General features: G+C 67.8%; 833 protein-coding genes, 10 tRNA genes, 1 other RNA gene, 7 pseudogenes and 3 riboswitches (2 of these 854 running past the window's edge). Of the genes and pseudogenes, 465 read left to right on the top strand and 386 right to left on the bottom strand.

Annotation, left to right across the window (positions count from 1 at the left end; all coding sequences use genetic code 11):
- The 4 genes in view from ACSFA0_RS08455 to ACSFA0_RS08470 are tightly spaced (at most 14 nt apart) and all read left to right on the top strand, a layout consistent with a single transcriptional unit that may run on beyond the window.
- Nucleotides 1-426, top strand: the final stretch of a protein-coding gene (locus ACSFA0_RS08455; RefSeq protein WP_435449757.1) for an MBL fold metallo-hydrolase RNA specificity domain-containing protein. The gene continues 927 nt to the left of window position 1, outside the view; 426 of the gene's 1,353 nt are visible here — the last part of the coding sequence; its start codon lies off the left edge, out of view; its stop codon occupies nt 424-426.
- A 14-nt stretch (nt 427-440) separates the two neighbouring features.
- Nucleotides 441-1,952: a thymidine phosphorylase family protein gene (locus ACSFA0_RS08460; protein WP_435449758.1), complete on the top strand. Its 1,512-nt coding sequence runs from the start codon at nt 441-443 to the stop codon at nt 1,950-1,952.
- The gene (locus ACSFA0_RS08465) at nt 1,949-4,576 is read left to right on the top strand and encodes a cation-translocating P-type ATPase (RefSeq protein ID WP_435449759.1); all 2,628 of its coding nucleotides are present in this window, start codon (nt 1,949-1,951) and stop codon (nt 4,574-4,576) included. The genes ACSFA0_RS08460 and ACSFA0_RS08465 overlap by 4 nt, the downstream gene beginning before the upstream one ends.
- Nucleotides 4,573-4,959, top strand: a complete 387-nt coding sequence (locus ACSFA0_RS08470) for a hypothetical protein (protein ID WP_435449760.1) — start codon at nt 4,573-4,575, stop codon at nt 4,957-4,959. Before ACSFA0_RS08465 ends, ACSFA0_RS08470 begins: the two co-directional genes overlap by 4 nt.
- Nucleotides 4,960-5,017: 58 nt before the next feature.
- Here ACSFA0_RS08470 and ACSFA0_RS08475 read toward each other — a convergent pair whose 3' ends face one another.
- Nucleotides 5,018-6,010, bottom strand: coding sequence for a TerC family protein (locus ACSFA0_RS08475; protein ID WP_435449761.1), 993 nt, complete (start codon nt 6,008-6,010; stop codon nt 5,018-5,020).
- A 149-nt stretch (nt 6,011-6,159) separates the two neighbouring features.
- On the opposite strand from ACSFA0_RS08475, the gene ACSFA0_RS08480 reads away from it, so the two are divergent.
- Nucleotides 6,160-7,053, top strand: a complete 894-nt coding sequence (locus ACSFA0_RS08480) for a LysR family transcriptional regulator (RefSeq protein WP_435449762.1) — start codon at nt 6,160-6,162, stop codon at nt 7,051-7,053.
- Nucleotides 7,054-7,117: 64 nt separating this feature from the next.
- Nucleotides 7,118-7,833, top strand: a pseudogene (locus ACSFA0_RS08485) (Crp/Fnr family transcriptional regulator).
- A gap of 872 nt (nt 7,834-8,705) precedes the next feature.
- Here ACSFA0_RS08485 and ACSFA0_RS08490 read toward each other — a convergent pair.
- Nucleotides 8,706-10,004, bottom strand: a complete 1,299-nt coding sequence (locus ACSFA0_RS08490) for an acetyl-CoA hydrolase/transferase family protein (protein ID WP_435449763.1) — start codon at nt 10,002-10,004, stop codon at nt 8,706-8,708.
- 83 nt (nt 10,005-10,087) lie between these two features.
- Nucleotides 10,088-11,620, bottom strand: coding sequence for a bifunctional aminoglycoside phosphotransferase/ATP-binding protein (locus tag ACSFA0_RS08495; protein WP_435449764.1), 1,533 nt, complete (start codon nt 11,618-11,620; stop codon nt 10,088-10,090).
- Nucleotides 11,621-11,757: 137 nt separating this feature from the next.
- Here ACSFA0_RS08495 and ACSFA0_RS08500 point away from each other — a divergent pair, with 137 nt between their 5' ends.
- The 5 genes from ACSFA0_RS08500 (at nt 11,758) to ACSFA0_RS08520 (ending at nt 17,309) form a co-directional block, all read left to right on the top strand.
- Entirely contained in the window at nt 11,758-12,129 is a 372-nt protein-coding gene (locus tag ACSFA0_RS08500; protein ID WP_435449765.1) for a hypothetical protein, read from the top strand.
- 106 nt (nt 12,130-12,235) lie between these two features.
- Complete coding sequence (locus ACSFA0_RS08505; RefSeq protein WP_435449766.1) at nt 12,236-12,805, top strand: DUF1003 domain-containing protein; 570 nt, start codon at nt 12,236-12,238, stop codon at nt 12,803-12,805.
- Nucleotides 12,802-13,914, top strand: a complete 1,113-nt coding sequence (locus ACSFA0_RS08510; protein ID WP_435449767.1) for an Acg family FMN-binding oxidoreductase — start codon at nt 12,802-12,804, stop codon at nt 13,912-13,914. The genes ACSFA0_RS08505 and ACSFA0_RS08510 overlap by 4 nt, the downstream gene beginning before the upstream one ends.
- A gap of 1 nt (nt 13,915) precedes the next feature.
- Entirely contained in the window at nt 13,916-16,768 is a 2,853-nt protein-coding gene (locus tag ACSFA0_RS08515; protein ID WP_435449768.1) for a cation-translocating P-type ATPase, read from the top strand.
- A gap of 121 nt (nt 16,769-16,889) precedes the next feature.
- Nucleotides 16,890-17,309 (top strand): BLUF domain-containing protein, encoded by a 420-nt coding sequence (locus ACSFA0_RS08520; protein WP_435449769.1) that lies wholly within the window; start codon nt 16,890-16,892, stop codon nt 17,307-17,309.
- A 36-nt stretch (nt 17,310-17,345) separates the two neighbouring features.
- Here ACSFA0_RS08520 and ACSFA0_RS08525 read toward each other — a convergent pair.
- The 4 genes from ACSFA0_RS08525 to ACSFA0_RS08540 all read right to left on the bottom strand — a co-directional run bounded on the left by ACSFA0_RS08525 (nt 17,346) and on the right by ACSFA0_RS08540 (nt 20,162).
- Nucleotides 17,346-17,422, bottom strand: a tRNA-Arg gene (locus ACSFA0_RS08525).
- A 131-nt stretch (nt 17,423-17,553) separates the two neighbouring features.
- Nucleotides 17,554-17,630, bottom strand: a tRNA-Pro gene (locus tag ACSFA0_RS08530).
- Nucleotides 17,631-17,684: 54 nt separating this feature from the next.
- Nucleotides 17,685-18,389: a glutathione binding-like protein gene (locus tag ACSFA0_RS08535; protein WP_435449770.1), complete on the bottom strand. Its 705-nt coding sequence runs from the start codon at nt 18,387-18,389 to the stop codon at nt 17,685-17,687.
- A gap of 81 nt (nt 18,390-18,470) precedes the next feature.
- The gene (locus ACSFA0_RS08540) at nt 18,471-20,162 is read right to left on the bottom strand and encodes an FAD-dependent oxidoreductase (RefSeq protein ID WP_435449771.1); all 1,692 of its coding nucleotides are present in this window, start codon (nt 20,160-20,162) and stop codon (nt 18,471-18,473) included.
- Nucleotides 20,163-20,283: 121 nt separating this feature from the next.
- Here ACSFA0_RS08540 and ACSFA0_RS08545 point away from each other — a divergent pair, with 121 nt between their 5' ends.
- From ACSFA0_RS08545 to ACSFA0_RS08555, 3 genes are all read left to right on the top strand, one after another.
- A complete protein-coding gene (locus ACSFA0_RS08545) occupies nt 20,284-21,150 on the top strand; it encodes a GNAT family N-acetyltransferase (protein WP_435449772.1) in 867 nt (288 codons plus the stop codon).
- Nucleotides 21,151-21,274: 124 nt separating this feature from the next.
- The gene (gene ppk1, locus ACSFA0_RS08550) at nt 21,275-23,437 is read left to right on the top strand and encodes a polyphosphate kinase 1 (RefSeq protein ID WP_435449773.1); all 2,163 of its coding nucleotides are present in this window, start codon (nt 21,275-21,277) and stop codon (nt 23,435-23,437) included.
- 15 nt (nt 23,438-23,452) lie between these two features.
- Entirely contained in the window at nt 23,453-23,914 is a 462-nt protein-coding gene (locus tag ACSFA0_RS08555) for a SixA phosphatase family protein (protein WP_435449774.1), read from the top strand.
- Between the two features lie 15 nt (nt 23,915-23,929).
- Here ACSFA0_RS08555 and ACSFA0_RS08560 read toward each other — a convergent pair whose 3' ends face one another.
- Entirely contained in the window at nt 23,930-25,447 is a 1,518-nt protein-coding gene (locus ACSFA0_RS08560) for a Ppx/GppA phosphatase family protein (protein ID WP_435449775.1), read from the bottom strand.
- 226 nt (nt 25,448-25,673) lie between these two features.
- On the opposite strand from ACSFA0_RS08560, the gene pstS reads away from it, so the two are divergent.
- From pstS to phoR, 7 genes are read left to right on the top strand one after another with little or no spacing between them, the layout of a single operon-like run.
- Nucleotides 25,674-26,711: a phosphate ABC transporter substrate-binding protein PstS gene (gene pstS, locus ACSFA0_RS08565; protein WP_435449776.1), complete on the top strand. Its 1,038-nt coding sequence runs from the start codon at nt 25,674-25,676 to the stop codon at nt 26,709-26,711.
- A 51-nt stretch (nt 26,712-26,762) separates the two neighbouring features.
- A complete protein-coding gene (gene pstC / locus ACSFA0_RS08570) occupies nt 26,763-27,812 on the top strand; it encodes a phosphate ABC transporter permease subunit PstC (protein WP_435449777.1) in 1,050 nt (349 codons plus the stop codon).
- Nucleotides 27,813-27,870: 58 nt separating this feature from the next.
- Nucleotides 27,871-28,755, top strand: a complete 885-nt coding sequence (gene pstA, locus ACSFA0_RS08575) for a phosphate ABC transporter permease PstA (RefSeq protein ID WP_435449778.1) — start codon at nt 27,871-27,873, stop codon at nt 28,753-28,755.
- Nucleotides 28,756-28,767: 12 nt separating this feature from the next.
- Entirely contained in the window at nt 28,768-29,550 is a 783-nt protein-coding gene (gene pstB / locus ACSFA0_RS08580) for a phosphate ABC transporter ATP-binding protein PstB (RefSeq protein ID WP_435449779.1), read from the top strand.
- Nucleotides 29,551-29,560: 10 nt separating this feature from the next.
- Nucleotides 29,561-30,262, top strand: a complete 702-nt coding sequence (phoU, locus tag ACSFA0_RS08585) for a phosphate signaling complex protein PhoU (RefSeq protein WP_435449780.1) — start codon at nt 29,561-29,563, stop codon at nt 30,260-30,262.
- 15 nt (nt 30,263-30,277) lie between these two features.
- Entirely contained in the window at nt 30,278-30,970 is a 693-nt protein-coding gene (gene phoB, locus ACSFA0_RS08590) for a phosphate regulon transcriptional regulator PhoB (protein ID WP_286646633.1), read from the top strand.
- 41 nt (nt 30,971-31,011) lie between these two features.
- Nucleotides 31,012-32,352, top strand: coding sequence for a phosphate regulon sensor histidine kinase PhoR (gene phoR / locus ACSFA0_RS08595; protein WP_435449781.1), 1,341 nt, complete (start codon nt 31,012-31,014; stop codon nt 32,350-32,352).
- Here the strand turns inward: phoR and ACSFA0_RS08600 are convergent.
- The 3 genes from ACSFA0_RS08600 to ACSFA0_RS08610 form a co-directional block, all read right to left on the bottom strand.
- Nucleotides 32,306-33,658: an MATE family efflux transporter gene (locus ACSFA0_RS08600; RefSeq protein WP_435450926.1), complete on the bottom strand. Its 1,353-nt coding sequence runs from the start codon at nt 33,656-33,658 to the stop codon at nt 32,306-32,308. The two genes, phoR and ACSFA0_RS08600, sit on opposite strands and share 47 nt — an antisense overlap.
- A gap of 14 nt (nt 33,659-33,672) precedes the next feature.
- Nucleotides 33,673-35,421 (bottom strand): hypothetical protein, encoded by a 1,749-nt coding sequence (locus tag ACSFA0_RS08605; protein WP_435449782.1) that lies wholly within the window; start codon nt 35,419-35,421, stop codon nt 33,673-33,675.
- A 90-nt stretch (nt 35,422-35,511) separates the two neighbouring features.
- Entirely contained in the window at nt 35,512-35,781 is a 270-nt protein-coding gene (locus tag ACSFA0_RS08610; RefSeq protein WP_257860341.1) for a type B 50S ribosomal protein L31, read from the bottom strand.
- A 183-nt stretch (nt 35,782-35,964) separates the two neighbouring features.
- Here ACSFA0_RS08610 and ACSFA0_RS08615 point away from each other — a divergent pair, with 183 nt between their 5' ends.
- On the top strand, nt 35,965-37,050 hold the full coding sequence (locus ACSFA0_RS08615; RefSeq protein WP_435449783.1) for an oxidoreductase: 1,086 nt from the start codon (nt 35,965-35,967) through the stop codon (nt 37,048-37,050).
- A gap of 129 nt (nt 37,051-37,179) precedes the next feature.
- Here the strand turns inward: ACSFA0_RS08615 and rho are convergent, their stop codons facing one another.
- Entirely contained in the window at nt 37,180-38,445 is a 1,266-nt protein-coding gene (gene rho / locus ACSFA0_RS08620; RefSeq protein WP_262076769.1) for a transcription termination factor Rho, read from the bottom strand.
- A 176-nt stretch (nt 38,446-38,621) separates the two neighbouring features.
- On the bottom strand, nt 38,622-38,954 hold the full coding sequence (gene trxA, locus ACSFA0_RS08625; protein WP_140838010.1) for a thioredoxin TrxA: 333 nt from the start codon (nt 38,952-38,954) through the stop codon (nt 38,622-38,624).
- Nucleotides 38,955-39,095: 141 nt separating this feature from the next.
- On the opposite strand from trxA, the gene ACSFA0_RS08630 reads away from it, so the two are divergent.
- Together ACSFA0_RS08630 and ACSFA0_RS08635 are read left to right on the top strand one after the other, a co-directional pair.
- Complete coding sequence (locus ACSFA0_RS08630) at nt 39,096-40,352, top strand: TIGR03862 family flavoprotein (RefSeq protein WP_435449784.1); 1,257 nt, start codon at nt 39,096-39,098, stop codon at nt 40,350-40,352.
- A gap of 70 nt (nt 40,353-40,422) precedes the next feature.
- Complete coding sequence (locus tag ACSFA0_RS08635; RefSeq protein WP_435449785.1) at nt 40,423-40,704, top strand: hypothetical protein; 282 nt, start codon at nt 40,423-40,425, stop codon at nt 40,702-40,704.
- 29 nt (nt 40,705-40,733) lie between these two features.
- Here the strand turns inward: ACSFA0_RS08635 and ffs are convergent.
- Nucleotides 40,734-40,830, bottom strand: an RNA gene (gene ffs / locus ACSFA0_RS08640) — signal recognition particle sRNA small type.
- Between the two features lie 76 nt (nt 40,831-40,906).
- Between ffs and dnaX the strand changes: the two genes are divergently transcribed.
- The 7 genes from dnaX (at nt 40,907) to ACSFA0_RS08675 (ending at nt 47,001) form a co-directional block, all read left to right on the top strand.
- On the top strand, nt 40,907-42,754 hold the full coding sequence (dnaX, locus tag ACSFA0_RS08645; protein ID WP_435449786.1) for a DNA polymerase III subunit gamma/tau: 1,848 nt from the start codon (nt 40,907-40,909) through the stop codon (nt 42,752-42,754).
- A gap of 40 nt (nt 42,755-42,794) precedes the next feature.
- A complete protein-coding gene (locus ACSFA0_RS08650; RefSeq protein ID WP_262076774.1) occupies nt 42,795-43,127 on the top strand; it encodes a YbaB/EbfC family nucleoid-associated protein in 333 nt (110 codons plus the stop codon).
- A 36-nt stretch (nt 43,128-43,163) separates the two neighbouring features.
- The gene (gene recR / locus ACSFA0_RS08655; protein WP_435449787.1) at nt 43,164-43,754 is read left to right on the top strand and encodes a recombination mediator RecR; all 591 of its coding nucleotides are present in this window, start codon (nt 43,164-43,166) and stop codon (nt 43,752-43,754) included.
- Nucleotides 43,755-43,785: 31 nt separating this feature from the next.
- Entirely contained in the window at nt 43,786-44,175 is a 390-nt protein-coding gene (locus ACSFA0_RS08660; RefSeq protein WP_435449788.1) for an MAPEG family protein, read from the top strand.
- Nucleotides 44,176-44,286: 111 nt separating this feature from the next.
- Nucleotides 44,287-45,321 (top strand): ABC transporter substrate-binding protein, encoded by a 1,035-nt coding sequence (locus ACSFA0_RS08665; protein ID WP_435449789.1) that lies wholly within the window; start codon nt 44,287-44,289, stop codon nt 45,319-45,321.
- 7 nt (nt 45,322-45,328) lie between these two features.
- Nucleotides 45,329-46,162, top strand: a complete 834-nt coding sequence (locus tag ACSFA0_RS08670) for an ABC transporter ATP-binding protein (protein WP_435449790.1) — start codon at nt 45,329-45,331, stop codon at nt 46,160-46,162.
- A 2-nt stretch (nt 46,163-46,164) separates the two neighbouring features.
- A complete protein-coding gene (locus ACSFA0_RS08675) occupies nt 46,165-47,001 on the top strand; it encodes an ABC transporter permease (RefSeq protein WP_435449791.1) in 837 nt (278 codons plus the stop codon).
- Between the two features lie 15 nt (nt 47,002-47,016).
- On the opposite strand, the gene ACSFA0_RS08680 is transcribed toward ACSFA0_RS08675, so the two are convergent.
- Together ACSFA0_RS08680 and gloB are read right to left on the bottom strand one after the other, a co-directional pair.
- Nucleotides 47,017-48,579 (bottom strand): transglycosylase SLT domain-containing protein, encoded by a 1,563-nt coding sequence (locus ACSFA0_RS08680; protein ID WP_435449792.1) that lies wholly within the window; start codon nt 48,577-48,579, stop codon nt 47,017-47,019.
- Nucleotides 48,576-49,361 (bottom strand): hydroxyacylglutathione hydrolase, encoded by a 786-nt coding sequence (gene gloB, locus ACSFA0_RS08685; protein ID WP_435449793.1) that lies wholly within the window; start codon nt 49,359-49,361, stop codon nt 48,576-48,578. The genes ACSFA0_RS08680 and gloB overlap by 4 nt, the downstream gene beginning before the upstream one ends.
- On the opposite strand from gloB, the gene ACSFA0_RS08690 reads away from it, so the two are divergent.
- Nucleotides 49,360-50,157, top strand: a complete 798-nt coding sequence (locus tag ACSFA0_RS08690; RefSeq protein ID WP_435449794.1) for a class I SAM-dependent methyltransferase — start codon at nt 49,360-49,362, stop codon at nt 50,155-50,157. The genes gloB and ACSFA0_RS08690 overlap by 2 nt on opposite strands.
- Nucleotides 50,154-50,603, top strand: coding sequence for a ribonuclease HI (gene rnhA, locus ACSFA0_RS08695; protein ID WP_435449795.1), 450 nt, complete (start codon nt 50,154-50,156; stop codon nt 50,601-50,603). Before ACSFA0_RS08690 ends, rnhA begins: the two co-directional genes overlap by 4 nt.
- A 7-nt stretch (nt 50,604-50,610) precedes the next feature.
- Here rnhA and moeA read toward each other — a convergent pair whose 3' ends face one another.
- The 3 genes from moeA to moaA are packed head-to-tail and all read right to left on the bottom strand — an operon-like array spanning nt 50,611 to nt 53,692.
- A complete protein-coding gene (moeA, locus tag ACSFA0_RS08700) occupies nt 50,611-51,924 on the bottom strand; it encodes a molybdopterin molybdotransferase MoeA (RefSeq protein WP_435449796.1) in 1,314 nt (437 codons plus the stop codon).
- Nucleotides 51,921-52,556 carry a molybdenum cofactor guanylyltransferase MobA gene (gene mobA, locus ACSFA0_RS08705; RefSeq protein WP_435449797.1) on the bottom strand — a complete coding sequence of 212 codons (636 nt, stop codon included), beginning with the start codon at nt 52,554-52,556 and terminating at the stop codon, nt 51,921-51,923. The genes moeA and mobA overlap by 4 nt, the downstream gene beginning before the upstream one ends.
- Complete coding sequence (gene moaA / locus ACSFA0_RS08710) at nt 52,553-53,692, bottom strand: GTP 3',8-cyclase MoaA (protein ID WP_435449798.1); 1,140 nt, start codon at nt 53,690-53,692, stop codon at nt 52,553-52,555. Before moaA ends, mobA begins: the two co-directional genes overlap by 4 nt.
- A gap of 216 nt (nt 53,693-53,908) precedes the next feature.
- Here moaA and ACSFA0_RS08715 point away from each other — a divergent pair, with 216 nt between their 5' ends.
- Entirely contained in the window at nt 53,909-54,796 is an 888-nt protein-coding gene (locus tag ACSFA0_RS08715; protein WP_435450927.1) for a ZIP family metal transporter, read from the top strand.
- 25 nt (nt 54,797-54,821) lie between these two features.
- Here ACSFA0_RS08715 and ACSFA0_RS08720 read toward each other — a convergent pair whose 3' ends face one another.
- Nucleotides 54,822-56,255 (bottom strand): aldehyde dehydrogenase family protein, encoded by a 1,434-nt coding sequence (locus tag ACSFA0_RS08720; RefSeq protein WP_435449799.1) that lies wholly within the window; start codon nt 56,253-56,255, stop codon nt 54,822-54,824.
- Between the two features lie 154 nt (nt 56,256-56,409).
- On the opposite strand from ACSFA0_RS08720, the gene ACSFA0_RS08725 reads away from it, so the two are divergent.
- From ACSFA0_RS08725 to ACSFA0_RS08760, 8 genes and pseudogenes are all read left to right on the top strand, one after another.
- A complete protein-coding gene (locus ACSFA0_RS08725) occupies nt 56,410-56,772 on the top strand; it encodes a hypothetical protein (protein ID WP_435449800.1) in 363 nt (120 codons plus the stop codon).
- The gene (locus ACSFA0_RS08730; RefSeq protein ID WP_435449801.1) at nt 56,759-56,992 is read left to right on the top strand and encodes a hypothetical protein; all 234 of its coding nucleotides are present in this window, start codon (nt 56,759-56,761) and stop codon (nt 56,990-56,992) included. The genes ACSFA0_RS08725 and ACSFA0_RS08730 overlap by 14 nt, the downstream gene beginning before the upstream one ends.
- 221 nt (nt 56,993-57,213) lie before the next feature.
- Nucleotides 57,214-57,786, top strand: a complete 573-nt coding sequence (locus ACSFA0_RS08735; protein ID WP_435449802.1) for a hypothetical protein — start codon at nt 57,214-57,216, stop codon at nt 57,784-57,786.
- A gap of 82 nt (nt 57,787-57,868) precedes the next feature.
- Nucleotides 57,869-58,861, top strand: a complete 993-nt coding sequence (locus tag ACSFA0_RS08740; protein ID WP_435449803.1) for a Bug family tripartite tricarboxylate transporter substrate binding protein — start codon at nt 57,869-57,871, stop codon at nt 58,859-58,861.
- 46 nt (nt 58,862-58,907) lie between these two features.
- Nucleotides 58,908-59,687: a sterol desaturase family protein gene (locus ACSFA0_RS08745; protein WP_435449804.1), complete on the top strand. Its 780-nt coding sequence runs from the start codon at nt 58,908-58,910 to the stop codon at nt 59,685-59,687.
- Nucleotides 59,688-59,698: 11 nt separating this feature from the next.
- Nucleotides 59,699-60,616, top strand: a complete 918-nt coding sequence (locus tag ACSFA0_RS08750) for a fatty acid desaturase (RefSeq protein ID WP_435449805.1) — start codon at nt 59,699-59,701, stop codon at nt 60,614-60,616.
- 7 nt (nt 60,617-60,623) lie between these two features.
- Nucleotides 60,624-62,540: a 3-oxoacyl-[acyl-carrier-protein] synthase III C-terminal domain-containing protein gene (locus ACSFA0_RS08755; RefSeq protein WP_435449806.1), complete on the top strand. Its 1,917-nt coding sequence runs from the start codon at nt 60,624-60,626 to the stop codon at nt 62,538-62,540.
- Nucleotides 62,537-63,454: pseudogene (locus tag ACSFA0_RS08760) on the top strand (DUF6999 family protein). Before ACSFA0_RS08755 ends, ACSFA0_RS08760 begins: the two are co-directional and overlap by 4 nt.
- A 3-nt stretch (nt 63,455-63,457) precedes the next feature.
- Here the strand turns inward: ACSFA0_RS08760 and ACSFA0_RS08765 are convergent.
- Nucleotides 63,458-64,012: a peroxiredoxin gene (locus ACSFA0_RS08765; protein ID WP_435449807.1), complete on the bottom strand. Its 555-nt coding sequence runs from the start codon at nt 64,010-64,012 to the stop codon at nt 63,458-63,460.
- Nucleotides 64,013-64,033: 21 nt separating this feature from the next.
- Between ACSFA0_RS08765 and ACSFA0_RS08770 the strand changes: the two genes are divergently transcribed.
- Complete coding sequence (locus tag ACSFA0_RS08770; protein WP_435449808.1) at nt 64,034-65,626, top strand: phospholipase D family protein; 1,593 nt, start codon at nt 64,034-64,036, stop codon at nt 65,624-65,626.
- 16 nt (nt 65,627-65,642) lie between these two features.
- On the opposite strand, the gene ACSFA0_RS08775 is transcribed toward ACSFA0_RS08770, so the two are convergent.
- Nucleotides 65,643-67,712 carry a sodium-translocating pyrophosphatase gene (locus ACSFA0_RS08775; RefSeq protein ID WP_435449809.1) on the bottom strand — a complete coding sequence of 690 codons (2,070 nt, stop codon included), beginning with the start codon at nt 67,710-67,712 and terminating at the stop codon, nt 65,643-65,645.
- 250 nt (nt 67,713-67,962) lie between these two features.
- On the opposite strand from ACSFA0_RS08775, the gene ppa reads away from it, so the two are divergent.
- Nucleotides 67,963-68,493 carry an inorganic diphosphatase gene (ppa, locus tag ACSFA0_RS08780; protein WP_435449810.1) on the top strand — a complete coding sequence of 177 codons (531 nt, stop codon included), beginning with the start codon at nt 67,963-67,965 and terminating at the stop codon, nt 68,491-68,493.
- Nucleotides 68,494-68,619: 126 nt separating this feature from the next.
- On the opposite strand, the pseudogene ACSFA0_RS08785 reads toward ppa, so the two are convergent.
- The 3 genes and pseudogenes from ACSFA0_RS08785 to ACSFA0_RS08795 all read right to left on the bottom strand — a co-directional run bounded on the left by ACSFA0_RS08785 (nt 68,620) and on the right by ACSFA0_RS08795 (nt 71,689).
- Nucleotides 68,620-69,245: pseudogene (locus tag ACSFA0_RS08785) on the bottom strand (YitT family protein).
- A gap of 10 nt (nt 69,246-69,255) precedes the next feature.
- Complete coding sequence (locus ACSFA0_RS08790; RefSeq protein WP_435449811.1) at nt 69,256-70,239, bottom strand: Bug family tripartite tricarboxylate transporter substrate binding protein; 984 nt, start codon at nt 70,237-70,239, stop codon at nt 69,256-69,258.
- Nucleotides 70,240-70,258: 19 nt separating this feature from the next.
- Nucleotides 70,259-71,689: a M20 family metallopeptidase gene (locus ACSFA0_RS08795; RefSeq protein WP_435449812.1), complete on the bottom strand. Its 1,431-nt coding sequence runs from the start codon at nt 71,687-71,689 to the stop codon at nt 70,259-70,261.
- A 116-nt stretch (nt 71,690-71,805) separates the two neighbouring features.
- Between ACSFA0_RS08795 and ACSFA0_RS08800 the strand changes: the two genes are divergently transcribed.
- The gene (locus ACSFA0_RS08800; protein ID WP_435449813.1) at nt 71,806-72,750 is read left to right on the top strand and encodes a LysR family transcriptional regulator; all 945 of its coding nucleotides are present in this window, start codon (nt 71,806-71,808) and stop codon (nt 72,748-72,750) included.
- On the opposite strand, the gene ACSFA0_RS08805 is transcribed toward ACSFA0_RS08800, so the two are convergent.
- A complete protein-coding gene (locus ACSFA0_RS08805) occupies nt 72,734-73,918 on the bottom strand; it encodes a GNAT family N-acetyltransferase (protein ID WP_435449814.1) in 1,185 nt (394 codons plus the stop codon). The two genes, ACSFA0_RS08800 and ACSFA0_RS08805, sit on opposite strands and share 17 nt — an antisense overlap.
- 9 nt (nt 73,919-73,927) lie before the next feature.
- Entirely contained in the window at nt 73,928-74,869 is a 942-nt protein-coding gene (locus ACSFA0_RS08810) for a DMT family transporter (protein ID WP_435449815.1), read from the bottom strand.
- An 83-nt stretch (nt 74,870-74,952) separates the two neighbouring features.
- On the opposite strand from ACSFA0_RS08810, the gene ACSFA0_RS08815 reads away from it, so the two are divergent.
- Nucleotides 74,953-75,291 carry a P-II family nitrogen regulator gene (locus ACSFA0_RS08815; RefSeq protein ID WP_435449816.1) on the top strand — a complete coding sequence of 113 codons (339 nt, stop codon included), beginning with the start codon at nt 74,953-74,955 and terminating at the stop codon, nt 75,289-75,291.
- A gap of 9 nt (nt 75,292-75,300) precedes the next feature.
- Here the strand turns inward: ACSFA0_RS08815 and ACSFA0_RS08820 are convergent, their stop codons facing one another.
- Genes ACSFA0_RS08820 through ACSFA0_RS08845 form a run of 6 tightly spaced genes read right to left on the bottom strand, consistent with a single transcriptional unit; the run spans nt 75,301 to nt 78,639 of the window.
- Nucleotides 75,301-75,888 (bottom strand): LOG family protein, encoded by a 588-nt coding sequence (locus ACSFA0_RS08820; RefSeq protein ID WP_435449817.1) that lies wholly within the window; start codon nt 75,886-75,888, stop codon nt 75,301-75,303.
- A 36-nt stretch (nt 75,889-75,924) separates the two neighbouring features.
- A complete protein-coding gene (locus ACSFA0_RS08825; RefSeq protein ID WP_435449818.1) occupies nt 75,925-76,320 on the bottom strand; it encodes a diacylglycerol kinase in 396 nt (131 codons plus the stop codon).
- A complete protein-coding gene (locus ACSFA0_RS08830) occupies nt 76,317-76,862 on the bottom strand; it encodes an RDD family protein (protein ID WP_435449819.1) in 546 nt (181 codons plus the stop codon). Before ACSFA0_RS08830 ends, ACSFA0_RS08825 begins: the two co-directional genes overlap by 4 nt.
- Nucleotides 76,863-76,875: 13 nt before the next feature.
- A complete protein-coding gene (locus ACSFA0_RS08835) occupies nt 76,876-77,607 on the bottom strand; it encodes a DUF3106 domain-containing protein (RefSeq protein ID WP_435449820.1) in 732 nt (243 codons plus the stop codon).
- Between the two features lie 46 nt (nt 77,608-77,653).
- Nucleotides 77,654-78,076, bottom strand: coding sequence for a DUF3619 family protein (locus ACSFA0_RS08840; RefSeq protein ID WP_435449821.1), 423 nt, complete (start codon nt 78,074-78,076; stop codon nt 77,654-77,656).
- Nucleotides 78,073-78,639 carry an RNA polymerase sigma factor gene (locus tag ACSFA0_RS08845; protein WP_435449822.1) on the bottom strand — a complete coding sequence of 189 codons (567 nt, stop codon included), beginning with the start codon at nt 78,637-78,639 and terminating at the stop codon, nt 78,073-78,075. The genes ACSFA0_RS08840 and ACSFA0_RS08845 overlap by 4 nt, the downstream gene beginning before the upstream one ends.
- A 279-nt stretch (nt 78,640-78,918) precedes the next feature.
- Here ACSFA0_RS08845 and ACSFA0_RS08850 point away from each other — a divergent pair, with 279 nt between their 5' ends.
- From ACSFA0_RS08850 to ACSFA0_RS08880, 7 genes are all read left to right on the top strand, one after another.
- On the top strand, nt 78,919-80,694 hold the full coding sequence (locus ACSFA0_RS08850; RefSeq protein ID WP_435449823.1) for an acetolactate synthase 3 catalytic subunit: 1,776 nt from the start codon (nt 78,919-78,921) through the stop codon (nt 80,692-80,694).
- A gap of 136 nt (nt 80,695-80,830) precedes the next feature.
- A complete protein-coding gene (gene ilvN / locus ACSFA0_RS08855; RefSeq protein WP_158722722.1) occupies nt 80,831-81,322 on the top strand; it encodes an acetolactate synthase small subunit in 492 nt (163 codons plus the stop codon).
- A complete protein-coding gene (ilvC, locus tag ACSFA0_RS08860) occupies nt 81,225-82,382 on the top strand; it encodes a ketol-acid reductoisomerase (protein ID WP_435449824.1) in 1,158 nt (385 codons plus the stop codon). The genes ilvN and ilvC overlap by 98 nt, the downstream gene beginning before the upstream one ends.
- An 88-nt stretch (nt 82,383-82,470) precedes the next feature.
- Nucleotides 82,471-83,295, top strand: a complete 825-nt coding sequence (gene pssA / locus ACSFA0_RS08865) for a CDP-diacylglycerol--serine O-phosphatidyltransferase (protein ID WP_435449825.1) — start codon at nt 82,471-82,473, stop codon at nt 83,293-83,295.
- 178 nt (nt 83,296-83,473) lie between these two features.
- Nucleotides 83,474-85,177: a 2-isopropylmalate synthase gene (leuA, locus tag ACSFA0_RS08870; RefSeq protein ID WP_435449826.1), complete on the top strand. Its 1,704-nt coding sequence runs from the start codon at nt 83,474-83,476 to the stop codon at nt 85,175-85,177.
- 37 nt (nt 85,178-85,214) lie between these two features.
- Nucleotides 85,215-86,753, top strand: a complete 1,539-nt coding sequence (locus ACSFA0_RS08875) for a 2-isopropylmalate synthase (RefSeq protein ID WP_435449827.1) — start codon at nt 85,215-85,217, stop codon at nt 86,751-86,753.
- Nucleotides 86,754-86,867: 114 nt separating this feature from the next.
- Nucleotides 86,868-88,025, top strand: a complete 1,158-nt coding sequence (locus tag ACSFA0_RS08880; RefSeq protein WP_435449828.1) for a serine hydrolase — start codon at nt 86,868-86,870, stop codon at nt 88,023-88,025.
- Between the two features lie 18 nt (nt 88,026-88,043).
- Here the strand turns inward: ACSFA0_RS08880 and ACSFA0_RS08885 are convergent, their stop codons facing one another.
- Genes ACSFA0_RS08885 through aat form a run of 3 tightly spaced genes read right to left on the bottom strand, consistent with a single transcriptional unit; the run spans nt 88,044 to nt 90,366 of the window.
- Nucleotides 88,044-88,838, bottom strand: a complete 795-nt coding sequence (locus ACSFA0_RS08885) for an IclR family transcriptional regulator (protein ID WP_435449829.1) — start codon at nt 88,836-88,838, stop codon at nt 88,044-88,046.
- Nucleotides 88,839-88,870: 32 nt separating this feature from the next.
- Nucleotides 88,871-89,617, bottom strand: coding sequence for an arginyltransferase (locus ACSFA0_RS08890; RefSeq protein ID WP_435449830.1), 747 nt, complete (start codon nt 89,615-89,617; stop codon nt 88,871-88,873).
- A complete protein-coding gene (gene aat, locus ACSFA0_RS08895; RefSeq protein WP_435449831.1) occupies nt 89,614-90,366 on the bottom strand; it encodes a leucyl/phenylalanyl-tRNA--protein transferase in 753 nt (250 codons plus the stop codon). The genes ACSFA0_RS08890 and aat overlap by 4 nt, the downstream gene beginning before the upstream one ends.
- A gap of 325 nt (nt 90,367-90,691) precedes the next feature.
- On the opposite strand from aat, the gene tagF reads away from it, so the two are divergent.
- The 3 genes from tagF (at nt 90,692) to ACSFA0_RS08910 (ending at nt 94,387) form a co-directional block, all read left to right on the top strand.
- Nucleotides 90,692-91,438, top strand: a complete 747-nt coding sequence (gene tagF / locus ACSFA0_RS08900; protein ID WP_435449832.1) for a type VI secretion system-associated protein TagF — start codon at nt 90,692-90,694, stop codon at nt 91,436-91,438.
- Complete coding sequence (locus ACSFA0_RS08905; RefSeq protein ID WP_435449833.1) at nt 91,435-91,929, top strand: hypothetical protein; 495 nt, start codon at nt 91,435-91,437, stop codon at nt 91,927-91,929. Before tagF ends, ACSFA0_RS08905 begins: the two co-directional genes overlap by 4 nt.
- A 118-nt stretch (nt 91,930-92,047) precedes the next feature.
- Nucleotides 92,048-94,387, top strand: coding sequence for a xanthine dehydrogenase family protein molybdopterin-binding subunit (locus ACSFA0_RS08910; RefSeq protein WP_435449834.1), 2,340 nt, complete (start codon nt 92,048-92,050; stop codon nt 94,385-94,387).
- A 6-nt stretch (nt 94,388-94,393) separates the two neighbouring features.
- Here ACSFA0_RS08910 and pobA read toward each other — a convergent pair whose 3' ends face one another.
- Entirely contained in the window at nt 94,394-95,575 is a 1,182-nt protein-coding gene (gene pobA, locus ACSFA0_RS08915) for a 4-hydroxybenzoate 3-monooxygenase (RefSeq protein WP_435449835.1), read from the bottom strand.
- 142 nt (nt 95,576-95,717) lie between these two features.
- Between pobA and ACSFA0_RS08920 the strand changes: the two genes are divergently transcribed.
- The 9 genes from ACSFA0_RS08920 to ACSFA0_RS08960 all read left to right on the top strand — a co-directional run bounded on the left by ACSFA0_RS08920 (nt 95,718) and on the right by ACSFA0_RS08960 (nt 120,457).
- Nucleotides 95,718-96,488, top strand: a complete 771-nt coding sequence (locus tag ACSFA0_RS08920) for an IclR family transcriptional regulator domain-containing protein (RefSeq protein WP_435449836.1) — start codon at nt 95,718-95,720, stop codon at nt 96,486-96,488.
- A gap of 13 nt (nt 96,489-96,501) precedes the next feature.
- Nucleotides 96,502-97,161, top strand: a complete 660-nt coding sequence (locus tag ACSFA0_RS08925; protein WP_435449837.1) for a response regulator — start codon at nt 96,502-96,504, stop codon at nt 97,159-97,161.
- Entirely contained in the window at nt 97,158-98,495 is a 1,338-nt protein-coding gene (locus ACSFA0_RS08930) for an ATP-binding protein (protein ID WP_435449838.1), read from the top strand. Before ACSFA0_RS08925 ends, ACSFA0_RS08930 begins: the two co-directional genes overlap by 4 nt.
- A gap of 107 nt (nt 98,496-98,602) precedes the next feature.
- Nucleotides 98,603-100,060, top strand: coding sequence for a DegQ family serine endoprotease (locus ACSFA0_RS08935; RefSeq protein ID WP_435449839.1), 1,458 nt, complete (start codon nt 98,603-98,605; stop codon nt 100,058-100,060).
- A gap of 289 nt (nt 100,061-100,349) precedes the next feature.
- Nucleotides 100,350-101,270 carry a LysR family transcriptional regulator gene (locus ACSFA0_RS08940; protein ID WP_435449840.1) on the top strand — a complete coding sequence of 307 codons (921 nt, stop codon included), beginning with the start codon at nt 100,350-100,352 and terminating at the stop codon, nt 101,268-101,270.
- A gap of 384 nt (nt 101,271-101,654) precedes the next feature.
- Nucleotides 101,655-102,311, top strand: coding sequence for a hypothetical protein (locus ACSFA0_RS08945; RefSeq protein ID WP_435449841.1), 657 nt, complete (start codon nt 101,655-101,657; stop codon nt 102,309-102,311).
- Between the two features lie 139 nt (nt 102,312-102,450).
- Nucleotides 102,451-105,354 (top strand): beta strand repeat-containing protein, encoded by a 2,904-nt coding sequence (locus ACSFA0_RS08950; RefSeq protein WP_435449842.1) that lies wholly within the window; start codon nt 102,451-102,453, stop codon nt 105,352-105,354.
- Nucleotides 105,355-105,641: 287 nt separating this feature from the next.
- Entirely contained in the window at nt 105,642-112,811 is a 7,170-nt protein-coding gene (locus tag ACSFA0_RS08955; protein WP_435450928.1) for a hypothetical protein, read from the top strand.
- Between the two features lie 50 nt (nt 112,812-112,861).
- Complete coding sequence (locus tag ACSFA0_RS08960) at nt 112,862-120,457, top strand: prealbumin-like fold domain-containing protein (protein ID WP_435449843.1); 7,596 nt, start codon at nt 112,862-112,864, stop codon at nt 120,455-120,457.
- Between the two features lie 14 nt (nt 120,458-120,471).
- Here the strand turns inward: ACSFA0_RS08960 and ACSFA0_RS08965 are convergent, their stop codons facing one another.
- Nucleotides 120,472-122,241, bottom strand: a complete 1,770-nt coding sequence (locus tag ACSFA0_RS08965; RefSeq protein WP_435449844.1) for an alkaline phosphatase D family protein — start codon at nt 122,239-122,241, stop codon at nt 120,472-120,474.
- Between the two features lie 156 nt (nt 122,242-122,397).
- Nucleotides 122,398-122,973 (bottom strand): Rossmann-fold NAD(P)-binding domain-containing protein, encoded by a 576-nt coding sequence (locus ACSFA0_RS08970; protein WP_435449845.1) that lies wholly within the window; start codon nt 122,971-122,973, stop codon nt 122,398-122,400.
- 158 nt (nt 122,974-123,131) lie between these two features.
- Here ACSFA0_RS08970 and ACSFA0_RS08975 point away from each other — a divergent pair, with 158 nt between their 5' ends.
- Complete coding sequence (locus tag ACSFA0_RS08975; protein WP_435449846.1) at nt 123,132-123,863, top strand: Crp/Fnr family transcriptional regulator; 732 nt, start codon at nt 123,132-123,134, stop codon at nt 123,861-123,863.
- 25 nt (nt 123,864-123,888) lie between these two features.
- On the opposite strand, the gene ACSFA0_RS08980 is transcribed toward ACSFA0_RS08975, so the two are convergent.
- From ACSFA0_RS08980 to ACSFA0_RS09010, 7 genes are all read right to left on the bottom strand, one after another.
- On the bottom strand, nt 123,889-124,758 hold the full coding sequence (locus ACSFA0_RS08980) for an SDR family oxidoreductase (RefSeq protein ID WP_435449847.1): 870 nt from the start codon (nt 124,756-124,758) through the stop codon (nt 123,889-123,891).
- Between the two features lie 109 nt (nt 124,759-124,867).
- Nucleotides 124,868-126,964, bottom strand: coding sequence for an NAD(+) synthase (locus ACSFA0_RS08985; protein WP_435449848.1), 2,097 nt, complete (start codon nt 126,962-126,964; stop codon nt 124,868-124,870).
- A gap of 17 nt (nt 126,965-126,981) precedes the next feature.
- Nucleotides 126,982-129,324 (bottom strand): ATP-dependent DNA helicase, encoded by a 2,343-nt coding sequence (locus ACSFA0_RS08990; RefSeq protein WP_435449849.1) that lies wholly within the window; start codon nt 129,322-129,324, stop codon nt 126,982-126,984.
- A gap of 61 nt (nt 129,325-129,385) precedes the next feature.
- Nucleotides 129,386-131,395, bottom strand: a complete 2,010-nt coding sequence (locus tag ACSFA0_RS08995) for a PAS domain S-box protein (protein WP_435449850.1) — start codon at nt 131,393-131,395, stop codon at nt 129,386-129,388.
- A gap of 16 nt (nt 131,396-131,411) precedes the next feature.
- Entirely contained in the window at nt 131,412-132,143 is a 732-nt protein-coding gene (locus ACSFA0_RS09000; RefSeq protein ID WP_435449851.1) for a winged helix-turn-helix domain-containing protein, read from the bottom strand.
- 43 nt (nt 132,144-132,186) lie between these two features.
- Nucleotides 132,187-132,549 carry a TraR/DksA family transcriptional regulator gene (locus ACSFA0_RS09005; RefSeq protein ID WP_435449852.1) on the bottom strand — a complete coding sequence of 121 codons (363 nt, stop codon included), beginning with the start codon at nt 132,547-132,549 and terminating at the stop codon, nt 132,187-132,189.
- Between the two features lie 64 nt (nt 132,550-132,613).
- The gene (locus ACSFA0_RS09010; protein WP_435449853.1) at nt 132,614-133,144 is read right to left on the bottom strand and encodes a universal stress protein; all 531 of its coding nucleotides are present in this window, start codon (nt 133,142-133,144) and stop codon (nt 132,614-132,616) included.
- A gap of 266 nt (nt 133,145-133,410) precedes the next feature.
- On the opposite strand from ACSFA0_RS09010, the gene ACSFA0_RS09015 reads away from it, so the two are divergent.
- From ACSFA0_RS09015 to ACSFA0_RS09035, 5 genes are all read left to right on the top strand, one after another.
- Nucleotides 133,411-134,580 carry a DUF3182 family protein gene (locus tag ACSFA0_RS09015; protein ID WP_435449854.1) on the top strand — a complete coding sequence of 390 codons (1,170 nt, stop codon included), beginning with the start codon at nt 133,411-133,413 and terminating at the stop codon, nt 134,578-134,580.
- Nucleotides 134,577-135,371: an alpha/beta hydrolase family protein gene (locus tag ACSFA0_RS09020; RefSeq protein ID WP_435450929.1), complete on the top strand. Its 795-nt coding sequence runs from the start codon at nt 134,577-134,579 to the stop codon at nt 135,369-135,371. Before ACSFA0_RS09015 ends, ACSFA0_RS09020 begins: the two co-directional genes overlap by 4 nt.
- 129 nt (nt 135,372-135,500) lie before the next feature.
- Nucleotides 135,501-135,701, top strand: coding sequence for a hypothetical protein (locus ACSFA0_RS09025; protein ID WP_435449855.1), 201 nt, complete (start codon nt 135,501-135,503; stop codon nt 135,699-135,701).
- 83 nt (nt 135,702-135,784) lie between these two features.
- Nucleotides 135,785-135,958 (top strand): hypothetical protein, encoded by a 174-nt coding sequence (locus tag ACSFA0_RS09030; RefSeq protein ID WP_435449856.1) that lies wholly within the window; start codon nt 135,785-135,787, stop codon nt 135,956-135,958.
- Between the two features lie 377 nt (nt 135,959-136,335).
- Nucleotides 136,336-136,539 (top strand): hypothetical protein, encoded by a 204-nt coding sequence (locus tag ACSFA0_RS09035; protein WP_435449857.1) that lies wholly within the window; start codon nt 136,336-136,338, stop codon nt 136,537-136,539.
- A gap of 34 nt (nt 136,540-136,573) precedes the next feature.
- Here the strand turns inward: ACSFA0_RS09035 and ACSFA0_RS09040 are convergent, their stop codons facing one another.
- A complete protein-coding gene (locus ACSFA0_RS09040; RefSeq protein WP_435449858.1) occupies nt 136,574-137,098 on the bottom strand; it encodes a hypothetical protein in 525 nt (174 codons plus the stop codon).
- A gap of 184 nt (nt 137,099-137,282) precedes the next feature.
- Here ACSFA0_RS09040 and ACSFA0_RS09045 point away from each other — a divergent pair, with 184 nt between their 5' ends.
- Complete coding sequence (locus ACSFA0_RS09045; RefSeq protein WP_435449859.1) at nt 137,283-137,516, top strand: hypothetical protein; 234 nt, start codon at nt 137,283-137,285, stop codon at nt 137,514-137,516.
- A gap of 48 nt (nt 137,517-137,564) precedes the next feature.
- Nucleotides 137,565-137,891 (top strand): hypothetical protein, encoded by a 327-nt coding sequence (locus ACSFA0_RS09050; RefSeq protein WP_435449860.1) that lies wholly within the window; start codon nt 137,565-137,567, stop codon nt 137,889-137,891.
- 136 nt (nt 137,892-138,027) lie between these two features.
- Here the strand turns inward: ACSFA0_RS09050 and ACSFA0_RS09055 are convergent, their stop codons facing one another.
- The 7 genes from ACSFA0_RS09055 to ACSFA0_RS09085 form a co-directional block, all read right to left on the bottom strand.
- Nucleotides 138,028-139,095: a hypothetical protein gene (locus ACSFA0_RS09055; protein ID WP_435449861.1), complete on the bottom strand. Its 1,068-nt coding sequence runs from the start codon at nt 139,093-139,095 to the stop codon at nt 138,028-138,030.
- A 103-nt stretch (nt 139,096-139,198) separates the two neighbouring features.
- Nucleotides 139,199-139,274 (bottom strand) — tRNA-Asn (locus tag ACSFA0_RS09060).
- Between the two features lie 68 nt (nt 139,275-139,342).
- Entirely contained in the window at nt 139,343-141,478 is a 2,136-nt protein-coding gene (locus ACSFA0_RS09065) for a TonB-dependent siderophore receptor (protein ID WP_435449862.1), read from the bottom strand.
- A 36-nt stretch (nt 141,479-141,514) separates the two neighbouring features.
- Nucleotides 141,515-142,426 (bottom strand): thiamine phosphate synthase, encoded by a 912-nt coding sequence (gene thiE / locus ACSFA0_RS09070; protein WP_435449863.1) that lies wholly within the window; start codon nt 142,424-142,426, stop codon nt 141,515-141,517.
- Nucleotides 142,423-143,241, bottom strand: a complete 819-nt coding sequence (locus ACSFA0_RS09075; protein WP_435449864.1) for a thiazole synthase — start codon at nt 143,239-143,241, stop codon at nt 142,423-142,425. The genes thiE and ACSFA0_RS09075 overlap by 4 nt, the downstream gene beginning before the upstream one ends.
- A gap of 4 nt (nt 143,242-143,245) precedes the next feature.
- Nucleotides 143,246-143,443: a sulfur carrier protein ThiS gene (thiS, locus tag ACSFA0_RS09080; RefSeq protein WP_435449865.1), complete on the bottom strand. Its 198-nt coding sequence runs from the start codon at nt 143,441-143,443 to the stop codon at nt 143,246-143,248.
- On the bottom strand, nt 143,431-144,528 hold the full coding sequence (locus ACSFA0_RS09085; protein ID WP_435449866.1) for an FAD-dependent oxidoreductase: 1,098 nt from the start codon (nt 144,526-144,528) through the stop codon (nt 143,431-143,433). Before ACSFA0_RS09085 ends, thiS begins: the two co-directional genes overlap by 13 nt.
- A 47-nt stretch (nt 144,529-144,575) precedes the next feature.
- Here ACSFA0_RS09085 and thiD point away from each other — a divergent pair, with 47 nt between their 5' ends.
- Both thiD and ACSFA0_RS09095 read left to right on the top strand, forming a co-directional pair.
- Entirely contained in the window at nt 144,576-145,433 is an 858-nt protein-coding gene (gene thiD, locus ACSFA0_RS09090; protein WP_435449867.1) for a bifunctional hydroxymethylpyrimidine kinase/phosphomethylpyrimidine kinase, read from the top strand.
- 370 nt (nt 145,434-145,803) lie between these two features.
- Nucleotides 145,804-146,523, top strand: a complete 720-nt coding sequence (locus ACSFA0_RS09095; protein ID WP_435449868.1) for a sugar transferase — start codon at nt 145,804-145,806, stop codon at nt 146,521-146,523.
- A 15-nt stretch (nt 146,524-146,538) separates the two neighbouring features.
- Here the strand turns inward: ACSFA0_RS09095 and ACSFA0_RS09100 are convergent, their stop codons facing one another.
- The 13 genes from ACSFA0_RS09100 to ACSFA0_RS09160 form a co-directional block, all read right to left on the bottom strand.
- A complete protein-coding gene (locus tag ACSFA0_RS09100) occupies nt 146,539-147,555 on the bottom strand; it encodes an NAD(P)/FAD-dependent oxidoreductase (protein ID WP_435449869.1) in 1,017 nt (338 codons plus the stop codon).
- 8 nt (nt 147,556-147,563) lie between these two features.
- Nucleotides 147,564-147,893: a ferredoxin FdxA gene (fdxA, locus tag ACSFA0_RS09105; protein ID WP_435449870.1), complete on the bottom strand. Its 330-nt coding sequence runs from the start codon at nt 147,891-147,893 to the stop codon at nt 147,564-147,566.
- 74 nt (nt 147,894-147,967) lie between these two features.
- Nucleotides 147,968-149,290: a sulfate adenylyltransferase subunit 1 gene (locus ACSFA0_RS09110; RefSeq protein WP_435449871.1), complete on the bottom strand. Its 1,323-nt coding sequence runs from the start codon at nt 149,288-149,290 to the stop codon at nt 147,968-147,970.
- Nucleotides 149,290-150,240, bottom strand: coding sequence for a sulfate adenylyltransferase subunit CysD (gene cysD, locus ACSFA0_RS09115; protein ID WP_435449872.1), 951 nt, complete (start codon nt 150,238-150,240; stop codon nt 149,290-149,292). The genes ACSFA0_RS09110 and cysD overlap by 1 nt, the downstream gene beginning before the upstream one ends.
- A gap of 11 nt (nt 150,241-150,251) precedes the next feature.
- Nucleotides 150,252-150,872: a phosphoadenosine phosphosulfate reductase domain-containing protein gene (locus ACSFA0_RS09120; protein WP_435449873.1), complete on the bottom strand. Its 621-nt coding sequence runs from the start codon at nt 150,870-150,872 to the stop codon at nt 150,252-150,254.
- Between the two features lie 227 nt (nt 150,873-151,099).
- Nucleotides 151,100-151,498 carry a DUF934 domain-containing protein gene (locus ACSFA0_RS09125; protein ID WP_435449874.1) on the bottom strand — a complete coding sequence of 133 codons (399 nt, stop codon included), beginning with the start codon at nt 151,496-151,498 and terminating at the stop codon, nt 151,100-151,102.
- On the bottom strand, nt 151,495-153,276 hold the full coding sequence (locus ACSFA0_RS09130) for a nitrite/sulfite reductase (RefSeq protein WP_435449875.1): 1,782 nt from the start codon (nt 153,274-153,276) through the stop codon (nt 151,495-151,497). Before ACSFA0_RS09130 ends, ACSFA0_RS09125 begins: the two co-directional genes overlap by 4 nt.
- A 183-nt stretch (nt 153,277-153,459) precedes the next feature.
- Nucleotides 153,460-154,209 (bottom strand): extensin-like domain-containing protein, encoded by a 750-nt coding sequence (locus ACSFA0_RS09135; protein ID WP_435449876.1) that lies wholly within the window; start codon nt 154,207-154,209, stop codon nt 153,460-153,462.
- Nucleotides 154,197-155,273, bottom strand: a complete 1,077-nt coding sequence (locus tag ACSFA0_RS09140; protein WP_435449877.1) for an OmpA family protein — start codon at nt 155,271-155,273, stop codon at nt 154,197-154,199. The genes ACSFA0_RS09135 and ACSFA0_RS09140 overlap by 13 nt, the downstream gene beginning before the upstream one ends.
- A 119-nt stretch (nt 155,274-155,392) precedes the next feature.
- Entirely contained in the window at nt 155,393-157,093 is a 1,701-nt protein-coding gene (locus tag ACSFA0_RS09145) for a protein kinase domain-containing protein (RefSeq protein ID WP_435449878.1), read from the bottom strand.
- A 22-nt stretch (nt 157,094-157,115) separates the two neighbouring features.
- Nucleotides 157,116-157,538 carry a hypothetical protein gene (locus tag ACSFA0_RS09150; protein WP_435449879.1) on the bottom strand — a complete coding sequence of 141 codons (423 nt, stop codon included), beginning with the start codon at nt 157,536-157,538 and terminating at the stop codon, nt 157,116-157,118.
- A gap of 116 nt (nt 157,539-157,654) precedes the next feature.
- Complete coding sequence (locus ACSFA0_RS09155) at nt 157,655-158,551, bottom strand: transglutaminase family protein (protein WP_435449880.1); 897 nt, start codon at nt 158,549-158,551, stop codon at nt 157,655-157,657.
- Nucleotides 158,552-158,621: 70 nt separating this feature from the next.
- A complete protein-coding gene (locus ACSFA0_RS09160) occupies nt 158,622-158,822 on the bottom strand; it encodes a small membrane protein YohP (RefSeq protein ID WP_435449881.1) in 201 nt (66 codons plus the stop codon).
- Between the two features lie 102 nt (nt 158,823-158,924).
- On the opposite strand from ACSFA0_RS09160, the gene ACSFA0_RS09165 reads away from it, so the two are divergent.
- The 5 genes from ACSFA0_RS09165 (at nt 158,925) to ACSFA0_RS09185 (ending at nt 162,536) form a co-directional block, all read left to right on the top strand.
- Nucleotides 158,925-160,031 (top strand): SAM-dependent methyltransferase, encoded by a 1,107-nt coding sequence (locus ACSFA0_RS09165; RefSeq protein ID WP_435449882.1) that lies wholly within the window; start codon nt 158,925-158,927, stop codon nt 160,029-160,031.
- Entirely contained in the window at nt 160,031-160,627 is a 597-nt protein-coding gene (locus ACSFA0_RS09170) for a DUF2878 domain-containing protein (protein WP_435449883.1), read from the top strand. Before ACSFA0_RS09165 ends, ACSFA0_RS09170 begins: the two co-directional genes overlap by 1 nt.
- The gene (locus tag ACSFA0_RS09175) at nt 160,620-161,414 is read left to right on the top strand and encodes a DUF1295 domain-containing protein (RefSeq protein ID WP_435449884.1); all 795 of its coding nucleotides are present in this window, start codon (nt 160,620-160,622) and stop codon (nt 161,412-161,414) included. Before ACSFA0_RS09170 ends, ACSFA0_RS09175 begins: the two co-directional genes overlap by 8 nt.
- Nucleotides 161,411-162,046: a DUF6134 family protein gene (locus ACSFA0_RS09180; protein WP_435449885.1), complete on the top strand. Its 636-nt coding sequence runs from the start codon at nt 161,411-161,413 to the stop codon at nt 162,044-162,046. Before ACSFA0_RS09175 ends, ACSFA0_RS09180 begins: the two co-directional genes overlap by 4 nt.
- Before the next feature lie 76 nt (nt 162,047-162,122).
- Nucleotides 162,123-162,536 carry a DUF2177 family protein gene (locus tag ACSFA0_RS09185; RefSeq protein WP_435449886.1) on the top strand — a complete coding sequence of 138 codons (414 nt, stop codon included), beginning with the start codon at nt 162,123-162,125 and terminating at the stop codon, nt 162,534-162,536.
- A 28-nt stretch (nt 162,537-162,564) separates the two neighbouring features.
- Here ACSFA0_RS09185 and ACSFA0_RS09190 read toward each other — a convergent pair whose 3' ends face one another.
- Both ACSFA0_RS09190 and ACSFA0_RS09195 read right to left on the bottom strand, forming a co-directional pair.
- On the bottom strand, nt 162,565-163,218 hold the full coding sequence (locus ACSFA0_RS09190) for a ChrR family anti-sigma-E factor (protein WP_435449887.1): 654 nt from the start codon (nt 163,216-163,218) through the stop codon (nt 162,565-162,567).
- A gap of 2 nt (nt 163,219-163,220) precedes the next feature.
- Nucleotides 163,221-163,805, bottom strand: coding sequence for a sigma-70 family RNA polymerase sigma factor (locus ACSFA0_RS09195; protein ID WP_435449888.1), 585 nt, complete (start codon nt 163,803-163,805; stop codon nt 163,221-163,223).
- Between the two features lie 174 nt (nt 163,806-163,979).
- Between ACSFA0_RS09195 and ACSFA0_RS09200 the strand changes: the two genes are divergently transcribed.
- Genes ACSFA0_RS09200 through ACSFA0_RS09210 form a run of 3 tightly spaced genes read left to right on the top strand, consistent with a single transcriptional unit; the run spans nt 163,980 to nt 167,460 of the window.
- On the top strand, nt 163,980-165,365 hold the full coding sequence (locus ACSFA0_RS09200; RefSeq protein ID WP_435449889.1) for an NAD(P)/FAD-dependent oxidoreductase: 1,386 nt from the start codon (nt 163,980-163,982) through the stop codon (nt 165,363-165,365).
- 2 nt (nt 165,366-165,367) lie between these two features.
- Nucleotides 165,368-166,156 (top strand): DUF1365 domain-containing protein, encoded by a 789-nt coding sequence (locus ACSFA0_RS09205; RefSeq protein ID WP_435450930.1) that lies wholly within the window; start codon nt 165,368-165,370, stop codon nt 166,154-166,156.
- Nucleotides 166,153-167,460: a class I SAM-dependent methyltransferase gene (locus ACSFA0_RS09210; protein WP_435449890.1), complete on the top strand. Its 1,308-nt coding sequence runs from the start codon at nt 166,153-166,155 to the stop codon at nt 167,458-167,460. The genes ACSFA0_RS09205 and ACSFA0_RS09210 overlap by 4 nt, the downstream gene beginning before the upstream one ends.
- Here ACSFA0_RS09210 and ACSFA0_RS09215 read toward each other — a convergent pair.
- Both ACSFA0_RS09215 and ACSFA0_RS09220 read right to left on the bottom strand, forming a co-directional pair.
- Complete coding sequence (locus tag ACSFA0_RS09215; protein ID WP_435449891.1) at nt 167,390-167,839, bottom strand: hypothetical protein; 450 nt, start codon at nt 167,837-167,839, stop codon at nt 167,390-167,392. The genes ACSFA0_RS09210 and ACSFA0_RS09215 overlap by 71 nt on opposite strands.
- Nucleotides 167,840-167,938: 99 nt before the next feature.
- Nucleotides 167,939-168,340: a hypothetical protein gene (locus ACSFA0_RS09220; protein WP_435449892.1), complete on the bottom strand. Its 402-nt coding sequence runs from the start codon at nt 168,338-168,340 to the stop codon at nt 167,939-167,941.
- A gap of 158 nt (nt 168,341-168,498) precedes the next feature.
- Between ACSFA0_RS09220 and ACSFA0_RS09225 the strand changes: the two genes are divergently transcribed.
- The 4 genes from ACSFA0_RS09225 (at nt 168,499) to ACSFA0_RS09240 (ending at nt 173,349) form a co-directional block, all read left to right on the top strand.
- The gene (locus ACSFA0_RS09225) at nt 168,499-169,719 is read left to right on the top strand and encodes a coiled-coil domain-containing protein (protein ID WP_435449893.1); all 1,221 of its coding nucleotides are present in this window, start codon (nt 168,499-168,501) and stop codon (nt 169,717-169,719) included.
- Between the two features lie 44 nt (nt 169,720-169,763).
- Nucleotides 169,764-170,435: a Vgb family protein gene (locus ACSFA0_RS09230; RefSeq protein WP_435449894.1), complete on the top strand. Its 672-nt coding sequence runs from the start codon at nt 169,764-169,766 to the stop codon at nt 170,433-170,435.
- A 99-nt stretch (nt 170,436-170,534) separates the two neighbouring features.
- Nucleotides 170,535-172,229, top strand: a complete 1,695-nt coding sequence (locus tag ACSFA0_RS09235; RefSeq protein ID WP_435449895.1) for a long-chain fatty acid--CoA ligase — start codon at nt 170,535-170,537, stop codon at nt 172,227-172,229.
- Between the two features lie 106 nt (nt 172,230-172,335).
- Nucleotides 172,336-173,349 (top strand): aldo/keto reductase, encoded by a 1,014-nt coding sequence (locus ACSFA0_RS09240; RefSeq protein WP_435449896.1) that lies wholly within the window; start codon nt 172,336-172,338, stop codon nt 173,347-173,349.
- A gap of 7 nt (nt 173,350-173,356) precedes the next feature.
- Here the strand turns inward: ACSFA0_RS09240 and ACSFA0_RS09245 are convergent, their stop codons facing one another.
- Nucleotides 173,357-174,331 (bottom strand): Bug family tripartite tricarboxylate transporter substrate binding protein, encoded by a 975-nt coding sequence (locus tag ACSFA0_RS09245; protein WP_435449897.1) that lies wholly within the window; start codon nt 174,329-174,331, stop codon nt 173,357-173,359.
- A gap of 86 nt (nt 174,332-174,417) precedes the next feature.
- Complete coding sequence (locus ACSFA0_RS09250; protein WP_435449898.1) at nt 174,418-175,743, bottom strand: NAD(P)/FAD-dependent oxidoreductase; 1,326 nt, start codon at nt 175,741-175,743, stop codon at nt 174,418-174,420.
- Nucleotides 175,744-175,865: 122 nt separating this feature from the next.
- Here ACSFA0_RS09250 and egtB point away from each other — a divergent pair, with 122 nt between their 5' ends.
- The 5 genes from egtB to ACSFA0_RS09275 all read left to right on the top strand — a co-directional run bounded on the left by egtB (nt 175,866) and on the right by ACSFA0_RS09275 (nt 179,838).
- Nucleotides 175,866-177,116, top strand: a complete 1,251-nt coding sequence (egtB, locus tag ACSFA0_RS09255; protein WP_435449899.1) for an ergothioneine biosynthesis protein EgtB — start codon at nt 175,866-175,868, stop codon at nt 177,114-177,116.
- On the top strand, nt 177,116-178,108 hold the full coding sequence (gene egtD, locus ACSFA0_RS09260) for an L-histidine N(alpha)-methyltransferase (RefSeq protein WP_435449900.1): 993 nt from the start codon (nt 177,116-177,118) through the stop codon (nt 178,106-178,108). Before egtB ends, egtD begins: the two co-directional genes overlap by 1 nt.
- An 85-nt stretch (nt 178,109-178,193) precedes the next feature.
- The gene (locus tag ACSFA0_RS09265) at nt 178,194-178,475 is read left to right on the top strand and encodes a DUF427 domain-containing protein (RefSeq protein ID WP_435449901.1); all 282 of its coding nucleotides are present in this window, start codon (nt 178,194-178,196) and stop codon (nt 178,473-178,475) included.
- An 85-nt stretch (nt 178,476-178,560) separates the two neighbouring features.
- Nucleotides 178,561-179,301 carry a 2OG-Fe dioxygenase family protein gene (locus ACSFA0_RS09270; RefSeq protein WP_435449902.1) on the top strand — a complete coding sequence of 247 codons (741 nt, stop codon included), beginning with the start codon at nt 178,561-178,563 and terminating at the stop codon, nt 179,299-179,301.
- A 96-nt stretch (nt 179,302-179,397) separates the two neighbouring features.
- Nucleotides 179,398-179,838 carry a universal stress protein gene (locus ACSFA0_RS09275; RefSeq protein WP_435449903.1) on the top strand — a complete coding sequence of 147 codons (441 nt, stop codon included), beginning with the start codon at nt 179,398-179,400 and terminating at the stop codon, nt 179,836-179,838.
- Here ACSFA0_RS09275 and ACSFA0_RS09280 read toward each other — a convergent pair.
- Nucleotides 179,825-180,484: an RluA family pseudouridine synthase gene (locus ACSFA0_RS09280; protein WP_435449904.1), complete on the bottom strand. Its 660-nt coding sequence runs from the start codon at nt 180,482-180,484 to the stop codon at nt 179,825-179,827. The two genes, ACSFA0_RS09275 and ACSFA0_RS09280, sit on opposite strands and share 14 nt — an antisense overlap.
- 90 nt (nt 180,485-180,574) lie before the next feature.
- Here ACSFA0_RS09280 and ACSFA0_RS09285 point away from each other — a divergent pair, with 90 nt between their 5' ends.
- Nucleotides 180,575-181,747 (top strand): MFS transporter, encoded by a 1,173-nt coding sequence (locus ACSFA0_RS09285; RefSeq protein WP_435450931.1) that lies wholly within the window; start codon nt 180,575-180,577, stop codon nt 181,745-181,747.
- A 25-nt stretch (nt 181,748-181,772) separates the two neighbouring features.
- Here the strand turns inward: ACSFA0_RS09285 and ACSFA0_RS09290 are convergent, their stop codons facing one another.
- From ACSFA0_RS09290 to ACSFA0_RS09310, 5 genes are all read right to left on the bottom strand, one after another.
- Nucleotides 181,773-182,573 (bottom strand): alpha/beta hydrolase, encoded by an 801-nt coding sequence (locus tag ACSFA0_RS09290; protein ID WP_435450932.1) that lies wholly within the window; start codon nt 182,571-182,573, stop codon nt 181,773-181,775.
- A 19-nt stretch (nt 182,574-182,592) separates the two neighbouring features.
- Nucleotides 182,593-183,432 (bottom strand): proteasome-type protease, encoded by an 840-nt coding sequence (locus ACSFA0_RS09295; protein ID WP_435449905.1) that lies wholly within the window; start codon nt 183,430-183,432, stop codon nt 182,593-182,595.
- 29 nt (nt 183,433-183,461) lie between these two features.
- Entirely contained in the window at nt 183,462-186,128 is a 2,667-nt protein-coding gene (gene mutS / locus ACSFA0_RS09300) for a DNA mismatch repair protein MutS (protein ID WP_435449906.1), read from the bottom strand.
- A 110-nt stretch (nt 186,129-186,238) separates the two neighbouring features.
- Nucleotides 186,239-186,760 carry a hypothetical protein gene (locus ACSFA0_RS09305; RefSeq protein WP_435449907.1) on the bottom strand — a complete coding sequence of 174 codons (522 nt, stop codon included), beginning with the start codon at nt 186,758-186,760 and terminating at the stop codon, nt 186,239-186,241.
- Between the two features lie 123 nt (nt 186,761-186,883).
- Nucleotides 186,884-187,801, bottom strand: a complete 918-nt coding sequence (locus ACSFA0_RS09310) for an AEC family transporter (RefSeq protein WP_435450933.1) — start codon at nt 187,799-187,801, stop codon at nt 186,884-186,886.
- A gap of 96 nt (nt 187,802-187,897) precedes the next feature.
- Here ACSFA0_RS09310 and ACSFA0_RS09315 point away from each other — a divergent pair, with 96 nt between their 5' ends.
- The 5 genes from ACSFA0_RS09315 to ACSFA0_RS09335 all read left to right on the top strand — a co-directional run bounded on the left by ACSFA0_RS09315 (nt 187,898) and on the right by ACSFA0_RS09335 (nt 192,194).
- Nucleotides 187,898-188,872 carry a tripartite tricarboxylate transporter substrate binding protein BugE gene (locus ACSFA0_RS09315; protein ID WP_435449908.1) on the top strand — a complete coding sequence of 325 codons (975 nt, stop codon included), beginning with the start codon at nt 187,898-187,900 and terminating at the stop codon, nt 188,870-188,872.
- 64 nt (nt 188,873-188,936) lie between these two features.
- The gene (xerD, locus tag ACSFA0_RS09320; RefSeq protein WP_435449909.1) at nt 188,937-189,872 is read left to right on the top strand and encodes a site-specific tyrosine recombinase XerD; all 936 of its coding nucleotides are present in this window, start codon (nt 188,937-188,939) and stop codon (nt 189,870-189,872) included.
- Nucleotides 189,869-190,621, top strand: coding sequence for a DUF72 domain-containing protein (locus tag ACSFA0_RS09325; RefSeq protein ID WP_435449910.1), 753 nt, complete (start codon nt 189,869-189,871; stop codon nt 190,619-190,621). Before xerD ends, ACSFA0_RS09325 begins: the two co-directional genes overlap by 4 nt.
- Nucleotides 190,622-190,652: 31 nt before the next feature.
- Nucleotides 190,653-191,636 carry a Bug family tripartite tricarboxylate transporter substrate binding protein gene (locus ACSFA0_RS09330; protein ID WP_435449911.1) on the top strand — a complete coding sequence of 328 codons (984 nt, stop codon included), beginning with the start codon at nt 190,653-190,655 and terminating at the stop codon, nt 191,634-191,636.
- Between the two features lie 81 nt (nt 191,637-191,717).
- Entirely contained in the window at nt 191,718-192,194 is a 477-nt protein-coding gene (locus tag ACSFA0_RS09335; RefSeq protein WP_435449912.1) for a MaoC family dehydratase, read from the top strand.
- Nucleotides 192,195-192,198: 4 nt separating this feature from the next.
- On the opposite strand, the gene ACSFA0_RS09340 is transcribed toward ACSFA0_RS09335, so the two are convergent.
- A complete protein-coding gene (locus tag ACSFA0_RS09340) occupies nt 192,199-193,002 on the bottom strand; it encodes a ferritin-like domain-containing protein (protein WP_435449913.1) in 804 nt (267 codons plus the stop codon).
- 37 nt (nt 193,003-193,039) lie between these two features.
- Between ACSFA0_RS09340 and ACSFA0_RS09345 the strand changes: the two genes are divergently transcribed.
- Together ACSFA0_RS09345 and hslO are read left to right on the top strand one after the other, a co-directional pair.
- Nucleotides 193,040-193,564 (top strand): gamma carbonic anhydrase family protein, encoded by a 525-nt coding sequence (locus tag ACSFA0_RS09345; protein ID WP_435449914.1) that lies wholly within the window; start codon nt 193,040-193,042, stop codon nt 193,562-193,564.
- 17 nt (nt 193,565-193,581) lie between these two features.
- Nucleotides 193,582-194,580, top strand: coding sequence for an Hsp33 family molecular chaperone HslO (gene hslO / locus ACSFA0_RS09350; RefSeq protein ID WP_435449915.1), 999 nt, complete (start codon nt 193,582-193,584; stop codon nt 194,578-194,580).
- Nucleotides 194,581-194,590: 10 nt separating this feature from the next.
- Here the strand turns inward: hslO and ACSFA0_RS09355 are convergent, their stop codons facing one another.
- Genes ACSFA0_RS09355 through ACSFA0_RS09390 form a run of 8 tightly spaced genes read right to left on the bottom strand, consistent with a single transcriptional unit; the run spans nt 194,591 to nt 201,273 of the window.
- On the bottom strand, nt 194,591-195,547 hold the full coding sequence (locus ACSFA0_RS09355) for a hypothetical protein (RefSeq protein ID WP_435449916.1): 957 nt from the start codon (nt 195,545-195,547) through the stop codon (nt 194,591-194,593).
- 12 nt (nt 195,548-195,559) lie between these two features.
- The gene (locus tag ACSFA0_RS09360) at nt 195,560-196,222 is read right to left on the bottom strand and encodes an AAA family ATPase (protein WP_435449917.1); all 663 of its coding nucleotides are present in this window, start codon (nt 196,220-196,222) and stop codon (nt 195,560-195,562) included.
- Nucleotides 196,219-196,836: a nicotinamide riboside transporter PnuC gene (pnuC, locus tag ACSFA0_RS09365; protein WP_435449918.1), complete on the bottom strand. Its 618-nt coding sequence runs from the start codon at nt 196,834-196,836 to the stop codon at nt 196,219-196,221. The genes ACSFA0_RS09360 and pnuC overlap by 4 nt, the downstream gene beginning before the upstream one ends.
- A 10-nt stretch (nt 196,837-196,846) precedes the next feature.
- Nucleotides 196,847-197,122: a cell division protein FtsB gene (gene ftsB / locus ACSFA0_RS09370; protein WP_435449919.1), complete on the bottom strand. Its 276-nt coding sequence runs from the start codon at nt 197,120-197,122 to the stop codon at nt 196,847-196,849.
- A 27-nt stretch (nt 197,123-197,149) separates the two neighbouring features.
- Entirely contained in the window at nt 197,150-198,433 is a 1,284-nt protein-coding gene (eno, locus tag ACSFA0_RS09375; RefSeq protein ID WP_435449920.1) for a phosphopyruvate hydratase, read from the bottom strand.
- Nucleotides 198,434-198,461: 28 nt separating this feature from the next.
- Complete coding sequence (locus ACSFA0_RS09380; protein WP_435449921.1) at nt 198,462-198,752, bottom strand: DUF1330 domain-containing protein; 291 nt, start codon at nt 198,750-198,752, stop codon at nt 198,462-198,464.
- On the bottom strand, nt 198,749-199,606 hold the full coding sequence (gene kdsA / locus ACSFA0_RS09385) for a 3-deoxy-8-phosphooctulonate synthase (protein ID WP_435449922.1): 858 nt from the start codon (nt 199,604-199,606) through the stop codon (nt 198,749-198,751). Before kdsA ends, ACSFA0_RS09380 begins: the two co-directional genes overlap by 4 nt.
- Nucleotides 199,603-201,273: a CTP synthase gene (locus ACSFA0_RS09390; protein WP_435449923.1), complete on the bottom strand. Its 1,671-nt coding sequence runs from the start codon at nt 201,271-201,273 to the stop codon at nt 199,603-199,605. Before ACSFA0_RS09390 ends, kdsA begins: the two co-directional genes overlap by 4 nt.
- Nucleotides 201,274-201,343: 70 nt before the next feature.
- Here ACSFA0_RS09390 and coaBC point away from each other — a divergent pair, with 70 nt between their 5' ends.
- The 4 genes from coaBC (at nt 201,344) to ACSFA0_RS09410 (ending at nt 204,032) form a co-directional block, all read left to right on the top strand.
- Nucleotides 201,344-202,576, top strand: coding sequence for a bifunctional phosphopantothenoylcysteine decarboxylase/phosphopantothenate--cysteine ligase CoaBC (coaBC, locus tag ACSFA0_RS09395; RefSeq protein WP_435449924.1), 1,233 nt, complete (start codon nt 201,344-201,346; stop codon nt 202,574-202,576).
- On the top strand, nt 202,573-202,902 hold the full coding sequence (locus tag ACSFA0_RS09400) for a hypothetical protein (protein WP_435449925.1): 330 nt from the start codon (nt 202,573-202,575) through the stop codon (nt 202,900-202,902). The genes coaBC and ACSFA0_RS09400 overlap by 4 nt, the downstream gene beginning before the upstream one ends.
- Before the next feature lie 4 nt (nt 202,903-202,906).
- Entirely contained in the window at nt 202,907-203,353 is a 447-nt protein-coding gene (gene dut, locus ACSFA0_RS09405) for a dUTP diphosphatase (protein ID WP_435449926.1), read from the top strand.
- A gap of 175 nt (nt 203,354-203,528) precedes the next feature.
- Nucleotides 203,529-204,032 carry an outer membrane lipoprotein gene (locus ACSFA0_RS09410; RefSeq protein WP_435449927.1) on the top strand — a complete coding sequence of 168 codons (504 nt, stop codon included), beginning with the start codon at nt 203,529-203,531 and terminating at the stop codon, nt 204,030-204,032.
- A 63-nt stretch (nt 204,033-204,095) separates the two neighbouring features.
- Here the strand turns inward: ACSFA0_RS09410 and ACSFA0_RS09415 are convergent, their stop codons facing one another.
- Nucleotides 204,096-204,620, bottom strand: coding sequence for an FKBP-type peptidyl-prolyl cis-trans isomerase (locus ACSFA0_RS09415; protein ID WP_435449928.1), 525 nt, complete (start codon nt 204,618-204,620; stop codon nt 204,096-204,098).
- A gap of 14 nt (nt 204,621-204,634) precedes the next feature.
- Between ACSFA0_RS09415 and ACSFA0_RS09420 the strand changes: the two genes are divergently transcribed.
- From ACSFA0_RS09420 to ACSFA0_RS09430, 3 genes are all read left to right on the top strand, one after another.
- Complete coding sequence (locus ACSFA0_RS09420) at nt 204,635-205,774, top strand: JmjC domain-containing protein (protein WP_435449929.1); 1,140 nt, start codon at nt 204,635-204,637, stop codon at nt 205,772-205,774.
- Nucleotides 205,764-206,276: a hypothetical protein gene (locus tag ACSFA0_RS09425; RefSeq protein WP_435449930.1), complete on the top strand. Its 513-nt coding sequence runs from the start codon at nt 205,764-205,766 to the stop codon at nt 206,274-206,276. The genes ACSFA0_RS09420 and ACSFA0_RS09425 overlap by 11 nt, the downstream gene beginning before the upstream one ends.
- 77 nt (nt 206,277-206,353) lie before the next feature.
- The gene (locus ACSFA0_RS09430; protein ID WP_435449931.1) at nt 206,354-206,626 is read left to right on the top strand and encodes a hypothetical protein; all 273 of its coding nucleotides are present in this window, start codon (nt 206,354-206,356) and stop codon (nt 206,624-206,626) included.
- Between the two features lie 91 nt (nt 206,627-206,717).
- Here the strand turns inward: ACSFA0_RS09430 and ACSFA0_RS09435 are convergent, their stop codons facing one another.
- The 4 genes from ACSFA0_RS09435 to ACSFA0_RS09450 all read right to left on the bottom strand — a co-directional run bounded on the left by ACSFA0_RS09435 (nt 206,718) and on the right by ACSFA0_RS09450 (nt 209,176).
- A complete protein-coding gene (locus ACSFA0_RS09435) occupies nt 206,718-206,888 on the bottom strand; it encodes a hypothetical protein (protein ID WP_286644986.1) in 171 nt (56 codons plus the stop codon).
- A 102-nt stretch (nt 206,889-206,990) separates the two neighbouring features.
- Nucleotides 206,991-207,947 carry an aldo/keto reductase gene (locus ACSFA0_RS09440; protein WP_435449932.1) on the bottom strand — a complete coding sequence of 319 codons (957 nt, stop codon included), beginning with the start codon at nt 207,945-207,947 and terminating at the stop codon, nt 206,991-206,993.
- 18 nt (nt 207,948-207,965) lie between these two features.
- Nucleotides 207,966-208,565, bottom strand: coding sequence for a chromate transporter (locus ACSFA0_RS09445; protein WP_435449933.1), 600 nt, complete (start codon nt 208,563-208,565; stop codon nt 207,966-207,968).
- Nucleotides 208,562-209,176 carry a chromate transporter gene (locus ACSFA0_RS09450; RefSeq protein ID WP_435449934.1) on the bottom strand — a complete coding sequence of 205 codons (615 nt, stop codon included), beginning with the start codon at nt 209,174-209,176 and terminating at the stop codon, nt 208,562-208,564. The genes ACSFA0_RS09445 and ACSFA0_RS09450 overlap by 4 nt, the downstream gene beginning before the upstream one ends.
- Before the next feature lie 100 nt (nt 209,177-209,276).
- Here ACSFA0_RS09450 and ACSFA0_RS09455 point away from each other — a divergent pair, with 100 nt between their 5' ends.
- The gene (locus tag ACSFA0_RS09455) at nt 209,277-210,182 is read left to right on the top strand and encodes a YihY/virulence factor BrkB family protein (protein WP_435449935.1); all 906 of its coding nucleotides are present in this window, start codon (nt 209,277-209,279) and stop codon (nt 210,180-210,182) included.
- Nucleotides 210,183-210,208: 26 nt separating this feature from the next.
- Here ACSFA0_RS09455 and ACSFA0_RS09460 read toward each other — a convergent pair whose 3' ends face one another.
- Nucleotides 210,209-210,751 (bottom strand): DUF924 family protein, encoded by a 543-nt coding sequence (locus tag ACSFA0_RS09460; RefSeq protein WP_435449936.1) that lies wholly within the window; start codon nt 210,749-210,751, stop codon nt 210,209-210,211.
- A gap of 48 nt (nt 210,752-210,799) precedes the next feature.
- On the opposite strand from ACSFA0_RS09460, the gene ACSFA0_RS09465 reads away from it, so the two are divergent.
- Nucleotides 210,800-211,999 carry a DUF3734 domain-containing protein gene (locus tag ACSFA0_RS09465; protein WP_435449937.1) on the top strand — a complete coding sequence of 400 codons (1,200 nt, stop codon included), beginning with the start codon at nt 210,800-210,802 and terminating at the stop codon, nt 211,997-211,999.
- Nucleotides 212,000-212,103: 104 nt separating this feature from the next.
- Entirely contained in the window at nt 212,104-212,886 is a 783-nt protein-coding gene (locus ACSFA0_RS09470; protein ID WP_435449938.1) for a 3-hydroxybutyrate dehydrogenase, read from the top strand.
- A gap of 7 nt (nt 212,887-212,893) precedes the next feature.
- Here ACSFA0_RS09470 and ACSFA0_RS09475 read toward each other — a convergent pair whose 3' ends face one another.
- Nucleotides 212,894-213,835 carry a bifunctional helix-turn-helix transcriptional regulator/GNAT family N-acetyltransferase gene (locus tag ACSFA0_RS09475; RefSeq protein ID WP_435449939.1) on the bottom strand — a complete coding sequence of 314 codons (942 nt, stop codon included), beginning with the start codon at nt 213,833-213,835 and terminating at the stop codon, nt 212,894-212,896.
- A 183-nt stretch (nt 213,836-214,018) separates the two neighbouring features.
- Here ACSFA0_RS09475 and ACSFA0_RS09480 point away from each other — a divergent pair, with 183 nt between their 5' ends.
- The 12 genes and pseudogenes from ACSFA0_RS09480 (at nt 214,019) to ACSFA0_RS09535 (ending at nt 228,172) form a co-directional block, all read left to right on the top strand.
- Nucleotides 214,019-216,421, top strand: coding sequence for a YgiQ family radical SAM protein (locus ACSFA0_RS09480; RefSeq protein ID WP_435449940.1), 2,403 nt, complete (start codon nt 214,019-214,021; stop codon nt 216,419-216,421).
- 288 nt (nt 216,422-216,709) lie between these two features.
- Nucleotides 216,710-216,996: pseudogene (locus tag ACSFA0_RS09485) on the top strand (STAS domain-containing protein); the annotation flags it as partial.
- An 86-nt stretch (nt 216,997-217,082) separates the two neighbouring features.
- Complete coding sequence (locus ACSFA0_RS09490) at nt 217,083-217,349, top strand: hypothetical protein (protein WP_435449941.1); 267 nt, start codon at nt 217,083-217,085, stop codon at nt 217,347-217,349.
- A 342-nt stretch (nt 217,350-217,691) separates the two neighbouring features.
- Nucleotides 217,692-217,865, top strand: a complete 174-nt coding sequence (locus ACSFA0_RS09495; protein WP_435450934.1) for a universal stress protein — start codon at nt 217,692-217,694, stop codon at nt 217,863-217,865.
- A gap of 35 nt (nt 217,866-217,900) precedes the next feature.
- Nucleotides 217,901-218,170: a heavy metal-binding domain-containing protein gene (locus tag ACSFA0_RS09500; protein WP_435449942.1), complete on the top strand. Its 270-nt coding sequence runs from the start codon at nt 217,901-217,903 to the stop codon at nt 218,168-218,170.
- A gap of 96 nt (nt 218,171-218,266) precedes the next feature.
- Nucleotides 218,267-220,300 carry an HAD family hydrolase gene (locus ACSFA0_RS09505; RefSeq protein ID WP_435449943.1) on the top strand — a complete coding sequence of 678 codons (2,034 nt, stop codon included), beginning with the start codon at nt 218,267-218,269 and terminating at the stop codon, nt 220,298-220,300.
- A 133-nt stretch (nt 220,301-220,433) separates the two neighbouring features.
- Nucleotides 220,434-220,606: pseudogene (locus ACSFA0_RS09510) on the top strand (IS5/IS1182 family transposase); the annotation flags it as partial.
- Between the two features lie 472 nt (nt 220,607-221,078).
- Complete coding sequence (locus tag ACSFA0_RS09515) at nt 221,079-222,692, top strand: MBOAT family O-acyltransferase (protein ID WP_435449944.1); 1,614 nt, start codon at nt 221,079-221,081, stop codon at nt 222,690-222,692.
- Nucleotides 222,693-222,710: 18 nt separating this feature from the next.
- Complete coding sequence (locus tag ACSFA0_RS09520; RefSeq protein WP_435449945.1) at nt 222,711-224,636, top strand: HAD-IIIC family phosphatase; 1,926 nt, start codon at nt 222,711-222,713, stop codon at nt 224,634-224,636.
- Entirely contained in the window at nt 224,633-224,881 is a 249-nt protein-coding gene (locus ACSFA0_RS09525; RefSeq protein WP_435449946.1) for an acyl carrier protein, read from the top strand. Before ACSFA0_RS09520 ends, ACSFA0_RS09525 begins: the two co-directional genes overlap by 4 nt.
- Before the next feature lie 4 nt (nt 224,882-224,885).
- A complete protein-coding gene (locus tag ACSFA0_RS09530) occupies nt 224,886-225,923 on the top strand; it encodes a hypothetical protein (RefSeq protein WP_435449947.1) in 1,038 nt (345 codons plus the stop codon).
- Nucleotides 225,924-226,051: 128 nt separating this feature from the next.
- Nucleotides 226,052-228,172 carry an esterase-like activity of phytase family protein gene (locus ACSFA0_RS09535; RefSeq protein WP_435449948.1) on the top strand — a complete coding sequence of 707 codons (2,121 nt, stop codon included), beginning with the start codon at nt 226,052-226,054 and terminating at the stop codon, nt 228,170-228,172.
- 3 nt (nt 228,173-228,175) lie between these two features.
- On the opposite strand, the gene ACSFA0_RS09540 is transcribed toward ACSFA0_RS09535, so the two are convergent.
- The 16 genes from ACSFA0_RS09540 to apaG all read right to left on the bottom strand — a co-directional run bounded on the left by ACSFA0_RS09540 (nt 228,176) and on the right by apaG (nt 241,938).
- The gene (locus tag ACSFA0_RS09540; RefSeq protein WP_435449949.1) at nt 228,176-228,889 is read right to left on the bottom strand and encodes a DUF1294 domain-containing protein; all 714 of its coding nucleotides are present in this window, start codon (nt 228,887-228,889) and stop codon (nt 228,176-228,178) included.
- 73 nt (nt 228,890-228,962) lie between these two features.
- The gene (locus tag ACSFA0_RS09545) at nt 228,963-229,214 is read right to left on the bottom strand and encodes a hypothetical protein (protein WP_435449950.1); all 252 of its coding nucleotides are present in this window, start codon (nt 229,212-229,214) and stop codon (nt 228,963-228,965) included.
- 146 nt (nt 229,215-229,360) lie between these two features.
- Entirely contained in the window at nt 229,361-230,263 is a 903-nt protein-coding gene (locus tag ACSFA0_RS09550) for a CoA transferase (RefSeq protein WP_435449951.1), read from the bottom strand.
- 7 nt (nt 230,264-230,270) lie between these two features.
- Nucleotides 230,271-230,660, bottom strand: a complete 390-nt coding sequence (locus ACSFA0_RS09555; protein WP_435449952.1) for a DUF488 domain-containing protein — start codon at nt 230,658-230,660, stop codon at nt 230,271-230,273.
- A 22-nt stretch (nt 230,661-230,682) separates the two neighbouring features.
- Nucleotides 230,683-232,554, bottom strand: coding sequence for a PhoX family protein (locus ACSFA0_RS09560; protein ID WP_435449953.1), 1,872 nt, complete (start codon nt 232,552-232,554; stop codon nt 230,683-230,685).
- Complete coding sequence (locus ACSFA0_RS09565) at nt 232,544-233,212, bottom strand: nitroreductase family protein (RefSeq protein WP_435449954.1); 669 nt, start codon at nt 233,210-233,212, stop codon at nt 232,544-232,546. The genes ACSFA0_RS09560 and ACSFA0_RS09565 overlap by 11 nt, the downstream gene beginning before the upstream one ends.
- 80 nt (nt 233,213-233,292) lie before the next feature.
- Nucleotides 233,293-233,601: a GNAT family N-acetyltransferase gene (locus ACSFA0_RS09570; protein WP_435449955.1), complete on the bottom strand. Its 309-nt coding sequence runs from the start codon at nt 233,599-233,601 to the stop codon at nt 233,293-233,295.
- A gap of 20 nt (nt 233,602-233,621) precedes the next feature.
- Nucleotides 233,622-234,110 (bottom strand): nuclear transport factor 2 family protein, encoded by a 489-nt coding sequence (locus tag ACSFA0_RS09575; protein ID WP_435449956.1) that lies wholly within the window; start codon nt 234,108-234,110, stop codon nt 233,622-233,624.
- Nucleotides 234,111-234,123: 13 nt separating this feature from the next.
- On the bottom strand, nt 234,124-234,621 hold the full coding sequence (locus tag ACSFA0_RS09580; protein ID WP_435449957.1) for a CinA family protein: 498 nt from the start codon (nt 234,619-234,621) through the stop codon (nt 234,124-234,126).
- 130 nt (nt 234,622-234,751) lie between these two features.
- The gene (locus tag ACSFA0_RS09585; protein WP_435449958.1) at nt 234,752-235,369 is read right to left on the bottom strand and encodes a class I SAM-dependent methyltransferase; all 618 of its coding nucleotides are present in this window, start codon (nt 235,367-235,369) and stop codon (nt 234,752-234,754) included.
- A 174-nt stretch (nt 235,370-235,543) separates the two neighbouring features.
- Complete coding sequence (locus ACSFA0_RS09590) at nt 235,544-236,038, bottom strand: phosphatidylglycerophosphatase A family protein (RefSeq protein ID WP_435450935.1); 495 nt, start codon at nt 236,036-236,038, stop codon at nt 235,544-235,546.
- A gap of 76 nt (nt 236,039-236,114) precedes the next feature.
- The gene (thiL, locus tag ACSFA0_RS09595; RefSeq protein ID WP_435449959.1) at nt 236,115-237,089 is read right to left on the bottom strand and encodes a thiamine-phosphate kinase; all 975 of its coding nucleotides are present in this window, start codon (nt 237,087-237,089) and stop codon (nt 236,115-236,117) included.
- 5 nt (nt 237,090-237,094) lie between these two features.
- Nucleotides 237,095-238,261 carry a YbdK family carboxylate-amine ligase gene (locus ACSFA0_RS09600; protein WP_435449960.1) on the bottom strand — a complete coding sequence of 389 codons (1,167 nt, stop codon included), beginning with the start codon at nt 238,259-238,261 and terminating at the stop codon, nt 237,095-237,097.
- Complete coding sequence (locus tag ACSFA0_RS09605; RefSeq protein ID WP_435449961.1) at nt 238,258-239,532, bottom strand: cation:proton antiporter; 1,275 nt, start codon at nt 239,530-239,532, stop codon at nt 238,258-238,260. Before ACSFA0_RS09605 ends, ACSFA0_RS09600 begins: the two co-directional genes overlap by 4 nt.
- Nucleotides 239,529-241,496, bottom strand: a complete 1,968-nt coding sequence (locus tag ACSFA0_RS09610; protein WP_435449962.1) for a site-specific recombinase — start codon at nt 241,494-241,496, stop codon at nt 239,529-239,531. Before ACSFA0_RS09610 ends, ACSFA0_RS09605 begins: the two co-directional genes overlap by 4 nt.
- A gap of 46 nt (nt 241,497-241,542) precedes the next feature.
- Nucleotides 241,543-241,938 (bottom strand): Co2+/Mg2+ efflux protein ApaG, encoded by a 396-nt coding sequence (apaG, locus tag ACSFA0_RS09615; RefSeq protein WP_435449963.1) that lies wholly within the window; start codon nt 241,936-241,938, stop codon nt 241,543-241,545.
- A 51-nt stretch (nt 241,939-241,989) separates the two neighbouring features.
- Here apaG and rpe point away from each other — a divergent pair, with 51 nt between their 5' ends.
- On the top strand, nt 241,990-242,685 hold the full coding sequence (rpe, locus tag ACSFA0_RS09620; RefSeq protein WP_435449964.1) for a ribulose-phosphate 3-epimerase: 696 nt from the start codon (nt 241,990-241,992) through the stop codon (nt 242,683-242,685).
- Here rpe and ACSFA0_RS09625 read toward each other — a convergent pair.
- Nucleotides 242,675-242,953, bottom strand: a complete 279-nt coding sequence (locus ACSFA0_RS09625) for a hypothetical protein (RefSeq protein WP_435449965.1) — start codon at nt 242,951-242,953, stop codon at nt 242,675-242,677. The two genes, rpe and ACSFA0_RS09625, sit on opposite strands and share 11 nt — an antisense overlap.
- 87 nt (nt 242,954-243,040) lie before the next feature.
- Here ACSFA0_RS09625 and ACSFA0_RS09630 point away from each other — a divergent pair, with 87 nt between their 5' ends.
- The 3 genes from ACSFA0_RS09630 (at nt 243,041) to ligD (ending at nt 247,640) form a co-directional block, all read left to right on the top strand.
- Nucleotides 243,041-243,997 carry a succinylglutamate desuccinylase/aspartoacylase family protein gene (locus ACSFA0_RS09630; protein WP_435449966.1) on the top strand — a complete coding sequence of 319 codons (957 nt, stop codon included), beginning with the start codon at nt 243,041-243,043 and terminating at the stop codon, nt 243,995-243,997.
- Between the two features lie 77 nt (nt 243,998-244,074).
- Nucleotides 244,075-245,073, top strand: a complete 999-nt coding sequence (gene ku / locus ACSFA0_RS09635) for a non-homologous end joining protein Ku (protein ID WP_435449967.1) — start codon at nt 244,075-244,077, stop codon at nt 245,071-245,073.
- An 11-nt stretch (nt 245,074-245,084) separates the two neighbouring features.
- Nucleotides 245,085-247,640, top strand: coding sequence for a DNA ligase D (gene ligD / locus ACSFA0_RS09640; protein WP_435449968.1), 2,556 nt, complete (start codon nt 245,085-245,087; stop codon nt 247,638-247,640).
- A gap of 9 nt (nt 247,641-247,649) precedes the next feature.
- Here the strand turns inward: ligD and ACSFA0_RS09645 are convergent, their stop codons facing one another.
- Nucleotides 247,650-248,471, bottom strand: a complete 822-nt coding sequence (locus ACSFA0_RS09645) for a transglutaminase-like domain-containing protein (RefSeq protein WP_435450936.1) — start codon at nt 248,469-248,471, stop codon at nt 247,650-247,652.
- Nucleotides 248,472-248,745: 274 nt separating this feature from the next.
- Here ACSFA0_RS09645 and ACSFA0_RS09650 point away from each other — a divergent pair, with 274 nt between their 5' ends.
- Nucleotides 248,746-248,892, top strand: a complete 147-nt coding sequence (locus ACSFA0_RS09650) for a hypothetical protein (protein ID WP_435450937.1) — start codon at nt 248,746-248,748, stop codon at nt 248,890-248,892.
- A gap of 26 nt (nt 248,893-248,918) precedes the next feature.
- Nucleotides 248,919-251,135: a catalase HPII gene (katE, locus tag ACSFA0_RS09655; protein ID WP_435450938.1), complete on the top strand. Its 2,217-nt coding sequence runs from the start codon at nt 248,919-248,921 to the stop codon at nt 251,133-251,135.
- A gap of 45 nt (nt 251,136-251,180) precedes the next feature.
- On the opposite strand, the gene ACSFA0_RS09660 is transcribed toward katE, so the two are convergent.
- The 6 genes and pseudogenes from ACSFA0_RS09660 to ACSFA0_RS09685 all read right to left on the bottom strand — a co-directional run.
- Nucleotides 251,181-251,432, bottom strand: a complete 252-nt coding sequence (locus tag ACSFA0_RS09660) for a hypothetical protein (protein ID WP_435449969.1) — start codon at nt 251,430-251,432, stop codon at nt 251,181-251,183.
- A gap of 110 nt (nt 251,433-251,542) precedes the next feature.
- Entirely contained in the window at nt 251,543-252,571 is a 1,029-nt protein-coding gene (locus tag ACSFA0_RS09665) for a hypothetical protein (protein WP_435449970.1), read from the bottom strand.
- 219 nt (nt 252,572-252,790) lie between these two features.
- On the bottom strand, nt 252,791-253,495 hold the full coding sequence (locus ACSFA0_RS09670; protein WP_435449971.1) for a glutathione S-transferase N-terminal domain-containing protein: 705 nt from the start codon (nt 253,493-253,495) through the stop codon (nt 252,791-252,793).
- A gap of 72 nt (nt 253,496-253,567) precedes the next feature.
- Nucleotides 253,568-254,149, bottom strand: coding sequence for a nucleotidyltransferase family protein (locus ACSFA0_RS09675; protein ID WP_435449972.1), 582 nt, complete (start codon nt 254,147-254,149; stop codon nt 253,568-253,570).
- Between the two features lie 163 nt (nt 254,150-254,312).
- Nucleotides 254,313-255,719, bottom strand: a complete 1,407-nt coding sequence (locus tag ACSFA0_RS09680) for an IS1182 family transposase (RefSeq protein WP_435449973.1) — start codon at nt 255,717-255,719, stop codon at nt 254,313-254,315.
- A gap of 122 nt (nt 255,720-255,841) precedes the next feature.
- Nucleotides 255,842-256,234: pseudogene (locus ACSFA0_RS09685) on the bottom strand (Rossmann-fold NAD(P)-binding domain-containing protein); the annotation flags it as partial.
- 300 nt (nt 256,235-256,534) lie between these two features.
- Between ACSFA0_RS09685 and ACSFA0_RS09690 the strand changes: the two are divergent.
- Nucleotides 256,535-257,665: a sensor histidine kinase gene (locus ACSFA0_RS09690; protein WP_435449974.1), complete on the top strand. Its 1,131-nt coding sequence runs from the start codon at nt 256,535-256,537 to the stop codon at nt 257,663-257,665.
- Here ACSFA0_RS09690 and ACSFA0_RS09695 read toward each other — a convergent pair.
- The 4 genes from ACSFA0_RS09695 to ACSFA0_RS09710 all read right to left on the bottom strand — a co-directional run bounded on the left by ACSFA0_RS09695 (nt 257,662) and on the right by ACSFA0_RS09710 (nt 260,047).
- Nucleotides 257,662-257,826 (bottom strand): hypothetical protein, encoded by a 165-nt coding sequence (locus ACSFA0_RS09695; protein ID WP_435449975.1) that lies wholly within the window; start codon nt 257,824-257,826, stop codon nt 257,662-257,664. The genes ACSFA0_RS09690 and ACSFA0_RS09695 overlap by 4 nt on opposite strands.
- 164 nt (nt 257,827-257,990) lie before the next feature.
- A complete protein-coding gene (locus tag ACSFA0_RS09700; protein ID WP_435449976.1) occupies nt 257,991-258,599 on the bottom strand; it encodes a DUF1989 domain-containing protein in 609 nt (202 codons plus the stop codon).
- Nucleotides 258,592-259,290, bottom strand: coding sequence for a guanitoxin biosynthesis heme-dependent pre-guanitoxin N-hydroxylase GntA (gene gntA / locus ACSFA0_RS09705; RefSeq protein WP_435449977.1), 699 nt, complete (start codon nt 259,288-259,290; stop codon nt 258,592-258,594). Before gntA ends, ACSFA0_RS09700 begins: the two co-directional genes overlap by 8 nt.
- A 586-nt stretch (nt 259,291-259,876) precedes the next feature.
- Nucleotides 259,877-260,047 (bottom strand): hypothetical protein, encoded by a 171-nt coding sequence (locus ACSFA0_RS09710; protein ID WP_435449978.1) that lies wholly within the window; start codon nt 260,045-260,047, stop codon nt 259,877-259,879.
- A 1,144-nt stretch (nt 260,048-261,191) separates the two neighbouring features.
- Here ACSFA0_RS09710 and ACSFA0_RS09715 point away from each other — a divergent pair.
- On the top strand, nt 261,192-261,443 hold the full coding sequence (locus tag ACSFA0_RS09715; RefSeq protein ID WP_435449979.1) for a hypothetical protein: 252 nt from the start codon (nt 261,192-261,194) through the stop codon (nt 261,441-261,443).
- 594 nt (nt 261,444-262,037) lie between these two features.
- On the top strand, nt 262,038-263,306 hold the full coding sequence (locus ACSFA0_RS09720) for an SGNH/GDSL hydrolase family protein (protein ID WP_435449980.1): 1,269 nt from the start codon (nt 262,038-262,040) through the stop codon (nt 263,304-263,306).
- 650 nt (nt 263,307-263,956) lie between these two features.
- Here ACSFA0_RS09720 and ACSFA0_RS09725 read toward each other — a convergent pair.
- The 3 genes from ACSFA0_RS09725 to ACSFA0_RS09735 all read right to left on the bottom strand — a co-directional run bounded on the left by ACSFA0_RS09725 (nt 263,957) and on the right by ACSFA0_RS09735 (nt 268,944).
- Complete coding sequence (locus tag ACSFA0_RS09725; protein WP_435449981.1) at nt 263,957-265,960, bottom strand: sensor histidine kinase; 2,004 nt, start codon at nt 265,958-265,960, stop codon at nt 263,957-263,959.
- Complete coding sequence (locus tag ACSFA0_RS09730; protein WP_435449982.1) at nt 265,957-266,838, bottom strand: ABC transporter substrate binding protein; 882 nt, start codon at nt 266,836-266,838, stop codon at nt 265,957-265,959. Before ACSFA0_RS09730 ends, ACSFA0_RS09725 begins: the two co-directional genes overlap by 4 nt.
- A 168-nt stretch (nt 266,839-267,006) precedes the next feature.
- Nucleotides 267,007-268,944, bottom strand: coding sequence for an ATP-binding response regulator (locus tag ACSFA0_RS09735; RefSeq protein WP_435449983.1), 1,938 nt, complete (start codon nt 268,942-268,944; stop codon nt 267,007-267,009).
- Between the two features lie 106 nt (nt 268,945-269,050).
- On the opposite strand from ACSFA0_RS09735, the gene phnD reads away from it, so the two are divergent.
- Nucleotides 269,051-270,106, top strand: a complete 1,056-nt coding sequence (gene phnD, locus ACSFA0_RS09740; protein ID WP_435449984.1) for a phosphate/phosphite/phosphonate ABC transporter substrate-binding protein — start codon at nt 269,051-269,053, stop codon at nt 270,104-270,106.
- Between the two features lie 61 nt (nt 270,107-270,167).
- Complete coding sequence (locus tag ACSFA0_RS09745) at nt 270,168-271,172, top strand: phosphate/phosphite/phosphonate ABC transporter substrate-binding protein (RefSeq protein ID WP_435450939.1); 1,005 nt, start codon at nt 270,168-270,170, stop codon at nt 271,170-271,172.
- Between the two features lie 31 nt (nt 271,173-271,203).
- Here ACSFA0_RS09745 and ACSFA0_RS09750 read toward each other — a convergent pair whose 3' ends face one another.
- Nucleotides 271,204-272,121: a LysR family transcriptional regulator gene (locus ACSFA0_RS09750; RefSeq protein WP_435449985.1), complete on the bottom strand. Its 918-nt coding sequence runs from the start codon at nt 272,119-272,121 to the stop codon at nt 271,204-271,206.
- A gap of 109 nt (nt 272,122-272,230) precedes the next feature.
- Here ACSFA0_RS09750 and ACSFA0_RS09755 point away from each other — a divergent pair, with 109 nt between their 5' ends.
- The 8 genes from ACSFA0_RS09755 to ACSFA0_RS09790 all read left to right on the top strand — a co-directional run bounded on the left by ACSFA0_RS09755 (nt 272,231) and on the right by ACSFA0_RS09790 (nt 280,875).
- The gene (locus ACSFA0_RS09755) at nt 272,231-273,208 is read left to right on the top strand and encodes a tripartite tricarboxylate transporter substrate binding protein (RefSeq protein ID WP_435449986.1); all 978 of its coding nucleotides are present in this window, start codon (nt 272,231-272,233) and stop codon (nt 273,206-273,208) included.
- Entirely contained in the window at nt 273,208-274,080 is an 873-nt protein-coding gene (locus ACSFA0_RS09760) for an HTD2 family dehydratase (RefSeq protein WP_435449987.1), read from the top strand. The genes ACSFA0_RS09755 and ACSFA0_RS09760 overlap by 1 nt, the downstream gene beginning before the upstream one ends.
- 167 nt (nt 274,081-274,247) lie before the next feature.
- On the top strand, nt 274,248-275,417 hold the full coding sequence (locus tag ACSFA0_RS09765; protein ID WP_435449988.1) for an acyl-CoA dehydrogenase family protein: 1,170 nt from the start codon (nt 274,248-274,250) through the stop codon (nt 275,415-275,417).
- A gap of 10 nt (nt 275,418-275,427) precedes the next feature.
- A complete protein-coding gene (locus ACSFA0_RS09770) occupies nt 275,428-276,609 on the top strand; it encodes a CaiB/BaiF CoA transferase family protein (protein ID WP_435449989.1) in 1,182 nt (393 codons plus the stop codon).
- Nucleotides 276,609-277,964 carry an MmgE/PrpD family protein gene (locus ACSFA0_RS09775; protein ID WP_435449990.1) on the top strand — a complete coding sequence of 452 codons (1,356 nt, stop codon included), beginning with the start codon at nt 276,609-276,611 and terminating at the stop codon, nt 277,962-277,964. The genes ACSFA0_RS09770 and ACSFA0_RS09775 overlap by 1 nt, the downstream gene beginning before the upstream one ends.
- Complete coding sequence (locus ACSFA0_RS09780) at nt 277,961-278,824, top strand: HpcH/HpaI aldolase/citrate lyase family protein (RefSeq protein WP_435449991.1); 864 nt, start codon at nt 277,961-277,963, stop codon at nt 278,822-278,824. The genes ACSFA0_RS09775 and ACSFA0_RS09780 overlap by 4 nt, the downstream gene beginning before the upstream one ends.
- Nucleotides 278,825-278,885: 61 nt before the next feature.
- Nucleotides 278,886-279,878, top strand: coding sequence for a tripartite tricarboxylate transporter substrate-binding protein (locus ACSFA0_RS09785; RefSeq protein ID WP_435449992.1), 993 nt, complete (start codon nt 278,886-278,888; stop codon nt 279,876-279,878).
- A gap of 16 nt (nt 279,879-279,894) precedes the next feature.
- Nucleotides 279,895-280,875: a quinone oxidoreductase family protein gene (locus ACSFA0_RS09790; RefSeq protein WP_435449993.1), complete on the top strand. Its 981-nt coding sequence runs from the start codon at nt 279,895-279,897 to the stop codon at nt 280,873-280,875.
- Here the strand turns inward: ACSFA0_RS09790 and ACSFA0_RS09795 are convergent.
- From ACSFA0_RS09795 to ACSFA0_RS09815, 5 genes are read right to left on the bottom strand one after another with little or no spacing between them, the layout of a single operon-like run.
- Nucleotides 280,872-281,729 carry an endonuclease/exonuclease/phosphatase family protein gene (locus tag ACSFA0_RS09795; RefSeq protein ID WP_435449994.1) on the bottom strand — a complete coding sequence of 286 codons (858 nt, stop codon included), beginning with the start codon at nt 281,727-281,729 and terminating at the stop codon, nt 280,872-280,874. The two genes, ACSFA0_RS09790 and ACSFA0_RS09795, sit on opposite strands and share 4 nt — an antisense overlap.
- Complete coding sequence (locus ACSFA0_RS09800; RefSeq protein ID WP_435449995.1) at nt 281,726-282,562, bottom strand: carbohydrate ABC transporter permease; 837 nt, start codon at nt 282,560-282,562, stop codon at nt 281,726-281,728. Before ACSFA0_RS09800 ends, ACSFA0_RS09795 begins: the two co-directional genes overlap by 4 nt.
- Complete coding sequence (locus tag ACSFA0_RS09805) at nt 282,559-283,455, bottom strand: carbohydrate ABC transporter permease (RefSeq protein ID WP_435449996.1); 897 nt, start codon at nt 283,453-283,455, stop codon at nt 282,559-282,561. The genes ACSFA0_RS09800 and ACSFA0_RS09805 overlap by 4 nt, the downstream gene beginning before the upstream one ends.
- 16 nt (nt 283,456-283,471) lie before the next feature.
- Nucleotides 283,472-284,761: an ABC transporter substrate-binding protein gene (locus ACSFA0_RS09810; RefSeq protein WP_435449997.1), complete on the bottom strand. Its 1,290-nt coding sequence runs from the start codon at nt 284,759-284,761 to the stop codon at nt 283,472-283,474.
- Between the two features lie 41 nt (nt 284,762-284,802).
- Nucleotides 284,803-285,822, bottom strand: coding sequence for an ABC transporter ATP-binding protein (locus ACSFA0_RS09815; RefSeq protein ID WP_435449998.1), 1,020 nt, complete (start codon nt 285,820-285,822; stop codon nt 284,803-284,805).
- 133 nt (nt 285,823-285,955) lie between these two features.
- On the opposite strand from ACSFA0_RS09815, the gene phbB reads away from it, so the two are divergent.
- From phbB to ACSFA0_RS09830, 3 genes are all read left to right on the top strand, one after another.
- Nucleotides 285,956-286,693 (top strand): acetoacetyl-CoA reductase, encoded by a 738-nt coding sequence (gene phbB / locus ACSFA0_RS09820; RefSeq protein WP_435449999.1) that lies wholly within the window; start codon nt 285,956-285,958, stop codon nt 286,691-286,693.
- A gap of 170 nt (nt 286,694-286,863) precedes the next feature.
- On the top strand, nt 286,864-288,372 hold the full coding sequence (locus ACSFA0_RS09825) for a DASS family sodium-coupled anion symporter (RefSeq protein WP_435450000.1): 1,509 nt from the start codon (nt 286,864-286,866) through the stop codon (nt 288,370-288,372).
- 139 nt (nt 288,373-288,511) lie between these two features.
- Nucleotides 288,512-290,203, top strand: coding sequence for a cation:proton antiporter domain-containing protein (locus ACSFA0_RS09830; RefSeq protein ID WP_435450001.1), 1,692 nt, complete (start codon nt 288,512-288,514; stop codon nt 290,201-290,203).
- Between the two features lie 10 nt (nt 290,204-290,213).
- Here the strand turns inward: ACSFA0_RS09830 and ACSFA0_RS09835 are convergent, their stop codons facing one another.
- Nucleotides 290,214-290,618 (bottom strand): hypothetical protein, encoded by a 405-nt coding sequence (locus tag ACSFA0_RS09835; protein ID WP_435450002.1) that lies wholly within the window; start codon nt 290,616-290,618, stop codon nt 290,214-290,216.
- Nucleotides 290,619-290,863: 245 nt separating this feature from the next.
- On the opposite strand from ACSFA0_RS09835, the gene ACSFA0_RS09840 reads away from it, so the two are divergent.
- The 3 genes from ACSFA0_RS09840 to ACSFA0_RS09850 all read left to right on the top strand — a co-directional run bounded on the left by ACSFA0_RS09840 (nt 290,864) and on the right by ACSFA0_RS09850 (nt 293,829).
- Entirely contained in the window at nt 290,864-291,082 is a 219-nt protein-coding gene (locus tag ACSFA0_RS09840; RefSeq protein ID WP_286645056.1) for a hypothetical protein, read from the top strand.
- A gap of 84 nt (nt 291,083-291,166) precedes the next feature.
- The gene (dusA, locus tag ACSFA0_RS09845) at nt 291,167-292,165 is read left to right on the top strand and encodes a tRNA dihydrouridine(20/20a) synthase DusA (protein WP_435450003.1); all 999 of its coding nucleotides are present in this window, start codon (nt 291,167-291,169) and stop codon (nt 292,163-292,165) included.
- A 110-nt stretch (nt 292,166-292,275) separates the two neighbouring features.
- A complete protein-coding gene (locus ACSFA0_RS09850) occupies nt 292,276-293,829 on the top strand; it encodes a methyl-accepting chemotaxis protein (protein WP_435450004.1) in 1,554 nt (517 codons plus the stop codon).
- 7 nt (nt 293,830-293,836) lie between these two features.
- On the opposite strand, the gene ACSFA0_RS09855 is transcribed toward ACSFA0_RS09850, so the two are convergent.
- The 5 genes from ACSFA0_RS09855 to ACSFA0_RS09875 form a co-directional block, all read right to left on the bottom strand.
- On the bottom strand, nt 293,837-295,573 hold the full coding sequence (locus tag ACSFA0_RS09855; protein ID WP_435450005.1) for a bifunctional protein-serine/threonine kinase/phosphatase: 1,737 nt from the start codon (nt 295,571-295,573) through the stop codon (nt 293,837-293,839).
- Nucleotides 295,570-296,382: a formate/nitrite transporter family protein gene (locus ACSFA0_RS09860; protein WP_435450006.1), complete on the bottom strand. Its 813-nt coding sequence runs from the start codon at nt 296,380-296,382 to the stop codon at nt 295,570-295,572. Before ACSFA0_RS09860 ends, ACSFA0_RS09855 begins: the two co-directional genes overlap by 4 nt.
- A gap of 41 nt (nt 296,383-296,423) precedes the next feature.
- A complete protein-coding gene (gene nirD / locus ACSFA0_RS09865) occupies nt 296,424-296,762 on the bottom strand; it encodes a nitrite reductase small subunit NirD (RefSeq protein WP_435450007.1) in 339 nt (112 codons plus the stop codon).
- Nucleotides 296,763-296,780: 18 nt separating this feature from the next.
- Entirely contained in the window at nt 296,781-299,312 is a 2,532-nt protein-coding gene (gene nirB, locus ACSFA0_RS09870) for a nitrite reductase large subunit NirB (protein WP_435450008.1), read from the bottom strand.
- A gap of 345 nt (nt 299,313-299,657) precedes the next feature.
- Nucleotides 299,658-300,305 (bottom strand): GntR family transcriptional regulator, encoded by a 648-nt coding sequence (locus ACSFA0_RS09875; RefSeq protein WP_435450009.1) that lies wholly within the window; start codon nt 300,303-300,305, stop codon nt 299,658-299,660.
- 105 nt (nt 300,306-300,410) lie between these two features.
- Here ACSFA0_RS09875 and scpA point away from each other — a divergent pair, with 105 nt between their 5' ends.
- Genes scpA through ACSFA0_RS09905 form a run of 6 tightly spaced genes read left to right on the top strand, consistent with a single transcriptional unit; the run spans nt 300,411 to nt 308,772 of the window.
- Nucleotides 300,411-302,576, top strand: a complete 2,166-nt coding sequence (scpA, locus tag ACSFA0_RS09880) for a methylmalonyl-CoA mutase (RefSeq protein ID WP_435450010.1) — start codon at nt 300,411-300,413, stop codon at nt 302,574-302,576.
- A 53-nt stretch (nt 302,577-302,629) separates the two neighbouring features.
- The gene (gene meaB / locus ACSFA0_RS09885) at nt 302,630-303,670 is read left to right on the top strand and encodes a methylmalonyl Co-A mutase-associated GTPase MeaB (protein ID WP_435450011.1); all 1,041 of its coding nucleotides are present in this window, start codon (nt 302,630-302,632) and stop codon (nt 303,668-303,670) included.
- A 9-nt stretch (nt 303,671-303,679) separates the two neighbouring features.
- On the top strand, nt 303,680-305,212 hold the full coding sequence (locus ACSFA0_RS09890; RefSeq protein WP_435450012.1) for an acyl-CoA carboxylase subunit beta: 1,533 nt from the start codon (nt 303,680-303,682) through the stop codon (nt 305,210-305,212).
- A 10-nt stretch (nt 305,213-305,222) separates the two neighbouring features.
- Nucleotides 305,223-307,271: an acetyl-CoA carboxylase biotin carboxylase subunit gene (locus tag ACSFA0_RS09895; RefSeq protein ID WP_435450013.1), complete on the top strand. Its 2,049-nt coding sequence runs from the start codon at nt 305,223-305,225 to the stop codon at nt 307,269-307,271.
- Entirely contained in the window at nt 307,271-308,293 is a 1,023-nt protein-coding gene (gene bioB / locus ACSFA0_RS09900) for a biotin synthase BioB (protein ID WP_435450014.1), read from the top strand. The genes ACSFA0_RS09895 and bioB overlap by 1 nt, the downstream gene beginning before the upstream one ends.
- On the top strand, nt 308,290-308,772 hold the full coding sequence (locus ACSFA0_RS09905; RefSeq protein WP_435450015.1) for a VOC family protein: 483 nt from the start codon (nt 308,290-308,292) through the stop codon (nt 308,770-308,772). The genes bioB and ACSFA0_RS09905 overlap by 4 nt, the downstream gene beginning before the upstream one ends.
- Nucleotides 308,773-308,789: 17 nt before the next feature.
- On the opposite strand, the gene ACSFA0_RS09910 is transcribed toward ACSFA0_RS09905, so the two are convergent.
- The 3 genes from ACSFA0_RS09910 to ACSFA0_RS09920 all read right to left on the bottom strand — a co-directional run bounded on the left by ACSFA0_RS09910 (nt 308,790) and on the right by ACSFA0_RS09920 (nt 312,206).
- Complete coding sequence (locus tag ACSFA0_RS09910) at nt 308,790-309,398, bottom strand: RnfABCDGE type electron transport complex subunit B (RefSeq protein ID WP_435450016.1); 609 nt, start codon at nt 309,396-309,398, stop codon at nt 308,790-308,792.
- Nucleotides 309,399-309,405: 7 nt separating this feature from the next.
- Entirely contained in the window at nt 309,406-310,893 is a 1,488-nt protein-coding gene (locus ACSFA0_RS09915) for a polyhydroxyalkanoate depolymerase (RefSeq protein ID WP_435450017.1), read from the bottom strand.
- Between the two features lie 116 nt (nt 310,894-311,009).
- Nucleotides 311,010-312,206, bottom strand: a complete 1,197-nt coding sequence (locus tag ACSFA0_RS09920) for an amino acid aminotransferase (RefSeq protein WP_435450018.1) — start codon at nt 312,204-312,206, stop codon at nt 311,010-311,012.
- Between the two features lie 103 nt (nt 312,207-312,309).
- Here ACSFA0_RS09920 and uvrB point away from each other — a divergent pair, with 103 nt between their 5' ends.
- The 13 genes from uvrB (at nt 312,310) to ACSFA0_RS09985 (ending at nt 323,702) form a co-directional block, all read left to right on the top strand.
- Nucleotides 312,310-314,421 carry an excinuclease ABC subunit UvrB gene (gene uvrB / locus ACSFA0_RS09925; protein ID WP_435450019.1) on the top strand — a complete coding sequence of 704 codons (2,112 nt, stop codon included), beginning with the start codon at nt 312,310-312,312 and terminating at the stop codon, nt 314,419-314,421.
- A gap of 206 nt (nt 314,422-314,627) precedes the next feature.
- The gene (iscR, locus tag ACSFA0_RS09930; RefSeq protein WP_286645076.1) at nt 314,628-315,164 is read left to right on the top strand and encodes a Fe-S cluster assembly transcriptional regulator IscR; all 537 of its coding nucleotides are present in this window, start codon (nt 314,628-314,630) and stop codon (nt 315,162-315,164) included.
- A gap of 75 nt (nt 315,165-315,239) precedes the next feature.
- Nucleotides 315,240-316,460, top strand: coding sequence for an IscS subfamily cysteine desulfurase (locus ACSFA0_RS09935; RefSeq protein ID WP_435450020.1), 1,221 nt, complete (start codon nt 315,240-315,242; stop codon nt 316,458-316,460).
- Nucleotides 316,461-316,610: 150 nt separating this feature from the next.
- On the top strand, nt 316,611-317,027 hold the full coding sequence (gene iscU / locus ACSFA0_RS09940) for a Fe-S cluster assembly scaffold IscU (protein WP_286645078.1): 417 nt from the start codon (nt 316,611-316,613) through the stop codon (nt 317,025-317,027).
- A gap of 1 nt (nt 317,028) precedes the next feature.
- Nucleotides 317,029-317,352, top strand: coding sequence for an iron-sulfur cluster assembly protein IscA (iscA, locus tag ACSFA0_RS09945; RefSeq protein WP_435450021.1), 324 nt, complete (start codon nt 317,029-317,031; stop codon nt 317,350-317,352).
- A 142-nt stretch (nt 317,353-317,494) separates the two neighbouring features.
- A complete protein-coding gene (hscB, locus tag ACSFA0_RS09950; RefSeq protein ID WP_435450022.1) occupies nt 317,495-318,013 on the top strand; it encodes a Fe-S protein assembly co-chaperone HscB in 519 nt (172 codons plus the stop codon).
- Between the two features lie 4 nt (nt 318,014-318,017).
- The gene (gene hscA, locus ACSFA0_RS09955; RefSeq protein ID WP_435450023.1) at nt 318,018-319,874 is read left to right on the top strand and encodes a Fe-S protein assembly chaperone HscA; all 1,857 of its coding nucleotides are present in this window, start codon (nt 318,018-318,020) and stop codon (nt 319,872-319,874) included.
- Nucleotides 319,875-319,887: 13 nt separating this feature from the next.
- Nucleotides 319,888-320,226: an ISC system 2Fe-2S type ferredoxin gene (fdx, locus tag ACSFA0_RS09960; RefSeq protein WP_435450024.1), complete on the top strand. Its 339-nt coding sequence runs from the start codon at nt 319,888-319,890 to the stop codon at nt 320,224-320,226.
- Complete coding sequence (gene dnaQ / locus ACSFA0_RS09965; RefSeq protein ID WP_435450025.1) at nt 320,226-320,954, top strand: DNA polymerase III subunit epsilon; 729 nt, start codon at nt 320,226-320,228, stop codon at nt 320,952-320,954. Before fdx ends, dnaQ begins: the two co-directional genes overlap by 1 nt.
- A gap of 54 nt (nt 320,955-321,008) precedes the next feature.
- Nucleotides 321,009-321,083: transfer RNA gene (locus ACSFA0_RS09970), tRNA-Val, on the top strand.
- Nucleotides 321,084-321,476: 393 nt separating this feature from the next.
- Nucleotides 321,477-322,577 (top strand): NAD(P)/FAD-dependent oxidoreductase, encoded by a 1,101-nt coding sequence (locus ACSFA0_RS09975; protein ID WP_435450026.1) that lies wholly within the window; start codon nt 321,477-321,479, stop codon nt 322,575-322,577.
- 46 nt (nt 322,578-322,623) lie between these two features.
- Nucleotides 322,624-322,932 (top strand): glycine zipper domain-containing protein, encoded by a 309-nt coding sequence (locus ACSFA0_RS09980; RefSeq protein WP_435450027.1) that lies wholly within the window; start codon nt 322,624-322,626, stop codon nt 322,930-322,932.
- 59 nt (nt 322,933-322,991) lie between these two features.
- Nucleotides 322,992-323,702, top strand: a complete 711-nt coding sequence (locus ACSFA0_RS09985) for a phage holin family protein (RefSeq protein WP_435450028.1) — start codon at nt 322,992-322,994, stop codon at nt 323,700-323,702.
- A gap of 29 nt (nt 323,703-323,731) precedes the next feature.
- Here the strand turns inward: ACSFA0_RS09985 and ACSFA0_RS09990 are convergent, their stop codons facing one another.
- Nucleotides 323,732-324,793 carry a quinone-dependent dihydroorotate dehydrogenase gene (locus tag ACSFA0_RS09990; RefSeq protein ID WP_435450029.1) on the bottom strand — a complete coding sequence of 354 codons (1,062 nt, stop codon included), beginning with the start codon at nt 324,791-324,793 and terminating at the stop codon, nt 323,732-323,734.
- 39 nt (nt 324,794-324,832) lie between these two features.
- Here ACSFA0_RS09990 and rpiA point away from each other — a divergent pair, with 39 nt between their 5' ends.
- Nucleotides 324,833-325,531 carry a ribose-5-phosphate isomerase RpiA gene (gene rpiA, locus ACSFA0_RS09995; RefSeq protein ID WP_435450030.1) on the top strand — a complete coding sequence of 233 codons (699 nt, stop codon included), beginning with the start codon at nt 324,833-324,835 and terminating at the stop codon, nt 325,529-325,531.
- Between the two features lie 22 nt (nt 325,532-325,553).
- Here rpiA and ACSFA0_RS10000 read toward each other — a convergent pair whose 3' ends face one another.
- From ACSFA0_RS10000 to ACSFA0_RS10020, 5 genes are all read right to left on the bottom strand, one after another.
- Nucleotides 325,554-326,192 carry a glutaredoxin family protein gene (locus ACSFA0_RS10000; RefSeq protein WP_435450031.1) on the bottom strand — a complete coding sequence of 213 codons (639 nt, stop codon included), beginning with the start codon at nt 326,190-326,192 and terminating at the stop codon, nt 325,554-325,556.
- 46 nt (nt 326,193-326,238) lie between these two features.
- Nucleotides 326,239-328,287 carry a M3 family metallopeptidase gene (locus tag ACSFA0_RS10005; protein ID WP_435450032.1) on the bottom strand — a complete coding sequence of 683 codons (2,049 nt, stop codon included), beginning with the start codon at nt 328,285-328,287 and terminating at the stop codon, nt 326,239-326,241.
- A 35-nt stretch (nt 328,288-328,322) separates the two neighbouring features.
- Nucleotides 328,323-329,174, bottom strand: coding sequence for a bifunctional methylenetetrahydrofolate dehydrogenase/methenyltetrahydrofolate cyclohydrolase FolD (gene folD / locus ACSFA0_RS10010; protein ID WP_435450033.1), 852 nt, complete (start codon nt 329,172-329,174; stop codon nt 328,323-328,325).
- Nucleotides 329,175-329,253: 79 nt separating this feature from the next.
- The gene (locus ACSFA0_RS10015; RefSeq protein ID WP_435450034.1) at nt 329,254-329,889 is read right to left on the bottom strand and encodes a response regulator transcription factor; all 636 of its coding nucleotides are present in this window, start codon (nt 329,887-329,889) and stop codon (nt 329,254-329,256) included.
- Nucleotides 329,886-332,426 (bottom strand): PAS domain S-box protein, encoded by a 2,541-nt coding sequence (locus tag ACSFA0_RS10020; RefSeq protein ID WP_435450035.1) that lies wholly within the window; start codon nt 332,424-332,426, stop codon nt 329,886-329,888. The genes ACSFA0_RS10015 and ACSFA0_RS10020 overlap by 4 nt, the downstream gene beginning before the upstream one ends.
- Nucleotides 332,427-332,631: 205 nt before the next feature.
- Between ACSFA0_RS10020 and aceE the strand changes: the two genes are divergently transcribed.
- The 3 genes from aceE to lpdA (ACSFA0_RS10035) are packed head-to-tail and all read left to right on the top strand — an operon-like array spanning nt 332,632 to nt 338,887.
- On the top strand, nt 332,632-335,361 hold the full coding sequence (gene aceE / locus ACSFA0_RS10025) for a pyruvate dehydrogenase (acetyl-transferring), homodimeric type (protein ID WP_435450036.1): 2,730 nt from the start codon (nt 332,632-332,634) through the stop codon (nt 335,359-335,361).
- Between the two features lie 45 nt (nt 335,362-335,406).
- Nucleotides 335,407-337,053: a dihydrolipoyllysine-residue acetyltransferase gene (gene aceF, locus ACSFA0_RS10030; protein WP_435450037.1), complete on the top strand. Its 1,647-nt coding sequence runs from the start codon at nt 335,407-335,409 to the stop codon at nt 337,051-337,053.
- A gap of 13 nt (nt 337,054-337,066) precedes the next feature.
- Nucleotides 337,067-338,887, top strand: coding sequence for a dihydrolipoyl dehydrogenase (gene lpdA, locus ACSFA0_RS10035; protein ID WP_435450038.1), 1,821 nt, complete (start codon nt 337,067-337,069; stop codon nt 338,885-338,887).
- A gap of 69 nt (nt 338,888-338,956) precedes the next feature.
- Here lpdA (ACSFA0_RS10035) and ACSFA0_RS10040 read toward each other — a convergent pair whose 3' ends face one another.
- Nucleotides 338,957-339,514: a C40 family peptidase gene (locus ACSFA0_RS10040; protein ID WP_435450039.1), complete on the bottom strand. Its 558-nt coding sequence runs from the start codon at nt 339,512-339,514 to the stop codon at nt 338,957-338,959.
- A gap of 272 nt (nt 339,515-339,786) precedes the next feature.
- Here ACSFA0_RS10040 and ACSFA0_RS10045 point away from each other — a divergent pair, with 272 nt between their 5' ends.
- Nucleotides 339,787-340,869, top strand: a complete 1,083-nt coding sequence (locus ACSFA0_RS10045; protein ID WP_435450940.1) for a PQQ-dependent sugar dehydrogenase — start codon at nt 339,787-339,789, stop codon at nt 340,867-340,869.
- Nucleotides 340,870-340,875: 6 nt separating this feature from the next.
- On the opposite strand, the gene ACSFA0_RS10050 is transcribed toward ACSFA0_RS10045, so the two are convergent.
- Nucleotides 340,876-341,622, bottom strand: a complete 747-nt coding sequence (locus ACSFA0_RS10050; protein ID WP_435450040.1) for an alpha/beta hydrolase — start codon at nt 341,620-341,622, stop codon at nt 340,876-340,878.
- Here ACSFA0_RS10050 and ACSFA0_RS10055 point away from each other — a divergent pair.
- From ACSFA0_RS10055 to ACSFA0_RS10090, 8 genes are all read left to right on the top strand, one after another.
- Entirely contained in the window at nt 341,621-342,226 is a 606-nt protein-coding gene (locus tag ACSFA0_RS10055) for an isochorismatase family protein (RefSeq protein WP_435450041.1), read from the top strand. The genes ACSFA0_RS10050 and ACSFA0_RS10055 overlap by 2 nt on opposite strands.
- Before the next feature lie 137 nt (nt 342,227-342,363).
- Nucleotides 342,364-344,268, top strand: coding sequence for a propionate--CoA ligase (locus ACSFA0_RS10060; RefSeq protein ID WP_435450042.1), 1,905 nt, complete (start codon nt 342,364-342,366; stop codon nt 344,266-344,268).
- A 168-nt stretch (nt 344,269-344,436) separates the two neighbouring features.
- Complete coding sequence (locus ACSFA0_RS10065) at nt 344,437-347,307, top strand: 2-oxoglutarate dehydrogenase E1 component (RefSeq protein ID WP_435450043.1); 2,871 nt, start codon at nt 344,437-344,439, stop codon at nt 347,305-347,307.
- A 55-nt stretch (nt 347,308-347,362) separates the two neighbouring features.
- Nucleotides 347,363-348,628, top strand: coding sequence for a 2-oxoglutarate dehydrogenase complex dihydrolipoyllysine-residue succinyltransferase (gene odhB, locus ACSFA0_RS10070; RefSeq protein ID WP_435450044.1), 1,266 nt, complete (start codon nt 347,363-347,365; stop codon nt 348,626-348,628).
- Nucleotides 348,629-348,635: 7 nt separating this feature from the next.
- Nucleotides 348,636-349,142, top strand: coding sequence for a hypothetical protein (locus ACSFA0_RS10075; protein ID WP_435450045.1), 507 nt, complete (start codon nt 348,636-348,638; stop codon nt 349,140-349,142).
- A complete protein-coding gene (lpdA, locus tag ACSFA0_RS10080) occupies nt 349,139-350,566 on the top strand; it encodes a dihydrolipoyl dehydrogenase (RefSeq protein WP_435450046.1) in 1,428 nt (475 codons plus the stop codon). The genes ACSFA0_RS10075 and lpdA (ACSFA0_RS10080) overlap by 4 nt, the downstream gene beginning before the upstream one ends.
- Nucleotides 350,567-350,570: 4 nt before the next feature.
- A complete protein-coding gene (gene zapE / locus ACSFA0_RS10085; protein ID WP_435450047.1) occupies nt 350,571-351,668 on the top strand; it encodes a cell division protein ZapE in 1,098 nt (365 codons plus the stop codon).
- Nucleotide 351,669: 1 nt separating this feature from the next.
- Complete coding sequence (locus tag ACSFA0_RS10090; protein ID WP_435450048.1) at nt 351,670-352,314, top strand: hypothetical protein; 645 nt, start codon at nt 351,670-351,672, stop codon at nt 352,312-352,314.
- Nucleotides 352,315-352,333: 19 nt separating this feature from the next.
- Here ACSFA0_RS10090 and ACSFA0_RS10095 read toward each other — a convergent pair whose 3' ends face one another.
- Nucleotides 352,334-353,113: a PP2C family protein-serine/threonine phosphatase gene (locus ACSFA0_RS10095; RefSeq protein ID WP_435450049.1), complete on the bottom strand. Its 780-nt coding sequence runs from the start codon at nt 353,111-353,113 to the stop codon at nt 352,334-352,336.
- Between the two features lie 124 nt (nt 353,114-353,237).
- Between ACSFA0_RS10095 and ACSFA0_RS10100 the strand changes: the two genes are divergently transcribed.
- Nucleotides 353,238-353,441 carry an HP1242/YdcH family protein gene (locus tag ACSFA0_RS10100; protein WP_435450050.1) on the top strand — a complete coding sequence of 68 codons (204 nt, stop codon included), beginning with the start codon at nt 353,238-353,240 and terminating at the stop codon, nt 353,439-353,441.
- Nucleotides 353,441-355,540 carry a DNA repair helicase YoaA gene (locus ACSFA0_RS10105; protein ID WP_435450051.1) on the top strand — a complete coding sequence of 700 codons (2,100 nt, stop codon included), beginning with the start codon at nt 353,441-353,443 and terminating at the stop codon, nt 355,538-355,540. The genes ACSFA0_RS10100 and ACSFA0_RS10105 overlap by 1 nt, the downstream gene beginning before the upstream one ends.
- Before the next feature lie 4 nt (nt 355,541-355,544).
- Here the strand turns inward: ACSFA0_RS10105 and ACSFA0_RS10110 are convergent, their stop codons facing one another.
- Nucleotides 355,545-356,354 carry an outer membrane protein assembly factor BamD gene (locus tag ACSFA0_RS10110; protein WP_435450052.1) on the bottom strand — a complete coding sequence of 270 codons (810 nt, stop codon included), beginning with the start codon at nt 356,352-356,354 and terminating at the stop codon, nt 355,545-355,547.
- A gap of 23 nt (nt 356,355-356,377) precedes the next feature.
- Here ACSFA0_RS10110 and ACSFA0_RS10115 point away from each other — a divergent pair, with 23 nt between their 5' ends.
- The 23 genes from ACSFA0_RS10115 to ACSFA0_RS10225 all read left to right on the top strand — a co-directional run bounded on the left by ACSFA0_RS10115 (nt 356,378) and on the right by ACSFA0_RS10225 (nt 378,597).
- Nucleotides 356,378-357,403, top strand: a complete 1,026-nt coding sequence (locus tag ACSFA0_RS10115; protein ID WP_435450941.1) for an RluA family pseudouridine synthase — start codon at nt 356,378-356,380, stop codon at nt 357,401-357,403.
- A 139-nt stretch (nt 357,404-357,542) separates the two neighbouring features.
- Nucleotides 357,543-358,244 carry an SMC-Scp complex subunit ScpB gene (gene scpB / locus ACSFA0_RS10120; protein WP_435450053.1) on the top strand — a complete coding sequence of 234 codons (702 nt, stop codon included), beginning with the start codon at nt 357,543-357,545 and terminating at the stop codon, nt 358,242-358,244.
- Nucleotides 358,241-359,911, top strand: coding sequence for a pseudouridine synthase (locus tag ACSFA0_RS10125; protein ID WP_435450054.1), 1,671 nt, complete (start codon nt 358,241-358,243; stop codon nt 359,909-359,911). The genes scpB and ACSFA0_RS10125 overlap by 4 nt, the downstream gene beginning before the upstream one ends.
- A 151-nt stretch (nt 359,912-360,062) precedes the next feature.
- A complete protein-coding gene (gene ndk / locus ACSFA0_RS10130; RefSeq protein WP_435450055.1) occupies nt 360,063-360,488 on the top strand; it encodes a nucleoside-diphosphate kinase in 426 nt (141 codons plus the stop codon).
- Nucleotides 360,489-360,510: 22 nt separating this feature from the next.
- The gene (gene rlmN, locus ACSFA0_RS10135; RefSeq protein WP_435450056.1) at nt 360,511-361,647 is read left to right on the top strand and encodes a dual-specificity RNA methyltransferase RlmN; all 1,137 of its coding nucleotides are present in this window, start codon (nt 360,511-360,513) and stop codon (nt 361,645-361,647) included.
- A 52-nt stretch (nt 361,648-361,699) separates the two neighbouring features.
- Nucleotides 361,700-362,494 carry a type IV pilus biogenesis/stability protein PilW gene (gene pilW, locus ACSFA0_RS10140; protein WP_435450942.1) on the top strand — a complete coding sequence of 265 codons (795 nt, stop codon included), beginning with the start codon at nt 361,700-361,702 and terminating at the stop codon, nt 362,492-362,494.
- Nucleotides 362,487-363,419: a helix-turn-helix domain-containing protein gene (locus ACSFA0_RS10145; RefSeq protein ID WP_435450057.1), complete on the top strand. Its 933-nt coding sequence runs from the start codon at nt 362,487-362,489 to the stop codon at nt 363,417-363,419. The genes pilW and ACSFA0_RS10145 overlap by 8 nt, the downstream gene beginning before the upstream one ends.
- The gene (gene ispG / locus ACSFA0_RS10150; protein ID WP_435450058.1) at nt 363,416-364,693 is read left to right on the top strand and encodes a flavodoxin-dependent (E)-4-hydroxy-3-methylbut-2-enyl-diphosphate synthase; all 1,278 of its coding nucleotides are present in this window, start codon (nt 363,416-363,418) and stop codon (nt 364,691-364,693) included. The genes ACSFA0_RS10145 and ispG overlap by 4 nt, the downstream gene beginning before the upstream one ends.
- A gap of 20 nt (nt 364,694-364,713) precedes the next feature.
- On the top strand, nt 364,714-366,012 hold the full coding sequence (hisS, locus tag ACSFA0_RS10155; protein WP_435450059.1) for a histidine--tRNA ligase: 1,299 nt from the start codon (nt 364,714-364,716) through the stop codon (nt 366,010-366,012).
- Nucleotides 366,013-366,018: 6 nt separating this feature from the next.
- Complete coding sequence (locus ACSFA0_RS10160) at nt 366,019-366,702, top strand: YfgM family protein (RefSeq protein WP_435450060.1); 684 nt, start codon at nt 366,019-366,021, stop codon at nt 366,700-366,702.
- A 6-nt stretch (nt 366,703-366,708) separates the two neighbouring features.
- A complete protein-coding gene (gene bamB, locus ACSFA0_RS10165) occupies nt 366,709-367,851 on the top strand; it encodes an outer membrane protein assembly factor BamB (protein ID WP_435450061.1) in 1,143 nt (380 codons plus the stop codon).
- 21 nt (nt 367,852-367,872) lie between these two features.
- A complete protein-coding gene (gene der / locus ACSFA0_RS10170) occupies nt 367,873-369,207 on the top strand; it encodes a ribosome biogenesis GTPase Der (RefSeq protein WP_435450062.1) in 1,335 nt (444 codons plus the stop codon).
- 167 nt (nt 369,208-369,374) lie between these two features.
- A complete protein-coding gene (hfq, locus tag ACSFA0_RS10175; protein WP_012747311.1) occupies nt 369,375-369,620 on the top strand; it encodes an RNA chaperone Hfq in 246 nt (81 codons plus the stop codon).
- Between the two features lie 59 nt (nt 369,621-369,679).
- Nucleotides 369,680-370,849 carry a GTPase HflX gene (hflX, locus tag ACSFA0_RS10180; RefSeq protein ID WP_435450063.1) on the top strand — a complete coding sequence of 390 codons (1,170 nt, stop codon included), beginning with the start codon at nt 369,680-369,682 and terminating at the stop codon, nt 370,847-370,849.
- Nucleotides 370,850-370,924: 75 nt separating this feature from the next.
- Complete coding sequence (gene hflK / locus ACSFA0_RS10185) at nt 370,925-372,259, top strand: FtsH protease activity modulator HflK (RefSeq protein ID WP_435450943.1); 1,335 nt, start codon at nt 370,925-370,927, stop codon at nt 372,257-372,259.
- A 16-nt stretch (nt 372,260-372,275) separates the two neighbouring features.
- The gene (hflC, locus tag ACSFA0_RS10190; protein ID WP_435450064.1) at nt 372,276-373,172 is read left to right on the top strand and encodes a protease modulator HflC; all 897 of its coding nucleotides are present in this window, start codon (nt 372,276-372,278) and stop codon (nt 373,170-373,172) included.
- 9 nt (nt 373,173-373,181) lie between these two features.
- A complete protein-coding gene (locus ACSFA0_RS10195; RefSeq protein ID WP_435450065.1) occupies nt 373,182-373,370 on the top strand; it encodes a DUF2065 domain-containing protein in 189 nt (62 codons plus the stop codon).
- 83 nt (nt 373,371-373,453) lie between these two features.
- Entirely contained in the window at nt 373,454-374,605 is a 1,152-nt protein-coding gene (locus ACSFA0_RS10200) for an ATP phosphoribosyltransferase regulatory subunit (RefSeq protein WP_435450066.1), read from the top strand.
- Between the two features lie 20 nt (nt 374,606-374,625).
- Nucleotides 374,626-375,957 carry an adenylosuccinate synthase gene (locus ACSFA0_RS10205; protein WP_435450067.1) on the top strand — a complete coding sequence of 444 codons (1,332 nt, stop codon included), beginning with the start codon at nt 374,626-374,628 and terminating at the stop codon, nt 375,955-375,957.
- A 16-nt stretch (nt 375,958-375,973) separates the two neighbouring features.
- Nucleotides 375,974-376,498 carry a phosphoribosyltransferase gene (locus ACSFA0_RS10210; RefSeq protein ID WP_286645129.1) on the top strand — a complete coding sequence of 175 codons (525 nt, stop codon included), beginning with the start codon at nt 375,974-375,976 and terminating at the stop codon, nt 376,496-376,498.
- A gap of 79 nt (nt 376,499-376,577) precedes the next feature.
- Nucleotides 376,578-377,075 (top strand): hypothetical protein, encoded by a 498-nt coding sequence (locus ACSFA0_RS10215; protein WP_435450068.1) that lies wholly within the window; start codon nt 376,578-376,580, stop codon nt 377,073-377,075.
- Nucleotides 377,076-377,130: 55 nt separating this feature from the next.
- Nucleotides 377,131-378,324 carry a PLP-dependent transferase gene (locus ACSFA0_RS10220; RefSeq protein WP_435450069.1) on the top strand — a complete coding sequence of 398 codons (1,194 nt, stop codon included), beginning with the start codon at nt 377,131-377,133 and terminating at the stop codon, nt 378,322-378,324.
- 69 nt (nt 378,325-378,393) lie between these two features.
- On the top strand, nt 378,394-378,597 hold the full coding sequence (locus ACSFA0_RS10225) for a hypothetical protein (protein WP_435450070.1): 204 nt from the start codon (nt 378,394-378,396) through the stop codon (nt 378,595-378,597).
- A gap of 75 nt (nt 378,598-378,672) precedes the next feature.
- On the opposite strand, the gene ACSFA0_RS10230 is transcribed toward ACSFA0_RS10225, so the two are convergent.
- Nucleotides 378,673-379,320: an arylesterase gene (locus tag ACSFA0_RS10230; protein ID WP_435450071.1), complete on the bottom strand. Its 648-nt coding sequence runs from the start codon at nt 379,318-379,320 to the stop codon at nt 378,673-378,675.
- Between the two features lie 16 nt (nt 379,321-379,336).
- On the opposite strand from ACSFA0_RS10230, the gene ACSFA0_RS10235 reads away from it, so the two are divergent.
- The 4 genes from ACSFA0_RS10235 (at nt 379,337) to rlmB (ending at nt 382,418) form a co-directional block, all read left to right on the top strand.
- Nucleotides 379,337-380,059 (top strand): ABC transporter ATP-binding protein, encoded by a 723-nt coding sequence (locus ACSFA0_RS10235; RefSeq protein WP_435450072.1) that lies wholly within the window; start codon nt 379,337-379,339, stop codon nt 380,057-380,059.
- A gap of 61 nt (nt 380,060-380,120) precedes the next feature.
- Nucleotides 380,121-380,642, top strand: a complete 522-nt coding sequence (locus ACSFA0_RS10240; protein ID WP_435450073.1) for a hypothetical protein — start codon at nt 380,121-380,123, stop codon at nt 380,640-380,642.
- A 2-nt stretch (nt 380,643-380,644) separates the two neighbouring features.
- Nucleotides 380,645-381,637 (top strand): hypothetical protein, encoded by a 993-nt coding sequence (locus ACSFA0_RS10245; RefSeq protein ID WP_435450074.1) that lies wholly within the window; start codon nt 380,645-380,647, stop codon nt 381,635-381,637.
- A gap of 34 nt (nt 381,638-381,671) precedes the next feature.
- The gene (gene rlmB, locus ACSFA0_RS10250) at nt 381,672-382,418 is read left to right on the top strand and encodes a 23S rRNA (guanosine(2251)-2'-O)-methyltransferase RlmB (RefSeq protein ID WP_435450075.1); all 747 of its coding nucleotides are present in this window, start codon (nt 381,672-381,674) and stop codon (nt 382,416-382,418) included.
- Nucleotides 382,419-382,427: 9 nt separating this feature from the next.
- Here the strand turns inward: rlmB and ACSFA0_RS10255 are convergent, their stop codons facing one another.
- From ACSFA0_RS10255 to ACSFA0_RS10280, 6 genes are all read right to left on the bottom strand, one after another.
- Nucleotides 382,428-383,204, bottom strand: coding sequence for an MBL fold metallo-hydrolase (locus ACSFA0_RS10255; RefSeq protein ID WP_435450076.1), 777 nt, complete (start codon nt 383,202-383,204; stop codon nt 382,428-382,430).
- An 11-nt stretch (nt 383,205-383,215) separates the two neighbouring features.
- On the bottom strand, nt 383,216-384,304 hold the full coding sequence (bamC, locus tag ACSFA0_RS10260; protein ID WP_435450077.1) for an outer membrane protein assembly factor BamC: 1,089 nt from the start codon (nt 384,302-384,304) through the stop codon (nt 383,216-383,218).
- A 113-nt stretch (nt 384,305-384,417) separates the two neighbouring features.
- On the bottom strand, nt 384,418-385,344 hold the full coding sequence (gene dapA, locus ACSFA0_RS10265; protein ID WP_435450078.1) for a 4-hydroxy-tetrahydrodipicolinate synthase: 927 nt from the start codon (nt 385,342-385,344) through the stop codon (nt 384,418-384,420).
- A gap of 1 nt (nt 385,345) precedes the next feature.
- Nucleotides 385,346-385,912 carry a class I SAM-dependent methyltransferase gene (locus tag ACSFA0_RS10270; protein ID WP_435450944.1) on the bottom strand — a complete coding sequence of 189 codons (567 nt, stop codon included), beginning with the start codon at nt 385,910-385,912 and terminating at the stop codon, nt 385,346-385,348.
- Nucleotides 385,913-385,920: 8 nt separating this feature from the next.
- Entirely contained in the window at nt 385,921-386,061 is a 141-nt protein-coding gene (locus tag ACSFA0_RS10275) for a hypothetical protein (RefSeq protein WP_435450079.1), read from the bottom strand.
- 4 nt (nt 386,062-386,065) lie between these two features.
- Entirely contained in the window at nt 386,066-387,289 is a 1,224-nt protein-coding gene (locus ACSFA0_RS10280; RefSeq protein WP_435450080.1) for an MFS transporter, read from the bottom strand.
- Nucleotides 387,290-387,446: 157 nt separating this feature from the next.
- On the opposite strand from ACSFA0_RS10280, the gene ACSFA0_RS10285 reads away from it, so the two are divergent.
- From ACSFA0_RS10285 to opgC, 6 genes are all read left to right on the top strand, one after another.
- Nucleotides 387,447-389,423, top strand: a complete 1,977-nt coding sequence (locus ACSFA0_RS10285) for a DNA topoisomerase IV subunit B (RefSeq protein ID WP_435450081.1) — start codon at nt 387,447-387,449, stop codon at nt 389,421-389,423.
- A gap of 40 nt (nt 389,424-389,463) precedes the next feature.
- Nucleotides 389,464-390,279 carry a lytic transglycosylase domain-containing protein gene (locus tag ACSFA0_RS10290; RefSeq protein ID WP_435450082.1) on the top strand — a complete coding sequence of 272 codons (816 nt, stop codon included), beginning with the start codon at nt 389,464-389,466 and terminating at the stop codon, nt 390,277-390,279.
- 34 nt (nt 390,280-390,313) lie between these two features.
- Nucleotides 390,314-392,698 (top strand): DNA topoisomerase IV subunit A, encoded by a 2,385-nt coding sequence (parC, locus tag ACSFA0_RS10295; RefSeq protein WP_435450083.1) that lies wholly within the window; start codon nt 390,314-390,316, stop codon nt 392,696-392,698.
- Between the two features lie 16 nt (nt 392,699-392,714).
- A complete protein-coding gene (locus tag ACSFA0_RS10300; protein WP_435450084.1) occupies nt 392,715-392,903 on the top strand; it encodes a hypothetical protein in 189 nt (62 codons plus the stop codon).
- Between the two features lie 80 nt (nt 392,904-392,983).
- Nucleotides 392,984-393,301 carry a hypothetical protein gene (locus tag ACSFA0_RS10305; protein ID WP_435450085.1) on the top strand — a complete coding sequence of 106 codons (318 nt, stop codon included), beginning with the start codon at nt 392,984-392,986 and terminating at the stop codon, nt 393,299-393,301.
- A gap of 168 nt (nt 393,302-393,469) precedes the next feature.
- Nucleotides 393,470-394,639: an OpgC domain-containing protein gene (gene opgC, locus ACSFA0_RS10310; protein WP_435450086.1), complete on the top strand. Its 1,170-nt coding sequence runs from the start codon at nt 393,470-393,472 to the stop codon at nt 394,637-394,639.
- On the opposite strand, the gene ACSFA0_RS10315 is transcribed toward opgC, so the two are convergent.
- Nucleotides 394,636-395,733, bottom strand: coding sequence for an MBL fold metallo-hydrolase (locus ACSFA0_RS10315; protein ID WP_435450087.1), 1,098 nt, complete (start codon nt 395,731-395,733; stop codon nt 394,636-394,638). The genes opgC and ACSFA0_RS10315 overlap by 4 nt on opposite strands.
- Before the next feature lie 131 nt (nt 395,734-395,864).
- Between ACSFA0_RS10315 and ACSFA0_RS10320 the strand changes: the two genes are divergently transcribed.
- Both ACSFA0_RS10320 and ACSFA0_RS10325 read left to right on the top strand, forming a co-directional pair.
- Nucleotides 395,865-399,371: a patatin-like phospholipase family protein gene (locus tag ACSFA0_RS10320; protein WP_435450088.1), complete on the top strand. Its 3,507-nt coding sequence runs from the start codon at nt 395,865-395,867 to the stop codon at nt 399,369-399,371.
- Nucleotides 399,372-399,417: 46 nt separating this feature from the next.
- The gene (locus ACSFA0_RS10325; RefSeq protein WP_435450089.1) at nt 399,418-401,361 is read left to right on the top strand and encodes a DNA/RNA non-specific endonuclease; all 1,944 of its coding nucleotides are present in this window, start codon (nt 399,418-399,420) and stop codon (nt 401,359-401,361) included.
- Here the strand turns inward: ACSFA0_RS10325 and ACSFA0_RS10330 are convergent.
- Genes ACSFA0_RS10330 through ACSFA0_RS10370 form a run of 9 tightly spaced genes read right to left on the bottom strand, consistent with a single transcriptional unit; the run spans nt 401,288 to nt 407,532 of the window.
- Nucleotides 401,288-402,544, bottom strand: coding sequence for a PrsW family intramembrane metalloprotease (locus tag ACSFA0_RS10330; RefSeq protein WP_435450090.1), 1,257 nt, complete (start codon nt 402,542-402,544; stop codon nt 401,288-401,290). The two genes, ACSFA0_RS10325 and ACSFA0_RS10330, sit on opposite strands and share 74 nt — an antisense overlap.
- A complete protein-coding gene (locus tag ACSFA0_RS10335; protein WP_435450091.1) occupies nt 402,541-403,101 on the bottom strand; it encodes a hypothetical protein in 561 nt (186 codons plus the stop codon). The genes ACSFA0_RS10330 and ACSFA0_RS10335 overlap by 4 nt, the downstream gene beginning before the upstream one ends.
- A 36-nt stretch (nt 403,102-403,137) precedes the next feature.
- A complete protein-coding gene (locus ACSFA0_RS10340; protein ID WP_435450092.1) occupies nt 403,138-403,395 on the bottom strand; it encodes a hypothetical protein in 258 nt (85 codons plus the stop codon).
- Nucleotides 403,396-403,451: 56 nt separating this feature from the next.
- Nucleotides 403,452-403,940, bottom strand: coding sequence for an ureidoglycolate lyase (locus ACSFA0_RS10345; protein ID WP_435450093.1), 489 nt, complete (start codon nt 403,938-403,940; stop codon nt 403,452-403,454).
- 4 nt (nt 403,941-403,944) lie between these two features.
- Nucleotides 403,945-404,250, bottom strand: coding sequence for a hypothetical protein (locus tag ACSFA0_RS10350; protein ID WP_435450094.1), 306 nt, complete (start codon nt 404,248-404,250; stop codon nt 403,945-403,947).
- Nucleotides 404,247-404,687 (bottom strand): MaoC family dehydratase, encoded by a 441-nt coding sequence (locus ACSFA0_RS10355; protein ID WP_435450095.1) that lies wholly within the window; start codon nt 404,685-404,687, stop codon nt 404,247-404,249. The genes ACSFA0_RS10350 and ACSFA0_RS10355 overlap by 4 nt, the downstream gene beginning before the upstream one ends.
- A 20-nt stretch (nt 404,688-404,707) precedes the next feature.
- Complete coding sequence (locus ACSFA0_RS10360; protein WP_435450096.1) at nt 404,708-405,109, bottom strand: MaoC family dehydratase; 402 nt, start codon at nt 405,107-405,109, stop codon at nt 404,708-404,710.
- Nucleotides 405,110-405,143: 34 nt separating this feature from the next.
- The gene (locus tag ACSFA0_RS10365) at nt 405,144-406,307 is read right to left on the bottom strand and encodes an acyl-CoA dehydrogenase family protein (protein ID WP_435450097.1); all 1,164 of its coding nucleotides are present in this window, start codon (nt 406,305-406,307) and stop codon (nt 405,144-405,146) included.
- Between the two features lie 16 nt (nt 406,308-406,323).
- Nucleotides 406,324-407,532: a CaiB/BaiF CoA transferase family protein gene (locus ACSFA0_RS10370; RefSeq protein WP_435450098.1), complete on the bottom strand. Its 1,209-nt coding sequence runs from the start codon at nt 407,530-407,532 to the stop codon at nt 406,324-406,326.
- A gap of 226 nt (nt 407,533-407,758) precedes the next feature.
- On the opposite strand from ACSFA0_RS10370, the gene ACSFA0_RS10375 reads away from it, so the two are divergent.
- From ACSFA0_RS10375 to ACSFA0_RS10390, 4 genes are all read left to right on the top strand, one after another.
- Complete coding sequence (locus ACSFA0_RS10375) at nt 407,759-411,553, top strand: hypothetical protein (protein WP_435450099.1); 3,795 nt, start codon at nt 407,759-407,761, stop codon at nt 411,551-411,553.
- Between the two features lie 237 nt (nt 411,554-411,790).
- Nucleotides 411,791-412,744 carry a dihydrodipicolinate synthase family protein gene (locus ACSFA0_RS10380; RefSeq protein WP_435450100.1) on the top strand — a complete coding sequence of 318 codons (954 nt, stop codon included), beginning with the start codon at nt 411,791-411,793 and terminating at the stop codon, nt 412,742-412,744.
- The gene (gene hydA / locus ACSFA0_RS10385) at nt 412,741-414,153 is read left to right on the top strand and encodes a dihydropyrimidinase (RefSeq protein ID WP_435450101.1); all 1,413 of its coding nucleotides are present in this window, start codon (nt 412,741-412,743) and stop codon (nt 414,151-414,153) included. Before ACSFA0_RS10380 ends, hydA begins: the two co-directional genes overlap by 4 nt.
- 2 nt (nt 414,154-414,155) lie before the next feature.
- Nucleotides 414,156-414,935: an HpcH/HpaI aldolase family protein gene (locus ACSFA0_RS10390; protein WP_435450102.1), complete on the top strand. Its 780-nt coding sequence runs from the start codon at nt 414,156-414,158 to the stop codon at nt 414,933-414,935.
- On the opposite strand, the gene ACSFA0_RS10395 is transcribed toward ACSFA0_RS10390, so the two are convergent.
- The 5 genes from ACSFA0_RS10395 to ACSFA0_RS10415 form a co-directional block, all read right to left on the bottom strand.
- Nucleotides 414,932-415,414 carry a RidA family protein gene (locus ACSFA0_RS10395; RefSeq protein ID WP_435450103.1) on the bottom strand — a complete coding sequence of 161 codons (483 nt, stop codon included), beginning with the start codon at nt 415,412-415,414 and terminating at the stop codon, nt 414,932-414,934. The two genes, ACSFA0_RS10390 and ACSFA0_RS10395, sit on opposite strands and share 4 nt — an antisense overlap.
- Entirely contained in the window at nt 415,411-416,313 is a 903-nt protein-coding gene (locus ACSFA0_RS10400; protein ID WP_435450104.1) for a PhzF family phenazine biosynthesis protein, read from the bottom strand. The genes ACSFA0_RS10395 and ACSFA0_RS10400 overlap by 4 nt, the downstream gene beginning before the upstream one ends.
- Before the next feature lie 10 nt (nt 416,314-416,323).
- On the bottom strand, nt 416,324-417,343 hold the full coding sequence (locus ACSFA0_RS10405; protein WP_435450105.1) for a Bug family tripartite tricarboxylate transporter substrate binding protein: 1,020 nt from the start codon (nt 417,341-417,343) through the stop codon (nt 416,324-416,326).
- Between the two features lie 100 nt (nt 417,344-417,443).
- Nucleotides 417,444-418,217 carry a helix-turn-helix transcriptional regulator gene (locus tag ACSFA0_RS10410; protein ID WP_435450106.1) on the bottom strand — a complete coding sequence of 258 codons (774 nt, stop codon included), beginning with the start codon at nt 418,215-418,217 and terminating at the stop codon, nt 417,444-417,446.
- A 78-nt stretch (nt 418,218-418,295) separates the two neighbouring features.
- The gene (locus tag ACSFA0_RS10415; RefSeq protein ID WP_435450107.1) at nt 418,296-419,141 is read right to left on the bottom strand and encodes a transporter substrate-binding domain-containing protein; all 846 of its coding nucleotides are present in this window, start codon (nt 419,139-419,141) and stop codon (nt 418,296-418,298) included.
- 221 nt (nt 419,142-419,362) lie between these two features.
- Between ACSFA0_RS10415 and ACSFA0_RS10420 the strand changes: the two genes are divergently transcribed.
- Entirely contained in the window at nt 419,363-420,322 is a 960-nt protein-coding gene (locus ACSFA0_RS10420) for a LysR family transcriptional regulator (RefSeq protein ID WP_435450108.1), read from the top strand.
- Here ACSFA0_RS10420 and ACSFA0_RS10425 read toward each other — a convergent pair.
- From ACSFA0_RS10425 to ACSFA0_RS10455, 7 genes are read right to left on the bottom strand one after another with little or no spacing between them, the layout of a single operon-like run.
- Nucleotides 420,312-421,019, bottom strand: coding sequence for an amino acid ABC transporter permease (locus ACSFA0_RS10425; RefSeq protein WP_435450109.1), 708 nt, complete (start codon nt 421,017-421,019; stop codon nt 420,312-420,314). The two genes, ACSFA0_RS10420 and ACSFA0_RS10425, sit on opposite strands and share 11 nt — an antisense overlap.
- 36 nt (nt 421,020-421,055) lie before the next feature.
- Nucleotides 421,056-421,895 (bottom strand): ABC transporter substrate-binding protein, encoded by an 840-nt coding sequence (locus ACSFA0_RS10430; protein ID WP_435450110.1) that lies wholly within the window; start codon nt 421,893-421,895, stop codon nt 421,056-421,058.
- 60 nt (nt 421,896-421,955) lie between these two features.
- On the bottom strand, nt 421,956-422,423 hold the full coding sequence (locus ACSFA0_RS10435) for a MaoC family dehydratase (protein WP_435450111.1): 468 nt from the start codon (nt 422,421-422,423) through the stop codon (nt 421,956-421,958).
- Nucleotides 422,420-424,009 carry an acyl CoA:acetate/3-ketoacid CoA transferase gene (locus ACSFA0_RS10440; RefSeq protein WP_435450112.1) on the bottom strand — a complete coding sequence of 530 codons (1,590 nt, stop codon included), beginning with the start codon at nt 424,007-424,009 and terminating at the stop codon, nt 422,420-422,422. Before ACSFA0_RS10440 ends, ACSFA0_RS10435 begins: the two co-directional genes overlap by 4 nt.
- A 13-nt stretch (nt 424,010-424,022) precedes the next feature.
- Complete coding sequence (locus tag ACSFA0_RS10445; RefSeq protein ID WP_435450113.1) at nt 424,023-425,165, bottom strand: acyl-CoA dehydrogenase family protein; 1,143 nt, start codon at nt 425,163-425,165, stop codon at nt 424,023-424,025.
- Nucleotides 425,162-425,557: a tautomerase family protein gene (locus tag ACSFA0_RS10450; protein WP_435450114.1), complete on the bottom strand. Its 396-nt coding sequence runs from the start codon at nt 425,555-425,557 to the stop codon at nt 425,162-425,164. The genes ACSFA0_RS10445 and ACSFA0_RS10450 overlap by 4 nt, the downstream gene beginning before the upstream one ends.
- Nucleotides 425,558-425,565: 8 nt before the next feature.
- A complete protein-coding gene (locus ACSFA0_RS10455; RefSeq protein ID WP_435450115.1) occupies nt 425,566-426,576 on the bottom strand; it encodes a LacI family DNA-binding transcriptional regulator in 1,011 nt (336 codons plus the stop codon).
- Nucleotides 426,577-426,747: 171 nt separating this feature from the next.
- On the opposite strand from ACSFA0_RS10455, the gene ACSFA0_RS10460 reads away from it, so the two are divergent.
- Genes ACSFA0_RS10460 through ACSFA0_RS10470 form a run of 3 tightly spaced genes read left to right on the top strand, consistent with a single transcriptional unit; the run spans nt 426,748 to nt 429,396 of the window.
- Nucleotides 426,748-427,686 carry a dihydrodipicolinate synthase family protein gene (locus ACSFA0_RS10460; protein ID WP_435450116.1) on the top strand — a complete coding sequence of 313 codons (939 nt, stop codon included), beginning with the start codon at nt 426,748-426,750 and terminating at the stop codon, nt 427,684-427,686.
- Between the two features lie 25 nt (nt 427,687-427,711).
- Nucleotides 427,712-428,602 carry a dihydrodipicolinate synthase family protein gene (locus ACSFA0_RS10465; protein ID WP_435450117.1) on the top strand — a complete coding sequence of 297 codons (891 nt, stop codon included), beginning with the start codon at nt 427,712-427,714 and terminating at the stop codon, nt 428,600-428,602.
- A 29-nt stretch (nt 428,603-428,631) separates the two neighbouring features.
- A complete protein-coding gene (locus ACSFA0_RS10470) occupies nt 428,632-429,396 on the top strand; it encodes an amino acid ABC transporter ATP-binding protein (protein WP_435450945.1) in 765 nt (254 codons plus the stop codon).
- 47 nt (nt 429,397-429,443) lie between these two features.
- On the opposite strand, the gene ACSFA0_RS10475 is transcribed toward ACSFA0_RS10470, so the two are convergent.
- Nucleotides 429,444-430,148 (bottom strand): GAF domain-containing protein, encoded by a 705-nt coding sequence (locus ACSFA0_RS10475; protein ID WP_435450118.1) that lies wholly within the window; start codon nt 430,146-430,148, stop codon nt 429,444-429,446.
- Nucleotides 430,149-430,477: 329 nt separating this feature from the next.
- On the opposite strand from ACSFA0_RS10475, the gene ACSFA0_RS10480 reads away from it, so the two are divergent.
- Nucleotides 430,478-432,214 carry a methyl-accepting chemotaxis protein gene (locus tag ACSFA0_RS10480; protein WP_435450119.1) on the top strand — a complete coding sequence of 579 codons (1,737 nt, stop codon included), beginning with the start codon at nt 430,478-430,480 and terminating at the stop codon, nt 432,212-432,214.
- Nucleotides 432,215-432,407: 193 nt separating this feature from the next.
- Here ACSFA0_RS10480 and ACSFA0_RS10485 read toward each other — a convergent pair whose 3' ends face one another.
- Together ACSFA0_RS10485 and ACSFA0_RS10490 are read right to left on the bottom strand one after the other, a co-directional pair.
- On the bottom strand, nt 432,408-432,779 hold the full coding sequence (locus ACSFA0_RS10485) for a nuclear transport factor 2 family protein (RefSeq protein ID WP_435450120.1): 372 nt from the start codon (nt 432,777-432,779) through the stop codon (nt 432,408-432,410).
- An 86-nt stretch (nt 432,780-432,865) separates the two neighbouring features.
- On the bottom strand, nt 432,866-433,849 hold the full coding sequence (locus ACSFA0_RS10490) for a zinc-binding dehydrogenase (RefSeq protein WP_435450121.1): 984 nt from the start codon (nt 433,847-433,849) through the stop codon (nt 432,866-432,868).
- Nucleotides 433,850-433,986: 137 nt separating this feature from the next.
- Between ACSFA0_RS10490 and ACSFA0_RS10495 the strand changes: the two genes are divergently transcribed.
- Nucleotides 433,987-434,886, top strand: a complete 900-nt coding sequence (locus ACSFA0_RS10495; protein WP_435450122.1) for a LysR family transcriptional regulator — start codon at nt 433,987-433,989, stop codon at nt 434,884-434,886.
- An 82-nt stretch (nt 434,887-434,968) separates the two neighbouring features.
- On the opposite strand, the gene ACSFA0_RS10500 is transcribed toward ACSFA0_RS10495, so the two are convergent.
- A complete protein-coding gene (locus ACSFA0_RS10500; RefSeq protein ID WP_435450123.1) occupies nt 434,969-437,761 on the bottom strand; it encodes a hybrid sensor histidine kinase/response regulator in 2,793 nt (930 codons plus the stop codon).
- A 119-nt stretch (nt 437,762-437,880) separates the two neighbouring features.
- Entirely contained in the window at nt 437,881-438,564 is a 684-nt protein-coding gene (locus ACSFA0_RS10505; protein WP_435450124.1) for an antibiotic biosynthesis monooxygenase, read from the bottom strand.
- 163 nt (nt 438,565-438,727) lie between these two features.
- Between ACSFA0_RS10505 and ACSFA0_RS10510 the strand changes: the two genes are divergently transcribed.
- The 17 genes from ACSFA0_RS10510 (at nt 438,728) to ACSFA0_RS10590 (ending at nt 452,983) form a co-directional block, all read left to right on the top strand.
- Entirely contained in the window at nt 438,728-439,399 is a 672-nt protein-coding gene (locus ACSFA0_RS10510; protein WP_435450125.1) for an amino acid ABC transporter permease, read from the top strand.
- Between the two features lie 5 nt (nt 439,400-439,404).
- Nucleotides 439,405-440,058, top strand: a complete 654-nt coding sequence (locus tag ACSFA0_RS10515; protein ID WP_435450126.1) for an amino acid ABC transporter permease — start codon at nt 439,405-439,407, stop codon at nt 440,056-440,058.
- Between the two features lie 49 nt (nt 440,059-440,107).
- Nucleotides 440,108-440,917, top strand: coding sequence for a transporter substrate-binding domain-containing protein (locus ACSFA0_RS10520; RefSeq protein WP_435450127.1), 810 nt, complete (start codon nt 440,108-440,110; stop codon nt 440,915-440,917).
- 18 nt (nt 440,918-440,935) lie between these two features.
- Nucleotides 440,936-441,712: an amino acid ABC transporter ATP-binding protein gene (locus ACSFA0_RS10525; protein WP_435450128.1), complete on the top strand. Its 777-nt coding sequence runs from the start codon at nt 440,936-440,938 to the stop codon at nt 441,710-441,712.
- On the top strand, nt 441,712-442,455 hold the full coding sequence (locus ACSFA0_RS10530; protein WP_435450129.1) for a sugar phosphate isomerase/epimerase family protein: 744 nt from the start codon (nt 441,712-441,714) through the stop codon (nt 442,453-442,455). The genes ACSFA0_RS10525 and ACSFA0_RS10530 overlap by 1 nt, the downstream gene beginning before the upstream one ends.
- 112 nt (nt 442,456-442,567) lie before the next feature.
- Nucleotides 442,568-443,518: a sugar kinase gene (locus tag ACSFA0_RS10535; protein WP_435450130.1), complete on the top strand. Its 951-nt coding sequence runs from the start codon at nt 442,568-442,570 to the stop codon at nt 443,516-443,518.
- Nucleotides 443,515-444,504 (top strand): 2-hydroxyacid dehydrogenase, encoded by a 990-nt coding sequence (locus ACSFA0_RS10540; RefSeq protein WP_435450131.1) that lies wholly within the window; start codon nt 443,515-443,517, stop codon nt 444,502-444,504. Before ACSFA0_RS10535 ends, ACSFA0_RS10540 begins: the two co-directional genes overlap by 4 nt.
- On the top strand, nt 444,501-445,604 hold the full coding sequence (locus ACSFA0_RS10545) for a LacI family DNA-binding transcriptional regulator (protein WP_435450132.1): 1,104 nt from the start codon (nt 444,501-444,503) through the stop codon (nt 445,602-445,604). The genes ACSFA0_RS10540 and ACSFA0_RS10545 overlap by 4 nt, the downstream gene beginning before the upstream one ends.
- On the top strand, nt 445,601-445,792 hold the full coding sequence (locus ACSFA0_RS10550; protein ID WP_435450133.1) for a hypothetical protein: 192 nt from the start codon (nt 445,601-445,603) through the stop codon (nt 445,790-445,792). Before ACSFA0_RS10545 ends, ACSFA0_RS10550 begins: the two co-directional genes overlap by 4 nt.
- Nucleotides 445,793-445,854: 62 nt before the next feature.
- Nucleotides 445,855-446,958, top strand: coding sequence for a chorismate synthase (gene aroC, locus ACSFA0_RS10555; protein ID WP_435450134.1), 1,104 nt, complete (start codon nt 445,855-445,857; stop codon nt 446,956-446,958).
- Complete coding sequence (locus tag ACSFA0_RS10560) at nt 446,958-448,163, top strand: MFS transporter (RefSeq protein WP_435450135.1); 1,206 nt, start codon at nt 446,958-446,960, stop codon at nt 448,161-448,163. Before aroC ends, ACSFA0_RS10560 begins: the two co-directional genes overlap by 1 nt.
- Before the next feature lie 58 nt (nt 448,164-448,221).
- Nucleotides 448,222-448,806 carry a rhomboid family intramembrane serine protease gene (locus ACSFA0_RS10565; protein WP_435450136.1) on the top strand — a complete coding sequence of 195 codons (585 nt, stop codon included), beginning with the start codon at nt 448,222-448,224 and terminating at the stop codon, nt 448,804-448,806.
- 11 nt (nt 448,807-448,817) lie between these two features.
- Nucleotides 448,818-450,053: a 3-carboxy-cis,cis-muconate cycloisomerase gene (gene pcaB, locus ACSFA0_RS10570; protein WP_435450137.1), complete on the top strand. Its 1,236-nt coding sequence runs from the start codon at nt 448,818-448,820 to the stop codon at nt 450,051-450,053.
- Nucleotides 450,050-450,472, top strand: a complete 423-nt coding sequence (locus ACSFA0_RS10575) for a carboxymuconolactone decarboxylase family protein (protein WP_435450138.1) — start codon at nt 450,050-450,052, stop codon at nt 450,470-450,472. The genes pcaB and ACSFA0_RS10575 overlap by 4 nt, the downstream gene beginning before the upstream one ends.
- The gene (locus tag ACSFA0_RS10580) at nt 450,469-451,692 is read left to right on the top strand and encodes a Bcr/CflA family efflux MFS transporter (RefSeq protein ID WP_435450139.1); all 1,224 of its coding nucleotides are present in this window, start codon (nt 450,469-450,471) and stop codon (nt 451,690-451,692) included. Before ACSFA0_RS10575 ends, ACSFA0_RS10580 begins: the two co-directional genes overlap by 4 nt.
- Complete coding sequence (locus ACSFA0_RS10585; protein ID WP_435450140.1) at nt 451,689-452,453, top strand: alpha/beta fold hydrolase; 765 nt, start codon at nt 451,689-451,691, stop codon at nt 452,451-452,453. Before ACSFA0_RS10580 ends, ACSFA0_RS10585 begins: the two co-directional genes overlap by 4 nt.
- A 17-nt stretch (nt 452,454-452,470) precedes the next feature.
- Entirely contained in the window at nt 452,471-452,983 is a 513-nt protein-coding gene (locus tag ACSFA0_RS10590) for a nucleoside deaminase (RefSeq protein ID WP_435450141.1), read from the top strand.
- An 18-nt stretch (nt 452,984-453,001) separates the two neighbouring features.
- Here ACSFA0_RS10590 and ACSFA0_RS10595 read toward each other — a convergent pair whose 3' ends face one another.
- On the bottom strand, nt 453,002-453,304 hold the full coding sequence (locus tag ACSFA0_RS10595; protein WP_435450142.1) for an HNH endonuclease: 303 nt from the start codon (nt 453,302-453,304) through the stop codon (nt 453,002-453,004).
- 97 nt (nt 453,305-453,401) lie between these two features.
- Between ACSFA0_RS10595 and ACSFA0_RS10600 the strand changes: the two genes are divergently transcribed.
- The gene (locus ACSFA0_RS10600) at nt 453,402-454,388 is read left to right on the top strand and encodes an NAD-dependent epimerase/dehydratase family protein (RefSeq protein ID WP_435450143.1); all 987 of its coding nucleotides are present in this window, start codon (nt 453,402-453,404) and stop codon (nt 454,386-454,388) included.
- A gap of 155 nt (nt 454,389-454,543) precedes the next feature.
- Nucleotides 454,544-455,617, top strand: coding sequence for an ELM1/GtrOC1 family putative glycosyltransferase (locus ACSFA0_RS10605; protein WP_435450144.1), 1,074 nt, complete (start codon nt 454,544-454,546; stop codon nt 455,615-455,617).
- Nucleotides 455,618-455,635: 18 nt separating this feature from the next.
- Here ACSFA0_RS10605 and ACSFA0_RS10610 read toward each other — a convergent pair whose 3' ends face one another.
- The 7 genes from ACSFA0_RS10610 to ACSFA0_RS10640 form a co-directional block, all read right to left on the bottom strand.
- A complete protein-coding gene (locus ACSFA0_RS10610) occupies nt 455,636-456,520 on the bottom strand; it encodes a hypothetical protein (protein ID WP_435450145.1) in 885 nt (294 codons plus the stop codon).
- Nucleotides 456,521-456,548: 28 nt separating this feature from the next.
- On the bottom strand, nt 456,549-457,391 hold the full coding sequence (locus ACSFA0_RS10615; RefSeq protein ID WP_435450146.1) for a hypothetical protein: 843 nt from the start codon (nt 457,389-457,391) through the stop codon (nt 456,549-456,551).
- A 17-nt stretch (nt 457,392-457,408) separates the two neighbouring features.
- Nucleotides 457,409-458,590 (bottom strand): serine palmitoyltransferase, encoded by a 1,182-nt coding sequence (gene spt, locus ACSFA0_RS10620; RefSeq protein ID WP_435450147.1) that lies wholly within the window; start codon nt 458,588-458,590, stop codon nt 457,409-457,411.
- Nucleotides 458,587-458,844 (bottom strand): acyl carrier protein, encoded by a 258-nt coding sequence (locus tag ACSFA0_RS10625; protein ID WP_435450148.1) that lies wholly within the window; start codon nt 458,842-458,844, stop codon nt 458,587-458,589. Before ACSFA0_RS10625 ends, spt begins: the two co-directional genes overlap by 4 nt.
- Before the next feature lie 7 nt (nt 458,845-458,851).
- Complete coding sequence (locus tag ACSFA0_RS10630; protein WP_435450149.1) at nt 458,852-460,675, bottom strand: fatty acyl-AMP ligase; 1,824 nt, start codon at nt 460,673-460,675, stop codon at nt 458,852-458,854.
- Between the two features lie 211 nt (nt 460,676-460,886).
- Nucleotides 460,887-462,851 (bottom strand): non-ribosomal peptide synthetase, encoded by a 1,965-nt coding sequence (locus ACSFA0_RS10635; protein ID WP_435450150.1) that lies wholly within the window; start codon nt 462,849-462,851, stop codon nt 460,887-460,889.
- 14 nt (nt 462,852-462,865) lie between these two features.
- Nucleotides 462,866-464,179, bottom strand: a complete 1,314-nt coding sequence (locus ACSFA0_RS10640; RefSeq protein WP_435450151.1) for a cytochrome P450 — start codon at nt 464,177-464,179, stop codon at nt 462,866-462,868.
- Between the two features lie 256 nt (nt 464,180-464,435).
- Between ACSFA0_RS10640 and ACSFA0_RS10645 the strand changes: the two genes are divergently transcribed.
- A complete protein-coding gene (locus ACSFA0_RS10645; RefSeq protein WP_435450152.1) occupies nt 464,436-465,227 on the top strand; it encodes a phosphocholine cytidylyltransferase family protein in 792 nt (263 codons plus the stop codon).
- Here ACSFA0_RS10645 and ACSFA0_RS10650 read toward each other — a convergent pair.
- From ACSFA0_RS10650 to ACSFA0_RS10680, 7 genes are all read right to left on the bottom strand, one after another.
- The gene (locus ACSFA0_RS10650; RefSeq protein WP_435450153.1) at nt 465,213-466,016 is read right to left on the bottom strand and encodes a nucleotidyltransferase family protein; all 804 of its coding nucleotides are present in this window, start codon (nt 466,014-466,016) and stop codon (nt 465,213-465,215) included. The genes ACSFA0_RS10645 and ACSFA0_RS10650 overlap by 15 nt on opposite strands.
- 1 nt (nt 466,017) lies before the next feature.
- Nucleotides 466,018-467,154, bottom strand: a complete 1,137-nt coding sequence (locus ACSFA0_RS10655) for a dATP pyrophosphohydrolase (RefSeq protein WP_435450154.1) — start codon at nt 467,152-467,154, stop codon at nt 466,018-466,020.
- A 6-nt stretch (nt 467,155-467,160) separates the two neighbouring features.
- Nucleotides 467,161-468,369 (bottom strand): CDP-alcohol phosphatidyltransferase family protein, encoded by a 1,209-nt coding sequence (locus ACSFA0_RS10660; protein ID WP_435450155.1) that lies wholly within the window; start codon nt 468,367-468,369, stop codon nt 467,161-467,163.
- Nucleotides 468,366-469,433, bottom strand: a complete 1,068-nt coding sequence (locus tag ACSFA0_RS10665; RefSeq protein WP_435450156.1) for an LptF/LptG family permease — start codon at nt 469,431-469,433, stop codon at nt 468,366-468,368. The genes ACSFA0_RS10660 and ACSFA0_RS10665 overlap by 4 nt, the downstream gene beginning before the upstream one ends.
- Nucleotides 469,430-470,620, bottom strand: a complete 1,191-nt coding sequence (locus ACSFA0_RS10670; protein ID WP_435450157.1) for an LptF/LptG family permease — start codon at nt 470,618-470,620, stop codon at nt 469,430-469,432. The genes ACSFA0_RS10665 and ACSFA0_RS10670 overlap by 4 nt, the downstream gene beginning before the upstream one ends.
- Before the next feature lie 11 nt (nt 470,621-470,631).
- Nucleotides 470,632-471,075, bottom strand: coding sequence for an HIT family protein (locus tag ACSFA0_RS10675; protein WP_435450158.1), 444 nt, complete (start codon nt 471,073-471,075; stop codon nt 470,632-470,634).
- A gap of 62 nt (nt 471,076-471,137) precedes the next feature.
- On the bottom strand, nt 471,138-472,031 hold the full coding sequence (locus ACSFA0_RS10680) for a metallophosphoesterase family protein (RefSeq protein WP_435450159.1): 894 nt from the start codon (nt 472,029-472,031) through the stop codon (nt 471,138-471,140).
- Nucleotides 472,032-472,112: 81 nt separating this feature from the next.
- On the opposite strand from ACSFA0_RS10680, the gene ACSFA0_RS10685 reads away from it, so the two are divergent.
- The 8 genes from ACSFA0_RS10685 to ACSFA0_RS10720 all read left to right on the top strand — a co-directional run bounded on the left by ACSFA0_RS10685 (nt 472,113) and on the right by ACSFA0_RS10720 (nt 481,861).
- The gene (locus tag ACSFA0_RS10685) at nt 472,113-473,246 is read left to right on the top strand and encodes a CDP-alcohol phosphatidyltransferase family protein (RefSeq protein ID WP_435450160.1); all 1,134 of its coding nucleotides are present in this window, start codon (nt 472,113-472,115) and stop codon (nt 473,244-473,246) included.
- Between the two features lie 5 nt (nt 473,247-473,251).
- Nucleotides 473,252-474,184, top strand: a complete 933-nt coding sequence (locus ACSFA0_RS10690) for a hypothetical protein (protein WP_435450161.1) — start codon at nt 473,252-473,254, stop codon at nt 474,182-474,184.
- A gap of 30 nt (nt 474,185-474,214) precedes the next feature.
- Nucleotides 474,215-474,985 (top strand): DUF3108 domain-containing protein, encoded by a 771-nt coding sequence (locus ACSFA0_RS10695; RefSeq protein ID WP_435450162.1) that lies wholly within the window; start codon nt 474,215-474,217, stop codon nt 474,983-474,985.
- Nucleotides 474,986-475,081: 96 nt separating this feature from the next.
- Entirely contained in the window at nt 475,082-476,197 is a 1,116-nt protein-coding gene (locus ACSFA0_RS10700; protein WP_435450163.1) for a fatty acid desaturase family protein, read from the top strand.
- The gene (locus ACSFA0_RS10705) at nt 476,194-477,216 is read left to right on the top strand and encodes a diacylglycerol kinase family protein (protein ID WP_435450164.1); all 1,023 of its coding nucleotides are present in this window, start codon (nt 476,194-476,196) and stop codon (nt 477,214-477,216) included. Before ACSFA0_RS10700 ends, ACSFA0_RS10705 begins: the two co-directional genes overlap by 4 nt.
- On the top strand, nt 477,213-478,976 hold the full coding sequence (locus ACSFA0_RS10710; RefSeq protein WP_435450165.1) for an ABC transporter ATP-binding protein: 1,764 nt from the start codon (nt 477,213-477,215) through the stop codon (nt 478,974-478,976). Before ACSFA0_RS10705 ends, ACSFA0_RS10710 begins: the two co-directional genes overlap by 4 nt.
- The gene (locus ACSFA0_RS10715; protein WP_435450166.1) at nt 478,973-479,920 is read left to right on the top strand and encodes a lysophospholipid acyltransferase family protein; all 948 of its coding nucleotides are present in this window, start codon (nt 478,973-478,975) and stop codon (nt 479,918-479,920) included. The genes ACSFA0_RS10710 and ACSFA0_RS10715 overlap by 4 nt, the downstream gene beginning before the upstream one ends.
- A 225-nt stretch (nt 479,921-480,145) precedes the next feature.
- Nucleotides 480,146-481,861: a M30 family zinc metallopeptidase gene (locus tag ACSFA0_RS10720; protein ID WP_435450167.1), complete on the top strand. Its 1,716-nt coding sequence runs from the start codon at nt 480,146-480,148 to the stop codon at nt 481,859-481,861.
- Nucleotides 481,862-481,873: 12 nt separating this feature from the next.
- Here the strand turns inward: ACSFA0_RS10720 and ACSFA0_RS10725 are convergent, their stop codons facing one another.
- The 12 genes from ACSFA0_RS10725 to ACSFA0_RS10780 all read right to left on the bottom strand — a co-directional run bounded on the left by ACSFA0_RS10725 (nt 481,874) and on the right by ACSFA0_RS10780 (nt 493,524).
- A complete protein-coding gene (locus tag ACSFA0_RS10725) occupies nt 481,874-482,578 on the bottom strand; it encodes an ABC transporter ATP-binding protein (RefSeq protein ID WP_435450168.1) in 705 nt (234 codons plus the stop codon).
- Nucleotides 482,565-483,347, bottom strand: a complete 783-nt coding sequence (locus tag ACSFA0_RS10730; RefSeq protein ID WP_435450169.1) for an ABC transporter ATP-binding protein — start codon at nt 483,345-483,347, stop codon at nt 482,565-482,567. The genes ACSFA0_RS10725 and ACSFA0_RS10730 overlap by 14 nt, the downstream gene beginning before the upstream one ends.
- Nucleotides 483,344-484,396, bottom strand: coding sequence for a branched-chain amino acid ABC transporter permease (locus ACSFA0_RS10735; protein ID WP_435450170.1), 1,053 nt, complete (start codon nt 484,394-484,396; stop codon nt 483,344-483,346). Before ACSFA0_RS10735 ends, ACSFA0_RS10730 begins: the two co-directional genes overlap by 4 nt.
- Entirely contained in the window at nt 484,393-485,265 is an 873-nt protein-coding gene (locus ACSFA0_RS10740) for a branched-chain amino acid ABC transporter permease (protein WP_435450171.1), read from the bottom strand. The genes ACSFA0_RS10735 and ACSFA0_RS10740 overlap by 4 nt, the downstream gene beginning before the upstream one ends.
- A 53-nt stretch (nt 485,266-485,318) precedes the next feature.
- A complete protein-coding gene (locus ACSFA0_RS10745; protein WP_435450172.1) occupies nt 485,319-486,482 on the bottom strand; it encodes an ABC transporter substrate-binding protein in 1,164 nt (387 codons plus the stop codon).
- 67 nt (nt 486,483-486,549) lie between these two features.
- Nucleotides 486,550-487,179, bottom strand: coding sequence for an SRPBCC family protein (locus ACSFA0_RS10750; RefSeq protein ID WP_435450173.1), 630 nt, complete (start codon nt 487,177-487,179; stop codon nt 486,550-486,552).
- Nucleotides 487,169-487,696, bottom strand: a complete 528-nt coding sequence (locus tag ACSFA0_RS10755; RefSeq protein ID WP_435450174.1) for a (2Fe-2S)-binding protein — start codon at nt 487,694-487,696, stop codon at nt 487,169-487,171. The genes ACSFA0_RS10750 and ACSFA0_RS10755 overlap by 11 nt, the downstream gene beginning before the upstream one ends.
- A complete protein-coding gene (locus ACSFA0_RS10760) occupies nt 487,693-488,514 on the bottom strand; it encodes an FAD binding domain-containing protein (RefSeq protein ID WP_435450175.1) in 822 nt (273 codons plus the stop codon). The genes ACSFA0_RS10755 and ACSFA0_RS10760 overlap by 4 nt, the downstream gene beginning before the upstream one ends.
- Nucleotides 488,511-490,892 carry a xanthine dehydrogenase family protein molybdopterin-binding subunit gene (locus ACSFA0_RS10765; protein WP_435450176.1) on the bottom strand — a complete coding sequence of 794 codons (2,382 nt, stop codon included), beginning with the start codon at nt 490,890-490,892 and terminating at the stop codon, nt 488,511-488,513. The genes ACSFA0_RS10760 and ACSFA0_RS10765 overlap by 4 nt, the downstream gene beginning before the upstream one ends.
- A gap of 67 nt (nt 490,893-490,959) precedes the next feature.
- Complete coding sequence (locus tag ACSFA0_RS10770) at nt 490,960-491,952, bottom strand: isopenicillin N synthase family dioxygenase (RefSeq protein WP_435450177.1); 993 nt, start codon at nt 491,950-491,952, stop codon at nt 490,960-490,962.
- Nucleotides 491,952-492,707, bottom strand: a complete 756-nt coding sequence (locus ACSFA0_RS10775) for an SDR family NAD(P)-dependent oxidoreductase (protein WP_435450178.1) — start codon at nt 492,705-492,707, stop codon at nt 491,952-491,954. The genes ACSFA0_RS10770 and ACSFA0_RS10775 overlap by 1 nt, the downstream gene beginning before the upstream one ends.
- A gap of 307 nt (nt 492,708-493,014) precedes the next feature.
- A complete protein-coding gene (locus ACSFA0_RS10780) occupies nt 493,015-493,524 on the bottom strand; it encodes a MarR family winged helix-turn-helix transcriptional regulator (protein ID WP_435450179.1) in 510 nt (169 codons plus the stop codon).
- Nucleotides 493,525-493,710: 186 nt separating this feature from the next.
- Between ACSFA0_RS10780 and ACSFA0_RS10785 the strand changes: the two genes are divergently transcribed.
- The 10 genes from ACSFA0_RS10785 to ACSFA0_RS10830 all read left to right on the top strand — a co-directional run bounded on the left by ACSFA0_RS10785 (nt 493,711) and on the right by ACSFA0_RS10830 (nt 511,768).
- Nucleotides 493,711-494,979: an amidohydrolase/deacetylase family metallohydrolase gene (locus tag ACSFA0_RS10785; protein WP_435450180.1), complete on the top strand. Its 1,269-nt coding sequence runs from the start codon at nt 493,711-493,713 to the stop codon at nt 494,977-494,979.
- 13 nt (nt 494,980-494,992) lie between these two features.
- Complete coding sequence (locus tag ACSFA0_RS10790; RefSeq protein WP_435450181.1) at nt 494,993-496,165, top strand: oxamate carbamoyltransferase subunit AllG family protein; 1,173 nt, start codon at nt 494,993-494,995, stop codon at nt 496,163-496,165.
- The gene (locus tag ACSFA0_RS10795; RefSeq protein WP_435450182.1) at nt 496,162-497,196 is read left to right on the top strand and encodes an ABC transporter substrate-binding protein; all 1,035 of its coding nucleotides are present in this window, start codon (nt 496,162-496,164) and stop codon (nt 497,194-497,196) included. Before ACSFA0_RS10790 ends, ACSFA0_RS10795 begins: the two co-directional genes overlap by 4 nt.
- A complete protein-coding gene (locus tag ACSFA0_RS10800) occupies nt 497,196-498,014 on the top strand; it encodes an ABC transporter ATP-binding protein (protein ID WP_435450946.1) in 819 nt (272 codons plus the stop codon). Before ACSFA0_RS10795 ends, ACSFA0_RS10800 begins: the two co-directional genes overlap by 1 nt.
- Entirely contained in the window at nt 498,011-498,799 is a 789-nt protein-coding gene (locus ACSFA0_RS10805) for an ABC transporter permease (RefSeq protein ID WP_435450183.1), read from the top strand. Before ACSFA0_RS10800 ends, ACSFA0_RS10805 begins: the two co-directional genes overlap by 4 nt.
- A gap of 124 nt (nt 498,800-498,923) precedes the next feature.
- Nucleotides 498,924-500,096: a lipocalin family protein gene (locus ACSFA0_RS10810; RefSeq protein WP_435450184.1), complete on the top strand. Its 1,173-nt coding sequence runs from the start codon at nt 498,924-498,926 to the stop codon at nt 500,094-500,096.
- A gap of 17 nt (nt 500,097-500,113) precedes the next feature.
- Nucleotides 500,114-503,590, top strand: coding sequence for an exodeoxyribonuclease V subunit gamma (recC, locus tag ACSFA0_RS10815; RefSeq protein WP_435450185.1), 3,477 nt, complete (start codon nt 500,114-500,116; stop codon nt 503,588-503,590).
- A complete protein-coding gene (gene recB, locus ACSFA0_RS10820; RefSeq protein ID WP_435450186.1) occupies nt 503,587-507,273 on the top strand; it encodes an exodeoxyribonuclease V subunit beta in 3,687 nt (1,228 codons plus the stop codon). Before recC ends, recB begins: the two co-directional genes overlap by 4 nt.
- Entirely contained in the window at nt 507,270-509,240 is a 1,971-nt protein-coding gene (recD, locus tag ACSFA0_RS10825) for an exodeoxyribonuclease V subunit alpha (RefSeq protein ID WP_435450187.1), read from the top strand. The genes recB and recD overlap by 4 nt, the downstream gene beginning before the upstream one ends.
- A 53-nt stretch (nt 509,241-509,293) precedes the next feature.
- Entirely contained in the window at nt 509,294-511,768 is a 2,475-nt protein-coding gene (locus ACSFA0_RS10830) for a glycerophosphodiester phosphodiesterase family protein (protein WP_435450188.1), read from the top strand.
- Between the two features lie 81 nt (nt 511,769-511,849).
- Here the strand turns inward: ACSFA0_RS10830 and ACSFA0_RS10835 are convergent, their stop codons facing one another.
- Genes ACSFA0_RS10835 through ACSFA0_RS10855 form a run of 5 tightly spaced genes read right to left on the bottom strand, consistent with a single transcriptional unit; the run spans nt 511,850 to nt 515,932 of the window.
- Nucleotides 511,850-512,350 (bottom strand): murein hydrolase activator EnvC family protein, encoded by a 501-nt coding sequence (locus ACSFA0_RS10835; RefSeq protein ID WP_435450189.1) that lies wholly within the window; start codon nt 512,348-512,350, stop codon nt 511,850-511,852.
- A 37-nt stretch (nt 512,351-512,387) separates the two neighbouring features.
- Nucleotides 512,388-514,172, bottom strand: coding sequence for an ABC transporter ATP-binding protein (locus tag ACSFA0_RS10840; protein WP_435450190.1), 1,785 nt, complete (start codon nt 514,170-514,172; stop codon nt 512,388-512,390).
- A 19-nt stretch (nt 514,173-514,191) separates the two neighbouring features.
- Complete coding sequence (locus tag ACSFA0_RS10845) at nt 514,192-514,662, bottom strand: CreA family protein (RefSeq protein WP_286645333.1); 471 nt, start codon at nt 514,660-514,662, stop codon at nt 514,192-514,194.
- A 10-nt stretch (nt 514,663-514,672) separates the two neighbouring features.
- Nucleotides 514,673-515,227, bottom strand: coding sequence for an NUDIX hydrolase (locus tag ACSFA0_RS10850; RefSeq protein WP_435450191.1), 555 nt, complete (start codon nt 515,225-515,227; stop codon nt 514,673-514,675).
- Between the two features lie 3 nt (nt 515,228-515,230).
- On the bottom strand, nt 515,231-515,932 hold the full coding sequence (locus ACSFA0_RS10855; RefSeq protein ID WP_435450192.1) for a fumarylacetoacetate hydrolase family protein: 702 nt from the start codon (nt 515,930-515,932) through the stop codon (nt 515,231-515,233).
- A gap of 94 nt (nt 515,933-516,026) precedes the next feature.
- Between ACSFA0_RS10855 and maiA the strand changes: the two genes are divergently transcribed.
- Both maiA and pgeF read left to right on the top strand, forming a co-directional pair.
- Nucleotides 516,027-516,677 carry a maleylacetoacetate isomerase gene (maiA, locus tag ACSFA0_RS10860; protein WP_435450947.1) on the top strand — a complete coding sequence of 217 codons (651 nt, stop codon included), beginning with the start codon at nt 516,027-516,029 and terminating at the stop codon, nt 516,675-516,677.
- Between the two features lie 120 nt (nt 516,678-516,797).
- Nucleotides 516,798-517,553, top strand: a complete 756-nt coding sequence (gene pgeF / locus ACSFA0_RS10865) for a peptidoglycan editing factor PgeF (RefSeq protein ID WP_435450193.1) — start codon at nt 516,798-516,800, stop codon at nt 517,551-517,553.
- Here pgeF and ACSFA0_RS10870 read toward each other — a convergent pair.
- Entirely contained in the window at nt 517,476-517,775 is a 300-nt protein-coding gene (locus ACSFA0_RS10870; RefSeq protein ID WP_435450194.1) for a hypothetical protein, read from the bottom strand. The two genes, pgeF and ACSFA0_RS10870, sit on opposite strands and share 78 nt — an antisense overlap.
- A gap of 74 nt (nt 517,776-517,849) precedes the next feature.
- On the opposite strand from ACSFA0_RS10870, the gene ACSFA0_RS10875 reads away from it, so the two are divergent.
- Genes ACSFA0_RS10875 through ACSFA0_RS10885 form a run of 3 tightly spaced genes read left to right on the top strand, consistent with a single transcriptional unit; the run spans nt 517,850 to nt 521,243 of the window.
- Entirely contained in the window at nt 517,850-519,547 is a 1,698-nt protein-coding gene (locus ACSFA0_RS10875; RefSeq protein ID WP_435450195.1) for a PHA/PHB synthase family protein, read from the top strand.
- Between the two features lie 41 nt (nt 519,548-519,588).
- Nucleotides 519,589-520,767: an acetyl-CoA C-acetyltransferase gene (locus tag ACSFA0_RS10880; RefSeq protein ID WP_435450196.1), complete on the top strand. Its 1,179-nt coding sequence runs from the start codon at nt 519,589-519,591 to the stop codon at nt 520,765-520,767.
- The gene (locus tag ACSFA0_RS10885; protein ID WP_435450197.1) at nt 520,764-521,243 is read left to right on the top strand and encodes a putative toxin-antitoxin system toxin component, PIN family; all 480 of its coding nucleotides are present in this window, start codon (nt 520,764-520,766) and stop codon (nt 521,241-521,243) included. The genes ACSFA0_RS10880 and ACSFA0_RS10885 overlap by 4 nt, the downstream gene beginning before the upstream one ends.
- Here the strand turns inward: ACSFA0_RS10885 and ACSFA0_RS10890 are convergent.
- Nucleotides 521,208-522,104, bottom strand: coding sequence for a BUD32 family EKC/KEOPS complex subunit (locus ACSFA0_RS10890; RefSeq protein WP_435450198.1), 897 nt, complete (start codon nt 522,102-522,104; stop codon nt 521,208-521,210). The two genes, ACSFA0_RS10885 and ACSFA0_RS10890, sit on opposite strands and share 36 nt — an antisense overlap.
- Nucleotides 522,101-523,798 (bottom strand): FMN-binding glutamate synthase family protein, encoded by a 1,698-nt coding sequence (locus tag ACSFA0_RS10895; RefSeq protein ID WP_435450948.1) that lies wholly within the window; start codon nt 523,796-523,798, stop codon nt 522,101-522,103. The genes ACSFA0_RS10890 and ACSFA0_RS10895 overlap by 4 nt, the downstream gene beginning before the upstream one ends.
- Before the next feature lie 51 nt (nt 523,799-523,849).
- Here ACSFA0_RS10895 and ACSFA0_RS10900 point away from each other — a divergent pair, with 51 nt between their 5' ends.
- Both ACSFA0_RS10900 and ACSFA0_RS10905 read left to right on the top strand, forming a co-directional pair.
- The gene (locus tag ACSFA0_RS10900) at nt 523,850-524,644 is read left to right on the top strand and encodes a UPF0149 family protein (protein ID WP_435450199.1); all 795 of its coding nucleotides are present in this window, start codon (nt 523,850-523,852) and stop codon (nt 524,642-524,644) included.
- Nucleotides 524,645-524,736: 92 nt separating this feature from the next.
- Nucleotides 524,737-525,411, top strand: coding sequence for a DsbA family oxidoreductase (locus ACSFA0_RS10905; RefSeq protein ID WP_435450200.1), 675 nt, complete (start codon nt 524,737-524,739; stop codon nt 525,409-525,411).
- 39 nt (nt 525,412-525,450) lie between these two features.
- Here the strand turns inward: ACSFA0_RS10905 and ACSFA0_RS10910 are convergent, their stop codons facing one another.
- From ACSFA0_RS10910 to metC, 12 genes are all read right to left on the bottom strand, one after another.
- The gene (locus ACSFA0_RS10910) at nt 525,451-526,623 is read right to left on the bottom strand and encodes a TPM domain-containing protein (protein WP_435450201.1); all 1,173 of its coding nucleotides are present in this window, start codon (nt 526,621-526,623) and stop codon (nt 525,451-525,453) included.
- Between the two features lie 41 nt (nt 526,624-526,664).
- Complete coding sequence (locus ACSFA0_RS10915) at nt 526,665-527,639, bottom strand: ferritin-like domain-containing protein (protein ID WP_435450202.1); 975 nt, start codon at nt 527,637-527,639, stop codon at nt 526,665-526,667.
- A 169-nt stretch (nt 527,640-527,808) separates the two neighbouring features.
- A complete protein-coding gene (locus tag ACSFA0_RS10920) occupies nt 527,809-528,537 on the bottom strand; it encodes an ABC transporter ATP-binding protein (protein ID WP_435450203.1) in 729 nt (242 codons plus the stop codon).
- Nucleotides 528,534-529,331, bottom strand: a complete 798-nt coding sequence (locus tag ACSFA0_RS10925; protein WP_435450204.1) for an ABC transporter ATP-binding protein — start codon at nt 529,329-529,331, stop codon at nt 528,534-528,536. Before ACSFA0_RS10925 ends, ACSFA0_RS10920 begins: the two co-directional genes overlap by 4 nt.
- A 17-nt stretch (nt 529,332-529,348) precedes the next feature.
- Nucleotides 529,349-530,338, bottom strand: a complete 990-nt coding sequence (locus ACSFA0_RS10930; protein ID WP_435450205.1) for a branched-chain amino acid ABC transporter permease — start codon at nt 530,336-530,338, stop codon at nt 529,349-529,351.
- 4 nt (nt 530,339-530,342) lie between these two features.
- On the bottom strand, nt 530,343-531,257 hold the full coding sequence (locus ACSFA0_RS10935; RefSeq protein ID WP_435450206.1) for a branched-chain amino acid ABC transporter permease: 915 nt from the start codon (nt 531,255-531,257) through the stop codon (nt 530,343-530,345).
- 13 nt (nt 531,258-531,270) lie between these two features.
- Nucleotides 531,271-532,398: an ABC transporter substrate-binding protein gene (locus ACSFA0_RS10940; RefSeq protein ID WP_435450207.1), complete on the bottom strand. Its 1,128-nt coding sequence runs from the start codon at nt 532,396-532,398 to the stop codon at nt 531,271-531,273.
- A 32-nt stretch (nt 532,399-532,430) separates the two neighbouring features.
- The gene (locus tag ACSFA0_RS10945; protein ID WP_435450208.1) at nt 532,431-533,027 is read right to left on the bottom strand and encodes a peroxidase-related enzyme; all 597 of its coding nucleotides are present in this window, start codon (nt 533,025-533,027) and stop codon (nt 532,431-532,433) included.
- Nucleotides 533,024-533,539 (bottom strand): CMD domain-containing protein, encoded by a 516-nt coding sequence (locus ACSFA0_RS10950; protein ID WP_435450209.1) that lies wholly within the window; start codon nt 533,537-533,539, stop codon nt 533,024-533,026. The genes ACSFA0_RS10945 and ACSFA0_RS10950 overlap by 4 nt, the downstream gene beginning before the upstream one ends.
- 43 nt (nt 533,540-533,582) lie before the next feature.
- Nucleotides 533,583-535,022 carry an NAD(P)-binding domain-containing protein gene (locus ACSFA0_RS10955; RefSeq protein ID WP_435450210.1) on the bottom strand — a complete coding sequence of 480 codons (1,440 nt, stop codon included), beginning with the start codon at nt 535,020-535,022 and terminating at the stop codon, nt 533,583-533,585.
- Between the two features lie 19 nt (nt 535,023-535,041).
- A complete protein-coding gene (locus tag ACSFA0_RS10960; RefSeq protein WP_435450211.1) occupies nt 535,042-536,043 on the bottom strand; it encodes a Bug family tripartite tricarboxylate transporter substrate binding protein in 1,002 nt (333 codons plus the stop codon).
- A gap of 408 nt (nt 536,044-536,451) precedes the next feature.
- The gene (gene metC / locus ACSFA0_RS10965) at nt 536,452-537,624 is read right to left on the bottom strand and encodes a cystathionine beta-lyase (RefSeq protein ID WP_435450212.1); all 1,173 of its coding nucleotides are present in this window, start codon (nt 537,622-537,624) and stop codon (nt 536,452-536,454) included.
- A gap of 142 nt (nt 537,625-537,766) precedes the next feature.
- Between metC and ACSFA0_RS10970 the strand changes: the two genes are divergently transcribed.
- The 4 genes and pseudogenes from ACSFA0_RS10970 (at nt 537,767) to ACSFA0_RS10985 (ending at nt 542,131) form a co-directional block, all read left to right on the top strand.
- Nucleotides 537,767-538,225 carry an Lrp/AsnC family transcriptional regulator gene (locus ACSFA0_RS10970; protein WP_435450213.1) on the top strand — a complete coding sequence of 153 codons (459 nt, stop codon included), beginning with the start codon at nt 537,767-537,769 and terminating at the stop codon, nt 538,223-538,225.
- A gap of 126 nt (nt 538,226-538,351) precedes the next feature.
- Nucleotides 538,352-539,235: pseudogene (locus tag ACSFA0_RS10975) on the top strand (DUF3014 domain-containing protein).
- Nucleotides 539,236-539,238: 3 nt separating this feature from the next.
- Nucleotides 539,239-540,006 (top strand): exodeoxyribonuclease III, encoded by a 768-nt coding sequence (locus ACSFA0_RS10980; RefSeq protein ID WP_435450214.1) that lies wholly within the window; start codon nt 539,239-539,241, stop codon nt 540,004-540,006.
- Between the two features lie 106 nt (nt 540,007-540,112).
- Entirely contained in the window at nt 540,113-542,131 is a 2,019-nt protein-coding gene (locus ACSFA0_RS10985; RefSeq protein ID WP_435450215.1) for a putative bifunctional diguanylate cyclase/phosphodiesterase, read from the top strand.
- 26 nt (nt 542,132-542,157) lie between these two features.
- On the opposite strand, the gene ACSFA0_RS10990 is transcribed toward ACSFA0_RS10985, so the two are convergent.
- The 10 genes from ACSFA0_RS10990 to yjgA form a co-directional block, all read right to left on the bottom strand.
- Nucleotides 542,158-542,943: an SDR family oxidoreductase gene (locus ACSFA0_RS10990; protein ID WP_435450216.1), complete on the bottom strand. Its 786-nt coding sequence runs from the start codon at nt 542,941-542,943 to the stop codon at nt 542,158-542,160.
- Between the two features lie 46 nt (nt 542,944-542,989).
- The gene (gene gcvP, locus ACSFA0_RS10995) at nt 542,990-545,890 is read right to left on the bottom strand and encodes an aminomethyl-transferring glycine dehydrogenase (RefSeq protein ID WP_435450217.1); all 2,901 of its coding nucleotides are present in this window, start codon (nt 545,888-545,890) and stop codon (nt 542,990-542,992) included.
- A gap of 147 nt (nt 545,891-546,037) precedes the next feature.
- Nucleotides 546,038-546,409 (bottom strand): glycine cleavage system protein GcvH, encoded by a 372-nt coding sequence (gene gcvH, locus ACSFA0_RS11000; RefSeq protein WP_435450218.1) that lies wholly within the window; start codon nt 546,407-546,409, stop codon nt 546,038-546,040.
- A gap of 30 nt (nt 546,410-546,439) precedes the next feature.
- Nucleotides 546,440-547,621 (bottom strand): glycine cleavage system aminomethyltransferase GcvT, encoded by a 1,182-nt coding sequence (gene gcvT, locus ACSFA0_RS11005; RefSeq protein ID WP_435450219.1) that lies wholly within the window; start codon nt 547,619-547,621, stop codon nt 546,440-546,442.
- Nucleotides 547,622-547,671: 50 nt separating this feature from the next.
- A riboswitch (glycine riboswitch) is annotated at nt 547,672-547,793 on the bottom strand.
- Between the two features lie 12 nt (nt 547,794-547,805).
- Nucleotides 547,806-547,893: riboswitch (glycine riboswitch) on the bottom strand.
- Between the two features lie 21 nt (nt 547,894-547,914).
- Entirely contained in the window at nt 547,915-548,454 is a 540-nt protein-coding gene (locus tag ACSFA0_RS11010; RefSeq protein WP_435450220.1) for a hypothetical protein, read from the bottom strand.
- 81 nt (nt 548,455-548,535) lie between these two features.
- Nucleotides 548,536-549,813, bottom strand: a complete 1,278-nt coding sequence (locus tag ACSFA0_RS11015; RefSeq protein ID WP_435450221.1) for a TRAP transporter large permease — start codon at nt 549,811-549,813, stop codon at nt 548,536-548,538.
- Entirely contained in the window at nt 549,810-550,304 is a 495-nt protein-coding gene (locus ACSFA0_RS11020; RefSeq protein ID WP_435450222.1) for a TRAP transporter small permease, read from the bottom strand. The genes ACSFA0_RS11015 and ACSFA0_RS11020 overlap by 4 nt, the downstream gene beginning before the upstream one ends.
- An 88-nt stretch (nt 550,305-550,392) precedes the next feature.
- A complete protein-coding gene (locus tag ACSFA0_RS11025; protein ID WP_435450223.1) occupies nt 550,393-551,364 on the bottom strand; it encodes a TRAP transporter substrate-binding protein in 972 nt (323 codons plus the stop codon).
- Between the two features lie 133 nt (nt 551,365-551,497).
- Entirely contained in the window at nt 551,498-552,100 is a 603-nt protein-coding gene (gene mog, locus ACSFA0_RS11030; protein ID WP_435450224.1) for a molybdopterin adenylyltransferase, read from the bottom strand.
- Nucleotides 552,097-552,753 carry a ribosome biogenesis factor YjgA gene (gene yjgA, locus ACSFA0_RS11035; RefSeq protein WP_435450225.1) on the bottom strand — a complete coding sequence of 219 codons (657 nt, stop codon included), beginning with the start codon at nt 552,751-552,753 and terminating at the stop codon, nt 552,097-552,099. Before yjgA ends, mog begins: the two co-directional genes overlap by 4 nt.
- Nucleotides 552,754-552,822: 69 nt before the next feature.
- On the opposite strand from yjgA, the gene pmbA reads away from it, so the two are divergent.
- From pmbA to ACSFA0_RS11060, 5 genes are all read left to right on the top strand, one after another.
- Entirely contained in the window at nt 552,823-554,193 is a 1,371-nt protein-coding gene (gene pmbA / locus ACSFA0_RS11040; protein ID WP_435450226.1) for a metalloprotease PmbA, read from the top strand.
- Between the two features lie 74 nt (nt 554,194-554,267).
- Nucleotides 554,268-555,716: a cobyric acid synthase gene (locus tag ACSFA0_RS11045; protein WP_435450227.1), complete on the top strand. Its 1,449-nt coding sequence runs from the start codon at nt 554,268-554,270 to the stop codon at nt 555,714-555,716.
- A 4-nt stretch (nt 555,717-555,720) separates the two neighbouring features.
- A complete protein-coding gene (gene cobT, locus ACSFA0_RS11050) occupies nt 555,721-556,758 on the top strand; it encodes a nicotinate-nucleotide--dimethylbenzimidazole phosphoribosyltransferase (RefSeq protein ID WP_435450228.1) in 1,038 nt (345 codons plus the stop codon).
- Complete coding sequence (cobS, locus tag ACSFA0_RS11055) at nt 556,755-557,534, top strand: adenosylcobinamide-GDP ribazoletransferase (RefSeq protein ID WP_435450229.1); 780 nt, start codon at nt 556,755-556,757, stop codon at nt 557,532-557,534. The genes cobT and cobS overlap by 4 nt, the downstream gene beginning before the upstream one ends.
- A complete protein-coding gene (locus tag ACSFA0_RS11060) occupies nt 557,531-558,085 on the top strand; it encodes a histidine phosphatase family protein (RefSeq protein ID WP_435450230.1) in 555 nt (184 codons plus the stop codon). The genes cobS and ACSFA0_RS11060 overlap by 4 nt, the downstream gene beginning before the upstream one ends.
- 39 nt (nt 558,086-558,124) lie before the next feature.
- Here the strand turns inward: ACSFA0_RS11060 and glpK are convergent, their stop codons facing one another.
- Both glpK and ACSFA0_RS11070 read right to left on the bottom strand, forming a co-directional pair.
- On the bottom strand, nt 558,125-559,618 hold the full coding sequence (gene glpK / locus ACSFA0_RS11065) for a glycerol kinase GlpK (RefSeq protein WP_435450231.1): 1,494 nt from the start codon (nt 559,616-559,618) through the stop codon (nt 558,125-558,127).
- 16 nt (nt 559,619-559,634) lie between these two features.
- Nucleotides 559,635-560,405: a DeoR/GlpR family DNA-binding transcription regulator gene (locus tag ACSFA0_RS11070; RefSeq protein WP_435450949.1), complete on the bottom strand. Its 771-nt coding sequence runs from the start codon at nt 560,403-560,405 to the stop codon at nt 559,635-559,637.
- 167 nt (nt 560,406-560,572) lie between these two features.
- On the opposite strand from ACSFA0_RS11070, the gene glpD reads away from it, so the two are divergent.
- The 8 genes from glpD (at nt 560,573) to ACSFA0_RS11110 (ending at nt 568,813) form a co-directional block, all read left to right on the top strand.
- The gene (gene glpD, locus ACSFA0_RS11075; RefSeq protein WP_435450232.1) at nt 560,573-562,204 is read left to right on the top strand and encodes a glycerol-3-phosphate dehydrogenase; all 1,632 of its coding nucleotides are present in this window, start codon (nt 560,573-560,575) and stop codon (nt 562,202-562,204) included.
- Entirely contained in the window at nt 562,146-563,219 is a 1,074-nt protein-coding gene (locus ACSFA0_RS11080) for an ABC transporter ATP-binding protein (protein WP_435450233.1), read from the top strand. The genes glpD and ACSFA0_RS11080 overlap by 59 nt, the downstream gene beginning before the upstream one ends.
- A gap of 2 nt (nt 563,220-563,221) precedes the next feature.
- The gene (locus ACSFA0_RS11085) at nt 563,222-564,292 is read left to right on the top strand and encodes an ABC transporter ATP-binding protein (protein WP_435450234.1); all 1,071 of its coding nucleotides are present in this window, start codon (nt 563,222-563,224) and stop codon (nt 564,290-564,292) included.
- On the top strand, nt 564,289-565,179 hold the full coding sequence (locus ACSFA0_RS11090; protein ID WP_435450235.1) for a carbohydrate ABC transporter permease: 891 nt from the start codon (nt 564,289-564,291) through the stop codon (nt 565,177-565,179). Before ACSFA0_RS11085 ends, ACSFA0_RS11090 begins: the two co-directional genes overlap by 4 nt.
- Nucleotides 565,176-565,988, top strand: coding sequence for a carbohydrate ABC transporter permease (locus ACSFA0_RS11095; RefSeq protein ID WP_435450236.1), 813 nt, complete (start codon nt 565,176-565,178; stop codon nt 565,986-565,988). The genes ACSFA0_RS11090 and ACSFA0_RS11095 overlap by 4 nt, the downstream gene beginning before the upstream one ends.
- 11 nt (nt 565,989-565,999) lie before the next feature.
- A complete protein-coding gene (locus tag ACSFA0_RS11100; RefSeq protein WP_435450237.1) occupies nt 566,000-566,308 on the top strand; it encodes a DUF2160 domain-containing protein in 309 nt (102 codons plus the stop codon).
- An 87-nt stretch (nt 566,309-566,395) separates the two neighbouring features.
- Nucleotides 566,396-568,126, top strand: a complete 1,731-nt coding sequence (locus ACSFA0_RS11105; protein ID WP_435450238.1) for an ABC transporter substrate-binding protein — start codon at nt 566,396-566,398, stop codon at nt 568,124-568,126.
- A 129-nt stretch (nt 568,127-568,255) separates the two neighbouring features.
- Nucleotides 568,256-568,813: a histidine phosphatase family protein gene (locus ACSFA0_RS11110; RefSeq protein ID WP_435450239.1), complete on the top strand. Its 558-nt coding sequence runs from the start codon at nt 568,256-568,258 to the stop codon at nt 568,811-568,813.
- A gap of 27 nt (nt 568,814-568,840) precedes the next feature.
- On the opposite strand, the gene mltB is transcribed toward ACSFA0_RS11110, so the two are convergent.
- From mltB to ACSFA0_RS11130, 4 genes are read right to left on the bottom strand one after another with little or no spacing between them, the layout of a single operon-like run.
- On the bottom strand, nt 568,841-569,926 hold the full coding sequence (gene mltB / locus ACSFA0_RS11115) for a lytic murein transglycosylase B (RefSeq protein WP_435450240.1): 1,086 nt from the start codon (nt 569,924-569,926) through the stop codon (nt 568,841-568,843).
- A 53-nt stretch (nt 569,927-569,979) separates the two neighbouring features.
- Nucleotides 569,980-571,977 carry a transglutaminase TgpA family protein gene (locus tag ACSFA0_RS11120; RefSeq protein WP_435450241.1) on the bottom strand — a complete coding sequence of 666 codons (1,998 nt, stop codon included), beginning with the start codon at nt 571,975-571,977 and terminating at the stop codon, nt 569,980-569,982.
- A complete protein-coding gene (locus tag ACSFA0_RS11125; protein WP_435450242.1) occupies nt 571,968-572,945 on the bottom strand; it encodes a DUF58 domain-containing protein in 978 nt (325 codons plus the stop codon). The genes ACSFA0_RS11120 and ACSFA0_RS11125 overlap by 10 nt, the downstream gene beginning before the upstream one ends.
- Nucleotides 572,942-573,862 carry an AAA family ATPase gene (locus ACSFA0_RS11130; RefSeq protein WP_435450243.1) on the bottom strand — a complete coding sequence of 307 codons (921 nt, stop codon included), beginning with the start codon at nt 573,860-573,862 and terminating at the stop codon, nt 572,942-572,944. The genes ACSFA0_RS11125 and ACSFA0_RS11130 overlap by 4 nt, the downstream gene beginning before the upstream one ends.
- Before the next feature lie 86 nt (nt 573,863-573,948).
- On the opposite strand from ACSFA0_RS11130, the gene ACSFA0_RS11135 reads away from it, so the two are divergent.
- From ACSFA0_RS11135 to ACSFA0_RS11195, 13 genes are all read left to right on the top strand, one after another.
- Nucleotides 573,949-574,902 (top strand): histone deacetylase family protein, encoded by a 954-nt coding sequence (locus ACSFA0_RS11135; RefSeq protein ID WP_435450244.1) that lies wholly within the window; start codon nt 573,949-573,951, stop codon nt 574,900-574,902.
- Entirely contained in the window at nt 574,902-576,182 is a 1,281-nt protein-coding gene (locus tag ACSFA0_RS11140; protein WP_435450245.1) for a mechanosensitive ion channel family protein, read from the top strand. Before ACSFA0_RS11135 ends, ACSFA0_RS11140 begins: the two co-directional genes overlap by 1 nt.
- 148 nt (nt 576,183-576,330) lie before the next feature.
- Nucleotides 576,331-577,080: an electron transfer flavoprotein subunit beta/FixA family protein gene (locus ACSFA0_RS11145; protein WP_435450246.1), complete on the top strand. Its 750-nt coding sequence runs from the start codon at nt 576,331-576,333 to the stop codon at nt 577,078-577,080.
- A gap of 2 nt (nt 577,081-577,082) precedes the next feature.
- On the top strand, nt 577,083-578,015 hold the full coding sequence (locus tag ACSFA0_RS11150; protein WP_435450247.1) for an electron transfer flavoprotein subunit alpha/FixB family protein: 933 nt from the start codon (nt 577,083-577,085) through the stop codon (nt 578,013-578,015).
- A 70-nt stretch (nt 578,016-578,085) separates the two neighbouring features.
- Nucleotides 578,086-579,876, top strand: a complete 1,791-nt coding sequence (locus tag ACSFA0_RS11155; protein WP_435450248.1) for an acyl-CoA dehydrogenase — start codon at nt 578,086-578,088, stop codon at nt 579,874-579,876.
- Between the two features lie 85 nt (nt 579,877-579,961).
- The gene (locus ACSFA0_RS11160) at nt 579,962-580,924 is read left to right on the top strand and encodes an NAD(P)H-dependent flavin oxidoreductase (protein WP_435450249.1); all 963 of its coding nucleotides are present in this window, start codon (nt 579,962-579,964) and stop codon (nt 580,922-580,924) included.
- A 144-nt stretch (nt 580,925-581,068) separates the two neighbouring features.
- On the top strand, nt 581,069-582,100 hold the full coding sequence (locus ACSFA0_RS11165; RefSeq protein WP_435450250.1) for an acyltransferase family protein: 1,032 nt from the start codon (nt 581,069-581,071) through the stop codon (nt 582,098-582,100).
- A gap of 129 nt (nt 582,101-582,229) precedes the next feature.
- Nucleotides 582,230-583,942, top strand: a complete 1,713-nt coding sequence (gene cydD, locus ACSFA0_RS11170) for a thiol reductant ABC exporter subunit CydD (RefSeq protein ID WP_435450251.1) — start codon at nt 582,230-582,232, stop codon at nt 583,940-583,942.
- Nucleotides 583,939-585,636, top strand: coding sequence for an amino acid ABC transporter ATP-binding/permease protein (locus ACSFA0_RS11175; protein ID WP_435450252.1), 1,698 nt, complete (start codon nt 583,939-583,941; stop codon nt 585,634-585,636). The genes cydD and ACSFA0_RS11175 overlap by 4 nt, the downstream gene beginning before the upstream one ends.
- Nucleotides 585,637-585,669: 33 nt before the next feature.
- On the top strand, nt 585,670-587,283 hold the full coding sequence (locus ACSFA0_RS11180) for a cytochrome ubiquinol oxidase subunit I (RefSeq protein ID WP_435450253.1): 1,614 nt from the start codon (nt 585,670-585,672) through the stop codon (nt 587,281-587,283).
- A gap of 13 nt (nt 587,284-587,296) precedes the next feature.
- Nucleotides 587,297-588,451 carry a cytochrome d ubiquinol oxidase subunit II gene (gene cydB / locus ACSFA0_RS11185; protein WP_435450254.1) on the top strand — a complete coding sequence of 385 codons (1,155 nt, stop codon included), beginning with the start codon at nt 587,297-587,299 and terminating at the stop codon, nt 588,449-588,451.
- 27 nt (nt 588,452-588,478) lie between these two features.
- Entirely contained in the window at nt 588,479-588,601 is a 123-nt protein-coding gene (cydX, locus tag ACSFA0_RS11190; protein WP_435450255.1) for a cytochrome bd-I oxidase subunit CydX, read from the top strand.
- An 80-nt stretch (nt 588,602-588,681) separates the two neighbouring features.
- Nucleotides 588,682-588,918 (top strand): hypothetical protein, encoded by a 237-nt coding sequence (locus tag ACSFA0_RS11195; RefSeq protein WP_435450256.1) that lies wholly within the window; start codon nt 588,682-588,684, stop codon nt 588,916-588,918.
- A 101-nt stretch (nt 588,919-589,019) separates the two neighbouring features.
- Here ACSFA0_RS11195 and ACSFA0_RS11200 read toward each other — a convergent pair whose 3' ends face one another.
- The 9 genes from ACSFA0_RS11200 to ACSFA0_RS11240 all read right to left on the bottom strand — a co-directional run bounded on the left by ACSFA0_RS11200 (nt 589,020) and on the right by ACSFA0_RS11240 (nt 600,505).
- Nucleotides 589,020-589,643, bottom strand: coding sequence for a tRNA-uridine aminocarboxypropyltransferase (locus ACSFA0_RS11200; protein WP_435450950.1), 624 nt, complete (start codon nt 589,641-589,643; stop codon nt 589,020-589,022).
- Nucleotides 589,644-589,721: 78 nt separating this feature from the next.
- The gene (locus ACSFA0_RS11205; protein ID WP_435450257.1) at nt 589,722-590,303 is read right to left on the bottom strand and encodes a GbsR/MarR family transcriptional regulator; all 582 of its coding nucleotides are present in this window, start codon (nt 590,301-590,303) and stop codon (nt 589,722-589,724) included.
- Between the two features lie 73 nt (nt 590,304-590,376).
- Nucleotides 590,377-591,105: a site-2 protease family protein gene (locus ACSFA0_RS11210; protein ID WP_435450258.1), complete on the bottom strand. Its 729-nt coding sequence runs from the start codon at nt 591,103-591,105 to the stop codon at nt 590,377-590,379.
- A gap of 4 nt (nt 591,106-591,109) precedes the next feature.
- Complete coding sequence (locus ACSFA0_RS11215) at nt 591,110-592,069, bottom strand: DUF2167 domain-containing protein (RefSeq protein ID WP_435450259.1); 960 nt, start codon at nt 592,067-592,069, stop codon at nt 591,110-591,112.
- 101 nt (nt 592,070-592,170) lie between these two features.
- Complete coding sequence (locus ACSFA0_RS11220) at nt 592,171-592,593, bottom strand: cupin domain-containing protein (protein WP_435450260.1); 423 nt, start codon at nt 592,591-592,593, stop codon at nt 592,171-592,173.
- A gap of 88 nt (nt 592,594-592,681) precedes the next feature.
- Nucleotides 592,682-593,140, bottom strand: a complete 459-nt coding sequence (locus ACSFA0_RS11225) for a RidA family protein (RefSeq protein ID WP_435450261.1) — start codon at nt 593,138-593,140, stop codon at nt 592,682-592,684.
- 61 nt (nt 593,141-593,201) lie between these two features.
- Nucleotides 593,202-594,194 (bottom strand): transglutaminase family protein, encoded by a 993-nt coding sequence (locus ACSFA0_RS11230; protein WP_435450262.1) that lies wholly within the window; start codon nt 594,192-594,194, stop codon nt 593,202-593,204.
- Between the two features lie 2 nt (nt 594,195-594,196).
- A complete protein-coding gene (locus ACSFA0_RS11235; RefSeq protein WP_435450263.1) occupies nt 594,197-596,893 on the bottom strand; it encodes a circularly permuted type 2 ATP-grasp protein in 2,697 nt (898 codons plus the stop codon).
- A gap of 93 nt (nt 596,894-596,986) precedes the next feature.
- Nucleotides 596,987-600,505, bottom strand: a complete 3,519-nt coding sequence (locus ACSFA0_RS11240; RefSeq protein WP_435450264.1) for a transglutaminase family protein — start codon at nt 600,503-600,505, stop codon at nt 596,987-596,989.
- Between the two features lie 168 nt (nt 600,506-600,673).
- On the opposite strand from ACSFA0_RS11240, the gene ACSFA0_RS11245 reads away from it, so the two are divergent.
- The 11 genes from ACSFA0_RS11245 (at nt 600,674) to ACSFA0_RS11295 (ending at nt 614,229) form a co-directional block, all read left to right on the top strand.
- Nucleotides 600,674-603,082: a DNA internalization-related competence protein ComEC/Rec2 gene (locus ACSFA0_RS11245; RefSeq protein WP_435450951.1), complete on the top strand. Its 2,409-nt coding sequence runs from the start codon at nt 600,674-600,676 to the stop codon at nt 603,080-603,082.
- A 141-nt stretch (nt 603,083-603,223) separates the two neighbouring features.
- Nucleotides 603,224-604,069, top strand: coding sequence for an IclR family transcriptional regulator (locus tag ACSFA0_RS11250; protein WP_435450265.1), 846 nt, complete (start codon nt 603,224-603,226; stop codon nt 604,067-604,069).
- Nucleotides 604,069-605,229 (top strand): thiolase family protein, encoded by a 1,161-nt coding sequence (locus ACSFA0_RS11255; RefSeq protein ID WP_435450266.1) that lies wholly within the window; start codon nt 604,069-604,071, stop codon nt 605,227-605,229. The genes ACSFA0_RS11250 and ACSFA0_RS11255 overlap by 1 nt, the downstream gene beginning before the upstream one ends.
- A complete protein-coding gene (locus tag ACSFA0_RS11260; RefSeq protein ID WP_435450267.1) occupies nt 605,226-605,633 on the top strand; it encodes a Zn-ribbon domain-containing OB-fold protein in 408 nt (135 codons plus the stop codon). The genes ACSFA0_RS11255 and ACSFA0_RS11260 overlap by 4 nt, the downstream gene beginning before the upstream one ends.
- Before the next feature lie 55 nt (nt 605,634-605,688).
- On the top strand, nt 605,689-606,678 hold the full coding sequence (locus ACSFA0_RS11265) for a tripartite tricarboxylate transporter substrate binding protein (protein ID WP_435450268.1): 990 nt from the start codon (nt 605,689-605,691) through the stop codon (nt 606,676-606,678).
- Nucleotides 606,679-606,834: 156 nt separating this feature from the next.
- Nucleotides 606,835-607,710 (top strand): MaoC family dehydratase, encoded by an 876-nt coding sequence (locus tag ACSFA0_RS11270; protein WP_435450269.1) that lies wholly within the window; start codon nt 606,835-606,837, stop codon nt 607,708-607,710.
- A 27-nt stretch (nt 607,711-607,737) separates the two neighbouring features.
- Nucleotides 607,738-608,745 (top strand): tripartite tricarboxylate transporter substrate binding protein, encoded by a 1,008-nt coding sequence (locus tag ACSFA0_RS11275; protein WP_435450270.1) that lies wholly within the window; start codon nt 607,738-607,740, stop codon nt 608,743-608,745.
- Nucleotides 608,745-609,536: an oxepin-CoA hydrolase, alternative type gene (locus ACSFA0_RS11280; RefSeq protein WP_435450271.1), complete on the top strand. Its 792-nt coding sequence runs from the start codon at nt 608,745-608,747 to the stop codon at nt 609,534-609,536. The genes ACSFA0_RS11275 and ACSFA0_RS11280 overlap by 1 nt, the downstream gene beginning before the upstream one ends.
- Before the next feature lie 34 nt (nt 609,537-609,570).
- Nucleotides 609,571-611,655 carry an acetate--CoA ligase family protein gene (locus ACSFA0_RS11285; protein ID WP_435450272.1) on the top strand — a complete coding sequence of 695 codons (2,085 nt, stop codon included), beginning with the start codon at nt 609,571-609,573 and terminating at the stop codon, nt 611,653-611,655.
- A gap of 84 nt (nt 611,656-611,739) precedes the next feature.
- The gene (locus ACSFA0_RS11290; RefSeq protein WP_435450273.1) at nt 611,740-613,254 is read left to right on the top strand and encodes a circularly permuted type 2 ATP-grasp protein; all 1,515 of its coding nucleotides are present in this window, start codon (nt 611,740-611,742) and stop codon (nt 613,252-613,254) included.
- A gap of 18 nt (nt 613,255-613,272) precedes the next feature.
- Nucleotides 613,273-614,229: an alpha-E domain-containing protein gene (locus ACSFA0_RS11295; protein WP_435450274.1), complete on the top strand. Its 957-nt coding sequence runs from the start codon at nt 613,273-613,275 to the stop codon at nt 614,227-614,229.
- Nucleotides 614,230-614,259: 30 nt separating this feature from the next.
- On the opposite strand, the gene nth is transcribed toward ACSFA0_RS11295, so the two are convergent.
- The 3 genes from nth to ACSFA0_RS11310 are packed head-to-tail and all read right to left on the bottom strand — an operon-like array spanning nt 614,260 to nt 616,536.
- Entirely contained in the window at nt 614,260-614,904 is a 645-nt protein-coding gene (gene nth / locus ACSFA0_RS11300; protein ID WP_435450275.1) for an endonuclease III, read from the bottom strand.
- Between the two features lie 16 nt (nt 614,905-614,920).
- Nucleotides 614,921-616,282 carry a type II toxin-antitoxin system HipA family toxin gene (locus ACSFA0_RS11305; protein WP_435450276.1) on the bottom strand — a complete coding sequence of 454 codons (1,362 nt, stop codon included), beginning with the start codon at nt 616,280-616,282 and terminating at the stop codon, nt 614,921-614,923.
- Nucleotides 616,276-616,536, bottom strand: coding sequence for a helix-turn-helix domain-containing protein (locus tag ACSFA0_RS11310; protein WP_435450277.1), 261 nt, complete (start codon nt 616,534-616,536; stop codon nt 616,276-616,278). The genes ACSFA0_RS11305 and ACSFA0_RS11310 overlap by 7 nt, the downstream gene beginning before the upstream one ends.
- A gap of 140 nt (nt 616,537-616,676) precedes the next feature.
- Here ACSFA0_RS11310 and ACSFA0_RS11315 point away from each other — a divergent pair, with 140 nt between their 5' ends.
- Complete coding sequence (locus ACSFA0_RS11315) at nt 616,677-617,864, top strand: aminotransferase-like domain-containing protein (RefSeq protein ID WP_435450278.1); 1,188 nt, start codon at nt 616,677-616,679, stop codon at nt 617,862-617,864.
- A 122-nt stretch (nt 617,865-617,986) separates the two neighbouring features.
- Here ACSFA0_RS11315 and ACSFA0_RS11320 read toward each other — a convergent pair whose 3' ends face one another.
- Nucleotides 617,987-618,214 (bottom strand): hypothetical protein, encoded by a 228-nt coding sequence (locus ACSFA0_RS11320; RefSeq protein ID WP_435450279.1) that lies wholly within the window; start codon nt 618,212-618,214, stop codon nt 617,987-617,989.
- Between the two features lie 57 nt (nt 618,215-618,271).
- Between ACSFA0_RS11320 and ACSFA0_RS11325 the strand changes: the two genes are divergently transcribed.
- On the top strand, nt 618,272-618,631 hold the full coding sequence (locus ACSFA0_RS11325) for a DUF6172 family protein (protein WP_435450280.1): 360 nt from the start codon (nt 618,272-618,274) through the stop codon (nt 618,629-618,631).
- 10 nt (nt 618,632-618,641) lie between these two features.
- On the opposite strand, the gene ACSFA0_RS11330 is transcribed toward ACSFA0_RS11325, so the two are convergent.
- From ACSFA0_RS11330 to mfd, 6 genes are all read right to left on the bottom strand, one after another.
- On the bottom strand, nt 618,642-619,715 hold the full coding sequence (locus ACSFA0_RS11330; protein ID WP_435450281.1) for an Ldh family oxidoreductase: 1,074 nt from the start codon (nt 619,713-619,715) through the stop codon (nt 618,642-618,644).
- Nucleotides 619,712-621,220, bottom strand: a complete 1,509-nt coding sequence (locus ACSFA0_RS11335; protein WP_435450952.1) for a tripartite tricarboxylate transporter permease — start codon at nt 621,218-621,220, stop codon at nt 619,712-619,714. The genes ACSFA0_RS11330 and ACSFA0_RS11335 overlap by 4 nt, the downstream gene beginning before the upstream one ends.
- A gap of 7 nt (nt 621,221-621,227) precedes the next feature.
- A complete protein-coding gene (locus ACSFA0_RS11340) occupies nt 621,228-621,695 on the bottom strand; it encodes a tripartite tricarboxylate transporter TctB family protein (RefSeq protein ID WP_435450282.1) in 468 nt (155 codons plus the stop codon).
- Nucleotides 621,696-621,708: 13 nt separating this feature from the next.
- The gene (locus tag ACSFA0_RS11345) at nt 621,709-622,680 is read right to left on the bottom strand and encodes a tripartite tricarboxylate transporter substrate binding protein (RefSeq protein ID WP_435450283.1); all 972 of its coding nucleotides are present in this window, start codon (nt 622,678-622,680) and stop codon (nt 621,709-621,711) included.
- Between the two features lie 153 nt (nt 622,681-622,833).
- Nucleotides 622,834-623,544 (bottom strand): phosphoserine phosphatase SerB, encoded by a 711-nt coding sequence (gene serB, locus ACSFA0_RS11350; protein ID WP_435450284.1) that lies wholly within the window; start codon nt 623,542-623,544, stop codon nt 622,834-622,836.
- The gene (gene mfd, locus ACSFA0_RS11355) at nt 623,541-627,023 is read right to left on the bottom strand and encodes a transcription-repair coupling factor (RefSeq protein WP_435450285.1); all 3,483 of its coding nucleotides are present in this window, start codon (nt 627,021-627,023) and stop codon (nt 623,541-623,543) included. The genes serB and mfd overlap by 4 nt, the downstream gene beginning before the upstream one ends.
- Nucleotides 627,024-627,139: 116 nt before the next feature.
- Here mfd and ispD point away from each other — a divergent pair, with 116 nt between their 5' ends.
- Nucleotides 627,140-627,856 carry a 2-C-methyl-D-erythritol 4-phosphate cytidylyltransferase gene (gene ispD, locus ACSFA0_RS11360; RefSeq protein ID WP_435450286.1) on the top strand — a complete coding sequence of 239 codons (717 nt, stop codon included), beginning with the start codon at nt 627,140-627,142 and terminating at the stop codon, nt 627,854-627,856.
- Nucleotides 627,853-628,338: a 2-C-methyl-D-erythritol 2,4-cyclodiphosphate synthase gene (ispF, locus tag ACSFA0_RS11365; protein ID WP_435450287.1), complete on the top strand. Its 486-nt coding sequence runs from the start codon at nt 627,853-627,855 to the stop codon at nt 628,336-628,338. Before ispD ends, ispF begins: the two co-directional genes overlap by 4 nt.
- Before the next feature lie 21 nt (nt 628,339-628,359).
- On the opposite strand, the gene ACSFA0_RS11370 is transcribed toward ispF, so the two are convergent.
- Together ACSFA0_RS11370 and ompR are read right to left on the bottom strand one after the other, a co-directional pair.
- Nucleotides 628,360-629,766 (bottom strand): sensor histidine kinase, encoded by a 1,407-nt coding sequence (locus ACSFA0_RS11370; protein WP_435450953.1) that lies wholly within the window; start codon nt 629,764-629,766, stop codon nt 628,360-628,362.
- Between the two features lie 82 nt (nt 629,767-629,848).
- A complete protein-coding gene (gene ompR / locus ACSFA0_RS11375; protein ID WP_262075457.1) occupies nt 629,849-630,580 on the bottom strand; it encodes an osmolarity response regulator transcription factor OmpR in 732 nt (243 codons plus the stop codon).
- A 171-nt stretch (nt 630,581-630,751) separates the two neighbouring features.
- Between ompR and ACSFA0_RS11380 the strand changes: the two genes are divergently transcribed.
- From ACSFA0_RS11380 to rimO, 8 genes are all read left to right on the top strand, one after another.
- Nucleotides 630,752-631,117 carry a hypothetical protein gene (locus ACSFA0_RS11380; RefSeq protein WP_435450288.1) on the top strand — a complete coding sequence of 122 codons (366 nt, stop codon included), beginning with the start codon at nt 630,752-630,754 and terminating at the stop codon, nt 631,115-631,117.
- Nucleotides 631,118-631,178: 61 nt separating this feature from the next.
- Nucleotides 631,179-631,868, top strand: a complete 690-nt coding sequence (locus ACSFA0_RS11385) for an SIMPL domain-containing protein (protein ID WP_435450954.1) — start codon at nt 631,179-631,181, stop codon at nt 631,866-631,868.
- A gap of 118 nt (nt 631,869-631,986) precedes the next feature.
- Nucleotides 631,987-632,934 carry an alpha/beta fold hydrolase gene (locus ACSFA0_RS11390; RefSeq protein ID WP_435450289.1) on the top strand — a complete coding sequence of 316 codons (948 nt, stop codon included), beginning with the start codon at nt 631,987-631,989 and terminating at the stop codon, nt 632,932-632,934.
- A gap of 96 nt (nt 632,935-633,030) precedes the next feature.
- Nucleotides 633,031-635,172, top strand: a complete 2,142-nt coding sequence (locus tag ACSFA0_RS11395) for a RelA/SpoT family protein (RefSeq protein ID WP_435450955.1) — start codon at nt 633,031-633,033, stop codon at nt 635,170-635,172.
- Nucleotides 635,173-635,222: 50 nt separating this feature from the next.
- Nucleotides 635,223-635,299 (top strand) — tRNA-Val (locus ACSFA0_RS11400).
- Between the two features lie 163 nt (nt 635,300-635,462).
- Nucleotides 635,463-635,810: a hypothetical protein gene (locus ACSFA0_RS11405; protein ID WP_435450290.1), complete on the top strand. Its 348-nt coding sequence runs from the start codon at nt 635,463-635,465 to the stop codon at nt 635,808-635,810.
- A 99-nt stretch (nt 635,811-635,909) separates the two neighbouring features.
- Nucleotides 635,910-636,443, top strand: coding sequence for a polyhydroxyalkanoate synthesis repressor PhaR (gene phaR, locus ACSFA0_RS11410; protein WP_435450291.1), 534 nt, complete (start codon nt 635,910-635,912; stop codon nt 636,441-636,443).
- A 70-nt stretch (nt 636,444-636,513) separates the two neighbouring features.
- On the top strand, nt 636,514-637,920 hold the full coding sequence (gene rimO, locus ACSFA0_RS11415; RefSeq protein ID WP_435450292.1) for a 30S ribosomal protein S12 methylthiotransferase RimO: 1,407 nt from the start codon (nt 636,514-636,516) through the stop codon (nt 637,918-637,920).
- An 87-nt stretch (nt 637,921-638,007) separates the two neighbouring features.
- Here the strand turns inward: rimO and ACSFA0_RS11420 are convergent.
- Both ACSFA0_RS11420 and ACSFA0_RS11425 read right to left on the bottom strand, forming a co-directional pair.
- Nucleotides 638,008-638,092: transfer RNA gene (locus ACSFA0_RS11420), tRNA-Leu, on the bottom strand.
- A 161-nt stretch (nt 638,093-638,253) separates the two neighbouring features.
- Nucleotides 638,254-638,338 (bottom strand) — tRNA-Leu (locus ACSFA0_RS11425).
- Nucleotides 638,339-638,419: 81 nt separating this feature from the next.
- Here ACSFA0_RS11425 and rnr point away from each other — a divergent pair.
- A complete protein-coding gene (gene rnr / locus ACSFA0_RS11430; RefSeq protein WP_435450956.1) occupies nt 638,420-640,678 on the top strand; it encodes a ribonuclease R in 2,259 nt (752 codons plus the stop codon).
- Nucleotides 640,679-640,697: 19 nt separating this feature from the next.
- Entirely contained in the window at nt 640,698-641,459 is a 762-nt protein-coding gene (locus ACSFA0_RS11435) for an SDR family oxidoreductase (protein WP_435450293.1), read from the top strand.
- Here ACSFA0_RS11435 and ACSFA0_RS11440 read toward each other — a convergent pair.
- Both ACSFA0_RS11440 and ACSFA0_RS11445 read right to left on the bottom strand, forming a co-directional pair.
- Complete coding sequence (locus tag ACSFA0_RS11440) at nt 641,456-642,928, bottom strand: NAD(P)H-hydrate dehydratase (RefSeq protein ID WP_435450294.1); 1,473 nt, start codon at nt 642,926-642,928, stop codon at nt 641,456-641,458. The two genes, ACSFA0_RS11435 and ACSFA0_RS11440, sit on opposite strands and share 4 nt — an antisense overlap.
- 28 nt (nt 642,929-642,956) lie before the next feature.
- Nucleotides 642,957-644,207, bottom strand: a complete 1,251-nt coding sequence (locus ACSFA0_RS11445) for a D-amino acid dehydrogenase (RefSeq protein WP_435450295.1) — start codon at nt 644,205-644,207, stop codon at nt 642,957-642,959.
- Between the two features lie 299 nt (nt 644,208-644,506).
- Here ACSFA0_RS11445 and rpsB point away from each other — a divergent pair, with 299 nt between their 5' ends.
- From rpsB to ACSFA0_RS11550, 21 genes are all read left to right on the top strand, one after another.
- Entirely contained in the window at nt 644,507-645,262 is a 756-nt protein-coding gene (rpsB, locus tag ACSFA0_RS11450) for a 30S ribosomal protein S2 (protein WP_435450296.1), read from the top strand.
- A gap of 78 nt (nt 645,263-645,340) precedes the next feature.
- Nucleotides 645,341-646,264 carry a translation elongation factor Ts gene (tsf, locus tag ACSFA0_RS11455; RefSeq protein ID WP_435450297.1) on the top strand — a complete coding sequence of 308 codons (924 nt, stop codon included), beginning with the start codon at nt 645,341-645,343 and terminating at the stop codon, nt 646,262-646,264.
- A gap of 95 nt (nt 646,265-646,359) precedes the next feature.
- Nucleotides 646,360-647,082: a UMP kinase gene (gene pyrH / locus ACSFA0_RS11460; RefSeq protein ID WP_435450298.1), complete on the top strand. Its 723-nt coding sequence runs from the start codon at nt 646,360-646,362 to the stop codon at nt 647,080-647,082.
- Between the two features lie 12 nt (nt 647,083-647,094).
- The gene (gene frr / locus ACSFA0_RS11465) at nt 647,095-647,655 is read left to right on the top strand and encodes a ribosome recycling factor (RefSeq protein WP_262075443.1); all 561 of its coding nucleotides are present in this window, start codon (nt 647,095-647,097) and stop codon (nt 647,653-647,655) included.
- Nucleotides 647,655-648,386, top strand: coding sequence for a polyprenyl diphosphate synthase (uppS, locus tag ACSFA0_RS11470; RefSeq protein ID WP_435450299.1), 732 nt, complete (start codon nt 647,655-647,657; stop codon nt 648,384-648,386). Before frr ends, uppS begins: the two co-directional genes overlap by 1 nt.
- Nucleotides 648,386-649,231 (top strand): phosphatidate cytidylyltransferase, encoded by an 846-nt coding sequence (locus ACSFA0_RS11475; protein WP_435450300.1) that lies wholly within the window; start codon nt 648,386-648,388, stop codon nt 649,229-649,231. Before uppS ends, ACSFA0_RS11475 begins: the two co-directional genes overlap by 1 nt.
- Nucleotides 649,228-650,418 carry a 1-deoxy-D-xylulose-5-phosphate reductoisomerase gene (ispC, locus tag ACSFA0_RS11480; RefSeq protein WP_435450301.1) on the top strand — a complete coding sequence of 397 codons (1,191 nt, stop codon included), beginning with the start codon at nt 649,228-649,230 and terminating at the stop codon, nt 650,416-650,418. The genes ACSFA0_RS11475 and ispC overlap by 4 nt, the downstream gene beginning before the upstream one ends.
- Nucleotides 650,419-650,469: 51 nt before the next feature.
- On the top strand, nt 650,470-651,849 hold the full coding sequence (rseP, locus tag ACSFA0_RS11485; RefSeq protein ID WP_435450302.1) for an RIP metalloprotease RseP: 1,380 nt from the start codon (nt 650,470-650,472) through the stop codon (nt 651,847-651,849).
- A gap of 37 nt (nt 651,850-651,886) precedes the next feature.
- A complete protein-coding gene (gene bamA / locus ACSFA0_RS11490) occupies nt 651,887-654,289 on the top strand; it encodes an outer membrane protein assembly factor BamA (RefSeq protein ID WP_435450303.1) in 2,403 nt (800 codons plus the stop codon).
- Nucleotides 654,289-654,834, top strand: coding sequence for an OmpH/Skp family outer membrane protein (locus ACSFA0_RS11495; protein WP_435450304.1), 546 nt, complete (start codon nt 654,289-654,291; stop codon nt 654,832-654,834). The genes bamA and ACSFA0_RS11495 overlap by 1 nt, the downstream gene beginning before the upstream one ends.
- A gap of 10 nt (nt 654,835-654,844) precedes the next feature.
- A complete protein-coding gene (gene lpxD / locus ACSFA0_RS11500; RefSeq protein WP_435450305.1) occupies nt 654,845-655,822 on the top strand; it encodes a UDP-3-O-(3-hydroxymyristoyl)glucosamine N-acyltransferase in 978 nt (325 codons plus the stop codon).
- A 7-nt stretch (nt 655,823-655,829) separates the two neighbouring features.
- Entirely contained in the window at nt 655,830-656,279 is a 450-nt protein-coding gene (gene fabZ / locus ACSFA0_RS11505; RefSeq protein WP_435450306.1) for a 3-hydroxyacyl-ACP dehydratase FabZ, read from the top strand.
- A 13-nt stretch (nt 656,280-656,292) separates the two neighbouring features.
- Nucleotides 656,293-657,081, top strand: coding sequence for an acyl-ACP--UDP-N-acetylglucosamine O-acyltransferase (lpxA, locus tag ACSFA0_RS11510; RefSeq protein WP_435450307.1), 789 nt, complete (start codon nt 656,293-656,295; stop codon nt 657,079-657,081).
- Between the two features lie 11 nt (nt 657,082-657,092).
- Nucleotides 657,093-658,241, top strand: coding sequence for a lipid-A-disaccharide synthase (gene lpxB / locus ACSFA0_RS11515; RefSeq protein ID WP_435450308.1), 1,149 nt, complete (start codon nt 657,093-657,095; stop codon nt 658,239-658,241).
- Nucleotides 658,213-658,935 (top strand): ribonuclease HII, encoded by a 723-nt coding sequence (gene rnhB, locus ACSFA0_RS11520; protein WP_435450309.1) that lies wholly within the window; start codon nt 658,213-658,215, stop codon nt 658,933-658,935. The genes lpxB and rnhB overlap by 29 nt, the downstream gene beginning before the upstream one ends.
- Complete coding sequence (locus tag ACSFA0_RS11525; RefSeq protein WP_435450310.1) at nt 658,932-659,711, top strand: TrmH family RNA methyltransferase; 780 nt, start codon at nt 658,932-658,934, stop codon at nt 659,709-659,711. The genes rnhB and ACSFA0_RS11525 overlap by 4 nt, the downstream gene beginning before the upstream one ends.
- A 147-nt stretch (nt 659,712-659,858) precedes the next feature.
- On the top strand, nt 659,859-661,043 hold the full coding sequence (gene carA / locus ACSFA0_RS11530) for a glutamine-hydrolyzing carbamoyl-phosphate synthase small subunit (RefSeq protein WP_435450311.1): 1,185 nt from the start codon (nt 659,859-659,861) through the stop codon (nt 661,041-661,043).
- A complete protein-coding gene (gene carB, locus ACSFA0_RS11535; protein WP_435450312.1) occupies nt 661,036-664,263 on the top strand; it encodes a carbamoyl-phosphate synthase large subunit in 3,228 nt (1,075 codons plus the stop codon). The genes carA and carB overlap by 8 nt, the downstream gene beginning before the upstream one ends.
- A 170-nt stretch (nt 664,264-664,433) precedes the next feature.
- A complete protein-coding gene (locus tag ACSFA0_RS11540) occupies nt 664,434-665,303 on the top strand; it encodes a Kdo hydroxylase KdoO (protein WP_435450313.1) in 870 nt (289 codons plus the stop codon).
- A gap of 67 nt (nt 665,304-665,370) precedes the next feature.
- Entirely contained in the window at nt 665,371-665,847 is a 477-nt protein-coding gene (gene greA, locus ACSFA0_RS11545) for a transcription elongation factor GreA (protein ID WP_435450314.1), read from the top strand.
- A 7-nt stretch (nt 665,848-665,854) separates the two neighbouring features.
- On the top strand, nt 665,855-666,280 hold the full coding sequence (locus ACSFA0_RS11550) for a DUF4149 domain-containing protein (RefSeq protein WP_435450315.1): 426 nt from the start codon (nt 665,855-665,857) through the stop codon (nt 666,278-666,280).
- 259 nt (nt 666,281-666,539) lie between these two features.
- Here the strand turns inward: ACSFA0_RS11550 and ACSFA0_RS11555 are convergent, their stop codons facing one another.
- Nucleotides 666,540-667,304 (bottom strand): glycosyltransferase, encoded by a 765-nt coding sequence (locus ACSFA0_RS11555; RefSeq protein WP_435450316.1) that lies wholly within the window; start codon nt 667,302-667,304, stop codon nt 666,540-666,542.
- Nucleotides 667,304-667,783 (bottom strand): YhbY family RNA-binding protein, encoded by a 480-nt coding sequence (locus ACSFA0_RS11560; RefSeq protein ID WP_435450317.1) that lies wholly within the window; start codon nt 667,781-667,783, stop codon nt 667,304-667,306. The genes ACSFA0_RS11555 and ACSFA0_RS11560 overlap by 1 nt, the downstream gene beginning before the upstream one ends.
- Nucleotides 667,784-667,833: 50 nt before the next feature.
- On the opposite strand from ACSFA0_RS11560, the gene ACSFA0_RS11565 reads away from it, so the two are divergent.
- From ACSFA0_RS11565 to ACSFA0_RS11590, 6 genes are all read left to right on the top strand, one after another.
- Nucleotides 667,834-668,502 (top strand): RlmE family RNA methyltransferase, encoded by a 669-nt coding sequence (locus ACSFA0_RS11565; protein ID WP_435450318.1) that lies wholly within the window; start codon nt 667,834-667,836, stop codon nt 668,500-668,502.
- Between the two features lie 151 nt (nt 668,503-668,653).
- Nucleotides 668,654-670,570 carry an ATP-dependent zinc metalloprotease FtsH gene (gene ftsH / locus ACSFA0_RS11570; RefSeq protein ID WP_435450319.1) on the top strand — a complete coding sequence of 639 codons (1,917 nt, stop codon included), beginning with the start codon at nt 668,654-668,656 and terminating at the stop codon, nt 670,568-670,570.
- A gap of 62 nt (nt 670,571-670,632) precedes the next feature.
- Nucleotides 670,633-671,505, top strand: coding sequence for a dihydropteroate synthase (folP, locus tag ACSFA0_RS11575; RefSeq protein WP_435450320.1), 873 nt, complete (start codon nt 670,633-670,635; stop codon nt 671,503-671,505).
- Entirely contained in the window at nt 671,502-672,830 is a 1,329-nt protein-coding gene (glmM, locus tag ACSFA0_RS11580; RefSeq protein WP_435450321.1) for a phosphoglucosamine mutase, read from the top strand. Before folP ends, glmM begins: the two co-directional genes overlap by 4 nt.
- On the top strand, nt 672,827-673,378 hold the full coding sequence (locus ACSFA0_RS11585) for an MOSC domain-containing protein (protein WP_435450322.1): 552 nt from the start codon (nt 672,827-672,829) through the stop codon (nt 673,376-673,378). The genes glmM and ACSFA0_RS11585 overlap by 4 nt, the downstream gene beginning before the upstream one ends.
- Before the next feature lie 11 nt (nt 673,379-673,389).
- Complete coding sequence (locus ACSFA0_RS11590; RefSeq protein ID WP_435450957.1) at nt 673,390-673,854, top strand: GNAT family N-acetyltransferase; 465 nt, start codon at nt 673,390-673,392, stop codon at nt 673,852-673,854.
- Between the two features lie 7 nt (nt 673,855-673,861).
- On the opposite strand, the gene ACSFA0_RS11595 is transcribed toward ACSFA0_RS11590, so the two are convergent.
- From ACSFA0_RS11595 to ACSFA0_RS11615, 5 genes are read right to left on the bottom strand one after another with little or no spacing between them, the layout of a single operon-like run.
- A complete protein-coding gene (locus tag ACSFA0_RS11595) occupies nt 673,862-675,133 on the bottom strand; it encodes an acyl-CoA dehydrogenase family protein (protein WP_435450323.1) in 1,272 nt (423 codons plus the stop codon).
- 47 nt (nt 675,134-675,180) lie between these two features.
- Nucleotides 675,181-676,269 (bottom strand): phosphotransferase, encoded by a 1,089-nt coding sequence (locus ACSFA0_RS11600; RefSeq protein ID WP_435450324.1) that lies wholly within the window; start codon nt 676,267-676,269, stop codon nt 675,181-675,183.
- A gap of 16 nt (nt 676,270-676,285) precedes the next feature.
- Nucleotides 676,286-677,005: a Crp/Fnr family transcriptional regulator gene (locus tag ACSFA0_RS11605; protein ID WP_435450325.1), complete on the bottom strand. Its 720-nt coding sequence runs from the start codon at nt 677,003-677,005 to the stop codon at nt 676,286-676,288.
- A 59-nt stretch (nt 677,006-677,064) separates the two neighbouring features.
- A complete protein-coding gene (locus ACSFA0_RS11610; RefSeq protein WP_435450326.1) occupies nt 677,065-677,844 on the bottom strand; it encodes an oxepin-CoA hydrolase, alternative type in 780 nt (259 codons plus the stop codon).
- Nucleotides 677,845-677,857: 13 nt separating this feature from the next.
- Nucleotides 677,858-679,378 (bottom strand): 3-hydroxyacyl-CoA dehydrogenase, encoded by a 1,521-nt coding sequence (locus tag ACSFA0_RS11615; RefSeq protein ID WP_435450327.1) that lies wholly within the window; start codon nt 679,376-679,378, stop codon nt 677,858-677,860.
- 259 nt (nt 679,379-679,637) lie between these two features.
- Between ACSFA0_RS11615 and ACSFA0_RS11620 the strand changes: the two genes are divergently transcribed.
- Nucleotides 679,638-681,740 carry a hypothetical protein gene (locus ACSFA0_RS11620; RefSeq protein ID WP_435450328.1) on the top strand — a complete coding sequence of 701 codons (2,103 nt, stop codon included), beginning with the start codon at nt 679,638-679,640 and terminating at the stop codon, nt 681,738-681,740.
- A gap of 15 nt (nt 681,741-681,755) precedes the next feature.
- Here ACSFA0_RS11620 and ACSFA0_RS11625 read toward each other — a convergent pair whose 3' ends face one another.
- The 3 genes from ACSFA0_RS11625 to lexA all read right to left on the bottom strand — a co-directional run bounded on the left by ACSFA0_RS11625 (nt 681,756) and on the right by lexA (nt 683,994).
- Nucleotides 681,756-682,763 carry a D-2-hydroxyacid dehydrogenase family protein gene (locus ACSFA0_RS11625; RefSeq protein WP_435450329.1) on the bottom strand — a complete coding sequence of 336 codons (1,008 nt, stop codon included), beginning with the start codon at nt 682,761-682,763 and terminating at the stop codon, nt 681,756-681,758.
- Between the two features lie 81 nt (nt 682,764-682,844).
- Nucleotides 682,845-683,207: a hypothetical protein gene (locus ACSFA0_RS11630; protein WP_435450330.1), complete on the bottom strand. Its 363-nt coding sequence runs from the start codon at nt 683,205-683,207 to the stop codon at nt 682,845-682,847.
- Between the two features lie 112 nt (nt 683,208-683,319).
- A complete protein-coding gene (lexA, locus tag ACSFA0_RS11635) occupies nt 683,320-683,994 on the bottom strand; it encodes a transcriptional repressor LexA (RefSeq protein WP_435450331.1) in 675 nt (224 codons plus the stop codon).
- Nucleotides 683,995-684,064: 70 nt separating this feature from the next.
- Here lexA and ACSFA0_RS11640 point away from each other — a divergent pair, with 70 nt between their 5' ends.
- The 3 genes from ACSFA0_RS11640 to ACSFA0_RS11650 are packed head-to-tail and all read left to right on the top strand — an operon-like array spanning nt 684,065 to nt 685,972.
- Complete coding sequence (locus ACSFA0_RS11640) at nt 684,065-685,057, top strand: asparaginase (RefSeq protein WP_435450332.1); 993 nt, start codon at nt 684,065-684,067, stop codon at nt 685,055-685,057.
- A 10-nt stretch (nt 685,058-685,067) separates the two neighbouring features.
- Nucleotides 685,068-685,484 carry a hypothetical protein gene (locus tag ACSFA0_RS11645; protein ID WP_435450333.1) on the top strand — a complete coding sequence of 139 codons (417 nt, stop codon included), beginning with the start codon at nt 685,068-685,070 and terminating at the stop codon, nt 685,482-685,484.
- A 14-nt stretch (nt 685,485-685,498) separates the two neighbouring features.
- The gene (locus ACSFA0_RS11650) at nt 685,499-685,972 is read left to right on the top strand and encodes a DUF6152 family protein (protein ID WP_435450334.1); all 474 of its coding nucleotides are present in this window, start codon (nt 685,499-685,501) and stop codon (nt 685,970-685,972) included.
- A 15-nt stretch (nt 685,973-685,987) separates the two neighbouring features.
- Here ACSFA0_RS11650 and adk read toward each other — a convergent pair whose 3' ends face one another.
- The 6 genes from adk to ACSFA0_RS11680 form a co-directional block, all read right to left on the bottom strand.
- Nucleotides 685,988-686,644, bottom strand: a complete 657-nt coding sequence (gene adk / locus ACSFA0_RS11655; RefSeq protein WP_435450335.1) for an adenylate kinase — start codon at nt 686,642-686,644, stop codon at nt 685,988-685,990.
- Nucleotides 686,645-686,765: 121 nt separating this feature from the next.
- The gene (gene kdsB, locus ACSFA0_RS11660) at nt 686,766-687,530 is read right to left on the bottom strand and encodes a 3-deoxy-manno-octulosonate cytidylyltransferase (protein WP_435450336.1); all 765 of its coding nucleotides are present in this window, start codon (nt 687,528-687,530) and stop codon (nt 686,766-686,768) included.
- The gene (locus ACSFA0_RS11665) at nt 687,530-687,712 is read right to left on the bottom strand and encodes a Trm112 family protein (protein ID WP_262075405.1); all 183 of its coding nucleotides are present in this window, start codon (nt 687,710-687,712) and stop codon (nt 687,530-687,532) included. Before ACSFA0_RS11665 ends, kdsB begins: the two co-directional genes overlap by 1 nt.
- Complete coding sequence (gene lpxK / locus ACSFA0_RS11670) at nt 687,693-688,673, bottom strand: tetraacyldisaccharide 4'-kinase (RefSeq protein ID WP_435450337.1); 981 nt, start codon at nt 688,671-688,673, stop codon at nt 687,693-687,695. The genes ACSFA0_RS11665 and lpxK overlap by 20 nt, the downstream gene beginning before the upstream one ends.
- A 1-nt stretch (nt 688,674) precedes the next feature.
- Nucleotides 688,675-689,097, bottom strand: coding sequence for an ExbD/TolR family protein (locus tag ACSFA0_RS11675; RefSeq protein ID WP_435450958.1), 423 nt, complete (start codon nt 689,095-689,097; stop codon nt 688,675-688,677).
- Between the two features lie 22 nt (nt 689,098-689,119).
- Entirely contained in the window at nt 689,120-689,752 is a 633-nt protein-coding gene (locus tag ACSFA0_RS11680; protein WP_435450338.1) for a MotA/TolQ/ExbB proton channel family protein, read from the bottom strand.
- Between the two features lie 315 nt (nt 689,753-690,067).
- Here ACSFA0_RS11680 and xseA point away from each other — a divergent pair, with 315 nt between their 5' ends.
- Nucleotides 690,068-691,375, top strand: coding sequence for an exodeoxyribonuclease VII large subunit (gene xseA / locus ACSFA0_RS11685; protein WP_435450959.1), 1,308 nt, complete (start codon nt 690,068-690,070; stop codon nt 691,373-691,375).
- Nucleotides 691,376-691,424: 49 nt separating this feature from the next.
- Entirely contained in the window at nt 691,425-692,006 is a 582-nt protein-coding gene (locus ACSFA0_RS11690; protein ID WP_435450339.1) for a superoxide dismutase, read from the top strand.
- A gap of 74 nt (nt 692,007-692,080) precedes the next feature.
- On the opposite strand, the gene ACSFA0_RS11695 is transcribed toward ACSFA0_RS11690, so the two are convergent.
- The gene (locus ACSFA0_RS11695; protein ID WP_435450340.1) at nt 692,081-692,530 is read right to left on the bottom strand and encodes a DUF192 domain-containing protein; all 450 of its coding nucleotides are present in this window, start codon (nt 692,528-692,530) and stop codon (nt 692,081-692,083) included.
- 138 nt (nt 692,531-692,668) lie between these two features.
- Complete coding sequence (locus ACSFA0_RS11700; protein WP_435450341.1) at nt 692,669-692,986, bottom strand: cell envelope biogenesis protein TolA; 318 nt, start codon at nt 692,984-692,986, stop codon at nt 692,669-692,671.
- Between the two features lie 189 nt (nt 692,987-693,175).
- On the opposite strand from ACSFA0_RS11700, the gene icd reads away from it, so the two are divergent.
- From icd to ACSFA0_RS11735, 7 genes are all read left to right on the top strand, one after another.
- Nucleotides 693,176-694,435 carry an NADP-dependent isocitrate dehydrogenase gene (icd, locus tag ACSFA0_RS11705; RefSeq protein WP_435450342.1) on the top strand — a complete coding sequence of 420 codons (1,260 nt, stop codon included), beginning with the start codon at nt 693,176-693,178 and terminating at the stop codon, nt 694,433-694,435.
- Nucleotides 694,436-694,541: 106 nt separating this feature from the next.
- A complete protein-coding gene (locus tag ACSFA0_RS11710) occupies nt 694,542-696,773 on the top strand; it encodes an NADP-dependent isocitrate dehydrogenase (RefSeq protein WP_435450343.1) in 2,232 nt (743 codons plus the stop codon).
- A gap of 202 nt (nt 696,774-696,975) precedes the next feature.
- On the top strand, nt 696,976-697,335 hold the full coding sequence (gene clpS, locus ACSFA0_RS11715) for an ATP-dependent Clp protease adapter ClpS (RefSeq protein WP_435450344.1): 360 nt from the start codon (nt 696,976-696,978) through the stop codon (nt 697,333-697,335).
- Between the two features lie 54 nt (nt 697,336-697,389).
- Nucleotides 697,390-699,711, top strand: a complete 2,322-nt coding sequence (gene clpA / locus ACSFA0_RS11720) for an ATP-dependent Clp protease ATP-binding subunit ClpA (RefSeq protein ID WP_435450345.1) — start codon at nt 697,390-697,392, stop codon at nt 699,709-699,711.
- A gap of 121 nt (nt 699,712-699,832) precedes the next feature.
- Complete coding sequence (cls, locus tag ACSFA0_RS11725) at nt 699,833-701,281, top strand: cardiolipin synthase (protein WP_435450346.1); 1,449 nt, start codon at nt 699,833-699,835, stop codon at nt 701,279-701,281.
- A gap of 17 nt (nt 701,282-701,298) precedes the next feature.
- Nucleotides 701,299-702,741 (top strand): exodeoxyribonuclease I, encoded by a 1,443-nt coding sequence (sbcB, locus tag ACSFA0_RS11730; RefSeq protein ID WP_435450347.1) that lies wholly within the window; start codon nt 701,299-701,301, stop codon nt 702,739-702,741.
- A 100-nt stretch (nt 702,742-702,841) separates the two neighbouring features.
- Nucleotides 702,842-703,831: a tripartite tricarboxylate transporter substrate binding protein gene (locus ACSFA0_RS11735; protein WP_435450348.1), complete on the top strand. Its 990-nt coding sequence runs from the start codon at nt 702,842-702,844 to the stop codon at nt 703,829-703,831.
- 176 nt (nt 703,832-704,007) lie between these two features.
- On the opposite strand, the gene ACSFA0_RS11740 is transcribed toward ACSFA0_RS11735, so the two are convergent.
- Nucleotides 704,008-704,244: a hypothetical protein gene (locus tag ACSFA0_RS11740; protein ID WP_435450349.1), complete on the bottom strand. Its 237-nt coding sequence runs from the start codon at nt 704,242-704,244 to the stop codon at nt 704,008-704,010.
- A gap of 261 nt (nt 704,245-704,505) precedes the next feature.
- Nucleotides 704,506-705,642, bottom strand: coding sequence for an iron-containing alcohol dehydrogenase (locus ACSFA0_RS11745; protein WP_435450350.1), 1,137 nt, complete (start codon nt 705,640-705,642; stop codon nt 704,506-704,508).
- 144 nt (nt 705,643-705,786) lie between these two features.
- Here ACSFA0_RS11745 and ACSFA0_RS11750 point away from each other — a divergent pair, with 144 nt between their 5' ends.
- Both ACSFA0_RS11750 and ACSFA0_RS11755 read left to right on the top strand, forming a co-directional pair.
- Nucleotides 705,787-706,716 (top strand): alpha/beta hydrolase, encoded by a 930-nt coding sequence (locus ACSFA0_RS11750; RefSeq protein ID WP_435450351.1) that lies wholly within the window; start codon nt 705,787-705,789, stop codon nt 706,714-706,716.
- A complete protein-coding gene (locus ACSFA0_RS11755) occupies nt 706,713-707,585 on the top strand; it encodes a YbgC/FadM family acyl-CoA thioesterase (RefSeq protein WP_435450352.1) in 873 nt (290 codons plus the stop codon). The genes ACSFA0_RS11750 and ACSFA0_RS11755 overlap by 4 nt, the downstream gene beginning before the upstream one ends.
- A 22-nt stretch (nt 707,586-707,607) precedes the next feature.
- Here the strand turns inward: ACSFA0_RS11755 and ACSFA0_RS11760 are convergent, their stop codons facing one another.
- Both ACSFA0_RS11760 and ygfZ read right to left on the bottom strand, forming a co-directional pair.
- A complete protein-coding gene (locus ACSFA0_RS11760) occupies nt 707,608-708,495 on the bottom strand; it encodes a hypothetical protein (protein WP_435450353.1) in 888 nt (295 codons plus the stop codon).
- Between the two features lie 143 nt (nt 708,496-708,638).
- Nucleotides 708,639-709,580: a CAF17-like 4Fe-4S cluster assembly/insertion protein YgfZ gene (gene ygfZ / locus ACSFA0_RS11765; RefSeq protein ID WP_435450354.1), complete on the bottom strand. Its 942-nt coding sequence runs from the start codon at nt 709,578-709,580 to the stop codon at nt 708,639-708,641.
- A 104-nt stretch (nt 709,581-709,684) separates the two neighbouring features.
- Between ygfZ and mltG the strand changes: the two genes are divergently transcribed.
- The 8 genes from mltG (at nt 709,685) to ACSFA0_RS11805 (ending at nt 717,680) form a co-directional block, all read left to right on the top strand.
- Nucleotides 709,685-710,707 (top strand): endolytic transglycosylase MltG, encoded by a 1,023-nt coding sequence (gene mltG / locus ACSFA0_RS11770; RefSeq protein ID WP_435450355.1) that lies wholly within the window; start codon nt 709,685-709,687, stop codon nt 710,705-710,707.
- A complete protein-coding gene (tmk, locus tag ACSFA0_RS11775; RefSeq protein WP_435450356.1) occupies nt 710,704-711,339 on the top strand; it encodes a dTMP kinase in 636 nt (211 codons plus the stop codon). The genes mltG and tmk overlap by 4 nt, the downstream gene beginning before the upstream one ends.
- A gap of 5 nt (nt 711,340-711,344) precedes the next feature.
- Entirely contained in the window at nt 711,345-712,337 is a 993-nt protein-coding gene (locus ACSFA0_RS11780; protein WP_435450357.1) for a DNA polymerase III subunit delta', read from the top strand.
- Nucleotides 712,334-712,702 carry a PilZ domain-containing protein gene (locus ACSFA0_RS11785; protein ID WP_435450358.1) on the top strand — a complete coding sequence of 123 codons (369 nt, stop codon included), beginning with the start codon at nt 712,334-712,336 and terminating at the stop codon, nt 712,700-712,702. Before ACSFA0_RS11780 ends, ACSFA0_RS11785 begins: the two co-directional genes overlap by 4 nt.
- A gap of 66 nt (nt 712,703-712,768) precedes the next feature.
- On the top strand, nt 712,769-713,578 hold the full coding sequence (locus tag ACSFA0_RS11790; RefSeq protein ID WP_435450359.1) for a TatD family hydrolase: 810 nt from the start codon (nt 712,769-712,771) through the stop codon (nt 713,576-713,578).
- Entirely contained in the window at nt 713,575-714,237 is a 663-nt protein-coding gene (locus tag ACSFA0_RS11795; RefSeq protein ID WP_435450360.1) for an ankyrin repeat domain-containing protein, read from the top strand. The genes ACSFA0_RS11790 and ACSFA0_RS11795 overlap by 4 nt, the downstream gene beginning before the upstream one ends.
- A 229-nt stretch (nt 714,238-714,466) precedes the next feature.
- Nucleotides 714,467-716,152 carry a GMC oxidoreductase gene (locus ACSFA0_RS11800; protein WP_435450361.1) on the top strand — a complete coding sequence of 562 codons (1,686 nt, stop codon included), beginning with the start codon at nt 714,467-714,469 and terminating at the stop codon, nt 716,150-716,152.
- A 568-nt stretch (nt 716,153-716,720) separates the two neighbouring features.
- Complete coding sequence (locus ACSFA0_RS11805) at nt 716,721-717,680, top strand: Bug family tripartite tricarboxylate transporter substrate binding protein (protein ID WP_435450960.1); 960 nt, start codon at nt 716,721-716,723, stop codon at nt 717,678-717,680.
- Nucleotides 717,681-717,711: 31 nt separating this feature from the next.
- Here ACSFA0_RS11805 and ACSFA0_RS11810 read toward each other — a convergent pair whose 3' ends face one another.
- Complete coding sequence (locus tag ACSFA0_RS11810; protein WP_435450362.1) at nt 717,712-718,683, bottom strand: threo-3-hydroxy-L-aspartate ammonia-lyase; 972 nt, start codon at nt 718,681-718,683, stop codon at nt 717,712-717,714.
- Nucleotides 718,684-718,686: 3 nt separating this feature from the next.
- Nucleotides 718,687-719,634 carry an adenylate/guanylate cyclase domain-containing protein gene (locus ACSFA0_RS11815; protein ID WP_435450363.1) on the bottom strand — a complete coding sequence of 316 codons (948 nt, stop codon included), beginning with the start codon at nt 719,632-719,634 and terminating at the stop codon, nt 718,687-718,689.
- Nucleotides 719,635-720,032: 398 nt separating this feature from the next.
- Here ACSFA0_RS11815 and ACSFA0_RS11820 point away from each other — a divergent pair, with 398 nt between their 5' ends.
- A complete protein-coding gene (locus tag ACSFA0_RS11820) occupies nt 720,033-720,287 on the top strand; it encodes a hypothetical protein (protein ID WP_435450364.1) in 255 nt (84 codons plus the stop codon).
- Between the two features lie 33 nt (nt 720,288-720,320).
- Here ACSFA0_RS11820 and ACSFA0_RS11825 read toward each other — a convergent pair whose 3' ends face one another.
- From ACSFA0_RS11825 to ACSFA0_RS11840, 4 genes are read right to left on the bottom strand one after another with little or no spacing between them, the layout of a single operon-like run.
- A complete protein-coding gene (locus ACSFA0_RS11825) occupies nt 720,321-721,265 on the bottom strand; it encodes an LD-carboxypeptidase (RefSeq protein ID WP_435450365.1) in 945 nt (314 codons plus the stop codon).
- Nucleotides 721,262-722,368 carry a tRNA adenosine(34) deaminase TadA gene (gene tadA / locus ACSFA0_RS11830; RefSeq protein ID WP_435450366.1) on the bottom strand — a complete coding sequence of 369 codons (1,107 nt, stop codon included), beginning with the start codon at nt 722,366-722,368 and terminating at the stop codon, nt 721,262-721,264. Before tadA ends, ACSFA0_RS11825 begins: the two co-directional genes overlap by 4 nt.
- Nucleotides 722,365-722,580, bottom strand: a complete 216-nt coding sequence (locus ACSFA0_RS11835) for a hypothetical protein (RefSeq protein ID WP_435450367.1) — start codon at nt 722,578-722,580, stop codon at nt 722,365-722,367. Before ACSFA0_RS11835 ends, tadA begins: the two co-directional genes overlap by 4 nt.
- A 1-nt stretch (nt 722,581) precedes the next feature.
- Complete coding sequence (locus ACSFA0_RS11840; RefSeq protein ID WP_435450368.1) at nt 722,582-723,220, bottom strand: FMN-binding negative transcriptional regulator; 639 nt, start codon at nt 723,218-723,220, stop codon at nt 722,582-722,584.
- A gap of 92 nt (nt 723,221-723,312) precedes the next feature.
- Between ACSFA0_RS11840 and ACSFA0_RS11845 the strand changes: the two genes are divergently transcribed.
- Complete coding sequence (locus ACSFA0_RS11845) at nt 723,313-724,371, top strand: DUF72 domain-containing protein (RefSeq protein WP_435450961.1); 1,059 nt, start codon at nt 723,313-723,315, stop codon at nt 724,369-724,371.
- A gap of 4 nt (nt 724,372-724,375) precedes the next feature.
- Here ACSFA0_RS11845 and ACSFA0_RS11850 read toward each other — a convergent pair whose 3' ends face one another.
- Nucleotides 724,376-724,912, bottom strand: a complete 537-nt coding sequence (locus ACSFA0_RS11850; protein ID WP_435450369.1) for a GAF domain-containing protein — start codon at nt 724,910-724,912, stop codon at nt 724,376-724,378.
- A 268-nt stretch (nt 724,913-725,180) separates the two neighbouring features.
- On the opposite strand from ACSFA0_RS11850, the gene ACSFA0_RS11855 reads away from it, so the two are divergent.
- Nucleotides 725,181-725,537 (top strand): hypothetical protein, encoded by a 357-nt coding sequence (locus ACSFA0_RS11855; RefSeq protein ID WP_435450370.1) that lies wholly within the window; start codon nt 725,181-725,183, stop codon nt 725,535-725,537.
- 28 nt (nt 725,538-725,565) lie between these two features.
- Here the strand turns inward: ACSFA0_RS11855 and guaA are convergent, their stop codons facing one another.
- Together guaA and guaB are read right to left on the bottom strand one after the other, a co-directional pair.
- Entirely contained in the window at nt 725,566-727,185 is a 1,620-nt protein-coding gene (gene guaA / locus ACSFA0_RS11860; protein WP_435450371.1) for a glutamine-hydrolyzing GMP synthase, read from the bottom strand.
- A 100-nt stretch (nt 727,186-727,285) separates the two neighbouring features.
- Complete coding sequence (guaB, locus tag ACSFA0_RS11865; RefSeq protein WP_435450372.1) at nt 727,286-728,755, bottom strand: IMP dehydrogenase; 1,470 nt, start codon at nt 728,753-728,755, stop codon at nt 727,286-727,288.
- A 186-nt stretch (nt 728,756-728,941) separates the two neighbouring features.
- On the opposite strand from guaB, the gene ACSFA0_RS11870 reads away from it, so the two are divergent.
- The gene (locus tag ACSFA0_RS11870; protein ID WP_435450373.1) at nt 728,942-729,457 is read left to right on the top strand and encodes a DUF4124 domain-containing protein; all 516 of its coding nucleotides are present in this window, start codon (nt 728,942-728,944) and stop codon (nt 729,455-729,457) included.
- 48 nt (nt 729,458-729,505) lie between these two features.
- Here ACSFA0_RS11870 and ACSFA0_RS11875 read toward each other — a convergent pair whose 3' ends face one another.
- Nucleotides 729,506-729,838, bottom strand: a complete 333-nt coding sequence (locus ACSFA0_RS11875; RefSeq protein ID WP_435450374.1) for an RnfH family protein — start codon at nt 729,836-729,838, stop codon at nt 729,506-729,508.
- A complete protein-coding gene (locus ACSFA0_RS11880; protein WP_435450375.1) occupies nt 729,838-730,284 on the bottom strand; it encodes a type II toxin-antitoxin system RatA family toxin in 447 nt (148 codons plus the stop codon). Before ACSFA0_RS11880 ends, ACSFA0_RS11875 begins: the two co-directional genes overlap by 1 nt.
- Before the next feature lie 63 nt (nt 730,285-730,347).
- Here ACSFA0_RS11880 and smpB point away from each other — a divergent pair, with 63 nt between their 5' ends.
- From smpB to ACSFA0_RS11905, 5 genes are all read left to right on the top strand, one after another.
- Nucleotides 730,348-730,827, top strand: coding sequence for an SsrA-binding protein SmpB (gene smpB, locus ACSFA0_RS11885; protein WP_435450376.1), 480 nt, complete (start codon nt 730,348-730,350; stop codon nt 730,825-730,827).
- A gap of 15 nt (nt 730,828-730,842) precedes the next feature.
- On the top strand, nt 730,843-731,412 hold the full coding sequence (locus ACSFA0_RS11890) for an LbetaH domain-containing protein (RefSeq protein ID WP_435450377.1): 570 nt from the start codon (nt 730,843-730,845) through the stop codon (nt 731,410-731,412).
- A gap of 62 nt (nt 731,413-731,474) precedes the next feature.
- Entirely contained in the window at nt 731,475-731,981 is a 507-nt protein-coding gene (locus ACSFA0_RS11895) for a sigma-70 family RNA polymerase sigma factor (protein WP_435450378.1), read from the top strand.
- A 13-nt stretch (nt 731,982-731,994) separates the two neighbouring features.
- Nucleotides 731,995-732,711, top strand: coding sequence for an anti-sigma factor family protein (locus ACSFA0_RS11900; protein WP_435450379.1), 717 nt, complete (start codon nt 731,995-731,997; stop codon nt 732,709-732,711).
- A gap of 64 nt (nt 732,712-732,775) precedes the next feature.
- Nucleotides 732,776-733,165 carry a COG4315 family predicted lipoprotein gene (locus ACSFA0_RS11905; RefSeq protein ID WP_435450380.1) on the top strand — a complete coding sequence of 130 codons (390 nt, stop codon included), beginning with the start codon at nt 732,776-732,778 and terminating at the stop codon, nt 733,163-733,165.
- Between the two features lie 64 nt (nt 733,166-733,229).
- Here ACSFA0_RS11905 and ACSFA0_RS11910 read toward each other — a convergent pair whose 3' ends face one another.
- From ACSFA0_RS11910 to ACSFA0_RS11965, 12 genes are all read right to left on the bottom strand, one after another.
- Nucleotides 733,230-734,108, bottom strand: coding sequence for a DMT family transporter (locus ACSFA0_RS11910; protein WP_435450381.1), 879 nt, complete (start codon nt 734,106-734,108; stop codon nt 733,230-733,232).
- A gap of 26 nt (nt 734,109-734,134) precedes the next feature.
- Entirely contained in the window at nt 734,135-735,958 is a 1,824-nt protein-coding gene (gene typA, locus ACSFA0_RS11915) for a translational GTPase TypA (protein ID WP_435450382.1), read from the bottom strand.
- Nucleotides 735,955-736,911, bottom strand: a complete 957-nt coding sequence (truB, locus tag ACSFA0_RS11920; protein WP_435450383.1) for a tRNA pseudouridine(55) synthase TruB — start codon at nt 736,909-736,911, stop codon at nt 735,955-735,957. The genes typA and truB overlap by 4 nt, the downstream gene beginning before the upstream one ends.
- 2 nt (nt 736,912-736,913) lie before the next feature.
- Entirely contained in the window at nt 736,914-737,285 is a 372-nt protein-coding gene (rbfA, locus tag ACSFA0_RS11925) for a 30S ribosome-binding factor RbfA (protein ID WP_140838664.1), read from the bottom strand.
- 21 nt (nt 737,286-737,306) lie between these two features.
- Complete coding sequence (gene infB / locus ACSFA0_RS11930; protein WP_435450384.1) at nt 737,307-740,237, bottom strand: translation initiation factor IF-2; 2,931 nt, start codon at nt 740,235-740,237, stop codon at nt 737,307-737,309.
- Between the two features lie 24 nt (nt 740,238-740,261).
- The gene (gene nusA / locus ACSFA0_RS11935) at nt 740,262-741,746 is read right to left on the bottom strand and encodes a transcription termination factor NusA (protein ID WP_435450385.1); all 1,485 of its coding nucleotides are present in this window, start codon (nt 741,744-741,746) and stop codon (nt 740,262-740,264) included.
- A gap of 18 nt (nt 741,747-741,764) precedes the next feature.
- Nucleotides 741,765-742,409, bottom strand: coding sequence for a ribosome maturation factor RimP (gene rimP / locus ACSFA0_RS11940; protein ID WP_435450962.1), 645 nt, complete (start codon nt 742,407-742,409; stop codon nt 741,765-741,767).
- 199 nt (nt 742,410-742,608) lie between these two features.
- The gene (locus ACSFA0_RS11945; RefSeq protein WP_435450386.1) at nt 742,609-743,811 is read right to left on the bottom strand and encodes a YbfB/YjiJ family MFS transporter; all 1,203 of its coding nucleotides are present in this window, start codon (nt 743,809-743,811) and stop codon (nt 742,609-742,611) included.
- A gap of 20 nt (nt 743,812-743,831) precedes the next feature.
- Nucleotides 743,832-745,442 (bottom strand): ABC transporter ATP-binding protein, encoded by a 1,611-nt coding sequence (locus ACSFA0_RS11950; RefSeq protein WP_435450387.1) that lies wholly within the window; start codon nt 745,440-745,442, stop codon nt 743,832-743,834.
- Entirely contained in the window at nt 745,439-746,473 is a 1,035-nt protein-coding gene (locus tag ACSFA0_RS11955) for an ABC transporter permease (protein ID WP_435450388.1), read from the bottom strand. The genes ACSFA0_RS11950 and ACSFA0_RS11955 overlap by 4 nt, the downstream gene beginning before the upstream one ends.
- Nucleotides 746,474-746,477: 4 nt before the next feature.
- Nucleotides 746,478-747,512 carry a microcin C ABC transporter permease YejB gene (locus ACSFA0_RS11960; RefSeq protein ID WP_435450389.1) on the bottom strand — a complete coding sequence of 345 codons (1,035 nt, stop codon included), beginning with the start codon at nt 747,510-747,512 and terminating at the stop codon, nt 746,478-746,480.
- 13 nt (nt 747,513-747,525) lie between these two features.
- On the bottom strand, nt 747,526-749,322 hold the full coding sequence (locus tag ACSFA0_RS11965; RefSeq protein WP_435450390.1) for an extracellular solute-binding protein: 1,797 nt from the start codon (nt 749,320-749,322) through the stop codon (nt 747,526-747,528).
- 37 nt (nt 749,323-749,359) lie between these two features.
- Here ACSFA0_RS11965 and fabI point away from each other — a divergent pair, with 37 nt between their 5' ends.
- Nucleotides 749,360-750,151 carry an enoyl-ACP reductase FabI gene (gene fabI / locus ACSFA0_RS11970; RefSeq protein ID WP_435450391.1) on the top strand — a complete coding sequence of 264 codons (792 nt, stop codon included), beginning with the start codon at nt 749,360-749,362 and terminating at the stop codon, nt 750,149-750,151.
- Nucleotides 750,152-750,195: 44 nt separating this feature from the next.
- Nucleotides 750,196-751,041 carry a DNA ligase gene (locus ACSFA0_RS11975; RefSeq protein ID WP_435450392.1) on the top strand — a complete coding sequence of 282 codons (846 nt, stop codon included), beginning with the start codon at nt 750,196-750,198 and terminating at the stop codon, nt 751,039-751,041.
- 6 nt (nt 751,042-751,047) lie between these two features.
- Here the strand turns inward: ACSFA0_RS11975 and phnX are convergent, their stop codons facing one another.
- Genes phnX through ACSFA0_RS12000 form a run of 5 tightly spaced genes read right to left on the bottom strand, consistent with a single transcriptional unit; the run spans nt 751,048 to nt 756,913 of the window.
- A complete protein-coding gene (phnX, locus tag ACSFA0_RS11980) occupies nt 751,048-751,863 on the bottom strand; it encodes a phosphonoacetaldehyde hydrolase (RefSeq protein ID WP_435450393.1) in 816 nt (271 codons plus the stop codon).
- A gap of 19 nt (nt 751,864-751,882) precedes the next feature.
- Nucleotides 751,883-753,010, bottom strand: coding sequence for a TIGR03364 family FAD-dependent oxidoreductase (locus tag ACSFA0_RS11985; protein WP_435450394.1), 1,128 nt, complete (start codon nt 753,008-753,010; stop codon nt 751,883-751,885).
- Between the two features lie 45 nt (nt 753,011-753,055).
- Nucleotides 753,056-754,774 carry a putative 2-aminoethylphosphonate ABC transporter permease subunit gene (locus ACSFA0_RS11990; protein WP_435450395.1) on the bottom strand — a complete coding sequence of 573 codons (1,719 nt, stop codon included), beginning with the start codon at nt 754,772-754,774 and terminating at the stop codon, nt 753,056-753,058.
- On the bottom strand, nt 754,774-755,865 hold the full coding sequence (locus tag ACSFA0_RS11995) for a putative 2-aminoethylphosphonate ABC transporter ATP-binding protein (protein WP_435450396.1): 1,092 nt from the start codon (nt 755,863-755,865) through the stop codon (nt 754,774-754,776). Before ACSFA0_RS11995 ends, ACSFA0_RS11990 begins: the two co-directional genes overlap by 1 nt.
- A 13-nt stretch (nt 755,866-755,878) precedes the next feature.
- Nucleotides 755,879-756,913: a putative 2-aminoethylphosphonate ABC transporter substrate-binding protein gene (locus ACSFA0_RS12000; protein ID WP_435450397.1), complete on the bottom strand. Its 1,035-nt coding sequence runs from the start codon at nt 756,911-756,913 to the stop codon at nt 755,879-755,881.
- Nucleotides 756,914-757,069: 156 nt separating this feature from the next.
- On the opposite strand from ACSFA0_RS12000, the gene ACSFA0_RS12005 reads away from it, so the two are divergent.
- From ACSFA0_RS12005 to ACSFA0_RS12015, 3 genes are read left to right on the top strand one after another with little or no spacing between them, the layout of a single operon-like run.
- Entirely contained in the window at nt 757,070-757,801 is a 732-nt protein-coding gene (locus ACSFA0_RS12005) for a phosphonate utilization associated transcriptional regulator (RefSeq protein WP_435450398.1), read from the top strand.
- A gap of 4 nt (nt 757,802-757,805) precedes the next feature.
- On the top strand, nt 757,806-758,360 hold the full coding sequence (locus ACSFA0_RS12010) for a phosphonate degradation HD-domain oxygenase (RefSeq protein ID WP_435450399.1): 555 nt from the start codon (nt 757,806-757,808) through the stop codon (nt 758,358-758,360).
- Entirely contained in the window at nt 758,357-759,226 is an 870-nt protein-coding gene (locus tag ACSFA0_RS12015; RefSeq protein ID WP_435450400.1) for an EamA family transporter, read from the top strand. The genes ACSFA0_RS12010 and ACSFA0_RS12015 overlap by 4 nt, the downstream gene beginning before the upstream one ends.
- Nucleotides 759,227-759,233: 7 nt before the next feature.
- Here ACSFA0_RS12015 and ACSFA0_RS12020 read toward each other — a convergent pair whose 3' ends face one another.
- The gene (locus tag ACSFA0_RS12020; RefSeq protein WP_435450401.1) at nt 759,234-761,528 is read right to left on the bottom strand and encodes an Orn/Lys/Arg family decarboxylase; all 2,295 of its coding nucleotides are present in this window, start codon (nt 761,526-761,528) and stop codon (nt 759,234-759,236) included.
- Between the two features lie 122 nt (nt 761,529-761,650).
- On the opposite strand from ACSFA0_RS12020, the gene ACSFA0_RS12025 reads away from it, so the two are divergent.
- The 3 genes from ACSFA0_RS12025 (at nt 761,651) to ACSFA0_RS12035 (ending at nt 763,145) form a co-directional block, all read left to right on the top strand.
- Nucleotides 761,651-762,076, top strand: coding sequence for an NfeD family protein (locus ACSFA0_RS12025; RefSeq protein WP_435450402.1), 426 nt, complete (start codon nt 761,651-761,653; stop codon nt 762,074-762,076).
- Between the two features lie 31 nt (nt 762,077-762,107).
- Complete coding sequence (locus tag ACSFA0_RS12030) at nt 762,108-763,040, top strand: SPFH domain-containing protein (protein WP_435450403.1); 933 nt, start codon at nt 762,108-762,110, stop codon at nt 763,038-763,040.
- A 15-nt stretch (nt 763,041-763,055) separates the two neighbouring features.
- Nucleotides 763,056-763,145 (top strand) — tRNA-Ser (locus ACSFA0_RS12035).
- Between the two features lie 173 nt (nt 763,146-763,318).
- On the opposite strand, the gene ACSFA0_RS12040 is transcribed toward ACSFA0_RS12035, so the two are convergent.
- The 4 genes from ACSFA0_RS12040 to ACSFA0_RS12055 form a co-directional block, all read right to left on the bottom strand.
- Nucleotides 763,319-764,524 carry a branched-chain amino acid ABC transporter substrate-binding protein gene (locus ACSFA0_RS12040; RefSeq protein WP_435450404.1) on the bottom strand — a complete coding sequence of 402 codons (1,206 nt, stop codon included), beginning with the start codon at nt 764,522-764,524 and terminating at the stop codon, nt 763,319-763,321.
- Between the two features lie 124 nt (nt 764,525-764,648).
- Nucleotides 764,649-765,137: a hypothetical protein gene (locus ACSFA0_RS12045; protein ID WP_435450405.1), complete on the bottom strand. Its 489-nt coding sequence runs from the start codon at nt 765,135-765,137 to the stop codon at nt 764,649-764,651.
- Nucleotides 765,134-765,574: a DNA polymerase III subunit chi gene (locus ACSFA0_RS12050; RefSeq protein ID WP_435450406.1), complete on the bottom strand. Its 441-nt coding sequence runs from the start codon at nt 765,572-765,574 to the stop codon at nt 765,134-765,136. Before ACSFA0_RS12050 ends, ACSFA0_RS12045 begins: the two co-directional genes overlap by 4 nt.
- Before the next feature lie 13 nt (nt 765,575-765,587).
- Nucleotides 765,588-767,102 carry a leucyl aminopeptidase gene (locus ACSFA0_RS12055; RefSeq protein ID WP_435450407.1) on the bottom strand — a complete coding sequence of 505 codons (1,515 nt, stop codon included), beginning with the start codon at nt 767,100-767,102 and terminating at the stop codon, nt 765,588-765,590.
- A gap of 22 nt (nt 767,103-767,124) precedes the next feature.
- Between ACSFA0_RS12055 and lptF the strand changes: the two genes are divergently transcribed.
- The 6 genes from lptF to ACSFA0_RS12085 all read left to right on the top strand — a co-directional run bounded on the left by lptF (nt 767,125) and on the right by ACSFA0_RS12085 (nt 772,194).
- Entirely contained in the window at nt 767,125-768,234 is a 1,110-nt protein-coding gene (gene lptF / locus ACSFA0_RS12060; RefSeq protein ID WP_435450408.1) for an LPS export ABC transporter permease LptF, read from the top strand.
- Complete coding sequence (lptG, locus tag ACSFA0_RS12065) at nt 768,231-769,340, top strand: LPS export ABC transporter permease LptG (protein ID WP_435450409.1); 1,110 nt, start codon at nt 768,231-768,233, stop codon at nt 769,338-769,340. Before lptF ends, lptG begins: the two co-directional genes overlap by 4 nt.
- A 12-nt stretch (nt 769,341-769,352) precedes the next feature.
- A complete protein-coding gene (locus tag ACSFA0_RS12070; RefSeq protein WP_435450410.1) occupies nt 769,353-769,724 on the top strand; it encodes a sirohydrochlorin chelatase in 372 nt (123 codons plus the stop codon).
- A gap of 63 nt (nt 769,725-769,787) precedes the next feature.
- Nucleotides 769,788-770,729 carry a CysB family HTH-type transcriptional regulator gene (locus ACSFA0_RS12075; protein WP_435450411.1) on the top strand — a complete coding sequence of 314 codons (942 nt, stop codon included), beginning with the start codon at nt 769,788-769,790 and terminating at the stop codon, nt 770,727-770,729.
- Between the two features lie 26 nt (nt 770,730-770,755).
- A complete protein-coding gene (locus ACSFA0_RS12080; protein ID WP_435450412.1) occupies nt 770,756-771,928 on the top strand; it encodes a pyridoxal phosphate-dependent aminotransferase in 1,173 nt (390 codons plus the stop codon).
- A 113-nt stretch (nt 771,929-772,041) separates the two neighbouring features.
- Nucleotides 772,042-772,194, top strand: a complete 153-nt coding sequence (locus ACSFA0_RS12085; RefSeq protein ID WP_183026925.1) for a DUF3309 family protein — start codon at nt 772,042-772,044, stop codon at nt 772,192-772,194.
- 43 nt (nt 772,195-772,237) lie between these two features.
- Here the strand turns inward: ACSFA0_RS12085 and hrpA are convergent, their stop codons facing one another.
- Nucleotides 772,238-776,245, bottom strand: coding sequence for an ATP-dependent RNA helicase HrpA (gene hrpA / locus ACSFA0_RS12090; protein ID WP_435450413.1), 4,008 nt, complete (start codon nt 776,243-776,245; stop codon nt 772,238-772,240).
- Nucleotides 776,246-776,319: 74 nt separating this feature from the next.
- Here hrpA and ACSFA0_RS12095 point away from each other — a divergent pair, with 74 nt between their 5' ends.
- The 12 genes from ACSFA0_RS12095 to ACSFA0_RS12150 all read left to right on the top strand — a co-directional run bounded on the left by ACSFA0_RS12095 (nt 776,320) and on the right by ACSFA0_RS12150 (nt 788,434).
- Nucleotides 776,320-776,574 carry a hypothetical protein gene (locus ACSFA0_RS12095; protein WP_435450414.1) on the top strand — a complete coding sequence of 85 codons (255 nt, stop codon included), beginning with the start codon at nt 776,320-776,322 and terminating at the stop codon, nt 776,572-776,574.
- Nucleotides 776,571-776,990: a PIN domain-containing protein gene (locus tag ACSFA0_RS12100; RefSeq protein WP_435450415.1), complete on the top strand. Its 420-nt coding sequence runs from the start codon at nt 776,571-776,573 to the stop codon at nt 776,988-776,990. The genes ACSFA0_RS12095 and ACSFA0_RS12100 overlap by 4 nt, the downstream gene beginning before the upstream one ends.
- A gap of 24 nt (nt 776,991-777,014) precedes the next feature.
- Nucleotides 777,015-778,364: an amino-acid N-acetyltransferase gene (gene argA / locus ACSFA0_RS12105; protein ID WP_435450416.1), complete on the top strand. Its 1,350-nt coding sequence runs from the start codon at nt 777,015-777,017 to the stop codon at nt 778,362-778,364.
- Nucleotides 778,365-778,370: 6 nt separating this feature from the next.
- Nucleotides 778,371-779,582 (top strand): succinyldiaminopimelate transaminase, encoded by a 1,212-nt coding sequence (gene dapC, locus ACSFA0_RS12110; protein ID WP_435450417.1) that lies wholly within the window; start codon nt 778,371-778,373, stop codon nt 779,580-779,582.
- Nucleotides 779,579-780,403: a 2,3,4,5-tetrahydropyridine-2,6-dicarboxylate N-succinyltransferase gene (gene dapD / locus ACSFA0_RS12115; protein WP_068632812.1), complete on the top strand. Its 825-nt coding sequence runs from the start codon at nt 779,579-779,581 to the stop codon at nt 780,401-780,403. The genes dapC and dapD overlap by 4 nt, the downstream gene beginning before the upstream one ends.
- Nucleotides 780,404-780,471: 68 nt before the next feature.
- Nucleotides 780,472-781,623 (top strand): PilT/PilU family type 4a pilus ATPase, encoded by a 1,152-nt coding sequence (locus ACSFA0_RS12120; RefSeq protein ID WP_435450418.1) that lies wholly within the window; start codon nt 780,472-780,474, stop codon nt 781,621-781,623.
- A gap of 9 nt (nt 781,624-781,632) precedes the next feature.
- Entirely contained in the window at nt 781,633-782,802 is a 1,170-nt protein-coding gene (dapE, locus tag ACSFA0_RS12125) for a succinyl-diaminopimelate desuccinylase (protein ID WP_435450419.1), read from the top strand.
- Nucleotides 782,799-783,707 (top strand): 50S ribosomal protein L3 N(5)-glutamine methyltransferase, encoded by a 909-nt coding sequence (prmB, locus tag ACSFA0_RS12130; RefSeq protein ID WP_435450420.1) that lies wholly within the window; start codon nt 782,799-782,801, stop codon nt 783,705-783,707. Before dapE ends, prmB begins: the two co-directional genes overlap by 4 nt.
- A 9-nt stretch (nt 783,708-783,716) precedes the next feature.
- Nucleotides 783,717-785,468, top strand: a complete 1,752-nt coding sequence (locus ACSFA0_RS12135) for a M14 family zinc carboxypeptidase (RefSeq protein WP_435450421.1) — start codon at nt 783,717-783,719, stop codon at nt 785,466-785,468.
- A complete protein-coding gene (locus ACSFA0_RS12140) occupies nt 785,465-787,429 on the top strand; it encodes an ABC-F family ATP-binding cassette domain-containing protein (protein ID WP_435450422.1) in 1,965 nt (654 codons plus the stop codon). Before ACSFA0_RS12135 ends, ACSFA0_RS12140 begins: the two co-directional genes overlap by 4 nt.
- Nucleotides 787,430-787,469: 40 nt before the next feature.
- Entirely contained in the window at nt 787,470-788,045 is a 576-nt protein-coding gene (locus tag ACSFA0_RS12145; protein WP_435450423.1) for a hypothetical protein, read from the top strand.
- Nucleotides 788,046-788,203: 158 nt separating this feature from the next.
- Complete coding sequence (locus tag ACSFA0_RS12150; RefSeq protein WP_435450424.1) at nt 788,204-788,434, top strand: hypothetical protein; 231 nt, start codon at nt 788,204-788,206, stop codon at nt 788,432-788,434.
- Nucleotides 788,435-788,544: 110 nt separating this feature from the next.
- Here ACSFA0_RS12150 and ACSFA0_RS12155 read toward each other — a convergent pair.
- The 5 genes from ACSFA0_RS12155 to tolB all read right to left on the bottom strand — a co-directional run bounded on the left by ACSFA0_RS12155 (nt 788,545) and on the right by tolB (nt 792,051).
- A tRNA-Lys gene (locus ACSFA0_RS12155) sits at nt 788,545-788,620 on the bottom strand.
- 64 nt (nt 788,621-788,684) lie between these two features.
- On the bottom strand, nt 788,685-789,497 hold the full coding sequence (locus ACSFA0_RS12160; RefSeq protein ID WP_435450425.1) for a tRNA threonylcarbamoyladenosine dehydratase: 813 nt from the start codon (nt 789,495-789,497) through the stop codon (nt 788,685-788,687).
- Between the two features lie 17 nt (nt 789,498-789,514).
- Nucleotides 789,515-790,267 carry a tol-pal system protein YbgF gene (ybgF, locus tag ACSFA0_RS12165; protein WP_435450426.1) on the bottom strand — a complete coding sequence of 251 codons (753 nt, stop codon included), beginning with the start codon at nt 790,265-790,267 and terminating at the stop codon, nt 789,515-789,517.
- Complete coding sequence (pal, locus tag ACSFA0_RS12170; protein ID WP_435450427.1) at nt 790,267-790,785, bottom strand: peptidoglycan-associated lipoprotein Pal; 519 nt, start codon at nt 790,783-790,785, stop codon at nt 790,267-790,269. The genes ybgF and pal overlap by 1 nt, the downstream gene beginning before the upstream one ends.
- A 24-nt stretch (nt 790,786-790,809) precedes the next feature.
- A complete protein-coding gene (gene tolB, locus ACSFA0_RS12175) occupies nt 790,810-792,051 on the bottom strand; it encodes a Tol-Pal system beta propeller repeat protein TolB (protein ID WP_435450963.1) in 1,242 nt (413 codons plus the stop codon).
- A gap of 239 nt (nt 792,052-792,290) precedes the next feature.
- On the opposite strand from tolB, the gene msbA reads away from it, so the two are divergent.
- Nucleotides 792,291-794,075, top strand: coding sequence for a lipid A export permease/ATP-binding protein MsbA (gene msbA, locus ACSFA0_RS12180; RefSeq protein ID WP_435450428.1), 1,785 nt, complete (start codon nt 792,291-792,293; stop codon nt 794,073-794,075).
- Nucleotides 794,076-794,081: 6 nt separating this feature from the next.
- On the opposite strand, the gene rng is transcribed toward msbA, so the two are convergent.
- Genes rng through ACSFA0_RS12220 form a run of 8 tightly spaced genes read right to left on the bottom strand, consistent with a single transcriptional unit; the run spans nt 794,082 to nt 800,930 of the window.
- Nucleotides 794,082-795,608: a ribonuclease G gene (gene rng, locus ACSFA0_RS12185; RefSeq protein ID WP_435450429.1), complete on the bottom strand. Its 1,527-nt coding sequence runs from the start codon at nt 795,606-795,608 to the stop codon at nt 794,082-794,084.
- Between the two features lie 21 nt (nt 795,609-795,629).
- Entirely contained in the window at nt 795,630-796,235 is a 606-nt protein-coding gene (locus tag ACSFA0_RS12190) for a Maf family protein (RefSeq protein WP_435450430.1), read from the bottom strand.
- Nucleotides 796,232-796,699, bottom strand: a complete 468-nt coding sequence (rlmH, locus tag ACSFA0_RS12195; protein ID WP_435450431.1) for a 23S rRNA (pseudouridine(1915)-N(3))-methyltransferase RlmH — start codon at nt 796,697-796,699, stop codon at nt 796,232-796,234. Before rlmH ends, ACSFA0_RS12190 begins: the two co-directional genes overlap by 4 nt.
- On the bottom strand, nt 796,696-797,385 hold the full coding sequence (gene rsfS / locus ACSFA0_RS12200) for a ribosome silencing factor (protein ID WP_435450432.1): 690 nt from the start codon (nt 797,383-797,385) through the stop codon (nt 796,696-796,698). Before rsfS ends, rlmH begins: the two co-directional genes overlap by 4 nt.
- Entirely contained in the window at nt 797,385-798,014 is a 630-nt protein-coding gene (gene nadD / locus ACSFA0_RS12205) for a nicotinate (nicotinamide) nucleotide adenylyltransferase (RefSeq protein WP_435450433.1), read from the bottom strand. The genes rsfS and nadD overlap by 1 nt, the downstream gene beginning before the upstream one ends.
- Complete coding sequence (gene hemF, locus ACSFA0_RS12210; protein WP_435450434.1) at nt 798,005-798,919, bottom strand: oxygen-dependent coproporphyrinogen oxidase; 915 nt, start codon at nt 798,917-798,919, stop codon at nt 798,005-798,007. The genes nadD and hemF overlap by 10 nt, the downstream gene beginning before the upstream one ends.
- A complete protein-coding gene (purD, locus tag ACSFA0_RS12215) occupies nt 798,919-800,208 on the bottom strand; it encodes a phosphoribosylamine--glycine ligase (protein ID WP_435450435.1) in 1,290 nt (429 codons plus the stop codon). Before purD ends, hemF begins: the two co-directional genes overlap by 1 nt.
- Nucleotides 800,205-800,930, bottom strand: coding sequence for a YebC/PmpR family DNA-binding transcriptional regulator (locus ACSFA0_RS12220; protein ID WP_435450436.1), 726 nt, complete (start codon nt 800,928-800,930; stop codon nt 800,205-800,207). Before ACSFA0_RS12220 ends, purD begins: the two co-directional genes overlap by 4 nt.
- Before the next feature lie 117 nt (nt 800,931-801,047).
- Here ACSFA0_RS12220 and ACSFA0_RS12225 point away from each other — a divergent pair, with 117 nt between their 5' ends.
- The 8 genes from ACSFA0_RS12225 to ACSFA0_RS12260 are packed head-to-tail and all read left to right on the top strand — an operon-like array spanning nt 801,048 to nt 807,899.
- Nucleotides 801,048-801,818: a class I SAM-dependent methyltransferase gene (locus ACSFA0_RS12225; RefSeq protein ID WP_435450437.1), complete on the top strand. Its 771-nt coding sequence runs from the start codon at nt 801,048-801,050 to the stop codon at nt 801,816-801,818.
- Nucleotides 801,815-803,155, top strand: a complete 1,341-nt coding sequence (locus tag ACSFA0_RS12230) for an NAD(P)/FAD-dependent oxidoreductase (protein WP_435450438.1) — start codon at nt 801,815-801,817, stop codon at nt 803,153-803,155. The genes ACSFA0_RS12225 and ACSFA0_RS12230 overlap by 4 nt, the downstream gene beginning before the upstream one ends.
- The gene (locus tag ACSFA0_RS12235; protein WP_435450439.1) at nt 803,152-804,183 is read left to right on the top strand and encodes a chorismate transformation FkbO/Hyg5 family protein; all 1,032 of its coding nucleotides are present in this window, start codon (nt 803,152-803,154) and stop codon (nt 804,181-804,183) included. The genes ACSFA0_RS12230 and ACSFA0_RS12235 overlap by 4 nt, the downstream gene beginning before the upstream one ends.
- 16 nt (nt 804,184-804,199) lie before the next feature.
- Nucleotides 804,200-804,997, top strand: coding sequence for a lysophospholipid acyltransferase family protein (locus ACSFA0_RS12240; protein WP_435450440.1), 798 nt, complete (start codon nt 804,200-804,202; stop codon nt 804,995-804,997).
- Nucleotides 804,964-805,740, top strand: a complete 777-nt coding sequence (locus tag ACSFA0_RS12245; RefSeq protein WP_435450441.1) for a glycosyltransferase family 2 protein — start codon at nt 804,964-804,966, stop codon at nt 805,738-805,740. The genes ACSFA0_RS12240 and ACSFA0_RS12245 overlap by 34 nt, the downstream gene beginning before the upstream one ends.
- Complete coding sequence (locus ACSFA0_RS12250) at nt 805,737-806,444, top strand: phosphatase PAP2 family protein (protein WP_435450442.1); 708 nt, start codon at nt 805,737-805,739, stop codon at nt 806,442-806,444. Before ACSFA0_RS12245 ends, ACSFA0_RS12250 begins: the two co-directional genes overlap by 4 nt.
- Nucleotides 806,441-806,680 (top strand): acyl carrier protein, encoded by a 240-nt coding sequence (locus tag ACSFA0_RS12255; protein ID WP_435450443.1) that lies wholly within the window; start codon nt 806,441-806,443, stop codon nt 806,678-806,680. Before ACSFA0_RS12250 ends, ACSFA0_RS12255 begins: the two co-directional genes overlap by 4 nt.
- A gap of 13 nt (nt 806,681-806,693) precedes the next feature.
- The gene (locus ACSFA0_RS12260; protein ID WP_435450444.1) at nt 806,694-807,899 is read left to right on the top strand and encodes a beta-ketoacyl-[acyl-carrier-protein] synthase family protein; all 1,206 of its coding nucleotides are present in this window, start codon (nt 806,694-806,696) and stop codon (nt 807,897-807,899) included.
- A gap of 13 nt (nt 807,900-807,912) precedes the next feature.
- Here ACSFA0_RS12260 and ACSFA0_RS12265 read toward each other — a convergent pair whose 3' ends face one another.
- The 13 genes from ACSFA0_RS12265 to ACSFA0_RS12325 form a co-directional block, all read right to left on the bottom strand.
- Entirely contained in the window at nt 807,913-809,412 is a 1,500-nt protein-coding gene (locus ACSFA0_RS12265; protein WP_435450445.1) for a carotenoid oxygenase family protein, read from the bottom strand.
- A gap of 10 nt (nt 809,413-809,422) precedes the next feature.
- Nucleotides 809,423-809,845 (bottom strand): DUF2141 domain-containing protein, encoded by a 423-nt coding sequence (locus ACSFA0_RS12270; protein ID WP_435450446.1) that lies wholly within the window; start codon nt 809,843-809,845, stop codon nt 809,423-809,425.
- Nucleotides 809,846-809,942: 97 nt separating this feature from the next.
- Entirely contained in the window at nt 809,943-811,262 is a 1,320-nt protein-coding gene (chrA, locus tag ACSFA0_RS12275) for a chromate efflux transporter (RefSeq protein ID WP_435450447.1), read from the bottom strand.
- Nucleotides 811,263-811,309: 47 nt separating this feature from the next.
- Nucleotides 811,310-812,041, bottom strand: a complete 732-nt coding sequence (gene fabG, locus ACSFA0_RS12280; RefSeq protein WP_435450448.1) for a 3-oxoacyl-ACP reductase FabG — start codon at nt 812,039-812,041, stop codon at nt 811,310-811,312.
- Between the two features lie 5 nt (nt 812,042-812,046).
- Entirely contained in the window at nt 812,047-812,517 is a 471-nt protein-coding gene (locus tag ACSFA0_RS12285) for a hotdog family protein (RefSeq protein WP_435450449.1), read from the bottom strand.
- The gene (locus ACSFA0_RS12290) at nt 812,514-813,260 is read right to left on the bottom strand and encodes a class I SAM-dependent methyltransferase (protein WP_435450450.1); all 747 of its coding nucleotides are present in this window, start codon (nt 813,258-813,260) and stop codon (nt 812,514-812,516) included. Before ACSFA0_RS12290 ends, ACSFA0_RS12285 begins: the two co-directional genes overlap by 4 nt.
- A complete protein-coding gene (locus ACSFA0_RS12295) occupies nt 813,257-814,087 on the bottom strand; it encodes a polysaccharide deacetylase family protein (RefSeq protein WP_435450451.1) in 831 nt (276 codons plus the stop codon). The genes ACSFA0_RS12290 and ACSFA0_RS12295 overlap by 4 nt, the downstream gene beginning before the upstream one ends.
- Nucleotides 814,088-814,103: 16 nt before the next feature.
- Nucleotides 814,104-816,476, bottom strand: coding sequence for an MMPL family transporter (locus ACSFA0_RS12300; protein WP_435450452.1), 2,373 nt, complete (start codon nt 816,474-816,476; stop codon nt 814,104-814,106).
- Nucleotides 816,473-817,069 carry a LolA-related protein gene (locus tag ACSFA0_RS12305; protein WP_435450453.1) on the bottom strand — a complete coding sequence of 199 codons (597 nt, stop codon included), beginning with the start codon at nt 817,067-817,069 and terminating at the stop codon, nt 816,473-816,475. The genes ACSFA0_RS12300 and ACSFA0_RS12305 overlap by 4 nt, the downstream gene beginning before the upstream one ends.
- The gene (locus ACSFA0_RS12310) at nt 817,053-818,042 is read right to left on the bottom strand and encodes an acyl-CoA synthetase (RefSeq protein ID WP_435450454.1); all 990 of its coding nucleotides are present in this window, start codon (nt 818,040-818,042) and stop codon (nt 817,053-817,055) included. Before ACSFA0_RS12310 ends, ACSFA0_RS12305 begins: the two co-directional genes overlap by 17 nt.
- Complete coding sequence (locus ACSFA0_RS12315) at nt 818,042-819,739, bottom strand: ApeI family dehydratase (protein WP_435450455.1); 1,698 nt, start codon at nt 819,737-819,739, stop codon at nt 818,042-818,044. The genes ACSFA0_RS12310 and ACSFA0_RS12315 overlap by 1 nt, the downstream gene beginning before the upstream one ends.
- A 22-nt stretch (nt 819,740-819,761) precedes the next feature.
- Nucleotides 819,762-820,403, bottom strand: coding sequence for a COG4648 family protein (locus ACSFA0_RS12320; protein ID WP_435450456.1), 642 nt, complete (start codon nt 820,401-820,403; stop codon nt 819,762-819,764).
- A 41-nt stretch (nt 820,404-820,444) separates the two neighbouring features.
- Nucleotides 820,445-820,756: a phosphopantetheine-binding protein gene (locus ACSFA0_RS12325; RefSeq protein ID WP_435450457.1), complete on the bottom strand. Its 312-nt coding sequence runs from the start codon at nt 820,754-820,756 to the stop codon at nt 820,445-820,447.
- A 102-nt stretch (nt 820,757-820,858) separates the two neighbouring features.
- Between ACSFA0_RS12325 and ACSFA0_RS12330 the strand changes: the two genes are divergently transcribed.
- Both ACSFA0_RS12330 and ACSFA0_RS12335 read left to right on the top strand, forming a co-directional pair.
- Complete coding sequence (locus ACSFA0_RS12330; RefSeq protein WP_435450458.1) at nt 820,859-822,382, top strand: helicase HerA-like domain-containing protein; 1,524 nt, start codon at nt 820,859-820,861, stop codon at nt 822,380-822,382.
- 22 nt (nt 822,383-822,404) lie between these two features.
- Nucleotides 822,405-822,938, top strand: coding sequence for a GAF domain-containing protein (locus ACSFA0_RS12335; protein WP_435450459.1), 534 nt, complete (start codon nt 822,405-822,407; stop codon nt 822,936-822,938).
- On the opposite strand, the gene ACSFA0_RS12340 is transcribed toward ACSFA0_RS12335, so the two are convergent.
- From ACSFA0_RS12340 to ACSFA0_RS12370, 7 genes are all read right to left on the bottom strand, one after another.
- Entirely contained in the window at nt 822,914-824,416 is a 1,503-nt protein-coding gene (locus ACSFA0_RS12340) for a sensor histidine kinase (RefSeq protein WP_435450964.1), read from the bottom strand. The two genes, ACSFA0_RS12335 and ACSFA0_RS12340, sit on opposite strands and share 25 nt — an antisense overlap.
- A 92-nt stretch (nt 824,417-824,508) precedes the next feature.
- Complete coding sequence (locus tag ACSFA0_RS12345) at nt 824,509-825,390, bottom strand: alpha/beta fold hydrolase (RefSeq protein WP_435450460.1); 882 nt, start codon at nt 825,388-825,390, stop codon at nt 824,509-824,511.
- Complete coding sequence (locus tag ACSFA0_RS12350) at nt 825,387-826,451, bottom strand: branched-chain amino acid ABC transporter permease (protein WP_435450461.1); 1,065 nt, start codon at nt 826,449-826,451, stop codon at nt 825,387-825,389. Before ACSFA0_RS12350 ends, ACSFA0_RS12345 begins: the two co-directional genes overlap by 4 nt.
- Nucleotides 826,448-827,434 (bottom strand): branched-chain amino acid ABC transporter permease, encoded by a 987-nt coding sequence (locus ACSFA0_RS12355; RefSeq protein WP_435450462.1) that lies wholly within the window; start codon nt 827,432-827,434, stop codon nt 826,448-826,450. Before ACSFA0_RS12355 ends, ACSFA0_RS12350 begins: the two co-directional genes overlap by 4 nt.
- Nucleotides 827,431-828,156 (bottom strand): ABC transporter ATP-binding protein, encoded by a 726-nt coding sequence (locus ACSFA0_RS12360; protein WP_435450463.1) that lies wholly within the window; start codon nt 828,154-828,156, stop codon nt 827,431-827,433. The genes ACSFA0_RS12355 and ACSFA0_RS12360 overlap by 4 nt, the downstream gene beginning before the upstream one ends.
- The gene (locus ACSFA0_RS12365; RefSeq protein WP_435450464.1) at nt 828,153-828,917 is read right to left on the bottom strand and encodes an ABC transporter ATP-binding protein; all 765 of its coding nucleotides are present in this window, start codon (nt 828,915-828,917) and stop codon (nt 828,153-828,155) included. The genes ACSFA0_RS12360 and ACSFA0_RS12365 overlap by 4 nt, the downstream gene beginning before the upstream one ends.
- A gap of 7 nt (nt 828,918-828,924) precedes the next feature.
- The gene (locus ACSFA0_RS12370) at nt 828,925-830,112 is read right to left on the bottom strand and encodes a substrate-binding domain-containing protein (protein WP_435450465.1); all 1,188 of its coding nucleotides are present in this window, start codon (nt 830,110-830,112) and stop codon (nt 828,925-828,927) included.
- Between the two features lie 354 nt (nt 830,113-830,466).
- On the opposite strand from ACSFA0_RS12370, the gene ACSFA0_RS12375 reads away from it, so the two are divergent.
- The gene (locus ACSFA0_RS12375; RefSeq protein ID WP_435450466.1) at nt 830,467-831,051 is read left to right on the top strand and encodes a BPSL1445 family SYLF domain-containing lipoprotein; all 585 of its coding nucleotides are present in this window, start codon (nt 830,467-830,469) and stop codon (nt 831,049-831,051) included.
- Nucleotides 831,052-831,108: 57 nt separating this feature from the next.
- Here ACSFA0_RS12375 and ACSFA0_RS12380 read toward each other — a convergent pair whose 3' ends face one another.
- Genes ACSFA0_RS12380 through ACSFA0_RS12390 form a run of 3 tightly spaced genes read right to left on the bottom strand, consistent with a single transcriptional unit; the run spans nt 831,109 to nt 833,248 of the window.
- Complete coding sequence (locus ACSFA0_RS12380) at nt 831,109-832,668, bottom strand: sigma-54 interaction domain-containing protein (RefSeq protein ID WP_435450467.1); 1,560 nt, start codon at nt 832,666-832,668, stop codon at nt 831,109-831,111.
- Nucleotides 832,665-833,048, bottom strand: coding sequence for a type II toxin-antitoxin system VapC family toxin (locus ACSFA0_RS12385; protein WP_435450468.1), 384 nt, complete (start codon nt 833,046-833,048; stop codon nt 832,665-832,667). The genes ACSFA0_RS12380 and ACSFA0_RS12385 overlap by 4 nt, the downstream gene beginning before the upstream one ends.
- Nucleotides 833,045-833,248 carry a type II toxin-antitoxin system VapB family antitoxin gene (locus ACSFA0_RS12390; protein ID WP_435450469.1) on the bottom strand — a complete coding sequence of 68 codons (204 nt, stop codon included), beginning with the start codon at nt 833,246-833,248 and terminating at the stop codon, nt 833,045-833,047. The genes ACSFA0_RS12385 and ACSFA0_RS12390 overlap by 4 nt, the downstream gene beginning before the upstream one ends.
- A gap of 121 nt (nt 833,249-833,369) precedes the next feature.
- On the opposite strand from ACSFA0_RS12390, the gene ACSFA0_RS12395 reads away from it, so the two are divergent.
- From ACSFA0_RS12395 to ACSFA0_RS12410, 4 genes are read left to right on the top strand one after another with little or no spacing between them, the layout of a single operon-like run.
- Nucleotides 833,370-834,086: a TetR/AcrR family transcriptional regulator gene (locus ACSFA0_RS12395; protein WP_435450470.1), complete on the top strand. Its 717-nt coding sequence runs from the start codon at nt 833,370-833,372 to the stop codon at nt 834,084-834,086.
- Nucleotides 834,083-835,591, top strand: coding sequence for an efflux transporter outer membrane subunit (locus ACSFA0_RS12400; RefSeq protein ID WP_435450471.1), 1,509 nt, complete (start codon nt 834,083-834,085; stop codon nt 835,589-835,591). Before ACSFA0_RS12395 ends, ACSFA0_RS12400 begins: the two co-directional genes overlap by 4 nt.
- The gene (locus ACSFA0_RS12405) at nt 835,588-836,745 is read left to right on the top strand and encodes an efflux RND transporter periplasmic adaptor subunit (RefSeq protein WP_435450472.1); all 1,158 of its coding nucleotides are present in this window, start codon (nt 835,588-835,590) and stop codon (nt 836,743-836,745) included. Before ACSFA0_RS12400 ends, ACSFA0_RS12405 begins: the two co-directional genes overlap by 4 nt.
- On the top strand, nt 836,742-839,804 hold the full coding sequence (locus ACSFA0_RS12410; RefSeq protein WP_435450473.1) for an efflux RND transporter permease subunit: 3,063 nt from the start codon (nt 836,742-836,744) through the stop codon (nt 839,802-839,804). The genes ACSFA0_RS12405 and ACSFA0_RS12410 overlap by 4 nt, the downstream gene beginning before the upstream one ends.
- A 43-nt stretch (nt 839,805-839,847) precedes the next feature.
- Here ACSFA0_RS12410 and ACSFA0_RS12415 read toward each other — a convergent pair whose 3' ends face one another.
- Nucleotides 839,848-841,848, bottom strand: a complete 2,001-nt coding sequence (locus ACSFA0_RS12415) for a phosphatase PAP2 family protein (RefSeq protein ID WP_435450474.1) — start codon at nt 841,846-841,848, stop codon at nt 839,848-839,850.
- 228 nt (nt 841,849-842,076) lie between these two features.
- Here ACSFA0_RS12415 and ACSFA0_RS12420 point away from each other — a divergent pair, with 228 nt between their 5' ends.
- Complete coding sequence (locus tag ACSFA0_RS12420) at nt 842,077-842,448, top strand: hypothetical protein (RefSeq protein ID WP_435450475.1); 372 nt, start codon at nt 842,077-842,079, stop codon at nt 842,446-842,448.
- Nucleotides 842,449-842,465: 17 nt separating this feature from the next.
- Here the strand turns inward: ACSFA0_RS12420 and ACSFA0_RS12425 are convergent, their stop codons facing one another.
- From ACSFA0_RS12425 to ACSFA0_RS12435, 3 genes are all read right to left on the bottom strand, one after another.
- Entirely contained in the window at nt 842,466-843,980 is a 1,515-nt protein-coding gene (locus ACSFA0_RS12425) for a tripartite tricarboxylate transporter permease (protein ID WP_435450476.1), read from the bottom strand.
- Between the two features lies 1 nt (nt 843,981).
- Nucleotides 843,982-844,518, bottom strand: coding sequence for a tripartite tricarboxylate transporter TctB family protein (locus ACSFA0_RS12430; RefSeq protein ID WP_435450965.1), 537 nt, complete (start codon nt 844,516-844,518; stop codon nt 843,982-843,984).
- A gap of 130 nt (nt 844,519-844,648) precedes the next feature.
- Nucleotides 844,649-845,608, bottom strand: a complete 960-nt coding sequence (locus ACSFA0_RS12435) for a Bug family tripartite tricarboxylate transporter substrate binding protein (RefSeq protein ID WP_435450477.1) — start codon at nt 845,606-845,608, stop codon at nt 844,649-844,651.
- 116 nt (nt 845,609-845,724) lie between these two features.
- On the opposite strand from ACSFA0_RS12435, the gene ACSFA0_RS12440 reads away from it, so the two are divergent.
- From ACSFA0_RS12440 to ACSFA0_RS12455, 4 genes are read left to right on the top strand one after another with little or no spacing between them, the layout of a single operon-like run.
- Nucleotides 845,725-846,408 (top strand): response regulator transcription factor, encoded by a 684-nt coding sequence (locus tag ACSFA0_RS12440; RefSeq protein WP_435450478.1) that lies wholly within the window; start codon nt 845,725-845,727, stop codon nt 846,406-846,408.
- Nucleotides 846,409-846,437: 29 nt separating this feature from the next.
- Nucleotides 846,438-847,823: a sensor histidine kinase gene (locus tag ACSFA0_RS12445; protein WP_435450479.1), complete on the top strand. Its 1,386-nt coding sequence runs from the start codon at nt 846,438-846,440 to the stop codon at nt 847,821-847,823.
- Between the two features lie 2 nt (nt 847,824-847,825).
- Nucleotides 847,826-848,254, top strand: coding sequence for an RNA-binding S4 domain-containing protein (locus ACSFA0_RS12450; RefSeq protein WP_435450480.1), 429 nt, complete (start codon nt 847,826-847,828; stop codon nt 848,252-848,254).
- 25 nt (nt 848,255-848,279) lie between these two features.
- Entirely contained in the window at nt 848,280-848,576 is a 297-nt protein-coding gene (locus tag ACSFA0_RS12455) for a hypothetical protein (protein ID WP_435450481.1), read from the top strand.
- Between the two features lies 1 nt (nt 848,577).
- Here the strand turns inward: ACSFA0_RS12455 and ACSFA0_RS12460 are convergent, their stop codons facing one another.
- On the bottom strand, nt 848,578-848,865 hold the full coding sequence (locus ACSFA0_RS12460) for a hypothetical protein (RefSeq protein WP_435450482.1): 288 nt from the start codon (nt 848,863-848,865) through the stop codon (nt 848,578-848,580).
- 185 nt (nt 848,866-849,050) lie between these two features.
- On the opposite strand from ACSFA0_RS12460, the gene ACSFA0_RS12465 reads away from it, so the two are divergent.
- Nucleotides 849,051-849,437: a hypothetical protein gene (locus tag ACSFA0_RS12465; protein ID WP_435450483.1), complete on the top strand. Its 387-nt coding sequence runs from the start codon at nt 849,051-849,053 to the stop codon at nt 849,435-849,437.
- 37 nt (nt 849,438-849,474) lie between these two features.
- On the opposite strand, the gene ACSFA0_RS12470 is transcribed toward ACSFA0_RS12465, so the two are convergent.
- Nucleotides 849,475-849,747 (bottom strand): hypothetical protein, encoded by a 273-nt coding sequence (locus ACSFA0_RS12470; protein WP_435450484.1) that lies wholly within the window; start codon nt 849,745-849,747, stop codon nt 849,475-849,477.
- A 255-nt stretch (nt 849,748-850,002) separates the two neighbouring features.
- On the opposite strand from ACSFA0_RS12470, the gene ACSFA0_RS12475 reads away from it, so the two are divergent.
- The gene (locus ACSFA0_RS12475) at nt 850,003-850,536 is read left to right on the top strand and encodes a hypothetical protein (RefSeq protein WP_435450485.1); all 534 of its coding nucleotides are present in this window, start codon (nt 850,003-850,005) and stop codon (nt 850,534-850,536) included.
- Nucleotides 850,537-850,664: 128 nt separating this feature from the next.
- Here ACSFA0_RS12475 and ACSFA0_RS12480 read toward each other — a convergent pair.
- From ACSFA0_RS12480 to cysS, 6 genes are all read right to left on the bottom strand, one after another.
- Nucleotides 850,665-850,757, bottom strand: a tRNA-Ser gene (locus tag ACSFA0_RS12480).
- Nucleotides 850,758-850,793: 36 nt separating this feature from the next.
- Nucleotides 850,794-852,062: an aspartate kinase gene (locus ACSFA0_RS12485; protein ID WP_435450486.1), complete on the bottom strand. Its 1,269-nt coding sequence runs from the start codon at nt 852,060-852,062 to the stop codon at nt 850,794-850,796.
- 96 nt (nt 852,063-852,158) lie between these two features.
- Nucleotides 852,159-853,109 carry a tRNA lysidine(34) synthetase TilS gene (tilS, locus tag ACSFA0_RS12490; RefSeq protein ID WP_435450487.1) on the bottom strand — a complete coding sequence of 317 codons (951 nt, stop codon included), beginning with the start codon at nt 853,107-853,109 and terminating at the stop codon, nt 852,159-852,161.
- A gap of 35 nt (nt 853,110-853,144) precedes the next feature.
- Nucleotides 853,145-854,125, bottom strand: coding sequence for an acetyl-CoA carboxylase carboxyltransferase subunit alpha (locus ACSFA0_RS12495; protein ID WP_435450488.1), 981 nt, complete (start codon nt 854,123-854,125; stop codon nt 853,145-853,147).
- Nucleotides 854,126-854,140: 15 nt separating this feature from the next.
- The gene (locus tag ACSFA0_RS12500; protein ID WP_435450489.1) at nt 854,141-854,791 is read right to left on the bottom strand and encodes a DNA-3-methyladenine glycosylase family protein; all 651 of its coding nucleotides are present in this window, start codon (nt 854,789-854,791) and stop codon (nt 854,141-854,143) included.
- Nucleotides 854,792-854,805: 14 nt separating this feature from the next.
- Entirely contained in the window at nt 854,806-856,182 is a 1,377-nt protein-coding gene (cysS, locus tag ACSFA0_RS12505; protein ID WP_435450490.1) for a cysteine--tRNA ligase, read from the bottom strand.
- Nucleotides 856,183-856,383: 201 nt separating this feature from the next.
- On the opposite strand from cysS, the gene ACSFA0_RS12510 reads away from it, so the two are divergent.
- The 5 genes from ACSFA0_RS12510 to ACSFA0_RS12530 all read left to right on the top strand — a co-directional run bounded on the left by ACSFA0_RS12510 (nt 856,384) and on the right by ACSFA0_RS12530 (nt 859,775).
- Nucleotides 856,384-857,001: a tetratricopeptide repeat protein gene (locus tag ACSFA0_RS12510; protein ID WP_435450491.1), complete on the top strand. Its 618-nt coding sequence runs from the start codon at nt 856,384-856,386 to the stop codon at nt 856,999-857,001.
- A gap of 99 nt (nt 857,002-857,100) precedes the next feature.
- The gene (locus ACSFA0_RS12515) at nt 857,101-857,652 is read left to right on the top strand and encodes a peptidylprolyl isomerase (protein WP_435450966.1); all 552 of its coding nucleotides are present in this window, start codon (nt 857,101-857,103) and stop codon (nt 857,650-857,652) included.
- Between the two features lie 14 nt (nt 857,653-857,666).
- Nucleotides 857,667-858,179 carry a peptidylprolyl isomerase gene (locus ACSFA0_RS12520; RefSeq protein WP_435450492.1) on the top strand — a complete coding sequence of 171 codons (513 nt, stop codon included), beginning with the start codon at nt 857,667-857,669 and terminating at the stop codon, nt 858,177-858,179.
- A 19-nt stretch (nt 858,180-858,198) separates the two neighbouring features.
- Nucleotides 858,199-858,975 (top strand): UDP-2,3-diacylglucosamine diphosphatase, encoded by a 777-nt coding sequence (locus tag ACSFA0_RS12525; RefSeq protein WP_435450493.1) that lies wholly within the window; start codon nt 858,199-858,201, stop codon nt 858,973-858,975.
- 8 nt (nt 858,976-858,983) lie between these two features.
- Nucleotides 858,984-859,775: a M90 family metallopeptidase gene (locus tag ACSFA0_RS12530; protein WP_435450494.1), complete on the top strand. Its 792-nt coding sequence runs from the start codon at nt 858,984-858,986 to the stop codon at nt 859,773-859,775.
- 67 nt (nt 859,776-859,842) lie between these two features.
- Here ACSFA0_RS12530 and ACSFA0_RS12535 read toward each other — a convergent pair whose 3' ends face one another.
- Both ACSFA0_RS12535 and ACSFA0_RS12540 read right to left on the bottom strand, forming a co-directional pair.
- A complete protein-coding gene (locus ACSFA0_RS12535; protein ID WP_435450495.1) occupies nt 859,843-862,680 on the bottom strand; it encodes a DUF349 domain-containing protein in 2,838 nt (945 codons plus the stop codon).
- A gap of 98 nt (nt 862,681-862,778) precedes the next feature.
- On the bottom strand, nt 862,779-866,501 hold the full coding sequence (locus ACSFA0_RS12540; RefSeq protein ID WP_435450496.1) for a DUF748 domain-containing protein: 3,723 nt from the start codon (nt 866,499-866,501) through the stop codon (nt 862,779-862,781).
- Nucleotides 866,502-867,134: 633 nt separating this feature from the next.
- On the opposite strand from ACSFA0_RS12540, the gene ACSFA0_RS12545 reads away from it, so the two are divergent.
- The 20 genes from ACSFA0_RS12545 (at nt 867,135) to tolA (ending at nt 884,216) form a co-directional block, all read left to right on the top strand.
- The gene (locus tag ACSFA0_RS12545; protein WP_435450497.1) at nt 867,135-867,989 is read left to right on the top strand and encodes a lytic transglycosylase domain-containing protein; all 855 of its coding nucleotides are present in this window, start codon (nt 867,135-867,137) and stop codon (nt 867,987-867,989) included.
- 41 nt (nt 867,990-868,030) lie between these two features.
- Nucleotides 868,031-868,157, top strand: a riboswitch (ZMP/ZTP riboswitch).
- A 42-nt stretch (nt 868,158-868,199) separates the two neighbouring features.
- Nucleotides 868,200-869,444 (top strand): serine hydroxymethyltransferase, encoded by a 1,245-nt coding sequence (gene glyA, locus ACSFA0_RS12550; protein WP_435450498.1) that lies wholly within the window; start codon nt 868,200-868,202, stop codon nt 869,442-869,444.
- 97 nt (nt 869,445-869,541) lie between these two features.
- Entirely contained in the window at nt 869,542-869,985 is a 444-nt protein-coding gene (gene nrdR, locus ACSFA0_RS12555) for a transcriptional regulator NrdR (protein WP_435450967.1), read from the top strand.
- Nucleotides 869,986-870,123: 138 nt separating this feature from the next.
- Nucleotides 870,124-870,681: a GspH/FimT family pseudopilin gene (locus ACSFA0_RS12560; protein ID WP_435450499.1), complete on the top strand. Its 558-nt coding sequence runs from the start codon at nt 870,124-870,126 to the stop codon at nt 870,679-870,681.
- Nucleotides 870,675-871,226 (top strand): type IV pilus modification protein PilV, encoded by a 552-nt coding sequence (gene pilV, locus ACSFA0_RS12565; protein WP_435450500.1) that lies wholly within the window; start codon nt 870,675-870,677, stop codon nt 871,224-871,226. The genes ACSFA0_RS12560 and pilV overlap by 7 nt, the downstream gene beginning before the upstream one ends.
- Nucleotides 871,213-872,022: a PilW family protein gene (locus tag ACSFA0_RS12570; RefSeq protein ID WP_435450501.1), complete on the top strand. Its 810-nt coding sequence runs from the start codon at nt 871,213-871,215 to the stop codon at nt 872,020-872,022. The genes pilV and ACSFA0_RS12570 overlap by 14 nt, the downstream gene beginning before the upstream one ends.
- Nucleotides 872,019-872,738, top strand: coding sequence for a pilus assembly PilX family protein (locus ACSFA0_RS12575; RefSeq protein WP_435450502.1), 720 nt, complete (start codon nt 872,019-872,021; stop codon nt 872,736-872,738). The genes ACSFA0_RS12570 and ACSFA0_RS12575 overlap by 4 nt, the downstream gene beginning before the upstream one ends.
- Before the next feature lie 35 nt (nt 872,739-872,773).
- Nucleotides 872,774-875,710 (top strand): pilus assembly protein, encoded by a 2,937-nt coding sequence (locus ACSFA0_RS12580; RefSeq protein WP_435450503.1) that lies wholly within the window; start codon nt 872,774-872,776, stop codon nt 875,708-875,710.
- Complete coding sequence (locus ACSFA0_RS12585; protein ID WP_435450504.1) at nt 875,707-876,006, top strand: hypothetical protein; 300 nt, start codon at nt 875,707-875,709, stop codon at nt 876,004-876,006. The genes ACSFA0_RS12580 and ACSFA0_RS12585 overlap by 4 nt, the downstream gene beginning before the upstream one ends.
- The gene (locus ACSFA0_RS12590; protein ID WP_435450505.1) at nt 876,003-876,434 is read left to right on the top strand and encodes a type IV pilin protein; all 432 of its coding nucleotides are present in this window, start codon (nt 876,003-876,005) and stop codon (nt 876,432-876,434) included. The genes ACSFA0_RS12585 and ACSFA0_RS12590 overlap by 4 nt, the downstream gene beginning before the upstream one ends.
- Nucleotides 876,435-876,473: 39 nt before the next feature.
- A complete protein-coding gene (gene ribD, locus ACSFA0_RS12595) occupies nt 876,474-877,577 on the top strand; it encodes a bifunctional diaminohydroxyphosphoribosylaminopyrimidine deaminase/5-amino-6-(5-phosphoribosylamino)uracil reductase RibD (RefSeq protein ID WP_435450506.1) in 1,104 nt (367 codons plus the stop codon).
- A 49-nt stretch (nt 877,578-877,626) separates the two neighbouring features.
- Nucleotides 877,627-878,277: a riboflavin synthase gene (locus ACSFA0_RS12600; RefSeq protein WP_435450507.1), complete on the top strand. Its 651-nt coding sequence runs from the start codon at nt 877,627-877,629 to the stop codon at nt 878,275-878,277.
- Nucleotides 878,274-879,428, top strand: coding sequence for a bifunctional 3,4-dihydroxy-2-butanone-4-phosphate synthase/GTP cyclohydrolase II (gene ribBA, locus ACSFA0_RS12605; protein WP_435450508.1), 1,155 nt, complete (start codon nt 878,274-878,276; stop codon nt 879,426-879,428). Before ACSFA0_RS12600 ends, ribBA begins: the two co-directional genes overlap by 4 nt.
- Before the next feature lie 4 nt (nt 879,429-879,432).
- Complete coding sequence (ribH, locus tag ACSFA0_RS12610; protein ID WP_435450509.1) at nt 879,433-879,897, top strand: 6,7-dimethyl-8-ribityllumazine synthase; 465 nt, start codon at nt 879,433-879,435, stop codon at nt 879,895-879,897.
- Nucleotides 879,894-880,430, top strand: a complete 537-nt coding sequence (gene nusB / locus ACSFA0_RS12615; protein ID WP_435450510.1) for a transcription antitermination factor NusB — start codon at nt 879,894-879,896, stop codon at nt 880,428-880,430. The genes ribH and nusB overlap by 4 nt, the downstream gene beginning before the upstream one ends.
- Nucleotides 880,427-881,611 carry a pyridoxal phosphate-dependent aminotransferase gene (locus tag ACSFA0_RS12620; protein WP_435450511.1) on the top strand — a complete coding sequence of 395 codons (1,185 nt, stop codon included), beginning with the start codon at nt 880,427-880,429 and terminating at the stop codon, nt 881,609-881,611. The genes nusB and ACSFA0_RS12620 overlap by 4 nt, the downstream gene beginning before the upstream one ends.
- Nucleotides 881,608-882,045, top strand: coding sequence for a tol-pal system-associated acyl-CoA thioesterase (gene ybgC, locus ACSFA0_RS12625; protein WP_435450512.1), 438 nt, complete (start codon nt 881,608-881,610; stop codon nt 882,043-882,045). Before ACSFA0_RS12620 ends, ybgC begins: the two co-directional genes overlap by 4 nt.
- Nucleotides 882,042-882,752, top strand: coding sequence for a protein TolQ (tolQ, locus tag ACSFA0_RS12630; RefSeq protein ID WP_435450513.1), 711 nt, complete (start codon nt 882,042-882,044; stop codon nt 882,750-882,752). Before ybgC ends, tolQ begins: the two co-directional genes overlap by 4 nt.
- Before the next feature lie 24 nt (nt 882,753-882,776).
- Nucleotides 882,777-883,214 (top strand): ExbD/TolR family protein, encoded by a 438-nt coding sequence (locus tag ACSFA0_RS12635; RefSeq protein ID WP_435450514.1) that lies wholly within the window; start codon nt 882,777-882,779, stop codon nt 883,212-883,214.
- A gap of 3 nt (nt 883,215-883,217) precedes the next feature.
- On the top strand, nt 883,218-884,216 hold the full coding sequence (gene tolA, locus ACSFA0_RS12640; RefSeq protein ID WP_435450515.1) for a cell envelope integrity protein TolA: 999 nt from the start codon (nt 883,218-883,220) through the stop codon (nt 884,214-884,216).
- Between the two features lie 23 nt (nt 884,217-884,239).
- Here the strand turns inward: tolA and dnaE are convergent, their stop codons facing one another.
- Entirely contained in the window at nt 884,240-887,755 is a 3,516-nt protein-coding gene (gene dnaE / locus ACSFA0_RS12645) for a DNA polymerase III subunit alpha (protein ID WP_435450516.1), read from the bottom strand.
- A gap of 230 nt (nt 887,756-887,985) precedes the next feature.
- Between dnaE and ACSFA0_RS12650 the strand changes: the two genes are divergently transcribed.
- Nucleotides 887,986-888,420, top strand: coding sequence for a hypothetical protein (locus ACSFA0_RS12650; RefSeq protein WP_435450517.1), 435 nt, complete (start codon nt 887,986-887,988; stop codon nt 888,418-888,420).
- 25 nt (nt 888,421-888,445) lie between these two features.
- Here the strand turns inward: ACSFA0_RS12650 and ACSFA0_RS12655 are convergent, their stop codons facing one another.
- Entirely contained in the window at nt 888,446-889,492 is a 1,047-nt protein-coding gene (locus ACSFA0_RS12655) for an Ldh family oxidoreductase (protein ID WP_435450968.1), read from the bottom strand.
- Between the two features lie 153 nt (nt 889,493-889,645).
- On the opposite strand from ACSFA0_RS12655, the gene ACSFA0_RS12660 reads away from it, so the two are divergent.
- On the top strand, nt 889,646-890,431 hold the full coding sequence (locus tag ACSFA0_RS12660; RefSeq protein WP_435450518.1) for a sulfurtransferase: 786 nt from the start codon (nt 889,646-889,648) through the stop codon (nt 890,429-890,431).
- Between the two features lie 12 nt (nt 890,432-890,443).
- On the opposite strand, the gene ACSFA0_RS12665 is transcribed toward ACSFA0_RS12660, so the two are convergent.
- The 4 genes from ACSFA0_RS12665 to ACSFA0_RS12680 form a co-directional block, all read right to left on the bottom strand.
- Complete coding sequence (locus ACSFA0_RS12665) at nt 890,444-891,361, bottom strand: pirin family protein (protein WP_435450519.1); 918 nt, start codon at nt 891,359-891,361, stop codon at nt 890,444-890,446.
- 40 nt (nt 891,362-891,401) lie between these two features.
- Nucleotides 891,402-891,956: a flavodoxin family protein gene (locus ACSFA0_RS12670; RefSeq protein WP_435450520.1), complete on the bottom strand. Its 555-nt coding sequence runs from the start codon at nt 891,954-891,956 to the stop codon at nt 891,402-891,404.
- Nucleotides 891,957-891,996: 40 nt separating this feature from the next.
- Nucleotides 891,997-892,434 (bottom strand): DoxX family protein, encoded by a 438-nt coding sequence (locus ACSFA0_RS12675; protein ID WP_435450521.1) that lies wholly within the window; start codon nt 892,432-892,434, stop codon nt 891,997-891,999.
- A 68-nt stretch (nt 892,435-892,502) separates the two neighbouring features.
- Nucleotides 892,503-893,204 (bottom strand): pirin family protein, encoded by a 702-nt coding sequence (locus ACSFA0_RS12680; RefSeq protein ID WP_435450522.1) that lies wholly within the window; start codon nt 893,202-893,204, stop codon nt 892,503-892,505.
- A gap of 143 nt (nt 893,205-893,347) precedes the next feature.
- Here ACSFA0_RS12680 and ACSFA0_RS12685 point away from each other — a divergent pair, with 143 nt between their 5' ends.
- Genes ACSFA0_RS12685 through trmB form a run of 4 tightly spaced genes read left to right on the top strand, consistent with a single transcriptional unit; the run spans nt 893,348 to nt 897,108 of the window.
- The gene (locus ACSFA0_RS12685; RefSeq protein ID WP_435450523.1) at nt 893,348-894,301 is read left to right on the top strand and encodes a LysR family transcriptional regulator; all 954 of its coding nucleotides are present in this window, start codon (nt 893,348-893,350) and stop codon (nt 894,299-894,301) included.
- Nucleotides 894,302-894,332: 31 nt separating this feature from the next.
- The gene (locus ACSFA0_RS12690; protein ID WP_435450969.1) at nt 894,333-895,436 is read left to right on the top strand and encodes an NAD(P)/FAD-dependent oxidoreductase; all 1,104 of its coding nucleotides are present in this window, start codon (nt 894,333-894,335) and stop codon (nt 895,434-895,436) included.
- Entirely contained in the window at nt 895,433-896,353 is a 921-nt protein-coding gene (gene gluQRS, locus ACSFA0_RS12695) for a tRNA glutamyl-Q(34) synthetase GluQRS (protein ID WP_435450524.1), read from the top strand. The genes ACSFA0_RS12690 and gluQRS overlap by 4 nt, the downstream gene beginning before the upstream one ends.
- The gene (gene trmB / locus ACSFA0_RS12700) at nt 896,350-897,108 is read left to right on the top strand and encodes a tRNA (guanosine(46)-N7)-methyltransferase TrmB (protein WP_435450525.1); all 759 of its coding nucleotides are present in this window, start codon (nt 896,350-896,352) and stop codon (nt 897,106-897,108) included. Before gluQRS ends, trmB begins: the two co-directional genes overlap by 4 nt.
- A gap of 1 nt (nt 897,109) precedes the next feature.
- Here trmB and ACSFA0_RS12705 read toward each other — a convergent pair whose 3' ends face one another.
- On the bottom strand, nt 897,110-898,102 hold the 3' portion of the coding sequence (locus ACSFA0_RS12705; protein ID WP_435450526.1) for a methyl-accepting chemotaxis protein. 528 nt of this gene lie beyond the right edge of the window; 993 of the gene's 1,521 nt are visible here — the last part of the coding sequence; its start codon lies off the right edge, out of view; the stop codon is at nt 897,110-897,112.

The following is an 898,102-nucleotide window of genomic DNA, read 5'->3' on the forward strand; positions in this document are numbered from 1 at the left end:
GCCGAGTCGAAGCGGCTGAATGCGCTGAAGTACCCGTCGATCATCGTGTCGGCCAGCGGCATGGCCACCGGCGGCCGGGTGCTGCATCACCTCAAGGCCTACGCGCCGGACGCACGCAACACCATCCTCTTCGCCGGCTTCCAGGCCGCCGGCACCCGCGGCGCGGCACTGGTCGGCGGCGCCGACGCGGTGAAGATCCATGGCGAGTACGTGCCGGTGCGCGCCGAGGTCGCCAACCTCGACACCCTGTCGGCCCACGCCGACCGTGCCCAGCTGCTGGCCTGGATCGGCCAGCTGCAGGCGCCGCGGCGGGTGTTCGTCACCCACGGCGAACCGGTGGCGGCCGATGCCCTGCGGCTGGCCATCGCCGAGCGCCACGGCTGGACGGTGGGCGTGCCCGACTACCGCGACAGCGTCGTGCTCTGAACGGGCACCGGACCATGGCCGTGGCCTTCGACCGCCTGCCCGCGCGCCGCGCGGGCATCGACACCTATCAGCAGCCGGTGGCCTACCTGCGCGCCGACAGCGCCGTCTGTCTGGCCGAGGGCTTCGAGGCCCAGGCCCAGATCGAGCTGATCGTGCGCGGCCGGCATGTGCTGGCGATCCTGCATCACGTCCGCAGCGACTGGCTGCGGCGCGACGAGATCGCGCTGTCGGAGGCGGCCTGGGCGATGCTCGGTGCGGCCGAGGGCGAGGACGTGGAGGTGCGGCATCCGCCACAACTGGCGTCGCTGGCGTACCTGCGCGGCAAGGTGCACGGCATCCGCTTCGACGACGTGGCGCTGCACGCGCTGATGGCGGACGTGAGCCAGGGCCGCGTGTCGGACATCCACCTGGCGTCCTTCGTGACCGTCTGCGCCGGCGGCGGGCTGGACCTGACGGAGACGGTGGCGCTGACCCGCGCCATGGTCGACGTGGGCGAGCGCATCGACTGGGGCGTCGCGCCCGTCATGGACAAGCACTGCATCGGCGGGCTGCCCGGCAACCGCACCACCTTGCTGGTGGTGCCCATCGTCGCGGCCTGCGGCGCGGTGATGCCCAAGACCTCGTCGCGCGCGATCACGTCCGCGGCCGGCACGGCCGATGCGATGGAAACGCTCGCGCCCATCGGCCTGGACGTGGCGGCGATGCGCCGCGTCGTCGAGCGCGAGGGCGGCTGCATCGTCGGTGGCTCGGCCGCCCGCATCAGTCCGGCCGACGACATGCTGATCCGCGTCGAGCGGCCGCTCAACCTCGACAGCGAAGGCCTGCTGGTGGCATCGATCCTGTCGAAGAAGGTGGGGGCCGGGGCGCAGCGCGTGTTGATCGACCTGCCGGTCGGCCCGCAGACCAAGGTGCGCACGGCGGCGGCGGCCGAGGCGCTGTCGCGCAGCCTGGTGGCCGTCGGGGCCGAGTTCGGGCTGCAGGTTCGCACCGTGCTGAGCGACGGCTTCCAGCCGGTCGGCCGCGGCATCGGCCCGGCGCTCGAGGCGCTCGATGTGATGGCCGTGCTGGAGCGTCGGCCCGATGCGCCGGCGGACCTGCGCGAACGGGCGCTGGTGCTGGCCGGTCTGTTGCTCGAGATGGCCGGCAAGGCCGCGCCGGGTGCCGGCCTGGTGCTGGCGCGCAGCGTGCTGGACGATGGTCGGGCGCTGGCCAAGTTCATCGCCATCTGCGAGGCACAGGGCGGATTGCGGGTGCCGCCGCGCGCCGCGCATACCCAGGTGCTGTGCGCCCCGGTGACGGGGCAGGCGACGGCCATCGACACGCGCCTGGTCGCGCGCGCCGCCAAGCTCGCCGGCGCGCCGCGCGACCCGTCGGCCGGTGCCGTGATGCACGTGCGACTGGGCGAGCGCCTGGTGGCCGGCCAGCCGCTCTTCACGCTGCACGCCGGCAGCGTGGGGGCGTTGCAGTACGCGCTGGGCTTCCTGCGGGCGCAGCCGCCGGTGGTGCATCTCGCGGTGGAGCCATGAGGCGCCACCACGGCACGCCGACGCTGTCCGGCGCATCGTCGGCCGGGCCCGCGCTCGCGCCCGTGGCGGACCCGGGCCCGGGCGGCTGGACCGATGCGCAGGCGGCCGAACGCCTGCGGCTCGACGGGCCGAATGTGCTGCCCGCGGTCGGTCGTCGCGGGCTGCTGCGCATCGCCTGGGGCGCGTTCACCCAGCCGATGTTCCTGCTGCTGCTGGTCACGGCGGGCGTCTACGCGCTGCTCGGAAGCCTGGGCGATGCGGCCCTGCTGCTGGCGTCGGTGGTGCTCGTCGGGGCGCTGTCGATCTACCAGGAACAACGTGCCGAACGCGCGTTGCAGGCCCTCAAGGCCTTGTCGAGCCCGCGCTGCACCGTCGTGCGCGGCGGGCAACTGGTGCGCATCGCCAGCCAGGACCTGGTCCGCGGCGACCGGATGCTGGTGGGCGAGGGCGATCGGCTGGCCGCCGACGCGCGTCTGTTGCAGGCCCACGGCGTCGAGGTCGACGAGTCGCAACTCACCGGCGAGTCGGTGCCGGTGGCCAAGCGCGAGGCGGGAGAAGGCGGCGAGGGCGCCGACACGCGGCTGCATGCCGGCAGCCTGGTGGTGCAGGGCGATGGCGTCGCGTCGGTCATGGCCACCGGGGCGCACACCGCGCTCGGGCGCATCGGCGGCTCGCTCGCCCGCATCGCGGTGCGGCCGAGCCGACTGCAGTCCGAGCTGCAGCGGCTGGTGCGCCGGGTGGCGGTGCTCGCGTTCGTCACCTGCATCGGCGCGGCTTTGGTGTTCGCGCTGCGCGACGGCAGCTGGACGGCCGGCCTGCTGGTCGGCCTCACGCTGGCGATGTCGCTCATCCCCGAAGAGTTCGCGGTGGTGTGGAGCGTCATGCTGGCGCTGGGTGCCTGGCGGCTGGCGCGCGAGCGGGTGCTGACGCGGCAGCCGCAGGCCATCGAGGCGCTCGGCGCGACCACCGTGCTGTGCGTCGACAAGACCGGTACGCTGACCCGCAACGACATGACGCTGGTGGCGCTGGACGACGGTGCGTCGTCGTACGCAGCCGGCGTCGGTGCGCCGGTGGACCCGCGTTTCCATCCGCTTCTGCGGCGCGCGATGCAGGCGAGCATTCCCGGCGGCATCGAGCCGATGGACCGTGCGATCTTCCGTGTCGGGGAGGCGACGGTCCCGAACGAGGACAGGGCGGCCGTCGCCGGCGTGCGCCGCGGCGTTCGCGCCGGCCAGCCCTACGTCGTGCACTGGTGGCAGGAACCGCCGTGCGCGGCCGGTGGCAGCCCGGTGTCGCGGGCCGTGGTCAAGGGCGCGCCGGAGGCCGTGCTGGGCCTGTGCGGCGATGCGGCCGAGGTGCTGCAGCGCGCCGCCGACGTGGCGCGTCGCTGGAGCGCCGACGGCCTGCGCGTGCTTGCCGTGGCCAGTGCACCGGCGGCGGCGCCGGGCGAGGAGGCCACCTTGCCGCCGGGCCTGCGCCTGGCCTTCGTCGGCCTCCTGGGCTTTCTCGACCCGGTGCGTGCCGAAGTCCCCGCTGCCATCGACGAGTGCCGCGGCGCTGGCGTGCGGGTGGTGATGATCACCGGCGACTCGGCGGCCACGGCGATGGCGATCGCGCGCCAGGCCGGGCTCACCGACGCCGGGTCTGTCAGCGTGCTCTCGGGTGCCGAGGTGGCGGCGCTGGACGATGTGCAGTTGCAGGCGCGCGTGGGCCGGGTGCAGGTCTTCGCCCGTGTCGACCCGGCGCAGAAGCTGCGCATCGTGCATGCGCTGCAGCGCCGCGGCGAAGTGGTGGCCATGACCGGCGACGGCGTGAACGACGCGCCTGCGCTGCGGGCCGCCGATATCGGTGTCGCCATGGGCGGACGCGGGACCGACGTCGCGCGCGAAGCCGCCTCGCTGGTGCTGCTCGACGACAACTTCGCTTCGCTGGTCGCCGCTGTGCGCGCCGGGCGGCGCATCTTCGTCAACCTGCGCAAGGCCCTGGGCTACCTCTTCGCAGTGCATGTGCCGATCGTCGGTGTCGCGCTGATCCCGGTGGTGCTGGGCGGGCCGCCGTTGCTGCTGCCGCTGCATGTGGTGCTGCTCGAACTGCTGATCGATCCCGCGTGCTCGCTGGTCTTCGAAGCCGAGCCCGCGCCCGAGGACCTGATGCGGGTGCCGCCGCGCCCTTCCGACGAAACGCTCTTTTCGACACGTGCCGTGCTCGGCGCGCTGGGGCTCGGCGCGCTGGCGCTCGTTTTCGTCGCGAGCGTGCAGGCGCTGTGCCATGCCTTCGACGCGTCGGCCGCATCGCTGCGACTGGCCAGCCTGGTGTCGATCGTCGTCGGCAACCTGGCCCTGCTGCGCTGGTTTCGCGGCGGTGTGGCGCGCCATCACCGCGTCAACCGCGCGTTCCATGCGCTGCTGCTGGGCGTGTGCGTCGTGGCCCTGGCCGTGCTCGCGGCCCCCGCGGTGGCGGCGGCCTTCGGCCTCCCATCGTTGCCTGGCCCGTGGCCCTGGCTGCCCGTGCTGCCCGCCGCATGGGCGGCATGGCGCCTGGCGGCGGCACCGGCCCACCCTGCGGCCGACCCGCTTTCCTCCCTTTCCCAACCCTTCCAACCCTCCCAAGAAAGCCCGAAATGACCCTCTTTCACGCCGTCGCCCTTGTCGACCACCAGTCCGCCCAGGTGGTGCAGTTCGACGCCGAACATACCGTGGAGAAGAAGATCCACACGCATGCGCACTACACGCGCCAGCACGGCAGCGCCGTGCGCTCGGAACATGAGTTTTTCGCGGAGGTGTGCGATGCGCTCGAAGGCATCGCCGAGGTGCTCATGGCCGGCGGGCACACCGGCCTGGCCGACTTCCGCCACTACGTCGAGAAGCACCGTCCGGGGACGGCGGCACGCATCACCGGCTACGAGGTGGTGGACCATCCGAGCGAGAAGGCCCTGGTGGCGCTGGCGCGCAAGCACTTCGTCAAGTACGACCAGATGGGCGGTGTGGGCACCGACACGCAGCGCTGAGGGCTGAAGCGACGAGCGTTCGCAGGCTCGTCGCGCGTCGATGCGGCGCCCCACCGCGTCAGGCCGTGCTGACGTTCGTCTCCAGCTTGCGCGTCTTCCACAGCGACACCAGCACGCCGCCGGCGATCAGGCCGAAGGTGACGCTCAACGACACCACGGCCGGGATCTTCCCGATGATGCCCACCAGGAAGATCTTGCTGCCGATGAACACCAGCACCAGGGCCAGCGCGTACTTCAGGTATTTGAAGCGGTGGATCATCGCCGCCAGTGCGAAGTACAGCGCCCGCAGGCCGAGGATGGCGAAGATGTTGCTCGTGTAGACGATGAAGGGGTCGGTGGTGATCGCGAAGATCGCGGGCACCGAGTCGACCGCGAACACAAGATCGACAAATTCGATCAGCACCAGCGCCAGCAGCAAGGGCGTGGCGAAGCGCGCGACCTTGCCGGTGGCCGGGTCGGACTCGCGCACCCAGAATGCGTTGCCGCGCAGGCCGTCGGTCACGCGCATGTGGCGCTTCAAGAACTTCAGCAGCGGGTTGTTGGCGATGTCGGGCATGTGGTCGGCAATGAGCCACATCTTGACGCCCGTGAAGATCAGGAAAGCGCCGAACAGGTACAGCACCCAGCTGAACTGGCTCACCAGGGTGGCACCCAGGCCGATCATGATCGCGCGCAGCACGATCACGCCGAGGATGCCCCAGAACAGCACCCGATGCTGGTACTGCCGCGGGATGGCGAAGAAGGTGAAGACCAGCGCGATGACGAAGACGTTGTCCATCGACAGCGACTTCTCGATCATGAAGCCGGTGTAGTAGTCCATGCCGCTCTGAGCGCCCAGGAACCACCACACCCAGGCGCCGAACAGCAACGCCACGCTGATGTAGCCGCCCGACAGCAGCAGACTTTCGCGCACGCCGATCTCGCGGTCGTCCTTGTGCAGAACGCCCAGGTCGAAGGCCAGCAACGCGACGACGATGCCGACGAAGGCCAGCCAGATCCAGGTCGGCTTGCCGACAAAGTCGGCGAGGAGGAAGGCAGTCAATGTGTCCATGATGGAGATGGCTCCCAGGTGAGTGTCTGCAAGTCGGGAATGCCCGCACAAGACCGTGCGGTGCACCGGCGAGAGTGTGGGGACGTAGCCGCTTTGTTGAAACCAGAAGGAACCGAACCTAAGATTCGGTTTTTTCGAACCGGTGCCGCATGCTGAACTACCGCCACCTCCACTACTTCTGGGTCGTCACCAAGGAAGGCGGCTTCGCCCGCGCGGCCGAGCGGCTGGACATGGCGGTGCAAACGATCAGCGCCCAGGTGCGCGATCTGGAGAAGTCGCTGGGCCACCAGCTGCTCAAGCCGTCGGGACGGGGCGTGGCGCTGACCGAGGCCGGGCAAGCCGCCTTCGCGCGCGCGGAGGAGATCTTTCAACTGGGTCAGGGCATTCCCGAGGCGGTGCGCGAGGCGGCCAGCGCCCAGGTGGTGCGGCTGGCGGTCGGCCTGTCCGACGGCATCTCGAAGCTGGCGGCCCACGCACTGCTGGAACCGGTGCTGGCCACGCCGAACCTGCGCCTGGTCTGCCACGAAGGGGAGTTCGAGCAACTGCTGTCCGAACTCGCCTTGCACCATCTCGACGTGGTTCTGGCCGGCCAGGCGGCGCCGCGCAACCCGAACCTGCGGCTCAGCAGTGAGCGGCTCGTCGACTCCCCCGTCGAGTGGTACGGGCCGGCCGCGCTGGTCGGCCGCACCGAGCGCAGCCGGTTTCCCCATTCGCTGGCCGACCTGCCGGTGCTTCTGCCCACGGGACACTCGGCCCTGCGCTCGACGCTGGACCATTGGTTCGATGCGCAGGGTGTGCGGCCGCGCATCGTCGGAGAGTTCGAGGACAGCGCGCTGCTCGCCGTCTTCTCCGCGCGCGGGCTCGGCGTCTTTCCGGTCAGCCGGCTCGGGGCCGGCGACGTGGGCCTGATGCGCGGGCTGCGCCTGCTCGGCCGCAGCGAGCAGGTGAAGGAAGAGATCCATGCCATCCGCTCGCGTCGGGGGCAGCATCATCCGCTGGTGCGACGGATCGTCGACGCGGCAGCGGTGTCTGCCGGCACCTGACGTTGAATCGGCGTAGCGCCTGACGGCGTGATCTCGCAAGCGAACCCCTGGACACCCCCCTCGAATGCCCACCACCACCCATCCGAAACAGAACCACCTGCTGGCTGCACTGCCGCAGGCGAGTGGCTGCGCTGGCTTCCGCAGCTCGAGCCCGTCACCCTGCCGCTGGGCAAGGTGCTGTATGAATCCGGCGGCGTGCAGAGCCATGTGTACTTCCCGACCACGGCGATCGTGTCGCTGCTGTACGTGATGGAGAACGGCGCGTCCGCGGAGATCGCCGTGGTCGGCAACGAAGGTGTGGTCGGCATCTCGCTGTTCATGGGGGGCGAATCGACCACCAGTCGCGCCGTCGTTCAAAGCGCGGGCCGTGCCTTCCGGCTGAGCGCGGCCGTGATGAAGGACGAGTTCAACCGTGCGCCGGTGCTTCACCTGTTGCTGCGCTACACCCAGGCCCTGATCACGCAGATGGCGCAGACGGCCGTGTGCAACCGGCACCACACACTGGACCAGCAGCTCTGCCGCTGGCTTCTGCTCAGCCTCGACCGGCTGGAGAGCAATGAGCTGGTCATGACCCAGGAGCTGATCGCCAACATGCTCGGCGTTCGGCTTGAAGGCGTGACCGAAGGTGCGCTCAAGCTGCAGAAAGCCGGGTTGATCCGGTACGCGCGCGGACACATCCATGTGCTCGACCGGGAGGGCATCGAGCGCCGCAGTTGCGAGTGCTATGCCGTGGTGAAGAAGGAGTACGACCGGCTGCTGCCCGATCGCACGGCGCAATGACACGCAAGCACTTCGTCAGGCGATGAGCCGGTTGTTGACCGCGTAGCAGGTCAGATCGCTGTTGGTGGACAGGTTGAGCTTTCCATCAGGCGAGTGCCATCGGTGAACAACAGGAGGCAGACGCCTGGTCCATGATGGTGATCCCGATCATGCGAGCGTTCGTGTGAACGCCAACCGCGAAGGCGGGCAAGGCGCCACACTGTCGGCGTGTTGTCTGCGGCCGTCTGTGCGCTGGCAGACAGTCAGACTTCGTGCCGGGCGGCACAGTCGGTGGTCATGAAGGTTCCGAAGGCAGACCCGGGCGAGGCAGCCGCGCGCGATGTGGCGGCTCGAGGGCGGGTGGCCGAAACACCGACCCCGATCGCGCTCTCGTGCTTCAGGATCCGACGGGTCGCGTGTCCGGTGCCGCAGAGGCAAGGGTCTGGCGCTACGGCTTCGGGAGGGCCGGTCGACCTTCAGGACGCAGACGCCTTTGCGGCCGTGCTGCTTTCTGTCACCGAACGCAGGGCGTCGCTTCCCGTGTCCGTCGAGGTGCTGCCATTTCTGTGCTCGTTCGCCGACCTTCTGCGACGTAGGCTCGGCGCTGGCGTCGACGTGACTGTGTCCGTCGATCGAGCGTGTCCCGCGTGGATGGTCGACCGACGCGCGTTGGAGCAAGCACTGATGCAGGTCATGCTCGGATCAGGCTGCGCGGTCCATGGGCGAGGGCGCCTTTCATTGCAGGCATCGCTCGATCCTCGAGCCAACGTACAAAGCACATTGCTGACCGTCTTCAGTCATGCCTCCCTGCAGGACTTCTCGTCGTTCGAATGGAGAGGCCGGTAGGTGCCTCGGCTGCGCGCCGCCAGACGTTGCTCTGGGAAAGTCTGCGTTCAAAGAATGCGAAGTGCCGTGGCCTGCGCCTTGAGCTCGGCGCGAAACGCCGGATGTGCGATGCCGATAAGTTCGAGCGCGCGCTGCCGGGCCGATTTGCCGCGCAACTGGGCGACGCCGTATTCCGTCACCACGTAGTTGACGTCGTTCTTGCTGGTGCTGACATGCGTGCCCGGTGACAGCACCGGCACGATGCGCGAGATGGTGTCGTCCCGCGCTGTCGACGGCAGCACGATGAACGCCTTGCCGCCGCGGGAGCGATTGGCCGCCCGCACGAAGTCGGACTGACCGCCCGTCCCGGAGATCGGCGCCAGGCCGAGGCTCTCGGAGCCGCATTGCCCGAGCAGATCGATCTGCAGCGTGGCGTTGATGGCCATGAGCCTGTCGTTCAGCCCGGCCAGCGCGGGGTCGTTCGTGAAGTTCGCCGGGTGGATCTCCAGGGCGGGGTTCCGCTCCATGAAGCGATAGAGCTTGTTGGACCCCAGCGCGAAGGTCGCCACCATCTTCCCGGGCAGGTAGCTCTTGCGGCGGTTGTTGACCGCGCCGCATTCGACCAGCGAGAGGATGCCGTCGCCGATCATCTCGGTGTGGATGCCCAGGTCGTGCTTGTGCGTGAGCTGCATGACCACCGCATCCGGGATGCCGCCATAGCCGATCTGCAGCGTCGAGCCGTCGTCGATCATGTCGGCCACGTACTTCCCGATGGCTTCCTGCACCGGACCGATCTTCGGCAGGCCCACCTCGAGCACCGGCGCGTCGTCTTCGACCAGCGCGGCCACCTGCGAGATGTGCACATGGCAGTTGCCGTGGGCGAAGGGCACGTTCGGGTTGACTTCGAGCACCACCGCGCGCGCCCTTGCCACCGCCGCCATCGTGTAGTCGGCACCGAGGCTGAGCGCGAAGTTGCCGTCGGCATCCATGGGCGACGCCATGCTGAAGACCACGTCCGCGCCGATCTGCCCGCGCTCGATCTGCGCCGGGATCTCGGAGAAGCAGTTGGGGATGAAGTCGATCCAGCCGGCCTGGCCGCCAGCGCGCGTGGCGCCACCGAAGAAGAAGGCCACGTGGCGCACATGCGCGGTGGTGTCCGGGTCGAGGTAGCCGTACTTGCGCATCGCCAGGATCTGGCAGACCTTCACGTCCCGGAAATCGAGGCGTTGTTCCGACAGCGCTTTCAGCAGCGTCGGCGGCTCGCCGACGCCGGTGGGCACGATGATGGTGTCGCCGTGGCGCACGAGTTGCACCGCCTCGGCGGCCGACATGCGCTTGTTTTGGTACGTCGCTTGTGTGGAGCTCATGGCCGATTGTTCGACAGATCGGGGCGATGTGTCGAGGTCATGAGCCGCCGGTTTCCCCTGAGGGCCTGAAAGGCTGCAGGTCGTCAGGTCGCGGCGAGCCACTGCGCGGCGATCGTCGGCAATGACACGGGTGCTGCGGCATCGACGACAAGCGCGGCCGCGCGCTCGGTGGCGCTGAGCGCCTCATCGGCGCCCGCCAGCTTGTCCAGCACCGCCAGATCGGCTTCCGACGCGTCCGTGCCTGCGGCCTGCCGCGCGGCGATGCGTTGCCGAAGCAGCGGGAGCGCGGCGTGGCAATCGAGCACGGAAAACGGCGCGCCGACGCCGGTCGCCAGCGCCGCGAACGCGGCCCTTTCGGAGCGACGCAGGAAGGCCGCATCGACGATGACCGGCCAGCCGCTGCGCAGGGTGGTGTCGGCAACGCTGTGAAGGCGCGCATAGGTGCGCTGTGTCGTGGCCGGGTCGTAGATGCCGCCGGCCACCCGATCCCGGGACGACACCGCGGCCTCGAGCCCGAAGAAGCGCTTGCGCTCGACGTCGGAGCGCACGCAGACAGCGCCCGCGGTTTCGAGCACGCCTTGCGACACGAAGCTCTTGCCCGACCCTGGAAGCCCGTGCGTGATCGCCAGCCGAGGGTCGGCTGCGGTCGGCAGCGCCTGCGCAAGCGCAAGGTAGGCACGGGCATCGCAGCCATCGACCGGCGGCACGCCCTGCTTCTGGGCCAGGGCGGTCACCTGAGCGCGCACCAGCGCGCGACACACCATCGAAAAACGCAGGCCGGGCAGGGCGTCGTAGTCGCCGGTCGCCGACAAGTAGGCGTTGAGGAACCGAAAGGCCAGCATGCGACAGCCGTTCGCCAGCAAGTCCATGGCGAGGAAGGCGACGTCGTCGATCACATCGGTCCAGCGCAGTGCGGCATCGAACTCGATGCCATCGAAAGCGGCGGCCTGTCCGTCCAGTTGCAACACGTTGCCCAGGTGCAGGTCACCGTGGCATTCGCGGACATGGCCTTGGCGTTGGCGCGCCGACCACCAGGGCGCCAGCGCTTCGAGCTGACGGGTCATCCAGGTGCGAAGTGCCGGCGCCTGGATCGTTTCGTCCAGGCCCTGCACCACCTGCGCGTGGGCGGCGGCAGAGCCGAACGCGCTGCCGGCCGGCGCGACCGCCGCGCCGCGGTGGAACCTGGCCAGCGTTTGCGCCATGTCGTCGACATGATGCGGCGCCAGCGTGCCGGCGATCAGCATCTCGCGCCACAAGGCGCCGTCCGGAAACCGCCGCATGCGGACCGCGACATCGAGCACGGCCCCGGAGCCGCCGAACGTGGCGCCCTGGCCGTCGTCGCGAATCTCCACCACGTCGAGATAGAGCGAGGGCGCCAGTTGCCGGTTCAGTCGCAGCTCTTCGTCGCAGAACCCTCGCCGCGCAGCCAGCGTCGTCGCGTCCAGGAAGGGCAGCTTCAGCGGCTTCTTCAGTTTGTAGGCGGTCGACCTGCCGAGCAGCAGCCAGGAGATGTGGGTCTCGACCAGCGTTGCCGGCGCGCCGTCGCTGGCGGTGAGCGAGGCCTGGAGCGCCGCAACACGGGCGCGCGCCGCGGCCAGGGGGGACGAAGGATGCATGCGATGCACCATACAGGCAAATACGGGCCCGTCAGCCGTGAGCGCGGGACTTGCGCCAGCGCATGGTCGCGCATCCAACAAGGGCGCATCATGGGCTCGGGGCATGACTCGGCGGCCCCTTCTCAAGGAGCTGACGCATGACACCGCATTCCAAATCCAGCCACGCTGGCGCCGTGGGCGTTGGCGCGCTTCTGGGGGCACTGCTCCTCGCGCCGGCAGCGCAGGCGCAAAGCCGGGGCGAACTGCTCTACTCGACGCACTGCATCACGTGCCACACGTCGCAGATGCACTGGCGCGACAAGCGAGTGGCCACCGATTGGTCGTCGCTCAACCGCGAGGTTCGCCGCTGGCAGGATGCTTCCGGTCTGGGCTGGAGTGAGAGCGACATCGAGGATGTCACGCGCTACCTGAACGAAACCATCTACCGCTACCCGCCGATGGTCGCCCCGGTGACGCGGCTCGAGCCTTCGGTTCCCGGCCTCCCGCCCGACCTGGCTGCACGACGGTGATCCTTCGTGGCCGGGGTGGCGCCGCGCTTCTGAGGCGCGCTCTGCACCGCCGCTCAGACAGTCCGCTCGACATGCGTCAGCAGCGTTTTTCTCCCTGAACGATTCCATGCCCAAGAACCGCGACAACGTCTCCCGACTGCTGGGCGTGCAGCTCGAACCGCTCGACGAGCCGACCCGCCGCGTGGTCCGGCACATTGCCGAGCGAACCCACATCGCGCGGAATCTGGCCAAGGACCTGGACGCCACGACGTCGCTCGGCCAGCGCGCCGCGGATGCCGTGGCGTCGTTCGGCGGCTCGTGGACGTTCGTCGGTCTGTTCGCGGGCTGCATGATCGTGTGGGTGTGGCTGAACGCCGTGCTGCTGCTCAACAACGGACGCACCTTCGACCCGTACCCGTACATCCTGCTGAACCTGTTCCTGTCGATGCTCGCGGCGATCCAGGCGCCGATCATCCTGATGTCGCAGAACCGCCAGTCGGAGAAGGACCGCGTCAGCGCGGCGCACGACTACGAAGTCAATCTCAAGGCGGAGCTGGAGATCATGCTGCTGCACGAGAAGATCGACCTGCTGCGGGAAACCCAGTGGGCGGCGTTGCTGGCCATGCAACAGGAGCAGCTCGACCTCCTGAAGGCGCTCGCCGGCCCGGCTGAACCATCGCGCAAGGGCGGGACATGACGCACATCACTCGGAGAGATTTCTCGACGCGCTGCGCCGGCGCATTGACCCCGCCGCTGCTGCTGAGCGGATGCTCCCCGGGCACCGGCGACCCGAGCTACGCCGAGGCGGTTCAACGCACCTGGCGGCCGGATCCTCCCGCCGCGACGGGTCGCGCGCCGCTGCTCGAGGAACTGGTGCGCTGTGCCACGCTGGCGCCGTCGAGTCACAACACCCAGTGCTGGAAGTTCGTTCTGCACGACAGCGCCATCTCCGTGCTGCCGGATCTGTCGCGCCGATGCCCGACCGTCGATCCGGATGACCACCATCTCTTCGTGTCGCTCGGCTGCGCCACGGAGAACCTCGTACAGGCGGCGCTGGCGCATGGGCTGAAAGCGGAGGCGACCTTCGATGCCGTGGCCGGCGTGCGGATCCGCCTCGACCCGACCCGAGCGGCTGCCTCCGACTTGTACAAGGCCATCTTCACGCGGCAATGCACGCGCCACGAATTCGACGGCCAACCGGTGTCGGCCGAGGAACTGAAGTTGCTGGCGCAGGCCGGCACCGGCCGCGGCGTCCAGCTGCTGATCCTCGACGACAAGACCGCGATGGAGACGATCCTGGCCCATGTCGTCGCCGCCAACACCCTGCAGATGGCCGACGCGGCATTCGTCGATGAACTCAAACGCTGGATTCGCTTCGACGACGCTGAGGCGGTCCGCACGGGCGACGGCTTGTTCACGCGTGCGTCCGGCAATCTGTCGGTGCCGCGCTGGCTGGGCGAACCGCTCTTCTCGCGCTTCTTCACCGCGCAGAGCGAGAACGACAAGTATGCGAAGCAGATTCGCAGTTCGGCGGGCATCGCCGTGTTCGTGGCCGAGCGCAACGATCCGGCGCACTGGGTGGAGGTCGGACGTTGCTACCAGCGCTTCGCGTTGCAGGCGACGGCGCTCGGCATCCGCAATGCCTTCCTCAATCAGCCCGTGGAAGTCGCCAGCGTGCGGCCGCGGCTGGCGCACGATCTCGGTCTGGGCGCGCGTCGTCCGGACCTGGTCGTGCGCTTCGGCCGGGGCGCGGAGATGCCGAGATCCTTGCGGCGGCCCCTGTCTGCGGTGCTGACGCGCGCATGACATGACCGACGCGCTGGACCGTCGCGCCATCGGCGATCCGTCGGTGCAGGCGGCCGATCAGGTGCTGCAGGCGTTCGATGCCGACGCCGAGCGCGGACTCACCGCGCAGGAGGCCGCGCGGCGTTTGGTCGAACACGGCCGCAACGAACTGCGCGGCGTGCCCGCCGTGGCGACATGGCGGCGCCTCCTGGCGCAGTTCCAGGACCCGTTGATCTACCTGCTGTTGGCCGCGATCGGCATCGCGCTGGGCGCCTGGGCGATCGAAGGCTTCGCCGGCTGGCCGCTGGATGCACTCGTGATCGCGATCGTCGTGTTGCTCAACGGCGTGCTCGGCTTCGTCCAGCAGGCCAAGGCGGCGAACGCGGTTGCCGCGCTGGGCCGCATGACGGCGGTCACGTCGGCCGTCGTGCGCGACGGTCACGCGCTGCGCGTGCCGAGCACCGAGCTGGTGCCGGGTGACCTGCTGGTGCTGGGCGAGGGCGATGCGGTCGGCGCCGATGCCCGGCTGTTGCAGTCATCGTCGTTGCGGGTGCTCGAGGCCTCGCTGACGGGCGAGAGCGAGGCCGTGCTGAAGGACGCGACGACGCTGTCGGCACCCGCTGCACTGGGCGACCGGCTCGACATGGTGTTCAAGGGCACGGCCATCGCGCAGGGCACCGGCCGAGCCGTCGTCACCGCCACCGGCATGCACACCGAGGTGGGCGCCATCGCCGGCATGCTCGACGCCACCGTCGAAGCGCCGACGCCGCTCGGCATCGAGGTGGCCCGCATCGGGCGCATGCTGGGCATCGCGGTGGTCGTGATCGCCACGGTGGTGGTGGCGACGATCCTGCTGATCTTCGACATCCGCACGGCAGCCGACGTGGTCGCGGTGCTGTTGCTCGGCGTATCGCTCGCGGTGGCGGCGGTGCCCGAAGGCTTGCCGGCGATTTTGTCGGTGGTGCTGGCCATGGGCGTGCAGCGCATGGCGAAGCACAACGCCATCGTCAAGAACCTGTCGTCGGTCGAGACGCTGGGCGCCGCCTCGGTGATCTGCACCGACAAGACCGGCACGCTCACGCGTGCGGAGATGACGATCGAACGCGTCGTGACCGCCTCGGGCAGCACCCGCATCACCGGCGCGGGCTACGCGCCGACCGGGCGGGTCGAGCACGACGGCGCCGAGCTGCCCGCCGGGCCATTGCGCGACGAGCAGACCGTGGTGCTCGCCGGCGGCAGTCTGGCCGGCGATGCGCAACTGCGCCAGGACGCGGACGGCGCGTGGTCGATCCATGGCGACCCGACCGAAGCGGCCTTTCTCGTGGCCGAACGCAAGATGGGGCTGACTGCGCGGCGGGTGCGGCGCTTCGAACGCATTGCGGAGATCCCGTTCACGTCCGAGCGCAAGATGATGTCGACGCTCGAGCGCGATCACGAGCACGGCGACCAGGCGGTGCTCATCACCAAAGGCGCGCCGGACGTGCTGCTGGCGCGCTGTACCCACGTGCGGGTCGGCAGGGCGGTGAGGGCGCTCGACGCGGCGATGCGCGCGCGCATCGTGGCCGATGTCGACGCGCTGTCGGACGCCGCGCTGCGCACGCTCGCCGTGGCCTACCGGCCCCTGACGGAACAGGAGCAGGCGTCGGCGATGGACACCGTCGATGGGCTCGATGCGCTCGAACGCGGGCTGGTCTTCGCCGGCACGGTGGGCATCATCGATCCGCCCCGCGCGGAAGCGGCCGTGGCGATTCGCGAGGCACAGCGCGCCGGCATCCGTGTGATCATGATCACCGGCGACCATCCGCGCACGGCGGCCCGCATCGCGGCGGATCTGGGCATCGTGACGCCGGGCGCGACGGCCCTCACCGGGCTGGAACTCGACACACTGGACGCCGCCGCCTTTGCCCAAGCCGTGCGCCGCACCGCGGTCTTCGCGCGCGTGGCGCCCGCGCACAAGCTGCGCATCGTGGCCGCGCTGCAGGCCGACGGCAACGTCGTCGCCATGACCGGCGACGGCGTCAACGATGCGCCGGCGTTGAAGGCGGCCGACATTGGCGTCGCGATGGGCATCACCGGCACCGAGGTGACGCGCGAGGCAGCGCGAATGATCCTGGTGGACGACAACTTTGCCACCATCGTCGCGGCGGTGCGCGAAGGGCGCGGCATCTTCGACAGCATCCGCAAGTTCCTGCGCTACCTGCTGTCGTCCAACATGGGCGAGGTACTCACCGTGTTCCTGGGCGTGGTCGGCGCCGGCGTGCTGGGGCTGGTCGGCGCGGAAGGGGCTGTGGTGCTGCCGCTGCTTGCCACGCAGATCCTCTGGATCAACCTCGTCACCGATTCCGGCCCGGCGCTGGCCATGGGCGTCGACCCATCGACCGACGACGTGATGGCCCGCAAGCCGCGCGGCCGCAGCGAGCGCGTGATCGACCTGCGCATGTGGTCGGGCGTGATCCAGATCGGCCTGGTGATGGCGCTGGCGGCGCTGCTGACCATCGACATCTCCCTGCCCGGCGGCATGATCGACGGCCACCACGACCTGACCACCGCCCGCACGGCCGGCTTCACGACGCTGGTGCTGGCGCAGCTCTTCAACTGCTTCAACGCCCGCTCCGACAGCCGCAGTGCCTTCTCGCACCTGTTCGTCAACCGCTGGCTGTGGGCGGCCATCGCGCTGTCGGTGGCGCTGCAGGTGGCGGTGGTGCACCTGGTGTTCCTCAATCTCGCCTTCGGCACCGCGCCGCTCTCGCCCGACCAGTGGCTGCTGTGCGCCGCGATGGCGAGCGTGGTGCTCTGGTACAGCGAATTGCGCAAACTGGTGATTCGCTGGAGGCGCCCGTGCGTCAGGGCCTCCGAGCGCGGCGCGACGCAATGATCCAGAGTCGCCTCCCCGCTCGCGCGCGCCCGCCCCGCGACGCCGTCACTGGCCTTCGATGACCTGCCTTCATTGATCATGCGCAGGGCCTGGGCGGGCGCATGAGACGTACCATGTTCCGATGCTCATACGCCTCGTTTACGCCAGCCGAAGCCACGGCCGCTCCGACCAGGACCTGTCCGCCATTCTCGAATGGTCCCGCCGCGTCAATCCCGAACTTGAAGTGACCGGGGTGCTCTGCTATCTGGATGGCGTGTACATGCAGTATCTGGAAGGCGAAGAAAGCAAGGTGGACGCCTTGTTCAAAAGCATTCGAGCCGACAAGCGCCACGGGAGCGTCACCCCGCTCGAACGGCGCGGCATTACAAAGCGCGCCTTTCCCGAGTGGTCGATGGCGCTTCTGGAGTGGGACGACAACACGCGCGCCATCTTCCGCAGCTTCTCTCCCGAGGCTCGGCTCGATTTCTATGCCGCGGATCCGAGCACTGCCGCACCGATGCTTCGGGCGCTGGCGCGTGCGCCCGGGTGGAAGCTCAGCTGAACGCTGGGTGCCTTCGAGCGAACGTGAATGGCTCGATGGCCTGCCCGGAGGGGATCGAACCCCCGACAACCTGCTTAGAAGGCAGGTGCTCTATCCAACTGAGCTACGGGCAGAAGATGCAGGGCTGAAGGCGCGTTGCGCGCCATCGGCTGCGGCGCGGATTTTGCCATGCATGCCTTGGTGAGGCATGAAAGACAAAAGCCGGTGAGGACCTTGCAGTCTTCACCGGCTTTCACTTTTCCAATGGTCGGGGCGGTGGGATTCGAACTCACGACCCTCTGCTCCCAAAGCAGATGCGCTACCAGGCTGCGCTACGCCCCGACAAGCCCGCGATTCTAGCCTGACTTTGGGGCGAGACTGCCGAAGGCTGAATGCTCAGCGCTTCGCGTACTGCGATTTTCCGAAAAGAATGTCCCGTTCCTTGTCGCCGGTGAGCGGCTTGCGCAGGTCGGCCAGCACCTTCACGCCGCGCTGCACAGCCGGCCGCGCGGCGATGCCGTCGAACCATGCCTTCAGGTGCGGGTACTCGGTCAGCACGATGCCCTGGTTCTCCCAGCTGCGCAGCCACGGGAAGATGGCGATGTCGGCGATGGAGTAGTCCGGGCCCGCGATGAAGGCGCTCTGCGACAGGCGCTTGTCGATCACGCCGTAGAGGCGCTTGGCCTCGTTGGTGTAGCGCTCGATGGCGTAGGGGAGCTTCTCGGGCGCGTAGAGGCGAAAGTGATGCGCCTGCCCGAGCATCGGGCCGACGCCGCCCATCTGGAACATCAGCCACTGCAGCACGTCGTAGCGGGCGCGGTCGCCCTCGGGCATGAAGCGGCCAGTCTTGCCGGCGAGGTACACCAGGATCGCGCCGGACTCGAAGAGCGAGATCGGCTGGCCGTCGGGCCCCTGCGGGTCGACGATGGCCGGGATCTTGTTGTTGGGGCTGATCGCCAGGAAGTCGGGGGCGAACTGGTCGCCCTTGCCGATGTTGACCGGGTGGGCCAAGTAGGGGAGGCCGCATTCCTCCAACATGATGTGGACCTTGTGGCCGTTGGGCGTGGGCCAGGAATAGACGTCGATCGGTGCTTGGGGCATGTCGGTGTACCGGCGATGGGAGGGGGCGCCAGCATAAACGCGGCCCCGTCTTTTCGCACGGCCTGCGCGGCTTGGCCCGCCTCAGGCGCCGCTCAGGCTGGCGGCGTTGGCGGCGGCGAGGTGCTGGTGAATCTGGGCAACCACCGCCGCGCCTTCGCCGATGGCGCCGCCCACGCGCTTGACCGACCCGGAGCGCACGTCGCCCACCGCGAAGACGCCGGGCACGCTCGATTCGAGCGGCGCCGCCGGTCGTGCCGGGAAGCCACCGCTCGCCGCTGCACCCGTCAGCACGAAGCCGTTGCGGTCGGTCGCCACCTCGCAGCCGGCCAGCCAGCCGGTCTCGGGTTCGGCGCCGACGAACAGGAAGATGTTGCGCGCCGGGCAGTCGTACTCTTCCTTCGTGCGGCGGTGGCGCCAGGTCGCGCCCTCCAGGCCGGTGGTGTGCGGGTCGCCATGCAGCGAGACCAGTTCGGTGTAGGGGTGCAGCTCGATGTTGGGCGTGGCCTCGATGCGGTCGATGAGGTAGCGCGACATGCTGGCCGCCAGCGACGGCCCGCGCACCAGCACGTTGACCTTGGCGGCCTGCCGCGACAGGAACACCGCCGCCTGGCCGGCCGAGTTGCCGCCGCCGACCAGCGCGACCTCCTGCTTCGCGCAGGTCCGCGCCTCCAGGGCCGACGCCCAGTACCAGATGCCACGTCCCTCGAACTCGCGCAGGCGCGGCACGTCGGGCCGGCGGTAGCGGGCGCCGCTGGCGATCACGATGGTGCGCCCGCGCAGGCGGCGGCCGTCGGCCAGCTGGATCGACATCTCGCCCTTGGCCGCGCCGCTGCAGTCGAGCGAGGCGACTTCCGACGGAATGAGCATTTCGACGCCGAACTTCTGCGCCTGCACATAGGCCCGGCCGGCCAGCGCGCCGCCGGAGATGCCGGTGGGGAAGCCCAGGTAGTTCTCGATGCGTGCGCTGGCGCCGGCCTGGCCGCCGTAGGAGCGGCAGTCGAGCACGATGACGCGCAGGCCTTCGGATGCGGCGTACACCGCGGTGGCCAGCCCGGCCGGGCCGGCACCGACGACGACCACGTCGAACAGGTCGTCGTGCGCCGCGCTGTCGATCATGCCGAGGCAGCGGGCCAGCGCGTCTTCGCTCGGGTTCATCAGCACCGAGCCGTTGGGGCAGGCCACCAGCAGCGTCGCCTCGCCGTACTGCTCGAGCAGCGCCGCGGCGTCGGCTTCCAGTGTCGAATCGACCACCTGGTAGGGGTGGCCGTTGCGGGTGAGGAAGTTCTGCAGGCGCCGCACGTCGGCGGTGTCCGGCGGGCCGATCAGCACCGGGCCGCTGGCACCGGACTCGATCAGCGCGACGCGCCGCAGGATCAGCGCCCGCACCAGGCGCTCGCCGAGGTCGGCCTCCGCGATGATGAGCGCGCGCAGCTGCTCCGGTGGGATCAGCAGCGCCTCGACGTCGGTGTCGGCGTGGCCGTCGACCAGCGAAGGCCGGCCCGAGAGCTGCGCGATCTCCGCCATGAACTGCCCCGGGCCCTGGCGCCCGATCGGCACGGTGTGGCCGAGCCCGTCGCGCTGGGTGATCTCCACGTGGCCGTCGAGCAGCACGAACAGGCCCAGCCCGGGCTCGCCAGCCCTGAACATGCAGTCGCCTTGCGCGTAGCGCTGCACGGTGCCGAAGCGGCGCATCCGGTCGATGTCGGCGTGCGACAGCACGGGGAACATCTGATGGCGTCGGGTTTCGACTTCGATTCTTGCTTCGTCGGCCATAGCAACTCCTGTCGGTTGAGCGGCATTAGACAACCTGGCCCGCCGTCACGTAACTGCCATCGGAGAGACACGGCACTTTCACTTGGGGGCTGGAGACTCGCCCGAACGAAGAAGGGTCCCCATGCAAGAACTGCCCAATCCGATGTTCCCGCTGTCCCAACTGGGCGCCCGACCGGCCTTCTGGCGGGCACCCCCGTCGACCCGGCTGCCGGCCACGGTGCCCGCCGCACCGATCGTCGTGGAGGCGCCGCGTGCGGCGGGGCAGGGCATCACCGTGAGCTGGGCCCGCCACCAGGACGACGTGCGCGCCGCGCAGCGCCTGCGCCACGACGTCTTCGCCGGCGAGATGGGCGCGCGCCTGACCACGACCCTCGAAGGCCACGATATCGACCTGTTCGACGACTTCTGCGAGCACCTGCTGGTGCGCGAGGAAGCCACCGGCCAGGTGATCGGCACCTACCGCGTGCTGACGCCGGCCCAGGCGCGCCGCATCGGCAGCACCTACAGCGACACCGAGTTCGACCTGACCCGGCTGCGCGACCTGCGCGAACGCATGGTCGAGCTCGGCCGCAGCTGCGTGCACCGCGACCACCGCCAGGGCGGCGTCATCCTGGCACTGTGGGGCGCGCTGGCCGGCTTCATGCACCGCAACCGGCTCGATACGATGATCGGCTGCGCCAGCATCCCGATGCAGCACAACGGCGTCAACGGCGGCGACGCGGCGGCCAGCATCTGGCGGCAGCTGTCGACCACGCACATGGCGCCGATCCAGTACCAGGTGCAGCCGCGCCTGCCGCTGCCGGTCGAGCGCTTGAACAGCGACTTGGTCGTCGAGCCGCCCGCGCTGATCAAGGGCTACCTGCGGCTGGGCGCCAGGGTGCTCGGCGCCCCCGCCTGGGACCCGGACTTCAACACCGCCGACCTGCCGATGCTCATGCGCATCGACGACCTGCCGCCGCGCTACCGCAAGCATTTCCTGGGGAACTGACGCGGAAACTGACGCGTGTCACGGGCGAATGTGACAGCGTCACGAAAATGTCATGAGAGGCCTCGACACTGTCATCCACCCGCTGACAGGGACCGTCGGTTTCCTTGCGACAGAATCATTGACCATGCAGCCCTTCACGGCCCCGCCACCGGCCGACACGCCGGCCGCCCCCGAGGCGCCTTCCGCGCCCGCACTGACGCTGCTCGACCGCGACCACAGCATCCTGGCGTTCAACCAGCGCGTGCTCGACTGGGCGAAGCGCCCCGAGGTGCCGCTGATCGAGCGGCTCCGCTACCTGTGCATCGTCTCGTCGAACCTCGATGAGTTCTTCGAGGTGCGCGCCGCGCCGCACCTGATCGCCGCCAGCCTGGGCGAAGCCAAGGGCAACGAGACCGTCGCGTCCTTCGAGCGCCTGGCCGAGGCCGCGCACGCGCTGGTCGACACGCAGTACGCGCTCTACAACGACGAGCTGATGCCAGCCTTCGCCAAGCATGGCGTGCAGATCGTGTCGCACGGCGAGCGCAACCCGGCGCAACGCAAGTGGGTGCACGATTATTTCGAGCGCGAGGTGCGGCCGCTGCTGATTCCGGTCGGGCTCGACCCGTCGCACCCGTTCCCACAGGTGGCGAACAAATCGCTCAACTTCATCGTGCGGCTGGCCGGCAAGGACGCCTTCGGCCGCGAGAACCCGATCGCCATCCTGAAGGTGCCGCGCGTGCTGCCGCGCATCATCCGCATGCCGGCGAAGGTGTCGGGCGGCCAGACGCTGTTCGTGGCGCTGTCGAGCGTGGTGCGGGCGCATCTGTCGAACATGTTCCCCGGCCGCGAGGTGGGTGACTTCTCGCAGTTCCGTGTCACGCGCCATTCCGACCTTGCGGTGGACGAGGAAGACGTCAAGAACCTGCGCACCGCATTGCGCCAGGGCCTGGAGCATCGTCACTACGGCCAGGCCGTGCGGCTCGAGGTGTCAGCCAGCTGCGCCGAGTCGCTCGCGAGCTTTCTGCTGGCGCAGTTCAACCTGCCGCCGCAGTCGCTCTACCGCGTGCACGGGCCGGTCAACCTGGCACGGCTCACGCAGGTCATCGACCTGCTCGACGAGCCGCAGTTCAACCCGCTGCGCTTCGCGCCGTACACGGCGTCCTACCCGATCACGCTGTCGACGGGCCAGTCCTTCTTCGATAGGCTGCAGCGCGGCGACGTGCTGATCCACCAGCCCTTCGAGAGTTTCGACGGCGTGCTCGCCTTCCTGCGCGAGGCGGTGCTCGACCCGCAGGTGCTGGCCATCAAGCAGACCATCTACCGCACCGGCACCAACTCCGCGCTGATGGACCTGCTGCGCGAAGCGGTGCGCCGCGGCAAGGAAGTGACCGTGGTGGTCGAGCTCAAGGCGCGCTTCGACGAAGAGGCCAACATCAACTGGGCCGAGATGCTGGAGTCGATCGGCGCGCAGGTGGTGTACGGCGTGGTCGGCTTGAAGACCCACGCCAAGATGCTGCTGGTGACGCGCCGCGAGGGCAAGCGCCTGGTGCGCTACGGTCACCTGTCGACCGGCAACTACAACCCGCGCACCGCGGCGCTCTACACCGACATCAGCCACCTCACGGCCGACCCGCTGCTCACGACCGACATGGAAGCGGTGTTCGTGCATCTGGCCAGCCAGAGCCGGCTGCCCAAGCTCCACCGTGTGTGGCTCGCGCCCTTCGACCTGCACCGCAACCTGGTCGCGCAGATCGATGCGCTCGGCGCGGCGGCGGCGCTGGGCGAGCCGACGCGCATCGTGGCCAAGATGAATGCGCTGACCGACGAGGCGCTGGTGCATGCGCTGGTGCGGGCCGGGCAGAAGGGCGTGAAGATCGACCTGATCGTGCGCGGCGCCTGCACCCTGCCGGCGCAGGTGCCGGGGCTGACCGAGAACATCCGGGTGCGCTCGGTCATCGGCCGCTTCCTCGAACACTCGCGGGTCTTCTATTTCCGCAAGGGCCCGGACGAGTCGCTCTACCTGTCGAGCGCCGACTGGATGAACCGCAACATGATGCGGCGCGTCGAACTGGCCTGGCCGGTGACCGACCCGGGGTTGCGCCAGCGCCTGATCGACGAATGTCTGGTGGCCTACCTGCATGACGGGCAGGACGCCTGGGACCTGGGCGCCGACGGGGTGTACCGGCGCGTCAACAGCGACACCTACCCGGGCGAAGCGGGCGCCTCGCGTCGCATCGAGGTGCACGGGGCGCAGGCGGCATTGATGGGCCGGTACGCCTCGCGCGGGCTCGGTGGGCGGTCGAACTGAAGGAGGAATTCAGCCATGGACTTGATCTTCTGGCGGCACGCCGAGGCCGATGACTGGACCGAGGGCTGCGACGACATGCAGCGTTCGCTCACGGCGCGCGGCGAAAAGCAGGCCAAGCGCATGGCGGGCTGGCTCGATCGGCAATTGCCCGAAGGCACGCGCATCATCTGCAGCCCGGCGCGCCGCTGCGAACAGACCGCGCTCGCGCTTGGCCGCAAGTACAAGCTGCGTGACGAACTGGCACCCGACGCCACCCCCGACGGCTTGCTGGCGGCGGCCGGCTGGCCGAACGGCAAGTCGGTGATGCTGCTGGTCGGCCATCAGCCGGCACTGGGCCAGGCCATCGCGCTGCTGCTCGGCATGCAGCAGGACAGCTGCCCGGTGCGCAAGGGCTCGGTCTGGTGGATCCGCACGCGGGAGCGCGACGGCGACGTGCAGACCGTCGTGGTGACGGTGCAGGCGCCCGAGCTGTTGTAAGGGCGTCTGGCTTGCTCAGCAGCCGCTGAGGGCGAGCCGCCAGCCGGTCTTCTGCCAGGCCAGCGATTCCTCGCGCAGCAGGTGGGCCGACTGCGGGTAGGCCTCCGACCATTCGTCGCGGCAGGCCAGCGCAAAGCTGCGGTCATCGATCTTCGTCAGGCGAAGGGCCTGGGCGTCCGGGTCGCGCCGCGCGTGGCAAAGGATGACCGCCAGCCGCAGCGCCAGCAGCTGTGCGACGAAGGTTTCGTCGTCCAGCGCCGCCTCGAGCTTGCGCAGCTTGCCGCGGTGGCCCAGCACCAGCTGGCTCAGATGGTGAAGTTCGTTGGTGGCGAAGCCTGGCGCATCGGCATTGTCGAGGATGTAGGCGCCGTGCTTGTGGTAGTCGCTGTGCGAGACGAGTGCGCCGATCTCGTGCAGTTGTGCGGCCCAGCCCAGCTTGCGCAGCGCGCGCCCGGCGCGGCTGGTCGTGCCGCCGCCGCGCGCCGCCGGGTCGAGCTGCACGTAGAGCGCCGACGCGATGTCGCCCACGCGCTTGGCCTGCGCTGCATCGGCGGCGAAGCGGGTGGCCAGCCGGGCGACCGTGCTGGCCCGAAGGTCGGCCACGCTGTCGTCGCGCTCTAGCAGCTCGTACAACACGCCGTGGCGCAACGCGCCCTGGGCAACTTTCATTTCGCGGATGTCGAGCAGGTCGAACACGGCGCGCAGCACGCTGATGCCGCCGCCGATCACGGCCTTGCGGTCCTCGCGCATGCCGTCCAGACGCAGTTTCTCGACGCTGCCGGCCTTGAGCAGGCGGTCGAGCAGCCAGTCGAGGCCCTCCCGCGTGACCAGGCCCGGCGTCGCGCCGGAGGCGGCCAGCACATCGCCGACCGCGCCGATCGTGCCGGAGGCCCCGTAGGCGACGTCCCACTGGTCCGCCGCGTAGGTCGACAACGCGTCGTCGAGCACCGCCTTGGCCGCGATCTCGGCAGCACGGAAGGCGGCGGTGGTGAACTGGCCCTGCGGGAAGTGCTTCATCGACCAGGCGACGCTGCCGACCCGGTACGACTCCATCACCTGGGCTTCGAGCGCGCGCCCGATGATCATCTCGGTGGAGCGCCCGCCGATGTCGATCACCAGACGGCGCTCGCGGTCGGACACGTCGCTGTGCGGCAGCATGTGCGCCACGCCCTGGTAGATCAGCCGGGCTTCTTCTCGGCCGGGGATCACGTCGATGCCGAAGCCGAGCGCCGTGCGGGCACGCAGCAGGAACTCGTCTCGGTTGCGGGCCTCGCGCAGCGTCTGCGTCGCCACGGCGCGCACTTGCGAGCGCTTGAAGCCGGCCAGCCGCTCGCCGAAGCGCGCCAGGGCGTCCCAGCCGCGCTGCATGGCTTCGGGGGTCAGGTTGCGGCTGCTGTCGAGCCCGTTGCCCTGACGCACCACCTCCTTGAGGTACTCGGTCCGATGGATCTGGCCGTGGTCGACGCGACCGATTTCGAGCCGAAAGCTGTTGGAGCCGAGGTCGACCGCAGCGAGAAGGGTGCCGTTTTGCATGAAGGAGGAGGGCGGTCGCAGACCAGACGCAGGGAGAGAAAAGCAGACGCCATGGTAGCCGCAGCGCCCGTAGCGAAACGTGACGGTTCTGTGACGGCGTCACGAAGCCGCAGCCCTCGCAGGGCCTCGTTTCATTGGGCAGAGCGATGTCATATCGATGTCACACAAGCTTCCTACAGTCCGCTCAGCCCGATTCGGGATTGCCTGACTTCACAAAGGAAGCCTCATGAAAACGACCTTCAAATTTGCAGCCGCCGGCCTCGTGGCCGCCGCTTTCGCTCAAGTCCCCGCCTTCGCCCAGAACGTGACCGGCGCCGGCGCCAGCTTCCCCGCACCGCTGTACGCCAAGTGGGCCAACGACTTCGCCAAGGCCACCGGCACGCAAGTGAATTACCAGTCGGTCGGTTCGGGCGCTGGCCTGAAGCAGATCGAAGCCAAGACGGTCGATTTCGGCGCCTCCGACGCACCGCTGAAGGACGAAGAACTGCAAGCCAAGGGCCTGATGCAGTTCCCTACCGTCATCGGCGGCGTGATCCCCGTGGTGAACATCACCGGCATCAAGCCGGGCGAACTCAAGCTCAGCGGCGAAGTGCTCGGCGACATCTACCTGGGCAAGATCACCAAGTGGAACGACCCCGCCATCAAGGCCCTGAACGGTTCGCTGGCGCTGCCTGACGCCGCCATCGCGCCGGTGCGCCGCGCCGACGGTTCGGGCACCAGCTTCCTGTTCACCAACTACCTGAGCAAGGTCAATGCCGAGTGGAAGAGCAAGGTCGGCGAAGGCACGGCCGTGAACTGGCCCGTGGGCGCCGGCGGCAAGGGCAACGAAGGCGTCGCCGCTTTCGTGAACCGTCTGCCCAACTCGATCGGCTACGTCGAGTATGCGTACGTCAAGCAGAACAAGATGACCTATGCCCAGCTGAAGAACGCAGCAGGCAGCTTCGTGTCGCCCGAAGACACGGCTTTCAAGGCGGCTGCAGCCGGTGCCGACTGGAGCAAGAGCTTCTACCAAGTGCTGACGAATCAGCCGGGCGCACAATCGTGGCCCATCACCGGCGCCACCTTCATCCTGATGCAGAAGTCGCAGGACAAGCCCGCCAACGCGGCCACGGTGCTGAAGTTCTTCGAATGGGCCTACAAGACGGGCGACAAGACCGCCGACGACCTGGACTACGTGCCGATGCCTGACGCCGTGAAGGCCACCATCGCCACCAGCTGGGGTCAGATCAAAGACGGCTCGGGCAAGGCCATCGCGTACAAGTAAGCAGGACCGGCGCGCCGTATGAGCAGCAATCCGCTCCACGGCGCGTCTCCCATGTCTCCACCGGAGCAGCCCGTGTCATCTACCTTCCCTGCCAATCCCCAGGCGCTCGACCTCACGGCCGAGCGTGCTCGCGCTTCCGCGACACCGCCACCGGCCAAGCGGCCGCGCACCGGCGCCCTGACCGATCGTCTCTTCGGCTGGGCCGCCAAGGGCGCCGCGTTGCTGACGCTGCTGCTGCTCTTCGGCATCCTGCTGTCGCTGGTCGTCGGTGCCTGGCCCGCCATCACCAAGTACGGCCTGGGCTTTCTCACGAGCAGCGTGTGGGACCCGGTGCAGGATGAGTACGGTGGCCTGGTGATGATCTACGGCACGCTGACCACGTCGTTCATCGCCTTGGTGATCGCCGTGCCGGTGAGCTTCGGTATCGCGCTGTTCCTGACCGAGATGTCGCCGGCATGGCTGAAGCGCCCGCTGGGCACGGCCATCGAGCTGTTGGCGGCGGTGCCCTCCATCGTGTACGGCATGTGGGGTCTGCTCGTGTTCGGGCCGATCCTGTCGACCTATGTGCAGCAGCCGCTGCAAAGTCTTTTTTCCGGCGTGCCCTACCTGGGCGCGCTGGTGTCGGGCCCGCCAGTGGGTATCGGCATCCTGTCGGCCGGGATCATCCTGGCCATCATGATCATTCCCTTCATCGCCTCGGTGATGCGCGACGTGTTCGAAGTCACGCCGCCGCTGCTGAAGGAGTCGGCCTATGGCCTCGGTTCCACCACCTGGGAGGTCGTCTCCAAGGTGGTGCTGCCGTACACCAAGGCTGGCGTCATCGGCGGCATCATGCTCGGCCTCGGCCGCGCACTGGGCGAGACGATGGCCGTCACCTTCGTGATCGGCAACATGAACCAGCTCAACTCGCTGTCGGTCTTCGAGGCCGCCAACAGCATCACGTCGGCACTCGCCAACGAATTCGCCGAAGCCGGCGCCGGCCTGCACCAGGCCGCACTGATGTACCTCGGCCTGGTGCTGTTCTTCATCACCTTCGTCGTGCTGACGCTGTCGAAGATCCTGCTGCAACGCATGAAGAAGAGCGAAGGGAAGGCATCGTGACCGCCGCACGGCCGCCCGAAGGCGGTCATACCGAAGCCCGCAGGGAGAAGGTTTGCAAATGACTACCGCTGAGAAACTCCTGAGCATCAAGACGCTCAACGAAACCCGCGCGGCGAAGTTCGCCAGCCGCAAGCGTGTCAACCAGATCGCACTGACGCTGTCGCTGGCCGCCATGGCCTTTGGCGTGTTCTGGCTCATGTGGATCCTGTGGGAGACGCTGCGCCTGGGCGTCGGCGGCCTGGCGATCGCGACCTTCACCGAGATGACGCCGCCGCCGAACGAAGCCGGCGGCATCGCCAATGCGATCTTCGGCTCCTTCGTGATGGTGCTGATGGCCACCTTCGTCGGCACGCCGATCGGCATCATGGCCGGCATCTACCTGGCCGAATACAACCCCACGGGCTGGTTGTCGAACCTGACCCGCTTCGTCAACGACATCCTGCTGTCGGCGCCGTCGATCGTGATCGGCCTGTTCGTCTATGCGGTGGTCGTGGCCTACTTCAAGACCTTCTCCGGCCTGGCTGGGGCGCTGTCGCTGGCACTCATCGTGATTCCGGTGGTGATCCGCACCACCGAGAACATGCTGCAGCTGGTGCCGCCCGGTCTGCGCGAGGCGGCCTACGCCCTCGGCGCGCCGAAGTGGAGAGTCATCCTGAGCATCACGCTGAAGGCGGCGCGTGCCGGTGTCGTCACCGGTATCTTGCTCGCCGTCGCCCGCATCGCCGGCGAGACAGCACCGCTGCTCTTCACCGCGCTGAACAACCAGTTCTGGACCTCGGACGTCACCCAGCCGATGGCCAGCCTGCCGGTCACGATCTTCAAGTTCGCCATGAGCCCCTACGAGAACTGGCAGCACCTGGCCTGGGCCGGCGTGTTCCTGATCACCGTGGCCGTGCTCGCACTCAACATCCTCGCGCGAGTTCTGACGCGCAGCAAACTCTAAGGAAGGCGTCCCATGCCCACCACTGTCGCACCCCAGCCCTCGCCATCGAAGATTTCGGTCAAGGACCTGAACTTCTACTATGGCAAGTTCCACGCCCTCAAGGGCATCAACCTCGAGATTCCCGAGAACAAGGTCACGGCCTTCATCGGCCCGTCGGGTTGTGGCAAGTCGACCTTGCTGCGCACCTTCAACCGCATGTTCGAGCTGTACCCCGAGCAGCGCGCCGAAGGCACGATCGCCATCGACGGCGAGAACCTGCTGACGTCCAAGCAGGACGTGGCGCTGATCCGCGCCAAGATCGGCATGGTCTTCCAGAAGCCGACGCCGTTCCCGATGTCAATCTACGACAACATCGCTTTCGGCGTGAAGCTGTTCGAGAACCTGAACGCGAGCGACATGGACGATCGCGTCGAATGGGCCCTGAAGAAGGCCGCCCTCTGGACCGAAGTGCGCGACAAGCTGCAGCAGAGCGGCTCGGGCCTGTCTGGCGGCCAGCAGCAGCGCCTGTGCATCGCACGCGGCATCGCGATCAAGCCCGAGGTGCTGCTGCTCGACGAGCCGTGCTCCGCGCTGGACCCGATCTCCACCGCGAAGATCGAGGAACTGATCGCCGAGCTGAAGAGCGAATACACGGTGGTCATCGTGACCCACAACATGCAGCAGGCCGCCCGCTGCAGCGACTACACCGCCTACATGTACCTGGGCGACCTGATCGAGTTCGGTGCGACGGAACAGATGTTCTTCAAGCCGCAGCGCAAAGAGACCGAGGACTACATCACCGGCCGTTTCGGCTAAGGAGACAGCGATGACCGAAAAGCATTTGTCCAGCCAGTTCGACAGCGAACTCAACGGCGTTTCGTCGCGCGTGATGGAGCTCGGCGGCATGGTCGAGTCGCAGATCCGCCAAGCGGTCTACGCGCTGGCGCAGTTCGACACCGAATCCGCCGACCGCGTGATCGAAACCGAGATCAGCGTGAACGCGATGGAGATCGAAATCGACCGCGAGCTGTCGTCGATCATCGCGCGTCGTCAGCCGACGGCCCGCGACCTGCGTCTGCTGATCGCCATCAGCAAGACCACGGCCAACCTCGAGCGCGTGGGCGACGAGGCCAACAAGATCGCGCGGATGGTCAAATCGATCATCGAGAGCGGCTCGTCGCGTGCGCTGCCGTCGTCGGACTTGCGCGTGGCCGCCGATTTGGCCTCGGGCCTGCTGCGCAAGGCACTCGACGCCTTCGCGCGGCTCGACACCGCCGCGGCGCTGTCGATCCTGAAGGAAGACGACCTGATCGACCAGGAGTTCGACGGCTTCGTGCGCAAGCTGGTCACCTACATGATGGAAGACCCGCGCACCATCTCGGCCAGCCTCGACCTGCTGTTCCTCGCCAAGGCGATCGAGCGCATTGGCGACCACGCCAAGAACATTGCCGAATTCATCATCTACATCGTCAAGGGCGCGGACGTGCGGCACACTTCGATGCAGGAAATCGAGTCTGCGCTGCAGTAAGCGACACCCAAGCGAATGAAAAAACCACGCGTCCTGATCGTCGAAGACGAGTCGTCGATCGCCGAGCTGATCGCCGTCAACCTGCGCCACAACGGCTTCGAGCCGATCTGGTCGGAAGACGGGGTGTCGGCGCAGCGCGAGATCGACGCCTTCCTGCCCGACCTGATCCTGCTCGACTGGATGCTCCCTGGCCAGAGCGGGCTGCAGCTGGCGCGCCAGTGGCGCAAGGACCCGCGCACCAAGTCCGTCCCGATCCTCATGCTGACCGCGCGCGGCGACGAGCCCGACAAGGTTGCCGGCCTCGACGCCGGTGCCGACGACTACATCACCAAGCCCTTCTCCACGCAGGAGATGCTCGCGCGCATCCGCGCCGTGCTGCGCCGGCGTGCGCCGGAGGCCGTGGCCGAGCGTGTCGAGATCGGCGAGCTGGTGCTCGACACCGCCACGCACCGCGTGACCTGGCAGGGCGCGCCGCTGAAGGTCGGCCCGACGGAGTTCAAGTTGCTGGGCTACCTGATGCAGCATGCCGAACGCGTGCACAGCCGCGCGCAGCTGCTCGACAAGGTGTGGGGCGACCACGTCTACATCGAGGAGCGCACGGTCGACGTGCACGTCAAGCGCCTGCGCGAATCGCTCGGCGCTGCGGCACCGATGGTCGAGACCGTGCGCGGCGCCGGCTATCGCCTGACGGCGCAAGCCACCGTTTGAACCGCCCCTCGCGCCGCGCGCGCGGCGGATAATCGCCCGCCATGCCTTTTCGCATCGCCACTTTCCTGACGGCTTCGGCGGTCGCGGCGGCGCTCGCCAGCTGGTTGTTCGGCTGGCCCTATGTGGGCTGGGGTGCCTGGATCGGTGCGCTCGCTTGGCTGGCGCTCGACGCCTGGCGCGCGAACCGGCTGCTCGATGTGCTTCGCCAGGGTGGTTCGGGCCTGCAGTCGCGCGCGCCGGGAATCTGGGGCGATCTGGCCGACCGCATCCGAAAGTTGCTGCGCGAACGCGAACAGGAGACCCGGCTGGCGCAGGAGCGCTTGCAGGAATTCCTGGCGGCTTTCCAGGCGTCGCCCAACGGTGTGGTGCTGGTGGACGAACAAGGGCGCATCGAATGGTGCAACCAGACCGCGAGCGCGCAGTTCGGCATCGATGCCGAGCGTGACGTGGCGCAGCACCTGGCGAATCTGGTGCGCGATCCGGCCTTCGTCGCGTACCTGGCGTCGTGGAACTACAGCCGCGATGTGGTCATCGACGCGACGCACGCACGTGGTCGCGGCCAGCCGATGCGGCTGTCGGTGCAGGTGCATCCGTATGCGGGCAATCGCCGCATGCTGCTCTCGCGTGACGTCACGGCCGTCGAGCAGGCCGAGGCGATGCGCCGGGACTTCGTGGCCAATGTCTCGCATGAAATCCGAACGCCGCTGACCGTGCTCGCAGGCTTCGTCGAGACGCTGCAGAACCTGCCGCTCGAGCCCGAGGAGCGCGCCCGCTACCTGGGCCTGATGGCGCAGCAGTCGCACCGCATGGAAACGCTGGTGAACGACCTGCTCACGCTGTCGCGCCTGGAGGGCAGCGCCGCGCCGCCGGCCACGCAGTGGACACGCGTGCGGGCGCTGATGGCGCAGTGCGAGGACGAGGGTCGCGGGCTGTCGAGTCGGCTAGCGCCGCAGGCGGGGCATCGCCTGTCCTTCAAGATCGAGGCCGATTCCGAGATTGCCGGCGTGCCGACCGAGCTGCAGAGCGCGATGTCGAACCTGCTGAACAACGCGGTCCGCTACACACCTGGCGGCGGCGAAGTGGTCGTGACCTGGCGTGTGCTGCCAGACGGCCGCGGCGAGTACGCGGTGCGCGACAGCGGCCCGGGCATCGCGGCGGAGCACCTCCCGCGGCTGACCGAGCGCTTCTACCGCGTCGACCGCAGCCGTTCGCGTGAGACCGGCGGTACCGGCCTGGGTCTGGCGATCGTCAAGCATGTGGCGCAGCGCCATGGCGGCGAGCTGCGCATCGAGAGCACCGTGGGGCACGGCTCGCGATTCACGTTGACCTTCCCGGTCACGCGGGTGCGGGCGGCGCGGGCTCCGGCAAGCGCGCTCGCCTGAGCGTGCGCCACAACAGCGCCGCGAAGAGCAGCGCGGTCAGCCACAGCGCTGCGGCGCTCATCAGCCAGAAGGCCAGCGGTGACTGCATGGCCGGCCAGGGGCCCAGGCCGCGATAGGCCAGCAGGTAGCTGCCGCCCAGGCCGACACCCCACAACAGCGCGCAGTAGAGCACCAGCGGGGCGATCGTCACGCGGTAGCAGCGCAGCACGAACACGCAGAGTGTCTGGGTGGCATCGGCCAGGTGGTAGCAAGCCGTTGCGAGGAGGAGGGTGGTCGCGAGCGCTGTGACGGCCAGGTCGTCGGTGTAGATGTCGGCGAGCCATCCGCGCGCGGCCACCATCAGCGATGCGATGACCAGGGCGCCCCCCAACGTCAGCTCGAAGCCGCGGGCGCAGGCCCGTCGCGCCTGGGTCGCGTCGCCCGCGCCCAGCCAGTAGCTCACGCGCGCGCTGGTGGCGATCGACAGCGACAGCGGGACCATGTAGGCCACGGCGGTGAGGTTCGAAGCGATCTGATGCGCCGCCGACGCCGTGGCGCCCAGGCGCGCGATGAACAGCGCCATCAGCGTGAAGGAGGTGACTTCGACCAGCACCGACAACGCGCCCGGGATGCCGAGCCGGGCGAATCGCCGCAACTGCTGCCAGTCGGGCGGCTCGACGCGCGCCCAGAGCCCGTACGCGCGGTAGAAGTCCTGGGTGCGCAGCAGCCACACTGCCAGCGCGAACATGCCCCAGTTGACCACCAGCGTGGCCCACCCGCAGCCGACCAGGCCGAGCGCCGGCACCCCGGCGCCGCCGAATGCGAACCAGATCGACAGCGGCACCTTGAGCGCCAGCGCGCCCATCTGCACCCAGGTCACGAGCTTCGGCTTGCCCAGGCCCTGGTTGAGCGTGCTGAACAGCCGGAACAGCAGCGCGGGCGGTAACGCGAAGGCCAGCACGGCGAGGTAGGCCTCGACATCGCCGCGCATGGCGTCGGGCACGGCGGTCCAGCGCAGCAGGGCGCCGGGCATCAGCAGCACCGCCATGCCGAGGGCGATGGCGCCGCCGCACAGGTAGAGGGCTTGGCGCACCGATCGGCCCACCTCGGCCTGACGCCGCGCGCCGTGGAGTTCGGCCCAGACCGGCAGCAGCGCCTGGAGACCGCCGATGAGGGCCACGAACACGCTGATGAAGATGGCCGAGCCGACGGACAGCGCCGCGAGGGCGTCCTGCGCATAGCGGCCGGCCACGATGGTGTCGGTGACGCCGAAGGCCATCACCGCGAACTGGCCGGCGAGCACGGTGCCGGCGTGCCGCGCGATCATCCGGCGTTCGCTCGTCACGGGGCGATGCGCTGGTAGAGAAAGATGTCGTCGCTCGCGCTGGTCGGGCGGCGGAAGGTGCCGGCCAGCTGCCAGCGTTTGAAGTCGATCGCCGTGCCGGGCCGGCCGAGGGCTTCGGGGCTCACCAGCAGCCAGGGGCAGGCCGTGTCGACGGCAACGGCCGCCCCGCTGGCGAGCGGCTTCAGGTCGAAGTGGCCGTGGAACTGGAGTGCGGCGATATGCGGTCGCGTCAAGGCGAGGGCCGAGACGCACGGCGTCGTGCCGACGCGATCGGCGATGGCGCGGACCTGCGGCGCATAGCTCAGCGCGTGGTCGAGCGCTGGCAGCCACAGTGTGGTGCCCAGCAGCCAGCACAGCGCCGCGCCGCCGCCGGGCAGCACCAGCGTCTTCCAGAGCGCTGCCCGATGCCGGCCCGTGCGCCAGCGCACCAGCCAGCACCAGGCCACCGTCGCGGCAATCGCGAACGCGAAGTTCAACCAGGAAAAAGTCGGCACGAAGCCGGGCACCAGGCGCGTGATGCTTGCCGCCATCTTCGGTGGCACGCCGGTCTGCATGGCGATCCAGTACGCCCAGATGATGAAGGCCGCGCCGCTGAAGAAGAGCAGGGTGAACCAGTCGACCAGTGCCGCGGCACTGCGGCGGAACGTGGGCAAGGCGAACGCGGCCAGGGTCGCGAGCGCTGGCAGGGCGAGCAGCAGCGAGCGCTCGGAGAAGCCTGTCGTCCAGGTGGCGACGAGCGGGACCAGTGCGAACCACAGCGGCAGCATCACATGGCGCGCGGTGAGCTGCCGACGCCAGCGCCACAGCGTCCACAACGCCAGCGGCCAGGCCGGCCAGGTGAACCACAGCATCAGCCTGGCCTGGCTGCGAAGGTCGGCGCCCACGGTGCGGCCTTCCAACTGGCCCGGCAGCATGATCTGCCAGCGCCACAGCCCCAGTGCGAGCACCACAACGAGCGCGAACAGTGCGATGCCAAGGATTTCCAGCGAAGCCGTGGCACGGTAGCCCGGCTCTTCGTCCGAGGGGTCGGCGAGTGCGCGGTGGCGGTCCAGGGCGACAAGCAGGGCCGCGCCGATCGTCAGAACAATGCCGATCGTCGGGGCACCACTGAGTGCCAGTCCGAACAGCCCGACGGCCAGCGCAACGCTGGCGCCGATGCGCTGATACGGCAGCGCTGCCACGCCGTAGAACAGGGTCGTGATGAAGAAGAGCTGGGCCAACGCCGGCGTCGTTTCATGGCCAAGCTGGGCGAGCCCCAGGCAGGCGATCAGCGCCAGCAGCGCGCCGTCCGCGATGGCGCGAGCGTAGTCGGTCGGCTGTGCCTCGCCCCCGAACGCGAAGGCCACAGGCTGCGCATGGGGCGTGCGCGCCAGGTGGTACACCGCGTACCACGCGGCGGTGAAAACGCCCCACAGCAGCACGGCGAAGGCGATGCGCACCGCCAGATCGGGATGCACCCAGGAGGGCGCGATCTTGATCGCCAGCGCGCCGATCCAGTACGGCAGCAACGCGGGCGGCTCGGGCCGCAGGCCAAGCAGCAGCGGGTCGAGCCAGCGCGCCAGGCCCTCGGTGCTTCGCGCGAGTTCGGCCATGTACCCGTAGGACGCGATGTCGGCACTCTTCCAGGGGCCCCGCCCCAGCAGGCCCGGCATCAGGTAGGCCGCGCACAGCAGCAGGAGCGCCAGCCGTGGCAGGCGGCGGACGGCGCTCTGGGCAACGATGGCGGGCGTCGGCTGGGTGTTCAACGGAAGGGGCGTGCGCTCGAAGGAAGAATGAAAAAGGGCAGCACGGTAAACCGGGCTGCCCTTGATCCGGGTCTGCGGGAAGCGGCGAGCTTACTTGGAAGCGGTGCCGGTGGTCTTGCCGAAGCGGTTGCGGAACTTCTCGACGCGGCCACCCATGTTGTCCACCGACTTTTGCGTGCCGGTGTAGAAGGGGTGCGATTCGCTCGTGGTGTCCAGCTTGAACAACGGCAGTTCGCGACCGTCGTCGGTCTTGCCCATTTCCTTGGTGTTCGCGCACGAACGGGTCACGAACTTGAAGCCGTTCGACATGTCGACGAACAGGATCTCGCGGTAGTTCGGGTGGATGCCTTCTTTTGCCATGGTGTTTCCTTGGGGTCGATGCGAGAGCCACACATCCGCAGCACCAGGGCTTGGGGATGGGTCCCACAATCACACAGATCACGGGAACGGCTGGGCACGGCGCCCGGCTGCACTTTTCGCGTAGCCCGCGATTATCGCATACTGGGCATTTGATCCGTCAAGGCGATCCCGAGCCTTTTTCCCATGACCCCAGCCGCTTTCTCATTGCCCTCGACCGCCGGCGCGTTGCGCGTCGGCCTCGTCGGCTACGGCTTCGCCGGCCAGACTTTTCATGTCCCGGTGCTGTCGGCTGCGCCGGGCCTGGAGCTGGCGGCCGTCGCTAGTTCTCAGCCACAGAAAGTGCAGGCCGACTGGCCGGGCGTGCCGGTCGAGCCCGACGCCGCGGCGCTACTGGCCCGGCCCGACATCGATCTGGTGGTGATCGCGACACCCAACGCCCAGCATCACCCGATCGCCAAGGCGGCGCTCGAAGCCGGCAAGCATGTGGTGGTCGACAAGCCTTTCACGCTCGATGCGGCGCAGGCGCGCGAACTTGCGGCCCTGGCGCAGCAGCGCAATCGGCTGCTGTCGGTCTATCAGAATCGCCGCTTCGATGCCGACTACCTCACCTTGCGTGACGTGCTGGCCAGCGGTCAGCTCGGGCGACCCGTCTATTTCGAGTCACATTTCGATCGTTTTCGCCCTGGGGTGCGTGAGCGCTGGCGCGAGCAGGCTGTTCCCGGTGCGGGCCTCTGGGTCGACCTGGGCGCGCACCTGCTCGACCAGGCCATGCAACTCTTCGGCAAGCCCGACACGCTCTTGCTCGACACCGCCGCGCTGCGCGACGGCGCGCAGGTCGAAGATCACTTCCATGCGCTGCTGCGCTACGACACCGGGCTGCATGCACCCCTGCGCGTGGTTCTGCATGCCACCACACTCGCGGCCCACGCCGCGCCGCGCTACATCCTGCACGGCACCCGCGGCAGCTATGTGAAGCATGGCGTCGATCCGCAGGAGGATGCTTTGCGGGCGGGTGGCCGGCCGGGCGGTGACAACTGGGGCGTCGACCCCGTGCCCGGTGAACTCAAAGCGGTGGCGATCGAGAACTGGGTGCGCGAGAGCACCGTGCCGAACCGTCGCGGCAACTACGTCGACTACTACGCCGCAGTGCGCGACGCCATCCGAGGCGTCGGCCCCAACCCCGTGCCACCGGAAGAGGCCGTGGCGTTGATGGAACTCCTCGACCTCGGCGCGCGCAGTGCCACAGAGGGCCGAGCGCTCACCCCATAAAAAAAGCCCGTCGAGAGACGGGCTTTCGTTCGTGAAACACCGCGGAACCGGCTCCGCCGGGCCGCTGGTGTTGCCCCCTCGAGGGGGAGCTGGCTACACGAAGTGAGCCAGTTCGGGGGTGGGCTAACCTCAGCCGCCCCGGCGCATCATGTCGAAGAACTCGACATTGGTCTTCGTCGCCTTCATGTTCTTGAGCATCAGCTCCATCGACTCGATCTCGTCCATGTTGTACATGAGCTGACGCAGGATGCGGGTCTTCTGCAGGATCTCGGGTGCCAGCAGCAGTTCTTCGCGGCGCGTGCCGCTGCGGCTCAGCTGGATCGACGGGAACACGCGCTTTTCGTACAGGCGGCGGTCCAGGTGGATTTCGCTGTTGCCCGTGCCCTTGAACTCTTCGAAGATCACTTCGTCCATGCGGCTGCCGGTGTCGATCAGCGCGGTGCCGATGATGGTCAGCGAGCCGCCTTCTTCCACATTGCGCGCGGCGCCCAGGAAGCGCTTGGGGCGCTGCAGCGCGTTGGAGTCAACACCGCCGGTCAGCACCTTGCCCGACGAGGGCACGACGTTGTTGTAGGCGCGGGCCAGGCGGGTGATCGAATCGAGCAGGATCACCACGTCCTTCTTGAGCTCGACCAGGCGCTTGGCGCGCTCGATCACCATTTCGGCGACGTGCACGTGACGCGCGGCGGGCTCGTCGAAGGTCGAAGCGATGACCTCGCCGCGCACGGTGCGCTGCATTTCCGTCACTTCTTCCGGGCGCTCGTCGACCAGCAGCACCATCATGTGGACGTCGGGGTAGTTGGCGCTGATCGCATGCGCGATGTGCTGCATCATCACCGTCTTGCCGCTCTTGGGCGGCGCCACCAGCAGGGCGCGCTGCCCTTTGCCGATGGGGGCGATGATGTCGATGATGCGGCCGGTGATGTTCTCTTCGCTCTTGACGCCTTCGCGTTCGAGCTTCATCTGTTCCTTGGGGAACAGCGGCGTCAGGTTTTCGAACATCACCTTGTGCTTGTTCTGCTCGGGCGGGCCGTCGTTGACCTTGTCGAGCTTGGTGAGCGCGAAGTAGCGCTCGCCATCCTTTGGCGTGCGCACTTCGCCTTCGACCATGTCTCCGGTGTGCAGGTTGAAGCGGCGCACCTGGCTCGGCGAGATGTAGATGTCGTCGGTGCTGGCGGTGAAGCTGGTGTCGGGGCTGCGCAGGAAACCGAAGCCGTCGGGCAGGATTTCGAGCACGCCGTCAGCGAAGACCTGTTCGCCGGCCTTCGCGCGCTTCTTGATGATCGCGAACATCAGCTCCTGCTTGCGCATGCGGCCGGTGTTTTCGATCTCAAGGGCTTCGGCCTGCTTGAGGACTTCAGACACGTGGAGTGCCTTGAGTTCGTTTAAGTGCATGGAGCGACCCCTGGCGGGGTGGTGTCGAACGGAAAACGGGGGGAGGTTTAAGGAGAGGCGAGAACTGCCTCACAAACCGGGGAACTCAAACCGGGCGAGCCGGTGAACTGAGAGAGATTATGACAGGAAAAAACGAGGCGGCCGGCGCATTGCGCGGCGACCGCCTTGGGGCCGACTCAGGCGAGTTGCTGGTCGATGAAGGCGGTCAGTTGCGCCTTGCTCATCGCGCCCACCTTGGTGGCGGCCAGCTGACCGTCCTTGAACAGCATCAGCGTGGGGATGCCGCGGATGCCGAACTTGGCAGGGATGTCGCGGTTCTCGTCCACGTTCATCTTGGCAATCTGCAGCTTGCCTTCGTAGGTCGCGGAGACTTCGTCGAGGATCGGCGCGATCATCTTGCACGGGCCGCACCACTCGGCCCAGTAGTCGACCAGGACAGGCTTGCCCGACTGCAGCACGTCGGCTTCGAAGGAGGAGTCGGAGATGTGTTTGATCAGATCGCTGGCCATGGTGTTGTCCTTGTGACGCGGGGTTGCGCTGCAGCTAAAGTGCTGGGCATTGTGGCAGAAACCAAGTGGCAGCGTCCCCGGTGCGGACGCTATGGGCGCGATAGCCGAAGGCCCTTCTCTTTTCGAACTTGGATCCCCTGAATGAATACTCTGAAGACCGTTGCCGTGATCGGCGGCGGGCCCGCCGGCCTGATGGCGGCCGAGACCTTGAGCGCCGCCGGCGTGCAGGTCGACCTCTACGACGCTATGCCCTCGGTGGGGCGCAAATTCCTACTGGCTGGCCGCGGTGGCCTCAACCTCACGCATTCGGAGCCCTTCGAGATCTTCGTGCAGCGCTTCGGCGATCGGCGTGCGCAGGTCGAGCCGATGCTGCGCGACTTCGGGCCGGATGCGCTTCGGGCCTGGGCGCAGGGCCTCGGCGTCGAAACCTTCGTCGGCACCTCAGGCCGTGTGTTTCCGGTCGACATGAAGGCTGCGCCGCTGCTGCGTGCCTGGCTGCAGCGGCTGCGGGGTGCGGGCGTGCGCTTCCACATGCGGCATCGCTGGCAAGGCTGGGCTTCGTCGGATGCCATGCCGACCACGCTCGACTTCGCGACACCTGCGGGTCGTGCCACGGTGCAGGCGGATGCCGTCGTGCTGGCCTTGGGTGGCGCAAGCTGGCCGCGCTTGGGTTCCGACGGCGCATGGGTGCCCTGGCTGCGGGCACGCGGCGTCGATGTCGCGCCGCTTCAGCCCTCGAACTGCGGCTTCGACGTCGCCTGGAGCGCGCATTTCGCGTCGCGTTTCGCCGGCCATCCTTTCAAGTCGGTGGCCATCCGCGTCGTCGATGCGGCGGGCCGCAGCTTCGAACGCAAGGGGGAGTTCGTGGCAACCGCCACGGGTATCGAGGGCAGCCTGGTCTATGCGGCATCTGCCTTGCTGCGCGACGAGATCGCGCGCACGGGCCACGCCATGGTGTCGGTCGATCTGTTGCCCGATCGGTCTCCCGAGCAGGTCCACGCTGCGGTGATGCATCCGCGCGGGTCGCGCTCGCTCAGCAGCCATCTGAAAAGCCGGCTCGGTCTGGAGGGCGTCAAAGCCAGTGTGTTGCACGAAGCACTCGGTCGTGACGGAATGCAAGCGAACGAAGCCTTGTCGCACGCCATCAAGGCACTGCCGCTTCGTCTCGTCGCAACGCGGCCCGTCGCCGAGGCGATCAGCACCGCGGGCGGCGTGCGCTTCGATGCGATGGACGCCCACACCATGCTGCAGCGCTTGCCCCATGTGCATTGCGCGGGCGAGATGCTCGACTGGGAAGCGCCGACTGGCGGCTATCTGCTGACAGCTTCGATGGCGAGCGGCGTGGCTGCTTCAAAGGGCGTGCTGCGGGAGTTTCAAACCATGTCGCCAACGTCTTAGTACTTGTGGCTGACATGCATTTGTTCGGTGACCCGCACACAATCCCCGCACGAGAGGGTTCGTTGCCAGCATGCATCCGCAAGTCGATATCAAGAAGGTCCGGGACCGCTACTTCAATTACAGCGTCAGCACGGGGTCGGCTGACGAGCGTCACGTACGCGAAGGGCTGAGGTCGATTGCGGAATGCCTGCACGACGCCGCGACTGCGCTCAGCGCCCACTTCAGCGTCGCGCGGCTGAGCTACGAAGGCGAGCCGCTCGGCGCCTACCGCATTGCAAGCATGGAACACGACACGCTGGCGTTGGCCGACACCTTGCGGGAGAAACTGAAGGCCAACCGCACGCCGGTCTGATTGGCGCCCGCGGCGTGTCGAAAAAGAAGGTTGACGAGCCTTACCCCCGGCACTGGCTACGCAGTTAGGGCTGCTTGGTTCCCCACCTGACCCGGTTGGCCGCTTCACCATGCGGGGAGGCCCGTCAGCGGTCATTCTAGCGTGCGTTGGAGTGCCCACACCGCGCACGGGAATGCGCGTCGTCGGCTTTTAGAATGGGTCGATGTCCTATCTCGTGCTTGCCCGCAAATACCGACCCCGCAACTTCGAAGAGATGGTCGGTCAGGAGCACGTGGTGCAGGCACTCTCGAACGCACTGACCACGCAGCGGCTTCACCATGCCTACCTGTTCACCGGGACGCGTGGCGTGGGCAAGACCACCGTGTCGCGTGTGCTGGCGAAGTCGCTCAACTGCCAGGGGCCCGACGGTCAGGGCGGCATCACCGCCACGCCGTGCGGCGTCTGCCAGGCCTGTCGCGACATCGACGCCGGTCGCTTTGTCGACTACACCGAACTCGATGCCGCGTCGAACCGTGGCGTGGACGAAGTGCAGTCGCTGCTCGAGCAGGCCGTGTACAAGCCGGTGCAGGGGCGCTTCAAGGTCTTCATGATCGACGAAGTGCACATGCTCACCAACACCGCGTTCAACGCGATGCTGAAGACGCTGGAGGAGCCACCCGAGTACCTCAAGTTCGTGTTGGCGACCACCGATCCGCAGAAGGTGCCGGTCACGGTGCTCTCGCGCTGCCTGCAGTTCAACCTGCGGCCGATGGCGCCAGAAACGGTGCTCGAACATCTCACGCAGGTGCTCGCGGCCGAGCAGGTGCCGGCCGAGCCGCAGGCCCTGCGCCTGCTGGCGCGCGCTGCACGTGGTTCGATGCGCGATGCGCTGTCGCTGACCGACCAGGCCATCGCCTTCGGCAACGGCGAACTGCTCGAAGGCGGCGTGCGCCAGATGCTCGGCAGCGCCGATCGCAGCCATGTGTTTCGGCTTGTCGATGCGTTGGCGCAAGGCGATGGAAAGACTGTCGTCGAAACCTCGGAGGTGCTGCGCCGCGACGGCCTGTCGGCCGCGGCGACGTTGGAAGAAATGACGACGGTGCTGCAGGCCATGGCGGTGCTGCAGGCCGTGCCTTCGCGCGCCGCGACGGCCAGCGACACGGACCCCGACGCGGCGGAGACGGCGCGCCTCGCCGGCCTGATGCCGCAGGATGAAACGCAGTTGCTCTACAGCCTCTGCCTGCACGGTCGCGGCGAGCTCGGGCTGGCGCCGGACGAGTACGCGGCGCTGACGATGGTGCTGTTGCGCCTGCTGGCCTTCAAGCCCGCCGAGTCGGCATCCCCGGAAAAAAAAACTCTGAATGATGGCCAGGCGGTGCCTCGCACGGTCGCCGAGGCTCCGCCAGGCGCTCCGATAGCAGCGGCGCCGGCGGTACTCGCCGTGCGAGCCATGCCATCGCCACCCACCACGGCGCCCGCGCCCGCCACGCCGCAAGAAGCGCAATCCAATGCCGCGCCCGCCGGACAACGCCTGCCGGTGCGCGATGCCCCGCCTGTCGCCCATGGCGCTGCACCGGCGCAGGACGCGCCGGCACGCGTGCTCGCCATGCCGGTGCGCGTGCAGCCGGCGCCGGGCGCGCGCGAGCAGATGCGCGAGATCGAGACCCCCGCGGCCAGCATCGAACCGAGCGAGGAGGGCGACTTCTGGTACGCCACGGTGACGCAGATGGTCGTGGCCGAAGCCATCGGCGCGCTGACGCGCGAGCTGGCGCTGCAATCGCAGCTGGTGGCACGCGACGTCGACCAGTGGTTGCTGCGCGTCGAGCGCGAGTCGCTCAACCAGACCTCGACCCGGGAGAAGTTGCAGGCGGCGCTCGCCGGGCTCGGCCATGCGGTCAAAATCGCGATCGAGATCGGCGGTGTGACGGACAGCCCCGCACGCCGCAACAAGCTGGCCGCCGAAGCGCGGCAGCGCACGGCGGAGGACACGATCCGCAACGACCCCGAGGTGCAGTCGCTGATGCAGCAGTGGGACGCGAAGATCGTCCCCGGCACCCTGCGACCCGCCTAACATCACCCTTTTCATTCAACGAACTTTCAGGATCAACGCGATGTTCAACAAAGGACAACTGGCTGGCCTCATGAAGCAGGCGCAGGCCATGCAGGACAACCTCAAAAAGGCCCAGGAAGAGCTGGCCCACATCGAGGTCGAAGGCGAGTCCGGTGCCGGCCTGGTGAAGGTCGTCATGACCTGCAAGCACGACGTCAAGCGCATCACCATCGACCCGAGCCTGCTGGCCGACGACAAGGACATGCTCGAAGACCTGGTGGCCGCCGCGTTCAACGCGGCGGTGCGCAAGGCCGAGGAGACCAGCGAAGCGAAGATGGGCAAGCTCACCGCCGGCATGCCGGGCATGCCTCCCGGCATGAAGTTGCCTTTCTGATGACGCTGCTGCGCTGCGTTTGCACGAGCCAGCGACGTGGCTGACACCAGCTCGCTCGACGCGCTGATCGACGCGCTGCGGCGCCTGCCCGGCGTGGGCGTCAAGTCGGCGTCGCGCATGGCCTTCCACCTGCTGCAGCACGATCGCCAGGGCACCCAGCTGCTGTCGCGCGCGCTGCAGGAAGCGGCCGCGAACGTGCGGCATTGCGAGCGCTGCAACACCTTCACCGAAGCGACGATCTGCCAGGTCTGCATGGACCCGCGGCGCGATGCCAGCAAGCTGTGCGTCGTCGAGACGCCGGCGGACCAGGCCGCGCTCGAACGCACCAATGCCTTTCGCGGCTACTACTTCGTGCTCATGGGGCGGCTGAGCCCGCTCGATGGGATCGGGCCGAAGGACATCGGCTTGCAGAAGCTGTTCGACCGCGCGCTCGACGGCAGCGTCGTCGAGGTGATCCTCGCGACCAACTTCACCGCCGAGGGCGAGGCGACGGCGCACGTCATCGGCGAGGCATTGCGCCAGCGCGGGCTCACGGTCACGCGGCTAGCGCGTGGCGTCCCGGCCGGCAGCGAGCTCGAATACGTCGACCTCGGCACCATCGCGCATGCGCTGGTCGACCGGCGCTAGCCTTGCACCTCCAAACGACGAGACCGCACGCATGAACTTCCATCTCACGGTCGCCTATTGGTGCGTGCTCGCCGCCGCCGCGTTGCCCTATGCCTGCGCGTACATCGCGAAGGTAGGGGCCTTCGGGCCGCGCGACAACGTGACGCCGCGCGACTGGGCGGCCAAACAAAGCGGTTGGCGCGCGCGTGCCAACGCGGCGCAGGCCAACAGCTTCGAAGGACTTCCGTTCTTCATCGGTGCCGTCGTCATCGCGCATCAGCTCGGCGCGCAGCAGGGTCACATCGACGCGCTGGCCGTCGCCTACATCGTGCTGCGCCTGATGTTCATCGCGCTCTACCTGCGCGGCGCCAACGCGGCGCGCAGTGCAGTTTGGGCACTGGCTTTTCTGGTCAACATCGCCATCGTTTTCGCTGGGCGGTAGTCCTCTTTCTGCTTACGTGAAAACCCGCGCGGGATGTTCCCGATGCAGGTGACCTGGCGCGCGCCTAAGCTCGATTCGGTCGTCAAGAACCGAAGAACCCGGGCCCAACGCATGCTTCATCGCCGCACCTTCACGTCTGCCGCTGCATTGGCGGCTGCTTCGATCGCGATCCCCCACGTCTTCGCGCAAGCCAAGCCGGAGCGCACCAAGATTTCCATCGCTGTCGGCGGCAAGGCGGCCTTCTATTACCTCCCGCTCACCATCACCGAGCAGCTGGGCTACTTCAAGGCCGAAGGGCTCGATGTCGAGATCGCCGACTTCGCCGGTGGTGCGCGGGCATTGCAGGCCGTCGTCGGCGGGTCGGCCGATGTCTGCTCGGGCGCCTACGAACACACCATCAACCTGCAGGCCAAGAACCAGGTGTTCCAGGCTTTCGTGCTGCAAGGGCGCGCACCGCAGATCGCGGTGGGGGTGTCGACCAAGAACATGGCGGGCTATGCGAACGTGGCCGATCTCAAGGGCAAGAAGATCGGTGTCTCTGCCCCCGGGTCTTCGACCAACATGGTGGCGAACCTGGTGCTGTCGCGCGGGGGCCTGAAGGCCAGCGACGTGAGCTACATCGGTGTCGGCGTGGCTGCGGGCGCGCTCACGGCGCTGCGCTCGGGCCAGATCGATGCGATCAGCAACACCGACCCGGTGATGACCATGCTCGAGCAGAAGGGCGACGTGAAGATCATCAGCGACACCCGCACGCTCAAGGGCACGCAAGACGTCTTCGGCGGGCCCATGCCCGCGGCCTGCCTCTATGCGCCGGCAGACTTCATCCAGAAGAATCCCAACACCTGTCAAGCGCTCGCGAATGCCATCGTGCACGGCCTCAAGTGGCTGCAGACGGCCGGACCGAGCGACATCATCAAGACCGTGCCCGAGACCTACCTGCTGGGCGACCGCGCCCTCTACCTGGCGTCCTTCGACAAGGTACGGGAGGCGATCGCGGTGGATGGCTTGGTGCCGCTCGAAGGCCCGAAGACGGCGCTGGCCGCCATCGCCAGCTTCGACACTTCGGTCAAGGCCGACAAGATCGACCTCGCGAAGACCTACACCAACGACTTCGCGCGGCGCGCGAAGGAACGGTTCAAGGCCTGAGCGCTCGATGGCCGGCACCGCCGATTCTCCCGACCACGCGCTCGAACTGCTCGGCATCAACTGCACCTTCCACGCGAAGGAGAACCCGGGCCAGCGTTACACCGCGGTGGCCGACACCACGTTGCGCATCCGCGCAGGCGAATTCGTGTCTGTGGTCGGCCCCACAGGCTGTGGCAAGTCGACCCTGCTGAACGTGGCTGCGGGCCTGCTCACTCCGTCGTCTGGTGCGGTGGAGGTCTTCGGCCAGCCGCTCGCGGGCATCAACACGCGCGCGGGCTATATGTTCCAGAGCGATGCGCTGATGCCGTGGCGCAGCGCGCGCGACAACGTGATGGTGGGGCTGCAGTACCGCGGCATGCCCGATGGCGACGCGGCTGCGCAGGCCGAGGCGTGGCTGGCACGCGTGGGCCTGGCGGGCTTCGGCGACCGCTATCCGCACCAGCTGTCGGGCGGCATGCGCAAGCGCGCGGCCCTGGCGCAGACGCTGGTGCTCGACCCCGACATCATCCTGATGGACGAGCCCTTCAGCGCGCTCGACGTGCAGACCCGGCAATTGATGGAGAACGAGGTGCTTGCCCTGTGGGCAGCGAAAAAAAAGGCGGTGCTGTTCATCACACACGACCTCGACGAGGCGATCGCCATGAGCGACCGCGTCGTCGTGCTTTCGGCCGGCCCCGCGACACACCCGATCGGTGAATTCGTCATCGACCTGCCTCGGCCGCGCGACGTGGCCGAGGTGCGCATGCATCCGCGCTTCGTCGAACTGCACACGCAGATCTGGAACGTGCTGCGCGACGAGGTGTTGAAAGGCTATTCGCAGCAGTTGAAGAAGGCGGCCTGAGCATGGTGAGTTTCCGACCCAACGCGCGCAATGCGCGCCTCTGGCAACTCGGGCTGCTGGTGATGCTGTTGGTGATGTGGCACGTGGCCTCGCGCAACAACCAGTTCGCGTTTTTCCTCGGCGAGCCGATCCAGGTGGCAGGGCGCATCTGGAACTGGTTCCTGCCCATCGCCGTGCCACCGAACGTGCTGTTCCCCGAGGGCCTGGCAGGCAATGCCGACATCTACATGCACCTGGGCACGACGCTGCTCGAGACGGTGCTGGCCTTCGGCATCGGCACCGTGCTGGGCCTGGCCTGCGGCTTGTGGCTGGCGCTCGCGCCCACGGCCAGCCTGATTCTGGACCCCTACATCAAGGCGGCCAATTCGATGCCGCGCGTGATCCTCGCGCCGATCTTCGCGCTGTGGTTCGGCCTGGGCATCTGGAGCAAGGTGGCGCTGGCGGTCACACTGGTGTTCTTCATCGTGTTCTTCAACGTCTACCAGGGGGTGCGCGAGGTGAGCCCGGTGGTGCTGGCGAACGCGAAGATGCTGGGCGCCAACCAGCGCCAGCTGATGCGCACCGTGTACCTGCCGAGCGCAACGAGTTGGGTGTTCTCCAGCCTGCACACGGCCGTCGGTCTGGCCTTCGTCGGCGCGGTGGTTGGCGAATACCTGGGCTCCGCGCGCGGGGTGGGCTACCTCATCCTGCAGGCGGAGGGCACCTTCGACGTCAACACCGTGTTCGCGGGCATCGTGGTGCTCACCGCCTTCGCGCTGGGGCTCGACGCGATCGTCGGCGTGGTGGAGCGGCGCCTGATGAAGTGGCAACCGCGCAGCGGCGAGACGGAGAAGCTCTGAGAAGGCGCTTCGGCCTCAGCGCTTGCTCTTGGCGGGCGTTCCACCACGCTTCTCGCGCACGATGGGCTGCTTGGCCGCCACCGGTGTCTTGCTGACCAGTCCTCTGCGTGCCGGCGCCTTGGCACCGACGCCGCGCGGCGTACCGGTGCCGACCCGCGCGCTCATGGCAGCGCGCACAGGCAGATAGACAACCACGCTGAAGCCGCGTGCGAACACATGGTTTGTCTTGACGTCGTTCCAGTCCGCCACGTTGGCCGCACTGAGCTTGTAGCGATTCGCGATCGACGCCACGCTGTCGCGGCGTCCAGCCTTCACCACCGTGCGGCGGGTCACGATCTCCGGCTGGAAGCTCAGGTGCCCGGTGTCGGCCACCAGCGCGGTCACGTCTTCCTGCACCCGCACGCCGCGGGGCACGATCAGCGTGGAGCCGGCCTTGATCAGCATGCGCGGCGGCACCTGGTTAATGGCGCGCAGGTCGGCTTCGCTCATGCCCGAGCGTTGCGCCGCGTCGGCCACCGTCATCGTGTTGGGCACCACCCAGGCGGTCCAGCTGGCGTACTGGCCCTGCGTGTAGGCGTCGAAGTTGCGCTGGAACACGGCGGCGTTGTCCCAGGGCAGCAGGATCTGCGGCGTGCCCGCGGCCAGCAGCACCGGCTTGTGCGCGGCGGGGTTGAGCGCGCGAAAGTCCTCGATGCGCACGTCGGCCAGCTTGGCAGCCAGCGCCACGTCGAGGTCACGGGTGAGGTTGACCGTCTGGAAGTACGGGTGGTTCGAGATGATCGGCAGGTCGACGTTGTAGCGCAGCGGGTTGGCCACGATGTTCTTCACCGCCTGCAGCTTGGGCACGTAGTTGCGCGTCTCGGCCGGCATGTTGATGTCGGTGTAGCCGGTGGGCAGGCCGGCGCGCTGGTTCCTCGCGATCGCCTTGCCGACGTTGCCTTCGCCCCAGTTGTACGCGGCCAGTGCCAGGTGCCAGTCGCCGAACATGTTGTAGAGGCGTTGCAGGTAGTCGAGCGCCGCGCGCGTGGAGGCCAGCACGTCGCGCCGGTCGTCTCGGAAGATGTTCTGCTTCAGGTCGTAGTCGGTACCGGTGGCGGGCATGAACTGCCACATGCCGGCCGCGCGTGCGCTGGACACGGCCTGCGGGTTGAAGGCGCTTTCGATGTAGGGCAGCAGTGCGAGCTCGGTCGGCATGTTGCGGCGCTCGAGCTCCTCGACGATGTGGAAGATGTAGCGGTTGGATCGCTCCGTCATGCGCTGCACGTAGTCGGGCCGCGAGGAATACCACTGCTCCTGGTCGCGCACCAGATCGATGTCGAGGTCGGGCATCTTGAAGCCGCGGCGGATGCGGTCCCACATGTCGGCCGGGGGGGCCAGCGTGACCACGCTGCGCGAGCCGAAGCTACCGGACGTGATGGGGGTGAGCGCGCCGGCCGGGTACACCGGCGCCGCGGCGCCCGAGGGCGGCGGTGAGGCCATGCCGCCAGGGGTTGCCGCGTCGGGCGTGGTGGTTGTCGTGCTTGCGCAGCCCGTGAGGAAGAGGGCGCCGGCCACGAGGGCCGCGGAGAGAAATTTCATCTGAAGTCGTTTTTCCATTGGCGCAATGCCGCGAACACCTCGACCTCGTCCGCAGCGGCGGACAGATGAGACCGCGCTCGCACAGCGCGGTGGACGGTGGCTTCGCGGCTGCGAAGAAAGGGATTGATCCGGCGCTCGGTGCCCAGTTGCGAAGGCAGGGTGGGCTCGCCGCGTGCGCGCACTGTTTCGCAATGCGCGAGGTACTGAGTCAGATCGGCGTTGCCGGGTTCCACGGCCTGGGCAAAGCGCAGGTTCGAAAGTGTGTACTCGTGGCCGCAGCATACCCGCGTGTCGTCCGGCAACGCCGCCAGGGCGTCGAGCGATGCGAGCATCTGCGCCGGCGTGCCTTCAAAGAGACGTCCGCAGCCGCCCGAGAAGAGGGTGTCGCCGCAGAAGACCAGCGGCGTGGCGATGCCGGGGGCGCCGGCCGGCAGGAAGAAGGCGACGTGCCCGGCCGTATGGCCCGGGATGTCGATCACCTCGAAGCGCAGGCCCAGCACATCGGCATGGTCGCCCTGGCGCAGCGGGGTGCAGGGCTGGGGAACCGTCTCGCTCGCCGGCCCGAAGACCTGCGCACCGGTGGCCTCGCGCAGCGCGGCGACCCCCCCGGTGTGATCGGCGTGATGGTGCGTGACTAGAATCGCGGCCAGCTGCAGATGGCCGTGCGCCAGCGCGTCGAACACCGGCTGGGCTTCCCCGGGATCCACCACGATGGCGTGGCTTCCGTCCTGCAGCATCCAGATGTAGTTGTCAGCGAAGGCGGGCAGCGGAACGAGGGTCATGAGCGGTCAAATTATAGGTTTGCAGGATTGGTTCGAGACCCCCCCCGGCCGGTACCTGCTCGCCTGGGAACAGGCCCAGTTCGACGAGGCGGTGGCCGACATCTTCGGTTATCACGCGCTGCAACTGGGCCTGGGCCGTGTCGATGGCCTTCGCGCCAACCGCATGCCGCACCGATGGCTCGCGACATCCGACCCTTTGGTGCCAGCACCGCGTGCGGCTTTCCTCACAGACTTCTCGGCGCTGCCGTTCAGCGCCAACAGCCTCGACCTGGTGGTGCTGCCGCACACGCTTGAACTGAGCCCCGACCCGCATGCGACATTGCGCGAGGTCGAGCGCGTGCTGGTGCCCGAGGGCCGCGTCGTCATCTGCGGCCTGAACCCGGCCAGCCTCTGGGGCATGCGGCAACGCCGTGCCCGGCTGTACCGGCGCCTGGGTTTCGGAGAACTGTTCCTGCCCGAGGCCGGTGACTTCATCGGCTACTGGCGCTTGCGCGACTGGCTGCGGCTGCTGAGCTTCGAAGTCGAGTCGGGCCGCTTCGGCGCCTACCGGCCCGCGGTCCGTAGCGAGGCCTGGCTGGAGCGCTGCCGCTGGTTCGACGCCGCCGGCGAGCGCTGGTGGCCGATCTTCGGCGCCGTCTATTTCCTGGTCGCGGTCAAGCGCGTGCGTGGCATGCGCCTTTTGAGCGCCGACTGGCGCCGGGCCTCGCAGCGTGCCAGCGCGCCGGTGCCGATTGCCGGCCGCGTGCACAGCGGGCCACCCACTCAATCCACATCATCCGAAGGACAGGGTTTTTGACTGAAGTACAGATCTATACCGATGGGGCCTGCAAAGGCAACCCCGGGCCGGGCGGCTGGGGCGCCTGGCTCAAGTCGGGCACCACCGAGAAAGAACTCTTTGGCGGCGAGCTCAACACCACCAACAACCGCATGGAACTCCAGGCGGTGATCGAAGGCCTGGCCGCGCTCACGCGGCCTTGCAAGGTGGTGCTCTACCTTGACAGCCAGTACGTGCGCCAGGGCATCACCGAATGGATCAAGGGCTGGAAGGCCAAGGGCTGGATGACTGCGGCCAAGCAGCCGGTGAAGAACGTCGAGCTGTGGAAGCGACTCGACAAGCTGGTGCAGGAGGGCGGTCACATCATCGAATGGCGCTGGGTCAAGGGCCACTCGGGCGACCCGGGCAACGAGCGGGCCGACCTGCTGGCGAACAAGGGCGTGCTGAAGGCGCAGGGGCGGCTCTGAGCGAGGATCAGATCACGCCGTCGAACATCATCACGTCGACGGTTTCGCCTGGTTCCACGCTGCCTTGTGCATGGTGCAGCACCACCAGGCCGTTGGCCTCGACCATCGAGCTCAGCACGCCCGAGCCCTGGTTGCCGGCGATGCGTACTTCGGGCAGCGCGCCCGGCACCGCATGCACGAAGCCGCGCTGGTACTCGGTGCGCCCGGGCTTCTTGCGGATGGCCGTGGCGCTGGTCGCGCGCAGCAAGGGCGGCGGCCGGCGCGCCTCGGCATGGCAGCCCATCAGTTGCAGCAGGGCAGGGCGCACGAAAGCCAGGAAGGTGACCATCACCGCGACCGGATTGCCCGGCAGGCCGAACAGCACAGCGTTGCCTTGGACGTTGTCGCCACGGGGAATCAGCCCCACGGCCATCGGCCGGCCCGGCCGCATCGCGATGCGCCAGAAGGCCATGTCGCCGAGGCGCTGCATGACGGCACGGGTGTGGTCGGCCTGGCCGACGCTGACGCCGCCGCTGGTGATGATGGCGTCGGCTTCGCTGGCCGCGCGGCGCAGCGTGGCTTCCAGTGTGGCCGGGTCGTCGCGCACCAGGCCCAGGTCGACGACCTCGCAGCCCAGGCGTGTCAGCAGCCCGAAGACGGTGTAGCGGTTGCTGTCGTACACCGCGCCTTCGCGGGGGGCGTCGCCCAGGCTCAGGATCTCGTCGCCGGTCGAGAAGTAGGCGACGCGCAGCCGCCGCAGCACGGGCAGCGTGGCCAGACCCAGGCTCGCGGCCAGGCCGAGTGCGGCCGGGCCGAGCCGGTCGCCGGCGCGAAGTGCGGCACTGCCGGCCATCAGGTCTTCGCCGGCGAAGCGCCGGTTGTCGCCGCGCCGCAGTGCGCTGGCGGGGAAGCGCAGCGTGTCGCCGTCGACCGTGCATAACTCCTGCGGCACGACCGTGTCGAGACCGGCCGGCATGACGGCACCCGTCATGATGCGCAGCGCCTCGTCCGTTCGCACTTCGCCGCGCCAGGCGGCGCCGGCCAGTGCGGTGCCGACGATGCGCAGTTGCAGGTCACCCGTCGCACTGTCGAGCGCCCCGCCGTCGAAGGCGAAGCCGTCCATCGCGGAGTTGTCATGTGGCGGGACGCTGAAGGGCGACATCACGTCGTTGGCCAGCACGCGGCCGAGCGCGTCGCGCAGCGGCACGTCTTCGCGCTGTTGCCGCAGGGCGGGCACGGCCGGTGCGACCAACTGCTCGATGAATTGCTGCACGCCCTCGACGCTCAGCGCCTTCGGGTCGTAGCCGGCCAGTGCGGCAGCGATCTCTGCAATGCGGCTCATCGCGTGGGCCGAGCCTCGAGCGCCTGCAGCTCGGCCAGGGTGTTGGCATTGGCGAAGGCATCGGCGGCGTCACCGGGTCGGTCGAAGGCGACGTGCACCGTGCGGTGCTGTGCGGTCCACGCATCGATTTTTCGACCGCCCTGGCCGATGAAGCGGGTGAGGCTTTCGAGCAGCGCGGTATGCATCAGGCAGAACACCGGCTGCGGCCTGAGCGCCGTGTCGCCCGCATCGTCGGCTTCGGGCGCGCTCACCATGGCGATCTCGGCGTCTTCCTTGTCCATGGCCTGACTCAGCCGCTCGGCCAAATCGAGCGGGAACAGCGGCGTGTCGCAAGGCACCGTCATGAGATACGGCGTCTCGCAGCGTTCCAGGCCGGTCAGGAAGCCGGCCAGCGGGCCGGCGTAGCTGCTGTCGGCGTCGGGCCAGACGGGGATGCCGAAGGACTCGTAGGCCGCGAGGTTGCGATTGGCGTTGACCATCACCTCGCCCACCTGCATGCCCAGCCGCAGCACTGCGTGCAGTGCGAGCGGCGAGCCGTTGAAATTCTGCAGGCCCTTGTCGACGCCGCCCATGCGCGAGCCGCGCCCGCCGGCGAGCACCAGGCCCGTGATGTCTTGCGTGGAAATCGTCATCCGCCGATGTAGCTCATTTCGACGCGGCGCGGTGCGGCGGCGTCGGGGGTGTCGGGGCCGCGCAGGGCGCGCAGTTCGGAATAGCGGTCGGCCCGGCCCTGCCAGATGTGGCCGATCACCGAGAGGATGTCCTCATCGCTCGCGCCGGCATCGTCCTGGGCATTGCCGCGCAGCAGCGGTCGCAGGTCATGGCCGCCGTTCGCGAAGAGGCACAGGTACAGCTTGCCCTCGGTCGACAGGCGCGCGCGGCTGCAGTCGCTGCAGAAGGCCTGCGTCACGCTGCTGATCACGCCGATCTCGCCGCTGCCGTCTTCGTACGCCCAGCGCTGGGCGGTCTCGCCGGCAGCCGAGGCTTCGAGCGGGCGGAGCGGAAATTCGGCGGCGATGCGCGCGACGACCTCGGCCGAGGGCATCACCTCGTCCATGCGCCAGCCGTTGGTGGCGCCGACGTCCATGTATTCGATGAAGCGCAGCACGACGCCGGTGCCCTTGAAGTGCCGCGCCATGGGCAGGATCTCGGCGTCGTTGGTGCCGCGCTTGACGACCATGTTGACCTTGATCGGCCCGAGCCCGGCGGCGCGGGCGGCCTCGATGCCGGCGAGCACGTCGGCCACCGGGAAATCGACGTCGTTCATGCGGCGGAACACCGTGTCGTCCAGGCCGTCGAGGCTCACGGTCACGCGCTGCAGCCCGGCGGCCTTGAGCGCGGCGGCCTTGCGCACCAGCAGCGAGCCGTTGGTGGTGAGCGTCAGGTCGAGCGGCTTCCCGTCGGGCGTGCGCAAGGCGGCAAGCTGGCCGACGAGCGACTCGATGTTCTTGCGCAGCAGCGGCTCGCCGCCGGTCAGCCGGATCTTGCGCACCCCGTGCGCCGCGAACAGTCGGGCCAGGCGGGTGATTTCCTCGAAGCTCAGCAGCGCGCTGTGCGGCAGGTACTGGTGGTCCTTGTCGAACACTTCCTTGGGCATGCAGTAGCTGCAGCGGAAGTTGCACCGGTCGGTCACACTGATGCGGAGGTCGGTCAAGGGGCGACCGAGACGATCGCACAGCAGGCCGGTCGCCGGCACGGGCTGCAGCGGCGTCGAGGCCACGCGGCGTGCGCGTCCGATGTCGGTGAGGGGGACGAAGGTCTCGGTCATGGGGCTCCGGCAATTTACCCGATTGCCCGCCCCACGTCGGGTCACGGGGTCAAGGCTGGCGGAACCTGTGGGACTCGGCTGACGCCAGGACGAAGCTGAACCGTCGCTCCGCGAAGGTCGTGACCCTCTACAAACGGACGAGCTGGGCTGATGCGGCCTGGTGCGACGCGGCAGCGCGTGCCTGAGGAGGGCAAGACGATGGACGAAACACAAGCGATGCCGGTGCGCAACGGTCGGAGCCTGCGCGCGTGGGTGGGGTTGGCGATCGTTTGCGCGGGCGCGGTGGTGATCTTGAGCCAGTCGTGGCGTTTCGTGAGCGGCAACCCGGTGGTGCTCGCCGCCTTCATGGGGGGATCGATCGCCGCCTTGGCCACCGCGCTTGGCACGCTGCCGGTGCTGTTCTCGCAGAAGCTGTCCGACCGCGTGCAGGACACGCTGTTCGGCTTCGGTGCCGGCGTGATGCTCGCGGCCTGCGCCTTCTCCCTGGTCATTCCGGGGCTCGAAGCGGCACGCACGAACGTCGCTTTCGGTGGCGGCCCCTGGGCGGCCGGCGGGGTGGTGGGCACCGCGATCCTGCTCGGCGCCGCAGCGCTGCTGACCATGGACCGCCTGCTGCCGCACGAACATTTCATCAAGGGGCGGGAAGGGCATTCGGCGCAGAAGATGCGCCGCACCTGGTTGTTCGTCATTGCGATCGCGCTGCACAACCTGCCCGAAGGCCTGGCGATCGGCGTCGGCTACGCGGGCAACGAAGGCGTGCGTGCGAATGCACTGGCCACCGGCATCGCGATCCAGGACGTGCCGGAGGGGCTGGTGGTGGCCGTGGCGCTGTTGAGCGCGGGCTACCGCCGCCTCTTCGCGGTGGGCATCGGCATGGCCTCCGGCCTGGTCGAGCCGATCGGCGCGGTGCTCGGCGCCGCCATCGTCGGCTACTCGGCCGCGATGCTGCCGTGGGGTCTGGGCTTCGCGGCCGGGGCGATGCTGTTCGTCATCAGCCACGAGATCATCCCGGAATCGCATCGCAAGGGGCACGAAGCCTTCGCGACCGGCGGGCTGATGGTCGGCTTCGTGCTGATGATGCTGCTGGACACGGCGCTCGCCTGAGGGCGGCGCCGCGCGCCGCGCGTGCTCAGCCGTGTTTGACCGCGATCGTCTTCAGCGTCGTGAACCCGTACAGCGCCTCGAAGCCTTTCTCGCGGCCGTAGCCCGACGACTTCACGCCGCCGAAGGGCAGTTCGACGCCGCCGCCGGCCCCGTAGTTGTTGATGAAGACCTGGCCCGCGCGCACCCGCTTGGCCATGCGGAACTGGCGGGCGCCGTTCTCGGTCCAGACGCCGGCGACCAGGCCGAATTGCGTCGCATTGGCCATCGCCACGGCTTCGTCTTCGCCGCTGAAGGCCATGGCCGCCAGCACCGGGCCGAACACTTCTTCCTGCGCCAACCGATGGTCGACCGGCACGTCGCGCAGCAGCGTCGGCGCCTGGTAGAAGCCGGTGTCGGGCGCCTCGTCGACCACCGTGCCCTGCGCCACCATCGGAATGCCGGCGACCTGCGCGTCGGACAGGAAATCCCACACACGCTGCTGCTGGGTCTGGCGGATCAGCGGGCCCACGTCGAGGTCCATTGCGGCGGGGCCGACCTGCAGCGCCTCGAAGGCGCGGCCCAGGCGCTCGAGCACCGGTTCGTAGATGGCGCGCTCGATCAGCACGCGCGAGCCGGCCGAACAGGTCTGGCCGGCGTTCTGCACGATGGCGTTGATCAGCACCGGGATGGCGGCGTCGATGTCGGCATCCGCGAAGAGGATCTGCGGGCTCTTGCCGCCGAGTTCCAGCGTGACCGGGCAGTGCCGTTCGGCAGCCACCTGCTGGATCAGCGTGCCGATCTTCGGGCTGCCGGTGAAGCTGATGTGGTCGATGCCCTCGTGGCGCGCCAGCGCGTCGCCCACCTCGTGGCCGTAGCCGGTCACGATGTTGATGGCGCCGGCCGGAAAGCCCGCTTCGGCCGCCAGTTGGGCCACGCGAATGAGCGACAGGCAGGCGTCTTCGGCCGGCTTCACCACGCAGGCGTTGCCCGCGGCCAGGGCGCCGCCCACGCTGCGCCCGAAGATCTGCATCGGGTAGTTCCAGGGAATGACGTGGCCGGTGACGCCGTGCGGCTCGCGCCAGGTGAACACGCTGTAGCCGTCCTGGTAGGGGATGGTCTCGCCATGCAGCTTGTCGCAGGCGCCGCCGTAGAACTCGAAGTAGCGCACCAGGGCGAAGGCGTCGGCGCGGGCCTGCTTGACCGGCTTTCCGCAGTCGCGCTGCTCGAGCAGGGCCAGTTCGTCGACATGCTCGGCGATCTTGCGGGCGAGCGCGAAGAGCAGGCGGCCGCGCTCGGCAGCGCTCACCTTGTGCCAGACGCCGTCGAAGCAGTCGCGCGCGGCGCGCACGGCGGCGTCGATGTCGGCCGCGTTGCTGCGCTGGATCTCGTCGAAGGGCTGGCCGTCCGACGGATCGATGACGGGCAGGGTGCGGCCCGACGCGGAAGCGACGTCGGCATTGGCGATGTAGTTGAATTGCATGGCGATGGGGCAGCGCACGGCCGCCGGGGATGTCTCTGGAGGATGCCGGGCGCGGCGTGCGCCCGGCCGCCAATGGTAAGAGGCTCGGCGCCCGGCTGCAGGGTCGCCCACCGGCCGGCCTTGCAATCGACGACCGGCGCCCCACCTGCGGTGCATGAATGCAACACGCCCCCCCGTCTCCAAGACCAGCCTCGACGTCACCGAACGGCTGGCCCAGCTGCTTGAACGGCTCGAGCGCAGCCCCGTGCCGGTCGGCGCCGACCAGTACCGGTCGGTGGTCGTTCACCTGGTGAACGAGTTCGGCGATGTGGCGCCCGGCGCCGCGCTGGCCCGCCTGTTGGACCACTATCCCGCTGCCGCCGAGGTCTACGAGAACCTGCAGTACGCGCATGCCGGCCTGTGCCGATCCGGCCTGGATGCCGCCATGGCCGCCGAACTGCGCGCCAAGGAAGCCATCGCCCGGGCCATGGGTGGCCCTGCACGTCGTGCCCTGGACGCTGCCGATGGCCAAGCCTGACGCCAAGACCGCAGTCGTCGCCGACGGCCTGCGCTACAAATCCAAGCCCTCCGGCTCGCCCTTTCGCGCGTCGGCGTCGTTCAGCGGGGCCACCATGTCCTGCTTCATGTGCGGCAAGCACCGTCTGCGTTCGCAGATGCGCACCCGGCAAGTGCTGGGCAAGTCGCAGAGCGTCTGTGCGCCTTCGTGCAAGGCGCTGGCGGAGCAGGTCGACGGCTGAAGCCCGGCCCGTGAGTCCCCGAATTAGCGCCGGACGTGTGGCGTGTAATTCAAAGGTGTACTTGAATTTCCTGCCGTGCTGAGTTGAAATTCAGTCAAGGATTGAAAACGCGACGAATGCTTTAATTTGCATTTGTCATTCAATTCCGGACCGAAAGGCCTTCCGTACTTTCGAATTGTGTATTTCTCTGACATAGAGGCCCGGCAGCAAGGGGGATCACCATGAGCACAGTGCGTCATGTCGTCATGCAGGTCGTCAAACGCTCCGGCGGGGCGACGCACCATGTCGGCTTCACCATCGACGATCACTTCGTGGAGCGCATGCGGCAGCTCCGGTCGCTGGTGCCCCAACTCACCTCGCTCAACAAGCAGCGCGACCTCGTGATCGACAAAGTGCGGGTGCGCCTGCCCAACGCCGTCTGGCGCACCGGCGCGCAGCTCGAGGAGCAGATCGAGGGCTCCTGCATCGTCATCGCCAATGAGGGCTTTTTCAGCTGCGGCGGGCGTGACCGTCGCACCAAGGAAAAGCTGGTGACTTATGCCTTTTCGATCGCCCGCCTGAGTGAACTGCACGCCGAGCGGCCCGCTGGCGAGACCTTCTACATCCGCGACGGCGTGTTCACCAACGACGAGCCGGTCGACTCGCCCGCCGGGCGCTGGGTCGCGTCGTTGCACGAGCTCGAAGAAATGCGGGTGCCCGACGTGCCCTCCGATTTCGACACGCTGCAGAGCCTGCCGCCGTTGCGCGCCGAGCCGAGCGCGCACGTCGGCACCGGCAGCTTCCGCCTCAACTGACGGTCGGGGTTTCCGCTCCAGTAGACTGCGCGCCCTGAAGACCGGCGCGATCTCCGCGTCGGCGACGGAGACATCCCTGGACATGAATCGCAAAACCCTGCTCTCGCTGATGGCCTGCTCGGCCGTCGCTGCACTCGCCTTCGGGCCCCAGCTGGCGCTCGCTCAGCCGGCGGCCTACCCCAACAAGCCGATCCGCCTGATCGTGCCGTTCCCGCCGGGTGGCGGCACGGACATCATGTCGCGCATCATCGGCACGCGCCTGACCGAGGCGAACAAGTGGACCGTGGTGGTCGACAACAAGCCCGGCGCCGGCGGCACCATCGGCATCACCGAAGCGGTGCGCATGCCCGCCACGGGTTACGAGATGGTGATGGGCCAGAAGGACAACCTCGCGGTGGCCCCTTGGCTCTACAAGAGCCTGACCTATGACCCGTCGAAGGACCTGACCGCCGTGGCGCTGGTGGCCGAATCGCCGCTGGTGATCGTCACCGCCGCCAACTCGCCCTTCAAGACCATGGCTGATGTGATCGCTGCCGCCAAGGCTGCGCCGGACACCATCACCTACGGCAGCCCCGGCAACGGCACGACCATCCATCTGGCCGGCGAGATGTTCAAGATGGCGGCCGGGATCAAGATCACGCACGTGCCGTACAAAGGCTCGAACCCGGCGGTGATCGACACGATCAGCGGCCAGGTGGCGATGATGGTGTCGTCCATTCCCTCGGCCATCGCGCAGATCAAGGCCGGCAAGTTGCGCGCCCTGGCCGTGACCTCTGCCAAGCGCAGCGTCAGCCTGCCCGACGTGCCGACCATCGCCGAGTCGACCGCGCTCAAGGACTTCGACGTGAGCTCGTGGTACGGCGTCTTCATGCCGGCCAACGCGCCGAAGGACGTGGTCGCGACCATGAATGCCGCCATCAACAAGCAACTCGCGCTGCCCGAAGTGAAGGACGCGATCAACGCCCAGGGCGCCGAGCCTCGGCCGATGTCGTCCGAAGCATTTGCCGCGCTCGTGAAGGCCGACCATGCCAAGTGGCAAGGCATCGTCGCCGCGTCCGGTGTGAAGGTCGAGTGACCGCGAGGGCCGCCCGTCCAATGGCTGTGCCGTCGGCGCTTGCCTGATGGGACAGGCCTTCGCGTCGCTGTCGGCCGTGCAGGTCATGGGGTGGGGTCTCGGCTTCTTCGGCAGCCTGTACCTGGGGTTCGGCGGCATCACCTGGCTGCTCACGCGGCGGGTCCTGCCGGCGCTGGGCATCGGGCGGGTGCTGGATCCGCGGCCCGTGCGCGCCGAGCAATGGCGGCGCGAGTTCGCGCAGTCGGGGTGCTCCGTGCTGATCTTCGGCCTCGGCATGGTGTTTCCCTGGGGCCTGCTGCAGCTCGGCTGGGCCCGGCTCGCGGTGGATGCCAGTGGATGGCGCATCGCTGCCGAGATCGTCGTGCTGGCCATCTGGAACGACGTGCACTTCTGGATCAATCACCGCCTGCTGCACAGCCAGGCGCTGCGCCGCTTCCACGGCCCGCATCATCGCTCGGTGGTCACCACGCCGTTCTCCACGTACAGCTTTCATCCGGTCGAAGCGCTGATGCTCGGCAACGTGATCCTGTGGCCGATGCTCGTGCATGACTTCAGCTTCTGGTCGCTCGCGGCGGTACCGGTGTTCAGCCTGTTCTTCAACTGCATCGGCCACGCCAATTACGACTTCGTCCCCGGCGTGTCGTACGGCCACTGGTTCGCGGCGAGCCGGCGACACCACCTGCACCACGCCGCGCACGCCGGCAACTACGGCTTCCAGTTCACTTTCATGGATCGGCTCTTCGGCACCCGACTGGCGGCCGATGCCGCCGATGCGCAGCTCGACGCCTTCCGGCGCAAGCAGGCCGCGCGCGGGCCCGGTGCCTGACGCGGCCGCGCATGCCTCCATTGCCCCGACTGCGACATCCGCGCGACTGGCAGAGCCTGGCGTACCTTGCCGCGCTGCCGGCGCTCGCTGCGTGGCAATGGGTGCATGGCTTCCAATGGCCGCTGTATGCGCTGATGCTGTTCCTCACGCTGGGCATCGGCGTGATACACCACAACCACACGCACCGCCGCCTGTGGCGCGGGCGGTGGGCCAACCGGCTGACCGACTTCGCCATCACGCTGTTGCAGGGCCACCCGACCTTCGTGTTCTGGCCCACGCATGTGGCCAACCACCATCGGTACCGGCACGGCGAGAACGACGTGGCGCGCACCTACCGCTTTCGCGGCGGTGACACCAACCACCTGAGCGGCTACCTGCTGCACCCGCTGCAGGCCGTGGGCGTGCTGTACCCGACCATCCTGGTCTGGCTAGCCGCCTTGCGCCGGCGCTCGCCCGGCGCATTCCGCTACTGCCTGGCGCAGTACGGCCTGTGGCTGGGCGCCTGGGCGCTGTTGCTGGCGATCGACTGGCGCCGCGCGCTGCTCTTCGTCATCGTTCCGCAGCTGCATGGCCTGCACTGGCTGCTGGCCACCAACTACCTGCAGCACGCCCATGCCGATGGCCGTGCGGGGGCGCGTGGCGATACGCCGGGGAGCGCGCTGAACTACGCGCGCAATTTCGAAGGGTGGGTGAACCCCTTGCTGTTCAACATCGGGCTTCACACGGCACACCACGAGAACCCGCATGTCCATTGGTCCGAACTCACCCGTCTGCACCGCGAGCACTACCGCGCCCGCGTGGTGCCTGCCCTCAACGAGGGCGGGCTGGTGCCTTACATGCTGCGCGTCTTCGTCCTCGGTGCCATGGTGCCGCGGTTCCGAAGCCGTGCGCTGATGCCATCGATGTCCGTCGACCCGTCCCACCACTGAAGCCACTATGCCCGTTCCCTTTCAACGCGTGTACCTCCAGAGCGCCGGCGCCTTCCTGCCGGGCGCGCCCGTCGACAACACGCAGATGGACGACTACATCGCACCGCTCAACCGCCTGTCGCAGCGCATCAAGCGGCGCATCCTGGCCGAGAACGGCATCCGCGAGCGCTACTACGCGATCGACGCCGAAGGCCGCACGCGATTGAGCAACGCACAGCTCGCTGCCGCTGCCATCCGCGATTGCCTGGTGCGCGGCGGGGCCGAGCTGTCGCAGGTGTCGATGCTGGCGAGCGGCTCGTCGGGCGGCGACACGCTGATGCCCGGCTTCGCCAACATGATCCAGGGCGAACTCGCCGCGCCACCGATGGAGACGCTGTCGGTGCACGGGATCTGCGCGGCGGGCGTGGGGGCGATCCAGGCCGCAGCACAGGGCATCGAGCTAGGCGCGCACCGGTCGGCCCTGGCCGTGGCGAGCGAGATGCCGTCGCGGCTCTTCAAGCGTTCGCGCTTTGCGGCCCGCGGCTACGAGACCGATTTCGACGCGCATTTCCTGCGCTGGATGCTGTCGGACGGCGCCGGCGCCTTGCTGCTGTCGGACGGCGCGGCGCTGGCCGGCGGTCACGGGCTGCGGTTGAAGCTCAAGTGGGTGCACCAGCGCGCGTTCTCCGGCGACTACCCGGTCTGCATGCAGCTCGGGCTCACGGAAGACCGCGAGCGCGGTCACCTCGACTTCGGCTCCTGGGCCGAGGCGGAGGCGGCCGGCGCGCTCTCGCTGCGGCAGGACATCCGGCTGCTGCCGCATCTGTTCGACATCGGCATCCACGAGTACGCGCAACTGGTGAAGGACGGCTGGGTCGACCCGGCGCGCATCGACCATTTCCTGTGCCACTACTCGTCGGAAAAATTCATCCCGGTGGTGGAAGATTTGATGGCCAAGGCCGGCCTCGCCATCCCGCGCGAGCGCTGGTACAGCAACCTCGCGTGGCGCGGCAATACGGGCGCGGCATCGATCCTCATCATGCTGTCGGAGTTTCTGCAGACCCGCACGCTGAAGCCCGGCGAGCAGATCTTCTGCTACGTGCCGGAGTCGGGTCGCTTCATGGCGGCGTACCTGCTGCTGGAGGTGGAGTCGGCCGATGCGCCTTTGCAGCGCCGGGCCGACACGCAGGGCAGGGTGTTGACTGCCGCGGCCGCGGTGGACGACGAGGTCGTCGCGCCGCCGCACGACCCCGCCGCCGCGCCCGACGGCCTGCGCGACCTGCTCACCGAGCTCGCCTCGATCTGGCACAGCTATCGCTCGCAGGTCTGGCGAACGCCGCTGGTACGGCAGATCCGCGAGCGCCGCTTCGCCGTGCCCGACTACCTGAACTGGATGGCGCAGTGGGTGCCGCAGGTGCGCGAGGGCAGTCTGTGGATGCGCGAGGGCGCGGCGTCGCTCACTGGTGACTACCAGGCGCTGGCCGCACTGATCGACGTGCATGCCGGCGAGGAGCAGAACGACTTTCAGATCCTGTTCGACGACTACCGCCAGGCCGGGGGCACGGTGAGCGACATCGCCGACCTGCGCCGCAACCCCGGCGGCGAGGCGCTCAACGCCTACCTGCACGGGCTGGCCGCGACGCCCAACCCGATCGGCCTGCTCGGCGCCATCTACATCATTGAGGGCACGGGCCAGCGCATCGTGCCGACCCTGCTGCCGCTGCTGAAGGCGTCGCTCAAGCTGCCGCCGGACGTCTTCCGCTTTCTCGAGTACCACGGCCACAACGACGAGCATCACCTGAATCGCTGGCTGATGGCCGTCGAGATGGTGATGGCGCTCGACACCGACGGCCGTGCGCCGCGCCAGATCATCGACACCGCGCGCCACACCGCGGCGCTCTATCTGATGCAGTTCCAGCACATCACCGAAAGCCCACTGAGATGAGCCGACACCCCACGCCCGACTTTTTGGCGAAGCCGCACGACGAACGCGACCCGAGCCCATGGCTGGCGCTCTACCTCGACCAGAGCACGCCGCTGCCGGACGACGTCAAGGCGGCGTGACTCACCGATTCGAGTTCGGCCTCGCGTCAGTTCCTGTTGCCGTTCGTGCGCCCGTTGGCACGCAGTTTCATCATCCTGTTTCAGGTGATCAAGGTGTTCGTGCCGCGCAACTGGTCGCACTCGGGGCTGCTGCACCGCTTCCTGGCGTGGGGGTTGCAGCACTTCGTGTCGCCCGAGGCCAACTGGCTGATCCTGCGGCACTTCCACCTGGGCTCGCAGGTGCTGGCCTTCATCGGCGCCAACTCGCCTGCGCCAGTGGGCACCAGCCCGCTCGCGCCCATGACCATCGCCGCGCTCAAGGACGACCTGTTCCTCAAACACGACCTGAACCTCTTCAACTTCGTGATCCGCCTGAACAAGGCGCTGCGCGACCAGGGCCTGGAGCTGTGCAAACCCGAACGCCTCGACTTCTCGATGATCCGCGACCCGGGCCTGACGCTGGAAGACATGCCGCACGGCAAGCTCAACGTCATGGACCTGCAGAGCGCCATCGAGCTGTTCACGCCGCTCTACCAGCTGATGCTCACCGACAATGATTTCTGGCGTGCGGCCAATTCGTTGCAGCTCGACGAAACCATCGGCATCTACACGGCAACGCTGCTGGCGGCGCCGGAGCACCTGGTGCTGGTGAACAACAAGCACCCGCTGGTGCCCCTGTCGACGCTGCGTGCCGGGCACCGGCTGGTGATCCACGGCCTATCGACCGAGATGCTGCACAGCCTGCTCGATCGGTTCCGGCTGGCCCAGGCCGAGGGCACGGTGGTCAACACGACCTCGGGGCCCACCACCGCGTGAGCGTCACTTCTTGGCCGGCGGCAATTCCTTCACCGCCGCCAGCACCTTCTCGACGTGCTTGGCGGGGTTCAGACTTTGGTAGTAGAAAGCAATCGCTCCTGTGGGAGAGATCACGTAGGAGATCCGGTTGGCATACTCCGGGCGGGTCTGCATCAGCGCGTCGAAGGATTTGCTGATGGCTCGCGTCTCGTCGGATGCCACCGGAAACTTGCCCTGGCAGGACTGGCTGGAAAACTTGGCGAGGGTTTCCGGGTCGTCCGTGGACACGCCGATCACGCTGGCGCCGACCGCCTTGAACTCCTCGATGGCCTCGGCGAAGGCATGGGCTTCGATGGAACAGCCGGTCGAGAAGGCAGCAGGGAAGAAGTACAGCACCACCGGGCCCTTCTGCAAGGCATCGCCCAGTGAATACGTAAAGGGCTTGCCGTCGAGCGCTGCGGGCGCGCTGAATTTCGGCGCCGGCTCGCCGATGTCGAGCGCAGCAGCGGCTGGCAGAGACACCCCCAAACAGAGCATCATCAGCGGTATGGACCACCGTGTCGAAGCAGCCAGCAACATGTTCTCGATCCTCAAAAAACAATGACGCGCATCTTATTCCGGCCTGCCCTGGCGCGCGTGGCCACATGGCTTTCCCTACTCGGGCTCGTGGCCTTGCTGAGCGCCTGCGGCAGCCTACCGGCGGTCAAGCACATGCCGCCGACCCTGTCGCTGGCGCCAGACCCGACGACGCCGCTGGCGAAGGTGCTCGCCGCCTCCACGCCGCCGGGTGAGCACTCCGGCTTCCGCCTCATGCCGCTGGGTGTCTATTCGCTGGACGCGCGCATCGAGCTGGCGCGGCGCGCACGGCACACGCTCGATGTCCAGTACTACGTGATCGCCAACGACGGGGCGGGGGGACTCTTGTTGCGCACGCTCAAGGAAGCGGCGCAGCGCGGTGTGCGCGTGCGCCTGCTGGTAGACGATCTCTACACCGCCAGCACCGATCAGATGCTGCTGGCCATGACGGCGACACCCAACATCGAGGTGCGCCTGTTCAACCCCTTCTGCTGCGCGCGTGGCAGCTTGGCGGGTCGCTTTGCCGCGTCGATCTTCGACATCTACCGGCTCAACCACCGCATGCACAACAAGCTCTTCATCGCCGACGGCGTGATGGGCGTGATGGGCGGGCGAAACATCGCCGACGAGTACTTCACGCTCAACAGCGCACAGAACTTCATCGACATGGACACGCTCGTCGTGGGCAAGGTGATCGAACAGCTGGCGAACATCTTCGACGCCTACTGGAACAGCGAAGAGGTCTACCCCATCGGCGAGATCGTGACGCCTTACGCCGGACGCACCGTGATGGAAAGCGACTTCGACGCGCGCGTTGGCTTGGGCGGGCCGCCGCCGAAGGTCATCCTGCCGCCGACCGATGTGCTGGGCTACGGGCCGATCGGTGAAGAGCTCGACGCGGGCCGCATTGGCTTCCTCTGGGGCGTGGCCAATGCGGTGGCCGATCCGCCGGCCAAGTTGCGTTCCATGACCAGCGACGAGGCCTTCGCGAGCAGCGTCACCGCGCGCTTCTGGCAGCGCCTGCTCACGGCCGAGAACCAGGTCGTCCTGACCTCGCCGTACTTGGTGCCGGGCGAGCGCGGCATGGCCGGCTTCAAGCAACTGCGCGACTGGGGCGTCGACGTGACGCTGCTGACCAACTCGCTGGCCGCCAACGACGAGCCGCTGGTGCACAGCGGCTACGTGCGCTACCGAAAGCGCTTGCTCGAAGAGGGCGTCGACCTGTACGAGCTGAGCCCGGCGCGCACCACGCGCAACAAGCGGCTGGGCGTGTTCGGCAGTTCGCTGGGTCGCCTGCACGCCAAGACGGCGGTGGTCGACAAGCACCTTGTCTTCCTCGGCTCGGTCAACCTCGACCCGCGCTCGGCGACGCAGAACACCGAGCTCGGCTTGGCCGTGTTCAGCCCGCAGCTGGCGCGCGAGATGCTGCGCATCATCAACATCAGCAAGCTCGAAAGCGCCTACCGCGTGCGCCTCGACCCGCCCACCGGCCGGCTCGAATGGCTGTCGATGGACGAGGACAAGGAGGTCGTGCTGTACGACGAGCCGGAGTCGAGCTGGCTGCAGCGCCTGAAGATCAACCTGCTCGGGCCTCTGGTGCCCGAGGATCTGCTCTAGGGTCTGCCGTGCGGCTTCAGCCGCCGTGGAACTTGACCACCAGCGGCACGATCAGCAGCGCCACGATGTTGATGATCTTGATCAGCGGATTGACGGCCGGGCCGGCCGTGTCCTTGTAGGGGTCGCCCACGGTGTCGCCGGTGACGGCCGCCTTGTGGGCCTCGCTGCCCTTGCCGCCGTGGTGGCCGTCCTCGATGTACTTCTTGGCGTTGTCCCACGCGCCGCCGCCGGTGCACATGCTGATGGCGACGAACAGGCCGGTGACGATGGTGCCCATCAGCAGCCCGCCCAGCGCCTTCGGCCCCAGCAGCAGGCCCACCAGGATCGGCACCACCACCGGCAGCAGCGACGGGATCATCATTTCCTTGATGGCTGCACCGGTCAGCATGCCGACGGCCTTGCCGTACTCGGGTTTGGCCGTGCCTTCCATGATGCCGGGGATCTCGCGGAACTGGCGGCGCACTTCCTCCACCACCGCGCCGGCCGCGCGGCCCACCGCTTCCATCGCCATCGCGCCGAAGAGGTAGGGAATCAGCCCGCCGATGAAGAGGCCCACGATCACCATCGGGTCGCTCAGGTTGAAGGTGATGGCCTGGCCGTAGCTTTCCAGCTTGTGCGTGTAGTCGGCGAAGAGCACCAGCGACGCGAGGCCGGCCGAGCCGATGGCGTAGCCCTTGGTCACGGCCTTGGTGGTGTTGCCCACCGCGTCGAGCGGGTCGGTCACGGCGCGCACGCTGGCGGGCAGCTCGGCCATCTCGGCGATGCCACCGGCGTTGTCGGTGATGGGGCCGTAGGCGTCGAGTGCGACCACGATGCCGGCCATGCTCAGCATGGCGGTCGCGGCGATGGCGATGCCGTAGAGCCCGGCCAGCGTGTACGACACGATGATCGCGATGCACACGAAGATCACCGGCCAGGCCGTCGAGCGCATCGACACGCCCAGCCCCGCGATGATGTTGGTGCCGTGGCCGGTGGTCGAGGCCTGCGCGATGTGCCGCACCGGCTTGTACTGCGTGCCGGTGTAGTACTCGGTGATCCACACCAGCGCGGCCGTCAGCACCAGGCCCACGGCGCAGGCGCCGAACAGCTTCATCGCGCTGCCCGTGGGCGCGATGGCGTTGTCAGGGATGAGCCATTGCGTGACGAAGTAGAAAGCGATGAGCGACAGGATGCCCGCCACCGCCAGCCCCTTGTAGAGCGCCGGCATCACGTTGGTCATGCCCGGCGACGCCTTCACGAAGAAGCAGCCGATGATCGACGCGATGATCGACACGCCGCCCAGCGCCAGCGGGTACAGCACCGCGTTGACCGGCGCTGCGGCCACCATCAGCGCACCGAGCACCATGGTCGCGATCAGCGTCACCGCGTAGGTCTCGAACAGGTCGGCCGCCATGCCGGCGCAGTCACCGACGTTGTCGCCCACGTTGTCGGCGATCACCGCCGGGTTGCGCGGATCGTCCTCGGGAATGCCGGCCTCTACCTTGCCCACCAGGTCGGCACCGACGTCGGCGCCCTTGGTGAAGATGCCGCCGCCCAGTCGGGCGAAGATCGAGATCAGCGACGAGCCGAAGGCGAAGCCGATCAGCGGGTTGAGCAGCGACGACAGGTTCTTGTCCGGCGTCAGGTTGCCGTTGCCGACCAGGAACCAGTAGAAGCCCGCCACGCCCAGCAGCCCGAGCCCCACCACCAGCATCCCGGTGATGGCGCCGCCGCGGAAGGCGACGTCGAGCGCCGGGCCGATGCCTTGCGTGGCGGCCTGCGCGGTGCGCACGTTGGCCCGCACCGACACGTTCATGCCGATGAAGCCGCAGGCGCCGGACAGCACGGCGCCGAGCACGAAGCCGACGGCCGTCGTCACGTCGAGAAAGATGCCGATCAGGATCGCCAGCACCAGGCCGACGGCTGCGATGGTGACGTACTGCTTGGCCAGGTAGGCCGCGGCGCCTTGCTGGATCGCCGCGGCGATCTCCTGCATGCGCGCGTTGCCGGGGTCTTTGGCGAGGATCCAGCTGCGGGCCCAGACGCCGTAGCCAACGGCCACGAGGCCGCAGACGATGGCGAGGACCAGAGGGGTGTTGCCGATCATGCTTGCATCTCCATTCGTTCGTTGTGACTTGTGGAGACGAAAGCCCAACCCGGTGCGCAACGCGTACGGGTCGAGGCTTCCGTCGCGTTGCTTCCTCGAAGCCTGCGCCCTCGATGGACGCAGGCCGATTGGCCAACGAGCGCAATTTACAGGCAAATGTCACAGCCTGTGCCATTCATTGCGGGTGCGGAAAGTAAACTCCGGGTTTCTCCGCACCCCGCCCCCATCCACCAACTACAGCGACAACACCATGTCTTTCGACAAAGTCTCTCCCGGCAAGAACGTTCCCGAAGCCTTCAACGTGGTCATCGAGATTCCGATGAACTCGGACCCGATCAAGTACGAAGTGGACAAGGAGTCGGGCGCGCTCTTCGTCGACCGCTTCATGACCACGGCGATGTACTACCCGGCCAACTACGGCTACGTGCCACAGACGCTCAGCGGCGACGGCGACCCGGTCGACGTGCTGGTGATCGCGCCGTACCCGCTGCTGCCCGGTGTGGTCGTGCCCTGCCGGCCGCTCGGCATCCTGATGATGGAAGACGAAGCCGGCGTCGACGGCAAGGTGCTGGCCGTGCCCACCACCAAGGTGCTGCCGATCTACAGCCACTGGAAGTCGATCGACGACGTGAACCCGATGCGCCTGAAGGCCATCAGCCACTTCTTCGAGCACTACAAGGACCTGGAAGAAGGCAAGTGGGTCAAGATCCTCGGCTGGGAAGGCATCGACTCCGCCAAGAAGGAAATTACCGACGGCCTCGCCAACTACGGCAAGAAGTAAGTCGACGTACCCCGCGGCCTGGCCTGGCCTGGATGCCAGGGCACCCGCGGAACTGGCTCCGCCAGGCCGCCGGGTGCGCCCCCTTGAGGGGGAGGCGCCGAAGGCGCATCGGGTGTGGGTGTCAGCCTACATGCCGAGGTAGCGGCCGGGCCGGTGGTGATCGTAAGCACGATGTTGAGCGCGACTGCACCGAGGATCGAGTACAGCACGCGCATCGGCTCGATCGAGACCAGCGCCAGCAGCACGATGGCGCAGTCGACGCCCATCTGCACCTTGCCCGCGCGCCAGCCGAAGCGGTCCTGCAGCCACAGCGCGAGCACGCCGACGCCGCCCAGGCTGCACTTGTGGCGAAACAAAATCAGGAAGCCGGTGCCGGTGATCAGCCCACCTACCAGCGCCGCATACACCGGCTGCAGCGAGGCGAAGGCCAGCAGCTGCGGCTGCAGTGTCGTCAGGGCCGACAGCAGCGCGACTGCGATGAAGGTCTTGACCGTGAACGCCACGCCCAGCTTGCGCCAGGCGAGCCAGTAGAAGGGCAGGTTGAGCACGAAGAACAACGGGCCGAAGCCGATGCCTGTCGCGTAATGCAGCAGGAAGGCGAGGCCCGCCGTGCCGCCCGTCAGCAGGCCGGCGGTGGTGAAGAAGGCGATGCCGACGGAGATCAGCAGGGTGCCGCTGACGATGGCCAGCGCGTCTTCGCTGCGGCTGTGCTTGCGGGAAGACAGGTCGTCGATGTCGGCGGGCGAGCTCATCGGCCGAGTGTCACTCGGGCTGGATGCCAGCTCGATGCGCCAGCGCAAGGTAGCGCGAGATTTCGTTTTCCATCAATGCGCGGAAGGCCGGCGCACCGATGGCCACCGGCTCCATGCCCTGTGTCTTCAACTGGGCCTGCAACGCAGGGTCGGCCATCACGGCCATGACGTCGCGCGACAGCTTCTGCACCACCGCGGGCGGCGTGCGGGCCGGCGCGGCGATGCCGTACCAGGCGTCGAAAGTCGCTTCCGGCAGTTTCTGTTCGGCCAGTGTCGCGATGTCGGGCAGCATGCTCGAGCGCGTCGCACCGACGATGCCCAGCGCGCGCAGCTTGCCCGACTTCACGTGCGGCGCCACCGAGGCTACCGTGTCGATGCCCATCTCGATCTCGCCGGCGATCAGCGCCACCGAACTCTGCGCGCTGCCGCGGTAGGGCACGTCCTGCAGCTTCACGTTGGCCGCCAGCGCGAACAGCTCGCCGGCCAGATGCGGACCCGAGCCGCTGCCGAAGGTGGCGTAGCGCACGCTCTTCGGGTTGGCCTTGGCGGCTGCGATCAGCTCGTTGATGGTGCGCCAGGGCGAGTTGGCATTGACCACCAGCACGAGCGGCGTGCGCGCCACGATGGCGATCGGTGCCAGATCGCGCAGCGGGTCGTAGGGCAGCTTGGCGCGCAGGGCCGGGTTCACCGTGTAGCTGGTCGAGCCCGACAGCAGCAGCGTGTAGCCGTCGGCCGGCGCCTTGGCGACGGCGTCGGTACCGATGATGGTCGAAGCCCCAGGCTTGTTGTCGATGACGACCGGTTGCTTGAGGCGATCGGCCAGCTTCTGCGCCATGGCACGCGCCACGATGTCGGTGCCGCCGCCCGGCGGGAAGGGCACGACCAGCTTAACGCTCTTGGTCGGCCAGGCGTCCTGGGCATGGACGGAGAGCACCGGCGCCGCCAGCAGTGCGGCGCCCAGTGCGAGGAGGGGAAGAAGGCGAAGGGTTTTCATGATCGATGAGGGATGAAGGTCAAAGCGTGGAGGTAGCGGCGGCGGCGCGCACGGCGCCGGTCTGCCACGGCGTAGCGCCGGCTTCGCCGAGGTCCCAGTAAAGGCCCGCCATGACCTGCAGGCCCTGGCGCACCACCGGTGCGAGCAGGTGTTCGTTGGGTGCGTGCTGCGCGCAGGCGGGGTACGAGTGCGGCACCCACAGCGTGGGCAGGCCCAGCAGGTCGGCGAAAACGTCGTTGGGCAGCGAGCCGGCCAGGTTCGGCAGCACGTCGGGCTGTTGGCCGGTGGTGCTCCGGATGGAGGTGCGCGCCCAGTCCACCCAGGGGTTGTCGGGGTCGAGCCGCGTCGCGGCGCCGGCCAGCGTGATGGCGACCTCGACATCGTCGAAGCCGTGTGCATCGAGGTGCGATCGAACGATCGCCGCGAGCTCCTGCCACGGCGTGCCGACCACGAAGCGCAACTGGCAGTGCGCGACGGCCTGGCCCGGGATGGCGTTGACCGGCCGCTGCGCCGAGCCGGCGCCCAGCGCCAGCACCTCGATGGTGTTCCAGGCCATCAGCCGTTCGGCGGCGCTCAAGCCGGGTTCGCCCCATCCTTCGCTCAGGGTCGGGTCGTCGGCGCCGCCGCCGATGGTGATGTCCGCAAGCGCCTTGCGCACCCCGGCCGAGATGGGCGGAGGCCGCAGGGCCTCGACCCGGATGCGGCCGCGCGCATCCGTCAGCGTCGCGACGGCGTGCGCAATGCGCGTGGCCGGGTTGGCCAGCGCGCCGCCCCAGTTGCCCGAGTGATAGGCCCGGGGACGCGCCTTGAGCGTCAGGCTGAAGTTGACCGCGCCACGCGAACCCATGAACAGGGTGGGGCGTGCAGCGCTCACCCGCGGCCCGTCGCAGGCGACGAACAGATCGGCGCGCAAGGCGTCACGGTGCGCCGTGCACACGGCGTGCAGGCCGGGCGACGCGGCTTCCTCGCCCATCTCGATGAGCAGGGTCACGTTGTAGCCGAGCCGGCCTTCGCGCGCCTGCAGCACGGCCGCCAGCGCGCCGATGTTGACGGTGTGCTGGCCCTTGTTGTCGGCGGTGCCGCGGCCGTACCAGCGCTCGCCTTCGACCGTGAGCGCCCACGGGCCGAGGCCCTCGCGCCACTGCGCGTCTTGCCCGCTGGTCACGTCGCCGTGGCCGTAGCTCAGCACGGTAGGCAGCGCAGGGTCTTCGATGCGACGCGCGATGAGGAACGGACCGCCCCCGTCGACGGGGTTCGGCACGACCTCGCAGGCGAAGCCTAGCGCGGTGAGCGGGGGCGCGAGTTCTTCGCGCAGGTAGGCGCCGAGCGCCGGCGTCGCGGTGCCGGTGTCGCTCTCGGTGCGGCGGGCGACGCGCCGCTGCAAGTCGGTGAAGAAGCGACCGTCGTCGAAGTATGCGCTGGCCAGATGGAGGGCGTCAAGGCGGTGCATGGGGTTCCTTTGCGTGGGATGCATGCAAGTGGAAGGCCTGGAAGCTGTTGCCGGTACTATCGATTTAGCAGCCTGGTGTTGCCCTGAAGGCAATGCTCACGGAAGGACCGCACCCAATGACACCCACGCTCCTCAGCATTCCGATGCGCTACTTCATGGAGGTGGCGCAAGCCGGCTCCGTCAACCAGGCCGCGGCCCGGCTCTTCGTCGCGGCCTCCGCGCTGAGCCGGCAGATCGCCAAGCTGGAGGCCAGCCTGGGCACGCCGTTGTTCGAGCGTCACGCGCGCGGCATGGTGCTCACGCCGGCCGGGCAGCGGCTCGCCGGCCACCTGCGCAATGCGCTGCTCGACACCGAACAGGTGATCGAGCAGGTGCGCAACCTCGGCGGGCAGGCCGCGGGACGGGTGCGTGTCTGCTGCACCGAAGGCTTCGCGGCGGGCTTTGTGCCGGCCCAGATGCGCGCTTTCCAGGCCGCTCACCCGACCAGCCAGATCGAGCTGCACGTCGGTGCGCCCGACGAGGTCAGTCGCCTGCTGCTGCACGGCGAGACGGACATCGGGCTGAAGTACATCACCGCCCCGGAGCCGGGCCTGCGGGTCGAGCATGCGGCGCCCGCGCCGGTGTTGGCAGTGATGCGGCCCGACCATCCGCTGGCGCGTGGCCGCGTCGTGCGACTGGCCGACGTGGTGCGCTATCCGCTGATGGTGGGCAGCAAGGGCGTGACGGCGCGGCAGCTGTTCGACCTGGCCTGCAGTGCGCAGGGGTTGCCGTACCGACCGGTGTTCGTGAGCAACTTCTCGTCGGTGATGCTGTCGCTGCTGCGCAGTCCGGAGGTGCTGCTGTCGGGCCTGCTGACGGTGTCGCACCTCATCGACGAAGGCGCGGTCGTGGCGCGGCCTTTCGACGAACCGATGCTGCAGCAGCGCCGGCTGCAGGCCCTGTCGCTCGAAGGCCGGACGCTGTCGCCGCCGGCGCAGGCCTTCGTGCAGCAGCTGGCGCAGGCCATCGGCGCAGGCGCGCGGCGCCGGCTGGGGCGAGCCCGGATCAAGGCTGCGACTTGAAGGGACTGCGCACGTCCAGGTGCTGCATGTAGTTCTCGACGCCTTCGCCTTCGCGCTCGAGGAAGCGCTTCACGGCATCGGCGAAGGCCGGGTGCGCCAGCCAGTGCGCGCTGGTCGTCTTCACCGGCATCAGCGCACGCGCCATCTTGTGCTCGCCCTGCGCGCCGCCTTCGAAGCGCTGCACGCCGTGGTCGATGCACCAGGCCAGCGGCTGGTAGTAGCAGGCATCGAAATGCAGGCAATCGACCCGCTCGAGGGCGCCCCAGTAGCGGCCGTAGGCGGCCTGCGGTGGGTCGCCAGCGGCACCGTCGACCGACAGCGCGATCAGGCTGGAGGCCATGGCCTTGCCGTCGCGTTCGGCGACGAAGAGCAGCCAGGCCTCGGGCAGCGTGTCGGCCATGCGCTGGAAGAAGTCGCGGCTGAGGTAGGGCGCGTTGCCGTGCTCGCGGTAGGTGCGGGCGTAGCAGCGGTAGAAGAAGTCCCAGTCGGCGGCCGAGATGTCGCTGCCGCGGGCCCAGCGGAAGCGCACGCCGGCGTCGGCGACCTTGCGGCGCTCCTGCCGGATCTTCTTGCGCTTGTCGTGCGAGAGGCTGGCGAGGAAGGCCTCGAAATCGGCATAGCCCGCGCCGCCGTCGACGGTCTGGTTCGACCAGTGGAACTGCACGGTGTTGCGCAGCATGAGGCCGTGGTCGGCGCAGGCGGCGATGTCCTCGTCGGCCCCGAAGAGCAGGTGCAGGGACGACAGCTCGGCCTCCGTGCAGAACTGCACGAGCCCCTGCACCAGCAGCGCGCGGCTGTCGGCGTCGCGCGCCAGCAGGCGCGTGCCGGGCACGGGCGTGAAGGGCACGGCGACGAGGGCCTTGGGGTAGTAGGCGAGCCCGTGCTGTTCGTAGGCGTTGGCCCAGGCCCAGTCGAACACGTACTCGCCGTAGGAGTGGTCCTTGATGTACAGCGGGCAGGCCGCGAGCATGGTCTGGCCGCGCCAGAGCGTGGCGAACTGCGGCGTCCAGCCGTGCTCGGGCGTGGCGCTGCCGCTGCGGTGCAGCGCGTCGAGGTACTCGTGGCGCATGAAGGGGCTGGGCGCGGCCTGCGCCGCGAGCAGGGCGTTCCATTGCGCGGCGTCGATCTCGCCGGGATCGGCATGAAAACGGAGGACGGGTTGATCCATGGATGCGTTTCAGTGCTTTCGCGCGCCGAGGTGTTCGGCGATGTAGATGCCGCCCAGCACGAGCGCCAGCGCCGTCGCGTGGTAGGCCGAGAGCGGCTCGCCCAGCACCATCACGGCGAGCAGCGGGCCGAAGATCGGCACCAGGTTCATGAACATCCCGGCGCGGGCCGGGCCGATCAGCGCGACGGCCTGCATGAAGGTCAGCTGCGAGATGAAGGAGGGCAGCAGGCCGATGAAGAGCACCAGGGCCCAGCCCTTGGCGCTCGGCAGGTACGACTGCCCCATCGCGATCTCCACCGCGACGAGCGGGAGCGACACCACCGCCGCGACGGCGGCCAACGCCGCGAAGAACACGATGGCCGGCACGGGCGGGCGCTGCCGCAGGCCCAGGGCGAAGCCCGCGTACAGCACGCAGGCGACGATGATCCACACGTCACCGAGGTTGAACTGCAGCGCTGCCAGTCGAGCGAATTCGCCCTGCGAGGCGACGACGGCGATGCCGCTCAGCGTCAGGACCGCGCCGATCACCTGGAGGCGAGAAATGCGCGTGCCGTAGAGAAGCAGGCTGCCGATCAGCACGAGCACCGGGATGGTGCCCTGGATGATTGCGATGTTGATCGCCGTGGTGTGGTGCGCGGCGGCATAGAACAGCGCGTTGAAGCCGGTGAAGCCGAGCGCGCCCATCAGCACGATGGAGCGCCAGCGCGGCAGCAGGCTGCGCCAGTGCGTGGCGATCTGGGTGCGGGCCGTCAGCGCCAGCGCGACGCAGCACACGGCCCAGCGCAGACAGGTCAGCAGCATCGGTGGGATCTCGCCGACCGCCAGCCGCGCCGCGACGGAATTCGCCCCCCAGGTCAGCATGGTGAAGACGAGCAGGACGTAAGCCCGATCGTTGAACCACTGGAAGCAGGAGCCGAAGAAAGAAGAAGGTCCGGTGAAACTGGCGCGCATCGCAGGGTGAGCGTACCAGTCCGGACCGGGACACGTTACGCTATCGACCAATCAACTCCACCGACTCTCAGGACGACAAGCCCATGAAACTCATCACCGTCATCGTCAAACCTTTCAAGCTCGACGACGTGCGCGAGGCCCTCGCGGAGGTCGGCGTGTCCGGCCTCACGGTGACCGAGGTCAAGGGCTTCGGCCGTCAGAAGGGGCACACCGAGCTCTACCGCGGCGCCGAGTACGTGGTCGACTTCCTGCCGAAGATGAAGATCGAGGTGGTGGTCAACGACGGTGACCTCGAGCGCTGCGTCGAAGCCATCGTCAGCGCCGCGCGCACCGGCAAGATCGGCGACGGCAAGATCTTCGTCACCGAGGTCGAGCGCGTCGTGCGCATCCGCACCGGCGAAGAGGGCGAAGCGGCGGTCTGAGCCGCAGGCTCAGAGCACTTCCGCCAGGTGCTCGCCGCCATGGCGGCCGGCTTCGTCGACCAGCGCTTCGAGCAGCGGCGCGGTGTCGGTGCCGCTGCGGATGAGCCCCATCTGCCAGTCGCTCATGAAGCCTTCGCGCACGCAGTTCGCCAGGAAGGCGAGCAGGCCGTCGTAGTAGCCGGCGCTGTTGAGGATGCCGACCGGCTTGTCGTGGTAGCCGAGCTGGCGCCAGGTCCAGATCTCGAACAGTTCCTCGAAGGTGCCGATGCCGCCTGCGATCGCCAGGAAGGCGTCGGCCCGCTCGCCCATCATGGCCTTGCGCTCGTGCATGGTGTCGACGATGTGCAGCTCGTCGCACAGCGTGTTGGCGAGTTCCTTGTCGACCAGGGCCTTGGGGATGATGCCGACCACGCGGCCACCGGCTCGGCGGGTGGCCTCGGCCACGGTGCCCATCAGACCGGTGCGGCCGCCGCCGTAGACCAGTTGGCCGCCGCGTTCGCCGATCCATTGGCCGACGGCCTCGGCCACGTGGGTGAATTCGGGGCGCTCGCCGGGTCGGGAGCCGCAATAGACGCAAATCGAAAAAGCAGGAGTCATGGCTCGATCATGCCGTGGCTGCGTGACGGCTGCCAATCAGGGCGTGGCGAAGCGATGCCAGAGCGCGGCCAGCCAGACGGCACTGCACAACAGGATCGACAACAGCACCGCGGCGCTGCCCAGGTCTTTCGCGGTCTTGGAGAAGCTGTGCCATTCGGGGCCGATGCGGTCGATCGCCGCTTCGATGCCGCTGTTGAGCAGCTCGACGACCAGCACCAGCACCACCAGGGCGGCCAGCAGTGCGGTTTCGACCCAGCTGCGCCCGACCCAGAAGGCCGCCGGCAGCATGACGGCGGCGCAGGCCACCTCCTGGCGGAAGGCGGCCTCTTTCCAGCCGGCACGAAAACCGTCCAGCGAGATCAGTGCGGCGTGCCAGACGCGGGACAGGCCGCGCCGCGTCTTCTGCGGATTGGCAGGAGCCGGGGTGCTCATCGCCGACTCATCGGCCGCGACGTGACCAGTTGCGTGCCAGCCCAGGCGTCGTGCCAGAACTGCTGGCGGGGATGGAAGCGTGCCAGCAGCGCCCACACCACCACCCAGCCGCTGATGAGCAGGGCGGATTCGGCACCCGACAGCTTGAACGGTGCGATGGCCGCGAGCGGCGGCAGGAACCAGACCCAGCTCAGCAGGTAGCGCGCGAGGGCCCGGCCCTGCGTGACCGCGTGGCCTGCTCGGTCGACGAGGCGGATATTCCAGGTTTTCATCGCCAGCGTCTGGCCCTTGGCCCAGAACCAGACGAAATACACGCCGAACACCACGAACAGGAAGGCCTGAAGGAGGTGCCGGCGCGAGTCCATCGCGTCGCGCATCTGGCCCAGCGTGCTGAACAGCCAGCCAGCCACGAAGACCACCGCGAAGAGCAGCATGCCTTCGTAGAGCCAGCAAGCCATGCGGCGCCACAGCCCGGGGGTCTGCAGGGCGGGCGCGCCGGCCGGCCCGCCGGAGGGGTCGGCGACAGGGGAACTCGGATTCATCGACGCAAGGAGATCAGGGCAGGGGGGCCACAGGGGCCGGCGGCGGCATGACGGGCGTCGGCGCCAGCGCCTCCGCGGGTGGAACGGGCGTCGTGATCATAGGCGCTGGCGCCACGGCCTCGGGCGGCGGCGTCAGCTGGATGCGCGGGCTGTGCTGCCCCTTGGCAGCGTCGGCCGGGACAGGTGCCAGCTTCTGGGCCGGCACCGGCCGGATCGTGGCGGTCGCTCCCGGCGGTCGCGGCGTGGCGCTTTCCGCCAGGCGGCGCTTTTGTTCGGGTGTGAGGGCCTGGTAGGCCTCCCACTTGGCCTTGCGCTCGTCGGCCGGTACCTGCTTCACTTCCGCGAAGTTGAAGCGTGCCTGATCGCGCTGGTGTCGGCTCAGGGCCGCCCATTCCGTCATGCGGCTGCGCAGCGTCGCCTTGTCTTCGGGCGACAGCTTGGAATGGTTGCGCGACAGGGTCAGCCATTTGCGCTTGTGGCCTTCGCTCAGGGTGTCCCAGTCGGCGGCCAGCGGCTGCAGCGCCTGCTGTTGCTTGGCACTCAGGTCGCGCCAGAGCGGCTTGGCGGCAGGCTTGGGCGCCGCAGCCGGCGGTGTCGCTGCCGAGGAGCCTGGCTGCGCCTGAACCTGCGCCATCGAGCTCGCGACGCCCAACAGGACCAGCGCACCTATGAGCCCTCCGGCCACTCGCGCACCGAGTGAACGCGACAGGATGGCGTGGGCAGCGGAGACGCGGTGGAAGGTCATGCAGCGGCCCGGTCAGGGGCGGGAAAGGACAAACAAGGAACGGCGATCAGCGGCTGGCAGCGCCTTCGGTCTTCAAGAACTGTGCGAAACCGGGGTCGGTGTAGGCGGCGGGCGGTAGATCGTCGGTGAGCAGAGCGGCGTCGACTTCGGCCAGTTCCTTGAAGCGCTGGTCGTCCTGCCAGACGCTGATGCCGACGAGCCCGACGACCAAGGCCACCAGGGGGGCGATAGTGCCGAAACGCATCCACCACACACTGCCCAACGCGGCGGCGTTGCCGCCGGCATCGACCACCACGGTGGCTGGCCGAGCCGGTTGGCGGCGGTTCGCCAGCGCCTGGGCACGCGCCACGCGCAGGCGTTCGGCGATGTCGTTGGGCAATGCGTCGGTGCCGGCGGACAGGCGTGCCGCCACGCGGCGGCCGAACTGTGCTTGTGCAGCGGCGCTGGCGGAAGAGGTCGAGTGATTCATAGTGAAATTCCCTTGGCTTTGAGCGCTTTGCTCAGCGCATGGACCGCACGCGAGCAATGGGTCTTGACGCTGCCTTCAGAGCAGCCCATGGCGGCGGCGGTTTCGGCCACGTCCATTTCCTCCCAGTAACGCATCAGGAAAGCCTCGCGTTGACGACCGGGCAAAGCCGCGATCTCTTTCTCGATGTCGTGGAAAACCTGGGCGCGTCGGGTGGTGTCTTCCGCGCTCTCCGTTTCCAGAGAGTCGGTGGGTGAGACGAAGTTCTCCAGAAGATCGAAATCGCCGCCATCGCCCGACGGCTCGAAGTCGCTCATGTTCGAGAACAACGCGCGGCGCGTCTTCTGCCGACGGAACCAGTCGAGCGTGCAGTTCGACAGGATCCGCTGGAACAGCATCGGCAGTTCATTGGCCGGCTTGTCGCCGTAATGCTCGGCCAGCTTCATCATGCTGTCCTGGACGATATCGAGCGCGGCTTCCTCGTCCCGCACGTGGTAGATGGAGCGCTTGAAGGCGCGTCGTTCCACGCTTTTCAGGAAATCGGAGAGTTCTTTTTCGGTGGCCAAGGACGGAGGCGCTTCGCGGCGCCGGGTGGGTGCTGTCTCCCGTGGACAGGGGTCTTTTTTGTTGCGGATTATCGCATCGGGCCCCGGCGTGGCGCATCCGCCACGAACGGCGCGCCGAGGGTGCCATAATCCCCGCTGCAATTCACACAGGCAAACGGGTCACTGCCCGGCGGAACATCAGTCCGCTCATGGCTTTGGCCTCAAGTCCCGACGCGGTCTCACAAGGGCTGGCAAGGGGCACCCAAGGTTTTTCGTTCCCGAAAACTCGAAAGGTTCATCATGGAAATCTCCAAGGCGGAGATCGCGTCTGCGGCTGCGGCTGCCGGCGGACAATCGCAAGAGCTCATGGGCGCTGAAGTGCTGATCAAGGCACTGCAGGCCGAAGGCGTCGAATACCTCTGGGGCTACCCGGGTGGCGCTGTCCTCTACATCTACGACGCGCTCTACAAGCAAGACACCATCCAGCATGTGCTGGTGCGTCACGAGCAGGCCGCAGTGCACGCGGCCGACGGGTTCGCCCGAGCCACGGGCGAGGTCGGCGTGGCGCTGGTCACCTCCGGTCCGGGCCTGACCAATGCGGTCACCGGCATCGCGACGGCCTACATGGATTCCATTCCGATGGTGATCATCTCGGGCCAGGTGCCGACGGCAGCGATCGGGTTGGACGCGTTTCAGGAATGCGACACGGTCGGCATCACCCGACCCATCGTGAAGCACAACTTTCTCGTCAAGGATCCCAAGGATCTGGCCATGACGATGAAGAAGGCCTTCCATATCGCGCGCACCGGTCGTCCCGGCCCGGTCGTCGTGGACATCCCGAAGGACGTGTCCTTCAAGAAGATCACCTACACCGGCTATCCCGACAAGGTCGAGATGCGCTCGTACAACCCGGTGAAGAAGGGCCACGGCGGGCAGATCCGCAAGGCGCTGCAACTGCTGCTGAACGCCAAGCGGCCGTACATCTACACCGGCGGCGGCGTGCTGCTGAGCAACGCGACGGCCGAACTGCGTACGCTGGTCGACATGCTGGGCTACCCGGTCACCAACACGCTGATGGGCCTGGGCGCCTACCCGGCGAGCGACCGCAAGTTCCTCGGCATGCTGGGCATGCACGGCACGATCGAGGCCAACAACGCGATGCAGAACTGCGACGTGCTGCTGGCCGTGGGCGCGCGCTTCGACGACCGCGTGATCGGCAACCCGAAGCACTTCGCACAGAACGAACGCAAGATCATCCACGTCGACATCGACCCGTCGAGCATCTCCAAGCGCGTGAAGGTCGACATCCCGATCGTCGGCGACGTCAAGGACGTGCTGACCGAACTGATCTCGATGATTCGCGAAGCCACGCAGAAGCCGGATGCGGGCGCGCTGGCCGACTGGTGGAAGACGATCGAGACCTGGCGCAGCAAGGACTGCCTCAAGTACGACCGCGGCAACCAGGACGTGATCAAGCCGCAGTACGTGGTCGAGACGCTCTGGAACATGACCAAGGACGCGGACGCGTACATCACGTCGGACGTGGGCCAACACCAGATGTGGGCGGCCCAGTACTACCGCTTCGACGAACCGCGCCGCTGGATCAATTCGGGCGGCCTGGGCACCATGGGCGTGGGCATCCCCTATGCCATGGGCATCAAGCTCGCGAAGCCGGAGTCGGAGGTGTTCACCATCACCGGCGAAGGCTCGGTGCAGATGTGCATCCAGGAACTGTCCACCTGCCTGCAGTACAACACGCCGATCAAGATCTGCGCGCTGAACAACCGCTACCTCGGCATGGTGCGGCAGTGGCAGGAGATCGAATACTCCGGCCGCTATAGCCACAGCTACATGGACGCGCTGCCCAACTTCGTGAAGCTGGCCGAGGCCTATGGCCACGTCGGCATGCTGATCGAGCGGCCGCAGGACGTGGAGCCTGCGCTGCGCGAGGCGCGCAAGCTCAAGGACCGCACCGTCTTCATGGACTTTCGCACCGACCCCACCGAGAACGTGTTCCCGATGGTCAAGGCCGGCATGGGCATCACCGAGATGCTGCTGGGTTCCGAAGACCTCTAGCGCGAGCGAGAGCGAAGCCATCAGTCCCCGTGTCCGAAGGGCCGGGTTTCAACTTTTAATCGACGAATCTATTGCCCGCCGAGCCCGCGCATTACCGTGCGCGGGGGAGGGCGGCGAAAAGAGGAGTTCGCACCCCATGAAACACATCATCGCTGTCCTGCTGGAAAACGAGCCCGGCGCGCTGTCGCGCGTGGTGGGCCTGTTCTCGGCCCGTGGCTACAACATCGAATCGCTGACCGTCGCGCCGACGGAGGACCCCAGCCTCTCGCGCATGACCATCGTGACGGCTGGTTCGGACGACGTGATCGAGCAGATCACCAAGCACCTGAACCGCCTGATCGAAGTGGTCAAGGTCGTCGACCTGACCGAAGGCGCCTACACCGAGCGCGAGCTCATGATGGTGAAGGTGCGCGCGGTCGGCAAGGAGCGCGAGGAGATGATGCGCATGGCGGAGATCTTCCGCGGCCGCATCATCGACGTGACCGACAAGAGCTACACCATCGAGCTCACCGGCGACCACGGCAAGAACGATGCCTTCCTCGAGGCCATCGACCGCGCCGCGATTCTCGAAACCGTGCGGACCGGTGCCAGCGGCATCGGGCGCGGCGAGCGCATCCTGCGCGTCTAGTTTTCAGTTCAACACCCACCAACGAGTCAACGAAGGAGCAATCATGAAGGTTTATTACGACAAGGACGCGGACCTGAGCCTGATCAAGGGCAAGACCGTCGCGATCATCGGCTACGGCTCGCAGGGTCATGCCCACGCCCAGAATCTGAACGACAGCGGCGTGAAGGTCGTGGTCGGCCTGCGCAAGGGCGGCGCTTCGTGGGACAAGGTTGGCAAGGCCGGCCTGAAGGTCGCCGAAGTCGCGGACGCCGTGAAGTCGGCCGACGTGGTCATGATCCTGCTGCCCGATGAGCAGATCGCCAACGTCTACAAGAACGACGTGGCACCGAACATCAAGGAAGGCGCTTCGCTCGTCTTCGCGCACGGCTTCAACGTGCACTACGGCTTCGTGCAGCCGCGCGCCGACCTCGACGTGTGGATGGTCGCCCCCAAGGCACCCGGACACACCGTGCGCGGCACGTACACACAAGGTGGCGGCGTGCCCCACCTCGTGGCGGTGCACCAGGACAAGTCGGGCAAGGCGCGCGACCTGGCCCTGAGCTATGCGGCCGCCAACGGCGGCGGCAAGGCCGGCATCATCGAGACCAACTTCCGCGAAGAAACCGAGACCGACCTGTTCGGCGAACAAGCGGTTCTGTGCGGCGGCACGGTCGAGCTGATCAAGGCCGGCTTCGAGACGCTGGTGGAAGCCGGCTACGCGCCCGAAATGGCGTACTTCGAATGCCTGCACGAACTGAAGCTGATCGTCGACCTGATCTATGAAGGCGGCATCGCCAACATGAACTACTCGATCTCGAACAACGCCGAGTACGGCGAGTACGTCACGGGCCCGCGCATCATCACCGACGAGACCAAGAAGGTGATGAAGCAAGTGTTGAAGGACATCCAGACCGGCGAATACGCCAAGAGCTTCGTGCTGGAAGCCGCTGCAGGTCAGCCGGCCCTCATCAGCCGTCGGCGCATCAACGCCGAGCACCAGATCGAAGTGGTCGGCGCGCAACTGCGCAAGATGATGCCCTGGATCATGAAGAACAAGCTGGTCGACCAGACCAAGAACTGATCGTTCCTTTCCCTGCTGAAGAGGCCACCGTTCGCGGTGGCCTTTTTCTTTCCGGGCGAGCCAGAAGCCTGAACTAAACTGCCGACCAATGCACGACGACACCCTTCCTGACGAGATCCAGCCGCGCAAGCGCCGCAAGGGCATCTACGTCCTGCCCAACCTGTTCACGCTGGCCGCGCTGTTCGGTGGCTTCTATTCGATCGTCATGGCGATGAACGCGCGCTTCGACCTGGCGGCGCTGGGCGTCTTCGCCGCCATGGTGCTCGACAGCCTGGACGGGCGTGTGGCGCGCATGACCAACACGCAGAGCGCGTTCGGCGAGCAGATGGATTCGCTGTCCGACATGGTGTCTTTCGGCGCCGCGCCGGCGCTCATCGCCTACGAATGGTCGCTCAAGGGCCTGGGGCGCTGGGGCTGGATCGCCGCCTTCGTCTACTGCGCCTGCGCCGCACTGCGGCTGGCGCGTTTCAACGTCAACACCGGCGTGGTCGACAAGCGCTGGTTCCAAGGCCTGCCGTCGCCCGCAGCAGCGGCGCTCGTGGCGGGCTTCATCTGGCTCATGACCGAGTGGGGCAAGCGCGGCGGCGAGGTGCTGTATCTGTCGTGGACGCAGATCACCTGGGTCACCTTCGCGTTCACGCTCTACGCCGGGCTGTCGATGGTGACCAACGCGCCGTTCTACAGCTTCAAAGACATCCAGATGAAGAAGAGCGTGCCCTTCGCGGCGATCGTGCTCATCGCGCTGGGCATCGCCGTGATCAACATCCATCCGCCGACGGTGCTGTTCGGTCTGTTCGTCGCCTACGGCCTGAGCGGCTACGTGGTGTATGGCTGGCGCAAGGCGAAGGGGCAGCCGGCGAGCGTGATCAGTATTTCCACCGACGAGCCCGACGAACGCGGCCTGCACAACTGAAGGCGGCCTGTGCTACATTCGCGCTTCCCATGAACAAGATCTCGCTGGCCCTACTACTCATCCCCTTCGGGCGGAGACGGTAGCGCACGCGCATCCCTCACCACGGCCCGTTCGCACCAGCAACGGGCCGTTTTGTTTGGGGTTGCTGGTGGTCTCACTCACCATCGAAAGCATCGTCATGTTGAAGCAACCGCAAGCCAAGTACCGCGCATTCGCCCCGATCGGCCTCAAGGACCGCACCTGGCCCGACGCCGTGCTGACGAAGGCGCCGATCTGGCTGTCGACGGACCTGCGTGACGGCAACCAGGCCTTGGTCGAGCCGATGGACATCGCGCGCAAGATGCGCATGTTCGAGACGCTGGTGGCCATTGGCTTCAAGGAGATCGAGGTCGGCTTCCCGTCTGCGTCGCAGGTCGAGTTCGACTTCGTGCGCAAGCTGATCGAGGAAGACCGCATCCCCGACGACGTGACGATCCAGGTGCTGACGCAGGCGCGCGAACCGCTCATCACGCGCACCTTCGAGTCGCTGCAGGGCGCGCCGCGCGCCATCGTGCACCTCTACAACGCAGTCGCGCCCATCATGCGCCGCGTGGTCCTCGGCATGGACGAAGACCAGATCGTCGAACTCGCGACCACGCATGCGCGCATGTTCAACGACTGCGCCGCCAAGCAGCCCGGGACGCAGTGGACCTTCCAGTATTCGCCCGAGATGTTCTCGGGCACGGACCTCGCGTTTTCGAAGCGCGTGGTCGACGCGGTCACCGAGGTCTGGCAGCCGACACCCGAGCACAAGTGCATCGTCAACCTGCCGTCGACCGTCGAGCATTCGACACCGAACATCTTCGCCGACATGATCGAATGGATGCACCGCCACCTGGCGCGGCGCGATGCGATCGTGCTGTCGGTGCACCCGCACAACGACCGCGGCACCGGCACGGCCGCCGGCGAGTTCGCGCTGATGGCGGGCGCCGACCGGCTCGAGGGCTGCCTCTTCGGCAACGGCGAGCGCACCGGCAACCTCGACCTGGTGAACGTCGCGCTCAACCTCTACACGCAAGGCGTGTCGCCCGAACTCGACTTCTCCAACATCGACGAGATCCGCGTCGTCGTCGAGCAGTGCAACCAGATCCCGGTGCACCCGCGCCACCCGTACGTGGGCGACCTCGTCTACACCTCGTTCTCGGGCTCGCACCAGGACGCCATCAAGAAGGCCTTCGCCGCGCGAAAGGACGACGACGTCTGGGACATGCCCTATCTGCCCATCGATCCGAAGGACGTGGGCCGCAGCTACGAGGCGGTGATCCGCGTGAACAGCCAGTCGGGCAAGGGTGGCATGGCCTACCTGCTCGAGAGCGAATACGGCATCGAGATGCCGCGCCGGCTGCAGATGGAATTCATGCAGGCGGTGCAGCGTGTGATGGACGTTGCCGGCAAGGAACTGACCGCGGCCGATCTCTATGCGCTGTTCGAACGCGAGTACGGCCTGAAGACCGTGCAGGCCCTGCAGCACCGCGTGATCGAGGAAGAAGGTGAAGGCGCCGCTGCATCGGTGGTGTTGCGCGGCGACCTGCCCTGGGGCGGCGAGATTCGCCGCATCGAAGGACGCGGCAACGGCCCCATCGACGCATTCATCCAGGCGCTCGCCGAGAGCACCGGCCACGCGATCCGAGTGATCGACTACCACCAGCACGCGATCGGGGCGGGCGCCGATGCGCAAGCCGTGGCTTATCTCGAGCTGCGGGTCGACGACCAGCACACGCTGTTCGGTGTGGGCATCGACCCCAACATCGTCTCGGCCTCGCTCAAGGCGATCGTGTCGGGGCTGGCACGTGCCCGGGCGCGCAACGCACCCAGCGCACAATCCGACACGGTCGCGGCCTGAGCCGCCCCGGCCACACAAAGAAGACAAGGACCTCACGATGACCGACAAGCTGATCATTTTCGACACGACCCTGCGTGACGGCGAGCAATCGCCCGGCGCGTCCATGACCAAGGACGAGAAGCTGCGCATCGCCAAGCAGCTGGAGCGTCTGCGGGTCGACGTCATCGAGGCCGGTTTTCCTGCGAGCTCGAACGGCGATTTCGAGGCCGTCAAGCTGATCGCGAACACCATCAAGGACTCGACCATTTGCGGCCTCTCGCGCGCCAACGACCGCGACATCTCGCGCGCTGCCGAGGCGCTCAAGGGCGCAGCCCGCGGTCGCATCCACACCTTCATCGCGACCTCGCCGCTGCACATGGAGAAGAAGCTGCGGATGTCGCCCGACGAGGTGTTCGAGCAGGCGAAGCTGGCGGTGCGCTTTGCGCGCAATCTGGTGGGCGATGTCGAGTTCAGCCCCGAGGACGGCTACCGCAGCGACATGGACTTCCTGTGCCGCGTGCTCGAAGCCGTGATCGCCGAAGGCGCAACGACCATCAACGTGCCCGACACCGTCGGCTACGCGATCCCCGAGCTCTACGGCAGCTTCATCAAGACGCTGCGCGAGCGCATCCCGAACAGCGACAAGGCGATCTGGTCGGTGCATTGCCACAACGACCTGGGCATGGCGGTGGCCAACTCGCTCGCGGGCGTGAAGATCGGCGGCGCGCGCCAGGTCGAGTGCACCATCAATGGTTTGGGCGAGCGCGCAGGCAACTGTTCGCTGGAAGAGGTGGTGATGGCCGTGAAGACCCGCAAGGACTACTTCGGGCTCGAGCTCGGCATCGACACGCAGCACATCCTGGCCGCCAGCCGCATGGTGAGCCAGACCACCGGCTTCGTGGTGCAGCCGAACAAGGCGGTCGTCGGCGCCAACGCCTTCGCGCATGCCTCCGGCATTCACCAGGACGGCGTGCTCAAGGCGCGCGACACCTACGAGATCATGCGTGCCGAAGATGTGGGCTGGGCCAACAACAAGATCGTGCTGGGCAAGTTGAGCGGTCGCAACGCCTTCAAGCAGCGCTTGCTGGACCTGGGGGTGACCATGCAGAGCGAAGCCGACATCAACGCCGCCTTTGCCCGCTTCAAGGAACTCGCGGACAGGAAAAGCGAGATCTTCGACGAGGACATCCTGGCGCTTGTCAGCGATGAGGAAGGCGCGAACGTTGGTGATCTGTTCGGGTTCGTCTCGTTGTCACAGCACAGCGAAACCGGCGAACGGCCCCAGGCCCGCGTGGTGTTCACCGTTCAAGGCAAAGAGGTCACCGGCGAGTCGGACGGCAATGGTCCGGTCGATGCTTCGTTGAAGGCGATCGAGTCTCACGTGCGAAGTGGGGCCGAAATGGTCCTCTATTCGGTCAATGCAATCAGCGGATCGACTGAAAGTCAAGGCGAAGTCACGGTACGCTTGCAGAACGCCGGCCGCATTGTGAACGGGGTCGGTGCCGACCCGGACATCGTGGTGGCATCGGCCAAGGCTTATTTGAGTGCGCTCAACAAGTTACAGAGCCAAGCTGAGAGAGTGGCCGCACAAGGCTAGTTTCGAGCGATCCTTTTGCTTCGAATGAAGAAAGGCGCGCAAGTAACTGTTATTGCGTGCTTTTTTTGATTTCGATACACTGCGGACACCTTTTATGCCGCTGGAGAGTTCTGAATGCCTGAGGCCCGTCCTTACCGAGTTTCGTCCCAGCGACTCCGACAAGCTCTCCGTCTGATCGCCGCCGCGCTCTGCGCCGTGGCTTTCATCGCTCCGGCCGCTCATGCCGCGGGCGCCAAACGACCTGTGGCGGCGAAGAAGAGCCAAGCCGCCACGGATGCGAAGCGCAAGACCGCGCCGGTCGCGCAGCGCACGTCCAAGGCAAACCAGACCGCCAAGAGCGTGCGCGGTGGCAGGAACGTCGTTGCCACCCTCCGCAAGAGCGGTGGCAAGACCGTGGTTGCCGTGCAGCGGCGCTCGGTCGTCCGCGTGGAGCAACCCGCCCGTCTTTCGTACGGGCAGATGGCTGGCCTGCACAGCACCGACGATGCGCTCGACTTGAAGTCCAGCGCTGCACTGGTCATCGACCAGGACACGCGCGAAGTGCTGTTCAGCAAGAACGACCATGCCGTGCTGCCGATCGCCTCGCTCACCAAGCTGATGACCGGCCTGCTGATCAGCGAGGCCCAACTGCCGATGGATGAGCTGCTCACCATCACGCAGGATGATGTCGACACCGAAAAGGGCAGCAGCTCACGCCTGCGCATCGGCGCCACTTTGTCGCGCGGTGAGCTGTTGCACCTGGCGCTGATGTCGAGCGAGAACCGCGCTGCCCATGCCCTGGGCCGCACCTTCCCCGGCGGGCTGGCCACCTTCGTCAGCATGATGAACGCGAAGGCCAAGCTGCTCGGCATGAAGGACACGCGTTATGTCGAGCCCACTGGTCTGTCGAGCCACAACCAGTCCAGCGCGCAAGACCTCGCGCTGCTGGTAAACGCCGCGTCGGGCAATGCCACGGTGCGTGAACTGTCGACCTCACCGGCGTACCAGGTCGAGGTGGGCAACCGGGTGCTGCAGTACAACACCACCAACCGCCTGGTGAAGAACCCTGACTGGCAGATCGGCCTGCAGAAGACCGGCTACATCTCCGAAGCCGGTCAGTGTCTGGTGATGCAGGCGCGCATCGCCGGCCGCAAGGTGATCATGGTGTTCCTGGATTCCGCCGGGAAGTTCAGCCGCATCGCCGATGCCGAACGCGTGCGCCGTTGGGTCGAGGCCTCGCACCTGATGTCGCCGACGCTGCAGGCCGCGTCGCAGCACGCCGCAGGCGACTGACCTTCCACAGCCGCCGTTTCAGCCGGCGGCAGGAGCGCTCTGGTTGTATCCCAGCGCGCTCGAGATCTCGCTGGCGGTGGCTTGCAGCTTGGGCAGCCAGCCTTCGTCCAGGCGATCGGCCGGTGCCGAGATCGACAGGCCGGCCACCAGCTTGCTCTGATCGTCGTAGATGCCCGCGGCCATGCAGCGGACCCCCAGTTCCAGTTCCTCGTTGTCGCGCGCGATGCCGTACTGGCGCGCCTTGGAGAGTTCGCGCTCGAGCATCGGCAACTGCGTGATGCTGTTGCGCGTGTGGCCGGCGAGCCCGGTACGGGTTGCGTAGCTGCGCACGCGCTGCGGGTCGTCGGCGGCGAGGAAGAGCTTGCCGGTCGACGTGAGATGCAGGGGCGCGCGCCCACCGATGGCGCGCACCACCTGCATGCCCGAGCGCTCGCTGTAGGCACGCTCGATGTACACGATCTCGTCGCCCTGGCGCATGCTGAGGTTCACCGGCTGCTGTGTCAGCTTGTGAAGCTCACGCATGGGTGCCAATGCCGCGTCGCGCACGTTCAGCCGGCCTTTCACCAAATTGCCCAGTTCCAGCAGTCGCATGCCCAGCCGGTAGCTGCCGGCTTCCGGGCGGTCGACGAAGCGGCCGACCGCCAGGTCGTTGAGGATCCGATGGGTGGTCGACGGGTGGAGCCCGGTCTTCTCGCTGATCTCCTTGAGCGAGATGGCCTCCTCGCGCGAGGCCAGCACATCGATCAGCGAGAACATGCGCTCGATGACCTGGATGACCGGCGTGGCAGGGACGTCTGATTGTGGTTTTCTCATGGGCGCAACGCGGTGATGTCCGGGCTGCGATTTTACCTTGTGAAATCGGGGGTCTGCCAGCACCCGTCGATCAGCAGCTCGTGCGGCACATAGCGCGCCTTGTAGTTCATCTTCGGGCTGGCCTCGATCCAGTAGCCGAGGTACACGTAGGGCAGGCCGAGCTGGCGCGCCTGCGCGATCTGCCACAACACGCCATGGTTGCCGTAGGCAGTGCCTTCCTCCGGCTCGTAGAAGGTGTAGACCGCCGAGATGCCGTCGTCGAGCACGTCGAGGATCGACACCATCTTGAGCGCACCTGCGCTGCCGTCGGGCAGCGTTTCGCGGAACTCGACCAGGCGCGAATTCACCCGGCTCTGCAGCAGGAACTGGGTGTACTGGTCGATGCTGTCGTGGTCCATGCCGCCGCCCGCATGACGGCCGTTCTGATAGCGCAGGTACAGCTGGTAATGCTCGGGCAGGAAGCACAGCTTGAGCACCCGCACCTGCAAGTCGGCGTGCTGCTTCAGGGCGCGGCGCTGGCTGCGGTTGGGCTGGAAGTCGTTGACCCGCACGCGCAGCGGCACGCAGGCGCTGCAGCCGTCGCAGTAGGGCCGGTACGTGAACATCCCGCTGCGCCGGAAGCCGTTGCGCACCAGGTCAGAGTACGCATCGTTGTGGATCAGGTGGCTCGGCGTCGCGACCTGCGAACGCGCCTGCCGGTCCGGCAGGTAGCTGCAGGGATAGGGCGCCGTTGCATAGAACTGCAACGTGTGGAGCGGGAGTTCCTTGAGGTGCGTCACGTCGTCCAAGAGGGTCGCGCAGGCAGGAGTTCGGCCCAGTATACGGGCTCGAAATGCCAAGACGGGCCGGGCTCCTCATGCGCTCGAGCGACATGGGCGACGAAGCGCTCCCGCGGCATTTCGACGGCGCCCAGGCTCGCGAGGTGGGCGGTGTTCTGCTGGCAGTCGATCAGCTGCACGCCATGACGGCGGCACAGGCACACGAGCGCGGCCAGCGCGATCTTCGATGCGTCGGTGCGGCGGGCGAACATCGACTCGCCGAAGACGGCACGGCCGATCGCCACGCAGTAGAGACCCCCGACGAGTTCGCCGTCGATCCAGGTCTCGACGCTGTGCGCATGGCCGGCCCGATGCAACGCGCCGTAGGCCTCGATCATCGGCGGCACGATCCAGGTGCCCGACTGCCCGTCGCGGGGTGCGGCCGAGCATGCGCGGATCACGGTGTCGAAGCTGTGGTCGATGCGGATCTCGCAGCGTTGATCGTTGCGAAAGGCCTGCAGCGCCTTGCGCAGCGATCGGTGGAGGCGAAACGCCGTGGGGGCCAGCGTCATGCGCGGATCGGGGCTCCACCACAGGATCGGCTGATCGTCGCTGAACCACGGGAAGATCGCATGGCGGTAGGCGTCGAGGAGGGTGGGGACATCGAGCGCCCCGCCGGCGGCCAGCAGTCCCGGCACCGGGTCGTGCGGGCCCCACGCCTCGGAAGACGGTGGCAGCGGGTCGCCGGGCGCGAGCCAGGGCAGGTTCATGGCAAAGACCTTGGCACGGAAGCGCCGATGCAGCGCTGAAGCACCTGGGAACGAGGGTAAGACAAAGGTTCTTGTTAACAGTCTGCGGACGAAGTGACAAGCGCTTTAACGTTTCATCGCCGTGCCATCCGAAGGACTACTTCACGGAATGGCCGACGGCGGCGATTGGGTCGCCTGAAGGCACCCGCTTCATCGCCCTGCCGCGCAAGAATAGCGGCACAAGAGCGACTCAAGGGGGGAAAGTGACCATTCAACGTGCAACCGCACCCGGGCGGCCGGCGCATCCGCCGCAATGCCCCGCCTGCGTGGCGCTCGTGGGGCCGACATGCTGAAGCGACTGCTGGCCTCGTCGATGATCACCCCGCCCGCCATCTGGGGCAAGCTGCCTGCGCATGCCGATTTCGTCGGCAGCGGCCAGAGCATGCGAGAGCGGGACGCCTGGCGTGACTGGTTCAATGCCCAGGGGGAGGCGGTCGTTGCGGCAGACGGCAACCACGACACCCGGGCTTTGCCCACCGCCTTCGTCCTGTCCCCCGGCGCCCTGCCTTTCGCGCGGAACCGATTCGTCGTCGGCGTCGTGGCCGCCTCCTGCGACCGATTCGGTCGACCGCATCCGCTCGTGGTCTACCACCAGGCCCATCCGCGTTGGGTCGCGCGCCATCTCGCGCGCCAGGCGCGGGAGCCGAACGACTGGTTCTTCTGGCTGGCTCGCACCGTCACCCGCCACGGCAGCCTGCTCGACGCGGCGGACATCCGCGCGCTCGAGCGCATGGTCGGCGCGCTCTGGCGCCTGCACGCGCCGACCTGGCTCGAGCTCTCCACGTCCGGCCGTCACGGCGTGGCCGCGCCGACGCGTGCGCGAGTTCAGGCACTGCTCGACCGCATGGCCGGGCCCGTGCGTCAGGACGACCCCGGCCGTCGCTTCAGGGGCGTGCGGCATCTGCCATGGACCGACTGGCCGCAGCGCTTGCGCCACAGCCCGGGCGAATGCGCGTTCTGGCAGCAGGACGCCCGTGGCCGCTACGTGAACGCATCGGACCGGCTGGACACGCTATGGGGCGGGCTGTCGTGACGTCATGGGATGCGGCGGCTGAGGTGGGCGACAGCGCACCGCTGGTGCTGCGGCTCGTCCGCGCCCGCGGGCTGCCGCGCATCGGCGCCTTCACCATTCCGCCGGAAGGTGCCGGCCTGGCGGCGGCACTGCAGCTCGGCGGACGGCCGTTGAGCCCGCTCGACAGCGAGGACGCCGACCGGTGCTCGATCGCGCGGATCGACAGCCAGTGGGTGATCTCCAACCAGAGCCGGGCGCTGGTCTGCGCGCTCAACGGACAGCGCATCGGCATGGGCAAACGGCCCGCCCTGTTCGATGGCGACGTGCTCGAAATCGGGTTGCTGCGTTTCGAGGTCGACGCCATGCACGGCCCGGTCCCTGTGGCTGCCGAGGCCATGCCGCCACCTTGGGTGCGCTTGGAGAAGGAAGACCCGCTCCCTCGCTCTGCGGACGAGGCCCTGGCTCAATTCGACCTTCGACATCGCGCCGGTCCGCCCGAGTCCACCTGGTAACGAACGCGTGTCGCCTGGGCCGCTGCAGCGTCGGCGGTCCGCCCGTATAGTGGCCGCTCGACAACCCCGCGCTGTTCACGGCCACCCGGCCGGTGCGCGCGTCTTGCAGGACTCTCGCGTGGACCACGACACAACATCCCCCGACCCCCTACGTTTCGGCAGTGGCCAGGCCGTTCGCCGGCTGGAAGACCAGGCGCTCCTCTCCGGCGCCGGCCGCTACACGGACGACGTGCAGCCTGACGGGCTCACGCACCTGATCTTCGTGCGCTCGCCGTACCCGCATGCGCGCATCGTCTCGGTCGATGCGTCGTCGGCGCTCGAGATGCCTGGCGTCGTCGGCATCCTCAGCGGGGCCGATCTGGTGGCAGCGGGCGTCCAGCCGATGCCGGGCACCGCGGGCTTCAAGCGGCCGGGCGGCGGGCCCGGTGTGTCCCCACCGCGGCGCGCGCTGACACACGAACGCGTGCGCTTCGTGGGGGAGCCGGTGGTGGCGGTGGTGGCCGACACGATCGAGCAGGCGCGCAACGCCGCGGAGGCCGTCTTCGTGGACTATGAAGAGCTGCCCATGGTGGTCGACCTCGCCGCCGCCGCTGCGTCCGGCGCGCCGCAGGTCCTCGACGAGGCGCCCGGCAACATCGCCGCGGAAGCGCGCCATGGCAACGCCGGCGCGACGACGGCCGCCTTCGCGAAGGCGAAGCACGTGGTCGCACTCGACATCGTCAACCAGCGCGTGGTGGCGCTCACGATCGAGCCCCGAGTGGTGCTGGCCGAGATCGAGGAGGGCTCGGGCCGGCTCACCCTCCGCATGAGCACGCAGATGCCATCGGGTGTGCGCAGTTCGGTGTGCGACGCACTTGGCCTGTCCAAGGAGCAGGTGCGCGTGGTGGTCGGCGACGTCGGCGGCGGCTTCGGCATGAAGACCGGCGCCTACCCGGAAGACATCGCCGTCGCGTACTGCGCGCATGTGCTCAAGCGCCCTGTCAAATGGGTGGCCGACCGCAGCGAGGAGTTCCTCTCGTCTGCGCACGGCCGCGACGTGTCTTCGCATGCCGAACTCGCGCTCGACGCCGACGGCAAGATCCTCGCGCTGCGCATCCATTCGCTGGCCAACGTCGGGGCCTACGCGACCGGCACCGGCGTCGCGATCCAGTTGCTGATCGGCCCGTGGGTGCAGACCAGCGTCTACGACATCCAGACCGTCGACTTCCACTTCCAGGCGGTGCTCACGAACTGCGCGCCGACCGGCGCCTACCGAGGCGCCGGCCGGCCCGAAGCCATCTTCCTCATGGAACGCCTGATGGACGAGGCCGCGCGCCAGACCGGCATCGACCGCATCGAACTGCGCCGCCGCAACTTCATCCGCCCCGAACAGATGCCCTACACCAACCCAATGAAGCAGGTGTACGACACCGGCCAGTTCGAGAAGGTGATGGACCAGGGCCTGGCGCTGGCCGACTGGTCGGGCTTCGAGGCGCGCGCCGCGCAGTCGAAGGCCGAGGGCAAGCTGCGCGGCCTCGGCATCGCGACCTTCCTCGAGTGGACCGGCGGCAATGTCTTCGAGGAACGCGTCACCGTGGCCGTGAAGCCCGATGGTTTCATCGAGGTCTTCTCGGCGGTCAACGCGATGGGGCAGGGCATCGCGACCTCGCTGGCGCAACTGGCTGTCGATGTGTTCGGCGTGCCGATCGAGAAGGTGCGCGTGATCCTGGGCGACACCGACCGGGGGGACGGCTTCGGCAGCGCCGGTTCGCGATCGCTCTTTACGGGTGGCTCGGCCGTGCGGGTCGGTGCGGAGCGCACTGTCGACCAGGCGCGCCAGCTGGCCGCCAAGGAATTCGAAGCGTCGGCTGAGGACGTGCGCTATGCGGATGGCAGCTTCACCGTGGCCGGCACCGACCTCAAGCTCGACCTGTTTGAGCTGGCCGGCAAGCAGCCCGAGGGCCAGATCTTCGTCGACTCGACCAGCGCCGTCAGCGGCCCGACCTGGCCGAACGGCTGCCACATCTGCGAGGTCGAAATCGATGCGCCGACCGGCGAGGTGAGCGTGGTGGCCTACAGCTCGGTCAACGATGTCGGCCGCGTGGTCAACCCGATGATCGTGCGCGGTCAGCTCGACGGCGGCGCGGTGCAGGGCATCGGGCAGGCGCTGTACGAGCGCGTGGTGTACGACGCCGAAACCGGCCAGCCGGTGACCGGCAGCCTGATGGACTACGCGGTGCCGCGCGCCGACGTGTCGGAGGTGATGTTCCGCACCGAGATGGACGAATCCACGCCGTGCAAGAACAACCCGCTGGGCGTGAAGGGCGTGGGTGAGCTCGGCACCATCGGCGCGACGCCGGCCATCGTCAACGCGGTGGCCGACGCCTTCGCGCGTGCCGGCCTGGCCGCGCAGGCGCCGACGCTGCAGATGCCGCTGAGTTCGGCGCGCGTCTGGCAAGCGCTGCAGACCGCCGACTGAGCGGCCTCAAAAGTCTTCCAGCGGCAGGCCGACATAGTTCTCGGCCAGCGAGGTGGCGGCGGCCGGTGAGTGCACCAGGTAGTCGAGCTCGGCTTCCTGGATCTTCTGCCCGAACTCGCCGGTGTCCGGAAAACGGTGCATCAGCGAAGTGAACCACCATGAAAAGCGCTCGGCCTTCCACACGCGGCGCAGGCACAGGTCGGAATAGCGGTCGAGTGCCGATGGCGAGCGCTCGCGGTAGAAGACCTCCAGGGCGCGCGACAGGTAGCCCACGTCGGCAGCGGCCAGGTTGAGCCCCTTCGCGCCGGTCGGCGGCACGATGTGCGCCGCGTCGCCGGCGAGAAAGAGACTGCCGAAGCGCAGCGGCTCGGCCACGAAGCTGCGCAGCGGTGCGATGCTCTTTTCCAGCGACGGCCCGGTCACCAGGCGCTCGCGCGCTTCGGGGTCCAGGCGCGCGCGCAGCTCGTCCCAGAAGGCCTCGTCGCTCCAGCGCTCGACGCGCTCGTCGACCGGCACCTGCACGTAGTAACGGCTGCGCGTCTCGCTGCGCATGCTGCACAGGGCGAAGCCGCGGGCCGTGTTGGCGTAGATGAGTTCGTCCGACACCGGCGGCACGTCGGCCAGCACGCCCAGCCAGCCGAAGGGATAGACCTTCTCGTACAGCCGCAGCGCGTCGTGCGGAACGCTTGCGCGGCTCACGCCGTGGAAGCCGTCGCAGCCGGCGATGAAGTCGCAGTCGATGTCGTGGGCGACGTCGTTCTTCAGGAAATGGACTTGGGGTTGCGTGCTGTCGAAGTCGTGCAGCGCGACGCGGTCCGCGTTGTAGATGGTTCGCAGGCCAGCGGCTTCGCGGGCCGCCATCAGGTCGCGCGTCACCTCGGTCTGGCCGTACACCGTCACGCGGCGGCCACCGGTCAGGCCGTGCAGGTCGATGCGGTGGCGCGCGCCCTGGAACAGCAGCTCGATGCCATCGTGCGGCAGGCCTTCGGCCCGGGCGCGTGTGTCGACGCGTGCGCGTGCCAGCAGGTCCATCGTCACCTGCTCGAGCACGCCGGCGCGGATGCGCCCAAGCACGTAGTCGGCGCTCTGCCGCTCGACGATCACGTTGTCGATGCCGGCCTCGTGCAGCAGTTGGCCCAGCAGCAGGCCGGCTGGGCCTGCGCCGATGATGGCGACTTGGGTGCGCATGAGGTGTCTCCTGAAGCTTGCAGATTCGAAGCCGCAGCGTAGGGCGCGGGCGTCGTGCGTCGTCGCCCCGCAGAGCGGCAGTGCGCGATGCACCGAGTGCCTGTGCGATGATCGCGCAGCAACCGGCTGCACCGTTCCACGCATGACCATCGCCAAACCCGACTTCATCGAAGGCATCGCCAAGGGCATGGCGGTGCTGGAGAGCTTCGACACCGAGCGGCAGCGTCTGAACGCCACGCAGGCTGCCGAACGCGCCGGCCTCACGCGCGCGGCGGCGCGGCGCCACCTGCTCACGCTGGCACACCTGGGCTACCTCGACACCGACGGCAGTTCGTTCTGGATGTCGCCCAAGGTGCTGCGCTTCTCGGGCAGCTACCTGTCGTCGTCGCGGCTGCCGAGAGCGCTGCAACCCACGCTCAACCGCCTCGCCGCGCAGACGCAGGAGTCCTTCTCGGCCGTCGTGCTCGACGGCGAAGAGGCCGTGATCGTCGCGCGCAGCGTGGCCTACGGCGCGCCCACGCGCGTGCTGGCGTACGGCCTGCACCTGGGCGCGCGCCTGCCGGCGCATGCCACGTCGACCGGCCGCATGCTGCTCGCTGCGATGAGCAGCGCGGAACTCGCGCAATGGCTCAAGGGTCGCACGCTGGCGCGGCTGACCCCGCACACCGTCACGCAGACCAGCGCGCTGCGGCGGTGCCTGGCGCAGGTGCGCAAGGACGACCACTGCATCGCGAACGAAGAGCACGAACTCGGCGTGCAAGCGCTCGCCGTGCCGCTGCGCGACATGCGCGGGCGCACAGTCGCGGCGCTCAACGTCGTGCTCTCCGGTGCGCACCGCAGCGACGATGCCTTGCGCCGCGACATGCTGCCATTGCTGTACGAAGCGGCGCGCGAAGTGCGAGCCCTGCTCTGACCGGACGACAACGATGCGATTGCTGCTGCTCGAAGACGACGTGATGATCGGCGAGGCCGTGCTCGACCTGCTGCGGGCCGAGCAGTACGCCGTCGACTGGGTGAAGGATGGCGAGGCCGCCGAGAGCGCCTTGCGCGCTCAGCAGTACGACTTGGTGTTGCTCGACCTGGGCGTGCCCAAGCGCGACGGGCTCGAGGTGTTGAGAGGCCTGCGTGCGCGCAAGCAGCGCATGCCGGTGCTGATCGCCACCGCGCGCGATTCGGTGCAGCAGCGCATCGAAGGCCTCGACGCCGGTGCCGACGACTATGTGCTCAAGCCCTACGACCTCGACGAACTGCTCGCGCGCATCCGCGCCTTGCTGCGCCGCGCCTCGGGCCGCGCCGAGCCGGTGTACGAGCACCTGGGCGTGAGCATCAATCCTGGCACGCGCGAAGCGTCGGTGAACGGCCAGCCTGTGATCCTCTCGGCGCGCGAATGGGCGGTGCTCGAGCCGCTCATCGCCCGGCCCGGCCTGGTGCTGTCGCGCGCGCAGATCGAGGAGAAGCTCTACAGCTGGAAGGACGAGATCAGCAGCAACGCGGTCGAGGTGTACATCCACGGCCTGCGCAAGAAGCTGGGGGCGGACTTCATCCGCAATGTCCGCGGCGTCGGCTACATGGTTCCGCGCGAATGACGCGTCGCCCCTTCGCTTTTCTCGGCTCGCTGCGCGCGCGGCTGCTGCTGTTTTTGTTGATGGCCATCGTGCTCGCCGCAGGCGCGCAGGCCTTTGTCGCCTACCGAACGGTATTGAACGAAGCCGACGAAATCTTCGACTACCACATGCAGCAGATGGCGATGTCGCTGCGCTCGGGGCTGCCGCCGAGTTCGGCGGTCGGCGGCATCGGCGGTGCGGAGCAGAACTTCGAGTTCGTGGTGCAGGTGTGGACCGCCGATGGCGTGCGCATCTTCGAGTCCGCCGAGCAGGCCGCGCTGCCGCAGATCGCGGTGCTGGGCTTCGCCGACGTGCGCGCGCGCGGCACCACCTACCGCGTGTACTCGATGCAGACGCGCAGCCTGGTGATCCAGGTCGCGCAGGACATGGCGGTGCGCCGCCAGATGGCGCGGGCGCTGGCCGTGCGCACGGTCATGCCGGTGGCCTTGATGGCGCCCATCCTGATGCTGGTCGTGTGGTGGGTGGTCAGCCGGTCGCTCGCGCCGGTGGCGCGGGTGCGGCGTCAGGTGGCCGCGCGCCAGGCCGACGATCTGTCACCGGTCGGCGAGGAAGGCCTGCCCGACGAGGTGCGTCCGCTGGTGCAGGAACTCAATCTGCTGTTCGAGCGCGTGCGCCACGCCTTCGACGCGCAGAAGCATTTCGTGGCCGATGCCGCGCATGAACTTCGTTCGCCGCTGGCGGCCCTCAAGCTGCAGGTGCAGGGCCTGCAGCGCGCGAACGACGAGGCCACGCGCACGCTGGCCATCGGCCGGCTCGCGGCCGGCATCGAGCGCGCGACCAAGCTGGTCGAGCAGATGCTCGCGCTGGCGCGGCACGAGGCCAGCGTGGCGGCCGGCGCGGCGGCGGAGCCCGTCGATCTGCCCGAACTCGCGCGGCTCGCCGTGTCCGATGTGGTCGCAGCGGCGCAGGCGCGGCGCATCGACATCGGGCTCGACCAAGCCGATGCGGTCGTGGTGCCAGGCCACCCCGAGGCGTTGCGCATGCTGCTGCGCAACCTGCTCGACAACGCCGTCAAGTACACGCCCGAAGGCGGTCGCGTCGACCTGGGCATCGTGGCCGACGATGACGGGGTCGAGGTGCAGGTCGACGACAGCGGCCCCGGCCTGCCGGCGGAGGAGCGCGAGCGCGTGCTCGACCGCTTCTACCGCGCCGGTCAGGCGCAGGCGCCGGGCAGCGGGCTGGGCCTGGCGATCGTCAAGTCGATCGCCGACCTGCACGGCGCCACCGTCGCGCTGGGCGCGTCGGAGCGGCTCGGCGGCCTGCGCGTCGTCGTGCGCTTTCCGCATCGCCGCTGAGTCCCGCGTCGCGCGCGCCGCGACGCTGCCTGTTTAAGCGCGACCTAAGTCTGGGCGCGCACATTCCTTTCCATCGTGTTTCATCCCACACCTCGAAAGGAATCTCCATGAACACCCGACTGACTTCGACCAAAGGCCTCGTGCTGGCGCTGGCGTCCGCCGGCGTGATCGGCGCGGTGGGCGCAGGCGCCTACACCAGCGCGCGCGCCGTGGCGCCGGCGCCGGTCGCGACGGTCGCTGCCGCGCCGCTGGTGACGATGCCCGACTTCTCCACCATCACCCAGCGCGATGGCCCGGCGGTGGTGAACATCAGCGTCACCGGCACGACCAAGACCTCCTTCGACGGTGCCGCCGGCATGGACCCGGACGACCCGATGGCCGAGTTCTTCCGCCGCTTCGGCGGGCAGCTCGGCCCGCGCGGGCCGCAGCGCGACGTGCCCACGCGCGGCCAGGGTTCGGGCTTCATCGTGAGCGCCGACGGCACCATCCTCACCAACGCCCACGTCGTGAAGGACGCGAAAGAAGTCACCGTCAAGCTCACCGACCGACGCGAGTTCCGCGCCAAGGTGCTGGGCGCCGACGAGAAGACCGACATCGCGGTACTGAAGATCGACGCCAAGGACCTGCCGACCGTCGCGCTCGGCAGCACCAAGGACCTGAAGGTCGGCGAATGGGTGCTGGCCATCGGTTCGCCCTTCGGCTTCGAGAACACCGTGACCGCCGGCGTGGTGAGCGCCAAGGGCCGCTTGCTGCCCGACGACAGCTACGTGCCCTTCATCCAGACCGACGTGGCGATCAACCCCGGCAACTCCGGCGGTCCGCTGCTCAACACGCGCGGCGAGGTGGTGGGCATCAACTCGCAGATCTACAGCCGCAGTGGCGGCTACCAGGGCGTGTCCTTCGCGATCCCGATCGACGTGGCGGTGCAGATCAAGGACCAGATCGTCGCCACCGGCAAGGCGACCCACGCGCGCCTGGGCGTCGCGGTGCAAGAGGTGAACCAGGCCTTCGCTGATTCCTTCAAGCTCGACAAGCCCGAAGGCGCGCTGGTGTCGAACGTCGAGAAGGGCAGCCCGGGCGACAAGGCCGGTCTGCGCTCGGGTGACGTGATCCGCGCGGTCGACGGGCAGCCGATCGTGTCGTCGGGCGACCTGCCGGCCGTCATCGGCCAGCGCAAGCCGGGCAGCCAGGTGACGCTGGACGTGTGGCGCCAGGGCGCGCGCGAGCAGATCACGGCCAAGCTCGGCGATGCGTCCGACAAGGGCAGCGTCGTCGCGAAGAACGACGAGGCTGTCGGCCAGGGCAAGCTGGGGCTCGCGCTGCGCCCGTTGCAGCCGCAGGAGAAACGCGAAGCCGAGGTCGAGAACGGCCTGCTGATCGAAGACGCCGCGGGACCGTCCGCCTTGGCCGGTGTGCAGGCGGGCGATGTGCTGCTGGCCATCAACGGCACGCCCGCCCAGAGCGTCGAGCAGGTGCGTGAGGTGGCGGCCAAGGCTGGCAAATCCGTGGCACTGCTGATTCAGCGCGGCGGCGATCGGATTTTCGTGCCGGTGCGCATGGGCTGATTTCCGCAATATCGCATCCGCACCGCAATGACCCCGCCGTTCTTCCGAGACGGCGGGGCTTTTTCATGGGCTGGCCGGCAACGTGCGACGCAGTGCACGAAAGCAAACGCAATTTGAAGTAAATCAAGGAATGTCATTGAAAGTGAGTGCGCCGTGAGACAAATGTGCTGAGAATGCAAAACATCGAGAGCTCCGAGGGCCGGCGCCGACAACGGCGCGGACAAAGGGGTGGCGCGGCCCTGGGAGGGGGCGTGCTGCAGGGGCTCCATGACAGTGAATAAGAAGATCCATGAAAGACTTTTCACTTGCCGACGTGCGCTTGTTCATCAAGGCCGTCGAACTGGGCGGATTGACACTCGCCGCCGATGTGCTGGATGTCCCGAAGGCCTCCGCATCCCGTCAATTGCAGCGTCTGGAAGCCAGCGTGGGCCATGTGCTGCTGCACCGGGGCTCGGCGCGGTTCGCCTTGACCGAAGAGGGGCGGCAGTTCTTCGAGACGGCGGTCGACATGCTGTGTGCGGTCGACCGGGCCATGTCGACGCTCTATGCCGACGAGCGCGCCCTCACCGGTCGCCTGCGCATCGCGGCACCGACCTACGCGGGGCGCCAGTTCCTCGCGGCCCATCTGCCGGGCTTCATGGACGCGCATCCGCAACTGCAGCTGTCGCTGGAGCTGGGCAACCGCCATGCCGATCTCTTCCGTGACGAGGCCGATGTGCTGCTGCGCATCGGTCGCGAGGGCTGCGAGGAACTGGTGGCCCGGCGACTGGCCACCGTGCCGATGCGCTTGTGCGCCTCGCCGGCCTATCTGGGCCGCAGCCCGGCCATCGTTACCTTGTCCGATCTGGCGGGTCATGCCTTCCTGACCGGATGCGCGCATCGGCGGGTGGGCGAAATGACCGTGCCGACGGCGTGTCATCCACGCAGCGTGGCGGGGGAGACGGTGCTGCATGCCAACGACCCTGAATTGTTGCTGTCGCTGGCCTGCGCCGATCGCGGCATTGCCTTGTTGCCCGCTGAGTTGGCGGCGCCGGCGCTGGAATCCGGGGAATTGGTGGCCGTGTTGCCGTTCGTCCCCTTGGCGGACGAAGAGGTCAATCTGGTATTCCTGCCAGGGCGTCGGAATTCCAGAAAAATTAGGACGTTCGTCGAATATCTTCTCGACGTGACGCAAGACATCCGGCCTGCCAGCGTAGGGCAGCTCTCGTGATATTTCGCTGATGGCCGAGCCATCGGGTGCCGCGTCGAGCGTTGCGGTTGTCCGAAATGGAACTGCCGGTACCGGCCGCGAAGCGTGAAGTAGTTCCGCTACTTTTTGCAACAACGCCCAGTACATTTATTCACATTCAAAAATAAGAATTTCTTCGACACCGGTACAGGGGACGGGTCGAGTCAATTCCGAAGGCCCGAAAGCGGCCAGGAATTGATGGCTGAATAAAAACAAAAGTATTCGAGGGATTCCTTTCTTTTAAAGATTGCTGCCGTGTCGCAGCCCGCGGGGGCGTGCGCGTCTGCAATGGATCGGCGGCCCGAGCTGCCGTGGTGCGACGGGCCGTGCCGGGCCGCCGCTTGTCTTTTGAAACCGGAGCATCCAATGCCAACTACAACGTCGACTCAAGCTTCCTTTCTCCGGCGCGGTGCTGCGCCCTGGCACCGTGCCGTGCGCCTCGGCATCGGCGCCTTGCTGGGGGCCGCGTGCGCTTTCTCTGCCCTCGCGCAAACCGGGGCGGCCGTGGCCAGGCCCGAGCAGGCCGCCGTCGCACCGGCGGCCGTGACCGTCGAGCTCCAGCAATCCAAGGTGGTCAAGGCGGCCGACGGCAAGGAGCAGCTGCTCGATGCGGCATCGGTCAAGCCCGGCGATGTGCTCGAGTACACGGTCACCTACACCAACAAGACCGGCAAGGCCGTGTCGGGCCTCGTGGCCGACCTGCCGATCCCGGAGGGCCTCGAGTACCTGCCGCGCAGCGCCAAGCCGGGCGCCGCCCTGGTAAAGGCGGCGGTGAAGGACGGTGAATTCGCCCCCGAGCCGCTGATGCGCAAGGCCCGCGACGGCAAGACCGAACCCGTGCCCTACAGCGACTACCGCGCGCTGCGCTGGACGCTGGGCCAGCTGCCTGCGGGCGGCGTGGCGTCGGTCAGCGCGCGCGCCAAGGTCGAAGTCGTCGTGCCGCCCGCGCCCAAGACGGCGAGTGCGACGCCGCAGGCGCCGCCGTCCGTCGGCGTGTTGCCCGCCACCAGCGCGACGCGCTGACCGTGGCCTCGCTTGGCTTTCACCTTCGTCTCTTTGCTTCGACCGATGACACGCGATCCGGTGCTCGCTCGCCGCACGGAAAGCGCATCCGCCGGGTTCTTCATGTTCCCTTTCTTTTGACAACCGAGGAGAAAACCAAGTGAGTCCTACCCTGCCAACCCAGCGCACCGGCTTCAGGCCGCGCGCATCCTGGGCCGGCGCCGCCGCATTGACGCTGGGCTTCCTGTTTGGAAGCCCGGCCGTCTTCGCAGCCGCACCGCCCGCCAATACCGTCATCGGGAACCAGGCCTCGGCCTCCTACTCCGATTCGAGCGGCAACACGCAGCTCGCCACCTCGAACCTGGTGCAGACCACGGTGCAGCAGGTTGGCTCCTTCACGCTCGATGCGTTCGGCACCGTGACCACCACGGTCGTCAACACGAAGATCGGCGCCGCCGGCTCGATCGTCTACGCCCCGCACGTGCTCACCAACACCGGCAACGGCGCCGACACCTTCACGCTCTCGGTCGCCGAAGACGCCACCACGCGCTTCTCGAAGATCGAGGTCTACGCCGACGCCAACGGCGACGGCGTGCCGGACGGCACCACGCCGCTGTGCTCGGTCGTGCCCGCAGCCTCTTGCAACGTACCCGCGCAGACCGTGGCGGGCAGCAACGGCACCTTCCAGTTCGTCGTCGCGTACTCGATCCCCGGCACGGCCACCACGCCGACGGCGCCGTATGCGCTGGCCACCGTGACGGCGACCGCCGGCACCCCGGCCCTGTACGCCCCGGCCAATCTGGTCGCAGCGGACAAGGACCAGGTCAACCTGACCACGGTCGCGGCCTTCAACGCCACCAAGACGATCGGTCTCCCGGCCATCGCCGGCCCGGGCGGCGCGGCGTGGCCGACGGCCACCACCGGCGGTCCGCGCTCGTCCTCCGCGGCGTGCGCGACCACCTGGTCGGCCGGTCTGGCCTCCAGTGCGACCTGCCAGTACACGGTCTACACGCTGACCTTCAACAACACCGGTGGCGCGGCGGGCAAGTTCGCCCTGTCGGACACCTTGCCGGCAGGCTACACCTACGTCGCAGGCTCTGCGGTGTGGAGCAGCGCACCGGGCACGGCGCTGGGTGACGGCGCGGGTGGTGATCCGGCCGGCATCGACTTCGCGGCCAGCGGCAACACGCTGAACGCGGTCGTCGCTTCGCTGGGCCAGAACGTCACGCAGACGATCAGCTTCGTGGTGTTGGTCAACAACACCGCGGCGATCGGTACGTCGACCACGACCAACACCGCCAAGTACAACCCGACGGATTCGCCGGCCGCCACCTCGACGGCGATCGGCACCGTGGGCTCGAGCACCAACCCGGCGGCCTACACGGTCACGGCCAGCTACGGCATCGCCGTGGGTACGAACCCGTCGACGGCGGCCACCGCCCTCGACACCGTGCCCGGCACGCCCAACGGCACCGCCGCCGACCTGACGACCCAGCCGTCGGTGGTCGCAGGTGGCAGCGTGAAGTTCGGCCAGACCGTGTTCAACACCGGCAACGATGCGGACACCGTCAACCTGACGATCGCCAACGGCAGCTTCCCGGCCGGCACGACCTTCCTGTTCTTCGCGGCCGACGGCGTCACGCCGTTGCTCGACACGACCGGCGACGGCGTGCCCGACACCGGCCCGATCGCCGCAGGCGGCAGCGTCAACATCGTGGTGCAGGCCAATGTGCCGGCGAGCGCGGTGGTGGGCACGGGCCCGTTCGATGCGGTCGTCACCGGCCGCTCGGCGGGCGACACGTCCAAGCTCGATGCCACCCGTGACGTCGTCACGATCGTCATCGGCTCGCTGGTCGACCTGACCAACAGCGCCGCAGGTACCGGCGCCGGTTCGGTGGCCGGCGGCGACCTCGGCCCGGGCCCGAGCCCGCAGCCGACCACGACCAACACGACCGCGGCCGGCACCGGCACGATCTTCACGCTGTTCGTCAAGAACAACGACACCGCGGCCAATGCCTACAACCTGGCGGCCAGCCAGTCGACCAGCTTCCCCGGCACCCTGCCGACCGGCTGGACAGTGAAGTTCGTGGCCGCCGGCAGCACCTGCACCGGCGCCGCGCTCACCAGCGTGAGCGTGGCCGCCGGCGCACAGCAGCAGGTCGACGCCTGCGTCACGCCGCCTGCGACGCAGAAGCCGGTGACCGCCCAGAAGATCTACTTCCAGGTGCAGTCGACCGCGGTCGCCTCGACCGGTGTGCTGGTGACCGACACCAAGCTCGACGCGGTGACGGTGATCGCCGCCGCCACCCTGAGCGCCACGCTGACGCCCAACAACGTCGGCCAGGTGGCTCCGGGCGGTACCGTGGTCTATGCCCACACGCTGACCAACACCGGCAACCAGATGTGCGGCGCGTACACGCTGACCGCCACGGTGCCGGCGGCCGACGCCACGCTGGGCTGGACCACCTCGATCTACCTCGACGTCAACGGCGACGGCCAGATCGATGCGGGCGACACGCTGGTGACGGGCCCGCTGCCCGGCCCGCTGGCCGTCGGTGGCACGCAGAAGCTGCTGGTGCGCGTGTTCGCACCGGGTGGTGCGAGCGCCGGTGCGAGCGACCTGACGACCGTGACGGCCACCTTCACCGACCCGGCTGCCAACTGCGGCACGCCGACGGCGACCGACCTGAGCACCGTGATCACCGGCCAGATCCGCGTCCTCAAGACGCAGGCGGCCGACCTCGCGTGTGACGGCACGGCCGACGGCGCCTTCGCCGCCACGCCGCTGTCGCTCAAGCCGGGCGAGTGCATCGTCTACCAGGTCACGGCCACCAACGAAGGCACCTCGCCGGTCACCAACATCGCCATCAACGATGCGGTGCCTGCGTTCACCAGCCTGACCGGTGCCACCCAACCTGCCGCCCAGTGCGTGGCCACCGGCATCACCGGCACCGCACCGGTCTATGCGCAGACCGCGACCGCCGTGAGCTGCGGCAGCACGGGCAACACCGTGGCACCGAGCGGCAGCGCCACGCTGACCTTCGCGGTGCGGATCAACAACTGACGGGTGTTTGAGTCGCCGGCGGACCTCGGGGTCCGCCGGCTTGTGCGAAGCGCCGCCCCACGGCGCGCGCTTCGCCTTTTTTCCATTGGCGTCCGGTCGTGTCACCGGCCCGACGCCAGCGGAAAAAAGTCCCTGTGTTCACGGCACTCCGGGGGGAGGGTCGACGGAAGGTTCTCGGCGTGCAATCTCATTCAGACTCAACGAGCCCGTGCGTGCGCCTGCGCAAGCTGCCATGGCGTCATCGCATCGGCGCCGTGCTGGTGCTCGGCCTGGCGGCGCTGTTCGGCATGGGCCCGGCCATGGCTGCGCCGGCACCGGGCGGCACCGTCATCCGCAACGTGGCGAAGGCCACCTACGTGCCCGCCGGCTTCACGCAGACCGAGACCGCGAATTCGAACGGCGTCGTCGCCAACGTGCTGCCGGTCGAGGCGCTGGTGCTCACGCAAGACCAGTCGGTCAACCGGCCGCCGGCCACGGTGGTCACGCTCAACCACCTGCTGACCAACACCGGCAACGTGCCGTCGACCTACACCTTTGCCTTCGCGAACGACGGCAGCGGCTGCGCGTCCGACACGCTCGACCTGTCGGCGCTGCGTCTGGTGCGCGACCTCAACAACAACGGCGTGGTCGATGCCGCCGACCCGGTGCTGCCGCTGGGCACCGCCGGTGCGCTGGCGCTGCAGCCGGGCGAGACCGCGTCGCTGCTGGTGCAGGGCACCATCCCGGCGACCGCCACCGGCAGCGCCTGCGTCGCGCTCGGTGCGACCACCGCGCTGCAGAACCGTCAGGCGAGCAACCGCGACACCGTCACGGTCGGTGACGTGGCCGTCATCGCCATCGTGAAGTCGGCGAGCTACCCGGGCCATGTGGTGCCGGGCCAGACGCGCATCGACTTCGCCGTGACCGGCACCAACATCGGCGCGCGCGATGCGGTGCCGGGCAACACGGCCGCGCCCGCGGGCACGCCGGTGCTGGTGAACGGCGTGCCGACCGCCCTGGTGCTGGTGCGCGACGCCGTGCCGGCCGGCACGCAGTACCTGGTGGGCACGCTGCAGAGCACGGCCGCCGGCGCGGTGCGCCTGTTCCGCCTGCCGGGCGATGCGCCCTTCAGCTACCGCACGACCGACGACGCGGCGGCCGTCGAAGTCGCCATCGGCGTGCCGACGGCCGTGGTGCGCAACGCCTCGATCGCGATGCAGTTCGCGGTGCAGGTCAAGGCCGACCAGAGCGGCGACATCCGCAACACCGCGCAGAGCTACTACGGCGACGGCACGGGGCCGGCGGTGTCGTCCTCGAACACCGTCGTCATCAGCACGACCCAGAGCCGCATCGGCGTGGCCAAGTCGGCGTCGGCGCCCAAGGTCAACCGCGGTGCCGACGGCCAACTCGACGGCACGGCCACCGTGCGCTTCAGCGTGAACGTGCGCAACTACGGCGCGGTGTGGCTCTACGGCGTGCAGGCGGCCGACCTGCTCGAAGGCGCGGGCGCGACGCAGTTCGGCAGCTACACCCCGGCCGCGGTGCCGGGCGCCAACCAGTACACGGTGGTGGGCGGTTCGCTGCACATCGCGAGCGACCAGGGCAACGGCGCGAGCGGCACGGTGGCCGTGGTCAACAGCGGCTTCACCGGCACGGCGTCGGCGCGCAACCTGCTCGCGCCCGGCGCGGTGCTGCCGGTGGGCGCGCAGCTCACGGTGCAGTTCGATGTGCGCGTCAACCTCGCGGGCCGCACCGGCACGCTCTACAACAGCGTGCGGGCGCAGGGCGCGCTCACGCCCGACGGCGCGGCTGTGGCCTTCGACGATTCGGTCGACGGCGCCGACCCCGACCCGGACGGCGACGGCAACCCCGCCAACAACACCGCGCCCACGCCGGTGTCGCTGCAGCTGCCGGCGCTCACGCTGGTCAAGAGCGCCTCGCTGCCGCGGCGGGTGGGGCCGGGCGTCTACGAGATCGACTACCGGCTGCTGGTGAGCAACACCGGTGCGGGCGTGGCGCCGAACGTGCGTGTGATCGACAACCTCAACTGCACCTTCGACATGGACAAGGCCGACGGCCAGGTCGCGTCGTGGGAGCTCTCGGCCGCCCCCACGGTGCGCAGTGGCCTGCTCAAGCCGGCCGGCAGCTTCACCGGGCGGGCGTCCTGCAACCGCGGCGCCCTGGCGAGCGCCGACGCCTTCGACCTGCCGACCGAAGCCGTGCTCAGCCTCACCGACGGCAGCCGGGCGCTCGCGCCCGGCCAGAGCGAGGAGATCCGCTTCAGCGTGCGCGTCACCGAGAAGCCTGCCGCCGTCGGCACCCGGCTGGCCGTCACCAACAAGGCCTGGGCCGCGGCCTTCGAGCAGAACACCATCAACCTCACGCCGGCCATGCTGGTCGCGGCCAGCGCCAGCAGCGTGCAGTCGCTGCTGGCCGACCCGCAAGGCACGGTCTACAACGCCGTCACGCGCGCGCCGGTGGCGGGCGCGGTGGTCACGCTCACGCGCACGGCCTGCAGCGCGGGGCCGGTCACACCGCTGACCGCCGCCGACATCTACGGCGCCACGTCGGGGGCCTACACGGTGAACGCCAACGGCAGCCTTTCGATGACCACGGGCGCCGACGGCAGCTACCAGTTCTACTTGCAGTCGCCGCCGGTCACGGGCCTGTGCACCTACACGCTCGGCGTGGTGCCTCCGGCGGGCAGCGGCTACGTGTTCCCGTCGCAGCTCATCCCGGTCACGCCCGGCACCTTCGCGGGCTGCAGTGCGATCGCGCCCAACGCCGTGCCGCCGCAGGGCGCCGACCCGACGACGCACTACTTCCGTGTCAACGCGGGCTTCGATGCCGCGGGTGCCGCCTGCGACGTGACGCACAACCACATTCCGCTAGACCCGGGCAACATCCTCGGCCTGGTGCTGCGCAAGGACGGCAGCAAGCGGCAGGCCGAGTTCGGCGACTTCGTCGACTACGCCCTGACCTTGACCAACAAGACCGGCATGCCGATCACCGGCATCAGCTTCGACGACCAGCTGCCGCCGGGCTTCGCGTACGTGGCCAACAGCGCGCGGCTCAACGGCGCGGCCAGCGGCAACCCCGCGGGTGGCGCCGGGCCGAAGCTGGTCTTCAGCTACCCGACGCTGACGCTTGGCGTCGACCAGTCGGCCATGGTGCGCTACCGCCTGCGCATCGGCGTCGGCGCGCCCACCAGCGGCGACGCCGTGAACCGCGCGCGTGCCAACGCGGGGCCGCTGCAGTCGAACCTCGCGAACTGGACGGTGCGCGTCAGCGGCGGCGTGTTTTCCGACGAGGCCTTCCTGTTCGGCAAGGTCTACATGGACTGCAAGCGCGACGGGCGGCAGGACGGCGTCGATGAAATCGGCATCCCGGGCGTGCGCCTCTACATGGAAGACGGCACCCACGCCATCACCGACATCGAAGGCAAGTGGAGCCTCTACGGCCTCAAGCCGATCACGCACGTCATGCGCGTCGACCCCACCACGCTGCCGGTGGGCGCGCGGGTGGAGGTGCTCGACAACCGCAACGCGGGCAGCCCCGAGAGCCGCTTCGTCGATCTGAAGAAGGGCGAGTTCCACAAGGCCAACTTCATCGTCACGAACTGCGACGACCCCGCCGTGGCGGCCGATGTGGCGGCGCGCCGTGCGGCCATCGCGGCCCTGCCCGACACCGAGGCCGAAGCCCAGGTGCGCTTGCGCCTCGACCCGCAGAACACCATCGTCGCGGTGAACCGCTCGGTGGCCCAGCCGGCCAGCGGCCAGGCGCTCGCTGGCGGGAGCATCGGCAGCACGACCACCACCTCGGCCCCGCTGATCGCCATGCCCCAGGCGGCGGCCAACGCCAGCAGCTTCGTCGGTGCCGCCGCCGGCAGCTTGAGCGGCACGCTGGGCAGCAGTGCCGCATCACCGGGCGCGCCCTCTGCGCCGGCGGGCAGCCTGTTCGCCGCGCTCAACGGCCTGCCGACCACGGCGCAGTCCGCGCTCGCGCCGCGCAGCACACCGCTGCTGCCGCAGGCCGCACCCAGCCCGATCGAGCTCGAGGCGCTGCTGCCGCAACTGGCCGACAACACGCTCGGCTTCATCGACCTGAAGGACGGCGACACGGTGCCCGCCCAGTCGATCAACGTGCGGGTCAAGGGCGCATCGGGCGTGGCGCTGCGGCTGTCGGTCGACGGCCAGGCGCTGGACGAGCGCCGCGTCGGCAAGAAGACCCAGCTGCCGTCGAAGGCCATCGGCGCGTGGGAATACATCGGCGTGGCGCTGCAGCCGGGCCGCAACCGCCTCACGCTCGAAGCCGTCGACGACTTCGGCAACGTGCGCGGCGGCGCGCAGCAGATCACGGTGGTCGCGCCCGACAAGCTCGGCGCCATCGACATCGCGCTGCCCAAGGTGGCGCGCGCCGACCTGCGCACGCCAGTGGTGGTCAAGGTGCGGCTGACCGATGCTGCCGGCGTGCCGGTCACCGCGCGCACGCAGCTCACGCTCGAGGCCGACCGTGGCCGCTGGCTCGACGAGGACCTGAACCCGTCCGAGCCCGGCACGCAGGTCTTCATGGATGGTGGTGCGGCCGAGTTCCGCCTGCTGCCACCGGGCGAGCCGGGTGACGTGCGCATCCGCGTGAGCGCCGGCACCTTCGTGAAGGAAGTGCGCCTCGCGCTCTTGCCCGAGATGCGCCCGATGCTGGCCGTCGGCATCGTCGAAGGCGTGCTCGACTTCACCAAGCGCGGCGGTGTGCCGCTCGGCGCGTTGCCTGCGGGCGCGGCCTTCGAAAGCGAGCTCACCGGCTTGACCGACAGCCACGACAACCGTCGCGCCGCCGGCCGCGCCGCGTTCTTCCTGAAGGGCACGGTCAAGGGCGAGTACCTCTTGACCGCGGCCTACGATTCCGACAAGGCGCGCGACGACCGGCTGTTCCGCGACATCCGACCCGACGAGTTCTACCCGGTCTACGGCGATTCGTCGGTCAAGGGCTTCGACGCGCAGAGCACGCAGAAGCTGTATGTGCGCATCGACAAGAACCGCTCCTACCTGTTGTACGGCGACTTCACCACCAGCAGCAGCACCGAGGTGCGCAACCTGAGCCAGAGCAACCGGTCGCTCACCGGCTTGAAGCATGTCTACGAAGACGCCAACGTGCGCACCACCACCTATGCCTCGCGCACCGCGCAGACGCAGCAGGTCGAGGAGTTCCGCGCGGTCGGCACCTCGGGCCCGTACTACCTGAGCGCGGCCGGCGGCGAGTTCGTCGAGAACAGCGAGCAGGTCGAGATCGTGGTGCGCGACCGTGGCCAGCCGAACCTCGTGTTGCAGCGCACGGCGGTGGCGCGCTATGTCGACTACACGATCGAGCCGTTCACGCGCCGCCTGCTCTTCACCCATGCCATCGCCTCGGTCGATGCCAACCTGAACCCGCAGTCGATCCGCATCACCTACGAGGTCGACAGCGGCGGGCCGAAGTTCACCGTGGCCGGCACCGATGTGCAGGTCAAGGTCGGCGAGCGGCTGCAGCTGGGCGTGGTGGCCAGCACCGACGAGAACCCTGAGAACCGCCGCAAGCTCGGCGCGCTGACGGCCGTGGCGCGCCTGGGCGACAACACCACCGTGGCCGCCGAAGTGGTGCGCACCGAATCCGACGAAAAGGGCCGTGGCCATGGCGCGCGGGCCGAGCTGCGCCACCAGACCGAGCAGCTCGCCGTGGTGGCGCTCGCCAGCAAGACCAGCGAAGGCTTCGACAACCCCGGCGCCAGCTTCTCGGCCGGCCGCACCGAGGCCGCCACCCGCGCCGAATACAAGGTCGACCCGAGCACCGCGCTGCGCGGCGAGCTGCTCTACAGCCAGGACGCGCTGCTCGACGGCGACCGCCAGAGCGCCACCCTGAGCCTCCAGAAGAAGCTCGGCGCCGGGCTGGTGGGCGAGGTCGGCGTGCGCCATGGCCAGAGCAACACCGGCATGGGCACCAGCGCGGGCTTCGACTACGGCCAGATCTCGACCTACAACGGCCAACTCGGCAGCAGTGTGAACGCCAACAACGTCACCGCGCTGGGGGCGGCCGCCACGGCCAACGCCGAGAGTGAGAGCCTGACGACGGTGCGCGCGCGCCTGTCGGCGCCCGTGCCCGGCTTGCCGCAGGCGCAGGTCTTCGTCGAAGGCGAGCAGGACGTACGCGCATCCGACCGGCATGCGCTGGCCATCGGCGGCAACGTCGCGGTGAGCGACAAGACGCGCGTATACGGGCGCTACGAGCTGGTCTCGGGTCTGCAGGTGCTGGACGCCGCGCAGTCGAACAACGTCGGCGTGCTGGGCATCGAGAGCAGCTACATGGAAGGCGGTCGCGTGTACAACGAGTACCGCCTGGCCGACACGATCGACGGCCGTGCCGCGCAGGCGGCCACCGGTGTGCGCAACACCGTGAAGCTCAGCGACCGCGTGCGGCTGACCGGCGGCCTCGAGCACACGCGCCAGATGGGCGGCTACGACAACCGCGCCAACAGCGGCAACGGCTATGCGAACGGGCTGGGCCAGTCGACCGCCATCACGGGCGGCCTCGAGTACCTCGACGACCGGCTCAAGGCCAGCGGCATCGTCGAAGGCCGCAAGGGCGACGACGCCGACACGCGGCTCTTCAGCGCGGGCGTCGGCTACAAGATCGACCCATCGTGGAGCCTGCTGGCGCGCAGCGTAGTGAGCGACAGCGAAGGGCAGGGCAGCAATGCCGGTAACGAGCGGCACCTGCAGCGCCACCAGGTCGGCGTGGCCTACCGCCCGGTCGACACCGACCGCTGGAACGCGCTGGCCCGCTACGAGCACCGGTCGGAACGCATCGTCGGCGCGGGCAACACGGCGGGCGCGCTGTCGTCCGGCAGCGTGTTCGGTGCCGACTACGGCAACGCGTCGCTGCCCGGCACCACCAGCGCCGACATCGTCTCGGCGCACCTCAATTTCAACCCCGAGCGTGGTCGCGTGATCACCGCGCGCTACGCCGCCAAGGTGTCGCGCGCCGACGACGGCGAACTCGCCAGCCGCTACTGGGCGCACCTGCTGCAGGGCCGCTACACGCAGGACCTGAACCGCGACTGGGACGTCGGCCTGCAGGCCGGCCTGCTCTACGGCAAGGGCGGCGCGCTGCAGAAGACGGCGGGCATCGAGCTGGGCTACCAGGTGATGAAAGACCTGTGGGTGTCGGCCGGCTACAACGTCGTAGGCCTGCGCGACCGCGACCTCACGGCCAACGAATACACCAGCAAGGGCGCCTACATCCGCCTGCGCTTCAAGTTCGACGAAACCGGGCTGGGCTTCGCGCCGGCCGGTGCGGTGCGGGGTACGGCGCAACAGCCGGAGGCTGCGTTCGCCCCTGCCGAGGGCCTCGGCGAACGCGAACCGGCGGCCACCAGCGCGACCGCGGATGGCCACGCCAAGAACCGCCGGGTCGCGAGCGACGTCAGCGGGCGCGACCTGAGGTGAAGGGCCACGGCAGACCTCGGCAAAACATTCAACCGCGCAAGCACAACAACATGCAACGACTCAGCATTCCGGTTTCCCTCGCGATTCGTGAGGCTGCACGACGCCTGCTCCTGGCGGCGTGCTGTTTCGCAGGGCCCTTCGCCGCGCACGCGCAGCAGGTCCTGCTGCCCGCGACGCCGGTGAGCACCGGCATCCTGATCGGCACCAACGCGGGCATCGGCAGCCCCACCGGCTGCTCTTCCGCCGGCGTTCCGTCGGGCTTTCCCGTCGGCATGGGCATGCGCGAACATCCGTCGGGCAACTACGTCGGCGCAATGACGGCCTACGACGTGCAGTGCGCCTCGCTCACGGTGACGGAGGGGGCGGGTGCCGCCACCCTCGCGTTCGGCGGCATCGCGTCCAGCGGGTTCATCGGGCGGCCGACCGATGCCAGCCACACGACGTCGGGCCCGTTCAATTGCCCGGCCGGCCAAATGGTGTCGCGTGTCGGTGGCGCCTACCGCTACTTCAACGGGGCGTCGGCGGGCTATTACCCCACCTACATCTACTACGCCTGCCGGCCCATCGCGGTGATCACGGGGGACTGGTTCAACCTGAACCTGAGCCTGGGCGGCGCGGTGGTGGTGCTCGGGTCGGCCACCGATGCGGCGACCCCGCCGCCGGGCCCGCTGTCGGGCAACATCGAGGCGTGCGCCGAGTCGCCGACGCGGACCTGCAACGGCATCTACGACACCGGTGGCGGTGCGCTGATCGATGGCTTCTTCGGGTCGTCGAGCAACTTCCCCAACGCCCGCGTCTCGCAGACGATCAGCTTCGTCAACTACGCCTGGAACCAGGCCACGGGCGACAGCACCCAGACCACCACCTGGCGGCCATCGGCAGCGGGCAACCTCTTCCACCCTTCGCTGGCCAACAACAACACGCTGCGCTACCAGCAGACCTACGAGCGCTATGTCTACTCGGGCGCGGCCTACAGCGGCGGCCTGACGCCGCCTGCGGGCACCAGCACGCTCGCGTACTCGCGCACCGGCACCTGCGCCACGGCGCACACGCTCGGTCTGTACGAGGACTACACCTGCACGAACATCATCACCGGGCGGCCCGATCTGCAGGTGCGCGTGACCAACCCGGCGTCGGCGTGGACTGCCTACGGCCAGTACCAGAACGTCACCCTGACGGCCAAGAACTTCGGCTCCGCGGCCACGGACGGCACCAACAACGCGACCGCCGTGCTGACCCTGCCGACGGGCTGGGACGCCGGCACGCTGCCGGCGAACTGCGCCAAGGCGGGCTCGCCGGTGGTGGTGACCTGCCAGATCAACCCGACCCCGCTGGCGGCGTCCAGCGGTCCCGGCCTGACCGACGGCGGGCAGGTGGACTTCGTCATTCCGGTCACCCCGCTGGCTGGCGTGGCGGTGGGCAGCTATCCGGTGCTGAACGGCGCGAAGGTCTGCGTCCAGCCCGCGACGGGCGGCAACGCGCACGTGTGCACCGTGCCCAACGACGCGGACCCGTTCAACGACGACGGCGTCAACGCGCTGGAGACGGCCACGCTGGTGGTGGCCTACCAGGCGCCACCGGCCCTGCCCCCGAGCGTGCAGACCACCGTGGTCTCCAACGGCGGTGTCGGCACCTTCGCCTTCACGTCGAGCAATGGCGCCGCACCGCTGCCGGCGTCGTTGGTGACGACGACGCCCGGTGTCGGTGTGACGGCCGCCCCCAGCATGCTGACCACCGTCGGCACGTCGACGATCCTGCAGCAGGGCGCGCCGCCGGCGGGCTTCGTGCTGACCGACATCAGCTGTACCGGCATGAGCGCCGGCGGCACCGCCACCTACGCCCTCGCCACGCGGCGTGTGACCTTCAATGCCGCAGCCACCGGCTACGGCGCCACCATTGCGTGCACGTTCACGAACACCCGTTTGGCGGTGACCGTGCGCAAGGTGTCCAACGGTGGTGTCGGGACCTTCAACTTCACGGGCACCAACGGGGTCGTCGGCCACGCCGTCACCACGGCGACGCCCGGCGTGGCGGTGAGCGGCGATCAGCAGAGTCTCACGACGATCGGCGCGGCCACCACCGTCACCGAAGCGGCGCCGCCGGCCGGCTGGCGGCTGACGGGCATCGCCTGTACGGGGCTGGGCACCGGCGGCACGGCGACGCCGACCATCCCCGGCACGGGCACCGGGGGGGGCAGTGTGTCGCTCGACGCCGCCGCCACGGCCACGGGCAGCAACATCGTCTGTACGTTCACGAACGCCAAACTGCCGACCGTCACGGTCAGCAAGGTGTCGATCGGTGGCACGGGCACCTTCGCCTTCTCCGGGACCAATGGCATCGCCGCGCACAACGTTTCCACCGTCGCCAGCGGCACGCCCGCGACGGGTGTCACGCAGATCCTCTCCGCTGCGGCCACCGCGACCAACGTGGTCGAAAGCGCGCCGCCCGCGGGCTTCGTGCTCACCGGCGTGGCCTGCACCGGGCTGGGCGCCGGTGGCAGTGCCACGCCCAACCTGGCGACCCGCACCGTGACGCTCGACGCCGCTGCCACGGCGGTGGGCAGCGACATCGCCTGTACCTTCACCAACACGGCGGTTTCCTCGCTCAAGCTCGTCAAGACGAGCAGCACGCCGAACTTCATCGTCGGCGTGCCGGCCAGCTACACGCTGACGCTCACCAACACCGGCGTGTTCGCCACGCAGGCCGCGACAACCGTGACCGACAGCGTGCCGGCGACGCTGACGCTGGGCGCGATGCCCGCGGGCTGCAGCGCCACAGGCCAGGTCGTGAGCTGCACGGTCCCGGCCGGGCTTGCGGCCACGACCGGCAGTACGTCCTTCGTCATTCCGGTGACGCCGCTCGCCACGGCGGTGCCGAGCGTGAGCAATACCGCCACGGCCAACGGCGGCGGTGATCCGCTGTGTGTGGGCACCGGCAACTGCACGAGCACGGTGGTCACCCCGGTGCTGGCGCAACCGCGCGTGACGGTCCGCAAGACGACCACCAACGGCAGTGGCAGCAACACCTTCGGCTTCGCGTTGTCGGGCGTGACGAACCCCGCCGACAGCGTCACCCTGACCGGTGCGACCTCGGTCTCGTCGGCCGTGGTGCACACCGGCACGGTCGGCAGCGACGCGACGCTCGCGGAGTCGAGCGTGCCGGCCGGCTGGCCGGCCAACCCGGCGGCGGTGAGTTGCCTGGACTCGGCCACGGCCACCAGCGGCAACATCACCACCAATCTGGCCACCTTGGCGGGCAACGTCGCCACGCTGCCGGGCAGCGTCATGCGCGCGGGCGCGGTGATCACCTGCACCTTCACCAACACCGCAACGCCGATCCTCGCGCTGGCCAAAAGCGCTCCGGGCACCGTCGCTCCCGGCGCTGCGCTGGCCTACGGTCTGAGCCTGGTCAACAGCGGCGCCATCGCGACCGGCACCTCGGTGGTGGTGCGCGAGCAACTGCCGCCCGGTGTGGTCGCGACCTCGGTCGGGCTCGGTGCGGGTGTCACGGCCGTGGCGTGCGGCACCCTGCCTAGCGCGCCGGGCGCGCTGCTGAGCTGCACGATGAGCATCACCGGCGGCATCCCGGTCGGCGGCACGCGGTCCTTCACGCTCAACACCACGGCGCCGAGCACCGCGGCGCTGGCGTCGGCCGGGACGGTGCTGACCAACCACGCCAACACCCATGTCGCCGGCAGCGGCACCCCTGCCACGGCGCCGGGCGCTGCGTGCGTGTCGGATGCGGTCGTGAGCTGCGCCAACGCGTCGACCACCATCGTGGCGGGTGCCGGGGCCTTGCTGCAGTCGGGCGTGCGCACCGTCACCGACAACCAGCTGGCCAACGGCACGGCGCAGGACGTGCTCGAGGCGATCGTGCGCGACGCGGCGCAGAACCCGGTCGCCGGGGCGGTCGTGACCTTCGCGGCCGCGGCCAACGTGGCCTTCAACGGCGGGGCCGTGGGCGCGGCCGGCACCTGCACCACCGGTGCATCGGGCCGGTGCCAGGTCACGGCAACCAGCTCGCTGGTCGGCCTCAAGAGCAGCGCGGTGAGCATCGCGGCGGGCACCGTCACCGGGGCCTTCACCGCCGGCGGAGACGCCTTCCATGCGACCCCGGTGACCTACACCTTCGTGCTCGGGGCGCCGAGCGCCGCGCAGTCGGGCCTGCGCATCGTGACCGACAACGCGCTGGCCAACGGCGTGGCGCAGGACGTGCTGCAGGTCTTCATCCGCGATGCCGGCGGCAACCCGGCGGGCGCGGGCGTTGTCGTCAGCTTCGGCGCGACACCCAACGTGGCGTTCAACGGCGGCGCCGTCGGCGCGGCAGGGAGTTGCACCACCACCGCGGCCAGCACCTGCCAGGTGACGGCGACCAGCACAATCGCTGCGGTGTACGGCAGCACGCCGGTGACGCTCGGCGGCAGCGCCCTGGCCGGCACTTTCACGGCGTCGGGCAACAGCTACCTGCCCAGCCCGCAGCCCTACAAGTTCGGTGCTCTTCCGACGCTGACCATCCGCAAGATCTCGCTCAACGCGATCGGCACGTTCGACTTTTCCGGCAGCAACGGCGTGGTGGCACAGAGCATCACGACAGGCGTTGCGGGCACGCCCGCCAGCGGTCCGACGCAGACCCTCACGGCGCCGAACATCGCCATGACGATCACCGAGGCCGTGCCGCCGGCCGGCTTCACCCTCACGTCGGCGTCGTGCACCGGCATGGGGGCCGGCGGGACCGCCACCCTCAGCGGCCGCGTGCTCAGCCTCAATGCGGCCGCGACGGCGCCGGGCAGCGCCCTGGTCTGTACCTTCACCAACACCGGTTCGACCATCGTGCCGCCGCCGATTCCGCCGACGATCATGTGCACCACCAATGCCGCGGTCTTCAACACCGGCTATGGCCCGAGCGGCCCGCTCACCTCGGGGCGCGACACGGTGTGGGAGTCCGGCGAAGGCACGCCCACGGGCGGGCCGGGCAGCGTGCCCAGTTGGCAGCGGTCCTACGTCGGCAACCAGGCGCCCGGGGCCTGGATCAACTCGCCCTTCGGCAACGCCAACTGGATCTCGAACTACCCTGCGTCGGGGCACACCGTCGATGTCGACGTGTACCACCGCTTCACCTTCAACCTCGCGCCTTCGGTCACACCGTCGAGCTTCTCGCTGAAGCTGGACTTCTACTCCGACAACTCGGTGGCCGAGGTCTTCGTCAACGGTGTCCTGCAGACGGTGCCCGGAGTCCCGCAAGGCGGTGGCAACCCGTATTACCACGTCGGCTTCGTGGCCGGTGCCGGTGCGAGTGCGACGTTGGCGAGCAACTGGCAGGCCGGCACCAACACCGTGGTGGTCCACGTCAAGAGCGGTCCCGGCGCCGAAGGTTTTCTCGCACAGACCACGACCACGGCCGTGTGTGCGCCACCGACGGTGACGCTGTCGAAGACCACCCTCGGTGGCGCAGGGGGCACCTTCAACTTCGCGCTGACCAACACCACGCAGGCGACCGGTACGGCCACCACGGTCGTGGCCGGCACGCCGGTGCAAGTCGACGGGAACACGGCCACGGCGGGCCTGCAGAGCTTCACAGCCAGTGCCGTCGGCACGGCCGTCACGCTGACCGAGGCGGTCACGCCGGGCTGGAACCTCGCGAGCGCGAGCTGTACCGATGCCGGTGTGGTCGTCGGCGGCCTGGGCTCTGGCGCCGCCGCGCGGACCTACACCATTCCCGCGGCCAGTATGCAGTTCGGCAAGGCGCTGCAATGCCTGTTCACCAACACGGCATCGGCGACGGTGACGACGCGCAAGGTGTCGCTCGGCGCCGTCGGCAGCTTCGGCTTCACCGGCGACAACGGTCTGTCGGCCCAGAGCCTCACCACCGTGACCGCGGGCACGGCCGTGGCCGGTGCCGTGCAGACGCTGACGGTGCCGGGTGTGGCGACGACCCTCACCGAAGACCCGCTGCCCGCCAACTACGCGTTGACGGCCGTCGGCTGCACCGGGCTGGGCGCGGGCGGCACCGCCACGCCGGACCTGCCGAACCGCAAGGTGGTGCTGGATGCCGCTGCCACGGCCGCGGGCAGCAACATCGTCTGCACCTTCACCAACACCTACACGCCGCCGTACCCCAAGGTGCAGATCGTCAAGACCACCGTGGGCGGAACGGGCAGCAACGTGTTCGGCTTCGCGCTGAGCGGTCTGTCGGCCCCGACGGACACGATCACGGTGGTGGGGGCGGGCACGGCCAGCGGCAGCACGACGCTGGTGGGCACCGCCGGGCTGGCGGCCTCTATCAAGGAATCGGTGCCGGCCGGCTGGCCGGCCAACCCGGTGAGCGCCAGCTGCGTTGACGCCGCCAGCGCCACGCCGACCATCGCCTTCGGCACCCTGGTCGGCAACCAGCTGACCATCCCGGCGGCGAACATGGTGGCCGGCGCCGCCATCACCTGCACCTTCACCAACAGCTTCGGCTTCAGCGTCGGCGGGCGGGTCTTCAACGACAACGGGGTGGGCGCCGGCACCGCGAACGACGGCCTGATCAACGGGAGCGAAGCCGGCATCGCGGGCGTCACCGTGCGACTGACCAACTGTGCGGCCACGGTGTTCGCCAGCGCCGTGACCGACGGCGCCGGCCGCTACACGCTGGCCGTGCCCTTCGCCACCGTGGCGGGGGCCCCGCTCTGCGTGGAAGAGACGAACCCCGCGACGCCATCGGCCTGGACCTCGACCGGGGCGTCGGCGGGCGGCACGGCCCTGCCGTCAGGCACGACGACGACGGTGGCGGGCACCGCGTACACCTACACCCGCACGGGCACGCCCGACCGCATCGCCTTCGCGTGGAACGGCGCCGGTCCGGCGAGCCTCGACTTCGGCGACGTGGCGCCGAACACCCTCGCCGCCGACGGTGCCAAGACCGGCCTGCCGGGCAGCACCGTGAGCTACCCCCACACCTTCAAGGCGCAGACGGGTGGTGTGGTGCGCTTCGGCATTCCCGGCGAGGTCGCCACCCCGGCGCTGGCCGGCTGGAGCGGCAAGATCTTCGCCGACGTCGGGTGCACCGGGGCGCTGCAGGCGGGCGCTGCGCTGCTGTACCCGCCGTCGGCGCCCGTGACGGTCGTGGCCGGGCAGAGCGTCTGCCTGGTGATGCAGGAATTCGTGCCGGCCACGGCCATGAACGGCCACAGCAACAACGCCACCGTGGAGGCCAGCTTCGACTTCAGCAACGCTGGCCCGGCGCTCGGCGCGAGCTACACGGTGCACGACATCACGACCGTCTCCGACAGCGTGCTCGAGCTGAAGAAGGAGGTGCGCAACGTCACGCAGGGCGGCGCCTTCGGCATCAACAACCAGGCGAAGTCGGGCGAGACGCTGGAGTACCGCATCACCTACACGAACAACGGCGTGTCGCCCATCGGCACGCTGAGCGTGAACGACACGACGCCCAGCTACACCAGCTTCGTCGGCGCGCAGGCCGGTAGCACGCCGGCCACGCTGACCGCCTGCCAGAAGACGACGCCGGCGAACCCGCTGCCCGCGCCGACGGTGGCGTGTGCGACGGCACAGGCGGTCGGCGGCACGGGTGCGCTGGGCTGGCATTTCACGGGTGTGCTGTCACCCGCGGGATCGGGCACCGTGCTGTTCACGGTCCGGGTGGATTGAAGGTCGCGGTCCGCTCAGGCCGTGAGCACCTGCAGGTTGCCGGGCCCTGGCAGGGCCCGCAGCGTGGCGGCGGTCTTCACCGTGTAATCGCGACTGAGCACGGTGCTCACTTCGACGTACTCGCAGCGTGCCTCGGCCGGTGTCAGGGTCAGCACCGCGTAGCCGCGATGCGCCGTCTCCGCATAGCGCAGGTCATCCACCATGCGCTTGAACGCATCGGACAGCAGGTCGTTGGCGATCAGGGGCAGGGCGCGTTCGAAGCCCGGTGACGACACCGAGGCGGTGGCGAATTCCACGCCGACGCGCTGCCCGGAGGCATCGGTCAGGTTGCCGGCCCACGCGTTGTGCGTGTCGCCGGCCAGCGAGATCAGGTTCTTGCCCTGGTTGCGCGCCGCGGCGAGTACTGCGTCGCGCGCCGCCGGGTAGCCGTCCCATGCGTCCATGTTGTAGGGCGCCTTCTGCTGCGCGAGCAGTGCACGCTGGCTGTCGCTGCGCGCGGCTTCGGGCGTCGACTGCGCCACCACGTACGCCGTCAGCGTCTCCACGGTGATGGCGGTCGCGACGCTCAGCGGGACCGCCATGCGCATCATCAGAACCTGCTGGCCAAGAACCTGCCAAGTGCCTGCTGACGCGGCCATGCGCGCCGACAGCCAGTCGAGCTGCGGCTGGCCCAGCAACTGCCGCGCCGGCGAAGCGGCTTTCCCGGCCAGGTACTGGTCGAGCGAGAGCTGCTCCTCGCGGCCGACTAGGCGGGTGTCGAGCATGTGCAGCGAGGCGAGCGTGCCGATGTCGAAGGAGCGATAGATCTTCAGCGGGGTGGCGGGGTCGGGCAGTCGTGTCGGGAGCCACTCGTGGTAGGCCTGGACGGCCGCGGCGCGGCGGGCCACGAAGCTGCCTTCGGTGGCGTCGTCGTGGTTGCCAGCGCCGCCGGACCAGGCGTTGTCGGCCAGGTCGTGGTCGTCCCACACCGCGATCATCGGCACCCGTGCGTGCATGGCGCGCAGGTCGCCGTCCGTGCGGTATTGCGCATGGCGCTGGCGGTAGTCCTCGAGCGTGAGGATTTCGTGATCGGGCTTGGACACGCGATCGATCGCGATCGCCAGTTGCGACGCGTAGCCCAGCCGGCCGTACTCGTAGATGTAGTCGCCCAGGTGAAGCACCACGTCGATGTCGGTGCGGCGGGCGATCTCCGCATAGACGTTGAAGTAGCCGCTCGGGTAATTGGCGCAGGACACGACCGCCAACTTGGCCTGCGACACGCCGCCGACCGGCAGGGTCTTGGTGCGCCCGACGGCGGAGACATCCTCGCCGATGAAGAAGCGGTAGAAATACGTGCTGGCGGGCTGCAGGCCCATGGCGTCGACCTTGACGGTGTAGTCGCGCTCCGGACCGGTGCTGGTGGTGCCCCGCGCCACGACGATGCCGAACGCTTCGTCGCTCGACACCTCCCAGACCACGTTCAGCGTGCCCGGTGCCGCGACGCTCACGCGGGTCCAGAGGATCACGCGGTCGGACAGGGGGTCGCCGCTTGCCACACCGTGCGCGAACGCCGAACCGCTGCTCTCGGGTGGGCTGCCGTTGCCGCCACCGCCACCGTCACCACCACTGTCCCCACCCCCACCCCCGCAGGCCGTGAGGCCGATGCCTGAGCCCGAGAACATCGCGAACAGAACGGCACTGCGCATCAGCGAACGACGCGTGGTGCCGGGCAAGCGGGGGGAACCGGGCGCGTCGTGTGGCGCCATGGGGGCAGTCTCGTCGTTCTTGTCGTCGTGGGGGCGCATGCAGGCAATCCTTCTCCGCTACGGCGAGGCGCACCGTGCGACCCGTTCCGCATCAGCGGCGCGCCATTGAATGTGAAAACTTCACTTCCGAAGGTAGGTGGCGACCGACGCCCGCGTCAGCCGGTGTCGCGCGGCGCGCTGAGCGCCGGTCCGGCCCTAGCCGATGGTGGTGAGCAGCAGCGCCTGCAGGATGAACCGCTGGTTGTCGGCGTCGTTGGCGTCTTGTGGCTTGCCGGCATCTGGCGGTGCGAGAAGCCCGGCGAGCGCCAGCGCCGGATGGCTGCCGTCGGCGAGGCCTCGGTAGACCGGCACGCCGGCGTGGGCCGCCAATTGGGCTGCTGCGGCCGGCGCAACGGTTCCAACGTCGATGGCGTCGTACATCCGCCCCAGCATGCGGGCGATACGAGCGCACTCGACCACCGCAGGCGGCGGTTCGCCCAGGCTGACCCGCGCCACGCGCATGCCGAGGTCGGCGGCTGCATCATGCAGCGCCGAGACGGCGGCGCCGCTCGTCGACTGGATCACCGCCAGGTTTTTGCCTTGAAGCAGCGACGGGGCCGGATGGCCGGCCATCGATGCCGCCTCGAGGTGGCGGGCGAGGTCGAGAAGTTCTTTCGCCGCCGCAGCGCTCAGCGTGTCGAGCACGAGGGCGCGCAGGGCGGGAGACGGTGGATGCGATGTCACGGCTGCGAGCGTACGGACGACGGCGGCCACCGGTTTGACGCCGGTCAAGCCGGCGTCATCGCAGCGCACGCCCTCGGCGCTTCGGCGACTTCGGACACGCTTGAGACATAAAACGTCAATCACTGTTACCAACGCGGCGGTCTCGTTGTCGGTTGTGTTGCACGGCTTTCGTACGCTCCTTCCATCGACCCGCACCGGAGCCCACCATGCACGCAGACCTTCCCCACCGCACCGCCGCCGACCAACCCGCCCAGCGCATCGCCACGATGCTGCAGCTGCTCCAGGACGCGCTGCCGCTGCAGAAGCGCCTGGTGCATGCCGGCGATGTGGTCTGCCAGGTCGGCCAGCCCTTCCAGTGCCTCTACGTCGTGAACGCCGGATTCTTCAAGATGGTCAACCTGTCGGACGAAGGCCGGGAGCAGGTGGTCGGCCTGCATTTCCGCGGCGACTGGCTGGGGCTGGACGGCATCGCCACCGGGCGCTACGGCTGCGACGCCGTGGCCATGGACACCGGCGAGGTCTGGGCAATTCCGTACGACACGCTGATCGAAGCCAGCCTTCGCACCCCGGCGCTGCTGAGCACGCTGCACCAGGCCATGAGCCGCGAGCTGGCGCGCGACCACGACTCCATGGCGTCGCTGTGCACCTTGCCGGCCGATGCCCGCGTGGCCGGCTTCCTGCGCTACTGGGCCGATGCCGTGTCGCAGCGCGGCCAGCGCACCGACGAGATCACGCTGCGCATGACGCGCGCCGAGATCGGCAACTACCTGGGCATGACGCTCGAGACGGTGAGCCGTGCCCTCTCGCGCATGGCGCGTGGTGACGTGATCCGCTTCAAGGAAAAGGGCCGGCGCGACATTCAAATTCCGGAAATCGAAGCCTTGACGGCGTTCATGCAGCAGGCCAGGACGTCAACCGGCGCCTTGGCATTGCACTGACAGAGGACGCAGGTCCGACGGACCGTCAGCTCGACGCGTGGCTGTGCGTGCGGCCGGACTTGCTCGGGTGATGAAGTGCTCCGGCCGTCGCGCGCGCGGCCCGATCTGCAGCCACGCGTTCGGCCAGCGAGGGGAGCCAATGCGCGAGGCTTTCGGCGGTGGTCGGCGGCGTGCCGACCTTGACCGCATGCGTGCTCTCGGTGGCAGCGGCCAGGATCGCTTCGGCCACGTCGATCGGATCGAGCAGGGCGCCTGCCCGCGGCGTGTCGATGCCGTGGTACTTCGCAGCGTGTTCGGCATGGGGTGTTCCCACGGCCGATGGCTGGATGAGCGTGACGCTTACCGGGCTTCGGTCGATCTCCTGCACCTCCACGCGGAGCGTGTCGGTGAAGCTCTGTACCGCCAGTTTGGAACAGGCGTACATGCCTTGCAGGGGCAACGCCGACTCGGAGGCCGCACTGCCCACGTTGATCAGCGCACCGCCGCGCCTCTCGAGGTGCGGCATGGCCACCAGCGACCCGTTCACCACACCCCAGAAATTGGTTGCGAACAGTCGGCGGCTGTCATCCTCGGACACCGCGTCGAGACGCCCGTGGATCGACACGCCGGCGTTGTTGACCCAGGTGTCGATGCGCCCGAACACCTCGACGGCGGCGAGCGCAGCGGCTTCGAGCTGCTCACGGGAGGCGACATCGGCCGGCACCGCGATGGACCGGCCACCCGCCGCGTCGATCTCGGCAGACGCCTGATAGATCACGTCGCCACTCCGCGCGACCAGCACCACCCGCGCACCGCGGGCGGCGGCCAGTCGGGCGGTGCACAGGCCGATGCCGCTGGAGGCGCCGGTGATCACGATGACCTGCTGGTCGAGCGGCAAAAGGAGAGGGGCGCTCATACAGCAGCTTTTGTTGACATTTGGTAATTTTTACCATCGTTTGGTTTCGCCAGCCGAAACCGCTGCACGTCGGCCCTGAAAGTCGCGAAATCGTCCTACATCGAACTTGTCATCCGCGCAACGGATGCGACGCCTGGGCAGGGACGCGCTGGAGTTCTGCCAGCCACACCTCGGCCTCCGAGTCGCTCGGTGCCCGCCAGTCGCCACGCGGCGAGAGCGAACCGCCCGAGCCGACCTTGGGGCCGTTGGGCACGCAGGAGCGCTTGAACTGGCTGGTCTTGAAGAAACGCCAGAGGAAGGTGCGCAGGTGGCCGGCGATGGCGGGGAGGGTGTATTCGTTGCGTTCGCCCTGCAGCGCGTCGGGCCAGCTGCCCCGCTGGCGGTCGCGCCAGGCGGTGTAGGCGAGGAAGGCCACCTTCGACGGCCGGAAGCCGTGGCGGACGATGTAGTAGAGATGGAAGTCCTGCAGCTCGTACGGGCCGATGGTGTCCTCGGTGCGCTGGCCGGGTTGCTCGGCCGAGGCATCGTCCGACGGCACCAGCTCCGGGCTGACCTCGGTCGCCACGATGGCGCGCAGCACGTCGCTGCCGTCGTCGCTCAGGATGGCCGCATCGGCCACCCAGCGGACCAGGTGCTTGATCAGCGTCTTGGGCACGCTGGCGTTCACGTTGTAGTGCGACATGTGGTCGCCTACGCCGTAGGTGCACCAGCCCAGCGCCAGCTCGCTGAGGTCGCCGGTGCCGACCACGATCGCGCCGTGGTGGTTGGCCAGGCGGAACAGGTGGCTGGTGCGCTCGCCGGCCTGCACGTTCTCGAAGGTGATGTCGTACTGCGGCACGCCGTCGGCGAAGGGGTGGCCCAGATCGGACAGCATCTGCCGGCAGCTCGGGCGGATGTCGATTTCCTTCGCCTGGCAGCCGATGGCCGCCATCAACGCATGCGCCTGCTTGAGCGTGCGGTCGCTGGTCGCGAAGCCGGGCATCGTGTAGCCCAGGATGTCGGTGCGGGGGCGGCCCAGGCGGTCCATGGCCTGCGCGCACACCAGCAGCGCATGGGTCGAGTCGAGCCCGCCCGACACGCCGATGACCACCTTCTGGATGTTGCTGGCTTCCAGCCGCTGCACCAGCGACTGCACCTGGATGTTGAAGACCTCCTGGCAGCGTGCGTCGCGCGTGGCGGCGTCGGACGGCACGTAGGGGAAACGCTCCACGTTGCGACGCAACGCGCCCGGTTGCTGCGGAAGGCCCGGCAGGTCGAACTCGACCGTGCGCCAGTCGCGCAGGGCCGCGGCATGGCGTTGCGCCGAGACGCCGAAGGAGTTCTGCCGCATGCGTTCGTGCGCGAGCCGTTCCAGATCGGCATCGGCGGTGATGAGGTGCGAGCGGTTGCTGAAGCGTTCGCTCTCGGCCAGCAACTCGCCGTTCTCGTAGATCAGTGCCTGCCCGTCCCAGGCCAGGTCGGTGGTCGATTCGCCGATGCCGGCCGACGAATACAGGTAGGCCGCCAGGCAGCGGGCCGATTGCAGGCTCACCAGCTTGTGCCGGTAGTCCGCCTTGCCCACGGTGATGTTCGAGGCCGACAGATTGACCAGAACGGTCGCGCCGGCCAGCGCCGCGTAGCTCGACGGCGGGATCGGCACCCAGACGTCCTCGCAGATCTCGACGTGCAGCGTCATGAGCGGCAGGTTGCGCGCCTTGAAGATCAGCTCGGTGCCGAAGGGTACGCGCTGGCCGCAGAGGGTGATCTCGCGGGAGACGGCGCTGTCGGCGGCGGCGAACTGCCGGCCTTCGTAGAACTCGCCGTAGTTCGGCAGGTAGGTCTTGGGCAGCACGCCGAGCAGGGCGCCGTCGGCGACCACCGCCGCGCAGTTGAAGAGCCGGTGGTCGGCGCGCACCGGCAGGCCGACGACGGCGACCGTCGGCAGGCCGCGCGTGGCCTCGATGACTTCGGCCAGCGCCGCCTCGCAGCCTTCGAGCAGCGCCGTCTGGTGGAACAGGTCGTCGCAGGTGTAGGCGGAAATGCCCAGTTCCGGGAAGGCCACCAACACGGCCCCCTCGGCCGCGGCTTCGCGCAGCATGCGCACGGTCTCGCGGCCGTTGAACACCGGATCGGCCACGCGGTTGCGCGGCACCGCCACGGCCAGCCGGGCGAAGCCGTGGGTGTAGGGGTTGTCGAAGGGCAGGTCGGCGGTCGGTGCGGAGCTCATGGGCGTCATCGTATTCGTCATTGGAGCAGGGCAGCGCACGCGGGGTCGTCCGCCGCCTGCGCGTGGTTCGCGCGGCACAGGCCGACCGCCCACCACGCCGGCAGCAGCGCGCGAACCTCCGGCCGGGCGAAACGCTCGTCGAACAGGTAGAGCACGCCGGCATCGTGCTCGGTGCGGATCACGCGGCCGGCGGCCTGCACCACCTTGCGCAGGCCCGGGTAGAGGTAGGTGTAGTCGTAGCCCCGCGCGTCGCCGAAGCGCGCGTCGAGCCGTTGACGCATCACCTCGTTCATCGCGTCGTGTTGCGGCAGGCCGAGGCTGGCGATGAAAACGCCGATCAGCCGGTCGCCGGGCAGGTCGATGCCCTCGCCGAAGGCGCCGCCCAGAACCGCGAACCCCACGCCGCGGCCGCCCGGGCGGAAGCGCGCCACGAAGGCATCGCGTTCGGCCTCGCGCATGGCGGTCGACTGGGTCCAGGTTGGTACGCCGGGGTGCTCGCGCACGAAGCGCGCGTGCGCCTGGTCGAGGAACTCGAAGCTGCTGAAGAAGGCCAGGTAGTTGCCGGGTCGGCGCGCGTAGACCTGGCCGATCAGCGCCGTGAGCTGCGGCAGCGAACGCGGCCGGTCGCGGTAGCGCGTCGACACGTCGGTGACGACACGCACGTCGAGCTGGTGCGCGTGGAAGGGTGATGCCACCTCGACCTCGGCCGTGTTCTGTGGCAGCCCGAGCATGTCGCGGTAGAACGCGAAGGGCGCGAGCGTGCCGGAGAAGCACACCGTGGTCATCGACGCCGCGAAGCGTGCCCGCAGGAAGGGCGCCGGCACCAGGTTGCGGATCGCCAGGCACCCCGCCGTGTCGCCCATCGGCAAGGTGCTCTCGAAGACGGAGTGGTCGCCCAGCGTGTCGGCCAGCCGGGCGAACTGCAGCGCATCGAAGAAGAAGCGCTGCAACGGGCCGTGCGCGGTCTCGGGCGCCTCTGCGAAATGCTCGGCCAGCGCGGCGACGGCTTCCTGCAATGCCGCCCGCAGGCGCTCGGGCACGTCGTCGTGCGCGACATAGGCTTCGGGCTGGTCGCGCTGCAGTGCGAGCCACTCGCGGCGCAACCGGTCGATGGGCGAACGCACGCCGGCAGGCGCCACCCCACGCGCCTGGTCGAGCGCCGTCATGTCGATCGACGCCGAGTACATGCCACGCGCGCGTTCGAGCAGGTTGTGCGCCTCGTCGACCAGCACCGCCACCTGCCATTCCTCCTGCTTGGCCAGCGCGTAGAGGAAGGCGCTGCCGTCGAACCAGTAGTTGTAGTCGGCCACCACCACGTCGCTCCAGCGCACCATCTCCTGCGCGAGGAAGTAGGGGCACACGGTGTGCGCGAGCGCGACGCGGCGCAGCGTGGCGGTGTCGAGCCGCGGCTGCCCGACTGCTTCGGCGCGCGCGTCGGGCAGGCGGTCGTAGAAGCCGCGAGCCAGCGGGCAGGCATCGCCGTGGCAGGCGCGCCTGGGGTATTCGCACACCTTTTCGCGCGCGGTGAGTTCGAGCACGCGCAGCGACTTCGCCGATTGCGCGCTCAGGCCGATGCCTTCGAGTGCGATTGCGCGGCCCGAGGTCTTGGCGGTGAGGAAGAACAGCTTGTCGGTGCCTTGGCCCGCCCAGCCGCGCAGCAACGGAAAGGTGGTAGCAACCGTCTTGCCGATGCCCGTCGGTGCCTGCGCGAGCAGGCAGCGTCGCGTCGATGCGGCGCGGTACACGCCCTCGGCCAGCTCGCGCTGGCCCGCGCGAAAGCCGGCATGCGGGAAGGCGAGGGCGCCGAGTTCCCTGGCCAGCGCGGCGCGATGCGCGGCTTCCTGTTGCGCCCAAGCCTCGTAGCGCTGGCACAGCGCCTCGAAGTGCGTGCGCAGTGCCTCGGCGCTGCAGTGCTCCTCGAGCACGGTCTCCTCGCCGCTGGCAATGTCGAGGTAGACCAGCGCCACGTCGAGAGCCGGCAGCGCACGCGCGCAGCAGAGCATCCAGCCGTAGGTTTTCGCCTGGGCCCAGTGCAGCGCGCGGTGGTTGGCGCGGATGCCGGCGAACTCGCCGCGAAAGGTCTTGATCTCTTCCACGCGCAAGCGCTGGCCATCGAAGCCGTCGGCCCGGCCGCGTACGCGCAGGCCTTCGATGTCGAGCGAGAGCGACACCTCGCGTTCGTAGTCGGCGTCACGCCGCCCCTGCACCAGCAGATGCCCGGCCACGCCTTCTTGCGCACTCGGCGCCGGGACGAAGCGGAAGTCCAGGTCGCCGGCTTTGGCGCCGAAGGCACAGAGCGCGCGCACCGACACTGGCTGCAACGGGGTCACGGCGGCGTGGGCGCGGGCGGGGCTGGTCACTGGATGAATATACAGCCACCCGCTGCCTTTCGACCTGCGGCGCCTCCCGCGGCGCGGCGCGTTAACGGGCTGCGTGCAGCACGCGCACCATCGCGCGTTCCAGCGCCTCGCGGGAGTACGGCTTCTGCAGCAGTTCGCGCCCCGACGACGCGCCGGCCAGTTCCTGGGAAAAGCCCGACATCAGCAGCACCGGCAGCTGCGGCAGGCGCTGTTCGACGCGTTGCGCCAGCTCGGTGCCGCGCAGGCCGGGGCCGAGGGCGATGTCGCTGAGCAGCAGGTCGAAGGCCGTGTCCGTCTCGAGCACCTCGAGCGCGGCTTCGGCGTTGGCGCATGGGATGACCATGCAGCCCATTGCTGCCAGGAAGCGCTGTGCGACCTGCCGAACTTCGGCATCGTCTTCGACCAGCAGCACCCGCAGCCCGGCGGGCAGGCGACCGTCCGCGTCGGCGTCGGGGCTGTCGATATCGTCCTCGTCGCCCAGCTGCGGCAGATAGAGCGTGATGGCCGTCCCCACGCCCAGCGTGCTGCGCAGGCCGATGGCGCCGCGCGACTGCTTGGCGAAGCCGTAGACCGTCGACAGGCCCAGGCCGGTACCGCGGCCGACCTCCTTGGTGGTGAAGAAGGGCTCGAAGGCGTGTTCCTGCACGGCCTCGGACATGCCGGTGCCGGTGTCGGCAACGGTGATCGCGACGTAGCCGCTCTTGGAGGGTGCGGTGGCTTCGGCCAGCAGCTCCGGCGGCAGCGCAGGCACGCTGCGGCAGGTGAAGGCCAGTGTGCCGCCCTGAGGCATGGCGTCGCGTGCGTTGATGGCGATGTTGAGCAGGGCGGACTCGAGCTGCACCGGGTCGGCCAGGCACAGCGCCTCGTCGGCGTCCAGCGCGATGGCGATGCGCTGATCCAGCGTGCGGCGCAGCATGTCGCCCAGCGAGTGCAGCAGGGCGGCGGCATCGATCACCGTCGGCTGCAGCACCTGCCGACGCGAGAAGGCGAGCAGCTTGCCGGTGAGGTCGGCGCCGCGGCGCGCGGCGCGCGTGGCTGCACCGAGGAGCTGCTGCACCATGGGGTCGGCCGCACAGCCGGGCAGTTCTTCGAGCACCTGCAAATTGCCGGAGATCACCGTCAGCAGGTTGTTGAAGTCGTGGGCGATGCCGCCGGTGAGCTGGCCGACGGTTTCCAGCCGCTGGGCGTGGTTGAGGGCTTCCTCGCTTTTCTCGCGTTGCAGCAGCGTGGCCAGCAGGCTGGCGAGCGAGTCGAGAAAGCGCAGTTCGTCGTCGCCCAGATGCCGCAGCGACGCGCAGCGCACCGCCAGCGCGCCGACCGTCCGGCCGCGGTCCGACAGCGGCACGGCCAGCAGGTGGCCGCCGTCCGCGTCGCTGCGGGGGGCCGACCGTGCGGTGCCGCCGGTGGCGACCACCCGGGTGGCGAGCGCGATCACGTCCGCGGGCAGGGCCTGGCCGGCGTCCCGCGCCGCCATGAGCCCCGTGCCGGCGGCGACGCGAAAGGTGAGCCCGTCGGGCTCGAGCAGCAGCACCACGGCCGCATCGGCTTCGAGCGCTTCGGCGGCCATGGCCGGCACCTGTGCGAGCAGCGCCTGGGTGTCTCGCGCATCGACGGCGAGTCGACCGAAATGCGCCAGGTGTTCCGCGTAACGCGCGCGCTGCAAGGCCTGCTGCACGCGCGGGTAGCTGCCGACGTCGCGAATGGCGGCCACGACGTAGGGCAGGCCTTGGTTGTGCAAGGGGCTCAGGGCGATCTCGACGCGCACTTCGGAGCCGTCTCGCCGCTTGGCGACCAGGTCCATCTGGGTGCCCATGGGGCGCGAGCGTGGCTGCTCGCCGTAGGCATGGCGGTAGGCTGCGTGCCGCGGGCGCACCGCGTCGGGCACCAACGCTTCGACCGGCAGGCCGATCAACCCGTCGCCGCTGTAGCCCAGAAGGTCGAGCGCAAAGGGGTTCGCCAGCACGATCGTGCCTTCGGCGTTGACCAGCAGCAGCGCGTCCGGGTAGGCGGTGAAGATCGAGCGGAAGACCTTGCCGTCTTCGGCATCGAAACTCAGGGGCGTGTGTTCCATGATGGCGGCTCGGCGGTCAGACCGTGTCGACCCGCGGCGCGAACAGGTAGCCCGCGCCGCGGACCGATTTGATGAGTTGCGGGCTCTCGGCGTCGCTCTCGAGCTTGCGGCGCAAGCGTCCGATCTGCACGTCGATCGTCCGGTCGAAGGGGCCCCCGTCGCGCCCGCGGGTGCGTTCGAGCAGGTAGTCGCGTGACAGCACGCGGCCCGGTGCGTCGCTCAAGGCGTGCAGCAGGTCGAATTCGCCGCTGGTCAGGACGACCTCATGGCCCTGGGGCGCGGTCAGGCGTCGCGCCGCGATGTCGAGCTGCCAGCCCTCGAAGCGCTTGGTCGAGGGGAGTGGTGAGGTTGTCGCTGCGGACGCAGGCGTGGGAGCCGGCACGATGCGGCGCAGCACCGCCTTGATACGGGCCAGCAGCTCGCGCAGGTCGAAGGGCTTGGTGACATAGTCGTCCGCGCCCACTTCCAGGCCCACCACCTTGTCGACCGCATCGCCGCGCCCCGTGACGATCACCAGGCCACATTGCCAATGCTCCCGCAGTTGCCGGGCGATGACGAAGCCGTCTTCCCCAGGCAGGCCCAGGTCCAGCAGCACCAGCACCGGGGGGTCTTGTGCCATGAGGGCGAGCAGGTCACGGCCGCGGTGCACCTGGCTGACGCGGAAGCCGTGGCCCTGCAGATAGGTGGCCAGCAGCCGGGTGATGTCTTCTTCGTCGTCGAGGACGGCCAGATGGAGGGGTGAGGTCACGCGGGCATGTTAGCGCCTGCGCGTGACCTCCGGCCCCAGCGGTTCAGCGGGGCGTGTGCGCCTCGAACGCGGCCTGGCAGGTCGCGCAGCGCACGGCCGTGGGCTGCGCGAACAGCCGGGCGCGCGGGATGCTCTCGCCGCAATCGATGCACATGCCGTAGTCGCCCGTGCTCATGCGGTGCTCCGCAAGCGCGATGTCGCGCACGGTGGCACGGTCGATGGCCGCCTCGGCCATGCGCAGCTCGTCGGCCCGCTCGGTCTCCGCTTCGTCGGCGCGGTCGTGCACTTCGGAGGCGACGGACGCCGGCAGGTCACCGACAGCGCCGAGCTCGGCGAGCGCCTGGCGGCGCATCGCGTCGAGCTGGCCGGCGAGGCTGACAAGGTCGGAGGGGCTGAGGGGTTTCATGGTTCGGTTCCTGACGGTCGTGTGCTCGGGCGCAGCGAAGGGTCGCTGCCGCTCGGCTCGGCAGCTACTCGATGGACAGCGCGCCGGTGGGCAGGTGGACGCGCAGCGGTTTGGCGTCCGCGGTCTCGCGCACCGCTTCGGTCGGAAGCTCCTCGGCGCGCACGAGCAGCACCGGCACCGGCGAGAGACGCAAGACGTACTCCGCACTGCTGCCCAGCACCAGGCGACCGATGCCGCGGCGGCCATGCGTGCCGATCACGATCACGTCGGCTGGCCATTTCTTGGCTTCCGCCACGGTGAGTTCGTGGACGCGCCCTTCGACGCTGTCGAAAAGCGCCGTCTCGGCGTCGAGGCCGGCTGCGGTGACCTGGGCCTTGGCGCTCTCGAGCACCTTGCGCCCGCCCTCGCGCAGTGCGTTCATCCAGTCGCCCGAGTAGCCGGAGTAAGCGTCCATCGCGAGCGCGAACGAGAGGTCGTCCACCACATGGATCAATCGCAGCGTGCCCTGGGTGAGTTGCGCGAGGCGGATGGCTTCTTGCAGGCCGCGGTCGGACGTCGGGCTGCCGTCGACCGGAACCAGGATTCGTTGGTACATGAGGCGCTCCTTGGAGGAAGGCGTTCAGTATGGGAGCCCGTCCACAGCGAAGGCTTGATGCGGATCAAGCCGCGCGTGGGAAGAGGGGCGGCCCCAAAAGAGCGATGGATCGCCAGCGGCGCCTTGACAGCGCATTCCGACAGGCAGGGGTGGTCGGGTCCGTCGGCGATCGCGGAGCCGACGCCCGACGCTGCATCTGCACAGCGTTTCTCGAACCCTGGTGCGAGTGCGGAGCCACCGTCTCGCCCTCCGCCGGAGCCTCGACCATGACCCGTGACGCCCTTCTCGTTGCCGATGCCGGCCCTCCCATCGCGCCCGACGCCTGCGCAACACAGAACAGCGGCAGCGTCGTTGCCCTGTCGCTCGACGAGCGGGCCTACGCCAGCGTGCACGAGTGCGCGACGCGTCTCGCCTTCGCCGAGCGCATCGCGGCGCTCAAGGGGCTGGCGTTCCATGGCAAGTACAGCGCCGCGTCATCGTACGAACGTCCGGTGTACTTCGTGCCCAGCGACACGATCGCCAGTGCGCACCAGGCGCACGCCCTGGGCATCACCGGTCCGCACGACCTGTTCGGCGGTGTGGTGCCGCATCCATTCGTGTCGACCAAGGCCATCACGCACCCGCTGGTTCACCCGGATGCGGCGTGCCCCAGGGGCTGGTCGCAGGCGTTCGCGGCCCACGTCGCCGGCGCGGTGCTGACCGGATTCACGGCCTTCTCGCGGGAAGATGCGCGCGCCGCGGGTGGGGCGCTGCTGCGGCTGGGGGCCGTGCGCGTGAAGCCCGTGCGGGAGACCGGTGGGCGCGGGCAACAGGTCGTGACCGACGTGCAGACGCTCGGCCAGTGTCTGGCAGCGATGGACGAGGCCGAGCTGAACGCCCATGGCCTGGTGCTGGAAGAAAACCTCACGGACCCCATCACGTTCAGCATCGGGCAGGTCGTGGTCGGCGGGCTGACCGCGACCTATCACGGCACCCAGTGCCTGACGCGCGACCGGCGCGGCCATGCGGTCTACGGCGGCTCGGACTTGTGGCTCGTGCGTGGCGGCTTCGACGCGCTGCTGGCGACCAGGCCACCCTTCGACGTGCGACTGGCGATCGACCAGGCACGGCTCTATCACGACGCGGTGGGGGAGTGCTTTCCGGGCTTCTTCACCTCGCGGCTGAACTACGATGTCGCGCGCGGTCGTGGCCCGCTCGGGCAATGGCGCTCGGGCGTGCTGGAGCAGTCATGGCGCGTGGGCGGCGCGACCGGTGCGGAACTCGCCGCGCTGGAGCTTTTTCATCACCATCCGGAGCGCGACCGTGTCCACGCGCGCTGCGTTGAAGTTCACGGCGACCCAGCGCCCCTGCCGCCGCAGGCCCAGGTTTATTTCCAGGGCGAGGTGCCGGACGTCGGCTGGCTCACCAAATACACCTTGATCGATTCCGCATGCTGAGCACCCGTCACAACACGGTCGACATCGCTGTCGACGATCAGCACATCGCCGGCACCCTCGTCGCGTCCTCCATGACCGTGCCCGGCGTGCTGCTGGTCCATGGCTGGGACGGCAACCAGGAGCAGTACATCCGCCGCGCGCACCAGATCGCCGCGTTGGGCTGCGTGTGTCTGACCTTCGACCTGCGTGGCCACGCACGCCACGTCGCACAGCGCCAGGAGGTCACGCGCGAGGACAACCTGCGGGACGTGCTGGCGGCGTACGACGTGCTGATAGGCCACCCCACGGTCGATCCGGAGTCCATCGCCATCGTGGGCAGCAGCTATGGCGGCTACCTGGGCGCCATCGTGAGTTCGCTGCGACCGGTGCGCTGGCTGGCGCTGCGTGCGCCGGCGCTCTACCGCGACGACGACTGGGAGGTGCCCAAAGGCAAGCTGGACCGCGACGACCTCGCGACGTACCGGCGCATGCCCATCGGGGCGGCCGACAACCGCGCGTTGGCGGCCTGCGCAGCGTTCCGGGGCGACGCGCTGATCGTCGAGTCGGAGCATGACAAGACGGTCCCGCATCCGGTGATCGAGAACTACCTCGCGGCTTTCAAGCGCGTGCGCTCGGTGACCTACCGCGTGATCTCGGAGGCGGACCATGCGCTCTCCAAAGAAGAATGGCGGCAGTCCTATGGGGGGCTTCTGGTGGCCTGGATGACGGAGATGACGCTCGGCGCACGGGGAAAGGTGCCCCCGATCGCCGCTCCGCCTTCGCGGACTGAAAAAGCCGCTCGCGGCAATTGAGGCAATGTGTCACGAAAGGTGTCTTAAGTGTCGCGACATCAGCCGGGAGATGGCGTAAGCGCGCAAAAGTCCCTCTGCGAGCCAGCCCCGAACGAATAAAACCATACATCGACATTCACCGGAGGCGACATGACGGGTTCTGGAAGATTGGCACTGAGCGTGAACGAGCTGGAAGAGGGCGAATTCCACTATGTATTGCTGGAGGCCGTCACGATGCCGGGCGAACTGCTGTGCTTTCGGCCGCGCGAGTTCGGTGAACAAGGCCATGGCACGCCGATGGACGCATGGTTTTCTGGACTGGGTGTCGTGAGGCGACTCGAGCAACGCTGACTCCGCTTCCACGGACTCGTCCGTCGTGGACGGCAGCCATCGAGTCCATTGCGGGTGCGCGCATTGCTTAGAATTTCTCGCTCTTGCGTGAATTCCGAAAGGTGACGATGGATTTCGAGTTGTTCATCGCGTTGTTCTGTGTCATCGGCATTGGCTGGCTCACGATCGTTCCGACCTACCGCGGATGGGGCTATCTCGAAGAGAAGATGGCCGAACGTGTCGAGACCACCATCGCCACCCTGGACCAGCCTGACTGACGCCGGGGCCTTCTTGGCCAGTTGGTACACGCCGTTTCTAAGAGGCTCGGAACAACCAACCGAAAAGGCATGTGGCAATCACCAGTGCCACCATTCGCCACAGGTGTCTTGCTTTGTTTTTTCGCGGTGCTTTGGGCTGCATCGATCCCTCTGTTTCTTCCATATTCCCGGTGCGGCATGCCAAGCGTGTTCAGCGCCTGACGAGTGCAATTCCGTCGAAGAGAGGGGTGTGCCGCGCTCCCCAACATCTGGATGTAATCCTTTGGATTTAAGTGCCAGGGCAGCACCGGCAGAGCCGCTGTAGGTCGGCGTAGGACAGCAAAGATTCCGTGACATTGGTCACGTCGAGTTTTGCAAGTTGTCCGCATGATGCACACATGCACAAACTCATCGCACTTCTTCTGGGACCGGTGGCAATGGCGGCCCTGGTCTACAGCTTTGGCTTCATCGCCATTCTGGTGTGTTTTGCGCTGGCCCTGGCGACGCTGGTGTTCTCCAATGCACCTGGCGACGAGGAGTCGATACGCTTCGCTGCAGCCGAGGGCGCTGGCGAACCATCGACCTTCATGGGCGGACTCTGACCGACAGCGCTCTAGCGAGCCTGGCTTGCCACTTTCAGGCGGGCTGGAGCTGGCTCTCGTGGACTACGGGCTTGCTGCGCGAAGGCATGCGACGTGCGTCGACCAGACGGGCTGTGAGCTGGGCCGTCATCTCCATCAGGGCGAGATCGCGCCGCCGTTCATCGTCCGACGTGCCCTTGCTGGTCGCATAGAGCGTCCCATAGCTCCGGCCATCGGCCAGCAGCACCGGAACGCGAATGAAGCCGCGTGCCAAGGGGCCGAAAACCTGGCGGCAGACCGCCAGCACGTAGACATCGCCCGTCGCGTCATCGTGCCACCCGCCGCGCGGCGACATCGCCAGCGTCGAACGCATCGACGATTCGTCATGCAGTTCCGCGACGAAGGCGGCCTCGGTGCCGTGCTGCTCCTTCAGAAGCGTCAGGACCTTTCGCACCGTTTCGTCGGCCAAGGGGTCCCGCGATTGCGGTGTGGTGACCACCAGGTCGCAGGCGGTCACTTCAAGCGCTCCGACGGCGTATTCGAAATCGAAGGTGTGGGAGGCGTCGGACATGGTGGTCATTCGGGGCTTCGGGCAGAGGCCCTATTGAACCTCGAAGGCGCAAACAAATGAATACCTTCGTGTTCGTGAACGCGGGCGTATTTCACACATTCAGCCATGAAAGTTAACGAAGGTACTCATTGAAGACCCGGTAGCATTGCTGCTTGCCCTGCCGCGTCGGCCAACGACCTCCGTGAACGACCCCATGCCCCCCGAAACTCCGCCATCGTCGAGTTCCTGTCCGCTCTGTCTGCAGCTGCTGCAGCAACTGGCACGAGACACACCGCCGCATGCCTCGCTGCGCTTGCTGAGCGCCAAGCCGTGGGCGGAAGCGCTGAACAAGCGCGCGGCGGGGGCATTGGAGACCTACGTCTGCGAGGTCTGTGACAAGGAGCGCGTGCGAGACACCAGTCCGACCTATTCGGCGCGCTGGATGTGAGAGCCGAGGAGGCGCGTCGTCGCCCACGCGCTAACGAATCGGGAGGCCTTGCTGCGGGACGTGGTGGGCATCGTGTCGGGCTTCATCAACAGTGGAACCACGATGCACCTTTCTGGCATGCGCTTTCCGGAGGCGGGTTGCATGGTCCGGCAGCCGCTGCTCTGTGCTGGCGCCGAGGATGTCGCCCGCGTGTTCCGCCTCAACGAGGGCGAAAGCGAGCATGCGCAGGCGCTGCGGGGGCTTTTGCTGGTGCTGTATGAGGCGTTCGAAGACCGGCTCTTCTACGCCCGCGAGGTGCGGAGATGCAGCCTGGTGACGCAGCGGGGGGTATGGTCGGAGCCGCTTGTAAGCGTTGGAACTCAGCCCGCAGGCTGACCTTCATCGCGCGTATGCGTGCTGGCATCATGTGCGGGAACACCTAGAGCGGGTCATCGCAGACCGCGACCTTTGACTGCAGTGACTCCAGTGACTCCAGTGACTCCAGTCTGAAGCTGGAAAATTGCGCGGAAGCTCAATCTGCAGCCGGTAGGTGGAGTGATGCTTCATGCAGCGTTTCCACGAATCTGCGGAAATCTGAATGAGCGTCGTTGCCTGCGGCCGTGTTTGCGAACACCGTCTCGTTCGATCCAAGTTCGTCGCCCGGTGAAATGATGGTGGAAAGCATAGGAGAGACGTGCACCACGCGATGACGATGTCGCATGACGAGCTTCAACCGGGTGCTTAACGCCTCCCAGCCCGCAAACTCTGAGAACCGAAGACCGTAAGCAGTTTGAAATGCCCGCTTGCACTGTCCGAGGTTTTGAAAATTCACTTTTTGCTTTGCGATGACCTCAAGCGGAGTGAACTGCGCTTCTGCAGCCTCTGTTTCGGTCGCGGCGAACCTGCCGTCTGTGCGATCCTCCTTCTTCGAAAACGCATCGTAGACCGCTCGGGTATCGACTTTGTAGCCTTCGCCTTCAAGCTCTACAAACCGCTTCTTCGCGTAAGCCTCAAAGCCGGTGACGAGCATAAGAATCAGCATGTTTGTGCGCACTACCTCGTAGAGAAAGCCTTGCATCGATTGCCCGCTGGATAAAACGTCGATCGCGTGGAGCGTTTCTTCCCAAACCTCCCGCGCAGACGGTTCCACCACAACCATCCCGCCTTGTTGCATGCGCACGCTGCTCACCTCAATGTTTGGACCGCCAATGTGCACGACCTGGCCACCCGCCGCCACCTGTACCCTGCCCGGGGATGCATCGCCCTCGGCGCTCAAGCTCTGTGCTCCGGCAACACGTGCGAGGATCGATAGGCCCATCACTTGAGGCGACCAAGCAAGCCGCATGTCTACTGAATCCGCCGGCTTGGACGGAGTCAAATCGAGGGTCGCATGCCGCGTGCCAGTGCCTGGACATGAATGGGTAAATCTAAGGAGCATTGAGGGCAGGCGCTCAAGACGGAAGTAATGCTGACCCGCAACTTGCTGAAGCAATATCCCCGCAGCGTCCGCGACGAACAGTCCGCAGTTTGGAGACTCGTACTTAAAGGCAACTGTTCCGACCGGAATGCACCACTCGTGCCGAGTTGTTGCAGATTTCAAAGCGTCTCCATGGGTTGCCTACATGCGCGCTACACCGGCACCAAAGGAAAATGCCCCGCTACCAAATTGATAGCGGGGCATTCAGTGGCCTTGCGGCTAATTTTGGCTCCTCGACCTGGGCTCGAACCAGGGACCTACGGATTAACAGTCCGGCGCTCTACCAACTGAGCTATCGAGGAACAAGCCTCAGATTATAGCGCGGTTTTTGGGCTCTTTTGAAGAGGTCGAAGGTCTCGCTGCAGAGTTTTCACAACGCGGCCGTGACGGCGAGTCGCAAGGTCCGCGGCGCGCCGGGAAAGAGGTAGACGTGGCCGTACTGGTAGGGCGACTCCTTCCAGTAGCGCTTGTCGACCAGGTTCTCGATGCCGAAGGTCCAGCGCGTCGCGACGCCGCTGATCTTCGTGTCGTAGCGCAGCGCCGCATCGAAGCGTGTCCATGAAGGCAAGGCGATCGAGCCGTCCGGCAGGACATTGCGGCGGCCTTCGTGCGACACCTGGCCTTGCAGTTCGAGGCCGGGCACGGCCGCGATGCGGTAGGACGCCTGTGCGCGCAGAACGTGCCGCGGCACGTTGGTGGGACGCTGGCCATTGATCGCCGTGTTTTCGCTGCCGCTGCGCTTCGCATCGATCAGCGTCACGCCGCCTGCAAGGCGCCACGGGCCCTGCGTCCAGTCGCCGTTGAGTTCGAGGCCACGGTGTTCGGCCTTGCCGTCGTACTGACCGGTACACGACGCACCGGTGTTGTTGCAGGTGTCGACGTTGGTCACCGGTCGCGAGATGTCGAAGAACGCGGCTTGCCAGTTGAACGTTCCCACCGTGCCCTTCAACCCCACTTCGCGTTGCCGCGATGTCAGCGCCGGCAATGCTTCGCCGGCGTTGCTGTACTGCGAGACCTTGTTCGGCACGACCTGCGACTCCACGCCTTCGCCCCAGCTGGCATAGGCCATGAGCCCCGGCTGCAGCGCATAGCTGACGGCGACCCAGGGCGTCGTGAGGCCGTCCTTGTAGCCGGTGGGGCGGGACCCGTCGGTGCGTACGCTGTCGCGGTCCAGGCGCGTGTGGCGCACGCCGAGCCAGGTGGTGAAGCGGTCGTTCCAGCGGATCGCGTCCTGCACCGACAACTCGGTCGAGCGCTCGTCGCGGTTGGTGTTGGCATCGGTCAACGTCGGATCGGCCGGCACGATCGCCGTGCCCCACACGTTGCCGGTGCCGACGTAGTTGTAGGCCTGGTCCTGGAAGCGGTTGCGCACGCGGCTCGCCAGCAGGCCCACCGTCAGGTCGTGCCGCACGCTGCCGGTCATCACGTTGCCCTTGAGGCTGAGGTTGCCCGCGGTCTGCGTGCGGCGCTCGTCCTCGCTGCGGAAGTCGTAGACGTCGAAGGTGCCGTCGGAGCAGTAGCGGTCGTAGTTGCCTTCGGCGCCGCAGCCGAAGGCATAGGCGAGCCGGTCGTCGCTCTTGAGCCGTTGCTGGCCGACCTGCGCGCTCCAGCGCCAGTCGGTGTTGATCGCCTGCGTAAAGCGCAGCGTGCCCGTCAGCCCCTCGAACACCGAGGGCTGCGACCACGGCTGGTTGTTGAGGTTGATGCGCGGGTCGACCGGCGCCGGCAGCGTATTGCCCAGCAGGCTGAAGCCGTTCTGGCTCGGCTGGCGCTTCTTGCTGTACTCGATCTCGGCCTCGAACACGGAGTCTCGCGTGATGCGCCAGTCGGCCGCCAGCGAGAAGAGGTGGCGCTCGCCGTCGAGCGAATAGGTGCGCGGCTTGAGGTCCTCGGCCGCGACGTTCAGCCGGTAGCCGAACTGGCGGTCTTGTCCGAAGCGCCCGCCCAGGTCGACCGCGCCGAGCACGCTGCCGCGGCCCGACACTTCGGTGCGCACCTCGCGCAGGTCCTGCTCGGTGGGGCGCTTGACCACGTAGTTGACCAGGCCGCCGGGCGCGCTGGTGCCGGCCTGGATGCCGCTGGTGCCGCGCAGGATCTCGATGCGCTCCTTGTTGTCGAGCGGGATCGCCGTCTCGGCGCTGATCGGCAGGCCCTCGCGACGGTAGTTGAAGCGGTTGTCCAGCACGAAGCCGCGCACCGTGAGGTAGTCCCAGTAGCCCGCCGAGTTGTACGCGTCGGTCACCGATGCATCGAACTGCGTGAGGTCGGCGAGCCGCCGCGCGCCGCTGGCCTGCAACTGCCCGCTGTCGATCACGGTGGCGGAGATCGGCACATCCTTGAGCGGCAGATCGCCGAAGCCGCTGATGTCGGCCTGCGGCGGCGTGCTGCGTGCATCGACAGTGACGGATGGCAGCGTGGCCTCCTGGGCGAGCGCGACGGCACCGTTCATCGAGAGCAGGGCGGCCGCGACGGCCAGGGCGATGGAAGTGGGGCGAGAGGTGTGCATGGAAGCTTCGGGTGCGGGAAAAGAGGTCGTCGGGATTCAGTGCGCAGCGGCGACGGCGGCGGTGAGTCGTGCGGCCGTTGCCTCGGGGTCATCGGCGGCGATCAGCGCACGCACCATCGCGACCGAGCCGACGCCGGTTGCGAGCACGGCCGGCAGCCGCTCGGCATCGATGCCGCCGATGGCGACCTGCGGGTAGCCGCGCAGCAGGCGCGCGTAGGCGTCGAGACGCGCCACGCCCTGCGGCGCCGTCGCCATCTGCTTGAGGGTGGTCGGGAAGACGGCGCCCATCGCGATGTAGCTCGGGCTCACCCTGTCGGCGCGCACCATCTCGGCATAGCCGTGCGTGCTGACGCCCAGCCGCAGCCCGGCCGCGCGGATGCGCTGCAAGTCATCGGATGCCAGCGCGTCGAGGTCTTCCTGGCCGAGGTGCACGCCGTAGGCGCCGGCGGCGATAGCGGCTTGCCAGTGGTCGTTGATGAAGAGCCGCGCGCCGGTGGCTTGTACGGCCTGCACGGCGGCGACGACTTCGTGCTCGATGGCGTGGGTGTCGGTCGACTTGAAGCGCAGTTGCACCGTCGGCACGCCGGCGCGCGCCATGCGGCCGACCCAGGCGGCATCGGGCAGCACGGCGTAGAGGCCGAGGCGCTCGGGGCAGGGTGCGAAGGCGTCGGCGCGTGCGCCGAGCGGGAAAGCGCCCATGCTGAAATCGTCCGGCGAATCCGGCCAGGCCTGCGCGTCGAAGCGCCCGGTGCGCACGGTCTGCGCATGCCAGGCGCAGGCCAGGCATTCGGCATCGGCCTCGATGAAGCCCAGCGCCATGCAGGCCTGCTTGGCGGCGCGGTACACCGGGTGCTCGGATCGGAATGGCGCCGGGGGCGGTGTCACCGTGCCGAAGCGCGCGGCATGCGCTGCGACGATCTCGGCGGCGTGGGAGGGGGTGTCGTTCATGCGTTGTCGTGGTGCCAGAAGGGTGTGCCGAGGACGGGCGTGCTCGGTTGTGCAGAGGCTTGCGCGGCCATCGCGCCCGCGCGGTGCGCGCTGCGGCCGGCCCGCACCGCATCGGCGAAGGCGCCGGCCATCGAGATTGGGTCCTGCGCCAGTGCGACGGCGGTGTTGAGCAGCACGCCGTCGTAGCCCCACTCCATCACCTGGCAGGCGTGCGAGGGCAGGCCCAGGCCGGCGTCGACCAGCAGCGGCACGTCGAGCCGTTCGCGCAGCAACTGCAGCGCGTAGGGGTTGATCGGCCCCTTGCCCGTGCCGATGGGTGCGGCCCAGGGCATGACGGCCTGGCAGCCGACGTCGACCAGGCGCTGGCACAGCACCAGGTCGTCGGTGCAATAGGGCAGCACCTGGAAGCCATCGCGGATGAGCCGCGCGGCGGCGTCGACCAGGTTCAGCGTGTCGGGCTGCAGCGTGTAGTCGTCGCCGATCAGCTCGAGCTTGATCCACGGCGTGTCGAACAGCTCGCGCGCCATCTGTGCGGTGGCGATGACCTCCTGCACGCCGTGGCAGCCGGCGGTGTTGGGCAGCACCGGCACGCCGAGTCGCTTGAGCAGGCGCCAGAAGCCGTTGTCGTCTTCGCCTCCAGCGCCGGGCGCAGCCGTCTGCCGGCGCAGCGAGGCCGTCAGCATGGCCGGCCGCGCGCGCCGCACCGCGGCCTCGAGCACGTCGGGCGACGGATAGCGCGCCGTGCCCAGCAGCAGGCGGCTAGGGAAGGTCTGGCCGTAGAGGACCAGCGGGTCGTCGGGTGTCGATGCGTTCATGGGTCTAGCCTCCGGTCACCGGGCGAATGACTTCGAGCCGGTCGTCGTTCTTCAGCGTGTGTGCCGCGTAGGCCGAGCGCGGCACGAATTCGCGGTTGACCGCGACCGCGTAGGGCGGCACGGCGTTCATCGCGGTCAGCGCATCGGCCACTGAGGCCGGTTCGGGCAGGGTGTACGGCGCGTCGTTGATCAGGACGTGCATGACGTCGTCTCCATGGGAAGACCCAGCCGGTCTGCGAGTTCGGAATGGCCGTTGCGCAAGACCTCCATCGCCATGTCCAGCATCGTTGGCGCGATCATGAAACCGTGCCGGTACAAGCCGTTGATCTGCAGCACGCGCGGGCGCGGCCGGCGGATCGCTGGCAGGTTGTCGGGCAGCGTCGGCCGACACTGCGTCGCGATCTCGAGGATGCGTGCTTCGGCGAAGCCGCTGTGCACGGCATAGGCCGCACTCAGCAGCTCGAGCGTCGAGCGCACGCTGGCCGGCGACAGGTCGGCCGATTCGATCTCGGTGGCGCCGATGACGAACACGCCCTCGGGCTTGGGGGCGATGTAGAGCGGGTAGCGCGGGTGCACCAGCCGCACCGGCCGCGTGAGGGCGACCTCGGGCGCGTGCACGCGGATCACCTCGCCGCGCACGCCACGCAGGTCCGACCATTGCGGTCGCGCACCGAGTCCGCGGCAGTCGATCACGCGTTCGTTCGGCGCGGGCGAAAAGTCGTCCGGCGAGCGAGCGTCATGCCAGTGCATGCACACGTTCGGCATCGCTTCCAAGGCGGTGCGCAGTGCATCGAGCAGCGCGCGGTTGTCGAGCTGGCCTTCGTCGGGCAGGAACAGGCCTTGCGCAAAGCGAGTGCCCAAGGCCGGCTCCAGCGCCGCGATGCGATTGGCGTCGACGCGCTGCATCGCGGGCAGCGCCGGCACCTGTCGACCGGTGCGTTCGAGCACGCCCGCCAGACGTGCCGCCTCGGCCGCGTCCTGCCGGTGCCACAGCACCAGCGTGCCTTTGCGCTGGAAGAAGACCGGCGCGCTGAGCGAGGCCAGCAGCGCGGGCCAGCGCGCGAGTGCGTGATGGCCCATGCGCACCACCGACGCGGGCGCCACGGCCGATTCCGCCAGCGGCGCCAGCATGGCGGCAGCCACGCGTGCCGCTGCACCGTCGGCCTGCGGGCCGGCCGCGTCGAACACGACGACCTGGCAACCGGCGCGCGCCAGGGTGAAGGCGATCAGGCGGCCCATCAGCCCGGCGCCGAGCACGGTGACCGCGTCGAAAGGCAGGGTGCTCATCGCGTCGCCGCGATGGTGCATCGCACCCATCGCCCATAATTTTCGAGATGACGAACCTGCCCACCACCGACACGCTGCCGACGCAGCGCTATGCACGCGTGCTTTCCATTGCAGGCTCCGACAGCGGCGGTGGCGCCGGCATCCAGGCCGACCTCAAGACTTTCGCGGCACTCGGCTGCTACGGCATGACGGCCATCACCGCACTCACCGCACAGAACACGCGCGGCGTCACCGGCATCCATGCCGTGCCGCCCGCGTTCCTGAAAGCGCAGATCCAGGCGGTGGTGGAGGACATCGGCGTCGACGCGGTCAAGCTCGGCATGCTGCCGACGCCCGAGAGCGTCGAGGTGGTGGCCTGGGCCATCGACCATTACCGCCTGCCGAACGTCGTGCTCGACCCGGTGATGGTTGCGACCAGCGGTGATCGCCTGATCGCGCAAGAGACCGTGGCGGCGCTGGTGCGCGAGCTGTTCCCGCGTGCGGTGGTCGTGACGCCGAACCTCGACGAGGCGGCGCTGCTGGTCGGCCATTCGATCGACGGCGTCGATGCGCTCGAAGGGGCCACCGATGAGTTGCTCGGCCTCGGCGCACGCGGCGTGCTGCTCAAGGGCGGGCATCTGTCCGGCGACGAGGTCGTCGACGTGCTGGCGCTGCCAGGCGCGGCGCGCCATCGCTACGCCTCGGCGCGCATCGCCAGCCGCAACCTGCATGGCACCGGCTGCACGCTGTCGTCGGCCATCGCCGCGCAGCTCGCGCTCGGCCACGCCTTGCGCGAGGCTGTCGGCCTGGCCCGCCGCTATGTGCTCGGCGCGATCGCCGCGGGCGCCGATGTGCAGACCGGTGGCGGGCACGGCCCGCTCAACCACGGCTTCGCGCCGGTGCCGATGCATCGGCTGCCGCAGTGATCATGTGTGCCATCCATTTGCTCCATGCAAAGTGTTTGGCAGGTGGGCGTGGCCCGCATGCGCGGCAGGCACCTGAAGCGGTGCTGCAGCATCACGGCGGTCGGGCCGGCTTCCCTGCGCGAGGATTACCTCGGGCCGTCTTCGTTACACACGAACACAGCGCAATCAGGTTCAAAGGGACTTTCTCAGCCGGGTCGGCAAGCCGATCCAGCACCCCTAGCGAGCTGTCATTCTAGGTCGGCGCAAGCGGGCATGCCCATCGACGCCGTGCGATGTGGGCATCTGTCTTACAGCGGAGTCGCCGCTTCTCATCGAAAACGGGAGATCGTCTGCCGATTTCCCATCTCTCTCCCCCCCGAGGACCCTAGCGATGTCAGAGCCCTTGTCGTTCGCCGACCTTTCTCCCCATTCATCCCCTGCCGCCTACCGATCGACCGCTGCTCGCGCGGCGCACGCTAGTGCGTATGGCCTGAGTCCTGCACAGCGTGCCGCGAAGCGCAGCGTCGACATCGTCGGCGCGCTCTTCTTTTTCGCCCTGTTCGGCCCGCTGTACCTGCTGGTGGCGGCCGCCGTGTGGGTCGGCACGGGTGGGCCCGTGCACTACTGGCAGGTACGCCTCGGTCAAGACGGACGGAGCTTTCGCTTCTACAAGTTCCGGTCGATGGTGCCGGGCGCCGAGAAGATCCTTGCGGCGCATCTGGCCAACGATCCAGCGGCGCGACGCCAGTGGGACCTGTTCCAGAAGCTCGACGACGACCCCCGCATCACGCGTGTCGGGCGAATCCTCCGCAAGCTGAGCCTCGACGAGTTGCCGCAATTCTTCAACGTGCTCAAGGGCGACATGAGTCTGGTCGGGCCGCGGCCGTGCATGGTCCGCCAACGCAGCCTTTACGGCGCGCACTGGCCGCACTATTGCCAGATGCGGCCTGGTATCACCGGGCTGTGGCAGGTGAGCGGGCGCAACCGCCTCACCTATGCCGAGCGGGTCCAGCTCGACGCGCGTTACGCCACCGAATGGTCGCTGTGGCTCGACATGAAGATCCTCGCGCGCACCGTGTGGGTGGTGCTCAGCGGCCACGGCTCGTCATAGCGAGCCGCGCTCCCGCTACACGCCGAGCAGCTGATGCAGGCGCGTGCTGGTGGTCGTGTATTGCAGGTGGAGTGCCTTGCCCGGGAACACGAGGGCGGCGGCGCCCCAGGCGGCGAGCGTGGCCTCGTGGAAGCCGCAGACGATCAGCTTCTTCTTGCCAGGGTAGGTGTTGATGTCGCCGACGGCGAAGACACCCGGCGCGCGCGTCTCGAACTTCTCGGTGTCGACCGGGACCTGTTTGCGCTCGAGTTCGAGCCCCCAGTCGGCGATCGGTCCGAGGCGCGGTGAGATGCCCAGGCAGGCGATGAAGGCGTCGATCGGACGTGACACGACGCGGGTATCGGGCAGCGTCACCTGCAGCTCGCTGCCGTCGAATCCCGACGGCTGGCCGACGACGAAGCTCAGCGTGCCGTCCGCGACGTGCGCACGCAGTGCCGCGACCCGGGCCGGATCGGCCTGGAAGCCGTCACGCCGGTGCAGCAGCGTCACATGGGCGGCCTGGCCGACCAGGGCGACGGCCGTGTCGAGCGCCGAGTCGTCGCCGCCGTTCACCACGACCGTCCGTCCGGCGAAGCGGTCGAGGGTGTCGGGGTGATAGAAGAGCGTTGAGCCCTCGAAGGCCTCGACGCCCTCGATGGCCAGGCGGCGCGGCACGAAGGCGCCGACGCCGGCTGCGATGAACACGGTCTTGGCGAGGAACTCGGTGGCATGGTCGGTCGATAGCCGCCAGCGCCCATCGGGCTCACGCGCCAGCGTCTCGACGCGCTCTCCCAGGTGCATCACCGGCTTGAACGGCGCGATCTGCGCCAGCAACGCATTGACCAGGCCGCGGCCGGTCGTCGCCGGCGTGCCCGGGATGTCGTAGAGAGGCTTGTCGCCGTACAACTCGACGCACTGGCCGCCCGCGTGGGGCAGTGAGTCGACGATGTGGCAGGAGATCTCGAGCAGGCCGAGCTGGAAGGCCTGGAACAGCCCGACCGGCCCGGTGCCGATGATCAGCGCGTCGGTCTCGATCAGGGGGCGCGCCGACATCGGTGGGCTTACTTCACCAGTTCAGAGATCTTGTTGGGCTTGTCTTTCCAGTCGTCGGCATCCGGCAGGGGTGACTTGCGCTTGGTGATGCTCTTCCAGCCGTCGGCCAGCGCGAGCTCAGCGTTGAGCTTGATGAAGGCGAGCTGGTCGGCTGGCAGGTCTTCTTCCGCGAAGATGGCACTGGCCGGGCATTCGGGGATGCAGACGGCGCAGTCGATGCATTCGTCCGGATCGATCACCAGCATGTTAGGGCCTTCGCGGAAACAGTCCACGGGACACACGTCGACGCAATCGGTGTATTTGCAGCGGATGCAGTTTTCGGAGACGACGTGGGTCATGAGAGTCTGAGCCGATGGTGCTCGGCGTTGTGAGATCGGGGGAAACCCCGCATTTTAGAGCGTGTGCGCCGGCTTCAGCCTGCGCTCGCGCGAACCAGCACCGCAGCCGCGGTCTTGTGGGTGGCAGTGTCGACCAGCACGAGCGAGCCCAGGGCGCGCGACTGCGTGAAGGGCCGTACCGCCAGCGGCTGCTGCAGCGCCAGCACCACGTCGCCGATCGCGTTGGCTTCCAGTTGGATGGCCGGCCTGGCTTCCAGCGTGGCGATGTCGATGCGGTCGACGATGCGCGCCACCTTGGCCTTGACCCAACGATGACCCTGCAGCGCCCAGTAGATGCGGCCCGGCACCAGCGGCTCGTCGTCGAGCCAGGCGACCGTGGCGGTGATCTCGCGCACCGGCGTGAAGGCGCCGCGCGCCAGCAGCCAGTCGCCGCGCGACACGTCGAGTTCGCGGTCGAGCACGATGCCGGCGCTGTGACCGGCATGCACCGTCTTCGGCTGGCGCGTGTGGCCCAGCACCTGCGCCACCGTGGCGCTCTGGCCGCTGGGCATCACCGTGATCTGCTGTCCCGGCTCGACATGGCCGCTGGCGACGCGGCCCCAGAACACACGGCGGCCTTGCGAGGTGTCCGACGACGAGGAGAACTTTTCGACCCACTGCACTGGAAAGGCGAAGGGCACGTCTTCGTCTTGCGCGGTGACCGGCAGGCCTTCGAGCAGGTCGAGCAGGGCCGGGCCCTGGTAGCCGCACCAGCCTTCGTGGGCCGACACGACGTTCCAGCCCTTCAGTGCAGAGATCGGCACGATGGCCGCGACCTGCACACCGGCGCTGGCCGCGAAGGCGTTCAGCGCGTTCGAGATGCGCTCGAAGGCCAGCTCGGCATCGGTGATGGCATCGAGCTTGTTGACCGCGAACACGATCGACTGCACGCGCAGCAGATGGCACAGCAGCGCATGGCGGCGCGTCTGCGCCAGCAGTTCGCCCTTGACCACTTCCCCATCGGTCACCTCGGCCGCCCAGCCCAGCTTGGTCGCGTCGACCAGCACGACGGCGGCGTCGGCGCTCGATGCAGCCGTGACCATGTTGCGCGTGTACTGCTCGTGGCCCGGTGCGTCGCCGATGATGAACTTGCGTTGGGCCGTCGCGAAGTAGCGGTAGGCCACGTCGATGGTGATGCCCTGTTCGCGCTCGGCCGACAGGCCGTCGGTGAGCAGCGCCAGGTCGGTTTCACCGCCGCGCTGCACGCCGGCCAGCTGGTCCTGCAGCACGGTCTTGCTGTCGACCAGCAGACGGCCGATCAGCGTGCTCTTGCCATCGTCGACGGAGCCGCAGGTGATGAAGCGCAGGGCCGCGCCGGTGTCGGCGGCCATGGTGGATTCGAGGGTGGTGGCGGTCATCAGAAGTACCCGTCCTTCTTGCGTTTTTCCATGGAGGCTTCGGACGTCATGTCGTCCATGCGCGTGGCGCCGCGCTCGCTCACGTCGACGCTCAGCGTTTCCAGCACCACGTCGCCGGCATCGGCCGCGAGGCTGGCGACCGGGCAAGTGGTCGTGATGTCGCCCACGGTGCGAAAGCGCACGTCGCGCGTCTGCACCGTCTCGCCATCGCGTGCCGGGGTCAGTGGCGTCACCGGCACCAGCAGGCCGCGGCGTTCCACCACTTCGCGCTGGTGCGTGTAGTAGATCGACGGCAGGGCGATGCCCTCGCGTTCGATGTACTGCCACACGTCGAGCTCGGTCCAGTTCGAGATGGGGAACACACGGAAGTGCTCGCCCGGGGCGAGGCGCGTGTTGAATAGCGTCCACAGTTCGGGGCGCTGGTCCTTCGGCTGCCACTGGCCGAAGGCGTCGCGGTGCGAAAAGATGCGTTCCTTGGCGCGCGCCTTCTCCTCGTCGCGGCGGGCGCCGCCGATGAGCGCGTCGAAGCGGAATTCCTCGATGGCTTCGAGCAGCGTGACCGACTGGTGCGCGTTGCGCGACTCGCCCGGGTGCGCGAGCCGCACGGTGCCGCGCGCCATCGAGTCCTCGACGCTGCGCACGATCAGCTCGGCACCCAGTTCCTTCGCGCGGAAGTCGCGGAAGTCGGTCACTTCGGGGAAATTGTGGCCGGTGTCGATCATCAGCAGCGGATACGGGATACGTCCGGTGCCAAACGCCTTCTCGGCGCACTTGAGCAGCACCAGCGAATCCTTGCCGCCCGAGAACAGCAGCGTCGGGCGCTCGAAGGCGGCGGCGACTTCGCGCAGGATGAAGATCGCTTCTTCCTCGAGCGCGTCGAGGTGCGTGTTGGACAGTTGCGCAGGAGCGTGCATCGGTTGCAGCAGGTCGGAGTCGGTGCGGGCGTTCATCAAGAGGTGCCTCAGTGCGAAAGGTGGAGGCCGCACTCGCGGTTGTCCTCGCCCTTGGTTGGGTCGACGTAGTCGAAGTTGTTCGGCAGGCCGTGGGCCTCGCAGTAGGCGTACAGCTCCTTCGACGACCAGTGCAGCAGCGGTGCGACCTTGATCAGGCCGTCCGGGTTGATGCTGACCGGGTCCATCTGCGCACGCACAGCCGTGTCGGTGGCGCGCAGCGCGGTGAACCACACCTTCGGTGCCGTCTCGCGCAGGGCGCGGGCGAAGGGCTCCAGCTTCACCTCTTCGGTGAAGGCGGCGTGGCGTGGGTCGTCCAGCGCCGGCGTCGGGCCGTCCACGGCTTCACGGTGCGCCCGCGAGCGGCGCGGCAGGTAGATGTGCAGGTCCAGGCCGAGCTGCTTGGTCACTTCGTCGGCAAAGCGGTAGGTGGCCTCGGTGTTGTAGCCGTTGTCCATCCAGACCACCGGCACGTCTCGCTTCGCACGCGTGACCATGTGCAGGATCACGGCCTCGAAGGGGCGGAAGTTGGTGGTGATGATCGCGGGCTGGCCGAGGCCGATGGCCCAGTCGACCAGGCCGCTGGCGTTGCGACCCAGTTCGGTGTTGACGTGTGCGAAATCGATGCGCATGAGGCGAAGTTTTCCGTGGGGAGCCCGAACTTTAGGGAGCCCGCATATGGAACCCAACGATCTTTTTGTTCGCGCTTTATGCGGATAAGCAAATGCGCCCCTGTTCATGCGGGTTGCCGGGCGGTTCAGCCATCGATCTGGATATGGACTGCGACGCGGCGACGGACCGAACGCGCAAAAAAAGCCGCGCAATCAGCGCGGCCCGGGTGGGACAACCGAACGATCCGTCAGGCGTGCTCGCGCTTGAAGATCGGGTCGGCGGTGACCGCATCGCCCTGGTAGAAGGCTGCGAAGCGATCGAATTGCCGTTGCGCGGCTGAGGCGTCGACGCCTTCGCGCAGCACGGCGCTGGAAAAGCCCATGCGCTGCATCTGCACCAGCTGGTCGATCAGCACGTCGCCGGTGGCGCGGATCTCGCCCTCGAAGCCCATGCGACGGCGCAGCAGGAAGGCCTGGCTGTAGGCCCGGCCGTCGGTGAACTTGGGGAAGTGCAGGTCGATGCGCTCGATGTCCTGAAGGCACACGGCGATGGCGAGCGGATCGGCGTCGTTGGCGAGCTGCAGCACCTTCGGGCTGCCGTCGTCGACATGGTCTTCGGCGGCGATCAAATGCAGGGTCCTGTTCATGCGGCCACCTCTTCGGCCTTGAAGCGGGCGCCGTTGGCCGCGGCCTTGAACGGGTCGGGCCCGACGCGGCGCAGCGTGTCGATGAAGGTCTCACCGCTGCTTCGGGTGTCGCGGTAGGTCGAGAGCACGGCCTCGATCACCTCCGGCACTTCGGCCGCGGTGAACGAGGGGCCGACCACCTTGCCGGCCTGCGGCGCGCCGCTGAGGTCGGAGCCATCCGAGCCGGCGAGCGTGACCTGGTACCACTCCTTGCCGTCCTTGTCGACGCCCAGGATGCCAATGTGGCCGCTGTGGTGGTGGCCGCAGCTGTTGATGCAGCCGCTGATGTGCAGGTCGATCTCGCCCAGGTCGTCGAGCTCGTCCAGGTCCTGGTAGCGCTCGGTGATGGCTTCGGCGATGGGGATGGAGCGTGCGTTCGCCAGGTCGCAGAAGTCGCCGCCGGGGCAGGCGATCATGTCGGTCAGCAGGCGCACGTTGGCGCTGGCGAAGCCGGCCTCGCGCGCGGCCAGCCACAGCGCGTGCAGGTCTTCGGCGTGCACCCAGGGCAAGAGCAGGTTCTGGTCGTGCGTGACGCGGGCTTCGCCGGCGCTGAAGCGCTCGGCCAGGCGCGCGGCCGTGTCGAGCTGGTCGGCCGTCGCGTCGCCCGGTGCCTGCTTCAGGCGCTTGAACGACAGCGTGACGGCGCGCAGCGCGGGGTTCTGGTGCGGTGCCACGTTGCGCGCCAGCCAGCGCGCGAACATCACGTCGTCGGCCGCGTGCTTCTGCAGCGCGGCTTCGGTCACCTCTGGCGCCTGCAGCACGCGCGTGGCGAGCGTCGGCGGCACGAAGGACGCGGCCACGCGGTCGAACTCGGCCTGCGTGATGGTGTGCGGTGCGCCGTCGTGCTCGACGATCTGCTTGTACTCGGCCTCGACGTCGTCGATGTAGCGCTGGCCCTCGGCCTTCACCAGAATCTTGATGCGCGCCTTGTAGATGTTGTCGCGGCGGCCGTAGCGGTTGTAGACCCGCACCACGGCTTCCAGGTAATTCATGATCTGGTTCCACGGCAGGAACTCGCGCAGCACGGTGCCGATGATCGGCGTGCGGCCCATGCCGCCGCCCACCTGCACGCGGAAGCCCAGCTCGCCGGCGGCGTTCTTCACCAGATGCAGGCCCACGTCGTGCCAGCCGGTGGCAGCGCGGTCTTCGGCGGCGCCGGTGATCGCGATCTTGAACTTGCGTGGCAGGAAGGCGAATTCGGGGTGCAGCGTGCTCCACTGCCGCATGATCTCTGCGAAGGGGCGCGGGTCGGCGATCTCGTCGTGTGCGACGCCGGCGCGTTCGTCGCTGGTGATGTTGCGGATGCAGTTGCCGCTGGTCTGGATGCCGTGCATGTCGACCGTGGCGAGCAGGTCCATCACGTCGGCGCTCTTCGACAGGGGAATCCAGTTGAACTGGACGTTCTGGCGCGTCGTGAAGTGGCCGTAGTGGGTCGGCATGTGCCTGGTGCCCAGCAAGCCCTGCTTTTCGGTGGCGCGGCGATACACCTCGGCTTCCGGCTCGTCGTACTCGCGCGCGATGCGGGCCAGCACGCGCAGCTGGCGGCTCGACAGCTCGCCGTAGGGCACGGCCACGCGCAGCATGGGTGCATAGCGTTGCACGTACCAGCCGTTCTGCAAGCGCAGCGGCTTGAATTCGTCTTCGGCGAGCTTGCCGGCCTGCCAGCGTTCGAGCTGGTCACGGAATTGCGCCGCGCGCTGGCGCACGAACTGGCGATCGAAATCTGTGTATTGGTACATCGTGTGTGGGTCTTGACGCGCGGTCGGCTGGGCACCGCCCGAAGGGCACCGACTGTAGGAGTCACGCTCTGGAAAACCAACTATTTTTTGGTTCGCGCATTATCCGGATAAGCATATTCACCAGTGGCCATGCGGGCTGCCGGCCGATTCGGGATCGCTTCTGGATAAGGCGAGACCGGTGATTCAGCGGCACATGGCATAGCCGCCGGTCTCCAGATGGAAGTGGTCGCGGTGCGCCGCGTTGTAGTCCGGCCCCAGCACGCCGTCGAAATAGCGGCAGGCCGCGCTGTAGGCGTCGCGCAGCAGCAGATGGGCGGGCTGTGCAGGCTCGGCGGCGGGCGGGTTCCATCGGGCCTGAACGGCGATGCGCTGGCCGTCCGCCAGAATCAATGCGGTCACGTCCAGCGCATCGGCCGTGGCATGGCGGCTGCGCGATGCACCGGGCACCGCGCCTTCGCCGCGGTTGATGTTGCGGCAGGCGTAGCTGCCCGCCTGCTCGATGGCCACCACGCGCTGGCCCGCGCGTGCGGTGGCCGCGGGCTGCAGGCCGTGCCGTTCCCATTGGTGGAAGGACAGCGCCATCGGGCAGCTCAGGGTCAGGGGCGCGCCGAAGCGCACCGCGGCGGACTGCAGCCGCACGGCATTTCGGAAGCCGCAGCCTTCGCCGGTGCTGCGATCCGGCACGGGCTCGTAGCGCAGGTCGGTCCGCGCGAGCGCGGCGAGGCAGCGCGCCGGGTCGGCCTTCGCGCGGGCCAGCTTGAAGCGGGCCCAGCGGTCGGGCGGCGCCTGCGCATCGAGCGGCGCCCACGGGTTGTGACGATCGGGAATGCGCAGCGCGCCGACGTAGACCGCGTAGGCAGCGCCGACCGCCGCGGCGATGAGCAGCGCCGCGACCCACCGGCCGGCGCTCACACCGAGGATCAGGCCGGGCAATCGATGATCGCGAACTCGACGCGGCGGTCGAGCGCGTCGACCACGTCGTCGGAGCCGGTGCCCACGATGTTCTGCTTGGCGCCCATGCCCTGCGTGCGCAGGCGGCTCAGCACTTCGGGCATCTCGGCGCCGAGCCGGCGCTTGATGGACGCCGCGCGGCGCAGCGACAGCGCGTCGTTGACCGCTTCGGTGCCGGTCGCGCTGCTGTGGCCGATGACGTCCATGCAGACTTTCGCAGCGCTGGTCTGCTGGGCGATCTGCCGCAGCCACATGCCGTAGGCGCTGGTCACCTTCGGGTCGGACCAGAAGTCGACGCTGCCGGGATTGAACAGGAACTTGACGCCCAGGCTGTTCGCCGCGATGGCGTACGACACCAGCCGGCCGAAGGCCTCTTCGGCTTCGGCCATCTGCCCGAGCTTGACGTGCGACAGGTACAGGCCGTTGAGCGCGCGGATCTGGTCGCCGGCCGGCATCGACAGCGCGCTGCGGTATTCACCCAGCGCTTCGCGGTAGCGCGCCGCGTTGTAGAGCATCGTCGCGTCGTTGATGACGGTGGCCGCCGCGATGCGCTGCAGGTAGTTCGCATCGGCCTTCTGGCCGGGAGGAGAGCTGGCGGTACGCACGTAGCCGTCGATCACCTTGTCTTTCACCACCACCGGGCTGTCGCGGTAGTAGGCCAGCGGGCGCATGTCGACGCCTTCGGGCCGGGCCACGGCGGACGACTGCGCCACCACGGTGCCGGCCTTCAGGTCGGTCAACGCCAGGTTGACGCCGTAGCCGCCCTGCGCGCGTTGCAGCGTGCCGGTCAGCAGGTGGCTCGCCTTGGCGAGGCTGGTCGCTTCGAAGGGCAACACGTCGAAGGCGCCGCCCCGAGCGACCTGATCGGCGAGAGCCTTGTCGAGCAGCAGCGTCGCGTTCGTCTGCTGGCCAGTGCCGGCGTCCAGCGTGGGGTCGAGCACGGCCACGCGGCGTTCGCGGATGGGCGGCACTTGCTGAAGCAGGCCCTCGGTGGCGACGCGGATCGCATCGGCCAGGGGGCGTTTTTCGGTGTCGACCCTCGCCACGGGCGTGGGCGGAGCCGCGCACCCCGTGATCAGCACGGTACTGGCAAGGGCCAGGCAAACAGCAGTCAGCGCGGAGCGGGTCAGTCGGGAAGCGTGAATGGGAGAAGGCAAGGGTCGCGTCATCGGCATCTGTTTTTGAGGAAGGCCATCTCGTCGGGACCGAGGGCTTCCAACGATGCTTTCAGGACGAGTTCGCCGCATCGGGGTGGTCGCCCAGACTGCGTGTAGGAGGACGCAACCTCTTGGTCGCGCGTTGGCGGGCTGGCCGTTGCGGGCGCGGGTCTGGCGGTGGTCTGGACGGGCGGCGCCCGTTCGGCGACGGGTGTGCGTCGGGCAGGGGCCGGAGGCGGCGAAGCGACAACCGGCGTGGGCGAGGGCGCAGGGGCGACGGCCGTCGGCGCAGGTGCGGCGGCTGGCGTCGATGCGGGCGCAGGCGCGGGCGTAGGAGCAGGCGTAGGCGTTTCGACCCGAGGCGGTTCGGCCTTTGTCGCAAGGGTCTCCACCGAAGCCGGCCAAGCCCACCACGCAGCGGCGGCCGCGCCGGCAAGGGCGATCAGGCCCAGCATCGGCGCCCACCCGCGTCGGCGTGCCGACAGGGGCAGGGGTGCGCGCAGCGTGGTGGCGTACCGATGGCGGTCGTCGGTGCCGTCGATGTCGGTCAGGGCGCCGAAGGCGGTCGGCTCGGCCTCCACCGGCGCCAGGCGCGGCGGCGGCGGCGGCGGCGCGGCGGGCGGCGCAGGCGGCGCGGGCGGCATCGCATCGCTCTCGGCCGGTGGCACGGCGAGCAGCGCGCGGAAGCTCGCGACATCCTGTGGCCGGTCTTCGGGGCGCACGGCCAGCGCCGCGTCGATGGCGCGCAGGAACCCGTCGCTGTAGCGCCCTGCATGCGTCTGTGCCAGCGGCCGCTGCACGTCCTCGACGACGCGAGCGACCGACGCCACCGGCGGCCGGCCAGCGATCGCGTAGCGGACCACGCCGGCCAGCGCGTAGAGGTCGGTCCACGGGCCTTGCAGCATCGCGCCGCCGTACTGCTCGATCGGCGCGAAGCCCGGCTTGAGCATGGCGGTCAGCGCCTGGGTGCGGTCGCTGATCACGCGGCGCGCGGCGCCGAAGTCCAGCAGCAGCGGGCCGCCGGCCGTCAGCAGGATGTTGTCGGGCGAGATGTCACGGTGGTAGCACTGTTCGGCATGCAGCACCGTCAGCGCTTCGAGCAGCGGCGCAAGCCAGCCGCGCAGTTCCTGTTCGGAGGCCGGCCGCTTCAACGCGGCCAGCGCTGCCTTGAGCGTGGGGCCTTCGTAATAGGGCATGGCCATGTAGGCGGTGCGGTTCGCTTCCCAGAAGCTGAACACCTTCACCAGCGCCGGGTGGTCGAAGCGCGCGAGCAGGCGGGCCTCGTTCACGAAGCTTTTCAGGCCGGCGTCGAACACGGGGCGGTCGCGTTCGGTACGCAGGCTGACGTCGAGCGTGGCGCCCTCGCGCGACGCCATCGCGTACGGCATGTATTCCTTGATCGCGACATGGCGCTCCAGCGCTGCGTCCCAGGCCAGATAGACGATGCCGAAGCCGCCTTCGCCGATCGAACGCTCGATGCGGAAGTTGCCCAGCGTGGTGCCGTCGGGCAGCGCATGCACCGACACGCCCGGGCGTGCGTGTTGGGCGGGCGCATCGGGCAACGGGATGGCGCCCGGAGGCGGCGCGACACGCACCGTGCGCTGGTCGTGGGCCGCGCCTTCGGTGGGCAACGCAGTCACGCAGCGCATGCAGAAGCTGGCACTGGCGCGGTTGCGCGTGCCGCAGTTCGGACAGACGAGGCCCGTCACGCGGCGTCGCGAGACGATCGCATCAGTAGTCCTTCTGGTCCGTCAGGATCGAGGCGGCGCGGTAGGCCGACCGACCGGCGGTCTTGGTGTATGCCACCAGGGTCTTCCATTGGCGCTCGCGCTCCTGCGGCGTCGGGTTCTGCGCCTGGTGGATCAGCGCCTGGCTCACCTCCAGCAGGGCGATCGCGGCGGTCACGCAGAACTGCAGGGCCGAATGCTCCGGCTGCGCGCCGTAGCGGGCCTGTTCGGCCTCGACGGCCAGGCGCTGGTCCAGCTCGTTCATCGACGCGAGCAGGGTGGGGCCGTAGAACGGAACGTCGTCACGTTGCTTGAGGGTGCCGAGCACCTGGTCCAGCGCCTGGAGCGCCGTGGCGATGTGCTGCGGATCGGTGTGCTGGCCGGGAAGCGCTGGCGCCTCCGGAGCCGGGTCGAAAGTGGTGCTCATTGTTAACGGAATGTAACCAAGCCACCGACTGTACCGAGCCCTTTCGCCGACTGGAATTTGCAAAGTTGACAGTTGTGATTTACTGCCGCTTTAGGACAGCGCCTACACGGCTGTTTTCAGCCCGGGCGGCGTCTCACCTGAACCGTGGCGTCCAGCCCTTCGTAAGCGTCGGGCTCGCCGAACCAACTGCCTGACACCGGCGCGGCGAAGGCTGGGTCGCGTGCCACCGCCACGCGGATCAGCTGGCTGCCGCCCAGCAGGTTGTTGGTCGGGTCGTAGGCGACCCAGCCCGCGCCCGGCAGGTAGGCCTGCAGCCAGGCGTGCGTAGCGCCGGCGCCGGTGGTCGACTCGCCGGTGCCCACCGCGTTGTCGTCGAGTGCCGCGTCGTACAGGTAGCCCGAGACGAAGCGCGTGGCCACGCCCAGGCGCCGGGCGGCTTCCATCATCAGCAGGGCGTAGTCGCGGCAGCTCCCGCTGGAAAGCGCCAGCGTCTGCAGTGGCGACTGCGTGCCTTCCTCGTCGCGCGTCTCGTAGCGGAAGTTCTGGTTGATGTGCTGGTTCATCCGGCCCAGCAGATCGCGCGTGCCGGTCGGGCCGTCGTGCCGGAAGAACTGATGCGCCCAGGCGATCAGCTTGCCGTCCGGGTCGTCATGGTGCGGGCGCAGGTAGTGCTCGAGGTCGAGCCGGTCCTGCACCGAATAGGCGAAGGGCAGGTATTCGGCCGATGGGGCGAGGAGCGAGAGGTCTTGCGACACGTCGGCGCGTTCGATGGTGAAAGAACACACCAGCCGCAGTTCGGTGGCGGGGCGGATCGGTTGCACCAGCGCCACCGAGTTGGAGTGCGGGTCCTGGATCATCCGCACGATCGCCTCCGGGCTGACCTGCAGGTCGGTGGCCAGCACCCGCAAGTCGTGGCTGTCGCGTGGGCGGAACATCACACGATGCTCGCCGAAAGTCACGGGCTTGCGATAGCGGTAGACCGTGGTGTGGACGATGTCGTAACGGATGGGCATGCGGCCATTCTGCGCGAGCGGTGTGTCCGATGACCAGCGAAAGCGGGCTGCGGCCAGCCCGTGTCGCGGATCAGAAGATCAGCTTGCCCAGACCGAGCACGACGGCCAGGCCAATGAGGAAGATGATGAAGATGATCCACAAGACGATTTTCATGGGTGAGGTTCCGGCCGCGTCAGCGATTGATGTTGAACAGCGTATAGCCTGACCGCGAATCGGGTGCCGCACACGCGGTGGGCACCCGGTCGTCGTGTAGGAGCGCGTCACGAACATGGCGCGCGGCATGGCAGGCCGCGGCTGATCCAGCCTCGCGTTCGATGCGTATTTCTCGCACGCCGCCCGCCGTCCGGGCAGCCCAGCCCCGGAACCCCGCACATGCCGCACGCCACAGAAGTCGCCATCCGATCCGTCGAGCGGGGGCTGGTGCCCGACCGCCTGATCCGCATCGGCATCCGTCGCCTGCTCAAGGAACGTCTGGCCGAAATGCAGGCGGGCGATGCGGACGCCGCGGCCGAGCTGACCTCGGCCTTCCTGCGCGAGATGCGTGGCGCGACCCTGGCGCCGCTGCCTGAGAAGGCCAACGAACAGCACTACGAGGTGCCGGCGGCGTTCTTCGGCGAGGTGCTGGGCGCCCACCGCAAGTACAGCAGCTGCTGGTGGCCCGAGGGTGTCGAGACGCTGGCGGACGCCGAAGCGGCGGCGCTCGACGCCACTTGCCGGCGCGCCGGGCTGGCCGACGGGCAGGATGTGCTGGAGCTGGGCTGCGGCTGGGGCTCGCTCACGCTGTGGATGGCGACCCAGTACCCGGACAGCCGCATCACCGCGCTGTCGAACTCGCATTCCCAGCGCGCCCACATCGAGGCGGAGGCCGAGCGCCGCGGGCTGACCAATGTGACGGTCCTCACCTGCGACATCAATGTGTTCGACACGACGGCGCGCTTCGACCGCGTGGTGTCGGTCGAGATGTTCGAGCACCTGCGCAACTGGCCGCAGGCCTTCGCCAACGTGGCGCGCTGGCTGCGCGACGAGGGCCGCTTCTTCATGCACGTTTTCGCCTACCGCGGCGCGCCGTACCCCTTCGTCGAGCGCGATGCGAGCGACTGGATGAGCCGCCATTTCTTCTCCGGCGGCATGATGCCCAGCGACGATCTCGCGTTGCACTGCCAGGACGACCTGCGCGTGCTGCAGCAGTGGCGCTGGGACGGCACGCACTACCAGCGCACCGCCGAGGCCTGGCTTCGCAACATGGACGGCCGCGCTGCCACGTTGATGCCGCTGTTCCGCCAGACCTACGGCGCTGATGCCTCGGTGTGGTGGGTGCGGTGGCGCCTGTTCTTCCTGTCGGTGTCGGAGCTCTTCGGCTACGACGGCGGACAGCGCTGGTGGGTGAGCCACTACCTGTTCGAAAAGCGGGTGCGTGCCGGGGCGACGCGGCCGGCGACGGCACCGTCGGCACCGCGTGCCGCCGCGCTGGTGGCGTGATGGACGCGTCCGTCGACACCGGCTTGCCTCGCGCCATGCCGCCGGCACGGCACCCGACCCGTGCGGTGCAGTGGACCAATGCGGTGCTGTTCCAGTGCGCCTGGTTCGCTGCAGTGCTTGGCGCCGCGCACGACAGGCCGCTGCTCGGCACGGCCTGTGTGGCGGCGGTCATCGCCTGGCACCTGGCCGTGTCGGCGCGGCCCGCGCAGGAAGCGTGGCTGGTCGCGCTGCTGTGCCTCATCGGTGTCGTGGTGGAGTCCGCTATCGTCCGGCAAGGCCACGTGGCCTATCCCTCTGGCCAACCGGTCGCCAGCCTGGCGCCGTACTGGATCGTCGCGCTGTGGGGCCTGCTGGCGATCGCGCTCAACGTGACGATGCGCTGGCTGCATGGGCGCCTGCTGCTGGCGGCCCTGCTGGGCGCGGTGCTGGGGCCGTTGTCCTTCAGCTCGGGTGCGCGACTCGGCGGGGCGCAGTTGCTGCATCCGACCGAGGCGCTCACGACGCTGGCGGTGGTGTGGGCGGTGCTGATGCCGTTGCTGGTGATCCTCGCGACGCGCTTCGACGGCGTCGCCGTGCCGGAGACGGCCCGTGTTTGAGCTGCCATGGTCCGTCGGCTTCGCTGGCCTAGGCTTCACCCTCGGCGTGCTGCTGCTCACCTGGCTGGCGAGCCTGGTGCGACGCGACGCGAGCCTGGTGGACCGGGTCTGGTCGGTCGCCATCGTCGGGGCCGGCTGGGTGTTCTTTCTCCAGACACCCGACGCTGGCCCGCGCACGCTGTGGATGCTGGCACTGGGGAGCCTGTGGGCGTTGCGGCTGAGCCTGTTCATCACCTGGCGCAACTGGGGTCACGGCGAAGACCGGCGCTACCGGCAGATCCGCGAGCGCAACCAGCCGAACTTCGGGGCCAAGAGCCTGTACCTGGTGTTCCTGCTGCAGGCCGTGCTGGCCTGGGTGGTGGCCGCGCCTTTTCTGGCGGCGCTCGGCGGCACACGGCCCTGGGGCGTGCTCGACGTCATCGGGCTGGCGCTCGCAGCCTTCGGCATCGTCTTCGAGGCAGTGGGCGACGCGCAGATGGCGCGTTTCAAGGCCGACCCGCGTCATGCCGGCCAGGTGATGGACCGTGGCCTCTGGCGCTACACCCGCCACCCCAACTACTTCGGCGAGGCCTGCGTGTGGTGGGGCCTGTGGCTGGTGGCGGTGGGCGGTGCGGGCTGGGGCGCGGCGTGGAGCGTGGTGTCGCCGCTGCTGATGACAGTGCTGCTGCTCAAGGTGTCGGGCGTGAGCCTGCTGGAGAAGGACATCACCGAACGGCGCCCGGCCTATCGCGACTACATCGCCCGTACGAACGCCTTCGTGCCGGGGCCACCGAAAGGCCCGGTGTGAGTGCGCGATGGCGTCTTGGCATCGCGGCAGGGCTGAGCGCCGTACCGCTGGTGTGCGTCGCCGCCGACACCACCTACGACTTCCAGGTGCTGCTCGACGACAAGCCGATCGGCGAGCACCGCTTCGTCGTCGGCGGCGCGGCCGAGACGCGCACGGTGCTGAGCGATGCACGCTTCACCGTCAAGCTGATGGGCCTGACCGTGTACCGCTACATGCACCGGGCGACCGAGCAATGGCGCGGCAACTGCCTGCAGTCGCTCGTGGCGAACACGGACGACGACGGCACCGTGAGCCGCGTCACGGCCGAAGCCGCGGGTGATGCACTGAAGGTCGTGGCGCCGGAAGGCACGGCCACGATCGGGGGCTGTGCCATGAGCTTCGCGTACTGGAACCCCTCCATTCGCCAGCAGGCACGGCTGCTCAACGCGCAGACCGGTCGCCACGAAGCCGTGCAGGTCAGCCGCGTCGCCAGCGGCACGGTCGACGCGCGCGGGCAGCCGGTGGCGGCCGTGCGCTGGCGCATCGACGGGCCGGCGCAGCCGGTGGATGTCTGGTACACCGCACAGGGCGAGTGGGTCGGGCTGGACTCCATCGTCGGTGGCGGCCGCAAGCTGAGCTATCGCCTGAAGTGATCCGGTCGCGGCGCTGGATGCGTAAGGCGTCGCGGCACGATCCGTGCTGCGCCATCGATCCCAGGAGCTCCTCCCCATGTCTATCCGGCACTACGCCACCGCCTATGTCTCGACGGCCGTCGTCTTCCTGGTGCTCGACGCCATCTGGCTGAGCACCATGGCCGATCGGCTCTACCGGCCCGCGATGGGTTCGATCATGCTGGAGCGCTTCGCATTGGCACCCGCCGTGGCGTTCTATCTGATTTACGTGGCGGGCGTCGTGGTGTTCGCCGTTGCGCCTGCCCTGCAGAGCGGCCGTTGGGTGACCGCGCTGGGCTACGGCGCCATGCTCGGGCTGATGGCCTATGCGACCTACGACCTGACCAACCAGGCGACGCTCAAGAACTGGTCGTGGACGGTCACGATCGCCGACCTCTGCTGGGGCACCTTCGTGACCGCGGTGTCGGCCGCGGCGGCGGCGCGGATCACGATGGCCGTCACGGGGCGCTGATCGAACGGCCCGCAGCGGGCCTAGCGGATCACATCCCCACCAGCGCACCCAGCGTCCGGGCAATCGCGCCCTTGAACAGCACCCGCCCGTCGACCGAGGCCAGGCAGATGCATTCACCGCCTGCTTCGACCACCGGCTGGTGCTCGAAGCTGCCGTCGGCTTCATCGAAGTCCCCCGGGCCGAAGCGGGCGCGGCCGTCGTGGAACGCGCCATGCAGCACCTGGGTCAACTCGCACTCGCTGTGGGTGTGCGTGGGCAGGTTCTTGCCGGCGCCGATGCGCAGCAGGAAGACATTGGCCGCCGAATCGTCCGGCAGCGTCACCCGGCTCCAGCGCATGCCCGGGCCGAGCCAGCGCCAACGGGTCGCGCTGCAACCGGCGAGCGACTCGGGCCAGCGCATGCCAGCCGGTAACTCGGGGTGCGGTGCCTGTCGGCGCGCGGCGACCGGCGCGGCGGGCGCGTCGATGGCCGCCATCGTTCGGGCCAGCGCCTCGGGCGCCAGCAGAGCAGGCGGTAGCGCGTCGAGCATCGCGCCGCCAACGGCTTCGAGCATGTCGACCCGCTGCCGGCAATGCGCGCAGTGTTCCAGGTGGCTGGCCACGACCACCGCGTGGCCCCGTGCCAGGCTGCCGGCCGCCAGGGCCAGCAGCAAATCGTCGTCGGGATGGTGTTGGATCGTCATCATCATTCGAGCCCGTCGAGAAGTCGGCGCAGGTGCATCACCGCGAGCCGCACGCGCGACTTCACCGTGCCCAGGGGAATGCCCAGTTCACGGGCGATCTGGGCATGCGGCTGCTCCTCGTAGAAAGAAAGTCGCAGCACCCGCAGCTGCTCTGCCGGCAGCCGTTCCATCGCCAGGCGCAGGCCGGCCTCGCGCTGGTGCGTGAGCAGCACCTCGTCGGGCTGGGGCTGGGTGTCGGGGGTCTCGTCACTGTCTTGCGCGTCCGCCTCGACCATGCGGTTGCCCATGCGGCGGAAGTGGTCCACGCGGAGGTTTCGCGCGATGGTGAAAATCCAGGTCGACACGCTGGCGCGCTCGGCGTCGAAGCTGCCGGCCTTGCGCCACACGCTCACCATGGCTTCCTGCGTCAGCTCCTCGGCCAGGCCGTCGGACGTGCCCAGGCGCACCAGGTAGGTCTTCACGCGGGGCGCGAAATGCTTGAACAGGGCCGCGAAAGCCTGCCGGTCGGCGGATTGCGCCACGGCCTGGGCCAGCCGGTTGAGTTCTTCGCTTGTGGGCATCGTGTCGCGGCTTGGGTGCAGGGTCACGATCGACAGCCAGGGCGACCGCGATGGATTCCGCGAAGTGGCTGACGCCGTGAGTTGTCGGGCGGTGTTCATGCTCGGCATACGCACCATCGGCGAGATTAGATCACGGCGATACTGAAACGAATCCAAATGGGTTGCGGCTGCGTAAAAGGGCCGACGCATGATTTTCTGGAGATGCCTGTGACCCTCGCCACCGCCCACGACGACGGCCTGCCGCCCACCCGGGGCCCGGTCGGCGGCGCGCTGGATGTCGCCGTCATCGGCAGCGGCATTTCGGGACTGTCGGCCGCCTGGTTGCTGTCGCAGCGCCACCGCGTGACGCTGTTCGAGGCGGACAGCCGGCCGGGCGGCCACAGCAACACGGTCGAGGTGCCGGGCGCGCATGGCCGGATCGCGGTCGACACCGGCTTCATCGTCTACAACGAGGCCGCCTACCCGAACCTCAGCGCGCTCTTCGCGCACCTGGGCGTGGCGACGCAGGCCTCGGAAATGTCCTTTGCCGTCAGCCTGGACCAGGGCGCGCTCGAATATTCCGGCACCGACCTGCGCGGGCTGTTCGCGCAGCGCAGCAACCTGGTGAGCCCGCGCTTCTGGTCGATGCTGCGCGACCTGGTGCGCTTCTACCGCCAGGCGCCGGGCGATGCCGAGCGCTTCGGGTTGATCCCGCTCGACAGCTACCTCGACGCGCGCGGCTACGGCCAGGCCTTCCGCGACGACCACCTGTATCCGATGGCGGCGGCGATCTGGTCGACCTCGGCCGCGCGCGTGGGCGACTACCCGACCGAAGCTTTCGTCCGCTTCTGCGAGAACCACCACCTGCTGCAGCTGACCAATCGCCCGCGCTGGCGTACCGTGACCGGCGGCAGCGCGCGCTATGTGGAGCGCCTGACCGAGGGCCTGGGCGACCGCCTGCGCCTGGACAGCGCGGCGGTCGAGGTGCGGCGCGACGCCCAGGGCGCCTATGTGCGGACCGAAGGCGCCGACCACGCCGAGCGCTTCGACCAGGTCGTGATCGCCGCGCACGCCGACCAGGCGCTGCGCCTGCTGCCCGACGCCAGCGACGACGAGCGGCGCGTGCTGGGCGCCTTCGGCTACAGCCGCAACCGCGCAGTGCTGCACAGCGACCCGGCCCTCATGCCGCAGCGCCGGGCGGTGTGGTCGAGCTGGAACTATGCCGCCGACCGCCGCCGTGAGCAGGCGCCGTGCGTGACCTACTGGATGAACCGGTTGCAGGACATCCCGCACGGGACGCCGTTGTTCCTCACGCTCAACCCGACGCGCGAACCGCGGCCGGAACACCTGATCCGCAGCGAGATCTACGAGCACCCGCTGTTCAACATGGCGGCGATCCGCGCGCAGGACGAACTGTGGTCGCTGCAGGGCCGCCACCGCACCTGGTTCTGCGGTGCCTACTTCGGCTCGGGCTTCCACGAAGACGGTCTGCAGGCCGGGCTGGCCGTGGCCGAGGCGCTGGGCGGGGTGCGCCGTCCCTGGTCGGTGACCAACGAATCCGGGCGCATCCGCCTGGGCACGACAACGCAGACGGGGGCGATCGCTTGACGGTGGACGGCGCGCTCTACGTCGGCCGGGTGACGCACCAGCGGCTCAAGCCCGCGCGGCATCGGCTGCAGTACCGTGTGTTCTCGCTGCTGGTCGATATCGACACGCTGCCGGCGCTGGCGCAGCGGCTGCGCCTGTTCTCGCTCAACCGCTTCAACCTGTTCAGCCTGCACGAGCGCGACTACGGCGCCAGCGACGGCGACAGCCTGCGCGCGCACGTGGAGCGGCAGTTGCACGCGGCCGGGCTGGCCAGCGGCGGCGCGATCCGGCTGCTGACCATGCCGCGCATCCTGGGCTATGCCTTCAACCCGCTGAGCGTGTACTACTGCGACCGACCGGACGGCGGGCTGCAGGCCATCCTCTACGAGGTGAACAACACCTTCGGCCAGCGCCACAGCTACCTGATCCCGGTCGACGAGGCGCAGCGCGAGGCGACGCACATCGATCAGCACTGCGCCAAGCGATTCCACGTGTCGCCCTTCATCGACCTGGACATGCGCTATGCCTTCCATGTCGAGCCGCCGGCGGCCGCGCGGCTGGGGCTGGCGGTCGGCATCACCGTGGCCGATGCCGACGGGCCGGTGCTGGTGGCGCGCGTCGACGCCCGCCGCAAGGCCTTGAGCGACGCCGCGCTCGCGCAGGCCTTCGTCACGCACCCGCTGCTCACCCTCAAGGTGGTGGCGGCCATCCATTGGGAAGCGCTGCGGCTGTGGCTCAAGGGCGCGCCCTTTCGCCGCTGTCCGCCGGCACCCGCACAGTCCGTCACCATCGTGGCAACGCCCGAAACATGAGCACTTCCACCTCCGCACCGAACGGCCTGGAGGCCGATGTCTTGCATCTGGCCGATGGCACCACGATGGCCTCATGGACGCGGCGGCCGCTGCGTCGTCTGCTGGTGCGGTTGCTGCGCGGCGTGCGTTGCGGGTCGCTGCTGGTCGAGCTGCCCAACGGCGAGCGTGTGCTGGGCCGCGGTGCGCAGCCCGGCCCGCATGCGGCGGTCACGCTGCACCGCTGGCGCCCGCTCGCGCGCATGGTGCTGCGTGGCGACATCGGCCTGGCCGAGAGCTACCGCGACGGTGACTGGTCGAGTGCCGACCTGAGCGTGCTGCTCGAATTCGGCATCCGCAACGAAGCCGGCTGCGGCCATGCCTACACGCCGTCGCTGCCGGCGCGATGGCTGGGCCGCATCGCCCACCGCCTGCGCGCCAACACGCGCCGCGGTAGCCGCCAGAACATCTCCTTTCACTACGACCTGGGCAACGCCTTCTACGCGCAGTGGCTCGACCCGCAGATGATCTATTCGAGCGCGATCTACGCGCGCGGCGACGAGACGCTCGAAGAGGCGCAGGCCGCCAAGCTCGCGCGCATCGTCGAACTGCTCGATCTCCGGCCCGACTCGACCGTGCTGGAGATCGGCTGCGGCTGGGGCGCGCTGGCGCTGGCGATGGGTGGGCCCGGCGGCGCGCAGGTCACAGGTCTCACGCTGTCGACCGAGCAACTGGCGCATGCGCGAGAACAGGTCACGGCCAAGGGGTTGGATGCGCGCGTCGACCTGCGCCTGCAGGACTACCGCGACGTGACGGGCCGCTACGACCGTATCGTCTCGATCGAGATGCTCGAAGCTGTGGGTGAGCGCTACTGGCCGGTGTATTTCGACACGCTGCGCGACCGGCTCGCCGACGACGGCGTGGCGGTGGTGCAGGTCATCACCATCGACGAGGCGCAGTTCGCGTCGTACCGCGAGACGCCCGACTTCATCCAGCGCTTCATCTTCCCGGGCGGCATGCTGCCGCCCTTGGAGGCCTTGCGCGCGCAGGCCGCGCGGGCCGGGTTGACGCTCGAGGTGGCCGAGTCCTTCGGCCTGGGCTACGCGGCCACGCTGGCCGAATGGCGGCAGCGTTTCCTGGCGGCCTGGCCGACCATCGAACCGCTCGGCTTCGATGCGGCGTTCAAGCGGCTGTGGGAGTACTACCTGAGCTACTGCGAAGCCGGCTTCCGCGCGGGCCGGGTCGACGTGCGGCTGCTCAGGTTGTCACGGATGTCGAGGGCGGAAGACAGGTCGAAAGGGCACGGGCGGCCGACTGCAGCAGCTTGAAGTCCTCATCGGCGAGCGGCGCGGCATCCATGTCGAAATGGCAGATCGTTCCCGTGATGTCGCCCTCGTCGCCGACGATGGAGACCGCGTGGTACGAATTGACCTGCCCCTTGTACGGATGCCCGTCGAGGCGGCGGTCCATCGATGAATCCGATGTTTGAAACTCGCCATCGGCGAAGGTGAACTGGCAGAAGCTCATGCCGTACGGCACGGCAAGCAGATGCTCGGGGTACGGCATTGCCATTTTGTCGACGAACGCGATGTTCTCCAGCCGCCGATCCGGTGCCAGGCGATACACCGCGCTGTAGCGTTGAACCACTCGATCGTTGAGCACCTTCAGCGCGGCGACCAAGTCGCCGGCATCGAGTGCCGCCTTCATCGCGTCGAATGTTCGATCCATGTCCATACCTTCAAAGCACGCTGCAGGAAGGGCATTCTGGACCTCGAGCGCCCTCCCGTCGAATCGGCCGCCTGGTGCTCAGCGGCGGTAGTACTCGCGCCGGTTGTCGTAGCCGTCGTAGCGGTCCGGGATGCCGTCGTGGTCGCGGTCGCGCCGGTAGCCCGGCGGCGGGTAGCGACGATCGTCGTAATAGCGCGGACGCGGCACGGCGTAGTAGGGCCCGTAGCCCGGCGCGGGCACGTATTCCACGGGCGGCGCCTGCAGGTACACCGGCGGGCGATACACCGGCGGTGGCGGCGCGTAGTACACCGGCGGCGGTGGCAGATAGACAGGGGCGGGGGCGTAGCCGGGTGAGACCACCACGCCAGGAATGCCGATGCTGACCCCGATGTCGGTGCGCGCCTGCGCGCCGGCACCGGCCAGCAGGGCCATGAAGAAGAAAGTCGTCGTGCCGAGTCGGCGCAGGGTGGGGTGTGTCATGGGCCGTGGTGAAGTGGTGTGCATTCCAACGCCCGAGCGCCCGACGGGGTCGACACGCACTGCGAAACAATGTGTGCCGGCCATCGTGGAAGGCCGACCCTGGCTGGCGATGCCGTGCGACGGCAGAATCGCCCGATGCTGCGTATCGGCCTTCTCAGATGGATTCGCTGATCGCTGCCGCCGCCCGCGCCCTCGCGACGGGCGACCCGCTCGGCGCGCTCCAGCGTGTGGCGCTGCGCGACGACCCGCCGGCGCTGGCGTTGCGTGGCATCGCGATGGCGCAGCTCGGCGAGCATGTGCGGGCCCGTGCGCTGCTGCGGCGCGCGGCCAGCGGGTTCGGTCCGGAGGAAGCATTGGCGCAGGCGCGGTGCGTCGTCGCGGAGGCCGAGATCGCTCTGGCCACCCGCGAGCTCGCCGAATCGCCGCGCCATCTTGCCGCCGCCACGGCCACGCTGGAGGCTCGCGGCGATGTGGCGAACGCGGCGCACGCACGGCTGATCGCCGCGCGTCGGCTGCTGCGCATCGGGCGGCTCGACGAGGCGCGTGCTGCGCTGGCGCGGGTCGAGGCCGGCGCCCTGACCTCGGCCCTGGCGACGGTGGCGGCGCTGCTCTCGGCCGAGCTGGACCTGCGCGCGCTCCGGGTAAGGCCCGCACGCGCAGCGCTGGCCCGCGCGCAGGACACCGCGGTGCGCTCGGGCGTGCCGGCGCTGGTGGCCGAAGCGGCCGATGCGCAAGCCGTGCTTGAGCAGCCGGCCGCGCGCCTGCAGCAGGCCGACGGAGAACAGCTGCTGCGGCTCGACGAGGTGGCAGCGTTGTTCGGCAGCGGGGTGCTGGTCGTCGACGCGTGTCGTCACGCGGTGCGCCGGGGCGACGAGATCCTGTCGCTGGCCCGGCGACCGGTGCTGTTCATCCTGGCGCGCGCGCTGGCGCAAGCCTGGCCCCGCGATGTCGCGCGGGACGTGCTGATCGCCCGCGTCTTCCGCACCCGGCGCCCCGACGAGACACACCGCGCACGCCTGCGTGTGGAGATCGGCCGGCTGCGCGCGCTGGCCCGGCCCTTCGCCCGCATCGACGCCACGGCGCGCGGCTTCGTGCTGCTGCCGCACGACGGGTGCGACGTCGCGGTGCTGGCGCCACCGATCGACGGCGAGCAGGCCTCGCTGCTGGCGTTGCTGTCCGACGGCGCGGCCTGGTCGACCTCCGCGCTGGCGCTGGCGTCGGGCGCGAGCCAGCGCACGGTGCAACGCGCGCTCGCCGACCTCGAGGCCGAGGCCCGCGTGCGCGCCATCGGTCGGGCACGCTCGCGCCGCTGGCTGGCGCCGCCGCTGACCGGATTCGCGACGATCTTGTTACTCCCCGACGCGCTGCCGCCTGCCTAAAGTGCCTGCACGGCGCCGATGTGTGCGTGCCGAAGGAGCCACTCATGATCCCCGAGACCCTCGACAGACCGACCGAACCCGCCGTGCGCACCGCCGAGATCGTGCGCGAATTCGGCCCCTTTCCAGACGCCGAGGCCGTGCACGGCGTGACCCACGACGGCTATCGGGTCTGGGCCGCCACCGGCGCCCGGCTCGTGGCCTTCGACGGCCGCAGCGGCAAGACGCTGCGAACGATCGAGCGCGCCTGCGACGCCGGCACCGCGTTCGACGGCACCCACCTCTGGCAGATCGCCGAATCGCGCATCGACAAGATCGATCCGGCCAGTGGCGACGTGCTGGCGAGCATCCCGGCGCCGGGCCACGGTGCGGATTCGGGCCTCGCCTGGGCCGAAGGCAGCCTCTGGGTCGGGCAGTACCGCGACCGCAAGATCCACCAGATCGACCCACAGAACGGCGCGCTGCTGCGCACCATCGAATCCAACCGCTTCGTGACCGGCGTGAGCTGGGTCGATGGCGAGCTCTGGCACGGCACCTGGGAGGGCGACGAGAGCGAGTTGCGCCGTGTCGACCCGGCCAGCGGCGCAGTGCTCGAACGCCTCGCGATGCCCGTCGGCACCGGCATCAGCGGGCTCGAATCCGACGGCGCCGATCTTTTCTACTGCGGTGGGGGCGGCAGCGGCAAGGTGCGCGCGGTGCGGCGGCCCAAGGGCGGGTGAACCGAAGGCCCGCGTCGCCTGCGCGACCGCTTCGGGGCTTCCCCCATGGGGCCGTCTCGTCGTGCGACGTACCCTCGACGGTTCTCGTCTGGAGATTTCATGGACCGTCCGCATCACAAGTTCTGGCCCACGCGCCTGCCCTACGCCATCACCGTGCCGGCGACCTCGCTGTGGCACAACCTCGCCACCACGGCCGCACGCTACCCGCACAAGGCCGCGCTGGTCTTCTTCGGCACAGTCGTGACGTACCGCGAGCTGGTGGCGCGCGTGGAGCGGCTGGCCGGAACGCTGCACGCGCTGGGCGTTCAGCGCGGCGATCGCGTGGTGCTCGACATGCAGAACTGTCCGCAACTGGTGATCGCCCATTTCGCCATCCTGCGTGCCAATGCGGTGGTGGTGCCGGTCAACCCGATGAACCGGGCCGAGGAGCTCAAGCACTACATCGTCGACCCCGATGCCAAGGTCGCCCTCACCACTGGCGACCTCGCGCCCGAACTGGCCAAGGCCAGCGATGCGCTCGAGCCGGCGCAACGGCTGTCGCATTTGATCGTCACGCAGTTCACCGATGCCTTCGATGCCGACGTGGCCGGCGACGAATCACCCGCGCCAGCCTGGCGCGACTGGCTGCTCGCGCGCCACGCCTTGCCCGCGCTGGCGGGCGGCAGCGTCATGCCGTGGCAGGACGCGCTCGATGCGGGCCACCCGCCGCCCGACCATGTGGTCGGCGCCGACGACATGGCGTTGCTGCCTTACACCAGCGGCACCACCGGCCTGCCCAAGGGCTGCATCCACCACCATTCGAGCCTGATGCACAACGCGGTGGCCAGCCAGCTGTGGGGCTCGGTGTCGCACGAGGCGGTGGTGCTGGCCGTGGTGCCGATGTTCCACATCACCGGCACGGTCAGCATGATGCACACCGCCATCTACGCGGGCGCCACGCTGGTCATCATGCCGCGCTGGGATCGCGAGGTGGCGGGGCGGCTCATCTCGCTGCGCAAGGTGACGAACTGGACCAACATCCCCACGATGGTGATCGACCTGATGGGCAGCCCCAACTTCGCCAGCTTCGACCTCAGCAGCCTCACCTACATCGGCGGCGGCGGCGCGGCCATGCCGCAGGCCGTGGCGCAGCGCCTGTTCGAGCAATACGGCCTGCGCTACCAGGAAGGCTACGGCCTCACCGAAACCGCGGCGCCGTCGCACGCGCAGCCCTTCGAGCATCCGAAGCAGCAGTGCCTGGGCATCCCCTTCATGAGCAGCGATTCGCGCGTGGTCGACCCCGAGACGCTGCAGGAAGTGCCGGTGGGCGAATCCGGCGAGATCATCACCTGCGGCCCCGAGGTCTTCCAGGGCTACTGGAAGCGCCCCGACGCCACGGCCGCAGCCTTCGTGGACTTCGACGGCAAGCGCTACTTCCGCACCGGGGACATGGGCCGCGTGGACGAGGACGGCTACTTCTTCATGACCGACCGGCTCAAGCGCATGATCAACGCCAGCGGTTTCAAGGTCTGGCCGGCCGAGGTCGAGCTGTTGATGTTCAAGAACCCGGCCATCCAGGAAGCCTGCATCATCGGCACCAAGGACGCCTACCGCGGCGAGTCGGTCAAGGCCGTGGTGGTGCTGCGGCCCACCCACAAGGACACGACCGAGCAGCAGATCATCGACTGGTGCCGCGAGAACATGGCGGTCTACAAGATCCCGCGCCAGGTGCAGTTCGTCGACGCGCTGCCCAAGAGCGGTGCGGGCAAGGTGATGTGGCGGCTGCTGCAGGAGAAGGAAGCGGACCCGGCTTGAATCGTGGCGTTGTGTTGCGCGCCGAGGTCCGGAAGAATCGCGGCCATGACGCTCGGGTAGCGGCCGGGCATGAGCCCATCTCAGGATTCAGTCCCAGGAGCACCGTATGGCACTCAAGGATCTTCTCCCCGGCAAGCTGGGCTTCGGCACCGCGCCGCTGGGCAACATGTTCCGCGACATCCCCGAAGCCGAAGCTCGCACGACCGTCGATGCCGCGTGGAACGACGGCATCCGCTACTTCGACAACGCACCCTTCTACGGCGCCGGGCTGGCGGAGATCCGCATGGGCGAGGCGCTGGCCGATCGGCCGCGCGACGACTACGTCATCAGCACCAAGGTCGGCCGCCTGATCCTCGACGAGTTGGAGGACGTGAACGCCCGCGACCAGGGCGAGAAGGGCGAGGTCTTCAAGCACGGGCGCGCCAACAAGATCGTCAACGACTACTCGGCGGACGCGACCCTGCGCTCGATCGAGGACAGCCTGAAGCGCCTGAAGACGGACCGCATCGAGATCGTCTGGGTCCACGACGTCGCCCAGGACTTCTACGGCGACGAATGGCTGGCCGCTTTCGAAAGCGCACGCCAGGGCGCGTTCAGGACGCTCGACCGGCTGCGCGACGAAGGCGTGATCCAGGCCTGGGGCCTGGGCGTCAACCGGGTGGAAGCCATCGAACTGCTGATGGCCCTGGACGAGCCGCGCCCTGACGGCTTCCTGCTGGCCGGCCGCTACACGCTGCTCGACCATGAGCGCGCGCTGCAGCGCGTGATGCCGGATGTTTCGGCGCGCGGGCTCGGCATCGTCGTGGGCGGCCCCTACAGCTCGGGCGCACTGGTCGGCGGCCCGAACTTCGAATACGCGCCGGCGAAGCCCGCCATTCTGGACAAGGTTGCGCGCATCAAGGCGATCGCCGATCGCCACGGCGTCAGCATGAAGGCGGCCGGCCTGCAATTTGCGCTCGCCAATCCGGTCGTGGCAGCCGTCATTCCGGGGGCGAGCCAGCCGAGCCGCATCTCGGAAGACCGGTCGGCGCTGAATGAGCCGGTGCCGATCGACTTCTGGCGCGAGCTCCGAGCGGCCGGGCTGGTCCACGCAGCCGCGCCGCTGCCCGGCAACGCCTGACGCGACCTCAGCTCGCCACGATTCCGGCGCTGCGCACCACCTCGCCAAGCCGGCGCGTCTCGTCCGCGATGAAGGCGCCGAAGTCCTTGCCGCTCAACGGTCGCGGGATGCAGCCGCTGTCGGCGATGCGGGCCGACACGGCGGGGTCGCCGATGGCCGCCAGCGCCTGCTTTTCCAGCAGCGCCTTTCGCGCCGCCGGCACTCCGGCCGGCACCAGCAGGCCGAACCAGCCGACGGTCACGAGGTCCACGCCGGCCTCGCGCAGCGTCGGCACGTTCGCGAAGGCGGCCACGCGCACGTCGCTGGTCACGGCCAGCGCCTTCACCTTGTTGCCGCGCACCAGGCCGGCGGCGGCGGAGATGGTCTGGAACATCACGTCGACGCGGCCGGCCATCAGGTCGGCGTTGGCCGTGCCGGTTTCCTTATAGGGCACGTGCACCATGTCGAGCTTGTTCGTGTTGTTGAATTGCGCGCCGGCCAGGTGCAGCGAGGTGCCGTTGCCGATCGATGCGAAGTTGACCTGGCCCGGCCGCTTGCGCGCGTAGGCGATGAATTCCTCGACGGTGTTGGCGGGCGAATCGGCCGGCACGATCATCAGGTTGGGCACCGTGGCGATCAGCGCGACGGGCTCGAAGTCGCGTTCCGGCTCGAAGGGCAGCGTGCGGAAGAGAAAGCGATTCACGGCGAACGGCACGCCGGTCAGTAGCAGGGTGTAGCCCTCGCGGTCGCCTTGCGCGGCGGCCTGCGTGCCGATGTTGCCGCCGGCGCCGGCGCGGTTCTCGATGAGCATCTGTTGCCCCAACGATTGCGAGAGCCGTTCGCCCACCGTGCGACCCAGAAAGTCGGCGGCACCGGCCGGCGGGAAGGGCACCACCATGCGCAGGGGCCGCGAGGGATAGGCGTCTTGCGCATGCAGCAGGGTCGGCGCGGCCAGGGTGGCGGCGCCGGCGGCGAGGAAGGAGCGGCGGGTCGAGGCGTGCATCAAGCGTCCTGCGGAAGCGTCAGTGGAGAAGCCCACCGTTGCGCAAGATCTGCGCCACACGCGTCAGCGCGTGCTCAGGTGTGCGCTTACGACTCGCCCTTGCCTGCGCCGTCGACATCGGCCACCACGCGCGCATAGCGCCGGAAGCTCCAGTAGGCGCTGGCCCAGTCCATCAGCACGACCAGGCGGTTGCGAAAGCCGATGAGGAAGTAGACGTGCGCGAACAGCCAGAAGAGCCAGGCGAGCTTGCCGCTGAAGCGCAGCGGGCCGAAGGGCGTGCCCAGGTCGACCACCGCCGAGTTGCGGCCGATGGTCGCGAGGTTGCCGTAGTCGGCATAGCGGAACGCCTGCGTCGGCGTACCGGCAATGCGGTGCAGCACGTTGCCCGCGGCGGTGCGGCCCATCTGCTTGGCGCCGGGTGACACGCCTGGAACGGGGGTCGGTTCCTGGCCCGGTGCGTGGCTCATCGCGGCGGCGAGGTCGCCCACCACGCTGATGGCCGGGTGGCCCGCCAGGCTCAGGTCGGGCTCGACGCGCACGCGCCCGGCGCGGTCGGTGTCGGCGCCCGTGGCCGAGGCCAGCAGCTTGCCCAGGGGCGAGGCCGCCACGCCGGCGGCCCACACCACGCAGTGGCTGGCGATACGCTCACTGCCGGCCGCGGTCGCGATGTCGAGCCCGGTCGCGTCGATGGCCGTGACCTTGGTATTGAGCCGCACCTTGACGCCGAGCCGCTCGAGCTGTTCCTTCGCCTTCTGGCTCAAGCCCTCGGGCATGGCCTGCAGCACCCGCGGACCGCCTTCGATCAGCAGCACTTCGGCGCTGGCGGGGTCGATGTGGCGGAACTCGCCTTCGAGCGTGTGGCGGGCGATCTCGGCCAGCGTGCCGGCCATCTCGACCCCGGTCGGCCCGCCGCCGATCACGGCGAAGGTCAGGAAGGCGCGCCGCCGCGCCGGGTCCTGTTCCTTCTCGGCCGCTTCGTAGGACATCAGCACGTGCCGGCGGATCGCGAAGGCGTCGGCCAGGGTCTTCAGGCCCGGCGCATGTTCGGCCCAGGCGTCGTTGCCGAAGTAGCTGTGGGTGGCGCCTGCCGCGACGATCAGGTGGTCGTAGCCGATGCGCAGGCCGTCGCGCAGCAGCACGGCGCGCTCGGCCGGCAGGATGTCGGTCACCTCGCCCATCAGGGTGGTGATGTTGCGTTGCCCTCGGAACAGCAGGCGCGTGGGGGCCGCGATCGACGGCGCCGCCAGGCCGGCCGTGGCCACCTGGTAGAGCAGGGGCTGGAACAGGTGATGGTTGGTCTTCTCGACCACGGTCACGTCGACCTCTGCACGCTGGAGCCGGCGGGCGGCTTCGAGGCCGCCAAAACCACAGCCCACGATGAGGACATGGGGGCGACGGGCGGGATCAGGCATGGGCATTCGCGCATTATCGGCAGCGGCTCCCCCTGACGGGCCGCGAAAGGTCCGCGGGCTTGTCCTACGGACGTGGCCCCGGCCCATCGACTAAAACGACCGCTGCCCATTCTGGAGACCCCATGACGCTTTCCCGGCCGAGCCCGCAGGCTCCGCACGCCTTACGCGACGCCTTTCGTACCGTGCGCAACGCCAGCCGTGAACTGGCCGCGCCCTTGTCGGCCGAAGACCAGTGCATCCAGTCGATGCCGGACGCCAGCCCGACCAAATGGCACCTGGCCCACACCACGTGGTTCTTCGAGACGGTGCTGCTGCTGCCGCATGCGGGGGGCTATCGTGGCTTCGACTCGCGCTTCCAGTACCTGTTCAACTCCTACTACGAGGCGCTGGGCCCGCGGCATCCGCGGCCGCAGCGCGGCTTGCTCACACGGCCGACCATCGACGAGGTGCAAGCCTACCGTGCGCACGTCGATGCGGGCGTGGAACGCTTGCTCGACACCGTCGACGAGGCCACCTGGGCGACCATCGAACCCATCGTCACGCTGGGCCTGCACCACGAGCAGCAGCACCAGGAACTGCTGGTGACCGACATCCTGCATGCCTTCTCGTGCAACCCGCTGCTGCCGGCGTACCGGCCCGCTGCGGCCCCTGCGCTGCGCCTGGCGACGGTGCCGGCTGCCATGCAATGGCGCGCTCAGCCGGGCGGGCTTGTGGAGGTGGGTCATGGCGGCGCGGGCTTCGCCTTCGACAACGAGACCCCGCGGCATCGTGCGTTGCTGCGTCCTTATGCGATCGCCGATCGACTGGTGAGCTGCGGCGACTATGTGCAGTTCATCGCCGACGGCGGCTATCAGCGACCCGAGCTGTGGCTGTCCGACGGATGGGCCGCGGTGCAGTCGCAGGGTTGGCGGGCGCCGGCCTACTGGTTGGCACCGGACGATCTACGCCTCGCGCACCAGGGCGGCACGGCCGCCGGCTGGCAGGTCTTCGGCCTGCATGGCGTGCGGCCGATGGCGCCCGAGGCACCGGTGTCGCAGCTGAGCTTCTACGAAGCGGCGGCCTACGCCGAGTGGGCCGGCGCGCGCCTACCGACCGAGTTCGAGTGGGAGGCCGCCTGCGCCGACGAGGGCATGACCGAGATGACCGGCCATGTCTGGCAATGGACGCGCTCGTCCTACGACCCGTACCCCGGCTTCCGCCCGCTGCCCGGCGTGGCGGCTGAATACAACGGCAAGTTCATGGTCGGCCAGCTGGTGCTGCGCGGCGGCAGCGTCGCCACGCCCGCCGGCCATACCCGGCCGAGCTACCGCAACTTCTTCCCGCCGGCCGCGCGCTGGCAGTTTTCGGGGCTGCGGCTCGCGAAGGACCTCTGATGCGCAATCCCGCCTCACTCCCGCTCGATCTTCAGCGTGACGACACGCGCACCGCGCCCGCGCTCAGCGAGTTCGGCCGTGAACTGCATGCCGGCCTGTCGCGCCGCGCAAAAAGCATCTCGCCCAAGTACTTCTACGACGTGGAAGGCTCGGCGCTGTTCGACCGCATCTGCGACCTGCCCGAGTACTACCCGACGCGCACCGAACTGCGCATCCTCACCGAGCGCGCGGGTGAGATCGCCGCGCAGATCGGCCCGAACGCCGAGATCATCGAATTCGGCGCGGGTTCGCTCACCAAGGTGCGGCTGCTGCTCGATGCGCTGGAGACACCCAAGCGCTATGTGCCCATCGACATCTCCGGCGAGCACCTGGGTGCCGCGGCCGAGCGCCTGCGCGCCGACTATCCGCAGCTCACGGTGCAGCCGGTCGCGGCCGACTACACGATGCCGCTGGTGCTGCCGGCGCCGGGCGAGGGCGCGGGCCGCCGCGTCGGCTTCTTCCCCGGCTCGACGCTCGGCAACTTCACGCCCGACGAGGCGCTGGCCTTCCTGCAACTGTCGGCCCGCCTCTTGCGCGGCGGCGGCCTGCTGTTGGGGGTCGACCTGGTGAAAGACCCGGCGCTGCTGCATGCGGCCTACAACGACGCGCAGGGCGTGACGGCCGCGTTCAACCTGAATCTGCTGCGCCGCGCCAACGCCGAGCTGCGAACGGACTTCGACCTCGACGGCTTCGCGCACGCGGCCTTCTACAACGCGCCGCTGCAGCGCATCGAGATGCATCTGGTGAGCCGGCGCGCACAGAGCGTGACGCTCGACGGCCGCCGCTTCGACTTCGCCGAAGGCGAGACGGTCCACACCGAGTACTCGCACAAGTTCACCGTCGACGGCCTGCGCGCGCTGGCCGAAAAGGCCGGCTTCACGCCGACGGCCGTGTGGACCGACCCTGATCGCCTGTTCAGCGTGCACTGGCTTCAGGCGCCGGCGGCACAATAGGGGCCTGCCGCCGCGCGAGGCGCCGGCGGCACCCTTGTGAAACACCGGCGCATGCAGCGTCGGCCTGGGCATCCGGAGATCCCCCATGAAAGCAACCTGGAACGGCGTCACCATCGCCGAGAGCGACGACACCGTGGTCGTCGAAGGCAACCACTACTTCCCGATGGACTCGCTCAAGCGCGAGCACGTCACCTTCAGCAACCACAAGACCACCTGCCCCTGGAAGGGCTCGGCGAACTACTACTCGCTGCTGGTCAACGGCGAACTCAACGCCGACGCCGCCTGGTACTACCCCGACCCGAAGCCCGAAGCCGAGGAGGTGAAGAACCGTGTCGCCTTCTGGAAGGGTGTGAAGGTCGCGGCGTGAGCGCGGCGCCGGGCCGCCCCAAGCAAGCGACGGCCCCCTCGGGAGGCAGCGAAGCACACGAAGTGGCGAGCGTGGGGGCCACGACATGAGCGCCGTCTTCGCGCCGTCTTTCGATCCACCTTCCCGACTCGTCGACGCCCTGCGCCTTCAGGGCTACGCCGTGCTCAGCCCCGAGGGCGTGGCCGAATGGCTCGGTGTCCCGCTCGACGCGCTGGAAGCACTGCGAGCGGATTGGGACGCGCTGCCGCCCGACGAGTACCTGAAGGACGGCGGCCGCTATCGACAGCGTCGGCATTCGTGCTTCACGGTTGACGGCGACGCGCTCGCCCCCGTGCCGCACCGCGCGCACTGGCAGCCGGTCGAATACAACGCCTTGCACGGCGGCATGCAGCGCTGGTTCGCGCCGATGAGCGACGCCACCGTCGCCAACGCCGCCTGGCAGCGCCTGCTGGTGCGCATCGCCGATGCGGCCACGGGCCTGCGCGGCACGCAGCGCTGGTTCGTCGAGGCGCACCAGTTCCGTATCGACACCACCGACGGCATCGGTCGCCCGACACCCGAAGGCGCACACCGCGACGGCGTCGACCTGGTGGCGGTGATGTTGGTCGGGCGCCAGGGCATCAAGGGTGGCGAGACGCGCGTGTTCGAGGCCGAAGGCCGACGCGGCGAGCGCTTCACGCTGACCGAGCCGTGGACGCTGATGCTGGTCGACGATGCCCGTGTGATCCACGAGTCGACGCCGATCCAGCCGCTGGTCGAAGGCCAGAGCGGCCACCGCGACACGCTCGTCGTGACCTGCCGGGCCGGCGGTTTCCAGGGCGATTGATCGGCCTGCGGCTCTTTCTACAACCGGTAACAGGCGGCCGGGTTAAATTGCAACCCCGGCTCCACCGCGAGCCCCGTGAACGCAGCAAGGACATCCATGTTCAATCACATCCTGGTGCCGATCGATGGTTCCGAAACGTCGATGTATGCGGTCAGCAAGGCCAGCGGGCTGGCGCTCGCCTTCGGCAGCCGCATCACGCTGATCCACGTGATCGACAACTACCCCTTCATCGGCGTCGGTGCCGACTACGCGCTGGGGCAGAACGAGTACCTGGCCGCGGCCACCTCGAGCGCCAATGCCGCGCTCGCCCGCGGCGTGGCGGCATTGGCCGCGGAAGGCCTGCACAGCGACCAGCGCGTGATCGACGGCCACGTGGTGCATGAAGGCATCGTCGACACCGCGGCGGCACTGGGTGTCGACCTCATCGTGATGGGGTCGCACGGCCGCACCGGCATCGAGAAACTGCTGCTCGGCAGCGTGACGCAGCGCGTGCTGCAGGACGCCACCATGCCGGTGATGGTGGTCAAGGGACTCTGAAGGGCGCTGGGCTCTCGAAGCGCACCGCCGCGCCGGTGACAGGGTGGCGAAACTGCAGCACGCTGGCGTGCAGCATCAGCCGCGGCGCGCGGCGCTGATGGTCTTCGTCGCCGTACAAGGCATCGCCCAGGATCGTGTGGCCGATCGACGCGAGGTGCACGCGCAACTGGTGCGTGCGCCCGGTGCGCGGCTCCAGCAGCAGCCGGCTGGCACGCATTGACGGCAGCGGCTCCAGGACTCGCCAGCGCGTGAGGCTCGGCTTGCCGGCCGGGTCGATCTTCTGCAATGGCCGGCGCGGCCAGTCGGCCATCAGCGGGGCGTCGATCACCGACCAGTGCGGGCTCTCGTCGAGCACGCCGTCGACCACCGCCTCGTAGCGCTTCCACACCTGCTGCGCAGCGAAGGCGTCGCCGAGTGCCCGCTGTACCTCGGGGCTGCGCGCCATCAGCACCAGGCCGCTGGTGGCCATGTCGAGCCGGTGCACGACCCGCGCGTCGGGCCAGCGTGCCGTGGCGCGTGCGCTCAGGCAGTCCTGCTTGTCCTCGCCACGGCCCGGCACGCACAGCAGGCCGGCGGGCTTGTCGAGCACCAGCAGGTGGGCGTCTTCATGGACGACGGTCAGGGCGGGCGCGAGCAGCGTGTTCATGGCTCGGCTATTCTCGACCGGATGCCTGCCGTTCCCGATGCCTCGCCCACCGCCCCGAATTTTTCCGACCTGACGCGCGAGCGGCCCTTCATGCAGCTGTGGGTGGCCCGGCTCTTCGGCACGGCCGCCAGCCAGATGCTGCTGGTGGCCATCGGCTGGCACATGTACGACCTGACCGGCAGTGCCTGGGACCTGGGCCTGGTCGGGCTCTACCAGTTCGTGCCGGCGCTGGTGCTGGCGCTGTACGCCGGCCATGTGGTCGACCGGCACCATCGTGCGCGCATCGTGGCCGCCTGCTTCGCGGTGCAGGGCGTCGTCGGGTTGGCGCTGCTCACAGCGCACGTGCTGCAGCACGACTCGCGCGCGCTGTTGCTGGGTCTGTCGGTGGTGCTGGGCGCGGTGCGCGCCTTCCAGATGCCGGCGCAGCAGTCGCTCACGCCGATGCTGGTGCCTGCGCTGATGCTGCCGCGCGCGATGGCCTTCAGCTCGGCCGGCATGCAGGGCGCCATCATCGGCGGCCCGGCGCTGGGCGGCCTGCTGTTCGCGGCCGGCACGGGCGTGGTCTATGGGGTGAGCGTGGCGTTCTTCGTGGTGGGCGGCGTGCTGGTGGGGCGCCTGCGCTACCTGCAACCGGCGCGGGTGCGCGAGCCGGTCACGCTGGCCACGGTGTTCGCGGGCGTGAATTTCATCTGGCGCCGCAAGCCGGTGCTGGGCGCCATCTCGCTGGATCTGTTCGCGGTGCTGCTCGGCGGCGCCGTGGCGCTGCTGCCGATCTACGCCAAGGACATCCTGCACACCGGCGCGTGGGGCATGGGGCTGCTACGCAGCGCGCCGGCGGTGGGGGCGCTGCTCACGTCGATCTGGCTTACGCGCCAGCCGATCGAGCGCAACGTGGGCCGCACGCTGCTCATCGCGGTGGCTGCGTTCGGCGTGTGCATGGTGGTGTTCGGCCTTTCGCGCAGCTTCACAGTGTCGCTCATCGCGCTGGCCGTCTCGGGCGGCGCGGACATGGTGAACGTGGTGATCCGCCAGACGCTGGTGCAGCTCGAGACGCCCGACGACATGCGCGGTCGCGTGAGCGCGGTCAGCTCGATCTTCATCGGCGCGAGCAACCAGCTCGGCGAGTTCGAATCCGGCGCCACCGCAGCCCTCCTGGGGCCGGTAGGTTCGGTCGTGCTGGGCGGTGCGGGAACAGTGGCCGTCGCGCTGGCTTGGTTCAAGCTGTTCCCGTCCCTGGCGCGGCGGGACCGGATGGTGGGTTAGGGGCTGCCAGCATTCGCTGCGGCGTTCACAGCAGGTTGCGCAGCGACGCTTCGACCGCCGCCGCCGTGGCGATCGGCTTTTCCATGGGGAACAGGTGCGTGCCGTCGAGCATCGCCATGCGCCCGCGCGTGACGCGCTGTGTCATCGTCAGGCCGACGCGGCGCATCTCGACCGACTGTCGCCCGCCGATGAAGGCGACGTGGCACTGCAGCGGGTTGGCGCGCAGCAGCGGGGCGAGGTTGTGCGGCAGCGTGTCGTAGATGGCGGTTTCCACGTCGCGGTCGAAATTGAGCGTCAGGGCGCCCGGCGATTCGTGCATGCCGTGGTCCACATAGTCGCGCAGCACCCGTTCGTCCCAGCGTGCGAAAGCCCGCTTGACGCGAAAGTGCTCGAAGGCCGCTTCGCGGTCGTCCCAGCAGATGCGCCGCTTGCGACTCACGGCGCTGGGCGACATCGACTTCAACAATGGCGTGCGCTTGACCAGCCCGAGGGTGTTGGCGCGCCAGCCGCCGACCAGCGGTGAATCGAGCATCACCACGCCACGGGCCAGCATCGGATGGCGCGCGGCGCACATCAGGCTCAGGAAACCACCCAGCGAATGGCCCACCAGGAAGGCCGGCTGACCCGACTGCTTGACGAGACCACGCGTGAAGTCGGCCAGTTGCTCCACGAGGTGCGGCCAATTGTTGGTGACCGGGTACTTCGGGTCGTGCCCGAACTTCTCGAGGGCATGCACGTCGAAGCCGCGCCCGCGCAGGCTGTCGAGCATGACGCGGTAGGTGCTCGCCGGGAAGCTGTTCCCGTGCGAGAAGACGACAGGCGGCAGGGTCACCCGGTGGCGGGGCTCAGATGAGCTTCTCGTCCGGCGTCGAGATCTTGCGCAGCGGGCTGTGCCGCGCGGCCGGCATCATCAGCGGGTGGGCGCTTTCGCTGCCGTCCCAGACCGGGTCCTCGATGCTGTCGAACACCTCGCGCAGCTTCTGGCCCCAGCTGTTGTGCATCATCTGGTAGTAGGGGTTGTTGGCGTCCAGGCAGACGATCTTGTCGGTCTCCAGCCGGTTGGCCTCGTACACCACCAGGTCCAGCGGCAGGCCGACCGAGAGGTTCGACTTCATCGTCGAATCCATCGACACCAGCGCGCACTTGGCGGCCTCGTCGAGCGGCGTGTCGGGCGTGAGCACGCGGTCGAGCACCGGCTTGCCGTACTTCGATTCGCCGACCTGGAAGTACGGTGTCTCGTTGGTCGCCTCGATGAAGTTGCCGGCCGAATAGACCAGGAACAGGCGCATGCCTTCGCCCTTGACCTGGCCGCCGAAGATGAAGGACACGTTGAAGTCCAGCCCCGCATGCTTGAGCGCCTCGGCGTCGCGGTCGTACACATGGCGCACCGCCGAACCCAGCACGCGCGCGGCGTCGAACATGCTCTTGGCGTTCCAGATGGTGATGGGCGGGCCGGGCTCGCCGTTTTCCAGCGTCTCGCGCAGTTCTTCGATCTGCAGGATCTCGCGCACCGACTGCGAGATGCTCAGGTTGCCGGCCGACAGCAGCACCATGACGCGGTCGCCCGGCTGCTCGTAGACGATCATCTTGCGGAAGGTGCTGATGTGGTCCACGCCCGCGTTCGTGCGCGAGTCCGACAGGAACACCAGGCCGGCGTTGAGTTTGATGCCTACGCAGTAAGTCATGGGGGTCGTCTCGCACGAATCGGGCCGGCTCAGCCTCGACCGCCTTCGCGCTGGTTGAGTTTTTGAAGTGTGTACAGCGCTTCGAGCGCCTCCCGGGGGCTCATCGCGTCGAGGTCCAGCGTGGCCAGGGCGGATTCTACGGCGCTCACCGTCGGGGCCTCGGCCGCAGGCGGTGGGGCGAACAGGTCGACCTGCGCGCGCGTCTGCGTCTGCTGCGCCTCCAGCGCATCGAGGGCCTGGCGCGCGTGGTTGACCACCGCCGCCGGCATGCCGGCCAGCCGTGCCACCTGGATGCCGTAGCTCTTGCTGGCCGGGCCGGGCTGCATCTCGTGCAGGAAGACGATGTCGCGACCGGACTCCGTTGCGCTCACGTGCATGTTGACCGCACCGTGGTGGGTGGCGGGGAACTCGGTCAGCTCGAAGTAGTGCGTGGCGAAGAGCGTGAAGGCCTTGGTCCGGTCGTGCAGCTGCGCGGCGATGCCGGCGGCCAGCGCCAGGCCGTCGAAGGTGCTGGTGCCGCGGCCGATCTCGTCCATGAGCACCAGCGACTGCGCCGTGGCGCTGTGCAGGATCTGCGCCGCTTCGGTCATCTCCAGCATGAAGGTCGACTGCGCGTTGGCCAGGTCGTCGGCGGCGCCGATGCGGGTGTGGATGGCGTCGATCGGCCCGATCCGGCAGGCCGTGGCGGGCACGTGCGAGCCGATGGACGCCAGCAGCACGATGATCGCGATCTGCCGCATGTAGGTCGACTTGCCGCCCATGTTCGGCCCGGTGATGACCTGCATGCGCTGCTGAGGCCCGAGCGCCGTGTCGTTGGCGATGAAGCCGCCTGACGACTTCTCGGCCAGCCGTGCCTCCACCACGGGGTGACGTCCCTGCACGATCTCGATGCAGGGGTGCGCCACGAAGCCGGGCGCCTTCCAGTGCAGCGTGTGCGAGCGTTCGGCCAGCGCGGACAGCGCGTCGAGCGTGGCGATGCCGGCGGCCAAGCGCGTGAGCGCGTTGACGTGCGGCTGCAGCGCGTCGAGCAGCTGCTCGTACAGCCACTTCTCTCGGGCCAATGCGCGGTCCTGCGCGCTCAGCGCCTTGTCTTCGAAAGCCTTGAGCTCGGGCGTGATGAAGCGCTCGGCGTTCTTCAACGTCTGGCGGCGGCGGTAGTTGTCGGGCACCTTGGCGAGCGCGCTCTGCGTCACCTCGATGTAGAAGCCGTGCACCCGGTTGAACTGCACGCGCAGGTTGGCGATGCCGGTGCGCTCGCGCTCCTGCACTTCGAGTTGGAGCAGGAAGTCGTCGCAGTTGTCGCTGATGGCGCGCAGCTCGTCGAGCTCGGCGTCGTGCCCGGTGGCGATCACACCACCGTCGCGCACCAGCGCGGCCGGGTCGGGCTTCATCGCGCTCACCAGCAGCTCGACGCAGCCGGGCGGCGGCGCGAGCGTCTGCGCGATCTGCTGGAGCAGGGCGGCGCCGCCGGGCAGCAGCGGCGCGAGCTGCTCGGCCTTGGCCAGCGCCAAGCGCAGCGCGACCAGCTCGCGCGGGCGCACCTGGCGCAGCGCGATGCGCGCGGCGATGCGCTCCACATCGCTGGTGTTCTTCAACGCGTCGCGCAGGGCGCGCCATGGGGCCGACGCTGCGCCGGGTGCGTGCGACTGCAGCGCGCCGATGGCATCGAGCCGGGCCTGCGCCTCGCTGCGCTCGCGACGCGGCGACAGCAGCCAGCGCTTGAGCAGGCGGCTGCCCATGCCGGTCATGCAGGTGTCGAGCAGCGAGAAGAGGGTGGGCGCATCTTCACCGCGCAGCGTCTGCACGAGTTCGAGGTTGCGCCGCGTGGCGGGCGGCAGTTCGACCAGGTCGCCGTCGCGCTCGACCGTGAGCCGCTGCACATGCGACAGCGCGCGGCCCTGCGTGTGTTCGGCGTAGCCCAGCAGGGCCGACGCGGCGGCGTGTGCGTTGGGCAGGCCCTCGGCGTTCCAGGCCGCGAGGCTGGCGCTGCCCAGCTGTTCGCACAGCTTGCGTTCGCCCAGCGCACCGTCGAACTGCCAGGCCGGCCGCACCGACAGCGTGAAGGGTTGCGCCGCGCGCGCCGCCTTCAACCGGTTCTCGAAGGCCGGCGTGACCTCGGCGCTGTAGAGCAGTTCGCTCGGCGCGATGCGGGCGATCCAGGCTTCGAGCGTGTCTGCCGGGCATTCGGCCAGGCGCAGTTCGGCGCCGGTCACGCTCAGCCAGGCCAGGCCGAGCGCGTTGCGGCCGCTGGCCTGCACCGCGAGCAGCAACGATTCGCTCTTGTCGTTGAGCAGCTCCGCATCAGTCAGCGTGCCGGGCGTGACCACCCGCATCACCTTGCGTTCGACCGGCCCCTTGCCAGCACCCACCTCGCCGACCTGTTCGCAGATCGCGACCGATTCGCCCAGCTTGATGAGCCGGCCGAGATACGCATCGACCGCATGAAAGGGCACGCCCGCCATCACCACGGGCTGCCCGCCCGACTGGCCGCGCTGCGTCAGGGTGATGTCGAGCAGCCGCGCGGCCTTTTCGGCGTCGCCGTAGAACAGCTCATAGAAATCGCCCATCCGGTAGAACAGCAGGGTGTCCGGGTGGTCCGCCTTGAGGCGGAAGTACTGGGCCATCATGGGCGTGTGGCCCGCGAAGTCCTCGGCTTTCTTCTCGGGGATCTCGGGCTTTCCCTTGTCGGTCAACATCTTTTCTCGTTTCTCCATCGGTCCGCAGCGCTGTGGACGGGCTGCGTCGCAGGCCGGCATCCGGACCGATTATCCGGGCTGCAACCGAGGGGAGAGCGTGGGCGCGCGGGCTAGATTTCGCCGCGCCGACGACGCGCGACCTTCACCGCGTCGACCCAGAAATCGACGTTGAAGCGCTGGCCGGTGTCGGCGATCCGCGCTGCCTTGATGGCGTGGAGCGGCACGACGTGCTGTTCGCCGGGCAGGTCGCCGTAGCCGGCGACGTAGCGCTTGCGCAGGTCGATCTTCTCGACCTTCATGATGCATTCGGCCTTGCGGCCCTTCGGGTCGCGGTAGCGCAGGTGGATGCGCGGGTGTTCGTCGACCACGGCGTGCCCGCCTTTTCCTTCGAGGAACCAGCCGGGCAGGGTGTCGGGCTCGCCGTCGTCGCCGATGGTTCCCAGGCCGCCGCGCACGGTCGGGATCTCGAGCGGGACGTGGCCGGAGCGAACACGTGCGGCTTCGATGCGCTGGCGGGCCTCGCGCCGGGCGGCGACGCGGCTCCAGATCGTCCAGGCGAGCGCGAGCAGCAGCAGCAGGCCGACCGCCCAAGCGGCCGTCACCGTTTGCGACTCGTCGAAAACAAACCCCATGCCATCTCCCGGTGCGCGTGCGGCGAGCGGTGCGACCCGCTCGAACTGCAGTGAATGGTAGTTATTTGGTTTGCAAACCGCCATCACCAAAATGGCGTATGTCGCCCTCGGTGCGCCGGGGTGTCAGCGTGGCAGCGACAGCGCGAAGGGCAGGCTCAGCACCCCGAGGATGGTCGAGAGCGTGACCAGCCCCGCCACGTAGGGGCCGTTGTAACCCATGCGCGCTGCCAGCACGTAGGCGCTGGAGGCGGTGGGCACCGCCGCGAAAGCCATCAGCACCGCCGACTGCGCCGCATCCAGCCGCAGTGCGCGCGCCAAGCCCCAGCCGATCAGCGGCAGGATCAAGTGCCGGATGGACAGGAGCGCCACCGCCAGCACCTTGCCCTGCGCAAGGGTGGCGAACTGCATGCCGGCGCCCGCCGCCATCAGGCCCAGTGCCAGAGACGCGGCACCGATGCGGGTGAGTGAGGGCGCCATCCAGCCGGGTACCGTGATGCCGAGCAGATTGACCACCAGCCCCGAGGCGGTCGCGATGATCAGCGGGTTGCGCAGCAGTTGCCGCACGAAGCCGGTCTGTGCGTGCCGGGCCATGGGCCAGACCGCCGCGACGTTCATCAGCGGCACGCACACGCCGATGAGCACCGCGATCAGCAGGAGGCCCTGCGCTCCGGCCAGGCGCTCGGCCATCGCGAGGCAGATGAACGAATTGAAGCGGAAGGCGATTTGCGCGGCGCCCGCGTGTTCGCGCCGGTCGATGTGCCGCCCGAGCCACGGCAGGTGGGGCAGGGCGTAAGCCAGCGCGATGCCTGCGATGCCCACACCCAGGCCCGCGGCCAGCAGGTTCGAGGTGGCATCGAAGTCGATCGGGCTGCGCACGATCGAATGGAACAGCAGCACCGGGAAGAGGAAGTAGTAGACCAGCGACTCCACCTGGTCCCACACGCGACGGTCCAGCGCGGTGTAGCGGCAGAGCAGCCAGCCGCAGGCGATGAGGGAGAAATCGGGGAAGAGGAGTTGCGCGTAGTTCACCGCTTCGAGGATAAACCGGCGCTCCCGTGGGTAATCCTGAGAACGGCCGACAGGATGGACCCGGTAGCATCAGGGTTTCGTTTTTCTCGACTTACCAGGAGTTTGCAGATGCAACGTCGTCAATGGAACGCCCGCGCGGGTGCTGCTGCGCTGATCGCTGTCGCCGGCCCGGCGCTGGCCCAGGGCTATCCGAACAAGCCGGTCGAACTGAGCGTGCCTTTCGCACCCGGCGGCACCACCGACATCATTGCGCGCGTCGTGGCCGACCCGCTGGGCAAGGTGCTGGGGCAGCCAGTGGTGGTGGTGAACCGCGCAGGCGGCGGCGGCATCGTGGGCGCGGCCGAAACCGCACGCGCACCGGCCGACGGCTACAAGCTGGGCATCGCCACCGTGTCGAGCACGGCGGCCAACCCGGCCATCAACCCGAAAACGCCCTACGACCCGATCAACGACTTCACGCCGATCATCAACATCGCTGCCACCCCGAACATCATCGCGGTGAACCCGAGCTTTCCGGCCAAGAACTACGCCGAGTTCGTGGCGGAGCTGAAGAAGAACCCCGGTAAATATTCATACGCGTCTTCGGGCACCGGCGGCATTGGCCACCTGCTGATGGAGCTGTACAAGAGCCTGACGACCACCTTCGTCACGCACATCCCGTACCGCGGCGCCGGCCCCGCCCTCAACGACACGGTGGCCGGCCAGGTGCCGATCATCTTCGACAACCTGCCCTCGGCGTTGCCCTTCATCAAGTCCGGCCGGCTGATCCCGATCGTGGTGAGCGCGCCCAGCCGCGTGGCCGCACTGCCGAACGTGCCGACCTTCAAGGAAGTCGGGCTGGAGCCGGTGAACCGCATGGCGTACTACGGCATCCTCGGCCCCAAGGGCCTGCCCAAGGACGTCGTTGACAAGGTCAACGAAGGTGTGAAGAAGGCGCTGACCGACCCGGCCGTGAAGAAGCGCATCGAGGACACCGACTCGATCATCGTGGCCAACACGCCCGAGCAGTTCGCCGCGCAGATCAAGGCCGAGTACGAGATCTACAAGCAGGTCGTGGCCAAGCAGAAGCTCAAGCTCGAGTAAGCCGCGCGGCTGCCTCGTCCGTCCAGCCGCCTTCGGGCGGCTTTTTGTTTGTTATCTTGGGGTCATGTCAGAACCTGTGTCGCCCGCCGCCCCGGCCACGCCCGAGATCGACGATTTCGTCGATGCGTTGTGGCTGGAGGACGGGCTCTCGAAGAACACGCTGGCGGCCTACCGGCGCGATCTGGCGTTGTTCGCGCAATGGCTGCGCGCCGAGCGCGGCACGGCGCTCGATCGCGCCACCGAGCCCGAGCTGCTGGGCTACATGGCCGCGTGCCTGGCGCATGGCGGGCGCGAAGGCAAGACCGGCAAGGCCACGTCCGCCAACCGGCGGCTGACCGTCTTCAAGCGCTACTACCGCTGGGCGCTGCGCGAGAGTCGCATCACGGCCGACCCGACGCTGCGTCTCGCCCCGGCGCGGCAGGCACCGCGTGCGATCAAGCTGCTGTCGGAGTCGCAGGTCGATGACCTCCTGCAGGCGCCCGACGTCAACACGCCGCTCGGCCTGCGCGACCGCGCCATGCTGGAGCTGATGTACGCGAGCGGCCTGCGCGTGAGCGAACTGGTCTCGCTCAAGGTCTTCGAGCTGAGCCTGAACGACGGCGTGCTGCGCGTGATGGGCAAGGGCAGCAAGGAACGGCTGGTGCCCTTCGGTGGCGAGGCGCGCCGCTGGATCGAGCGCTACCTGGACGAATCACGCCCCGAGATCCTCGGCGGCCAGCAGACGCCGGACCTGTTCGTCACCGCACGCGGCGCGGGCATGACGCGCGTGATGTTCTGGATCATCGTGAAGAAGCAGGCCGAGGCCGCGGGCATCCGAGTGCCGCTGTCGCCGCACACGCTGCGCCATGCGTTCGCGACGCATCTGCTCAACCACGGCGCCGACCTGCGCGCGGTGCAGCTGTTGCTGGGCCATGCCGACATCTCGACGACGACGATCTATACCCATGTGGCACGCGAGCGGTTGAAGCAGCTGCATGCGCAGCACCACCCACGCGGATGACGCCGCACGACAGCCCACCCTCGTTGCGCGTCGGCTGCGCGGGCTGGAGCCTGCCGCGCGAGCAGTGGCCGCATTTTCCAGCCGAGGGCTCGCACCTCGAGCGCTATGCGTCGCGCTTCGATGCGGTGGAGATCGACACGTCCTTCTACCGGCCGCATCGGCTCGAGACCTACGCGCGCTGGGCGGCCAGCAGGCCGGCGCACTTCCGCTTCGCGGTCAAGCTGCCCAAGACCATCACGCACGAGCGGCAGCTGGTCAATGCGATGCCGCTGTTCGACGACTTTCTCGCGCAGATTGCGGGGATTGGCGACAAGCTGGGCTGCCTGCTGGTCCAGCTCGCACCCCGCTTGGCTTTCGACGCGACCGTCGCTCGGCGTTTTTTCGACGGCGTGCGCCAGCGCCATGCCGGCCCCGTGGCGCTGGAGCCGCGTCACGCCAGTTGGTTCACCGCCGACGCCGATGTGCTGCTGGCCGCGTACCAGGTCGGTCGCGTGCTGGCCGACCCGGTGCTGCACGACGGCGCAGCCGCACCCGGCGGGTGGCATGGCTTGGTCTACCTGCGCATGCACGGCACGCCGCGCGTCTACTGGTCGGCCTACGACGACGCACTGCTGGCGCGCGTGGCGCAGCGCCTGCGACAGGCGCGGGACGCAGGCGCCGAATGCTGGTGCGTGCTCGACAACACGGCGGGCGGCGCGGCGGTTGGGAACGCGCTCACGCTCCAGCGCATGGCGGCAAAATCCGCATGAGTCCTCATCGCCACTTCACCAACAACACCCAATGACTTTCCGACCAACGCGGCGCTCTGCGCTTGCTCTTTCTGCTGCCACGCTGTTCACAGGCATGCTGGGCAACGCCGCGGCCCAGTCCCTTCCCAAGACCCTGCGCATCATCGTCGCCTACCCCGCCGGCGGTGTGAGCGACGCGGTGGCGCGCGCGCTGGCCGACAAGCTCGCGGCACAGATGAACATCGCCGTCGTCATTGAGAACAAGGCCGGCGCCAGCGGCACGATCGGCATGGACGCGGTCGCCAAGGCCGCGCCCGACGGCGCCACGCTGGGCTTCTCGGCGATCAGCCCGCTGGTGCTGAACCCACACCTGGGCCGCTCGCCCTTCGACCCGTTGAAGGACATCCAGCCGATCGCCAGCGTCATGTACTCGCCGGTGCTGCTGATGGCGACCTCGGCCAGCACGAGCAAGGATTTCGCCGGCCTGCTGGCCGACGCGAAGGCCAGGCCCGGCGCGATCCGCTGGGCGACCTCGGGCCAGGCCTCGCTCGGCCACATCATGCTGGAGCAACTGCACATCGCCGCGCGCATCGAGGTCACGCACGTGCCCTACAAGGGTGGCGGCCAGCAGATGAACGACGCGCTCGGCGGCCAGTTCGAGGTGCTGTCGACCAACGCGGGCGCCACGCTGTCGCAGCACATCAAGGCCGGCAAGCTGCGGCCGCTGGCCGTGGGTGCACCGGCGCGGCTCGAGAGTCTGCCGAACGTGCCGACGCTGGCCGAGCTGGGTTATCCGGCGGCCAACCTCTCATCGCTGTTCGGCGTGTTCGCACCGGCCGGGCTGCCGCAGCCGCTGGCCGTGCGCTACAACGCCGAGATCAACAAGGCGCTCGCCACACCCGACCTGCGCGCCAAGCTGATCGCCACCGACAACGTGCCGACCGGCGGTGCCGCAGCGGATTTCGCCAAGGCCATCGCCGCCGAGTACGAGGCCGACGGCCGGGTCATCAAGGCGGCCGGCATCAAGGCCGACTGAGGCGCAGGGCCGCCGCGGAGGGGGCCGGCACACACGGCGAGCGACCGGCGCTAAGCTTGTCGGAGCAAACCGGAGACATCCATGGCCACCACCCATTCGCCGGACGCCCCGCGCGGCGCGCTCTACCTCGACGACCTCTCGGTTGGCGACCGCTTCATCAGCGGCGAGCACCCGCTCGACGCGGCGCAGATCGTCGCCTTCGCGGCGCAGTTCGATCCGCAGCCTTTCCACACCGATCCCGACGCCGCAGAAGCCACGTTCTTCCGTGGCCTCGCTGCGAGCGGCTGGCACACGGCGGCGCTGACGATGAAGCTGCTGGTCGACAGCGGCATCCCGCTGGCCGACGGCATCATCGGCTCGGGCGGCGAGCTGCAGTGGCCGCAGCCCACGCGGCCTGACGATGTGCTGCGCGTCGAATCGGAGGTGCTGGAGATCGTGCCCTCGCGCAGCAAGCCGGGGCGCGCGATGGTGCAGATGCGCTGCGAGACGAAGAACCAGCGCGGCGAGGTGCTGCAGCGCTTCACGCCCAAGCTGGTGGTCGTTGCCCGACCGGCCTAGCACCTCAGGTCCCGGCCAGGTCCGCGAGCTCTTCGTCGGTGAAGCCGGCCCGCGCGCGGGCTTCGAGATTGAACGGCGCCTTCAGCCGTGGCGCCTCGTGTCGGCGGTACAGCACGCGGTAGTGTGCGATTGGGTCGACGCCTTCGCGTGCGCACAGCCAGCGGTACCAGTGGTTGCCGATGGCCACATGGCCGACTTCGTCGCGCAGGATGATGTCGAGGATGGCGATGGCCGCGTGGGCATCCGGCGTGTCGACGCGCCGCAGCTTGGCCTGGATCAGCGGCGTGGCGTCGAGCCCGCGCGCCTCCAGCGTGCGCGGCACCAGCGCCATGCGCGCCAGCACATCGTGCTTCGTCTTTTCGCACATCGACCACAGGCCGTCGTGGCCGGTGAAGTCGCCGTAGCGCAAGCCGAGTGTCTGCAGGTGCGCATGCAGCATCGTGAAGTGCTGCGCTTCCTCGTCGGCCACGCGCAGCCAGTCGCGGTAGTAGGCCTCGGGCATGCCGTCGAAGCGCCAGATGGCGTCGAGCGCCAGGTTGATGGCGTTGAACTCGATGTGACAGATCGAGTGGATCAGCGCTGCCCTGCCGTCGGGCGTGAAGGGTGAGCGCTTGCCGACGTCCATCGCCGACACGGTCAGCGGGCGCTCGGGCCGGCCGGGCACACCGTCGTCGTCGCCGGGTTGCCGCACGGCAATCTCCGGCATCGGCGCGGCGAGGCTGGCCGCGGCAAGCGCGCGCGTCGCCGCCACCTTGGCATCGGGGTCGGTGAGGCGAAGCGCGGCGAGGGCGCCGAGGCGGGGGTGCATCCCTACAATTCTAGTTTTCGACCCACGGAGACACACGATGGCCTTGTACGAACTCGATGGCGTGGCGCCGCAACTGGCAGACGGCACCTGGGTCGCCGACAGCGCGCAGGTGATGGGCTCGGTGGTGCTTGGCGAGAACGTCAGCGTCTGGTTCGGCGCCGTGCTACGCGGCGACACCGAGCCGCTCACTATCGGCCGAAACAGCAACGTGCAGGACCTGTCGGTGCTGCATGCCGACGTGGGCTCGCCGCTGACCATCGGCGAGAACGTGACGATCGGCCACCAGGTCATGCTGCATGGCTGCACCATCGGCGACAACTCGCTGATCGGCATCCAGGCGGTGGTCTTGAATAACGCCAAGATCGGCCGCAACTCGATCGTTGGCGCCGGCAGCGTGGTGACCGAGGGCAAGGAGTTTCCGGACAACGCCCTCATCATCGGATCGCCGGCCAAGGTGGTGCGCACGCTGGACGATGCCGCCGTCGCCAAGCTGCGCGCCAGCGCAGAACACTATGTAGAGAACGGCCGTCGCTTCGCGAAGGGCCTCAAGAAAATCTCCTGAGGGAGCGAAGGATTGTTTTGAGCGAGCTGCACAAATTCCTGTTCGACGGCATGCCGGTGCGCGGCATGATCGTGCGCCTGACCGATGCCTGGCAGGAGATCCTGGCCCGGCGCGCAGCGAACACCACGACCGGCGCCTACCCGCCTCCGGTGGCCGAGCTGCTGGGCGAGATGACCGCGGCGGCCACGTTGATGCAGTCGAACATCAAGTTCAATGGCTCGCTCATCCTGCAGATCTTCGGCGACGGCCCGGTCAAGGTAGCAGTGGCCGAGGTCAAGCCCGACCTGAGCCTGCGCGCCACGGCCAGCGTGGTGGGCGAGCTGCCCGCGGATGCACGCCTGCCCGACATGGTCAACGTCAACAACAAGGGCCGCTGCGCCATCACGCTGGACCCCAAGGGCCGCGTCCCCGGCCAGCAGCCCTACCAGGGCGTGGTGCCGCTGTTCGGCGACGACGGCGAGAAGCTCGACAAGCTCAGCGACGTGCTGCAGCACTACATGCTGCAGAGCGAACAGCTCGACACCACGCTGGTGCTGGCGGCCGACGACCAGGTCGCGGCGGGCCTGTTGATCCAGCGCCTGCCAGTGAAGGGCGAAGGCAATCTCGAAGGCACGGCCGCCGGTGACCGCAACCCCGCCAACGAAGACGAGATCGGCCGCAACGAGGACTACAACCGCATCTCGATCCTGGCGTCGACGCTCACGCGCGAGGAACTGCTGACGCTCGACATCGAGACCATCCTGCGCCGCCTGTTCTGGGAAGAGAAGCTGCTGCGCTTCGAGCCGCAGAAGGGCATGCTCGGCCCGCACTTCGCCTGCACCTGCGGGCGCGAGCGCGTGGCGCAGATGATCCGTGGCCTGGGCGTGGAAGAGGCCGAGAGCATCCTCGCGGAGCGCGGCGACATCGAGGTCGGCTGCGACTTCTGCGGCAAGCAGTACCGCTTCGACGCGGTCGACGCGGCGCAGATCTTCCGTCCCCCCGGCGACCAGTTGCCGGGGACACCGACCGTCCAATAGCGCATGGCGCTCAACGTCCGGCCGCTTCGAAGTCATAGAAGCGGATGTCGGGCGCGCTGGTGTTGTGACGCGATGGGATGCTGCGGCCGAAGCGGACGTCGGTCGCTTCGATGCGGCGCACTGCGTCGAGCGGACGCGCCATGGGCGGGGTGTCCGCTGCCTCTCGCCAAGTGATCTCGCTCACGTCCGCGTTGTCGGGTGCGACATGCATCGAGCGCAGTGCGGCGAACGGCACACCGCTCTGCGTGGCGGGAGCGAGCGACACGTCCAGCGCCGTGCGGGCCCGGCTGGCTTCTGCCACCGCGACGCGCGCCTGCCCGGCATCGAAGCGCAGCTTCAGAACCAGAGGCCGCGTCTCGATGCGGATCGATGCGATGTTCACCACCGGGCGACCCTCGTCCACCACTGGCCCCAGCAGAAAAGATGAGCCGTAGACCCCGTCGCCGAAGCGTGGCTCGGGGACTGGCTTGAGGCGCCAGTAGCCATCGGCCGGGTAGAGCACCAGCACCTCGCGCGGCCGTGGCACATCAGGCGTCTTTGCGAACACCTGCAGCAGATGGAGGCCGCGCACCGTGCGCTGGCCGAGGCTCACCGGCACCTGATGCGGGCGCCAAAAGGTCGGCAGCGTGAGCCCGACGATGCGCCATCGCGGGCCGTCGTGCAGCACGACCCGGCGCTCGCGAAAGTGGTAGGCCGGGTCGGTCGGATGCGTGCGGCCGTCGAAGTTGCAGCCCGAGAAGTCGGGGGTGGTGATGTCGCGATCGACCTGGTCGAGGTAGGGCGGCGGCAGCGCCTCGACACGCAAGCGTGTGATGCGCGGCGCCTGCAGGTGCAGCGAGACGTTGTCTTCTTCGGCGCAGGTGGTGGGTCGGCTGTGGTTGCTGACCGTGACCGAGGGCGGCGCCGCGATGCCTTCGGACATGGCGACGACGAGCGTCAGCAGGAAGAGGGCACGACCACGGACCATGCCCGTGAGCCCTCAACCGCGCCGCGACAGCAAGTCGGTGAACAGCCGGTGCTCGCACACCGGGTCGGAGCATTTCTCGCAGGTCCAGTTCCAGGCGGCACCGGCCGGTATGATCGACGCTGGCGGCTCGGCGCCGCTGGCAAGATTCAATGCGGTCCACGCGCTGGCAAGGCGCTCGGGGCCGCGGCCGTGCACCACCGCGTACGCGACGCCCGCGCGTGCCAGCGCGGCACGCACCAGTGCGTCGACCGGCTCGCGCACATGCGGCCCGTCGCGCTGCAAGCCGTCGGCCACCCAAGGCAGGTCGAGCGCGGTCAGCAGCGTCATCGTGTAGCCGGCCTGTGCAGCCAACGCCGCAGCGTAGAGCGCAGGGTCGTCGAACAGCATGTCGCTGTACACGGCCGTCATCAACGCCGTCGTGTCGGCCACCACCACGCCGCGGCCCGCGGCCTCGGCGATGCGGCGCGTCTGTTCGTCGGCGATGGCGGCCTGCTCGTCGGGGCGGGGTGTGCGGCTTTCGCGTTCGCACCATTCGCGCAGCACCTCGGGCACCAGCGTCGCGGCGATGCCGCGCTGCGTCAGCCGTTCGGCCAGGGCGGACGCGAGCTCGGTCTTGCCGGTGCTCTCGGCACCGACCACCGCGATCACGGTTCCGCAGGCAAGCGAGGGCGTCATGCGGCCGAAAGCGCCAACCGCCGACGCCAGGCGAGGTAGCCGGCCGCGCTCAGCACGGCGAACACGGCATACAGCCCGACGGTGAGCCACAGCCCCTTGTGGATGAACAGGCCGATGCTCACCATGTTCACGGCGAGCCAGACCCCCCAGTTCTCGATGAACTTGCGCCCGAGCAGGAACTGGCCGACCAAGCTGAGGCCGGTGGCGAAGCCGTCCCACCACGGGACGTCGGTGTCGGTGAAGCGTTGCAGGAAGAGGGCGACGGTCGGCCAGGCGACGGCGCAGGCCAGCAGCGTGAAGGCCATGCCGCGTGGCGACAGTCGCGCCACACGCAGCGGCGCACCATCCCCGCGGCGTCCGCGCAGCCACTGGAACCAGCCCCAGACGGCGACAACGGCGAAGAAGATTTGCAGCGAGGCATCGCCATAGATGCGCGCCTCGAAGAAAACGAAGAAGTACAGCAACGAGCTGACGATGGCGAGTGGCCAACCCCAGTGGATCTCGCGCATGTTGCAGCCGACCATGGCGAGCGCCAGCGACGCGGCGATCACTTCGAGCCAGCTGGTCGGGGCGCCCCACAGCACGAAGGCCGGCGCCGAGAAGAACTCGGGCATCGTGGCCCGCTCAGCGGGTGATCTGGACGAAGACCTCGTCCGGCTTGACCATGCCCAGCTCCTGCCGGGCACGTTCCTCGACCATCTCCAGGCCTTCCTTCAGGTCGTTGACCTCGGAGGCGAGCCGGTCGTTGGCGAGCGAGGCGCGGGCGTTCGACTCTTTCTGAGCGCTCAACTTGTCTTCGAGCGTGGACACCTCGGGCACGCTCCCGCGCCCCGTCCACAGCTGCCACTGAAGGATCAGCAGCAGCAGGGCCAGGACGATGGGAACGACGCGCGAGCGCATGCCTCGAAACCTAGAGTCAGCGAAGGGTCAGCGCAGGTTGTAGAACGCGCCGCGACCGGGGTAGCTGGCGATGTCGCCGAGGTCTTCCTCGATGCGCAGCAGCTGGTTGTACTTCGCGATGCGGTCCGAGCGCGACAGCGAGCCGGTCTTGATCTGGCCGGCGTTGGTGCCCACGGCGATGTCGGCGATGGTCGAATCTTCGGTCTCGCCCGAGCGGTGCGAGATCACGGCGGTGTAGCCGGCGCGCTTGGCCATCTCGATGGCAGCGAAGGTTTCGGTCAGCGTGCCGATCTGGTTGATCTTGATCAGGATCGAGTTGGCGATGCCCTTGTCGATGCCTTCCTGCAGGATCTTGGTGTTCGTGACGAACAGGTCGTCGCCCACCAATTGCACGCGCTTGCCCAGGCGCTCCGTCAGGTGCTTCCAGCCGTCCCAGTCGCCTTCGTGCATGCCGTCTTCGATGCTGATGATCGGGTACTTGTCGACCCAGGTCGCGAGCATGTCGGTCCAGCTTTCGGCCGACAGCGAGAGGTTCTCGCCGGCCAGCACGTACTTGCCGTCCTTGTAGAACTCGCTGGCCGCGCAGTCCAGGCCCAGGGCGATCTGCTCGCCGGCCACGTAACCCGCCTTGTCGATCGCCTCGAGGATCAACTGGATCGCTGCTTCATGGCTCTCGACGCTGGGCGCGAAGCCGCCTTCGTCGCCGACCGCCGTGCTGATGCCGCGGTCACCCAGGATCTTCTTCAGGGCATGGAACACCTCGGCACCGTAGCGCACCGATTCGCGGAAGCTCTTGGCGCCCACGGGGATGATCATGAATTCCTGCAGGTCCAGGCTGTTGTTGGCGTGCGCGCCGCCGTTGATGACGTTCATCATCGGCACCGGCAGCTGCATGCCGCCCATGCCGCCAAAGTAGCGGTACAGCGGCAGGCCCGACTCTTCAGCCGCGGCGCGGGCGACGGCCATCGACACGGCCAGCATGGCGTTGGCGCCCAGGCGGCCCTTGTTGTCGGTGCCGTCGAGGTCGATCATCGTGCGGTCCAGGAAGGCCTGCTCGCTGGCGTCGAGGCCCAGCACCGATTCGGAGATCTCGGTGTTGATGTTCTCGACGGCTTTCAGCACGCCCTTGCCGAGGTAGCGGCCCTTGTCGCCGTCGCGCAGCTCGATGGCTTCGCGCGAACCGGTCGACGCGCCCGAAGGCACGGCCGCACGGCCCATAGTGCCGCTTTCCAGCAGCACGTCGCATTCGACGGTGGGGTTGCCGCGGCTGTCGAGAATCTCGCGCCCGACGATGTCAACGATTGCACTCATTGCGTCTCTTTCCTTAAAACAAAAACTCTTACACGCCTTCGACCACGATCATGCGCATGACCGCGGCGCCTTGACGCGCCGCGCGCGCCTTGCCGTACTCGGGCGAACTGTCGAAGGCCTTGGCGGCTTCGACGGTGGGGAACTTGAGGATCACCAGCCGCTGCGGCGCCCAGTCGCCCTCCAGCACTTCGACCTTGCCGCCGCGCACGCACACTTCGGCGCCATGCGCCTGCATGGCCGCGGTCGACCACTTCTTGTATTCCTCGTACTGCGTCGGGTTGGTGACTTCGACGTTGGCGATGATGTAGGCACTGGTCATGACTGAAAGATGTCCTCGAGAAAAGCGTTTTTCTTGGTGACCTGGTCGAGCGCGACGAGCGTCTCGAGCAGTGCCTTCATGTGTTTGAGCGGCACGGCGTTGGGCCCGTCGCTCATGGCTTTCGACGGGTCGGGGTGCGTCTCCATGAAGAGGCCTGCCACGCCGACCGCGACCGCGGCGCGCGACAGCACCGGCACCATCTCGCGCTGGCCCCCGGAGCTCGTGCCCTGGCCGCCCGGCAGCTGCACCGAGTGCGTCGCGTCGAACACCACCGGCGCCTGGGTCTCGCGCATGATCGCCAGCGAGCGCATGTCGGAGACGAGGTTGTTGTAGCCGAAGCTCGCACCGCGCTCGCAGGCCATGAAGCTGTCTTCGTCGAGGCCGGCTTCTTTCGCGGCCGCGCGCGCCTTGTCGATCACGTTCTTCATGTCGTGCGGCGCGAGAAACTGCCCCTTCTTGATGTTCACCGGCTTGCCCGACTGCGCCACGGCGCGGATGAAGTCGGTCTGGCGGCACAGGAAGGCGGGCGTCTGCAGCACGTCGACCACCTTGGCGGCCTCGGTGATGTCTTCGTTCGTGTGGACGTCGGTCAGCACCGGCACGCCCAGCTCGCGCCTGACCTTCGCCAGGATCTCCAGGCCCTTGTCGCGGCCGGGGCCGCGGAAGGTGGTGCCCGACGAGCGGTTGGCCTTGTCGAAGCTGCTCTTGAAGATGAAGGGGATGCCCAGCGCCGAAGTGATGTCCTTCAGCGTGCCGGCCGTGTCCATCTGCAGCTGTTCCGACTCGATCACGCAGGGGCCGGCGATGAGGAAGAAGGGCTGGTGCAGGCCGATGTCGAATCCGCAGAGTTTCATGCAACGACCTTCAGTGCTTTCTTGTCGGCGCCCTGGTGATCCAGCGCCGCCTTGATGAATGCATTGAACAACGGATGACCACTCCACGGCGTGGACTTGAATTCGGGGTGGAACTGCACGCCCATGAACCACGGGTGCACATCCTGCGGCAGCTCGACGATTTCGGTGAGGTGCTCGCGCTGCGTCAGCGCCGAGATCACTAGGCCGGCGCGGCGCAGCTCGTCGAGGTAGTTGACGTTCGCTTCGTAGCGGTGGCGGTGGCGCTCGGTCACCACGTCGCCGTAGATGCTGTGCGCCAGCGTGCCCGGGGTCACGTCGGAGCTCTGTGCGCCCAGGCGCATGGTGCCGCCCAGATCGGACTTCTCGTCGCGCGTCTTGATGCTGCCGTCGGTGTCCTTCCACTCGGTGATCAGTGCGATCACGGGGGTCGGCGTGGCCGGGTCGAACTCGGTGCTGTTGGCGTTCTTCAGGCCCGCCACGTTGCGGGCGTACTCGATGGTCGCGACCTGCATGCCCAGGCAGATGCCCAGATAGGGCACCAGCGTCTCGCGGGCGAACCTGGCGGCGGAGATCTTGCCTTCGACGCCGCGCTGGCCGAAGCCGCCGGGCACCAGCACGCCGTCGTACTTCGACAGGCGCGAGACGTCTTGCGGCGTGATGGTTTCCGAATCGATGTAGTCGATCTTCACGCGCGCATGGTTCTTCATGCCGGCATGGCGCAGCGCCTCGTTCAGCGATTTGTAGCTGTCCGACAGGTCGACATACTTGCCGACCATGGCGATGGTCACTTCCTTCTGCGGATGCTCGACCTCGTACACCAGGTCGTCCCAGCGCTGCAGCTTGGCCGGCGGCGTGTTGATGCGCAGCTTGTCGCAGATCAGGCCGTCGAGGCCCTGCTCGTGCAGCATGCGCGGCACCTTGTAGATGGTGTCGACGTCCCACATGCTGATGACGCCCCATTCGGGCACGTTCGAGAACAGCGAGATCTTGGCGCGTTCGTCGTCGGGGATGGGCCGGTCGGCACGGCACAGCAGCACGTCGGCCTGAATGCCGATGGCGCGCAGCTCCTTGGCGGTGTGCTGGGTCGGCTTGGTCTTGAGTTCGCCGGCCGCGGCGATCCACGGCACGTACGACAGGTGCACGAAGGCCGAGTTGTTGGGTCCGTTGCGCAGGCTCATCTGGCGCACCGCTTCGAGGAAGGGCAGCGACTCGATGTCGCCGACCGTGCCGCCGATCTCGACGATCGCCACGTCGACTTCATGTGCCGTGCCGATGCCGGCGCCGCGCTTGATGTATTCCTGGATCTCGTTGGTGATGTGCGGAATCACCTGCACCGTCTTGCCGAGGTAGTCGCCGCGACGTTCCTTCTCGAGCACCGACTTGTAGATCTGGCCGGTCGTGAAGTTGTTGGCCTTGCGCATCCGCGTGTTGATGAAGCGCTCGTAGTGGCCGAGGTCGAGGTCGGTCTCGGCGCCGTCGTCGGTGACGAACACCTCGCCGTGCTGGAACGGCGACATCGTGCCGGGATCGACGTTGATGTACGGATCCAGCTTGATGAGGGTGACTTTGAGGCCGCGCGATTCGAGGATGGCGGCGAGCGAGGCGGAGGCGATTCCCTTGCCCAGGGAAGACACCACACCGCCGGTGACGAAGACGAATTTGGTCATGCCATTTCCAGACTTTGAAGTCCGGTCAGTGGGAAATTGGGATTATAGGCGGGCCACTTAAACTTGCCCCATGCAAGACCTCTCCGGCAAACACATCGTCCTCGGACTCACGGGCGGCGTCGCCTGCTACAAGGCCGCCGAGCTGTGCCGGCTCTTCGTGAAGGCCGGCGCGATGGTGCAGGTGGTCATGACCGAGGCGGCGACGCAGTTCATGACGCCCGTCACCATGCAGGCGCTGTCCGGCCGCCGGGTCTACACCTCGCAATGGGACCCCCGCGAGGACAACAACATGCCGCACATCAACCTCAGCCGCGAGGCCGATGCGATCGTGCTGGCGCCGTGCAGCGCGGACTTCATTGCGCGGCTGGCCGAGGGGCGCAGCGACGAGCTGCTGAGCCTGATGTGCCTGGCCCGCCCGATGGACCGGGTGCCGCTGCTCATCGCCCCGGCCATGAACCGCGAGATGTGGGCGCACCCCGCGACCCAGCGCAACCTGCGGCAGGTGGCCGCCGACGGCGCCACGATGCTGGGCGTGGGCAGTGGCTGGCAGGCCTGCGGCGAGACCGGCGACGGGCGCATGCTCGAACCGGCACAGCTGCTCGAGGACATCACGGCCTTTTTCCAGCCCAAGCTGCTGGCGGGCCGCCAGGTGCTGGTCACGGCCGGCCCGACTTTCGAGGCGCTGGACCCCATCCGCGGCATCACCAACCATTCGTCCGGCAAGATGGGCTTTTCCATCGCCCGCGCCGCGCGCGAGGCCGGCGCCGAGGTCACGCTGATCGCCGGCCCGGTGCATCTGGCCACGCCGCGCGGCGTGCGCCGCATCGACGTGATGTCCGCGCTGGAGATGCGCGACGCGGCCGAGCGCGAAGCCCGCAGCGCGTCGGTCTTCGTCGCCACGGCGGCGGTGGCCGACTGGCGGCCGGCCTCGCACAGCGACCAGAAGATCAAGAAGGACGGCAGCGGCCAGCCGCCGGTGCTGCATTTCGTCGAGAACCCGGACATCCTCGCGACGATCGCGCAAAGCGCGCGCGGGCGCAGCGGCGAACTCTTCTGCGTCGGCTTCGCGGCCGAGAGCGAAAACCTCGTGGAGCACGCCAAGGCCAAGCGTGCGCGCAAGGGCATTCCGCTGCTGGTGGGCAACATCGGCCCGCTGACCTTCGGGCAGGACGACAACAGCCTGCTGCTCGTCGATGCCGACGGCGTGCGCGAACTGCCCCGCGCACCCAAGCTGCAGCTGGCGCGCGAGCTGGTCGCCGAGATCGCTGCACGCCTGCTGACCCCCACCACGAGGCCCGCATGAACCCGCACGACGCGCAGTGGAACACCCCGCCCGACGGCGATTTCGCCCGTCTCGTCGAGCAACTGTCCACCCGGTCGGCCGTGGCGCGACACCAGGCCGAAGCCGATGGCGACCATGGCCTGGACATGGGCATGGCGCCGACCCGCGAGCCGCGACAGGGCGTGCCACCGCCACCCGGCGCAGTGCAGGCGCGCCCGACCGCCGGTCGCTGGCTCGCCGATCAAGTCCGTCGGCACTTCCTGCCACCGGGCACCCCGACCTGGCGCGCATGGCTGGAAGATCTGGCCCGTCAGGCCGCCGAGAAACAACGAAAGCAAGGCAAGTGATCCCGTGAAAGTCGACGTCCGCATCCTCGATCCGCGCATGGCGGACCAGCTCCCCACCTACGCCACCCCCGGCAGCGCCGGCCTCGATCTGCGCGCCTGCCTCGACGCGCCGATCACGCTCGAACCGAACGCCTGGCAACTGGTGGGCACGGGCATCGCCATCCACCTGGCCGACCCGGCCTACGCGGCGCTGATCCTTCCGCGCTCGGGGCTGGGTCACAAGCACGGCATCGTGCTGGGCAACCTGGTCGGGCTGATCGACAGCGACTACCAGGGCGAGCTCAAGGTCAGCGCCTGGAACCGCAGCGACACGGCCTTCGTGCTGCAGCCGATGGAGCGGCTGGCGCAATTGGTCATCGTGCCGGTGGTGCAGGCGCAGTTTCATGTCGTCACCGACTTCCCCCCCAGCGCCCGCGGCGAGGGCGGTTACGGGTCGACCGGTCGCAGCTGATTCGCTGGCCGCCGTGCGAATGTTTCCCTGGTGCAAAGCCGGGAACTCCCTACAAGGCGATCTCCTCGAACTTTCCATGATTCGCACGCACGACCGGCGGTCATCGCATCAACGCTTGGTGCGTTAAGGGAAGCCGGGTGCTTCCCGCTCAACAGGTTTCGTGGAGTACAGACACATGAAGAAGCAACTTCGCATCCTTTCGCTCACAGCGGGCATCGTCGCCCTGGCGACCCTCACCGCCTGCGTGGCGCCTCAGCCGGTCTACGAGACCGCGCGCTATCCCTACCATCCGCGGGCGCAGCCGGCTTACGCGACGCAGCAGGACCCGTACGCCGAATACGGCCAGGTCGCCAACATCGAGGTGATTCGCAGTGAGACGCGTGGCGCTGCACCCAGTGGGGGTGGTGCGGTGGCTGGCGGCTTAATCGGTGGCGTGGTGGGCAACCAGTTCGGCCACGGTGGCGGCCGCGCTGCGATGACGGCACTGGGCCTTGTCGGCGGCGCACTGCTGGGCAACAACATCGAAGCCAACAACAACGCGCCGCGTGCCTACGAGAGCTACCGCATCTCGGTGCAGACGGAGCGCGGCGGCTACCGGGCCTTCGACGTGCCGACGCCCGGCGACCTGCGGGTCGGCGACCGGGTCGTCATCAACGGCGGGCAAATCTCAAGGTATTGACCCACCCCCCGAAGCAAGAAAGCCCCGCATCGCGGGGCTTTCTGTTGGGACGGCCGTGCCGGCTCAATGGAGCGTGTCGCTGCCCGGCATGGCGGACGCCAGCTTGAAGAAGCCGACGCCGCAGGAGCCGCGGCCGATCTCTTCTTCGGTCGCCTCGCGCACGGAGCGCACGGTCATGTCCAGGCGCAGCGCGATGCCCGCGAGCGGGTGGTTGCCGTCCAGCACGAGGTGGTCGGGGTAGATCTCGGCGACCGTGTAGATCACGTCCTTGGGCATGTCCGGGTTCACGCCCTCGGGCAGCGCAGCGCCGTCGAAGGTCATGCCTTCCTCGGTGCCTTCGGGGAAGAGGGTGCGCGGTTCGAGGAAGAGCAGCTGGTCGTTGAAGTCGCCGAAGGCCTGTTCGGGTTCGAGCTGCACCTGCACCCGCGCACCGGGTTCGTGGCCCTGCAGCACGGCTTCGATCGCGTCGAAAAGATCGTCGCCACCGACAAGGAACTCGACCGGTTCATCCAGTACGTCGAGCACGTCGCCCAGGGTGTCTTTGAGCGTCCAGGTCAGGCCGACCACGCATTGTTCAGAAATTTCCATTGCAGAATTCTCCCATGGACATTCATTCCCCTCTCACGCTCCTGGGCGGACTCACGGCGGCGCAATTCATGCGCCGCCATTGGCAGAAGAAGCCGCTGCTGGTGCGCCAGGCCGTGCCCCAGATGGTGCCGCCGGTGCCGCGCAGCACGCTGTTCGAGCTCGCCGCGCAGGAAGACGTCGAGTCGCGGCTGATCCGGCACAGCCCGAAGGGTTGGTCGCTCAAGCATGGCCCCTTCGCGCGGCGTGCCGTGCCCTCGCTGAAGCAGCCCGGCTGGACGCTGCTGGTGCAGGGCGTCGACCTGCATCACGCAGGGGCCCATGCGCTGATGCGCGAGTTCCGCTTCCTGCCCGATGCACGGCTGGACGACCTGATGATCAGCTACGCCAGCGACACCGGCGGCGTCGGCCCGCACTTCGACAGTTACGACGTGTTTCTGCTACAGGCGAGCGGGCGCCGCCGCTGGTCGATCGGCCGGCAGCGCGACCTGCGCCTGCAGCCCGACGTGCCGCTCAAGGTCCTCGCGCAGTTCGAGCCCGAAGAAAGCTTCGTGCTCGAGGCCGGCGACATGCTGTACCTGCCGCCGCGCTATGCGCACGACGGCGTCGCGGTCGGCGGCGATTGCATGACGTATTCGATCGGCCTGCGCGCCCCGGCCGCCGCACCGCTGGGCGCCGACTTGCTGGCGCGCATGGCCGAGGCGCAGGCCGATGCCCTGCAAGATGCCGCAGGCCGGCCGTCGATGCACTACCGCGACCCCAGCCAGACGGCGGTCGAACAACCGGCTGCCATGCCGACCGCGTTGCAGGCTTTCGCGCGGCAAGCCGTCGAGGCGGTGCTGCGCGACCCCGACGCGATCGACCGCGCGCTGGGCGAATCGATGACCGAGCCCAAGTCCAACGTGTGGTTCGACGCGGGCGAGGCGCCCGACACGTTGCAGGGCGTGCGGCTCGACCGCCGCACCCGCATGCTCTACGACACGCGCCATCTGTACATCAACGGCGAGAGCTTCCGCGCCGGTGGGCGCGATGCGACGCTGATGCGCCGCCTGGCTGACCAGCGCGCCCTCGATGCGCGCGACCTGGCGCGTGCCAGCGACGACGCGATTGCCTTGCTCAGCGACTGGTGCGAGGCCGGGTGGGCCCATGCCGACTGATAGGAAGCCCGTCGATGCGCCCGCCTTGCCCGACGGCGCCTTCGATGGCCGCGTGGCCTTCGATGCGCACCTGCGCAGCGCCTTCGATGCAGCAGCAGCGCAAGGCTGGCGCGAAATCGTCTTCAGCGACCCCGGCTTCGCCGACTGGCCGCTGGGCGAGCGCAGCAGCATCGCGGCCCTGCAGGCCTGGGCAGCGAGCGGGCGCAGCCTCCTGCTGCTGGCCGAGAACTTCCAGGTCTTCGATCGCGCGCATGCGCGCTTCGTCGAATGGCGCCGGCTGTGGAGTCACGTGGTCGATGCGCGCGCCTGCAGCGGTGCGGGCGCGCCGGCGGTGCCGAGCCTGATCCTCACGCCGACCTGGTCGCTGCACCGCATCGACCCGGAACGCAGTCGCGGTGTGTGCAGCCATCAGGCCGACAGCCGACGCGCCTTGCGCGAACGCATCGACGAGTGCCTGCGCCATGCGCGGCGCGCGTTTCCGGCGACGACACTGGGCCTGTAAGCCGAGGCCGCGCTCACGTTTTGATGCAGGAATGCGGTCCTAGAATTTTTGTTCATGCATTCATTCAAGGAGACGCCATGAACAAATCCGTCCTGCTCGCCACTGTCATCGCCGCAGCCGCCCTGGCTGCCTGTGGCAAGAAAGAGGAACCGGCACCGGCCGTCGTGACCCCGCCGCCAGCAGCGGTGTCGCCGGCACCCGCAGCACCCGCCGAAACGCCGGCTGCGTCGCCGATGGCACCGGCTTCGTCGGACCCGGCCGCCGCCCCTTCGTCGTCCTCGTCGTCGGCACTGGATGCGGCCAACGCCGCCACCGGGGCCGCGCGCAACGCGGCGTCGGCGCCGAAGTAAGCACGCGGGTCACGCGCAGAAGAAAGCCCGCCCGGATTCATCCGGGCGGGCTTTTTCATTTCATGGCGCGTTCAGCGCCGCAGGCCGCAGGTCAGGACGGGTCCTTGCCGCGCGTGCGACCGACCCCGCTGAAGATGCCGATGCCCAGCAGGACGAGCGCACCGATGCCGATGTAGAGCGTCGGCACGCCGGCGACCGAAGCCCCCCAGGCAAGGCCGGCGAGAAAGATCACAAAGCCGATCATGTAAAGCGCGAAGGACATGGTTTCTCACTCCTGGTTTTTTGAGTGGTCGAACTATGGCCTCTGCGGCGTCGCGCCGGCAGGCGCCGGTGGCGCCAAACCGTGTCGGAGCGAGCCTACCGTTCAGCCTTCTCGGCTGGCCTCGGTCAGCGACGCCAGGGTCGCAGCGTCGAGCTTCAGCGTCGCCGCCTTCACCAGCTCGTCGAGTTGCGCGGTCGACGTGGCGCTCGCGATCGGCGCGGTCACCGCCGGCTGCGCGATCTGCCACGCGATGGCCACCTGCGCGGGCGTCGCGCCGTGCGTGGCCGCCACCGCATCGAGCGCCGCGAGGATGCGCAGGCCGCGTGCGTTCAGGTACTTCTTGGTCGTGTTGGCGCCGCGCGCGCTCTTGTTGGCATCGGCCTCGCTGCGGTACTTGCCGGTCAGGAAGCCCGCGGCCAGCGCGTAGAAGTTGATCACGCCCACGCCGCGCGCCAGGCACAGCGGCGCGAGGACCTCCTCGAACACCGCGCGGTCGTACAGGTTGTAGAGCGGCTGCAGGCTCTCGTAGCGCGGCAGGCCGAGACGCTCGGACACGTCCAGCGCCTCGGCCAGGCGCGGCGCGGTGAAATTCGACGCGCCGATCGCGCGCACCTTGCCCGCCTTGATGAGCGCGGCGAAGGCTTCCATCGTTTCTTCGAGCGGCGTGTCGGCATCGTCGTCGTGCGACTGGTAGAGATCGATGTGGTCGGTCTTGAGCCGTGTCAGCGACGCATCGACCGCCTCGCGGATGTAGGCGGCCGACAGGCCGACCTTGCCGTCGCCCATCGGCTTGCCGACCTTGGTCGCGAGCACGACGCGGTTGCGCTTGCCGCTCTGGCGCAACCACTTGCCCATGATGGCTTCCGACTCGCCGCCGGTGTGGCCGGGCACCCAGCGGGAGTACACATCCGCCGTGTCCACGAAGTTGAAGCCCGCGTCGAGCCAGGCATCGAGCAAGCGGAAGGACAGGGCCTCGTCGACCGTCCATCCGAAGACATTGCCGCCGAAGGCCAGCGGGGAGACCTGAAGGCCGGAGCGGCCGAGTTCGCGAAGTTGCATGGGTTCTCCTGTTGAAGTTCAGACCAGTCCCAAGGCGCCCAGCGCTGCGCCCGCGCCCAGCAGCCAGAGCAGGTGCACGCGGGTGCGCCAGACGATGAAGGCGGCGGTGCCGCTCAGCAACCAGAGGCGCCAGGCCGGCACATCGGTGGCGACGTTGCCGGCCGCCAGCACCCAGCCGGTGGCGATCAGCAGGCCGACGACGACCGGTGCCATGCCCTGCTTGAAGGCCCGCACCTCGCGCCGTTCGCGGTTGCGGTGGCCCCAGCGCGTGGCGAAGTAGGTGAGGGTGGTGCTCGGCAGAAGGATGCCGAGCATCGTCAGCGCCAGGCCCAGGAGGCCCAGCAGCCACGCCTGCGGGCCGGCCCCGATGCCGCCGCCGGCGTTGAGCCCGACGTTCCATCCCATCAGCCCGACGAAGAGCACGTTCGGGCCGGGCGCCGCCTGCGCGATGGCGACCGAAGAGGTGAACTGCGCCTCGGTCAGCCAGTGGTGCCGGTCGACCAGGTAGCGGTGCATGTCGGGCACGGTGGTGATCGCGCCGCTGACCGAGAGCAGCGACAGCATCAGGTACTGCGCGAACAGCGCAACCCAGTCGTGCCAATGCATCACGATGGTCATTCGGCCGGCACTTTCCCGGGCCGCAGGCGCCGCCAGGTTTCGACGCAGGCCGCGCCGCCCACCACGATCAGCACCCAGCCCAGCGGGATGCGCAGCCCCGCGATGGCGGTGAAGACCGCCGCGACGATCGCCAGTGACAGCCCGAGCCCGAGCGGCAGCCGGCGCAGGGCCGGAATCAGCTTGATGCCCGTGGCGGCGATGAGCCCGGCCGCCACCGCGCCCATGCCGCGCAGCGCGCCTGCGACCTGGGGGTTGTCGGCGTAGTGCGCGTACAGCACGGCCAGCGTGAGGATCACAAACAGCGGCACGGTGAGCATGCCCGCCAGCGCAGCCGCCGCGCCGCGCGGGCCGAAGTAGCGGTCGCCGATCATCACCGACAGGTTGACCACGTTGGGCCCCGGCAGCACCTGGGCCACGGCCCAGTCTTCGAGGAACTCATCGGGTGTCAGCCACTTTTTCTTCTCGACCAGATCGCGCTGGACGATGGCGAGCACGCCGCCGAAGCCCTGCAGGGCCAGCCAGGTGAAGGAGAAGAAGAGGTCGCGCGGCGACTGGGGGCGGGGGCGGTCGGCGGCCGCGGGAGGGGCGGCGCCGGGGGCGATCGGCTGCATAGGCGACCGATTATGGTCGGCCCGGCAGAGCCGTGCGGCCGTCTGCTGCACGGGCCCTGCGCCGACAGGTCGGCGCTGCGCCCGCTGCCACACTCGGGGCATGCCATTGCGTGACCTCGTCGATCTTTCCAAGCAGGCCTTCCTTTCATGGAAGAACGACTACGCGCCCAGCATGGGCGCTGCGCTGGCGTACTACACGGTGTTCTCCGTGGCGCCGCTGCTGCTCATCGTGATCTCGGTCGCCGGCCTGGTGTTCGGCGAGGAGGCTGCGCGCGGCGAGATCTTCGCGCAGCTCTCGGGAATGATGGGCGCGCAGGGCGCGCTGGCGGTGCAGGGCATGCTCGAGGCCGTCAACAAACCGCGTGAAGGCCTGATCGCCACGCTCGTCGGGCTCGTGCTGCTGGTGGTGGGCGCCACCACGGTCTTCGGCGAGTTGCAGGACGCCATGGACCGCATCTGGCGGGCGCCGGCACGCGACACCGGCGGCGGCGTCTTCGGGCTGCTGCGCGTGCGCCTGCTGTCTTTCAGCATGATCATGGGCATCGGCTTTCTGCTGATCGTGTCGCTGGTCGCGAGCGCCGCCATCGCCGCGCTGGGCAAGTGGTGGGCGCCGGTCTTCGGCGGTTGGGAGGTGCTGGCGCAAGGGGTGAACTTCGTGGTCAGCTTCGGCATGGTCACCGTGATCTTCGCGATGATCTACAAGCTGATGCCGCGTGTGAAGGTCGAATGGCGCGACGTGTGGGTGGGCGCCGGTGTGACGGCGTTGCTCTTCACCGTCGGCAAACATTTGATCGGCCTGTACATCGGCAAGAGCAGCGTGGCGTCAGGCTACGGAGCGGCGGGGTCGCTCGTCGTGGTGCTGGTGTGGGTCTACTACTCGGCACAGATCTTCTTGCTGGGGGCGGAGTTCACCTGGGTCTACGCCCAAAAATTCGGTTCGCTGCGCGGCAAGCCACAGCCCCAGGAGCCGGTGCCGGTTCCGCACCAGCCCACGCCGTTGCGTTGAGTGCTGGCGCGCCCGCGCGCCATCTGTCAACCCGCGAAGCCGCCTTCATCGAGAAAACGCTGTTCTTCCGGTGTCGTGGTGCGCCCGAGCGCGGCGTTGCGGTGCGGAAAGCGACCGAAGCGCTGGACGATGTCGCGGTGGAGGATGGCGAAGCGCAGGTTGTCGGGCAGGTCGGCGCACAGCGCCACGCAACGCTCCTGGTCGGCCAGCGACTCCGAGTGCATGAAGGGCATGTAGACGAAAGCGCGCAGCGTTGCGTCCACCTGCTGGTCGAAGCCGGCCTCGATGGCGCCCCGCGCCACCGCCAGGGCCTTGCCATCGGTCGCGAACATGTGGCCGCTGCCCCGCCAGGCGTTGCGCGGCAACTGGTCGAGCAGGACCAGCAGGGCGAGCGCCCCTTCGGCACTGGCGGTCCAGCCGTCGAGCGCGCCGGTCGCCGCGGCGTGGTGCGCCGCCTCGAAGCGGGCCTTGAATTCGGCGTCGAAGGCCGCGTCCTTCTTGAACCAGCGTTGCGGGCCGGCGTCGCGCCAGAAGCGGACGATGTCTTCAGGGGTGGGGAGGTCGGTCATCCGGCGGGATGATGCCATCGGCGCGTTGGTTGGTGTCCAATGGCGGTCATGACGTCGACTTCCCGCCCCAAGACCCGCCGATCGGCCCCGCGCATGGACATCACGAAGGCGCAGCGCGCGCTGGTGCTGCAGGGCGGCGGCGCCCTCGGCGCCTACCAGGCGGGTGTGTATGCCGGCGTCACCGAAAAGCACAAGCAGCTCGACTGGGTGGCGGGCGTGTCGATCGGCGCGGTCAACGCGGCGCTCATCGCCGGCAATCCGCCGGAGAAGCGGGTCGAGCGGCTCAGGGAGTTCTGGCACCTCGTCTCTTCGGGGCCGGCACAGCGTCTTCCGAGTTGGGCCGGCGAGCGCACCTGGCGCAACCACTGGAGCGCCAGTGCGGCCACACTGTTCGGCATCCCGGGCTTCTTCGAGCCGCGACGCAATCCTGCACTGATGCTGGGTGGCGCCGCGCCGGTGCTCAGCTACTACGACACGGCACCGCTGCAGGCCACGCTCGAGCGGCTGGTCGACTTCGATCGCATCAACGACGGCGGCATCCGTTTCAGCGTGGGCGCGGTGAATGTGCGCAGCGGCAACTCGGTCTACTTCGACAACTCACGGCAGCGCATCGGGCCCGAGCACATCATGGCCAGCGGTGCGCTGCCCCCGGGTTTCGCGCCGGTGCACATCGAGGGCGAGGACTACTGGGACGGCGGCATCGTGTCGAACACGCCGCTGCAGTACGTGCTCGACACCCATCCGCGCGACGAGCCGCTGATGGTGCTGCAGGTGGACCTGTTCAGCGCGCACGGCGACATGCCGCGCACCCTGGCCGAAGCGATGGAGCGGCAGAAGGACATCACCTACTCCAGCCGCACCCGCATGAACACCGATGCGATGGCCTCGAACATGAACCTGCAGCAGGCCATCGCCGACCTGATGGACAAGATGCCTGAACGGCTGCGCAAGGACCCGGCGGTGGCGGCCATCTGTGCCGAGCTGACGCACCAGCCGATCGAGATCGTGCATCTGATCTACCGCGACAAGCACCACGAGCTGGAATCGAAGGACTACGAGTTCTCGCGCGCGTCGATGGAAGATCACTGGGAGTCCGGCCTGCGCGACATCCGCAACACGCTGGACCATCCGGAACTGCTGCAGGCGGCGTCACAGGTCAACGGCGTCACCACCTTCGACCTGACCGAGCCCAACGCGCACCGCGTGCGGCGCCCGTTGCAGCTGCCGGCCGTGCGCCAGGGCCGCTGAATCGGTCAGCTTCGCCAAAGGCTGGCTGCGTAGGCTTGCGCCCTCGACGCACCGCACGGCGTGCACACATCACCCTTCATTTTTCACTGTCACAAGGACATTCCATGCAACTCAAGGACAAGGTCGCTTTCATCACTGGTTCGGCCAGCGGCATCGGCAAGGAGATCGCGCTGCTGTTCGCGCAGGAGGGCGCGAAGGTCGTCATCGCCGACCTGAACAAGGCGGCGGCAGACGCGACGGCCGCGGAGCTCCAGGGCAAGGGCGCGCAGGCCATTGGCGTGGCGGTCGACGTGACCAGCGAAGAGCAGGTCGACGCGGCCGTCGAAGAGGCCGTCAAGGCCTTCGGCGGCATCGACATCCTGGTCAGCAACGCCGGCATCCAGATCGTGCACCCAGTGGAGGAATTCAGCTTCGCCGACTGGAAGAAGATGCTCGCCATCCACCTCGACGGCGCCTTCCTCACGACCAAGGCCTGCCTCAAGCACATGTACGCGCAAGGCCGTGGCGGCAGCGTGATCTACATGGGCTCGGTGCACTCCAAGGAAGCGTCGGTGCTGAAGGCGCCGTACGTGACGGCCAAGCACGGGCTCATCGGCCTGTCGAAGACCGTGGCCAAGGAGGGCGCCAAGTACGGCGTTCGCTCCAACGTCATCTGCCCCGGCTTCGTGCGCACGCCGCTGGTCGAGAAGCAGATCCCGGAGCAGGCCAAGACGCTGGGCATCACTGAGGAGCAGGTCGTCAAGAACGTGATGCTCAAGGACACGGTCGACGGCGAGTTCACCACGACCGACGACGTGGCGCGCGTGGCGCTGCTGTTCGCGGCCTTCCCGACCAATGCCCTGACCGGCCAGTCGCTGATCGTCAGCCATGGCTGGAGCATGGAATAGATCTGCGCTACAGCCGCAACTCCCAGGTCTCGCCGACGAGCTGCTGGCCGAAGCCTTCGTAGGGCTCTGACTTCGTCAGGCGGAAGCCGCGCTTCGTGTAGATCGCGCGCGCTGCCGTGAGGCAGCTGTTGGTCCACAGCACCATCTTCCGGTAGCCCCTGGCGCGCGCGAAGGCGATGCATTCGTCGGTCAGCCGCGCGCCCAGGCCCAGGCCGCGCGCCTGCGGCGACAGGATCAGCATGCGAAGGCGGGCGATGGTGCGCGACTGCCGCACGACGAACACCGCCCCCACGCGTTCGCCGTCGAGTTCGGCGATCCAGCACTTCTCCCATTCGGGCTGGAACTTGCGGACGAAGTCTGCTGCGATGCCGGCGACCAGGGCTTCGAAGTCGCTGTTCCAGCCGTACTCGCGCGCATAGACCTCGGCGTGCTGCTGCACCACCCACCCCATATCGCCCGGCACGGGGTCGCGCAGCACCACCTCGCCCCTCGATGGCGTCGTGCCTTCCAGCAAGGCTTCCACGCGCGCCATGGCACCAACGAGCTGCGCACGCTGCGCGGCGCTCAGCGGCTGCAGCAGGGCGGCGGCCTCGTCGCGTGACGTCTGCTGCAGCGGCGCGAAGAAGGCATGGCCGGTGGCGGTCAAGCTCAGCAGGTTTTGCCGTCCGTCGTCCGGGCTCGGCGTGCGCGCCAGCCAGCCGGCAGCTTCGAAGCGCTTGAGGATGCGGCTGAGGTAGCCGGCATCCAGCCCCAGGTCCTGCATCAGGTCGCGCGCCACGACGCCGGGCCGGTGGGCGAGTTCGTACAGCACGCGCACGTCGGTCAGGGAGAGCTCGCTGCCCAGGTACGGGTCGAGCACGCCGATGCGGCGTGTGAAGAAGCGGTTGAAGCGGCGGACGGCCTTGACTGCTTCGGGCGCTACGGGGGCGGGGAGGGCGGCAGCGGACATCGGCCGATTCTGGCTGCAACAACTTGACTGAGTCAACTAAATCAAGACCTGACGCGGCGTGGGTCACTCTGGCGAGGGGCGACAGAAGCGACCCGGCCACCTACAATCGCGGGTTGCCCTCCGCAGGCCCGAAGGCCCAGGCCGCCTTCCAGGCCTGACACACTGACCCCCGATAGTCACCCGATGAACGCCCCCGTCGACGTCTCCTTTTTCGCGCGCGCCGCCAAGCCGCTGACCAGCTACCGCAAGTACTGGGCGGCGCGGTTCGGCACGGCGAAATTCCTGCCGACCTCGCGCCAGGAGATGGACGCGCTCGGCTGGGACAGCTGCGACATCATCGTGGTCACCGGTGATGCCTACGTCGACCACCCGAGCTTCGGCATGTCGGTGATCGGCCGCATGCTCGAAGCGCAAGGCTTCCGCGTCGGCATCATCGCCCAGCCCGACTGGCAGAGCGCGGACCCCTTCAAGGTCCTGGGCAAGCCGAACCTGTTCTTCGGCGTGACCGCCGGCAACATGGATTCGATGATCAACCGCTACACGGCGGACCGGAAGATCCGCAGCGACGACGCCTACACGCCCGGCGACGTCGGCGGCGCGCGGCCCGACCGTGCGGCCATCGTCTACTCGCAGCGTTGCAAGGAAGCCTGGAGCGACGTGCCGATCATCCTCGGCGGCATCGAAGGCAGCCTGCGCCGCATCGCGCACTACGACTACTGGTCGGACAAGGTGCGCCGCTCCATCGTGGTCGATTCGAAGTGCGACCTGCTGCTCTACGGCAACGCCGAGCGCGCCATCGTCGAGATCGCGCACCGCCTGGCCGCCAAGGAGCCGGTGCAGCAGATCACCGACGTGCGCGGCACGGCCTTCGTGCGACGCGAAACACCCGAGGCGTGGTTCGAGATCAACTCGACCAGCGTCGACGAGCCCGGCCGCGTCGAGGCGCATGTCAACCCGTACCTGATGGTGTCGGACCAGGCGAAGGCCAACGGCGCCACCTGCGCGAAGGAAGACGAGGCCCAGGTCGTGGCGGCCACCGCCGAAGCGGCCGGTGCCCAGGCCCTGGCCGCGGTGCGTGCGCGATCGGCCGATGTCAACCCGGCGATCAAGCCCATCACCTTCGTCGCCAACCCCTCGGTCAAGCTGAAGGTTCCGCCACGTGACCGCTCGGTGATCCGGCTGCCCTCGTACGAGCAGGTGCGCGCCGACCCGGTGCTCTATGCGCACGCCAACCGCGTGCTGCACCTTGAGACCAACCCGGGCAACGCCCGCGCGCTGGTGCAGGCGCACGGCGAAGGCCACACCGCGCGCGACGTGTGGATCAACCCGCCGCCCATCCCGCTGACCACGGCCGAGATGGACCACGTGTTCGACCTGCCGTACGCGCGCAGCCCGCATCCGCGCTATGCCGACGAGAACGGCAGCCACGACGGTGCCACCAAGATCCCCGCGTGGGAAATGATCCGCTTCAGCGTGAACATCATGCGCGGCTGCTTCGGCGGCTGCACCTTCTGCTCGATCACCGAGCACGAGGGCCGCATCATCCAGAGCCGCTCTGAAGAGTCGATCATCAAGGAGGTCGAGGCCATCCGCGACAGCGTGAGCGGCTTCACCGGCACCATCTCCGACCTGGGCGGCCCCACGGCCAACATGTACCGGCTCGGCTGCAAGAGCCCCGAGATCGAGGCCGCCTGCCGCAAGCCCAGCTGCGTGTACCCGGGCATCTGTTCGAACCTCGGCACCAACCACGACCCGCTCATCAAGATCTACCGTCGCGCGCGCGCGCTCAAGGGCATCAAGAAGATCCTTATCGGCTCCGGCCTGCGCTACGACCTGGCCGTGCAGAGCCCCGAGTACGTGAAAGAGCTGGTGCAGCACCACGTCGGCGGCTATCTCAAGATCGCGCCCGAGCACACCGAGCAGGGCCCGCTCACGAAGATGATGAAGCCCGGCATCGGCAGCTACGACAAGTTCAAGCAGATGTTCGAGAAGTTCTCGGCCGAGGCGGGCAAGAAACAGTACCTCATTCCGTACTTCATCGCGGCGCACCCGGGCACCAGCGACGAGGACATGATGAACCTCGCCATCTGGCTGAAGAAGAACGGCTTCCGCGCCGACCAGGTGCAAACGTTCTACCCGTCGCCCATGGCCACGGCGACGACGATGTACCACACCAACAAGAACCCGCTGCGCAAGATCACGCGCGAGAGCGAGACGGTGGACATCGTGCGCGGCGACAAGCGTCGCCGCCTGCACAAGGCCTTCCTGCGCTACCACGACGCCAACAACTGGCCGTTGCTGCGCGAGGCGCTCAAGAGCATGGGCCGCGCCGACCTGATCGGCAACGGCAAGCACCACCTGATCCCGACCTGGCAGCCGCTGACCGACGGCGGCTACACCAGCGCGCGCCGAAAGAACTCGACCGCCGTGCCACCTGCGGCCAAGGCTGCGCCGGTCAAGCTCACGCCGGTGAAGCCATCGAAGGGCCGCATCCTCACGCAGCACACCGGCCTGCCGCCGCGCGATAACGGCACGGCCCGTGGTCCGGCGGGCGTGCCCGGCAAGGGCTTCCGCAAGGCGCGTTGAAGGTTGAGCCGGTCGAACTTCGCAAACATTGGCCTGATGCGCGACTGCTCCCGCCCCTCATGCTGACCCCGGCCTACCGCCCGGGCAGTGAGCTTCCGCGCGGCTATTTCTGCGCTGTCACGCAGCCGTAGTTCTCGAGCGCGGCGACATCCCTTCGCCTCTGTCTTCCTGACGTCGCACGGTCGAGAAGACCGTCCGCGGCGCCATGTGCCCTTGTCGCGTTCTCGGACGACCGGTTGCTCCGGGTCGTCCCGATCTCTCATGCTTCTTCGGTCCAGCGACGTGGGCGGTGACGTTCGCAACTACGCCATCGTCGGCCAGGTGTTCTTCGCGTCGTCGGAGGCCTTCGTCCGCGCCTTCGACTTCAAGGAAGCGGTGCGCCAGGTCCGCATCGACCTGACCCATGCGCACTTCTGGGCATCACGGCGGTGAGCGCGCTCGACAAGGTCGTGATGAAGTTCAAGCGCGAAGGCATCCCGGTCGAGGTCATCGGCCTGAACGAGGCCAGCGTCACCCTGGTGGACCGCTTCGCCATCCACGACAAGCCCGGCGCTGTCGAAAAACTCATGCACTGAAGGTTTACACCATGAACAAGATCTAAGGATGCATCGACGGCAGCCGCAACACCGCTGTGGTGGTCGACTGGGCGGCCTGGTGCGCGATGCAGCTGGCCGTCCCGCTGGAACTGCTGCACGTGCTGGAAAGGCACCCGGAGCGCGGCGCCCCCGATGACCTGTCCGGCGCGATCGGCCTGGGTGCGCAGGAACATCTGCTGAAGGGACCGAGCGAGCTCGACGCGCGGCGCAGCATGCTGGCGCAGGGAGCCAGCTTCTCGCGACTGCGCGTCGACGCGCGACCGCTGCCGGTGCGCTCCAGGTCGATGGCCGAAAGCGTCACGATGAGTTCATCGCGAGCGTGCTGGACATAGAGCCGGACGCGCGCCTGTTTGTGCTGGGGCAACACGCCCACATGCCGGATCAATCGGCGAGGCATCTGGATCACCACGTTGAGCGCGTGGTTCGCGCGGTGAAGCGGCCCGTGCTGGTCGCGAGCGACGCCCCATTCGTTGCCCCGTCGCCCCGTCGCGCTTCGTCATCGCCTTCGACGGCAGCGTAACGGCGCAGAAAGTGTTCGAGACGATGGCGCGAAGCCCCCCTGTTGGCCGGCATGTTCGCGACGCTGGCCGCAGCCGGCAGCGACTCTCCGGAGGTGCGCGCCCCACTCGATGCCGCCCAGACGGTGCTCCGCGCGGCCGGATTTGCAGTGACCGATCGCGGGGGAAGGTCAACCGGGGGACGTGCTGCCCGACGACATCGCGCAAGCCGACGCATCGCTGCTGGTAATGGGGGCCTACGGGCACTCGCGCATCCGGCAGCTTGTCGTCGGGTGCACGACGACGATGCTGTTGAGGGTGAGTACGGTACCCGTCCTGATATTGCGTTAGGCAGCACTCCGAAGACCAACTTACCCGAGAGAAAGATGAAGCCCAGCAACAGACCCTGCCACCACGGCTTCGAGACGCGCAGTGCTACCCATGGGGAGGCTGAATACACCTGCCCCGTGCATCCCCAGGTACGCCATCGGCGCCTTAGCAGTTGTCCGATTTGCGGGATGGCACTGGAGTTGGTGGAGGAGATACGCCCAGAGGACTCCCAACTCTCGAGACGAGTCAAGCGCTTCTTCTGGGTGAGCCTGGCGCTCAAACGCTGGTGGGACTTTCAGCGAGCTGGTCGACGTAGCCCGCGCTGACCAGTGCGCAACCCATTGTTTATCGCACTTTGTGTCAATCCATTGCGTTTTGATTGACATTTGGTTCTATTGTGATTGCGGATTTAAGGCGCCATGATGAATAACTACTCGTTCGATATTTTTGACACGTTGATTTCTCGCAAGTTCGCCAATGACAAAGGTGTTTTTGTTGCCCTGAGAGAGAAGCTCGAGATTGCAGCCTGGATGCAGTTTCCCGATTATTTCATTGATGAATTCGTTGCGATCAGGTTGCGTGCGCAGAAGCTTGCCCATGAGAGATCGTTGCACCCTGAAATCACGCTCAACGAGATATATGCAGCGATGGGCTTAGATTTTCCGCAGCTTGAACCTGAGCACCTTCAGTTGCTTCAAGAGTGGGAAGAGTCCATCGAAATCGAAAGCTGTTACTCCATAACCCAAAATGTGTCCAGAGTCATGGAGCTTGTCGATTCAGGACGCAAAGTCTTCCTGATTTCAGATATGTATCTCAGCAAGAGGGTTGTTCTGAGAATGCTTGAGAATGCAGACTCTCGCTTGTGTTCTATTCCTTTGTATCTGTCTTCGGAGCTGAAGGTCCGCAAAGCAGACGGAACGCTATTTCGTCATGTGTGCGATGATCAGAAAATTCAGCCCGGGTCGCTGGTTCATACCGGTGACAATTTCAGCACTGACTGTGTGATGGCTAAAAGAACTGGGGTGAAATATGTGTTTTACCAAGACTCTTCGTTGAGTAAGGTTGAAAGAAGCTATTTTCAGGCAGAGCAGAATCTATTTTTGCAGCTTTTTGTCGGTGCAAGCAAGCGGACTCGGCTCGAAGGTTACGGGTTGAAGCCTTCTTATCGGCTTGGGGCAAGTTTCATGGGGCCTATGTTTTATGGCTTTGTGCACGATCTACTGAAGCAGGCAATCAACGAAGGAATCAAACGCCTCTATTTTCTGGCACGTGACGGTTATCTTCTGAAAATCATTGCCGAAGAAATCATTGCCTGCTTTCGCTACAACATCGAGATTTGTTATCTCTATACCTCCCGGCAGGCAACCTACTTCGCGTCTATTTTCTGTATTACGACCAGTAATTTTCCTTGGATTTTTCAAGAAATGGACAATGAGATCAGTTTCAATGTTGTCGCAAGTCGTTTGCATTTCGAACCGAACATTCTGCTTGGCCATCTCGATCAGGATCTAAGGCAAGCCCTTGACAGTCATGGGTTCGGCAACAGACTTACCCGCTATTTGATAGATCGTTTGCAGAATGAGTTTCTGAGCAATCTGATTTTAAAGGCCAAGATTGAATCGGAGGCGAGAACCTGTCGTGAGACTGTGATCGGCTATTTCGAACAGGAAGGACTTTTCAGGGATGAACGTATTGGTTTCGTTGATATAGGATGGAGAGGTACGCTTCAAGATGCCATATTCAAGATTCTAAAAAGCAAAAAACCGGATTTTAAGCTTACCTCCTATTATTTGGCGGTAACCCATTTCAGTGCACATACTTCCCGGGAAAACAGAAAAGTCCCGGCGTACATGTTTCCATCAACTAAGCCTGGAATAGGGCCAATGCTCGAATTGCTTTTGCAATGCGAACATGGAACGACTGTATCTTATAGGAGAGATGAGGCCGGACGATTCGAGCCAGTTTTGAAAGCCCCTTCTGTGCATCTCGAAGATTGGGGGCTGGATAACTATAAAGAAGGAATCAGGACTTTCTCTCGCACGCTTAGTCAATCATTGGCGGCATACCCACGCATCGAAACCACTTATGCAGCGATTACTCCCATACTCACGGAGCTTTTAAAAGACGCCACTCCCGAAGTGACTGCTACGTTGGGAGAGCTCCACTACAGCGGAAACATCGAGGAGTCCGGTGTTCGAAGATTCGCGCCGCCTTTTACGGCTTCACAAGCATTGCGATATATGGTTTCCAGTGAGAGGTATCGTAGTTCTTACACTCAATGGGTCGATGCATCTTATTCCCGGAGCGGGTTGCTCCCAAGGATATTAATTAAGCTTGATCCGCGGCATAACTTTTTGAATATTGTCAGAAAGTATACGAGCAGGGAGGAGCTGATGGAAAAAAAGCAATTTGTGAAACGTCTTCTGGATTTGCATCTGGGATTTATCCGTAAATAGTGGATGTACCTTCGGAATTCGGGCGGGTGGTCGGTCCGCGGTGGGGTGTACCTGCAGACCGAAGCACCCATCGGCCCGAGCAGCCTCAGGCGCTGGAGAAAGCGCATCGGCGAGGAAGGTGTGGAGACGTTGCGAAGGCGTGCGCATCCTGCGCTCGGGCTGAAGCGAGGCATCACGCGGGCCTTGCAGTCGATGATCGTCGGCCCAGCGCCATCGGAGCCGGCGATGGGGCACATGAAGATGGAGGGGTGCCTGGGCCTCAACCCGCTCAAGGGCGCGCTGGGTGATGCACGGCATGCGGTGATCGACCTCCGCGCACTTGACCCGTTCGTGCGGCTTCTGCGGCACGCGCCCAATCTTCGCGGCGGGCTCGATGGCCGCCCACGACGTTCGTGAAGCCGATCGCAGGCGCGAGCCTTCAGGACTAAAATGTGTAACTTGGAATTCACAAAGTTGCGATTCCTGCAATAATACTTTCGTGCTCAACATGTACAGGATGCTCAGCCTTGCAGCACCCCGTTTTCGGGGGTGTTCGCTGCCGCTCGGGCACTTCTTTTCCGTCACGCCGCCATGACGGGATGTGAGGCTTCGGTCTCACGACGCCCCCTCCGACGAATGCCTCGCTCCTCATAACGAGCGAGTGCCGCGCAGCCGCTGCAGCCTCCCAGCGCGTCCGGTCGACGCCAGACGCCGTGCAGCGAACCGCTGTGCCGACGCGACCCCTGTCTGTCCCGCATTCTTTTGCCTGGATCGCCGTGGCGTTCCATGGAGATATCCGATGTTGTTCAACTCAGCGACGTTCCTGGTCGGCTTCCTGCCGCTGGTACTTCTGGGATTTTTCGTACTTGCCGGGCGTGGCATGCAGCGGATGGCCGCGGCCTGGCTGACGCTGGCGTCCCTGGTGTTCTATGGCTGGTGGAACCCACAGTACGTGCCGCTGCTGGTGGCAAGCATGGTCTTCAACTATGTCGCTGGCGGTTATCTGATCCGGCGCCCCTCGCGCGCCGTGCTGGTCGCGTGTGTCGCGGCGAACCTGCTGCTGCTCGGCTACTACAAGTACACCGGCTTTCTTTTCGGTGCGCTCGACGGGGCGTTCGACCTGCATTGGACGGTCGGCGACATCGTCTTGCCACTGGCCATCTCGTTCTTCACCTTCCAGCAGATCGCCTACCTCAGCGATGCGCACGACGGCGCGGTGGTGGAACACGACTTTCTGAACTACTGCCTGTTCATCACCTTCTTCCCGCACCTCATCGCCGGCCCGATCACGCACCACAAGGAAATGCTCGAACAGTTCAGCGAGCCCGGGCGCTTCCGCCCGCGGCTGGACAACATGGTGCTGGGCACGACCTTGTTCCTGCTTGGGCTGTTCAAGAAAGTGGTCTTTGCGGACTTCCTGGGCAGCCAGGCGACACCCATCTTCACCGCTGCGGCGGATGGCCTGAGCCCGACGCTGCTCGAAGCCTGGACCGGCGCGCTGTCGTACACGCTGCAGATCTACTTCGACTTCTCCGGCTACAGCGACATGGCCATCGGCCTGGCGCTGCTCTTCGGCATCAGCCTGCCGGTCAATTTCGACAGCCCGTTCAAGGCCCGGAACGTGATCGAGTTCTGGTCGCGCTGGCACATGACGCTCACGCGCTTTCTCACCGCCTATGTCTACAACCCGATCGTGCTCGCCGTCTCGCGTGCCCGCATGAAGGCCGGTAAGCCACCACCGCGCCGCGGGAAGATGACTGCCGGTGCCTTCGTCGCGCTGGTGGCCTATCCGACCGTCTTCACGATGTTCATCTCGGGCGTCTGGCATGGCGCAGGCTGGCAGTTCATCGTCTTCGGGCTGCTGCACGGCTTCTACCTGGTGGTGGCGCACGGCTGGCGCGCGCTCAAGGTGCAGCGCGGATGGAAGCTCGACAGCGACAGAGCGCTGCACCGCGGCGCCGCCGTGCTGCTGACCTTCCTCTGCGTGGTGGTGGCCATGGTCTTCTTTCGCGCGGCGGATCTGAGCGCCGCCCTCGCCATGCTGTCGGGGATGGTCGGTGCCAACGGCGTGGTGCTCAGCGAATCCGTGGCGCGTCTGCCGGGCATGGCGCACGTGATTGAGCGCTTCGATCTGCCGGTGGGGCCGGTGCAATCCTTCGGGCTGACGCTGTCGCTGCAGATCGCGCTTCTGCTGGCCTTCGTCTGGGTGTTGCCCAACACGCAGGAGTGGATGCACCGCTATCGCACCGCGCTGGCCTGGCGGCCTCGTGAGAGCTGGCTGGCGCAGCGATTTCCCTTCATGGCCTGGCGCCCAGGCATGGGCGTGGGGTTCGCCGTCGGCGCACTCGGCTTCTTCACGCTGGCGCTGGCGCTCTCGGCAGCCCCGAGTGAATTCCTCTACTTCCAGTTCTGAAAGCGTTCGATGAACGACATGGATCCGCTCTCCTGGCTCCCGCCGCACACCGATCTCGGCGCTGCCATCGGCGAGGCCAGGCGCACGTCCGCCTCGTCGGACCGCCTCGCATCGGCGATGCGCCTCGCCGGCTTCCGCCGCGACTTCACGCTGACCGGTCGGCTGGACCGTCTCGCCGCCGAGGAACTCGACCGCATTGCCACCGGAACGTCGGATGCGCCTGCAGGCCTGACGCCGCTTCGCATCGCCTTGCTGGCTTCACACACGGTCGACCATCTGGTGCCTTCGATCCGTGTGGCTGGCCTTCACCGCGGGGTGGCCGCAGCCGTCCACGTGGCGCCGTACGGCATGTACCGGCAGGCCTTGTTCGGGGCCGATGCCGCGCTGGACGCGTTCGCGCCGCAGCTGGTCGTTCTGGCGCTCGATGCGCACGACAGCCGACCGCAGCTCGCCCTCGATGCCTCCGAGGCCGAAGCCGACGCGGCGGTGCAGGAACGCGTGACCGAGCTTCGTCACCTCTGGAAAGCGGCCCGCGAGCGCTACGCGGCGCGCGTCGTGCAGCAGACGCTGGTCCCGGTCGACCTGCCATTGTTCGGCGCCTTCGACGGCCTCGTGCCCGGTTCGCCGCTGTCGGTGACCGAGCGGCTTAACGCCGCCATCCGCAGCGCCGCCCGCGCAGACGGCGTGCTCCTGCTCGACCTCGCCTGGCAAGCCGCGCGCCAACCCTTCGCCGACGGCGTGGGCGAGCCGGTGCGCTGGCACCAGGCCAAGCAACTGGTCAGCCCGGCCCTGGCGCCTTGGTATGGCGAGCTGCTGGCCCGCATCGCCGCGGCGGCGGTCGGCCGGTCGCACAAATGCCTGGTCCTGGATCTCGACAACACGCTGTGGGGCGGCGTGATCGGCGACGACGGCGTCGGCGGGATTCGGCTAGGGCAGGGCACGCCGGTGGGCGAGGCCTTCTCTGCGTTCCAGGCCCACGTGCAGGCGCTGGCGAAGCGCGGCGTCATCCTCGCCGTCTGCAGCAAGAACGACGCGGCGGTGGCTGAAGCCGGCTTCGCGCATGCGGAGATGACGCTGGCGCGCGGCGACATCGCCGCCTTCGTCGCCAACTGGAACGACAAGGCATCGAACCTGCGCGCCATCGCCCGCACGCTCGACATCGGACTGGACAGCCTGGTCTTCGTCGACGACAACCCGGCCGAACGCGACATCGTCCGGCGAGAACTGCCCGAGGTCGCGGTGCCCGAGCTGCCGGACGACGTGGCCGGTTACGCAGCGAGGCTCGCCGCCGGCGGCTATTTCGAGGCCGTGTCCTTCACGTCCGACGACGCCTCGCGCGGACGCAGCTATGCGCTCAATGCGCAGCGCGCGGCGTCGCTGTCCCAGGCAACGGACATCGACGGGTACTTGCGTGGACTGGACATGACGCTCGACGTCCAGCCGGTCGACGCTGCGACGCTGCCGCGCGTGACGCAACTCATCAACAAGACCAACCAGTTCAACCTGACCACCCGACGCTGCACCGAGGCCGAGGTCGAGCGACTGGCTGGCGACCCCGCGGTCGTTGCGCTCGCGCTGCGCCTGTCCGACAAGTTCGGCGACAACGGCCTGATCAGCGTCGTGATCGCCCGGCCCGATGGCACGGTCGCCGAACGTGAGTTGCTGATCGACAGCTGGCTCATGAGCTGCCGTGTCCTGGGGCGACAGGTGGAGCAGGCCACGCTCGGCGCGCTGCTCGACGCCGCCGGTCGCCTGGGCGCCACGGCGCTGGTCGGTGAATACCGGCCGAGCGGTCGCAATGCCATGGTGGCCTCGCACTACGAGCGGCTGGGCTTTTCGCTTCAGCCCGCGCCACCTGGCGCCGCGGCTGGCGCGACTTTCTGGCGCCTGGACATCGGCGCCGCCTTTCTTCCCTCTCATTTCATCAAGGTCGTCACCCCATGAACGAAGCCCAAATTCTGGAAGCGCTCACCCAGGTCTTCCGCGATGTGTTCGACGACGACGACATCGTGCTGACCTCGGCCACCACGGCGCAGGACATCGAAGGCTGGGACAGCCAGGCCCACGTCAACCTCATCGTCGCGGCCGAGATGCGCTTCGGCATCCGGTTCAGGACGGCGGAACTCGAATCGCTGCACGACGTGGGGCAGTTCGCGCGCCTGATCGAGAGCAAACAGCGGGGAGCTTGAGACCATGACGAACCAAGACACGCCGCCATCCGCGATCGCGCCGCCCGTTGCCAGGCGTTACCTGCTCGCGCTGCTCGCCGGCATCGCGAGCAGCTTCGTGTTGTTCATCGCCGTGCTGGCCGCACTCGACACCACCGGGCACCTCCCGCCACCGGCCTTTGCGAACAGCCTGTGCACCGACGAGAAGCTCAGCTTTCTGCGCGGCCAGTCGATCGATGCGCCGAACCTGCTGGTCGTCGGCTCTTCGGTGGCCTGGCGTCATATCGACGGCGAGACGCTGGCGAGCGTGCTGCCCGGCGCGAAGCCGCTCAATGCCGGCTTCTGCGGCCTGACCGTCAACCAGTCGGTCTTCGTCGCCGAGTGGATGCTCGACCGCTACCCCGGGGTCCGCGACGTCCTCCTGGTGGTATCGCCGCAGGACCTGACGCGCTGCAAGACGACGCGAACGGAGGTCTTCGATCGCACGGATGCCGACCGCTTCGTCTTCGGGGGCGCGCCGAGATGGTCGTACTACTTCAAGTATTTCGACCTCGTCGCCCTGGCTCGCGCCGCTTCGACCATCAAGGCGCGCCGGGCCGGTCACACGGACTTCGAAGATCTGGTCATGACGCGCTTCGGCGACGGACCCATGGACACGACCCTCACGCGCGGGCTCGGCTACGAAGAGCGGGACCCGTTCGATCCGACCTGCTTCGACGCCTTGAAGTCGCTCACGACCCGACTCAAGCGCGAGGGGAAGATGCTGTCCATTGTCGCGACGCCCATTCACCCGGCGTGGATCGCACAGTCCGAATCCAGAGCGGCATTCGTTGCGCAAGTGCATGCGAGCCTGTTGTCTTTCTCGGCGAGCGAGGACGTGTTTTTCTGGAATGCGGCGACGGAGTGGGCAACGCCGAAAGAATCCTTCGTGGACGCGATCCACCTGCGGTGGTCCGTGGCGCGGCAATTCACGGCCGCCGTCGCCAGACATCTGGCGCCATCGTTCGGTCATCAGGGCGAGGCACGGCCCGCCACTCCGAAAGCGGACCGGGCGTCGACCTGATCCGACCGCAGGGCACAGCGACGGCCTGTGGTCGGTCCGGTGTGCGTGTGTCACTTTCCTGTCACGAGGCTCGGGGTTAATCCCCGCAGCCGCGCGGGGGCGCGGCACCCTTGTCCAGGAACTTGCACATGACACAACAACAATCGATTTGGGGGCGGCCACTGCTGGCGTCCATCGCCACGGCGGTTCTCGTCGCGGCCTGTGGCGGCGGCGATGGCGGAGGAACGTCCAGCACCGGCGGCACGGGCGGCACCGGCGGTACGGGCGGCACCGGCACGCCGCCGGTCGCGAAGACCGTCAACGGCGTCTTCCTCGATGCCGCCGTCGAAGGGCTGGACTATGCGACAGGCCAAGGCGCCAAGGCCCAGACCGGTGCCAAGGGCGACTTCGCCTGTGAAGAAGGCACGACCGTGCAGTTCAGCATCGGCGCTCTGGCGCTCGGCAGTGCGACCTGCGGCGCGACCGTGACGCCGCTCACCCTGGCCGCCGGCGCCGACGTGAAGTCCGATGCGGTGGTCAATCGGCTGCTCGCCTTGCAAAGCTTCGACGACGACCGGGACCCGTCGAACGGCATCCGCCTGACGGCCGAGCTTCGCGCCGCGTTGAAGGTCGGCGCACTCGATTTCGCCGCCACGGCCGCGACATTCGACGCCGCCCTCAATGGCCTGCTGGCCGCTTTGCCGGCGACCTATGCCAATCGCACGGTGGACGCCGGTCGCCGCGCGCTGGCGCTCGAGCACTTCGAGAACACGCTCGCCGCGCAGCTCGGCACCGTCGTCCAGGAATCGGCCACCCAGACCAACGCGCTCGGCACCTTGGCACTGAAGGTGTCGCGCTATCAGCTGCAGGCCGACGCCAAGTACTACGTGCCGTACGAGGGCGACAACGCCAAGACACGCGCCGACTTCCCGAACGGCTTCCTGCCGGCCTACGGCTCCGGCTTGGCCTTCAAGGGCACGGCGGCCGATGGCGCGCTGGAGTTCTATGCCATCACCGACCGCGGCCCGAACGGTGACGGCCCCAATGCGCCGGTGCCAGGTGCCCCCACCACGCTCAGCGTCAGCAAGGTGTTCCCAGCGCCGTCCTTTGCACCAAGCTTCGGCGTGGTGCGTGTCGGGTCCAACGGCGCGGTGCTGCAGTCGAGCACGCCGCTGCGCCTGAACGCCGACAAGAAGCTCACGGGCCTGCCGCCGCAGACCGGCGTCGGCGCCACCGGCGAGACGCCGCTGACCGACAAGTACGTGTTCGACGCCACCAAGGCCAACTTCGACGCCAATGGCCTCGACCCCGAGACGATGGTGCTCGACAAGGCGCGCAAGGTGCTGTGGACCAGCGACGAGTACGGGCCCTTCGTGGCACGCATCGCCATCGACACGGGCATCGTCGAAAAGCGCTACGGCCCCGGCAACGGCGCCGCCGACCTGCCGATGGTGCTGGCGCTGCGCCGGCCAAACCGCGGCATGGAAGGCCTGGCGCTCGATGTGGCCAGCGGCAAGCTGCACGGCTACCTGCAGAGCCCGATCGATCCGCGCGACAGCGCGGGCAAGTCGATCAAGGCGAAGCCGCCGGGCGGCAGCAACACCGACGTGCGCCACATCGCCAAGTTCGCGCGCTGGCTCGAGTTCGACCCGAGCACGGAGACCTCGAAGCTCTACGCCTACCCGATCGACGGCAGCCTGTACGACAAGGACCGCACCGGCAATGCCAAGCTCGGCGACCTGGTGAGCCTGGGCAATGGACGCTTCATCGTCATCGAGCAGGGCGCGCGCAAGAGCGACGGCAAGGTGATGAACAAGCTCTTCCTGGTCGAGGTGCCGGCCAACGCCACCGACATCGCCGCCATGGACCAGAACCTCGAGATCAGCAGCATCACGCAGGCCGCCTCGAACGGCGTCGACTATGCGGGCGTCGTCACGCTGCGCAAGACCGAGCTGCTGGACCTCAATGCGCTCGGCTGGCTGGCCGAGAAGGCCGAAGGCCTGGCGCTGGTCGACGACCACACGCTGGCGCTGGTCAACGACAACGACTTCGGCGTGAGCACGGTCCTGCTCGATGCCAACGGCAAGACCGTGGCCGGCAGCATGGAAGACTGCACGGTCGACGCGGCCGGCGCGATCGTCTCGGGCTGCCCGACCGGCGTGGTCGGCGCACGCATCGCACGCGGCAGCGACCTCGAGCGCCCGACGCGCGTCTGGATGCTGCGCTTCGACACCGCCTTGTCGACGCTGCGGGTACCCGCTGCGCGCTGAGCGTCAGAGCACCAGGAGGCCGGCCGGCCAGAGCCGGCGTAGCCAGGCGCCGACGACGGCGATGTGGATCAGCACCGTCGCCCAGTAGACCGCCATGAAGCTCGCCTTGCGCACCTTGTGGCGGAACAGGCGCTGCGCGCACCAGGCACCCGGCCAGCCTCCGATCAGTGCGAGCAGGTGCAGGGTGCTCTCCTGCACGCGCCAGCGCCCGGTTTCTGCCGCGTGCTTGTCGAAGCCATAGATGAAGAAGGTGAGAAGGCTGAGCAAGAGCAGCACCCCTATGGCGATCACCGGGATGCGCGACACCGAGATGCCGTAACCCAGCAGCATCGCGTAGCCGATGGCCAGCACGAGGAAGGGCAAGGCTGACGATGGCGCGGAGGCGGGTTCGCGGCGACGAGCGGGTTCTTGTGCCGCAGCGCGATGGCGGGGCGCTGCGGCCGACCTCGGGGGCTGCCGATCGGCGCGGCGGAGCGTTGCCCCGACCGCCTCGACCGCCACCGCGCGTGGTCCCTTGCCGCCGACATGGATTTCCTCGAAACGCAGTGCCATGCCGACCTGCGGCGCCACGCCGCGGTCGACGAAGTCGCGCAGGTGCACGAACACATCGGCGGAGATGTCGGGCGAGCGGATGAAGCCGAAGCCTCGCTCGCTTTCCCATCGGACGAGTTGGCCCTGGCGCTTCATCGGCGAGTGCAGAAGTGACGAAGCGCGCATTCTCTCCGACCTCTGAAATGCGAAGAGCCCGCCGGGTGGCGGGCTCTTCAAAAGGGGGTGGTGTTTGCGCGACTCAGCTCGGCAGACCGGTCACCTGCACCGACAGGTCGAACAACTTCGCCTTGCCGGCGTAGTAGCGGTCGATGCGCCATTCCTTGAGGATGTCGATGGCGATCTCGAAGGTCTCGAGGTCGAGCTTGTACAGCTCGGCGACATTGAACTGCGTTTCGGATTCGAGCGCGAGCACGAGCTGCGCGAGCGTGCGTGCGGTCTCGCTCGAGGGGTTGGCAACGATGAACTTGCGGGCGGATTTGATGGCGTTCACGAGGGATCCTTCAAGGAATAGAGGCAGACCCGGGGCCGTGGTCACCGGGTTTGTCCGGTTGAATGAAGACGCGAGCGACGGCCGGGATTCCGGGCGATTGTCGCAAGTCTCGTGTGACAGTTTTGTGACGGCGTGACACTTTGGGCTTACCCCGGCCCGGTCCCTTCGCGCAGGACGTGCAGGGGCAGGTCATGCTGGTTGGCGAGCGCTTCGATCTCGTCGCAGTGACGTTCCTGAAGGAAGGCCGCGATGGCCGCGTGGGTAGAAGAACGGAACATCGCGTCGCCCGCGTCCACACCCAGGCCCGCCGCGACGCACAGCCGGCGGGCGAAGTGCGGCTCCAGCGCCGCGAGGGCCACACGTCCGTCGCGGCACGGGTAAACGCGGTAGCCCGCATGCGCGCCCCCAACCGAACCACCGGGCCGGGTGAGGCCCCAGTGGCGCGGCAGCGCGAGGTAGTGGGCGGCGTCCGACAACGCCACCTCAATGTGCGTGCCGCTGCCGTGCATGCCGCGGTGCAGCAATGCCTGCAGCACGGCCTCGCTCGCCATCAGCGAGCCCGCCATGTCGGCGTAGAGCGTGGGCGGCAGGTCGCAGCCGGTGACCAAGCCGCTCTCGGCCAGGTAGGTCAGGTCGTGGCCGGGCTCCTCGGCGCGGGCGCCCGGCGCGCCGACGATCGCGACCATCGACAGGCGCGGATGGCGGGTGTGCAGCGCCTCCCAGCCGAGCCCGAGCTTGTCGAGCGCGGAGGGGCGAAAGGAGGTGATCAGCACGTCGGTGCAGGCCAGTTCCTGGTCGAGCTGCGCACGGCCTTCTGGCGTCTTGAGATCGCCCTGCACGCACGCGATGCCTTCGTGCATCTCGGCATAGGCCGCCGGCGCGTAGAGGCTCATCGGATCGGCCGATGACCCGGCAGCAGCGGGCGGCTCGAACTTGACGCATTCGGCGCCCATGGCCCGGCAACGCATCAGCGCGGCGGGGCCGGGCAGGTTGAGGGCGAGGCTCAGCACGCGGTTGCCGGCGAGGGGGGCAAGAGGAAGCTTGGTCATGGCAAGGTCAGTCGATGAGGTCGGCGCCGCGTTGCGCCAGCAGGTCGCGCAGCAGCGAGCGATGGCAGCGCGCCGCGTCTTCGCAGTAGCAGCCGACCGCCATCGCACCGTGGTGCGACAGCGCGGCCAGCAGGTCAAGGTTGCGGCTGGCGTCGGGCTCGGCCATTTCGCGCTGGTAGAGGCGCGTGAACGCGGCCCATTGCGCCGGCGTCTCGGCCGCCTGGCCGAGCTTCATGGTTTCGGCCGATGGGGCGAGGTTCGGGTACCACACGTCGTACCAGTCCTGGGCGGCGAACTCGGTCTTGGGCACGCCGCGCGGCGGGCGCCGCACGGTGCCGATGCGCAGCCCCTCGCCGGGTGCGCGGGGGCTGCCGAGGCGGACGATGCGAATGGCCATGGCTTTTCCTTAAGGTGCGTGTTCAGGTGCCCACGATGCCACCGTCGCGCCGCTGCACGACCACCGTGGCCGAGCGCGGGCGCGTGCTGGCCGGCAGCGTGCCGTCGGGCCAGGCGCTGCTGAGCGCGCCGGTGCCGTCGTCGCGGCGCTCGCCGGGGTGCTGCACATTGACGAACAGCGTGCGGCGGTCGGGCGTCACGACGCAGCCGGTGATCTCGCAGCCGTTTGGCCCGACCAGAAAGCGGCGGATGCGACCGCTCGCGGGGTCGGCGCACAGCAGCTGGTTGTTGCCCAGTGCGGCATGGGCGCCGGTGCCGATCGCCTGGCCGCTCATGTCGGTCTGGATCCAGAGCAGCCCGCCGCTGTCGAAGTGCAGCCCGTCGGGCGATCCGAAGGCGTCGTCGTCGGCCCGCGGGTAGCGCGCGCCGATGTCGGGCAGGGCCGGGTCGCCGGCCTGCACGAAGTGGTCCCACGCAAAGCCGGTGCTGGCCGCATCGCCGCCGTCCTCGCGCCAGCGCAGGATGCCGCCGAAGAGGTTGGGGCCGCGCGGGTTGGCGGCGTCGGCGGCGGGCTTGCCGGCGGTGCCGCGCTGGCTGTTGTTGGTGAGCGTGACATAGACCTCGCCGGTGCGCGGGTGCACCGCGATCCATTCGGGGCGGTCCATCTTCGTCGCGCCGACCACGTCGGCCGCGAGCCGGGCATGCAGCAGCACCTCGTCGGGGCCGGCGAAGCCGTTAGCGGCGTCCAGCCCGCCCCGGCCATGCACGAGTTCGAGCCAGCGGCCACGGCCATCGGCATCGAAGCGCGCGACATGCAGCGTGCCGTCGTCGAGCAGCGTGCGGTTCGCGGCGCGGGCCGCGGCGTCCTGGCCGGGGCGGACCTTCTCGCGACTGACGAACTTGTAGATGCACTCGAAGGCTGCGTCGTCGCCCATGTAGACCGCGACGCGGCCGTCTTGGGTCAGCGTGCAGGTCGCGCTCTCCTGGCGCTTGCGACCGAGCGCGGTGCGCTTGACCGGTGTGCTGGCCGGGTCGAAGGGATCGATCTCGACCACCCAGCCGAAGCGGTGCGCTTCGTTGGGTTGCTTCGACAGGTCGAAGCGCTCGTCGAAGCGCCAGTACTCGACCCACTGCGCGCCCGGCACCGTGCCGTAGCGGCGCTGCGCGGGCGTCATGCGCGCAGCGGCCTCAGGCGGGCCGCCGAAGTAGCCGTGGAAGTTCTCCTCGCAGGTCAGGTAGGTGCCCCAGGGCGTGACGCCCATCGCGCAGTTGGCGAAGGTGCCGAGCACCTGCGTGCCGGTCGGGTCGGCGGCGGTGCGCAGCCACGGCGAGCCGGCCGCCGGCCCGGCGATGCGCATCGGCGTGGCGCCGTGGATGCGCCGCGCATAACGCGACGGCAGCACCTGCCGCCAGCCGTCGGTGCTGCGCTCGATCTCGATCACCGACACGCCCATCGCATGCAGCGACTTGCGCACCTTCTCCGTCGTCCAGCGTGTGACGCCGTCGGTGTGCAGCAGCCGCTCGTCGGTGTACTCATGGTTCATCACCAGCAGGCCCCGCGTGCCGTCGTTGCCCAGCGGGAAGAAATGCATGCCGTCGTGGTGCATGCCGGCCTGCACCGCCTGGTCGGCGGCGCTGTTGCTGGCGTCGGGCGCGAAGGCCGGCATGGCGCCGGCGATGCCGGTCGGCGTGCCCCAGGGGTAGAGCACCTGCGCGCGGTACTCGGGCGGCAGCGTGATGCCGTCGTGTAGCGTCGGCGGCACCGCGCCGAAGCCCAGCATCACCGGGTCGGTGCGGCCCGGCATGGCGCAGCCCGCGCCCATCAGGGCGACGGTGGCGGCCACGCCGGCCTGCAGGAAGCCGCGACGGTCGAGCGCGAGCTTGTCAGAGGCCATGGAAGCGCACCGTTTCCTCGAGCGGGGCGCGCTCGCTCACCAGGCCGTCCAGCGGATGCGCCGTGTCGGCCGTGCCGATCGACATGCCCGTGAAGAGCATGCGCCCCGGCGGCAACGCGATGGCGTCGCCCACCGTGTCCGGATACATCGCCCAGCATTCCTGCGCGCAACTGTCCAGCCCTTCGTCGCGCAGCAGCAGCATCACGGTCTGCAGGTACATGCCGAGGTCGGCCCACTGCGGCGGGCCCATGACGCGGTCGACCGAACAGAACAGCGCCATCGGCGCGTCGAAGAAGGCGAAGTTGCGCGCGAACCAGCGGCGCCGCGCGACCTTGTCTTCGCGCGGGATGCCGAGCCGTGCGTACATCTGCTCGCCGATCTGGAAGCGGCGCTCGCGCCAGGGCGAGGGCAGGTCGGGCGGGTAGACCGCATAGGCGGGCGTCTCCTGCGTGCCCGCCGCCAGCAGCGCCTGCATGCGGGCCTTGAGTGCGGCCAGCGGTTCGCCCGCCAGCACGTCCACGTGCCAGGGCTGCAGGTTGCCGCCCGAGGGCGCGCGCGTGGCGTGGTCGAGCACGCGGCGGATGGTGTCGGCCGGTACGGGGTCGGGCAGGAAGGCGCGGACCGAGCGGCGGGAGGCGATGGCGTCGTGGAGATGCATGTGCCGATGATGCCGCGCCAACGCACGGCTCGTCGTCGCCGCTGCGATTTCGGGGGTGCTACGACACCGCGCCCGAGACCTCAGATCTTGAAGGCCCGCTGGATGTCCGGCCGCACCAGGTCCGCGTAGTCGCGGTGCTTGCGGATGTAGCCGGCGATGAACTGGCATACCGGAATCACGTGCTTGCCTTCGCTGCGCGCGGTGTCGAGCACGTGCTTGGCGAGGGTCGAACCGACGCCTTGGCCTTCATGCGCCTCCAGCACTTCGGTGTGCGTGAACATGATGGCGTCGGTCAGCAGGTTGTATTCGCAGTAGCCGGCGAGCTCGGCGCCGATGAAGGCTTCGTAGCGGTGCTTGTCGGCGTTGTTCGTGATCTGGATGTCAGCCATGGGGAGCTCCGTGCGGTGGGTCAGGGGTTGCGGGCGAGAAAGGCCTTGAGGTTCGACGCGGCCGTGCCGCGCACCTTGCGGCGCAGGCTGGGCGACCAGCCCAGCAGCAGGCCGGGCACGCCGAGCGCCTGGCGCGCCCAGGTCCAGAAGGCGAAGCGGTCGCGGTGCGTGGCGATCAGCCCGTCGGGCGTGAAGGTGAAGCGTGCGTCGATCGCGTTGTCGACGATGCGGCCGGTGGCGCTGAAGAGGTAGTGGGCGTCCCAGTGCGCCTGGCCGCCCGCGGCGTCGGCCTGCACGTCGCGGTAGGTCAACTGCCAGACATGCGCGCCCTTGGCTTGCGTGCCGGCGCACAGCATCTTCCACATGCCGCCGATCTCGCGTGCGCCGCGCAGGTCGAAGACCTCGTCGCGGAAGCTCGCATCGGGCGCGTAGCAGGCGGCCATGGTGTCGGCGTCCAGGCGCGCGAAGGCGTCGTAGAAGCGGCGGATCGTCTGTTCGTTGGCGAGCATGCTTCGTCTTTCTTCAGGGCTGGTCGAGCAGGGTCGCCAGCGTCTGCAACGCATGGACCACGGTGGCCTGGCGCACCGTCGCGCGGTCGCCGTCGAAACGGCGGCGTTCGGTGCGCGTGGCGCCGCCCACCGACCAGCCGAACCACACGGTGCCCACCGGCTTGTCCGGCGAGCCGCCGGTCGGGCCGGCGATGCCGGTGACCGCGAGCGACACCTGCGCGCGTGCATGGGCGAGGGCGCCCTCGGCCATCGCCCGCGCGACCGGCTCGCTGACGGCGCCATGCGCGGCGAGCAGCGCGGCGTCGACGCCGAGCGCTTCGGTTTTGGCCTCGTTGGAGTAGGTGACGAAGCCGCGTTCGAACCAGGCGCTGGAGCCCGCGCGCTCGGTGCAGGCGGCAGCGATCAGTCCGCCGGTGCAGCTTTCGGCGGTCACGAGCAGGGCGCTGCGGCGTTCGAGCAGCTCAGCCACGCGCGCGACCAGGTCGGGGAGGAAATCGTTGGCGTCGTTCATCGCCGGCGAGTATGCCGCGTCAGCGCGTCCTACAGGCTCAACGGTGGGATCGCACGATGCTGATCCTGCACCGCGCAGCCCATCACGTCTTGTGTACTGACTCTGATTGCGCCTTGAGCGGACGCAGAGGCTACTTGGATGCGGCGCGCTTGCGTAACGCCAGAAAGCTCCATCTCACGTCCGACCGTCCGAGCATGTCTTCGCGTTCGGCTTCGCAATCACAGCGCAAACCGTAACGTGCTGCCAATTGCACGGTGTCTTTCGCAGAAACGTCGAACATCCTTCTGCCTTCCGGTATGGGACCGTGGCGCAGCGACATGAAGATCGCACCGCCATCGGCCGTGAGTTCTGCGACTGCTTCCATTGCAGCGTGGCGCTCCTCTTGGTCAAGGTGCATCCACACCGCGGTGAGCAGGACCACATCGAACCGCCGGTTGCTCCGCCGCAGCGCTCCGAGCGTTGGTAGATGGTCGTCCATCCATTCGATCGGGAGAGCGCGGTGGATGTGTTGCCCCTCGTTGCGAAGCTCCGCTGTCGGTTCGACGGCAACGACCTGGTGGCCACGTCGCGCAAGTTCTGCAGCATCGCGGCCCGAGCCCGCCCCGATGTCGAGCACTGTGCGGGGCGGCGCGGGGAAAAGGTGCAGCAGGTCGCGGTAGACCTCGGCGAAGGTGATGCTCTCGTACTGTGAAGCCAAGAGCGATGCATTCGCGCCGTAACCGGCCGCGCCAGGAACTGTGGATGACATAGCCAGAAAAGAAGTTCGTAACGCGCGTTTCTACACGGTCCGAAGGGCCGCCGCTTCTGGCCGAAGGCGGCGGCCGGAGGATGCGACAGCACACCCCTCGCGGGAAAACCTCGCCGACTTCGATTCGCTGGGCTCAATCACTTGAGCAAGGCGCGCTCGCTGTGGCTCCCTGCATCACCAGGCCCGCCACAGCGCGATGACGATCAGCGTGCAGAAGGCCGCGACCAGGTCGTCGAACAGGATGCCGAAGCCGGCGATGGTCCAGCGCATGTCCTCGGCCGCAGCGCCCTTCTGCTTGCACAGGGCGTCGGCCCACGCGATGGGGCCGGGCTTGGCCGCGTCGAAGATCCGGAACAGCACGAAGGCGGCGAACTGCGCCCACAGCCCGGCCGGCGTGACCAGCCAGAGGATCAGCCAGAAGGCGACCACCTCGTCCCACACGATGTGGCCGGGGTCGGCCACGTTCATGTGGCGCGCGGTCACGGTGCAGGCCCACCAGCCGATCGGCAGCGACGCGAGGATCACCCAGCCGATGGTGGCCGGCGACAACCACAGCTGCATCACGAGGAAGGCGACCCAGGCCCACAGCGTGCCGACAGTCCCAGGCGCGATGCGGGGCAGGCCCGAGCCGAAGCCCAGCGCGATCAGGTGCGCGGGGTGCGAGAGCATGAAGCGGACCGTCGGATGCGCCACGGTCGGATAGATGGGAGAAGCGGACACGGCAGGCTCTCGGTCGGGCGAAGGTTCAGGCGAAGTGGTCGAAGGCGCCGAAGCGCTGCGTGACCGGCGTGCCGCTGGCGTCGACGATGCGCAGGCCGGTCTCGGCCTCGATGCGGCCGATGCGTGCGACCGGTGTGTCGGCCCGTTGCGCGGCGGCGGCCACCGCGTCTCGCCGGTCGGCCGGTGCGGTGAAGAGCAGTTCGTAGTCGTCACCACCCGACAGCGCACACAGCCGCAGCAGTTCGGGTGTCAAGGCCGCTTGCGCGGCGAGCGGATGAGCCGGCAGCCGCATGCGCGCCACGGCGGCATCGGCGTCGACCTGCGCCCCGACGCCGCTGGCGCGCAGGATGTGGCCCAGGTCGCCGATCAGGCCGTCGCTCACGTCCACCGCGGCGGTCGCGACGCCCTGCAGCGCCTGGCCCAACGCATTGCGCGGCGTCGGTGTCTCCATGCGCTGGCGCGCGATGTCGAACAGTTCGCCCGGCAGGCTCAGCGCGCCGCGGAAGACTTCGAGCGCCAGCCGCGCGTCGCCCAGCGTGCCGCTGACCCACAGGTCATCGCCGACCCGCGCGCCCGATCGCAACAGCGCGGCACCGCTCGGCACTTCGCCGAACACGGTGATACAGATGTTGAGCGGGCCGCGCGTGGTGTCGCCGCCGACAAGCTCGCAGTCGTGCGCCTCGGCCAGCGCGAACAGCCCGCGCGAGAAGCCTTCGAGCCAGGCCTCATCGACGGCCGGCAGCGAGAGCGCGAGCGTGAAGGCCAGCGGCTTCGCGCCGCAGGCGGCCAGGTCGCTGAGGTTCACCGCCAGCGCCTTGTGGCCGAGGCGGGCCGGGTCCACGGTCGAGAGAAAGTGCCGGCCTTCGACCAGCATGTCGGTCGACACGGCCAGTTGCATGCCGGGCGCCGGCGCGAGCAGTGCGCAGTCGTCGCCCGTGCCCAATGGCGAGCGCTTGGCGGGCCGCGCGAAGTAGCGCGCGATCAGATCGAATTCGCCCATCGCGCTCACTTGGTCGGGTTCCTGAAGCGCAGCGCCGCCTGCCGCACCACCTCGGCCAGCAGGTTCTCCTTGGCCTGCTTCTCGCGCAGCCAGCGCGCGTCGTTGCGGCTGGCTTCGACGTCGGTGCGCAGCCCGGCCAGGTGGCTCGTGGCGCCCAGCGCCTCGCTGTGCCATTCGAGCTGCGTCATCGTCATCAGGATGTGCTCGCGCAGTGGCATGTGCTCGCCGGTGGCGGGGTCGACGTACACCGCGTCCAGCCCGAAGCGGCAGGCCTGGAAGCGGTTGTAGGTGTAGACCAGGTAGTCGTCTTCGGTCGGCGTGAAGGGCTGCTCCGCCAGGAACCATGCGCCCAGCGACTGCACGTAGCCGGCCAGCGCCGCGGCGCGCTCGACGGTCAGCGGCGTGTCGAACACGCGGATCTCGATGGTGCCGAACTCGGGCTTGGGCCGGATGTCCCAGTAGAAGTCCTTCATGCTGCGCACGACGCCGGTGCGGGTCATCTTGGCGAAGTAGGCCTCGAACTCGCGCCACGAGAGCGTGAAGGGCGCGCGGCCCGACAGCGGGAAGGCGAACACCGAATTGAGCCGGGCCGAGTCGAACTGCGTGTCCTGCCCCTGCACATACGGCGACGAGGCCGACAGCGCGATGAAGTGCGGGATGTAGCGCGACATGCGGTGCAGCATCAGCAGGGCCGCGTCGGCGTCGGGGCAGCCGATGTGCACATGCTGGCCGAAGATGGTGAACTGCTTGCTCAGGTAGCCGTACAGCTCCGAGAGCTCGCGAAAGCGCGGCTTGTCGTAGATGCGCCGCTCGTGCCACTGCTGGAAGGCGTGCGTGCCGCCGCCCACCACCGCGATGTTGAGCTTGTCGGCGTTGCGTACCAGCGCATCGCGGATCGGCGTGAGCTGGTCGATCACGTCCTGCGCCGAATGGCAGATGTCAGTCGAGATCTCGATCATGCTCGAGGTCATCTCGGGCACCACGCTGCCGGGCAGCGGGGTCTGCGCCATCAGGCGCAGCATGTCCTCGGCATAGGGCGCGAGGTCGTAGTCGTTGGTGTTGACCAGCTGCAGCTCGAGCTCGACGCCGAGCGACAGCGCCTCGGACTTGTTGAAGGGCTCGAGTTCGACCGTTCGGTCGCCCGGGCGCTTGGGCAGGTTGGCGATGCTCATCGTTGCGTCTCCCGGTCGTCGGTGCCGCGGAACACATCGGGCAGCCAGGGCTTGAGGCTTTCGCCGGAGGCATGGATGGCGACGGTGGCGAGCACCGCGCCCACCACCTCCATCACCAGGATGGCCGGCAGCGCGATCTGCGAGATCATCGCGCCGAGCAGCGGCGAGGCGGTGGCGAAGTTCGATGCGATCAAGAGCGCGATCGACGACAGCGGCGACATTGCGCAGCCAACCCAGAAGGCCTGCTTCCAGCTCGCGCCGCTGCCGGGGTTGGCGATCGCCACACCGGCGATCTTGGCGAGCAGACGCACGCCGATCACCGCCAGCACCAGGCTGGCCACCGGCAGGCTCCAGTCGCCTTGCGCGGCGACGATCGACACCAGCACGAACATCAGCATGGTCAGCAGCGAGGCAGCCGTGCCCAGCTGCCGCGGCCAGGCCCAGGGCTTGGGGTTGAGTTGTTTGAGCAGGATGCCGCCGATGAGCGCGGCCAGCGGCGCGGCGCCACCGAAATGCGCCGCGAGCGCCGCGCCCACGCCGATCAGCGCCAGCAGCAGGATCGAGGTGTTCTCGCTGGTCGGGCTCATCACGCGCAGCGCCGAGCGCAGCGCCAGCGCCAGCACCGCACCCACCACGAAGGACACGCCCAACACCACCAGCACCGGGTAGAGCTTGTTCATGAGCCCGGCCGGGCCGCGCTCCAGCAGGCCGGCCTGGGCATAGCCGAGCGCGAGCGCGTAGAAGGTGTTGAGCGTGGCCAGCGTCAGGGCGCGTTCGGTCACGGGGCCGGAGGCGCGCGTGTCCATCACCACGCGGCTGAGCACCGCGGGCGAGGCCACGATGGCCATCAGCGCGACCGGGTTGGCCACAGGGTTGGGCACGCCCAGCCAGTGCAGCGTCCAGAACACGCCGAAGTAGGTCAGCGCCGATTCGAGCAGGCTCTGCAGCAGCACCATCGGGTTGTGGCGGAACCAGCGCAGCGGCAGCCGGCCGCCGGCCTCGAACAGCACGATGGCGACGCCGAGTTCCAGCAGGAACAGCGGGATGCCCTGCAGCGGCCACAGCGCACCTTCGAAGCCGGCCAGGCCGACGACGGTGCCGACGACCGAATAGCCGACCACCTTGGGCATGCCCATGTAGCGCTGCACCAGGTGGCCGGAGGCGGCCGCGGCCGCCAGCAGCAGCGACCACAGCACGGTGGGCAGGCCGGCGGACGGGCGTACCCAGTCGGCCCAGAAGCCGAGGATGTCGGCGGGAATGAAGGAGGTCATCGGGAAGGGATAAAGAAGCTCGCCGGCCGCCTGCGCAGGCGCGCCCAGATGGCGCGGCGGATGCGGGCCCGGTCGAGACCGCTCACGCTGTGCGCACGCAGCGCCAGGCGGAAGGCGAAATAGAAGCTGACGCCGACGTTCAGCGCGCCGATGGCCGGCACGGCGGCCACGGCCCACCACAGCGCGGGCTCGTGAAGCACCGTGGGGCCGAGCGACGCGGCGGCCGCACCGATCTGGCCGGCCGACAGCGTGACATGGCGCACGTCGAGCCCGAGCCCGAAGAAAGCTGCAAACGCCGGCACCAGGCCCAGCATCAGGCCCAGCGAGATGTTCGACGCGAAACCGGAGATGTGTGTGCGCATGAAGTCGGCCCAACGGCGGGCGCGTTCGGCGCCGAGCACGGCACCGATGCGGGGGTTGTAACGCATGGCGGAATCCAGGCGATGCAGGACGAAGGCATTTTCGGTCCAGCCCGCCACGATGCTGGCCGCGAACAATAGCAGGCCCGTGAACCCGGCATAGAACAAGGTCGGGCCGGCCAGGGACAGGCCGTGCAGCACCTCTCGCGCGTGTGCCGCATCGATCAGCGGCCGGCCCAGCGCCCACTGCGTGCCGGCGCCGATGGCCAGCATCACCGGCACCACTGTGCCCACATTGCCCAGCACCGCCGCGACCTGCGAGCGCACCAGGTGCGTGACCTCGTCGACGAAGTCGTCGACGGCGCCGTCGGCCTTCAGGTCGCGCAGCTTGGCGGCCATCGCCGGCGCCGTCATGGCCGGCTGCTTGGTGGCGAGCGTGAGGTGCAGCAGCTGGATCGCCACGAAGCTGGCGGCGTACATCAGCCCCGACCCGAGGCCGGCCCAGAAGGCCGACAGGCCCAGCGCCAGGATGCCGAACTTGAGCAGCACCGTGAGCGCGGTCAGCGCACCCCCGCCGGCTGCCTTGCGCACCATCTGCAGGTAGGCGCCGCGGTCGCGGGTGATGTAGTGCTCGCCGGCCTCGGCGCTGCGCTCGGTGACCTTGGCGGCCAGCATCGACGAGTTGGTCGCGACCAGGGCGCGCAGGCTGTTGCGCTCGCCGCCGGCCGCCACCAGGCGGCCGACCAGGCGCGCCACGCTGGCGTGCGGCGCGGGTGCCATCAGGCAGTCGAGCAGCTCGCGGATGCGCAGCACGCGCTCGCGCAACTGGCGCACGCGGAACACCAGGCCGACCGAGATGCCGTGGTCTTCGAGGTGGGTGTAGACCGACGAGGCGCCGGCGCGGCAGGCGTCGAGCCGGTCGCGGAAGGCGATGAATGCGGCCTGCAGTTCGGCCTCCTCATGCGGCTTGTCGAACATGGCGTCGCGCAGGTCATCGAGTTCGGCCATGAGCGCGTGGAAGGGCCGCGCTGCGCGCGCCGCGTCGCTCATGCGCAGCCGCAGCTCAGGCGAGAAGCCGGCCGCGACCACCTGGCTGCTGCAGTAGGTCACGGCGTCCATCACGGTGTGGCGCCAGCGGGGCGTGCCGTCTGCCGGCGCATCGGCCAGTACCGCGCCGATGCGCGCCAAGGCCGCGTCGTCGAGCAGCGCGATCCAGCGGGCGTCGAAATCGCCCGGCAGCACCATGCGGAACAGCTCCGACGCGTCCGTGGTTTCGGGCGTACCGGGCAGCAGCTTGCGGCGCAGGCGGTCGGTCAGCTCGCTCAGGAAGGCGGTGCGCGGCGCGAAGCCGTAGTCGGCCAACAGCGTGGTCAGGTCGACGTCGCGGATGAACGCGGCCCACCAGGCCTGCGCCTGGGCGCGCAGCGCCGGCCGGGCGTCGATGGCGTCGAGCAGCAGGCCGACGCGCGCCGCCGCGGCGTTGGGCGTGCTGCGGTCGCCGCGCAGCCAGTCGAAGAGTTCGATCAGCCAGACGTGGCGCGCGGCCACGTCCGCCGTCGGGTCGAGCCGGGCGAGCAGGGTCGACAGATCGCGCGGGGCGCTCATCCGTGGGGGGCGTGCGAGATGTGCGGAATGGGGGGCAGTGTGCGCGTCAGTGCAGCACGCGCGAAGCCGGGGCGCCCGGGGCGTCGGCTTCCAGCAGGAACATCGGCACGGGCACGTCGAAACGGTCGCCCGCCTCGCTCACGAAGAAATAGCTGCCGTGCATCGTGCCGCTCGCCGCTTGCAGGCGGCAGCCGCTGGTGTAGCGGAAGGATTCGCCCGGCGCCAGCAGGGGCTGCTGGCCGATCACGCCGAGGCCCTTGACCTCCTGCGCATGGCCCGAGACGTCGTTGATCAGCCAGTGGCGCGCGATGAGCTGCGCCGGTACGTCGCCCGTGTTGGTCACGGTGATGGTGTAGGCGAAGGTGTAGACGTGGGCCTCGGGGGAGGACTGGTCGGCGAGGTATCGCGGCTCGACGGCGATGTGCATGGCGGGCTGGGACATGCGGGGATGGTAACGGCTGCGACCGCCCCGCACGCTGCGACAATCACCGCCATGAGCAGCCCCACCTACCGCATCGCGCCCTCGATCCTCTCCGCCGACTTCGCGCGCCTGGGCGCCGAGGTGACCGAGGTGATCGCCGCCGGCGCCGACTGGATCCATTTCGACGTCATGGACAACCATTACGTGCCGAACCTCACCTTCGGCCCGATGGTCTGCCAGGCCCTCAAGCCGCATGCCAAGAAGGTCGACGGCACGCCGGTGCCGATTGACGTGCACCTGATGATCCAGCCGGTCGATGCGCTGGCCACCGCCTTCGCGCAGGCCGGCGCCGACTACATCAGCTTTCACGCCGACGCGTCGCCGCACGTGCACCGCAGCATCCAGGCGATCCGCGCGGCGGGTTGCAAGCCGGGGCTGGTGTTCAACCCCGGGGCCGGGCTGGAAGCGCTCGACTGGGCGATCGACGACATTGACCTCATCCTGATCATGAGCGTAAACCCCGGTTTCGGCGGCCAGAGCTTCATCGATTCGGCTTTGCGCAAGATCGAGCAGGCGCGCAAGCGCATCGAGCAGAGCGGGCGGGACATCCGACTCGAGGTCGATGGCGGCATCAAAGCCGACAACATCGCCCGCGTGGCGTCTGCCGGTGCCGACACTTTCGTGGCGGGCAGCGCGATCTTCAATGCGAAGGACTACGCCAGCGTGGTGTCGGCGATGCGCGCCAACCTCGGTACCGTTACGGCTTGACCTTGTCGTTGTAGGTCCGGTCGGCCTCCGCGCCGCGGCTGGTGTCGACCACGCCGCGCTCCACATCGTCGTGGGCACGCTGGCCGAGTTCGGTCGCCGCTGCCGATCCATCCTGGTTCTGCTGGCTGCCCGACGATTCGTCGCGCTCATGCGGCAGCTTCGGCGCCGACTCGCCGCCTTGCTGGACCTTGGTCTTGCCGTCCTGGTCGGGGCGCACGGCGTCGGTGTCGCGCGGCTGGTTGTCTTTGTTGCGTGGGGTGGTGACCATGGCTTGCTCCTGTAGTTTCTTCTTGTGCCATGCGCTGCGGAAAAGTCCGGTAGGACCGGCGGGCCGGCCCCTGTAGGATCGTCGGCGATGGCCGATTCACTGCTCCAAGACACCCTCCGCATTCACAGTTTTGCTTCCACCGAGCCCGGCCCGCGCCTCATCGTGCTGGGCGGGGTGCATGGCAACGAGACCTGCGGCACCGTCGGCATCGAGCGCGCCGTCGCCGAACTCGACAGCGGCGCGCTCACCTTGCTCCGCGGCCAACTCACCATGGTGCCGGTGGCGAACCCGCTGGCGCGGCGACTGATGCAGCGCGAGGGCGAGCGCAACCTCAACCGCTCCTTCCGTCCGAGCGAGGCGCCGGCCGATTACGAAGCGCGCATCACCAACCTGCTGTGCCCGCTGCTCGACCGCCACGAGGTGCTGCTCGACCTGCATTCCTTCCAGAGCGCGGGCGAGGCTTTCGCGATGATCGGCCCGCGCGACAACATCGGCACGCTCGAGCCCTTCTCGCGCGCTGCCGAAGAGGGCCGGCTGGCGCTGCACATCGGCACGCCGTGCGTGGTCGAAGGCTGGCTCGACATCTACGCCGCCGGCCTGGCGCAGCGCGCGGGCGGCACGCCGGCCGACGACGCGGCGCTGGCCTTCGGCTGGGGCACCAACGAATACATGCGCAGCCGCGGCGGCTACGGCGTCACGCTCGAATGCGGCCAGCACGCCGACCCCGCCGCGCCGGACGTGGCGCACGCGGCCATCCATTCGGCGCTGCGCCTGCTCGGCATGGTGGCGGGTGACGCCGTCGCACCGCCGCAGCCCGCGCTGCTGCGCCTGGTCAGCGTGACCGACCGCGACGACGAAGAAGACCAGTTCGTGCGTGAATGGGCCACCTTCGACCCGGTGGCCAAGGGCGAGCCGATCGCCATGCGTGCCGACGGCCGCGTGCTGCACGCCGAGCGCGACGGCTTCGTGATCTTCCCGAATACCGAAGCGCAGCCAGGTGCTGAGTGGTTCTATTTCGCGGTAGAAAGCGATCGGCGGCTTTAGGCCCACGACGCGCGAAGCGGCGTTCCTACATCGGTGAAGCGGAGGGCGACGTACCTTCGAAGACTGGAGGATTCCGTATGCCCGCATCGCATTCACCCGCTCCCCGCGTCCTGTGGAAGGGCGCCATCAGCTTCGGCCTGGTACACATCCCGGTCGCGCTCTACTCGGCCACTACCGACCACAGCATCGACTTCGACTGGCTCGACAAGCGCACGATGGACCCGGTCGGCTACAAGCGCATCAACAAGAAGACCGGCAAGGAAATCACCAAGGAGCAGATCGTCAAGGGCATTGCCTACGAAGACGGCCAGTACGTGGTGTTGACCGATGCGGAGATCGCCGCGGCCTACCCCAAGACCACGCAGACCGTCGAGATCGAGACCTTCGTCCCGGCCGACAGCATTCCCTTCGTCTACCTCGAGCGGCCTTATTACGTCGCACCGATCAACCGCGGTGCCAAGGTCTATGCGCTGCTGCGCGAGACGCTGCAGCGCACCGGTCGCGTGGGCGTGGCGCGCGTCGTGATCCAGACCAAGCAGCATCTCGCCGTGCTCGTGCCCTCCGGCCCCGGCCTGGTGCTGAACCTGCTGCGCTGGGGCGCGGACATCCGGTCGTGGAAAGACCTGCCGCTGCCGGCCGAGAGCGCCAAGGCCGCAGGCCTGTCGGAGCGCGAGTTGAAGATGGCCGGCGAGCTGGTCGAGGACATGAGTTCCGACTGGGACCCGGACGAGTTCAAGGACTCGTTCAAGGACGAGATCATGCGGCTGGTCGACCAAAAGGTCGCGGCCGGCGACACCGAATCCGTGACCCAGCCGGAGCCGTCGGAAGAGGGCAGCAGCGGCGGCGCAAAGATCATCGACCTGACCGAACTGCTGCAGCGCAGCCTGCGCAAGGGCGGCAAGGCGGCGACGGGCTCGGATGGGGAAGAGGATGACGAAGCGTCGGCGCGCTCCACGAAGTCCAAGCCTGCGGCCAAGTCGAGCGCCAAGGCCGGCAAGGCCACCAAGACGCCCGCCCGCAAGACTGCGGCTTCCAAGACGCCGGCCAAGGCGCCCGCGAAGCGTCGCGCCGCCTGAGGGGCCGCACCATGGGCGCACGCGAGGCACTCGCTCCCTATCACCGCAAGCGCGACTTCGCCAAGACACCCGAGCCGCGCAGCGGCGGCAAGTCGGCCAAGGGCGTGCTCGCCTTCGTGGTCCAGAAGCACCATGCGAGCCACCTGCATTACGACTTCCGACTCGAACTCAACGGCACATTGGTGAGCTGGGCGGTGCCCAAGGGGCCCTGCCTCGACCCGCAGGTCAAGCGCATGGCGGTGCATGTCGAGGACCACCCGATTTCCTACGGCGGCTTCGAAGGCACCATCCCACCGGGCCAGTACGGTGCGGGTACCGTGATCGTCTGGGACCGTGGCGAATGGCGGCCTGATGGTGATGTGGGCGATGCGCGCAAGGCACTGGCGGCCGGCAAGCTCAAGTTCGAACTGCGCGGCGAGAAGCTGCGCGGCCACTGGACGCTGGTGCGCATGCGTGGCAAGGGCGAGAAGCAGGAGCCTTGGCTGCTGATCAAGGAAAAGGATGTCGAAGCGCGCCCGCTCGCTGACTACGACGTGACCGAGGCGTTGCCGGACAGTGTGGTCACCGGGGCGTCCGTCGATGCACCGACGGTGGGGAAGAAGCCATCGGCGAAGACAGCGGCCCGAAAGCTCTCATCGCGGAAGCCCTCCACCCGCGCGGTCGCGCTTCCGGCTACCTTCGCGCCGCAGCTCGCAACCCTCGCCACGTCGCCGCCGGGCGACGTCGACGATTGGCTCTGGGAACTCAAGTTCGACGGCTACCGGCTCCTCACGCACGTCGACAAGGGCCGGGTACGCTGCTTCACCCGCAACGGCCATGACTGGACCGACAAGCTGCCCGAGTTGGCGAAGGCGCTGGCTCAGCTCGATGTGCGCTCGGCCTGGCTCGACGGCGAGATCGTGGTGCAGGGCGAGAACGATGTGCCGAGCTTTCAAGGCCTGCAAAACGCCTTCGAGCGGCGATCCACCGCGTCGATCGTCTACTGGGTCTTCGACTTGCCCTTCGTCAATGGTACGGATCTGCGCGAACAGCCGGTCGAGGCACGGCGCGAGCGGCTCGTCGCACTTCTGACGGAGGACCTGGCGCCACGCCTGCGTTTCAGCGAGAGCTTCGACGCACCGCCGCGCGATTTGCTCGCGTCCGTCACCGCGTTGGGCTTCGAAGGGCTGATCGGCAAGCGCAAGGGCTCGGCCTACGTGTCGCGCCGCTCGTCCGACTGGATCAAGCTCAAGAGCCACCAGCGCCAGGAATTCGTGATCGGCGGCTACACCGCGCCCAAGGGCTCGCGCGCCGGCTTCGGCGCCTTGCTGCTGGGCGTGCACGACGAACAGGGCGCGCTGCACTATTGCGGCAACGTGGGCACCGGTTTCGACGGCAGCCGCCTGGCGGACATCAAGGCGCGGCTGGACAAGCTGACCACCGACCGCTCGCCCTTCGTCAAGGGCGATGCCGGCGTGCCGCGTTCGGTGAAGGCGCAATGGGTCAAGCCGCAGCTCGTCGCCGAGGTGAGCTTCGGCGAATGGACGCGGGACCACCGCGTGCGGCACAGCGTGTTTCAGGGCCTGCGCACCGACAAGCCCGCACGGCAGATCGTTCGCGAGAAGGCGGTCGCCGTGGGGCCGCCGGCCCAGGCTTCGGCAGCGCCCAGAAAGACGTCCATGAAGAAAGCCAGCTCGACCTCCACGCCCCGCATCACCAACGCCGACCGCGTGATTGACACCGACAGCGGCGTCACCAAGGGCGAGCTGGTCGACTACTACGCGCAGGCCTCGTCGCTCATCCTGCCGCACCTCAAGGGCCGGCCGGTGTCGCTGGTGCGTGCGCCCGAGGGCATCGGCGGCGAGCTGTTCTTCCAGAAGCATGCCAAGGGCACCGACATGCCGGGCATCACGATGCTCGACCCGTCGCTCGACCGCGACCACGACCCGCTGCTGCAGATCGATCGCGCCGAAGGCCTGGTCTCGGCAGCGCAGATGAACGTGGTGGAACTGCACACCTGGAACGCGACCTCCAGCGCCATCGATCGCCCCGACCGCATGACCTTCGACCTGGACCCGGGCGAGGGCGTCGACTGGTCGCACATGCAGGAGGCGGCGCTGCTGATGCGCACGCTGCTCGACGAGCTGGGCCTGGTCGGCTTTCTCAAGACCAGCGGCGGCAAGGGGCTGCACGTGCTGGTGCCGATCCGCCGCCACTACGGCTGGGACGACGTCAAGGGCTTCTCGCAGGCGGTGGTGCAGCACCTGGCGCAGACCATTCCGGAGCGCTTCGTCGCCAAGAGCGGCCCGCGCAACCGCGTCGGCAAGATCTTCGTGGACTACTTGCGCAACGGCTTCGGCGCGACCACGGTGAGCGCCTGGTCGGTGCGTGCCCGCCCGGGCCTGGGCGTGTCGGTGCCCGTGGCTTGGGAGGAACTGCCGTCGCTCCGCTCAGGCGCGCACTGGACCTTGAAGACGGCACCTGAACGCTTCACCGTCGGCAACGCGCCCTGGGACGCGTGGGAAAAAGGCCGCAAGGGCCTGGCCAAGCCGATGAAGATGGTCGACTTCAAGCCGACCGAGTCCTGAAAGGGCCGCTCAGGCGTTCGTCACTTCGTCGGTCACGACATTGAAGTGGTTCAGCGTGTTGGCGCCGAACACCATCGTGATCGGCACGTCCGCCGCGTCGCGGCCGCGCGCGATCACGATGCGGCCGATGCGCGGCGTGTTGTGGCGCGCGTCGAATGTGTGCCAGCGGTCGCCGAGGTAGACCTCGAACCAGGCGCTGAAGTCCATCGGGTAGGGCACCGGCGGGATGCCGATGTCGCCGAGGTAGCCCGTGACATAGCGCGCCGGGATGTTCATGCAGCGGCACAGCGTGATCGCCAGGTGCGTGAAGTCGCGACACACGCCGACCCGCTCGCGAAAGCCTTCGAGGGCAGTGCGTGTCGCGCGGGCCTGCTGGTAGTCGAAACGCAGGTGGTTGTGCACGAAGTCGCAGATGGCCTGCACCCGGTGCCAGCCCGGCGTGACGTTGCCGAACTGCGACCAGGCAAAGGCCAGCAGCTCGCTGTCGACCTCGCAGTAGCGGCTGGGCAGCACGAAAGCGAGCGTCGACACCGGCAGGTCGGCGGCCGGGTGCTCGATGGCGCCATAGTCGACCGGGTCAGGCCAGCCGCTGTCGTACACGACGGCGTTGTTGCGCAGTCGAACGCTGTTCACCCCATAGGGCACATGCACGCGGGCGCAGAAGTTGTCGAAGCTGTCCTGGTAGTGGTCGGTCTGCAGCGGCGGGCTGATGGTGATGTTCTCGCTGCCCTGAACGTCACCGCTGCGTGAGGGGTGAACCTGAAGCATGTAGATGAGCGAGGTGGGCGCCGTGACGCCGATTTCGATGTCGTAGCCGATCTGGATGAGCATGGCGTCGCTTTGCGAAGAGGGGATGAGGGGCATCAAGCAGGTTCGGTGCCCGATCGGGCCGATGGATGACCGATCGTAGGCCCAACGTGCTCGCGCCGGCCGGTGCGGCCGACCCGAACCGGCGTAGGCCGAGGCTGATGCGTCGGTCGGCTCCTACCGGAATCGCCTGGGCGCTCCCACGCGGGCGAGCGCGGCGCCACTACGGTGTGTGGCGCATGGCACGCCTACGCTAGGCGCTGTTCCTCCACACGCGCCCCACCATCCGAGGTCATCAATGGATTTCTCCAGCCTGGTCAATGTGCTGAACAGCCCCGCCATGGACGAATTCCTGATCTGGGCCGTGGCGGGTGTCGCGGGCTCAGTGGGCCTTCTGGCCCTGGTGAATGCCCTGGACATGTTCCTGGACACCGAGCCGAACTGAGCCCGACATCGTCTTTCTCCGGGTGCCTGGACGGCACCGCTTCACCGACTTCAAGGAACCGAATGACCCCACGTAACAGGGCCGCGGCCGGACGCCGCCCGAAGGCCAGCGACGGCCCGAACAGCAAGCAACTGCAGCTGGCGGGATTCACCCAGGACACCACGTCGCAACTGACCACGAACCAGGGCCTGCACATTCCGGACAACCACAACTCGCTGAAGGCGGGCGTGCGCGGGCCGACACTGCTGGAGGACTTCATCCTCCGCGAGAAGATCACCCACTTCGACCACGAACGTATTCCCGAGCGCGCAGTGCACGCCCGCGGTGCAGCAGCACACGGCTATTTCCAGGTCTACAAGTCGATGTCGCAGTTCACCTGCGCCGACTTCCTGCAGGACCCCGTGCAGAAGACGCCCGTTTTCGTGCGCTTCTCGACCGTCGCCGGTTCCCGCGGGTCCGCCGATACGGTGCGTGACGTGCGCGGCTTCGCCGTCAAGTTCTACACGCAGCAGGGCAACTACGACCTGGTGGGCAACAACATCCCGGTGTTCTTCATCCAGGACGCGATGAAGTTCCCCGACCTGATCCACGCCGTCAAGCCCGAGCCGCACCACGAGATGCCGCAGGCCGCGAGTGCGCACGACACCTTCTGGGATTTCGCCTCGCTGATGCCCGAGAGCACCCACATGCTGATGTGGGCCATGAGCGACCGCGCCATTCCGCGCAGCTACCGGATGATGGAGGGCTTCGGCGTCCACACCTTCCGCTTCGTCAACGCACGCGGCGAGTCGCACTTCGTCAAGTTCCACTGGAAGCCCAAGCTGGGCATCCACGGCCTGGCCTGGGACGAGGCGCAGAAGCTCGCCGGCAAGGACCCCGACTTCCATCGTCGCGACCTCTGGGAGTCGATCGAGAACGGCGACTTCCCGGAATGGGAACTGGGCGTGCAGATGATTCCGCAGGACAAGGAGCACTCGCTCGGCTTCGACCTGCTGGACCCGACCAAGCTCATCCCGGAGGAACTGGTACCGGTACAGAAGATTGGCCGGCTCGTGCTCGACCGCAACCCCGACAACTTCTTCGCCGAGACCGAGCAGGTGGCTTTTCACCCAGGCCACGTGGTGCCGGGCATCGATTTCAGCAACGACCCGCTCCTGCAGGGCCGGCTGTTCTCGTACACCGACACGCAGATCTCGCGGCTCGGCGGCGCGAACTTCCACGAGTTGCCGATCAACAAGGCCGTCTGCCCGTTCCACAACTTCCAGCGCGACGGCATGCATCGCCAGACTATTGCGCGTGGTCAGGTCGCCTACGAGCCGAACACGCTCGGCAGTGGCGCGGAATACCGCGTCGACGGCGAGAGCGGCGGCTTCCAGTCCTTCCCGGAGGAGATCGAACCCCCGAAGATCCGCCGCCGCAGTGCGTCCTTCGACGATCACTTCACGCAGGCACGCTTGTTCTTCAACAGCCAGAGCACGGCGGAGAAGGAACACATCGTCGCGGCCTTCCGCTTCGAGCTGTCGAAGCTCGAGGTGCCGGCGATCCGGCAGCGCATGGTCGACAACCTGGCGCACGTCGACGAGAAGCTGGCACGGCGCGTGGCGGAGCCACTCGGCATCGGCGCGCCCGACGCCCGGGCGGCGGCGGGTCGGCCGGGCTTTCGCGATCACCGCATGGCACTGACCTTGGAGGAGTCGCCGGCGTTGCGCATGGTCGATACGGGCAACGGCACGGTCAAGACGCGGAAGATTGCGATTCTCGTGGCCGATGGTGTCGACTCGGCCTCGCTGAAGCCCATTCGCGAAGCACTGGAAGCCGCCGGCGCGCAGTGCAAGGTGATCGGCCCGCGTCTGGGGACGGTAGCAAGTGCGTCGAAGCGGCAGATCGAAGTCGACGCGACCTATGCCGCGATGCCCTCGATCATGTTCGACGCGGTGCTCATCCCCGCGGGCAAAGACGGCGCGACGGCGCTGCGCCAGAACGGTGAGGCGTTGCACTTCGCGCTGGAAGCCTTCAAGCACTGCAAGGCGATCTGCACGGTGGGCGAGGGTGTGGAGGTGCTGTCGATGGTCGGCGTGAGTGACGATGCTTCGTCCGCACCGGCCGGCGTGGTGGTGGCTACGACCCCGGTCACCAACCTCGGCGACACGACCGCTGCGACCGAGATCGCCACCGCGTTCATCGCGGCCATCGCCAAACATCGGCATTGGGACCGCGCCAACATCGAATCAGTGCCGGCCTGAAGGCGTGGTTACTGTGCGCACCGGACGGTGCGCACAGCCGGTGCATCAGCCCGCGTTCTTCAAGGCCTTCTTTGCCTTTTCGCCGGAGCTCTCCGCGCGGTTCTTGTGGTAGCCGGACTTCACGTTGTTGACGGCCTTGCCCACGGGGCCGCTCTTCTTCGCTTCGCTGTCCGCGCGCTTCTCGTCGATCTTGTGCTTCGTGGCATCGGTGGCTTCCGATGCGGCTTTGCCGAGCTGCGCGTGCGCGCCGCCGACCAACGCCAGGGATGCCAGGGTGGCGAAAAGAATCTTCTTCATGAGGTGCTCCAAAGCTGTGATTGAACCGGACAATCGTTGCATCGCCCGGTCACCCACACTGTCAGCCGCCGCCGCGCCAACCCGCGAGCCTCGGAAGCAAGCTGTCGCCCTCAGGAGCGTGTCTGGAAGTCGTAGTGCTGGTGAAACGCCGCCCCGTTCGCAGTGCCTTCGAGGTCGACGCTGTAGCGCGCGTTCGGCGTGAGCGGACTCTGAGGGACCATGAAGAATTCATGGCCACTCCGCGGTACGGCATCGGTGCGCACGGGCACGACGGCGCCCGTGCTGTCCTTGAGCGTGTAGGCCGTCACCCGCAGGTCGCCGCCCTCGTCGGTGCGCAGGTAGATCGGGGGACCCATCTGCACCGTGGTGTCGGTGATCTCCGGAAACGGATTGGGCTCTTCGGTCGCGGGCGCGAAGGCGTAGTCGATGTCGACGCTGGCCGCACAGGGGTAGCTCGCCACCTTGCCCGCGCCGAGCAGCGGGGGCGTTTCCTGCCGCCCCACCAGCAAGCCCAGGCGCTGGTTCATGACGAGAGTCGTCATCCCGTCGGGCTGGGTCTGGCGGTCGTGCTTCGTCACGACGGCCAGCCCGCCGACACGCGCGGCGGCCATCGCGCCACGCAGGTGAGCGACCGAGTTCAGCAGCGAACGCATGTCCCGCTCTCCGCGTTCGGCGCTTGTGGGCTCGGGCATGGGCACGGCCGACACATAGGTTTCGGTCGACGCCGTCAGCAGTTCGATGACGTACGGGCCGTAGCCCGCGAACTGGGCGCGGTCGGTGGCGCGTGCGCCGGTGAAGAAGGCGTTGTTGACCTGGGGTTCGTCGTGGCCGGTGGCGTAGGCACCGTCGCTGCCTTCGGCCAGCAGGTACTGGCCATGGGCACGCGAGGCGAGTGCGAGCGCGGCGTTCTGTTCGAGCGCGCCGAAGCCGCATTGCGTGCGTGCCGCCTGGTAGTAGGTCCATGCGGCCAGGTCGCCCGAAGCGTCCGCATACCCTGACGACGGGACTTTCTCGCCCGACGCCGGCGCGATGGTGTCGACCGGTGGCGCTTCGGACGCCGCGGCGACCTGGCTGGCCGTGCCGCCGCCCGCACCGCCGCTACCGCCGCCGCCGCCCCCACAGCCGACGAGGCCCAACAAGGTGGCGACAACGACGGCACCAAGAGGGATCGGCCGAGCGATCAGGTCAGGACGGACACACAAAGACGACACGCGCATGGCAATACAACAAAAGCAATCAGAAGCGGCGAGCGTGCCCGTGGCTGGCGAACGCCGTGGCTCGTCGTTCCCGCGTTGCCGTGTAGGCCGGGGCCCACGGCGCTGTTTTGTCGTGCTGTTGGCGCGTGCGGGCGGCGACGTTCAGTCGCGAGAGGGGATCAGTAACCCGCGCGCCACCGCCGGCCGCGCGACGAAGGCCCCGAGCACCCGTGCGACGTGGGCGAAACCGTCGAAGCCGACCAGCTCACGTGCCTCGTAGAAGCCCACCAGGTTGCGCACCCACGGGAAGATCGCGATGTCGGCGATCGAGTAGTCCGCGCCCATCATCCAGTCTCGCCCGGCCAAGTGCCGGTCGAGCACGCCGAGCAGGCGCTTCGATTCGGCGACATAGCGGTCGCGCGGTCGCTTGTCCTCGTAGTCCTTGCCGGCAAACTTGTGGAAGAAGCCGAGCTGGCCGAACATCGGCCCGATGCCGCCCATCTGGAACATCACCCATTGCAGACATTCGTAGCGCGCCGCGGCGTCCTGCGGGATGAAGCGGCCTGTTTTCTCGGCCAGATAGACCAGGATCGCGCCCGACTCGAACAGCGCCAGCGGCTGGCCGCCCGGCCCGTGCGGATCGAGGATGGCCGGGATCTTGTTGTTCGGGTTGAGCGACAGGAAGGCCGGCGACATCTGGTCGTTGGCGTCGAAGCGCACCACGTGCGGCTCGTAGGGCAGGCCGAGTTCCTCCAGCAAGATCGACACCTTCACGCCGTTGGGCGTGGGCAGCGAGTACAGCTGCAGGCGCTCGGGGTCTTGCGCGGGCCACTTCTGGGTGATGGGGAAGGCGGAGAGGTCGGTCATGGGTGTCCTTGGGAAAGCGAGGCGGCGTCGACTGCGACGTGCGGTCGGAAGGTGAATTCTGCCGTCCGTCGTTCAGGCCGGTGGCGCATCGGGTGCGATGACCTGGAGCCATGGCCACCGCGCCTGGTAGCTCGCGGCCTTGGCGCGGAACAAGTCCGGCAGCGCGTGACGTGGGTTGATCCGCAGAATGCCGTCCGCCAGGTCCTGCAGGCTGTCGGGCGCGTACAGCGCGCCATCGGCGACGTCGATGCCGACGCAGGTGCAGGCCACGAGGTAGCGGTCGATGCCGTCGCGCGCCGAGCGCAGCGCCGGGTAGGCCGCGCCGAAGCGCGCCGCATACCACAGGTGGACCCGTGCCTGGTTCTTGACCTCGACCGTCACGCCCAGGTCGGCGGTCGCTGCCTGCACGCGCCGGATCGCGGCGTCTTCCGCGTCCCACGACAGGTCGCTGTCGTCGAAGTAGAAGACGTCGTAGTCCTTCACGTCGGCGCCGGCCGCACGGCCCGCGCGCAGGTTCCACACGGCCTGGAACAGGCAGCCGGCCGTCAGGTGGCACTGGGGCAGGGCCAGGGTCGGCAGCCGCGCTAGCAACTCGACGTTGACGGGGTTGCTGTGCGTCAGCGCAAAGAAGTCGTCGGCGGTGAAAGGGATCACGGGAGATTGCGTTTCCATAGGCGCGCTATGGCATTCTCGGGCGGGCTGCTTTCAGCCGATTGTGTTGAAAAACTCTTCTCGAATCCCGATTGTGCTGTCGGCCGCAGAGGATTTTTAGCCGTGTTGGCGAAGCGAGAAGAGCCAGCAAGCCTTGCGGCTCACCTCACGCACTCTTCAGTGCCGCAACCGCCCCGGTCGGCATCAACCACTTCGCCATCCGCCTGAGATTCTGTGCGGTGGCCGCCATCAAGAACTCATCTCGCGCACCGCTGAGCCCACGAAGTCGGAGACGATCCAACTTCATGATGCGTTTGAGGTGCGCGAACAGCATCTCCACCTTCTTTCGATCCCGGCGCGACTGGCTGTACTCCGATGTCTGCCCAATAGCACGTGCCACCTCGCGGGCACCTTCATGAATGCTGCGAGCGATCGGCGTGTTCGGGCAGCAACGATCCTTCATAGCGCAGCCGGCGCAGTCTGCTTGACTGGCCCGATAGATCACAGTGTCAGCCTTGGTGATGCGATCGCGCGGCACCGCAAACTGGCGCCGATCATTGCGCAAGGCGTGACCCTCTGGACAAACGTACGCGTTGCGCTCGGGCTCCCACTGGAACTCGCCGATCGACAGGCTTCCGTCTTTGCGAGCCGTCTTGTCCCACACAGGAACGTGAGGTGCGATCTGCTTGTCTTCGACCATCCAGCCGAGCAGCGGTGCGGTGCCGTAGGCGGTGTCACCCACGAGCCGCTGTGGCTTGACGCCGAAGCGCTCCTCGACCCGCTCGACCATGGTGCGGGTGGAGTCGACCTCTGGGGTGCGGTGTGCCGGCGTTGCCTCGACGTCCATGATGATTCCCGTCGACAGATCGATCAGGTAATTGGTCGAGTAGGCGTAGAACGCGGGCCCGCCCGGTGCTGCGGTCCACTGCGCAGCCGGGTCGGTCGGGGAGACGTGCCGGGACGCGATGTCTATGTTGGGCGCTTGCTCGGGTGCATGGTCGGCCACCGGATTAGCGACGTCGATCGCGTCGAGGTACTCGCGCACCGCGCGGCTGCACTGGGTGCCCTCGCGCCACTGCGCGACTTCAGATGCGGTAGCACTGCGCGCACGGTTTGCGTCAGCTTTGATGATGCTGGCATCGATGGCAAACCCTTCTCCTTGGACCAGTCCTTCCGTCATGCAGCGGTACAGTACCGCCTCGAAGACAAAGCGCAGCGCATCACTTTGACGGAAGCGGCCGTGACGGTTCTTCGAGAAGGTCGAGTGATCGGGCACCTTGTCCTCGAGCCCGAGGTGACAAAACCAGCGATAGGCCAAGTTGAGATGCACTTCCTCGCAAAGCCGGCGCTCGGATCGGATGCCGATGCAGTAGCCGATCACGAGCATGCGAATCATGAGTTCGGGGGCGATGGATGGCCGGCCGGTGTGGCTGTAGAACGGCGCCAGGTGTTGGCGCAGTTCTACAAGATCGAGGAACCGGTCCACGCCTCGCAGGAGGTGATCGTGCGGGACGTGATCTTCAAGGTTAAATGCGTAGGACAGTTGATCCTGAACGATGCTCTGACCCATCATGATGCGTACCTCCATCGATGACGAGGAACATGCAAACGGCGCGCCAGTTCCTAGGATCTTGGGGAGTTTTTCAACACAATCGGCCACAGGCAGACATTGACATACCGGCCCAATCCTCGCTTTCAGTCCATTACGTTGTCTGTGGAGCGGCTCACAGCCTCCCCATCGGTCGAGCTCTGTCTGCATCGCGTTGAACTTTCCTCGCATCAGTTCCAGCGAATCTCTGCCGAGTAGCAGATGAGCCGGCGGCCTCTCGACGTCCGTGACAATTCGCAGCATGGCGGCTGCCGCTTTGACTGGGTCGCCAAGTTGCTTGCCGCTCACCGTTTGACGACGCGCTCGCACGGGGTCGAATACTGCGTCGTAGTCGCCGATGCTGCGCGGCGCACGCACCATGGACCGCCCGGCCCAGTCAGTGCGGAATGACCCCCGGTGACGTCGATGCCAAGCTCGGCGACCTCTTTCCCCAGTGCTTCGGAGATGCCTTCGAGCGCGAACTTGCTACCGCAATAGTAGACAGGGCGCCAACTTGTGAGAACACGTGAACATCGCGGTCGCACTTACGACGCATCATCGATTGTCGACGGCGAGGGGCATCTACCGATGCGGTGGTGAGCGCTCTCGCTAGCAGCCACAAAGTCGACCTGAGAAACACAGTCTGGGCATTCTGGAGGCCACGGATGGTGGTTCCCTGGCCGACCCGCTTCTTCTTGCGAGAACAACCTATCGAACTTCCGATCTAGAGCAAAATCGGCCTTTTACCTTTGCTGCGATCACGCACGTCCTTAACGCGCTCTCGGCCAACGATTGCACTGATGATTGCGCAGCTGAAAAAAGTCGTCCTCAAAGGGGCGCGCCCCCAGACTTCAAGAGCCGTTACGACACAGTACTTTGTGGCCACGGTGGCGTTCTTGCTTGCTGTCGCCACCAGATATGCGGCGGCGCCTCTGCTTCCGCCGTCCGGATTTCCCTTCCTCACCTTTTTCCCCACTGTGCTGCTGGTGTCGTTCTTCACCAGCCTGGGTCCGTCGCTGTGGTGTGCAGCGCTCAGCACGGTTGCGGCTTGGACACTCTTCATGGCGCCTCCAGATCAGATCGTCCCCCACACGGCCGCCGATCTCTTTGCGCTGGTGTTCTTTGCGGCCATCCTGGTTGTCGACTGCGTGGTGATCAGCGTGATGAAGAATGCGTTGTGGCAACTGAATCAAGCCGAGGGGGAGCTCCGCCTTGCCGATCGACGGAAGGACGACTTTCTCGCACTCATGGCGCACGAGTTGCGCAATCCGTTGAACGTCATTCGAATGACAACCAGGTTGTTGAGCAAGAAGGTGGATTTCAGCTTGGCGGGCCGCGTAGAAATGCTTGATGCCCAGAGTGCGCAGATGCAACGATTGATCGACGACCTCTTGGATACAGCGCGCATCACGACTGGGAAGATCAAGGTCAAGCGCAGCCGAATCGATCTGCGCGAAGTCCTGGAGTCGACAGCCACAGCCTTTCAGCTGCTCTCTGTCGAATCCGAGCAGGTGGTCGAGTGTGCTTCAACCGATGCGCCAATATGGGTGGATGGAGACCGCTCTCGGCTCGTGCAGATCTTCGAGAACCTGCTCTCGAATGCCTCCAAATTTTCCCCTCCAGGCGCCAAACATCGAATCAGCGTCAAGACAGACCAACATCACGTCAACGTGTCCGTCATTGATGAAGGCCGGGGGCTGGCTCCCGATCAGACAGAGAAGATTTTTGGAATGTATGTGCAGGCAAACAGCAGCGATGCCCGACTGGGAGGGCTTGGCCTGGGGCTCGCGCTGGCAAAACGTATTGCCGAACTGCACGATGGATCGCTCACCGCCTTCAGTGCCGGCATCGGCCATGGCGCGACCTTGGTGGTGCGGCTTCCATTGGCGCCAGCGCCAAATACCGGCATCGGATCCAAAGTTCCAGGCTAGACACTGCTCGTGCCGATGGCGTTCGAAAGTCGAGTGCTCTGCTCTTGCCGACGAATTTTGCAGTGTTCAAGATAGCTCGAGGGCGCTCGAAACCAGAAGGTCGACGACCAGGCTGCGATGGACAAGTACCGAATCAGCAGGGCCTCGACGATCTTGGTCATGTTGGCTCGCCCTCCCTCAGCTCAGCGCCGGCCGGGCTCTCCTTGCCTGGACAGGCGACAAGCTGCCATCAGTGCACGACACTGTCCCGAGTCCCGCTTCATGTTTGATAGCGGTCTGCGCATTAGCTCGTCATGCGTGCCACGTGTCGCGTTGAAAATGTTGACTAGGCGCCGCAAGGACGACGAATGATTTCGTAGTCGATGGGTTTGAACGTGCCATTATTTGAATTTTCCGCTGAACAAGACGTCAATCCGCAAATCATGTCCATATCCGCCCGAAGCTCGATGAAATCACCTGCTTTGGACAGAGGCGGTTTCACTGCCACCGTACCGGCCTCATCTACAGTGACATTCATAAAGACATTGAATGTGGTCCCGATTTGCGAGGGAGAGATGCCAAAGGGCTTCAAAGCGGTATACAAATTCTCAAAGCAGCTGGGATGATGCCCTACATGCTTGTAAAGAATTTCAAACATCTCTTGGCTGCAAGGGGTGAGCAGAAAGTCATGTCGCCCTACCTTATCTTCGAGAATTCTAAACATCGGGCGGCTGTCATTGGAGTACAGCGTATCTCCGGCAGTTAAATAGATTTTCGAAGCATAGTCTATGGTACGGCCCGACGAAAGCGAGCATGCATGATCATCGTCCTTAAAGGCGAATAAATCGGCGACCTGCTGACCGAGCGGGTCGTAAATCCGGAGTATTTCACTGGCGCGCATGCGAAAGGCAACCCCTGACTGGGGCGCGATGCGACAAAGACCTTTATCAAGCATTCTCAGACTCTTTCTTGTGAAATGGACATTTCCAACCCTCTTTGACGGCTCTTCCAGAATACTGGATGGCTTCCGACGCCTCTCCGAATCTAGAAAGCATCGGATTCACAGACCCCTGAAGGGCGGTATCGCGCTTTCTGATAGCGGTTTGCATGCTGGAATACTTGCCGGACGCCTTCAGCTCTTCGAATTGATCATGAAAGTTGAAGACTAGGCAGGGGAATGGCGTTTGACGCGCTTTCCGCGAGGCGCCTGGATGCAACCCAACGACGAAGAATGCACGTCCCGCTACACTGAAAGAAAACTCAGCTCTCGCAGGATCATCGCTGACTTTTCGATCCCACTTGAAGCCTTTGGCGCAATCGAGTTCATGCAATGACTGAAGCTGAGCCCACATCAAAGTTTCGAAACCTAGTTCGTCGAGTTCTGCTTCCTCGAAGGCTGCGATGAAACTCACCGGTGTTTGTCCGGGATCCGGATAGTTCTGCGAATATTCCTTGAGCGCGTCCCAAAGTCGTTCGGTATCTTGCGTCGTACCGAGCGCGCCAAAGGCGGCAACATGCAATCGATCCTTGTTAAGGGCAGACTTTGCGCCGACACAAGGGAAGCTTCTCGCATCTATGAATGACTGGATGTGCTCGACTGCTGAACTGTTCGCTCCGGCATGACTCTCTTGTTGACTTAAATTCATGCAGACAAGGTAGCCCCTGTCCTGGACGTGGACCGAAGGCCCTTTTTACCCTGTCCCGTAAGGTGCGCCGTCAATGGCAAGTAGTCCAAGACGCTGGGCCTAACGGTCATGGCCCCCATCCTCGGGTGTCAATTGGCGTTAGCGAAGGCATCAGCGGACGGTTGCCCTCGTGTGCGCCGTGGGCGCTCTCTGCGCGCGCATCGCCGGACCGATGCCGCGCAGGCTGGCATAGGTTGTCGACGGCGGCTCCTTGGTCTTGTCGACGGCCCGTGGCTCGGGGGTCGACGAGGAGCCCGAGCGGGTGGCGGTCCGCACCCTCAAGTTTCTTCGTGGAGTTGCCGCGCCGGCCGCGGGTAGCTGAAGTGCGCAGGCGGTGGCGCAGACCACGGAAGAAGCAAACGGCGTACACATCAGGCCCAGCGCAGCGGCTCGCTAGTGCGTCCGGCGTCGGGGCCTCGGCAGCGTCATTGCCTGTTCGGGCGCAAGACCGCCAGAAGCGACGATTCAGCGCTGCAGTGAGTCTGGCCAGTTTTCGCCCGTGCTCAGCAGGGCGCCTTCGTCGAGCTGGTGCCCCGGCTTTCCGATGTCAGTCATGGTCGTCAGGATGCGGCGAGTTTTGCGCCCCCTCCGATTGCACGGTGCCTTCTTCGGCGTGTAGCGCCGCTACGCGTGCCTGTGCTTCATGGCGAGCAACTTCGAGAATTGCCTCTTCTTCATCTGGTGTGCGTTCCGGTTGCATGGCCTGCGAGGTGTTCATGGAATTCCTTTTTGTGATCGATCAGAGTGCCACGTCTTGCAGGAACCAGAAGTAGGAAAGTCACCATGCAAGGCCTCCGTTCCTGGTCGCTCCAGCAGAATTCCGTCCCGCTTCCTACACTGCCGACAGGTCAGCGGCGCCAACTCTGGCTACATCGCGGCAGTCACCGGTCTGCGCGGAGTGCTTATGAACGAATCAACTGCGAGACGTCGTCGCACCGACGACGAGGATGCTGGCCCGGTCGGTTCGACCGACGGTCAAGATCATGACCAGATGCAAGGCTCGAAGGCGGCGGGGAGCCTGAAACAGCGCTATTGAACTTCGACGACGAAGAATCTCCTCAGGTCGTTCCGGAACTGTCCGTGGTAACGGCGCGACCCATGCCAAGGGTGGCGACAGCGCCCCGATTGGTCCCCGCAGAAATTCTGTCGGACACGAATCAGCCAAGCGACAGCCCGAGAGGATGACGCGCGTTTCCTGACACCAAAGCAGGAAGCGGCTCGTTGCGAGGCGCTCTTTCGGAGGCTTTCGCCTACGTTCGAAGGTGGGTGCACAGTCCAAAGTGTCCGTATGTCGCGTCGCAGCGTGGGAATCACCCTCATCCAATCTCTCTCAGCCGAAGAGGGCACGCGGCAACCGTCCGCCTCTGATTGGTTGATCGAGCAAGATCGGAAGGGACGCGCCAACGCCCGTAAACGCTCGTTTGGATGGGCGCGGTTGCCACCGCTGCTCCGACTCTTTCCGTCCGCGTGTTTCTAAGGTCGACGACGGCCGTTTCCTGTGGGGGCTTCAACCAACTGCAGCCACTATCAAGCCGGGAAGCGTCGGCACTCGTTTCGGCAAAGCTCCGGAGCGCACCCTGCCGCCTGCAGAAAACGACGCGGCTTCAGCAGATCGTCTGCAACCGCGTGACCGACCACGGCTTCTCTGCGTTTGGTGCCGATGCAGGCAATGCTCGCGGCGGCCCCGATAGTCCACAGTGGCTTCGCAGCTTTGCCGTCGTTGAGTTCAAGCTAAGGATGATCGCTCCCGATGCCCATTCCTCGCGGTACGGTCGTGTGTGTAGCGCGGAGACGATGTCGCTCTCTCAGCGTTGAGGCGCCTCTGTTGAAATTGCTTCTTAGCCGAAGCTGAATGGGCAGGAATGCCCAGCACAAGTCGACAGGTCAGCATCCTCGTCAAAGCCGGCGCGCAGCTTCCGCCATTTCCTGCTCGCAGCCTGCCGGTACAGGAGCGGTATTTGCGCGAAGGAGTGTCGGTGCCGCAAGAGGAACTTGATGCCGACGCTTCGCAGCGGCGGGCAGCAGAGAAGTGGCGTGCGACCGTTGAGAGCATGTACGAAGTACTGATGGCAGCGCGGGTAGCCCGAGCACGCAAGACCGACTGGTACGCTTGAGTGCCTGGAATCGGGCCAAGACCCGACGTGCGCAACGCCCCAGTGCACCGATAGATCCCCAAATCCCAACCGCGCCTTGACTTGGCGGAGCCATTGTCAATGCTGACGCAGACCCTGCAAGGGTCTGGCACGGTTGCATTTGGCGTCGCCATCGCCTGAAGAGATTCCGGTCGCGAAGTAACACTTATTACTCGCTGCTGCTTTCATCTTTTGAACGCGCCCCCTATTTCGCAACACACACCGCCATTGGTGCGAGCGGTGAGTAGCCGCTCACCTAGCGCTGTGTGAGGCAGCATAGAGCCCCACGGCCCAAACGCCCGAAGGAACTTGAAAACTTCATACACATACACTGCTCGTTTGTACTTTCTACTTACTGCAATGAACACTGCAACGCATCGATTACGTGTCTTGTCTGCTTCTCTCGCTTGCGTTGCGCTCATCGCTGCATGCGGAGGCGGAGGGGGGTCCAACGGAACGGCGGAAGGTGGTGCCCAGACGCCGCTAGCCAGCACCCCACCTCCGGCCCAAACCCCGCCGAGCGGGCCGGCGAGCAACATTGAAACGCAGCCTTTGCCGCAAAGTCCCGCTGTCACCGTGCCATCTGATGCGCTTCTTGCACTCGCTAAGACTGCGGCTGCATCCGCACCGACCACTGTCGCAGCAATACCCAAACGCGCCGGCCCCGTTTCAACGCTGCTCGCGTCGGGCGCTACTCCCGCTTGGTCGTATCAGCGTTACTGGATCTCTGGCGACGGTAGGAACGGTGCGGGCAGTGCGGCCGCAGACAACCCTCGCCTGGACACCGTTGCCTTCATCTACAACTTCGCCAATTGGGTAAAACGTCCTGCGGGAATCACCAACAACTTTAACGATGCGAGCAAGGCCGACTACTGGATCCCCGGCGGAGCCTTAGGAGGCTCACAGGCCTATATAGGCCTCCGAACAAATTCTCGGTATATCGCCATGCCCTCGTCGTTCGGCCGGATGTCACTAATTGTGGACGGGCAGATCGTCGTTCCAGGCGTGGACTACACAGCAAATAATCAATACGCCGTGTGGGACTTTGGGACGAACATGGAGCGTAGTCTCGTGTTCGTCGGGAGCACAGGCGCGTCGATCTCCGAAGTCGTTATCGAGAATGAGGCAAGCATCGCGCCCTACGATTTCACAGCAAGCCTGCCACCAACCATCTCGTTCACGGGCGACAGCTACCTTGGCCATGGAGCCTTCAAAGACACGGGGATGTCGTTTGTCGACATGCAGGCGAGGTTGTTGGGCGCCATTGCCACCACAGCAACGCACATCGGGGGCACAGGTTATCGCGCAGACAACGGCGGCGACCCCGCGACGCGTGCTGACTCGCCTCAGCGGATGGCTCGGTTCACCGAAGCCAAGCCGACGATCATGATCTTGGAATTGGGCATCAACGACCCATGGCCCGGTTCTGGACCGACGACCATGGAATCCATGAAAACGGTGTTGCAAGGTGCCCGGGCCGCAAACCCGGAGAGCGTGCTAGTCGCGGTGGGACCGTGGGCGCCGAGCCAAATTAATGGAACCAACCCTAGCGGCACCTATATCGCTCGTATGAACGCGATTTCGGAGATCGTCGAAGCTCTTCCGGGACCCTGGGTTGTGCTGGACAACCTGCGTGGGAACTGGAGGACAAGTAAGGGCACTTCCCGCAGCTCTTTGCGTGGCCCATGGCAGACGGGAGAAGGCAAAGCAGGTGCACCCACTGGCGTAGGCAACGGAGATACATGGTTGAACGCTGATGGCGTTCACCCCACGACACCCGTAGGAATCACAGGCTTGGCAGAAGTGCTTACCGGCGAGCTGCGTGCAGCACTGGCGTCGATGTGAGTCACGCCGTGACGCGCCGACGTTTACCGGCTGATCGGTCGCCGTGCCGCCTCTGCTTGAGACAACACCAAGAGCTGCTGCCACTCCTTCTGCGCCGTCTGCATCGCTGAATACCTGCGCAACGGCGGAAAGCGCGAAGTGGCCCAACAAAGGGCAATCATGCGAGCGTGCGGAGGACCTGCTTCTACGATCGGCGGCGAGATCAAGTCTCACTTGGCAAGCTCGAGCGAATCCGGATTTGAGCGACCGGCCGCCTTAGGCCCAGTCACGATCGTGGGAGATCGGATCGTCAGCGATGTGCTGATCGCTACCAGCGTGACCTTCGACTAGTCGGCGGACGCCTTAGTGCCGGCTGCCACAGTGCCGTTGGAACAGGCATCAAGAGCCACCTTGCCTAGCTACGGCCTTCTCGTTGAGCGTAACTTGCGCCGAACGAAGGGCGGCTTCGGAGAATTCTGTACAGCCTCTAAGGGCCCAAGGCCAACCTTCCACCTCCCGGCACGCTCATCATCTTTCCCCCATCGACGAGGCCGACTCAAATACTCGGACCGCGACCACATCGCAGCAAATCAGCGTCTTTGCGCCAGTGATGTTTCTGAACAGAGCCGACGCAGCATCCGCGGGCCGACCCCTGTGCCCGTCCCGCGCATTCAGCCTGCCGGCCGCCGTGTCGACAGCAGCGCCCGCAGCTTGGCGGGCGCGACCGGCTTGGTCAGCAGCGTCACGCCGCCATGGCGGATGCGGCGCAGCACCTCGGGGCCGGTGGCGCCCGAGACCAGCACCGACAGTGCCTTCGGCTGCAGTCGGCGCGCGGCGTCGATGACGGCCAGGCCGTCGTCCTCGTCGGCCAGTTGCAGGTCGCACAGCACGGCGTCGTAGGCCACGCCGGGTGCGTCGAGGCAGGCGATGGCAGCGGCCACGGCGTCGGCCGTGTCGACGCGGCAGCCCCACTGCGTGAGCAGCGCACGGCTGCCGTCGAGGATGGCTGGGTCGTCGTCGACCACCAGGCAGCGCAGGCCCGCCATCGGCGTCGGTGCCGAGGCTTCGGGCGCTGGCGGCGGTACCTGCGCGAGCGGGATTTCGGGCAGCAGCAGCGCGAACGTGCTGCCGGCCTGCAGCGCCGAGCGCAGCGTGATGCGCGTGCCCAGCAGCGCCGCGATGCGCGCGCAGATCGCCAGGCCGAGCCCGAAGCCCTGGCGGCGGTCGCGCTCGGTGTTGGCCACCTGGTAGAACTCCTCGAAGATCCGCGCCTGATGGATGGGTGCGATGCCCACGCCGTTGTCGCGCACCTCGATGCGCACGCCCTCGGCGCAACGCCGTGCCGTCACCAGCACGGTGCCGCCGGGCGGGGCATGGCGGATCGCATTGCCCACGAGATTGCCGACGATGCGCTGCAGCAGCGCCGCGTCGCTGCGCACGGCCAGGCCGCGGTCTTGCCAGATCAGCCGCACCTGCGCTTCGGCCGCTGCCGCCGCGTGCTGCGCGGCGAGCGGGTCGAACAGCGCGGCGAGCGACAGACCGGTGATGGCGGGCGTGAGCACCTGTGCGTCGAGCCGCGAGATCTCGAGCAGGTCGTCGAGCAGCACGCCCATGAAGGCGGTGCCTTCCTGCAGCCGCAGCACGGCCGGGCGTTGCGCGTCGCTCGCGCTCGGCAGCAGGCCGTCGATGAACAGGCCCATCGCATGCAGCGGCTGGCGCAGGTCGTGGCTGGCCGCGGCGAGGAAGCGTGCGCGCGACAGGGCGGCCTGCTCGGCTTCAGCCATGCGCTGCAGTGCGACGGCGGTCGCTTCGCGCACGCGTTCCTCGCTGACCTGCTGGTTGCGTTGCAGGCGCTCGGCCAGGCGGTCGATATCGCCGGCCAGCGCGGCGAGTTCGTGGCGCGGTGCGGCGGGCGTGGTCGCATCGCTCGGCGCGCCCAGCACGTCGCAGCGCGCCTCGAAATGGCCGGCTTCGAGCGCGGCCACGGTGCGCGAGATGCGGCGCAGCGGCTGGGCCACGGTGCGCGCCATGTGCCGCACCGCGGCCCAGGCCGCCAGCAGCGCGATCAGCGCGATGCCGATGCCGGCCATGAGCGAGCGGGTGCGTTCGCGCACGTGTGCGGTCGAGTCGCGGAAGGCCTGCACCAGGCCGATGGGGCTGGTGCCGGCGATGGCCCCGGCCGGTGCGAAGGCGCTGGCTTGCGAGGCCTCGCGCAACGTGACCGGCGCGGTGAAGACCCGCAGCGCACTGCCGACGGCTGTGGCCGCGGCCGGTGGCCCGGCCGTGACGTACACGCCGGCGCTGTTGCTGATTTCGATGCGCGCCACCTGACCGCCGCGCAGCGCCGCGTCGGCCACGTTCTGCAGGGCCGGCAGGTCGCCGGCGTAGAGGCTCAAGTCGGACATCGCCGCCACCTGCCGCGCCACGGCCTGGCCTTCTGCGTCGAAGGCGGCGTCGAGTGTTGCCAAACGGCCGTGCGTGAACCAGGCCGTCAGCGCCACGGCCAGCACGGCGCAGGGGCCGATGCCCAGGCGCAGCAGGTCGCGCCGGAGGCTGCCGCGTACCTGCAGGGGCGTCACGCTTTCGGGCAACGCGGCGCGTTCCGACGGGCTGTCGACCATGCTTCGCAACGGCAGGTGCACCGGCGGCAGGAGGCGGCTGCCGGTGCGGGTCATCGCGGCGCGGTCACCCGCTCGGTCAGTTCGCGCTCGTCCGGCAGGCGCATGCCCAGGCGGCGCGCGACGGTGGTGTTGACCCGCACCGTGGCCGGCGTGGCCGCCTCCACCAGCACGACGCCGCTGGCGCCGCGCCGGAGCTTCTGCACGATGTCGCGCGCCTGCGCCGCAAGCTGGGTGGGCGTCGAGACCGCCGCCGCGAGCCCGCCGGAACGCACCAGCCCATCGCTCGCGCCGAAGACCGGCAGGGTGGCGCCGGCGCCGGCGAGCAGCACCGACAACGTCGCCGCCTGGCTGTCGCCGATGCGGTCGGGCAGCACCATCAGCGCATCGCTGCGGGCCACCACGGTGCGCAGGGCGGCGGCCAGCGCGGTCGGGCCAGGTGCGTACTGCACCGTCAGGTCCCAGCCGACGGCGGCGCGTTCGAGATCGCGCACCAGCGGCCCGGAGTCGACGGTGGCGACAACGCCGAGACGGCGCTTTTGCAGCGGCAGCACGGCGTCGATCAGCGCCAGCTGGTCGGCCATCGCCGGGTCTCGCAGCAGCACGCCCACGCGGCGGTCTCCGCGCAGCAGGTGGGGGTCGGTGCGCAGGCGTTCGTAGTCGAGCTGGGACAGCATCGCCAGCAACAGCGGCTCGGCGCCAGGGCGCGCAATGGCTGCGCGGGCCGCCGCCATGCCGACGGCGATGGTGACCGGCGCGTCGTCGACCACGGCGCGCATCTGGCGCGCGAATTCGGCGTGCGGTGCCGAGTCGTCGGCGAGCAACACGGTGAAGCCGGCCGCTGTCGCGTGGCCAACGGGCAGGGCGGCGCACACGGGCACCAGGCACCACAGGAAGCTGCGAAGCGAGCGCAGGCAATGAAGAAACAGGTTCACGGACAGAACTGCGCGAGCAGCGGGGAATGGGGCAGTTCAATGTACGGAACCCCCTGGCGCGGCGCGATAAGGCAGAGGGCTTAGGCCGGCAGCCGGCAGGTGTCGGGCGTGTGATGCCGTTCACAAGACACCGGCCGATCGGCCTATCACCAAAGTTGAGTATGCCGTTCAGGTCGTCTTGCGCACCTGCTCCAGCTGCGCATGCATGGCCTGGCGCAGCACCCGGGGCGAGACCGGCTTGTAGAGCACCGCCACGCCCGACGCGGCCACTTCGCGCAGGCGGTCGGGCTTGGTTTCGCCGGTCACCAGCAGGCGCGCCGTGCCGGCGCCGATGCCGCGCGGGTGGCGCTCCAGCGCGGCCAGCACGTCCAGCCCGTTGTCGCCGCCCTGCAGCAGCAGGTCGCTCACCACCACATCGGGCGGCTGGGCCCAGGTGTCGGCCAGCGCGAGCGCTTCGGCACGGCTCTGCGCGGCCATCACTTGGGCGCCCCAACTCGACAGCGCGACCTGCAGGCCCTCGAGGATGGTGCGCTCGTCGTCGATGACCAGCACACGCACGCCGTGCAGGCAGGGCTCCGACTCGTCGACCAGGCCGGGCAGCGTGTTCATGGGTGGTGCGACCACCGGCGCGACGCGGCGCACCTGCACGCGCACACAGGTGCCGCGGCCCGGCCGCGAGCTGAGTTCGACGCGGGTGTTGAGCAGCTCGGCGAGCCGCTGCACCGTTGCCAGGCCCAGGCCCATGCCGCGTGCGCCACGCTCGCCGGGGCGGCTGTGCGCGTCGATCTGGAAGAACTCCTCGAACACGCGCGACTGGTGCTGCGGTGCGATACCCACGCCGGTGTCGAGCACCTCGATGCGCACGCCGTTGCCGCGCAGCCGGGCGCCGACCAGCACGCCGCCTTCGTGCGTGTGGCGCAGCGAGTTCGACACCAGGTTGTTCAGGATGCGCGAGAGCATCACGTAGTCGCAGCGCACCCAGACATCGGTCTTGCGCACCACCAGGCGCAGGTTCTGCGCCTCGGCCACCGCGCGGAAGTTGCGGCTGATCTCGTCGAAGAGTCGGTCGAGCGGGAAGTCCGACCACTGCGGCTGCAGCACGCCGGCGTCGAGCTGCGACAGGTTCAGCAGCTCGGAGAACAGCCGGTCGAGCGACTCCACGCATTCGCGGATGTGGCCGATGCGCTGCAGTCGCACGGGGTCGGTCTCGCCGTTGGCCAGGCTGTCGGAGAACAGCGTGAGCGCGTGCAGCGGCTGGCGCAGGTCGTGGCTGGCGGCGGCCAGCAGGCGGGTCTTGGCCTGGCTCGCCACCTCCAGCTGCTGGTTCTTGTGCGCCAGTTCGGCGGTGGCGTCGGCGATGCGGCTTTCGAGCAGGCGCCGGCTTTCGGCCAGCGCGCCGGCCGCCTGATTGAAGCCGCTCTGCAGGCGCCGCACTTCGGCGGTGCCCTCGACCGCCACGCTGGCTTCCTCCCCCGCGCCCAGGCGGTCGACCGCCTCGCCGAGCGCGCCGATGGGTGCACTGATGCGCCGGGCCGCCCACCAGCCCGACAGGCCCACGCCGAACAGCGCCGCCGCCAGCACCAGGCTCACGTTGAGGCCGACCGAGCGGCGGGCGCGCTCCACCGCGTCCAGGCTGATCTCGACCATCACCTGCCCGGCGCGGCGGCCCTCTTCGGCAGGCACCGGCACCACCACCTGCAACCCTTCGGTGCGGGCGCGGTCGGTGGTCTCGGAATTGGCGACGATCTCGCCGTCGTCCGACCAGATCTGAACCTGCTGCACATGAGGCTGGTAGGTGCCCGACTGGGCGATGCGCAGCAGCGCCCGCCGGTCCATGTGCAGCAGCGGGGCCTGGGCCACGGTGGCCACCTGCAGCGCGACCGTCCGCGCGTTGGCGCGCATCAGCTCTGTCACGTTGTCCAGGTGCTGGCGGGTGAGCACGGCGATCGCGGCCAGCGTGGCAACGGTGGCCGGCAGCACGGCCAGCAAGATGAGTTGCTGCGCCAGCGACAGGCGCGCCATGCCGCGCAGCACGCGCTGGTGCCAGGGCGGCGGTCGCCGGTCGCCCGGGACGGGCGGGGTGTTCAGGGGCTGAACGGCGGCCATGGCGCAGTGAAAAAGGTCACGAATCTGCCGCAGAGTTGGTTTCTAATTGTGTTCCTGCGACTCCGCTCTGACCAGTCCGCCGTTTGGCGGACCCGTTGCCCGCCCGATGTCTGCCGAACTTCTCCGCCACCCGAACGCTGGGGGCCGCCGTAGCGGCTCGGCGGCGCTGTGGCACGCGCTCGCCTGCCTGCTGCTGGCATTGACATGGCAGAGCCATGCCTGGGCGCAGGGCGCCGGTGCGGCCACGCCGCTGCGCTTTGGCATCCTGCCGCTGGGCGGCGCCTTCGAGTCGCGCAACGACTGGGACCCGGTGCTGGCCGACCTCAGCCGCGCGGTCGGGCGGCCGGTGAGCGTGCTGTCGGTCACGTCGTACGAAGCGCTCGAACAAGCCATCCAGCGCAACGAAGTCGACATGGCCTTCCTGTCGGGCCGCATGGCGCTCGACGCCGTCACCCAGCGCGGCATGCGCGTGGTGGCGCAGGTCACGCGGCATGACGGCCTGCCGGGCTACCGCGCCCTGCTGCTGGCGCGCAAGACCGGCCCTTTCACCACGCTCAAGGGCCTGCTGGCCGAGCCCGAGCGCTGGCGTCTGGCGCGTGGCGAAAGCCGCTCGGTGTCGGGCTTCATCGTGCCGCAGCTGCAGCTATTTCTGCCTCACCACATTGCGATGGAGACCCGCTTCCTGAGCGAAGTGGTGGGCACCCACCAATTCACCGCGCTGGCCGTGGCCAACGGCGAGGCGGACGTGGCCACCAACAACTCGGCCGATTTCGAGCGCTTCCGGTCGCAGTTCCCGTCGGAAGCCGCACGACTCCAGGTCATCTGGGAATCGGAACTGATCCCGCACGCCCAGATCGTGGTGCGGCGCGACGACTCGCCGGAGTTCCGGCGCAAGGTGCAGAGCTTCCTGGTCGGCTACGCGCGCAGCAAGGGCCCGCGCGGCGATGCCGAGCGCGGCTATCTCAAGGCGCTGCACGATCTGGCCGGCTTCGTCGCGGCCGACAACAGCTCGCTGCTGCCGGCCGCCACGCTGGCCTACCAGCTGGCCCGGCAGAACGCCAACACGGCGCAGTGGGTGAACGACGCGGCGAGGCAGGCGCGTCTGCAGCGCATCGAGGGCAGCTATGCAGAGCAGCGAGAAGCCTTGCTTGCCGAGCGCTAGCGGGCCAGCGTCGCGCGCTAGCGGTTCTCGACGCCTGTTGCTGCGGCAATGTGCCGCCGTGCTGCCGTTGGCATGGGGGGGTGCCGCCGCCTGGGCGCAGACCAGCACGCGCCGGCGCATGCCGTCGTCGACGCTGCGCTTCGGCATCCTGCCTTTCGGCGGCGCCGTCGAGTCGCGCGACCGCTGGGCGCCGCTGCTGGCCGACATGGCGCGCGCCATCGGCCGACCGGTCGCGGGGCTGTCGGTGACCTCGTACGAATCGCTCGACCAGGCGCTCGAGCGCGACCAGGTCGACATCGCCTTGCTCACCGCCAAGATGGCGCTCGACGCGGTCACCGAGCGGCGCATGCGCGTGCTCGTCGAGGTGCGCCGCCACGCGGGGAACGCCGAACAGCGCGCGGTGCTGCTGGTCCGCCGAGGCGGCACGCTCGGCACCCTGGCCGACCTGCTGGCCACCCCCGGCCGCTGGCGACTTGCGCGGGGCGACAGCCGGTCGGTGTCGGGCTTCATCGTGCCGCAGGTGGAGCTGTTCCTGCCGAACCGCATCGCCATCGAGACCGCATTCCGCAGCGAACTGGTCGACACGCACCAGGCCACGGCCCTGGCGGTCGCGAACGGCGACGCCGACGTCGCGACCAACAACACCACCGACCTGGAGCGCTTCCGCGAGCAGTTCCCGGTCGAGGCCGCACGCTTGCAAGTGATCTGGACGTCGGCCCCCACGCCGCCGGCGCAGATCGTGTTGCGGCGCGACGCCCCGCCGGAACTCTACCGGCGGCTGCAGGCCTTTTTGGCGGGCTACGGCCAGGCGGGCGGACCCCGGGGTGACGCGGAGCGCGCCGTGCTCCAGTCGCTGCGCATGTCGCTCGGCTATGAGCCCAAGGACGACAGCGCCCTGCTGCCTGCGGCCGAGCTGGACTACCGCCTGGCCTGGCAGCGCGCCATGAACGCCGCCTGGGTGAGCGACGCCGCGAAGCAGGCGCGGCTCCAGCGCATCGAGCAGCACCATGCGCGGCAGGTGGCGGTGTTGAAGGGGGAGGGCGGGGCGGCGGTCGCGGCGAAGTGATACGGCGACCGGCCCCGCGGTCGCCATGCGCTCAGGCGCTCGTGAGCGGCGCAACCGGCTGCCCATAGTGCGCACACAGCGCCTCGACCAGCGCAGCCGCGTAGACCGGCAAGCTCGCCCGGTCGCGCATCAGCAGGTAGCGCTCGCGCACGCTCCACGCGTCGCTCAGCTCGATGAGCGATAGCTGCATGCTCTGCTGGTTGCGGCGCACGGCGGATTCGGGCACCACGCCGATGCCGACGCCGCTGCCGATCATCCGGCACATGGCGTCGAAGCTGGCCAGCTGAATGCGCAGCTTCTGGCGCCGGCCGAGGTGTTCGGTGATCTGTGCCAGGAAGGCGTGCAGCGTGCTGCCCTGCTGCATGCCGACGGCGTCTTCGTCCAGCGTCTCGGCGAAGGCGATGCGCCGGCGCCGGGCGAAGCGGTGCTTGCGCGAGGTCGCGAGTACCAGGCGGTCGGTGCTGAAGTGGATCGCCTCGAGGCCGAGGGTGTCCACATCGCCGGCCACGATGCCGATGTCGGCCCGTCCCTCCAGCACGCCGCGCGGGATCTGAGCATTCGGTTTTTCCTGAAGGTCGACGTTGATACGCGGATGGGCCGCGAGGAAGGCGGGCAGCAGTTCGGGCAGGAAATCGGTCACCGCCGTGGTGTTGGCGAACACCCGCAGATGGCCGCGCAATCCGCCGCCGTAGGCCAGCAGCTCGTCGCGCAGGCGATCGGTCTGGTTGAGCATCAGCCGCGCGTGGTGCAAAAAGGCTTCGCCCTGCGGCAGCAGCCTGACGCCACGCGCCTCCCGCGTGAGCAGCGGCAGGCCGCATTGCGCCTCCAGCGCTTTGATGCGCGCGCTCGCCGCGGCCAGCGACAGGTGCTGTCGTTCGGCGGCGCGCGTGAGGTTGCCCAGCTCGGCCGTGGCAACGAAGAGGCGCAGGTCGTTCAGGTCGAAGTGCATGCGGCATCGTAGACGAGCGTTCGGTTTCCCCGAAGACTCGGTTCCGAATTCGCAGATTGCGCGGCGCCATTGCACCGGCGACCATGCGAAGCACAAGGAGACAAGAACCATGCAACTTCGCGCCCTCGCGCTGGGTCTGGCCGTCAGCGCCAGCCTGCTTCAAGCGACCCCGGCCATGGCCCAGGCCGCCTATCCGTCGCGCCCCGTGACGCTGGTCGTGCCGCAGGCCGCCGGCGGCACCAACGACATCGTCGGTCGGCTGGTCGGCCAGAAGCTGGGCGAGGTGATGAACGCCAGCGTGGTGGTCGACAACCGGCCCGGTGCGGGCGGCAACATCGGCACGCAACTGGTGGCCAAGGCGCCAAAAGACGGCTACACGCTGCTCATGACGATCAGCAGCAGCCAGGCCATCAACCCGGCGCTCTACAAGAACCCAGGCTTCGACCCGGTGAAGGACTTCCGGCCCGTCGGCCTGATCGGGGCGGTGCCCAACGTGCTGCTGGTCAACCCGGCGTTCCCGGCGAAGACGATGGCCGAGTTCCTCGCGCTGGCCAAGCGCAAGGACGCCAACTACCAATACGCTTCGGCCGGCAACGGCACGCTCAACCACCTGCTGGGCGAGATGCTCAACAACATGGCCGGCATCCAGTTGCAGCACGTGCCTTACAAGGGCGTGGCACCGGCCATCAACGACGTGCTCGGCGGCCAGTTGCCGATCGTGTTCGCGAGCCTGCCGTCGGCGCTGCCGCACATCAAGAGCGGCAAGTTGCGCGCGCTGGCCGTCAGCGGCGAGAAGCGTTCGCCATCGTTGCCCGACGTGCCGGCCATCGCCGAATCGGTGCCGGGCTACAACGGCACGCTGTGGATTGGCCTGTTCGCGCCCGTCGGGCTGCCGGCCGACGTGCAGACCACGTTGCAGGACGGTACGCGCAAGGCGCTCGCCATGCCCGACCTGCGCGACAAGCTCGAGCAGCAGGGCGTCGAGATCGCGGCGCCGACCACGCCCGAGCAGTTCGCGGCGCTGCTGCAGACCGACCTCGCGAAATGGGCGCGCATCGTCAAGTCGTCCGGCGCGGCGGTGGACTGATGGCCTTGTTGACGCCCGACGACGTCGCCGCGCTGCAGGCGTGGCAAGGCCGCAGCGAGACGCTGCACGACGACATCACCGCCGCCCCCGTGCGTTCGCTGTCGGCCACGCTCGACCGCGACGATGCGGCACCCGCGGCCGGCACGCGGTTGCCGGAGCTCTGGCATTGGCTCTACTTCCTGCCGCACCACCGCCAGTCGGAGATCGGTGCGGACGGCCATGCGAAGCGCGGCGGCTTTCTGCCGCCAGTACCGCTGCCGCGCCGCATGTGGGCGGGCGGTCGGCTGAAGTGGGAGGCGGGCAACCCGCTGCGCGTCGGCGATGCGACCCAGCGCGTGTCGACCATCGCCTCGGTCACGCACAAGACCGGCCGCAGCGGCGAGCTGGTGTTCGTGGGGGTGCGGCACGAGGTGCACAACGCACGCGGCCTGGCGCTGACCGAGGAGCACGACATCGTCTACCGCGCCGCCGCCGCGCCCGGCGAGGCCGCCCCCGCGCCGACACCGGCCCCCACGGACGCGACCTTCAGCCGCACGCTCGTGCCCGACGACGTGCTGCTGTTCCGCTACTCGGCGCTCACCTTCAATGGCCACCGCATCCACTACGACCGCCGCTATGTCACGGAGGTCGAGGGCTACCCCGGCCTGATCGTGCACGGCCCGCTGATCGCGACGCTGCTGGTCGACCTGCTGCGCCGCGAGCGGCCCGACGCGACGCTGTCGCGCTTCGAATTCCGCGCCGTGCGGCCGACCTTTGACATCGCGCCTTTCCGGGTGCACGGCCGCCCCGATGCCGACGGCCGAGTCTTCAGCCTGTGGGGCGAAGACGCCGACGGCTGGCTGACCATGCAGGCGACCGCCACCCTGGTTTAGATGGACCACACCCCCGATGCGCCTGCGGCGCTTCCCCCTCAAGGGGGCGCACCCAGCGGCCTGGCAAAGCCAGTTCCGCAGGTGCCCTGGCATCCGGGCGCGCCGGTTTCCATCGGCTGCGGCTGGCGCACTGCGCTATGCACCATTGAAAAGACGGACACCGACCGATGAAGACACAGATCCCCACCCCCGACGGCCACCAGGAGATGCGCGAAGCACTGCGCGCGCTGTGCGGCAGCTTCGATGCCGCCTACTGGCAGAAGGTCGACCACGAGCGCGGCTACCCCGAAGCCTTCGTCGACGCACTCACGCAGGCCGGCTGGCTGGCCGCGCTGATCCCGGCCGACTACGGCGGCTCCGGCCTCGGGCTGACCGAGGCCTCGGTGATCATGGAAGAGATCAACTTCTCCGGCGGCAACGCGGGCTCCTGCCACGGCCAGATGTACAACATGGGCACGTTGCTGCGCCATGGCAGCGAGGCGCAGAAGCGCCAGTACCTGCCGAAGATGGCGACCGGCGAACTGCGACTGCAGTCGATGGCCGTGACCGAGCCGACCACCGGCACCGACACCACGCAGCTCAAGACCACCGCGGTGCGCAAGGGCGACCGCTACGTGGTCAACGGCCAGAAGGTGTGGATCTCTCGCATCCAGCATTCCGACCTGATGATCCTGCTGGCGCGCACCACGCCGCTGGCTGACGTGAAGAAAAAGTCGGAGGGCATGTCGATCTTCATCGTCGACCTGAAGGATGCGATTGGTCATGGCATGACGGTGCGTCCGATCCAGAATATGGTGAACCACGAGACCAACGAGGTGTTCTTCGACAACCTCGAGATCCCGGTGGAGAACCTGATCGGCGAAGAGGGCCAGGGCTTCAAGTACATCCTCGACGGGCTCAACGCCGAGCGCACGCTGATCGCGGCCGAGTGCATCGGCGACGCCTACTGGTTCGTCGACCGCGCACGCCGCTATGCGAGCGACCGGCAGGTCTTCGGTCGGCCCATCGGCCAGAACCAGGGTGTGCAATTTCCCATCGCCGCCGACTACATCGAGACCGAAGCGGCCAACCTGATGCGCTGGAAGGCCTGCGCGCTTTTCGATGCCGGCCAGCCCTGCGGCGCCGAAGCCAACATGGCCAAGTACCTCGCGGCCAAGGCCAGCTGGGAGGCCGCCAACACCTGCCTGCAGACGCACGGCGGTTTCGGCTTCGCCTGCGAATACGACGTCGAGCGCAAGTTCCGCGAGACGCGGCTCTACCAGGTGGCGCCGATCTCGACCAACCTGATCCATTCCTACGTGGCCGAGCATTTGCTGGGCCTGCCAAGGTCCTTCTGATCGCCACACCATGACACGACCTCTGGACGGCATCACCGTCATCTCGCTCGAACACGCCATCGCGGCGCCGTTCTGCACCCGCCAGCTCGCCGACCTGGGCGCACGCGTCATCAAGGTCGAGCGCCCCGGCGTCGGCGACTTCGCGCGCGCCTACGACCAGCGTGTGGACGGCGAGGCCTCGCACTTCGTCTGGGTCAACCGCTCGAAGGAGAGCCTCACGCTCGACCTCAAGCAGCCGGCCGCACTGGCCGTGCTGCAGGAGCTGATCGCCGGTGCCGACGTGCTGGTGCAGAACCTTGCACCGGGCGCCGCGGCGCGCATGGGCCTGGGCTACGAGACGCTGCAGGCGAAGCATCCGTCGCTCATCGTCTGCGACATCTCGGGCTACGGCGGCGACGGGCCGTACCGGGACAAGAAGGCCTACGACCTGCTGATCCAGAGCGAGGCCGGTTTCCTCTCGGTCACCGGCACGCCCGACGAGCCCTGCAAGTCGGGCAACTCAATCGCCGACATCGCCGCCGGTATGTACGCGTACACCGGCGTGATGGCCGCGCTGCTGCAGCGGGGCAAGACAGGCCAAGGCTCGCACATCGATGTGTCGATGCTGGAGTCGCTCGCCGAGTGGATGGGCTTTCCGATGTACTACGCCTACCAGGGTGCGACGCCGCCGCCGCGCAGCGCCGCATCGCACGCGACCATCTACCCCTACGGCCCCTTCGTGGCGGGCGACGGCGGCACCGTGATGCTCGGCCTGCAGAACGAACGCGAGTGGCGCGTGTTCTGCGAGAAGGTGTTGCTGCAGCCGGCGCTGGCGAGCGACCCGCGCTTCGACGCCAACGCGAAGCGCAACGAACACCGTGATGCGCTCAAGGCCATCATCCTCGAGACCTTCTCGACCATGAGCAGCGCGCAGGTGCTGGAGCGCCTGGACGCCGCGCAGATCGCCAACGCCCGCATGAACGACATGGCCGGCCTGTGGGCGCACCCGCAGCTGCAGGCGCGCGAGCGCTGGCGCGACGTGGGCTCGCCGGCGGGCGCCATCCCGGCGCTGCTGCCACCGGGCCGGCAGAGCGCCTTCGACTACCGCATGGACCCGATCCCGGCAGTGGGCGAGCACACCGAGGCGATCCTGCAGTCGCTGGGCCGCAGTGCGGCCGACATCGCGACATTGCGCGCGGCGGAGGCGATCTGATGACGACCGCATCGCTCGCCCGATTCGCCGCCGAACTTCGCTTCGACGACATCCCCACGCCCGTCGTGCGCAGGGCCGAAGACCTGCTGGTCGACTGGTTCGGCTCGGCCGTCGCTGGCCATGGCGCACGCCCCGTCGAAACCATCGCTGCCTTCGCGCGCGCCATGGGCCCGGCCGAGGGTGCAAGCGAGGTGCTGGTTGGCCGCGGCCGCAGCAGCCCGTACTTCGCAGCGATGGTGAACGCCGCCGCCTCGCACGTGGCCGAGCAGGACGACGTGCACAACGGCTCGGTGTTCCACCCGGCCACGGTGGTGTTCCCGGTGGCGCTCGCCTGGGCACAGGCGCTGGGCGCGAGCGGCCGGCAACTGCTGACTGCCGCGGTGGCCGGCTACGAGGTCGGCATCCGCGTGGGCGAGTTCCTCGGGCGTTCGCACTACAAGGTCTTCCACACCACGGGCACCGCCGGCACGCTGGCCGCAGCGGCCACCGCAGGCCACCTGCTGGGGCTCGACGCGGCGCGCATGCAGCACGCCTTCGGCTCGGCCGGCACGCAGGCCGCGGGCCTGTGGGAGTTCCTGCGCACCGCCGCCGATTCGAAGCAGCTACACACCGCACATGCCGCCGCGGCCGGCCTGATGGCCGCGAGCCTGGCGCGCGACGGCTTCACCGGCGCGCAGCAGATCCTCGAAGGGCCGCAAGGCATGGCGGCGGGCATGTCGAACGATGCCGATGCGTCGCGCTTGCTCGACGGCCTGGGCACCCGCTGGGCGCTGGCCGAGACCTCGTTCAAGTACCACGCCTCGTGCCGCCACACGCACCCGGCCGCCGATGCCTTGCTGGCGGTGATGCAGGCGCACGACCTGCGCGCCGACGACATCGCCGATGTGCAGACGCATGTGCACCAGGGCGCGATCGACGTGCTGGGGCCGGTGGTCGACCCGGCGACGGTGCACCAGTCGAAGTTCTCGATGGGCACGGTGCTGGCCCTGGTCGCGCGCTTCGGCCAGGCCGGGCTCGCCGAGTTCGACACGCACTTTCGCGACGACGCGACCCGCGCCTTCCGCGACCGGGTGCGCATGGCGCTCGACACCGAGGTCGATGCCGCCTACCCGCGCCGCTGGATCGGCAAGGTGACGGTGCGCACGCGCGACGGCCGCGTGCTCGAAGGCCGCGTGGACGAGCCGAAGGGCGACCCGGGCAACACGCTCAGCCGCGACGAGATCACCGCCAAGGCACTGCGCCTCGCGGCCTTCAGCGGTGGCGCGAGCGAGCCAGAGATGCGCGACGCCATCGGGGTGCTGTGGCGCGTGGCCGATTCGGCGAAGGTCGGGCCGCTGCTGGGTGCGAAAGCATGAGCAGCGCAACCTCGCCGCTGGCCCTGGCCCGCGCCTTCCTCTTCGTGCCGGGCGACCGGCCGGAGCGCTACACGCGCGCGCTGGCGAGCGGCGCGTGCGCCGTGATCGTCGACCTCGAAGACGCGGTGGCGCCGGATCGCAAGGACACGGCCCGCACGCAGATCGCGGAGGGCTTCGCCACGTTGCCGAGCGACGCGCACGGCCGCCTGCTGGTGCGCGTGAACGCATCCGACACGCCGTGGCACGCGGACGATTGCGCGCTGGTCGCACGGCTCGCTGCGCAGCGCCTGCTCGTCGGCGTGGTGCTGCCCAAGGCGGAGCGCGCCACCGACCTCACGGCGCTGGCCCAGGCCGTCGGGCCGGCCACCGCGCTGCTGCCGCTGATCGAATCGGTGGCGGGGCTCGATGCCGTCGATGCCCTGGCCGCGTCGCCGCAGGTGCTGCGACTGGTGTTCGGCCATCTCGATTTCCAGGCCGATGCCGGCATGGCCTGCGGGCCCGACGAAGCCGAGCTGGTGCCGGTGCGGCTCGCACTGGTGCTGGCATCGCGCCGTGCCGGGCTGGCGCCGCCGGTCGATGGCGTCACGGCCGACTGGCGCGACACCGCACGGCTCACGGCCGAGGCCTCGCGTGCGCGCCGCGGCGGCTTCGGCGCCAAGCTGTGCATCCACCCCGATCAGGTCGCCGGCGTGGCCGCCGCCTTCACGCCGGGCGCCGACGAACTGGCCTGGGCACGCCGCGTGCGCGATGCCGTTTGTGCGGCCGGCGGCGGTGTCGTCAATGTCGACGGCCGCATGGTCGACGGGCCGGTCGTCAAGCTCGCCGAACGCCTGCTGGCGCAGGAGGTTCGCACCGGCTGAACGACAACGCACCGATCACCTGAGTTTGTCCTTTCCCTCACCAAAACCATCCGGAGACAACATGACATCGAAGATCAAGACATGGCTGGGCATCGCATTCGGCGCGGCCCTGCTGCCACTGCACGCACCCGTCCTGGCCCAGGCCGCCTTTCCCGACAAGCCCGTCATCCTGGTGGTGCCGTATTCGGCCGGCGGCCCGACCGACGTGGTGGCACGCATGCTCGCCATCCCCATGGGCAAATCGCTCGGCCAGACCGTGGTCGTCGAGAACACGGTCGGTGCGGGCGGCACCATCGCGCCGGCACGGGTCGCGCGCGCGGCGCCCAACGGCTACACCATCCTGATCCACCACATGGGCATGGCGACCGCGCCGGCCCTCTACAAGAAGCTGTCCTTCGACCCGCTGAAGGACTTCGAGTACATCGGCCAGGTGCTCGACGTGCCGATGACGCTGCTGTCGCGCAAGGACTTTCCGGCGAACAACTTCCAGGAACTGCTGAGTTACGTGAAGGCCAACAAGGACAAGGTGTCGCTGGCCAATGCGGGCATCGGCGCGGTGTCGCAGCTGTGCGGGCTGCTGTTCGCGAACCAGATCGGCGTCGACCTCACGACCGTGCCGTACAAGGGCGCCGGCCCGGCTCTCAACGACCTGATGGGCGGGCAGGTCGACTTGCTGTGCGACCAGACCACGCAGACCGCGCCGGTCATCAAGGACGGCACGCGGGTCAAGGTGTTCGGCGTGACCACGCCCCAGCGGCTGGCGTCGATGCCGACCATTCCGACGCTCGACGAACAGGGGCTGAAGGGCTTCGACGTGAAGGTGTGGCATGGCGTCTATGCGCCCAAGGGCACGCCCCCCGATGTCACCGCGAAGCTCAACGTCGCGCTGCGTGCCGCGCTGCAGGACGACGCGGTGAAGGCGCGCATCGCCGAACTCAGCTCGGAGATCGTGCCGATGGACAAGGTCACGCCGGAATCGCTGCGTACGCTGCTGACGGCAGAGACCGCCAAGTGGGGCAAGGTCATCAAGGCCTCGGGCGTGCAGGCGGAGTGAGCCTATATTCGATCGCATGACCCTTGCCCACGCCATCCGCCTCGCCGAGTTCGGCGGCCCCGACGTCATGCGTCTCGAAACGATCGAACTGCCCGCACCCGCGGCCGGCGAGGTGCAGTTGCGCCAGACCGCCGTCGGCTTCAACTACCTCGACATCGCGCAGCGCAGCGGCAAGGTGCCGCTGCCCGCGCCCACCGGCCTGGGCCACGAGGCCGCGGGCGTGGTGGAGGCGCTGGGCGAGGGCGTGACCGAGCTGGCGATCGGCGACCACGTCGTCGCCATGAACGCCGGCATCGGCGCCTATGCCGACCGGCGCAACGTGCCGGCCACGAAGTTGGTGAAGATCCCGGACGGCATCTCCGACGAAGACGCCGCCGCGGTGTTCTTCAAGGCGATGACGGCGCAGTACCTGGTGAAGAAGACGCACGCGGTGCAGCCCGGCGACATCGTCGTCGTGCATGCAGCGGCCGGTGGTGTGGGCCAGATCCTGAGCAGCTGGGCCAAGGCGCTGGGCGCGACGGTGATCGGCACCGCCGGCTCGGCCGCCAAATGCGAGGTGGCGCGCGCCGCGGGGTGCGACGTGGCGGTCGACTATTCGCAACCCGACTGGGTGGCGCAGGTGATCGAGGCGACCGGGGGACGCAAGGCCCGCGTGGTGTACGACTCGGTCGCCCGGCACACCTTCCTCGGCTCGCTGGACTGCACCGCGCCCTTCGGGCTGGTCGTGTTGTTCGGTGCGGCGTCGGGGCCTGCACCGGAGATTCAGCCGGAGCTGCTGAACAAGAAGGGCTGTCTGTTCCTCACGCGGCCTTCCGTCTTTCCGCACAACGCGGACCCGGCGACTTTTCGCGCGAACGCGGCGGACGTGTTCGAGGCGATGGCGCAAGGCGCTATCCGCGCGACGATCGGTGCCCGCTTTGCGCTTGCGCAGGTGGCGGATGCCCACCGCGCGGCCGAAGGGCGTGCCACGACGGGCGCCATCGTGCTGCTGCCCTAGTCGCGACCGAACGCCACCACCACGGGTTGGTGGTCCGACGCCTGCGTCTGCAGGTCGACCTCGACGCGGCGCACCTGCGACGCCAGGCCATCGCTCACGAAGACGAAGTCGCACGCCACCGGCTCCGGGCCGTAGGTGCGGTCGAACAGGCGAAAGGTGGGCGCGTGCGGCGTGTCACCGTGGCGGGCGCGCCAGGCGTCGAGCAGGTGGCTCGCGCGGTCGGTGACGAAGGGTTGCTGGATCGCGCCGTACTCGGGCTCGGTCGGCCCCAGGTTGAAGTCGCCGCACAGGATCGCGTGGGGCGTGTGCACCTTGGTCTGGAAGGGTGAGCGGCTGTCGTCGTCGAGCGGCGGTGCGGCCGCGTGCCCGCAGGCCTCGATGTGCAGTTCGCGCAGCGCGCGGGCCTGGGCCATGCGCTGGGTCTTGGCGTAGTACTCGAGGTGCGTGGTCATCACCCGCACCGCGCCGAGCGCCGGGCTCTGCACTGTCACCACCGTGCACATGCGCGGCATGCTGCGCACGCCGCCATCGGCCGGCCAGGGCAGCGCGTGGTGCTGCACCTGCGTCACCGGCAGCCGCGTGGCGATCAGGTTGCCGAAGCGCATGCGGCGACCGTCGGCGTCGAACTCGTCGACGGCGGCGCCGAAGAAGAGCTGGTAGCCGGGCAGCAGCGCCTTCAGCTCGGCCGGCTGGTCGCCGGGGTTGCCCGGCATGTCGGCGTAGCCCTGCGCGATCTCCTGCAGGCACAGCACGTCGAAGTCGGCCAGGGCGCGCGCACCGTCGACGATGCGCTGCACGCTCACGGTGCCGTCGAGGCCGCGGCACCACTGGGTGTTCCAGGTCACGAGTTTCATTTGATCCCTGCGCGCATGAAGCTCTGGACGAACTGCCGCTGGAACAGCAGGAAGGCGATCAGCAGCGGTGCCGAGGTCATCAGCGTGGCCGCGGTGATGATCGACCAGTCGATGCCCTGGTCGACCGACGAGAACACCTGCAGCCCGACGGTGAGCGGTCGCGCGTGCACGCTGTTGGTCACGATCAGCGGCCAGAGGAAGTTGTTCCAGTGATAGCTCACCGACACCAGGCCGAAGGCGACGTAGATCGGCCGGGCCAGCGGCACGTACACGCGCCACAGCGTCTGCAGGGCGCTGGCGCCTTCCATGCGCGCGGCTTCGTCGAGCTCCTTCGGGATGCCGAGGAAGGTCTGGCGCAACAGGAAGATGGCGAGCGCCGACGCGAAGTAGGGCAGGCCGATGGCGAACAGGCTGTCGACCAGGCCGAGGTTCGCCATGGTGCGGTAGTTCTCGACCAGCAGGAGGTCGGGCATCACCGTGAGCTGCACCAGCACCAGCGAAAAGGCGATGTCGCGACCGCGGAATTCGTAGCGCGCGAAGGCGTAGGCGGCCAGCGTGCTGAGCACCAGTTGCGCGGCCAGGATCATCACGACCAGCAGCGTGGTGTTGAGGAAGTAGCGCGCGAACGGCGCGGCTTCCCACGCGCGGGCGAAGTTGTCGAGCGTGAGCGGCGCGTTCCAGGTGAAGCGCGCTGCGTACTCGGGCGCGTGAAAAGCGGTCCACACGGTGTAGATGAGCGGCAGCACCCACAGCAGCGCGAGCAGCCACGCGGCCAGCGTGTCGAGTTTCGTCGGCTCGTTGTAGGCCAGACGTTGAGACGGCGCGCGGATCATCGGTAGTGCACCCGGCGGTCCAGCACGAAGAACTGCAGCAGCGTCGCCCCGACCAGCACGACGATGATGACCATGGTGAGTGCCGACGCGTAGCCGGTGTCCCAGAAGCTGAAGCCGACCTCGTACAGGTGGTAGAGCAACAGGGTCGACGCGTTGTCGGGCCCGCCGCGCGTCAGCACGAAGAGATGGTCGACCATGCGGAAGGCGTTGATCACGCAGTTGATCAGTACGAAGAGCGTGGTCGGCATCAACAACGGCCACTGCACGCGCCGGAAGAAGTACCAGCGCGACGCGCCCTCGATGGCGGCAGCCTCGCGCAGGCTCGGGTTGAGCGACTGCAGCGCGGCCAGGTAGAAGATCATGAAGAAGCCGGCTTCCTTCCACACCGCCACCAGCGTGACCGCGCCGAGCGCGGTGCTCGGGCTGCCCAGCCAGTTGTGCGAGCCGAAGCCGAGCGCCCCGCCGACCTGCTCGAGCAGGCCGTACTGCGGCGTGTAGAAGAAGAGCCAGATGTTGGCCACCGCGATCATTGGCAGCACCGTCGGCGTGAAGTACGCCATGCGCAGGAAGGTGCGCCCGGCGATGCGTTCGTTGACCCACAGCGCCATCACGAGCGCCAGGCCGATCGACAGCGGGATGGTGGCACCGGCGAACCACAGGTTGTTCGTCAGTGCCTTCCAGAAGACCGGGTCGTCGAGCATGACCTGGTAGTTCTCTATGCCCACCCAGACCGCCGGCCGTCCGCCCTTGGGCGTCGACTGGAAGCTGTGCCACAGCGTGCCGATGACTGGCCAGTGGGTGAAGGCCAGCAGCACGAGCATCGCGGGCATGAGCAGCAGCCACGCCTGGCCGGCAGGATGGCTCTGGCGATGGTGCGAAGGACTGCCGCGCATGCTCGAGCCGACCCGCTTACTTGTAGCTACGGAGAATGCGGTCGGCTTCCTTCTGCGCGTCCTGCATCGCCTGGGCTGGCGTCTTGGTGCCGGTCAACGCGGCCTGCAGGCCGTCGTTCAGCGCCTTGGTCACGCGCTGGTTGTCGTGCGTGGAGAACTCGGCGACCGACACCGGCAGCTGGTCACGCGCCACGAGGGCGGCGGGGAAGTCCTGGCCGTATTTCTTGAGCGTCGGCGTGTCGTAGGCGGCCTGCGAGACGGCGACGTAGCCGGTCTCCATGCTCCACTGCGCCGCGCGTTCGGGCTGTGTCACCCACTTGGCGAACTTGAAGGCGGCTTCCTGCTGGGCCGGCGTCGACTTCTTGAAGATGTAGAAGTTGCCACCGCCGGTCGGCGAGCCCTTGCGCTTGTTGCCGGGGATCATGCCGACGCCGAAGTCGAACTTGGCGTTCGTCTTGATGTTGGTCAGGTTGCCGGTGGTCGTGTAGATGATCGCGGCCTTCTTCTCGAAGAAGTCCTTCGGGGTGGTGCCCCATTCGACGACGCCCGGTGGGTGGATGCCGGCCTTGCCCAGGTCGACCCAGAACTGCAGTGCCTCGATGACCTTCGGGTCGTCGAACTTCACTTGCGTGCCGGTCGCGTTGGCGAGGATCGCGTCGTTGGGCGTGGTCAGCGTCTGGAACAGCCAGTACGGGAAGCCGCTTGACGGGATCTGCACGCCGTACTGCGTGGTCTTGCCGCTCGCGTCCTTCTTGGTCAGCTTGGTGGCGGCGTCCTTCAGTTCGGCCCAGGTGGTCGGCGCCTTGTTCGGGTCGAGGCCGGCTTCCTTGAAAAGCTCCTTGTTCCAGTACATGACGACTGTCGAGCGCTGGAACGGAATGCCCCAGGTCTTGCCGCCGGTCTGGCTGTTGGCCATGAAGGCCTTGTAGAAACTGGCCATCCACGCCTTGTCTTCCGGCGTTCTGGCGAAGTCGTCGAAGGGCACGATGGCGTCTTCGTCGATCAACGTGAACATGTCGGTCGACAGCAGCACCGAGGTGACCGGCGGCGTGCCCGACTTGTGCGCGGTGAGCGCCTTGACGATGGTCTCCTGGTAGGTGCCGGCGTAGATCGGCGTGACCTTGATGCCGGGGTTCTCCTTCATGAAGCCCTCGGCGAAGCCGTCGATGGTCTTGGCGATCGGGCCGCCCACGGCGACCGGGTAATAGAACTGCAAGTCGACCGGCGCCTGCGCCTGCGCAAAACCGGCAAGGCCGGTGAGCAGGGCGGTGGCGGCCAGCGTCTGGACGAAGGTGTTGCGTCGCATGGTGGAACTCTCTCCTCGGATGAAAAATGGGTGTTCTTGGATCACTGAATGCGCCGGCCACCAGCGTCGAAGCCGTGGGCCTCGTCGGGCGCCCAGCGCAGGTGCACGCGCTCGCCCGGCGTGGCGACGTGCCCGCCGGCAGCGCGCACCAGCAGCACCTCGCTGCCCACGGCGCAGCGCAGCACCAGGTCGGCGCCCAGGTATTCGACGCTCTGCACCACGGCGGGGATGCCGTCGGCGGCGAGCGTGATGGCTTCGGGGCGCACGCCCAGTTGCGTGGCCTGCACGCCGGACGCGACCTCGCTGCCCGCGATGCGGCCGTCGGCGTCGAGTGCGACCAGGTTCATCGGCGGCGTGCCGATAAAGCGCGCCGCGAAGGTGGTGGCTGGTCGCGCATACAGCGCGCGCGGCGTGCCGGCCTGCTCGACGCGCCCCTGGTTCAGCAGAACGACCTGGTCGGCCATGCTCATCGCCTCGGTCTGGTCGTGCGTGACGTAGACGACGGTGAGACCGAGCTTCTGCTGCAGCTCGCGCAGTTCACGGCGCATGTCCTGGCGCAACTGGGCGTCGAGGTTGGACAGCGGCTCGTCCATCAGGCAGACCTTGGCCTGTGCCACCAGCGCGCGCCCAAGTGCGACGCGCTGCTGCTGGCCGCCGGAAAGCTGGCCGGGTTTGCGGTCGAGCAGGGCGGTGAGGCCGAGCAGGGCGGCGGCGTTGCGCAGCCGCTCGGCGCTTTCGGCGGCCGGCACCTTGCGGACCGACAGGCCGAACGTGATGTTGTTGGCCACGCTCAGGTGCGGGAACAGGGCATAGTTCTGGAACACCATCGCGATCCCGCGCTGCGCCGGTGGCAGGTCTGTCACGTCTCGGTCATCGATCTGCACCTGGCCTTGCGTGGCGGTCTCCAGTCCCGCGATGATGCGCAGCGTGGTGGATTTTCCGCAGCCCGAAGGCCCGAGAAGCACGCAAAAGGACCCGGAAGCGATCTGGAGGTTAACGGCGTGCAGGGCAGTGCTGTCGCCCCATGATTTGGCGACCCCGTTCAGGGCAATCGAAGACATGCCGCAGTGTAGGAACGAGATGTGACAGTTGTGTTGCTCATCGGGGTCAGTGTTTTCCTGGGCCGGAGGCCGTGAGAAACTTCGCTACAGTGATTCGGCCTGTCCAGGCCTCGTACCAATCCAAGGAACACTCATGAGCAAGAAAGTCGCCTACGTCACCGGTGGCATGGGAGGAATCGGAACCGCCATCTGCCAACGTCTCCACAAGGATGGCTTCACGGTCATCGCCGGTTGCGGCCCGACGCGGGACTTCGGCAAGTGGCTGGCCGAACAGAAGGCGCAGGGGTACGAGTTCCACGCCTCCGTCGGCAATGTCGGCGACTGGAATTCCACGGTCGACGCCTTCAGCAAGGCCAAGTCCGAGCACGGCAGCATTGACGTGCTGGTCAACAACGCCGGCATCACGCGCGACCGCATGTTCCTCAAGATGACGCCCGAAGACTGGAGCGCGGTGATCGAGACCAATCTCAACAGCATGTTCAATGTCACCAAGCAGGTGGTGGCCGACATGGTGGAAAAGGGCTGGGGCCGCATCATCAACATCAGCTCGGTCAACGGCGCCAAGGGCCAGGCCGGCCAGACCAACTACTCCGCTGCCAAGGCGGGCATGCACGGCTTCACCATGGCGCTGGCGCAGGAAATGGCCAACAAGGGCGTGACGGTCAACACCGTGAGCCCGGGTTACATCGGCACCGACATGGTCAACGCGATCCGCCAGGAAGTGCTGGACAAGATCATCGCCACCATCCCGGTCAAGCGCCTGGGCAAGCCGAGCGAAATCGCCTCGATCATCTCCTGGCTGGCCACCGACGAAGGTGGTTATTCGACCGGTGCCGACTTCTCGGTCAACGGCGGCCTGCACATGCACTGAGCGCGCTCGCACGCCGCTCGGCAACCCGCTTCGGCGGGTTTTCTTTTGGGCGAAGGACGGGACTTGACGACGGTCAACCGTCGGCGCGCGATCGCGCCTAGATTGCCCCATTCGCTGGCGACACGGAGCGCCGCACGTGGCTTGCCCGGCGGCACTCCCGAAAGAACCGAATGATCTACACCCGTCTCAAGGCGGCCCTGCGCTATTTCAACGAAGCCGTGCCCTTCAAACTGGTGCCTGCGCTGATCGCCACGGCTGTCCTGCTGACCCTGCTGCTGATCCCGCGCCCCGAGGGCCTCACGCCCGATGCCTGGCGGCTGGTGGCGATCTTCCTGACCACCATCGTGGCGATCATCCTCAAGGTCATGCCGATCAGCGTCATGGCGATGATGGCCATCGTGATCGTCTCGCTGACGCAGGTCACCTCGAATTCCTCCAAGGGAGCGATCACCGATGCGCTGGGCAGCTTTTCCAGCCCGCTGATCTGGCTGATCGTGGTCGCCATCCTGATCTCGCGCGGGCTGAAAAAGACCGGCCTGGGCAACCGCATCGGTTTGATCTTCATCGCGCTGCTGGGCAAGCGCACGATCGGTATCGGCTACGGCCTGACCCTCTGCGAGCTGATCCTGGCGCCCTTCACGCCGAGCAATACGGCGCGCGGCGGCGGCATCGTGCACCCGATCATGAAGTCCATCGCCACCGCCTTCGACTCGGACCCGGCCAAGGGCACGCAGGGCAAGGTGGGCACCTACCTGGCGCTGGTCAACTACCACGCCAACCCGATCACCTCGGCCATGTTCCTCACGGCGACGGCGCCCAACCCGCTGGTGGTGGACTACGTCGCCCGGGCCACGAACCAGAGCTTTCACCTGTCGTGGACGACCTGGGCGCTGTGCATGCTGCTGCCCGGCCTGGTCTGCCTGCTCGTGATGCCGCTGGTGATCTACCTGCTGTCGCCGCCGGCGCTGAAGGCCACGCCGGACGCCGTGGACTACGCGCGCGCCGAGCTCACGACGATGGGGCCGCTCACGCCCAGCGAGAAAGTCATGCTGGGTACCTTCGGCCTGCTGCTGGTGCTGTGGGCGAACGTCCCCGCGATGCTGTTCGGCCCCGCCTTCACGCTCGACCCCACGGTGGTCGCCTTCGTCGGCCTGTTCGTGCTGATCATCACGGGGACCATCGACTGGGACGACGTGCTGTCCGAAAAGAGCGCGTGGGACACCCTGATCTGGTTCGGCGCGCTGGTGATGCTGGCCGAGCAGCTGAACAAGGTCGGCGTGATCGCCTGGTTCTCCGAAGGCATGAAGGCCGCCATCGTCACCAGCGGCATGGGCTGGCCGCCGATCGCCGTGATCCTGGTGCTGATGTTCGTGTTCTCGCACTACCTGTTCGCCAGCACCACGGCGCACATCAGCGCGATGATGCTCGCGTTCCTCGCGGTCGGTGCGCAGCTGATCCCGGCCGCCTACGTCGTGCCCTTCATGCTCATGATGACGGCCGGCTCCTCCATCATGATGACCCTGACGCACTACGCCACCGGCACGTCGCCGATCATCTTCGGCAGCGGCTATGTCACGATGGGCCTGTGGTGGCGCGTGGGGTTCGTGATGTGCGTGGTCGAGCTGCTCGTCTTCGCCGTCGTCGGCACGACCTGGTGGAAGGTGCTGGGCTTCTGGTGAGCGAAGCCGGGCGACGGGGCTTTACGACGGCGCGGTGGGCGCCGTCGCGATGGACGCTAAAGTCGTGGCAGCCTCTTGCCGCCGCCTTCGGCGCCAGGACCCCCGGAGTTGCACCTCTTTCAACCCAGCGCCCGTCCGGATGCCCCACAGCGTTTCCCTGATCAACACCATCGCGGCCGGCCTCGGGCTCGCGCTGGTGCTCGGCTTTCTGGCGGTGCGCGTGCGGCTGCCGGCGCTGGTCGGTTACCTGCTCGCAGGCGTGATCATCGGCCCATTCACGCCCGGCTTCGTGGCCGATGCCGAGATCGCCGCGCAGCTCGCGGAGATCGGCGTGATGCTGTTGATGTTCGGCGTCGGCCTGCATTTCTCGCTCGACGACCTGCTGGCCGTGCGAAAGATCGCCGTCCCGGGTGCGCTGGTGCAAATCGCCGTGGCCACGCTGATGGGCGGCTCGCTGGCGCTCTGGTGGGACTGGTCGCTGGGCGCGGCGTTGGTGTTCGGGCTGGCGCTGTCGGTGGCCAGCACGGTGGTGCTGCTGCGCGCGCTGGAAAGCCTGGGCCTGCTCGACTCCTACACCGGGCGTATCGCCGTCGGCTGGCTGGTCGTCGAGGACCTGGCCATGGTGCTGGTACTCGTGCTGCTGCCACCCCTGGCCAGCACGCTGGGCGGCTCGGCCGATGGCGCCGACGCCAGCGAGATCTGGACCACGCTGGGCGTCACGCTGCTGCAGGTCGGCGGCTTCGTGGTGTTGATGCTGGTGGTCGGTCGACGTGCCTTCCCGTGGATGCTCTGGCAGGTCGCGCGCACCAACTCACGTGAGCTCTTCACGCTGTGCGTGGTGGCCGCGGCCGTCAGCATCGCCTTCGCGTCCGCGGCGCTGTTCGGTGTGTCGTTCGCGCTGGGGGCGTTCTTCGCCGGCATGGTGATGCGTGAATCCGAATTCAGTCAGCGCGCGGCCGAGGAATCATTGCCGTTGCGCGACGCTTTCGCGGTGCTGTTCTTCGTGTCGGTCGGCATGCTCTTCAACCCTGCCGTGCTGATCGACCGGCCGCTGCAGGTGCTGGCGGTGGTGATGGTCATCGTGGTGGGCAAGTCGATCGCCGCCTGCCTGCTGGTGCTGGCCTTCCGCTACCCGCTGAACACGGCGCTCACGGTGAGCGCCAGCCTGGCGCAGATCGGCGAGTTCTCCTTCATCCTGGTGGGCCTCGGCGTGTCGCTGAAGCTGTTGCCCGCGGAGGGCCAGAGCCTGATCTTGGCCGGTGCGCTCATCTCCATCGCGACCAATCCGCTGTGGTTCAGCCTCATCGCACCGCTGCAGAAGTGGTTGCATGCCCATTCGTCGTTCGCACGCGGGCTCGAGGCGCGCGATGAGCCGCTGGCTGAGCTGCCTGCCACGACTGAGGCGCGCTACCTGTCGCGGCAGGTGGTGCTGGTGGGCTACGGGCGCGTCGGCCGTCGCATCGCCGCCGCACTCACCGCGCACCAGATACCCTTCGTGGTGGCCGAACAGAACCGCGAGCTGGTCGAGACATTGCGGGCCGAAGGCGTGGCCGCCGTGTGGGGTGACGCGTCGGAGCCGTCGGTGCTCATCCAGGCCCACATCGCCCGAGCGCGTGTTCTCGTGATCGCGACGCCCGATGCGATGAACGTACGTCAGATGATCGAGACCGCACGCACGCTCAACCCGGCGATCGAAACCGTTATCCGCAGCCACAACGAAGACGAGGCCCGCATGCTCACGCAGGAGGCGGCGGTCACCGTGTTCCTGGGGGAGCACGAACTCGCGCAGGCCATGGCGCACGATGTGGTGCGCCGCGCCACGCCGGCCTGAGTCGGCCCCGTTACAGGTCTTCGATAACCAGCATCCGGTAGCGCTGTGCGATGGAATACGGCACCGTGCGCACGACTTCCATCAGGCGCTCGGCGCTCTCTTCATCGTCGGTCTCCACCAGCAAAGCCCCGTGCCCGTCGCGGGCCAGCTTGGTGTACGCCCGGACCGTAGCGCCCTCGGTGCCTGCGCTCGGCAGCGGGTTGTCGGCGTCGCTGGTGGTCGGTGTGATCTGCGACAGCAGGATGTCCGGCGGAATCAGGTAGATCGCATCGGCACCGAATCCCTTCTCGACCAGTTGCTGGCCCACGTGCTTGGCGTCGTCGGGGTTCGGGAACATCACCATGGAATGGCCCGTGGGGTAGAAGGCGCCGCCGATGGCGGCCGTCATGCTGGGATCGAGCGAAAAGTTTCTCATGGCGCAGTCTCCGTGCGGTGGTTCAGGAAGGCTTGATTCGCAGCCAGCGTAAGCGGAGGTCGGAGATCGACGGTGTAGGAGAAAGAAGCGCGTCATGTGTGCAAAATGCCCGTTCTTGTCGCCATCGACATGCATCCGATCGGCTTCGATTGACATTTGTAATAGACCGTGACTTTCTCCGCAGGCGTTTTTCGCTGCCGTGCCTACGATGCGTGGGTGCTCATGCTCCCTTACGCCCACTGCCAATGTCCCCCTTGCGAAACATCGCGCTGACGGTGCACGAGCTCGAAGAGGGCGAGTTCTACTGGGTGCTGATGGAAGCCACCGACTACGCCATGGAAGAAGCGCTGCCTTACCTTCCGGTCGAGTCCTCCGCCGACCCGTACGCCACCTATGCCAATGCCCTGGTGGCAGGGCTCGCGGCGATGCGGCGCATGTTCGGCAACGGCGGCCCGCGCGACTGACGGGCGACGCGCAGACCGCGCCGACCGGTTGTCTGCCCTTGCGGCCGACAGCCGATGCAAAAGGCGGGAAAATCGCCGGCTCCCATGCAATCCACTGCCCACTCCGCCGACCGGCTGTCCGTCGCTCCCATGATGGATTGGACTGACCGCCATTGCCGCTTTTTCCACCGCCTGCTCACGCACCGCGCACTGCTCTACACCGAGATGGTCACGACCGGCGCGCTGGTGCACGGCGACGTGCCGCGTCACCTGCGCTTCAACGCCGAGGAGCATCCGGTGGCGCTGCAGCTGGGCGGTAGCGAACCGGCCGACCTGGCGCACTGCGCGAAGCTGGGCGAGGACTGGGGCTACGACGAGATCAACCTCAATTGCGGTTGCCCGAGCGAGCGCGTGCAGCGCGGTGCCTTTGGCGCGTGCCTCATGGCCGAGCCGCAGCTGGTGGCCGATTGCGTCAAGGCGATGGTCGACGTGGTCGACGTGCCGGTCACGGTCAAGCACCGCATCGGCATCGACAAGACCGAGAGCTACGACTTCGTGCGCGACTTCGTCGGCACGGTGAGCGAGGCGGGCTGCGGCACCTTCATCGTCCACGCCCGCAACGCCTGGCTCAAGGGCCTGTCGCCCAAGCAGAACCGCGAGGTACCGCCGCTGCGCTATGAGCTGGTCCATCGGCTCAAGCACGACTTCCCGGCGCTGCGCTTTTCCATCAACGGCGGCATCGCGCAGACCGAGCAGGTGCACCAGCAGTTGCGCCTGCTCGACGGCGTGATGGTCGGCCGCGAGGCGTACCACAACCCCTGGTGGCTGGCCGAGTGGGATGCGGCCTTCTTCGGTGAGCCGGTGCGCGAGCTGTCGCGCGAGGACATCGAGCGGCAGATGTGCGACTACATGGTGCGCGAAGCGGCCGAGCATGGCACGCCGTGGTCGAACGTTGCGCGCCACATGCTGGGCCTGCGCAACGGCCTGCCCGGCGCACGTCGCTGGCGCCAGGTGTGGAGCGACCATCGCCTCAAGGGCGAGGCGCCGCATGCCGTCATGGCGCTGGCGCACGCGCGGCCGGTGGAGCCGGCGCTGGCCGACTGACGCACTCAAGTTTCGGCCGCCATGGTCGATAACCCTTGATAGGGCCGTTGTCCGGATCGGTCCACACTTTGCAGGACCCGCCGGGCGCGCCCATTGCAAGGACCTGCTCCATGTCTTCCCTCCTCTCGCGTTTGCGCCTTGCGCCCCGGCTGGCGCTGGCCTTCGGGCTGGTGATGCTCGTCACTTCGCTGGCCGCCGGCATCGGCATCTGGCGGCTCGACAAGCTGCAGGACATCGCCAACGACCTGGGCGGCGCGTCGGCCCAGCGTGCCCTGCTGGCCCGCGAACTGCACGCCATCGTGGTGCTGAGCTCGGCGCGAGCCGAGAGCCTGATGCATACCGACGATGCCGGATTCGTCGCCCGCGTCAACGCCGATAGAAAGCTGACCTCGGCACGCTCTGCGGTCGTGCGCAAGACGCTGGAGGGGCTGGCCGACAACGAACGAACCAAAGAGCTGTTTGCCACGATCGACGAGGCCGGCGAGAAATTTCGCGTTGTGCGCGATGGGCTGGTCAAGCGCAAGGCCGCGGGCGAGGCCGTGTCGAGCGACGAGATCGGCCAGCGTCTGCGTCCGGCGGCTGAAGGCTACGCCAAGGCGGTCGACGACCTGGCGGCCTACCAGGCCGATCGGGTCGAGCTGGCGCGGGCGGCCGCCCAACGCAGCGAACGCGAGGGCATCACGATGTTGGGCGCGGGCATCGCACTCGGGCTGCTGGTGAGCATCGTCTGCGGGTGGGCGCTGGCGCGCTCGATCGTCCATCCGCTGCAGGAGGCCTCCCGCATGGCCGAGCGCGTGGCGGCGGGCGACCTCAGCATCGCACCGACGCAGGCCAACGGCCGCGACGAGGTCCAGGTGCTGGTCGCCGACATGGGGGCCATGCAGGACAAGCTGGCCGAACTGGTCGCCAGCGTGCACGATGCGAGCGGCTCCATCACGACCGCCAGCACCGAGATCGCCATGGGCAACCGCGACCTCTCGACGCGTACCGAACAGACCGCCTTCAGCCTGCAGCAGACCGCCGCGAGCGTCGAGCAACTGACGGCCACCGTGCGTGAAAGCGCTGACGCCGCGCGTCAGGCCAACGCGCTGGCGCTGTCGGCCTCGGGTGTGGCCACACGCGGTGGTGCCGTGGTGGCCGACGTCGTGAGCACGATGGAAGCCATCGCCGGTTCGTCGCGCAAGATCGGCGACATCATCGGCGTGATCGACGGCATCGCTTTCCAGACCAACATTCTGGCGCTGAACGCCGCGGTGGAGGCCGCGCGCGCCGGCGAACAGGGCCGCGGCTTCGCGGTGGTGGCCGGCGAGGTGCGCAATCTGGCGCAGCGCAGCGCCCAGGCTGCCCGGGAGATCAAGGACCTGATCGGCGACAGCGTGGGCAAGGTCGAATCCGGGACCCAGCTGGTGAATGCGGCTGGTGCGACGATGAAGGAAATTCTCGATTCGGTCGGCCGCGTCACCGAGATCATCAGCCACATCAGCACGGCCGCCAGCGAGCAGAGCGAAGGCGTGGGTCAGGTCAACGAGGCCATCACCCAGCTCGACCAGATGACGCAGCAGAACGCGGCGCTGGTGGAGCAGTCGACTGCGGCGACGGAGAGCCTGAAGGATCAGGTCCTGAAGCTGTCGGAGGCGATCGGCACGTTCAAGCTGACGGCCTGACGCGGGTTCAACGACCCAGCACGCGCAGTCCGGCCAGCAGCAGCGTCGCCAGCGCCAGCAGCACGGTGGCGCACTGCCAGAAGCGCACCGGATCGCGCTCCACCAGGGGCGCGGCCCGCGACCGATGGAAGGGCGGACCGGGGGATTGCAGGTCGTGCGCGAACTCCGACACGGCTTCCTGCCGCTTGGCCGGATCGGGGTGCAGCGCCTTGCCCAGCACCGCATCGAGCCACCCCGGCAGTTCCGGCCGGATGTGGCGCAGCGGCACGTAGCGCAGACCGCGGACGTCGCGGGGCACGCGAACCCGCGCCGCCTGCAGGCCGTAAGGCAGTTGGCCGCCGAGCATCTGGTAGGAGATGGCGGCCAGCGAGAACAGGTCGGCGCGGGGGCTGCCGCCCTGGCCCAGCAGGTACTCCGGCGCCATGTACTGTAGGGTGCCTGGCGCGAGGTTCGTGTGCGTGTCGCGCCGGCCTTCGGCCAGCCCGGCTACCTGCACGGTGCCCAGGTCGATGAGCTTCACCGTGCCGTGCCGGTCGATCATCACGTTCTCGGGGCGCAGGTCCTGGTGCAGCATCTCGCGGCCGTGCAACGCCTGCAGGCCGCGGGCCAGCTGCGACATGATGGCGCGCACGCTGTCGAGCGATGGCCGCGGGTGGTCGACCATCCATTGCGCCAGGGTCTGGCCGTCGATGTATTCCATCGCCACGAACAGGTGCGTGCGGGGGCGGACGCCGGCCCAGGCTTTGAGCACGTGCGGGCTGTCGATGCGGCGCGCGACCCATTCCTCCAGCACGAAGCGGTCGAGCGCCTCGGCGTCGTCGCGCAGATCGGTCGACGGTGTCTTGAGCACGACCTGCTCTTGGGTGTCGATGTCGACGGCCAGGTGCACATGGCTGCGCGCGCTGATCTGCAGCTCGCGCACGATGGTGAAGCCCTCGAACACCATGCGCGGCGCCAGCGGCGGCGGCAGGGCGAGGCCGTCGCGCGCGAGCTGCGGGTGACGCGCATCCGCGTCGGGCAGTTCGTCGATCCGCAGCAGCTGCAGCGTGGCGTCGTCGACGCTGCCGCGTTCGCGCGACTGCGCCACCAGCCAGGCCGCCGCCGCGTCGAAGTCGTCGGCGTGGCGAGTCAGCGCTGCGTGCACGGCTTCGGCATCGAGGTGCGCATAGGCGCCGTCGGTCGCCAGCAGGTAGATCTCGCCGCGCTCGGCTTCCCAGCAGCGGTAGTCGATCTCGACGTTCGGGCCGGTTCCCAGGGCGCGGCCCAGGTACGACTCGGCTGAGGAGAGGCGCACGCGGTGGTCTTCCGACAACTGCTCCAGCGCATGGGCGTGCAGCCGGAACAGGCGTGCATCGCCGACATGCAGCAGGTGCAGGTCGCGGCCCTTCACGACCAGCGCACTGAAGGTGCAGACCTGGCCGCGATCGCGGTCGAAGCGCGCGTCGCCGTGCATGTTCTGGGCATGCAGCCAGGCGTTGGTGGCGGCCAGCACGCGCTGCGCCGCGCGTCGGACGGACCACGCATCGGAGGTCGCGTAGTAGTCCTCGAGGAAGGCGCGCACGGCGGTCTGGGCGGCCACCTGGCTCACGCCGCTGGAACTGATGCCGTCGGCCAGGGCCAGCGCGATGCCCTTGCTGGCGAGCACATGCCCCGACGGCAGACAGGCGCCGTGGAAGTCCTGGTTGGCGTGCTGCGTGCCGGCCAGCGAATGCTGGCCCAGCGTCACCCGCAGGTGTCCGCTCATGCGATCTTGCGCTTGGCCCCGGTCTTGTAGTGCGTGGAATACAGCGTGGCGCCGACGAAGGTCAGGCCGCCCACCAGGTTGCCGATGACGGTCGGGATCTCGTTCCAGATCAGGTAGTCCATCAGCGTGAACTGGCCGCCCAGCATCAGGCCGGTGGGGAACAGGAACATGTTGACGATGGAGTGTTCGAAGCCCATGTAGAAGAAGACCATGATGGGCATCCACATGCCGATGGCCTTGCCCGACACGGTGGTCGACATCATCGCCGCGACCACGCCGGTGGACACCATCCAGTTGCACATCACGCCGCGGATGAACAGCGTCAGCATGCCGGCCGCGCCGTGCGACGAGTAGCCGACGGTGCGGCCTTCGCCGATGTGGCCGAGCCGTTGGCCGACGGCGTTGGGCGCTTCGCTGAAGCCGAAGGTGAAGATGATCGCCATGAAGACGGCCACCGTCAGCGCACCGGCGAAGTTGCCGCAGAACACCAGGCTCCAGTTGCGCATCACGCCGCGCCAGGTGGCGCCGGGGCGCTTGTCGAACACGGCCAGCGGCGTGAGCGTGAACACGCCGGTGAGCAGGTCGAAGCCCATGAGGTACAGCATGATGAAGCCGACCGGGAACAGCATCGCTCCGACCAGTGCATTGCCGGTGTTGACGGTCACGGTGACGGCGAAGGCCGCGGCCAGCGCGAGGATGGCGCCGGCCATGTAGGAACGGATCAGCGTGTCGCGGGTCGACATCAGCAGCTTGGATTCGCCGGCGTCGACCATCTTGGTCACGAATTCGGCAGGTGCGAGATAGGCCATGGGATTACCTGAAGAAAAGAAATGAAGAAGGAGGGCGGCGTTCAGCCGTGGGCGACCAGCACGCGGCCGTCGTCCACGCGCACGGCGTGGGGGCGCACCGAGTTCTGCGGCGCCTCCAGGCATTCGCCGGTGCGCAAGTCGAAGTGGTTCTTGTAGAGCGGCGAGGCAACCACGACGCGGTCGCCCAGGCTGCCGATCAGCCCGCGCGAAAGCACGCTGGCGCCCGACTGCGGGTCGATGTTGTCGATGGCGTGGAACTCGTCGTTGCCGACGCGGAAGACCGCGACATGGCGGCCGGCCACCAATGCGCAGACGCCGGTGTTCGGAAGGATGTCGTCGGCCGCGCAGACGGCGGTCCAGTGCAGGGTGTCGGTGTTCATGTGCGTGCGCTTGTGAGGTCAGGCCGGCGTGGCTTCAGCGGGTGCCGCAGCGATTTCCTCGGGCCGGGCCGGGCGAATCTGCCCGCGTTCCTGAATGAAGACGATGCGTTCGTCGGCCTTGTCGCTGTTGACGAAGGTGCGGAAGCGCTGGCGCACCGTCGGGTCGGTCACGGCGGTCTTCCATTCGCACTGGTAGGTGTCGACCACATGCTGCATCTGGGCTTCCAGCTCGGCGCCGAGGCCCAGGCTGTCGGCGATCAGCACGTCCTTCAGGTAGTCGAGGCCGCCTTCGAGGTTGTCGCGCCAGGTGCTGGTGCGCTGCAGGCGGTCGGCCGTGCGCACGTAGAACATCAGGAAGCGGTCGATCAGCGCGATGAGCGCATCCTTCGTCAGGTCGCTGGCGATGAGTTCGGCATGGCGCGGCTTCATGCCGCCGTTGCCGCAGACGTAGAGGTTCCAGCCCTTCTCGGTGGCGATGATGCCCACATCCTTGCCCTGCGCCTCGGCGCATTCGCGGGTGCAGCCCGAGACGCCGAACTTGATCTTGTGCGGCGCGCGCAGGCCCTTGTAGCGGTTCTCCAGCTGCACGGCCAGGCCGACCGAATCGTCCACGCCGTAGCGGCACCAGGTCGAGCCGACGCAGCTCTTCACGGTGCGCAACGACTTGCCGTAGGCGTGGCCGCTCTCGAAGCCGGCGGCGATGAGTTCTTCCCAGATCAGCGGCAACTGGTCGACGCGCGCACCGAACATGTCCACCCGCGCACCGCCCGTGACCTTGGTGTACAGGCCGTATTTCTTGGCCACCTGGCCCACGGCGATGAGGCCGTCGGGCGTGACCTCGCCGCCGGGCATGCGCGGCACCACAGAGTAGGTGCCGTCCTTCTGGATATTGCCGAGGAAGTAGTCGTTGCTGTCCTGCAGGCTGGCCAGCTGCGGCTTGAGCACGAACTCGTTCCAGACCGAGGCCAGCACGCTGGCGGCCACCGGCTTGCAGATGTCGCAGCCCAGGCCCTGGCCGTGCTTGTGCAGCAGGTCGTCGAAGGTCTTGATCTGGCCCACGCGCACCAGGTGGTAGAGCTCCTGGCGTGAATAGGCGAAGTGTTCGCACAGGTGGTTGTTCACCGCCATGCCGCGCTTGGCCATCTCGAACTTCATCACCTGCGTGACCAGCGGCACGCAACCGCCGCAGGTGGCGCCGGCCTTGGTGCAGGCCTTGATCTCGGCGATGGTGCAGGCGCCGCCGTCGACGGCCGCGCCGATTTGCGCCTTGCTCACGTTGTTGCACGAGCAGATCTGCGCGGTCTCGGGCAGCGCCTCCACGCCCAGGCCCGGCTTGGCTTGGCCGTCGCTCGACGGCAGGATCAGGAACTCCGGCTCGGCCGGCAGCGCAATGCCGTTGAGCGCCATCTGTAGCAGCGTGCCGTACTCGTCGGCGTTGCCCACCAGCACGGCACCGAGCAGCGCCTTGCCGTCTTCGCTCACCACGATCTTCTTGTAGACCTGCTTGCGCTCGTCGATGTACTGGTAGTTGCGGCTGTTCGGCGTCTTGCCGTGTGCGTCGCCGATGCTGGCCACGTCGACGCCCATCAGCTTGAGCTTGGTGCTCATGTCGGCACCGGCGAAGGCGGCATTCGCGTCGCCGGCCACATGCCGGGCCGCCACACGCGCCATCTCGTAGCCCGGTGCCACCAAGCCGAAAGTCTGCTCGTTCCACGACGCGCACTCGCCGATCGCGTAGACGTCGTGGTCGCTGGTGCGGCAGTGGGTGTCGATGGCGATGCCGCCGCGCGCGCCGAGGGCCAGCAGGCTCTGCCGGGCGAGTTCGTCACGCGGCCGGATGCCGGCGGAGAAGACGATCATGTCGGTCTCCAGCCAGGTGCCGTCGGCGAACACCATGCGGTGGCGCGCCGTGGCGCCGTCGGTGATGTCCACCGTGTTGCGGCCGGTGTGCACCTGCACGCCCAGCGCCTCGATCTTGGCGCGCAGCACGCGGCCGCCGCCGTCGTCGACCTGCACCGCCATCAGGCGCGGCGCGAACTCGACGACATGCGTTTCCAGCCCGAGGTCGCGCAGCGCCTTGGCGCATTCGAGCCCGAGCAGGCCGCCGCCGATCACGACGCCGGTCTTGGAATGCGCGCCACTGGCCTTCATGCCCTCCAGGTCGTCGATGGTGCGGTAGACGAAGGTATGCGGTCGGTCGCGGCCCGGCACCGGCGGCACGAAGGGCGACGAGCCGGTCGCGAGCACCAGCTTGTCGTACGGCAGCACCTCGCCGTCGAGCGTGGTCACGGTGTTGTTGCGCCGCTCGATTGCGGCGGCGCGCGCGGCCAGGCGCAGCGAGAAGCCGCTGCGTTCGAAGAAGCCGGGGGCCACCAGCGAGAGGTCGTCGGCGGTCTTGCCGGCGAAGAACTCGGAGAGATGGACGCGGTCGTACGCGGCGCGAGGCTCCTCGCACAGCACGGTGACTTCGGCATGCGAAAGCCCCTGCTGCTCGAGTTCTTCGAGAAACTTGTGGCCCACCATGCCATGGCCGACGACGATGATCTTCATGTTGACTCCTGCACGTCCGGCCCGTGGGTGCCGTGCAGTGGGTGCATCACGAAGGAGGTGACACAGCCAGAGGCCCCCGCGAGATGCGGAACGAAATCGGGTTGGAACAACCGAGTGCCGGGCGGACGAACGCGTCGGCGAGGCTCGGGTTCCGCCGTCGTTGGCGGAGGCGATGACCGCCGCAGCGGCACTGCGGCGGCGGTCAGCTCATGTCACGCACGAACTGTGCCCGGCGATTTGGGCCGAGGGACGAGGAAATCGGTGCCGTGCGGGCATGCCGCGCACCATGTCGGCGCCGGATGGGGCGACCACCCCCAACAATGGGGCGAAACGGCGGCGCAGCGCTCAGGCTGCCGCTTCGAGCCCGTTGCTGAAATGCTCGCGCATGCGGAGCATCGCGGCCGCAGGGTCCCGCGCCAGAATCGCCGCCATCAGCGCGCGGTGTTCCCGCAGCGATTCGTCGATGCGCCCCGACTTGAGCAGCGAGTTGTGGCGGTTGAGCTTCATCACCTTGCGCAGGTCGGCCACCATCTGGTCGCGCCAGCGGTTGTTGGCGATGGCGAGCAGCTGCATGTGAAAACGCTCGTTGATGGCGAAGAAGTGCTCGCGGTCGACCTGGCCCGGAAGGGCGGCGGCTTCCAGTTCGGCATGCAGCACCTGCAGGGTGTGCAACTGGGCCTCGGTCGCGCGCTCGGCCACCACACCGGCCGCGTCGGCCTCCAGCAGCGAGAGCAGGTGGTAGACGTCCGCCAGGTCCTGCTGCGACACCTCGGTCACATAGGCGCCACGCCGCACCTTCATCGTCACCAGGCCTTCGGCGGCCAGCACCTTCAGCGCCTCGCGTAGGGGCGTGCGGCTGATGCCGTATTCCTCCGCGATCTTCATCTCGTCGATCCAGCCGCCCGGCTCGAGTTCGCGGCTGAAGATGCGCTGGCGCAGCAGTTCGGCCACCTCCTCATAGAGGGCGCGAGGCGTGAGGGTTGCGGCGGACATGGCGCGAATGTACCGCAGAAATTTCGTTTGAATTAATAATTACGGATGGTTAGACTCGGCTAAACCATTACCGAGACGAGCGCGGACCACCGCGTCCGCGAAGCCATGAGCACTCCCGAACCGACCTTCAAAACCGCCGACCTCGCCGCCTGGACGAAGGCCGCGGCCAAGTCCGCGCCCGGCGGCAACCTCGAGGCGCTGAACTGGCGCACGCCCGACGGCATCACCGTCAAGCCGCTCTACACCGCGGCCGACCTGCAAGGCCTGAAGTACACCGACACGCTCCCTGGTTTCGAGCCCTACCTGCGCGGCCCGCAGGCCACGATGTACGCGGTGCGCCCCTGGACCATCCGCCAGTACGCGGGATTCTCGACGGCCGAGGAATCGAACGCCTTCTATCGCAAGGCGCTGGCCGCGGGCGGGCAGGGCGTGTCGGTCGCGTTCGACCTGGCCACGCACCGCGGCTACGACAGCGACCACCCGCGTGTGACCGGCGACGTCGGCAAGGCCGGCGTGGCAATCGATTCGGTCGAGGACATGAAGATCCTGTTCGACCAGATCCCGCTCGACAAGGTCTCGGTGTCGATGACGATGAACGGCGCGGTGTTGCCGGTGCTGGCGGGCTACGTGGTCGCGGCCGAAGAGCAGGGCGTGGCGCAGGACCAGCTCAGCGGAACCATCCAGAACGACATCCTCAAGGAGTTCATGGTCCGCAACACCTACATCTTTCCGCCCGCGCCGAGCATGCGGATCATCGGCGACATCATCGAGTACACGGCGCAGAAGATGCCCAAGTTCAACTCGATCAGCATCAGCGGCTACCACATGCAGGAAGCCGGCGCCAACCAGGCGCTGGAGCTGGCCTTCACGCTGGCCGACGGCAAGGAATACGTGAAGACCGCGCTGGCCAAGGGACTCGACGTGGACGTGTTTGCCGGGCGCCTGAGCTTCTTCTGGGCCATCGGCATGAACTTCTACCTCGAAGTGGCCAAGATGCGCGCCGCGCGCCTCTTGTGGTGCCGGCTCATGAAGGAGTTCGAGCCCAAGAACCCCAAGAGCCTGATGCTGCGCACGCACTGCCAGACCTCGGGCTGGTCGCTGACCGAGCAGGACCCGTACAACAACGTGGTGCGCACCACCATCGAGGCGATGGCCGCGGTGTTCGGTGGCACGCAGTCGCTGCACACCAATGCGCTCGACGAAGCCATCGCGCTGCCGACCGAGTTCAGCTCGCGCATCGCACGCAACACGCAGCTCATCATCCAGGAAGAGACCCACATCACCAGCGTGATCGACCCTTGGGCCGGCAGCTACATGATGGAGAAGCTCACGCAGGACATGGCCGACGCCGCCTGGACCATCATCGAAGAGGTCGAGGCGATGGGCGGCATGACCAAGGCCGTCGACAGCGGCTGGGCCAAGCTCAAGATCGAGGCGGCCGCGGCCGACAAGCAGGCGCGCATCGACTCGGGCCGCGACGTGATCGTCGGCGTCAACAAGTACAAGCTCAAGACCGAGGATGCGATCGAGAGCCTGTCGATCGACAACATGAAGGTGCGCGACGGGCAAATCGCCAAGCTCAAGGCCATTCGCGAGACGCGCGACAGCGCGGCCACGCAAGCAGCACTCGATGCGCTGACCGCCGCTGCCGAGAGCGGCGAAGGCAATCTGCTCGCGCTGAGCATCGATGCGGTGCGCCTGCGCGCCACGGTCGGCGAGATCAGCGATGCGCTGGAGAAGGTCTACGGCCGCCACCGCGCCGACACGCAGAAGGTCACCGGCGTCTACGCTGCAGCCTACGACTCGGCCGAGGGCTGGGAAGCGCTGCAGCACGAGATCGCCGCCTTCGCCGAGGAGCAAGGCCGCCGTCCGCGCGTGATGATTTCCAAGCTGGGCCAGGACGGGCACGACCGCGGCGCGAAGGTTGTCGCCACCGCCTTCGCCGACCTGGGCTTCGACGTCGACATGGGGCCGCTGTTCCAGACGCCGGAGGAATGCGCCCGCCAGGCCATCGAGAACGACGTGCATGCGGTGGGCGTGAGCACGCTCGCGGCCGGCCACAAGACGCTGGTGCCCGCCATTATCGAAGAACTCAAGAAGCAGGGCGCCGACGACATCATCGTGTTCGTCGGCGGCGTGATCCCGCGCGGCGATTACGAGATGCTGTACGAGGCCGGCGTGAAGGGCATCTACGGGCCGGGCACGCCGATCCCGGCGAGTGCCAAGGACGTGCTGGAGCAGATTCGGGCCTCATTGGCCACTGCGGCTTGATCGTGGCGGAGGTCGCGGTGGCGCTCGAAGCGGCGCTGACAGGTTCTGCGCCCATGGCGCAGCGCCGTGCCATCGCCAAGGCGATCACGCTCCTCGAATCCACGCGGCCCGATCACCGCCTGCAGGCCGACCAACTGCTGACCGCGCTGCTGCCGCGCACCGGTGATTCGTTTCGCCTCGGCATCTCCGGCGTGCCGGGCGTAGGCAAGTCCACGTTCATCGAGACGCTCGGGCTCTTCCTGATCGAACAGGGGCATCGCGTGGCGGTGCTCACGATCGACCCGTCGTCCACCGTGTCTGGCGGCTCGATCCTCGGCGACAAGACGCGCATGGAACGGCTGTCGGTGCACGAGAAGGCCTACATCCGACCGAGCCCGTCGAGCGGCACGCTGGGCGGTGTGGCCGAGAAGACGCGCGAGGCGATGCTGGTGTGCGAGGCGGCCGGCTACGACGTCGTCATCGTCGAGACGGTGGGCGTCGGCCAGAGCGAGACCGCCGTGGCCGGCATGACCGACATGTTCGTGCTGATGCAGCTGCCCAATGCCGGCGACGACCTGCAGGCCATCAAGAAGGGCGTGATGGAAATCGCCGACCTGGTGGTCATCAACAAGGCCGACCTCGACCGCGATGCCGCCACCCGCGCGCAGGCGCAGATCACGTCGGCGCTGCGGCTCTTCGGCCACCACGGCAACCCGGCGCATGCCGAGATGCTGAAGGCCGCGCATGCCGAGCCCGGCTCGCCCGAGGCCGAAGTCCGTTTCTGGCAGCCGCAGGTGATGCAGCTCAGCGCGCTGCTGGGCACGGGCGTCGATGCCTTCTGGGCGGCGGTGATGCGGTTCAAGCAACTGCAGGGCGCCAACGGCCGGCGCGCCACGCGCCGCGAGAAGCAGGCCTTGTCGTGGATGTGGGAACGCATCGACGCCGGCCTGAAGCAGGCCTTTCGCCAGCACCCGGCGGTGCGCGCGCTGCTGCCCGACACCATCGTGCAGGTGGCCGCGGGCCGCTTGCCCGCATCGACCGCGGCACGCCAGCTGCTCGCCGCGCAAGCGTCGCGGGCGCCCGATTCCGAGACCCCTTCCGATTCATCTTCCTGATCGAATGCCATGAAAGAAATCCTCGAACAACTTGAACAACGACGGGCCCAGGCGCGCCTCGGTGGGGGGCAGAAGCGCATCGACGCGCAGCACAAGAAGGGCAAGCTGACGGCGCGCGAGCGCATCGAGCTGCTGCTCGACGACGGCACCTTCGAGGAATGGGACATGTTCGTCGAGCACCGCTCGGTCGACTTCGGCATGGCCGACAACAAGATCCCGGGCGACGGCGTGGTCACCGGCTACGGGATGATCAACGGCCGCCTGGTCTTCATCTTCAGCCAGGACTTCACCGTGTTCGGCGGCGCGCTCAGCGAAGCGCATGCCGAGAAGATCTGCAAGGTGATGGACCAGGCCATGAAGGTCGGCGCACCGGTCATCGGCCTCAACGACTCGGGCGGCGCCCGCATCCAGGAAGGCGTGGCCTCGCTCGGCGGCTATGCCGACGTGTTCCAGCGCAACGTGATGGCCTCCGGCGTGGTGCCGCAGATCAGCATGATCATGGGTCCGTGCGCCGGCGGCGCGGTGTATTCGCCCGCCATGACCGATTTCATCTTCATGGTGCGCGACAGCTCCTACATGTTCGTCACCGGCCCCGAGGTGGTGAAGACCGTGACGCACGAGGACGTGACGGCCGAGGAGCTGGGCGGCGCGATCACGCACACCACCAAGAGCGGCGTGGCCGACATGGCCTTCGAGAACGACGTCGAGGCGCTGATGATGCTGCGCCGGCTCTACAACTACCTGCCGCTCAACAACCGCGAGAAGCCGCCCGTGCGGCCGAGCGGCGACCCGGCCGACCGCGCCGACCTGTCGCTCGACACGCTGGTGCCCGAGAACCCCAACAAGCCCTACGACATGAAGGAGCTGATCACCAAGGTGGTCGACGACGGCGACTTCTTCGAGCTGCAGCCCGACTACGCGAAGAACATCGTGATCGGCTTCGCGCGCATGGAAGGCCAGAGCGTGGGCATCGTGGCTAACCAGCCGCTGGTGCTGGCCGGCTGCCTGGACATCAAGAGCTCGATCAAGGCGGCGCGCTTCGTGCGCTTCTGCGATGCGTTCAACATCCCGGTCGTGACCTTCGTCGACGTGCCCGGCTTCATGCCCGGCACCAGCCAGGAGTACGGCGGCATCATCAAGCACGGCGCCAAGCTGCTGTATGCCTACGCCGAGTGCACCGTGCCGAAGATCACCGTCATCACGCGCAAGGCCTACGGCGGCGCGTACGACGTGATGGCCTCGAAGCACCTGCGCGGCGACGTCAACCTGGCCTGGCCACGCGCCGAGATCGCAGTGATGGGTGCCAAGGGCGCGGTCGAGATCATCTTCCGCGAAGACAAGAACGACCCCGAGAAGCTCGCCGCCCGCGAAGCCGAATACAAGGCCCGCTTCGCCAACCCGTATGTGGCCAGCACGCGCGGCTACATCGACGACGTGATCCTGCCGAGCGAGACACGCAAGCGCATCTGCCGCTCGCTCGTCATGCTGCGCGAGAAGAAGCTCGAGAACCCGTGGCGCAAGCACGGCAATATCCCTCTCTGAAAAGACCAAGATGTTCAAGAAAGTTCTCATTGCCAATCGCGGAGAGATTGCCTGCCGCGTCATCAAGACCGCAAAGAAAATGGGCATCCTCACGGTCGCCGTCTACTCCGACGCCGACAAGGATGCGCGCCATGTCGAACTCGCCGACGAGGCCGTGCACATCGGCGGTTCGGCCAGCCGCGACAGCTACCTGCAGGCCGACCGCATCATCGCCGCGTGCAAGAAGACCGGCGCCGAGGCGGTGCACCCGGGCTACGGCTTCCTGTCGGAGAACGAGGCCTTCGCGCGCAAGGTCGAGGAAGAGGGCATTGTGTTCATCGGGCCGAAGCACTACTCGATCGCGGCGATGGGCGACAAGATCGCGTCCAAGAAGCTCGCGAACGACGCCAAGGTCAACACGATTCCCGGATGGAACGAAGCCATCGAATCGGCCGAGCGCGCGGTGCAGATCGCCAAGGACATCGGCTACCCCGTGATGATCAAGGCCTCGGCCGGCGGCGGCGGCAAGGGCCTGCGTGTGGCCTTCAACGACAAGGAGGCGCTCGAGGGCTTCACGGCCTGCCAGAACGAAGCGCGCAACTCCTTCGGCGACGACCGCATCTTCATCGAGAAGTTCGTCGAACAGCCGCGCCACATCGAGATCCAGGTGCTGGGCGACTCGCAAGGCAACGTGATCTACCTGAACGAGCGCGAATGCTCGATCCAGCGGCGCCACCAGAAGGTGATCGAGGAGGCGCCGTCCCCCTTCATCAGCGACGCGACGCGCAAGGCGATGGGCGAGCAGGCCGTGGCGCTGGCAAAGGCCGTGAAATACCAGTCGGCCGGCACCGTCGAGTTCGTCGTGGGCAAGGACCAGGACTTCTACTTCCTGGAGATGAACACGCGGCTGCAGGTGGAACACCCGGTCACCGAGTGCATCACCGGCATCGATCTCGTCGAGCTGATGATCCGCGTCGCCGCGGGCGAACCGCTGCCGCTGAAGCAATCGGACGTGCGGCGCAATGGCTGGGCCATCGAGTGCCGGATCAACGCCGAGGACCCGTTCCGCAACTTCCTGCCGTCGACCGGCCGGCTGGTGAAGTTCCAGCCGCCCAAGGAGACGATGTTCTCGGCCGACACCGAGCACCTGTATGGCGTTCGCGTCGACACCGGCGTCTACGACGGCGGCGAGATCCCGATGTTCTACGACTCGATGATCGCCAAGCTGATCGTGCACGGCAAGGACCGTGCGCATGCGATCGCGATGATGCGCGAGGCGCTCAACGGCTTCGTGATCCGCGGCGTGAGCAGCAACATCCCGTTCCAGGCGGCACTGCTCGCGCACCCGAAGTTCGTCGCCGGCGACTTCAACACGGGTTTCATCGCCGAGCACTACAGCCAGGGCTTCCACGCCGAAGACGTGCCGCACGAAGACCCGAGCTTCCTGGTCGCGCTCGCGGCCTTCATGCACCGCCGCTACCGCGCCCGCGCCTCCGGCATCAGCGGCCAGCTCGACGGCCATGGCGTGAAGATCGCCGAGCAGTTCGTGGTGGTCACGCTCGATGCGAAGGGCGAGCACCAGCACACGCCGGTGTCGGTAACCGACTTCAAGGGCGCGACCGGTGCGAGCACCGTGGAGGTGGGCGAGAAGAGCTACCAGATCGCCAGCAGCGCGTCGCTCGGTGCCGTCCGCATCGAGGGGCTGGTGAACAACCGGCCGTTCGTGGCCCAGGTCGAACGTGGCGCGGGCAAGAACCCGCTGGCGCTGCGCGTGTCGCACGACGGCACGCAGATCGAGGCGATGGTGCTGTCGCCGCTGGGTGCGCGGCTGCAGAAGTTGATGCCCTACAAGGCGCCGCCGGACCTGAGCAAGTTCCTGATGTCGCCGATGCCGGGCCTGCTGGTCGAGGTGTCGGTACAACCAGGGCAGCAGGTGCAGGCCGGAGAGAAGCTCGCGGTGATCGAGGCGATGAAGATGGAGAACGTCCTCTTCGCCACGCAGGATGGCGTGGTCGGCAAGATCTCCGCGGCCAAGGGCGAATCGCTCGCGGTCGACCAGATCATCCTGGAGTTCAACTGATGGGTGCCAATGACCTGCAGGCCGTGACGATTCACCGGCCGGCCAGGGTGGCTGCGCCGCAAGGCGAGTGGACGGTCGAGGCGATCCAGGCGCTGCTCGACAAGCCGCTGATGGATCTGCTCTTCGAGGCGCAGACCGTGCATCGCCAGCACTGGCCCGAGGGCACTATCGAACTGGCCACACTGCTGTCGGTCAAGACCGGCGGCTGCCCCGAGAACTGCGGTTACTGCCCGCAGGCGTCGGCGTTCGACACCGGTGTGAAGGCCGAGAAGCTGATGGCGGTCGACGAGGTGGTGCGCGCCGCGCAAGCCGCCAAGGACGCGGGCGCGACGCGCTTCTGCATGGGCGCGGCATGGCGCGCGCCGAAGGACCGCGACATCGAGAAAGTGGCCGAGCTCATCGGCGCCGTGAAGGACCTGGGCCTGCAGACCTGCGCCACGCTGGGCATGCTCGAAGCGCATCAGGCCACGGCGCTGAAGGACGCCGGGCTCGACTACTACAACCACAACCTCGACACCGCGCCCGAGTACTACACCGACGTGGTGAGCACGCGCGCCTACCAGGACCGGCTCGACACGCTGCAGCATGTGCGCAGCGCCGGCATCAGCGTGTGCTGCGGCGGCATCGTGGGCATGGGCGAAGCGCCGGTGCATCGTGCCGGGCTCATCGCACAACTGGCCAACCTGCAGCCCTACCCCGAGTCGGTGCCGATCAACAGCCTGGTGCGCGTGCCTGGCACGCCGCTGGCCGACAGCGCGCCGATCGACCCCTTCGACTTCGTGCGCGTGATCGCGGTCGCGCGCATCACGATGCCCAAGGCGCGCGTGCGGCTCTCGGCCGGTCGCCAGCAGATGGGCGATGCGGTGCAGGCGCTGTGCTTCATGGCCGGCGCCAATTCGATCTTCTATGGCGACAAGCTGCTGGTCACCGGCAACCCCGACGTGGAAGCCGACGTGCAACTTCTGCGCAAGCTGGGCCTGAAGGCCCGCCAGGTTTCAACGAGCGAAGGGGCCGGGGCATGACACGTCCGTTCAAGGTGCTGGGCATCCAGCAGATCGCCATCGGCGGCCCGGACAAGCTGCGCCTGCAGAAGCTCTGGGTCGACATGCTCGGCCTCGAGGTCACGGGCACGTTCAAGAGCGAGCGCGAGAACGTCGACGAGGACATTTGCGCCATGGGCGTCGGCCCTTTCAAGGTCGAAGTCGACCTGATGCAACCGCTCGACCCGGACAAGAAGCCTGCGGTGCACGCCACACCGCTCAACCATGTGGGGCTGTGGATCGACGACCTGCCGAAGGCCGTCGAATGGCTCACCGCGCAGGGCGTTCGCTTCGCGCCGGGTGGCATTCGCAAAGGTGCGGCCGGCTTCGACATCTGCTTTCTGCACCCGAAGGCGAACGATGAATTTCCGATCGCTGGCGAGGGCGTGCTGATCGAGATGGTGCAGGCGCCGGCCGAGGTCGTGAAGGCCTTCGCCGCGCTGGCGGCAGCGTCGCGCTGAGTTTGCGGCCGGGTCTGTCAGCGCTTCGCGTTGCGGGCGCGGGTCAGCGCGGCTTCGACGATCGAGCGTTTGCGCGCATCGGCGTCGGGCGCGGCAGCGGCCGGCGTTGCTTCGGCCGCCGGCGTGGCGCGGCGTTGCTGGTGCACGGTGTAGCGCGCCAGGGCCGCATCGGCCTGTGCCTTCGACCAGGCCTGCCATCCGGTGCGGCCGGGCGTTTCGTTCTCGAGCGCGATGCAGTCGACCGGGCAGACCGGGATGCACAGCTCGCAGCCGGTGCAATGCGCCTCGATGACGGTGTGCATGCGCTTGTGAATACCGATGATCGCGTCGGTCGGGCAGGCGTCGAGGCACAGCGTGCAGCCGATGCACCAGGCCTCGTCGATCACGGCCATGGCGCGCGGGCCTTCGTCACCGCAGGTGGCGTCGAGCGGCAGCACCGGCGTGCCGGTCAACGCCGCGAGGCGGGCAACGCCTTCGGCGCCACCGGGCGGGCAGCGGTTGATGGCCGCGCCTTCGTGCGCGATCGCCTCCGCGTAAGCCTGGCAATCGGGATAGCCGCAACGCGTGCACTGCGTCTGCGGCAAGGCGTCGTGCAGGCGCAGGGCGAGCACGACGGGTGGGGTCATCGCAGGATTAGCGTTCACCTCGGCGGGCCGGGGCCGCCTTGCGTGCAGCGGTCTTGACGACGACCTTTTTGGCGGCAGCCTTCGGTGCCGGAGCCTTCGTCGCCGCAGCCTTTGCGACGGGTCGAGTGGCATTTTTCGCTGGCGCGGCGGTGGCGCGGCGGACCGGCTTGACCATCACGGTGTCTTCAGCCGTCACTGCGGCGGGCGCCGAGGCGATGGCGCGCTTCTGCGGTGCATCGTGCGTGGCGATGAAGGCCTTGAGCTGCGGATACACCACGTCGCGCCAGCGGCGGCCGCTGAAGATGCCGTAGTGGCCGGCGCCCGGCACCTCGAAGTGTTGGCGTTGCGCTGGCGGGATGCCCGTGCACAGGCCATGGGCCGCCTGGGTCTGGCCCGAACCGGAGATGTCGTCGAGTTCGCCTTCGACCGTGAGCATCGCGCTACCGGTGATGTCCTGCGGCTTCACCCGTTCGATGGAGCCGTCGGCGTTGCGCACGTCCCAGGTGCCGTTGACCAGCAGGCATTCCTGGAAGACGACGCGGATGGTCTGCAGGTAGTAATCGGCATCCATGTCGAGCACAGCGTTGTACTCGTCGTAGAACTTTCGGTGCGCCTCGACGCTCGCGTCGTCGCCCTTGATCAGGTCCTTGAAGTAGTCGTAGTGGCTGGTCGCGTGCCGGTCGGGGTTCATCGCGACGAAGCCCGTGTGCTGCAGGAAGCCGGGGTACACGCGGCGGCCGGCGCCCGGGAAGTTCTCGGGGACGCGGTAGATCACGTTGTTCTCGAACCACTCGAAGCTCTTGTTCATCGCGAGGTTGTTCACCGCCGTGGGCGACTTGCGCGCGTCGATCGGGCCACCCATCATCGTCATCGACAGCGGCGTCTGCTCGCCGCGGCTCGCCATGAGCGACACCGCCGCCAGCACCGGCACCGTAGGCTGGCAGACGCTGATCACGTGGCAGTTGCCGTACTCGGCCTGCAGCAGGCGGATAAATTCTTCGACGTAGTGGATGTAGTCGTCGAGGTGGAAGGCACCTTCCGACAGCGGAACCGTGCGGGCATTCTTCCAGTCGGTGATGTAGACCTTGTGGTCTTTGAGCATGGTGCGCACCGTGTCGCGCAGCAGCGTGGCGTAGTGGCCCGACAAGGGCGCGACGATCAGCACCACGGGCTGCGCCTTGAGCAGCTGCAGCGTGGCCGGGTCGTCGGTGAAGCGCTTGAACCGGCGCAGCTCGCAGAAGGGCTTGTCGAGTGCAATCGCCTCCTGAATGACCACGTTGTTGCCGTCCACGTCGACAGACGTGATGCCGAACTCCGGCTTCTCGTAGTCTTTGCCGAGCCGGTACAGCAGGTCGTAGCCGGCAGCCATGCGCTGGGCCATCGGCGTGTGCGACAGCGGCGAGGTGCCGTTGCTGAAGAGCTTGGCCGCGGCCTGGGCGAAGTCTGTCATCGGTTCCATCAGGGACCGCTGGGCTTCGTAGAGGTGATAGAGCATGGTGATCCCTGGAGGACTGGTTGTTGCAGTGCAATATATCGGCAGAACCAGGGTTCGGGCGTAGGGTCCGAACCCTAAGCCGCGTCACGCAACTGTCACCTAGTTGACTCCGCCTCTCAAATGACCTTCGCGATGCTCTGGCAGACGTAGTCGATGTTCTCGCTGTTGAGCGCGGCGACGCACATCCGGCCGGTGTCGGTGCCGTACACGCCGAATTCGTTGCGCAGGCGCACCATCTGGTCCTTCGTGAGGCCGGAATAACTGAACATGCCGATCTGCGTGGTGATGAAGCTCATGTCCTGCTTCACGCCAGCAGCCTTCAGACCGTCGACGAGCGTTTGGCGCATCGCCTTGATCCGTGTGCGCATCTCGGCAAGTTCCTTCTCCCAAACCGCGCGGCGGGCCGGGTCGTTCAGCACGGCGGCCACCACGGCGCCGCCGTGGATCGGCGGGTTGCTGTAGTTGGTGCGGATCGCGATCTTCAGCTGCGACAGCACGCGGGCGCCTTCTTCCTTGCTTTCGCACAGCACCGACAGGGCGCCGACGCGCTCGCCGTACAGGCTGAAGCTTTTGGAGAACGAGGTGGAGACGAAGAAGCTCAGGCCGGCGTCGACGAACTTGCCGACCACCGCGCCGTCTTCGGCGATGCCGTGGCCGAAGCCCTGGTAGGCCATGTCGAGGAAGGCGGTCAAGTTCTTGGCCTTGACGGCGGCGATGACCTGGTCCCACTGCGCGGCCGTGATGTCGTAGCCGGTCGGGTTGTGGCAGCAGGCGTGCAGCACGACGATGGTGCCGGCCGGTGCGGCGTTCAGCGCAGCCAGCATGCCGTCGAAGTTCACGCCGCGCTTGGCGGCGTCGTAGTAGGGATAGCTCTCGACCACGAAGCCGGCGTTGGTGAACAGCGCGCGGTGGTTTTCCCAGCTCGGGTCGCTGATGAGTACCTTGGCGTTCGGGCTGAGCTTCTTGAGGAAGTCGGCGCCGACCTTCAGGCCGCCGGTGCCGCCGATGGCCTGGATCGTGGCCACGCGGCCCGACGTGACCGCCTCGCTGTCGGCACCAAAGACCAGACCCTTGACGGCGTTGTCGTAGGCGACGATGCCGTCGATCGGCAGGTAGCCGCGGGCGGTCGGCGTCTTCATCATGTCTTCTTCGGCAGCCTTCACGCAGGCGAGCAGCGGCAGCTTGCCGTTGTCGTCGTAGTACACGCCGACGCCGAGGTTGACCTTGTGGGGGTTGCTGTCGGCGGCGTATTGCTCGTTGAGACCAAGGATCGGGTCGCGCGGCGCCATCTCGACGGCGGTGAACATAGACATGAAGAAGTCCTCTGGATGAATCTGGCAGGGAGCCCGAAGCTGGTTTAGGCTTTCGGGTTGCCTTGAATTTTACCGACCGCCCGCCAACTGGTACGGACCGCCCATGCCCGATACGACCGAAGTCATTCCCGAACCCACCCACGCCGACCCGGTCGGGCCTGCCAAAGAAGGCGTCTTCCTGACCTTTCCCGGTTCACCGTTCGAGCTTTTTCAGCCCTATCCCCCGGCCGGCGACCAACCCGCGGCCATCGACGGCCTCGTGGAAGGCGTGGAAAACGGGGAGGTGTTCCAGACGCTGCTGGGCGTGACCGGTTCGGGCAAGACCTTCACCATGGCGAACGTCATCGCCCGGCTGGGACGGCCGGCCATCGTGTTCGCGCCCAACAAGACGCTCGCCGCCCAGTTGTACAGCGAATTCCGCGAGTTCTTCCCGAAGAACGCGGTCGAGTACTTCGTCAGCTACTACGACTACTACCAGCCCGAGGCCTACGTGCCGCAGCGCGACCTGTTCATCGAGAAGGACAGCTCGATCAACGAGCACATCGAGCAGATGCGGCTGTCGGCCACCAAGAGCGTGCTGGAGCGGCGCGACACGGTGATCGTCGCCACGGTGAGCGCCATCTATGGCATCGGCACCCCCGAGGACTACACGCAGATGCGCTTCATCATGCGCATCGGCGACAAGATCGGCCAGCGCGACGTGATCGGGCGGCTGATCCGCATGCAGTACACGCGCAACGAGCAGGATTTCTCGCGCGGCACGTTCCGGGTGCGTGGCGACACCATCGACGTGTTCCCGGCCGAGCACAGCGAGCTGGCCATCCGCATCGAGCTGTTCGACGACGAGATCGAGACTTTGCAGCTGTTCGACCCGCTCACCGGTCGCATCCGCCAGAAGATCCCGCGCTTCACGGTGTATCCGTCGAGCCACTACGTGACGCCGCGCGACAAGGTCATGACCGCGGTCGAGACCATCAAGCTGGAGCTGGTCGATCGCGTCAAGGAGTTCGTCGGCCAGGGCAAGCTGGTCGAGGCCCAGCGGCTGGAGCAGCGCACGCGCTTCGACCTGGAAATGCTGGCCGAGATCGGCCACTGCAAGGGCATCGAGAACTACTCGCGGCACCTCTCGGGCGCGGCGCCGGGCGACCCGCCCGCCACGCTGACCGACTACCTGCCGAAGGACGCGCTGATGTTCCTCGATGAGAGCCATCAGATGATCGGCCAGCTCGGCGGCATGTACAACGGCGACCGCGCTCGCAAGACCACGCTCGTCGAGTACGGCTTCCGCCTGCCGTCGGCCATGGACAACCGGCCACTCAAGTTCGAGGAGTTCGAGCGGCGCATGCGGCAATGCATCTTCGTGTCGGCCACGCCGGCCCAGTACGAGATCGACCATGCGGGCAACGTCGTCGAGCAGCTGGTACGCCCGACCGGCCTGATCGACCCCATCGTCGAGGTGCGGCCGGCCACCCACCAGGTCGACGATGTGCTGGGCGAGATCCGCCTGCGGGTCGACAAGAACGAGCGGGTGCTCATCACCACGCTCACCAAGCGCATGGCCGAGCAGTTGACCGACTACCTGGGCGACAACGGCGTCAAGGTGCGCTATCTGCACAGCGATGTCGACACCGTGGAGCGCGTGGAGATCCTGCGCGACCTGCGGCTGGGCACCTTCGACGTGTTGGTCGGCATCAACCTGCTGCGCGAAGGGCTCGACATTCCTGAGGTGTCGCTGGTCGCCATCCTCGACGCGGACAAAGAGGGCTTTCTGCGCGCGGAGCGCAGCCTGATCCAGACCATCGGCCGCGCGGCGCGGAACCTGAACGGCAAGGCCATCCTCTATGCCGACCGCATGACCGAGTCGATGAAGAAGGCCATCGGCGAGACCGAGCGGCGGCGCACCAAGCAGATCGCCCACAACGAGGCGAACGGCATCACGCCGAAGAGCATCGTGAAAAAGGTGCGCGACCTCATCGATGGCGTCTACAGCGAGAAGACGGGCAAGGAAATGGCCAAGCTCGAACTGGAACGCGCCAAGGTCGAGGACATGAGCGAGAAGGACATCGCACGGGAGATCAAGCGGCTCGAAAAGCAGATGCTCGAACACGCCCGCAACCTCGAATTCGAGAAGGCGGCGCGGGTGCGCGATCAGCTCGCACAGCTGCGGGAGCAGGCCTTCGGCGCGGCCGGCGGCGACAACATCGCGCCGCTCTGACGACTCCAGGCTCCGAACGGTTTACCCGAGCGCGTTTGAGGGCCTTCTGCTATACTTGACCGAAACAGTCAACAACAAGACTGCACAACAAAAACTTCGCGATGAAGGGCTGGCTCCGACCAAGGTGGTTGCGAGCCGGGCAGGGCGGAGACCACGCCATCCGGCAATTGTCGGGTGTCAATGTAACGAAGCACAAGGAGCTTGCGATGCGTCTCACTACCAAAGGTCGTTTTGCCGTGACCGCCATGATCGACCTGGCGCTTCGCCAGAACACCGGTCCGGTCACGCTGGCCGCGATCAGCCAGCGCCAGCAGATCTCGCTGTCGTACCTCGAGCAGCTGTTCGGCAAGCTGCGCCGCCACGAGCTGGTGGAATCGACGCGCGGCCCCGGCGGCGGCTACAGCCTCGGCCGCAAGGCCGCCGAGATCACTGTCGCGGACATCATCGTCTCGGTCGACGAGCCGATCGACGCCACGCATTGCGGCGGCAAGGAAAACTGCCTGGGCGAAGCTGGCCGCTGCATGACGCACGAGTTGTGGGCCTCGCTGAACCAGCGCATGGTCGAGTTCCTCGACTCCGTGACGCTGCAGAAGCTGGTCGATGACCAGATCGCCAAGGGTGTGCAGATTGAGAACAAACCGGCCGTGAAGCGCGCCATCTCTGCGCAACCGGTCGTCAAGCCCATCCGTGTGAACGCGCCGAATTCGGTGTTTGCGCTGGGCAACGCCTTCGCCAAGTCGTGATCGAGGGCGGCGCCTCGGCGCCGCGTGTTGAACATCCGACCGAAAACCAAGAAACCCCACGAGTCTGAGTGAGCCATGGACGTCACCCCGCATTTCCCCATCTACCTTGATTACGGCGCGACCACGCCGGTCGACCCGCGCGTCGTCGACGCCATGATTCCGTGGTTGCGCGAGCACTTCGGCAACCCGGCGTCGCGCAGCCATGCGTGGGGCTGGGAGGCCGAGGAGGCCGTCGAGAAGGCGCGCGTCGACGTGGCCGAGCTCATCGGTGCCGACCCGCGCGAGATCGTCTGGACCTCCGGTGCCACCGAGTCGAACAACCTGGCCCTCAAGGGCGCGGCGCAGTTCTACAAGGGCAAGGGCAAGCACCTGATCACGGTGAAGACCGAGCACAAGGCGGTGCTCGACACCATGCGCGAGCTGGAGCGCCAGGGCTTCGAGGTGACGTATCTCGACGTCGAGGCAGACGGCCTGCTCGACCTGGAGAAGTTCAAGGCGGCGGTCCGCCCCGACACCATCCTGGCCAGCGTGATGTTCGTGAACAACGAGATCGGCGTCATCCAGGACGTGGTCGCGCTGGGCAACCTCTGCCGCGAGAAGGGCGTGATCTTCCACGTCGACGCGGCCCAGGCCACCGGCAAGGTCGAGATCGACATGAAGTCGCTGCCCATCGACCTGATGAGCCTCGCCTCGCACAAGACCTACGGTCCGAAGGGCATCGGTGCGCTGTACGTTCGCCGCAAGCCGCGCGTGCGGCTCGAAGCGCAGATGCACGGTGGCGGCCACGAGCGCGGCATGCGTTCGGGCACGTTGCCCACGCACCAGATCGTCGGCATGGGCGAGGCCTTCCGTATCGCCAGGCTGGAAATGAAGGACGACCTGGCCAAGGCCACGGCGCTGCACAAGCGCCTGCTGGACGGCTTCAAGGATGTGGAGCAGGTCTTCGTCAACGGCGACCTCGAACGCCGCGTGCCGCACAACCTGAACATCAGCTTCAACTACGTCGAGGGCGAGTCGCTGATCATGGGCATCAAGGGCCTGGCGGTGTCGAGCGGGTCGGCCTGCACGTCGGCCAGCCTGGAACCCAGCTACGTGCTGCGCGCCCTGGGCCGCAGCGACGAGCTGGCCCACAGCAGCCTGCGCATGACCATCGGCCGCTTCACGACCGAAGAAGAGATCGACTACGCGATCTCCACCATCAAGCACAACGTCGCCAAGCTGCGTGAACTGAGCCCCCTGTGGGAAATGTTCAAGGACGGCATCGACATCAGCACGATCCAGTGGAGTGCTCACTAGCTCGCCCCCAGGTCGCTGCGCACTTCGTGTCGCGACTCCCACCCCCTACCGGGGGCAACACCAGCGGCCTGGCAAGCCAGTTCCGCGGTGTTTCTGGAAATAAGAATCCGCTGAGTTTCAGCGCAACGAATCGATAAAAAGAGGTACCACATGGCTTACTCTCCCAAGGTCATCGACCACTACGAAAACCCCCGCAACGTCGGCTCGTTCGAAAAGGGCGACGACTCCGTCGGCACCGGCATGGTCGGTGCGCCCGCTTGCGGCGACGTCATGAAGCTGCAGATCAAGGTCAACCCGGAAACCGGCGTGATCGAAGACGCGCGCTTCAAGACCTACGGCTGCGGCTCGGCCATCGCCTCGTCGTCGCTCGTGACCGAATGGGTCAAGGGCAAGACGCTCGACGAAGCAGCGGCGCTGAAGAACGCGCAGATCGCTGAAGAACTGGCGCTGCCTCCCGTGAAGATCCACTGCTCGATCCTCGCCGAAGACGCCATCAAGGCAGCAGTCAACGACTACAAGCAGAAGCACGGTGCCGCCGTGGCATCGGCTGAAACGGCGGTCCACTGACATGGCTGTGACGCTCACCGAAGCGGCTGCGCGCCACGTCAACCGTTACCTCGGGAAGCGGGGCAAGGGCGTGGGCGTGCGGCTGGGTGTCAAGACCACCGGCTGCTCCGGCCTGGCCTACAAGCTGGAGTACGTCGACGAACTGACGCCCGACGACGTGGTCTTCGAGGACCAGGGCGTGAAGGTGCTGGTCGACCCGAAGAGCCTGGCCTACATTGACGGCACACAACTCGACTTCGTGCGTGAAGGCCTGAACGAAGGCTTCAAGTTCATCAACCCGAACGAGCGCGACCGTTGCGGCTGCGGAGAGAGTTTCAGAATCTAGCCCACCCCCGAAGCGGCTCACTTCGTGTAGCCGCCTCCCCCTCGAGGGGGCAACACCAGCGGCCCAACAAAGCCGGTTCCGCGGTGTTCCTCGAAGTGGCACCGACAGCCGCCGCTTACTTTGCAGGCGGTTTTTTTATGCCATGAACCTTCAAGACACCGATTTCGAACTCTTCGGCGTGCCGCCTACCTTCGCCCAGGACCGCGCCGCGCTCGACGCGCGCTGGAAGGAATTGCAGCGCGAGGCGCATCCCGACCGCTTCGCGTCGCAAGGCGCGGCGGCCCAGCGCATCGCCATGCAGTGGTCGGTGCGCATCAACGAGGCCTACCAGCGGCTGAAAGACCCGATGCGCCGCGCCGGCTATCTGTGCGAGCTGAACGGCGCCCCGATCGAGGCCGAGAACAACACCGCGATGCCCGGCGAGTTCCTGATGCAACAGATGGAATGGCGAGAGTCGCTGGACGATGCGACCACCCTCGCCGACGTCGACGCGCTGCAGGCCGAGGTCGATGCCGCGCGGGCAGGCGCGTTGTCGTCACTTGACCGCCTGATCGACGAGAAGGCCGACTTCCCGTTGGCGTCGAGGCAGGTGAGAGCCCTCATGTTCATCGAGCGCTTTGCGCAGGATGTCGAGGCGAAAGCCGACGCATTGGGACAATAGCGGCATGGCACTTCTTCAGATTTCCGAACCGGGCCAGGCGCCCGACCCGCATCAGCGCCGCATCGCCGTGGGCATCGACCTCGGCACGACGCATTCCCTGGTCGCGGCCGTGCGCAATGGCGTGGCCGAGTGTCTGCCGGACGGCCAGGGACGTGTGATCCTGCCGTCGGCCGTGCGCTACCTCGATGGCGCCCGCCGCCAGATCGGCTTCGACGCGGTGGCCGCGCGCGCGCAGGATCCGGCCAACACCATCACCTCGGTCAAGCGCCTCATGGGCCGCGGCCTGGCCGACATCGCGCACCGCGATGCCATGTCGTATGGCTTGGTCGACGAAGGCGGCATGGTGAAGGTGCGCACCGTCGCCGGCATCAAGTCGCCGGTCGAGATCAGCGCCGAGATCCTGGCCACGCTGCGCTACCGTACCGAGGATACGTTCGATGACGAACTGCATGGCGCCGTCATCACCGTGCCGGCGTACTTCGACGAAGGTCAGCGTCAGGCCACCAAGGACGCGGCGCAGCTGGCGGGCCTGAACGTGCTGCGCCTCATCAGCGAACCGACGGCTGCGGCCATCGCCTATGGGCTCGACAACGGCAGCGAAGGGGTCTACGCCGTGTACGACCTGGGCGGCGGCACCTTCGACATTTCGATCCTGCGGCTGACGCAGGGCGTGTTCGAGGTCATCGCAACCGGGGGCGACTCGGCCCTGGGCGGCGACGATTACGACCACGCGCTGGCCGACGCTGTGCTGGCGCAGGCCGGGCGCCAGGCCGTCAACGACAGCGATCGCGCGGCCCTGCTGGTCGCCGCGCGCGCGGCGAAGGAAGCGCTGACCGATGCCGATGCGGCACCTTTCGTGGCCATGCTCGGTGGCGATGAGCTGCGCGTTGACGTGACGCGTGCTCAGTTCGATGCGGCGACGCAGACGTTGACGGCGCGCACCATCGCCGCCGTGCGCAAGGCGCTGCGCGATGCGAAGCTCAAGCCCGATGACCTGCAAGGCATCGTGCTGGTCGGCGGGTCCACGCGCATGCCGCAGATCCGCGAGACGGTGGCCGCGTTCTTCGGGCGCGCGCCATTGACCAACCTGAACCCCGACGAGGTGGTCGCGCTCGGCGCCGCCATCCAGGCCAACCAGCTGGCGGGTAACAACGGCGCGGGCGATCTGTTGCTGCTCGACGTGATTCCGCTGTCGCTCGGCATCGAGACGATGGGCGGGCTGGTCGAGCGCATCGTGCCGCGCAACCAGACCATTCCAACGGCGATGGCGCAGGACTTCACCACCTACCAGGACGGCCAGACGGCGCTGGCGCTGCATGTGGTGCAGGGCGAGCGCGACCTGGTGGCCGACTGCCGCAGCCTCGCGCGCTTCACGCTGCGCGGCATCCCGCCGATGGCCGCCGGCGCGGCGCGCATCCGCGTGACCTTCACCGTCGACGCCGACGGCCTGCTGAGCGTGAGCGCGAAGGAGCAGGGCAGCGGCGTGGAAGCGAGCGTGACCGTGAAGCCGTCGTATGGCCTGTCGGACGACCAGATCGCCACCATGCTGCAGGAAAGCTTCTCGACCGCCCAGCAGGACATGCAGGCGCGCGCGCTGGTCGAGGCGCGTGTCGACGCCGACCGCATGCTGCTCGCCACCCAGAGCGCGCTCGATGCCGACGGCGACCTGCTGTCGGACGAAGAGCGCGCCGCCATCGATGTGCTGATGGCCGGCCTGCGTGACGCGGTGTCCGCGACCGACGCGGCCGTGGTCGAAGCGGCTACCAAGGCGCTGGCCGAAGGCACCGAAGCCTTCGCCGCGCAACGCATGAACAATGGCATCGCGCGCGCGCTGTCGGGCCGCAAGGTCGAATCCCTCTAGAACCACAACGTCGATGCCCACGATCAAGATCCTTCCCCACCCGGAGTACTGCCCGCAGGGCGCCGAGGTGAACGCGCCGGCCGGCACCTCCATCTGCGAGGCGCTGCTCGAGCACCACATCAACATCGAACATGCCTGCGAGATGAGTGCTGCCTGCACGACCTGCCATGTGGTGGTGCGGCAGGGCTTCAACTCGCTCAATGCCTCGGACGAAGTCGAGGACGATCTGCTGGACCGTGCCTGGGGCCTCGAGCCGCAGTCGCGCCTGAGCTGCCAGGCCATCCTCGCGCAGGAAAATGTGACGATCGAGATCCCGAAGTACTCGATCAACCACGCCAAGGAGAATCATTGATGTCGCGATTGATTGTCCTCGACACCGAAACCACCGGCCTGTCCGCGGAGAATGGCGACCGCGTCATCGAACTGGGCTGCGTGGAGCTGTTCAACCGCAAGCTGACCGGCAACGACCTGCACATCTACTTCAACCCGGAGCGCGAAAGCCACGAGGACGCGTTGAAGGTGCACGGGCTCACCACCGATTTCCTGCGTGACAAGCCGAAGTTCGCGACGCTCGCGAACGACGTGGTGGAGTACTTGCGCGGCGCCGAACTCATCATCCACAACGCGGCCTTCGACGTCGGCTTCCTCAACAAGGAACTCGAGATGGCGGGCCTGCCGCCGCTGCGAGAATTCGTCGCCGAAGTGACCGACACGCTGGCTATGGCCAAGGCGGTGTACCCGGGCAAGCGCAACTCGCTCGATGCGTTGTGCGACCGCTTTGGCATCGATCGCTCGAACCGCACCTTCCACGGCGCCAAGCTCGACGCGCAGCTGCTCGCCGATGTGTACATCAACCTCACTCGTGGGCAGGACGCGCTGCTCATCGATGTCTCCACGAACGAACCCACGCTTGGGACGGTGGTAGCGGTCGACCTGCGCAGCTTCGTACTGCCGGTGCTGATGGCGACGGACCACGAACTCGCGGCGCACGACGACCTGCTGGGGCAGCTCGACAAGTCGAGCAAAGGCCAGACGCTCTTTCGCCAGATCGACGTGCAGGGCCTAAACGCTGTGGCATAATCTGAGGCTTCGCACATTGCTGCGAAGACATCGATCGGCATGTTCATGCCGAGAGGGCGGTTAGCTCAGGGGTAGAGCACAGCATTCACACTGCTGGGGTCGGAGGTTCGAAACCTCCACCGCCCACCAATTTCCCACACCAGATTCGTTCGTCGCAGCGCCTGCTGTCGGCCCGCGCCGACGTCGACAACGGTTGCGCACTGGCGCGTTCTGGCGCGGAGGCTCGTAGAACTGTGGCACATCCAACGTCAAGGAGTGTCCCATGGCCACCAGCCCCGATCTACCGTCTCCCATCACTCCGGACGGGCCGACCCAGCCTGATCCTGCGGATCTGCCGGTCGAGCCCGATCAACGTGTCAGCTCTGCGTTCAGAGCCAGTCGTCTCGTATTTCCAGGCGTGGCACTGGCCATTAATCTCAGCGCACGTGCGCCGAGGCAGTTCATGCGCGTTGCGACCTACCGTTGGCGTGCGCCCTCCACAGCCCTGGTTTGATCGCGCGCCAGAGCCGCTAAGCTCGCGGCATGGACGAAATTGATTGTGTTGTCATTGGCGCAGGTGTTGTAGGTCTCGCCGTCGCGCGAGCCCTTGCCCTGCAAGGCCGCGAAGTGCTGGTGCTCGAGTCCGAGGGTGCCATCGGCACGGGGACCAGTTCCCGTAACAGCGAAGTGATTCATGCCGGTATCTATTACGCGGCCGGTTCTCTGAAAGCGCGCCTGTGCGTCGAAGGGCGCCATGCCCTGTACGCGTATGCGGTCGATCGAGGTGTGCCGCATCGGCGCTGCGGCAAATTGATCGTGGCCACGTCTGAGGCTCAGGTCGCCCAGCTCGAAGCCATCTTGGCGAAGGCGCATGCGAACGGCGTCGACGACATGGTGCTGTTGTCTGCGGCTGAGGCTCGCGCGCTCGAACCACAGTTGGCCTGCCTGGCCGCTTTGCACTCCCCAAGCACCGGCATTGTCGACAGTCACGCGCTGATGTTGAGCCTGCAGGGTGACTTGGAGAACGCGCGCGGGATGGTCGCGCTGATGTCACCGGTCGCAAGTGCAGTCTGCACGCCACAGGCCATCGAACTGACCAGTGAAGACGGCACGCAGCTACGCTGCGCCACCGTGGTCAATGCCGCAGGCCTGACGGCACCGCTGCTCGCCAAGCGTTTCGAGGGGCTGCCGCAGTCCTCGGTGCCCGAGGCGTATTACGCCAAGGGGAACTACTTCACCCTGGCTGGGCGCGCGCCGTTCCAGCGCCTGATCTATCCGGTGCCCGAAGCCGCAGGGCTGGGGGTTCATTTGACGCTGGATCTCGGCGGCCAGGCCAAGTTCGGGCCTGACGTGCAGTGGGTCGATTCACCGGATGACCTCGTGGTCGACCCGCGGCGCGGCGATGCCTTCTACGACGAGGTCCGCCGTTACTGGCCGGCCTTGCCGGACGGTGCGTTGATCCCCGGCTACGCGGGCATCCGTCCCAAGATCTCGGGCCCCGACGAGCCGGCGCGCGACTTCATGATCTCGGGCCCGGAGACCCATGGCGTGCCTGGTCTGGTGAACCTGTTCGGCATCGAATCCCCCGGGCTGACGAGCAGCTTGGCCATCGGACGACATGTGGCGGAATTGCTCGCACGATGATCATCAGCCTGTAACATTCAACGATCCATCACGGAGGAATTGACCCATGAGTGCATCCAACAACCTCGAAGCCGCCGCCAATGCGGTGGTCGAAGACATCGCCAGCGACGTGAAGGGCGTACTCGGCGGCAAGGACCTCGAGTCCAACCCCCAGATCAAGGCGCTGCGCCAGCGCGTTGAAGCCAAGTTGGCCATTGCGCGCGAGCTCGCCGCCGAGAAAAGCAAGATCGCCGCCAAGAAGGCCAAGGACGCGGCCAGCACGGCCAATGCCTACGCGCACGACGAGCCCTGGCAGATCGCTGCCGGCGCGCTGGCCGCCGGCGTGCTGATCGGCCTGCTGCTCGGTCGCCGCTGAGTCCTCTGGCCGAAGCGGACGGGCGCGCGGCCTGCGGCGCGCATGCACGGGAGGACCCAATGAACAGAATTTTGTCGATGCTAGGGCTGGAGGCACGCCTTCGCCGCCTGAAGATCGCTGCGGGCGAAGGTGCGATGGCGGCAGAGGACCGCGCGCAGTTGCTCCGCATGGCGTGGGATGCAGAGAGGCAGCGGCTGCGGTCCGTGGTCGTGCTCACCGTCGCCGTGATGGCGCTGACTACGGTCACCGTGGCGCTCCTGTCGGTCGCGATCGTGGTGCACTTCTGGGACAGCCCGCATCGCGCCACGGCTGCGTGGTGCATTGCGCTCGTCTGGGTGTTGCTCTGGGCGGGTGCGGTTGCGGCGCTGTTGTCGAACTTGCGTCGGGCGAGCGCCGCCATCGAACCTGCCAAGCTCGAACTGGCGCTTGACTGGGCGTGGATGCAAGACCGTCTGGGCATCGGCAACGCCGGCCAGCCACCTGGCACGCCGCGTCCGTCGCGCCCCGAGACGCAGGAGCAACTGCTGGCCCGTATCGCGCGTCAGCGCCAGCGCATCGCCGTGCTGACGGCCGCGAGCGACGACGAAGCGGCCCGTCCGCCGGCGCCACCGCCTGCGAACGAGACCCCCAGCGAGGCGGCAATCCGGCTGACGCGCGAGCACCCTGTGGCCGCGGCAGCAGCCGCCGTCGTCCTCGTCGCCGTCGTCAAGCCACGCCGCCTGCTGCGCTGGGCCGCCTTCGTCGCGCCGGTACTCTGGCGCATGCGCTGAATATCGATTGAGCGTCGACTGTCGGGCGTTCAGGCGCCCCGTGTGCGCAGTGCCTCGGCGACTTCGCGGACCAGCACTGGCCCGCGGTAGATGATGCCGGTGTACATCTGCACCACGTCGGCGCCGGCCGCGAGCTTGGCCTTGGCGTCCTCGCCGCTCATGATTCCGCCCACGCCGATGATCGGGAAACCGGCGCCCAGCGCGGCGCGGAACTGAGCGATCACCCGGTTGCTGGCCTCCCGTACCGGCACGCCCGACAGTCCACCCGTTTCCTCTGCATGCGGCAGGCCGGCCACTGCTTCGCGCGACAGCGTGGTGTTGGATGCGATCACGCCGTCCATGCCGTGGCGCTGCAGCGCGGCGGCGATCACCTGAACCTGCGCCTCGTCGAGGTCGGGCGCAATCTTGAGGAACAGAGGGACGCGACGGCCGTGCTGCGTGGCCAGTGCCGCACGGCGTTCGACGATCGTGGCCAGCAGCGCATCCAGCGCTTCGTCGCTCTGCAGCGAGCGCAGGTTGGCCGTGTTCGGGCTCGAGACATTCACCACCACGTAGTCGGCATGCGGGTACACGCCATCCAGGCACAGCAGGTAATCGTCGATCGCGCGTTCGATCGGTGTGCTGGCGTTCTTGCCGATGTTCAGGCCCAGCAGCATCGGCGTGCGGTCGCCTCGACCCTTGCGAAAGCGGGCGCGCTGCACGTTGGCAACGAAAGCGTCGAGCCCGTCGTTGTTGAAGCCCAGCCGGTTGATGAGTGCCTGGCGCGCGGGCAGGCGAAAGATGCGCGGCTTCGCATTGCCGGGCTGCGGCTTGGGCGTGACGGTGCCGACCTCCACGAAGCCGAAGCCCATGGCGGCGAAGGCGTCGATACAGCGGGCGTTCTTGTCCAGGCCGGCGGCCAGGCCGACGCGGTTGGGGAAGCGCAGGCCGGCGAGCGTGACCGGGTCGTCGACGCGGCTGCTGGCGTAAGCGCAGGCCAACGGCGTGTTTTGCGTGCGCGCCAGCATGCCGAGCGTCACCTCGTGCGCGTGCTCGGCATCGAGGCCGAAGAGAAAAGGGCGGGCGAGCCCGTAGAGGGACGAAAGGGACATCGGATAATTCTCGGCTTCTAAGCCCCAGGATTCTCCCCGATGACCGCTTCCTCCTCCGCTCCGCTCACCCAGGACGAACTCAAGGCCCAGGTCGGGCGCGCCGCGCTGGCCTACGTGGTGGAAGGCGAGATCGTCGGCGTGGGCACCGGCTCCACGGTCAACAAGTTCATCGAGGCGCTGGCCACCATGAAGGACCGCATCCGCGGTGCGGTGTCGAGTTCGGTGGCATCCACCGAGCGCCTGCGCGCGATCGGCATCGAAGTCTTCGACAGCAATGCGGTCGACGAACTCGCCGTCTACATCGACGGCGCGGACGAGATCGATGGCCACGGCTTCATGATCAAGGGCGGTGGTGCCGCACTCACGCGCGAGAAGATCGTGGCGGCCCAGTCGCGGTCCTTCGTGTGCATCGCCGACGCGTCCAAGCGGGTCGATGTGCTCGGCGGCTTCCCGCTGCCGGTCGAGGTCGTGCCGATGGCGGCGCGCCGCATCATGCGGCAGTTCGAGCGACTCGGCGGCATCGCGCAGGTGCGCGAGAAGGACGGTCTGCCGCTGGTCACCGACAACGGCCAGCACATCGTCGACGTGAGCGGCCTGCGCATCGTCGACCCGCTGGGCTTCGAGTCGGAGGTCAACCAGTGGCCGGGTGTGGTGACAGTCGGTGTGTTCGCGCACCAGCGCGCGACGGTCTGCCTGCTCGGGACGTCCACCGGCGTGGAAACGCTGCGCTACACCTGAGCGCCCGCAGGAAAGCCAGCCGTCAGAACTGGATGCCGGCCGGATTGCTTGGCGACCGGGGGGCCGGCGGCGGGACCGCCGGTCGTGGGCTCGTCACTGCCGTCGCTGCTGGCGCCATCGGAGCCGCCTGCTGCGCCACCATCGGCTGCGCCGGAGGGTTGCTGTAGCCGGCCGGCAACCGGATGCTCTTCGGGTAGCCCGCCGCATCAAGATACTGCGACCAGGTGGTGTCCGAGAAACCCTTGAGCTGTTGGCCACCGATGGCCAACAGCGGCAGCGAGGTCTCGCCGCTCAGGCGCTGGAAGGCTTCAACGTCCGCGGGCGTCTTCACCTGCCGCTCGTTGAAGGGCACGCCGCGCGTGCTCAGCAGCGCGCGGCCAGTGTCGCAGGGGGCGCAGTCGCCGCCGGTGTAGAGCGTGACCGGATAGCGCTGCGCGACCTGCTGCAGTTCGTAGGGCAGGCCGCCGATGGCACCGCCGCCTTCGACCGTCGACACGCTGCCGCGAGGCGCAGCAGGCTGGGCATTGGCCGCCGGCGGCTGGTCCGAAAAAACCACCTTGCCGTTCTTGTCGACCTGGCGATAAACCTGCTGCGCCGAGGTGGCACCCGCTGCGAGTGCGATGCCGAGCAGCAGAAGAGAAAGTCGGACGTGGCGTGTCATCGGGGCTCCGTGCGTCGCGTCGGGCGACGATTCGCCCGAGTATCTCTCAGGCTGGCTGCGCCTCGGCCATGCCTTGGTGACGCAACAACGCGTCGAGTTGCGGCTCGCGACCGCGGAAGGCCTTGAACGACTCCATGGCCGTGCGGCTGCCACCGGCTTCGAGGATGGCCTGGCGGTACTTGCGGCCCGTCTCGATGCTCGGCTCGCCGTTCGGCTGCGCGGTTTCCTCGAAGGCCGCGTAAGCGTCGGCGCTCAGCACCTCGGCCCACTTGTAGCTGTAGTAGCCGGCCGCGTAGCCGCCCGAGAAGATGTGGCTGAAGGTGTTGGGCGTGCGGCTGAAGGCGGGCGAGGGCATCACCGCAAACTCGGACCGCACCTGGCCCAGCAATGCCATCACACCGCCCGGCTGCGACTTGGCGGCATCGAACTCGGTGTGCAGCAGCATGTCGAACAGCGAGAACTCGATCTGGCGCAGCGTCTGCAGGCCGCTCTGGAAGTTCTTGGCCGCCGTCATCTTGTCGAACAGCTCACGCGGCAGCGGCAGGCCAGTGTCGACGTGGGCCGTCATGTGCTGCAGCACGTCCCATTCCCAGCAGAAGTTCTCCATGAACTGGCTCGGCAGCTCCACCGCATCCCACTCGACGCCGCTGATGCCGGACACATCGCGCTCGTTGATCTGCGTAAGCATGTGGTGCAGCCCGTGGCCGAACTCGTGGAAGAGGGTGGTCACGTCGTCGTGCGTGAGCAGCGGCGGCTTGCCGTCGACGCCTTCGGCAAAGTTGCACACCAGTTGCGCGACCGGCGTCTGCAGGGTGCCGGTGTCGGGGCGCAGCCAGCGGGCGCGCACGTCGTCCATCCAGGCGCCGCCGCGCTTCCCCGCCCGGGCGGAGGGGTCGAGGTAGAACTGGCCGACGCGCTGGTCGCCGCGTTCGATGCGGTAGAACTCGACCGTTGGGTGCCACACCGGCGCGAAGTCGCGGCGGATGGTCACTTCGAACAGCGTCTCGACGATCTTGAAGAGGCCGGCCATCACCTTCGGCGCCGGGAAGTACTGCTTCACGTCCTGCTCGCTGAAGGCGTAGCGCGCTTCCTTGAGCTTCTCGCCGATGAAGGTCCAGTCCCAGGGTTGGGGATCGTCCAGGCCCAGTTGCTCGGCGGCGAAGGCACGCAGGTCGGCCAGGTCGCGCTCGCCGAAGGGCTTGGCGCGGGTGCCGAGGTCGCGCAGGAACTTCACAACCTGCTCGGGCGAATCGGCCATCTTCGGCACGACCGACAGTTCACCGAAGTTGCGGTAGCCCAGCAGCTTCGCTTCTTCCTGACGCAGCGCCAGGATCTCGGTGATGAGCGCGGTGTTGTCGAAGGCCGCGTCACCGAACTCGCTCGCGCGGGTCACATAGGCGCGGTAGAGCGTCTCGCGCAGCGCGCTGTTCTTGGCGAACTGCATCGCCGGCAGGTAGCAGGGCATCTTCAGCGTGAGCTTGTAGCCGGGCTTGCCATCGGCTTCGGCCCCCGCGCGCGCGGCACCGATCACGTCTTCCGGCAGGCCTTCTAGCTCAGTCGCTTCGGCGTAGTAGGCGAAGGCGTCGGTGGCGTCGAGGGCGTTCTCGCTGAACTTCTGGCTCAACTCGGCCTGGCGTTCCTGGATGGCCGCGAAGCGCGCCTTGGCGGCGCCTTGCAACTCGGCACCGCCCAGCACGAAGTTGCGGATCGCATTGCGATGCGCCTGCTTCTGCTCGGCGTTCAGCGTGGCAGGGTCGATGGCCTTGTACTTGGCGTACAGCCGCTCGTCGGAGCCCAGGCGCGTCCAGAAGGCGGTGACGCGGGGCATGGCGTCGTTGTAGGCGGCACGCAGCGCCGGCGTGTCGGCCACGGCGTTCAGATGGCCGACCGCGCCCCAGGCCCGGCTGAAGCGCTCGGAGGAGACGTCCAGAACCTTCGAGATCGCGAGCCAGTCCGCGGGGAAGTCCGGCGCGGTGACCCTCTGCAGCGCCGTCTCGGCATCGGCCAAAAGCGTATCGACGGCCGGGGCGACATGCTCCGGCTTGATCTGGTCGAACAGCGGGAGATCGGTGAAGTCGAGGAGCGGATTGGTCATGGTTTCCATCTGGCGCCGGAGGGCGCAAGTTCAAGTCAGTGGGCGGTGCGTTCTGCGGCTTCGAGCGTGTTGACGAGCAGCATGGTGATCGTCATCGGGCCGACGCCGCCGGGCACCGGCGTGATCCAGCCGGCGACCTCCTTCACGCCGTCGAAGTCGACGTCGCCACAGAGCTTGCCTTCGTCGTTGCGATTCATGCCGACGTCGATGACGACCGCACCCGGCTTCACCATGTCGGCGGTCAACACATTGCGTTTGCCGACCGCTGCGACGATCACGTCGGCCTGGCGCGTCATGACGCCCAGGTCGGCCGTGGCGCTGTGGCAGATCGTGACCGTCGCGCTCTTGGCGAGCAGCATCAGTGCCATCGGCTTGCCGACGATGTTGCTGCGGCCGATGACCACTGCGTGCTTGCCGCGCAGTTCGTAGCCGATCGATTCGAGCATCTTCATGCAGCCGTAGGGCGTGCAGGGCCAGAAGCCGGGGGCGCCCGTCATCAGCGCGCCAGCGCTGGCGACGTGGAAACCGTCGACGTCCTTCTCGGGGGAGATGGCTTCGATCACCTTCTGTGCATCGATGTGCGGCGGCAGCGGCAGCTGCACCAGGATGCCGTGGATGGACGGGTCATGGTTGAGCGCATCGACGCGTGCGAGCAGATCGGCTTCGCTCAGGTCGGCCGGGTACTTCTCCAGCACGGAGTGCAGGCCGTTGTCTTCGCAGGCCTTGACCTTGTTGCGCACATAGACCTGGCTGGCGGGGTTCTCGCCGACCAGCACCACGGCCAGGCCTGGGGTCACGCCGCGCGCCTTGAGCGCCGCGGCGCGGGCAGCGACGTCGGCGCGTAGCGTGCGGGAGAGGGCATTGCCGTCAATGAGTTGGGCTGTCATCGTCTTTTCGATTTTCCAATTAGAAACGCCCGCTTGCGCAGGCGTCGGGAGACTTTCTGGCTATCTCGCCGATAGCAACTCAGGGCGCCTTGGCCGCAGGCTGCGCCTGGCCCAGCGCGATCTTCAGCAGATCGGCCACGGTGTTGGCGTTGAGCTTTTCCATGATGTTGGCGCGGTGCGCCTCGACCGTCTTGATGCTGATGCCGAGATCGTCGGCGATCTGCTTGTTGAGCCGGCCGGCGACGATGCGCTCGAGCACCTGCGCCTCGCGGCCGGTGAGCTTGGACAGCAGCGCGTCGCGGCTGGCCGACTGCTGATGCTGCGCGAAGGCGCCGCGCGCGTGTTCGAGCATCCGCTCGACCAGCGTGACGAGCTCGTCCTCGTTGAAAGGCTTCTGGATGAAATCCATCGCGCCCTTCTTCATCGAATCGACCGCCATCGGCACATCGCCGTGGCCGGTGATGACCACGATGGGCAGCGGCGAGCGGCGTTCGATCAGGCGGTCTTGCAGCTCGATGCCCGACATGCCGCCCATGCGGATGTCGACGATCAGGCAGGCGACCTCACGGGGGTCGTAACGGGAGAGAAAGGATTCGGCGGAATCGAAGCAGCGGACCCGGTAGTCCTTGCCTTCGAGCAGCCACTGCAGGGAGTCGCGTACGGCTTCGTCATCGTCGACGACATAGACCGTGCCCTTCTTCGGAATCAAACTCATGCGGGTACCTTTGCCTCGTCGTTTGCTACAGAACTGCTAGCGTCCATCACCGGAATCCAGAAGGAAAAACGGCATCCGACCACGTCCGGGCCATTGTAGATGTTCTCCGCCTGCATCCGGCCCCGATGCGACTCGACGATGGTGCGGCAGAGGTTCAGGCCGATGCCCATGCCTTCGGCCTTGGTCGAGAAGAAGGCTTCGTACAGCCGGTCCATCACTTCGGGGGCCAGACCCATGCCGGTGTCCTGCACCGAGAACTCGATGGCCTTCTGGTTCTCGATGACCTTGGGCAGCACCCGCAGCTCCACGCTGCGCCGGGCCAGCGGGCGCTCGGCCAGGTCGATCGATTCGGCGGCGTTCTTCAACAGATTCACCAGCACCTGCTCGATCAGGATGCGGTCCACCTGCACGATCGGCAGTCGCGCCGCCACGTAGTGGTTGAGCCGCACGTTGCGCCGGCGCAGCTCGATGCCGGCCAGCTCGACGGCCTCGCCCACCATGGTCGGCACGTCGGCGGCAGTGCGGTTGGGCTCGCTTCGCTTCACGAAGGAGCGGATGCGCTGGATGATCTGGCCGGCCCGCTGCGCCTGCTTGGCCGTCTTTTCCAGGGCCGCGAGCAGCGCGTCGGAATCGATCTGCTGGCCCTTGATGCGGGACATCATGCCGTTGCAGTAGTTGGTGATGGCGGTCAGCGGCTGGTTCAATTCATGCGCCACGCTCGAGGCCATCTCGCCCATCGTGATCAGGCGGCTTGCGGCCTGCGCGCGGTCGGCCTGTGCGGCAGCCTGTTCTTCGGCATCACGGCGCGGTGTGATGTCGGTGGCGATCACCAGCTGCGCCAGTCGACCGTCCACCCAGGTGAGGTAGCGCGAACGGACTTCCAGCCACTTGCCCAGTTCGGGCACGAAGATCTCGTTGTTGGCCGGCTGCGCGGTCGTGAGCGTGTCGATCGGCAGACCGGCGTAAGGGTCGACGTCGTCCAGCGCGTCGTCGTGCGCGGCAGAGGCCGGCACGCCGGCCTGCGCCACCATCGCGAGATGCCCGACCGTGTCGGACCCGAACCACAGCCGGTAGAGCTTGTTGGCGAACAGCAGCTCCTCGCTGCCGATGGGCGCCACCGACACCGCGGCATCGAGCGCCTCCAGCACGGTCGTGAAGCGCTCGTACGACGCCGACAGCTGTTCGCGGATGCGCGTCGGCTCCGTGATGTCGGTCATCGAGGTCATCCAGCCGGTCTGGTGGCCGCGCGCATCGATCAGCGGCGACACATACAGCCGGGCGTTGAAGACGCTGGTGTTCTTGCGCTTGACCCGCACCTGGAAGCCGCCGGGCAGGGCACGGCCATGCAGCTCTTCTTCGAGCCGCTCGTTCATGACCTCGCGGTCGGATTCGAGCCAATAGGGGAATGGGGGCTTTTGCCCGACGAGTTCGGATTCGCTCCAGCCTGTCATGGCGCAGAAGGCGGCGTTCACGTAGGTGATGCGTCCGTCGAGGTCGAGCACCCGCATGCCGGTGAGCATCGAGTTCTCCATCGCGCGGCGGAAGTTGGTCTCGGCGATCAGCGCCTGCTGTGCCTGCAGGCGGCGCCGGGTGTGGCGCCAGGTGCCGATCAGCATCCAGGCGGTCAGCACGCTGAGCGCCCCGACCAGCCAGAACAGCCCATTGCCCACCAGGCCGGGCGAGGTGCGGTAGGCCTGCGCGCGCAGCAGCACTGCATTGCCGATCGGCGACACCGGCACCTCGTACTCGTTGGTATGTTCGACCCAGGGCAACAGGCGCGTGCCTTCGGCGCGCGGGTTGACCGTGTTGCCCGCCAACACACCACCCTTTGCATCGAGCAACGCGACGGCGTAGCGCGCGCTGACCTCCGGCGGCACGCCGTAGCGCAGCAGGCTGTCGATCGAGAACTCGCCCAGCACCACGCCCGCGAACAGCCCCTGGTCGAACAGGGGGATGTGCAACTGCAGCATCGCGACCGGATCGCCCCCCGTCACCGGCTGCGAGAAGACCGGCTGGCGCAATTCACGCGCTAGCGCGTAGTTGCTCTCGATGTCGCCGGGCCGCAGCACCTCGTCCAGCACATGTTGCTGTGCCGGGTGCACGCTGGGTGCAACATAGTTGGCCTTGAAGCGCCGGCGGTCGTCGATCCAGCTGATCGCCTGCAGTTCGGGGTATTGGCTCACCAGGGATTCCGCGCGGCTGCCGAATTCCGCGGCGTCGATCTCGCGGTTGGAGGCATCGCGTGCCAGGCGCATCAACTGTTCCTGACGCTCCAGCAGCCGCAGCCGCAGCCGCTGCTGCGCATATTCGACATCGCGCTTGACGGACTCCTGCTCGCGCTCGATCTCTTCAGCGCGCAGGTACCAGAAGGCCGACACGATGGCCGCCAGGAAGAGGATGACGGCGGCCAGCGGCACCAGCATCGCGACCGAGTCCTGCAGCACCGGGGTCTGCCGACGCCACCAGCGGCGCCACCAGCCGAGCGGCGAGGCTTTCACGGCGCTGCGGGCGGCGGCGAGCGGGCTGAAGAAGGGCATCGGTCGAGTGTAGGGGAACCCCTAGTTCGCCTGACGCGAGGCCGTCTCCAAAACGGTTCAGACTGCGATGGACGGGTCTTCTCCAGAAATCCGCAGGCCAGCGTTTTCACATTAAGAAAACGATAGACACCATTTGAAATTCAGCCTGTTCTGTGCGACATTTCCGCCCAGTCAAATCCACAGCCACGCCCCAAGGAGACAAAGCATGTCGGCAAATCCCGAGAACCATTTCGGCTCGGCCGCGAACGACGCGGATGCGCAGGAAACCCGTGAATGGATGGACGCGCTGTCCGCCGTCATCCAGAGCGAGGGCCCCGAACGCGCGCACTTCCTGCTTGAACAGCTACTCGAGCATGCGCGCCAGAACAGCGTCGACCTGCCGTTCTCAGCCAACACCGGCTATGTGAACACCCTCGAGCCCGAACTCGAAGCGCGCAGCCCCGGCAACCTGGAGATCGAACAGCGCTTGCGCGCCTACATGCGATGGAATGCGATGGCGATGGTGGTCAAGGCCAACCGCCTGCATCCGGCCGACGGCGGCGACCTGGGCGGCCACATCGGCTCCTTCGCATCGCTGGCCAGCATGTTCGGTGCCGGCTTCAACCATTTCTGGCGTGCCGAGAGCGAAGGCCACGGCGGCGACTGCCTGTACATCCAGGGTCACGTGTCGCCCGGCATTTACGCGCGCGCCTACCTCGAAGGCCGCCTGAGCGAAGACCAGCTGCTCCACTTCCGACAGGAAGTCGACGGCAAGGGCCTCTCGAGCTACCCGCACCCGAAGTTGATGCCCGAGTTCTGGCAGTTCCCGACGGTGTCGATGGGCCTCGGTCCGCTCATGGCGATCTACCAGGCGCGCTTCCTCAAGTACCTGCACGCCCGCGGCATCGCGAACACCGAGAACCGCAAGGTGTGGGTGTTCTGCGGCGACGGCGAAATGGACGAGGTCGAATCGCTCGGCGCCATCGGCCTGGCCGCGCGCGAGAAGCTCGACAACCTGATCTTCGTGATCAACTGCAACCTGCAGCGCCTCGACGGCCCGGTGCGCGGCAACGGCAAGATCATTCAGGAGCTCGAGGGCGAGTTCCGCGGCGCCAACTGGAACGTGATCAAGCTGATCTGGGGCAAGGGCTGGGACGCCCTGCTGGCCGCCGACAAGGACGGCGCGCTGCGCAAGATCATGATGGAGTGCAACGACGGCGACTACCAGGCCATGAAGGCCAACGATGGCGCCTACGTGCGCAAGAACTTCTTTGGCCGTGACCCGCGCACGCTCAAGATGGTCGAGCACCTGAGCGACGACGAGGTCTGGAACCTGCAGCGCGGCGGCCATGATTCGCAGAAGGTGTACGCCGCCTTCCACGCGGCGCAGAACCACCAGGGCCAGCCCACCGTGCTGCTCGTCAAGACCGTCAAGGGCTTCGGCATGGGCAAGATCGGCGAAGGCAAGAACAACGTCCACCAGACCAAGAAGCTCGGCGACGAAGACATCAAGGCCTTCCGCGACCGCTTCAACATCCCGATTCCCGACAGCCAGCTCGCCGAGATCCCGTTCTACAAGCCGGCCGACGACACGCCGGAGATGAAGTATCTGCACGAACGCCGCAAGGCGCTGGGCGGGTACCTGCCACACCGCCGCGTCAAGGCGGACGAGAGCTTCACCGTGCCGGCGCTGGAGACCTTCAAGGCGGTGCTCGAGCCGACGGCCGAGGGCCGCGAGATCTCGACCACGCAGGCCTATGTCCGCTTCCTCACGCAGCTGCTGCGCGACCAGGCGCTGGGCCCGCGCGTCGTGCCGATCCTGGTCGACGAGGCGCGCACCTTCGGCATGGAAGGGCTGTTCCGCCAGATCGGCATCTACAACCCCGCGGGGCAGCAGTACACGCCGGTCGACAAGGACCAGGTCATGTACTACAAGGAAGACAAGGCCGGCCAGATCCTTCAGGAAGGCATCAACGAAGCCGGTGGCATGTCGAGCTGGATCGCAGCGGCCACGTCGTACAGCACGAACAACCGCATCATGGTGCCGTTCTACGTGTACTACTCGATGTTCGGCTTCCAGCGCATCGGCGACCTGGCCTGGGCGGCCGGCGACATGCAGGCGCGCGGCTTCCTGCTGGGCGGCACCTCGGGGCGCACCACGCTCAACGGCGAAGGCCTGCAGCACGAAGACGGCCACAGCCACATCCTGGCCAACACCATCCCGAACTGCGTGAGCTACGACCCGACCTTCGCGCACGAGGTCGGCGTGATCCTGCACCATGGCTTGAAGCGCATGGTGGAGAAGCAGGACAACGTCTACTACTACCTCACGCTGCTCAACGAGAACTACGCGATGCCCGGCCTGCAGCCCGGCACCGAAGAGCAGATCCTCAAGGGCATGTACCTGTGCAAGCAGGGCCCGGTGGTCAAGCCGGCCAAGGGCGCCAAGGAAGCACCGACGGTGCAGCTGCTCGGCAGCGGCACCATCCTGCGCGAGAGCATCGCCGCGCAGGAACTGCTCGAGAAGGAATGGGGCATCAGCGCCAGCGTCTGGAGCTGCCCGAGCTTCAACGAGCTCACGCGCGACGGCCAGGATGCCGACCGCTGGAACCTGCTGCATCCGACCGACACGCCGCGCGTGCCGTTCGTGGCGCAGCAGCTCGCGGCCAGCACCGGCCCGGTCGTCGCATCGACCGATTACATGAAGGCGTACGCCGAGCAGATCCGCCCGTTCATCCCGAAGGGTCGGACATACAAGGTGCTGGGCACCGACGGCTTCGGCCGCAGCGACTTCCGCAGCAAGCTGCGCGAACATTTCGAGATCAACCGCCACTTCATCGTGGTGGCCACGCTCAAGGCGCTGGCCGAAGACGGCACGCTGCCGGCCTCGAAGGTCGCCGAAGCCATCCAGAAGTACGGCATCAACGCCGACAAGGTCAACCCGCTCTACGCGTAACCCAGCCCGAACAACCGATGCGCCCGACGGGCGGGAGACAGAGATATGGCAGCAGTGGAAGTGAAAGTGCCGGACATCGGCGATTTCGACGAAGTCGCGGTGATCGAGGTGTTGGTGAAGGTGGGCGATACGGTGAAGGCCGAGCAATCGCTGATCACCGTGGAATCGGACAAGGCGTCGATGGAGATCCCGTCGTCGACCGCCGGCGTCGTGAAAGAACTCAAGGTCGCGGTGGGCGACAAGGTCAAGCAAGGCTCGGTCGTAATCGTGGTGGACGCCGAAGGCGCCGCTGCAGCACCACCGGCCGCAGCGCCTGCCGCTGCCGCGCCTGCGCCCCAGGCCGCGCCCGCGCCGGCGCCGGCTGCGGCCACACCGGTCGCCGCGCTGGCCGGCCCGGTTGAGGTGAAGGTGCCGGACATCGGCGACTTCAAGGACGTGTCCGTCATCGAAGTGCTGGTGAAGCCGGGCGATGCCATCAAGGCCGAACAGTCGCTGATCACCGTGGAGTCGGACAAGGCGTCGATGGAGATTCCGTCGTCGGCGGCCGGCACGCTGAAGGAGATGAAGGTCAAGGTCGGCGACGTCGTGAACATCGGTGACCTGATCGCGGTGCTCGAAGGATCGGCGGGTGCGGCACCTGCACCCGCAGCTGCTTCGGTGCCCGCCGCGGCAGCGCCCACGGCGGCCACGGCCAGCGCGTCGGCACCCGCGCCCAGCGCCGCGCCTGCCGCACACGACACCACGACCCCACCGAGCGGCAACCTGCCGCACGCGTCGCCGTCGGTGCGCAAGTTCGCACGCGAACTCGGCGTGCCGCTGGAAGAGGTCAAGGGCTCTGGACTCAAGGGTCGCATCACGCAGGAAGATGTCCAGGCCTTCACCAAGGCGGTGATGAGCGGTGCCGCCAGCACCAAGGCCGCGGGCGCCAAGGCGCCCGCGGGTGGTGGCGATGGCGCGGCGCTGGGCCTGATCCCCTGGCCCAAGGTCGACTTCGCGAAGTTCGGCACGGTCGAGCGCAAGGAGCTGTCGCGCATCAAGAAGCTCAGCGGCGCGAACCTGCACCGCAACTGGGTGATGATCCCGCACGTCACGAACAACGACGAGGCCGACATCACCGCGCTGGAAGCCTTCCGCGTGGCGACCAACAAGGAAAACGAGAAGTCGGGTGTCAAGGTGACGATGCTGGCCTTCGTGATCAAGGCCGTGGTCGCGGCGCTGAAGAAATTCCCCGAGTTCAACGCCAGCCTCGACGGCGACACGCTGGTCTACAAGCAGTACTACAACATCGGCTTTGCCGCCGACACGCCCAACGGGCTGGTGGTGCCGGTGCTGAAAGATGCCGACAAGAAGGGCATCCTGCAGATCAGCCAGGAGATGGGCGAACTCGCCAAGAAGGCGCGCGACGGCAAGCTCGGCGGGGCCGACATGCAGGGCGGCTGCATGTCGATCAGCTCGCTGGGCGGTATCGGGGGCACGCACTTCACGCCCATCATCAACGCGCCCGAGGTCGCGATCCTGGGCCTGTCGAAGAGCGCGATGAAGCCGGTGTGGGACGGCAAGCAGTTCGTGCCGCAGCTCACGCTGCCGCTGTCGCTGTCGTACGACCATCGCGTGATCGACGGGGCCTCCGCGGCGCGCTTCAACGCGTACCTCGGCCAGGTGCTCGCCGACTTCCGCCGCGTGCTGCTCTGAAAAGGAACCTGAGATGAGTGAACAACAGATCAAGGTTCCGGACATCGGCGACTTCGACGAAGTCGCGGTGATCGAGGTGCTGGTGAAGGTCGGCGACACGGTGAAGGCCGAGCAGTCGCTGATCACCGTGGAGTCGGACAAGGCGTCAATGGAGATCCCGTCGTCGGCGGCCGGCACGGTGAAGGCCGTGGCGGTGAAGGTCGGCGACAAGGTCAAGCAGGGCTCGGTGGTGCTGACGCTGGAGGCGGCCGAAGGTGCTGCGGCGCCGGCCGCGACGCCTGCAGCATCGGCAGCCGCTCCTGCGCCGAAGGCTGCAGCGCCCGCGCCTACCGCGACGGCACCCGCGCCCGTGGCTTCGAGCTACAGCGGCGACGTCGACCAGGAATGCGACCTGCTGGTGCTGGGAGCCGGCCCGGGCGGCTATTCGGCCGCCTTCCGCGCAGCCGACCTCGGCCTGAAGGTCGTGCTGGTCGAACGCTACGCCACGCTGGGCGGCGTCTGTCTGAATGTCGGCTGCATCCCGTCAAAGGCGTTGCTGCACGTCGCGGCCGTGATGGACGAGGTCAAGCACTTCGCGGCGCTGGGCGTCGACTTCGGCGCGCCGACGGTTGATCGCGCCAAGCTGCTCGGCCACAAGAACAAGGTGGTGGGCAAGCTCACCGGTGGCCTCACGGCCATGGCCAAGATGCGCAAGGTCACGACCGTGCGCGGCCTGGGCGAGTTCGTCGATGCGTACCACCTCAAGGTGCAGGAAACTTCGGGCAGTGGCAGCGCGACGACCGACAAGGCGCAGACCATCAAGTTCCGCAACTGCATCATCGCGGCCGGCTCGCAGGCGGTGCACCTGCCGTTCATGCCCAAGGGCGATCCACGCGTGGTGGACTCGACCGGTGCGCTGGAAATGGGCATTGACCCCAAGCGCATGCTCATCCTCGGCGGCGGCATCATCGGGCTGGAAATGGGTTCGGTGTATTCATCACTCGGCGCGCGCCTGGACGTGGTCGAGATGATGGATGGCCTGATGCAGGGTGCGGATCGCGACCTGGTCAAGGTCTGGCAGAAGATGAACGCCCCGCGCTTCGACAACATCATGTTGAAGACCAAGACCGTCGGTGCCGAGGCAACCAAGGAGGGCATCAAGGTCATGTTCGAGGGCGAGAACGCGCCCAAGGAGCCGCAGGTGTACGACCTGGTGTTGCAGGCCGTCGGCCGCACGCCCAACGGCAAGAAGATCGGTGCCGAGAAGGCCGGCGTGGCCGTGACCGACCGCGGCTTCATCAACGTGGACATCCAGATGCGCACCAACGTGCCCCACATCTTCGCGATCGGCGACATCGTCGGCCAGCCGATGCTGGCGCACAAGGCGGTGCACGAGGCCCATGTGGCGGCCGAAGTGATCGCTGGCGAGCAGAAGGGCGACAAGGAACTGGCGAGCGCCGCCTTCAATGCACGTGTGATCCCGAGCGTGGCCTACACCGACCCCGAGGTGGCCTGGGTCGGCCTGACCGAAGACCAGGCCAAGGCCGAAGGCATCCAGGTCAAGAAGGGCCACTTCCCGTGGAACGCCTCGGGCCGTGCCATTGCCAATGGCCGTGACGAAGGCTTCACCAAGTTGCTCTTCGACGCGGAAACGCACCGCATCCTGGGTGGCGGCATCGTCGGCACGCACGCGGGCGACATGATCGGCGAGATCGCGCTGGCCATCGAGATGGGCGCTGACGCCATCGACATCGGCAAGACTATTCACCCGCACCCGACGCTGGGCGAGAGCATCGGCATGGCGGCGGAAGTGGCGCATGGCAGCTGCACCGACCTGCCGCCGGTCAAGCGCTGAGTCAGTCCGGGGCGTCCAACAAAAAACCCGCCGACGGCGGGTTTTTTTGTCAGGGCGTGATGGCTGTGGCTACTTGACCGCCGCGCGCGTCGCTTCTTCTTCGGTGGACAGCACGCGGCGGGCGCCATCGAAGCGGCGCTTCCAGTAGCTGCCGTTCATGTCTTCCACGCGCACCTGAGCACCGGTGCGTGGCGCATGAATGAACTTGCCTTCGCCGACATAGATGCCCACATGGCTGAAGGCGCGGCGCATGGTGTTGAAGAACACCAGGTCGCCCGGCTTGAGTTCGTTGCGGTCGATCTTCTCGGTAGCGGCAGCCTGTTCTTCGGCGCGACGCGGCAGGAGATGGCCGACCGTCTGATTGTACATGGCGCGGACGAAGCCGCTGCAGTCGAAGCCGCTTTCGGCGGTGTTGCCGCCGCGGCGGTAGGGAACACCCAGGAAGCCGATGGCAGTGACCACCAGATCGGAGGTCCGTTCGACCACACTTTGACGAACTTGCTGAAGCTGACCGATCAAACCCTTGTCGGCGATCATCCGGTCTATGTCATCCGATCGGTCGGCCGCGGGGGCGGCGTGGGCAGCGCCCGCGACAAGGAAGGAGGCGAGGAGAAGGGAAAAACGCATGGGTTCGTAGGATAGGGATGACAGCGCAGAGTGTCAATTTCAAGCGAATTCGCGATTTTGCATGCAAATGCTTGTCACCAATCATGTTTTTGATTTTTTCAATGATGTGACATGTAAAGCTTCACAGGCGCGGAAATATCTTGTGACAGATGTGTAGCGCGAAGGTTTACTAATTGCATCCATTCTTTGCTTCCGCCGGAAGCAGATTGTCAAATCGACCATTGGAAGTAGAAATGAATGTGAAATTCGGGCGGTGGTTTGTTTTCGGTCTGATGGTCGGCGGCTTCGCTGCTGCGGGTTCTGCGATGGCGCAGCTCAGGACGGAGCGCGTGGCGAGCGGCTTGGAGAACCCCTGGGCGGTCGCGTTCCTGCCGGACCGGCGCTTTTTGGTCACCGAAAAAGCCGGACGGCTCCGCGTCGTCGGTGCCGATGGGCGAATCGGTGGGTCGGTCTCCGGGCTGCCGGCCATCGCGGCGGGCGGGCAGGGCGGCCTGCTGGACGTCGTGGTGGACCGCGCCTTCGCCAGCAATCGCACCGTCTATATCTGCTTCTCGGAACCCGAAGCAAATGGCCCGGGCAACAGCACCGCGGTGCTGCGGGCCACGTTGTCGGGCGACGCCACGCGCCTGGAAAATGTCCGGGTGATCTTCAGCCAGCGTCCCAAGGTGGCCAGTCGGGCGCACTTCGGCTGCCGCGTCGTCGAGGCGCGCGACGGCACGCTGTTCGTCACGCTGGGCGACCGCTACAGCCGCAAGGAAGACGCGCAGAAACTCGACAACCACATCGGCAAGGTGGTGCGCATCCAGAAGGATGGCGCCGCACCGGCCGACAACCCCTTCGTGGGTCGTGCCGGCGCGCTGCCCGAGATCTGGAGCTACGGCCATCGCAACGGGCAGGGCGCGACGCTCGGCCCCGATGGCCGTGTCTGGATGCACGAGCATGGTCCGCAGGGCGGCGACGAGATCAACGTGCCGCAGGCCGGCAAGAACTACGGCTGGCCGGTCGTCACCTACGGCGAGAACTACGGCGGCGGAAAGATCGGTGACGGCCTCACGACCAAGGACGGCATGGCGCCGCCGCTGCACTACTGGGTGCCGTCGATCGCGCCGTCCGGCATGGCGTTTCTGACGAGCGACCGCTACGGCCCGGCCTGGAAGGGCAACCTTTTCGTGGGCTCGCTGAAGTTCGGCTACCTGAACCGGATCACGCTCAAGGACGGCAAGGTCGTCGCCGAGCAGAAGCTGCTCGAAGACGGCCGCGCCCGCGTCCGCGATGTGCGCCAGGGGCCAGACGGGTTGCTCTATGTGCTGACGGATGAGTCGGACGGCAAGTTACTGCGGTTGCAGCTGCAGTAAGGCGCCTCAACCTGGGCAGCGCGGCAGGGGCAGGGTCGGCAGTAGCGCCTGCCATAGGCGAAGCCAGGGCGCCCAGTCGTGGCCGCCTGGCGTGGTGAAGACCTGCGACGAGGGCAACTTTCCCGCCAGAACGCCGTTGCTGCCGGCGAAGCGATCGGCCGTGCCGTAGCCCAGGTAGAGCGGCGGACGCCCGGGCGCCGCTTCGGCGTAGCCGTCCAACCAGGGCCAGATGCGCGCTTCACCGAGGTAGGGCGCCAGCGCTACCAGGCCGGCGACATCCGATGGATGTTCTTTCGCGTAGATCAAGCCACCGAAGCCGCCGAGCGAGATGCCCGCGATCCAGATCGTGCGATAGCCGCGTGCCTGTGCGGGCGCGATCACGTCCTGGCGCAGCCGCTCGACGAAAGTGTTGCGCTCGTAATAGTTCAGGTGCGCATCCACGCGCACGACGTCGACGGCCAGGCGTGCGTCGTTCACGGCCTGCACGAAGCCCTCGCGCACGAACTCGTCGGGGTGCGAATACACACCGGGCAGCAGCACGATCAGCGTGTCGGCGTGCAGGGCGCATCGGCTGGCGTCGGTCTGCGTGTACAGCGGCGCGTCGGCGGAGCGCCAGGACGCGCAGCCCGCGAGCGCCCAGGCCAGCACGCCGAGTGCGATGACGCGCAGGCAGGATGGCCGCGCGATACGGTCTAATTCCGCATCGCGCCGGGCGGCTGTGCGCCCCGGCGTTTTTTCGAAGGATTTCCTCATGCTGCTCGATGTCTCCGTTTCCCAGTTGGTCTTGATCGATTACCAGGCCCGCCTCATGCCCGCCATCTTCGAAGGCGAGGCCGTGGTGGCCAACGCCGTGCGTCTCGGCCAGATCGCGAAGATGCTCGACGTGCCGGTGTGGGGCACCGAGCAGAACCCGTCGAAGCTGGGCGAGAACGTGCCGGAGGTGCGTGCACTGTGCCAGCGTTCGCTCGCCAAGATGCATTTCAGCGGTGTGGAGGAAGGTCTGGGCGAGTGGTTGCGGCCGCCGGCCAAGGCGCCGCAGGGCAATGCACGCAGCCTGCCCAAGCACCTGCAGAAGCCGATCACCGGCGGGCAGGACGAGCGCAACACGATCGTGGTGGCCGGCTGTGAAGCGCATGTGTGCCTGCTGCAGACGGCGCTCGACCTGCTGGAAGACGAGTTCGAGGTCTGGGTCGTGACCGACGCCTGCAGTTCGCGCACCGAGCGCAACCGCGACGCTGCCTTCGACCGCCTGGCCGGCGCCGGCGCCGAGCTGGTGACCACCGAGATGGTCGGCTTTGAATGGCTGCGCACGGCGGAGCACCCGGCCTTTCGCGAGTACCAGTCGCTGATTCGTTGACGCAGATCAAGGCCACGGCATGTGCGGAGCCTCGCGCCAGGAAAGGCGGGGCCTTCGTGTCAGCGTCCTGCAAGCGCCGGCACCAATCATGAATTGAGATCCCGCATCCGAGCGGGACGATGCCGGAGACAAACCCCATGCCGACCCCGACCGCTTCCTACAGCGACTTCTATCGCCGCTCCATCGACGACAGCGAGGCCTTCTGGTCCGAGCAGGCCGCATTCATCGACTGGGAAATGCCGCCCCAGCAGATCCTGGATGCGAGCAACCCGCCCTTCGCGCGCTGGTTCGTCGGCGGCACCACCAACCTTTGCCACAACGCCGTCGATCGGCATCTCGCCTCACGCGGCGACCAGCCGGCGCTGATCTGTGTGTCGACCGAGACCGGCAGCGAGCGCAGCTACAGCTTCCGCGAACTGCACGTGGAGGTGCAGCGCACCGCCGCCAGCCTGCTGGCGCTGGGTGTGAAGCGCGGCGACCGCGTGCTGATCTACATGCCGATGATCGCGGAGGCCGCTTTCGCGATGCTGGCCTGCGCGCGCATCGGCGCCGTGCACTGCGTCGTGTTCGGCGGCTTCGCCAGCGGCTCGCTCGCCTCGCGCATCGAGGACGCCGAGCCGACGGTCGTGGTCAGCGCCGATGCCGGCTCGCGCGCCGGCAAGGTGATCGCGTACAAGCCTTTGCTCGACGAGGCGATCCGTTTGTCCAAGCACAAGCCGGCCGCCGTGCTGCTGGCCGACCGGGGGCTGGCGCCGATGGATCTGGTCGGGGGCCGGGACCATCTCCTGCGCGATCTCGCCGCGCAGCATGCCGACGCGACGGTGCCCTGCACCTGGCTCGAATCCACCGAGATCAGCTACACCATCTATACCAGCGGCACCACCGGCAAGCCCAAGGGCGTGCAGCGCGACACGGGCGGCTACGCGGTCGCGCTCGCCGCGAGCATGCAGCACATCTTCGATGGCCGAGCCGGCGAGACCTACTTCTCGACCAGCGACATCGGCTGGGTCGTGGGCCACAGCTACATCGTCTACGGGCCGTTGATCGCCGGCATGGCGACGATCATGTACGAAGGCCTGCCGACGCAGGGCCTGGACGGCCAGCCCGACGGTGGCATCTGGTGGCAATTGGTCGAGAAGTACAAGGTGACCGTCATGTTCAGCGCGCCCACGGCGGTGCGCGTGCTCAAGAAGCAGGACCCTGGGCTGCTCAAGAAATACGACCTGTCGAGCCTGCGCGCGTTGTTCCTGGCCGGCGAGCCGCTGGACGAGCCGACGGCGCGCTGGATCAGCGATGGGCTGGGCGTGCCGATCATCGACAACTACTGGCAGACCGAGTCGGGCTGGCCGATCATCACGATCGCCAACGGCGTAGAAAAGAAGCCCAGCAAGTTCGGCAGCCCCGGCGTGCCGATGTATGGCTGGCGCGTGAAGATCGTCCATGAATCGACCGGCGAAGAACTGACCGCGCCCGGCGAGAAGGGCGTGGTGGTGGTCGAAGGTCCGACGCCGCCGGGCTTCATGCAGACGATCTGGCGCGACGACGCACGCTTCGTCAACACCTATTGGAAGAGCATCCCCGACCGGATGGTCTATTCGACCTTCGACTGGGGCATTCGCGACGCCGACGGCTATTTCTACATCCTGGGCCGGACCGACGACGTCATCAACGTCGCGGGCCATCGGCTCGGCACACGCGAGATCGAAGAGGCGATCTCGGGCCACCCCGCCATCGCCGAGGTGGCGGTCGTCGGCGTCGCGGATGCGCTGAAGGGGCAGGTGGCGGTGGCCTTCGCGGTCACAAAAGACGGAACCGCCGGCCCCGCGCTGGAAGGCGAGGTCATGAAGCGCGTGGCCGATGACCTCGGTGCACTGGCACGGCCGGCGCGGGTGCATTTCGTGACCGCGTTGCCCAAGACGCGCAGTGGAAAATTGCTGCGGCGCGTCATTCAGGCGGTGTGCGAAGGCCGCGACCCGGGGGACATCACGACCATTGACGACCCGACCAGCCTGCACAAGATCCAGCAACTGCTCGACCGTTGAGGTCTTGCTACCACACTCGGGCGCCGTCACAGGGCTGACGTGGCACAATGCCATCGTACTCAGGCCCTTCCCTAGCCACAGTCGCATCCGCCAACCGGTCCAGCCGTGCCGCGGAAGGTTTCTTAAACCAGCTAATGCTTCCTCCAGGGAAGCGAAAGTCAGCGGAACATGAGCGACTCTTCGCCCGTCTATCAAGCCTATCAAGGCAACACCTACCTCTTCGGCGGCAATGCGCCTTATGTCGAAGAGATGTACGAGAACTACCTCGAGAACCCCGGCAGCGTGCCCGACAACTGGCGCTCGTATTTCGATGCGCTGCAGCACGTGCCCGCCGCCGATGGCAGCAATGCGCGCGACGTGCCGCACCTTCCCGTCGTCAATGCCTTCGCCGAGCGCGCGAAGCAGGGGACGACCCGGGTCGTCCAGGCCAGCGGTGCCGACTCCGAACTCGGCCGCCAGCGCACGGCCGTCCAGCAGCTGATCGCGGCCTATCGCAACGTCGGTGCCCGCTGGGCCGACCTCGATCCGCTCAAGCGCACCGAGCGCCCGGCGATCCCTGAACTCGAGCCGTCGTTCTACGGCCTTCGCGATGCCGACCTCGAAACGGTGTTCAACACGAGCAACACCTTCTTCGGCAAGGACACCATGTCCCTGCGCGATCTGCTCAACGCCCTGCGTGAGACGTACTGCGGCACCATCGGTGTCGAGTACATGTACACGACCGACCAGAACCACAAGCGTTGGTGGCAGCAAAAGCTCGAGACGGCACGCACCAACCCGAAGCTCAATGCCGAGCAGAAGAAGCATGTGCTGGAGCGCTTGACGGCCGCCGAAGGCCTGGAGCGCTTCCTCCACACCAAGTACGTCGGCCAGAAGCGCTTTTCGCTCGAAGGCGGCGAAAGCTTCATCGTGTCGATGGACGAACTGATCAACGAAGCCGGCGTCAAGGGCGTCCAGGAAATCGTGATCGGCATGGCCCACCGTGGCCGCCTGAATGTGCTGGTCAATTCGCTCGGCAAGATGCCGGCTGACCTGTTCGCCGAGTTCGACCACACCGCCCCCGAAGACCTGCCCAGCGGCGACGTGAAGTACCACCAGGGCTTCAGCTCCGACGTGAGCACGCGCGGTGGCCCGGTTCACCTGAGCCTCGCGTTCAACCCTTCGCACCTCGAAATCGTCAACCCGGTGGTCGAAGGCTCGGTGCGCGCCCGCATGGACCGCCGCGGCGACCCGCTCGGCAAGCAGGTGCTGCCGATCATCGTGCACGGCGACGCGGCCTTCGCCGGCCAGGGCGTCGTGATGGAAACGCTGGCACTCGCCGAAACGCGTGGCTATTCCACCGGCGGCACGGTGCACATCGTGATCAACAACCAGATCGGCTTCACCACCAGCGACCCGCGCGACAGCCGCTCGACGCTGTACTGCTCGGACATCGTCAAGATGATCGAGGCGCCGGTGCTGCACGTGAACGGCGATGACCCCGAAGCGGTGGTGCTGGCCACCCAGCTCGCGCTGGACTTCCGCATGGAGTTCCAGAAGGACGTGGTCGTCGACATCATCTGCTTCCGCAAGCTGGGCCACAACGAGCAGGACACGCCGTCGCTCACCCAGCCGCTGATGTACAAGAAGATCGCCCAGCACCCGGGTACGCGCAAGCTGTACGCCGACAAGCTGGCTGCGCAGGGCCTGGGCGACACGCTCGGCGACGACATGGTCAAGGCGCAGCGCGCCGCGTTCGACGCCGGCAAGAACACGTCGGACCCGGTGCTCACCAACTTCAAGAGCAAGTACGCGGTGGACTGGAGCCCCTTCCTCAACAAGAAGTGGACCGACGCCGGCGACACCGCCATCCCGACGGCCGAGTGGAAACGCATCGCCGAGAAGATCACCACGGTGCCGGCCGGCTTCACGGTGCACCCTCTGGTGAAGAAGGTGCTGGACGACCGCGCAGCCATGGGCCGCGGCGACGTCAACGTCGACTGGGGCATGGGCGAGCACATGGCCTTCGCCTCGCTGGTGGCCAGCGGCTACCCGGTGCGCCTGTCCGGCGAAGACTCGGGCCGCGGCACCTTCACGCACCGACACGCGGTGCTGCACGATCAGAACCGCGAGAAGTTCGACACCGGCACCTACACGCCGCTGCAGAATGTGGCCGAGAACCAGGCCCCGTTCGTCGTCATCGACTCGATCCTGTCCGAAGAGGCCGTGCTGGCCTTCGAGTACGGCTACGCGTCGAACGACCCGAACACGCTGGTGATCTGGGAAGCGCAGTTCGGCGACTTCGTCAACGGTGCTCAGGTCGTGATCGACCAGTTCATCGCCTCGGGCGAAGTGAAGTGGGGCCGCGTCAACGGCCTGACCATGATGCTGCCGCACGGCTACGAAGGCCAGGGCCCGGAGCACAGCTCGGCGCGCCTGGAGCGCTTCATGCAGTTGTCGGCCGACACCAACATGCAGGTGGTGCAGCCGACCACGGCCAGCCAGATCTTCCACATCCTGCGCCGGCAGATGGTGCGCAACCTGCGCAAGCCGCTGGTCATCCTCACGCCCAAGTCGCTGCTGCGCAACAAGGACGCGACCTCGCCGCTGTCCGAGTTCACCAAGGGTTCGTTCCAGACCGTCATCCCAGACGCGAAGGACCTGAAGGCCGACAAGGTCAAGCGTGTGATCGCCTGCTCGGGCAAGGTCTACTACGACTTGGCCAAGAAGCGCGAAGAGAGGGGCACCGACGACGTGGCGATCATCCGTGTCGAGCAGCTCTACCCGTTCCCGCACAAGGCTTTCTCTACCGAACTGAAGAAGTACCCGAACCTGGTCGACGTGGTGTGGTGCCAGGACGAACCGCAGAACCAGGGTGCCTGGTTTTTCGTGCAGCACTACATTCACGAGAACATGTCCGAAGGCCAGAAGCTGGGCTACTCCGGTCGTGCCGCTTCGGCGTCGCCGGCGGTCGGCTATTCGCACCTGCACCAGGAGCAGCAGAAGGCGCTGGTCGATGGCGCATTCGGCAAGCTCAAGGGTTTCGTCCTCACGAAGTGAGCCGGCTCCTACCCATCCATCCCACCAATAAATAAAAGTCGGAGCACTCTCCAAAATGTCTATCGTTGAAGTCAAAGTTCCTGAGTTGTCGGAATCGGTGGCCGAAGCCACCATGCTCACCTGGAAGAAGAAGGCCGGCGAAGCCGTCGCCATCGATGAAATCCTGATCGAGATCGAAACCGACAAGGTCGTGCTCGAAGTGCCGGCGCCGTCGGCCGGCGTGCTGGCCGAGATCGTGCAAGGCGACGGTGCCACGGTGACGGCCGGTCAGGTCATCGCCAAGATCGACTCCGAAGGCAAGGCCGGCGCCGCAGCGCCCGCAGCCGCCGCACCGGCTCCCGCTGCTGCCGCAGCCGCACCGGCCCAGGCCGCTGCGGCTGCCACCGGTGGTTCCAAGTCCGACGTCGCCATGCCCGCGGCTGCCAAGCTGCTGGCCGACAACAACCTGTCGACCGGCGACGTGGCCGGCTCGGGCAAAGACGGCCGTGTGACCAAGGGCGACGTGCTCGGCGCCGTCGCCTCGGGCACGACCGCCAAGGCGCCCGCCGCCGCACCGGCACCGGCCGCCAAGCCCGCGCTGCAGCAAGTCGCTGCCCCATCGAGCCCGAAGGACCTGGGCGAGCGTCCCGAGCAGCGCGTGCCGATGAGCCGCCTGCGCGCGCGCATCGCTGAACGTCTGCTGCAGTCGCAGTCGACCAACGCGATCCTGACCACCTTCAACGAAGTCAACATGGCCCCGGTCATGGAGATGCGCAAGAAGTTCCAGGACCAGTTCACCAAGGAACACGGCGTGAAGATCGGCTTCATGAGCTTCTTCGTGAAGGCCGCGGTGCATGCGCTGAAGAAGTTCCCGGTCATCAACGCCTCGGTCGACGGCAACGACATCGTCTACCACGGCTACTTCGACATCGGCATCGCCGTCGGTTCGCCGCGCGGCCTGGTGGTGCCCATCCTGCGCAATGCCGACCAGATGAGCTTCGCCGAGATCGAGAAGAAGATCGCCGAGTTCGGCAAGAAGGCGCAAGACGGCAAGCTGGGCATTGAAGACATGACCGGCGGCACCTTCTCCATCTCCAACGGCGGCACTTTCGGTTCGATGCTGTCGACGCCCATCATCAACCCGCCGCAGTCGGCCATCCTGGGCGTGCATGCGACCAAGGACCGCGCGGTGGTGGAGAACGGCCAGATCGTCATCCGCCCGATGAACTACCTCGCCATGTCGTACGACCACCGCATCATCGACGGCCGCGAAGCTGTGCTGGGCCTGGTCGCCATGAAGGAAGCGTTGGAAGACCCGTCGCGCCTGCTGTTCGACATCTGAGAGAACGATGCGTCGTTCCATCCTGGGCCTGCTGTGTGCACTGAGCTTCTGCCCCCTTGGGGCCGTGGCTGCCGCGCCGCAGCAGGACCCGTGGAGCGGCGCCTACCGTCTCGAATGGCTCAAGGGCACGCGGGCGGCCGAAAAGGGTGCGGAAGGGTCTGATGTGATCCTTGCGCGGGCACCCGACGCCGACCCCGAAAAGCTGGCCGAGAAGTACCGACCGGATCCCGCCCGCTGGACGATGGCGCAGACCGATAACGCCCGGGAGCGCACGACGCTGCGCCGCTTCCTGGCAACTGAATACAAGGGGATGGGCTGGGCCGGCCTGCACGGTGATGGCCGCATCGAATGCCTCGATGCGGGCCACATGTTCGTCTGCAGGACCACGCCCGGCGCCACGATCACCGTCGGCCCGGAAGGGCCGAACCGAGAAACGCTGTCCGCCCAAACCGGTGTGTTTGGTGTCGTCCTCCATGCGGGCGCGTTCCAACTCAAGAAACTGGAAGAAAAATGAGCAAACAATTTGACGTCATCGTCATCGGCGGTGGCCCCGGCGGCTACATCGCGGCCATCCGTGCCGCACAGCTCGGCTTCAACACCGCCTGTGTCGACGAGTGGAAGAACGACAAGGGTGGCCCCGCGCTGGGCGGCACCTGCACCAACATCGGGTGCATTCCTTCGAAGGCGCTGCTGCAGTCGTCCGAACACTACGAGCACGCCGGCAAGCACTTCGCCGAGCACGGCATCAACGTGAAGGGCCTGGAGCTCGACGTCGGCAAGATGCTGGCCCGCAAGGACCAGGTCGTGAAGCAGAACAACGACGGCGTCGCGTACCTGTTCAAGAAGAACAAGATCACGTTTTTCCATGGTCGGGCCTCCTTCGTGAAGTCCGCTGAAGGCGGTTACGAGCTCAAGGTGGCGGGCGCTGCCGAAGAGTCGATCGTCGGCAAGCACATCATCGTGGCCACGGGCTCCAACGCCCGCGCGCTGCCGGGTGCACCGTTCGACGAAGTGAGCATTCTGTCGAACGACGGCGCGCTGCGCGTCGGCGCAGTGCCCAAGAAGCTGGCGTTGATCGGCTCGGGCGTGATCGGCCTGGAAATGGGCTCGGTCTGGCGTCGTCTCGGTGCCGATGTCACCGTGCTTGAAGGCCTGCCCACGTTCCTGGGCGCGGTCGACGAGCAGATCGCCAAGGAAGCCAAGAAGGCCTTCGACAAGCAGGGCCTGAAGATCGAGCTGGGCGTGAAGGTCGGTGAGGTCAAGGCCGACAAGAAGGGCGTCAGCGTCGCCTACACCAATGCCAAGGGCGAAGCCATGGTGCTGGAAGCCGACAAGCTGATCGTGTCGATCGGCCGCGTGCCCAACACCATCGGCCTGAACGCCGAAGCCGTGGGCCTGGCGCTCGACGAGCGCGGTGCCATCACGGTGGATGCCGACTGCAAGACCAACCTGCCGAACGTCTGGGCGATCGGCGACGTGGTGCGCGGCCCGATGCTGGCGCACAAGGCAGAAGAAGAGGGCGTGGCCGTGGCCGAGCGCATCGCCGGCCAGCATGGGCATGTCAACTTCAACACGATCCCCTGGGTGATCTACACCTCGCCGGAGATCGCGTGGGTCGGCCAGACCGAGCAGCAGCTCAAGGCCGAAGGCCGCGCCTACAAGGCCGGTACCTTCCCGTTCCTCGCGAACGGCCGCGCACGCGCGCTGGGCGACACGACCGGCATGGTCAAGTTCCTGGCCGATGCGGCGACGGACGAGATCCTCGGCGTGCACATGGTGGGCCCGCAGGTCAGCGAGCTGATCTCCGAAGCCGTCGTGGCGATGGAGTTCAAGGCCAGCGCCGAGGACATCGCCCGCATCTGCCATGCGCACCCGTCGTTGTCCGAAGCGACGAAGGAAGCGGCCCTCGCCGTCGACAAGCGCACGCTCAACTTCTGATCCCTTGAGCGTTCAACAAGCGTACGAGGCGGAACTCGCCTCGCGTGGTTTCCTGAGCGACCCCGCGCAACTGCGCGCGGTGGCCGCGCTGGACCGCTGCGCCAGCGAGTGGGGCGCCTACAAGGCCCAGCGTTCCAATGCGCTGAAGAAGCTCATCAATCGTCCGGACGTGCCCCGCGGCGTCTATATGTACGGCGGTGTCGGCCGCGGCAAGAGCTTCCTGATGGACTGCTTCTTCAACGCCGTGCCGATCAAGCGCAAGACGCGGCTGCATTTTCATGAGTTCATGCGCGAGGTGCATCGCGAGCTGGCGGAACTGCAAGGCATCGTCAATCCGCTGGACGAGCTCGGCAAGCGCATTTCCAAGCGCTACAAGCTGATCTGCTTCGACGAATTCCACGTCGCCGACATCACCGACGCGATGATCCTGCATCGGCTGCTGGCCGCCTTGTTCGACAACGGCGTGGGCTTCGTCACCACGTCCAATTTCAAGCCGGACGACCTGTACCCCGACGGCCTGCACCGCGACCGCATTCTGCCGGCGATCGCGCTGCTCAACCAGAAGCTCGAAGTGCTGAGTGTCGACAACGGCACTGACTACCGGCGTCGCACGCTCGAACAGATGCGGCTCTACCTCACGCCCAACGGACCCGAGGCCGACCAGGAGATGACCGCGGCGTTCGACAAGCTCGCCGAGAGCGCCGACGAAGACCCGGTCATGCGCATCGAGTCGCGGGAAATCCGCGCCCGGCGCAAGGCGGGCGGGGTGGTGTGGTTCGACTTCAGGACGCTCTGCGGCGGCCCGCGCTCGCAGAACGACTACCTCGAGATCGCGACGCAGTTTCATACGGTGCTGCTGTCGGACGTGCCGCAGATGACGGTGGCGCGCGCGTCCGAAGCGCGACGCTTTACCTGGCTGATCGACGTGTTCTACGACCGACGGGTCAAGCTCATCGTGTCGGCAGCCGTGGCGCCCGAGGCGTTGTACACCGAGGGCCCGTTGGCGCATGAGTTTCCGCGCACGGTGTCCCGCCTGACGGAAATGCAGTCGGCCGAATTTCTCGCGCTGGAACGAAGAACGGTCGACACGGGTCTGACATGAGATGAGCTTCAAGAAACTTCTCCTGTGCACCGTATTGCTGACGAGTGGCGTGCTGGCATCGGCGCAGACCAACGCTGTGGCCGGCAACATCGATCCGGCCGCCGAACGCGCACGTCTGTCCAAGGAGCGTGCGGAGGTCGAGGCGCGCGCCAAGGCCGAGCAGACCGCCTGTTATCAGCGCTTCGCCGTCGAAGACTGCCTGCAGGAAAGCCGACGCAAGCGGCGCACGGCCGATGACAGCCTCAAGCGTCAGGAAGCCGACCTGAACGACATGGATCGCAAGCGCCGGGCGGCGGCGCAATTGGAGCGGATGGACAAGGCGCCGCCGCGCGCGCAAGACGACCCGGCGGCTCAGGAGAGGGCGCGCCAGTCACAGCAGGGGCGCGAGGATCGCGCTGCCGACCACGCCCGCAGTCGGGCCGCTGCCGCAGCGAAGGCGGATGACAACCGGCGTGACCTCGAAGCCAAGCAGCGTCAGCACGCCGAGCAGCAGGCGAAGGCGGCTCGCCTCCGGGCCGACGCACCAGCGGAACGTGAACGTTTCGAACGCAAGCAGGAACAGGCCGCGAGACACCGGGCCGAGCGCGAACGGCGCAACGCCGAGCGCACCAAGCCGCGTTCAGCGCCGCTGCCAACGCCGCCCTGACGACGCGCTGACGCCCGTCTCAGGCGGCGCTGCGTTCCTTCGGCAGCGGCTCGACCTTCAGCACGGCCAACGACAGGTTGTCGCCCGTGCCCCGCGCGCGGCGACGTGCTTCTTCCACCAGAATCTGAACCGCCATGCGCGGCGGCTGCGTCGCCAGTACGCCACCCATTTCCTGTGGCGTGAAGTAATGCCACAGGCCATCGCTGCAGGCCAGCAGCACGTCACCCGGCACGAGCTGCGGGATGAAGTGCAGGTCGATCGGCGGTGGCGTGGTCGTCATACCTAGGCAGCCGAGCAGAATGTTTCCCTGCGGATGAATTTCAGCCTCTTGTTCGGTGATTTCGCCGCGGTCGATCAGCACCTGCACGTAAGAGTGGTCGCGCGTGCGTTCCACCATCTGTGCGTTGCGAAAGAGGTAGAGGCGCGAATCGCCGGCGTGGATCCAGGCGCACGCACCGTTCGGATTCACCAGGAAGGCCGCGATGGTGCTGTGCGGCTCCTGTTCGCTCGAGACGGCGGTGAGCTTGATCACGGTGTGCGCGTCTTCGAGCACTTGCCGCAACAGCGCACCGGCATCGTCGCGCTCCGGCCGGTAGCGGGTGAACAGCTGGTTCGCGGTCATCAGGACCTGGTCCGAAGCCTTGCGGCCGCCGCTGCGCCCGCCCATCCCGTCGGCCACGATGCCGAGCACGCAGCCGACCGTGCGCGGATGGCTGAGGACCGCGACCTGGTCCTGCTGGTAGGCGCGGTCGCCCTTGTGCAAGCCAGTGGCGGCGGAGAGTCGAAAACCTCGTGTCATGGCGCGGATGCGCCAGGGGCGCGGTTGGAATGCATCGCTGAACAGTCGTGTCGCGACGTATTATCGAACGAAGCCGCCCCGGCATCGCTGCACTGGCGGCCCCGCCGTCGAACCCCTCACCGTCTTGGACTTCAATCTTCACTCCCCGTCGCGTCAGCTGATCGAACTGCGCATGGCGCACGCCGACCTGAACGCGACCATCGACCGACTCGGTGAGGTCGTGCCTCAGGACGAACTGCTGATGCGCCGCCTCAAGAAGCGTCGCCTGGCGTTGCGCGACCAGATCGCGCGTGTGGAGCGCGCCGTCGAGCCGCAAGAGCCCGCCTGATGGTCGGTGACACGGGCGCCTTCGACGGCGATGACGAGGAGGACGATCTGGACGCGCTCCTGGGCGCCGCGCCTCCGCTGCGAACAGCTTCCCGGAAGCCATCCGCGCTGACGCAGGAAGTGCGCGAAGCTTTCGCGCCCGACGGCGTGCTGTCGCATGCCGCCGACCAGTTCCGCGAGCGCGATGGCCAGACAGAGATGGCGATGGCGGTGGCGCGCACGATCGAATCCGGCGGCGAGCTGGTCGTCGAAGCCGGCACCGGTGTCGGCAAGACCTTCTCGTACCTGGTGCCGGCGCTGCTGAGCGGCGAGCGCGTGTTGCTCTCGACCGCCACCAAGACCCTGCAGGACCAGCTCTTCGGCCGTGATCTGCCGCGCCTGGTCGACGCGCTCAAGCTGCCGGTGCGCACCGCGTTGCTCAAGGGCCGGGCCAGCTATCTGTGTCTGCATCGGCTGGACCTCGCGCGCCACGACACCTCGCCCGAGCGCGGCAGCCTGCGCACGCTGGCCAAGATCGAGCAGTGGTCCCAGGCCACCCGCACCGGCGACCTGGCCGAGTTGCCCGGGTTGGACGAGCGCTCGCCGCTGATCCCGCTCATCACGTCGACCCGCGACAACTGCCTGGGCGCGCAGTGTCCTCAGTTCAAGCCCTGCCACGTCAACCTCGCGCGGCGCGAGGCGCTGGCGGCCGACGTGGTGGTCATCAACCACCATCTGTTCTTCGCCGACCTGGCCGTGCGCGAATCGGGCATGGCCGAGCTGCTGCCGTCGGTGCGCGTCGTGGTCTTCGACGAGGCGCACCAACTCAACGAGACCGGCGTGCAGTTCCTCGGCGTGCAGTTCGGCACCGGGCAGGCGCTCGACTTCGCGCGCGATGTGCTGGCCGCCGGCCTGCAGCATGCGCGCGGCCTGGCCGACTGGACGCAGCGCGTGGCGGCGGTCGAGCGCGCCGCACGCGAGCTGCGCCTCGCGGCCGGCCAGCAATGGCCGGGCACCAAGCTGCGCTGGGCCGGCGAGGCACCGGAAGGGCTGGCCACCGCGCCATGGCAGGGTGCGCTCGACGAACTGCAGCAGGCCTTCGAAGAGGCCGGCGAGGCACTGGCCACCGTCAGCGAAATCTCGCCCGACTTCATCCGCCTGCACGAGCGGGCCGAGCAGTTGGCCGAGCGGGCCGGGCGCTTCGCGCAGCCCTGTGCGCTCGGGTCCGTGCGCTGGGTCGACGTGGGCACGCAGTTGCGGCTGATCGAGTCGCCGCTCGACATCGCGGAGGCAGTGCGAACGCGGGTGCTGAAGAAGGGCGCGAGCGATCCGGATGCCGGTGGCCGCGCCTGGATCTTCACCTCGGCCACGCTGGGCGACGACCCGAAGCTGCGCTGGTTCACCGAGCCGTGCGGCCTCACCGACGCCGAGGTGCTGCGGGTGCGCAGCCCCTTCGACTACGCGCAACAGGCGTCGCTCTACGTGCCGCGCGCCTTCCCCAAGCCGAACGATCCGTCGCACGGCGCGCAGGTCGCACGGTTGGCCGCGCGCGGTGCCGCGCTGCTGGGGGGGAGGACACTGGTATTGACCACCACGCTGCGCGCCTTGCGGACCATCGGCGATGCGCTGCGGCCGCAACTGGACCACCTCGACGGCACACGACGACCCGAGGTGCTGGTGCAGGGCGAACTGCCCAAGCGCGTGCTGATGGACCGCTTTCGTGCCGGCGACGGGCAGGGCGGAGCCGGGTGCGTGCTGGTCGCGTCGGCGTCGTTCTGGGAGGGCTTCGATGCGCCGGGCGACGCGCTGCAATTCGTCGTGATCGACAAGCTGCCTTTCCCGCCGCCGAACGACCCGCTGGTCGAGGCGCGTTCACAGCGGCTGGAGGCCGAGGGTCGCAATGCGTTCGGCGACTACTCGCTGCCCGAAGCGGCCGTTGCGCTCAAGCAGGGCGCGGGCCGGTTGATCCGGCGTGAGAGCGATGTGGGCGTGCTGGCGATCTGCGACACGCGGCTGCTGACGATGGGCTACGGCCGTCGGCTGATCGCCGCACTGCCGCCGATGCGGCGGCTGGAAAGCGAGGCGGATTTCGACGCCGCGCTCGAAGCGCTGCTGCCTTAACGGCTTACCAGACCTTCCACCACGGGTCGTCCTTGCTGCGGAAGCCGCGCGAGAGGTACTCGCTCTGCGGGTAGTTGGTGGTCAGCACCCGCCTGGCGTCGTCGCGCAGATCGTTCATGCCCAGCCGGTCGTAGGACTGGACCATGATGTACAGCGCTTCTTCGAGGGCCGGCACTTCGCGGTAGTCGGCCAGGGCCAGCTGCGCGCGGTTGATGGCGGCCAGGTAAGCGCCGCGCTGGTAGTAGTAGCGCGCCACGTGCACTTCGTACTGCGCCAGCGAATTGACCACGTAGTTCATGCGCTGGCGCGCATCGGGCGTGTAGCGCGATTCGGGGAAGCGCGTGACCAGCTCCTTGAAGGCCTGGAACGATTCCTTGGCGGCCTTCTGGTCGCGCTCGGACAGGTCCTGACGCGTCAGGAACGCGAACATGCCGAGGTCGTCGTTGAAGTTGATGATGCCCTTGAGGTACAGCGCGTAGTCCAGCGCGGGGCTGGCCGGGTGCAGCTTCATGAAGCGGTCGATGGTCGCGATGGCGGCGGGCTTCTCGCCGGCCTTGTATTGCGCGTAGGCCTTCTCGAGCTGGGCCTGCTGGGCCAGCGGCGTGCCAGCGGCACGGCCTTCGAGCTTCTCGTACAGCGGGATCGCCTTGTCGAAGGCGCCGGAGCCGGCCTCGTCCTTGGCTTCGCTGTAAATCTTGTTGGGGCTCCAGTTGGCCGTCTCGTCGACCTTGGTCGTCGAGCAGCCGGCGACGAGCCCCGCGGCCGCCACAAGCGCCATCCACCCAGGGACCACCGATAATTTGGCGCGAAACATCACATGAAGCCTTCTTGAAAAAACTGTCTTCGATTATATCGACCGACCCTTTGGGCGAGTCTCTGGCGGTAGCGGACGTTGGCGAGGCCGAAGAGGGCGCCGATCCGGGAGAGGCGAGCGAGGTGCGCGACTTCGCCGTGAGCACTGCGCTGCACGGCCAACGTCTGGATCGTGCGCTGGCCGCTTTGGTTCCCGAGTTCTCCCGCAGCTATCTGCAGCAACTGATCGACGCGGGCGCGGTCACGCTGCGCGGCGGCGTGGTCACCAAGCCTTCGGCCACGGTGCGCGCGGGGGAGGCGGGCCGGATCGAGCTGCGCCCCACACCGCAGAGTCAGGCTTTCAAGGCCGAGCCGATGACGCTGCGCATGGTGTACGAAGACGCGCACCTGCGGGTCGTCGACAAGCCGGCCGGCCTGGTCGTGCATCCCGCGCCCGGCCATTGGAGCGGCACGCTGCTCAACGGCCTGCTGGCACTCGACCCGCAGGCTGCGCTGCTGCCACGCGCGGGCATCGTCCACCGGCTGGACCGTGACACGAGCGGGCTGATGGTCGTGGCGCGCACGCGGGCCACGATGGACGCGCTGGTGCAGCTGATCGCCGCGCGCGACGTGTCGCGCCAATACCTCGCCATGGCGCACCGGCCGTGGCAGGGCGCGGCGGCCCGGCAGGTCGACGCGCCGATCGGCCGCGACCCGCGCAACCGGCTGCGCATGGCAGTGGTCGACTTGCAGCGCCACCCAGGCAAGACGGCGCGTACGCTGATCGAGCGGCTCGATGGCACAGCCGACGGCTGCGCCGTGCGCTGCACGCTGGAGACCGGTCGCACCCACCAGATCCGCGTCCACATGGCGTCCATCGGCCATCCGCTGGTAGGCGACGCGCTGTATGGCGGGGCGCCGGCGGCCGGGATGTCGCGCCAGGCGCTGCATGCGTTTCGCCTGGCCTTTGTCCATCCGCAGACGCAGAAGCCCCTCGTCTTCCTGGCGCCGCCTCCCGACGATCTGGCCCAGGGCTTCGCGGCCTGGGGCCTGGACTACAATCGCGCCTGACGGCCCGAGGGCCGCGCCGGCCTGTCGAGCCGGCCTTGCGTTCTGCCCGCCATGTGCCGGCAACGCCGCTTCTCCATCTCGAGACTCTCCATCCACCTGAACGTGCGCCGCTGGCGCCTTTTCCCGGATAACGCGAACCATGAATACGGCGGATGCCAAGCGCATTCTTGAAACCGCCTTGATCTGTTCGACGCAGCCCCTGCCGGTGCGCGAACTGCGCGTGCTGTTCGACGACGAACTGGGCGCCGACACGATCAAGTCGCTGCTGCTCGAATTGCAGGAAGACTGGACCCAACGCGGCCTCGAACTGGTGAGCGTGGGCAGTGGCTGGCGCTTTCAGAGCCGGCCGGAGATGCGCGACCACCTCGACCGCCTGCACCCCGAAAAGCCGCCGCGCTACACGCGTGCCGCGCTTGAGACGCTGGCGATCATCGCGTACCGCCAGCCGGTGACGCGCGGCGACATGGAAGACATTCGCGGCGTCACGATCAATTCGCAGATCCTGAAGCAGCTCGAGGACCGCAACTGGGTCGAGGTGATCGGGCACCGCGAGACCGTGGGGCGCCCTGCGCTCTACGCGACCACGCGCCAGTTCCTCGACGACCTTGGCTTGGGCTCTCTCGACCAACTGCCGGTGATCGAGTCGCCCGCGCAGCAGAATGCGCTGCTCGACGCGATGGCCGAGGCCGCCAACCCGGACCAGCCGGCCTTGCCGATGGACGCGCCGCCTGCCGAGGCCGATCCCGCCATCGGCCCTGACGCCGATCCCGACACCCCGATCGAGCCGACCGGACTCGACGATCCCGACGCACCCGCTGCGCCACCCGGAACACCCTCATGAGCTCCTCCGAACCCGACGACGCGGTGATCCCGCCGGTCGACGCCCTTCCCGACGACAAGGCCACGGCCGCCACGCCCGGCGTGCCCGAAGGCGAGGCCGCTGCGCCTCGCAAGCGCCGGCCGCGCAAGCCCAAGGCGGTGGTGGAACCGTCGCCCGCCGCTGAAGGTGGCGAGGCGGAAGAGTCGGCCGATATCGCTGCTGTGCCTGCCGCAGTGGCTACGCCGCCCGAAGACACGGCCGTGCCTGCGCGCGCTCCTGTGGCCGCTGTCGACGAACTTCCGCACGCCGACGACGGCGACGAGGACATCGACGACGAGGAAGAAGACGAGGACGACGACGAGGATGAGCTCGACCGCGCCAAGCGCGTGGCCGACCGCGAACGCCGCAACGCGCCCGAGCCGGAGCCCATCCGCTTCGCCGACGTCATCTCCGGCCAGTTCGATGCCGACGAGGAAAGCCCGGAGGTGCCGCCGCTCAAGCGCGTGCTGCTGCCCGAAGCTGACTCGCCCAAGCTGCACAAGGTGCTGGCGCAGGCCGGCCTGGGCTCGCGGCTCGAGATGGAGGCGCTCATCCTGCAGGGCCGCATCTCGGTCAACAGCGAGCCCGCCCACATCGGCCAGCGCATCCAGTACGGCGACCAGGTCAAGATCAACGGCAAGCCGATCCGCTACCGGATCGCGCCGCCGCCGGCCCGCGTCATCGCGTACCACAAGCCCGTCGGCGAAGTCGTCACGCACGACGATCCGCAGAACCGGCCGACCGTGTTCCGCAAGCTGCCGCGCCTGGTGCAGGGCAAGTGGCAATCCGTGGGTCGCCTCGACCTGAACACCGAAGGCCTGTTGCTCTTCACGAGCTCGGGCGAGCTGGCCAACCAGCTGATGCACCCGCGCTTCGGCCTGGAGCGCGAGTACGCGGTGCGCGTGCTCGGGGCTCTCAGCGGCGAGGAGAAGAAGAAGCTGCTCGAAGGCGTGCGCCTGGACGATGGCATGGCCCAGTTCGGAACGATCGAGGAGGGCGGCGGCGAGGGCTCCAACCACTGGTACAAGGTCACCATCTCCGAAGGCCGCAACCGCGAGGTGCGCCGGTTGTTCGAGTCGGTCGGCCATGCCGTCAGCCGGCTCATCCGCATCCGCTACGGCGCGATGGTGCTGCCACGCGGCCTCAAGCGCGGCGCTTGGATGGAGCTCGACGAGCGCGACATCCGCTCGCTGTTCCAGGCTGCGGGTGGCGGTGCGCCGCGGCCGGCGCCGGGTCCGCGCGAGCAGGGCGCCGAGGGCGGTGGCCGCAACGGTCGCGGCAACAACAAGCGCCGCGGTGGTCGAAATGCCGGCAATGGCGGCGGACCGCCGATGCCTAACCCGGGTGGTGGGCCGGCGGCGCGTGGCGACCGGGGCCGTGGCGGCAACGGTGCCGGCCCTCAACAGGGGCGCCGCAACAACAAGGGCCAGGGCCAGCCAGGGCAGGCGCGAGCGGCCGGTGAAGACCGCCTGCCGGGCGGCGCGCAGCCTGATCCGATGAAGACCTCGCTGGGCTACATCGGCGCCGACAGCTTCTCGCGCCAGCGCAAGGAGCAGCGTCAGGGTCCGCGCCGGGGCGGCCCGGGCGGTGGTGGCTTCGGCGGCGGCGGACCGGGCGGTTCCGGCGGTGGTCGTCGGCGCGGCCGCTAAAACTTTTGCAGACCGCGGGTTTCGCGGTCTTTCATCCGGGCGCATGCGGTGCGCCGGTTAAAATCAGAGGCTTTGTCAAGGTCGCGCGCCGCGTGTGCGGCGCTGCGACGGACCTCATTTCGACATCAACTGCTCAGGAAGCAACTTCTCCATGGCCATCGAACGCACCCTCTCCATCATCAAGCCCGACGCCGTCGCCAAGAACGTCATCGGCAAGATCGTCTCCCGCTTTGAAGCCGCCGGCCTCAAGATCGCTGCCGCCAAGCTGGTGCAACTGTCGCGCGCCGAAGCCGAGCAGTTCTACGCCGTGCACAGCGCCCGTCCCTTCTTCAAGGACCTGGTCGAGTTCATGATCTCTGGCCCGGTGTTCGTGCAAGTGCTCGAAGGCGAAAACGCCATCGCCAAGAACCGCGACCTGATGGGCGCCACCGACCCCAAGAAGGCCGACGCCGGCACCATCCGCGCTGACTTCGCCGACAGCATCGACGCCAACGCCGTTCACGGTTCGGACGCGCCGGAAACCGCTGCCGCCGAAATTTCGTTCTTCTTCGCCGGCCTCAACGTCTACGCACGCTGAGTCCGACAACCCGGCCGATCTCATGACGACCGTCAACCTGCTCGAGTTCGATCTGGAGGGGTTGGCCGCGTTCTGCGAAAAGCTGGGCGAAAAGCGTTTCCGCGCGACACAGCTCTTCCGCTGGATCCACCAGCGCGGCGCGAGCGATTTCGCGCAGATGACCGACCTGGCCAAGTCGCTGCGCGAGAAGCTGGCGACCACGGCGCGCATCGAGGCGCTGCCGGTCATCACCCAACACGAGTCGGCCGACGGCACCATCAAGTGGCTGTTCGACGTGGGCGACGGCAATGCCGTCGAAGCCGTTTTCATTCCCGAGGACGACAGAGGCACGTTGTGCGTGTCGTCCCAGGCCGGTTGTGCCGTCGGCTGCCGCTTCTGCTCCACGGGGCACCAGGGCTTCAGCCGCAACCTGCGCACCGGCGAGATCACGGCGCAGCTGTGGTTTGCCGAGCATTTCCTGCGCAAGCATCTGAAGCGTGACGAGCGCGTCATCTCGAACGTCGTGATGATGGGCATGGGCGAGCCGCTGCAGAACTACGCAGCGCTGGTGCCCGCACTGCGCACCATGCTCGACGACAACGCCTACGGGTTGTCGCGCCGTCGCGTGACGGTGTCGACGTCCGGCGTAGTGCCGATGATCGACCGGCTCGGTGCCGACTGTCCGGTGGCGATGGCGGTGTCGCTGCATGCGCCCAACGATGCGTTGCGCGACGACCTGGTGCCGCTGAACCGCAAGTACCCGATCGCCGAGCTGCTGGAGGCCTGCAAGCGCTACCTGGCGCATGCGCCGCGCGACTTCATCACCTTCGAGTACTGCATGCTCGACGGCGTGAACGACCAGCCCGAGCACGCGAAGCAACTGGTCGATCTGGTGCGCAGCACCGGCATCTCCTGCAAGTTCAACCTGATTCCGTTCAACCCGTTCCCGGCGTCGGGCCTGCTGCGGTCGCCGCAGCCGCGTGTGGTGGCGTTCGCCCGCACCCTGAGCGAGGCGGGCATCGTGACCACCGTGCGCAAGACGCGCGGCGACGACATCGATGCCGCCTGCGGCCAGTTGGCCGGCGACGTCAAGGACCGCACGCACGCGGCCGAGCGCATGGCGCAGCGACGCGTCGTCACGCTGCATCCCGTCCGCGTGGCGGCCTCCGAGGAGCACTGAAGCGATGAACATGGTCTTTTCGACACCGCACATCGGCTGGCTGCGCGGTCTGATGGGCGCAGTGCTGGTGGGGTCGCTCGCCGGCTGCGTCAGCACCACCACACAGACCACCCGCCCCGTTGGAAGCGCCGACGGCAACCGGACCGAAATGGTAACGGCGTCGGACGAGCCCTCGGGCCGTCGCCGCGCGCGCATCCGGCTCGAGCTGGCCATCGGCTACTTCGAGGCCGGCCAGACCACGGTGGCGCTCGACGAGATCAAGCAGGCGTTGACGGCCGACCCGAATTTCGCCGATGCGTACAACCTGCGCGGTCTGGCCTACATGCGGCTCGACGACGCGGGCATGGCCGAAGACAGCTTCCGCCGCGCCATTGCGCTGAATCCGCGCGAGCCCAACACCTTGCACAACTATGGCTGGCTGTTGTGCCAGCAGAAGCGCTTCGGCGATGCGGCCCAGCAGTTCAGCGCGGCGCTCGCTGTGCCGAGCTATGCCGATCGAGCCAAGACCCTGATGACCCAGGGCATCTGTCAGATGCAGGCCGGTCAGCGACCCGAAGCCGAACGAAGCCTGCTTCAGGCTTACGAGATCGATGCCGGCAACCCGGTCATCGGGTACAACCTGGCGACCTTGCTGGCGCAGCGCGACGACTGGGCGCGCGCGCAGTTCTACATCCGCCGGGTCAACAACAGTCCGTCGGCCAACGCGGAAACGCTGTGGCTCGGCATCAAGACCGAACGCAAGCTCAACAACCGGGATGCGATGTCGCAGCTCGGCGGGCAATTGCAGCGCCGCTTTCCCCAGTCCAGGGAGGCGATGGCGTACGAACGCGGGAATTTCGATGATTGAACGCGCCAGCGAATTTGGCAGCTCACAGACGGCTCCCCTGAGCCACAGCGACAGCACCCTCAAAACGGCCGGCGACATGCTGCGCGAAGCGCGGGAGGGTCATGGCCTGCACATCGACGTGGTGGCGGCGGCCCTCAAGGTGCCCACGCAGAAGCTACAGGCCCTCGAAGACGACAACATCGAGGCCTTGCCCGACCCGGTCTTCGCCCGTGCCCTGGCTGCGAGCGTCTGCCGCGCGTTGCGGGTGGATCCCGCGCCGGTGCTGGCCAAGCTGCCGGGTGCCCTGCGACCCGGCCTGGCCGATGCGGACCGGCCCTTGAGCGGCAGCTTCCGTTCCGGCGCACCACGCACTCGCGGGGGCACGGGCGGCACGCCGTCGCGGGCCTTGCTGGTGGTGGTGGCGCTGCTGCTGGCGGGCGCCGCAGCGCTGGTGTGGTTGCCCTCGGGTGCCTTCGAGCAGTTGGGCCAGTGGGTGTCGGGTTTCACCGCGGGTGATCGGTCTGCTTCCGCTTCCGACACGGCAGCCGTGCCGCAAGGCGACGTGCCCGCCGGCACGGTGGTCGAACCCGTCGCGCTGCCGCCGCCGAGCGAGGTGCCGGCTGCACCGGCCGAGGCAGCCAGCTCGGCCGTGGTCGCGTCGGCGGCAGCTGCGGCCTCGGCACCTGCCGCGGCATCTGTCGGCGGCAACGCGTTGGTCTTCGCCGCCACCGCGGAATCGTGGATCACGGTGACCGATGCCACGGGCAAATCTTTGCTGCGCCGGACCGTGACACCGGGTGAAACCGTTGGCGTGAACGGCACGCTGCCGCTGTCGGTGGTGGTCGGCCGTGCGGCCGGCGTCACCGTGCAGGTCAAGGGCAAGCCTTTCGACCTGACGCCGCTGGCGCGCTCCGGCGGCGTGGCGCGCTTCGAGGTGAAACCATGAATGATCGAAGCCTCGCAATCGAGCCTGCGGCACCGCTGGCACGCCGCTCGCGGCAGGCCAGCGTCGTCTGGGGCCCGCGCATCGTGACCGTCGGCGGCGACGCGCCGGTGCGCGTGCAGTCGATGACCAACACCGACACGGTCGACGCCATCGGCACCGCGATCCAGGTCAAGGAGCTGGCCATCGCCGGCTCCGAGATGGTCCGCATCACGGTCAACACGCCCGAGGCCGCGGCGCAGGTGCCCTACATCCGCGAGCAGCTCGATCGCATGGGCATCGACGTGCCGCTGATCGGCGACTTCCATTACAACGGCCACCGGCTGCTGACCGACTATCCGGCTTGCGCCGAGGCGCTGAGCAAGTACCGTATCAACCCCGGCAACGTGGGCAAGGGCGACAAGAAGGACAAGCAGTTCGGCCAGATGATCGAAGCCGCGATGCGTTGGAACAAGCCGGTGCGCATCGGCGTGAACTGGGGCAGCCTCGACCAGGAGCTGCTGGCGCACCTGATGGACGTGAACAGCCAGCGCGCGACGCCGTGGCAGGCCAAGTCCGTGATGTACGAGGCGCTGATCACGTCCGCGATCGACTCCGCCAAGCTGGCCGAATCGATGGGCATGAATGGCGACCAGATCATTCTGAGTTGCAAGGTGAGCGGCGTGCAGGACCTGATCTCCGTCTACCGCGAACTGGCCAAGCGCTGCAGCTACCCGCTGCACCTCGGCCTGACCGAAGCCGGCATGGGCACCAAGGGCACGGTGGCGTCGGCGACGGCGCTGTCGATCCTGCTGCAGGAAGGCATCGGCGACACCATTCGCGTGTCGCTCACGCCGCAGCCGGGCGAGGCGCGCACGCAGGAAGTCGTGATCGCCAACGAGATCCTGCAGGCGCTGGGCCTGCGCATGTTCGTGCCGAGCGTCACCGCCTGCCCGGGCTGCGGTCGCACCACCAGCACGACCTTCCAGGAACTCGCCAAGCAGATCGACGACTACCTGCGCCTGCAGATGCCTGTCTGGCGCAAAAAGTACCCCGGCGTCGAAACCCTCAAGGTGGCTGTGATGGGTTGCATCGTCAACGGCCCTGGCGAGAGCAAGCATGCCGACATCGGCATCAGCCTGCCCGGCACCGGCGAGGCACCGGCCGCGCCGGTCTTCATCGACGGCGAGAAGGCGCTCACGCTGCGCGGCGACAACATCGCCAACGAGTTCCACCAGCTCGTCGAAACCTACATCGAGAAGCGCTTCGGCAGCGAGCACGCTGCCTCCGGCGCCTGATTCTTTTCTCCCTGGATCCCATGGCCGACAAATTGAATGCCGTCAAAGGCATGAACGACATCCTGCCGCCGGAATCGGCGCGCTGGGAATGGCTCGAAGCCATCGTGCGCGACCTGATGGGCCGCTATGCCTACCGCAACGTGCGTACACCCATCGTCGAGCACACGGCGCTGTTCGTGCGCGGCATCGGCGAGGTCACCGACATCGTCGAGAAGGAGATGTACTCCTTCGAGGACAAGCTCAACGGCGAGCAGCTCACGCTGCGCCCCGAGGGCACGGCCAGCCTGGTGCGCGCGGTCATCGAGCATTCGATGCTGTACGACGGCGGCAAGCGCCTCTGGTACACCGGCCCGATGTTCCGGCACGAGCGTCCGCAGCGCGGCCGCTACCGGCAGTTCCATCAGGTCGGTGCCGAGGTGCTGGGCTTCGCCGGCCCCGAGGTCGATGCCGAACTGATCCTGCTGGCGTCGGCGCTCTGGAAGGCGATCGGCCTGACGGACGTGCGCCTCGAACTCAACAGCCTGGGCCAGCCACCGGAGCGTGCGGCGCACCGCGCCGAACTCATCAAGCACTTCGAGGCGCATGCCGACGCGCTCGACGAAGAAGCCAAGCGCCGGCTGCACAGCAACCCGCTGCGCATCCTCGACACCAAGAACCCGGCCATGAAGGACGTGGTCGAGTCGGCGCCGAAGCTCATCGACTTCCTGGGTGCCGAGTCGCTCGCGCACTTCGACGGCCTCCGCGCCATCCTCGACGCCAACGGCATTGGCTACACGATCAACCCGCGCCTGGTGCGCGGCCTGGACTACTACAACCTCACGGTGTTCGAGTTCGTGACCGACCGGCTCGGGGCGCAAGGCACGGTGTGCGCCGGTGGCCGCTATGACGACCTGATCGCGCAGATCGGCGGCAAGCCCGCGCCGGCCGTTGGCTGGGCCATGGGCATCGAGCGCGTGCTCGAGCTGGTGAAGGAACAGGGCACGCCGGTGCCGCTCCCTGTGCCGGATGCCTACGCCGTGATCCCCGATGCCGCGGCCATGCCGGTCGCGCTGCGTGTGCTGCAGCAGTTGCGCGAGGCCGGCGTTCGCGTGCAGATGCACGCCAGCACGGTCGACGGGCTGGGCAGCTTCAAGTCGCAGTTCAAGAAGGCCGACGGCAGCGGTGCAACGTATGCGCTGGTGTTCGGCGCCGACGAACTCGCCCGCGGCGAACTCACGGTCAAGGCGCTGCGCGACGGCAGCGGTGCCCAGACCGTGCGTTCGCTTTCCGACGTGGCCGCGTGGGCGGCCACTCTACAATCGCCGACCCTTCTCACCTGACAGCGCATGGCCACCCATCTCGACCTCGAAGAGCAGGAACAGCTCGACCAGCTGAAGCATTTCTGGAACACCTACGGCACGCTCATCACCTGGGTCGTGCTGCTGGCAGCCGGCGCCTTCATGGCGTGGAATGGCTGGCAGTACTTCCAGCGCACCAAGGCGGCGCAGGCTTCGGCGCTGTACGACGAAGTCGAGCGCAGCGCCCAGGCCAATGACGCCGCGCGCATCGAGCGTGCGCTGGGCGAGATGAAGGACCGCTTTGCCGGCACCGTCTATGCGCAGCAGGCCGGCCTGCTGGCCGCCAAGACGCTGAACGAGCAGGACAAGGCCGATGGCTCGCGCGCCGCGCTCGAATGGGTCGCGCAGAACGCGGTCGACCCCGGTTACCAGGCGATTGCGCGTCTGCGCCTGTCGGGTGAACTGCTGCAGCAGAAGGCCTACGACGAGGCGCTCAAGCAGCTCGCATCGCCGGCCCCGAAGGAATTCGACGCGCTGATCGCCGACCGCAAGGGCGACATCTACCTGGCGCAAGGCAAGCGCGACGAGGCCAAGGCCGAATACCAGAAGGCGTGGACCGCCTTCGAGCCCGGCAACGACTACCGTCGCCTGGTCGAGATCAAGCTCAACGCCGTCGGCGTGGACCCCAAGACATTGACCTCCGCCGCTGCGGCGCCGGCTAAGAACCCCTGATCCATCATGAATCTGTCTCGCTTCGTGTCCCACACGCACGCACTGCGCGCTGTCGCCATGACCGTGCTGGTCGCCGCGCTGGCGGCCTGTTCCGGCACGCCCAAGCCGAAGCCCGTCGAACTGCCGGCCAACCCGGCGTTGTTCGGCGTTCGCCAGGCCTGGAAGGTCGCCATTCCCAAGACCGACTTCTCGCTGCATGTCGATGTCAGCGGCGATACCGTGACGGTGGCCGCCGCCGATGGCACGGTGGTCGCCATCGATTCGCGTTCGGGCCAGGAAAACTGGCGCGCCAGTGCCGGCGGGCCGCTCATCGCGGGCGTGGGCAGCGACGGTGCCATGGCGGCCGTCGTGACGCGGGACAACGAGCTCGTCGCCCTGCAGGCCGGCAAGGTGCTGTGGAAGCAGCGTCTGCCGGCGCAGGCGTTCACTGCGCCGCTGGTGGCGGGCCGGCGTGTGTTCGTGCAGACCGCCGACCGCACCATGACGGCATGGGACGGCCAGACCGGCCGACGCCTGTGGGCGCAGCAGCGCACCGCGGAGAATCTGGTGCTGCGCAAGCCGGGCGTGCTGGTCGCCGTGGGCGACACGCTGGTGGCTGGCGTGGGTGGCCGCCTGGTCGGCATGAATCCGGCCAACGGCTCGTCGCGCTGGGAGTCGCCCATCGCCGCACCGCGTGGCACCAACGACGTCGAGCGCCTGGTCGACCTGACCGGCAGCGTGAGCCGTGTGGGCGACACCGTCTGCGCACGGGCGTACTACGCCAGCGTCGGCTGTGTCGACACCAACCGCGGCGTGCTGCTCTGGAGCAAGCCGGCGTCCGGCGCCGAAGGCGTGGCCGGCGACGACCGCTTCGTCTACGGCACTGAATCGAATGGCGCCGTGGTGGCTTGGCGCCGCGCCGACGGCGAGCGCGCCTGGTCGGTGGAGCACTTCAAGTACCACACGCTGACGGCGCCGTTGGCCGTGGGTCGTTCGCTGATCATCGGCGACGAACTCGGCATGCTGCACCTGGTGTCGCGCGACGACGGCAAGCTGCTCGACCGCGTCACGCCCGACGGCTCGGCGATCATCGCCACGCCGGTGCTCGCCGGCAACACGGTCGTCGTCGTCACCCGCAATGGCGGCGTGTTCGGCTACCGTCCTGAATAACATCCACGAGGGGCGCTGCCCATGAAACCGGTCATCGCACTGGTCGGTCGCCCCAACGTTGGCAAATCGACCCTCTTCAACCGCCTCACGCAGACGCGTGACGCGATCGTCGCCGACTTCGCCGGCCTGACCCGCGACCGCCACTACGGCAACGGTCGCCTGGGCCGCCACGAGTTCATCGTGATCGACACCGGCGGCTTCGAGCCCGACGCGGGCAGCGGCATCTTCAAGGAGATGGCCAAGCAGACGCGCCAGGCCGTCGCCGAAGCCGACGTGGTGGTGTTCGTCGTCGATGCGCGCGAAGGCCTTTCGGCGCAGGACCACGAGATCGGCAAGGAGCTGCGGCGGCTGGGCAAGCCCTGCGTGCTGGTGGCCAACAAGGCCGAAGGCATGCACGACGGCACCAAGCTGGTCGAGTTCTACGAGCTGGGCCTGGGCGACGTTCACGGCGTGTCCGCGGCGCACGGGCAGGGCATCCGCGACCTGGTCGAACTCGCGCTCGAACCGCTGAACCTGCCGGAGCCGGAAGACGAAGAGGACGACGGCGAAGCCAAGCCCATCAAGCTGGCCGTGGCCGGCCGGCCGAACGTCGGCAAGTCGACGCTGATCAACACCTGGCTGGGCGAAGAGCGCTTGGTGGCCTTCGACATGCCCGGCACCACGCGCGACGCGATCACCGTGCCCTTCGAGCGCAACGGCCAACGCTTCGAGCTCATCGATACGGCCGGCCTGCGCCGCAAGGGCAAGGTGTTCGAGGCGATCGAGAAGTTTTCGGTGGTGAAGACGCTGCAGGCCATCGAGTCGGCCAACGTCGTGCTGCTGCTGCTCGACGCCACGCAGGGCGTGACCGACCAGGACGCCCACATCGCCGGCTACATCCTCGAATCCGGCCGTGCCGTGGTGATCGCGGTGAACAAGTGGGACGCGGTCGACAGCTACCAGCGCGAGCAGGTGCAACGCCAGATCGAGACACGGCTGCCTTTCCTGAAGTTCGCTGCGCTGCATCTGATCTCGGCGATCAAGCGGCAGGGCCTCGGCCCCGTCTGGCAGGCCATCGCTCAGGCGCACAAGTCGGCGACCCGGAAGATGTCGACACCGGTGCTCACCCGACTGCTGCTGGAGGCGGTGCAATTCCAGTCGCCGCAGCGCGCCGGCATGTTCCGGCCGAAACTGCGCTATGCGCACCAGGGCGGCATGAATCCGCCGGTGATCGTGATCCACGGCAATTCGCTGGAACACGTGACGGAGTCGTACAAGCGCTTTCTGGAAGGGCGTTTCCGCAAGGAATTCGATCTGGTCGGGACGCCGCTGCGCATCGAATTCAAGTCCTCGCACAATCCGTACGCGGACAAGTAGAGGCGAATTCGCCGCCTGAAACGGCACCGGCGAGCCGGGTGGAAACTCAAAGTTCCCATACCCAAGAGACGTTATTTTTTCAAGGCCATTGGCCGCCGAGCCGAAGCGGGGAAACCCTGTGTTAAGGTTCTCGGTCCTCTAACTCTTCCTTGAACACGGAGAATATCGTGAGCAACAAAGGGCAACTTTTGCAAGACCCGTTCCTGAACACTTTGCGTCGGGAGCATGTGCCGGTGTCCATTTATTTGGTCAACGGCATCAAGCTTCAGGGTCAGATCGAATCTTTCGATCAATATGTCGTGCTGCTGCGGAACACTGTGACGCAGATGGTCTACAAGCACGCCATCTCCACCATCGTGCCTGGCCGCGCGGTCAACTTCTCGGCTGCCGAGAACGACGACGCTGCTGCCTGACCGGCACACCGCGCGGCAGGCTCGCCTGCCGCGCTTTTTTCTGCCAACCGCCATTCCGCTTGTCTGAAGACATCCCCCGCCAGGATGGCGCCGTCGTTCTCGTCGGCGTCGATTTCGGGCTTCCTCATTTCGACAGCGCCCTCGAAGAGCTCGGCCTGCTCGCGCAGACCGCCGGTCTGACGCCGGTCGAGCGCCTGATATGCAAACGCAAGGCGCCCGACGCGGCGCTGTTCGTCGGCAGCGGCAAGGCCGACGAGATCCGTGAGCTCGCCGAATTGCACCGTGCCAGCGAGGTCATCTTCGACCAGGCCCTGAGCCCGGCGCAGCAGCGCAATCTCGAGCGCACGCTGGGCTGCGCGGTGTACGACCGCACCTTCCTCATCCTGGAGATCTTCGCCCAGCGTGCGCGTTCGCACGAAGGCAAGCTGCAGGTCGAGTTGGCGCGCCTGCAATACCTGAGCACACGCCTCGTGCGTCGCTGGTCGCACCTGGAGCGCCAGACCGGCGGCGCCGGTGTGCGCGGTGGCCCCGGCGAAAAGCAGATCGAGCTGGACCGCCGGATGATCGACGAGTCGATCAAGCGCACCCGCGAGCGCCTGGCCAAGGTGCAAAAGCAGCGCAGCACGCAGCGGCGCCAGCGCGAGCGGCGCGACACCTTCAACATCTCGCTGGTCGGCTACACCAATGCCGGCAAGTCGTCGATCTTCAATGCGATGGTCAAGGCCCGCGCCTATGCGGCCGACCAGTTGTTCGCCACGCTCGACACGACGACGCGCAACCTGTACCTGGGCGATGCCCGGCGTCAGGTGTCGATCTCCGACACCGTTGGCTTCATCCGCGACCTGCCGCACGGCCTGGTCGATGCCTTCAAGGCGACGCTGCAGGAAGCGGTCGATGCCGACCTGCTGCTGCACGTGGTGGATGCGTCCAACCCGCACCATCCCGAGCAATTGGCCGAGGTGCAACGGGTGCTGCGGGAGATCGGTGCCGACGGAATTCCGCAGCTGCTCATCTTCAACAAGCTCGACGCCCTTGAAAGCGCGCAGCAACCCCTGCAGATGCAGGACGAGATGGACGTCGATGGCGTGCAGGTTCCCCGCCTGTTCGTCAGTGCGCACAGTGGTGCCGGCTTGCCGGCGCTGCGCAGCGAATTGGCGCGCCGCTCCGGTTCGGTCCCCGCGGGCATGTCCTTGGAGGCCGGGGCTGAATTGCACGATGCACCCGGCTGATTGGGCACAATCGCTCCACTGACGAGAGAACCGAACAGAATGAATGCAAAGCCAGTGTGGAGACGTTTTCAGGGGATGTTCAACCTGAACGACGGTCGATGGGGACGGGGCGACGAGCCTGCATCCAACAACGACCGCCCGACAGCGAACCGACCCGACGCCGATCCGCCGCCTTCGGGCAACAACAACCAACGCCCGCGAGGCCAAGGCCCCAACCAGGGTCCGCCGGACCTCGACGAACTGTGGCGTGACTTCAACCGCAAGCTCGGCGGCCTCTTCGGCGGCAAGGGCGGCGGCAATCGTCCGCCCGTCGGCGGCGGCAACGGCGGCGGCTTCAAGCCCGACATGAAGAACGCCGGCTACGGCCTGGGCCTGATCGTCGGCGTGGCCGTGCTGATCTGGCTGGGCACCGGCTTCTTCATCGTGAACGAAGGCCAGCAGGCCGTCATCACCCAATTCGGCCGTTACAAGACGACCGTCGGTGCCGGCTTCAACTGGCGCCTGCCGTATCCGATCCAGCGCCACGAGGTGGTGGTGGTCACGCAGATCCGCTCGACCGACGTGGGCCGCGACAGCATCGTGCGCTCCACCGGCCTGCGCGAATCGGCCATGCTGACGGAAGACGAGAACATCGTCGAGATCAAGTTCGCCGTGCAGTACCGCCTGAGCGATGCCCGTGCGTACCTCTACGAGAGCAAGGCGCCGGCCGACACCGTGGTGCAGGTGGCCGAAACGGCGGTGCGCGAAGTGGTCGGCAAGATGAAGATGGACGCGGCGCTCGCCGAGGAGCGCGACCAGATCGCCCCGCGCGTGCGCACGCTGATGCAGACCATCCTCGACCGCTACAAGGTCGGCGTCGAAGTCGTCAACATCAACTTGCAGCAAGGTGGCGTGCGTCCGCCCGAGCAGGTGCAGGCGGCCTTCGACGACGTGCTCAAGGCTGGCCAAGAGCGCGAGCGCGCCAAGAACGAGGCGCAGGCCTATGCCAATGACGTGGTGCCACGCGCCACGGGTACGGCATCGCGCCTGAAGGAAGAATCAGAAGCCTACAAGGCACGCATCGTGGCCCAGGCGCAAGGTGACGCCGGCCGCTTCGCCTCCGTCCTGGCCGAGTACCAGAAGGCGCCGCAGGTGACACGCGACCGCATGTACACCGACGCCATGCAGCAGATCTACACCAACACCACGAAGGTGCTGGTCGATTCCAAGCAGGGCTCGAACCTGCTGTACCTGCCGCTCGACAAGCTGATGCAGGGCGCAGGCGCCAGCACGGCCGGCGCGCCGGTCGATGGCGCCAGCCCGAACGTGGCCGGCACCGCGCCGACGCAGTCTTCGGTGATCCCGGTGGCACCGGCCAGCAACGACGCGCGACTGCGCGATGGCCGCTCGCGCGACCGCGACGCACGTTGAGGCGGAGAACAAGCACATGAACAGAATCGGATTCATCGCATCGACGATCCTGGTGGCGCTCGCGCTGCTGAGCTCGACGCTCTTCGTGGTCGACCAGCGCCAGTTCGGCGTGGTCTACCAGCTCGGCCAGATCAAGAGCGTGATCACCGAGCCCGGCCTCAACTTCAAGATGCCGCCGCCGTTCCAGAACGTGTCGTACATCGACAAGCGCCTGCTGACGCTGTCGAGTCTGGAGACCGAGCCCATGCTGACGGCTGAAAAGCAGCGCGTGGTGATCGACTGGTACGTGCGCTGGCGCGTGACCAACCCGTCGGAATACATCCGCAACGTCGGTCTCGACGAGAACGCCGGCGCTGTGCAGCTCAACCGCGTGGTGCGCAATGCCTTCCAGGAAAACGTCAACAAGCGCACGGTGCGCGACCTGATCTCCGTGCGGCGTGAGGCCTTGATGGCCGACGTGCAGCGCGAGGTGCTGGCCGTGGTGAAGGGTGCCAAGCCCTGGGGCGTCGACATCGTCGACGTGCGCATCACCCGCGTCGACTACGTGGAAGCGATCACCGAGTCGGTCTACCGGCGCATGGAGGCCGAGCGCAAGCGCGTGGCCAACGAGCTGCGTTCCACCGGCTTTGCCGAAGGCGAGAAGATCCGCGCCGACGCCGATCGCCAGCGTGAAGTGACCGTGGCCAATGCGTATCGCGATGCTCAGAAGATCAAGGGCGAGGGCGATGCGCAGGCTGCCGCCGCCTACAGCGAAGCCTTCGGTCGCGACCCCCAGTTCGCCCAGTTCTACCGCAGCCTCGACGCCTACAAGCAGAGCTTCAACAAGAAGAGCGACGTGCTGGTGGTCGATCCGGCGTCGTCCGACTTCTTCCGCGCGCTGCGCGGCCCCGGTAGCCCGAACGCGCCGCGCTGATCGACGTCTGTGAGCGCCGACACGCTCTGGAGCGCGTTGGCGCTCGTGCTGGTGATCGAAGGGCTGCTGCCCTTCATGTCACCAGGCGGCTGGCGCCGCGGCTTCGGCCAACTGATGCAGCTGCGCGATGGCCAGCTGCGCTTCTTCGGTCTCTGCAGCATCCTCGTCGGCCTGCTGCTGCTCTGGGTTCTGAACTGACCGTTCCTTTTGCGGGCAGGCCCGACGACGGGCCCCGAGTCCGCGCCCGGTAGAATCCCGGTTTAACCACGCCCCCGATCCCCATGTCCGCTTGGGTCCTTCCGGATCACATTGCCGATGTGCTGCCTTCCGAGGCGCGCCACATCGAAGAACTTCGACGCGAACTGCTCGACACCGCGCGTGGCTATGGCTACGAGCTGGTGATGCCGCCGTTGCTCGAGCACCTCGAATCCCTCCTGTCCGGTACGGGCGAGGCGCTCGACCTTCAAACCTTCAAGCTGGTCGACCAGCTCTCGGGCCGCACTATGGGCCTGCGCGCCGACACCACGCCGCAGGTCGCGCGCATCGATGCCCACTTGCTGAACCGCCGAGGCGTCACCCGGCTCTGCTACTGCGGCCCGGTCGTCCACACCCGCCCCGACCGCCCGCACGCCACGCGCGAGCCGCTGCAGTTCGGCGCCGAGATCTACGGCCACGCCGGGCTCGAGGCCGATACGGAGGTGCTGCTGCTCGCGCTCGATTGCCTGCGCGCCGCCGGCTTGCCTTCCGGCGTGATCGTCGACATGGCCGACGCACGCATCGTGCGCTCGCTGTTCGCCGGCGTCATGGTGGATGCAGCCGTCATCGCTCGCGTGCATGCCGCACTGGCTGCGAAGGACGCGAGCGAGTTGCGTACGCTGACGCGTGACTTTCCCGCGGCCTCGCGCGAGGGGCTGCTGGCCCTGGTGCAGCTCTACGGCGACGCCAGCGTGCTGGACGAGGCGGCCTCCGCATTGCCCGATACGGCGGCCGTGCGCGACGCGTTGCACGACCTGAAGCAACTGGCCGCGCGCCTCGACGGCGCGACCGTGAGCTTCGACCTGTCCGACCTGCGCGGCTATGCGTACTACAGCGGCATGCGCTTCGGCATCTATGTCGACGGCGCTGCCGACGCGCTGGTGCGCGGTGGCCGCTACGACGAGGTGGGCGCGGTGTTCGGCCGCAACCGGCCGGCGGTCGGCTTCAGCGTCGACCTGCGCGAGCTGGTCGGCGTGGTGCCGAGCCGACCGCTGCGGGCGGCCGTCCGCGCGCCGTGGAGCGACGCAGCCGGCCTGCGTGCAGCCATCGCCGCGTTGCGCGCGCGGGGCGAGACCGTGGTCTGCGTGCTGCCGGGCCACGACAGCGAAATCGACGAGTTCCAGTGCGACCGGGAGCTCGTCCAGAGCGCCGGCCAGTGGAATGTGCAAGCCATCTGAATCTTGAAAAGCGAATCATCATGAGCGTTCCCACCGGAAGAAACGTGGTCGTCGTCGGCACCCAGTGGGGCGACGAGGGCAAGGGCAAGCTGGTCGACTGGCTGACGGAAAGCGCGCAAGGCGTGGTCCGCTTCCAGGGCGGCCACAACGCGGGCCACACGCTGGTCATCAACGGCGTGAAGACCGCGCTGCACCTGATCCCCAGCGGCATCATGCGGCCGGGCGTGAAGTGCTACATCGGCAATGGCGTGGTGCTGTCGCCGGCCAAGCTCTTCGAGGAGATCGAAGGGCTGGAGAAGGCCGGCGTCGAGGTGCGTTCGCGCCTGCGCATCAGCGAGGCCTGCCCGTTGATCCTGCCTTTCCATGCCGCACTCGACATCGCTCGCGAGCTGTACCGCGAGAAGGGCGGCAGCGAGAAGATCGGCACCACCGGCCGCGGCATCGGCCCGGCCTACGAAGACAAGATCGCGCGCCGCGCGCTGCGCGTGCAGGACCTGAAGCACCCCCAGCGCTTCGCCGACAAGCTGCGTGTGCTGCTCGACCTGCACAACCATGTGCTGACGCAGGTGCTGGGCGCCGCCGCGATCGACTACGACACGGTCTACGGCGAGGCCATGGTCCACGCCGAGCTGCTCAAGCCGATGATGGCCGACGTGTCGCGCGAACTGAACGACGCGCACAAGGCCGGCGCCAACCTGCTGTTCGAGGGCGCCCAGGGGACGCTGCTCGACGTCGACCACGGCACCTACCCGTACGTCACCTCGAGCAACTGCGTGGCGGGCAACGCGGCCGCCGGTTCGGGCGTCGGCCCGGGCATGCTGCATTACATCCTGGGCATCACCAAGGCCTACTGCACGCGCGTCGGCGGTGGTCCGTTTCCGACCGAGCTCGACTGGGAAACGCCGGGCACACCGGGCTACCACATGAGCACCGTGGGCGCCGAGAAGGGCGTGACCACCGGCCGCAGCCGCCGTTGCGGCTGGTTCGACGCCGCGCTGCTCAAGCGCTCGGCGCAGGTCAACGGCCTGTCGGGCCTGTGCATCACCAAGCTCGATGTGCTGGACGGCCTCGAGACGCTGGAGCTGTGCACCGGCTACGAACTCGACGGCGAGCACACCGACATCCTGCCGATGGGCGCGGACGAAATCTCGCGCTGCACGCCGGTCTACGAAACGCTCGAAGGCTGGACCGAAAGCACCGTGGGCGTGACCCAGTACGACAAGCTGCCGGTCAATGCGCGGCTCTACCTGCAGCGCATCGAGCAGGTCACCGGCGTGCCGATTCACATGGTGTCCACCAGCCCCGACCGCGACCACACGATCATGATGCGCCACCCCTACTTGGCCGACTGAACAGGAACCACGAACCATGTTGACCGAAGACGGCAAGCATCTCTACGTCAGCTATGACGAGTACCACAACCTGATCGAGAAGCTCGCGATCAAGGTGCACCAGTCGGGCTGGGAATTCGACACCATCCTGTGTCTCGCGCGCGGCGGCATGCGCCCGGGCGATGTGCTCTCGCGCATTTTCGACAAGCCGCTGGCGATCATGTCGACCAGCTCTTACCGTGCCGACGCCGGCACGGTGCAGGGCCACCTCGACATCGCCCGGTTCATCACCACACCCAAGGGCGAGATCGCCGGCAAGGTGCTGCTGGTCGACGACCTGGCCGACTCGGGCCACACGCTGCATGCGGTGGTCGACATGCTGCGCACACAGTATTCGCCCATCACCGAGCTGCGAAGCGCGGTGCTCTGGACCAAGGCGCTGTCGACCTTCACGCCCGACTATTCGGTCGAGTTCCTGGCGACGAATCCGTGGATTCACCAGCCTTTCGAGGGCTACGACAGCATGCGGCCGGACAAGCTGATCCAGAAGTGGTCGGTCTGATGCCGATGGCGGCGCGGTCCTCCCACCAGGCCGCTTTGAATCGGGCGTGAGCAGGTCCCGCGCCTGTTCGGACGCGCGCATGCCTTTGATTCACCGCCTGGCTGCGCTGACGTGCACCGTCATGCTGGTCGCGGGATGTGCGGCGCCCACTGGCGGTGGCGCCTTGCACGCTTCGCAAGATCCCTTCGCATCCCTGTCTCCGGCCGAGGCGCTCACGCCGCAGGCCCAGGGCACACGGGTGCGCTGGAGCGGTGGTATCCGGTCCGTCGACAGGCGCGCGGGCAACCGCGCGTGCTTCACCCTGCTGCACGCCACCTCCGATTCAGAGGGCTATCTTCGCTGGCCACCCGGCGGGCAGACCTTCATCGCCTGCGGGCCGGGCGACTATGACGACAAGCTGATCGAGCCTTTCGTGCTGCTGAGCATCGAAGGACGCGTTGCAGGGCAAGAGACTCTGCAGCGCCAGCCGGTGCCGGTGATCGAAATCGACCTGCTGCACCGGCACTCCGATTGCGTGCAGGGCAGCGAGGACAGTCCCGAGTGCTACGCCGGCCCGCTTCGTCCCCGCACGCCGTAGACGTCGCGTCCGCACGCGGGGCGCAGTCGCCGCGCGCATGCTCTAGCATCTGGGCATGTCCGACCCCATCACCGACCTGATCCACCATCCCTACCAACCGCCGGCGCCATTCGCCGCGCCGCAGCCCGGGGTCTTCAAGGCATCCACGGTCTTCTTCGCCGACGTGGCCGCCATGCGGGCGCGCGACTGGAAGACCAAGGCCGGCTACACCTACGGCCTGCACGGCACGCCGACCACCTTCACGCTCGAGGAACGGTTGGCCACGCTCGAGGGCGGTACCGACTGCCTGCTGGTGCCCAGCGGCCTGGCCGCCATCTCGCTGGTGGCCTTCGCGTTGCTGAAGACCGGCGGCGAGGTGCTGATCCCCGACAACGCCTACGGCCCCAACAAGGCGCTCGCGGCCGGCGAACTCGCCAACTTCGGTGTGAGCTATCGGCTCTACGACGCGATGGACCCGGACGATCTGGCGGCCAAGCTGTCGGACCGCACCCAGCTCGTGTGGCTCGAGGCCGCGGGCTCCGTCACCATGGAATTCCCCGACCTGCCCGCACTCGTGGCCGTGTGCCGCGAACGGGGCGTGGTCACTGCGCTCGACAACACCTGGGGCGCCGGGCTGGCCTTCTCGCCTTTCGACCTCGACGGCAGCGGGCAGGGCGTGGACATCTCGGTGCATGCGCTCACCAAGTACCCCAGCGGCGGCGGCGATGTGCTGATGGGCAGCGTGGTCACGCGCGACACGCGGTTGCACCAGGCGCTCAAGCTGACGCACATGCGCATGGGCTGGGGGGTTGGTGTGGGCGATGTCGAGACGCTGCTGCGCGCGCTGCCGAGCATCGCGCTGCGCTACGAGGCGCACGACCGCAGCGCGCGCGAGATCGCGCATTGGCTGCAAGGCCGCGACGAGATCGCGCAGGTGCTGCACCCGGCGTTGGAGGCCTCGCCCGGCCATGCGAACTGGCAGCGCCTGTGCGGGTCGACGGACCGCGCGGCGGGGCTTTTCTCGGTGGTGTTCGACGAACGCTTCAGCGCGGAACAGGTCGACCGTTTCTGCGATGGGCTGCGCCTGTTCAAGCTGGGCTATTCGTGGGGCGGTCCCATCAGCCTTGTGGTGCCCTACGACATCGGCCTGATGCGCGACGCGAGCGTGGCGCGCTGGCCGCACCGCGGCACGCTGGTGCGGTTCTCGGTCGGGCTCGAGGCCGTGGAAGACCTTCTGGCCGACCTGGCGCAGGCGCTGGACGCGATCTGAATCCCGGCGGTTATCGCTTACAGTCAACCTACACGCAGTCACCCGGACTGCCTCGCTCAAGGAGAAGCAGTGGCAACACCCAACTACGGCTACGAGAAGCGCCAGAAAGAGCTGGCCAAGAAGAAGAAGAAGGAAGAGAAGCTGCGGGAAAAAGCCGACCGCAAGCTCTATCCGAGCAGCGAGGGCCTGGCCCCCGGAGACCCTGAAACGGATGTGGCTTCGCTGGAACGCGATCCGCCTACGGTGCCGGACCTTCCCACCAAGAACGGCTGATCGCCGGTGTCTCGAAAGTCTTGAAAAAGCCGCCCCTGCATCGCAGCGGCGGCTTTTTCTTTGGCGCCGTGGCTGTCAGCGGCCGAGCAGCTTCTTGAGCTCGGGCCAGACGTTGTCGAGCATGCGCGGCTGGGCTGCGGCCACCGGGTGGATGCGATCGGGTTGGAACAGGCTCGCCGCGTCAGGGCCGTCGGCCACGCCGCGCAGCAGGAAGGGCACCACCGCCGCCTTGGTCGCCGTCGCCACCTTCTGGAAGATGGCCTCGAAGCGCTTGAGGTAGTCGCTGCCGTAGTTCGGCGGCACCTGGATGCCGACGATCAGCACCTTGGCACCGGCCGCCTGTGCGGCCTTCGTCATCTGGGTGAGGTTGTCTTCGGTGTTCTGGATCGGCAGGCCGCGCAGCGCGTCGTTGCCGCCGAGCTCGAGCACCACATGGGTCGGCTGGTGCTGCTTGAGCAACCCTGACAACCGCGCACGGCCGCCCGAGGTGGTGTCGCCGCTGATGCTGGCGTTGACCACCGTGGCCGCGATCTTCTGGTCGGCCAGCCGCTTCTCGAGCAGCGGCACCCAGCCTTCGCCGCGCTTGAGCCCGTACTCGGCGGAGAGCGAGTCGCCCACCACGAGGATGACCGGCTTCGCGCCAGCTGCCTGTGCGAAGGCCCCAGTGGAAAGCCCCGTACTGCCGAGCACGGCGCCCAGCACGATAAAGTCACGTCGATTCACCACGCAAAGCCTTTCAATGTCCCCAACCCCCTCCGAAGCAATTGTTGCCGTCGATCATGTTTTCAAGTCGGTCACCGATTCGGCAGGCACGCTGGACATTCTGCAGGACATCCATTTCACCCTGGGCGCGCGGGAAACCGCAGCCATCGTCGGGGCTTCGGGCTCGGGTAAGAGCACGCTGCTGTCGATCGTCGCCGGCCTGGACACGCCCACGCGCGGCACCGTGCGGCTCGGCGGCGACGACATCTTCGCGATCGACGAGGACGACCGCGCGGCGCTGCGCGCGCAGAAGGTCGGCTTCGTGTTCCAGAGCTTCCAGTTGCTGGCCAACCTCACGGCGCTCGAGAACGTGATGCTCCCGCTGGAGCTGGCCGACCGCAAGGACGCGCGCAAGGCCGCCACCGAGATGCTGGGGCGCGTCGGCCTCGGCCAGCGCCTGAACCACTACCCGAAGGTGATGTCCGGCGGCGAGCAGCAGCGCGTGGCGCTGGCGCGCGCCTTCGTCGTGCAGCCGCAGTTGCTGCTGGCCGACGAGCCGACGGGCAGCCTCGACTTCGCGACCGGCGAGCAGGTGATGAAGCTGATGTTCGACCTCAACCGCGAGCTCGGCACCACGCTCGTGCTGGTCACACACGACCGCGCCATCGCTGCGCAGTGCGAGCGCCGCATCACGATCGAGGCCGGGCGCGTGGCGCTCGATGAAAAAACGCCAGAATCGACCGTCGCTCGGGCTGCCTGAGCCAAAAAGAAAGACGGTGCCCGGCTCCCGCGGCGCCCCCCTTGAACACAGCGGAGAGTTCATGACCCAGCTTCCCCCTGAAGCCATCGCGGCGCTGGAGCGCGGCCACCTGATCGAGGCCATCAAGATCGTGCGCGATCGCACCGGCATGGACCTCAAGTCATCCAAGGAGGCCGTCGAGCACTATGCCAACGGTGGCGCGCTCGCAACCAGCGCGCGGGCCGATTGGCAGGAAGGCGACTGGGGTCGGGACGAGGCCGTGGCCGAGACCGGCGGGGGGATGCCTAGCAACGGCGCTGCCGCAGTGCCGGTCGCCGCACTCGCAGCCCTGGCTCGGGGCCAGAAGGTCGAGGCCGTGCGCCTCACACGCGAGGCCACGGGCCTGGGCTTGGCTGCGGCCAAGCAACTGGTCGAGGCGCACCAGAACCCCGCCGCCGGTGACTTCGGGCACCGGCCGTCGGGCGCGGCGGTGAACCCGATGGCCGAGCCGGGCCGGGTGTCGGGCGGCGGCTTCAAGTGGCTGCCGGTGATCGTCGTGTTGCTGATTGCGGCCACGGCGTGGTCGTACTTCAAGGGCGCCTGACCTTGATCGTCCCCCGGTTCTGGGCCGAAGGCCGCATCCAGGAGCGCGTGGCCGACCAGCAAGTCACCGTGCGCCGCTTCGGCTGGTCCGACGACAGCCCGCTCGCCGCGCAAGCACATGCCGACCAGCGCACCCGCGAGGCGTACGACCGCATCGTCAGCGGCGAAACGCTGGAGCGCCGCGAGCGCAAGCTGGCCTACAACGGCGCCAACGGCGTGCCGATCCGCGAGGAGATCGTCGAACGCCAGGGCGACAGCATCGTCACCCGCAACAGCTACGGTGCGCGCTGCCTCAACACGCCCGACGTGCTGTTCGTCGACGTCGACTTCGAGGGCGAGGAGGGCGGCTCGCGCCGCAGCGCACGCGGGCTGACAGTGATCGGCGCAGCGTTCATCGGATCACTGGCCACGGGGTACGCCACGCGCTCGGCGATGGTTGGCGTGGCCGCCTTCATGCTGGTGGCGGCCTTCGGCTTCTGGCGTGCCCATAGAGAGGGCCTGCCCGTGGTCGAGGACACGAGCGATCCGCTGGCGGGCGCGCGTGCGCGTGTCGAAGGCTTCATTCAGCTGCATCCCGACTGGCACCTGCGCCTGTACCGCACACCGGCCGGCCTGCGCGTGCTGGCCATGCACGATGTCTTCGCACCCTCCGATGCCGCCGTGACCGACGCGTTTCAGACGCTGGGCGCCGACACGGTCTACGCGCGCATGTGCCGCAACCAGAACTGCTTTCGCGCCCGCCTGAGCGCCAAGCCCTGGCGCGTGGGCATCGGCGAGCACCTGCGGCCGCGCCCGGGCGTCTGGCCCGTGTCGCCCGACCGGCTGCCAGCGCGCGACGCCTGGGTCGCGCGCTACGAAAAGGCGGCCGAGGGGTATGCCGCCTGCCAGTACCTGGGGAGTGTGGGCAACACGTTGAAGGTGCACCTGAACGCCCTGATGGTGCAGGAACTGCACGACGAACGCACCCGTGCGAACAGCGGTTTGCCGTTGGCCTGAGGGAGAGGTGCGCCGCGCCCTCGATAATCGGGGGATGTCTTCCCCCAAAGTGATTTTCGGCTTCCATGCCGTGGGCGTGCGCATCAAGACCGCGCCGAAATCGGTGATCGAGGTGCTCTTCGACGCGAGCCGCCGCGACGCGCGCATGCAGCAGTTCAAGGCCCGCGCGCAGGATGCCGGTGTGCGCTTGGTTGAGGCCGATGCCCTGCGCATCGCCAAGCTCGCCGGCAGCCATGGCCACCAGGGCGTCGCCGCCCGCGTGGAGGCCATTCAGCAAACCCACTCCCTCGACGAACTGCTCGAAGGCCTCGAAGCCGCCGGCACCATGCCGCTGCTGCTGGTGCTCGACGGCGTGACCGACCCGCACAACCTGGGCGCCTGCCTGCGCGTGGCCGACGGCGCCGGTGCCCATGCGGTCATCGCCCCGAAGGACCACGCTGCCGGCATCAACGCCACCGTCGCCAAGGTGGCGAGTGGTGCCGCCGAGACGGTGCCGTACTTCATGGTGACCAACCTTGCGCGCACGCTCGGCGAGCTGAAGGAGCGCAGCATCTGGTGCGTCGGCACCAGCGACGACGCGCCGGGCACGCTCTACCAGAGCGACTTGAAGCGCCCGCTCGCGCTGGTGCTCGGGGCCGAAGGCGACGGCATGCGCCAGCTCACGCGCAAGAGCTGCGACGAACTGATCAGCATCCCGATGGCGGGCGCGGTCGAGAGCCTGAACGTCTCCGTGGCCAGCGGCATCTGCCTGTACGAGGCGATGCGCCAGCGCAGCCTCTGACGGGGCGCTTCAGGCGTCCAGCCAGGGCGAGCCGTCGGCCGCCGTGGCGGTGAGCATGTCCTGCTCGCTGGCGCCCAGGGCGTCGGCCAGCACCTGGCGCACGATCTCCGGACGGTTGTTCTGCTCGCTCAGGTGGGCCGCCAGCACGTGGCGCAGGCCGCCGTGGTGCACGGCACGGGCGACGTCGGCCGAGGCGGTGTTCGACAGGTGCCCGTAGTTGCCCCCGACGCGCAGCTTCAGGAAGGCCGGGTACGCCGAGGCGGCGAGCAGGTCGCTATCGTGGTTGCACTCCAGCAGCAGGGCGTCGAGCCCGACCAGTTGTGCCAGGACATAGGGCGTGACGTGGCCGAGGTCGGTCAGCACGCCGAGGCTGCGGGCGCCGTCGGTGCAGCGCAGTTGCAGCGGTTCGCGCGCGTCGTGCGGCACGGTGAAGGGGTGCACCGACAGATCGCCGACCGCGAAGTCGACGTTGTCGCGGGCCAGGTTGAGACGGCCCTCGAAGTCGCGACCACCGGTCGCGAGCCAGGTGCCTTCGCTCATCCAGACCGGCAGGCGCTCGCGGCGCGACAGCGCGTGGGCGCAGCCGATGTGGTCGCCGTGCTCGTGGGTGATGAAGACGGCGTCGATGTCGCTCGCCGCCAGCCCGACGCGGGCCAGGCGCGCGTCCAGGTGACGCAGGGTGAAGCCGCAGTCGACCAGGAGCCGTGAGGTACGGCCGCCGCTGGTCGCCTCGACCAGCGTGGCGTTGCCGGTGCTGCCGCTGCCCAGACTGCGAAAGCGCAGCACGCGGGCAGCCCTTACTTCAGGTCGTCGGCGATGACCTTGACGATGCGCTGTGCGTTCTCGGTCGTGTCGGGCACGCCGGCTTCGTTCAACACCGAGACCGTGCTGGCCTCACCCTGGCTCTTGACCAGGATGCGGTACTTCAGCGGGCTCTCGTCCTTCGCGGCCCTGCCGAAGTTCAGCATCTTGGCGAACAGGCCGGGTTCCTTCTTGTCGGGGTTGGGCGTCACGTAGCGCACGAAGTAGGTGCCGGCGCTGCGGTCGCGGTCTTCCACGGTGAAGCCGGTGCGGTCGAGCGCCAGGCCGACCCGGCGCCACGCGCGGTCGAAGCCTTCGGGGATCTGCACCACCGGGCGGCCGTCGACGGTGGCGACCTTGCTCGCCGCGGTGACGGTCGCGGCGCTGGCCGTCAGTGCCTTGGCCTGCTCCTGCGACACGCCCAGTCGCACCATCAGACGGCGCAGGAACTCGGTTTCGAGCTCCGGGTCGGCCGCGCGCGGCTGCCAGACCGTCTGGTCCTTCGTCGAATTGCTGTAGACCTCTTCCATGCCGCGGTGGCTGACGTAGATCTCGGTGCCGTTGGGCGTGCGCTCCAGGCGGGTGCGGAAGCGGTCGAGTTCACTGGTGGAGTAGACCGAATCGATCAGCTTGCCCAGGGTGCCGCGGATGATGTCCTGCGGCAGCTTGGCGCGGTTCTCGGCCCAGTCGGTTTCCATGATGCCCAGGTTGCGCTGGTCGGTGGTCAGGAGGAAGCCGTTTTCCTGCCAGAAGTCGCGCACCGGTTCCCAGAGCTGGTCGGCCGGGCGGTTGACCACGATCCAGCGGGTGTTGCCGGCGCGTTCCATGCGGACGTCGCCCAGCGTCGAAACGGCGGTCGGAATGCTCGGCGCATCGGCCCGGCTGGCTTGGAAGCTGTTGGCCGACACCGGACCGCCAGGCACGGCGTACCGGTTCTCACGCGACAGCTGGCTCAGGTCGGGCGGGACTTCCAGCGTCGGCGCCTTGCCGGCGCTTTTGTAGTCGATCTTGTCGCCCTCGAGTGCCGAGCAGGCCGAGAGGCTGGCGATCAGGGCCAGCAGTGCGAATCGCGAAAAATTCTTCAACGTCGTCTTCCTTGGTGGAATGGTTCGATCAATCGAGGCCGCATCGGCCGCCCTGTCGGAGTCGGCCGCGCGCAAAAGGTTGCGTTCGAGATGCGGTGGGCCCGGCGGACCGCTCAGTCCTTGAGCAGTCCGGTGGCGCGCAGGGCGGCTTCGACGGCCGGCCGGCTGGCTTCGCCGAGTGGTGTCAGGGGCAGCCGCAGCGCGCCGCCGCACAGGCCCAGGCGCGCCATCGCCCACTTCAGCGGAATGGGGTTGGGCTCGACGAACAGGTTGCGGTGCAGCGGCATCAGCTCGAACTGGATGCGCATGGCCGTGGCTGCGTCGCCGGCGAGGGCCGCCACGCACAGTTCGTGCATCTTGCGCGGCGCGACGTTGGCCGTGACGCTGATGTTGCCCTGGCCGCCGCACAGCATGAGCGCGACGGCGGTGGGGTCGTCCCCGGAATAGACGGCGAAGTGCTTGGGCAGGTCGCGGATCAGCCACTGGGCCCGCTCGATGTTGCCGGTCGCTTCCTTGATGCCGATGATGCCGGGCACCTGCGCCAGGCGCAGCACGGTGTCGTGCGCCATATCGGCCACGGTGCGGCCCGGCACGTTGTACAGCACCACAGGCAGGTCGCCCACTGCTTCGGCGATGGCCTTGAAGTGCTGGTACTGGCCTTCTTGCGTCGGCTTGTTGTAGTAGGGCACGACCTGCAGCTGCGAGTCGGCGCCGACGCCCTTGGCGAACTTGGCCAGCTCGATCGCTTCCTTGGTCGAGTTGGCGCCGCAGCCGGCCATGACGGGCACGCGGCCCTTGGCCTGCTCGACCGACACGCGGATGATTTCGCAGTGTTCCTCGACGTCGACCGTGGGGGATTCGCCGGTGGTGCCGACCACGCCCAGGCAGTCGGTGCCTTCGTCGATGTGCCAGTCGATCAGCCGGCGCAGGGCGGGGTAGTCGACGCTGCCGTCTTCATGCATCGGCGTGGCGAGCGCGACGATGCTGCCTGTGAGTTGCTCCAAGGGGGTCTCTTTGTCGGTTGGGACGAAAGGTTGCATTCTACTGACCCGGCGCGGGGCCGCCGAGGGGGTGCCGTTCGGGGGAACCCCCGAGTCCTGCGACCGGCCGAACCGCGGCGATGCGCTGCACGAATCGCTCCGGCGACGGCAGGAAGCCGTCTTCGTAGGCCACCACCCGCATCCCGGCGCACGCGGCCAGCAGCTCCCCGGGTTGCAGCAGGAAGTCGGCCCGCGAAGGCTTGCCGACCGTCTCGTTGCCGACGGCGAAGGTTTCGTACAGCAGCACCCCGCCCGGCGCCACCGCCGCCACGATGTCGGGCAGACGCGGGCGCCAGAGGTAGTTCGTGACGACGACCGCCGCGAAGCGCTGCTCGTCGAAGGGCCATGGCCCGTCCTCGATGTCGGCCTGCAGCACGCGCCCATGGCGCGAGGCGGCCTGCGCCGCGTCTTCCGAGCGGTCGACGCCGGTGACCGGGTGGCCACGGTCGGCAAACCAGCGCATGTGCCGCCCTGCACCGCAGGCCACGTCGAGCACGGCACCGCCGGGCGGCACCAGGTGCGACCAGCGCACGATCCAGGGGGAGGGCGCCTGCAGCGCGCCGTGCAGGTCGGTGCTCAGAAGCAGCTCCAGACCTGGTCGATCAGCGTGACCATGAAGGCGGGTTGCGTGTAGAGCATGAACACGCCCGAGAGCACCGCCAGCCCCACAACGAGTGCGGCGGCCTGCATCCAGCGATGACGTGCGGGGGTGTGCATGGCGTCAGGCGGGTTGAGGCGCGGGCCGGGCGATCGCGCCTTCCTTCACCGGCAGGTTGACCAGCGCCGCCATCACGCCCAGCGCGATGGCGATGTACCAGACGATGTCGTAACTGCCCGTGCGGTCGTACAGAAAGCCGCCCAGCCACACGCCCAGGAAGGAGCCGACCTGGTGCCCCAGAAAGACGAAGCCGCTGAGCATCGACAGGTGGGCCACGCCGAAGATCTGGGCGATCAGCGCGTTGGTGGGCGGCACCGTCGACAGCCACAGGAAGCCGATCACCGCCGCGAACACGTACACCGACAGCGGCGACAACGGCACGATCAGGAACAGCGAGATGGCGATCGCGCGCCCGAAGTAGATGGACGCCAGGATCTTCCGCTTGGCCAGCTTCTGCCCCAGCGTGCCCGCGGTGTAGGTGCCGAACACGTTGAACAGCCCGATCAGCGCCAGCGCATAGCTCGCCACTTCCGGCGACAGGCCCTTGTCCTTGAGGTAGCTGGGCATGTGCACGCCGATGAACACCACCTGGAAGCCGCAGACGAAGTAACCCGCCATCAGCAGGCCGAAGCTGGGGTACTTGAAGGCCTCGATCACGGCCTGGACGATGGTCTGCTCGCGCCGGGCGCCGGGGGCGGCCACACGCGCGGGCTCGCGGAGCCCGAAGGCCAGCGGCACGATCAGCAGCACCACCGCGGCGAGCGCCAGCAGGGCGGTGTGCCAGCCGAGTCGGGCGATGAGCTGGCCCTCGATCGGCACCATCAGAAACTGGCCGAAGGAGCCGGCGGCCGCCGCCACGCCCATGGCCCACGAGCGCCGCTCCGCGGGAATCTGCCGCCCGATCACGCCGTAGATCACGGCATAGGTCGTGCCGGCCTGCGCCGCGCCGATCAGCACGCCGGCCGTCAGCGCGAAGAGCAGCGGCGTCGGCGACAGCGCCATGCCGGCCAACCCCAGCGCGTAGCAGACCGCGCCGATCAGCAGCACGCGGAAGGCACCGAGCTTGTCGGCCAGCATGCCGGCGAACACGCCCATCACGCCCCACGAGAGGTTCTGGATGGCGATGGCCAGAGAAAAGGTCTGGCGCGTCCAGCCCTGCTCCTGGGTGATCGGCTGCAGCCAGAGCCCGAAGCCATGGCGCACGCCCATCGAGAGGGTGACGATCATGGCGCCGCAGATCAGGACCTGCTTGAGCGACAAGGGTGGGGCGGGGGTGGACGGAGACATCCGGCGACTGTAGCCAATCGGCCTTGACAGCGCCGTTACCCGGGCGACTGGCATTCTTGAAATTTCGTCCGCATTCCGATGCCGCCGGCGCATCGATCGGCAGGGTACTGTATGAGCATCCAGTTCCCCGGCGCGTTGCTCACTACAATCCGCCCCCATGGCGACTTCCCCCAAGACTCTCCCCGAATACTCCGAAGGCTCGATCCGCGTCCTCAAGGGCCTCGAGCCGGTCAAGCAGCGTCCGGGCATGTACACCCGGACCGACAACCCGCTGCACATCATTCAGGAAGTGCTCGACAACGCCGCCGACGAGGCGCTGGCCGGCTACGGCAAGAAGATCAAGGTCACGTTGCATGCCGATGGTTCGGTCGGCATCGAAGACGACGGCCGCGGCATTCCCTTCGGCATGCACCCTGAAGAGCAGGCCCCGGTGGTCGAACTGGTCTTCACCCGGCTGCATGCGGGCGGCAAGTTCGACAAGGGCTCGGGCGGCGCCTACAGCTTCTCGGGCGGTCTGCACGGTGTGGGCGTGTCGGTGACCAACGCGCTGTCGAAGCGGCTCGAGGTCGTCTCGTACCGCGAGGGTTCCGTGGCCCAGCTGGCCTTCTCGGCCGGCGACGTGATCGAGCCGCTGCAGGTCCGTCCGCAGACCACCGGCGACCGCAAGCTGGGCACCACGGTGCGCGCCTGGCCGGACGCCAAGTACTTCGAAGTGGCCACACTGCCGATGCACGAGCTGACGCACCTGCTGCGCAGCAAGGCGGTGCTGATGCCCGGCGTGAGCGTCACGCTGGTCAACGAAAAGAACGGCGACGCGCAGACCTGGCTCTACAAAGGCGGCCTGCGCGACTACCTGATGCAGACGCTCAACGGCGAGCCGGTCATCCCGCTGTTCGAAGGCGCCGGCCATGCCGACAAGAACGCCGACAACTTCGCCGAAGGCGAGGGCGCCGACTGGTGCGTGGCCTTCACCGAAGACGGCCAGCCGGTGCGCGAGAGCTACGTCAACCTGATCCCGACCAGCGCCGGCGGCACGCACGAGAGCGGTCTGCGCGACGGCCTGTTCACGGCCGTCAAGAGCTTCATCGAATTCCATTCGCTGCTGCCCAAGGGCGTGAAGCTGCTACCCGAAGACGTGTTCGCGCGCGCCAGCTATGTGCTGAGCGCCAAGGTGCTCGACCCGCAGTTCCAGGGCCAGATCAAGGAGCGTCTCAACTCGCGCGACGCGGTGCGCCTGGTGTCGAGCTTTGTGCGCCCGGCGCTCGAGCTGTGGCTCAACCAGCATGTCGACTACGGCAAGAAGCTGGCCGAGCTCGCCATCAAGGCGGCCCAGACCCGCCAGAAGGCCGGCCAGAAGGTCGAGAAGCGCAAGGGCTCCGGCGTGGCCGTGCTGCCCGGCAAGCTGACCGACTGCGAAAGCAAGGACATCAGCCACAACGAGGTCTTCCTGGTCGAGGGCGACTCCGCCGGCGGCAGCGCCAAGATGGGCCGCGACAAGGAGTCGCAGGCGGTGCTGCCCCTGCGCGGCAAGGTGCTCAACACCTGGGAGGTCGAGCGCGACCGGCTCTTCGCCAACACCGAAATCCACGACATCTCGGTGGCGATCGGTGTCGACCCGCACGGCCCCAACGACACGCCCGACATGAGCGGCCTGCGCTACGGCAAGGTGTGCATCCTGTCGGATGCCGACGTGGACGGCTCGCACATCCAGGTGCTGCTGCTCACGCTGTTCTTCCGCCACTTTCCGAAGCTGATCGAGACCGGTCACGTCTACGTCGCCAAGCCGCCGCTGTACCGTGTCGACGCCCCCGCGCGCGGCAAGAAGCCGGCGTCGAAGGTGTATGCGCTGGACGAGGGCGAATTGGTCGCCACGCTCGACAAGCTGCGCAAGGACGGCGTCAAGGAAGGCGCCTGGAGCATCAGCCGCTTCAAGGGCCTGGGCGAAATGAGTGCGGAACAATTGTGGGAAACCACGCTCAATCCAGACACGCGCCGCCTGCTGCAGGTCGGCCTGGGCCGGCTGGCCTTCGGTGAAACCGAAGGCGAGATCACCAAGCTGATGGGCAAGGGCGAGGCCGCCGCGCGCCGCGAGCTGATGGAAATCCGCGCCGACGACATCGAGATCGACGTCTGAGGCCTGTCCTCGACCCAATGACCGACCGAACGAACCCATGATGTCTGCGTTGCGCTTCCGAACCCTGCTGGCCAGCCTGGTGCTGATCGCCGCGCCGGTGTTCGCGCAGGCCGCCGACATCTACGGCTACGTCGACGCGCAGGGCGTGGCCCACTTCGCCGCTGAGAAGCTCGACGCGCGCTACCAGCTCTTCTTCAAGGGCGGCCAGCAGTTCGACACGGCCGACGGCATCGCGCCGCTGGGAATCGCACGTGCGCCGAAGGGCGCCAGCGGCGGCAGCGTGACCCCGGCCGCGCAGACGCTGCTGGCGCTGTTCGAGGCCTCGCCCAACTACAAGGCGGCCAAGGCCGCGCTGCGTGACGCCGCGCGCACGCATTCGATCGACTACGAGCTGCTGCAGGCGCTGGTTGCGACCGAGTCGGGCTTCGATGCGCAGGCCGTGTCGCCCAAGGGCGCGCTGGGCCTGATGCAGCTGATGCCCGGCACGGCCGAGCGTTATGGCGTGCGCGGTGACAAGCGCAAGACCCAAGAAGCCAAGCTGTTCGACCCGCGCATCAACATCACCGCCGGTGCCCGTTACCTGGACCATCTCATCGACCTGTTCGAAGGCCAGATCGAACTGGCGCTGGCCGCCTACAACGCCGGCGAGGGCGCCGTGCAGCGCGCCGGCAACAAGATCCCGAATTACCGCGAGACGCAGAACTACGTGAAGACCGTGCTGCAGCTCTACGCCTACCTCAAGCCCGGCACGACCACCGGCCGCGGCCAGGCGCCAGGCCGGGTGCGCATGGAAATCGCGGCGCCGCGTGCCGCAACCGAAGCCGGCGCCGACACGGCCCCGCCGGCCACCGAATAGAACCGACAGACAGAGTCAGAGAAGCCAACAAGACATGGACGACCAACCCACGCTCGACCTCCCGAGCCCCGAAGACCCGAACGCGCTGACGCTGGCCGACTACGCGCAGACCGCGTACCTCGAATACGCGCTCAGCGTGGTCAAGGGCCGCGCGCTGCCTGACGTGAGCGACGGCCAGAAGCCGGTGCAGCGCCGCATCCTGTATTCGATGTCGCGCATGGGCCTGGGCTTTGGCGGCACCAATGGCACGGTCGGCGCCAAGCCGGTGAAGAGTGCGCGCGTGGTCGGTGACGTGCTCGGCCGCTTCCACCCGCACAGCGACCAGGCCGCCTACGACGCGCTGGTGCGCATGGCGCAGGATTTTTCGCAGCGATACCCGCTGGTCGATGGCCAGGGCAACTTCGGCAGCCGTGACGGCGACGGCGCCGCGGCGATGCGCTACACCGAGGCACGCCTCGCGCGCATCACCAGCCTGTTGCTCGACGAGATTGACGAAGGCACGGTCGACTTCATCCCCAACTACGACGGCAGCACCGAAGAGCCGCGTTTGCTGCCCGCGCGCCTGCCCTTCGTGCTGCTCAACGGCGCGAGCGGCATCGCGGTCGGCCTGGCCACCGAGATCCCGAGCCACAACCTGCGAGAGATCGCCGACGCCTGCGTCGCGCTCATCAAGACCAACGGCAAGCTGAGCGACGAAGAGCTGCTGCAGATCGTGCCCGGCCCCGACTACCCCGGCGGCGCGCAGATCATCAGCAGCCCGAGCGACATCGCCGACGCGTACCGCACGGGCCGCGGCTCGCTCAAGGTGCGTGCGCGCTGGAAGATCGAGGACCTCGCCCGCGGCCAGTGGCAGCTGGTGGTCAACGAACTGCCGCCGGGCGTGAGCACGCAGAAGGTGCTCGAAGAGATCGAGGAGCTGACCAACCCGAAGATCAAGGCCGGCAAGAAGGCCTTGTCGACCGAGCAGGTGCAGGTCAAGGCCGCCATCCTCTCGGTGCTCGACGTGGTGCGCGACGAGTCGAGCAAGGACGCCGCGGTGCGCCTGGTGTTCGAACCCAAGACCTCGCGCATCAGCCAGGAAGAATTCATCACCACGCTGTTGGCGCAGACCTCGCTGGAAAGCTCGTCGTCGATCAACCTCACGATGGTCGGCATCGATGGCAAGCCGGTGCAGAAGTCGATGCGGCAGATGCTCAACGAGTGGATCGCCTTCCGCGAACTCACCGTCGAGAAGCGCTCCAAGCACCGCCTGGGCAAGGTGCTGGACCGCATCCACATCCTCGAAGGCCGGCAGCTCGTGCTGCTGAACATCGACGAGGTGATCGCGATCATCCGCGCGGCGGACGACCCGAAGGCCGCGCTGATCGCGCGCTTCAACCTGAGCGAACGCCAGGCGGAGGACATCCTCGAGATCCGCCTGCGCCAACTGGCGCGGCTGGAAGCCATCAAGATCGAGCAGGAGCTCAAGGGCCTCAAGGAAGAGCAGAAGAAGTTGGAAGACATCCTCGGCAGCCCGGCCACGCTGCGCCGGCTGTTGATCAAGGAGATCGAGGCCGATGCCAAGACCTTCGAGGACGCCCGCCGCACGTTGATCCAGGCCGAGAAGCGCGCCGTCGCCGAAGTGAAGGTGGTCGACGAGCCGGTGACCGTCATAGTCTCGCAGAAGGGCTGGGTCCGCACGCAGAAGGGCTGGGCCAGCGAGAAGGCGGCCGGCGGTGCGCCGGCCGAGTACAGCTTCAAGTCCGGCGACACGCTCTACGGCGCCTTCGAATGCCGCAGCGTCGACACGCTGCTGGTCTTCGGCACGGCCAAGGACAAGACGGTGCGCGTCTACACGGTGCCCGTCGCATCGCTGCCGGGTGGCCGCGGCGACGGCCAGCCGGTCACGACGTTGATCGAACTGGACAGCGGGACGCACGTGGCGCATTACTTCGCGGGCCCGGTGGGCGCGCAACTGCTGCTGTCGAACACCGGCGGCTACGGCTTCATCGCCTCGGTCGAGAACATGATGTCGCGCCAGCGCGGCGGCAAGGCCTTCATCGACGTGGGCGAGGCCGAGCAGCTCTGCCGCCCGTCGCTGGTGGGTGGCGCCAGCGGCGCCGAGCCGATGCCGGCTGCGACGCACGTGGCCTGTGCATCGACAGGTGGCCGCATCCTGACCTTCGACATCACCGAGCTGAAGGCGCTGCCCAAGGGCGGCCGCGGGCTCACGCTGATCGACCTCGACCCCAAGGACACGCTCGCCGGTGCCGCGGCCTACACGCGCAGCGTGAAGATCGAAGGCATCGGCCGTGGCGGCAAGGAACGCGACGAAACGCTGGAGATCCGTTCGCTCAACAACGCCAAGGCGGCACGCGGCCGCAAGGGCAAGGCCGCCGACCTGGGCTTCAAGCCGGCGCAGATCACGCGGGTGCAGTGACGGAGCGACACACACCATGGGCAACATCGACTTCAGCACCATCGGCCTGGTCATCGCCGTGGCGACCGGCATCGGCAGCTACTTTCTCGGCCGCCACTTTCGCAAGGGGCGCGCCGAGAAGAAGCAGATCCAGCAGCGTGCCGCCGAGTACGCCACGCAAAGTCGCCAGGTGCGCCGCGCGCGCGAACGCAGCGCGCGCAAATGAGCCAAGGCGTACAGGTGTCGCCACTTTCTGACGCGGCGCTGTGCGGGCCTTGGCAATAATGGGCGTCTGCAGGAGCACCCATGAACAACGATGACGAGAAACTCGACGTGACGGCCAAGCTGGCCTTCGACCTCAACCTGGCGCTGTACCTTGACCTGGTCGCGGTGCTCGAGAAGGCGGGCGTCGTGACGTACCGCCAGATGGCCGCCCGCGTGCTGAACATCGGCATGGATGCGGCAGACGACGGCGATCTGGCGCTGTCGACGGCGCTCGAGGGCATTGCCAAGGGTTTCGCGGGGCACGGCGACGGCCTGTCGATTGGGCTCATGAAGGCGGCGCGCGACGTGCGCAACGACGAGGCGCTCGGCGACATCCCGATGCGGCCGGACGAGGGCTGATCGCCCGCCGCCTGTGGCCCTGTGAGACAGGGCCGACGTGCGAAACCTCGGTGCGCTGTCAGTGCGCGCAGTGTCTCTGACCCGCAGCGGCCGGATCGCAGAGGCAACCATCTGGCAACGGGCGACACACGCCCCGGTTCGACTTCTCCACCTGGTCCACCGCACGCCATGAAACGCCTTTGGGAACTCGACGCCGCGCGCGGCCTGATGCTGGTGTTGATGACCATCACGCACGTGCCGTCGCGCCTGACCGACCCGGTCGGCCAGCCCTTCGGCTTCGTTTCTGCCGCCGAAGGCTTCGTGCTGATGTCGGCCTTCGTCTCGGGCGTGGTCTACGCGCGCATCGGCTACACGCGCGGGGTCGACACCATGCGCAGCGGCTTCTGGCAACGCGCGCTCAAGATCTACTTCAGCCAGGCGGCGTTGCTGCTTTTCGTCTTCACCGTCATCGTGGCGATCGGGCTGAAGCTCGACCAGCCCGCGGTCAAGGAGATGATCAGGTACTACCTCGTCAACCCGCACGAGGGGCTGCTGTTCTCGCTGCTGCTGGTCTACCAGCCGGCCTTCCTCGACATCCTGCCGATGTACATCCTGTTCATGCTGATGAGCCCGTGGGTCATCGCCTTCGCAATGCGCCATGGCTGGTCATGGCCGATCGCCATCAGCGCCACGCTGTGGGCCGTCTCGCAGTTCGGCACCACGCCGTGGATCTACGAGATGACGAGCACGGCGCTGCGCATCCCGGTGCCCTACGACGAGACCGGTTCCTTCGACACCTTCTCATGGCAGTTCCTCTGGTTCTTCGGCATGTGGATGGGCGCGAGCCGCAGCGCGCCGGGCGCGCAGCCCTTCGTCTTCCCGCGGTGGATCCTCGGCACGGCCGTGGCGATCGCTGCGGCGTGCTTCGTGTGGCGCCACTTCGGTCCGGGCGGTCAAGCCCCGTTCGGCCAGGACGCGGGGCTGAACCTGCTGTTCGACAAGTGGCGCCTCGGGCCGCTGCGCCTGGTGAACCTCGCCGCCCTGTGCATCGTCGCGATCCGCTTCGGCCCACCGCTGCTCGCTCGGCTGCCGCGCCCACGCTGGCTGGAGGACATGGGCTCGGCATCGCTGCCGGTGTTCTGCGCGCACTTGGTCGCCGTGTTCGTCGTGGTGTCGCTCACCGGCGGTGGGTATGCCGCATTGCCCTATGGCGCGGACTTGCTGATCCTCGGGGCCGTGTTCGTGGCGCTGTACGGGGTGGCGCGTGCGGTGCAGCGGTGGGAGGCGCGCGGTGCCTCGATGCGCGTGAAAGCGCAGGCGGGTGATGCCCAAACTGCAGCGTCTGTGGACGCCCGCTAGCGCAACCCCTTCCACCACAGCGCATTCACACGTGTCTTGCCGATCGTCAGCACCTCGCCGATCTCCGGCGTGGCCAGCGGGATCTTCTCGCGTTCGGTGATGGCGGCGACGCGGTCGAGCGGGTCTTGCCAGGTATGGAAGGCGAGGTCGAAGGTGCTGTTGTGCACCAGGTAGAGCAGCTTGCCGCGCAGGTCTCGAAAGGCCTTCACCGTTTCGTCCGGCGTCATGTGCACCGACGGCCAGTAGGCGTCGTAGGCGCCGTTCTCCATCAGCGCGAGGTCGAAGCCGCCGAAGCGTTCACCGATCTGCGCGAAGCCGGGGAAGTAGCCGGAGTCGCCGCTGAAGAAGATGCGCTCGCCGCCGCTCTCGATCACCCACGACGCCCACAGCGTGCTGTCGCGGTCCCACAGCGTGCGGCCCGAGAAATGCTGCGACGGTGTGGCCGTGACCTGTACGTCGCCGTGTCGGCCCTGTTGCCACCAGTCGAACTCCTGGATGCGCTCGGATGCGACCTGTGCGTCACGCAGCCGTGCCCCGACGCCCAGCGGCACGAAGTAGCGCTGCACCCGTTCGCGCAGCGCGTCGATGGCGGCCAGGTCGAGGTGGTCGTAGTGGTCGTGCGAGAGGATCAGGCCTTCGATCGGCGGCAGTTCGGCCAGGGTCAGCGGTGGTGCATGGAAGCGCCTCGGCCCGGCCCATTGCACCGGCGATGCACGTTCGCTGAACACCGGGTCGATCAGCCAGTACTTGCCACGCAGCTTGAGCAGGTGCGACGAATGGCCGAGCCGCACGACATGGTTGGCGTTGTCGTCGAGCGCATCGAGCGCCGCGCGGTCGAGCTGTCGCACCGGGATCGGGTCGACGGGCACCGTGCCCGTCTTGTCGGCCGTGAAGAAGCGCGACCAGATCTTCCAGCCACTCTGCGACGGTTGCGCCTGCGGGTTGGGCGGGTTCTGGAAGCGGCAGTTGGTGTCGAACTGCGGCGACGCGGCCAGGCTGGCGTCGCAGCTGCCGCTGGTGGCGCAGCCCACCGCGAAGAGGCCGGCCAGGCCGGCGAAGAACCAGGCGGCGAGTCGGCGGTGGCGCAGTGGCATGAAAGAAGTCCGCGATGGTGTGTGAAGGTGCGCGCGAGCTTAGCGAGCCCGCCCGCCCGGCCTATCCCGTTCGCCACATTGCCCCCCGTCGGCCCCCGTGAAATATTGCGCCCTTCACCAAGAGGAGCCGGATGGACGACACCATCAAGGAACTCGTCAACGAGCGGCGCCGCGCGCTCCACGGCGCGGATGCTGCGGACAGCGGGCGGCGCCCATGGGGTCTGGCCCTGTCGGGCGGCGGCATCCGCAGCGCGACCTTCTGCCTGGGCCTGCTGAAGGCGCTGGCGCAGCACCGGCAACTGCTGGCCTTCGACCTGCTGTCGACGGTCTCGGGCGGCGGCTACATCGGCTCGACCCTGGGCCGGCTGTGCAGCCGCGCGACCACGCCCGACGACGTGCGCGCCGTGGAGGGTGCCTTCGCCGAGGTCGACAAGGTGCGCTTCGGCTGGTGGCTGCGCGGCAACGGCCGCTACCTGATCCCCGGCGGGATGCGCGACACCTTCTTCGCCGTCGCGCTGTTCCTGCGCAACCTGCTCGGCACGCACATCGAGATCGCCATCGCGGCCACGCTCATCGGGCTGGTGCTGGCCGCAGCCAACCTCGGCGCATGGGGCGCAGCGGTGGCGTGGATCGACCTGGGCAATGCGCAGGCGCCGCCACGCTGGCTGCAGATCGCGACCGGCCTGCCGACACTGTGGCTGCTGGCGCTGGTGCCCTGGGCACTGTCGATCGTGGTGGCCTGCGCCTACTGGTCGGTGCGCGACCGGCGTGCCTGGCGTCACCTGCTCGGCAACCTGGCGATGTGGTGCGTGCTGGGCGTGGCGGCGCGGTGGTTCCAGCCGACCTTCGAGCAGGACTTCGGTGGTCCGCTGTGGCTGGCGCCGGCCTTCATCGCGTTCTGCATCGCGTGGGTCGTGGGCCTTGGCTGGGTGATGTGGCGCGGTCGAAGCCGCGACGCCGCCACGCTGCGCAACGAACTCACCGATGCGCTGGCCCGCACGCTGCAGGCGGTGCTGGCGATCGCGCTGCTCGGCCTGCTCGACCGCCTGGCCTGGTGGCTCGCGGCCGAGACGCGCGAGAACCGTGCGTCGTACGGCGCCGTGCTGTTGGTGGCCGCAGCCGCGTTGCGTGGCGTGCTGCCCAGCTTCTTCGGCAGCAAGCGCGAGATGCCCGGCCTCGGCAAGCAGCTTCTCATGACGCTGGCCAGCGTGCTCGGCCTGCTCGTCGCGTTCTGCCTGGCCGCGTGGTGGATCGGCGTGCTCTACGCCGGCGTGCTGCTGCCGGTGTTCCGGCCCGACGTGGGGCTGGACTTCGTGCGGGGCTGGGTGTGGCTGGGCACCATCGGCGTCATCGTCGGCACCTACGCGCTGGTCACCGGGCCGCACTTCGCCTTCCTCAACCTGTCGTCGCTGCACATGTTCTACAAGGCGCGCATCGTGCGCGGCTACCTGGGTGCGGCCAATGCGCACCGGCTCGGCGGCGATCCGATGGGCGATGTGTTGGGCCTGACGCCGCCCGAGGTGCCGGTGGGCCAGGTCGATCCGGGCGACGACTTGCCGCAGCGCGACTACGCACCGCACCACCAGGGCGGGCCGGTGCACCTGATCAACGTGTGCATCAACCAGACGCACGACCCCAAGCAGAAGCTCTTCAACCGCGACCGCCGCAGCCTGCCGCTGACCATCGGCCCGCGCGGCTGGATGCAGGCCGTGGGCGGGCCGTGGACGCGCGCGCAGGGCGACGACGCGCTCACGCTCGGCGCGTGGGCCGCCATCTCGGGCGCGGCCTTCGCGCCCGGGCTGGGGCGACTCACCAAGCGTGGCATCGCGGCCTTGTCGGTGTTCGCCGGCCTGCGTCTGGGCTACTGGTGGAACAGCGAGCGCGCCGGCCTGCTGCAGCCCGGCGCGGCGACGCGCGTGAGCAAGGTGCTGATGAAGACGCGCTTTCTGCTGTTCGAATGCTTCGGCGCCTTCCCCGGCAGCGGCTCGGCCAACTGGTACCTCAGCGACGGCGGCCACTTCGAGAACACCGCCGCCTACGCGCTGCTGCGGCAGGAGGCCGAGCTGATCGTGGTGGCCGACTGCGGCGCCGACCCCGACTACCGCTTCACCGACCTCGAGATCCTGATCCGCCGTGCGCGCATCGACCTCAACGCCGACATCCTCTTCCTCAAGCCCTGCTGCGACGCCGCCTGGCCCTACAGCGGGCTCTTCGGTTCGCTCAACGACCTGGCCTCGCCGAGCAGCCAGGCCTGCCTGGCGCTGGCGCGCGTCGACTACGCGAGCGGGCTGCACGGCCACATCGTGTGGGTCAAGCCGAACGTGTCGGCGTCGCTGCCGGTCGACCTCGTCAACTTCAAGGCGGCCCACCCGCTGTTCCCGCAGCAGCCGACCACCGACCAGTTCTTCGACGAGGCGCAGTGGGAAAGCTACTTCCGCCTGGGCAGCGAGATCGGACAGCGCATCGACGGTGGCCTGCTCGCGCGCATCGTGCAGGGCACGCAGGGCCTGTTCGAGGCCGACGACGGCCAGCCGGTGCAGACGCCGACGACCCAAGGCACGGCCACTGCCGCCGCCACCATGAGCCGCCTGCAGGCCCGCGTGCTGAAGGCAGGCGCCGTCACGGCCTCCATCGGCTTCGGCACCGCGGCCACGCTCGGGGTTGCGGCCTGGCAGGGCATCGACAGCTGGCGCACGCAGGTGGCCGAGAAGCGCGCGGCCGAAGGCGTGGCCTTCAAGGACCTGAGCGAGCGCTGGTCGCGCCTGCGTGTGGACGCACCGCCCGGCGAGGCGCCGGCCTCGCTCGCGGCCGAACTGCTGCGCACCGGCGAACTGCTGTGCCGGCAGGGCGCCGACAACTTCATGGCCAATTTCAAACTGTCGGTGAGCATCGTCGACGACGCCAAGGCCGCCTGCCGGATCGCCTTGGCGAATGCGCCTGCCACCGGCGGCGCGTCAGGCCTGAGCCCGAACCCGGCGTGCACCCGGCTGCTCGACGCCAACAACGGCATCGATTGCCTGCAGCCCGCCGGCGCGCCCGCCTGCACGCCACGCTACTGGGCACGCGACTACACCGGCAGCGTGCCGGCGCTGGAGAACTGCATGGGGGCGCCTTCGGCCACCGGCGCCGCCGTCGCCGCGTCGACGGCGTCGCCGACCCCGCCCTACAGCGCGCCCGTGCCGCCACCGCCCATGACCGGCGCTGCTCCGGACGCGTCGTCCACCGCGCCACCCACGAGCGGTGCCGCCGCACCGGCGCGGCCGACGGCCGTGAGCCGCACCGCCTGCGCCAACGCCACGGTCTACATCCAGGTCTTCGGCCCCGAATCGCTGAGCGTGGCCAACAGCTTTCGCGCGCCGTGGCAAGGGCTCGGTGCCAACGTGCCGGCGGTCGAGGACGTGCTGGCGAGTTCGCGCAAGGCCGGTCGTTCGCCCCCTGCGGGGCACCCCCGGCCGACCCTGATCTACGGCGAAGGGATGCGAGCCTGTGCCGAAGCGCTCGGGGCCACGGCGGCGGCACCGGGCGGGGCGTGGGACGTGATGCCGTTGCCTGCGCGTCTGAAGGCGCAGCCGCGCACGGTCGAGGTTTGGCTGCCGCGGCCGACGGCGTCCTCGCCCTCTTTCTCGCCCGCGTCCTGAACGCCGCGGCACCACCCGGTACGCCGAACGAACCTGGAGCTTTCCGATGGCGACGAAAAAGACCGCTGCAACCGCGCGCACGACGCAACAACGACAACTGCTCGACAAGATGCGCACTTACGTGCGCACCAAGGCCGCCCAACTGCTGGCAGACCCGAACATCTCCAGTGTCGGTATCGGCCGCAAGCAGACCGCGGGCAAGGCCGATGGCGCACTGGCGATCCAGTTCACTGTCAACAGCAAGGTCGCGCCCGAGCAGGTCGAAGGCATCGGCAGCACGCCGATTCCCACGCACATCGAGATCGACGGCGTCGCGGTGCCGACGGATGTCATCGAGCGCAGCTACAAGCCCAGCTATATCGCCGTGCAGATCGAGGCCAAGGACCCGCGCAAGGTGCATGCCGACACCGTCGTGCCCGGCCTCAGCGTGGGCAACCGCTTCACGACGGCCGGCACCATCGGCGCTTTCGTGCGCGACCGCACGAGCGGCGCCGTCGTGCTGCTGTCGAACTGGCATGTGCTGCACGGCGGGCAGGCGCAGGTCGGCGCCGACATCGTGCAGCCCGGCCAACACGACGACAACCGCGTCGACCGCAACATCATGGGCACGCTGCTGCGCAGCCATCTCGGCCCGGCCGGCGACTGCGCCATCGCCTCGGTCTTCGGGCGTGCGTTATCCGGTGAAGTGATGGGGCTCGGCGTGTCGGTCGACAGCATTGCCGACGCGGAGATCGGCGACCGTGTCGTCAAGAGCGGTCGCACCACTGCGGTCACGCGCGGCCGCGTGGTGCGCATCGAGGTCAATACCAAGATGAGCTACCCCGACGGCGTGTCGGCGGTGGTGGGTGGCTTCGAGATCGGCATCGACGAGGACGCGGTGCCGCCGGAGCGCGAGATCTCGCGCGGCGGCGATTCGGGCGCGGCCTGGCTCGCGCTCGCGCGCGGCAAGCCGACCGGTGTGATGTTGGGGCTTCACTTCGCGGGCGATGCAGAAGGCACGGCCGCCGAATTCGCGCTGGCCTGCTACGCCAAATCGGTGATGACCGCGCTGGACGTCGAGCCCGTTGGCGCCTTCACGACTTCGCTGGCCGCAGAAGCAGCGACCGATGAGGAGGCCCTGCGCACCGGCTATGACCCGCGCTTCACCGGCTTCGCCGTGCCGGTGCCCACCTTCACCGCGAGCCGCCGCAAGGACCTCGCCATGCTCGACGACGAGGCCGAGCTGCGCTACTGCCACTTCTCGGTCTGGCTCAGCCGAACGCGCAAGTACCCGCTGTGCGTGGCCTGGAACATCGACGGCAACGGCTTCAAGCGCATCCAGCGGACCGGCTTTCGCGCCGACCGGCGCGGCGACCTGGAGGACTTCCAGCTGACCGACGCGATCTATGTGCGGAACCCCTTCGACAAGGGCCACATCGCGCGGCGCGCCGACCTCTGCTGGGGCCCGTCGGAAGAGGCGCGGCAGGGCAACTTCGACAGCAGCTTCTACAGCAATATCGTGCCGCAGCACGAGGCCTTCAACGAGAGCACCAACAAGAGCGCCGACCCTAAAGGCGGCGTCTGGGGTCGCCTGGAAAACACGCTGCTGGACACCGAGGCGCCGCGTGACCTGCGGATTGCGCTGTTGGCCGGCCCGGTGTTCGGCAAGAAGGACCGCACCTTCACGCAAAACGGAGAGAGCTGTCGTGTGCCCGACGAGTTCTGGAAGGTGGCGGCCTTTGTCGATGACGTTGACAAGAAGGACAAGGTCTACGGCTTCCTGCTCACGCAGAAGCACTTGGTGGCGCCGCTGATCACGCCGGAGTCGCTCTCGCTCGACCTCGAAGACTGGGTGTGGGCGCGCATCACGCTGCGCGACCTCGAGGCGCGCACCGGCGTGCGCTTTGCGAAGGCGCTGCACAAGCGAGAGAGCCCGTTCAGCGTGGTTCAGCAGTTGGACGACTCGCCGGCGTTGAAGCTGCTCGCCGGTCCGGCGGACTACTTCGCGTAGCGTCCGTACCGACCTGCGCCTCCAGCTCGGCGCGAAGCCGACGCACGGCCCGCTCATGGCCCGCCGTCTGCGGCCCGCGGCCATGGGTCGCCGCCTTGCGGATCATCCGCAGCTGTTCGCGCTGCAGCTGCGTCTTCAGGCGGCGCGCCCGTCGGCCGAAGGTCTGGCCGATGGCGCGGCGCGCCTGCAGGCGCTGCAGCGGCGCACCGAGGCGCACCCATTCGTCGTCCGCGATCAGGTGGCGCTCGGGAAAGAAGTAGGCGGCCAGGCCATGCAGGTACGTGCCGTTCTCGCGCGCGGCCACGCGCCACAGCAGCCAGGCCGCGGTCATCGCCGGGATGCCCTTGACGACCAGCAGCGCCGCCAGGTCGCCGTAGCCGTTGCCGAAGCGGTCTTCCAGCAGCGGCGAGTTCCACACGAAGTGCATCGCCCACGCCAGCGCGAAGCAGCCGACGACGGCCGCGAGCCGCGCCGCCATCGGCCGCTGCGGATGCAGCAGGAACCACGCGACGCCGAAAGACGCGATGGTCGTGTAGGCCGCATGCGTCCACAGCCCGCTGAGCACGCCGCGCGTCAGCAGGTTCAGCAGCACCGGCGCCACCTGGCTTTCGCGCGGGAAGTTGAGCGAACTGGTGACGGTGTCGCTGAGGTTCTCGATCACCTGGAAGCCCAGCCCCGTCATGGCGCCGACGATCAGCACCGACAGCGTGGTCTGGAACTGCGTGCGCGCCACCAGCACAAGCAGCACCACGCCCGCGAGCTTGAGGAACTCCTCCGTGACCGGCCCCGCGATGGCCGGCCCCCACACCCCCGCGAATTCCGGCGACACCAGCTTGGCGCACAGGTTCTGGATGGCGACGTTGGCTGGCGCCGCGAAGAACACCGCACCGAAACCGCCCCACGCGAAGGCCAGAATGAAGGCGCCCGGCGAGTGCTGTTCGAGCAGGTCCAGCGCGCGGAACGCCAGCACGAAGGCGAGGGCGTACAGCCCCCAGACCACGAGTCCGAGGAAGGCGGTGATGGGCACCACGCGGAACCCTGTCGAGAAAATCTGAGCGGTGTAGAACAGGCCGTTGACGATCAGCACCACCAGCAGCCAGAAGGCCACGCGCCGCGGTTGGATGAACGAGTCGGTGCCGACGGGCCAGGTGGCCTGTACGGGGTCGAAGGCGGTCGGGGTCACAGCGGCGCGCCCAGGTCCATCGAGTCGAGCATGCGGCGCGCATCGTCGATCGAATCGCTCAGGCCATCGTTGGCGCCATAGAAGTCGACCCGCACGACCGCCTTGCGCCGCAGGTCGACCACCTGCCACAGCCGGCCCGCCAGCTTCGGCCCGTAGTAGGCGAAGGTCACGCCCTGCATGCCCCAGCCGTTGATGAAGTCGGAGACGTCGCCGTCGATGCGCAGCCCCTGGCCGCGCTCCATCAGCCGAAGCTGACGCGCCATCGGCCCATTCGGCCCGCCTTCCCACGACGCCGTGCTCACCTGGAACTTGTGGCTGCCCTTGAAGAGCGTCAATGTGTTGCTCGACTTCGAGCGGGCCAGGTCCATCTGCCACCCGGGCTCGGGGACGAAGCGCGCCGGGCCGACCGTCAACGTCTCGCCCGGCGCCAGTGGCCGGCTGCCGGGCGTGTGACGGTCCCACAGCGTGAGGCCACCGACATAGCCGCCGATGGCCAGCACGATGCCCAGCGCACCGGGCCAGGTGCGATAGGGGATGCGGCGCGAGGGCGCATGCATGGTCTCGGGGCGTCGCGCCGGGGCTGGCGGCGCGTGCTAGGGCGTGGTCCGGTGCGGGAGGTCGAGGCGCAGCTCGACGAACAGCTTGTCGGGCGAGGCCCAGATGAAGGTGCGGTCGACGACCTCGAGCCGCTGGCCACCGGCGATCCAGTCCCAGCAGATGCAGTCGCCGATCGCGGGAATGGTCGGGTAACTCGCCGTGGTCATGGAATGCGACTTCATGCCTTCCTGGTGGAACAGCGCGTCGGCCGCGCCGTCGAAAACCAGGTTGATCTCGTAGCTGGTGGTTGCCATGGGTCGAAGCCGCGCGGGCGACGTGGTGTGGGTGTGCGGCGACTCTACACCGCGCTCTACACCGCGATGCAGACCGCTTCGTCGAGCGGCCACTCCTGCAGGTTGACCCCGGCGCCGCCCCGGTCGACCACGATGAAGTCGCGCACCGCGCCGAGCGCGAGCAGCGGGTGGTGCCACACGTTGCGCGCGTAGTTCACGCCCTGCCAGCCGCTGCTGACGAAGGCGCGCAGTGCGCCGGGCCGGCCGTTGTCGTCTTCGGCGACGACCACGTAGTAGGGCGCGTCGACCAGCGGAATGAAGGCCTGCGAGCCGAGCGGGTGCCGCTCCATCAGGCTCAGGTGCACCGGCTCGTCGCGCGGCTGAGCGCGAAACAGGTTGATCAGCGTGCGGCCGCCTTCGGACAGCACGTCGACCTGCGCCAGGTCATGGAAGCGGATGGTCGTGCCCGCGTTGATCGACATCTGCTTCGCGCCAGCCAGTTCGATAACGTCGCCGAAGGGCGCGAAGGCGGCGGCGGTCAGGGGCTCGGGGTGGAGGGTTCGCATGCCCTCAATTCTCGGACGTCTCGAAGGCCGCGAAGCGCTGGCGCATGAAGTTGCTGACGTGCGGCGTGAATTCCATGAAGCCCTTCACCGCATGAAACTCCGGCGTGTCGTAGACCCAATCGCCCGCCACCTCGTAGATGGCCGCGTACTTCGGCCCGCCTTCGAGCGACACGAAGCGCCGGGCCGACAGCCAGCCGGGGCAGGCGAGCAGGGCGGGCACGTGCACCGCGTCGTACCAGGCGTTGAAGGCCTCTTCGTGCGCCGGGTCGATGTCGACGCGCACCATGTGCAATTGCGGCGCGCCGCTCATGCCGCCACCTTCGGCTTGACCCGCGGGAACTTGAGCGTGGCTTCGGCCTTGAGCACTTCCTTGCCCTCTTCGTTGGTGGCGCTGGCCTGCCAGATCACGCTGCGCGTCTCGGCGTTCATCTGCGCGATCCACACCTTGAATTCGATCGTGTCGCCGTAGAACACCGGGCCGGTGAACCAGAAGCGGTCTTCGATCGAGATGCCCAGCGTGCCCGCCAGCTCGGCGGTCAGCACGCTGGTGCAGATGCCCGCGACCAGGATGCCGGGCGCCAGGCGCTGGCCGAAGCGCGTGGTCTGCGCGTAGCTGTCGTCGACGTGCACCGGGCCGAAGTCGCCGGTGGCCGCGATGTAGAGCGCGCCGTCGGCCTCGGTGATGGTCTTGCGCACCGACACCGTCTGGCCGAGGTGCAGGCTGTCGAAAGGCTTGAGTTCGTACATGGCTGGGTTGCCTCGTCGCGTCAGCCGCGCGGCTGCACGGGCACCAGCGTCGCCGTGCCCTGCGCCATGACTTCGCCGGTGGACTTGGTGCAGCGCACGCTGCACGACGCCGCAGCGTCGGTCACATCGAGCACCTCGATGCGCGACTCGACCGTCTCGCCCACCAGCACCGGCAGCGCGAAGTCGATCTGCAACCCGCCCAGGCGCCACGCCGTGCCCGCTACGCGATTGAGGGCCGTCGTTGCCAGCGCCACCGCGTTCAGCTCGAAGGCCAGCATGTTGTCGAAGCCTGCCCCTTCGGCGGCACGCTTGTCGACGTAGAGCGGCGCCATGTTGCCGCTGATGCCGGTGAACATCGCCTGCTCGGCGACGGTGAGGGTCTTGCGGAACGACATGGCGTCGCCGACTTTGAGCGCAGTCATTGGAAAGCTCCAGGAAAGAGGGGGAAGTCGTGCGTCAGAGCACGAGGCCGTTCTTGATCACCGCCTTGGCGATCAGCATGCGGTGGATTTCCGAGGTGCCGTCGTACAGGCGCGTCACGCGGCTGTCGCGGTAGATGCGTTCCAGCGGCAGGTCCTTGCAGAAACCCATGCCGCCGAACACCTGGATGCCGCGGTCGGCCACGCGGCCGATCATCTCGGAGGCATACAGCTTGACCATCGACACCTTGTCGCGCGGCTCGCGGCCCTGGTCGAGTTCCCACGCGGTGTTGAGCACCATCATCCGCGTCGCGAAGATCTCGGTGGCCGAGTCCGCGATCATCTGCTGCACCATCTGGAAGTCGCCGATCGGCTGGCCGAACTGCTTTCGTTCCGACGCGTAGGTGCGCATCATCTCCAGCACGCGCGACGCCATGCCGACGGCCCGTGCGCCGATGTGCGCGAGCCGGATGCCGGCCACGCTGTTCATGATCAGCTTGAAGCCGCCGCCGACCTCGCCCAGCACCGAATCCGCCGGGATGCTGCATTCGTCGAAGGACAGTTCGGCATGGCCGTAGCCGCGGTGGCCCATCATGGGCTGCACGCGGTTCACCGTGAAGCCCGGCGTGCCTTTGTCGACCAGGAAGAGCGTGATGCCGCCGCGGGCGCGCTTCTCCTTGTCGGTGAGCGCCATCACGATCACGTAGTCGGCGATGTCGCCGTCGCTGATGAAGTGCTTGCCGCCGTTGAGCACCCAGCGGTCGCCCTCGAGCCGCGCCGTGGTCGAGATCGACGCCGCGTCGGAGCCCGCACCGGGCTCGGTGATGGCCATGGCGCAGATCTTGTCGCCCTTCACCGTGGGCAGCAGGTACTTCTCGCGCTGCGCCGCATTGCAGGGCAGCAGCATCGGGTAGACCTGGCCGAACACGCGGCGGATCAGCGCGTCGGAGGTCTTGCCGAACTCTTCTTCCACCAGGCACATCGTCACGTTGTCGAGCCCGCCGCCACCGCAGTCCTCGGGCATGTTCATCGCGAACAGGCCCAGCTCCTGCGCCTTGCCGCGCACGCGCTTCAGGGCCTCGGGCGGCACGTGGCCGAGCGCTTCGGTTTCGTTTTCGAGCGGCTGCACTTCCTGCGTGACGAAGCGGCGCACGGTGTCGACGAGCAATTGCGTGTCGGAGGGGACGGAGAAGTCGAACATGGGTGGGCGATGAAGATCAGTTGGAGGCGGGCGAAGAGGGCGCCGGCGGTGCGCCGACGGCCTTGGCGGCGAGCAGTGCATCGATCTCGTCGGCGCCGTAGCCGAGTTCGCCGAGCACTTCGCGTGTCTGCATGCCGAGCTTCTGCGGCGCGAAGCGCACGGGCGGCGCCGCGCCGTCGTAGCGCAGCGGGTGGTTGAGCATCGTGATTGGCGCGCCCTCGACGCTCTGCGCATCGATGAACACGCCGAGGTGCGCGAGCTGGGCGTCGTCGCGCAGCTCGTCGTAGTCCTTCACCGGCATGTGCCAGATGCCGCGCGCAGCGAGCAGCGGCAGCCATTCAGCCGTGGTGCGCGCGGGCATGCGCTGCGCGACGATGCGGGTGATCTCGGTGCTGTTCGAGAAGCTGTCCGCGGTGTCGAAGCCGGCCAGCTCGGGCAGGTCGAGCGCCACCGCCAGGTCGGCCGGCGCCGCCATCGAAATCGCGAGGTGGCCGTCGGCCGTCGCGTGAATGCCCGAAGGCCCCGAGCCGCACCAGCTCGCCAGCCCGTGCGGGCCGCGCGACGTCGCCGAGCGTGCGCCGTTCATCCAGGCCGTCATCGATTCGGCCTGCAGGTCGATGGCCGACTGCAGCAGGCTGCCTTCGACCAGGCGGCCCTGGCCGGTGCGCTCGCGCGACAGCAGCGCCGCGAGGATGCCCATCGCCAGCAGCGACGCGGCATGCTGGTCGACGATGACCGGGCCCGCCGGCGTCGGCGGCCCGTCGGCGCGGCCGGTGCGCGCGGCGAAGCCGGAGCGCGCCTGCAGCAGCAGGTCTTGCCCCGGCAGGTCGCGGTCGGGGCCGCTTGCGCCGTAGCCGCTGACCGATGCATAGACGATGCGCGGGTTGAAAGCCTTCACCTGCTCGTAGCCCAGGCCCAGCCGCGCCATCGCGCCGGGGCGGAAGTTCTCCATCACCACGTCGGCCCCCTCGACCAGCTTGCGCGCGACCGCCTTGCCGGCCTCCGACTTCATGTCGAGCGCCAGGCTGCGCTTGTTGCGCCCGGTCGTCAGCAGGTTCACGCTCTGCCCCGCGACGAAGTGGTTGGCCACCGCCCAGTTGCGGTGGAAGGCCCCGTCGATCGGCTCCACCGCGATCACGTCGGCCCCCATGTCGGCCAGCAACTGGGCCGCCATCGGCCCGGCGTGGAAGTGGTTGAAGCTGATGACCTTGAAGCCGGAGAGCATGCGGGGTTCCTGAAAAGCGGTGGGGCGTTTTCAGGATAGATGCGCGGTGGCTTGTCGTGGCCGCTGCGGCTTATTCAATATCTGGGGGGGACTATCAGCGTGCTGCATAGCTGTGTGGCTCGCTATGCGTCTGTCAGCGACCGTGTTGGTATCGTTGGCTGCACGCCGCTGCGGCGGGACCGATTTCCTTGACGCTGAAAATGCGTCGCCACTTAAACAAAAGGGGATGCGCTTGCTGGATCTAACGGGAAATCACATCGCCAATCTGGGCGACGAAGACCTCCGCGTGCTGGTCACGAAGCTGTGCGAAGCGGAACTGCAGCGCAATGCCTTGCCCGCATCTGCCGTGCTGTCAGGCGGGAACCAGACGGCAAAGGATGGGGGGATCGACGTCGCGGTTGAGCTTGACGCCTCCATATCTATGACAGGCATGGACTTCGTACCCAGGCCGCTTACTGGCTTCCAGGTGAAGTGTGAGGACATGCCGGAAGGAAAAATCGCTGCGGAGATGAAGCCTGACGGCGTGCTGCGAGATTCCATCAAGGAACTCATCGCAGGCAGTGGTGCTTACGTTGTGGTCAGCTCCAAGGGCAGCGTCACCAAGCTTGTCCTGGGCAGGCGTCTCAAGTCCATGAGAGCCGCGCTGGCTGGCGAGCCGGGTGGTGACACACTGAAGATTGATTTCTACGATAGGGATCGCCTTGCCCGTTGGGTTAGGCAGTACCCGGGCGTGGAAATGTGGGTCCGCGCTCGAGTCGGTGTTTCGCTGAAGGGATGGCAAGGTTACGGCGTTTGGGCTCCTGGCGCCGAATACATCCTTGACGAGACGGCCAGGCTGCTGGAACGCCACCAGGGAGGCGCGCCCGCTTTGCTGACCATTGAGGCCGGCATGGGCCGACTGCGCAAAGTCTTAAATACTCCTGGGCAGGTCAGCCGACTTATTGGGTTGTCTGGCACTGGCAAGACGCGACTCGTGCAGGCGCTATTTGAGCCAGGGGTGGGCGAAGGACCAACGTTGGAGCGCGGCCGCATGCTGTACACCGACATCGGTCACTCGCCGGACCCCAACGCTCGCGAGATGCTCGTCCGTTTGGGTGAATCGGGGCAACGCGCAATAGTCATCGTCGACAACTGCAACCCCAGCACGCACGCGACGCTCGCTCAAGCAGTACGACAGTTCCCTAACTTCCTGAGCCTGCTAACCGTTGAGTACGACGTTGCAGACGATGATTCGCCCGAGGCTACCGAGGTCTTCGAGCTTGCCCCATCATCTGAGGCCGTGCTCGATTCCATCCTTCTGAGGCTGGTACCACACGTCAACGACAGCGATAGGCGTCGCATCATTGAGTTCTCCGGTGGCAACGCCCGAATCGCACTCGCGCTGGCTGGGACGGTTGAGCAGGGCGAGGTGCTTGGTACGTTGAACGACGCGGATTTGTTCCGCCGGCTGTTCCGACAACGTCAAGCCGAAGACGAGAACCTGCTTCGTGCCGCAGAGGTCTGCGCACTCGTCTACTCTTTCGATGGTGACGATGCTCAGAGCGATGGATCGGAACTCAGGGTTCTGGGATCGCTCGCTGGGTTCAGCGGCAGAGAGCTTTATCGCCATGTTGCCGCATTGAAGAAGCGTGACCTCGTTCAATCTCGCAGCAAGTGGCGTGCGCTGCTGCCGCCAGCCCTGGCAAACCGGCTAGCGAAAGCCGCGCTGGAGAACATACCTCACTCGGACATCGTCGAAGCATTCGCTAATAGCGATCGCCTGCTCATCTCCTTCAGCCGTCGCCTGGAGTACCTACACGACAGCGATGCCGCGAGGGCTATTGCCGCTCGCTGGATGGCGGACGAGCACTGGCTTTCCAAGCCCCAGGAACTCACACCCTTGGGGTTGAAACTCTTCGTCAACTTGGCGCCGCTGGACCCGCAGAAGGCGCTTGCGGCCTTGGCGCGTTCGTTTGCAGGCTCAGGGGCGATCGAGTTCGTCGAACGGCAGCAGAGCAATCTATCGGAATGGAGCGCCCTTCTGCGGCATCTGGCGTACGAGCCCGCCGACTTCGATGTAGCTGCGCCGATGCTGTTGACGCTCGCCGAGCTGAACAAGACGACCTACGTTAACTGCAGGGAAAACTGGCACGAACCTTTCCGCATCGCGCTGTCTGGCACTAACGCTCTGCCAGCCCAGCGTATAGCGTTGCTCCGGCGGCTGATGGCTATTTCAACTGGACGCCGCCTTGAACTAGTGTGGGATGCGGTCGAGGCAACGCTGGCCTGCAACTTCATCAACTCTTCGCACGACTTTTCCTTCGGCGCCCGACCGCACGGCTACGGATGGGAGCCATCGACCGGAGAGGAGGTCCGTGCCTGGTACGAAGGCGCGTTTGATCTTCTCCGCGTCATGGAGCAGTCCGGCCCCGAGGGTAGCAAGCGAGCCATGACTGCGCTCGCCACCCATTTTCGCGAGCTGTGGAGGTGTGGAATGCACAGCGAACTCGGGGTCTTGGCAAGGGACTTCGCCGCTAAGTCGGGTTGGTCAGCAGGATGGGTGGAGGTCCGAAGCACACTGCGCTTCGACTCCAAGGGGATGCCTGCAGATCTCGTCGCAGCTTTGCGGCAGTTGGAGTCCGACCTCTCGCCGGCCGGCTTGCTTCAGGAGGTGAGAACCTACACGCTCGGTCCCGCGGGAGGCTATTTGGGCGTGGCTGACGTTCTGGACGACACAGACGAGGAGGAGAGCCAAAACCCGATCGACCCTTGGCAACGAGCCTCGGACAAGGTCGTTGCTTTGGGCGATGCCCTTGCCGGGCAGGAGGAAGCGCTGAGGTCGGTTTTGCCCGAGCTGTTCCATGAACAGCAGGGTCGTCAGTTCGAACTCGGGCTCGGGCTGGGGCGGGCTTCCGACGAGCCGCTGCGCCACTGGGCCATTCTTTGCCAAACCTTCTCGCAGGCGTCTGGAGAGCCGAACGTCAGCGTGCTCTCGGGCTTTGCCAGTGCGGTGAAGGCCAAGGATCAGACAGCACACCTGGAAATCCTGCGCCTGGCCGAAGCTGAAGCCAAGCTAGAGCCGTTCTATCCCTTGCTGGTCGGCCTGCCGTTCGGAGACGACGACGCGGACCGGCTGATTGCCGCAATGCACCGACGCGTGGCGAGCCCTTACAGGTTCACGTTGCGGACGAATCTGAAGGGCACTCCTGGCTTCTCGCTGGAGAAGTTCTGCTTAGCAGTGCAGGAGCTGTCGCACATGGACGGTGGACTGGGTGCTGCCATAGACCAATTGAGCGCTGAGCTGTATTTTTGGAAGCCCGACACCGCCGCGGTGCCGGTCGAGTTCAAGCAGCTTGGTCAGGCTCTGTTGAACAAGTTCCAATTCGATACGGGCAACCAGATGCTTGCCTACCGAGTAAATGAGCTCGCGAAGATCGCGTTCGTGGGTGAGGAGGCGTCGGCCGCCGCTGCGCAGTTCGCTAGCCAGTTTGCCGTCGCGCTTGAGGACTACCAAACCCATGGCGACGAGTATGGAGAGATCGCCTGCACGCTCTTCAAACTGCAGCCGAAGGTCGCGTTGGAGGCGTTCCTCACCAAGCCAACCAAACGCAAGCACTTCGGATTCCGGTCGCGCTTCGTGGCTCGTCACGGGCCGGTAGTTCAATGTGCGCCGGTGGAGGTCACCATTGAGTGGGCCCGCGCCGATCCAGAGATACGCGCACCATTGCTGGCGTCTGAGATAAACATCATTGCGACAGCAGAGAACGGGGCGACGGTTTTAAGCCACCTTGCGAACAGTCTGCTGGAGATGGTGTCGAACAAGGGCCTGGTTCTTAAGGCCTTCGGAGGCAACTTCCATCCTTCTCACTGGTCTGGGAGCTTGGCGCAGACGCTCGCACCTTTCGTGACGCTTGCTGAAGACCTACTGAACCACAGCGACCCGTTGATTGCCAGTTGGGCTTCTGAGTCGCTGAAGGCCATGCGCGTGCGCATTGAGGGAGACCACCATTGGGAGTCAGGCCGAGAGGAATCATTTGAGTAAGGTGATGGCGAGTCCGCCGCTGCGCTTTTTCTTCTAGTCGGAACTCCTTACCTGATCGGTTCGGGCACTGAGCTGCTGAAGGCTCGCCCGCACCGTCAGCTCATGATCTTCGCTCTCCCACCACAGCGTCCACCCACCGCGGCCTATTCGCCGCCCTTATAGTCCCGCCCCCAAACCGCATTGGCCGCCGCCCCGACGCGCCGCTAAGGTGGCCGCAGTCCTTCACTGCGTGCCGCCATGCCTTCCGAGTCCTTCGATCATTTCCGCGGCATCCATGCCGCCACTGTGTGCCCGCTGCTTGACGATGGCGGCATCGACGAAGCCACGCTGGCTGCGCACCTGTCGGCCGTGTCGCGTGCCGATGGCATCACCGGCCTCCTGATCAACGGGCATGCGGGCGAGAACTTCATGCTGGGCCGCGACGAGAAGCGCCGCGTGACCGAGATCGCGCGGCAGGCCTGCCCGTCGCACACGCTGCTGGTGTGTGGCATCAACGCCGAAGACAGCCTGGAGGCGCAGCGCCATGTCGATGACGCCGAGGCCGCGGGCGCGGATGCGGTGCTGGTGTTCCCGCCGTTCTCCTGGGCGCTCTCGCAAGACGCCGACATGGCGGTGCGGCACCACCGCATCGCGACGTCGAACAGCTCGCTGCCGCTCTTCCTATACCAGGCCGGCGTGCGCGCCGGTGCGCTCGCCTACACGGCGGACGTGCTGGAGCGCCTTTCGCAGCTGCCCAACGTCATCGGCATCAAGGAGGGCAGCTGGGAAGCCGCCGCCTACGAAGCCAACCTGCGTCTCGTGGCGCGCGTGGCGCCGGAGGTGATGGTGATGGCCTCGGGCGACGAGCACCTGCTGACCTGCTTCGCGGTCGGCACCGCCGGCAGCCTGGTGAGCCTGGCCTGCGTCACGCCGGAGTTGGTCGTCGGCCTGTACCGCGCGATGCAGGCGGGCGACCTCGCCACGGCGCGCGCCTTCAACGATCGCATCTACCCGCTGGCCAAGGCCATCTACGGCACCGCGCCGGGCGGCCACGCCAACGCGCGGCTCAAGACCTGCCTGAAGCTGCTGGGCCACATCCCGAGCGACGCGATGCGCCCGCCGATGGGGCCGCTGCCCGACGGCGAGGTCGCGATGCTGGCGCAGGCACTCCGAGCTGCAGGCCTCCAAACCACTGAGGAATCTGCCCCATGACCAAGACCCTGATCCGCAATGGCCGCATCGTCACGGCCGTCGACGACTACCGCGCCGACATCCTGCTGGACGACGGCCAGATCGCCGCCATCGGCAAGCAGCTCGACGTCGGCCCCGACACCCGCGTCATCGACGCGGCCGGCCTGCTGGTGCTGCCTGGCGGTGTCGACGTGCACACCCACCTCGACAACACCTTCGGCGACTCGACCACCGCCGACGACTATGAGTCGGGCACGCGCGCCGCGGCCTTCGGCGGCACGACCACCATCATCGACTTCGCCTTCCAGGGCAAGGAAGACAGCCCGCTCGACGCCATCGCGCGCACGCAGGCCAAGGCGTCGGTCGGCGCGAGCATCGACTACGGCTTCCACGTGATCCTCACGCATGTCGACGACACCGTGCTGGGCGACATGAAGCACGCCATCCGCCACGAGGGCGTGAGCAGCTTCAAGATGTTCATGGCCTACCCGGGCACGGTGATGGTCGACGACGCGGCCATCTTCCGGGCGATGCGGCTGGTCGGCGAGCACGGCGGCATGGTCGCGCTGCACGCCGAGAACGGCAACGTGATCGAGCTGCTGATCCGCGAGGCGCTGGCGCAGGGCCACACCTCGCCGCGCTACCACGCGCTCACGCGGCCGGCCATCCTCGAAGGCGAGGCGACACACCGCGGCATCAAGCTGGCCGAGCTGGCCAACGCGCCGGTGTACTTCGTCCACCTCTCGGCCAAAGAGGCGCTCAAGCACGTGATCGAGGCACGCGACCTCGGCATCCCGGTCTTCGCCGAAACCTGCCCGCACTACCTCTTCTTCGACGAGTCGGTGTACGACAGCGACGACTTCTCGATTGCCAAGCACGTGATGACGCCGCCGCTGCGCGACAAGCAGTCGCAAGACGCGCTGTGGACCGCGCTCAAGACCGACGACCTGCAGCTCATCTCGACCGACCACTGCCCCTTCTGCATGAAGGAAGGCCACATGGGCCGCGTGCATCAGAAGGAACACGGCCGCCACGACTTCTCGAAGATCCCCAACGGCGCGCCGGGCATCGAGACGCGCATGACCGTGATCTACGACGGCGGCGTGCGCAGCAAGCGCATCACGCTCAACCGCTTCGTCGAGCTGACGGCCACCGCGCCGGCCAAGCTCTTCGGTCTGTTTCCGCGCAAGGGCACGATCGCGGTCGGCAGCGACGCCGACATCGTGCTGTTCGACCCCGACGGCACGCAGACCATCTCCGCGCACTCGCACCACAGCAACGTCGACTACAGCCTGTTCGAAGGCAAGCAAGTGCACGGCGTGGTGAAGAAGGTGTTCTCGCGCGGCGAGCTCATCGTCGACGGCGAGCAGTGGCTGGGCCGTCCGGGGCGCGGCCAGTTTCAGGTTCGCGGCGAAGTCGGGGGCTACTGAGCATGCTGGTTCGACCGAACGTGGCGCGCCGCCGACTGGAAGCCGGCGAGACCGTGCTGGGCATGGGCGTGCAGCAGGTCACGGGCGCGGCCGTGGCGGGCCTGGCGCTGCGATGCGGCTTCGACTTTCTCTTCATCGACATCGAGCATTCGCCGGTCGACGCGGCGGCGGCCGCCAACATCGCCGCGGCCGCGCTGCCGCTGGGCATCGCGCCGCTGGTGCGCGTGCCGGGCAAGAACTCGCCCGACATCTCGCGGCTGCTCGACGGCGGCGCGCAGGGCATCGTCGTGCCGCACGTCGACGACGCGGTCGAGGCCGCTGCCGCGGTGCGCGCCTGCAAGTACCCGCCGCTAGGCATGCGCTCCTTCTTCGGGCTGCAGCCGCACTTCGACTACGCGCGGCATCCCGCGCCGGAGGCGATGGCGGCAGCGAACGACGAGCTGCTCTGCATCGTGATGCTCGAATCGCCACGCGCCATCGCCAATGCCGACAGCATCGCGGCGGTGCCGGGCGTGGATGTGCTGCTGGTCGGCAGCAACGACCTCTCGCTCGAACTCGGCATACCGGGTCAGCTGCAAGACCCGGCGGTCGAGTCGGCGTTCGCGGCCGTCATCGCGGCCTGCAAGGCGCACGGTAAGCACGCGGGGCTGGCCGGCATCGTCGACCCGGCGCTGCTGCGCCGTCACATCGAAGCCGGCATGCGCTTCGTGCTGACCAGCAACGACATCGACCTGCTCATCGCCGCGGGTGAGGCGCGGGTGGCCTCGCTGAGGGCCATCTAGGCCAGCAGCGCGTCCAGCTCGATCTCGACGAAGGCGCTGTCGGGCAGGCTCGCCACGCCCACGACGGTGCGCGCGGGGCGGGGCGCGTCGGGCCACGCGGTGTGCAGCACGTCCGACGCGGCGTCGAGCACGGCGCTGTGGGCCGTGAAGTCCTCGGTGCTTCGGAGGAAGCCGCGCACGCGGCACACGTCGAGTCGCTCGGGCAGGGCGCCGCCGCAGGCTGCAGCGACGGCGGCCAGCAGTTTCAGCATCGCGACCTCGGCAGCGGCACGGGCGCGATCCAGGGGTTCGCCGGGGGTGCAGAGGCCGGCGATGGCCACGCCCTCGACACGCGAAGTCTGGCCGCTGACGGCGAGCCATTGGCCGCCATGGGGCATCGGCAACAGGTGGAAGGGCGCGTAGTGGCCGCGCGGCTGCGGTGCCGCCGGCAGGCGGTGGCCGGCCGCGGCCAGGCGTTGCTCGGGCGTCGTGGCGCTCATGCGGGCCCGCTCCAGCCGACCTGTCCGCTCAGCCAGCAGCCGGCGACCGAGCCACCGTCGAAGCGCGGGCGCACCTCGATGACCGAGGGCCGGCCCATGGCGTCGCCCTGGCGGACGCTGCAGACGACGCCCGCGCCGGGTGTGCCGATGGCGATGTCACCCTTGGCTGCCAGGTGGCCCCACAGCGCAGCCGCTGCGATGCCCGTCGCGGCATCTTCTGGATAGCCGGACGACTTGGGGAACTGCCGCGCCGCCACCACGGCGCCGCCCGGTGCGGTCGAGCCCGCCACCGCATAGGGATACAGGCCGGTGGAGCCGATGGATCCGCACAGCGCTTCCATCGACGCGAAGTCGGGTTGCAGCGCATGCAGGGCGGCGGCATCGGGCATCGGCACCAGCGTCTTGACGCGGCTGGTGCTGGCGTTGGTCATCTCGGGCACCGCGCCGGCGGGCAGGCCGAGCACGGCCGCGACGCGGCTTGCGTGCGCGGGCGACAGCGCCTGCGCCTGCACCGCGGGCTGCGAGATCCAGACGCGACCGGCGGCCGCATCCCATTCGACATCGACGAGGCCGCTCAAGGTCTCGACGCGCGCGGTGGGCGTGTTCCAGCGTCCCCACTGGCGCATCGCCCAGAGCGTGCCGACGGTGGCATGGCCGCACATCTCCATCTCGTGCTGCGGCACGAAGAAGCGCAGCTGCCAGTCCGCGCCCGCCGTCGTCGGCGCCAGCACGAACGCCGACTCGTGGCCCGTGGCGCGTGCGACGCCGATCATGTCTTCGGACGACAGCGCGGACGCGTCCGCGACCAGCGGCACCGGGTTGCCGCCACCGGGGCCGCCGACGAAGACATCGACCTGTCGGCGTTCGCCCGGCGCCGGCGGCGTGGTGGGGCCGGGCATGTGGCGAGCGTCAGTCAACCTTGGCTCCCACGGCCTTGGCGATGCGGCCCCAGGCGGGGATGTCGGCCGCGACCGCGGCCTGCAACTCGGCCGGCGTACCGGGCTTGGCGTTGATGCCCTTGGAGGCGAAGTCCGCGACCACGGCACGGTCGGCCAGCACCTTGTTCAGCGCCGCATTGAAGCGCTCCACCACCGGCGCAGGCGTGCCGCGCGGGAAGGCCACGCCGTACCAGAGCGACTGCGTGAAGTTCGGAATGCCCTGCTGCTGGAATGTCTGCACGCCGGTGAGCAATGCATTCGGCGCCGTCGTCGCCACGGCGACCAGCTTGCCGGAGCGGATGTAGGGCACCAGGCCGGCAGGGTTGTCGAACATCAGCTGCACCTGCCCGCCCATGAGGTCGGTGTAGGCGGGCGCTGCGCCCCGGTACGGCACGTGCACCAGCGGTACGCCCGCATAAGCCTTGAACTGTTCTCCCAGCAGGTGCGACACCGTGCCGGTGCCGACCGAAGCAAAGCTGTATTGCTCGGGGCTCTGCTTCAGCGTGGCGACAAGCGTCTTGACATCGGTGCCGCGCACGCCCGGGTTCGTCGCCAGCACATAGGGCGACGTGCCGACGAAGCCGGCATAGACGAAGTCGCGCAGGGGGTCGTAGGGAAGTTTCGGGTACACGCTGACGCTGACCGCATGGGTGCTCGTCGTGGCGAGCACCGCGGTGTAGCCGTCGGGTGTGGCCTTGGCCACATAGGCCGAACCGATGGTCCCGCCCGCTCCGGCGCGGTTGTCGATGACGAGCGGCTGGCCCAGTTCCTTCTGGAGCTGGGACTGGATGCTGCGGATGGCCAGGTCCGTGCCGCCGCCAGCCGGGAAGGGCACGACGACGGTGACGGCCCGTGTCGGCCACGCCTGCGCGGAGGAGACGGCGGGGGTTGCGCCGAGCCCGAGGGTCGCGGCGGCGAGAAGCGCAGTGGCCAGCGGGTGGCGGCGCGCAGGGGAGGTCGAGTGGTGTGGCACGGTGAGTCCAGGGAGCATGACGATGGCTTCATGCTAGGAGCGCGGCGCGCACCGCACCAACCGGTATGCGACACGGCACCAACCCGTTTGCGACAGCGTCGCGATCGCCCGATACGCCTCAGGTTGCGACGCCTCTGAGCAGCCGGTGCAGATGCCCGCTGTGGGTGAAGCCGAGCTGCTGACTGGCACGCGCGGGCGCTTCGCCCCGGTCCAGCAGTTCGCGGGCCTTCGTCGCGAGCATGCGACGGCGCAGCGCCACGGGGGTGCTGCCGAGTTCCGAGGCGCAGGCACGCTGCAGCCGGCGGACGGAGACACCGAGCTCGTCGGCCACGGCCTCCACCGTCGGCATCGGCGATTCGAGCGCCAGCGCCAGTGCGTAGCAATCGAGCATGCGTTGCGAGAGCAGCGCTTGGGGCCCTCGGGGCGGTGATGTCAGGAACTGCTCGGGCCGGCGCGCGGCCATCTGCGCCATGAGGGCACGGACCAGCGGTTCGCTGCCCTCCGGCGCCAGCGCCGGCGCAAGGAGTGCGTCGAGCATGCAGGCCGCCGCGGCATCGAGCTGGAAGACACCATAGCGGCTCCTGCGGCCCAGCAGCTCGGGGCGCAGGTAGAGCTCACCGTGGCGTTGCCGTTGTGCGCTGGTCCGCGTGCTGTGCGCGGCCGATGCGGGCAGCAGCAGCGCGGTGTGGCGAGCCAGCCGCCAGGCCCGCGGTGCGCTACCCGGTTCGGCGAGCCAGCAACTGTCGAGCGTTCCGACCTGCGGCCACAGCAGCATGGCGCAGTCGTGCATGTGCCAGTCGAACTGGTAGCGGGGTTGCCGGTTCTGCCTCAGCGCGAACCCCCGCTCGGCCGTCGCCGCCAGCTTCGACGAAAGTGGAATGCCTGTTGCCATGGTGCCTCCTTCGGCCTGGATCTCCGAACCAAGCGATTTTCGGACCATGGTGCGGGCCGTGGCGGCCCGCCTGAACCCTCAGACCGGCCCGGTGCCGCGGATCGCGATGACCTTCTCGGGCAGCTTGGTCATGCCGTACTGGTCGAGGATGCGGTCGTAGGTGCCGTCCTTGACCATGTCGTTGAAGGCCTTGACCACGGCGTCGGCCACCGGCTTCGAGCGGAAGCTCATCATCGTCGGCGAGCCGCCCTGTGCCGGCAGCAGCATCGTGGCCTGGCCGGCCTTCACGAAGGCGCCGCCCGCGTAGTTGGGGAAGGCGGCCATGTCGAACTGGCCCGCGCGCAGACCGGCCATGACTTCGCTCGCGGTCGGGAACGACAAAATCCTGATCGACTTGCGGCCCTTGGCGACGTTGTCCTTCTCGCGCTCCTTCAGCCAGCGCTCCTGGTACGAATCGGCCTCGACGCCGATGCTCAGGTCGGTCAGCGCGTCGGCCGAGGCCAGCGTGCGCTTGCTGCCCGGCACCGCGACGATGTCGATCGCGGCCATGGCGTAGGGGATGGCCCACATCACCTTCGAGCGCTCTTCGGTGAAGAACATGCCGGTGTTGATGCCGTCGAAGCGCGCGGCCTTCAGCGCAGGGATCATCGCGGGGAAGTCCATGCGGATCGTCTCGGCCTTGAGGCACAGGCGCTTGCCTAGCTCGGCTGCGAGGTCGAGGTTCATGCCCTTGAGTTCACCGCTGGCGTCGACGAACTGCAGCGGTGGCAGCGTCGGGTTGGTCGACAGCTGGATCTTGCCCTCGGTGATCAACTCGCTCTTCGGAATGGTCGGGGTGCAGGTCTGCGCGGAAGCGACCATGCCGGAGAGCGGGCCGGCGAGCGCCACGATGGCGAGCGCGCTGCGCAGAAGGGCGAATTTCATGAGGGTTCCTGGAAGAAGAAATGAGGCCTGCAAGGCCGGTGCTGGATGCTCGAAAAGAAAAGAATAGCCATCGCCGCGCAGCGTGCTCAATTCAGTTGAGGGGCGGGACTATAGGCCGCCGATATACGTCGTGATGGTGCGTTCGGCGCACCGAAAACGACCAAAAATTGGACCGCTATCATCGACCGACCCGATGCGTTGTCGGGCATGAATCGACCCCGATGTCCGACCCGCAATTCCGCTCCCTCATCAACCTCCGCCAACTGGAGGTGCTGCGTGCGGTGATGCGTTGCCGCACCACCATCGGCGCGGCCGAAGAGCTGGGCATGTCGCAGCCCGCGGTGAGCAACGCGATCAAGCTGGCCGAGACCAAGCTGGGCATCGCACTGTTCGACCGCGTGAGCAACCGCCTGGTGCCCACGGCCGATGCGCAGATCCTCATGGCCGACGCCGAGCCGCTCTTCGTCGTGCACGAAGCCGTGCAGCGCAAGGCCTGGGACCTGCGCACCGGCCGCGCGGGCGTGCTGCGCATCCACGCGACGGCCGAGCTGTCGCAGTACCTCGTGCCTTCGGTGCTGGCGTTGTTCATGGCCGAGCACCCCGACGTGCAGGTGACCATCGAATCGGTGCGCATGGACGCGCTGCTCGAAGGCGTTGAAAGCGGCAGCGCCGACCTCGGCATCGCGATGAAGCCGCCGGCGCGGCCCAACCTCGCGCGCGAGGTGCTGGTCGAGGCCGAGATGATGTGCATCACGCCCAAGGGCCACGAACTGGCGGACTTGCCGGTGCTCACGCCGTTCGACCTGCGCGGGCGCCGCATCGTCGGGCCGGGGCCGGCGAGCCCGCTGGGCGCGATGATCGCGCAGGCCTTCGAGCGTTCGTCGGACCACTACCACGCCGACATCGAGGCGCGCTTCGCCAACGTCGTGAGCCCGCTGGTGGCGCGCGGCCTGGGTATCGGCTTCGTCGACGAGCTGACGGCGCGCTATGCGAAGGAGCCGGGCTTCGACGTGCATCGCTTCCGGCCGCGCGTGGCGGTGCCGGTGTGCGGCCTGTTCGTGCGCGACAAGCCGCGCGCGCGCCTTGCGCAGGCCTTCATGCAGCATGCGCTGCAGTACATGCAGGCGCAGATCGGGCGACCCGACGACGGCGACGCCGCCGCCGAAGACCTCAGGCCGTGACCGGCGTACGCACCACGGTCGTCTTCTTTTCCGTTGGCGCATAGCCCTTGCCATAGTGCTTCTCGAGGCGGCGTTGCACCACGTCCCACAGCGAGGTGAGCACGAGGTAGAAGACGGCGGCCACGCAGTAGAGCTCCAGCACTTCGAATTTGGCCTGCATCAGCACCTGGCTGCGGCGCATCAGCTCTTCCATCGAGATGACGGACGCCAGTGACGTGGCCTTGAGCAGGCCGTTCACCGAATTGCCGAGTGGCGGGATGATGATGCGGATCACCTGCGGCAGCGTGACCAGCCGCAGCGTCGCCATCTTCGACAGGCTCAGTGCCTTGGCGGCTTCGATCTGCCCCTTGGCGACCGCCGAGAAGCCGGCGCGGATCGTCTCCGACAGGTAGGCCGCTTCGTTCAGGCTCAGCGCCAGGATGGCGGAGGTGAGCACGTCGAAGCGCACGCCCAGCTGCGGCAGGCCGGTGTAGATGATCACGATCTGCACCAGCAGCGGCGTGCCGCGGAAGATCCAGATGTAGAACTTGGCAGGCGCCCGCAGGAACTTGTTGGTGGACATGCTCGCGAGCGCCAGCGGCAGCGCGAGGGCCAAGCCGATGAGGATCGTGGCGATCGTCAGCCCGATTGTGATCCCGACCCCACCCAGCAGGTAGGGGTTGACCAGGTAGGACAGAAAGGCATCGACGTTGAACACGGCCCGGGTTTCCTTTGCGCTGTGGTGGTGGCGTGCTTACTTGGGCGCCGGGCCGGGGCCGCGGATGGCGAAGTTCGTGTCTTTCAGGCGCGTCATCTTGAACTTGTCGAACAGCTTGTCGTAGGTGCCGTCGGCCTTGAGCTCGTTCAGCGCCGCGGCTGCCGCCAGGGCCGTCGTCTTGTCGCGGTAGGTGACCGTGATGTCGGTGCCGTTGATGCCGCTCAGCCAGACCTTGGCGATGCCGCGCTCGACGAAGTTGGCCGCCGTCTCGTCGATGTTGATGCCGGCTTCGAGCTGGCCGGCGCGCAGGGCGGCCGTGGTTTCCGACGCCGTCATGAATGTGCGGAAGTCGATGGGCTTGAGGCCGCGCGCGACCATGTCGGCGTTGTACTCGCGCGACTTGCGTTCCTGGTAGGTGCCGGTCTCGATGCCGACGACGCGGCCTGCGAGGTCGTCGAACTTGGTGATCTTCAGCGTGCTGGTGGGCACGGTGTAGATGCTCATGGCTTGTTGGCCGTAGGGGATCATGAACATCAGCTTGGAACGCTCTTCGGTCCAGAACATGCCGGTGTTGATCATGTCGAAGCGACCGGCCTGAAGCGCAGGAATCATCGGCGGCATGTCCATGCGGACGAAGACCGGTTCCAGGCACAGCTTTTTCGCGATCGCCTTGCCGAGCTCGACGTTGAGGCCCTGCAGTTCACCCTTCTCGTCGACGAACTGCTGCGGCGGCAGCGTGGGATTGGTCGACATCTGCAGCTTGCCGGCCGACACCAGGTGTTCGGCGCTGACCTTGGGCGTGCAGGTTTGAGCGATGGCCGAAGCCGAGAACGCGGCGCCAAGGAAGAGCGCAAGAGCCAGTGTGGAGCGTTGCATGATGTGCTTTCGTGAGACGAAGGTGGGTGGAACTGAAGGAAAAGAGGACCGGTGGAACACTCAGGGCGCCGCGTCGCTTCGGCACGCCAGCAGTGCGCTGTGTTGTGCCTCGATGACGATCTCGTCGCGCTGGTTCAGCAGCCGCAGCGTTTCGATCACGATGCCGCGGCCGGGACGCGATGACGTGCGCTTCTCGGTGAATTCGAAGCCCACGCGCACCACGTCGCCCGCAATGACCGGTCGCAAGAATCGCACCCGATCCCAGCCCAGCGAAGCGATCGAGCTGTTCTGGTAGAGCTTGAGCTCAGTCTTCAGGCCTTCCATCAGCGCGAGCCCGTACAAGCCATGCGCAATCACGCCGCCGAAGCCGCGCGAGCCGGCGTAGTCGGCATCGGTGTGCAGCGGATGGTGGTCGCGCGTCAGGTCGCAGAAGCGTGCGATGTCGGCAGCCGTGATGGCGTGCGTCGGCGTCTCGAACGTGGCGCCGACGACCACGTCGTCGAAGTAGATGTCGTGGGTTTCGCTCATGACTCGGGTACCTCGATGTGGCGCGGCGCCTGCGCCATGAAGGCGTCTCGCATGCCCATCGGCCCGAGCCGGAAGATGCGCGCGTCCATGGTCTTGAGCGTGTCGCTGATGCGAATGGGGAAGCCGATCTGGTCGAGCACGTCTTCCTGCAGCCGCACGCCGGGGGCGATCTCGGTCAGCACAATGCCGTCGGCTTCCATCTCGAACACCGCGCGGTCGGTGATGAAGGTCACGCGCTGGCCGCGCTCGCGCGCCAGGTGGCCGGAGAAGCTGATCTGGTCGACCTCGGGCACGAACTTCTTGAACTTGCCGTCGCGCCGGATGGCGAGCCCGCCATCGGCCACGCCGATGTCGAAATCGCCGCCGGTCAGCGAGCCGTTGAACACCAGCCGCTTGGTGTTCTGCGTGATGTTGATGAAGCCGCCCGCGCCGTCGTAGCGCTTGCCGAAGCGGGTGACGTTGACGTTGCCGTGCCGGTCGACCTGCGCGAAGGACAGGAAGGCGCACGACAGGCCGCCGCCATCGTAGAAGTCGAACTGGTACGACTGGTCGAGGATGACCCGTGGGTTCACCGAGGTGCCGAACTCGCGTGCATGGCCCGGCACGCCGCCGACTGCGCCCGACTCGACCGTGAGCGTGATCATCTCGTCGATGCCTTCCTCGGCTGCGACGTTGGGGATCATGGCCGAGATGCCCACGCCGAGGTTCACCACGGCGCGTGGCCGCAGCTCGAAGGCAGCGCGGCGTGCCACCACGCGGCGCGCGTCCATCGGGTCGGGCGGGATGCTCGAACTCGGCACGATCGTCTCGCCGCAGCGCGCCGGGTCGTACTGCGTGGTGTACGTCTGCATCTGGTCCGGCTGCACCACGAAGTGGTCGATCAGGAAGCCGGGAATCTTCACCATGTGCGGATGCAGCGTGCCGCGCTTGACGAGTCGCTTGACCTGGCAGATCACGGAGCCGCCGGCGTTGTGCACGGCCTGCGCCATCGACAGGTCTTCGCGCGCGGTGGCCTCGTGCTCCATGCTGACGTAGCCGTCTTCGTCGGCCGAGGTGCCGCGGATCAGCGCCACCGAGGGCACGCCCGGTGCTTTGTAGAAGAGGTAGTCCTTGCCCGCGATGTTGACCAGCTCCACCAGCTTCTCGGTGGTGCGCGCGTTCATGCGGCCGCCGTCCTGGCGCGGGTCCATGTAGGTTTCCAGGCCCACGTGCGTCAGCACGCCGGGCTGGCGGCCGGCCATGGCGCGGCACAGGTGCGTCATCACGCCCTGCGGAAAGTTGTAGGCCTCCAGCTCCTGGTCGAGCACCAGCTTCATGAAGGGCAGCTGCATGCCGAAGTTGCCGCCGATCACGCGCTGCACCAGGCCCTTGTGCGCAAAGTGGCACAGGCCCTTCTCGGTGAGCGCGCCCACGCCGGTGATGTGGAAGAGGGTGATGCCGTGCGGGCCGTCGCCGGCGAGCCAGCGGCGTTCGATGGCCTCGAACACCGCCTCGGGAACGCCCGAGCCGCCGTTGCCGCCGGCCAGCACCATGTCGCCGTCCTTCAGCAGGGCGGCGGCTTCGTCGGGGGTGATGCAGTGGATCATGGTGGCAGCGCCCTCAGGCGAGTTCCTTCTCGACCTGCTTGGCGATGATGATTCGCTGGATCTGGTTGGTGCCTTCGTAGATCTGCGCCAGGCGCACGTCGCGGAAGATGCGCTCGATGCGGTAGTCGCGCGAGTAGCCGTTGCCGCCGTGCACCTGCAGCGCGTTCGACACGTGCTTCATCGCCATGTCGGTGGTGAAGAGCTTGGCGTGCGCCGCTTCCTTGGCGTAGGGCAGGCCGGCGTCGAACACGCGCGACGCGTGGTGGATGAGCAGGCGCGCGGCGGCGATGTCGGTCGACATGTCGGCCACCATGAACTGGATGGCCTGGAAGTTCATGATTGGCTCGCCGAACTGCTTGCGCGTGGTGGCGTAGGCCACCGCGTCTTCCATCGCGGCCTGCGCCATGCCCAGCGCCATCGACGACATCAAGAGGCGGCTGAAGTTGAAGTTGCCCATGGCCGTCTTGAAGGCCTGGTTCTCGGCGCCGATGATCGCGTCCTTCGGCACATGCACGTCCTGCAGCACGATCTGGCAGTCCTCCAGGCCGTGCATGCCCAGCAGCTCTTCGTTCTTGCCGCGGCTCACGCCCGGCGACGCCGCGTCGACCAGGAAGCAGCTCATCGACTTGTGGCCGGCTTCCTTGCCGGTGCGCGCGAAGACCATGATGCGGTCGGCCACGCCGCCGAGCGTGACCCAGGCCTTGGTGCCGTTGAGCACCCAGCCGTCGTCGGTCGCGCGCGCCGTGGTCTGGATGCTCGCGGCGTCGGAGCCGAAGTCGGGCTCGGTCATGGCGGTGGCGAACACGATCGATCCGTCGAGGATGCCGGGGATCAGCGCCTTCTGCGACGCGTTGCCGTGGTGGTGCAGGAACAGCGCGGCTTCCACGGGGATCGCGAAGGCGTTGCCGATGGCGGCCGAGCAGCGCGCCAGTTCTTCCATCACCAGGCAGAGGCTGACCGTGTCCAGGCCCGAGCCGCCCGACGACTCGGGCAGGCTCACGCCGAACAGGCCGAGTTCGGCCATGCCGCGGTAGAGCGTGCGGTCGAAGGTGTCTTCGCGGTCGATCGCGGCGGCGCGCGGCAGCACCTCGTTGTCGGCGAATCGGCGCGCGGTGTCGCGCACCGAGGTCTGGTCTTCGGTATAGAACTGGGTCATGGTGTGGCGGTGGTGTCGAGGGCTTCGTCGCTGGCCAGGTGGCCTTCGTGCGCGACCTCGTCGCGCTCGCGGTCGAGGAAATAGATGGCGACGTTGTGGGCGGGCGTGTCGAAGCAGGCGGCCAGGGCCGGCGTCATGGCTTCGGCGACGGCGCGGCGCTGGTCGGCGTGGCGGCGGTAGGCATGCACCTTGACGAACACGCGGGCGCTGGCGGGCGGCAGGCCGAAGTCGCCGGCGTGCGCATAGTCGTCGGCGCCGACAGCCAGGAAGTAGATCGTCACCGTCGACGGCGCGACGCCGAAGCTGCGCACGATGCCGTCGGTGACGGCCTGGGTCAATTGGCGCTTCTCGGCGGCGGCGGCGCGGGGCGCCAGGATTTCGATGTATGGCATGGAAGGCTTCAGGAATCGGGCAGGGCGCGGCACGAGGCGCGCTCGACGAGCCGCGAGCCGATGCGGTATTCGCGCCCGCTGTTGGCGACCCCGCCGAGGCGGGACATGAGACGGTCGACCGCCAGGTTGGCCATGTCGGCCGCACCGCTGTCGACCACGCTGATGGCGGGGCGCTGCCATTCGAACCAGGGCGAGTCTTCGTAGAACAGCAGCGACAGGTCCGCGGGAATCGACAGCCCGCGCTCGGACACCACGCGCAGCACGCCAACGGACGATTCGTGGTTCGCCACGAAGAGCGCGGTGGGCGGCGTGGCCAGCGACAGCAGGGCGTTGGCGCCGGCTACGCCGGTTTCCGGCACGTAGCGGCCGCGGTGGATGAGGGCGGGGTCGACGGGCAGGCCCGCTTCCTGCATGGCCCGTGTGTAGCCCGCCAGACGCTCCTTGCCAGATGTCGTGTCCGAAGGACCCACGATCAGGCCGATACGCCGATGCCCCAGGCCCAGCAGGTGCTGCGTGCCGGTGTAGGCGCCCTCCATGTCGGCCGCCAGGATCGATTCGAGCGAGGCGCCGGTCACGCGGCGCACGGCGCAGATGACCGGTGTCTCGGCGTGTTCCATGGCCAGCAGCTGCGCGGCGTTGCTGCCGGTGGGCACGGCGATCAGGCCATCGACGCTGTGGTCGACGAGGGTCTTGAGGATTTCGCGTTCCTGCTCGGCGTCGTCGTTGCTGATGCTGAGGATGACCTGGTAGCCGAGCGCCTGCATGCGCGCCTGCACGACCGAGGCGAGCACGCGGAAGGACGCGTTCTCGAGGTTGTGGACGGTCAGGCCGATGAGGCGCGACTTGCGCGTCTTGAGTGCGCGGGCCACCGTGTTGGTGCGGTAGCCGATGGCCGCGGCCACCTGCACCACGTGCTTCTGGGTGGTCGGGTTGATCAGGCTGGAGCCCGCCAGGGCGCGCGAGGCGGTGGCGATGGACACGTCGGCGGCACGCGCCACGTCGCGCAGCGTGACGGTCACTGGAGCGCCTTTGCGGTGGGATGTGTTGCAATCGATTGCATCATAGGAATGTAAGGCAACGCTGAATGAGCAGTCAACGGAATCTGTCGATTGATCGATGGAAATGAACGGATACTTGCAATCGATTGCAATCCTGTCGCATACTGATCGACACTTTCCCGATCGACTTCCATGACCTTCCCCGTTACCGGCATCGGCGGCATCTGGCCCGCCACGCTCACCCCTTTCACCCCGGAAGGCGCCATCGACGATGCGGCGCTGGCGGCCCATGTGGGCGAGGTCGCTGCCACCCGCGGCGTGCGTGCCGTGGTGGTCAATGGGCATGCGGGCGAGACCTCGTCGCTGAACCGGGCGGAGCGGGCGCATGTCGTGCGGCTGGCCGTGCAGGCGGCGGGCCCCGTGCCGGTGGTGGCCGGCGTGGTCGCCGAAGACCCGCGCGATGCCTGCGCGCTGGCGGTCGATGCGGCCGAGGCGGGCGCCTCGGCGCTGTTGCTCTTCCCGCCGGCGATGTTCGGTGGCGGTGCCACGCTGCGGCCCGAGATGATCCTGCGCTACGTGCAGGACGTGGCCGGCGCGACGGCGCTGCCCATCGTGCTGTTCCAGTTGTCGCGCGCGTCGAACCAGGCCTTCTCGGTGGAGATGCTGGTGCGGCTGTGCAAGGCCGTGCCGCAGATCGTCGCGATCAAGGACGGCAGCGACGTGCCCGAGCTCTATGAAGACACCCTGCGCGCCCTGCGCACGCTCGACCGCCCCGTCACCATGCTGTCGAGCAACAACGGCTGGCTCTTCGCATCGCTCACCTACGGGGCCGACGGCATCCTGTCGGGCATCGGCAGCGTGGTCGCGCCGCTGCTGGTCGAGCTGCACGAGGCCATCGCGGCCGGGCGGCTCGATACCGCACGCGCCGTGAACGACCGGCTGGTGCCGCTGTGCCGCGTGTTCTATCGCGCGCCGTACCTCGACATCCACAACCGCATGAAGACCGCGCTGCACCTGCTCGGCCGCCTGCCGCATCCGGCGCCGCGGCTGCCGCTGCTACCGGTCGGCGACGACGAAACGCAGCGCATCCGCACTGCCCTGATTGCGGCCGGCCTGCTCGACGCCCGCTGAAACTCAACGAACCGACCTCATCGACATGCAAGATTTCCGCGGCACCTACACCATCATGGTCACGCCCTTCGACGCCGGGGGTGCCGTCGACGTGCCCGCGCTCGAGCGCTACGTCGACTGGCAGATCGAATCCGGCATCCACGGGCTGATCCCGCTGGGCTCGACCGGCGAGTTCCTGTCGATGACTGACGACGAGATCGAGCTGGTCGCCAAGACCGTGATCGACCGCAGCGCCGGCCGCGTCCCGGTGATCATCGGCACCACCGCCGAAGACACGCGCGTGGCCGCGCGCAAGAGCCGCATGGCCGAGTCGCTGGGGGCCGACGGCGTGATGGTGCTGCCGCCGTTCTACTGCACGCCCACCGACGACGAGCTGGTCCAGCACTACAAGTCCATCTCGGACGCCATCGGCATTCCGATCATGGTCTACAACAACCCGGCCGTGACCAACATCGACCTCAAGCCGAAGCTGGTGGCGCGGCTCTCGCAGATCGACAACTGCCGCTACATCAAGGAGTCGACGCTCGAAGTGACCCGCGTGCGCGACATCATGCGGCTGTCGGATGGCCGCATGAAGGTGTTCGGCGGGATCATGGGCTTCGAGTCGTACGTCGAAGGCGCGGTGGGCTGGGCGGCGGTGCCGTCGAACGGTGCGCCGGCCGAGATGGCGCGGCTCTACGACCTGGTGATGGCCGGCGAGCTGGCGCAGGCGCGCGATCTCTCGTTCAAGTATTTCCCGATGATCGATTTCGTTGCCGGCCAGCAGTACGTGGCCGGCACCAAGGCGATGCTTGCGGCCATGGGCCTGCCCGTCGGTGGGCCGCGCCCGCCGCGGCTGCCGATGGGCCCCGAGGGCATCGCCGCCGCCCGCCGCCTGGTCGACGAGCTCGGCCTGAAGATCACCCAACCCGCTTGAGGATTGCCATGACCGCTGTGCCCGCTCCGATGCTTGCGCCCGACACCGACCCGAAGGCCGCCGAACTCGTCATCCGCATGGTCAACGTGCAGAAATGGTTCGGCGACTTCCAGGTGCTGCGCGACATCAACCTCGAAGTGCGACGCGGCGAACGCATCGTGATCTGCGGCCCTTCGGGTTCGGGCAAGTCGACGCTGCTTCGCTGCATCAACCGGCTGGAAGAACACCAGCAGGGCAACATCGTGGTCAACCGCATCGAACTCACCAACGACACTCGACGCATCGACGCGGTGCGCCGCGACGTGGGCATGGTGTTTCAGCACTTCAACCTGTTCCCGCACCTGACCATCCTCGAGAACTGCACGCTCGCGCCGATCTGGAGCAAGAAGTACTCGCCCAAGGAAGCCAAGGAGGTCGCGATGTCGTACCTCACGAAGGTGAAGATCCCCGACCAGGCGAACAAGTACCCGTCGCAGCTCTCCGGCGGTCAGCAGCAGCGCGTGGCCATCGCACGCGCGCTGTGCATGAGCCCCAAGGTCATGCTGTTCGACGAGCCGACGTCGGCGCTCGACCCGGAGATGGTCAAGGAAGTGCTCGACACCATGGTGTCGCTGGCCGAAGACGGCACGACCATGCTGTCGGTCACGCACGAGATGGGCTTCGCGCGCCAGGTGGCCAACCGCGTGATCTTCATGGACCAGGGCTCGATCGTCGAAGAGGCGGCGCCGGCCGAGTTCTTCAGCCATCCGAAGCACGAGCGTACGAAGCTGTTTCTGAGCCAGCTGCTGCACTGATCGTCAAAGGCGCGCGACAGCCCAAGTCCGGTGGGCTGCGGCGGCTTTCAAGGCCGCTTCTTGTCCAGCTCGGCGCCGATGATTTTTGCCACGTGCCGCAGGGCGTCGATCTGCTTGTTGCCCAACGCCGAACGGGCCGAGTGGCTGATACAACATAACGTCCCGTAGACCGTCCCGCAGCGAAGCACCACCGGCGTGCTGAGGTAGGCGCCAATATCGAGCGTCTTCGCAATCTTCAGATCCCGGAGTTCGGGCACTGACTTGGCGTCGTTGAGCAACTGCGGCAGCCGGCCATCAACCACACGCTGGCACAACGTCATTTCAAGTGATGCGGAGTCACCTTCCTGGACGGGGAGGATCTCGTCCTCAGCGGCATCCAGCTGGCGAAAAACTTTTTGTCCGTCCACGAATTCGGCGACAAATGCGATGTCCATTGCCAGAAGAACACGCACGTTGTGAAGAAGATCTCGCAAGACCCGGTCCGACTGGGTTGTCAGGTCCGCAGTTGCAATGGTGTATTTGCGGGTGATCGATGAAAGCATCGCCAGCTCGAGGTCCTGGGCGGTGTCTGCCGCCGTGGCCCTGGGCGTGAGGGAAGCGGCGAGCGGATCGACGACCTTGAGTCGTCGACGAAGCGCGATCTCATGGCGGCGGGCTTCGACTTGGGTGTCGTCCCCTTGTAGAGCCCTGCGGCGCAAGTCCTGCGAAGCAGCGATAAGTTCCTGGTCAGATAAGTCTTCAGCGCGAGGCATGCGAGATTGTGTGGCGATCCGTCGCCATGCCGAACACGCCGAGTTTTCATTCCGCGAAAAATTACCTGCTCCGGCACTCCAGTTCGCCTTGATGAGCTGGCCCTCCGGCCATGCCACTCGGCACGAGGACCACCGGTGTCGCACGCTGAATGGATCTCGGCAAACCTCGCCGGTGCCAGCCACGGTCACCGCAGGCCTTCAGAAATCTCGACGCGTGCCGATAGATGTTGAAAGCTCGCGAGGCGCGCCGTGAGTGATTCTGTGCTGGGCCATCGGATCTTTTCTTTCTATCGTCTCTGGTTGCCCGGAATCAGGTTGCTGAAAATCAAATGAACATCAAGAGCATGAAAGTCAGCACACGGCTGGCATTGGGTTTTGGCACCGTCTTTGTCCTGATCATCTTGCTGGTGGCCCTGGGTGTGAGCAGGGTGCGCAGCATCGAATCAACGCTCGCCACCATCAACGACGTCAACAGCGTGAAACAACGCTATGCGATCAATTTTCGGGGCAGCGTGCATGACCGGGCCATCGCGGTTCGCGATGTGGTGCTCGCCGACAGCACCGCAGCCGCGCAAGCGGAGATCGCGAAGATCACGGCCCTGGCTGAAAAATACGCCAAGTCGGCAGGTCCGCTCGACCAGCTTTTCTCGACGGCTGCAGCCACAACCCCTGAAGAGGTGAAGGCCCTGGCGGCGATCAAGGCGATCGAAGCCAAGGCCCAGCCGGTGATTGCCAAGCTGATCGACATGCGAATGAACGACAGGGTTCCGGAGGCGATCGAGCTGTTGCGCCGGCAAGCGGCTCCCGCTTTCGTGGAGTGGCTCGCGGCTGTCAATGTCCTCATCGACCTCGAAGAGGAAATGAATCAGGCACTGGCGACCGAGGCGCGAGGCGTCGCGCGCAGTTTCCTGGTGTTCATGCTGGTGCTGTGCGCGATTGCAATTTCGATCGGCACGGTGGCGGCTTGGTTCATCAGCCGCAGCCTGCTTCAGCAATTGGGCGGTGAACCGCAATACTCGGCGCGCATTGCGGAAAGCATCACACGCGGCGATCTCACCATGGCGATCGCCCTCAAGCAGGGCGACGATTCCAGCCTCCTGTTCGCGATGCGGGGCATGCGGGACAGCCTGGCCACCATCGTCGGGCAGGTCCGCAGCGGTGCCGATGCCGTCGCCGTGGGATCGGGTCAGATTTCTGCGGGCAACCAGGACCTCTCGTCCCGGACCGAAGAGCAAGCCAGCTCGCTCGAACAGACGGCGGCCTCGATGGAGGAACTCACCTCGACCGTCAAGCAGAACGCGGACAATGCCCGCCAGGCCAACCAGCTGGCACTCTCCGCTTCCACGGTGGCCGTCAAAGGTGGGGAGGTCGTGGACAAGGTGGTTGCCACCATGACGTCCATCGATGCCTCTTCGAAGAAGATCGTCGACATCATCGGCGTGATCGACAGCATCGCGTTCCAGACCAACATCCTGGCTTTGAACGCTGCGGTGGAAGCGGCCCGCGCGGGTGAGCAGGGAAGAGGTTTTGCTGTCGTGGCATCGGAAGTACGCAACCTCGCACAACGTTCTGCCGCAGCGGCCAAGGAAATCAAGTCACTGATCGATGACTCGGTCAGCAAGGTGATTGCAGGCACCGAGCTCGTGGGCGAAGCTGGCAGGACGATGGAGAACATCGTGGGAAGCGTCCGCCGGGTCACCGACATCATGGGCGAGATCACTGCAGCGAGCCAGGAACAGAGCGCCGGTATCGAGCAGGTCAACCAGGCCATTGCTCAGATGGACCGAGTGACTCAGCAGAACGCAGCGCTCGTGGAAGAAGCCGCCGCCTCCTCGTCATCGCTGCAGGAGCACGCCAGCAGCCTCGTCGAGGCCGTCAGTGTGTTCAAGCTGGACGCAGGTGCGGGCGTCTCCGCGCCAGTGGCGATTCGGCCGTCGCGTCTGCCAACTGCATTGGTGGTGAAGAAGGCCGCCGCCTCAACTGCCAACAAGGCGGTCGGCAAGCGGCTCGTTTCCGCATCGTCACTGCGGCTCGCGGTGGCCCACAACGCAGCGGACGGAAACTGACGGAGCTTCCGAGCTCATCGTTCCTCGAAAACAGCGCCAGCTGCAGGCGGGGCGAGCTTCAATCCGGGTCAGCGCCCGCATCGGCTGGACGGGCGTGCCCACGACGCTCCAGGCGGCCTTCGAGCTGGGCGGGCGTGCACGCCGTCAGTCCATGGACCAGGGCTCGATCGTCGAGAACGCCTGCGAGGGTTCTTCATGTTGCGGCGTGCTTGGTGTGCGATTCGAGGTTGGCGTCGATACGTGCGATCAGTCCAACCTCATTCACCGCTAGCTCCAGCAACCCGATCTCGTGTCCGAAGTCGCCGGTGAAGTCGACGCGCAGGCGCGCTCGGCGTTGGCCGAGGGCCTCGATCGACAGGAAGCGCGTGACCGTTCGATAGCCGATGAAATACCGTTCGATGTACTCGCGAATGCCGGCATGACCATCGAAACGATGGCCGGTGGAGGGGTCGTCGATCACCGCATCCGGCGAGAACAGCGTCAGCACGATGGCTGCATCCAATGCATTGGTGGCAGTAATCAGCGCATCGGCTATGTCACGAAAATTCATCTCTTGCTCAAGCATGGCTCGATTCCTTTAGGAGCAGATGAACCGCCCGGTGATCCTTGCCGTCATCGTGTGGCGAGTGTCGTTGCAAGCAGGGGAAGCACTCAGTCGATGTCGACAACGACCCTGCCGACAGCCTGACCACCGGTCACGCGCGCGTGCGCCTCACCGGCCTGCCCGAGGGTGAATCGCTGGGTGTCCAAGAGCGGCCGAAGCCGACCGGCGTCGACCAGTTCGGCGACCTGGCTCAGGATGTCTCCGTGATGGGTGCGGCCCCTGCCACTGAGCATCGGCAGCAGCGTGAAGACGCCGGAATAACTTGCTCCTCGGAAAGACAGGGGTGCCAGCGAGTGCGTGCCCCAACCCAGCGCACTGACGACATGGCCGGTGTAGCGACGTACAGCAACGAAGGATGCATCAAGCGTAGGGCCGCCCACGGTGTCGTACACCACATCGAAACCCTCATCGGCCGTGTGCTCGCGAACATAGTCTGCAGGGGCAGAGGACGTGAAATCGATGGGCGTCGCGCCGAATGAACGGACCACCTCGAACTGCGATGGCTTTGCGGTCGCATAGACCACGGCGCCGAATGCGCGCGCGATCTGAATGGCCACATGCCCGACGCCCCCGGCGCCGCCATGGACCAGCACCTTGTGACCGGTCCCGACGTGAGCACGGTCGACCAAGCCTTCCCAGGCGGTGATGGAGACCAGCGGGAGCGCGGCGGACTCGCGCAAGGACAAGCGATTCGGCCTGCGTGCAAGGAGATTCGCGTCGACGCTGACGTATTCGGCCAAGGTGCCTTGCAAGCCGCCCACGCCACCGACCAGACCGTAGACCTCGTCGCCCACCTGGAAGCGCGTGGTGCCGAGGCCGACCTGGACGACGACCCCTGCCATGTCCATGCCGAGGACCGCCGGCAGAGGGTGCGCGGCATGCGCCGCCACGCCGGCGCGAATCTTGGTGTCGAGCGGGTTGACGCCGCTGGCGCCGATGCGCACCAGGACATGGCCCCGAGGAACATCCGGGACCGGCCGGTCGTGGAATTCAAAGGGGCTGTTGGCTTCGCGAACAACGGCGGCCTGCATCGTGGCGGGGATACGAGAGCTCGACATGGCGGCGTCCTTTCGAAATGAATGTGAAGGCAGGACTGAAGTCTGGGTTGTTCATGTTTGAATGTAAATTCACACAAATGAACTTCATTCATTCGTAATTGAATGCGCCGATGGACTGGAGCGACGTACGCATCTTTCTGGCGATCGCCCGCTCAGGCTCGCTGAGCGGCGCCGCGCAGCGTCTGGGGATGTCGCAGCCGACGATGGGGCGTCGCCTGCGAGCCCTGGAAGACTCGACGGGTCGGAAGCTGTTCCAACGCGGGCGCGAGGGCTTTCAACTCACGGACGAAGGCGCCGCGGTGCTGGCGCACGCCGAGCGAATGGAAGAAGAGTCACTTGCCATCGAGCGACAACTCGCAGGGCAGGGCGCCGAGCTTCAAGGCCGTCTTCGCGTGTCGTCTTCCGACTGGTTTGGACTGCATGTCCTCACGCCGGTCGTGGCTCGATTCGTCGCGCGCCACCCGGCAGTGCGCGTCGACCTCATCACGGACTCGCGCTTTCTCGACCTTGCGCGCCGGGAGGCGGAACTGGTGTTTCGCATTCGACCTTCGGAAAGCCCGGGGGTCGTCCAGCGTCAGCTGATGCACATGACCTATGCGCTGTACGGTCCGTCCGGGATGCGTGCGCCGACGGTGGGCGATGGCTTGGGCACGCGGCTCATCACGCTGGATGCGGCGTTCGAGGATCTGCCCGATGTGCATTGGTTGAAGAGGACGTTTCCGGAAGCAAGCTTCGCGCTCGGCAGCAACAACCGGGACGTGCAGGCGCGCGCCTGTGCCCTGGGAGCCGGTTTCGCCGTGTTGCCGACGCTGCTGGGTGACCACTACCCCGGCATCGAGAGGCACGACCTGCACCCGCCCCCGCCGGGCCGGGACGTGTGGTTCGCCTATCACCAGGACTTGCGTGGACTGGGCCGGCTTCGCGCCTTCCTTGACATGGTCATCGAGTGCGTCGGCCCGGGCAGCGGTGCGACCTCGAACGGCCACCTGCCGGCCGAGCAGCAAAGATGAGCTGCGTGCCGACCTTGACCCTGCACGGCCAGTGCGCGCATCTTGCCCTGCTGATGGCCAGCTGCTGCACGGAGGCCGACACTCACTGCGGCCGTCGTGCCGACGTCGATGCCACCAGCGCCCGGAGGCGCTCCAGCATGCGCTCCACATCAGCGGGCTTGGCGAAGTGGTCGTCGAAGCCGGCGTTCAAGGCATGCTCCCGGTCCGACGCGCGCCCGTAGCCGGTCAGCGCGACCAGCGGGAGATGCGCCGTCGCGGCATTGGCGCGCACCCGGCGTGCCAGGTCGTAGCCGCTGATGCCGGGCAGGCCGATGTCGAGCACCGCCGCGTCGCCGGCTTCCTCGGCCAGTCGTTCCAGCGCTTCTTCGGCGCTGTAGGCCACGCGCGCCTCGTGGCCTTCCATCCGGAGCCAGTCCGCCAGCACGTTGACCGCGTCCCGGTTGTCGTCGACCAGCAGCAGACGCAAGGCCGGTGCACCTGCATCGGGGGGCGCCGGCACAACGCGGGCCGGTGGCGCTGCCGCGAACAGCGGCAGGTGCAGCGTGAAGGCGCTGCCGGTGCCGACACCGTCGCTGTGCGCGTCGATCCGGCCCTCGTGCAAGGCCGCGAGGCTCTGCGCGATGGCCAGGCCCAGGCCCAGCCCACCCGCGGCGCGCTGCAGCGCCTGCTCGCCCTGCACGAAGCGCTCGAACACGCGCGGGAGCAGGGCCGGCGGAATGCCGAGGCCCTTGTCGGCCACGGTGAGGGTGGCCTGTGTCGCGTCGGCCTGCAGCGTCACGCGGATCGGCGCGTCGGCGGGGCTGAACTTGGCGGCATTGGTCAGCAGGTTGCAGACGATCTGGACCAGCCGCAGCGGGTCGCCCTGAACGAAGACCGGCGTGTCGGTCAGTTCGAGCCGCGGCATCGAAGCGCGGGCCTGCAGGGCCGGCAGCGTGAGCTCGATGGCGCGTGTGACGACGTCGCGCAGGTCGACCTGTTCGAGCGACAGCGCGATCTTGCCGGACACGATGCGCGAGACGTCGAGCAGGTCGTCCACCATGCGCGACAGATGGCGGACCTGGCGGTCGATGATCTCGCGCTCGCGCGGGAAGGCCTGCGCATCGCGCCGCGCCATGAGCTGCAGCGCCAGCCCGATCGGGGCCAGGGGGTTGCGCAGCTCGTGGCCGAGCATGGCGAGGAATTCGTCCTTCGCGCGGTTGGCCGCTTCGGCCTCGGCCTGGGCCTCGCGCGCCTGGGCGAGCAGCAGCACGTTGTCGAGCGCGAGGGCCGCGCGCTGCGCCAGTTCACCGATCAGCGCACCGTCTTCGGCAGAGAAGCGGCGCTTCGACTCGATTTGCAGTACCGCCAGTGCGCCGATGGTGCGCCCGCGTGCGATCAGCGGCACCACGCAGCCCGCCTGGATGCCCAGCACCTTCACGAATTCGCGCAAGGAGCCGTCCGAGATCGCTGGCGTGTCGGCATCGTCGACGTTGTGCCGGAACGACTGGCCGGTCCGGATGGCCCAGGGGAACGAACCCGGTTCGTCGGCCGATCCGCTGCGGCGGCTCATGCGCTCGGCGATCTGCGCGCCGCGCACCGGGTCGAAGTGGTGGACGAGCTTGCGCTGCAGCTGGCCGTTTCGGTCGATCAGGTCGATGCGGCAGAGGTCTGCCACATCGGGGACCAGAACGCGCGCGATGGTCGACAGCGTCGACGCTTCCTCGAGCGAGCGCGACAGCTGCGCACTGGCGTCGACCAGCCGTTCCATGCGCTGTTCGGCAGCCTGCGCGGCGGTGCGCGCCAGGTGTTCGAGCCGCAGCAGGTCTTCCCGCTCCGCCTCGCTGCGGGCGCGCAGCACGGCGGCCGATTCCAGCGCGTGCGCGACGTCGTCGATCTCGGCGATGCCGGAGGCGCCGGACGGCCGTGGCGCACCGCGGCCCAGCGCGTCCGCACCGTCGCGCAAGCGGCGCATGGGGCGGGTGATGGCGCGCGACATCCACCACGCGCCGAAGGCCCCCAGGCCCAGCGATGCGAGCAGCCCGGCCAGGTACGCGGCCATGGTGCGCAGCCGCGCGCTTTCGGCATCGGAGACCGATGCGCCGAGCACCAGCGTCCAGGGGCCGGCGTCGAGACGCGCGACAGCGGTCTGCGCGCGCACGCCGTCGACGTTGGTGCTGCGGCCCACCATTTCGCGCCGGTCGCCGATGGCGTCGAGCAGAGGGCGCAGCGTGGCGCTGGGCGCACTACCGCGCCACTTCTCGTCGTCGAGCGTGCGGGCGATGCGAACCTGCTGCGCATCGAAGATCGACACGGCCCAGCCGTCGGGGACGCGCTGACTGCGCAACACCGCGGCGATCGACTCTGGCCGGACGATGGCCGTCAACACGAAGCGCACGGTGCCGTCGCGCACCACCGGGACGCGCACCGGAAAGGCGAGGTTGCCGCGCTCGCCGCGTGCGAGGCGCCCGACGACCGGCCTGCCGTTGCGCAGCGCTTCGTCGAAGCTGGTCCGTTCGAGCACCGTGGTGCGCCCGCCGAGGTCGCCATCGGTGGTGAAAAGAACGCGGCCGGCCGGGTCGGCCAGCAAGATGCCGCGCCACTCCGGGTGCGACGCGCGCACGGCACGGCTGAGCGTCAGTGCCTCGTCCCGGCCAGCGCCGTCTGCGGTGCCCAGAGGCTCGGTCAGTGCGAGTGTCTGGAGCGCGGCGATGGTGAGGCGCAGTTCGCCGTCGACGGCAGTGGCCAGGGCCCGCGCCACGCCCAGCGTCGACGCTTCGTTCTGCGACTGCTGGCTTTGGAACAGCGCATACAGGGCGATGCCGCACACCGCGGCGAGCGGCAGGATCGCGGCCGACGCGATCAGCAGCAGCCGGGTTTGCAGGGGGACTTTGCGCATGGGTAGAAGGGCGTCGAGAGCGTGGGCCGCCGGCTTGGCGCGAGCGTCGATTCTTGCCGAGTTTGGACGCAGCCCCGCATACCCCTTCACGGTGACGACCCGGTGCCGGGCGCGCCGGCTCAGTGGTAGAGCCAGGCTGAAAGCCGTCGCGTGATGCGCGGCATCAGCACGTACGTCATCAGCGCGACGACGATGGCCGCGGTCACGAAGTGCGACAGGTAGGTCTCGTGCAGCGCCGGCACCCAGCGGGCCAGCCACTGCACGCCACGAGGCACGAACAGCGTGAGCGGAAAGATCACGGACAGCGTGACCAGGGCTTGCTTGTAGCGCCGGGCCGGCTTCTGGCCCGGCCCGGGGTGGAACCAGAACTCGAGGCCGGTGACCGTCTTCACTTCTTCGTCGCCGTCGAGCATCGGCAGCACCTCGTCGAGCAGGGCATGCCGCGCGGCCGACTGGAACCAGTCTTCGGCATGCAGCAGCGAGTCGAAGCGGATCGTGACGGTGTAGAGCGTGGAGCCCGCCGGCGGGTGGATGACATGGACGCCGCGATGCCCGGGAAAGCGCTCGGCGATCGGCACGATGCGCTGCAGCCATTGCTCGTAGGCCGCGGCGGCGGCGGGACGCACATGGTGCCGGATCACGGCGGTGATGCTCTCGGGGCGCGGCAGGCGGCGGGCCGTCACGTCGGACAACGTGGCGTTGCGCAGCGAGGGCTCGCGGTCGTCGGTGGTGGTCGCGAGCGAGGGCGAGGGCGAGGGCGAGGGCGAGGGCGTGGGCGTGGGCGTGGGGCGGTCGGCGGTCATGGTGCGTCGAGCATCGCGCGGTGACCTGACAGCCGCGCTGCAGGCGTGTTGCATCTGTAAGCAGGGATCATCTTGCATACAAGGGAAAACCCCGATGCTTGCCTGAAACCGGTTTCATACACTGCCAGCCCATGCACCGATTCCTGTCCGCAGGGCTTGTCCCGTGAATTACCAATTCCAGTTCGACGCGGTCTTCGCGGCCTGGCCGCTGCTGCTCAAGGGCACCTGGATCACCGTCCAGCTCTCGCTCATCGCCACCGCGCTCGGTCTCATCGTGGCGGTCTTCTGCGCCTGGGGCAAGACCTCCGGGCCGGGCTGGCTGCGCTTCATCGTCAATGCCTACATCGAGGTGATCCGCAACACGCCTTTCCTGGTGCAGTTGTTCTTCTTCTTTTTCGCGCTGCCGGCCATCGGCCTGCGCTGGTCGCCCTACACGGCGGCGCTGACGGCGATGGTGGTGAACCTCGGCGCGTATGCCACGGAAATCATCCGCGCCGGCATCGAGTCGATCCCGCGCGGGCAGATCGAGGCGGGCAGGGCGCTCAACCTCAAGCCTTGGGAGATCTTCCGCTTCATCATCATCAAGCCGGCGCTCAAGGCGATCTACCCGGCGCTCACCAGCCAGTTCATCCTGCTGATGCTGAGCTCTGCGGTGGTGTCGGTCATTTCGGCAGACGACCTGACCTCGGTCGCGGCCAACCTGCAGTCGCAGACCTTCCGCAGCTTCGAGATCTACATCGTGGTCGCCGGCATCTACCTGCTGCTGGCGATGGCCTTCTCGGGCCTGTTCAAGCTGATCTACCAGCGCACGCTGAACTACCCTGACAGGCGCTGAACATCATGCGTACCTTCGGCTATCCCGAATTCCTCTTCATCCTCGAGGCCGCCAAGTGGACCCTGGCGCTGTCGGCCATCGCCTTCATCGGCGGCGCGATCCTGGGCCTGATCATCGCGCTGGCCCGCACGTCGGAAAGCAAGACCGCGCGCGGCCTGGCCATCGGCTTCATCCAGATCTTTCAGGGCACGCCGCTGCTGCTGCAGCTGTTCCTGATCTTCTTCGGCGCGCCGGTGCTGGGGCTGGACATCAACCCATGGATCGCCGCGGGCGCGGCGCTCATCCTCAACAGCGCGGCCTTCCTGGGCGAGATCTGGCGCGGCTGCATCGAAGCGATCCCGCGCGGGCAGATCGAGGCGGCGCATGCGCTCAACCTCAAGTACAGCGCGCGCATGCGCGACGTGGTGCTGCCGCAGGCCTTCAAGATCGCGCTGGCACCCACGGTCGGCTACGTGGTGCAGATCATCAAGGGCACGTCGCTCGCGGCCATCATCGGCTTCACCGAGATCACGCGTGCCGGGCAGATCATCAACAACGCGACCTTCCAGCCGCTGTACGTCTTCACGACGGTGGCCGCCATCTACTTCGCGATCTGCTGGCCGCTCTCTTTGCTGGCGGCGCGCATGGAGCGCAAGCGCAACCTCGCGCTGGCTCGCTGAACACGCTTTTCATCTTTCCTGTTTCGATCCCAACCTAGGAGACTTCGACATGACCCCGTTCAACACCACCCGCCGCAGCACCACCGCCGCCCTGGCCGCCCTCGGCCTGGGCGCCGCGCTCACCGTGTTCGCCCCCTTCGCCGCCGCGCAGTCGGTGGCCGACATCAAGAAGAAGGGCGAGATCACCATCGGCATGCTGGTGGACTTCCCGCCGTACGGCACGACCAACGCCAAGAACGAACCCGACGGCTACGACGCCGACGTGGCCAAGCTGCTGGCGAAGGAGTGGGGCGTCAAGGCCAACATCGTGCCGGTCACCGGCCCGAACCGCATTCCCTTCCTGCTGACCAACAAGGTCGACCTGCTGGTCGCGTCGCTGGCGGTCACGCCCGAGCGTGCCAAGCAGGTGCAGTTCTCCACGCCCTACGCGGCCGCGACCATCGTGCTGTACGGCAAGACCAGCGCCACCATCAAGACGCCTGCCGACCTGAAGACCCAGCGCATCGGCGTGGCCCGCGCGTCGACGCAGGACGTGGCCGTGACCAAGGCCGCACCGGATGGCACCGAGATCCGCCGCTTCGACGACGACGCCTCGGCCATGCAGGCATTGATGTCGGGCCAGGTCGACGCCATCGGCTGCTCGCTGACGGTCGCCGCGCAGATCGCCAAGCGCGTGCCGCCGAACACCTTCGAGAACAAGTTCAACCTGGTGCAGCAGGCCATGGGCATCGCCATGCGTCCGGGCCAGGACGAGCTGACCAAGGCGGTGAACGACTTTGTCGCGAAGAACACCGCCAACGGCGAACTCAACAAGCTGTACCAGAAGTGGCTGGGCGCCGACCTGCCCAAGCTGCAGTAAGCAATTGACGGAACACCCATGACCGACGCAGTGACGACGAACGGCGCCGAGCCCATCATCCGCATGGAGGCGGTGAACAAGTGGTACGGCGAATTCCAGGTGCTGACCGGCATCGACCTCGCGGTGCGCGCGGGCGAGCGCATCGTGATCTGCGGCCCGTCGGGCTCGGGCAAGTCGACGCTCATCCGCTGCATCAACCGGCTCGAGACGGTGCAGAAGGGCCGCATCGTGGTCGACGGCATCGAGCTCACCGCGGGCGGCAAGAACGTCGACGCGGTGCGTGCCGAGGTCGGCATGGTGTTCCAGCAGTTCAACCTGTTCCCGCATCTCACCATCCTCGAGAACTGCACGCTGGCGCCGATGCGCTCGCGCGGCATGAACAAGGCGCAGGCCGAAGAGGTGGCGATGAAGTACCTCACGCGCGTGCGCATTCCCGAGCAGGCGAAGAAGTACCCGAGCCAGCTCTCCGGCGGCCAGCAGCAGCGCGTGGCCATTGCGCGCGCGCTGTGCATGACGCCCAAGATCATGCTGTTCGACGAGCCGACCTCGGCGCTCGACCCCGAGATGGTCAAGGAAGTGCTCGACACCATGATCTCGCTGGCCGAAGACGGCATGACCATGCTATGCGTGACGCACGAGATGGGCTTCGCCCGCAGCGTGGCCGACCGCGTGATCTTCATGGCCGACGGCAAGATCGTCGAACAGGCGCCACCGACGGAATTCTTCGGCAACCCGCAGAACGAGAAGACCCGGCAGTTCCTCGGCCAGATCCTGTCGTCGCATCAGGCGCATTGATGGCTTCGATTCCCGTACTGATCTCGCTGTCGTCTTTCGGCGCCGCCGAGGTGGGCCGGCACGGCCAGCTGTGGTGTTCGCAACTCGCGCGGGCAGCCGGGGCCGATTCGGTCGAGGTCCGCGGCGAACTGCTGCGCGACCCCGTCGCCGAACTGCCAGCACTCGCCGGTCATGCCTCTGTCTACAGCAGCCCCGAGGGCCTGTGGGCCGAAGGCGGCTGGCTCGACAGCGCGGCTTTGCAACGTGGCATCGCTGCCGCGACGACGCTCGGTGCCAAGCGGCTGAAGATGGCGATCGGAGACTTCCGTGCGTCCTCGCACGGTTCGCTGTGGGGCCTGAAGGTCGCGCTGGAGGAAACCCGCATCGAGCTGCTGATCGAGAACGATCAGACCGTCGCCGCCGGCACCTTGCCCGCGTTGCAGACTTTCTTCGACGTGGCCGACCGCGCGGGCGTGGACCTGGGCATGACCTTCGACATGGGCAACTGGCATTGGGTCGGCGAGTGCCCGCTCGAAGCGGCCAAGGCGCTCGGCCACCGCGTGCGCTACGTGCATTGCAAGGGCGTGCAGCGGCTGCCTGCCAAGTGGGTGGCGGTGCCGCTGACGGAGTCGGCTGCGCCGTGGCGCGCCGTGCTGCGCGCGCTGCCCGCCAACGTGCCGCACGCCATCGAATACCCGCTGATCGGTGACGACCTGCTGGCCGTCACGCGGCAGCAGATCGACATCATCCGCGAGGCTCGATGACCACCCCCGAAACTCCCCCACTGCGTGTGGGTCGTCTCCCCCTCGAGGGGGCACACCCAGACGCCCGGCGGAGCCGGTTCGTCGGGTGTCCGCGAACAAGACGGACCCTCCTATGACGAATATCACTTTTGATGTTGCGCTGTTCGGCGAAGCCATGCTGCTGCTGGTGGCCGACCGGCCCGGCCCGCTGGAAGACGCGCAGTCCTTCCACAAGCGCACCGCCGGCGCCGAGACCAACGTGGCCATCGGCCTGTCGCGCCTCGGCCTCAAGGTGGGCTGGGCCAGCCGGCTCGGCACCGACTCGATGGGCCGCTGCCTGCTCGCGACGATGAAGGCCGAGGGCATCGATTGCTCGCACGTCATCTGCGACGCGACGCAGAAGACCGGCTTCCAGTTCAAGGGCCGCGTCACCGACGGCAGCGACCCGCCGGTCGAGTACCACCGCAAGGGCTCGGCCGCGAGCCAGATGACGGTGAACGACGTCGACGTGGCCTGGCTCACGTCGGCGCGCCACCTGCACGCCACCGGCGTGTTCCCGGCCATCTCGGCGACCACGCTGCCGGCCGCGATCAAGACCATGGACGTGATGCGCGCCGCCGGCCGCACCATCTCCTTCGACCCCAACTTGCGCCCGACGCTGTGGGCGTCGACCGAGGCCATGCGCAGTGCCATCAACGACCTCGCCTCGCGCGCCGACTGGGTGCTGCCGGGCATGGAAGAGGGCCTGCTGCTCACCGGCGAAAGCACGCCCGAAGGTGTCGCGCAGTTCTATCGCCGACTCGGCGCGAAGCTGGTCGTCGTCAAGCTCGGTGCCGAGGGCGCGTACTACGACAGCGACACGGCCGGCACCGGCCGCGTGGAAGGCTTCCCGGTCAAGGAAGTGATCGACACCGTGGGCGCCGGCGACGGCTTCGCGGCCGGCGTGGTCAGCGCGCTGCTCGAAGGCCGCAGCGTGCCCGACGCGGTGCGCCGCGGCAGTTGGATCGGCGCGCGCGCCGTGCAGGTGCTGGGCGACACCGAAGGCCTGCCGACGCGGGCGCAACTGGAGGAGGCTGGGCTGTGAACGCATCGAGCAAGAAGAACATCGTCGTCTTTCGCGAGCTGCCGCCCGACCAGCTGGCGCGGCTGCAGGCCGCGCACCCTGTCGTCGTCGCCGACCCGAAGCGCGACTTGGCTGCCTTCCAGGCGGCGCTGCCGACGGCGCACGGGCTCATCGGCTCCAGCTACCCGGTCGATGCCGCGCTGCTGGACCGCGCGCCGCAGCTGGAAGTGATCTCCAGCGTGTCGGTCGGCGTCGACAACTACGCGTTGGCTGAGCTGAACGCGCGCGGCATCGTGCTGTGCCACACGCCCGGCGTGCTCGACGAGACGGTGGCCGACACGGTGTTTGCGTTGCTGATGGCGACCAGCCGCCGCGTCGTCGAGCTCGCCAACCTCGTGCGCGAGGGGCACTGGACCAAGAACATCGGCGAAGACCTGTTCGGCTTCGACGTGCATGGCAAGACCATCGGCCTGCTGGGCTTCGGCCGCATCGGCCAGGCCATCGCACGGCGTGCTGCGCTGGGCTTCGGCATGCCGGTGCTGTACCACGCGCGCCGGCCGGTCGATCTGGCCACGCAGGCGCCCGAGCTGCAGGGCCGGGCGACGCACACGCCGCTGAACGAGCTGCTGGCGCGCGCCGACTTCGTGGTGGCGATGCTGCCCTTGTCGGATGCGACACGCGGGATGATCGATGCCGACCTGTTCGCCGCGATGAAGCCTGGCGCCGTCTTCATCAACGGTGGCCGCGGTGCCACGGTGAACGAAGCCGCGTTGCTGGCCGCGCTCGACAGCGGCCACCTGCGCGCCGCCGGCCTGGACGTGTTCGTGAAGGAGCCGCTGCCGATGGACTCGGCGCTGCGCACGCACCCGCGCGTCACACCGCTGCCGCACATCGGCTCCGCCACGCACGAGACCCGTCATGCGATGGCCGAGCTGGCCACCACCAACCTGCTGCAGGCGCTGGCCGGCGAAAAGCCGGCCGCCGCCTACGACATGGCGGCCGTGTGAGCACCCGCGCGCCACGCCCCAAGCCCGCCGGCCAACGGGCCACCATCGCCGACGTGGCGGCGGCCGCGGGCGTGTCGAAGGCGACGGTGTCGCGCTTCTTCAACCACCGCGAGCGCCTGCTGAGCCCCGACATCGCGGCGCGCGTCGAAGCCGCCATCGCCACGCTGGGCTATTCGCCGAGCCCCATGGCGCAGGCGCTGAGCCGCGGCAAGTCGCGCCTCATCGGCCTGATCGTCGCGGACATCACCAACCCCTATTCGGTGGCCGTGCTGCGCGGCGCCGAGAAGGCCTGCCAGGACGCCGGCTACCTGGTGATGCTGTTCAACCTCGGCAACGAGAGCGGGCGCGAGCGCGAAGCCATCGACGCGCTGGCTGGCTACCAGGTCGACGGCTTCATCCTCAACACGCTCGGCCGCGGCGCCGGCGTGGTGGACGCGGTGGCGCTGCACGGCAAGCCGGCGGTGCTGGTCGACCGGCGCCATGCCGGCATGCACGCGGACTTCGTGTCGCTCGACAACCCCGGCGCGATGGCGCAGGTCTGCGAGCACCTGCGGGGCGGCGGCTGGCGCGAGCTGCTCTACATCACCGAGCCGCAGAAGGGCGTGAGCACCCGGCGCGAGCGGGCTGCGGCTTTCCACGACTGCGTGACGGCGCACGCGCCCAAGGTCAGGGGCGAGGTCTTCGAGAGCGACGACGGCGACACCGCGGGCCTGGAAGCTGCCCTGCGGGCCCTGCACCAGCGGGCGAAGCGCGGGCGCCGCCAGGCGGCGGTGATTGCGGGCAATGCGGTGGTCACGTTGCGCGTGGCGGCCGCCATGACGCGCATCGGCTGGCACTTCGGCCGCGAGCTGGGTTTCGTCGGCTTCGACGATCCCGAGTGGGCGCCGTTGATCGGCCCGGGCCTCACGACGCTGGCGCAGCCGACCGACGCCATCGGCCGCGCGGCGGCCACCTGCCTGATCGAGCGCCTGCGCGGGCTCGAAGGCCCAGCGCGCCAGCGGCTGTTGCCCGGCGAGCTGGTGGTGCGCGGGTCATCGGCGTTGCACGAGGGGCACCCGGGCCGCGATACTGTGGCGACCCCAGGAAAGGATTCGTCATGAGCAACGAACTGCGCAAGAAGCTGCACGAGCTGTCGGTCTTGGTCGATACGGCGCCCGACCCGCAGACGCGGGCGATCGTCGAGGCGCTGCGGCTGCAGACGGCCATCCTCAACGAGCGACTCTTTGCCATCGATCTGCAGATCGGCGAGCTGATCCAGCGGATGGAAACGCGCGCCAAGGTCGACTGACACGCGGGGACGGCACGCCCGCGAGGGGCAGGTCCGCGCTGTTGTGGGGATAATCCTTCCCCATGAGCGGCAACACCTTCGGCAATCTCTTCGCGGTCACCAACTTCGGAGAGTCGCATGGCCCGGCCATCGGCTGCGTCATCGACGGCTGCCCGCCCGGCATGGCACTGACCGAGGCCGACATCCAGGGCGACCTCGACCGTCGCCGCCCCGGCACCAGCCGCCATGTCACGCAGCGCAACGAGCCCGACGCGGTGCAGATCCTCTCCGGCGTGTACGAGGGCAAGACGACCGGCACGCCGATCGCGCTGTTGATTCAGAACACCGACCAGCGCAGCAAGGACTACGGCAACATCGCCCAGCAGTTCCGCCCCGGCCACGCCGACTTCACCTACTGGAAGAAGTACGGCATTCGCGACCCGCGCGGCGGTGGTCGTTCGTCGGCCCGGCTCACGGCGCCGATGGTGGCCGCCGGCGCGGTGGCCAAGAAGTGGCTCTACGAGAAGTACGGCACCGTGTTCCGCGGCTGCATGACGCAGATCGGCGAGATCGCCATTCCCTTCGAGGACTGGTCGCACGTGCCGCACAACCCCTTCTTCGCGCCGGTGGCCGACGTGGCGAAGCTCGAGGCTTACATGGACGCGCTGCGCAAGGCCGGCGATTCATGCGGCGCGCGCATCCGCGTCATGGCGTCCAACGTGCCCGTGGGCCTGGGTGAGCCGCTGTTCGACAAGATGGACGCCGACATCGCCTTCGCGATGATGGGCATCAACGCGGTCAAGGGCGTCGAGATCGGCGCCGGTTTTGCCAGCGTGTCGCAGCGCGGCACCACGCATGGCGACTCGATCACGCCCGACGGCTTCGAGACCAACAACGCGGGCGGCGTGCTCGGCGGCATCAGCACCGGCCAGGACCTGGAGGTGAGCATCGCCATCAAGCCGACCAGCTCGATCATCAGCCCTCGCCAGTCGATCGACGTGAACAACCAGCCGGTCGAGGTGGTGACCAAGGGCCGGCACGACCCGTGTGTGGGCATCCGCGCCACGCCCATCGCCGAGGCGATGCTGGCGCTGGTCGTGATGGAGCATGCCTTGCGCCAGCGCGCGCAGAACGGCGAGGTCTCGGCCGCTGTGGACGCAGCGCCGCTGCAGGCGTCCTTCCTCTAGTGGCGGCGGCGCCGTCTTCGCCAGCGGCTGCGGGCGGCCGTGGCCACCTGCTGGCCTTCGCCGCGCTGTCGGCCAGCTATTTCGCGCACATCGGCTTCTTCAATCCTTACCTGCCCCTGTGGCTCAAGGACCAGGGGCTGCCCATCCTGACCATCAGCCTGCTGGCGGCGGTGCAGTCGTTCACCCGCGTGTTCGCGCCGTACGCGTGGGGCGCGCTGAGCGACCGCACCGGCGAACGCGTGCGGCTGCTGCGCATCAGCGCGGCGATCGCCCTGGCGGTGTCCTTCGGGCTCTGGGTGCCGGGCAACGCCTGGTGGATCGCGCTGGTGCTGCTGCTGCTGTTCACGCACACCAGCTCGATGATGGGCCTGACCGAAGCGGCGATGGCGCAACTGGTGGCCGGCGACTGGGGCCGCTACGGGCGCATCCGGCTGTGGGGGTCGGCGGGCTTCCTTGTCACCGTGTTCGTCGCCGGCGCCTGGTTCGACCGCTTCGGCATGGGCCACTTCCCGGCGTGGACGGCGGTCACGCTGGCGCTGGTGCTGCTGGCCGCGTGGCGCCTGCCCGACGTGCGCGAGCCGCACGCGGGCCATGCCAAGGACCACGTGCCGGTATGGCCCGTGCTGCGCCAGCCGGTGGTGCGCTGGTTCCTGCTGTCGCTGTGCCTGCACGTCACCGCGCACTTCTCGATCTATGGCTTTCTCTCGCTCTACCTCGATTCGCTCGGCTACGGCAAGGGCATGATCGGCGCGCTCTGGGCGCTGTCGATCGTGACCGAGGTCGCCTGGTTCTTCGTGCAGGGGCGGTTCATCGGCCGGCTGACGATGTCGCACTGGCTGCTGCTGTGCAGCGCGGTGGCGGTGCTGCGCATGGCGATGACCGGTGTGGCGGGGCAGTGGCTGGGAGCGATCCTGTTCGCGCAGTTGCTGCACGGCCTGAGCTTCGCCGCGCACCACACGACCTGCATCGCGCTGATCACACGCCATTTCCCCGGTCGCCTGCGGGGTCGGGGCCAGGCGCTCTTCACGGTGGTCGGCTACGGTATCGGGGGCGTGGCCGGTGTGCTGGCCGGCGGTGCGCTGGCCAGCCGCTTCGGCTTCGTGGCGATGTATGTCGCCGCCACGGTGCTGGCGCTGCTGGGTACGTTGTGTGCGTGGCGCATGCTGAAGGCTGAGGCAGCGCTGGAACCGGCCGCCGTCGCCTGAGTCGCACTTTCGATCTTTTCTTTCGTCCCAGTCCAGAAACGGAGCCCCGATGTTTTCCATGCCACCCGCCACCCAGGCGCTGATCCTCAGTTGCGTGGTCGTGTTCCTGCTCCAGTCGCTGGGCGTCGACGGCCTGGCGTTCTTCGCGCTGTGGCCGGTCGGCTCGGGCGGCTTCATGCCGTGGCAGGTGGTGAGCTACGCCTTTCTGCATGGCGGGCTCTCGCACCTGGTCTTCAACATGTTCGGCCTGTTCATGTTCGGTGCCGAGCTCGAACGCGTCTGGGGTTCGAAGCGCTTCCTGGTGTTCTATTTCGCGAGCGTGATCGTCGCGGCGCTGACGCAATTGCTGGTGGCCGCGTGGAGCGGCAGCCCGAACCCCACGGTGGGCGCGTCGGGTGGCCTGTTCGGGCTGCTGGTTGGCTTCGCGATGCTGTTCCCGCACCGGCGCATCGTGCCGCTGATCCCGCCGATCCCGATGCCGGCCTGGCTCTTCGTGGTGCTCTACGGCGTGATCGAGCTCTTCCTGGGTGTCACGGGCAGCATGAGCGGCGTTGCGCACTTCGCGCACCTGGGCGGCATCCTCGGCGGCTGGCTGACGCTGCGCTACTGGCGCGGTCAACTGCCGTTCGGCTGGCGCCGCTGAGCCTCGACGCCATGAGCATCTTCGACAGCTTTCTCTCGACGCCGGCCATGCGGTCGGTGTTCGACGGCCCGTCCGTCATCGCCGCCATGCTGCGCTTCGAGGCCGAGCTGGCGCGGGCGCAGGCAGGCGTGGGCCTGATCCCCGCGCCTGCGGCAGATGCCATCGCCGCCTGCTGCCACCTCGATGAGTTCGACCCCGTACAGATCGGCCTCGACAGCGGTCGCGCCGGCAGCCTGGCCATCCCGCTGGTCAAGGCGCTGAAGGACATCGTCGGCCAGCGCCATCCGGACGCGCTGCCGCACGTGCACCTCGGCGCCACCAGCCAGGACGTGATCGACACCGCGATGGTGCTGGTGACGCGCGATGCGCTGGCGCTGCTGCTGGCCGACGTCGACGCCGCCATCGCCGCGCTGCTTCGCCATGCCGTTCAGCACGCCGCCACGCCGATGCTGGCGCGCACGCTGATGCAGCCGGCCTCGGTCACCAGTTTCGGCCTGGTGTGCGCGGGTTGGGCGGCACCGCTGGTGCGCAGCCGCGAGCGCCTGCAGGTCGCGGCGCAGGCGGCGTTGCAACTGCAGCTGGGCGGCGCGGTCGGCACGCTGGCGCAGATGAAGGGGCAGGGCGCCGCGGTGCGCGCGCGCCTGGCCACGGCCCTGCAGCTGCGTGACCCCGGCGCCACCTGGCACACCCAGCGCGACAGCTGGACGGCGCTGGGCTGCGAGCTTGGCCTGCTGGCCGGCAGCCTGGGCAAGATCGCGCTCGACATCTCGCTGCTGGGCCAGTACGAGGTCGCCGAAGTCAGGGAGCCGGCCGAGCCCGGTCGCGGCGGCTCGTCCGCCATGCCGCACAAGCGCAACCCGGTCGCGTCGATGGTCGCGCTGGCCGCCGCGCAGCGCGCGCCGCAGCAGGTCGCCGCGCTGCTGGCCGCGATGCCGCAACAGCACCAGCGCGCCCTCGGGCCGTGGCAGGCCGAGCTGGCCGAATGGCCGGCGCTGTGGCTCACGGTGCAGGGCAGCGCCCACGCGCTGGCGGGTGCCTTGCCGGGGCTGAATGTCGATGCCGCGCGCATGCGCGCCAACATCGACTGGCTGCGCGCCGAGCTGCCGGTGCAGGCCGCCGACGAGTGGTTCGACCCGGCGCTGGCCGACGGCGCGGCCGCCCTCGCGCGGCAGCAGGCGCAAGACTTGCAGACCCGATTCGACGACGTGCGTCACGTCACCTCTTCCTCCAAGGACGGTTCGCCATGAGCGACGACAGCACACCTCATCCTGATTACGAACGCGGCCTGCTGCAGCGCCGCCGCGTGCTGGGCGACGCCTGGGTCGACCAGTCGCTCGCCAAGCGCACCACCTTCAATGCCGAGTTCCAGGAACTCATCACGCGCCACGCCTGGCACGACATCTGGGGTCGCCCCGCGCTGGGCGACAAGACGCGCCGCTTCATGGTGCTGTCGATGATGCTGGGCACGCATGCGTACGAGGAGTTCGCGATGCATGTGCGCGCCGCGCTCGACGGCCCGCCCGAGTCGCGCCTGACGCCCGAGGACATCAAGGAAGTGCTGATGATGGCCGCCATCTACTGCGGCGTGCCGGTGGCCAACCATGCCTTCGGCATCGCGACCGCGATCCTGCGCGACAAGGGGCTGCTCGACGAGCTGCCGAAGTGAGCGCGACGGCGCCTGCGCCATCACCAGCGACCGCCTTCGCGCTGCTGCTGCCGCTGCTGCTCGCTGCGCAGCCGGTCGCCACCGACAGCTACCTGCCTGCACTTCCCGAGATCGCACGCGAACTCGGCTCCGCCAGCGCCAGCCTCACCGCCTTCGTGCTGGCCTTCGGCATCGCGCAGCTGGTCTGTGGACCGCTGGCCGACCGCTTCGGACGGCGCCCGGTGCTGCTCACGGGCCTGGCCATCTACGCCGTCGCCGCGGCCGGCGCGATCTTCTCGCCGAGCATGGCGGTGCTGGTCGGCTTTCGCGTGCTGCACGGCTTCGCGATGGCGGCCATTCTGGTCTGCGCACGCGCGGCGGTGCGCGACCTCTACCCCGCGCACGAAGGCCCGCACATCATGGCGCGCGGGCTTACCGGCCTGGGCGTGGTGGCCCTCGTCGCGCCGGTGATGGGCGCCTTCACCGTGCAGGAACTCGGTTGGCGCTGGGTGCTCGGCGGCATGGCCACCTATGCCGCGCTGCTGTGGGCGCTGTGCTTTCGCCGCTTCGACGAGACGCTGCGCCGGCCCGGTGCGGGCGAGCCGGCTGCGCCGCAAGGCAGCGTGCGCGAGGTGTTCGTCAGCCCGAGCTTCCGTGCCTGGGCCACGCTGGCAGCCAGCACCTACGGCGGCATCTTCGCTTTCCTGCTGCTGTCGCCCATGGTCTACATCGGCTACCTCGGCCTCTCGCCGATCATGTACGGCTGGATTCCCGCCGCGGGTTCGCTGGTCTACATCGGCAGCACCACGATGTGCCGGCGCCTGCTGCGGCGCCTGGGCATCGTTCGCACGGTGCAACTCGGCGCGACGCTGAGCCTGACCGGCCCGCTGATCCAGGTCGTCGGCTGCGTGCTGGCGCCGCAGTCGATCGTGCCGCTGTTGCTCGGCCACGCCGTCTATTGCCTGGGCCACGGCATCCACCAGCCCTGCGGCCAGGCCGGTGCGGTGGGCGACCTGCCGCATCTCGCGGGCCGCGCCGTGTCATGGTCCGGCTTCGGCATGATGGCGGTCGGCTTCATCGTCGGCCAGACGGCCGCCAGCTTCGTTGACCCGCAATCGTCCAACGGCGCCTGGCCGATGGTCGCGCCCATGCTGCTGGCGGGCGTGGCGCTGGTGCTCATCGCTTTCTTCTGGCTGCCGCGTCTGCCGGTGGCCACAACCCGCAAGGAGACCCTGAAATGATTGCCCTGAATGTCCTGCGCGAGGGCGAAGGCCCGATCGTCGTGCTCAGCCATGCGCTCGGCTGCAACCTGCGCATGTGGGACGGCGTGGCCGCGTTGCTGGCGCGCGCCCACACCGTGATCCGCTACGACCACCGCGACCACGGCGGGTCCGCCGTCGTGCCGGGTGCGTTCAGCATCGACACGCTGGCCGACGACGTGGCCGCGCTGATCGAGCGCGAGGCGGCCGGTGAGCCGGTGCATTTCGTCGGCCTCTCGATGGGTGGCATGACGGCGCAGGCGCTGGCGGTGCGACGCCCCGAGTTGCTCAGGACCGTGGTCATCGCGAACTCGGCCGCGCATTACCCCGACGCGGCGCCGTGGACGGCGCGCGTGGGACGGGTGCAGGCCGAGGGCGTCGCCGCGATCGCCGACGGCGCGGTCGAACGCTGGATCACGCCGGCCTGGCGCGCGACGCCCGAAGGCACTGCTGCCGCCGCCACGTTGGGCGACATGCTGGTGCAGACCGACGCCGCCGGCTACGTCGAGGCCTGCATGGCGGTCGCGGCCATCGACTTCCGCCAGAGCAACACGCGCATCACCGTGCCCACGCTCGTCATCGCCGGCACGCAGGACCTGGCCACGCCGCTCGCGATGTCGGAGCAGATGGTGGCGCAGATTCCTGGTGCCAAGCTCGCCACCCTCGATGCGGCTCACCTGAGCGCGGTGGAGAAGCCCGACGAATTCGTCGCGCTGCTGATCGACTTCTGGCGCAGCCTGTGAGCCGAGGAGAGACCCCCATGTTCGATCCCGACCTGCCCGCACAGGGCCTGCGCCCCACACCGGCGCAGATGCTCAAGCACCTGCGTCGCTCGAACGAAGTCGCGCAGCGCGCCGTCGCGCTCGGCCATCATCCCTTCGGCGCCGTGCTGGTCGGCCCCGACCAGGAGACGGTGCTGCTCGAGCAGTGCAACATCGACACCGTCAACCATGCGGAGTCGACGCTCGCGCGCGTGGCGGCGACCAACTTCACGCCCGAGTTCCTGTGGGGCTGCACGCTCTACACCGCGGTCGAGCCTTGCTGCATGTGCGCCGGCACGGCCTACTGGGCGAACATCGGTCGCGTGGTCTATGGCATGACGGAAGTGCAGCTGCTGGCCGAGACCGGCAGCCACGCCGAGAACCCGACAATGAGCATGCCGTCGCGCTATGTCTTCGACCATTGCCAGAAGCCGGTCGAACTCATCGGCCCGGTGCCGGAGGTCGCCGAGGAAACGATCGCCATGCAGCGCTCGTTCTGGGCGTCGCGTTAGACCGCGGGCGCCTGCTTTTCAGTTCGGCAAGGGCGTGTGCCGCAGCCGCTTGCAGTCCTTGCCGACGGCCTGCTTGATGAAGCGCTTGTCCTCCGGCGTGATCCAGCGCATGTTCTCGCGCTTGTCCTGGCCGCCGGCGCACAGCTCGACCATGTAGCCCACCTGCCACCCGGGGCAGGCGCCTTCGGCCTGGCCGGTGGACGGGCACGGCGTTTGCAGGCGAAAGGCACGCTGCTCGGCGCGGTCGTGGTGCTTGTTGCGGGCATCGGCCAGGCCGGGCAGGGCGGCGAGCAGGAGGCAGAGAAGAAGGGCTTTGGTCATGCGGACGGCTGCGGCGGCCGGGCCGCGGTGCTCTATGCTATCCGGCTCATGCGTCGGGTGCCGCACGCTGTCACCCGCCCTCTTTCTCACGTCTGCGATGCCCATGCTTCCCCCGAATTCCGATGTCGCCGTTGTGCGTGCGCCGCGGGTCGCCGTGACCGGCGCGACCGGCTTCATCGGCCGGCATCTGGTCGCTGCGCTGGTGCAGGCGGGTTGGCAGGTGCGATTGCTGTTGCGGCGCGAGCCCGCCGGTGCCGACTGGCGCGAGTCGACACCCGAGGTCGTGGCCGGCTCGCTCGACAACGACGCGGCCGTGGCGCGGCTGGTGGAGGGCGTGGATGCGGTGATCCATCTGGCCGGGCTCATCAAGGCAGCGCGGCGGGCCGACTTCTTCGCGGTGAACGAACAGGGCGTCGCGCGCATCGCGCAGGCAACGCAGCGGCTGTCGCCCAATGCGCACTTCCTGCTCGTCTCCAGCCTGGCTGCGCGCGAACCGCAGCTGTCCGACTACGCCGCCAGCAAGCGCGCCGGCGAGGCCGCGGCGCTGGCCGCGATGGGCACGCGCACCACGGTGCTACGCCCACCCGCTGTCTACGGCCCGGGTGACCGCGAAACGCTGCGCTTCTTCCAGGTTGCCCGCTGGCCGCGCGTGCCCCTCCTCGGCGGGCCGGACGCGCGGGCCGCGCTGATCCATGTGCGCGACGTGGCCCAACTGATCGTCACGCTGGTCGCGTCGACACCACAGGGCCAGGTGGTCGCCGCGGCTGACGGGCAGCCGCAGGGCTATCGCTGGGACGAACTGCTGGGCGCCGCCGCGCGGGCTGTCGGCAACCCGGCACCGCGCTTCGTGCAGGCGCCGCAAGGGCTGCTGCGCGGCATTGCATGGGTGGGCGATGTGGCGCGCCTCGGCGGCTCGGCCGCCATGCTCAATTCCCAGAAGCTGCGTGAGCTGCGCCATGCCGACTGGGGCGTCTCGCCGGCCGAACTCGCGCGGCCGGAGGGCTGGTCGCCGGAGTTTGATATCGACGCCGGCTTTGCCGACGCGGTCGCTTGGTACCGGTCGACCGGCTGGTTGCCGGGGTGAGATGAAACCCACCCCCGAAGCGCCTGCGGCGCCTCCCCCTCAAGGGGGCGATACCAGCGGCCCGGCAAAGCCGGTTCCGCGGTATCCCTGGCATTGGCCGCGCCGGTTTCATCGGCTGCGGGCGGCGCGCAGGGCTATGGATGACTGATATGGCCATGCCTCCCGATCCCGGCGCGGCGTCGGTCTGGGTGCTGCTGGGCGCGCGCCACGGCGACAACCAGCAGCTGCTGGCCATCGCCGAGGCCTTGGGCGTGCCGTACCGCACCGTGTCCTTGCGCTTCAACGCCGCGGCGGGGCTGCCGCCGATTCTGCTGGGTGCCTCGCGGCTCAGTTGGCGCAGCCAGGACGCGGCCGCGCTGCAGCCGCCCTGGCCGCGCGTGGTGCTGGCGGCCGGGCGCAAGAGCGTGCCGGCGGCGCGGTGGATTCGCCGACAGTCGGGTGGGCGCACGCGGCTGGTCCACGTCAACCGGCCGTGGGCGCCGCTGGCGTGGTTCGACCTGGTCGTCACCACGCCGCAGTACGCGGTGCCCGTGCGCGCGAATGTGCTGAGCCATCGCATGCCGTTCATGCCGCCACCGGTGTTGGTCGACGTGCCGTTGCCGAAGGCGTTGGCGTCACAGGCAGCCTGCATGCCGCGGCCCTGGACGCTGGTGATGGTCGGTGGCGACAGCCGGCCCTTCGTGCTCGACGACGCAGCGGCCGTCGATCTTGCGCACCTCGTGAACGCACAGGTGCGGGCGAATGGCGGCAGCGCCTGGGTGCTCGGCAGCCCGCGCACGCCGGCTGCGGCGATGGAGGCCCTGGCTCGGTCGCTGGATGTGCCCGCGCAGGTCGTTCGCTGGGGCGAGGGCGAGAACCCCTATGCCGCCCTGCGCCAGCGCGCGGATCGCCTCGTCGTGACGACCGACAGCGCGTCGATGCTGGCCGAGGCGCTACTCACCGGGCGGCCGGTCGTGCCCTTCGCGCTGCCGCGTCAGGCGGATTGGCGCTGGCGCATGGCGACGGCATGGCGTGATGCTGCGGCACGACGGCCGGGGTCGATCGTGGCGCGCAGCTTCGATGCGCTGCAGGACCTGGGCTTGTTGTCTTCATTGCGCGATCTGGGCTTGCTGCACCGTGCGCTGGAAGCGGCCGGCGCCTTCGACGGCAGCGGGCGTGTGCTCGACATCGCGCGGCAGGAGCGCGCCGCGACGCTGTCGCGCATCCACGCGCTCATCGATCCGGCCTGATCAGCCGGGCGCGCGCCTTCAGGCGGCGGCGCGCGCGGCGCGGGCCACGCAATCCATCGCATCGCGGCGCACATGGCCGCGCGCGATCTCCTCGTCGAGCAGGGCGCGGTCGATCGAACCGTTGTCCAGGCATTCGCCCAGCATCCGGAAGAAGAGCTTCTCCTGCGCCGGATCGGGATGCCGCCGGTAGTGCCCGGCACCGCGGCCGGTGAGTTTGCGCAGCCAGATGCCCGCACGCGATTTGAGCGTGGTGCCGCGCGGCGTGAAGTCCGAGGGCAGGCCGGTTTTCCACGGCTGCGTGCGGCGATGCGTGTTGTGCAGCAGCTTGGTCTCGGGCGTGAGCCGGTCGAAGTCGTTCCACTCCGGCGCCAGCGCCGCGACGCTGCCGGGCGGCTCGAGCAGCAGCCACATCCAGTCGCGGTAGTCGCGCTCGCCGCGGAAGGTGCGTTCGAAGTCCGCCTCCCATTGCCAGTGCGTGAGTCGCGCGCAGTCCATCAGCATCACGCTCGACGCGTAGTGCAGCGGACGGCGGAAATCGCCGTCCATCTGCCGCGCCATCACGGCGGCCCCGCCCATGTCGCGCTCGAGCAGCAGGTTGATGTCGCCGAGCGCGAAGATGTCGGGGTCGATCAGCACCGCGCGGCCGGCGTAGCCCATCTGCTCGGGCACCGCGAAGCGCAGCGGCGTGAACGACTGCAGGTCGTCGTTGCGCCACAGCACCTGCTGGCCTTCACGCAGGTAGCGGCGACCTTCGAAGCGTTCTAAGGCGGGGAAGTCGGTCGTCTGGAGGATGCGCACGTCGAAGCGCTCGGGCGCGGCGCTGCGGCTGCGCAACGCATGCTGCGCCACCAGGGCGCCGACGATCTGCTTGGGGTTGGTGTGGATGAAGACGGCGTTGCGCATGCCGCATTTTCACCGTAGTCGCGGCCGTCTACCGGTGCTGCCAGTAGGCCTCGTCGCGCGCGACGAGCAGGTCGTTCGCGCGGCTCTTGCCGTCGACCTTGCGGTCGCCCTTCATGTGGTCCATGAAGCGACCCAAGCGCGAGTTGATCAGCACGTGCGAGGCCTGCCAGCCTGCCCCTTCGGCGATGTCGTGCGTGTGCGCACCGCGCGCTTCGGCGCGCTCGCGCACCACGTCAAAGAGGTAGGAGTCGTGGTACTCGTACTCGGCGAAGAGCAGGTCCTGGCTGTACATCGCCTCGAACTCGGCCAGCAGGCGCCGCGTTTCCGGATGCCGCAGGTTGTAGACGACGAAGCCGCATTCCGTGTGGTTCGGGCGCCGCAGGCAGGACACGGCACTGTCCGGCGGCATCATCGCGGCCAGTTCGGCCACGTCGACATCGGCGAAGAAGCGGGTGTCGGCGTCGATCCAGATCAGCGCGTCGGCGTCGGTGTGGCGCGCGGCGTCGAAGATCGCGTAGCTCTTGTGCGAGAAGCGCACCGCGTCCCAGCGGTAGCCCGCCTTCTTGACGCGCCACGGCAGCGGGATCGACAAGGGGCCCAGGCGCAGCCGTCGGCGCGGGCGCCATTGGCCGATGGCGCGCGGGTTGTCACGGTGTCGCGCCTTGAACGCGACCAGCTCGGGGCTCGCGGCATTCAGGTCGTGCGCGTCGATGCGTCCCGGTGCCGACGGCGGCACGAAGCCCTCGTGGTAGAGCATCAGCGGCACATCGTGCGGCCAGTGTTCGAGGAAGGTCTCGACCATGACCCGGCCATAGGCGTCGTAGCCGGCGGCGTGGCAGGTCGTGACGACGGCGAATCGGCGCTGCGACATGGAACAGCCTGGGGCGCTCAGCGTCGTGCGCTGGCGAGCGCCGCGATGATCTGCCCGATGTCGTCGTCGCTGTGCGCCGCGCTCAGGCTAATGCGCACCAGGCTCAGGCCGGCGGGTGTCGCGGGCGGGATCATCAGGTTGGTGTAGATGCCGCTGTCGAGCAGCGACTGCCACAGCGCCTGCGCTTCGGCGCGCTCGGTGAAGACCAGCGCCGCCACCGGGCCGGGCGTGCTGGTGCCCAGCCGGTAGCCGAGCTTCGCGGCTTCGGCGTAGAAGCGTTCGGCGTGCCGCATCAGCCGCTCGCGCAGCGCATGCCCGGCCAGCATCTGTCGCAGCGCTTCGCGCGTGGCCGCGATCGACGGTGGCGACGAGGAGGCCGTGAAGATGTACGGCCGGCTCACCATGCGCAGGTACTCTAGCTCGGCATGCCGACTGATGCAGAAGCCGCCGACGCCGCCCAGGCTCTTGGAGAAGGTGCCGACGATGAAGTCCACGTCGTCGAGCACGCCCAGCTGCTCCGACAGGCCGAGGCCGCGTTCACCGAAGATGCCGAACGAATGTGCCTCGTCGACCAGCAGCCAGGCGCCGTAGCGCCGCTTGATCTCTGCGATTTCCTTCAACGGCGCGCGGTCGCCCAGCGTGCTGTAGACGCCCTCGACCACGATCAGCGCACGATGCGCATCGGCGCCGAGCCGTGCGAGGCGGCGGTCGAGGTTCTCGGGGTCGTTGTGCCGGAAGCGGATGGTGGTGGCGTTGCTCAGGCGGCAGCCGTCGTGGATGCTGGCATGGCTGTCGGCATCGACCAGCAGGTAGTCGCCGGTGTCGGCCAGCCCGGAGATGACGCCGAGGTTGGTCTGGTAGCCGGTGGAAAAGACGATGCACGACGGCCAGCCGACGGCCTCGGCCAGCTCACGTTCGAGGGCCCGGTGACCGGCATAGTTGCCGCTCGCCATGCGCGAGCCGGTGGAGCCGGTGCCCTGCGTTTCGATGGCCTCGATGGCCGCCGCGCGGCAGGCGGCGTCGTAGGTCAGGCCCAGGTAGTTGTTGGTCCCGGCGAGCACCATGCGGCGGCCACCGATGGTGGCGGCGGTGGCCGAATGGATCTGGTCCATGGGCGTCGCGATCGGGGCCACGCCGCCCAGGGCGTCGAGTTGGGCTTGGAGCTGGCGCTGTGCGCCGAACTTGTCCAGCAGGCTCACGCGACACCACCGCTCAGTTGACCGATGCCGGCGCGCAGTCCGTTGATGGTGCGCGCCTGTGCCAGCGTCTCGACCGGGATCGACAGGTCGAGGCGGTCCTCGATCTCCATCACCAGGTCCATCACGCCGATCGAGTCGAGGTCCGCTTCCTGCATCAGGTCGGCGTCGCCGCCCAGGGCGGCATTGCCGGGGCGGATGGCCTCGAGGGCGTCGCGGATGGCGCGTTCGATGGTCGCCGGATTCAGTTCGGTCACGGTGCGTTCAATCAGGGGTCGTCAGGGCCACGTCGCGGCCGACGCTGGTGTTGGGAAGCAAGAGGCGTGCATCGTCCTTGACGAAGCCGAACTGCGGCTCCTCGCCGCAACGCTTCAGGAAGTCGCGGCGCGCCATGCTGCGCGAGAGCTTGCCCGACGAGGTGCGCGGCAAGGTGTGCGGCGGCACCAGCTCGATCAGGCAATGGATGCCGAACTCGGCGTTGATCGCCTGCTTGAGGCGCACCGACAGCGACGCGAGCTTGACCGGGTCGGTTTCACGGACCTGCACCACCAGCACGGCGGCTTCGTTCTCGTCTTCGTCCGTCACGGTGAAGGCGGACGCATCGGTCGGCCGCACCTCGGGCTGCTGCTCGGCCAGGTACTCCAGGTCTTGCGGCCAGATGTTGCGGCCCTTGATGATCATCAGGTCCTTGGCGCGGCCGGTGACGAACAGCGAGCCGTCGGCGAAGTAGCCGAGGTCGCCGGTGTTGAGCCAGCCGTCGTCCGACAGCACCTCTTGCGTGGCTTCGGGGTTGCCGAAGTAGCCCGACATCACACTGGGGCCGCGCAGGTACACGGTGCCGCACCGGCGCTCGGGCAGCGCGTTGCCCTTGTCGCCCCGGACCTCGACCTCGAAGCCCGGCAGCGGCCGGCCGCAGTCGATGAAGGCCTTGCCCTTGACGGCGGCTTCGCCGTCGATCGGCGGGTGCGCCTCGCCCGTGCGGGAGAGGCGATCGATGTCGACGAGGTCGCTGCGCGGGCCGCTGCCCACGGGGGCGAAGCTCACGCCCAGTGCGCACTCCGCCATGCCGTAGCTGGGCAGGAAGGCGCGTTCGTCGAAGCCGGCCGGTGCCAGGATGTCTGCCACCTGGCGCAACGACTCGGGGTGAATCATCTCCGCGCCGACGCCCGCGATGCGCCAGCAGGACAGGTCGAGGGCCTCGATGTCGGCCGGACGCAGGCGGCGCGCGCACAAGGTGTAGCCGAAGGGCGGGCTGTACGAGATGGTGCAGCGGTTGCGCGAGATCAGCTTGAGCCACAGGCGCGGGCGCATCGCGAACTCGCGCGTCGGCAGGTAGTCGACCGAGCGCTGCGTCGCCATGCATCCCAGCACGATACCCACCAGCCCCATGTCGTGGTAGTGCGGCAGCCAGGAGCAGAAGCGATCGTCCTCGGTGAGCGCGAAGCCGTGGTTGAAGATGGCGCCCAGGTTGGCCATGACCGCGGCCTGCGTGATCATGGTGCCGCGCGGAAAGCGGGTGCTGCCCGAGGTGTACTGCAGGTAGGCCAGGTCGGTCGGCGCGGGCGACGGCGCCAAGTCGGCCTGGGCGTCGAGACCGAGGAAGTCGTCCAGCGTGCCCGACAGCGTGAGCGGCAGGCCTTCGCTGGCCTCCTTCAGGAAGCCGACGAATTCGGACGGCGCGAAGGCGGCGACGGCCTGGCAGTCGCGCATCAGTTGCCGCAAATGGCGGACGTAGGCGTCTCGGCCGCCCAGATGGACAGCGGCCGGCAGCGGCACCGGCACCAGCCCGGCGTACTGGCACGCATAGAACATCACGGCGAAGTCGGGATGCGTGTGGGCCACCAGCGCCAGCCGCTGGCCACGACCCAGTGGCGCTAGGTGGCGCGACAACGCCAGCGCGCGCGCACGCAGTTCGCGGTAAGGCAGCACGGCAGAGAGCCTGTCTCGGCCGTCGTAGTAGTTGAAGCCGGTGTCGCCGGTCGCGGCGTAATCCAGGGCTTCGGTCAGGGTGGAGAAGACCGCGCTGCGCAGCGCAATGCCGCTGGCCGTCGGCGTCGGTGCTGCAGCGGGAAGCAGGGCGTCATTCACCGCGCACCTCCCGTGCTTGGTGCTTCTCGACTTCCGGAGGAACGCTCGAACGCAACATATGGGGCATGCACTGCTTCACTCTAAAACTGGAACTGTACTGAACGGTACAGTTTTAACCAAGGGCGCGTCGCTCGCAACGTGGAGGCAACGCAATGTCTGCGGGATTGGAGAACGCCGCCGGACGTCAAACTGTCATCGATGCTATGCACAGTCATCGGGTCTGAGGCTCGTCCAGAAGCTTCGCCAATTGCGCCAGCGTGGGGTAGTCGAAGAGGTCGGTGACCTCGATCCGTTGGGGGAATTCGCGCTCGATGGCTTCATGGATGCGGGCCAGGGTGAGCGACTTCAGGTTGATGTCCAGCAGGTTGGTGTCGACCGTGATCTGCTGCTCAGGAATCAATGGCTGGCAGATCTCCTTGAGGCGCAGGGCCGTGGATTTCGGCCCTTCACCGGCAGGCTGCGTCGCGGCGTTCGCTGACAGACAATCCGCCAATTCCTTCATGATTGTAGCGAATTCGCCTTGCTCGAAGGCGCGCGCCAAAGCGTAGCGCTGGAGCTTGCCGCTGGTGGTCTTCGGGATCGCGCCCACAGGGACCACGTCATGCAGTTCCAGGTCGGTCTGACGGCCGATCGCCTCCCGAAGGGCCTGCGCTTTCGGCACGAAATCCGCGAGTGGCCCACGATGGATGACGAAGAGCGCGAGCGATTCGGTGTCGTCGCCCGCCCTTCGCACGCCGGCTGCCGCGACCCGGTTGGCTTCGACGCCCGGCACCTGCTGCGCGATCGCTTCCAGATCGGCGGGGTAGTAGTTCTGGCCGTTGACGATGATCAGGTCCTTGGCGCGACCGGTGATGACGAGCTGACCATCCAAGGTCAGGCCGAGGTCGCCGGTGTCGAGCCAGTCGACGGTCGAGCGCGGCGTGGCGATGTCGGGCTGCGCCCCAAAGTACCCGATCGACACGTTGTCGCCGCGAATCTGCACATGGCCGACGATGCGGTCACCCAACTCGCCGCCGCCATCGTCGACGATGCGGACCGCGCAGCTAGGCACCGCGCGGCCGAGCTTCACGAACTCGGCCGCGTGGGCCGAACCCTGTGCGGCGACCTGCACCGGCGCGCCGATACGCAGGGCCGTGCGGTCGAGTTCGACGCTCTGGAGCGCCGCGCCAGGCGGTGGGAAGCTGACCGCGAGGCTGGCCTCGGCGAGCCCGTACACCGGGAACATCGTGTTGGCCTTCAGGCCGTGCGGCGCCATCGCGGCGCTGAAGCGTCGGCACAGCTCGGCGGCGATCGGCTCGGCGCCGTTGAAGATCAACCGCACGGCCGACAGGTCCAGGCCCATGGGCGGCTTCAGCGCGAACTGGCGCAGGTAGTGCTGGTAGCCGAAGTTCGGCGAGCACAGCACCGTCGCGCGGCGCTGGCTGGCCTGGTCGAGCCAGAGCAACGGCCGCCGGGCGAACAGATCGGTGCGCATGATCGCGTGGCTGGCGCCGCAGGCCAGCATGTTCAGGTGGAAGCCGATCAGCCCCATGTCGTGCGACAGCGGCATCCAGCTGAGTGCCACGTCGCGGTCGGAAAAGGCTGCGGCCTCGATGATCGCGGCGATGTTGGCGCACAGGTTGCGGTGCGTCAGCAGCACGCCCTTGGGCTCGCCGGTGGATCCGGAGGAGTACTGGATGAAGGCGAGGTCGTCCGGACTCGGTGCCACGGATTGCCCCGGCACGCCGCCGATGTCGAGGCTGCCGGGAATCAGGGCGCGGGCACGCAGCGCCGCCGCCTCGTCCGCCGTCCCCTGCGCCGCGGCGAAGCCGTCGAGGCGTTCCAGCGACGGCGTGTCGATGCTGACCCACGTTCTCGGGCCGAGCTGCGCGAACACGCGCAACAGCTTCTGGCGGTGCGCGTCGGTGGTGCCGGGCGCGAGCGGCACCGGCACGATGCCGCCCAGCACGCAGGCCCAGAACATCTCCAGGAAGCGCTCGTTGTCGGCCAGGCACAGGATCACCGTGTCCCCGGGCGCGATCGACTGGCGCTGCAGCGCCCCCAGCACGGCGAGCGCACGCTGGCGCAGCCGCTGGAAGCTCAGCACGCGCTGCTCCTTGTCGCCCTCGATGAGCGTGATCTGGCGGTCGTCGCGCGCGGTGGCGGGGAGGATGTCGTGAAGGGTGTCGAAGCGCATGAAAGGGATGCCGCTCAGCGGCGCGGCACGATCCGCATCCGCAGGGGATGACGCGTGCGCAGGTTGATCTGGAACTCGGCCTCGGCCGGCTCGGTGCCGACCGCCACCAATCGGAAGCGCTGCGCCACCATGGTCAGGTGGGTCGCCATCTCCGCCATCGCGAACCCGGCGCCCACGCAGAAGCGCGGGCCGGCCGAGAAGGGCAGGTAGGCGAAGCGATGCCGGCCCGCTGCGGCGTCGGGCGCGAAGCGCGCGGGGAGAAATTCCTCGGGCCGGTCCCACTGCGCAGCATCGCGGTGCAGCAGGTAGGGGCAAATGAAGATGTCGGTGCCCGCAGGCACGTGGTGGCCGCCGAGGGTGTCGTCCTGCAGCGCGCGTCGGCTGAAGAGCCATACCGGCGGGTAGAGCCGCAGCGCTTCCTGCAGCACCTGTTCGACGTGGTCGGCGGAAGCGAAGGGCGTGGACAGTGCCTGGTCCGCCACCGTCCCGCCGGGTGTGGCGTGGGCGATGGCCGCATGCAGTGCCGCTTCCGCTTCGGGGTGCCGGGACAGCAGGTACCAGGTCCAGTTGAGCGTGCTGGCCGTGGTCTCGTGGCCCGCAACGATCAGCGTCATGACCTCATCGAGCAGCGCGCGGTCCGGCATCGGCTCGCCGCTGGCCTTGTCGCGGGCCTGCATCAGCATCGAGAGCCAGTCGGATTCGATCCGTGCTTCCTGGCGGCGAGCTTCGATGATGGCGCGCACGAAACGCGCCAATCCGCGAAAGCGGGCCGCGAACTGCAGGTCGCGCCGGCTTTCGTCGGTGAGCAGGTCGAAGGGGCTGCCGCCTTCGGCCTCGACCAAGCGATCGAAGTCGGGGCCGAACAGCGCGCGCAACACAATCTCCAGCGCGACGCTGCTGAGCTCGTGGGTGAGGTCGATGGGGTCGCCGCTGTCGGCGTGCGCTTGCCAGCGCGTCAGCAGGTCGGCGTTGACTCGCTCGACCACCGGTGAGAAGCCGCGTGTGGCCTGCCCCTGGAAGGCGGGCTGGATCATGCGGCGCTGGCGCGCCCACAACTCGCCGTCGCTGACGATCAGGCCATTGCCCAGAAGCACACGCACCCGCTCGAGGCCCGCGCCCTTGACGTAGTTGCCGCGATGGGTGAGCAGCACGCGGCGGATGTCGTCGGGGTCGTGAAGAATGAGGCCGTCGCCCGCGCGTGTCAGAGAGGGCACGCGGCAAATCGCGCCGTAGCGGGAAAGCAGCTGCTGCAGCACCGGCAAGGTCTCGTCGTTGGCGTCGAGGTCGTAGCCCTCGTCGGGGCCCGGCGCCAAAAGTCCCTGTGCCATAATCCGAAATTGCCCTTCGTGCTGAGCCGTCGATTATGTCACGCACGCACCGTGCGCTGCGTCCATGTCCGCCTCCGCCCCGATCGCGCAGGGCCCGGCGGCGAGGCGCTGCAGCCGTCCGCCAACTCTGGCAGACTTCGGCGCTCGATCCGCGCCGCCCCAGTGGTGCGCTGCGCCTCGAGACCGGCAAGTGCGTTGTCGCACCGCATCGCCAAGCCCTCCCCATCGTTCTCCTCTTTCTGATTGGTGAATCAACGTGTCAAGACCTGAGCGTGCCCTCATCCTCGGTGCCGGCCAAGGCAGCCGTCTGCTGCCGCTGACCGAACAACTCCCGAAATGTCTGCTCGACCTGGGCGATGGCCGCAGCATGCTCGAATGGCAATTGCGCGGACTCGTGGAGGCGGGCATCGGCGAAGCGGTCGTGGTAACCGGCTTCCGGTCCGACCTCGTCGAGCAGGCGCTGCAACGCATCACGCCGGCCGGCATGACGGTGCGCACCCTGTTCAACCCCTTCTACAAGCTGGCCGACAACCTCGCGAGCTGCTGGATGGCACGCGCGGAACTGAAGGCGCCCTGCCTGATCCTCAACGGCGACACCTTGTTCGAGCCCGAGATCGCACGCCGCTTGCTGGCAGCACCGGCTGCGCCCATCACGGTCACCATCGACCGCAAGCCGGGCTACGACGCCGACGACATGAAGGTCGAGGTCGAGGGCGATCGCCTGCGCGCCATCGGCAAGACCCTGTCGGCCGACCGCGTCAATGGCGAATCGATCGGCTTCCTGCGCTTCGGGGCCGAGGGTGCCGCGCTGTTCGTGGCCGAGCTGGAGCGCACGATGCGCACCGCCGAAGGCCCGGGCCTGTGGTACCTCTCGGCGATCCACCGCCTGGCGAGCGCCGGTGTGGACATCCGCGTGGCCTCGATCGAAGGGCTGCAATGGGGCGAACTCGATTTCCCCGCCGATCTGACGTACGTCCGGTCCTTGGCCGCCGGCTGGCTCGGCGCCAGCGCGACGCCGCGGGTCGCCGAGGTTTCAGCGACCGTCTGAGGAGGAGGGGCCGTCGGCCGCCACCATGCGGCGCACCAGGTCCAGGTCAGCGGCCTTGTCCACGTCGATCGCGGCGCGCCCGTCGCGCATCGACACCAGAGCGAGCCGCGCGCCGCCGGACAGCGCGCCCAGCCGTTCGGCCGCCGCCGCCGAGCTGAGCCAGCCCAGCCGATAGCGCAGCGCGAACCACCCGCCCAGGCGCTGCATCATGCGCAGCGGCTCTTTGCGCAGCCGCTCCATCTCGCCCCAGAACGCGATCGCGCCGGCGGCCTTCGGCCGCGCCAGCAGGAAGAGATTGCAGCCCGAAAAGTCGTCGTCCGAGAAGCGCAGCCAGGTGCGGCGCGTGGCGGGTGCCGCTGCTTCGACCGCCTGGCGCGGTGCCAGCGCCGCGACCACGTCGGCCTCGGGCGGGCAGGCGACCAGGAACTCGGCGATCCACGCGGCCTTCAGCAATGCGTGGTCGGCGGTCGTGACCAGCAGCGGCGTGCCTTCGCGCGCGAGCGCCGCGGCCACCGTGGCGCTCGGGCCTTCCTGTGTCGGCATCGTGGTCCATGGCTTGTGGCACACATCGGGCTGGAGGCCCGGCAGGCCTTCCAGCAGTCCGGGTCGATCGATCGCGATCACGATGCGCCCGACCGCGGGCGCAGCGACCAGCGCCGCGACCACGCGCTCGATCATCGTCGTGCCGCCGATGTCGATCAGCGCCTTGTGGCTCACGCCGGCGTAGTCGGCCAGAGGGTCGCCGCCCGCCCGTGTGCCGGCCAGCACCAGCGCGGTGAGTCCGCTCATGTCAGGCGCCACGGGTGCTCAGGGTCTTCTCGTAGACGCGGTAGGTCTTGTACGGGCTGGCGCCGAGCGATTCGATGATGTGCCGCATCGGCCGGTTGTCCTCGAGGATCCACGACAGCTCGACCTGCTTCACGCCCTTGGCGCGCAACCCCTGGCGCATCGTGTCGATGGCCAGGAAGGGCGCGATGGCGCCGGCCAGTTCGCCGCTGATGCTGCGGCTGATGCCCATCAACGGCACGCGTGCGGTCTTCGTGCCGCGCTTGAGCCGCAGCATCAGCCTGGCCCAGTTGAAGGGGAACAGCTTGCCGCCGAAGTCAGCGATCATCTCGTTGAGATTGGGCAATGCGATGCCGAAGCCGACGGCCGTGCCGTTGAGCTCGACGATGGCCACGCACTTGGGGTCGATGAACATCTTCAGGCTCTTGGCCATGTGCGCGATCTCCGCCTCGGTGAAGGGGATGAAGCCCCAGTTCTGCGACCAGGCGTCGTTGAAGATCGCGGTGACCGTGTCGAACTCTTCCAGGTAGCGCTGGGTGTCGAGGTTGCGCACCGTCAGCGCCGCCGGCTTGCGCGGGCCGATCATGCGGCGCGCGGCGGCGGGCAGCTCGTGCTCGATGTCGTAGAGGTAAGCGATCGTGTCCTTCGCCTTCGCGTAGCCCTGCGCCTCGACCCGTGCGCCGACATAGCGGGCGTCGTGGCCCATCAGCATCATCGGCGGCGTGTCGAAGCCGTCGACCAGCAGGCCGGTCTCTTCGTTGATCGACAGGTTGAAGGGGCCGAGCACCTTGGTCTTGCCGCGCGCGGCGAGCCAGTCTTCGGCGGCCTTGAAGAGCGCCGCGAAAACCTCGGTGTCGTCTTCCGCGCAGATCATCCCGAAGTGGCCGACCAAAGGGTCCTTCACCAGCTTGTCGATTTGCGCGCTGATGCGCCCGACGTCGCGGCCGTTCCTGCGGGCCAGCCAGAACTGCGTCTCGGCGTGCGCGAAGTAGGGGTTCTTGCGGGGTGAGAGGGCTTCGCGCCGTTCCATCGTCAGCGGCTGCACGAAGTGCGGGTCGCGTGCGTGGATGGTCGAAGGCAGCTGGATGAAGCGGTCCAGTTCCGCCGGTGTGCGCACCGGAACGATGTCGAGCGTGGTCATCAGACTTCAGGCAGCCGGGCGGGCCTTGTTGCGTGCGAGGAAGCCGAGCCAGACTGTGCGCGCGCCGTGCCAGGCGAACGTCAGACCTTGCCAGGCGGTGACGATGTACAAGCCGGCCGGGCCGGCGCCGACCAGGAGCGCGAGCGCCATGATCGTCATGGTGATGTTGCGCCGCGCGATGAAGCTGCGCACGCGGCCGTCCAGCCGCGTCGCTGCATGCAGCGCGAAGCCCAGGCGTGCCTTGGCGATGCCCAGCACGATGCGGTCGCCGACGTAGAACACGATCAGCCAAATGGCCGCCGCATAGAGCGGGTCGTCCATCGACCGCCCGCCCAGGCCCCAGGCCCAGGCGAAGTACCAGAAGGGCGGGTGCACGATGTCCACGCCGTGGTCGAGGACGTTGCCGATGGCTGAATCGGTGAGCGTCACGCGCGCGATCTTGCCGTCGACGCTGTCGAGCACGCTCATGCCGTAGGCGCAAAGGAAACCCAGCAGGAACTCGCCCTGCGCGAACAGCGGCACGGCCGCGACCGTGAGGATGATCGACAGCACCGTCACCGTGTTGGGGTGGATGCCCCAGCGCGTACACAGGCGCACCAGCGGCCACACCAGCGGCGGGTAGACCCAGCGCGTGAGCAGGTCGGTCGAGCCCTTGTAGTTGTCCCAGAACATCTGGCGCTCGAGCCGGCGCCGCGTGGCGGGGTCGTTCACTGCGTAGATCCAATAGGGGAGGGTGCGGCGCAGCTTGTTGACGTAGGCGGGGAAGTCTGCTTCGTCGTACGGCGCGATGCGGCCGGCATCCGTCAATGCTTCGGCCACCTCGCGCAGCGTCTGCGCGTCGGCCGGGATCGCGTCGGCCAGCGTCTTGTCCAGGCGCAGCACCACGGCCCGCTCGGCGCCCTCGCCGCGTGCGGCGACGCAAGGGCCCGTGCCACGCAGCAGCACGCCGATGAGCCGCGGGTCGACCGCGTTGCCGCCGTCGATGGCGACCAGCGCGCCGCCGGCCAGCGCCTTGCGCAGGCGTGTGCCCAGCGGCGCCGTGTCGATGTCGGTCTTCGCGAGGGGCCACGCGGTGCGCCCGGCGTCGACGCCGGACAGCATGACCTTCGTCCCGGCGTCGAGATGCTTCACGCTGCGACGCAGGCGCTCCACCGGCGCAATGCCGTAGAGCGGTTCGGCGCGCGTGGCGGCGGTGGTGTCGATCCAGAGATTCATATTCGGTCGGAGGCGCGCAGTTGAAGGAGGCCGATCGCGGCGAACAGTGCCGGCGCGGCGAGCGCGATGACCAGGGGCGGCCAGCGGGCGGCGAGCCCCAGGGCCGCGACGATGCCGTCGCAGAGAAGAAAGCCCAGGCCGAGGAGCAGCGCCATCGCCATTCTCGACGCACCGCCGGTTCCGCGCGGCAGCGACACCGCCGTCGGCAGCGCCAGCAGCAGCATGACGAAGATGGCGAGCGGCGCGGCGTACGAGCGGTACAGCACGCTCTGGTAGTAGCGGTGAGGCTGGGTCCCGGTGCGGGTGCCAGCGATCACCTCGGCCAGCATGGCGGTCGAGAGGTTCGGCCGCGCGACGTCGAGGCGCAGCACGTCGTCGGGCCGCAGGTTGGTGTCCCAGGCGCGATCGGCGGTCTGGATGCGCTCGACGCGCTGCGCCCGGTAGACGAATTCGTCGACGCCCTTGAGCCGCCAGGTCTGGCCGTCCCATTGCGCCTCAGTGGCGGTGAGGCGGCTCTTGATCAGGCCGCGATCGTCGCGGACATACAGCCGCACGTCGATCAGCCGACGGCCATCGGGGCTGGTGCGCTCCATCGACACGGTGCCGCCGGAGGTATGGGCCCAGCGCTTGGTCGGCGCGTCGTCGGCCGGCGCGCTGGCGCTCCACCATTCCTTCAGGCCGTTTTCGGCCGGGGGCAGCACGCGGTCGGAGAGCACGAACTGCGCGACCGCCAGCACGGCCGCCAATGGCAACAGGTAGCCGAGCAGCCGCATCATGCTCAGGCCCGCGGTGCGCATCGTGGCGATCTCGAGGTGGCGCGACATGCTGGCCAGCGCCATCAGCGTGCCGAGGAGCACGGCGGGCGGCAGCGCTGTCACCAGCTCGGCCGGCAGGCGCAGCAGGCCGTAGTACAGGATGCCGACGAAGCCCTGGTCGCGCTTGAGCACGTCGGTGGTCACGTCCAGCAGTTCCAACACCTGCATCAGCGCGGTGATGACCAGCAGCAGCACCAGGATCTGCGTGCCGACGCGGCGCCGCAGGTACGAAGCCATCGCGCGGTTCATGGCGCGGCCTTCGCCACGTTGCTCAGGCGCCGCGGCTTGAGGCGTTCGATCAGTCGCTCCAGCACGCCGACGGTGCGTGACACCGGGTTGTCGCCGGGCCAGGCGAGGCTGCCGCGGAAGATCCACAGGCTCAGCAGCGCGAAGAGCAGGAAGGGGGTCCACACCGCCAGTGCGGCGGGCAGCCGACCGCTCTCGGCCAGGCTCTTGCCGAATTGGAGCGTGTGGTTGAGCAGCAGCAAGGCCAGCGACGCGAAGACGACGCCCGGCGTGCGACGCCCGCGTTTCGACGCCATGCCCAGCGGCAGCGCCAGCAGCGGGAGCAGCAGCGGGAGCAGCACGCGTGCCAGCCGGCTGTGGAATTCGGCGGCCGAGCCGGGGTCGCAGCCCTTGCACATCGCCTGCCAGAGTTCGGGCAGCGTGCGCTCGGTCGTCGTGTCGCCGCGATCGCGGTAGGGCGCCCGGGCCGGCGAGAAGTTCTCCACGTAGCCGTCGACGAAGCGGGTGGTGGCGATCGCGCCGTCGCTCGTCTGCCGCACGCGCAGGCCGTCTTCCAGCTTCAGGCGCATCTTGCGGTTCTCAGGGTTGCTTTCGAGCTGCCCGCGCGCCGCGGTGGTGATTTCCTCGATGCCGCCCTGGCGCCGCTCCATGAAGACGCCTGTGAAGCGGCGGCCACCGTCTTCCACGCTGTCGGCGCTGAAGCTGAAGCCGTGGGCGATGTCGATGAAGCGGTTCTCTTCGATCTTCGCGTCCCACTGGGTCTGCAGCACCGCATCCATCTTGACGTGGTAGTCGTAGCGCGCCAGCGGCTGCAGCCGGCCGAAGAGGTAGAGGTTGAACACGCAGAGCAAGAGCGCGAGCACGAAGTAGGGCGCCGCGATGCGCGCGATGGAGCGGCCCGTGGCGAGCATCGCGTCGAGTTCGCTGTCGTCGCCCATGCGCGCCGCGGCCATGAAGATGGCGGCGGTGAAGGCCACCGGCAGCGAAAGCCCGAGGTAGTGCGGCACCAGGTCGGCCGCCACGAACAGCACGCTGGCGATCGATGCGCCGGTGGAGGCCGCGATGTCGAACAGCCGCAGCAGGCGCTGGAGCATCGTCGCCAGCAGCATGGTCGCCAGCGCCGTGAGCAGCGGCACGGCGAACAGGCGCACCGCGTAGCGGTCGAGCCGATTGAACGAGAGAAAGCGCAAGGGGCGAAGTCTCAGACGGCGGTGCGCTGCAAGGCCTCGCGCAGGGCGGCGCTCAGTGTGTCGGTCATCGCGGCGTCGAGCGTGACGGCGGCGTCCAGCGCGGGCGGGCCGGGCCAGCCGGCGTCGGGGAAGGCCACGCCCTCGAACGTGCGGGTGCCGTCGTAGCGCGGGATCACGTGGAAGTGCACGTCCGGGTCGACCATCATCAGCATCAGGTAGTTGATGCGTTCGTAGCCCACCACGTCGCGCAGCGCGGCTTCGATGGCGCGGACCATGCCCTGCATCTCGGCGAAGGCCTTGGCGCTCACATCGGCAAAGGCCTGGACCGGCTCACGGCACACCAGCACCAACGCGCCCAGCGTGGGCTGCTTCGGGCGCAGCAGCAGCGTCCAGCACTCCGTCTGCGCGAGGCGTGTGGCGGGATCGCCGAATTTCGTTTCAGTGGCATTGGCCATCGCAGTCGTCCAGGGTCGTGTTGTGCTCGTGCTCAGCGGGCGACATTCTCGCCTGAGTCGCTTCAGCTGGCGCGCGGCAGGGCCAGCGCATAGGCGCCATCGGCGACGAAGGCCGCGGCCTCGGTCGACCAGCGGCGCACCTCGACCTTGACCTGCGGGCCGTTGGCACCGTCCATCAGCCGCAGCCGGTGCCACAGCGCGCCCTGGTCCTTCGGGTTCGGCACGGCCGACGACGAGGGCACGCAGAGGCAGGGGATCGGCAGGGAAGGCCCGGCCACGACGTCCATGCGGGCGTCGCGCGCGTGGCCATGCAGCACCAGCTCTGCGCCGGCACGCCGCAGTACGGCGCGCAGCGCCGGGGCGTCGGCCAGGGCCTTGCGCCAGCCGATCGCGCCTGCGGCCGGCGGGTGATGCAGCAGGACGATGCGCGTGCGCCCCGCCTGGCCTTCGGCCACAAGCAGCTGTTCGAGGCGTGCGAGCTGTTCGTCACCCAGCCGGCCGCGCGCCAGCAGCGGCGCGGTCGGCAGCGCCGAGTTCAGCCCGATCAGCGCGATGCCTTCGCGGTGATGCACGAAGGGCCAGCCATCGTCCGCGCGCGTCCAGCCCTGCCAGCGCCCGAGGCCCTGCGCATGTGGCAACGGCACCAGGGCGTCGTGGTTGCCTGGCACGAGGCTGATGCGCTCCGCCGGCGCGAGCGCCGTGAGCCAGCGCGCCGCCTGCTCGAACTCGCCGGGCAGCGAGAAGTTGGTGATGTCGCCGGTGACCAGGATGTGGTCGACCGCGTGGGCGCGCAGGTCCTGCGCGAGCGCGTCGAGGATGTCGGTGCGGTGCAGCGCGCGTCGGCGTTGCCACGACCACGCGCTGAGCTGGCGCTTGGACAGGCGCTGTCGCGGCGACAGCACCGGCTCGAAGGGGAGGTGCAGGTCCGACACGTGGGCCAAGGTCAATTCGCTCATCGATAATCGCCGGCTGCTTTCTGTCTGGACACTCGCTTCGATCATGCCAAAACTTCATACCCCGCGTGCCGGGCTGTCTTCATGAGCGCCGACAAGGCGCCCACCCAGCGCGTTGCGGGGATCGTCGTCGGCCAATCGACGTTGCAGGTCTGGGGTCTCACATCGGAGGCGCGCTTGCAGCGTCAGTTCGTACGAGCCGGTGTGGCGACGACACCGGCCGATGCCGACCGCGTCGTGCTGCTGCGCGCCGACTGGGTGTACGACGAGGCGCTGGTGCGTGGCCTCGCGGGTGCGACGGACGACGTCGCGCTGCGTGCGGGCGAGGGCGACGGCGAGGTGGTCGCGCTGTCCGTCGCGGCCGCGCAGGCCGACGAAGCCGCCCGGCTGCTGGCCGAGCGACAGGCCCTGGCCGGCGCACGCAGCGTCTCGCCGGCGCAGATCGCCGACGGCTACAACGACAAGCTCCGCAAGCGCGAGCCGCCCTACCTGCTGCCGCTGACCGCGGAGAGCATGGACGCCATCGAGTGGCGCACCTTCCGTGGCGCCTACAAGGGCGTGACCGACCTGGTCACGCTCTACGCCTGGCCACGGCCGGCGCGCTATGTCACGCGGCTGTGCGCCGAAGCCGGCATCACGCCCAACCAGGTGACCTCGCTCAGCCTGGTGCTGGTGCTGGCCGCCATGTGGCTGTTCTGGACCGGGCACTACGGCTGGGGCCTGACGGCCGCCTGGGGCATGACCTTTCTGGACACGGTGGACGGCAAGCTGGCGCGCGTCACGCTCAACTCGTCGCGCTTCGGCGACTTCTTCGACCACTCCATCGACCTGGTCCACCCGCCGTTCTGGTGGTGGGCCTGGATCGTCGGGCTGACGGCCGTCGGCTTGCCGTTGACGCACGCCGCGCTGGCGCTCACGGCCATCGTCGCGGGCTACGTGCTGCAACGGCTGGAAGAAGGCCTCTTCATCGCCTGCTTCGGCATCGAGATGCACGTGTGGGAGCGCTTCGACAGTCGCTTCCGGCTTATCACGGCGCGCCGCAACCCGAACCTGCTGTTGTTGACGGCGTCACTTCCTTTCGGCCGGCCCGACCTCGGCATCCTCGCCGTGGCGATCTGGACCGTCGCCTGCCTGGTCGTGCATGCCGTGCGGCTGTTGCAGGCCGCGGTGGCGCGCCGCCGCGGCCCGCTGCGTTCCTGGCTCTCTGCGCCGATGTGAATGAAGTGACCGACGACCTGCGCGCGCTGATCGACGACGAACTGCGGCGCGAGGTGCCGCCCGCCGTCGTCACGCTGGCCGAGCGGCTGGCCGCGCGTGCGAAGGGCGGGGCGGCCGCCGTGCTGTTCTACGGCTCGGCGCTGCGCGACAGCGCGCTCGACGGCGTGCTGGACTTCTACGTGCTGGTCGACCACGTCGGCGACTGGCCGGGCCCCTGGCTCGCCGCCTGCGCCAACCGCCTGCTGCCACCCAACGTCGGCTACCTGGAAGAATCGATCGATGGCCGCCCCCTGCGCGCCAAGTACGCGGTGATGACGGTCGCGCAGTTCCGGCGGGCGATGTCGGTGCAGCGCATCGACACGACGCTGTGGGCGCGCTTCTCGCAGCCCTGCGCCTGCATTCACGCCCGGAGCGAGGCCGACCGGCTCACCATGCGCGACGCGGTGTGCGACGCGGTGGTCGCCGCCGCGCACTGGGCCGCCATGCTCGGGCCGCTGCGCGCCGAGCCAGTCGCCTTCTGGCGCGCCCTGTATGCGCGCACCTATGCGGCCGAGCTGCGCGTGGAGCGCAGCACGCGCGGCGCCGACCTGCTGGCGCACGACGGGCCGCGCTATGCCCGCCTGCTGCCGCTGGCCTGGAAGGAAGGCGGGCTGGCCTTCACCACGGCGCCGGGCGAGCTGGCGCCCGTGCTGGCACCGGACGAGCGCGTGACGGCCGAGCAACGCTGGCGCAGGCGTCGTCGGCTGGGGCCGGTGCTGAACCTGCTGCGACTGCTGAAGGCCGCGCTCACCTTCGACAACGCGACCGACTACGTCGCGTGGAAGGTGGAGCGCCACAGCGGCTACAGGATCGAACCCACCCCCTTCCAGCGGCGGCATCCGCTGCTGGCCGCACCGGGCATTTACTGGCGCTTGCGACGGCGTGGCGTGCTGCGCTGAGAATGGGCGGATCTTCACCGCCGCTTGCACATGCCTTTTTTCCCCTCGAGTTTCCTCCGGTGCCGGATCGCGCTGTGCGCCGCGATCCTGCTGGCATCCAGTGCATTCGCTGCCGAACCGGTTGCCGCGCCCCCGGCCCCTGACGCTGAATCCAAGGTCTACCCGACCCGCATCGCGCGCTCCTTCACCGTGCTCTACCAGATGCAGCGCGGCGGTATCCGGGGCAGCGGCGAGTTCGCGTGGAAGCGCACCGGCGACGCCTACGAGGCCCACCTCAAAGGCACCGTCGCCGGCCTGGCGCTGATCAACTGGGCCAGCCGGGGCGGCTTCGACGCGGACGGCGTGGCCCCGGAGCGCTATGTCGAGAAGCGCCTGACCAAGTCCGCCCGCGAGGCGCTCTTCGTGCGCGCCGAATCGAAGATCGACTTCTCGGGGTCGGCCCCCGACATCGCGCTGATGCCCGGCGCACAGGACCGCGTGAGCTGGCTGGTGCAGCTGCAGGCCATCCTCACGGCGGACCCCGACAAGGCGAAGACCGGCGGACAGGTCGTGATCCCGGTGGTCGGCACGCGCGGCCGGGCCGAAAGTTGGGTCTTCGAGGCTTCCGGCGCCGAGAGCATCCGGACCCCGGCGGGCACCCTGCGGACCCAGAAGCTGACCCGCGCCCTGCGCAAGCCCGACGACACCCGGGCCGAGGTCTGGGTCGAGCCGGCGCGGCAGTTCCTGCCGGTGCGCATCCGCCTCACGCTGCCACCCTTCGACGCGCCGCTCGACATGACGCTGGTCGACGTCAGCGGGTAAGGGGCGTCCGCGAGCGTGCCTTGGAACCGGAGCCCCCGCCGGGGACTTGCCGCAAACGGTATGCTTCAGCCCCCTCCCGTTTCCTTCCGCAGAGCCGTGACTGCCATCTCCACGCCCGTCGATCGGGCTCCTGCCGCCGCCGCGGCCACTCGAAACTTCGCATGGCGGGGACAGGCGCGCACGCTGATCGACGACCTGTTCGAACGCTCGCCCGCCATCTACTGGACCGACTTCCTGCTGAGCACCGGCGTGGGCTGGGCGCTGACGGCCGTGTACTTCCTGGCCACGCCCTGGAGCGCCGTGCAGATCGCCGCCTTCCTGGTCGCCAGCCTGCTGTTCTTCCGCTCGGGCACCTTTATCCACGAAATCATCCACATGCCCAACCAGCAGATGGTGTGGTTCAAGCGGGCGTGGAACCTGGCGCTGGGCATCCCGTTTCTGATGCCGTGGATCCTGTACAGCAACCACATCGAGCACCACAACCACCGCCGCTTCGGCACCCCGTCGGACGGCGAATACCTGCCGCTCGGTTCGTCGCCGGTGAAGGAGACGCTCAAGTACCTGGCGCAGGCGCCGCTGCTGCCGCTCTTCATGCTGGTGCGCTTCGGCGTGCTGGGGCCGCTGTCGTGGCTGCACGGCGGGCTGCGCCACTGGGTGCTGACGCGCGCGTCGGCGGCGGTGTCGAACCCGTATTACAGCGAACGCTTCCCCAAGCGTTTCGAGAAGCACCTGAAGATCGCCGAGGTGCTGTGCTTCGCCTACATCGTGGCGCTCGCCGTGCTGGTGTGGCGCGATGTCATCAGCTTCACCCATGTCGCCATGGGCTACGGGCTGCTGGCCTTCACACTGGGGCTCAACTGGGTGCGCAACCTGGCCGCGCATCGCTATGTCAACGACGGTTCGCCGATGGACTTGGCGGGCCAGGTGGAGGAATCGATCAACATCACCGGCCAGACCTGGCTGACCATCGCCTTCTTCCCGGTGGGCCTGCGCTACCACGCGCTGCACCATCTCTTTCCCGCCTTGCCGTACCACAACATGGACGAGGCGCATCGCCGCCTGATGGCGAACCTGCCGGCGGATGCGTCGTACCGCCTCACCAACCGCGACAGCTTCTTCGCGGCCGTGCGCGAGCTCTGGCAGTCGGCCCGGCAGACGCCGCACGAGCAGTCGGCCATGCGGGCGTGGCTGCCGCGGTCCGACCGATCTTGATCGCCAGCGTACCCGGAGGGGCGGCCCTCTCCGACGTGGTCGAGTCGCTGGCGAACGCCGCGCTGCCGCCGTGCCTCATCGTCAACCCGTTGAGCTTTCGCGCGGCCCGCGGCCTGGCCGAACAGGCCCAGGCCGCGGCGAAGGCGCAAGGCGCCGAGGTGGTGGTGGTCGACGGCCCCGCATCGCTCACCGCCGCGGTCGACACCATCCTGGCGCGGCGCCAGCGTCATGTGATGGTGCTGGCTGGTGACGGCACTGTGCGCGCCGTGATCGACCAGCTGGCGAGCCTGCCAGCCGGCGCCTGGCTGCCGGACCTGCTCGTGCTGCCGGGCGGCCGCACCAACCTCACGGCCGCCGACCTGACACCGGGCATCGACGCGCTGCGCCTGCTCGAGCGCGCCTTGGCGGCCATCGCAGCGAAGCGCTGGGATGCCGCGCTCGTCGAGCGCGCCACGCTGTGCATCGAGCAGACGCCAGCACCGGCACGCCGCGGCCTGTGGGTCGGGGCGGCGTTGATCGACGGTGTGATCCGCCGTACGCACGCGCATCGCATCGGCGGCGACGGTGCGCTGCGCACCGGCCACCTGAGCACGGTGTCGTCGCTGCTGCGCCTGGTGGTGCTCGCGCTGCGCGGGCGGTCGGGCCTGTCGTGCCCTGAGCTGCGCATCGACGCCGGTCCGATGGGGCGGCTCGAAGGCAAGGTGAGCCTGCTGCTCGCGACCACACTCCAGCACCGCCAGGGCCTGTTCGACCCCTATGCCACGCGCGCCGACGGCGGCATGCGCCTGACGGCGGTGTCGCGCCACGCCCCACGTTTCTACCGCTCGCTGCCGCGCCTGCTGACGGGTCGCTTCTCGCGCCCGATGGACGTGGCGCACGGCTTCCTGAGCGGCGGATGCGAGCACGTCGAGATCACCGGCCTCGCCGGCTATTCGCTCGACGGCGAGGCCTATGACACGGACCCGGCACGCCCGGTCGTGATCCGCCGCGGCCCGTCCCTGCGGTTCTTCGCAACATGAGCAGTGAACCGGCCGACGCCGTGACCGCCGCACGCGCCCGCGGCGCCGTGCCGATGATCGGTGCCTTCGTGCGCGCCTACCCGGGCCGCAGCGCGGCCGCGCTCGCCGCCGTCTTCGTCGCGGGGCTGCTCGACGGCCTCGGCATGTCGATGCTGCTGTCGATGCTCACGCTCACGACGGCGGACGACCCGGGCCGCAAGCCGTCCATGCCCGAGCAGGTCGCCACGCGCATCGCCGACTTCCTGGGGCTGCAGCCGACCGCGCCGGTCATGCTCACGCTGGCGATCGCGCTGATCGCGTTGCGCGCGGGGCTCACGCTGGTGGCCAACAAGCAGGTCGGCTACACGGTCGCGCACATCGCGACCGATCTGCGCCTGGCGCTGATCCGCGCGGTGATGGGCGCGCGCTGGAGCCACTACCTGCAGCAGTCGGTCGGCCGGCTGTCGAACGCCGTCGCCACCGAGGCGCAACGCGCGTCCGAGGCCTTCCAGTACAGCGCCGAGATGGCGGCGATGCTGCTGAATTCGCTGATCTACATGGGCATCGCGCTGGCGATCTCCTGGCAGGCGGGCGTGGCCACGGCCATCGCCGGCGGGCTGCTGCTGACCCTGCTGCACACGCTCATCCGCAGCTCGCGCCGTGCGGGCCAGCACCAGACGCAGTTGCTGACCTCGTTGCTGTCGGCCATCGGCGCGCAGCTCGCCGCGGCCAAGCCGCTCAAGGCGATGGCGCGCGAAGACCACGTCGATGCGCTGCTGTCCGACCAGATGAAGCAGCTGCGCCGCGCACTGCGCCGCCAGGTGGTGAGCCGCGAAGCGCTCAGCGCGCTGCAGGACCCGCTGCTCGCCATCATGGTCGGCACCGGCTTCTTCCTGAGCCTGGTGGTGCTGAAGATGCCGCTGGCCTCGGTGCTGGTCATGCTCTTCCTGCTGGCGCGTGTGGTCAGCTATCTGTCGAAGACGCAGCGCGCCTACCAGCAGATCGTGGTGCGCGAGAGCGCCTACTGGGCGCTCATCGACGGCATCGACGCCGCGCATGCGCAGGCCGAGCCCAAGGGCGGCGACCGCACGGCGACGCTGGCGGACCGTATCGCCTTCGACCATGTGCGCTTCCGCCATGGCGATGGCCGCACGGTGCTCGAGGACGCCTCCTTCACCATCCACGCGCGTGAGCTGACGGTCATCGTCGGCCCCTCGGGCGCGGGCAAGACCACGATGCTCGACCTGGTGGTGGGCCTGCTGCAGCCGGAGGCGGGCAGCGTGCGCGTCGACGGCGTGCCGATGCCCGAATTGGCCCTGCGACCGTGGCGGCGGCAGATCGGCTACGTGCCGCAGGACTCGGTGCTGGTCAACGAATCGATCGCCTACAACCTGGCGCTCGGCGAAAAGGACCTGAGCGAGGCCGACCTGCGCGACGCGCTGCGCGCCGCCGATGCGCTCGACTTCGTCGACGCCATGCCCGAAGGCCTGCAGACCCGCGTGGGCGAGGGCGGCTCGCGCCTGTCGGGTGGCCAACGCCAGCGCCTGGCCATCGCGCGGGCGCTGGTGCACAAGCCGAGCCTGCTGGTGCTCGACGAGGCGACCAGCAGCCTCGATGCCGAGGCGCAGGCCGTCGTCATCGACACGGTGAAGCGCCTGAAGGGCAGCCTGACGATCCTGGCCGTGGCGCACCAGGGCGGGCTGATCGACGCGGCCGACCGCATCTACCGGCTGGCCGATGCGCAGGTGAGCCTGGTGCGCGGACCGCAGGAGAGCTCGTGAGCGATGCGGAACGCCCGGTCGACCTCGGCCGCCGCCTGCGCCGCGCGCGCCGCCGCGCGCTCTTCCTCGGCCTGCGCACCGTGCTGCGCGTGGCCGGCTTTCAACGCGTGCGTCTGCTCGGCAGATTGGCCGGCGCGATCCAGTACCGCATGGCGTGGCGGCAACGCCGGCGCATCGCGCACGACATGGCGCTGGCGCTGGGCAAGGCGCCCGGCGATGCGTCGATCGCGCCGCTGCTGCGCGAGGCCTACCGCGTGAACAACACCGCCGTGCTCGAGATCCTCGCGATGTTCGACCAGCGGCAAGACGAAGACGCGCTCATCGCGCGCTGTGAGGTCGATGGCCTCGACCACCTGCGTGCCGCCATGGCCGGCGGGCGCGGCGCGATCCTGCTGGCCACGCACATGGGCAATGCCGCGCTACTGACTGTCAAGCTGGCGCGCGCCGGCTGGGGCGTGAGCGTGGTCTACCGCGAGGCACGGATGATGTCGGCCGGCCTGCTGCAGAACGGCCTCGAGCAGTACGGCATCGAGGGCATCCTGGCGAACACCGGGTTGCGCGCCTATGCGCAGATGGTCTCGGCGCTCAAGCAGGGCCGAATCGTCTTCGTGATGATGGACCAGGGCGTGCAGCAGGCCGAGACCGGCCTTGTGCAGCGCTTTCTCGGCAAGGACGCGTCCATGCCGGCCGGCCCCGCGCAGCTCGCCCGCGCCGCGCGTGCGCCGCTGCTGCCGGTGGCGACGACCGCGGCCGAGCCGGTCTGGCGCTTCGAGATCCAGCCGCCGGTGCCGTTGGGCCAGGGCCCGCTGGACGCGGATGTCACGCGGCTGGTGCAGATCACCGAGCAGCAGATCCGCCTGCATCCCGAGCTGTGGAGCTGGCACCACCGGCGCTGGCGCAAGCTGCGTCCGGCGACGACGCCGCTGCCGACCGCGTCGTCCTGAGGCAATGGCCGTCGCGGCCATTCCCCACCTGTGCATTTGTTCCTGAAAACGTGACTCGCGGTGGGTCGACGCTCGCGTGGGCGTTGCGCCCCCTCAAGCGTCACCGCTCGCTGCCGATAGCTGGGTAACGCCATGCGACCGGGCCGCGCCCGCAGAGCCTTGTTTCTCTTTCCACGCGGTCCGGGCGCCTCACACGCACCGGACTTCGCCGGACAAGGAACCGCCATGCTTCGCAGACTCCCCCATCCCCTTCTCGGTGCCATCGCCTCGCTGGCCGCGGCCGCGATGCTCACGGCCTGTGGCGGGGGAGGCGGGGGCGGCGGAGCCAGTGGCTCCGCGGGTGCCGGCGGTCCCCCGGTGACGGCTGCGGAACCAACGCCGTCGCCGCTCGTGGCTGCCTGCACGAATTGCGGCGCCATCGACGGCAGCACCTATGCCGGTGCCGGCACCGGTGTCTGGCAGGCGTCGAACACCGGGACGTCGTCGAAGGATTTTCCGCTCACGATCAGCGGCCTGACAGGGCAGCTCGTGACGCTGGTCTTCACCAACGAATCGGCGCAGGAAGTCGTGATGCCGTCGCTGCAGATCCTGTCGTCTGCCACCACCGTGGCGCCGGCGCTGCGCAAGTCGATGGCTCTGGGCGGCACCGAAGCCGATGCGCCGACGGCCTTCAACGCCGAGGTCGCGCAATTCAACCGCCAGGGCTTCGCGAAGTGGCTGAGCCAGCCGGCCGCGGGCGGTGTCAACGCGAAGCTCTCCGCCTCGTCGGTGCCGCCGGCGCCGGCCGCCACCTTCACCGTGGGCCAGCAGCGCACCGTGTACCTGCTCGACCAGTCGCAACGCACCGTGCAGCTCACCGGCCAGCGCACCACCGGCGACGGGACGGTCGTGAACGTGTGGGTGGAAACGAGCGAGCTCGACGCTTCGCGCGTGTCCACCACGCTGGCCGAGCGCATGCGCGACGCCTTCGCCGCGGCCGGCGGCATCTACGACATGCTGGTCAAGGTCGGCGGCCCGCTGTGGGGCCCGCACGGCTACACCGAGCTGCTGGCTGGCAACGGCCAGCCGATCGACATCTTTCTCGTGAACTTCGACCGCAATGGCGTGCCGTACGGCATGGGTGGCTATTTCTGGGGCTTGAACAACTTCAAGAAGGACGCGGGCCAGCGGGCCTACAGCAACGAATCCGTGGGCATGTACATGGACACCGAGACGATGTACCTCGACGGCGACCGCGGCATGCGGCAGGTCGTGACCGCGCTCGCACACGAAGGCCTGCACATGCAGAACTTCTACCGCCGCAGCGTGACCATGGGCCCCGAGTTCGCCTTCGACGACTGGCTCGAGGAGATGTCGGCACTGATGATGGAAGACTGGGCCAGCTATTCGCTCGACACCAGCCACAACGCCATCCGCGATGCGCGGCTGCCGTACTACCTGAACTACCGCGGCAACGGCAGCTACAACTGCGAGCTCACCCGCTGGGACCCGATGGGCAGCGTGTGCGAAAGCTACGCGGTGGTCGGCTCCTTCGGCGGCTACCTCAATCGCCAGTTCGGGCTGGGCTTCTTCCAGTCGCTGCTTCGCAGCACCGGGCTGACCGATTCGGCCGCCGTGCTCCAGGCCGCGATCCAGGCCCAGCGCCAGAGTTCGGGCATCGGCCAGGAGATGCGCCGCTTCTCGTCGGCCGCCGCTGGGCTGGTGCCGTTGAGCGCCGACGTCGCCGGCTACAGCATGCCCACGCGCAACGACGACGGCCTGCAACTGGTTGCGATGGACCCGGCCGCGCTGGGCGAGTCGGGCCGCGGCCTGCCGACGGCGGTGCCGGCGACGCTCAAGGGCTTCGCGAGCTTCCCGGTGTCGCGCTTCCGGCTGTCGGGCACGTACAAGGAAACGGTGCGCGTGCCGCAGGGAAGCACGTTGACGGTGGTGATTCGCTGATCGGTACCGCGCTCACCCGCCCAGGTAGGCGCGCCGTATCGCCGGGTCGGCCAGCATGTCGGCGGCGGTGCCGTCCTTCACGATGTGCCCGTTCTCCAGCAGGTAGGCGCGGTCGCACATTTCCAGCGCGGCATAGGCGTTCTGCTCGACCATCAACACCGTCACGCCTTCACGGCGGATCTCCAGGATCAGGTCGAAGATCATCTCGACAAAGTTCGGTGCCAGGCCGAGCGAGGGTTCGTCGAACATCACCAGCCGCGGACGCGCCATGAGCGCGCGTGCGATGGCCAGCATCTGCTGCTCGCCGCCCGAGAGCGTGCCGGCGGCCTGCTTGATGCGCTCGCGCAAGCGCGGGAACTTGTCGAGCAGGCGCTCCATGTCGTCGCGCGCACGCTGGCGGTCAGTGCGGCGGTAGGCGCCCATCTCGAGGTTCTCTCGGACGGTCAGCTGCGGGAACACGCGGCGACCTTCGGGGCAGTGCGAAATGCCGCGGTCGATGATCGCCGCCGGCGTGGCGCCCGAGATCAGATGCCCGTCGAAGTGAATGCTGCCGCCGGCGAGCGGCTCGAGCCCGTTGATGGCGCGCAGCGTGGTCGACTTGCCCGCGCCGTTGGCGCCGATGAGCGTGACCAGCTCGCCTTCGCGCACTTGGAGCGAGATGCGGTCAACACCTGTGGTCGCGCCATAGCGGACCGTAACCTGATCAAGCTTGAGCACGGCGGAGTCCTGACCCGAGGTAGGCGCGGATCACTTCGGGATCCTGCTGGATGGCTGTGGGAATGCCGGTCGCGATGAGCCGGCCGTGGTTGAGCACCACGATGTGGTCGGAGATCGACATCACCATGTGCATGTCGTGCTCGACCAGCAGCACGGTGATGCCGCGGTCGCCGATGCGCCGCACCGTCGCTTTGAAGGCTTCGGTCTCCGAAGGGTTCAGCCCGGCGGCGGGCTCGTCGAGCAGCAGCATGCGCGGCTTGGCCGCGAGCGCGAGGCCGACGCCGAGCACGCGCTGTTCGCCGTACGACAGCCTCGACGCGAGCTCGTCGGCGCGCGACTGCAGCCCGAGGAAATCGAGCATCTCGCGTGCCTGGTCTCGCAGCGCGGCTTCCTCGCGCTGGAAGCCCGGCGTGCGCAGCAGCGTCTTCCACACGCCGGCACGGCCCTGCAGGTGCAGGGCGGTGAGCACGTTGTCGAACACGGTGCAGCCGGCGAACACGCTGGTGCGCTGAAAGCTGCGCACCAGGCCGCGCTGGGCGATGCGGTCGGGCGACAGGCCGACGATGTTCTCGCCGAACAGCATGACCTGGCCCGCGGTGGGGCGCATGTAGCCGGAGATCACGTTGAAGGTGGTGGTCTTGCCGGCGCCGTTGGGCCCGATCAGGCTCACGATCTGCCCGGCCTCGACCGAGAAGCTGAGCTGGTCGACGGCGGTGAGGCCGGCGATCTGCATGGTGACGTTGGACAGCGTCAGAACAGGGGTGCTCATGCCGGCTCGCTCTCTGCGGTGGAGACGCGCGTGGCCTTGGGCGTGCGCCGCGCCGCGAGCCGGCGCTTCAGCGTCCCGGCTGCGGGCACGATGCCCTTGGGCAGAAAGATGAGCACGAGGATCATCAGCGCGCCGTAGATGATCCATTGCGCCTCGGGCGCCAGCACGCCGCGTAGCACTTCCGGCAGCAATCCGAAGAGCAGCCCGCCGATCACCGGGCCGGCCAGCGTGCCCTTGCCGCCCACGATGACCATGATGACCATCGTGACGGTGAACATGAACATGAAGACGTCGGGGTCGATGATGCGCACCGTGTGCGCATACAGCCCGCCCGCCGCGCCAGCGATGCCGGCCGCGCCGATGGCAGCGATGCGCAGAAAGCGCGTCACGTCGATGCCGATGGAGCGCGCCAGCGTCTCGTTCTCGCGCAGCGCGATCATGGCGCGGCCGAGTCGGCTGGTGACCAGCGCGGCCACCAGCAGGTAGGCCGCCACCGCGGCCGCAAGCACCAGCCAGTAGATCGATGCCTTGGTCGCGATCGGCAGCGTGCCGGTGCCCGGCAGCCACAGCGTGAGGGGCGGGATGTTGTTGAGCGCCATCGGGCCTTCGGTCAGGTCGACCCAGTTGAGCGCGACCATGCGCATCACCTGCGCGAAGCTGATGGTCACGATCACGAAGTAGGCGCCGCGCACCCGGAAGGCGATGCGGCTGACCAGCCAGCCGAACAGCCCCGCCACCACGATGCCGCTGGCGAAGGCCAGCCACACCGGCTTGGGCGCGACCACCCAAGGGGTGCCGGTGCCCAGCAGATCAACGTCGAAACCCAGCGACATCAGCGCGCTGGTGTAGGCGCCAATGCCGAAGAACGCGACATGCCCCAGGCTCAGCTGGCCGGTGAAGCCCAGCAGCAGGTTGAGGCTGATCGCCGCGATGATGAAGATGCCGCAGGAGGCCACCACCGACAGCATGTACGGGTCGGGCCACAGCAGGGGCAGCACCGCGAGCGCGGCGACGCTGGCCGCGAAGCCGAGTTGTTTCTGACGGCTCATCCGACCCGCTCCTTGCCGGCGAAGAGGCCTTGTGGACGAACGATCATGACGAGCAGGATCACGAGGAAGCCGATCGCGTCGCGGTAGGCGGTGGAGATGTAGCCGGCGCCGAACTCTTCGACCAGCGCGAGCGCGAAGCCACCGAGCGCCGCGCCGCCCAGGTTGCCGAGCCCGCCGAGGATCACGATGGCGAAAGCCTTCAGGTTCGCCAGGTCGCCCATCGTGGGACTGACGACGAACACCGGCGCCAGCAACGCTCCGGCGACGGCCGCCAGGGAGGAGCCGAGCGCGAAGGTCGCCGTGTAGATGCGCGACACGTCGACGCCGACGATGCGTGCCGCATCGCGGTCCTGGAAGGTGGCGCGCATGGCCAGGCCGAAGCGCGAGCGCTCGATGAGCATGTAGAACACCGCCAGCAGAAACAGCGCTGTGCATAGAACGAACAGGCGGATCGGCGACACCGACACCTCGCCCCACACCAGCGGCTCCTGCGAGAACGGCGAGGGCACGGCCTTGGCGACGCCGCCCCAGGCCAGCAGCTCGGTGTTCTGCATGATGAGCATGGTGCCGATCATGATCAGCATCACCTCGTCGATGGACCCCAGGTCACGCCGGCGCAGCAGCACGTACTCGATCAGCGCGCCGACGAGCATGCCGGCGATCGCCGCCAGGATCAGCGAGCCGAAATAGTTGAGGTCGAACACCGACACGGCGGCGTAGGCGACGTAGCCGCCCAGCGCGTAGAGCTCGCCGTGCGCGAAATTGACGACCCGCATGATGCCGAAGATCAGCGTCAGGCCGATGCCCAGCAGCGCGTACGTGGCCCCGAGCACGAGCCCGTTGAGCAGATGTTGAAGGAATTGATCCACCGTATGTGTCCGTGTCCGAGCGACCGGGCCGCCAAGGGCCCGGTGGGTTGCGTTTACTTGACGCTGACCGCGCCGTCCTTGAGTTCGACGACGTAGATGTTCGGCTCGGCCTGGCCGCTCTCCTGGCCGGCAGGGCCTTCCTTGCCGAAGGCGATGTCGCCGTTCACGCCCTTGAGCTTGACCTTCCACAGCGCATCGCGGATGGCGGTCGGCTCGGCCTTGCCGGCGATCTTGATCGCCTCGGCGATGGTCAGGATCGCGTCGTAGCCGCGAAAGCCTTCGGTCTGGCCGGCGAAGTCGAGCTTGCGTGCGTTCCAGCCATCGACGAAGCCCTTGGCCACCTCCGGGTACTTGGCGCGTTCGACGGCCCACGGTGCGAAGAACAGCAGGTGCTGGCTGGCGTAGCCCTTGGGGCCCGGCGTCTTCAGCAGCGGCTCGGGGAACGAACCACCGGTGGTGATCAGGCGTTGGCCGAGACGCTGCTCGCCCGCCTGGCGGATGGCGAGGGTGAGCTGCTCGATGCCCGAGGTGACGATCAGCGTGTCGGAGCCGGTGCCCTTGAGCGCTGCGAGCTGCGCCGACAGATCGGTCGCGTCGGGCGCCATCGTTTCGGTGCGGCCCACGGAGATGCCCTTGGACTCCAGCATCTTCTTGAACTCGGCCGCAGCGCCCAGGCCCCAGTCGTTGTTGACCGACAGGAAGTCCACCTTCTTGATCGCCGGGCTAAACGACGCCAGCTGCTTGCCGAAGGCCAGTGCCTCCATGGCAGAGGTCGGGCTGGTGCGGAAGATCCACGGGTTGCCCGAGGTGGTGATCTTGCCGGACGAGGCGGTCTCGACCACCATCGGCACGCCGTACTCCATCAGCTTGGGCATCACGGCCAGCGTGAAGGTCGAACTCCAGGCGCCCATCATCACCGGCACCTTGTCCTTGAGGATCAGCTTCTCGGCGGAGTTGACCGCTTCACGCGGGTTCGACTTGTTGTCCTCGATGACCAGCTCGATCTGTTTGCCGAGCACGCCGCCTTTCTTGTTGATCACGTCCGCCGCGATGCGCGCGCCGTTGGTCACGTAGTTGCCAGAGGCGGCGACCGCGCCGGTGAGTGGCTCCGAGACGCCGATCTTGATCGTGTCTTGCGCATGCGCGGACAACGCGGTCAACGTCGTGAAGGCGGTGGCGCCGGCGATGGCGGCCCAGGTCTTGGTACGGATCCACATGGTTGATTTCCTTGGAGAGGTGGGGAGAAACAGGGAAGGGGAATGCGGTCGGAAGGAATCGCGGCGCTCAGGGCCGGGAGGCGCCCGGCCACACGCTGCGCAGCCATGCCTTGAGCAGACTCCACAGGTCGATGGCGTTGTCGTTGGCGTGAGATGCCGGAGCGGCGGCAGGGGCCGATGGCGCGTGGCCGGCGGCGCCGTCGCCTGCGGGCGCCTCCGCAACGGAAGGCGCGGACTGTGGCAACCGTGCCTGCAACTGCTCGGCGAACTGCCGGCTCAGCTGGTCGGCGAGCGCGCGCACGATGCCTTCGCGGCTGAACTGCGCGAGGGCACCGGTGATGGTGAAGTCGACCGTCAGCGCGACCCGGGTAGACTGCGCGTCGGCCGCGTCGGGCTGCACCGAGAAACGGGCCTCGCCCTTGATGCGGCTGCTGGTACGGGTGTCGACCGCGCTGCCGGCGAAGCTGCCGGTGCGTGCGGTGTCGTCGAGCGCGATGCGGCCCTGGCCGGCGAAGGCCGCGGCGATCGGGCCCAGCTTCACCTTGAAGAGCAGCGGCACGCTCTGCGCGTCGGCCGGCGTGCCGGCCGGGTCGATCGAGGCGCCTGGCAGGCAATCGACGAGCAGTTCGACATCGTGAAAGGCTGTCCAGACCGGTTCGAGCGGGGCGGCGAGCGTGAAGGCTTGCTCAAGCTGCATGGCGGAGCCCTTCGGTGTCGCCACGCGCGTGGAGCACGCGCTGGATGGCCTTCACGATGCCGGCATAGCCGGTGCAGCGGCACAGGTTGCCCGCCAGTTCGTCGCGGATGCGTTGCTCGTCGGCCTGCGGCAGTCGCAGCACGATGTCGCGCGCGGTCATGAGCATGCCGGGCGTGCAATAGCCGCACTGCAGGGCATGCTCGGCCGAGAAGGCATCGCGCAGTTGCGCCATCACGGCGTCGTCGTCGAAGGCCTCGAGCGTGCGCACCCGCTTGCCGGCGAAGCGCGTCGCTGATTGCAGGCACGCGCGTTGCGGCGCGCCGTCGACCTCCACCGTGCAGGCGCCGCACACGCCGTGCTCGCAGCCCAGGTGCGTGGCCGTCAACCCGCACTGCTCGCGCAGCGCGTCGGCCAGGTGGGTGCGGGGCTCGACCGTCATCGCGTACGCGCGGCCATTGACGTCGAGCGTGATGCGCGCTTCGCGCACCGCGGGGAATTCGAGGTTGGCAACCGTCATCGGGGAGTTTCCATGTCGTTGAGTGCAAGCCGCAGCATCTCGGCCAGCAGCGCGCGGCGGGTGTCGTCGAGGCCGCGGCCGGCGCCGTCCAGCAGTGCTTGGCGCCGTGCCCTATCGGCAGAGAGTTCGCGCAGCAGGCCGGCGCCTTCGAAGACGCGCGGCGCGCCGTCGAGCGCGCCCAGCACGATCCGCTCCGTGCCGTCGGCCGGATCGATCAGCGCACCGACCGTGGCGTGGGAGAACTCGCCGGTCTTGCGGCAGAACTTGCGGTACGACCAGTGCGCGGCTGGCGAGCGGCGCGGCACGCGCACGCCGATGAGCAATTCGCCTTCGGCCAGCTGGGTCTCGAAGGCGCTGGTCATGAAGCTGGCCGCAGGGATGTCGCGTCGACCCTCTGCACCGGCCACGACCACCGTGGCGCCGAGCAGCGGCAGGCAGGCCACCCAGTCGGCGGCCGGGTCGGCATGGCACAGGCTGCCACCGATCGTTCCGCGGTTGCGCACGGCGCGGTAGGCGATGCTGCGGGCCACGAAGGGCATCAGGCCGCCGCTCGGGTCTGGCACGCGGCCGTCTTCGATGGCGGCGTGGGTCGTCATGGCGCCGAAGAAGACGTGGTCGCCGGCCTCCTTCACGTCGCGTAGTTCACTGATGCCGTCGAGGTCGACCAGCGTCTCGGGCTGGACTAGGCGCAGGTTGAGCATCGCGCCCAGCGACTGGCCACCGGCGATCGGCTTGCAGCCCCAGCCGCCCGCGCGCAGCGCCAGCGTCGCAGCATCGACCGATGCGGCGGCCTCGACGGCATAGGCGACGGCCTTCATGCGAGCGCTCCGGTGCGCGCGGCCGCCAACGCGCGCAGCACGCGCTCGGGGCTGGCGGGGCATTCGGTGAGCTCGGCACCCAGCGCATGCAGCGCGTCGTTGACCGCGTTGACGATGGCCGCCGGCGGCGCGATGGCGCCGCCTTCGCCGATGCCCTTCTGGCCGAACAGCGTGAGCGGGCTCGGCGTCTCCATGTGGATGATCTTCAACGGCGGCATTTCGCCAGCGCCGGGCATCAGGTAGTCGGCCAGGGTCGAGGCCAGCGGCTGGCCTTCGCCATCAAAAGGCATCTCTTCGTACAGCGCGGTGCCGATGCCCTGTGCCAGGCCACCGATCAGCTGGCCTTCGACGATCTGCGGGTTGAGCAGCACACCGCCGTCCTCGCAGATCGCATAGTCGAGCAGCGTCACGCGACCGGTGGCGACGTTGACCTCGACCGCGCAGGCATGGCAGGCGTAGCTGAAGGTGCCGGTGTCGGGCGCGGTCTTGTAGCCGACTACGACTTCGAGGCCCGACGGGTCGATGCCCAGCGGAATCTTCTGCGGCGCGCGGTACCAGGTACGCGCGATCTCGTCGAGCGTCAGGCCCGGCGAATCGGGTACGCCGATGCGTCCGCCATCGACCCGCAGCGATGCAGCCGGCACGCCCAGCAGCGCGGCGGCGATCTCGGTCATCCGTGCCGCCAGCGCCTGGCAGGCCGTGCCCACCGCGCCGCCCGCCATCACGGCGCAGCGCGAGCCCCAGGTGCCGGTGGAGTAGGGCGAGTTGGCGGTGTCGCCGTGCTGCACGCGAACTCGGTCGATGTCGATGCCGAGCACCGTGTGGGCCACCTGTGCCATCGACGTTTCCATGCCCTGGCCGTGCGAATGCACACCGAGGCGGATCTCCAGAATGCCGTCCGGCGTGAAGCGCGCGGCGCACTGCTCGTAGCCCGGCACCATCGGAATGCCCCAACCGTGGTAGACCGAGGTGCCATGCGCGCCCTGCTCGCAGAACACCGCGAGGCCGAGGCCGATGCGCTTGCCTGCCGGCGCGGTCGCCTGCCGCTCGCGCCAGGCCTGCCAGCCCAGCGCCTCGACGGCCTTCGTCATCGCGGCGAGGTAGTCGCCCGAGTCGAAGTACTTGTTCGTGATGTTGGTGTACGGCATGGCCGAGGCCGGCACCAGGCTGCGGGCGCGCAGTTCGTACGGTTCGATGCCAAGCTCGCGCGCGGCCGCGTCGAGCATCAGCTCGATCGCGAAGCACACGCCGGTGCGCGCCACGCCGCGGTACGGCAGGATGGGCGGCTTGTTGGTCGCGACCGAGCGGGTGCGGCAGACGAAGCGGTCCATCATGTACGGGCCCGGCAGGATCGAGCCGATCTGTGCGGCCTCGAGGCAGGCGCTGAAGGGGTACGACGAGTACGCGCCGGAGTCGACCATGGCGTCGCATTCGATGCCGACCAGCCGGCCGTCGGCTTCGACCTCGACCGCGATGTCGTAGGCGTGTTCGCGGCAGTTGGCGTTGGCGCCGAGCTGCTCGCGTCGGTCTTCCAGCCAGCGCACCGGGCGGCGCAGGTGGCGCGCCAGCCAGGCGCAGCAGATCTCTTCGGGCAGCAGCAGGCCCTTGTAGCCGAAGCCACCGCCGACGTCGGGCGACACCACACGGATCTGGCCCTGGTCGAGGCCCAGGCACTCGGCCAGGCCGGTGCGGTTGATGTGCGGCACCTGCGCGGCGGAATACATCACCAGCTGGTCGAGCCGGTGGTCCCACCAGCACAGCACGGCGCGGCCTTCGAGTGGCATCATGCATTGGCGCGAGGTGCGCAACTGGCGACGCACGGTGCGGGTGGCCGGGGCGCCCGGCACCGCGGCGCCGCGCTCGGTGTTCGTCTCGGCGAAGACGTTGTCGCTCCATTCGTCGTGCACTCGCGTGGCCGAATCGACGGCGCCTTCCATGCTGGCCAGCACCGGCAGGTCGAGGTAGTCGACCATCACCTGCGCGGCGATGTCCTCCGCACGGGCGCGGGTCGGCGCCACGCAGGCCGCCACCAGCTCACCGACGAAGCGCACTTTGCCCATGGCCAGCGGATGCTGCACCGAGCGCTTGAAGCCGGGGAGCGAGGACGCGGCGAGGATCGGCTGCACGCCGTGCAGGTCGTCCATCGTGTAGACCATCTGCGCCAGCCCCTCGGGCTTGTCGATGCGACCCAGCCGCGCGTGTGCCACGGGCGAGCGGACGAAGGCCACGTCGAGCATGTCGGGCATGCGGATGTCGCCCACGTACTGGCCGCGGCCGAGCAGCAAGCGGCGATCTTCCTTGCGGCGCGGCGTGCCACCGATGCCCTGGTCAGCGTCGGCCGGCAGCACGAGGCCGGCTGGCGGGGTGCGAGCGTTCATCGGTCGCTCCTTTGGAGAAGTGGGGTGTGCCACATATTGATGCCTTTGGTGATCGGTGACGACGCGCTCAGACGCGCGTGCGCCGGTACTGCTGGTCGCGGTACTCCCCCGACAACACCGGCGGGTACTTCGCCTGGCCTTCGGGCGCGATGCACTCGACCAGCGCGTCGTAGTTGGGGTGGTGGAAGAAGGCGAGCGAGATGCGCTGCGCCGCCGGGCCGCTGCCTGGCGGCGGGTTGACGACGCGGTGCACGTTGGACACCCAGCGGTCGTTGGTCCAGCGCATCAGCAGGTCGCCGATGTTCACGACGAAGGTGTCGGGGGCGGTCTCGACGCGCAGCCACTGCCCGCCGCGCGTCTGCACCTCGAGCCCGCCGGGCGTGTTCTCGCCGTTGAGGATGGTCAGCAGGCCATAGTCGGTGTGTGGGCCGGCGCGCATCTGGCCGGCCAGCGGCGCCTCCTGTTGCGCCGGGTAGAAGTTCAGGCGCATGGCGGTGATGTGCCGGTCGATCTTGTCCTCGAAGAAATCTTCATCGAGGCCCAGCGCCAAGGCGGCGAGCGACATCATCTGGCCGGTGAGCCGTTCCATCTCGGCGTAGTACACGGCGGCCGCCGTGGCGAAGCCGTCGGGCCGCACCGGCCAGCGGTTCGGGATGAAATAGCGCTGGCCCGTCTCGCTGGTGTAGTAGGGCGTGTCGGGCCAGCTTTCGCGGCCGAAGTGGTAGTACTCCTTCAGGTCGCCCGGCGCGTCGCCGGCATTGCCGCGCGACAGCGCGTCGAAGCCCAGCGCGCGGTAGCCGCGCGGCACCGTGACCTTCTCGGGCTCGGCGCGGCGCTTCTCGTCCAGCGGCAGATTGAAGAAGGTGCTGGCGTGGCCGCGCAGCGTGTCGATCAGCGCGAGCGGCACACCATGGCCGGTGATCGTGAAGAAGCCGATGTCGGTGCACGCGGCCTCGATCTCGCGCGCGACGCGCAGGCGCTCGGCGCGGGTGCCCTGCAGCGCCGGTGCAAGGTCGATCACGGGAATGGTGGTGTCGGGCATGTCGGCGGACTCGGGCATCAGTGGAAGTACGCGCCGCCGTCGACCACCAGCGTCTGGCCGGTGATGAAGGCCGACTGTGCGTCGGCGAAGAACTCGATGGCGCCCACCAGGTCGGCCGGGGTCATGTCCCGGGCGAGCACCCGGTTGCGCATCGACGGCTCGCGCACGCCTTCGACCAGCGTGGGGTTGCGGTGAACGCCGTCGCTCAGCGTGAAGCCCGGCGCCACGCTATTGACGAGGATCTGGTAGCGGCCGAGTTCGGTGGCGAGCGCACGCGTCAGCGAGATCACGGCACCCTTGCTGGCGACGTAGTGCGCCATCCAGGGGTTGCCCTTGAAGGCGACGCCCGAAGAGATGTTGACGATGCGGCCACCCCCGGCGCGCTGGAAGGCCGGCAGCACCGCCTGGCACATCAGGAACACGCCGATCACGTTGACGTCGAACACCTGGCGCCACTCCTGCGGCGTCAGCTGCTCGAAAGCCTTGGGTTCGAGGGTGGAGTAGATGCCGGCGTTGTTCACCAGCACATCGATGCGGCCGTGGCGCGATTCGGTGGCCTGCACGGCGGCACTTACTTGTTCGGGTGACGAGACGTCGAGTGCGACGCCCGTCACCTGGAGGTCGCGCGCTGCCAGCCTGGCGGCGGCTTCTTCGGCGCCGCTGCGGTCGGCGATGACGACCCGCGCGCCACGTTCGGCCAGGCGCTCAGCCGCGGCGAAGCCGATGCCGATGGCAGCGCCCGTGACGATGGCGACAGAACCTTCCAGACCCATGAGACCTCCGGTGACGGAAACCCGTGGCAGAAATGCCGCGGACCTGTGGGCTTTCAAGCAACGTCCATGCCACTAGCAGCTTGCGGTGTGTCTTGTCCTTGCGTTGCGTCAATAGCCAGGACAACAAGCAGGTCTGCGCGTGAAACTTACGATCGAGCAAGCGTCCGTGGGGATCTGGTGCCGTGCGTGATGCACCGTATCGGTGGCATGCCGCGCATTAATGGGGCATGCCACCTATTCATAGGAAGAACTCCGTAGGGCAGAGATGACGAATCGGGGAGGCCGCGCCCCCATCCCCTGGCCAGGCTCAGCGCAGCCGCAGGGGCGCCACGCTCTTGTGGTTGTTCGCTTCCACCAGCCGGATCAGCTGCAGCATGAACAGCTGCCGCTCCGCCGCAGGCAGGTGTTCGATGGTCCGGTCGTGGGCGCGCTGGGCTGCGGCTTCCATGCGGCGAACCATCGCCTTGCCTGCGCGACTGAGTTTGACCAGCTTCACGCGCTTGTCCTGCGCCGACTGGTTGCGCTCGATGAACTCACGGCTTTCCAGGCGGGGCAGCACCTCGGCGACGGTGGTGCGCTCGAGGCCGATCTCCATGGCCAGGGTGTTCTGGTCCATCTCGCCATGCTCCGCAAGTGCAGTCAGCAGGCTGTACTGCACAGGTGTGATGTTGAAAGCCTTGGTTTCTTCGGTGAAGAGGCCGCTGTGGATCTGATGCAGCCGGCGGATCAGGAAGCCCGGGCGTGCGAACAGCATCGAGCGTTCCTGTGCGGCCTGGAGTTCCACCTGGATGGTCTTGCTCTTGGTTTTCTCGGTCATCTGAACACGTGCGCAGCGTTGCGCGGCAGGGGCCGCATCCCGGCCCCGCGGAAGGGTGGGGCTGCGCGCCAGTTTAGCGGGCATGCCGCGCATCTGCTGCCGGACGGTCCGGTCAAGGGGGTGGCACGAAACATGCGGCATGCCACCTATCTCACTCAACAGAACCCATTCGGAACGACCAAGGAAATGACGAACATTCTGCTCAAAGGCGGCTGCGTGATCGATCCCGCCAACCAGCGCAACGGCATCATGGATGTGCTGGTGGCGGGCACGCGCATTGCGGCGGTCGGACCGGACCTGTCGGCCAGTGCACCGGCCGATACCGAGATGGTCGACTGTCGTGGGCAACTCGTGCTCCCGGGGCTGATCGACACCCACGCACACGTCTACCAGGGCGTGACCGGTCGCTTCGGGATGAACGCCGACCTGTGCGGCGTGCATTCCGGCGTGACCACTCTGGTCGACCAGGGCGGGCCGAGTTCGATCACCTTGCCGGGGTTTCGCGACTACGTCGTGGCCACTGCCAAGTCGCGCGTGGTGGCTTTCATGTCCTGCTACCTGGTGGGCGGGCTCGAGGGCCACTATTACCCCGAGCTGTACCGCCCGGACTGTCTTGACGTCGACGCGGCGGTGAAGGCCGCACGCAGCAACCGCGATCTGGTCCGCGGGCTGAAGGCGCATGCCGAGATCGGCGGCTTCGCGCGCTGGGGTGTCGACGTGATGCGGCTGGCCGCCCGCATGGGCCGCGAGGCGGAGCTGCCCGTCTACATCCATTTCGGTCAGCTCTGGCCGAAGCCGGAGGAGGGCGGGCTGGCCGTCGACCCCGACTCGATCTTCAACCAGGTCGTCGACATGCTCAAGCCGGGCGATGTGCTGGCGCATCCTTTCAGCCGGCACCCGGGCGGGTTCGTCGAACTCGACGGGAAGCTCCATCCGCTGGTGAAGGAAGCGGTCGCGCGCGGCTTGAAGATCGACGTGGGCCATGGTTCGCACTTCAGCTACCGCACGGCGCGCATCGTGCTGGATTACGGCGTGATGCCCGACACCCTCGGTGCCGACATGCACGGCTACAACACCACGGTGCCGGCGCCGCCCGGCACACCGGACTCGCACCCGGACGAGGAAGACCACATGTTCAAGGGGCGCATCCGATTCAGCTTGGTGTCGGCGATGACGAGCATGCTGGCACTGGGGCTGACGATCGAGCAGGTGGTGCCGATGGTCACGGTGAATGCGGCCCGCATGATCGGCATGGAAGACACGCTCGGCAGCCTGCGGGTCGGCGGCGAGGCCGACGTGAGCGTGCTGAACGACCAGCGCGGCCGCTGGACCTTGCACGACAACGAAGGCACAGCCGTCACGACCGACCGCCTGCTCACGCCCGCCTTCTGCCTGCGCGCAGGCGAGCGCTTCGATGCTGTCGCATCGATCCTGCCCGTGGCGCAAGCGGCCTGACGGAGTGCCGGCTGTGACTTCCTCATTACCTGGGTCGCCGCAGGCGGTCGATGCCGCATCCTGGGCGCGACCCTTCGAAGGTGCCAGCCTGCGGGACGTGGTGTTGCGGCGCGACGCGTTGCCCGACCTGGGCCCGACGGTGCTGTTGCACGCCGGTCCGCCGTTCGAAGGCGAGGTTCCACGTGCCGTTCACAACGCCTGCGTGCAGGCGCTGTTGTTCGAAGGGGTGGCCGCCGACGAGGCGCATGCGCGCGCCATGCTGTCGACCGGCGCGGTTGAGCTTCGTCCTGCGCAAGACCACGGCGTGGTCACGCCGCTGGCGCAGGTCGTTTCGGCCTCGATGCCGATGGCCGTGGTCGGCGATGCGAGCCACGTCGCATGGGCGCCGCTGGTCGAGGGGCCGCCGCCGGCCCTTCGCTTCGGCACGCAAGCGCCGGAGGCGCGCTCGCGTCTTGCCGCGATCGTCGATTTCGGCCTGCAGCGGCTCGCACCGCTGCTGCGGGCGCAGCCTGTCGCGCTGTCATCGATCGTCGTGCAGGCACTCAAGCAGGGCGACGAATGCCACGCGCGCACCGGAGCGGCCAACGCGGCGCTGGTCGAAGCCGTTGCCGACCTTGCCGCCGACGACCGAGCCGCACTGCAGGCCAACCCCGGCTTCGTGCTGACCATCCTGATGGCAGCGGCGTGCTGGCGGCTGCGCCGCGCCACGCACGGGCTGGCTGCCGTTGGCGGCAATGGCATCGATTTCGGGCTGCGCATGCAGGGCGACAGCCGCTGGCACCGGCGCCCGGCCACGCCGCCGATGGGCACGCGCCTGCCCGGCCATGCCGACAGCGAGGCGCTGGGCGCCATCGGCGACAGCGCCGTCATCGATTTCTGCGGACTCGGCGGCCAGGCGCTGGCCGCGGCACCTGCGCTGCAGGACGAATGGCGGCATGTGCTGCCCGGCGCACTGGCGGCACAGCGCGCTGCGGTGGTCGACCCGGCCACGGGCTTGGTCGACATTGCGCGCGTAGCGGCAAGCGGCGTGGCACCTCAGGTCGACCTCGCCATTCTCGACCGCCAAGGCACGCACGGGCTGATCGGCCGCGGCGTCTATCAGCCCGACGTGGCGCTGTTCGTCGAAGCCGCAGGCGATGGCGTGGCGGCCCCCTTCCTTTCCATTCCCCCCCAGGTGAGTTCATGACTTCAAATTCTGCTTATCGCGTCATCCGTCGCGCGGGCGTCACCGCCGCGCTCGTCACCCTGGGCGCCAGCGCCCTGGCGCAGAGCGCGACCAAGCTGCGTTTCGCGGCCGACTGGGCCTTCCAGGGGCCGCAGGCCCCGTTCCTCATGCCGTACGAAAACGGCTGCTACACGCGCGCCGGGCTCGACGTCTTGACCGACCGCGGATTCGGTTCGGGCGACACCATCACCAAGGTGGCGACGGGCGCCTACGACATCGGCTTCGCGGACATCAACGCGATGATGGAATACAACGCGCGCCAGCCCGACAGCAAGCTGATCGCCATCTTCATGATCTACGACGGGGCCTCGCTGTCGATCATCAGCCGCAAGGGCAACGGCATCGCCAAGCCGGCCGATCTGGTCGGCAAGACCATCGCCGCGCCGCCGGGCGACGCATCGCGCCGACTCTTTCCCGTGCTGGCCAAGGCCAACGATTTCGACCCCGCGTCGGTCAAGTGGATGAACGTGTCGCCGGAGCTGCGCGAGAGCATGCTGGCGCGCAAGAACGCCGACGCGATCAGCGGCGCGTCTTTCACCGGCTACATGGGCGTGCGCGCCGCGGGTGTGCCCAAGGACGACGTGGTGATGCTGCGCTTTCCGGACTACGGCGCCTCGCTTTACGGCAGCACGCTGCTCGTGAAGCCGGCCTTCGCGGCGGCCAACGCCGCGGCGGTCACCGCCTTCATCGGCTGCTTGGCCGACGGCATCGCGCAGAGCATGAAGTCGCCCGCCGCCGCCATCGACGCGTTGGCCAAGCGCGAGAAGCTGACCGACAAGAAGGTCGAGATGGAACGCATGCAGCTGTCGATCGGCTGGTCGATCGCCACGCCCTGGGTGCGCGAGAACGGCATGAGCAAGATCGATCCGGTGCGCCTGGCGAAGTCGGTACAGGACGTGGCTGCCGCGTTCGACATCCCGCCACCACCCGTCGGCGAGGTGTACACCGACCGCTACCTGCCTGCGCGCGACAAGCTGATGCTTCCCAAGTGATGACCGCCCAGGCGCAGAGCGGCGGCGACACGCTGGTGGACATCCGGGGTGTCGACCTGCGCTACGGCGATGGCGATGACGGCCTGCTGGCGCTGCAGGGCATCGACCTTCGCGTGCGACGCGGCGAATTCGTCGCGCTGGTCGGCCCGTCGGGCTGCGGCAAGTCGACCATGCTGAAGCTGATCAGCGGGTTGCGCATGCCGAGCGCCGGGGGCGTGCTGGTCGGTGGCCGCGAAGTCGATCGGCCACTGAAGATCGTCGGCATGGCCTTCCAGAGCCCGGCGCTGCTGCCGTGGCGCACCAGCCTGTCAAACGTGCTGCTGCCGTTGGAGATCGTCGAGCCGCATTGCCATACATTCCGCCGCGATCTGCCGCGCCACAAGGAACGCGCGCTGGCGCTGTTCCAGAAAGTCGGGCTGCGCAACGTGGCCGACCGGTTTCCCTGGCAGCTGTCGGGCGGCATGCAGCAGCGCGTGTCGCTGTGCCGCTCGCTCATCCACGAGCCCGACCTGCTGCTGCTCGACGAGCCCTTCGGCGCCCTCGACGCCTTCACCCGCGAGGAACTCTGGGACACGCTGAAGGCGCTGTGGACCGAGCGGCGCTTCACCGTCGTGCTGGTGACGCACGACCTCACCGAGGCGACCTATCTGGCCGACACGGTGCATGTGTTTTCGCAGCGCCCGGGCCGCATCGTCCACAGCCGCGACGTGCCGATGGACTGCCACCGCACCGCACAGGACCGCTACACGGCGCGCTTCGCCGACGAGGTGGCGAATCTGCGTGCGCATGTGGGCCACGCGCAGGAGGTCGACGCATGACGCCACGCCGGTTTCGCCACGCAATGAGCCCCTGGCTGACCGCTGCCGGCATGTTCCTGCTCTGGGAGGCGGCCTGTCGTGCCTTCTCGGTGCCCGAGATGGTGCTGCCGTCGCCATCGGCGGCCATGCGCGCCATGGTCGAGTTCTGGCCTGCCATCGTCGAGGGGGCTTTGCAGACGCTCTACACCACCGTCATCGGTTTCCTCCTCGCGCTCGTCTTCGGGCTGTTGCTGGGCGCGCTGGTGGGCGCCAGTCCGGCCATCTACCGGGCCATCAATCCGCTGATGATCGGCTTCAATTCCATCCCCAAGGTGGCCGTGGTGCCGGTGCTGGTGATGTGGTTCGGCATCGGCACGGTGCCCGCGGTGCTGTGTGCCTTTCTCACGGCCTTTTTTCCGATCGCTGTCAATGTGGCGACCGGCATCGCGACGCTCGAGCCCGAACTGGCCGATGTGCTGCGCTCGCTCGGTGCGCGACGCATGGTGATCCTGCGCAAGGTGGCGCTGCCGCGCTCGCTGCCCTACCTGTTCGCCTCGCTCAAGGTGGCGATCACGCTGGCATTCGTCGGATCGGTCGTGTCGGAAATGGTGGCCAGCAACGCGGGCATCGGCTATTTGCTGCTCAACGCGAGCTCGTCGTTTCGCGTGCCGCTGGTGTTCGCGGCGCTGCTGGTGGTGGCGGTTCTGGGGATCGTGATGTACGCGATCGCGGACCTGATCGAGCGCCGTTCCACCGCCTGGGCACGGCGTGGCGGCGATGCGGGCGACGTGCTCACGGGCGGCTGAACGCACATTCCGCTCGTGACAGTCACGGATCTGTCACGGGCGAGCGGCTGTCGCCTTCGCTGGCGGTGGTGCGGAGCCAATGCTAGGCTCGACGCCCACCGCATGACCCTCCCAGGCCGCCTCGATGCCCGATGACTTTTCCGCCAGCGCCAATCAGGCGCTTTCACCCGCCTACCGCAAGGAACAACGCCGCCGCCGTGCCGCGCGGCGCTATCTGCTGCTGGGCGTCGGTGTCCTGATCGCCGCCGCAGCGGCGCTGGTCGTGGCCTGGATGCCTGATGCGCTGCCCGGTCGTGCCGCGCGGGCGCCCATCGTCGACGACGGCGCGCCGACCGAGCGCACCGCGTCGCTGCCGCCGCTCAACCTGCCGGCCGACGCCGCGGCGCATGGCTCCGCGATGGAATGGTGGTACTACAACGGCATCCTCGAGGGGGCGGTCGGCGAGCGCTATGCCTTCCACGTCGCGGTGTTCGTGGCCACTGGCCTGGTCAAGCACACGGCCATGCATGCGGCGGTGACCGACCTGCAGACCGGCAAGCGCTACGAAAGCCAGACCCGCACCGGTGGCGTGCCCGCGCTGACGGTGACCAACGGCTTCGACTTCAGGCAGGGCCGCTGGCACGTGGCGGCGGCCGGGCCGTCGCACACGGTGCGCACCGCGTCCGACGACATGGCGATCTCGCTCGATCTGCAGGAGGCGGGCCCGGTGGTCGCCCACCGCGCCGCCGGCTCGAAGACGCCCGGCCTGCTCGATTTCGGCCAGGCCGGCATCAGCTACTACTATTCGCGCCCGCGCATCACCGCCAAGGGCAACCTCAAGGTCGGCGGCAAGACCGTGCCGGTGAGCGGCCCCGTCTGGTTCGACCACCAGTGGGGCGAGTTCGACGCCACGCAGCTGGGCTGGAACTGGTTCGCGCTGCATCTGGCGAACGGTTCCGACGTGATGGTCTACCAGCTGTTCGACGCCGAGGGTCGCCAGGTCATGACGGCCGGCACCGTGTCCGACGACAAGGGCGCCGTGCCGCTGAAGGCCGAGGACATCGAGATCACGCCCGGTGCGCGCTGGACCAGCCCGGCCACGCAGATTCCCTACACCGTCGAGTGGCGCTTGCGCCTGCCTTCGGGCACCTACGACGTGAAACCCTTCTACCCCGACGGCGAGTTCGACGCGCGCCAGACCACGGCCAACGTCTACTGGGAAGGGCCGGTGCGCGTGAGCGGCAGCGGCGAGGGGCAGGGCTTCCTGGAAATGAGCGGCTACGACCGCCTGGCGAACCTCGCCGCCGGACGGCGCTGAGTGCTATCGCGCCGCGCATGAACGCCATCCCTCTCCAGCCCGGTCTCCTGGTCCTGCACGGCAACCGCGCCGAACTGCTGGGCGATGCGCTGTTCGAATGGATCGGCCGCCATCCGCTGCAGCCGCTGGAGGAAGAGATCTTCCTGGTGCAGAGCAACGGCGTGGCCGAATGGCTGAAGATGACGCTGGCCGCGAGCAGCGGCGTGTGCGCTGCCACGCGGGTCGAGCTGCCTGCCCGCTTCCTGTGGCGCAGCTACCGCCAGGTGCTGGGCCGCGACGCGGTGCCGGCGCGCTCGGCGCTCGACCGGCAGGCGCTCACCTGGCGGCTGATGCACCTGCTGCCCGAGGTCGCGCCGCGCCCGGGCTTCGCGCCGCTGGCCGGTTTCCTGCGGGACGGCGACCTGGGCCGACGCCTGCAGCTCGCACAGCGGCTGGCCGATCTGTACGACCAGTACCAGGTCTACCGCAGCGATTGGCTCGCCGCCTGGGAAGCCAGCCGCGACGTGCTGCCTGGCCTGGGTGGTGCCAACGACCTGCCGCTGCCCGAGGACCAGCGCTGGCAGGCCGCGCTGTGGCGCGACGTGCTGGCCGGGCTCGACGCTGACGCGCGCAGCGCGGCCCGCACGCAGCTGCACCAGCGCTTCCTCGCGACGCTCACCACGGGCGCGCCGCTGGCCGCGCCGGTCGCGCGCCGCGTGATCCTCTTCGGCATGACCCATGTGCCGATGCAGACGCTGCAGGCGCTGGCCGCGCTGTCGGCCCACACGCAGGTGCTGATGGCCATCCCCAACCCGAGCCGCTACCACTGGGCCGACATCATCGCAGGGCGCGAGCTGCTGCGCATGGAGCGCCGTCGCCACCCCCTGCGCGGGGCGCGCGATCTGGCAGCGGTGCCGCTGGAAGAGATGCATGCGCACGGCCATCCGCTGCTGGCCGCCTGGGGCCGGCAGGGCCGCGACTTCGTGCGCCAGCTCGATGCCTTCGACGACGCGGCGGCCGCGCAGGAACGCTTCGGCATTGCCCGGATCGACCTGTTCGACGACGCGCCGGCAAGCACGCTGCTGCAGCAGGTGCAGGCGGCCATCCGCGACCTGATGCCGCTGACCGAGCACCCGCATGCGCCGGTCGATGCGGACGACCACTCCGTCGTGTTCCACATCGCGCACAGCGCGCAGCGCGAGGTCGAGATCCTGCACGACCAGTTGCTCGCATTGCTCGCTGCGCCGCCGGGTGACGCGCCTTTGCAGCCGCGCGACATCGTCGTCATGGTGCCCGACATCGCCGCCTTCGCGCCGGCCATCCGCTCGGTGTTCGGCCAGTACCCGCGCGGCGACGCGCGCTTCATTCCCTTCGACATCGCCGACCTGAACGAGCGCGGCCACAACCCGCTGCTGGTCGCGCTCGAATGGCTGCTGCGCCTGCCGCAACAGCGCTGCGGCCTCACGGAGATTCGCGACCTGCTCGACGTGCCGGCGGTGGCCGCGCGCTTCGGCATCGGTGCCGACGAGCTGCCCTTGCTGGCGCGCTGGATGGAGGGCGCCGGCGCGCGCTGGGGCCTGAACCTGGCGCACCGGTCGGCGCTGGGGCTCGATGCCTGCGGCGAGCAGAACACCTGGCGCTTCGGCCTGCAGCGCATGCTGCTGGGCTACGCGAACGGCGAGGCCGACGAGGGCGCCTTCGACGGCATCGAGCCCTATGCTGAAGTCGGCGGGCTGGAGGCAACGGTCGCCGGTGCGCTGGCCGACCTGCTAGACGCGCTCAACGCCTGGTGGGTGCAGACCGCCAGCGACGCCACGCCGGCTGCCTGGGCCGAGCGCGCCCGCGCCTTGCTCGCCGCCTTCATGGCGCCGACCGACGAGCGCGAGCGTTTGGCACTGGCCGCCGCACAGGAAGCCCTTGGCGCCTGGCTCGAGGCCTGCGACAGCGCCGACTTCGATGAACCCGTGCCGCTGGCCGTGCTGCGCGAAGCCTGGCTCGAAGGCATCGACGAGCCCGGGCTGAGCCGCCGCTTCCGCGCCGGCGGCGTCACGTTCTGCACGCTGCTGCCGATGCGCGCCGTGCCCTTCGAGGTCGTCTGCCTGCTGGGCATGAACGACGGCGACTACCCGCGCAGCAGCCCGCGCAGCGACTTCGACCTGATGGGCCTGCCCGGCCAGCGCCGCCCCGGCGACCGCTCGCGCCGCGACGACGACCGGCAGCTGATGCTCGAAGCGCTGCTGTCGGCGCGCCGCGTGCTCTACGTCAGCTGGACGGGCCGCAGCGTGCGCGACAACAGCGAGCAGCCGCCGTCGGTGCTGGTGTCGCAGTTGCGCGATTACCTCGCTGCTGGCTGGCAAGAGGACGTGGTCGAGGCGCGCACCACCGAGCACCCGCTGCAGCCCTTCAGTCGCCGCTATTTCGAGGTCGCCGAAGCCGCCGACGAGACGACATCGCTCTTCACCCACGCCCGCGAATGGCGCGGCGCGCATGAAGTCCCTGGCGAAGCCGATCCACGCGATGCCGTGTGGCCCGACGGTGCGCCTGCCGCCATCGACACCACGGTGCCGATCACGCTGGCCGCACTCACCAGCTTCCTCAAGAACCCGGTCAAGGACTTCTTCCGCCGCCAGCTCGCCGTCGTCTTCGGCGAAGGCGAGGAGGTGATGGAAGACCACGAGACCTTCGCGCTCGACGGCCTCACGCACTATGGCTTGCTCGACGAATCATTGGATGCGCTCGACGACGCTGGCGCGCCGGATGTCGACGGGTCGCTAGAACGCCGCATCGACGCACAGCTCGCGCGCATCCGCCGCAGCGGCCGTCTGCCCATGGCCGAACTGGGCGGGCGTGCCGAGCGCGAACTGGCCAGTGCCCTGCGGCCGATGCTGGCGCGCTGGCGCACCTTGCACCACGACTATCCGGTGGCGGGCGTGAAGGAGCCGCTGCGCTTCGAGCACGAAGGCCTGGTGCTCGACGACTGGCTCGACGGGCTGCGGCTGGCATCGATGGACTCCGGCGCGCCGGTGTGGCTGTCGCTGCAGGCCAGCCGCCTCGCCACCGACAAGGGCGCGCCGCGCGTCGACAAGCTGATCGGTGCCTGGGTCCACACGCTGGTCGGCAGCGCCTGCGGCGTGCCGGTGCAGGGCGTGCTCGTCGGGCGCGACGCGACGCTCACCGTGCAGGCCATGCCGGCCGACCGCGCGATGGCGACGCTGCGCGACCTGCTCGATGCCTGGCGCGAAGGCATGGGCCAGCCGCTGCCGGTGGCGCCGCTCACGGCCCTCGCGTTCCTCGACGGCGGCAAGCCCGAGTCCGCTTATGAAGGCGGCATGTTCCTCGACGGCGAGGGCCGCGAAGCCTGCTTGGCGCGCGTGTTCCAGGACTTCGAGACGTTGGCGGCCGATGGTCGCTTCGAGGAGTTCGCCGAGGTCCTCTACGGACCTTTGCGTGATTGGGCGGCCACGCATGTGGTGGTCGAGATGCACGCTGCCCTGGCGGAAGGGGCGGGTGCATGAGCCAACACCTCGATCCGTTGACCTTGCCGCTGTGGGGCAGCCGTCTTATCGAAGCCAGTGCCGGCACCGGCAAGACCTGGACCATCGCGGCGCTCTACCTGCGGCTGGTGCTGGGCCACGGCGGCGCTGAAGTGGGCTACCTGCGCCCGCTGGTGCCGTCCGAAATCCTCGTGATGACCTTCACCCGCGCGGCAACGCGCGAGCTGTCGGACCGTATCCGTGAGCGGCTGCTCCAAGCCGCACGCTGCTTTCGCGGTGAGCCTTCGGAAGAAAAGCCCGATGCTCTGCTGCTCAGCCTTATGGATGGGTACGCCGAAGGCGCGCCACGCCAGTCCGCCGCCTGGCGCCTCGCGATGGCCGCCGAGAGCATGGACGACGCGGCCGTCCACACCATCGACGCCTGGTGCCAGCGCATGCTGCGCGAACACGCCTTCGACAGCGGCTGCCTGTTCGACGAAGAGCTCACGGCCAACGAACGCGCGATGCTCGACCAGGCCGCGCAGGACTACTGGCGCCAGCAGCTCTACCCGCTGTCGGGCGAGTGGCTCGACGCGGCACTGTCCGTGTGGCCCGGCGTCGAGGCGCTCGCCAAGGATGCGCGCGCACTGGTCGGCCAGACGCTGCCGGCGGAGGCGGGGCAGGGCACCTTGGGCGCATTGATCGACGAAGCGCTGGCCGAGCGCCACACGCAACTCGCATCGCTCAAGCGCGGCTGGGCGCAGCGCGCGCAGGCGATGCAGGGCTGGATCGACGCGCAGATGGCGCGCAAGCCGTGCCCCTTCGATGGCCGCCGCATGGCGCCCCGGAACTACACCGGCTGGTTGAACGCGCTGGCTGCGTGGGCCGACGACCCGCGCGCGGACATGCCCGATCTCAAGACCGGCCGCACCCGCTTCACGCCCGAGGGCATGCAGGCCGCGCTCAAGGCCGGTGCCAGCATCGATTTGCCCGGGGACTTCGCGGCCTTCGAGCAGTTGATGCTCGCACTCGACGCGCTGCCACCCATCGACACGGCGCTGCGCCTGCACGCCGCCGCGCAGATCGCGCAGCGCCTGGCCGAGCTCAAGCGCCAGTCGGGCAGCTTCGGTTTCGCCGACATGCTGCAGCGCCTGGACGACGCGCTCGACCCCGAGCGCAACGGCGAGGCCGCGTTGCGGCTGCGCGCGCGCATGCTGGCGCAGTACCCGGTCGCGTTGATCGACGAGTTCCAGGACACCTCGCCGGTGCAGTCGCGCATCTTCGACCGGCTCTACCGCATCGCGGCGAACGAGCCGTCGAGCGGCCTGCTGCTCATCGGCGACCCGAAGCAGTCGATCTACGGCTTCCGCGGTGCGGACATCCACAGCTACCTGCAGGCGCGCCGCGCCACCGAAGGCCGGCACTACATGCTCGGCACCAACCACCGCTCGACCGCCTCGGTGGTGGCGGCCGTGAACTACCTGCTGGCGCACCCGGAAACGCGCGACGGCGAGGGGGCCTTCATGTACCGCGGAGGTACCGACGACAACCCCTTGCCCTTCGCGCCGGTCGACGCGCGCGGACGCAAGGAGGCCTTCGTCAGCGCGGCCGGTTCCGAGCCGGCGGTCACGCTGGCCCTCGACGCCACGCTGCTCAACGCCGAGACCAGCCGTCGCCACTTCGCGGCGCGCTGCGCCGAGCGCATCGTCGTGCTGCTGAACGATCCGAAAGCCGGGTTCGCGGAAGCCGACGGCGCGTTCGTGCGCCTGCGCCCCGCCGACATCGCCGTGCTGGTGCGCACCGGCAAGGAAGCCACCGCCGTGCAGCGCGAACTGCGCCGCCGGCGGGTCGCTTCGGTCTACCTCTCGGACAAGGACTCGGTCTTCGCCAGCCCCGAGGCGCAGGACCTGCTGCACTGGCTGCGTGCCGTCGCCGAACCGCTCGACGTGCGGCTGGCGCGCGCGGCCTTCGCGACGCGCACCGTCGGCCTGTCGATCGACGAACTGCGCGTGCTCGCGCGCGACGACGAGGCCTTCGACCTGCGCAGCGAGCAGCTGCGCCAACTGCACGGCATCTGGCAGCAGCAGGGCGTGCTGACCATGCTTCGCCGCACGCGGCATACGCTGCAGCTGCCGACCCGCTGGCTCGGAGGCGCGGCCGACGGCGAACGCCGCCTCACCAACTTCCTGCATCTGGCCGAACTGCTGCAGGCGGCCAGCGGCCAGCTCGATGGCGAGCAGGCGCTGGTGCGCTGGCTGGCCGACCAGGTGCGCGGCGATGCAGCCGGTGGGGACGAGCAGATCGTGCGGCTCGAAAGCGACGCCGACCTGGTGAAGGTGGTGACGGTGCACAAGTCCAAAGGCCTCGAATACCCGCTGGTCTTCCTGCCTTTCGCCAGCGGCTTCCGCGGCGTGAAGAAGGCCGGCACCTCGCACCTGAATCTGGCGGACGACGAAGGCGAGCGCACGCTGCACCTGCACCTGAGCGACGCGCACATCGCCGAGGCCGACAAGGAGCGCCAGCGCGAAGACCTGCGCCTGCTGTACGTCGCGCTCACGCGAGCACGGCACGCCGTGTGGGTCGGCCTGGCGGCCCTGAAGGAAGGCAACGCCAACGCGCCAACGCTTCACCGCAGCGCCATCGGCTATGTGCTCGGAGGGGTCGACGAAGTGCTGCCTGAGGATCTAATGGAACGCATTCAGGCCGTGGTGCAGCCCTGCGTCGATATCGCGCTGGTGACGGCCGACGACATGGCCGGCCTCGGCACGACGCCGCTGCAGCCGCGCGGCGAGCCGACCGCGTTGCGCGAGGTCGCGGCCTACCAGGCCGACTTCGACCGGCACTGGTCCATCGGCAGCTTCTCGGCGCTGGTGCGCACGCTGCCATCGATGCCGGGCGTGCTGGCCTCGAGCGTGGCCGCCGTGCGCAACGACGAGCCGGGCGATGTGGCCGATGGCGACCTGGCCGCGACCCCGTTGCGCGCCGCGGCCATCGACGCACCCTGGCACCGCTTCCCGCGCGGCGCCTTCGCCGGCAACTTCCTGCACGACCAGCTCGAATGGCTGGCGACCGAGGGCTTCGACCTCGCGGCCTCGCCCGAGCGCCAGCAGCAACTGCTGCGCCGCTGCGAACGGCAGGGCTGGGCCGAGCGCGCGCCCGACGTGCTGGCCTGGCTGCTGCGCGTGCTGCAGTCGCCGCTGCCGCCGGTGGGCGCGGCGCTCGACGCGCTCGCCGTCACGGTGCCCGAGATGGAGTTCTGGCTGCCCGCGCAGACCCTGGCCGCCACGCAGATCGATGCACTGTGCCGCGAGCATCTGCTCGGCGGCCGCGACCGCCCGACGCTGCCCGAGCGCGAGCTGCACGGCATGCTGATGGGCTTCGCTGACATCGTCTTCGAGCACGGCGGGCGCTACTGGGTGCTCGACCACAAGTCGAACCACCTCGGCGGCAGCGATGCCGACTACGACCATGACGCGCTCGAAGGCGCGATGGCCGCGCACCGCTACGACGTGCAGTCCGCCATCTACCTGCTGGCGCTGCACCGCCTGCTGCGCAGCCGCCTGGGCGCCGACTACGACCCGGCGTCGCAGCTCGGTGGTGCAGTTTTCCTGTTCCTGCGCGGCATCGACGGGCCGGCGCATGGCTGCTACCACGTGCCGCCGGTGCTGCCGCTGCTCGATGCACTCGATCGCCTACTGGGCGTCACCGTGGAGGTCGACGCATGACGGCCGCATCGCTGATGGTCACGCTGCGCGAATGGGCCGAGTCCGGCTGGCTGCGCCGGCTCGACGCCGCCTTCGCCAAGTTCTTGCACGACCTGGCGCCCGACGCCCCTCCCGAGCTGTTGATGGCCGGCGCGCTGGTCGCACATATGGAAGGCCGCGGCCACGCCTGCCTGCTGCTCGACGAGCTGCTGGGTGATGCCGATGCGTTGCTCGGCTGGCCAGCCGATGCGCAAACGGCGCTGCATGCGGCGCTGGCGTCGTTGCACACCGACCCCGCTGCGTGGGCCGAAGCCCTGCAAGCGAGCGCTCTGGTTGCGTCGGGCGATGCTCCAAGCAGCGCGCCGCTGGTGCTGCACGAAGGCCGCCTCTACCTGCGCCGCTACTGGGACTACGAACGGCGCGTCGCAACGCAGGTGCTGGCGCGCGGCGCTACGCCTCTGACGGTCGACACCGCGGCGGTGCGCCGGCAGCTCGACCTGCTGTTCCCGGCCGCGGCTGATGCGACATCCACGCTCGACTGGCAGAAGGCCGCCTGCGGCCTGGCGCTGCGCGGCCGCTTCTCGATCATCACGGGCGGCCCGGGCACCGGCAAAACCTACACCGCCGCGCGCCTGCTCGCCTTGCTCTTCGCGATGGACGCCAGCCCCGACCGTCTGCGCGTGATGTTGGCCGCGCCCACCGGCAAGGCGGCGGCGCGGCTCAAGCAGTCGATCGATGCGGCGCTCGATGCGTTGAATGCACAGGTCGGCGATCGCCTGCCGCTCGATGAGCTCGCCTCGCACATCCAGCCGGCGCGCACGCTGCATTCGCTGCTCGGCGCGCGGCCCGACACGCGGCGCTTCCGCTTCGACGCGGCGCATCCGCTGGAGGTTGACGTGCTGATCGTCGACGAGGCGTCGATGATCCACCTGGAGATGATGGCCGCGCTGCTTGAGGCGCTGCCGCCGACGGCGCGCGTGATCTTCCTGGGCGACAAGGACCAGCTCGCCTCGGTCGAGGCCGGCGCCGTGCTGGGCGACCTGTGCCGCGACGCCGAAGCCGGGCGCTACCTGCCCGAGACGCTGGCCTATCTCGAAGCGGTCACCGGCCAGCGCGTGCCCGATGCGTTCGCCGGCGACGGCCCGCCGCTGGCGCAGCAGACCGTCATGCTGCGCGAGAGCCGCCGGTTCGGTGGGCCGATCGGGCAGCTCGCATTGGCCGTCAATGCCGGCGATGCGGCAACTGCAGTGAAGCTGCTGCACGCCGACCGCGGCAGCGCGCTCGCTTGGCTCGATACGCCGTCGCCCGCCGACGTCGTCGCACTTGCACTGCGGGGTCGCCCTGGCGCGTCGGGCGGCTTCGGCGGCTATCTGAAAGCGCTGCACGCGCGGCCGACCCCTGGCGACGCGCCCGCCCACGCCGACTGGGTGCTGGCCGTGCTGACCGCCTTCGAGCGCTTCCGCCTGCTCTGCGCCGTGCGCCAGGGCGAGTGGGGCGCCGAAGGCTTGAACGCGGCCATCGAGCGCGCGATGGTGGCCGAGGGTTCGCTCGTCAAGCGCGGCGCCTGGTACGAAGGCCGGCCGGTGATGGTCACGCGCAACGATGCGGCGGTGGGCGTCTTCAACGGCGACATCGGCATCACGCTGCCGCCGGCCACGTCCGGCGCGCCGCTGCGGGCCTACTTCCTCGACGGCAACACCGCGCGCTCGGTCGGCGTGAGCCGGCTCGCCTCGGTCGAGACGGCGTTCGCGATGACCGTGCACAAGTCGCAGGGCAGCGAGTTCGACCACACGGTGCTCGTGCTGCCGCGCGATGCCGGCCGCGTGCTGACGCGCGAATTGGTCTACACCGGCATCACGCGCGCGCGCAGCGCCTTCACGCTGGTGACGCCGCGCGCGCCGGCCTTCGGCGAGGCGCTGGCGCAGCGAACGCGGCGGGCCAGTGGCTTGCTCGGGCTGTTGGCGCCTGCGCGAGCTGCCACGAAATAGCCATCGACCTGTCATAGCGCTTGCCTACATTGCGAACCTTTCACGAGGCTTGAATGAAGACAAAAGTAGCAGCGGCAGTGGTGATGTTGTCGGCCCTCGCGGCCTGTGGCGGTGGTGGTGATGGCAGCAGCAGCGGCAGCGGTGCCGGCGGCAGCAGCGGTGGTGTGACGTCGCCCGGCGCGGCACCGGAAACCCAACTCCCGGGCGCGACGCCGCCCACCGACGCATCGCCCGTCGTGCCGCCGGTCGCCGACCCGGGCACGGAGGTGCCGGCCCCCGAGCCCGCGGCCAAAGTGTGGGTCGACGAGAGCTTCGAGGGCAAGACGGCGCTACCGGATGGCTGGTCGTTGCTGGCCGCCAACCGGGGCACCGTGAGCGTGCGCGACGGAAGCCTGTTCATCGATGGGCGGGCCCACGACACGGCCATGACCTCGGTGGCCCTGCCGGCATCGCTGCAGGACCTGTCGAACTACCGCATCGATGTCAGCTTCACGCTGCTGACGCCCAACAACACCGGCCGCTGGGCCAGCGTGATGTACCGCACCGCGCGCGTCGATGCGACCATTCCCTACGATCCCTACTACCAGTTCGCGATCCGGGCCAACGCCACGGCCTCGAATGGCACGGAGTTCGCGCTTCGCAAGGCCGGCGCCTGGAACGTGACCGGCACCAAGGCGTTCAGCGAGGCGATCGATTCGGCCAAGACGTACACCGCCACTGTCATCGTCCATGGCAACCGGGTGCGCCAGTACCTGAACAACACGCTGACGCACGACATGACGCTCGACCCGACGATGGCCAAGGGCGGCATCGGTCTGCAGACGGCCGGCGTCGTGATGCGTGTCGACAGCATCAAGGTGACCGAACAGTTGACGGCACTGCCCGATGTGTCGAAGGTGATCGCCGTCCAGGACACCGGCACGAAGGCCGCCATGGCGCCCACCCTGGTGCAACCCGTGACGGCACAGACGGTGCTGGGCACGACAGGCGCGAGCAACGCCCTGTACAACATCGACAGCACCTTGAACCTGCACAGCGACAGCGGGGAGAGCCTGGCGTCGCTGGCGACCTACCTCGCGCAGAGCGGCCGGGCGACCATTCCGGTGCTGCGCATCTCGAATGCCGCAACCGTCTCGGCGCTCGCCGCCTTCGCGGTAGACCACGACCTCGGCGATGTCACGCTGCTGTCCGACAACGTCGAACTGCTTGCCAGTGCGCGCGCGGCTTTGCCGTCCGTACGCACCGCGGTCGATTTCTCCCGTCGGACGACGCTGGGCAACAGCACGCAGGCCATCCTGGAGGTGGTGAGTGCGACCAACCGCGCCAAGGCGAAGATCGCCGTGCTGCCTGCGGCCATGACCGATCGCACGACCGTGGCGCATCTGCAGCGGTTGCTGCTCACACCGTGGGCCGTGTCGAGCGCGACCTCGGCGTTCGACGCGGCGGCGGTGCTGACGACCGGCGTCAACGGCGTGATCGCGTCCAACGCGGCGGTCTACGCCAGCGTGCTGCGCCAGCTGCCGGCGAACACGCTGCTGCGCAAGCCCCTGATCGCCGGGCACCGCGGCATGCCGTCGACCACCGACGAGAACACGCTCGAGAGCGCGCAGGCCGCCGTGGCGGCCGGCGCGGATGCCGTAGAGAACGACATCTACATGACCACCGACAACCACTTGGTGATCCTGCACAACGCGACGGTGGATGCGACCACCGACGGCACGGGCAGCATCGAGTCGATGACGCTCGCACAGGTCAAGGCGCTGAAGACCGCGAGCGGCTACGCGGTGCCAACGCTGGAGGAGTTCCTGCAGGCATTCAAGGGCAAGCCGGTCACGCACTTCATCGAGATCAAGAGCGCCAAGGCCGGCATCGTGGCCTTGCTCAAGCAAGAAATCGAGCGGTGGGACGCGAAAGACCAGACCGTTGCGATCTCCTTCGACGGCAATCAGCTCAACCGGATGGGCGCGACGATGCCGGAGGTCAGCGTCGGCTTGCTCAACAGCAACGTCGACGCGGGCGATCCACTGGTGAGCCTGCGCAACGTGCTGAACGCGACGCAGCAGTACTCGTCCACCTACAACCCGTCGTACGCCACCGGCGTGACGCAGGCCACGATGGAGGCGGGAAAGCACCGGGGGGTGACGTTCTGGCCCTGGACGGTCAACGTGCCGAACGACTTCTACCGCCTGTACAGCTTCGGCACGCACGGCATCACGACGGACTTCGCATGGTGGGCCAAGGACTTTCCGGTGGCGTTGACGACCGCGTCTACGGCGGTCGTGACCCGTGGTCAGCCCTTCGGCATGTCGGGCAGCCTCAGCACGCAGGTTGGCGCCAGCAGTGCCGCGACCAGCAACGTGCTGGTGGTACTCGAGGGGTCGGTGCCGCACACCATGGTGTCCGATGGCGTGGTGAGCTTCTCTGCGCCCGGCACCGCGACGGTGCTGCCCGGCTACACGTACAAGATGGGTGACGGCACCTACAGCTACACGATCTTCGGCAAGCCGGTGAGCGTTGTGGTGCAGTAGGGCGCATGGTGTGCGACACCCGGTACGGCTCCGTCGCCGAACCGGGGCGTCGCACCTGAGACCGCCGCCTGGCGCGGCGCGTCAGCGCCTGCCGCGCAGGTAAGGCTCGGGGTCGACCGCGGTGCCGTCCTTGCGGATCTCGAAGTGCAGCTTCACGCGGTCGGCTTCGCTCTTGCCCATCTCGGCGATCTTCTGGCCTTGGCGGACGATCTCGTTTTCCTTCACCAGCAGCGCCTGGTTGTGCGCATAGGCGGTGATGAAGGTCTCGTTGTGCTTCACGATGAGCATGTTGCCGTAGCCGCGCAACTGGCCGCCGGCATAGACCACGCGGCCGTCGGCGGCCGCCAGCACCGGGTCGCCCGCGCTGCCGGCGATGTCTAGCCCCTTGTTGGACTTGCCGTTGAAGCGCGCGAGCGTCGCGCCGCTGGCTGGCCGGATGAACTGCGGCTTGGCCTGCGCCGCGGCGCCCGGGTTGCTGCTGCCCGGGGTCGGGCTGGTCGTGCCGCAGGCCACCAGGGCCGCGATGGCGGCGGCCGAGAGGCCGATGCGAAAGGTCAGGAGGGGGTGTGTCAGTGGTGGCATGCGCGGTTTGGAATGGGTTCGACGGGCGAGGTTCCCGTCATTGGGGCTGGACCATGCGCTGCAGCAGCGGCTGGCGTGCCAGCACCGCGTTGCGTGGGCCGATGTCGAGCACGCGGCCGGCCTCCATCAAAAGCACGGTGTCGAAGCGGTCCAGCAGGCTCAGCCGGTGGATGGACGCGATCACGCAGGCTTCGGGGAAGGCGGCGGCGATGCGTTCGAGCACCCGCGCCTCGGTGCCGGCGTCGAGCGCGCTGGTGGGTTCGTCGAGCAGCAGCAGCGAGCTGCCCTCGGCCGCGAGCACGCCGCGCGCGAGGCACAGCCGCTGGCGCTGGCCGCCCGACAGGTTGAAGCCGCGCTCGGACAGTGGGGAGTCGAGGCTGCCGTTGTTGGCCTTGAGCACCTCGTCGAACGCGCTGGCGTACAGGGCCGCCTCGATGCGTTCGTCGCTGCAGGGCCGCCCGAAGCTCAGGTTCTCACGCACGCTGGCCTCGAAGACCTCGGTCTCCTGCGGGATCAGCGTGGCGATCTGCCGCAGCCGCCCCCACTCGAAGGGCTGGCCGTCGAAGTGCAGCGCGCCGGCCTGCGGCGCATAGAGACCGGCCAGCAGCCGCAGCAGCGTGCTCTTGCCGCCCCCGCTCGGGCCGACGAGCGCGATGCGCTGGCCGCGCCGCAGCGCGAGCGTCACGTCGTTCAAGCCACTGCGCACCGTTTCGCCCTCGGCCGGCTCGCCCTGGCGCTCGTAACGCCAGCGCAGGCCCGTCACCTGCAGTTCCGACCAAGTGGTCGTCGCGTCGATGTGCTCGTGCGCCGGCACCTCTTCGGGCGGCGTGGTGAGCGCGGGGCCGGTGGGCGCGTCCCAGATCGGCGCCGCGCTGCCGTAGTCGGTGTGCATGCGCGCGAAGAACTGGAAGTTGGCCGCCATCGACGACACCACGCCCGCCGCCTGCTGCGCGTACTGGTAGATCATGAAGACCGAGCCCAGCAGCACCGCCTGCCCCGGCGTGCGCGACTGCCAAACGTAGATGACGACCAGGCTCCAGGTTAGCACCATGCCCAGCATGTCGACCACGAACCACTTGCCCTCGTTGAGCACCACGGTGCGCTTGAGCGGCACCGAGATGGCGGCCATGCGCGCGCGCAGCAGCAGCCGCGACGCGCCCTGCAGCCGCAGGCCGATCACGGTCGATGCATTGCCGATGAAATCGAGCAGCGCCGCGACGTAGCGGCGGTCGGCGTCGTTCTCGGTGCGCGCGAGGCGCATCAGTGCCTTGTCGATGCGCAGGATGATCAGGCCGATCAGCACGTAGCCCACCAGCGCGGTGGCGCCGCTGGCCCGCGACAGCAGCGTGAGCGCCACCAGCGGCCCCACGATGCTCACCACGTTGGTCAGCCAGATGAACTGGTTCTGCGCGAAGTCCGACAGCGCGCGGCTGGCCTGGTGCACGCGGTGCTGCAGCTCGCCCGAATGGTGGCCGTCATGCCACACCAGCGGTGCCGCGGCGAGCCGCACGTAGAGCTGGTCGGCCAGCGATTCGCGTACCCGCACGCCGACGTTGCGCTCCAGGATGCGCCCCGGGCCGTGCAGCATCCACGACAGCAGGTAGACGCCGGTCAGCGTGGCGATCCAGCCGCCCGCACCGCGCAGGTTGCCGCGCTGCAACTCGTTGATCGCCTGCCCGGCCAAATAGGGCAGCGTGAGCTTGACCAGTTGCGACGCCGTGAGCAGCGCGGTCGCACCCAATAACTGTCCACGCGCGCCTTCCGCGAAGCGCCAGAGCGCTGCGTAGAGTTCGCGGACTGCGTTGCCGGGCGTTTCGTTCATCCGTGGCGAATCGCTTCCGCTACTTGACGGGGATGACGGTGGCGCGGTCGACCGGCACGGCCGTCACGCTGTTCTGCGGCGAGCCTTCGATCAGGCGGTCGGAGTAGCTCAGGTAGATCAGCGTGTTGCGCTTGGCGTCGACCATGCGCACCACGCGCAGCCGCTTGAACATGATCGACTGGCGTTCGCTGAAGATCTCGTCGCGCTTCTTCAGCGGCTCGGTGAAGCTCAGCGGGCCGACTTGGCGGCAGGCGATCGAGGCTTCGGCCTTGTCCTCGGCCAGGCCCAGCGCGCCCGACACGCCGCCGGTCTTGGCGCGCGAGACATAGCAGGTCACGCCGTTGACCTTCGGGTCGTCGTAGGCCTCGACGACGATCTTGTGGTCGGGGCCGATCAGCTTGAAGACGGTGTCGACCTCGCCCACCTGTTCGGCCGCGGCCGCGCAGGCGGCCATGGCGCCGAGAAGGAGGAGAGCGAGACGTTGCTTCATGCAGTGGCTTTCAGACGATGTCGAGCGTGTGGACGCGGTCGAAGTTGCCGCGCTGGCGGTCTTCGAAGTAGAAGCGCAGGGTCTCGCGCACCGTGCGGAAGGCGATCTCGTCCCAGGGAATCTCTTCCTCCGTGAACAGCTTCGCCTCGATGGTCTCGTGGCCGGGGTCGAAGACGTCGTCGAGCAGTCGCGCGCGGTAGAACAGGTGGACCTGGCCCACGCGCACCACGCTCATCACCGAGAACAGGCCTTCCATCTCGAAATGGGCGCCGGCCTCTTCGTCGGTCTCGCGCGCCGCGCCCTGTGACGTGCTCTCGTTCAGCTCCATGAAGCCGGCCGGCAGCGTCCACTTGCCCCAGCGCGGCTCGATGTTCCGCTTGCACAGCAGCACCCGGTCGCCCAGCACGGGGATGGTGCCCACCACGTTATTCGGGTTCTCGTAGTGGATCGTGTGGCAGGCCGGGCACACCGCACGCTCGCGCGTGTCGCCGTCGTCCGGCAGGCGGTAGACCACCGCGGTGCCGCAGTTCTTGCAATGCTTGATGGGCAGGTGGACGACCGACATCGACTAGACGATCTTGACGGTCAGCGTCGGCAGGCCGGCGATGGTGCCGACCAGGGTGTCGCCCGCCACCACGGCGCCCACGCCTTCGGGTGTGCCGGTCATGATCAGGTCGCCGGGCTGCAGCTCCCAGGCGGCCGACAGGTGCTCGATGGTCTCGCCGATGTTCCAGATCAGCTTGCTGACCGTGCTGCGCTGGCGGTCTTCGCCGTTCACCTGCAACGCGATCTCGGCATTGGGGGCGTCGCCGGCGGCAGCCACGGGTACCACCGGGCCGATGGGCGCGCTCTGCTCGAAGCTCTTGCCGATGTCCCAGGGGCGGCCCTGCTTCTTCATCTCGCCCTGCAGGTCGCGGCGGGTCATGTCCAGGCCGACGGCATAGCCGTAGATGTGCTTGTGCGCATCCGCAGCCAAGATGTTCTTGCCGCCGGTGCCGATGGCCACGACGAGCTCGATCTCGTGGTGCAGGTTCTTGGTGAGCGTGGGGTAGGCCATGGTGCCGGTCGTGTCGGCATCAACCACCACCACCGCATCGGCGGGCTTCATGAAGAAGAAGGGCGGCTCGCGGCCGGTGAAGCCCATTTCCTTCGCGTGCTCTTCGTAATTGCGGCCCACGCAGTAGATGCGGTGCACCGGGAAGCGCGCGGGTTGGCCGACGACGGGGAGGCTGACCACAGCCGGCGCAGGGAAAACGTACTCGGAAGCCATTGGATTCGTCCTGATGAATGCGGGAGAACACCAGTTTGCCAGAGGTGGCGAAGGTGGGGGCGGGCGCAGTGCTGCGGCTATGCTTGCGGCCATGATGAAGCTGCACAACTACTTCCGCTCGTCCGCCTCGTTCCGGGTGCGCATCGCGCTCAACATCAAGGGGCTGGCCTACGACTACGTGCCGGTGCACATCGCCCGTGGCGAGCACCATCAGCCGCCGTTCGCGGACATGGCGCCCGAGCAACTGGTGCCGCTGCTGGAGGAAGACGCCTCGTCCGGTGGCGAACGCATCTCGCAGTCGATGGCCATCATCGAGTACCTCGACGAAACGAACCCCGAGCCGCCGCTGCTGCCGCACGACCCGGTGGGCCGGGCGCGCGTGCGGGCGCTGTCGCAGATCATTGCCTGCGAGATCCACCCCATCAACAACCTGCGCGTGCTGAAGTACCTCGTGAAGGAGCTCAAGCTCGACGAGGCTGCGAAGAACACCTGGTACCGCCACTGGGTGCGCGAGGGCCTGGAGGCCTTCGAGCGTCAGCTGGCCGCGCAGCCCGCCGGCATCTACTGCTACGGCAACACGCTCACCCTGGCCGACTGCTGCCTGGTGCCGCAGATCTTCAACGCACAGCGCTTCGACTGCGACCTGAGCGGCCTGCCGCGCACCATGGCGGCCTACGAGGCGGCCATGCAGACCGACGCCGTGCAGCGCGCACAACCCGCACGCTGCCCCGACGCGGAAACATGACTCTCCCCCGAAGCGCCTTCGGCGCCTCCCCCTGCAGGGGGCGATACCAGCGGCCCGGCAGAGCCGGTTCCGCGGTATCCCTGGCATCAGGCCAAGCCGCTAAGACGCAGGCGGCTGTCGATGGGTGATTCCACCGACTGGCTCGTCCCGGACTGGCCGGCGCCCGAGGGCGTTCGCGCGGTGTGTACCACGCGGTCCGGCGGCGTATCGCAGGGCGCGCTCGGTGGACTGAACCTCGGCGGGCACGTCGGCGATGCGCCCGTGAACGTCGCCGCCAACCGCGCGCAGTTCGGAGCGGCGATCGGCGTGCGGCCGGTGTTCCTGCAGCAGGTGCACGGCACCGAGATCTTGCCGATCGATGCAGCCACGCCAGATGGCGCGGTGGCCGATGCGTGCACCACGGTCGGCGTCGGTGTCGCCTGCACGATCATGGTCGCCGACTGCCTGCCGGTGCTCTTCACCGACAGCGACGGCCGGCGCGTGGCCGCGGCCCATGCCGGCTGGCGGGGACTGGCGGGCGGCGTGCTGGAGGGTACGACGGCCGCTTTCGGCGGCACACGGCCGATGGCCTGGCTCGGGCCCTGCATCGGGCCGAACGCGTTCGAGGTCGGCGACGAGGTCAGGACGGCGTTCGTGGCGCAGTCCTCGGAGGCCGACGCTTGCTTCCGGCCTGGCCCGGCGCCGGGCAAGTGGTGGGCCGATCTACCGGCGCTGGCGCGTCAGCGCTTGCGCGCGGCGGGCGTCGAGGCCGTGTACGGCAACGACGGCAGCGACGTCTGGTGCACCGTGCGCAACCCTTTACGTTTTTTCTCGCACCGGCGCGACGGGGGCAGCGGGCCCACCGGACGCTTCGCCGCTGCCATCTGGCGCGACTGAAGCCGCAGCCCGACGCGCTTCTTCCTGTGCCGCAGCTTCGCGTTCCTTCAAAGCACGCCGGCGCGCCGGCGTGTTCAACAGGTAAACCACCAATGCGAGCGGCAGCACGCCGTAGAGTAGAAAGGTGAAGATCGCGCCCAGCACCGTGCCGTTCGTGTTCGTGGCTTCGGCCACGGCCATCATCAGGGTGACGTAGAGCCAGGCGATGATGACGATGTACATGTTCGGTTTGCGGGCGGCGGTGAATGCAGCATACTCAATTGCAGAATCGATCCGGCGAGGAATCAGGAGACTCCATGAAGCAACAGGCCCCATCCGCAGACGCCTTCGCACCGTTTCAGCAGGCGTTGACGCAGGGTTGGCAGAAGGCGATCGATGCCTTCTCCTCGATGGGCGCCGCGGGCGCCGCGCCCCAGGTGCCCCAACTCTCGTTCGATCCGGACAAGCTCAAGGCCATCCAGGAAAAGTACGTCGCCGAGGCCGGCGAACTCTGGCGCCAGGGCTTTGCCGCCACACCGGCCGGCGACCGGCGTTTTTCCAGCGACGCCTGGACCCACAACCCGCTGTCGGCGTTCGCCGCGTCGGTGTATTTGCTCAACGCGCGCACGCTGCTCGGCATGGCTGAGGCCGTCGATGCCGACGCCAAGACCCGTGCCCGTCTTCGCTTCGCCATCGAGCAGTGGCTGGCGGCCTCGTCGCCGAGCAACTCGCTCGCGTTCAACGCCGAAGCCCAGCGCAAGGCGCTGGAGACGCAGGGCGAGAGCATCGCCAAGGGCATCCAGAACCTCGTGCACGACGTGCGGCAGGGCCACCTGAGCATGACCGACGAGAGTGCCTTCGAGGTGGGCCGCAACGTCGCGACCACCGAAGGCGCGGTGGTGTTCGAGAACGAACTGTTCCAGCTGCTCGAGTACAAGCCGCTGACCGCCAAGGTCTACGAGCGGCCCTTCCTGCTGGTGCCGCCGTGCATCAACAAGTTCTACATCCTCGACCTGCAGCCCGAGAATTCGCTGATCCGCTATGCCGTGGAGCAGGGCCACCGCGTCTTCGTGGTGAGCTGGCGCAACCCCGACGAGTCGATGCGCGAATTCACCTGGGACCGCTACATCGAAGACGCCGCCATCCGGGCCATCCACGTGGTGCAGGAGATCGGTGGAAGCAAGCAGATCAACGCGCTGGGTTTTTGCGTCGGCGGCACCATCCTCGGCACCGCGTTGGCCGTGCTGGCCGCGCGCGGCGAGAAGCCGGCCGCCTCGGTCACGCTGCTGACCACGCTGCTCGACTTCTCCGACACCGGCATCCTCGACATCTTCATCGACGAGACGATGGTGCAGTTCCGCGAGATGCAGATGGGCCAGGGTGGGCTGCTGCCGGGCGCAGATCTGGCGTCGACCTTCAGCTTCCTGCGGCCGAACGACCTGGTGTGGAACTACGTGGTGGGCAACTACCTCAAGGGCGAGACGCCGCCGCCCTTCGACCTGCTCTACTGGAATTGCGATGCCACCAACCTGCCGGGGCCGTTCTACGCCTGGTACCTGCGCAACACCTACCTCGAGAACAAGCTGGCGGTGCCGAACGCGCTGACGGTGTGCGGCGAGACGATCGACCTCGGCCGCATCGACATCCCGGCCTATGTCTACGGCTCGCGCGAAGACCACATCGTGCCGATCGGCGGCGCCTATGCGTCGACGCAATTGCTCGGTGGCAAGAAGCGTTTCGTGATGGGCGCGTCGGGCCACATCGCCGGTGTGATCAACCCGCCGGCGAAGAAGAAGCGCAGCCACTGGATTCGCGACGACGGCAAGCTGCCGGCCACGCAGGCCGAATGGCTGGTCGGTGCCGTCGAGCACCCGGGCAGCTGGTGGACCGACTGGTCGCAGTGGCTCAAGGGCCATGCGGGCAAACAGATCGCCGCACCCAAGGCGTATGGCAAGGGCAAGCAGTACGTGGCCAGCGAGCCTGCACCCGGCCGTTATGTCAAGGCCAAGGCCTAGCCCCGATCCCTGTCAACTTCATCAAAGCAACGGAGAACTCCATGGAAGACATCGTCATCGTTTCCGCCACGCGCACGGCCGTCGGCAAGTTCGGCGGCTCGCTCGCCGGTATTCCGGCCACCGAGCTCGGCGCCCTCGTGATCAAGGAGGCATTGGCGCGCGCCAAGCTGTCGCCCGAGCAGATCGGCGAAGCCATCATGGGCCAGGTGCTGGCTGCGGGCGCGGGCCAGAACCCGGCCCGCCAGGCCTGGCTCAAGAGCGGCGGTGCGAAGGAAACGCCGGCACTCACCATCAACGCCGTGTGCGGTTCGGGCCTGAAGGCCGTGATGCTGGCGGCGCAGGCCATCGCCACGGGCGACAGCGAGATCGTGGTCGCCGGCGGCCAGGAAAGCATGAGCCTGGCGCCCCACGTGCTGCCCAACTCGCGCAACGGCCAGCGCATGGGCGACTGGAAGCTGGTCGACACCATGATCGTCGACGGCCTGTGGGATGTGTACAACCAGTACCACATGGGCATCACGGCCGAGAACGTGGCCAAGAAGTACGAGATCAGCCGCGATGCGCAGGACGAGCTGGCGCTGGGCAGCCAGACGAAGGCCGCTGCCGCGCAGGACGCCGGCCGGTTCAAGGACGAGATCACCGCGGTCACCATCCCGCAGAAAAAGGGCGATCCGGTCGTCTTCGACCAGGACGAGTTCATCAACCGCAAGTCCAGCGCCGAAGGCCTGGCCGCGCTGCGCCCCGCCTTCGACAAGGCCGGCGGCGTGACGGCGGGCAACGCCTCGGGTTTGAACGACGGCGCCGCCGCCGTGGTCGTGATGTCGGCCAAGAAGGCCGCGGCCCTCGGCCTCACGCCGCTGGGCCGCATCGCCAGCTACGCCACCGCCGGCCTCGACCCGGCCATCATGGGCATGGGGCCCGTGCCGGCGTCGACCAAGGCGCTGCAGCGCGCCGGCTGGAAGGCGGCCGACCTCGACCTGCTCGAAATCAACGAGGCCTTCGCGGCCCAGGCCTGCGCCGTGAACCGCGAGATGGGCTGGGACGTGAGCAAGGTCAACGTGAACGGTGGCGCCATCGCCATCGGCCACCCGATCGGCGCGTCGGGCTGCCGCATCCTGGTGACGCTGCTGCACGAGATGCAGCGCCGCGACGCCAAGAAGGGGATCGCCTCGCTGTGCATCGGCGGCGGCATGGGCGTGGCATTGACGATCGAGCGTTGAGCGCGGCGCCGGCGGGGGGCGCGAGCCCTATCGTCATCGACACCAACATCGTCCTCGACCTGCTGGTGTTCGACGACCCGCGCTGGGCGCCGCTGCGTGCGGCGCTCGCGGAGGGCGAGTTGCGCTGGGTTGCGACCGCCGCCATGCGCGAGGAGTTGCTGCGCGTGTTGGGCTACCCGCTGATCGCGCGGCGCCTGCAGAAAGACGCACGGCGCGCTGATGCGGTGATGGCCGCCTTCGACGCGCAGGTGCACACGGTCGAGGACGTGCCGGCGCGTGCACGTTTCGTCTGCAAGGACCCGGACGACCAGATCTTCATCGACCTCGCGGTGGCACAGGCGGCGCAATTGCTCAGCAAGGACCAGGCGGTGCTGTCGATGCGCAAGCGGCTGGCGACGTTGGGCGTGATGGTGGCGCCGCTCTACGACGCACGCGCCGAGTCAGTGGGGGTACCAGCGCCCCAGCAGCCGCGCTGAAGCCCGCACCCGCTGCGTGTCGCGGCCCCAGCGCCGCCCTTCGGGCAGGTGCCGCAGCCAGCGCATGCGCCGTGCGGCGTGCGCGATGCGTTCGCGCACCGGGTCGCTGGCGTCGGCCTGTACCGTGTGCCAATGGTCGCCGGCCGCTTGTGGCGAGGCAGCGCGCACCATCATCGCGGTGGAGTGCAGGTAGCTCAACCAGTCGCGCACCTGGCAGTCGGCCAGGCCCAGCGTCTGCCCGGGGTCGTCTTCGAAGTCGATGTAGCCGATCACGCCATCCGGGCACTGCACCAGGTTGCGGTCGAAGGCCTGGCTCAGGTACTGGCCACGCGCATGCACGGCGGCGATGGCGTCCAGCCCCTCGCGCCAGGCGGCCAGCAGGGCGGCGGGGCCGATGGCGGCGGCCTGCTCCAGCCGCTCTCGCAGCACGAGCACCGTTGCACGGCTTTCGCCCAGGTCGGACATCAGCAGCCCATCGGCCTGCTGCGCCAGCACCACCGGCACACGCAGCCCGGCCGCGGCCAGCTCGCTCAGGCGCCGGCTCTCGATGCCGATGGCCGCCTCGCCGCCGGGGTTGGGCACGGGGGTAAGCACGTCGAGCCGCAGCGTGCGGGCGATCAGCCCGAGCAGCCGGTAGCCCCACTTGCCGTGGCGCGGCCCGGCCTTCTTGAGCCAGACGCGCTCGGCGCCGAGGCGGTGGCTGGCCACCAGTTGCGGTTGGCGCGGCAGCATGCCGCGCAGGAAGGCGGCGTAGTCGCCCGGCGTCGCATCCGGCAGGCCCGTGTCGAGCGGCGCGGGCGCCGATGCCACGCCCTTGCGCATCCGGACGCGTCCGCTGTCGCCGCGTTTCCAAGGGGTCATGCAGCGATCGCCTGGTCGACCGGCTCGGGCATGTCCTGCGGCATCGGTTGAAAGCTGTGGGCGCTGGCCAGCGGCCAGTACATGCGGAAGACGGTGTGCTGGTGGTCGAGCGGGCCGAGCAGCGCGCCGGGCTGCACCTGCATCACCAGGTTGCTCAGAAGGCGCACTTCGGTGTCTGAGATGCGCCGCACGATGTGGTGCGCGGTGATCTGCTGCGGGTGGTCGAGCCCCGCGGCCTGCACCAGTTCCTGCAGCGCATGCAGCGTGCTGCGATGAAAGTTGCGTACGCGCTCGGCCTTGTCGGGCACCACCAGCGCCTGCTGGCGCACCGGGTCCTGCGTGGTCACGCCGGTCGGGCAGTGGCCGGTGTGGCAGCTCTGCGCCTGGATGCAGCCGAGCGCCATCATGAAGCCGCGGCCCGCGTTGCACCAGTCCGCGCCCAGCGCCATCATCCGCGCCAGGTCGAAGGCGGTGATCACTTTGCCGGCACAGCCGATCTTGATGCGGCTGCGCAGCCCCACCCCGATCAGCGTGTTGTGGACCAGCAGCAGGCCTTCCTGCAGCGGCGCGCCGACGTGGTCGATGAACTCGACCGGCGCCGCACCGGTGCCGCCCTCGGCCCCGTCGACCACGATGAAGTCCGGCGTGATGCCGGTGGCCAGCATCGCCTTGACGATGGCGAACCATTCCCACGGGTGGCCGATGCACAGCTTGAAGCCGGTCGGCTTGCCGCCTGACAGCTCGCGCAGCCTGGCGACGAAATGCATCATCTCGACCGGCGTCGAGAAGGCGCTGTGCGACGAGGGCGAGATGCAGTCGACACCGATCGGCACACCGCGCGCGGCCGAGATCTCGGCCGTCACCTTCGGCCCGGGCAGCACGCCGCCGTGGCCGGGCTTGGCGCCCTGGCTCAGCTTGATCTCGATCATCTTCACCTGCGGGTCGCGCGCGTTCACGACGAAGCGCTCTTCGCTGAAGCTGCCATCGTCGTTGCGACAGCCGAAGTAGCCCGAGCCGATCTCCCAGATCAGGTCGCCGCCGTGCACGCGGTGGTGCTGCGAGATCGAGCCTTCGCCGGTGTCGTGCGCGAAGCCGCCCAGCTTCGCGCCCTGATTGAGCGCCAGCACCGCGTTGGCCGACAGCGCGCCGAAGCTCATCGCCGAGATGTTGAACACGCTCGCGCTGTAGGGCTGCGTGCAGGTGTAGCCCGACGGCGTGGCCGGGTTGGGCGTGCCGCCGATGACGATGCGGAAGTCGTGGTCGGCCAGCGTCGTCGGCTGCATCGAATGGTTGATCCACTCGTAGCCCGCAATCGTGACGTTCAGCTGCGTGCCGAAGGGCCGGTTGTCGGGCTCCCCCTTGGCGCGCTGGTAGACCAGCGAGCGCTGCGCGCGCGAGAAGGGCGCCGCTTCGCTGTCGCTCTCGATGAAGTACTGGCGCATCTCCGGCCGGATGTACTCCAGCAGAAAGCGCAGGTGGCCGATGACCGGGTAGTTGCGCAGGATCGCGTGGCGCTCCTGCCGCAGGTCGTGCACACCGGTACCGGCGAGCGTGGCGAAGGCCGCGAGCGCGACCCAGCCGAACCAGGCCAGCGGCAGCAGCACGACCGCGACCACGCTGGCCGCGAGCCCGACGAGGCACAGGACGAAGGCCGTGTAGCGGGCCGGAAAGAGGGAAAACGTGGGGGTCGAAATGGGGGTCTCCGGGAGCCTGCTGCATCATAGAGGGCTCAATCCGCCATCCTCATGACCACGAATTCCGACACCGCGCCCGACGCGCACCCCCCCTCCACCGACCGCGAGGCCCTCGGCCCCGAGGACTTCGACCTGCTCGACACCCTGCTCGACGCCATGCGCGAGAAGGACGAAGAGATCCCGCAATGGGAGTTCTGCGAGGGCTTCCTGGCCGCGCTCGTGTGCTCGCGCCGTCCCATCGCGCCTGCCGAATACTGGGCGGTGCTGCTGGGCGACAGCTTCGTGCCCGCGCAGCAGATGGAGTTCGTCTGGCACTGGAAGCGCCGTTGGCAGGAGATCGAGCAGGCGCTCGACGCCGACGTGCAGGCGCTCGACGACGACCGCAGCTTCCAGCCCGAAGTGCTCGACACCCGCGGCGCCATCGCGTCGCTGCCCGAAGAAGAGCGCGCCGAGGTCGAAGGCGAAGCCATCCCGTCCTTCGCGCAGGTGTGGGCGCTGGGCTTCATGTACGCCGTCGAGAACTTCCCCGACGACTGGGCCGCGCCGCGCGACAAGGAAGCCGCCGGCATGCTCGACGACGCGCTGCAGTCGATCGTCGCGCTGACCGAAGACGACACCGGCAAGCCCGAGCTGTCGATGTTCGCCGAGGACGGCCCGCCCAGCGTGAGCCAGAAGCGGCTCGACGACTTCGGCGAGGCGATCTGGGCGGTGTACGACCTGCGCCAGCTGTGGAAGAGCATGGGCCCGCGCGTGGAGACGATCCGCAAGGAAGCCACGCCAGGGCGTAACGACCCGTGCCCGTGCGGCAGTGGGAAGAAGTACAAGAAGTGCCACGGGGCGGGGTAGGGCTGCTGGCTTGCCCCGCGATCCCGCACCGGCTGTCTGGATATCCCTGAAGCCAGCGCGCCCCGCCAACCAACCCGCCCAGAATCCCGCCCATGACCGCTCACCTCAAAATCGATTTCGTCTCGGATGTTTCCTGCCCCTGGTGCGCCATCGGCCTGAGCTCGCTGGAATCCGCATTGGCGCGTGTGGCGCCTGACGTGACGGCCGAGCTGCACTTCCAGCCCTTCGAGCTGAATCCGCAGATGGTGCCGGAAGGTGAAGACACGATCGAACACCTGACCCGCAAGTACGGCATCTCGGCCGAGCAGGCGCAGACCAATGCGGAGGCCATCCGTCAGCGCGGCGAGGCGGTCGGCTTCACCTTCGGGCTCGGCAAGCGCAAGCGCATCTGGAACACCTTCGACGCGCACCGCCTGCTGCACTGGGCCGAACTGGAGGGTGAGACGTTGCAGAAGGCGCTGAAGAAGCGGCTGCTGCAGGCGTACTTCACCGACGGCGAGAACCCGTCGGACCACGACGTGCTGCTGCGTACCGTGGCCGATGTGGGGCTCGACACCGTGCGCGCCCGCGCCATCCTCGAGAGCGACGACTACGCCGAAGAAACGCGCCAGCGCGAGCGCATGTACACCGAGGCGGGCATCCACTCGGTGCCGGCCGTCATCATCAACGACCAGCACCTCATCTCGGGCGGGCAGCCGGTCGAGGTGTTCGAGCGGGCCTTGCGGCAGATTGCCGGTGCTGCCGCACCGCAGACGCAGACGGCTTGAGGGCCACCCTCCAAGCCCTGGCGCACGCTGGCGAGGCGCCTACCAACTGCCGGACGCCCCACCCCCGCTGCTGGAACCGCCGCCACCGGACGAACTGCTGGACGACGACCTGTCGGACGATGAACTGCTGCTCGACGAATCATCATCGTTGTCGTTGTCGTTGTCGTTGTCGCGACTGCCCCCTGTGCCATTGCCCAACGAACCCGCGAAAATGAAAAGCATCGACAGCGTGGCGGCGACGGCGACGAGGATCCAGTCCTCACTCTCATAGGCCACGAAACCAGTGATGCCGAGCACGATCAGCCACTGAACCATGAAGCCGACCCCGCTTCGTCGGTAGCCCGCGCGCATGCCGAAGCCGATGACGCCGACGATCAATGTGGCAAAGAGCGCCGCAAGGGAACCACCGACCACCATCAGGGTGGACGTGCCCATGTCGCCGCCGACAAGCCTCGCCACGATCCAGATTCCCAGGCCGACCGCCATGAGGCCCGCGGTGACGAAGCGCATCGCGCGCCAGCGGAAGCTGCCGTAGCACAGCATGGCGGCGACGACCGCTATGAAGACCTGGCCGGCGGCCGTGAGCCCCGATCCGCCCGGGACATCGTCGGCCGGCGGAATCGCTGTGGCTTCGACAGCGGCTCCGTCACGACTGAAGCGCTCGTCGATGCCCCCGTCGCCGTGCAGCCGCTCGATCAGTGCTCCGACGGCCGCGGTGATCCCGCCGTGGTAGTCCGCTTGTTCAAAGTGCGGCTTCATTTGCGTATCGATGATGCGGCTCGCTGCGAGGTCCGGCACACGGCCTTCGAGGCCCTGCCCGACCTCGATGCACATGCGTCGGTCTTGCAGCGCCACCAGAATGAGAATGCCGTCGTCGTCCTGCGCGCTACCCAACTGCCAGCGCGCAAACACGCGCGCCGCATAGGCTTCGATCTCTTCAGCGCCGGTGGTGGGCACGATGAGGACCGCTACCTGCGCGCCATAAAGGGTCTGGGTTTCGTCGAGCTTCTTGCGCAGCGCTGCTTGTTGGGCAGACGTCAGCACGCCTGCGGCGTCGGTCACCAGAGAGTTCCGTGGGGGCACGGCAACCGGCGAGCTGGCCGGCTCGACGGGCGCGGCCCCTGCTGCGCCGAGGCAGAGCCATAGCCACAGGACACCGGCCAGGATCCGGAAGCCGAAGGACGATACCCGCCGATCTCGATGAAGATTCATGCGCCGATGCTATCGGCGCGATGTGCACTGACCCTCGAGAATCAGTCCCGCGCCCGTGCCGCATTGCGCAGATCACGAATCTGGTCGTGGTTTTTCTGCGCCCCTGCAGCTTGGCGTTGCACGACGGCCCGAACGTCGGCCGGAAGCGACTGCTTCAGTGCCTTGCGATAGCGCGCGATCGCCGCGTCCTCGCCGCGCTCGCACGACTCGAGGATCGACAGCTCGCTGTCCGCGCCGACGGCCCCCTTCACCTGTACCCAGCCACGGTGCATGGCGCCGGCCATGGTGCCGCCGGACGCCGGCTCGCCACGGTACTCGGTGATCAGGCGGGTCAGTTCGGTGGCAGCGTCCTGGCATCCTTTGGCGCGCGCCGCAAACAGCGCCTTGGCGCTGGCGGTCTCGACCTGTTCGGCGCAAGTGCGAAAGCCGTATTCGCCGTCGCGGGCGTTCTCGAGCAAGTCGTTCAGCACATCGACCACGTCATCATCCGAGAGTGACTCCTGGCTCACGATGTCCTCGCCGTTCGCTTGCTTGCCGTAGTAGGTGTCGTCTGCACGCTCCCAAGCGGCGCGGGTCGCGGGGCGGGCTTGTTCCCAGGTCAGCGCTGAGGTTCCACGCCGCTCGTCCCATTCGCTCGCGAATCGTTGCTCGGCCGCTTCGAAATCTGCGCCCTGCGACCGCCCGTCCCAGCCGATCTCGTAGGCTGGCCGGTAGTCGTCGTAGGAACGGCCTGCCTCGTAGTAGGGCTCACGCGTGTGGCTCTCGCGCCAGTACGCATCTTCCTGCGTGGGGTTCACGCCCTCCGCGACGGCCTTGCCGCCCATGCCGCCGACGACAGCGCCGACCAGCATGCCCGCCACTGCGCCGGCCGGGCCTGCGAGGCTGCCCGCGGCAGCGCCGGCCAGTGCGCCGCCGGTCGCGCCGACACCGGTGCCGACCGGGTGCGAGCCGGGCTCGCCGGTGATGGGATCGCGATTGGGGGTGCCGGTGCCGAGTTCGCCGTTGTCTGTTGCCATCGTTTGCTCCTTGTCGCCCTGTGGGGCTGAATGAGACGCCTCCACGAGAGGCATCGATGCAAACAGTGTTCGAGCGCGGGCCGCGGTGTCGGCGTGGGTTGGGTGGCCTTCGTGTCGTCAGCGAACGACCCGAGGCCGAAGCGGTGCGTCAGGCCCGCGTCGACCGTGCTCAGGCGCTCGACGCGTGCCCGCCCAGGTAGGCCGCGCTCACCCGCGGGTCTTTCGCCATGCTGGCCGCGTCGCCCTCGAGCACGATGCGCCCGCTGTCCATCACGTAGGCGGTGTCGGCCACGCGCAGCGCGGCGCGCGCGTTCTGCTCGACCAGCAGCACGGCGGTGCCTTCGGCACGGATGTCGCGCACCAGCTCGAACACCTGGCGCACGACGATCGGCGCGAGGCCCATCGAGGGCTCGTCCATCAACAGCAGCCGCGGCCGGCTCATCAGTGCGCGGGCGATGCACAGCATCTGCTGCTCACCCCCGGACATCGAGCCGGCCTTCTGCCCGATGCGTTCCTTCAGCCGCGGGAAGCGCGTGAGCATGCGGTCGAGGTCGTGCGCGAACTCGCTGGCCGGGCGCTTGCCGGCACCGAGCTTGAGGTTCTCCAGCACAGTCATCGCCGAGAAGATCTGCCGGCCTTCGGGCGCCTGGGCCAGCCCACCCGCGACGATCTCGTGCGGCGGCCGGTTGGTGATGTCGCGGCCTTCGAACGTGACCTGGCCCGACGTGGTCTTGTACACGCCCGAGAGCGCGCGCATCAGCGTGGTCTTGCCCACGCCGTTGCTGCCGAGCACGCTGACGATGCCGCTCTGCGGCACGTCGATCGACACGTCGTGCAGGATGGTCTGTTGCCCGATGCGGACGCCGAGGTGGCTCACGCGCAGCAGCGGCTCGTTCATGCGGTTTCTCCCAGGGCGAGGGCGACGGGCGCGTCGTCCTCCAGGTCGGTGCCGAGGTAGGCGTCGAGCACCTTCGGGTCCTGCGAGACGGCGGCGGGGGTGCCGTCGGCGATCTTCTGGCCCGAGGCCATCACCATCACCCGTTCGCACAGGTTCATGACGAAGCCCATGTCGTGCTCGACCAGCAGGATGGTCATGCCTTCGTCGGACAGCGCCCGCACGAAGCGCGAGAGCTCGGCGGTCTCGGTGTCGTTGAGGCCGGCCGCGGGCTCGTCGAGGATCAGCAGCGTCGGCTGCAGCGCCAGGGCGCGGGCGATCTCGAGGTACTTGCGCTTGCCGTAGGACAGGTTGGCGGCCAGCTCGCCGGCCAGCGATTCGAGCCCGGTGCGTTCCAGCGCCTGCATCGTGAGGTCGCTGATCCGGCGCGAGATGTCGCGCCGCCCGAACAGGCTGTTCCACGGGCTGTGGCCCACGTGGCCCAGCGCGCCGATCGACACGTTGTCGAACACCGTCACGTTCGGCAGGATGCGCAGGTTCTGGAAGGTGCGCGCGATGCCCAGGCGTGCGACCTCGTGCGGCTTGAGCGCGGAGATGGACTGGCCCTTGAAGCGCACGTCGCCTGAAGACAGCCGGGTGTAGCTGGTGATCAGGTCGAACAGCGTGGTCTTGCCCGCGCCGTTGGGGCCGATCAGGCCGACGCGTTCGCCCTGGGCGATGTGTCCGCTGAACTCGCCGACGGCCGTGAGGCCGCCGTAGTGGCGCGAGACCTTGTCGATGTCGAGGAGATGGGTCATGGCGTGTCGTCCCCGGCTCAGCGCCAGCCCAACGTGCCGGACGGTCGCCAGGCCGCGCCGAAGCGCTTGCGCACCAGCTCGATGGCCGACACCTCGCCGAACAGGCCCTTGGGCCGGAACATGATCGACAGGAACATCACCAAGCCGACCACGATCATGCGGAAGTCGCCGATGGGGCGCATCAGCTCCGGCAGGCCGATCAGCAGGGCCGCGCCGATGATGGCACCCGGCAGGCTGCCCAGCCCGCCGACCACGATCATCGAGAGGATCAGGATCGACTCCGAGAAGCGGAAGTCCGCCGGCGACACGTAGCCGGTGCTGTGGGCCCACAGCGCACCCGCCACGCCCGCGAAGAAGCAGGAGAAGCCGAACACCTGGACCTTGAGCCGCACCACGTTCAGGCCCATCGCCTCGGCGCACTGGTCGTCTTCGCGCACGGCGCGCAGCGCATTGCCGAAGTACGAATGCGACAGCCGGTGCACCACGGCCACGGTGGCCGCCAGGCACAGGGCGGTGACCAGGTAGGCCGCCATGTCGCTGTTGGCCGGCAGGCCCGGCAGGCTGAGCGCCGGGATGCCCGTGATGCCCATCGGCCCGCGCGTGAAGCCGACCCAGTTGAGCAGCGTGACGTGGATGATCTCGCCTACGCCCAGGGTGGCGACCGCGAAGTAGATACCGACCAGCCGCATCGTCGGCAGCGCCAGCAGGACACCGGCGCAGGCCGTGACGATGCCGGCCACCGGAATCGTCAGCCACACCGGCCAGTGCAGCGCGGTGCCGAGCAGTGCCGCTGCATAGGCGCCGATGCCGTAGAAGGCCGCATGGCCCAGCGACAGCAGCCCGGTGGTGCCGGTGATGAGGTTGGCGCTGAGCGTGAGGATCGCGAACACGCAGATGGTGGTCGCGATGCGGAAGACGTAGCCGCCCCCGGCCGCGAGGCCGAGGGCCGGCACCACCAGCAGCAGCACCGCGAGCAGCGCAAAGGTGAGGGTCTTGGGTGATTTCATGTCATCAGGCGCGTTCGCGTCCGCCGCCGAACAGGCCGGTCGGGAAGAAGACGAGCGTGATCAGGAGAAACAGGTACGCGACCATGTCGCCCCAGCCCTGCGCGACGAAGGTGGTGGTCAGCGCCTCGGCCATGCCGAGGATCAGCGCGCACACCACCGCGCCGCCGATCGAGCTGAGCCCGCCCATCACCATCGCGACGAAGGCCTTCACGCCCGGCGTGAAGCCCATCGACGGAAAGATCGAGCCCTGGTAGAGCCCCACGACCAGGCCCGCCACCGCGCCCATCATCGAGCCGATGACGAAGGTCGCGACGATGGTGCGCTCGGTGTTCAGGCCGACGTACATCGCGCCCATCGGGTTGTTCGCCACCGCGCGGATCGACAGGCCGATGCGCGTGCGGAACAGCAGGAAGTACAAGCCCGCGAGCATCACGATCGAGAGGCCGAAGATCACGAACTGGCCGCTCGAGAAGGAGATGGGCCCGATCTCGATCGGGGTCATCAGCAGGTACTCCTGCGGAATGGTCTGCATGCTGGCGCCGAAGAACTTCTCGACCAGCTCGCGGATGACGATCGACAGCGCGAGCGACGACAGCAGCGTGGCCTCGCGGATGGCCTTCGACTTGAGCGAGGCCTCGTCGCGGAAGCGGCGGAAGGGCCGGAAGGCGATGCGTTCGAGGCTGAAGCCCAGCGCTGCGCCGACCGCCAGCACGAACAGCAGCACCGCGAACAGCGGCGGCGCCGTGCTGGTGATGAACAGCAGGCCGGCGTAGGCGCCCAGCATGTAGATCTCGCCGTGCGCGAAGTTCACGACGTTGAGCACACCGAAGATCAGCGTGAAGCCGATCGCCATCAGCGCGTAGACCAGGCCGAGGCTCAGGCCGTTGGCGAGCTGCTGGACCAGGAAGGCATCGAACATGAGGGCCCGCGCCTTACTTGGCGACGACGGTGAAGGCGCCCGCGCTCACTTCCATGCGCGTGAGACCCTTCGACGGCTCGCGCGTCTTCGGGTCGAAGGTGGTGTCGCCGGTCACGCCCGGGAAACCCTTGGTGGCGGCGAGCGCGTCGCGCACTTTCTGGCGCGTCGGGTTGGGGCCGGCCGCGACGATGGCGTCGAGCATGATGTTGGTGGCGTCGAAGGCCTGCGCGGCGAACATGCTGGGTTCGGCGCTGTAGTGCTTCTTGTAATCGTCGACGAAGGCCTTGACCTTCGGGGCCGGATTGCTCGCCACGAAGGTGGTCGGGAACTTCACGCCGTTGGCGCTCGGGCCGGCCAGCTCGATGAGCTTGGGCGCGTACATCGACGAAGCGCCGTAGATGGGCGTCTTCACGCCCAGCTGCGTGCGCTGCTGCAGGAAGGAAGCGCCTTCTTCATAGAACATGAACATCACGATCGCCTCGGGCTTGTCGCGACTCTGCTTGGTGATGATCGAGCGGAAGTCGCGGTTCCCGGGGTTGAAGAATTCGGTGCTGGTGATCTGCGCGCCGGAGGTCTTGGCGGCCTCGGTGAAGGCTTTGACGGCGCTCAGGCCCCAGTCGTTCTGGATGGCGACCACGGCGTACTTCTTCAGGCCGTTCTCGGCCAGCCACTTGGCGATGAAGGGCGATTCGATCTCCATCGTCGTGATGTTGCGAAACTGCCAGTCGCTGATCTTCAGGAAGTCGGGGTGCGACGCGGTCTGCGACAACTGCGGCACCTTCTGCTGCGCGTACACCTGGCCCGCGGCCATCGAAACCGTGGAGTTGAAGTCGCCCAGCACGCCGACGATGGCGGCGTCGTCGGAGAACTTCTTGGCGATGTTCACGCCTTCCTTGGCGTCGCTCTTGCTGTCCTCATAACGGATCTCGACCGTGCTGCCCTTGAGCTTGCCGGACTTGTTGAAGTCTTCCAGCGCGAGGGTGGCCGAGTTCTTGAACAGCGTGCCGTACTGCGAGTTGTCGCCGGACAAAGGCAGCTGGTAGCCGATCACGATCTTGTTCTGCGCCAGGGCGGCCGAGGCAGTGAGGCCGAGTGCAGCGGCCAACAGGGTGGGCAAGGCGGTGCGAAAGAGGGCGTTCATGAGAGCTTCCGGTGAGAAAGAGAAAAGGGAGGTCAGGCGGTGACTGGCGCAGGGAAGATCGGCTCGCCCAGGTTCAGCATCAGGCGGTTGGCCCAGGCGAAGAGCGCGACCGAATGGACCAGGTCGAGCACCTCGATATCGGTCAGGCCGACGGCCTTGAGCGCCTGCACATGCTCGGCTGACAGCGCATCGGGCCGCAGCGTGAGTTCGGCCGAGAACTGCACGATGGCCTTCTCGCGCTCGGTCGTGCCGGCGGTGGCCGGGTCCTCGAAGACCTGCTCGATCACGTCGCGGCGCTTGGCCAACTGCTCGAAGCGCTGCGCATGCACCGACGTGCAGTACACGCAGCCGTTGATGCGCGACTCGACCGTGGCACCGAGCTCGCGCTCGGCGCGCGGCATGCCGCCGGGCGCGAACATGATCGCGTTGAAGGCGATGGAACGCTGCAGCAGGATCTCGGGCTGGTGCGCCAGCAACAGGAAGTAGGCCGACTGCTTGGCGGTCGGGCTCATCTCGTCGAGCGCGGCGATCTGCTCGGGCGTGGCGTCTTCGAGCTTGACGGTGTCGAGCCAGGATTCCCAGTCGAGCACCGCGTTGGTGAAGCCGTTGATGTTGATCACGCCGCTCATTGCGTCACCTCCGCAGCGGCCATGGCCTTCAGGCCCGCGACGACGCGCACCTGGTAGGACAGGAAGGCGATGAGCTGCGCCACCGCCACGATGGCCGGCGTGGCGATGCCGGCCTTCACCAGCGTCTGCACCGCGTCGCGGTCACCCTCGATCGGGCGTTCGATCAGCTTGGTGGTGAAGTCGAGCATGGCGACGATGCGCGCATCGTCGATGGTCGCGATGCGGCCGGCTTCCACCGCTGCGATCAGCGCGGCATCGGCCTGCTCGGCGACCAGGCGTTCACGGTAGTGCGCGGCCAGGCTGTCGGCCTTCGACAGGCGGGAGGCGTGGAAGGCTGTCAGCATGCGTTCGACCACCGAGATGCCTTCGATCTCGGGCGTGAAGAGGCCTTCGTAGCTGCCTTGCGTGGCGGCCACGACTTTCGCGCGCTGGTGGCGCACGGCGTGCGTCGCCTGCGACGCTGAAAGGGGGACGGCGTGGTCGATCACGTCGATGGGGGAGGGACTTGTCATGTGGTTCTCGGAGATCAAGGGTTCGTCAAGGAGGTGCGTGTGCTCAGGCCGGCGTCCACTCGTTGCCCAGCAGTTCCGGGTCGTCATAGGCTTCGAGCCGAGCGAAGTGGTGCTCGAAGTCTTCGCGGTAGAACAGGCTGGCGATGCCGTTGGCCAAGCGGCGTGCGCCGTCGCTGATGGCCGGGATGTCGCCCGACACCGCGCCGTGCGAGAGCGTGGCCGGGTAGCAGAAGCAGTGGATGCGGTCGAGGCCGGGGCAGGCGCCTGCGGTCTTTTCCTGCAGCTCGAAGACGGGGCCGAGGTCGGGCGAGTCGGCGAGTTCGGTGTCGTCGGCGCCGGGCAGAGGCGTGAAGCGGTCCTTCCAGGCGCGCACATGGGGCGCGATGGCGGTGTACTCGCTGCGCAGGCTCCAGTCGATCTTGAAGCCGGTCGAGACGATGAGGAAATCGAAGGCGAACTCACCCTTGGGCGTGCGCACGCGCATGGCCTTGCCGTCGCGGTCCACCGACAGCACCGGGCAGCCGAAGTTGAAGCGCGCATTGGGGTGGCGCGACACGCGCAGCGTGCTGCCGTGCGGCGGCGGCACGTTGGCCACGTTGATGTAGTGCCGCAGCCGCCACTTGAGGTCGTCGGGCAGGTCGAAGTGGCCCTGCGTCAGGCCCGGCACGCCGGCGCCCTTGGACTTGTTGATGCGCGGCAGGTCGTCACGGCGGATCAGCAGGTCCACGCTCTTCGCGCCGACCTCGAGCGCGGTCGCGGCGCTGTCCATGGCGGACGAGCCGGCGCCGATCACCCCGACGCGCAGGCCTTCGAGTTGCGCGTAGTCCATCACGTCCGACGAATGCGCCCACTGCGTGCGATCGAGTGCCTGCACGAAGGCGGGCACGGCCGGGCCGCCCAGGCCGTCGCGGCCCGTGGCGAGCACCACGCGGCGCGCCAGCACGCGCGAGTCGCCGGCCGGCGTCTGCAACGCCAGCAGCACCTTGCCGTCGGCGCGCGGTACGACGGCGGTGATGGTGGTGTCGTTGCGCACATCGACCGCCATCACGCGGCGGTACCAGCGCAGGTAGTCCATCCACTGCAGGCGCGGGATCTTGTCGAGCTGCGTCCAGGCGTCGGCGCCGAACTGTGCCTCGAACCAGGCGCGAAAGGTGAGCGCGGCCAGGCCCAGCGCGGGGCCGGTGAGCTCCTTGGGCGAGCGCAGCGTTTCCATGCGTGCGGTGGTGGCCCAGGGGCCTTCGAAGTCGCGCGGCGCGCGGTCGAACACCACGGCGTGGATGCCCTGCTGCGCCAGCGCGGCCGCGGCCGCCAGCCCGGCCTGCCCGGCACCGATGATGGCGACGTCGAGCACCGGCACGCCGTCTTCAGCGGCCTGCAGTGGCATCCAGTCGCGGGCCGGCCAGCCCAGGCATTCGAGGTCCTTGGCCAGGCGTTGCTCGAGCGCGGCCAGCCCGGGGGCAGTGGAGGAGGGTGTCGTTGTCATGGAAGGCGTGCGGCTCCGGTCAATCGATGCTGATGTTCGCGGCCTTGGCGACCTCGGCCCACTTCACGCGGTTGTCGTGCACCGTCTTCTTGAACTGGGCCGGCGACTCGATGCGCACGGTGTTGCCCTGCGCCTCGAATTTGGCGCGCAGTTCCTTGTCTTCGAGCACCGTCCTGATGGCGCCGTTGAGCTTGTCGACGATCTTCGGGTCGGTGCCTTTGGGCGCGAACACCGCGAACCAGATCGAGCTGTCGAAGCCCTTCGTGCCCGGCAGGCCGCTCGAGGCGATGGTCGGCACTTCCTTCACGGCCGCCACCGGCGCAGCGGTGGTGATGCCCAGCAGGCGGACCTTGCCGGCCTTGTACTGCGGCAGCACCGTCTGCACCTGGTTCATGATGCAGCAGGTCTCGCCCTTGACCACCGAGCTGATGGCTTCGGGGCCGCCCTTGTAGGGCACGTGCGTCATCTGCAGGCCCAGGCGCGAATTGAATTCCGCGAAGGCCATGTGCGTGCCCGCGCCGTTGCCGGTGGAGGCGTAGTTGTACTTGCCCGGGTTGGCCTTCACCAGGTCGACGAACTCCTTGAGCGTCGTCACGTTCATTACCTCGGGGTTGATGGTGAGCACGTTCGACACGTCGAGCACCGGCGCCACCGCGACGAAGTCCTCCTCCACGTCGAAGGGCAGCTTCTTGTAGAGCGCCGCGTTGCTCCCGTGCGTGGCCGCGGTGCCGAAGGCCAGCGTGTAGCCGTCGGCCTTGGCACGCGCCACGTATTCGCTCGCGATGTTGCCGGCCGCACCGGACTTGTAGTCGATGACGACCGGCTGGCCCAACTGCTTGGACAACGGTTCCTGGATGGCGCGGGCCACCACATCGACGCCGGAACCGGCGGGGAAGCCCATGATCATCGTCACGGGCTTGGTCGGCCACTCTTCCGCGGTGGCGGGCGCCGCATGGATGAAGAGGGACAGCGCCGCCGAGAGCAGGGCGATGGTGCGGCTGGAGCGGAGGGGTGGGGTCATGCGGTCCTCGTTGGAAGGGGATGGCTTGTCAAGGCAATGTCCATGCCAAGTAGTAATTTATCGACAGAAGTTCGGCAATCGTTAGATATAAGTTTTCGCCATATCGATATAACGAGAAAAATATTTCCAACAGAAGCCGGGGCGGGGATTGTGCGCGAACAGCGTTTTCCCTGCTGGAGGCCGTGGCGACAAAAATTTCCCCATGCCTTCCAGGTCCTGTCATGCCGTCGCATCGCGACCGACATCATGGCGCGAACAGGCCGCGCCTGAAAAGGGTGCGCCTCATGCCGGCGGCATGCACGATTCGATGCACCCCCACGCGCCGCCGGCGGGCGGTTGCCCATGCAAACGGCCCGCACGAGGCGGGCCGGTGAATGCAGCAGGCAGGCGCGCTCGGCGCCAACGCGGTCAGAGGTGGCGTTGCATGCGGTCGAGCGCCGACTGCATGTCGCGTATCAGATCGTTGCAGGACTCCAGCCCGGCGTGGATGCGCAGCAGCGGGCCTTCGAGTGTCCACGGCCGGACGGCGCGCGTGGGTGCATCGACCGGCAGCGCCAGGCTCTCGTAGCCGCCCCACGACAGGCCGATGCCGAAGAGTTCGAGGCTGTCGAAGAACACGCCGAGCGCCTCACGGCCGACCGGCTTCAGCGCGACGCCGAAGAGCCCGCTCGCGCCCCGGAAGTCGCGGCGCCACAGCGCGTGACCGGCATCGCCCGGCAGTGCCGGATGCAGCACCTGCGCGACCATCGGATGGCGCGCCATGCTCTCGGCCAGCAGCACGCCGTTCTCCCAGTGGCGATGCAAACGCACCGACAGGCTGCGCAGGCCCCGCAGCGCGAGGTAGAGGTCGTCCGGCCCTGCCGTCTGGCCGAAGTCGTGGGCGGTCTGCTGCAGCAGGGGCCAGGCGCGTTCGTTGGCCGTGGCCGCGCCGAGCAGCGCGTCGGAATGGCCGACGATGTACTTCGTCGCGGCCTGTACCGAGATGTCCACGCCGTGCTCGAAGGGCTTGAAGAACAGCGGCGTGGCCCAGGTGTTGTCCATGACCACGAAGGCATCGACCTTGTGCGCTTCCTCGGCGATGGCGGGGATGTCCTGCACCTCGAAGGTGGTGGAGCCGGGCGACTCCACGAACACCACACGCGTGGAAGGGCGGATCTGCCGACGGATCTCGCCGCCCGCGAGCGGGTCGAAGAATTCGACGTCGATGCCGAAGCGCGTGAGCACCGTCGTGGCGAAGCTGCGCGTCGGGCCGTAGACGCTGTCGCTGATCAGCGCGTGGTCGCCCGGCTTGAGCAAGGCGAGCAGGCTGTGGGTGCAGGCGGCCAGACCCGACGGAAACACGATGGAGCGGTAGCCGCCTTCGAGCTCGGCCAGCGCGGTTTCGAGGGCGCGGGTGGTGGGCGTACCGAAGCGGCCGTACGACGCATAGGGGTTGCCCGGGAGCTTGCGCGACTCCCACTCGGTGAGCGAATTCGACAGGATGGTGGAGCCGCGAAACACGGGTGTGTTGACCATGCCGCCATGGCTGGAGGGATCGCGCCCGGTGCGGACCAGGACGGTTTCTGAATCGAAGGAAGTCAACGGCCGGTCTTTCGGTGAATGCTGTGGCGGTGCTCCAGTCTAGAAAGGAGGGTGTGGTTTCTTTTGCTGAAATTTGCCTCATCGCGTCGGCTTCGCGCAAAATTCTTCTCAACGTCACACTCATATTGGATTGGATTTCTCGATGGACAAGATCGACAAGGCGATCCTCGAATTGCTGCAAGTCAACGCGAGCGCCTCGCTGCAGGAGATCAGCGAACAGGTGAGCCTGTCGGCCACGCCTTGCTGGCGCCGCATCCAGCGGCTCGAGCGCGAGGGCTACATCCGCCAGCGCGTGGCCCTGCTCGACCCCGACAAGCTCAACGTGGGCGTGACGGTGTTCGTCGCCATCCGCACCAGCCAGCACAACGAGAAGTGGTTCAAGCGCTTCAGCGCCGTGGTCGCGGGCATCCCGCAGATCGTGGAGTTCTATCGGATGAGCGGCGACACCGACTACCTGCTGCGGGTCGTGGTGCCCGACATCAAGGCCTACGACGCGGTCTACAAGCGAATGATTCGCGAGGTCGAACTGTCGGACGTGAGCTCGAGTTTCGCCATGGAGCAGATCAAGTACACGACCGCGCTGCCGCTCGACTACGCCTGAAGGCGCAGCGCGGCAGCGCGGCAGTGCGGCGCAGCCAGGGCATTCACATGAGGTTACGGCGCGACCTGGGGCATGGTTTCCAATGGGGGGCCGCGCCGCTTCGGCGCTCGAAAGGAAGTGTCATCCATGTCCGAGCGTGAACCCGATTTCCGGCCCGCTGCCCGCCGGTCGCCCATGAGGGCCGTCGTGGGCGGGGTGATCGTCGCCATCGCTGCTGCGGCCGGCTGGTGGTACTGGTCGCAGCGCGAGGGTGTCGCGCCGGTGCCGCCGCCCGTCGCCACTGCGCCGGCCGTGCCCGACGGGCTGCCGCCAGCACCGCCGGTCGCGGCCACAGGCCCGTTGAACCCGCTCGATGCGCTGGCCGAACCCGATGCGGTGCTGCCTGCGCTGGGCGATTCGGACGCCCAGGCGAAGAAGGCGCTGACCGATCTGCTGGGCGCCCAGCGCGTGACCGCGTTGCTCAATATCGACGGCTTCGTGCGACGTGTGGTCGCCACGGTCGACAACCTGCCACGCGCACAGGCGCCGTCGCGCATGTGGCCAATGGTGCCTGCACCCGAGCGCTTCACCGTCGAGGGCACCGCGGAGCGCACGACCATCGGTCAGGCCAATGGCGCGCGCTATGCCGCCTTCACGCAGATGGTTGAGGCGGTCGATGCGGAGCGCGCCGCATCGCTCTACGCGCGCTTCTACCCGCTGTTCCAGCAGGCCTACGAAGAGCTCGGCTACCCGGGTCGCTATTTCAACGACCGGCTGGTGGCCGTCATCACCATCTGCTCGACGCGCCCGAGCCCACCGGGCCGGTGCAGGTGCAGCTGACCGAGGTGCGCGGCGAATTCACGGCCGAGCGGCCGTGGACGCGCTACGAGTACGTCGACCCGGCGCTCGAATCGATGTCCAGCGGCCAGAAGCTGATGGTGCGCGTGGGCCTGGCGAACGAGCGCCGGCTCAAGGCCAAGCTGCGTGCGTTCCGCGCGCAGGTGGCGACCGGTGCTGTGGCCAAGCGCTGAGCGATGAAGATCGCGACCTTCAACGTCAACGGCGTCAATGGTCGCCTGCCCCGGCTGCTGGAGTGGCTGGCCGAGTCGAAACCCGATGTGGCCTGCCTGCAGGAACTGAAGTCGCCCGATGCCAATTTCCCGGCCGAGGCGATCCGCGCGGCCGGCTATGGCGTGGTGTGGCATGGGCAGCGTTCGTGGAACGGCGTGGCCATCCTCGCCCGTGGCCGCGAGCCGATCGAGACCGGGCGCGGCCTGCCGGGCTTCGAGGGCGACCCGCAGAGCCGCTACCTCGAGGCGGTGGTTGACGGCATCGTGATCGGCTGCCTCTACCTGCCCAATGGCAACCCGCAGCCCGGCCCGAAGTTCGACTACAAGCTGGCGTGGTTCGAGCACTTCAATGCGCATGCGAAGCGGCTCTTCGGCTGCGGCCTGCCGGTGGTGCTGGCCGGCGACTACAACGTCGTGCCGACCGATGTCGACATCTACAACCCGGCATCGTGGCGCGACGACGCCTTGCTGCAGCCGGCCAGTCGCGAGGCCTTCGCGCGCCTGATGAAGCAGGGCTGGACCGACGCGCTGCGCGCCCGCCACCCCGACGAGCGTATCTACACCTACTGGGACTACTGGCGCAACCGCTGGCCCCGCAACGCGGGCCTGCGCATCGATCATCTGCTGCTGAGTGCCGACCTGGCACCGCGACTGCGCGACGCCGGCGTCGACCGGGAGGTCCGCGGGCGGGCCGGCGCGAGCGACCACGCGCCGACCTGGGTCGTGCTCTGAAACGACGGGCGAACGGAGGCTGGCGGACGCTGTAGTAATCGCTCTGTACACTCCGGCGGTCTTCCTGCCTCGACCGCCGCCTGCGCTGGCGCCGGTCTGTCCGTTCATGAACCACAGCGCGCCCTCCTCGACGCCCATCGCCTCGGCAGACCCTGCCGTCTTGGCGCGCATGGTGCGCGTCGACCAGCTCGTATCGGTGCGGCGCAGCGTGCTGGCGGGCATGCCCATCAGCATCGTGCTGAGCTTGACCGCGACGCTGGTGGCGATCAAGTCGGGGCGGCCGGTCATGGGGCTGGTCTGGCTGCTGTTGACCTTGTCGCTCAGCGTGGTGCGCATCGTCACGAGCCGTCGCTTGCTCGAGCGCTCCTCAGCCGCGGCGGCGCTAGGTGGAGACACCAGCCTGGTGGACGCCCGCTGGGTCGAGTGGCAGTTGCGGTGGACGGCCATCGCCGCTGGCGCTTCGGGTTGCGTATGGGCGCTGGTGGCCTTGCTGTGCGACGGCTACACCTCGGCGCAGACGGTGTTTTACCTGACCGTGGTCTGCGGCGCCTGCGCTGGGGCCGTGACGTACAGCAGCGCCTACGCACTGGCGCCGGTGAGCTTCATCGTGCCGACATTGCTGTCGGTGATGGTGTCGCTGATGATCGCCGGCGGTTTCGAGAACGTGAGCCTGGCCGCGATGGTGCTGCTGTATCTGATCGGTCTCACGCGCGGCTCGCTGGTGAGTGAGAAGGCTTTCCGCGCCGGCAGCCGGCTCAAGAACGAGGCCACCGAACTGGCGGCACGTCTGCACCAGGCGCACCAGTCGCTGCAGACGTCCACGCAGGCGCTCGCGCATCGCGCGTCGCACGACTTCCTGACCGGGCTGTGCAACCGCGAGGGCTTTACCCAGGCGGTGGCAACCCGCCTGGCCGCGCACCCGCAGGAGGCGCATTGCCTGATGCTGCTGGACCTCGACGGCTTCAAGACCGTCAACGACGTCTTCGGCCACAAGGTCGGCGACCAGGTCCTGGAGGACGTCGCGCGCTGGCTCACGAACGAACTGCATGGCCTGGAGGCCGTGGCAGGCCGCTGGGGTGGCGACGAGTTCGCGCTGCTGTTCAGCATGAAGGCCGGCATGAAGACGCCGGAGAGGCTGGCCGAGGCGCTGATCCGCTCCATCCCCTTCGCCACCTCGCATTACGGCGGCCATCTGGGCGTGAGCATCGGGGTGCTGAAGTTCCAGGCAGCGGATGCGCTGCAGTTCACCGACATGATCAGCGTCGTCGACGAGGCACTCTACGAAGCCAAGCGAGCCGGCCGCAACCGCTACCGGATCGTCGACGAGGCGCTCAACGTGCAGCTCGCCACCCGCCGCGACGTGGAGCGCGACCTGCTGGGGGCGATCCAGTCGCGCAGCATCGAACTCTGGTACCAGCCGATCATGGACACCCGGAACGGGCGCATCCACAGCCTGGAAGCGTTGATCCGCTGGACGCATCCCCGGCATGGCCGCATTTCGCCCGAGCATGTGGTGTTCGCCGCAGCCACCACGGGCATTGCCGAGAACCTGCTGTGCTACATCCTCGACGAGATCTGCCGCGCCATGCAGCAGCTGGATGCGCCCGGCTCGCCGCTGGCCGGGCTCCCGGTCGCCATGAACGTGTCGCCGCGCGAGATGGCGCAGTTGGCGGTCGACGAGATCGTGCTGGGGACGCTGGCCGCCCGTGGCATCGCCACCGGCCGCCTCCAGATCGAAATCACTGAAGAGATTGCCCTCGACACCCAGGCCACGCGCGGTCGCCTGAGCGCGCTGTCGGCCGCGGGGGTGGCGATCGCCGTCGACGACTTCGGCGTCGGCTACTCGTCGCTGGCCTCGCTGCGCAGCGACTATGTGCGCCAGGTGAAGATCGACCGAAGCTTCATCGACGGCCTGGAGGCCTCGCCCGGCAACGCGGTGTTGGTCAATTCGATCCTGCAACTGGGCCACTCGCTCGACATCCTCGTCGTGGCCGAGGGCGTCGAAACCGAGGCGGAGCTCGAAGTGCTGAGCTTGCTGGACTGCCAGCTGGTGCAGGGCTACCTGTTCGCGCGGCCCGCACCGCTGCCCGAGGTCATGGCCTGGGCGGCCGCTCGAACGACCTGACGACGCGCAGCGTCGCCTGCTCGACTTTAGCGGCGCTGCAGCTCGCTGCCGCCGATGTAGATGCGGTTGTGGACTGGCGCGATCACCAGCTCATTGATGCACACGTGCGGCGGCATCTCGGCGATGAAGCGGATGGTGCGGCCCATGTCCTCTTCCTGCAGCATGAGCGCCTTGTCTTCGGCGCTCGGCTCCACCGGGCGCTTCTTCAGGATCGGCGTGGCCACTTCGCCCGGGCACACGGCCGTGGCGCGCAGGCCGTGCACGCATTGCTCGATGTTGAAGTTGTGCGTCATCGCCGTCAGGCCCGCCTTGCTCGCCACGTAGGCCGGGCCGGTGAGGTAGCTCTGGTGCCAGCCGGCGAAGGACGCGATGTTGATGACGGTGCCGCGCCGCCGCGCCTGCATGCCCTTGAGCACCGCCAGCGTGCAGAAGGTCGCGCCGTTGAGGTTGATGTTGATCACCTTGGCAAAGGTGTCGCCGTCGGTCTCGCTCCAGAAGCGCTTCGGGAAATTGACACCGGCGCTGTTGACCAGGATGTCGACGCCGCCGTGCCGCGCCTCGATGGCGGCAGCCACGGCATCGACGGCAGGGCGGTCGCCCACATCGAGCGCCATTGCCGTGATGCGGCCCTGCGGTGCGCCCTTGGCCTCGGCTTCGGCGATCGCCGCGTCGAGCTTGGCCGCCTCGCGACCGGAGATCACGACCTGGCATCCCGCCTTCGCCAGGTCGATCGCACCGGCCAGGCCGATGCCGCTGCCGCCGCCGGTGACCCAGGCGATCTGACCCTCGAGCGGCTGCTTCGTTTCGTTCATCGATGTCTCTCCTTCGGATGGGGAAACATCGATTGTGCCGCCGTGATCAGCCCGTCGTGTACTCGCCGACCGGCACGCAGCTGCAGAACAGGTTGCGGTCGCCGTAGACGTTGTCGACCCGGCCGATCGGCGACCAGTATTTGGCCTGCTTGAGGGCCGCCAGCGGGTAGGCGCCGAGCTCGCGCGAGTACGGGTGCGTCCACTCGGTGGTCATCAGGCTGGCGGCCGTGTGCGGCGCGTGCTTGAGCGGGTTGTCCTCTTTCGGCCACACCCCTTCTTCCACGCGGCGGATCTCGCCGCGGATCGCGATCATCGCGTCGATGAAGCGGTCGAGCTCGGCCAGCGGCTCGCTCTCGGTCGGCTCCACCATCAGCGTGCCGGGCACCGGGAAGCTCAGCGTCGGGGCGTGGAAGCCGTAGTCGATCAGGCGCTTGGCCACGTCTTCGGCGGTGATGCCGCAGGCGTCCTTGATGGGACGCAGGTCGAGGATGCACTCGTGCGCGACATGGCCGTTCGGGCTCGCGTACAGCGTGGGGTAGTGGTCCTTCAGCCGCGCGCTGATGTAGTTGGCCGAGAGGATGGCCGTCTCGGTGGCAGCCTGCAGGCCGGCCGCGCCCATCATGCGGCAGTACATCCAGCTGATCGGCAGCACCGCGGCGTTGCCGAGCGGCGCCGCAGAGACGGCCCCGACATCGTGCCCACCGACACCGGCGGTCGCATGGCCCGGCAGGAAGGGCACGAGGTCTTCCACCACGCAAACGGGGCCGACGCCCGGGCCGCCACCACCGTGCGGAATGCAGAAGGTCTTGTGCAGGTTCAGGTGGCTCACGTCGCCGCCGAACTCGCCCGGCGCGGCCACGCCGACCAGGGCGTTCATGTTGGCGCCGTCGACGTACACGCGGCCGCCGTGCGCATGCACCAGCTCGCACAGTTCCTTCACGCGCGTCTCGAACACACCGTGCGTGCTGGGGTAGGTGATCATCACCGCGGCCAGGTTCGCGCTGTGCTTCTCGCACGCGCGCTTGAGGTCGTCGAGGTCGACGTTGCCCTGCGCGTCGCAGGCGGTCACGACCACCTGCATGCCCGCCATCTGCGCGCTGGCCGGGTTGGTCCCGTGCGCCGAAGACGGAATCAGGCAGATGTTGCGCTGACCTTCGCCCTTGGCCACGTGGAAGGCCTTGATCGCCAGCAGCCCGGCATATTCGCCCTGCGAGCCGGCGTTGGGCTGCAGGCTGATGCCGGCGTAGCCGGTGGCCTCGCACAGCCAGGCGCGCAGTTGTTCGTCGAGCTCGGCATAGCCCTGCAGCTGCTCGGCCGGTGCGAAGGGGTGGATGTTGGCGAACTCGGGCCAGGTGATCGGGATCATCTCGCTGGTCGCGTTGAGCTTCATGGTGCAGCTGCCCAGCGGGATCATGCTGCGATCGAGCGCCAGGTCCTTGTCGGAGAGGCTGCGGATGTAGCGCAGCATCGCCGTCTCGCTCTTGTGCGTGTTGAACACCGGGTGCGTGAGGAACGCGGAGCTGCGGCGCAGGTCTTCCGGAATGCGAACCGGCGCGGTGTCGGCCAGTTCCTCGAAACGCGGCATCGGCGTGCCGGCCGGCACGAACAGCGCCCACAGCGTTTCGATGTCCGCACGCGTGGTGGTCTCGTCGAGCGAGATGCCCAGGTGCTGCTGCAGCCGGTGGCGCAGGTTCACGCTGGCGGCCTTGGCGTGTTCGAGGATGGCGGCGGTGTCGTCGCCGCTCTTCACCGTCAACGAATCGAAAGCCGTGGTGTTGACCAGCTCGCGGCCCATCTGCTCCAGGCCCGCGGCCAGGATGCCGGTGAGCGCGGCCACGCGCTGCGCAATCCGCGTGAGGCCTGCGGGGCCGTGGTACACGGCGTACATGCTGGCGACGACGGCCGGCAGCACCTGCGCCGTGCAGATGTTCGACGTGGCCTTCTCGCGGCGGATGTGCTGTTCGCGCGTCTGCAGCGCGAGCCGGTAGGCCGTCGCACCGTGCACGTCGACGCTCACGCCGACCAGCCGACCCGGCAGCGAGCGCTTGTACGCGTCGCGGCAGGCCAGGTAGGCCGCGTGCGGGCCGCCGTTGCACATCGGCATGCCGAACCGCTGCGTGGTGCCGCAGACGATGTCGGCGTCCCACTCGCCGGGGGGCGCCAGCAGCGTGAGCGCCAGCAGGTCGGCCGCCACGCACAGCGCGGCGTCGCAGGCATGCGCATGGCCGGCCAGCGGCCGCAGGTCATGCACCTGGCCGGTGGTGCCGGGGTATTGCGCCAGCACACCGAAGAAGTCGCCGCTGGTCATGAGGTGCGGCAGCGTTTCCGACGCGGTGCTCACCTTGATCTCGATGCCCAGCGGCGCGGCGCGGGTGCGCAGGACCTCGACGGTTTGCGGGTGGCAGTCGCCGGCCACCAGGAAGATGTTGCTCTTGGACTTCACGCTGCGCTTGGCCAGCGTCATGGCCTCGGCCGCGGCTGTCGCTTCGTCGAGCATCGACGCGTTGGCGATCGCCATGCCGGTCAGGTCGCAGACCATGGTCTGGAAGTTGACCAGCGCCTCCATGCGGCCCTGCGAGATCTCGGCCTGGTAGGGCGTGTAGGCCGTGTACCAGGCCGGGTTCTCCAGGATGTTGCGCAGGATCACGCCGGGCGTGTGGGTGCCGTAGTAGCCCTGGCCGATGAAGTTGCGCGCCACCTTGTTCTTCGCCGCCATCGTCTTCAGTTCGGCCAGTGCGTCGGCCTCGCTCACCGGTGCGGGCAACTGCATCGGCCGGGTGCGGCGGATGGCCGGCGGCACGATGCCGTCGATCAGTTCCTCGCGCGTGGCCGAGCCGATGACCGGCAGCATGCGCGCCTCGTCGGCCGGCTCGATGCCGATGTGACGGGCGATGAACTCGTCGGCGTTCTCGAGTTCGCGCAGGGTGGGGAAGGCGTTGGATGGCATGGGGTGTCGAAGCAGTTCAGGCAAACACGGGATGAGCTGGCAGGTCTGAAGGTGGAACACCGCGGAACCGGCTTCGCCGGGCCGCTGGTGTTGCCCCCGGTAGGGGGTGGGCGAAGCGACACGAAGTGCGCGCAGCCTGGGGGCGAGTCAATTTTCAGCAGCGAACTTGTCGTAGTCGGCGGCTTCGAGCAGGGCGTCGAGCTGGGCGGGCTCGCTCAGCTTGACCTTGAAGAACCAGCCGGCCGCGAGCGGGTCGCTGTTGGCGAGCGAGGGGTCGGCGCGCAGCGCTTCGTTGACTTCGGTGATCTCGCCCGAGACGGGCATGAAGACATCGGCCGCGGCCTTGACCGATTCGACGACGCCAGCGACTTCACCTTGCGCGAAGGTCTTGCCGACGTCCGGCAGGTCGACGAACACGACGTCGCCCAGCGCGTCCTGCGCATGCACGGTGATGCCGACGATCGCGTCGCTGCCGGTGGCCTGGACCCATTCGTGGTCCTTGGTGAATTTGGTGCTCATGGGGGCTCCTGATAAGGGGTGAAAAAGAAATCAGCCTCGGTAGTATCGGGTCGGCACGAAGGGCAGGGTGGTCACTTCCATCGGCACCGGCTTGCCGCGCACGATGGCCTGCAGGCGGGTGCCCGGCTCCGCATAGGCGGTTGCCACGTAGCCCATCGCGATCGGCCGGTCGGCCGTCGGCCCGAGCAGGCCGCTGGTCACCTGGCCGATGGCGGCGCCCTCGAAAGACTCGAGCGGCGTGCCGTCGCGTACCGGGATGCGTTCCAGCGCGACCAGGCCGACGCGGCGGCGCTTGAGCGTCTCGTGGTCGGCGATGCCCGCCGCGCCCGAGGCCGCGGCCGCCAGCTGGAACAGCACCTTGTCCGCGCCGGGGAACCCGCCCGCGCGCGCACCACCGGTGCGACGCACCTTCTGGATCGCCCAGTTGAGCGAGGCCTCGACCGGCGTGGTCGTCTCGTCGATGTCGTGGCCGTACAGGCACAGACCCGCTTCCAGCCGCAGCGAGTTGCGTGCGCCCAGGCCGATCGGCTGCACCTCGGGCTGCGCCAGTAGAAGGCGGGCTAGTGCCTCGGCGTCGTTCGCCTTCACCGAGATCTCGAAGCCGTCTTCGCCGGTGTAGCCGCTGCGGGTGACGAAGGCCGGGATCTTCACGTCCTTGTCGCCGATCTGCACCGCGCCACCCGTCATGAAGACGAAGCGCTCGACGCCGGGCGACAGCCGCGCCAGCGTGGCGGCGGCCTGCGGGCCCTGAAGCGCGAGCAGCGCATGGTCGGGCATCGGCTGCACGTCGCAGCGCGCACCGATCCTCTGCTTGATGTGGGCGAGGTCGGCGGCCTTGCAGGCGCCGTTGACGATGACGAAGAGCGAGCCGTGGCCTTCGTTGAAGAACATCAGGTCATCGAGGATGCCCCCTGCGTCATTGAGCAGCAGGCCGTAGCGCTGCTTGCCGGGTGCCAGGTCGACCACGTCGACCGGCATCAGCGTCTCGAAGGCCGCGGCAGCATCGGGCCCGACCAGGCGAAGCTGGCCCATGTGCGAGATGTCGAACAGGCCGGCGGCGGTGCGGGTGTGCTTGTGCTCGGCCATCAGGCCGGCGGGGTATTGCACCGGCATCGAGTAGCCGGCGAAGGGCACCATGCGGGCGCCGAGTTCGACGTGCAGGGCGTGCAGCGGGGTCTTCTGGAGCGGAAGCGAATCGTCGGAAGCAGCCATGGGCGCTCTCCAAAACAAGGGGCAGACGGAATCCACGACGCAAGTCATGGGCCACCCCTGCTGTCCGCTCTACCTGAGAGATTCGCCCCGCCTGGTCACAGGCTTAGGGTTTGCTCCTTCGGTGGGCCGGCATGTCGCGATGGACGACCGACCTCTCTCCAGCAAGGAAACGCCCGGGTGAACGGGCGCCTCGTCAGTCCTTGGTACCTGAGCGTTCGGATGGGTTCCTGCGCCTTCGGTGGCCCGTGCGGGCGCTCTCCTGACCCGGGCGAGTGTAGTGGATCGACGCGGGCTCAGTGCACCGTTTCGGCTGGCAACAACTTGGCGATGCGGTCCTGGATGGCGTCGGCACGCTCGTCGCCCGCGGCCTGCCGTATCTCCGCGAGCATCATGTCGGCCACGGCCAGCATCGTGACGCGGTCGCGTGCCTCGCGCAGCGTGTCGCGCAGCACGACGGCCATCGCCGGATCACGCCGCGCGAACATTCGCTCGCACAGGTCGAACAGGAACATGCGCGTGGTCGCCAGGGAGGGCTTGCCGTCGAAGGGGTCGGCCGACACGGCGACTGGTACGGCGGGTGGCGATGGCTCGGGCACATTCGGCACGACGACGGCTGGCGCGTCGATGCGTTCGTCCGGCGCATGCAGATAGCCCTCGTGCAGCAGATGCCGCGCCACGCGCACCGCCTCGTCGCGGTCCGTGAAGAGCGGCACGAAGTCGGTCACCGAGCGCTGGCCGTCGGCCATCAGCAGCACGGCGCGCTCGCGCTGGGTCAGCGTGCGGCGGCCAGGGCGCAATTCGTCACGGGCCTTGTCGGTCTTGCTGAAGAACATGAGATGCCGGGCGGAAGATGGGCTCGCCAGCATCGGGGCAGGGCATGACAGCGGCATGAAGGCCGCCGCCACGCCCGTGCGCTATTTCGCGTAAACCAGGTCGCGCAGTGTCAGCGAGATCGCCGGGAAGTAGGTGATCAGCATCAAGCAGCCGAGCACGACCAGCACGAAGGGGATCAGGTCCTTCACGATGCGGTCGAGCGATATTCGCGCCACGGTGCAGGCCGCGAACAGGTTCACGCCGAAAGGCGGCGTGATCATGCCGAGCGCGAGGTTGACCACCATGATCAGCCCGAAGTGCACCGGATCGACGCCGAAGTGCATCGCCACCGGCGCGAGGATGGGCGCGAGCACGATGATGGCCGCGCTGGTCTCGATGAACATGCCGATGACGAATAGCGCCGCGTTCACGCCCAGCAGGAACATCACCGGCGACTTGAGCACCTCCTGCAGCCAGTGGCCGATGGCGTCGGGCACGCCCGCGCGCGTGATCAGGAAGGCGAACAGGCCCGCGTTGGCGATGATGAACATGATCACGGCCGACGACAGCACCGACTTGCGCAGGATCATGAACAGGTCTGTCACCTTGATCTCGCGGTAGATCACCATGCCGACGACGAGGGCGTAGAACACGGCCACGGCCGAGGCCTCGGTCGGCGTGAAGACGCCGCCGTAGATGCCGCCCAGGATGATGACCGGCATCAGCAATGCCCAGCCGGCCTGCCACAGCGCGCGGCCGAAGGGCATGCGGCCCTCGCCGTCGTTCTTGCCCCAGCCCTTGATCTTGCAGTAGACCCACACGAAGAGCATCAGCGCCAGACTGATCAGGATGCCCGGGCCGAAGCCGGCGATGAACAGTTCGCCGATCGACACCTCGGCGCTCACGCCGTACAGGATCATCGGGATCGACGGCGGGATGATGACGCCCAGCTCGGCGCTCGTGGCCTGCAGCGCGGCGGCGTACGAGGTCGGGTAGCCGTGCTTGATGAGCGCCGGGATCAGGATCGCGCCGATGGCGAAGGTGGTGGCCACCGACGAGCCCGACACCGCCGCGAAAATCATGCAGGTGAGCACGCAGGTCATCGGCAGGCCGCCCTGCACGCCACCCACGATGCTCTTGGCGAATTCCACCAGCCGGCGTGAGATGCCGCCGGTTTCCATCAGGTTGCCGGCCAGGATGAAGAAGGGAATCGCCGCCAGCGGAAACTTGTTGATCGAGTTGAAGATCTCCTTGGCGGAGATCAGCATGTTGGCGCCGTTGACCTGCATGCCCACGATCGACGCGAGCCCGATCGAGACGGCGACCGAGACCGACAGTGCGAAGCACAGCACCATCGTGCCGACCATCATGGGCGTCATTGCGCGGTCTCCAGTTCGAGCCGTTTGGGGTCGAGGTAATTGCCGGCGATGCCGAACAGGGAAAAGACGGCGCCGACCGGCAGCGCCAGGTACGCCCAGACCATCGACAGGCTCTCCAGGCCCGCCATCGACTGCACGCGGCCACGCATCGCGTAGTCCCATCCGTACCAGAGGATGATGAGCATCAGGGCCAGCGCCGCGATGCTCACGACGGCGTCGAGCACGCGGCGAAAGCGCGGCGAGCTCCAGCGGTAGAGCACATCGACGCTCACCATGGCGCCCTGGCGAAAGGCCATGGGGATGCCGAGGAACACCATCCAGATCAGGCTGACCCGAATCAGGATCTCGCTCCACTCCGCGGGTTGCTCGAGCACGAAACGCGTGACGATCTGGAACACGCCGAGCGACGAGGCGATCACCAGCATCACGCAGGCAAGCACCATCGATGCGCCGGTCGTCCAGCGCTCCAGGCCAAGGAATTTGTCTTTCATCTCTCTACGCCATTCTCAAAAAACAAAAAGCCCGCCGACAGCTGCGGCGGGCCCCGGTGCCATCCCGCGCGGGACGGCGGCCCGAGCATCACTTGACGTTGCGGATCTTGTCCAGGTTGGCCTTGCCGAACTGCTTCTCGAAGTCGGCGTTGACCGGTGCCAGCATGGCAACGAACTTCGCCTTGTCGACGGTCTCGATCACGGTCATGCCTTGCGCGCGGAGTTCCTTCACGCCGTTGGCGTCGTCCTGGTCCACGCGGTCGCGGTTGGCCTTCACGGCCACCTTGGCGGCTTCGAGGAAAGCGGTCTTGTCGGCCGCGCTGAGCTTGTCGAAGCTGCCCTTGTTCATCACGAAGATGCAGGGCGAGTACACGTGGCCGGTCAGCGACAGGTGCTTCTGCACCTGCGAGAACTTGGCCGACATGATCACCGGCAGCGGATTCTCCTGGCCGTCGACCGTGCCCTGCTGCAGCGCGGTGAAGACTTCCGGGAAGGCCATCGGCGTCGTGATGATGCCCAGGCCCTTGTAGGCCGCAATGTGCACCGGGTTCTCCATGGTGCGCATCTTCAGGCCCTTCAAGTCTTCCGGCGCCTTCACGTCGCGCTTGCTGTTCGTCATGTGGCGGAAGCCATTCTCGCCCCACGCCAGCGCCTTGAAGCCCTTGGCGTCGAACTTGGCGAGCAGGTCCTGGCCGATCGGGCCGTCGAGCACCGCGCGGGCGTGCGCCTTGTCGCGGAACAGGAAGGGCACGTCGAGGATCTTCGTCTCGGGCACGAAATTGGGCACCGGGCCGGTCGACGAGAAGGCCAGCTCCTGCGTGCCGAGCTGCACCGCCTCGATCGACTCGCGCTCGCCGCCGAGCGCGCCGTTGTAGAAGGTCTCGACCTTGTAGCGGCCGCCGGTGCGGGCCGCGACTTCCTTGGCGAAGGTGTCGATGGCGACGCCCTGGTGCGAGTTCTGCGCGGTCGAGATGCTGATCTTCATGGTGGTCTGCGCGAACGCGGCGCAGGCCAGGCCCATCCCCAGAACCAGGCCAGCGGCCAAACGGTTCAACTTCATGCGGTGTCTCCGGTTGTTGGAAAAGACTGCGGCGCGGCGACCCGGCGCGCAGACAGGCCGCGACTATGCCGCACTCTGCTGCAGTGCAGCGTCGGGATTTCTACGGGGAGCGCGCCGTGGTAAGGCGCGCGTTTCAGGTGCGCGCCGGGCGGATCGCGGACTTCGGACGGAACGCCTTGCACACCGCATCGTCGGTCTCAAGGTAGGGCCCGCCGATCAGGTCGATGCAGTAGGGCACCGCCGCGAAGATGCCCGGCACGGCCTGCGAGCCGTCGGCGTTCTTCAGGCCTTCGAGCGTCTCGGCGATGGCCTTGGGCTGGCCCGGCAGATTGAGGATCAGCGCGCGGTCGCGGACCACCGCGACCTGGCGCGACAGGATGGCGGTAGGCACGAAGCGCAGGCTGATCTGCCGCATCTGCTCGCCGAAGCCCGGCATCTCCTTGTGCGCCACGGCCAGCGTCGCCTCGGGCGTGACGTCGCGCAGGGCGGGGCCGGTGCCGCCGGTGGTGAGCACCAGCGAGCAGCCGGCGTCGACCAGCTCGATCAGCGTGGCGCTGATGCCGGCCTGCTCGTCGGGGATCAGCCGCGCTTCGAAGTCGATCGGGTTGCGCAGGGCGCGCGTCAGCCAGTCCTTCAGTGCGGGCAGCCCCTTGTCTTCGTACACGCCGGTGGAGGCGCGGTCGCTGACCGAGACGATGCCGATGCGCACCCGGTCGAAGGCCGTCGGTTCGCTCATGCGTCGCGCTCCCGCGATTCCTCGCTGGCCTCGGCCGCACGGTCGCTGCCGGCATGGGCCGCGAGCTGCGCGCGCACCAGCTGGAACACCTCGCGGTAGGCCTTGCCCTGGCGCGGTGCTTCGCCGGGCTTGCCGGCCTTGATGTCCTTGCGGGCCTGGCGCACCAGGGCGCGCAACTGCTGGCTGTCGGTGTCGGGGTGCGTTTCGATCCAGCCTCCGAGGGCGTCGTCGTCGGCGATGAGCCGGTCGCGCCAGCGCTCGGCCTCGTGCAGCGTCGCGGTCTCTTCGGCGGGGCCGCGGTGCTGCTCGTCGAGCGCGCGCCGCACGGCGTCCAGCGCCTCGGGGTCGAGCGCGCGCATCAGCTTGCCGATGAACTGCATCTGGCGGCGCTTGCCTTCGAAGTTGGTGATGCGGCGCGCTTCGACGATGGCGTCGGCCAGCTTCTCGCCGAGCGGCAGCTGGTCGAACAGGCCGCTGCGCAGGTCGAGCAGGTCTTCGCCGAGCTTCTGCAGCTCGGCGCTTTCACGTTTGAGGTCGGTCTTGCTGGCGTCGTCGGTGCCTTTGAGCTCGCGTTTGAGCTCCAGGTCGAGTTCGCTGCCTTCGGCAACGAATTCGCCACGGACGTAGTAGCCTTTTTTGGGTTTGCGGGACATCGGAAAATCCTGGGCCGCAAAGGACCGCGCGAGAGAGGGAACAGGGGGGCCAAGTATCATAGCCAACACATGACGACATCCTCCACGCGCCCCGCGTCCGGCTTTGCCTACAGCCGCTCTTTCTTCGAAAACCTGGTCGACTCGGCCCTGGCGCACGCCAAGAAGCTCGGCGCCACCGACGCGGGGGCCGAAGCCTCCGAAGGCTGCGGCCTGAGCGTGTCGGTGCGCAAAGGGGAACTGGAGAACGTCGAGCGCAACCGCGACAAGTCGCTGGGCATCACGGTGTACGTCGGCAATCGCCGCGGCAACGCCAGCACCTCCGATTTCTCCGAGGCCGCCATCGCCCAGACGGTGCAGGCGGCCTACGACATCGCCCGCTTCACCGCCGAAGACCCGGTCGGTGGCCTGCCCGACGAAGCCGACATCGTGCGCGAGCAGCCCGACCTGGACCTGTTCCACCCCTGGGATATCGACAGCGCCCGCGCCGCCGAACTGGCGCTGCAATGCGAAGCGGCGGCCCTGTCGACCGACAAGCGCATCACCAACAGCGAAGGTGCCGGCGTGTCGGCCCAGCAGAGCCACTTCTTCAGCGCCCACACGCATGGCTTTCGCGGCGGCTACGCCAGCTCGCGGCATTCCATCTCCGTCGCGCCGATCGCTGGCAAGGGCGACGGCATGCAGCGCGACGCCTGGTACAGCTCGATGCGCTCGGCCGACGAATTGGCCAGCCCCGAATCGGTGGGCCGTTATGCCGCGGAGCGCGCGCTGTCGCGCCTGAAGTCCCGCAAGATCAAGACCACGCAGTGCCCCGTGCTGTTCGAGTCGCCCCTGGCCGCCGGCCTGCTGGGCGGGCTGGTGCAGGCCACCAGCGGCGGCGCGCTCTACCGCAAGAGCACCTTCCTGCTCGATTCGCTCGGCAAGCCGGTGCTACCTAAGCACATCGACGTGGCCGAAGACCCGCACATCCTGCGCGGCAAGGGCAGCGCGCCCTTCGACGACGAAGGCGTGGCGACGCGGGCCCGCAAGATCGTCGACGGCGGCCGGCTCGAAGGTTATTTCCTCAGCACCTACTCGGCCCGCAAGCTCGGCATGAAGACCACCGGCAACGCTGGCGGTTCGCACAACCTCACGCTGCGCTCGCGTCTGACCCAGCCCGGCGACGACCTCGACGAAATGCTGCGCAAGCTGGGCACCGGCCTGTTCGTGATCGAGCTGATGGGGCAGGGCGTGAACTACGTGACCGGCGACTATTCGCGCGGCGCCAGCGGCTTCTGGGTCGAGAAGGGACGCATCGCGTTCCCGGTGCAGGAGATCACCATCGCCGGCAACCTCAAGGACATGCTCCTGGGCATTCAGGCCGTGGGCGCGGACGCGTACAACTACGGTGCGAAGAGCACCGGCTCGATCCTCATCGACCGCATGAAGATCGCGGGGAGCTGAACCCACCCGCGGGCCGCGTTCTTGGGCCCGGAAGATGGCGTTGGCGGCGCCGCGCTGCCGACGACAATCGCCGCATGACAGCGAAATGCGTGATGGTCCTGGGAACGACGAGCGGTGCCGGCAAGAGCTGGCTGGCCACCGCACTGTGTCGCCACTACGCCCGCCAGGGCTTCAAGGTCGCACCCTTCAAGGCGCAGAACATGAGCAACAACGCCCGGGTGGTGGAGGGCGGCGAGATCGGTAGCGCGCAGTACTTCCAGGCGCTGGCCGCCCGTGCCGCACCCGAGGTGCGCATGAACCCGCTGCTGCTCAAGCCTGAGCGCGACACGCACAGCCAGGTCGTGCTGCTGGGGCAGGTCAGCGCCGAACTCACCGGCATGCCCTGGCGCGGCCGCAGCGAACGCGTGTGGCCGCAGATCGCCGCATCGCTCGATTCGCTGCGCGCCGAGAACGACGTGGTGGTGATCGAAGGTGCGGGCTCGCCGGCCGAGATCAACCTGATGGCCAGCGACATCGTCAACCTGCGCGTCGCGCGCCACGCCGATGCACGCTGCCTGCTGGTGACCGACATCGACCGGGGCGGCGCCTTCGCGCACCTCTACGGCACCTGGGCGCTGATGCCCGAGGCCGACCGGGCGCTGCTGCGCGGGTTCGTGCTCAACAAGTTCCGCGGTGACGCGGCGCTGCTCGCGCCGGCACCGCAGATGCTGCAGGACATGACGGGCGTGCCGACCGTTGCGACGCTGCCGATGTGGTGGCAGCACGGCTTGGCCGAAGAAGACGGTGTCTTCGATGACCGCAGCACAGCGACGGGAGAGGTGACGTGCACCATCGCCGTCGTCGCCTACCCACGCATCAGCAACCTCGACGAGTTCCAGCCGCTGAAGAACATGCCCGGCGTGCGCTTGCGCTGGGTGCGCAGCCCGGCCGAGTTGGCCGATGCCGATTGGGTGGTGCTGCCCGGCTCCAAGCACACCAGCGGCGACCTCGCCTGGCTGCGCGCGCAGGGCCTGGACCGCGCCGTGGCGGCGCACGCTACGCGCGGCGGCCGAGTGCTGGGCGTGTGCGGCGGGCTGCAGATGCTGGGCGAGGCGCTGATCGACCCGCACGGCATCGACGGCAATGCACCGGGCCTGGGGCTGCTGCCGCTGGTCACGGTGTTCGCGCCCGACAAGACGGTGCGCCAGCGCGACGCCGCCTTTGCGACGCTGACCGGCGCGTGGTCCGCGCTGTCGAACGTCGGCGTGCGGGGTTACGAGATTCATCACGGCCAGACGATGCCGCACAGCGCGATGGCCGCGGCCGGCGACCATGCGCATGCCGCCATGCCCGACGGCCTGGCCTGGCAGAACGCGGCGGGCAACGTGCTGGGCGTGTACCTGCACGGCCTGTTCGAAGACCCCGCCGTGCTGCACGCGCTGTTCGGCACATGCGCGCCCACGCTGGATGCCGTCTTCGACGGCCTCGCCGATTTCATCGACACGCACTTCGCGCCCGGTGTGTTGTCTTCCCTGATCGACTGAACCCATGGCTCCGCTCACGCTTCCCCTCGTCGCCGACCTGCACGACGCTGCTCTGGCCGCGCGTCTGCAGCACGCGATCGACAACAAGACCAAGCCGCTAGGCGCGCTCGGCCGGCTCGAGGCGCTGGCGCTGCGCATCGGCGCCATCCTCGGTAGCGAGACGCCGGTACTGGCGCAGCCGCAGATGCTGGTCTGCGCGGCCGACCACGGCCTGGCGGCGCGCGGCGTGTCGGCCTATCCGAGCGACGTGACCTGGCAGATGGTCGAGAACTTCCTGGCCGGCGGCGCCGCCGTGAGCGTGCTGGCACGGCAGCACGGCCTGGCGCTGACGGTGGTCGACTGCGGGGTGCGCCGCGACGTCGCGCCGCGCGCCGGGTTGGTCGTGCGCAAGGTCGCACCGGGCACGGCCGATGCATCGACCGGCCCGGCAATGAGCGCCGTGCAGTGCGCCGAGGCCATCGCCAACGGCATGGCGATCGTGCGCGAGCTGCCCGGTAACGCGTTGCTGCTCGGCGAGATGGGCATCGGCAACAGCTCGGTGGCTGCCATGCTGCTGGCGCGGCTGGTCGGGCACGACATCGAGGCCTGCACCGGCGCCGGCACCGGCCTCGACGCCGAAGGCCGTGCGCGCAAGGCGCGCGTGCTGCGCGACGTGCTGGCGCTGCACGCCGGCGCCACGTCGCCGCTCGATGCCCTCGCAGCCTTCGGCGGTTTCGAGGTCGCGACGCTAGTGGGCGCCGTGCTGCAGGCGGCCGACGAGCGCCGCGTGATCGTGGTCGACGGCTTCATCGCCAGCGCGGCCGTGCTGGTGGCGCAGGCATTGCGCCCGCAGGTGGTGCAGCGCTGCGTGGCCGCCCATGTGTCGGCCGAGCCCGGCCATGCGCTGCTGCTGGCGCACCTCGGCCTCGATCCGTTGCTGCACCTGGACCTGCGGCTGGGCGAAGGCTCCGGCGCCGCACTGGCGTGGCCGCTGCTCGAATCGGCCTGCGTCATCCTGCGTGACATGGCCAGCTTCGAAGCCGCGGGCGTGTCGAGGCAATGAACGGTCTTCGGCACTTCCTGCTGGCGCTGCAATTCTTTACCCGCATCCCGGTCACGGGTCGGCTCGCGCAGTGGGTCGGCTACAGCCCGGCGATGCTGCGCGCCGCTGCAGCGCACTTTCCGGCGGTCGGCTGGGTCGTTGGCGCCATCGGCGCGCTGGCACTGGCAGGCGCGTTGGCGCTGTGGCCGCCGCTGGTCGCCGCGGTACTGTGCACGGTCGTCACGGTGCTCGTCACCGGCGCCTTTCATGAAGACGGCCTGGCCGACGTGGTGGACGGCCTGGGCGGCGCGTCGACCCGCGAGCGCGCGCTGGAGATCATGAAGGACTCGCGCATCGGCGCCTTCGGCGCCATCGCCGTGGTGCTGGCGATGGGCCTGAAGTTCGCGCTGCTGGCGACGCTGGCCGGGCAGGGTGCCTTCGTCGCCTGCGCGGCGCTGCTGGCGGCGCATGTGCTGTCGCGGCTCGCGCCGCTGGCAGTGATGCGCGCATCGCGCTACGTCGGCGGCGAGGGCGGCAAGGCCAAGCCGATGGCCGATGCGGTGAGCGGCGGCGCGGTCGTCGTCGCGGTGCTGTGGTCGCTGCCGGCCGCGGCGTTGCTGATCATGTCGGGCGGCGCGGTCAACGGCGTGGCGGCGCTGCTCGCGGCGGCGCTGGTCGCCGTCTTCATGGTGCGCCTGCTGCGCCGCCGGCTCGGCGGCTTCACCGGCGACGGGCTCGGCGCCACGCAGCAGCTGAGCGAACTGGCGATCTACCTCGCGATGGCGGCACGGCTGTGAGTAGGTTGTGGTTACTGCGGCACGCGCCGGTCGAAGCGCCTGCGGGCCTGTGCTATGGCCGAACCGACCTGTCGTGCACAACCGAGGCCACGCACGAGGTTGCTGCGCAGATCGCACCGCTGCTGCCGGCAGACATCGTCATTCACACCTCGCCGCTGCAACGCTGCGTAGCGCTCGCCCGCGCCATCGCCGACCAGCAGCCCGCGTTGCCGACGGCGGCCCTTGACCCCCGCCTCGCCGAAATGGACTTCGGCGCCTGGGAAGGCCAGCCCTGGGAGCGCATCGCCCGTGCGGACTTCGACGCCTGGATGGCCGACTTCACCAACGCGCGCGCCGGGACGCACGGCGAGAGCACCCGCCTCTTCATGGCGCGCGTCGGCGAGGCCTGGGATGCGTGGCGCGCCTCGGGGCGCGACGCGCTGTGGGTCACGCACGCGGGCGTGATGCGCGCGGTGACGCTGCTGCAGCAGGGGGTGCGATGCCCCGCAAGTGCATGCCACTGGCCGCGCCAGCCGATCGGTTTCGGCGAGTGGCGATGTGTCGAGGGCTGAAGCCGGAGCGGCCTTCCCACGCTTGGGCCGTGGGTCCGTTCAGCGCGCCGTGGCTTGGCGGACGGCGTGTTCCCACCGCCCCATCGCCTCGTCCGCCTGCGGCCGACCCATCGTCGGCATGAAGCGCCGCTCGACGCGCCAGAGCGTCGACAACTGATCGAGGTCTTTGAAGAACCCGGTCGACAGCCCCGCCAGATAGGCCGCGCCCAGCGCGGTCGTCTCGGTGACTTCTGGCCGCAGCACGGGGATGCCGAGCAGGTCGGCCTGGAACTGCATCAGCAGGTCGTTCACGCAGGCGCCGCCGTCCACGCGCAATTCGGCGACGGGTGCGCCGCCAGCGGCCACGGCGTCGCGGCTCATGGCCTGGAGCAGGGCAGCGCTCTGGTAGGCGATGCTCTCCAGCGCGGCGCGGGCGATGTGCGCGACGGTCGTGCCACGGGTCAGGCCGGTGATCGTGCCGCGCGCCTCAGCGTTCCAGTAGGGCGCGCCCAGGCCGGTGAAGGCCGGCACCATCATCACGCCGCCCGAGTCGGGCACGCTCTCGGCCAGGCCCTGCACCTCGGCGCTGCCCTGGATGGCCTGCAGGCCGTCGCGCAGCCACTGCACGACGGCGCCGCCGACGAAGACGCTGCCTTCCATCGCGTACTGCGGTTGCGCGCTGGTCTGCGCGGCGCTGGTCACGAGCAGGCCGTTGGCCGACGGGCGGAACGCGTCGCCGGTGTGCATCAGCAGGAAGCAGCCGGTGCCGTAGGTGTTCTTGGCCATGCCGGGGCCGAAGCAGGCCTGACCGAAGAGGGCGGCCTGCTGGTCGCCGGCGACGCCGCCGACGGGCAGCGAGCGGCCGAGCAATGCGGCGTCGGTGTCGCAGAAGTGCGCGCTCGACGGCTTCACTTCCGGCAGCAGCGCGGCGGGGATGTCGAGCGCCTTCAGCAGGTCGGCGTCCCAGGTGTTGTCGTGCACGTTGAAGAGCATCGTGCGCGACGCGTTGCTCACGTCGGTGACATGCACCTTGCCGCCGGTGAGCTGCCACATGAGCCAGCTGTCGACCGTGCCGAACGCCAGTTCGCCGCGCTCGGCCTGTTCGCGCGCGCCGGGCACGTTGTCGAGCAGCCAGCGCAGCTTGGTGGCGGAGAAATACGCGTCGATCACCAGGCCGGTCTTGTCGCGGATGGTGTCGGTCAGGCCTTCGTCGCGTAACCGGGCGCACAGCGGCTCGGCGCGGCGGTCCTGCCAGACGATGGCGTGGTGCACCGGCTGGCCGGTCAGGCGGTTCCACAGCAGGGTGGTCTCGCGCTGGTTGGTGATGCCGATGGCGTGGATGTCGGTCGGCTGCAGCTTCGCCTTGGCGAGCACCTCGCGCGCGGTGGCGAGCTGGCTGCGCCAGATCTCCATCGGGTCGTGCTCGACCCAGCCGGGTTGCGGGTAGATCTGCGGCAGCTCGCGCTGCGCGACGGCGACGATGCGGCCTGCGTCGTCGAACACGATGCTGCGCGAACTGGAGGTGCCCTGGTCGAGGGCGAGGATGTGGGTCATGGGTGCGCCTTCGCAGTCAATGGTCGCTCGCGATCTCGCAGCGCACCTGGGCGCTGTCGAGCAGGGCGGGAAAAGGGGCGGGCGGTTCGGCGTCGGTGAACAGCCGATCGATGTCCGACAACGTCCCGAGCTGGATCATCGCCGGCCGGTTGAATTTGCTGGCATCGGCGGCGAGCCAGACCTCGCGCGCCTGCGCAATGATCGTCTGCGCCACCTTCACCTCGCGCAGGTCGAAGTCGCGCAAGGAGCCGTCGGCCTCGATGCTGGACACGCCGATCAGCGCGATGTCGACCTTGAACTGGCGGATGAAATCGATGGTGGCCTCGCCCACGATCGCGCGGTCGCGCGCGCGCACCGAGCCGCCCGCGACGATCACTTCGCACGCCGGGTTGCCACTGAGGATCGTCGCCACGTTGAGGTTGTTGGTGATCACGCGCAGACCGGTGTGCCGCATCAGCGCCTGCGCGATGGCTTCAGTGGTGGTGCCGACGTTGAGGATCAGCGAGCAGTCGTTGGGCACGCGGGCCGCCACCGCCCGGGCGATGCGGGCTTTGCCGTCGGCGTGCAGCGACGCCCGCTGCGGGTAGCCGATGTTTTCGGTCGTCGAACTGGGCACCCGCACGCCGCCGTGAAAGCGCGTCAGCAGCCCTTCGTCCGCCAGCCGCTGGACGTCGCGCCGCACCGTCTGCAGCGTGACGGCGAGCATCTCCGCCAGCTCTTCGACCATCACGGTCCCGCGCGCCCGCACAGTGTCGAGCAGGCGCAGCTGGCGGGGATTGGGGTTCAGGCGTGGCATGGGGTGGGATGGACGCAACACTCTAAATCGAACAAAAACGAACTGTCTAGGGGAAAACTACAATCTTATGCGCGTCATAAGGAACCAAAATGAACCAAGGCGAAAGTCCTTCACTCCCCTTCGGCAACCCAGCAGTCACTTCAGAGCGGTCCTCCCTCGTGAACGATTTGTCCACCCCCGTTGCGGCCAAGACGACCGAATGCGACGTGCTCGTCGTCGGTGGCGGCATCAATGGCTGCGGCATCGCGCGGGACCTCGCCGGTCGCGGTTTCAGGGTCGTGCTGTGCGAGAAGGACGATCTGGCCGCCCACACCTCGTCGTCGTCGACCAAGCTGATCCATGGGGGGCTGCGCTACCTGGAGTACTACGAGTTCTCGCTGGTGCGCAAGGCACTGCAGGAGCGCGAAGTGCTGCTCAAGAGTGCCCCGCACATCATGTGGCCGCTGCGCTTCGTGATGCCGCATGACGCGTCGATGCGACCGGCCTGGATGGTTCGCATGGGCCTCTTCCTGTACGACCACCTGGCCAAGCGCGAGGTGCTGCCAGGTTCGCGTACGGTGGACCTGCGAAAACACAAGGCCGGCCAGCCGCTCAAGCCGCAGTACAAGCGCGGCTTCGTGTATTCCGACGGATGGGTCGACGACGCCCGTCTGGTGGTGCTCAACGCGGTCGATGCCCGGGCGCGCGGTGCGCAGATCCTCACCCGCACCCGTTGCACCGCGGTGCAGCGCGATGCCACCGGCTGGACCGCCACGCTCGACGGCCCGGACGGCATCCACACCGTGCGTGCACGTGCGGTGGTCAATGCGGCCGGCCCCTGGGCCGAGAGCTTCCTGCGCAACACGGCCCATGCGGCCAAGGGCGAAGCGCTCGCGACCAAGAGCCTGCGGCTGGTCAAGGGCAGCCACATCGTGGTCAAGCGCATCTTCGAGCACGACCATGCGTACATCTTCCAGAACCCCGACAAGCGGATCATCTTCGCGATTCCCTACCAGGACGACTACACGCTGATCGGCACCACCGATGTCGAGATCGGTGCCGACGACCCGGGCGCGGCGCGCATCTCGCCCGAGGAGATCGACTACCTCTGCGAACAGGCCAGCCGCTACTTCGAGAAGGCCGTGGTCCCGGCCGACGTCGTGTGGACCTATTCCGGCGTGCGCCCGCTGCTGGACGACGCATCGGGCGACCCGTCGGCCGTCACGCGCGACTACCTGCTCGAAGCGAACACCACCGCCGCGCCGCTGTTGTCGGTCTGGGGCGGCAAGATCACCACCTTCCGCAAGCTGGCGGAGGATGCTGCGGACGAGGTCGGCCGCATGCTCGGCGACAAGCGCCCGGCCTGGACCGACGGCGCCTTCCTCGCGGGCGGCGACCTGTCGGGCTGGATCGGCGCGCCGAAGCGGCCGGACGAAGACTTCGAGCGTTTCGTCGTGGCCGTGCAGAAGCGCCACGCGTGGCTGCCCGCACCGCAAGCGCGCCGGCTGGCGCATGCCTACGGCGCGCGCATCGCCGAGGTGCTGGGCGATGCGACCGCGCTGGCCGACCTGGGCGTGGAAGTCGCCCCGGGCCTGCGCGATGCCGAACTGCGCTACCTGTACGCGCAGGAATGGGTTCGCACGGCAGACGACGCCCTGTGGCGCCGCTCGAAGCTGGGCCTGGGGTACACGCCAGAAGAGCGTGCCGCGGTCGCCCGGTGGTTCGACGATCAAAACGACGAGAGACAAACCGATGCAATTGAACCTCGAGCGCATCACCAAGAAGGTGGGCGCGCAGACGTGGCTCCATGAGCAGAGCCTGACACCGCGCAGCGGCGCCGTCACGGTGCTGCTGGGCGCAACCCAGGCCGGCAAGACCAGCCTGATGCGCATCATGGCGGGCCTCGACGTGCCCAGCAGCGGCCGGGTCCTGGTCGACGGCGATGACGTCACCGGGCGGCCGGTGCGCGAACGCAACGTCGCGATGGTGTACCAGCAGTTCATCAACTATCCATCGCTCACGGTCGCCGACAACATCGCCTCGCCGCTCAAGCTGCGCGGCGAAAAGCACATCGGGCCGCGGGTGCGCGAGCTCGCCGACAAGCTGCACATCGGCATGTTCCTCGACCGCCTGCCGGCAGAACTCTCCGGGGGCCAGCAACAACGCGTCGCGTTGGCGCGTGCGCTGGCCAAGAACGCGCCGCTGATGCTGCTCGACGAGCCCCTGGTCAATCTCGACTACAAGCTCCGTGAGGGGTTGCGTGAAGAGCTCGCGCAACTCTTCGCCAGCGGCGACTCCACCGTCATCTACGCCACGACCGAGCCGGGCGAAGCCTTGCTGCTGGGCGGCTACACCGCGGTGCTGGATGTGGGCGAACTGCTCCAGTACGGGCCGACCGCCGAGGTCTTCCACGCGCCGCAGTCGTTGCGGGTCGCGCGTGCCTTCAGCGACCCGCCGATGAACCTGCTGCCCGGCACCGCGACGCCCGAGGGCGTGCAACTCGCCGGTGGCCCGTTGCTGCCGATGGCGTTGCCCGCCGGCAGCGGCGGGGCCGTCACCATCGGGCTGCGCGCCAGTGCCCTCGACGTGCAGGCCAGGCCTGGTGGCATCGCGTTGCCCGGCACGGTCGAGCTGGCCGAGATCTCCGGGTCCGACACCTTTGTGCATGTGCATACCGCCGTCGGCGAACTGGTGGCGCAGCTCACTGGCGTGCATCGCCTGGAACTAGGCGCCGCCATCACGTTGCACTTCGAAGCGGCCCGGGCCTATGTGTTCGACGCCAGCGAAAAGCTGGCCGTCGCCCCGGCCTGGGGCAAGGGGAACTGACCATGGCCCGCATCGACCTCGACCTGGCGCACGCCTACCGCGCCAACCCCACCCAAGACAGCGACTACGCACTGTTGCCCTTGAAGATGAGCTTCCGCGACGGCGGCGCCTATGCGCTGCTCGGCCCCTCGGGCTGCGGCAAGACGACGATGCTCAACATCATCTCGGGCCTGCTGGTGCCGTCGCAGGGCACGGTGACCTTCGACAGCCGCGACATGACGCGCGCCACGCCGCAAGAGCGCAACATCGCGCAGGTGTTCCAGTTCCCGGTCATCTACGACACGATGACGGTGGCCGAGAACCTGGCCTTTCCGCTGCGCAACCGCAAGGTGCCGGCCGAGCAGATCAAGAAGCGCGTTGGCGAGATCGCCGAGATGCTCGACATGAGCGGGCAGCTCGACCAGCGCGCCGCCGGGCTCGCGGCCGATGCCAAACAGAAGATCTCGCTGGGCCGCGGCTTGGTGCGTTCGGACGTGTCGGCGGTGCTGTTCGACGAGCCGCTCACGGTGATCGACCCCCACCTCAAGTGGCAGCTGCGGCGCAAGCTCAAGCAGATCCACCGTGAACTCAAGCTCACGCTGATCTACGTCACGCACGACCAGGTTGAGGCGTTGACCTTCGCCGAAGAGGTGGTGGTGATGACCCGCGGCAAGGCGGTGCAGGTGGGCAGTGCGGAGGCACTGTTCGAACGGCCGGCCCACACCTTCGTCGGGCATTTCATCGGCTCGCCGGGCATGAACTTCGTGCCGGCGCAGAGTCAGGGCGGGGCGCTCGAGGTCGCGGGTGTTCGGCTGGCCGGCTTGCGCGAACTGCCCGACGGGGCGCTCAAGCTGGGCATTCGTCCCGAGTACCTCCGCATCGCCGACCCTCAAGCGCCCGGCGCGATTCCCGCCACCGTGACGCAGGTGCAGGACGTCGGCACCCACGCCATGCTCAGCGCGGATGCCGGCGGCACGAAGCTCAAGGCACGGCTGTCGTCCGACGCACGGATGCCGACCGCCGGCGACATCGTGTGGCTGAAGGTGGTGGACCCGCACACCTGCTACTACCGCGACGAGGAGCTCATCCCATGAGTACGACGACGAAGCCCATCAACCAGAAGGCCTGGTTCCTGATCCTGCCGGTGCTGATCTGCGTCGCTTTCTCGGCCATCGTGCCGCTCATGACGGTGGTCAACTATTCGGTGCAGGACATCATCTCGCCCGATCGGCGCGTGTTCGTCGGCACCGAATGGTTCGCAGCGGTGATGCGCGACGACGAGCTGCATTCGGCGCTCTACCGCCAGCTCGGTTTTTCGCTGTCGGTGCTGCTGGTCGAGATTCCGCTGGGCATCTGCCTGGCACTGTCGATGCCGGCCACCGGGTGGAAGGCCTCGGCCGTGCTGGTGATCGTCGCGCTGTCGCTGCTGATTCCGTGGAACGTGGTCGGCACCATCTGGCAGATCTACGGCCGCGCCGACATCGGCCTGCTCGGCCACATGCTGCAGAAGATAGGCGTCGACTACAGCTACACCGGCAATGCCACCGATGCCTGGCTCACGGTGCTGGTGATGGACGTGTGGCACTGGACGCCGCTGGTCGCCTTGCTCGGCTATGCCGGCCTGCGCTCGATCCCAGATGCCTACTACCAGGCGGCGCGCATCGACGGCGCCAGCAAGTTCGCGGTGTTCCGCTACATCCAGCTGCCCAAGATGCGCGGCGTGTTGATGATCGCGGTGCTGCTGCGCTTCATGGACAGTTTCATGATCTACACCGAGCCCTTCGTGCTCACCGGCGGCGGGCCGGGCAATGCGACGACCTTCCTGTCGCAGTACCTCACCCAGAAAGCGGTCGGCCAGTTCGACCTCGGGCCGGCCGCGGCCTTCTCGCTGATCTATTTCCTGATCATCCTGTTGCTCTGCTTCATCCTCTACAACTGGATGCAGCGCGTCGGAACCCAGAAAGTCGAGGTGGAGCAATGAACGAACGGCGCTTTCACAAACGCAGCATCTTCCTGGTGCTGTACATCCTGTTCGCCCTGTTGCCCATCTACTGGATGATCAACATGAGCTTCAAGACGAACGAGGAAATTCTTTCGAGCTTCTCGTTCTTCCCGGAGCAGCTCACCTGGGCCAACTACGCGCGCATCTTCACCGACGAGTCGTGGTACTCGGGCTACATCAACAGCCTGATCTACGTGGGCATCAACACGGTGATCTCGCTGACCGTGGCGCTGCCGGCGGCCTATGCGTTCTCGCGCTACTCCTTCCTCGGCGACAAGCATGTGTTCTTCTGGCTGCTGACCAACCGCATGACGCCACCCGCCGTCTTCCTGCTGCCCTTCTTCCAGCTCTACAGCACGGTCGGGCTGATGGACACGCACCTGGGCGTGGCGCTCGCGCACCTGCTGTTCAACGTGCCGCTGGCCGTGTGGATCCTCGAAGGGTTCATGAGCGGCATCCCGCGCGAGATCGACGAAACCGCCTACATCGACGGCTACTCGTTCCCGCGCTTCTTCCTCACGATCTTCCTGCCGCTCATCAAGGCCGGCGTCGGCGTGGCGGCCTTCTTCTGTTTCATGTTCAGCTGGGTCGAGCTCCTGCTGGCGCGCACGCTCACGAGCGTGAACGCCAAGCCGATCGTCGCGACGATGACGCGCACCGTCAGTGCATCGGGCATGGACTGGGCCACGCTCGCCGCGGCCGGCGTGCTGACCATCGTGCCCGGCGCGATCGTGATCTGGTTCGTCCGCCACTACATCGCAAAAGGCTTTGCGATGGGCCGCGTCTGAGGAGCACCACGATGTTCGACTGGATGGTCTGGACCACCCCGGTGGCCGTGTTCTTCACCTGCATCGCGCTGATGCTGGTCGGCATGACGGTGTGGGAATACAAGTCGCCCACCACGCTGCGGCGCGGCTGGCTGCCGATGGACACCACGCGAGGTGACCGGCTCTTCATCGGCCTGCTGTCCGCGGCCTACCTCAACCTGGTCTTCATCGGCCTTGCGGGCAAGTTCCAGGAATGGCTGGCCCTGGAGGCCGAGCCGTCGATCTGGATCAGCTTCGTGCTGTCGATGGGCCTGCTCGCCTTGGTGATGCGAAAGGGTTGAACCCGCGCGAATAAGGGAATCCGGCTCTCCGCCGCCCCGGAGCCGAGATCCGAACCACCGGGGGGGCAACAACCGAGGAGACAAACCATGAAGATGCGCTACATGGCACTGGCACTGGCAGCGGCGATGGCCGCCGCGCAAGGGGCGTCGGCGGGAGAAGCCGAAGCCAAGAAATGGATCGACAGCGAATTCCAGCCGTCGACGCTGAGCAAGGACCAGCAGACGGCCGAGATGAAGTGGTTCATCGACGCCGCCAAGAAACTGCAGGCGAAGGGCGTCAAGGAGATTTCGGTGGTGTCGGAGACCATCACCACGCACGAGTACGAATCGAAGACGCTCGCCAAGGCCTTCGAGGAAATCACCGGCATCAAGGTGAAGCACGACCTGATCCAGGAAGGCGACGTGGTCGAGAAGCTGCAGACCTCGATGCAGTCGGGCAAGTCGATCTATGACGGCTGGATCTCCGACTCCGACCTGATCGGTACGCACTACCGCTACGGCAAGATGATGAACCTGACCGACTACATGGCAGGCACGGGCAAGGAGTTCACCAACCCGGGCCTCGACCTCAAGGACTTCATCGGCACCAAGTTCACGACCGCGCCCGACGGCAAGCTCTACCAGCTGCCCGACCAGCAGTTCGCCAACCTGTACTGGTTCCGCGCCGACCTGTTCGCTCGCCCGGACCTGAAGGAGAAGTTCAAGGCCAAGTACGGCTACGAGCTGGGCGTGCCGCTCAACTGGAGCGCGTACGAGGACATCGCCGAATTCTTCAGCGTCGACGTCAAGACCATCGACGGCAAGCCGATCTACGGCCACATGGACTACGGCAAGAAGGACCCGTCGCTCGGCTGGCGCTTCACCGATGCCTGGCTGTCGATGGCCGGCACCGCCGACATCGGCAACCCCAACGGCATGCCGATCGACGAATGGGGCATCCGCGTGGCCGACGACAAGTGCACGCCTGTCGGGGCGGCGGTGTCGCGCGGGGGCGCGACGAATTCACCCGCCGCCGTGTACGCACTCACCAAGTACATCGACTGGATGAAGAAGTACGCGCCCAAGGAAGCCATGGGCATGACCTTTGGCGAATCCGGACCGGTGCCGGCGCAAGGCCAGATCGCGCAGCAGATCTTCTGGTACACGGCCTTCACGGCCGACATGACCAAGAAGGGCCTGCCGGTCGTCAACGAGGACGGCACGCCCAAGTGGCGCATGGCGCCTGGCCCGAACGGGCCGTACTGGAAGCAGGGGATGCAGAACGGCTACCAGGACGTGGGTTCGTGGTCCTTCTTCAATGGCCACGACGCCAACAAGACGGCGGCCGCCTGGCTGTACGCCCAGTTCGTGACCGCCAAGAGCGTCTCGCTGAAGAAGACCATCGTGGGCCTGACGCCGATCCGCGAATCGGACATCCAGAGCAAGGCCATGACCGACCTGGCACCCAAGCTCGGCGGCCTGGTCGAGTTCTACCGCAGCCCGGCACGCGTGGCCTGGACCCCCACCGGCACCAACGTGCCCGACTATCCCAAGCTCGCGCAGCTCTGGTGGAAGAACGTGGCCGAGGCCGTCACGGGTGAGAAGACCCCGCAGAAGGCGATGGACAACCTGGCCGACGAGATGGACAACGTGATGGCGCGCCTGGAACGTGCCGGCATGGCCCATTGCGCCCCCAAGCTCAACGCCAAGGGCGACCCCAACAAGTGGCTGAGCGACAAGAACGCGCCGTGGAAGAAGCTCGCCAATGAGAAGCCGAAGGGCGAGACCATCGACTACAACAAGCTGCTGACGGCCTGGAAGGACGGCAAGGTGCGCTGAGTTTTGACGCCCAGCCGACGAGGGCTGCTGCACCCCAGGGCGCAGCAGCCCTTCTCGTTTCGGGGTCTGCGCGGCTTTGCTAGCCTGCGCGGTCCGTCCCCGTCCGGCGGGACACCCTGGAGTCACACGATGCAGAGACGCCGATTGGCTGGCCTGGCCCTGTTGCCCTTGTTCGTGGGTGCCCCGGCCCGGGCCGAGGCGCTTGCCGACGCCTTGCGTCGCGGGCGCTGTGCGGTGCTTCTGCGGCATGGCCAGACCACCGCCGGCATTGGCGACCCACCAGGGTTTCAGCTGAGCCAGTGCAGCACGCAGCGCAACCTGAGTGACGAAGGGAAGTTCGCGTCGCGCCGACTCGGCGCCTGGTTCAAGCAGCGCGGGCTGGTGCCCCAGGCAGTGCGTTCGAGCGCGTGGTGCCGCTGCAAGGACACGGCCGACCTGGCGTTCGGCCAGCACGTCGTCTGGGAGCCGCTCAGCTCGACCTTCAATGACGACCGCCGCGCGTCGTCGGCCGCCGACGGCACGGCAGCTTTGCGTGTCGCGCTGGCGGCGATCCCGGCGGGCCGCTTCGAGGTTTGGGTCACGCACCAGGTGAACATCACGGCGCTGACCGGCGAGTTCGTCCAGATGGGCGAAGGCCTGCTGGTCGATGCGGCCGGCGCGGTGCAGGGCCGCAGCCGCTTCGAATGAGTCACGCCGACACCGCGCGGTGCGCCTTTACTGCGCCATCGCCGCCTTGACCTCGTTGCCCAGGTCCAGCACCGACATCGCGTAGTAGCTGCTCCAGTTGTAGCGGGTGATCACGTAGAAGTTCTGCGTGCCCGCGACATAGCTGGGGGACTCGGCGCCGTTCTGCAGTTCGATGAGCGCGAGCAGGCCGGGGAAGGCCTGGGCCTGGCGTTCGAGCACCGCGCCGGCAGCTATGAAACTGTCGGCGCTGAAGGTCGGCTTGATGTCGGGCGCCATCAGCGTCGGCATTTGGAGGCGGGCCGTGTCGAAGCGCACCGGGAAGATCGAGGGCATGCCGCGCTGCCACCCGAAGCCCTTGAAGTAGCTCGCCACCGAGCCGATCACGTCGGCCGGGTTGTTCACCAGGTCGATGCGGCCGTCGCCATCGAAGTCGACCGCGTACTTGGCCATGCTGCTGGGCATGAACTGCGGCATGCCCATGGCGCCGGCGTAGCTGCCCAGCGGTGCCATCGGGTCTTCGGCGGTGCGGCTTTCGGTGCTGAGGAAGCTCTCGAGCTCGCCACGGAAGAAGGCTGTGCGCTCGGCGGCGCGCGGGTGCGCCTGCGGGAAGTCGAAGGACAGCGTGGCCAGCGCGTCGATCACGCGGAAGTTGCCCATGTTGCGGCCGTAGATGGTCTCCACGCCGATGATGCCCACGACGATTTCCGGCGGCACGCCGTACTCCGCCTCCGCGCGTGCCAGCGTGGCCGCGTTGTCGCGCCAGAAGCGCGCACCGGCGGCGATGCGCACCGGGTCGATGAAGCGGCTGCGGTAGACCCGCCAGTTCTTCGCGGTGCCTCGGGGCGCTGGCGTCATCAGGCGCGGCACGTTGGGCAGCAGCCGCGCCGCGCCGATGGTGGCGCGCACCCAGTCGCGGTCGAGGTTGCGCCGGGCCGCCACGTCGTCGGCGAAGCGCATCGCGTCGTCGCGCGTGGCGTAGGGGATGGTGCCGCGCACGGCGGTGACGGCGCGGCGGTCGCCGCTGCTCTGTGCCGATACCGGGGTGGCGGAGAGCGCGCCGAAGGCGAGGAGGGCGGCCAGCAGTGCAGGGGCCATCGGGGAGGAAGGTCGCATCGGTCCATTGTGCCGTTGCGCGCGTGCGGTTCTGTTGCCCGACACGGGCGGTTTCAACGCGGCCAGGCCATCTTGCGGAATTCGGCACGCAGGGCCGGCAACCCGGCCTCGGGCGTCTTCGCGTAGCGCTGGGCTTCCAGGCGCAGCAGCCAGTCGTGCACCGGCTGGCCGGCCGCGCCGAAATGCGCCACCGCCCGCGTCGCGATCTGCCGCGGCGGCGCGGCCTCGGGCAAGGTCAGTCCGGCCTTCTCCAGCCGGTGTCGCGCCCGGCCGAGCAAGCGCAACCACGGGTCGTGCCGGGTGCGCTCCCACAGGGTCCAGCCGGCGCCGGCGAGGCTGGCGGCGATCAGCACCCACAGCAGCACGGTCGCCAGGTCCTGCAGGCTGGGCGCCTCGAAGCCGATGTTCTTCAGCAGGTCGAGCTGGCGGCTCTGCGTGTAGTTGAGCACCCACTGGTTCCAGCCGTTGTTGACGGCTTCCCACGCGGCGCGAAGGTTCTGCGCCAGCGTCGGGCTCATGGTGCCGATGGCGCCGGCGAACAGGCCGGGCGGTGCGGCCAGGCGCTGGAAGGCACCGATGCGGCCGGGCGAGACGGAGGCGGTCGGGTCGACGCGGGTCCAGCCCTTGCCGGCTTCCCACACCTCGGCCCAGGCATGGGCGTCGGCCTGGCGCAGCACCCAGTAGCCGTCGACGCCGTTGAGCTCGCCGCCCTGGTAGCCGGTGACGATGCGCGCCGGGATGTCGAGCGCGCGCATCAGCACGACGAAGGCCGAGGCGATGTGTTCGCAGAAGCCGGCCTTGCGGTCGAACCAGAACTCGTCGGCCGTCTCGTTGCCGTACAGGCCGGGCTCCAGCGTGTAGCTGTAGCCACCGGTGCGCAGGCGTTCGAGCGCGGCGTTGACGAAGGCCGGCGTGGCGGCGCCGGCGAGCGCCTGGTCGGCCTTCATTTGTGCGGCCAGCGCGACGGTGCGCGGGTTGGAGCCCGATGGCAGCGCGACGTAGCGCTGCAGCGCACCGGTTTGCTGCAGCGGGCCGCTCTGGAACTGCGGGTAACTCTCGGCGCGGTAGCGCAGCAAATCGCCGATGGCGCGGTTGGCCATCCACTGCAGGTCGGGTGTGGCCATGACACGCAGGCCGGGGATCTGCGGTGGCTTGACCGGCGCGTCGAGCGCCAGCAGCCAGGGGCGGTTGCTCGGCTCGAGCGTGACTTCGTAGCCCACCGGCTCGCCCTGCACGCGCAGCTCGGCGCTGAGGAAGCCGCGTTCCCACGGGGGCGGCGCGGTCCATTCGCGGCCGTCGAAGTCCGACAGCACCGGGCCGCGGAAGTACAGCTGGCGTTGGGGTGGTGCGACGCCGCCGTCGAACTTGACGCGGGCGGCGATGCCATCGTCGAGCGCGAGGCTCGCGATGCTGCCCACGCGCATGGTGTTGGACAGCCCGCTGCGCCCGGTCATCTCGTCGTTCGGCGTGCCCCACAGCGGCGCCATGCGCGGGAACAGCATGAAGAGCGCCAGCATGATCGGCGCGCCCAGCAGCGCCATCCAGCCGGCCGTGCGCGCCGCCTGCGCGAGCGGCGGACGGCCGACCGGCATGTGCGCGTTGACCAGGGCGGTCAGCAGGCCCAGCAGCGCAACCAGCATCGCCACCGCGGTGAGCAGCGACTGCGAACTGAAGAAGTTCGTCAGCATCGCGAAGAAGCCGAGGAAGAAGATGACGAAGGCATCGCGCCGCGCACGCAGTTCCAGCGTCTTGAGCGCGAGCAGCACCACGACCAGCGTCACACCGGCCTCGCGGCCCAGCAGCGTGCGGTAGGTGGCGAAGGTGGCGGCCAGCGCCACGGCCAGCAAAGCCACCAGCCACCAGCGGCTGGGCAGGGGCTTCGACTGCACGGCCAGCGTGCCGCGCCAGGCCAGCACGATGGCCGTCAGCAGGGTGCACCACCACGGCAGGTTGGGCACCTGCGGCAACAGCACGATCCCGATCACGCCGAGCAGGAACAGCGTGTCGCGGGCGTCGCGCGGCAGGGCACCGACCCAGGCCGTCATGCGCATGTCGCCAGCACCTCCAGGCAGCGGCGGCGGTGCGCCTCGCCCTGCGCGGGCGGCACCTGCTGGCCGGCCACGCGCAGGCCGTAGTCGACGCCCAGCCGGTCGGCCATCAGCACCCAGGCGCACAGGCGCGAGATGCGGGCTTCTAAATCGGGCAGGCCGGCGGTCTGCGCATCGAGCCAGAGCTGCTGGCGTTGCGCCTGCTGGGTGTCGCGGCTGAACAGCTCGTCGGAGCCGGCCGCCTGCGCGCGCGCCGCCTTCTTCCAGACCACCAGCTTGAGCGGGTCGCCGCGGCGGTAGGCGCGCACGCCGTCGTACTCGCCAGCACTGGCGGCTCGCGCGACCGAGGCGCGAGCGTCGCCGGCCAGCGGCTCGCCGGCGGGCAGCGCGGGCGGGTGCGGCTCCGGCGCCGGGTACACCAGCAGCGACGAGGCCGGGCGCCAGACGGTCCAGACGCGGAAGGCGCCCAGCGGAAAGCGCGTTTCGGCGGTGAGCGGCGGCACCGCGTGCAGGCCGCGCCGCGCGGGCTGGAAGGCGATCTCGACCGTTTCGCTGCCTTGCGCCGGCACGTCGCACCAGGCCCAGTGCCCGCTGCCGCGCACCGCCAGGCCGATGCCGTAGCGCGCGCTCCGCCGCGCGTTGTGCAGCACCACGCGGAAGACCGCGGCGCTGCCGGCGTATTGCGGCTCCGGCGGCATCAGGTGCATCGACAGGCCGCGCAGCGTGGCGTGGCTCACATGCATGCCGACGGCCACGCAGCCGGCCAGCATGAAGGTCAGCAGGTAGCCGAGGTTGAGCTGGTAGTTGATGGAGGCGACCAGCAGCACCAGCAGCGTGGCGGCGAGCATCCAGCCGGCCGGCGTCGGGACGATGTAGACGTTGCGCTGCGTCAGCGCCAGGGTGTCGCTCGGCGGCCGGCGCGACAGGAACCAGCCGTCGATGCGTCGGCGCGTGGCCGCCAGCGGGTTCACGGCAAGGGGACGGCCGCGACCATGGCGCGCACCTGCTCGAAGGCGCCGCGGCCGGCGTCGCCGACCGGCGTCACGCGGTGCGCCACGGTCTGCGGCAGCACCGCCTGCACGTCGTCGGGCGCCACGTAGTCGCGGTTGGCCAGCAGCGCCTGCGCCTTCGCAGCCCGCAGGATCGCGATGCCCGCACGCGGCGACAGGCCCTGCAGGAACCAGCGGCCGTTGCGCGTGGCGGCCATCAGGTCCTGCACGTAGTTGAGCAGGGCGTCGGACGCGTGCACCTGTTGCACGCGCTGCTGCAAGGCCAGCAGTTCGCCGGCCGTCAGCAGGGCGGGGAGGCCGGCCAGCATCTCGCGGCGATCCGCGCCGGCCAGCAGCTCGCGCTCGGCGGCGCGGTCGGGGTAGCCGATCGAGATGCGCATCAGGAAGCGGTCGAGCTGCGACTCGGGCAGCGCGAAGGTGCCGAGCTGGTCGTGCGGGTTCTGCGTGGCGATCACGAAGAAGGGCGTGGGCAGCGGGCGCGTCTCGCCCTCGATCGTCACCTGCTTCTCTTCCATCGCCTCGAGCAGCGCGCTCTGGGTCTTGGGGCTGGCGCGGTTGATCTCGTCGGCCAGCAGCACCTGCGAAAAGATGGGGCCGGGGTGGAACACGAAGGCCTGCTGGTTGCGGTCGTAGATAGCCACGCCCGACAGGTCGCCCGGCATCAGGTCGGCGGTGAACTGCACCCGCGAGAACTGCAGGCCGAAGGTGTGCGATAGCGCATGGGCGAGGGTGGTCTTGCCCACGCCCGGCACGTCCTCGATCAGCAGGTGGCCGCCGGCCAGCAGGCAGGCCACGCAGTCGCGCACCTGGGCCTCTTTGCCCACGATCACCGTGTTAAGCTGGCCCAGCAAACTGGCGAGCTTCGCGGCAACGTCCATTTTTGTATCCATATGCAAACAATACCGCAAGGCCCCTCGGCCCCACGCGGCGTGAGGTCGCCCAGCGCGATACCGGCAAGAGAGACATGGGTAAAACGGGCTACTACACACACCGCGACTGCTGGAAGCACGACATGGGCGGCGGGCATCCTGAATGCCCTGAACGGCTCGATGCCATTGAAGACCGGCTGCTCGTCACCGGCGTTGGCGACGCCCTGGAACGCGGCGATGTCCCCCTCGCCACGCTGGCGCAGATCACCCGGGCCCACACCGAGGCGCACCTCGAACACCTGGAAGAACTGAGCCAGCGGCTCGTCGCCGACGAACCCGCTGGTGGCCCGTCGCATGCGATGGTCGACCCTGACACCTCGCTGATGCGCTACACGGTGCTTGCGGCGCGCCGCGCCGCCGGGGCCGCGATTGCCGCCACCGATGCGGTGATGGCGGGTGACATCGAGAACGCCTTCTGCGCGGTGCGCCCACCCGGTCACCATGCCTGTCGCGAGCAGGCGATGGGCTTCTGCTTCCTGAACAACGTCGCCATCGCGGCGCGCCATGCGCTCGACGCGCACGGTCTGGAGCGCGTGGCGGTGGTCGACTTCGACGTGCACCACGGCAACGGCACCGAGAACATCCTGTCCGGCGACCCGCGCGTGCTGATGGTCGGCATCTTCCAGCACCCGTTCTACCCCTACGGCGACATCGACCACCCGGCCGCCAACATGCTCAACCTGCCGGTCCCCGCGTACACCAAGGGCATGGACGTGCGCGAGCTGATCGAGATGATGTGGATGCCGCGTCTGGAGGAATTCAAGCCGCAGATGATCTTCATCAGCGCCGGCTTCGACGCGCACCGCGACGATGACTTGGGCCAATTGCGGCTCAACGAAAACGACTTTGCGTGGATCACCGACCGCGTGCGCGATGTGGCCAAGCGGCATGCGCACGGGCGCATCGTCTCGATGCTCGAAGGCGGCTACAACCTGGACGCTCTGGCGCGCAGCGTGGAGGCGCACGTCCGGGTCCTGGCGGACCTGTGATGAACCTCGACGACTTCATGGCCCGCCTCGGGCAGGTGCAGGCGCGCAGCCTGTGGATCGAACTGGCCGCGCTGGTCGCCTGCGTGGCGCTGGCCTGGGGCGTGACGCGGTGGTTCGGCCGCGACCAGCCCAAGGATTCGATCTGGTTCGGCGAGCGGACCTTCGACGGGCTGCTGTTCCCGTTGTTGGCGCTGGTCGCCACCGACCTGGCGCGGCGCGCGGTGCTCAACTACCAGGTGGTCGTGGTGCTGCGCATCGCGGTCTCGGTCTTCCTCGCGCTGGCGGTGATCCGGCTGATCGCGCGCGTCATGCGTGCGGTGTTCCCGGGCTCGGCGCTGGTGCGGCTGGTGGAGCGCACCGTGTCGTGGATCGCCTGGGTCGGCGCGGTGCTGTGGATCGTCGGCCTGCTGCCGCCGGTGCTGGCCGAGCTCGACCAGATCACGCTGTCCTTCGGCAACAACCGGGTGAGCATCCGCACCATCTTTGAGGGCGCGCTGTCGGCCGGCCTCGTGCTCGTGATCGCGCTGTGGATTTCGACCACGATCGAGAAGCGCATCCTGCGCGAAGCCGTGACCGACCTGTCGATGCGCAAGGTGGCGTCGAATGCCGTCCGCGCGTTCCTGCTGCTGATCGGCCTGCTGGTGGCGCTGTCGGCGGTGGGGGTGGACCTGACCGCGCTGTCGGTGCTGGGCGGCGCGGTCGGCGTGGGCCTGGGCTTCGGCCTGCAGAAGCTGGCGGCCAACTACGTGAGCGGCTTCGTGATCCTGCTGGAGCGCTCGATCCGCATCGGCGACAACGTGAAGGTCGACAACTTCGAAGGCCGCATCACCGACATCAAGACGCGCTACACGCTCATCCGCGCGGGCAACGGGCGCGAGGCGATCGTGCCGAACGAGTCGCTCATCACGAGCCGGGTGGAAAACCTCTCCATCGCCGACCGCAAGTTCAACATCACGACCGCCATCGTGGTCGGCTACGAGAGCGACGTGGCGCAGGTGCAGGCGATCCTGGTCGGGGCGGCGACGGCGCAGGTGCGCGTCATGGCGGACCCGGTGCCGATCGCCTTCCTCACCAACTTCGCGCCCGACGGGCTGGAGTTCACGCTGCACTTCTGGGTGACCGACCCCGACAAGGGCAAGGACAACGTGCGCTCTGCCATCAACGTCGCCATCCTCGAGGGCCTGCGCGCCGCGAAGATCGACATTCCCTATCCGCAGCGCGTGCTGCGCGTCGAGTCGCTGCCCGAAGGCGTTTCGCGTCCGGAAGCAGCACCTCTATAATCCAATAAAAAGCACGACCGTTCTTTTCTTCGTGCCGGAGGCGGCCCACGACGCCTGTGTCCATTGGGACAACCCAGCGAAATGGGTCGTCCTAGAATGACCGGCTACCCTTGAGGCACACAGTTTTGCAATCCATGGAGTCACACCAATGAAGGTTCTGGTCCCAGTCAAGCGGGTCGTCGACTACAACGTGAAGGTTCGCGTGAAGTCCGACGGCACCGGCGTCGATATCGCCAACGTCAAGATGAGCATGAACCCCTTCGACGAGATCGCCGTCGAAGAAGCGGTTCGCCTGAAAGAGAAGGGCGTGGTCACCGAGGTGATCGCCGTCTCCTGCGGTGACGCGAAGTGCCAGGAAACCCTGCGCACCGCGATGGCCATCGGCGCCGACCGCGGCATCCTGGTTGAGACCACCGAAGAGCTGCAGCCGCTGGCCGTTGCCAAGCTGCTGAAGGCGCTGGTCGACAAGGAGCAGCCGCAACTGGTCATCCTCGGCAAGCAGGCCATCGACGATGACGCCAACCAGACCGGCCAGATGCTCGCCGCGCTGGCCGACCTGCCGCAAGCCACCTTCGCGTCGAAGGTGGAAGTGTCGGGTGACAAGGTCAGCGTGACCCGCGAAATCGACGGCGGCGCCGAGACGCTGTCGCTGTCGCTGCCGGCGGTCATCACGACCGACCTGCGCCTGAACGAGCCGCGCTATGTCACGCTGCCGAACATCATGAAGGCCAAGAAGAAGACGCTCGACATCGTCAAGCCCGAAGACTTGGGCGTCGACGTCACGCCGCGCCTGAAGACGCTCAAGGTGAGCGAGCCGCCCAAGCGCGGCGCCGGCATCAAGGTGGCCGACGTGGCCGCCCTGGTGGACAAGTTGAAGAACGAAGCGAAGGTGATCTGACCATGACCGCACTTGTTATTGCCGAACACGACCACGCGACCATCAAGCCCGCGACCCTCAACACCGTGACCGCCGCACTCGCCTGTGGTGGCGACGTGCATGTGCTGGTGGCTGGCGCCAACGCCGCCGAAGCCGGCAAGGCCGCTGCGCAAATCGCCGGCGTGTCGAAGGTCATCGTGGCCGACAGCGCATCGCTCGCCGAGAACCTGGCTGAGAACGTCGCAGCCCAGGTGCTGGCCATCGCGTCGAACTACAGCCACATCTTGTTCCCGTCGACCGCCAACGGCAAGAACGTCGCCCCGCGCGTCGCCGCCAAGCTCGACGTCGCGCAGATCAGTGACATCACCTTGGTGGTCAGCCCCGACACCTTCGAGCGCCCGATCTACGCCGGCAACGCCATCGCGACCGTGCAGAGCAGCGATGCGACCAAGGTCATCACCGTGCGCACGACCGGCTTCGACGCCGCTGCGGCAACGGGTGGCAGCGCGACGGTCGAGACGGCCGAAGGCGTGGCCGACAGCGGCAAGTCGAGCTTCGTGGGCCGCGAGGTCACGAAGAGCGAGCGCCCAGAATTGACCGCCGCCAAGATCATCGTGTCGGGCGGCCGCGCGCTGGGCAGCTCGGAGAAGTTCACCGAAGTGATGGCACCGCTGGCCGACAAGCTCAACGCCGGCCTGGGCGCCTCGCGCGCCGCGGTCGACGCGGGCTACGCGCCCAACGACTGGCAGGTGGGCCAGACCGGCAAGATCGTCGCGCCCCAGCTCTACATCGCCGCGGGCATCTCGGGCGCGATCCAGCATCTGGCCGGCATGAAGGATTCCAAGGTGATCGTCGCGATCAACAAGGACGAAGAGGCGCCGATTTTCTCGGTGGCCGACTACGGCCTGGTGGCCGACCTGTTCGTCGCCGTGCCGGAATTGACGAAGGCCCTGTAAGGCCGCGCACGCGTCGACAGAGGGCATCGTTCGCGATGCCCTTTTCACATCCGAACCCTGGAGACCCCCCATGAGCTACATCGCCCCCGTCAAGGACATGCTGTTCGATATCGAACACCTGGCCCGCATCGAAGAGATCGCCAAGCTGCCCGGCTTCGAGGACGCCGGCCTCGACACCGCGCAGGCCGTGCTCGAGGAATGCGCGCGCTTCAACCAGGACGTGGTGGCGCCGCTCAACGTGGCGGGCGACCGCGACCCGTCGAGCTTCAAGGATGGTGCGGTGACGACCACCCCCGGCTTCAAGGAGGCCTTCGCGCAGTACGCCTCGGGCGGCTGGCAGGGCCTGCAGCACCCGGTCGACTTCGGTGGTCAGGGCCTGCCCAAGACCATCGGCGCGGCATGCGGCGAGATGCTGAACTCGGCCAACATGAGCTTCGCGCTGTGCCCGCTGCTGAGCGACGGCGCCATCGAGGCACTGCTCACAGCCGGCTCTGACGAACTGAAGTCGACCTACCTCGAGAAGCTGGTGAGCGGCCAGTGGACCGGCACCATGAACCTCACCGAGCCGCAGGCCGGCAGCGATCTGTCGCTGGTGCGCAGTCGCGCAGAGCCGCAGCCGGACGGCACGTACAAGGTCTTCGGCACGAAGATCTACATCACCTACGGCGAGCACGACATGGCCGAGAACATCGTGCACCTCGTGCTCGCCCGCGTGACCGGCGCGCCCGAGGGCGTCAAGGGCATCAGCCTGTTCGTGGTGCCGAAGTTCATGGTCGGCGAGGATGGCGCGCTGGGGGCGCGCAACGACGTGCATTGCGTGAGCATCGAGCACAAGATGGGCATCAAGGCATCGCCGACGGCCGTGCTGCAGTACGGCGACCACGGTGGCGCCGTCGGCTACCTGGTGGGGCAGGAGAATCGCGGCCTCGAGTACATGTTCATCATGATGAACTCGGCCCGCTACGCGGTTGGCATGCAGGGCATCGCGATTGCCGAGCGCGCGTACCAGCATGCCGTGGCCTATGCGAAAGACCGCGTGCAGAGCCGCCCGGTCGACGGCTCGATGAACGCCAGCGCACCGATCATTCACCACCCCGACGTCAAGCGCATGCTGATGACGATGCGCGCCTACACCGAGGGCTGCCGCGCGATGGCGAGCGTGGCTGCGGCGGCCTACGACGCGTCGCACCACCATCCCGATGCGGACGCGCGTCAGCAGAATCAGGCCTTCTACGAATTCATGGTGCCGCTGGTGAAGGGCTACAGCACCGAGATGAGCCTCGAAGTGACATCGCTCGGCGTGCAGGTGCATGGCGGCATGGGCTTCATCGAGGAGACGGGCGCGGCGCAGTACTACCGCGACGCGAAGATCCTCACGATCTACGAAGGCACGACGGCCATTCAGGCCAACGACCTGGTCGGCCGCAAGACAGCACGCGACGGCGGCCGCACGGCCAAGGCGATCGCCGCGCAGATCGAGACGACCGAGGCAGAACTCACCCGGCGCGACAGCGCCGACGCACACGCCGTGGCCAAGCGCCTGAAGGCCGCGCGCGAAGCCTTCGTCGAGGTGGTCGATTTCGTCGCCGGCCAGACCAAGTCGTCGCCCAATGCCGTGTTCGCGGGCAGCGTGCCCTACCTGATGCTGGCCGGCAACCTGGTCGCCGGTTGGCAGCTGGCCCGTTCGCTGCTCATCGCCGAAGACCTGGCCAAGGCCGGCACCGACGTCGCCTTCATGCGGGCGAAGGTCGTGACGGCGCGCTTCTATGCGGAGCACATCCTGAACAAGGCGCCCGGCGTCCGCGACAGCATCGTCGACGGCGCCGAGAGCGTGACGGCGCTGGCGCTCGACGCCTTCTGAAGCACAGCCGCGCGTGTCACTGACCGGACGCGCGGCACACGCCCCATGCCATAAAAAGATCCCACATAAAACCCTCGGAGACCTCATGTCCAAGCTGCCCCCCGTGCTCGCCAACCTGCCGCTTCCCATCATCGGTTCGCCGCTGTTCATCATCAGCAACCCGAAGCTGGTGATCGCCCAGTGCAAGGCGGGCGTGGTGGGGTCGATGCCGGCGCTCAACGCCCGGCCGGCTGCGCAGCTGGAAGAGTGGCTGATCGAGATCACCGAAGAACTCGCGGCCTACAACAAGGCGAACCCGGACAAGCCGGCCGCGCCTTTCGCCATCAACCAGATCGTGCACAAGAGCAACGACCGGCTCGAGCACGACATGGAAATGGTCGTGAAGTACAAGGTGCCCATCGTTATCACTTCGCTGGGCGCGCGCACCGACGTGAACGATGCGGTGCACAGCTACGGCGGCGTGACGCTGCACGACATCATCAACGACAAGTTCGCACGCAAGGCGATCGAGAAGGGCGCCGATGGCCTGATCGCCGTGGCGGCCGGCGCCGGTGGCCATGCGGGCGTGAAGAGCCCCTTTGCGCTGATCCAGGAAATCCGTCAGTGGTTCGACGGCCCGGTGGCGTTGTCGGGCTCGATCGCCACCGGCGGCGCGGTGCTGGCCGCGCAGGCCATGGGCGCCGATTTCGCCTATATCGGCACCGCCTTCATCGCGACGGAAGAAGCGCGCGCCAGCGATGCCTACAAGCAAGCCATCGTGGATGGCAGCTCGGACGACATCGTCTACTCGAACCTCTTCACCGGCGTGCACGGCAACTACCTGGCGCCGTCGATCGTCGCGGCCGGCATGGACCCGGCGAACCTGCCCGAAGGCGACCTGAAGACCATGAATTTCGCCAGCGGGGACGGCAGCAAGGCCAAGGCCTGGAAGGACATCTGGGGTTCGGGCCAGGGCATCGGCGCCATCACCGAAGTGACCAGCACGGCCGTCTTCGTCGAGAAGCTCAAGCGCGAATACCAGGCGGCGCGCCAGCGGCTGGCGCTCTAAGCCGATCGCGACCGCCGCATGGCCGCCGTTCCGCGCGTCCCGATGCCGATCGGCTCGGCGGACGCGCGCATGCCGCTGCTCGATGCGGTCAAGGGTGTGGCGTGCGTGCTGATCGTCGGCCATCACCTGGCGCGCTAGGGTCCCATGGCCGACAGCGCGTCGGCGCTGGCGCCATCGTTCTTCGGCTGGCTGGCACAGCACGGCCGGCTGGCCGTGCAGATCTTCCTGGTGCTTGCGGGCTTTCTGGCGGCGAGCAGCCTCGCACCGAACGGTGTGCTGCGCGTGGATCGGCCGATGGCGCGGGTGGCCCGCCGCTATGGACGGCTCGTCATGCCCTACCTGGCCGCGCTGTCCTGCAGCGTCGTCGTCGCTGCGCTGGTGCGCCCGTGGCTCAACGACGAGGCGGTGCCCGATGCCCCGGTGATCGCGCAGCTCATCGCCCATGCGCTGCTCCTGCAGGATCTTTTGGGCTACGACGCGCTGTCAACCGGCGTCTGGTATGTGGCCATCGACTTCCAGCTCTTCGTGCTCGCGCTGGCGGCGTTTTGGTGGGTGCGTTGGTGCGAGCGACGCTGGAAGGTCGATGCGGCGCGTGCGCGTTGGCTGGCCGTCGCGCTGGTGCTGGGGCTCGTGGCCGCGTCGCTCGCGGTCTTCAACCGCGATCCGTCGCTCGACGACACCGCGCTCTACTTCTTCGGTGCCTACGGTCTCGGCATGCTCGTCTTCTGGATCGGCCGCGCCACGCGTGACAGCACCTGGCGGCTGGCCGCGCTCACGCTCGCGCTGCTCGGAGCGGGTGGGCTGGCGATCGACTGGCGCAGCCGCATCGCGGTCGCGCTGGTGGCGGCATTGGCCATTGCCGTGGCGCAGCGCCGGCAGTGGCTGCGGCCTACGGGTTGGCCGGCCTTGTGGCAGCCGCTGGTGCAGCTCGGCGAGATGTCCTATTCGCTGTTTCTGATCCACTTTCCAGTGATCCTGCTGGTCAACACGGTCGTCCAACGCTGGTGGCCGGACCAGGCGTGGCCGGCGCTGTGGGGCATGGGCTTCACGGTCGCGCTGTCGCTGGCAGCGGGCCTGTTGCTGTACCGACAGGTGGAGATGCGCGCGGCCTCGTGGAAGGCGGTGCTGACGCTCTTTGCCGGCCTGCTCGCGTGCGGCGCGCTGAGCGCGGCGTGATGCGCCGCCGCTGGCGGCCCCTCGCATGAACCACATGCCCTGAACTTGCGCGGCCGCAAGCGGCAGAAATCGATCTCCGTTAGACTTCATGAAGTTTCAGGAAATACTGAAAACTCAAAAGCCCACACGATGACCTCGTCTTCTTCCGATCCTGCAGCGGCTCCCGGGCCGTCGACCGCCAGCCTGCGCCGCCTGGCAGCGCCGGGGTGGGGCAGTCTGGTGCAAGGCGGCGCCGCGCTCGTCTGGTTGCCGCAAGCGGCGTTGTTGGCATGGGCGGTCCAGCGGCTAGGCGCTGGCGAGGGCATCGACGCCGTGCTGATGCCGGCGCTGGGCATCGTCGCACTGGGTGCGCTGCGCGCCGCCTGCGAGGCCTGGGGCGCGCGCCGCATCTTCCGCAACGTGCGCGGGCAGCTGTCGGCGTTGCGCGCGCAGGTCGCCGCCGCGCTGGCCGCGCGCTCGCCGCTCGACATGGCGCGGCCCGCGTCCGGACAGGCCGCGAGCGTGATCGCCGAGCAGGCCGAGGCCGTGCTGCCGTACCTGGTGCGCTACCAGCCGGCGCGTTGGCGCGCGATGCTGGTGCCGATCTTCATCCTGGTCGCGGTGGCCTGCTTTTCGTGGATCGCCGCACTCATCCTGCTGGTGGCCGCACCGCTCATTCCGCTCTTCATGGCCATCGTGGGCTGGCGCGCGCAGGCGGCGAGCCAGGAGCAGATGGTCGAGATGGGCGCGATGAACGCCTTCCTGCTCGATCGGCTGCGCGGCCTCGCGACGCTTCGTGCGCTCGGCGCGGTGGATGCCACCGCGCACCGCCTCGGTGATGTCGCGCAGTCGCTGCGCCGCCGCACCATGGCCGTATTGCGCATTGCCTTTCTCTCGTCCGCGGTGCTCGAGCTGTTCGCCGCGCTGGGCGTGGCGATGGTCGCGGTGTACATCGGCTTCCACCTGCTCGGCACGCTGGAATTCGGCAGCTGGGGCCGTCGGCTGACCTTGGGCGAGGGGCTGTTCGTGCTGCTACTCGCGCCGGCTTTCTTCGAGCCGCTGCGTGAGCTGTCGGGCGTGTGGCACGACCGTGCCGCCGGCGAGGCGGCCCTGGATGCGCTCGATGCCTTGGCCAAGGCCGGCCTGCCGATGCCGGGTCGCGCGAATGCGCAGGCACCGACGATCGTGCGACGCGGTGCGCCATCGGTGCGCATCCACAACCTGCACTTCGCGCACCGCGGCGAGGCCGCATTGTTCGACGGCTTCGACCTGCACGTGGCGCCGGGCGAGCACATCGCGCTCACCGGTCCGAGCGGCGCGGGCAAGACGGCCTTGCTGAGCCTGATGGCCGGCCTCATGCCCGCTGCGTCGGGCGACATCGCCATCGGTGGCGTGTCGCTGAACGACGAAACCGCGCCGGCGCTGCGTCGACGCATCGGCTGGATGGGCCAGCGCCCGCACGTCTTCGCGGCGTCGGTGCACGACAACGTGGCCATGGGGCGTGTCGGCGTTCAGGGCGACGAGGTGGCGCAGGCCATGCGCGACGCCGGCCTCGGCGACGTGGCGCAGGCGCGGCCTGCCACGGCGCTGGGCGAGGGCGGTGGCGGCCTGTCGGGCGGCGAACTCGTGCGGCTGGCGCTGGCCCGGCTGGCGGTGCAGCCCGAGGCCGACCTGTGGCTGGTCGACGAGCCGACCGCCCACCTTGACACCGACACCGCCGAGCGCGTGGTCGACGCATTGCTGCGGCTGGCGCAAGGCAGGACGCTGATCGTGGTAACCCACGACCCCCTCCTGGCCGCGCGCATGCAGCGTGTGGTGCGGCTCGGCGACGCACCGGCCGTGATGGTGCGGGAGGCTGCATGACACGCGCCCGCCATCACCGTCTGCACGAACTGCGCACCGTGCTGCGTCCCTTCATCGCCACCGCGCCGCGGCGCCTCGCCCTGGGTGCGGCGCTCGGTGCGCTCACCGTGCTGATGGGCATGGCGCTGCTGGGGCTGTCGGGCTGGTTCATCACGGCGACGGCGCTCGCCGGGCTGAGCGCCACGACGGCCATGCTGTTCGACGTCTTCATGCCGTCCGCCGGGATCCGGCTGCTGGCGCTGGGCCGCACCGGCGCGCGCTACGGCGAGCGCCTGGTGACGCACGACGCCACCTTCGCCGCACTGGCCGACCTGCGCGAACGGCTGTTCCGTGGATGGGCGCAGCCCGAGGCCGCACGCGCGCTGATGGCGCGGCCGGCCCGGCTGTTGTTCCGCCTGACGGCCGACATCGACGCACTCGAATCGCTGTACCTGCGCCTGGGTGTGCCGGCCATCGCGGCGCTCGGTGCCGCGCTGCTGGCCGGCGTGGTGACGGGTTTTATGAACCTGTGGCTGGGCGTTGCGCTGACGGCCTGGCTGCTGGCCTCAGGCTGGGGCATCGCGCTGTGGCTCACGCGGCAGGCGCGCCCGCATGCGATGCACCGCGCCCAGGCCAACGAGCTGCTGCGCGCACGCGCGGTCGACCTGGTGTCGGGCCAGACCGAACTCGCGATGGCCGGCCGGCTCGATGCGCAGCGCGACGCGCTCGCCGCCGCCGACCAGCGCCTGGCGCGCGCCGAGCTGGCGCTCAACCGGCTCGATGTGCGCGCGGGTGCCATCTACAGCATGGCCGGCACGCTGACGCTCGTCGCCGTGCTGCTGGCCGTCGGCGCGCTGGTGGGCAAGGGCGCCATCGGCGCACCGGCGGCCGCGCTGGCGCTGCTGGTGGCGCTGACCGCCACCGAACCCTTCGCGGCGCTGCGCCGCGGCGCGCTCGAAGCCGGGCGCACCTGGCTCGCCGTGCACCGGCTGGCGCCGCGCATGGCCGACACGTCGGTACCTGTCGCGCGCGATGCAACGGGCCCTGAGGTGTCGCTGCACGACGTGCATGCCACCCATGCCGGCAGCGCTGCACCGGCGCTGCAAGGCATCTCGCTGCGCATCGCGGCGGGCGAGCGCGTCGCGCTGGTCGGGCCGAGCGGCGCCGGCAAGTCCACTTTGCTGGCCGTGCTGGCCGGCGAGATCGCACCGACGCAGGGCGACGTGCACGTGCCGCCACACTGCCTGCTGACGCAGCGCTCCGAAGTCTTCCAGGACAGCCTGCGCGACAACCTGCGCCTGGCCGATCCTTCCGCCGACGATGCGTGCCTGTGGTCGGTGCTCGAGGCCGCGGGCCTCGCGGGCGAGGTGCGCGCCACGTCGGGCGGCCTCGACACCCTGCTCGGCGAAGGCGGCCTGGGCCTCTCCGGCGGCCAGTTGCGCCGCCTGGCGCTGGCGCGGCTGATGCTGCGCGACGCGCCCTTTTGGCTGCTCGACGAGGCGACCGAAGCGGTGGACACTGTCACCGCCCACGACGTGCTGCGCCGCGTGGCGGCCCGCGCCGACGGCCGCACGCTTCTGATCGCCACCCATCTGCGCCGCGAGGCCGCGCTGGCCGATCGGCTGATCCGCATCGACCACGGCCGCCTGGTGGCCGACCTGCATCGCGGCACACCGGCCTTCGACGCCGCGCTGCGCGCGCTGCGCCCCGATTGACGTCAGACCGAAGAAGAAAGCAAAGGAACTCCCATGGACCTCGACATCGTTGCCCTCTCGCGATTGCAGTTCGCGCTGACGGCGCTCTACCACTTCCTCTTCGTGCCGCTCACGATCGGGCTGGCCGTGATCCTCGCGATCATGGAGACGGTCTATGTCATGACCGGCCGCACCGTCTGGCGCGACATGACGAAATTCTGGGGCGTGCTCTTCGGCATCAACTTCGCGATGGGCGTGGCCACCGGCATCGTCATGGAGTTCCAGTTCGGCATGAACTGGAGCTACTACAGCCACTACGTCGGCGACATCTTCGGTGCGCCGCTGGCCATCGAAGGGCTGATGGCCTTCTTCCTCGAAGCCACCTTCGTCGGCCTGTTCTTCTTCGGCTGGGACAAGCTCAGCAAGGTCGGCCATTTGATGACGACCTGGGCGGTGGCCATCGGCTCCAACCTGTCGGCGCTGTGGATCCTGATCGCCAACGGCTGGATGCAGAACCCGGTCGGCTCGGCCTTCAACCCGCAGACCATGCGCATGGAGGTGACCGACTTCTTCGCAGTGCTGACCAACCCGGTGGCGCAGGCCAAGTTCGTCCACACCGTGTCGGCCGGCTACACGGTGGCCGCCATCTTCGTGCTGGGCGTGTCGGCCTGGTACCTGCTCAAGGGCCGGCATGTGCAACTGGCCAAGCGCTCGATGACCGTGGCCGCCTCCTTCGGCCTGGCCGCATCGCTGTCGGTGGTGGTGCTGGGCGACGAGAGCGGCTACCTGTCGACCGAGCACCAGAAGATGAAGCTGGCGTCGATCGAAGCGATGTGGAAGACCGAGCCCGCACCGGCTGCGTTCACCGTCTTCGGTTTCCCGGATCAGGAAGCGCGCGAAACGCACTACGCCATCCACATCCCCGCGGTGATGGGCCTGATCGGCACGCGTTCGCTCAACACCGAAATCCCCGGCATCGAAGACTTGGTCAAGCTCGCCGAGCAGCGCATCAAGGACGGCATCAAGGCCTACGACGCGCTGCAGACCATCCGTGCAGCCGGCAGCGATGCTGCCGTGCCCGCCGCGGCCCGCGAAGCCTTCGAGCGCGACGGCCGTTCGATGGGCTACGCGCTGCTGCTCAAGCGCTATGTCGACGACCCGCGCCAGGCCACGCCCGAGCAGATCGCCAAGGCGGCGTGGGACACCGTGCCGGCGGTGGCGCCGCTGTACTGGTCGTTCCGCATCATGGTCGCGCTGGGCATGTTCTTCATCGTGCTGACGGCCACCTTCTTCGTGCTGTCGGTGCGCCGCCGGCTCGACGCGCACCGCTGGCTGCTCAAGGTCGCCGTGTTCGCGATCCCGCTGCCGTGGATCGCCGCCGAGGCCGGCTGGATCGTGGCCGAGGTCGGCCGCCAGCCGTGGGTGATCGAAGGCGTGCTGCCGACGGCAGTGGCCGTGTCCAGCCTGGGCGCGACCACGCTGCTCATCACCATCGCGGGCTTCACGCTCATCTACACGGTGCTGTTCGTCATCGAGATGAAGCTGATGCTCAAGGCCATCCGCAAGGGCCCCGCCGACCATCCGGTGCCGCCGCCCGCGGTGTACCGCGCCGAAGCGGCACCCGAACTGCACGCGCCTGGACGCGCCCCGCTGACCGCCGCCGACTGACCTGGAGCACGACATGATCCTTCACGACCTCCTCACCTACGAAACCCTCCGCCTGATCTGGTGGCTGCTGCTCGGCGTGCTGCTGATCGGCTTCGCCGTGACCGACGGCTTCGACCTCGGCACCGGCATCCTGCTGCCCTTCGCGGGGCGCAACGATGTCGAGCGCCGCGTCATCATCAACAGCATCGGCCCGGTGTGGGAAGGCAACCAGGTCTGGCTGATCCTGGGCGGCGGGGCGATCTTCGCGGCCTGGCCGCAGCTCTACGCCGTGTCCTTCTCGGGCTTCTACCTGGCGATGTTCGCCATCCTCGTGGCGCTGATCCTGCGTCCGGTGGCCTTCAAGTTCCGCAGCAAGCGTGAAGACCCCACCTGGCGCGCGCGCTGGGACGCGGTGCTCTTCTTCAGTGGCTTCGTGCCCGCGCTGATCTTCGGCGTGGCCATGGGCAACGTGCTGCGCGGCGTGCCGTTCCGCTTCTCGGACGACATGCACATCTTCTACGACGGCACCTTCTTCGGCCTGCTCAACCCCTTCGCCGTGCTCTGCGGCCTGGTATCGGTCGCAATGCTCGTGATGCACGGCGCGACCTGGCTGCAGCTCAAGACGCACGGCCCCGTGGCCGACAGCGTGCGCACCTACGGCAGCGTGGCCGCCATCGCGACGGTGGTGCTCTATGCGCTGGCGGGCTACGCGATGTGGCGCTGGATTGACGGCTACCAGGTGACCAGCGTGCAGTCGGTCGATGGCCCGTCCAACCCGATGCTCAAGACCGCCGTGGTGCAGCAGGGCGCCTGGTTCGCCAACTACGCGGCACGCCCGTGGATGTGGGCTGCGCCTGCGCTGGGCTTCGTCGGTGCGCTCGTCGCGCTGCTGGGCCTGCAGCTGCGCCGCGAGGTGCTGGCCGTGCTGGCGAGCGCGCTGTCGATCGCCGGCATCATCCTGAGCGTGGGCGCCTCGATGTTCCCGTTCATCCTGCCCTCGTCGATCGACCCGCGTGCCAGCCTCACCGTGTGGGACTCGTCATCGAGCCACCTCACGCTGTTCATCATGCTGGTCGTGACCGTCATCTTCATCCCGCTCATCGTGGCCTACACGAGCTGGGTCTACCACGTGCTGTGGGGCAAGGTCGACGCCGACGCGATCCGCGACGAGCGCGGCCACGCCTACTGACACGATCAAAGCAACAAGGAATCGATCATGTGGTACTTCGCCTGGATCCTGGGGCTGCCGCTGGCAGCGACCTTCGCGGTGCTCAACGCGATGTGGTACGAGCTGATGGAAGACGACGCCATTCGGCGGGATAAGCTGGAGAAGCCTTGATGTGGCGTTCGTTCCGGCTCGCTGACGGGGCATCCGATGCCGTGAGCCATCTCGTCAAGTAATAGCTTGGAAATACTCGAATGATGGATTGGGTCCCGATAGTCTTCGTCACGTTCAAGGTTCTCGTGTTCGGCACGGGAATGTTCTTCGCCATCAAGTGGCACTATGAGCGAGCGAAGAAGGGGAAGGAGGAGAAGCGCACGGTGCTCCGCGCGAGCGGCAAGGTCGCCGCCGTCTTCGTGCTATCGCTCCTGGGCCTCTCGCTCCTTACCTTCGGCCTGAGCAGGATGCTCGGTTTGGACTTGACCTTCCAGTGAAGGCAACAAATGGTCGGCCGATGTCCGAGTGCCGCCAAAACCAGCCATCTGGTTGTTCACTTGAATGAACTCCGTCACCCCTGATCGGGGGGCCGGACTTGTCAGTTTGTACGTTTCGCTGCCGCGCCAGCCTGCTCCAACTGCTCGACAAACCCGTCGAAGGCATCTAACAAGGGCTGGAACCGCGCCGCACCGCCTTCCAGTTGGCACAAGGCGTAGCAGGTCGCCTCCAGCGTGGACAGTTGTTCAGGCCCATGGGCTTTGCGGATACGGTAGTGCGAAGGCGGCAGGTTGCGCAGGGCCAAGCGGGGCAACTGTTGCAGTGGCGGGCTTTGGTAGAGCATCTTTCGGCTTTTGCGCCAGGTGCCGTCCAGCACGACAAGGCGCAGGCGCGACGGGGATTGCAGCCACTCGGGCGGCAGCGGGGGTGGGACCCGCAGGTCGGGGGGTGCATCTTGCAGACTGTCCGGGTACAGCAGCAGCGTGTGCTTGCCGTCCACCGGCCAGACCGGCGCGGCAAATGCCTCACCCACCACCAAGCGGCAGTGCGTCAAGCTGAGGTGCAGCAGGCGGGCACTGCCTTTGGCCTGGTGTACCTCCAATGGGTGCTGCAGCACCAGGACCTCCACTGCGTGGGCAGTGGGCGCGACCCAGCGGCAAATGCAGGCGCTGAGCGGGCGCAAGCACGCTGTGCACTGGGGGCGTGCGACCAAAGCGGCGGACAGGGCTGGATTCAATTCAGCGTGACTGGCTAAACATGCGTGCAAGGGGATGTCTCTCAGCTTTGGCGCGGCGTCACGAAATCACCCCGCCTTCTTCTTGTCCTTCCCGCCCCCCGTCAACCGGTCCTTGAGCCCCAGCACCTTCGTCACCGTCGCCCCCATCCCCATCAACTGCATGGCCGTCTCGGGCGCCAGGCGCTGCACATCGTCGAACCACTTCATCAGCCGGTCGATCAGGTCGTGCATCTCGCGCATGCGTTCCTGCGCATGGCGTTCGGCATCGTTGGTCGGTTCTTCGAGCAGGGCGCCGCGCAGCATCGAGAGCGTGGGTTCGATCTCGCGGCGGCGACGCTCTTCGGCGAGCACGCGGAAGATCTCCCAGACGTCGGAAGGGGCCTCGAAGTACTCGCGGCGGTCACCGGGCTGGTGGCGCAGGCGCACGAGGCGCCAGGCCTGCAGTTCCTTCAGGCCCATGCTCACGTTGGAGCGCGAAAAGGCGAGCAGCTCGGCGATCTCGTCGGCGTTGAGGGCGCGCTCCGAAATGAAGATCAACGCGTAGATCTGTCCGACGGTGCGGTTGATGCCCCACTTGCTGCCCATCTCGCCGAAGTGGGCGACGAACTGGCGGTTGAGGGGCGGGAGTTCAGGGAGGGAGGCGGGCATGCGCCCATTGTCCTCCCGCTACCGGAGTTTCAGGAATGGCTGAAGACCACTGCCTAGCAACGTGCCTTGCCATTTATGCGCCCCCGGCGTGCTGAAGTGGCCGAAGCATGTCATGCGTGTCATGGGCCATCACCGCTAGAAAAGCGACCAGCCCGAGGTAGTAGAGGCCGTAAGCGACCCGCGTTTCGAGGGAGGCGGCGTAGTAGGCCTTGTGCACGGGATCGTTCGCTTCGTATCGCCACGCCTTGACGACCTGCGGGAGCGCAAGGATCACCATCAAGACCAGCAACGGGCTGGGTTGCCAGAGGAAAAGGGCGCCGAGCACCGGCACGCCGAGCAGCCAGATCCGCGGTGTGAGCACAGCGGTGATCCGGCCACCGTCGAAGGGCGACAGCGGCACCAGGTTGAAGAGGTTGAGGAAGAAACCTGCATAGGACAGCGCCAGCAGCCAGTCGCGGCCGGTCGCCCGAGCGGCGAAGTAGCAGGCCAGCGCGCCGATGCTGCCCAGAAGCGGCCCCGCCAAGCCGATCCAGGCTTCGGTTTCGACATCGCGCGGTTGCTCCTTGAGCTCGATCCAGGCGCCGACGAAAGGAATGAAGGTCGGGGCGCCGACCTTGAGCCCACGCTGTCGTGCCGCCAGGAAATGGCCCATCTCATGGACGAAGATGAGACCGACGAAACCAGCCGCATAGCGCCAGCCGTACACGAAGGCATAGGCGACCACCGACAGCAGCATCGAGCCGCCAGATACCAGCACCTTCCCGAGCTTGCCTGCGCTCAGAAGGAGGAGCAGGAACTTCATCGCCTCAGCCGCGGGGCGCTTGCGGTCCCTCTTCGATGGGAGGCGATGCGGCCGATGCCTCAGCGCCGATGGCCGGCTTCTGCTTCTTGAAGGCCTTGGTGATGCCCCACAGGGCTGCACCGCCCGCTATCAGGAGCACCTTGGCGAACTTGGCCGCGAAGGCGAGGACGATGGCAAGCAGGCCGAGCTTCTTGGCAGCGACGCCCGCCACCAATGCCGCCAGACCGTAGGCGGCGACCTTGTCGGTGGACTGATTGAAGTCCGCATACTTCTTGCCGTCGTCGTAGTTCAGGGCGCCCAGAAGCCGAAGCGCATCGGGTTTGTAGGTCGCGAGTTCGCTGGCACCGGTGACGAGGTTGAGGCTGATGTAGCCGTCGCGACCCAGCGCATAGGTGTTGTAGTTGATGCCTTGGTCATCGGCACTGGCGCTTCCCTTGCGCTGAGAGGTCACGGACCAGACCAGGCGGTGCGTCGAGGCGTCGTAGGCCGGCTTCTGGGCCCAGCCGGTGACTTCGATTTCCGGAATGCCTCGCTCGGCGCGGTCCTTGTTCGATGCGGCCGTGCCTTCGCGCAGGCTCTTGAGCAGGTCGTCGGCATTCCAGTCCTTGGCGTCGTCGTCCTTGATGTAGCCCTCCTTGACGAACTTCAGCACGGCGAACCAGTTCGCATCGTCCTTCGGGAAAACGGCGCCTATGAAGCTGTCGTCGACCCGGTTGCCCATGCTGCGCATCAGTTGAGCCGCTGCGGGTGTCGGCACCCAGATGTAGCCAGCGGGCAGCTGGAGATGGGCCTGGTTGCGCAGGGGGATGTCGGCGGGGCCCTCCTTCTGCGCGGTGCGTGCCGCACTGATCGCGGCCTCGCGTTCGGTGGCCAGCGCGCCGCTGGATGCGGGTTCGGCCGCATGCACGGTGACGGCGCACCAAAGTAGAAGGCCCGCTGCAATGCGGGTGAAATATCGGTCCATGACGCTCCCTCGGTTGTTATCGATTTTTTTAACCGCGAGAGTCTAGCGAGCCAGCGGCCATGGCCGGCATGTCGGCCGCAACGGAAGGTCCGAAGCGACGACTATTTCCAGGGCGTCGGCGCCGGCACTTCGGCGGCCGGCTCGCAGTCGACGCTCTTGAAGTCGGCCGGCGAGACGATCTCCAGGTATTCCATGTCGGGCGAGTAGTCGAACAGGTAGTGGCGGATGCCCGGGCGCTGGTGCACCACGTCGCCGGCCTCGACGAGGGTTTCCTTGTCCTCGTACATGAACTTGGCCCAGCCCTTGGTCATGATGACGATCTGAAAATCGGCCTCGTGCTTGTGCCAGCCGGTGCCGGTTTCGGGCGCCATGTTGGCCTTGACCAGGTGGGCGATGACCTTGCCGTTGGTGGCTTGGGCGACGCCGAGGTCGCGGTACAGGAAGAAGTCGCGCAGTCCGCCGGACACGAACTCGGTGTCGCCGGGCTTCACGTGGGAGAACTGGGTGGCAGTGCGATCCAGCATGGGCTATCTCCTTCAGGTGGTGGGGATGCTGCGCCGCACCACGCATAAAGCATGCCCAGGGCGTTCACGCCCGGGCCGCAGACCTCCGTCAGCCGACCTCGGCGATCAGCTCGATCTCGACGCAGCATCCCATCGGGATCTGCGCCACGCCGAAGGCGCTGCGTGCGTGCGTCCCCTTGTCGGCGCCGAACACTTCGGCCAGCAACTCGCTCGCGCCGTTAGTCACCAGGTGCTGTTCGGTGAAGGTGAGGGTCGAATTGACCAGACTCATCACTTTCACGATGCGGGTGATCTTGTTCAGGTCGCCGGTGGCCGCGTGCAGCGTGCCGAGCAGGTCGACAGCAACCGCACGGGCGGCCAACTTGCCTTCTTCGGTCGTGATGTTCTCACCGAGTTTGCCGACCCAGGGCTTGCCGTCCTTCTTCGCGACATGGCCCGACAGGAAAACCAGGTTGCCGGTCTTGGCGAAAGGCACATAGGCCGCGGCGGGCACCGAGACGGGCGGCAGTTCGATGCCGAGTTGGGTCAGTTTGTCGTAAACGCTCATGGAAATCGCTCCGGATGAAAAGTGTCCGAGGTTAACGGACACGCGGCGGCTCGGCGCGCGATCAGGATGGCGATTGCGATTGCGATTGCGATTGCGATTGGCTTTGCGATGGCGATGGCGAACCGCCGGCCGGGGGCGCCGCAGCGGCCGCCCCGCCCCGCAGTTCCTCGAGCGGACGCACCGTGACACCGACATCGAGCGTGTGGCGCGCGCCGCCGTGCAGCACGCCGCGCATCGGCGACACGTCGGCGTAGTCACGGCCGATGGCGAGCGTGACGTAGTCCTCACCGGGCTGGCGGCCGTTGGTCGGGTCGAAGTCGGCCCAGTCGCCGGGGCCCTCGGCGCCCGGCAGGTAGACCGACATCCAGGCATGCGAGGCATCGGCGCCCACCAGCCGCGGCTGGCCGGGTGGCGGCTGCGTCAGGAGGTAGCCGCTGACATAGCGCGCCGGCAGGCCCATGGTGCGGAAGCAGGCGATGAGGATGTGCGCGAAGTCCTGGCACACGCCCTTGCGTTGCGCCAGGGCTTCGACGGCGGGTGTGCTGATCTCGGTGCTCCCGGCGTCGTAGTCGAAGTCGCGGTACATGCGCTCCATCAGGTCGGTGGCGACGTCGAAGGTCGGTCGGCAGGGCGCGAAGCTGGCCCGCGCATAGGTGGCGAAGTCGTCGTGGCGCGGCACGTAGCGCGACGGGAAGACGAAGTCCGATGCCGCATCGAAACGCGAGCCCTTGCGGTAGCGGAAGCGCTCGCGCACCTCTTCCCAGGGCATCTCGCGCGCGATGCTGGCGGCCAGCGTGGGCACCGAGGTCTCGACCACGCTTTCGGCCGTGACCACCAGTTCCTCGTGCGTCGATTCGAGCGCGAAGAAAGCGCGGGTGTTGCCGTACAGGTCGGATGATTCGCTGCGCTGCGCCGGCGCGGGCGAGATCGACAGCGCATGGCTCACCAGCCGCTGCGACGGCGTCTCGCGCGGCTTGAGGTGCGCCAGGTGCTGGGCCGTTTCGACCGGCGGCGTGTAGTCGTAGCGCGTTTCGTGGGTGACGTGCAGCAGCATCGTTAGACCCCCACCGAGCGCAGTGATTCGGACGTGAGGGTGAAGTAGCGTGTGCCGATCGCGTCGGACACGTGGTAAGCCGCGCTCTCGCAGTATTCGAAGAGCTGGACCAGTGCAGGGTACTTGCCGTCGGCATCGGCCTCGCAGAGGTTCTCCAGCGTCCACATGGACGGGTCGGGCAGCTCGTACGACAGGGCCGTGAGCTTGCCCGGCGCACTGCCGGCAAGCCGCGCGATGCGCCCACGCAGCGTTTGCGTCACCCAGGCCAGCGAGCGCGGGTTGTCGCCGTCGAGCACCAGCAGGTCGACCAGCGTGGCGACATCGCGGCGCTGCTGGTAGCGCGCATGGAAGGTGATGGTGCTGTCGAACAGCGCGACCACGGCCTCGAAGCCGTTGACCTCGTGCACCGCGCCGCCTTTGAAGGCCGCGGCCAGCGCGCTCGACAGAAACGCCAGCCGCTCGATATGGCGGCCGATGGACAGCAGCCGCCAGGCGTCGTCGCGCGTCATCCGGTCGGTCTGGGCACCGGTCATGGCCGACAGCGCGGCGCTGGCTGCTTCGAGCGACTGCAGTGCCGCGCCGGCGGCGAAGCTGCCTTCGCGCTCTTCGCCGGCCTGCTCGGCCATGCGGCGCAGGAAGTCGTCCTCGGCGCGCACGATCTGGTTCCAGTGGTCCTGCGACAGCCGCTCGCGCACGGCCGCAGCGGCCTGTCGCACGCAGCGCAGGTTGTAGCCCACGCTGCCGCCGGTCTCGACGTTGCCGAGGTCGGCGATCAGCGCGCGTTCGAACACGCGGCGGGCCTTGGTGCCGATCGGCACCTCGGGCGCGATCAGCGTATTGCGCGTGGACAGCCCGTGCAGCCACTCGAGCAGCGGGCGCGACGAGGGCTCTTCGCCGCCGAGGCGGTCGAGCACCAGGCGCGCCAGGCGCACGGCGTTCTCGGCGCGCTCGGTGTAGCGGCCGAGCCAGAACATGTTCTCGGCCGCGCGGCTGGTGACCGGCGCGCGGTGTCGCGCCAGCGAGGCCGGCGTGGCGTGCGGCTGCAGCAGCGTGGTGCGGTCGACGGTGCCGTGCGTCTGCACCCAGACGTCGGCACTGCTGCCGCCGCGCTGCATCGAGGCGATCTGCGCATCCGCACCGGCCAGCCGCGCCAGCCCGCCGGGCAGCACTCGCCAGGACTGCGGGCCGTCGCTCACGGCGAACACACGCAACATCACCGCGCGCGGCGCGATGTGGCCACGGCCGAAGTTCGGCGCCCAGGTCGGCATCTGCGACAGCGGCAGGTAGCTCTGCACCGTGTGCTCGTCGCCTTGCCGCACGATGCGGCCGGCCCATTCGTCGAGCTCGCGCCGGCTCATGCGGCTGCCCAGTACGGCCTCGAAGCTGGTGTGCGAGTCGTAGCCGGGATAGGTCGCCTTGATGGCGCAGTCGCTCAATTGCGGCAGCGCCGATTCGAGCGCCGCGCGCTCACCGCACCACCAGGTCGGCAGCGCGGGCAGCTGCAGCTTCTCGCCGATGAGGCGCCGCGCCAGCGCGGGCAAAAAGCCCAGCAGCGCCGGCGATTCGAGAAAGGCCGAGCCGGGCATGTTGGCGACCAGCAGGTTGCCGGCGCGTATCGCCTGCAGCAGGCCGGGCACGCCCAGCGTGGAATCGGGCCGCAGCTCGAGCGGGTCGAGGAACTGGTCGTCGAGCCGCTTGATGAGCCCGTGCACCGGCCGCAGGCCCTGCAGCGTCTTGAGGTAGACGCGCTGGTCGCGCACCGTCAGGTCGTTGCCCTCGACCAGCGTGACGCCGAGGTAGCGCGCCAGGTAGGCGTGCTCGAAGTAGGTTTCGTTGTAGGGGCCGGGGGTGAGCAGGGCGATGTGCGGCGGCGAGCCGGCCGGGCACATGCGCTGCAGGCCTTCCATCATGGCGCTGTAGGTGGCCGCGAGGCGCTGCACCTGCAGTTCCTCGAAGGCCTGCGGGAACTGCCGCGACACGGCCAGGCGGTTTTCCAGCAGGTAGCCCAGGCCCGAGGGGGCCTGCGTGCGCTGCGACACCACCCACCAGTTGCCGTCGGGGCCACGCGCCAGGTCGAAGGCCGCGATGTGCAGCCAGGTGTCGCCGGGCGGCTTCACGCCGTGCATCGGGCGAAGGTAGCCGGGGTGGCCGCGCACCAGCGCATCGGGCAGCAGGCCTTCGGCCAGCAGTTGCTGCGGACCGTACACGTCGGCCATCACCCGGTCGAGCACGCGCACGCGCTGCAGCACGCCGGCTTCGATCTGTGTCCAGCTCTCAGGCGAGACGATCAGGGGGAACAGGTCGAGCGACCAGGGCCGCTGCGGCCCGTCGGCATCGGCGTAGACGTTGTACGTCACGCCGTTGTCGCGGATCTGCCGCTCCAGGTTGATGGCGCGCCGTGGCAGGTCGGTGAAGCCGCCGCTGCCCAGATGCTCGAAGAAGCGGGCCCAGGGGGGCGTCAGCGCTGTGGTGGTGGCCGCCGGGGCCGGTGATTCGAGGGGCGCGGGTGGCGGGAGCGCCGCGTCGTGCAGGGGTGCGCCGGCCGGCGCGGGCTGCTGACGAGACACCCCCGCTGGCGTGACGGCGCCACGCAGTTCGTCGAAATGACCAGGCGCGGCCGGCGGCGCCAGCGCCGAGGCCAGCGCGGCGGGGGATTCGAGCGACTGCGCGCCGAAAAGGGAGTCGTTCAACGGTTCCACGGTGCGCCGATTGTCACACCGCGGTCACGCGCGCACGGCAACCGCCGCACGACAAAGCACCGGCGTCTGCGCAATGCGGCCGCGTGGGCCGCCTCATCGGCGCAGGTCGAGGGTGAACGGGAACTCGCGGCTGCCGGCCAGTTCGATCGTGGCCGGCGGAACCTTCATCAGGCCCGGCGTATGGCCCATGCGGGTGAAGCGCGCCATGCGTCGGCTCTCGGCCTCGTAGGCGTTGACCGGGAAGGTGTCGTAGTTGCGTCCGCCCGGGTGGGCGACGAAGTACTGGCAACCGCCCAGCGAGCGCTTCATCCAGGTGTCGACGATGTCGAAGGTCAGCGGCGCGTGCGCGCCGATGCTCGGGTGCAGCGCCGACGGCGGGTTCCAGGCCTTGTAGCGCACGCCGGCGACGAATTCGCCCACCGTGCCGGTGGGCTGCAGCGGCAGCACCTTGCCGTTGACCGTGATGACGTGACGGCTTTCGTTCAGGCCGGTCACGCGCACCTCGATGCGTTCGAGCGACGAGTCGACATAGCGCACCGTGCCGCCGGCCGAGCCTTCCTCGCCCATCACGTGCCACGGTTCGAGCGCGTTGCGCAGCGACAGTTCGACGCCCATCGCCTGCACCTGGCCGACCAGCGGGAAGCGGAATTCGAGGTGCGGCGCGAACCAGTTCGGGTCGAAGGGGAAGCCGGCCTGGCGCATCTCGCTGATGACGTCCTCGAAGTCCATCTTGACGAAGGTCGGCAGCAGGAAGCGGTCGTGCAGCTCGGTGCCCCAGCGGGTGGCTGGCGCCTTGTACGGTTCGTCCCAGAAGCGCGCGATGAAGGCGCGCAGCAGCAGCTGTTGCGCGATGCTCATGCGTGCGTGCGGTGGCATCTCGAAGGCGCGCAGTTCCAGCAGGCCGAGGCGTCCGGTGGACGAGTCGGGCGAGTACAGCTTGTCGATGCAGAACTCGCTGCGGTGCGTGTTGCCGGTCACGTCGACCAGGATGTTGCGCAGCGTGCGGTCGACCAGCCAGGCGGGCATGTTGGCGCCGTAGATCTCGCGGTTCTTGGCGATCTCCTTGAGCGCGATCTCCAGCTCGTAGACCTGGTCGTTGCGGGCTTCGTCGACACGGGGCGCCTGGCTCGTCGGGCCGATGAACATGCCCGAGAACAGGTAGCTCAGCGACGGGTGGTTGTGCCAGTACAGCAGCAGGCTGGCCAGCAGCTCGGGGCGGCGCAGGAAGGGGCTGTCGTTGGGCGTGGCGCCACCCATCACGAAGTGGTTGCCGCCGCCGGTGCCGGTGTGGCGGCCGTCGGTCATGAACTTCTCAGCCGACAGGCGCGTCTCGAAGGCCGCGTCGTACAGGAACTCGGTGTGGGCGACCAGTTCCTTCCAGTTGTTGGCCGGGTGGATGTTGACTTCGATGACGCCCGGATCGGGCGTGACGGCCAGCATCTTCAGGCGCGGATCGCGCGGCGGCGGGTAGCCTTCCATCACGATCTGCAGGCCGAGCTGTTGCGCGGTGGCCTCGATGGCCGCGACCAGGTCGAGGTAGTCCTCCAGGCGGCGCAGCGGCGGCATGAAGACGTAGAGCACGCCCGACGAGTTGCCGACCTTCTCGGCCGCCGGCCCGTTGGCGCGGCGCGGGTCGCGCACCTCGACGCACAGCGCGGTACGGGTGATCCAGTGGGCCGACTCGCCGCGGCGCGGCTGGCGCGGCGTGGTGGGGTCGGTGTCGTCCGCTGACGCTGCGCCCGGGCCTGTCGGGGCGCTGGTCGCCGTCGCCGTGCCGGGGCCCTGCATGCGCAGGGCGGCCGGCGTCTGGGGCGGCGTGCCGAAGGCGTAGGGCACGGCGCCCAGGTCGTCCTTCGGGCCGGTCGGCAGGCCGGCGTAGCGCGTGCGGTAGTCGGCGTAGTTCGGCAGGTCGCCCAACGGCGCGGTCGGGTCGCGGTCGACGAGATACGGGTAGTCGCCCTTGCTGGCCCACGGCTGCGAGTCGAGCGGCAGGCGGTAGCCCATGGGCGAGTCGCCGGGGATCAGGTACATGCGGTCGTCGCGCAGGAACCAGGGGCCGGTCTTCCAGCCTGGGCCTTCGAGCGCGGGCGCGTCGCGGTCGGCGTTGCTCGGCTCGATCGGCAGCATGTAGCCGATGACGGCGTCGAGCTTCTGCGTGAACACGCGGCGCAGGCGCACGCGTTCCATCTCGTCGTCGAGCTTGGAGTCGAAGGGGTCGACGTTGACCGGCAGGCGGCGCTCGCGCCAGAGGTAGTAGTACGTGTCTTCGTAGCCGGGCTGGATGTAGCGCTCGGTCAGGCCGAGGCGATGCGCCAGCACGGTGGTGAAGCGGCGCGCGTCTTCGCTCGTGTAGTGCGTGGGCACGCGCTCGTCGGCGAAGAGTTCGGGGTTGTGCCAGATGGTCTGGCCGTCGGCGCGCCAGAAGATCGACAGCGCCCAGCGCGGCAGCTGCTCGCCCGGGTACCACTTGCCCTGCCCGAAGTGCAGGAAGCCGCCGTTGCCGTATTCGGCGCGCAGCTTCTGCACGAGTTCGGTGGCGTAGCCGCGCTTGGTCGGGCCCAGCGCATCGGTGTTCCATTCGGCGGCGTCGCGGTCGCTGGTGGCCACGTAGGTCGGCTCGCCGCCCATCGTCAGGCGCACGTCGCCGGCGGCCAGCCGCTTGTCGACGGCGTCGCCCAGGGCCAGCACCTCGGCCCACTGCTCGTCGGTGTAGGGCTTGGTGACGCGTGGCGATTCGTGGATGCGGGTGACGACCATCTCGTGGCCGAACTCGACCTCGGCGTCGTCGACCACGCCTTCGATCGGCGCGGCGCTCGAAGGCGTAGGCGTGCAGGCCAGCGGGATGTGACCTTCGCCGGCCAGCAGGCCCGAGGTGGCATCCAGCCCGATCCAGCCGGCGCCGGGCAGGTAGACCTCGCACCAGGCGTGCAGGTCGGTGAAGTCGACCGTCGTGCCGCTCGGGCCGTCGAGTGCCTTCACGTCCGGCGTGAGCTGAATCAGGTAGCCCGAGACGAAGCGCGCGGCAAGACCCATGTGGCGCAGCAGTTGCACCAGCAGCCAGCCCGAATCGCGGCAGGAGCCGCTGCCGTTGGTGAGCGTTTCTTCCGGCGTCTGCACACCGGGCTCCATGCGGATGAGGTAGTCGACGTCGCCCTGCACCTGCTGGTTGATGCCCACCAGGAAGTCGATGGTGCGCTTCTCGGTGCGGTCGATCTTGTCGAGGTAGGCCTGCACCAGCGGCGTCGGCGGTTCGACCACCAGGTAGGGCGCGAGCTCGTCGGCCTGCTCGGCCGTGTACTTGAAGGGGAAGTTCTCGGCCTGCGGCTCGAGGAAGAAGTCGAAGGGGTTGTAGACCGCCATCTCGACCACGAGGTCGACCGTGACTTTGAATTCGCGCGTCTTCTCGGGGAACACCAGGCGGGCCTGGTAGTTCGCGAACGGGTCCTGCTGCCAGTTGATGAAGTGCTGCTCGGGCTCGATGCGCAGCGAGTACGAAATGACGTTGCTGCGGCAGTGAGGCGCCGGGCGCAGGCGAACCACCTGCGGGCCGAGCTGCACCGGACGGTCGTACTTGTAGTGGGTGACGTGGTGAAGTGCGGCGTGAATGGACATCGGTTTTTCTCGGAGCGGCGACAGGTCTCGGGTGAGACGCATACTAGCCCACCGGCGAAGCAATTAACGCGCCACGAAAAGCGTGTAGGGGAGGGTCGGTGGCATGGATCAGGGAGCGATTTCTTGAGGGCGCAGCACGCGTTGCGCGGCTGGGCGCCTTTCGTGGCAATGGCCGGCGCGATCGTGGGCGCCGCCTTGCAGTTGCAGCAGGCGGCGCTGTGGCCGGCTTGGCGCTATGGGATGTTGGCCGGGACGGCGAGCCTGGCGCTGTACGCCGTGTGGCGCACGCGCCATCACGGTCGAGGCGCGCTGGCGGCGCTGCTGGTGGTCGCGGCGCTCGCCAGCGCCGGCTTCACGGGGTGGCGCGCGGCTCGCTATGCCAGTGAGGCATTGGACCCATCGCTCGAGGGCCGCGACCTCCAGGTGACCGGCGTGATCGCCCAGATGCCGCAGCACGATGAGAGCGGCACGCGCTTCCGGTTGGATGTCGAGTCGGCGCAATGGGCCGGCGGCGCGGCCGGCGAGCCAGCGCCGCCACGCGTGCCGCGCCGCATCGCGCTGGGCTGGTACGCCGAGGGCACCGGCCTGTGGGGCCGGGGTGCGGAGGAGGCGGTCGCACTGCCGCCGATGCGGCGCCCCGCCGCGCTGCACGCCGGCGAACTCTGGCGCTTGACCGTCCGCCTCAAGGCGCCGCACGGCAACCTCAACCCGCATGGGTTTGATCAAGAGCTGCAGCTGTGGGAGCAGGGCGTGCAGGCGACCGGCTACGTGCGCACCGGCGCCCGCGATGCGCCGCCGGAACGCGTCGCCGTCACCTGGCAGCGACCGATCGAGCGCGCCCGCGAAGCGGTGCGCGACGCGGTCTTCGAGCGCGTGACCGACCGGCGCCTGGCCGGCGTGATCGCCGCGCTGGTGACCGGCGACCAGGGCGCCATCGACCGCGCCGACTGGGACGTCTACCGCGCGACAGGCGTCGCCCATCTGATGGCGATATCGGGCGTGCACATCACCATGTTCGCGTGGCTCGCGGCCCTGCTCGTCGGCGCGCTGTGGCGGCGCAGCACGCGGCTGATGTTGTTCTGGCCCGCCCAGCAGGCCGCGCTGGCAGGCGGGGTGATGTTGGCGGCGCTGTACGCGCTTTTCAGCGGCTGGGGCGTGCCTTCGCAGCGCACGGTGTGGATGCTCGCGACCGTCGCGTTGCTGCGCATCGCCGGGCGTCGCTGGCCCTGGCCCTGCGTCTGGCTGCTGGCTTGTGCGGTGGTCGTCGCGGTCGACCCCTGGTCCTTGATGCAGGCCGGCTTCTGGCTCAGCTTCGTCGCGGTCGCGGCGCTGTTCGCGACCGATGCCATGGCCGAGGCCGGCCAGCCGCTCACCTTTCGCCGCCGCCTCGGCCGGCTGGCGCGCGAGCAGGCCGTCGTCACGCTGGCGCTCACGCCGCTGACCCTGCTGCTGTTTCAGCAGGTGTCGGTGGTCGGGCTGATCGCCAATGCGCTGGCCATCCCCTGGGTCACGCTGGTCGTCACGCCGCTGGCCATGCTCGGCGCGTTGCTGCCGTGGGCCTGGGATGCGGCGGCGTGGGCGGTGCAGGGCCTGTCGTGGTGGCTGCAGTGGCTCGCGGCGTGGCCGTTCGCGACCGTGTCGACGGCGGCACCGCCGTTGTGGGCGGCGGTCGGTGGCGTGGCGGGCGGTGTGCTGCTGGCGATGCGGCTGCCGTGGTCGATGCGCGTGCTGGGCCTGCCGCTGTTGTTGCCCGTGGTTCTATGGCAAGCGCCACGCCCGCCTGTCGGTGAGTTCGAGCTGCTGGCTGCCGATATCGGCCAGGGCAATGCGGTGCTGGTGCGCACCGCCAGCCACACGCTGCTGTATGACGCCGGCCCCCGCTACAGCCTGGAGAGCGATGCCGGCCACCGCGTGCTGGTGCCGCTGCTGCGCGCACTGGGCGAGCGCCTCGACACCGTCGTGCTGAGCCACCGCGACAGCGACCACACCGGCGGCGCTGCGGCGGTGCTGGCCATGCAGCCACAGGCCGCGCTGCTCAGTTCGATCGAGGCGGGCCATCCGCTGCAGGCGCTCCGTCCGGTGCAGCGCTGCATCGCCGGCCAGCGCTGGAGCTGGGACGGTGTCGAGATCGAGGTGCTGCACCCGGTGGCGGCGGACTACGACGTCGCATCGGCCAAGGCCAACACCGTTTCCTGCGTGCTGCGCATCGGCAACGGGCGGGCGACGGCGCTGCTGGCCGGCGACATCGAGCGCGCGCAGGAGGCCGCGCTCGTCGCCCGTAGCGCCGACGGTGCCCTGCGCGCCGACGTGCTCCTGGTCCCGCACCACGGCAGCAAGACCTCGTCGAGCCCGTCGTTGCTCGATGCGGTCCGGCCGCGGCTGGCGCTGGTGCAGGCCGGGTACCGCAACCGCTTTGGCCACCCGGCGCCGCCGGTGCGCGAGGCCTACGAGGCAAAGGGCACGGCCGTCATCGACAGCCCGCATTGCGGCGCAGCCCGATGGTCGAGCGATGCGCCGCAGGCGGTGCGCTGCGAACGCGAGGCACGGCAGCGCTACTGGCACCACCGCGTTCCGTGAGCCGTAGGGCGGCGACCCGGGTTTTCCCTTGAAAAGTTTCGCCTGTAGAAACTTTTTCAGCTTTGCTTGACGGGTGAAAGGCGCGCCGCGTTCAATGGCACACGGCTCCGCGGTGTTCCGCGGAACGAAACAAGAGACAACATGCCTGGAAGAATGCGCACCCCTGCCTCCATGCTTGCCCAGCGGGCCGTGGAGCCCACGTCGTCGGTCGAGCGCGCCTGTCGCATCCTGCGCGCGCTGTCCGACCCCGGCGTCACCCGCCTGACCGACATCGCCGTCGCCACCGGCCTCGACAAGACGACGGTGCTGCGCGTGATCGAGGTGCTGATGCACGATGGCTTCGTCGTGCGCGACCCGCAGAGCAAGCACTACAGCCTCGGCGCCGAGCTGCTGGTGCTGGGCGCCGCCGCGCTGGCCCGCTTCGACCCGCGCCCGCTGGTGCGGCCCGCGCTGCTGCGGCTCACCGGCCAGTTCGAGGACAGCGTGATCCTCTCGATCCCGAGCGGCATCGAATCGCTCTGCGTCGACGTGGAAGAGGGCCGCTACCCGATCCGCGCGAACTACCTCGCCATCGGCAGCCGCCGCCCGCTGGGCGTGGGCGCCGGCAGCCTGGCGCTGCTGGCCTGGATGCCCGAGGCCGAACGGCAGGCCGCGCTGGCGGTGATCGCGCCGCAGCTGCAGCGCTATCCGCGCATCACCGCGCAACTGCTCGAAGACCATGCCCGCGAGGCGCGCGAGCGTGGCTACGCGGTGCTGCTCGACGTGGTGATCGAGCGCATGGGCGGCATCGCGGTGCCGATCCTCGGGGCCGACGGCCGGCCGGTCGCAGCCATCAGCATCGCGGCGCTCAACGATCGCATCAGCTCGCGCGAAGCCGAGCTGGCGCAGGCGCTGCGGCGCGAGGCCGCGACCTGCGAGGTGCTGTGGAGCCGTGCGGCCCACACCGGCGGTGCCGCGGCCGTCACGCGACGCGGGCGGGTGCACTGATGGCGGCGCAACCCACCACCGCGTGGATCACTGGCGTCGGCGGCACCGCCTTCGGTCGCCACGAAGGGCAGGGCGCGCTCGATCTGATGGCGCAAGCCGCGCAGCAGGCCTTGCAAAACGCCGGCCTGAAGCGCGCGGACATCGACGGCGTGCTGTGCGGCTATGCGACCACGCTGCCGCACCTGATGCTCTCCACGTTGTTCTGCGAGCGCTTCTCGCTCGATCCGGCCTACGCGCACAGCCTGCAGCTGGGCGGCGCGACGGGCGCGGCGATGCTCATGCTGGCGCGCGAGCTGGTGCGCAGCGGTCGCTGCCGCCATATGCTCGTGGTGGCCGGCGAGAACCGTCTGAGTGGCCAGTCGCGCGACAGCGCCATCCAGACGCTGGCGCAGGTCGGCGACCCCGACTACGAAGTACCCAACGGGGCGTCGGTGCCGGCCTACTACGGCCTGATGGCCTCACGCTACCTGCACGAGACCGGCACGACCGAAGCGGATCTCGCCGAGTTCGCCGTGCTGATGCGCGCCAACGCGGCCCGCCACCCCGGCGCGCACCTCACCGCGCCGATCACGGTGGCCGACGTGCTGGCGTCCAAACCGATCGCCGCGCCGCTCAAGCTGATGGACTGCTGCCCGATCTCCGACGGGGCGATGGCGCTGGTGGTCTCGGCCGCACCGGGCGACGGCCCGCGCGTCGCGATGACCGGCGCCGGGCAGGCGCACCGCCACCAGCACCTGAGTGCGATGGCCGACGTGATGCAGTGCGGCGCCGCCATCGCGGCGCAGCGCGCCTTTGCCGATGCCGGGCTGCGCGTGGCCGACATCGACCACCTCGGCATCTACGACTCCTTCACGATCACGCTGACCATGCTGCTCGAGGAGATCGGCTTCGCCCCGCGCGGCGGGGCGGCCCAGCGCCTGCGCAACGGCGACTTCGCGCCGCGCGGCCCGTTGCCGCTGAACACCCACGGCGGCCTGCTGTCCTTTGGCCATTGCGGCGTGGCGGGCGGCATGGCGCACACCGTGGAGGCGTTCCGGCAGATGACCGGCCAGGCCGACGCGCGCCAGGTCGCGAAGCCGCGCCATGCCTTCGTTCATGCCGATGGCGGCGTGATGTCTTCGCATGTGAGCCTGATCCTTTCGCAGGAGCCTTCGCCATGACCGAACCGCTGGCCGACTCCGCCGCCGTCACCTCCGCGAGCGCGCTCGCAGCGCCCTTCGTCGACGGCTTGGCGCGGCACGAACTGCGCTTCCAGCGCTGCACCGCGTGCGGCACGGCGCACACGCTGGCGCGCTACGCCTGCGCGCATTGCGGCAGCGAAACGCTGGTGTGGGAAACGGCCCGCGGCACGGCCACGCTGCATGCGGTGACCGTGGTGTCGCGCGCGCCGTCCGATGCCTTCCGTGCGCTCGCGCCCTACACGCTGGTCATCGCCCAACTCGACGAAGGCCCGCGCCTGATGGCGCATGCCGAGCCGGGCGTGCGCATCGGCGACCGCGTGGCGGCCGGCTTCTTCGCGCACGCCGGCCGCACGCTGGTCCGCTTTTCACCTGCCACCGGGTAGCGCCAGCCGCATCGGGGCATCCGTCAACGAGAACAAAACGACTGGAGACAAAGACATGCATGCGATCCGCTTTCCCTCACGCCGCCACCTGCTCGCCGCCGCAGGTGCCGCGCTGTGCCTTGCTGTGCCCGCTTTCGCACACGCGCAGGCCTATCCGACCAAGCCGGTCAAGCTGGTGGTGCCGTACCCGCCAGGCGGGCCGACCGACATCGTGGCGCGGCTGGTCGCGCAAAAGCTCTCGGACGCGATGGGCCAGCAGTTCGTCGTCGACAACCGTGCGGGCGCGGGCGGCAACCCCGGTGCCGAGCTGGTGGCGCGCAGCCCGGCCGACGGCTACACGCTGGTGGTCGCGACCACGGCCCACGCCATCAATCCGTCGCTCTTCAAGAACCTCGGCTATTCGCTGTCGAAAGACTTCGCGCCCGTGTCCCAACTGACCAGCGGGCCGCTGGTGATCGTCGCCAACCCGAGCCTGCCGGCGAACAACGTGGCCGAGCTGATCGCGCTGGCCAAGTCCAAGCCGGGCGAGCTGAACTTCGCCTCCTCAGGCAACGGGCAGTCGACGCATCTGTCGGCCGAACTCTTCGCGTCGATGGCCGGCGTGAAGATGAAGCACATCCCGTACAAGGGCAGCGCGCCCGCGCTGACCGACACCATGGGCGGTCAGACGCACCTGATGTTCGACACCATGCTGTCGGCCATGCCGCACGTGAAGGGTGGCAAGCTGAAGGCGCTGGCCGTGACGAGCGCGGCGCGTTCACCGGTCGCGCCCGATGTGCCGACGGTCGCCGAGTCCGGCCTGCCGGGCTATGAAGCCATCGCGTGGAACGGGTTGCTGGCCCCGGCCGGCACGCCACCCGAGGTGCTGGCGCGCCTGAGTGCCGAGCTGAAAAAAGTGCTCGCTGCGCCGGAGGTGAAGGAGAAGTTCGAGGCGCAGGGCTTCGCCGCCAGCTGGAATTCGCCGGAGGACTTCGGCCGCTTCATGACCGCCGAGGTCGACAAGTGGGCCAAGGTCGTGAAAGTCTCAGGCGCGAAAGTCGACTGATGAAAACCACCCCCGATGCGGCGCACTACGTGTCGCCGCCTCCCCCTCAAGGGGGCGCACCCAGCGGCCTGGCAAAGCCAGTTCCTCGGGTGCCCTGGCATCTGGCCGCGCCGGTTTCTCGGCTGCGGGCGGAGCGCAGCGCAATGGATCACTGACATGATCGACTTCCATCGACTGAAGGCGTGGCGCTTCGACGAGATCGTGCAGCGCTACGATGCCGACGACACGATGCGCTACGCGCTCGCGCTCGGCCTGGGCAGCGACCCGACCGACGCGAAGCAGCTGCAGTTCGTCAACGACGTCCCCGCGCCGCCTCTGGCGCTGCCGACGATGGCGGTGGTGCTGGGCTTTCCGGGCTCGTGGATGCAAGACCCGGCCACCGGCATCGATTTCGCGCAGATCGTGCATGGCGAAGAGCAGGTCGTGTGGCACCGGCCCTTGCCGGCGGCCGGCGCCGTGCGGGCGCGCCACCGCGTGACCCGCATCGTCGACAAGGGGCCGGGCCGCGGCGCCACGATCACCTACGACAAGGCGCTGCACGACGCCGACAGCGACGCGCTGCTCGCGACCGTGACGCACACCACCTTCGCCCGCGGCAACGGCGGCTTCGCCACTGCCGACGTGCCCGGCGATGCCGCGCCACCGCCGCCGGTGCCGGTCCCCACCGAGGCGCCTGATGCCATCGTCGACATCCCGACGCTGCCGCAGCAGGCTTTGCTCTACCGCCTGTGCGGCGACCGCAACCCGCTGCATGCCGACCCCGCGACCGCGCGGGCGGCGGGCTTCGACCGTCCAATCCTGCACGGCCTGTGCACCTGGGGCATCGCGGCGCATGCGCTGCTGGCGCAGTGCGCCGACAGCGACCCCAAGCAGCTGCGCCGCCTGTACGCCCGCTTCTCGGCACCGGTCTTTCCGGGCGAGACACTGCGGCTGGAATTGTTCCGTGACGGCAGCGACGTGCGCTTTCGCGTCCGCGTGCCGGCGCGCGACAAGGTGGTGCTCGACCACGGCCACGCCGTGTTCGCGGCCTGAATTTCAAGACCACAACGAGGAGACAAGATGACGACGCAGACCCCCGAGACCCTTGGACCCATCATCGGCCGCCGAACCCTGCTCGGCGGCGCGGCAGCCGCGCTCGGCACGCTGGCCGTGCCCGCCTTCGCGCAGAGCGCCTACCCCAGCCGCCCGGTGAAGTTCGTCGTGCCGTTCCCGGCCGGCGGGCCGGTCGACACCACCGGCCGCGCCGTCGCGCAGAAGCTGTCGGAGCTATGGGGCCAGCAGGCCATCGTCGACAACCGCGCGGGCGCCGGCGGCATCGTGGGGGCCGAGATCGCGGCCAAGCTGCCGGCCGACGGCTACAACGTGTTCGTCTGCAGCATCCACCATTCGGTGCTGCCCAGCCTCAAGCCACGGTTGACCTACGACATCGAAAAGGACTTCGTGCCGGTGAGCTTCGGCGCGATGTTCCCGGTGGTGCTGGTCGCGCACCCTGACGTGCCGGTGAAGACGGTGGCCGACGTCATCGCGCTCGACAAGCGCGCGCCGGGCACGCTGAGCTTCGGCTCGGCCGGCAACGGCGGCGGCACGCACCTGGCCGGCGAGCTGTTCAACATGCAGGCCGGCACCAAGCTGCTGCACGTGCCGTACAAGGGCAGCGCACCGGCCATGACCGACCTGCTCGGCGGGCAGGTGCAGTTCATGTTCAGCGATGCGCCGACGGCGCTGCCGCAGATCAAGGCCGGCAAGGTGCGCGCCATCGCCGTGGCCAGTGCCAAACGCTCGGCGCTGCTGCCCGACGTGCCGACCGTGGCCGAGTCGGGCCTGCCGGGCTACGAGGCGTATTCGTGGGCCGCCTTCCTCGCGCCGGCCGGCACGCCGAAGGACGTGGTGCAGCGCCTGAGCGCCGACATCGGCAAGGCCTTGAGCGACCCGCAGGTCAAGCAACGCTTGTACGACGCGGGCGCCGAGGCGATGCCCACCACGCCCGAGGCCTTCGGGAAGATGCTGAACACCGAGATCGCCAAGTGGACGAAGGTGGTGCGCACGGCCAACATCAAGGTCGACTGATGGCGTTGCCCGACCCTGAAACCAATGCCCGCCTGATCGTCCGGCAGGACGGGCCCGTGCTGGTGATGACGATCAGCAATTCGGCGGCACGCAACGCGATGCATCCGTCGCTCTACCGGACGGCCGTCGACACCCTGGGCCGCGTGGCGGACGACCGCACGGTGCGCGTCATCGTGCTGACCGGCGAGGGCGATCATTTCTGCGGCGGCGGCGACTTGAAGCGCCTCGCGGCCCAGCGCGACCTGCCGCGCGAGACGCAGGCCGCGCATCTCGATGTGCTGCACGACTGGGTGATGGCGATGCACGACGCGCCGCAGCCGATCATCGCGGCGGTCGAAGGCGCAGCCGCCGGCGGTGGCTTCTCGGTGTGCCTGGGCTGCGACCTGATCGTCGCGGCCGCGGACGCGAAGTTCGTCATGTCGTACGTCAAGCTCGCGCTCAGCCCCGATGGCGGTGGCTCCGACTCGCTGGCGCGCGCGCTGCCGCCGCAGATGGCGCTGGAGCTGCTGCTCGACGGTGGCGTATGCACGGCCGAGCGCCTCCATGCGCTGGGCGTGGTGAACCGCGTGGTGCCGCACGGCGAAGCCATCGCCACCGCGATGGCCTGGGCGCAGCGCCTGGCGGCCGGGCCTTTCGATGCGCAGGCGCGCATCAAGCAACTGGTTCACGCGGCGCGTGGCCGCTCGCGTCGCGCGCAGCTCGACGCCGAGCGCGACGCCTTCGTCGAGAGCCTCTACAGCGACGCCTGCGGCGACGGCATCGCATCGTTTCTGAACGCGCGCCGCAACTGAGGCGGCGCTTCCTTTTCTCTCTGCAAAGCATTCCATGTCCGACCTGCTCGAATCCGCCCTGAACCCGCAATCCGTCGCCGTCATCGGCGCCTCCGAGAACATCCACAAGATCGGTGGACGGCCGATCTACTACATGCAGAAGCACGGCTTCGGCGGGCGCATCTACCCGATCAACCCGTCGCGCGAGGAGGTCCAGGGGCTCAAGAGCTATGCGTCGCTCGCGGCGCTGCCCGAGGCGCCCGATCTGGCGATGGTCGTCGTCGGTGGCGACAAGGCGGTCGAAGCCGTGGCGCAGTGCGCGGCACGCGGCGTCAAATCGGTGGTGGTGGTAGCGTCGGGCTTCGGCGAGACGGGCGAGGAGGGCCGCGCCGTGCAGCGCGCCATGGTCGACACCGCGCGCGCCGCCGGCATGCGCCTCTACGGCCCCAACACGCAGGGCCTGGCCAACTTCGGCACCGGGGCGCTCGCCGGCTTCTCGACCATGTTCGTCGAGGTGCCGCCGGCCGACGGCCCCGTGGGCATCGTGAGCCAGAGCGGCGGCATGAGCGCCATGGCCTATGGCCTGCTGCGCGGCCGCGGCCTGGGCGTGCGGCATGTGCATGCGACCGGCAACGAGGCCGACATCACGGTGTCCGACCTGGCCTGGGCGGTGGCGCACGATCCCGACGTGAAGCTGCTGCTGCTGTACCTCGAGAACATCGCCAACCCTGAGCTGCTGGCGCGCACGGCGGCCTATGCGCGGGAGCGTGACCTCCCGATCATCGCGGTGAAGGCCGGGCGCTCGGAGAGCGGGCAGAAGGCGGCGTCGTCGCACACCGGTTCGCTGGCCAACGAGGACCGCACGGTCGACGCCTTCTTCCGCCACCACGGCATCTGGCGGGTGCGCGACCCGCATGCGCAGGCGCTGGCGGCCGAGGCCTATCTGAAAGGGTGGCGGCCCGAGGGGCGGCGGCTGGTGATCATCAGCAACTCGGGCGCGAGCTGCGTGATGGGCGCCGATGCGTCGGAGGAATTCGGCTTGCCGCTGGCCGAGCTGGCGCCCGCGACCCGTGCCGACGTCGCGAGCCGCCTGCCGGGCTTCGCGACGGCGGTGAACCCGATCGATATCACCGCCGCGCTGCTGTCCAACAGCGGCCTGTTCGGCGACGTGCTGCCGGCCGTGGCGCAGGACCCGTCGGCCGACCTGTTCTTCATCAACATCCCGGTGGCGGGTGCGGGCTACGACGTCGAGGCCTTCGCGCGCGACACGGCCGCCTTCGAGCGCAGCACCGGCAAGCCGGTGGTGGTGGCTGCCTGGCAGGAGTCGGTGGCCGCGCCTTTCAAGGCGCAGGGCATTCCGACCTATGTCAACGAGAACGATGCGCTGGGCACGCTGGCGCAGCTGGTGTCGCACACGGCGCTGATGCGCCAGGCGATCGTGCCGTGGCCTGCCGGCACGGCCCCCGCGCTGCCCCCCGGTACCGGGCAGTTCCTGAACGAGGCGCAAAGCCTGGCGGTGCTGGCCGCGGCTGGGGTGCCGGTGGTGGCGCATCGGCTGTGTCGCAGCGCGAAGGAGGCCGAGGACGCACTGGCCGCGGTGGGTGCCCCGGCCGTCGTCAAGGCCTGTTCGGGCGACGTGCCGCACAAGTCGGAGCACGGCCTGGTGGCATTGAACGTCGGCACGGCGGCGGAGGCGGCGGCGCTGTTCGATCGGCAGTGGGCCAAGCTCGCCGAACTCGGCGCCACGCAAGAAGGCGTGATCGTGGCCGCCATGCGCCGCGGGCAGCACGAGTTCATGGTCGGCGCGCGCATCGACCCGGTCTTCGGGCCGGTGGTGGTCGTGGGCGATGGCGGCAAGTACGTGGAGGCGCTGCAGGATGTGGCCGTGCTCGTGCCGCCCTTTGCCGCGGCCGACGTGACGGCAGCCCTGCGCACGCTGCGCATCGCCCCGCTGCTCGAGGGCGTGCGGGGCGATCCTCCGCTGGACGTCGATGCGCTGGCCGAGGTGGCAGTGGCCGTCGGCCGCCTCATCGTGGACGCTGGCGGGGCCATCGCGTCGATCGACGTCAACCCCGTGCTGGTCGCGGCGCGGGGTGAGGGCGTCGTGGTGCTGGACGCCCTAATCGAACGGGGCGGCTGAACGGCAACAGTCGCGCTTGTGCAAAGATCGTCCAAAGCTTGGCCTTGAACTTGCTAAGCTATGTCGAAGGAGATTGGTCGTTCCATGCACAAATTCGATGAGATGTACGAGCAGTTGCCCTACGCGGGCGCTGCGATCCGGGGGCATTACAAACGCTACGACCAATGGCTGTCGAAGCAGCCGGGCGAATTGATGAAGTCTCGCCGCGAAGAGGCCGAGATGATCTTCCGCCGCGTAGGCATCACCTTCGCGGTGTACGGCGCCAAGGACGAGGACGGGTCGGGCACCGAGCGTTTGATTCCTTTCGACCTCTTGCCGCGCATCATTCCCGCGCACGAGTGGGAACTGATGGAGAAGGGCCTGGTCCAGCGGGTGAATGCGCTCAACCGCTTCATCCACGACGTCTACCACGACCAGGAAATCATCAAGGCCGGCATCGTGCCGATCGAGCAGATCCGCGATAACGCGCAGTTCCGCCCCGAGATGATGGGCGTGACGGTGCCGAACAACGTCTACTCGAACATCTCGGGCATCGACATCGTCCGCGCACCGGATGCCGACGGCAACGGCGAGTACTACGTGCTCGAAGACAACCTGCGGGTGCCCAGCGGCGTGAGCTACATGCTGGAAAACCGCAAGATGATGATGCGGCTCTTTCCGGACCTGTTCGCTCAGAACCGCATCGCGCCCGTCGCGCATTACCCCGACCTGCTGCTCGAAACCCTGCGCGCCAGCGCACCGCCGGCCACGGCCGAGCCGACCGTCGTCGTGCTCACGCCCGGCATGTACAACAGCGCCTATTTCGAGCACGCCTTCCTGGCGCAGCAGATGGGCATCGAGCTGGTCGAGGGGCAAGACCTGTTCGTGAAGGACGATTTCGTCTACATGCGCACCACGCGCGGCCCGAAGCGGGTCGACGTCATCTATCGCCGCGTCGACGACGACTACCTCGACCCGGAAGTGTTCCGCCCGACCTCGACGCTCGGCTGCGCCGGGCTGATGCGCGCCTACCGCGCCGGCAATGTGGCGATCAGCAATGCGGTCGGTACCGGCGTGGCCGACGACAAGTCGATCTACCCCTACGTGCCGAAGATGATCGAGTTCTACCTCGGCGAGAAGCCGATCCTGAAGAACGTGCCGACCTACATGTGCCGCAACAAGGACGAGCTGCAGTACACGCTCGACAACATGAAGGACCTGGTCGTGAAGGAAGTGCACGGCGCGGGTGGCTACGGCATGCTCATCGGCCCGGCCGCCACGCAGGCCGAGATCGAGGAATTTCGCCAGGCCGTGATCGCCAAGCCCGACGGCTACATCGCGCAGCCCACGCTCAGCCTGTCGACCTCGCCGACCTTCGTCGACGCCGGCATCGCGCCGCGCCACATCGACCTGCGGCCCTTCGTGCTGTCGGCCAAGGAAGTGCAGATGGTGCCCGGCGGTCTCACGCGCGTGGCGCTCAAGGAAGGTTCACTGGTCGTCAACTCGTCGCAGGGCGGCGGCACCAAGGACACCTGGATCCTCGAAGCCGATCGGCGCCCCAGGGCCGCCGCACCGGCCGCCACGTCGTCGCAGACGCAAACGCAAACCCAGTCGGCCTGAAGCGAGGAGAACGACCCCATGCTGTCACGCACCGCCGACCACCTCTACTGGATGTCGCGCTACACCGAGCGGGCCGAGAACACGGCCCGCATGCTCGACGTCAACTACCAGACCTCGCTGCTGCCGCAGTCGGCCGAAGTGGCCAAGTTCGGCTGGCAGGGCCTGCTGTCCATCAGCGAACTGCTGCCGGCCTACAACGAGAAGCACGACCAGATCGTCCCCGACGAGGTGATGGAGTTCATGGTCAAGGACGAGTCGAACCCCTCGTCGATCATCTCGTGCCTGAAGGCCGCCCGCGAGAACGCGCGCGCGGTGCGCGGCGCGCTCACCACCGAGGCCTGGGAAACGCAGAACACCACCTGGCTCGACGTCAACCGCATGTTGCGCGCCGGCGAGTTCGAGCGCGACCCGGCGCAGTTCTTCGAGTGGGTGAAGTTCCGCTCGCACCTGTCGCGCGGCGTCACGCTGGGCACGATGCTGCAGGACGAGGCCTTCTACTTCTCGCGGCTGGGCACCTTCCTCGAACGCGCCGACAACACGGCGCGCCTGGTCGACGTCAAGTTCCACGCGCTCAACAGCGAGTTCTTCGGTGCCGCCACCGAGGAAGACCAGGAGTACGACTTCTATCACTGGAGCGCGATCCTGCGCAGCGTCTCGGCCTTCGAGGTGTACCGCAAGGTCTACCGCGACGTGATCAAGCCCGAGCGCGTGGCCGAACTGCTCATCCTGCGCCCCGACATGCCGCGCTCGCTGCATGCCAGCCTGGCCGAGGTGGTGGCGAATCTCGCCAAGGTGCAGAACGACCAGAGCGCCGAGACCCAACGCCGCGCCGGCAAGCTGCTGGCCGACCTGCAGTACGCCCGCGTCGACGAAATCCTCGCGACCGGGCTGCACGCGTACCTGACGCAGTTCCTCGATCGGGTGAACGAGCTGGGGTGGCGCATCAGCCAGGACTTCCTCGTCCCCACGCACTGAGCTTGGTTCCGCCGCGCTGTGCGGCGGCGGTCAACCCTTCGGCGCTGGCGTCTTTGGCTTGTAGTCGCAGTACGGCGCCACCGCGCACTGCCAGCACTTCGGCTTGCGCGCCACGCAGATGTAGCGGCCGTGCAGGATGAGCCAGTGGTGCGCATGCAGCCGGTACTCGGGCGGCACGCGCTTTTCCAACTTCAGTTCGACCGCCAGCGGCGTCTTGCCCGGCGCCAGCCCGGTGCGGTTGCCGACGCGGAAGATGTGCGTGTCGACCGCGATGGTCGGCTCGCCGAAGGCGACGTTGAGCACCACGTTGGCCGTCTTGCGGCCGACGCCCGGCAGCGCCTCCAGCTCGGCGCGGGTCCGCGGCACCTCGCCGCCATGCAGCGCGACCAGCATGCGGCAGGCCTCGATCAGGTGCTTCGCCTTGCTGCGGTAGAGACCGATGGTCTTGATGTAGCCCTCGAGTCCTTCCACGCCCAGATCCACGATCGCCTGCGGCGTGTTCGCGACCGGGTAGAGCTTGCGCGTCGCCTTGTTCACACCCACGTCGGTCGCTTGCGCCGACAGCAGCACGGCGGCCAGCAGCTCGAAAGGCGAGGTGTATTCGAGCTCGGTTTCGGGCGTGGGGTTGACGGCTTCCAGCGTGGCGAAGAAGGGGGCGATGTTCTCTTTTTTCATGAGGTCGTTCGCTGGCTCATTCGCCAGTGGATGCGAGGCGCTTGGCCGTGTGGGACATGCCTTCGAAGATGGCGCTGGCGAGCGCAGAGGGGAAGTCGGCCGGCAGTTGTGCCTGCACGCTGCGCAGCACCTCGGGCACCTGCCCGGCGACCTCGTCGCACAGCGCGCGCGCATCGCCCAGGCCCGCCAGCTTGGCCACGCCGTCCCAGTGCCGCGCCTGGATATCGGCCAGGCCCCAGTGCGCGCTCTTGCTGCGCAATGCCATCGCGAGCCTGGCTTTCTGCGGCGCGATGAGCGCGGCGCCGTGGCCGATCACGGGCCAGGCCGACAGCACATCGTAGAAAGGGGTGAGCCGGTAGCCGCCGCCGCGCTCCAGGAAGATCGAGAAGTTCTTCGCGTGGCCGTCGGTCGCGGCGAGCAGCCAGAACACCATCTGTGCCTTGACAAAGGCGAGCTTGTCGGCCGCCGCGTTGCTGCTCGCGTCGAGCACACGCAGTATCTCGCGCATGCCGGGGCCGCCATCGGTCTCGTACTTCTGTGCGCCCGCCACCCCGAGCGCCTGGCAGAAATCTTCCTGCGGCAGGCGGGCAATCCATTCGTTAGGCGTGCCAGCGTTCTGCAGCGCGCGGTCGAAGCGTTCGACCACCAGCACCTTGCGTTCGCCGAAAGTGGCGATGTCGCAGCGCGCGGTCGGCAGGCCGAAGGCCGACAAGATGCGCGAGCACAGCCATTCGTTCTCGACCGACGAATGCATGTCGGCCTGCATGTTGCCGACGAGGCCGAGCGGCAACTTGAAGATGTGGGTGGTGGGCGTGGCGTTGAGCGGACGGAACCATCGCGCATCGCGCTGCAGCAGCGCAGTCTTCTCCTGCGCGCCGGCGATCGAGATGCGGAAGTCGCCGTCGTCTCGCTGGCCGAGCACGCGGCCTGTCGAGAGCGACGCGTTGATCGCGCGCTCCACGCCTGCATCGTCCAGCGCCTCCGCCTCAATGCGGTCGAAGCCCGTCGGCAGCATGCCTGGCTGCAGCAGTTGCACGGCACCGACGCATTCGCGGCCGATGGCGCCGAGCAGGTCGAAGGCGTCGGTGCTCTGCGTCGCGAACTTGCCCTGCAGGCGCTTGCGGATCGGATCGCTGTCGGGCAGCAGATTGTCGAAATAGTTCTGCACCACCGCGCCGCGCAAGGGCGCGTTGCCGGGCGTGATCGGCAGCGACAACGAGAGCCGGCGCACGGCCGGCGAGGCGGTCCATTCATCGTTGTACTGGAAGCGGTGCTCGCCCTCGCGAACGCTCCATTCGCCCACCGTCTGGCCATTGATCCAGACCATCAGCGGATGGGGGTGCCGCGGGCCGCGACCGCGTTTGGCGCGGCTCACCATGATGTGGTGTCCTTGGCGGCGGTCGGCGCGTCGCTGGAGGGCAGGGCTTCGAGCACCAGTCGGTAGCCCATGAGGGCGACCAGCCGCGAGATCTGGTCGAAGCTGGTGACACCAGGCGCTGCCTCGATGCGCGCGACGCGCTTCTGGTTCACGCCCAGCTGTTCGCCGAGTTCGGCCTGCGTCATCTGGCGAGATTGCCGCAGCGCTTTCAGGACGGCGCTGAGCTGCTGGCTGGTTTCAAGGGGGTATCGCATGCGATTTACTAGCTCGGAGTGGTTAACTGAACTTACTACTTAAAAATAGTAAAGTCAATTAACTAGCCAGAGGTAGTAGATCAGTCTGCGCCAGTCCGCACTTCGCTGGACAATGGCGGCTTAGAAAGAGAAAGACCGCCATGCAATTCGCTTCCCGCCTCGACAACGTCGAAACCTCCGCCATCCGCGAACTCTTCAAGCTGCTCGGCACGCCCGGCATCATCAGCTTTGCCGGGGGCTTCCCGGACAGCGCGATGTTCGACGTGGAGGGGCTAAAGGAGGCCAGCGCCAAGGCGCTCGACGAGGAGCCCGGCGGCGCGCTGCAGTACGGCGCGACCGAAGGCTACGAGCCGCTGCGCACGCAGCTCTCGGCCTTCATGAAGACCAAGGGCGTGGACGTGGCGCCCAGCGGCCTGATCGTCACCACCGGCAGCCAGCAGGCGCTCGATCTGCTGGGCAAGACCATGATCTCGCCCGGTGACAAGGTGATCGTCGAAGGCCCGACCTTCCTCGCGACCATCCAGTGCTTCCGCCTCTACGGCGCCGAACTCATCAGCGCGCCGGTCGACGCCAACGGCGTGAAGACCGACGAACTGGAAAAGCTCATTGCCGAGCACCAACCGAAGTTCGTCTACCTGATCCCGACCTTCGGCAACCCGAGCGGCGCGATGCTGAGCCTGGAGCGCCGCAAGAAGGTGCTGGAGATGGCCGTGAAGTACCAGACGCTGATCGTGGAAGACGACCCGTACGGCGACCTGTACTTCGGCGAGGCACCGCCGCCGTCGATCCTGGCGCTGAGCCAGGACGTGCCCGGCAGCCGAGAGCTCATCGCGCATTGCGGCAGCCTGAGCAAGGTGCTGAGCCCCGGCCTGCGCATCGGCTGGATGATCGCGCCGGCCGAGCTGCTGGCCAAGGCGACGATGTGCAAGCAGTTCAGCGATGCCCACACCAGCACCTTCGCGCAGGCAACCGCGGCGCAGTACCTGAAGAGCGGCCGCATGCCCGCGACGCTGGCCAACGTGCGCAAGGTCTACGGCGAGCGCGCCCAGGCCATGGGTGCGGCGCTCAAGCGCGAACTGGGCGACGCCATCGAATTCACGCAGCCTAACGGCGGCCTGTTCTTTTGGGCGCGCCTCACGGGTGCCAACGGCAAGATCGCCGATGCCAGCGTGCTGGCCAAGAAGGCGATCGAGCAGCTCGTGGCCTTCGTGCCGGGGGCGCCGTTCTTCGCCAGCAATCCGGATGTGTCGACGCTGCGCCTGAGCTTCGCGACGGCCAACGTCGAGAAGATCGAGGAGGGCATCGCCCGCCTCGGCAAGGCACTCTGAGAACGTGTGAATGAACCTGCTGCGCACCCCGATCTCGCATCTGCGGTCCTCACCGCACGCGAGTGCGGCTCCGGTCCTCGACGCAAGCTCGGGGCGCTCGCGACAGTTCCTTCATACGTTGGTCAAGGAGAGCGGTGCAACCGTGGCGCAGAGAGAAGCGCCAGGTTCTCCGTGATCGCGGCGTCGACCTGGCGGTATTTCCCGGTGAGGCGCGACAGCGTCATGATGGTTTGAAGCGCCTTCAGGTCCTTCACGCTCGGCGCCACCTTGATCTGAGCGATGGCTGCCGCCGTGTTGCCGCCATTCACCAGCGCCATCACCTTGCCTGACCAGTCGTTCGCTCGCGCCATTGTGTTCACCTGTTGTCCGTCGGAGCGTCGACTGTACACACGCAGTTAGGATCACTCATGAGAAAAACTTTTCAGCTCAAGCCCGAGGGCAAGCACCCCGACCGTCACCTCGAAGCGGTCAAGCACGAGATCCGCAAGTACATCCAGCGCGAGAAGCGTCGGGACCTGCCGGAAGAGATGGATTACTGGGCCTTCGATTGCCGCTTCGGCGTCGATGCCGATTCGGCCCAGGCCATCCATGTCGAGGAGATCACGCCGTCGATCGATTCGGTGGTGAAGGCGGAAGGCCCGCAGTTCTATGTCGAGATCCTCGCCAGGGCGGCCAAGCGCGGGCCGCGCGGCGAACGGAAGGTGGTCGACAAGCCGGCCGACAACGTCGACAGCGCCGCAGATGGCGAAGCCGACGCCGAGGACTGATACGTTCCGATCAGCGCAGCGCCTGCGCCAGCTGCAGGCCGTAGCGCGCCTCCGCCGCCTGTAGCGAGGCCGCGATCGACGAGTGCAGCCGCACGCCGTCCTTCTCCTGAGATGCCCGACGTTTCAATCCGCCTTCGCCCGGCAGCCGCACCGGCTTGCCGGCATCGACGGGCCGGTTGTCGCGGCAACGCGCGGCCACATGGTCCATCTGTCGCAGGAAGGCGTCCTTGCCGCCGAACGCTTCCAGGTCGTGCAAGGTGATGTGCACCGTCGCCCCCCAGCCCTCGGGCGGGTCGGCCCGGCCGTGGCCGGCGAGCCCGGCGGTCAATGTCTCCACCAGCAGCGCCATGCCGTAGCCCTTGTGGCCGTGGCTCAGCCCGCCGACCGGCAGCAGCGTGCCGGGCGGCTGGTCGAACAGGGTCTGCGGGTCACTGGTGGGATGGCCTTGCGCGTCGATCAGCCAGTCTTCCACGAAGCGCTCGCCCGCGGCGCGCTTGCGGTTGCTCATGCCGTTGGTCGTGATCGATGCCGAGATGTCGACCATCACGCCGCCGTTCGTCAAAGGAAACCCCATCGCCAGCGGATTGGGCGTGAACACCGCCTGCGTGCCGCCGAAGGGCGCGACGCTCGCGGTGTTCGGGTCGGAGCAGGCCAGCAGCATCAGCAGGCCTTCGTCGAGCGCACGCAGCATGTAAGCGGCGAGGCAGGCGATGTGGTGGCTGCGGCGAATGACCAGCGAGGCGGTGCCGAGTTCGCGCGCCCGCGGAATCAGCAGATCGAGGCCCTGGTGCACCAGCCACGGCCCCGGCAGGCGGCGGCCGTCCCACAGCACGGCAGCAGGGCGGTCGGACAGCACCTCGGGCCCACCGTCGCGCGTCATGCCGCCCGATTCGACCTCCTTCACATACCCGGCCAGCAGGGCCAGGCCGTGGGTGTCGTGGCCGAGCAGATCGCCGTCGACCAGCGTGTCGGCCACGCAGGTGGCCATTGGCGCGGCGAGGCCGGCGCGCTGCAGCAGATCGGCCGCGAAGCGGCGCAGCGCAGGGGCGTCGTACAAGGACGTGGTGTCGGCGAAAGGGGTCATGCGGGGACAGGGTTGGTGACGGAGTGCAGCTTGCGGCGGCGCCAGGCCAGCCAGCCCGAACCGCCCCACAGCAGCAGGGTAAAGATGGCCAGGCCGGCGGCGATGGGCCGCTCGACGAAGGCAAGCCAGCTGCCGTCGGACTTGATCATCGAGGTGATGAAGTTCTCTTCGAGCATCTTGCCCAGCAGCATGCCGAGGATGGCCGGCGCCACGGGGAAGCCGTTTTCTTCCAGCACCCAGGCCGCCACGCCGAAGCCCAGCAGGATCCACAGGTCGAAGAGCGCGTTGTTGATGGCGAAGGCACCCACCAGGCAGAACACCAGGATGATCGGCATCAGCACGTTGCGCGGCATGCGCAGCAGGCGCGACGACGCCTTGATGCAGGCCCAGCCCAGCGGCAGCATCAGCAGATTGGCGAGGATGAACACGGCGAACACCGCGTACACGTTCTCCGGGTTGTTCATGAAGATCATCGGCCCGGGGTTCATGTTCTTCATGTAGAGAACGCCGATCACGATAGCCGTGATCGAGTCGCCCGGAATGCCGAACACCAGGGCCGGCACCCAGGCGCCGGCCAGCGCGCTGTTGTTGGCGGCGCCGGCCTCGACCAGGCCTTCGGGATGGCCGGTGCCGAACTTCTCGGGCTCCTTCGACAGCTTCTTGCTCATCGCGAAGGACATCCACGCCGCGATGTCGGCGCCCGCACCGGGCAGGATGCCGACCGCCGTGCCCAGCACGCTGCCGCGCAGCGTCTGCACCGGGTACTTGCGCATCAGGCCGCCCATGCCCTTGAACACCGAGCCGATCTGCGCCTTGAACTCGGCCACCTTCGACGTGTCCAGCGTGAAGCGAATCAGCTCGGAGATGGCGAACATGCCGATCATCGCGGGGATGAGGCTCAGCCCGCTCAGCAGGTTGGGGCTGTCGAAGGTAAAGCGCGGATGGCCCGCCGGGTTCTCCAGCCCGACGCTGCCGAGCAGCAGGCCGAGGCACAGCGTGATCAGCCCCTTGAGCGGCGTGTCGCTGGTGATGAACACCGCGCAGCTCAGGCCCAACAGCACGAGCCAGAAGTACTCGAACGAACTGAACTTGATGGCGACCTCGGCCAGCGCCGGTGCCGCGAGGATCAGCACCACGGTGCCGAACAGGCCGCCGATGCACGAGAACACCAGGCCGATGCCCAGCGCGGTTTCGCCATGGCCCTTGCGCGTCATCGCGTAGGACTCGTCGGTGTAGGCCGCCGAAGCCGGCGTACCCGGAATGCGCAGCAGCGCGCCGGGAATGTCCCCCGCGAAGATCGCCATCGCGGTGGCTGTGACGATCGCCGCGACGGCCGGCACCGGCGGCAGGAAGAAGGTAATCGGCACCAGCAGCGCAGTGGCCATGGTGGCGGTGAGGCCGGGCACGGCGCCCACGAACATTCCGAAGATGCCGGAGAGCAGCATGGCGAGCAGCACGGTCGGCGAGGCGACCATCTGCAGGGCGAGGAGAACGGCGTCCATCAGTGGTCTTTCACCAGGCCAGGGGTTGCAGCACGCCCCAGGGCAGTGGCACCTTGAGCAGCTTGTAGAAGCAGGTGTGGATTACCAGCGTGGCGACAATGGCCACGCCCACCGCGAGCAGCGGTCGCACTCCGCAGGCCCACTGCAGCGCGACCAGCACGATCAGGCTGCACACGATGAAGCCCAGCGTTTCGGACAGCAGGATGTAGAACACCATGCTGCCGAGGGTGATGGCGAAGGCCGCAAGGCGGCGCGGCGAGCGCAGGCCGTCGCTCAGCACCAGCCAAGGCTGTTGCGTGCGCAGGCCCTGCCAGGCCAGCACGGCCGATGCCAGTGCCAGGCCGCCTGCGACGAGCCCCGGGAACAGCGCCGGGCCGTACTGCTGGCCCGCCGCGGGAGGAAAGCCCTGGACGTGCCAGAGCACGGCCAGGGACAGCAGCAGCAGGACGCCGCCGATCAGGCTGTCGTGGAGGCGCATCGGTGCGATGCGGTCACTTGGCGATGCCGACGGCCTTCATGGCCGCGGCGGACGCAGCGTCCTTCTCAGCCATGAACTTGCCGAAGTCGCCGCGGTCCGCATAGAGCGCGCCGAAGCCGCGCTGCGCGAGGAAGTCCTGGTAGCCCTTGCCGTCGTAGATCTTCTTGAGCGCCACCGCGATCTTGTCGGTCATGTCCTTCGGCAGCCCCTTGGGGGCGGCGATGCCGCGCCAGGCGCCGATGTTCCACAGCGTGCCGTCCGCGGCCTTGTAGAGGGGCACCTTCGGGAAGATGCCGTCGGGCTTGGAGCCCATCAGCACCAGCGCGTTGGCCTTGCCGGCCTCGATCAGCGCGCGGGCCTCCGGCAGCGAGCACGACACCACGTCGACGCCGCCTGCCAGCAGATCCTGCAGGCCGGGCGCGGCGCCCTGGCTCGGCACCCACGCGATCGCATTGCCAGGCAGCTTGTTGTCGACGAGCCATTGCGCCAGGCCCAGGTGCCAGATGCCGCCCTGGCCGGTGCCGCTGGCCTTGAGCTTGCCGGGGTTGGCCTTGGCGGCGGCGAGCAGGTCTGCTGCCGACTTGATGGGCGAATCGGCACGCACCATCACCGCATTGGCATCGAAGTTCATCAGCGCGAGTGGCGTGTAGTCCTCGCTGGAGAGCTTGGTCAGGCCGGCGTGTCGCATCATGCCGATCTCCACCGTCAGGATGCCGATGGTGTAGCCGTCGGGTTGCGCCGAGGCGATGGCCTGGTGGCCGACCACGCCGCTGCCGCCGGTGCGGTTCACCACGTTGATGGGCTGCTTGAGTTCCTGTTCGAGCTCGGCCGCGATGATGCGTGCCACCGCGTCGGTACCGCCGCCCGCGCCCCACGGCACGATCAGCGTGATGGGGCGTTCGGGATAGGCCGCGAAGGCCAGGCCGGGAAAGGCGGCGGCGGCTGCGGCGGCGGCCAGGACGCTCAAGGATTGACGGCGCTTCATGTTGTCTCCTGCTCAATGGATCGATGGATGTCCGCCGCATTCTTCGATGCGACAGGGCATTCCAACATCCGGGAGAGCTGACCGGCACCTGAACAACCCTAGGTGCAGTGCGCGTCTTTTTCCCTTAGGAGGAAACCGGTTTCGGCTTTGCCGTCAACGCAGCACCTCGAGCAGGCGGTCGAGGCCGCCCGTATCGATCGCCACCATGGCCTGTTCGCGCACTGTGGGCTTGGCATGGAAGGCGACCGACAGGCCCGCTTCGTTCATCATCGGCAGGTCGTTGGCACCGTCGCCCACCGCGATGCATTCCTGTGGAGACACGCCCAGCAGCGAGGACACCTCCAGCAGCGTGCGCCGCTTTTCGGCGCCGTCGCAGATGTCGCCCCAGCTCTGCTGCACCACGCGGCCCGTGAGCTGGCCGTCGGCCTCGTCGAGCAGGTTCGAGCGCGCGAAGTCGATGCCCAGCCGGTCCTTCACGCGGTTGGCGAAGAAGGTGAAGCCGCCCGACACCAGCAGCACCTTCAGCCCGGCCGCCTTGCACGCCGCCACGAGTTCGCTGGCACCGGGGTTGAGCTGCAGCCGCTGGTCGTAGACCTGCTGCAGCGCCGACACCGGCACGCCTTCGAGCAGTGCGACACGGCGGCGCAGGCTTTCCTTGAAGTCCTTGCTCTCGCCACGCATCGTGGCTTCGGTGATGGCGGCCACCTCGGCCTTCTTGCCGACCGCGTCTGCGATCTCGTCGATGCACTCGATGTTGATCAGCGTCGAATCCATGTCGAAGGCGATCAGCTTGAAATCGCCGAGCGCGAGCGGCGGCGTGAAGCGCTGCACCACGAGGCCGGGCGCGAATTCGGTGGAGCTCATACGGGGGCGGGTTCCTGGTGGGTCTTGGGTTGGCCGAGGCTGCGCAGCACGTCGCGCACCATCTGCGCACGGTCCTTTGGCTCCTTGAGTTCGCGCTCGATGCGCAGCTTCTCGTTGCCGGCCAGCTTGATGTGCTTGTTCTTCTGGATCAGCTGGATGATTGCCATCGAATCGATCGGTGGGTCTTTCTTGAAGGTGATGTTGATGACGCCCGGCGCCGCATCGACCTTCACCACGCCGTAGGGCCGTGCCAGCACGCGCAGGCGGTGCGTGTCGATCAGCGTCTGCGCCTGGGGCGGCAGCTTGCCGAAGCGGTCGACGATCTCTTCGAGCAGCGTGTCGATCTGGTCCGGCGTCTTGGCCGTCGCGAGCTTCTTGTAGAACGACAGGCGCAGGTGCACGTCACCGCAGTAGTCGTCGGGCAGCAGGGCGGGGGCGTGCAGGTTGATTTCGGTCGTGACCGACAGCGGCGCCAGCAGGTCGGGCTCGTGCCCGGCCTTCAGGGAGCGCACCGCCTCGCCCAGCATCTCGTTGTAGAGCTGGAAGCCGATCTCCATCATGTTGCCGCTCTGGTTCTCGCCCAGCACCTCGCCGGTGCCGCGGATCTCCAGGTCGTGCATCGCGAGGTAGAAGCCCGAGCCCAGCTCCTCCATCTGCTGGATCGCGTCCAGCCGCTGCGACGCCTGCTTGGTCAGGCCCTCGATGTCCGGCACCATGAGGTAGGCATAGGCCTGGTGGTGCGAGCGCCCGACACGGCCACGCAGCTGATGCAGCTGCGCCAGGCCGAACTTGTCGGCGCGGCTCATCACGATGGTGTTGGCGGTCGGCACGTCGATGCCGGTCTCGATGATGGTCGAGCACAGCAGGATGTTGTAGCGCTGCGCCACGAAGTCGCGCATCACGCGCTCCAGTTCGCGCTCGGGCATCTGGCCGTGGGCCACGGCGATGCGCGCTTCCGGCAGGATCTCTTCGAGCTTCTGGCGCCGGTTCTCGATGGTCTCGACCTCGTTGTGGAGGAAGTAGACCTGGCCGCCACGCTTGAGCTCGCGCAGCACCGCTTCGCGGATCACGCCGTTGCCCTCGGTGCGCACGAAGGTCTTGATGGCCAGGCGGCGCTGCGGCGCGGTGGCGATCACGCTCAGGTCGCGCAGGCCTTCGAGCGCCATGCCCAGCGTGCGTGGGATCGGCGTGGCGGTCAGCGTGAGCACGTCGACCTCGGCACGGATGGCCTTCATCGCCTCCTTGTGGCGCACGCCGAAGCGATGCTCCTCGTCGATGATGAGCAGACCCAGGTTCTTGAAGTTGATGGAGGGCGACAGCAGTTTGTGCGTGCCGACCACGATGTCGACACTGCCGTCGGCCAGCCCCTTGGCGGCGGCAGTGATCTCTTTCGCCGAACGGAAGCGGCTCATCTCCGCCACCTTCACCGGCCACTTGCTGAAGCGGTCGACCAGCGTCTGGTAGTGCTGCTCGGCCAGCAGCGTGGTCGGCGCGAGGAAAGCGACCTGCTTGCCGCCGGTGATGGCGATGAAGGCGGCGCGCAACGCGACCTCGGTCTTGCCGAAGCCGACGTCGCCGCAGACCAGGCGGTCCATCGGCTGCGGCGAGATCATGTCCTGGATCACCGCGTGGATCGCGGCCTTCTGGTCGGCGGTTTCGTCGAAGCCGAAGTCGTTGGCAAACACCTCGTAGTCGGCGGCCGAGTAGCGGAAGGCGTGGCCCTGGCGTGCGGCGCGGCGGGCATAGATGTTGAGCAGCTCGGCAGCGGAATCGCGGATCTGCTCGGCGGCCTTGCGCTTGGCCTTGTCCCACTGGCCCGAACCCAGCTTGTGCAGCGGCGCCTCGTCAGCGCTCACGCCGGTGTAGCGGCTGATCTGGTGAAGCTGGCTCACCGGCACGTAGAGCGTCGCCTTGTCGGCGTACTCCAGGTGCAGCATCTCCTGCAGCAGCGGGTTGCCCTCGGCGTCCTTGCCCTGGCCGAGGTCCATGTTGATCAGGCCGCGGTAGCGGCCGATGCCGTGCGCGGTGTGCACCACCGGGTCGCCGACGTTGAGCTCGGAGAGGTCCTTGATCAGCGCCTCGACGTCGCTGACCTGCTCCTGCCGCTTGTTGCGGCGGCGCGTGGTCGGCGCGGTGGCGAAGAGCTCGGTTTCGGTGACGAAGTCGATGTTGCGCTCGCGCCAGGCGAAGCCCGAGGCCAGCGCGGCCGTCGCGATGCCGATGTTCTCGGCATCGTCGGCCTCGAACTCGGCCAGCGATTCATAGGCGGGCGGGCTGATGCCACTGGCGCGCAGGAAGTCGAGCAGGCTTTCGCGCCGGCCGTCGCTCTCGGCGATCAGCAGCAGGCGGCTCGGCGTCGCGCGGATGTAGTCCTTGAGCTTGGTGAGCGGGTCTTCGGCACCGCGCACGACCGCGAAGGGCGGCAGCGTGTCGAACTCGGCATACGGCGCCTCGGTGGCCGCGCCGCGGATGGCCAACTGCGCATACGGCTTGGCGCGGGTGTAGAACTGCTCGCCGTTGAGGAACAGCGATTCAGGCGGCAGCGCCGGCCGTTCCGGGTCGCCGCGCACCAGGCGGTAGCGCTCGGCGGCGTCCTGCCAGAAATGCTGGAAGGCAGGCTCCAGGTCGCCATGCAGCACCACGGTCGCGTCGGTGCCCAGGTAGTCGAACACCGTGGCCGTCTCCTCGAAGAACAGCGGGAGGTAGTACTCGATGCCGGCGGTGGCCACGCCGTTGCCCATGTCCTTGTAGATGCGGCTCTTGGTCGGGTCGCCCTCGAGCAGTTCGCGCCAGCGGCTGCGAAAGCGCGCACGGGCATCGTCGTCCATCGGGAACTCGCGCCCGGGCAGCAGCCGCACCTCGGGCACGGGGTAGAGGCTGCGCTGCGTGTCGGGGTCGAAGGTGCGGATGGTGTCGATCTCGTCGTCGAACAGGTCCACGCGGAAAGGCACCAGCGAGCCCATCGGGAACAGGTCGATCAGCCCGCCGCGCACCGCGTACTCGCCTGGGCTCACCACCTGCGTCACGTGGCTGTAGCCGGCCAGCGTGAGCTGCGCCTTGAGCTTGGACTCTTCCAGCTTCTGCTTGGTCTTGAAGTGGAAGGTGTAGCCGGCCAGGAAGGCGGGCGGCGCGACGCGGTAGAGCGCCGTGGTCGCCGGCACCAGCACCACGTCGGCCTCCTTCTGGCTGATGCGCCAGAGCGTGGCCAGCCGTTCGCTGATCAGGTCCTGGTGCGGCGAGAAGCTGTCGTAGGGCAGCGTCTCCCAGTCCGGAAACAGCGCGCAGCGCAGCTCGGGCGCGAAGAAGGCGATCTCGTCGATCAGCCGCTGCGCGTCGTTGGCGTCCGCCGTGAAGATGGCGGTGGCGCGGCCAGCCTTCTTTTCGCGTTCAGCCAATTGGGCGAGCAGCAAGGCATCGGCCGACAGGGGCGGGCGCGGCAGCGTGAATCGCTTGCCGGCGGGGAGAGCGGGGAGATCCATGAAGTGCTTCGAGAAATGCAGAACACCCCGCGTCGGGTGACGAGGGGTGTTGAGAGACGTTGCAATTCTAGAATGGCAGCCCCTTTCCTGCCCGCCGCGCGCCGCGCGGCCTTCCGATGCACGCCTCCCGCTTGTTCGTCCTCATCCCCAGCGCCGGCTCGGGCAGCCGCGCGGGGGGCGAGACGCCCAAACAGTACCGGCGCATCGCTGGCCAGCCGATGGTCGCGCATACCCTGGCGGCGTTTCGGGCGTTGCCTGGGCGCTTCGCGACCGTGGCCTTGGTGGTGGCGCCGGACGACCGGGCCGTCGAGGCTGCGTTGCCGCGCTTCCCCGGCGCCGGCGAGGCGCTGCTGCGGGTCGGCGGCGCCAGCCGGGCGGCCTCGGTGCGCAACGGCCTCATCGCGCTGCGGGACCGCGGTGCTTCGCCGTACGACTGGGTGCTGGTGCACGACGCCGCCCGCTGCCTGGTCACACCGACGCAGATCGAATCCTTGCTGGCCGCATGCGAGCACGACGCCGTCGGCGGCCTGCTGGCGCATCGGCTGGCCGATACCCTGAAATCGGCGTCACCCGATGGCCGCGTGGCCGCCACCCTGGCGCGCGCCGACAAATGGCTGGCGCAGACGCCGCAGATGTTCCGCATCGGCATCCTGCTCGACGCGCTGGAAAAGGCGGGCGACGCGGTCACCGACGAGGCCAGCGCCATCGAGGCGCGCGGTTTGGCGCCGTTGCTGGTCGAGGGCAGCGCCCAGAATTTCAAAGTCACCTACGCCGAGGACTTCGCACTGGCCGACGCCGTGCTGCTCGCGCGTCGCAATCAGGGCACCGCATGACATCGTTCGACATTCGCGTGGGCGAGGGCTGGGACATCCATCAGCTCGTCGCCGGGCGCAAGCTCATCCTGGGCGGCATCGAGGTGCCGCACACCACCGGCCTGCTGGGCCATTCCGACGCCGACGTGCTGCTGCACGCGATCACCGATGCGTTGCTGGGCGCGGCGGGCCTGGGCGACATCGGCCGGCATTTTCCGGACACCGACGCGCAGTTCCGCGGGGCCGATTCCGCCGTGCTGCTGGCCGAGGCAGCGCGGCGCGTGCGCGCGGCGGGTTGGCAGATCGGCAACGTCGACAGCACCGTGATCGCGCAGGCGCCGAAGTTGGCGCCGCACATCCCGGCCATGGTCGCGCGCATAGCCCAGACGCTGGACGTTGCGCTCGACCGTGTCAACGTGAAGGCCAAGACCGCCGAGAAGCTGGGCCCGGTGGGCGAGGGCCGCGCGATGGAAGCGCGCGCCGCGGTGCTGCTGCACCGCTGAGCCGCACCGGTCGCAGTCGCCTCAGGTTTTTTTGACAGGCGCCGCTGCGGGTTTGGGCGGCATGGCGCGCGGCATGCGGATGTGCGCCGCAAAACCGCGCCCCGGCGTGCTGGTGAGCGCGAAGGTGCCGCCCATGCGCTCGATGTTCTTCGCGACGATCGACAGACCGAGCCCGGCGCCCGCGGCGGAGGTGCGCGCGGCGTCGCCTCGGAAGAACGGTTTGGTCAGCTGCGACAGCATGGCCGCCGCGACGCCGGCGCCGTGGTCACGCACCTTGATCAGTACGGCCGCGTCGCTGGCCTGCGCCTGGATGGTCACGTCGGCCACGCCGGTGGCGGGCGTCTTGCCGTAGCGCCGGGCGTTCTCGACCAGGTTCGAGATCACGCGCTGCAACTCGACCTCGTCGGCCATCACCCGCAGGTCGGAAGGAACATCGACCTTGATCTTCATGTCGTCGTACTCCTGCACGGCGTAGGTACAGGCGTCGACCACGTCGCGCAGCAGCACGGGTTTGAAGTCGACATGGTCAGGGCGTGCGTAGTCCAGGAACTTGTCGATGATCGCGTCGAGTTGCGCGATGTCGGCGGCCATGTGGTTGCGCGCGTCCTCGTCGGCGACGCTCATCTCGGTTTCCAGGCGCAGTCGTGCAAGTGGCGTGCGCAGGTCGTGCGAGATGCCGGCCAGCATGATGGCGCGATCTTGCTCGATCTTCGCCAGCTGGTCGGCCATGCGGTTGAAGCCGATGTTCACCGCGCGGATCTCGTTGGTGCGCGCCCGCTCGTCGAGCCGGTGGGCCTCGTACTCGCCTTCGCGCACCTGCCGCGTGGCGCGCGAGAGTTGCTTGAGCGGCCGGTTGATGAAGCGCGTGATGAGCGCTGCGCCGGCCAGTGACAGCGCCATCGCCGTGATCAGCCAGACCAGCCAGGTGCGTCCGCCCACACGGCTGAACCGCGTCGGGTCGAGCAGCAGCCAGTAGGTGTCGCTCTCGATCGTGAAACCGATCCAGAGGCCCGGTTCGTCATTGACCCGGCTGGCGACGGTCGTCCCTTCGCCGAGCTGGGCAATGAGTTCAGCGGTCACGCGCTCGTCGAGCGCGCCGCTGGTGTAGGGCGCGAAGCGGTCGTTGGGCTCGCGCGGCAGGATGCGCACGCCTTCCTGGTCGGCGAGCGTCTTGATCAGCGAAACCCGGGTGATCGCGTCGGAGTAGACCAGCGCGGCGCGCGTCAGGTTCACCAGCGAGGCGATCTGGTGCGCGGTCTGGATGGCGCGCGGCTCGTATTCCAACGCGCGAAAGGTCTGAAGCCACGCGACCGTGCAGCCGAAGAGCAGCAGCGCCAACAGGAAGAAGGTGCGCCAGAAAAGGCTGAAGCCGAGCTTCAGCCCGACGCGTCGCTTGGTCTGAGGCGCGCCCTCGAGGGGGCTCGGCATCGTGACCTGCGGGCCGTCGTCGGAAAAGGGCGCCGGCTGGGTCGTCCGGGGGCCCAGGGCCTCCGCTTGCATGCGCGGCGCTTCAGGCCGTGCCGTCCGGCACGAAGACGTAGCCCACGCCCCATACCGTCTGGATATAGCGCGGTGCGGCCGCGTCAGATTCCACCAGCTTGCGCAGGCGCGAGATCTGCACGTCCAGGCTGCGGTCGAACGGCTCGAACTCGCGGCCGCGGGCCAGCTGTGCCAGCTTCTCGCGTGACAACGGCTGGCGCGGGTGGCGCACCAACGCCTTGAGCATGGCGAATTCGCCGGTGGTCAGCGAGAGCTCTTCGCCATCCTTCTTGAGCGTGCGCGAACCGAGATCGAAGGTGAAGGGGCCGAAGCTCACCGTCTCGTTGTCGGTCGACGGCGCGCCGGGCGCCTCGAGCGGCGGACGGCGGCGCAGCACCGCATGCACGCGGGCCAACAGTTCGCGCGGGTTGAAGGGCTTGCCCAGGTAGTCGTCGGCGCCGACCTCGAGGCCGACGATGCGGTCGACGTCCTCGCCCTTGGCCGTGAGCATGATGATCGGGGTGCGGTCATTGGCAGCGCGCAGGCGCCGGCAGACCGACAGGCCGTCTTCGCCGGGCATCATCAGGTCCAGCACGATCAGGTCGACCGTGTCGCGCAGCAGGATGCGGTTGAGCGCCTTGCCGTCTTCGGCCACGATGACTTCGAAGCCTTCCTGGGTCAGGTAGCGGCGGAGCAGGTCGCGGATTCGCGCGTCGTCGTCGACGATGACGACCTTGTCGGTACGAGCGGGGGTCTGATTCATTTCTGCAACGGATATTTGTAACAGGCGCGATTCTGAAGCCGTTGTGTCGCCATTCTTCGGCTTTGCGCAGTTGTCTGACACTAAGTTACACAACTTGCGTGCGCTGGCGGGGCGTTGATTTTGGCTTCAGATGTTGATGGCACAGTGTGGTGTCTCCGCTCTTGGCCACCCATGAAATCGTCGATCCCCGTTCGTTTGCTGCCGGTTGCGCTGGTCTTTTCTGCCTGTTCGGTGTCGTGGGCGGCGACCGGCTTCCTGCAGGTGGGCGGTGCGACGCGCCACGAGGTGCGCCAAGCGGTGCAAGCACACCGCGCTGCGCAACGCGAGGAGGTGCAGCGCGAAGAAGCATCTGCCGGGCGCAGGCTGACACCGGCCGAGTTGGCCGAACTGCGCAGTCAGGTGCGTCAGCAGTGGCCGCGCTACGATGGCTCCCATGTCGACACGCCGCTGCCGACGTCGGAGCCGCCGCAGCCCGCGGGCTCCGCGCCGCCGACGCCGATGCGCGCGTTGACGCTGCCGCGCAGCCAGCGGCAGTGATCGCCACCTGCTGGCCCGTTCTGGGTCGGTTCTCACCTTCGAAGGGAATCTCTTGAAAACAATGATGAAGTCGATGGCCGCCTGCGCGGCGTTTGCCTGTGCCGGTCTGGCCATGGCCGATACCCCGCCGCCGCAGAATGTGCTGCAGCTGTCGGCAAGTGGGACCGTGGAGGTTCAGCAGGACCTGCTGAGCATGACGCTCAGCACCACGCGCGAGGCCCCGGAGGCCGCCACCGTCCAGAGCCAACTCAAGACGGCGCTCGATGCCGCGCTGACCGAGGCACGCAAGAGCGCGCAGCCTGGGCAGCTCGATGTGCGCACCGGCAACTTCACGCTGTCGCCACGCTACACCCGCGAGGGCAAGATCAACGGCTGGCAGGGTTCGACCGAACTTGTGCTGGAAGGGCGCGATTTCCCGCGCATCACGCAGACGGCGAGCCGGATCACGACCCTGACCGTCGGTGGCGTCGGCTTCGGCTTGAGTCGCGAACAGCGCGCCAAGGTCGAGACCGAGGCGCAGTCCATCGCCATCGATAACTTCAAGCAGAAGGCCGGCGAGCTGGCGAAGGGTTTCGGCTTCGGCGGCTACACGCTGCGCGAGGTGTCGGTGAACGCGAACGAGGGCGGCCCGATCCGCCCGCGGATGATGGCGGCGCAGGCCAAGTCGTACTCGTCCGACGCGCCGGTGCCGGTCGAGGCGGGCAAGACGAGCGTAGTCGTGAACGTCTCGGGCGCCGTGCAACTGAAGTAGGGCGCGGCGAGGGGCGGCGCTGCGGAGAGAGCCGCTCGCAGCACGGCTCGCATCGCGATGAATTAGGATGCAGCGAGACCATCATCTGCAGCCTCTCGTCCCTGTTCCCGCACCATTCATGACCGAGCCGACCCTCTTCTTCGTCGACTGCGCGGACGCGCAGGGCGGTCATCGAATGGGCTGCTGGCAATGGGGCGATGCGCAGAGTGCGAATGTCGTGCTGTGCGTCCATGGGCTCACGCGGCAGGGGCGCGATTTCGACGTGCTCGCACGGGCGCTCGTGGCGCGCGCCCACGGTGATGTGCGGGTCGTCTGCCCTGATGTCGTCGGCCGTGGCGAAAGCGACTGGCTGGCCGACCCGAACGGCTACCAGGTGCCGCTCTACGCCGCCGACATGCTGGCCCTGCTCGCGCAACTGCAGGCCGATCGGGCCATCGCGCGGCTCGACTACGTCGGCACCAGCATGGGCGGGCTGATCGGCCTGGTGTTGGCGGGCAGCCCGGCACTGCCGCTGCCGGCGCCGATCCGCCGCTTGGTGCTCAACGACGTCGGTCCGACGATCGATGCGGGCGCGCTGCAGCGTATCGGCCTGTACCTGGGCAACGTCGGCCGCTTCGCCTCCCTCCAGGAAGCCGCAGATGCGATGTGGGTGATCTCGCAGAGCTTCGGCCCGCACACGCCGGACGAATGGCTGACGCTGTCGCGCCCCATGATCGCTCCCGCAAGCCGTCGCACCGCCGACGGAACAGTCAAGCGGCCGGGCGATGCCGTCGATGCCCCTTTCGTCCTTCATTACGACCCGGCCATCGCCGTGGCCTTCCGCGCCATCACGCCGGAAGCGGCGGCGCAGGGCGAGGTCGCGCTGTGGTCGCTCTACGATGCGATCCACGCAGAGACATTGCTGACCCGCGGTGCGCAGTCCGATCTGCTGTCGCACGACACCGCACAGGCCATGACGCAGCGTGGCCCGAAGGCCCGACTCGTCGAGTTCGCCGGCGTCGGGCACGCGCCGACGTTCGTGAAGCCCGACCAGGTCGCGGCCGTCACCTCCTTTCTGTTCGACTGAGTGAAGCGCGATTCCTCCACCCCCCCGGCACGCATCCCGGCCGACGCCGTGGTCGACTACCCGCTGTCGGCTGCGACGGCGGAGCGCAGCCCCGTCATGGAGAACATGCTGCCGCGCGCCCGGGCCTTCGCCGAGCCGCTGATTGCGGACGAGACGCTCGACACCGGCGAGAACACCTTGGCGCATGCCGATGCCGTGGCCGCCATCGTGGCTCACATGGGCGGCTCCGAGGCGATGCAGGCCGCCAGCTACCTCGTGTATTCGTGCCAGCACCTGAACCGCCCGCAGGAGGTCATCGCGAAAGTCTTCGGCGACAACTTCGCGGCGCTGGCGGTGGAGACGACCAAGCTCGTGCAGGTACAGGCGCAGGCACGTGGTGCGGCCTTGAGTGCCCACGGCGTCGACGGCGGCGGTGCGCAGACCGAGAACGTGCGCAAGATGCTGCTGGCCTTCTCGCGCGACCTGCGGGTCGTGATGCTCCGTCTAGCTTCGCGCCTGCAGACCTTGCGTCATGCGGCCGCCATCAAGAAGCCGGTGGCCGAAAGTGTCGCGCGTGAATCGCTGCAGGTCTTCGCACCGCTGGCCAACCGGCTGGGCATCTGGCAGGTCAAGTGGGAGATCGAAGACCTGTCATTCCGCTTTCTGGAGCCCGAGACCTACAAGCTCATCGCCCAGCTGCTCGACGAAAAGCGCGTGGAGCGTGAAGGCTACATCGAGCAGTTGCGCACGCAGCTCGAGGAAGAACTGAAGGGGCAGGGCATCGCGGCCACGGTGCAGGGTCGGCCAAAGAACATCTACAGCATCGTGAAGAAGATGCGTGGCAAGTCGCTCGATTTCGCGCAAGTCTTCGACATTCTCGCGTTGCGCGTCGTGGTGCCCGACGTGAAGGACTGCTACGCCGCATTGGCCTGGGTGCATTCACATTTCGAGCCGATCGACGAGGAGTTCGACGACTACATCGCGCGGCCCAAGCCCAACGGCTACCAGTCGCTGCACACGGTCGTGCGCAAGGCCGTGGATGGCAAGGTGGGCAAGCCGATCGAGATCCAGATCCGCACGGAGGAGATGCACGACCACGCCGAGCATGGCGTGGCCGCGCACTGGGCCTACAAGGAAGCCGGGCCGAAGGGCTATGCCGGCGTATGGTCCAGTGGTGAGTACGACGCGAAGATCGCCGTGCTGCGCCAGTTGCTTGCGTGGGAGCGCGACCTCTCGGGCGGCCAACAGGCTCAGGGCCTGTTCGACGATCGTATTTATGTGCTGACGCCCGATGCCGCGATCGTCGAACTGCCGCAGGGCGCGACCGCGGTCGACTTCGCCTATACCGTGCATACCAGCCTGGGGCATCGCTGTCGCGGTGCTCGCATCGACGGCGCGATGGTGCCGCTGAACACGCCGCTGCAGAACGGGCAGACGGTCGAGATCATCGCGGCAAAGGAGGGCGGGCCGTCGCGGGACTGGCTCAACGCCGAGCTGGGCTACCTCGCCAGCCATCGCGCGCGCGCGAAGGTGCGCGCATGGTTCAACGCGCAGATCACGCACGAAACCATCGCCAAGGGCCGGGAGGCGGTCGAAAAGCTGCTGCAGCGCGAAGGCAAGACCTCGACGCGGCTGGAAGACTTGGCATCGCAGCTCGGTTTCAAGTCGGCCGATCATCTGTTCGAAGTCGTCGGCAAGGACGAGTTCTCGCTGCGCAACATCGAGACCTTGCTGCGCCCGCCCGATCCTGCGCCAGGAGCGGACGACGGCGTGCTGTTGAAGAAGTCGCGCGCCAGCGACAAGGCTGGCAAGGGCGGTGTGCTGGTCGTTGGCGTGTCGTCGTTGATGACGCAGTTGGCCAAGTGCTGCCGCCCGGCCCCGCCGGACGCCATCGGCGGCTTCGTGACGCGCGGTCACGGCGTGAGCGTCCATCGAAGCGACTGCAGCAACTTCCGTACGATGGCCGGGCACAACCCCGAGCGCGTGATCGACGTGGAATGGGGCCGACCGAAGGTGGAGGAAGGCTCGCTTTACGCGGTCGACGTGGCGGTGGAGGCGGCCGACCGGCAGGGCCTGCTGCGCGATATCTCGGACGTGTTCGCGCGCGAGAAGATGAACGTCATCGGTGTGCAGACGCAGTCGGTCAAGGGCACGGCGTGGATGACCTTCACGGTCGAGATCCCCGATACGGCCCGGCTTTCGCAGGTGCTGAAGGTGGTTTCCGCGGTTCCAGGCGTGAGATCTTCTCGCCGCCGTTGAAAAGGCGCTTTTTTAGGTGCTATACTCGTAGGCTTCTCGGACACATCCTTAGGCGCGTAGCTCAGCTGGTTAGAGCACCACCTTGACATGGTGGGGGTCGTTGGTTCGAGTCCAATCGCGCCTACCAATTTTCGATCACTGAACCGGCCAACCACCGGGCATCACATCGAACCGATGCCTCCGGCTTTGCCGGTGGCCTATCCCCTTCGAACGAATGGCATGAACCGTACCGAATGTGGTACCTTGGATGCCACTCCCGATATCCACGCGTTCCGATGAGTTCCCCCCCCGTGACCGATGCCGCGCATGAAGAACTGCGCGTGGCCGCTTTGTTGCGTCATGCGCCACTCGAATTCGCACGCGTGGTTTACGGGCTGAATGATCAGGCCAACGGTCGAGCCGCGACGATGGCCGCCGAAGATGTCGCGCGCACCGTACGTCAAGGCACTCCGGTAACGCGCGAGCGCGCGGAACAGCGAGCCCGTGCCTACCTGCCGAGTGCGGGGCACGAGCACTGCCCGCGGTGCTGGGTGTTCAACGGCATCAAGAGCCCACTGCACTACCGTGAACAAAGCGCGGAGCGTCCCGAGTCCGCGCTGTGCAAGGTGTGCGGCGCTGAGTACGTGACGGCACTCTGAGCCTGAGGTGCCGGTCAGGGTAAACCTTGGCGCGGTGCAACAATCTCGCTCCCTAGAATCGTGCGGCGCCATTGGCGCCAAGACGCGAAGGAGTCCTCAGTGCAGAGCAAGAAGTCCGGGTCCAAGCCGGTGCAGCGTGTGATCAAGAAGTACCCGAACCGAAGGCTCTACGACACCGACACCTCCACCTACATCACGCTGGCCGAGGTCAAGCAGCTCGTGATGAAGAGTGCACCTTTCGTGGTACGCGACGCCAAGACCGGCGACGACCTCACCCGCAGCATCTTGCTGCAGATCATTCTGGAAGAAGAGGCGGGCGGTGCTCCCATGTTCACCGAGCCGGTGCTCGCGAGCATCATCCGGTTCTACGGTCAGGCCATGCAGGGCTACATGGGCCCGTACCTTGAAAAGAACATCCAGGCGATGACCGAGGTGCAGGCGCAGCTGGCCGAGAAGGCCGAGGAGCTGACGCCGGAGATGTGGGCGCGCTTCATGACGGTCCAGTCACCGATGCTGCATGGGTTGATGGGCGACTACGTCGAGCAGTCCAAGAGCATGTTCGTGCAGATGCAGGAGCAAATGCACAAGAACACCGAGCAAGTGTTGGGCGCTTTCGGACTCAAACGCCCCTGAGGTGCGTGCTCGATTGTGTCCATCAAGCCTTCGCGCCGATGGACATCGGTTTAACTGGGACAATAGGGCAATGAGTGAAGTTGCCTCCCCCGAACGAACCGCCACGCCGGCCGCCCCCAAGGTCGGCTTCGTGAGCCTGGGCTGCCCCAAGGCCTTGACGGATTCCGAGTTGATCCTCACGCAGCTGAGCGCCGAGGGCTACCAGACGTCCAAGACCTTTGAAGGCGCCGACATCGTCATCGTCAACACCTGCGGGTTCATCGACGATGCAGTCCGGGAGAGCCTCGACACCATCGGCGAGGCACTGGCTGGCAACGGTCGCGTCATCGTCACGGGTTGCCTGGGCGCCAAGACGGGTGATCAGGGCGGCAACCTGGTGCGCCAGATGCACCCCAGTGTGCTTGCCGTGACCGGGCCTCACGCCACGCAGGATGTGATGGACGCGGTCCACGCCAACCTGCCCAAGCCGCACGATCCCTTCATCGATCTCGTGCCGAACACCTTTGGCGTGGCCGGCATCAAGTTGACGCCGCGGCATTACGCATATCTGAAGATCAGCGAGGGCTGCAACCACCGCTGCACCTTCTGCATCATCCCGTCCATGCGCGGCGACCTGGTGTCGCGGCCGGTGGGCGATGTGTTGAGCGAGGCGAAGGCCCTGTTCGAGGGCGGTGTGAAGGAACTGCTGGTGATCAGCCAGGACACCTCCGCCTATGGCGTGGACGTCAAGTACCGCACCGGCTTCTGGGACGGCAAACCCGTGAAGACGCGCATGCTCGAACTGGTGCGCACGCTGGGCGAGATCGCCGAGCCCTACGGCGCGTGGGTTCGTCTGCACTATGTGTACCCGTACCCGAGCGTGGACGAGGTAATCCCGTTGATGGCCAGCGGCCAGGTGCTGCCTTACCTCGACGTGCCGCTGCAGCACAGCCACCCGGATGTGCTGCGACGCATGAAGCGTCCGGCGAGTGGCGAGAAGAACTTGGAGCGCATTGCGCGCTGGCGCGAGATGAGTCCGGAACTCGTGATTCGCAGCACCTTCATTGCTGGCTTTCCCGGCGAGACTGAGGAGGAGTTCGAGCATCTGCTGGACTTCATTCGCGAGGCGGAGATCGACCGCGCCGGTTGCTTTGCCTACAGCCCTGTCGCAGGCGCTGCGGCCAACGAGATCCCGGGCATGTTGCCGCTGGAGGTTCGGGAGGCACGCCGGGCCCGCTTCATGGAAGTGGCCGAGGCGGTGTCGACGGCAAAGCTGCGTCGGCGTATCGGCGCGACGATGCAGGTGTTGGTCGATTCGGCACCGGGCCTCGGTCGCAAGGGCGGTGTGGGCCGAACCTATGCCGACGCGCCCGAGATCGACGGCACGGTTCGGCTGTTGCCGCCCGAGAAGATCAGCAAGACGCTCAAGGTGGGTGAGTTCACGCGTGCGCGCGTGGTCGGCGTCGAGGGACACGATCTGGTGGCGCTGCCCATCTGATGTCGTTGTCGATCGAGAGGCCCAAGAAAAAAGCCACCGGAGACCGGTGGCTTGATTCGGCTGACCTGGCGGAGGTCAGCGTTGACTTGGTGCCCAGAAGAGGACTCGAACCTCCACGATGTTACTCGCTAGTACCTGAAACTAGTGCGTCTACCAATTCCGCCATCTGGGCTTCATGTCTGCCGAAGCAGACACGGTTCGCTTTTCAGCGAAGCCTTGAATTATATGCCGATTTTTCTGCTTCGCTGAAGGCGACGCAGCGAGCGAGCATGAAAAAAGCCACCGGAGGCCGGTGGCTTGAATCGAATGACCTGGTAAAGGTCTGTTTAAACTTGGTGCCCAGAAGAGGACTCGAACCTCCACGATGTTACTCGCTAGTACCTGAAACTAGTGCGTCTACCAATTCCGCCATCTGGGCTTCACGACTGCAAGAAGCAGTCATGTTTTGAATTTCAGGAAAGAAGGAGATCATATCAAAAATAATGGCACTTCCAGCGTGTTGCTGGACGAACTCGAAGGCACTGTTCAAGGGCATCGCGACGGGCACGGCTTCGTGCAGCGCGACGACGGCGAGGCAGACATTTACTTGCCCCCGAACGAGATGCGTGCAGTGCTGCACAAGGACCGCGTCAAAGCACGCATCGTGCGGCAGGACCGGCGCGGCCGGCCCGAAGGACGCGTGGTCGAAATCATCGAACGCTCCGAGCAGCCGATCATCGGCCGGTTGCTGCACGAAGGCGGCGTCTGGCTCGTCGCTCCCGAGGACAAGCGTTACGGTCAGGATGTCCTGATCCCCAAGGGCGCTACCGGTACAGCCAAGGTCGGTCAGGTGGTGGTGGTGCAGCTCACCGAACCGCCTGCGCTCTTCGGGCAGCCCGTCGGCCGCGTGAGAGAAGTGCTCGGTGAGATCGACGACCCGGGCATGGAGATCGAGATCGCGGTGCGCAAGTACGGCGTGCCGCACGAGTTCTCCGAGGCGGGCCTCGCCGAGGCCAAGGCGCTGCCCGACAAGGTGCGTCCGGCCGACAAGAAGGGCCGCATCGACCTGACCGACGTGCCGCTCGTCACCATCGACGGCGAGGACGCGCGCGACTTCGACGATGCGGTCTATTGCGAGCCGGCCAAGGTCGGCCGCGGCAAGGGCTGGCGGCTGCTGGTCGCCATCGCCGACGTCAGTGCGTATGTGCAGACCGGCTCGCCGATCGACATCGACGCCTACGACCGCGCGACCAGCGTGTACTTCCCGCGCCGCGTCATTCCGATGCTGCCAGAGAAGTTGTCGAACGGCCTCTGCTCGCTGAACCCGGAGGTCGAGCGGCTGTGCATGGTCTGCGACATGCTGGTTGCGGCCGATGGCGAGGTCTATGCTTACCAGTTCTACCCGGCGGTGATGTTCAGCCACGCCCGCTTCACGTACACCGAGGTGGCGGCAATCCTCGGCAACACGCGTGGCCCCGAAGCGGCCAAGCGCAAAGATCGGGTGAAGGACTTGTTGAACCTCTCCGATGTCTACAAGGCCCTGCTCAAGCAGCGCGCCAAGCGTGGCGCGGTCGACTTCGAAACCACCGAGACGCAGATCGTCTGCGACGACGCGGGCCGCATCGAGAAGATCGTGCCGCGCACCCGCAACGAAGCGCACAAGATCATCGAAGAAGCGATGCTCGCGGCCAACGTGTGCAGCGCCGACTTCATCGCCGGCAGCAAGCACCCGGGCCTGTTCCGCGTGCACGAAGGCCCGACCACCGAGAAGAAGGAAGTCCTGCGCGGCTACCTCAAAGCGATGGGGGTGGGCCTGTCGATCACCGACGATCCGAAGCCGGGCGAGTTTCAGGCGATTGCCGAAGCGACCAAGGAACGCCCCGACGCACAGCAGATCCACACGATGCTGTTGCGATCGATGAGCCAGGCGATCTACACCCCGATCAACGGGGGCCATTTCGGCCTGGCCTACGAGGCCTATACGCACTTCACCAGCCCGATCCGGCGCTACCCGGACCTGCTGGTGCACCGCGTGATCAAGGCGATCCTCGATAAGCGGAAATACACGCTGCCGATGCTGCCGACGCCGGGCGAGGCGCATGCGAAGCTGGCCAAGCGGCTGGCGTCGCGCGTGAAGTCGCCGACGAACAAGCCGCAGAAGGCGGTCGTCGCCCCGACCAAAGAGACGCAAGCCTGGGAAGCGGCCGGCCTGCATTGCAGCGCCAACGAACGCCGTGCCGACGAAGCCAGCCGCGACGTCGAGGCATGGCTCAAGTGCAAGTACATGCGCGAGCATCTTGGCGAGGAGTACGGTGGCGTCGTCAGCTCGGCCACGACCTTCGGAATCTTCGTCACGCTCGACGCGATGTACGTCGAAGGCCTGGTGCACATCACCGAGCTGGGTGGCGAGTACTTCAAGTTCGACGAAATGCGCCAGGAGCTGCGCGGCGAGCGCACCGGCATCCGCTACGCCATCGGCACGCGGGTTCGGGTGCAGGTCAGCCGTGTCGATCTGGATGGCCGCAAGATCGACTTCCGCCTGGTGCGCGAAGGCGAGGATCTGACGGCGCGTGCCATGAAGGACAAGGGCGTCGGCTCCAGTGGCGTGCCGGTCAAGGCGTCCGCCAAGCGCGGCGCACGGAGCGGTGGCAAGAGCGCCGATGTGGTGACCCTCCCGGTCGAACGTGCCGACGGTGCGCAGTCGGCCATGCAAGCCTTCAAATCGGCCGTGAAGAAGGCTGCCAACAAGATGAAGGGGCGCAAGCCCCGCCGTGGATGAACGAAGGAGACAAAGAAACATGACGCAGAACACTGCACCTCGTACGGCCATCGTCACCGGTGCCGGCACCGGCATCGGTCGCGCGGCCTCGCTCGCGCTGCTGGCCGACGGCTGGAACGTGGCACTGGCGGGCCGCCGGGTCGAGCCGCTCGAACAGGTCGCTGAAGAGTCGGGAGTCGGCACGCGCGCCTTGGTCGTGCCGACGGACGTCGCGGATGCCGCCTCGGTCGAGGCGCTGTTCGCGGCCACGGTGGCACGTTTCGGTCGGGTCGACCTGCTGTTCAACAACGCCGGTGTCGGTAACCCGTCCGGCCCCTTCGAGGACTGGACGCCAGCGCAGTGGCAGGGGGTCGTCGACATCAACCTGACCGGCATGTTCTTCTGCATCCAGCAGGCGTTCCGGGTGATGAAGGCGCAGACGCCACGCGGCGGCCGCATCATCAACAACGGTTCGATTTCGGCGACGGCGCCGCGACCGAATTCGATCGCCTACACGGCGACGAAGCATGCGGTGGAAGGCCTGACCAAGACCGCGTCGCTCGACGGCCGCAAGTACGACATCGCCGTCGGCCAGGTCGACGTGGGCAACGCCATGACGGAACTCGCCGCGCGCATGGCCAAGGGCGTGCCGCAAGCCAACGGCGAACTGGCGATCGAGCCGCTGATCGATGTGAAGATCGTCGGCCAGTCTGTGCTCTACATGGCCAACCTGCCGTTGGAGGCCAACGTGCTGTTCCACACCATCATGGCAACGAAGATGCCCTTCGTCGGTCGCGGCTAACGCGTCGTCCGGCAGGCGCACTGGCGCGCCAGTGCGCCTGCGGTGAGCGGCGCTGCATCGGCCGGCCACGTGTCGGCCATGTGGCCATGTCGCCAGACGGCTTCGCAGGCCGCCGCGAAGGGCGGATGCTGCGCGGCGAGGGCCGCACCGATCATCCCGGCGAGCACGTCGCCGGTGCCTGCCGTTGCGAGCCTCGCATTGCCGGTGAGGTTGATCGCGGGTGCAGCATGACCGGGCTCGGCGATCACGGTGCCTGAGCCTTTGAGCACCGCCACCACGCCGAAGCGCGATGCGAGTTGGCGTGCTGCCGCCAGTCGATCGGCCTGGATGTCGCCGGCGCTGCGACCCAGCAGGCGCGCCGCCTCCAGGGGGTGCGGTGTGATCACGGTGGGCCGCCCGCGTCGAGCACGCGCTGCGAGTTGCGCCTGCAGCGCGCTGTCGACCGCGATGGCGTTGAGCGCATCGGCGTCGAGCACCAGCGCAGCCGCTGTCGCCAGGATGCGCGGCAGCGCTGCACGCACCGCAGTGCCGCCACCGCAGCCACAGACCGCGGTCATCGTCGACAGGTCGAGCGTGTCGAGAGGGCGGAGCATCAGTTCGGGTTGTGCCACGTCCACACGTGCGGCGCCCGGATCGAGCAGTCCGACGAGCACGCGGCCCGCACCAGCGTGCAATGCGGCCGACGCGGCCAGCAACGCGGCGCCCGCCATGCCGGGCGCACCGCCGACCACCGCGACATCGCCATAGCTGCCTTTGTGCGACGCATGGGGGCGCGTGCGCACCCGGGGCGGGCCGGCGAGGCGGGCGGTCGGCGGTTCGGCCGTGTCGCCGCAGCCCAGATCGTCGAACCATACGGTGCCCGCCGCGTCGCGACCGTGTGCGGTGAACAGGCCGGGTTTCAGCGTGAGAAAGGTCAGGCAGAAGCGGGAGGCGTCCGCGTGGGCGACCATGCCGTGCGACGAAGCGCCCGTGTCGGCATTCAGGCCGGACGGCACATCGACACAGAGCACAGGCGGGCCGCTGGCATTCATCGCCTGCAACCATGCGGCCATGACGCCTTCGGGTGGTCGGCTGGCGCCGATGCCGAGCAGCGCGTCGATCGCCAGTTGGTAGCTTGCGGGCGGGCTGTCGGCGAAGACCACGCCCGCGTCCCGGGCACGTTGCAGCGACGCCCTGGCATCGGTCGGCAGCCGATGTTCGTCGCCCGCCAAGGTGACGATGGGCATGAAGCCGGCCTGCTTCAACTGCGCTGCCGCTTCGAGGCCATCACCTCCGTTGTTGCCGGGCCCGCAGGCGATCCAGATCGTGCGTGCGTCGGGTGCCAGGGCCATGGCGAGCCTGGCGACGGCGCGCCCGGCCCGTTGCATCAGCGTATGAGGCGGCAACGCGGCTGAAGCGGCTTGCTCGATGCGGCGCGTCGCGGCAATGTCGAAGAGCGGCGCGTCGGTTTCGGCGGTGATGCGTTGCATGTCGACGATTGTGCGACCGCGTCGGCGCTCAGCGCAGCCGTTCGACACCCAGGCCTTCCAGATCGATCCCGGCGTCCTGTCCGGCCACGAGGTCGGCCAGCACGCGGGCGCTTCCGCACGAAAGCGCCCAGCCGCTCGAGCCATGGCCCAGGTTGAGCCAGACGCCCGGCACGCCGCTCGGCCCGATCACCGGCGGGCCGTCGGGAAGCATCGGCCGCGCACCTTTCCACTGCTGGACACCGGTCTGCAGCGTGGCCGCGCCGGGAAACCAGTCGTGCAGTACCTTGTAGAGCGTCTGCAATGCCGCCGGATTCATCGTGTCAAGAGAGCCGCCGATCTCTGCGCTGCCGGCCACGCGGACCCGCAGGCCCATCCGTGAGATGGCGACCTTGTAGCGCTCATCCATCACAGCGCTGCGCGGCGCGTTGAGCGGTTCGCGTATCTGGGCCGTCACCGAGTGGCCGTATACCGGCGCCAGAGGCATGCGAATGCCCAGCGGGCGCAGCAGCGCGGCCGATGCCACGCCGGCGCAGACCACGACGGCGTCGTAGGAGACGGCATCGGAGCCGGTGGCCAGCGAGAGCGAGCGCGGTGCCGCGCGGCTCATCGGCGCGATGTCGCAGTTGAAATGGAACTGCGCGCCCAACGCCTCGGCCTCGCGCTTGAGCAGCAAGGCGAACTGGCGGCAGTTCGCCACCTCGTCCTCGGGCAGGTGGATGGCGCCGGCGAGCTCGGTGTCGGTGCTCAGGGCAGGCTCGAGCTTCCGGGCCTCGTCGGCGTCGATCTCGCGGAACACGCTGCCGGCGCCGCGCAGCACCTCCAAGCCCGGTTGCACCAGCTTGCGCTCGCGCTTCGAGCGCAGCAGCACGAGGTAGCCGTCGCTGCGCTCGTAACTCAGCTCACGGGCTTCCGTGATCTCGTGGAGCCGGGTGCGGCTGTAGAAGGCCAGGCGTTGCATGCGTGCGCGGTTGGCCAGGTAGGTTTCGAGCTTGCAGGCGCGCTGCCACTGAGACATCCAGCGCAGGTCGCGCGCCGTGAGCGGCCAGCGCACCTTGATCGCGCCGTGGTTCGAAAGCAGTGATCGCAGGACTTTCATCCGCATACCGGGCGCAGCCCAGGGTGTGACGTAACCGGGTGCGACGACACCGGCATTGGCGAAGCTGGATTCTTCCGCGGCGGCACCGCGGCGCTCGAAGACGGTGACTTCATGGCCGTCGCAGGCCAGTTCCCAGGCGGTGGTGACGCCGATAATGCCGGCGCCCACGATCGCGATTTTCATTGGATCTTCGATGAAAGAATGGCTGGCGCCGACCGCAAGACGCGGCCGCAGCGCAGGGCACTATTGTTGCAGCGCACGCGCCGCTTGGGCTTTGCGCCAAGCTGCATCCAGTCGGTCGGCGCGTCGGGGAGGGCGCAGAGGGCGTGCGTGCTATACTCTTTGGGTTTCGCCGAGCGGGATTTCCCGAGTACGCCACGGCGCAAACACATCCGCAAACCAGCCCACTCAAGGTGTCGCGTCCTCCAAACAGAGGCTGCGAAACGGGCTGGATTTTAGACCCAACCTTTGGAGTTATTCCTATGTCGACCACCATGCGCGAAATGCTGGAAGCCGGTGTCCATTTCGGCCACCAAACCCGCTTCTGGAACCCCAAGATGGCCCCGTTCATCTTCGGCCATCGCAACAAGATTCACATCATCAACCTGGAAAAGTCGCTTCCGATGTTCCAGGACGCGACGAAGTACGCGAAGCAGCTCACCGCCAACCGCGGCACCATCCTGATGGTCGGCACCAAGCGCCAGGCCCGTGAGATCGTGGCTGCCGAAGCCCGCCGCGCCGGCGTGCCCTTCGTTGACACGCGTTGGCTCGGCGGCATGCTGACCAACTTCAAGACGGTCAAGACGTCGATCAAGCGCCTGAAGGAAATGAAGGCGCAGCAAGAAGCCGGCCTCGATGCCCTGAGCAAGAAGGAGCAACTGACCTTCTCGCGCGAAATCGAGAAGCTCGAGAAGGACATCGGCGGCATCCAGGACATGACCGCGCTGCCCGATGCCATCTTCGTGATCGACGTGGGCTTCCACAAGATCGCCGTGGCCGAAGCCAAGAAGCTGGGCATCCCGCTGATCGGCGTGGTCGACTCCAACCACTCGCCCGAAGGCATCGACTACGTCATCCCCGGCAACGACGACTCGTCGAAGGCCGTCATGCTGTACGCCCGCGGTATCGCCGACGCGATCATCGAAGGCCGCAACAATGCGGGCAACGACGTGGTCAAGGCGGTGCAGGAAGCCGGCAGCGACGAATTCGTGGAAGTCGAAGAAGGCGCTTCCGCCTGATCGCATCCGCGTGAGCCTTGAAGAAGGGGCTTTGTGGCCCCTTTTTTTGATCTGATTTTTGAATACGGAGAACGAACAATGGCTGCAATCACCGCAAGCATGGTGGGAGAACTGCGCGCAAAGACCGACGCGCCCATGATGGAATGCAAGAAGGCGCTCACTGAGGCCGACGGCAACATGGAAAAGGCCGAAGAACTGCTGCGCATCAAGCTCGGCAACAAGGCCGGCAAGGCATCGGGCCGCATCACGGCTGAAGGCGTGGTCACGGCCTTCGTCGACGGCGATGCCGGCGGCATGATCGAGATCAACTGCGAAACCGACTTCGTCACCAAGAACGACAGCTTTCTCGCACTGGCCAACGCCGCTGCGATGCTGGTCGCCAAGAACAACCCGGCTGACATCGCCGCTCTGGGCGCGCTGCCCTACGAGCAGGACGGTTTCGGCCCGACGCTCGAAGACGTGCGCAAGGGCCTGATCGGCAAGATCGGCGAGAACATGAGCTTCCGCCGCTTCAAGCATTTCGGCGGTACGGCCAAGCTGGCGTCGTACCTGCACGGCACGCGCATCGGCGTGATGGTGGAATTCGAAGGTGACGACGCCGCCGCCAAGGACGTGGCCATGCACATCGCCGCCATGAAGCCGGTTGCCATTTCAAGCAACGATGTCCCCGCCGACCTGATCGAAAAAGAGCGCGCCGTCGCCGCCGGCAAGGCCGAGGAAGACCGCAAGACCGCCGAAGCCGAAGGCAAGAAGACGCAGCCGGCCGACATCGTTGCCAAGCGCATCGAAGGCGGCGTGCAGAAGTACCTCAAGGAGGTCTCGCTGCACAACCAGCCGTTCGTCAAGAACGACAAGCAGACGGTCGAGCAGATGCTCAAGGCTGTCGACACTACGATCAAGGGCTTCACGCTCTACGTCGTGGGTGAAGGCATCGAGAAGAAGGTGGACGACTTCGCGGCCGAAGTGGCAGCGCAGGTCGCTGCCGCCAAGGCTGCCGCCTGAGTCTGCCTGCCTGCACGGCGGCGCGCATGCCGCGCCGCCGTTTTTCGACCGCTCCGTCTTACACTCGCCCCGCTCACCACTCCAAGGAATTGCCCATGCCCGATGCCCGCCCAGCCCACAAGCGAATCTTGTTGAAGCTGTCGGGTGAGGCGCTGATGGGCGACGACGCCTTCGGCATCAACCGCGCGACCATCGTCCGGATGGTGCAGGAGGTGGCCGAGGTCGTGAACCTGGGCGTGGAAGTGGCGGTCGTCATCGGCGGCGGCAACATCTTCCGCGGCGTGGCGGGCGGCTCGGTCGGGATGGACCGTGCGACCGCCGACTACATGGGGATGCTCGCGACGGTGATGAACGCGCTCGCGCTGGCCGACGCCATGGACAAGCAGGGCCTGATCGCCCGCGTGATGTCCGCGATCGCCATCGAGCAGGTGGTGGAGCCCTATGTCCGCCCCAAGGCCTTGCAGTACCTCGAAGAGGGCAAGGTCGTGATCTTCGCCGCCGGAACGGGCAACCCTTTCTTCACCACCGACACCGCCGCCGCGCTGCGCGGTGCCGAGATCGGCGCCGAGCTGGTGCTCAAGGCGACCAAGGTCGACGGCGTCTACACCGCCGACCCGAAGAAGGACCCGACCGCGACCCGCTATGCGACGCTGAGCTTCGACGAAGCGATCTCGCAAAACCTCGGCATCATGGACGCCACCGCGTTCGCGCTGTGCCGCGACCAGAAGCTGCCGATCAAGGTGTTCTCGATCTTCAAGCACGGCGCGCTCAAGCGCGTCGTGATGGGCGAGGACGAAGGCACCTTGGTTCACGCTTGAGGAGACCCTGACATGACCATTGCAGACATCCGCAGTGCGACCGACACCAAGATGAACCAGTCGATCGCCGCTTTCCAGAACAACCTCACCAAGATCCGGACCGGCCGCGCCAACCCGGCGCTGCTCGATTCGATCCACGTCGACTACTACGGCTCGACGGTGCCGCTGAGCCAGGTGGCGAACGTCTCTGTGCTCGATTCGCGCACCATCAGCGTCCAGCCCTGGGAAAAGGGCATGGGTGCCAAGATCGAGAAGGCCATTCGCGAGAGCGACCTGGGCCTGAACCCGGCGTCGATGGGCGAACTCATCCGTGTGCCGCTGCCCGCCATGAGCGAAGAGCGTCGCAAGGAAATGACCAAGCTGGTCCGCAACGAAGGCGAGAGCGCCAAGATCGCCACGCGCAACTTGCGCCGCGATGCGAACGAAGCGGTCAAGAAACTCGTGAAGGACAAGCTGGCGTCGGAAGACGACCAGAAGCGCGCCGAAGCCGAGATCCAGAAGGTCACCGACCGGCACATCGCCGAGATCGACCGCCTGATCGCGGCCAAGGAAGCCGAGATCATGGCAGTCTGATGAGCGCATCGCCCGCGGTGCCTCACCACATTGCCATCGTCATGGATGGCAACGGGCGCTGGGCGACGCGGCGCTTCCTGCCGCGCGTCGCGGGACACAAGCAGGGCGTGGAATCGCTCCGGCGTTGCGTCACGGCATGTGCCGACCGGGGCGTCGGCGTGCTCACGGTCTTCGCGTTCTCTTCCGAGAACTGGAATCGTCCCGTCGAAGAAGTCTCCGGCCTCATGGAATTGATGGTCGGTGCATTGGCGCGTGAGGTTCCGAAGCTCAAGGACGATGGTGTCCAGCTGCACTTCGTGGGCGAACGCGGCGGCTTGTCCGACAAGATGGTGGGCGGCCTGCTGCAGGCCGAAGCAGCCACGGCACAGAACCATCGGCTGGTGCTGAACGTGTGCTTCAACTATGGCGGTCGATGGGATATCGCGCGAGCCGCCGCGGATCTCGCGCGACGGGGTGAGCCGCTGACCGAGGCCAACCTCGACCGTGCCATGGCGCTGTCCCACGTGCCCGATCCAGACCTGTTCATTCGCACAGGCGGTGAGCAGCGTCTGTCGAATTTCCTGCTGTGGCAGAGCGCCTATTCGGAACTCTTCTTCAGCGACAAGCTGTGGCCAGAATTCGACGAGAAGGCGCTCGATGACGCGATCGCCGCTTACCAGAACCGCGAACGGCGCTTCGGCAAGACCTCCGCGCAACTGAACGCCTCACCCACCGACCGGCAGATCGCCTGATGCTCAAGCAACGAATCATCACCGCGGTGGTGCTGCTGGCGATCCTGCTGCCGGCGCTCTTCTACCCGTCCGCCACGCCCTTCGCCTGCGTCATGCTGGTGATGATCGGCGCGGCCGCCTGGGAATGGGGCCGGCTCAACGGCTACGGTCCGCGCATGTCCGTGTTCCTCGGCATCGAGATGGTGGTGCTGTGCCTGCTGTCCTGGTGGCTCGGGCTGCTCGAACAACGTTTGATGGGTGTCTGGCTGGCGGCGAGCGCGGCCTGGGTGCTGGGCGGCGCGCTGCTGTTGCGTGGCGCCGTGCCGGGCTGGCCGCGAATCCCGCGCGCCGTCCGTCTGGTCGGTGGGCTGCTGGCCCTGTGGGTGGCCTGGATGGCGGCCGTGCAGGCGCGCATGTGGGGCATCAACTTCCTGCTGTCGTTGCTGGTCCTGGTCTGGGTGGCCGACGTCTTTGCCTATTTCGCGGGCCGTCGCTTCGGCTTGAAGTTCACGCGCAACAAGCTCGCGCCGTCGATCAGCCCAGGCAAGAGCTGGGAAGGCGTGTGGGGCGGAATGGTCGGTGTGCTGGTGCTCGCGCTGGCCTGGGTGTGGGCCGACGCGTCGGCACAGGCCACGGTCGCCAGCGTGTACACACGGCTGGCCGAACGCGGTTGGTGGCTGCTGCTGATCGGCGTGCTGTTCCTCGCGGCGATGAGCGTTGTCGGCGACCTGGTCGAGTCGCTCGTCAAGCGCAGCGCCGGTGCCAAGGACAGCAGCAACCTGTTGCCGGGCCATGGTGGCGTGCTCGATCGGGTCGACGCACTGCTGTCCACCCTGCCGATCGCCATGATGCTGGCGTCGCTGTGAACCCGGTGGCACGACAACGCGTCACGGTGCTCGGCTCGACCGGTTCGGTCGGCGTCAGCACGCTGGACGTCATCGCCCGGCACCCGGAGCGTTTCGAGGTGTTCGCCCTCTCGGCCGCCACGAAGGTCGACGACATGCTCGCGCAGTGCGCACGCTTCACCCCACGCTTCGCGGTGATGGCCAGTGCGCCGCATGCCGAACGACTGGCGGCACTGTTGCGCGACAACGGCTTGTCGACGCGCGTGCTGGAAGGCGAGGGTGCGCTGGAAGCCATCGCTGCGCACGAGGAGGTCGACAGCGTGATGGCGGCGATCGTCGGCGCGGCAGGCCTTGCGCCGTGCCTGGCGGCGGCGCGGACCGGCAAGCGGCTGCTGCTGGCGAACAAGGAGGCGCTCGTGGTGGGCGGCGAGCTGTTCATGGACACCGTGCGATCGGGCGGCGCGACGCTACTGCCCATCGACAGCGAACACTCCGCCATCTTCCAATCGTTGCCCGAAGACCCGGGCACCTGGGCGCAGCGCATCGACAAGATCATCCTCACGGCCTCGGGCGGCCCGTTCCGCACGCGCCAGGCCGACACGCTGGCAAGCGTGACGCCGGAGCAGGCCTGCGCGCACCCCAACTGGGTGATGGGGAGAAAGATCTCCGTCGACTCGGCGACCATGATGAACAAGGCGCTCGAGGTGATCGAGGCGCGTCATCTGTTCGGCGTCACGCCGGAGCAGATCGAGGTGGTCATCCATCCGCAGAGCGTGGTGCACTCGATGGTGCAGTTCACCGATGCCTCGGTGATCGCGCAGCTCGGCACCCCCGACATGCGCGTGCCGATCGCGGTGGGCCTGGCTTGGCCGGAGCGCATCGAGAGCGGTGCTGCGCGTCTCGACTTCCGCACCATGGGCGCGTTGACCTTCGATGCGCCCGACGACGCGCTCTTCCCCGGATTGGCCCTCGCGTGGCACGCCTTGCGGTCAGCCCCCGGAACGACGGCGGTTTTGAACGCCGCCAACGAGGTCGCGGTCCAGGCTTTTCTCGACGGGCGGCTTCGTTTCGACCGCATTCATGCGGTGAACCTGGAAACTTTGGAGGCAGTCGCCCCCTCGAAGCCTGCATCGCTGGCCGACCTGCTGGCGATCGATGCCATGGCGCGTTCCGCCGCCAACGCCGCGGCGATGCGTTTCGCGGCCTGAACGGGCTACGGCCCCGTTGTCTTTCACGCTCACCACACCAGGGAGTCCTCGATGCTCACGGTTCTCGCCTTCGTCGTCGCGCTCGGTCTGCTGATCGCCGTGCACGAGTACGGCCACTACCGCGTCGCGGTGGCCTGCGGCGTCAAGGTGCTGCGCTTTTCGGTCGGCTTCGGCCACACGCTGGTCCGCTGGAAGCCGAAGCGCCAACGGCCGGGCCAGGACACGGAATTCGTCATCGGCGCCTTCCCGCTGGGCGGCTACGTTCGCATGCTCGACGAGCGCGAAGCGCCTGTGCCGCCGGAAGAGCGCCATCTTGCCTTCAACACCCAGCCGCTGCGGTCGCGCGCGGCGATCGTTGCGGCCGGCCCGCTGGCCAACCTGCTGCTGGCGGTCGCGCTCTATGCCGTGGTCAACTGGATCGGCGTGCAGGAGCCTGCGGCCGTGTTGGGGCGGCCCGTGGCGGCATCACTGGCCGAGCAGGCCGGCGTGCAGGGCGGCGAGCAAATCACACGTGCCGGCTTCGACGGCGACCTGGCACCGGTGGCGTCCTTCGAAGACCTGCGCTGGCGCATGACTCGAGGCGCGCTCGACGGCCGCGACCTCACGATGGAAGTGGCGGGCGAGGGCGGTCGCCCGGCGCGCACCCTCGTGTTGCCGTTGAGCCGGCTCGAAGCGAAGGACGCCGACGCCCAGCTGTTCCGCAAGATCGGCGTCATCTCGCCGCTGACGCGACCCGAGCTCGGCGAGCTGGTGGCCGGCGGCCCGGCGGAGCGTGCCGGCCTGCGGCAGGGCGATCTGGTCCGTGCCGTCGGGTCGACCGCCGTGGTCGACGGCCAGCAATTGCGCGAACTCATTCGGGCGTCGGTCGACGGGAACCAACCGCGGACGCAACCCTGGCAGATCGTGCGCGCGGGGCGCGAGATGACCGTCGACGTGACGCCGGAGGTCCGCGAGGACAACGGCACGACAGTCGGACGCATCGCCGCCTACGTGGGCGCGCCGCCGGCCATGCTGACCGTGCGGCAGGGCCCTGTCGACGGTCTGTGGCGCGGGGTGGTGCGCACCTGGGAGGTGTCGGCGCTCACCGTGCGCATGATGGGCAAGATGGTGATCGGTGAAGCCTCGCTCAAGAACCTCAGCGGGCCCCTCACCATCGCCGACTATGCGGGCAAATCGGCCAGCCTCGGCTTCACCCAATACCTGGTCTTCCTGGCGCTCATCAGCGTGAGCCTGGGGGTGCTGAACCTCATGCCGCTGCCGGTCCTCGATGGCGGACACCTGATGTATTATCTTTGGGAAGGCCTGACCGGCAGAAGCGTGTCTGATGCGTGGATGGAACGGCTGCAGCGGGGAGGGGTGGCGTTGTTGCTGGTGATGATGTCCATCGCGCTCTTCAACGACGTCAACCGGCTCTTCGGGCTCTTTGGTTAACTCTCGCCGGCCCTTCGTGCGCCGGAGCAACTCACTCATGAACACTTCTAACAGTCGCTTCCGTCTGCGCAGCGTGGCCGCGCTCATCGCCACCACGCTCGCCGCCACGGCGGCCTGGGCCATCGAACCCTTCACCGTCCGCGACATCCGGGTCGAAGGTCTGCAACGCGTCGAACCGGGGACGATCTTCGCCTCGCTGCCGCTGCGCGTGGGTGACACCTACAACGACGAACGCGGCTCGGCCGCGATCCGTGCATTGTTCGAGCTGGGTCTGTTCAAGGACGTACGCCTCGACGTCAACAGCGGGGTGCTGGTGGTGATCGTCGAGGAACGCCCGACCGTCGCCGACGTCGATTTCGTCGGCACCAAAGAATTCGACAAGGCAGCGCTTCAGAAGGCACTGCGTGAAGTGGGCCTGGCCGACGGCCGGCCTTACGACAAGGCGCTGACCGACCGCGCCGAGCAGGAGCTCAAGCGCCAGTACGTGAGCCGCAGTCTCTACAACGCCGAGGTCGTGACGACCGTCACGCCGATCGAGCGCAACAGGGTGAATTTGACCTTCACCGTGACCGAAGGCGATTCGGCCCGCATTCGTGAAGTGCGCGTGGTCGGCAACAAGGCCTTCAGCGAGTCGACGCTTCTCGGCCTGTTCGACCAGGACAGCGGTGGCTGGATGAGCTGGTACACCAAGTCGAACCAGTACTCCCGCGCCAAGCTGAATGCCGACCTGGAGACGCTGCGCTCGTACTACCTGACGCGCGGCTATCTCGAGTTCCGCATCGATTCGACGCAGGTCGCCATTTCGCCGGACCGGCAGGACTTGTCCGTCACCGTCAACATCACCGAAGGCGAGAAGTTCGTGGTGTCGGGCGTGAAGCTGCAAGGCAACTACCTCGGCCGCGAAGAAGAATTCAAGTCGCTGGTGACGATCAAGCCCGGCGAGCCGTACAACGGCGAGCAGTTGACCGCGACGACCAAGGCATTCACCGACTACTTCGGGACCTTTGGCTATGCCTTCGCGCGCGTCGAGTCGCAGCCGGAGATCGACCGCGTCAACAACCGCGTGCAACTCGTGCTGCAGGCCGAGCCCGCGCGTCGCGTCTATGTGCGCCGCGTGAGCGTCGGCGGCAACAACCGCACCCGCGACGAAGTGATCCGGCGCGAATTCCGTCAGTACGAGGCCTCCTGGTACGACGGCGACAAGATCAAGCTGTCGCGCGACCGGGTCGACCGCCTGGGCTTCTTCACGGACGTGAACGTCGACACCCAGGAAGTGGCGGGTTCGCCCGACCAGGTCGACCTGACGGTGACCGTGGCCGAGAAGCCCACCGGGTCGCTTCAGCTGGGCGCCGGCTTCTCCAGTTCCGAAAAAGTGTCGCTGACCTTCGGCATCTCGCAAGAGAACGTGTTCGGATCGGGCAACTTCCTGGGCTTGCAGGTCAACACCAGCAAGTACTACCGCACGATCTCGCTGACCGCGACCGACCCGTACTTCACCTCGGACGGCATTTCCCGCACCTTCAGTCTCTTCCACCAGACCACCCGTCCTTACTACACCGTCGACGGCGACTACAAGCTGGTCAGCGAAGGCGGCAGCATCAAGTTCGGCGTGCCGTTCAGCGAGGTCGATACCGTCTTCTTCGGAGCCGGGCTCGAACGCTTCAACTTCCAGCCCGGTTCCAATGTGGCGGTTGCAACACCGCAGGCTTATCGCGACTACTTCGGCTGCCAGCCCAATGCGTCGGGCGTCATCACGAGCTGTACCGATGACAGCAAATGGGGCATTCCGTTGACCATCGGGTGGGCGCGCGACGACCGCGACAGCGCGCTGGTCCCGACCACGGGCCGCTTGCAGCGCGCCAACGTGGAATGGGGCGCCGGTGGCGACTTGAAGTACATCAAGAGCAGCTACCAGTACCAGCAGTACTTCCCGCTCAGCAAGCAGTACACCCTGGCGATCAATGGCGAAGTCGGCTACGGCAAGGCGTTGAGCGGCAGCACCTATCCGATCTTCAAGAACTTCTATGCCGGTGGCCTGGGGTCGATCCGCGGCTTCGAGCAGAACTCGCTGGGTCCCCGCGACACGGTCACCGAAGCGGCCCTCGGCGGTACCAAGAAGGCGATCTTCAACGCCGAGTTGAGCACGCCGTTCCCGGGTGCGGGCAACGACCGCACTTTGCGGCTCTTCGGCTTCTTCGACGCCGGCAACGTCTTCACGGACCGCAAGAACCAGACGGACGCGCAATGGGCAGCCCAGAAGAAGATCCGCGCCTCCGTCGGCGTCGGCATCAGCTGGATTTCGCCGTTGGGCCCGCTGCGAGTGGCCTATGCCAAACCCGTCCGTTCCCAGAAGGAAGAGGACACCACCACCGACCCGGCCAATCCCGTCTACAAGGATAGAATGCAGAGCTTCCAATTCCAGATTGGCACGTCTTTCTGATGACTCATCCGTACCGCGTCGCTGGCGCGCTGCTCCTTTCCCTGCTCAGCTCGGTGGCGGTGCATGCCCAGACCCCAGAGACCTTCCGCATCGGTTTCGTGAATCCCGACCGCGTGCTGCGCGAAGCCCAGCCGGCGAAGGCTGCTCAAGCCAAGCTGGAGACGGAATTCCTCAAGCGCGAGCGTGACGTCGCAGCCCTGGGCGAAGCCTTGAAGACGGCCTCGGAAAAGTTCGAGCGCGAAGCGCCCACCTTGCCCGAGACCCAGCGGACCCAACGCCAACGCGCTTTGGTCGACCAGGACCGCGAGTTCCAGCGTCGGCGCCGTGAGTTCCAGGAAGATCTCAACGCGCGCAAGAACGAAGAGTTGCAGCAGGTCTACGATCGCGCCAATCGCGTGGTCCGGCAGGTGGCCGAGGCCGAGAAGTACGACGCGATCCTGCAGGAAGCGATCTACATCAACCCGAAGCACGATATCACCGAGAAGGTGATCAAGGCGCTGAACGCCGCGTCCTCCGCGCCTGCTGCAGCCAACGGCGGCAAGTAGCCGCACCGGTGTGGCCCTGCGGCTCGGAGCGATCGTCGATGCCCTGGGGGGCGAGCTCACCGGCGAGCGCGAAACCTCCATCGAACGGCTGGCGCCCCTGCAGACCGCCACTGGCGACGAGCTCAGCTTCCTGAGCCACCCGAAATACCGCAAGGAACTGGCCTCATCGCGCGCCGCCTGCGTGATCGTGTCGCCCGCCATGCGCGAGCTTGCCGCCTCGCGCGGCGCGTTTATCGTCGCACCCGATCCCTACCTGTACTTTGCTCGACTGACGCAGTTCTGGAAGCGGGCGCATGCGCGTCCCGAGCCGGTGTTGGTGCATCCGAGCGCTGTGATTCATGCTGAGGCCGTGGTGCACCCCAGCGCCGCCATTGGGGCCTTGTGCGTGATCGAGCGGGGCGCCCATGTGGGCGCCGACACGGTGCTGAAGTCGCGTGTGACGGTCAGTGAGGATTGCCATATCGGCGCACGCTGCCTGTTGCATCCGGGCGTGGTCATCGGCGCCGACGGGTTCGGGCTGGCACCGCATGAAGGGGCCTGGGTGAAGATCGAGCAGCTCGGCGCGGTGCGCATCGGGGACGACGTGGAGATCGGCGCGAACACCTGCATCGACCGCGGCGCGCTGGAAGACACGGTCATCGACGACGGCGTCAAGCTCGACAACCTGATCCAGATCGGTCACAACGTGCGCGTCGGCAAACACACCGCCATGGCCGGATGCGTCGGCGTGGCGGGGAGCGCCGTGATCGGCGCGCATTGCACCGTGGGCGGCGGGGCGATCGTGCTCGGCCACCTCACCCTCGCCGACGGCGTGCACATCTCGGCGGCCACGGTGGTGACTCGTTCGATCCTCAAGCCCGGGCAGTACACGGGTGTGTTTCCCATCGACGACAATGCCGCCTGGGAAAAAAATGCCGCCACGCTGAAGCAATTGCACGGTCTGCGCGACCGGCTGAAGGCGCTGGAAAAAAAAGACGATGCAGGATAGAAAAACTATGACGACGACGCTCGATATCCACCAGATTCTCAAACTGCTCCCACACCGCTACCCCTTTCTGCTGGTGGACCGCGTGCTCGACATGGAAAAGGGCAAGCGCATCACGGCGCTGAAGAACGTGACAATGAACGAGCCCTTCTTCAACGGGCACTTTCCACATCGCCCGGTGATGCCGGGCGTGCTGATGCTCGAAGCCATGGCGCAGGCGGCGGCGCTGCTGTCCTTCAAGTCGCTCGACATCGTGCCCGACGACAACACGGTCTATTACTTCGCGGCCATCGACGGTGCCCGGTTCAAGCGCCCGGTGGAGCCTGGCGACCAGCTCACGCTGGAGGTCGAGATCGAACGCATGAAGGCCGGCATCTCGAAGTTCAAGGGCCGCGCGATGGTCGGCAGCGAGCTCGCCTGCGAGGCGACGTTGATGTGCGCGATGCGCCAGATCAACTGAGGTGCCGCAAGGGATGACGCAGGTTCACCCGACGGCGATCGTCGATCCGAAGGCCGAGCTCGATGCCTCGGTCGTGGTCGGGCCGTACGCGGTCATCGGTGCAGCCGTCCAGATCGGCGCTGGCACCACCATCGGCGCGCATTGCGTCGTGGAGGGGTGCACGACCATCGGCCGCGACAACCGGGTTTTCCAGTTCGCATCGCTGGGTGCCGCGCCGCAAGACAAGAAGTACGCGGGCGAGCCGACTGAACTGGTGATCGGCGACCGCAACACGATCCGCGAGTTCTGCACCTTCAACCTCGGTACCGTCCAGGATGGCGGCGTGACCCGCATCGGCGACGACAACTGGATCATGGCCTACGTGCACATCGCGCACGATTGCCAGGTCGGCAACCAGGTGACGATGGCGAACAACGCCACGCTCGCGGGGCACGTGGAGGTGGGCGACTGGGTCACGATCGGCGGCCTCACGGGCGTGCTGCAGCGCATGCGCATCGGTGCCCACGCGATGATCGGTTTCGCCAGCCATGTGGGCAAAGACGTTCCGCCTTTCATGGTGGTCGACGGCAACCCCCTGGCCGTGCGTGGCGTGAACCTCGTGGGCTTGCGCCGTCGCGATTTCTCGGCGGGTCGCATTGCCGCCATCCGGGAGATGCACAAACTGATCTACCGCCAGGGCAAAACGCTCGAAGAAGCACGCGCAGCGATCGCAGCGCTGGGTGCCGATGCGCCCGAGGTTGCAGCGGACGCGACGTTGATGGACACCTTCCTCGCCACCTCCGTCAGCGGCATCGCGCGCTGAGCACGCACGGCATGGTCGACGCAGCAACGCGGCAGTTCGCGATGGTCGCCGGTGAGCCTTCGGGTGATCTGCTGGCGGGCCTTCTGCTCGACGGGCTGCGCGCGCGCTGGCCTGGCATGCACGCGGCCGGCATCGGCGGCCCGCAGATGCTGGCGCGGGGCTTCGACAGCTGGTGGCCGCAGGAGAAACTGGCGGTACGCGGCTACATCGAGGTGCTGCGCCACTACGCCGAAATCGCCGGCATCCGTCGCCAGCTGAAGTCGCGCTTGCTGCGCGACTGGGCCGATCTCTTCATCGGCATCGACGCACCCGATTTCAACCTCGAGCTGGAGGCCGGGCTGCGTGGCCGCGGCATGAAGACGGTGCATTTCATCTGCCCGTCGATCTGGGCCTGGCGCGCCGACCGCATCGAGAAGATCCGGGCTGCGGCTGACCACGTGCTGTGCATCTTTCCCTTCGAGCCCGCTCTGCTGGCGGAGCAGGGCGTGTCCGCCAGCTACGTGGGCCATCCGCTGGCCAACGTGATTCCCATGCAGCCAGACCGCCTGGCCGCTCGCATGGCGCTCGACCTCGACCCTGCCGCACGCGTCGTGGCACTGCTGCCCGGCAGCCGGCGTTCCGAAGTGCGCTACCTTGCGTCACGCTTCTTCCAGGCGGCGGCGCTCATGCATCGGCTGCAGCCGGACGTTCGTTTCATCGCGCCGGTGATCCCGGGCCTGCGGGCCGAGATCGATGAAGCGCTGAAAGCCAGTGGCATGGCCGGCAAGGTTCAGTTGCTCGACGGCCGCTCGCACACCGCCTTGGCGGCTTGCGATGCAACGCTGATCGCCAGCGGCACAGCCACGCTCGAAGCGGCGCTCTTCAAGCGGCCGATGGTCATCGCCTACAACATGAACCGCGTGTCGTGGCACCTCATGCACCGGCAGCAGCTTCAGCCGTGGGTCGGCCTGCCGAACATTCTCTGCAGCGACTTCGTGGTGCCCGAGCTGCTGCAGGAAGCGGCCACGCCTCAGGCCCTTGCTGCGGCCACCTTGCAATGGCTGGCCGAGCCGGCCAAAGTGGAGGCCCTGCAACAACGATTCGCTGCGCTGCATACCGAACTGCTGCGCGACACCCCGACGCTTTGTGCCGATGCGATCCAGCAAGTTCTTGAAGGCTGAGCAGGCCGCCCTGCGCTGGGACGTGCCCGGCCTGCTGGCCGGTGTGGACGAGGCCGGACGCGGTCCGCTCGCCGGACCGGTGGTGGCCGCAGCGGTGATCCTCGACGATCGCCGGCACATCCGCGGCCTGGCCGATTCGAAGACGCTGACGGCGCTGCAGCGCGAGCGACTCAACGACCAGATTCTGGCGAAGGCGCTGTGCTGCTCGGTGGCGCATGCCACGGTGGAAGAGATCGACACGCACAACATCCTGCAGGCCACCATGATCGCCATGCGGCGGGCCGTCGAAGGCCTGCGGCTGAAGCCGGCCAAGGTGCTGGTCGATGGCAACCGGCTACCGACCCTCGACGTGCTGGCCGAGGCCATCGTCAAGGGCGATGCGCGGGTCAAGGCTATTTCGGCGGCGTCGATCCTGGCCAAGGTGCACCGCGACCGACTCTGCGAGGAACTGCATCTGGAATTTCCGCACTACGGATTTGCGGGCCACAAAGGCTATGGCACCCCGGAGCATCTCGAAGCGCTGAAACGTCACGGCGCGTGCGTGCATCACCGGCGTTCCTTCTCGCCGGTCGCGGCAGCGCTCGCGCGTGCCGCGGCGATCGCATCAGCCCCGGCGCCGATGGATCTGCCGGTGACCACGGTGCTGTACGGCGACGGCGTGCAACTGGCGGTCGACATCCGGGTCGGCCCATGAGCCAACCCGAAACGACCCACATCAGCTCGCGCGACAACCCGCTGCTCAAGGACCTGCGCAAGCTCGCGCAGGACCCCGGCGCCTATCGCAAGCTGGGCCGCGTCTGGCTCGAGGGCGATCACCTATGCCGGGCGGCGCTGGTGCGCGGCGTGCGCCCCGCGCTGGCGGTCTTAGCCGAATCGTTCTGGCCGCAGGCACAGCTCGAGTGGGCCGCTGCAGCCGACAAGACCGTCGTCGTGGCCGATGCGCTGTTGGCGGCCGCAAGCGGCCTGGAATCGCCGGCACCGATGGGCTTCGTGCTGCACTTGCCGATGCGCCCGGAACTGCAGCCCGACGCGCCGACGGTGGTACTCGACCGTCTGCAGGACGCCGGCAACGTCGGCTCGGTGCTGCGCAGCGCCGCGGCCTTCGGCTTCACGCAGGTGGTGGCGCTCAAGGGCACGGCCGCGCTGTGGGCGCCCAAGGTGCTGCGCGCCGGCATGGGCGCGCACTTCGGCCTGCGGCTGATCGAAGGGGCGGACATCGACCTGCTCGACGGGCTGCGGGTGCCGCTGGTCGCTACCAGCTCGCACCAGGGCGAGTGGCTGCACAAGGCGGCACTGCCGCACCCTTGCGCCTGGTTGATGGGCCACGAAGGGCAGGGCGTCTCGCCCGCCCTGGAGGCACGCGCCGCGCACCGCATCCGCATCGCCCAGCCCGGCGGCGAGGAGTCGCTGAACGTGGCGGCGGCGGCCGCGATCTGCCTGCACGCGAGCGCCGCAAGCCTCGAAGGGTGAGGGCGCGGCGGCTATAATCGGGGGCTTTCCCGCTCACACCCCGCCCACAGCGCACGCAAGCCTCACTTTCGACGAAAGCCGCAACCTTCCCGTCCCACGATGGGGTGACTTGGGTTCGCTTTGGGCGTCATCCATCCGGAGAACCCAGTGCTTTTGTCTCTTCAGGGAGCCTTCCCTCCCGCCATTCTGGCGCTCGCAGACGGCACGGTCTTTCTCGGCAACTCGATCGGAGCCACTGGCTCCACGGCCGGCGAAGTGGTGTTCAACACCGCCATGACCGGCTACCAGGAAATCCTCACCGACCCGAGTTACTGCCAGCAGATCGTGACGCTCACGTATCCGCACATCGGCAACTACGGCGTCAACGAGGAGGACATCGAGGCCGACAAGATCCATGCTGCCGGGCTGATCATCAAGGATCTGCCGCTGATGGCGTCGAATTTCCGCCAGACCGCGACCCTCAGCGAGTACCTGGTGCGTGGCAACACGGTCGCCATCGCCAACATCGACACCCGCAAGCTGACCCGCCACCTGCGCACGAACGGCGCGCAGAACGGCTGCATCCTGGGCCTCCCCGCGGGCGAAGCGGTGTCGCAGGCACTGATCGACAAGGCGATCGCCGCCGCCAAGGCCGCGCCGAGCATGGCCGGGCTGGACCTCGCCAAGGTCGTGTCGGTGCAGCAGACTTACGAATGGAACCAGACCGAGTGGAAGCTGGGTTCGGGCTACGGCGTGCAGATCACGCCGAAGTTCCACGTCGTCGCCTTCGACTACGGCGTCAAGAAGAACATCCTGCGCATGATCGCCCAGCGCGGCGCGCGCATCACGGTGGTGCCTGCGCAGACGCCCGCGGCCGACGTGCTCAAGCTCAAGCCCGACGGCATCTTCCTGGCCAACGGCCCGGGTGACCCGGAGCCTTGCGACTACGCGATCAGCGCCGTCAAGGAACTGATCGAGACCGGCATCCCGACCTTCGGCATCTGCCTGGGCCACCAGATCATGGCGCTCGCCTCGGGTGCGAAGACCTTCAAGATGAAGTTCGGTCACCACGGCGCAAACCACCCGGTGAAGGACCTCGACAACGGCCGCGTCAGCATCACCAGCCAGAACCACGGCTTCGCGGTCGACGAGACCTCGCTGCCGGCCACGCTGCGCCCCACGCATATCAGCCTGTTCGACAACACGCTGCAGGGCCTGGCCCGCACCGACAAGCCGGCCTTCTGCTTCCAGGGACACCCCGAAGCCTCGCCCGGCCCGCACGACATCTGCTACCTGTTCGATCGCTTCACGGCATTGATGGAAAAGCACAAAGCAGGAAACAAGAATGCCTAAGCGCACAGATCTCAAGAGCATCCTCATCATCGGCGCCGGCCCGATCATCATCGGCCAGGCCTGCGAGTTCGACTACTCCGGCGTGCAAGCCTGCAAGGCGCTGCGCGAAGAGGGCTACAAGGTCATTCTGATCAACAGCAACCCCGCGACGATCATGACCGACCCGGACACGGCCGATGTCACGTACATCGAGCCGATCACCTGGCAGACGGTCGAGAAGATCATCGCCAAGGAGCGTCCCGACGCGATCCTGCCGACCATGGGCGGCCAGACCGCGCTGAACTGCGCGCTCGACCTCTGGCGCCACGGCGTGCTCGACAAGTACAAGGTCGAGCTGATCGGCGCCAAGCCCGAGGCCATCGACAAGGCCGAGGACCGCCTGAAGTTCAAGGACGCGATGACCAAGATCGGCCTGGGCTCGGCGCGCTCGGGCATCGCCCATTCGATGGACGAGGCCTGGGCGGTGCAGAAGACCGTCGGCTTCCCGACCGTGATCCGTCCCAGCTTCACGCTCGGCGGCACCGGCGGCGGCATCGCCTACAACCCGGAAGAGTTCGAGACCATCTGCAAGCGCGGCCTGGAAGCCTCGCCGACCAACGAGCTGCTGATCGAGGAATCGCTGCTCGGCTGGAAGGAGTACGAGATGGAAGTGGTCCGCGACACGGCGGACAACTGCATCATCGTCTGCTCGATCGAGAACCTGGACCCGATGGGCGTGCACACCGGCGACTCGATCACCGTGGCGCCCGCCCAGACGCTGTCCGACAAGGAATACCAGATCCTGCGAAATGCGTCGCTCGCAGTGCTGCGCGAGATCGGCGTCGACACCGGCGGCTCGAACGTGCAGTTCTCGATCAACCCGAAGGACGGCCGCATGGTCGTCATCGAGATGAACCCGCGCGTGTCGCGTTCGTCGGCGTTGGCCTCCAAGGCCACGGGCTTCCCGATCGCCAAGGTCGCGGCCAAGCTGGCGGTGGGCTACACGCTCGACGAACTGCGCAACGACATCACGGGCGGCGCCACGCCGGCGTCGTTCGAGCCCTCGATCGACTACGTGGTCACGAAGATCCCGCGTTTCGCCTTCGAAAAATTCCCGCAGGCCGATTCGCGCCTGACGACGCAGATGAAGTCTGTGGGCGAAGTGATGGCGATGGGCCGCACCTTCCAGGAGTCGTTCCAGAAGGCCCTGCGGGGCCTCGAAGTCGGCGTCGACGGCCTGAACGAGAAGACGCAGGACCGCGAAGTGCTCGAGAAGGAACTGGGCGAGCCCGGCCCCGAGCGCATCTGGTACGTGGGCGATGCCTTCGCCATGGGCCTCTCCGTCGACGAAGTCTTTGCGCTGACGAAGATCGACCCGTGGTTCCTGGTGCAGATCGAAGAGATCGTGAAGATCGAGCTCGAGCTGGAAACCAAGTCGCTGGACGACATCGACAAGGACACGCTGCTCGCGCTCAAGAAAAAGGGCTTCTCCGACCGCCGCCTCGCGCGCCAGTTGAAGACCACCGACACCGCGATCCGCGAGAAGCGCCGCGCCTTCGGCGTGCGCCCGGTCTACAAGCGCGTGGACACCTGCGCGGCTGAGTTCGCGACCAACACGGCCTACATGTACTCGACCTATGAAGACGAGTGCGAGGCCGCGCCGACGGACAGAAAGAAGATCATGGTGCTCGGCGGCGGCCCCAACCGCATCGGCCAAGGCATCGAGTTCGACTACTGCTGCGTGCATGCCGCACTCGCCCTGCGCGAAGACGGCTACGAGACCATCATGGTCAACTGCAACCCCGAGACCGTGTCGACCGACTACGACACCAGCGACCGTCTGTACTTCGAGCCGCTGACGCTCGAAGACGTGCTCGAGATTGTCGACAAGGAAAAGCCGATCGGCGTGATCGTGCAGTACGGCGGCCAGACGCCGCTCAAGCTGGCGCTCGACCTCGAAGCCAACGGCGTGCCGATCATCGGCACCTCGCCGGACATGATCGACGCCGCAGAGGACCGCGAGCGCTTCCAGCAACTGCTGCACACCCTCGGTCTGCGCCAGCCGCCGAACGCGACGGCACGCGCCGAGCCTGAAGCGCTCGAGAAGGCCGCCGCACTGGGTTACCCGCTGGTCGTGCGCCCCAGCTACGTGCTCGGCGGCCGCGCGATGGAAATCGTGCACGAGCAGCGCGACCTCGAGCGCTACATGCGCGAGGCCGTCAAGGTGAGCCACGATTCGCCGGTGCTGCTCGACCGCTTCCTGAACGACGCGGTCGAATGCGACGTCGACTGCATCCGCGACGCCGAAGGCGGCACGCTGATCGGCGGCGTGATGGAACACATCGAACAGGCGGGCGTGCATTCGGGCGACTCGGCTTGCTCGCTGCCACCCTACAGCCTGAGCCAGGACACCATCGCCGAACTCAAGCGCCAGAGCGCGGCCATGGCCGAAGCGCTGAACGTGGTCGGCCTGATGAACGTGCAGTTCGCGATCCAGCAGAAGGATGGCAAGGACGTCATTTACGTGCTCGAAGTGAACCCGCGCGCGTCGCGCACCGTGCCTTACGTGAGCAAGGCCACCGGCATCCAGCTGGCCAAGGTGGCGGCGCGTTGCATGGCCGGCCAGTCGCTCAAGTCCCAGGGCATGACGAAGGAGGTGACGCCGCCTTACTTCAGCGTCAAGGAAGCCGTCTTCCCCTTCGTCAAGTTCCCCGGCGTGGACACCATCCTCGGCCCCGAGATGAAGTCGACCGGCGAGGTGATGGGCGTGGGCAAGACCTTCGGCGAAGCCTTCGTGAAGTCGCAACTCGGTGCAGGCACCATCCTGCCGAAGTCGGGCAAGGTCTTCATCTCGGTGAAGAACAACGACAAGGCACGCGCTGTCGACGTCGCTCGCGGCCTCGCCAAGCTGGGCTTCGAGCTGATCGCGACCAAGGGCACCGCAGCCGCCATCGGCGCTGCGGGCATCGCCTGCGCCACCGTGAACAAAGTGACCGAAGGCCGGCCGCACATCGTGGACATGATCAAGAACAACGAGATCGCGATGGTCATCAACACCGTCGAGGAGCGCCGCAATGCGATCACCGATTCGCGGCTGATCCGTACCTCGTCGCTGGCTGCGCGCGTGACCACCATCACCACCATCTTCGGTGCGGAAGCGGCCGTCGAAGGCATGCGCTACATGGACGAGCTCAGCGTCATCTCCGTGCAGGAGATGCACGCGCAACTGGCGCAGGCCTGAGAAGCTGTGAACGAATCATCCACGCCCGCTCGACGCGCCCTGACGGCATCCCTCGTCGTTGCAAATGCTCGCCATAGCCCGAGCTATGGCTGCGCTTTGCGCCTCGATGGACGCCGCCCTGGCGCGCCGCTCGGACGCGGCCAATTCATTCACAGCTTCTGAGGTCGGCCGTGGAAACGCAGCTCGTCGAACTCGACCTGGCCGACTGGGCTGCGGCCACGCCGAACGACGAGTGGATCGCCGCCCTCGAAGCCGGCAAGGTGCTGCACTTTCCGAAGCTCGGCTTCGATGTGCAGGCTGATGAGCGCAGCCTGCTGACGCCGAGCCTGCTGGCACCGAAGGTGCGCAACATCAGCCTCGACGCGTCGGGCACGCTCAAGGGCGTGGCCGGCGATGAGGCGGTGCAGCGCGCCACCGCGGCGATGGTCGGGCGCTTCCGCACGCAAGCCACGCAGCTCATCCACGGCCTGCTGCCGCACTACACGCCGGCGCTGCGCCTGGCCCCGACGAGCTATCGGCCGGCACAGGTCGAAACGCGCGTGCAGTCCTGGCGCGCCGACGACAAGCGCATGCATGTCGATGCGTTTCCGTCGCGGCCCAACTACGGCGAGCGCATTCTGCGCGTGTTCACCAACGCCAACCCCGACGGCGTGCCGCGCGTCTGGCGCGTGGGCGAGCCCTTCGAGACGGTCGCCAAGCGCTTCCTGCCGCGCGCAAAGCCGTACTCGCGCTGGCAGGCGAAGGCCCTGCGCGCGCTGCGCGTGACCAAGTCGCTGCGCAGCGAGTACGACCACCTGATGCTGCAACTGCACGACGCCATGAAGTCGGACCTCGACTACCAGCAGAACGGCCCGCAGCAGACGGTGCCGTTCCCGGCCGGCTCGGTGTGGGTGTGCTTCTCCGACCAGACCTCGCACGCCGTGATGTCGGGCCAGTACATGCTGGAGCAGACGCTGCACCTGCCGGCGGCCAGGCAATACAATCCCGACTCGAGCCCGCTCGCTATCCTGAGCCGGCTGACCGGACGGTCACTCGTCTGAGTCCCTCCCCCAACATGCACCGCCGAACGGCAGCGTTCGGCGGTTTCGTTTTCTGGAGCAAAAGAACATGAACACCATTCCCGTGACCAAGCGCGGCGCAGAAAAGCTGCGCGAAGAACTGCACCGCCTCAAGACGGTCGACCGTCCCTGGGTCATCAACGCCATCTCCGAGGCACGTGCCCAGGGCGACCTGAGCGAGAACGCCGAGTACGAGGTCGCCAAGGACCGCCAGGGCTTCATCGAAGGCCGCATTCAGGAGATCGAAGGCAAGCTGTCGGCGGCGCAGATCATCGATCCGACCGAACTCGACGCCGGCGGCAAAGTGGTGTTCGGCACCACCGTCGACCTCGAAGAGGAAGAAACCGGCGAAGCCGTGACCTACCAGATCGTCGGTGAGGACGAGGCCGACCTGAAGCAGGGCCTCATCAACATCTCCAGCCCGATCGCGCGTGCGCTGATCGGCAAGGAGGAGGGCGACACCGCCGTGGTGCAGGCGCCTGGCGGTGTGAAGAGCTACGAGATCGTCGCGGTCAAGTACCTCTGAACGGCCCATGAGAGACCGCGTTGCACTGCTGCTCGCCGCCTTCTGGTGGGGCAGCCTGAGCACGATCGGCTTCCTGGTCGTTCCGATGCTGTTCGCGCATCTCGGCAGCCCGGCCGCGGCCGGCAACTTCGCCGCTCGGTTGTTCGAGGCGCAGAGCTGGGTCGCGATCGCCTGCGGGCTGGTCCTGCTGATTCACTTCCGGCAGAAGGCCGACAGCGGCTTCGATGCCGCCATACGCATGGCCATCGGCCTGGTGCTGGCGGCGCTGCTGCTCGCGCTACTGCAGCAATACGTCGCGGCGCCGCGCATCCTGGCGCGCGACAACCTCAAGTTCTGGCACGCGGCCGGCAGCGGCATGTACCTGGCGCAATGGGCATGCACTGGCGTGTTGCTGTGGCGCATGGGGCGCCGCGACGGCGCCCAGGGCCTGTGAACGCTATTTCCTGAGATTGCGTTGCCCGGCCCAGGGGCTGGATGCAAGGCGCCCGGGCGCAGCAAGGCTGAAGCCTTGCAAGCGCGGGCAACGCCGCAGACGGCCCCTGGGCCGGGCAACCCGAAGGGAAGGCATGCCCAGGCCGGCCACTCGGCGTTGCGCTCCTGGCATGTGCCGACGCACATGCGGCGTCACGCGCCTTGATTGGCCGGCCTGGGCGTGCCTTCGCAACTCTGGAAATAGCGCTCACAGGCCCTGATCAGGCCGTCCAGTACTTCGCGATCCAGCGCGCAGGGCGGATGAACCGGAAGGCCCGGTTGCGTCGCCCGGCCAGCGCGTCCGGCGGATTGCATTCGCCGTGGAACACCATCACACGCGCACCCTCCGGCACGAAGGGCTCCTGCCAGTAGTTCGTCGGCCAGGTCGGGATGCCGTGGTACTTGAAGCTCGGGCACCAGGCGTCCGGCCAGTACTGCAGCTTGCCTTGCGCGTGCAGGAAGTCCGACAGGTAAGCCTGCTCGTTGCGGAACTCCGCCTGCACCTTGTCCATGTTGGCGCGGAAGTGCGCCAGCACGTCGGCATGCGCGCCCAGCTCGAAGCGATAGACCGACGAGTTGCCGGTGATGCGCTCCGTCCGCCACGGCCGGGCGTAGTCATGGATGATCAGGAATTCGCCCGGCTGCTCGAAGAACGCATCCAGACTGCCGACCACCACCACGTCGAGGTCGAGGAAGAGGGCGGTGCCGCGCAGCCCGTGCAGGTCTTGCTCGAAGGTGGTCAGCTTCTTCCACGCGCGGTCCGGCTGGCCCGGCTTGACTTCCAGGTCGAGCGGCGGAATGGGCAGGCACTGCACCTCGCTGCGGATGCCCTTCGCATCGTCGGTCAGGCAGACGAAGTTGAAGTCGCCGCTGAGGTGCCGGCGCACCATGGCATAGAGGCGATTGACGTAGTCGGGGCCGTACTTCGTGCCCCACTTCATGCAGAGGATGTGGCGCTGCCGCCCCGCGGCCTGGCGGGTCGGCATCAGTCCGCCTGGTTGCGCTTCTTGGCCGACAGTGGCCGCTTCGGCTTGGCGCGCTTGATGGTGCCGCCCGGCGTGAGGCGCTGGTTGCCCAGCACGCGCAGCGTCTTGATTTCGGGGCGCTGACCGAAGCGCTTGCTGTACTTGACGATCTTCACGTCGCGCGGGCCGGGCATGCGGTCTTCGTCGACGTCCTTGACCTTCTCGGGCTTCGGGCGCCAGAGCACCAGCAGCTTGCCGATGTGCTGGATCGGTGCGGCGTCGAGCTCGTCGGCCAGGGTGGTCAGCATGGCTTCGCGGGCGACGCGGTCGTCGGAGAAGACGCGGATCTTGATCAGGCCGTGGGCCTTGAGCGCAGCATCGGCTTCTTTCTTGACAGCCGGGGTGAGCCCGTCGCCACCGATCATGACGATCGGATCGAGGTGATGGGCTTCGGCGCGGTGCACCTTGCGCTGCGCAGGGGTAAGTTGAATGGCTGTCATGGCCGTATTATCGCGAACCCCCGCCCTGTGAACCGAATGCGACCCCGCCGATGAGCACCAAAACAACCGGCAAGAAGGTCAACAAGGCCTGGCTGCACGACCACATCAACGACCCCTGGGTCAAACTCGCCACCCGAGAAGGCTACCGGGCGCGTGCTGCCTACAAGCTCAAGGAGATCGACGAAACGCTCGGGCTGATCCGGCCGGGCCACCTCGTGGTGGACCTGGGATCCACGCCGGGCGCCTGGAGCCAGTACGCCCGCCGGCGGCTGTCGCCCGGCGGTGCCGCTGCCGGCACCCTCGACGGGACCATCATCGCGCTGGACCTCCTGCCCATGGAGCCGATCGAGGGCGTGATCTTCCTGCAGGGCGATTTCCGTGAGGACGCCGTACTCGCTCGGCTGGAAGAGGCGCTGGCCGGCCGCAAGGCGGATGTGGTGGTGTCGGACATGGCTCCCAATCTGTCGGGCATCGCCTCGGCGGATGCGGCCCGCGTGGCGCATCTGGTGGAACTGGCAATCGAGTTTTCGCAGGCGCATTTGAAGCCGGACGGTGCGCTGGTCGCCAAGCTGTTCCACGGAAGCGGCTACGCCGAGCTCACGCAGTTGTTCAAGAAGAATTTCAAGACCGTGAAGCCGATGAAACCCAAGGCATCGCGGGACAAATCCTCCGAAACCTTCATGGTCGGCATCGGACTGCGCGATCTCGAAACGAATTGATACCTGCCTGACCGATGAAACCCGTGCCTCGGCTGTGGGTGCTCGGCCGAAATCACCGGGTTTCGCAGCTTGAAAAGCCTAAAATGGACATCAATTGCGTGACCTGGGCGAAATTCATTTCCCTGTCACGCGCTTTTGACTGGAGCTTCGTTTGAACAATCAGTGGTTTTCCAAAGTTGCCGTGTGGCTTGTCATCGCGATGGTGTTGTTCACTGTGTTCAAGCAGTTCGACACCCGCAGTGCAGCCGGCGCCGGCAACGTCGGTTACTCCGACTTCCTCGAGGAAGTTCGCGGTAACCGCATCAAGAGCGCCACCATCCAGGAAGGCCAGGGCGGCAGCGAGATCGTCGCGATCACCAACGACGATCGCCGCATCCGCACCACCGCCACCTACCTGGACCGCGGCCTTGTCGGCGACCTGATCGCCAACAACGTCAAGTTCGACGTCAAGCCGCGCGAGGAAGGCTCGCTGCTCATGACGCTGCTGGTCAGCTGGGGCCCGATGCTGCTGCTGATCGGCGTGTGGGTCTACTTCATGCGACAAATGCAGGGCGGTGGCAAGGGCGGCGCTTTCAGCTTCGGCAAGAGCAAGGCGCGCATGCTCGACGAGAACACCAACACCGTCACCTTCGCCGACGTCGCGGGTTGCGACGAGGCCAAGGAAGAAGTGAAGGAGGTCGTCGACTTCCTGAAAGACCCGGCACGCTTCCAGAAGCTCGGCGGCCGCATCCCGCGTGGTTTGCTTCTGGTCGGCCCGCCCGGCACCGGCAAGACCCTGTTGGCTAAGTCGATCGCCGGCGAAGCCAAGGTGCCGTTCTTCTCGATTTCAGGCTCCGACTTCGTCGAGATGTTCGTCGGCGTGGGCGCAGCCCGCGTGCGTGACATGTTCGAGAACGCCAAGAAGAACGCGCCCTGCATCATCTTCATCGACGAAATCGATGCGGTCGGCCGCCAGCGCGGTGCCGGCCTCGGCGGCGGCAACGACGAACGCGAACAGACGCTCAACCAGATGCTGGTCGAGATGGACGGCTTCGAGACCAATCTCGGCGTGATCGTCGTGGCGGCCACGAACCGCCCGGACATCCTGGACGCCGCCTTGCTGCGCCCGGGTCGCTTCGACCGCCAGGTCTACGTCACGCTGCCGGACATCCGCGGCCGCGAGCAGATCCTGAACGTGCACATGCGCAAGGTGCCGCTCGGCCAGGACGTGAACCCGAGCATCATCGCCCGCGGCACGCCCGGCATGTCCGGTGCTGACCTGGCGAACCTCTGCAACGAAGCTGCGCTGATGGCGGCCCGCCGCAATGCACGCGTGGTCGAGATGCAGGACTTCGAGAAGGCCAAGGACAAGATCTTCATGGGCCCCGAGCGCAAGAGCATGGTCATGCCCGAGGAAGAGCGCCGCAACACGGCGTACCACGAGTCCGGGCATGCGCTCATCGGCAAGTTGCTGCCCAAGTGCGATCCGGTGCACAAGGTCACCATCATTCCGCGCGGCCGTGCGCTGGGCGTCACGATGAGCCTGCCAGCCCAGGACCGCTACAGCTACGACCGCGAGTACATGCTCAACCAGATCAGCATGCTGTTCGGTGGCCGCATCGCCGAAGAAGTGTTCATGAACCAGATGACCACCGGCGCGAGCAACGACTTCGAGCGTGCGACCTCCATCGCCCGTGACATGGTGACGCGCTACGGCATGACCGACGCGCTGGGCCCGATGGTCTACGCCGAGAACGAGGGCGAAGTGTTTCTGGGTCGTTCGGTCACGAAGACCACGAACATGAGCGAGCAGACCATGGAAAAGGTCGACAGCGAAGTTCGCCGCATCATCGACGAGCAGTACCACCTGGCGCGCCGACTGATCGAAGAGAACAGTGACAAGATGCATGCGATGGCCAAGGCGCTGCTCGAATGGGAAACCATCGACTCCGAACAGCTCGACGACATCATGGCCGGCCGCGAACCGCGTCCGCCCAAGGACTGGACGCCGCGCATCCCGCCGTCGAACAGCGGTGGCAGTGGCGGCGCGCCGACGGTCACTCCCGACCCGGCGCCGACCGCCGCCTGAGCACCTATGCAAGGGTGCAGACCGACGGGGCCTTTGGCCCCGTTTTTTTTGGTTGCGATGCGATGACGGCCGCGTGGCGCACCAGCCGGTTCCTGATCGATCTCGCCCGCCCGCAGGTGATGGGCATCGTCAACGTGACGCCCGACTCCTTCTCGGACGGCGGCACCCACGCCTCGACCCAAGCCGCTTTGCGCCACTGCGAAGAATTGATTCGCCAAGGTGCGGACATTCTCGACATCGGCGGCGAGTCCACACGGCCCGGAAGTCCTGCCGTCTCGCTGGCCGACGAGCTCGCGCGCGTTCTGCCTGTCGTCCGAGAAGCGGTGCGCCTCGGCGTGCCGCTCTCCATCGACACCTACAAACCCGAGGTGATGCGGGCCGTGCTGGACCTTGGGGCCGACATCGTCAACGACATCTGGGCACTGCGCCAGCCGGGCGCGCTCGCGGTGCTGGCGCAGCATCCGTCCTGCGGCGTCTGCCTGATGCACATGCACCGCGACCCGCAGACGATGCAGGCGGCACCGATGGACGGCGACGTGGTGCCGGCCGTCGCCGGGTTCCTGATGGAGCGCGCACAGGCGTTGCGTGATCTGCAGGTCGAGTCCTCGCGCATCGTGCTCGACCCCGGCATCGGCTTCGGCAAGACGGTGGCGCAGAATTTCGCCTTGCTCGCGCGGCAACGCGAGTTGCTGGGGGTGGGCTACCCCGTGCTGGCCGGCTGGTCCCGCAAGTCGTCGCTCGGTGCGGCCACCGGCATCGAGGCGGCCGGTGAGCGGATGGTGCCGAGCGTGGCCGCGGCGCTGCTCGCCGTCGAGCGCGGCGCGGCCGTCGTGCGGGTGCATGATGTGCGCGACACCGTCGCGGCGCTGGCCGTCTGGCGCACGATGCGCGCGTCGGAAGAACAAGACTCTCCACAAGAAAAACCAACGACATGACACGACAGTATTTCGGCACCGACGGCATCCGCGGCACGGTGGGCCAACCACCGATCACCCCCGACTTCGTGCTGCGCCTGGCGCACGCTGTGGGCCGCGTGCTCAAGCGGACCGAGAAGCGCCCCACGGTGCTGATCGGCAAGGACACGCGCATCTCCGGCTACATGCTGGAGTCGGCGCTGGAATCGGGTTTCAATTCCGCGGGCGTCGATGTCGTGCTGCTCGGCCCCTTGCCGACGCCCGGCGTGGCCTACCTCACACGCGCGCAACGTGCCAGCTTGGGCGTGGTCATCAGCGCCAGCCACAACGCCTTTCCCGACAACGGCATCAAGTTCTTCAGCGCGCAGGGAACCAAGCTCAGTGACGAGTGGGAACTCGCTGTCGAGGCGGCACTGGAAGAGGCGCCCGTGTGGGCCGATTCCGCGCAGCTGGGCAAGGCGCGCCGCCTGAGCGACGCGGCCGGCCGCTACATCGAGTTCTGCAAGAGCACCTTCGCCCACGACCTGAGCCTGCGCGGGCTCAAGCTGGTGGTCGATGCGGCACACGGTGCGGCCTACCAGGTGGCGCCCAACGTCTTTCACGAGCTGGGCGCCGAGGTAAGCAGCATCGGCTGCGCGCCGGACGGTCTCAACATCAACCAGGATGTCGGCGCGACGCATCCGCAGGCGCTGATCGAGGCGGTGAAGGCGAAGGGTGCCGACTACGGCATCGCGCTCGACGGCGACGCGGACCGGCTCCAACTGGTCGACGCCACAGGCCGGCTCTTCAACGGCGACGAACTGCTCTACCTGATGGTGCGCGAGCGCATCGAACGTGGCGAGAAACCGCAGGGTGTGGTCGGCACGCTGATGACCAACAAGGCGGTCGAAGTGGCGCTGCGCGGGCAGGGCATCGAGTTCGTCCGCGCCAAGGTCGGCGACCGCTACGTGCTCGAAGAGCTGGAGAAGCGCGGCTGGCTGCTGGGCGGGGAGGGCTCCGGCCACCTGCTGGCGCTCGACCGCCATACCACCGGCGACGGCATCGTGAGCGCCCTGCAGGTGCTGCAGGCGTGCGTGCGCAGCGGCAAGACCGTCGGCGAACTGCTGACCGACGTCGTGCTCTTCCCGCAGACGCTCATCAATGTGCGGCTGCGCGAGGGGCAGGACTGGCAGTCCAATGGCGCACTGAAAATTGAAACACAGCGCACCGAAGCCGAACTCGGCGACGCCGGCCGTGTGCTGATCCGCGCCAGCGGCACCGAGCCGCTCGTGCGCGTCATGGTCGAGGCGCGCGACGCGGCGCAGGCCGATGCATGCGCCCGCCGGTTGGCGGCCACGCTGCAATGACGAGCGCAGCACCGTCCGTGCGTGCGGTGCATGTCAGCACGCTGCACAGCTTCTCCAAGTTCACCGAACCGGTGATCCGACTGGTCGCCGGGCTCGGCGTCGAGGGCGATGCACATGCCGGCACCACGGTCAAGCATCGCTCCCGCGTCGCCCGCGACCCCAAGGCACCCAACTTGCGGCAGGTGCACCTGCTCCACGCCGAGTTGTTCGACGAACTGATGGCCGCCGGCTTCGCGGTCTGGCCTGGGGAACTGGGCGAGAACATCACGACGCACGGTGTCGACCTGCTGGGTCTGCCGACCGGCACCCGGCTGCATCTGGGGGACGAGGCCATCGTCGAACTGACCGGCCTGCGCAACCCCTGCAGCCAGATCGACCGCTTCCAGGCCGGCCTGATGGCAGCCACGTTGGCGCGCGACAGCGAAGGACGCCTGGTGCGCAAGGCCGGCGTGATGGCGATCGTTCTGCAGGGCGGCACTGTGCAAGCCGGTGATTCGATCCGCATCGACCTGCCGACGGGCAACGCGAAGCCTCTGGAGCCCGTGTGATCGATATCGTGATGGCCGACTATGGCAACCCGGCGCATGCGCGCGCCCTGGTCGAACTGCTCGACGCCTATGCGCGCGACCCCGCTGGTGGCGGCGCGCCGTTGGCAGATGCCGTGATGGCCGGGCTGCCGGCGGCGCTCGCGGCACGCCCGCAAGCGTTCAGCGTGATCGCCTTCGATGGCGCCCAGCCCGTTGGGCTCATCAATTGCATCGAGGGTTTCTCCACCTTCGCCTGCCGACCGCTGGTCAATGTGCATGACGTGGTCGTGCTGCAAAGCCACCGCGGCCAGCGCATCGCGCAGCGCATGTTGGCGCGCGTCGAGCAGGAGGCCGTTGCCCGTGGCGCCTGCAAACTCACGCTCGAGGTGCTGCAGGGCAACGCCCCGGCGCTGCGCGCCTACGAACGCGAAGGCTTTGCCGGCTACCAGCTCGACCCGGCCTTCGGCGCGGCGATGTTCCTGCAGAAGACGCTGTAGCGCCTGCTCAGAAGCGCGTGACGGGCGGCTCGAGTTCCTTCTTGTCGACGGCGTAACGGCCGAGTTCCCACTTGGCGATGGCGTTGCGGTGCACCTCGTCGGGGCCGTCCGCGAAGCGCAGGGTGCGCGCATGCGCATAGGCGAAGGCCAGCGGGAAGTCGTCGCACATGCCGCCGCCGCCGTGCACCTGCATCGCCCAGTCGATCACCTGGCAGGCCATGCTGGGGGCGACCACCTTGATCATCGCGATCTCGTTCTTGGCGACCTTGTTGCCGGCCGTATCCATCAGCCATGCGGCCTTGAGCGTGAGCAGGCGCGCCATGTCGATCTTGCAGCGCGCTTCTGCGATGCGCTCCTGCGTGACGGTCTGCGAGGCGACGGTCTTGCCGAAGGCGACGCGCGACGACGCGCGCTTGCACATGAGCTCGAGCGCGCGTTCGGCCAGGCCGATCAGGCGCATGCAATGGTGGATGCGTCCCGGGCCGAGGCGGCCCTGGGCGATCTCGAAGCCGCGGCCTTCGCCCAGCAGCATGTTGTCGACCGGCACCCGCACGTTCTCGAAGGTCATCTCGACGTGGCCGTGCGGCGCATCGTCGTAGCCCATCACGTTGAGCGGGCGCAGCACGGTGATGCCCTTGGCATCGGCCGGCACGATCACCATGCTCTGCTGCGAATGGCGCGGGGCATCCGGGTTGCTCTTGCCCATCGTGATGAACACGGCGCAGCGCGGGTCGGCAGCACCGGAGATCCACCACTTGCGGCCGTTGATCACGTAGTCGTTGCCGTCGCGCTCGATGCGTGTCGACACGTTCGTCGCATCACTCGACGCGACGTCGGGCTCGGTCATCGCGAAGGCCGAGCGGATCTCGCCTTCGAGTAGCGGCTTGAGCCAGCGGGCCTTGATCTGTTCCGAGCCGTAGCGGGCGATGGTTTCCATGTTGCCGGTGTCCGGCGCCGAGCAGTTGAACACCTCGCTGGCCCACGGCACGCGGCCCATGATTTCGGCCAGAGGGGCGTACTCCTGGTTGGTGAGGCCCGCGCCCTCGTAGCCCGAGGCAGAGGCGCTGTCGACCGGCAGGAACAGGTTCCACAGGCCATCGGCCTTGGCCTTCGTCTTCAGCTTCTCGATGGTCTGCAGTGGCGTCCAACGCTTGCCGGCCACGGTGTTGGCCGCGAGCTCGGCGGTGCAGGCCGCCTCGTTCGGATAAACGTGTTCATCCATGAAGGCGCTGACGCGCGCCTGCAGGTCCTTGGTCTTGGCCGAATATTCGAAGTCCATGTTGTCTCCTAGGGTGAGTCGATCGTGTGCGTCATCCGACGCGCTCATCAGGCCTTCTGTGCGAAGGCCCAGGCCATCTCTGCCATCGGCCGTGCGCCGCGACCGGAGGCCACAGCCTGCTCGCTCGACGCGGTGCCGGCCTCGACCCGCTTCGCGATGCCCTGCAGGATGGCGGCGATGCGGAACAGGTTGTAGGCGAGGTAGAAGTTCCAGTCGGGCGCGAGCGCCTCGGGCGTGGTGAGGCCGGTGCGCTCGCAGTAGCGGCGGATGTATTCGGCTTCGGTCGGAATGCCGAGGCTGGCCACGTCGACCCCGCCCAGCCCGCGGAAGTCGCCGGGCGGGATGTGCCAGGCCATGCAGTGGTAGCTGAAGTCCGCCAGCGGGTGGCCGAGCGTCGACAGCTCCCAGTCGAGCACGGCGATCGCACGGGGCTCGGTGGGGTGGAACATCACGTTGTCCAGCCGGTAGTCGCCGTGCACGATCGAGGTCATCGACGCGTCGCGTGCGGTGGCCGGGATGTGCGCCGGCAGCCAGTCCATCAGGCGGTCCATCTCCGGGATGGGCTGCGTGACCGAAGCGACGTACTGCTTACTCCATCTCCCGATCTGGCGCTCGAAGTAGTTGCCGGGTTTGCCGTAGTCTGCCAGCCCGCGCGCGGCGAAATTCACCGTGTGCAGGGCGGCGATCACGCGATTGAGCTCGTCGTAAATCGCGGCGCGTTCGGCCTTGTCCATGCCGGGCAGGGACTGGTCCCACAGCACCCGGCCGCTCTTGAATTCCATGACGTAGAAGGAGCGTCCGATGACGGACTCGTCCTCGCACAGGCACAGCATGCGCGGCACCGGCACGTCGGTGCCATCCAAGCCGCGCATCACCTTGAATTCGCGCTCCACCGCGTGCGCCGAGGGCAGCAGCTTGGCCACCGGGCCTGGCTTTGCACGCATCACGTAGCTCTGGCTCGGCGTGATGAGCTTGTAGGTCGGGTTGGACTGCCCGCCCTTGAACATTTCCACTGTCAGCGGACCCTGGAAGCCGTCGAGGTTCGCATCGAGCCAGGCGGCGAGTGCGTCGACGTCGAAGCTGTGTTGTGGCGCAACAGCGCGCGTCCCGATGAAGCTGCTGAAGTCCTGGGTCATGGGTGGCGATGAAAGGTTAGAGGTCGGCCTCCGCGATGCGCATGAGTCCGGCACGGTCGAGCACCACCAGGCCACCCGGTTCGATGCGCAGCACGTTCTCGCGCTCCATCGCCTTGAGTTCCTGGTTGACCCGTTGGCGCGATGCGCCCAGCAGTTGCGCGAGCTCTTCCTGTGCCAGATGCAAACCGATGCGCAACTGGCTGCCGTCGGCCAGGCTGGGCACGCCGTAGCTGCGCACCAGGTGCGTCAGCTGTTTCGCGAGCCGCGCCCGCAAGGGAAGGGTATTGAGGTCCTCGACCAGCCCGAACAGCTGGCGAATGCGCCGCGCCTGCAGGCGCATCAGCGCTTCGTACAGCTCGACGTGCGTGGTGAGGATCTTCTGGAAGTCCGCACGCGCCACGTTGAGCGTGGTGGTGTCGCCATGTGCATAGGCATCGTGCGTGCGACGGTCCCCGTCGAACATCGCCACGTCGCCGAACCAGATGCCCGGCTCCACGTAGGTCAGCGTCACCTGTTTGCCCGCGACGGTCGTCGAGCTCACACGCACTGCGCCCTTGGCACACGCGATCCATCCTTCGGGCGGATCGCCGCGGGCGGCCAGGAGGTCGCCGTCCTTGTGACGTCTGACAAATGCGCATCGGAGGATGTCGTGCCGCAGCGAGGGTGAGAGGGATGAAAACCAGCGACCGCTGTTGATCGCTTCGCGTTCGTCGATGGTAAGAATGGGCTCGTCCATGGGGCTGTCCTGTCGGCGACTGAGGGTCTGCGGTGGTGTCTCGGGAGCGACGCGTCGCGTCACGCGTAGCGCGGCGTCTGCTTGGTGAGGAAGGCCTCGATGCCGACGCCCGCGTTGGGGTGATGCAGGTTGCGCACGAAGTGGTCGCGCTCGTGCGCCAGCTGCGTCGGCAGCGTGGCGCCCGGCGCTTCGGCAAGCAGTTCCTTGATGCTCGCCAGCGCGTTGGGCGCGCGCGCGCCGAGGCGCTCGGCCAGCTGCAGCGCCGTGGTCAATGCCTGGCCGCTGTCGGCCAGTTCGTTGACCAGGCCGAGCGCATGGAGCCGCGATGCCGCGATGCGCTCGCCACCCATCAGCCATTCGCTCGCCAGCTGGCGCGGCAGTGCCTGCGCAAGATGCCAGCTGAGGCCGCCATCGGGCGAGAGCGCGACGTTGCTGTACGACGCCGCGAAGACCGCGTCGCGTGCCGCCACGACCAGGTCGCAGGCCAGCGACAACGAGAAGCCCGCGCCGGCGGCTGCGCCTTCGACGGCCGCGATCACCGGCTTCGGAAAGGTGCGGATCGAATCGATCCAGTTGTGCAGGCCTTCGATCGATTCGGCCTGCACCGACGGCGACTGCTGGCGATTGGCCTGCAGCCGCTGCAGCGAGCCACCCGCGCAAAACCATGCGCCTTCGCCCACGATCACGACGCTGCGGATCTCGCTGCTGCTTTCCGCGCCGTTGAGCGCTTCGATGCCCGCGGCGTACATGGCCGGATCGAGCGCGTTGCGCAGGGACGGGTTGGCGATGGTCAGCACCATCGTGCGGCCTTCGGTCGTGCTTCGGAGTTCGGCGGTCATGGTCGTCTCGTTCTCATTCTTCTTCGTGCATCAGGCTCAGGCCCAGCGCACCGCGGCGGCGCAGCCATGGGCTCGGGCGGTAGCGCGGATCGCCGTACACCGTCTGCAGGTTGAACAGGACCTCGAGCATGTTGGTCGGCCCGTAGAGGTCGCCCATCGCGAGCGGCCCTTGAGGGTAGCCCAGCCCGAGGCGCACGGCGGTCTCGAGGTCGGCCGGCGAACACACACGCTGCTGGCACATGTCGGCCGCGATGTTGACGATGGTGCCGATGACGCGCTGCGTGACGAAGCCGCCGCTGTCGCGGATTACGCTCACGGCCTTGCCGTCGCTGGCGAAGAGGGCGTGCGCGGCGTCGCGCATGTCGCGGCGTGTGGCCGGGTTGGTGGCCAGCACGCGGCGCTTGGTGGCGGCGTCGTCGACCATCATGTCGATGCCGACGGTGCGCGTCGCATCGAGGCGCTCGACGGCGGCGACCGTCGTCACGTCGAAGCCGAGCGGGGCGACCAGGATCAACGCGGTGCTCGAGGGCGTCGCGCCGGTCTCGATCTGCGCGCCGAGCGTGTGGACCAGCTTGAGCAGCTCGGCGCGGCGCGCCGCACGGGGCGACACCCACACGGTGATCGGCCCGTCGAGGCGCGGCGCTGGCGCTTCGGGTGCGACCTGCGCGACGCCGTCGACGTAGCGGTAGAAACCTTCGCCGGTCTTGCGCCCCAGTGCGCCTGCGACCAGCCGCTGTGCCGTGATCACGCTCGGGCGGTAGCGCGGCTCTTCGTAGTACTGACGGTAGATCGATTCCATCACCGGGTGCGACACGTCGAGCGCGGTCAGGTCCATCAGCTCGAACGGGCCCAGGCGGAAGCCGGCCTGGTCTTTCAGGATGCGGTCGATGGTCGCGAAATCGGCCACGCCTTCGCCGACGATGCGCAGCGCTTCGGTGCCGAAGCCGCGGCCGGCGTGGTTGACGATGAAGCCGGGCGTGTCCTGGGCCATCACCGCACTGTGGCCCATCTCGCGCGCGTAGCCCGCCAGCCGCTCGCACACGGCCGCGGCGGTCTTGAAGCCGGCGACGACTTCGACCACTTTCATGAGCGGGACGGGGTTGAAGAAGTGGAAGCCCGCTAGGCGTTCCGGACGCGCCATGTCAGCGGCGATGGCCGTGACGGACAGCGACGATGTGTTGGTGGCGAGCGTCGCGTCAGCGCCGACGATGCTTTCCAGATCACGGAAGAGCGTACGCTTGACCTGCATGTCTTCCACCACGGCTTCGACGACCAGGTCGCACGCTGCCACGTCGCTCAGCGCGCCGACGGCCACCAGCCGTCCGGTCCACGCCTGCAGTTGCGCCGCGTCGAACTTGCCTTTTTCATGCAGCTTTTGCCACTGCGCGACGACCGCGTCGCGCCCGCGGACGGCAGCGCCGTCGAAGCTGTCGAACAGCAGCACGTCGCTGCCTGCCTGCACGGCGATCTGCGCGATGCCTCGGCCCATGGCCCCCGCACCGACCACCGCCACCTTCGAATAATTCACAGTCATTTGTTAAATGCTCAGGTATGTAAAAAGCGAAAAGACAATCGTGTCAGAATGTGTTTACTTTAGATTGCCTTTCAGGTCCATCTTGCAACTTCTCCGTCGCGCAGCGCCCCTGTTTTTACTCGGGTTCGCCGTCCCCTCCGTCGCATTGACACTCGGACAGCCGCAAGGCGCTGTCTGGATCGGCCGACCGCTGGATCTCGTCGTGCCCCTCACGCTGGCCGAAGGCGAGGGCGGTGACTCGCTCTGCGCCGAGGCCGAAATGATCCAGGGCGGCACGCGGGTCGACGACCGACGCGTGACTGTATCGCTCGAACCAGGGAGCCGGCCCGGTCAGACACGCATCCATGTGCGTTCGACCATGCCGGTCGAGGAACCCGTCGTGCAGATCACCGTGCGCGCGGGCTGCCAGGCGAGTTCGAGCCGTCAGTTCGTGCTGCTGGCCGACATGCCGGTCGAGGTGTCGCCGCCATCGGCGCTCGCGGCGGCAAGGGGCGTCTCCTCCCCATCGCCGGCCGGCGGTAGCGACGCCGACGTGGCCCCGAGCCGCCGGACGAGCCGAGGCACCGGCGAGGGCAGCGGCTCCGCTGGCGCCGCGACGGCTGAGCCCGCCGCCCCCGCGCGACGCACGACCCCGCCACGACCCCGCCCGGCGGCCTCGGCCGAAGGCGGCGAGCCGCGCCGTCCCGCCGCACGCGCGACGACGCCCCCGGTGCGCCGCAGCACGGCAGCGCCGCGCGCGCCGGCGTCCACGACACCGCCGAGCGCCGCGGCCTCGGCCCCGGTTGCGTCGCCGACGGGCGCCCCGTCGCCCGCGGGCGGTGCGCGACTGCAGCTCGACCTGCTCGATCCGACCGCGGTGCGCAGCCCGGCGCTCGCAGCGTCGGGTGCAGCCAGCACGAACCCCATGGACAGTGCCGTGGCGGCGGCATTGGCCGCAGCCAGCGCTGCCGCCAATGCTGAAGAGCTCCAGCGTGCCAACGAACGCATGAGATCGCTCGAGGCGACGCTGGCCGCGCTCCGCGAGCAGAGTGCCCAGAACCAGCGGCTGTTGCTGGAGATGCGCAGCGAGCTGGCGGAGGCGCGCGACAGCCGCTATCGCAATCCGCTGGTGTATGCCCTCTGCGCGATGCTGCTTCTGGCACTGATCGGTCTCCTCCTGCTGTGGCGGGTCGCGCGTCGCGCGAGTGGTCCGGCCTGGTGGGGCGACACCACCGCCAAAGACGACGTCATGTCGCCGCTGCCTTCACCGCCGCCGGCCGTCCCCGCAGGCAAAGCGCTTGCCGCGGACGCTGCGACGCAGAAAACCGGACCGTTCGGGACCGTGCTGCTCGCGGCCGATACCGACGACGAAGCGCAGGCCACGCTGCCGCCATTGACTGAAGACGAGAGCGCACCTGCGCGCTACGTGAACACCGAGGAGCTGTTCGACGTTCAGCAGCAGTCGGACTTCTTCGTGTCGCTCGGCCAGCACGACCAGGCGATCGCCGTGCTCAGCGAGCACATCGCGGACAACCCGGAAACCAGTGCGCTCGCCTACCTCGACCTGCTGCGCATCTTCCACGCGCTGGATCGGCGCGACGACTACGCGCGCGTCGGGCTGGAGTTCGAGCGGGCGTTCAACGCCTCGGTGCCGGACTTCGAGCACTTTTCCGAAGTGGGTCGCGGCCTCGAGCACTACGGTGCGACCCTCGCGCGGATCGAGGCTCAATGGCCGCGGCCAGGCACGCTGGGCCTCATCGAGGAATTGGTCTTTCGCAAGCCCGGCACGCGCGGCGACGAGAGCTTCGATCTGGCAGCGTACCGCGAACTGTTGCTGCTGTACTCGGTCGCGAAGGAAGTGATCGACCCGGACAGCGCCCCGCCGACGCCGGTCACGCCACTGTCGTTCCTCGACACGCACGAAGCGAAGCTCGAACCGACGCAGCCAGCCGGCCTGGACCGCGTGACGGACGCCGTGGGCGTGGTCAATGACCACAATGCGCCGGATGCGCCGTTGCCGTCGCTGTATGGCGCCATCGATGAAACGCTGTCGCACGACACGGTCATCGCCGCGCACCCTGGCGCGGTCGCCGAACCGTCGACATCGTCGACGCCGAGCGCATCGCACCCGCAAGACCAGCGGACGCGCCCGATGTCGGTGAGCGAACAGCCGGAGCGCGCCGATCAGAGCGGGGAGATGCCTTTCGACAACACGTCGCTCGAAACGCTCGAAACCCTGCCGGCTGAACTCGAGCTGGAGAAGCGCCCACCTTCCGCGCCGACGACCGACGAGATGCCGTTGCCCGAATTGAAGCTCGATCTCGAACTTTTCGATCCGACCATCGAAGCCGAGATCGCGCCCCGGCCGCGCCGTCGACGCTGACGGGCGGCGACGTCCTCAGCGGCGAACCTGCAGGGCGCCAGGGTTCACGATGTTGGTGGGGTTGCCCTTGATGAAGCTCACCACATTGTCGAACGCCTGGCCGAAATACATCTCGTAGCTGTCCTGCTCGACGTAGCCGATGTGGGGCGTGCAGATGCAGTTCTCGAGACGCAACAACGCGTGGCCTTGCAAGGGCGGCTCGCTTTCAAACACATCGATGGCGGCCATCCCGGGTCGGCCGCGGTTCAGTCCGGCAAGGAGCGCGTCGGGTTCGACGAGCTCGGCCCGCGACGTGTTCACGAACAGCGCGGTCGGCTTCATCCGTGACAAGTCTTCCAACGTGATGATGCCGCGGGTCTCGTCACTCATGCGTAGATGCACAGTGAGCACGTCCGCTGCGGCGAAGAAGGCCTCCCGGCTCGGCGCCACCTGAAAGCCATCGGATCGAGCGAGGTCGCGGCTCTGCTCGCGGCCCCAGATCACGACCTGCATGCCGAAAGCCTGGCCATAGCGTGCGACCAGCTGGCCGATGCGGCCGTAGCCCCAGATGCACAAGGTTTTGCCTTTCAGCACGGAGCCGAGCCCGAAGTTGGGCGGCATCGACGCCGACTTGAGGCCCGACTGCTGCCAGGCACCATGCTTGAGGTTGCTGATGTACTGCGGAAGGCGCCGCATCGCGGCCATGATCAGGGCCCACGTCAACTCGGCCGGCGCGAGCGGTGAGCCGCTGCCCTCCGCCACGGCGATGCCTTGTTCGGTGCAGGCGGTGACGTCGATGTGCTTGCCGACGCGGCCGGTCTGCGAAATGAGCTTGAGCTTGGGCAGCTTCTCGACGAGCTGCCGGGAGATCTGCGTGCGTTCCCGGATCAGGACGATCACGTCAGCGTCTTTCAGGCGCACCGACAGTTGGCCGATGCCCTTGACGGTGTTCGTGTAGACCTTCGCCGCGTAGGCATCGAGTTTGGCGGCGCATTGCAGCTTGCGCACCGCGTCCTGGTAGTCGTCGAGGATCACAATGTTCATGGCGCGTCATTGTGCCTCGCGCCACGCGACCATCGACGACGGCCCCTCATCCACACCACAGGCCCGTTCAGGGCATCGGGCTCAGTGCAGTGGGCGTGTGCCCCGCACGGTGTCGGCCGCCTCGAGCGCGGCCAGGCGGTCTAGTTCGGCGCACACGTCTGCCATGCGCCCGGAAATCACGACGCGACCGGCCCGGCGGCCCGGCTGTTGTGCATCCACCGTGCGGACCACCCGCAGCGCCCGCGCCGCGGCGGGTGCATGCGTGCTGCCTGCAACGGGCGTCCCGGCATGTGGCGTGCAGACCGGCCGCACGGCCACGTAGCGAAGATCGGCGCGGGCGTCGAAGGCGGTGGCGCGGCGTCCGCCCAGCTGCGGCATCCAACGATGGGCGAGCGACTGCAGCGGGCTGAGCAAGTCGACGAAAGTGAGCAGAACGATTCCCATGCGAACTCCAAAGGTCAGAGATTGAACACAGGCAGGATTGCAGGATAGGACTGCGCCAGGGTGATGGCCTGATTGCCATACGCCCGCCACCTGGCGCAGCCCTTGCGATGCACTACATCAGCATGGTGTTGCGGATCAGACCGACGGCCAGGCCTTCGATCTCGAAGGGCTCGCCGGGCTGGACCACGATGGTGGGGTAGTCGGGGTTTTCGGCGTGCAGCTCGATCACCAGCTTGTTGCGCTTGAGGCGCTTGACAGTCACTTCGTCGCCCAGGCGTGCGACCACGATCTGGCCGTTGCGCGCTTCCTTGGTGGATTGCACGGCCAGCAAGTCGCCGTCCATGATGCCGGCGTCGCGCATCGACATGCCGCGCACCTTGAGCAGGTAATCGGGTTGGTGCTGGAACAGCGTGTTCTCGACGTAATAGGTCTGGTCCACATGCTCCTGCGCCAGAATCGGCGAACCCGCCGCCACGCGGCCCACCAGCGGCAACGCCAGCTGGGCCATGCCCGGCAGCGAGAGCGAGAACTGGTTGTCACGCGACTCGTTGAGCGAGCGCAGTGCCGCACCCTTGAGCCGGATGCCGCGGGAGGTGCCGCTGAGCAGCTCGATCGCGCCCTTGCGGGCTAGCGCCTGCAGATGTTCCTCGGCCGCATTGGCCGACTTGAAGCCCAGTTCGGCCGCGATTTCCGCGCGCGTCGGCGGAGCACCGGTCTTCGCGATGGTGCTGCGGATCAGGTCCAGAATCTGCTGCTGACGGGCGGTAAGCTTGACGGCGAACTGCATGTGAACTCCTTGGTGCTGGTTGCATATCCAGTACCTGTATTTTTAAACAGTTTTTCGGACTTTGCAAGACATGGTCAACAAAAGCACCTCCAGCGCAGCGGGCGTGCTCGTTTTGGGCACGGGCGGCACGATCGCCGGCCGGGCGGCGTCCGCATCCGACAACGTTGGCTATACGGCGGGCGAAGTCGGTGTCGATGTGCTCCTGCAGGCCCTGGATCTTCCGTCGGGCCTGTCGGTGTGGGCAGAGCAGATCGCGCAGCTCGACAGCAAGGACATGGACTTCGACGTCTGGCGTGCGCTCGCAGCGCGGTGCGCCGAGGCTTTGGCCCTCGACGACATCCGCGGCATCGTGATCACGCATGGCACCGACACGCTGGAGGAGACCGCCTTCTTCCTGCAGTCGGTGCTGAGCGCGACCAAGCCGGTGGTGCTCACCTGCGCGATGCGGCCGGCCACTGCGCTGGTGCCCGATGGCCCCCAGAACCTGCGCGACGCGATCGGCCTCGCGGCGTGGCCCGGCGCCTGCGGCGTGACGGTGGTGTGTGCCGGCTCGGTTCATCGCTCGATGGACGTGCAGAAGGTGCACACCTACCGCCTGGACGCCTTCGATTCGGGCGACGCCGGCGCCATGGGCTACATGGAAGAGGGCGAGCTGCGGGCGCTGCGTGACTGGCCGGAGGTCGATGAGGCCGCCGTGACACGTCTTGAGGCCGTGATCGCGACTGAACCCTTCGCCTGGCCGCGGGTGGAGATCCTGACCAGCCACGCGGGCGCGCAGGGGTTGCTCATCGATGCGCTCGTGCACGCCCGGCAGTCGGGCAGTGCCCACTCGGTCGATGGTCTGGTGCTGGCCGCCACGGGCAACGGCACCCTTCATCACGCGGTCGAAGCCGCGGCTCTGCGCGCGCAGGCCGCTGGCATCGCGGTGGTTCGCGCGACCCGCTGCGCGCAGGGGCGCATCCTCGCAACGCCTCACGCGATGGTTCGCGACGCCGGTGCGCTCACGCCGGTCAAGGCACGGGTGGCTTTGTTGCTGGACCTGCTGACAGCGCGCGAGCGCTGATCGATCGGGCATGCTGAGCGCGCTGCAGTCGCACCCTTGGGCCTACCCGACACTGGAGGCGCTGCACATCGTCGGGATCGCGCTGTTGCTCGGTAATCTGGTGGCGCTCGAGGTGCGCGTGTTCGGGCGCGTTCAGGCGCTGCCCGTCGTGGCGCTCGCGCGGCTGTCGCTCGGCCTGGCGGCCTGTGGTTTCGGCCTTGCCGCAGCGACCGGCCTGCTGATGTTCGCCACCCAGCCTGCGGAACTTCTGACCAATCGCTCGTTCCTGTGGAAGATGGGGCTGCTCGCTGCGGCCGGCTGCAACGCCGCGTGGTTCCATGCCCGGGGTTCGCTGTCGAAACTCGACGTGACAGCGCGGGTACAGCTGTTGATGTCCACTGCGCTCTGGCTGGCCGTCGTGTTCTGCGGCCGCTGGATCGCCTACTGACGAAAGGATTCGCCATGCAACGCCGTCATCTCCTTGCCGCTACCGCCGCGTCGCCCTGGGTGCTTTCCACTGCCTGGGCGCACCACGGGTGGAGCAGCTTCGACCAGGAGCGTCCCATCTATCTCGAAGGGAAGGTGCTGCGCTCGCGCTGGCAGAACCCGCATGCGGAACTGGTGATCGAGGTGCCGGCTGGCTTGAAGGTGCCGGCCGATCTCGGCAAGCGCGCGGTCCCCGCGCAGAGTGCCGGGGTCGACGGCGCGGCGATGCTCAGCAAGGCCACTGCGCCGAAGCGCGCCGACCGCGAGTGGGAGCTGGAACTGGCCCCGCTGACGCGCATGTCGGCCTGGAAGGTCGCGGAAATCAAGCCGGGTGCGGCCGTGTCGGCCGTCGGCTTCACGTTCACGGGCGAGCAGGGCGCCGCCGTGATGCGGGTGGAATATCTGTTCGTCGACGGTCAGGCCTACGGGCTGCGTTCCAGCCCGGCCTGACCGCGACTCGGCGCGTCAGCTGCTCAGGGCAGCGAGGGCGCGCTGGGTGATCTCGTCGACCGTGCCGACGCCGCTGATGGCGCGGTACTTTGGAGCGGCCGCCGGTTCCGTCTTGGCCCAGTCGGCGTAGTAGTCCACCAGCGGGCGGGTCTGCTGGCTGTAGACGTCGAGCCGCTTGCGCACAGTCTCTTCCTTGTCGTCTTCGCGCTGCACCAGATCTTCGCCGGTCGCGTCGTCCTTGCCGTCGACCTTCGGCGGGTTGAACTTGACGTGGTAAATCCGGCCCGAGGCCGGGTGCGAGCGACGGCCACTCATGCGCTCGATGATGTCGGCGAAGGGCACGTCGATCTCGAGCACGTAGTCGAGCTTGACACCGGCCGCGCGCATGGCGTCGGCCTGGGGGATCGTGCGGGGAAAGCCGTCGAACAGGAAACCGCTCGCGCAGTCGGGCAGCGCGATGCGCTCCTTGACGAGGTTGATGATCAGGTCATCGCTCACCAGTGCGCCCGAGGCCATCACGGCCTGAGCCTGCAGGCCCAGCGGCGTGCCGGCCTTGACGGCGGCGCGCAACATGTCGCCCGTCGAGATTTGCGGGATGTTGTACTTCTTGCAGATGAACGCGGCTTGCGTGCCTTTGCCTGCCCCGGGGGCGCCCAACAAAATCAGTCTCATGGTGTCCTCGGACGGTTCTTAGATTTCTGTCGCGCCGAGCCGGCCACCAGGGGCAAGGGTCAGGGCGGAATTGCGTCGAGGATAGCATGCGACCCCGTGCGAAATGCCCGGGAAAGACGCCTCAGCGACCCACGAACAGCGCGCGTACGCGGGCGAGGTCTTCCGGTGTGTCGACGCCCGGGCCCGGGCTGCGCGCGCTGACATGAACGGCGATGCGAAAGCCATGCCACAGCGCGCGCAACTGTTCGAGCGCTTCGGTGCTTTCGATGGGCGCCGGGGGCAAGGTCGGGAACCCCCGGATGAAGCCGACGCGGTACCCGTAGATGCCAATGTGGCGCAGCGGTGCCGGCGAGGTCGGCACGGCGGGGCCGTCGTTCGGTGCGCGTCCGTCGCGCCACCAGGGAATGGGGGCACGGCTGAAATACAGCGCGTGTCCACGTGCGTCGAGCACCACCTTCACCACGTTCGGGTTACCGAAGTCGGCGGCCGAATCGATCGGGTGGGCGGCCGTGCTCATGGCGGCCTCCGGCTGCGCGGCCAGTTCGGCCGCCACCGCGTCGATCAAGGCGGGGTCGATGAGGGGTTCGTCACCCTGCACGTTCACGACGATCGCGTCGTCGGGCAGCGCGAGTTGCGTGCAAGCCTCGGCCAGGCGATCGCTGCCGCTCGGATGGTCGGTGCGCGTCAGCAGCGCGTCGATGCCGTGCCGCGTGCAGGCGTCGACGATGCGTGCATCGTCCGCGGCGACGACCACGCGCGACGCGCCCGACGCCAGCGCGCGCTGCGCCACCCGCACCACCATCGGCAGGCCGCCGATGTCGGCCAGCGGCTTGTCGGGCAGACGCGTGGAGGCGAGCCGCGCCGGGATCAGAACGGTGAAGGGCATCAGAGGCCGAGTTCGTCGTCCGACAGCGTGCGTGCTTCGTTTTCCAGCAATACAGGGATGCCGTCGCGTACCGGATAGGCCAACCGCGCGCTGCGCGAGACCAGTTCCTTTTTCTCGGCGTCCCAGGTCAGCGGGCCCTTGGTGACGGGGCAGACGAGCAGTTCAAGAAGCTTGGTGTCCATCGAGCGATGATAGCTTTGCATCGAGTGCCGCCAGGAAGGCCGGCGTCGGCTCGAAGCGCAGCGGCACCGCGAGCGCATCGGGCTGTCGGCGCCACAGCTTGAGCGCGTCTTTTTCAGTGCACAGCACGGTCGCGTCGGCCCCGGCCACGGGCGACCAATCCTCGAAATCATGGTGATCGGGCAGGGCGATGCAGCGTGCGGGCACGAGACCTTTGTCCCGCAGCATTTGGAAGAAGGACTCGGGCTTGGCAATCCCGGCGACCGCGATGACTGGCTGCCCGACCAGGTGCGCGAGCGGCACCGTGGCACCGTCGGCAGACACGGCCGATTCGGCCAGCGAGCGTCGGGCCGTGAAGCCGGCGAAGGCCGGCCGCGAGCCGGTGTGCAGCACCAGATCGCAGGCCCGCGGCCAGGGCTCCCGTAACGGCCCGGCCGGCAGCAGCCAGCCGTTGCCGATGCCGCGGTCGTCGAAAACGCAGATTTCGATGTCGCGCGCCATCGCCAGGTGCTGCAGGCCGTCGTCGCTGATGATCACGCGCACATCGGGATACTTCGCTGTCAGTGCGCGTGCCGCGTCGATGCGCCGGGCCGCAACGAACACCGGCGCGCCGGTCGATCGGCGGACCAACGCCGGCTCGTCGCCGACATCGCGCGGATCGCTGTCGTCGCGCACCTCGCGGCAGTCGGTGGTGCGGCGGCCATGGCCGCGCGAGATCACGCCCGCCGGCACGCCGCGGGCGCGCAAGTGCTCGATGATGGCCATCACGACGGGCGTCTTGCCCGCACCGCCGGCGACCACGTTTCCGACGACGACGACCGGCACGCTGGCGCGATCGGTGCGCAGCCAGCCCGCGCGATACAGCGCACGGCGCAGCACCGCGAGCAGCCCGAAAAGTCGTGAAAGCGGCCACAACAGCCGCGCGACCGCGCCTCGCTCGAGCCAGGCGCGCTGCAGCTGCAAGTCAGCGTCCCGCCTGGGCGGCGGACTGTGTGGCGAAGGTGATCTGCACCATGCCGGCCCGGCGCGCGGCTTCCATCACGGTGATCACCGCCTGATGCGCGGCACTCGCGTCGGCACTGATGATGACCACGCTGTCCTTGGTGCCGCCCGCCGCCGTGAGCGCAGCGGCGACGGTATCGACGCTGCGGTCGGGCAGGACGTTGCGATTGATCGAGTAGCGACCGTCGGCCGACACCGCGACGATCACTTCCTTGGGGTAGTCGCGCTGCGGCTCGGCGTCGGCCACCGGCAAACGCAGCTGCATCTCGGTGAACTTGCTGTACGTCGTCGACAGCATCAGGAAGATCAGCACGACCAGCAACACGTCGATGAAGGGAATCAAATTGATCTCCGGCTCGTCGCGCGCGCCATGGCGGAAATGCATGCGGCCGGGCTTCATCGCGGGCTCACTTGCGCAGCGTGGCGAGATGCCGTGCGAAGCGTTCGCCGGCCAACTCGAGGTTCAGCAGGTATTCGTCGACACGGGTTCGGAAATAGCGCCAGAAGATCAGCGTCGGAATCGCGACGATCAGTCCGAAGGCCGTGTTGTAGAGCGCGATCGAAATGCCGTGCGCCAGTTGCGCCGGGTTGCCCGACCCCACCGCGCCGCCGGCGGGTGACTGCGAGCCGAAGATTTCGATCATCCCGATCACCGTGCCCAGCAGGCCGAGCAGCGGCGCGGCCGAGGCGATGGTCGCGAGCGCCGGGAGCCAACGTTCGAGACGATGGGCGACCGTGCGGCCGGAGGCCTCCATGGCGACCCGAACGTCGTCTTCGCTGCACCGGGGGTTGGCACTGATCACCCGGAAGCCCGAAGCGAGCACTTCGCCGAGCGCGGAGTTCTTCTCCAGCTTCGTCACGATGTCGGGGCCGGGTACCGCATTGCGCGACACCGTGATGGCCTCGTCGAGCAACTTGGGCGGGAGGACGCGTGCGGTCTTAAGGCTGGTGAAGCGCTCGATGACCAAGGCCAAAGCCAGCACCGAACAGGCGAGCAGCGGCCAGATCGGCCAGCCCGCAGCAACTATGATGGAAAACAAGAAATCCTCCGGCCCGTGGATTGCGAATGCGCGGCGATTATCACCGAGTGCCGGGCTCAGAAACCGAGCGCTGTCGCTGTCAGCGAAGACGCACAGATTCTGTGGATAACTTTGTGATTAACTGCGTTGGCAACTGCCTCGCACCCGCATGAACAGGGCGTTGCATTAGGACGATCGAATTTTGAGCAGCAGTTTTCTGATTGAAATCAACAGCTTGCACCACAAGCCGTGCCTTGCTGAGGTGCAGGTGCGGGTCGATGGAGCGTCCGCCATGCACTGTGGACGAGTGCCGGTCGCCGAGAGCTTGGCGCCGTGATCGACGACGCGCCGTCGCGCGGGCTGGCACCGCGGGTGTGGGCGGTTGGCGCTCTGTGCCATGCGATCGCCGATGCGCTCGACGCGCGCTTCAATCCGGTCACCGTGCAGGGCGAGATCTCCGGCTTTTCGCGTGCGGCCAGCGGCCATTGCTACTTCGCACTCAAGGATGCTTCGGGGCAACTGCGCTGCGCCATGTTCAGGCGCGCTGCCAGCCTGGTGGACTTCTCGCCGCGCGATGGCGATCAAGTGGAGGTGCGCGGCCGGCTCGCCGTCTACGAGCCGCGGGGTGACCTCCAGCTGGTCGTCGAGAGCCTGTCGCGCGCCGGGCAGGGCGCGCTCTTCGAGCAGTTCCTGCAGCGCAAAGCCAAGCTCGAGGCGGAGGGGCTGTTCGACCCCGCGCGCAAGCGGGCGTTGCCGACCATGCCGCGCGCCGTCGGGGTGGTCACGTCGCTCGGCGCCGCGGCGCTGCACGATGTCGTGACCGCCCTGCGCCGGCGGGTGCCGCACATTCCGGTCGTGCTGGCGCCAGCCGCCGTCCAGGGCTCCGGTGCGCCGGCCGAGCTGGTGCAGGCGTTGCAGTCGCTCTGGATGTCGCCGCAACCTGTCGATGTCATCCTGCTGGTGCGCGGCGGCGGGTCGATCGAAGACCTCTGGGCCTTCAACGACGAAACCCTGGCACGCACCATCGTGCAAAGCCCTGTGCCGGTGGTGTGCGGCGTCGGCCATGAGACCGACTTCACCATCGCCGATTTCTGCGCCGACCTGCGCGCCCCGACGCCGACCGCCGCGGCGGAGCTGGTCTCGGCGCCGCGTGATGTCTGGCTGGGTGCGCTGGGACTGATCGAGGGCAAGCTGCACGACGCCATCGGCGCCCGCATCGATCTGCTCGGCCAGCGGCTGGACCTGGCCGCCGGCCGGCTGGGGCGGCCATCGTCCGTCGTGCTGAGACAGCAGCTGCGGCTGGCGCGCGAGGCACAGCGGCTGCGCTATGCCGTCGCGTCGCAGCACCAGCGACTCGCGCAACGGGCACGCACCGAGCACCAACGCTGGCCCGGCTTGTGGCAGGGCGGGCTGCGCCAGCATCGGGAACGCCTCGACCGGCTCGATGCGCGGCTGCGCCTGCTGGACCCGGCGCAGGTGCTGCAGCGCGGCTACGCGTGGCTCGTCGACGCCCAAGGGCGAGCCGTGACCAGCGCTGCGCGCGTCGCTCCCGGCGACGCTCTGTCGGTGCGACTCGCCGACGGCAGCCTCGATGTCCATGTCGATGCCGTGCGCACGCGGCCACCGCCGACGCGGGGCGGCTGAATCCTTTCTAGAATCCCATCATTCCGCAACCAACCCACGAGCCAAGAATATGGAACACGTCCTACCTCCTCTCCCGTACGCCCTCGACGCACTCGCGCCCGAGTATTCGAAGGAAACGCTCGAGTACCACTACGGCAAGCACCACAACGCGTACGTCGTGAACCTGAACAACCTGCAGAAGGGCACCGAGTTCGAAAGCATGTCGCTCGAGGAGATCGTGAAGAAGTCCAGCGGCGGCATCTACAACAACTCCGCGCAGATCTGGAACCACACCTTCTTCTGGAACTGCATGAAGCCGCAGGGCGGCGGCGCGCCCACCGGTGATTTGGCGAAGGCCATCGAGGCCAAGTGGGGCAGCTACGACGCTTTCAAGGAAGCCTTCGTGAAGTCGGCCGTCGGCAACTTCGGTTCCGGCTGGACCTGGCTCGTGAAGAAGGCCGATGGCACCGTCGACATCGTCAACATGGGCGCCGCCGGTACCCCGCTGACAACCGCTGACAAGGCACTGCTGACGGTCGACGTTTGGGAACACGCCTATTACATCGACTACCGCAATCTGCGTCCCAAGTTTGTCGAGACCTTCCTGGCCAAGCTGGTCAACTGGGACTTCGCACAGAAGAACTTCGCGTAAGTCCGGGCTCTGCCCGCAAGACAAGGCCGGCCTCGCGCCGGCTTTTTTTCGTCTCTTTGCCGGGCGCCGCAGCGTCAGCGCTTGGCTTGGAAGGGCGCACCGCCGAGCTTGGCGTTCTTCTTGATGTTCTTCTTGGCAAACCAGCCCTGGTTCATTTCAAGGACGAAGCGCACGGGTTCCTCCGAGCAATGCGATTCGAGCGTGAGCGGCTGCATGTCGACAATGTTGACGATCCGTCCGTCGTCGGCCACGAAGGCGGCGGACAGCGGCAGCAGCGTGTTCTTCATCCAGAAACACTGGGTCGATGGCTGGGCGAAGACGAAGAGCATGCCTTCGGCCTGCGGCATCTCCTTGCGGAACATCAGGCCGATCTGCTGCTGTTGCGGTGTCTGCGCGACCTGCGCGTCGATCTGGTACATGCCCGCGGACAATTTAACGCGAGGGAGATCCGTTTGAGCCTCCTGCGAGAACGCGGCAAAAGAGAGCAAGCACAAAGAGAAGAGGGCAATGGCGCGCGGAAACATGATGCGTGGAATTGGGTGTTCAAAGAGGAGGATGGAAGCGTACCCAATTAGAGAGAGGGTTGCAGGAAAAGTGCAACCACTTTGAGACAGGCGAAAAAAAAGCGTTCCGAAGAACGCCTCTTTTTAGGTCATCTCCAATTACTTGGGGGTGCCGCCTTGCATCGACTTGGCCTTCACGGAGCCGTCCTTGTTGGTGCGGCGCGTATCACGCGTTTCGGCGCGCTTTTCGCCGGCCACGGCCGCCTTGTCGGTACCGATCGCGCCGCCTTCGGGGACCTTGTTGATGTCGCCGCCGGCACCGGTCTTCACTTGGCCAGCAGGCTTGCTGGCAACCTTGGCTTCGGCGCGGGCCTGCGGCTTGCTGTTCGTCACAGCCGCTTTTTCAGCCGTGGGGGTCTGGGCGTGAGCAGCTGCTGCGAAAAGGCCGGCGATCAGGATTGCGAGAGTTTTGTTCATTTAGGAATTCCTCGAGGAGTTGAGTGATGACGCCTTCCACCGCGCAGAAGGTCTGCAAACAACGAAGCCGGGTCGACCGCGGTTGACACGGCCGTTGACGGGATTGCTTGCGTCTAAAATTCTAAAGCTATTGATCCCGGTTGAAGTCGTTTCAACCAGCAAATGTTACTTCGGAGCCACTCCCGCCCAATGTCCAGTTACCAGCACATCCAGGTTCCCGTCGCCGGCCAGAAAATTTCCGTTGAGCCCGACAAGTCGCTTCGTGTGCCAGATCAGCCGATCATCCCCTTCATCGAAGGCGACGGCATCGGTGTCGACATCACGCCGGTCATGCTGAAGGTGGTCGATGCCGCGGTGACCAAGAGCTATGGTGGCCAACGCCAGATCCACTGGATGGAAGTCTTCGCCGGCGAGAAGGCGACCAAGGTCTACGGCCCCGACGTGTGGCTACCCGACGAGACGATTCAGGCCGTGCGTGACCATGTCGTGTCGATCAAGGGCCCGCTGACCACGCCGGTCGGCGGCGGCATCCGGTCGCTGAACGTCGCGCTGCGCCAGGCGCTCGACCTGTACGTCTGCCTGCGGCCGATCCAGTATTTCGACGGCGTCCCCAGCCCGCTGAAGGAGCCGCACAAGACGAACATGGTGCTCTTCCGCGAGAACTCGGAAGACATCTATGCAGGCATCGAGTTCGCAGCCGAGAGCGAGCAGGCCCGCAAGCTCATTGCCTTGCTGCAGAACGATTTCGGCATCACGACGATCCGCTTCCCCGAAACGTCGGGCATCGGCATCAAGCCGGTGTCGCGCGAGGGGTCGGAGCGCTTGATGCGCAAGGCGATCCAGTACGCGATCGACCACGACAAGCCCTCCGTCACGATGGTGCACAAGGGCAACATCATGAAGTTCACCGAGGGCGCCTTCCGCGACTGGGGCTATGGCCTCGCAGCCAAAGAGTTCGGTGGCGAGCTGATCGACGGCGGCCCCTGGATGCGCGTCAGGAACCCGAACACCGGCAAGTTCATCACCGTGAAGGACCGCGTCGCCGACGCCTTCATGCAGCAGATCCTGATGCGTCCGGCGGAGTATTCGGTGGTCGCCACGCTCAACCTCAACGGGGACTACCTCTCCGACGCGCTCGCGGCGCAGGTCGGCGGCATCGGCATCGCGCCCGGCGCCAACCTGAGCGACACCGTAGCGATGTTCGAGGCCACGCACGGCACCGCACCCAAGTACGCCGGCAAGGACTACGTCAACCCGCTGTCGGAAATCCTCTCGGCCGAGATGATGCTGCGCCACATCGGCTGGAAAGAGGCAGCGGACCTGATCATCCTGTCGCTGCGCAAGTCGATCCTGAGCAAGAAGGTCACCTACGATTTCGCGCGCCTGATGGACGGCGCGACACAGGTCAGCTGCTCGGGTTTCGGGCAGGTGATGATCGACAACATGTGATGCGCGCCGCCCGCGCAGCGCACAGCCGTGCGAGCGGCGACAATAATCGACGATCCGGCGGGCGCCGGTGACACACAGACTCCATGACATCAAGGATGCAGGCCGCATGAGCAAACCAACCATCATCTATACGTTGACCGACGAAGCGCCTTTCCTGGCGACGCAGGCTTTCCTGCCGATCATCCGTACCTTCACGGCCCCCGCCGGCATCGACGTGACGACCAGCGACATCTCGGTGGCCGCCCGCATCCTGGGCCAGTTCCCGGAATCGCTGACCGAAGCGCAGCGCGTGCCTGACAACTTGGCCGAACTCGGCAAGCTCACGCTGCTGCCCGACACCAACATCATCAAGCTGCCGAACATCAGTGCGTCGGTGCACCAATTGATCAGCGCCATCAAGGAGCTGCAGGCGCGCGGCTACAAGATTCCGGACTATCCGGAAGACCCCAAGACCGATGAAGAGAAGGCGATTCGCGCCCGTTACTCGAAGTGCCTGGGCAGCGCCGTAAACCCGGTGCTGCGCGAAGGCAATTCGGACCGCCGTGCGCCCAAGGCCGTCAAGGAATATGCCCGCAAGAACCCGCACAGCATGGGCGAGTGGAGCATGGCGTCGCGCACGCACGTGGCCCACATGAAGCACGGCGACTTCTATCACGGCGAAAAGTCGATGACGCTGGACAAGGCGCGCGACGTCAAGATGGAGCTGGTCGGCAAGAGCGGCAAGACCACGGTGCTCAAGCCGAAGGTGTCGCTGCTGGCTGGCGAGATCATCGACAGCATGTACATGAGCAAGAAGGCCTTGCTCGCGTTCTATGAACACGAGATGGAAGACGCCCGCAAGACCGGCGTGATGTTCTCGCTGCACGTCAAGGCCACGATGATGAAGGTGTCGCACCCCATCGTCTTCGGTCACGCGGTGCGTGTGTTCTACAAGGAAGCCTTCGAGAAGCACGACAAGCTCTTCGACGAGCTGGGCGTGAACGTCAACAACGGCATGGTCGATCTGTACACCAAGATCGAGACGCTCCCGTCGTCCAAGAAGGAAGAGATCATCCGTGACCTGCACGCCTGCCACGAGCACCGCCCCGAACTGGCGATGGTCGATTCGGCCAAGGGCATCACGAACCTGCACGCGCCCAACGACGTGATCGTCGACGCCTCGATGCCGGCCATGATCCGCATCGGCGGCAAGATGTGGGGCGCCGACGGCAAGCCCAAGGACACCAAGGCGGTCATCCCGGAGAGCACCTTCGCCCGCATTTACCAGGAGATCATCAACTTCTGCAAGACCAACGGCAATTTCGACCCCGTGACCATGGGCACCGTGCCGAACGTGGGCCTGATGGCCCAGCAGGCCGAGGAATACGGTTCGCACGACAAGACCTTCGAGGTCGCCGAAGACGGCGTGGCGAACATCGTCGACATCGCCACCGGCGAAGTGCTGCTGTCGCAAAACGTGGAAGCCGGCGACATCTGGCGCATGTGCCAGGTCAAGGACGCGCCCATCCGCGACTGGGTGAAGCTGGCCGTCACGCGTGCCCGCAACTCGGGCATGCCCGCGCTGTTCTGGCTGGACCCGTACCGCCCGCACGAAGCCGAAATGATCAAGAAGGTACAGACGTATCTCAAGGACCACGACACCCAGGGCCTGGACATCCAGATCATGTCGCAGGTCCGCGCCATGCGTTACACGCTGGAGCGCGTCATCCGCGGCCTGGACACCATCTCGGTCACCGGCAACATCCTGCGCGACTACCTGACCGACCTGTTCCCGATCATGGAACTGGGCACCAGCGCCAAGATGCTGTCGGTCGTGCCGCTGATGGCCGGCGGCGGGATGTACGAGACGGGCGCCGGGGGTTCCGCGCCGAAGCATGTCAAGCAGCTGGTGGAGGAAAACCACCTGCGCTGGGATTCGCTGGGCGAGTTCCTGGCCCTGGCCGTTTCGCTGGAGGACCTGGGTCTGAAGACGAACAACGCCCAGGCCAAGATCCTGGCGAAAACGCTGGACACCGCCACCGGCAAGCTGCTGGACAACAACAAGAACCCGTCGCCCAAGACTGGCCAGCTCGACAACCGTGGCAGCCAGTTCTACCTGGCGATGTACTGGGCGCAGGAACTGGCAGCCCAGACCGACGATACGGCGCTGCAGGCCAAGTTCAAGCCCCTGGCCGAGGCGCTGGCCCGCGGCGAGCAGAAGATCGTCGAGGAGCTGAAGGCGGTGCAAGGCCAGCCGGCGGACATCGGCGGCTACTACCTGGTGGACGCCAAGAAGTGCGAAGCCGTCATGCGGCCGAGCGCGACGCTGAACGCCGCCCTGGGCGCGGTCGGCGCCTGACCCGGATCAAGCACAAAAGGCGAGCAGGCGACGCTGCCTTTGGCTAAAACGCAACGCCCCGGTGTCTTCGCAGATGCCGGGGCGTTTTTGCGCGTGTAAAACTTGGCCAAAGCGCCTGTTCGTCACTCTTGTTTTCTTCGTAACATGACACCAAATCCAATGGCGTCGGCATGGCGCTTGCTCGATCGATAGAATGAATTTCATGGCAACCCGAAACCCCCCGAAACCCGCCACGCCGCCGGCCCAGAAGCCCGCGGGGGGCGATGGCGATTCGGTCGTCCTGGAGCGTCGCCCACAGAAAACGGCACCGCCGCAGATGTTCCAGGTGGTGATGCTCAACGACGACTACACCCCCATGGAGTTCGTTGTCGTCGTCATTCAGGAATTCTTCAACAAGGACCGCGAAACCGCGACCCAGATCATGTTGAAGATCCACCTCGACGGTCGGGCCGTTTGCGGCGTGTACTCCCGCGACATGGCGGCCACCAAGGTCAATCAGGTGATGGAAGCGGCCCACCAGGCCGGGCATCCGTTGCAGTGCGTCAGCGAGCCGGTTGAATAAGCCGCGCGCTGACCCATCTGAGTATCTATTTACAGCAAGGCAAAAGGAAATCACATGATTGCCCAGGAACTGGAAGTCAGCTTGCACATGGCCTTTGTCGAGGCCAGGCAGCAGCGCCACGAGTTCATCACGGTAGAGCACCTGTTGCTCGCTTTGCTGGACAACCCGAGCGCCGCAGAGGTTCTGCGCGCCTGCTCGGCCAATGTCGATGACCTTCGTGCGTCGTTGACGAACTTCATCAAGGACAACACGCCCCAGGTGGCCGGGACCGACGACGTCGACACCCAGCCGACGCTCGGGTTCCAGCGCGTGATTCAGCGCGCCATCATGCATGTGCAATCCACCGGCAACGGCAAGAAGGAAGTGACCGGCGCCAACGTGCTGGTCGCGATCTTCGGTGAGAAGGATTCGCACGCGGTGTACTACCTCCATCAGCAGGGCGTGACCCGGCTGGACGTGGTGAACTTCATCGCGCACGGCATCAAGAAGAGCGATCCGCCGGAAGCTGCCAAGGGCAGCACCGAATCGTCCTCGAACGAGGGCGAGGAGGGCGGCGGGGAGAAGAACGAGAAGGCTTCGCCGCTGGAGCAGTTCACCCAGAACCTCAACCAGATGGCCAAGGACGGGAAGATCGATCCGCTCATCGGTCGCGAGTACGAGGTCGAGCGCGTGATCCAGATCCTGTGCCGCCGGCGCAAGAACAATCCGCTGCTGGTCGGCGAGGCCGGCGTGGGGAAGACGGCCATCGCCGAGGGCCTGGCCTGGCGCATCACGCAGGGCGACGTGCCGGAAATCCTGGCTGAAGCCCAGGTGTACTCGCTCGACATGGGCGCGCTGCTGGCAGGCACCAAGTACCGCGGTGACTTCGAACAACGCCTCAAGGGCGTGCTCAAGTCGCTGAAGGACCGGCCGAATGCGGTGCTTTTCATCGACGAGATCCACACGCTGATCGGCGCCGGTGCGGCCTCGGGCGGCACGCTGGACGCGTCGAACCTGCTCAAGCCAGCGCTTTCGAGCGGTCAGCTCAAGTGCATCGGCGCGACCACTTTCACCGAATACCGCGGCATCTTCGAGAAGGATGCGGCCCTGTCGCGTCGCTTCCAGAAGGTCGACGTGGTCGAGCCGACGGTGCAGGAAACCGTCGACATCCTCAAGGGCCTGAAGTCGCGCTTCGAGGAACACCATGGCGTGAAGTACGCCGTGGCGGCATTGCAGGCGGCTGCCGAGCTGAGCGCTAAGTACATCAACGACCGTCACCTGCCTGACAAGGCGATTGACGTGATCGACGAGGCCGGCGCGGCCCAGCGCATCCTGGCGCCGAGCAAGCGCAAGAAGACGATCACCAAGGCCGAGGTGGAGGAAATCGTCGCGAAGATCGCGCGCATTCCCCCTGCCAACGTGTCGAACGACGACCGCGGCAAGCTGCAGACGCTGGAGCGCGACCTGAAGAGCGTCGTGTTCGGCCAGGACAAGGCCCTCGTGGTGCTCGCCTCGGCGGTCAAGATGGCGCGTTCGGGTCTGGGCAAGGGCGACAAGCCGATCGGCTCGTTCCTGTTCAGCGGCCCCACCGGCGTCGGCAAGACCGAAGCGGCCAAGCAGCTGGCCTACATCATGGGCATCGAGCTGATCCGCTTCGACATGTCGGAGTACATGGAGCGTCACGCCGTGAGCCGACTGATCGGCGCGCCTCCGGGCTACGTCGGCTTCGACCAGGGCGGGCTGCTGACCGAGGCCGTCACGAAGAAGCCGCACTGCGTGCTGCTGCTCGACGAAATCGAGAAGGCGCACCCGGACATCTTCAACGTGCTGCTGCAGGTCATGGACCATGGCACGCTGACGGACAACAACGGGCGCAAGGCCGACTTCCGCAACGTCATCATCATCATGACGACGAACGCGGGTGCCGAGACCATGAACAAGGCGACCATCGGCTTCACCAACCCGCGCGAATCGGGTGACGAGATGGCCGACATCAAGCGCCTGTTCACGCCGGAGTTCCGCAACCGCCTGGACGCCACCGTCAGCTTCAAGGCGCTGGACGAATCGATCATCCTGCGGGTGGTCGACAAGTTCCTGCTGCAGCTGGAAACGCAGCTGGCCGAGAAGAAGGTCGACGTCACCTTCACCGACACCCTGCGCAAGCACCTGGCGAAGAAGGGCTTCGACCCGCTCATGGGTGCGCGCCCGATGCAGCGCCTGATCCAGGACACGATCCGTCGTGCACTGGCCGACGAACTGCTTTTCGGTCGCCTGCAGGACGGCGGTCGCCTGACCGTCGACCTCGACGACAAGGACGAAGTGCAGCTCGACATCCAGCCGCTGCCGAAGAAGGAAGGCAAGGCCAAGCCGGAAGCCGAGGAGGCTGCCGCAGGCTGATCGACTTTCGCACGGGCACGCGTGGACGACGCGGCCGTGTTGCCTTCAAAGGCCGGTAGCATCGCGCTGCCGGCCTTTTTCATGGGGCCGGCGCATCCTTCTTCATCGCAACGCCTGTCTCTTGATCCTCCCCGAACTTAGCCAAGAATGGAAAACGGGCCTCTCGCTGGCCTGGAGCGGCTACATCGCCGTGCTGTCGGTCTGGATCGTGATGCAGAAGCGCGCGCCGGTGTCGACAATGAGCTGGATCCTTTCGCTCGCGCTGCTGCCGTTCGCTGGTTTTCTCGTCTATTACTTTCTCGGGCCGCAGCGTCTGAAGAAGCAGCGGCTCAAGCGGCTGCGCAGCCGTGCCATTGCGCAGGCGCCCGCTGATCTGGCGCTGCTGCAGGAAGCCGGAGAAGACGCGCCGCCGGCGTTGCGACACCTGGCGGCGCTGGGGACGGCGGCCTGCGGTATCCCGGTGTCGAGCGCGACCGGCGTCGAACTGCTGTCCGGCGGTGCGCGCACCTTCGATGCCATCTTCGACGCCATCCGCACCGCACGCCACCACGTGCACCTCGAGTACTACATCTTCGAGCCCGACCGCATCGGCACGGCCCTGCGCGACCTGCTGATCGAGCGCGCGCAACAGGGCGTCGCGGTGCGACTGCTGCTCGATGCGCTCGGCTCCAAGCGCATCGGCCGCCGATTCATGGCGCCGATGCATGCGGCCGGCATCCACGTCGCGCTGTTCCACGACACGAAGATCGGCCGTCGCTTGCGGCCGGTGACCAACTACCGCAGCCACCGCAAGATCGTCGTCGTCGACGGCCGCATCGGCTTCACCGGCGGCGTGAACATCACCGACGAGGAAGACCGCCGCACCCGGCCCGATGCGTACCACGATGTGCACCTGCGACTCGAAGGCAGCGCCGTCCGCTGGCTGCAGACCACCTTCCTCGAAGACTGGAGCTACGCCACCGGCGAGAGCGCACGGCGCATGGTCGACGAGTCGCTCGAGGACATGCTGCCGCGCCTGAACGCCGGCGAGATCGCGGCGCAGATCGTCACCAGCGGCCCCGACAGCCCGCTCGAAGCCATCCACCGCATGCATGTGGAAGCGATCCATTCGGCCAGCGAGCGCGCCTGGCTGACCACGCCGTATTTCGTGCCGGGCGAGCCTGCACTGATGGCACTCACCAGCGCCGCGCTGCGCGGTGTCGACGTGCGGCTGCTGGTGCCGCGCCGCAGCGATTCGGCGATCGTCAGCGCCGCCGCGCGCTCGTATTACGACGAGCTCATCGGCGCCGGCGTCAAGGTCTGGGAGTACAAGGCGCGCATGCTGCATTCCAAGACGCTGGTGGTCGACGACCACTGCGCGATGATCGGGACGGCCAACTTCGACAACCGCAGCTTTCGCCTCAACTTCGAGGTGATGGCGGTGGTGTACGGTCCAGCGCTGGCGCGCCCGCTGGCCGCCCAGTTCGAAACCGATCTGGGCAGCGCCGCCGCCGTGCGCCTGAACCGACCGCAGAGCTTTCCGCGCCGCCTGGGCGACGCGCTGGCCCGGCTTTCTTCTCCCTTGCTCTGACCGACCCGACGCGACCTATGTCCGCCCACACCTTCCTCTGGCACGACTACGAAACCTTCGGCGCCGTGCCGCGCCGCGACCGGCCGTCGCAGTTCGCCGCCATCCGCACCGATGCCGAGCTCAACGAAGTCGGCGAGCCGCTGATGCTCTACTGCCAGCCGGCGCCCGACTACCTGCCGAGCCCCGAGGCCTGCCTGATCACCGGCATCACGCCGCAGCTCGCGCTGGAGCGCGGCGTGCCGGAGCATCAATTCGCCGCCGAGGTCGAGCGCGCGTTTTCGCAGCCGGGCACCATCGGCGTCGGCTACAACACGATCCGCTTCGACGACGAGGTGACGCGCTTCCTGTTCTGGCGCAACCTGATCGACCCGTACGCACGCGAATGGCAGAACGACTGCGGCCGATGGGATCTGCTCGACGTGGTGCGGCTGACGTATGCGCTGCGCCCGGACGGCATCCAGTGGCCGACCAAGGACGACGGCAAGCCCAGCTTCAAGCTCGGCGACCTGGCGCGCGCCAACGGGCTGCTGCACGAGGCGGCGCACGATGCGCTGTCGGACGTGCGCGCCACCATCGCGCTGGCCCGGCTCATCCGCAGCGCACAGCCGCGGCTCTTCGACTTCGCCTTCGGTCTGCACCGCAAGGACCGCGTGGCGAACGAGCTCGGCCTGCCGGCCACGCGCGAGACCGCCAAGCCCTTTCTTCATGTGTCGGGCATGTTCCCGGCCGAGCGCGGTTGCCTGGCGGTCATGTGGCCGCTGGCCAGCCACCCGACCAACAAGAACGAGCTGCTGGCCTGGGACCTGTCGCACGACCCCAGCGAGCTGCGCGACATCGACGTGCCCACGCTGCGCCAGCGCCTCTTCACGCGCACGGCCGACCTGCCCGAGGGCGTGGTGCGGCTGCCGATCAAGGGCATCCACCTGAACAAGTCGCCGATGGTCGTGGGCAACCTCAAGACGCTGACACCGGCGATGGCCGAACGCTGGATGGTCGACTTCGACACCGCCATGCGCCACGCCGCCATCGCCCAGGGCCTGCCCGACATGAGCGCGATCTGGACACAGGTGTACGAGCGCCCGAAGGAAGCCGCGCCGGACGTGGACGAAGACCTCTACGGCGGCTTCGTCGGCAACGCCGACCGCCGACGCCTGAACCAATTGCGCGGCTTGTCGCCGGCGGAGTTGGCGCTGTCGCGCACCGGCTTCGACGACCCGCGGCTGGAAGAGATCCTGTTCCGCTACCGCGCCCGCAACTTCGTCGACACGCTCACGCCCGACGAGGCCGAGCGCTGGGAGGCGCACCGCGCGGCGCGCCTGCTGGAAGGCGAGGGCGGTGCCCGCAACGTCGATCAGTTCTTTGCCGAGATCGACACCGCGGCCGAGACGGCCGACGAGCGTGGCGAGGAACTGCTGGGCCTGCTGTACGAGTACGCCGAGGCGATCGCGCCGTCGCCCTGATCGAGGTCGATCGGGGTCGACCCTCGGGCGGGGCAAACCCCGAGCCATGGGCGGGTGCCCGGCTTCCAGAATGAATGTTTCCCAATCGGAGACATCGTTCGTGCCCTCCTCATCACTGACCCGTCGTCGCTTCCATCTGTCGGCCGCGGCGGCTGCCGCATCGCTCGCGCTGCCAAGCCTGGCGCAGCCCGCTTGGCCGAGTCGGCCCATCCGCATCGTCGTGCCTTACACACCGGGCGGCTTCACCGACCAGATGGCCCGGCTGGTGCAGCTCGGCCTGCAGCAGCGCCTGGGCCAGCCGGTGCTGATCGACAACCGGCCTGGTGCCAACAGCCTGATCGGCGTCGACGCGGTCGCCAAGGCGGCGCCCGACGGCAGCACCTTCGGCGTCGTCATCGCGGCCTATGCGGCCAACACCTCGCTCTATGCCGGCAAGCTGCCCTACGACCCGGGCAAGGACCTGATGGGTGTCTCGCTGATGGGCGTGTCGCCGCTGCTCGCTGCGGTGAGCAACGACGCCCCCTTCAAGACCGGGCGGCAGCTGATCGACTATGCGCGGGCGAACCCCGGCAAGATCAGTTTCGGCTCGTCGGGCAACGGCTCCGCGGCGCACCTCACGACCGAGCTGTGGAAGGCGCTGACGAAGACCTACATGGTCCACGTGCCTTACCGTGGCGCCGTGCCCGCATTGACCGACCTGATGGGCGGGCAGATCCAGCTCTTCTTCGACGCGCCGACCGGGCTGATCAACCAGGCACGGGCCGGTAAGATCCGCCTCATCGGCGTGGCCGGCGAGCAGCGGCTGCCGGCCGTGCCCGATGTGCCGACCTTCATCGAACAGGGTTTCGCAAGCTTCACCGGCAGCACCTGGGCCGGCATGCTGGCACCTGCCGGCACGCCGCCCGCCATCGTGCAGCGCATGGCGGACGAGGTCGCTCGCATCATCAAGAGCGACGAGACGCGCGCAAAGCTAGACGCCATGGGCACCTTTCCTGCCGGCAGCACACCGCAGGAATTCGATGCCTTCATCGCCGCCGAAACCACCAAGTGGGGGCAGGTGATCAAGACCGCCGGCGTGAAGGCCGAGTGACAGGGCCCGCGCTGGCCGAACCGACCTTCAAGCGTCAGCGGCGCGCCGCATTGTTGGTGCTTTCCGGACGCTGACAAGTTGCTGGGTGGCGCTGTCCGGATTGCCGCGCCGAAGGCACGGTGCGTTCGCGCGTCGAGTGCCCGATGCGTCATTGACCGGAAGCGCCGGCAGTTCATTCACGACGTGGTTTCCGTCTTGAAGAGGCCGCGCACGTTCAATGCGGCCAAGCCCACCTGCAACGCGATCAAAGCCCAGGCCTGTGTATGAACACCCCAGACGACCCAGAGCAGATTGCTCAGAAGGAAGACCCAAAAACCTGCGTTGCGGCGTCCCTTGGCGCTCGAACCGACAAGGTAGGCGGCCACGAGCGATGCCGCGAAGGCGGGCCACTGAACGATGTCGAGGATATTCATGGTTGTCAGACCGGCGTCGGCGGTTGCGGAGGATGGATGAAGCTGCGCATCGTGTCGCGTTCAGTGCGCGACGGTCTTCAGACCCTAGCCAAGCCGCCCTCGAAGGAGCGTCGGCGAACGCGGCCGCCGTGTGTAGGTTGGCCGCCGAGTGGCGTGTCGCCGACGCGCGCAATCACGAACTGACGGCATAGACAGCGGCCCTGGCCTGGTCAGGACGAAGCGAGTGTGAAAGCGCTCGGTCGCCGCCAGGCGACCGTTGCTTCACATCGACGCTTCGAGCATCTCGCGGTAGTTCTCGCGCGTGGCCAGGCGCGGGTTGGTCTTGTGGCAATGGTCGGCCATCGCGCCGTCGATCACCTGCTCGAACAGCGCGGGCGTCACCCCGACTTCGGCCAGGCCGGTCGGCAGGCCCAGTCGCTGACTCATGTCGCGGATCGCCTCGCCGAGGTCGCCGGCCGAATCGAGGTTCATCGCACGGGCCATGCGTTGCAGTCGCTGCTCCTTCTGCACCGATTCCGCTCCCGCATTGAAGCGGATCACGGCCGGCAGGAAGAGGGCGTTGAGCGTGCCGTGGTGCAGACGGGGGTCGACGCCGCCCAGGCTGTGGCTGAGCGAATGCACGCAGCCCAGGCCCTTCTGGAAGGCCATGGCGCCCTGCATCGACGCGCTCATCAGATTGAGCCGTGCCTCGCGGTCGCTGCCGTCCTTCGTGGCGCGCTCGATATGTCCCCAGGCGCGCTCCAGGCCGTCGAGCGCGATGCCGTCGGCCGGCGGGTTGAAGGCGGCCGACATGAAGGTTTCCATGCAATGCGCAATGGCGTCCATGCCGGTGGCGGCCGTCAGTCGCGGTGGCAGGCCGAGGGTGAGTTCGGGGTCGCAGATGGCGGCCTTCGGCAGGATGTGCCAACTGTGAAAGCCGAGCTTGCGGTGGTCGTCCACGATGATGATCGCGCCGCGCGCGACCTCGCTGCCGGTACCGGCGGTGGTGGGCACGGCGATCAGTGGTGCGACCTTCTCGGTGATCTTGGGCGAGCCGCCTTCAATGGTCGCGTAGGTCTTGAGCGGGCCTTCGTGGGTGGCTGCGATGGCGACGCCCTTGGCGCAGTCGATGGCCGAGCCGCCGCCGACGGCGATCAGCCCGTCGCAGCGTCCGCTGCGGTACAGGTCGACGGCCGCACGCACGGCGGCCTCGGTCGGGTTCGATGGCGTCGCGTCGAACACCGACACTTCGAGGTCGCCCAGCGCGTCGAGCGTGGTCTGCAAGATGCCGGCGGCGCGCACGCCAGCGTCGGTGACGATCATGGGGCGGTGAATGCCGACGCGTGCGCACTCGGCGCTCAACAGGCGGATGGCGCCGAAGTCGAACTGGATCTGGGTCAGGTAGGTGATGAGGGCCATGTGAATGCGTCGATGCGAAAGGTGGCTGTACGATTTGACGAAACGAATCTAGCAACAGGATCCCATCTTGCCCATGCACAAAACCCTTGCCGATGTCGCAACGGGCACACCGTTCTCTCTCGCGGGCACGATGCCGCGCCACCCATGCTGACGCCGAAGATGGCGAGCGTGGTCGAGCGGATGGCCCGCGCCGGCCATCCGCCGTTCCACGAGCTAACCGCTGCCGAAGCCAAGGCCTCGTACGAGAAAGGCGCCGGCGTGCTGGAGGTGCCGAAGCCGGCGCTGGCCCGCATCGAGGACTTCCACATCGCCGCGCGCGATGGCTTCCAGCTGCCGGCCCGCCTGTATGCGCCATCGGCCGACGTGTTGCCGGTGCTGGTCTTCTTCCACGGCGGCGGCTTCACCGTCGGCAGCATCGCCACGCACGACACGCTGTGCCGCGTGCTGGCCAGTCGCAGCGGCTGCGCGGTGGTGTCGATCGACTACCGGCTCGCGCCCGATCACAAATTTCCGACCGCCTCCGACGATGCCTGGGATGCCGTGCAGTTCGTGGCGCGAGAAGCCGCGTCGCTCGGCCTCGACGGCAGCCGGCTGGCGCTGGGCGGCGACAGCGCGGGCGGCACGCTCGCCGCGGTCTGCGCCGTGATGGCACGCGACGCAGGTATTCCGATTGCGCTGCAGCTGCTGTTCTATCCGGGCACCACCGCCCACCAGGACACGCCCTCGCACGAGCGCTTCGCCTGCGGCCCGCTGCTCGACGAACCGCTCATCAGCTGGTTCTTCGGCCAGTACGTGCGCACGGCGGCCGACCGCAGCGACTGGCGTTTCGCGCCGCTCAACGCGGAGGATGTCGATGGCGTTGCCCCCGCCTGGATCGGGTTGGCCGAGGCCGACCCGCTGATCGACGAAGGCGTTGCCTATGCCGACAAGCTGCGCGCGGCCGGGGTGCCGGTCGACCTGGAGATCTACCGCGGCGTGATCCACGAATTCATCAAGATGGGCCGGGCCATTCCCGAAGCGCTGCAGGCCCACGCCGACGCGGCCCGCGCCATGAAAGAAGCCCTGAAGCCATGACCGAAATGAAAAACCGCAGCGACTTCCGCTTCTTCCACCGCCTGCGTGTGCGCTGGGCGGAGGTCGACATGCAGAAGATCGTCTTCAACGCGCACTACCTGATGTACTTCGACACCGCCATCGCCGACTACTGGCGGGCTTTGGCACTGCCGTACGAGGAATCGATGGCCGCGCTCGGCGGCGACCTGTACGTGAAAAAGGCGACCGTCGAGTTCAATGCCTCGGCGCGCATGGACGACGTGCTCGACGTCGCGATGAAATGCGTGCGCGTCGGCAAATCGTCCATCGTGTTCCACGGTGGCCTGTTCCTCGGCGACGAACTGCTCGTGACCTGCGAGCTGATCTATGTCTTCGCTGACCCGGCCACGCAGACCTCTCGGCCCGTGCCGGATGAATTGCGCGCGATCTTTGCTGCGTACGAGGCGGGCGAGCCGATGTCCACGGTCGAGACCGGCGATTGGCAAAAGCTCGGCAGCGGTGCCGGTGGCCTGCGCCGGGCGGTGTTCGTGAAGGAACAGCGGATCCCCGAAGACCTGGAATGGGACGAACACGACGTGACCGCGCTGCATGCCGTGGCCCGCAACCGGCTCGGCCGCGTGATCGGCACGGCGCGGCTGATACGGGAGGCGCCCGGCCTGGCCCGCATCGGTCGGATGGCGGTGCACCGCACCTTGCGTGGCGGCGGGCACGGTGCCGCTGTCCTGCGTGCACTCGAAGCCGCGGCGCTCGCCAGAGGTGATGAGGCGGTCACGCTGCATGCGCAGCGCAGCGCCGAAGCTTTCTATCGACGGCTGGGTTACGCGCCCCACGGCGAGGGCTTCGAAGAGGCCGGCATCGCGCACATCGAGATGCGCCGCGCGCTGCGCTGAGCGGGCGCCGGGCGCTTTGCTTTCAGTCGCGGGGCGGCGGGTCGGGCACGTAGCCCGAATCGGAGCCTGGGAACGCCGACGGCCCGGCCAGGCGCGGCGACGGCCGCGGCTGCGGGATCACGCCGGCGGCCACGAGGTTGTCGTGGCTGTCGTAGCGGATGCGGATCACCTCGTCGGGCGACGACTGCGCGCGATCGAAGGTCGTCTTGCTGACGTAAGAAGTCTCGCGACGGCCGTGTCCGGTGCCCAGGTGCGGGTTCGGTGCCGACTGGCGGTCTTTGGTGCTGGCCGGGGCCTCGGCTGATGGCGCAGCGTCGGCCCTCGGCGGCGGAGCGGCCTTGGCCGAAGAGGCGTCGCTGCTGCGCTCGCGCGCCCCGTACTCGTCGCGGTGCGGCGAGGGCATGACGGGCGGCTCCGGCATGCGCTCGCGAAACAGGGCGACGCCGATCACGCCCACGTCGTCGGGGCGGCCGGTGCGGCTGGCGTAGGAGTTGCCGGCCGCAGCGAACTGGAACGCTGCGATCTGCGTGTCGCTCTTGCGCCAGCCCGCGATGTCGCTGCGCTCGCGCGGGCCGAAGACATAGCCGTTCTGCCAGACGCTCGCGGTTTCGCCGGTGACGACGTTGACGCCGTCCACCGACAGCACGGCCATGATGCGTTCACCCATCGCATTGCGCACCCGGATTGCGTAGCGCGCGCCGGGACGTCCGGCCACCCAGTACTCGCCGCGATGACGGTAGTCCGGCAGTTGCGCGCCTGTGCTGCGGTCAACGACGCCGATCTGCACCAGCGAGCCGACGAGGCTGGGCGCCGCAGGAGGCGCGTCAGGTCGTTGCAGGCCCTGCGCGCCCTCCGCGAAAGAAGCGATGGCGGTCAGGGCCAGGGCAATGGAGAAAAGTCTGCGCTGCATGGTGTGTTCCTTGCCGAGAGTTGTCTGTGCAAACTTCTACGGCGCAGCGTCGGCAACGGGGTTAGACCATGCGCAAAAAAATTGGCGCTGCCTGTTCGACAGCGCCAAGCGCCCATTCGCGGGGCGTGGGAGGGTGCGAAAAATCAGATGTCTTCGAGCAGCGGGTAGGGCAGCGGCTCGACCGTGAGCACGGGCCCGTCGGCCGCGCCGGCACGCAGGCCGCCGCCTTCCAGCGCGGCGATCTGCATCGACACCAGCGCTGCCCAGCGGCCGTCAGGGGCCGGGGCCGCCTGCACGACGGTGCCGACGGGCTGTTCGGCATCGCTGGCTGCGAAGACTTCCTGCCCGGCCTCGACCGGCGCATCGGCCGTCGCGATGTACGCGCGCCGCTTGAGCGTGCCGCGGAACTGGCTGCGCGCCACGACCTCCTGGCCGGGGTAGCAGCCCTTCTTGAAGTTCACGCCGCCGATCGACTCGTAGTTGAGCATCTGCGGCACGAAGGAATCGAGCACCGAGGTCGTGAGCGTCGCGACGCCGCTGCGCACCTCGCTCCATTGCCAGAGCGCGATGTCGAGATCGTCGCCCAGCGGCCGGGGCGCGACCAAGGGCGCCATCCAGAGCGCGCGCGGCACCCCATCGGCGGGGTAGAGCGGGACGATGCCGATCTCGTCCTCGCCCTCGGCCACCGATCGCGCGATGCGCGTGCCGGGGGGCAACGCCGCGTCGATGTCGTTCGCCGCGAGCGCCGTCCCGGCCAGGCCGAACAGCGCGATCGACTCGGTCGCGTCGCTGAGCTTCACCTTCGCCCGCAGCACGTACATCGACAGCCGCTTGAGCGTGGCCGCCAGGATGTCGCGGCTGCAAACCAGCAGGACAAGGTCGGGACGGGGCCGCACGCCGATGAAGCTGGCGATCATCCGTCCCTTGGCGGTGCACAGCGCCGCGAGGCGTGCCTCGTCGGGCTTGAGCAGGGCGAAATCCTGCGTGAGTTGGCCGTGCAGAAAACTGGCGGCGTCGGCGCCTTCGGCGCGGATCACGCCCAGAGCGGACAGGGCAGTTACACCATTCGGAAGGGCAGAGGTCATCGCTGAATTATCATGGCCGGCGCCCGCCCGCGCGGCCCGCAGGGCTACCGCCGATGATCTGGCGCGGTAGCTTTTTCCACCTCTTTTCCTCCTCTGGTTGTCGTTTGCGCCGCTTCTTTCTGACCCTCTTTCTGCTCGCCGCGCTCACGGCGCTGGGCGCTGGTGCGTGGGGCCTCTGGTGGGTGCATCGCCCGCTCGACCTGCCGGCGGCCAACGTCGATCTGTCGGTCGAACCGGGCACGACGCCGCGCGGCGTCGCCGAGGCCGTGGCCGCGACCGGCACGCGCGTGCAGCCGCAGTTGCTCTACGCCTGGTTCCGCTTCTCCGGGCAGGACCGGCTGATCCGCGCCGGCAGCTACGAACTGGAGCGCGGCGCCACCCCGCGCACCCTGCTCAACATGCTGGTGCGCGGCGAGGAAGCGACCCGCAGTCTGGTGCTGGTCGAAGGATGGAACTTCCGCCAGGTGCGTGCGGCGCTGGCCAAGGCCGAGCAGCTCAAGCCCGAGACGGTGGGGGAGAGCGACAGCGCGCTGATGGCCCGGCTCGGCCGGCCCGGCGTCCACCCGGAAGGGCGCTTCTTCCCGGATACGTACACCTATTCCAAGGGCTCGACCGACACCGCCTTGCTCCAGCGCGCGATGCGTGCCATGGACAAGAAGCTCGAGGCCGCCTGGGCCGCGCGCGCAAACGATCTGCCGCTGAAGTCGCCCGACGAGCTGTTGATTCTGGCCAGCATTGTCGAAAAGGAGACAGGCCAAGCCAAGGACCGTCCCGAGGTCGCCGCCGTTTTCGTCAACCGGCTCCGCGTGGGCATGCCGCTGCAGACCGACCCGACCGTGATCTACGGCCTGGGCGCCGCCTTCGACGGCAACCTGCGCAAGAAGGATCTGCAGACCGACACGCCCTGGAACACCTACACCCGCGGCGGCCTGCCGCCGACGCCGATCGCGATGCCGGGCAAGGCGGCGCTCCTGGCCACCGTGCAGCCGGCGCAGAGCAAGTCGCTCTATTTCGTCTCCCGTGGCAATGGGTCCAGCCAGTTCAGCAACTCGCTCGACGAACACAACCGGGCGGTGAACCGCTACCAGCGCGGTATCGAGCCCAGACCCAAGGCCAGCGGACCATGAGCGGACTTTTTCTGACGCTGGAAGGCATTGACGGCGCCGGCAAGTCGAGCCACATCGATGCGCTCGAGGCCCTGTTCCGCGGCACGGGCCTCGCCGTCACGCGCACCCGCGAGCCCGGCGGCACGCCGCTGGCCGAAACGCTGCGCGGCCTGATCCTGTCGCAGCCGATGGATGCGCTGACCGAGTCGCTGCTGGTCTTCGCGGCGCGGCGCGACCACATCGTGCAGGTGATTGCGCCTGCGCTGGCGCGCGGCGACGTCGTGCTGTGCGACCGCTTCACCGACGCCACCTTCGCCTACCAGGGGGCCGGCCGGGGCTTCGACGTCGGCGTGCTGTCGACCCTGGAGCGCTGGGCGCAAGTCGGGCAGGGCAGCGATGGGAACGGTTTGCTTCAGCCCGACATCACGCTCTGGTTCGACCTGAAGCCGGAGATCGCCGCCGAACGGCTGGCCGGGGCTCGGCTGCCGGACAAATTCGAGGCGCAGCCGGTCGAGTTCTTCCGGCGCGTGGCTGCAGGCTATGCCGAGCGTGCCGCGACCCCGCGCTTCGTGCGCATCGATGCCGATCGCCCGCGCGAGCAGGTCTGGCAGCAGGTCGAAGCGGCACTGCGCGAACGCGGGCTGCTCGCATGACGACGATGTCGCCTTGGCTGGTGCGCCCGCTGTCCGATCTGCTGCGGCAGCGCGCGCATGCCTGGCTGCTGCAGGGGCCGTCCGGCCTGGGCCAGTACGAGCTGGCGCTGGCGCTGGCGTCGGCCTGGCTGTGCGAGCAGCCGAGCGGGGAGGGCGCCTGCGGACATTGTCCGAGCTGCCATGCCATCGAGGTCCGCACGCATGCCGACCTGTGCGTGCTGATGCCCGAGGTCGCCATGATGGAACTGGGCTGGCCGCTCGATGAGAAGTCGCAGTCCGACATCGAGGACAAGAAGCGCAAGGCGAGCCGCGAGATCCGCGTCGAGGCGATGCGCGACGCGGTCGGCTTTGCGCAGCGCACCAGCGCCCGTGGCCGCGGCAAGGTGGTGCTGGTCTATCCGGCGGAGCGCATGAATGCGATCACCGCCAATGCACTGCTCAAGACGCTGGAGGAACCGGTCGGCGACGTCCGCTTCGTGCTCGCCAGCGAAGCCGCCTGGCAGTTGCTGCCGACCATCCGCAGCCGTTGCCTGGGCTTCACCTTGCCGTGGCCGACCGACGCCGAATCCGTCGCATGGCTGGCCGCGCACGACGTGCCCGCTGCCGACGCGCCCGCCTTGCTGCGCGCTGCCGGCGGACGGCCGAGCGATGCGCTGCGTCTGGCACGCACCGGGCAATCGCCGAAGGCCTGGTCACTGCTCCCCAAGGCCATGCAGCGCGGCGAAGTCGGTGCCCTGAGCGACCATGCGCCACCGCAGGCGATCGATGCGCTGCAGAAGCTTTGCCACGACCTGATGGCCGTGAGTAGCGGCGCCGCGCCGCGTTTCTTTGCCGAGACCGAGCTGCCACCGGCCCCGCCGCCGGTCGTTCTGGCCCGCTGGTCGAAGTCCTTGTCTGCCGCCGCGCGCACCGCGGAGCACCCCTTCAATGCGGGCCTCATGCTCGAGGCGCTTGTGAGCGAGGCGCGAAGCGCCCTAAACTCGGGCCGCCGCCCATGAACACACCCGTCGCCCCACCCGCGCCCTCCCGTCCCAGCGTCATCCAGTTGGCGATCAAGGAAAAAGGGGCGCTCTACGCCGCCTACATCCCGCTCTTCGCGGAAGGCGGCATCTTCATCCCGACCTCTCGCGAGTACCGGCTGGGCGACGACGTCTACGTGCTGCTCACCCTGCCGGACGACCCGCAACGCTACCCGGTGGCCGGCAAAGTCGCCTGGATCACCCCGGCGCGCGCCGCGGGCAGCCGTGCACCGGGCGTCGGGGTGCGCTTTCCGGCGGACGAGAAGTCGCGCCAGCTCAAGGCCCGCATCGAGGAAGCGTTGGGCGGCTCGATGGCGTCCGACCGGCCGACCCAGACCATCTGACCCGCGCGCCCTGCGCCTGACGCCGCCGCCTGGCGGCGTGCCCGCTTTGCCATTGCCGCTTCGCCCATGTTCACCGATTCCCACTGTCATCTGACCTTTCCCGAGTTCGCCAGCCAGATGACGGAGGTCCGCGCGGCAATGGTCGAAGCCCGGGTCGACCGGGCGCTGTGCATCTGCACCAAGCTCGAGGAATTCGACGACGTGCAAAGGCTCGCCGCCCAGTACGACAACTTCTGGGCCAGCGTGGGCGTGCATCCCGACAATGAGGACATCGCCGAACCGAGCATCGACGACTTGGTACAGCGCGCGGCGCGCCCCAAGGTCGTCGCCATCGGCGAAACCGGCCTCGACTACTACCAGATGGACGAGCGCAAAGGCGGGCGGACCATTGCCGACATGGAATGGCAGCGCGACCGCTTCCGTGTCCACATCCGCGCGGCGCAGCAGGTGCGCATGCCGCTGGTGATCCATACCCGCGAAGCCTCGGCCGACACGCTGGCGATCCTGAAGGAGGAGGGCGAGGATGGTGGTGCGGTGGCCGCCGGCGGCGTCTTTCATTGCTTCACCGAGACGGCCGAGGTCGCGCGCGCCGCGCTCGACCTGGGTTTCTACATCTCGTTCTCAGGCATCCTGACCTTCAAGAAGGCGCAGGACCTGAGGGATGTTGCCGCCTTTGTCCCACTCGACCGCATGCTGATCGAGACCGACAGTCCCTACCTCGCCCCGGTGCCCTACCGCGGGAAGACCAACAATCCGTCGTACGTTCCGTTCGTCGCACAGCAGATCGCGCAGTTACGCGGACTGCCGGTCGAGGCGATTGCCGAGGCGACGACCCACAACTTCGAGAGCCTGTTCACAGGCGTGATGAAATCATGAGAAAACTGGCGAGGTTTTGCCTCTGTCTTCTTGCCGCGACGGTGTTTTCTGTCGCTCAGGCAGACTCCTTCAACGACTTCTTCCGGGCCGTTCGAAGCGACAACGCGAGTGGGGTCGAATCGCTGCTGCGCCGCGGTTTCGATCCGAACACGCGGGACGAGCGCGGGCTCACCGGCCTGCTGATCGCCCTTCGTGAACCCTCGCCGCGCGTGATCCAGGTATTGCTTGCGTCTCCGCAGACCAATGTCGAACTGCGCAACGGCAACGACGAAAGTCCTCTGATGCTGGCCGCGATCAAAGGCCAGATGGATCTGGTCAAGCAACTCATCGCTCGCGACGCCGACATCAACAAGCCAGGCTGGACGGCGCTGCATTACGCGGCCAGCAGCGGACAGGTCGAGATCATGAAACTGCTGCTGGAAAAGCACGCGTTCATCGACGCCCAATCGCCCAACGGCACGACGCCACTGATGATGGCCGCGATGTACGGCTCGCCTGAGAGCGTGAGACTGTTGCTTGACGAAGGTGCAGACGCATCGATGAAGAACCAGCAGAACATGACTGCCATCGACTTCGCGACGCAAGGTCGCAGACCGGACGCGATCGAGATGTTGAAGACGGTGGCTCGGGCGAAAAGACCGAGCGACGGCAAGTGGTAGTCCAGCGTGCGTTCCTGGGCCTGTTGACGCGACACGTTGGGTGCCGCCGCTGAAGCGCTGGCAGTGATTGCGATTGCGTCGATAGCCGTGTTGCCGAGACTGGCGCGATACACGACTGGCGGGTCAATCAGAGAGATGCCACTCTTGTAGGATTTACGCCTTGAAACATTGGGTCTAGACTGCTTCCAAAAGACGCGGCACTTGCTGCGAGATCACAACAGGAGCAGTTTTGACGTCCCTTCCTCCAGGTTTCGTCGATGGGCGCAGCGTGCCCGTCGGTTCGCAGTTCGATGCCGATGTGTGCATCGTCGGCGCTGGTCCCGTCGGGGTCTCCCTGGCCGAAGACCTGGTTGGGCGCGGGCTCAGCGTATGCCTCGTCGAGAGCGGCGGCATCGAGAACGACACGGCCGTGAATGCGCTGAACCATGGCGAGAAGGCTGGTGACGGCACGGTCGACCCGTATGTGATCCGCCGTCGACAGTTCGGTGGGCTGTCCAACGTCTGGGGAATCCTGTTCGATCGGCCCCGCGCTGGAGTGCGCTATGTGCCTTTCGACGCCATCGATTTCGAAGCGCGCGAGGAGGTTCCGCACAGCGGATGGCCGATCACATTCCCGGAAATGACACCCTGGTACGAGCGGGCGCATGCGTATTGCGAACTCGGAGCCTACGACTATGGCGACGCGGCCACGGCCATCGCCCAGGCCGCATCGCCCGCAGGGGGCTTCACCTCGCCCGACGGCGATCTGAAGACCAGTCTTTTCCAGTTCGGCCCATCCAATCGCTACTTCGAGAAGTCGAAGGCTGCGCTGTCCAAGTCAGGTCGTGCGCAGGTTCTGCTGCACACCAGTGCCTTGGAACTGGAAGTGACCGAAGACGAACGCCATGTGGTCGGGTTGACCGCCGGAAGCCTGGACGGGTCGCGACTGCGGGTCCGCGCACGGTGCTACGTGCTGTCGGGCGGCACCATCGAGAACGCCCGGCTGCTCCTGCTGTCGACGAGTCGGAACCCAGCCGGCGTGGGCAACCGGCACGACGTCGTCGGGCGCTATCTGATGGACCATCCGCAGGACAAATCGAGCTACCTCGTGCCCTCCAGCAAGGGCGTGTTCGATCGCCTCACCATGCACGACATGCGCGCCGTCGACGGTGTCGGCTACATGGCGAAGTTCGGGTTCACGGAAAAGGCCATCCAGCAGCACAACCTGCTCAACATGACCTTCCTGATGCTGCCGATCGAGTCGACACTGATGACGCCGGCGGTGAACAGCTTCCGGTCGCTGGTCCGGGGCGAATCCCGCTTCCCGGCGCCGCCGACCCTGGGCGGAAAGGTGCTGACCATGGCGACCGACCCGTACGCGATCGTCAAGCACCTGTACCGCCGCTACACGGCACACGACGCGATCTCGACGCTCGAGTGCGGCGGCTGGTCGCAGGTGCCCAACAAGGCGCAGATGTTCGGCGACCGCATCGACGTGATCAACCAGATCGAGCAGTACCCGCACCGCGACAACCGGATCTCGCTGGGCGAGTCGGTCGACGGGTTCGGCCAGCGGCGCGTGCGCTACGAGTTCAGCTGGCGCGACGACGACCAGGCGCGCTTCGTGCACAGCCGGCACCATTTCGCGAAGCTTGCCCGCGAGACCGGTTTGGGCACGTACAAGTTCGACCCGGCCGCCGTGCCCGAGATCATGTCATCCCACCATCCGATGGGCAGCACGCGGATGCACGAGGACCCGACGCAAGGCGTGGTCGACGCCAACTGCAAAGTGCACGGCGTGGACAATCTGTTCGTTGCCGGCGCTTCTGTGTTTCCCACGGGCGGCTATGCCAACCCCACGCTGAGCGCCGTTGCGCTCGGGCTGCGCCTGGCAGCCTTTTTGGCCGTCGTGGTGCCTTTTCTGGACATCAGCTAGCTGCATTTCAGAGACGAGCGGCGCGTCGAGTGCCTGACGGTCGCGTCCGGAAAATCCACTCGGCGATTCTTCCGCAGGCCTGAGCGCGTCCGGCTTGCAGCAACACGCACAAGGCGTCGCGTACCGGTCGCTCAACATTCGCCTTCACGGTCCAGGGCGATGCGTTTTTCGCAGGTCCTTTCGGTTAGCTGAATAGCGTGCGCAGCCTCAAGCAGCTTGAGACCGGTATCGCGCAGCAATAGGCGGAAGCGCCGCTTTAGCAGCGCGGGTGGCGGGCGTCTTGTGACGACGTCTCACACCCTCCATTAGTCTATACAATGTATATTATGTTAAATCAACGAGCCTTGCTGTGGATCGCCTCGGCCTGGGTTGCGAGCGGCATCGCTCCGGAATGGGCTCTCCTTCAGATTGAAATCCTGCGCGATCATCGCGCGGGCCAGCCGAGATGCGCGCAAGTGCGATGCCAAGGATGATCTGCATCAAAGCGCAGTCCCTACGCTTGCCCATCAGAACTCGCGTTGATTCGCATACAGGAGACAACTTGAAAAATACGACACGCCGTGCCTGGATGGTGGCGACCATCGCCGCGCTTTGCGCAGCAGCACCACTTGCCGCCAGCGCTCAAAGCTTCCCGACCAAACCCGTCCGCATCATCACGCCGTTCCCGGTGGGTGGTGGACCCGACGGTGTGGCTCGCCTGCTGGCCGACAAGCTGTCGCGGTCTTGGGGGCAGCCGGTCACGGTCGAGAACCGGCCGGGCGGCAACGGCTTCATCGCGATCGACGCGTGGAAGCGCGGCGCCAAGGACGGGACCGATCTGCTGATCGTCGACAACGTGCATCTGGCTGCCTACCCGGCCCTCTTCAAAAAGCTGCCCTACGACCCCGCCAAGGACTTCGACACGCTCCTGCCGCTCTTCAGAACCTACTTCTTCTTTACCGTCGGCGCCGACAGCAAGTACAAGACGGTGGGCGAGCTCATTGCCGACGCCAAGGCCAACCCGGGCAAGCTGAACTACGGGTCCTGGTCCGTCGGCAACCCGGTGCACCTGGGCTCCGAATTGTTCGAGAGCATGACGGGCACGCAGATGGAGCATGTCATCTTCAAGGAGACCACCCAGCTCTACACCTCGGTGTCCACTGGAGAACTCCAGTTCGCACTCGGCAGCGCCGCGACGGCCGGGCCCTTGTACCGGGCAGGCAAGCTCAAACTGCTGGCGATCGCCGGGCCCCAACGCTCGGCGGCCTACCCTGACGTTCCGACCGTCGCCGAATCCGGCGGGCCCAAAGGATTCGAGGTCATCGGGTGGAATGCGGTGGCCGTGCCGCCGGGCCTGCCCGCGGTGGTGTCGGAAAAAATTCGCAAGGACATCGAGCAGGCGCTGACGGGCCCCGAGATCGTCGAGAAGTTCAAGAGCTTCGGCTACGAGTCCTTCCCGACGACACGCCCGGCGTTCGACGCGTTCGTGAAATCCGAAAGCCAGCGCTTCGGCGACGTGATCCGCCGAGCCAATATCTCGCTGGACTAGCAACTGACAGGCAGCGCGCGGCTGACCGGTATCAGCCGCCGGTGATCAGTCCGCAGAAGCGTTCGATGTCGACGTTGCCGCCGCTCAGGATCACCCCGACGCGCTGGCCCCGAATCTGTGCCTTCAGCCGGCGCGCTGCGGCAAAGCCGAGGCAGCCGGTGGGCTCGATCACCAGCTTCATCCGCTCGGCAGCGAAGCGCATGCAGTCGACCAGCTCGGCATCGCTCGCGGTCAGGATGTCGTCGACATCGCGTCGGATGATCGCGAAGGTGTAGTTGCCCAGGTGCTGCGTCTGCGCGCCGTCGGCAATTGTCTTCGGGGTGTCGATGTGAACGATGGCGCCGGAGCGAAACGACTGCTGCGCGTCATTTCCGGCTTCCGGCTCGACGCCGAACACCTTGCATCGTGGCGACAGTGCGCGCGTTGCCAGCGCCGAGCCCGACAGCAGGCCGCCGCCGCCCAGCGGCATGAACAGCGCGTCGAGCTCGCCGACCTCCTCGAAGAGTTCTTTCGCCGCCGTGCCCTGCCCTGCGATCACGTCGGGGTGATCGTAGGGCGGGATCAAGGTCAAACCGTGCTTTTGTGCCAAGTCACGGCCGAGCTGTTCTCGGTCGTCCTTGTAGCGGTCGTAGAGCACAACACGGCCGCCATAACCCTCGGTGGCGGCCACCTTGCTGACAGGCGCGTCGTGCGGCATGACGATCGTGGAGGGGATGCCGAGAATCCGGGCCGAAAGCGCGATGGCCTGCGCGTGGTTCCCGGACGAAAACGCCACCACGCCCGCCTTGCGCTGTGCGGCATCGAAGCGCGACAACGCATTGAAGCCGCCCCTGAATTTGAAGGCGCCCATGCGCTGCAGGTTCTCGCATTTGAAGAACACCTCCGCGCCGAGCGCTTCGTTCACGGTGCGCGACGTGACGACGGGTGTCTTGTGGGCATGCCCCGCGATCCGCACGGCGGCGGCCTCGACATCGGCGAAGGTGGGAGGAACCAGATCGTTCAAGATTCAGCGGGCGTCTCGTCGGCCGAGCAACAGGTTGCCGCCCGTGGTGTTGAAGGTGATGGTCGGTGCGCTGAAATCGCTCAGCGGCGCGCCCAGCCCGATTTCGCCGCTCCCGTGCAGCACGCACTCGTCGCGACGCAGCGCGATCTCGCCGCTGACACCGCCGCTGCCGTGGAACCGGACCCAAGTCCCGTACGTGCTGACGTCGACCAGCACGCAACTGCCCTGCCGCGCTTCGATGCGCGCGTGCAGGCGCGAGACGCGCGGGTCGTTGACCACGAACTGCGCTTCGTCGACGCGTCCGAGGTGAATCGGCAGGTCGGCCGCGCTGAAGAGCGAGCGCACGTCCAGCCAGGACAACTCGATCTGGCCGAAGCTCGAATCCGCCGTGCGGGCGGAATGCGCCAACGAGGCCGGCATCGTCAAAAACTCGGACAGCTCTTCCTGCCAGTCGATGCGGTGCACGATGGGCGTTTCGACCTTGCCGCGGATCGTGATCGGGCCGAGGTTGCGGTGACGCACCTCGCCCTCTTTCAACTGCTCGACCACCGATTCGGTCACCCAGATCTGCCCCGGGCCGGCGAGGTCGCTGAGTCGGGACGCAAGGTTGACGGCATCGCCGTAGCAGTCGCCGTCCACCTCGAGAACGTCGCCACTGGCCACCCCGATCTGCAGGTCCATGCGCAGCGCCACCGGCCACGCTTGCAGCCGCTTTTGATGGTTTCGCTGCAGCTCCAGGACGGCAGCCGTTGCCGTGTCCCCCGCCGTGAAAATGGCCAGGACGCCGTCGCCGAGCATCTTGACCACGCGCCCGCCGTGGGCCTCGCAGACGCCCCCGATCCATTGGGTCAGACGCGTGACCGTATCGGTCGCGCGGGCGTTCCCCATCGCCTCGAAAACACGAGTGCTCCCTGTCAAGTCCGCGAAGACGACCGTTGAATTTGCGCCCATTTTGTGCAGTTTTTCGTAGCAATCGCTGATCGATTATGGCAAAGCAATCCGTGTTCGGCCGTGGAAATCAGTGAACTTTCTGGTCGCCCGCCACAGACGCACTAACGCTTGACAAATCGTAAAGCGCACGCATTCGTGCTTCTCGCGGGGCGGGCGCGGGGTTCACAATCGGCTAAGTCCTAGGTATTCATTTCAAGAAGCCGCTTGAGCAAAAGCGTGAAGTATGTTGTTTTAAAACATGTTTAATTGTTTCTATGCTTGTGGCTGACATGGGGTCCCTATAACGTAGGACACATCGATGGCTCCAGGCGTCACGCCTTTGCTCCATGTTTCCCAGCAGTCTTCTTCGTCTACTGTCGTTTCCGGGTCTCAGCTTCCGCCGGTCGTCGGACCGTCAGTTGGTCCAGATCCGCACGTCGATGCTTTCGCTGCTGGACGCTCGTGCGGGGAAAGCGGTCGAACGCGTGGTTCAACGCGTGCGTTTCGCCGATGACCTGGAAGCGCTGTGGTATCTGCGTCAGGATGTGCTGACCACCCTCGCCGAGATCGACGGCGAGCCCGCGGCACGCCGTCAGATGCGTCGCATCAACAGCCTGTTCAAGGGCGGACTGCCGCAGACGATGGGCCCACGGGTCCACCGCTTCACGGCCTAAAGCATCCTCGCGAGCCTGCCCGGTCTCGACGCTTCAGGCGTGGCGATGGCCGTCATGGGCATGGCGATGGCCCCACACCAGGAACACGTCCCGCCCGTCGAGCGCCATTTCGACCTTGGCGCCCACCGGCAGCAGCACCTTCGTCGGCACATGGCCGAACGGAAGCCCGGTCAGCACCGGCACCTTCAGCTGGCTGCGTAGCCGGTCGACGACCGTGCGAAGGCCGAAGCCCTTGTCGTGCGGCACCTTCTTGAATGACGTGAACTGCCCGAGCACCACGGCACGCTGACGCGCCAGCACGCCGGCGTGGCGCACCTGATCGAGCATGCGCTCCAGGCGGTAAGGGTGCTCGTGGACATCTTCGAGGAAGAGCACCCCCTTCTCCACCGCCGGGAAGTACGGTGTACCCAGCAGACTGACCAGCACGGACAGGTTCCCGCCCCACAACACGGCGTCGCGCACGGGGCGCATCACCGGCGTCTCGCCCTCGCGCGCCGGCAGGCGCCAGCCGGTGCCCTCGCCCTGCCCTGTGATCAGGTCGTCGAAGCAGGCTTCCATGATGTCGTCCGGCCCATCGAGGGCGCCGAAGTCCTCGCCGACCGCCGGGCCGGCCCAGCTCACCGCCCCGGTCTTTGCGAGCAGCGCATTCTGGAAGGCCGTGAAGTCGCTGAGGCCGACGAATTCGGTCCCGCGCGACACCGCTTTCGCCACGGCCTTGTACGGAATCGCGTCGAGGATGCGCGTCAGGCCATAGCCACCACGCGAGATCAGCGCGACCTGCGCGCCGCTGGCCGCCGCACGGCCGATGGCCGCCAGTCGCGTGTCGTCATCGCCGGCGAAGCGCTGATGGCTGGACAGCGCGGCCTCGTCGATCTCGACGGTGTGGCCGAGCGCCTGGAGGCGCTTCACGCCGCGTCGGAAGGCTGCCTTGTCGCGCACGGCGCTCGACGGGGAATAGATGTAGATATGTTTGCTCACGGCCGGAAGTATCCCATTGCCCCGAAGCACGATTCGGCGGCTTGCGCGGTATCGGGGCCCGACGAGCGCGGCGCCGCAGCGCCGAGCGCGCGCAGTGCCGCCTCGTAGCCCCGATCGGGAAACGGTGCGCGCCAGGCATCGTCCATTGCGCCATCGAAGGCGTCGGGCACCGGGTGCGTACCGACGAAGCGCGTCGGCGCGGCCGCCTCGAGCATCGCCGCGAGCGGTTCAGCGCCTGCCAGGGGCGCCAGCAGCAGCGGCAGCCCCGGATGGCGCTCGATCCACTCCAGCAGCACGTCGCGGTGCCATGCCCACTGATGCACAGCTTCGCGCTTGGGCTTGTCGCTGCGGCCGAAGCCGATGAGATCTGGCACGAGCCAACGCACGCCGGGCTGCGCGACCAGATGCCGGAACCCGTGGCTCCACTGGCCCGGCCCGTGCAGACACAGCACGTTCGCCGCCGCATCCTGCGGCCCTTCGTCGAGGTAGTGCATGCGCCAGCCGTCGAGCAACGGCAGGTCGCTGACGTAGCGTGGCGCGAAGCGTTCCGGTTCGGCCATCCGGGCGAAGCGCGCCTCGGGCGTGCGCAAGGCGTCGTCACGCAATGGCTGCGCAGACGCGCGCGCGGCGACGCGGCGATCCTGAAAAAAAGACTGCAGCAGCTGACCACATTCGTCGGCCAGCACGCCGCCCTGCACCACCGTGCGGTGGTTGAGCTGTGGCTGTGCGAACAGGTCGACGACCGAACCCGCCGCCCCGGTCTTCGGGTCGGTCGTGCCGTACACCACGCGCGCCAGCCGCGCATGCAGGATGGCGCCTGCGCACATCGCGCAGGGCTCGAGCGTCACGAACAGCTCGCAGCCGTCGAGGCGGTAGTTGCCCAGGGCCGCCGCACCATCGCGCAGGGCGCGGATCTCGGCGTGGGCACTCGGGTCGTGCGATGCCACGGGCGTGTTGCGGCCCACCGCGATCAGATCGCCGTTGCGGACCAGCACGGCGCCCACGGGCACTTCGCCGGCCGCGCCTGCGGCGCGTGCCTCGGCGAGCGCCAAGGCCATCCAGTGCGCGTCCTGCGGCGCGAGCGGTGTCGCCGACGGGCTCATGGCGGGTCGTCCGGCATCGGCCGGGGTTGCATCGCGGCGTCGAGCGACTTCTGGATGTCCTGCTGCAGCTGCCGGCCCTGTGCCGGAGTCGACGGCGCAGCCCCCGGCGCGGCGTTGGCTGCCGGCGCGACGAGGCTGCTCGCCTGCTTTTTCACCAGCACGCCGACGACGAGCAGCGCGAGCACCAGTCCGACCAGACCGAGCAGCCGCATGTCAGCGGCCCTCCGTCGCGTGCGTGGTCATGCCCAGGCGCTCCATCCAAACGGCAAGCGCCTGTTCGTCGGGTGAGCCGTCGCTGTACTGGGCATGCATGGCCGCGTGCGCTTCCGGCCGGTGCTGGTTGAGCTTCAGCTTGCACTGCAGCGCCGTGACGCGCAGCGAGAAGCCGACCAGGCCGGCGAGCATCTTGTGCTGGAACTCCTCGCCGAGGTCGCGCCATTGCTGCGCGTAGGCGGGCTCATGCTCGCCGATCAGCCGCTTGAGCAGCACGTCCTTGTCGTCCGGCGCCTCGACCAGCGTCGCCTCGACGGTGCAGTGCACCGCCAGGTAGTTCCAGGTCGGCACCCGCGCCAGATCGGGGTAGACCGTCGGCGACAGGTAGGCGTGCGGCCCCATCACGGTGACCACGGCCCGGGGTCGGGCCTGCAGGTACCGCCAGTGCGGATTGGGCTTGGCGCAGTGCGCCAGCAGGACGAGCTCGTCGGCGTCAGGGTCATCGACCACCACCGGCAGGTGCGACACGAACGGCAGGCCGTCGTCGTCGGTCGAGATCAGGCTGGCGAAGGGATGCTCGCGCAGAAGCCGCAGCGCGTGGGCGCGGTCCTTGGCGTTGAACTGGGGCGGCATGTACATCGTGGGAGTCCCGTCGAAGCAGGTGGGTGCGCCGATTGTCCGTGAGCACGCGCAGAGCCGCGGCGAGAATGCGACATCCCATCGCCTTGACCATGCAGGATTCGCTCTTCCCCGATCAGGCTGTGCCATCGGCACCGGCAGCACCACGCACACCGGCCGCCGTGGCTGCCACGTCTGCGACGCGTGCGGTGCGTGCGGGCGCCATCGCCGCACAGCCGATCGAACCCGACGTGCAGCGCTTGGCCGACAGCCTGTCACCTCACGTTCGGCTGGGCACCTCGACCTGGTCGTACCCCGGCTGGGCCGGCATCGTCTGGGACGGCGTCTATGCCGAATCGCGGCTCGCCAAGGAGGGGCTCACGGCCTATGCCCGTCACCCGTTGCTGCGCACCGTCTGCGTGGACCGCGCGTTCTACCGGCCGATCAGCGCCAGCCAGTACGCCCGGATGGCGGCCATGGTGCCGGCCGATTTTCGGTTCGTGGTGAAGGCGCCGAGCCTGGTGACCGATGCGCTGGTGCGCGGCGAGGAAGGCCGCGGCCGGCAGCCGAACCCGGCCTTCCTCAGCCCCGAGCTCGCCGTGCACGAGTTCGTGCGGCCAGCCCTCGAAGGCCTGGGTGCCAAGGTCGGCGCGCTGGTGTTCCAGCTGAGCCCTCTGCCCTTGCCTCTGCTCGCCCGCCGGGACGCGCTGTTCGATCGCATCGCGGCGATGTTGCGCGCCCTGCCCTCGCTGCGCCCCGACGCGCCCGATGGCGTGATCGCGCTGGAGGTGCGCGACCCCGAACTGCTGACGCCGGCGTTCGCCGATCTGCTGCGCGATGCGGGCGCCACCTATTGCCTCGGCCTGCATCCCAAACTGCCGCCCATCGACGAGCAGTTGCCGATGCTGCGCGCTCTCTGGCCCGGCCCGCTGGTCTGCCGCTGGAACGTGAACCGCCGTCATGGTGCCTACGGCTACGAAGACGCCGAGGCGCTCTATGCGCCGTTCGACAAGATGGTGCATCCCGACCTGGGCACCCGGGCCGCCCTGGCCCGCGTGATCGCCGGAACGGCCAATGCCGGACAGAACGTGTACGTCACGATCAGCAACAAGGCGGAGGGATCGGCGCCGCTGAGCGTGCGGGCGCTGGCGGAGGAGCTGCGCGCGAGCTGACGCGCTAGACCAGGGCCGGATCCGACTGATGGCTGCCCGCGCCTTCGGCGCGTGCGATCAGGTTCGCCGCGCTGGGCGCCGCGATCTCGAGCCGCCTGACGTCGCGCACAGTCAGCGCGCACGCACCACCGATGTTGAAGCCGCAGAGCATCCCGTAGAGACGCCCGTTGGGCAGGCGCACGGGCACACCGATGTGGGCGCCCAGCGCGCTGAATTCGCCAGACAGGCCCTGTGCCGAAGCGATGGCCGCCACGTTGGGGATCAGCGCAGGCAACCGGCCGTCGAGGATCCGCTGGCAGACCGTCTGGTGCATCGGGTGCGAGCCGCCCACATCGATCGGGCAGTGAGCGAGTACCGTGTCGAGCTGCCTGAAGATGCGCCGCCCGTCGACGATCTCGCCAACGAAGACGACGTCGAGTTGAAGGAGTTCGCGCACAGCGAAGAGCAATTCGCCGATCGCGCGGTCGACCGACACCTCTTCCGGCCCGAACGACGCATGCGCCGTGACCAGATAGACGTCCGCCTCTTCGTGGGCGGACATGGCGGAGTAGAGGGCGTGGTCTTGCATCATCGATGGTGGGGGATGCATCGATGTTAGGGGTCTTCGGCTGCCGGCACTGTGCATTCCGTCTCAGCGCGGCCACACGCTGGCATGACTTGGCGATCCCGTGATTTCCGTCGTCAGGCAATAGTTCGCGGGTCGGTCGGTCGTCTCGCGACTTCCCTCGCTCTCACGGTTCCTCGAACCGGTGCTTCGCGCGGCGTCGCGTCCTTCAGCCTCGCGTGGCGCTGCCGATATACGAGGAGTCATGTCCAAGCACCACCCTTCCCCGATGCCCGAGCTCACGTCCGACATCCCGCGCGAACGCGTGTTGCAGGACGACGGTGTCTTCATGCTCGTGTCGACCAAGGGCCTCGACTACACCCAGACCAGCGGCCTGTTGATCCGCCGCTGCCCCTTCTCGGCCACCGCCCCGTTCGGCTACGAATGCCGAGGTCAATACCGCCAACTTCGCAAGACGCTGTGGCACGCCTCTCTGGACAGCGGTGTGCTCAACGCGGACGGAACGATCGAACGTTCCACCGGCATCTACGGGACCGAACTGGACGCCATCGTCAACCTGTGGGCCAGCCGGCGCCTTCACCAGCTGGGCCCGACGTTCTAACACCGGCTCAGTTGGCTATCTGCCGGGATCACTCCCACTCGATCGTCGCTGGCGGCTTGCTCGACACGTCGTAGGTCACCCGGTTGATCCCGCGCACCTCGTTGATGATCCGACCCGACACCTTCTTGAGCAGCGCATAGGGCAGCTCGGCCCAGTCGGCGGTCATGAAGTCGCTCGTCTGTACGGCGCGCAACGCGACCACATAGTCGTAGGTGCGGCCGTCGCCCATCACGCCCACGCTCTTGACCGGCAGGAAGACGGTGAAGGCCTGGCTGGTGAGCTCGTACCAGGTCTTGCCGGTTTCCGGGTCGACGAAGTTGCGCAGTTCCTCGATGAAGATCGCGTCGGCGCGGCGCAGCAGGTCCGCGTACTCCTTCTTCACTTCGCCCAGGATGCGCACGCCCAGGCCAGGGCCGGGGAACGGGTGGCGGTACACCATCTCGGGCGGCAGGCCGAGGGCGACGCCGAGTTCGCGGACCTCGTCCTTGAACAGGTCGCGCAGCGGCTCGAGCAACTTCAGGCCCAGTTGCTCCGGCAGGCCACCGACGTTGTGGTGGCTTTTGATCGTCACGGCCTTCTTGCTCTTGGCGCCGCCCGATTCGATGACGTCGGGATAAATCGTGCCCTGCGCCAGGAAGGTCGCCCCCTTGTGGCCGCCATCGCCCGCCTTGAGGTTGGCGGCCTCCTGCTTGAACACGGTGACGAACTCGCCGCCGATGATCTTGCGCTTGGCTTCGGGGTCGCTCACGCCGGCCAGCTTGCCCAAGAACAGTTCGCTCGCGTCGACGCGGATCACCTTTGCGTGGAGCTTGCCCTCGAACATCTCCATGACGAGGTCGCCCTCGTTCTGGCGCAGCAGGCCGTGGTCAACGAAAACGCAGGTGAGCTGGTCGCCGATCGCGCGATGGATGAGTGCCGCCGCCACCGACGAGTCGACGCCGCCGGACAGGCCGAGGATGACTTCTTCATCGCCCACCTGTTCGCGGATCTTCGCGACGGCCTCGGCAATGTGGTCGCGCATGACCCAGTCGGGCTTGGCCTCGCAGATGCCGAGCACGAAGCGCTCGAGGACGGCCTTGCCCTGCACCGTGTGCGTGACTTCGGGGTGGAACTGCACCGCGTAGTAGCGGCGCGCCTCATCGGCCATGCCGGCGATGGGGCAGCTTTCTGTGCTGGCCATCAGCTTGAAACCGGGCGGCAGCTCGGTCACCTTGTCGCCGTGGCTCATCCACACGTTGAGCATGCCGTGGCCTTCAGGCGTGGTGAAGTCGGCGATGTCCTCCAGCAGTGCGGTGTGGCCATGGGCGCGCACAGCCGCGAAGCCGAACTCGCGCTTCTGGCCGCCTTCGACCTTGCCACCGAGCTGGTGTGCCATGGTCTGCATCCCGTAGCAGATGCCCAGCACGGGCACCCCGAGGTCGAACACGGCCTGCGGGCACTTGTCGGTGGTCTCTTCGTACACGCTGGCGTGGCTGCCGGAGAGGATCACGCCCTTCAGGTGCCCGTCGGCGGCGTAGTCGCGCACCCAGTCGTCGGTCACGTCGCAGGGGTGCACTTCGCTCAGCACATGCGCTTCGCGCACGCGGCGCGCGATCAGCTGAGTGACTTGCGAGCCGAAATCGAGGATGAGGATCTTGTCGTGTTGCATGGAAAGTCCTGGAATGGGATGCCACGGGCAGTCGCTTCGCTGCCTCGGAAAAAGCAAGGCCGGCGCATCTGCATGCACCGGCCCGTGCCGCTTCGTGCTGTTACTCTGCGCGGTAGTTCGGCGCTTCCTTTGTGATCTGCACGTCGTGCACGTGGCTCTCACGGATGCCGGCGGTCGTGATCTCGACGAACTCGGCCTTGTTCTGCATGTCCGCGATCGTGGCGCAGCCGCAGTAACCCATGCTCGCGCGAACGCCACCAGCCATCTGATAGATGATCGACACGATCGAACCCTTGTACGGTACACGGCCCTCGATGCCTTCGGGCACCAGCTTGTCGGTGTTCGGGTTGCCGGTGCTCGACTCCTGGAAGTAGCGGTCGGCACTGCCCTGCTGCATCGCGCCGATGGACCCCATGCCGCGGTAGCTCTTGTAGCTGCGGCCCTGGTACAGCACGATCTCGCCCGGCGCCTCTTCGGTGCCAGCGAACATGCTGCCCATCATCACAGTGCTCGCGCCAGCGGCGATCGCCTTGGCGATGTCGCCCGAGTAGCGCACGCCGCCGTCGGAGATGAGCGGCACGCCCGTGCCCTGCAGGGCGGTGGCGACGCTGTCGACCGCCATGATCTGCGGCACGCCTACACCGGCCACGATGCGGGTGGTGCAGATGGAGCCCGGGCCGATGCCGACCTTGACCGCGTCCGCACCCACATCGGCCAGCGCACGCGCGGCGTCGCCCGTGGCGATGTTGCCGCCGATCACGTCGACCTGCGGGTAGTTCTGCTTGACCCAGCGCACCCGGTCGATCACGCCCTTGCTGTGGCCGTGCGCCGTGTCCACCACGATAGCGTCGACGCCGGCGCGCACCAGCGCTTCGACGCGCTCTTCCGTGCCCTCGCCCACGCCCACCGCCGCGCCCACACGAAGGCGGCCGTTCGGGTCGCGCGCGGCGTTCGGGAAGGTGGTCTGCTTGGTGATGTCCTTTACCGTGATCAGGCCCTTGAGCTCGAAGGCGTTGTCGATCACCAGCAGGCGTTCGAGCTTGTACTTGTTCAGCAGCGCCTTGGCGTCGGCCAGCGTGGTGCCGTCGGGCACGGTGATGAGCTTGTCGCGCGGCGTCATGATTTCGCTGACGGGCGCGTTGTAGCGGGTCTCGAAGCGCAGGTCGCGGCCGGTCACGATGCCGACCACCTTGCCGGCATCGACCACCGGGAAGCCGGAGATGCCGAGCTGCTCCGACAGCGCCATCACCTCGCGCACCGTGTGCGTCGGCGTGATGACCACCGGGTCGCGCAGCACGCCGGATTCGTAGCGCTTGACCTTCGACACCTCGGCCGCCTGCTGCTGCGCCGTGAGGTTTTTGTGGACGATGCCCATGCCGCCTTCCTGCGCGATGGCGATCGCGAGGCGGGCCTCGGTCACGGTGTCCATCGCGGCCGACACCAGAGGCAGGTTCAGCGAGATGTTGCGGGAAAGTTGAGTGGAGAGAGAGGTGTCCTTGGGCAGGACCTGGGAGAACGCTGGCACCAGCAACACGTCGTCGAAGGTGAGCGCTTTGCCGAGAAGGCGCATGGGGAAGGCTCCAAAAGACGGATTGTAACGAGGGTTGCGTACGCCAGAGCTGCCGCGCCAGGGTTGTCCCTCTTCCGTTGCCGATCCGCCATGTGACGCCGCCGACTGTGCCTGAATACCAACTGCTCGCCGGCACGTGGCGCCCAGACATATTGCAAAACGTAAGGCGGCGCTAAACTGCCCCCCATGAAATTCGTGCGCTTGCTGATGGTGTGGGGTGTGTGCGTGCTGCCTTTGGTCGCGAACGCGCAGTGGCAATGGCTCGACCGAGACGGCAAGAAGGTCTTCAGCGACCAGCCGCCGCCGATCGACGTACCGGAAAAGAACATCGTGCGCCGCCCTGGCTCGCCGAATGCGCGCCCTGCCGTCGCGCCCGCACCGGCCGACCCGGCTGCCGTGGCGCCTGAGGCGGCGCGCAGTCCTGCAAGTGCGGCCAAGCCCAGCGGCGTCGACAAGGAACTCGAAGAAAAAACCCGCAAGGCCGAGGAAGCCGAAAAGGCCAGGCAGGCCGCCGAAGCTCAGAAGGTCGCCAAGGCCAAAGCCGACAACTGCAACCGAGCCCGTCAGGGCAAGGCCACCTTCGACAGCGGGATGCGCGTGGCGCGTGTCAATGCCCAGGGAGAGCGCGAGGTGATGGACGACAAGGCGCGTGCCACCGAACAGCAACGCCTGCAGTCGATCATCGACAGCGACTGCAAGTGAGGGTACGCCGAGCGGCCGGTACCTGGCCGCGGCGCCTCACCATCGGCCTCAATACCCGGCCTTCCCGCCCTCACGCTGCCGAGCGAACAAGCCCGTCCCTTTGCGGCCCTGCTGCTTGAAGCGTTCTCGCCGCGCCACCTTCGGGTCGACCAGCAACGCGCGGCACAACTCGACCCGATCGCCGTCGGACAGCCGCTGATCCCATCCGGCGGCCCGACCCCAGATTCCCGCGCTCAGCGCGCGCCAATCCAGTTCGGCGAAACGGGCCGACAGACCACTCGCCAGCACGGCGTCTTCCAGCGTCGACTCCGCAGAAAGCGTGAGTACCTCCTCGAAGACTGTGCGCGGCGCCGGCGCGCAGACCAGCGTCACGATGATCATCAGCTGGCGCCGTAGACCTGCTCGGCGCGCTTCACGAAGGCCTCGACCAGGCTGGAGGCGATCTTGTCGAATACCGGGCCGACAAGGGCCTGCAGCGCGAAGTTGCTGAAGCCATAGCTCAGGTCGAGTTCCACGCGACAAGCGCGCTCGCCGCCCTCCCCCACGGGGTTGAACTTCCAGAGACCGTCGAGGTTGGAGAACGGCCCCTCGACCAGCTTGAGCTGCACCTCGCGTCCCGGCACGTGGGTGTTGCGCGTGGTGAATTGCTGGCGCAGCCCGCCGAAGGCGAGCCCGACTTCGGCGGTCATGCCGGCCTCGTCGTGTTCGATCACGCGTGCGCGATCGCACCACGGGAGGAACTCGGGGTATTTGGCGACATCGGTGACAAGGGCGTACATCTCATCAGCGCTGTACCAGATGAGAACGGACTTGTGGACGGTTTTCATAGAATCGACACGGTGTGTGCGTTTCGATTGTATTGATGCCATGCGCCCCCATTTGAGATCGCCATGGCCACCAAGAAACAACAAGACTCCTCCGCCCGCATCGCCGACAACAAGAAGGCCAGCTACAACTACTTCTTCGAAGAGAAGTTCGAGGCCGGTCTCGTGCTCGAGGGTTGGGAGGTAAAGTCGCTGCGCGAAGGCAAGGTGCAGCTCACCGACGGCTATGTGGTCATCCGCGACGGCGAGATGTTCGTGGTGGGCTTGCAGATCAACCCGCTGCGCAGCGCCTCGACCCACACAACGCCGGATTCCATCCGCACCAAGAAGCTGCTGCTGCACAAGGAACAGATCCGCCGCCTGACCGGCAAGATCGAGCAGAAGGGCTACACGCTCGTGCCCCTCAACCTGCACTGGAAGGCCGGCAAGGTGAAGTGCGAGATCGCGCTCGCCAAGGGCAAGGCAGAACACGACAAGCGCGATACCATCAAGGACAGGGAAGGAAAGCGCGAGGTCGAACGCGCCATGAAGAGTCGTAACCGCTGACAGGATCCTCCACCGATGGCGCTTCAACCGCTCGATGCCAGTCGCTCCAACCCGAGCGCAGGCGGCCCCAGTTTTTCTCTGTCCAACCGGGTGCTGCGCGGCATCTGGAACCTGACCTGGCTGGTCTTCGCTTCCTGGACGCCACCGCCGTTCAAACCGTGGCGGCGCTTCCTGCTGAAGCTGTTCGGCGCCAAGCTCGGCGCCGGCACCGATGTGCGTGGCAGCGCACGTGTCTGGTATCCGCCCCATCTGCACATGAGCGACCGCGCGGTGCTGGGGCCGCGCGTGCATTGCTACAACATGGCGCCCATCCACCTCGGTCCCGACGCGCTCGTGGCGCAGGGCGCGTACCTCTGCGCCGGCACGCACGACATCACGTCGCCGGTGTTCCAGCTCACCACCCGGCCGATCACCATCGAGGCGAAGGCCTGGATTGCGGCCGAAGCCTTCGTCGGGCCTGGTGTCGTGGTCGGAGAAGGCGCCGTGCTGGGCGCGCGCGGCGTGGCGTTCAAATCCCTCGAACCCTGGGGCGTCTATGCCGGCAACCCGGCGCAGCGGATCAAGACGCGGGTCATACGCGCGTGATCTTATTCTTCGGCGCGTGGGAATAAACGCCCCCGCCGGTGTGTTCGTGCAGCAGAAACGCCATGGACACCCGCCCGCTTGTCGCCCACATCCCCAGCCTGCGGCGCTATGCGCGGGCACTCACGGGCGACGCCTGGGCCGCTGACGATCTGGTGCAGGACACGCTGGAGCGCGCCTGCGTCAAGTGGCGGCTCTGGACGGCCGGCACCGACCTGCGGGCTTGGCTCTTCACTCTGATGCACAACGTCTTCGCCAACCAGGTCCGTCGCGCGCCGCCGCGGGCCGTGGTCGACATCGACGACATCGGGCATACGCTGCGCGGCAGCGACACCGGCCTCGACCGCACGCTCGACCTGCAGCGCTGCCTGCTCCTGCTGCCGGACGATCAGCGCGCCGTGCTGCTGCTGGTGGCGCTCGAAGATCTGTCCTATGCCGAGGTCGCCCGCATCCTGACGATCCCGGTGGGCACCGTGATGTCGCGGCTCTCCCGTGCGCGCGCCCGCCTGCATGCGCTGATGGAAGGCGCGGCATCGACCGACGAGCGCCCGGCCCTGCGTCGACTGAAATGAGCGCCGCCCCGCCATGAACCACCCTGCCCCGCCCGACGACGATCTGCCCGACTGGGACGCGCAGCGCGCTGCCCTGCGGCAGTTGCACCGCGAGGTTCTCGACGAGCCGATCCCGCCTGCGCTGCTCGCGGCTGCGGGCCAGGCCGATCGCCGCTTCGCTCGGCAGGCGCGATGGACGCTCTGGGGCGGCTTTGCCGCCGCGGTGCTGATCGCCTTCGGCGCTGGCTGGCTGGCCAACGTGCAGTGGACGTCGGGCAGCGGCGTGAATCAGATGGCCCGCGCACCGGCCGCGCGCGAATTCGTGCATGCCGCGTCCGTCGCGCATGCGGTGTACGCGCCCGAAAAGCGCCATCCGGTCGAGGTGGCGGCCGCAGAAGAGCAGCATCTGGTGCAGTGGCTGTCTCGCCGGCTCGACAAGCCGCTGAAGACGCCCGATCTGTCGGCCGAGGGCTACACGCTGGTGGGCGGGCGGCTGCTGCCCGGTGATGCGGGTGCGCGTGCACAGTTCATGTTCGAAGATCGCGCCGGCCAGCGGGTGACGCTCTATCTGGGCGAACTCAAGACCCCGGCAGAATCCACGCAGGCCGGCGAATCGGCCTTCCGCTTTTCCAGCGATGGGCCAGTGCCCAGCTTCTACTGGGTCGACCGCGGCTTCGGGTATGCCCTGGCCGGGCAACTTCCACGCGATGCATTGTTGCGACTCGCCACGCTGGTGTACCGTCAGCTCTGAACCTCTGACCGATCATCTCGTCAGACAAGTCATTCCAAGTTTTTTAACCCAAGGAGAACGCTTCATGAAACTGCTCAGCACTTCCATCCTCGCCCTCGCCCTGCTGTCCGGCTGCGGCATGATGAACAAGACGGCATCGATGCCCGACACCCCGACGCGTACCGCCGACGGCGTGCTCGTCGGCCCGAACGGCATGACGCTCTACACCTTCAGCCGCGACACCGTGGGTAGCGGCAAGTCGGCCTGCAACGGCCCTTGCATCACCAACTGGCCGGCCCTGGTCGCCCCTGACGCCGCGAAGCCGATGGGCGACTACAGCGTGGTCATGCGGGACGACGGCAAGAAGCAGTGGGCCTACAAGGGCGCCCCGCTCTACTACTGGGCCAAGGACGCCAAGGCTGGCGATCGCACCGGCGACGGTGTCGGCGGCGTCTGGAAGATCGCTCGTCCCTGAGCGCGCCTGAGCGCCAACGAAAAGCCGGCGCGAGCCGGCTTTTTCATGGGTGATCGACGGACATTCAGCCCGCGCGTCGCGCCCGCACCGCCAACAGTTCGTTGGCAACGAGCGCACCCACGACGATCGCTCCGCCCGTCAGCACTGTCGCCCCCGGCACCTCGCCCGCGCCGATCCACGCCAGCGTGATCCCGAAAATCACCTCCAGAAGTGCCAGCAGCGACACCTCCGGCGCACTCAACACGCGGGCGCATATCACCGAGATCACGCACGGGATCGCGAGCTGGAACACGCCGAGGAAGCCTAGCAGCATCAGGTCGCGGCCGGTGGCCTCGAGCGGCCAGGCCAGCGGCAGCGTGAGCAGCGAGGACAGCACGGCGCCGATCAGCACGGCAGGCACGAGGTCGATGCGCTGGCCTTGCGCATTCGCATGCTGCACCGATGTCCAGTTGGCCGCACCGGCGATGGGCACGCACAACGCCACCAGCGTGCCGAGCCATTCGCCGTTGCCCAGTTGCGCGCCGTACATCCAGCCGATGCCCACACCAGCCGCCGCGATGGCGAGCCAGGTGCGCAGCGGCAGACGGTGGCCGATGAAAAGGCGCGCCGCGAGCGCGGTCAGCAGCGGCCCCGTGGCCAGCGTGACCAGCACATTCGCAGTGCTGGTCAGCGTGAGCGCCACCATGAAGGCGGTGAACATCACGCTCCAGCAGACGCCGGAGATCCACAGCGCCCGCCCGCCATGGCGGATCTTCGAGAAAACGCTGCGCCCCTGCCAGGCCGGCAGGATGACCAACAGCGCGAGCGCAGTGAACGCGCTGCGCCAGAAGGTCACCTCGAAGCTGCGTGCCCCTTCGAGATGGCGCGTGACGACGCCGGCCGTGGCCCACATCAGGGTCACGCCGACCATCATCCAGACCGCGCGGCCGTGGGTCAGGGTCAAGGCGGCCCCAAACGGTCAGCCGACGATCAGCGGCCGGCGCGCTTGCGTTCGCTTTCCTTGAGGAAGCGCTTGCGCAGGCGAACGCTCTTGGGCGTGATCTCGACCAGCTCGTCGTCCTCGATGAACTCCACGCCGTATTCCAGCGTGAGTTCGATCGGCGGGGTGATCTTGATGGCGTCTTCCTTGCCCGACACGCGGAAGTTCGTCAGCTGCTTGGTGCGGGTGGCGTTCACCACTAGGTCGTTGTCGCGGCTGTGGATGCCGACGATCATGCCTTCGTACACCGGGTCGTTTGCCTTGACGAACATGCGGCCGCGGTCGTCCAGCTTGCCCAGGGCGTAGGTGAAGATTTCACCGTCGTCCATCGAGATCAGCACGCCGTTCTTGCGGCCGCCGATGTCGCCCTTGTGCGCTTCGTAGCTGTCGAAGATGTTGCTGATGAGGCCCGAGCCGCGCGTCAGGTTCAGGAATTCGTTGGTGAAGCCGATCAGGCCACGCGCCGGGATGCGGTACTCGAGACGAACGCGGCCACGGCCGTCCGGTTCCATGTTGACCAGCTCGCCCTTGCGCTCGCCCAGGGCCTGCATCACGCCGCCTTGGTGCTGCTCTTCGATGTCGGCGGTCACCAGTTCGATGGGTTCGTGCTTTTCGCCATTCACGTCCTTCATCACCACACGCGGCTTGCTCACGGCCATCTCGAAGCCTTCGCGCCGCATGTTTTCCAAGAGGATGGTCAGGTGCAGTTCGCCGCGACCCATGACTTCGAAGATGCCTTCTTCGTCGGTCTCGGCCACACGCAGCGCCACGTTGTGCTGCAGTTCCTTCTGCAGGCGGTCCCAGATCTGACGGCTGGTGACGAACTTGCCTTCACGACCGGCCAGGGGGCTCGTGTTGACGCAGAAGTTCATGGTCAGCGTCGGCTCGTCGACCTTGAGCATCGGCAGCGGCGACGGCTTGGCCGGGTCGGTCACGGTCACGCCGATGTTCAGGTCGGCAATGCCGTTGATCAGCACGATCTCGCCCGGGCCGGCTTCGGTCGCCTGCACGCGCTCGAGGCCCTGGAAGGTCAGCACCTGATTGACGCGGCCCTTGATGGCCTTGCCGTCCGGGCCTTCCATGACCACCACGTCCATCATCGGCTTGATCGTGCCCTGGCTGATGCGGCCCACGCCGATGCGGCCGACGAAGGTCGAGAAGTCGAGTGCCGAGATCTGCAGCTGCAGCGGCGCGGCCGGGTCGCCCGTCTGGGCCGGCACGTGCTTCAGGATGGTGTTGAACAGGGCCGACATGTCGGGGCCCCACTGTTCGCCGGCCGCGCCTTCTTCCAGCGACGACCAGCCGTTGATGCCCGAGGCATACACCACGGGGAAATCGAGTTGTTCGTCGGTCGCGCCGAGCTTGTCGAACAGGTCGAAAGCGGCATTGACGACGAAGTCGGGGCGGGCGCCCGGCTTGTCGACCTTGTTCACGACCAGGATGGGCTTCAGGCCCAGGGCCAGCGCCTTTTTGGTCACGAAGCGCGTCTGCGGCATCGGGCCTTCTTGCGCGTCGATCAACAGCACCACGCCGTCGACCATCGACAGCGCGCGTTCCACTTCACCACCGAAGTCCGCGTGGCCGGGGGTGTCGACGATGTTGATGTGCGTGCCTTCCCAGGTCACGGCGCAATTCTTCGCCAGGATGGTGATGCCGCGTTCTTTTTCGATCGCGTTGTTGTCCATCACGGTGTCGACAACCTTCTCGTGCTCGGCGAAGGTGCCGGACTGGCGCAGCAGCTGGTCGACCATCGTGGTCTTGCCATGGTCGACGTGGGCAATGATGGCGATGTTGCGGATTTGCTTGATGCTCATGGTGTGGTCTCGCAAGAAGATGCGTTCAAAAGGATTTGCTGGATTTCGATGGGGTTCAGCAAGCGCCCCGGGATCAGTTCATTGGCCGCGACATGGGCCGTGCCCAAAAAGGCAGCCGGCTCCTCGCCGAAGACTGCGACTTCGGCCGCATCGGCCCAGTCGCCGCGGCGGCGTAGGCCCGACAGGAAACGCGCTGCATCTTCCAACCCGAGCGTGACGCGGCGATGGCCGGCGACCAAGGACTCTGCCGGCAGCAGCCGGTCCAGGCGCTCGGCCTCGGTCATCGCCTCCAGCGCCTCGAGCGTGATGCATTGCGGCTCGGTGAAGTTGCCGGTAGCGATGCGACGCAGCGACGTGAGATGCGCACCGCAACCCAGCGCCTCGCCGATGTCTTCGCCCAAGGTGCGGATGTAGGTGCCCTTGCTCACGGTCGCGGCGATGCGCACCGTGTCGGGCGACAGCGCCGTCACTTCGAGCGCATGGATCATCACGTCACGCGGTGCACGCTCGATCTCGATGCCTTCACGGGCGTATTCGTAAAGCGCCTTGCCGTCTTTCTTCAAGGCACTGTGCATCGGCGGCACCTGGCGGATCGGGCCGGTGAACTGCGCAGCCACGCGCGCCAGATCTGCGCCGGTTACCTGCACAGGTCGTTCGGAAATCACCTCGCCCTCCGCATCGCCGGTCGACGTCTTCACGCCGAGCCGGGCGGTCGCCACGTATGTCTTGTCCGCATCGAGATGCAGCTGGCTGAATTTGGTCGCCGCGCCGAAGCACAGCGGCAGCACGCCGGTCGCGAGCGGATCGAGCGTGCCGGTGTGGCCCGCCTTCTCGGCGCGCAGCAACCACTTGGCCTTCTGCAAGGCCTGGTTGCTGGAGAACCCCAGCGGCTTGTCGAGCAACAACACCCCATGCACAGGGCGCCGTTGCACCCTGGTGCGCGGCGCGTTCATCCTTATTCGTCCTTCGAACGGGAGGCGACGGCCTGTGCGATGAGCGCATTCATGTCGGCCGCACGCTCGGTGGTGCGGTCGAACAGGAAGTGCAGCGTCGGCACGGTGTGGATCTGAAGGCGCTTGAACAGGCCGTTGCGCAGAAAGCCCGCGGCCTGGTTCAAGGCCTCGGTCGTGACGACCGGGTCGCCCACGAGCAGGCTGAAGTAGATCTTCGCGTGCGCGTAGTCGGGCGTGACCTCGACCGCCTGGATCGTGACCATGCCCACGCGCGGGTCCTTCAACTCGCGCGCGATCAGTTCCGTCAGATCGCGCTGGATCTGATCGGCCACCTTGAAGGCGCGGTTGGGGGCTGCTGCTTTTCTCTTGGGCATCGTCCGATTCGCTGGGTCGCTTTACAGCGTCCGCGCGATTTCCTTGATCTCGAAGAACTCCAGCTGATCACCTTCTTTGATGTCGTTGTAGTTCTTGAGCTTGATACCGCACTCGAAACCTTCGCGCACTTCGCGGACATCGTCCTTCATGCGCTTGATCGAGTCGACTTCGCCCGTGTAGACCACCACGTTGTCGCGCAGCAAGCGGAAATGCGCACTGCGGTTGACCGAACCGGCCGTGATATACGAACCTGCAACCGTACCGATCTTCGAAGCCACGAACACCGTGCGGATCTCGGCCTGACCGATGATCTCTTCACGACGCTCGGGCGCCAGCATGCCGGACATCGCCACCTTCACCTCATCCACGGCGTCGTAGATGATGCTGTAGTAGTTCAGCGTCACGCCATTGCCTTCGGCCAGCTTGCGCGCACCCGAATCGGCCCGCACGTTGAAGCCGATGACAACCGCCTTCGACGCGATGGCCAGGTTGATGTCGTTCTCGCTGATGCCGCCGACACCGGCGTACACGATCTGAACCTTGACCTCTTCGGTCGCCAGCTTGAGCAGCGACTGGGCCAGCGCTTCCTGCGAACCCTGCACGTCGGCCTTGATGATCAGGCGCAGTGTCTGCACTTCGCCCGCCGACAGGTCGGTGAACATGTTCTGCAGGTTCGACGCCTGCTGCTTGGCCAGCTTGGTGTTGCGGAACTTGCCGGCACGGTAGGTGGCGATTTCGCGCGCACGGCGCTCGTCGGCCATCACCATGAACTCGTCGCCCGCCTGCGGCACTTCGGTCAGACCCTGGATTTCCACCGGGATCGACGGACCGGCCGTCTTGATCGGCTTGCCGTCCTCGTCGAGCATGGCGCGCACGCGGCCATAGGTCGAACCGGCCAGCACCACGTCGCCCGTCTTGAGCGTGCCGGACTGAACCAGCACGGTCGCGACCGGGCCGCGGCCCTTGTCGAGTTGGGCTTCGATGACCAGACCCTTGGCGGCAGCATCGACCGGCGCCTTCAGTTCCAGCACTTCGGCCTGCAGCAGCACCTGCTCGAGCAGCGCGTCGATGCCCTCGCCGGTCTTGGCCGACACCGGCACGAACGGCACATCGCCGCCGTACTCTTCGGGCACGACCTCTTCGGCCACCAGTTCCTGCTTGACGCGGTCCGGGCTGGCATCGGGCTTGTCGATCTTGTTGATCGCGACCACGATCGGCACACCCGCCGCCTTCGCGTGCTTGATGGCTTCCTTCGTCTGCGGCATGACGCCGTCGTCGGCCGCCACCACCAGGATGACGATGTCGGTGGCCTGCGCACCGCGGGCACGCATGGCGGTGAACGCCTCGTGACCCGGGGTATCGAGGAAGGACACCATGCCGCGCGGCGTTTCGACGTGGTAAGCGCCGATGTGCTGCGTGATGCCGCCGGCTTCGCCCGCGGCGACCTTGGCGCGGCGAATGTAGTCCAGCAGCGAGGTCTTGCCGTGGTCGACGTGGCCCATGACGGTCACGACCGGCGCACGGGGCAGCGATTCGCCCGAATGCGCGCCGACGTCCTCGTCGGTGAAGGCTTCCGGATCGTCCAGTGCCGCCACCATCGCGTTGTGGCCCATGTCTTCCACGATCACCATGGCGGTATCCTGGTCGAGCGACTGGTTCATGGTCGCCATGATCCCGGACTTCATCAATTGCTTGATGACTTCCTGCGCCTTGACGGCCATCTTGTGGGCGAGCTCGGCCACGGTGATGGTCTCGGGCACGTGCACGTCCAGCACGCGCGCCTCGACCGGCGCGGCCTGCACGTGCTCGTCGTGACCGCCACGGTCGTTGCCGCGACGGCCGCGCGGGCCTCCGCGCCAGTTACCGCGACTCACGCCACCGCTGGCGTCACCGCGCGTCTTGATTTCCTTTTTCTTGGCCGGATCGCCCGCCCAGCTCGACGAGAGCTTGGCCGACTTCACGTCCTTGCTGGCGCCAGGCGCCGTGGCACCCGGGGCGGCAGGCGCACCCGGGCGCGCTGCGGGCGCGACCGGCTTGTGCAGCGTGCCCTTGACGGCCGGCTTGGGCACTTCCTTTTCGGGCGCCTTGTGCGGCACCAGCACACGGGCCGGTGCATTCATCATGGCCCGGATGGCCTCGGCTTCGGCCAGGGCCTTGCGGCGGCGCTCGTCCAGGTCCTTGGCGCGGGCGACTTCCTCGTCGGCGCGGGCCTTCGATTCGGCGGCGGCCTTGGCTTTGGCGTCTTCCTTGGCCTGGCTGGCGGCAGCGGCAGCGGCTGCTGCTGCGGCATCGGCCTTGCTCACGGCGGCCTCACGGTCTGCAGGGGCTGGGGCGTCGAACCCCGGCGCCCTGCTCCCGACCACGGGGGGGGGTGCGGCGGCCTTCTCCTTGGCAGAGGCAGCAGCCTTGGCTTCGCGCTCGGCGGCTTCCGCCTGCTCGGCGCGTTCGGCCTTCTCGCGGTCGCGGGCTTCGGCTTCCTCGCGCTGGCGACGCTTCTCGACCAACTCTTCTTCCTGGCGACGGATCAGCTCGGCCTGGCGGCGTGCTTCTTCCTCGCGTCGGCCGAGTTCGGCTTCGTCGATCTTGGGCGCAGCGGGTTCGCTCACGGGCTCCGCAACAGCTGCCGTCGGTTCGGGCGTGCCGGGGCCTTCGTCACGCTGGATGAAGGTGCGCTTCTTGCGCACTTCCACCTGGATCGTGCGGGCACGCCCGGTGGCGTCTGCCTGCTTGATCTCGCTGGTCGATTTCTTGACCAGGGTGATCTTTTTGCGTTCGGGTTCCGAGGTGCCGTGGCTGGCCTTCAGGAAACCGAGCAGGCGTTGCTTGTCAGCCTCGGTGAGCGGGTCGGTCGGTGCGGCTTTCGCCACGCCAGCGCTCTTGAGCTGGTCAAGCAGGGTTTCGGGGGTCTTCTTGAGTTCGTTCGCGAACTCGGCGACTGTGGTGCTGGACATATGTGCTTCGTGCTCCCATGACCGTCACTCTTGGCCCGCGAACCAATGTTCACGGGCTTTCAAGATGAGGGCTGTGGCGTCATCGGCGCTCTGGCCGGTGATCTCGGTAAGTTCGTCGACCGCGAGGTCGGCCAGGTCGTCACGGGTGTGGACACCCGCATCGGCCAGCTTTGGAATCAGATCGGGGTCGAGGCCTTCGAGGTCACGCAGATTCTGCGAAACGGTCTCGACGCTTTCTTCCTTGGCAATTTCCATCGTGAGCAGCGCATCCTTCGCACGCGAACGCAGCTCGTTGATCGTGTCTTCGTCGAAGCTCTCGATTTCGAGCAGCTCGGAGATCGGCACGTAGGCCACCTCTTCGAGGCTGGTGAAACCCTCGTTGATCAGGATGTCGGCGATTTCCTCGTCGACATCGAGCTTCTCCATGAAGAGCTTGCGGCTCGAATCGGTTTCGAGCGCCAGCTTCTGCGCCGACTCGTTGGCGTCCATGATGTTGATCTTCCAACCCGTCAGGTCGGACGCCAGGCGCACGTTCTGGCCGCCTCGGCCGATGGCGATGGCGAGATTTTCCTCGTCGACCACCACGTCCATGGCGTGCTTTTCTTCATCCACCACGATCGACGACACGTTGGCCGGGGCCAGCGCACCGATCACGAACTGCGCCGGGTCTTCGGACCACAGCACGATGTCGACGCGCTCGCCGGCGAGCTCGTTCGTCACGGCGTTGACGCGGGTGCCACGCACGCCGACGCAGGTGCCGATCGGGTCGACACGCTTGTCGTGCGAGAGCACGGCGATCTTGGCGCGCGAACCCGGGTCACGGGCGCAGCTCTTGATCTCGAGCAGGCCTTGTTCGATCTCGGGCACTTCCTGACGGAACAGCTCGATCATGAACTCGGGGGCCGAGCGCGACAGGATGATCGGCGCGCCGCGCAGCGTCAGGTCGACCTCCATGATCATGGCGCGCACACGGTCGCCGTTGCGCAGGTTTTCCTTGGCGATCATCTCGCTGCGGCGCAGGCGGCCTTCGACGCGCCCGGCTTCTACGATGATGTCGCCCTTGTCCAGGCGCTTGACGGTGCCCACGAAGATCTTGTCGCCGCGCGACATGAAGTCGTTGAGCAGCATCTCGCGCTCGGCGTCGCGGATTTTCTGCAGGATCACCTGCTTGGCCGCCATGGCGCCGATGCGACCGATCGGCACCGAGTCCACCGTTTCTTCGATGTACTCGTCGACCTCGATGTCGGGCATCTCTTCCTTGGCTTCGAACAGCAGGATTTCCTGGTCGGGCAGCTGCAGGCCGGCTTCATCGGGAACGACGTGCCAGCGGCGGAAGGTCTCGTAGTCGCCGCTGTCGCGGTCGACAGCCACGCGGATGTCCACGTCGCCCTGATGGAGCTTCTTGGTGGCTTGCGCCAGTGCGGATTCGACCGCGCCGAAGACGACGTCGCGTTCGACGTTCTTCTCGCGCGAGATCGCATCCACCAACATCAACATTTCGCGATTCATGCCACTACGCTCCTCTTGTCAGTCCGACACTTCCGTGTCGCCAATGTCCGAAAGGCCCTCGGGGGCCTGTTCCACCGACCCCGCCGGGGTCTTGGGCCTGCGGCCCTTGAAGTCCACGATCGGCGCAAGCCGCGCTTCGCGCAACTCGTCCAATGCGAAGCCGAGCGCATGCAACGGTGCAGGCGCGCGCTTCTTGCTGATCTTTTGTCCCGGCTTGGGTTCGGGGGCATCGCTCCAGACGATCTGCCAGCCACCTGCCTCGGCCCGCTCCAGCGTGCCGCGAAACTTCTTGCGGTTGGCTGCCACCTGGCCGCCGGCCGCGGCGCCCATCGGCGCCTTGAGCGTCACGTCGATCACTTCGCCGACGAAACGCTCGAAATCCTGTTCGTGCCGCAGCGGGCGGTCGATGCCCGGCGACGACACTTCGAGGCGCTTGTAGTCGGCGCCATCGACTTCCAGTGCGAATTGCAGCTGACGCGTGACCTTCTCGCAATCTTCGACCGTCACCATGGCCTCCGGGGCGCCAGGCACAACATCGGAGGTGGGGGCGACCCAGGGCAGATCAATCGTGACGCGCAGCAATCCCCCGGCCGATCGTTCGATCTCGACCAGGTCGTAGCCGAGTCCGGCTACGGTTTGTTCCACTACTTGCTGCAATGCCACGTGTCTGAAAATGCCCTTGAAATTGCTCTTGGCCAACGCTCAATGATCATTCGCTGATCATTCACCGAGCGCGCTCTGCTCGCTGTCGTCCTGAAATGCCGAGAAATGCTTCGCCCAATAAAAAACGGGCGGTTGGTACCCGCCCGTTTGGTCGTGAGCCTCGAATTATATGCCAAAAGGTTCTCAAATGAGTGACGCCTTAAGCCGAGAAAACCGCGGCGCGCACTCTCGCTTTTCGCCAGACGCCCAGAAACAGCAACGATCCCAATGCCAGAGCGGCTGCAGCCACCAGCAAAGGGACGGCAAACGACCCGGTGCGTTGCGCCAGCGGCGCCGCAAACAGCGGCCCGAGGATTTGACCGACCCCGTACGAAGCCGTGGCGTAACCGATCAGCCCGGCCGCCGCGTTCCCCCGCAGCCGGCGCGCTTCCCGCACGGCGAACAGGGTGATCGCGGTGAAGGGCATGCCGAGTAACAAGCTCCCGACGGCGAAACCCGCGATGTTCGGCCAGAGGACCGACAGCACGACGCCGGCCGCCTGCAGCGCATAGCCGACGGCGAGGAGCAGCCGGTTGTCCCACTGCGCAGGGGCACGGGCGCCGATCAGCGCGCCGGGCACGATCGCCAGACCGAACAGTGGCCAAAAGAAATCAGGCCAAGGCGAGCCCGGCAGGGCCTGTCGCGCGATCACCGGCAGAAAGGTCGCCGTGATGATGTAGCCGAACCCGGCCAGGCCATAGAGCCCGACCAGCCAGCGCGCATCGCTGCGGTGGCGTGCCGTCGCCTCGGGCGGCGGCGCTTCGGGCGCCCTGCCCGCGCCGGCTGCCGACACCGTGCCGTCGTCGAACACACGCCAGATCAATGCGATGAGCGCCAGCGCCAGCAGGCCATAGCCGATCCATGCGGCGTCGGAGCCCCAGCGACCGGTGACCCCGCCGAGCAGCCCGGTGACCGCGATCCCGATGCCGGGTCCCGTGTAGATCACGCCGCCCAGCGCCGGCGAATGGGTCTCGGCCAGTCGCCGCAGGCCCCAGCCGGAGGCGAAGACGAACACCCAGGCGCTGACCACGCCCGCGGCGGCGCGCAACGCCCCCCACACGGTGAAGCCGTGCAACAGCCCCATGCCCAGCAGCAGCGCCGCCGTCGCCAGCAGGCCGCTGCGCACCATGAAGGCCGGACGCAGCCGGATCGATGCGCACGAGACCGCACCGATGAAGTAGCCAAGGTAGTTGAGCGAGGCGAGCACGCCGCCGGCCTGCAGGTCGAGCTTGCCCTCGTGCAGCATGATGGGAAGCATCGGCGTGAACGCGAAGCGGCCCAGCCCCATTGCGACGGCCAGCGTGACCATGCACGCCAGCGCGGCACGCCACGCGCCCCGCCGGTCTTTTCCGATATTCGACATTCTCTGGGGTGTCTCTTTTTCTAATCGGCCACAGCGGCCGCCACCAGCTTGCGCGTGTAGGGATGCTCGGGGGCGTCGAGTACCCGCTCGACCGGCCCGTGCTCGAGGATCGCACCATCCTTCATCACAATGACCTGGTGCGCCATGGCCGCGATGACCTCGATGTCGTGCGTGATCAGCAGGTAGCTCAAGCCGCGCTCGCGCTGCAGCCGCTGTAGCAGCGCGAGCACCTGCTTCTGGATGGTGACGTCGAGCGCGCTGGTCGGCTCGTCGAGCACCAGCAGCGACGGGTCGACGATCAGCGCGCGCGCGATGGCCAGCCGCTGGCGCTGCCCGCCAGAGAACTCGTGCGGATAGCGGTCGAGCAACGCCGGGAACTGGGCCTCGCCCAAGCCGACATCGGCCAGCGCCGTCAGCACGCGCACCCGGCGCTCGGCACGGTCGAGTTCGGGCGAATGTACCGTGAGGCCTTCGCCCACGATCTGTTCGACCGTCATGCGCGGGGACAGCGAAGAGAACGGGTCCTGGAAGACCACCTGCATGGTCCGCCGCAGCGCGCGGTCCTGCGTGCTGCCGATGCTCCACTGTTGCCCATCGACCGCCAGCACGCCCTCATGGCGCAGCAGGCCCAGCGTCGCGAGCGCGAGCGTCGACTTGCCCGAGCCCGATTCGCCGACCACGCCCAGCGTTTCGCCTGGTGCGATACGGAAATCGGCACCCTGCACCGCCACGAAGGCGCCCGAACGAAACCAGCCGGCGACGCCGGGGCGCGGTACCGGGTAGCTCACACGCAAGCCTTGCGCCGCCAACACCGGCGCCGCGTTGGTGGAAGGTGGTCCAACGACGTCGCGCGTCGGCCGGCTGTCGATCAGTCGGCGGGTGTAGGCATGCTGCGGCGCGCCGAAGACCTCGCTCACCGCGCCCTGCTCCATGATGTGGCCGCTCTCCATCACCGCCACGCGGTCGGCGAAGCGGCGCACCAGGTTCAGGTCGTGCGTGATGAGCAGCACCGCCATGCCGTGCTTCTGCTGCAGCGCACTGAGCAGGTCGAGGATCTGGCCGCGCACCGTGACGTCCAGCGCCGTGGTCGGCTCGTCGGCCAGCAGCAGGCGCGGCTTGCAGGCCAGCGCCATGGCGATCATGGCACGCTGTCGCTGCCCGCCGGAAAGCTGGTGCGGGAATGCGCGGGAACGGCGTTCCGGCTCGGGAATGCCGGTGTCGGCGAGCAGCTGAATCGCGGCCTGCTGCGCGTCGCGCTTGGACAGCCCTTCGTGCAGCTCCAGCACCTCGGCGATCTGGTCACCCACGCTGTAGAGCGCGTTCAGCGCGGTCATCGGTTCCTGGAAGATCATCGCGATCTCCTTGCCGCGGATGCCGCGCAAGGCGTGCTCGGACAACGCCAGCAGGTCGCGCTCGCCGCCCGCGGCGTCGGCAAAATGCGCCGCGCCGCCGATCTGGGCGTTCTGAACCAGGCGCAGCAGGCTGAGCGCCGTCACGGTCTTGCCCGAGCCCGATTCGCCGACCAGCGCGAGCTTCTCGCCCACGCCGATGTGAAAATCGATGCCGTGCACCACCGCCTTGCCGCCGAAGGCGACGCGCAACCCCTGAACGTTCAGCAGCGGCGTCGTCATGTGTCGATCTTTCTCGGGTCGAGCGCATCGCGCAGCGCGTCGCCCATGAAGGTGAGCAGCATGAGCGTGACGACCAGCACGCCGAAGGTCGACAGCGAGATCCACCAGGCGTCGATGTTGGCCTTGCCCTGGCTGAGCAATTCACCCAGCGACGGCGTGCCCGGCGGCACGCCCAGGCCGAGGAAGTCGAGCGAGGTCAGCGCCAGGATCGCCGCGCTCATGCGGAACGGCAGGAAGGTGACGACCGGCGTCATGCTGTTGGGCAGGATGTGGCGCCACATGATCTGCAGGTTGCCCACGCCCAGCGCCCGCGCGGCCCGCACGTAGTCCATCTGGCGGTTGCGCAGGAACTCGGCACGCACGTAGTCCGACAGCCCCATCCAGCCGAACAGGCTCAGCAGCACCAGCAACAGCGCGACGCTGGGCGCGAAGATGGCGCTGAAGATGATGAGCAGGTACAGCTCGGGCATCGAGCCCCAGATCTCGATGAAGCGCTGGAACGCCAGGTCGGTCTTGCCGCCGAAGAAGCCCTGGATCGCACCGGTGATCACGCCGAGCACGACGCCGATGAAGGTCAGCGCCAGCGCGAACAGCACGCTGACGCGAAAGCCATAGATCAGTTGCGCCAGCAGGTCGCGCCCCCGGTCGTCGCTGCCGAAGAAGTTCTCGCGCGACGGCGCGGCCGGGTTCGGCGAGGTCGCGAAGTAGTTGAGCGTCTTCGGGCCGTAAGGGTTCGGCGCGTAGAGCGCCCAGTTGCGTCCCGCCGTGATGCGCTCGCGGATGAAGGGGTCGAGGTAGTCTGCGGGCGTCTCGAAGTCGCCGCCGAAGGTCTTCTCGGAATAGTCGCGCAGCACCGGGAAGTAGGTCGTGCCTTCATAGCGCACGACCAGTGGTTTGTCGGTCGACAGCACCTCGGCAAACAGGCTCAGCACGACCAGCACGCTGAAGATCACCAGGCTCCAGAAGCCGAGGCGGTTGCGCTTGAAGCGGCGCCAGGCGCGCTGACCGGGCGACGGGCTGACGGTGGGCACGGCGTTAGTCAAACTTCACCCTCGGATCCACCCACACGTAGCAGAGGTCGCTGATCAGCTTGGTGACCAGCCCGATCAGCGTGAAGAGATAGAGCGTGCCCAGCACGACCGGGTAGTCGCGCCGGATCACACTCTCGTAGCTCAGCAGGCCAAGGCCGTCGAGCGAGAACAGCGTCTCGATGAGCAGCGCACCGGTGAAGAAGGCGCCGATGAAGGCGGCCGGAAAGCCGGTGACGATCGGGATCAGGGCATTGCGGAACACATGCTTCCACAGCACCTGCCGCTCGCTCAACCCCTTGGCCCGTGCGGTCAGCACGTACTGCTTGCGGATCTCCTCCAGGAAAGAGTTCTTCGTCAGCATGGCCGTGACAGCGAAGCTGCCGAGCACCATGGCCGTGATCGGCAGCGTGATGTGCCAGAGGTAGTCGACGATCTTCGCGCCCCAACTCAGCGACTCCCAGTTCGACGAGGTCAGCCCGCGCAGCGGGAACCACTGCAGTTGCCCGCCGAAGATCACCAGCAGCGCGACGCCCAGCACGAAGCCGGGGATCGCGTAGCCGATCAGCACGATCAGCGTGGTCACGAAGTCGAAGCGCGAGCCGGCCCGCACCGCCTTCGCCACGCCCAGCGGCACCGCGATCAGGTAGCTGATGAAGAAGGTCCAGAGGCCGAGGCTGATCGACACCGGCATCTTCTCCTTCACCAGCTGCCACACGTCCTTGCGCTGATAGAAGCTGGTCCCGAGGTCGAAACGCGCGTAGCTCTTGAGCATCTGCCAGAAGCGCTCCGGCGCGGGCTTGTCGAAGCCGTAGAGCTGCTTGATCTCTTCGATGCGCTTCTCGTCCAGGCCCTGGCGGCCGCGGTAGCCCGCACCGCTCGATGCCGCCCGTTCGCCACCGGAGTCGCGCCCCTGGAGCTGGGCCACCATCTGTTCCACCGGGCCGCCCGGCACGAACTGGATCACGACGAAGGTCAGCAGCAGCACGCCGAACAACGTCGGCACCATGAGCAGCAGGCGTTTGAGGATGTAGCTGGTCATGCGCGGCGCCCGTTCACTTGTTCGAGGGCGACGCCCACCAGGTGCTCATGGCCCAGGTGTCGGCCTGGTAGTACGGTGGAATGCTCGGCGGCAACACGAATGGCGCCGGCCGGTAGCCGATCAGGAAGGCGTCGCCGTAGTACTGCGGCACCGAGTAGTAGCCGTGCGACAGCACCCGGTCGAGGGCGCGCACGGCGGTCACCAGTTCGGGCCGGGTCTTCGACGCCACCACTTTCTGCAGCAGTGCGTCCACGGCCGGGTCGGCAATGCCCCAGATGTTGGCCGAGCCGTTGGTCGACGCGGCCTTCGACCCGAACAGTTCGAGCAGTTCGCCGCCCGGTGCGGTGCTGCCGGGCAGGCGGACCGTCGTCATCTCGAAATCGAAGTTGTCCATGCGCTGTTGCGACAGGGAGAAGTCGACCGTGCGGAAGCTCATCTGGATCCCCAGCTTCTGCAGCGCGGTCTGGAACGGTGTCGCCACGCGGATCAGCGAGGGCTGATCGTTGAGGAACTCGATGGTGAAGGGCTCGTTCTTCGCATTGCGCAGCGCGCCGTCGCGGTAGGTCCATCCGGCCTCCGCAAGCAACGTGCGTGCCTTGCGCAGGTTCTCGCGCAGGCTGCCGGGCGGCGCGGTGCTCGGCGACACCACGGCCGGGCCAAAGACCTCGGGTCGCAACTTGCCACGCAAGGGCTCCAGCAGCGCAAGTTCGTCGGGCTTGGGCAGACCTTCGGCGTGGAACTCGCTGTTCGGGTAGTAGCCTTCGACGCGCTTGTACAGGCCGTAGAAGAGCTGCTTGTTGAGCCACTCGAAGTCCATGGCGAGCCCGATGGCCTGACGCACGCGGATGTCCTTGAACTTGTCCCGGCGCACATTGAAGACGTAGCCCTGGAAGTCGCCCGGGTTCTTGTTCTCGAAGGCGCGCTTCGCGATCTCGCCCGACGTGAACTGCTTGCCGGTGTACTGGCGCGCCCAGTTGCGCGAGGTGAATTCGCGCATGAAGTCGTACTCGCCGGCCTTCAGACCTTCGAACTTCGAGGTCTCGTCGAGGTAGATCTTGAACGTGACGCGGTCGAAATTGAACAGGCCCTTGCGCACCGGCAGGTCGGCGCCCCAATAGGCCGGGTCCCGCGTGTAGGTGATGTCGCGGCCCATGCGCGGATTGGCGATCTTGTAGGGGCCCGAGCCGATCGGCACCTCGGTCGTGATCTGGTCGAAAGGCTTGCCCTGGCCCCAGGCGCGGCTGAAGACAGCCATGCCCCCCACCACCAGCGGCAGCTCAGGGTTCGGGCTGGCGAAGTCGAAACGTACCGTGCGCGCGTCGATGGCCGTCACGTCCTTGACGTCGGCGTAGATGGTCTTGAACTGCGGCGCGGCTTCCTTGCTCATCAGCATGCGGAAGGAATGCACCACGTCGGCCGCCTGCACCGGCGACCCGTCATGGAAGCGCGCTTTCGGGTTCAGCCGGAAGGTGGCCGACTGCTTGTCTGCCGCCACATCGACGTCTTCGGCCAGCAGCCCATAGGCCGTGGTCGGTTCTTCCGAGTTGCCGGTCAACAGGCTCTCGATCATCAGCGTGCCGATGCCGTAGGGCGCGGTGCCCTTGAGCGTGAAGGGGTTGAACTTGTCGAAGTTGGTCGGGCGCGTGGGCGGCACCATGCGGATCTCGCCGCCCTTGGGGGCCTGAGGATTCACATAGCTGAAATGCGTGAAGCCCGCCGGGTATTTGACGTCGCCGAATTGTGCGTAGGCATGGGCGGCCCACGAGGGGGCCGCCGAGAGCAACATCACCAAGAGCAGCCAACCACGCATGCGAGAATTCTGCCCAAGATTTTCACGAGGCATCTCCATGGGCTTTCTTTCCGGCAAAAAAATTCTGATCACGGGCGTGCTGAGCAACCGTTCGATCGCCTACGGCATCGCCAAGGCCTGTCATCAACAGGGCGCAGAGCTCGCCTTCAGCTATGTCGGCGAACGATTCAAGGACCGTATCACCGAATTCGCCGCCGACTTCGATTCGAAGCTGATCTTCGACTGCGATGTGGGCGACGACGCGCAGATCGAGAAGCTCTTCACCGACCTGTCGCAGACCTGGCCGCAGTTCGACGGCTTCGTGCACAGCATCGGCTTCGCACCGCGCGAGGCGATCGCAGGCGACTTCCTCGATGGCCTGTCGCGCGAAGGCTTCAAGATCGCGCACGACATCAGCGCCTACAGCTTCCCCGCGATGGCCAAGGCCGCCCTGCCCTATCTCAACAACAAGTCGGCCTTGCTCACGCTGACCTACCTGGGCGCCGTGCGCGCGCTGCCCAACTACAACACCATGGGCCTGGCCAAGGCCAGCCTCGAAGCCTCGGTGCGCTACCTGGCCCAATCGCTCGGCCCCAAGGGCATGCGCGTGAACGGCATCAGCGCCGGCCCGGTCAAGACGCTCGCCGCCAGCGGGATCAAGGGCTTCGGCAAGATCCTCGCGACCGTGGCCGAGGTCTCGCCAATCCGCCGCAACATCACGATCGAAGACGTGGGCAACGTCGCGGCCTTCCTGCTGAGCGACCTGGCCGGCGGTGTGACCGCCGAGATCACCTACGTCGATGGCGGCTTCAGCAACGTGGTGGGCGGCATCGACGAGCCTGCGGCCTGATTTCTGCTCTCCAAAGAAAAGGAGAGTGACCTGGGAGGGTCGCCATGAAACGACGTCACTTTCTGATGGCCGCAGGCTTGGCAACCGCCTTGCCGCTGCCAGGTTTTGCGGCTGCGCCGGCACTCATGCTGGCCGACGTCTACCGCCGCGGCATGCCGCTCGACGGCTACTGGATCAGCGAGAAATACGATGGCGTGCGCGGCTACTGGGACGGCAAGCAGCTCTGGACGCGCGGCGGCACGCTCGTCATGGCGCCGGCCTGGTTCACCACGCCGCTGCCGGCCTCGCCGATGGACGGCGAACTCTGGGCCGGACGTGGGCGCTTCGAACTCGCCACATCGACCGTGCGCAGCCAGACGCCCAACGACGCGGCCTGGCGCGAGATTCGCTTCATGGTGTTCGACCTGCCCGCCCAGCCCGGCGATTTCGACACGCGGCTGGCCGCGCTGCGCAAACTGCTGCCGATCACCTCCGCGCCGTGGGTCGTCCCGGTCGCGCAGCAGCGTGCCACCACGCACGATGCGCTGCAGGCCTTGCTGAACAAGACCGTGAAGCTCGGCGGTGAAGGCCTCATGCTCCATCGCGGCAGCGCACCCTACCGTGGAGAGCGCAACGCCGACCTGTTGAAGTTCAAGCCCTACGACGATGCCGAGGCCCGCGTGGTCGGCCATACGCCCGGCCAGGGCAAACATGCAGGCCGCCTCGGCGCCCTGATCGTCGAGACACCGCAGGGCCAGCGCTTCAAGCTGGGCGGTGGCTTCAGCGACGCCCAGCGCCGCGACCCACCGGCCGTCGGTACTTGGGTCACCTACCGCTACAACGGCACCAACCCCAGCGGCCTGCCACGCTTCGCCCGCTTCATGCGGGCGCGGGCCGACGCACCGCGCTGAGCACGATCAGGGCTTCGAGCCCTGTCGGAGCTTCGCCTCGATGTCGTCGAGCACCGGCATCAGGTCCGCCACGCTGTCGATCACATAGTGCGCGCCAGCCGCCTTGAGCTTGGCGGTGGCGGTCTGGCGCAACACGTCTTGCTGCGCCGGGTCCAGCGCTTCCCATTGCGCGAGCGGCAGACCCACCGCGTTGCCGCTGACGGCCAGACCGACTGTCCAGGTGCCGGCGTTCAGGCCTTCCTCGATGCCGACGCCGGTGTCGTCGACCTTCACCACCCGCGACGGCGGCCACACGCCGAGGTCGGCGAAGGTGCGGTACATCATCAGAGGCGAAGGGCGGCCGGCCGCGAGGTCACCGGCGCACACCAGGTTGTCGGGCACGTAGCCACCGGCCGCGGCGATATGCGTGACCACCTCCATGATCGGCCGGTTGTAGCCGGTGGTGGAGCCGATCTTCAGGCCGCGCGCACGCAGCGCATCGACCATCGCCACCGCGCCCGGAATGAAATCGGCGAAGTCGGCCACCACCGCCGCATTCAGCGGCGTGAAGACCTCGTAGAGATGGTCGACGTCGGCATCGGTCAAGGGCCTGCCATGCACTGCCTGCCACTGCGCCGCGATGCGCGGCAGCTGGCCCAGGGCACGGATGTGGTCCCACTTGGCCATGCCCATGGGACCGCGCGCCTCGTCGATGGTGAGCGCGACGCCGAACTTCTCGAACAGCCGCACGAAGGCGCCCATCGGCGCGCAGGAGCCGAAGTCGAGGATGGTGCCCGCCCAGTCGAAGACAACGGCGCGGAGGGAGGTGGGGGTGGAAGTCATGGTGTGAGTCCTGTGAGGTTTACCAGCCGGCGAAGACTTCTTCGGCAATGCCGAAGGCGGTGCTGGCGCCGGTGCCGCTGGTGACGATCACCATCCGCGTGGCGTCGTCGGGGCGGTCGATGAGGCAGTCGGTGCTGGCCGACGAGGGATAGGTGCCGACCCAGCGCTGGGTCACGCTGGCCTGTTGCAGCTTGAGCGTCTCGCGCAGGTGCCGCAGGATCAGGTCGTCGACGCGCTGGTCGGCGAAGGGTTCGAGCACGGCGCCGTAGTGGTGCGAATCGCCCACTACCAGTGAGCCGTCGGCGCTCTGCACAACGATCAGGTGAATGCCGTGTTCTAGCGATTCGCCCTCCTCCCGGCGCATCTGCTCGAGCAGCGGCGCCGCCTGGGGCAGCTGGCTGTAGCCGTGGTAGCGCACCAGGCTCAAGTCGGCCATGACCGAGCCTGGCAACTTGAAGCCCGGCTCGGGCTGCACGCGCAGCATGTGCAGCTGGCACAGGCGCAGCTGGTGCGGCACCAGGCGCTCGGCAAACAAGCCGTTCAGGTCGGTGTTGGTGCAGACCGCCACGCGCTCGCCATGCAGCACGGCACGCGCCGTGCGCACCCGCGGTGTCGCGACCTCGAGCACGGCCTCGCCGAACCGGAACACCACGCCATGCGCCTCGGCCAGCCAGCGCGCGAGCAAGCCGATGGCGGTGCGCGACTCGACCCGCATCTCGTGCGGGCTGTAGAGCACGCCCTGTGCGCCGTCGAGCTGCAGCACCGGCGCACGCTTAGCGGCTTCGTCGACGTGGAGCAGTTCGCAGCCCTCCCCCATCTCCGTGGCCATGAAAGCCTCGAGCACCTCGAGCGCCTGCGGGCGGAAGGCCGTGAGGTACAGGCCCTGGTGCACCGCCTCGATGCCGGCCTGCGGCGCGATGTCGCCCCAGATCTCGCGGGCGCGTCGGGCACGGCGCCAGGTGTCGCCCGCGCCCTGACCCGTGACGGTGACGAAGCCGAAGTTGCGGATGGAGGCGCCGACGCACGCCGCGTCACGTTCGACCACGCACACGCGCAGGCCGCGCCGGGCGGCGACGTAAGCGTGCGCCAGGCCGACGATGCCAGCGCCGACGACGATCAGGTCGAAATTCTTGGAGGATGCAGTCATGGTTGGAAGAAGAAATGAAGCGCTGGCGGCCTTCGAAGCAGCCGCTCATCGGCTCGACGCCCGCCAGGTCTGCGTGCGCAGGTCGACCCACCTGCCGAGCCCCATGTACAAGACGGTGACGACCGCCGAGGTGGCCGCGATGAGCACCGCCATGGCGGCCGCCGGGCCGGTGTCGCCGGCCTCGTCGAGGTTCAGGATGGCGACCGAGGCCAGCTTGGTGTCCGGCGAATACAGGAACACCACCGCCGAGATCGTCGTCATCGCGTTGATGAAAAAGTAGCGCGACACGTCGAGCAGCGTGGGCAGACAGATCGGCAGCGTGACGCGCCAGAAGGTCTTGTAGAACGGCACCTTGAGCGAGGCGGACACCGCTTCGAACTCCGCGTCCATCGACTTCAGCGCGGTGACCATCGTCAGGTGGCCGGTCGTGTAGGAATGGACGATGGTGCACAGCACCAGCAAGGGCAGTGTCTGGTAGAGCACGTTGAGCGGGTTCGACGGTGCGTTGAAGAAGAAGATGTAGCCCAGGCCGAGCACCAGGCCCGGCACGGCCATCGGCAGCATCGCGAGCAGCCGCACCAGCTGGCGCGCCCAGTTCATCCCGTGGGTCTTTTCCAGCAGGTAGGCGCCGACGAACACCACGGCCGTGCCGATCACCGCGGTGCAGGCCGCCAGCTTCAGGCTGTTGATCATCGCGTCGCCCAGTTCCGCGTCGACCAGTCCCGAGACGTAGTGCGTCAGGCTCGGCGCCAGGTTGTAGGGCCAGAGCGTCGCGAAGGACGCGAACACCGCCATGAGGAACATCGCCAGCATCAGCGCCACGATGACCACGCAATAGAGCGTCATCGCACCGTCGAAGCCGCGTGCGGGCTTCGGCACCAGCGCCACGGCGCGTGCCGTGAGCGTGGAGGTCTGCTTGCGCTGCACGACATGGTCGATCGCGAAGGTCAGCGCCGCCGGCGTCAGCAGCAGCAAGGCCACGACCGCGCCGCGCTGAAAGTCCTGCTGGCCGATGACCAGCTTGAACACATCGGTCGCCAGCATGTTGAAGTTGCCGCCGACCACCTTCGGGATGCCGAAGTCGGTGATGACGAGCGTGAAGCTCACCAGCGCCGCGGAGATCAGCCCGTACTTCGCACCGGGCAGCGTGAGGGTGAAGAACTTGCGCACGGTGCCGGTGCCGAGCGCGTCGGCCGCTTCGTAGAGCCGCGCGTCGGCCAGCGTGAGCGCGGTGACGAGGATCATCAAGGCGTGCGGGAAGGCCGCGAAGCATTCGGCCAGCACGATGCCGGGCGCGCCGTAGATGCCGTCGAAGCCCAGCGCGCGCCAGAAGTCCCGGGCCATGCCCTGGTTGCCGAACCAGTAGATCAGCGAGATGGCCGACAGCAGCGACGGCGCCAGCAGCGGCAGCAGCGTGATGCTGCGAAACAGCGGCTTGAAGGGCATGCAGCTGCGGGTCAGCGCATAGGCGAAGGTGAAGGCCAGGGGCACGACGATGGCGGTCACCAGCAGCGACACCCACACGCTGTGCCACAGGCTTTGCAGCAGCGCCGGCGACGCGAGGTAGGCGGTGAAGGCGCTGGTGCCGGAGGCGGCACCGTCGGGCGCGTCGAGCGCCTTCGACAGGATGAGCAGCAGCGGCGCGAGCAAGCCGATGCACAGCAACGCCACCGTGCCGAGCAGCGCGACGTTGGCGAGCCGGTCGGTCCAATGCACCCGCTGGCGCAGCGCCGGCGCCTGCACGACGAGGTGAACGGCGGCCATCAGGCAGCTGCCACGGGAAACACGCGCAGCCTGTCTGCCCGCAGCGCGAAGCGCACGCTCGCGCCTTCGTGCACGCCGAACTCGTCCATCTGGTTGAGCGAATACTGCAACTGCAGTGGCTGGCCGTGCATGCCCTGCACGTCGACCTCGGCCAGGCAGTTGCCGCCGAGGAATTCGATGTGGCGCACCGTGCCTTCGCAGCGAAGCGGGTCGTCGTCTCGCACACCGGCGCCGATCACCCGGTCTTCCGGGCGCAGGTACATCGCGACCTCGCGACCGGGGCGGAAGTCGCCCCCGTCGCGCGGCGCGCACTGCAACCGCTTCTCCCCGCAGCGGAACCAATGGTCGCCTTCAGCCACCGCTTTCAGACGGTTCACCTTGCCGACGAAGTCCGCCACGAAGGGCGACGCCGGCTCGCGGTACACCTGCATCGGCGTGCCGACCTGCTCGATCACCCCATGGTTCATGACCACGATGCGGTCGGCCACCGACAGCGCCTCTTCCTGGTCGTGCGTGACCATCACGGTCGTCACGCCCAGCTCGCGCTGCAGCGAGCGGATCTCGTTGCGCAGGTGGACGCGCACGATCGCATCGAGCGCCGACAGCGGCTCGTCGAGCAGCAGCAGCCCCGGCGACGTGGCCAGCGCACGCGCCAGGGCAATGCGCTGCTGCTGCCCGCCCGACAGTTGCGCCGGATACTTGCCGCCGCTGCCCGGCAGACCGACCAGCTTCAGCAGTTCGTCGACACGCGGCGCCACCTGCGCACGCGACTGCTTGCGATTGACCAACCCGTAGGCCACGTTCTGCGCGACCGTGAGGTTCGGGAACAGCGCGTACGACTGGAACATGATCCCGTAGTCGCGTCCGCTCGGCGGCAGCACCGAGATGTCGCGGCCGGCTTGCACGACGCGCCCGGCCGTCTGCATCTCCAGGCCCGCGATGATGCGCAGCAGCGTGGTCTTGCCGCAGCCCGAAGGCCCCAGGAAGCAGACGAACTCCCCGCGCCCGATCGACAGATGGATGTCGTCGAGCGCGGTGAAGCTGCCGAAGCGCTTGTGGATGCCCTGCAGTTCGAGGTAGGCCTCTGTCACACGCGCTCCCGGCTTACTTCTTCGGCTCGCTCTTGGCGTCGTAGCGCTTGGACCATTCGGCCAGCGTGCGCTCGCGGCCGGCAGCGGCCTTGTCGAAGTCGAGCTTGATCAGCCGCGACTCATAGTCGGCCGGAATGTTCGCGAGCTTGGGGGCGACGCCCGGTTGCGCGGTGATGGCGAAGTTCTTGCCGTACAGGATCATGGCGTCCTTCGACGAAGCCCAGTCGGCCAGCTTCTTCGCGGCCTCGAGCTTCTTGGTGCCCTTGTAGATCGCGAAGGCCTCCAGGTCCCAGCCCAGGCCTTCCTTCGGGAACACCAGTTCGATCGGCGCGCCCTTGGCCTTGTTGGTGTGGCCGCGGTACTCGAAGGACACACCGGCCACGTATTCGCCGGCGGCCGCCATGTTGCAGGGTTTGGAGCCCGAGTGCGTGTACTGGCCGATGTTCTCGTGCAGCGCGTCCATGTACTTCCAGCCGCCGCCCTTGCCGCCGTCGTCGCCCCACAGCTGCAGCCACGACACCACGTCGAGGTAGCCGGTGCCGGAAGACGCCGGGTTCGGCATCACGACCTGGCCCTTGAACTCGGGCTTGGTCAGGTCTTTCCAGGTGGTGGGGATCGGGATGTTCTTCTTCTTGGCCTCGACGGTGTTGAAGCACACCACGGCACCGAACACGTCCATGCCAAACCAGGCCGGCGGCGACTTCTTGTCGCGGTAGGCCGGCATGATCGCGTCGAGGTTCAGCGGCGCATAGGGCTCGAGCATGCCCTTGCGCTCGAACAGCGCAAGGCTCGTTGCCGCCACGCCCATCACGACGTCGGCCTGCGGGTTGGCCTGCTCGGCCAGCAGCTTGGCCGTGATCACGCCCGTGGAATCGCGCACCCACTTGATCTCGATGTTCGGCTCGACCTTGTTGAAAGCGTCCTGGTAGGCCTTGAGCTGGTCGGTCTCCAGCGCCGTGTAGACGATCAACTGCGTTTTCTGGGCCAGCGCGGCACCGGCGAACGCCAGGCCGATCAGGCCGGCGATGAGTGACTTGGCGAGAGACATCGAGAAGCTCCTTGTCGAAAAAGAAAGGGACTGTGCCGGCTCGAAACGACATGTTCGTGACACAGGCGTCAAGCAAAATCGAGGCCACGTCAGACATTTCGTTTATTGTCTTTTGTGAATCGTAGACAATCTGCCGTCACGGACGTCGATGAAACCATGCCCGCCAAGATATCCACCAACCCCGAGATCGCTCAGCTGCAGTCGAATTCGCTGGCCAATCTGGTGCAGCGCGAGATCGAACGCATGATCCTGGACGGCTCGCTCCCCTCCGGTGCCAAGCTCACCGAAGCCACGCTGGCCGATCAGATCGGCGTGTCGCGCGGCCCGGTGCGCGAGGCCTTCCGCATGCTCGAAGAAGCCGGGTTGGTGCGCACCGAGAAGAACCGCGGTGTGTTCGTGCGCGATGTGCCGATCGAGGAAGCGCTGGAGATCTTCGAGGTGCGCGCGGTGATGGACCTCTACGTCGGCCGCAAGCTGGCCCAGGGCATCACGCCTACCGAAGTGCGGGAGCTGCGGCAGCTGGTCGAGGCGATGGAGCAGGCCGTCAAGAGCGACAACGCCCACGACTACCACCGTTTCAACCTCAAGTTCCACGACCGGCTGCTGGAGCTGGCCGGCAACGGCAAGCTGCTCGCGACCTACCGTCGGCTGGTCAACGAGCTGTCGCTGTTCCGCCGGCAGAACCTCACGGCCGAGTCGATGACCGTCTATTCGCGCGAGCACCGGCAGATCGTCAAGGCCATCGCCGCGGGTGACCCCGAAGCCGCCGGTCAGGCGATGTACCAGCACGTGATGAACAGCCGCGAGCGCACGCTGCGCAACTACGAACAGAAGCAGGCGGCGGCGCGCATGCTTCTGGGCAAGCCCGCTGCAGCCGTGGAGGCTTGACGCCATGGCCCTGCGCCTGACCGACGTCGAAGCACTCTTCGCCTGCCATGGCGCCGCCCAGTACAGCGGCGAGCCTGTCACGCAGCTCGAACACGCTTTGCAGACCGCGCTGCTCGCCGAGCAGGCAGACGCCGACGACGAACTGGTCACGGCCGCCCTGCTCCACGACCTGGGCCATCTGCTCGCCGACCAAGGCGAGACACCGACCCTGCGCGGCGTCGACGACCTGCACCAGTACGTCGCCCTGCCCTTTCTGCGCGGCGTGTTCGGTGAGCGCGTGCTCGCGGCGATCCAGTGGCACGTCGACGCCAAGCGCTACCTCTGCGCGACGCGCACCACCTATTGGCAGCAACTGTCGGACGACTCCAAACGCAGCCTCGAGCTCCAGGGCGGCACGTTCTCGCCCGATCAGGCCGACGCCTTCATCGCCCAAGCGCACGCCGCCGACGCCGTGGCACTGCGCCTGTGGGACGACCAGGCCAAGACGCGTGGTCTCCCCACACCTCCGCTCGCGCACTACCTGACACGCGCACGGCGTTGCCTGCTCGTCCGCGCGTGAGCATCAGCGGCCCTGTTTTGCTGGCCGTGCTGTTCGGCGCGCTGCTGCATGCCGGCTGGAACGCGCTGATCAAGTCCGGCCGCGACAAGCAGCTCGACACCGCGCTCATCCACAGCCTGGGCTTCTTCGTCGCGCTCCCCGTTCTGCTCTGGAACGGCCTGCCGGCGGCGGCGTCATGGCCGTACATCTTCATGTCGACCGTCATCCATGTCGGCTACTACATCGCCCTGGCGGGTGCCTACCGGCATGGCGACCTTGGCCTGACCTACCCCGTGATGCGCGGCAGCGCACCACTGCTTGTCGCGATGGGCAGCGTCGCGTTCATCGGAGAGCGCCTGTCGGCCGTGTCGTGGGCTGGCGTGGCGGTGGTGTGTGCCGGCGTGCTCACGCTCGGTCTGTCGCGCTCGTCGCTGCGTGCAGGCGACGAAGCGCAGCGGCGCAAAGCCTTGCGCTTCGCCTTCGGCAACGCCGCCATCATCGCGCTCTACACGGTGGTCGACGGCCTGGGCGTGCGGGCTTCAGGCGATGCGCTGGCCTACGTCGCGGCTCTCTTCCTGTTCGACGGCATTCCGTACCTGCTGCTGGTGATGTGGCAGCGCGGCGACCAACGCCGCGCCGCCATCCACTACATGACAGGGCGCTGGAAGGTCGCGGCCTTCGGCACCCTCGCGTCGCTGGGCAGCTACGCGATCGCGCTGTGGGCCATGACCCGCGCGCCGGTCGCGCTGGTTGCCGCATTGCGCGAAACGTCGGTGCTGTTTGCCGCCGTGATTGGCACGCTGCTGCTGCGCGAGCCCTTCGGCTGGCAGCGCGCCGTCGGCACTACCGTGGTGGTAGCCGGCGTGATCGGGCTGCGCTTCGGCTGACGCGCGCTCAGGCGGCGCGCACGCAATCCGCGTAGTAGCGCTTCTTGCCGGACTCGTCCACGCGCGCCACGAGGCCGTGGATGTCGGTCTCGAAGCCCGGGCATTCGGCGTTGAACTCGCGTGCGAACTTCAGGTAGTCGACGATCTTCTTGTTGAAGACTTCACCCGGAATCAGCAGCGGGATGCCCGGCGGGTACGGCGTGATCAGGCTGGTGGTGATGCGGCCCTCGAGCTGGTCGATTTCGACGCGCTCGGTCTTGCGGTGCGCGATGTGCGCGAAGGCGTCGCTCGGCTTCATCGCCGGCGTCAGGTCGCTCAGGTACATCTCGGTCGTCAGCCGCGCCACATCGAAGCGCGCGTACAGCTTGTGGATGTGCTGGCACAGGTCGCGCAGGCCCAGCTTCTCGTAGCCGGGGTGCTGCTGGCAGAACTCCGGCAGGATGCGCCACATCGGCTGGTTGCGCGCGTAGTCGTCCTTGAACTGCTGCAGCGCCGTCAACAGCGTGTTCCAGCGGCCCTTGGTGATGCCGATGGTGAACATGATGAAGAAGCTGTAGAGCCCCGTCTTCTCCACGATCACGCCGTGCTCGGCGAGGAACTTGGTGACCACGCTGGCCGGAATGCCGGTGTCGGCGAACTTGCCCTGCAGGTCGAGGCCGGGCGTGACGATGGTCGACTTGATCGGGTCGAGCATGTTGAAGCCGTCGGCCAGCTTGCCGAAGCCGTGCCAATTGCGCTTGGCGCTCTTCGCCTTGCTGTCGGTGCTGCCCTCGCCCTTCATGATCCAGTCGTCGGCACGGCCGATGCCTTCTTCGACGAGCTTCTCGGGGCCCCAGACCTTGAACCACCACTCGTCCTTGCCGAACTCCTCTTCGACCTTGCGCATGGCGCGGCGGAAGTCGAGCGCCTCGAGGATGCTTTCTTCCACCAGTGCGGTGCCGCCGGGCGGCTCCATCATGGCGGCGGCCACGTCGCAGCTGGCGATGATCGCGTATTGCGGGCTGGTCGACGAGTGCATCAGGTAGGCCTCGTTGAACAGGTCGCGGTCGAGCGCACGGTTCTGCGAATCCTGCACCAGCACATGGCTGGCCTGGCTGATGCCGGCCAGCAGCTTGTGTGTCGACTGCGTGGCGAACACCAACGATTCCTTCGGCCGCACGCGGCGCTTGCCCATCGCGTGGTAGGCGCCGTAGAACGGGTGGAAGGCGGCGTGCGGCAGCCACGCCTCGTCGAAGTGCAGCGTGTCGACGTAGCCGTCGAGCATGTTCTTGATGGTCTCGGTGTTGTAGATCACGCCGTCGTAGGTCGACTGCGTGAGCGTCATCACGCGCGGCTTGATCTTGTCGTGGTCGACACCGGCGAGCAGCGGGTTGGCCTTGATCTTGGCCTTGATCGCGCTCTGCTCGAACTCGCTCTTGGGGATCGGGCCGATGATGCCGAAGTGGTTGCGCGTCGGCTTCATGAAGACCGGAATCGCCCCGGTCATGATGATCGCGTGCAGGATCGACTTGTGGCAGTTGCGGTCGACCACCACCACGTCGTCGGGCGCCACCGTGTGGTGCCACACCATCTTGTTGCTGGTGCTCGTGCCGTTGGTCACGAAGAAGCAATGGTCGGCGTTGAAGATGCGCGCTGCGTTGCGCTCGCTGGCCGCGACCGGGCCGGTGTGGTCGAGCAGCTGGCCGAGTTCTTCCACCGCGTTGCACACGTCGGCGCGCAGCATGTTCTCGCCGAAGAACTGGTGGAACATCTGGCCGACCGGGCTCTTCAGGAAGGCCACGCCGCCCGAGTGCCCCGGACAGTGCCACGAGTACGAGCCGTCTTCGGCGTAGTCGATGAGCGCCTTGAAGAACGGCGGCTGCACGCCTTCGAGGTAGCTCTTGCACTCGCGGATGATGTGGCGCGCCACGAACTCCGGCGTGTCCTCGAACATGTGGATGAAGCCGTGCAGCTCGCGCAGGATGTCGTTCGGGATGTGGCGCGAGGTACGCGTCTCGCCGTAGATGTAGATCGGCACCTCGGCGTTCTTGCGGCGCACCTGCTCGATGAAGCTGCGCAGGTTGAGCACGGCCGGGTCGAGGTCGGGGCCGGGCGTGAACTCCTCGTCGTCGATCGACAGGATGAAGGCGCTGGCGCGACTCTGCTGCTGGGCGAACTGGCTCAGGTCCCCGTAGCTCGTGACGCCGAGCACCTCGAAGCCCTCGCTCTCGATGGCCTGCGCGAGCGCGCGAATGCCGAGGCCCGAGGTGTTCTCGGCGCGGAAGTCCTCGTCGATGATGACGATCGGGAAGCGAAATTTCATGCAGGGGCTCCGAAGACGCTAGAGGCAAATGAGCAAAAGAGGGCGAAGTGTACGGAATTCGCATGAAAGTCCCGTGGTTCCTTTGCCCGACAATGACGAGCCTGCAACAACGAGGAGATGACATGGCCGATTCCACCCTCTGGTGGCTCATTGCCAGCGGCGCCATCGTGCTGGAGCTGTTGACCGGCACGGTCTACTTGTTGCTCCTGGGCACAGGCTTCGCTGCTGCCGCCCTGGCGGCCCATGCCGGCTTCGGCCTGCGCACACAACTGCTCGTGGCCGCGGCGGTCGGCGTGGGAGCGGTGGGGGCCTGGTACCTGGCGCGCCGCCGCCATCCGCGAGCCGCACCCAGCCGATCGAACCGCGATGTCAACCTCGACATCGGCGAGCACATTCACATCGACCGCTGGAACGACGACGGCACGGCGCAGGTGCGCTACCGCGGCACCCAGTGGACCGTGATCCCGCGTTCGGGCGCGCTGCCCAGCATCGGCGAACACCGCGTGGCCGAGGTCATCGGCAGCCGGCTCGTCGTCGAGAAGATCTGAACCACCTGAAGCCCGCATCAAGGAAGCCTCCATGGAATACACCGTACCGCTATTCATCCTCGTCATCGCCGTCATCTTCATCAGCCAGTCGGTCAAGTTCGTGCCACAGCAGAACGCCTGGGTGCGCGAACGCCTGGGCAAGTACCACAGCACGATGACACCCGGCGCCAACTTCCTGATCCCGTTCATCGACAAGGTCGCCTACAAGCACAGCTTGAAGGAAATCCCGCTCGACGTGCCGAGCCAGATCTGCATCACGCGCGACAACACGCAGTTGCAGGTCGACGGCATCCTGTACTTCCAGGTCACCGACCCGATGCGCGCGAGCTACGGCTCGTCGAACTACATCATGGCGGTGACGCAGCTCGCACAGACCTCGCTGCGCAGCGTGGTGGGCAAGCTCGAACTCGACAAGACCTTCGAGGAGCGCGACATCATCAATGCCCAGGTCGTCGCGGCGATCGACGAGGCGGCGCTCAACTGGGGCGTGAAGGTGCTGCGCTACGAGATCAAGGACCTGACGCCACCCAAGGAGATCCTGCTGGCCATGCAGGCGCAGATCACGGCCGAGCGCGGCAAGCGCGCGCTGATCGCGGCCTCGGAAGGCCGCCGTCAGGAGCAGATCAACATCGCCACCGGCGAACGCGAGGCCTTCATCGCCCGCTCCGAAGGTGAGAAGCAGGCGCAGATCAACAATGCCCAGGGCGAAGCCGCCGCCATCACCGCGGTCGCGACCGCCACGGCGGACGCCATCGAGCGCGTGGCCGCGGCCATCCGCCAGCCGGGCGGTGAACAGGCCGTGCAACTCAAGGTCGCGGAGCGCGCCGTCGACGCCTACGGCAAGGTGGCCGCCGACGCGACCACCACGCTGATCGTGCCCAGCAACATGAGCGAGACCGCGGCACTCATCGCTTCGGCCATGCGAATGGTGCAGGCTGGCAAAACCGGCCCAAGTGCAGGTTAGAATTGCGGGCTGTTCGGAGCGGTGGATGAGCGGTTTAAGTCGCACGCCTGGAAAGCGTGTGAGGGGTAAAACCCTCCGCGGGTTCGAATCCCGCCTGCTCCGCCAACAGACTGATACGAGGGCACCTCCAATGCCTTCGGAAGAACGCCCCGCTTGTCGGGGCTTTTTTTCGTCCATGCTCTCCCGAGCCCACGCGACGATGCAGCGCCCACGAATAAGGGGCCCGAAGGCCCCTTGGATCTGACCCGGCGCCGAAGCGCCGGTGTTCCGTCGGTCGATCAGCGCACCACGGCGATCTGCGTGCGGGCACCGCCCTTGTAGGTGTACAGCGTCAGGGCGCCGTTCTTGATGTCGCCCTTTTCGTCGAAGGTGATGGGGCCGGTCAGGCCCTTGTAGTCGACCTTGCTCACTTCGGGCAGGTACTTTTCCGGCTCGGCGGAACCGGCCTTGACCATCGCGGCGGCCAGCACGTTCACGGCGTCGTACACGTACGGCGCGTAGATCTGGACGTCGACACCGTTCTTTTCCTTGAACTTGGTCTTCCAGGCATCGAGCGGTGCCTTGAAGTCGCCGTCCACGCCACCGGCTTCCGCGCAGACGACCATGTCTTCGCCGATCGCATCGCCAGCCAGCTTGGCGAGTTCGCCGGTGCACAGGCCATCGCCGCCCATGAACTTCACGTTCATGCCGAGCTGCTTGACCTGCTTGAGCATCGGGCCGCCGACGGCATCCATGCCGCCGAAGAACAGCACGTCGGGCTTGGCGCCCTTGAGCTTGGTCAGGATGGCGTTGAAGTCGGTGGACTTGTCGGTGGTGAATTCGTGGCCCACGATGGTGGCGCCGGCTGCCTTGGCGGCCTTCTCGAACTCTTCGGCGACGCCCTGGCCATACGCGGTGCGGTCGTCGATGACGGCAATGTTCTTGCCTTTGAGGGTTTCGACGGCGTACTTGCCGAGCGTGCCGCCAAGCTGCGTGTCGTCGGCCACCACGCGGAAGGTGGTCTTGAAGCCTTGACGCGTGTACTTCGGGTTCGTCGCCGACGGCGAGACCTGCGGAATGCCGGCGTCGCTGTACAGCTTGGACGCGGGGATGGTGGTGCCCGAATTCAGGTGACCGACCACGCCGTTGACCTTGCTGTCGACCAGCTTCTGGGCGACGGCCGTGCCTTGCTTCGGATCGGCAGCGTCGTCTTCGGCCAGCAGCTCGAACTTCGCGACCTTGTCACCGATCTTCAAGCCCTTGGCGTTCAAGTCTTCGATGGCCATCTTGGCACCGAGTTCGTTGTCCTTGCCCAGGTGCGCAATCGCGCCGCTGGTGGGTGCAACGTGGCCGATCTTGACGACCAGCGTTTCGGCGGGAGGTGCAGCAGCGGGTGCCGCAGCCGTGGGCGCCGGCGCAGCGGCGGGTGCAGCGGCTTCTTCTTTTTTGCCGCAAGCCACTAGCGTGAGAGCAGCCAGTGCGACCGCAGTCCATTTCATTTGCATGGGAACCTCCAGAACATGATGGATAGAGTAAAAAACCGGTCTCTTGAACCGGGTACGACAGCAGAGCAAATTCCGCGCCGGACTGTGTTTTTCGGCGTCCTCGCGCCGTCGAACCGGGCGCAGTTTAGCTGAACGAACGCCCGTTTTCGGGTGGGTTGGACCCGGGTTTGTCCTGCAATTCCTGGGCCAATGCTTCGGTCACCAGCGTGCGCAGGACGTCTTCGATTTCCTCGCGCAGGCGAGGCACCATCTGGTCGAGCTGGGCCTGCACGGCCGCTGCCACGACGTCGCTCAGACGCTCTTCGAGCTGCAGGTCGACGCGCTGCATCACGCGGTGGAGCAACTGCTCTTCCAGCGCGAAACGTTCCATCTCACTGAACCGGGTGGCGGGGTCCAGGGCGATGAGCTCGCGCGGGTTCGGCATCGCGGGCGCGACGGTCGTCGGCAGCGATGGCGAAGGTTCGGCCGGGGCGAGGGGCGCCGCAACCTCCGTGGCTGGAAGGCTGTCGGCATCGGTCGGCGTCAGCGGCTCGCTCGGCACCAGCGGCGCCAGCGGCTCGAGCACCGTGGTCAGCGTGGGCACGAAGCGCGGCGGAACACGCGGGGTGTTCATCGAGAGGCGCCGCCCTGGAACTGATGGCGCGTGATGGCGTAGCCGCGGTCGGCGTAGTGACGCCAGCGCGTTCGCGCATCGCGCCGGTCGAGTTCGTCGTCGGTCACGATGTCGATCAACCGCTCGAAGCGCTCGAAGCCGTCGGGCACCGGTGCATCGAGGTTGAGCAGCACCTGCCGATGCGGCAGCGCTGCGTCGGGGCGATCGATCAGCACCACGGGCGAGCGCGTCAGCACCGACGATTCGGCACTCACGCGACAGTGCGCGATGAAGTCGGTCGCCGAGAACTGCCACAGCGCCGCGTCGATCGCCTCGATCGTCGGGCCGTCGCCGACCACCACCACCCGCGCACCGCGGGCCCCCACGGCCTTGCGCAGCAGCCGACAGGCGTAGGTCACCTTGTCGGGCGTGTTGAAGTGGAAGTCGATCTCGGTCACGCTGGGAGTCGACTCAGGCGGCAGTGCGCGTCTTGCGTGCGGCCTTGCGCGGCGCGGCGGCGAGTGCGCCCGCGCCCTCTTCCGCCCGGGCCAGCAGATAGGACAGCAGCAGACCGACCGGTCGGCCGGTCGAGCCTTTGGCGCCGCCGCTCTTCCAGGCCGAGCCGGCGATGTCGAGATGCGCCCAGGGGAAATCGCCCACAAAGCGCTGCAGGAACTTGGCGGCCGTGATGGCGCCGCCCGCCCGGCCGGCGATGTTGGCCATGTCGGCGAAGTTGCTTTTGAGCCCTTCGCCGTATTCGTCGTCGAGCGGCAGGCGCCAGCACAGGTCTTGTGCGCGATCGCCGGCGGCGCTGAGCGCGCTCGCGAGCGCCTCATTGCTCGAGAACAGCCCGCTGCGCACGCCGCCCAGCGCAACCACGCAGGCGCCCGTCAGCGTCGCGATGTCGATGACGGCGGCCGGCTCGAAGCGTTTGGCGTACGTCAACGCGTCGCAGAGGATGAGCCTGCCCTCGGCGTCGGTGTTGAGCACCTCGATGGTCTGGCCGCTCATGCTGGTCACGACGTCGCCCGGCTTGAGAGCCTTGCCATCGTTCATGTTCTCGGCTGCGGGAACGAGGCCGACGACGTTGATCGCAGGCTTGAGCTCACCCAGCGCGCGGAACACGCCCAGCACGCTGGCGGCGCCGCACATGTCGAACTTCATCTCGTCCATCTCGGCGGCCGGCTTCATCGACACCCCGCCGGTGTCGAAGGTGATGCCCTTGCCGATCAGCACGACCGGTGCCTGGTCCTTGGCGGCGCCCTGGTAGCGCAGCACGATGAAGCGCAGCGGCTCCGACGAGCCCTGCGCCACGGCCGCGAAGGAGCCCATGCCCAGCTTCGCGACGTCCTTCGGGCCGAGCACCTCGCACTGGATGCGCGGCAAGGCGCCGAGCGCCTGGGCGGCGTCGGCCAGCAGCGTGGGCGTGCAGTGGTTGGCCGGCCGGTTGCCCCATTCCTTGGCGAGCTCGATGCCGGCCACGGTGGCGCTGGCTTCAGCGAACATGGTCTTCACGGCGGATGCGTCGGCCACCCCGAGCACCACCTGCCGGATGCTGCGCGCCTCGACCTTCGGCTTGGTGGTGGTGTAGACATAGCTCGCGTCGGCCGCGGCGATCACGGCCGCACGCACGGCCAGGCCGTCCATGCCCGGTGCGAGCAGCAGCGTCACTCGCTTGGGGTTGGCCGCCTTCGCCGCCTGGATGGCAGCGCCGACGGCGTTGCGCACCGCACCCACCGACCCGTCGCCCGCGCCGACGAGCAGCACGCGCGGCGCGGTCACACCCGCTGGCCGGTACAGTGCGAGCAGCTTGCCGGCCTTGGCGGGCAGGTCGCCGGCCTTGCGCACGGCGTCGATGACCAGGGCCAGTGCATCGGCCTTGGCAGGTGCCGTTGCCGGTGAACCATCGGCGACGAGCACGATCAACGTATCGGTCTTTTCGGTGGCCGCCTGGGCGGTGCTGAGGGTCTTGAGTTGAAAGTCCATAATCCTTTTCTTTCGCTCGACGATGTTATTCCATTCCTCTTTGCGCAAGGAGCTGTCACGCAGCTTCGGTGCCACGCTCGTGGTGCTCATCACCATCGTGATGACCATGATGCTGATCCGCTCGCTCGGGCTCGCGTCCCGCGGCAGCGTCAACCCTTCCGACGTGCTGCTCGTGATGGCCTACACGGTGCTCGGCTACATGCCGACCATCCTCAGCCTGAGCCTCTTCGTCGCCATCGTGGGGACGCTCTCGCGCATGTACCGCGACAGCGAGATGGTGATCTGGTTCTCCAGCGGACGCGGGCTGATCGATTTCGTGCAACCGCTGTTCCGCTTCGCATGGCCGGTCCTGCTGCTGATCGCGGTACTGGCCCTGGTCGGCTGGCCGTGGGCCAACTCGCAGACCCAGGGCATGCGCGCCCAGTACGAGCGCCGCGGCGACCTCGAACGCATCGCGCCCGGCGAGTTCCGCGAATCGGCCGGCCGCAACCGCGTGTTCTTCATCGACAAGGACACGCCCGACGCCGCAACGGCGACCAACGTTTTCATCTCCTCGGTCGAGCGCAATCTGCAGATCGTCACGTCGGCGCGCAGCGGCCGTGTCGAGAGCGTGGGCGACGCCCGCTACCTGATGCTGAGCAACGGGCAGCGACTGGAGCGCTCGCTCGACGACAAGACGCTCAAGATCAGCGAGTTCGAGAGTTACGGCACCAAGGTCGGCAGCGACGTGGCCGCAGTCACCGACGCGACGCCGCTGCGCGCCCGCCCCACCTTGCGGCTGCTGAACGAGCCGTCTCCGAAAAGCCAGGGTGAGCTCGCCTGGCGCATCGGCCTGCTGTTCGCCGGCATCAACTTCGTCCTGCTGGCGCTGACACTCTCGAACGTCAATCCGCGCGTGGGACGCAGTGCCAACCTGCTGCTGGCCCTGTTCGCCTTTGTCGTCTATTTCAATCTGCTGAACCTCGGTCAGAACTGGATCGGTTCTGGCCGCGTCGGCATGGGCACTTTCATGCTCGTCCTGCATGGCGGCATCCTGCTGACCGCCACGTTGTGGCTGCTCAAGCGCAACTACAACTGGGGGCTGGGCGCGCGCCGACGCGCGCCGTCCCGCACCGCCTCTGCCAGCGCATGAAGACCATCCGTCGATTGATCTACAGCGAGGTGCTCAAGGCCGTGGCCTTCGTCACGCTCGGCTTTCTCGCCCTCTTCTTCTTCTTCGACTTCGTGGACGAGCTCGGAGACATCGGCCAGCCCGACAGCCTTGGCTATGGCGCACCGCAGGCCTTGGCCTATGTCGCGCTCCTGATGCCGAGCCACCTCTACGAGTTGCTCCCCATCACGGTGCTGATCGGCACGATCTTCGTGATGGCCCGCCTGGCGCAGAGCTCGGAATACACCATCCTGCGCACCAGCGGCCTCGGGCCGTGGCGGGCCCTGCGCTCACTGCTGTTGCTGGGCGCGGGTTTCGTGGTGTTGACCTTCGCGGTCGGCGACTACCTGGCGCCGGCGGCCGACCGCAGCGCGCAGGTGCTCAAGGCGCGCTTTCGGGGCGACGTGCTGGCCACCGTCGGCACCACCGGTGCCTGGATGAAGGAAAAGCAGGGTGATATGTCGTACGCCGTCAACGTGGGGGCCATGACGCGCGACGGCACGTTGACCAGTCCACGCATCTTCGAGTTCGACGGCCAGGGCTACGTCGCGTCTCAGACCCAGGCCGCCAGCGCACGCATCGTCGACGGCGCGTGGATCCTCGCCAACGCCGAGCGGCAGACCTACGACACCCGCGCCACCGACAAGGCCCAGGTCGTCACCACCCGCGTGCCGGAGTTGCGCTGGCCCACGTCGATCACCAGCGAGATGGTGTCGGTCGCGCTGCTCAAGCCCGACCGCATGCGCACGCTCGACCTGTTCGAGTACATCCGCCACCTCGAGGCGAACGGCCAGACCGCGCAGCGCTACGAGATCCAGTTCTGGCGCAAGGTCTTCTACCCGTTGTCCTGCCTGGTGATGGTGGTGCTGGCGCTGCCCTTCGCCTACCTGCATTTCCGCCAGAGCGGCGTTACCACCTATGTCTTCGGTGGCGTGCTCATCGGCATCAGCTTCTTTTTGCTGAACAACGTCTTCGGCTACATCGGCAACCTGAGCAACTGGGTACCCTGGCTCACGGCCGCCGCGCCAGGGCTCATCTATACCGTTCTCTCGCTGGGTGCCTTCGGGTGGCTGGTGCTGAGACGCTGACCACCTCACTTCATGAATGACATCCAACTCGCGGTCGTCCTGTTCGCACATGGCTCGCGCGACGCCCGCTGGCGCGAGCCGGTCGAGGCCGTGGCCCGCCGCATGACGGCTCGCCAGCCGGACGTGCCGGTGGCTTGTGCCTACCTGGAGCTCGTCGAGCCCGACCTGCCCACGGCGGCCGGGCGGCTGATCGCCGACGGTGCGCGCACGTTGCGCGTCGTGCCGCTCTTTCTCGGCATGGGCAAGCATGTGCGCGAAGACCTGCCGCAACTCGTCGACGCGTTGCGTGTCGCGCATCCCGACGTCGTGTTTTCATTGGCCCCTGCCGTGGGCGAAACGACCGAAGTCATCGACCTCCTGGCCGACATCGCACTGCGCAGTTGACGTTTTCGGTGAATCGATAGACCGTGAAGGCATAATGAACGCCGCAATAAGACGGAATTTGTTATGAATCTCCACCAGTTCAAGTTCGTGCAGGAAGCGGTGCGGCGGAACCTGAATCTCACCGAAGCCGCCAAGGCGCTGCATACCTCCCAGCCCGGTGTTTCGAAGGCCATCATCGAGCTCGAAGAGGAGCTGGGCGTCGAGATCTTCGCGCGGCATGGCAAGCGCCTCAAGCGCGTGACGGAGCCGGGGCTGCACGTCATCGCCAGCATCGAATTGATCATGCGCGAAGTCGGGAACCTCAAGCGCATCGGCGAACAGTTCAGCGCACAGGACAGCGGCACGCTGTCGATCGCCACTACCCACACGCAGGCGCGCTACGTGCTGCCGGTGCCGGTGGCCAAGCTGCGCGAGGCCTACCCGAAGGTCAACGTCAGCTTGCACCAAGGGTCGCCCGACCAGGTGGCGCGCATGCTGATCGACGAGGTGGCCGAGATCGGCATCGCCACCGAATCGCTGGCGGACTACGCCGAGCTGGTCACCCTGCCCTGCTACGAATGGCAGCATGTGCTGGTACTGCCCAAGGACCATCCGCTGGCGGGCAAGGAGCGGGTGTCGCTGGAAGACCTGGCGACCGAGCCGATCATCACGTACCACCCGTCCTTCACGGGCCGCACCCGTATCGACCACGCCTTCGCGCAGAAGAAGCTCGCGCCGCGCATCGCCCTGGAGGCGATCGACTCGGACGTGATCAAGACCTACGTGCGCCTTGGCCTGGGCGTCGGCATCGTGGCCGAGATGGCGGTGCGCGACAGCACCAATGACGACCTGGTGGTGAAGCCGATGGGCCACATCTTCGGCCAGAACATCGCCCGCATCGCCTTCAAGCGCAGTGCCTACCTGCGCAACTTCGTCTTCAAGTTCGCCGAGTTGCTGAGCGATCGGCTGGACCGCAACCTGATCGCCAAGGCCCTCAGCGGTCAGCAGCAGGATTACGAACTCTGAGTCAACCCCCGCGTCTTTCGATCACCATGAGCACCGCTTCCTCTTCCCCGCGCACGCCCGCCATCGGCACCAAGTTCCCCGCGATGGGCACCACCATCTTCACCGTCATGTCGGCGCTCGCCACCGAGACGAACGCGGTCAACCTCGGCCAGGGCTTCCCGGATTTCAACTGCGACCCGAAGCTGTTGGATGACGTGACCGCGGCGATGGCCGCCGGCCACAACCAGTACCCGCCGATGCCCGGCGTGCTGCCGCTGCGCCAGGCCATGGCTGACAAGATCGAGGCTCTGTATGGCCGCCGCTACGACGCCAACAGCGAGATCACCGTGACGGCCGGCGCCACCCAGGCCATCATCACCGCCGTGCTCGCCATCGTGCGGCCGGGCGACGAGGTGATCGTGCTCGAGCCCTGCTATGACAGCTACGTGCCCAACATCGAACTCGCCGGCGGCGTCGTGGTGCGGGTGCCGCTCACGCCGGGCACCTTCCGCCCCGACTTCGCGAAAATCGGCGCGGCCATCACGCCGAAGACGCGCGCCATCATCGTCAACACGCCGCACAACCCCAGCGCCACCGTGTGGACCGCCGCCGAGATGCGCACGCTGGAAGAACTGCTGGCCCCCACCGAGGTACTGGTGATCAGCGACGAGGTGTACGAACACATGGTGTTCGACGGTGCTGCGCACCAAAGTGCAGCCCGCTACCCCGGCCTGGCCGCGCGCAGCTTCATCGTGAGCAGCTTCGGCAAGACCTACCACGTGACCGGCTGGAAGGTCGGCACCGTGGCCGCGCCCGCGGCGCTGACAGCCGAGTTCCGCAAGGTGCACCAGTTCAATGTGTTCACCGTCAACACGCCGATGCAGCACGCGCTGGCGAGCTACATGGCCGATCCCGCGCCCTACCTGGAGCTGCCGGCCTTCTACCAGCGCAAGCGCGACCTGTTCGCGGCCGGCCTGGCCAAGACCCGCTTCAAGCTGCTGCCGAGCGCCGGCACCTACTTTCAGTGCGTCGACATCACGGCCGTGAGTGACCTCGGAGAAGCCGACTTCTGTCAGTGGCTGACCCGCGAGGTCGGCGTCGCTGCGATCCCCTTGTCGGCCTTTTACGGCAACGGTTTCGACCAGCGCGTGGTGCGCTTTTGCTTCGCCAAGAAGGACGACACCCTGAACCACGCCCTGGAGCGACTGGCGAAGCTCTGACAGCGGGCGTCGGCATGACCTGACCACCGGAGGCGCCGCTTTCCCTCGTCGTTTCTCCGCCGGGCAGCGACCATCGAGCTTCATTTGAAAGCCCGAGGGCTGAGGAGAAATTGATGTCGACGATTCTGCTGGTCATTCTGATTCTGTTGCTCATCGGCGTTCTGCCGACCTGGGGCCACAGCCGCAACTGGGGCTACGGTCCGAGCGGTGGCCTGGGCCTGGTGCTGATCGTGGTCATCGTGTTGCTGGTGATGGGCCGCATCTAGGTGCCCAACACGCCACCGAAAAAACCCGCCTCGGCGGGTTTTTTCATGTGTTGAGCTGCGCCCAGGCCTTGTCGAGCCGCTTCACACTCACCGGCTGGGGCGTGCGCAGCTCCTGCGCGAAGAAGCTCACGCGCAACTCCTCGAGCAACCAGCGGAACTCAAGCATCCGCTCGTCCACCACGCCCTTGCGCTCGGCCACCAGACGCCAGTAACGCTGCTCCTGCGGCCGCAGTTCCGCCAGCTTGGCGGTGTCACGGGCCGGGTCGGCGCGCAGCTTGTCGAGCCGTGCGGTGATCGCCTTCAGGTAGCGCGCGAAATGCTGCAGCTGCGGCCACGGCGTGTCTGCGATGAAGCGCTTGCCCATCAGGCGCTGCAGCTGCTGCGACGCATCAGCCGTGGCGTCGGGCTGGATCTTCGTGTCCTTGATCTTGCGCACCGCGACGGCGTAGTCGACCAGGATCACACCGGCCAGCCTGGCCACCTCGTTGGCGATCAGCGTGAGGCGCCCGCGGCCTTCCTCGATGCGCTTCTTGAAGGCGAACTCGTCGGTGGGCAGCGGCTCCTGCAGGAAGGCACGATCGAGCGCGACGTCGACGATCTGCATGCGCAGTTCGTCGGCGGTGCCGAGCGGCATGTACGCCACGGCCATCTTCTGCAGATCCGGAATGTTCTTCTCGAGGTACTTCAGCGCGTCCTTGATCTGCAGCGCGAACAGACGGCGCAGGCCCGCCCGGTGCTTGGCGGTGGCCACCGCGGGCTCGTCGAAGACCTCGATGCTCACGGCGTCGCCGCCGTCGACCAGCGCCGGGAAGCCGATGAGCGACTGGGCGCCGCGGCGCACTTCCATCAACTCCGGCAGCTCGCCGAAGGTCCATGCGGTGTAGCGGGCGCCGGCCGGCAAGGCGGGCGCCGACGGTACGGCCGGCGCAGGGCGTGGCGCATTCGCAGCCTTTGGCGCATCGGCTTCGGCAGGCGCTGCGGGTGCCGCCCGCACATTGAGCCCGGCCAGTGCCTGGAACGCGCCACGCGCCTGCGTGCCGAGCTCGGCCTTCAGGGCGCCGAGGTTGCGGCCCATGCCGAGCTGGCGGCCGTTCTCGTCCACCACGCGCAGGTTCATGAACAGGTGCGGCGGCAGCATGTCGAGCTTGAAATCGGCGCGCAGCACGTCGATGCTGGTCTGCGCCCGCACACGCTTTAGCAAGACGTCGGTCAGCGAGCCGGCACCGAAGAGCTCGGGCGCCGACAGCGCCTCGGCCAGCTTCGAAGCGGATTCCGGCAGCGGAACCAGCCGCGACCGCGGCCGCTGCGGCAGGCTCTTGAGCAGCGCCTGGATCTTGTCCTTGAGCATGCCGGTGACCAGCCACTCGCAGCGCTCCTCGCTCACCTGGTTCAGCACGAAGAGCGGCACGGTGACGGTCAGGCCGTCCTTCGCGTCGCCGGGCTCGTGCAGGTAGGTGGCGACGCAGTCGACGCCGCCCAGCCGGATCGTCGGCGGGAACGACTGCGTGGTGATACCGGCCGCCTGGTGGCGCATCAGCTCGTCGCGCGTGAGGTACAGCAGGCGGGGCTGGGCGCGCGACTGCTCCTTGTACCAATGCTCGAAGGCCGCGCCGCTGGCCGCGTCGGGCGGCAATTGCGCGTCGTAGAAGGCGTAGATCAGCTCGTCGTCGACCAGAACGTCCTGCCGGCGCGCCTTGTGCTCGAGGCCCTCGACCTCCTTGACCAGCTTGCGGTTGGCCGCGAGGAACGGGTACTTGCTCTCCCACTGCCCGCCGACCAGCGCTTCGCGGATGAAGATCTCGCGCGCTGCAACCGGGTCGACCTTGGTGAAGTCGACACGGCGACCGCTGTACACGACCAGCCCGTACAGCGTCGCACGCTCCAGCGCCGTGACCTGCGCGCCCTTCTTCTCCCAGTGCGGGTCGAGCAGCTGTTTCTTCAGCAGGTGGCCGGCAACCTCTTCCAGCCATTGCGGCTCGATATTGGCGATACCGCGGCCGAAGAGCCGCGTGGTCTCGACCAGTTCGGCCGCGACGATCCAGCGACCCGGCTTCTTGCGCAGGTGCGCGCCGGGATGCCGGTAGAACTTGATGCCGCGCGCGCCGAGGTAGGCCTCGTCGTCTTCCATCTTCCAGCCGACGTTGCCCAGCAGGCCGGCGAGCATCGACAGATGCAGCGCCTCGTAGCTGGCCGGTTGGCGGTTGAGTTGCCACTTGTGCTCGGTCACCACCGTGAGCAGCTGCGAATGGATGTCGCGCCATTCGCGCAGCCGCCGCACGTTGATGAAGTTCTGGCGCAGCACCTGCTCGTACTGGCGGTTGCTGATCTTGTGGGTGGGCAAGGCCTCGGCCAAAGGTTCCGGCGCCGCCGCGACCGTGCGCCGAGCGATGGGCAGGAAGGCGGCGTTGGCGCGCTTCTTCGGATCGCCGTGCAGCTCGCGGCGCGTCTGCGGCGCGTTGCCGCCCCGCGCGTCCGCAATCCACTTCCACAAGGTCAGGTAGCCGCTGAATTCGCTCTTCTCGTCGTCGAACTTGGCATGCGCCTGGTCGGCCTGCTGCTGCGCCTCCATCGGGCGGTCGCGCACGTCCTGCACCGACAGCGCCGAGGCGATGACCAGCACCTCTTCCAGCGCGCCGCGCGAACGCGCCTCCAGGATCATCCGGCCGACGCGCGGGTCGAGCGGCAGCTTGGCCAGTTCCTGGCCGATGGCGGTCAGCTCGTTCGCATCGTCGACCGCACCCAGCTCGTTGAGCAGCTGGTAGCCGTCGGCGATCGCGCGCGGCGCGGGCGCTTCCAGAAAGGGAAAGCGCGCCACGTCGCCCAGGTGCAGCGACTTCATCCGCAGGATGACGCCGGCCAGCGACGAGCGCAGGATTTCCGGGTCGGTGAAGCGCGGTCGCCCCAGGAAGTCCTTCTCATCGTAGAGGCGGATGCAGATGCCGTTGGCCACGCGGCCGCAGCGGCCGGCGCGCTGGTTGGCGGCGGCCTGGCTGATCGGCTCGACGAGCAACTGTTCGACCTTGCTGCGGAAGGAGTAGCGCTTGACGCGCGCCGTGCCAGTGTCGATCACGTAGCGCGTGCCGGGCACCGTCAGCGAGGTCTCCGCGACGTTGGTGGCGAGCACCACGCGGCGGCCGGTGTGGCCTTCGAAGATGCGGTCTTGCTCGGCGGGCGAGAGGCGCGCGAACAGCGGCAGCACCTCGGCGTTGCGCATCACCGGCTGTTGCGCCAGGTGCTTGCGCAGGTGGTCGGCCGCCTCGCGGATCTCGCGCTCGCCCGGCAGGAAGACCAGGATGTCGCCGCCGTTGTGCGGGTCGCGCCACAGTTCGTCGACGCCGTCGGCGATGGCGTCGTTCAGGTCGTGCTCGCGCGACTCCTCGAAGGGCCGGTAGCGCTGCTCGACCGGAAAAGTCCGGCCCGACACGTAGATGATGGGTGCCGGACCGTTCCTCGACGCGAAGTGCGTGGCGAAGCGGTCGGCATCGATCGTGGCCGAGGTCACGATCACCTTGAGGTCCGGCCGGCGCGGCAGGATCTCGCGCAGGTAGCCCAGCAGGAAGTCGATGTTCAGCGAGCGCTCGTGCGCCTCGTCGATGATGATGGTGTCGTAGGCCTTGAGCAGCGGGTCGGTCTGCGTCTCGGCCAGCAGGATGCCGTCGGTCATCAGCTTGACGGAGGCATCGCGGCTCAGCCGGTCCTGGAATCGCACCTTGAAGCCGACCACCTCGCCCAGCGGCGTCTTCAGCTCTTCGGCGATGCGCTTGGCCACGGAACTCGCGGCGATGCGTCGCGGCTGCGTGTGGCCGATCAGCTTGCCCTGCCCCGGTGGCTTGCCCAGCTTGCCGCGACCCAGCAGCAGCGCGATCTTCGGCAGCTGCGTGGTCTTGCCCGAGCCGGTTTCGCCGCAGACGATGACGACCTGGTTCTTGGAAATGGCCTCGGCGATCTCGTCGCGCCGCGCGGAAACGGGCAACGATTCGGGGAATTCGATGCGAATCCGCGGCTGCGGGTCGGCGGCGGACGTCGCCGCTTCGGGGGGATGAGAACTCATGGAAGTCGCCATTATCGCACTTCACGAGTTCACGTGCTACACTTGTTTTCGTGTTGCATTCCGAGGGGCATTCCATGACCAACCTGACCATTGCCGTCGACGAAAACCTGATCCGCAAGGCGCGGGTGCGCGCCATCAACGAAGGAACGTCCGTCAGCGCACGCATTCGTGAATTCCTGGCGGACTATGCGCAAGGCAACGATCGCCAGCAGATGGCGGGCCAGGCCTTCATTGCCGCCGCCCGACGCAGCAAGGCCAACAGCGAAGGCGCCACCTGGACACGCGATGACGCGCACGACCGGCCCTACCCTTCCGCCCGCGTCGAATGAGCACCTTTTTCGATACGAACGTGCTGATCTATGCGGTCGATGCCGGCGACCCGGTGCGCCAGGAGGTGGCCATCGAGCGCTTCGCCCGTGCCGTCAAGGACGACACCATCGTGCTCAGCACCCAGGTCCTCCAGGAGTTCTACAACGTCACCACACGCAAGCTGAAGCCGCCGCTCAGTCCGCGCGAAGCGACCCATCAGATCACCCAGCTGTGCACCTTCGACGTGGTGGGCGCGACGTCGGACAGCGTGCTGGCTGCCGCCGAGCTGGTGCAGAAGCACCAGCTTCAGTGGTGGGACGCCTTGATCCTCGAGGCGGCCCTGCGTGCCGGCGCCGACGTGCTGGTGACGCAAGACGGCCAACACGGCCAGCGCTTCGGCAAGCTGGTGATCGAGAATCCCTTCCGCACTGCCTGACCCGACCAACCTTCCTGTTTCCGCATGTCCACTGTCTTCAACTTCACCTTCGTGCCCTGGTTCCGCTCGGTCGCGCCCTACATCCACACGCACCGTGGCAAAACCTTCGTGGTGGGGCTGACTGGCGAGGCGATCGCCGCGGGCAAGCTGCAGAACATCGCGCAGGACCTCGCGCTGATCCAGTCGATGGGCGTCAAGGTGGTGCTGGTGCACGGCTTCCGCCCGCAGGTGAACGAGCAGCTGCGCGCCAAGGGCCACGAGGCGAAGTACTCGCACGGCATGCGCATCACCGACGAGGTGGCGCTCGACTCGGCGCAGGAGGCCGCGGGCCAGCTGCGCTACGAGATCGAGGCCGCCTTCAGCCAGGGCCTGCCGAACACGCCGATGGCCGGCTCGACGGTGCGCATGATTTCCGGCAACTTCATCACCGCCCGCCCGGTGGGCGTGATCGACGGCGTCGACTTCAAGCATTCGGGCCTGGTGCGCAAGGTCGATGCCTCGGGCATCCGCCGCACGCTCGATTTCGGCGCGATGGTGCTGATGTCGCCTTTCGGCTTCTCGCCGACCGGCGAGGCCTTCAACCTCACGATGGAAGAAGTCGCGACCAGCGTGGCGATCTCGATCCAGGCGGACAAGCTGATCTTCCTGACCGAGATCCCAGGCATCCGCATGGACAGCGAGTTGCCCGAGAGCGAGGACAACCCGATCGACACCGAGCTCCCGTTGGACGCGGCGCGCAAGCTGCTCGCCACGCTGCCGCCGGCCCAGCGCCCGACCGACACCGCCTTCTACCTTCAGCACTGCGTGAAGGCCTGCGAGGCGGGCGTGGAGCGCAACCACATCCTGCCCTTCGCGGTCGACGGCTCGCTGCTGCTCGAGGTGTACGTGCACGACGGCATCGGCACGATGGTGATCGACGAGAAGCTCGAGTCGCTGCGCGAGGCGACGGCCGACGACATCGGCGGCATCCTGCAGCTGATCGAGCCCTTCGAGCGCGACGGCACGCTGGTCAAGCGCAGCCGCACCGAGATCGAACGCGACGTCGCCCAGTACACCGTGATCGAGCACGACGGCGTGATCTTCGGCTGCGCGGCGCTCTATCCCTACCCCGAGGCGAAGACGGCCGAGATGGCCGCGCTCACGGTGTCGCCGCATTCGCAGGCGCAGGGCGACGGCGAGCGCATCTTGAAGCGCGTGGAGCAGCGCGCCCGCGCGATGGGCCTGGACAGCATCTTCGTGCTGACCACCCGCACCATGCACTGGTTCATCAAGCGCGGCTTCGTGCTGGTCGACCCCGATTGGCTGCCCGAAGCGCGCAAGAAGAAATACAACTGGGACCGAAAGAGCCAGGTCCTCGTCAAGAAGTTCAAGTAGATCCTGATGAATCCACTCCTCGCCAAGCTGCAGCCCTACCCCTTCGAGCGGCTGCGCAAGCTCTTCGCGGGCGTCACGCCCAACGCCGACTTCAAGCCGATCAGCCTTGGCATCGGTGAACCGAAGCATCCGACACCGGCCTTCATCCGGCAGGCGCTGACCGATGGGCTCGCGGGCCTGGAGGCCTACCCGGCGACCGCGGGCGACCTCAAACTGCGTGAAGCCTTCACCGGCTGGCTGCAGCGCCGCTACGGCGTGGCAGTCGACGCGGCCACGCAGGTGCTGCCGGTCAACGGGTCGCGCGAGGCGCTGTTCGCCCTGACGCAGACGGTGGTCGACCCGAGCGGCCCGGTGCCCCCCGTGGTGATCTCGCCCGACCCGTTCTATCAAATCTACGAGGGCTCCACGCTGCTCGCGGGCGCCGAGATCGTCTATGTGCCCAGCGTGCCCGAGCGCAACTTCGCGGTCGACTGGGACAGCGTGCCCGAGGACGTCTGGGCGCGCACGCAGTTGATCTTCGTCTGCTCCCCCGGCAATCCGACCGGCGCCGTGATGCCGCTGGACGAATGGCGCAAGCTCTTCGCGCTGTCGGACCGCCACGGCTTCGTGATCGCGTCCGACGAGTGCTACAGCGAGATCTATTTCCGCGACGAGCCGCCACTGGGCGGCCTGGAAGCAGCCGCGCAACTCGGTCGCACCGACTTCAAGAACTTGGTCATGCTGACCTCGCTGTCCAAGCGCAGCAACGTGCCGGGCCTGCGCAGCGGCTTCGTGGCGGGCGACGCCGAGATCATCAAGGCCTTCCTGCTCTATCGCACGTACCACGGCAGCGCCATGGGCGGCGCGGTGGCGGCCGCCAGCGTCGCGGCCTGGGGCGACGAGGCGCATGTGGTCGAGAACCGGACGATGTACCGCGCCAAGTTCGCGGCGGTCACGCCGATGCTCGAGGCCGTGATGGATGTGCGCCTGCCCGACGCGGCCTTCTACCTGTGGGCCGGCGTGCCTGCGGCGTGGAATGGCGACGACCAGGCCTTCGCCCTTGAGCTCTACGCTCAATACAATGTGACGGTGCTGCCCGGCAGCTTCCTGGCGCGCGAGGTCGGCGGTGAAAACCCAGGCCGAGGCCGCGTCCGCATGGCCCTCGTGGCCGGCACCGACGAGTGCACCGAAGCCGCCCGCCGCATCGTTGATTTCATCCAGAACCGAGCCCTTTCATGACCCAACAACTCCAGCAGACCATCGACGCCGCGTGGGAAGACCGCGCCAACCTTTCGCCCGCCCAGGCCTCCGCCGAAGTGCGCGAAGCGGTCGAGCACGTGATCAGCGAACTCAACAACGGCAAGCTGCGCGTGGCCACCCGCGAATCGGTCGGCCAGTGGACCGTGCACCAGTGGATCAAGAAGGCGGTGCTGCTGTCGTTCCGACTGAAGGACAACGAGCAGATCCAGGCCGGCTCGCTCGGCTTCTACGACAAGGTGCAGACCAAGTTCTCGCACCTGTCGGCCGCCGAACTCAAGGAAGCCGGCGTGCGCATCGTGCCGCCGGCCGTGGCCCGCCGCGGCAGCTACATCGCCAAGGGCGCGATCCTGATGCCCAGCTACGTGAACATCGGCGCCTATGTGGGCGAAGGCACGATGGTCGACACCTGGGCCACCGTCGGTTCGTGCGCGCAGATCGGTGCCAACTGCCACCTGTCGGGCGGCGTCGGCATCGGCGGCGTGCTCGAGCCGCTGCAGGCCGGCCCGACCATCATCGAAGACAACTGCTTCATCGGCGCCCGCTCCGAAGTGGTCGAAGGCGTGGTGATCGAAGAAAACTCGGTGCTGTCGATGGGCGTCTTCATCGGCCAGAGCACCCCCATCTACGACCGTGCGACCGATTCCGTGAGCTACGGCCGCGTGCCCGCCGGCTCGGTGGTGGTGGCCGGCAACCTGCCCAAGCCGGGCGGCAAGTACAGCACCTATGCGGCCATCATCATGAAGAAGGTCGACGCCAAGACGCGCTCGACCACCAGCCTGAACGACCTGCTGCGCGACTGACCTGCCCGACCGCCGCACCGGCGGTCTTTTTTTGGCCCCGCCCGAACCGCCCGAGGAGTGAGAAAACGATGAGCACGATGGAACGCATCCTTCGACTGATGGCGGAGCGCAAGGCGTCCGACATCTACCTCTCGGCCCACTCCCCGGCGCTGATCCGCATCAACGGCAACTGCGTGCCGATCAACGCCCAGGTGCTGCCGCCCGAGGCGCCACTGGGCCTGCTGGCGGAGGTGGTGCACCAGAGCCGCATCGCCGAGCTCGAGCGCACCGGCGAGCTCAACATGGCGATTCAGCTCGAGGGCGCGGGGAACTTCCGCATCAGCGCGATGCGCCAGCGCGGCAGCTACGCGGTGGTGGTGCGGCACATCGCATTGACGATCCCGTCCTTCGACGATCTGCACCTGCCGGACATCCTCAAGACGCTCATCATGGAGCGGCGCGGGTTGATCCTGATGGTGGGCGCCACCGGCGTCGGCAAGTCGACCACGCTCGCCTCGATGCTCGACTACCGCAACGAGAACGCCACGGGCCACATCCTCACCGTCGAGGAGCCGATCGAGTTCACCTACACGAACAAGAAGTCGATGGTGAATCAGCGCGACGTGGGCAGCGACACGCAGTCGTTGCAGGTCGCCCTGAAGAACGCGCTGCGCCAGGCGCCCGACGTGATCCAGATCGGCGAAATCCGCGACCGCGAGACCATGACGGCGGCCATCGCCTACGCGCAATCGGGCCACCTGTGCGTGGCCACGCTGCATGCCAACAACAGCTACCGTGCGCTCAACCGCATCCTGAGCTTCTACCCGGTCGAGGTGCGGCCCACGCTGCTGGGCGACCTGTCGAGCGCGCTGCGCGCCATCGTCGCGCAACGCCTGCTGCGCACGCCCAAGGGCGAACGCTGGCCGGCGATGGAGGTGATGCTGAACACCGCCCTCATCGCCGAGATGATCGAGAAGGGCGATTTCTCCGCCGTCAAGGAAGCCATGGAGCAATCGATGGCCGAGGGCTCGCAGACCTTCGAGGAAGACATCGCGAAGCTCGTGACCGAAGGCCGCGTCACCCGCGAGGAAGGCCTGTCGCAGGCCGACTCACCCACCAACCTGATGTGGCGCCTGCAGAACCGCCAGGCGGCACCGGCCAAGCGCGACGAAGACCGCGCGCTGATGGCACAGGAAGAAGAACCCAGTTTCACAGACATAACCCTCGACGTGCGCCACTGATTTCTGAAGATGTCCCGAACCCTCCAACTCGCCGAACACCTCATCTCCCGCCCGTCGGTCACGCCCGACGACGCCGGCTGCCAGCAGATCCTGGGCGAGCGTCTCGCCGCGCTGGGCTTTCGCCTCGAGACCATCGAGAGCGGGCCGACAGATTTCCGCGTGACCAACCTGTGGGCCGTGCGACCCGGCGCGGCCGGCAGCAAGACCCTGGCCTTCGCCGGCCACACCGACGTGGTGCCGACCGGCCCGCTCGACCAGTGGGCCAGCCCGCCCTTCACGCCCACGCACCGCGGCGGCAAGCTCTACGGTCGCGGCGCCTGCGACATGAAGACCTCGCTCGCCGCCTTCGTGGTGGCCATCGAGGAGTTCCTGGCCGCCACGCCCGACCCGCAGCTCACGCTGGCGCTGGTGCTGACCAGCGATGAAGAAGGCCCCGGCGTCGACGGCACCGTCATCGTGTGCAACACGCTGGCCGCACGCGGCGAGGCGATCGACTACTGCATCGTCGGCGAACCGACCTCGGTGGCGCGCTGCGGCGACACGATCAAGAACGGACGCCGCGGCACGATGAGCGGCAGGCTCACCGTGCATGGCGTGCAGGGCCACATCGCCTACCCTCACCTGGCGAAGAACCCGGTGCATGCGTTCGCGCCGGCGCTGGCCGAACTGGTCGCCATCAACGCGGCCGGTGGCTGGGATGCGGGCAATGCCTTCTTCCAGCCGACCAGCTGGCAGATCAGCAACATCCACGCGGGCACTGGCGCCAGCAACGTGATCCCGGGCAGCGCGGTGATCGACTTCAACTTCCGCTTCTCGACCGAATCCACGCCCGAATCGCTGCAGCAGCGCGTAAAGGCAGTGCTCGATGCGCACGGCGTCGACCACGCGCTGGCGTGGACGGTCGGCGGCCTGCCCTTCCTCACGCAGCCGGCCGAGCTGGTCGACGCGGTGCAGCAGGCCATCGAGGCCGAGACCGGCATCACCACCGAACTCTCGACCAGTGGCGGCACCAGCGACGCGCGATTCATCGCCAAGATCTGCAGGCAGGTCATCGAACTCGGCCCGGTCAACGCCAGCATCCACAAGATCGACGAGCACATCGACGTCGATGCGATCGAGACGCTGAAGAACATCTACCGGCGCGCCATCGAGGCGCTCGACGCGCGGGCGGCGGCATGAGCACGGTCAACGACGACACACGCACCGTCATCCAGCTCATCGACGCCGGCGCCAAGCAACTGACCGAGGCCGGCGTCGCCTTCGGCCACGGCACCGACAACGCCTTCGACGAGGCCGTCTGGCTGGTGCTGTGGCAGCTGCGCCTGCCGCTCGACGACCTCGATGCGGTGGCCGATCGCCCGGTGTCCCTCGGCGACCAGGCGCGCGTCGATGCGCTGATCGCCACCCGCATCCTGACCCGCAAGCCGGCTGCCTACCTCACCAAGGAAGCCTGGCTGCAGGGTGTGCCCTTCTACGTCGACGAGCGCGCCATCGTGCCTCGCAGCTTCATCGCCGAACTGCTGATCGACGGCAGCATCGACTACTGGCTGGGCGAACACACGCGCCAGGTGCTCGACCTGTGCACCGGCAACGGCAGCCTGGCCGTGCTGGCCGCCATGACCTACCCGGACGTGGCCGTCACGGCCGCCGACATCTCAACCGAGGCGCTCGAGGTCGCGGCGATCAACGTCACGCGGCACACGCTCGACAGCCGCATCACGCTGGTCGCATCCGACGGCATGGCCGCCCTGCCCGGCCCGTGGGACCTGATCCTCTGCAACCCGCCCTACGTCAACGCCGACAGCATGGCGGCGCTGCCGGCCGAATACCAGGCCGAGCCGGCACTGGCGCTGTCGGGCAATGCGGCCGGCGGCACCGACGGCATGGACTTCATCCGGCAACTGCTCGCCGGTGCGCCCGAGCGCATGAGCGAACGCGCGGTGCTGGTGCTTGAGATCGGCAATGAGCGGCCGCACTTCGAGGCGGCCTTCCCGACGCTCGAAGCGGTGTGGCTGGAAACGTCGGCCGGCGAGGACCAGGTCCTGCTGCTGACGCGCGACGCGATCGTCGCGGCGCGCTCTTAGCGGGCGTCCATGGCGGTCCTGCTCGACGTTCGCATCCCGCGCACGCTCGACGCCTGGGTGACGGAGCTGTGTCGGTCGCCCATTGCGGGCACCCGGGTCGAAGGCTGGCTCTTCGAAGGCCGCGCCGCACGCCGACGCGCCGAGGCCCGACTGGCCACCGTCGGCATCGCGGCCCGGCTGCGCAGCGCCTACAAGCCACTGGTCCATCACTTCCTGGAAGAGGTCGAGCGCGCACAACTCACCCACGTCACGGTGCACTGCCCGGTGCACCCGAGCGCTTCGCCACGCCGCTTCCGGCTCGAGGCCTATCCACTGGCCGAGATGCTGGGGCGTGCGACGCTGCGCTTCGAGATGCAGCCGGCCTCCGACGCCTTGCCCGCGTACCGCATCGACCTACAGTGGCGCGATGGCCGCCAGCGCACCGACCATGTCCTGGCCCCGAACCACATCCACGTGGATGCGCTCGGCGAAACGCTGCTGTCGCCCACGGCCTGGCTGCGGGTGCAACGACCCGGTGAGACCTCGCAGGAAGGCCCCCGCGAATCGGAACATCAGGAAGTCTTCCGCCGCGCCATCGAGGGGGTGCAGCAGCACCCTTGGCCCGAGGCCGAGCCGTACTTCGAGCGCCTCGACCTGCGCGTCGACCTGCCCGGCATCGCCCATGCGCCAGCGCGCGAAAGCGAGTGGATGAACAGCCGCGAGGCGCTGCACGAGGACCTGTACTTCAGCCTGATGGAGCTGTTCCTGCGCCGCAGCGGCCGGCCGCCCGGCGACCGCCGATTGCAGCCGGGCCAGATCGTGCCGGACGTGCGCGCCGGCCGCGGCGACGCGCGCCTGCGCATCGTGGTCGGGCCTTACCTCGCGCACCAACCCGCGTACGCGGTGGACGACGCCGTGTCGCTGGAGCGCAGCCCCTCGCCGCTCGCGCCCGAGCGCATCGCCGCCGAGTTGGCCCGTGTGCCCGGTGATCGCTTCCTCGCAAGAACCCGCGAAGGCCGCACGGTGCACGGCGTCCACCACGCCGGCCAAGGCCCCGCCGTGCTGATCAGCGGCGCGCAGCACGCGAACGAGACCTCCGGCGTGGTCGGCGCTCTGCGTGCGGCGCACCAGCTCACCGCGCAGGGCGCCCACTTCGCATTGATCCCGGTCGAGAACCCCGACGGCTACGCCCTGCACCGCACCCTGTGCGCCCACGCGCCGCGCCACATGCACCATGCGGCCCGCTACACGGCGCTGGGCGACGACCTGGAATACCGGGATGCGCCGCCCTGGTATGAGCGCGAAGCCCGCGAACAGGGCCTGACGCTGTCGGGCGCGCAGCTGCACCTGAACCTGCACGGCTACCCAGCGCACGAGTGGACTCGGCCCTTCAGCGGCTACATTCCGCGCGGCTTCGAGGCATGGATGCTGCCCAAGGGCTTCTTCCTGATCCTGCGCCACCACGCGGGCTGGGGCGACCAGGCGCGCGCGCTGGCCGAGCACGTCTGCCGGCGGCTCGCCGAGCGGCCGGCGCTCATGGCCTTCAACGCGCGGCAGCTCGCCAGCTACAATGCGCATGCCAGCGATCTACCGTTCGAGCTCCTCCACGGCACGGCCTGCATGATCAGCGAAGTCGACCGTCCGGGCCCGCCCCTGACACTGATTTCCGAGTTTCCCGACGAAACGATCCACGGCGACCCCTTCATCCTTGCCCACGACACCCAGACCGCGACGGTTCTGGCCGCCGTCGAAGCCCTGGGCCTCATTTCGTTTCGCCCATGATCACTCTCAAGAACGTCGTCCTGCGCCGCAGCGCCAAGCTGCTGCTCGATGGCGCCAACGCCACCATCAACCCCGGCGAACGGGTCGGCCTGGTGGGCCGCAACGGCGCGGGCAAGTCGACGCTGTTCGCATTGTTCAACCGCACGCTGCACGAAGACGGCGGCGATTTCTTCCTGCCCAAGCAATGGCGCATGTCGCAGGTGGCGCAGGACATGCCCGAAACCGACGAAGGCGCGTCCGCCTTCGTGGTCGGCGGTGACACCCGGCTGGTCGAACTGCGCGACGCGCTTGCGACGATCGAAACCGCCTACACAGAGAACCCCGACGACGGCGACCTCGGCATGGCGCTGGCCCATGCCTACACCGACCTGGCCGACGCCGGCGAACATGACGCCGTGCCGCGCGCGCAGGCGCTGATCCTCGGCCTCGGCTTCAAGACGCACGAGCTCGACGCACCGGTCAGCAGCTTTTCCGGTGGCTGGCGCATGCGCCTGCAATTGGCCCGCGCCCTGATGTGCCCGAGCGATCTGCTGCTGCTCGACGAACCCACCAACCACCTGGACCTGGACGCACTCGTCTGGCTGGAAGCCTGGCTGCAGAAGTACGAAGGCACGATGATCGTCATCAGCCACGACCGCGAGTTCCTCGACGCGGTGACCAACGTCACGCTGCACGTCGCCAACGCCCAGCTCACGCGCTACGGCGGTAACTACAGCAAGTTCGAAGAAATGCGCGCGCTGCAGATGGAGCAGCAACAGGCCGCCTTCGGCAAGCAGCAGGAAAAGATCGCCCACCTGCAGAAGTTCATCGACCGCTTCAAGGCCAAGGCCAGCAAGGCCAAGCAGGCGCAGAGCCGCGTCAAGGCGCTCGAGCGCATGGAAAAGGTCGCGCCGCTGCTGGCCGAAGCCGACTTCACCTTCGAGTTCAAGGAGCCGGGCAACATCCCGAATCCGATGCTGTCGATCACCCAGGCGAGCTTCGGCTACGTGGTCGACGACGTGCCCAAGACCATCCTGACCAACGTGAGCAAGTCGGTGCAGGCGGGCCAGCGCATCGGCATCCTGGGCGCCAACGGCCAGGGCAAGTCCACGCTGGTGAAGACCATCGCACGCGAAATGGGCGCGCTGGCCGGCACCGTGACCGAAGGCAAGGGCCTGAACATCGGCTACTTCGCGCAGCAGGAACTCGACGTGCTGCGCCCGCAGGACAATCCGCTCGAACACATGGTGCGCATGGCGCGCGAACTGGGTGCCGCGGCCAAGGAACCGACCGGCGAGCAGGCGCTGCGCGGCTTCCTCGGCAGCTTCAACTTCAACGGCGACATGGTGAAGCAGCCGGTCGGCACGATGAGTGGCGGCGAAAAGGCCCGGCTGGTGCTCGCCATGATGGTCTGGCAACGCCCCAACCTGCTGCTGCTGGACGAGCCCACCAACCACCTGGACCTCGCCACCCGCGAAGCCCTGGCTGTGGCATTGAACGAGTTCGAAGGCACGCTGATGCTGGTGAGCCACGACCGCGCCCTGCTGCGCTCGGTGTGCGACGAATTCTGGATGGTCGGCCGCGGCGGCGTGACCGACTTCGACGGCGACCTCGACGACTACCAACGCTACCTGCTCGAAGAGGCCAAGCGCCTGCGCGAGGAAGCCAAGGAAGCCGTGCGCAAGGCCAGCGAACCCGTCGCAGCACCCGCACCGGCCGTGGCCAAGCAGGATGCCGCGCAAGGCCGGCAGCAACGCAGCGAGCAAGCGAAGCCGCTCAAGCGCGAGATCGCGCAGATCGACGAGCGCCTGGCCGAAGCCGGCACGGCCAAGGCCGTCATCGAGGCCCGGCTGGCGCAGACCCTGCCGGCCGCCGAGATCGCCGAAGCCGGCAAGCGGCTGAAGGCGCTCAATGAAGAAATCGAGAAGCTTGAGGAACGCTGGATGACGATTTCGGGTCAACTGGAAGCCCTTGCTGCCTGAAATGACCTAACACCGGCGCCCGACAGGAGTACCCCGCACCATGCCGTCTGCCATCGAACTTGCCCAAGGCGACCCGGCGCTGATCGCAGCGGTGCAGCGCAGCCGGAAGTTGATCGCACGCAAGGCCCTGCTGGCAGCGGCCGCCAGCGCGGTGCCCCTGCCCGGCATCGACTGGGCGGCGGACGCAGCACTGCTCTCGCGCCTGGTGCCGCAGATCAGCGCCGAGTTCGGCCTGTCGGTGACCCAGGTCGAAACGCTGGCGCCGCAGCAGCGCGAGCGCATCCAGAAGGCCGCCACCACCGTCGGCGCTCTGCTGGTCGGCCGCCTGGTGACGCGCGATCTGCTGATCGCACTCGCCAAGCATGCGGGCCTGCGGCTGACCACGAAGCAGGCGACGAAGTACGTCCCTGTCGCCGGCCAGATCATCTCCGCGAGCCTGGGCTACGCCGCGCTGCGCGCGCTTGGCGAGCAGCACATCAAGGACTGCGTAAAGGTCGCCCGGGCCGTGCAATTCGCCTTGCCGTCCCCCATGGACGCGAGACCGCTCGCCCGAGAAAACCCTGACGCCAAAAGATCTCCTTTCTGGAAACGACTCGGTTTCTCCTCCCAAAAGTAATGCGTCGGAATTCATCGGCGACTGGCCGGTGACACGTTTTGGGAACTTGCATGACGTATGTGACTGCTTGTTAATTCACCCCGTGCTACCCTCACCGCACCGTCCCCAAAGACGTTGCAGCAGCAGCGAGCGGGGACCGAGATTGGCGGAGGAAACGGATGAACGACGCAGACCTTGCCGCCTCCATCGAGCGGCTGATGGCCCGGGTCGATTACTACTTGCATTGCGAATTGGATGAGGAATACGAGCACGACCGGCCGGATTCCGCGCGCATGCAACTGGAAGTCGCCCTCCGGGACGAATTGCTTCGCGCCAGCGCTATCGGCCTCGTGACATCGATGGCATCGACAGCACGCGCAGGCCTGGGTGGTGCTGACCTGAATTCCTGAACGTCGTCGTGTTTCGTCGCTTCGGCGCGGGGCACATCAGCCTCGACACGCGTGAAAAGAAAAAGCCCTGACCACTGCAATGCGGTCAGGGCTTCATTCGCCGATGAAATTGGTGGGACGTGCGGGGGTCGAACCCACGACAAACGGATTAAAAGTCCGCTGCTCTACCAACTGAGCTAACGTCCCGGATCGATCTTGCTGTCGATGTTCCTGGGTCTTGCCGGTGTGTCGACGCCAGCAAAGCCTACGATTATAGCGTGGCCCGAAGGGCAATCTTGTCGAGTACCCAGCCGGCCGCACATTGCCCGAAGGTGGCTGTGACGCTCACGACCGAGCCATAGCCGTGGCAGTTGAGCGAGCCGTCGCCCTCGATGGCACACGACGCGTCCGGCGGCGCGACACTTTCCCGGCTGAAGACACAAGCCACGCCGATCTTTTTCCCATCACGCGGCGCGCCATGCAGCTTGCGCAACCTGTTGCGCGCTTGCGCCAGCAAAGGGTCGTGGGTGGTGAGCGAAAGGTCGTCGATCTCGACCTTGTGCGCGAGGCGCTTGCCACCTGCGGCGCCGACGGTGACGAAACACGTTCGGGTCGACCGAGCCCAGGCGGCCATGGTCACCTTAGCGCGGACCTGGTCACACGCGTCGATGACGGCCGTGAGCGGACCGTTCGCAGCCTCAGCCGCCGCTACTTGAAGGAGCCAGTTATCCGGCTCGACAAAGTCGTCGATCGCCAATACGTGACAGTGGGGGTTGATCTGCGCGATCCGCTCGCGCATCGCTTCGACCTTGGCTTGCCCAACGGTCGACTCGAGTGCGTGGATCTGGCGGTTGATGTTCGATTCGGCGATGTGATCGAGATCGACCAGCGTGAGCCGCCCTACGCCGCTGCGGGCGAGCGCCTCGACGGCCCAGGAACCGACGCCGCCGATGCCGGCCACCAGCACATGTGCATCACGAATGCCCTGAGCGCCGACTACGCCGTAAAGGCGTTCGAGCCCGCCGAAACGGCGTGCCACGTCGGGCTCGGAAACGGAAAGGGGCGCAAGCGCCGCGGCGTCCATGGGCGCAGCGCCTGCGGTTACTTCAGGCGCGACAGACGTTCGCGGCCGGCCTGCGCGGCTTCGGACTGCGGATAGGCCTTGGTCAGGTCTTCCAGCGTGCGGCGAGCCGCGCGCGTGTCCTTCAGCTCGATCTGGCAGTTGGCGATGGACAGCACCGCCTCGGGCGCCTTCGCATGGTCGGGTGCTAGCGACAGCATCGACCGAAAATTAGCGATCGCTTCGTTGTAGTTGCGGGTCGCGTACTGCGCATTGCCCAACCAGAACAGCGCCGACGGCGTGTAGCCGCTTTGAGGGTAGCGCTTGACGAACTCGGCGAAAGCCGTTTGCGCCTGCGCGAACTGGCCGCCGCGGAACACGCCTAGCGCCGCATCGAAGTCGGCCTTCTCACGCGGATCGGCGGTGAACTCGCGACCGTCGACCGACACCTTACCCGGCTCGTTTTTCTTGAGCCGGTCATCGATGTCCGTCTGGCGCTGCTGCAGTTCAGAGACGGTGCGCGCGAGTTGCTCGTTCTGCCCCGTCATACGCTGCATGTCGCCACGCATCGTTTCGATCTGGTTCTGCAGGTCGAGCAGGCTGCGGCGCAGCTGGCCGTTCTCGTCGGTCAGCCGCTGCTCGCTTTGCACGCGCATGGCCTCGACACGCTGACGCAATTCGAGGATGGCGCGGCGCGCCTCGTCATCCTCGAACAGCGCTGCGTTGGCGCCAAGCGACGTGCAAACCAGCAGCGCTGCGAGCGCCGCGTGGCGCAAATCGAATGCGCGTGTCATCAACGGTAGGTGATCTCGGCGCGGCGGTTCTGCGCCCAGACGGATTCGCCGCTGCCCGTGGCCGCTGGCTTTTCCTTGCCGAAGCTCACGGCCTCGACCTGGTTGTCGCTGATGCCCAGCAGGTTCAGCGAGCGGCGCACGGCTTCCGAACGCTTCTGACCGAGGGCCAGGTTGTATTCGCGGCCGCCGCGTTCGTCGGTGTGACCTTCGATCGAGATGCGACGCTGAGGGTTGGCCTTCAGGAAGCGAGCGTGGCCGTCGATGAGCGACTGGTACTCCGGCTTCAGGGTGTAGCTGTCGTAGTCGAAGTACACGATGCGTGCAACGCCGACCGGGCCCTGCGCCGTACCGGCATTCGGGTCGATGGTAACAGGGGCCACACCGCTGGCTGCACCGCTGCTGCCTTGGCCCGCGCCGCCCGAACGGTCCACCACCGGGGTGTCGTTCAGCTTGGTACCGGACGAGCAACCGGCGATCAGGGCCACGATGGCCAGCGAATAAATCGTGCGTTTCAACATTACAGACTCCTCAAGTTAATCTAATCATTGCTTTTGGAACGGACCCCAGTCCGGTTCCCGGATATCTCCGGCCTGCCCGGCCAAACGGGCCTTGATCTTGCCGTCGAGCGTGGTGGTCATCAGCGCCTCGCGCCCCCCGAGCTGCGTGGCATAGACAATCAGCTTGCTGTTCGGGGCAAAACTGGGGTTTTCGTCGGCGGTGGTGTCGGTGATCGCGGTCACATTGCCGCTCGCCAACTCCATCACATGCAATTTGAAGGCCCCGCCCACGCGGGAAATGTAGGCCAACCACCGGCCGTCACCGCTGACAGACGGTGAGATGTTGTAAGAACCGCTGAAGGTCACGCGCGTCGGCGAACCACCGTTGGCGCCCATCTTGTAGATCTGGGGCGCGCCGCCGCGGTCGCTCACGAAGTAGATCGTGCTGCCGTCGGCCGAGAAGGTCGGCTCGGTGTCGATGCTGCTGCTCTGCGTGAGCCGGCGCGGCTCGCCGCCGCTCGCAGCGATGGTGAAGAGCTGCGACCCGCCGTCGCGGCTGAGCGTCACGGCCAGCGAATTGCCGTCGGGCGCCCACGCGGGCGCGCTGTTCGAACCGCGGAAGTTCGCCAGCAGACGACGTTGGCCACTGGAGACGTTATGCACGTAGACGACCGGCTTGCGCGACTCGAAGGACACATAGGCCAGCTGCGACCCGTTGGACGACCAGGTGGGCGAGATGATGGGCTCGGGGCTGGCGAGGGCCGCCTGCGCGTTCTCGCCATCGGCGTCGGCCACCCACAGGTTGTAGCGACTGCCCGCCTTCGTCACGTAGGTGATGCGGGTCGAGAAGATGCCCTTCTCGCCGGTCAGCTTCTCATAGACGTAATCTGCGATGCGATGCGATGCGAGCCGCAGGTCGCCTTGCGGCACGGTGTAGCTCTGCCCGCCCAGGTCTTGCCCGCGTACCACGTCCCACAGGCGGAAGCGCACGTCGAAGCGGCCATCGGCCAGCTTGGTGACGCTGCCGACCACCAGGGAATCGGCGGTGCGCTGGCGCCACAGGGTGAGGTCGGGGCGTGAGGCCTCGTCCAGGGCCTGGCCGGACGCATCGACGCCTCGGAATTGACCACTGCGTTCGAGGTCGGCCTGCACGATCGCCGAGATTTTCTGCGGCGACGCATCCTGACCCTTGAACGGCACGAGTGCGATGGGCAACTGCGTCAGGCCCACGCCCGACACCTCGACCCGAAATTGGGCGAGCGCAGGAACGAGGGGGCTGGCCGCCATGGCGGCCACCAGCGCGCGCCGGGCGTTGAACGATGAAGAAGAAGGCAAAGGAAATACGGGCAACGGCTTATTCATGCAGTTCGGAGAGTTTCGCGGCGACAAAGTTTCACGGATGGATCACAGGTGTCGGCAGCCCGCGATGGTACACATTGCCAAACCGCAATTCGTGACGAAGGCCAAATACATCAGCGTGGTCCTACAAAGAAGAGGTGAAACACCCACCCGTAGAATCCGCCGCCATGCAGTCTTCCCCCTCCGGCGATATCGCGCGGCCTCCCCTGACGCGACGCCTCGCCCGACTGATGTCCTGGTTCGGCGGCTCGCGGCGGTGGTGGTCATTGGCCATTGGCGCGGCGCTGATCGCCGCCTTGACCGAACCCCTGATGCCTGCGCTGTTGAAGCCCCTGCTCGATCGCGGCTTCACCCGCGGGCAGCTTGCGCTGTGGATGGTGCCGGCCGCCATCATCCTGCTGTTCGCGGTGCGCGGGCTCGCACAGTTCGTCTCGCAGTACGCGCTCGCGCGCATCGCCAACGAGGGCATGCAACGCCTGCGGCGCGTGCTCTTTCAACGCCTGCTGTCGGCCGAGCTCGCGCTCTTTTCACGGCAGTCGGCCAGCACGCTGTCGAACACCATCGTCTACGAGGTGCAGACCGGCTCCATGCTGCTGGTGCAGGCCCTGCTCGGCCTCACGCGCGATGGTTTCACGCTGGTCGCCCTGCTTTTCTATCTCGTCTACTTGAACTGGAAACTCACGCTGATCGTCGGTCTGCTGGTGCCCGGGGTTGCGTGGATCATGAAGGCGCTTTCCAAGCGGCTCTATCGCCTCACGCGTCTGGGCCAGACCGCCACTGACGACCTCGCCTACGTCGTCGAAGAGAACGTGCTGGCGCACCGCATGGTGCGGCTGCACGGCGCCGAATCCAGCCAGACGAGGCGCTTCGAGCAACTCAGCCAGACCCTCAACCGCCTGGCGGTGAAGTCGACCATCGCCTCTGCCGCGATGACGCCGCTCACCCAGTTGCTGGCCGCCGTCGCGCTGTCGGTGGTCGTGATGATCGCGCTGTGGCAGAGCAGCGAACAGGGGCTGACGGTCGGCAGCTTCGTCGCCTACATCACGGCGATGCTGATGCTGATCGCGCCGATCCGACGGCTCGCCGACATGGCCAACCCGATCACCCGCGGGCTGGCCGCGCTGGAGCGCGGCGTGGCGCTGATCGACGACGTGGCGTCCGAAGTGCAAGGCGGCTTCTCTCTGCCGCGCGCGGAGGGCCGCATCGAATTGCGCGAGGTCGAGGTGCGTTACCGGGGTGAGGACGAGGCACCCGCGCTCGACCGCGTCAGCCTCTCGATCGCGCCGGGCGAGGTGGTCGCCTTCGTCGGCCCTTCGGGCTCGGGCAAGACCACGCTGGTCAACCTGTTACCGCGCTTCGTGCTGCCCACCGCGGGCGAGGTGTCGGTCGACGGCCACGAGGTCGGCGGCTGGCAACTGGCCAGCCTGCGCAGCCAGTTCGCGATGGTCAGCCAGGACGTGGTCATGCTCAACGACACCCTCGCCGCCAACGTCGCTCTGGGCGCCGAAATCGACCGCGAACGCGTGCTGGCCTGCGTCGCCGCTGCCAATCTGTCGGACCATGTGCAGGGACTGCCGCAAGGCATCGACACGGTGCTCGGCCACAACGCGACGCAGCTGTCGGGCGGCCAGCGACAGCGTCTGGCCATCGCCCGCGCGCTGTACAAGGATGCGCCAGTGCTCTTGCTCGACGAGGCGACCTCCGCGCTTGACACCGAATCCGAACGGCTGGTGCAGGACGCCCTGCAACGGCTGATGCAGGGCCGCACCACGCTGATCGTGGCGCACCGCCTGTCGACCATCCAGCACGCCGACCGCATCGTGGTGATGGAGCGCGGCCGCATCGCCGAACAGGGCAGCCATGCGCAGCTGATGGCGCTCGACGGCCTCTATGCGCGGTTGCAGACACGCGCCGTCAGTACGGCGCCACCCGGACAGGTGCCGACGCTCTAACCGCCTCTACAGTAAGACGATATCGAACTGGCCTTGGCCCATCGCGGGCTCGGATTGCAGCGAGATCGGCTTGCCGATGAAGTCGCTCAGCCCGGCCAGGTGCTGGCTTTCTTCGTCGAGCAGCAGCTCGATCACCTGCGGTGCCGCGACGATGCGGAACTCGCGCGGCGTGAACTGCCGCGCCTCGCGCAGGATTTCGCGCATCACGTCGTACGCAGCCGTGCGCGCGGTCTTGACGATGCCCTGCCCGCCGCAGGCCGCGCAGGGCTCGCACAGCATGTGGGCCAGCGATTCGCGGGTGCGCTTGCGCGTCATCTCGACCAAGCCCAGCGGCGAGAAACCGCCGGCGCTGGTCTTCACGCGGTCGCGCGCGAGCTGCTTGCGGAACTCGGCCAGCACCTGCGCGCGGTGGTCGTCGCGCACCATGTCGATGAAGTCGACGATGACGATGCCGCCGAGATTGCGCAGCCGGAGTTGCCGCGCGATGGCCTGCGCGGCTTCGAGGTTGGTCTTGAAGATGGTGTCGTCGAAATTGCGGGCGCCGACGAAGCCACCTGTGTTCACATCGACGGTGGTCAGCGCTTCGGTCTGGTCGACCACCAGGTAGCCGCCCGACTTGAGGTCCACGCGCCGGCCCAGCGCCTTGGCGATTTCCTCGTCGATGGCATACAGGTCGAAGATCGGCCGTTCGCCCTTGTAGTGCTGCAGCTTGCCGGCCGCCTGCGGCATGAACTCGAGGCCGAACTTCAGCAGCACGTCGAACTGTTCGCGCGAATCGATGCGGATGGTCTGCGTCTCTTCGCTGGTCATGTCGCGCAACACGCGCTGCAGCAGGCTCAGGTCCTGGTGCAACAGCGACATCGGCGGCAGCCGCGTCGACATGTCGCGGATGCGGGACCAGGTCTTGCGCAGGTAGGCGATGTCCTCGGCCAGTTCAGCGTCGGCAGAATCTTCGCCGTTGGTGCGCAGGATGAAGCCCCCGGTGTTGGCCGGCACCGTGCCGCCGCTGTCGGCCGCCGCAGCGGCATCGATCAGCGTCTGCATGCGCTTGCGCAGGCTCTCGCGCTGGTCGAGCGGGATCTTCTGCGACACGCCCACGTGGTTGTCCTGCGGCAGAAAAACCAGCAACCGACCCGCGATGCTGATCTGCGTCGACAGCCGCGCGCCCTTGGTGCCGATCGGGTCCTTGATCACCTGCACCAGCAGCGACTGGCCTTCGAAGACCTGCTTCTCGATCGGCACGATGGCACCGCCGCTGCGGTGCTCGCGGTCGGGCGCCTGCGTGGTGGGGCGAGAACCGGGCGTGAAGGGCGCGACGATGTCGGCCACATGCAGGAAGGCGGTGCGTTCCAGGCCAATGTCGATGAAGGCCGACTGCATGCCGGGCAGCACGCGCGACACCTTGCCGAGGTAGACATTGCCCACCAGGCCGCGCTCGAGCGTGCGTTCGACGTGCAGCTCCTGCACGGCCCCATGCTCGACCAGCGCAACCCGGGTCTCCTGCGGCGACCAGTTGATCAGTATGTCTTGCATGCGTGTTTCTGACGTGGGCGCTTAGAGCTTCAGACCGGCCTGCCGCAGCAGCGTGGCCGTCTCGAACAGGGGGAGACCCATGATGCCCGAATAGGAGCCGCTGATGTGTTCGACGAAGGCCGCAGCCGCGCCCTGAATGCCATAGGCGCCGGCCTTGCCGAGCGGCTCTCCGCTGGCGGCGTAGCGGGCGATCTGCGCGCGGGTCATTGGTGCGAAGCGCACGCGCGAGACGCTCAGGGCGGCGTGGCGCCGGCGCCCCTGCTGCACCGCGACCGCCGTGAGCACGCGGTGCGTGCGGCCGGCGAGCTGCGCCAGCATGCGCTCGGCATCGCGCGCGTCCTCCGGCTTGCCGAGGATCGTGCGCCCGAAGGCCACCGTGGTGTCGGCGCAAAGGATCGGCGCAGCAGGGAGCATCAACCGGCGATGCCGCGCCACCGCCGCATCGAGCTTGAGCCCGGTCACGCGCTGCACGTAGGCCGATGGCGCCTCGCCGGGCCGCACCGCTTCGAGGGCTTCCGCGTCCTCGTCGGGCGCGGCCAGCAACAGTTCATGCCGCACGCCCAGCTGGCCCAGCAACTGGGCGCGACGGGGGCTCTGCGACGCGAGGAAGATAAATGGATCGCTCATTCGCGGTGGTACGGGTGACCGGCATTGACCGACCAGGCGCGGTAGAGCTGTTCAACCAGCAGCACGCGCGCCATGGCATGCGGCAGCGTGAGGTCGGACAGGCGGATGCGTTCGTGCGCGGCGGCCTTGAAGGCCGGGTCGAGCCCGTCGGGCCCACCGATGACCAGTGCCACGTCGTCGCCCTCGAGCTGCCAGTTCTGCAACCGCGTGGCCAGTGCCTTGGTGGTGAGTGCGGTGCCGCGCTCGTCGAGCGCCACGATGCGCATGCCCTTGCCGATGGCGGCATCGATGCGCTCGCGCTCGGCGGCATACAGCGTGTCGAGCGTCTTCGAGCCACGGGGCTCGGTCTTGACGGCGCGCAGTTCGAGCTTGAGTTCTGGTGGGAAGCGCTTGGCGTAGTCGTCCCAGGCGGTCTGCGCCCAGTCGGGCATGCGCTGCCCGACCGCGACCACCAGCAGCTTCATTTGCTGCGCGGAGCGGCGGCCTTGCGCGCGGGCGCCTTCTTGGCTGCGGCCTTCTTCGCGGGCGCGCCGATCTTCTTCACCGGGACCTTCTTGGCGGGTGCGGCACCCGAGGCGCTCGTCTTGCGTGCGGGCGCGCGGGACGTCTTCCGGGCGGCCGGCTTGGCCTTGAGCTTCTCGGCCTTGGCCTCCTGCTCGGCGGCACGGATGGCGGTCTTGGCGGCGCTTGCACGGCGCAGCGACGTGACCGGCTTCTCCGCCTTGTCGGCCTTCTTGTCCTTCGGGGCGCTGCTGTCGGCGCTCACCGCGGCCGGCTTGGCCGCACCGAGCTTGAGCCGGACCGGCTTGTCGCCCCAGATTTCCTCGAGGTGGTAGTACTGACGGATGGCCGGCTGCATGATGTGCGCCACCGCCGCACCGCAGTCCACGATGATCCACTCGCCGTTGTCCTCGCCCTCGATGCGCGGCTTGGGAAAGCCCGCCTCACGCACCGCGTCGCGCACGCTGGAGGCCAGCGCCTTGGTCTGGCGGTTCGAGGTGCCCGACGCGACGATCACCCGCTCGAACAGCGGCGACAGATGCTCGGTATCGAAAACCTGGATGTCCTGCGCCTTGACGTCTTCGAGCCCATCGACGATGGCTCGCTGGAGTTTCTGGGTGTCTTTCTTGGCGGCGGCTTCAGTGGTCATCAGGCGGAGGCGTAGAGGTGGTGTTGGTCAATATAGCGCGCAACGGCAGGGGGAACCAGCGCAGCGATGTCCTCCCCACGGGCAATGCGGGCACGGATGTCCGTCGCACTGGTGTCCATCGGGGGAAGTTCGAGCGTTTCGAAGCGCGCGCCGGCCGGCAGGCCGGGCAGCGTCCGCGGATCGAAGCGGCACGCCGATCCGTCGGAGCGGGCGGATTCTAACCGCTCAGCTATGGAAACAATAGCAATGCCCAGGATCTCCTGCCAGCCGTGCCAGGTCGGCAGGGCCGCCGCCTGGTCGCTGCCCATGATGAGCACCGGCTGGGCTTGGGGAAATTCGCGCTTCAGCTCACGCAGTGTGTCGAGGGTGTAGGTCGGGCCGGCGCGCTTCACTTCGCGCGCGTCCACCGTCACCCGCGGGATGCCGCCGAAGGCCTGTTCGGCCATCGCCAGCCGGTCTGCCGCCGGGCTGAGCGTGCGCGTCTTGTGCCAGGCATCGCCGGTCGGGAAGATGCGCAGTTCGTCCAGCCGCAACTGCGCCAGCGCGGCCTCGACCAGCGCGACGTGCGTGCGATGCGGCGGGTCGAAGGCACCGCCGAAGACGCCCAGCCGCGTCGGCTTCAGAGCCATTCGCGGCGCACGATGAAGTCGTGGTACAGCGCCGCCTCGGGCGTGCCCGGCGCGGGCACCTGCTGGTAGGCCCAGCTCGCCTGCGGCGGCATCGACAGCAGGATCGACTCGGTGCGCCCACCCGACTGCAGGCCGAAATGCGTGCCGCGGTCCCACACCAGGTTGAATTCGACGTAGCGGCCGCGCCGGTACAGCTGGAAGGCGCGCTCGCGCTCGCCGTAGGGCGTGTCGCGCCGGCGCTCGACGATCGGGAAGTACGCCGGCAAAAAGCCGTCGCCCACCGCGCGCAGCATGGCGAAGCTGTCGTCGAAGCCGAGTTCGGAGAAGTCGTCGAAGAAGACGCCGCCGATGCCGCGCTGCTCGTTGCGATGCTTGAGGAAGAAATACTCGTCGCACCAGGTCTTGAAGCGCGGGTACTTGTCATCGCCGAAAGGTGCCAGCGCATCGCGGCAAGTCCGGTGGAAGTGCACCGCATCGTCCTCGAAGCCGTAGATCGGCGTGAGGTCCATGCCGCCACCGAACCAGCAGACCGGCGTGCCGCCTTCGGGCAGCGCCGCGATCATGCGCACGTTCATGTGGACGGTGGGCACGTAGGGGTTGCGGGGGTGGAACACCAGCGACACGCCCATGGCCTCGAAGGGCGCGCCGGCCAGTTCGGGCCGGTGCTGCGTCGCCGAAGGGGGCAGCTTCGGCCCACGTACCTGCGAAAAGCCGCAGCCCGCGCGCTCGAACAGCGCGCCGCCTTCCAGGATGCAGGTGAGACCCCTGCCCTGGAGCATCTCGTCCGGTGCCTTCTGCCAGGCGTCGCGCACCACCGTGCCGCCGTCGGCCACTTCGACGGCGGCCATGATGTGCCCCTGCAGGCCGCGCAGGTAGTCGCCGACGACGGCCGGGTCGACCTGCATCAGCCGTTGCGCGCAGCAAGCGCGCGGTAGCCGATGTCCTTGCGATACTGCACGCCGTCGAAGCGCACCTGGGCCGCGACCTCGTAGGCGCGCTGTTGCGCGAGCTTGACGTTGTCGGCCAGGACGGTGACGCACAGCACGCGGCCGCCGCTGGTCGTGAGCTCGCCGCCGTCGAGTGTCGTGCCCGCGTGGAACACCATCGCGTCGGGCGCCTCGGCCGGGATGCCGGCGATGCGGTCGCCCTTGCGCGGCGATTCGGGGTAGCCATGCGCCGCCAGCACCACGCCCAGCGCGACGCGCCGGTCCCACTGCAACTCGACCTGATCGAGCGTGCCGTCGGTGGCGTGCCAGAAGACCTCGAACAGATCGGACTTGAGCCGCATCATGATCGGCTGCGTCTCGGGGTCGCCCATGCGGCAGTTGAATTCGAGCGTCTTCGGCTGTCCGGCCGCATCGATCATCAGGCCGGCGTACAGGAAGCCGGTGAACGGGATGCCGTCCTTCTCCATGCCGCGGATGGTCGGCAGAATGATCTCGCGCATCGCCTTGGCATGCACCTCGGCCGTGACCACCGGTGCGGGCGAGTAGGCGCCCATGCCACCGGTGTTGGGGCCTTCGTCGTTGTCGAGCAGGCGCTTGTGGTCCTGGCTGGTGGCCATGGCGGCGACGTTCTTGCCGTCGCACATGACGATGAAGCTGGCCTCCTCGCCCTGCAGGAATTCCTCGATGACCACCCGCGCGCCGCCCGCGTTGTGGGCCACGCCGAACTTGTTGTCGACCAGCATGAAGTCGATGGCGTCGTGCGCCTCCTGCACCGTCATCGCCACCACCACGCCCTTGCCGGCCGCCAGACCGTCGGCCTTGACGACGATCGGCGCGCCCTTGGCGTCGACATAGGCATGGGCCGCAGCCGCATCGGTGAAGGCCTCGTACTCGGCGGTCGGGATCTTGTGGCGCTTCATGAAGGCCTTGGAGAAGGCCTTGGAGCTTTCGAGCTGCGCGGCTGCCTGCGTCGGGCCGAAGATGCGCAGCCCGTGCGCGCGGAATTCGTCGACCACGCCGGCCGCCAGCGGGCCTTCGGGGCCGACCACCGTCAACACGATCTTTTCCTTCTGCGCCCATTCGCGCAGCGCCACCGGGTCGGTGAGGTTCACCGTCTCGAAACGCCGATCATTCGCCGTGCCACCGTTGCCCGGTGCCACGTACAGCTTGGACACGCGTTCGGACTGGGCCAGGCGCCAGGCCAGGGCGTGTTCGCGGCCACCGCCGCCGATCACCAATGTCTTCATTCGGAGATCACCGCGTTGTGAAAGACGTCTTGGACATCGTCGAGGTCTTCGATGATGTCCAGCAGCTTCTGCATCTTCGCACCCTCCTCGCCCGACAGCTCGATGGTGTTCTCGGCCCGCATGGTGACTTCGGCCATGTCCGGCGTCAGGCCCGCGGCTTCGAGCGCGTTCTTCACGGCCTCGAAGTCGGCGACGGCGGTGAGCACCTCGATGGCGCCGTCTTCGTCGGTCACTACGTCCTCGGCACCGGCCTCGAGCGCGACCTCCATCACCTTGTCTTCGTCGGTGCCCGGTGCAAAGACGAACTGCCCGCAATGCTTGAACTGGAAAGCCACCGAGCCTTCGGTGCCCATGTTGCCGCCGTGCTTGGAGAACGCATGACGGACCTCGGCCACGGTGCGCACCCGGTTGTCGGTCATGGTGTCGACGATGATCGCCGCGCCCCCGATCCCGTACCCCTCGTAACGAATTTCTTCGTAGTTGACGCCTTCGAGGTTGCCCGTGGCCTTGTCGATGTTGCGCTTGACCGTATCGATCGGCAAGTTGACCGCCTTGGCCTTCTCGACCGCCAGCCGCAGCCGCGGGTTGGCGCTCAGGTCTGCGCCGCCGGCACGTGCGGCCACGGTGATCTCACGGATGGCGCGGGTCCAGAGCTTGCCGCGCTTCTCGTCCTGCCGTCCCTTCCGGTGCTGAATGTTCGCCCATTTGCTGTGTCCGGCCATGGCTTTCTTCTCTCGCTGTCGTGTGTTGTCAAAGCAGCCACGAGTTTACTGTCCGGCGCACACAACGCTCGGCCACATCAGGGCCGGACGCCGTATGCTTTTGGGGATAATCCGCCGATGCCGCCATTGCCCTCGAACGCTCCCGCCGACCCGGCACTGCTCCCGCCCCACGCGCCGCTGCCGCTCTACTACGGGAACGAGGACGAACACCAGGCCTTCCTGCGTCGCATCTTCGACGACACCGCCCCTGACTACGACCGCATCGAGCGCGTGCTGGCCTTCGGCTCCGGCCCCTGGTACCGCCGCAGCGCCCTGCAACGCGCCGGCCTGCGCGCGGGTGCCGAGGTGGTCGACGTCGGCATCGGCACCGGGCTGGTGGCGCGCGAGGCGTTACACCTCATCGGGACGTCCGGCCGGCTGGTCGGCGTCGACCCGAGCGCGGGCATGATGAAGGAGATCGACCTGCCCGGCGTTCAACTGGTCCAGGGCAAGGCCGAAGCCCTGCCGCGGCCCGACGCCAGCAGCGACTTCCTGAGCATGGGCTATGCGCTGCGCCACATCAGCGATGTCGGCGCCGCCTTCGGCGAGTTCCATCGTGTGCTGCGTCCGGGTGGCCGTCTGTTGGTGCTCGAGATCAGCAAGCCGCGCAGCCGCATCGGCACCGCTCTGCTCAAAGCCTACATGCGCGCCGTGGTTCCGCTCATCGCCCGCGTCATCGGCCGGCGCAGCGACACGGCCGAGCTGTGGCGCTACTACTGGGACACGATCGAGGCCTGCATCCCGCCCGAGCAGGTGATGCAGGCGCTGCGCGATGCCGGCTTCGGCGACGTGCGCCGGCATGTCGAACTGGGCATCTTCTCCGAGTACACCGCCGTCAAGACCGCATGAATCCCACCGCCAGCGTTTCCCCTGAGAGTTGCGACGTCCTGATCATCGGCGGTGGCCCTGCCGGCGCCACCGCCGCGGCGCTGCTCGCCCGCCAGGGCCGCCAGGTCGTGATGCTCGAGAAGGCCCACCACCCGCGCTTTCACATCGGCGAATCGCTGCTGCCGGCCAACGTCGCGCTATTCGACAAGCTGGGCGTGCGCGACCAGATCGAACGCATCGGCATGCCCAAATGGGGCGTGGAGTTCGTCTCGCCCGACCACGACCACGTGGCCCGGCTCGAATTCGCCGAAGCCTGGGACAAGTCGATGCCCTACGCGTGGCAGGTGCGCCGCTCGGAGATGGACGAGATCCTGTTCCGCAACGCCGCCGCGCAGGGCGCCACGACGATCGAAGGCGCCCGGGTGCGCGACGTGCAGTTCGACGCGGACGGGGCCACCGTGCACGCCACGCTCGACGACGGTGCCGCGCGCAGCTGGCGCGCCCGCTTCGTGCTCGACGCCTCCGGCCGCGACACCTTCCTCGGCAACAAGTTCAAGGCGAAGCAGAAGAACCCCAAGCACAACAGCGCTGCCGTCTTCGGCCACTTCGCCGGCGCCCTGCGCGGCGAAGGCAAGCTCGAAGGCAACATCACGATCTTCTGGTTCCAGCATGGCTGGTTCTGGTACATCCCCCTGGCCGACGGCACCACCAGCGTGGGCGCGGTGTGCTGGCCCTATTACCTCAAGTCGCGCACCAAGCCACTCGCCGACTTCTTCGCAGACACCATCGCGCTGTGCCCGGAACTCGTCGCGCGCCTGAAGGACGCGACGCTGGTCGACGACGCCGTCTACGCCACCGGCAACTACGCCTACACCAGCAGCCACTGCAGCGGCGAGCGCTACCTGATGCTGGGCGACGCTTTCAGCTTCATCGACCCGGTGTTCTCTTCGGGCGTGTACCTGGCGATGCACAGTGCCTTCGAGGGTGCCGAGGTCGTGGCCACCGCACTCGACCAGCCGCGCCGTGCCGCGGCGGCGCGTCGGAATTTCGAACGCACCATGCGCAAGGGACCGCGCGAGTTTTCGTGGTTCATCTTCCGCGTGACCAACCCGACCATGCGCGAGTTCTTCATGTACCCGCAGAACCCGCTGCGGGTGAAGGAGGCGCTGATGTCGCTGCTGGCCGGCGACGTGCACGGCAAGACGCCCATCTGGGGATCGCTGCGCGTGCTCAAGAGCATCTATTACGTCGTCTCGGCTGGCCACCCGCGCCGCACCTGGGACGCCTGGCGTCGACGACGCCGCAACATCCGTGACCTCGGCCGCCTGGCCGGCGAGAACATCCAGGAGACGCCATGAGCGCGCGTGAATTGCTGAAAGTCCCCCCGCTGCGCGTCGAGCGGCTCACCCTGTCGCAGGGGCTGGCGATGGCAGCCGGCGGCCATTCGCCCTTCGGCGGGCTGGGCTACGGCACGCCCGACAACCTCGCCTGGATGCCGACGGTCAACGCCCAGGTGCTGTCCGAGGGCGGGCCGATGGCGGACGTCTGGCAGGCCAGCGGCGAGATCCGCTCCGGCACCACCGGCGTGGCGCGCTGGCGCACCGACGGCCATTGGGTACTGGGGGCCATCGACCTGGACGAGACCGTCGAGCAGCAAGGCGTGGCCAAACTCGCCGAGCGCGCCTATGCCGACCTGTTCCGCGCGCTGGCCGACAGCGGCTGCCCGCATCTGCTGCGCATCTGGAACTATCTGCCGCAGATCAACGGCGACGGCGGCGGGCTGGAGCGCTACCGCCAGTTCAACATGGGCCGCCAGCAAGCCTTCCTCGACGCCGGCCAGGCCGCCTTCGACGGCGCGCCGGCCGCCTGCGCGCTGGGCATCCGCCAGGGCTCGCTGTGCATCCGTTTCCTGGCCGGCCAGATCGCGCCACTGCCGATCGAGAACCCGCGGCAGGTCTCGGCCTACCGCTACCCCGAGACCTATGGCCCGCGCTCGCCGACCTTCTCGCGTGCCGCGCTCGCCGAGCTCGGCGGCGGCGATGTCGCGCTGTTCATCTCCGGCACGGCCAGCATCATCGGCCACGAGACGGTGCACCTGGGCGACGTGCGGGCGCAGACCGCCGAAACCCTGCGCAACCTGACGGCCGTGATCGACGCGGCCAACCTGCGCACCAGCGCGCGCTTCTCCCTTCCCGCGCTCGAAGCCGTCGTGTATGTGCGCCACGTGGCCGATGCGCCCGTGGTGCGCGAGGTGCTCGTCGACGCGCTCGGCGCCGACGCCCCAACGGTGCGACAGGCGGTCTATCTGGAGGCCGACATCTGCCGCCAGGACCTGCTGGTCGAGATCGAGGCGCACGCGGTCGCCCCTGGGGCCCTCCGCGCGTGACGAAGGCGGCTGCGCGATGAAGACGCTGCTGCGCCGGCTCGCGTCGATCGCCCTCGCGCTCCCGCTCTACACACTGCTGTTGGGGTTGGGGCTTCTGTCGCTGGCCTGGAACCTGATCGCGATGCTGCTGTACCCGGTGCTCCCGCCGGACACAGCCCGGCCGCTCGGCCGCCGTGTCATCGCCGGCGCCTACCGCCTGTTCTGGGCCGTCGCCTCGCTCAGCGGCATGATGCGCATCGACGCGCGCTGCCTCGACGCGCTGCGCGACGAGCGCGGCCTGATCCTCGTGGCCAACCACCCGACCATGCTCGACGCGCTGCTGCTCGTGGCGCGGCTGCCGCGCAGCGCCTGCATCATGAAGGCGGGGCTGATGAAGAACGTCTTCCTCGGCGCCGGCGCGCGCCTGGCGCACTACATCCGCAACGACTCGGCCCACACCATGGTGCGGCTCGCCGTGCACGACCTGCGTCGCGGCGGCCAGCTGGTGATCTTCCCCGAAGGCACGCGGACGGTGACGCCGCCGCTCAACCCCTTCTGCCCCGGCGTTACGCTGATCGCCAAGCTGGCGCAGGCACCGATCCAGACCGTCTTCGTCGACACCGACTCGCCGTACCTCGGCAAGGGCTGGCCGTTGTGGCGCGTGCCACCGCTCCCGCTGGTCTTCACGCTGCGCCTGGGCGAGCGCTTCGCGCCGTCGCCCAACAGCGCCGCCCTGCTGCTGCAGATCGAACAGTACTTTCGCCACGCCATGACACAGAGCGCCTCCGAGGCGCCGACCGAATGCCAGAACCTTCGCGCACCCATCTCGTCCTGATTCCCAGCTACAACACGGGCGAACGCCTGTTCTCCACCGTCGCGGCCGCTCGTGCGCAATGGAACCCGGTCTGGGTGGTGATTGACGGCAGCACCGACGGCACCGGCGAACGCATGCAGCAGCTCGCCGCCACCGACCCCGGCCTGCGCGTCTGGCAACTGCCCGAGAACCAGGGCAAGGGCGCCGCTGTTTTGCGCGGCCTCGAAGCTGCGCGCGAGGCCGGCTTCACCCATGCACTGGCGATGGATTCCGACGGCCAGCACCCGGCCGACCTCATCCCCGCCTTCATGCAGGCCTCGCAGGCGCGGCCCGACACCCTGGTGCTCGGCCGCCCGATCTTCGACGCCAGCGCGCCGCGCATCCGCGTGTGGGGGCGCAAGCTCTCCAACGGCTGGACCCACATCGAAACCCTCTGGGCCGGCGTCGGCGACTCGCTCTACGGCTTTCGCATCTACCCGGTGAACGCGCTGATCGACGTGATGCAGGCACAGCCCTGGATGCGCCGCTTCGACTTCGACACCGAAGCCGTGGTGCGGCTGATCTGGAACGGCGTCAAGCCGATCAACGTCGACGCGCCGGTGAAGTACCTCAGCGCGGCCGAGGGCGGCGTCTCGCACTTCAACTACCTGCGCGACAACTTGCTCTTGTCGTGGATGCACGCGCGGCTGATGGGTGAGTTCCTGCTGCGCCTGCCGTCGCTGGTCATGAAGCGACTGCGCGGCCTGCCGCCCTTCCAGCCTTGACGTCCCCCCAGCCTCTTTCGCCCTGGACCGCCGAGATCGGCTGGCGCATGCGCAAGCTGTTCTGGCTCAAGCTGCTCGGCACCACGGCCGTGACCTCGGCCTTCTTCATCGGCTACTTCTACGTCTTGCGCAACCCGGTGTTCCCGGTGGTCGTGATGCCCACGATGGCGCTCGACCGCTGGATCGGCTTCCATCCCTGGGCACTCTTCATCTACCTGACCCTTTGGGTGTACATCGGCGTCGGGCCGGGGCTGCAGCGTAGCTTCTGGCCGCTGGTGGTCTACGGCCTCTGGCTGATGGCGATGTGCCTGACCGGGCTCGTCCTGTTCTACCTCTGGCCGACCGCCGTGCCGCCGCTGGGCTTCGACGCCTCGGGCTACCCGGGCTTCGCACTGCTGCAGGGGGTGGATGCGGCCGGCAACGCCTGCCCGTCGCTGCACGTGGCCACCGCCATGTTCACCACGATCCGGATCGAACAAGTGCTGCGCGATGCCGGCACGCCGCGCTGGCCGCGGGTCATCAACGCGCTGTGGTTCTTCGCCATCGCCTGGTCGACGCTCGCCATCAAACAGCATGTGGTGCTCGACGCGTTGGCCGGCGCGGTGCTGGGCATCGTCTTCGCGATGATGTCGATGCGCTGGAGGCCCGGGGTGCAGCAGCTATCATCGTCCACGACTCGCAGAGCGGAACAAAACACACCATGAGTTCGTTGAAGGAATTGCAGGACCTGATCCAGGAAAAGTACGCCATCCCGGCGTCCGAACTCGACCCGAATGCCTCCATGCGCGAGAAGGGCCTCGACTCGCTGGCCCTGGCCGAATTCATCTTCGAGATCGAGGACAAGTTCGGCATCGAGGTGCCCGACGACAACCCGAACATCGACACGCTCGCCGAGCTGGCCGCGCTGGTCGACAAGGTGCGCGCCGCCAAGGTCGCCTGACGACCGCCTCACGATGAGCGCTGTCGTCGTCACGGGTCTGGGCGTCGTCGCACCGCACGGCGGCGACCCGCACGCCCTTTTCGCCGCGCTGATGCGGGGCGACTCCGCGATCCATTCCGTCTTTCCCGAACTGCCCAAGCCGGCCGCTGCCGCCACGGTCGAGTTCGATGCGGCCCGCTGGTTCACCAAGCTGCAGCTCGCCGGCGTCGACCGGGTCAGTCAGCTGGCCGTCGCTGCCGCCGACCTCGCCTGGCGCGATGCGGCGCTGAGTGCCGACGCGATCGCTCCGGAACGTCTCGGCGTCTTTGTCGGCTGCGGCATGGGCGGTGCCGCGGCGCTGGAAGCCGCCTACCGCAGCAACAACGGCCGCGTGCCGCCGCTCACCATCCCGGCCTTCATGCCGAACGCGCCGGCCTCGCATGTTGCGATGCGCCAGCGCGCACAGGGCCCGGTGCTCACCTACTCGGTGGCCTGCGCGTCGTCGTCCCTGGCCATCGCCGAAGCGGCCAAGGCGGTGCGGCACGGCGAGGTCGACGTGGCCATCGCGGGTGGCAGCGAATCGCTGATCGTTCCGGGTGTCGTGCTGGCCTGGCAGGCCATGCAGACGCTGGCGCACTTCCAACCCGGCGAAGCGGCCACCGCGGTGAAGCCGTTTGCCGCCGACCGCAGCGGCTTCGCGCTGGGCGAAGGCGCCGCCTTCCTGATCCTCGAGTCGGAGGCGCATGCGCGCCGTCGCGGCGCCACGCCGCACGCCATGCTGGCCGGCTGGGGCAGCAGCTGCGACGCCACCCACCTCACCAAGCCCGATGCAGACGGCCAGGCCCGCGCCTTGCGCGCCGCCCTGCGTCAGGCTGGCCTGTCGCCGCGCGACGTCGGCTACTGCAATGCGCACGGCACGGCCACGCGCATCGGCGATGCGGTCGAGCGCGAAGCGCTGGCCGCCGTCTGGGGCGATGCGCTCGACGACCTGCGCGTGAGTTCGACCAAGGCGCTGCACGGGCACCTGCTCGGCGGGGCCGGCGCGCTGGAGGCCGTGATCACGGTGATGGCACTGCGCGAGCAGCAGCTGCCGCCCAATGCAAACGGCGATTCGATCGATCCGGCCTGTGCACTCAACCTGGTCCGCGATGCCGGCACGCAAGCCTCTGCGCTGCGCGCCGCTATCAGCAGTTCCTTCGCCTTCGGCGGCACGAACTCGGTCCTGCTGTTCACCCGCTGACTTGGCGGGCAGGTCAAACCGCCACGAACGCCCCGTGCAGTCCCAGTGGCAGCGCATAGGGCAAAGTCGCCTGCGCCACCGGCCCGTCGGCCAGCGCGTCGGCGGCGAAGCACGACAGTACCGTCTTTCCCTGCGCGTAGTCGAGTGCGGTCCCGAGCACCCAGCCGGGTCGCTCGCCATCCGGCACGAACACATGCTCCTCGACCAGCGCCTGCGGCCCGTAGCTGAAGCGTTGTGACGCGCCTGATTCGACGTCGGTGCGCGCGACCGCGCTCCACAGCGGCCGGCCGTCGACCGGCCCAGCGGCATGGACTACCTGGCGATGCCGCAGGCCGACGCGGCGCGGATCGATGCGCGGGAATTCGGCCTCCAGCGGCCATTCGACCTGCGTCGCCCGCCCCGCGCCGAGGTCCAGGCGGGCCACCGTCAGCTTGGCGTGCGGGCCGCGCATGTAGCGCCCCCGCATGAGCTCGCGGGTGCCCGTGAACAGGCTCGACGCATCGGGCGCACGGACGTAGTCGACATGGATCACCGTCCCACCGGCGGTCTGCTCCTCCCAGGCGTTCCCGAGGTGGAACAGGAAGCCGGCCGGCAACGCGAGCATCTGCTGGCGCTGCCAGTCCTTCTTGTCGATGACCAGCGCGCGCATGCCGAGCTCGGGCCGCCACACATGCGCATCGAGAAAGCTGGCGCCGGCCTGCTTGCGCGCGGCTTCGTAGACCAGCGGCGGCATCAGGAACACGAGGTGCCGGTCGGTCACCGCGAAGTCGTGAATCATCGGCAGGTGGCTGATGGGACGCGCGTCGGCGCGGCGCAGCGCGCCATCGGGTGCGATCTCGTAGAGCACCAGCAGGCCGTTGCTCGCACTGACGCCGAAGTTCCAGACCGTGCCGTCCGGATCGATCTTCGGGTGGGCGGAGAACGGCACGCCGGCCAGATCGGCCCGCCAGGTCTTGAGGCCGCGCGTGGCCAGCGTCTGCGGGTCCAGCCGCATGGCGGACCCCCCTTCCCACAGCGCGAGCAGGTCGCCGCCGATCGGCAGCATGCTGATGTTGGCGACGTTCATGTCGTCGGGCGAAGTCAGCGGCTCGCTGCCCGCGAACGCGGTCCCGAAGCCCTCGATCAGGCGATGGCCGGCGCGCGCTTCCCGTGTGCGCTTGGCGGTCGCGACAAAGCGGCCCTGGTGGTGCACCGCGCCGCCCTCGATCACGAAGCGATGCGCCATGCCGTCGCCGTCGAACCAATGGTGATAACGCTCACCGGCGACCTCGTGGCCGGCGGGGCCGACACGGTAGAGCGTGCCGGCGACCGCGTCAGGAAAGCGGCCACGCACCGTGGCGGGCGTCAGCGGCAGATCGCTGGGCACCGTCGCGAAGCCCGATTTCCAGGGCGCGGTCGAGGCCTCGAATTCCGCCTGCCAGTCGTCGACGGCACCGGCACGGGCTGCAAACGGCAGGAGCCAAGGCGCGCTGCCAAGCGCGGCCAGCCGGCAAAGAAGTTCACGGCGGTTCATGGCACCGGTCTCAATGCAGACGGAGCGCGATGCTGCGGTCGGCGGTCTCGAGCGGCACCGCGGCCGCGTCGAAAGTCGGAGGACCCATGCGGCCCCGGGCGTCGTTGGAGAAGCCGTAGCGTTCGATCGGCACGCCGACCAGGTTCGCGTCGAGCTTGCCGTTGCCGTTCTCGTCGGCGAAGGACTTGAGCACATAGCGTCCCGGCGGCAAGCCGACGAACACCAACTGCGCCTGGCCGTCGCGCATCGGGAGCGTTTGCGCGGCCAGCGCCTTGTCCGCCGTCAGCGCCTCGGCCGAGTCGAACAGCGCCACGTAGAGCGTGGCCGGCACCACTGGCCCGTCGCTCACGGCGACGCGCAGGTCGGCCGCGCCGGCGGCCAGGGGAATGGCGAGTGCCGCGGCGAGCGCGGACAGGGTTCGGAAGGGATGCATCTCGGGACTCCGTCGAAGTGGAGTCGCAACGATCGCGCGTCACGCGCGCCGTCGCCAGCGCGATGCGACGAAACGCGCCGGAGGGGCGCGAAACGCCCTAGCGCAGCATCGGCAGCAGCCAGGTCCACGCCAGCCCGGCGGCCGCACAGGCCCCGAGCAAGGGCAGCACGCCGACCTTGAAGCGGAACAGCGCCACGGCGGCGGCGAGCGCGATCACGGCCGATGCCACGTCGATGCGCCCACCGAAGCCCTGCGGCCACAGCACGTGGTACGCGAAGAACAGCGCGAGGTTGAGGATGACGCCGACCACCGCCGCCGTGATGGCCGACAGCGGCGCGGTGAAGCCCAGCCGGCCATGGGTGGCCTCGATGACCGGGCCGCCGGCGAGGATGAAGATGAAGGACGGCAGGAAGGTGAAGAAGGTGACGACCGACGCCGCCAGGGCCGCGCCTGCGAACACCGCGTCGGGGCCCAGCACCTGGTGCAACCAGCCACCCACGAAGCCGACGAAGGCCACCACCATGATCAGCGGGCCCGGCGTGGTTTCGCCCAGCGCCAGGCCGTCGATCATCTGCGCACCCGACAGCCAGTGGTACTGCTCGACCGCGCCCTGGTAGACGTAGGGCAGCACCGCGTAGGCGCCGCCGAAGGTCAACAGCGCGGCCTTGGTGAAGAACCAGCCCATCTGCGTCAGCGTGCCCTGCACGCCCTGCGTCGCGACCAGTACCGCCATGACCACCGCCCACAGGCCGAACCCGACGCCGAGCACCTTCATCAGCCGCCCACGGGAGAAGCGCGCATGCGGCGGCGTCGGTGTGTCGTCGTCGATCAGCGCCGGCCCGTGGTGCGCAGCCGCCTGGCCCGGTGCCCCGCCGAGCGCGAACACGTTCGGCGCATGGCGCGCGCCGAAATGACCGATCAGCGCGGCGGCCACGACGATCGCCGGGAACGGCGTGTCGAAGGCGAAGATGGCGAGGAACGACGCCGCCGCGATGCCCCACATCCAGCGGTTGCGCAAGGCGCGCGTGCCGATGCGGTGGGCCGCATGCAGCACGATGGCCGTGACGGCCGGCTTGATGCCGTAGAAGATGCCCGCCACCACCGGCACATGGCCGAAGCGCAGGTAGATCCACGACAGGCCGATCAGGATGAACAGCGAGGGCAGCACGAACAGCGCGCCCGCCACGAGGCCGCCGCGGGTCCGGTGCAGCAGCCAGCCGATGTAGGTGGCGAGCTGCTGCGCTTCGGGCCCCGGCAGCAGCATGCAGTAGTTGAGCGCATGCAGGAATCGCTTCTCGCTGATCCAACGTCGGCGCTCGACCAACTCGGTGTGCATGATCGCGATCTGCCCCGCCGGCCCGCCGAAGCTGACGAAGCCCAGCTTGAGCCAGAAGCGGAAGGCTTCCCAGAAGTTCACCGTGACCGGGTCCGCAGGCGCTGCATCACGGACCGGCGCGCCGGCCACTAGATCATCCCGCCGTTGATCGAGATCACCTGCCCGGTGATGTAGGCGGCGTCGGGGCTGGCCAGGAAGGCGGCCAGCGCGGCGACTTCGTCGGGCGTGCCGGCGCGCTTGACCGGCACCATCTGCTGGATGATCGCCGGGTCGAACACCGCATCGGCCATCGGCGACGCGATGATGCCCGGCGCGATGGCGTTGACCGTCACGCCGCGTGCCGCCACTTCGAGCGACAGCGCCTTGGTCGCGCTGTTGAGCGCGCCCTTGGCCGCGGCGTAGTTGACCTGACCCTTGTTGCCGGTGAGTGAGGCCACCGACGAAATGTTCAGGATGCGGCCCCAGCGCGTGCGCAGCATCGGCAGCAACAGCGGCTGCGTGACGCGGAAGAAGCCGTTGAGCGAGACGTCGATCACCTTGTGCCACTGCTCGGGCCGCATGCCGGGCAGCACCGCGTCGTCGTGCACGCCGGCGTTGTTCACCAGGATCTGCACCGGGCCGCCGGTGAGGATCGCCGCACAGCCGGCGGCCGTGGCCTCGTCGCTGCGCAGGTCGAAGACGTGGCATTCGGCGGTGCCGCCGGCCGCGGTGATGGTCGCGGCCAGTTCTTCGACCGCCTGCGGTCGGGAGCTGGCATGCAGCAGCACGGTGGCGCCGTCGCGCGCCAGGCGCTGGGCGATGGCCGCGCCGAGGGCGCCGCTGGCGCCGGTGATGAGGGCGCGTTTTCCGGAGAGGGACATGGCGTTCATTTCGAAGGAGTCGCTGGAGGCAAAGGGGTGTTGAGGACGACGACCGCACGGCCTTCGGCCAGTGCGCGACCGCCCTCGTCTTTCACGGCGAATTCGTAGAGCACCTGGCTGGCATCGCCGGACAACCGCTTCGCATGCACCTGAAGCGCACCCGGCACGTCGTCGAAGCGATCGACCGAAAAGCGCACATTGCGCGCACTCGCCAGGAAGCCGGCCGAGGGCTCGGCATCGTCCGGGGCCAGCACGCCGCCGTGCAGGGCCATGGCCTGCGCGGCGTACTCGATGAGATTGGGCGCCATCAGTCCGCTCGCGGTGCGCAGCGGGTTGTCGGGCAGCGCATGGCTGGCGGTGCTGCAGTGGATGGCTTCGGCGTCCCACGCTTCCAGCCGGTCGAGCAGGCACATGCTGCCGCTGTGGGGAATGCGGCGGGCGATGCCGGCGCGGTCGAGGGTCTGGGGTGTCGTCATGGTGTGGCGGGTTCGAGGTCGGCGACCAGCAGCACGTTGGCGAAGGGTGTGCCCTGGCTCATGGGGATGGCCTGCACCGCGAAGCCCAGTCGCTGCAGCAGCGTCGTCCATTCGGCCAGCGTGCGGCCCCAGGTCGGCGACACACGGTGGCCGCGGATGCGCGTGACGGTGCGGTCGACCCATTGGCTGATGGCGAAGCCACGCGTGCTGGCTGCATCGCCGACGCGCAGCAGCAGCCGGCCGCGCGGCGCCAATGCATCGCGCACGCGCTGCAACACGCCTTCCTGTGCGTCGAGGTCGACGTAGTGCAGCACGTCGAGGATGACGACCAGGTCGCAGGCCGGCAGCGGCGCGCTGCACATGTCGGCACACAGGATGCGTGGTGCGGGATGGAGATGGCCGAGCGCCGCCTGCGCGCGAGCCACGTCCCTGGGCATCAACTCGATGCCGGTGTACTCGATGCGTGGCGGCGTCGCGGGCCAGGCGCTCGGCCACTGGCCCTGCGCCTGCATCGACGCGGCCACCGACAAGAGGCTGGCCGTGAGGCTCTGACCGCTGCCGATGTCGAGCACGCGGGCGTGCTGCGCGCCGACGAGTTGGCGTTCCAGCATGCCGCGGAAGGCCGGGTCGCGCCCCAGCTTGCCGCGGGCGAAGTGCCAGCCGAACCGGCCGGACTGGCGATACGGCGCGGTCGCCTCTTCATGCAGGCGGCGCCAGGCCGCGTCGGTCGTGATCGTGCTCATGCGTCCTTCAAGGCTTCCGGCAGGGTCACGGCGCGCAGGCGGTCGGCCTTCAGCCGCGCGAGCAATGGCGGTAGCACCTCCAGCACGACCGGGCGACCGGCTTCGGTGCGGGCAGCGTTGCCGTCGTGCAGCAGCAGAATGTCGCCGGCCGCCAACCCGCGGACCAGGCGCTCGAGCACCTTGGCCGGGTCGCGCTCGCGCGTGTCGAAGCCGCGACGCGTCCAGCTCACCAGCGACAGGCCCAGGCGCCGCAACACCGGCGCGAGAAAGGGGTTGCGCAGGCCGGCCGGGGCCCGAAAGCAGGTCGGGCGTTCACCGGTCGCTTGCGTGAGCAGGTCCTGCGCGCGGGAGATTTCAGCAGCGTAGCCGCGCGGCCCCAGGAACGAAAAGTTGTGCCGATGGCGCGCCGTGTGGTTCTGGATGCTGTGGCCGCGCGCGACGATCTCGCGGGCCAGTTCGGGATGCGCCGCCACGCGGTCGGCGATGCAGAAGAAGGTCGCGCGCTGGCCGTAGGCCTCGAGCACGTCGAGCACCTGCGGCGTCACGACCGGGTCGGGCCCGTCGTCGATGGTCAGTGCCACCTCGCGGCGCGCCACGGCGGCCGCAGGCAGGCGCGTGACGTTCGGTCCCAGCAGCCGGCTGCGCGGCGTGAGCCCGGCGCCGGTGATGAGCGCATGGTTGAGCACCACCGCGCCGATCGCCCATGGCACCGCACCGGGCACCCAGACGGCCGCCGCCAGCGCGCCGATGTGAAGCAGCGCACTCGCCGGAAAGATCAGCGGCATCGAGGCGACCGAGGGCGTGGCGGGGACGGTGGTGGACGACATGGCGCGCGTTTGTACCTCAGGCCGCGCGCCGCTTGGCAAAAGCCGCCGACAACAGCAAGGCCAGCAGCGCGCCGGGCGCCACCACGCGGCCGATGGCCGAGAGCGCGGGGATGTCCGAGATCGCGATCAGCCCGAAGGACACGACCGTCGTCAGGTTGGCCAGCATCAGCGAGGCCAGCGTGTCCTCGTCGGCGCGGCCGGTCTCCTGCAGCTGGTCGAAGAACAGCGCGTAGTTCGAGCCAACCGCCACGATCAGCAGCAGCCCGACCAGGTGCAGGATGCCCAGCGGCACCTGCAGCGCCGCCATGCCGCCCAGCGTGAGCACCACCGCCAGAAGCAGCGGCTGGCACACGGCCACCAGCCGGCGCAGCGAGCGCAGGTACAGGCCCAGCAGGACGACCACCGCCAGCGCGCCCAGCATCACCTGCGCAAAGGCTTCCTTCAGGTAGCGGTCATAGAGGCTGCCGAGCTCGGCGCCGATGTCGACCACCTGCACCTCCGGCAGCGGTGCCAGCGCAGCGACCAGTTGGGCCTTGTCGAACCGGTCGGTCGTGTGCAGCGCGATCAGCGACGACCAGCCGCCGCCCGGGCGCTCGAACATCAAGGCGCGCACCACCGGCGCCATCGGCCCCGCGGCCAGTTCTTCGCGCGTGATGGGGGCGAGCTTGCGCGCAGCCTCGACGGAGGCGACGAAGGGGTCGAGCCGCTCGGGCGCCAGGGGCATGCCTTGCGTCGCCTCGGCCACGCGCGTGCGCAGCGTGGCGGCGTCGGGCAGGCTCGCAATGCGGGCCTGCTGCGCGGCGACGCTCGGCAGCATGCGGGTGACGGTTTCGTAGCCGCTCAGCTGGCCCTGCTCGACCATCGCATCGAGCCGCTGCCCCGCGGCCTCGGTGATCCGCAGCGTGGCCTGCTCGTCGGCCGCCTGGATGACCACCAGCGTGCCGCCGTCGCTGGCGCCGATGTCCGCGCGCAGCGAGGCGTCGAGTTCTTGCGAGGCCTTGGAGATCGGGCTCATCGACGAGAGGCTGGCGCGCCACAGCGCCCCGCCCTGCCAGGCCATCAGCGCTACCGCTACGACGCCCGCCACGACGAAAGCGACGCGCAGCCGCGGCATGGCCTGCACGATGCCGCTCGCCGCGCGCGCCATGTGGCGGCGCATGCCCAGGCCGGTGGCGCCGTCGGGCGCCAGCATCGGCAGCCCGTGGCGCGTGACCAGCGCGGCGGCCACCAGGCCGGCGATGGAGAACACGCCGAGCTGCGCCAGGCCCGGGAAGCCCGAGAACACCAGCGCCGCGAAACCGCACACCGACGTGAGCAGGCCGAGACGCACGGTCGGCCAGTTCAGGTCGCGCCAGCGTTGCCAACCCGTGCCGGGTACCGCGGCGCCGCGCGCCTGGATCAGGTAATAGATGGCGTAGTCGACCGTCTCGCCGATCAGCGTGCTGCCGAAACCCATCGTGAGGCCGTGCACCGAGCCGAACACCAGCGCGACCGCGGCCGTGCCTGCCACCACGCCGGTCAGCACGGGCAACAGCGCGATCACCAGCGCCTTGGGCGATGCGAAAGCCGCCAGCAGCAAACAACCCATCACGATCGCACCGACGATCGCGAGGTGCATCGCCTCGCCCTTTATCTTGTCGCGGCTCTGCACCGAGAACACCGGCGCGCCGCTCAGCTGAAGCTTGGGGGCCTCGGCGCCGAGGCCCTGCGTCGCCTTGGCGTATTCGGTTTCGATGCGGGTGATGGCCGCCGCCTGCGCATCGAGGTCGCTGCCCGAGGCCTTGGTGGTCGCCAGCAGCATCGCGCGCGGCGCGGTGCGCGACGCCCACACGCCCTCCTCGGTGCGCGGCGAGGTCGCGGGGATCAGCCCTTCGGCGATGCGCTGGGTTTCGCCGGTCGGGTCGCGCTCGAACAGCGGGCGAACCAGGTTGCCGGCCGGCGTGCCGAGCATCGACACCGTGTCGGTGATGGCATCGCGCAGGCCGTCGACGGAAAAGCGCTCCGGCGTCACGCCCGGCGACAGCTGGTAGCGCCGGTCGAAGACGAAGGTGCCAGCTTCCTGCCACTCGCTGTGATCGCCGTTCTGCACCTGCTCGTACAGCCCGCTGGCACGCATCGCCTTGCCAAGCGCGCGCGACACGTCGGCACGCTGCGCGGCGTCCTTGCCGCCTTCAAGGCCGACCATCAGCGTGCGCGAGGCGACGCCGCTCTGCAGTTGCTCGATCAGCACACGCTGGCGCGCATCAGGGCTGGCCGGCAGGAAGGCCGACAGGTCGGCGCTGAATTGCGTGCGCGAAATTACCGCGACACCGGCCAGCACCGCGGCCAGCCACAGCAGGAGCACCAGCGTGCGACGGCCCCTACTCGGCCCGGCGTGCAGAACGCTCATCGCTTCGGCGAGATCGTCATGACCGACCGGTCACCGCCGCGGAACTCCATCTCCACGCCCAGCACCTCGCCGGCCTTGCCGCTCAGCCGCAGCATCGCGACCTGCGACGCCAGGCGCGCATCGATCGGTGCGAGGTCGAGCGTCCAGTCGCTGGCGTTGCCGCCGACGGTGCTGGTGAAGTAGCGCTGCAGCACCTGCGTGTTGCCCGCGAGCGTGGCGCGCATGGCTTCGACCATGCCCTGCAGCTCCGGCATGCTGTCGAGCGTCATGCTGCGGCTTCGGCCGCTGCGCGACAGCGTGAGGTTGTTGCCGTCGACCGCCATCGTCTCGGGCCGGGGCGACAGGGTGCGCCGCACCAGCTGGTCGGGCGCGGTGAAGCTCAGCGTGCCGCTGGCGGCCAGCGGGCCGTCGAAGCCCCGCACATAGCGCTGCTCGGTGAAGTTGGCTTCGCCCTGCTTCTGTTTGGCCAGCAGGCCCATCAGCTCGTTCAGGTCCAGCGCCCAGGCTGGCGCAGCGGCGCACAGCACCGCGACCAGGGCCCAGCGCGCGGGCCGCAGCCCGCGCTCGATGCGTGCCTCAATGCGTGTCTTCAAGCCAGAAATCATGGAAGTTGAACCAGTTGTAGGGATGTTCGCGGCACAGCGCCTCCAGGCGCGCCACGTAGGCTTCGACCGCCGCGCGGATGCGTTGTTCCCGCTGCACGGGGTCGGTCAGCCGCTCGCTGAAATCGGCCAGCGGCTCGAAGCGGACATCGTAGCGGGCGCCGCCCACATAGAGCCCCGCCATGAAGAACACCTTGCGGCGCAGCAGCGCGGCCAGACGGAAGGGACCGTCGTTGAACACCGCGGGATGCCCCAGAAAGGACAGCGTGAGGTTGTTGCTGCGCTGGCCCATGTCCTCGGTGCCCGGCAGCGTGCGGTCGGCCAGCATGCCGCCCAGGCCACCGCCGTCGAGCCAGTCGCGCAGCGACAGCATCGAATGCGGGCGACCCAGCGCGATGATGGTCGGGCGCAGTTCGGGCAGCGCGATGGTCTCGAGGATGCTCGAGATGCGCTGCGCGTTGTCGGTGAACATCAGCATCGCCAGGCGCAACGCGCCGTGGTCGCTGCTGTGCTGCCGGCAGGCGCCCATCGCCTCGAAGCTGCCGACGTGCGCGCCCAGCAGGAAGGCGCCGCGGCCGGACACCACCTCGGCCTCGACCGGGGCCTGGCCGCTGATGCGCACGTCGAACAGGTCCATGCGGCCGCGCAGGAAGTACACCCGGTCGAGCACGGTCGACGCGAAGGCATGCAGCAGCCGGTAGCCGTCGCCCCAGCCGGCCCGCGGCCCGATCGCGCGCAACAGGTAGCGCTTGATGTGGCGACGCGGCGTGGGGTCGAACAGCAGGAAGTACAGGCAGATCGGGTGCAGGATCAACCGCGTGACGCGCCGTCCACAGGTCAGCGCCAGCCAGCAGATGAAGCGCAGCGCCAGCATGTTGCTGCGCTCGGGACGATGCGCCCATGCGGCGGCGTCGGGCGCCTTGTCGGAAGCCGCCTCGGTGCCTGCGTCGTGTGCCGCGGCCATCAGCGTTCGCCCGACGGCGTCCATCTACCGCTCGCGGCCACCACGTCGCCGCAGCGCACCTCGAAGCGCACGCCGCGTGCCGCGCCCGTCTCGGGATGCAGCGCGATGTCGATGGCCGCGCCGGGGCGCACCGGCGACAGGAACTTGGCCGCCGCCAGCGTGGGATGCGCACCCAGCCGCGCGGCCATGGCAGGCACGCGGCGCATCACCTCCATCACCTCCGACACCAGCAGCGCGCCCGGCACCAGCGGCTGGCCCGGGAAGTGGCCGGCGAAGACGGGGTGGTCCGCAGGGATCTCGTGCGTCACCTGCACCGGCGTGTCATCGGCGGCCAGCTGCGACAGCGCGAACTCGCGCAGCGCGCGCACGGTGAGCTTGCCGGTGCCCTCGCGCGGCAGCGACGGCACATGCACCACCCGCCGCGGCACGAAGACGGATTCGAGCCGCGCGCGCAGGGCCGCGACCACCTCGCCCGCGCCGAGCGTCGGCGCGACCACGAAGGCCACCGGCCGAACCACGCCGTCGCTGACGTCGTCGGGCAGCCAGAAGGCACCGTCGTCCACGCCAGGAATGCTATTGAGGTGGTAGTTGAGGTGGCCGAGCGAGCTGCGCTTGCCGGCCACGTGGATCAGGTCGTTGGCCCGGCCGAACAGGCGAAAGCGCCGGTCGTCCAACAGCTCCAGCACGTCGGCCATGGGCGTGGGCTGGGGGATGAAGTCGCCGGCGAAGACGAACTGCTCGGTGCCGTCGGCGCCCGGCTGCGCGGTGACGCGGATCTCGCCGAAGGTCTCCCACACCTCGCTCTGCGTCGGCCGGCGCGTCGCGACCTGGCCCGACTCGGTGCTGCCGTAGATCTCGATGAGCATGCCGCCGGTGGCCTGCTCGGCCTGGGCGGCGAGCTGTGGCGACAGCGGCGCGGTGGCCGAGAGGATCAGATCGACCGGGGGAATCTCGATGCCGGCGAGCAGCAGCGTCTTCAGGTGGAAGGGCGTGGTGACCAGTGCGCGCGGGCGCGGCACCGCGGCCAGCGCGGCCACGATGTCGGCCGGGAAGAACGGCCGGCCGCTGTCGAAGGCCGCGCCGCCGACCAGCGCCAGCAAGGCAGTGGATTCGAGACCGTAGCTGTGCTGCACCGGCACCGTGCCGACCAGCGTCAGCCCCGCGAGCGATGGGCGATCGAGCAGTTGCGCCAGCCGCGCGACGGCAGCAGCAGCATCGCCCACCAGCGTCTGCCAGGTCTTGGCATGCGGCTGCGGCACGCCGGTCGAGCCGGAGGTGAGCAGGCTGACCGCGTGCAGGCGGCCGTCGATGGCGGGGACGTCGTTTGAAGCAGCCGCCGCCGTGGCACCGACCTCGACCATCACGCGGTCGAGCCCTGGCGTTTCGAGCGAGGGCTCGTCGGTGACGGCGGTGAGCTTTCCGTGCTCGGCCGTCAACCGTGCCATCGTCTCGGGCCGTGCATCGGGCGGCAGCAGGCTGGCCTGACCGCGCAGCAGCGCCGCGCCGAGCGCCACCGTGAAGGCGTAGCGGTCGTTGCAGAGGTTCAGCACCGGCCCTGCGGACGGCATGCGCTCGGCCTGTCGCGCCACGTCGGCCAGGAAGCTGCGGCCCGACACCGGCACGCCGGCGCGCCAGGCGAACGGCGCATTGAGGTCGCGCGCGGCCAGCAGAGGAAGGAGGGAAACATCGTTCGGCATGCGCAATTCCGTGGTCATCGCATCAGCGCTTGGTCGTCGGCGCGGCCGAAGACGCGCCATAGAAGGCGCGCACCGCATCGATCATGCGGGTGCGCTCGAACTCGGGGTGCAGGCGGTAGCGCACCAGGTGCTCGCCCACGAACAGCACGACCACCATCACCGGGCTGAGCACGTTGGCCAGCAGCGACCAGGCCGAGAACGGCAGCCAGAGGTAGACGGGAATGGAGACCAGCGCAGTGAGCGCGAAGTAGATCGTCCAGACCCAAGTGACCTGCCGCGTGTATTCCGGCATGCCCGGGCCCAGTGGATGCACGCGCTGCGCGAACTGGCCGATGAGCGACAGCTGCCCGCCACGCAGGGTGCCGCCGAACCAGCAGGCCAGCACGCCGTTGATGCCGACGTGCTGCAGCACGTACAGCCGGTTGGGGTCGCCGGCCGCGCCACGCCACAGCACGACGAAGACGAGCACGCCCGCCAGCGTGGCACCGGCGAGGCCCCAACCGCCGAAGCGCGAGCCGCCCAGACCGAGCGCCGTGAGCCACAGCGGACCGAGCAGCACCGCCATCGCCCACGGGGCGTGCGGGTGGAACAGCATCAGCCAGTGAGACAGGCCCGCATACGCCGCCCCTGCCAGCAGCAGGAGCGCCAGGCGCCATCGCGACATCTGGGCTTCAGGCGCCGCAGGCGCTTCGGGGGCGTTCCACTTCAAGCAGTCGTGCGGTTCGCCGCAACGTGGGTCGCGAGGGTGCGCAGCGATTGAAAAATCTGCTGGTTGCGTTCGTCGTCCGAGCGCAGCTGGAAGCCATAGCGGCGCGAGACTTCGAGGGCCACTTCCAGGATGTCGATGGAGTCGAGGCCGAGGCCCTCGCCATACAGCGGCGCGTTCGGGTCGACCTCGGCGGGGGCCACCTCGAGATTCAGGGATTCGACCAGCAAGGTGGCGAGTTCGAGTTCGAGCGGCGATTGTTCAGCGCTGGCGCCATCGGCGGAAAGAGGGGTGGGGGTGGTCGATGACAAAGGAACTCCTGGAACTTTTTCACGAAACGTGTGCCTGAGGCCGCGAATTATAGGAGGGGGTCTTGGATAGACTGCCGCCTTCGACATGTTCCCGGAGCCCCCATGGCCGACCCTCTGCTCATCGCCCGCCACGACGCGACCGAGTGCTTCCTGCTGCCGAACCTGACCAACCGCCACGGCCTCATCACCGGGGCCACCGGCACCGGCAAGACGGTGACGCTGCAGACCCTCGCCGAGCAGCTCTCTGGCATCGGCGTGCCGGTATTCATGGCCGACGTGAAGGGCGACCTCACGGGCATCAGCCAGGCTGGCCAGATCGGTGGCAAGCTGGCCGCGACGCTGAAGGAACGCGGCATCGAGGCGCCCGCCCCCCTCGCCTGCCCGGTCACGCTGTGGGACGTGTTCGGCGAACAGGGCCACCCGGTGCGAGCCACCGTCTCCGACATGGGCCCGCTGCTGCTGGGCCGCATGCTCGACCTCAACGAGACCCAGGCCGGCGTGTTGAACCTGGTCTTCAAGGTGGCGGACGACAGTGGCCTGCTGCTGCTCGACCTGAAGGACCTGCGCGCCATGCTGCAGCACGTGGGCGACAACGCGAGCCAGTTCACCACCGAATACGGCAACATCAGTGCCGCCAGCGTGGGCGCCATCCAGCGCGGCCTGCTGCAGATCGAGAGCCAGGGCGGGGACAAGTTCTTCGGCGAGCCGATGCTCAACATCCAGGACTTCATGCAGACGGTTGGCGGCAAGGGGGTCATCAACATCCTCACCGCCGACAAGCTGATGAACTCGCCGCGGCTGTACGCGACCTTCCTGCTGTGGATGCTGTCGGAGCTGTTCGAGCAGCTGCCCGAGATCGGCGACCCCGACCAGCCCAAGCTGGTGTTCTTTTTCGACGAGGCCCACCTGCTGTTCAAGGACGCGCCCAAGGCGCTGGTCGAGCGCATCGAGCTGGTCGTGCGACTCGTTCGGTCCAAGGGCGTGGGCGTGTTCTTCGTCACGCAGAACCCGCTGGACATTCCCGACACGGTGCTCGCGCAGCTGGGCAACCGGGTGCAGCACGCGCTGCGTGCCTTCACCCCGCGCGACCAGAAAGCGGTCAAGGCCACTGCCACCACCATGCGTCCGAAGCCGGGGCTGGACATCGAGGCCGCCATCACCGAACTGGCCGTGGGCGAGGCGCTGGTGAGCTTCCTCGATGCCAAGGGCCGACCGAGCATCACGGAACGCGTGTTCGTCCTGCCGCCGGGCAGCCAGCTCGGCCCGATCACGCCGGCGCAGCGCCAGCAGCTCATCACGAATTCGCTGGTGGCCGGCGTCTACGAGAAGACGGTCGACCGCGAGTCGGCCTATGAAAAGCTCAAAGGCCGGGCCGAGAGCGCACCCGATGCGCCCGACGCGCCGGCCACGACGATCGGCAAGGGCGGCAGCGCCAAGCCGGGTGCACCCGCCGAAGGCGGCTTCCTCAACGACCTGCTGTTCGGCTCGACCGGCCCGCGCGGCGGCAAGCGCGACGGCCTGGTGCAGACCATGGCGAAATCGGCGGTGCGTACCGTGGGCACCAATGTCGGCAAGGAGATCCTGCGCGGCGTGCTGGGGGGCATCTTCGGCGCGAAGAAGCGCTGACCTTTCTGGAGAACGCGAACCGATGGACACCACTTTCGAAAGAGAGCTGCAGCAAGTCGCCGTCGTGACGGCCGACATGGACCACGCGCGCGTCGACCGGTCGGTGCGCGAGGTGCTCAAGCTCATGCGCGAGCATCTGGCCATGGAAGTGGCCTTCGCCTCGCACTTCCGTGATGGCCACCGGTTTCTTTGGCGGGTCGAGGCGGACGACCCGTACTGGCAGAGCGCCGAGGGCAGTTCAGACGCGCTGGAGCGCAGCTTCTGCCAGCGCGTGGTGGATGGCCGATTGCCACAACTTGTCACCGACGTGCGCAAGCTGCCCAACTTCCGGGAACTGCCCGAAACCGCAGTGCCGATCGGCGCCCACCTGAGCGTGCCGATCGTGCTGCCCGACGGGGCGATCTACGGCACGGCGTGCTGCTTCAGTTCGGCGCCGAACGACGCCTTGTCCCAACGCGACCTGAAGCGTCTTCAGATGGCGGCCGACATGATGGCCCGGCTGATCGCCAAGAGCCGCCGCAACGACGGCCTTCAACCCGAAGCCGTCGACAGCTGAACGCGTCGTGACGGCTCGGCTTCGACGTCGCTCAGGGTGAGCGACACGCGGGTGCCGCGCCCCTCGACGGAGTCGATCGAGACATGCGCGCGCAGCGCGTCGGCCAGCCGCGCCACCAGGGCCAGACCGATGCCCAGGCCATCCGGCGCAAGCTGGCTGCCACCGTCCGCGCGGAAGAATTCCTGGAAAACCTTGTCGATCTGCCGGGCCGGGATGCCGATGCCCTGGTCCCAGACCTCCACCCGCACCTTGTCGCCGGCGGGCCGCACGGCCAGCAGCACCTTTCGGCCCGGCAGGGTGTACTTGATCGCATTCGACAGAACGTTCCCGATCATCCGCTTGAGCCGGACCTCGTCGGTCTGGAGCACGGCGTCTCGCACCCGCACGCGCAGGGTCAGACCCTTGGCAGCCGCGAGCGGCTCGTATTCCTCTTGCAGCGCCCGGATCACCGCGGCGACGGACACCGGCGCCACCGCCAGCCGCACCTGGCCGGCATCGAAGGCGGACAGGTCGAAGAGCGAATCGAAGAGCCGATTCACGACCTGCGCGGCACGGCCGATCTTCGGCGCCAGCTCGTTGTAGCTTTCCGGCTCGGCCTCCAGGAACTCGGCGTACAGGCCCATCGCGATCACCGGCTGGCGCATGTCGTGGGTGGCCGCGGCCAGGAACTTGTTCTTGGCGACCACCGCCGCTGTGGCCTCCTCCGACTTGCAGGCCAGGTCGTACTGCGCGCCGTACAACGCCGACTGGACGCGCAGCCCGTCGATCGACAGGCGACGCAGGAACCAGAACTGCGCGAGGCACAGCGGGATGAAGCCCAGCGCGCTCATCGGGTCGTTCGGACGCATGACGGCGGCGTAGGCGAAAAAGCAGAGGACGCACAGGAAGAAGGTCGACACGAACGCCTTCCACAGGACGGGCAGGATGGCCAGCCGCTGCGCGGCCCCGTAGATCAGCGCCGCCAGGACGGCCCAGCACGCGAACCCCCGGATCCCCTCGCTGCGTGCAGCGAACAGCAGCAACGACGATCCCCAGACCACGCCCATGGCCACGTAGAACGGCACCAGCCGCGCCAGGAACGCCTCCCGTGCCGGCCGGCCGCCGCGATCGACCGTGTCGACGAAATGCCGTGCGGAGCGGCGCCGGACATAGGTACCGATCAGCACCAAGGCGAGCCAGAGCAGCACGGCCTCGGACGGCGCGTAGGGCCAGCACATCGCCGCCATCGTCGAGGCCAGCAGCAACCCCAGGACGTGACGCTGCAACGCATCGTTCATGTACTGCCGGGTCAGGCCGCCATCGATCGCCTCGGCCCGGGCCTCCTGCGCACGACGTGCATCGGCGGCGCAGCGCTCGGCACCATCGCTTTCGCGCGGCTCGATCGAGAACGACGCACGCACCGGCGCGACCGACGAGGGGGGCTCTTCAGGGTGAAACAGCGCTGACGCAGGCGGATCGGCCAGGGAGGAGTCGGGCACGGGGGACAAGAAAAGATTGTTTCCGCATCCTAGGTGGCAGCCCCGCCCTCGGCAACCCGTTCCTTCACCCCCGCGCGCAAAGTTCGACTGTCCTACGTCGAACGACCTACAACCGCGCGAAAGAACGCCTCGATGGGCAGCAGATGCTCGGGCACATTGAGCGCCGGGGCGTGACCGCAGCCCGGCACCTCGATCACTTTCAACAGGCCTGCGGCGCCGGGACCGCGCGAGCGCATCTCGGTCACGGCCTGCGGCAGCACCAGGTCGGAGTCGACACCGCGCAGGCACAACACCGGCACGTCGATCGCATCCCAGTGGTTCCAGATCAGATAGTCGTTGTCGTGGGCGGTGAACTGCCGGACCATCGCCGGGTCGTAGTGTGGTGTCACGCGGCCGTCCGGAAGGCGGCGGGTCGAGGTCTCGGTGAGCCGCCGCCACTGCGCGTCGCTGAGCCAGCCGTAGGGCTTGTAGACGGTGCGGAAGAAGGCTTCGAGCTCGGTCACGGTGCCGAAGGCCGGCGGGTTGCCGGCGTAGGCCTTGATGCGTTCGACGGCCGCGCTCGCGAGTTCGGGCGCGTTGTCGTTGAGCACCAGACTGGCGATCCGCGCCTTCATGCGTGGCGCGAACAGGCCCGACGCGCAGACCGTGCCGATGGCGCCGCCCATCGAGGTACCGACCCAATGCACGCGGTCGAGCTGCAGTTCTTCGCACAGCGCGTCGGCGAGGCGAGCGTAGAACGACAGCTGGTACTCGTCGTCCGGCAATGGGCTCCACTGGCTCAGCCCGCGGCCGAGGGTGTCGGGGCAGATGACGCGGAAGCCCTGGCCGGCCAGATGATCGGCCAGCTCGTCCATGTCGCGCCCGGTGCGTGCCAGGCCATGCCATGCGATGACGGTGGCGCCCTCCTTCGGCCCCCAGTCCATCCAGTGGATTTCGCGGCCCAGCAGCTGCGCATAGTTCGAAGTGGGAGTCATCGCGTGGCCCTCGCCCGGAGTTTGCCGACGATGCCTGTCGGGAAGTAGTAGACGGACAGCACGAACAGCACGCCCAGCCACAGCAGCCAGCGGTCGGGCGACAGCAGTGCGGCGAGCCACGGCAAACCACTCGCCGCTTCGCTGCCGAGCTTGAGCAGGTCCTGCAGGTAACTCTGTGCGATCACGAACAAGACGGCGCCGATGGCCGCACCGTAGATCGTGCCCATGCCGCCGATCACCACGATCAGCAGCACGTCGACCATGATCTCGAAGCTCAGCGACGTGTCCGGCCCGTTGTAGCGCAGCCAGATCGCGAGCATCGCGCCGGCCAGCGTGGCGAACAGGGCCGACAGCACCGCGGCCGTCGTGCGGTAGACCACCACGCGGTAGCCGATGGCCTCGGCACGGAACTCGTTTTCGCGGATCGCCTGCAGCACGCGGCCGAAGGGCGAGTTCACGATGCGCAGCAACGCCAGCACCAGCACCACCGCCATTACGAACAGCAGGTAGTAGCAGAGCAGCCGGCCGTCGAGCGACACACCCAGGAACGGATCCTCGGCGAACTCGAAGCTCGGCGAGATTAGTTCGGGCAGCTTGAAGGTCAGGCCGTCCTCGCCGCCGGTGAAATCCGACAGCTGCGAGGCCAGCGTCTGGAATGCCGAGGCCACCGCCAGCGTGATCATCGCGAAGAAGATCGCGCGCACGCGCAGCGAGAACAGCCCGATGGCCAGCGCCAACACCAGCGACACGATCAATGAAGCGCCCAGGCCGATGAAAAGCGCATCCCAGCCCGCACCGAGCCGGCTGGCCGAGATCGCGATCCCGTACGCACCGATTCCGAAGAACATCGTGTGCGCGAAGCTCACGATGCCGGTGTAGCCCAGCAGCAGATCGAAGCTCGCGACCAGCACGATGAAGACCAAGATCTTGGCCGCCACGCTGAGCGCCTTGACGCCCGGAAAGATGAAGGGCGCGAAGGCCAGGCCGAGCAGCACGGCCAGCAGCAGCACCGCCAGCACGCGGCTGCGCGGCATGTCGTTGGAAAGGAGTCTTTTGATCATCGGCTGCTCGCCACGGGGTAGACCCCTTGAGGACGCCACAACAACACCGCCACCATCAGAAAGATGCTCGCGAACTGCGTGAGCGTCGGCACCAGGAAGCCGATGTAGTTGGTCATCAGCCCGACCAGCAGCGCGCCGATGAGCGCCCCGCCCGTCGACCCCAGCCCGCCGATGATGATCACGATGAAGATCAGCACGTTGACCTGCGCGCCCATCTGCGGGATCAGGTTCTGCTGGAACAGCCCCCACATCACGCCGCCCAGGCCCGCCAGCGCGCTGCCCACCACGAACACGCCGACGAAGAGCCGGCCGATGCGGTAGCCGAGCGACTCGACCATCTCGCGGTCCTGCACCCCGGCGCGGATCAAGAGGCCGATCTTGGTGCGGCCGAGCGTCCAGGCCAGCAGGCCGAAGACCACGAGGCCGACGGCCACGGCCAGCAGCCGGTACTTGCTGATCGCCGCGTCGGCCAGCAGGACCGAACCGCGCAGCGCCTCGGGCAGCGGCAGCGGGATTTGCGCCGGGCCCCAGATCACCTTGATCAGCTCCTCGCCGATGATCATGCCGCCCATGGTGATGAGGATCTGCTTCAGGTGCTGGCCGTACACCGGCCGCACGATGAAGCGCTCGAAGGCCAGGCCGACCGCACCGGCCACGAGCATCGCGACCAGCATGGCCGGGAACACCGCCACCAGGTTGCGCCACAGCTCGCCCGAGCCCGTCCAGTCGCCCATCAGCCCGAGCACGCTGCTCGCGACGAAGGCGCCCAGCGCGATGAACACGCCGTGGCCGAAGTTCAGCACGTCCATCAGGCCGAAGATCAGCGTGAGGCCCGAGGCGATGATGAAGATGATCATCCCCATCGCGAGCCCCGCGACCGTGAGCGTGAGCCAGGTCGAGAGCGAGCCGGTGAGCGGCAGCGCGATGAGTGCGAGCACCGGGACCAGCGCCAGCGGCTTCCAGTCCAGATCGGAAGTTTTCATAAGGCCAGCCCCAGCAGCGACTGCTGCAGTTGTTCGTCCGCCGAGAACACGGCCATGGGGCCGCTGTGCACCACGCGGCCGTTGTCCATCACGGCCACGGTGTCGCCCAGGCGTTGCGCGAAATGGATGTTCTGCTCGACCAGCAGGATGGTCACGCCGCTCGCCTTGAGTTGGGCGAAGGCGTCGATCATGTTGTTGATCATCACGGGCGCAAGACCCTTGCTGGGCTCGTCGATGATGAGCAGCTCGCGCGGCTCGACGATGGCGCGCGACACGGCCAGCATCTGCTTCTGCCCGCCCGACAGCTTGCCGGCCGGGTGGTTCCAGAACTTCTCGACCGCGGGGAAGAGCTGGAAGATCCACTTCAGCCGCGTGTCGTCGATGGCGTCGGCGTTCTTCGCGCCGCGCGCGGCCAGCAGCATGTTCTCCTTGACGGTGAGGTCCGAGAAGATGCCCATGGTTTCCGGCACATAGGCGATGCCCAGCGCTGCAATGTCGGGGGTGCGCAGCGCGGTGATGTCCTTGCCCCCGAACTGCACCCTGCCCTGCGACGCATGCCACAGGCCCATGATCGTCCGCAGCGTCGTCGTCTTGCCCGCGCCATTGCGGCCAAGCAGCATCGTGAGCTCCCCCTTGGGCACGACGAGGTCGACGCCGTGGAGGATGTGGTACGCGCCGATGTGGGTCTGCACGCCTTCGAGTGTCAATAGCGCATCGCTCATGCGGCCTCCTTCGCCACGCCCAGGTAAGCCTCTTGCACGATCGGCGACGCGATGACCTCGGCCGGCTCGCCGTCGGCCACCAGCGCGCCGTTGTGCAGCACGATGATGCGGTCGGCCAGTTCGCGCACCACGTCCATCTTGTGTTCGACCAGGAGGATGGTCTTCGTCTTGTCCTGCTTGAGCTGTCGGATCAGGTCGAGGATGACCGGCGCCTCCGCCGCGTTCATGCCGGCGGTCGGCTCGTCGAACATGAAGACCTGCGGCTCCAGCGCCATCAGCAGCGCCACTTCGAGCTTGCGCTGATCGCCGTGCGGCAGGCTCGCCACCGTCGCGTGCTCCTTCGCCTTCAGGTTGATCTGCGCGAGCAGTTCGTCGGCCCGCGCGGTCAGCGCCGCATGGTCGCTCCAGATGCTCCACAGGTTCAGCCCTCGCCGGTGCGCGCCCTCGCGCGTCGCCTGCACCGCAAGGCGCACGTTCTCCAGCACCGTGAGGTTCGGGAACAGGTTGGTGAGCTGGAAGGCGCGGCCCAGGCCAGCATGCGTGCGCGCCGAGGGCGACAGGCCCGAGAGGTCGCGCCCATTGAGCGACACCGTGCCCTCGCTCGCCCGGAGCTGCCCCGAGATCAGGTTGAAGTAGGTCGTCTTGCCCGCCCCGTTCGGTCCGACGATGGCCGTCAACGTGCCCGGCGCGAAGGCGCACGAGACAGCGTTGACGGCCACGTGGCCGCCGAAGCGGATGGTGAGTCCGCGGGTTTCCAGCATCGGGCGATCAGCGCTTGTTCTTGATGGGGATGGCCATCTCTTCGGGCTTGATCTCGTGCACGAGCTCAGGCACGCCCCACGCGAAGGCCGGGTCCACCTTGATCTTGAAGTGGTACATCGACTGCATCGCCTGGTGGTCTTCCTTGCGGAAGGTCATGGTGCCCTTGGGCGTGTCGAAGCTCATGCCTTCCATGGCCGTGATGAGCTTGTTGGTGCCGGTGTCGCCGCCCGTCTTCTTCAGCGCCGTGACCACTGCCATCGCCGCCGAGAAACCGCCCGCGGTGAAGAAGTCCGGCGGCGTCTTGAACTGCTTGTAGTGCGCCGAGACCAGCGCCTCGTTCACCGGGTTCTTCGGAATGCCGAAGTAATAGTAGGTCGCGCCTTCCATGCCCGGCAGGCTCTTGTAGGCCGCCATGGCGGGCAGGATGTTGCCGCCGGTCGCGATCTCGATGCCGTAGCGCTTCAGATCGAGGTCGACGATCTTGAAGGGGTTGCCCGCACCGGCCCAGACGATCCAGATGATCTTGCGGCCCGGCTGGTCTTTCAGCTTGTCGATCAGGCGTTGCGCACCGGCAGTGAAGTCGGTGGTGGCCGGCGGCAGGTATTCCTCGTGGGCCAGCTTGGCTTTCTTCAGCGCCGCGCCGAAGGCCTTCACGCCGTCGCGGCCGAAGGCGTTGTCCTGGGCCAGCGTCGCCACCGTGACGCCCGCCTTGTCGATGGCCACCGCGTTGCTGATCGCGTCCTGCGACGAGTTGCGACCGGTGCGGAAGATGTACTTGTTCCACTTGTCGCCGGTGATCGAATCGGCCACGGCCGGCTCGACGATCAGCACCTTCTTGTACTCCTCGGCGACCGGCAGCATGGCCAATGCGACGCCCGACGCGGTCGGGCCGACGGCCAGCGCGGCCTTGTCGTCGGAGTACGCGGCCGCCAGCAGCGATTTGCCGAGGTCGGGCTTGCCCTGGTCGTCCTTCTCGATGACCACCAGCTTCTTGCCGTTGACCATCATCGTGCCGCCGGTGGCGTACTCGAGGCCCATCATCAGACCGGTCTGCGTCTGCTTGCCGTAAGCCTCGAGTGCGCCGGTCTTGCTGTAGACGTGGGCGATGCGGATCTCGTTGGACTGCGCGAGCACGGGTGCAGCAGCGCAGGCGGCCAGGGCTGCGACCGCGATGATGTGGCGACGTTGGATCATGGATGTCTCCTGTTGGTGTATGGCTGAATGTTGCACAGTCCATGCCAGGCGGGTTCAGCGTTGATCTGCAAAGGGTTTCTCTCTGAGCGCCCGATGAAAGCCTCGAACGCAGACACGTTGAGTGCCTGTAATTCAGGCATTTGTCTGCTTTTCGTTCAGGGTTTTCCAGGGCGTAGGACGTGCGGCCTGCCTTGCGCTCTCCTTCGCCTGACATCGCGTAGGCCGCCGCCGTCTCTGGAGTTTTCGACCGTTTTGCGGACGTAGCATCGGTTCCGGTCTGATCCACGGCACGACGCAGATGCATCGGTGGCCATGGGTCGGAACCCTATTTATTCAGAGAAGAGGACACCCATCATGAACACGCAAAAGTTCCGCACCCTTGCCACCATCACCGCCGTCGCTGCGGCCAGCGTCCTGTTCGCCGGCTGCACCACCACCCGCCCGGGTGACAGCGGCACGTCGTCGTCGTCGCGCACCTCCATCGACGCGCAAGTCGACGCTTCCCTGTCGAAGCTGTACCAGACCGTCCCCGGCTCCCGCGAAATGGTGGGTAAGGCCGCCGGCGTGCTGGTGTTCCCATCGGTGGTCGGTGCCAGCCTCGGCGTCGGTGCCGAATACGGCCGTGGCGCGCTGCGCACCGGCGGCCGCACCCAGGCTTACTACAGCACGACCGCTGGCTCGATCGGCTTCCAGGCTGGCGCTCAGTCCAAGGCTGTGATCTATGTGTTCAACACGCAGGAATCGCTGGCCAAGTTCCGCAACAGCAAGGGCTGGACGGCCGGTGCCGATGCCACCGTGGCCGTCGCCAACATCGGTGCCAACGGCGCCGTCGACACCAACACCGTGCGTCAGCCGGTCGTCGGCTTCGTCCTGACCAACGTGGGCCTCGAGGCCGGCGTGTCGGTGTCGGGCGCGAAGATCACCGAAATCAGCCTGTAAGCTTCACCGCTCCCAAAACGGCCTCGCTTTTGCGAGGCCGTTTTTGTTTGTGGCGCACTACTCGCTGGCGAGGTTCATCCGGTCGTACAAGGTCGCCCGGGAAATGCCGAGCAGCCGCGCCGTCGCCAGCTTGTTGCCGCCGGTGCGGGCGAGCGCCGCGGCGATGGCGCGAGCCTCCAGCTCGGCAATCTGCTCAGCCATGGGGCGCAAAAGACGGCTTCGGTCGGCGTCTTCGCCCACCGGGATCGATGGCTCCGGCGCGGCGATCTGCTCCAGGCCCGTTTCGGCCAGCACGCGCTTCACCTCGGCCGCATCGATGCGTGTCGAATCGCTGCGCATCGCCAGTTGCTCCAGCACGTTGCGCAGCTCCCGGGTGTTGCCGCGCCAGTGCTGGGCCGCGAGCAGGGCCAGCGCATCGGGCAAGAGCTCCGGCGGGGCCTCGCCGCTGCGCTGGGCCATGTCCTCGCCCAAGGCCTCGATCAGCGCCGGGATGTCGCTGCGCCGCTCGCGCAGCGGCGGCACGCGCAGCGGCAGCACGTTGAGGCGGTAGTACAGGTCTTCGCGGAAGCGCCCGTCGCGCACCAGCGCCGGCAAGTCGCGCGAGGTCGCCGCGATCACGCGCGCATCGAAAGGCACCACCTTGTTCGAGCCCAGCGGCTCGATCTCGCCTTCCTGAAGTGCACGCAGCAGCTTGGATTGCAGGGCGAGCGGCATGTCGCCGATCTCGTCGAGGAAGAGCGTGCCGCCGTCGGCCAGCTTGAACTTGCCTTCGCGCCCCTTGCGGTCGGCGCCGGTAAAAGCACCCGGCGCGAAGCCGAAGAACTCGGCTTCGAGCAGCGTGTCGGGCACGGCCGCGATGTTCAAGCTCACGAAAGGGCCGTCGGCGCGCGTCGATGCGGCATGGATGGCGTGCGCCAGCAGTTCCTTGCCGGTGCCGGTCTCGCCCAGCAGCAAGACCGGGCTAGACGACTGCGCGGCGCGGCGCGCATGGCGCTTCACGTCGACGGCCGCCGGGCTGCTGCCGATGAAGCTGGCGAAGGTGTGCTTGGCGCGGCGCTGGCCGTCGACCGCGGCCAGTTTCCACAGCGGGTGGTTGCGCTGCGTGGCCAGCTCGCGGCGCGCATCGTCGAGGTCGCGCTGCAGCATCGCGAACTTGCTGATGAGCGGTTGCAGCGTGGTTTCGGGATGGTCGAACAGCACGATGCCGATGGCGCCGATCACCTCTCCCAGTTCCGGGTCGCCTTGCGCACCCGCCACTTCCGCGTGGAGCGGGATGCGGCTGACGACGAAGGTGCCGGCCTTGTTGGTCAGCAGGTCGATGAGGATCGGCTTGCCGCTCTCGAGCACCTCGCGCATCTGCGTGTTGTGGATCACCTCCTCCACCGGCCGCCCGACGAAATCGTCGACCGACGCGAACCCCAGCGCCGGCAGGAAGCGCTTGTAGCCCTCGTTCACCCACACGATGCGGCCGCTGCGGTCGACCAGGAACATGCCCTGGCTGATGCTGGAGAAGAGATGAAACATCGAGCGCGCGGCGAGCGCGAGGATGCCCTGGGCGTCCAGAGGGAGTGCGGAGGCCGTCGCGCCGCTGCCCTGCGTCTTTGAGGCATCAATCATGGCGCCACGCTCGGCCGGTGCAACACGCCGAAGCGGCCGGCCAGTTCGGCCAGTCGCCTGTCGAGCGTCCACAGCGCCACGTCCCCGGTCAGCAAGGTCGATGCGAGCAGCGTGATGTCGACCAGCCCGCATCCCAGGCCAAACAGTTGCTCTCGCTCCACGAAGGCGACGACCTCTCGCACGCTGGCCTGCTGCGCAGGCTCGAGCCGCCCGAGGTCGCCCAGGGTCCGGGATCGCGATGGCGGTGTGCCGCACGCGAGTTCGCCGAGAACCATCGGATGCATCATCACGCGGTCCAGACCGAGCAGGTCGGCGAGCGCATCGTTGTGGCGTCGAAAGTGATCCACCCAGACGGAGGTGTCGACCAGCACGCGCCTCACCGTTCGCGGCTCTCTCGGCGTCGCGGCACATCCGCCATCTGCGGCTCGGCGCCGCCCAGTGCGGCGAGGCGCTTGGCCGATTGCACCCGCACGAAGGTCTTGATGGCCTCGCGGAACAGGTCGCCCTTTTCCATGCCTGGCTCGGCGACCGCCAGGGCCTCCTTGTAAAGGACATCGTCGATGGTTACGGTGGTTCGCATGGGCATCCTTCATCAAATCTGATGCGATTTTGAATCACTTTTTGCACCCGAACAATCACCATGTTCCCGATGTACGTGCTAGTTCAATCAATCGTTTGATCTGTGGTCTAATCCGGCCGGCATGAAGACGTCCCCCAAACAGACCGCCTCGCCCTCGGCCACACCCGCCGAACGCGCCTCCCGCAGCGACGGCGCCGAGTCCCGCGAACGCATCCTCTACGCCGCCCTTCGCCTCTTCGCCGAGCACGGCTTCGCCAAGACCTCGACGCGCGAGATCGCCAAGGCGGCCGGCGTGAACATCGCCGCCATCAGCTACTATTTCGGCGACAAGGCCGGCCTCTACAGCGCCACCTTCAACGAGCCGATGGGCGGATCGGCGGGTGACCTGGTCCAGCTCTTCGGCGCGCCGGGGCTGGGCATCGCCGACGCCTTGCGTCTGTACATGGCGGCCTACGTCGAGCCGCTCAAGCACGGCGAGATCGTGCGGCAGTGCATGCGCCTGCACATGCGCGAGATGGTGGAGCCGACCAGCCTGTGGGCGGAGGAAGTCGAACGCGACATCCGCGGGCCGCACGAGGCGCTGGTGCGTGTCCTGATGCGTCACCTCGGCATCACGAAAGCCGACGACGATGTGCATCGGCTCGCGCTGGCGATCAACGGGCTGGCATTGCAGCTCTTCGTGATGCAGGACATGGTCGACGTGCTGCGGCCCGCGCTGCTCCGCTCGGCCGACAGCATTGACCGGTGGGCCGACCGGCTGCACCTGTACGCGATGGCGCTGGTCGATGCCGAAACGGCTCGGCGCGCCACCCTCCCTCCGAGAAGGAAAGCCCCATGAAGCCTCGATGCATGAATGCCCGTGCACGCCTGGCGCTGCTGTGCCTGCCACTCGCACTTGCTGCCTGCGGCGTGACACGCCCGCCCGCGGATACCGCCGCACCGATTCCCGCGCAATGGAATGCCCCCCTGCCCACCTCGCTGGCGCATGCCGGCTCGCTGCCTGCGATGGCCGACTGGTGGCGCCAGCTCGACGACCCGTTGCTGGTGACGCTGATCGAGGCCGCCCAGACCGCCAGCCCCACGGTGGCCAGTGCCGCCGCGCGCATCACCGAAGCGCGCGGCACGCGGGTGCAGGCCGGCGCGGCGCTGTTGCCCACGCTTGACGGCACGCTGTCGGCGCAGCGCAGCAACTCGCCGATCGGCGGCAGCAGCGGTTCGACCGGCGCCAGCACTTCGCTGCCAGCGGTCACGACCCTGCAGGCCGGCCTGCAGTCCAGCTGGGAGATCGACCTGTTCGGCAACCGTCGCGCCACCCGCGACGCGGCCGATGCGCGGCTGCGGAGCGCCGACGCCCGGTGGCACGACGCCCGCGTGTCCGTCGCGGCGGAGACGGCGAACCAGTATTTCGCCGAGCGAGCCTGCCAGCGTCAACGCGCTGTAGCCGAATCCGACGCACGCTCGCGCGGCGAGACGGCCCGCCTCACCGACCTGTCGGCCAAGGCCGGCTTCACCGCGCCTGCCGATGCGGTACTGGCCCGCGCGAGCGCGGCCGACGCGTCGGCGCGCCTGACCCAGCAGGGCGCGCAATGCACCGTGCTGCGCAAGGGCCTGGTGGCGCTGACCGGCATCGATGCCCAAGCGCTCGACCAGCAGTTGGCCACGATCTCCGCCGACCGCGCCCTGCCGGCGGTGCAGGCCGTGGCCAGCGTGCCCGCCCAGATGCTCGTGCAGCGGCCCGACGTGTTCGCGGCCGAGCTGGGTGTGGCCGCTGCCAGCGCCGAGGTCGGCGCGGCCGAAGCCGACCGCTACCCGCGGCTGACGCTGCAGGGCTCCGTTGCCGCGCTGCAATTGCGCAGCGGCGGCGCGAGCCAGAACCTGCAGACCTGGGCCATTGGGCCGCTGGCGCTGACGCTGCCGATCTTCGATGGCGGCACACGCGCGGCCAACGCCGAGAGCGCCAAGGCCCGCTACGACGAAGCCGTGTCGCAGTACCGTGGCAGCGTGCGCACGGCGGTGCGCGAGGTCGAGGAGGCGTTGGTGAACCTACAGGCGACCGACGCCCGCACCGGCGACGCCGACACCGCGGTGCAGAACTACCAGGCGTCGTTCGACGCCACGCAGGCGCGCTACCAGAGCGGCCTGGCCAGCCTGTTCGAGCTGGAAGATGCCCGCCGCACGCTCTTCGCCGCGCAGACATCGCGCGTCGCATTGCAGCGCGAGCGCGCCGAAGCCTGGGTGGCGCTGTACCGCGCCACCGGCGGCGGCTGGGCACGGCCCGGCACCGCCTTCGCCAACGAAACCTCTCCCTCTTCCGCACAGACGAAAACAGCGAAGACACCATGACCCGACGCCAGCGCACCCTCCTCCTCGCCCTCGTGGCCCTGATCGTCGTCGCCTTGCTGGCGTTCTGGCTGCTGCGCAAGCCGGCCGAGCCCGCACCGCTGACCGGGGCCGCACCGGCTGCAGCCAACGGCGCCGCACCCGCGCGCCCGGCCCTCACCGTGTCGGTCGCCAAGCCAGAGACCAGCGAGCTGAGCGTCACGCTCGCCGCCAACGGCAACGTCGCGGCCTGGCAGGAAGCCATCGTCGGCTCCGAGCTGAACGGCCTGCGGCTGGCCGAGGTGCGGGTGAACGTCGGCGACGTGGTCAAGAAGGGCCAGGTGTTGGCCGTGTTCTCTCCCGAGACCGTCAACGCCGACGTGGCACAGGCTCGTGCCTCGCTCGCCGAGGCCAAGGCCACCGCTGCCGATGCCGCCGGCAATGCCGCCCGCGCCCGCACGCTGGCGCAGACCGGTGCGCTGAGCCAACAGCAGATCAACCAGTACCAGACGACCGAGCAGACCGCCAAGGCGCGCGTCGAGGCGGCCGAGGCGGTGCTCGCTGCGCAGCAGGTGCGCGGCCGCAACACGCGGGTGCTGGCACCGGACGACGGCGTGATCTCCGCGCGCACCGCCACCGTCGGCAGCGTGGTCGCAGCCGGCACCGAGCTGTTCAGGCTGATCCGCCAGGGCCGGCTCGAATGGCGGGCCGAGGTCACCTCGGCCGAGCTCGGCCGCATCGCGCTCGGCACGCCCGCCACGGTGCAGAGCGCGAGCGGCGCGCAGGTGCAAGGCACCGTGCGCAGCATCGCGCCGACGGTCGACCCGCAGACGCGCAACGCGCTGGTCTATGTCGACATTCCCAACGTGCTGCAGAACACGGGCATCAAGGCGGGCATGTTCGCGAGCGGCGAATTCCAGCTCGGACGAAGCAACGCGCTGACGGTGCCGCAGGCCGCCATCGTGCCGCGTGACGGCTTCAACCACCTGTTGCTGCTGCAGCCCGACAACCGGGTGTCGCAGCTGAAGATCCAGACCGGCCGCCGCGTCGGCGAGCGCGTCGAGATCCTCACCAAGCTGCCCGCCGATGCGCAAGTGGTGGTGCAAGGCGCCGGCTTCCTCAACGACGGCGACCTGGTGCGGGTGGCGCCCGTGAATCCTGGAGTAGGCAAGCCATGAACGTCTCCGCCTGGTCCATCCGGAACCCGATTCCGGCCGTGATGCTCTTCGTGCTGCTCACCTTCGGCGGGCTGCTGTCCTTCAACGCGATGAAGGTGCAGAACTTTCCGGACATCGACCTGCCGACCGTCACCGTGTCGGCGGCGCTGCCGGGCGCGGCACCGTCGCAGCTGGAGACGGACGTCGCGCGCAAGCTCGAGAATTCGATCGCCACCATCCAGGGCCTCAAGCACATCACGACCAAGGTGCAGGACGGCGCGGCCACGCTGATCATCGAGTTCCGCCTTGAGAAGCCGGTGCAGGAAGCGGTCGACGACGTGCGCTCCGCCGTGCAGCGCGTGCGGGCCGACCTGCCGGCCGACGTGCGCGACCCGGTCGTCACCAAGCTCGACTTCGCGGCCCAGCCGGTGCTGGCCTTCACCATCGCGTCGGACAAGATGGATGCCGAGTCGCTCAGTTGGTTTGTCGACAACGACGTGACCAAGAAGCTGCTGGCATTGCCCGGCGTCGGCGCGGTCAACCGCGTGGGCGGCGTCACGCGCCAGGTGCATGTCGACATCGACCCGGCCAAGCTGCAGGCGCTCGGCGCCACCGCCGCCGACATCTCGCGCCAGTTGCGCCAGGTGCAGACCGAAAGCGCCGGCGGCCGCTTCGACCTGTCGGGCAGCGAACAGCCCGTGCGCACGCTGGCCACGGTGCAGTCGGCCGATGAACTGCGCAGCCTGCAGATTGCGCTGAGCGACGGGCGCCGCATCCGGCTCGACCAGGTGGCGCGCATCAGCGACACCATCGCCGAGCCGCGCGCCACCGCCCTGCTCGACGGCAAGACCGTGGTCGGCTTCGAGGTCGCGCGCAGCCGCGGCGAGAGCGAAGTGGCCGTGGGCGCCCTGGTGCAGAACGCGCTGGCCGAGATGCGCGCGCAGCACCCGGACATCCAGTTGACCGAGGCCTTCAACTTCGTCGACCCGGTGCAGGAGGAATACGACGGCTCGCTGCACCTGCTGTACGAAGGCGCCATCCTGGCCGTGATCGTGGTGTGGCTGTTCCTGCGCGACTGGCGCGCCACCTTCGTCTCGGCGGTGGCACTGCCGATGTCGGTGATTCCCGCCTTCATCGGCATGCACCTGCTGGGCTTCTCGATCAACATCATCTCGCTGCTCGCGCTGTCGCTGGTGGTCGGCATCCTGGTCGACGACGCGATCGTCGAGGTCGAGAACATCGTGCGCCACCTGCGCATGGGCAAGAGCCCGTACGACGCGGCGATGGAAGCGGCCGACGAGATCGGCCTGGCCGTGATCGCCACCACCTTCACGCTGATCGCCGTGTTCCTGCCGACCGCCTTCATGAGCGGCGTGGCGGGCAAGTTCTTCAAGCAGTTCGGCTGGACGGCGTCGCTCGCGGTGTTCGCGTCGCTGGTCGTCGCGCGGGTGCTCACGCCCATGATGGCGGCCTACATCCTCAAGCCCCTCGTCGGCGCCGAGAAGGAACCGCGCTGGCTGACGGTGTACATGCGCGCGGCCGAGTGGTGCATGAAGCACCGTCTGCTGACCATGGCCTTCGCCACGGTGTTCTTCATCGGCTCGATCGCCATGATCCCGCTGCTCAAGACCGGCTTCATTCCGCCGGACGACAACTCGCAGACGCAGGTCTACATCTCGCTCGCGCCCGGTGCGACGCTGGCGCAGACCTCCGCCACCGCCGAAGAGGTGCGCCGCCGCGTGATGGCGATCCGCCATGTGAAGAGCGTCTACACCACGGTGGCCGGCGGCAGCGCGGGCGGCGATCCGTTCGCGAGCTTCGGCACGCCAGAAACGCGCAAGGCCACGCTGACCATCAAGCTCGATCCGCGCGGCGACCGGCCGCGCAAGCAGGTGATCGAGAACGAGATCCGCGCCGCGCTCGAGTCGCTGCCGGGCGTGCGCAGCACGGTCGGCCTGGGTGGTTCGGGCGAGAAGTACATCCTGTCGCTGGCGGGCGAAGACCCGGCCGCGCTGACCACCGCGGCGCGCGCCGTGGAGCGCGACCTGCGCACCATCCCCGGCCTGGGCAACATCACCTCGACCGCCAGCCTGATTCGCCCGGAGATCGCGGTGCGGCCCGACTTCGCACGCGCCGCCGACCTGGGTGTGACCAGCTCGGCCATCGCCGAGACGCTGCGCGTCGCCACGATCGGCGACTACGACCAGTCGCTGCCCAAGCTCAACCTCGCGCAGCGTCAGGTGCCGATCGTGGTGAAGCTGGAAGACTCGGCGCGTCAGGACCTGGCGCTGCTCGAACGCCTGACGGTGCCGAGCGCCCGCGGCCCGGTGATGCTCGGCCAGGTCGCCACGCTCACGGTCGAGGGCGGTCCGGCCGTCATCGACCGCTACGACCGGTCGCGCAACGTCAACTTCGAGATCGAGCTGTCGGGCGTGGGCCTGGGCGATGCCAAGACGGCCGCCATGGCGCTGCCCTCGATCCAGAACCTGCCGCCCGGCGTGCGCGTCACCGAGGTCGGCGACGCCGAAGTGATGACCGAACTCTTCAACAGCTTCGGCCTGGCGATGCTGACCGGCGTGCTGTGCATCTACATCGTGCTGGTGCTGCTGTTCAAGGACTTCCTGCACCCGGTGACCATCCTGTGCGCGCTGCCGCTGGCACTGGGCGGCGCCTTCGTCGGCCTGCTGATCGGGCAGAAGGCGCTGTCGATGCCGTCGCTTATCGGGCTGATCATGCTGATGGGCATCGCGACGAAGAACTCGATCCTGCTCGTCGAATACGCCATCGTCGCGCGCCGCGACCATGGGATGAGCCGCTGGGACGCCCTGCGCGACGCCTGCCACAAGCGGGCCCGGCCGATCATCATGACCACCATCGCGATGGGCGCCGGCATGGCACCGATCGCGTTCGGCTGGAGCGCGGCCGATTCGAGCTTCCGCTCGCCGATGGCGATGGCGGTGATCGGCGGGCTGATCACGTCGACGGTGCTGAGCCTGCTGGTGGTGCCGGCGGTGTTCACCTACATCGACGACATCGAGCAGTGGATCCGGCGCACGGTGCGCCGGCTGCGCGGCGCGTGAGCAGCAGCCGCCGCGCGCGCGGCGGCTGCTGCTGCTGCGATGGTCAGACCGCGTCGATGCGCAGCGACAGCTCGGTCGCGGTGTAGGTCGGGGTGACCTTGAAGCCGGCCGGCACGGTGATGGCGCTGAACTTGCCGATCAGCGCGCCGCTGCTCACGAGCGTGAGCACATCGCCCACGCTGGGCGCCGCACCGGCCTTGAATGTGACGTTCAACGTGCCGTCCAGCGCCGCCACGCCCTTGACCGCCAGACGCCCGGCGCCGTTGCCGCCGATGTTCATCTGCAGCGTCGTGCCGCCGAGCTGGGTGTAGGCGCCTGCCATCTTCACCATCGAATCGGCATTGCACACCAGTGTGCCGCCACCGACGTAGACGTTGCCCAGACCGAAGGCGCTCGCCGAGTCGGCTTGCAGCGTGCCGGCCACGAGCTGCGTGCCGCCGCTGTAGCTGTTCTTGCCACCCAGGCGCAGCGTGCCGGTGCCGGTCTTGCTGAGCTTGCCGGCACCGCCGATGTCGTTGCGCCAGCTGTCCATCGCGTGGAAGCCACCCAGGCTGGCATCCATCTTCACGATCACGTCGCCATTGAACGCGCCGTAGCCGTCGGCCGCGTCGAACAGGTTCAGGCGGCCCCAGCCTTCGGGGTCGTCCATCGCCGGGTAGCCGGATGCGATGGCGGTGGTCTTGAGCACCACGCGGCGCTGCTCGGCGTCGAGGTACGGCAGGCGGGTTTCGAGCAGCACTTCGGTGTTCTTGGGCACGACCGCCGGCTTGGTCTTGTCGCCGACTTGCGTGAAGCCGAAGGTCATGCGACGCAGGTAGGCAGCCTTGCTGGCGGCGTGGTTCGCGAAGCGGTCCTGGTCCGCGCCCTGCGAATGGGCGAAGGCGTTGAGGGCCGTGGCATCGGCGGCACCGACCGCCGTCATCAGCACCGATTGGGCCTGCGCGCGGGCCGCGGCCTTGCGCGCGGCGTTGGCGCCGGTCGACAGGCTGGCCGCCGCCACCGCATGGCCCTGGATGCGTCCACCGATCACGTCCAGCGGCGAGTGCATGCCCGACAGAATGCGGTTTTCGCCGAGCTCGAGGCCGCGCGCGACCATCTCCTGGAAGCGCTCGGGCACGACGTAGCCGAAGGCGAAGCCGTTGCGCACGGCCTCGGCCGTGTGGCCGCTGACGAAGCCGCCGTCGGTGGTGGGCGTGGTGCTCTTCGCCGGTTCCAGGGCGGGAACCACCTTGACGCTGCTGCTCCAGCGCCAGGGGCGTGCGTACTTGAAGTAGCGCTTGGCCGGCTCGGTGGAGCCGCTCTCGCCGATGCCTGCGATCAAGTCGACCACGGTCCCGAACGCCGGGTTGGCGGCGCCGGCCACACCCCAGTTGTTGCCGCCATCGTCGTACTTCACGGTCGTGGCATCGGCCGCGATGCCAGTGATCGTCGTGGTCTGCTGCGCCGCCGCGCGCCAGGCCGCCGTGAGGGGCCCCAGGCCGTCGCTGACGCTGTAAGCCTTTTGCCGGCGATCGTCGAGATAGGCCGCCAGCTCTTGCGCGCTGGTGCGCGCGGTGGTCGCGTCGACCACGTACTGGATGTTGTGGCCCAGCACGGCGGTGTTGAGCACCTTCCCGTCGCTGGCGTCCCCGGGAACCCCGCTCCAGGTGGACGCGGTGACGGCCGGAAAGCCCGCCTGCGGGGGGGCCGATTGGCCTGCGTCCACCAGCGACGTGCTGGGTTGCCAAAACTCGAGGAAACCGGCCACCACGCGCACGCCGGCGTTGGTTTCCTTGGTCGCGTAGCGCGCATCGCCGCGCTGGTTGGTCGCGGCGTTGTCGACGAACGGCGGGACGGCCACGGCGTCGGGCATCGGTGCGGTGTCGGTGAAGCCGAGGTCCTTCGGCGCGCCGACCGCGACGACCGGGGCCGGTGCGGCTGGCGCGGTGCCCGTGGAGGGCGTCGACGCACTCGAGTTGTCGCCGCCTCCGCCGCAGGCCGTGAGGCACAGCGCAGCGACGAGGGTGATGACGAAGGGTCGAGGGGATGACAAAAGAGGAGACATGAAGAGGGATTGGCTGCGGAATGGGAAAGGCACCAGCCGACAGAAGCGCCTGACTGGACGCCCGCAATCTAGTCAGCCAAGAAGTCATGCCCATGAAACGCGTGGCCCGTGGGTGGCACAGGCCGCGGCGTTTCGTCGCCCTTGACCTACCGTCGTACGCTGCGGCCTCGCACGCGCGCTGCGCGATCGCTCGGCACGATGAGGGGCTCATCACACACGGAGACGCCCATGCTCGCGACTCGCATCCAGTACGCCTTCGTCGGAACGGCGCTCCTGCTCGGCATCAACGGCTTCGCGCAGCAGGGGCCGAGCGACCGGGCCGCGGCTCAGCAGCGCTACGACGCTGAAGTTGCGGCCTGCAATCGGGGAAATCTGCCGGCACCGTCTCGCGAGGCTTGCGTGCGTGCGGCAGGACGTGCGTTGGACGGCGTGCTCGGCGGCCCGCCGACAGCGACGCCGACCCCGTCTGCCGACGGCCGCGCGACGGTGGTGGCGCCAGTCGGCTCCGCCACGCCGCCGGCGGCGTCGGACACCATGACCACGCGCGACGGCCGCGCCACCATCGTGCTGCCTGCCGACCGCGCCGGCGCGCCGCGATAAAGCGCGCAGCGGCTTCGTCAGAGCGCTGCGGCCCGCGCCTTCTTCATCGCCATCGCCTTGGCGACGCGCGGCAGGATCAGCACAGCCAGCACCACGAGGATCAGCACGATCGACATCGGGCGCTGGAAGAACACCACCGCACTGCCCTCGCCGATCGACATCGCATTGCGCAGCTGCGCTTCGGCGAGCGGGCCGAGGATCATGCCGACCACCACGGGCGCGGTCGGGAAGTCGAAGCGCCGCATGACCACGCCCAGCACGCCGATGGCGTAGAGCAGGAACAGGTCGAAGGCGCTCTGGCGCATGCCGTAGGCACCGACCGTCGCGAAGATCAGGATGCCGGCGTAGAGCTGGGGCTTGGGGATTTTCAGCAGCTTGACCCACAGGCCGACCATCGGCAGGTTGAGCACCAGCAGCATCACGTTGCCCACGTAGAGCGACGCGATCAGCGCCCACACCAGCGCGGCCGAAGTCGTGAAGAGCTGCGGGCCGGGCTGGATGCCGTAGTTCTGGAACGCACCGAGCAGGATGGCGGTGGTGTTGCTGGTCGGGATGCCGAGCGTGAGCAGCGGGATGAGTGCGGCCGTCACCGTTGCGTTATTGGCCGCCTCGGGGCCGGCCACGCCTTCGATGGCGCCGGTGGTGCCGAACTCTGCGCTGTCCTTTGGGTCCTTGGCCAGCTTCTTTTCCATCGCATAGCTCAGGAAGGTCGGGATCTCGGTGCCGCCCGCCGGGATGCAGCCGAAGGGCGTGCCGATGGCGGTGCCACGCAGCCAGGCGGGAATCGACCGCTTCCAGTCGCGCTTGCTCATGTGCACGCGGCTGAGCTTGTTCTGGCCCTCGACGACCTTGCCTTCGTACAGCACCGCGTACAGCACTTCGGCCACGGCGAAGAGGCCGACCGCAACCAGCACGATCTCGATGCCGTCGAGCATTTCAGGGATGCCGCCGGTGTAGCGACCCTGGCCCGAGATCTGGTCGAGGCCGACGCAGCCAGCGGCCAGGCCGATGAAGAGCGCCGTCATGCCGCGCAGGGTGCTCTTGCCCAGCACCGCGCTCACCGTGGTGAAGGCCAGCAGCATCAACAGGAAGTACTCGGGCGGACCGAGCTTCACGGCGAACTCGGCCACGAAGGGCGCGAACAGCGTCACCACGACGGTGGCGATGGTGCCGGCCACGAAGGAGCCGATGGCCGCGGTCGCGAGCGCGGCGCCCGCGCGGCCGCTCTTGGCCATCTTGTTGCCCTCCATGGCGGTCACCATGCTGGCCGTCTCCCCGGGCGTGTTCAGCAGGATGGAGGTGGTCGAGCCACCGTACATCGCGCCGTAGTAGATGCCCGAGAAGAAGATCATCGAGGCCGTGACGTCGACCTTGCCGGTGATGGGCAGCAGCATCGCCACCGCCACCGCCGGGCCGATGCCGGGCAGCACGCCCACGGCCGTGCCGAGGGCGCAACCCACCAGGCACCAGAGCAGATTGGCCGGGGTGATCGCCGCAGCGAAGCCCTGCATGAGTGCGCCAAAGATATCCATGTCAGAGCCAGCCGGTAGAGGTGAGGCCCGGCAGATTGATCGCCAGGAACTGCGTGAACGTCCAGAACACCGGCGCCGAAATCAGCACGCCGGTGACCGCATCGATGCCCCAGGTGCGCGGGCTGTTGACCGCCGCCTGCCCGCTAGCGCGGCGCAGGCCCTGCACGGCAAGCACGTAGCAAAGCGTGCAGCTGAAGATGAAGCCGATCGTGGTGATGAGCGATGCATTCAGCAGCAGCCCGGCCGATACCCAGACGAAGCCCGACCAGTAAGTCTCGACGGCACCTGAGGGCGCGTCCATGTCGCGAAAGCCGCCGGTGCGCGACTCCCAGATGATCCACGCGCCGCAGATCGACAGCACGATCGACACGAGCCAGGGCAGGAAATTGGGACCGACACCGCCGTAGCCGGCATCGGACGAAATATCGATCGCGCCGACCCCCAGCCCGAGGCCGGTGAGCAGCACGCCGACACCGACCAAGGTCTGCGGCCACGTGGTGCCGCGCCCCACATCCGCGGGAAGAGAGCTGGAGTTCATGTTTTTTTCTGAGGGAGGAGCGAAATCGTCCCCTTCCAGGGACACCACGGAACCGGCTTCGCCGGGCGTTGGTGTCGCCCCCGGAAGGGGTGGGCGCAGCCACACCATGTGGGCAAGCCCCGGGGAAGCGTCAAATCATTCCGGACTTGGCCATGATGGCGCGCAGGCTGGCGAAATCGTCGTCGACGAACTTGGCGAAGGCGTCGCCCGACAGCACGGCCGGCGTCCAGTCGTTCTTCTTGAGCGCTTCGGCCCAGGCCGAACTCTTCAGCGCCGCGAGCACCATGTCGGTGACGGTCTTGCGCTGCTCGGGCGTGAGGCCCGGGGCGCCGTACACGCCGCGCCAGTTGCCGATTTCGACGTCGATGCCCTGCTCCTTCAGCGTCGGCACGTTGATGCCCGGCAGGCGCTGCGCCGAGGTCACGGCGATCGCGCGCATCTTGCCCGCGGCGATGTACTCCGCGAACTCGCTGTAGCCGCTGCCGCCGACCGTGACGTTGCCGCCCAGGATGGCCGCGGTGGCTTCACCGCCGCCGCGGAAGGCCACGTAGTTGATCTTCGACGGGTCGGCGCCGACCTTCTGCGCGATCATCGCCGCGGCGATGTGCTCGGTGGAACCGCGCGAACCGCCGCCCCACTTGACGCTGCCCGGGTCCTTCTTGAGCTGGTCGACCACGTCCTTCATGGTCTTGAGCGGCGAGCTGGCCGGCAGCACGAACACGTTGTATTCGGTCGTGATGCGGGCGATCGGCGTGGCCTGCTCGAGCTTGACCGGCGGCTTGCCGGTGATGATGCCGCCCAGCATGACCGAGCCCATGACCATCAGCGCGTTCGGGTCACCCTTGGCGCCGTTGACGAACTGGGCCAGGCCCAGCGCACCGGCAGCGCCACCCTTGTTGTCGTAAGTGACCGTATCGGCCACCTTGGCGTCGGTCAGGGCCTTGCCCAGCGCGCGGCCGGTGGTGTCCCAGCCGCCACCCGGGTTGGCGGGGATCATCATCTTGAGGTTGGCGGCAGCGCGTGCCGACAGGGGCAACGCGCCCGCGGCGGCCAGGGCGGCCAATGACTTCAAAAAGGTGTCGCGACGCATCGAGTGTCTCCTTATGGGGTGGAATCTGGGGGAAGCTGAACGCCGCTATGATGCGCCGCCCCGCTGTCAGTTGGCTGTCCTGCGGACTGGGGTAAACACCGAACCCCACCCCGCCGATGAAGCTCCTGCTGGTCGAAGACGACCCCACCATGCAAACCACGCTGCAGCGCACGCTGGGCCGCCGCCGTATCGACGTGCGGGTGTGTGGCGACGGCGCGCTCGCGCTGGCGCAATGGCAGGTGCTGGAGCCCGATGTGGTGGCGCTCGACCTCAACCTGCCGAACCTCGACGGGCTGCAGGTGTTGGCCCAGGCGCGTGCTGCCGGGCTGCGCACGCCGGTGCTGCTGCTGACGGCCCGCGGCACGGTGGGCGACCGCATCGTCGGGCTCAATGCCGGCGCCGACGACTACCTGCCCAAGCCCTTCGATCTGGACGAACTCGAGGCGCGCCTGCGCGCCCTGCGGCGCCGCCACCAGCAGGCCGACGGCAGCGATGCACCGCCCGGCCCGCCACCGGTCGGTGGGCTGCGCTACGAGGTCGCGAGCGGCGCCATCTACCACCGCGCCGAGGTGCTCGAACTCACGCCGCGCGAGCTGGCGCTCTTGAAAGCGCTGATGGCCAACCCCGGCCATGCCGTCACCAAGGAACGGTTGTTCGAGCTGGTCTTCCCCGGCGAAGCGGATGTGCAATACGAGGCGATCGAGGTGGTGGTGTATCGCCTGCGCAAGAAGCTGGTGGGCACCGGCACGGCGCTGATGACGCTGCGTGGATTGGGCTACTTGCTGCGTGAGGAGCCGTGAGGCGGCACTTCACGGTCCCGGCGACCTCTTTGCGTGCACGGCTTCTGCTAGGCATCCTGGTGCCGGTGGCGCTGGTCATCGCGGTCAACAGTGTGAGCCTGTATCGTCAGAGCCTGGCCGCCGCCACCATCGCCTACGACCGCACGCTGCTGGCGTCGGCCAAGACCATCGGCGAGCAGCTCGACGTGACCGGCTACGACGAAGCGGCGGTGCTGCGCGCGGTGGTGCCCTACTCCGCGCTCGAAGCCTTCGAGGCCGACAGCCAGAGCCGCATGTACTACCGCGTGTCGACGCTCAACGGCGAGATGATCTCGGGCTTCGACGAGGTGCCCTTCTGGCGCGGCACATTGCCGATACGCCCACCTTACGCGGCGCTGGTCGACTTCTACGACGCGGAGTTTCGCGGGCAGCAGGTGCGCATCGCCGTGCTGCTGCAACCCGTGGCCAGCTCCGTCGGCCGGGGCATGGCGGTGGTGCAGGTGGCGGAAACGCTTGAAATCCGCGAGACGCTGGCGCGCAAGCTGTTGCTCGACACGCTCTGGCGGCAGGCCGTGCTGCTGGCCGTGATCGCCGCGGTCACCGCGCTGGTCGTGCAGCGCGCGACCCAGCCGGTGCGCGCGCTGGGCGAAGCCATCGAGTCCCGCGCCGCCGACGACCTGTCGCCCATCGAGGCGCCCGACGCCCCGCGCGAACTCCGCCCGCTGGTCGAAGCGACCACGCGCGTCATGGGCCGGCTGCAGGCGCTGCTCGACCACCAGAAGCGCTTCGTGCGCGACAGCGCCCACCAGCTGCGCACGCCGCTGGCCGTGCTCAAGGCACAGGTGCAGTCGGCGCGGCGTGGCGACGTGCCGGCGGATCAGGCCCTCAGCGAGATCGACGCCACCGTGGCGCGGGCGACGACGCTGGCCAACCAGATGCTCTCGCTGGCCAAGGTCGAGCAGTTGCGCCAGCAGCCGGAGTCGAGCACCCAGGACCTGGGCGAGGTGGTGCGCCAGGTCGCGCTCGACGTGTCGCCGCTGATCGCCGACAAGGCGCTCGATTTCGAGCTCGACGCCAACGTGGTGCAGGTGCACGCCCACCGCTGGATGCTGCAGGAGCTGACACGCAACCTGCTGCACAACGCCATCAAGCACAGCCCGCGCGGCGGCATGCTGTCGGTGCGGGTGCGCGCCGACGATGGCGAGGCGCTGCTGAGCATCGCCGATGCCGGCCCCGGCATCACGGACGAACTGCGGGGCCGGTTGTTCGCGCCCTTCTCCGCGGGCGACATGTCCAGCGGCTCGGGGCTCGGCCTGGCGATTTGCCAGGAGATCGTGCATGCGCTGGGCGGACACATCGCGCTGGACAATCGCATCGTCGGCAACCAGGTGGTCGGGCTCGACGCCACCGTGCGGCTGCCGCTGGAACAAGGATAGGAATGGATCGTCTGCGTATCGACAAGTGGCTGTGGGCCGCGCGCTTCTACAAGACCCGCTCGCTGGCGGCCGACGAGATCGGCAAGAACCGCGTGCAGGTCAACGGCGACGTGGCGAAGGCCTCGCGTGAAGTCAAGGCGGGCGACACCGTCGCGCTGCGTCAGGGCGCCGTCCTGCGCACCGTGGTCGTCCGGGGCGTGAGCGGGCAGCGCGGTCCGGCGCCGGTGGCGCAGCAGCTGTACGAGGAGACTGCCGACAGCATCGCAGCACAGGCCGCGGCTCGCGAACAGCGCCGCATGGGCAGCGAGCCGGCGCTGAGCATCGAACAGGGCCGGCCCACCAAACGCGAGCGGCGCAGCCTCGATCAGGCCAAGGGCGGCTGGGGCCCCCGCTGGAGCGCCAGCCTGGAAGACGACGGAAGCGGCGAGTAGCCATCGCGGTGCGGACCGTCCGGGGATGCCTGAATCGCGCCCGATCCAGGGCCTGTCCATACGGCGCTTAGCCGAATGGCGTATTGAGGCGGTGCGACGCCACGCGCAGACTGCGGCTTCGCTTCCCTCCTTCCTCGCTTCTTCCAAAGGCACCGAAATGGAAACGCTTTCACAGCTTCAATTCTTGGCGGCGCTGGGTTGCGCAGGCGCGGTCGGCATCGCGATGCTGCTGACGATGACCCGTTCGCAGATCGAACTCACCCAGGCGATGGCAGCCCGCGTCGCCGCCTCGATCGCCACGCTGGACGACCCCGCGCATTGACTCAGAAGCGCCCCAGCAGGCGCCGGCGAGGCGCCCTCCCGGGACGCGCCGCGGCGCCGTTCGGCGTTGTCAGCGGGAAGCGGCGCAGCATCCGAAGTCCGAGTGGCGTGACCGCTTCCACCGTAGCCGGCGGCTGGTCGTAGCCGTAGAGCGTGCGAACGGGCAAGGGAATCGTCGCCTTCACATGGCCCGCCAGACACAGAACCCGCAGACCATCCACCTCCTGGCCGGAGAACACGTTGACCGGCAGCGCCGCTTGCGCGAGTTGATGAAGGAGCAGAAGTGACACGGATGGACCTTGGTGAGCGGCAAGCGCGGCGACTGCCGCATCGCTGACACGCTGGAAGCTTCGATTTTCGGCGGGCGTACGTTCCTCGCACCCGGTCCGTGGTGAACTATGCCCGTGCGGCGTGAATAAGTTGACACTGGTTAACAGTGGACGGCGAAGATACTCGTGGGTACTCGGAGGTGCTCATGAGTCAATGGGAAGTGGAATTCGCCGGCGCAGTGGCCAACCTGGAAACGGCCTACGCCGTGGATCAGCGCGCCTACGACGCACTGCGCGATCCCCTCAAGGCGTCATGGGCCTTGCTCCCCACCTGGATGTGGCCCGAACCCGAACGCGTCGGCGCGCTGTTGCGTGCACGGATCGATCTGGTGGCCGCGGAAGACGACGTGCGGGACCTGGTGCGTCGCCAGAGCATCGCCATCCGCCACGCGCGGGCGCGCCGTCAGGCGATGGTCCAGCGTCGGGCCTTTGCGCAGACGACACCCGACGAGCTCAGCGGCCCCGCTGCCCTGGCGGCCTTGGTCCGGCCCGGCATCATCGCGAACGAACAGCCCCTGAGGCCGCCCGTCTGAGGCACGCCGGCATCGCTGCCGGCGACACGGCCGACGACTACTGAATCGTCGTGTGGGCGACGTCGAAAGACGGGCTGATGAAGGTCGGCGCGGCGAATGTGCCGCGACGCGGGCCATCGGCCCCGGCAGCGGCCTGCGGCGCCATGTAGCCCGCCGCCAGCGCGGCCTGGTAGCTCTTGGCCGGCGCATCGGCCGCGTCGATCGGCTCGTAGATCCCGGCGTCGTCGTTTTCTTCCTGCAGCACCCAGAAATACAGGCCCGGCCAGGGCTCGTCCACGGTCAATGCGATGCGGCGCAAATCAGCAGTCATTTCGTCATTCCTCGTCGGGCTGGACCCGATGCTGTTGTGTTTCGGGACCTGAAGGAACCGAGTTCTTTAGTTCACGTTCGGTGAGCTTTGTCACCTTCTTTCGACAGGCTGAATTAGGCATGCCTTTCAGTCGATACGCACGTGACGCGTGGCGCGATGTAATGCTTTTAAGTGATAAATCCCGCAAAACGACGCGAACGTTAGTACTCCTTTCTCGCCTCCATGCCGTCCAATGAGCGTTCGCAAGGGACGCCCATGAACCAGCCACCACCGACACCGCAAGAGCCGCAGGAGCCGTTCGATTTCGACTACGCACCCGATGCGCTGGAGGTTCGAATTTCCGAGCTCGCCATCGCCACGTCCGACCGTAGCGACCCGATGGTCGACGATGCCTTGTGCACTGTTCTGCGGATACTGAAAGAACAGCACGCGACCGACGCGGCCTTCGTGCTCGAACTGGTCGACGGCCGCCGTGTGCCGCGCTCGCTCGACAGCACGGCGTGCGGCAGTTTCCACACCGCCCGCTTCGGCAACCCCCTCGACTTCGCCATGGCGTGGCAGGCCGTGCCCAGGATGTCGAGCGCCACCTGCTATGTGAGCGTCCCGGTCGTGCTGCTCGACGGACGCGTCTACGGAACGTTGTACGGCCCGTGTCACGACCTGACCGAAGCGTCGCGCCAGCGCGATCTCGCGCGGCTGGAACTGACCGCGCAACTGGCGGCCCGGCTGATCGATGCGAGACGGGCACGGGTGCGAACAGCGAGCATGGCTCTCGCGACAGAAACGTAGCGGCGGAGGGTTGCGGCTGTCCCGACCGCGCCTCAACGACAGGGGCCCCGGGCCGACGGTCGTCCGCAATGGAAAAAGCCCCGCGGCGAGATCGCGCGGGGCTTTTTGGGTCCGTCATGGACGGTATCTGGCGGAACCGGAGGGATTCGAACCCTCGATGAGGCTCTACACCCCATACTCCCTTAGCAGGGGAGCACCTTCGGCCACTCGGTCACAGTTCCTTTGGAGGCGTGATTATGCCAGTGTTCGGGCCGTTTTCAGGCGGTCGGCTGGTCGAGATCGAAGGCTTTGTGCAAAGCGCGCACCGCCAGCTCCATGTACTTCTCGTCGATGACGACGGAGGTCTTGATTTCGCTGGTGGAAATCATCTGGATGTTGATGCCCTCTTCGCTCAGCACGCGGAACATCTTGCTCGCGACGCCCACGTGGCTGCGCATGCCGATGCCCACGATGCTGACCTTGCAGATCTTCGTGTCGCCGACGATCTGATCGGCGCCGAGCGTGGGCAGCACCTTGGCCTTGAGCAGGTCGGTGGCCTTGGCGTAGTCGTTGCGGTTCACCGTGAAGCTGAAGTCGGTCTTCCCGTCCTTGCTCAGGTTCTGGATGATCACGTCGACTTCGATGTTCGCATCGGCGATGGCACCGAGGATGTGGTACGCGATGCCCGGCTTGTCGGGCACGCCCAGCACCGAGATCTTCGCTTCGTCGCGATTGAACGCGATGCCGGATACGACGGCTTGTTCCATGTTTTCGTCTTCCTCGAAAGTGATCAGCGTGCCGGACTTGGCTTCTTCATTGATGTCGATGTCCCAGGGCGTGAAGCTCGAGAGCACGCGCAGCGGGACCTTGTACTTGCCGGCGAATTCCACCGAGCGAATCTGCAGCACCTTGGAGCCGAGGCTCGCCATCTCGAGCATTTCCTCGAAGCTGACGGTCTGCAGCCGGCGGGCATCGGGTTCGACGCGCGGGTCGGTGGTGTAGACGCCGTCGACGTCGGTGTAGATCAGGCACTCGGCAGCCTTCATCGCCGCAGCGATGGCCACGGCGGAGGTGTCGCTGCCGCCACGGCCGAGCGTCGTGATGTTGCCGGCATCGTCCACGCCTTGGAAGCCGGTGATGACGACCACCTTGCCCGCGGCCAGGTCGGCGCGCACGCGGGCATCGTCGATGCTCTCGATGCGGGCCTTGGTGAAGGCGCTGTCGGTGCGCACCGAGACCTGCCAGCCCGCGTAGCTCACCGACGGCACGCCTTCGGCCTGCAGCGCGATGGCCAGCAGCGCCGACGAGGCCTGCTCGCCGGTCGACGCGAGCATGTCGAGTTCGCGGTCGTGGCTCGAGTCGGGCTTGCTGGACGCGAGCTCCTTCGCGAGGCCCAGCAGCCGGTTGGTCTCGCCGCTCATGGCACTCGGGACCACCACCATCTGGTGGCCGGCGCGTGCCCATTTGGCGACGCGCTTGGCGACGTTCTTGATGCGCTCGGTCGAGCCCATCGACGTACCGCCGTATTTGTGAACGATCAATGCCATGGGTGAAATCAAGGAGAGGAAAAACGGACGCCGCGATGTCGGCGACGGCCCTGCGGACCGCTTCGTCGATGGCCGGTTCAGCGCGAGGGCTGCGAGCTACGGCGAAGGCGCGACATTGTACCAACGCAGCCGCGCGCCATCCCGCTCGACGAAGCCGTCGGCCACCTTCAGCCGGATGCCGTGGCCGCGGGTGCGGCAGGCCTCGATCTGGTCGAGCAGCTGCTGCAACTGCGCTTCGCTGGGCACCGCGCGGTGTGCGCTGCGCAACCAGTGCCGCAAGGCGTTGGCACGGCGCTCGCGCGACAGGGCTTGCAAAGCGTCGATGGCTGGCGGCATGCCGGCCGCCACCAGATCGATCTCTGCCAATTCGCTCAGCAAGGCCGACGCGCGCGCCGCGTTGCGGGCGCTGCGCGCGAAGGTGTCGCGGAACTGCGGCAGGGCCTCGGCCAGCGCCGGCAGCACCCGCCGGCGGATGCGGTTGCGCGTGTAGCGCTCATCGGCGTTGCTCGGGTCTTCGATGAACGGGATGGCCTCAGCCGCGAGCCAGGTGCGCAAATCGGTCGCTGGTACATCGAGCAACGGCCGATGGAAGCGAACGCCGTGGCGGATCATCTCGCGCGGCATGGCGGCCAGGCCATCGAGGCCCGCGCCGCGGCCTAGCGCGATCAGCATCGTTTCGACCTGGTCGTCCGCGTGCTGGGCGAGCAGCACGTCTTGGAGCCCCTGCGCCGACGCGAGCGCCGCCAGCGTGGCGTAGCGCGCGCGCCGTGCAGCGTCTTCCGGGCTGTCGCCGCTGTCATGGCGGGCATCGACCCGACCGATGTGCAGCGGCACGCTCAGCGCGTCGCAGGTGGATGCGCAGTGGCGCTCGAAATCATCCGCCGCCGACTGCAAGCCGTGGTGCACATGCAGTGCATGCACCTGCCCCGGCCAGCGCGCCGCCGCCGCATGCAGCAAGGCCGTCGAATCGGCACCGCCACTGTAGGCGATGCCCAGCGGAAGCGACACCGCCCACGAGGCGAGCGCGTGGGCGGCGGGGTTGTCCATGGTGAAGGGCGGACCGGAACCGGTCCGCGAGCACGTCAGCGGGTGCTGTCGGCCTTGGTGTCCGAGAAACGACCGTAACTCTGCAGGCGCTCATAGCGGCGATCGAGCAGTTCCTTCACCTTCAGGTCGCTGACCTGGCGGAAGGCGTCGTTCAGCGCGCGCTTGAGGAAAGCGGCCATCTGCTTGTGGTCGCGGTGGGCGCCGCCGACCGGCTCGTTCACGATCTTGTCGACCAGGCCCAGTGCCTTCAGGCGATGGGCCGTGATGCCCAGCGCGTCGGCCGCTTCCTGGGCCTTCTCACTGGTCTTCCACAGGATCGATGCGCAGCCTTCGGGGCTGATCACCGAGTAGATGGAGTACTGCAGCATCACCAGCTGGTCGCCCACCGAAATGGCCAGCGCGCCACCGGAGCCGCCCTCGCCGATGATGGTGACGATGATCGGCACCTCGAGCTGCGCCATCTCGAAGATGTTGCGGCCGATGGCTTCCGACTGGCCGCGCTCTTCCGCGTCGATGCCGGGGTAGGCGCCGGGCGTGTCGACGAAGGTGAAGACCGGCAGCTTGAACTTCTCGGCCGTCTTCATCAGACGCAGCGCCTTGCGGTAGCCCTCGGGCTTGCTCATGCCGAAGTTGCGCGCGGTGCGCTCCTTCGTGTCACGGCCCTTCTGATGGCCGATCACCATGCAGGGCACGCCGTTGAAGCGCGCCAGCCCGCCGATGATCGACAGGTCGTCCGAGAAATGGCGGTCGCCATGCAGCTCGACGAAGTCGGTGAAGATCTCGTGGACGTAGTCGAGCGTGTACGGGCGTTCCGGATGCCGGGCGATCTTGGTGATCTTCCAGGGCGTCAGGTCGCTGTAGATGTCCTTGGTGAGCTGCTGGCTCTTCTTGCTGAGCTGATCGATCTCTTCGGAGATATCGACCGCTGATTCCGTCTGCACATAGCGCAGTTCTTCGATCTTGCCTTCGAGTTCAGCGATGGGCTGCTCGAAGTCGAGGAAGGTTCGTTTCGCCAACGTCTTCTCCAGTTTTTAGTACGCGACCGGTACCGGGTCGAGCGACCGCCAAATATACCAAGTCGCCACGCTGCAATAAGGGGCCCAGCCCACGCCCACCTCACGCAGGTCGCTGCGGCTGACCGGCTCGCCCGAAAAGTAGTTCTGGCTCACGCCGTTGATCAGGCCGACATCGTCCAGTGGCAGCACGTTGGGGCGCATGAGGTGGAAGATGAGGAACATCTCGGCGGTCCAGCGGCCGATCCCGCGGATCGCCACCAGCTCCTCGATGATCATCTCGTCGGTCATGTCCTTCCAGGCGTCGATGTGCACCGCGCCGGAATCGAAATGGATGGCGAGGTCGACCAGGTACTCGACCTTGCGCGCCGACAGCCCGGCCGCACGCATGTCGTCGACCTTGAGCTTGAGCACGTTGCGCGGCGTCATCTTGCGCGGCAGCGCCTCGAACCGGTCCCAGACGGACTGCGCCGCCTTCACAGAAATCTGCTGGCCGACGATGCTGCGCGCCAGCGTGGTGAAGGCATCGCCGCGCGACTCCAGGCAGGCGTCGCCGAACTGCGGGATGAGCCGCTTCATCACCCGATCCTTCTTGGACAGGTGCTTGCAGGCTTCCACCCAATAGTCGGGCGTGATGATCTTGACGGGCAGGGCAACGGCGGGCGACATCGGGGCCGGGTCTTTCACTGCGCCGCCGCCCAGGTCGTGCCTGTGGCGGAGTCCTTGAGCACGATGCCTTGCGCGAGCAGGTCGTTGCGGATGCGGTCGGCTTCGGCGAAATTCTTCGCGGCCTTGGCCGCCGCGCGCTGCGCGATCAGCACCTGGATGGCTGCGTCGTCGAGCGCACTGCCCGACTGAAGGAACTGCTGCGGGTCGCCCTGCAGCAGGCCCAGGGTGCCGGCCAGCGCCTTCAGCAAGCCGGCCGTCTCGGCCGATGCGGTGCGATTGACTTCGCCCGCCAGATCGAACAGCACGGCGATCGCCTCGGGCGTGCCGAAATCTTCGTCCATGGCGGCCTTGAAGCGCGCGGCCTGCGGCTGCGACCAGTCGATGGCGACCGTGGCCGGCGCCACCGAATGCAGCGCCGTGTAGAGACGCTTGAGCGCGTTGCGCGCGTCGTCCAGATGCGCATCGCTGTAATTGAGCGGGCTGCGGTAATGCGTGCGCACGAGGAAGAAGCGCAGCGTCTCGCGGTCGTACTTCTGCAGCACCTCGCGGATGGTGAAGAAGTTGCCCAGGCTCTTGGACATCTTCTCGTTGTCCACGCGCACGAAGCCGTTGTGCATCCACACCTTGGCCAGCGGTTGGCCGTGTGCACCTTCGCTCTGCGCGATCTCGTTCTCGTGGTGTGGGAACTGCAGGTCGGCGCCGCCGCCATGGATGTCGAAGGTCTCGCCCAGCGTGGCGCAGCTCATGGCGGAGCACTCGATGTGCCAGCCCGGCCGGCCCGAGCCGAAGGGGCTGGCCCACTTGACCTCGGCGGGCTCGGTCGGCTTCGATGCCTTCCACAGCACGAAGTCGAGCGGGTCGTCCTTGCCGTCGAGCACCGCGACGCGCTCGCCCGCATGCAGTTCGTCGAGCGACTTGCCCGACAGCTTGCCGTAGCCGGGGAACTTGCGCACCGCGTAGTTCACATCGCCCATCGGCGAACGGTAGGCCAGGCCCTTCTGCTCGAGCGTCTCGATGATGTCGAGCATCTGCGGCACGTACTCGGTGGCGCGCGGCTCGATGGTCGGCGGCTCGATGCCTAGCGCGGCGATGTCCTCGTGCATCAGCGCGATCATCTCGTCGGTCAGCGCGCGGATCGTGATGCCGCGCTTGACCGCGCGCTCGATGATCTTGTCGTCGATGTCGGTGATGTTGCGCACGTAGGTGACGTCGAGGCCAGTGGCGCGCAGCCAGCGCTGCACCACGTCGAAGGCCATCATCATCCGCGCGTGGCCGATGTGGCAGAGGTCGTACACGGTCATGCCGCAGACGTACATGCGCACCTGGCCGGGTTGCAGCGGAGAAAACTCCTCCAGTTCACGCGACAGCGTGTTGTAGATGCGCAGACTCATGGAAATCGGAAAGCGTCCACCCGCGGCTCGGGGAACGCGGGCGAACAAGGTTTTGTCAGGGGTGTGGGGGCTGCCGCACGAGGGGTTTGGCTTGGCCCCTCGGCTACAATCGCGCCCAGTATAAACGGCCCCTGCGGGGTACCTTGCACCGATCTTCGGGTGCGTCGACGAAGCCCGCGCCGGATCCTCTTCCCGAGCCTCATGAAGCAAGCCGTCACCCTCCTCGCGTCCTCCTTGTCCTTCCGCCCGGCTGTGCGCGTGCTCGGCGCGCTGTTGTTCGCCGCTGCCGCCACGCTGGCGCATGCCGACGACTACGCCGACGTCAATCAGCTGCTGCGCCAAGGCAAGGCCCCCGAGGCACTCGCCAAGGCCGATGCCTACATCGCCGGCAAGCCACGTGACCCGCAGATGCGCTTCCTGCGCGGCGTGATCCTCACCGAGCAAGGCAAAACGGCCGACGCGACCACGGCCTTCGTGCAGCTCACGCAGGACTTCCCCGAGCTGCCCGAGCCTTACAACAACCTGGCCGCGCTCTATGCGCAGCAGAGCAAGTTCGACCTGGCGCGCGACGCGCTGGAGAACGCGATCCGCCTGAACCCGAACTACGCCACGGCGCACGAGAACCTGGGCGACATCTATGCACGTCTCGCGGCGCAGTCCTATGCGAAGGCGCAACAGCTCGCGTCCGCCAATGCCAGCGCGGCGCCCAAGCTGGCGCTGATCCGACAGATCTTCACCGGTGTGCCGGCCACGGTGTCCACACCGCCGGCTCCAGCGGTTGCGCCGACCGAAGCGCGCAAACCCACGAACCCCAAGTAAGCCGCACGCACCTCGGCGCGCGGTGCCGCAGAGGCACGCCCACTCCCTCAGAAAGCGAGTCATCCCTTGAGCCTTCACATCCTCTCGCGCCGTACGGCGCTGGTCCTTGCGACGACCTTGACCCTGGGCCTGAGCGCCTGGGCACAAGGCAATGCGCCCCGCGTGAAGCTGACCACTTCGGCCGGCGACATCGTCGTCGAGCTGGCGCCCGAGAAGGCACCGAAGACGGTCGCGAACTTCCTCCAGTACGTCAACGACAAGCACTACGACGGCACGGTGTTCCACCGCGTCATCGACGGCTTCATGATCCAGGGCGGTGGCTTCACCGCCGACATGCGCCAGAAGCCGACGCGCGCCCCGGTGCCGCTCGAGGCCTCGAATGGCCTCAAGAACGCCAAGTACACGATCGCCATGGCGCGCACCGGCGACCCGAACTCGGCAACATCGCAGTTCTTCATCAACGTGAAGGACAACGCGATGCTCGACGCTCCCAACCCGGACGGCCATGGCTACACCGTGTTCGGCAAGGTCGTCGCGGGCGCCGACGTGGTCGACAAGATCCGCGCCGTCCAGACCGGCAACAACAGCGGCATGCAGAACGTGCCGCTCGACACCATCACCATCCAGTCCGCCACCGTCGTGGCGAAGTAACCCAGGAGCCATCCATGAGCAATCCCCAAGTCGAACTCGTCATCACCGGCCAGGGCACCATCACCCTCGAACTGGACCGCGCCAAGGCGCCGAAGTCGGTCGAGAACTTCATCGGCTACGTGAAGAGCGGCCACTACGACAACACGGTGTTCCACCGCGTGATCCCGGGCTTCATGGTGCAAGGCGGCGGCTTCGAGCCCGGCATGACGCAGAAGCCTACCGGCGCCGAGATCGAGAACGAGGCCAACAACGGCCTGAAGAACGACAAGTACACGGTCGCGATGGCACGCACCAGCGCGCCGCACTCGGCCACGGCCCAGTTCTTCATCAACATCGCGGACAACGGCTTCCTGAACCACACCGCGCCTTCGGCACAGGGCTGGGGCTATGCCGTGTTCGGCAAGGTCATCGCCGGCACCGAGGTGGTCGACAAGATCAAGGCCATCAAGACCGGCCGCAAGGGTTTCCACGACGACGTGCCGCTGGAAGACGTGGTCATCGAAAAGGCTACCGTCACGGTCGAGTAAGCCCCGGGTGTCGCGCGGCATGAGCACGGTGACCGAGCAGGCCTTTGCCGAACTCGTGGCACCCGCCGCGTGGCACACGGTCGACCTGCTCTCCGACCTGCACCTGCAGGCGGACGAGCCGGCGACCTTCGACGCCTGGCGCGGCTACCTCGAGACCACGCCGGCCGACGCGCTCTTCATCCTCGGCGACCTGTTCGAGGTCTGGGTCGGCGACGATGCCGCCGCCGTCCTCGGCTTCGAGGCGCAATGCGCCGAGCTGCTGCGCGCGGCATCGCGGCGACGGCCGATCTTCTTCATGCACGGCAACCGCGACTTCCTCGTGGGCGCCGATTTCGCGGCGCGCTGCGGCCTCACACTGCTCGACGACCCGACGGTCCTCGTGCTGCATGGCAAACGCTGGCTGTTGAGCCATGGCGATGCGCTGTGCCTGGAAGACACCGACTACCTCAAGTTCCGCGCAGAAGTCCGCACCCCGGCGTGGCAACAGGCCTTCCTTTCGCAGCCGCTGGAGGCACGCCGAACGCTCGCGCGGTCGATGCGCACCCAGAGCGAAGAGCGCAAGTCCACGCCCGGCATGGTCTGGGCCGATGTCGACACCGACGCGGCGCGTGATTGGCTGAAGCGCGCCAACGCGCACACACTGGTCCACGGCCACACGCACCGCCCTGCCGAGCATGCGCTGGGCGACGGCCTGCGCCGCATCGTGCTGAGCGACTGGGATGCCTCCGCACACCCGCCGCGCGCACAGGTGCTGTGCGTGTCGGCCGCGGAAGCGCGACGCGTCGACGTGCGCTGAGGGCCGCGATGTTCAAGTGGCTCCGCGGCCTGCGCGCCGCCCCCGCGATTCCCGATGCCGCCTGGCAGGCCACGCTGGCCCGCTATCCCTTCCTGGACGACCGTTCTGCGGGCGACGGTGACCGGCTGCGCGCCATGGCCGCCGAGTTCCTGCGCGACAAGGAATTCCACGGCGCGCACGGTTTCGTCATCACCGACGAGGTGGCCCTGGCCGTCGCGGCGCAGGCCGTGCTGCCTGTGCTGCACCTGCCCGGCGGGCTCGACTGGTACGACGACTTCGTCGGCATCGTGGTGCATTCGTCCGAGGTGGTCGCACGACGCAAGACCGTGGACGAGACCGGCGTCGTCCACGAGTACGACGAGGTGGTGGCCGGCGAGGCGATGGACCGCGGGCCGGTCATGCTGAGCTGGCAGGACGTGCTCGCCAGCAGCCTGACAGCCGCCGAGGGCTACAACGTCGTGATCCACGAGTTCGCCCACAAGATCGACATGCGCGACGGTGCCGCCGACGGCTGCCCGACGCTGCCAGTCGGCTTCGGCGGCTACGCCAGTGCGCGCGACGCGCATGCGGGGTGGATCGCGGTGATTCAGCCGGCCTTCGAGGACTTCCGCGAGAAGACGATCGTCGCCGAACGCTTCGGCGGCGAGGCGACCTGGCTCGACCCTTACGGCGCCGAGTCGATCAGCGAGTTCTTCGCGGTGGCGTGCGAGGCCTACTTCGTGAACCGCGCGCGCTTCGGCGAGGAATTCCCGCCGCTGCTGGCGCTGTTCGACGCCTTCTTCACGCCCCCAGGCCGCTGAAAGACAAAAGGCCGCGCGCCCTTCGGCAACGCGGCCCCACTCTCCTCAGGCTCTCAGCCTGCGGCGCCTACTTGCGCAGCAGCGCCTTCAGCGCGTTCTGCAGACGGCGCGCCGTGGTGGCGTCGTGGGCCGAGGCCAGCACCTTGCCCGCATCCTCGCCCCAGGTCTGTGCCGGGGCCGGGTCGCCACGCTTGGTCAGCAGCTTGAGCTGGAGCGCACGACGCGCGTCGATCAGGTCGGCCGGCGTCGGCACCTCGGCTGCCATCTCCAGGCGCAGCAGCGCTTCGCCCGCGTCGCCGGAGGGTGGCTTGGCAACCGCCTGCGTCCACGCGGTGCGCACGGCAGGCGTGACCGCCCGGCCGAGTTCCTGCACGCTCGGCAGTTGGGCCGCATCGCGCTTCTCCCACGCGCCCAGCAGGTGCGTGAGCGCTTCGCCGTGGGCCTGGGCCGCCAGCTTGCGCAGCGCCAGGTCGGCTCGCTCGAGCGCTTCGCGCTGCGCGCGGAACGCGGTGTCGCCCAGACGGGGACCGCGGTCTTCGAAGCGCGGCGGACGGTCGCCGAAGCGATCGCCACCGGGGCCTCCCGGGCCACCAGGACGTGGGCCGCGATCGTTCGGACGCCCACCCGGGCCGCTGCGGCTGTCGCGGCGGTCGCCGAAGCGGCTCGCCGGACCCGTCGGCTCGGCCTTGCGGCTGCCTGGACGGTCGTCGCCGCGGCGCGCGGCCACCACCGGCTTCGGCGGCGCCTTGGGCGGCGCCACCGGCGTGGCGGCGGCCGCGTTGTCGCCTTCGTCGGCCAGCGCCGAGGCGTCGGCACTGCCGACCGGGGCGATCAAGTCGCCCGACGGTGCGGGCGCAGCGGCTTGACCGGCCTCGTCCGGCTCAGGTGCCGCCACGGGTGACGGTGCGTCGGTCTCGCCCGGCACCGGCTGCACCGAAGCGCCTTCGCTGAACTCGGCCGCGGCCTGGCCCGGCGCGACGACTTCGGTCGCCCCGACGGACGGGCCATCGCTCTCGGCCTTGGCCGGCGCGGGTGCAGGCGCCGGACGCACCGGCGCTTCGCCACGCAGGGCGGCCTCGAGTTGCGCGACGGCAGCACGGATCTTCTGCACGTCGCCGGACGCATTCGCCGCGTCGAGCGCCTTGGATGCTTCCAGCACGTTGCGGTCGTGCTCGCTCATCGCCGTCGACGCCTTTTCGCGCTCGGCCGTCTTGCGGTTGAAGGCGTCGTCGATCGGCGCGCGGAACGCGTCCCACAGCTTCTGTTCCTGTCGGCGGTCGAGTGGTACGCCCTGGGCCTCGGCCTGCCAGCGCTGCTGCAGCGCCTTGACGGCGTCGATGCGCAGCATCGGCTGCGCGCCCAGATCGGTCGCCTCGGCGATCATGGCTTGGCGGCGTTCGATGCTGGCGGCCTGCGCCGTCTCGAGCGGCGCGCGGGCGGCACCGAAGGCGGCGTTCCACAGCGGCTGCAGCTCGGCGAAGACCTTCTCGCCGACGTGGCCCCCGTCGCGCCAGCGGTCGGCGAACTGGTGCAGCGCGCGGTTGTGCGCCTTCAGGTCGGCCGCTTCGGCATGCGCTTCAGCCCAGGCCTTGACCTCCTCGATCAGCGCCACGCGATGGGCGCGGTGCTCCGCCGCATCGGCGCGCACCTTCTCGAGCCAGGCCTCGACCACCTTGTGGGCCTCGTTGCAGGCTTCGTCGAAGCGCTTCCACAGCGCGTGGTTCGGCACGCCGCCCTGGTCGGCCTGCTTCCATTGGTCGCGCAGCGACCGCAGCGTTTCCTGCATCTTGCGGCCGCCGAGCGCCTGGCCTTCCGGGCGCTTGAGCAGGCCTTCGGCCTTGGCGACGAGGTCTTCGCGCACCTTGTCGGCGCTCCAGCGTTGCCAGCCTTCGAGTTCGCCGGCAGCGACGAGCGCAGCGTGCACACGGGCCTCGAGCGCAGCCTCGACCTGCTTGCCGTGCTCCTTCAGCACCGCGCGCAGTGCGGCGGCCGCACCGGCGCTGGCTTTGCCATGGCCCTCGGCCGTTTCCTGTTCCAGTTTCGCCAACGCGACCTCGACCGCGGCTTGCGCAGCTGCGCGCTTCTCGGGGTCGACCTTCGGGCCGGCCGACTTGGGCGGCGCTGCCGCGGCGGCTTCGGTCGGCAGGCCGCGTGCGGCGCGCAGCTCATCGGCCCAGACGGGCACCGGCGGCAGCGGCGCGGCGGTGTCGGCCGCGGCGGCGATGGCCTGCGCCAACGCGCCGTGGAAGGCATCGGACACCACCAGCAATTGCGCCTTGGAGGCGTCGATCTGCGGCGCGAACTTGGCGTCCAGGCTGTTCCAGTTGGCGTCGGTGGTCAATTCGGTCGCCTGCTGCTGCCAATGCGTCACGTCAGCACGCAAGCCTTCTTCAGCCGCCTGCGCATCGCGCCAGCTTTTGGTCGACAGCACCTCGAAGCGCTGCGCCAGAAGCACAGCGGCTTCGCGTTGGACCTGGGCACGGTGCTGCAGGTCCTCGATGCCCTTCACGCGTTCGGTCAGCTGCACCTTGAAGCCGGCCAGCGGCTCGCGCGACAGCGGCGCACCGGCCTTGGCGGCGTCGCGTTGCCAGGCGAGCGCATCGGCGATGTTGAGTTTTGACTGCGCCAGCAAAGCCTCGGCCTTCTGCGCCCATTCGGCGGCGATGGCCTCCTGGCCCTTGGCGCGCTTGATCTCGTCGAGCCTCTCGCGCAGCAGGCGCGCCGCGCCCTTGTCCCGGCCGCTGAGCTCCTTGAAGACCTCCTGCATCTGTTCGGGCGCAGGGTTCGCCGCGAGCCATTCGCGGATGCGCTGGGCCCGCTCGCCGGACGTGGGGGCGGTGAACGCACCGCCCGTGAGCGTGTCGAGAGACTGGAGGTCGTGGTGCTTGGAAGAGGTAGAGGTCACTGCGCGCAGGTCGTTTGTCTGAGAAAGATGAGAAAAGCGAAGGCGCCGGCAAAAAGCCGGCGCACCCCGCCATTTTCACCGACCGGCGGGTGTTCCGTTCAACGGGTCGCCAGATTCAGTTCGGCGGCAGGTTTCCAATCGTTGCCGGACGGGTTCGTACGCACGGCGCCCAAGAAGAGCCGTTCGCTGGGCAATTGCTTCGTCAGAAGGTAGTCGCGGACCACGCCGCCGCGCTCGACCGCCAGTTGGCGGATCGTCTCCTCGTTGATGGTGAGGGAGGCCAGCAGCAGGTCTTCCATTTCCTTTGGCGGCAGGTCTTTGGTCAAACCGATCAGGTTGCGTGGCTTCGGAATGTCGGCACGTTTGTAGACGGCAGCGAGCAGATCCGGGTACTCGGCGTCGCTGACCGCGCTCACCTCCGCCGCGTTCTGGCCGGCACGTGCGGCCGTGCGGCGCTTCTCGGACAGCAGCAATTGCCGCAGGCGCTGGCGCTTGGCGGCCTCGCGCTCCTTGTCGAGGCTGGCAGTGCCGACCACGGTGAGTTGCAGCGCTGGACGATCGGTCAGCGCCTTGGCCACCTTGTCGAGGTTTTCCTTGGCGCCGGCTGACAAGGCGGCGCTGCCGGCATCGAAGGCAACCGCACTCGCCTCGCCCAGGCCACCGCCGCCGAAGCCGCCCGTCAGCAGGCTGAACGGCGCCGTCACGGCCTTGACGATGAGCGTGCCCAGCGCCTTGAAGATCAACGAACCGATGCTGAACTGCGGGTCGTTGAGCGAGCCGCTGATGGGCAGATCGACGTCGATGACGCCATTGCGGTCGGCCAGCAGCGCCACCGCGAGTTTCACCGGCAGGCTGTTGGGGGCGCCCTCCACCGCCTCGCCGAACTGCAGCTGGTTGAGCACCAGCTTGTTGGTCGCCGCCAGGCGGCCCTCGGCGGAGATCTTGTAGTTGACGTCCATGCTGAGCTTGCCGCGCTCGATGCCGTGGCCGGCGTAGCGCACCGCGTACGGCGTCAGCGGCGCCAGGTCGAGGTCGCGCATCTTGGCCGTGATGTCGAGTTCGAGTGGCTTCGCGAGCGGATTGATCTTGCCGGAGATGTCGAGCGCCGCTGTCTGTTGCGCCTTGCCGCGCAGTTCGAGGTCGGCCATCTCGGGCTTGTTGGACGCGAAGGCGCTGAGCTTGCCGGTGAGCTCGCTCAGGTCCGCCGAGTAGTTCGGCTTGACGAACAGGTCGGTGAAGTCGATCTTGCCGTTGACCAGGCTCATCGGACCGAAGCGGATCACGGGCGACGGGCTGCCTGAATCGGCAGCGGCTGGTGGCACCTGCGCGGTCGTCGTCGTGGTGCCGTCGCGAGTGCGTTCCGTGGAGGCCTCGGCCGCTTGGGTGGCGGCCACGGCGACTGCCGCGGTGTCGGCCGCCTGCTGCGACTTCTTCGTGAGGTTCTGCAGGTTCAACCGGCCCGTGGGGTCGACGATGACCCGCGCGAAGAAATCGGTGAGCGTGGTTTCGCGCACATCGACCGACAACGGCGCGCGGGGCACCATGGCCACTTGCAGCCCGCGCAGGCTGAGGGCCTTCCAGCTCAGCAACTGGTTGTTGGCGCGCTCCAGGCCGGGCGACGCAGACTGCGTGAGCGCGGCGCTGTTGGCGCGGAAGTCCTCCACCGCCGTGTCGCCCGCCAGCTTGAGGCTCATGCCCGCCGGCAAGGCGTCGTATCGCACCGTGCCGCGGTAGCTGGCGAAGGCGCGGCGGATGTCGATGTTCAGCGCGTCGGCGTAGTAGGCCTTGAAGGCATGCGCCGGGAAGGCGGCAACCTCGAGCCGGCCTTCGGCGGACAGCGGCTTGAGCACGACCTGGCCCTTGTAGTCGAACTTGCCCGGCTCCGCGCGGCCGGCAGCGATGCGGCCGGACAGTTCCACCGGCGACACGGTCGCGGTGTCGGGCGTGACCCTCTGGGCGAGAAGCTTCAGCGCGGTGACTTCGAAGGCGACCGGCGTGCCGCTGGCCTTGTCGGCATAGGACAGCGTGCCGTTATCCACGGCCAGCGTCGCGATGCTGAGGCGCCAGGGCTTGGTGTTCGATGAAGCGGAAGCCGATGCGGGTGCAGCGGCCTCGGCGGACTTGGGTGCCGCAACCTTCGCCACGGCCTGATCCGAAGCGCCGACCGGCGCCTTGAGCCAGCGCTCGAACATCCAGCGCTTCTCGCTGTCGCGCTCGATGCGGACCTTCGGGTTCGTCGCCGTGAACGAGGCGATGGCCAGCGTGTGCTGCGTCATGTCGGCCACGGCATCGACCAGCTCGAAGCGGCCGACGCTCGCCAGCGCCGTCTTGCCCTGCGTGAGCGCCAGGCCGTCGGCTGACAACCGGCGCGCGGTGAACTTGATATCAGGCGCATTCCAGGCCACGTCGATCTGCCCGCTGAGCTTGCCGTCCAGCGTGGGCTCCAGGCTCCGCGCGAGGTACGGCGCCGCAAGCGACAGGGGCAGCGCGTCGACCTCGGTCTGCACGCTGGCCACCTTGTCGGTCGCTTCGCCCTGGAACTTGAGCCCGGCACCGCCCACCCGGGTCGAGCCGTTGAAACGGACGGGCTTCTGCACCGGCCAGGTGATGCCGGTCGCTTCGACGGTGAGCGCAGTCACATCGATGGCCGCCGCCGGTGCGGTGGTCTCGTCGCGCCAGCCGACACGGCCGCCGTTCAGCACGACCTTGTCCACGGTGACCTGCATCGGCTTCTTGGCGGCGGGTGCCGCCGCTGCGCTGGCCGGCGCCTTCGGCACGGCAACCTTCTGCGTCGCGCCGGTCGCCGGATCGGTGGCCAGCAGGTTCAACTGGCCGGCTGCGTCACGCGCCACCACGAGCTGCGGCGCCGTGAGCGCCACGTCGCCCAGATGGATCACGCCGTCGAGCGGCCGCACATCCACCAGCGCGATCTTGAGGGCGTCGAAGCCGAGCAGATCGCGGCCCCGGGCGTCGGCCACCTTGGCCTGGTGCGCCTCGATGGTGCCGGTGATCTTGAGACCCGTCGTCGCCGCCTGTTCGAAGTCGATCTTGAGATCGGCGTCCAGCAGACCGGCCTTGACCTGGACCGGCAGGCCCGCGGGGATGTAGCCCAGGTACGGCGCGAGGTCGAGACCCTTGAAGCGCAGTTGCGCATCGGTCTTGCGGTTGGCGGCGAAGGGCGTCGTGAAGGCGGCCGAATCGAAGGCGCTGCCGTTGAGCGTGAAGGCGAGCTTGGGCTCGGTCGTGATCTCGCGCTTCGAGGCGAGGTTGCTGAGGAACGGGACCTTGAGCACCAGGTCGCGCAGCGCATGCGTGCGGCCGACGGTCCGGTCGTCGAAATCCACCGACCCGTCGGTCACACTGATGTTGTAGACCGCGAAGCGCGCGGGGTCGGATTGGGGTGCATCCGGCGGGCTTGCGAGCCTGGCCAGGATGTCGTCGATGTCGTACTTGCCGTCGGCCGCATGCGTCAGCCGGACGGCCGGGCCTTCGACGCTCACCGCGTCGATCACCGGTGCCAGGCGGAGCAAGGACTGCAGTTCCGCATCGGCATACAAGCGTCGGACGGCCAGCTGCGGCGGACCGCCATCGGTGGCGGCGACTTTCAGGTCAGTCAGTGCGAGTTCCAGCGACCACGGCTTGAAGTCGATGGCGCCCACGGTGACCTGGCGGCCCAGCTTTTCTGACGCGATCTTCTGCAGCTGACTCTTCATCAGCGGCGGCACGGCCAACCAGGCCACCGCCCAGAGGACCAGCACCCCCAACACCGCGACGCCCCCGCGCCGCAACCACTTGCTCTTCTTTAATGAGGCGACATTCATCGCGCGAGTGTGCCGCAATTGAATGGCATGGAAAGCCCGTTCCCCAGCGAAGCTCGTGCAACGAGAAGTTTGACGCAGCCGTCTCAGAAACAAGAAAGCCCGGCGGCTCGACCTGAAGTCTTGCCGCCGGGCTCGATGGCGGGCACGAGGCCCATGCCATCTTTTCGCGCGATCGGAAGTGAATGGTTCCGTTCGTGCTGGCAGCAAGAGATTGCCGCCATTGGCCTCCGCCGCTGGTTCTTCAATCGCTTGTCGAACCATTGGGCTTCGGTGAATGCCCGATGAGATCGGACCCCCTCAGATTAGGCGCTTCGATCGGCTGCGGCAACACAGATTTGCAATCGCCGGGCGGGTGAAGATACCAAAAAACCAATCGACGCCTTCATCCTACATGGCATATCAATGAACATCCTTATGCTTGACCGTGTATTTGGCCACTCCTAGAATTCGCCTCGCCCGGTCTCACTACCTTTCTCCCCGGGCCGTCCCGATCCGCCGCCGAATACTTTCGGCCTCACCAGTTTGTCAGCGCTCCACTTCTCGCGCTGACCTGGTACGTACCAATCCAAGCGCTGCCGTCCTCCCTTCCGCCCTCCGGCGTGAGTCTCAGACGCCGCACAGAAAGGAAGAGCGATGCACAAGACGTTGCAGACTACAGCCCGCGGGCTACGGACATTCGGTTCCGATGTGGTCGACGGCTTTTTTGAAATCACGCACAATGGCTTTGCCCTCCTCGGGCTGGCCACCGTGTTCGCCGTGCTGGCTCTGTTCGCACGCCCAGACCTGCGTGCCTCCGGTGAAGCGCAACTCGCCACCTGGCTCGAGTCGCGCAAACCCGCGCCGGAAGCCACGGCACTGGAGCCCACCGCGATCGACCGCACCACGGCCGCACGCCCGCTCGACCTGCCGAAGCAGCAGGCCGCCGTGGCTTTTTGGCTCAGCAAGAAGTACCGCGTGGCCGCCGAGCCGTTGAGTGTTCTGGTGGCTGAGGCCTATGGACTGGGCCAGCGCACCAAGCTCGACCCGACCCTGATCCTTGCGATCATGGCTGTGGAATCCAGCTTCAACCCGTTCGCCCAAAGCCATGTGGGCGCCCAGGGGCTGATGCAGGTCATGACGCGCGTGCACGAGGACAAGTACGAAAGCGCGGGAGGGACGCTCACCGCTTTCGACCCGGTGACCAACATGCGCGTGGGCGTCAAGGTACTGCAGGAATGCATCGCCCGTGCCGGCTCGCTGGAAGCCGGCCTGCGCTATTACGTCGGCGCCGCGAACCTCGACGACGACGGCGGCTACGCAGCCAAGGTGCTGGCGGAGCATGCACGTCTTGTTCAGGTCGCGAACGGCAAGGCACCGTCGACGGTGACGCCGCCGGCCCTGCGTGCGCAGGCGCCCCAGAGCCAGCCAATCCCGGTCGTCGCGCCAGCTAAACCGGAAGGAACGCCCGTGGCGCCGCCGGAAAAGGTGGCGTTGTTGGCAGACTCCTGATCGACGGTCCTGCTCCCGGCTGGTCGGCCCTCGGCTACACTCGCCGGGTACGCGACTGGCGATAGGCGCCGCGCCCTTTTCGGGGCCGACGGCGCTGACGTGGACTACCACTGGGAAGCGTGCCGCCCGGCCCTACCGGGTGATCAGCCGTTCGCCTGGGCAGCCCTTGTTTGATCGACGAACAAGGACCACCGTCTTCAAAGGACTGCCATGTACCACCGCGACATCCTGGTCGAACAGACCGACCCCGAACTCTGGGCCGCCATCCAGGCCGAGAACGTCCGCCAGGAACACCACATCGAACTGATCGCAAGCGAGAACTACGCCTCGCCAGCCGTCATGCAGGCCCAGGGCTCGCAGCTCACGAACAAATACGCCGAAGGCTACCCCGGCAAGCGCTATTACGGCGGCTGCGAATTCGTCGACATCGCCGAGCAACTGGCCATCGACCGCATCAAGCAGATCTTCGGTGCCGACGCCGCTAACGTGCAGCCGCATTGCGGCGCCTCGGCCAACGAAGCCGTGATGCTCGCCTTCTTGAAGCCCGGCGACACCATCATGGGCATGAGTCTCGCCGAAGGCGGTCACTTGACGCATGGCATGCCGCTGAACATGAGCGGCAAGTGGTTCAACGTCGTCAGTTACGGCCTCGACGCGAACGAAGCCATCGACTACGACGCGATGGAACGCAAGGCGCACGAGCACCTGCCCAAGCTGATCATCGCGGGAGCATCTGCCTACTCGCTGCGCATCGACTTCGAGCGCTTCGCCAAGGTGGCCAAGGACGTCGGCGCGATCTTCATGGTCGACATCGCCCACTACGCCGGCTTGGTGGCTGCGGGCGTGTACCCCAACCCGGTGCCGCATGCCGACGTGGTCACGTCCACGACCCACAAGAGCCTGCGCGGCCCGCGCGGCGGCATCATCCTGATGAAGTCGCAGCACGAAAAGGCCATCAACAGCGCAATCTTCCCCGGCCTGCAGGGCGGCCCGCTGATGCACGTCATCGCCGCCAAGGCCGTGGCCTTCAAGGAAGCGATGGCGCCCGAGTTCAAGGCGTATCAGCAGCAGGTCGTGAAAAACGCGCAGATCGTCGCCGAGACGCTGATAGCGCGCGGCCTACGCATCGTGAGCGGCCGCACCGAGAGCCACGTCATGCTGGTCGACCTGCGCTCCAAGGGCATCACCGGCAAGGAAGCCGAAGCGGTGCTGGGGAGCGCGCACATGACCATCAACAAGAACGCGATCCCGAACGACCCGGAAAAGCCGATGGTCACCAGCGGCGTGCGCATCGGCACCCCGGCGATGACGACGCGCGGCTTCAAGGACGAAGAGGCCCGCGCCACCGCCCACCTGGTGGCCGATGTGCTGGACAACCCGCGCGACGCAGCGAACATCGAGGCCGTGCGCGCCAAGGTGCATGCGCTGACCAGTCGCTTCCCGGTTTACCGTTGAAAAACGTGGCCCCCACGCTCGGCACTTCGTGTGCTCGCTGCCCTCCAGAGGGGCCGCGCCCGCCTTGGGGCGGCCCGGCGTCGGGCGGTCCGGCCGCATGAAGTGCCCATTCTGCGGTCACGCCGAAACGCAGGTCGTCGAAACCCGCGTTTCGGAAGACGGCGACTTCGTCCGGCGCCGCCGCCAGTGCGGCGACTGCGACAAGCGTTTCACGACCTACGAGCGGCCGGACGTCAACTTCCCAGTCGTCGTGAAGAAGGACGGCAGCCGTGCCGACTTCGACTCGACCAAGGTGCGCGCCTCGATGATGCTGGCCCTGCGTAAGCGGCCGGTCAGCATCGAGCAGATCGACGGCGCCCTCTTTCGCATGGAGCAAAAGCTCCTGTCCAGCGGCCTTCGGGAAATCGAATCGACCAAGGTCGGTGAGCTTGTCATGCGGGAGCTGAAGAAGCTGGACAAGGTCGCCTACGTGCGCTTTGCCTCGGTGTACCGTAGCTTCGAGGACGTGGACGAGTTCAGGCAATTGCTGCGCGACATTTGATCTGCATTTGTCAAATTCAATTCGCAATCTTGCCAGAATGTCACGCAATTGAATTGCGCGCCTTTCATCGGTTGATTTAAACCGTTGAGCCGGGTCGCCGCCTGATTCATTGATCCTGCGTATAGCATGCGCCGGATCATGCGACCCAACGAAGCCCTCTTTCCGTTTCAATCCACGTCGCGCAAGACGGGTGGATTCACGGCCGTGGAGCTCATGGTCGTCATTGCGATCGTCGCAATTCTTGGCGCCTTGGCCGCGCCCAGTTTCTCCGACGTAGTGGGCCGATATCGGGTTCGGCGGGCGGCAGAAGACCTCTCTCGCACGCTGTCGCTGGCCCGTACCGAGGCCATTCGCCGCGGCGGACGAATTCTCGTGGCGCCCATCCTTTCCATTCCCGATACCTGCATTGGCGGAAGCGACGGCGCGTGGAATTGCGGTTGGATGATCGCGTTTGACGCCAATGGCAACAAGACGCTCGACACCGGCGACACGATCATCCAGACCTCGAACAGGCCCATTGGTGTATCGACCACCTCCAGCAAGAACATCGTCGTGCTCGATGGCTGGGGACAGATCAACGGACTCGGCGCGTACTCCTTCCAACTGGGCGACTTGTCCACTCCACTTCGCTTTCCTCTGAAGATTTGCGTCAATTCTGGCGGTCGAATCAGAACTACCGAAGGAACAGAATGTTGAGCTCGAACCGATCGCGGCAGCGAGGCATTACGCTGCTGGAGTCACTCGTTTCCATTGCCATTCTGGCGGTGGCGGTATTAGGAATGCTCGGCGTTCAGCTGCGCCTGCTGGCGGAGACACAAACCGGCGTCAGACGGGGTCAGGCAGTGCGGCTGATCGAGGATTTTTCCGAGCGAATCAAGACCAACCCAGGCAGCTATTCTCAAATTGGCGCTTATGTCAGCGACTTCACGGCGACGGTGCCCCAACCCACGGTAGATTGCGCAACCACAAATTGTCTTCCTGAGGAGCTTGCTCTCTGGGATCTGGCGAAGTGGAAAGCAAATGTCGCCCAGATACTTCCGCTGGGCCAAGCAAACCTTTTCCTGTCGACCGACGAGGCAACTTCGAGCAATCGCCGACAACTAGGAATCATCGTGGCGTGGAAAAAGAACGAAGCCAGCGATTCGGACGACTACAAAACGCCCTTTCTTCCAAGTGCCGTGGTCGAGGGTATCGAGTGCCCCGCAACGCATCTCTGCCATTTGGTCTATGTGCAACCCTAAAACACTGCAAATCGCGAGAGCGGCGCCCCTCCCACGCCCATCTAGCCCGAGGCAACAGCTTGGCCTGACGCTGATCGAGTTGTTGGTTGGAATTGCCTTGGGATTGCTGGTGATCGCAGCAGCGATCGGGACGCTGACCGTCTCGCGCACCACCGCAGGGACGGTCGGCGACGTTGCGCAGCTGCAGCAACAAGGCTCTTTTGCTCTGCGCGTGATTGGCCTTCAATTGCGCCAAGCCGGATCTCAGGAGCCGCTGAGAAGCGACACAAATGGACTTTATTCATTCGATACCACCTATTCGGGAATCGATGGCGAGAACATCTCCGTCAAGGGTGAGGACGGTGCGGATGGGGACTCGCTGTCCGTGAGCAATTTCTCTTCTGCAGGCTTGGAGAATACGCAACGTCGGAGTTGCCTCGGCAGCATCATCGCTGCGAATACCACGATGGACGCAACGTTCAAGCGGAAGGCGTCCAGCAATGAACTCCTGTGTGCCACCACATTGCCCAGCGCCGAAGCGCAGGCTATCGCAACGAATGTGACGGATTTTCAAGTGGCGTATCGCGTCAGTTCGGCTTCTGGGACCCAAATCATGACTTCGGAAACCGTGGAAGATGGAAACCTTTGGAAATCCGTCAGCGGGATTGAGATCTGCTTGGAATTGAAGGGCGATCAACGAATGCCTGACACCGGCGCGACATACACAAATTGCAAAAATCAAAGCACCAACCGAGGTGATAAATTGCGGCTTGTTTTTCGAAACACCTTCGATATCAGAGCTGGCCTTCTGCCATGAAATATCACACCAACTTCGCGGGCCGGAACCAGAAAGGGATTTCTCTCTTCGTGGTTCTTGTGATGGTGCTCTTGACGACGCTGCTGGTGCTCTGGAGTTCTAGAACAGCACTCCTGAATGAACTTATTTCCGGCGTCGACAGCGACTACCAGCGCGCCCTCGAGGCCGCTCAAGCCATGGCCAAAGATGCCGAACTCGATATCAAGGGGGCAGATACTTCAGGCGCGCCCTGCGCTGGGACGCACTGCAGGGAATTCGGCGTCATCGACGTGGCGACCAACAAGGCCTTTTTCCCCACCGACATGAATGAGTATTGGGACATGAACGCATTGTTGGGAAGCAGCGTGCCTCCCTGCATTGCAGCAGTCTGCGTTCCTGGAGCAAACGCAACCTTCGACGCGAATGAATTCTGGCGAAACGCCACGAATCTGGCAGCGATGAAAACCAAGGCCGCCACTTACGGGAAATTCACCGGCGCCGAGACTGGCAGCGCCAGCAACCCTCTGCTCGTTCCGAGCAAAAACAAGGCGTGGTACTGGGTCGAGCTGCTTCCCTACGACAACTCTGCAAGCACCCGCGGAGGTGCCGCAAAAAGCCTCGCGCCAGACGATACGACCCCGCTGGTCTATCGCATCACGGCCATCGCGGAAGGCGTTCGGCCGCAAACACAAGCGGTCGTCCAGACAATTTTTGTCTGGAAACGCCTCAATTCCTGAGTCGCAGTCAGGGAAAGAAAAACAGGGAGATCACCATGCCTTCAACCCCGACCTTCAAACGGTCAGCATTCAGCTTGCTTGCGGCAGCGCTGGCTGCGCCGCTGGCCACAGTTGCCGCACCGCTCACGCTGAGCACGGCGCCGGCTGGAACAAAGTTCAAGCCGGCCGCGCCGAACGTCATCGTTTCCGTCGACGATTCGGGCAGCATGGGATTCAGTGGAATGGCCACGCTCAGGGACGCGCTGCGCGACACCTTCAGCGCAACCAACGTTCCGGACGGCGAGATCCGCTTGGCATGGCAAGCGATGTCGGGATGTTTCAGAATCCCCAGCGGCGGCGACTGCAAGAACGAGAACGAGCTGCGCGTTCTCGATGCCGCGCAACGTCGACGGTTCATGACCTGGGTCGACACCCTCACCGTTCGAAGCGGGACGCCCTCTCACCGAATGCTCTTCAACGCCGGTGAATACTTGAAGTCGGAGCCGGGCGTGAACAGTCCTTGGGCCAGCGTCCCCGGGGTGCGTCAGGAACCCATGCTCAGCTGTCGCAAGGCCTACAACCTGTTCATGACCGACGGTGGGTGGAACAGCCCGTTCGGCAACGGAAATGGTGGCCCCAACGACAGGACGCCATGGAATGACTCGAACCCGGTCGCTGCGAGCATGATCGGCAACGCAGATGGCACCCGACGCACCCTCGGCGACGGCAGCACCGTCTACGACCTGACAAAAGAAGAAACCCGGGTGTACCGAGACAGCTTCGGATCCGCCCTCTTCGCCAGCGTCCATGGCACGGCGCCGTTGCCGACGCTGTCCGATCTGGCGTTTCACTACTGGGCCACGGATTTGCAGCCGACCATGGCAAACAAGGTCGCGCCGAAGGTGGTCCGCAAGGGAGATCAAAATTTCACGAGCGGCAGTGCCGCGACAACGCTTCCTGAGTTCTGGAACCCGCGCAACGATCCCGCGACCTGGCAGCACATGACGACTTACACGGTCGGCTTCAATGCAGCCGCCAACTGGAACAGCACTGCTGCGGTGCCGAAGTTCGGCACGGACACCTGGACGGGGGACAGCTATGAAGGGCTGGTCACAGGCACTGCGGCATGGACCGACGCCATCTCCGCCAACGAAACGACGCGCATGCCAGAGTTGTGGCACATGGCGCTCAACAGCCGTGGCAAATTCGTGCCCGCTCCGACGGCAAAGTCGTTGTCTGCCGCCTTCAAGGACATCTTGAACGACATTCAGGCGGACAAGTCGACGCCGATCACGTCGGTCGCAGGAAGCTCGTCGTCGTCCCGAATCGGGTCCAGCCTTTTCGCCAGCAGCTATACGGGCACGGACTGGAGTGGACAGGTCCGAGGTTTTGCGGTGAACGCCGGCGCCACGACCGTCACCGAGGGCCTCTGGGGCCAAACCGTCGCCACGTCAGGCAGTCCGGCCGTGCCGCACACGACAGCGACCTTGATGGACGCCGAATCGGCGGACTGGCCGTCGCAACGCTTGGTCCTGTCGTCCAAAACGACGTCTGCAGGAACCGGCGCTTCGTCGACTGTTGGCATCGCGTGGTCCTGGGATAACCTCTCCCCCGGCCAGCAGACGGCGCTTGCAACGGTCGATGGCGTGCTGGACACCAGCCCGACGGCCGTCGCCACGGCCCAGTCGAGACTCTCCTACCTCCGTGGTAACCGAACGCTGGAGCAGGGGCACACGCCCGCGGGACCGTTCCGTACCCGCGGCACCCGGCACGGAGACATCGTCAACTCGCAGATCTGGTACACGGCGGGACGGCCAGCCGCCGGCTACGGCCAAGATGGGTACACCACCTTCCGCACCGACAACGCAACGCGTGCGTCCATGGTCTATGTCGGGGCGAACGACGGCATGCTTCATGGGTTCGACGCCGCCACAGGGCGCGAGCTGATGGCGTACGTTCCCGAAGGCGTTCATGGCGCGCTGCCGCAGCTGACAAAGCCGAACTACCAGCACCGCTATTTCGTCGACGGCTCGCCGTTTACCGCGGACATCTACACGGGCGCCAGCACCAAGTGGCGGACCTATCTGGCCGGCTTTCCAGGCATGGGCGGGAAGGGCTACTTCGTCCTCGACGTCACGACACCGAGCACTTTTGCTACCACGGCCGCGAGCGAACTGGTCGTCCTGGACAAGACCGGCGGAACGCTCGATGCCGATATCGGGCACATCACGGGGACACCGGCCCGAGAGCGCGGCAATACCAGCATCACTCGGCAAATCACCAAGATGAACGACGGTCGCTGGGCGCTGGTGATCGGCAACGGCTACAACAGCAGCAGCGAAAAAGCGGTGCTGCTGATCCAGTATCTCGATGCGGGCAAGGAGCTGGTCAAGCTCACGGCCGATGGCACGGGTGGCAATGGCAATGGCTTGTCCACACCTCGCCTTGTGGATCTGAATGGCGACAACACGCCCGATGCGGTCTACGCAGGCGACCTGCGCGGCAACCTGTGGAAGTTCGACCTGAGCAGCCGCAACGCGAGCGAATGGAACGTCGCCTTCTCGGGCGCCCCGCTTTTTGTAGCCCAGGACGGTGCCCAGACCGCTCAGCGACAGCCCATCGCGACGGCTCCCCTTTGGGTCGCGCACCCCGACGGCGGACTCATGATCGTCTTCGCCACCGGGAAGAACCTCACCGATGCCGATCGCGGCGACACAAGCCGGCAAACCATCTACGGGGTCTACGACAAATTTTCGTCTCCGAGCGCCATCACAGGCGGCCGCACGGTGTTGACCGAGCAAACCGTCAGCGGCACTTCGACGGCGACGACCACCGATTCGCAAAGCGCACTGTGGACCGTTTCCGCCAACGCGGTCGACTACCGGGGCCCCCCCCGCGGCGGGGCTGGTTCCTGGACCTTCCGCTCAGCCGCGAGCGCGCCGTCGACAACCCCGATTGGTTCGCAGGCGACCTGGTCGACATTGCGAGTTTGATTCCGGGCCAGGGCGTTGCGAATCCGGATGAGGAAACCTGCGAAGCGCCTTCCGTCACCAGCAAGCGCTATGTGACCACCCTGAACGCCATTTCCGGCGCTCGCCCCGACTCGAAAATCTATGCGTACACCGAGACCGGCGACTCTCGTTCCAGAATCGAAACCGCGCTCAGCGTCGAGCTCCGAAGCAAAGATGGCAACACGGAAACGGGCGTCAGACCCGACGGAAAGCCATCGACCGTCAGGACCCCGCCCAAGCGCGTGTCGCTCTATCCGAGCTGGAGGCAACTGCAATGACCGGCGCCCGCATGACACGCCGGAGAACCTCGCCGCCCCTCGGATTCACCTTGATCGAAGTGATGATCGTGGTGGCCGTGATCGGGATCCTGACGGCCATCGCACTGCCCAGTTACCAGGAGTACGTGCGACGCGGGCACAGGGCTGAGGCACGCGCTGGACTTCTCCAGGCGGCGCAATGGCTCGAGCGCGTCGCCACGGCTACCGGGGTGTATCCGACCAGTGGCTTCCCGACGGCCTTGCAAAGCGTGCAAGGCGGGCGCTACGCCATTTCGCTGGAGAGCGCCTCCGACAGCGCTTACCTGTTGAAAGCAACACCTCAGGGTGCACAGACCGGCGACAAATGCGGCACCTTCACCTTGACCCAGGCGAACGACCGCGCGGTGACCGACGCGACCGCGACGGCGGATGAATGCTGGGGCCGCTAGCGCGCATAGCGTCTTCGAGGGTCCGGTTATGCTCGTTCAATGATTGATCGGGCCCTTCAGCTCGCCGTCCAGGCTCAAAAGACAGCTTCTCCGAATCCTGCCGTCGGCTGCGTCCTCACCGACGCCGCCGGTCACGTCCTCGGCACCGGCCACACCCAGCCCGTCGGTGGTCCGCACGCCGAAGTGATGGCCTTGCGCGACGCCGCCGCGCGCGGCCATTCGGTTGAAGGTGCCACGGCCTACGTCACGCTGGAGCCCTGCGCCCACCACGGTCGCACCGGCCCGTGCTGCGACGCGCTGATCGCCGCCGGCATCCGCCGGGTCGTGGCGTCGATCGCCGACCCGAATCCGCTGGTGGCCGGACAGGGTTTCGAGCGACTGCGCGCGGCAGGCATCGACGTCGAGGTCGGGCCCGGCGCCATCGAATCGCGCGAGCTCAACATCGGCTTCTTCAGTCGCATGGTGCGCAAGACGCCATGGGTGCGCATGAAGACCGCGGCGTCGCTCGACGGCAAGACGGCGCTCGCGAATGGCGCCAGCCAGTGGATCACCGGCGAAGCCGCCCGCGCCGACGGCCACGCCTGGCGGGCGCGGGCCAGCGCGGTGCTGACCGGCGTCGGCACGCTGATCGAAGACAACCCCCGCCTCGATGTGCGCGGCGTCGAGACGCCGCGCCAACCGAACCTGGTGATCATCGACAGCCGTCTGCAGACCCCGCCCGACGCCCGGCTGTTCGACATCCCCGGCCGCCAGGTCTGGATTTACGCGGCCCGCCGCGACGAGGCGCTCGCCGCCGCGCTGGAGGCCAAGGGCGCCACGGTGACCGTCCTGGCCAACGTCGACGGCAAGGTCGACCTGGCTGCCATGCTGCGTGACCTGGCCGCGCGCGAGGTCAACGAACTGCACGTGGAGGCCGGCCACAAGCTCAACGGGTCGCTGATGCGAGAAGGCCTGGTCGACGAGCTGCTGGTGTACCTGGCGCCCAAGTTCCTGGGCGACGGCTTCGGGATGGCGAGCCAGCCCTACGCCGGTGGCGCACTGACCGAACTGGCCGGCGCCCTCGCCCTCGACTTTCGTGCAGTCGACCGTTTCGGCCCCGATCTGCGCATCCTCGCGCGGGTGCACGGACGCGATTTGTTCTGAGCTTCGGTCGCGCAGGGAGCGCTCCCGCGTTCTCTGCGAAAATGCGGGAATGTTCACCGGCATCATCACCGGCGTAGGGCGCATCGCCGCCGTACGCAACCTCGGAAGCTCCTCCTCTCACGGCAAGCGCCTCAGCATCGCCGTACCGCCGGGCTATCTCGACGACGTCGGCCTCGGCGACAGCATTGCGCTCAACGGCGCCTGCATGACGGTCACCACGCTCGACCCGGCGCAGCAGCAGTTCACCATCGACATCTCTGCCGAATCGCTCGACAAGACCGCCGGCCTCGCTCAAGAGGATGCCTCGGTCAACCTCGAAAAGGCACTGCGCGCGGACGACCGGCTGGGCGGGCATATCGTGTCGGGCCACGTCGACGGCATCGGCCGCGTGACGCGCTTCGCACCCGTCGGCGAAAGCTGGGAACTGCGCATCCTGGCGCCGCAGGCGCTGGCCCGGTTCCTGGCGTACAAGGGTTCGATCACCGTCAACGGCGTGAGCCTGACGGTGAACACCGTGACCGACACGGCCGACGGCAGCGAGATCAGCATCAACCTCATCCCCCACACGGTGGAGAACACCTCGCTCGGCACCTTGCAGGCGGGCAGCGCAGTGAACCTCGAGATCGACACCGTGGCGCGCTACGTGGAGCGCATGCTCCAGGCCGGCGCCCTCCCCGTTCCGCAGAAAGACACACCATGAACGCCTCCGTCACGCCCATCGCGGGCACCCGCAACGGACGCACGCCCGCGCCCATCTCGCCCGTGAGCGAGATCGTGGCCGAGCTCGCCGCCGGCCGCATGGTCATCCTGGTGGACGAGGAAGACCGCGAGAACGAAGGCGACATCGTCATCGCGGCCGACCACATCACGGCAGACTCGATCAACTTCATGGCGCGCCACGCCCGCGGCCTGATCTGCCTGACCCTGTCGCGCGACATGTGCGAGCGGCTGAACCTGCCGCCGATGGTGGCGCGCAACGGCGCCAAGCACTCCACCGCCTTCACGGTGTCGATCGAAGCCGCCGAGGGCGTGACGACCGGCATCTCGGCCGCCGACCGCGCGCGCACCGTGCAGGCGGCCGTCGCCCGCAATGCCGTCGCCGCCGACCTGGTGCAGCCCGGCCACATCTTTCCGCTGCAGGCGGTCGACGGCGGCGTGCTGATGCGCGCCGGCCACACCGAAGCAGGCTGCGACCTGGCCGCCATGGCCGGCTGCTCGCCGGCCTCCGTCATCTGCGAGGTGATGAACGAGGACGGCACCATGGCGCGGCTGCCCGATCTGCAGATCTTCGCCGCCGAACACGGCCTGAAGATCGGCACCATCGCCGCCCTGATCGAGCACCGCAGCCGCACCGAGTCACTCGTGCGCAAGGTCGGCTCGCGCGAGATCAACACCGCCTGGGGCAGCTTCATCGCCCACGCCTTCCAGGACAAGCCGAGCAACGGCGTGCACCTGGCGCTGGTGCGCGGCAGCTGGGGCCCCGACGAGGCTGTGGCCGTGCGCGTGCACGAACCGCTGTCGGTGCTCGACGCGCTCGAGGTCAACCGCTCGCTCCATTCGTGGAGCCTGGACGCCAGCCTGGCCTACATCGCGTCGCAGAACAAGGGCGTCGCCGTGCTGCTGAACTGCGGAGAAACCGGCGAAGAGTTGCTGGCCCAGTTCGATGGCACCGCGCGCCCCGCGCAGGCGCCCGAGCGCGGCCGCATGGACCTGCGCACTTATGGCGTGGGCGCACAGATCCTGCGCGATTGCGGCGTGCACAAGATGCAACTGCTGGGCACACCGCGCCGCATGCCCAGCATGGCGGCGGGCTACGGCATCGAAATCACCGGCTACATCCACAAGGACTGACATCGTGCTTCATGCAAACAAGGGCGCCGACGCGCCACTCGACGGCAAGGGCCTCCGCATCGGCGTGGTGCAGGCGCGTTTCAACGCGGACATCACCGACGCACTCGCGAAGGCCTGCCTGCGCGAACTCATCGCGCTGGGCGTGGAAGAGGACGACATCGACCATGTCCAGGTGCCGGGCGCCCTCGAAGTGCCCATCGTGCTGCAGGCCATGGCGCGGCGCGGCGGCTACCACGCGCTGGTGGCGCTGGGCTGCATCATCCGCGGCGAGACCTACCACTTCGAGCTCGTCGCCAACGAGTCCGGCGCGAGCGTCAGCCGCGTCGCGCTCGATGGGCACCTGCCGATCGCCAACGCGATCCTCACCACCGAAAACCTCCAACAGGCCGTGGCGCGGCAGACCGACAAGGGTCGCGACGCAGCCCGGGTCGCCGTCGAGATGGCGCGCCTCCTGGCAACGCTCAAATGACCGACTCCTCCCCCAAAGAAACCAGCGCCAAGCCGCGTCAAAGCCGCACGGGCCTGACGGCCACCGGCGCACGCAAGGCCGCCGCCAAGTCCAACCGCAGCCGCTCGCGCGAGTTCGCCCTTCAGGCGCTGTACCAGCATCTGGTGGGCCACAACGACCCGACCGACATCGACCATTTCACGCGCGACCTGGCCGGCTTCCACAAGGCCGATGCCGCGCACTACGACGCCCTGCTGCACGGCTCGATCCGCGAGGAGAGCGAACTCGACGCGATGATCGTGCCGCTGCTCGACCGCAAGCTGGCCGAGATCTCGCCGGTCGAACATGCCGTGATGTGGATCGGCGTCTACGAGTTCAAGCACTGCCTCGACGTGCCGTGGCGCGTGGTGCTCAACGAATGCATCGAGCTCGCCAAGGAATTCGGCGGCACCGACGGCCACAAGTACGTCAACGCCGTGCTCAACGGCCTGGCGCCGCAGCTGCGCAGCCTGGAGGTCGAAGCGGATCGCGCGTCCGGAAAGGCGCGCGCATGAGGATCTCTTCGCGTGCCGAGAAGATCGAACCCTTCTATGTGATGGAGGTCGCGAAGGCCGCCGGTGCACTGGCCCGCGAAGTCGCCACGACCGACCGCCCGATGATCTTCCTGAACATCGGCGAGCCGGATTTCACCGCGCCGCCGCTGGTGCAGGAAGCGGCCATGCGCGCCGTGCGCGCCGGCGCCACGCAATACACGCAGGCCATGGGCCTCGACCTGCTGCGCGAGCGCATCAGCGACTGGTACCGCCAGCGCTTCGGCGTCGAGGTGCCGGCCCGGCGCATCGTGATCACCGCTGGCGCCTCCGCCGCCTTGCAGCTGGCCTGCCTGGCGCTGATCGAAGCCGGCGACGAGATCCTGCTGCCCGACCCCAGCTACCCCTGCAACCGGCATTTCGTGACGGCGGCCGACGGCCGTGCCGTTCTCGTGCCGACCACGGCCGCCGAACGCTTCCAGCTGAGCGCAGACAAGGTCGAAGCCGCCTGGACCGACAAGACGCGCGGCGTGCTGCTGGCGTCGCCTTCGAACCCCACGGGCACCTCGATCGCACCGGACGAACTGCGCCGCATCCACGAAGTGGTATCCCAGCGCGGCGGCATCACGTTGATCGACGAGATCTATCTCGGTCTGTCGCACGACGACCAGTTCGGCCAGACTGCGCTCGCCATCGACGACCAGGTCATCAGCATCAACAGCTTCAGCAAGTACTTCAACATGACCGGTTGGCGCCTCGGCTGGCTGGTGGTGCCCGACGCCATCGTTCCGGCGGTCGAACGGCTCGCGCAGAACCTGTTCATCTGCGCCAGCACGGTCGCGCAGTACGCAGCGCTCGCCTGCTTCGAGGCGGAGAGCATCGCCGAGTACGAACGCCGCCGTGCGGAATTCAAGGCGCGGCGTGACTGGTTCATTCCGCAGCTGAACGCGCTGGGCCTCGACGTGCCGGTGGTGCCCGACGGTGCGTTCTACGCCTGGGCCGATTGCTCCGCCTTCGCGCGCCAACTCGGCATCGACGGCAGCTGGGACTTTTCCTTCGAGCTGATGAAGCGTGCGCACGTCGCCGTCACGCCTGGCCGCGACTTCGGCACGGCCAAGACGGCGCGCTTCGTCCGATTCTCGACGGCCAGCTCGATGGCGCACCTCGAAGAAGCCATCGCGCGACTGAAGACACTGGCCGGATGAGTTTCCAGTTCCCGATCCGCATCTACTGGGAAGACACCGATGCCGGCGGCATCGTGTTCTACGCCAACTACCTGAAGTTCATGGAACGCGCGCGCACCGAGTGGCTGCGTTCCCTCGGCATCGGGCAGCAGGCGCTGCGCGAGCAAAGCGGCGGCATGTTCGTCGTGAGCGAGACGCAACTCAAGTACCACCGGCCGGCCCGCCTCGACGACGAACTGCTTGTTACGGCCGAGTTGCGTCAGACCGGCGCCGCGTCGGCCACAATCGCCCAGCGCGTGCTCTCCAAGGACGAGCCGACCCTGCTGCTGTGCGAAGGCACGATCCGCATCGGCTGGGTCGACGCCGCCACCCTGCGGCCGTCGCGCATTCCTGCCGATGTCGCGGGAACCCTCGAGCGCGAATGCCGCTCCATCTCCCAACCGTTGAAGCCATGAACAACCAAGACCTCTCGATCATCAACCTCCTGCTGCACGCCAGCTTCGTCGTGCAACTGGTCGTGGCGCTGCTGATCGGCATCTCGATCGCGAGCTGGGCCGCCATCATCCGCAAGTACTTCGCGCTCAAGCGCATGCGCGCGCTCAACGACGATTTCGAGCGCGAGTTCTGGTCGGGTACCAGCCTGAACGAGCTGTTCTCGTCGGCTGCGCAGAACGCCAAGTTCGCCGGCCCGATGGAGCGCATCTTCGCCTCCGGCATGCGCGAATACCAGAAGCTGCGCGAGCGCAACGTCTCCGATGCGCCCACCCTGCTCGACGGCGCCCGCCGCGCGATGCGCGCGAGCTTCCAGCGCGAGATGGACGTGGCCGAATCCAACCTGTCCTTCCTGGCGACGGTCGGCTCGGTGTCGCCCTACGTCGGCCTGTTCGGCACGGTGTGGGGGATCATGCATGCGTTCACCGGCTTGGCCGCGCTCGCCCAGGTGACGCTCGCCAGCGTGGCGCCCGGCATCGCCGAGGCGCTGGTCGCCACCGCCATCGGCCTGTTCGCCGCGATTCCCGCGGTGGTCGGCTACAACCGATTCGCCCGCGAGATCGACAAGATCGCCATCGCGCTGGAGACCTTCACCGAAGAGTTCTCCAACATCCTGCAGCGCAACCTGTCGACGCACGTGGCGTCGCAGGGCTCGGCCACCGGCCGCTGATCCAGCCAAGAACGGACCGACCCCATGCCCGGCGTTTCCTCCCGCGGCCGCGGCCGCCGCACGATCAACGAGATCAACATGGTCCCGTTCATCGACGTGATGCTGGTGCTGCTGATCATCTTCATGGTCACCGCACCCCTCATCACGCCGAGCGTGATCAACCTGCCCAGTGTCGACCGCGCCAACAAGCAGCCCGACAAGCCGATCGAGATCGTCATCAAGACCGACGACGAGATCCAGGTCAAGAAGGACCCCTCCACCGGCAGCGGCGGCACCAACGTGCCCTTCACGCAGATCGGTGCGGCCGTGAAGGCGGCGCAAGATGGCGACGCGCAGCGCCCCGTGGTCATCAGCGCCGACAAGACGGTGAAGTACGAGACAGTCGTGAAGGCGATGAACGAACTCAAGCGCGCCGGCGTCGAGCGCGTCGGCCTTTCGGTCACGACGACGGGCGCGAAGTAAGGCATGTCGCTCGCAGCAGACCGCCCCGAGTTCGCTCCCCCACCGCCGCGCGGCACGCCGCGCGCCATTGCGCTCGCCCTGGTCGCGCACGTGGCGCTGATCGCTGCGCTGACCTGGGGCGTGAACTGGAAGCGCGACACGGAAAGCGATGCGGTCGAAGCGGAAATCTGGTCGACCACGGTCCAGCAAGCCGCGCCGCGCCTGTCGCAGCCACCTGCGCCGACCCCGGCGCCCGCGCCGGCACCGACACCGGCGCCTCCTCCACCCCCGCCCCCCCCACCGCCGCCGCAGGTACGCGCCCCCGAACCGCCCCCGCCGCGCGAGCCCGACATCGCGCTCGAGCGCGAGAAGAAGTTGAAGGAACAGAAAGAACAGAAGGAGCGCGAACTGGCGCAGGCCAAACAGCAGCAGGCGAAGGCCGAGGCCGCCCGCAAGGCCGCCCAGGAGAAGAAGGAACTCGAGGCCAAGCGTCGCGCCGAGGAAGAGGCCGAGGCGCGTCAGGAGGCCAAGGAAAAGGCCCAGCTCGAAGCACGCAAGAAGAAGGAAGCCGAGGCCAAGCAGCAGCAGCAGGCCGAAGCCGCCGCTGCGGCCGCCGCCAAGAAGAAGGAAGCAGACGCCAAGCAGGCCGCCGCCGACCGCGCCGCCACGCTCAAGCGCATGCAGGGCCTGGCCGGCGCCAGTGGCAGCGACAGCGCCACGGGTACCGCGCTCAAGTCGTCGGGCCCTTCGGGCAGCTACGGCGGCAAGGTGGCTGCCGTGGTCCGACCGAACGTGGTGTTTCCCGATGCCGACCTGGTCAGCGGCAACCCAGCCGCCGAGTTCGACGTGCGTCTGGCGCCCGACGGCACCATCGTCGGCACGCCGAAGCTCCTCAAGTCGAGCGGGCTGCCCGCCTGGGACCAGGCGGCGCTGCGCGCACTGCAGAAGACCGAGAAGCTGCCGCGCGATGTGGACGGCCGCGTCCCGCCTTCGCTCATCCTCGAGCTTCGGCCGAAACGCTGAGCTGAGCCAGCGGATCGCCGCCCTCAGTCGTAGACGACGGCGGCCTTCCCGGCCTCGGCCTGCGCGGTCCAGCTGGCCAGCGCGGCATCGGTCGGGAAGAACTTGGCGCTTTCCCCCAGTTGCAGTTCCACCTGCGCCCCGTTGCGCGCCAGCGAAAGACGCACCGGCAGCCCGTTGCGCAGCTCCCCCGCCTCGCTCACCTCGATGCGCGGCGGAAAGTCCTTCACCAGCCGGGCGATGTCCGGCGCCTTGCCGTTCACCGCCACCCGCAGGAACTTGCCGAAGCGGCAGCGCGCGGCGGCGAGGTCCCAGACCTGCTGCACCTGGAAGCGCGCCTCGAAGCCGCCGCGACCAGGCTGCAGCCGGCCGCTGACGATGACGAGTTCGTCGTCCTTGAGCGTGTTGCGGTTGGCGTCGAGCACGGCCTGGTCCGCCGTCGCCTCGATCGAATCGGACTTGTCGTCGAGCTTGAAGATCGCCAGCCGGCCGCGTTGCCCGTTGATGACCCGCAGGTCGCTCACGATGCCGGCGATGACCTGTTGCTCGCGGCCGTCCATCAGCTCGTCGATCGGCCGCTTGCAGAAGCGCCGCACCTCGTGCGCCACTTCGTCGAACAGGTGGCCCGACAGGTAGAAGCCGACGGCGGTCTTCTCATAGGTCAAACGCTCCTTCACTCCCCAGGGCGTGGCCTCGACCAGGTCCGGCTCCTGCGCGGCAGAGCCGTGCTCGCAGTCGCCGAAGATGTCGACCTGCGCGGCGTTCGCGTCGGTCGCCGCGGCGAAGTCGAAGGCGCGATCGATCGACGCGACCAGCGACGCGCGGTTCTGTTGGATGGCGTCGAAGGCGCCGGCCTTGATCAGCGCTTCGACCGTGCGCTTGTTGATGCGCTGGCGATCGATGCGCACGCAGAAGTTGAACAGGCTGGTGAAGGGGCCGCCCTCTTCCCGCGCCTTGACGATGGCTTCCACCGCCAGTTGGCCGGTGCCCTTCACCGCGCCCAACCCGTAGCGGATCACCTTGTCGGTGACCGGCTCGAAGCGGTAACGGCCGCGGTTCACGTCCGGCGGCTCGAACGTCATGCCGAAGTTCTTGACCGCGTCCTCGAACAGCACCTTGAGCTTGTCGGTGTCGTCCATTTCCACGGTCATGTTCGCGCAGTAGAACTCCGCCGTGTAGTGGACCTTGAGCCAGCCCGTGTGGTACGCCAGCAGCGAGTAGGCGGCGGCGTGCGACTTGTTGAAGCCGTAGCCCGCGAACTTCTCCATCAAGTCGAAGATCTCGTCGGCCTTCTCCTGGACGATGCCGTGCGTGGCCAATGCGCCGGCGCGGAACTTCTCGCGGTGCTCGGCCATTTCTTCGGCCTTCTTCTTGCCCATCGCGCGGCGCAACAGGTCGGCGCCGCCCAGGCTGTAGCCGCCCAGGATCTGCGCGGTCTGCATCACCTGTTCCTGGTAGACCATGATCCCGTAGGTCTCGGACAGCATGTGGGCCACCGCCGGATGCGGGTACTCGACCTCCTCGCGGCCGTGCTTGCGCGCCACGAAGCTGGGGATCAGGTCCATCGGGCCGGGTCGGTACAACGCGTTCAACGCGATCAGGTCTTCCAGCCGGGTCGGCCGCGCGTCCTTGAGCATGCCCTGCATGCCGCGCGATTCGAACTGGAACACCGCCTCGGTCTTGCCGTCGGAGAAGAGCCGGTAGGTGGCCGCATCGTCGAGCTTGATGTCCTCGTAGTTGAAGCCCTCCTGGCCCTTGTGGCGCTTGGCGATGAACTCGCGTGCGATCTCCAGGATGGTCAGCGTGGCCAGGCCCAAGAAGTCGAACTTGACCAGGCCCACGGCCTCCACGTCGTCCTTGTCGTACTGGCTCACGGCCGAGTCACTGCCCGGCTGCTGGTAGAGCGGCGTGAAGTCGGTCAGCTTGCCCGGCGCGATGAGCACACCGCCCGCGTGCATGCCGATGTTGCGGGTCATGCCTTCGAGCTTCTGCGCGAGCTCGACGAGCATGCGCACTTCCTCTTCCTTCTCGATGCGGGCGGCGAGCAGCGGCTCGGCGGCGATCGCGTACTTCTCCTTGTCGGCTTCTGACAGATTGGCCGGCGGGTACTGGATCGTCACCGGCTTGCCCGGCTTGTTCGGGATGAGCTTGCTGATGCCGTCGCAGAACATGTAGCTCATGTCCAGCACGCGGCCCACGTCGCGGATGGCGGCGCGTGCGGCCATCGTGCCGAAGGTGGCGATCTGGCTGACGGCGTCGCGGCCGTACTTGTCCTTCACGTAGTCGATCACGCGGTCGCGGTTGCCCTGGCAGAAGTCGATGTCGAAGTCGGGCATCGAAACGCGTTCGGGGTTCAGGAAACGTTCGAACAGCAGGTTGTATTCGAGCGGGTCCAGGTCGGTGATCTTCAGCGCGTAGGCCACCAGCGATCCTGCCCCCGACCCCCGGCCCGGGCCGACCGGGCAGCCGTTGCCCTTGGCCCACTTGATGAAGTCGCCCACGATCAGGAAGTAGCCGGGAAAGCCCATCTTCAAAATCGTGTTGATCTCGAACTCGAGCCGCTCGACATAGCGGGGTCGCTCGGCGTCGCGCTTGGCCACGTCCGGGTAGAGGTGCGCCAGGCGCGCCTCGAGACCCTCGAAGGATTCGACGCGGAAGAACTCGTCGATCGGCATGCGCACGCCGTCGCTGACGAAGGGCGTCGGAAAGTCAGGCAGCTGCGGCTTGCCGAGCACCAGCGTCAGATTGCAGCGCTTGGCGATCTCGACCGTGTTGGCGATGGCGCTCGGCACGTCGGCGAAGAGCGACTCCATCTCGGCGGCCGATTTGAAGTACTGGTCGCGGGTGAATTTGCGCACGCGACGCGGGTTGCCGAGGATTTCGCCCTCGGAGATACAGACGCGCGCCTCGTGCGCCTCGAAGTCGTCGGGCTGGGCGAACTGCACCGGGTGCGTGGCCACCACCGGCAGGCTCAGCCGCGCGGCCAGTTGCACGGCCGCGATCACATGCGGCTCGTCTTCCGGCCGACCGGCGCGCTGCAGCTCGATGTAGAAGCGATGCGGGAACAGGCCCGCGAGCTGCAGCGCGACTTCGGCCGCGCGCTCCGCCTGCCCTTGCAGCAGCGCAGCGCCCAACGGGCCGGCCTGCGCGCCCGACAGCGCGATCAGCCCGCCATTGAGTTCCTGCAGCCACGCCAGCTTGCAGGCCGGTTGCGCCTGCCCGCGGCTCACGTTCTGCGTCCAGGCGCGCGCCAGCAGCTCGGAGAGGTGCAGATAGCCCTCGGTGTTCTGCACCAGCAGGATGATGCGGGTGAGCGCGCCGGGCTCGCCCAGCCCGTCGACAAAGACTTCGGCGCCCAGCACCGGCTTGACCCCGGCGCCGCGCGCTTCCTTGTAGAACTTGACGCCGCCGAACAGGTTGTTCAGGTCGGTGATGGCCAGCGCGGGCTGGCGGTCGGCCTTGGCGGCGGCGACGACTTCGTCGATGCGGTTGGTACCGTCGACGACGGAGAATTCGGTGTGGAGACGCAGGTGCACGAACATCGCGTCATTGTAGGAAGCCGACTGCCCGGGCGGGGTGCACCGGCGTGTGCTAGGCAGCATTCACCACCGCTTGCGCAGCAGGGTCGCGTCGCCATTTCGCATCGGTCGAAAGCGATACCCCCAGGGGACGTGAACTTATGCCGAAGGAGGGCCGCGCGCCCGGCCGAAGCCATCCAGAATCGCTGAGACGCCGAGGCATTTTCGGCGTCGCGAACCACCAGGAACAGGCGATGCTCGTACGGTGTTATTGGCTGCTGCGGACCTTCGCACTCCACGTCGGTGGCGCGCTGGCGGTGTGCATCGCGATGCACACGCTGCTGCGCACCGCGGACGACACGTCGTCGGTCGTGCTGGGGCTCGAACTGCTCGGCATCGGTTGCACCGCCGTGCTGGCCTTCATCTATGGTCTCTTCAGCGCGCACGGCGACCCGAAATCCGTCCCGTTTCTGCTGATGCGCGAGAACACCGCCGAAGGCGCGGCCATTGTGTGGGCCTTGTTCTGCGGGCTGACGGTCTGGGCAGCGCTCGACGACCCGATGGCGCTGCCGCTCACCGCGGCATCGGCGCTGGTCGGGTTGGGCTGGTGGCGCCTCGCACGCAAGACGCACAGCCTGGTCGACCACGCGGTCCGGACCGGCTTCGCCGTCACGACCGAAGGCTTCTGAGCGCCCCTCGTCTGCGCAGTGCCGATCAGGCGGCGCTGTCGATGCCCAGCCGCGCCGCCAGGTCCGCCAGCGCCTTCCAGCTCCCCTCCCCCAGTTCGATGTGGGTGGCATGCCGCTCGCGGTTACGCGCCTCGTACTCGCCCGGGTACTGCACGCCCTCGCCACCGTCCTGCGGCGGGCACGACAGCAAGTAGTCGATGAACGCCCCGGCCTCGTGCGCCTGCCAGGCCGGCGCGCCGGCCGATGCGGGGTCGAACACCAGCGCGAACAAGTTGTTGGTGGCCAGACCGGCGCGCGGGTTCTCGGGCTGGATCGTGCCGCCACCCGACAGCACGCCGGCCAGCAGTTCGGCCACCACGCCCAGCGCATAACCCTTGTGGGCGCCGAAAGGCAGCAGCGCACCGGGTGGCTTGCCGAACATCACGGCAGGGTCGCGGGTCGGGTGGCCCTGTGCATCGATCAGCGCGCCCGCCGGCGCCGATTCGCCGTTGTCGGCCAGCACGCGCGCCTTGTTGAGCGCGATGGTGCTGGTCGCCATGTCGACGATCAGCGGCGGGCGCCCATCCGGCAGCGGGCTGGCGAAGCACAGCGGGTTGGTCGTGAGCCGCGCCTCGGCGCCGCCGAAGGGCGCGACAATGGGCGGTCGGTTGATCACGTTGGTGAAGGCGGCCAACACCATGCCGGCCGCGGCCACCTGCTCGCCGTAGTGCCCCATGCGGCCGAGATGATGGCTGTCGCGCAGCGTGACGATGCAATGGCCATGGCTGCGCGCCGCATCGATGGCCGAGGCCATCACCTGCTTGCCCACGTGCTGGCCGAAGCCGTGGTGGCCGTGCCAGGCCTGGAACGCGCCGCGGTCGGTCAGCAGTTCCGGCCGCGCCGTGCCGTCGAGCTGGCCGTCGGCCAGCGCCTTGGCGTAGCCCGGCAGGATCGAGATGCCGTGGCTCGCGTAGCCCACGCGGTCGGATTCGACCAGATGCTCGGCGACGTCACGCGCGATGTCGTCGGGCACCTGCTGCGTCTGCAGGAGCCTCTCGACCAGGCGAAGGGCGTCGGGGACAGGGAGGCGGATGCTCATGCGGGGGTCGTCCGTGAAGGGAAAAAGGCCGCAGAACGGTCAGGCCGCATGCTAGGCCGTTTTGATCGGCAAACGGCTTGCGCCGCATCAAACCGAGGGGCATTGCACGCGCGGTGGGTCCACGCGCGCACTTTTACAATCACGCCCGTGCTTCCCATCCTCAACATCGCCGCTTATCTCTTCAGCGCCATCGAAGACCCCGCCGCCCTGCGCCTCACGCTGCTCGACAACGCCCGTGCGCGCGCGCTCATGGGGACCATCCTCGTGGCGCCCGAAGGCATCAACCTCTTTCTCGCGGGTGAGCCGGACGCCGTCCGCGGCTTCGTCGCGGAACTGCGTGCCGACCCGCGCTTCGCCTCGCTCGACACCAAGGAAAGCTGGTCCGCCACGCAGCCCTTCCGCCGCATGCTGGTGAAGGTCAAGCGCGAGATCATCCGCATGGACCATCCGGCGATCCAGCCCGCGGCCGGCCGCGCGCCGGGCGTCGAGGCCGCCACGCTCAAGCGCTGGCTCGACCAGGGCCACGACGACGCGGGCCAGCCGATCGCCCTGCTCGACACGCGCAATGCCTTCGAGGTCGACCACGGCACCTTCGAAGGCGCCATCGACTGGCGCATCTCGAAGTTCACCGAATTCCCGCCCGCCCTGCTGGCGCACAAGGACGAACTGGCGGGCAAGACGGTGGTGAGCTTCTGCACCGGGGGCATCCGCTGCGAGAAGGCGGCCATCCTGATGCGGGAAGCCGGTGTGGCCAACGTGCTGCAACTCGAAGGCGGCATCCTCAAGTACTTCGAGGAAGTCGGTGGTGCGCACTACCGCGGCGACTGCTTCGTGTTCGACGGGCGCCGCACGCTGGCGCCCGACCTGAGCGCGACCGGCAACGCCGCCAGCGCCCGGGCCGCCGAAGACCCGGACCTCGCCCGCAAGGGCTGATCCCGCGCCAGCTCAGACCGGCGTGGTCCCCGTGTCCGGCGTCGGGCTCTGCACCTGGAACGGGTGGCCCGGCAGCGGGATGAATTCGGTTTCGCCGGGCACGTGGCCCATGCGTTGCGCGGCCCAGTCGTCGCCGGCCTGCAGGATGCGTTCGCGCCGGCTCGAGACGAAGTTCCAGGTGATGAAGCGCGGCCCGTCGAGCGGCGCGCCGCCGATCACCACCAGCCGCACGGCTTGCGCAGCCGTCAGCGTGGCGCCCTGCCCGTCCGGCAGCGCCACCATGGTGTGGGCGTCGATCGGCGTGCCGTCGATGGCGAGGTGCCCGTCGACGACATAGACCGCGAGTTCGGCCGCCAGCGCTGGCAGCACGAAGCTCGATCCCGCCTGCAAAGCCATGTCGAGATAGACCGTGGGTGCGAAGGTCTTGACCGGCGACACGGCGCCGAAGGCTTCGCCGATCAGCACACGCACCTGTGCGCCCTGCTCCTCGCACTCGGGAATCGCGCTCGACGCGGTGTGGATGAAGCTGGGCTCTACCTCCTCGAAAGCCTGCGGCAGCGCCGCCCACAGCTGCAGACCATGGTTGACGTACTCGTCAGCCAGCAACCGTTCGGGCTTGCGCTCCGAATGCACGATGCCGCGCCCGGCGGTCATCCAGTTGATGGCGCCCGGCAGGATCTCCTGCACGCTGCCGAGGCTGTCGCGATGCATCATCGCGCCCTCGAACAGATAGGTGACCGTGGCCAGCCCGATGTGCGGATGCGGCCGCACGTCGTGCTGGTTGCCCGGCGTCTCGGTGGCCGGGCCGAAGTGGTCGAAGAAGACGAAGGGCCCCACGGAACGGCGCTTCGCGGCCGGCAGCAAGCGCCGGACCTTGAAGCCACCGCCGAGGTCCTTGTCGTGGGGCTGGAGCACGAGCAGTTCGTTCATCGTGGGGCGGCGCGGCTCGGGCCGCGCATCGAGGTGTGGATCAGCCGCGAAGCTTAGCCGCGATGGCAGCCACGCGCGCGCCGTAGAGCTTCGCGGTGTCGAGGTCGCCCTGCGGGACTTCGGCAGCGCTGGCATCCGACGGCGACTGCACCAGCAGGCCGACCGAGCCACCCAGGTTGTTCACGTCGTTGCGCGTGGCGGCCTTGGTGTTGGCCGGCGGCAAACCCAGGCTCACCCACACGCCGCCGTGCTGCGACGCCAGCGTGTTGAGGTACTGCAGCGTGACCTGCTTGTCGCCGTTCAGGCTTGCGCTGTTCGTGAAGCCGCCGAAGACCTTGTCCTGCCAGCCGCGGGTGAACCAGACCTTGGACGAGGCATCCGCGAACTTCTTGAACTGCCAGCTCGCACCGCCCATGTAGGTGGGCGAGCCGAAGATGATGGCGTCGGCCGCATTGAGCGTTTCCCAGCCGCCTTCGGGCAGGTTGCCGTCGGCGTCGATGGTGATCAGCTCGGCGCCTGCGCCGTCGGCGACGGCCTGCGCAACGCGCTGCGTGTGGCCATAGCCGGAATGAAAAACGATGGCGATCTTGGACATGTGTGTTCCTGATGAGTTGGAAAGGCGGTGGCTCGAGCGCTCAGCGCTTGTCGACGCTCAGACGGCCCGGACCGAAGGCCCAGACGGTGAGCAGGCCGCCGACCACCGCGATGTTCTTGAAGAACATGAGCTGGTTGACGAAGGCCTTGTCGGCCGGCATGGCCCAGTAGTTGTGGAAGGCGAAGGTGGCGACCAGCGTGAACAGCGCAATGCCCAGGACGGTCCAGCGCGTCTTGAAGCCGACCAGCAGCATGATGCCCAGGCCGAGTTCGACCAGGATGGCCAGCGCGGCAGCGACCTGCGGCAGCGGCAGCCCGACCGAGCCGATGTAGCCGACGGTGCCGGCAAAGCCCATGAGCTTGCCGAAGCCGGCCGGAATGAAGAGCGCGGCGATCAGCACGCGCCCGATCAGGGCGACGACATCCTGGCTGCCGGTGGTGGTGACGCCGGGGGCGCGGTTGGCGGTGATGGTGGACATGGAAATACTCCTGCGGTTGATAAGAATTGAACAAGAAAAACCGCTGCCCACGGGCAGCGGCGGGAACATCAGGCGGCGAGGTCGAACACCAGCACTTCGGCGTCGTTGCCGGCGCTCAGTGACAGTTGCGTCTCGCCTTCGATCATCGCGGCGTCACCGGTTGCCAGCTTCGCGCCATTGACCTCGAGCTCGCCACGCACCAGGTGCACATAGCTCTTGCGCGACGGATCGAGCGTCAGCGATGCCTTCTCGTCGCCGTCGAGCAGGCCGGCGTACAGCCTCGCGTCGGCATGCACCGTCACCGAGCCATCACTGCCGTCCGGCGATGCCACCAGGCGCAGGCGCCCACGCTTGTCGGCGGCGTCGAACTGCTTCTGCTCGTAGCCGGGCTCGATGCCCTTGACGTTCGGCTGGATCCAGATCTGCAGGAAGTGCGTGGTCTGGTCGGCCTTGTGGTTGAACTCGCTGTGCATCACACCGCGGCCGGCGCTCATGCGCTGCACGTCGCCCGGCGGAATGCTCTCGACATTGCCCATGCTGTCCTTGTGCGCCAGTTCGCCCGACAGCACGTAGCTGATGATCTCCATGTCCTTGTGACCGTGGGTGCCGAAGCCGGCGCCACCCGCCACGCGGTCTTCGTTGATCACGCGCAGGTTGCCGTAGCCCATGTGGGCCGGGTCGTAGTAGCCGGCGAACGAGAAGCTGTGAAAGGACTTGAGCCAGCCGTGATCGGCGTAGCCGCGTTCCTGGGATTTACGAATCGTCAACATCGTTGAACTCCTTGGCCCTTCGGGCTCCTTCAGATGCCGCGCCGTATGCGCAGCGGATGAAGTGAACTTTAGGGCGCCCAAGGCGGTTCAAAGGCGCCTGGATTTGATGGCATCATTCGATTTATTTGAATGAAGGATCGGCCATGCCCAGCGCCCGCGACGTGCTGACCCCGGACGCCCTCGCCATGCTCCAGACGGTGGTGCGCGCAGGCAGTTTCGCCGGCGCCGCGCGCGCGATGGCCATGGTGCCCAGCGCCCTGAGTTACCGCGTGCGGCAAATCGAGGACGCGCTCGACGTGCTGCTGTTCGACCGCAGCGCGCGCCAGGCGCGGCTCACGGAGGCCGGCGCCGAACTGCTGCGCGAAGCCCCGCGGCTGTTGGCCGACCTGGAGGCGGTGGCCAACCGCGTCAAGCGCGTGGCCACCGGCTGGGAGCCCCTCTTCACCATCGCGATCGACAGCGTGATCGCCCGCGACCCGATGCTCGATCTGGTCGGCGCCTTCTATGCGCTGGAGCCGCCCACGCGCCTGAAGCTGCGCGACGAGACGCTGCTGGGCACCGTCGAGGCCCTGGCCAGCGGCGAGGCCGACCTGGCCGTCGGCTCGGTGCTCGACGCGTCGAGCCTGGGCTTCACCGCACCCGGCATCCGCACCCGACCCCTGGGCGAACTGCGCTTCGTGTACGCGGTGGCACCGAACCACCCGCTGGCCCGGCTGCCGCAGCCGCTGAGCGACGCCACGCTGCGCGCCCATCGCGCCGTGGCGGCGGCCGATTCCTCGCGCGCCGGGCCGACGATGAACGTCAACCTGATCGGCGGGCAGGACGTGCTCACGGTGCCGAACATGCAGGCCAAGCTGGCCGCGCAGCTGCATGGCCTGGGCGGCGGGTTCCTGCCGGAGGCGATGGCACGCCCCTACATCGAGGCCGGCCACCTGGTCGAGTTGAAGACCGACCGCGGCGTTCCGGTCGGCCAGATGCACCTGGCGTGGCGGGTGCGCTCGGCCGCGCGGCCTGGCCGCGCGCTCGCGTGGTGGCTCGCGCAGTTCGAGCACGTTGGCACCCAGCGCGCCTTGCTGGAGCAGCACCGGGGCCGTTGAAAGGCGATGTAGAGTCAGCGGCCATTTCGCCCTGCACGCCCCTCAAAGAAAGAGACCCGTCATGACCACCTCCGCACCGACCGACCGTCACCGAACCGCCAGCCCGGCGCCGAAGCATTTCGCGATCGTGGGCGCCGGCATGGCGGGCATCGCCTGTGCACGCACCCTGGTGCAGGCGGGTCACCGGGTCACGGTGTTCGAAGCGGAAGACGGCGCGGGCGGCCGCATGGCCAGCGAATCGACCGCCTTCGGCCGCTTCGACAGCGGCGCGCAGTACTTCACCGTGCGCGACGAGCGCTTCGCCCTCGCGCTGCAGACCGTGCCCAAGCTCTGCCGCCCCTGGAGCGCCAACCTCGTGCGCGTGCTCGACCCGCACGGCCGCGTGGCCGAAGCCGCCCTGCCTTCGCTCGAGCCGCATTACGTCGCCCAACCGGGCATGGACGCGGTGGTGGCAGCCTGGGCCAAGCCGCTGGGCGACAGCCTGATCACCGGCGTGCAGGTGACGCAGATCGAGCCCGACGCGCTCGACCGCAAGCGCTGGCAGCTGCACACCGACGGCGGCCCCGGCGTGCCCGTGCATTCCGGTTTCGACGCGGTGCTGCTGGCCATTCCGCCGGCGCGCGCACGGCTGCTGCTGGGCCGCAGCCAGGTCGCGCCCTCGCTCGAACGCAACATCGCCAAGGTGCATGCCTCCCCCTGCTGGACGCTGATGATCGCCTTCCCGCAGGCCAACCAGCCGACTATGTCGCACCTGGGGCCGCAGTGGAACGCGGCGCGCAGCACCCACCACCGGGTGGCCTGGCTGGCGCGCGAATCGTCCAAGCCGGGCCGCGATCCGGTCGAGCGCTGGACGCTGCAGGCCAGCCCGACCTGGTCGCAGGAGCACCTGCGCGACGACGCGCCGCGCGTCGAGGCCAAGCTGCTGCGCGCCTTCTCGGAGATCACCGGCATCTACGCCACGCCCAACTATGCCCGCGCCCGCTGCTGGCCGGAGGCGCAGACCCAGGCCCCGCTGGGCAAGCCGCACCTGTGGGACGCCAAGGCGCGCATCGGCCTGGCCGGCGACTGGTGCATGGGCCACCGCGTCGAAGACGCCTTCCTCTCCGGCCTGTCGCTGGCCCTCGCTGTGGCGTGACGCCCACCGGCCGGTTCGCGCCCTCGCCCACCGGGCCGCTGCATGCGGGCTCGCTGGTGGCGGCGCTGGCGAGCTGGCTCGACGTGCGGGCGCGCGGCCCCCAGGCCCGCTGGCTGGTGCGCATCGAGGACGCCGACACCGAGCGCTGCCTGCCCGGGCTGGGTGAGCACATCCTCGGGCAACTCGCGGCCTGCGGTCTGTTGCCGGATGAAACGCCGGTCTGGCAGACGCAGCGCAGCGCGCGCTACCAGGCGGCGCTCGACGCACTGGTCGCCATGCACCGCGCCTACCCCTGCGGCTGCTCGCGCAAGGACATCGATGCCGCGCTCGCGGCGCGCGGCGTGACGCACACGCGCCACGGTGAACGCGTCTACCCGGGCACCTGCCGCGACGGCCTGCACGGCAAGTCCGCGCGCGCCTGGCGCTTCGCCGTCGAACCGCTCGCCCCGCCGCCCGACCCGGCGGTGCACGACCTCCCCTGGAGCGACCGGCGCCTTGGCCCGCAACGCCAGGACGTCGCCGCCGAGGTCGGCGACTTCGTGCTGCGCCGCGCCGATGGCCCGTGGGCCTACCAGCTCGCCGTGGTGGTCGACGATGCCGACCAGGGCGTGACCGACATCGTGCGCGGCGAAGACCTGACCGACAACACGGCACGCCAGATCCTGCTGCAGCGTGCGCTCGGCCTGCCGACGCCGAGCTACCTGCACACGCCACTGGTGCTCGCGCCGGACGGACAGAAGCTCTCCAAGCAGAACGGCGCGACGTCACTCGATCTCGACACGCCCATCGCGGCCTTGCGAGCACTCGATGCGGCTGCGCAGGCGCTCGGATTGCCCACGACAACGGCCACGAACACCGCCGATGCGCTGGCCGGCTGGATCGGCCCCTGGCGCGATCTCTACAATTCGCGCCCGTGACAAACCTGCCCGCGACCGACCTTCCTCCCGACGTACCGGGCCCCATCGACCCTGCCGAGGCCGCCGACCCGGCCGCGACCAACCCCCGCTACGGCCAGCGTCTCAAGAGCTTCGTCAAGCGCGGCGGCCGGACCACCGACGGCCAGCAGCGCGCCTACGACGAACTCGGTCCGACCTACCTGCTGCCCTACCGCGCCGAGCCGCTCGACTTCGCCGCCACCTTCGGCCGCGAGGCGCCCACCGTGCTCGAGATCGGTTTCGGCATGGGCGAAGCCACGGCGCACATCGCGGCCGTGATGCCCGAGACGAACTTCCTGTGCTGCGAAGTGCACGAGCCCGGCGTCGGCGCACTGCTCAAGCGCATCGGCGAACAGGGCCTGACCAACATCCGAATCTGCGCGCACGACGCGGTCGACGTGCTCGACCACATGCTGCCGACCGGCACGCTGGCCGGCGTGCACATCTTCTTTCCCGACCCCTGGCACAAGAAGCGCCACAACAAGCGCCGGCTGATTCAGTCGCCGCTGGTGGCCAAGCTGGCCGATCGGCTGAAGCCCGGCGGCTACCTCCACTGCGCCACCGACTGGCAGCCCTACGCCGAGCAGATGCTGGAGGTGCTGTCGGCGGAACCGCTGCTGCGCAACAGCGCCGCCGACTACGCACCCAAGCCGCACTACCGGCCCCTGACGAAGTTCGAGAACCGCGGCCTCAAGCTGGGCCACGGGGTCTGGGACCTGGTCTTCGTGCGGCGCTGAATCAAACCTTGAAGACGCTGACCGCCTGAACCAGGCTGCCGGCCTGTTCCTGCAGCGAGGCGGCGGCTGCCGCGGCTTCTTCGACCAGCGCGGCGTTCTGCTGCGTGACCTGGTCCATCTGCGTGATGGCCTGGTTGATCTGGTCGATGCCCTGGGTCTGCTCGTGGCTCGCGGCACTGATCTCGCCCATGATGTCGGTCACGCGCCGGACGCTGGCCACGATCTCGTCCATGGTGCGCCCCGCCTCCGCGACCTGCGCGCTGCCCGCGCCCACCTTGCCCACCGAGTCGTCGATGAGGGTCTTGATCTCCTTGGCCGCCGCCGCCGAACGCTGTGCCAGGCTGCGCACTTCCGAGGCCACCACCGCGAAGCCGCGGCCCTGCTCACCGGCCCGCGCCGCCTCCACCGCGGCATTGAGCGCCAGGATGTTGGTCTGGAAGGCGATGCCGTCGATGACCGAGATGATGTCGACGATCTTCAGGCTCGATGCATTGATCGCGCTCATGGTGCCGACCACCTGGCCGACGACGCTGCCGCCGCGCACGGCCACTTCCGAGGCCGAGGCTGCCAGTTGATTGGCCTGGCGGGCGTTGTCGGCGTTCTGCTTGACCGTCGAGGTGAGCTCCTCCATCGAGGCGGCCGTTTGTTGAAGCGAGCTGGCCTGCTGCTCGGTGCGCGACGACAGGTCCTGGTTGCCCGAAGCGATCTGACCCGAGGCGGTCGCGATGGTGTCGGTCGACCCACGGATCTCCGCCACCGTGCCCGCCAGGCTTTGCTGCATCTGGTGCATCGCATGGAGAAGGCTGGCCTCGTCGCCGGGGCGGACCCGCACGGCCACGCCCAGGTCGCCGCCGCCGATCTTTTGCACCACCTCGACTGCGTAGTCGGGCTCACCGCCGAGTTGCCGGTAGAGCTTGCGCGCCATGCGCCAGCCCATCCCGCCGATGATCGCCATGAGGACGGCACCGATGCCCAGGAGCATGGCAGCGCTGCG

Origin of the sequence: Variovorax restrictus, assembly GCF_051216715.1 — a bacterium.
Taxonomy (GTDB): domain Bacteria; phylum Pseudomonadota; class Gammaproteobacteria; order Burkholderiales; family Burkholderiaceae_C; genus Variovorax.

Excerpts from the sequence above, each read along its gene's own strand:
- ACSFA0_RS08460 (WP_435449758.1), top strand. The coding sequence starts at position 441 with ATGGCCGTGGCCTTCGACCGCCTGCCCGCGCGCCGCGCGGGCATCGAC.
- ACSFA0_RS08465 (WP_435449759.1), top strand. The coding sequence starts at position 1,949 with ATGAGGCGCCACCACGGCACGCCGACGCTGTCCGGCGCATCGTCGGCC.
- ACSFA0_RS08470 (WP_435449760.1), top strand. The coding sequence starts at position 4,573 with ATGACCCTCTTTCACGCCGTCGCCCTTGTCGACCACCAGTCCGCCCAG.
- ACSFA0_RS08475 (WP_435449761.1), bottom strand. The coding sequence starts at position 6,010 with ATGGACACATTGACTGCCTTCCTCCTCGCCGACTTTGTCGGCAAGCCG.
- ACSFA0_RS08480 (WP_435449762.1), top strand. The coding sequence starts at position 6,160 with ATGCTGAACTACCGCCACCTCCACTACTTCTGGGTCGTCACCAAGGAA.
- ACSFA0_RS08490 (WP_435449763.1), bottom strand. The coding sequence starts at position 10,004 with ATGAGCTCCACACAAGCGACGTACCAAAACAAGCGCATGTCGGCCGCC.
- ACSFA0_RS08495 (WP_435449764.1), bottom strand. The coding sequence starts at position 11,620 with ATGCATCCTTCGTCCCCCCTGGCCGCGGCGCGCGCCCGTGTTGCGGCG.
- ACSFA0_RS08500 (WP_435449765.1), top strand. The coding sequence starts at position 11,758 with ATGACACCGCATTCCAAATCCAGCCACGCTGGCGCCGTGGGCGTTGGC.
- ACSFA0_RS08505 (WP_435449766.1), top strand. The coding sequence starts at position 12,236 with ATGCCCAAGAACCGCGACAACGTCTCCCGACTGCTGGGCGTGCAGCTC.
- ACSFA0_RS08510 (WP_435449767.1), top strand. The coding sequence starts at position 12,802 with ATGACGCACATCACTCGGAGAGATTTCTCGACGCGCTGCGCCGGCGCA.
- ACSFA0_RS08515 (WP_435449768.1), top strand. The coding sequence starts at position 13,916 with ATGACCGACGCGCTGGACCGTCGCGCCATCGGCGATCCGTCGGTGCAG.
- ACSFA0_RS08520 (WP_435449769.1), top strand. The coding sequence starts at position 16,890 with ATGCTCATACGCCTCGTTTACGCCAGCCGAAGCCACGGCCGCTCCGAC.
- ACSFA0_RS08535 (WP_435449770.1), bottom strand. The coding sequence starts at position 18,389 with ATGCCCCAAGCACCGATCGACGTCTATTCCTGGCCCACGCCCAACGGC.
- ACSFA0_RS08540 (WP_435449771.1), bottom strand. The coding sequence starts at position 20,162 with ATGGCCGACGAAGCAAGAATCGAAGTCGAAACCCGACGCCATCAGATG.
- ACSFA0_RS08545 (WP_435449772.1), top strand. The coding sequence starts at position 20,284 with ATGCAAGAACTGCCCAATCCGATGTTCCCGCTGTCCCAACTGGGCGCC.
- ppk1 (WP_435449773.1), top strand. The coding sequence starts at position 21,275 with ATGCAGCCCTTCACGGCCCCGCCACCGGCCGACACGCCGGCCGCCCCC.
- ACSFA0_RS08555 (WP_435449774.1), top strand. The coding sequence starts at position 23,453 with ATGGACTTGATCTTCTGGCGGCACGCCGAGGCCGATGACTGGACCGAG.
- ACSFA0_RS08560 (WP_435449775.1), bottom strand. The coding sequence starts at position 25,447 with ATGCAAAACGGCACCCTTCTCGCTGCGGTCGACCTCGGCTCCAACAGC.
- pstS (WP_435449776.1), top strand. The coding sequence starts at position 25,674 with ATGAAAACGACCTTCAAATTTGCAGCCGCCGGCCTCGTGGCCGCCGCT.
- pstC (WP_435449777.1), top strand. The coding sequence starts at position 26,763 with ATGTCTCCACCGGAGCAGCCCGTGTCATCTACCTTCCCTGCCAATCCC.
- pstA (WP_435449778.1), top strand. The coding sequence starts at position 27,871 with ATGACTACCGCTGAGAAACTCCTGAGCATCAAGACGCTCAACGAAACC.
- pstB (WP_435449779.1), top strand. The coding sequence starts at position 28,768 with ATGCCCACCACTGTCGCACCCCAGCCCTCGCCATCGAAGATTTCGGTC.
- phoU (WP_435449780.1), top strand. The coding sequence starts at position 29,561 with ATGACCGAAAAGCATTTGTCCAGCCAGTTCGACAGCGAACTCAACGGC.
- phoB (WP_286646633.1), top strand. The coding sequence starts at position 30,278 with ATGAAAAAACCACGCGTCCTGATCGTCGAAGACGAGTCGTCGATCGCC.
- phoR (WP_435449781.1), top strand. The coding sequence starts at position 31,012 with ATGCCTTTTCGCATCGCCACTTTCCTGACGGCTTCGGCGGTCGCGGCG.
- ACSFA0_RS08600 (WP_435450926.1), bottom strand. The coding sequence starts at position 33,658 with ATGATCGCGCGGCACGCCGGCACCGTGCTCGCCGGCCAGTTCGCGGTG.
- ACSFA0_RS08610 (WP_257860341.1), bottom strand. The coding sequence starts at position 35,781 with ATGGCAAAAGAAGGCATCCACCCGAACTACCGCGAGATCCTGTTCGTC.
- ACSFA0_RS08615 (WP_435449783.1), top strand. The coding sequence starts at position 35,965 with ATGACCCCAGCCGCTTTCTCATTGCCCTCGACCGCCGGCGCGTTGCGC.
- rho (WP_262076769.1), bottom strand. The coding sequence starts at position 38,445 with ATGCACTTAAACGAACTCAAGGCACTCCACGTGTCTGAAGTCCTCAAG.
- trxA (WP_140838010.1), bottom strand. The coding sequence starts at position 38,954 with ATGGCCAGCGATCTGATCAAACACATCTCCGACTCCTCCTTCGAAGCC.
- ACSFA0_RS08630 (WP_435449784.1), top strand. The coding sequence starts at position 39,096 with ATGAATACTCTGAAGACCGTTGCCGTGATCGGCGGCGGGCCCGCCGGC.
- ACSFA0_RS08635 (WP_435449785.1), top strand. The coding sequence starts at position 40,423 with ATGCATCCGCAAGTCGATATCAAGAAGGTCCGGGACCGCTACTTCAAT.
- dnaX (WP_435449786.1), top strand. The coding sequence starts at position 40,907 with ATGTCCTATCTCGTGCTTGCCCGCAAATACCGACCCCGCAACTTCGAA.
- ACSFA0_RS08650 (WP_262076774.1), top strand. The coding sequence starts at position 42,795 with ATGTTCAACAAAGGACAACTGGCTGGCCTCATGAAGCAGGCGCAGGCC.
- ACSFA0_RS08660 (WP_435449788.1), top strand. The coding sequence starts at position 43,786 with ATGAACTTCCATCTCACGGTCGCCTATTGGTGCGTGCTCGCCGCCGCC.
- ACSFA0_RS08665 (WP_435449789.1), top strand. The coding sequence starts at position 44,287 with ATGCTTCATCGCCGCACCTTCACGTCTGCCGCTGCATTGGCGGCTGCT.
- ACSFA0_RS08670 (WP_435449790.1), top strand. The coding sequence starts at position 45,329 with ATGGCCGGCACCGCCGATTCTCCCGACCACGCGCTCGAACTGCTCGGC.
- ACSFA0_RS08675 (WP_435449791.1), top strand. The coding sequence starts at position 46,165 with ATGGTGAGTTTCCGACCCAACGCGCGCAATGCGCGCCTCTGGCAACTC.
- ACSFA0_RS08680 (WP_435449792.1), bottom strand. The coding sequence starts at position 48,579 with ATGAAATTTCTCTCCGCGGCCCTCGTGGCCGGCGCCCTCTTCCTCACG.
- ACSFA0_RS08690 (WP_435449794.1), top strand. The coding sequence starts at position 49,360 with ATGAGCGGTCAAATTATAGGTTTGCAGGATTGGTTCGAGACCCCCCCC.
- gloB (WP_435449793.1), bottom strand. The coding sequence starts at position 49,361 with ATGACCCTCGTTCCGCTGCCCGCCTTCGCTGACAACTACATCTGGATG.
- moeA (WP_435449796.1), bottom strand. The coding sequence starts at position 51,924 with ATGAGCCGCATTGCAGAGATCGCTGCCGCACTGGCCGGCTACGACCCG.
- mobA (WP_435449797.1), bottom strand. The coding sequence starts at position 52,556 with ATGACGATTTCCACGCAAGACATCACGGGCCTGGTGCTCGCCGGCGGG.
- moaA (WP_435449798.1), bottom strand. The coding sequence starts at position 53,692 with ATGACCGAGACCTTCGTCCCCCTCACCGACATCGGACGCGCACGCCGC.
- ACSFA0_RS08715 (WP_435450927.1), top strand. The coding sequence starts at position 53,909 with ATGCCGGTGCGCAACGGTCGGAGCCTGCGCGCGTGGGTGGGGTTGGCG.
- ACSFA0_RS08720 (WP_435449799.1), bottom strand. The coding sequence starts at position 56,255 with ATGCAATTCAACTACATCGCCAATGCCGACGTCGCTTCCGCGTCGGGC.
- ACSFA0_RS08725 (WP_435449800.1), top strand. The coding sequence starts at position 56,410 with ATGAATGCAACACGCCCCCCCGTCTCCAAGACCAGCCTCGACGTCACC.
- ACSFA0_RS08730 (WP_435449801.1), top strand. The coding sequence starts at position 56,759 with ATGGCCAAGCCTGACGCCAAGACCGCAGTCGTCGCCGACGGCCTGCGC.
- ACSFA0_RS08735 (WP_435449802.1), top strand. The coding sequence starts at position 57,214 with ATGAGCACAGTGCGTCATGTCGTCATGCAGGTCGTCAAACGCTCCGGC.
- ACSFA0_RS08740 (WP_435449803.1), top strand. The coding sequence starts at position 57,869 with ATGAATCGCAAAACCCTGCTCTCGCTGATGGCCTGCTCGGCCGTCGCT.
- ACSFA0_RS08745 (WP_435449804.1), top strand. The coding sequence starts at position 58,908 with ATGGGACAGGCCTTCGCGTCGCTGTCGGCCGTGCAGGTCATGGGGTGG.
- ACSFA0_RS08750 (WP_435449805.1), top strand. The coding sequence starts at position 59,699 with ATGCCTCCATTGCCCCGACTGCGACATCCGCGCGACTGGCAGAGCCTG.
- ACSFA0_RS08755 (WP_435449806.1), top strand. The coding sequence starts at position 60,624 with ATGCCCGTTCCCTTTCAACGCGTGTACCTCCAGAGCGCCGGCGCCTTC.
- ACSFA0_RS08765 (WP_435449807.1), bottom strand. The coding sequence starts at position 64,012 with ATGTTGCTGGCTGCTTCGACACGGTGGTCCATACCGCTGATGATGCTC.
- ACSFA0_RS08770 (WP_435449808.1), top strand. The coding sequence starts at position 64,034 with ATGACGCGCATCTTATTCCGGCCTGCCCTGGCGCGCGTGGCCACATGG.
- ACSFA0_RS08775 (WP_435449809.1), bottom strand. The coding sequence starts at position 67,712 with ATGATCGGCAACACCCCTCTGGTCCTCGCCATCGTCTGCGGCCTCGTG.
- ppa (WP_435449810.1), top strand. The coding sequence starts at position 67,963 with ATGTCTTTCGACAAAGTCTCTCCCGGCAAGAACGTTCCCGAAGCCTTC.
- ACSFA0_RS08790 (WP_435449811.1), bottom strand. The coding sequence starts at position 70,239 with ATGAAAACCCTTCGCCTTCTTCCCCTCCTCGCACTGGGCGCCGCACTG.
- ACSFA0_RS08795 (WP_435449812.1), bottom strand. The coding sequence starts at position 71,689 with ATGCACCGCCTTGACGCCCTCCATCTGGCCAGCGCATACTTCGACGAC.
- ACSFA0_RS08800 (WP_435449813.1), top strand. The coding sequence starts at position 71,806 with ATGACACCCACGCTCCTCAGCATTCCGATGCGCTACTTCATGGAGGTG.
- ACSFA0_RS08805 (WP_435449814.1), bottom strand. The coding sequence starts at position 73,918 with ATGGATCAACCCGTCCTCCGTTTTCATGCCGATCCCGGCGAGATCGAC.
- ACSFA0_RS08810 (WP_435449815.1), bottom strand. The coding sequence starts at position 74,869 with ATGCGCGCCAGTTTCACCGGACCTTCTTCTTTCTTCGGCTCCTGCTTC.
- ACSFA0_RS08815 (WP_435449816.1), top strand. The coding sequence starts at position 74,953 with ATGAAACTCATCACCGTCATCGTCAAACCTTTCAAGCTCGACGACGTG.
- ACSFA0_RS08820 (WP_435449817.1), bottom strand. The coding sequence starts at position 75,888 with ATGACTCCTGCTTTTTCGATTTGCGTCTATTGCGGCTCCCGACCCGGC.
- ACSFA0_RS08825 (WP_435449818.1), bottom strand. The coding sequence starts at position 76,320 with ATGAGCACCCCGGCTCCTGCCAATCCGCAGAAGACGCGGCGCGGCCTG.
- ACSFA0_RS08830 (WP_435449819.1), bottom strand. The coding sequence starts at position 76,862 with ATGAATCCGAGTTCCCCTGTCGCCGACCCCTCCGGCGGGCCGGCCGGC.
- ACSFA0_RS08835 (WP_435449820.1), bottom strand. The coding sequence starts at position 77,607 with ATGACCTTCCACCGCGTCTCCGCTGCCCACGCCATCCTGTCGCGTTCA.
- ACSFA0_RS08840 (WP_435449821.1), bottom strand. The coding sequence starts at position 78,076 with ATGAATCACTCGACCTCTTCCGCCAGCGCCGCTGCACAAGCACAGTTC.
- ACSFA0_RS08850 (WP_435449823.1), top strand. The coding sequence starts at position 78,919 with ATGGAAATCTCCAAGGCGGAGATCGCGTCTGCGGCTGCGGCTGCCGGC.
- ilvN (WP_158722722.1), top strand. The coding sequence starts at position 80,831 with ATGAAACACATCATCGCTGTCCTGCTGGAAAACGAGCCCGGCGCGCTG.
- ilvC (WP_435449824.1), top strand. The coding sequence starts at position 81,225 with ATGCCTTCCTCGAGGCCATCGACCGCGCCGCGATTCTCGAAACCGTGC.
- pssA (WP_435449825.1), top strand. The coding sequence starts at position 82,471 with ATGCACGACGACACCCTTCCTGACGAGATCCAGCCGCGCAAGCGCCGC.
- leuA (WP_435449826.1), top strand. The coding sequence starts at position 83,474 with ATGTTGAAGCAACCGCAAGCCAAGTACCGCGCATTCGCCCCGATCGGC.
- ACSFA0_RS08875 (WP_435449827.1), top strand. The coding sequence starts at position 85,215 with ATGACCGACAAGCTGATCATTTTCGACACGACCCTGCGTGACGGCGAG.
- ACSFA0_RS08880 (WP_435449828.1), top strand. The coding sequence starts at position 86,868 with ATGCCTGAGGCCCGTCCTTACCGAGTTTCGTCCCAGCGACTCCGACAA.
- ACSFA0_RS08885 (WP_435449829.1), bottom strand. The coding sequence starts at position 88,838 with ATGAGAAAACCACAATCAGACGTCCCTGCCACGCCGGTCATCCAGGTC.
- aat (WP_435449831.1), bottom strand. The coding sequence starts at position 90,366 with ATGAACCTGCCCTGGCTCGCGCCCGGCGACCCGCTGCCACCGTCTTCC.
- tagF (WP_435449832.1), top strand. The coding sequence starts at position 90,692 with ATGCTGAAGCGACTGCTGGCCTCGTCGATGATCACCCCGCCCGCCATC.
- pobA (WP_435449835.1), bottom strand. The coding sequence starts at position 95,575 with ATGCGCACCCAAGTCGCCATCATCGGCGCAGGCCCAGCCGGCCTGCTG.
- ACSFA0_RS08920 (WP_435449836.1), top strand. The coding sequence starts at position 95,718 with ATGACCATCGCCAAACCCGACTTCATCGAAGGCATCGCCAAGGGCATG.
- ACSFA0_RS08925 (WP_435449837.1), top strand. The coding sequence starts at position 96,502 with ATGCGATTGCTGCTGCTCGAAGACGACGTGATGATCGGCGAGGCCGTG.
- ACSFA0_RS08930 (WP_435449838.1), top strand. The coding sequence starts at position 97,158 with ATGACGCGTCGCCCCTTCGCTTTTCTCGGCTCGCTGCGCGCGCGGCTG.
- ACSFA0_RS08935 (WP_435449839.1), top strand. The coding sequence starts at position 98,603 with ATGAACACCCGACTGACTTCGACCAAAGGCCTCGTGCTGGCGCTGGCG.
- ACSFA0_RS08940 (WP_435449840.1), top strand. The coding sequence starts at position 100,350 with ATGAAAGACTTTTCACTTGCCGACGTGCGCTTGTTCATCAAGGCCGTC.
- ACSFA0_RS08945 (WP_435449841.1), top strand. The coding sequence starts at position 101,655 with ATGCCAACTACAACGTCGACTCAAGCTTCCTTTCTCCGGCGCGGTGCT.
- ACSFA0_RS08955 (WP_435450928.1), top strand. The coding sequence starts at position 105,642 with ATGGGCCCGGCCATGGCTGCGCCGGCACCGGGCGGCACCGTCATCCGC.
- ACSFA0_RS08960 (WP_435449843.1), top strand. The coding sequence starts at position 112,862 with ATGCAACGACTCAGCATTCCGGTTTCCCTCGCGATTCGTGAGGCTGCA.
- ACSFA0_RS08965 (WP_435449844.1), bottom strand. The coding sequence starts at position 122,241 with ATGCGCCCCCACGACGACAAGAACGACGAGACTGCCCCCATGGCGCCA.
- ACSFA0_RS08975 (WP_435449846.1), top strand. The coding sequence starts at position 123,132 with ATGCACGCAGACCTTCCCCACCGCACCGCCGCCGACCAACCCGCCCAG.
- ACSFA0_RS08980 (WP_435449847.1), bottom strand. The coding sequence starts at position 124,758 with ATGAGCGCCCCTCTCCTTTTGCCGCTCGACCAGCAGGTCATCGTGATC.
- ACSFA0_RS08985 (WP_435449848.1), bottom strand. The coding sequence starts at position 126,964 with ATGAGCTCCGCACCGACCGCCGACCTGCCCTTCGACAACCCCTACACC.
- ACSFA0_RS08995 (WP_435449850.1), bottom strand. The coding sequence starts at position 131,395 with ATGGAACACACGCCCCTGAGTTTCGATGCCGAAGACGGCAAGGTCTTC.
- ACSFA0_RS09005 (WP_435449852.1), bottom strand. The coding sequence starts at position 132,549 with ATGAAACCCCTCAGCCCCTCCGACCTTGTCAGCCTCGCCGGCCAGCTC.
- ACSFA0_RS09010 (WP_435449853.1), bottom strand. The coding sequence starts at position 133,144 with ATGTACCAACGAATCCTGGTTCCGGTCGACGGCAGCCCGACGTCCGAC.
- ACSFA0_RS09015 (WP_435449854.1), top strand. The coding sequence starts at position 133,411 with ATGACCCGTGACGCCCTTCTCGTTGCCGATGCCGGCCCTCCCATCGCG.
- ACSFA0_RS09025 (WP_435449855.1), top strand. The coding sequence starts at position 135,501 with ATGACGGGTTCTGGAAGATTGGCACTGAGCGTGAACGAGCTGGAAGAG.
- ACSFA0_RS09035 (WP_435449857.1), top strand. The coding sequence starts at position 136,336 with ATGCACAAACTCATCGCACTTCTTCTGGGACCGGTGGCAATGGCGGCC.
- ACSFA0_RS09040 (WP_435449858.1), bottom strand. The coding sequence starts at position 137,098 with ATGACCACCATGTCCGACGCCTCCCACACCTTCGATTTCGAATACGCC.
- ACSFA0_RS09045 (WP_435449859.1), top strand. The coding sequence starts at position 137,283 with ATGCCCCCCGAAACTCCGCCATCGTCGAGTTCCTGTCCGCTCTGTCTG.
- ACSFA0_RS09065 (WP_435449862.1), bottom strand. The coding sequence starts at position 141,478 with ATGCACACCTCTCGCCCCACTTCCATCGCCCTGGCCGTCGCGGCCGCC.
- thiE (WP_435449863.1), bottom strand. The coding sequence starts at position 142,426 with ATGAACGACACCCCCTCCCACGCCGCCGAGATCGTCGCAGCGCATGCC.
- ACSFA0_RS09075 (WP_435449864.1), bottom strand. The coding sequence starts at position 143,241 with ATGAACGCATCGACACCCGACGACCCGCTGGTCCTCTACGGCCAGACC.
- thiS (WP_435449865.1), bottom strand. The coding sequence starts at position 143,443 with ATGCACGTCCTGATCAACGACGCGCCGTACACCCTGCCCGAACCGGCC.
- ACSFA0_RS09085 (WP_435449866.1), bottom strand. The coding sequence starts at position 144,528 with ATGAGCACCCTGCCTTTCGACGCGGTCACCGTGCTCGGCGCCGGGCTG.
- thiD (WP_435449867.1), top strand. The coding sequence starts at position 144,576 with ATGACGAACCTGCCCACCACCGACACGCTGCCGACGCAGCGCTATGCA.
- ACSFA0_RS09095 (WP_435449868.1), top strand. The coding sequence starts at position 145,804 with ATGTCAGAGCCCTTGTCGTTCGCCGACCTTTCTCCCCATTCATCCCCT.
- ACSFA0_RS09100 (WP_435449869.1), bottom strand. The coding sequence starts at position 147,555 with ATGTCGGCGCGCCCCCTGATCGAGACCGACGCGCTGATCATCGGCACC.
- fdxA (WP_435449870.1), bottom strand. The coding sequence starts at position 147,893 with ATGACCCACGTCGTCTCCGAAAACTGCATCCGCTGCAAATACACCGAT.
- ACSFA0_RS09110 (WP_435449871.1), bottom strand. The coding sequence starts at position 149,290 with ATGACCGCCACCACCCTCGAATCCACCATGGCCGCCGACACCGGCGCG.
- cysD (WP_435449872.1), bottom strand. The coding sequence starts at position 150,240 with ATGAACGCCCGCACCGACTCCGACCTGCTGCAACCGATGCACGCTCCT.
- ACSFA0_RS09120 (WP_435449873.1), bottom strand. The coding sequence starts at position 150,872 with ATGCGCATCGATTTCGCACACGTCAACACCGAACTGGGTCGCAACGCC.
- ACSFA0_RS09125 (WP_435449874.1), bottom strand. The coding sequence starts at position 151,498 with ATGAACAGGACCCTGCATTTGATCGCCGCCGAAGACCATGTCGACGAC.
- ACSFA0_RS09130 (WP_435449875.1), bottom strand. The coding sequence starts at position 153,276 with ATGTACCAATACACAGATTTCGATCGCCAGTTCGTGCGCCAGCGCGCG.
- ACSFA0_RS09150 (WP_435449879.1), bottom strand. The coding sequence starts at position 157,538 with ATGAGCACCACTTTCGACCCGGCTCCGGAGGCGCCAGCGCTTCCCGGC.
- ACSFA0_RS09155 (WP_435449880.1), bottom strand. The coding sequence starts at position 158,551 with ATGCCCATCCGTTACGACATCGTCCACACCACGGTCTACCGCTATCGC.
- ACSFA0_RS09160 (WP_435449881.1), bottom strand. The coding sequence starts at position 158,822 with ATGTTCGTGACGCGCTCCTACACGACGACCGGGTGCCCACCGCGTGTG.
- ACSFA0_RS09165 (WP_435449882.1), top strand. The coding sequence starts at position 158,925 with ATGCCGCACGCCACAGAAGTCGCCATCCGATCCGTCGAGCGGGGGCTG.
- ACSFA0_RS09170 (WP_435449883.1), top strand. The coding sequence starts at position 160,031 with ATGGACGCGTCCGTCGACACCGGCTTGCCTCGCGCCATGCCGCCGGCA.
- ACSFA0_RS09185 (WP_435449886.1), top strand. The coding sequence starts at position 162,123 with ATGTCTATCCGGCACTACGCCACCGCCTATGTCTCGACGGCCGTCGTC.
- ACSFA0_RS09190 (WP_435449887.1), bottom strand. The coding sequence starts at position 163,218 with ATGACGATCCAACACCATCCCGACGACGATTTGCTGCTGGCCCTGGCG.
- ACSFA0_RS09200 (WP_435449889.1), top strand. The coding sequence starts at position 163,980 with ATGCCTGTGACCCTCGCCACCGCCCACGACGACGGCCTGCCGCCCACC.
- ACSFA0_RS09210 (WP_435449890.1), top strand. The coding sequence starts at position 166,153 with ATGAGCACTTCCACCTCCGCACCGAACGGCCTGGAGGCCGATGTCTTG.
- ACSFA0_RS09215 (WP_435449891.1), bottom strand. The coding sequence starts at position 167,839 with ATGAAGGCGGCACTCGATGCCGGCGACTTGGTCGCCGCGCTGAAGGTG.
- ACSFA0_RS09220 (WP_435449892.1), bottom strand. The coding sequence starts at position 168,340 with ATGACACACCCCACCCTGCGCCGACTCGGCACGACGACTTTCTTCTTC.
- ACSFA0_RS09225 (WP_435449893.1), top strand. The coding sequence starts at position 168,499 with ATGGATTCGCTGATCGCTGCCGCCGCCCGCGCCCTCGCGACGGGCGAC.
- ACSFA0_RS09230 (WP_435449894.1), top strand. The coding sequence starts at position 169,764 with ATGATCCCCGAGACCCTCGACAGACCGACCGAACCCGCCGTGCGCACC.
- ACSFA0_RS09235 (WP_435449895.1), top strand. The coding sequence starts at position 170,535 with ATGGACCGTCCGCATCACAAGTTCTGGCCCACGCGCCTGCCCTACGCC.
- ACSFA0_RS09240 (WP_435449896.1), top strand. The coding sequence starts at position 172,336 with ATGGCACTCAAGGATCTTCTCCCCGGCAAGCTGGGCTTCGGCACCGCG.
- ACSFA0_RS09245 (WP_435449897.1), bottom strand. The coding sequence starts at position 174,331 with ATGCACGCCTCGACCCGCCGCTCCTTCCTCGCCGCCGGCGCCGCCACC.
- ACSFA0_RS09250 (WP_435449898.1), bottom strand. The coding sequence starts at position 175,743 with ATGCCTGATCCCGCCCGTCGCCCCCATGTCCTCATCGTGGGCTGTGGT.
- egtB (WP_435449899.1), top strand. The coding sequence starts at position 175,866 with ATGACGCTTTCCCGGCCGAGCCCGCAGGCTCCGCACGCCTTACGCGAC.
- egtD (WP_435449900.1), top strand. The coding sequence starts at position 177,116 with ATGCGCAATCCCGCCTCACTCCCGCTCGATCTTCAGCGTGACGACACG.
- ACSFA0_RS09265 (WP_435449901.1), top strand. The coding sequence starts at position 178,194 with ATGAAAGCAACCTGGAACGGCGTCACCATCGCCGAGAGCGACGACACC.
- ACSFA0_RS09270 (WP_435449902.1), top strand. The coding sequence starts at position 178,561 with ATGAGCGCCGTCTTCGCGCCGTCTTTCGATCCACCTTCCCGACTCGTC.
- ACSFA0_RS09275 (WP_435449903.1), top strand. The coding sequence starts at position 179,398 with ATGTTCAATCACATCCTGGTGCCGATCGATGGTTCCGAAACGTCGATG.
- ACSFA0_RS09280 (WP_435449904.1), bottom strand. The coding sequence starts at position 180,484 with ATGAACACGCTGCTCGCGCCCGCCCTGACCGTCGTCCATGAAGACGCC.
- ACSFA0_RS09285 (WP_435450931.1), top strand. The coding sequence starts at position 180,575 with ATGCAGCTGTGGGTGGCCCGGCTCTTCGGCACGGCCGCCAGCCAGATG.
- ACSFA0_RS09295 (WP_435449905.1), bottom strand. The coding sequence starts at position 183,432 with ATGACTTACTGCGTAGGCATCAAACTCAACGCCGGCCTGGTGTTCCTG.
- mutS (WP_435449906.1), bottom strand. The coding sequence starts at position 186,128 with ATGTTGACCGACAAGGGAAAGCCCGAGATCCCCGAGAAGAAAGCCGAG.
- ACSFA0_RS09305 (WP_435449907.1), bottom strand. The coding sequence starts at position 186,760 with ATGGGGTTTGTTTTCGACGAGTCGCAAACGGTGACGGCCGCTTGGGCG.
- ACSFA0_RS09315 (WP_435449908.1), top strand. The coding sequence starts at position 187,898 with ATGCAACGTCGTCAATGGAACGCCCGCGCGGGTGCTGCTGCGCTGATC.
- xerD (WP_435449909.1), top strand. The coding sequence starts at position 188,937 with ATGTCAGAACCTGTGTCGCCCGCCGCCCCGGCCACGCCCGAGATCGAC.
- ACSFA0_RS09325 (WP_435449910.1), top strand. The coding sequence starts at position 189,869 with ATGACGCCGCACGACAGCCCACCCTCGTTGCGCGTCGGCTGCGCGGGC.
- ACSFA0_RS09330 (WP_435449911.1), top strand. The coding sequence starts at position 190,653 with ATGACTTTCCGACCAACGCGGCGCTCTGCGCTTGCTCTTTCTGCTGCC.
- ACSFA0_RS09335 (WP_435449912.1), top strand. The coding sequence starts at position 191,718 with ATGGCCACCACCCATTCGCCGGACGCCCCGCGCGGCGCGCTCTACCTC.
- ACSFA0_RS09340 (WP_435449913.1), bottom strand. The coding sequence starts at position 193,002 with ATGCACCCCCGCCTCGGCGCCCTCGCCGCGCTTCGCCTCACCGACCCC.
- ACSFA0_RS09345 (WP_435449914.1), top strand. The coding sequence starts at position 193,040 with ATGGCCTTGTACGAACTCGATGGCGTGGCGCCGCAACTGGCAGACGGC.
- ACSFA0_RS09355 (WP_435449916.1), bottom strand. The coding sequence starts at position 195,547 with ATGGTCCGTGGTCGTGCCCTCTTCCTGCTGACGCTCGTCGTCGCCATG.
- ACSFA0_RS09360 (WP_435449917.1), bottom strand. The coding sequence starts at position 196,222 with ATGACGCCCTCGCTTGCCTGCGGAACCGTGATCGCGGTGGTCGGTGCC.
- pnuC (WP_435449918.1), bottom strand. The coding sequence starts at position 196,836 with ATGCCCGAGTTCTTCTCGGCGCCGGCCTTCGTGCTGTGGGGCGCCCCG.
- ftsB (WP_435449919.1), bottom strand. The coding sequence starts at position 197,122 with ATGCGCTCGCGCGTCGTTCCCATCGTCCTGGCCCTGCTGCTGCTGATC.
- eno (WP_435449920.1), bottom strand. The coding sequence starts at position 198,433 with ATGAGTGCAATCGTTGACATCGTCGGGCGCGAGATTCTCGACAGCCGC.
- ACSFA0_RS09380 (WP_435449921.1), bottom strand. The coding sequence starts at position 198,752 with ATGACCAGTGCCTACATCATCGCCAACGTCGAAGTCACCAACCCGACG.
- kdsA (WP_435449922.1), bottom strand. The coding sequence starts at position 199,606 with ATGAAACTCTGCGGATTCGACATCGGCCTGCACCAGCCCTTCTTCCTC.
- ACSFA0_RS09390 (WP_435449923.1), bottom strand. The coding sequence starts at position 201,273 with ATGACCAAATTCGTCTTCGTCACCGGCGGTGTGGTGTCTTCCCTGGGC.
- coaBC (WP_435449924.1), top strand. The coding sequence starts at position 201,344 with ATGCAAGACCTCTCCGGCAAACACATCGTCCTCGGACTCACGGGCGGC.
- ACSFA0_RS09400 (WP_435449925.1), top strand. The coding sequence starts at position 202,573 with ATGAACCCGCACGACGCGCAGTGGAACACCCCGCCCGACGGCGATTTC.
- ACSFA0_RS09410 (WP_435449927.1), top strand. The coding sequence starts at position 203,529 with ATGAAGAAGCAACTTCGCATCCTTTCGCTCACAGCGGGCATCGTCGCC.
- ACSFA0_RS09415 (WP_435449928.1), bottom strand. The coding sequence starts at position 204,620 with ATGGAAATTTCTGAACAATGCGTGGTCGGCCTGACCTGGACGCTCAAA.
- ACSFA0_RS09420 (WP_435449929.1), top strand. The coding sequence starts at position 204,635 with ATGGACATTCATTCCCCTCTCACGCTCCTGGGCGGACTCACGGCGGCG.
- ACSFA0_RS09425 (WP_435449930.1), top strand. The coding sequence starts at position 205,764 with ATGCCGACTGATAGGAAGCCCGTCGATGCGCCCGCCTTGCCCGACGGC.
- ACSFA0_RS09430 (WP_435449931.1), top strand. The coding sequence starts at position 206,354 with ATGAACAAATCCGTCCTGCTCGCCACTGTCATCGCCGCAGCCGCCCTG.
- ACSFA0_RS09435 (WP_286644986.1), bottom strand. The coding sequence starts at position 206,888 with ATGTCCTTCGCGCTTTACATGATCGGCTTTGTGATCTTTCTCGCCGGC.
- ACSFA0_RS09440 (WP_435449932.1), bottom strand. The coding sequence starts at position 207,947 with ATGCAACTTCGCGAACTCGGCCGCTCCGGCCTTCAGGTCTCCCCGCTG.
- ACSFA0_RS09445 (WP_435449933.1), bottom strand. The coding sequence starts at position 208,565 with ATGACCATCGTGATGCATTGGCACGACTGGGTTGCGCTGTTCGCGCAG.
- ACSFA0_RS09450 (WP_435449934.1), bottom strand. The coding sequence starts at position 209,176 with ATGCAGCCGATCGCCCCCGGCGCCGCCCCTCCCGCGGCCGCCGACCGC.
- ACSFA0_RS09455 (WP_435449935.1), top strand. The coding sequence starts at position 209,277 with ATGCCATTGCGTGACCTCGTCGATCTTTCCAAGCAGGCCTTCCTTTCA.
- ACSFA0_RS09460 (WP_435449936.1), bottom strand. The coding sequence starts at position 210,751 with ATGACCGACCTCCCCACCCCTGAAGACATCGTCCGCTTCTGGCGCGAC.
- ACSFA0_RS09465 (WP_435449937.1), top strand. The coding sequence starts at position 210,800 with ATGACGTCGACTTCCCGCCCCAAGACCCGCCGATCGGCCCCGCGCATG.
- ACSFA0_RS09470 (WP_435449938.1), top strand. The coding sequence starts at position 212,104 with ATGCAACTCAAGGACAAGGTCGCTTTCATCACTGGTTCGGCCAGCGGC.
- ACSFA0_RS09475 (WP_435449939.1), bottom strand. The coding sequence starts at position 213,835 with ATGTCCGCTGCCGCCCTCCCCGCCCCCGTAGCGCCCGAAGCAGTCAAG.
- ACSFA0_RS09480 (WP_435449940.1), top strand. The coding sequence starts at position 214,019 with ATGAACGCCCCCGTCGACGTCTCCTTTTTCGCGCGCGCCGCCAAGCCG.
- ACSFA0_RS09490 (WP_435449941.1), top strand. The coding sequence starts at position 217,083 with ATGCAGCTGGCCGTCCCGCTGGAACTGCTGCACGTGCTGGAAAGGCAC.
- ACSFA0_RS09500 (WP_435449942.1), top strand. The coding sequence starts at position 217,901 with ATGAAGCCCAGCAACAGACCCTGCCACCACGGCTTCGAGACGCGCAGT.
- ACSFA0_RS09505 (WP_435449943.1), top strand. The coding sequence starts at position 218,267 with ATGAATAACTACTCGTTCGATATTTTTGACACGTTGATTTCTCGCAAG.
- ACSFA0_RS09515 (WP_435449944.1), top strand. The coding sequence starts at position 221,079 with ATGTTGTTCAACTCAGCGACGTTCCTGGTCGGCTTCCTGCCGCTGGTA.
- ACSFA0_RS09520 (WP_435449945.1), top strand. The coding sequence starts at position 222,711 with ATGGATCCGCTCTCCTGGCTCCCGCCGCACACCGATCTCGGCGCTGCC.
- ACSFA0_RS09525 (WP_435449946.1), top strand. The coding sequence starts at position 224,633 with ATGAACGAAGCCCAAATTCTGGAAGCGCTCACCCAGGTCTTCCGCGAT.
- ACSFA0_RS09530 (WP_435449947.1), top strand. The coding sequence starts at position 224,886 with ATGACGAACCAAGACACGCCGCCATCCGCGATCGCGCCGCCCGTTGCC.
- ACSFA0_RS09535 (WP_435449948.1), top strand. The coding sequence starts at position 226,052 with ATGACACAACAACAATCGATTTGGGGGCGGCCACTGCTGGCGTCCATC.
- ACSFA0_RS09540 (WP_435449949.1), bottom strand. The coding sequence starts at position 228,889 with ATGCGCGCTTCGTCACTTCTGCACTCGCCGATGAAGCGCCAGGGCCAA.
- ACSFA0_RS09550 (WP_435449951.1), bottom strand. The coding sequence starts at position 230,263 with ATGACCAAGCTTCCTCTTGCCCCCCTCGCCGGCAACCGCGTGCTGAGC.
- ACSFA0_RS09555 (WP_435449952.1), bottom strand. The coding sequence starts at position 230,660 with ATGGCCATTCGCATCGTCCGCCTCGGCAGCCCCCGCGCACCCGGCGAG.
- ACSFA0_RS09560 (WP_435449953.1), bottom strand. The coding sequence starts at position 232,554 with ATGGCCTCTGACAAGCTCGCGCTCGACCGTCGCGGCTTCCTGCAGGCC.
- ACSFA0_RS09565 (WP_435449954.1), bottom strand. The coding sequence starts at position 233,212 with ATGCATCTCCACGACGCCATCGCCTCCCGCCGCTCGGTCCGCGCCTTC.
- ACSFA0_RS09570 (WP_435449955.1), bottom strand. The coding sequence starts at position 233,601 with ATGGCTGACATCCAGATCACGAACAACGCCGACAAGCACCGCTACGAA.
- ACSFA0_RS09575 (WP_435449956.1), bottom strand. The coding sequence starts at position 234,110 with ATGCTCGCCAACGAACAGACGATCCGCCGCTTCTACGACGCCTTCGCG.
- ACSFA0_RS09580 (WP_435449957.1), bottom strand. The coding sequence starts at position 234,621 with ATGAACGACGCCAACGATTTCCTCCCCGACCTGGTCGCGCGCGTGGCT.
- ACSFA0_RS09585 (WP_435449958.1), bottom strand. The coding sequence starts at position 235,369 with ATGTCATCCACAGTTCCTGGCGCGGCCGGTTACGGCGCGAATGCATCG.
- ACSFA0_RS09590 (WP_435450935.1), bottom strand. The coding sequence starts at position 236,038 with ATGCTCTCGCACCCCGCGCACCTGATCGCGCTGGGCTTCGGCTCGGGC.
- thiL (WP_435449959.1), bottom strand. The coding sequence starts at position 237,089 with ATGGGCGAATTCGATCTGATCGCGCGCTACTTCGCGCGGCCCGCCAAG.
- ACSFA0_RS09600 (WP_435449960.1), bottom strand. The coding sequence starts at position 238,261 with ATGAGCATCGCCAACCTGCCCAAGCGCCCGGGCGACCGAACGGTCGAA.
- ACSFA0_RS09605 (WP_435449961.1), bottom strand. The coding sequence starts at position 239,532 with ATGACCTCCTTCATTCCCGCCGACATCCTCGGCTTCTGGGCCGACTGG.
- ACSFA0_RS09610 (WP_435449962.1), bottom strand. The coding sequence starts at position 241,496 with ATGAGCGCCCCGCGCGATCTGTCGACCCTGCTCGCCCGGCTCGACCCG.
- apaG (WP_435449963.1), bottom strand. The coding sequence starts at position 241,938 with ATGTCCCAGCCCGCCATGCACATCGCCGTCGAGCCGCGATACCTCGCC.
- rpe (WP_435449964.1), top strand. The coding sequence starts at position 241,990 with ATGAGCAGCCCCACCTACCGCATCGCGCCCTCGATCCTCTCCGCCGAC.
- ACSFA0_RS09625 (WP_435449965.1), bottom strand. The coding sequence starts at position 242,953 with ATGGTCACCACCCCACGCAACAAAGACAACCAGCCGCGCGACACCGAC.
- ACSFA0_RS09630 (WP_435449966.1), top strand. The coding sequence starts at position 243,041 with ATGGCCGATTCACTGCTCCAAGACACCCTCCGCATTCACAGTTTTGCT.
- ku (WP_435449967.1), top strand. The coding sequence starts at position 244,075 with ATGCCCGCATCGCATTCACCCGCTCCCCGCGTCCTGTGGAAGGGCGCC.
- ligD (WP_435449968.1), top strand. The coding sequence starts at position 245,085 with ATGGGCGCACGCGAGGCACTCGCTCCCTATCACCGCAAGCGCGACTTC.
- ACSFA0_RS09645 (WP_435450936.1), bottom strand. The coding sequence starts at position 248,471 with ATGCTCATCCAGATCGGCTACGACATCGAAATCGGCGTCACGGCGCCC.
- ACSFA0_RS09650 (WP_435450937.1), top strand. The coding sequence starts at position 248,746 with ATGGATTTCTCCAGCCTGGTCAATGTGCTGAACAGCCCCGCCATGGAC.
- ACSFA0_RS09660 (WP_435449969.1), bottom strand. The coding sequence starts at position 251,432 with ATGAAGAAGATTCTTTTCGCCACCCTGGCATCCCTGGCGTTGGTCGGC.
- ACSFA0_RS09670 (WP_435449971.1), bottom strand. The coding sequence starts at position 253,495 with ATGACCGACCTCTCCGCCTTCCCCATCACCCAGAAGTGGCCCGCGCAA.
- ACSFA0_RS09680 (WP_435449973.1), bottom strand. The coding sequence starts at position 255,719 with ATGATGGGTCAGAGCATCGTTCAGGATCAACTGTCCTACGCATTTAAC.
- ACSFA0_RS09690 (WP_435449974.1), top strand. The coding sequence starts at position 256,535 with ATGATTGCGCAGCTGAAAAAAGTCGTCCTCAAAGGGGCGCGCCCCCAG.
- ACSFA0_RS09695 (WP_435449975.1), bottom strand. The coding sequence starts at position 257,826 with ATGACCAAGATCGTCGAGGCCCTGCTGATTCGGTACTTGTCCATCGCA.
- ACSFA0_RS09700 (WP_435449976.1), bottom strand. The coding sequence starts at position 258,599 with ATGCTTGATAAAGGTCTTTGTCGCATCGCGCCCCAGTCAGGGGTTGCC.
- gntA (WP_435449977.1), bottom strand. The coding sequence starts at position 259,290 with ATGAATTTAAGTCAACAAGAGAGTCATGCCGGAGCGAACAGTTCAGCA.
- ACSFA0_RS09710 (WP_435449978.1), bottom strand. The coding sequence starts at position 260,047 with ATGAACACCTCGCAGGCCATGCAACCGGAACGCACACCAGATGAAGAA.
- ACSFA0_RS09715 (WP_435449979.1), top strand. The coding sequence starts at position 261,192 with ATGCCCAGCACAAGTCGACAGGTCAGCATCCTCGTCAAAGCCGGCGCG.
- ACSFA0_RS09725 (WP_435449981.1), bottom strand. The coding sequence starts at position 265,960 with ATGACCCGCACCGGCAGCCGCCTCCTGCCGCCGGTGCACCTGCCGTTG.
- ACSFA0_RS09735 (WP_435449983.1), bottom strand. The coding sequence starts at position 268,944 with ATGGCCGCCGTTCAGCCCCTGAACACCCCGCCCGTCCCGGGCGACCGG.
- phnD (WP_435449984.1), top strand. The coding sequence starts at position 269,051 with ATGTCTGCCGAACTTCTCCGCCACCCGAACGCTGGGGGCCGCCGTAGC.
- ACSFA0_RS09750 (WP_435449985.1), bottom strand. The coding sequence starts at position 272,121 with ATGCACTTCGACCTGAACGACCTGCGCCTCTTCGTTGCCACGGCCGAG.
- ACSFA0_RS09755 (WP_435449986.1), top strand. The coding sequence starts at position 272,231 with ATGCAACTTCGCGCCCTCGCGCTGGGTCTGGCCGTCAGCGCCAGCCTG.
- ACSFA0_RS09760 (WP_435449987.1), top strand. The coding sequence starts at position 273,208 with ATGGCCTTGTTGACGCCCGACGACGTCGCCGCGCTGCAGGCGTGGCAA.
- ACSFA0_RS09765 (WP_435449988.1), top strand. The coding sequence starts at position 274,248 with ATGAAGACACAGATCCCCACCCCCGACGGCCACCAGGAGATGCGCGAA.
- ACSFA0_RS09770 (WP_435449989.1), top strand. The coding sequence starts at position 275,428 with ATGACACGACCTCTGGACGGCATCACCGTCATCTCGCTCGAACACGCC.
- ACSFA0_RS09775 (WP_435449990.1), top strand. The coding sequence starts at position 276,609 with ATGACGACCGCATCGCTCGCCCGATTCGCCGCCGAACTTCGCTTCGAC.
- ACSFA0_RS09780 (WP_435449991.1), top strand. The coding sequence starts at position 277,961 with ATGAGCAGCGCAACCTCGCCGCTGGCCCTGGCCCGCGCCTTCCTCTTC.
- ACSFA0_RS09785 (WP_435449992.1), top strand. The coding sequence starts at position 278,886 with ATGACATCGAAGATCAAGACATGGCTGGGCATCGCATTCGGCGCGGCC.
- ACSFA0_RS09790 (WP_435449993.1), top strand. The coding sequence starts at position 279,895 with ATGACCCTTGCCCACGCCATCCGCCTCGCCGAGTTCGGCGGCCCCGAC.
- ACSFA0_RS09795 (WP_435449994.1), bottom strand. The coding sequence starts at position 281,729 with ATGAAACTCGTGACCTGGAACACCCAGTGGTGCCGCGGCCTCGACGGC.
- ACSFA0_RS09800 (WP_435449995.1), bottom strand. The coding sequence starts at position 282,562 with ATGATCCGCGCGCCGTCTCAACGTCTGGCCTACAACGAGCCGACGAAA.
- ACSFA0_RS09805 (WP_435449996.1), bottom strand. The coding sequence starts at position 283,455 with ATGCGCGGCAGTCCTTCGCACCATCGCCAGAGCCATCCTGCCGGCCAG.
- ACSFA0_RS09810 (WP_435449997.1), bottom strand. The coding sequence starts at position 284,761 with ATGCGACGCAACACCTTCGTCCAGACGCTGGCCGCCACCGCCCTGCTC.
- ACSFA0_RS09815 (WP_435449998.1), bottom strand. The coding sequence starts at position 285,822 with ATGTCTTCGATTGCCCTGAACGGGGTCGCCAAATCATGGGGCGACAGC.
- phbB (WP_435449999.1), top strand. The coding sequence starts at position 285,956 with ATGAGCAAGAAAGTCGCCTACGTCACCGGTGGCATGGGAGGAATCGGA.
- ACSFA0_RS09825 (WP_435450000.1), top strand. The coding sequence starts at position 286,864 with ATGATCTACACCCGTCTCAAGGCGGCCCTGCGCTATTTCAACGAAGCC.
- ACSFA0_RS09830 (WP_435450001.1), top strand. The coding sequence starts at position 288,512 with ATGCCCCACAGCGTTTCCCTGATCAACACCATCGCGGCCGGCCTCGGG.
- ACSFA0_RS09835 (WP_435450002.1), bottom strand. The coding sequence starts at position 290,618 with ATGAGAAACTTTTCGCTCGATCCCAGCATGACGGCCGCCATCGGCGGC.
- ACSFA0_RS09840 (WP_286645056.1), top strand. The coding sequence starts at position 290,864 with ATGTCCCCCTTGCGAAACATCGCGCTGACGGTGCACGAGCTCGAAGAG.
- dusA (WP_435450003.1), top strand. The coding sequence starts at position 291,167 with ATGCAATCCACTGCCCACTCCGCCGACCGGCTGTCCGTCGCTCCCATG.
- ACSFA0_RS09850 (WP_435450004.1), top strand. The coding sequence starts at position 292,276 with ATGTCTTCCCTCCTCTCGCGTTTGCGCCTTGCGCCCCGGCTGGCGCTG.
- ACSFA0_RS09855 (WP_435450005.1), bottom strand. The coding sequence starts at position 295,573 with ATGAGCGGACACCTGCGGGTGACGCTGGGCCAGCATTCGCTGGCCGGC.
- ACSFA0_RS09860 (WP_435450006.1), bottom strand. The coding sequence starts at position 296,382 with ATGGCCTATCTCGCACCTGCCGAATTCGTGACCAAGATGGTCGACGCC.
- nirD (WP_435450007.1), bottom strand. The coding sequence starts at position 296,762 with ATGAACACCGACACCCTGCACTGGACCGCCGTCTGCGCGGCCGACGAC.
- nirB (WP_435450008.1), bottom strand. The coding sequence starts at position 299,312 with ATGAAGATCATCGTCGTCGGCCATGGCATGGTGGGCCACAAGTTTCTC.
- ACSFA0_RS09875 (WP_435450009.1), bottom strand. The coding sequence starts at position 300,305 with ATGTCCGCCGCAACCCTCACGCCTCGCGCCCTCTATGAGGAGGTGGCC.
- scpA (WP_435450010.1), top strand. The coding sequence starts at position 300,411 with ATGAGCACTCCCGAACCGACCTTCAAAACCGCCGACCTCGCCGCCTGG.
- meaB (WP_435450011.1), top strand. The coding sequence starts at position 302,630 with ATGGCGCAGCGCCGTGCCATCGCCAAGGCGATCACGCTCCTCGAATCC.
- ACSFA0_RS09890 (WP_435450012.1), top strand. The coding sequence starts at position 303,680 with ATGAAAGAAATCCTCGAACAACTTGAACAACGACGGGCCCAGGCGCGC.
- ACSFA0_RS09895 (WP_435450013.1), top strand. The coding sequence starts at position 305,223 with ATGTTCAAGAAAGTTCTCATTGCCAATCGCGGAGAGATTGCCTGCCGC.
- bioB (WP_435450014.1), top strand. The coding sequence starts at position 307,271 with ATGGGTGCCAATGACCTGCAGGCCGTGACGATTCACCGGCCGGCCAGG.
- ACSFA0_RS09905 (WP_435450015.1), top strand. The coding sequence starts at position 308,290 with ATGACACGTCCGTTCAAGGTGCTGGGCATCCAGCAGATCGCCATCGGC.
- ACSFA0_RS09910 (WP_435450016.1), bottom strand. The coding sequence starts at position 309,398 with ATGACCCCACCCGTCGTGCTCGCCCTGCGCCTGCACGACGCCTTGCCG.
- ACSFA0_RS09915 (WP_435450017.1), bottom strand. The coding sequence starts at position 310,893 with ATGCTCTATCACCTCTACGAAGCCCAGCGGTCCCTGATGGAACCGATG.
- ACSFA0_RS09920 (WP_435450018.1), bottom strand. The coding sequence starts at position 312,206 with ATGTCTATGTTCACCGCCGTCGAGATGGCGCCGCGCGACCCGATCCTT.
- uvrB (WP_435450019.1), top strand. The coding sequence starts at position 312,310 with ATGCCCGATACGACCGAAGTCATTCCCGAACCCACCCACGCCGACCCG.
- iscR (WP_286645076.1), top strand. The coding sequence starts at position 314,628 with ATGCGTCTCACTACCAAAGGTCGTTTTGCCGTGACCGCCATGATCGAC.
- ACSFA0_RS09935 (WP_435450020.1), top strand. The coding sequence starts at position 315,240 with ATGGACGTCACCCCGCATTTCCCCATCTACCTTGATTACGGCGCGACC.
- iscU (WP_286645078.1), top strand. The coding sequence starts at position 316,611 with ATGGCTTACTCTCCCAAGGTCATCGACCACTACGAAAACCCCCGCAAC.
- iscA (WP_435450021.1), top strand. The coding sequence starts at position 317,029 with ATGGCTGTGACGCTCACCGAAGCGGCTGCGCGCCACGTCAACCGTTAC.
- hscB (WP_435450022.1), top strand. The coding sequence starts at position 317,495 with ATGAACCTTCAAGACACCGATTTCGAACTCTTCGGCGTGCCGCCTACC.
- hscA (WP_435450023.1), top strand. The coding sequence starts at position 318,018 with ATGGCACTTCTTCAGATTTCCGAACCGGGCCAGGCGCCCGACCCGCAT.
- fdx (WP_435450024.1), top strand. The coding sequence starts at position 319,888 with ATGCCCACGATCAAGATCCTTCCCCACCCGGAGTACTGCCCGCAGGGC.
- dnaQ (WP_435450025.1), top strand. The coding sequence starts at position 320,226 with ATGTCGCGATTGATTGTCCTCGACACCGAAACCACCGGCCTGTCCGCG.
- ACSFA0_RS09975 (WP_435450026.1), top strand. The coding sequence starts at position 321,477 with ATGGACGAAATTGATTGTGTTGTCATTGGCGCAGGTGTTGTAGGTCTC.
- ACSFA0_RS09980 (WP_435450027.1), top strand. The coding sequence starts at position 322,624 with ATGAGTGCATCCAACAACCTCGAAGCCGCCGCCAATGCGGTGGTCGAA.
- ACSFA0_RS09985 (WP_435450028.1), top strand. The coding sequence starts at position 322,992 with ATGAACAGAATTTTGTCGATGCTAGGGCTGGAGGCACGCCTTCGCCGC.
- ACSFA0_RS09990 (WP_435450029.1), bottom strand. The coding sequence starts at position 324,793 with ATGTCCCTTTCGTCCCTCTACGGGCTCGCCCGCCCTTTTCTCTTCGGC.
- rpiA (WP_435450030.1), top strand. The coding sequence starts at position 324,833 with ATGACCGCTTCCTCCTCCGCTCCGCTCACCCAGGACGAACTCAAGGCC.
- ACSFA0_RS10000 (WP_435450031.1), bottom strand. The coding sequence starts at position 326,192 with ATGACACGCCACGTCCGACTTTCTCTTCTGCTGCTCGGCATCGCACTC.
- ACSFA0_RS10005 (WP_435450032.1), bottom strand. The coding sequence starts at position 328,287 with ATGACCAATCCGCTCCTCGACTTCACCGATCTCCCGCTGTTCGACCAG.
- folD (WP_435450033.1), bottom strand. The coding sequence starts at position 329,174 with ATGACAGCCCAACTCATTGACGGCAATGCCCTCTCCCGCACGCTACGC.
- ACSFA0_RS10015 (WP_435450034.1), bottom strand. The coding sequence starts at position 329,889 with ATGAGTTTGATTCCGAAGAAGGGCACGGTCTATGTCGTCGACGATGAC.
- ACSFA0_RS10020 (WP_435450035.1), bottom strand. The coding sequence starts at position 332,426 with ATGCCCTTCTTCAGCCCGCTCGCCGCCGCCCGCAGCGCCGTGAAAGCC.
- aceE (WP_435450036.1), top strand. The coding sequence starts at position 332,632 with ATGTCGGCAAATCCCGAGAACCATTTCGGCTCGGCCGCGAACGACGCG.
- aceF (WP_435450037.1), top strand. The coding sequence starts at position 335,407 with ATGGCAGCAGTGGAAGTGAAAGTGCCGGACATCGGCGATTTCGACGAA.
- lpdA (WP_435450038.1), top strand. The coding sequence starts at position 337,067 with ATGAGTGAACAACAGATCAAGGTTCCGGACATCGGCGACTTCGACGAA.
- ACSFA0_RS10040 (WP_435450039.1), bottom strand. The coding sequence starts at position 339,514 with ATGCGTTTTTCCCTTCTCCTCGCCTCCTTCCTTGTCGCGGGCGCTGCC.
- ACSFA0_RS10045 (WP_435450940.1), top strand. The coding sequence starts at position 339,787 with ATGGTCGGCGGCTTCGCTGCTGCGGGTTCTGCGATGGCGCAGCTCAGG.
- ACSFA0_RS10055 (WP_435450041.1), top strand. The coding sequence starts at position 341,621 with ATGCTGCTCGATGTCTCCGTTTCCCAGTTGGTCTTGATCGATTACCAG.
- ACSFA0_RS10050 (WP_435450040.1), bottom strand. The coding sequence starts at position 341,622 with ATGAGGAAATCCTTCGAAAAAACGCCGGGGCGCACAGCCGCCCGGCGC.
- ACSFA0_RS10060 (WP_435450042.1), top strand. The coding sequence starts at position 342,364 with ATGCCGACCCCGACCGCTTCCTACAGCGACTTCTATCGCCGCTCCATC.
- ACSFA0_RS10065 (WP_435450043.1), top strand. The coding sequence starts at position 344,437 with ATGAGCGACTCTTCGCCCGTCTATCAAGCCTATCAAGGCAACACCTAC.
- odhB (WP_435450044.1), top strand. The coding sequence starts at position 347,363 with ATGTCTATCGTTGAAGTCAAAGTTCCTGAGTTGTCGGAATCGGTGGCC.
- ACSFA0_RS10075 (WP_435450045.1), top strand. The coding sequence starts at position 348,636 with ATGCGTCGTTCCATCCTGGGCCTGCTGTGTGCACTGAGCTTCTGCCCC.
- lpdA (WP_435450046.1), top strand. The coding sequence starts at position 349,139 with ATGAGCAAACAATTTGACGTCATCGTCATCGGCGGTGGCCCCGGCGGC.
- ACSFA0_RS10090 (WP_435450048.1), top strand. The coding sequence starts at position 351,670 with ATGAGCTTCAAGAAACTTCTCCTGTGCACCGTATTGCTGACGAGTGGC.
- ACSFA0_RS10095 (WP_435450049.1), bottom strand. The coding sequence starts at position 353,113 with ATGACACGAGGTTTTCGACTCTCCGCCGCCACTGGCTTGCACAAGGGC.
- ACSFA0_RS10105 (WP_435450051.1), top strand. The coding sequence starts at position 353,441 with ATGGTCGGTGACACGGGCGCCTTCGACGGCGATGACGAGGAGGACGAT.
- ACSFA0_RS10110 (WP_435450052.1), bottom strand. The coding sequence starts at position 356,354 with ATGTTTCGCGCCAAATTATCGGTGGTCCCTGGGTGGATGGCGCTTGTG.
- scpB (WP_435450053.1), top strand. The coding sequence starts at position 357,543 with ATGAATACGGCGGATGCCAAGCGCATTCTTGAAACCGCCTTGATCTGT.
- ACSFA0_RS10125 (WP_435450054.1), top strand. The coding sequence starts at position 358,241 with ATGAGCTCCTCCGAACCCGACGACGCGGTGATCCCGCCGGTCGACGCC.
- ndk (WP_435450055.1), top strand. The coding sequence starts at position 360,063 with ATGGCCATCGAACGCACCCTCTCCATCATCAAGCCCGACGCCGTCGCC.
- rlmN (WP_435450056.1), top strand. The coding sequence starts at position 360,511 with ATGACGACCGTCAACCTGCTCGAGTTCGATCTGGAGGGGTTGGCCGCG.
- pilW (WP_435450942.1), top strand. The coding sequence starts at position 361,700 with ATGGGCGCAGTGCTGGTGGGGTCGCTCGCCGGCTGCGTCAGCACCACC.
- ACSFA0_RS10145 (WP_435450057.1), top strand. The coding sequence starts at position 362,487 with ATGATTGAACGCGCCAGCGAATTTGGCAGCTCACAGACGGCTCCCCTG.
- ispG (WP_435450058.1), top strand. The coding sequence starts at position 363,416 with ATGAATGATCGAAGCCTCGCAATCGAGCCTGCGGCACCGCTGGCACGC.
- hisS (WP_435450059.1), top strand. The coding sequence starts at position 364,714 with ATGGCCGACAAATTGAATGCCGTCAAAGGCATGAACGACATCCTGCCG.
- ACSFA0_RS10160 (WP_435450060.1), top strand. The coding sequence starts at position 366,019 with ATGGCCACCCATCTCGACCTCGAAGAGCAGGAACAGCTCGACCAGCTG.
- bamB (WP_435450061.1), top strand. The coding sequence starts at position 366,709 with ATGAATCTGTCTCGCTTCGTGTCCCACACGCACGCACTGCGCGCTGTC.
- der (WP_435450062.1), top strand. The coding sequence starts at position 367,873 with ATGAAACCGGTCATCGCACTGGTCGGTCGCCCCAACGTTGGCAAATCG.
- hflK (WP_435450943.1), top strand. The coding sequence starts at position 370,925 with ATGTTCAACCTGAACGACGGTCGATGGGGACGGGGCGACGAGCCTGCA.
- hflC (WP_435450064.1), top strand. The coding sequence starts at position 372,276 with ATGAACAGAATCGGATTCATCGCATCGACGATCCTGGTGGCGCTCGCG.
- ACSFA0_RS10200 (WP_435450066.1), top strand. The coding sequence starts at position 373,454 with ATGTCCGCTTGGGTCCTTCCGGATCACATTGCCGATGTGCTGCCTTCC.
- ACSFA0_RS10205 (WP_435450067.1), top strand. The coding sequence starts at position 374,626 with ATGAGCGTTCCCACCGGAAGAAACGTGGTCGTCGTCGGCACCCAGTGG.
- ACSFA0_RS10210 (WP_286645129.1), top strand. The coding sequence starts at position 375,974 with ATGTTGACCGAAGACGGCAAGCATCTCTACGTCAGCTATGACGAGTAC.
- ACSFA0_RS10215 (WP_435450068.1), top strand. The coding sequence starts at position 376,578 with ATGCCTTTGATTCACCGCCTGGCTGCGCTGACGTGCACCGTCATGCTG.
- ACSFA0_RS10220 (WP_435450069.1), top strand. The coding sequence starts at position 377,131 with ATGTCCGACCCCATCACCGACCTGATCCACCATCCCTACCAACCGCCG.
- ACSFA0_RS10235 (WP_435450072.1), top strand. The coding sequence starts at position 379,337 with ATGTCCCCAACCCCCTCCGAAGCAATTGTTGCCGTCGATCATGTTTTC.
- ACSFA0_RS10240 (WP_435450073.1), top strand. The coding sequence starts at position 380,121 with ATGACCCAGCTTCCCCCTGAAGCCATCGCGGCGCTGGAGCGCGGCCAC.
- rlmB (WP_435450075.1), top strand. The coding sequence starts at position 381,672 with ATGTCTTCCCCCAAAGTGATTTTCGGCTTCCATGCCGTGGGCGTGCGC.
- dapA (WP_435450078.1), bottom strand. The coding sequence starts at position 385,344 with ATGCAACCTTTCGTCCCAACCGACAAAGAGACCCCCTTGGAGCAACTC.
- ACSFA0_RS10275 (WP_435450079.1), bottom strand. The coding sequence starts at position 386,061 with ATGCACACCCCCGCACGTCATCGCTGGATGCAGGCCGCCGCACTCGTT.
- ACSFA0_RS10280 (WP_435450080.1), bottom strand. The coding sequence starts at position 387,289 with ATGTCTCCGTCCACCCCCGCCCCACCCTTGTCGCTCAAGCAGGTCCTG.
- ACSFA0_RS10285 (WP_435450081.1), top strand. The coding sequence starts at position 387,447 with ATGGCGACTTCCCCCAAGACTCTCCCCGAATACTCCGAAGGCTCGATC.
- ACSFA0_RS10290 (WP_435450082.1), top strand. The coding sequence starts at position 389,464 with ATGTCTGCGTTGCGCTTCCGAACCCTGCTGGCCAGCCTGGTGCTGATC.
- parC (WP_435450083.1), top strand. The coding sequence starts at position 390,314 with ATGGACGACCAACCCACGCTCGACCTCCCGAGCCCCGAAGACCCGAAC.
- ACSFA0_RS10300 (WP_435450084.1), top strand. The coding sequence starts at position 392,715 with ATGGGCAACATCGACTTCAGCACCATCGGCCTGGTCATCGCCGTGGCG.
- ACSFA0_RS10305 (WP_435450085.1), top strand. The coding sequence starts at position 392,984 with ATGAACAACGATGACGAGAAACTCGACGTGACGGCCAAGCTGGCCTTC.
- opgC (WP_435450086.1), top strand. The coding sequence starts at position 393,470 with ATGAAACGCCTTTGGGAACTCGACGCCGCGCGCGGCCTGATGCTGGTG.
- ACSFA0_RS10315 (WP_435450087.1), bottom strand. The coding sequence starts at position 395,733 with ATGCCACTGCGCCACCGCCGACTCGCCGCCTGGTTCTTCGCCGGCCTG.
- ACSFA0_RS10320 (WP_435450088.1), top strand. The coding sequence starts at position 395,865 with ATGGACGACACCATCAAGGAACTCGTCAACGAGCGGCGCCGCGCGCTC.
- ACSFA0_RS10325 (WP_435450089.1), top strand. The coding sequence starts at position 399,418 with ATGGCGACGAAAAAGACCGCTGCAACCGCGCGCACGACGCAACAACGA.
- ACSFA0_RS10335 (WP_435450091.1), bottom strand. The coding sequence starts at position 403,101 with ATGCATGCGCCCTCGCGCCGCATCCCCTATCGCACCTGGCCCGGTGCG.
- ACSFA0_RS10340 (WP_435450092.1), bottom strand. The coding sequence starts at position 403,395 with ATGGCAACCACCAGCTACGAGATCAACCTGGTTTTCGACGGCGCGGCC.
- ACSFA0_RS10345 (WP_435450093.1), bottom strand. The coding sequence starts at position 403,940 with ATGCGAACCCTCCACCCCGAGCCCCTGACCGCCGCCGCCTTCGCGCCC.
- ACSFA0_RS10350 (WP_435450094.1), bottom strand. The coding sequence starts at position 404,250 with ATGAGCGGCGCGCCGCAATTGCACATGGTGCGCGTCGACATCGACCCG.
- ACSFA0_RS10355 (WP_435450095.1), bottom strand. The coding sequence starts at position 404,687 with ATGTACGAACTCAAGCCTTTCGACAGCCTGCACCTCGGCCAGACGGTG.
- ACSFA0_RS10360 (WP_435450096.1), bottom strand. The coding sequence starts at position 405,109 with ATGACTGCGCTCAAAGTCGGCGACGCCATGTCGTTCCGCAAGACCCTC.
- ACSFA0_RS10365 (WP_435450097.1), bottom strand. The coding sequence starts at position 406,307 with ATGTTCGACTTCTCCGTCCCCTCCGACACGCAATTGCTCGTCGACACC.
- ACSFA0_RS10370 (WP_435450098.1), bottom strand. The coding sequence starts at position 407,532 with ATGCTCTCCGGCTTCAAGGTCATCAGCTTCAACCACTTCCACGCCGGG.
- ACSFA0_RS10375 (WP_435450099.1), top strand. The coding sequence starts at position 407,759 with ATGCGCTTGCTGGATCTAACGGGAAATCACATCGCCAATCTGGGCGAC.
- ACSFA0_RS10380 (WP_435450100.1), top strand. The coding sequence starts at position 411,791 with ATGCCTTCCGAGTCCTTCGATCATTTCCGCGGCATCCATGCCGCCACT.
- hydA (WP_435450101.1), top strand. The coding sequence starts at position 412,741 with ATGACCAAGACCCTGATCCGCAATGGCCGCATCGTCACGGCCGTCGAC.
- ACSFA0_RS10390 (WP_435450102.1), top strand. The coding sequence starts at position 414,156 with ATGCTGGTTCGACCGAACGTGGCGCGCCGCCGACTGGAAGCCGGCGAG.
- ACSFA0_RS10395 (WP_435450103.1), bottom strand. The coding sequence starts at position 415,414 with ATGAGCGCCACGACGCCCGAGCAACGCCTGGCCGCGGCCGGCCACCGC.
- ACSFA0_RS10400 (WP_435450104.1), bottom strand. The coding sequence starts at position 416,313 with ATGCCCGGCCCCACCACGCCGCCGGCGCCGGGCGAACGCCGACAGGTC.
- ACSFA0_RS10405 (WP_435450105.1), bottom strand. The coding sequence starts at position 417,343 with ATGCTCCCTGGACTCACCGTGCCACACCACTCGACCTCCCCTGCGCGC.
- ACSFA0_RS10410 (WP_435450106.1), bottom strand. The coding sequence starts at position 418,217 with ATGGCAACAGGCATTCCACTTTCGTCGAAGCTGGCGGCGACGGCCGAG.
- ACSFA0_RS10415 (WP_435450107.1), bottom strand. The coding sequence starts at position 419,141 with ATGAAATTCGCCCTTCTGCGCAGCGCGCTCGCCATCGTGGCGCTCGCC.
- ACSFA0_RS10420 (WP_435450108.1), top strand. The coding sequence starts at position 419,363 with ATGTCCGACCCGCAATTCCGCTCCCTCATCAACCTCCGCCAACTGGAG.
- ACSFA0_RS10430 (WP_435450110.1), bottom strand. The coding sequence starts at position 421,895 with ATGCAACGCTCCACACTGGCTCTTGCGCTCTTCCTTGGCGCCGCGTTC.
- ACSFA0_RS10435 (WP_435450111.1), bottom strand. The coding sequence starts at position 422,423 with ATGAGCGAAACCCACGACATCTACTTCGACGACGTGGTCGTCGGCGCC.
- ACSFA0_RS10440 (WP_435450112.1), bottom strand. The coding sequence starts at position 424,009 with ATGATCCACTGCATCACCCCCGACGAAGCCGCCGCCCTGCTGAAGGAC.
- ACSFA0_RS10445 (WP_435450113.1), bottom strand. The coding sequence starts at position 425,165 with ATGACCCAGTTCTATACCGAAGACCAGACCTCGGTGCGCGACACCGCG.
- ACSFA0_RS10450 (WP_435450114.1), bottom strand. The coding sequence starts at position 425,557 with ATGCCATACATCGAAATCCTGGCGCCCCGCGCCGCCGCCGCCGAGAAG.
- ACSFA0_RS10460 (WP_435450116.1), top strand. The coding sequence starts at position 426,748 with ATGACCTTCCCCGTTACCGGCATCGGCGGCATCTGGCCCGCCACGCTC.
- ACSFA0_RS10465 (WP_435450117.1), top strand. The coding sequence starts at position 427,712 with ATGCAAGATTTCCGCGGCACCTACACCATCATGGTCACGCCCTTCGAC.
- ACSFA0_RS10470 (WP_435450945.1), top strand. The coding sequence starts at position 428,632 with ATGCTTGCGCCCGACACCGACCCGAAGGCCGCCGAACTCGTCATCCGC.
- ACSFA0_RS10475 (WP_435450118.1), bottom strand. The coding sequence starts at position 430,148 with ATGCCTCGCGCTGAAGACTTATCTGACCAGGAACTTATCGCTGCTTCG.
- ACSFA0_RS10480 (WP_435450119.1), top strand. The coding sequence starts at position 430,478 with ATGAACATCAAGAGCATGAAAGTCAGCACACGGCTGGCATTGGGTTTT.
- ACSFA0_RS10485 (WP_435450120.1), bottom strand. The coding sequence starts at position 432,779 with ATGCTTGAGCAAGAGATGAATTTTCGTGACATAGCCGATGCGCTGATT.
- ACSFA0_RS10490 (WP_435450121.1), bottom strand. The coding sequence starts at position 433,849 with ATGCAGGCCGCCGTTGTTCGCGAAGCCAACAGCCCCTTTGAATTCCAC.
- ACSFA0_RS10495 (WP_435450122.1), top strand. The coding sequence starts at position 433,987 with ATGGACTGGAGCGACGTACGCATCTTTCTGGCGATCGCCCGCTCAGGC.
- ACSFA0_RS10500 (WP_435450123.1), bottom strand. The coding sequence starts at position 437,761 with ATGCGCAAAGTCCCCCTGCAAACCCGGCTGCTGCTGATCGCGTCGGCC.
- ACSFA0_RS10505 (WP_435450124.1), bottom strand. The coding sequence starts at position 438,564 with ATGACCGCCGACCGCCCCACGCCCACGCCCACGCCCTCGCCCTCGCCC.
- ACSFA0_RS10515 (WP_435450126.1), top strand. The coding sequence starts at position 439,405 with ATGCGTACCTTCGGCTATCCCGAATTCCTCTTCATCCTCGAGGCCGCC.
- ACSFA0_RS10520 (WP_435450127.1), top strand. The coding sequence starts at position 440,108 with ATGACCCCGTTCAACACCACCCGCCGCAGCACCACCGCCGCCCTGGCC.
- ACSFA0_RS10525 (WP_435450128.1), top strand. The coding sequence starts at position 440,936 with ATGACCGACGCAGTGACGACGAACGGCGCCGAGCCCATCATCCGCATG.
- ACSFA0_RS10530 (WP_435450129.1), top strand. The coding sequence starts at position 441,712 with ATGGCTTCGATTCCCGTACTGATCTCGCTGTCGTCTTTCGGCGCCGCC.
- ACSFA0_RS10535 (WP_435450130.1), top strand. The coding sequence starts at position 442,568 with ATGACGAATATCACTTTTGATGTTGCGCTGTTCGGCGAAGCCATGCTG.
- ACSFA0_RS10550 (WP_435450133.1), top strand. The coding sequence starts at position 445,601 with ATGAGCAACGAACTGCGCAAGAAGCTGCACGAGCTGTCGGTCTTGGTC.
- aroC (WP_435450134.1), top strand. The coding sequence starts at position 445,855 with ATGAGCGGCAACACCTTCGGCAATCTCTTCGCGGTCACCAACTTCGGA.
- ACSFA0_RS10565 (WP_435450136.1), top strand. The coding sequence starts at position 448,222 with ATGCCACCCGCCACCCAGGCGCTGATCCTCAGTTGCGTGGTCGTGTTC.
- pcaB (WP_435450137.1), top strand. The coding sequence starts at position 448,818 with ATGAGCATCTTCGACAGCTTTCTCTCGACGCCGGCCATGCGGTCGGTG.
- ACSFA0_RS10575 (WP_435450138.1), top strand. The coding sequence starts at position 450,050 with ATGAGCGACGACAGCACACCTCATCCTGATTACGAACGCGGCCTGCTG.
- ACSFA0_RS10585 (WP_435450140.1), top strand. The coding sequence starts at position 451,689 with ATGATTGCCCTGAATGTCCTGCGCGAGGGCGAAGGCCCGATCGTCGTG.
- ACSFA0_RS10590 (WP_435450141.1), top strand. The coding sequence starts at position 452,471 with ATGTTCGATCCCGACCTGCCCGCACAGGGCCTGCGCCCCACACCGGCG.
- ACSFA0_RS10595 (WP_435450142.1), bottom strand. The coding sequence starts at position 453,304 with ATGACCAAAGCCCTTCTTCTCTGCCTCCTGCTCGCCGCCCTGCCCGGC.
- ACSFA0_RS10600 (WP_435450143.1), top strand. The coding sequence starts at position 453,402 with ATGCCCATGCTTCCCCCGAATTCCGATGTCGCCGTTGTGCGTGCGCCG.
- ACSFA0_RS10605 (WP_435450144.1), top strand. The coding sequence starts at position 454,544 with ATGCCTCCCGATCCCGGCGCGGCGTCGGTCTGGGTGCTGCTGGGCGCG.
- ACSFA0_RS10610 (WP_435450145.1), bottom strand. The coding sequence starts at position 456,520 with ATGCGCAACGCCGTCTTCATCCACACCAACCCCAAGCAGATCGTCGGC.
- ACSFA0_RS10615 (WP_435450146.1), bottom strand. The coding sequence starts at position 457,391 with ATGTCGCAGCGCCGATTCGCCGTCGTCACGACCTGCCACGCCGCCGGC.
- ACSFA0_RS10635 (WP_435450150.1), bottom strand. The coding sequence starts at position 462,851 with ATGCGCTTCGACACCCTTCACGACATCCTCCCCGCCACCGCGCGCGAC.
- ACSFA0_RS10640 (WP_435450151.1), bottom strand. The coding sequence starts at position 464,179 with ATGGCACAGGGACTTTTGGCGCCGGGCCCCGACGAGGGCTACGACCTC.
- ACSFA0_RS10650 (WP_435450153.1), bottom strand. The coding sequence starts at position 466,016 with ATGAGCGGACTCACCGCGCTGGTGCTGGCCGGCACACGGGCGGGCGGC.
- ACSFA0_RS10655 (WP_435450154.1), bottom strand. The coding sequence starts at position 467,154 with ATGACCACGCTCGACATCGTTCCGGTGCGCACACCGGCGGAACTGGAC.
- ACSFA0_RS10660 (WP_435450155.1), bottom strand. The coding sequence starts at position 468,369 with ATGAATCTCTGGATCGACACCACCGCCGCCACGCGCGCCGAACCGCTC.
- ACSFA0_RS10665 (WP_435450156.1), bottom strand. The coding sequence starts at position 469,433 with ATGAACCGCGCGATGGCTTCGTACCTGCGGCGCCGCGTCGGCACGCAG.
- ACSFA0_RS10675 (WP_435450158.1), bottom strand. The coding sequence starts at position 471,075 with ATGGCCAATGCCACTGAAACGAAATTCGGCGATCCCGCCACACGCCTC.
- ACSFA0_RS10680 (WP_435450159.1), bottom strand. The coding sequence starts at position 472,031 with ATGAGCGAATTGACCTTGGCCCACGTGTCGGACCTGCACCTCCCCTTC.
- ACSFA0_RS10685 (WP_435450160.1), top strand. The coding sequence starts at position 472,113 with ATGAGCGCCGACAAGGCGCCCACCCAGCGCGTTGCGGGGATCGTCGTC.
- ACSFA0_RS10695 (WP_435450162.1), top strand. The coding sequence starts at position 474,215 with ATGCCTTTTTTCCCCTCGAGTTTCCTCCGGTGCCGGATCGCGCTGTGC.
- ACSFA0_RS10710 (WP_435450165.1), top strand. The coding sequence starts at position 477,213 with ATGAGCAGTGAACCGGCCGACGCCGTGACCGCCGCACGCGCCCGCGGC.
- ACSFA0_RS10720 (WP_435450167.1), top strand. The coding sequence starts at position 480,146 with ATGCTTCGCAGACTCCCCCATCCCCTTCTCGGTGCCATCGCCTCGCTG.
- ACSFA0_RS10730 (WP_435450169.1), bottom strand. The coding sequence starts at position 483,347 with ATGAGCACCCCTGTTCTGACGCTGTCCAACGTCACCATGCAGATCGCC.
- ACSFA0_RS10735 (WP_435450170.1), bottom strand. The coding sequence starts at position 484,396 with ATGAGCCGTCAGAAACAACTCGGCTTCGCGGCCAGCGTCGCCGCGCTC.
- ACSFA0_RS10745 (WP_435450172.1), bottom strand. The coding sequence starts at position 486,482 with ATGTGGATCCGTACCAAGACCTGGGCCGCCATCGCCGGCGCCACCGCC.
- ACSFA0_RS10750 (WP_435450173.1), bottom strand. The coding sequence starts at position 487,179 with ATGCAGCTTGAGCAAGCCTTCACGCTCGCCGCCCCGCTCGAACCGGTC.
- ACSFA0_RS10755 (WP_435450174.1), bottom strand. The coding sequence starts at position 487,696 with ATGACGGTTGCCAACCTCGAATTCCCCGCGGTGCGCGAAGCGCGCATC.
- ACSFA0_RS10760 (WP_435450175.1), bottom strand. The coding sequence starts at position 488,514 with ATGAAGGCCGTCGCCTATGCCGTCGAGGCCGCCGCATCGGTCGATGCT.
- ACSFA0_RS10765 (WP_435450176.1), bottom strand. The coding sequence starts at position 490,892 with ATGAACGCTCGCACCCCGCCAGCCGGCCTCGTGCTGCCGGCCGACGCT.
- ACSFA0_RS10770 (WP_435450177.1), bottom strand. The coding sequence starts at position 491,952 with ATGCCCGAGTCCGCCGACATGCCCGACACCACCATTCCCGTGATCGAC.
- ACSFA0_RS10775 (WP_435450178.1), bottom strand. The coding sequence starts at position 492,707 with ATGGGTCTGGAAGGTTCTGTCGCCATCGTCACGGGCGCTGCCATCGGC.
- ACSFA0_RS10780 (WP_435450179.1), bottom strand. The coding sequence starts at position 493,524 with ATGACCGAGAAAACCAAGAGCAAGACCATCCAGGTGGAACTCCAGGCC.
- ACSFA0_RS10785 (WP_435450180.1), top strand. The coding sequence starts at position 493,711 with ATGACGAACATTCTGCTCAAAGGCGGCTGCGTGATCGATCCCGCCAAC.
- ACSFA0_RS10795 (WP_435450182.1), top strand. The coding sequence starts at position 496,162 with ATGACTTCAAATTCTGCTTATCGCGTCATCCGTCGCGCGGGCGTCACC.
- ACSFA0_RS10800 (WP_435450946.1), top strand. The coding sequence starts at position 497,196 with ATGACCGCCCAGGCGCAGAGCGGCGGCGACACGCTGGTGGACATCCGG.
- ACSFA0_RS10805 (WP_435450183.1), top strand. The coding sequence starts at position 498,011 with ATGACGCCACGCCGGTTTCGCCACGCAATGAGCCCCTGGCTGACCGCT.
- ACSFA0_RS10810 (WP_435450184.1), top strand. The coding sequence starts at position 498,924 with ATGCCCGATGACTTTTCCGCCAGCGCCAATCAGGCGCTTTCACCCGCC.
- recC (WP_435450185.1), top strand. The coding sequence starts at position 500,114 with ATGAACGCCATCCCTCTCCAGCCCGGTCTCCTGGTCCTGCACGGCAAC.
- recB (WP_435450186.1), top strand. The coding sequence starts at position 503,587 with ATGAGCCAACACCTCGATCCGTTGACCTTGCCGCTGTGGGGCAGCCGT.
- recD (WP_435450187.1), top strand. The coding sequence starts at position 507,270 with ATGACGGCCGCATCGCTGATGGTCACGCTGCGCGAATGGGCCGAGTCC.
- ACSFA0_RS10830 (WP_435450188.1), top strand. The coding sequence starts at position 509,294 with ATGAAGACAAAAGTAGCAGCGGCAGTGGTGATGTTGTCGGCCCTCGCG.
- ACSFA0_RS10835 (WP_435450189.1), bottom strand. The coding sequence starts at position 512,350 with ATGCCACCACTGACACACCCCCTCCTGACCTTTCGCATCGGCCTCTCG.
- ACSFA0_RS10840 (WP_435450190.1), bottom strand. The coding sequence starts at position 514,172 with ATGAACGAAACGCCCGGCAACGCAGTCCGCGAACTCTACGCAGCGCTC.
- ACSFA0_RS10845 (WP_286645333.1), bottom strand. The coding sequence starts at position 514,662 with ATGAAGCAACGTCTCGCTCTCCTCCTTCTCGGCGCCATGGCCGCCTGC.
- ACSFA0_RS10850 (WP_435450191.1), bottom strand. The coding sequence starts at position 515,227 with ATGTCGGTCGTCCACCTGCCCATCAAGCATTGCAAGAACTGCGGCACC.
- ACSFA0_RS10855 (WP_435450192.1), bottom strand. The coding sequence starts at position 515,932 with ATGGCTTCCGAGTACGTTTTCCCTGCGCCGGCTGTGGTCAGCCTCCCC.
- maiA (WP_435450947.1), top strand. The coding sequence starts at position 516,027 with ATGAAGCTGCACAACTACTTCCGCTCGTCCGCCTCGTTCCGGGTGCGC.
- pgeF (WP_435450193.1), top strand. The coding sequence starts at position 516,798 with ATGGGTGATTCCACCGACTGGCTCGTCCCGGACTGGCCGGCGCCCGAG.
- ACSFA0_RS10870 (WP_435450194.1), bottom strand. The coding sequence starts at position 517,775 with ATGTACATCGTCATCATCGCCTGGCTCTACGTCACCCTGATGATGGCC.
- ACSFA0_RS10875 (WP_435450195.1), top strand. The coding sequence starts at position 517,850 with ATGAAGCAACAGGCCCCATCCGCAGACGCCTTCGCACCGTTTCAGCAG.
- ACSFA0_RS10880 (WP_435450196.1), top strand. The coding sequence starts at position 519,589 with ATGGAAGACATCGTCATCGTTTCCGCCACGCGCACGGCCGTCGGCAAG.
- ACSFA0_RS10890 (WP_435450198.1), bottom strand. The coding sequence starts at position 522,104 with ATGACCCCTTGGAAACGCGGCGACAGCGGACGCGTCCGGATGCGCAAG.
- ACSFA0_RS10900 (WP_435450199.1), top strand. The coding sequence starts at position 523,850 with ATGACCACGAATTCCGACACCGCGCCCGACGCGCACCCCCCCTCCACC.
- ACSFA0_RS10905 (WP_435450200.1), top strand. The coding sequence starts at position 524,737 with ATGACCGCTCACCTCAAAATCGATTTCGTCTCGGATGTTTCCTGCCCC.
- ACSFA0_RS10910 (WP_435450201.1), bottom strand. The coding sequence starts at position 526,623 with ATGAATCTTCATCGAGATCGGCGGGTATCGTCCTTCGGCTTCCGGATC.
- ACSFA0_RS10915 (WP_435450202.1), bottom strand. The coding sequence starts at position 527,639 with ATGGCAACAGACAACGGCGAACTCGGCACCGGCACCCCCAATCGCGAT.
- ACSFA0_RS10920 (WP_435450203.1), bottom strand. The coding sequence starts at position 528,537 with ATGAACGAGCCGCTGCTGCGCGTGAGCCACCTCGGCGTCCGCATCGGG.
- ACSFA0_RS10925 (WP_435450204.1), bottom strand. The coding sequence starts at position 529,331 with ATGACCCATCTCCTCGACATCGACAAGGTCTCGCGCCACTACGGCGGC.
- ACSFA0_RS10930 (WP_435450205.1), bottom strand. The coding sequence starts at position 530,338 with ATGAAATCACCCAAGACCCTCACCTTTGCGCTGCTCGCGGTGCTGCTG.
- ACSFA0_RS10935 (WP_435450206.1), bottom strand. The coding sequence starts at position 531,257 with ATGTTCGATGCCTTCCTGGTCCAGCAGCTCGCCAACGGCCTGAGCCTC.
- ACSFA0_RS10940 (WP_435450207.1), bottom strand. The coding sequence starts at position 532,398 with ATGAACGCCCTCTTTCGCACCGCCTTGCCCACCCTGTTGGCCGCTGCA.
- ACSFA0_RS10945 (WP_435450208.1), bottom strand. The coding sequence starts at position 533,027 with ATGAGCGGCGTGATCAACATCAACGGCTTCACCAACGCGGTGCTCGAC.
- ACSFA0_RS10950 (WP_435450209.1), bottom strand. The coding sequence starts at position 533,539 with ATGACAAGTCCCTCCCCCATCGACGTGATCGACCACGCCGTCCCCCTT.
- ACSFA0_RS10955 (WP_435450210.1), bottom strand. The coding sequence starts at position 535,022 with ATGACAACGACACCCTCCTCCACTGCCCCCGGGCTGGCCGCGCTCGAG.
- ACSFA0_RS10960 (WP_435450211.1), bottom strand. The coding sequence starts at position 536,043 with ATGACCCCACCCCTCCGCTCCAGCCGCACCATCGCCCTGCTCTCGGCG.
- ACSFA0_RS10970 (WP_435450213.1), top strand. The coding sequence starts at position 537,767 with ATGGACAAGATCGACAAGGCGATCCTCGAATTGCTGCAAGTCAACGCG.
- ACSFA0_RS10980 (WP_435450214.1), top strand. The coding sequence starts at position 539,239 with ATGAAGATCGCGACCTTCAACGTCAACGGCGTCAATGGTCGCCTGCCC.
- ACSFA0_RS10985 (WP_435450215.1), top strand. The coding sequence starts at position 540,113 with ATGAACCACAGCGCGCCCTCCTCGACGCCCATCGCCTCGGCAGACCCT.
- ACSFA0_RS10990 (WP_435450216.1), bottom strand. The coding sequence starts at position 542,943 with ATGAACGAAACGAAGCAGCCGCTCGAGGGTCAGATCGCCTGGGTCACC.
- gcvP (WP_435450217.1), bottom strand. The coding sequence starts at position 545,890 with ATGCCATCCAACGCCTTCCCCACCCTGCGCGAACTCGAGAACGCCGAC.
- gcvH (WP_435450218.1), bottom strand. The coding sequence starts at position 546,409 with ATGAGCACCAAATTCACCAAGGACCACGAATGGGTCCAGGCCACCGGC.
- gcvT (WP_435450219.1), bottom strand. The coding sequence starts at position 547,621 with ATGGCTGCTTCCGACGATTCGCTTCCGCTCCAGAAGACCCCGCTGCAC.
- ACSFA0_RS11010 (WP_435450220.1), bottom strand. The coding sequence starts at position 548,454 with ATGTTCTTCAGCAAGACCGACAAGGCCCGTGACGAATTGCGCCCTGGC.
- ACSFA0_RS11015 (WP_435450221.1), bottom strand. The coding sequence starts at position 549,813 with ATGACGCCCATGATGGTCGGCACGATGGTGCTGTGCTTCGCACTGTCG.
- ACSFA0_RS11020 (WP_435450222.1), bottom strand. The coding sequence starts at position 550,304 with ATGAAAGACAAATTCCTTGGCCTGGAGCGCTGGACGACCGGCGCATCG.
- ACSFA0_RS11025 (WP_435450223.1), bottom strand. The coding sequence starts at position 551,364 with ATGAAGTTGAACCGTTTGGCCGCTGGCCTGGTTCTGGGGATGGGCCTG.
- mog (WP_435450224.1), bottom strand. The coding sequence starts at position 552,100 with ATGAGCGAACCGACGGCCTTCGACCGGGTGCGCATCGGCATCGTCTCG.
- yjgA (WP_435450225.1), bottom strand. The coding sequence starts at position 552,753 with ATGTCCCGCAAACCCAAAAAAGGCTACTACGTCCGTGGCGAATTCGTT.
- pmbA (WP_435450226.1), top strand. The coding sequence starts at position 552,823 with ATGACGACATCCTCCACGCGCCCCGCGTCCGGCTTTGCCTACAGCCGC.
- ACSFA0_RS11045 (WP_435450227.1), top strand. The coding sequence starts at position 554,268 with ATGACAGCGAAATGCGTGATGGTCCTGGGAACGACGAGCGGTGCCGGC.
- cobT (WP_435450228.1), top strand. The coding sequence starts at position 555,721 with ATGGCTCCGCTCACGCTTCCCCTCGTCGCCGACCTGCACGACGCTGCT.
- cobS (WP_435450229.1), top strand. The coding sequence starts at position 556,755 with ATGAACGGTCTTCGGCACTTCCTGCTGGCGCTGCAATTCTTTACCCGC.
- glpK (WP_435450231.1), bottom strand. The coding sequence starts at position 559,618 with ATGACCCACATCCTCGCCCTCGACCAGGGCACCTCCAGTTCGCGCAGC.
- ACSFA0_RS11080 (WP_435450233.1), top strand. The coding sequence starts at position 562,146 with ATGCAATTGAACCTCGAGCGCATCACCAAGAAGGTGGGCGCGCAGACG.
- ACSFA0_RS11085 (WP_435450234.1), top strand. The coding sequence starts at position 563,222 with ATGGCCCGCATCGACCTCGACCTGGCGCACGCCTACCGCGCCAACCCC.
- ACSFA0_RS11090 (WP_435450235.1), top strand. The coding sequence starts at position 564,289 with ATGAGTACGACGACGAAGCCCATCAACCAGAAGGCCTGGTTCCTGATC.
- ACSFA0_RS11095 (WP_435450236.1), top strand. The coding sequence starts at position 565,176 with ATGAACGAACGGCGCTTTCACAAACGCAGCATCTTCCTGGTGCTGTAC.
- ACSFA0_RS11100 (WP_435450237.1), top strand. The coding sequence starts at position 566,000 with ATGTTCGACTGGATGGTCTGGACCACCCCGGTGGCCGTGTTCTTCACC.
- ACSFA0_RS11105 (WP_435450238.1), top strand. The coding sequence starts at position 566,396 with ATGAAGATGCGCTACATGGCACTGGCACTGGCAGCGGCGATGGCCGCC.
- ACSFA0_RS11110 (WP_435450239.1), top strand. The coding sequence starts at position 568,256 with ATGCAGAGACGCCGATTGGCTGGCCTGGCCCTGTTGCCCTTGTTCGTG.
- mltB (WP_435450240.1), bottom strand. The coding sequence starts at position 569,926 with ATGCGACCTTCCTCCCCGATGGCCCCTGCACTGCTGGCCGCCCTCCTC.
- ACSFA0_RS11120 (WP_435450241.1), bottom strand. The coding sequence starts at position 571,977 with ATGCGCATGACGGCCTGGGTCGGTGCCCTGCCGCGCGACGCCCGCGAC.
- ACSFA0_RS11130 (WP_435450243.1), bottom strand. The coding sequence starts at position 573,862 with ATGGACGTTGCCGCGAAGCTCGCCAGTTTGCTGGGCCAGCTTAACACG.
- ACSFA0_RS11135 (WP_435450244.1), top strand. The coding sequence starts at position 573,949 with ATGGGTAAAACGGGCTACTACACACACCGCGACTGCTGGAAGCACGAC.
- ACSFA0_RS11140 (WP_435450245.1), top strand. The coding sequence starts at position 574,902 with ATGAACCTCGACGACTTCATGGCCCGCCTCGGGCAGGTGCAGGCGCGC.
- ACSFA0_RS11145 (WP_435450246.1), top strand. The coding sequence starts at position 576,331 with ATGAAGGTTCTGGTCCCAGTCAAGCGGGTCGTCGACTACAACGTGAAG.
- ACSFA0_RS11150 (WP_435450247.1), top strand. The coding sequence starts at position 577,083 with ATGACCGCACTTGTTATTGCCGAACACGACCACGCGACCATCAAGCCC.
- ACSFA0_RS11155 (WP_435450248.1), top strand. The coding sequence starts at position 578,086 with ATGAGCTACATCGCCCCCGTCAAGGACATGCTGTTCGATATCGAACAC.
- ACSFA0_RS11160 (WP_435450249.1), top strand. The coding sequence starts at position 579,962 with ATGTCCAAGCTGCCCCCCGTGCTCGCCAACCTGCCGCTTCCCATCATC.
- ACSFA0_RS11165 (WP_435450250.1), top strand. The coding sequence starts at position 581,069 with ATGGCCGACAGCGCGTCGGCGCTGGCGCCATCGTTCTTCGGCTGGCTG.
- cydD (WP_435450251.1), top strand. The coding sequence starts at position 582,230 with ATGACCTCGTCTTCTTCCGATCCTGCAGCGGCTCCCGGGCCGTCGACC.
- ACSFA0_RS11175 (WP_435450252.1), top strand. The coding sequence starts at position 583,939 with ATGACACGCGCCCGCCATCACCGTCTGCACGAACTGCGCACCGTGCTG.
- ACSFA0_RS11180 (WP_435450253.1), top strand. The coding sequence starts at position 585,670 with ATGGACCTCGACATCGTTGCCCTCTCGCGATTGCAGTTCGCGCTGACG.
- cydB (WP_435450254.1), top strand. The coding sequence starts at position 587,297 with ATGATCCTTCACGACCTCCTCACCTACGAAACCCTCCGCCTGATCTGG.
- cydX (WP_435450255.1), top strand. The coding sequence starts at position 588,479 with ATGTGGTACTTCGCCTGGATCCTGGGGCTGCCGCTGGCAGCGACCTTC.
- ACSFA0_RS11195 (WP_435450256.1), top strand. The coding sequence starts at position 588,682 with ATGATGGATTGGGTCCCGATAGTCTTCGTCACGTTCAAGGTTCTCGTG.
- ACSFA0_RS11205 (WP_435450257.1), bottom strand. The coding sequence starts at position 590,303 with ATGCCCGCCTCCCTCCCTGAACTCCCGCCCCTCAACCGCCAGTTCGTC.
- ACSFA0_RS11210 (WP_435450258.1), bottom strand. The coding sequence starts at position 591,105 with ATGAAGTTCCTGCTCCTCCTTCTGAGCGCAGGCAAGCTCGGGAAGGTG.
- ACSFA0_RS11215 (WP_435450259.1), bottom strand. The coding sequence starts at position 592,069 with ATGGACCGATATTTCACCCGCATTGCAGCGGGCCTTCTACTTTGGTGC.
- ACSFA0_RS11220 (WP_435450260.1), bottom strand. The coding sequence starts at position 592,593 with ATGCTGGATCGCACTGCCACCCAGTTCTCCCACGTGAAGCCCGGCGAC.
- ACSFA0_RS11225 (WP_435450261.1), bottom strand. The coding sequence starts at position 593,140 with ATGAGCGTTTACGACAAACTGACCCAACTCGGCATCGAACTGCCGCCC.
- ACSFA0_RS11230 (WP_435450262.1), bottom strand. The coding sequence starts at position 594,194 with ATGCTGCTGCACGTCACCCACGAAACGCGCTACGACTACACGCCGCCG.
- ACSFA0_RS11240 (WP_435450264.1), bottom strand. The coding sequence starts at position 600,505 with ATGTCCATTCACGCCGCACTTCACCACGTCACCCACTACAAGTACGAC.
- ACSFA0_RS11245 (WP_435450951.1), top strand. The coding sequence starts at position 600,674 with ATGGCCGGCGCGATCGTGGGCGCCGCCTTGCAGTTGCAGCAGGCGGCG.
- ACSFA0_RS11250 (WP_435450265.1), top strand. The coding sequence starts at position 603,224 with ATGCCTGGAAGAATGCGCACCCCTGCCTCCATGCTTGCCCAGCGGGCC.
- ACSFA0_RS11255 (WP_435450266.1), top strand. The coding sequence starts at position 604,069 with ATGGCGGCGCAACCCACCACCGCGTGGATCACTGGCGTCGGCGGCACC.
- ACSFA0_RS11260 (WP_435450267.1), top strand. The coding sequence starts at position 605,226 with ATGACCGAACCGCTGGCCGACTCCGCCGCCGTCACCTCCGCGAGCGCG.
- ACSFA0_RS11265 (WP_435450268.1), top strand. The coding sequence starts at position 605,689 with ATGCATGCGATCCGCTTTCCCTCACGCCGCCACCTGCTCGCCGCCGCA.
- ACSFA0_RS11270 (WP_435450269.1), top strand. The coding sequence starts at position 606,835 with ATGATCGACTTCCATCGACTGAAGGCGTGGCGCTTCGACGAGATCGTG.
- ACSFA0_RS11275 (WP_435450270.1), top strand. The coding sequence starts at position 607,738 with ATGACGACGCAGACCCCCGAGACCCTTGGACCCATCATCGGCCGCCGA.
- ACSFA0_RS11280 (WP_435450271.1), top strand. The coding sequence starts at position 608,745 with ATGGCGTTGCCCGACCCTGAAACCAATGCCCGCCTGATCGTCCGGCAG.
- ACSFA0_RS11285 (WP_435450272.1), top strand. The coding sequence starts at position 609,571 with ATGTCCGACCTGCTCGAATCCGCCCTGAACCCGCAATCCGTCGCCGTC.
- ACSFA0_RS11290 (WP_435450273.1), top strand. The coding sequence starts at position 611,740 with ATGCACAAATTCGATGAGATGTACGAGCAGTTGCCCTACGCGGGCGCT.
- ACSFA0_RS11295 (WP_435450274.1), top strand. The coding sequence starts at position 613,273 with ATGCTGTCACGCACCGCCGACCACCTCTACTGGATGTCGCGCTACACC.
- nth (WP_435450275.1), bottom strand. The coding sequence starts at position 614,904 with ATGAAAAAAGAGAACATCGCCCCCTTCTTCGCCACGCTGGAAGCCGTC.
- ACSFA0_RS11305 (WP_435450276.1), bottom strand. The coding sequence starts at position 616,282 with ATGGTGAGCCGCGCCAAACGCGGTCGCGGCCCGCGGCACCCCCATCCG.
- ACSFA0_RS11310 (WP_435450277.1), bottom strand. The coding sequence starts at position 616,536 with ATGCGATACCCCCTTGAAACCAGCCAGCAGCTCAGCGCCGTCCTGAAA.
- ACSFA0_RS11315 (WP_435450278.1), top strand. The coding sequence starts at position 616,677 with ATGCAATTCGCTTCCCGCCTCGACAACGTCGAAACCTCCGCCATCCGC.
- ACSFA0_RS11320 (WP_435450279.1), bottom strand. The coding sequence starts at position 618,214 with ATGGCGCGAGCGAACGACTGGTCAGGCAAGGTGATGGCGCTGGTGAAT.
- ACSFA0_RS11325 (WP_435450280.1), top strand. The coding sequence starts at position 618,272 with ATGAGAAAAACTTTTCAGCTCAAGCCCGAGGGCAAGCACCCCGACCGT.
- ACSFA0_RS11330 (WP_435450281.1), bottom strand. The coding sequence starts at position 619,715 with ATGACCCCTTTCGCCGACACCACGTCCTTGTACGACGCCCCTGCGCTG.
- ACSFA0_RS11340 (WP_435450282.1), bottom strand. The coding sequence starts at position 621,695 with ATGCGCCTCCACGACAGCCTGATCGGCGGCGTCCTGCTGCTGCTGTCC.
- ACSFA0_RS11345 (WP_435450283.1), bottom strand. The coding sequence starts at position 622,680 with ATGAAGCGCCGTCAATCCTTGAGCGTCCTGGCCGCCGCCGCAGCCGCC.
- serB (WP_435450284.1), bottom strand. The coding sequence starts at position 623,544 with ATGAGCTCCACCGAATTCGCGCCCGGCCTCGTGGTGCAGCGCTTCACG.
- mfd (WP_435450285.1), bottom strand. The coding sequence starts at position 627,023 with ATGGATCTCCCCGCTCTCCCCGCCGGCAAGCGATTCACGCTGCCGCGC.
- ispD (WP_435450286.1), top strand. The coding sequence starts at position 627,140 with ATGCACGCCTCCCGCTTGTTCGTCCTCATCCCCAGCGCCGGCTCGGGC.
- ispF (WP_435450287.1), top strand. The coding sequence starts at position 627,853 with ATGACATCGTTCGACATTCGCGTGGGCGAGGGCTGGGACATCCATCAG.
- ACSFA0_RS11370 (WP_435450953.1), bottom strand. The coding sequence starts at position 629,766 with ATGCCGAGCCCCCTCGAGGGCGCGCCTCAGACCAAGCGACGCGTCGGG.
- ompR (WP_262075457.1), bottom strand. The coding sequence starts at position 630,580 with ATGAATCAGACCCCCGCTCGTACCGACAAGGTCGTCATCGTCGACGAC.
- ACSFA0_RS11380 (WP_435450288.1), top strand. The coding sequence starts at position 630,752 with ATGAAATCGTCGATCCCCGTTCGTTTGCTGCCGGTTGCGCTGGTCTTT.
- ACSFA0_RS11385 (WP_435450954.1), top strand. The coding sequence starts at position 631,179 with ATGATGAAGTCGATGGCCGCCTGCGCGGCGTTTGCCTGTGCCGGTCTG.
- ACSFA0_RS11390 (WP_435450289.1), top strand. The coding sequence starts at position 631,987 with ATGACCGAGCCGACCCTCTTCTTCGTCGACTGCGCGGACGCGCAGGGC.
- ACSFA0_RS11395 (WP_435450955.1), top strand. The coding sequence starts at position 633,031 with ATGGAGAACATGCTGCCGCGCGCCCGGGCCTTCGCCGAGCCGCTGATT.
- rimO (WP_435450292.1), top strand. The coding sequence starts at position 636,514 with ATGAGTGAAGTTGCCTCCCCCGAACGAACCGCCACGCCGGCCGCCCCC.
- ACSFA0_RS11435 (WP_435450293.1), top strand. The coding sequence starts at position 640,698 with ATGACGCAGAACACTGCACCTCGTACGGCCATCGTCACCGGTGCCGGC.
- ACSFA0_RS11440 (WP_435450294.1), bottom strand. The coding sequence starts at position 642,928 with ATGCAACGCATCACCGCCGAAACCGACGCGCCGCTCTTCGACATTGCC.
- ACSFA0_RS11445 (WP_435450295.1), bottom strand. The coding sequence starts at position 644,207 with ATGAAAATCGCGATCGTGGGCGCCGGCATTATCGGCGTCACCACCGCC.
- rpsB (WP_435450296.1), top strand. The coding sequence starts at position 644,507 with ATGTCGACCACCATGCGCGAAATGCTGGAAGCCGGTGTCCATTTCGGC.
- tsf (WP_435450297.1), top strand. The coding sequence starts at position 645,341 with ATGGCTGCAATCACCGCAAGCATGGTGGGAGAACTGCGCGCAAAGACC.
- pyrH (WP_435450298.1), top strand. The coding sequence starts at position 646,360 with ATGCCCGATGCCCGCCCAGCCCACAAGCGAATCTTGTTGAAGCTGTCG.
- frr (WP_262075443.1), top strand. The coding sequence starts at position 647,095 with ATGACCATTGCAGACATCCGCAGTGCGACCGACACCAAGATGAACCAG.
- uppS (WP_435450299.1), top strand. The coding sequence starts at position 647,655 with ATGAGCGCATCGCCCGCGGTGCCTCACCACATTGCCATCGTCATGGAT.
- ACSFA0_RS11475 (WP_435450300.1), top strand. The coding sequence starts at position 648,386 with ATGCTCAAGCAACGAATCATCACCGCGGTGGTGCTGCTGGCGATCCTG.
- rseP (WP_435450302.1), top strand. The coding sequence starts at position 650,470 with ATGCTCACGGTTCTCGCCTTCGTCGTCGCGCTCGGTCTGCTGATCGCC.
- bamA (WP_435450303.1), top strand. The coding sequence starts at position 651,887 with ATGAACACTTCTAACAGTCGCTTCCGTCTGCGCAGCGTGGCCGCGCTC.
- ACSFA0_RS11495 (WP_435450304.1), top strand. The coding sequence starts at position 654,289 with ATGACTCATCCGTACCGCGTCGCTGGCGCGCTGCTCCTTTCCCTGCTC.
- fabZ (WP_435450306.1), top strand. The coding sequence starts at position 655,830 with ATGACGACGACGCTCGATATCCACCAGATTCTCAAACTGCTCCCACAC.
- lpxA (WP_435450307.1), top strand. The coding sequence starts at position 656,293 with ATGACGCAGGTTCACCCGACGGCGATCGTCGATCCGAAGGCCGAGCTC.
- lpxB (WP_435450308.1), top strand. The coding sequence starts at position 657,093 with ATGGTCGACGCAGCAACGCGGCAGTTCGCGATGGTCGCCGGTGAGCCT.
- rnhB (WP_435450309.1), top strand. The coding sequence starts at position 658,213 with ATGCGATCCAGCAAGTTCTTGAAGGCTGAGCAGGCCGCCCTGCGCTGG.
- ACSFA0_RS11525 (WP_435450310.1), top strand. The coding sequence starts at position 658,932 with ATGAGCCAACCCGAAACGACCCACATCAGCTCGCGCGACAACCCGCTG.
- carB (WP_435450312.1), top strand. The coding sequence starts at position 661,036 with ATGCCTAAGCGCACAGATCTCAAGAGCATCCTCATCATCGGCGCCGGC.
- greA (WP_435450314.1), top strand. The coding sequence starts at position 665,371 with ATGAACACCATTCCCGTGACCAAGCGCGGCGCAGAAAAGCTGCGCGAA.
- ACSFA0_RS11550 (WP_435450315.1), top strand. The coding sequence starts at position 665,855 with ATGAGAGACCGCGTTGCACTGCTGCTCGCCGCCTTCTGGTGGGGCAGC.
- ACSFA0_RS11555 (WP_435450316.1), bottom strand. The coding sequence starts at position 667,304 with ATGCCGACCCGCCAGGCCGCGGGGCGGCAGCGCCACATCCTCTGCATG.
- ACSFA0_RS11560 (WP_435450317.1), bottom strand. The coding sequence starts at position 667,783 with ATGACAGCCATTCAACTTACCCCTGCGCAGCGCAAGGTGCACCGCGCC.
- ACSFA0_RS11565 (WP_435450318.1), top strand. The coding sequence starts at position 667,834 with ATGAGCACCAAAACAACCGGCAAGAAGGTCAACAAGGCCTGGCTGCAC.
- folP (WP_435450320.1), top strand. The coding sequence starts at position 670,633 with ATGACGGCCGCGTGGCGCACCAGCCGGTTCCTGATCGATCTCGCCCGC.
- glmM (WP_435450321.1), top strand. The coding sequence starts at position 671,502 with ATGACACGACAGTATTTCGGCACCGACGGCATCCGCGGCACGGTGGGC.
- ACSFA0_RS11585 (WP_435450322.1), top strand. The coding sequence starts at position 672,827 with ATGACGAGCGCAGCACCGTCCGTGCGTGCGGTGCATGTCAGCACGCTG.
- ACSFA0_RS11590 (WP_435450957.1), top strand. The coding sequence starts at position 673,390 with ATGGCCGACTATGGCAACCCGGCGCATGCGCGCGCCCTGGTCGAACTG.
- ACSFA0_RS11595 (WP_435450323.1), bottom strand. The coding sequence starts at position 675,133 with ATGGACTTCGAATATTCGGCCAAGACCAAGGACCTGCAGGCGCGCGTC.
- ACSFA0_RS11600 (WP_435450324.1), bottom strand. The coding sequence starts at position 676,269 with ATGACCCAGGACTTCAGCAGCTTCATCGGGACGCGCGCTGTTGCGCCA.
- ACSFA0_RS11605 (WP_435450325.1), bottom strand. The coding sequence starts at position 677,005 with ATGGACGAGCCCATTCTTACCATCGACGAACGCGAAGCGATCAACAGC.
- ACSFA0_RS11610 (WP_435450326.1), bottom strand. The coding sequence starts at position 677,844 with ATGACCGCCGAACTCCGAAGCACGACCGAAGGCCGCACGATGGTGCTG.
- ACSFA0_RS11615 (WP_435450327.1), bottom strand. The coding sequence starts at position 679,378 with ATGACTGTGAATTATTCGAAGGTGGCGGTGGTCGGTGCGGGGGCCATG.
- ACSFA0_RS11620 (WP_435450328.1), top strand. The coding sequence starts at position 679,638 with ATGATCCAGGGCGGCACGCGGGTCGACGACCGACGCGTGACTGTATCG.
- ACSFA0_RS11625 (WP_435450329.1), bottom strand. The coding sequence starts at position 682,763 with ATGAACATTGTGATCCTCGACGACTACCAGGACGCGGTGCGCAAGCTG.
- ACSFA0_RS11630 (WP_435450330.1), bottom strand. The coding sequence starts at position 683,207 with ATGGGAATCGTTCTGCTCACTTTCGTCGACTTGCTCAGCCCGCTGCAG.
- lexA (WP_435450331.1), bottom strand. The coding sequence starts at position 683,994 with ATGCAGTTCGCCGTCAAGCTTACCGCCCGTCAGCAGCAGATTCTGGAC.
- ACSFA0_RS11640 (WP_435450332.1), top strand. The coding sequence starts at position 684,065 with ATGGTCAACAAAAGCACCTCCAGCGCAGCGGGCGTGCTCGTTTTGGGC.
- ACSFA0_RS11645 (WP_435450333.1), top strand. The coding sequence starts at position 685,068 with ATGCTGAGCGCGCTGCAGTCGCACCCTTGGGCCTACCCGACACTGGAG.
- ACSFA0_RS11650 (WP_435450334.1), top strand. The coding sequence starts at position 685,499 with ATGCAACGCCGTCATCTCCTTGCCGCTACCGCCGCGTCGCCCTGGGTG.
- adk (WP_435450335.1), bottom strand. The coding sequence starts at position 686,644 with ATGAGACTGATTTTGTTGGGCGCCCCCGGGGCAGGCAAAGGCACGCAA.
- kdsB (WP_435450336.1), bottom strand. The coding sequence starts at position 687,530 with ATGCCCTTCACCGTTCTGATCCCGGCGCGGCTCGCCTCCACGCGTCTG.
- ACSFA0_RS11665 (WP_262075405.1), bottom strand. The coding sequence starts at position 687,712 with ATGGACACCAAGCTTCTTGAACTGCTCGTCTGCCCCGTCACCAAGGGC.
- ACSFA0_RS11675 (WP_435450958.1), bottom strand. The coding sequence starts at position 689,097 with ATGCATTTCCGCCATGGCGCGCGCGACGAGCCGGAGATCAATTTGATT.
- ACSFA0_RS11690 (WP_435450339.1), top strand. The coding sequence starts at position 691,425 with ATGGAACACGTCCTACCTCCTCTCCCGTACGCCCTCGACGCACTCGCG.
- ACSFA0_RS11695 (WP_435450340.1), bottom strand. The coding sequence starts at position 692,530 with ATGTTTCCGCGCGCCATTGCCCTCTTCTCTTTGTGCTTGCTCTCTTTT.
- ACSFA0_RS11700 (WP_435450341.1), bottom strand. The coding sequence starts at position 692,986 with ATGAACAAAACTCTCGCAATCCTGATCGCCGGCCTTTTCGCAGCAGCT.
- icd (WP_435450342.1), top strand. The coding sequence starts at position 693,176 with ATGTCCAGTTACCAGCACATCCAGGTTCCCGTCGCCGGCCAGAAAATT.
- ACSFA0_RS11710 (WP_435450343.1), top strand. The coding sequence starts at position 694,542 with ATGAGCAAACCAACCATCATCTATACGTTGACCGACGAAGCGCCTTTC.
- clpS (WP_435450344.1), top strand. The coding sequence starts at position 696,976 with ATGGCAACCCGAAACCCCCCGAAACCCGCCACGCCGCCGGCCCAGAAG.
- clpA (WP_435450345.1), top strand. The coding sequence starts at position 697,390 with ATGATTGCCCAGGAACTGGAAGTCAGCTTGCACATGGCCTTTGTCGAG.
- sbcB (WP_435450347.1), top strand. The coding sequence starts at position 701,299 with ATGTCCGCCCACACCTTCCTCTGGCACGACTACGAAACCTTCGGCGCC.
- ACSFA0_RS11740 (WP_435450349.1), bottom strand. The coding sequence starts at position 704,244 with ATGAATATCCTCGACATCGTTCAGTGGCCCGCCTTCGCGGCATCGCTC.
- ACSFA0_RS11745 (WP_435450350.1), bottom strand. The coding sequence starts at position 705,642 with ATGGCCCTCATCACCTACCTGACCCAGATCCAGTTCGACTTCGGCGCC.
- ACSFA0_RS11750 (WP_435450351.1), top strand. The coding sequence starts at position 705,787 with ATGCTGACGCCGAAGATGGCGAGCGTGGTCGAGCGGATGGCCCGCGCC.
- ACSFA0_RS11755 (WP_435450352.1), top strand. The coding sequence starts at position 706,713 with ATGACCGAAATGAAAAACCGCAGCGACTTCCGCTTCTTCCACCGCCTG.
- ACSFA0_RS11760 (WP_435450353.1), bottom strand. The coding sequence starts at position 708,495 with ATGCAGCGCAGACTTTTCTCCATTGCCCTGGCCCTGACCGCCATCGCT.
- ygfZ (WP_435450354.1), bottom strand. The coding sequence starts at position 709,580 with ATGACCTCTGCCCTTCCGAATGGTGTAACTGCCCTGTCCGCTCTGGGC.
- tmk (WP_435450356.1), top strand. The coding sequence starts at position 710,704 with ATGAGCGGACTTTTTCTGACGCTGGAAGGCATTGACGGCGCCGGCAAG.
- ACSFA0_RS11780 (WP_435450357.1), top strand. The coding sequence starts at position 711,345 with ATGTCGCCTTGGCTGGTGCGCCCGCTGTCCGATCTGCTGCGGCAGCGC.
- ACSFA0_RS11785 (WP_435450358.1), top strand. The coding sequence starts at position 712,334 with ATGAACACACCCGTCGCCCCACCCGCGCCCTCCCGTCCCAGCGTCATC.
- ACSFA0_RS11790 (WP_435450359.1), top strand. The coding sequence starts at position 712,769 with ATGTTCACCGATTCCCACTGTCATCTGACCTTTCCCGAGTTCGCCAGC.
- ACSFA0_RS11795 (WP_435450360.1), top strand. The coding sequence starts at position 713,575 with ATGAGAAAACTGGCGAGGTTTTGCCTCTGTCTTCTTGCCGCGACGGTG.
- ACSFA0_RS11805 (WP_435450960.1), top strand. The coding sequence starts at position 716,721 with ATGGTGGCGACCATCGCCGCGCTTTGCGCAGCAGCACCACTTGCCGCC.
- ACSFA0_RS11815 (WP_435450363.1), bottom strand. The coding sequence starts at position 719,634 with ATGGGCGCAAATTCAACGGTCGTCTTCGCGGACTTGACAGGGAGCACT.
- tadA (WP_435450366.1), bottom strand. The coding sequence starts at position 722,368 with ATGAGCCCGTCGGCGACACCGCTCGCGCCGCAGGACGCGCACTGGATG.
- ACSFA0_RS11835 (WP_435450367.1), bottom strand. The coding sequence starts at position 722,580 with ATGCGGCTGCTCGGTCTGGTCGGACTGGTGCTCGCGCTGCTCGTCGTC.
- ACSFA0_RS11840 (WP_435450368.1), bottom strand. The coding sequence starts at position 723,220 with ATGTACATGCCGCCCCAGTTCAACGCCAAGGACCGCGCCCACGCGCTG.
- ACSFA0_RS11845 (WP_435450961.1), top strand. The coding sequence starts at position 723,313 with ATGCAGGATTCGCTCTTCCCCGATCAGGCTGTGCCATCGGCACCGGCA.
- ACSFA0_RS11850 (WP_435450369.1), bottom strand. The coding sequence starts at position 724,912 with ATGTCCGCCCACGAAGAGGCGGACGTCTATCTGGTCACGGCGCATGCG.
- ACSFA0_RS11855 (WP_435450370.1), top strand. The coding sequence starts at position 725,181 with ATGTCCAAGCACCACCCTTCCCCGATGCCCGAGCTCACGTCCGACATC.
- guaA (WP_435450371.1), bottom strand. The coding sequence starts at position 727,185 with ATGCAACACGACAAGATCCTCATCCTCGATTTCGGCTCGCAAGTCACT.
- guaB (WP_435450372.1), bottom strand. The coding sequence starts at position 728,755 with ATGCGCCTTCTCGGCAAAGCGCTCACCTTCGACGACGTGTTGCTGGTG.
- ACSFA0_RS11870 (WP_435450373.1), top strand. The coding sequence starts at position 728,942 with ATGAAATTCGTGCGCTTGCTGATGGTGTGGGGTGTGTGCGTGCTGCCT.
- ACSFA0_RS11875 (WP_435450374.1), bottom strand. The coding sequence starts at position 729,838 with ATGATCATCGTGACGCTGGTCTGCGCGCCGGCGCCGCGCACAGTCTTC.
- ACSFA0_RS11880 (WP_435450375.1), bottom strand. The coding sequence starts at position 730,284 with ATGAAAACCGTCCACAAGTCCGTTCTCATCTGGTACAGCGCTGATGAG.
- smpB (WP_435450376.1), top strand. The coding sequence starts at position 730,348 with ATGGCCACCAAGAAACAACAAGACTCCTCCGCCCGCATCGCCGACAAC.
- ACSFA0_RS11890 (WP_435450377.1), top strand. The coding sequence starts at position 730,843 with ATGGCGCTTCAACCGCTCGATGCCAGTCGCTCCAACCCGAGCGCAGGC.
- ACSFA0_RS11895 (WP_435450378.1), top strand. The coding sequence starts at position 731,475 with ATGGACACCCGCCCGCTTGTCGCCCACATCCCCAGCCTGCGGCGCTAT.
- ACSFA0_RS11900 (WP_435450379.1), top strand. The coding sequence starts at position 731,995 with ATGAACCACCCTGCCCCGCCCGACGACGATCTGCCCGACTGGGACGCG.
- ACSFA0_RS11905 (WP_435450380.1), top strand. The coding sequence starts at position 732,776 with ATGAAACTGCTCAGCACTTCCATCCTCGCCCTCGCCCTGCTGTCCGGC.
- typA (WP_435450382.1), bottom strand. The coding sequence starts at position 735,958 with ATGAGCATCAAGCAAATCCGCAACATCGCCATCATTGCCCACGTCGAC.
- truB (WP_435450383.1), bottom strand. The coding sequence starts at position 736,911 with ATGAACGCGCCGCGCACCAGGGTGCAACGGCGCCCTGTGCATGGGGTG.
- rbfA (WP_140838664.1), bottom strand. The coding sequence starts at position 737,285 with ATGCCCAAGAGAAAAGCAGCAGCCCCCAACCGCGCCTTCAAGGTGGCC.
- infB (WP_435450384.1), bottom strand. The coding sequence starts at position 740,237 with ATGTCCAGCACCACAGTCGCCGAGTTCGCGAACGAACTCAAGAAGACC.
- nusA (WP_435450385.1), bottom strand. The coding sequence starts at position 741,746 with ATGAATCGCGAAATGTTGATGTTGGTGGATGCGATCTCGCGCGAGAAG.
- ACSFA0_RS11945 (WP_435450386.1), bottom strand. The coding sequence starts at position 743,811 with ATGTCGAATATCGGAAAAGACCGGCGGGGCGCGTGGCGTGCCGCGCTG.
- ACSFA0_RS11950 (WP_435450387.1), bottom strand. The coding sequence starts at position 745,442 with ATGACGACGCCGCTGCTGAACGTTCAGGGGTTGCGCGTCGCCTTCGGC.
- ACSFA0_RS11960 (WP_435450389.1), bottom strand. The coding sequence starts at position 747,512 with ATGACCAGCTACATCCTCAAACGCCTGCTGCTCATGGTGCCGACGTTG.
- ACSFA0_RS11965 (WP_435450390.1), bottom strand. The coding sequence starts at position 749,322 with ATGCGTGGTTGGCTGCTCTTGGTGATGTTGCTCTCGGCGGCCCCCTCG.
- fabI (WP_435450391.1), top strand. The coding sequence starts at position 749,360 with ATGGGCTTTCTTTCCGGCAAAAAAATTCTGATCACGGGCGTGCTGAGC.
- ACSFA0_RS11975 (WP_435450392.1), top strand. The coding sequence starts at position 750,196 with ATGAAACGACGTCACTTTCTGATGGCCGCAGGCTTGGCAACCGCCTTG.
- phnX (WP_435450393.1), bottom strand. The coding sequence starts at position 751,863 with ATGACTTCCACCCCCACCTCCCTCCGCGCCGTTGTCTTCGACTGGGCG.
- ACSFA0_RS11985 (WP_435450394.1), bottom strand. The coding sequence starts at position 753,010 with ATGACTGCATCCTCCAAGAATTTCGACCTGATCGTCGTCGGCGCTGGC.
- ACSFA0_RS11990 (WP_435450395.1), bottom strand. The coding sequence starts at position 754,774 with ATGGCCGCCGTTCACCTCGTCGTGCAGGCGCCGGCGCTGCGCCAGCGG.
- ACSFA0_RS12000 (WP_435450397.1), bottom strand. The coding sequence starts at position 756,913 with ATGTCTCTCGCCAAGTCACTCATCGCCGGCCTGATCGGCCTGGCGTTC.
- ACSFA0_RS12005 (WP_435450398.1), top strand. The coding sequence starts at position 757,070 with ATGCCCGCCAAGATATCCACCAACCCCGAGATCGCTCAGCTGCAGTCG.
- ACSFA0_RS12010 (WP_435450399.1), top strand. The coding sequence starts at position 757,806 with ATGGCCCTGCGCCTGACCGACGTCGAAGCACTCTTCGCCTGCCATGGC.
- ACSFA0_RS12020 (WP_435450401.1), bottom strand. The coding sequence starts at position 761,528 with ATGAAATTTCGCTTCCCGATCGTCATCATCGACGAGGACTTCCGCGCC.
- ACSFA0_RS12025 (WP_435450402.1), top strand. The coding sequence starts at position 761,651 with ATGGCCGATTCCACCCTCTGGTGGCTCATTGCCAGCGGCGCCATCGTG.
- ACSFA0_RS12030 (WP_435450403.1), top strand. The coding sequence starts at position 762,108 with ATGGAATACACCGTACCGCTATTCATCCTCGTCATCGCCGTCATCTTC.
- ACSFA0_RS12040 (WP_435450404.1), bottom strand. The coding sequence starts at position 764,524 with ATGCAAATGAAATGGACTGCGGTCGCACTGGCTGCTCTCACGCTAGTG.
- ACSFA0_RS12045 (WP_435450405.1), bottom strand. The coding sequence starts at position 765,137 with ATGAACACCCCGCGTGTTCCGCCGCGCTTCGTGCCCACGCTGACCACG.
- ACSFA0_RS12055 (WP_435450407.1), bottom strand. The coding sequence starts at position 767,102 with ATGGACTTTCAACTCAAGACCCTCAGCACCGCCCAGGCGGCCACCGAA.
- lptF (WP_435450408.1), top strand. The coding sequence starts at position 767,125 with ATGTTATTCCATTCCTCTTTGCGCAAGGAGCTGTCACGCAGCTTCGGT.
- lptG (WP_435450409.1), top strand. The coding sequence starts at position 768,231 with ATGAAGACCATCCGTCGATTGATCTACAGCGAGGTGCTCAAGGCCGTG.
- ACSFA0_RS12070 (WP_435450410.1), top strand. The coding sequence starts at position 769,353 with ATGAATGACATCCAACTCGCGGTCGTCCTGTTCGCACATGGCTCGCGC.
- ACSFA0_RS12075 (WP_435450411.1), top strand. The coding sequence starts at position 769,788 with ATGAATCTCCACCAGTTCAAGTTCGTGCAGGAAGCGGTGCGGCGGAAC.
- ACSFA0_RS12080 (WP_435450412.1), top strand. The coding sequence starts at position 770,756 with ATGAGCACCGCTTCCTCTTCCCCGCGCACGCCCGCCATCGGCACCAAG.
- ACSFA0_RS12085 (WP_183026925.1), top strand. The coding sequence starts at position 772,042 with ATGTCGACGATTCTGCTGGTCATTCTGATTCTGTTGCTCATCGGCGTT.
- hrpA (WP_435450413.1), bottom strand. The coding sequence starts at position 776,245 with ATGAGTTCTCATCCCCCCGAAGCGGCGACGTCCGCCGCCGACCCGCAG.
- ACSFA0_RS12095 (WP_435450414.1), top strand. The coding sequence starts at position 776,320 with ATGACCAACCTGACCATTGCCGTCGACGAAAACCTGATCCGCAAGGCG.
- ACSFA0_RS12100 (WP_435450415.1), top strand. The coding sequence starts at position 776,571 with ATGAGCACCTTTTTCGATACGAACGTGCTGATCTATGCGGTCGATGCC.
- argA (WP_435450416.1), top strand. The coding sequence starts at position 777,015 with ATGTCCACTGTCTTCAACTTCACCTTCGTGCCCTGGTTCCGCTCGGTC.
- dapC (WP_435450417.1), top strand. The coding sequence starts at position 778,371 with ATGAATCCACTCCTCGCCAAGCTGCAGCCCTACCCCTTCGAGCGGCTG.
- dapD (WP_068632812.1), top strand. The coding sequence starts at position 779,579 with ATGACCCAACAACTCCAGCAGACCATCGACGCCGCGTGGGAAGACCGC.
- ACSFA0_RS12120 (WP_435450418.1), top strand. The coding sequence starts at position 780,472 with ATGAGCACGATGGAACGCATCCTTCGACTGATGGCGGAGCGCAAGGCG.
- dapE (WP_435450419.1), top strand. The coding sequence starts at position 781,633 with ATGTCCCGAACCCTCCAACTCGCCGAACACCTCATCTCCCGCCCGTCG.
- prmB (WP_435450420.1), top strand. The coding sequence starts at position 782,799 with ATGAGCACGGTCAACGACGACACACGCACCGTCATCCAGCTCATCGAC.
- ACSFA0_RS12135 (WP_435450421.1), top strand. The coding sequence starts at position 783,717 with ATGGCGGTCCTGCTCGACGTTCGCATCCCGCGCACGCTCGACGCCTGG.
- ACSFA0_RS12140 (WP_435450422.1), top strand. The coding sequence starts at position 785,465 with ATGATCACTCTCAAGAACGTCGTCCTGCGCCGCAGCGCCAAGCTGCTG.
- ACSFA0_RS12145 (WP_435450423.1), top strand. The coding sequence starts at position 787,470 with ATGCCGTCTGCCATCGAACTTGCCCAAGGCGACCCGGCGCTGATCGCA.
- ACSFA0_RS12150 (WP_435450424.1), top strand. The coding sequence starts at position 788,204 with ATGAACGACGCAGACCTTGCCGCCTCCATCGAGCGGCTGATGGCCCGG.
- ACSFA0_RS12160 (WP_435450425.1), bottom strand. The coding sequence starts at position 789,497 with ATGGACGCCGCGGCGCTTGCGCCCCTTTCCGTTTCCGAGCCCGACGTG.
- ybgF (WP_435450426.1), bottom strand. The coding sequence starts at position 790,267 with ATGACACGCGCATTCGATTTGCGCCACGCGGCGCTCGCAGCGCTGCTG.
- pal (WP_435450427.1), bottom strand. The coding sequence starts at position 790,785 with ATGTTGAAACGCACGATTTATTCGCTGGCCATCGTGGCCCTGATCGCC.
- tolB (WP_435450963.1), bottom strand. The coding sequence starts at position 792,051 with ATGGCGGCCAGCCCCCTCGTTCCTGCGCTCGCCCAATTTCGGGTCGAG.
- msbA (WP_435450428.1), top strand. The coding sequence starts at position 792,291 with ATGCAGTCTTCCCCCTCCGGCGATATCGCGCGGCCTCCCCTGACGCGA.
- rng (WP_435450429.1), bottom strand. The coding sequence starts at position 795,608 with ATGCAAGACATACTGATCAACTGGTCGCCGCAGGAGACCCGGGTTGCG.
- ACSFA0_RS12190 (WP_435450430.1), bottom strand. The coding sequence starts at position 796,235 with ATGAGCGATCCATTTATCTTCCTCGCGTCGCAGAGCCCCCGTCGCGCC.
- rlmH (WP_435450431.1), bottom strand. The coding sequence starts at position 796,699 with ATGAAGCTGCTGGTGGTCGCGGTCGGGCAGCGCATGCCCGACTGGGCG.
- rsfS (WP_435450432.1), bottom strand. The coding sequence starts at position 797,385 with ATGACCACTGAAGCCGCCGCCAAGAAAGACACCCAGAAACTCCAGCGA.
- nadD (WP_435450433.1), bottom strand. The coding sequence starts at position 798,014 with ATGGCTCTGAAGCCGACGCGGCTGGGCGTCTTCGGCGGTGCCTTCGAC.
- hemF (WP_435450434.1), bottom strand. The coding sequence starts at position 798,919 with ATGCAGGTCGACCCGGCCGTCGTCGGCGACTACCTGCGCGGCCTGCAG.
- purD (WP_435450435.1), bottom strand. The coding sequence starts at position 800,208 with ATGAAGACATTGGTGATCGGCGGCGGTGGCCGCGAACACGCCCTGGCC.
- ACSFA0_RS12220 (WP_435450436.1), bottom strand. The coding sequence starts at position 800,930 with ATGGCCGGACACAGCAAATGGGCGAACATTCAGCACCGGAAGGGACGG.
- ACSFA0_RS12225 (WP_435450437.1), top strand. The coding sequence starts at position 801,048 with ATGCCGCCATTGCCCTCGAACGCTCCCGCCGACCCGGCACTGCTCCCG.
- ACSFA0_RS12230 (WP_435450438.1), top strand. The coding sequence starts at position 801,815 with ATGAATCCCACCGCCAGCGTTTCCCCTGAGAGTTGCGACGTCCTGATC.
- ACSFA0_RS12235 (WP_435450439.1), top strand. The coding sequence starts at position 803,152 with ATGAGCGCGCGTGAATTGCTGAAAGTCCCCCCGCTGCGCGTCGAGCGG.
- ACSFA0_RS12240 (WP_435450440.1), top strand. The coding sequence starts at position 804,200 with ATGAAGACGCTGCTGCGCCGGCTCGCGTCGATCGCCCTCGCGCTCCCG.
- ACSFA0_RS12245 (WP_435450441.1), top strand. The coding sequence starts at position 804,964 with ATGCCAGAACCTTCGCGCACCCATCTCGTCCTGATTCCCAGCTACAAC.
- ACSFA0_RS12255 (WP_435450443.1), top strand. The coding sequence starts at position 806,441 with ATGAGTTCGTTGAAGGAATTGCAGGACCTGATCCAGGAAAAGTACGCC.
- ACSFA0_RS12260 (WP_435450444.1), top strand. The coding sequence starts at position 806,694 with ATGAGCGCTGTCGTCGTCACGGGTCTGGGCGTCGTCGCACCGCACGGC.
- ACSFA0_RS12265 (WP_435450445.1), bottom strand. The coding sequence starts at position 809,412 with ATGAACCGCCGTGAACTTCTTTGCCGGCTGGCCGCGCTTGGCAGCGCG.
- ACSFA0_RS12270 (WP_435450446.1), bottom strand. The coding sequence starts at position 809,845 with ATGCATCCCTTCCGAACCCTGTCCGCGCTCGCCGCGGCACTCGCCATT.
- fabG (WP_435450448.1), bottom strand. The coding sequence starts at position 812,041 with ATGTCCCTCTCCGGAAAACGCGCCCTCATCACCGGCGCCAGCGGCGCC.
- ACSFA0_RS12285 (WP_435450449.1), bottom strand. The coding sequence starts at position 812,517 with ATGACGACACCCCAGACCCTCGACCGCGCCGGCATCGCCCGCCGCATT.
- ACSFA0_RS12290 (WP_435450450.1), bottom strand. The coding sequence starts at position 813,260 with ATGAGCACGATCACGACCGACGCGGCCTGGCGCCGCCTGCATGAAGAG.
- ACSFA0_RS12295 (WP_435450451.1), bottom strand. The coding sequence starts at position 814,087 with ATGTCGTCCACCACCGTCCCCGCCACGCCCTCGGTCGCCTCGATGCCG.
- ACSFA0_RS12300 (WP_435450452.1), bottom strand. The coding sequence starts at position 816,476 with ATGAGCGTTCTGCACGCCGGGCCGAGTAGGGGCCGTCGCACGCTGGTG.
- ACSFA0_RS12310 (WP_435450454.1), bottom strand. The coding sequence starts at position 818,042 with ATGGCCGCGGCACACGACGCAGGCACCGAGGCGGCTTCCGACAAGGCG.
- ACSFA0_RS12315 (WP_435450455.1), bottom strand. The coding sequence starts at position 819,739 with ATGCCGAACGATGTTTCCCTCCTTCCTCTGCTGGCCGCGCGCGACCTC.
- ACSFA0_RS12320 (WP_435450456.1), bottom strand. The coding sequence starts at position 820,403 with ATGTCGCGATGGCGCCTGGCGCTCCTGCTGCTGGCAGGGGCGGCGTAT.
- ACSFA0_RS12330 (WP_435450458.1), top strand. The coding sequence starts at position 820,859 with ATGGCCGACCCTCTGCTCATCGCCCGCCACGACGCGACCGAGTGCTTC.
- ACSFA0_RS12335 (WP_435450459.1), top strand. The coding sequence starts at position 822,405 with ATGGACACCACTTTCGAAAGAGAGCTGCAGCAAGTCGCCGTCGTGACG.
- ACSFA0_RS12345 (WP_435450460.1), bottom strand. The coding sequence starts at position 825,390 with ATGACTCCCACTTCGAACTATGCGCAGCTGCTGGGCCGCGAAATCCAC.
- ACSFA0_RS12350 (WP_435450461.1), bottom strand. The coding sequence starts at position 826,451 with ATGATCAAAAGACTCCTTTCCAACGACATGCCGCGCAGCCGCGTGCTG.
- ACSFA0_RS12355 (WP_435450462.1), bottom strand. The coding sequence starts at position 827,434 with ATGAAAACTTCCGATCTGGACTGGAAGCCGCTGGCGCTGGTCCCGGTG.
- ACSFA0_RS12360 (WP_435450463.1), bottom strand. The coding sequence starts at position 828,156 with ATGAGCGATGCGCTATTGACACTCGAAGGCGTGCAGACCCACATCGGC.
- ACSFA0_RS12365 (WP_435450464.1), bottom strand. The coding sequence starts at position 828,917 with ATGCTGGAAACCCGCGGACTCACCATCCGCTTCGGCGGCCACGTGGCC.
- ACSFA0_RS12370 (WP_435450465.1), bottom strand. The coding sequence starts at position 830,112 with ATGATCCAACGTCGCCACATCATCGCGGTCGCAGCCCTGGCCGCCTGC.
- ACSFA0_RS12375 (WP_435450466.1), top strand. The coding sequence starts at position 830,467 with ATGAACACGCAAAAGTTCCGCACCCTTGCCACCATCACCGCCGTCGCT.
- ACSFA0_RS12380 (WP_435450467.1), bottom strand. The coding sequence starts at position 832,668 with ATGATTGATGCCTCAAAGACGCAGGGCAGCGGCGCGACGGCCTCCGCA.
- ACSFA0_RS12390 (WP_435450469.1), bottom strand. The coding sequence starts at position 833,248 with ATGCGAACCACCGTAACCATCGACGATGTCCTTTACAAGGAGGCCCTG.
- ACSFA0_RS12395 (WP_435450470.1), top strand. The coding sequence starts at position 833,370 with ATGAAGACGTCCCCCAAACAGACCGCCTCGCCCTCGGCCACACCCGCC.
- ACSFA0_RS12400 (WP_435450471.1), top strand. The coding sequence starts at position 834,083 with ATGAAGCCTCGATGCATGAATGCCCGTGCACGCCTGGCGCTGCTGTGC.
- ACSFA0_RS12405 (WP_435450472.1), top strand. The coding sequence starts at position 835,588 with ATGACCCGACGCCAGCGCACCCTCCTCCTCGCCCTCGTGGCCCTGATC.
- ACSFA0_RS12410 (WP_435450473.1), top strand. The coding sequence starts at position 836,742 with ATGAACGTCTCCGCCTGGTCCATCCGGAACCCGATTCCGGCCGTGATG.
- ACSFA0_RS12415 (WP_435450474.1), bottom strand. The coding sequence starts at position 841,848 with ATGTCTCCTCTTTTGTCATCCCCTCGACCCTTCGTCATCACCCTCGTC.
- ACSFA0_RS12420 (WP_435450475.1), top strand. The coding sequence starts at position 842,077 with ATGCTCGCGACTCGCATCCAGTACGCCTTCGTCGGAACGGCGCTCCTG.
- ACSFA0_RS12425 (WP_435450476.1), bottom strand. The coding sequence starts at position 843,980 with ATGGATATCTTTGGCGCACTCATGCAGGGCTTCGCTGCGGCGATCACC.
- ACSFA0_RS12430 (WP_435450965.1), bottom strand. The coding sequence starts at position 844,518 with ATGAACTCCAGCTCTCTTCCCGCGGATGTGGGGCGCGGCACCACGTGG.
- ACSFA0_RS12435 (WP_435450477.1), bottom strand. The coding sequence starts at position 845,608 with ATGCGTCGCGACACCTTTTTGAAGTCATTGGCCGCCCTGGCCGCCGCG.
- ACSFA0_RS12440 (WP_435450478.1), top strand. The coding sequence starts at position 845,725 with ATGAAGCTCCTGCTGGTCGAAGACGACCCCACCATGCAAACCACGCTG.
- ACSFA0_RS12450 (WP_435450480.1), top strand. The coding sequence starts at position 847,826 with ATGGATCGTCTGCGTATCGACAAGTGGCTGTGGGCCGCGCGCTTCTAC.
- ACSFA0_RS12455 (WP_435450481.1), top strand. The coding sequence starts at position 848,280 with ATGCCTGAATCGCGCCCGATCCAGGGCCTGTCCATACGGCGCTTAGCC.
- ACSFA0_RS12465 (WP_435450483.1), top strand. The coding sequence starts at position 849,051 with ATGAGTCAATGGGAAGTGGAATTCGCCGGCGCAGTGGCCAACCTGGAA.
- ACSFA0_RS12470 (WP_435450484.1), bottom strand. The coding sequence starts at position 849,747 with ATGACTGCTGATTTGCGCCGCATCGCATTGACCGTGGACGAGCCCTGG.
- ACSFA0_RS12475 (WP_435450485.1), top strand. The coding sequence starts at position 850,003 with ATGAACCAGCCACCACCGACACCGCAAGAGCCGCAGGAGCCGTTCGAT.
- ACSFA0_RS12485 (WP_435450486.1), bottom strand. The coding sequence starts at position 852,062 with ATGGCATTGATCGTTCACAAATACGGCGGTACGTCGATGGGCTCGACC.
- tilS (WP_435450487.1), bottom strand. The coding sequence starts at position 853,109 with ATGGACAACCCCGCCGCCCACGCGCTCGCCTCGTGGGCGGTGTCGCTT.
- ACSFA0_RS12500 (WP_435450489.1), bottom strand. The coding sequence starts at position 854,791 with ATGTCGCCCGCCGTTGCCCTGCCCGTCAAGATCATCACGCCCGACTAT.
- cysS (WP_435450490.1), bottom strand. The coding sequence starts at position 856,182 with ATGAGTCTGCGCATCTACAACACGCTGTCGCGTGAACTGGAGGAGTTT.
- ACSFA0_RS12510 (WP_435450491.1), top strand. The coding sequence starts at position 856,384 with ATGAAGCAAGCCGTCACCCTCCTCGCGTCCTCCTTGTCCTTCCGCCCG.
- ACSFA0_RS12520 (WP_435450492.1), top strand. The coding sequence starts at position 857,667 with ATGAGCAATCCCCAAGTCGAACTCGTCATCACCGGCCAGGGCACCATC.
- ACSFA0_RS12525 (WP_435450493.1), top strand. The coding sequence starts at position 858,199 with ATGAGCACGGTGACCGAGCAGGCCTTTGCCGAACTCGTGGCACCCGCC.
- ACSFA0_RS12530 (WP_435450494.1), top strand. The coding sequence starts at position 858,984 with ATGTTCAAGTGGCTCCGCGGCCTGCGCGCCGCCCCCGCGATTCCCGAT.
- ACSFA0_RS12540 (WP_435450496.1), bottom strand. The coding sequence starts at position 866,501 with ATGAATGTCGCCTCATTAAAGAAGAGCAAGTGGTTGCGGCGCGGGGGC.
- ACSFA0_RS12545 (WP_435450497.1), top strand. The coding sequence starts at position 867,135 with ATGCACAAGACGTTGCAGACTACAGCCCGCGGGCTACGGACATTCGGT.
- glyA (WP_435450498.1), top strand. The coding sequence starts at position 868,200 with ATGTACCACCGCGACATCCTGGTCGAACAGACCGACCCCGAACTCTGG.
- nrdR (WP_435450967.1), top strand. The coding sequence starts at position 869,542 with ATGAAGTGCCCATTCTGCGGTCACGCCGAAACGCAGGTCGTCGAAACC.
- ACSFA0_RS12560 (WP_435450499.1), top strand. The coding sequence starts at position 870,124 with ATGCGACCCAACGAAGCCCTCTTTCCGTTTCAATCCACGTCGCGCAAG.
- pilV (WP_435450500.1), top strand. The coding sequence starts at position 870,675 with ATGTTGAGCTCGAACCGATCGCGGCAGCGAGGCATTACGCTGCTGGAG.
- ACSFA0_RS12570 (WP_435450501.1), top strand. The coding sequence starts at position 871,213 with ATGTGCAACCCTAAAACACTGCAAATCGCGAGAGCGGCGCCCCTCCCA.
- ACSFA0_RS12575 (WP_435450502.1), top strand. The coding sequence starts at position 872,019 with ATGAAATATCACACCAACTTCGCGGGCCGGAACCAGAAAGGGATTTCT.
- ACSFA0_RS12580 (WP_435450503.1), top strand. The coding sequence starts at position 872,774 with ATGCCTTCAACCCCGACCTTCAAACGGTCAGCATTCAGCTTGCTTGCG.
- ACSFA0_RS12590 (WP_435450505.1), top strand. The coding sequence starts at position 876,003 with ATGACCGGCGCCCGCATGACACGCCGGAGAACCTCGCCGCCCCTCGGA.
- ribD (WP_435450506.1), top strand. The coding sequence starts at position 876,474 with ATGATTGATCGGGCCCTTCAGCTCGCCGTCCAGGCTCAAAAGACAGCT.
- ACSFA0_RS12600 (WP_435450507.1), top strand. The coding sequence starts at position 877,627 with ATGTTCACCGGCATCATCACCGGCGTAGGGCGCATCGCCGCCGTACGC.
- ribBA (WP_435450508.1), top strand. The coding sequence starts at position 878,274 with ATGAACGCCTCCGTCACGCCCATCGCGGGCACCCGCAACGGACGCACG.
- nusB (WP_435450510.1), top strand. The coding sequence starts at position 879,894 with ATGACCGACTCCTCCCCCAAAGAAACCAGCGCCAAGCCGCGTCAAAGC.
- ACSFA0_RS12620 (WP_435450511.1), top strand. The coding sequence starts at position 880,427 with ATGAGGATCTCTTCGCGTGCCGAGAAGATCGAACCCTTCTATGTGATG.
- ybgC (WP_435450512.1), top strand. The coding sequence starts at position 881,608 with ATGAGTTTCCAGTTCCCGATCCGCATCTACTGGGAAGACACCGATGCC.
- tolQ (WP_435450513.1), top strand. The coding sequence starts at position 882,042 with ATGAACAACCAAGACCTCTCGATCATCAACCTCCTGCTGCACGCCAGC.
- ACSFA0_RS12635 (WP_435450514.1), top strand. The coding sequence starts at position 882,777 with ATGCCCGGCGTTTCCTCCCGCGGCCGCGGCCGCCGCACGATCAACGAG.
- tolA (WP_435450515.1), top strand. The coding sequence starts at position 883,218 with ATGTCGCTCGCAGCAGACCGCCCCGAGTTCGCTCCCCCACCGCCGCGC.
- dnaE (WP_435450516.1), bottom strand. The coding sequence starts at position 887,755 with ATGTTCGTGCACCTGCGTCTCCACACCGAATTCTCCGTCGTCGACGGT.
- ACSFA0_RS12650 (WP_435450517.1), top strand. The coding sequence starts at position 887,986 with ATGCTCGTACGGTGTTATTGGCTGCTGCGGACCTTCGCACTCCACGTC.
- ACSFA0_RS12665 (WP_435450519.1), bottom strand. The coding sequence starts at position 891,361 with ATGAACGAACTGCTCGTGCTCCAGCCCCACGACAAGGACCTCGGCGGT.
- ACSFA0_RS12670 (WP_435450520.1), bottom strand. The coding sequence starts at position 891,956 with ATGTCCAAGATCGCCATCGTTTTTCATTCCGGCTATGGCCACACGCAG.
- ACSFA0_RS12675 (WP_435450521.1), bottom strand. The coding sequence starts at position 892,434 with ATGTCCACCATCACCGCCAACCGCGCCCCCGGCGTCACCACCACCGGC.
- ACSFA0_RS12680 (WP_435450522.1), bottom strand. The coding sequence starts at position 893,204 with ATGTTGACGATTCGTAAATCCCAGGAACGCGGCTACGCCGATCACGGC.
- ACSFA0_RS12685 (WP_435450523.1), top strand. The coding sequence starts at position 893,348 with ATGCCCAGCGCCCGCGACGTGCTGACCCCGGACGCCCTCGCCATGCTC.